Below are 844,909 nucleotides of genomic sequence, written 5' to 3' on the forward strand. Positions count from 1 at the left end.
CGCGGCTGGGCTGAGCCGCCGCGCCGGTCGGGCTCGACGAACGCACTCGTCCTACATCAAGGTCGGATTGCGCCGACAGCGCGGGCCCGCCCGCCTGCCTACATTGGCGCATCCACCCGGCTTGGAGCAAGCAACATGATGAAACGCGGACGAGTCGCAAGCGACGTGTCGATGATCCTTCGCGGCGCCGGCGCACCACGCGCCGTGCCCCCCGGCCCCTGCTGGGTGCTTGAGGGCCCGCACTGGATCGCCCTCATGTGGCACGAAGGCACCGAGCGCCACACCGCCGAGATCTCGCAGCGCGACTACGCGAGCTTCCTGGAACAGGGGTGCATCCAGTTCGCCGATGGCAACGCCGACAGCGCCGGTCCGGCGCTCCTGCGCGGCAATCGCATCCACCCGCGCGAGCCCCACACACCCGTAGCGGCGCTCAATAGCCGCTGGTGAGTCGACCGGGCGGTCGCGCTGGCCGCGGTCGTCACGGTAGCGCGACCTCATCGCTGCCGTTCAGGCGCTGGTGATCGACTCGCCACCCGCAGATCGACGGCACAGCCAATCGGAGATGCCATCCAGCAGCGCCACGGGGTCGGCTGGCTTCACGAAGTGGTGGTTGAAACCCGCCGCCTCGGCCTGGAGCCTGTCTTCGCGCTGGCCATAGCCGGTGAGCGCGATCAACAGCAATTCGCGGTGAGCCTCCGATTGACGCAGGCGCCGCGCGACCTCGTAGCCGTCGAGCACCGGCAGCCCGATGTCGAGCACGACCACCTCGGGCGCGAACGAGTTGACGACCGCCAGCGCTTGCGCGCCGTCAGCGGCCGTCACGACCTCATGACCACCCAACTCGAGAAACGCTGCCACGCTGCGCGCCGCATCGCGGTTGTCGTCCACCACCAGAACGCGGCAGGCCTGCGGCGTAGCCCGCGCACTGGGGGCGGGCGCCACATCGGTGCCGCTCACGAGGCCGACGCATGGCAGCCGCAGGGTGAACTCCGAGCCCCGCCCCGTCCCCTCACTGGCCGCCACGAGGCTGCCGCCATGCATCTCGGCCAGGCGGCGAGCCAGCGTGAGGCCCACCCCCAGGCCACCTTGCGTGCGATCGAGCCCACGCGCGCCCTGCGTGAACAGGTCGAAGATGTGGGGGAGCAGATCGGGGCCGATGCCCATGCCATGGTCACGCACCCGGATCACCGCGCCCTGCTCACCCTGCGTGGCATGGACTTCGATCAACGTACCGGTTTCGCTGTACTTGCTGGCGTTGTTGAGCAGGTTGGACACAACCTGCGAAAGCCGCGCGAAGTCGCCCTGCATCCACATGGATTCGGCGGGTAGAGACACCCGCAGACTCTGGCCGCGTGAGTCGATCAGGGGCTGAGCCGTCTCCACGCTCTGCGAGATCACCGCGTTCAGATCGAGCCGCTCACGCGCCAGCACGATCTTGCCCTGGCTGATGCGTGCCACATCGAGCAGCTCGTCGATCAGCCGCGTCATCTGGCGCACCTGCCGCACCATGATGTCGCTCGCCCGTTCGAGCTTCGGGTCGTGCGGCGCCACGCGGCGGATCACTTCGAGCGCGGTGCGGATCGGCGCGAGCGGGTTGCGCAGTTCGTGCGACAGCATCGCCAGGAATTCGTCCTTGCGCCGCACGCTTTCCTGCAGGCTCAGCTCGACGGCGCGCCGCTCCACGATCTCGCTTTGCAGGCTGCCGTAGAGATTGGCGTTCTCGATGGCCACCGCCGCCCGCGCAGCCAGGTCTTCGAGCATGACCCGATTCAGGCGGTGCGCCGCACGGTCGTTGGCCACGAACAGAACACCCAGCAAGCGGTCGCCGTTGATCAAGGGCAATGCGGCAGCCTCGCGCCACGGGCCGGCGTCTGCAGCGCTCGGCGCGCCCCAGCCCCGGCCGAGCTGTTCGAGCTGCAAGCGGTCGAGCATCACGCTGCGCCGTTCGCGCGCCGCGCGCGCCAACGCGACCTTGATCACGCCGCCGAGCTGCGCCTGCGGCACCGAACGCGCCTCGCCGCCCCAGCACACCAGCACCTCGGCAAGCGCACCCTGGTCATCGGGCGGCGCCACCAGCGCGGCGCGTGCCAGCTCGGGCGCTACCAGGCGCAGCAGTTCCTGGCGCGCCACCTGCACCTGCAGCGATCGGTTGAGCACATCGCTGGCGGCCGAGAGAAACGCAGAGCGCCGGTCGCTTTCTTCGGCTGCCAGCCTGGCGGCCTCGGCCGCCGCCACCGCGGCGCGTGCATCGGCCTGCCGCTTGAGCTGCCGCTGCAGGGCGAACAGACGCACGAACACGCGCACCTTGCTGCGCAGAATGTGCGGCACCACGGGCGACAGGATGTAGTCCACCGCCCCCAGCGCATAGCCGCGCTCGGTCTGGATCTCGTCGGCGTACGAGGTGATGAAGATGATGGGCGTGTCGACGGCGCGCTTGTACTGGCGGATCAGCGAGGCGGTCTCGAAGCCGTCGATGTCGGGCATGTTCACGTCGAGCAGGATCACCGCGAACTCGCGCTGCAACACCTCGCGCAATGCCTCGCGACCGGAGCGCACGAAGACGAGCTCCTGGTCCAGCTCCTCGAGCACGGTGCGAAACACCAGCAGCTTCTCGGGCAGGTCATCCACGATGAGGATGCTGGTCTTCTCCTCTCCATCGGGCTCGGCCTGGGCGGCCGACCGGCCTGCGGGTCGATCGCGATCGGCTGTCATGCGCAGAGCCACCCGCGCAGCGCAACCAGCAGGTGGGCGGTGTCCACCGGTTTGCTGAGGTAGTCCCAGGCACCGGCCTCGATGCATTTCTCGCGGTCGCCCTTCATGGCCTTGGCCGTCACGGCAATCATCGGCAGGTCACGACCACGCGGCAGGCGCCGCAGGCGCCGCATGGTCTCCATGCCGTCCATCTCCGGCATCATGATGTCCATCAGCACCACGTCGATGGCCGGGTCGGCCTCCACGAGGCGGATCGCATCACGCCCGTTCTCGGCCGAGACGATCACCATGCCCTGCTCGTCGAGAACCGTCGCCAGCGCGAAGATGTTGCGCATGTCGTCGTCGACGATCAGCACCTTCTTGCCTTCGAGGCTGCGATCCGATTGCTGCGTGGCGAGCACCGACAGCCGCTCCTGCTCGGACATGGCCGACTCGCCGCGGTGCAAAAAGAGCGCCGTCAGGTCGAGCATGCGGCGCAAGTTGTCGGTGTGCCGCAGCGCGAATGCGCTGTGGCCCCGCTCCCACGCATTGGCAACCGCCGGGTCGTCACCCACCAGCACGATGGGCAACTGGCGCGAGAGCGGGCGAGACTCCATCAGCTCGATCACGTCCTCGGGCCCGAAACCACCGTCCATGCCGTCGGTCACGATGCAGTCGACATCGCCCTGGGCCATGGCGCGGCGCATGGCGTCGGCCGACTCGCACAGCATCACGTCGGTGTCTGCCTCGAGGGCGGCCATGAAGCTCTCGCGCAGGTTCGACGGCTGCATCGACACCAGCAGGCGCCTGCGCGAGCGGCCCACATAGTCGTGCAGCTGCTGAAGAGCAGCCTGCACCTCGTCGCGAGACTGCAGCGGCTTGGTGAGAAAGCCCACTGCCCCGCTGCGCAGTGCGCGTTCGCGGGAGTCGTCGGTCGAGACGACGCATACAGGTATGTGGCGTGTGGTCAGGTCAGCTTTCAGCCGCTCCAGCAGCCGCCAGCCTTCCATGTCGGGCAGGTGGATGTCGAGCGTGACCACCGCCGGCTGGAAGTCCTTGATCAGAGCCAGCGCACCGGCGCCGCTGTTGCTCACCAGCCCCTTGAATCCGACATCCCGGGCGGCGTCGAGCAACACGCGCGCGAACGCTATGTCGTTCTCCACGATGAGAAGGACGCTGTCGCTGTGCAGGATGTCGGTGCGGTCGTCGTCAGCGACATCGGGCAACAACGCGTAGTCGGTCTCGTCGTCGGCCGCGGGCGGCGGGCTCGCGGGCTCATGCTCGCGTGGCACAGCCCGCTCCGGGCGCGGCGTCGGATCGGGCGTGCTGCTGCGCGCGTGGCGGCTGCTGCGCGGTGGGCTGTAACTTTGCGGCAGGTAGAGCGTGAAGTTGCTGCCCTGCCCCGGCGCGCTCACGAGGCGAATCTCGCCGCCCAACAGGCGTGCCAGCTCGCGGCTGATCGCCAGGCCAAGGCCGGTGCCGCCGTACTTGCGCGAGGTGGAGCCATCGGCCTGCTGGAAGGCCTCGAAGATGATCTGCTGCTTGTCGCTCGAGATGCCGATGCCGGTGTCCCTGACCGAGAAGGCCAGCACCTGGCCGGACCGGTTGAGCTCCTCGTTGTCGCGCGACCAGCCGTCGCGAGCCACTTCGATCGACAGATGGACCTCGCCCTGCGGCGTGAACTTGAAGGCGTTGGACAGCAGGTTCTTGATGATCTGCTGCAGGCGCTTGACGTCCGTGACCACCAGCTTGGGCAGCGGCGGCGTGGCAACGATCTCGAAGCCCACGTGCTTGGCCTCGGCCACGTGGCGGAAGCTGCGGTCCACGCTGCGTTGCAGGTCTTCGAGCCGCAGCTCCGAGACATCGAGCACCACCGTACCCGACTCGATCTTCGAGAGATCGAGGATGTCGTTGATGAGGGCGAGCAGGTCGTTGCCCGAGAGGTGGATGGTCTTGGCGAACTCCACCTGCTTGCCGCTCAGGTTGCCCTCGGCGTTCTTGCACAACTGGTCGGACAGGATCAGCAGCGAGTTGAGCGGCGTGCGCAGCTCGTGCGACATGTTGGCCAGGAACTCCGACTTGTACTTCGACGTCAGCGCCAGCTGCTCGGCCTTCTCCTCCAGCGCCTGGCGTGCCTGCTCCACCTCTGCGTTCTTGCGCTCCACCTCCTGGTTCTGGTGCACGAGCAGCCGGGCCTTCTCCTGCAGCTCCTCGTTGGTCGTTTGCAGTTCTTGCTGGCGGTTCTGCAGCTCTTCGGCGAGCAGCTGCGACTGCTTGAGCAGATCTTCGGTGCGCATGTTGGCGCTGATCGTGTTGATCACGATGCCGATGGATTCGGTCAGCTGGTCGAGGAAGGCCTGGTGCGCCGGGTTGAAGCGTTCCAGCGAAGCGAGCTCCAGCACGCCACGCACTTCGCCTTCGAAGACGATGGGCAGCACCAGGATGTCGAGCGCCGCGCCATCGCTCAGGCCGGTGGCCACGCGGAACGAGGCGGTCGGCACGTTGGTCAGCAGGATCTTGCGCTTCTCGATCGCGCACTGGCCGATCACGCCCTGCCCGAGCTCGATCTCCTTGCCGTGCGCCGCTTCCCCGCCCGAGGCGTAGCTCGCAAAGAGCTTGAGCTTGCGCTCCTGCGGCTGCGTGCCCAGCACATAGAACTCGGCCTGCTGTGCGCCCACCACCGGCGCGAGCTCCGAGAGGATCAGCTGGCCGACGGTGATCAGGTCCTTCTGACCCTGGAGCATGCGGCTGAACTTGGCGAGGTTGGTCTTCAGCCAGTCCTGCTCGGTGTTCTTGTGCGTGGTGTCCTTCAGGTTGCGGATCATCTCGTTGATGGTGTCCTTGAGCGCCGCCACCTCGCCCTTGGCCTCGACCGTGATGGATCGCGTCAAGTCGCCCTGCGTCACGGCAGTCGCCACCTCGGCAATGGCGCGCACCTGGGTCGTCAGGTTGGCGGCCAGCTGGTTCACGTTTTCCGTGAGGCCCTTCCATATGCCGGCCGCGCCTGGCACCTTGGCCTGGCCGCCGAGCTTGCCTTCCACGCCCACCTCGCGCGCCACCGAGGTCACCTGGTCGGCAAAAGTCAGCAGCGTGTCGGTCATCGAGTTGATGGTCTCAGCCAGCGCGGCCACCTCGCCCTTGGCCTCGACGGTCAGCTTGCGGTGGAGGTCGCCGTTGGCCACCGCCGTGACCACCTTGGCAATGCCTCGCACCTGGCCGGTCAGGTTGCTGGCCATGAAGTTCACGTTCTGCGTCAGGTCCTTCCAGGTGCCCGACACGTCGCGCACCTGTGCCTGGCCGCCCAGGCGGCCTTCGGTGCCCACCTCACGCGCCACGCGCGTCACTTCGGCGGCAAAGGAAGAGAGCTGGTCGACCATGGTGTTGATGGTGTTCTTCAGCTCCGAAATCTCGCCCTTCACGTCCACCGTGATCTTCTTGGACAGGTCGCCCGCCGCGACCGCCTTGGTCACGTCGGCGATGTTGCGCACCTGGCTCGTGAGGTTCGAGGCCATCAGGTTCACCGAGTCGGTGAGGTCCTTCCAGGTGCCGGCCACGCCCTTCACATCCGCCTGGCCGCCGAGGTTGCCTTCGGTGCCCACCTCGCGCGCCACGCGCGTCACTTCGGCGGCAAAGCTGCGGAGCTGGTCCACCATGGTGTTCACGGTGTTCTTCACCTCGGAGATCTCGCCCTTCACGTCGACCGTGATCTTCTTGGAGAGGTCGCCCGCGGCCACCGCCTTGGTCACGTCGGCGATGTTGCGCACCTGGCTGGTCAGGTTGCCGGCCATGAAGTTCACCGACTCGGTGAGGTCCTTCCAGGTGCCGGCCACGCCCTTCACGTCGGCCTGACCACCGAGGATGCCTTCGGTGCCCACCTCGCGCGCCACGCGCGTCACTTCGGCGGCGAAGGAGTTGAGCTGGTCCACCATGGTGTTGATGGTGTTCTTGAGCTCCGAGATCTCGCCCTTCACATCCACCGTGATCTTCTTGGACAGGTCGCCGGCCGCCACCGCTTTGGTCACGTCGGCGATGTTGCGCACCTGGCTGGTCAGGTTGCCTGCCATGGAGTTCACCGAGTCGGTGAGGTCCTTCCAGGTACCGGAGACACCCTCCACCCGCGCCTGGCCACCGAGCGAGCCTTCGGTGCCCACCTCGCGGGCCACGCGCGTCACCTCGGAGGCAAACGAGCGCAGCTGGTCCACCATCGTGTTGATGGTGTTCTTGAGCGTGAGGAACTCGCCCTTCACGTCCACGTCGATCTTCTTGGAGAGGTCGCCCTTGGCCACGGCGGTGGTCACGTCGGCGATGTTGCGCACCTGGGCGGTCAGGTTGCCGGCCATGGAGTTCACCGAGTCGGTGAGGTCCTTCCAGGTGCCGGCCACGCCCTTCACGGTGGCCTGGCCGCCGAGCTTGCCTTCGGTGCCCACTTCGCGCGCCACACGCGTCACCTCGGCCGAGAAGTTGCCGAGCTGCTCCACCATCTTGTTGATCGTGCGCGCCGTGCGCAAGAACTCACCCTCGAGCTCGCGCCCTTCGATCTCGAGCGCCATGCTCTTGCTCAGGTCGCCCTGCGCCACGGCGCCGATCACGCGGGCCACCTCGCTCGTCGGGTGCACCAGGTCATCGATCAGCGCATTCACCGAGTCGATCGATTCGCCCCAGAAGCCCCGCGTTTCGCGCAGCGAGGCGCGCTGCTTGATCTTGCCCTCTTTGCCGACCACCTGGCGCAGCCTCCGCAGCTCGCCGGCCATGGCCTCGTTCTGCTCGACCAGTTCATTGAAGACGTCGGCCACCTTGCCCGGCAGGCCTTCCCAGTCGAGCGGCAATCGCACGCTGGCGTCGCCACGGCGCAACTGAGTCAAGGCGGCCAGCAATGTGGCCATCTCGCGCCCGGCTTCGTGCCCGGCATCTTGTTGGGGCACCGCCATCGCTGCGGCATCGAGGACTTTCATGGCATCCGCCTTCCACTCTTCACGACTGCGCATCTTGTGTGCCCTGGTCGCTCCTCGCCCTGGGCTTGTAAAGGCGCAGCCGGGAGCAAGCGTAGAAGCGGCCTACGCAGTTACGCGAAGGACGATCGACAGGCAGCGTGTAGGACGACGCCGCATCTTGCGTAGGGGCACCGTCTGAGGCGGGTTCTGGAGGGGGTCGAGTGCATTTCTGCACGCTAGACTTTTTTGCGATTTTTGCCTTGGAGTACCACTTTGAAACCCGTCTCGATCCTCTATGTCGAGGACAGCGAAGACCTGCGCGACACCATCAGCATGCTGCTGGAGGGCCCCAACCGCGAAGTAAAGACTTGCGCCACCGGTGAAGAGGCGCTCGCGGAGTTCGCCAAGCAAGACTACGACGTGCTCGTCACCGACGTCAGCCTGCCCGGCATTTCAGGCACCGATCTGGCCCGCAAGCTCCTTGCGGACCGTGCAGATCGCTGGATCGTGTTGTGCTCAGGCTACGAGTTCGCCGACCACCTGCACCTGTTCGGGCCGAACGTGCGCGCGCTGCGCAAGCCCTTCGAGCCCGATGACCTCGACGACCTGATGAACGGCATCGTCGACTCTGTCGCCGCGGCGCATTGAAGGCCGCGCCCTCACGCGCCCAAAAAAGAGCCCGCGCGAGGCGGGCACAAGTCGAGAGGAAACGAGAGGAAAGCTGACCTCGGCCTGAGCGTCAGCCCTTCAGGAATCGAATCATCTGGAACATCGCCACGATGCTCAGCCCCACGATGAGCCCGCTGGCGAACAGCAGTTTGAGCACGCCGACGCGGTTGTCACGGCGCTGGCGGTTGCGCGCCGACGAGGGCGTGTCGACCAGGTAACCGCTCAGGGTGGAGTAACCGGTGCTGCGGCCGAAATCGGTCGGGCGCTCGTCGGCGGGTTCGTGGGCCCAGTCGAACACCTGGGTCGGCTTGAAGTCGGGGGCGTGGCGGCGGCTCATGCCCGCAAGTCTCCCGGAGACACACACCTTGATACAACCCTCGCTCACGGGGCTCGGGGCCACCCAGGCGTGGGGCCGAACGCCCCGACCGGACGCCTCGCACCGCATCAGGATTGAGTCGTCGCGTGCCCTTCTATGGCACCAAAGGGCAATAGACCCAGTGGGCGCAGCGTGAAAAACTGCCTGTTACCTCCCCCCGAACAGGCTGATTCCCCACCGACATGTCGCGAGCCAGACGCGAACGCGCCAAACGCAGAGAGAACCAGGCGGCGCTCGGCGATACGCCAGCCCCTGCCGCAGCCCCAGCGGCCCCGGCACCGGCCGGTCGTCGTCGCCCTCACCCCCTCTGGATGTATCTCGTCGCCATCACTGGGGTGGCCGCCATCGGCTACGCCGGCACCCTGTGGTGGCTGTCGAACCGCAACCCGGCGCCCACCAAGATCGAAGTCATCGCCGGCGATGGCGTCAAAGGCCCCGCCGAGATGGTGTGGGTCCCGGGGGGTGAGTTCCTGATGGGCAGCGATCACAAGCTCGCGCAGGCCAACGAGAAGCCGGCCCACAACGCCCGCGTCAAGGGCTTCTGGATGGACCGCCACCACGTCACGAACACGCAGTTCGCCACCTTCGTGAAGGCCACCGGCTACGTCACCACCGCCGAGCGCAAGCCCGACTGGGAAACCATCAAGCCCCAGGTGCCGCCCGGCACGCCCCGCCCGCCAGAGTCGGCGCTGATCGCCGGCGCGATGGTGTTCACCGGCACCAATGCGCCGGTGCCCGACTACCGCGACTTCTCGCGCTGGTGGAGCTATGTGCCCGGGGCCGACTGGCGCCACCCGCGCGGCCCCGGCAGCTCGATCGAAGGCCTGGGCGAACACCCGGTCGTGCAGGTCAGCTACGAAGACGCCCTTGCCTACGCCACCTGGGCCGGCAAGCGCCTGCCCACCGAAGCCGAGTGGGAGTTCGCCGCCCGCGGCGGCCTCAGCCAGGCCACCTACGCCTGGGGCGACGACTTCGCGCCCGACGGCAAGCCCATGGCCAACGTCTGGCAGGGCCAGCAGGCCACGCCCTTCCCCGTCGTCAGCCCCAAGGCCGGCGGCGCGCTGGGCACCTCGCCGATCGGCAGCTTCCCGGCCAATGCGTACGGCCTGTTCGACATGACGGGCAATGCCTGGCAATGGGTAGCCGACTGGTACCGGGCCGACCAGTTCGCACGCGTCGTCAAGAGCGGCGCCCCGCAGGTCGACCCCACCGGCCCCACCGACAGCTGGGACCCGGCGGAACGCGGCGTGCCCGCAGACGCCCCCCGGCGCGTCACGCGCGGTGGTTCCTTCCTCTGCAACGAGGCCTTCTGCATGAGCTACCGCCCGAGCGCCCGGCGCGGCACCGACCCCTACACCAGCATGTCGCACCTCGGTTTCAGGCTGGTGATGGACGAGACCACATGGCAGCAGCGCGCCAAGGCTGCCGCCGCACAGACGACACAACCCAACGGTGGCTGATGACGCCACGCCAAAAGAGGAGCCGCTGATGAACCTTCCACTCGCCACCCGCCGGGTCTTCCTGGCACTGGGCGCCGCCATCGCCACCGGCTTGGCCGGTTGCGCGAGCACGCCGTCGAGCACCGACCCGCTGCCGTCCTGGAACGACGGGCCCTCCAAGAAGGCCATCGTCGAGTTCGTCACCGAAGTCACCCGCAGCGGCGGCCCGTCGTATGTGGCGCCCGCCGAGCGCATCGCCGTCTTCGACAACGACGGCACGCTGTGGGCCGAGCAGCCGCTTTACTTCCAGTTCATCTACTGGCTCGACGTGGCCAAGGCCGCCGCGCCGCAACACCCCGAGTGGAAGAGCAACCCCGCCTACGACGCCGTGATGAAGGGCGACGTGGCCGGCGCACTGGCGAACCAGAAGGCGCTGTTCGAGATCCTCACCGCCGCAAGCGCCGGCATCAGCGTCGAGGAATACGACAAGAGCGCCCGCGACTGGCTCGCCAAGGCACGCCACCCCAAGACCGGCCGCCCGTATACCGAGATGGTCTACCAGCCGCAACTCGAACTGCTGGCCTACCTGCGCGCGCAGGGCTTCAAGACCTTCATCGTCTCGGGCGGCAGCCATGAGTTCATGAGGCCCTGGGCCGAGGCGGTGTACGGCATCCCGCCCGAGCAGGTGGTGGGTTCGTTCACGCCGCTCAAGTTCGAAAACTACAAAGGCAGCCCGGCCCTGGTGCGCCAGGCCGGCCTGGAGATGAACGACGGCCCCACCAAGCCCGTGGGCATCTACCGCCAGATCGGCCGCCGGCCCATCATGGCCGTGGGCAACTCCGACGGCGACCTGCAGATGATCCAGTACACGACCGCAGGCCCCGGCCGCCGGCTCGGCGTGATCGTCCACCACGACGACGAGGCCCGCGAATTCGCGTACGACCGCAAGAGCCACATCGGCACGCTCGACAAGGCTTGGGACGAAGCCACCGCCAAGGGCTGGACCGTCATCAGCATGAAGAGCGAATGGAAGCAGATCTACCCGCCGAAGAAATGAGGCAGCAAGACCAGGTGCCGCTTCGGCAGCACCCGACCGAGAGAACTTGCCGGCACCGGGCCGGCGAGACAGTTTGACCCAGCAAAGGAGCGACAACCATGCAGTTCTCGTTGAAACAGGTACTACGCACAGGAGGACTCGCGATCGCGGCAACCGCGACGATCCTCTCGCTCGCGCAGCCACTCGCCGCACAGGCGCAGACCAAGAAGCCGAACATCCTCGTGATCTTTGGCGATGACGTCGGGCAGACAAACGTCAGCGCCTACGGCCAGGGCGTGGTCGGCTACAAGACGCCCAACATCGACCGCATCGCCAAGGAAGGCATGATGTTCACGGACTACTACGCCGAGAACAGCTGCACGGCGGGGCGCTCCACCTTCATCACCGGCCAGACGGCCAAGCGCACCGGCCTGAGCAAGGTGGGCCTGCCCGGTGCTCCGGTCGGCCTGCAGGCGCGCGACATCACGATCGCCGAAGCGCTGAAGGCCCAGGGTTACGCCACCGGCCAGTTCGGCAAGAACCACCTGGGCGACCGCGACGAATACCTGCCGATCAAGCACGGCTTCGACGAGTTCTTCGGCAACCTGTATCACCTGAACGCCGAAGAAGAACCCGAACGCCCGTATTGGCCGAAGGACAAGAACGACCCCTTCGTCAAGAAGTTCTCGCCGCGCGGCGTGCTCAAGGCCTCGGCCGACGGCAAGATCGAAGACACCGGCCCGCTGACCAGCAAGCGGATGGAAACGATCGACGACGAAACCACCGCCGCCGCGATCGACTACATGAAGCGGCAATCGTCCGCCGGCAAGCCTTTCTTCACCTGGATGAACTTCACCCGCATGCACCTGTTCACGCACGTGCGCGAGTCCATGCGCGGCCAGTCAGGGATGCCCGGCAACGAGTACGCCGACGGCATGATTGAAATGGATGGCAACGTCGGCAAGCTGCTCAAGGCCGTTGACGACCTGAAGATCGCCGACAACACCATCGTCATCTTCACCACCGACAACGGGCCCAACCAGTTCAGCTGGCCCGACGCCGCCACCACGCCGTTCCGCAGCGAGAAAGACACCAACTGGGAAGGCGCCTTCCGCGTGCCGGCCATGGTGCGCTGGCCGGGCAAGATCAAGCCGGGTGAGGTCACCAGCGAGCTGTTCTCCGGCCTCGACTGGTTCCCGACCCTGCTGGCCGCCGCGGGCGACACCGGCGTGAAGGATCGGCTCGCCAAGGGCACGACCATCGCCGGCAAGAGCGGCAAGATCCACCTCGACGGCTACAACCAGCTCGACCTGCTGACCGGCAAGTCGCAAAAGGGCGCACGCGAGGAGTTCTTCTACTTCAACGACGACGCCGAACTGGTGGCCATGCGCGCCGGCAACTGGAAGGCCGTGTTCTGCGAACAGCGCGCGCCAGGCGGCATGCAAGTCTGGGCCAACCCCTTCACCTGCCTGCGCCTGCCCAAGCTCTACAACCTGCGCATGGACCCATATGAACGGGCCGACGTGGTCTCGGACCAGTACTACGACTTCCAGACCAAGAACGTCTACCTGACGATCGAGGCGCAGACCCGGGCCGTCGCCCACCTTCAGACCTACATCGACTACCCGCCGAGCCAGTTGCCGGCCGAGTTCGGCATCAACGATGTGCAACGCGAGATCAACGAGCAGATCAGAGAGAAGCTCCACAAGGCTCCGGCCAAGAAGTAAGCCCTTGAGGCTCACCCCGGCTCGATGAGCCGATCCGGCGCGGAGACGGGCATGACAGCCCGCCTCCGCGCCTTTGCTTTTACATTGCTCGCTTTCACCCCCTGGCAGCCATGACCGCGACCTCCAGCGTGCGCACGACCCCCCCCCGAGAACCCATGGCTGCTGCAGAGACCGAGCCCGCGGACCAGGCAGGCGGCTTCCACATCGCCCTTCCCGCGCTGCTGCTCTTCCTGTCGGGCGGCGCGGCCCTGGTCTATCAGGTCGTGTGGATCAAGCAGCTCTCGCTGGTGGTGGGTGTCGAGGTGCATGCGGTGAGCATCGCCGTGAGCGCGTTCTTTGCCGGGCTCGCCGCCGGCGGCTGGTGGCTGGGCCGCCTGACCGACCGCATGAGCCGGCCGCTGCGCCTGTGCGCGGGCCTGGAGCTTGGCATCGCCGCGCTGGCCGTCGCGACCACCGTGGCGCTCTCGCTTGCGGCACCCGCCTTCGTGGCATTGCAATCGAGCTTGGGCCCGCTCGCCTGGCTGCTGCCGCTCGTGCTCGTGGCGGTGCCGGCCTTCCTGATGGGCGGCACACTGCCGGTGCTGATGCGCAGTGCCACTGTCACGGCCCATGGCGCCCAGGTCGCCACCCACGGCGGGCGCCTGTACGCCGCCAACACGGCCGGCGCCATCGCGGGCGTGCTGCTCGCAGCCTTCGTGCTGATCCCGGCGCTCGGCGTGCGCGGCAGTGTCTATGCCGCGGCCTGCGTGAACATCGTCGTGGCCGTGCTGGCGCTGCTGATCGATCGCAGCGCGGCCGGCGCTACCGATGCCGCCCTGGCTGACGCGGCCACGCCCGCCAGCTCGCGCACCGCATTGATCGTCTACGCCATCGCCGGCGGGCTGGCACTGGGCTATGAAGTGGTGTGGTCGCAGGCGATCGTGCAATTCATGAGCACGCGCGCCTATGCCTTCGCCATCGTGCTGGCAACCTACCTGGCGGGCCTCGTGCTCGGCAGCGCGCTCGCCGCGAAGCACGCCGACCGCACGCGCAACGCGTGGGGCATGTTCGGCGTGTTGATCGCGCTGGCCGGGCTGGTCGCGCTGCTGGAGTTCGTGGTGCTCGGCGCGTGGCTGCCGTCGTGGCAAACGGCCGTGGCCCGTGCCGTGACGACCGAGAACCCGCTGGTGGCGATGAGCGCGCGCTTCGCCGTGGCCGCGGCGTGCATCGTCTTCGTGCCGACCGTGCTGCTGGGCGCGGCCTTCCCGTACGCACTGCGCCTGGCTGTGGGGCCGGGGCGCGTCGGCACGGGCGTCGGGCGGGTCGTGGCGGTCAACACCGTGGGCGGCATTGTCGGCTCGTTGGTCGTGGGCTTTGCACTCGTTCCCGCCCTGGGCCTGGTGCGCACGCTCGCCTTGCTGGCAGTGGCGGCCGCCGCGCTCGGGGCCTTCGCCGCGTGGCGGGCCGAAGGCCGCTGGCGGGTCGCCGCACCCGCGCTCCTGGTGGTGACACTCATCTCCGCGCTGCTCGCCGCCCCCGACCGCCTGGCCACCCTGCTGGCGCAATCGCGCGGCGGCACGTTGGTGGCCTACGAAGAGAGCCGCGGCGGCACGGTGGCGGTGATCGAGCAAGGCAGCGGCGGCCGCAAGTTCCGCCGCCTGTACATCCAGGGCGTGTCGAACTCGGGTGACACCATGACCTCGCTGCGCTACATGCGCCTGCAGGCACTGCTGCCACTCATCGTGCACAACGGCACGCCGCAGTCGGCGCTGGTGATCGGGCTGGGCACGGGCATCACGGGTGGTGCGTTGCTCGCCTGGCCGGGCCTGGAGCAGCGCGAGGTGGTCGAGCTGCTGCCCGCGGTGGTGCGCGCAGCGCCCAGCTTCTCTGGCAATTACAACCTGACGGCCGACACCCGCATGACGGTTCGCGTGCGCGACGGCCGGCACGAGCTGCTGGGCAACCCGCAGCGCCACGACCTGATCACGCTCGAACCCCCGCCGCCCTCGGCCGCCGGCGTGGTGAACCTTTACGCGACCGAGTTCTACCAACTGGCGGCCAAGCGCCTGCAGCCGCGCGGGCTCGTGGCGCAGTGGCTGCCGCTGCCCACGCAGAACGACGCCGACACGCGCGCGCTGGTGCAGAGCTTTCTTGCCGTGTTCCCCCATGCCACGCTGTGGACGACCGAACTGCACGAGATGCTGCTCGTGGGTTCGCTGCAACCCATCGAACTCAATCTGGCGAGCATCCGCCAGCGCTTCGCGCAGCCCACGGTGGCTCGCGCGCTGGGCGCCGTAGGCATCGCCTCACCCGAGGCGCTCCTCGCCACCTGGGTCACCGACCGCGCGGGCCTCGCGCGCTACGCTGGCGACACACCCGCCGTGACCGACGACCGCCCCGCCATCGAGTACGCGCCCTGGGTGCGCCGCGAAGAATTCCCGATGACGCTCTCGAACCTGATCGAGCTGCAGACCGAACCGCCCCTCGAAGGCGCCGACGAGGCCTTCACCGAGGCCGTGAAGGCCGAGCGCGCCACGCTGATGGCCTTCTACCGGGCGGGCCTGGCGGCCTACATCGGCGACCGCGATGCCTGGGCCCGGTCGATGAACCGCGTGATGCGCGCCGATGGCGACAATCCTTACTACCGCTGGTTTGGTGGGCAGACGCGCTGAAAGCGCAGTTCACCGCCTGGCCGACCCAGCCGCCGAATCGGCCTGCACCAACGTGCAATGGACGCCCCCCGCGGCGAGGCGCAGACTCGACCGGTCCGTTCTCAGCCACTGGGGATACGCGTGCAAGCCATCGCGCGGCACGCCCTGAACTCGCCACTCGGCCAAGCTGAGCAATGTGCCTGCCGAACGGTCGGACCGGGTTCGCCCTGGGCCGGACAGAGAGTGATTCCGCCACTGGATCGACCACAGGAGAAACGCAAATGAACCTCAGCTTACCGGCACTGCGCCGAAGCACCAGCCTCGCGCTGGCGGCCACGGCAGCCACCTGCGCGCTCTTCATGCCGCCGACCGCGCAGGCACAGACGCAAGGCAAGAAGCCCAACATCCTCGTCATCTTCGGTGACGACGTCGGTCAATCCAACATCAGCGCCTACGCGCACGGGGTGGTGGGCTACACCACGCCCAACATCGACCGCATCGCCAAGGAAGGCATGATGCTGATCGACTACTACGCCGAGAACAGCTGCACCGCAGGGCGCTCGTCGTTCATCACCGGGCAGTCGGTGTTCCGCACCGGCATGTCGAAGGTGGGGCTGCCAGGCGCGTCGGTGGGCTTGCAAGACCGCGACATCACCATCGCCCAGGCCCTCAAGCCGCTGGGCTACGCGACCGGCCAGTTCGGCAAGAACCACTTGGGCGACCAAGACCGCTTCTTGCCCACCAAGCATGGCTTCGATGTGTTCTTCGGCAACCTGTACCACCTCAACGCCGAAGAAGAACCCGAGCGCCCGTACTGGAACAAGAACGACCCCGAGTTCCTCAAGTTCTACAGCCCGCGCGGCGTGCTGCGAGCCACGGCCGACGGCAAGATCGAAGACACCGGCCCGCTCACGCGCAAGCGCATGGAGACGATCGACGACGAAACCACCAGCGCCGCCATCGACTACATCAAGAAGCAGGGGCAGGACGGCAAGCCCTTCTTCGTGTGGATGAACTTCACGCGCATGCATGTGTTCACCCACGTGCGCCCCGAGTACCGCGGCAAGGCCGGCCTGGGCAACGGCCACGAGTACGCCGATGGCATGTGGGAGATGGACCAGAACGTCGGCAAGCTGCTCAAGACACTTGAAGACGCCAAGCTGAGCGAGAACACCATCGTGGTGTTCACGACCGACAACGGCCCCAACTTCTTCTCGTGGCCTGATGCCGCCAACACGCCTTACCGCAGCGAAAAAGACTCTGGCTGGGAGGGTGCCTTCCGCGTGCCGGCGGTCGTGCGCTGGCCTGGGCAGATCAAGCCGGGCTCGGTGAGCACAGGCCTGTTCTCGGGGCTCGACTGGTTCCCCACCCTGATGGCAGCAGCCGGCGATCCTGGCATCAAAGACAAGTTGCTGAAGGGCACCAGCATCGGCGGCAAGACCGCCAAGATCCACCTCGACGGGTACAACCAGCTCGACGTGCTGACCGGCAAGACGACCAAGAGCCCGCGCACCGAGTTCTATTACTTCAACGACGACGCCGAACTCGTCGCGATGCGCTACGACGTGCTGCAACCGGGCGCGACGACGCCCACCTCCTGGAAGATCAACTTCTGCGAGCAGCGCGCCCCCGGCGGCATGGAGATCTGGAAGGAGCCCTTCACCTGCCTGCGGGCCCCCAACCTCTACAACCTGCGCATGGACCCCTATGAGCGAGCCAGCGTGGGCCCCACCAACTCGTGGCACCAGTTGGAAACAGAGAACCCGTACATCCTGATCGACGCGCAGCGCCGCGCGGGGGCCTTCCTGCAGACCTTCGTCGACTACCCGCCGAGCCAGATCCCGGCGAGCTTCACGATCGACCAGATCGAAAGCAACGTGAAGCGGCAGGTCATGGAGAAGATGCGCAGCAACCCACCGAAGTAGCCTGGCAACCCAGGGGCGAGCCCAGCCGCAAGAGGCTCGCCCCCTCAGACCCGAGGAACCGACCGATGAGTACGACCGCCCGCGAACCGATCCTAGACCTCCAGAAGCGCATGGGAGCGTCCATCATCGGCCAGGAGCGCATGATCGAGCGCATGCTGCTCGGCCTGCTGGCCGACGGCCACCTGCTGGTCGAGGGGCTGCCGGGCCTGGCCAAGACGCGCGCCATCAAGAGCCTGGCGCGCAACCTCGACGCCAAGCTCTCGCGCATCCAGTTCACCCCGGACCTGCTGCCGGCCGACATCACCGGCTCCGAGGTCTACTTCAGCGAAGGCGGCAAGGGCGAGTTCAAGTTTCAGCCTGGCCCGCTGTTCGCCAACCTCGTGCTGGCCGACGAAGTGAACCGCTCGCCGGCCAAGGTGCAGGCGGCCTTGCTCGAAGCCATGGAAGAGCGCCAGGTGACCGTAGGCGGCACCACGCACCGGCTGCCGCCGCTCTTTCTGGTGATGGCCACGCAGAACCCGATCGAACAAGAAGGCACCTACCCGCTGCCCGAGGCGCAGATGGATCGCTTCTTGATGCATGTGCAGGTCACCTACCCGGCTGCGCAGGCTGAGGCCGAGATCGTCACGCTGGCACGCGCCGAAGAAGGCGCCAAGGCCGGCAAGGCCCCCGCAGCCGAGCAGGCCCGGCTGGCGGCCGACGTGATCTTCGCGGCGCGCAGCGAGGTGCACGGCATTGCGGTGAGCGATGCCGTGCAGAAGTACATCGTGGCGCTGGTGCAGGCCACGCGCGATGCCACGCCGCTCGACGCCGAGCTGGCAAGCTGGATCCAGGTGGGCGTGAGCCCGCGCGGATCGATCGGCCTCGACAAGGTGTCTCGCGCCCACGCCTGGCTGCAGGGCCGCGCCTTCGTCACACCCGAGGACGTGCAGGCCGTGGTGCACGAGGTGTTCCGCCACCGCCTGATCCTGAGCTACGAGGCGCACGCCGCGAAGGTGAGCGCCGATGCGGTGATCGACCGATTGGTGCAGAAGGTGGCGGTGGCCTGAGGGCGCATCGGCAATGGTTTTCTCGTTGCGCCGCACCAAGCCGGCCGAGACCGAGGCCCAGCCCGGCGTGCATGTCGACGCCGCCGCACTCGCGCGGCTCGAACACGAGGTGCGCGACTTTCACTTCCGCCCGCGGCAACCGGTGCACAGCCTGCTGGCGGGCCGCCACGCCTCGAAGCTGCGCGGGCGCGGGCTCGAGTTCGAAGAGCTGCGCCCCTACCTGCCCGGCGACGACATCCGCACCATGGACTGGCGCGTCACCGCCCGCACCGGCAGCCCGCACGTGCGCGTCTACACCGAAGAGAAGGACCGGCCGGTGCTGCTGGTCGTGGACATGCGGCAGAACATGTTCTTCGGCTCGCGCCGGGCGATGAAATCGGTGGCCGCCGCCGAAGCCGCGGCGCTGGTCGCGTGGCGCGTGTTCGCCGATGGTGACCGCGTGGGTGGCATCGTCTTCGGCGACAAGGGCGCCGGCGAGATCCGCCCCCGCCGCAACCGTGACACCGTGCTGCGCCTGCTCGGCGAGATCGCCCAGCGCAACCTCGCCCTGCGCGCCGATGCTCCGGCCCACCGCGGCGCGCAGCAGCTCGACACCGTGCTCGAACGCGTGGCACGCATCGCGCACCACGACCACCTGATCGTGGTCGTGAGCGATTTCGACGGCCACACCCCGCGCACCCGCGACCTGCTGCTGCGCCTGTCGGCCCACAACGACGTGCTGACGATGTTGGTTCACGACCCCTTCCTCAGCAACCTGCCTGCCTCGGGCGAGATGGTGGTGAGCGATGGCGAACTGCAGGTCGAACTGGGCTTCGGCCGCGCGCCGCAACGGCGCGGCATCAGCGAGTTCGTCAAATCGCACGGCAGCGCGCTGCTGGCCTGGCAGCAAGGCATCGGCGTGCCGGTGCTGCCGATCTCCGCTGCCGAAGAAACCGCGCCCCAGTTGCGCCGCCTGTTGGGGCGGCTCGAAGCGCCGAGCCGAAGGGGCGCACGATGAGCGAGCCCATTGTTGCCGTGACGGCGCCGGCTGCATCGGCCGCGGCCTCCGCCCCGCCCGGCCCCACGCCGCAGGCGTTGGAGGCGCTGCACAAGCTGGCCGATGTGGCCATGCCACCGCCCGTGCCGTGGCTGCCGCAGACCGTCGGCTGGGCCGTGCTCGCCGCCGTGCTGGCCCTGCTGCTCGCCTGGGGCTTGTGGCGCGCCATCGTCACCTGGCGGCACAACCGCTACCGCCGCGAAGCGTTGCAGGAACTGGCGCAGCTCGATGCCCATCTCAGTGCCCACCCTGAAGACGCCGCGCAGCGTGAGGCCACCTTGCGCACCGTGCCCGCGCTGCTCAAGCGCTGCGCCCTGGTGGCCTGGCCACGCGTACGCACCGCCTCGTTGAGCGGCGCGGCCTGGGCCGCCTTCCTCGACGAGCACCTGCACGGCCGCCTCGACCCGGGCCTGCGCAAGCTCGTGTCCGAGAGCGAATACCTGCCGGCCGGCGCGCTCCAGTCGGTGAACGCCGCCGAGGCCCGCGCCCTGCTGGGCGCCGCGCGCAACTGGGTCCGCCAGCACCAGGCTCGCAAGGGAGAAGGCCATGTACCAGCTTGAGCACCCCTGGCTGCTGGCCCTGCTGCCGCTGCCGCTGTTGGTGTGGCTGCTGCTCAAGCCCTACCGCGAAGAGAGCGCCTCGGTGCGCCTGCCCTTCTTTGCCGAGGTCGCCGAGGCCGCGGGGCTCAAGCCCGCGCCGGGCGCCGTGGTCCCGCGCCGCAATTGGCTGCAGTGGCTGGTCGCGCCGCTGGCGTGGGCGCTTGTGGTGCTCGCGCTGGCGCGGCCGGTGTTCGTGGAGCCGCCGATCGAGAAGGTGCAGCCGGCCCGCGACCTGTTGCTGGCGCTCGACCTCTCGCAGTCGATGGACGAGCGCGACTTCAGCAACACCAAGGGCCAGCGCATCGCGCGCGTGCAGGCGGTGCGTGATGTGGTGGCCGAGTTCGTGACCCGCCGGCCCGGTGACCGCATCGGCCTCATCGCGTTCGGCGACGCACCGTACCCGCTCGCGCCCTTCACGATGGACCACCAACTCGTCACCGCGCTCATCGCCGACACCGTGCCCGGCATGGCCGGGCCGCGCACCGCATTCGGCGACGCCATCGGGCTGGGCATCAAGATGTTCGACGAGAGCCACGCGCCGCGGAAGGTGATGATCGTGCTTACCGACGGCAACGACACCGCCAGCCGCATGCCGCCCGAGCGCGCGGCCGAGATCGCGAAAGACCGCAAGGTGATCGTGCACACGGTGGGCATCGGCAACCCCGGTGGCTCGGGCGAAGACAAGCTCGACACGGCCACCTTGCAGCGCACGGCGCAGACCACCGGCGGCCGCTATTTCTTCGGTGCCGATCAGAAGCAGCTCCAGGCCGTCTACGACGAACTCGACCGCATCACGCCCCACAACGAAAAGACGCAATCGTGGCGGCCCAAGCGCGAACTCTTCATGTGGCCGCTGGGCGCCGCGCTGCTCCTCACGATTGCCTACCAGCTCGTGATGGCGCTCACCTCCACCTTGAGGCGTGGCTGGCAGGCCGCGCGGCAGGAGCACTGAGCACCATGTCTGAGCTCGCAACCTGGCTGGCCGACCACGTGGACCCGGCGCTCGCCGCCTTTCACTTCCTGCGCCCGATCTGGCTGCTGGGGCTGATCCCGGCGGGGCTGCTGGTGTGGGTGGTCGGCTGGCGCGACAACGTTCGCCGGCGCTGGCGCGGCAGCATCGCGCCGCACTTGCTCGACGCGCTGGTGGTCGAGCGCCGCCGCCGCTGGCGTGTGCGTCCGGTGCACCTCATGGGGCTGATCATTGCGCTGGGCTCCATCGCCGTCGCCGGCCCGACCTGGGAGCAGGAGAAGCCGCCTTTCGTCGAAGACCGCGCACCGCTGGCGATTGCCATCGACCTCTCGCGCACCATGGACGCCATCGACGTGAGCCCCACGCGGCTGGAACGCGCCAAGCTCAAGGTGAAGGCGCTGCTCGCGCACCGCCAGGGCGGCCGCACGGCGCTCTATGCCTACGCCGGCACGGCTCACATGGTGCTGCCGCTCACCGACGACGCCAAACTCATGGCCACCTTCGTCGACGCCTTGCAGACGGGCATCATGCCCCGCGATGGCCGAGACACGGTCCAGGCGCTCAAGATGATCGACGCCGATCTCGCCAAGGAGCCCGAGGCCGGCACCGTGCTCTTCATCACCGACGGCATCGAGCCTGCCGCCACCGAGGCCTTTGCGGCGCAGATGCAGAACCGCCGCACCCAGCCGCTGGTGCTGGCGATCGGCACGCCCGAAGGCGGGCCGCTGCGCAGCGGCGCGAGCGGCTTCGTGCAAGGCAGCGACGGGGCACGCGTCTTCTCACGGCTCGATGTCGATGCCTTGAAGGCCTTTCAATCGAAGACCGACGTGCCGCTGGCCACGTTCACGGCCGACGACGACGACGTGGCCTGGGTGCAGCGGCGCGTGCAGTCGCACCTTGCGCAGAAGAACGCCGAGCAGGGCATGCGCTGGAAGGAAGCCGGTTGGTGGCTCGCCATCCCGATGGCCTTTCTCTCGGCGCTGTGGTTCCGCCGCGGCTGGACGGTGCGCTGGGTCAGCGCCGTGCTGCTGGGTGCGGTGCTGCACGCCGCGCCCGACAGCGCCCTGGCGCAAGGGGGTGCGGGTGGCGGCTGGCATTTCATCGACCTCTGGCTCACGCATGACCAGCAAGGCCGGCGGGCCTTCGAGCGCGGCGACTTCCTCGAAGCCGCGCAGCACTTCGACGACCCCACCTGGCGCGGCATCGCCTACTACCGCGCCGGCCACTACGCCGAGGCCGAGCAGAGCTTCGCGCGTGTCGACTCTGCCGAGAGCGACTTCAACCAGGGCAATGCCCTCGCGATGCAAGGCCGCTATGCGGCCGCCGTGCAGCGCTACACGCAGGCCCTGAAGCGCCGGCCCGACTGGCCCGAGGCCAAGGCCAACATGGCGATTGCGCAATCGCTCATCCCGCCCAAAGCCAAGGACAAGCCCGACGAAGACCTGGGCGAAGACCCCGACCTCAAGCCCGACCAGATCCAGTTCGACGACAAGGGCGGCCAGAAGGGCAAGAAGCAAATCATGGTGGCCCGGCAGCAAACGGCCGACACCTGGATGCGCAACATCCAGACCACGCCCACCCAGTTGCTCGCGCGCAAGTTCGCGGCGCAGGCTCAGCGCAGCGCCCCCAAGAAGGACGCGCCATGACCAAGCGCTGGTTGCGATCCGCCGCGCTCGCGTTTGCCGCGTGCGCTGCTGCCATGGCGAGCGCTGCGGCTTTGGCGGCCGGGCCGTCGATCAAGGTGGCCCTGGCCGCTCGGCAGCCCATCTTTGTCGGCCAACAGGTGCACATGGCGGTCACCGTCACCGCGCCCAATTTCTTCAGGTCTGCACCGCCCTTCCCGCCCCTGAACGTGCCGGGCGCGATCGTCACCATGCCCGACGAGAGCGGCCAGAACTCCAGCGAGACCATCGGCGGCGTGACCTACGCCAGCATCACCAAGACCTACATCTTCTCGGCGCAGCAAGAAGGCAACTTCACGCTGCCCCCAGCCGAGGTCGCCTTCACGTATGCCGACGACGAAGGCAAGCCACGGCAGGCAAAACTCAAGATGCCGCCGTTCAAGATCACCGCCAAGCTCCCACCCGGCGCGGCGGCTGCGGCCGCCAGCGGCGCGAGTGGTGCGGCAGGCGGCATCGTGCCCGTGGCACGCGTGTCGATCAGCCAGAGCTTCGATCGGCCGGGTGCCGTCTTTCACGTGGGCGATGCGCTGGTGCGCACCATCCACACCACCGTCGACCGCACGCAGTCGATGATGATCCCGCCGCCCGACGCCGAGACCATCGACGGTGTGCGCGTCTTCGCCGCCGACCCGGTGCTGCGCGACGAAACGCGCGATCGGCAAGGACTGGTCGCCGGCCACCGCACCGACCGGCTCACCTACGTGTTCGAGAAGCTCGGCACCTACACGCTCCCCTCTGTGGAGATCACGTGGTTCGATGCCACGGCCGGCAAACCGCGCACGGCCGTGGCACCCGAACTGGTCGTGAAGATCGAGCCTGGCCCGGCGACGCAAGGCGCCATCGCCCCCGAAGCAGCCTCGGCGGCGGCCTCTTCCGCACCGGTGCGGCACACGCACCGCTGGCGCACGATCGACATCATCAAGGCGCTGGCCGCGGCTGCGCTCGCGCTTGCTGTGATGTGGTGGGCGATCCGCTGGATTCGTCGCCAGCTGCCCGCGTGGCGCGCTCATCGCGCCGCACGGCAGGCCGCCAAACTGACCAGCGAGCCGGCGCTCTTTGCAGCGGTACGAGCCGCACGCCAAGGCGGCGCGGGCAGCGTGCACGCCGCCGCCCTGGCCTGGTCGCGCCACACCGGCACCACCATGTCAGCCTGGGTCGCGTCGTGCCGCGACAAGACACTCTCTCAAACCTGGGCCGAACTGCAAACCGCCGCGTTCGCGTCACACCCCGCCACGGGCTGGGATGCCGGCCCGTTCCTGGAAGCGTTCGGCACATGCCGCGACGCCTGGCGCCACACGGCGCAAGTCGACGCTCGCCCGCCTGCCTTGCCGGCGCTCAATCCGTAGCGTACTGAGACGGGCTAGGCGACGAGCGCTCGCCCGCGAGCTTCGTCCCCCACGTGGCAGGGCTTGCGCAGGCACACATCGAAGTGATGTGGTGCGGACCGTGGTACTGCTGGCACGCCTGCCTACACTTCACTCGAATTTGCAAACAAGAACGAGCATGTCGACGACGAAACGAGTGCTGGTGCTGGGCGCCAGCGGGATGATCGGTCGAGCCATCCTGGACGAGGCCCGTGGGGCCAATGATTTGAGTATGTTGCCGGCCTCCCATCGAGATCGCCCCGGGCACATCCATATCGACTACGAGTCGATGACGACACCCGAAGCCTGGACGCGCGACTTGAGCGATCAGGCCATCGACTGCGTCGTCAACTGCGTCGGCATCTGGAAGGGATCGGTCGAGCAATTCGAGTTGATCCAGTACACCGTTCCGGTGGCACTGTTCGACGCCTGTGATCGCCTTGGCATACGGGTGGTGCACCTATCGGCGCTAGGGTTTTCGGCAAGCTCTCCGCTGCCTTATGCGTCGACGAAGGCACGCGCCGATCAATACCTGCTGGACCACTGTACGCAAGGTGTCGTGGTGTACCCCTCGCTCGTCTTCGGCAGCGGCGGCGATAGCTCCCGATTCTTCCTGAACCTGGCCGCTTTGCCCCTGCAGGTCGACTTCGGCTTCCCACGCAACCTGCAACCGGTTCATGTGCGTGAAGTCGCTCGCGCGGTCGTGGGCGCGCTGCGTGCCGGCGAGCCGCAGCGTGCAATCGAGTGCGCGGGGACACATCCGGTCAGCATCCCCGAGTACTTCGACGACCTTCGCACAGGCATGGGACTCAAGCCGGCGCGGATCACGCTGAGGCTGCCAGCGTGGTGCGGCAAGCTGCTCTTCCGAGCCGGCGAGTTGCTCGGCGCGCACTTCGTCAACCGGCAGACTTGGATCCTGCTCCAGACCGGTACGCAAAGCGGCCGGCAGAACCTCGCGGCCTTGCCCTACGACCACTTCGCGACGGTCGCAGACGGGCGCATGACTCAAGAAACCCAGCTCTACTGGTTCGCGCGGCTGGGCATGGCGTTCCTGTGGTTATGGACCGCAGCGGTCACGTATTTCGCGTGGCCTCAACGCGAGACCTTGTCCTGGCTGGACAGCCTATGGCATGGGCTTGGCACGCCGTTCTGGCTGGGCGCCTCGTGCGTGCTGGATGCCAGTCTGGGGGCGGCCTCGCTGCTGTGGCCGAGCACGCGGTTGTGGTTGGCCCAGACCGCCCTCACCGCGGTCTACTCGGTCGGCCTGGCTGTCGCGCTTCCGTGGTCATGGGGTCACCCCTTCGGGCCGCTGACCAAGAACCTGGCCGTCGTAGCGACGATGCTCTTCCTGGCAATGCAAGAGTCCCGGAGAGGGCGGTGATGTACCTGACGTTGAAAACCCTGCACATCGTGTCGTCCACCATTCTGTTCGGCACCGGCATCGGTACCGCGTTCTTCATGTGGATGGTCAACCGCAGCGGCAACCGGCAAGCGATGGTGGTCGTGACCCGGCACGTGATGAAGGCGGATCTCTACTTCACGACCCCATCGGTCATCGTCCAGCCGCTGTCGGGCCTGGCGCTGATGACCCTCGCCGGCTTTCCGATGCAGTTCGCACCCATGAATTGGCTCGGACTGTCGCTGGTGCTCTACGTCGTGGCTGGCACCTGTTGGCTGCCGGTGCTGTGGCTGCAGTGGAAGATGCATCGACTCGCAGCACTCGCTCCCGACGAACCAGAACTCCCGCCAGCCTACTGGCGCTGCGAGCGAGCCTGGACACTCTTGGGCGTGCCGGCGTTCGTCAGCCTGGTGCTTGTCTTCTGGTTGATGGTCGCCAAGCCGTTGTAGCGGCAGCGAGTGGCCCGGGAAAGGGTGAACGCCAGGTCTCTTTCGATCGTGGCGGCTATCGTGCGTATTTGCTACGCCCAAAGAAAGAGCCAGCCCTAAGGCTGGCTTTTGTTCTTGGCGGAGAGGGTGGGATTCGAACCCACGGTACCTTGCGATACGCCTGATTTCGAGTCAGGTACATTCGACCACTCTGCCACCTCTCCTGAATCGGTGTCCGGCGGGTCGTTTGCCGGAAAGCCTGTGATTCTAGCTCAAGCCTTCAGGACTGCTTGACCGCCGAGGTAAGGGCGCAGGGATTCCGGCACGGTAATCGAGCCATCGGCGTTCTGGCCGTTCTCCAACACGGCCACCAGCGTGCGGCCGACCGCAAGCCCGGAGCCGTTCAACGTGTGCACCAGCTCGTTCTTGCCCTGCGCGTTCTTGAAGCGCGCCTGCATGCGGCGTGCCTGGAAGGCCTCGCAGTTCGACACCGAGCTGATCTCGCGGTACGTGTTCTGAGCCGGCAGCCACACCTCGAGGTCGTAGGTCTTGGTCGAGCCGAAGCCCATGTCGCCGGTGCACAGCGTCACCACGCGATACGGCAAGCCCAGCGCCTGCAGCACCGCCTCGGCGTGGCCTCGCATCTCTTCGAGCGCCTCGTAGCTCTTCTCGGGGTGCGTGATCTGCACCATCTCGACCTTGTCGAACTGGTGCTGGCGGATCATGCCGCGGGTGTCGCGCCCGGCGCTGCCGGCCTCGCTTCGGAAGCACGGGCTGTGGGCCGTCATCTTGATCGGCAGCTGGTCGGCGGACAGCACGGTCTCGCGCACGGTGTTGGTCAGCGAGATCTCCGAGGTAGAGATCAGGTACTGCTCAGCCTGGTCTTCATCGCCACCGCGGCTGACCCAGAACATGTCTTCCTTGAACTTGGGCAGCTGGCCGGTGCCTTCGAGCACCTCGCGGTTGACGATGTAAGGCGTGTAGCACTCGGTGTAGCCGTGCTTGAGCGTCTGCATGTCGAGCATGAACTGCGCGAGCGCGCGGTGCAGGCGGGCGATGGGGCCGCGCAGGAAGCTGAAGCGCGAGCCCGACAGCTTGGCGCCGGTGTCGAAATCGAGGCCCAGCGGCGCGCCCAGGTCGACGTGGTCCTTGACGGGGAAGTCGAAGCTGCGCGGTGTGCCCCAGCGGTGCAACTCGACGTTGCCCGATTCATCGGCCCCCAGCGGCACGCTCTCGTGCGGCAGGTTGGGCACGCTCATCAGCATGCTCGACATCTCGGCCTGGATCACCTCCAGCCGGTCGGCACTGGCCTTGAGGTCGTCACCCAGCCCACCCACTTCCGCCATCACGGCCGCGGTGTCCTGGCCCTTGGCCTTGAGCATGCCGATCTGCTTGGACAGGCTGTTGCGCCTGGCCTGGAGTTCTTCGGTTCGCGTCTGGATGGCCTTGCGCTCGGACTCGAGCGACTGATAGCGGTCGACGTCGAGGTAGGGCTGGGGGTTCTTGCGCTTCTCGAGCGTGGCGATCACGTTCGCCAGGTCTTTGCGCAGCAGGGTGATATCAAGCATCTTGTGGTTCTGGGTAAGCCGTTAATCGCGAACTACTTCAAGCCCTTGGGCAGCGGGAAGTGCACGGTCTCTTCCACGCCCTCCATCTTGCGCACCGACACCGCGCCGAGTGCCTTGAGGCGGCCGATGACCTGCTGCACGAGGATGTCGGGCGCCGACGCGCCAGCGGTCAGGCCCACGCGGCTGCGGCCCTCGAACCACTCGGGCTTCAGGTCGTCGGGCTGATCGACCATGTAGGCCCGCGCACCCAGACGCTCGCCGAGTTCGCGCAGGCGGTTGCTGTTGGAACTGGTGGGGCTGCCCACCACGATGAGCACGTCGACCTGCGGCGCCAGCACCTTGACGGCGTCTTGCCGGTTCTGCGTGGCATAGCAGATGTCTTGCTGCTTGGGCTGGCGGATGTTGGGGAAGCGCTGCTTCACCGCATCGAGAATGCCGGCCGCATCGTCCACCGAGAGCGTGGTCTGCGTGACCACCGCGAGCTTCTCGCTCTGCGCCACTTGCACGCGGCCCACGTCGTCGATGTCTTCGACGAGGTAGATGCCTTCGTTGAGTTGGCCCATGGTGCCTTCGACCTCGGGGTGGCCCTTGTGGCCGATCATGATGAAGTCGTAGCCTTCCTTGTGCAGCTTGGCAACTTCCACATGCACTTTGGTCACCAGCGGGCAGGTGGCATCGAACACGCTGAAGCCACGCTCATCGGCCTCCTTGCGCACCGCCTGCGAGACGCCGTGCGCGCTGAACACGAGCGTGGCGCCGGGCGGCACCTCGGCCAAATCTTCGATGAAGATCGCGCCCTTGGCCTTGAGGTCGTTGACCACGTAGGTGTTGTGCACGATCTCGTGGCGCACGTAGATCGGCGCACCGAACTTGGCGATCGCGCGCTCGACGATCTCGATCGCGCGGTCCACGCCCGCGCAGAAACCGCGCGGCTCGGCCAGCAAGACTTCATCGAGCATCACAGCACCCCGATCAGTTGCACTTCAAAGGTCACCGGCTGGCCGGCCAGCGGGTGGTTGAAGTCGAACAGCAGCCAATCACCGCCCACCTCGCGCACCACGCCGGCGTAGGCGCCCTGGCCATCGGGCGTGGGGAACTGCACCACGTCGCCCAGGCTGTACTTCTCATCGGGGTCGCCCAGTTCGTGCAGCAGGCTCAGCTTCACGCGCTGGATCATGTCGGGGTTGCGCTCGCCAAAAGCCTCGCCGGGGGCGAGCTCGAAGCTCGTACGCGTGCCTTCGGCCAGGCCGATCAGCCGGGTCTCCACGGCGGGTGCCAACTCGCCCGAGCCGAGCGAGAGCGTGGCCGGCTTGTCGTTGAAGGTGTTGATGATGTCGGCGCCGTCGGGGCCGCAGAGTCGATAGTGCAGGGTCAGGAAGGAGCCCTGCTGCACGCGATTGGCGACGTGGTTCAATGAATTTCCTGGTAACAACTCAACCCCGAATTTTAGGTGCCCCGCCTCCATGGTGCTCAAAGACCTTCCGCCCGATGCCCGCCCCCGCGAGAAACTGCTGGCGCGCGGCCCCTCCGCCCTGGCCGATGCCGAACTGATCGCCCTGCTGCTGCGCACCGGGCTGAAGGGCACCTCGGTGCTCCAGTTGTCGCAAAACCTGCTCGGCGAATTCGGCGGCCTGACGGGCTTGCTGCAAGCCCAGCCTGACGACCTCAAGCGCATCAAGGGCTTGGGCCCGGCCAAGCGCGCCGAGATGACCGCGGTGCTTGAACTCGCTCGCCGCTCGCTCGCGCAAGAACTCATGCAGCGGCCCGTGTTCGACTCGCCCACCCGCGTGAAGGAGTTCCTGCGGCTGAAGATCGGCGCGCTGCCGCACGAGGTGTTCACCGTACTGTTTCTCGACGCCCAGAACCGCCTGATCCGCGCCGAAGAGATGTTCCGCGGCACCCTCACCCAGACCAGCGTCTACCCCCGCGAGGTGCTCAAGCGGGCGCTCGAACTCGGCGCGGCCGCGGTGCTGCTGGCGCACAACCACCCGTCGGGTGCGGCCGAGCCGTCCAAGGCCGACGGATACCTGACGCAAACGCTGAGCAAGGCACTGGCGCTGATCGACGTTCGCGTGCTCGACCATCTGGTGGTGAGCCAATCCGACGTGGTTTCCTTCGCTGAACGCGGGCTGATGTAGCACCGCGAATTGCTGCAAATCTCGCACTTGCAGCACAGACTTGTATCAAGACGTACAAGGCGTGAGAAGTTCCCTTCCCGACAAAGGCACCTCGCTTCTACATTGCGCCGCAGGGAACTCTCGGAGGGGGAAACATGAGCACCGACATCGTCGTCTGGCTGGCACCGTTCGCGCTCGTCGTGGTGACAGTGGGGCAATGGATCGCCTTGCGCTCCAAGTACCTGGACGGGCTCGACAAGCAGCGCACGCGCCACACCCAGCAGATGCAAACCGCCGGCCAGCACATCGACCAGGCCAAGCGCCAGATCGCGCAACTGCAGCGCGACCTGAGCACGACCAAGGCCCAGCTGGCCCGCCAGCTCACCCGCGCCGCGCTCGCCAACGCGGCCGCGCCGGCACCGCCACCCGCCGCGCCAGTCGTGCGGCCGGCCGCACCTGCCGATCGCCCCGCGCTGCCGGTCGATGGGTTCGCCGACACCCTGCCCTCGCTGCAGTTCCCGCACGACGCGAGCATCCTGACCTCTTACCCCGCCAAACGGTAGCCAGCGCGGCGGCAGTTTCTATACTGCCGCCATGACTTCCATCGCCGACCTGCGCAAGAGTTACGAACGCGACGAACTGGACGAAACCGCTTCGCGCGGCGATCCGATGGAGCAGTTCGGCGTCTGGTTCCAGCAGGCCCTGGATGCCCAGGTGCCCGAACCCAACGCCATGACGCTCGCGACGGTGGGCGCTGATGGCCGGCCGTCCACGCGCATCGTGCTGATCAAGGGCTTCGACGCACGCGGCATCGTCTGGTACACCAACTACGACAGCCGCAAGGGCCAGGAGCTGGCGGCGCATCCGCAAGCAGCGCTGCAGTTTCATTGGGTCGAACTGGAGCGAGTGGTGCGCATCGAGGGCCGCGTCGAGAAGACCAGCGGCGACGAGTCGGATGCGTATTTCGCCTCACGCCCACTCGACAACCGCCTGGGCGCCTGGGCCTCGCCGCAAAGCCAGGTGATCGCCTCGCGCGCGGTGCTCGTGGCCAACGCCGCCAAGGCGGCGGCACGGTATGCGCTGTCGCCGCCACGCCCGCCGCATTGGGGTGGGTTCAGGCTCGTGCCCGACACCTGGGAGTTCTGGCAAGGGCGCAAATCGCGCCTGCACGATCGACTGCGGTACCGGCTGGAGGCCGGCGCGTGGCTTCGCGAGCGCCTCGCGCCCTGACCCGCATCCCCGCGTGCGCGGGGCAGCGCCTTCAGCGCAGCAGCCCGTAAGAGATGAAGTTCGCCCGACGCCAGTGCTTGTACTTGGCGAAGAGACGGCGCATGCCCTCGTCGGCCTCGGCGCGGAAGTTGGGCGGGCGCACCACCGAGACGGTCTCGCAATCCACGAGGCCCATCTTGAAGTTGCAACCGTACTGCGCAAGCTGCACGTAGCCCCAGCCCCAGTGGTTCCAGTCGGCTTCGATCATGTCCCAGAAGCGCGGCCACGAGCGGGCGTCGAAGGCGGTCAAGAACACCTCGATCACATCGACCAGCCGCCCCACCGGCACCGGCCGCTTGTACATGATCTTGTGCGGCGTGATCGAGCGCGCCGACAAGGCAGGCGCTGCCATATCGAGCTGGTTGCGCTGCATGACGTCGATGAAACGCCGCCAGTCGAATTCGTCGACCTCCACGTCTTCCATCGCGACGAAGATCACGTCGTAGCGCGCGGCTACCGCCGGCGTGATGTAGCGCTTGAAGTACCGGTAGATCACGCCCGGTTCGTGGATGAAGGTGCAGCGCTCGAATTGCGGGCCCTCGAAGCGGTGCCCGTCGTAAACGAAGATCAGGAAGTCGAAGTGCTCCGGCGGCAGGCGCTCCAGCATCTTCTCGAGCTGCGCCTGCCCCGACGCGCCGACGGGCGATGCATACAGATAGCGGCCGGTGCGCCGCGGCGGCAACTCCGCGGCGCGCTGCGCGTCTCGCTCGCGCACCCAGCGCCGCAGCCTCCCGCGGGCCTGCAGGCCCAAGAGCGCGTCACGACCTTTGCGAGCCAGCACCTTGAGTCTCTGCATGAACGCCCTCATTCGGGTTTTGTGCGATGCAGCATGATGCACCTGCTATCACGCTCCCTGAGCGGATGGAACGCTGCCTGTAGGGGCATTGAGGTCCCAACACGGCCACGTCGCAGCAGGCGCCCGTCGAGTCGCAGGGGCTACTTAGCTCAGGTGAATCTGCGCCAGGCCGCTCAGGCCGCGCAGGAAGGCGTGGAAGTCGATCGGCTTGGTCCAGTAGTCGTCGAAGCCGGCCTCTCTCGCGCGCCGAATGTCTTCGGGCATGGCGTTGGCCGATAGAGCCACCAGCGTGGCCACGGCAAGCGCCGGGTCGGCCCGCAAGCGGCGCAAGACTTCGAAGCCGTCGATATCGGGCAGTTGCATGTCGATCAGCACCACATGCGGCCGCTCGGTGGCGGCCATCTGCACGCCGGACAACCCATCGATCGCGATGCTGAGCACGACATCCGTGCGCAACGCGACCAGCTCCTGCACCAGCACCACGTTGACCGGGTTGTCCTCGATGTAGAGCACCTTGAGCCTCAGGCTGGTGTGTGCGTCCGCCACGTCGGCCCCCGGGCCGTACTCCTCTGCTTGCGCCCGTGCGGCAGGCGCCTGCTCGGCCGGCAGCGTGACCCGGAACTCGCTGCCCACGCCGACCTGGCTGGTCACGAGCACCTCCCCGCCCATCAGGCGGACCAGGTGGTGCACGATCGCCAGGCCGATGCCCGTGCCCTGAATGCTGCCGCGCTCCGCCCCGAGGCGGTTGAAGGGCTGGAAGAGCTGGCCGACCTGATCCTCGCTCAGCCCGCAGCCGGTGTCGCGCACGCAAAGCGACCAGCCGGGCGCGCCCAGGTGTTCCACACTCTGCGCCGACACCCACACCTCGCCTCGCGGCCGGTTGTACTTGATGGCGTTGCTGAGCAGGTTCGACAGGATCTGCCTCACGCGCCGCGGGTCGGCCCGCACCCAGCCCGGGAGATGCTCGGCGTGCACGCGGACATCGGCGTGCAGGGCCTGGAGCTGCGTCCACTGAAGCACATCGTCGAGCGCGCTCTGGAGCGACACCGCCTCGTCGGCCAGCGGCAGGGCCTCGGATTCGATGGTGGCCAGGTCGAGCACGTCGTCGATCAGCGCCAGCAGGTGCAGGCCGGCCGACTGGATGCGCTGCGCGCGCTCGAGTTGCTGCGGGCTGGGCGCGTCGTCGCGGTCGTTGGCCATCAGTTGCGAGAAGCCCAGCACGGCGTTGAGCGGCGTGCGCAACTCGTGGCTCATGCGCGCGAGGAACTGGCTCTTGGCCTGGCTGGCCTTCTCGGCCGCCACCTTTTCGCGCAGGGCCTGCTCGATCTGACGGCGCTCGGTGATGTCCCAGGTGACACCCAGCATGCGGTCGGCCACGCCGTTGGCGTCGCGCTTGACGAAGCCGCGCGTGGCCAGCCAGTGCACCGAGCCATCGGGGTAGATCACGCGGAACTCGTTCTCGTACTTGTCCCCGTCGATGCCCGCGCGTGCCTTGTTGCGGTTGATCATCGAGCGGTCATCGGGGTGGTAGGCCTCGTAGCGCTTGTTGTCCTGCGGGGTTTCCGGGCCGACGGGCAGGCCGCGCAGGCGGTACATCTGCGCGTCCCACCGCGCGGTGCCAGTGATGAGGTTGCGCTCCCAGGTGCCGACACCGGATGCCTCGATCGCCAGGCGGGCACGCTCCTGGGCTCGCTCGAGCTCGGTCTTCGCGCGGTGGAGGTCGGTGGTGTCGAGGTTCACGCCGAACGCCAGATCGCGCCCACCCAGCACCTCACGGCGTGCCCACGAGGTGACCCAGCGCACCTCGCCGCTGGGCCGCACGATGCGGAACTCGGCGTGCTGGCCGCCGGCCGCCGCGCGATCGAGCGGGCGGTGGCGCCGCGCGATCTCGCGGTCTTCGGGATGAACCGCGTTCTCGACCCACCGCCGGTGCACCGGCACGGGATCCCCGCGCTTCAGGCCGTACAGCTCGTACATCTGGTCGTTCCACTCGACCACGTTGGTTTCGATGTCCAGACTCCAGATGCCGACGCCCGCCGCATTGGTCACGCGCTCGATGCGCTCCACGTAGGCCCGTGCGCGCTCGCGTTCGGCGATGCGATCCGTCATGTCGATCGACACGCCTGAGAAACCGATCACCGCGCCGTGTTCGTCGCGTTCGACCATGCGGCGGGTGAAGAGATGCCGGTAGCTGCCGTCCGCGTGCCGATAGCGCGCCTCGACGTCGCAGACCTGGTTGGTGGCCGCCGCCTCCTCGGCCGCCTTGACGACGCCCGGCAGGTCATCGGGGTGGACCAGCGCACGCAGGCCATCGATCGTGAGCGGCTCATCCGGGGCGCGGCCGAGCATCCGGTAGCCCCAGTCGCTCAGGTAGGCAACGTTGTCGACGAGGTCGAGGCGCCACAGCGCCACCGCCGCCAGGTCGATGGCGCGCAGCGATGCCGCGGCCGACGACTCCGCCGCCCGCAGACGCTCTGCGCTCGGGGTGTCGTCGAACACCATGCCGGCCATGCGCTCCGGCTTGCCGTCGGGGCCATTGAACACTTCGGACAGCCAGTGCACCTCTCGCACCTGGCCGCTGGGCAGCAGCAACCTGAAGCGGTTCTCGTACCGGCCGGCCTGCTTCACGAACCGCGAAATGCTGCGCGAGAACGCATCGCGATCCGCCGGGTGCACGCGCGCTTCCATCTGCTGGCGCGAGGGCGGGCCGCCGGCCGGGTCGAAGCCGGTCAGCTCGTACATGCGAGCGTCCCAATGGCCGTCGCCAGTCACGATGTGGCGCTCCCACAGGCCGAACTTCAACCAGCCTTGTGCGCGCCGAAGCCGGGTCTCGGTGATTGACGCCGGGGTGATTGACGCAGCGGGGTCGGACGCCTCGCGCGCTTCGAGCCAGATCAACCAACCGGGGGGCAGTTCGACGGCCGTCCAGCCGAGTTCGACGCCCAAGACGGGGATGGAGCAGCGGCCCTCCTTGGAGCCGCCGGGCACCGCGAGATCGGCTCGCAACTGCGCGACCAATGCGTCCCAATGCTGCGGCGACACCTGACGCTGCTGCGCCCAGGCCGTGGCCGCGGGGTTGAGTTGCCAAGCGGCAGATGGATCGCGCTTGCGAGCCGATTCGTCTCGCAACCGAAGGGCAAGACCTGGCGCAGACAGCCAGAGTTGATCCATGCCGTGCATGACGTTGAAGAACCTGCGCGCAGTCTATCGGCCCGCGCCAGGCGGCCAGGGGGGCGAATACCCGTCTTTCACGACGCGAGAACCCAGCGCGCTGCCAACTCGGGCACGGTCGGGCCGCGCTTGCGCCGGGGGGCTCAATCCTTCACGCGGTGAGCAAAGGTCTTGCGAAACTTCTCGACCTTGGGCGCGACGACGAAGGCGCAATAGCCCTGGCCGGGGTGCTGCGCGAAGTAGTGCTGGTGGTAGTCCTCGGCGCGCCAGTAGTTGTCGAGCGGTTTGAGTTCGGTCACCACCGGCGAGCGGTAGGTGCCGCTGGCAGCGATCTCGGCCAGCACGTCGCGTGCGACACGTTCCTGCTCGGGCGAACTGAAGTAGATACCCGAGCGGTATTGCGTGCCCACGTCATTGCCTTGGCGGTTGAGCGTGGTCGGGTCGTGCACCACGAAGAAGATCTCGAGGATCTCGCGCAGGCTGATGACTGCCGGGTCGAAGCTCACACGCACCACTTCGTTGTGGCCCGTATCGCCGCTGCAGACCTGTTCGTAGCTCGGGTCACGCACATGGCCGTTCGAATAGCCGGATTCGACGGCGGTGACGCCCTGCACCCGCTCGTAGACCGCCTCGGTGCACCAGAAGCAGCCGCCGCCCAGGGTGATGTTTTCAACTGCTGCGTTCATCGATTCGGTCTCCGCGTCATTCCTCTGGAACGCCATTCTGCGGCCGCCACCAAAACCACTCAGAAGGCATAGCTCGCCGTGGCGGCCAGGAGCCAGTTGCGCGGCAGCGCGGGTTCGAAGAAGCGGCTGTTGCCTTCGTTGACGATCACCGAGCCGGCATAGTTCTGGTTGCCTGCGTTGTCCACACGCAGCAACTGCGTGAAGCGCCAGCCGGCAAGCTGCTGGACGAATCCGGCGCGCAGGTTGAAGGTCGTCACCGAGGGGGCTGCGTCGGTGTTGGCGTCGTTCACGTACAGCGCGCCGGTGTGCACCACCTCGACCGCCGCGTTGAAGCCACCCCAGCTCGCTACAGGCAGCCAGGCCAGTTCGGCATAGCCGCTGCGCTCGGGGGTGGCCGGCAAGCGGTTGCCATTGTCGAAGCGGGCTCGCAGGGCCGTGAGGCTGAGCGTGGCCTGCAACTCGTCGGTCCACTGGCCCTGGTAGGCCAGCTCCAGCCCCCGCCGCTCGGTGCTGTCGGCATTCTTGTAGGTGGAGCGGCCACCGGCGTTGGTGTCGACCAGGATCTCGTCGCGCGTGCGGATCTCGAACACCGCCCCATCCAGCCGGTGCCCCTCGGCGATCTTCCACTTGCCGCCCAGTTCGAGGTGCCGGCTGCGCGATGCGCGCAGCTCGGTGTTGAGGCCGCTCAGGCCGTCGCTGCGGTAGGCCAGCTCGGTGAAAGTGGGCGTCTCCATGCCTCGGCCGCCGTTCAGGTACACGTTGAGACCGGGGGCCGCGCGCCAGGTCAGGCCGAGCACCGGGTTGATGCCGTCGTAGTCGACGCCGCCGCTGTCGTCCGGGTTGCCGGTGGTGATGTAGTGGTCTTCGGTGCGAAATCGCACGTTGACCGAGCGCATGCCGCCGGTCAGCGTCCAGTGCGGGTGGAGGTCGACGGCAGCCTGCAGGTAGGCATCGCGGTTGTCGACGGTGTTGCGCTCGTCGCGCTTGAGCGCGCCTTGCTCGCCGAGGTTGTTGATGTAGCCCTGGCGGTCTTCGCGCATGGTGTCGTACTCGATGCCGCCGGTGAGGCGCAGGGCCCGGCCTTCGTCCAGCACGACCCGGTGCGCGAGTTTCGCGCCCAGGCCGGCGTAGCCGCGCTCGAACTGCACCATGCCGCCGCTGGAGGTGGGCGATGCCTGCGCGCTCAATGGCACCGACAGGGCGTTGTCCAGCCCGCGCTCGCCCACGTACACGCGGCCGGTGAAGACGGTCTCCTCGCCCAGCCGATGCTCTAGCACCGAGCCCACTTGCTGCTGGCGCACGGTCTTGCGCGTGTCCTGGAGCGTGGCCACGGGCACGGCCTGGCGCGGGTTGGCCTCCCACTGGGCGCGCGTCAGGCCAAGCGGGTCCTGGGAGTGGGGTTGATCGAGGGCGTTCAGCACCACGCTGAGGTGGGTGTCGGGGCTCAACTGGCTTTGCCAGCGGCCATTGAGCTGCCCCCGCTCGGCGGCGCTGTGGTCGCGGTAACCATCGGTCTCGAAGCGCGTGGCCGAGAGCGTGAAGCCTTGGGTGTCGGTGCTGGTACTGAACTTGGCGCCCAGCTTGCGCTGTCCGTAGGGACCGAAGGCCGCGCCGAGCGTGGCCGTGGGCTGTCGCGCGTCGTCTTCGGTGAACACCTGCACCACGCCGCCGGCGGCATTGCCATACAACTGCGCCACGGGCCCGCGGAGCACCTCGATCCGGCCTGCCGAGCTGAGGTCGATGCTGGAAGCCTGGCCCTGCCCGTCAGGCATCGTGGCGGGGATGCCGTCGACGATCAGGCGAACGCCCCGAATGCCAAACGTGGAGCGCGAACCGAAGCCGCGTATCGAGAGCTGCAGATCCTGCGCGTAGTTCTGGCGGTTGAGCACGGTGATGCCCGGTACGCGGTTGAGCACCTCTGACAAATTGACCTGCGGCCCGCCGCGTTCGATGGCGTCGCGCCCCACTGCGCTGATCGCCGCCGGCACATCGAAGGAACGCTGGCCTGCCCGCTCGGCTGTGACCACCACCGGGTCCAGCACCGCCACCGGCGCTTCGGCCTGCGCCACCGCCTGGCCGGCCGCGGCCAAGGCCAGCGCGGCCACCCCCCACTGATCCATCTGCATCGAAACGGGCTCCTGCTACAAGCTGACTGGCCGGCACTGTTTCACGGCCAGCCCCTGCCGGGAAGCCCGAAGAACCGCGCAATATGTCACTGATCGTGCGCCAAGCATGTGCCAGTTCGGAGCACCGGGCAGGACAATCGCGCGCTGTTCGCACATGTTCAGCCGAGGGAGCCCGGCGCTGCGGCGGCGGACAAGATCATTCAAGAAAAGAAAGACACGGATGAATTCACTGCTGAGCCTGCTGGGCATCGAAGCCTGGGCCCCGATCGCGTCCGCCCTCGTGTTCCCACCCGTTCCCTTCATCGTGCTGATCCTCATTGGCGCCCGCCTGATCCTGCCCCTGCGCGGGTTGGGCTGGCTGGTGATCCTGTTCAGTCTGACAGGCCTGTACCTGAGCACCTGCCTGGGCACGGCCCAGGTGCTGACACAGTTCGCGCTCAAGCCACCGGCGCCCATCAGCAGCGAGGGCCTGGCCGAGATCAAGGCGGCGGTGAAAGCCAAGCAGCAGGTCGCGATCGTCGTTCTGGGGGCCGGCACCGAGCGGCTCGCGCCGGAGTACAGCGTGGCCAACTTGACACCTGCCGCGATGGAGCGCCTGCGCTACGGGCTGTGGGTCAGCCGCGAGACGGGCGCGCCGGTCGCCTTCAGCGGCGGCCTGGGTTGGGGCGTGTCCGAGGGCGAGCCCGAGGCGCAGACCGCGTCTCGCATCGCCTCGCAGGAGTTCGGCCAACCGCTCAAGTGGCTGGAGGACCAGTCGCGCGATACCCACGAAAACGCCCAACGCAGCCTGCAGATGCTCAAGCAGGCGGGCGTGACCAAGATCATCCTGGTGACCCATGGCTGGCACATGCCGCGCGCGCTGCGCATGTTCGAGCAGGCCGCGGGCGGCAGCGTGCAGATCCAGCCGGCCCCCATGGGCTTGTCCTTGAGCAGCGACAGGCCTGCGTTCAACTGGTTGCCGACGCCGCGCGGATTCCAGGCCGTTCACCGCGCCTTGAACGAGTTGCTCGCACTGCTCGTGCGCGCCTGACGCAGGCAGAACGCCGGGCCCCCAAAAGCGAAACCCCCTTCCAGCCTCACGGTGGAAGGGGGCGGATGGCTGACGCCATCATTTCGGGGCTCCAGAGGAAGTAGGTCCGGGGCTCCTATAGCGCAGGGACTGCGCCGGTGAGTTCGCCTGCATGCAGGCTCTTCAACACTAGGTGAGCCACCAAGGCTTTGCCAAGTGAGTGAACCTATGACGCCTTCGGGCCCTGTTTGTCAGGATTCATCACCACGTCGAACAGATGCGCTACGCGTTTCTCGACCTCGGCATCCATGCGGATGCCGCGCCCCCACTCCCGTTGGGTCTCACCGGGCCATTTGTTGGTGGCATCGAGCCCCATCTTGCCGCCCAGGCCGCTGACGGGCGAAGCGAAATCGAGGTAGTCGATCGGCGTGTTCTCGACCAAGGTGGTGTCGCGCACGGGGTCCATTCGGGTGGTGATGGCCCAGATCACGTCTTGCCAGTTGCGGATGTCGACGTCGTCGTCCGTCACGACGATGAACTTGGTGTACATGAACTGCCGCAAGAAACTCCACAACCCGAACATCAGCCGTTTGGCGTGGCCCGGGTAGCTCTTCTTGATGCTGATGATGGCCATCCGGTAGCTGCAGCCCTCGGGCGGCAGATAGAAATCGACGATCTCCGGAAACTGCTTTTGCAGGATGGGCACGAAGACCTCGTTCAGCGCCACGCCCAGCATGGCCGGCTCGTCGGGGGGTTTGCCGGTGTAGGTGGAGTGGTAGATCGGGTCCTTGCGGCGGGTCAGCCGCTGGATCTCGAAGACCGGGAACCAGTCCTGCTCGTTGTAATAGCCGGTGTGGTCGCCGTACGGCCCTTCGAGTGCATATAGATAGCCCCCGACCTCCTTGAGCGGCACGCCGCTCGGGCTGTGGCCGGTGTAGCCGGTGGCGGCGGGCGGGATGTGGCCCTCCAGCACGATCTCGGCACCGGCGGGGGCCTGTAGCATTACGCCGGCGTCACCCACGGCGGTGTCGACCACTTCGGTTCGGCTGCCGCGCAGCAGGCCGGCGAACTGGTACTCCGACAAGGTGTCTGGCACCGGCGTCACAGCACCGAGGATGGTGGCCGGGTCGGCGCCCAGGGCCACCGCGATCGGGAACGGCTGACCGGGGTGGGCGAGCGCGAAGTCGCGGAAGTCGAGCGCCCCGCCCCGGTGCGCCAGCCAGCGCATGATGACTTGGCGCGGGCCGATCACCTGCTGGCGGTAGATGCCCAGGTTCTGGCGCCGGCGCGGGTTGGGCCCGCTCTGCGGCCCGCGGGTGATCACCAGGCCCCACGTGATCAAGGGGGCCACGTCGCCAGGCCAGCACAGCTGAATCGGCAACTGCCCGAGATCGACCTCGGCCCCCTCCAATATCTCTTCCTGACATGCCGCGCGGCGCACCGAGGCCGGCCTCATGTCCCACAGCGCCTTGCCCATCTGTAACAAACGGCCTGCATCCTTGAGGCCCTTGGGAGGCTCCGGCTCCTTCAGGCTGGCGAGCACACGGCCCACGTCGCGCAGCTCATTTACCTCTGTCGCACCCATGCCCAGGGCGACCCGACGTGTCGTTCCGAAGAGGTTCGTCAAGGCCGAAATTTTGTAACCGATCGGGTTCTGGAACCAGAGCGCCGGGCCGCCGGAGCGCAGGACCAAGTCACTGATCGCTGTCATTTCAAGCCGCGCAGACACTGGCTCGGCCACCCGACGAAGCTCGCCCAGCCGCTCCAGACCCGTCAAAAAGTCACGCAAGTCGCGATATTTCATTACTTTTAGGAATTAAAAGTCGAGTCGTTATGCTTGACTGGTTATGGATGCGTCTTCCAGAATGCGCCCGGACCTGACTGAGATCAGGGATAACCCGTGCCAGACCTCATCCTGAGCGACTGGCACCACGCTGCCGAATCCGCAGCCAAGTTGTTTGCTGCGGATTATCACTGTCGCATTTCCGGCCGAACGCCTGCGTGCGCGCTGTGGAGGGACAGAGAAGAAAGGAGTGACATGACAGCGCTGCAGAGTTTGGTTTCGCAGTTGAATTCCGGCCGCCAAGCGGTGGCCCACGCCAGCCTCGTGTTCGCCCGTGACGTCGGTCACGGCCTGCTCGAAGTCAGCCACAACACCCTGGCCCTGGTCGGGCTGCTGATCGTTTCGGCGATTCTCTTCGTCGTCGGCCAGCGCGACCTGCGCCATACGCTCGAAGAGCACACGCTCACTTGGCTCCAGGCCCGCCAGGATGCCCGCACGGTCGGTACCGCCGATGCGTTGCTGACCTTGGCGGAACCGGATGCCATCAGCCGCGCGACCGCGGCCGACATCAAGGACCTGACGAGCCAGCAGGCCCTGGTGGCCGTGTGGATCTCGCGCCGCTACCGCGTCGCCCCGGAACCCGTGAGCCGGCTGGTCAAGGAAGCCTGGGCGGTTGGGGCCAAAGCCCACCTCGATCCCACGCTCATCCTGGCCATCATGGCCATCGAGTCGAGCTTCAACCCGTTCGCCCAGAGTTCGGTGGGCGCGCAGGGGCTGATGCAGGTGATGACCCGCGTCCACGACGACAAGTACGAAGCCTTCGGCGGCAACCACGCGGCGTTCGATCCGGTGACGAACCTGCGCGTCGGCGTGCAAGTGCTCAAGGAGTGCATCGCACGCGCCGGTGGCATCGAGGCAGGCCTTCGGTATTACGTCGGCGCGGCCAACTTGGCCGACGACGGCGGCTATGCCGGCAAGGTGCTGGCCGAGCAGGAGCACCTGCGCCAGGTGGTGAGCGGCAAGACGGTGTCCGTCACGGCCCCGCTGCTGGTTCGCCCGTCACCCGCCGCAGTGCCGGTGACCCTGGCCGAGCCCGAAGCGGTGCCGGCGGCAGCCAGCGACAAGAAGCCGTCGCCCGAGCAGGTCGCCCTGCTCCACTGACCCTTGTTTTGACGTACCGCGCCGGACCTGGCGCGGTACACTCCAACCCGCTGCGCAACTGGCGATGGGGCACCTGGACTCACCACGGTGCCTGAGGTGGTGAACCACTGGGAAGCGCAGCCCGACCCGCAAAAGCAACCTGAGCGGGGTCGGTTCAGCCGTTCGCCTGGGCAGCCCCGCAACCGTGTTCCATGCACACGGTCCGCCGAGGGATTCCGACCACGAGGACTGCCACCATGTTTGACCGCGCCGCTTCCACCCTTGCCGCCATCGACCCCGAGATCTGGAGCGCCATCCAGAACGAGAACCGCCGGCAAGAAGACCACATCGAGCTGATTGCCTCGGAGAACTACACCTCGCCCGCCGTCATGGCCGCGCAGGGCTCCCAGCTCACCAACAAATACGCCGAGGGCTACCCCGGCCGCCGCTATTACGGTGGCTGCGAGTACGTCGACGTCGTCGAGCAACTCGCCATCGACCGCCTGAAGCAGCTCTTTGGGGCGAACTTCGCCAACGTGCAGGCCAACTCCGGCTCGCAGGCCAACCAGTCTGTCTTCTTCGCCCTGCTCAACCCGGGCGACACCATCATGGGCATGAGCCTGGCCGAAGGCGGCCACCTCACGCACGGCATGCAGCTCAACATGAGCGGCAAGTGGTTCAAGGTGGTCAGTTACGGCCTGAACGCCCAGGAAGAGATCGACTACGACGCCATGGAGCGCCTGGCCCACGAGCACAAGCCCAAGCTCATCATCGCCGGGGCCTCCGCCTACGCCCTGCGCATCGATTTCGAGCGCTTTGCCAAGGTGGCCAAGGCCATCGGCGCCTACTTCATGGTCGACATGGCCCACTACGCCGGCCTGATCGCCGCCGGTGAGTACCCCAACCCGGTGCCGTTCGCCGACGTGGTGACGTCCACCACCCACAAGAGCCTGCGCGGCCCGCGCGGTGGCATCGTGGTCACCAACCACGAAGAGATCGCCAAGAAGATCAACAGCGCCATCTTCCCAGGCCTGCAGGGCGGCCCGCTGATGCATGTGATCGCCGGCAAGGCGGTGGCCTTCAAGGAAGCGCTGACGCCGGAGTTCAAGGCCTATCAGCAGCAGGTGGTCAAGAACGCGGCCGTGCTGGCCGACACCCTCACGCAGCGTGGCCTGCGCATCGTGTCGGGTCGCACCGAGAGCCATGTGATGCTGGTCGACCTTCGCCCGAAGAACCTCACCGGCAAGGAAGCCGAGGCGATCCTGGGCGCGGCCCACATGACCTGCAACAAGAACGGCATCCCCAACGACCCGCAAAAGCCGATGGTCACCAGCGGTATCCGCCTGGGCTCGCCGGCCTTCACCACCCGCGGCTTCAAGGAAGAGCAGGCACGCATCACCGCCAACCTGATCGCCGACGTGCTGGACAAGCCCCACGACGAGGCCAACATCGCCGCCGTACGCGCCAAGGTGGCGGCGCTGACCAAGGATTTCCCGGTCTACCGCTAACGTCAACATGAGGGTGGGGTTGCCGAGGCAACCCCTTCTCTTTTATGCGTTGTCCCTTCTGTTCGCACGAAGACACCCAGGTCGTCGAGACGCGCGAGTCCGACGAAGGCGATGTCGTGCGCCGTCGTCGCCGCTGCCAGAGCTGCGACAAGAGATTCACCACCTACGAGCGCACCGAGATCGCCCTGCCCTCGGTCGTCAAGAAGGACGGCACACGCGCCGACTTCGATATCAACAAGATCCGCGCGTCCATGTCGCTTGCCCTGCGCAAGCGGCCTGTGAGCGTGGAGCAGATCGACGCCGCGATCGAGCGCATCCAGGACAAGCTACTCAACAGTGGCGCGAAGGAAGTCGCATCGACCAAGCTCGGTGAACTGGTGATGCGCGAACTCAAGCGCATCGACAAGGTGGCCTACGTGCGCTTCGCCTCGGTCTATCGAAGCTTCGAAGACGTGGACGAGTTCCGCCAATTGATTCGCGACATCTGATTCACGACGCCTGATCCCCCGGCCGGATGCCCCCGCGAGAGGCATTCGGTTTCCCCCTCCCGGTGGACGCCGGAATGCGCCGCGCTTTCTACAGTGCTGCCATACCAGACAGAGGGGGAGAGGGAGCATGACAACAAGAGCCGCGGGGTTCACCCTGCCAGAGCTTGCGATCGTGGTGGCGGTCACGGCCACCGTGGCCACCCTGGCCATGCCGTCGTTCGCGAGCTTTGTCGAGACGCAACGTCTGAACGGCGTGGCCACACAACTCGCGAGCGACCTGCAGTTCGCCCGTGCCGAGGCAGTGCAACGCCAGCAGGGCGTTCGGGTGGAGTTCTCGACCGACGCGGCCTGCTACGTGATCCACACCGGTGCCGCTCGTGAATGCCGCTGCAACATCACAGGCGCAGCTCTATGCGATGGCGAGGCCACGGCCGTCAAGACCACGCGCCTGGAGCAGCCGGAGCGCGTGAGTATCGCGAGCAACGTGGCGTCGCTGCGCTTCGATCCGTTGCACGGCACCGCCTCACCGACCGCCACGGTACGCGTGCTCGGCGAGCGAGGCCGAGCCATCCACCAGGTGGTCAACCTGATGGGGCGGGTGAGGTCGTGTTCGCCGCAAGGTCTCGTCTCCGGCTACCGTGCCTGCTGAGGAGGACGCCATGCCCACCAGGCCTCACGGGTTCAGCCTCATCGAACTGATGGTGGCCACCGCCATCGTCGGCATCCTCGCCGCCACGGCCTACCCAAGCTTTCAGGGGCCGGTCCATCGCGCACGCCGAATGGACGGCATCACGGCATTGATGCAGCTCCAGTTGGCGCAAGACCGATGGCGCGCCGCCCACAACAGCTACGCCACGCACGCCGAGCTGAATGCAGCGACCGCTTCGCCCACCCGCTACTACACGCTGCAGATCACGCAGGCGAGCGCGCACGGGTTCAGCGCCACCGCGACAGCCGCCGGCGCGCAAGCCGGCGATGCCGCCTGCAGGGTGCTGCGCCTCACCATCGACGGCGGCGACACACGCTACGCCTCCGGCCCCGACACATCCACCGTGAACAGCAACGCCGACAACAAGCGCTGCTGGGGTGTATGAGGCGGGCGCGCTTCGCCGCTCAGCGCGGCCTGTCACTGGTCGAACTGATGGTGGGGCTGGCACTCGGGCTTGCGCTCACGTCGGCCGGCCTCGTCGCCCTCGCCCACCACCTGCGCGAAAGCAGAGCGCTTCTCGAAGAGGCGCGCCTGCAGCAAGACCTGCGAACGGCCACCGACCTGATCGCGCGCGACCTTCGCAGGGCCGGCCCGCTGAACGTGGACAGCGCCGGGGCCCGCTTCACCCCGGCCAGCGGCGGCAACAGCCTCGCCTATCGCCTGCGCGCCGGCGCCATCGAGATGCAAATGGGAGAGGGATCGTGGCAAGCGCTGACGGATGCGAACACCTTGCGCGTCACGGACTTGCGCATCACGCCGCAAACGCACGAATCGTCGCTCGACGGGTTCTGCAGCCATGAATGCACCGCCGGCAGCACCGACTGCCCACCGCGCCAGACGCTACGCACCGTGGACATCCTCATCGAAGCCCACCCCGTGCAGGCATTGACACCAGCCCGCCGGTCGACATCCACCGTGCGTCTGCGTCACGACGCTCTGGCCGGCGCATGCCCCGCCGCATGAAGAAGACGCTCCAACGCGGCGCAGCCACGCTCGGGATCGCCGTGCTGATTGGCTTCCTGATCCTTGTGGGTGTGGCCTTCGCCCACCGCGGCGTGCTTCTCGACGCCCGCAGCTCGGTCAATCAGTACCGCGCGACGCAAGCGAATGAGATGGCGGAGGCGGGCATCGAGTGGTCGCTCGCGCAACTCAACATCAATGCGCGGGTTGGAGCCGACTGCCTGGCCAGCCACGATGCCGGTGCGGCCACCTTCCGCGAGCGCGCGGCAGCCGGTTTGCATGCGCAGTGCGCGGCCACGGCTCAGGGGTGGGACTGCCAGTGCGACCAGTCAGGCGTCGCATGGCCCCCGACACAAGGCAGCGTATTCAGGGTCGCGTTCTCGCCCGGGGATCGCACGACCACGCTTCGCGTGAACTCGCGCGGCACCAGCGGCGTGCACGGCGTCGAACTCACAGCCCTGCTGGGCCGCCTGCCGGGGCTGGACACCATCCCCGCAGGTGCGCTCACGGTACGCGGCCACGCCCGATTCGGCGCAGGCGGCTTCGGACTGCATCACACGCTGGCGGCCAGCGGCGGAGTGACGCTGCACAGCGGTGGCAATGCCGACACCCAGACGCTGGCCCTTCGCGCACCGCCGGGTACACCAGCCCAGGCATCGGTGCTGAGCGATGACCCGTCGCTCAGCCAACTCACGCCCGCGGGCCTGTTCGCGAGCCTGTTTCGCCTCAGCCCGGCCGCGTGGCAGGACCAGCCCGCGGCGCGCGCCATCGATTGCAGCCAAGCCTGCGACGCCGCCTTGGAATCGGCGGTCGAGACGCATCAACTCGTGTGGCTGCGCGGCGGGCTGCGCCTTGCGCGAGCGCACTCACTGGGCAGCCCCACGCGCCCGGTCTTGATGGTGGTCGACGGCCCCGCCGAACTCACCGCGCCACTGACGCTGCACGGAATGATCCACGGCCGCAACGCCACCTGGCGCGACACAGCCGGCGCGCGAATCCAAGGCGCCGTTGTGATGGAAGGCGACTTCGATGCCGAGGGCGGCACGCAGATCCAGTACGACGCCGCCGTGCTCGACGCGCTTCACCAGCAAACGGGCAGCTTTGCGCAACTGCCAGGGAGCTGGCGTGATGATTGACCAGCCGATACCGAGGCGGCCGCGGCATGCCCATCGCGGCCTCAGCCTGATCGAGGCACTGATCAGCCTGTCCCTGCTCACCCTCAGCGTGGTGGGCGCGCTCCGCTTGCAGAACAACCTGGTCCTTCACGCCGACATCGCCCACCAGCGCACGGCGGCATTGCAGCTGGCGCAGGCGGATCTGGAGTCGCAGCGCGGTTTCAGCGACCACGCGGCCTTCGATTCGATTGCTGACAATCAGCGGACCACGCCTGCCACCAACACCGCCTACACCGTCACGCGCGCGGTGCACACGACGGACGGGGCCATGACGCTTGCGACCGAAGTGCAGTGGCACGACCGCAGCGGCGCGTTGCAGGCCGTTCGGCTGCAGTCCTTGCTTTCCCGTGTGGCGCCCATCTACTCGGCCGCCTTGACGCTGCCGCCCCAGGACCGGGTGCTCGCGCCCCGTAAGCATCTGCCTGCCGGCGCGACTCCCTGGTCATCGGGCAGCAGCCTCTTCAAGCCGACACCGCAAAGCACGGTCGCCTGGCTGATCGACAACGCCACCGGCGTCGTCAGCGCCCAGTGCAGCGCACCCGCGGGGCTCACAGGCAGAGAACTCGCGCCAAGCCAGGTCACCGCCTGCACGCCGCTGACTGCGTTGCTCGTGCGGGGCTACATCCGCTTCTCGCTCGGAGCCATACCGGATGCAACCCGGCCCACGGACGCACCACTCGCGCTGACCCTGGAGCCCGGCACCTGCGAGGTCGAGGCGCACCCGCGGGCGCGCGAACCCCATGTCAGCTACTACTGCGTCGTGCCCAGTGGGGCCCTCGGCGCCGAACCGCTGCGAATCGTGCCCGCCGGCTGGGCCCTCGGCGCCACGGCCGACGCCCGCAAGGCCTGCCGATACCGCGCCGCGCCGGCCAACTACGTCGTGATCCGGGGTGACCTGGCCTGCCCCGGTGCCGACACGCAGCACAATGACGACTCGTACGCCACGACCCAGCACCAACCTTGAACCTCTCGCCCACCGATCACGCCGCGATGCGCGACGCCCTGGCTCTGGCCGAACAGGCCATCGGCCTGAGCGACCCGAACCCACGCGTGGGCTGCGTCATCACCAACGGCCAGGGCGCTGTGCTCGGGCGCGGGCACACCCAGCAGGCCGGCGGCCCGCATGCCGAGGTGATGGCTTTGCGCGACGCTGCCGAGCACGGCCACGACGTACGCGGCGCCACCGCCTACGTCACGCTGGAGCCCTGTTCGCACCACGGGCGCACACCGCCGTGCTGCGACGCGCTCATTGCAGCGGGGCTGAAGCGGGTGGTGTCCGCGAGCCAAGACCCGAACCCGCTGGTTGCGGGCCAGGGTTCGGCACGCCTCCATGCCGCCGGCATCGAGGTACATACCGGGTTGCTGGCCGAGCAGGCCCGCGAACTCAACATCGGGTTCTTCTCGCGCATGCTGCGCAAGCGCCCGTGGGTGCGGCTCAAGAGCGCGGTGTCGATCGATGGCCGCACGGCACTCGAGAACGGAGTCAGCCAATGGATCACCAACGAGGCAGCGCGCACCGACGGGCACCGCTTCCGCAAGCGGGCTGGCGCCGTGCTGACGGGCGTCGGGACGGTGCTCGACGACAACCCGCGGCTCGACGTGCGCCTGGTCGACACCGCACGCCAGCCCTTGCGTGTGGTCGTCGACTCGAGGCTCGACACGCCACCCAACGCCCGCCTGCTCGATGCGCCCGGCGCAGCACTCATCTACGCCGCAGTGCCCGACAAGGCACGCCGTGAGACCCTCACCGAACGCGGCGCGGAAGTCACCCTGGCACCCGGCGAAGGCGGCAAGGTCGACCTGGCCAGCATGCTCACCGACCTGGCGCAGCGCGGCATCAACGAGCTGCATGTCGAGGCCGGGCACAAGCTCAGTGGATCCTTCGTGCGCGAGGGGCTGGTGGACGAGTTCCTGATCTATCTCGCCCCCAAGCTGCTCGGAAGCGGCCATGGGCTCGCCAGCTTCGGCCCCATCGCCGGCCTGGATGAGGCGATTGCGCTACGCTTCGTGAGCGTCGATCGCGTCGGCGACGACCTTCGCCTCATCGCTCGCCCGCCCGGCAGGGAACACTTCTAGAGCGCTCGCGCACTCGCACCCAAGCATCCGCTTCCAAGCACCATGTTCACAGGCATCATCACCGGCCTCGGCCGCATCGTCGACGTCCACGCCCTCGGCTCCGACGCATCGCACGGCAAGAAGCTCACCATCCAGGCACCCGCCGGCTACCTCGACGACGTCCAGCTCGGCGACAGCATTGCCTTGAACGGCGCCTGCATGACCGTCACCACCTTCGACACCACCAGCCAGCGCTTCACCATCGACATCTCGGCCGAAAGCCTGGACAAGACCGCCGGCCTCGGTGAACCCGGCCCGGTGAACCTGGAGAAGGCATTGCGCAGCCACGACCGCCTCGGCGGGCACATCGTGAGTGGCCATGTGGACGGCATCGGCCGAGTCGATTTTTTCGAGCCGGTGGGTGAGTCGTGGGAGCTGCGCGTGCGCGCTCCTCGCGCACTCGCCAAGTTCCTCGCCTACAAGGGATCGATCACCGTCAACGGCGTGAGCCTCACCGTCAACCGCGTGACGGACGTCGCGGACAGCTGCGAGTTCAGCATCAACCTGATCCCGCACACGCTCGAAAACACCACGCTCGGCAGCCTGAAGGCCGGCAGCCCGGTCAACCTCGAGATCGATCTCATCGCGCGCTACGTGGAGCGCATGCTCACGCCCGGTATTTCAGGGGCTGGCGTCTAAATCGCCCCAAGGGCCTGCGCCAGCCGGGAAGAGACCGGCCGCCTACAATTCGCGGATGCCTATCTCCCCCGTTCCAGAACTGGTTGCCGAGCTGGCTGCCGGGCGCATGGTCATCCTCGTGGATGAAGAAGATCGCGAAAACGAAGGCGATCTCGTCATTGCCGCCGATCTCGTCACACCCGAGGCCATCAACTTCATGGCCCGCTTCGCACGCGGCCTGATCTGCCTCACGCTCACCCGCGACCGATGCGAGCGGCTGAACCTGCCGCCGATGACGTCGCGCAACGGCACCCAGCATGGCACCGCGTTCACCGTCTCCATCGAGGCGCGCACGGGCGTCACCACCGGCATCTCGGCCGCCGATCGCGCTCGCACCGTGCAGGCCGCCGTGGCGCGCGATGCGCACGCGAGCGATCTGGTGCAGCCCGGCCACATCTTCCCGCTGCAAGCAAAGGACGGCGGCGTGCTCATGCGCGCGGGCCACACCGAAGCCGGCTGCGACCTCGCCGCCATGGCGGGCCTGTCTCCCGCCTCGGTCATCTGCGAGGTGATGAACGACGACGGCACGATGGCGCGCCTGCCCGACCTCGAGATCTTCGCCAAGGAACACGGCCTCAAGATCGGCACCATCGCCGATCTGATCGGCTACCGCAGTCGCAACGAATCACTGATCGAGCGCATCAGCGTGCGCAAGCTGAACACCGCACAAGGCGTGTTCGACTGCACCGCGTTTCGCGACCGCACCGGCAGCATCCACCTCGCGTTGAGCCACGGTGACATCCATACCGGCCACGAGGTTCTGGTGCGCGTGCACGAGCCGCTCTCGGTGATGGACCTGCTCGACGTCGGCGCCTGTGGTCACTCGTGGCCGCTGCCCAAGGCACTGCAGGCCGTGCAGGCTGCCGGGCGCGGCGTGGCGGTGCTGATGAATTGCGGTGACGACAACGGAACCTTGCTGGCGCGTCTCGGCGTTGCCGACGACAACCCGCCGGTGCGCGCACAGATGGACCTTCGCACCTACGGTGTGGGCGCCCAGATCCTGCGGGAGTTGGGCGTGACCAAGATGAAGCTCCTCGGCAGCCCCCGCCGTATGCCCAGCATGACCGGCTACGGGCTCGAAGTCACTGGCTTCGTGTCCCCCGACCTTTGAAGGAACCCCGTCATGCAAAACGCTGACAAAGGCCAGGTGGCCGAACTCGACGGCACCGACTTGCGCATCGGTATCGTGCAGGCTCGCTTCAACGACAAGCTCACCTCGCAGCTGGCGAGTTCGTGCATCGCCGAGCTCGAGAGCCTCGGCGTCTCGAGCAAGCACATCACGCATGTCACCGTGCCCGGCGCGCTCGAAGTGCCGCTCGCGCTGAACGCCATGGCGCAAACTGATCGCTTCGATGCGCTGATCGCGCTCGGCTGCATCATCCGCGGCGAGACCTACCACTTCGAGTTGGTAGCGAACGAAAGCGGCGCGGGCGTGACGCGCGTGGCCTTGGATCATGAACTCCCGGTGGCCAACGCCATCCTGACGGTCGAGAACGAAGAACAGGCGTGGGCACGCGCCGACGAGAAGGGGCGCGACGCCGCCCGTGTGGCCGTCGAGATGGCCAACCTGCTGGAAGACCTGTCGTGACCGAACCACCCAAGAAGGCCGCCGGCACCAAGGCGGCGGGCAAGCCGCTTGCCAAGATGACCAAGCCGAAATCGTCGCGCCGTCGCTCGCGCGAGTTTGCGGTGCAAGGCCTGTACGAGTGGCTGCTCTCGGGCAGCGAACCCGGCGTGATCGATGCTCATGTGCGCGAGCAGGAAGGCTTCGACAAGTGCGACAGCGCGCACTTCGACGCACTGCTGCACGGCTGCATCGCCGAGGCGGCCGACATCGATGCCGTGCTGACACGCCACGTAGACCGACGGACCGCAGAGCTGTCGCCCATTGAACACGGTGTGCTGATGATCGGCACCTACGAGCTGAAGCACTGCATCGACATCCCCTACAAGGTGGCGATCAACGAGGCCGTGGAACTCGCCAAGAGTTTCGGCGGCACAGACGGCCACAAGTACGTGAACGGCGTGCTCGACAAGGCGGCAGTCGATCTGCGGCCTGTCGAGGTCGAAGCCTTCAGAGCGTCGCGCCGCTGAAGCCATCGGCACGGGCCTCATGAAGCTCGCATCGCGGCTCGATCACATCGAGCCCTTCTATGTGATGGAGTGCGCGAAGGCGGCGGCCGAGATTGCCGCCAGCCCCGCCTGCGACCCGGCGCGTGGCGGCACGCCGATGATCTTCTTGAACATCGGCGAGCCCGACTTCACCGCACCACCCCGCGTGCAAGAGGCGGCCCTGCGCTGCCTGCAGCAAGGCCGCACGCAGTACACACCGGCCACCGGCCTGCCCGCACTGCGTGAACATCTGAGCCAGTGGTACGCACAGCGCTTTGGCGTCGACGTGCCGGCGAAGCGCATCGTCATCACCGCCGGTGCCTCGGCCGCATTGCAGCTTGCCTGTCTGGCGCTCGTCGACCGAGGCGACGAAGTCCTGATGCCCGACCCGAGCTACGCCTGCAACCGCCATTTCGTGGCTGCGGCCGATGGCGTTCCGGTTTTGCTGCCGTCGCCACCCGAGCACCGGTTCCAGCTCGACGCCGCCGGCGTCGAGGCCGCCTGGTCACCCCGCACCCGCGGTGTGCTGCTGGCGTCGCCTTCCAACCCCACCGGCACATCAATCGCGCACGACGAAATGGGCCGCATCGCGCAGGCCGTTCGTTCGCGGGGCGGCTTCACGCTTGTCGACGAGATCTATCTCGGCCTGAGCTTCGACGAATCGTTCGGCCACACCGCCCTCGCCCATGGCGACGACCTCATCTCGATCAACAGCTTCTCCAAGTACTTCAGCATGACCGGCTGGCGCCTTGGTTGGCTGGTGGTTCCTGAATCGCTCGTGCCTGCCGTCGAGAAGCTCGCGCAGAACCTGTACATCTGCGCTTCGGCGGTCGCGCAACACGCCGCGCTGGCCTGCTTCGAGTCCGAATCGATCGCCGAGTACGAACGCCGCCGCCACGAGTTCAAGGCGCGTCGCGATTTCCTCGTGCCTGCGCTCAACCGGGTCGGCCTGACCGTGCCCGTCATGCCCGACGGCGCGTTTTACGCCTGGGCCGATTGCTCCAAGTTCTCGGCCAGCAGCTGGGACTTCAGCTTCGACCTGATGCGCCGCGCGCATGTCGCCATCACGCCAGGCCGCGACTTCGGTCCTCATGCGGGTGAGCGTTATGTGCGGTTTTCATATGCGAGCGCAATGCCATTGCTGCGCGACGCTGTTCAGAGGCTCGAACAAGCCCTTGTCGCCTGAGTGCAATACCGCACACCCTCTTTCGTGACGGGGTGTTACTAATGCGCGAACGCGGTAGTTTTTTGGTGCCTGCATGCACCACCATTGAACTAAGCTCGCATGATGGTGGTTGCTGCACGCCCCGTTGAATGACGCATTCCAGTTTGTCCATGACAGGCATCGCCTCAGAACCGAGCTCCCCTGGCCCTCAAGGCGCCCCCGAAGCGGCAGGTTCGGCCGAACCCGCAGCGTGGATCGACACCGACCAGGGTGCGCTGCCGCCTGCGGGCGTTTCGTTCAGCACCAATCTGCCGAGCAAGTCGGCCGACCAGTTGCCGACCATCGGTCACATCGGTCGCTACGCTCTCAAGTACCAGATCGGTGAAGGCGGCCTCGGCCGCGTGTATGCCGCGCACGATCCGCTGCTGTCGCGGCTGATCGCCATCAAGACGCTGAACCTCGAGATCGCGGCCGACGAGCGCGAGTCGTTCAACTCGCTGTTCCTGAACGAAGCCCGCGCCGCCGGCGGCCTGAGCCACCCGCACATCGTCACGGTGTTCGATGCCGGCGTGAGCGAGCAAGGCGCGTACATCGCGATGGAGCTGCTCAAGGGCCGCGACCTGCGCCAGCTCCGCCTCGAGGGCTGGAAGCCCACGCCGACGCAAGCCGCGCTCATCGTGCGCCGCGTGTCCGACGCGCTGGCGTACGCGCACTCCAAAGGCGTGGTCCACCGCGACATCAAGCCCGCCAACATCTTCATGGTCGGCCGCACGCAGCCGCGCGTGCTCGACTTCGGCATCGCCCGAGTGGCCCATCAGCACGAGGCCCATGGTGAAGGCGAGATCACCGGCGGCTCGCCGTACTACATGTCGCCCGAGCAAGTGCGCCACCAGCCGGTGGACCGCCGCTGCGATGTGTTCTCGCTCGGTGTGGTGCTTTATGAGCTGCTGACCGGTTCGCGCCCGTTCCGCGGCGCATCGCTCAAAGAGATCACCGATCAGGTGGTCGAGTTCGACCCGCCCAAGGCGCACGAAGTCGACGCGACCGTGCCCAAGGCCTTGTCAGACATCGCCGCCCGGGCGATGGAGAAGAACCCGGAAGACCGCTTCCGCTCGGCCCGTGCGCTCGCCCGCGAGTTGCGCCACTGGCTGGAGGAGCACGCGCAGGACACCGCCGAGGGCGAAGACGCGCTCAAGCCCAGCAAGCGCCCCATCGTCTGGGTACTCGGTGCGGTGGCCGCTGCATTCACGATCGCTGCGGCCTGGCTCGCGTTCGCACCGCACGGCTCCGATCAAGCGGCGCCGCAGGTTGCTGCTGTGGAACCCGCAGCCCAGGGGGCACCACCCTCGGTCGTTGCGGCGGCGTCGGTCGTTGCGGTCGCGCCGCCGATCGAAGCACCGGTCGCGTCCGCGCCTGTGGTGGAGCCGCCCGCCGCTACAGCGCCACCGGCACCTGCCCCCAAGGCCACCGAGTTTGCCGAAACACCCAAGCAACGCCGCGCCCGCGAAGCCCGCGAACGCGAAAGCCGCCTCGCCGCTTCGACGGCCGTGGTCGGCAATGGCGTGCTGCGCATCGCCGTCAGCCCGTGGGGCCAAGTTGAAGTCGATGGCAAGGCCGTCGGCATTGCACCGCCGCTCAACGAGATCACGCTGCCCGAAGGGCGCCACACGATCACCATCCGCAATGGCGAGTTCCAACCGTACAGCTCCACGGTGAACATCGTCGCGGGCCAACCTGTTTCACTCAAGCACCGATTCGGATCATGAGAGCACTCCATGCATTTGCGCTCGCATCGTTGGTGATCGCCGGCTTGGCCGGCTGCGCCACGCCGCCGCCGCCAGCGGTTGGTTTGCTCGATGTGACCTCACGCCCCGCCGAGCGCGCACTGTTGACCGGCCTGCGCGCATACGACGACGCGCAGTACCCCGAGTCCGAGAAACAACTCAATCTGGCGCTCAAGACGGGCCTGGTGTCGCCGCGCGACCAAGGCGTGGCACACAAGACACTCGCCTTCATCTACTGCACCAGCAACCGACCGGTCGACTGCGAGGCAGAGTTCCGCGCCGCCAAGAAGGCGGACCCGAACTTCGCGCTGAGCAAGTCTGAACAGGGCCACCCCCTGTGGGGGCCGGTCTACAAGCGCGCCAGCGTGGCGCCTTGAACGGGCGCCTGAAAGTCACGCGGCGATAATGCGCGATTGGCGGCACAGACAGATGCCGCCCCTTACGCGCCAATGACCGCCAGCATCCTGCACACATTCGCGCACGACCTGCGCATCTACTGGGAAGACACCGACGCCGGCGGCGTGGTGTTCTACGCCAACTACCTCAAGTTCTTCGAACGCGCCCGCACCGAATGGCTGCGCTCGTTCGGCTACGCGCAAGAAGAACTGCGCGTGCAAACCGGCGCGATCTTCATCGTCTCGCAGACCGCCGTGCGCTACCTGCGGCCGGCGCGGCTCGACGACCTGCTCACCGTGACGGTGGATGTACAGCACGCCGGCCAGGCCAGCATGCAGATCGCCCAGGTGGCCTGGCGGGGTGAAGAGCGCCTCGCCGAGGGCGAGATCCGCATCGGCTGCGTCGATGCGCAGACGTTCAGGCCGCGCCGCATTCCCCCACACCTGCTGGAGGCGATGGCGAAGGCGCGCCCACCCGCCGAGACGCCATGATCGCCAACTGGATGCGCCGGCTTCTAGGGCATCCGCCACGGCCATTGCTGCCTGAAGGCGCGGTACTCGAGATCGATGCGACGGGCATCACGATCGGAATGCCGCTGACGCTCGAACCTGGCCCCACGCTGTGGCGGTGGTCGCAGGTTCACGAGTTCGGGCTGATGTTCGACGAAGCGCCCTTCCCTGACCCCTGGTTCGGCAACTACATGGAAGCGCAGTGGTTCTTCACGGCCGAGCCCGAGCCCGGCTCGCCTCTGCGCACCTCATTTGACGCCGAATGGCTCCCCTTCGAGACACTTGCCCAGCGTGTGCTCCCGTACCTGGCGGTCGACCTCGACGCCCTGCGCCCAGGGTGGGCGGCCTACCAGAAGGGACTGAAGAATTTCGAAGGTGGTGGCATCTGGGTGGGGTGGCGCCGCGCGGGGTGGTCGTGGCCGCAACCCGCTGATACGCCACCGACGGCATCGCGGGCAGAATCAGGCGATTGACGGAACGCGCACGCCGTTTGCCCCTCTCACCCCTGCACACACGTACCCAAGGGACTCGCTGAATGAATCAAGACTTCTCCATCGTCAGCCTGGTGCTGCACGCCAGCTTCGTCGTGCAGGTGGTCATGGCCGGCCTGCTGGTCGTGTCGCTTGCAAGCTGGACGGTGATCTTCGGCAAGCTTTTCGGCTTGAAGAAGGTGCGCGCCGTCAACGAAGAGTTCGAGCGCGAGTTCTGGGCCGGCAAGAACCTCAATGACCTTTACAACGACGCCGGCCGTCGCGTCGAAGGCGCGCCGATGGAGCGCATCTTTGCGTCCGGCATGCGCGAGTTCCTGAAGATGCGCGAGCGCCGTGTGGCCGACAACGGCCAGCTGCTTGACGGCTCGCGCCGCGCCATGCGCGCCAGCTTCCAGCGCGAACTCGACGCGGTGGAGGCGCATCTGTCCTTTCTGGCAACCGTCGGCTCGGTGTCGCCTTACGTGGGCCTGTTCGGCACGGTGTGGGGGATCATGCATGCCTTCGTCGGCCTCGCCAACCTGCAGCAGGTGTCGCTTGCCACCGTGGCGCCTGGCATTGCCGAGGCCCTGGTCGCGACCGCCATCGGCCTGTTTGCCGCCATCCCCGCGGTGATCGCCTACAACCGTTTCGCCCGCGAGATCGACCGCATCGCGATCCAGATGGAGACCTTCATCGAGGAGTTCTCCAACATCCTGCAGCGCAACGCCAGCCAGCCCCTCCCGGCTGCACCCGCGCCCGGAGTGCGCTGAGATGCCGGCAGTCAGCCCGCTGCGCGGCTCGCACCGCCGCCGCACCATCAACGAGATCAACATGGTGCCCTTCATCGACGTGATGCTGGTGCTGTTGATCATCTTCATGGTGAGCGCGCCCCTCATCACCACGGGCGTGGTCGACCTGCCCAGCGTAGGCCGCAGCAAGCAGCAGCCCAAGAAGGTGATCGAGGTCGTGGTGGGCAAGGACGAGGCGCTGCGCCTGCGCGTGGACAACAAGGAGGTCGGCACCATGACGCTCAAGACCCTGAGCGAGCGCGTGAGTGCTGCCCAAGGTGGCGACGCCAGCGCGCCGGTGGTCATCTCCGCCGACAAATCGGTCAAATACGAGGCGGTCGTGCGCGTCATGGACCTGCTCCAGAAGGCAGGCGTGCAACGTGTCGGCCTGTCGGTGAAGAACAACGGCTGATCAGGGGGCTGTCATGACCGGTTCCACCTTCGGCAACGACGAGTTCAAGCCCAGGCCGCCCGACGGCACGCGCCGCGGCTTCGCGCTCTCCGCCGTGGTTCACCTGGGCTTGCTGATCGCCATCGCCTTCGGCGTGAGCTGGCGCGCAAGCGAACCGGAAGGTGTGGAGGCCGAGTTGTGGGCCGCTGTGCCGCAGATCGCCGCGCAGCGCGACATTGCACCAGACCCACAGCCCACACCCAAACCGCTGCCCAAGGTAGCCCCCAAGCCGGAACCCAAGCCCGAACCCAAACCCGAGCCCAAGGTCGAGCAACCCGACCCGCAGATCGCGATCGAGAAGGCGAAGCAGGAGAAGCTCCGCAAGCAAAAGGAAGAAGACAAGCGCGAGCAGGAGGAGAAGGCCCGCGCCGAGAAGGCCGAGAAAGAGAAAGCCGACAAAGAGAAGGCTGAAAGAGAGAAGGCCGACAAGAAGAAGGCCGCCGACGAGAAGGCGCGCGTCGCCAAGGCAGAGGCAGATCGACAGAAGCAGCTCGACGAGCAGCGCGACAAGAATCTCGCGCGCATCCGCGACATGATGGGTGTCGACGGTGGCACGGCGGGCGGCACCGCGGCGCGCACCGCAGGCCCTTCGGCAGCCTACGCAGGCCGAATCAAGGCGCGCATCTACCCGAACATCGTTCTCACCAGCAACATCGACGGCAACCCAAGCGCCGAGGTTGAGGTGCGCTGCAGCGCAGACGGCACCATCATCGCCCGCAAGATCACCAAGAGCAGCGGCGTGAAGGAGTGGGACGACGCGGTGCTGCGCGCAATCGACAAGACCGAGATCCTGCCTCGCGACACCGACGGCAGCATGCCCTCGCCGATGCTGATCACCTTTCGACCGCGCGACCGTTGAAGCTTTGCGCTGCCGCGCCTCACAGGGCGCGAGCGCCCTTGAGTGCCAATCGCGGCTCCAGCAAACGGTCGAGCGACCACTTGCCAGGGCCCCACAGCAGCAGCGCCAGCAACAGGCTGCCCCAGAACACATGCTGCTGCAACGCGGCCGGCGCGATCTCCTGCAGGCTCAGCACGGCCGCCACGTTCACGATCGACAGGCCCAATGCCGCCACACGCCCGCCCAGGCCGAGCAGGAGCAGCACCGGCAGCACCAGTTCGCCTCCTGTACCCATCACCGCGGCCACGGCGGGTGGAAGCAGCGGCACCTTGTATTCATCACTGAAAAGCAGGAGCGTGGTGTCCCAGTCGTGGATCTTGGTCAGCCCCGACAGGAAGAACACCTGCGCCAGGTAAAAGCGCGCCGCGAGTTGCGCGGCAGGTTGCAGCGATTCGAGGGCGATGACGAATCGGCGCCAGAGAGAGACGGCAGTTGCGAGCGTGGTCACGGTGATGTTCCTCCAGGGTGCGAGCAGCTTGGTCGTGCCAGGCCGCTGCTTCTTGCAAGCGATCAGCCCGCGTGCGGGGGTGATTCAGCGGTGAATGCACGCCAGACCCACCCGTGCTGCAGGGCCTGCACGAGCCACGGCTGAAACGCGAAGTCGTCGCCTGCGCGTCCGAGGGCCGTGGCGAGTGCGTCGCCCGCCAGCAGGCTGCGCATCCAGCGCGCGCTCGGGGGGTCGATGACCGCGGCGCACGCGCGCCAGCCGGAACGCCACACGACGGCAGCCTGCCCTTGGGCCCCCGCAAGCATCGCGCGCACTGAGTTGCGATGTTGAAGCGCATCGTCGTCGGCCTGATGCGCCTTCCAGATGCTCACGACCGGGTAAGCACTCTCAAGCACAGCCACGCCGGGCATCAAGGCCAGATGCAGCCGTTCGGGCTCGGCCTCGCTCAACAGTTGCAAGGTTTGCGGATCGGCATCGGCTTCGCCAGCGCGTTCGGAATCGGCCAGCAGCCATTCGAGGCGCGCCACGTCGGCCAGATAAGGCACATCGGCGAGTTGCTCGCTGGCACCGATGAACGCCGGCAAGCCCTCACCGAAACAAGCCAGATCACCGCGCCGCGGCGGCTCGGCCTGCCAGAAGGCACGCGCGAGCGCGGCGAACGAGTCCTCGCCCACCAAGGCCTGCACGGTCGGGTAAGCCGCCAACAGCGCGCGCTCGGCCGATGCCCCCGCGTTGGCCTGATAGGCCTGCAGGCCGCGTGTCACACCGGCCGGCCGTTCGGCCAGCAACCCATGCAGTGCGGCGCCGTCGTCGCGCTGCACGATGGCAGCGAGCAGCGCCTGCTGCCGCAACGCTTCGGTCGGTTTCGTCATGCGAGGTACTCGTCGGCGCGCCGCGCTTCGCCCAGCAGTACGTCGAGCGCCGGCAGGTCGGTGTCCCACTCGACCAGCGTGGGCCGCGGGCCAAGGCGCGCCATGGTGTGGCGGTACACCGCCCACACCGGTTCGTGCACGCAGCTGCCGTGATCGTCGATCACGATGCCATCGGTCTCGCAGTAGCCCGCAAGGTGGATCTCACCGACGGCGTTCGCGTCGATGGCATCCACCCAGGCGCAGGCGCTCGCGACGGCATCGGGGGCGCCCTCGTTGAGCGCGTTCACCACCAGGTTGTTGACGTCGAGCAGCAGGCCACAACCACTGCGGCGCGCGAGCGCGTTGAGAAACTCGTGCTCGGCCATCTCGGCGCCGGCCCATGCCAGATAGGCCGACAGGTTCTCGATCAGGATGGGCCTGCGCAGGCGCTCCTGCACCTGCGTCACGTTGCGCACCATGATGTCGAGCGCCTCGTGCGTGAAGGCCAGCGGAAGCAAGTCGTTGCCATGCATCACCGGGCCGCCGCTGCGCTGCGCGGCACGCGCAAAGCTCGCATGGTCGGAAACGCGCACGGGCTCGATGCGATCGACCAACCGAGAGAGCCGGTCGAGGTGCCACGGGTCGAGGCCTGCCGCCGAGCCGAGCGACAGGCCCACGCCGTGCAGGCTCACGGGGTAGCAAGAACGCGCCTCATGCAGCACGGCCAGGGCCGCGCCGCCGTCGGCGAAGAAATTCTCGGAGTGGACCTCGACAAAACCGAGATCGGGGCGCCGCTCCATCAACTCGGCATAGTGGGGTTGGCGCATGCCAATCCCGGTCTGTACCGGCTGAGACTGCAAAGCGGTGCGCACCGTGCTCAAGCCTTCAAGGGCCTCACTTCTTCATCGTGTGCATCTTCTTGGCCGCCTCGGCGTCGATGCCGCCCATGTCCTTGCAGGTGCCCTTGGCCACGTACTTCCATTCGTCGGTGCCCTTGTCCACCTTGGACTGGCCAGCGCAGGAGTGGCTGCCCGACAGGCTTGCGCAGTCGTTCTCGCCCATCTTGGCGACGCCGTAGCACTTTTCCTTCTCCTTCGCCTTGTCTTGGGCGGCGGCGTGGCCAGCCAGACCGAGCGCGAGCACGGAAGCCAGGGCGGTTGAAGCGATCAGACGTTGGTTCATGAACGATCTCCTTAGACAGGTGGATAGGTTGTCGGATTGACCGTGCTCTGTCGACCCACGGCCCGGCTTCTTACAGCCGCCGCGCATGATCTGACAGATTGCTGTGGCGGTGGAAAGTATCTGGTGCGAGATCAGGGTTTCAGTCGGCGGGCGGCGCGGGAACCACCCACCCTGCCCGCCGGCGCTGCATCGCCCATGCCAGCGCGAGCACCACGCCCCAGGCGAGCGCATACGCGATGGCTGGGTGCAGCCGGGGCAATGCCAAGGCCAGCACGATGAAGAAGGCGCAAAAGCCGGCCATCCCCTGCACAAAGCCGCTCAGGAGTTCGATGGTCGCGTCAACGCCATGGCGCGTGAGCGTGAAGCCCGGCAACACATTGCCGGTGATCGGCAGGGCCAGCAGCAGCCCGCTCAGTGCTGCAGGGAAGACCTCCGCACCGAGCATCACGGCAGCAGCCAGCGCCATCGCAGCGGCCACGCGCAGCACCAGTTCAATGGGCGGGATGTGCAGCACGGTGCGTTCGCGCCGATGCGCTGGCATGGCACGCAGCACTGCCCACGGTGCGATGCCCGCCAGCACAAATGCCGCCACCGCCGGCAGATGCAGCCACAGCAGCACACCGCCCGTCACCAGAAAGGCCGCATTCGCCGCCAGCATGGCCGCCCACCACGGCCAAGCGCGCCGCACCGCATGCGCGTAGCTGAGCATGTGAACCACCATCGCCGGGAAGGCCACCAGCGTGGCCAGCGCGATCGCATGCGCCTGCGCCACGCTGGCCTGCAGCAGCACGAAGCCCATGATCGGCCCCGCGATCATGGGCATGCCCGAAAGCGTTCCCGCCACCCCATGGCCGAAGCGGCGCGCGGCAAAGCTCGCCGCCAGCACCACGGCGCCCACCAACGCGAGCTTGAGTGCGAAGAGTGCGGTCAAGGTGCCGGGCCGCTCAGGCCACGCCGTAGCCGCCGCCGCCGGGTGTCTCGATCACGAACACGTCGCCCGCATCCATCTGCACCGAGCCGATATGGCCCAGCGTCTCGGCGCGGCCATCGGCACGCTCCACACGGTTCACACCCACGGCGCCGGGCGCCCCACCGGCCATGCCGAAGGCCCCCTGGTGGCGGCCGTTGGAGAGGATGGACGCTGTCATGGGCTCCAGGAAGCGCACGCGCCGCGTACCGCCGTTGCCGCCGCGGTGCAGGCCGGCGCCACCCGAGCCGGCGCGGATCTCGTAGCTCTCGAGCCGCACCGGGAAGCGGAACTCCAGCACCTCGGGGTCGGTGAGGCGCGAGTTGGTCATGTGGGTCTGCACCACGCTCGTGCCGTCGAACCCGCCGGCCGGTCGGCCGGCGGCGTCGATGAACACGCCCGCGCCCGAGCCACCGGAGATGGTTTCGTAGTACTGGTACTTCGCATTCCCGAAGGTGAAGTTGTTCATCGTGCACTGGCCGGCCGCCATCACACCCAGGGCCCCGTAGAGCGCGTTGGTGATGCAGGTGGAGGTCTCCACGTTGCCTGCCACCACCGAAGCCGGCGGGCGCGGGTTGAGCATCGAGCCTTCGGGGATCAGCACGTGCAGCGGCTTGAGGCAGCCCGCGTTGAGAGGGATGTCGTCGTTGACCAGTGTGCGAAACACATAGAGCACCGCCGCCATGCATACCGCGCGCGGCGCGTTGAAGTTGTTGGTGAGTTGGTCGGAGGTGCCGGTGAAGTCGATCACCGCGCTGCGCGCTCCGTTGTCCACGCGGATCGCCACACGGATCTGCGCGCCGTTGTCCAGCGGCAGCGTGAACTCGCCGTCGGTCAGTCGCGAGATCACGCGGCGCACGGATTCTTCGGCGTTGTCCTGCACATGGCCCATGTAGGCCTGCACCACGTCGAGGCCGAACTGCGCCACCATCTTGCGCAGCTCCTGCACGCCCTTCTCGTTGGCGGCGATCTGCGCCTTCAGGTCGGCCAGGTTCTGCTGCGGGTTGCGCGAAGGGTACTCGCCGCTCTTCAGCAGGGCCAGCATCTCGGCCTCGCGCAGGCGGCCGGCCTCGACAAGCTTCACGTTGTCGATCTGCACGCCCTCTTCTTCGATGCGCGTGGAGAACGGCGGCATCGAACCCGGCGTGGTGCCGCCGATGTCGGCATGGTGGCCGCGCGAGCCGACATAGAACAGGATGCGGTCACCGGAATCGGCGAAGACTGGCGTCACCACCGTCACGTCGGGAAGGTGCGTGCCGCCGTGGTACGGGTCGTTGAGCGCATACACGTCGCCGGGCTGCATGCGCCCGGCGTTGCCGGCGATCACGGTCTTGATCGACTCGCTCATCGAGCCCAGGTGCACCGGCATGTGCGGCGCGTTGGCAATCAGGTTGCCTTCTGCGTCGAACAGCGCGCACGAGAAATCCAGCCGCTCCTTGATGTTGACCGAGTAGGCGGTGTTCTGCAGTTGCAGCCCCATCTGCTCGGCGATGTTCATGAAGAGGTTGTTGAACACCTCCAGCATCACCGGGTCCACCGTGGTGCCGATGGCGCGGCGCGCTTCGCGCGGCTGCACGCGCTCCAGCACGAGGTGGTCGAGCGCGGTGATGCGCGCGCGCCAGCCGGGCTCGACCACCGTGGTGGCGTTCTTCTCGGCAATGATGGCCGGGCCGTCGACGGTGTGGCCCGGCAACGCCTGCGCTCGCACCACGAGCGCGGCATCCCACCAGCGCCCGCCGCTGTAGAGCGGCACGGTCTCGGCTGCCGGGGCAGGCCCCGCGGCTGCGAGGGGTTGCGCGAGCTCGGCCGGCGCATCACCCGCGCCCACCGCTTCGACCGACACCGCCTCGACCACCAGCGCGCGTTCGCTCATCAGGAAGGCAAAGCGCCGCCGGTACGCGGCCTCGAACGCCGCCTGGATCTCGTCGATGCTGCCGAAGGGCACGACCAGCGCCGAATCCGTGCCTTCGTAGCGCACATGAACGCGCCGGTGCACCTGCACATCGGCGCTGCTCACGCCCTGTCGGCGCAGTTCGGCTTCCGACTCGGCAGCGAGCGCGTCCAAGCGTTCGCCGAGCGGCTGCATCGATCGCGCAAGCGGCAACTCGATCGCGCTCTCGCGCATCACGCTCTGGTCGGCCAGGCCCATGCCATAGGCCGAGAGCACGCCGGCCAGCGGGTGGGCAAACACGCGCGTCATGCCCAAGGCATCGGCCACGCGGCACGCGTGCTGGCCGCCGGCGCCGCCGAAGCACTGCAAGGCGTAGCGCGTCACGTCGTAGCCACGCGCCACCGAGATCTTCTTGATGGCGTTGGCCATCGCGCCCACGGCGATGTCGATGAAGCCCTCAGCCACCTCTTCGGGGCTGCGCTGTACGCCCGTGCTGCGTTCGATGTCGGTGGCCATGTCGGTGAAGCGCTGCACCACCACATCGCGATCGAGCAGTTCGTTGGCGTGCGGGCCGAACACCTTGGGGAAGTAATTTGCCTGGATCTTGCCGAGCATCACGTTCGCATCCGTCACCGCCAGCGGGCCGCCCCGGCGATAGCAAGCCGGACCGGGGTTGGCGCCGGCGCTCTCGGGGCCGGCACGGAAGCGTGCGCCGTCGAAGCTCAGGATGGAGCCGCCACCGGCCGCCACGGTGTGGATGCTCATCATGGGCGCACGCATGCGCACACCGGCCACCTGCGTCTCGAAGGCGCGCTCGAACTCGCCCGCAAAGTGGCTCACGTCGGTGGAAGTGCCACCCATGTCGAAGCCGATGACGCGCACGTCGGCCCGCGACCCACCCGTCGGGTGGTCTCGCGTAGCCGCGAGTTCGGGTGCCGCAATCAGCGCCGTTCGCACCATGCCCACGATGCCACCGGCTGGGCCCGAGAGGATCGCGTCCTTGCCCTGGAAGGCATGCGCGTCGGTGAGGCCGCCCGACGACTGCATGAAGTAGATCTTCACGCCCGGCATGTCACCCGCCACCTGCTCCACATAGCGGCGCAGGATGGGCGAGAGATAGGCATCGACCACCGTGGTGTCGCCGCGGCCCACCAGCTTCATCAGCGGGCTCACCTCGTGCGAGACGCTGATCTGCGGGTAGCCGATGGCCTGTGCGATCGCTTTGGCCGCCTGCTCGTGCGCCTGGAAACGGTAGCCGTGCATGAAGACGATGGCCACGCTGCGCAGGCCGGCGTCGAACGCCGCCTGCAAGTCGGTGCGCAGCTGTGCTTCATCGAGGGGCGTGACCACTTCCCCCTTCGCGCCCACACGCTCGCGCGCCTCGATCACGCGGCTGTAGAGCAGCTCGGGCAGCACGATCTGGCGGTCGAACAGCCGCGGGCGCTCCTGATAGCCGATGCGCAACGCATCGCGAAAGCCCTGCGTGATGACGAGCAGCGTAGGCTCGCCCTTGCGCTCCAGCAGCGCGTTGGTCGCGACCGTCGTGCCCATCTTCACGCACTCCACCTGGCTGGGCAGGATCGGCTCGCCGGGCTTCAGGCCCAGCAGGTGCCGAATGCCGGCCACCGCGGCATCACGGTACTGCTCAGGGTTCTCGCTCAGCAGCTTGTGGGTGACGAGCGTGCCGTCAGGGCGCTTGCCGACCACATCGGTGAACGTGCCGCCACGGTCGATCCAGAACTGCCACCTAGTCTGCCCCTCGCTCGCGGCATACCGCGATCGATCCCCCGAGGGGATCTCGCCCGCCTTCGGGCGGCCGGGCGGCGGGCTCGTTGCCTCTTCGTTCACCATCGATTGCTCCCGTGACGATTCAAAGCGATGTGGCAGCACGCGCCGCCTGGTCGTACATGCCGGACATGGTGCGCAGCAGCCGCGCCATCTCGCCGATGTCGTGGTTGCGTTCCACGTCGAGGTTGTCGACCAGGCAGGCCTCGCGCACCTCGCGGTACTTCTGCACCAGCGCCTCGCCCTCGGGCGTGGGGCTGTAGAAGACTTCCTTGCCCACCTTGTCGGCCTGCGCCATGCCCGCGGCCACGAGCTTCTTGAGCGAGTAGGCGACCACGTGCGTGTCTTCGTAGTTGAGAACGAAACAGATGTCGGCCAGCTTCTTGTTGCGGGCGCGGTGGCTGATGTGGTGCATGAGCAGCACGTCGGTGATGGTGAGGTCGGGGCAGCCGGCCGCGGCCATGCAGCGCACCGCCCAGCGCGAGAAGGCGTTCCACGCCACGATGAGCCCGAACTCGAACTCCGACAGCTCCACGCTGCGCGGCGACACGAGGTGCGACGACGAGACGATGCCGCGCTTGGCGTCGGCGCCGGCCTTGCCGCCGGCCCGGGCGCTGACGGTCGTGGGGCTCGTAGGCGCCTTGGGTGCTTTGGGCGTTCTGGGAGTCTTGGCGCTGGGCATTCGGTGCTTTCCCGCGAAACATTGAAAATTTATTGACAATTTATCGGAATGATTTCTAGACTTCAAGCGCCATCGCTAATTGCCGTGGCATGTGCCATCGAACACCCCCGGTTGGCACAGCACGTGCTCCTTCCCTTCATCCACCTCGTTGACTGGAACGCCATGAATCTCACCCGTCGCTCCCTGTCCGCCGCCGCCGCGCTCGCGCTGGCTGGCGTCCTGTCGGGCCCCGCCCACGCGCAGACCAAGTGGGATCTGCCGGCCGCCTATCCGGCCAGCAACTTCCACACAGAGAACCTCACGCAGTTCGCCGCCGATGTCGACAAGGCCACCGGCGGCAAGCTCAAGATCACGGTGCACGCCAACGCCTCGCTGTTCAAGGCTCCCGAGATCAAGCGCGCGGTGCAGGGCGGGCAAGCGCAGATCGGCGAGATCCTGCTGGTGAACTACCAGAACGAATGGCAGATCTTTGGCGCCGATGGCCTGCCCTTCCTGGCCGACAGCTACGACGAATCGGCCAAGCTCTACAAGGCGCAAAAGCCCGTGCTCGACAAGAAGCTCGGCGAGCAGGGCCTGATGTTGCTGTACGCCGTGCCCTGGCCGCCGCAAGGCATCTTCAGCAAGAAGCCGATCAACTCGGCGGCCGACCTCAAGGGCATCAAGTGGCGCGCCTACAGCCCGGCCACGTCGCGCATCGCCGAGTTGCTGGGTGCACAGCCCGTCACGGTGCAGGCGGCCGAGTTGTCGCAGGCCATGGCCACGGGCGTGATCGAGTCGTACATGTCGTCTGGCGCAACCGGCTACGACACCAAGACGTTCGAACACCTCAAGTACTTCATCGACACGCAAGCGTGGCTGCCCAAGAACGCGGTGCTGGTCAACAAGGCCGCCTTCGACGCACTCGACAAGCCCACGCAGGCTGCCGTGCTCAAGGCGGGTGCCGATGCCGAAACACGCGGCTGGGCCGTCTCGCGCGCCAAGAACAACGAGTACCTCGACCTGCTCAAGAAGAACGGCATGACCATCTCCGCGCCCTCGGCACAACTGAAGGGCGAGTTGAAGAAGGTCGGCGAGACCATGCTCAACGAATGGCTGCAAAAGACCGGGCCTGAAGGCCAGGCCGTGGTCGACGCCTACAAGAAGATGTGATGGCCGTGGCCGGCCACAAGCCTCCGCTGCTGCGCCGCGCCCTCGACCAGCTCTACGACGGCGCGGCGGCACTGGCCGCCGCGTGCATGGTGGGGCTGCTGGGCATGGTGATGGTGTCGATCGTCGGCCGGCAGATCCATGCCAACCTGCCCGGCGCCGATGCCTACGCCGGCTACCTGATGGCGGCGGCGGGCTTCATGGCGCTGGCCCACACGCTCAAGCGCGGGGAGCACATCCGCGTGACGCTCGTCATCAACTCGCTCTCGCCTCGCTGGAAGCGCGCATTCGAGATCTGGGCGCTGGGCGCAGCCTCGGCGCTCGCCGCCTTGTTCGCCTTCTACGCCTGCAAGCTCGCGTGGCAATCTCATAGCTTTCACGACATCTCGACCGGCATGGACGCCACGCCGCTGTGGATCCCGCAGCTCTCGATGGCCGCCGGCACCGTGATCCTGGCGATCGCCCTGATCGACGAGCTGCTGCTCGAACTGAGCGGCCGCCGTGCCGTGGCCAGCCCTTCGGAGTCGCTGCGCAATGAGTGACCTCTGGATCACCGCACTGCTGATCGTCTCCTTGTTCCTCATCCTCGGTAGTGGGGTGTGGATCGGGCTCACGCTCTCGGGCGTGGCGTGGATCGGCATGCAGCTCTTCTCGTCGCGCCCGGCGGGCGACGCGATGGCCGTCACCATCTGGGGCTCTGCATCGAGCTGGACGCTCACTGCCCTGCCCCTCTTCATCTGGATGGGCGAGATCCTCTTTCGCACGCGGCTCAGCCAGGACATGTTCCGGGGCCTCGCGCCGTGGATGCAGCACCTGCCCGGCCGCCTGCTGCACACCAACGTGGTCGGCTGCGCGATCTTCGCGGCGGTGTCGGGGTCGAGCGCAGCCACCTGCGCCACCATCGGCAAGATGAGCCTGCCCGAGCTGGCACGCCGCGGCTACCCCGACAGCATGGCCATCGGCTCGCTCGCGGGCGCCGGCACGCTGGGGCTTTTGATCCCGCCGTCGATCATCATGATCGTCTACGGCGTCTCGGCCGATGTGTCCATCTCGCAGCTCTTCATCGCCGGCGTGCTGCCGGGCATCCTGCTCGCGGTGGCGTTCTCCGGCTACATCGCGCTGTGGTCGTGGCGCAACCCGCAACTCATTCCACCGGCCGACGCGCCGTTGTCGCTGCGCGCCAAGCTGCAGGCCTCGCGCAGCCTGATCCCGGTGGTGCTGCTGATCACCGCGGTGCTCGGCTCCATCTACACCGGCATCGCCACCGCCACCGAAGCCGCCGCGCTGGGCGTGGTCGGCTCGCTGATCCTCTCGGCGGTGCAGGGCTCGCTCAGCTGGCAGACCTTCAAGGATTCGCTGCTAGGCGGCACGCGGCTCTACTGCATGATCGCGCTCATCCTGGCGGGCGCGGCTTTTCTCACGCTCTCGATGGGCTACATCGGCCTGCCGCGCCACCTGGCCGAGTGGATCGCCGGGCTGGGGCTGAGCCAGTTCCAGCTGCTTGCCGTGCTCACGGTGTTCTACGTGGTTCTGGGCTGCTTTCTCGACGGCATCTCGATGGTGGTGCTCACCATGGGGGTGATCCTGCCCACGGTGGCCAAGGCGGGCATCGACCCGCTGTGGTTCGGCATCTTCATCGTGGTGGTGGTCGAGATGGCGCAGATCACGCCGCCCGTGGGCTTCAACCTCTTCGTGCTGCAAGGCATGACTGGCCGCGAGATCGGCTACCTCTCGCGCGTGGCCCTGCCCTTCTTTCTGCTGATGGTGATGGTGGCCCTGCTGCTCTACACCTTCCCGCAGATCGTGACTTTTCTCCCGACTCACATGAAGGCGTAAGCCGCGCCTTTCCCGCGTATTTCGTGCCTTCTCCCCGGCACGCGCTCCCTACCATGGTTGAGCGGAAAACCGTTCCGCGCATTTGCCTTGCACGCGCGCCGCCGCAGCGCCTGGGGAACCAACATGTCCGATCTGTCCGATTTCGTGAACATGGATTTCACGAACGATGCCTCTTCACGGAGCACTACGCCGAGCGCCGCACCGAGTGCCGCGCCGGGTCTTCCGCGCATCGATGCCATCGAGAAGTCTCGCCACGCACCGTTCCGCTGGCCGACGCCGCCGTTTGCCTCGTACCCCGATGCCGACGAGCAGCACCAGGCGCAGGGCTGCGAGTTCATCGGCACCAACGGCAAGGCCGTGGCCGGGCGGCTGATCTTCTTCGTGCCCGATGACCAGGTGGCGCACGTTCAAGTGCCGCCCGCACGCACCACCATGCCGCTGCGCTTCAGCCAGTTCCGCTCACTGCGGGTGATGGAGCCGCTCAAGCCGATCAGCACCACCCTCGTGACCCACGAGAAACACGCACTGATGCTGGAGCAGCGCCCGCGCAGCACCTTCATCGTGGAGCTGGTCGAGGGCGGGCGCATGGAGGGAACCACCATCGGCCATGTGGAGAACGCACACGGCTTGTTCCTCTTCCCGCCGGTCGACGACAAGGGCAGCGTGCAGCGTCTGTTCGTGCCGCGCGCCAACTACAAGCACTGCGACATCGGCCCGCGCATCGGCGACGTGCTGGTGGAGCAGAAGGTCGCCACACCGCAGCAGGTGGAGCAGGCCGCCGACGTGCAAAAGCAGATGCGCGAGCAAAAGCTCGGCGACATCCTGGTGCTGCGCCAGGTGGTCTCGGCCGATCAGCTCGTGGCGGCGATCGAGAAGCAGGCGCGCATGCCTATGGTGCGCATCGGCGAGGCGCTCACCTCGCTGGGCATGGTGACCGATCAGCAACTGCAAGACGCGCTCTCGCAGCAGCAGCAAGACCGCAACGTGCCGCTGGGCGAGCTGCTGGTGAAGATGGGCATCGTCTCGCGTGAAGACCTGCAGACGGCGCTGGCCCGCAAGATGGGCTACCCGCTCGTCAAGCTCGATGCCTTCCCCGTGGAAGACGAGGCCGTGCGCAAGCTGCCGTACTCGGTGGCGCTGCGCGTGCAGGTGATGCCACTGATGATCCGAGACGGCCGGCTGGTGATCGCGCTCGACGACCCGGTGCGCCGCCGCTCGGTGGTCGACGAGGTCGAGTTCATCACGCAGATGAAGTGCGTGCCGGTGCTTGCGCAGTGCCTGAACCTCGACGACGTGCTGTTCAAGTGCTACGAGAAGATCGGCGCCGCCAGCCTGCAGCGCTTCACGGCGGCCAACGTGGCCGACCCGATTCCCTTCGAGATGCCCGACACCGGCAAGCTCGTCGAGACACTGGAGAAGGAAGACAGCCACTCGGGCGCGCTCGAAGACGAGCGCCAGATCGAGCAATCGGACAACTCGCTCGTCAAGCTGATCAACAACCTGATCATCGACGCGCACAAGGAGGGTGTCTCCGACATCCACATCGAGAGCTACCCGGGGCGCGACAAGATCAAGGTGCGATTCCGAAAGGATGGCCTCTTGCGCACGCACCTGGAGCTGCCGCCCAACTACCGCAACGCGGTGATCGCGCGCATCAAGATCATGTGCGACCTCGACATCTCCGAGCGCCGCAAGCCGCAAGACGGGAAGATCAACTTCGCCAAGTTCAGCGCGCAGCACAAGATCGAGCTGCGCGTGGCCACCATCCCCACCAACAACGGTCTCGAAGACGTGGTGATGCGCATCCTGGCCTCGGCCAAGCCCATCCCGGTCGACAACCTCGGTCTCTCGCCCTACAACCTGCAGCACCTCAAAGAGGCCATGGAGCGCCCCTACGGCCTGGTGCTGTGCGTCGGCCCAACCGGCTCGGGCAAGACCACCACGCTGCACTCGGCGCTCAGCCACATCAACGTGCCCGAGCGCAAGATCTGGACGGCCGAAGACCCGGTCGAAATCACCCAGCCCGGCCTGCGCCAGGTGCAGGTGAATCCGAAGATCGAGTGGACCTTTGCGAAGGCGCTGCGCGCCTTCCTGCGCGCCGACCCCGACGTGATCATGGTCGGCGAAATGCGCGACGAAGAGACCGCGCAGATGGGCGTGGAAGCCTCGCTCACCGGCCACCTGGTGTTGAGCACGTTGCACACCAACAGCGCGCCCGAGACCGTGACCCGCCTGCTCGACATGGGCATGGACCCGTTCAACTTCGCCGACTCGCTCTTGTGCGTGCTCGCGCAGCGCCTGGTGCGACGCCTGTGCAGCCACTGCCGTCAATCGCGCCTGGCGACCGATGACGAAGTGAACGAACTGCTCGACGACTACCTGCACGTGTGCCCCGCCGACCACCCCGCGTTCGACCGCGGCACCTTGCGTGCCGAATGGCTCGGCCGCTTCGGCAGCGACGGCCGCCTGCGCATGTTCCACAGCCCCGGCTGCGACCACTGCGGCCACACCGGCCACCGTGGTCGCGCGGGTCTGCACGAGCTGATGGTCGTCTCACGCGAGATCCGCCACCTCATCCAGACCGGCACCCGCGCCGAACTGCTGCTGCAAACCGCCATGCTCGAAGGCATGCGCACGCTGCGGCAGGACGGCATCGAGAAGGTGCTGCAAGGGGTGACGAGCCTGGCTGAGGTGAGGGCGACGAGCAACGTGTAGGGTGGCTGGGCCGCCTGGCCTGAGTCTCCTTGGCACAGACCGGGAGGTTGGAGTCACTGTGGTGCGGCGCTTCAGCGTGGTGGTAGCTCAATGTTGGAAGGGGCCGCTTTCGGCCAACACCGGACGCCTGCGAGAGACCGGTGCTGGGCGACCCGGTTGGCTCTCGGGTGCTACCGATCCAAAGGACTTCGCACTCCGAACCCTGGTTGCTTCATCACGTGCGTGTAGATCATAGTCGTGGTGACGTCCCTGTGCCCGAGCAGACGTCGTAGCCGTCGCTGCCATCAGAGCTGCCTTTGGCGTCCTGGCGATCACGCCGCTCCTCTACCGCAAGGCCCATGGTGCACGAGGCCCGATGCGGCGCGAACTCGTCGTGACCTTCGGCAGCCGCGGCTACGTGATCGAGTATGAAGTCGCCGGGCCTGGACTGGTCGTCGTGTTGACTGCGCGGCACCAACTCGAGGACGACTACAACTGACCTGCTGACTCCCGGCCGCCTCGCTGGCGTTCCGCCTAGTCGGCCATTCGACTATGGCCCGTTGGCGCCATCGCGATCGAACCCAGGCTTACCACCACCCGTTGTCACCCAGACCTGGATGGCCACGCAAACGGTCCTGAGGGCGTGCATGGGATGCAAGGTCTTCACGAAGTGTTGGTTGAGGCCTGGCCAAGCCAGCCAGGAGGAGCGACGTCCCGCGCGCTTTCTCGAATCGCCGTCGTTCTGAGTCGACTTCTCGAAGTGACGGGTCAGCGAAGCGCTCGCGTTGCCCAGTTCATGCGCGCATTGCTCGGCTTGACGAGCGGCGCAATGGTGTCGAACTGCGCAAGGGTGAATGGACAGGTGCTGACTTGTGAGTACACATAGGGTGTCCGCGTGCCATCGGCCAGCACGGTGGATGTCGCGAGTCTGTACGTGCCAAGAAGTATGTAGTTCCCGTTGTCATCAAAGCTGTAGTTGACGCTGCAGAGGGCAGAGGTGCCGGTGTACTGCGGGTTGCCGGCACTGTCGTAGCCGGCGAGGGCAACGGTGTGGATGTTGTTATCGACCACCACGTCGCCCAAGGCGCCGAGCCGCTCGATAGACGCGCTTCCAAGGCTGGCTGAGCTCAGGATGTAGCCATTCCCGTCGCGGTGGCGCACGTAGGTGGAGCGCATGCGGCTAGTCCCGGTGTCAGCCACGAAGGCCTCACTGGACAGGTCAAAGGTCCCGCTCGAATGCAAGCGCAGGAAGGTGTCGGTGGTAGGGTCGTATGCGGCGGTTGTCGCCAACAAGTACAAGGCACTTCCAGACGGCGCGTACAGCGCACGCTCGGGGGACAGGTACATGTTCTCTTGGTAGGTGCGATAGCTGGCCGTGCCCCAGATGAAGAGGCCGTGCCCCGCCCACGGCGCAACCTGACTCAACTGGGTCGAGTCTCGGTTCACCAACGAGAACTGCGGCAGCGTTGCACCACACTCAAGCGACAGGACGCCCCTGCTGTCTTCCAGCGTGCAGCTGCGCACTTCGATGCGGGCCTTCGTCGGCAGGCTCGTTCCGCGAGCGTTCGTCACGGTGAAGGTGAACTCGTCGTCGGCAAAGCTGAACTCGTCGTCCCCCGAATACCCCCCGTTGGGGCGGTAGGTGAACTCACCCGTGGTTTCGTTCACCAGCGTCACCGTGCCGTGTGTCGGGCGGTCAACGATGGCGTAGCGCGAACGAGGGGACTGCGGCAGCATGCTTCTCAACTCGCCATCGCGGTAGACCAGGACCGACAGCTCAGGAGGCATGGGGAGTGCCGGTGGTGAGAGACGCGCAGCTTGCCCACCGTCGGCATTCGGGTAGTCCGTGTGGTGCAGGACGAACTCGAAGCCCGTGGGGGTCTTTGGGATGGGCGTCTCGCTGAACTTGAAGGTCAGTGCAAGCTGGCCACTGGCAGTGGTCAGCGAGCTGGTGATGGTCGGGGCGGCTACCGAGACGGAGAACTTGCTCGCGTCGAGGTCGCGTTTGCGCTCCTCCCGCTTGAGGGCTGCCGCGGCGTCCAGCGCGGGAATGCTCGCCGGCAAGCTGATGAACGGCGACAGTCGGGCATAGACGGCGGCGTATCCGGATTGGAGCGAGCGTGCCGTCGACAGCGAGCCATCGGTGATGGTTTCGGACAGGCGCATGTCGGCGTAGGGGGTGAAGGACAGGGACTCCTCGTGAATGAACTCCAGTCGACTGCCGACCGCAAGCGGCTTCTTGGCTGCTTGTGCGGTCCTGCGATCTGCGCCCAGAGCCACCGATTGCGAGCCTCCCGAGGATTCGACCCCCAGCTCTTCGGCGTCGAAGCACTCCCTCCCGATGCCGGCCATGCCGGCGCGCGCGGTCTCCGTCCCGGTGACGAACGCAGCTACGGCAACAGCGCCGAACAAGGCGACGCCAGGACCGGATGCGGGTGCCAGGGCTGCCAGCCCAATGCCGCTGGCCAGGAACACCATGCCCTCGGCCAAGAGCTTGCCGCTTCGGACGCACTCGGCGGCGCCCATTGGGGTGGCGCCGCGGTGCGCGGCGCTCAGGGTCTGGAACCGTGACGCGACGGCGTCCGTGGGCAGAGCCGCTTCATTGGCGGCGAGCAGCTGCGCAATCCGCAACGCCTCGGCCGCCGGCAGCGAGTCGATGATGGCAGCCTGGCTCTGCAGGGTAGCGCGCACTTGCTGAAGGACCGCGCGATCGGCAGCCGCGAGCGTGGTGCTGCTCAGCTGAGTCTGGAGGGTGTCGAGGAGGGCGTCCGCCCGCTGATGGAGGTACTGGGTCGCGGGAACAGCGAGCGGGTTGGGGGTGACGGTCAGCTGTCTGGAGAACTTGCGCCCGTCGACGGTCACTTCCAGCAGGTGGCTGCCGGAGGCGAGTGCCGGCACCATGAAACTGAGCGTGCTGCTGCTGAGCCTGGTCGTCACGGTGTTGCCGTCGATGGTTGCGGACACGCTGGTGGCGCCGATTGGCACGACGGCGATTGCGACCTGGTTGACCTTGTAGGTGTCGCCGAGCGGTAGCGTGAGGGCTGCCTCACAGCGCAGCTCAAGCACGGCATCTGAGTTCAGCGTGCCTGAAGACTCGACGAGGTGGCAGCCCTGGTCGGTGGGCTGGGAGGTGACGGAGACCGAGAAGGCTGTGCCGTCATTCAAGGTGGCGAGCTGGTGGGCGCCGTTGGCCGAGATGGTTCTGCTGTGGCCGAGGTTGTCCGACACCACCAAGCTTCCAGACGCGGCCAGGCCGACCACCGTCAGATTGAGGTTGTGCTGGGAGGCGGGTGCAGGGCTGTCGTTGGTGCCGCTGCTGTTGTCATCGCCGCCGCCGCCGCCGCAGGCGCAAAGGGTGGCTGCCAGGGTGGCCGAGAGGATGGACTTGTTCATTCTGGTTGAAGCTTCTGGGGTGGTACTCGTACCTCACCCAATAGGGTGTCGGGCGCTCCCTCCGAGGAGGCCGTCTGACTCTACTGAGCCCCCCAGTGCGGCGTGCGTTGGCTTGCGTGATCGGGTTCACGAGGACGCACTTTTTCCTTTGGGATGCAGGCTTCCCCCGCGGCTCTCTTGGCAGTGAGTGATGCCGGGTGTTCGAACGAACTACGCGCCGATCAACTTCGAAAACCTGTAGCCCACCCGACTCCATTGGGCTGCGGCCTTGCAGCTAGATGGGCATGCCCTCACATTCGGCGAGAGGCCAGCTGAGTCTGGCCGATGGGCGTGGATTGCCGCGCTGAGTGATCGGCGGCGTGAATCGCGTGCGCTCGGCGGCGCTGACGACTGGATTCGTGCTTTCGACTTTGTGCCGTGCCCTGGGGCCATGATGCGAGAGGGTTGAGGTCCGCCGGCGGCGGAGCGACCAGTCGTGCTGCCAAGTTCGGCCAGCGACATTCGAACGGGTGCATCCAACAGCGTGCCGTCTTGAGGGCGATGGCCACGTCCTGGCGAGCGACCAAGAATCCGCCGTTTCAAAACGACGGGAGGCGTGATGGACGAGCTGGCATGGGTGGGGGATGCCGCCAAGCAGGTGCGGCTGCGCCTGCGGCGCCTGCAGGACGAGCACGTCCGAGATCTCGCGAAAGCGCTGCGCGAGCCGTAGCCGTGGCGCACACCGGCGCAGGCCGCTGCGCAAAGCGCCAAGACGAAGGTCTGCAACGGGTCGCAAGCCGAAGTCACCTCGCAACCGTTGCAGGACGCAAGTTGCCCCTAAGCCAACTCCGCCGCCCACCCATACACACACGACTCCCGCTCCTGCCCCTCCAGCACGCGCCGATCCTCTAGGCGCATGCCGGCGGCCTCGAGCACGCGCCGTGAGGCAAGGTTGTCGGGTGAGGTGATCGCCAGGATGCGTGTGAGGCCAAGCACCTCGCGGCCGTAGGCCAGGCAGCCACGTGTGGCTTCACTCGCATAGCCCTGGCCGCGATAAGCCGGGAGCAAGGCGTATCCCACATCGACCTCGGGCAGGCTGTCGCGCTTGAAGAGACCGCACAGGCCGATTGGCTGCGCGTCGCCCTGGCGCAGCACGGCCCAGAAGCCGAAGCCCAGGCGGGCGTAGACCTGGGTCATGCGGGTGTCGATCCACTGGCGGGCGTCATCGAGCGTGCGCACACCGGGGTCGTTGATGGCGGCGATCCAGCCAGGGTCGTTGACGAGCGCCAGCACGAAGGCGGCATCGTGTTCGTCGAAGCGGCGCAACTCCAGGCGGTCGGTGCGCAGCACGGTCACGGCTGGTTCAGTCATGCGCCCGCCTGCACTACCACTGCCCGCCATCGAAGGCGGACTTGCGCGTGGCGCGCACAAGTCGGCTCAGTTCGGTCCAGGCGGCGAGGTACTGCTGGTACAGATCGCTCTCGGCTTCGAAGACGGGGCGAAAGCGCCAGCCCTTGAGCCCGTGCCGCTCGACAGCGGCCTTGACCCGCGCACTCACCACCCAAGCGGGCCAGCCGTGCCAGCCCTGCCAGGGTTCGGCGCTGCGGTTGAAGTCGGGGCGCTGGCTCAGCGCTCCGGCCGGGTAGGCCGCGCAGCCCAGCCGCCGCAGCCTGCCGTGCTCTCGCTCGTGGCGACTATGAATCGCGTCGATCGAGCAGTCACGCACCGAGGGCGGCAGCACGTGCTCGCAAAACAGTTGCGAACCAGCTTCATGTGGCGTGCCTTTCTTGGTGTGGTGGATGGGCACCGTGCTCCAGCCCGAGAGCGCCTCGGTCTGCAAGGCCGCCTGCGCGGCAGCACCCAAAAGGAACTCACCCGTCCATTCGCCTATGCCGGCGATGTGGTTGGGCTGGATGCCGATGCGCGTAAGCGAAAAACCCTGCACCAGGCGAATCGGCTCTTCGGCGCCGGCATCGCGCAGCGGGCTGGCCTGGCAGGCGGCGAAGTTCTTGTCGTAGTCGGCGTCGGTCTCAGGGGCGACCTTGCGGCAAACCGGCTCGTACCACGCGAGCGAGTTCATCTCTTGCTTGCTCAGCACGATCTCGACCGACACGCCGAAGCCATCGGCGCCCTCGCCTGCCGCCAGCACGCGTTGCAGGTCATCGGCCCCGACGCGCACCGCGTAGCGTGCGTTCGCCGGGTCGCCCGAATCGGGCGCGATGGCTTCGGACAATGCCTCTCGGCTGAGTTCACTGGGGGGGTGGAGCCGCGCGTTCAGGTGCATGAGGTGGCCGGCGGGTGCTGCTACTCAATCGCTCAAGCGCGGGTTGTGCGTCTGCATGTAGAGCGCCGCGTTGCGGTAGGCCAGCGGGAAGTGACCCCAGTCCTTTTGCAGTTGTGCGATCTCGGGTGCTACAGGTGTCTGGGCGAGCAGGTTGGTACCCGGTTGCTCGGCGCGGATGTCGTAGATGACCGGTGGTTTGCGGTCGATCAGCATGTGGTTGCCGACCAGCACGCCGAACTCGTCAGGGCCGGTGAACTGGAACTCGAAGGCGACACGCGTGCTGTCGAAACGAGAGTCGAGCAGATCGCGCCCGAGCGTGGTGTTGCGGTAGCCGATGCCGACCAGCGAGGCGATGGTGGGCATCACATCCACCTGCTGCGCCCAGGTGTCCACGCGGCGCGGCGCCACGCGGCTCGGCGAGTAGATGACGAAGGGCGTGTGGCCCTGCGTAATGGCGAGGTCTTTCCACGACTTCGGCAGGTGCGGGCCGGTGGTGCCGATGATGCCGTGGTCGCCGACGAAGGCGAACACAGTGTTCTTGAAGTAGGCCTCTTGGCTGGCGCGCTGCATGAACTGGCCGATGCACCAGTCGAGGTAGGCGAAGGCGCGATATTCATCGCGCGAGATGAAGCCCTGGGCCTTCAGCTCGTCGTCACTCGGCTGGGGCGGCTTGAACGCGGCGAGATCTTCATCGGGGATGGTGTAGGGCCGGTGGTTGCCGCTGGTCTGGATGAAGGCGAAGAAGGGCTGCTTCTGCGCCTTGAATATCTCGTTGGCCTCGATGAAGACGTTCTTGTCGGAGACGCCCCACACATCGACCGAGGGCGACTTGTAGCGCCCCTCCTCATAGATCTCGATGCCGTCGATGTTGGCGGTGAGCACACCCCGCACATTGGCCCACGAGGTGCTGCCGCCGATGAAGTAGAACTTGTTGTAGCCCTTGAACTCGTTGATGACCGTCTGCTGGTTGGTCGCCGCCGGGTTGCGCGAGGCGGTGGATTCGCGCGAGACGTCAGGGATGCCGGTGACGGTGGCGAACACGCCGCGCGCCGTGTGGCTGTGCGCGGCCATCATGTGGCTGAACAGCAGGCCGCCGCGAGCCAGCGCGTCGAAGCTCGGCGTGGCACCGAGCGTGTTGCCGAGCACGCCTGTCTTGTGGGCCGCAAACGATTCGAGCAGCACGAAGACGACGTTCAGTCGCTCGTGGCCGGCCCGCTCGGGCACGGCGCGCAGAAAGGAGATCGGCTCGCCGGGCTTCAGCGGCGGCAGACCGACGAAGCTGCGGATCTGGTCGGCGTCCGGCCGCATCTCTTCGTCGCCGAGGCGCTGGCTGCGAAAGCTCCAGCTGTCGTACAGGCTGTGCAGCGGGTTGAGCGCGAGCGACTGCGCAAAGCTGTTGGGCTGCTCGACCGCATCGCTCCAGCGCAGCGGGTACTGCGAGAGCTTGCCGTGCACCACGAACATCGCGAGCAGCACCGTAGCAAACCCGGCCATGCGTGCCGGCCAGGGGCGCGGCTGCGGTGCGCGCGTGGACCAAGCCCAGAGCGCGCCGAACACCGCATGGCACAGCAGCATCCACAGCCCGAACCCGAGGGTGATCCACACCACCGGGTAGGTCTGCCAGACCATGCCGGTGGCCTCGCCCGCATCGCGCGCCAGCGAGAAGATGACGGAGGTGAGGCGCTGCGTGAGGTAGGCGTAGTGCCCGGCATCGAAGATCACGCCCAGGCCCCACACGGCGGCGGCGATCATCCAGCAGGCCCACCACAGGCCGCGCGCCTTGGGCGGGCGCAGGCGCGGGCCGATCCACGGCAGCGCGCCAAGCAGCCACATCACGAGCACGCTGACGAGCGCCACACGCGCATCGAACCGCGCGCCCAGCCACATCGCGCCCAGCCAGTCGCTTGCATTCATGCCGGGCGGCGCGAACCACCAGCCGAACACGACGCGGGCCACGAGGCCGGCCGCAAAGAGCACCGCGGCCATGCCCAGGGCAAGGCGCAAGTGAGAACGCAGGTATGAACTCAATGGGCGCATGGGTGATGCAATCGGTCAGGCGGTGATCGGCAAGGCGGCCGCAGCACGGCGGGCTCGCCGCCAATCGAGCGCACGGCCCGCCAGGCTGAACAGGCTCCACAGCCACAGCAGCGGGTCGATGAGGGCATCCCACACGTTGCCGCTGGGCAATCGGGTGAGCGAAAAGAACAGGAGCGACAGCGCGACCGTGACGCACGCCTGATGGTGGCGCCCGCTCGTGATGACCCACAGCGCAATGGCACCGACCATCACGCCGCCGAAGGCCGCTTCGGGCCCGTAGCCGCGCACGTACAGGCCGAGCGAGAGCCAGCCGGTGGTGTCGGCATACAGCACGAGGCCGACGATGGCGATGGCGGCCGACATGAAGGCAGGCATCACGCGGTGCCCGACCACCCCGCTCGCGTGGGCCCACACCGCCAGAGTGCAGCACATCAGGAACATGGGGCTCGGCAGATGGAACACGAGGTTCAGCCAGTACGAAGGAGATGCCGAGCCAGGCAACGCGCAGGCGGCGAACACCAGCACCACCCACCCTGATGCCAGTTTCAGGTTGAGCGGCCGGCGCCAGGCGAGAGCCCCCACGCCGCAGGCGGCCAGCACCATGGCCCACGCGAAGTGCGCGTAGGCGTTTTGCAAGGTCAGCCACGGCAGGATCATTTGAGGTCTCCTGCGTACACGATGTCGTAGACGTGGTGGGCAATGGCACTGCGCTGCTGGGTGTAGGTGATGTGCAGTTGCTGGCCGATCTGCACCAGGCTCGGGTACGAGAACTCGTCGCCGAGGCGGCCACGCCGCATGTCGACGCCGCCGCCCCAATCCTTGCCGTCGGTCGACGTCGACAGGCGCAGCCACTGGCGCGGCGAGCCGCCTCCGGGGATGGCGTCGTTGTGCAAGAGCACGTAGCCGCCGTCGGCCAGCTGCAGCGCTGCCACCGAGCTGTCCTGGTTGACGACATCGCTGGCGGGCAGCTCCTGCCAGCTCAGCCCGCCGTCGCGGCTTTCGGCCTGCTGCACGCGGCGCTGTTCGGAGTGGTCGCGCATCACCGCACGCAACTCGGTGCCCGAAAGGGGCAGCAAGGCCGGCTGCAGGGAGGTAACCGAGCCGCCGATGCGGCGCACCCAGCGCGGCTCGCCCTGGGCATTGAACGAGATCACCATCGGGTACTTGTTGCCGAGCTCGAAGTAGGCCGGCAGCAGCCAGCCGCCATCGGCCAGCCCCACAGGGCGGGTTCGCACGAGCACGCTGATGTTCCACAGCGGGGTGAGGGGCAACAGGCGCCGAGCCTTGAAGCTGTTGCCGCCGTCGTCCGACACGAGTTGCGCGACGCGCCCCGCGGCCCAGCCCCCGAGGCCCGTGGCCACCACATACAGATGCACGCGGCCGTCTGGCGCGACCCACAGCACCGGGTTGCCGATGCGCCGCACGCCCATGTGCAGCGCCTGGCCGAGCTCCTTGCGATCGACCACCATGCGCGCCGGGCTCCAGCTGCCCTCGCGCCAGCGTGCGGCGTACACACGCACGTCGGGCCCGCTCTCGCGGCTGCCCGCCCACCAGACCGCCAGCAGTTCGCCATTGGGCAGCCCGGCCAGCGCACTGGCATGAGCCGCGGGCACGCCTTCTGGCATGGGGATGGTGGTGTGGCGCGCCTCGACGAGCCGGAAGCTGCGCGGCCCGTGATGGGCGATCTTGAGCGGCACGGCGCCACCCGCGGGTGCCTGCCGCCAATGCCACCACTCGAGGCCCGTGTACGCCAGCAGGCACACCACCACGAGCAGCCATGCCCACGAAAAGCCGAACCTGCGCTTCACTTGCATCTGGGGTGCCGAGTCTGAATGTGCCGTGTGTACAACCGGGCGAGATTGTGACAGCGCGTACCGGCCTCAGGCTGCATCAACCCTGCGCGCGGGCGCCAACGCCGCCACGGGCGAGCCGCCACGCTGCACGTTGGCGCAGCGCGGTGCAGAATGGCGCGGCCCGAGCCGGCGCACTCGAACGCCCCAGCCGACGGGACGAGGAGACCCCATGCACAGCAGCCGCCATGCCCCGCACCCGTTGGCCGCCCCCTCGCAGCACCTGCCCCTGCTGCAGACACCCGACCACCACCGGGCGATCGAGCAATCGCACGAGCGCTGCCGCGCCATGGGCCTAGCCGAAAGCCGCGTCCCGGAGCAGAACCCGCTGTCGGCCCTGGGAGCGCGGCAGCTGCGCGAGCAACATCAACGCCTGTTCGAGCACGCTACGCCGGTGATGGAGATGCTCTGCCAGCAGCTGCAGGCCACTCACAGCATCGTCGCGCTGGCAGACGCGCAGGGCAACACCTTGCATGTCACGGGTGACCAGGGCTTTCTCGAACGGGTGCAACAGGTGTCGCTGCTGCCCGGCGTGAGCTGGGCCGAAGCGGCCAAGGGCACCAACGCGGTGGGCACGGCGCTCTTCACCGAATCGCCCACGCTCGTGCATGCGCAGGAGCACTACCTGCACGCCAATCATTTCCTGACCTGCTCGGCCGCGCCGATCTTCGATCACACCGGGCAACTGATGGGCGTGCTCGACGTGAGCGGCCCGCAGCAGGCGTACCACGCGCACACGCTGGGCATGGTGGCGATGTCCGCGCGCATGATCGAGAACCACTGGTTCAGCGACCGCTTCCGCCAGGGCCTGCGGCTGCACTTTCATTCCCGGCGCGAGCTGCTCGGCACCGTGGGCGAAGGCCGCGTGGCCATCTCGCCCGACGGCAGCATCCTCGGCGCGAACCGAAGCGCGCTCGAGCTACTGGGGCTCAACATGCCCGCGCTGCGCAAGCTCGGCCTGGAGGCCGTGTTCGGCCTCAGCCTTGCCCGCATTGCCGACCACTGCCGCCAACACGCCGACGCGCCGATGCTGCTGCACCCGCAACACGGCGCCCGGCTCGGCGAGACCCTGCATGCCCGCGCCCACTTCAACTGGCCGACGTTCTGGCCCTCGGTCTCCCTGGCCACGGGCGTCGCGATCGAACCGGCCGCATCGCCGCCCGCCGCTGCACCTGCCGCGCCGGCCAGCACGCTGCAGGAGCAGGAGTTGTCTGCCATTCGCAAGGCGGTGGCGGATGCCAACGGCAACATCTCGCGCGCCGCACGCCAACTGGGCGTGGCGCGCAACACCATCTACCGCAAGCTGCGCGCGGCTGGGTCTGCGCAAGACGGCGCAGCGTAGCGCCAAGCCCGGGCACAAGCGGGCAAGCTCGCGCCGCCGGATCACGGGGCCTTGGCCTAAGGCGACGCTGAATAAGTCCCCGCAGATTGCCGCACCTTGAGTTCGGATGGGCTGCAAGGCGCAAAGAACAGCGATACCCGTAGGTATCGCGAGCATTTGCAACGCCGCAGACCTCCGAAATCAAGGATGCGGGCGGCTGCGGGGGCTTGTTCAGCGTTGCCCTAAGATGCCCCATCGCCCTTCGGAAAGGATGCCTGGATGACCGAGCCGGTGCTGGCAGCGCGACCCGATCTCGTGGTCTGCGATGAATGCGATGCCGTGCATGAGCGCATCGATCTGGCCAATGGCATCGTCGCCCGCTGCCGCCGCTGCAACGCCATGCTGGGGCGCGGCCGCATCCTGCGCACGCAAACACTGCTTGCCTTCTCGCTGGCGGCCTTGATGTTGCTGATCGTGGGCAACAGCGCGCCCATCGTCACGCTCGATTCGCGCGGCGTCACAGCGCAGGCCACCCTGCCCGATTCCATCACCCTCACCTGGCAGGCCGGCTCGCCACTCGTGGCGCTGCTCACGGCCGCCACGGCCCAGGTGCTGCCGTTGGTGTTCACGCTGCTGCGCATCTACCTGCTGGCGTCGCTCATCCGCGGGGTGGTGCCGCGCGGCTTCGTGCCTGCCATGCGTGCGCTCGATTTCGTCACGCGCTGGAGCATGGTCGAGGTGTTCATGATGGGCACGCTGGTGGCCGTGGTTCGCAGCGCCTCGCTCACGAGTGCAACACCGGGCATCGGCCTCTTCGCGTATGCCGCCCTCACGCTGCTGCTCACGGCCATCACCGCGGCGGGCACGCAGGCCATGTGGAAGCGCAGCAGCATGCTCGGCCCCGTGCAGCCGGGGCCGCTCGTGCGCGGGGTGTCTACCTGATGCTGCAGACCGGCGCCTCGCACAAGCTCTTCAGCTGCCGCGTGTGCGGCCGCGTCTCGCAGCTCGTGCAGGCCGGCAGCGAGCCGAGCCCGCTGCGCTGCCCGCGCTGCGCAGCGCCGCTGCACCACCTCGTACCGGGCAGCCTGCAGCGCACGTGGGCGTTCACGCTGGCTTCGCTGCTGCTGTACATCCCGGCCAACCTGCTGCCGATCATGTCGACCAACAGCGTGCTCGGCGGCGAGAACAAGCACACCATCCTGGGCGGCATCGTCGAGCTGTTCAACGGCGGCGATTGGCTGCTCGCCCTGATCGTGTTCGTGGCGAGCATCGCCGTGCCATTGCTCAAGATCGGCGCCTTGTTGCTGCTGATCGTGACGGCACAGCGCAAGTCGTGCTGGCGCAGCCTGGAGCGCGCGCAGCTCTACCGCATGATCGAGGCCGTGGGGCACTGGTCCATGCTCGACGTCTACGTGGTCGTGCTGCTGGTGGGCATGATCCGCTTCGGCCCCTTCGGCAACGTGCAACCTGAAGCCGGGCTGCTGGCCTTCGGCGCGGTGGTGGTTCTCACCATGCTCGCAGCCGGCAGCTTCGATCCCCGACTCATCTGGCCCGAGGAACCCTCGGCACCCGACAACCCGCGAGCCCATGGCTGACGACACCGAACCCGCTGCGCTGCAACCCGACACCTCGCCGCCCGCCCCCATCACCAAGCGTTGGCGCGGCCCCTCGCTGGTGTGGCTGGTGCCCATCGTGGCGCTTGCCGTCGGGCTGGCGCTCCTGATCCGCGCCGTGATGGCGACCGGGCCGCAGGTGACCATCGAGTTCCGCTCCGCCGACGGCCTGCGCCCAGGCCGCACCGAGGTGCGCTACAAGGCGGTGGTGGTCGGCCGCGTCGAGGCCGTGTCGCTCAGCGAAGACCGCGCCAACGTGCAGGTCACGGTGCGGCTCGACCGCTCGGTCTCGAACATCGCGGTCGACGACACCCGCTTCTGGGTCGTTCGCCCGCGCGTCGACAACGCCGGCGTGAGCGGTATCGAGACGCTCTTCTCCGGCGCGTACATCGGCGTTGATGCCGGCGTCTCCGAGAAGCCGCGGCGCGAGTTCAAGGGCCTGGAGGCGCCCCCCTTCGTGCTGCGCGGGGAGCCGGGCCGCGCCTTCGTGCTGCTGACCGAAGACCTCGGCTCGCTCGACGTGGGCTCGCCGATCTTCTACCGCCGCAACCGCGTGGGCCGCGTGGTGGGCTACATCCTCGACCCGATCGCCGACGAGCTGTCGGTGCAGATCTTCATCGAGGAGCCCTACGACAGGCTGGTCAACGCGCAGACGCGTTTCTGGAACGCGAGCGGCATCGACGTCACGCTCGACCCGAGCGGCCTGAGCGTTCACACGCAGACCCTGGCATCGGTGCTCTCGGGCGGTGTGTCCTTCGAGCGCCCTCCTGGCACGCGCGATCTGCCGGCCGCGGCCGATGGCAGCCGGTTCACCCTGTTCGACGACCGCAAGGCCGCGCTCGCCCCGCCCGACGGCCCGCCTCAGGCCGTGCGCATGGTGTTCGACCAATCGGTGCGCGGCCTGACCATCGGCGCGCCGCTCGACTTCCTCGGCATCGAGATCGGCTCGGTGAAGTCGGTCCGGCTCGACTACGACCCGCATCGAAAGCGCTTCCCGGTGGTGGTCGACGCAGAGATCTACCCCACGCGCCTGGGCGCCGTGCGCGATGCGCTGCAGGACCCGGCCGACAGCGATGCTCAACGCGACATCAAGCTGCTGCAGCGCCTGGTCACGAGCGGCCTGCGCGCCGAGGCGCGCAGCGGCAACCTCCTCACCGGCAGCATGTACATCGCGCTCGATTTCCCCAAGCGGGCCGCGCGCGTGAACTTCGATGCGCAGAACGGCGTGCCGCTGATCCCCACGGTGCCGGGCACGCTGTCGGACATCCAGCCGCAGATCGCAGAGATCGTCGCCAAGGTGAACAAGGTGCCGTTCGATGCGATCGGCCGCAACCTGAACGACACGCTCTTGCAGGCACGCCAGACCATCGACCAGTTGCGCCCCGAGGCGCAAGCCTCGCTCGCCGAAGTGCGGCGCACGCTGCAATCGGTGCAGGAAACCCTCGCACGCGCCGACCGCCACCTGCTCGACCCGAGCGCACCCATCCAGCGCAACGCCGAGCAGACGCTGCTCGACCTGCAACGCGCCGCTCAGTCGCTGCGCGTGCTCACCGACTACCTGCAGCGCCACCCGGAGTCGCTGCTGCGCGGCAAGCCCGACGACGAGAAAATCACCGCCAGTCCCGCGCCTGCAACTACCACCGCGCCCGCGCCCACCCCCAACCCCGAGCGCCGCTGAACCATGAAGGCTCAAGTCTCCACCCCGTTCTTCTCGCATGCGTTCGCCGCACTTGCCGTCGGCACGCTCGCCCTTCTCTCGGCGTGTTCATCAACGCCCCCTACCCGCTACCACAGCCTGCTCTCCACCAGCGATGCCGCAAGCCCAGAGCGCGGCTTGCCACCGCTGTCGGTAGACCTGGCACCCGTGCGCGTGCCAGCAGCCGTGGATCAGCAGCAGTGGGTGGTGCGCCTGCCCGACGACACCCTGCGCGTGCTCGAAGGCGAGCAATGGGTGTCACCGCTGCGCGATGAACTGCGCGCCGCGCTGTTCGAGCGCCTCGCTCACCGCTACGCCGCGGTCGACGCCCGCACGGCGCCCGGCCAGGCGGGTGTGCGCGTGCAGGTCGACGTGCAACGCTTCGAATCGATCGCCGGCAAAGAGGTCTGGCTGGACGCCCTCTGGTCAGCCCAGTCCGCCACCACCGGCAAGGGCACGCCAGTGATGTGCCGCAGCAGCATCCACGAACCTGCAGCGGGCGACCTGAACGCCCTGGCCGCCGCACACCGCCGCGCCGTGGCGCGGCTGGGCGACGAGATCGGTGCGCGCCTGCTGGCCATGGCCAACGGCGCGAACGTGCGCTGCCCTTGAGCACCAGAGCGCCTCCCGGCGCGTCATACCGTCAGGCGCGCGCCGCCCTGGCGATGGCTCGGCAGCAGTTTCACTCCCACATCGTGTCTCGGACCGACAAGATCCATTCGCCACCTGCAACCTGAGCATCCATTGCTCACCCTTCATCCACATGATCACCAGCTCGATTCTTACCGTCGTGGAACGCTCGCAAGACGTGGCCATGCTGCTCATCTCCAGCGAGCCGCACAACCTGGGCGACGCCGTGGGCGATGTCTACGCGCTCGGAAAGAGCCTCGAAGGCCCCTTGAAGTTGAAGCACCTGCTCTCCACGAACGACACCTTGCGCGTGATGTGGGGGAGCGGAGACCATCTCTGGGTCGCCAGCGCTGATGGCTACGTCGCCACCACCGTGCCCGTCGATTGGCCCGAAGCGACAGATGTCATCTACGAGTCGCGCGACGATTCCACCCGCTGGTCGGTGACGGCACTCCCCCGGCTGCCCGATGGTCTGCGCCCGAACGTCAACGCGCTGTGGGGTGTCGACCATGACAACGTCTTCGCCGCCGTCTACGGCGGTCACATCTACCGCTGGGACGGCACCCAGTGGCATCTGGTGCACGAGGTTGCCGCAGACGCCCGCGTCGGCATCTTGGAGTTCGGCGGAACCGGCCCCAACGACGTGTACGCGGTGGGCGACACCCGCACGCTGCTTCACTGGGACGGCCGCAGGTTCTCACCCATCGCGGTGCCCGCCGGCCCTGAGGTCAACGAGACCCTGACCGCGGTGGTGGCCCTCGACAACGGTTCGGTGCTGGTGAGCGCCTCTGGCAATGCCGGCCGCGTGCTCGTGGGTTCGGCGGGCGCGGGGTTCTCGGAGATCGCCACCTCACCTCTGCAACTGTCTGGCATGGCCCGCGTCGGTGACCGGATCTTCATCGCGACCCGCGAAGGTGCCGCCGAACTCGTGGGCCGCGAGGTCGTGATCCGCCGGTCGACCTTCCAGGCGTCGACCGTGACCGGCGGCGAAGCCTACGCGTACTTCACCGAGCCGAGCCAGCCTGCACCTGCCTACGTCGTGCACGACCCCGCAGTCGATGCGCCGCGGCCGTGGGTACGGCGCAAGATCTGAGCCCTTCGCGACAGACGCATCCCCGCCCGTGCGCCAGAGAACAACCATTCGCCTTTGCAGCCGACACGCTCTTGAGGCTGCCCGGCGATGCACGCTCGGGCTGCTCGCCTGCGTGTTCATTGTTGGCTGCGAGCCGACCCCATCCAACAACGCCGCAAGCCAGACCATGCTCTTCGGACTGTTCAAGAAGAAATTCACGTCGACTGTGAACCCGCAGCTCGGAAGCGTGCTCAAGCCCGAGTCAGCGGCCCCAGCCACATTGCCGGAGCCGCCAGCGCCGGGCTACGCGCCGGTGCGCCGCTTCGCGGTAAACAGCAAGCCGCCCGAGGGCGCGATCGACCTGCAGCCCGCCACCGCTCGCGCACGGATCGAAGCCCACGTGGCGTCGACCCAACCGCCGATTGCCGTGGTCAACACCTTCGGCGACGACCGCCACGTCTCGCTCTGGCAACTCGACACGCGCGATGCGAGCCGGTTCAGGCGCGCCAGCATCGCAGCCTTCGAACCCGACCAGTCGAGGTGGGCCATGTCGTCGGCCTCGGAGGTGATCGCCTTGCCGGCAGGCCGGGTGCTGATCCAGGTGTCTTACCACCGGCCCGAAGCCAGGCAGGGCCTCTATGTCTATGACCCGGCTGCGGACCGCCTGACATCCCTCGGCCGCATTGAACCAGACTGGTCAACGGCCGCGCCGTTCACCTACCTGAGCACGCTGCAGCTGCGACCCGACGCGCTGCTCGTGATGCACCACACCGACTACGAGCGCCTGGGCCCGCAGCGCTTCGTCAATCACTTCGATCACCTCGTGCTGTACTCGCCAAGGTTCCCGGAGGGCCTCGCGGTAGCCACCGTGGGTCTCGACGACGGCAACGTGCGGCAGTGGGGCTTTGCAGACACGACGCTGTGGTTGCACACGGTCGACGAGCGCGCCAAACCCGCGCGCGAGTTCACCTGGTCGCTCGATCTGGGGCGTGTGCTGTAGGCCCTTGTCCAGCACGCTGCTGACCAGCGCCGAAGCGCCTGTGCGCGCCCTGCTCAACGCCTGCGCCGTGGCGCAACGCTCTGCAGCGTCTCGAAGGCTTCGCCGAGGGTCATCACCGAGCCTGAGCCGTCCGAGCGGTAGCCGGGCAGCAGGTTCACGGCGGCCTTGAACTCGTCACTGCGCAGGATGCCCAGCACCTGCTGCATCACCGGTGTGTCGATGGTGCGCTCGTCGCACAGCAGGAAGTACCGCTCGGTCTGGCTCGGGATGAAGTCGAGCTTGAAGCGGCGCGCGGGCGTTTCCACGCCGAAACCGGCATCGGCCATGCCGCTGGCCACGTGTGCGGCCACGGCCGCGTGGGTGAACTCGCACTGCTCGTAGCCCTGGATGGCCGATTGGGCGATGCCCTGCTTGGCGAGCATGAGGTCGAGCAGCAGGCGCGTGCCCGACCCGGGCTGGCGGTTGATGAAGCGCACGCCGGGCCGCGCGAGGTCGGCCACGTCGTAGATCTTGAGCGGGTTGCCAGGCGACACCATCACGCCCTGCTCGCGTGTGGTCACGTGGATGATGCGTTGCGAGCGCGCCGAGAGCCAGCGGCTGTAATGCGCGACCACCGCGGGCTCGAACTCGTGCAGGGGCACGGCAAACCCCGCCACGTCGCAGGTTTGCGCGTGCAAGGCGGCCACCGCCTCGACGCTGCCGCAGTACTTGAGTTCATGCGGCACCTCGGCGTCGGCCATGAAGGTGCGCAGCGTCTCCACTGCAAAGCCGTGGTTGGCGTGGATGTGCAGCAGCGAGTGCAGCGGCGCGCAGACCTTCTCGATCTCGGCCTCGAGTTCGGAGGCGAGCGACACGAACAGCGGCGCGAGCCGCGCGTTGATGCGCCGATCGGCCCACACCAGGCGCTCGCCGAGCTCGGTGAGGCTGGAGCCCTTGCCGCGCGCCATGTTGAGCAAGGGCGTACCGAACAAGGCCTCGCCGCGGCGCAGAAGCTGCCAGGCATGGCGGTACGACATGCCCGAGTGCTTGCAGGCGCCGAGCAGGCTGCCGTGCTCGTGCACATCGACCAGGACGTCGATCAAGCGTTGCGTTAGGCCTTCGCCATCGGGCCGGGCAATGCTCCATCGGGTCTCGATCTTCACCTTGTGCATGGGTTGCTCCTTATGCTCTGCAACGCCTATTTGTTCGTATGCAGAAACCCTATTGCGCCTACGAGTACCGCTACATACATTGCTTGGCAGGCCTACACGACAGGCTCAGATTATGCCCTCCAACGCATATTTGATCGGAGGGCGACCACACATTGGAGACCAACTATGTCGTCAGTCGGATTGGGAACGGTAGGGGCTGCCGCAGGCAGTGCCCCCGGCTTGCTGGACAAGGAACGCACCATCGCGGGCCCAGGCTTCAACCGCTGGGTGGTGCCGCCAGCGGCACTTGCCATCCACCTGTGCATCGGCATGGCGTATGGCTTCTCGGTGTTCTGGCTGCCGCTGTCGAAGGCGCTGGGCATCAAGGAGGCGATCAAGTGCGGCCCCGAGGTCGGCTTCTTCGCCGAACTCTTCACCAGCACCTGCGACTGGAAGATCTCCACGTTGGGCTGGATGTACACCCTGTTCTTCGTGTTCCTCGGCTGCGCCGCCGCGATCTGGGGCGGCTGGCTGGAGCGCGCGGGCCCGCGCAAGGCCGGTGTGGTGTCGGCCGTGTGCTGGTGCGGCGGCATGCTGATCTCGGCGCTGGGCATTCACCTGCACCAGTTCTGGCTGATGATCCTCGGCTCGGGCGTGATCGGCGGCATCGGCCTGGGGCTGGGCTACATCTCGCCCGTGAGCACGCTGATCAAGTGGTTCCCTGACCGGCGCGGCATGGCCACCGGCATGGCGATCATGGGCTTCGGCGGCGGCGCCATGATCGGCTCGCCGCTCGCGGCCGAGCTGATGAAGAGCTTCTCCAGCCCCACGGACGTGGGCGTGATGCAGACCTTCATCGTGATGGCGCTGATCTACTTCGTCTTCATGCTGGGCGGCGCCTTCGGCTACCGCGTGCCACCCACCGGCTGGAAACCCGCCGGCTGGACACCGCCTGCCGCGCAAGGCGGCAACGCCATGATCACGCAGCGCCACGTGCACGTGAAGAAGGTCTGGGGCATCCCGCAGTTCTGGCTGGTCTGGCTGGCGCTGTGCATGAACGTCTCGGCCGGCATCGGCGTGATCGGCATGGCCAGCCCCATGCTGCAAGAGGTGTTCGGCGGCAGCCTGATCGGCGTGGCCAAGAAGTTCGGCGAACTCGACAAGGCCCAACTCACCGCCATCGCGGGCGTGGCGGCAGGCTTCACCGCGCTGCTGAGCCTCTTCAACATCGGCGGGCGGTTCTTCTGGGCCAGCCTGTCCGACAAGCTGGGTCGCAAGATGACCTACGTGGTGTTCTTCGTGCTGGGCGGCATCTGTTATGCCTCTATGCCGGGCAGCGCCGCTGCGGGCAGCATGCTGCTCTTCGTGGCCGCAGCCTGCGTCATCCTGAGCATGTACGGCGGCGGCTTCTCGACCGTGCCCGCGTACCTGGCCGACCTGTTCGGCACGCAGATGGTGGGCGCCATCCACGGCCGCCTGCTCACCGCCTGGGCCACGGCCGGCATCCTGGGCCCGGTGGTCGTGAACTACATGCGCGACTACCAGCTCGGCATGGGCCTGCCGCGTGAGCAGGTCTACAACCAGACCATGTACATCCTGGTGGGCATGCTGGTGATCGGCCTCATCTGCAACCTGATGATCCGCCCGGTGGCCGACAAGTGGTTCATGTCCGACGCCGAGCTCGCCGAAGAAAAGCGCCTCGCACATGAACGCGCCAGCGCCGCCGAGGTGGGTTCGGCACCGGTCTCCAGCAGCAAGACGCCGATGTTCGTGGTGGTGCTGGCCTGGGCGGTGGTGGGCATCCCGCTGGCCTGGGGCGTGTACCGCACGCTGCTGAGCACCGCGAAGTTCTTCCACTGAAGGCTGCCCCGATGACGACCGTGACCTCATCGCCCGAGACACTGGCCCAGGTGCGCGAGGTGCTCGCGCGCCGCGCCGATGAACCCGGCGCCCTGCTGCCCATCCTGCATGAGCTGCAGGACACGCTCGGCCACATCCCGGCCGACGTGGTGCCCGAGATCGCCAGCGTGCTGAACCTGTCGCGGGCCGAGGTGCACGGCGTCATCACCTACTACCACCACTTCCGCGCCGAGCCGGCAGCCGGGCGCGTGGTGCAGGTCTGCCGCGCCGAATCGTGCAAGGCCATGGGGGCCGATGCGCTGCTCGACCACGCGCAACAGCGCCTGGGCTGCGCGGTGCACGGTCACTCGGCCGACGGCGCGTTCACGCTGGAGCCGGTGTACTGCCTGGGCCTGTGCGCCTCGTCGCCGGCCATCGTGATCGGCGACGAAGTGCATGCGCGCGTCACGCCGAAGCGGTTCGACGCCCTGATTGCCGAAGCACGGAGCAACGGATGAGCATCACGGTCTACGTACCACGCGACTCGGCCGCGCTCGCCGTGGGGGCCGACGGCGTGGCCCGCCGCATCGCCGACGAAGCCCGCGAGCGCAACATCTCGATCAACCTGGTGCGCAACGGTTCGCGCGGCCTGTTCTGGCTGGAGCCGATGGTCGAGGTGCAGACCCCGCAAGGCCGCATCGCCTATGGCCCGGTCGACGCGGGCGACGTGGCTGCACTGTTCGACGCCGGCTTCCTGGCCGGCGGCGCGCACGGCCTGCGCCTGGGAATCACCGAAGACATCCCCTTCCTGAGAAAGCAGGAGCGCCTCACCTTTGCCCGCATGGGCGTCACCGACCCGCTCTCGCTGCACGACTACACCACGCACGAAGGCTTTGCCGGCCTGCGGCGTGCGCTCACCCTCACGCGCGAGCAGATCGTGCAGGAGGTGATGGACAGCGGCCTGCGCGGCCGCGGCGGCGCCGCCTTTCCGGCCGCCATCAAATGGAAGACGGTGGCCGCCACGCCAGCCGCGCAGAAGTACATCGTCTGCAACGCCGACGAAGGCGATTCGGGCACCTACTCTGACCGCATGACGATGGAGGGCGACCCCTTCGTGCTGATCGAAGGCATGGTGATCGCCGGCCTCGCCACCGGAGCCACGCACGGCTACGTGTATGTGCGCTCGGAGTACCCGCACACGATCGTCACCCTCGGCGAGGCGATCCGACGCGCCGAATCGGCCGGCTACCTGGGTCGCAACATCCTGGGGTCCACCCACCACTTCGCGCTCGAAGTGCGCAAGGGTGCCGGCTCGTACGTGTGCGGTGAAGAGACCGCGCTGCTTGAAAGCCTGGAGGGCAAGCGCGGCATCGTGCGCGCCAAGCCGCCGGTGCCGGCCGTGGCGGGCCTGTTCGGCCAGCCCACCGTCATCAACAACGTGATCACGCTGGCCACCGTGCCCATCATCCTGGCGCGCGGCGCGGCCTACTACAAGAACTACGGCGTGGGCCGCTCGCACGGCACGCTGCCGATCCAGCTTGCGGGCAACATCAAGCACGGTGGCCTGGTCGAGAAGGCCTTCGGCGTGACCTTGCGCGAACTGCTCTACGACTACGGCGGCGGCTCGGCTTCTGGGCGCCCGATCAAGGCAGTTCAGGTGGGCGGCCCGCTCGGCGCCTACCTGCCCGAATCGCAGTGGGACGTGCCGCTCGACTACGAGGCCTACGCCGCCCTGGGCGCCGTGGTGGGCCACGGCGGCATCGTGGTGCACGACGACACCGCCGATCTGTCGCAGCTGGCGCGCTACGCGATGGAGTTCTGCGCCATCGAGAGCTGCGGCAAGTGCACGCCCTGCCGCATCGGCTCCACGCGTGGCGTGGAGGTCATCGACAAGATCACCCGCAACCAGAACCGGCCGCAGCAGGTGCAGTTGCTGCGCGACCTGTGCGACACCATGGTTCACGGATCGATGTGCGCGATGGGCGGCATGACGCCGTACCCGGTTCTGTCGGCGCTGAACCACTATCCGCAGGATTTCGGCATCGAAGCCCCCACCGCCAAGGCCGCCTGAGATGTTTGGTCGCATGTCACCGTCCGCTCAGCCTGAGGTATCGAAGGCCCGGCACGGTCTGAGCACGCCTTCGATACCTCAGGCTGAGCGGGTGGTGGCATGCAAAACGATTGCTATTGAGGAGCCCCCATGCTCGATCATCTGAAAGAAACCGACTTCGGCACGCCCAAGCGCGAATCAGAGCGAGAGGTCACCCTCACGATCGACGGCGCTGAAGTCACCGTACCCGCCGGCACCTCGCTGATGCGCGCCGCGATGGACGCCGGCGTGAAGGTGCCCAAGCTCTGCGCCACGGACAGCCTGGAGCCCTTCGGCTCGTGCCGCCTGTGCCTCGTCGAGATCGACGGCCGCAAGGGCTACCCCGCCTCGTGCACCACGCCGGCCGAAGCCGGCATGAACGTGCGCACTCAGAGCCCCAAGCTGCAGGAGTTGCGCAAGGGCGTGATGGAGCTGTACATCAGCGACCACCCGCTCGACTGCCTCACCTGCAGCGCCAACGGCAACTGCGAGCTGCAGGACATGGCCGGCGTGACCGGCCTGCGCAACGTGCGCTACGGCTTCGACGGTGCCAACCACCTGAAAGACCAGAAGGACGAATCCAACCCCTACTTCAGCTACGACCCGAGCAAGTGCATCGTCTGCAACCGCTGCGTGCGGGCCTGTGAAGAAACGCAGGGCACCTTTGCGCTGACCATCAGCGGGCGCGGCTTCGAATCGCGCGTGTCGGCCGGGCAGGACCAGTCCTTCATGGAGAGCGAGTGCGTGAGCTGCGGCGCCTGCGTCGAGGCCTGCCCCACCGCCACGCTGCAGGAGAAGAGCGTGATCTGGCTCGGCCAGCCCGAGCACAGCGTCATCACCACCTGCGCCTACTGCGGCGTGGGCTGCTCGTTCAAGGCCGAGATGAAGGGCAACGAGGTGGTCCGCATGGTGCCGTGGAAGGACGGCAAGGCCAACGAAGGCCACTCGTGCGTGAAGGGTCGCTTCGCGTGGGGCTACGTCTCGCACAAGGACCGCATCACCAAGCCGATGATCCGCGCCAAGATCACCGACCCGTGGCAAGAGGTGAGCTGGGACGAAGCCATCAGCCACGCCGCCAGCGAGTTCAAGCGCATCCAGGCGCAGCACGGGCGCGACAGCATCGGCGGCATCACCTCGTCGCGATGCACGAACGAAGAGACCTACCTCGTCCAGAAGCTGGTGCGCGCGGCCTTCGGCAACAACAACGTCGACACCTGCGCGCGTGTCTGCCACTCGCCCACCGGCTACGGCCTCGGGCAGACCTACGGCACATCGGCCGGCACGCAAACCTTCAAGTCGGTCGAGAAGGCCGACGTGATCATGGTCATCGGCGCGAATCCGACCGACGGCCACCCGGTGTTCGCATCGCGCATGAAGAAGCGCCTTCGCGAAGGTGCCAAGCTGATCGTGATCGACCCGCGCCGCATCGACATCGTGAAGTCGCCGCACATCCGCGCCGAGCACCACCTGCAACTGCGCCCCGGCACCAACGTGGCGATCATCTCGGCGCTTGCGCACGTGATCGTCACCGAAGGCCTTGTCGACGAGGCCTATGTGGCCGAGCGCTGCGACCCGAAGTCCTTCAACGACTGGCGCAACTTCGTCTCCCTGCCCGATAACTCGCCCGAGGCGCTCGAAGCCGAGACCGGCGTGCCGGCAGCCGAGGTGCGCGCTGCGGCGCGCCTGTACGCCACCGGTTCGAGCGATGGCGCGGCCCCCATCGGGCGCCGCCCGAACGCCGCCATCTACTACGGCCTGGGCGTGACCGAGCACAGCCAGGGCTCCACGATGGTCATGGGCATCGCCAACCTGGCCATGGTCACCGGCAACGTCGGCCGCGAAGGCGTGGGCGTGAACCCGCTGCGCGGGCAGAACAACGTACAGGGCTCGTGCGACATGGGTTCGTTCCCGCACGAGCTGCCGGGCTACCGGCATGTGTCCGACAGCACGGTGCGCAGCTCGTTCGAAGAGGCCTGGGGCGTGACGCTGCAGGCCGAGCCGGGCCTGCGCATCCCCAATATGTTCGACGCGGCACTCAGCGGCAGCTTCAAGGGCCTGTACTGCGAGGGCGAGGACATCGTGCAGTCCGACCCCAACACGCAGCACGTGGCCGAGGCGCTGATGTCCATGGAATGCATCGTGGTGCAAGACCTATTCCTGAACGAGACGGCCAAGTACGCGCACGTGTTCCTGCCGGGATCGTCGTTCCTCGAGAAGGACGGCACCTTCACCAACGCCGAGCGCCGCATCTCGCGCGTGCGCAAGGTGATGCCGCCGCAGGCGGGCAAGGCCGATTGGGAGGTGACCGTGGCGCTGAGCAACGCGCTCGGCTACCCGATGAACTACACGCACCCGTCGCAGATCATGGACGAGATCGCGGCGCTCACGCCCACCTTCCACGGCGTGAGCTTCAAGAAGATCGAAGAGATGGGCAGCGTGCAATGGCCCTGCAATGAGGCGGCGCCCGAGGGCACGCCGATCATGCACATGGGCAAGTTCGTGCGCGGCAAGGGCCGCTTCATGATCACCAAGTACGTGGCCACCGACGAGAAGGTCACGCGCAAGTTCCCGCTGCTGCTCACCACCGGGCGCATCCTGTCGCAGTACAACGTGGGTGCGCAGACACGGCGCACGCCCAACAACCAGTGGCACAGCGAAGACCGACTGGAAATCCACCCGCACGACGCCGAAGAACGCGGCATCAAGCAGGACGACTGGGTCGGCATCCACAGCCGCGCGGGCGAGACCGTGCTGCGCGCCGTCATCAGCGAACGCATGCAGCCGGGCGTGGTCTACACCACCTTCCACTTCCCTGAGTCGGGTGCCAACGTAATCACCACCGACAGCTCCGACTGGGCCACCAACTGCCCCGAGTACAAGGTGACCGCGGTGCAGGTGATGCCGGTGATGCAGCCTTCGGCCTGGCAGCAGGAGTACAGCCGCTTCGACAAGGTGCAGCAAGAGCTTTTGCAGGCGGCGACGCACGAGGTGGGCGCCAAATGAAAGCCGCCAACCTCGTGAAGATGGCCAACCAGATCGGCAACTACTTCGAGTCGATCCCCGACCCGGTGGAGGCCGAGGAAGGCATCGCCATCCACATCAAGAAGTTCTGGGAGCCGCGCATGCGGCGCGCCCTGCTGGAGCACATCGACACCGAGGGCGGCAGCGACCTGCACCCCGCCGTGCTGCACGCCATCACCAGCCACCGCGGTGTGCTGGCCTGAGGCGGCGTGAGTGAACATGTAGGCATGGAGCCCACACGCGAGGTGTCGGTACAGCGCCGCGAAGGTGGCGCGCAGCAAGACCGCATCGCCGCCGAGGTGCCCGTGGCGCTGGTCTTCAACGGCATCTCGCATGCCGTGATGATGGCGACGCCCGCCGACCTGGAGGCCTTCGCGCTCGGCTTCGCGCTCTCCGAAGGCTTGCTCAGTTCGCGCGACGAATGCCGCGGCATCGACGTGATCGAAGTCAGCGCAGGCATCGAGATTCAGCTCGAAGTGGCCACCGGCGCCGCCGCGAGGCTGCAGGAGCAGCGCCGCAGCCTCGTCGGCCGCACAGGCTGCGGGCTGTGCGGCATCGACAGCCTGACGCGCCTCGACCTCGTGCCCGAGCCTGTGCAGCCGCCCGCCTGGGCGGCGCAGTTGTCGATCGACACCTTGCTGCGCGCGTTTGCGCACTTGCCCTCACGCCAGCCGCTCAACGCCCTCACCGGCGCTCACCATGCTGCGGCCTGGGTGACACCCGAAGGCGAGATCACCACCGTGATGGAAGACGTGGGCCGCCACAACGCGCTCGACAAGCTGCTGGGCCAGCGCGCCCAGGCACGGCTGCGCTTCGACGATGGCTTCGTGGTGATGTCCAGCCGTGCGAGCTACGAACTGGTGCGCAAATGCGCGCGCATGGGCGTGCCCGTGCTGGCGACCATCTCCGCGCCCACCACGCTCGCGGTCGACATCGCCCGGCAGGCGGGGATGCAGCTGTACGGCTTCTGCCGCGGCGAGCAGGCGGTGCGCTACACCGGGCGACCCGCCGGGCGCTGTCCACCTGATGGAGAAGACGCAGAGGGGTGAGAAGAAGCCGACGCTTGCCCTCGCCACAACGACAGCTTGCGCGCGATGTGCTGTGGTTGCCAACGGTCGAAGAGCGCGCCAGACCCGCGCGCGACTTCACCTGGTCGCTAGATCTGGGGCGCGTGCTGTAGCCCCTTGTCCAGCACGATGCTGACCAAGGCCGAAGCGTCCTGCAGCGCTTGCACGCTGTGCTCCACGCCACCCTTGAGGTAAAGCATCTCGCCCGCATGCAGCACGTGGCTGTGCCCTTCGGCCGTGACGTCGAGCTCGCCTTCGATGCAGTGGATGGTGATCTCGCCGGGCACGCTGTGCGGCGGGAACGACTTGCCAGCTCGCAGCACCAGCCGGATCACTTCCAGTTGCTCGGACTTGAACAGCGCAATCGTCTTTTCGCTCGCCAGGCGCGTGCCCAGGGGTTGGACGTCGATGACCTGGGCGGAGCTTGCGTGTGGGATGGCCATGTGATCGATTGGTTCGTTGGGAAAGAGCTTGACCAGGCTGGCTGCGCCGTTCAGAACCCGATCGACAGCCCGACGAGACCGTCGAACTGATTGACCGTGTCGCCGCGAATCGACACCACGCAGCCCCCGGAGCAGAAGAAGCCGCCGTTGCTGTTGACCAGCGTGAGGTAGCCGCGCACCTCGGCGCGCAGCGCCACCTGCGGCGAGAACATCCACTGGAAGCCGAGGCCGAGGTTGCCCGAGGGGCGCACCTCGGACGACAGGCCGTTGCCACGCGGCGCGAAGTGCGTGATGCCCAGCCCACCCACCACATACCCGGCGTGCGTGTTGTAGCTGCCCTCGAAGAACACACGCCCACCGGCATGCAGGTAGCTGATGTTGACCGGGATCGCATCGGCCTGGTTCGCCACCGAGCCCGGCAAGGCACTGCGCTGGAAGGAGTAGAAGACCTGCCCCTGCTGGCCATCGGAGAACAGCCACTCGAAGCTCACGGCGCCGGTGGCGCTGTCGTCGAGCTTCACGTGGGAGCCGGAGGCGTTGTCGTCGACGAACTCGCCACCCGCCCGCGCGCCGCCATAGAACGTGACGGCCGAGCCCTGAGCCATGGACGCGGGCGTGACGGCGCAGAGCACCGCGGCGACACCTGCAGCCCAGGTGGCGCGCGCAAGGCGGTGGCTCGAAGGTTTGTTGTGCATGCGGTGCCTTAGCTCGGTTGCGGTGTGGCGCGGTCGACGATGGCTCGGCAATCCACGCCCTTGGGCAAGGTGCCGTAGTTGCGTGCCCCGGTCGGTGCGAGGCGCGAGGCGCAGAAGGCCGATGCGATCACATCGGGCGCATGCTGCAACAGCAACGCGGCCTGCATGCCCAGCGCCAGCCGGTCGACCAGCTCGCGCGAGCGGTACTCGATCTGGTCGGCATCGCGCAGGTCGCGGTGCAGATCGTTCAGCCAGCGTTCGAGCAGCGGGTTGCTACCGCCCGCGCGGCGCGCTTCATCAAAGTACGCATCGAGCACCTTGGGCGACTTCTGGATCGCGCGCAGGGTGTCGAGGCACTGGATGTTGCCGCTGCCCTCCCAGATCGCGTTCACCGGCGACTCGCGGAACAGGCGCGGAAAAATGCTGTCCTCCATCACGCCGCTGCCACCAATGCACTCCATGGCCTCGTAGGCGTGCTGCGGTGTGCGCTTGCAGATCCAGTACTTGCCGACCGCGGTGCACAGGCGCGCAAGCAGGTCTTCGTGCGGGTCGCTGGCGGTATCGAGCGCCTGCGCCATGCGCATCGTGAGCGCGAGGCTGCCTTCGTTCTCGAGCACCATGTCGGCCAGCACGTTGGTCATGAGCGGTTGCTCGTTGAGGCGTGCACCGAAGGCCGAACGCTGCGCGCAGTGGTGCAGCGCATGCGACACGGCCGCGCGCTGGCCGGCCGACGAGCCGATCATGCAATCGAAGCGCGTCATGGCGACCATGTCGATGATGGTGCGCACGCCGCGGCCTTCTTCGCCCAGCATCCAGCCCAGGGCACCGCGCAGCTCGGTCTCGCTCGACGCGTTGGAGGCATTGCCCATCTTGCGCTTGAGCCGCACGATCTGCAGCGGGTTCTTCGTGCCATCGGGCCGCCAGCGCGGCACGATGAAGCACGACAGGCCGGCGGGCGTCTGCGCAAGCACGAGAAAGGCGTCGCACATCGGCGCGGACACGAAGAACTTGTGGCCCACCAGTTCGTACGCCTGCCCCTCTCCGGGCGTACCGACCGGAAAGGCACGCGTGCTGTTGGCGCGCACGTCGGAGCCGCCCTGCTTCTCGGTCATCGCCATGCCGATGGTCACGCCCTGCTTCTGGGCATCGGGCACGTTGCGCGGGTCATAGACGCGCGCCGTGATGCGCGGCTCCCACAGTTTGGCGAGCGCAGGCGTGGTACGCAGCGCCGGCACGGCGGCGAAGGTCATGGTGATCGGGCAGCCGTGGCCCGCTTCCACCTGCGTCTGCATGTAGTAGCGCGCAGCGCGGGCCACATGGGCGCCGGCGCGCGGGTTGCTCCAGGGCTCGGCGTGCAGGCCATGCTCGATGGCCGTCTTCATGAGCGTGTGGTACGCCGGGTGGAAGCGGATCAGGTCTATGCGGTTGCCAAAGCGGTCGTGCGTGTCGAGTTCGGGCGTGTACTTGTTGGCCAGCGCACCGAGCTCCAGGTACTCGGCGCGGCCGGCCAGGTGGCCGAACTCACGCAGGCTGTCGTCGGCCCAACCCGCACCGTGGCGTTGCACCGCGTTGCGCAGTGCGTGGTCCTGGTCGTACATGTTGTAGTCGCACAGCTCGTTCGACACGTTTGTGACGGCGTGGGTGCTGGCGAAGTAGCGATCGGGCTCGAAGGTGGTGGGCCTGGCGCTGTCAGGCGCGGCGGTGTCGGGGCGAGAGGTGTGCGGGAGAGATTTGTCGGCAAGAGAGATGGGCGGCTGGGTCATGGTGTTTCGTCTCCTCTGGCCGAGCCGCGCTCAGATCGCGCAGCTTCTGAAGCCTGTGAATGCGTCGTCGCGCTGCGGCAGCAGGAAGCGCCTGAACTTCGGGTGGCGCATGCGCTCGCGCGTGGCAAAGGATGCGCCGCGCAGCACCTTGTGCGAGCCGAAGGCCGGCAGCGAGTAGTTGCGATCGGGGCCGGCCACGAAGCCCGGGTAGGGGCGAAAGCTCCCTGCCGTCCACTCCCAGACCTGCCCGTAGCGGAAGCCGCGGCTCAGTCCGTTGTGCGCAGCCAGCTCCCACTCCAGCTCGGTCGGCAGGCGCCGGCCGGCCCAGCGGCACCAGGCATCGGCCTCGTACCAGCTCACATGCATGGCGGGCTGCGCCATCGGCGCACGGGTGAGCTTGCCAAAGCGCTGCAGCAGCACGCTGTGGCGCATCTGATCCACATGCCGCGGGGTGCGCCGGCCCCCCTGCTGCACCCACGACCAGCCTTCGGGCGACCAGACGTCGGCGTCGTCATACCCGCCGTCTTCGACGAACTCGCAGTACTGCGCCCAGGTGACGGGCTGCGCATCGATCTCGAACTCGGGCACCTCGTGCTCGTTGGCCGCGCGCTCGTTGTCGAAGGCGAAACCGTCCGGCGCGCTGCCGAGCAGCCATCGCGCTGCGGGGAATGTGAGCGGATCGCGCGGAGGCAGCGTGGCCAGCGGCGAGAGCAACCCGGCGTCGAACTCCAGCGTTTGCGAAAGCTCGGCAAAGGCCTCGCACTGCATGTCTTCACGAAAGAGCGCCAGGCGAAAGAAATACAGCGAATCGTCTTCGTCGCTCGCGTGTTCGAGCAGTTCGAGCGTGGTGTCGAGCGTGTCGGCCAGATACTGCCGCGTGGCCTGGGCATGCGGCAGCGGGAGCTGCCAGCGCGCGCCGTGCGGGGCGAGCAAGGGGTCGTACCACTCATCGGAGAAGGGGTCGATCGAAGCCAGCCGCGAGGTGTCGACCTCGGCATGCTCGCCACGCTGGCGCTGCACGTTGCGCGCGATCCAGTGCTCCTGGTACCAGCCCAGGTGGCCGAACGACCACAGCGGCGGGTTGATCTCCGGGTGCATGGGCACCGACCACGGCGGATCGACGAGCTGCGACTCCAGCGCGCTCATCCAGCGAAGCGTGTGATTGCGCGCGTCCATCAGCGCGAGGGACAGCAATCCCTTGCCGGCACGCCGCATCTGCGACGACTCGATGGGTGGGGCTTCGAAGTCGAGCATGCCGGGCTTCTCCTGCGACGTTGTTCAGGCCGTGGGCGGCACGTAGACGCCCGCGTGCTGTGGCAGGTCGTCGTTGATCGGCCACCAGTTGGCCTTGCTGTCCACGCAGAAGTGCGCTTCCACCCCCGCCGGCAGCGGCTCGTTGATGAGCCCGGCGCGGATGCGCAAGGTGCCTGGGATCTCGTCGCGCCGGCTGTAGATGGGCGAGCCGCATCGGCGGCAGAACGCCCGCTTCTTGCCCGGCGAGGATTCGTACTCGGTGAGCAGCTCGCTGCCGCTGTCGAGCTGGAAGTCGGCCCGCGACACCGGCAGGTTGCTCGCGAACGGCGTGCCTTGCGCGCGCCGGCACTGCGAACAATGGCAGATCTGAACCGGCGCGAGCGTGTCCGTCATGAGGCGGAACTTCACGCCCTCGCAGAGGCAGTTGGCAGTAAAGGTCATGGCGCTCCGGTTGAGTCGCCCCACGCCCGTTGCGCGCCGCATGCGCACAACCTGAGCGACAGGCCTCTTGCACTTTAGCGGAGAGTCTCCAGCCCGGGGCGCGAGAACCCCGACGACCTCAGTACCTCACGAGCACGCGGTACTTCAGCGTGGTACTGCCGCCTGCGGGCACTGCCAGCTTCCACTCGGCCGTGCCGGCGGCGACCTTGCTGTGCTTGTGCGACTCGTCGACCATGCTCCAGTCGCCGGGCACCGGCTCGCGCACGGTCACCGTCACGGGTTCGGCCTTCGCGTTGCGCACCACGATCTCGTAGGCACTCTCGCTCACGTGGCTCGCGCGGTTGTTGGGTTCGCGGCGCCGGTAGTCGGTCTGCTTCTTGTCGGCGGTCACGTCGAACGCGTCGCCGAGCTTGAGGCGCACCTTCTCGTTCTTGGGCGTGTGATCGATGTTGTCCTCGCCTACGAACTGTGCATTGCCCGCGCTGTCGCGCTTGTAGACGCGCACCACGCCCTTGGGCATCGGCATGCCCAGGTGCGAGTTCTCGCGGTTGCTGAACTCCACGTACACGCCGGCCTTGAGCTTCTGGCCGATGTCGCCCACGCTGGAGCCGTAGTAGTAGTCGCTTCCCTGCAGCAGCAACTCCTTCACCACAGGCACTCGATTCGCGCTGAGCAGCGCCACCTGCTTGGTCTGGTTGTCGGCCAGCGTGGTCGCCCGCCCGAGCGTGTACAGGTGGTACTCGAACAAGGCCTCTTGTGCCATGGGCGCGGCCGCCGGCATGGCCTTGGCGGACATCATCATGTCCGCGCGCGCATGGCGGATCTCCTGCTTCACGCGGTTGACGTCGCCGGCCACGAGCTGCAGCTTGGCGTTCGAGTAGCTGGTGCCGCTCCGGTTGGTGAGCGTCACCCAGCCGTTGAGGTCGAGCGTGCTGTCGTCGCTGCCCAGTTCGGCCACGTAATCAGCCTTCCACGACAAGCCACCCGTCAAGTATGAGAGCTCCATCAACTGCGCCCCGCCACGCCGGCTGTTCAACTCGGTCACGAGCGTCGGCCGGTCGCGCAGGTTGGCCGGCACGTTGTCGTAGACGATGCGGCCCGGCACGCCGGTCTCGATGCGGTCGCCGATCTTCAGCACCACGCCCTGCGCGGCCGACAGCACCTGCGCGGTCTCGACGGTCTCGGCGCCGGTCTGCGGGTGCGTCTTGACGATGCGCACGCTGCGGCCCACGTACTTCTCTAGCAGCTTGGCGGGCGTGAGCAGGTCGAAGTCGAAGTTCTGCTCCAGCATGTCGAACGAGCCGGGGTTCGACAAACTGCGCAGTTGCGCCGTCTCGGGCCGCATGCGCCCGCTCACGTCGCGCAGGGCCAGGCGGTTGCTGCCGATGCCGAGCGTGACGTTGCGCGCGTCTTTCACAAGCGCCAGGTCGTCGTTGTAGATCGTCACCGCCACCGATTGCTGCTGGTCGAGCGTGCTGCGCCGTTCGGTTTCGGCGGGCTGCGCGCACACATGCGCGGCGGCGATCGCCAGCGTGGTCAGGAGTGCGGTGCGGGCGGCGGGGAAAGCGGTAGCCATGAAGGTTTCTCCAGAGGGTTGCAGGGGTTGCGGGCCAGGGGCCACACCCACTTGCACGGCGCACCTGAACGAACGGGGTGAAACGCGCCACGAAAAGTTCTCGGCGCCCGAGCAAAGGCTGTATGAAAATACAGCCCTCATGGCCGCGCCGCGCCTCATAGCCCACCTCGACATGGACGCCTTCTATGCGTCCGTGGAGCTGCTTCGCTACCCCGACCTCAAAGGCCTGCCGGTGGTGATCGGTGGCGGGCGCGACAGCCGGCCGGTGCTCCTGCCCGACGGCACGCGCCGCTACGCCCGGCTGCGCGACTACACCGGGCGTGGCGTGCTCACCACCAGCACCTACGAAGCGCGCGCACTCGGCGTGTTCTCGGCCATGGGCACGATGAAGGCGGCCAAGCTGGCGCCCGATGCGGTGCTTCTGCCGGTCGATTTCGAGCAGTACCGCAAGTACTCGCGGCTCTTCAAGGCCGCCGTGCGGCGCATTGCACCCCTGGTCGAAGACCGCGGCATCGACGAGATCTACATCGACCTCACCGACCTCCCCGGCGCGCTTGACGACGGCGGCCGGGCCATTGGCCAGCAACTCAAGGACGCCGTGCGCGAGGCCACCGGCGGCCTCACCTGCTCGGTGGGCATCACACCCAACAAGCTGCTCTCCAAGCTGTGCTCCGAGTTCGACAAGCCCGATGGGCTGACGCTGCTTCGGGCCGACGAGATCCCGGCGCGCATCTGGCCGCTGGCGGCCCGCAAGGTCAACGGCATCGGCCCCAAGGCAAGCGAGAAGCTGGCGAGCGTGGGCTTGCACACCGTGGGCGACATCGCTGCCGCCGACCCCGCCTTCCTGCTTGCGCACTTCGGCAAGAACTACGGCGCCTGGTTGCATGCCGCAGCGCATGGGCGAGATGAGCGCTCGGTGGTCACCCACAGCGAACCGGTGTCGATGAGCCGCGAGACCACCTTCGAGCGCGACCTGCACGCCGTGCGCGACCGCCGCACCCTCACGCCGATCTTCACCGAGCTGTGCATGGAGCTGGCAGACGACCTCAGCCGCAAGGGCTACGCGGCCAAGACCATCGGCATCAAGCTGCGCTTCGACGATTTCAAGATCGTCACGCGCGACCTCACGCTGCCCGCGCACACCCTGGACGCGAGAACGATCCGCCGCGCCGCGGGCGAATGCCTCAAGCGGGTGGATCTGTCACGCCGCCTGCGCCTGCTGGGCGTGCGAGCGGGCAACCTCGCCAAGCTGGCCGAACTGCTCGATCCGCATGCGGCCCAAGCCGCCCCGGCGGTGCACGAGCCGCCCGCGGCCTACCTCGCTCCTTTGCCACTTTTCGACGAAAACAGCGGCTCGTCGAACACGGCCTGAATCCAAATCGCCCCGCATTGCGTATCTGCTGCAAGAAACGCATTCGGAGAGGAGGATTCCATGCCCGTATCAACCCGGCCCCTGGCCCGCGCCGCCCTGGTGCTCGCGCTCGCCACCCCGACCGCCTGGGCACAAAGCAGCCAGTACGGCGGCAAGCTGCTCCTCACCGGCGGGGTGAGCAGCATCGACGGCGCAGCGGGCGGTGGCCTCACCCCATGGGCCGTGACCGGCGGCTACGGCACCGCCGGCGAGCTCGGCGGCTCGGCCTTCGCCACCCGCGTGAAGACACGCGACTACGGCCTCAATGTCTACGGCGCTGCCGTGAGCTACGGCGAGCGCATCGAGCTCTCGGTCGCACGGCAGGATTTCGACACCGGGCCGGTGGGCGGTGCGCTGGGCCTCACCGGCCTGCGCCTGAAGCAGAACATCGTCGGCGCCAAGCTGCGCCTGGCCGGCGATGCCGTGCTCGACAGCGACACCTGGGTGCCGCAGATCGCCGTCGGCGTCGAGTACAAGACCTCGGACGCCGACCGCCTGCAAAGCACGCTCGAAGCCTTCGGCGCCAAGGACAGCGGCACCGACGTCTACCTCAGCGCAACCAAGCTCTTCCTCGCGCAAGGCATCCTGGTCAACGGCACGTTGCGCGCCACCAAGGCCAACCAGAACGGCCTGCTCGGCTTCGGCGCCACCGGCCACACCCGCTACACGCTGCAGCCCGAGTTCTCGCTGGCCTGGCTCCTGGGCAAGAACATCGCCATCGGCGCGGAATACCGCTTCAAGCCCGACAACTTCAAGGACAACACCGCGCTCGGCGCCGGGGCGCTCGATGAAGACGACTGGGCCGACCTCTTCATCGCCTGGGCACCGAGCAAGCACTTCTCGCTCACCGCCGCCTACGTCGACCTCGGCAAGATCGTGCCGGGGGTGGTGCAGCGCCGCCAAACCGGCGGCTACATCTCGGCGCAAATCGCCTTCTGACACCGGAGCCCACATGAACCGCAAACTCCTCGCTTCCCTGCTGCTGGGCGCGGCCCTGTTCAGCGGCACCTCGCACGCCCAGACGGCCGACGACACGCTGTACCAGCAACTCGGCGCGCAAGCCGGCCTGACGCGGCTGATGGACGACTTCATGACCCGCCTGCTGGCCGATCCCCGCATGAACCCCTTCTTCAAGGAGGTGAACCAGCAACACGTGAAGCAGGAACTGGTGACACAGTTCTGCGAAGTCTCGGGCGGCCCCTGCAAGCGCAACGGGCCCGACATGAAGACAGCCCATGCGGGCATGGAGATCAACAAGAACAACTTCAACGCGCTGGTCGAGGTGCTTCAGCAAAGCATGGACGCGCAAGGCATCGCCTTCGCCACGCAGAACAAGCTGCTGGCCAAGCTCGCACCCATGCACCGCGAGATCATCAACACCCCGTGAAACCCATAGCAGGCCGCCCCATGACGCACCCCAGTCGCCCGCCGATGTTCAAGCACACCCTGGCCCTGCTCTCGCTGATCTTCGGCGGCGGCCTCGCCCATGCCGGCAGCATCCAGCTCACCGTGACCGACAAGGACGGCAAGCCCGCGCCCGACGTCGTCGTGCTGGTGCAAGCCAGCACCAAGCCCGCGGCCAGCCCCGCGCCGAAGCCAGTGGTGATCGTGCAGGAAGGCTCGCGCTTCGTGCCCTTCCTGACCATCGTGCCGGTGGGCAGCACGCTGCGCTTCATCAACCAGGACAGCTACGACCACCATGTGCGCTCGACCCCCAGCGGGCCGCTGGGCAGCATCGCACCGGCCAAGAACTTCGAGCTACGGCTCGACGGCAACGCCACCGCCGCACCGGCCGGCAACGACGTCTACGCCAACACGCCGCCCAAGAAAGGCTCGGGCGTCTCGAGCGCCGATGTGAAGGTCGATACCGCCGGCCCGATCGGCCTGGGCTGCCACATCCACGGCTCGATGCGCGGCCAGGTCTACGTGGCCGACACCCCGTGGTTCGCCAAGACCGATGCCAAGGGCGTGGCCGTGATCGACGGCGTGCCCGACGGCGCGGCCCAGCTCACGCTCTGGCACCCCGACCAACTGCAAGACCAGGCGAGCGTGCCGGTGCAGGTGAGCGCGACGCCGGTGAGCACCGGCACGCAGCTCAACTTCGTGCCCAGGCGCCGCCGCGGCTGAGCTCGCGCAACCAGGCTTCCTGCGATGCGGCCGCCCTGGCGCACGACGCCTTCACGCGCCTGCTGCACAAACCACGCGAGTTCGACAGCTTCGACGGAGCCCGCGCCTACCTGACCACGATGGCGCGCGGCCTGTGCACCGACCTGTGGCGCCGTCGTGCACCTACGGCTGCTTCTACGGCGACCCGCGCAAGTTCATCGCGTCGCTGGGCTATCGCTGGTAAGCACCTTTGCATGATCGCGACGGGGCTGAGTGGAACCCACATCCACTCGCCGCGGGCGGCGTCCTATCATCCGCCGACCCAGCACAGCCAAGCGCCACGAGCGCCAACGCGGATGAGCTCCACAGACCGTATCACCTGCATCGAAGACCTGCGCGCGCTGGCCGAGCGGCGTGTGCCGCGCATGTTCTACGACTATGCCGATTCGGGCTCGTGGACCGAAGGCACCTACCGCGCCAACGAGAGCGACTTCCAGAAGATCCTGCTGCGCCAGCGCGTGGCAGTGAACATGGAGAACCGCAGTCTCGCCACCACCATGGCCGGTCAAGCCGTGCACATGCCGGTGGCGATCGCGCCCACCGGACTCACCGGCATGCAGCACGCCGATGGCGAAATCCTCGCCGCCCGCGCGGCCGAGAAATTCGGCATCCCGTTCACGCTCTCGACGATGAGCATCTGCTCGATCGAAGACATCCGCGCCCACACTCAGGCGCCGTTCTGGTTCCAGCTCTACTGGATGCGCGACCGCGATTTCATGGACCGCCTGATGGACCGCGCCCGCGCGGCTGGCGTATCGGCGCTGATGCTCACGCTCGACCTGCAGGTCCTGGGGCAGCGCCACAAGGACATCAAGAACGGGATGACGGCACCACCCAAGCCGACGCTCGCCAACATCCTCAACCTGATGACCAAGCCGCGCTGGTGCCTGGGCATGGCCGGCACGCGTCGCCATGGCTTCGGCAACCTGATCGGCCACGCCAAGGGCGTGAGCGACATGAGCTCGCTGGGCGCCTGGACGCGCGAGCAGTTCGACCCGAAGCTTGACTGGAACGACGTGGAGTGGATCAAGAAGCGCTGGGGCGGCAAGCTGATCCTCAAGGGCATCATGGACGTCGAAGACGCTCGCCTGGCCGCCGACAGTGGCGCCGACGCGATGGTCGTCTCGAACCACGGGGGGCGCCAGCTCGACGGTGCGCCTTCTTCGATCGCCGCGCTGCCCGAGATTGCCCGCGAAGTCGGCAACCGCATCGAGGTGTGGATGGACGGCGGCATCCGATCCGGGCAAGACGTGCTCAAGGCAGTGGCGCTCGGCGCCCGCGGCACGCTGATCGGCCGGTCATTCCTGTACGGCCTGGGCGCTCTGGGAGAGGCGGGCGTCACCCGATGCCTCGAGCTCATCTACAAGGAACTCGATGTGAGCATGGCGTTTTGCGGCCACACCAGCATCGGGACTGTCGACCGCCGCATCCTCGTCCCCGGCACGCTGCCCGGCTGAGCGCGACGTGCAAGGTCGGCGCCCCCGCGGGGCGCTCTCGTGCAGCGCCAACCTGCCGACATCCCTCTGGCGCGACGGCACCGCTCTGGCTGATACTGCGGCCACACCAACAGCCTGGGAGACAAGATGTCCATCCGCCGTTTGCTGACTTCGATGGCCTTGCTGTGCGCCCTGCCTGTGGCCGCGCAGGACCTGATCGACCCGCCTCGGTTCTGGATCGAAGTCGGTGCCTTCGCCCCCAACGTCGACTCCAGCATCGTCGCCGACTCCAAGCTCACGGCCCGGCCCGGCACCCAACTCGACTTCGAAGAAGACCTGGCGCTGAGCAACCGCAAAACACTCCCGACGATCCTGCTGGGCACGCGCATCGGTGACAACTGGCGTATCGAGTTCGAGTACTTCAGCCTCAAGCGCAAAGGAAGCAAATCACTCGATCGCGACATCAACTTCGGTGACAGCACCTTCGTCATCGGTGCGGCGCTCGACTCCGAGTTCGACTCCACGGTCTATCGCCTGAGCGGCGGTTACTCCTTCTTCAAGACGCCCGAGGCGGACTTCGGTGCGGTCTTGGGTTTGCACGTCACAGACTTCGAGGTCGCTCTCTCCGGGTCCGCCAGCTTGAACGGCAGCCCTGTCAGCGTGCGCACCGAGCGCCGCACCCAGTTGGCCCCGCTGCCCACCCTGGGGCTGTACGGCAGCTACGCCTTCTCCCCTTCATGGTCGATCGCCGGCCGGGTGGACTACTTCCAGGTCAAGATCGACGAATACAAGGGCCGGCTGCTGAACCTGCAGGCCAACCTGCGCTACAGCTTCTCGCGCAACTGGGCACTCGCGCTGGGCTACCGCTCCGACGACTATCGCCTCGAAGCCGACAGCGACGACTGGAGCGGCAGCGTCGACTACCGCTTCCACGGCCCGCAGCTCACCCTCACCGCAAGCTTCTAAGGCACGGACCTGTCGGCGGCACCGCCGCCGAGACCTGATCCCCGTGGAGAGTCTCCAGCCCGTCACCAACGCCGAAGTCTTCGCGCACGTCCGCGTGCTGTTCGGCGTGGTGGTCAGCCTCTCGATCGCCAAGCTGCTGTCCGGGCTGGCCGAGTTCATCCAGCACCCGGGGCAGAAGAAGCCCGACGCCGTCCATCTGGTGTGGGCCGCGGCGATGCTGGTCGAGCTGTTCCATTTCTGGTGGTGGCAGTTCGCGCTGACCCATCGCACGCACTGGGACTTCGGAATCTACACGTTCGTGCTGTTCTACGCGACGCTCAACTACCTGCTGTGCACCTTGCTGTTCCCCAACAACCTCGACGAGTACACGGGCTACCGTGACTACTTCGAGTCGCGGCGCGGCTGGTTCTTCGGGCTGATGGCGCTGGCCTGCGTCGCCGACGTGGCCGACTCCTGGTTCAAGGGTCCTGCGCACCTGCGACTGCTGGGCATCGAGTACCCGATCCGGGTCACGGCCTACCTGGCGCTGTTCGGCATCGCCATCGCCACCAAACGGCGCAGCTTTCACCTGGCCTTTGCGGTCGGCAGCCTGGCGTATCAGATCAGCTGGATCCTGCGTCTGTACGACACCGTCGGCTGAACGCCACGCCCGGCGTCGCCACCTGGCTGCGACCCGATACAAGCGCTCCGAGGGCTCAGCGCGCTGTCGCATACTCGCCGGATGGCCCCCGACCATCTGATTTTTCTCTACGACCCTTTGTGTGGCTGGTGCTACGGCGCCATGCCAGCCATCCACTCGCTGGCCGACCTGGGCAGCTGCATCGTCGAGCCCCTTCCGAGCGGGCTGTTCGCAGGCGACCCCGGCAAACGCATCGACCGCGCGATGGGCCAGCACATCGAAGCGGCCGACGCGCGCATCGCCTCGATGAGCGCCCAGCGATTCACCGATGTCTACCGGCGCAAGGTGCTGCGCAACCCGGAGCTGCCGTTCGACAGCGGCCCGGCCACCGAGGCGCTGACGGCCGTGTCGATCTGGGACGTGCGCCGCGAACTCGACGCCCTGCACGCCTTGCAACGCGAGCGCTTCGTCGCGGGGCGCGACATCAGCGATCGCGAGGTGATCGCCCAGGCCCTGGCGGCCTCACTGGGCGACGACGCCCCCACCTGGCACGAGCGCATGGCCGACCCTCACCTGCAAGTAGCCGTGCGTATGCGCCTGGCCCGCGCCAGGAAAGTGATGAAATCCATCGGTGTGACGGGCGTGCCGGCCCTGGTCTGGCCGAGCGACAAGGGCTTGCGCCTGCTGCCCGGCCAGTGGCTTTTCAACGACAAGTCACTGGCACGCCAGCTGGAACTGCTGGCGTGAGTCGGCCCAGCGCGCCGACCGGCGAACTCAATACGGCGGGTTGACGACCACGTACTGCCCGGCCTGCGGCATGTACCAGGTCGGGCCGCACTGCTGATAGACCATGCCGCCGTAGCTCACCGGCGCACATCCGGCAGGAACGGTGCGAACCATCGAGCCCACCACCGCCGATGTCACGGCCACGGTGGCCGTCACAGCGGCAGCGGTCGCGACGGGGTGATAGTCGTTGTCCCAGCCGCAGCAACCGTCGTGATGGTTCGAGTCAACGTTCACATTGACGTTCTTGTTGTTGTTGACGTTGACGTTCTTGTTGCTGACGTTGCGGTTCGACGAGACGTTGTTGACGCTGTTGTTTCGCACCTCGCGCGAACGCGAATCCGCCTTGGCGTTGTTGACCTGGGGATGCGAGGCGCGAGCGCCACCACCACCGCCGCCGGCGTGCGCACCACCGCCGCCGCCCCGGTTGGGTTTGGCTTCGACCGGGCCCCACGAAGCCAGCAGCAACACTGCCGTCGAGGCGGCCACGAACGTACGGGCAATCGATTGAGTCGTGCTCATGGATGTGACCTCTCGGGCTATTTCTTGATCGGGGAGAACGGAACCGACTTGGCGCCGGACGGCGGCACGTAGGTGAAACTGCTGTCCTTGAAGGCAGGTTTCAGGTTCCAGGTGAAGTCTGTGACCGATTGCGGCCGAGCTTCGTCTTCGAGGTTGGTCACCACCAAGCGCATCGGCAGAGGTTCGCTCCCCGGTTTCAGCCAGATCTGCCAGTCGAGCCCGGGTTGGCGGAACGCGTAGTGGTCACACAGCGTGCCGTTCACGACGGCCTGGCCGGCGTTCATGGCCGACTGCAGGTTGTCGAACGGCGCATCGGGTGTGCCCCATGCGAACAGGTCAGCCGCCGGGAGATCCACACCATAGTTCGTGCGCAGCGTGCCCACGAGTTGCCCCACCGTGCCGCTGTAGTCGACCTGCGAGTAGTACTTCGAGGTGGGGAAGTTCAGCGTGGCCTTCTTGCCATCGAAGAACAGCTCCCGGGTCGTGAGCGCCGTGGCAGTCTTCACGCGGATGCGATTGGGCTGCGCCACCTGCAGGTCGGCCGAGGCCGTGTGCATGAGCTTTTGACCGTCGGTCAGCACGCGCTCGCCGCTGGCATCGATCGACACCTCGTAGCGCTTGAGCGTTTGCAGATAGGCCCCCATCGACTTCAGCGCCTGCACGGCTGCGGGGTCGACCAGGTTCTGGGTCGACGCGGCCGAGCTTGTCGTGGCAGTGGGCTTGCCCTGCGCCATGGGTGCCGGCGCAGGCGCTGGCGAGACCGATGTCTCGGTGCTGGGGGCAGGCGACTGCGACGACGACGGCGGCGGCGAGGTGCCGCATGCGGCCACCGCGAGGGCCAGGGGAAGGACGGCCGCGAACTTCAAATCGATCATTCGAATTCTCCTTGTGGTTTGACCTGAAGACGTACGAACCCGACCCGCCATCTCTGGGTTCGCGTCAGGCGTTCCGGGCCGGCTGCCTTGATGTGCGCAGCCCGGCTCGGAGAGGGGGATCGTGCTGCGGCGTCGTGACTTCTTCAAGCTCACCAAGGTTCACGTACAGGCACCATGGTCTTTAGGGAATCGCGTCGGCGACTCGCCTTGGACCGCGCGAGTCAGAGTTGTCGCGCCTCGAAGGTGTTGCACTGGGCGACGCTGCCGGTCTTCAACCCCTTGGTGAACCAGGCCACGCGCTGTGCGCTGCTGCCGTGGGTGAAGCTCTCGGGCTGCACAGTGCCGCGCGACTTGCGCTGCAAGGTGTCGTCGCCGATCTGCGAGGCCGCGTTGAGCGCCTCCTCGACATCGCCCTGCTCCAGGATCTGGCGCGCCTGGTTGGCGTGATAGGCCCACACCCCGGCAAAGCAATCGGCCTGGAGTTCGAGCCGCACGCTCAGGGCGTTCTGGTCGGCCTCGCTCACACGCCCGCGCATGCTGTCGACTTTGCCCGTGATGCCCATCAGGTTCTGCACGTGGTGCCCCACCTCGTGCGCGATCACGTAGGCCTGGGCGAAGTCGCCCGGTGCGCCGAGCCGCGTGCGCATGGTTTCGTAGAAGTCGAGGTCGATGTAGACCTTTTGATCACCGGGGCAGTAGAAGGGCCCCATCGCCGCTTCGCCGCGGCCGCATGCGGTGACCTCGCTGCCGCGGAAGAGGCGCAGCTTGGGTTCGCGGTAGGTCGCGCCCAACTGCTTGAACTGCTCGCGCCACACGTCTTCGGTGTCGGCGAGCACGACGGAGACAAAGCGCGCCAGTTGATCATCGGCCGGCGGCCGTTGCGCGGGCGCCTGCTGCGCCTGGGGTGCGCCACCACCACCGCTGAGCAGGCCCAGCACCGTCAGGGGGTTGATGCCGAACGCCCAGCCGGCCACCAGGGCGATGGCGATGGTGCCCACACCGATGCCGCGGCCTCCGCCGAAGGAGACACCACGCCGGCCCCCGCTGCTGTTGCGCGCGTCTTCGACGTTGTCGCTCTCGCGGTTGCCTTCCCATTTCATGGCCCGACTCCCCGTGTTGGTGGAGCGTGCATGGTAGCCAACCCACCAACAAAAAGGGCTGCCATGTGGCAGCCCTGCGCTGGCGCGGTGCGCGCGGGGGGATCAGGTCTTGGGCAGGGTCACGCCGCGCTGGCCCTGGTACTTGCCGCCGCGGTCCTTGTAGCTGGTCTCGCAGACTTCGTCGCTCTCGAAGAAGAGCACCTGCGCGCACCCTTCTCCTGCGTAGATCTTGGCGGGCAGCGGGGTGGTGTTGCTGAACTCGAGCGTCACGAAACCTTCCCATTCGGGCTCGAAGGGCGTCACGTTGACGATGATCCCGCAGCGCGCATACGTGCTCTTTCCCAGGCAGATGGTGAGCACGCTGCGGGGGATGCGGAAATACTCGACCGTGCGCGCCAGGGCGAAGCTGTTGGGCGGGATGATGCAGACGTCGCCCTCGAAGTCCACGAAGCTCTTTTCGTCGAAGTTCTTCGGGTCGACGATGGTGGAGTTGATGTTCGTGAAGATCTTGAACTCGGGCGCGCAGCGGATGTCGTAGCCGTAGCTGCTGGTGCCGTAGCTCACGATCTTGTGGCCGTCGGCCGCATGGCGCACCTGGCCCGGCTCGAAGGGCTCGATCATGCCGTGCTGCTCGGCCATGCGGCGGATCCACTTGTCGCTCTTGATGCTCATGCGCGTGTCACCGGGTGGCGGTGTCGTGAGGGGTTGGTGCGGGGAGAGGGGCTCGATTGTAGGGAGGCGCCCACCGGGCCACGGCGCTCAAGGCGCCGCGGCGTCCAGCCGGTCGGTCAAGGCTTGCAGGCGGGGCCGGATCGCGTCACCCACGGAGATCTGAGGGTTCGAGTAGCCATCGTCCTTGCCTGCCTCCTTTTCGCGCCGATCGATCACCGGGCGCGCCGCGGCGTGCGCCGCCTCGAACGAACGGGTGTGGCGCAGTTGCTCGTCGTACATGGCGCGTCCGAAGAAGGTCAGCTCCGACTTGCGGCCGCAACCGTAGGACGTGTGCTGCGCATCGGCCGCCGTCATCACGAGCGTTCCGGGCTCGCCGAGCGGTGCCATCCACGAGCCGGAGTAGCAGGCCGAGATCGAGATCACACGCCAGCGCACGCCAGCTTCGTCGAGCCAGGCACGCAGCTGGGTCGGCGTGACCGCCTCGGTCTCGAGCGGGTAGAAGGCCGTCGCCAGCTTGCCGTCGCGCGCGCCATGCGAAGTGAGGTGGATGAAGAGAACGTCTTCTTCGAGATCCATCTGGCTGGCCGCACGCAGGATCGCCCGCTGCAAGTTCAGGCCCGTCGCCCAGGGCAGGACGCCGGCGGTCTGGGCATGGTTGACGAGCTGCAGCGTGCGCCCCTGCGCGTCGAAGCGTTCGCTCATCACGTCGGCGACGAGCTGGCTCTCGCGGCGGAACACGTCTTCCGTGGCAAAGGGCGCAAAGGTGAGCACGTACAGATCGGTCACCCCCGGACGCTGCGGCTGCAAGGCGCTCAGGCTCTCGGCGAGCACGCTGGCCTGCTGCTCGATCACCTCTTGCGTGAGGCGCAGGTCGTTCGGATCTTTGTCGTCGGCATCGGCGATCGGCGCATCCGGGTACCAGTATTGAGGCGGCGGCAGCTTGGCACTCGTGACCACGACCAGGCCATAGACGATGACAACCGCCAGCCGGGCAGCACCCGGCAACGCGTGCCGGCACAGCGCCACCACGCCCGCCAGCGCCATCCAACCGACCACCACGTAAGGAAGCGCCCACAGCATGCGCGCCGACATGCGCCCGGCAAGCCCGGGCCCATGCGAGATCCCCAGGTACAGCAGCCACCACACCGCGGAGATGAGCAACTGCTGCACGACCAATACCGCGAAGAGCGTGGATGCGGCCACACCTCCCCCTGACGCCGGCGGCACCGGTGAACGCACCACGACCCAGCAGGCCCACAGCAGGAGCACGGTGGTGAACCAGCCGCTGTAGGCGATCGCCTCCCAGTAGAAGAACGCCGGGCCGTCGATCACGATGCGCTGGAGCAAGGCACCGAGCGCAAAGCCCAGCAGCACCAGCAACGCCAGCACGGCGGGGCTGACCCGCAAGCCAGTCAGCGCGGGCTTCAGGAACACCGCGCTGCGCGCGCCCTGCCACACGAGCGGCATCAACTTGCTGCGATCGGTGCGGTTTTCCTCGTTCTCGGCGGTCATTGGCCCCTCCAGGGCGCGCATTGTCTGTGGAAATACCATGGTCAGAATGCCGGCAACGGCTCAGAATATTGCCCATCGAATTCGATCGTGGAGACAAACATGAGCCAGCAACGGACCACGCTGCAACTGCTCGCGCAGTACGCCACCTACCACCGAGACCGGCGCAACATCCTGACCCACTTCGTCGGCGTGCCGATGATCGCCTTTGGCATCGGCGTGCTGCTGGCACGCCTGCACATCAACCTGCCCGCACTCGACCTCACCGGTGCCTGGCTGGCGTTCTGCCTGGCTGGCGCCTGGTACATGAGCCGCCGCGGCCCGCTGGCGCTCAACATTGCCGTCACGCTCGCCGTGGGCGTGCTGATCGCGCTGGCGCACAGCGTCTCGGGCGGCAGCGTGGCGAGCTGGCTCACCTGGGGCGTGGGCAGCTTCTTCGTGGGCTGGGTGATCCAGTTCATCGGCCACTATTACGAGGGCCGCAAGCCGGCGTTTGTCGACGACATCATCGGCCTGCTGGTCGGCCCGATGTTCGTGACGGCCGAGGCCATGTTCCTCATGGGCTGGAACAAGCCCCTGCTGGCCGAGATCGAGCGCCAGGCCGGCCCCACGCACATCCGCGATCTGGCCCACCCGGCCTGATCTGCCGCCAGCGCCCCGACAGCACCCGATGCGCCGGCTCGTGCTGCGCATCGGCGCCATCCTGCTGGCCGCAGCGGTGGCCTACGTGGCCGTCCAGGCCCAGCGCCACCCGCCGCTCGAACCCTACCGGTCGCTGACCCTGCCGACCGACGCCCGCGCCGACGGCGTGCGGGTTCGCTTCGCGGGCGTGACGACTCTCGTGTTCGACGACGGCGAAACCGCCTGGATGACCGACGGCTTTTTCACACGCCCCGGAGTTTGGGAGTCGCTGACCGGCCGGCTCACCCCCGACGAGCACCGCATCGACGCCGCCTTGTCACGGCTGTCCGTCGCACGGCTCGCCGCCGTGGTGCCGGTTCACTCCCACTACGACCATGCCATGGACGCCCCCCGCGTCGCCCAGCGCACCGGCGCGCTGCTGGTGGGCTCCGAGTCGACGCTGCAGATCGGCCGAGGCTACGGCCTGGCGCCGGCTGAGATGCGTGCTGTGCAATCCGGCGAGGTATTGACGCTCGGGAAGTTCAGCCTGCGCTTCATCGCCAGCCGGCACAGCCCCACGCCGTACAGCGATGGCGTCACGCCCGAGCTCATCGAGTCGCCCGTCACGCCGCCAGCCCACGTCTTCGCGTACCGCGAGGGCACGGTGTGGTCGATTGCGGTGACACACACGTCCGGTGCGAGCTTCCTGGTGCAAGGCAGCGCCGGCTACGTGCCCGGCGCACTCGCCGGCGTGAAGGCCGACACCGTCTTCCTCGGCACCGGAACGCTGGGCAAGAAGGGCGAGGCGTACCGCGCGGCCTACTGGAACGAAGTGGTGAAGACCGTCGGCGCCAAACGCGTGATCCCGGTGCACTGGGACAACTTCTGGCGCCCGCTCGACGAGCCGCTGCAGGCCATGCCGCTGCTGCTCGACGACTTCGGCGCCGTGATGGCAGACCTGACGCAGCGCGGCGCGGCCGAAGGGGTCGAGATCCGGATGCCCCCGCTCTACCTGCCCTTCAGGCCATGAGCCGCGTCAGGTGTCCTTCGACACCGTGATGGTCGGAAACTTCGACGAGAAGTCCTTGCTGCGCTGGGCGATCTTCACCGCCACCTGCCGCGCGATCGCCTTGTAGGTCATGGCCACTTCGCTGCCCGGGTCGCTCACCACCGTGGGCGAGCCCGAATCGGCCTGCACGCGGATGCCCATGCTCAGCGGCAGCGCGCCCAGGTAGTCCATGTTCAGGTCGTTGGCCATGCGCTTGCCACCATCGGCACCGAAGATGTGTTCGGCGTGCCCGCAGTTCGAGCACACATGCACGGCCATGTTCTCGATCACGCCCAGAATGGGCACGCCCACTTTCTCGAACATCTTGATGCCGCGGCGCGCGTCGAGCAGGGCAATGTCTTGAGGCGTGGTGACGACCACCGCGCCCGTCAATGGCACGCGCTGGCTCAAGGTGAGTTGGATGTCCCCGGTGCCCGGAGGCATGTCGATGATCAGGTAGTCGAGCTCTTTCCAGTTGGTCTGGCGCAGCAACTGATCGAGCGCCTGCGTGGCCATCGGCCCGCGCCAGATCATCGCGTTGTCCTGCTCCACCAGGAAGCCGATCGACATGACCTGCACGCCGTGGTTCTCCATCGGCTCCATGGTCTTGCCGTCCTCGCTTTGCGGGCGGCCGCTCAAGCCGAACATCATGGGCTGGCTGGGGCCGTAGATGTCGGCGTCGAGCACGCCCACGCGCGCGCCCTCGGCGGCCAGAGCGAGCGCGAGGTTCGCAGCCGTCGTGCTCTTGCCCACGCCCCCCTTGCCGGACGCCACGGCGACGATGTTCTTCACGTTGGCCAGCAACTGCACGCCCCGCTGCACGGCATGCGCGACGATCTTGCTCTCCAGCCGTGCATCGACCGCCGCCACGCCCGTCACCGATTTGGCCGCTGCCGCCAGCGCCGCCTGCAGCGCGCCGACCTGGCTCTTGGCCGGGTAACCCAGTTCCACGTCGAACGACACCGAGTCGCGTTCGATGCGCAGGTTCTTCAGCTGCTTGGTGCTGACGAAGTCCTTGCCGGTGTTGGGGTCGATGACGGTCTTGAGCGCGTCGAGCAACGCGGTTTCGGTGAGAGGCATGGGGTGTTCGGATGAGGCAGAAGATGCCGTGCCAGTCTAGCGCGCGGGCCTTCTCCCTCGGGGCTGCGCGCCTAGAATCGACCGTTTCCGCTAGGCCCCGCGCCACGCCGCCAGATGACCCGCAAGCTCTTCGTCACCACCGCCCTGCCCTACGCCAACGCTGCCTTCCACATCGGGCACATGATGGAGTACATCCAGGCCGACATCTGGGTGCGATTCCAGCGCATGGTGGGCAACGAGGTTCACTTCGTCTGCGCAGACGACGCGCACGGTGCGCCGATCATGATCGCGGCCGAGAAGGCCGGCAAGACACCTCAGCAGTTCGTGGCCGAGATCGCCGCCGGTCGCAAGCAGTACCTCGAGGGCTTCCACATCGCGTTCGACAACTGGCACTCGACCGACGGGCCTGAGAACCACGTGCTCGCGCAGGACATCTACCGCGCCTTGCGCAAGGAGGGCCTGATCGCCGAGCGCGTGATCGAGCAGTTCTTCGACCCGGTGAAGAACATGTTCCTGCCCGACCGCTACATCAAGGGCGAATGCCCCAAGTGCGGCGCGAAAGACCAGTATGGCGACAACTGCGAGGTTTGCGGCACGGTGTACGCACCCACCGACCTCAAGAACCCGTTCTCGTCGCTCTCGGGCGCCACGCCGGTGCTCAAGAGCAGTTCACACTACTTCTTCCAGCTCTCCTCCGATCGGTGCATCGAATTCCTGCAGCAGTGGACGACCACGCCGGGCCGCCTTCAGCCCGAGGTGCTGAACAAGATCAAGGAGTGGTTTGCACCGGACGAGCAAGGACACGTGGCCCTGGCCGACTGGGACATCAGCCGCGACGCACCCTACTTCGGCATCGAGATCCCCGATGCGCCGGGCAAGTATTTCTACGTGTGGCTCGACGCGCCGGTGGGCTACCTGGCGTCGCTGAAGAACCTGTTCGACAAGACCGGGCGCGACTTCGATGCCTTCATGGCCGACCCTGAGGTGGAGCAGATCCACTTCATCGGCAAGGACATCATCACCTTCCACACGCTCTTCTGGCCGGCGATGCTGCACTTCAGCGGCCGCAAGACACCGAAGCACATCAACGTGCACGGCTTCCTCTCGCTCGGCGGCGAGAAGATGAGCAAGAGCCGCGGCACCGGGCTCTCGCCACTCAAATACCTGCAACTCGGCATGAACGCCGAGTGGCTGCGCTACTATCTGGCCGCCAAGCTGAACGGCCGGGTGGAAGACGTGGAGTTCAACCCCGACGATTTCGTCGCCCGCGTCAACTCCGATCTGGTCGGCAAGTACATCAACATCGCCAGCCGCGCAGCAGGCTTCCTCACCAAGCGCTTCAACGGAGACCTGGGCAAGATCGCCACCGACGGCGAAACCCTCCTCACGCTGCTGCGTGCCGAGCGAGACGCCATCCGCGAGCTGTACGAAGCGCGCGACACCGGCAAGGCGCTGCGCCAGGTGATGGCGCTGGCCGACAAGGTCAACGAGTACGTCGATTCCAACAAGCCCTGGGAACTCGCCAAGCAGCAAGGCATGGACGACCGCCTGCACGACGTGTGCACGGTCTGCATCGAAGCATTCCGCCTGCTCACGATCTACCTGAAGCCGGTGCTGCCGGCGCTGGCGGCGCAGGTCGAGGCCTTCCTGCGCGTGCCGCCCCTGAGCTTTGCCGACGCAGCCCGCGGCCTCGGCGCCCACACCATCGGCGAGTACAAGCATGTGATGCAACGCGTCGACCCGAAGATGCTCGAAGCCCTGTTCGAGCCGCCCGCGCCCGCCGCCGTGGTGCCGGGCGGTGAGCCGCTGGCCGACGAGATCAAGATCGACGACTTCACCAAGGTCGATCTGCGCATCGCCAGGATCGTCAACTGCGAGCATGTCGAAGGCTCGGACAAGCTGCTGCGCCTGACACTCGACGCGGGTGAGGGCAGGACACGCAATGTCTTCAGCGGCATCAAGAGCGCCTACAAGCCCGAAGACCTGATCGGCAAGTTCACGGTCATGGTGGCCAACCTTGCGCCGCGCAAGATGAAGTTCGGCATCAGCGAAGGCATGGTTCTTGCTGCCTCACACGCCGATGAGAAAGCCAACCCGGGCCTGTACGTCCTCGAACCCTGGCCGGGCGCCACACCGGGCCTGCGAGTGCGCTGACACCCTGACACAACACGCCTCCAGCCGGGAGGCGTGTTGAGGCTGCCCTTCCAGGCGCAAGCGTTCCGGCCGCGGCTGGTCGACGCCCTCAAGGGCTACGACCGCAACCATTTCGCCAATGACGTGGCGGCCGGCCTCACGGTGGGCATCGTCGCCTTGCCGCTGGCCATGGCCTTCGCCATCGCCTCGGGCGTGAAGCCCGAGCAGGGCCTGTTCACCGCCATCATCGCGGGCTTCATCATCTCGGCGCTGGGCGGCTCGAACGTCCAGATCGGCGGGCCGGCGGGGGCGTTCATCGTCATCGTCTACGGCATCGTCGAGCGCTACGGGCTGACCAACCTGCTGATCGCCACCGCGCTGGCCGGCGTGCTGCTGTTCCTGCTCGGGCTGCTCAAGCTCGGCGCGCTGGTGCGCTACATGCCGGTGACCATCGTGATCGGCTTCACCAACGGCATTGCGGTGTTGATCGCGCTCTCGCAGGTGCGCGACCTGCTCGGGTTGCAGCTCCCCAAGCTGCCGTCGGACTTCTTCACCCAGGTCCAGATGCTCGCCAACCACATCGGCACCGTGAACCTGCACGCGGTGGCCATCGGCGTGGGCACAGTGGTTCTGCTCTTCGTCTGGCCCAGGCTCTTTGCCGCTGGCTCGCGCCTGCCCGCCGCCTTGCTCGAAGGGCGCACGCTGCGCACCGCCGCCCGCGTTCCGGGGCCTATCGTCGCGTTGGGCCTCTTCACCACCGCCACCTGGGCGCTGCAATTGCCGGTGGAGACCATCGGCACGCGCTTCGGCGGCATCCCGCAGAGCCTGCCTCGGCTGGAGCTGCCGCCCTTCAGCTGGGACAGCGCCAAGCAGCTGGTGATCCCCACGGTGACCATCGCCATGCTGGGTGCGATCGAATCGCTGCTGTGCGCGCGCATCGCCGACAACCTCGCCGGGCCGCTGAAACGCCACGACCCGAACCAGGAGCTGATGGCCCAGGGCGTGGCCAACATGGTGGTGCCCTTCTTCGGAGGCATCCCGGCCACCGGCACCATCGCGCGCACGGTGACCAGCATTCGCGCCGGTGCCGTCAGCCCGGTGGCCGGCATGGTTCACGCCGGGACGCTGCTGGCGATCGTTCTGGTGGCAGCCCCGCTGGCGGTGAACGTGCCGCTGGCCGTGCTGGCCGGCATTGCGCTCTACGCGGCCTGGAACATGGGCGAATGGCACGAGTTCGCCCGGCTGCGCCAGTTCGGCTTGCCCTACCGAACCGTGCTCCTGGGCACCTTCCTGCTGACCGTGATCTTCGATCTGACGGTGGCCGTGCAGGTGGGCCTCGTGCTGGCGTGCGTGTTCTTCATCTACCGCATGAGCACATTGTTTCGTGTCGAGCCCGTACTCGGCATGCCCGATGGGGTGCTGGCGTATCGCCTGTACGGCGTGCTGTTCTTCGGCGCGGTCGGCAAGATCGAGGGCGTCGGCGAGGCCGTTCCACCGGGCACCCGCGCCGTGGTACTGGAGATGCACCGCCTGGTCTCGCTCGACAACTCCGGCCTGGAGGCGCTGGCGCAACTGCGTCGCACGCTGCAGCGGCAGGGCGTCGAGTTGCTGCTTTGCGATCTGAACCCCCAGCCGCGCGAGTTGATCTGCCGCGCCGGATTCGACAGCGTTCTGGGCGAACGGCACCTCGCCGCCGACCTGCCGGCCGCGCTGGATTGCTGCTGCGCGTCATCTACCGCCCCAGGCCGTTAAAATCCCGCGATTGACTCACGGCCGCCCCATTGCGGGGCCGACTGCCATGCCCCTGTTCTGGAAGCCCTACAAGTCCGACGTCACCTCGTTCATCGAGGAGCTCAAGGCCAAGAAGCCCACGCTCGAGGCCGAGCAACGCGAAGGTCGTGCCCTGTTGTGGGACAAGCCGATCGACCTGCCCACTCAAGCCGAGTACCGCGACGCCCGGGTGGCGCAGCAGCCCTACGTCTACCAGACCAAGGGCTGATTCATGACGCCGGCTCCCACGCCGCTCCGCGCGCAGGCCGACTGACGCGCGACGCGCTCCATTCGCGTGAACACCGAAGCGATGGCGCCCGAGGCGCCTGACACCCGGGCCGTCCCTGACGTGGTCGATCACGTGGCCGTCGCGCGCCTGTATGGCGAGCCGCTGTTCACGCTGCCGACCGATCTGTACATCCCGCCGGATGCCCTGGAGGTCTTTCTCGAAGCCTTCGAAGGCCCGCTCGATCTGCTGCTCTACCTGATCCGCAAGCAGAACTTCAACATCCTCGACATCCCGATGGCCGGGGTGACCAAGCAATACCTGGCCTACGTCGAACAGATCCGCAAGACCAACCTCGAGCTGGCCAGTGAATACCTGCTGATGGCGGCGATGCTGATCGAGATCAAGTCGCGCATGTTGCTGCCGCCCAAGAAGGTGGCCGAGGGCGAAGAGCCCGAAGACCCGCGTGCCGAACTCGTCCGCCGCCTGCTCGAGTACGAGCAGATCAAGCTCGCCGCAGCACGGCTCGATGCGCTGCCGGTGATCGGCCGCGACTTCCTGCGTGCGCAGGTGACCATCGAGCAGTCGCTCAAGCCGCGCTTCCCCGATGTCGACGCGGATGAACTGCGAGCTGCCTGGCAGGACATCCTGAAGCGCGCCAAGCTCAACCAGCACCACACCATCACGCGCGAGGAACTCAGCGTGCGTGAACACATGAGCATCGTGCTGCGCCGCCTGCAGGGCAAGCGCTTCGCGTTGTTCGAAGACCTGTTCGACCTCACCCGCGGCCCCCAGGTGCTGGTGGTGACCTTCATCGCCATGCTCGAACTCTCGCGCGAGCACCTGCTCGAAGTGACACAGGCAGAAGCCTTCGCCCCGATCTACGTTCGCTTGGCCTACCAGCCGGCCTGAACCCCATCAGCCGCCCACTGGCGCGTCGCCGGTGGGACCGAGGAGACCCCTACATGCAAGAGACAGCCGTTCGAATCCATGCCCGCCCGCCGGCCGCCCCCGTCCACGCGCCAGAACGTTGGTCCGTCGCCGAGGTCGAAGCCTTGTTCGCCCTGCCCTTCAATGAGCTTCTGTACCGCGCCCAGACGGTCCACCGCGAGCACTTCGACCCCAACGAAGTCCAGCTCTCCACGCTGCTGTCGATCAAGACGGGCGGCTGCCCCGAAGACTGCGGCTACTGCCCGCAGGCCGCGCGCTACGACACCGGCGTCGAAGCCACCAAGCTGATGGAACCCGACGCCGTGCTCGACGCCGCCCGCCGCGCGAAAGCCGCCGGCGCCACGCGCTTTTGCATGGGCGCCGCCTGGCGCGGCCCGAAGGACCGCGACGTCGAGAAGGTGGCCGAGCTCGTCAGCGCCGTGAAGTCACTGGGCATGGAAACCTGCGCCACGCTGGGCCTGCTCGAAGACGGCCACGCCGAGCAATTGCAGGAGGCCGGGCTCGACTACTACAACCACAACATCGACACCGCCCCCGACAAGTACGGCGACATCATCAGCACCCGCCAGTACGAAGATCGCCTGAATACGCTGCAGCGGGTGCGCGGTGCGGGGGTGAAGGTGTGCTGCGGCGGCATCGTCGGCATGGGTGAAACGCAAACCCAGCGTGCCGCGCTGGTGGCCGCACTGGCGAACCTCAACCCTTACCCGGAGTCGGTGCCGATCAACAACCTCGTGCAGGTCGAAGGCACGCCGCTGAATGGCCAGGCCAAGCTCGACCCGCTGGAATTCGTGCGCACGATTGCCGTGGCCCGCATCACCATGCCGACCGCGCGCGTGCGCCTGTCGGCCGGCCGGCAGCAACTGGGCGAAGCCGTCCAGGCGCTGTGCTTCGCCGCCGGGGCCAACTCGATCTTCTACGGCGAGAAGCTGTTGACCACCGGCAACCCCGACGTGGACGCCGACCGCCAGTTGCTCGACAAACTCGGGATGAAAACCTCATGAGCAGCCACCCCACCGAAGCGCCCACGGGCAGCCGCAAGGCCGTCACCCTGCATCGCCTGCGCGAGATGCAGGCGGCGGGCGAACCCATCACGATGCTCACCTGCTACGACGCGAGCTTTGCGCGGGTGCTCGACACCGCCGGCGTCGACTGCCTGCTCGTGGGTGACTCCCTGGGCATGGTGATCCAGGGTCAGCAGAGCACCATGCCGGTGACCGTGGAGGAAACCGCCTACCACCTACGCGCCGTGGCACGCGGCAACCGCAGCGCCTGGCTCATCGGAGACCTGCCCTTCGGCAGTTATCAGGAGTCCGCTAGCCAAGCCATGCGCTCGGCCACTGCGCTGATGCAGGCCGGCGCGCAAATGGTCAAGCTCGAAGGCGGTGGCTGGACAGCTGACACCGTGCGCTTTCTCGTCGAGCGGGGCGTGCCGGTGTGCGCGCACCTGGGGCTCACCCCGCAATCGGTGCACGCGCTGGGCGGCTACCGCATCCAGGGGCGCAGCGAAGACGCCGTCGCCACGCTCGTGCGCCACGCCAAGGAGCTCTCGGACGCCGGGGCAGCGATGTGCGTACTCGAGCTCGTGACGTCCAACGCGGCGCGCGCTGTCAAGAAGGTCGCCGCCACCATGGCCACCATCGGCATCGGAGCCGGCGTCGAGTGCGACGGACAGGTGCTGGTGCTGCACGACATGCTGGGCGTGACGCAAGGCAAGCTGCCGCGCTTCGTGCGCAACTTCATGGAAGGCGCACCCTCGGTCGAGGCCGCCGTGTCGCACTACGTGGCCGAGGTGAAAGCGCGCCGCTTCCCCGACGACAAGATTCACGCTTACTGAGCCTCACCCCGCCTGATTCGCGATGCAGATCCTGCACACCATCGAAGCGCTGCGCTCGGCCTTGCCCGGCCCGCAATCCTGCGCCCTCGTGCCCACGATGGGCAACCTGCATGAAGGCCACCTGGCCCTGGTGCGCCAGGCCAGACAGCATGGCGTTCCTGTGGTGGCCAGCGTGTTCGTCAACCGCCTCCAGTTCGCGCCGCACGAAGACTTCGACCGCTACCCTCGCACCTTGCAGCGCGACGCCGAGCTGCTGGCGGGAGCCGGCTGCGACTTCGTCTTCGCACCCGACGAACGCGAGATGTACCCGCAGGCTCAAACATACAAGGTGCACCCGGATCCCGCGCTGGCCGACATTCTCGAAGGGCACTTCCGACCAGGTTTTTTCACTGGCGTAAGCACGGTGGTCATGAAGCTCTTCACCATCGTTCAGCCCCGCATTGCCGTGTTCGGCAAGAAGGACTACCAGCAACTGATGGTGATCCGCCGCATGGTGGATCAGTTCGCGCTGCCGGTGCTCATCGAAGGCGGCGAGACCCGGCGCAGCGCTGAAGGCCTGGCGCTGTCGTCGCGCAATGGCTACCTGAGCGCGGCCGAGTTGAATGAAGCCCTCGCGCTTTCGCAGGCGTTGAAGCAGCTCGCCAGCGCATACAGGGCGCAGCCAGAGCAGATGGCAGATCTGGAGCACCAGGCCGCCCAAGGCCTCACGTCACGCGGTTGGCAGCCCGACTACCTGACCGTGCGACGCCGTGGCGATCTGCAGCCCCCGACCGCAAGTGATGCCACCGGCCCGCTGGTCGTGCTGGGCGCTGCACGGCTGGGCAGCACCCGCCTGATCGACAACCTGGAGTTCTGAAGCGCGCCAGCCGGTCAGGCTGGCCCGAGGCACCCGATGAAGCTCAGCTCGGTGCGCGCACGCCGAGCTTGAACCCGATCATCGCCCGCAGCTTGTTGGGCACCACGGGTTTGACGAGCAGATGGAAGTCGTTGGCCTGCGCCTCCGCCTCATGGCCCGACATCGTGCTGCCCGTGACCATGATCGCCGGCACGCTTTCGCCGAAGCGTTCACGCAGTGCCCCGATCACTTCGACCCCGGTGTGCCCACGCTCCAGGCGGTAGTCGACCACCAGCAGATCGGGCCGCAGGGCGACAGGGTCGGCAGCCTGCGCCCAGGCGCGTGTGGCGTCCAGCGTCTCGAACGATACGACCTGGGCGCCCCAGCCCTTGAGCAAGACTTCCAGGCCACCACGCACCGAGGGCTCGTCTTCCACGACCACGATCAACTTGCGCTCCAGCGTCAGCCCGAGCGGCGCCTTGCCCAAGAGATCCGAAGGCCCACGCGAACGCGGCGACTTGCCCGACGGCAGGCGCAGAGAGAACACCGTGCCACGCCCTGTCTCGGAACGCAGCGTCAAAGGTGCCTCCATCAAACCCGCCAGGCGCTTCACGATGGCCAGACCGAGCCCGAGCCCCTTTCGCTGCTGCGGCGAGAGTGTCTCGCTGTAGGGCACTTGGTAGAACTCTTCGAAGATGCGAGCCTGCTCGCGTTCGCGGATGCCCACACCCGTGTCCCACACCTGCAGCAGCATGCGGCCGTCGCGCCGGCGACAGCTCACGAGCACACTGCCGTCGTTGGTGTACCGGATGGCGTTGGAGACGAGGTTGCGCAGGATGCGTTCCAGCAGCACCGGGTCGGCGTAGACGTTGTGGGCCTCGCCGCTGAACCGCAGGCTCAAGCCCTTCTCGAAGGCCACGGGCTCGAAGTGCAGCCTGAGCTTGCGGAAGATGTCGCCCACGCAGAAGTGCACCGGCGCGACATCGACCCCGCCGGTGTCGATCTTGGTGATGTCGAGCAACTCCGAGAACAGGCCCTCGAGTGCGTCGACGGAGCCGTTGATGCTGGCCACCAGTTGCGTGACCTCTTCGTCGTGGCTTCGCTGGCGCAACGCCTCGGCGAACAGCCCCATGGCATGAAGCGGCTGGCGAAGATCGTGGCTGGCCGCAGCAAAGAACTGCGTCTTGGCGCGATTGGCGACCTCGGCCTCTTGCCGTGCCGCTTCGGCCGCAGCCTTTTCCGCTCGCAACTGCACCAGCAACTGATCGGCACGCACCTTGATCTGCAGCAGACCCTCGTTGTTCTTGCGGTACAGGCGCGCGAGCATCACGGTGATGCCGAAGATCACCAACAGATAGGCGGCGAGCATCAGGCTCTTCGAATCGCCCGGCAACGCCACGCGCACGACCAGCGGCGTCAGACACAAGGCGCAGAACTCGTAGAACGTGTTGTTCTGCGGTGAAAGTATCTGCATGCCCGCCATGCAGAAGCTGTAGATCGTCAGGATGAGTATCAAGCGCTCGGTGGCACCACCGTAGCCATAGAAGAACCACGCGGCGATGCCCCATAGCAGGCCGGCGCACAGCGTCGTCGCGCGCCAGGCCTGGTACCACCCCAGCAGCGCCTGCTGGTCGTTGCGCGTGCGGCGCTTGAAGTTGTAGGACATCCAAGCGCGAATCACGCCCAGCACCACCAGCACGAACAGCCATGCCGCCATGCCGGTCCGCGGCACGAGGCGCCAGTACTGCGTGACGACGACCGTCACACCGACGACCATCGCCACCGTCGTGGTCGGAAGGTAGGCGTAGATGTCGACAACGCGCTCGGCCGAGGCCTGGTCGTTGAGCATGGCCTTGTTGGCGGCCTCGCCAGAGCCCGTTCCGGCCCCACCCGTCGCCCCTTCGGGCAGCGGCGCCAGCAAGTCGTAGCTCGTGCTCGGCAACGGCGACATCTCAGCGCGTCTTGCCGTTGTTGCTCGGGCCGCGCCAGGTCGTGAACCCGCCGTGCTGCTGGCTCATCTGGCCCACCGCCAGCACGGCCTGCGTGCGCGAGCTCACGCCGAGCGCGCGCAGCACGGCGGCCACGTGGTCCTTCACGGTCTCGACAGACAGACCCAGCTCGCGCGCGATCAGCTTGTTGGGGTTGCCCTTGAGCAGCAGCGCCAGCACATCGGTCTGGCGCGGCGTGAGGCCGAGCGAGGCGAGATTGGGCTGCGTCTGGAAGCCGCTGTCGGTGGCCTCCTTGCTGACCACATTGAGCTGCCCTCCGGGGAAGTCCGTGCTGCGGCGGCCCATGCGCGGCGGCGGCGGCTCGGTTCCGATGGTCATCGGCGGCACGTAGATGCCACCAGACATCACCATGTGCAGCGCCTCGAACAGGGTCTCGTTGGTGGCTCGCTTGGGCACGAAGCCCATGGCGCCGAGGTCGATGGAGCGGATGACGTCACTCGCCCGGTCGGAGGCCGATACCACCACCACCGGCAACGCCGGGTAGGCAGCCCGGAACTCGACCAGCAGCTCGAAGCCATCGGCATCGCCGAGTTGAAGATCGAGCAGCACGAGATCGAAATCGCTCTCGCTCTTGAGTGCCTCGCGCGCGGCACGGGCACTGCCCGCACCGACCACCTTGACGTGGTCCCCCAATCCCTTGATAACCGTCTGCAGCGCCGAAAGAATCAGCGGGTGGTCATCGACCAGCAGCACCTTCATTGTTCTCCCCCCAAGCGGTGTATGCAGCCTGGGATCGTATGCGAGGCGCTGGGGGGCCAGCCCCCTCCTATTGGGGGAAGGGTGGGCAAGCCCTAAGGGGCAATTGCGACAAGGCGATTCGGCAGGGCCTCAGGCGTAACGGCGTGCAAGCGATTCGGCGACGCAGACTGGCTTGTCGGAGCCTTCGCGCTCCATCGTGCACTCGACGGTCATCTGCGCGCCGCCTTCGAGTGGAACGTATTCGAGCAGCTTGAAGCGGCCACGCAGCCGGCTGCCCACCGGCACCGGTGCCGGGAACCGCACCTTGTTGAGGCCGTAGTTCACACCCATGCGGGTCTGGGTCACCCGGAACGCCGACGCCGTCATTTCGGGCAGCAGGCTGAGCGTCAGGAAGCCGTGCGCGATAGGTGCGCCGAACGGGCCGGCCTTGGCGCGCTCCGGGTCCACGTGGATCCACTGGTGGTCGCCGGTCGCATCGGCAAACTTGTTGACCTGCTCCTGCGTGATGGTCATCCATTCGCTCACACCCAGTTCCTGGCCGACCAGCGGCTGCAGGTCGGTGATCTTCTCGAAAGTCTTCATGAATTGATCCAGCTGATGAGGGGTTGCCACTGCTCCAGGTCGCGCTCGACCCGGCTGGGCGCCACGTCCCACAGAGTGAGACCCCGTGCAGCGAGGTGCACGTAGTTTTGAGTGTCCCGCAAGAAGGTGAGCACCGGCGTCTCCAAGGTGCCAAGGAAGCTGCGCAACTGGTCGGCAGAGATGGTGCCCTCGCGGATGCGCATGCCCACGATGCCGACCGACACCTTGTCGCTGCGGCGGTGCGCAAGCAGGTCGCGCACGAAGGCATGCGTGGCGTGGATGTCGAAAATGCTCGGCTGCAGCGGCACGATCACCTTGTCGGCAATCTTCATGACCTGTTCGAGCCGCTTGCCGTGCAGACCGGCCGGCGTGTCGAGCACGACGTGCGTCGTCCCCTTGGGCGGGCGCACGATGTCGTCGTGGGCCACGTCCCACCCGGTGATCAGGGGCAGGTTGCCTGGGCGCAGACCGAGCCAGGTGCGGGCCGACTGCTGTCGGTCGACATCGCCCAGCATCACCGCGTGACCGGCCTGCGCCAGGTACCCCGCCACGTTGGTCGACAAGGTGCTCTTGCCCACCCCCCCCTTCGGATTCGCCACCACGATCACCGGCATGCGCTGCTCCCGAGTTTGCGTTTGCGGTTATGTTAACGGGGCCCTCCAGGGCCCGCCCATCAAGACTTACCAGTGAATTCCATGGCCGAACCCACAGACATCCTGGTGCTCACCGCGCACCCGCACATGGAACTGTCGCGCATCAATCGGCGCCTGATGCGCGCCGCCGCCGAGGTGCCGCGAGTCGAGGTTCGCGACCTCTACGCGCTGTATCCCGATTACCTGATCGACGTGGAGGCCGAACAGGCGGCGCTGCGCAAGGCCCAACTGGTTGTCTGGCAGCACCCCCTGCACTGGTTTCACATGCCCCCGCTGATGCAACTCTGGCTCGAGGAAGTCCTGAGCTTCGGCTGGGCCTATGGCCCGGAGGGTCAAGCGCTGCGTGGCAAGGACGTGTGGCTGGTCACGAGCACCGGGGGCTCGGAAGACTCCTTCAGGCCCACGGGCTACAACCGCTACCACTTTGATGCTTTCATGCCGGCGTACGAGCAGACGGCGACGATGTGCGGCCTGCGCTTCCTGCCACCGATGGTGCTGCACGATGCGCATGCGCTGGGCACCGAGGCGCTCGAAACTCACGCGCGAACCCTGAGCAATCGCCTCACCAGCTATCCCGAATGGCCAGAGCTCGACGGCCTGGAGGAATGCCCCACCTGCGAGGTGCCGTGGTCGGCTCAGCCCCGCGAAGCCTCGACCACCGAGGCCGCTTGATGGAACACGGCAACTGGCTCACGAGCGGCCTGATCTACCTGGCCGCGGCGGTACTCGCCGTTCCCCTGGCCAAGAAGCTCGGCTTGGGTTCCATCATCGGCTACCTGGTGGCCGGCATCGCGATCGGGCCGGCAGGCTTGCGCCTGGTCACCGATCCGCAGGACATCCTGCACTTCGCGGAGTTCGGTGTCGTGCTGATGCTCTTCATGGTCGGCATGGAGCTCGACCCGCGCCGGCTGTGGGCGATGCGCAAGCCCATCTTCGGCTGGGGCAGCGTGCAGCTTCTGGGCTCAGCGGCACTGTTGCTGGCGCTCGCCGTCGCGGTGGGTGTGCCTTGGCGCGTCGCGCTCGTGGCGGCGTTGGGGCTCGCGATGTCGTCGACGGCCATCGGCCTGGGCGTGCTGGCCGAACGCAACCAGATGGCCACCACCAGCGGGCAGAGCCTGCTCAGCGTGGCACTGCTGCAAGACATCGCGGCCATTCCGATCCTGGCGCTCGTGCCCTTGCTGGCCCTGGGCGGCGATCAGGTCGAGGGCAACGTGTGGCTGATCGCCGCGAAGGATGTCGCGGTGATCGCCGGCATCGTGCTCGGCGGGCGCCTGCTCCTGCGCCCGGCCTTGCGCTGGATCGCACGCAGCGACACGCCAGAGATCTTCACGGCGGCGGCGCTGCTGCTTGTCGTCGCCACCGCCGCACTCATGCAGGCGGTCGGGTTGTCGATGGCGCTCGGCGCCTTCCTCGCCGGCGTGCTGCTGGCCGAGAGCGAATACCGCCGGGAGCTGGAGACCGACATCGAGCCCTTCAAGGGCCTGCTGCTCGGCCTCTTCTTCATTGCAGTCGGCATGAGCATCGACTTCGATGTGGTGCGCCAGGAGCCGCTGCTCATCGCAGCGATCGTGGTGGCCTTCCTGGCACTCAAGGCCGCCGTGTTGTGGGGCATGGGCCGCGCCATGCCGCTGCCCAAGCCGGAGCGGCCGGTGTTCATCATCTTGCTCGCGCAGGGCGGCGAGTTCGGCTTTGTCGTGTTCCAGACTGCCGCGCTGGCCGGTGCGATCGATGCACCCACCTCGTCGGTGCTGCTGGCGGCCGTGGCCGTCTCGATGCTGCTGACGCCCTTGCTGCTGGTGGCCGCAGACAAATGGTGGATACCTCGGCTCGCGCAGCGAAAGCCAGCCGCCGTGGAAGAACTGAACGAACAGCAGGAGGCGCCGGTGATCATTGCCGGCTTCGGCCGCTATGGCCAGATCGTCGGGCGCCTGCTGTTTGCCAATGGCATCGACGCCACCGTGCTCGAACATGACGCCGAGCAGGTCGAAAGCCTGCGACGCTTCGGCTGGCCCGCGTTCTATGGCGACGCGACAAGGCTCGACCTGCTGCGCAAGGCCGGTGCAGGCAATGCACGACTCATCGTCGTCGCCATCGATGACATCGAGCAAAGCCTCAAGCTCGTCGACGTGGTGAACGAGCACTTCCCGCAGCTCACCGTCGTCGCGCGTGCGCGCAACGTGACGCACTACTACGGTCTGCGCGATCGCGGTGTGACCATGATCGAACGCGAGACGCTCGACTCCGCATTGATGAGCGGCCGCAGCGTGCTGGAGTCACTGGGCTGGGAGCGACACCAGTCGCGCAACCTGGCGCTGCGCTTTCGCCTTCACAACATCCATCTGCTCGAAGAGATGAGGCTGCACCGAAAGGACGAAGCCAAGTTCATTGCGGTGGCAAAGCAAGGCCGAATCCAGCTGGAGCAACTGTGGGCCAAGGAGAGGGCCGATGCGAGGGCGCAACTGCGCCGCGCCGGGTGGCTGGGCGAGTCCGCCGAGACAGAGGCGGCGACAGACGCGGCCCCCGGCACAGACAAGTCGACAAGATGACCACTGCACTCCTTCGCACTCACTCCTTCCGGGCCCTGCAACCGGGCCGGCGCCTGATCGTGCTGGGCGCGGTGCATGGCAACGAGACCTGCGGCACCCGCGCGATCGAGCGCGTGCTCGGAGAACTCGACAGCGGCGAATTGCAGATCGCACGCGGCACCATCACCTTCGTGCCGATAACCAACCCGCTCGCCTATCAGCGTGCACAGCGGGCGGGTGACCGCAACCTCAACCGCAACCTGCGCCCGAACGTTGCGCCGCAGGACTACGAAGACTGCATCGCCAACGTGCTGTGCCCGCTACTCACCGAGCATGACGTACTGCTCGATCTGCACTCGTTCCACACCGCCGGCCAGCCCTTCGCGATGATCGGCCCTGCGGACAACCAGGGCACGCTGGAGCCCTTCGCCCACGCGGCCGAGGAGGAAGCCCTGGCGCTGCGCCTGGGCCCGCGGCGCATCGTCGAGGGCTGGCTCGACACCTACGCTGCCGGCGTCGCGAGCCGCCTCAAACGCAGCACACCGGCCGACCGCGCGCAGATGCTGAGCACCGACCCGAGCTACGGCGTGGGCACCACCGAGTACATGCGAAGCCGCGGCGGCTACGCGATCACGCTGGAATGCGGCCAGCACCAGGACCCGCAGGCACCCGAGGTGGGCTACCGCGCCATCCGCCACACGCTGGCGCAGCTGGGGCTGGTCGAAGAGGCGGCGCCGCCCGCGCGAACCGACATCGAATTCCTGCGCCTGGCCGAGGTGACCGACCTGCACGACCCGCGCGATCGATTCGCGAGGCCATGGGCCAGCTACGACCCGCTGCGCGCCGGGGACCTGATCGGCACGCGGGCCGATGGCACGGAGCTGCGTGCTCCGGCCGATGGGTTCATCGTGTTCCCGAACCCCGCGGCCCTCCCGGGCAACGAGTGGTTCTATTTCGCCATCAGAAGCCCGCGCGTGTTGCGGGCCTGAGGCGCCTTGTACCGACGCGCACCGGCGCGCGCCGGTGTGCGCCTCTTTATCCAATGCTCAATACGCAGCTTCGAAGATCGCTTCGACGTCTTGCTGAGTCAGCTTGCGCGGGTTGGTTGCACCCGAGCCGTCCTTCATGGCGTTCGCTGCCATCAGCGGGATGTCTTCGCGCTTCACGCCCAGCTCTGACAACTTGGCGGGGATGCCTACGGCGCGTGCCAGGTCGTGCATCGCCTTGACGGCGGCTTGTGCTGCAGCTTCGTCGCTCATGCCGGCGGTGTCGACACCAATCGCGCGCGCCACATCCGCCAGGCGCGGTGCGCAGGCGCTCACGTTGGCGGCTTCGACGTGCGGCAGCAGCAGCGCATTGCACACGCCGTGCGGCAGGTTGTACTGGCCACCAAGCTGGTGCGCCATGGCGTGCACATAGCCCAGGAAGGCGTTGTTGAACGCCATGCCGGCCAGGAACTGCGCGGCCGTCATGTTCTCGCGTGCCTCGATGTCGTCCTTGCCGTTGGTCACGGCGCGCACCAGGTACTTGCCGATCAGCTTGATGGCATGCAGGCCGCATGCGTCGGTGACCGGCGTAGCCATCCTGGATACGTAAGCCTCGACCGCGTGCGTCAGCGCGTCCATGCCCGTTGCGGCCGTCAGAGAAGCGGGCATGCCGAGCATGAGCTCGGGGTCGTTGACCGAGATCAGCGGGGCGAGCTGACGGTCAACGATGTTCATCTTGAGGTGCTTGGTCTCTTCGGTGATCACCGCAAAGCGCGTGATCTCGCTGGCGGTGCCCGCCGTGGTGTTGATCGCGATCAGCGCGAGCGGCGCCTTCTTGACCTTGTCGGCACCGCGATAGTCCATCACGGCGCCACCGTTGGTGGCCAGCACGGCGATGACCTTGGCGCAGTCGTGCGGCGAACCACCGCCGAGCGAGATGATGCAGTCAGCACCCGCTTCCTTGAGAACGGCGAGCCCTGCTTCGACATTCGACACGGTCGGGTTCGGCTTCACGCCATCGAACACCGAGACCGACATGTTCCGCTCGCGCAGCAGCGCGGCAACCTTCTCGGTGACGCCCAGCGCAGTGAGCGGTGCGTCGGTCACGATCAGCGCGTGCTTGAAGCCGCGCGACTGCACGACAGACATGGCGTCGGCCAGGCAACCGGCCCCCATGTAGTTTTCGGCGGTCATCAGAAAGCTGCGAGTCGGCATGGTGGTACCTCGGATCAGTGAAATGCAATGCGAAGCTTTGATTTTCGCACGCTCGTTTAAATCAGCGCGTCCCAGAGGAGCTTGACACCTGTGAGAAACATCCCGGCATAGACCAGTTTGTAGAACAGCTGCTGCGGGATGTGCGGCACGAGCTTCACGCCGATCCACACACCCACCGGCGCAAGCGGCATCAACACCAGCGCCGTGCTCATGTTGCGCAGGTCGATCAGGCCAAGCCATGCATAGGGCGCCACCTTTGACAGGTTCACCGCCGCAAAGAAGATCGCCGACGTCGCGGTGAACGTGATCGGCGGCAGGCGCAGCGGCAGCACGTAGGCACTCAAGGGGGGCCCACCGGCATGCGACACGAAGCTCGTGAACCCCGACGCCACGCTCAGCACGCGACCGAGCCAGCGCGGGGGCGGCGGGCTGTCGGCGCGCGGTGGGAACAGCATGCGCTGCGCCAGAAAGAGCAGCGTCAAGCCGCCCACGATGCCCGACACCATCTTGGTCGAGAGCACGCCGAAGGTCAGAAAGCCGACGAGCACGCCCAGCAGCCCAGTCGGCAGCAGGAAGCGCAGCAGGGCGCGATCACGCAGCTTGTAGAGCGACTTGACCCCCACCGCATCCATCACCAGCAGCAGCGGCAGCATGATCGCCGCGGCCTCGGGCACCGGGATCGCCAGCGCCATCAAAGGTGTGGCCAGGGGGCCGAAGCCGGCACCGAAGCCGCTCTTGGCCAGGCCCATCATCAGCACCGCCGGGATGGCAGCGGCATAGAACCACGGATCGGTGATCATCAAATGGGCCGGGCTGGGCACCGGCCTGCGCAAGGGACGACAATTCTCCGATGTTCGCGCCCTCTCAACACGACGTCCGCCGCTTCTTCTGCGAAACCCGCCGCAAGCGCCGCGAGAACCTGCCGCTCACGCCGATGGAAACGGTGGCCGCCGACTGGATCGACGAGCACCCCGAGTACCACGCGGAGCTCGACGACCTCGACTCGGCGCTCGCAGCCGTGTACGACGTCGAAGCCGGTCGCACGAACCCCTTCCTGCACTTGTCGATGCACCTGTCGATCAGCGAGCAGGTGAGCATCGATCAGCCGCGTGGCATCAAGCAGGCCTACGCGTTGCTGGCCGCCAAACGCGGGTCGGCCCACGACGCTCACCACGAGGTGATGGAGTGCCTGGGCGAGATGATGTGGGAGTCTCAGCGCAGCGGGCTGCCGCCCGACGGACACAAGTACATCGATTGCGTGCGCCGAAGGGCCACACGCTGACAATCCAGCGAAGCAAGGTTTCCATCAAGCATCGCCCGCGGAGCCGGCTCGGCCGGGCCGCTGGGTGGCGCCCCTCGGGGTCAGGAGCGAAGCGACTGGGGGCCTACTTCACGCTGATCCAGCGCCACTCGAGCCAGTTGTCCGGCCGATGCACCGCCGACACATTCGCCCGTGCGGCCCAGGGAGTCATCTGGCGGTGCAGCGGGATGTTGAGCACCAGCTCGTTGTGCCGTTTCAGCGCCGCCTTGATGATCTCTTCACGCTTCTTCGGGTCGGCTTCCTTGCTCGACGCGGCCGCCAGTTCCTCGAACTTCTCGTCCCTGGCCCCACCGAAGTTCCACGACCCCACGCCGCCTTCACCACGCCCACGCAGCACCGGCGTGAAGATGGTCTCGGCATCGGTGATGGCACCGCCCCAGCCCAGCATGTACATCGAGGTGTCGTACTTCTGCACCTTGGGGAAGTAGGTCGCACGCGGCATCGCGTTGACGCGCACCTTGACAGCTAGTCGCGCCCACATGGCGGCCAGCGTCTGGCAGATCTCTTCGTCGTTGATGTAGCGGTTGTTCGGGCAATCGAGCGTCACCTCGAAGCCCTGCGCGTAACCGGCGTCGGCCATGAGCTTCTTGGCCGCAGCCAGGTCATAGGGCAGGCGCTTTTCGAGGGCGAGGTCGTTGAAGGCGCCCAGCGGCGAGGGCGTGATGCCGCCCGTGGGCACCGACTGCCCGCGCATCAGCTTGGTCTTCATCGTCTCGATGTCGACCGCCTGGTACAGCGCCTGGCGCACGCGCTGGTCCTTGAAGGGGTTCTTGCCTTTGACGCTGCTGTAGAGCAGTTCATCACGCGACTGGTCCATGCCGATGAAGACAATGCGGTTCTCGGGCCCGTCGATGACCTTCAGGCCGGCGGTGTTGCGCAGGCGCGGCAGGTCTTGCGGTGCCGGGTCGAGGATGAGATCGATCTCACCGGAGATCAGCGCCGCCACGCGCGTGGCGTCGTTCTTGATCGGCGTGTAGACCACCTCTTGCACGTTGCCCTCGAACTTGCCCCACCAAGCGGCATTGCGCTTGTAGACGGTCTTCACGTCAGGCTGGCGCGAGACCAGCACGTAGGGCCCCGTGCCGTTGGCGTGGAACGATGCGTAGCCCTCTTCCTTGTTCTTGAAGTCGAGCGGCTTGGTGGCCTTGTTCTTCTCGGCCCAGGCGCGGCTCATGATGGGCAAGAGGCTGATGTGCTGCATGAAGATCGGGTTGACGCTCGCGAGCGTGAACTCGACCGTCAGGTTGTCGATCTTCCTGGGCGTGCCCACGGCATTGGCGTACACGCTGATGTCGGATCCCGAATCGCGCGCCCGCTGCAACGAGAAGAGCACGTCGTCGGCGCTGAACGCGCTGCCGTCATGGAACTTCACGTTCGGCCGTAGCTTGAAGCGCCACTGCGTGGGGCTGAGCTGCTGCCACTCGGTGGCCAACGTCGGTTCGAGAACCATGGTCTTGCCGCGGCTGACGAGCGTTTCGTAGACCTGCCCGTTCATGGCGTTGGTCAGGATCTCGTTCTGCGAATACGGGTCCATGGTCTGCGCGTCGCCCTGGGTTGCCCAGCGCAGGGTCTGGGCCGAGGCCGGGCCGCCCGAAATGGCGGCAAGGGCGGCGGCAATGCAAAGAATCGACGACAGGCTGCGTGTCATGCGCGCTCCAGCAGGTAAAGGGGAAACGCGAGGAGTTTATGGGGCCGCGTCGTAACCCTCTTCGGCCAGGGCCCGGCGCAATTCGTCGGCGCTGCAAGTCGATTCGATTCGCACCTGGTGCTTGGGCAGGTCGAAACTCAGCTGCGCCTGGCTGTCGAGCCGGCGCACGGCCTCGGTGACGGCACGCGCGCAGTTGTTGCAGTTCATGGTGGGGAGCGTCAGTTCGATCATGGTGAGGTCCGGGTGCGTGCAACGAGGCTGCCAGCTTGCACCTTGCCATGATGTCAAGGTCGTGGCGCGGGTCTTTCAAGGCGATTGACCCTCCCATGATGGCAAGGTCTAAGCTGCACCGCATGGCATCCCCCACCCTCACCTTGCAGTTGCCCATCGAAGGCATGACCTGCGCGTCGTGCGCGAGCCACGTCGAGAAGGCCTTGTCGCGCGTGCCCGGCGTGCAGTCGGTCAGCGTCAACCTCGCCACCGAAGAGGCCACGGTCGTGCGCGAGCGAAACGGCGGCCCCACCTCCGACCTGCTGGCGGCCGTTTCGCGCGCCGGCTACACCGCCCGCGAGGCGAGCGCCCCGCCCCCACCGCCCGCCCGCGAGGGTTGGCCCGTGATCGCCGGCGCACTGCTGTCGGCCCCGTTGGTGTTGCCGATGATCGGAGATGCCTTCGGCCAGCACTGGATGCTGCCTGGCTGGTTGCAACTGCTGCTCGCCACACCAGTGCAGTTCTGGCTGGGTGCGCGCTTTTATGTGGCCTCCGTGAAATCGCTGCGCTCGGGCAGCGCCAGCATGGACGTTCTCGTCGCCCTGGGCACGAGCGCTGCCTACGCGCTGAGCGCGTGGCACCTGTGGCAGATGTGGCATGGCGCATCGTCTGAACTGCCGCTCTACTTCGAATCGTCCGCGGTGGTCATCACGCTGGTGCGCCTGGGCAAATGGCTCGAAGCGCGCGCCAAGCGCCAGACCACCGAAGCGCTGCGCGCCTTGCAGGCGCTGCGCCCCGAGAACGCCCGCGTTCGCCGCAACGGGGTCGAGGAGACCGTGCCTCTGGCCCAGGTGCGTGTGGACGACGAAGTCGTGCTGCGCCCGGGCGAGCGAGCGCCGGTGGATGGCAGCGTTCTCGAAGGCGAGAGCCACATGGATGAATCGCTTCTCACCGGCGAAAACCTGCCTGTGGCCAAGGGCCCGGGCAGCCGTGTCACCGGAGGCGCGATCAACGCCGAGGGCCTGCTGGTGCTGCGCACCACCGCCGTCGGCGCGGAATCGGCGCTGGCGCGCATCGTGCGCCTGGTCGAGTCGGCGCAGGCGCGCAAGGCACCCATCCAGCAACTGGTGGACAAGGTGAGCGCGGTCTTCGTGCCCGCGGTCATGCTGGTGGCCGTGGCCACCTTTGCGGGCTGGTGGTGGCTGCAAGGCGATGCCCCGACGGCCGTGTTGCACGCCGTGGCCGTGCTGGTGATCGCCTGCCCTTGCGCGCTCGGGCTGGCCACGCCGGCCGCCATCATGGTGGGCACGGGAGCGGCGGCGCGCCACGGCATCCTCATCCAGGACGCCATGACCCTCGAGGCGTTGCGAGAGGTCAAGGTCATGGCTTTCGACAAGACCGGGACGCTCACGCGCGGTCAGCCGGTGCTCATCGACGCCATCCCTTACGGCATCGCCAAGAGTGACCTGCTCACGCGCGCCGCCGCGCTGCAATCGGGCAGCGAACACCCGTTGGCGCGCGCGGTGCTGCTCGTGGCCGGTGCCGCCCCACCCGCGCAGCAGCTCCAGGCCGTTGCCGGGCGCGGCGTGCAAGGCATGGTGGGCGACGAACGGCTGGCACTGGGCAGTAGTCGGTGGATGAGCGAGCTCGGCATCGACACCGCGCCGCTCGCCCCGGCCGCGCGCGACATGCAGGCGCAGGGCAGGACCGTGTCGTGGGTGGCACGCACCGACGCCCCGCCCACGCTGCTCGGCTTGCTCGCCTTCGGTGACGAAGTCAAACCCGAGGCAGCCGACGCCGTGCGCCTGCTCGCCCAGCAAGGCGTGCGCAGTGTGCTCGTCAGCGGTGACAACGCGGGCAGCGCGCACGCCGTGGCGGCCCGGTTGGGTATCGCAGAAGTCCACGCCGAGGTGCTGCCCGGTGACAAGGCCGGTGTGATCGCCGCACTGCGCCAAGGCCTGCCGGCAACGGCGAAAGTGGCCATGGTGGGCGACGGTGTCAACGATGCGCCGGCCCTGGCCGCCGCCGACGTGGGCATCGCCATGAGCACGGGCACCGATGTGGCCATGGCCACCGCCGGCATCACGTTGATGCGCGGCGACCTGTCACTCGTGTCGGCCGCGATCGATATCTCGCGACGCACCAGCGCCAAGATCCGCCAGAACCTGTTCTGGGCCTTCATCTACAACGTGATCGGCATCCCGCTTGCGGCACTCGGCTGGCTGAGCCCGGTCGTGGCGGGTGCGGCGATGGCCTTGTCGAGCGTGAGCGTCGTCGCCAACGCCTTGCTGCTCAAACGCTGGCAACCCACGGAGACCCGCGATGAACATCGGTGAAGCCTCGAAGCTGTCGGCGGTCTCGGCCAAGATGATCCGGCACTATGAGGGGCTCGGCCTGCTGCCCAAGGTGCCGCGCACCGAGGCCGGCTACCGGCTCTACGACGAGGCCAGCGTGCACACGCTGCGTTTCATCCGCCGCGCACGCGACCTGGGCTTCAACATGAAAGAGATCGAAGCCCTGCTCGGCCTGTGGCGCAACCGGCGCCGCGCAAGCGCCGACGTGAAGCGCATCGCCAGCGCGCACGTGGCCGAACTGCAAAGACGCATCGACGAGATGCAGGCCATGCAGCGCACGCTCGCGCAACTGGCCGATTGCTGCCAGGGCGACTCGCGGCCCGACTGCCCGATCCTCGATGACCTGGCCGGGCTGGAGGGCGCCTAAGGCGACGCTGAATGAGTCCCCGCAGATTGCCGCGCCTTGAGTTCGGATGGGCTGCAAGGCGCAAAGCACAGCGATACCCGTAGGTATCGCGAGCATTTGCAGCGCCGCAGACCGCCGAAATCAAGGATGCGGCGGCTGCGAGGGACTTGTTCAGCGTTGCCCTAAGGCGGCCAATCAGGCGGTGACGCCCGTGCGCTTGGGCGCGTCTGCGCCAGCCCACAGCTCTTCGAGGTGGGTGAACTTCCATTGCGCGTTCGACTCGCGCGCGGCAATGCGGTCGACGCACAGGCTGCTCGACAGGTCGAGCAACTCGGGCGTGATGTGCAATTGCGATCGGGTGGAGAAGAACACCTTCACCTTCGGCGCCACCAGCGAAGCCGCGTTCTGCTCGCACACCACCGCCAGGCGGCCGGACTGCATGCGCACCAGCGAGCCGATCGGGTAGATGCCGACACTCTTCACGAAGGCCTGAAACACGACGTCGTCGAAGTGCGAGCCACGCCATTCGGCCATCTTGCGAATCGATTCGGCCGGGTCCCACCCGTTCTTGTAGGGGCGGTCCGAGGTGATGGCGTCGTACACGTCGCACACCGCGCCCATCTTGGCCAGCAGCGAGATCTCGTCCCCGCGCAGGCCGTGGGGGTAGCCGCTGCCGTCCATCTTTTCGTGGTGGTGCAGGCAGACGTCGAGCGCGCCGGCCGTCGCCGTGCCGCCTTCGAGCAGCATCTCGTAGCCGCAGGTCGGGTGCGACTTCATGATCTTGAACTCGTCGTCGGTGAGCTTCGCCGGCTTGTTCAGCACCTCGGTGGGCATCATGGCCTTGCCCAGGTCATGCAGCAGGCCCGCCAGGCCGGCCTCACGCGTGCGGGCCTCGTCCAGGCCGAGTTGGCGCGCCAGCGACACCATCAGCGCGCACACAGCCACCGAGTGCATGTAGGTGTAGTCGTCGTGTGTCTTCAGTCGCGCCAGGCTGACCAGCGCACCCGGGTTGCGGTAGACCGAGCCGGCGATCTCGTCGACCAGCGGCAGGCAGGCCTGCGCATCAATGGCGTTGCCCATGCGGGCTTCGGAAAACAAGGCCATCACGGCCTGCTTCGACTTGGACATCACCGCAGCGGCGCGTTTGACCTCCCCCGACATGCTTGTGGCTTCGGTGCTGATGATCGCGGGGACGGCAGGCGGCGCCACGGGGGCGGGCGGCGGCGCTGGCGGCTCTGGCTTGGGGCTTACGGCGGTCGGTTCTGCCTGCACGTCGAGCCCCTTGCTGACATCGATCACGCAGGCCGTGACGGCGCTGGTGCGCAGCTTTTCCAGGTCGGCCGGGTCGTCGAGCACGAACTTGGTCTTCCAGAAGGGGTGGTCGAGCCACGAGCCTTCCAGCGCATGCAAATGCATGCCCAGGCGCAGCTGTTGGATAGGGATCTTCTTCAGCATGGTTCGGTGGGGCGTACCCGGCACGCAGAGGAGCGCGCCGCTCAGAGAGGTATCGACACCCGGCCGCCAAACTTGACCGCCACGCGCAAACAAAAACGCCGCTCGGTGGGAGCGGCGTTTGCTGTGAAGTGGGCCCTGACTGGTGGCCCTGACCTGGCGGTCAGCGGAAGCGCGATTGCGGCACCGTGTGCAGGTCGCTCGGCAGCGTCGACAGGTACTGTGCGAGCTGCTTGAGCTGCGCATGCGTGAACGGCTGCGCGCTTGCCGCCATGATGGCGTTGGAGCGGCCGACCTGCGGGTTGTGTGCGGTCTGGTAGGACTTGAGCGCCACGAACAGGTAATCACCGTGCTGACCGGCCAGCTTGGGGTACGTGCCATCGATGGGGGTGTTGAAGTCCGCACCGTGGCAGGAGCTGCACTTGCCTTGCTCCAGCAGCTTGGCGACCGCGGCGTTCGGCTGGACAGCCGCGGGTTTGGCCGAGTCGGCCTTGCCGCCTTGCTGTTCGTAGAACGCGGCGACGTCGGCGATGTCCTGGTCGGTCAGCGAGCCGGCAATGGCCTTCATGGTCGGGTGCTTGCGGTCGCCCTTCTGGTAGGCGTGCAACGCCGAGGCGATGTACTTCGCGCCCTGGCCCGCGATCATCGGGACCTTGTGGATCTCCGGAAAGCTGGCCTGGTAGCCCGGAATGCCGTGGCAGCCGATGCACATGGCCGCCTTCTTTTCACCTGCCTGCGGGCTGGCTTTGACATCCTGCGCCTGGGCGCTGACGGTGGCGCTGCCGAGTGCAGCCAGGGCGAGGATCGTGGAGAGCAGTTGTTTCATGTTCCTGCGGGGCGGGTCTTCGAAGTAACCGCGGATTATATGGAAGGCATGGCGGGGCTCTATGGCATCCCGGGCGGTGTCATGCAGCAGACAGCGCCAGGGGAAAGGGCGCTTATATACTGGCCCGTCACCCTTTCACCTAGCACCGCCGTATGAAATTCACAGGCTCCGAGAACTATGTCGCCACCGATGACCTGATGCTGGCGGTGAATGCGGCGGCCACGCTGAAGCGCCCGCTGCTCATCAAGGGTGAGCCTGGCACCGGCAAGACGATGCTGGCCGAAGAGGTCGCCCAGGCCCTGGGCATGCCCCTTCTGCAGTGGCACATCAAGTCGACCACCAAGGCGCAGCAAGGCCTGTACGAATACGACGCGGTGAGCCGGTTGCGCGACAGCCAGCTCGGCGACGAGCGCGTCAAGGACATCCACAACTACATCGTCAAGGGCGTGCTGTGGCAGGCCTTCACCGCCGACAAGCCGGTGGTGCTGCTGATCGACGAGATCGACAAGGCCGACATCGAGTTCCCGAACGACCTGCTGCGCGAGATCGACCGCATGGAGTTCTACGTGTACGAGACACGCGAACTCATCAAGGCCGTGCACCGCCCGCTGGTGTTCATCACCTCGAACAACGAGAAGGAGCTGCCGGATGCCTTCCTGCGCCGCTGCTTCTTCCACTACATCAAGTTCCCCGACGCCGACACCATGAGCAAGATCGTGGAGGTGCACTTCCCGAACCTGCGCAAGGAACTTCTGTCGGCCGCGCTGAAGAACTTCTACGACGTGCGCAACCTGCCCGGCCTGAAGAAGAAGCCGTCGACCTCCGAACTGCTCGACTGGCTGAAGCTGCTCGTGGCCGAAGAGATCCCGCTCGAAGTGCTGCAGAGCAAGGACGACAAGGTCTCGGTGCCGCCCCTCGTCGGCGCGTTGCTCAAGAACGAGCAAGACGTGTCGCTGTTCGAGAAGCTCGTCTTCATGCAACGGCACAACCGCTGATATGGAGCCGGTGGCGCCCGTCACCCTGGAAAGCGAGCGCCTTCGCCTCGAACCCCTGGCACGCAGCCATCTGCAGGGCCTGCTGGCCGCTGCCGCCGACGGCGAACTCTGGACACTGCGCATCACCTCGGTGCCAGCGCCGCACGAAACCGTGGCCTACATCGAGACCGCGCTCAAGGGTTTCTCGCAAGGCCACCGGCTGGCGTTTGCCGTCATCGACAAACCCAGCAGCCGCGTCATCGGCTGCAGCAGCTACCACGACATCGTGCCCGCGGTCGAGCGGCTGGAGATCGGCTACACTTGGTACTCGAAGAGCGTTCAGCGGAGCCACGTCAACACCACCGCCAAGCTGATGCTGATGACGCATGCGTTCGAGACGCTCGGCGCCAGGCTCGTGGGCTGGCGCACCGACAACTACAACTTCGCGAGCCAGCGCGCGATCGAACGCCTGGGCGCCCGGCTAGATGGCGTGCTGCGCCACCACGCCCTGCGCCGCGACGGCACCGTGCGCGACACGGTGATGTACAGCCTGACCGCGGGCGAATGGCCCGAGGTCAAGGCCCACCTGCAGTACCAACTCCAAAAGCCGCGCTGAGCGGCTTTTTTCATGGGCGCCCCGCCCTGCCCCGTCGAAGGAATCGAGACGACCATGGCCAAACGCAAACACCTCGGCATCGACGATCTCTGGCAGTTCGATCGCATCGGCGGCCTCGCGCTCTCGCCCGATGGCGCCCAGGCCGTGTGCTCGGTGACGAGCTACTCGATGGAAGACAACAAGGGCCACAGCAGCTTGTGGCTGCTCTCCACCTTCGGCGGCGAGCCACGACGGCTGACGAGCTGTGGCCCGAAGGACGGGCAGCCTGCGTGGTCGCCGCGCGGTGACCGGCTCGCCTTCATCGCCAGGCGCGAGCAAGAGGGCAAGAAGGACGAGACCCCGCAGCTGTACGTCATCGCTCCCGACGGCGGCGAGGCGCAGCGTGTGAGCCATTTCGCGCCCGGCATCGAGGCGTTCAAGTGGTTCCCCGATGGCAAGCGCATTGCCTTCGTGGCGTGGGTCTGGCCCGACGTGAAGGGAGCGGCCGCTCAGAACAAGCGCCACCGGGCCTTCAAGGAGCGCAAGGAGACGGCCTACGTCACCAGCGAAGCGCAGTACCGCTACTGGGACAGCAACCTGCCCATGGGCCGCGTGCCGCATCTGCATGTGCTCGACGTGGCGAGCGGCCGCATCCAAGATCTCTTCGAGGGAACGAGCCACGAGCTGACGCGCTGCGATCCCGACGCCGATGCGTTCGACATCGCGCCCGACGGCAAGCACATCGCCTTCGCCACCGATCCCAACGCCGTGCGACGCATCGACCACTGCAAGGCCATCGCGGAACTCAACCTGCGCCACGGCACGGTTCAGCTGCTCGTGCGCGACAAGGACTGGAACTGCGAAGCCCCGCGCTACAGCCCCGACGGCAAGCGCATCGCCTTCGTGACGGCGCACCAGGGCAGGCGGCACACCATGCACCACCAACTGGCCGTGCTGGAGCGCGGCGGCCGCCACCGGGTGCTCAGCGCCGAGTGGGACCATGAAGTCAACACGCCTTTGCGCTGGGACGAGAGCGGCCGGGCGATCTACTTCTGCGCCGAGGACCAGGGCCGCCGCCACCTCTATCGATTCGATACCGAGGGCGGCACACCCGAAATTGCCGCACGGGGCGGCTGGGTGCACCAGTTCGATCTGCAGGGCGACACGCTCGTGACGGCTGCCGATGCCATGGCGCACCCCGTACGGGTCCATGCACAACGCGGCGCAAACGCGGCGGTGCGCCTGGAGAGCTTCAACGACGAGCGCCTCAGGCAGTTCCGGCTCAGCCGACATGAGGCCGTCGAGGTCACCGGCGCACAGGGCGACCTGGTGCAGGTGTGGCTCATCTACCCGCCCGACTTCGATCCCAAGAAGAAGTACCCGCTGATGCAGGTCATCCATGGCGGCCCGCATGCGGCCGCGGGAGACACTTTCCACTACCGCTGGAACAACCAGGTCTTCGCGGCCCAGGGCTACGTGGTCGCCTGCGTCAACTACCACGGCTCCAGCGGCTTCGGCTACGCCTTCCTCGACAGCATCACCCACCGTTGGGGCGAGCTCGAACTGCAGGACGTGGAAGCCGCCACCGACTGGCTGATCAAGAAGCCCTGGATCGACCGCCGGCGAGTCTTCGCCACCGGCGGCAGCTACGGCGGCTACATGGTGGCCTGGATGAACGGCCATGTGAAACCCGGTCGCTACCAGGCCTACGTATGCCATGCCGGCTGCTTCGACTGGACCGCCATGTTCAGCGACGACGCCTATTCCTGGCACGCCAAGGACCTGGGGTGCTGGTACTGGGACGATCTCTCGCGAATCCACGCGCAAAGCCCGCACGCGTTCGCCAAGCACATGGGCACGCCGACGCTGGTGGTTCATGGGGCACTGGACTACCGCGTGCCCGACCAGCAGGGTCTGGCCTACTACAACACGCTCAAGGCGCGCGAGGTGGATGCGCGGCTGGTGTGGTTCCCGGATGAAAACCACTGGATCCTGAAGCCACGCAATTCGAAGCTTTGGTACGAGGAGTTCTTCTCATGGTTGGCGCGGCACGACCCGGCTTCGGGCCGCGGCTCGCCCAAGAAGAAGAAAGCGGCGCCCTGAAGAGCGCCCGCATCGAGACCGCAATAACGCTTACTTGAACGGCCAGTTGAAGGCCACCCCGAAGCGCTCGTCGCCCCAGCCCGCGCCATCGGGCAGGTGACGAGCGGCGATATCCACGGCGAAGCGCTGCGGCACCAGCCAGAGCCGCCCGCCAACGCGGCTCGATTCGGTGCCGGCATCCGACCCCGCCCACTCGGCAAACAGCACCCCCGAGCGGAAGGGCTGCCAGACGCTGGTCACGGTGGCGCGGGTGCGCTCGATGGACGTGTACTCCATCCCGAGGCTCGTCTGAAGCGACAGGCTGTCGAGCAACTGCATGGAGCCGCCGAAGGCCAGCGCCGTGCGCGCCGTGCGCAAGCCACCATCGGCATCCGGGGGGCGCACGCCAGCCCAGTCCAGGCGCATGGAGCCGACGAACCCCGAAACCAGTTCTGTGGAGGACAGACTGCTGTATTCGGCCACCACCAGGCTCGGGCCGGGGTCGGTGGGCTTGACGCGCGGCGTTTCGACCTTCCAGCGCGAACTGTCGAGGGTGCAGGCGCCGTCCATCTTTTGATAGAACAAGGCGGGCGCCACGTCGCCGAAGGCCGTGGCTGGGCAATCGGGCAAGGCGTTGTCAGCCCACGCAGGTGCGCTCGACAGCGCCAAAAGCGCCGCCGCCCACCCTGCCCATGCCAATTTCTTTGCTTCCATACCGGGCGACATGATGCGAGGAGCGTGCCCGGATGTCACCCATTCCCGGGCATGGCGGGGCGGAATTCGGGTGATTCCTCACGGGACACACGCCTGCCACACGGCGCGAGGCCGGCTGCCGATGAAATGCCTCGCCGGCGCCACGGCGGCATGGAGACCCGCCTCGCCAGCCGCCACGTAGCATTGGCCCTTTCAGCTTTGTCGCCTTGGCGCTCCCCGCGGGCGGACGCCATGCCTCAAAATCCGGCCCATGCTGATCGACTTCTTCTACACCCTACGCGCCGCCAAGCTCAAAGTCTCGGTCAAGGAATACCTGACCCTGCTCGAAGCGATCAAGGAAGGCGTGATCGACGACGATGCGGGCCCGACGGTGGACAAGTTCTACTTTCTCGCGCGCACCGCCTTGGTGAAGGACGAAGCCAACTTCGACAAGTTCGATCGCGCCTTCGCGGCCTACTTCAAGGGCGTCGAGATGCTGGCCGATTTCTCGCAGGACATCCCGCTCGACTGGCTGCGCAAGAAGATGGAGCTCGAACTCAGCCCCGAAGAAAAGGCCGCCATCGACAAGATGGGCTGGGACGAGTTGATGGAAACGCTCAAGAAGCGCTTCGAGGAGCAGAAGGAACGCCACGAAGGCGGCAACCGCATGATCGGCACCGGCGGCACCTCGCCCTTCGGCGCCTACGGCTACAACCCGCAGGGCATTCGCATCGGGCAGGACAAGAGCCGCAACAAGAGCGCGGTGAAGGTCTGGGACCAGCGCCAATTCAAAGACTACGACGACCAACTCGAACTCGGCACGCGCAACATCAAGGTGGCACTGCGCCGCCTGCGCCGCTTCGCGCGCGAGGGCAACGAACTCGAACTCGACCTCGACGACACCATCCACAGCACCGCCGCCAACGCCGGCATGCTCGACATCAAGATGATCCCCGAGCGGCACAACAAGGTGAAAGTGCTGCTGCTGATGGACGTGGGCGGCACGATGGACGAACACATCCACCGCGTGGAAGAACTCTTCTCGGCCACCAAGAGCGAGTTCAAGCACCTGGAGTTCTATTACTTCCACAACTGCGTGTACGACTTCATGTGGAAGAACAATCGCCGCCGCTACAGCGAGAAGTTCTCCACCTGGGACGTCATCCGCAAGTACAACAAGGACTACAAGCTGATCTTCGTGGGCGACGCCACCATGAGCCCCTACGAGATCCTGCAGCCAGGCGGCAGCGTCGAATACAACAACGAGGAAGCCGGCGCCGAATGGCTGCAGCGGCTCACCAACGCCTTCCCCAAGTTCGCCTGGATCAACCCTGAGCCTCAAGGCGTGTGGGGCTACCGCCAGAGCATCTCCGTGATCCAGCAGTTGATGAACCAGCGAATGTTCCCCCTCACCCTCCAAGGCCTCGAAGGGGCCATGCGCCTGCTGAGCAAATGAGGCATCGGGCATCGGCCTGGCGCCTGCCGGGCCTGCTGGCGGTGGTGACCCTGGCCGCTTGCCTGGGCGGCTGCGCGATCTTCAAGAAGGACGACGAGTCCGGCGAAGCCGCCACGGCCGCCGCCGCTGCCGCCTCGGGCCCGACCGACGGCATCTCCTACCGCCTGAACGTGAACGCGCCGGACGACCTGCGCAAACTGCTGGTCGAGAATCTCGATCTCTCGCGCTTCCAGAACGCGCCGCACGCAGGCGGCATCACCGACGCCGAGCTCGTGCGGCTCACCAACGCCTCGCCCGCACAGGCCAAGCAGTTGCTGGAGACCGAGGGGTATTTCAACGCCACCGTCACCGTCGACCGCAGCGACCCCGCGGACAGCACGCCGCTCATCGAGATGCATGTGCAGACCGGGCCGCACGTGACCGTCGATCACTGGGAGCTCACGGTGGAGGGAGAGCTGGCCAAGCGTGCCGACGCCGGCGACCCGGGTGCCAAGGCGCTGATGGCCAGGCTGCACGAGAGCTGGGCCCTGCCCGAGCAAAAGCCGTTCAGCCAGTCGGCCTGGCGCAGCGCCAAGAACAGCGCGCTCGCGCTGCTGCGTGCCGAAGGCTACGCCGTGGCCAGCCTGGCCGACTCGGCCGCCCGCATCGACGTGCGCGACAACAGCGCCACCCTGAACGTGCATCTCGACAGCGGTCCGCTCTTTCACCTGGGCGAGCTGCGCATCGAAGGCGTCAACCACTACGGCGAAACCTCCGTGCGCAACCTGGCGCAGTTCAGCTACGGCACGCCCTACAGCGAGAAGCGCCTGCTCGACTACCAGGAGCGCCTGACCAAGATCGGCCTGTACGACAGCGTGTCGGTCGAGATCGACCCCGACCCGGCCAAGGCCGCCGCCACGCCCGTGACCGTGCGAGTGAAAGAGAAGAAGCAGCAGGAAGCCATCGCGGGCGTCGGCTACAGCGATTCGACGCGTGAACGCTTCACCCTCGAGTACGTGCACCACCGGCCGTTCGGCTTCCCCTTCCAGGCCCGCAACGAACTGAAGCTGGGCCGCACCGAGCGCTCGTGGGAGGGCGACCTGATGGGCGACCCGAACGACGAGATGTACCGCAAGCTCCTGGCCGGCGGCGTCAGCCGGCTCGACACCGACGTCGACTCCACCTTCTCGTGGCATGCGCGGGCCGGCCGCTCGCTCGTCACCGAGCGCATCGACCGCATGATCTACGGCGAGTACCTCTACGTGACGGTCACCAACGCCACGGGCGAACACAACAACCGCGCCTTCTCGGGCAACTACAACTGGACCTGGCGCGAACTCGACAGCGTGCTGCTGCCCACCAAGGGCCTGACGACGATCATCCAGGCCGCCGCAGGCTACTCGCTGTCGAACGACCAGGACAACGGCCCGTTCACGCGGCTGTACACGCGCAACACCTTGTACTGGCCGCTGCCCGGGCAGTTCTACTCGCAGGTTCGGCTCGAACTCGCCGAGGTCTTCGCCAAGCCCAGCGTCGGCATCCCCGACACGCTGCTGTTCCGCGCCGGTGGCGACGACTCCGTGCGCGGCTACGGCTACCGCGACCTGGGCCCCACGCGCGATGGCGTGCTCGTCAGCGGCCGCAAGCTCGTGACCACCAGCCTGGAGATCGCCCGGCCAGTGAGCGACAAGTACCCGTCGATCTGGTGGGCGACCTTCATCGACGCCGGCAATGCGGCCGACGAATGGAGCGAGTTCGACTTCGCGCTCGGCTACGGCGTGGGCGTGCGCTGGCGCAGCCCGGTCGGGCCGCTGCGCATCGACGTGGCGTATGGTGAGAAGGTTCACAAGACCCGGCTGCATTTCAGCGTGGGCATCGCCTTCTGATGAGCGACCCGTCCCTCCCCCCCTCGGACGAGGCTGCGGCAACGCCTGCCGAGCCCGAGCCAACACCGGCGCCCACGCTCGCGCAGCTGCGCGCCCGGCGGCGCATGCGCCGCGCGCTGATCGGCCTGGCGACCGCGGTCGTGGCTATTGCGCTGGTCGCGGCCGCCGTCTCGCTGCTGTTGTGGGCCGCCGGCACGGTGGGCGGCACGGCCTGGGTGCTCGCGCGCCTGTCGAGCGCGGGCATCGGCGTGCAGGTGATCGAGCCGAAGGGCGTGCTGCTGGGTGACCTGAGCGCGCGGCAGGTCATCGTTACCGCGGCGGGCGTGCGCATCGAGATCGATCAGCCGCGCTGGCAGAACATGCGAGCGAGCTACACGCCCTATCCCGCGACCTGGGTGGCGCTGCGCGCCGACGCCCTGAGCGCCGAGCGCGTGACGATCACCGTCACGCCGGCCGTCGATGCCACACCGACCGACGGCAAGCCAAGCACGCTGCCGGCGAGCTTGCGCATGCCGCTCGAGTTGCACATCGATGACTTGCGTGCCGGCGAAGTCCACCTGCCCGGGCTGGAAGGTCGGCCCTTGCGCGACGTGCAAGCCAAGCTCTCGCTCGGCGCTGAACAGGGCACGGTCCACCGCGTCGAAGACCTGAGCGCCCGGCTCGAGCCGCTGTTCATCACGGGCCGTGCCACGCTGGGCGCCGACGCGCCCATGACCCTGGAGGCCGACCTGCACGCCATCCAGGACAGCCCCGCGCTCCCCGACGCCGACCGGTTGCTGCCGACCTGGGCGAAGACGGGGCAGGCCGATTGGCAGGCCCACCTCAGCGCGCACGGCCCGCTAGCGCGCTTTGAAACCAAGGCAGAACTGCGCGGCCAGGGCCAGGCGCTCGACGCGCACGCCATCGTCGCCCCGGCCGATGCCTGGCCCCTGCCCGAACTGCAGGCGGCCACTCAGAACTTCGACCTGTCGGCGCTGATCGAGAAGGCCCCCCGCACCGCCTTGAGCGGCGACGTGCGCATCACGCCCGCAAGCGGTGCGGCCAGCCAACCGGGCGGCGCACCCCGGGCCGTGACGGCCGTCGCCCACCTGACCAACGCCAAGCCGGGCCGGTGGGACGCGCAGCACCTGCCCGTGCGCAGCCTGCAGATCGATCTGCAAGCCCACACCGGCACGGCGCGCAGGTTCGAACTGAGCAATGCCGAAATGGTGCTGTCCGACGGCAACAAGGACGCCGGCACGCTGAAGGCGCAAGGCCACTTCGAAGGCGGCGAGTTGAAACTCGACGCGCAGGTGAGCAGCCTGCACCCGAGCCTGCTCGACCCACACCTCGCGGCCATGACGCTGAGCGGCCCGATCAGCGTGACGGCGCGGCGACTCATGCAGGCGCCCGACGCCAAGGTGCTGCCGATCTTCGATGCACGCGTCGACCTCAAGGGCGTGCTCGACCAATCGGCGCGCGCCGCGCATGTGCACGTCGAGGCCCAGGGGACCGAAGAACTCATCGACGTGAAAGAGATCCGGCTCGCCGCCGGCAGCACCTATGCCACGCTGAAGGGCGAGGCCACGCGCCGGGGCGAGGCGTGGCAGATCACCGGCAAGGCGAAGACGGCCGACTTCGACCCCCGGCCCTGGTTCCCCGCCGGGCCCGGAGCGGGCTGGCAGGCAGGGCTGTACAGCCTCAACCTCACGGGCGATGCAGCCCTGACGCTGCCCGACACGGTCTTCACAACCCCCAGCCACACCATCAACAGCTGGCCGCAGCATCTTGCGGGCCTGCGCGGCCACACCACGCTCGACATCGCCAACACGCAACTCGCCGGCGTGCCCCTCAACGGCAGCGTCAAGCTCGCCCACAACGCGCCGCGCGACCCGTTCAACGCGCGCGCCGAACTCGACCTGGGCGGCAACCAGATGCTGCTCGAGGGTCTGGTCGGCACAGACGCCACCGGCAGCGCCGACCGCTGGACGGCCACCGCCAACGCCTCGGTACTCGGGCGCGTGGCGCCCCTGCTGCAGCTCTTCCTGACGCCCGAACAGGCCCGCACCCTGCTCGACGGCCTGGCCGGCGAGATCAACGCCAGCGCCGAGCTGCGCGGGCGCTGGCCGGCCGTCAGCACGAACGGCAAGGCCACGCTCGCCAACGTACGCGCCGGCGTGTGGAGCGTCGGACAGGCGGACCTGCGCTGGCAAGCAGGCACCGCTCCCGATGCGCCGCTCGACGTGCTGCTCAACATCGGCCAGGCCGCCTGGAGCAAACGCCAGCTCGGCGCAAGCAGCCTCGCACTGACGGGCACACCAGCCGCACATGAACTGCTCGTGCGCGGAGAGCTCAAGGCCGCGCCGCCCATCTGGATGGAGAACCTGCAGGCGCGGCAACGCCCGGCCGTCAAGCCACCCAACTCGCCCGCCGCCAAACCGCCGGCCTCTCAGCCGGCCGGCGCGCGCACCCGCGAGACCGTGGCAACCAGTGCCCCCGCACCGGCCGCGTCGGCCCCGACCACGCGAACGCTCGGCACGCTGAACCTGCGCGGCGGCGTGAGCGGTGGGGTGTTCGCGCCGCCCGCGCGTGGCAACCAGGCGACGCCGCCGCTGGCCTGGAAGGGCCGCGTGCAACTGCTCGATCTGCGCACCACGGACGAAAGCGCCGCACCGCTGCTGGCCATCAAGGACGTGGGCGTGGCGTACGTCGGCGGCGATGCGCCGCGCGTCGACGTGGACGAGGGCAGCGCCAACATCCTCGGCGCCGGCCTGCGCTGGAACCAGCTCGACTGGCAATCGGGCCAGGGCGTGCGCACCCAGCAGCTCGACATGCAGGCCGAACTCGAACCGCTCGACGTGGCCCCGCTGCTGCGCCGACTGCAACCCAGCTTCGGTTGGGGCGGCGACCTGCGCGTGTCCGGCCGCGTCAACATCCGGCAGACCGACACCTTCAGTGCCGACATCGTGCTCGAACGCACCCGTGGCGACCTCACCGTCACCGAAGAGAGCGGCACCCAGGCACTCGGCCTGACCGACCTGCGCATCGGCCTGAACGCGCAGAACGGCGTGTGGAGTTTCAGCGCCGGCCTGGCCGGGCAGCAACTCGGCGTGCTCGGCGGTGCGGTCGTGGTGCGCACCTCGCCGCAACTGGCATGGCCTGCACCCGATGCACCGATCGACGGCGTGATCGAAGCCCAGGTCGCCAGCCTCGGCACCTGGGGCGCGTGGGTGCCCGCCGGCTGGCGGCTCGACGGCAAGCTCAACCTCAGTGCGAGCTTCGGCGGCCGCGTCAACGCGCCCGAGTACACCGGCGCGCTGCGCGGCACCGGGCTCGGCGCACGCAACATCGTCGAAGGCGTGAGCATCACCGACGGCGAGGTCGACATCTCCCTGCGCGGCGACACCGCCCGAATCAACAAGTTCACCGCGCGCGGCGGCGACGGCTCCATCAGCCTCGAAGGCGATGCGCAGCTCGACGATGCCTGGCGTGCACGCCTCAAGCTGGTGGCCGACAAGTTCCAGGCCCTGGGCCGTGTCGACCTGCGCATCGTCACCAGCGGCGAGGCCGAGCTCGTGATCGAGCAAGGCACCGCGCGCGCGAAGGGGCGCTTCGTGGTCGACGAGGGCCTGGTCGACTTCATGCGGCTCAGCTCGCCCAGCCTCGGTGACGACGTCACGGTCGTCGGCCGCACCAACCAGCCCGAAGAGCCGACGTCGCCGGGCTCCACCGGGCTCGACAAGGTCGATCTCAACCTGGTCGTCAACGCGGGCGACAACCTGCGAATGCGCGGCCTGGGCATCGACACCAAACTGCGCGGCGAACTCGCGGTCAGCCTGCCCAACGGCAAGTGGGCGCTCAACGGCAAGGTCAATGCGGTCGACGGCACCTTCGCCAACTACGGCCAGAAGCTCGTCATCGACCGCGGCGTCGTCACCTTCAATGGCGCGCCCACCGACATGTACCTCGACATCGAAGCCACGCGCCCCAACCTTGACGTGCGCGTCGGCGTCACCGTCATCGGCACGCTGGCCAACCTGCGTGTGCGCCTGTTCTCGCAGCCGGTGATGTCGACCAACGAAATGCTCTCGTGGCTCATGCTCGGCCACGCCAGCGACGGACTCGGCCGCTCCGACGCCGCCCTGGTGCAACGCGCCGCGTTCGCACTCCTGGCCGGCGACGACGACGGCGGCCCCGGAGCGATCACCCGCGCGCTCGGCATCGACGACGTCTCCGTGCGGTCGAGCGACGGCACCAACAACGACGAGACCGTCGTCTCGGTCGGCAAGCAGCTCTCCAAGCGCGTGTACCTGGCCTACGAGCAGAACCTCAACACCAGCACCGGCAGCCTGCAGGTCACCTACCGCATCGCCCAGCGCTTCGTGATGCGCCTGCAATCGGGTCTCGACCGCTCCGTCGACCTGATCGGCACTTGGCGGTGGGAATAGAGGCCCCCCAGTCGCTTCGCTCCTGCCCCCAGGGGGCGCCGCCTGGCGGCCCGGCAAAGCCGGTTCCGCGGGCGTGGCTTGATGGATCTCGCGCTGCGCGCTCGCGCACGGGCGAAGCGCCGTGCACTTCGGACCACGCCCAAGGGACGGGTTCCCCGGCCCGATGGGTGGCGCCCCTTGGGGGCAGGAGCGAAGCGACTTGGGGGGCTGTAATAATCCGGCCCCACTCGCCGTAGTTCAATGGATAGAACGGCCGCCTCCTAAGCGGCAAATACAGGTTCGATTCCTGTCGGCGGGACCACGGGCAGTCCAGCGGCACCCCGCTGAGACGGCCCACCGGCTGAGTTAACTCGCCGCCGCCCCGCCGCAGCAGGATTGCGCCGCACCCGTGACAGCGGCAGCGCGGCCAAGGTCCTTCAGGATCGAGCACTTCGGGGCGGGCCCGCCGACACATGCCGCTGTGCACGACGTGACGAAGCGGGCAAGGCTGCGTTCAAGCGCGCGTAGTTCGGTCAGCTTGTTGCGCACGCCATCGAGGTGGCGCTGGGCGATGTCGCGCGCCTCGGCGCAATCGCGCTCTTCGTCTTGCGTCAGCGACAACAGCGCGCGAACCTGCTCGATCGAAAAGCCGTGGTCACGGCAACTGCGGATGAACGTCAGCACCTCCAGCGCGGCAGCGCCATAGACGCGATGCCCGCTCGACTTGCGTTGCGCAGGCGGGATCAACCCGATTTCCTCGTAGTAGCGGATCGTGGGGACCGTGAGCCCCGTGCGCTCGGCCAGCGCGCCGATGGAACTTGTCACCATCGCTGCAGTTTCATTGGATGTCATCGTCAGCCCTTGCATCTCAAGTCACTTGAGGTCCTAGAGTGACTCTATTCCGGAACCCCTTCGGGTAAACATCAAAGGACTGACCATGAAGAAGACCTTGACCGCTGCCGGACTGATAGGCGCGTGCGCGGCGTGTTGCGCGCCGCTCCTCGTTCCCATGCTGGGCAGCGCAGGTTTGGCCGGCCTCGGCACGGCGGGCGTGCTTGCTGGGGTTCCGCTGGAGGCCATCGCCTGCATCGGGCTCCCCGTGGCCGCGCTGACGGGCTTCGCGGCGTGGGCGTATTGGCGTCGCCGCGCCGATATGACGAACGCATGCGCATGCGAGTCGTCATGCAGCACCACCACCTGCGCCTCCACCGGCACGTCATGAATCAACTGGTGGCAACGTCGAGGCACGCGCACCCTGGCGGGCGGCCACCTTGGCGCCCTGCAAGTTCTACCGCCGCACCGCTCGCACGCCGGTCCGCCCGGGCCTGAGCTCCTCACACGCGCTTGCAACTTTTTCAATACCTTCTGTGTGGCTCCGGTACTCAGGGCATTCGCTGTACGTCTCCCCTCTCAAGCCCTAGATTGGTCGGTCGCGCGCTCGCGCGATTGCTTTCAGTCCAGCTGTTTCGGAAGGAACGCGAATGTCTCGCCACAAGGGCTCTCCCAAGCCCAAGCGTCTCGTGTGGCGCATCTCGGATCACGCGCCCTTGGGTGAATGGGTCGATCCGGCCAAACCGGTTGAACAACCCAAGAAGGAAAGGGACCTGCCCGAGGTCTCGTCGGGCGGGTGGCTGCGTTCGTCCTTCGACTTGCTCAACGGAGTCGACGTGAACGACGGCCCGAACACCGTGCCTGACGATCTCTTCGACGAGCTCTTTCCGCCGTCGCGCGGCGACGGCAAGTCATCCGGGCACTGAGCGGTTCAGCCCCGCTCGCCCAGAGGCGGCACGGGCGGAAAGTCGAGCGGCACCTGCAGGGCCACCGTCACGCAGTTGGCATACAGATTGAGGCCGACGAGCGCCACGATCTCCACCAGCTCACCATCGCTGAAGCCGGCGTCGCGCAGCGCCAGCACGTCGGCATGCGACACATGGCCCCGCCGTTCGACGAGCGCGCCCGCAAAGGCCAGCGCCGCGGCGGCTCGCCCATCACGCGCCCGCCCATGCCGGGCGTCTGCCAGGGCCTCGGCGTCGAGCCCCGCCTTGCGGCCGAATGCCGTGTGCGCCGACAAGCAGTAGGCGCAGGCATTGCGCTGCGCGACGGCGATCGCGATCTGCTCACGCAGCGCGGGCGGCAACAAGCCGCGGTTCAGGGCGCGAAACGAAGCCCACAGGCTCTGCAAGGCAGCCGGCGAATGCGCGACGGCCTTGAACATCGACGAGGTGGCACCGACGGCACCGTGGATCTCGGCCAGCAGCGCGCGGCTGGCGGGCTCGGCACCGGCGGCGTCGAGCAGGGGAACGAGGGGCATGTGGATCTCCGGGTGGTTGGGTCAGCGCCTTGATCGGCGCAGACCCAGTGTGATCACCCGGGGCGCTGCAATGTGCCCAGCGCGTCCAGCGTTGTTGCCTCAGCGTCCAGGCCGATTCAGTTTGCGCTCAACGCCCGGCGGCGCCGGCGGATCGCCAAGACCGGCTCGATGAGCATGAAGGCCGCCGTCATGGCGTACGAACCCCACACATAGAGGCCGTAGCCCCCCATGGCGAAGAACTCCGAAGCACTGTTCCAGTTCATGCGCGGCCTTCCTGTGTTGTGAGTTCGGCGGGCTTGAGATCCTTCACCCACTCGGCGTGCCGCTCGCGCTCGAGGATGACCGCGCGCGTACGCGTGAACACCACCGCAAACGCGTAAGCCCAGAAGGCCAGCGTCATCAGCAGCATGGCGGTGAGCATGGTGCTCGCCATCTTGGGAGCGGCGGTGGCGCTGATGGTGGCGCCCTGGTGCAGCGTGTTCCACCACTTCACCGAGAAGTAGATGATGGGTACGTTGATGGCGCCGACGATCGCGATCAGCGCGCCGGCGTTGTCGGCGCGGCGTGTGTCGTCGATGGCTTCCACGAGCGCGATGTAGCCCAGGTAGAGAAACAGCAGGATCAGCTCGGACGTGAGCCGCGCATCCCACACCCACCAGGTGCCCCAGGTCGGCTTGCCCCAGAAGGCGCCCGTCCACAGCGCCAGAAACGTGAACATCGCCCCGGTTGGTGCGATGGCGCGCGCCACCATGGAGGCCAGGCGCACATTGAAGGCCCAGCCGATGGCGGCCCAGAAGGCCATCACCAGGTAGAGCACCATCGACATCCAGGCAGCAGGCACGTGGATGAAGATGATTCGGTAGGCCTCGCCCTGTGTCGCGTCGGTCGGTGCCACGAAGAAGCCGATGTACAGGCCCCACAGGCTGAGCGCTATCGCGGCCACCCAGAACCAGGGCGTCAACGCGCCGGCCAGCTTGTAGAAGCGTGACGGCGCAGCAAAGGTGTACAGGCGCAGGGGCGAGTTCATGGCGATTGGGTCTCGGGAGTCGTCATTCCGTGGAGATGCGCAGGGCCGCCGCGGTGGCCCAGGGTGCGAGCAATGTAGTCACGATGAGCAGTGCACCCAGCAACGAATAGTGTCCCGCGGCCGAGATGCCCGACATCACCGCCCCGACCGCGCCGGTTCCGAAGATCAGCGTCGGGATGCACAAGGGCAGGATGAGCAGGATCAGCAACACCCCGCCGCTGCGCAGACCGAGCGTGAGCGCTGCGCCCACACCGCCCAGCAGACTCAGGATGGGCGTGCCCAGCAGCAGGCCGGCCACGAGCGCGGCGATGGCGTCGCCAGGCATGTCGAACAACAGGCCGAAGAGCGGCGCCACCACGATGAGCGGCAGGCCGGTCAACAACCAGTGCGCCAAGGCCTTGGCCGCGGCCAGGCCGACGGCCGATTCACCGCTCAGCAGCATCTGTTCGAGGGAACCGTCTGCGTGGTCGGTGGCATACAGCTGCGTCACCGACAGCATCGCCGCGAGCAGCGCGCACACCCACACGACACCCGGCGCAATCTGGCGCAGCAAGGCCGGCTCCGGGCTCACGCCCAGCGGGAACAGACTCGCAGCCACGACGAAGAAGGCGATCGGCAGCAGCGCCTCGACACGTCGGCGCGCAGCCAGGCGCAGGTCGCGTGCGAGCACGGCCACGAAGGCGCTCATGGCGCGGCCCCTTCGGCTGCGGCTGTTTCGTCGAGTTGCACGACCACGGGCACAGGCTGCGCCAGCGTGATCGCCTGGTGGCTCGTCAGCACCACACTGCCGCCGCGCCGGGCGTGCCGGGCGAGCAACTCATTGAGGGTGGCGATGCCTTCGGTGTCGAGCGCGTCGAAAGGCTCGTCGAGGATCCACAGCGCCGGTTGCGCATCGAGCGCCAGCCGGGCGAGCGCAACTCGGCGGCGCTGACCCTGCGAGAGCGTTCGCACGAAGGCATGGCGCTTGTGGGCGATGCCGAACTGCTGCATGGCGGCCAGGAGTGCCGCGTCACCATCGTCGCGGCCATGCAGCTTGGCGAGAAAGCGCAACGACTCGAGGGCCGTGAGGTCGTCCTTCAGCGCGTTGGCATGCGCCACGTACACCCGCTGGTGCGGCGTGCCACCCCAGTGCAGCTCACCCGCCTCGGGCGTGGACAAGCCGGCGAGCAGCCGCAACAGGCTGGTCTTGCCGCGCCCGTTGGCACCACGCAGCCACACCACCTGCCCCGGCGCCACATCGACGTGCAGGCCCTTGAACAGAATGCGATCGCCGCGGCGGCAGGCCAGGTCGATCACTTGGAGTGTGGGCAGGGCGGGCGTCGGCATGATTCAGGGCCGCATTGTCTGTCAGGCGATGCGCCGCCCGATCAGCGGGCCGCGTACGATGCCGCTCGGCACCCCGCCATTGCATTACCCCGTGAGCACCCCCCCGCCTTACGTCGTCGCCGTGCGCGCGCTGTGCGAGTTCACCGCCAAGGCGGGCGACCTCGACCTGCGTTTCACGCCTGCCCCCACGGCCCAGGAAGGACAGGCCGGGCACGCCGTCGTCACCTCGCGGCGGCGCGGGGAGCACTATGAACCCGAGCTGACCCTGGCCGGCACGTACAAGAGCCTGAGCGTGCGCGGCCGCGCCGATGGCTACGACGCCGCCTGCAACCGCCTCGAAGAGGTCAAGACGCACCGCGGCGATCTCGCCCGGATGCCCGCCAACCACCGCGCGCTGCACTGGGCGCAGGCCAAGGTCTACGCGTGGCTGCTGTGCGAACAACGCGGCCAGGCCGAGATGGACGTCGCACTCGTCTACTTCGACGTCGCCACCCAGAAGGAGACCACGCTGCGCGAGCTGCACAGTGCCGAGGCGCTGCGCCGGCACTTCGAGCAACAGTGCGAGCGCTTCTTGCAATGGGCAGAACAGGAACGCACGCACCGGGCACAGCGCGACGCGGCGCTCGCGGCGCTGCGCTTTCCGCATGCGAGCTTTCGCGCCGGGCAGCGCGAGTTGGCCGAGGCGGTCTACCGCGCCACCACCCGCGGCCGCTGCCTGATGGCGCAGGCGCCCACCGGCATCGGCAAGACGGTGGGCACCCTTTTCCCGATGCTCAAGGCGATGCCCGGGCAGGGGCTGGACAAGGTCTTCTTCCTGACGGCCAAGACCTCCGGCCGGCAACTCGCACTCGATGCCGCGGAGCGCATCGACCCCTCGGGCAAGACCCTGCGCGTGCTGGAGCTGGTGGCGCGCGACAAGGCCTGCGAACACCCCGACAAGGCCTGCCACGGCGAGTCGTGCCCGCTGGCGCGCGGCTTCTACGACCGCCTGCCCGCGGCGCGCGCGGCCGCCATCGCGTACGGCCGCCTCGGCAAGGCGGCGCTGCGCGAGCTGGCCTTGCAGCATGAGGTCTGCCCCTACTACCTGAGCCAGGAGCTCGCGCGCTGGTGCGATGTGGTCGTCGGCGACTACAACTACTACTTCGACCTGAGCGCGTTGCTGCATGGCCTGGTGCAGACCAACCAGTGGCGCGTGGGCGTACTGGTCGACGAAGCGCACAACCTGGTCGAGCGTGCCCGGGCGATGTACTCGGCCGAGCTCGACCCCGCCGGCTTCTCGGCCGCTCGCCGCAGCGCGCCGCCGGCCCTCAAGTCGCCGCTGGGCCGCCTGAACCGGGCCTGGAACGCCCTGGCCAAGTCACAGGCCGAGCCGTACACCGTGCACCCCGAGGTGCCCGAGGCCTTCAGCGGTGCACTGCAACGCACCACCTCGGCCATCGCCGAGTACTTTGCGGAGCACCCGACCGCCGTCCTCCCCGAGTTGCTGGCGTTCCACTTCGACGCGCTGCACTTCCAGCGCGTGCTGGAGCTGTTCGATGCGAACTCGCTGTTCGACATTCATCTCGGCCCGCGCAGCAAGGCACTGCTGTGCCTGCGCAACGTGGTGCCCGCGCAGCACCTGCGCCCGCGCCTCCAGGCAGCGCATTCGGTGACGCTGTTCTCGGCCACGCTCACCCCGCAGCGCTACTACACCGACACGCTGGGCCTGCCCGACGACAGCGCCTGGGTCGACGTGCCCACGCCCTACTCGCCCGAGCAGCTCAGCGTGCGCGTGATCGACCACATCTCCACCCGCTACCAGCACCGCGAGGCCTCGCTGGCGCCCTTGGCCGAACTGATCGCCCGCCAGTACGCCGCACAGCCCGGCAACTACCTCGCCTTCTTCAGCAGCTACGACTACCTGCAACGAGCCCTGGCCCTGGTGCGCGACCACGCCCCGGGCGTGCCGGTCTGGGAGCAATCGCGCCGCATGGGCGAGGCCGAGCGCGAGGCGTTCCTGGCGCGCTTCACGCCCGAGAGCCGCGGCATCGGGTTCGCCGTGCTGGGCGGCTCGTTCGCCGAGGGCATCGACCTGCCGGGGCGGCGGCTGATCGGCGCCTTCATTGCCACGCTCGGCCTGCCGCAGCTCAACCCGGTCAACGAGCAGATCAAGCAGCGCCTGGGCGAGCATTTCGGCACAGGCAGCGCCTACGACTACGCCTACCTCTACCCTGGGCTGCAAAAGGTGGTGCAGGCCGCAGGCCGCGTCATCCGGGGCCCGGACGACCGGGGCGTTGTCTGCCTGATCGACGACCGCTACGCCCAGCCCCGTGTGCGACGGCTTCTGCCCGGGTGGTGGCAAATCGCACGAACTGAACCCGAAGTACCGGCCACATCCGGCGTGTAACCGAATGCGCTTCCGTTAATGTGCGCGCATGTTTGCGTTCACTTTGCATCGCAGGAGGTAGGCCGTGATTTCGCTGATTGCCTTCGTCGTGACGGCCTACGGGATGAACCCGTACGTCGTGGCGACCTTCAACTCGACCCTGGCCTGCGAATCGGCCCGCTCGGCCATCATCTCTGCCGCGCTGGAGCAAAACGTGAACGGCACCAGCACCTACGCCTTGGCGCCCAAGACGCTCAAGTGCATCGCCACCCCGGGCATCGTGGCCGGCGGCACCCGGCCGCCTGAAGCGAGCCCCCGCCAGGGACGAAAGTAAATGGTCGAGGCGGTGCCAGCCCACCGGGGGCGCTTGCGCCATCGGGTGCAGGCGCTTGGCCCGCTTCTGGTGGCGCTCACCGTGCTCGCCCTGCTGTGGACGGTGGTGCTGGTGTCCTCGCGCATCCAGCAGGAGCGCATGGAAGAGTCCAATCGGGCCAGCCTGCGCCTGATCAACAACGCCGCGGTTCAACAGACGCGCGCGCTGATCCACGGCATCGACGGCAAGCTGCAGGTGGTCGACCACTGGCTGCAGACTCACCCCCATACCAACCTGGCAGATGACAGCGGGTTCACGGACCTGATCGCCCTGCTCGACGATCCGGGGCACCGGCTGATCCGCATGGCCCTGGCGTCGGGCGACGGCAAGGCGATCGGTGCGCCACCGCAACACGCCTGGCTGACTGCCATGCCTGCCGTCACCTGGGCCGGCCCCGGGCGGCTGCACATCGGCACACCGGTTCGCAGCGCACCCGACCAGCCATGGCGCTGGCCGATCACGCGGCAGTTCGCGCGGCCTGTCGGCCAAGTGGCGGGCGCCGTGGCCTGGGTCGACGTGGCGAGCTTGAGCGCCTTGCAAGACGGCCTGCGCGACACCGCCGCCGGTGCCATCACGCTCACCCGCAGCGATGGCGTGGCCATCATGCGCACGCCGCACATCGAGCGGCTGATGGGGCTCGACCTGCGCAAGCGCGGCCCGGGTGTTCTTCGACCGGCGAGCGCGCCCCAGGGCATGTTCGCCTACGACGGCGCGCAGACCGACGGCACCGACCGGATCGTCAGCTACGAACGCCTGGGCGACTACCCGGTGACGGTGCTGGTGTCGCAAGGCGTCAACGAGGCACTCGCCACCTTCCATGCGCGCCGCCAGGTGCTCTACATGGGCCTGCTGGCGATGACGATTTTCGCCATCATCTACTCGGTTCTGCTCGCTCGCAGCCAGCGCGCCGCACGCCAGGGGCGCGCCGAGTTCGCCGCGCTGAGCGATGCGTTCCCGCTGGGCATCTTCCGTACCGATCTGAACGGCGAAACCACCTACGCCAACGACGCCTACTTCCAGAAGACCGGCCTCACCCGAGAGCGCATGGCCTGGGGCTGGAACGAGATCGTCCGGCCCGATGGCCAGGGCGACCTGCTGGAGGCATGGCGCAAGTCCGTGCGCGCCGGCCGGCCGCTCAAGAACGCCCTGCGCATCCGCCACGCCGGCACCGGCGAAGAAGCCGTGATGTCGGTGCGCACCGCGCCGCTTCATGTGGACGGTCGCCTGGTCGGCGTGGTCGGCTCGCTCGAAGACGTGACCGACCGCATCCAGGAGCAACGCGCCCAGCGCATGCTCACGGCCATCTCGGAACAAAGCACCGACGTGGTGGCCCAGATCGCCCCCGACGGCCGCCTGCTGTACCTCAACCCGGCCGGCCGGGCGCGGCTGATGCTCAAGCATGGCGACGCGATCGACACCCTGCACTTCGAGCACCTGACGCCGGAAAGCCGCATGGCCCAGGTGCGCGACGTGATCATCCCGGCCGCGCTGGAGAGCGGCGTGTGGGTCGGCGAGACCGCGGTGCTCGGGGGCGATGGCCATGAGATCCCGGTGAGCGAGATGCTCATCGTCCACCGCGACGCTCAGAACCGAGTCGAGGCGTTCTCGGCGGTGATGCGCGACATCACTTTCGACCTGCAAGCCCGCATGGAGCTGCAACGCAGCGACTCGATCCTCAACGTGGTCGCTTCGACACTGCCCGCCATGGTGGCGGTGGTCGATCGCGATCAGCGCTATCTTTTCACCAACGATGCGTTCGACCGCTGGGTGAAGCGGCCCAAGGAAAGCCTCGTGGGCCAGAGCGTGGCCAGCGTGATCGGAGAGCGCGAATACGCCCGCCGCCAACTGCACATCGAAGCCGCGCTCGCCGGCCACCGCACCATGTTCGAAGCCGAGCTGGGCGGTCGCGCAGGCTCCAGGTTCTACGAGACGACGTACGTGCCGTTCCTCAACGCCGCGGGCGAGGTCGCCGGTTTCGTGGCCTTGTCGCAAGACATCACCACGCACCGCCTGGAGCAACTCAAGCTGCTCGATGCGTCACAGACCGACGCGCTGACCGGCATGCTGAACCGCGCCGGGTTCGACCAGCGCATCCACCTGGCCGTCGAGCACGCACGGCAGAACCAGCACACCCTTGCGCTGCTGTGCATCGACCTGGACGGCTTCAAGCCGGTGAACGATCAGCACGGCCATGCCGCGGGCGACGCCCTGCTCACGGCCGTTGCGGGCCGCCTCAAGCGGGTGCTGCGCCCCTCCGACATCCTGGGCCGGCTCGGCGGGGATGAATTTGCGGTCGTCCTGCCGGCGATCAAGAAGGCCGAGGACGCCTCGGTGGTCGCGCGCAAGATCGTCGAGACCCTGTGCGCGCCTTTCAAGATCGACCACAAGACGGTCCATATCGGTGCAAGCGTGGGTGTTGCTCTTGCGGCCAACGGGCAAGACAGCGTGGCCACGCTCATGCAGCGCGCCGATGCGGCGCTCTATCAGGCCAAGCGGTCCGGTCGCGGGCGCTTCGAGCTGGCGCACGACAACAACGCAATCCCGAGTGCCACGACAGGGTAAGCCGGGCTTTCAGGCTTTGAACTTGTGCTGAAAAAGGCTTGAAACTAAAGCCCCACGCGGCCCTCCAAGCGGGGTCGCAGTTTTATACTGGAATAGCGTGAAATCTCCGTATCAGGCAGGAAGCAGGACGTATATGGGCGCCAAACTCAAAGTTGCCGGCTGGGTCTCCTTGGGAGCCGTCGCTGGTGCCCTCGCGACCATGCAGTTGCAGGCCACGGCCAGCAACCCGGTCACGCCCTTGCCACTCGAAGAGCTGCAGCAACTCGCCAAGGTCTTCGACGTAATCAAGAGCACCTACGTCGATCCGGTCGACGAGAAGAAGCTCATCACCGACGCCATCGGCGGCATGGTGAGCGGCCTCGACCCGCATTCGCAGTACTTCGACAAGAAGGGCGTGCGCGAGTTCAGCGAAGGCATCACCGGCAAGTTTGTCGGCGTGGGCATCGAGATCGGCATGGAAGACGGCCTGGTCAAGGTGCAGACCCCGATCGAAGGCTCGCCCGCCTTCCGCGCCGGCATCAAGAGCGGCGACCTCATCACCAAGATCGACGACACCGCCGTCAAGGGCCTGTCGCTCGACCAGGCGGTCAAGCGCATGCGTGGCGAGCGCAACACCAAGGTCGAGCTGACCATCTTCCGCAAGAGCGAGAGCCGCAGCTTCCCGGTGACGATCGTGCGCGAGGAGATCCGCACGCAGAGCGTGCGCTCCAAGATGATCGAGCCCGGCTACGCCTGGCTGCGCGTGAGCCAGTTCCAGGAGCGCACCGTTCAAGACTTCGCGACCAAGCTCGAAGAGTTCTACAAGCAGGACCCCAACCTGAAGGGCCTGGTGCTCGACCTGCGCAACGACCCGGGCGGCGCGCTCGAGGCCTCCATTGCCATCTCGGCCGCCTTCCTGCCCAAGGACTCGCTGGTCGTCTCGATCAAGGGCCAGACGCAAAAGGCCGAATCCAAGGCCCGCCCCTTCGACTACATGCGCGACAACGGCCCCGATCCGCTGCGCAAGCTGCCCGAAGCGGTTAAGAAGGTGCCGATGATCGTGCTGGTGAACGAAGGCTCGGCCTCGGCCAGCGAGATCGTCGCCGGTGCCCTGCAAGACCATCAACGCGCCATCATCATGGGCGCACAGACCTTCGGCAAGGGTTCGGTGCAAAGCGCCATCTGCCTGAACGAGCGTGTGCGCCTCGATGCCTGCCCGAGCGCGGCCATCAAGATCACCACGGCGCGCTACTACACGCCGAGCGGACGCTCGATCCAGGCCAAGGGCATCGTGCCCGACGTGATGCTCGACGAAACCGCCGAAGGCAATGTCTTCGCCGCGCTGCGCATGCGCGAAGCCGATCTCGACAAGCATCTGGCCAGCGGCCAGGGCGGTGAAGAGAAGGACCCGGCCCGTGAGAAGGCACGCGAAGAAGCGCGCAAGAAGCTCGAAGCCGAACTGGCCAAGAACACCGCCGCGCCCAAGCCACTGCCCGAGTTCGGCAGCGCCGAGGACTTCCAGCTCGCCCAGGCGCTCAATCGCCTGAAAGGCAAGCCGGTGATGGTTTCCAAGAGCGCGGTCGAGCGCAAGCCCGACACGCCTTCGGCGAACTGATCGCCGCACCCGCAGCCTGCGCAACGCCCGTGTGTCCCACGGGCGTTTGCATTTGAACGACTCGGATGAACGACAACCAGCTGCTGCGCTACTCGCGCCACATCCTCCTCGACGAACTCGGCATCGAAGGCCAGCAGCGCCTGCTCGCGTCGCACGCTCTGGTGATCGGTGCCGGTGGCTTGGGTTCGCCCGTGGCGCTGTACCTGGGCACGGCCGGCGTCGGCCGCATCACGATCGTCGACAACGACGTGGTGGACCTCACCAACCTGCAGCGGCAGATTGCGCACGACATGTCGCGCGTCGGGCAACCCAAGGCGGCGTCGGCTGCGCAGTCGATCCGCGAGATCAACCCCGAGGTTGAGGTCGTGGCGCTCCAGGAGCGTGTCGATGCCGCGCGGCTGCGTGCGCTCGTGGCCGAGGCCGATGTGGTGATCGACTGCTGCGACAACTTCACCACGCGCCATGCCGTGAACGCCGCCTGCGTGCACCACCGCAAGCCGCTGGTGTCGGGCGCCGCCATCGGCTTCGATGCGCAGATCTCGGTCTATGACACACGCGCAGACGATTCGCCCTGCTACGCCTGCCTGTTCCCGCCTGATGCTGCATTCGAGGAAGCACGCTGCGCCACGATGGGCGTGTTTGCACCGTTGGTGGGCATCGTCGGCAGCGTGCAGGCCGCCGAAGCGCTCAAGCTGCTGGCGGGCATCGGCAGCTCGCTCGCGGGGCGGCTGCAGATGCTCGACGCACGCTCGATGGAGTGGACGCAGATCCGCATCGTGCGCAGCCCGGATTGCCCTGTGTGCGCAGCCACCAAGGGCTGAACAATCGACAGGAACAAGCGGTAAGCTGCGCCTCATGGACAAGCGCACCGACCTCACCGCACGAAATTTCCCGCCGGCCAAGAAAGAGGCCGAAGCCCAGGGCCCCACCCCGTCGCTCTACGACGGCCCCGAGAGCGCCTATCACCTCGCGTTCACCGACAACAAGTTCCTGTTGCGCGATGAACTGCGCCCGGTGCGCATGCAGCTCGAACTGCTCAAACCCGAGTTGATTCAGGCCGAACTCGGCATTGAATCGACCATCGTGATCTTCGGCAGCGCGCGCATCGTGTCGACTGACGTGGCGCAACGCATGCTGGACGACGCCAAGTCGGCCAACAACGAGACAGCCATCCGCATCGCGGAGAACCACATGCGCATGTCGCGCTTCTACGAAGAAGCGCGCCGCTTCGCGGCCCTGGTGACGCAGCGTTCGGCCCAGCTCTCCACGCCGCTTTACGTCGTCACCGGGGGCGGGCCCGGCATCATGGAAGCGGGCAACCGCGGCGCGCACGAGGTGGGCGGCCGCAGCATCGGCCTGAACATCGTGCTGCCGCACGAGCAAGCGCCCAACCCGTACATCACGCCGGAGCTGTGCTTCCAGTTCCACTACTTCGGCTTGCGCAAGATGCACTTCCTGATGCGGTCGATCGCATTGCTGTGCTTCCCCGGCGGCTTCGGCACGCTCGACGAGATGTTCGAGGTGCTCACCCTCATGCAGACGGGCAAGTGCCGCCGCCGCCCGATCCTGCTGTTCGGGCGCGAGTTCTGGACCAAGCTGATCAACTTCGACGTGCTGGTCGACACCGGCATGATCAGCGCCGTCGATCTGCAACTCTTTCGCTTTGTCGAGACCGCCGATGAAGCCTGGCAGGCCCTCGAAGCCGAGTACGGCCTCGGCTTTCCGCGCGCCGACCTGGGCGACATGGGCGCCATCGACTGAGGTCTGTCCCCACCGAAAGGGCCCGCGCCATGAGCACTGCCGCCACCCACGCCGTCAGCATCATCGGGGCGCCGACCGACATCGGCGCAGGCACACGCGGCTCCAGCATGGGGCCCGAGGCCTTGCGTGTGGCCAATATCGTCCCGGTTCTGGCCAGCCACGGGCTGGAGGTGATCGACCGCGGCAACCTGAGCGGCCCGGCCAACCCGTGGCAGCCGCCGCTCGACGGTTATCGCCACCTGCCCGAAGTCGTCGCCTGGAACCGACTCGTGCACGACGCGGTATACGCTGAGCTGTCGCAAGACCGCCTGCCCATCCTTCTGGGTGGTGATCATTGCCTGGGGCTCGGGTCGATCAGCGCCGTGGCGCGCCATTGCCGCGATCGCAAGAAGAAGCTGCGCATCCTGTGGCTCGACGCGCATGCCGACTTCAACACCAACGTGCTCACGCCCAGCGGCAACATCCACGGCATGCCGGTGGCCTGCCTGTGCGGCAGCGGCCCGCAGGAGCTGATCGAGATCGGCGGCCACGTGCCCGCGATCAGCCCGAAGTGGGTTCGCCAGATCGGCATTCGCAGCGTCGACGAAGGCGAGAAGCGCTTCGTGCACGAGATGGACCTCGAGGTCTTCGACATGCGCTACATCGACGAGATGGGCATGCGCCACACCATGGAGCTCGCGCTCGCCACGCTGGACGCCAACACCCACCTGCACGTGAGCTTCGATGTCGACTTCCTCGACCCACCCATCGCCCCGGGCGTGGGCACCACGGTCATGGGCGGCCCCACCTACCGCGAAGCTCAGTTGTGCATGGAGATGATTGCCGACACCGGCCGCCTCGCGTCGCTCGACGTGATGGAGCTCAACCCCGCGCTCGACGTGCGCAACGCCACGGCCGAGCTGGCGGTGGACCTGATCGAAAGCCTGTTCGGCAAGAGCACCCTGATGCGCAAGTAGCGCCTCACGGGTTGCAAGGCCCGTGCGCCTTGCGGAACACACGCGGCTCGACCGCCGGCTCGGCAAACAAGCCGCGCCGTGCAGCCATCGCCTCTTTCTCTTCGGCGGCATACGGGCCGAGGCTCTTGCGGTAGTGGTAGCTCCAGGCGTGGCCCTCGCGCACCATCCACGCGGCGATGTCTTCGCCCTCCAGGTGCAGGCTGCCGATGGCGCGCTTGTAGTCGTCGTAGGCCCGCGTCTGCACCTCGACCCGCTGGTGGAGCACGCGCGACGTCAACGCAGCCGTCGCCTGCGCGCCCCACGCCTGGCAACGCTCGGGGGCGTCGATGCCCTGCAGGCGCAGCTTGATGGGCTTGCCACCCGCCTCGGGCTTCACCCACACGGTGTCGCCATCGGTCACGCGGGTGACCGTGCCCCCGGCGGCCAAGGCACTGCCGGCCGACAGCAGCCACACCGCTGCGAGCAGCACTTTCATGACGAAACCAGCCACACCAGCCAGGCGATGAACAGCGCCAGCAGCAAGAGCCACATCAGCACGAAGATCGCCACGCCCCACCACACCTTCGGCAGCTTCTCCTTGGAGACCTCGGCTTCACGCAACTGCGATTCCCACAGCGGCTTGGGCGTGAGGCGGCTCACCAGCGCCACGCCCAGGGGGATGATCAACAGGTCGTCGAGCTGGCCGAGGATGGGGATGAAGTCCGGGATCAGGTCGATCGGGCTCAGCACGTATCCAAGCACCAGCAAGGCGACCAGCTTCGCGCTGCGTGGCGTCTGCGGGTGCCTGAGCAGCTTCCACATGGCGATGACGTAGGTGGCCAGCCGCGCCGCATTGGCCGCACGCAGGAGCCGCCCCTTCTTGAAGATCATGCCGCCGGCCCCTCCTGTGCAGGCGGGGGGAGCAGCGCCACGCGCACCCGGGTGATGCGATCGTCGCGCAGTTCGCCGATCTCGAAATGCGCACCGTGCCAGGTAAACCCATCGCCCACCTCGTGGCCGCGCGCGAGCGTCTCGGTCATCCAGTCACACAAGGAGGGCGGCGCGTTGTTCGGCACCGGCAGCTTGAAGAACGCCAGCACCTCGGCAAGCGGCAGCGAGGCATCGAGCATCAGTCGCCCCGCCACAGGCCCCTGCCCTGGCGCAGGCTCCTGCGGTGGCTGCGCCACTCCGAGCATGCGTGCCGCCCAGGTCAATGACGTACCCTGCAACAGCAGCGAGGCCAGCACCACCGCAAAGGCCACGTTGAAGAAGTGATAGCTGTCGGGCAGCCGCGCCATCAGCGGGAACAGCGCGAGCACGATCGGCACCGCCCCGCGCAAGCCCACCCAGCCGACGAACATGGATTCACGCACCGAGAAACGCATCGGCAGCAGGCACAGCGCCACCGCCAGCGGCCGCGCCACCAGCATCAGCGTGCAGGCCAAGACGAGCGTCGGCCAGAGGGCATCGAGCAGGTGGCTGGGCGAGACCAGCACCCCCAGCAGCAAGAACATGACCGCCTGCCCCGCCCATGCAAACCCATCGAGCGCCGATGAGGCCGCATGCGCCGCCTCGCCGGCGCGATCGCGCAGGATCAAGCCGAACAGATACACCGCCAGGAACCCCGACCCGCCGATCAGGCTCGCCGCGGCGAACACCGCCACACCGCCCGACACGATCACCATCGACAACATGCCGCTGTGCGCCGCCGTCACCGCCAGCTTGCGTGTGATCCGCCGCAGCAACCACGAGACCACCACCCCACTCAAGAGCCCGCAGACCAGGCCCACGCCGACCTGCTGCGCTCCCATGAGCAGAACCTCGGCCGGGCCGGCGTTCGACTGGATCACCGCGATCATGGCCAGCACCAGAAACACGGCCATCGGGTCGTTGAGCCCCGACTCCATCTCCAGCGTGGCCGAGAGCCGCTGCTTCAGGCTCACGCCGCTCTGGCGCAGCAACGAGAACACCGCGGCGGCATCGGTCGACCCCACGATGGCACCGAGCAGCAGGCCATAGCGCCAATCGACATTCATCACCCACATCGCCACCGCACCGACCACCGCGGCAGTGAGGAACACCCCCACGGTCGCCAGCGCCAGCGCGGGCCTCAGGCCGGCACGGAAGGTCTTCATCGGCGTGCTGATGCCACCTTCGAGCAGGATCACCGCGAGCGCCGCGTTGCCCACCCAGGCCGACAGCACCGAGTTGTCGAAGCGCACGCCTCCAGGGCCGTCGACACCGACCAGCATGCCCGCCACGAGGAACACCAGCAGGAACGGCAAGCCCACGCGCGCCGACAGCACACCCGCCACCAGGGTGAAGAACACCAGCAGGCCACCGGCCAGCATCAGGATGTGGAAACCGTACATACAGCTACGGTATCAGAGGCAGTTCAGAGCTGAATCAAGGCGGCGACGGGCGCTCGGCGGTCACGATCCAGCCCTCGAGCGGGTCGGCGTCGCTCGGCAGGCCGTGCGCCGGCTGGCCGCACGCCCAGGCCGCCTGCATGAGACACAGCACGGCATCGAGCGCGTCGCCGGAGGCATCGGCCGCCAGCGCGTCGCGCTGCGCGTGACTCAGCCGCAGGCGCAGGCCGAGCCGGGTGCGGCCTTGCTCCAAGGCGTCGAGCATGTCCTTGCGGGCGATCAGGCGTTCGGGCGTGTGCAGGGACTTGTCGTCACTCTTGTACGAACGCCGGCCGATCAGTTCGCGTGCGAGCAGGCCCGGATAGCCCTCGACCGCCACGCGCTGCGGGTCACTCGGATGCAAGCCCGGCAGAGACACGCCGGCATCGAGCAGCAAGGGCACCCCCGCATGCATCATGAAGGCCACCGGCGGGTTGACCCATTTCATCGACGGCGACGACCCCGCCGGCCCATCGCACGCCCGGTGCGCGAATTTGCCGCCCACCGGGCGGGCGGCACAGAACGCGGCGAAGGTGTCGCGGATCTCCTCGCGCGAGAGCGCTGTGTAATGGCGCATCAGCGGCAGCCACTCAGTGGGCCACCCCAGCGCCCGCACGAGCTCGCGCGGCAGGCCAAACGGGAAATCGCAGGCCGCCAGCCAGGGGCCCGGCGTTTGCAACCAGTCAGCCAGACCATCGAAGCTCTCGTGCAGATCGATGCGCGTGAGCTTCACCACCCCTTGCTGCCGTTCACCGATCGCCACCGTGACGGGCTTGCGCCGCGTCGGCCGGCTGGTGAAGTCGATGCCTGCGAGCAGCACCACGTCACCCCAGCGCCAGGCCGGCCACGCCGAGCCCGATGCACACGGCGCCGGCGATGCGCAGGCCGCGGTCGCCCTCGCCCAGCAGCTTGCCACCGAGCAGGGCGGCGAAGAGCATCGACACCTCGCGCGCGGGGGCGACGTGCGAGAGTGGCGCCAGGCGCACGGCATACAGGACCATCACGTAGGCCAGCGGGCTGACGGCCGCGATCAGCAGAGCGTGCTTCCACTGCGCGCGCGCGGCATGCATGAAGGCGGCGCGATCGCGCAGGGCCGCAGGCAGCATGAAGGGGATGCGCGCGAAGTTGCCGAAGTAGTCGATCAGCACGGGCGAGATCAGCCACACCTTGACGGCGTAGCCGTCGATCAGCGTGTAGGCCGAGATCAGCAGGCCGGTGGCCGCGCCGTAAGCGAGGCCGGCGCGCACGCGCTGGCGTTGTGCGGGGTCATGCGCCTTGGCCCACAGGCCCGGCCCACCGGCGATGAGAAACACGCCGGCGGTGACAGCGAGCACGCCAGCCACGCCGACGGCGCTCATCGTTTCGCCCAGCAGCGCCAGCGCGCCGAAGGCCGCCACCAGCGGGCCGGTCCCGCGCGCCACGGGGTAGACCACGGTCAAGTCGCTCACCGCGTAGCCGCGCAGCAGCACGTTGAAGTACACAAGGTGGGTGACGCCGCTGGCCACGATCAACGCCCACTCGGCCCAGCCCCAGCGGGGCACGGCATCCCAGCCGGCCCATACGCCCACGGGTGCCCAGATGACGACGATGAACAGGGCCACGAGCAGCACGAAACGGCTGTCTCCGCCCGCCTTCTTGGCCACCACGTTCCAGCCCGCATGCAGCAGCGCGGCCACGAGCACGAGGCTCAGCGCAACGAGCGACATCAGTGCGTCACCGTGGCCAGCACCATGACGCGCCCGGACGGCGCGGCATGGCGGTCATGCCGTCTGCCGGCTCTTGGGGCTGTCGTCTTGCAGGTAGACGGCACCGGTGGGCTTGTCGGCCGCGGCGCTTTGCACGTTGCGGCGGCGCCAGGCCCACGACTTGATCGCCTGGGGCAGGATGCTCAGGCAGTTGGCGTAGTAGATGGCCTTGAAGCCCATCAGGCGCGGCCAGACCGGCGTGTTGCGGAACAGGTCGCCCGCCAGGATGGACAGCAGCGCCTCCTGCATGCGCCACAGGTTGCGCGGGTTCATGAAGATGTTGCGGATGGCCGGCGAGGTGATGCGGTAGATGAACCACGAGAACATCTTCGGGCCGTGCACCATGACCTTCTCGAAGCGGCGGAACTGCTTCTCTGCGGCCTTGGCCTCGCCCTTGAGCCACAGGTCGATGGCTGCGGCGCTTTCGAACGAGCTGTTCATCGCGAGGTACACGCCGGACGAGAACATCGGGTCGACGAACGCGAACGCGTCGCCCACCATCACGAAGCGATCTCCGCGGCAGAACTTGGAGTCGTAGGCGTAGTTGCCGGTGGTGGTGGCCGGCTCGAGCAGGGTCGCGTCCTTCAGGCGCTCGGCGAGCTTGGGGGCGAGCGCAATGGTCTGCATCAAGAAGTCGTCGAGGCTCGCGCCCTTGCGGTGCTCCTTGAAGTAACCCGGGTGCGCGACCGCGCCGACGCTGGTGGTGCCGTCGAGCAGCGGGATGAACCAGAACCAGCCATGGTCGAACCAGAAGAGCGTGATGCTGCCTTCCCACTTGCCCGGCGTGCGCTTGGCGTTGGCGAAGTGGCCGAAGAGCGCGGCACTCGCGTGCCGGGGGTTCTTGCGCTTCACGTCGAACTGGTTGGACAGCAGGGTGTCGCGCCCGCTGGCGTCGACCACGAAGCGCGGCCGCCAGGTGGTTTCGCTGCCGTCGTCGCCGGTCACCTTGATGATGGAGCGGCCGTCGCCGGTCTTGCCCGCGTCGAGATCGACGCTGCGCACGCGATGGCCCTCGAAGGTACGCGCCCCTTGCTTGGCGGCATTGCGAAACAGCAGTTCGTCGAACTCGGAGCGCCGCACGTGAACGGCATACGGGAACGACTTGTCCATCGCCTCCGCGAACTGAAAGCGGCTGGTGTGGTCGTGCCAGGGCGAGACGAACTCCGCACCGAGCTTGTTGATGCCGATGCGCTCCACCTCTGCGCGCACGCCGAGCCGGTCGAACAAGGGCATGTTCATCGGCAAGAGCGATTCACCAATGTGAAAACGCGGGTGCTGTGCCTTTTCGAACATCACGACGTCGTGGCCCTTCTCGGCCAGCAGGGCCGCCATCGTGGAGCCACCGGGGCCTCCACCGATGACGACGACGTCGGGGGTGTTGCCTGTGAATTGCTTCGGGGCGTTCGGGGTCATTGCTCGCAGCCTGGGGTTGTTGGTATGGGGCCGCGCCGGCCTCCACCGCCGGCGCAATTGGCGAGTCTACCGATCCCCCGGGTGCCGCGAGCGGCACCTCCCGCGGCCGCAGGCTTCGCGGCCGAGTGTCAGCCCTGCCAGGCGCGCACCCACCAGACTGAGTGCGTGCGGGTCACGTGATCGGGGCGGCTTGCGCGTCTCGACAGGCGCCGCAGGGCCTGCCAGGCGTTGTCGATGGCCTCGTTGCGCAGTTGCTCCGCGCGCAGCGTCGCGACACACCTCGCCTCGGCCAGGGCGTGCAAAGACTCCAGGCGCGAACGCGGGTCGGTGGCAGGGGTGGGCGATTGCGTGTCCATCAAGGCTCCTCGTGCGTGCGTGTCACACGCTTCGGGAGCACTTTAGGCAGCCGCAGCGCTGTGCGAAACACCGGCTGCCGCAAATGCGCCTTGCAGTCACTGCAAAGGCGAGGCCCTAGCATCGCTGCATGCACGACCTCTCATTTGATGAACTGTTGCTCTTCGCCCGCGTTGCCGCGCTGGGCACCTTGTCGGCCGTCGCCCGCGAGCGCGACGTACCGGTGAGCCAGGTCTCGCGCACGCTCGCACGCATCGAGAAGAGCGCCGGCGCGCGGCTCATCCATCGCTCTACCCACGGCCTCTCGCTCACGGCCGAAGGCAGCACCTTTCTCGAGTACTGCCTGCGCATCACCGCCACGCTGGATGAACTCGAAGGCGAGTTCGCTACCAGCACGCGCGAGCCGAGCGGCGTGGTGCGCGTGGCCGCCAGCACGGTGATGGCGCAGTACCAGTTGCTGCCCAGCCTTGTCGGGCTGGGCGAGCGGCACCCCAAGGTGCAGGTCGAACTCGACGTCAGCGACCGGTTTGCCGACGTCGTGCGCGACCGCATCGACATCGCGATCCGCTCCGCGCCCACCCTGCCCGACACCGTGGTCGCGCGGCAGATCGGCGTGCACGACCGCGCGTTGTACGCCGCGCCGGCCTATCTGGAACGTGCCGGCACACCCGCGCATCCGGACGATCTGCGCCACCATCGTCTCGTGGCCAACAGCAGCGCGGCGCACCTCAACCACTGGCCCTTCATCGTCGATGGCCAGAAAGTCCGCTTCGACGCCCAGGGCCACTGGCGAGCCAACGACTCCGGCCTCGCGGCCAACATGGTGGTGCAAGGGCTGGGGATCGGGCGCTTGGCGACCGTCGCGGCTGGCCCGCTGGTGCGCCAGGGGCTGCTGGCCCCGGTGCTGGCGGGCTTCGTGGAATCGCAGCCCACGCCCATCCATGCCGTCACCGCGAGCGGCCGGCTGCGGCTGCCGAAAATCCGCGCCTGCCTCGACTACTGGACCGAATGGTTCGCCCGCTGAATCCCAGAGTGCGCGTCGAAAGCGCGCTCAAGCACCGGCCACGCGCAGCACTTCGCGCAGGGTGACGAATTCTTCGGCCCCCGTCGGGTGGATGCCCAGCGTGCGGCCGAACACCGCCTTGGTGAGGCCGCCCTGCAGCGCCACCGCAAATCCCTGCACCACCTCGCCCGCTTCATCGCCCACCATGTGGAGGCCGACCACGCGGTCGCTCGCATCGTCGACCAGCAGTTTCATCAGCGTGCGCTCGTCGCTGCCAGACAGCGTGTGGCGCAGCGCCTTGAACTCGGTTCGGTAAACGCGCACCCGGCCGTGGCGTTCGACCGCCGCCTGTTCGCTGAGGCCGACCGTGCCCACATTCGGGTGCGTGAAGATGGCCGTGGGCACGAGGCCGTAGTCGATGGCTTGCCGGGGGGCCTTGCCCGCCGCCGGGCCGAACAGTTGATCGACCAAGTGCATCGCCTCGGCCAGCGCCACCGGCGTGAGGGCCTTGCGGCCAATCAGGTCACCCAGCGCGTACACCGATGCCTGGCTGGTCTGCAGGTGCTCGTCGGCCGCAACCGTGCCGTCCTTGTTCAGCCGGATGCCCAGCGCATCGAGGCCCAAGCCGGCGGTGCGTGCGTGGCGGCCGGTGGCGTGAAGCACCGCATCGGCCTCGACCACGCTGCCGTCGCTCAAGCGCACCCGCTGAACTGCGCCCACGCGCTCGACGGCGGCGATGGTGGTCTGCAGTTGCACCGCCACGCCCTTCTTGCGCATCTCGGCCGCCAGAAAGCCGGCCATTTCGGTGTCGAAACCGCGTAGCAGTTGCTCGCCACGGTGCACCTGCGTCACCTGAGCGCCCAGGCCCTGGAAGATCGAAGCGAACTCGCAGGCGATGTAGCCGCCACCCACCACCACCAGCCGCTTGGGGAACGGCTCCAGGTCGAACATGTCGTCTGACGTCAATGCCCATTCGGCACCCGGCCCTGTCGGCGCCACCGGCGCGCCACCGGTGGCAAGCAGGATGTGTCTCGCACTCAGGCGCTGCGCCCCGCCTTCGCAGTCGACCTCGACAACGTGGTCATCGATCAAACGCGCGCGGCCCCGCAGGATCTGAACCCCCGCTCCTTCGAGCAGGCCGAGGTAGATGCCGTTGAGCCGGGCGATCTCGGCGGCGCGGCGCTGCTTCAGCGTGGCCCAGTCGAACACCCGTGCCTCGCCTTGCCAGCCATAGCCGTGCGACTGCTCGAACAACTCGCCGTACTGCGCCGCGTAGCTGTAGAGCTTCTTGGGGATGCAGCCCAGGTTGACGCAGGTGCCGCCCAGCGGGCCGCACTCCGCGACCACCACGCGCGCGCCGCGCTGCGCCGCCATGCGGCTGGCACGTACGCCGCCACTGCCGGCGCCGATGACGAAAAGGTCGCAGTCGTAGGGTGACGTCATGAGAGATGTCTATGGCTGTGTCGTGAGGGTTCGTGCAGTGTCGTCAATGCGTCGATCACGCGCATCGACATCCGGAAACCCACGCACTGCGCGCGTGGGTTTCAAGCGGTGACACTGAAAGACGCGGCAGAAGCGGGCCGCCGGCCTCAGCCGCGAGCCGTGGCACCTAGTAGCGGCCAGTGATCCCCGCCACGCGCAGGTAGACATGGGCACACCAGGCCACCAAACCGCGCCGCAGCACACCCTGCAGCGAGCGGTGTCGCGCTTGCGCCGGGTCGATCTCGAGCGAAGCTTCGACCGCCTTGTCGAACTGCTCGGTCACCGAACGCGTGAACTGAGGGTCGCGGATCACGACGTTGGCTTCGAGATTGAGCAACAACGAAAGCGGGTCGATGTTGGAGCTACCCACCGTCGCCCAGTCGTCATCGACCACGCCGATCTTGGCGTGCAGAAAGGCGGGCGTGTACTCGAACACGCGTACGCCGTGGCTGAGCAGGTCGTCGTAGAGCGCGCGCGCGGCCATCGCGGCGATGCGGTAGTCGATCTTCCCTTGCAGCAGCAGGCGCACCTGCACCCCGCGCTTGGCCGCGGCGCGCAGCACGCGCATGAAGGCACGATCGGGGTAGAAGTACGGGGAGATCAGATCGACGCGGTGCTGTGCGTTGCGAATGGCATCGATGTAGCTGCGCTCGATGGCTCGGCGTTGGCGCAGGTTGTCGCGCATCACGAAGGCCACTCGCAGCGGCTGCAGTCCGCTCAGCTCGCCCGCAATCCGGGCGCCCTTGGGCATGCGAAGGCGCTTCAGCATGCGGCGCGCGCGCGCCACGGGTTCGGCACTCCGCGCGAGCGCAGCCATCTCCTTGCCGAACTGGCGGCCGGCGCGGGCCCGGGCCCACAGCGCGCTCGTGGCCTGCTCGATCGGCTTGACCACCGGGCCCAGCAATTCGACGGCGTAGTCGAGCCGCGGCTGCTCGCTCCAGCCATGGATCTGGTCGTAGCGGTCGTCGATGAGATTGACGCCACCGATGAACGCCACCTCGCCGTCGACCACGCACAGCTTCTGGTGCAGCCGGCGCAGCTGGCTCGGCTGGAGCCAGCTCCACCAGCGATGCAGCGGCCTGAACACCGCCAGCAACACACCCGCCTCTTCGAGCTGGCCGCGCACGGCATCGAGGCAGCCGCGCGAGCCGAAGCCGTCGACCACCACCTTGACCTGCACGCCGCGCCGCGCGGCATCGACCAGCGCCTGCGTCACCGCCTCGACCCGGCCGTGGTTGTCGTAGATGTAGGTGGCCAGCCAGATCTCGTGGCGCGCGCGCTCGATGGCGCGCACCATGGCCGGGAACAAGGCATCGCCGCCGGACAAGAGCGCCGCCACGTTGCCACCGGTGTAGACGGCACGCGGCACGACGCGCATCAGTTGAGGCTCGCCAGTGTCGCGGCGTGGGGGCTTCATCAGGCCAGCTCGAGTTCGGCCACCAGCGGCAGGTGATCCGACATGCGCGCCCAGGCCGCGCCGCGCGGCACCTCGGTGCCGGTGCAGCGAAGGCCACGCGTGTAGATGCGGTCGAGCGAAAACACCGGCACGCGCGAGGGGAACGTGCGCTGCGGCGGGCTGCCCGCATGTTCGGCGCGCGCGAGGCCCATCGCGCGCATGGGTGCATCGAGCTTTGCGCCCCAGTCGTTGAAGTCGCCGGCCAGCACCACGAGTTCGTCGCGCGGGATTTTCGACGCGATGAACGCGGCAATGCGGTCGACCTGCCGCACGCGGCTCGAATGCATCAAGCCGAGGTGCGCCACGATGGCATGCACGCGTGTGTCGTTCCAGTGCACCACCACGTGCAGCAGGCCGCGCTGCTCGAAACGGTGGTCCGAAACGTCGTGATGGCCGATGTCTTCATGGAGCGGCCAGCGCGAGAGCAGCGCATTGCCGTGCTCGCCGCCGTTCGTGATGGCATTGGTGCGGTACGCCACGTCGTAGCCCTCTGGCGCGAGGTGCGTGGCCTGCGGCACGCGCGGCCAGCCGAAGTGCGTATCCGGAAAACGCCGTGCCTCGCCATGGTTGAAATTGCGTACTTCTTGCAAGAACACCAGATCCGCGTCGAGTGCCTCGATGCCAAGACCGATGTTGTGGATCTCCAATCGCTTGCGCGGCCCAAGACCGCGCACACCCTTGTGAATGTTGTAGGTGGCCACGCGCAAGACATGGCTCGGATGCATCGTGACCTGACTCGCGCCTCGTGTCATGTGAAGCGGGGCAGTTGAAGAATGGCCTCGGCGTTCGAGGGCGAGAAGCACTGGTCGGCCGCCTCGCGCCAATCCAGCCATTGGTAGCGCAGATGCTCGCGCGGCGCCAGCGTGACCGGCGTTCCCGCGGGCACCTGCAAGCCGAACACGTGCTCCGTGTTGTGCGTCACGCCCGGGGCATAGCGGTGCCGCCACACGGGGTAGATCTCGTAGATGTTGCTGAGCTGCCAGTCGCGCAGGCCCGCCAGCGGCACGGCGGCCGAACCGATGACGATGCCGGTTTCTTCGCCCACTTCGCGCACCGCGGTCTCCTGCAGAGGTTCGTCGATGCGGTCCTTGGAGCCGGTCACGCTTTGCCAGAAGCCCGGCCTGTCAGCGCGCTCCAGCAGCAGCACCCGGCGGTCGTCGGTGTGGATCACGACGAGCACGGATTCCGGGATCTTGTGGGCAGAACCGTAGGCCATGCGCCGACTTTATCTGCGGACGCACCGCGGGGGGTGCGGTGCGCCATTCTTGTTCTCGCTGGCTCGAACACGCAGGGTGAGCCTCATACCTCCATTCAGTAAGTGATTGTGTGAATTCCGTACGTGTCTCACCTGTTAGTAGGTTGTCACTAACCTGTTTTGCGCTTGAGAATTTGCAGATCACCCTCGGAACCGCCCAAAGCCATGATCCGCAGACCCTTCATCAGCCGTCGCCAAGCCCTTCAATTCGCCGCAGCCTCCGGGTCAGCCGCGCTGGGACTGCCCACCATGGCGCAGAGCGAACGTGAAATCCGCATTGGCCAGAGCATCCACCTGAGCGGGCCGCTCGCGCCCACGATCCTCATGACGCTCAAGGGCCAGGACCTGGCCTTCGACGAGGCCAATGCGGCCGGTGGCGTGCAGGGCCGCCCCATCAAGCTCATCAAGCTCGACGACGGCTACGATCCGAAACGCGCGCCCGCGAACGTGCAGCAGCTGATCGAGAAGGAAGGCGTGGTCTCCCTCTTCGGCCTGGCCAACAGCAGTGGCATCGGCGCCTCGCTGCCGCTCCTTGCGCAAAAGCGTGTGCCGCTGATCGGCATCTACAGCGGCCTGCCGGCGCTGCGCGCCAAGCAGCACCCGTATTTCTTCACGACCATGGCCAGCTTCGAAGACGAGGTCTCGCAGATGCTGCGCAACCTGGTCACCGTGCAGCAAGGGCAGGTCGGCCTGGTCACGATGAACAACCCCTTCGGCCAGATGATGCAGCCGGTGGTCGAGAAGGTCGCGGCCCAGCATGGCGCGACCATCGTCGACAAGCAGTCGCTGGAGGGCGATGGATCCAACGCCGAGGCGGTGGTCAAGTCACTGGCGGCCAAGCAGCCCAAGGCCATCCTGATGATGATCTTCGGCCCTTCGTCGGTGCCGCTCGTGAAGAACGCGCGCAAGCTGCTGGGGGGCGTGCCGATCTACGCCTTGTCGATCGCCAACAGCGCACCGCTGATCAAGGCCATGGGCGTCGACGCCCGAGGCCTGGCCATCACGCAGAGCGTGCCCTACCCCTGGCGCGAAACCACCCGCCTCACCCGCGAGTTCAACGCAGCCGCCCGCAACGCCAAGCTGGAAGCGAGCTACGAGCTGATGTTCGGCTACCTCAACGCCCGCATCCTGATCGAAGGCCTGAAGCGCGCCGGCAAGAACGTGACGCCGGAATCACTCAAGACCGCGGTCGAAGGCATGACCCGCGTGGACTTCGGCGGTTACGAGGTGAACTACTCGCCAACCCAGCACCACGGCTCGCGCTTCGTCGAGATCACGATCGTGGGCCCCGACGGCAAGTTCCTGCGCTGAGGCCAGCGCCGCACGCGGCGCACCCCATCCAGCCCCCCAATGCAAACGGGCCATCGAAAGATGGCCCGTTGTGCTTTCAGCGCATCAGATCACGCGACCGGCTGCGGGTTGCGCAAGCGGATGTGCAACTCGCGCAGCTGCTTCTCGTCGACCGGGCTCGGAGCATGCGTGAGCAGGTCTTGCGCACGCTGCGTCTTCGGGAAGGCGATCACGTCGCGGATCGACTCGGCCTTGGTCATCAGCGTGACCAGACGGTCGAGGCCGAAGGCCAGGCCGCCGTGCGGTGGCGCGCCGTACTGCAGCGCATCGAGTAGGAAGCCGAACTTGAGTTGCGCTTCGTCCGGGCCGATCTTCAAGGCGCTGAACACCTTGCTCTGCACCTCGGCGCGGTGGATACGGATCGAGCCGCCACCCAGCTCCCAGCCGTTGAGCACCATGTCGTAGGCCTTGGCGATGCACTTGCCCGGGTCGGTGTCCATGTAGTCCTCATGGCCGTCCTTGGGCGAGGTGAACGGGTGGTGCACCGCGTTCCAGCGCTCGCCGTCGTCGTCGTACTCGAACATCGGGAAGTCGACCACCCACAGCGGGGCCCAGCGGTCCTCGAACAGCCCGTTCTTGCGACCGAAGTCGCTGTGGCCAACCTTGATGCGCAGGCCACCGATGGCGTCGTTGACGACCTTGGCCTTGTCGGCACCGAAGAAGATCAGGTCGCCGTTGCAGGCGCCCGTACGGGCGATGATCTCTGCGATGGCCGCGTCATGGATGTTCTTGACGATCGGCGACTGCAGGCCTTCGCGGCCCTTGCCAGCGTCGTTGACCTTGATCCAGGCCAGGCCCTTGGCACCGTAGATCTTGACGAACTCGGTGTAGGCGTCGATCTCGCCGCGGCTCATCTCGCCGCCACCCGGCACCCTGAGCGCCACGACGCGGCCGCCCGGCGTGGTGGCGGGGCCGGAGAACACCTTGAAGTCCACGTCCTTCATCACGTCGGTCAGCTCGGTGAACTCGAGCTTCACGCGCAGGTCGGGCTTGTCGCTGCCGTAGCGAAACATCGCGTCGGCGTAGGTCATCACCGGGTAGCCGGGAAGGTCCACACCGATGGTGTTGCGGAACACCGTGCGGATCATTCCTTCGAACATGCCGCGGATCTCTTCCTCGTTCAGGAACGAGGTCTCGATATCGATCTGCGTGAACTCAGGCTGGCGGTCGGCGCGCAGGTCTTCGTCGCGGAAGCACTTGGTGATCTGGTAATAGCGATCGAAGCCGGCCACCATCAGCAGCTGCTTGAAGAGCTGGGGCGATTGCGGCAGCGCGAAGAACATGCCTTCGTTGACGCGGCTGGGCACCAGGTAGTCCCGCGCGCCCTCGGGCGTGCTCTTGGTGAGCATCGGCGTCTCGATGTCGATGAAGCCGTTGGCATCCAAGAACTTGCGCACCTCCATCGCCACGCGGTAGCGCAGGATCATGTTCTTCTGCATCGCGGGGCGGCGCAGGTCGAGCACGCGGTGCGTGAGGCGGGTGGTCTCCGACAGGTTCTCGTCGTCGAGCTGGAACGGGGGCGTGACACTCGGGTTCAGCACCTCGAGCTCGTGGCACAGGATCTCGATCTTGCCGCTGGTGAGGTTGGCGTTCTCGGTGCCGGCCGGGCGCGGGCGCACCTTGCCGACCATCTTTAGGCAGAACTCGTTGCGCACGCCCTCGGCCACCTTGAAGGTCTCGGCACGGTCGGGGTCGCAGACGATCTGCACCAGGCCTTCGCGGTCGCGCAGATCGATGAAGATGACGCCGCCATGGTCGCGGCGGCGGTGGGCCCAGCCCATCAAGGTCACGGTCTGGCCGAGCAGCTGTTCGCTGACGAGGCCGCAATATGTTGTTCTCATGGGTTCACTCCGGAATCGGGGGAAGATTGTGCGGCGGCAGCGCGAGGCGCGCCAGCACGGCAAGTCAAGGCGATGGGTTTGGCGCGAGCGTCAATTTCGGGCGAGCGCCGCCTGCGGCAAAGGTGGCGCCACCACGCCCATCGAGATCACGTACTTGAGCGCCTCGTCGACGCTCATCTGCAGCACGATGACGTCGGCACGGGGCACCATCAGGAAGAAGCCCGAGGTCGGGTTCGGTGTCGTGGGCACATACACGCTCACGTAGTCGCCCGACAAATGGATGGCCGCTTCGCCACCGGGCTTGCCGGTCACGAAGGCGATGGTCCAGGAACCTTGGCGCGGGTACTGCACAAGCACGGCTTCGCGAAAGGCATTGCCGCTGCTCGAAAACAGCGTGTCCGAGACCTGCTTGACCGAGCTGTAGATCGACTTGACGATCGGGATGTGCGAGAGCACGCGATTGGTCTGGCGCAGCGCCCACTGACCAAAGATGTTCGCCGCGAACATGCCGGTGAGCAGCAGCCCGCAGACCATCACCACCACGCCGAGGCCTGGCACCTTGCGCAGCATTTCGAGCGATTCGCGCGCCGCCTCGGGCAGAACTGCCTGCGAGGCCGAGATCACTGTGCCGAACACGTCGTCCATCAGGCCCAGGACCGAGTGCAACACCCAGATGGTGATGGCCAGCGGCAACCAGACCAGCAGGCCGGCGATCAAATATTTCTTCACGAGCTTCCTTGGTGAATCGGTATCGGGCCGGCGGTGTTACTGGCCACCCGAGCTGCCACCAGTGCTGGGCGCAGCCGGGGTCGGAGCCGGCGCGGGGACGGGGGCCGGGGTCGAGGCAGAAGCAGGCGACCCGGCAGCCGCATCGGACTTCGGCGCATCGGTACTCGCCGTGCCGCCGTTGGCCGGCGCCGCGCCGTTCTTGGCTTCAGAGCCACCACGGAAGTCGGTCACGTACCAGCCCGAACCCTTGAGCTGGAAGCCCGCCGCGGTGACCTGCTTCTTGAATTCGCAAGCGCCACAGGCCGGGCAGACGGTCAGCACCGGGTCGGAAATCTTTTGCAGCACGTCTTTGGCGTGACCGCAGGCCTCACACCGATAGGCATAGATAGGCATGGCTAAGCCTTTGATTCAGAACGAAAAACATCAAATTATACGTGGCGTCGGCGTTTCCCCTGACGGCATTCGGCCCTCTGGAATAATTGATGCATACACCGTTCGAAATCCACAAGGAGCCCTCAGTGACCCGCTTCACCGCCCGACGCCTCGCCATCCTTGCCAGCAGCCTGATGCTGGGCCTGACCGCCATCGGCGCGGCCCAGGCCGCAGATGCCCCCGAAGAAAAGGTTCTGAACGTCTACAACTGGTCGGACTACATCGCCGAAGACACGCTCAAAAACTTCGAGAAAGAGACCGGGATCAAGGTCAACTACGACAACTACGACACCAACGAGATCCTTCATGCCAAGCTCGTGGCGGGCAAGACGGGCTACGACATCGTGGTGCCCGGCGCGCACTTCGCCAAGCAGCAGATCGAGGCCGGCCTCTTCCGCAAGCTGGACCGCTCGCTGCTGACCAACTGGGGCAACCTCGATCCGGCCATCCTTGAACAGATGGCCAAGGTCGACCCCGGCAACCAGTACCTGGTCGACTGGATGTGGGGTTACGTGACGGTCGGCATCAACGTCGAAAAGGTCAAGAAGGCGCTGGGGAGCACCCCGATTCCGGCCAATCCCTGGGCCTTGCTGTTCGACCCGGCGTACGCGGCCAAGCTCAAGGGCTGCGGCGTGAACTTCCTGGACTCGGCGTCCGAAGTGCTGCCGGTCGCCATGTTGTACGTGGGCAAGCCGGCCTATAGCCGCACGGCCGCCGACTACACGGCCGCCGGCGACATGCTCAAGAAGGTGCGCCCCTACGTCACGAGGTTCTCGTCGTCGGGCTACATCGATGAACTGGCCGGCGGCTCACTGTGCGCCGTCATGGGCTACTCGGGCGACATCAACATCGCTCGCGCCCGCGCGCTGAAGGCCAAGAACCGCAACACCATCGAAGCCTTGATCCCAGCCAGCGGATCGACCCTGTTCTTCGATTCGATGGCCATCCCCGCAGACGCCAAGCACCCGAAGAACGCGCACTTATTCATCAACTACATCCTGCGCCCCGAAGTGCACGCGTCGCTGTCGAACAAGGTGTTCTATGCCAACCCGAACAAGGCGTCGCTCAAGTTCGTGGCCAAGGACGTGGCGGAAAACCAGTCGATCTTCCTGAGCGCGAAGGACCTCGCCGGAATGACCGCGCCGGACAGCCTGCCGCAGGACATCCGCCGCGTGCAGACACGCACCTTCACCAACTTCAAGGCGGGCCGCTGATCGACAGCGGCGGGCGCTGCCGGTTCAGCGAAGAACCAGCGCGCCCAGCGCAACGGCCGCAGAGAGCGCGACTGCCAGCACGCCCCACACGGCGCGCTTGAGCAGCCGGTTCGTGCGCTGCTGCTCGAGCAGCAAGGCCTGCATCAACACCCCTTCCTGTGGTCGCTGAGCCTGCACCTGCAGCGCCTGGTGCACCAGGCGCGGCAGTTCCGGCAGGATCTGCGCGTAATGCGGTGCCTCCTTCTTGGCGCGCTCCAGCAAGCCACGCCAGCCCACCTGCTCGTTCATCCATCGCTCCAGGAACGGCTTGGCCGTGCTCCACAGATCCAGTTCGGGGTCGAGATGGCGGCCCAGGCCTTCGACGTTGAGCAGCGTCTTTTGCAGCAGCACGAGCTGCGGCTGGATCTCCACATTGAATCGGCGTGAGGTCTGGAACAGGCGCAACAGCACCTGGCCCAGAGAGATGTCCTTGAGCGGTCGGTCGAAATGCGGCTCGCACACCGCGCGGATCGCGCCTTCGAGCTCTTCGACCCGCGTGCCCGGCGGCACCCAGCCCGACTCGAGGTGCAGCTCGGCCACGCGCTTGTAATCGCGCCGGAAGAATGCAATGAAATTCTGCGCGAGGTAGTCCTTGTCGAACTCGGTGAGCGTGCCCACGATGCCGAAATCGAGTGCGATGTAGCGGCCGAACGTCTCGGGCGCGATGCTCACCTGGATATTGCCGGGGTGCATGTCGGCGTGAAAGAAGCCGTCGCGGAACACCTGGGTGAAGAAGATGGTCACGCCATCACGCGCGAGCTTCTTGATGTCGACGCCCGCCGTGCGCAGCCGCTGCGTCTGGCTGATCGGCACGCCCTTCATACGCTCCATCACGATGACGGTCTGCGTGCACAGATCCCAGATCATCTCGGGCACCATGACGAGCTGCAAGTCGTTCATGTTGCGCCGAAGCTGTGCGGCGTTGGCCGCTTCGCGCACCAGATCGAGTTCGTCGTGAAGGTACTTGTCGAACTCGGCCACCACTTCGCGCGGCTTGAGTCGCTTGCCATCGGCAGAAAGGCGCTCGACCCATCGTGCGAGTTGCTTCAGCAGCGAAAGGTCGTCGTCGATGACGGCCAGCATGCCCGGGCGCAGCACCTTCACGGCGACCTCACGGCCATCCTTCAGAACGGCGAAGTGCACTTGCGCGATCGACGCGCTGGCCACCGGCTCCGCATCGAAGCTTGAAAACAAGTTCTCGATCGGCTGCTTGAAGGCGAGCTCGACCAAGCGGCGGGCATCTGCCGCCGGGAACGGTGGCACACGGTCTTGCAGCTTGGCCAGTTCATCGGCCACCTCGGGCGGAAGTAGATCTCGCCGAGTGGACAACACCTGACCGAACTTGACGAAGATCGGGCCCAGCCGCTCCAGCGCCTCACGCAGGCGGTAGCCAGGCGGCGCATCGAGATTGCGTCCAAGCGTTGAGACACGAACCAGCCCCCTCACCCAGCGCTGGCGAAAGCCCGACAACGCCATCTCGTCCAGGCCGAAGCGCAGGACGGTGTAGACGATGAAGACCAGTCGGGTAACGCGCCTCATCGGGGGCCGCGCGCCACAAGGCCCTGCAGTGCGCGCACCGCTTCGCGCAGCCCGGCCCCGATGGCGTTGGCCCCGCGAGTCAGCTCGTGCGCGGGCCCCTGGCCGATGATGCGAGCCACGTCGTCCTCGACGTCCCATCGCAGATTGGCGATCAGCCAGCTCACGTCCGCGGCCAAGGCCGAATCACCCTCGATGCCGACCTGCGGTCGCTCGCTCGCAAGCCATTGCCCCACGAGGCGCAAGGGGTTGGAGGCATCGACACTGATCTTGAGATCCGGCTGGGCAGGCGCCTGGTCACCGCACCATTCGAGCAAGCCCGCCGGCGTGATGACAAACGCGACGACAGGTGGCGCGGGCAGCAGGCTCGGCCAACCTGTCCATACCAACTGGATGGACCTGCCGCTGTGCGGCCGCAGCTTCTCGGTAGCCACCGGTTCGGCTGCGATCACGTGATTGAGCAGGAGCGTGATGCGCTCCATGGCGGCAGAGCCGAGCGAGGCGAAGATGTTCATGGGGGAATTGTAGGTAGCCGGCACGTCCCTTGATACAGGGGTGCATGCGCGGGGTCATGCACCTCTATGATCAACCGCGAATCTGCGCCGAAAGACCCCTCACCCATGCCCCGAATCCTTCTCACCGGCGCGACCGGCTACATCGCATCTCACACCTGGATCGCCCTGCGGCAGGCAGGCTTCGACGTGGTCGGTGTCGACAACTTCGCCAACAGTTCGCCCAAGGTCCTGGAGCGGCTGGCACGCCTCATCGGCGACACACCGGTGTTCGTGGAGGCCGACGTCTGCGACCGGCACGCCATGGAGCGAGTCTTCGATGCCCACCCGATCGATGCCGTGGTGCACTTTGCCGCGCACAAGGCCGTGGGCGAATCGATGCAAAAGCCGCTCGAGTACTACCGCAACAATATCGGTGGCCTCGTCAATGTGGCGCAGGTGATGGAATCGCGTGGCGTGCGCCGCCTGGTGTTCAGCTCGTCAGCCACTGTGTATGGCCAACCCGATCAGTTGCCGATCACCGAGGACTCGCCCCTGTCCGCCACGAATCCTTATGGAACGACCAAGCTCCTGGGCGAACAACTCCTGCAAGAGCTGGAACGCTGTACGCCGGGCTGGTCCATCGCCTACCTGCGCTACTTCAATCCTGTGGGCGCCCACGAGAGCGGCGACATCGGCGAAGACCCTCGCGGCACGCCGAACAACCTGATGCCCTATGTGGCACAGGTGGCCGTCGGCAAACGGCCATTTTTGCAAGTGTTCGGTGGCGATTACGGCACGGCTGACGGCACGGGCGTGCGCGACTACATCCATGTGATGGACCTCGCCGAAGGCCACGTCGCCGCATTGAGACATCTTCTCGATGGCTCCGGATCGCTCACCGTGAACCTGGGCACCGGCCGCGGCTACAGCGTGCTGGAGGTCATCCATGCTTTCGAGCAGGCCAGCGGCAACATGGTCGCGCACCAGATCGTGGCCCGCCGCCCCGGCGACGTGGCCGCCTGCTATGCAGACCCGAGCCGAGCGCGCGAGCTGCTCGCCTGGACGGCCACGCGCGACCTCGGCCAGATGTGCACCGACACCTGGCGCTGGCAGAGCCGCAATCCGCAAGGCTACGAGTAGCGCTCCCTCACCGTGAAGCATGCACGCCTGGGGACCCCCGCATGTGTGCGCACCCCCACACTTGCGGGCCCTTTCTGACCGGGCAATTGGGACAGAATCCATCGCGTCCAAGGCACTTGCAGTACGCCGACGTTTTCAATCGATACCGGTCTGCGCAGGCACGTGCGGACAGGGCTGGCACACCGCATGCCTGAGCAGTGCCATCAAGCCCCCAACGGAAGGCACTGCCAGTGGATCAACCCCTCGCGATGTTCGAAGACCGTCCCTCCAAGCGAACGTTCTTCAGCGCACCCCAATCGGTGACGTCGCTGATGGCGGCCTTTCTCGAGCCGGCCATCACTGTCGTCACGTTTCTGGGCGTGAACATTTATCTCGACGTGTTCATCGGGCGACCCGAGTTGGTGCTTTGCCTGCTCGTGTTCGCGCTCACCTTTCCCGGCCGCAACCACTTCCGGCAGAACCAGCTCGCTGCCAGCGTGGACATCGTGTCGTCGTGGTTCGTGCTCGTCGGCGTTCTCATGCTGTGCGGGTACGTGACACGCAGCCTGAGCTACTTCGAACCCAGCGCACTGATCGCCTGGGTCATCGTCACACCTGTTGTCCAGTGGCTCGCGGTCTGGGTTGGGCGTCAGGTCGTCGTGAGGCAAGCTGCGCTTCCTGAAGCGCGCCGCCGCGCCATCGTCGTGGGTGCAGGCCCGCTCGGCGTCAAAGTCGCGCGGGCGATCTCCGCTGCCGACGACAAGGGCGTGGACTTCGCTGGCTATTTCGATGACCGAGCCGACGCACGCGTCGACGGTCTCGCGATGGAGCAAGTGCTCGGCGGCCTGAAGGATGTGGCGGCGTTCATCCGCAAGAACGCCATCCGGGAGGTCTTCATCACCCTGCCGCTGGGCTCACAGCCGCGGATCGTCGAACTTCTCGAACAAATCCAGGACACCACGGCATCGCTGTTCTTCGTGCCCGACGTGTTCGGCATCAGCATCATCCAGGGCCGCCTTCAGGACATGAATGGCCTGCCCGTCGTCGGCATCTGCGAGACGCCGTTCACCGGCACCAACGAATTGGTGAAGCGCGTGAGCGACATCGTCCTGTCATCGCTCATTCTGGTTCTGATCTCGCCCATCCTGGCCGCGATCGCGATCGGTGTGAAGCTGAGCTCACCCGGGCCGATCCTCTTCCGCCAGCGTCGCACCGGCTTGGATGGCGACGACATCAACGTCTACAAGTTCCGGTCGATGCGCGTGCAGGACAACGGGCCGGTCGTGCGCCAGGCCACCCGAAACGATTCGCGGGTCACGCGGTTCGGCGCGTTCATCCGTCGCACCTCGCTCGACGAACTGCCGCAGTTCTTCAACGTATTGCAAGGGCGCATGAGCATCGTCGGGCCGCGGCCGCACGCCGTGGCACACAACGAAGAGTTCCGTCGCATCGTCAAGGCCTACATGGTTCGCCACAAGGTCAAGCCGGGCATCACCGGCTGGGCTCAGGTGAACGGCCAGCGTGGCGAAACCGACACCGTGGCGAAGATGCAGGCCCGCGTCGAGTACGACCTCGAATACCTGCGCAACTGGTCGCTCGGTCTCGATCTGCAAATCATTGTGCGTACCATCCGGCTCGTGTTCTTTGACCGCAACGCTTACTGAGCTCCGCTCAAACGCGCCATCCCGTCATCGCCAACGAGGTCCCCGAATGTCACAGCACAAGAAGAAGCCCCAAGTACGCCAGATCGCCGCCTTGACGGCCGGCGCGTTGTCAGCCGCAGCAAGCACGCTGGCACTCGGCCAGGAAGCTGCTCCGGTCGAAAGCACGCCGTACTACTTCGGCGTCAGTCAGTCGTTCTCGCATGAGTCCAATCTGTATCGCAGCTCCGCCAACCAGGTCTCCGAGACCATCTCGATCACCGGCCTGCTGGCCGGCTTTGACCAACCCTTTGGTCGACAGCGCGCATTCGCCGATGTGTCGGCCCAGTTGAATCGCTTCCAGACCAACGACGATCTGGACAACAAGAGCTTTTCAATCAACGCAGGGCTCAATTGGGAAACAGTCGAGTTCCTGTCCGGCAGCCTTCGCTATTCAGCGCGAAACAGTCTGGCCGACTTCGGCTCCCTTGACGGCTCGACAGTACCCAGCGACCAGATCACTCAGCAGTTCATTGCGACAGGTCGCTTGGGCCTGACCTCCAAACTGTCATTTGACCTGTCGTACGACCATCGCGACCTTCGCTATCGCTCTGATTACTACGCAGACCGCAACTACAAGCAGGATGCCGTCAGTGCGGGCTTCCAATGGGGCACGCGCGATCTGCTGGTCTTTGGTTTGGCCTACCGCGCCACCAAGGGCTCCTATCCGGAGTACCTGCCGACAGCACCGTACGAGAAGGAAATCGATCGCAGCGACATCGACTTCACCACGGTCTGGGTTCCTACAGGTGCCAGCACATTGAATGTGCGCCTGAGTTCGACGAAGGAAACGGAGTCGGTGGCCTCGTCGACCGAGCGCTCGACACTCACGGGCGCGTTGTCGTGGGACTATCGTCCAACGGCCAAGCTGGGCTTCCTCGCATCGATCACGCGCGACACAGGCACCGAGGCCACCTTCCTGGGAATCCCGCCCGGGGGGTCGGCACCGCTGTATGTCGACGACTCGACGCTCAGCACAACATCGCAGTTGCGCCTGAACTATGCCGCCACCAGCAAGATCGCTCTAGGCGTCGATGCCCGCTATCGGAGAGGCAAGCTCTCTAACGGCGATGACGAACGCCTCTCAGGCTACGGCCTGAATATCAGCTATGTGCCCACACGCAGCATCACGCTCGGTTGCGACTTCGTCTACGAGGACCGCGACTCTTCCGGCGTGTCCGCCTACACGTACACCGCCACAGTGAGCACGTGCAGCGCGCAGTTGACACTGCGTTGACGCCGCCATATTCAGCCTTCCCATACTTGTTCATGACTCAGAAGCCCACGTCCCCCATCGCCGTCCAACCCGTCATCATGGCCGGCGGAAGCGGCACGCGTCTTTGGCCGCTCTCGCGCGCCCAGTACCCCAAGCAGTTCCTGATTCTTCACGGCAACCGCAGCCTCTTTCAACAGGCAGCAAGCCGCCTCGCTTCGCTCTCGGTCGATGGGCTCACGGTTGCGGCACCCACTGTCGTCGGCAACGAAGAACACCGCTTCCTGATCCTCGACCAATTGCGTGAGGTGAATCTCCACAACGGCAGCGTGTTGTTGGAGCCGGCCGGTCGGAACACCGCCCCGGCCATGACACTTGCGGCCCTGCAGGCCACGGCCGCGGGTGAGGACCCAGTGCTCGTGGTCACGCCGGCCGACCATGCATTTACCGATGAAGCGGCCTTCACAACCGCGCTGCGCGACGCCGTTCGCGTTGCAAGCACCGGCGCACTCGTCATCCTGGGCATTGCACCCAATCGGCCCGAGACGGGCTTCGGCTACGTCCGTGCCGAAGCCTCAGGCGCGGGCGAGGCGCTGCAGGTTGCCCAGTTCGTCGAGAAGCCTGATGCCGCCACGGCCAAGCAATATCTGGAGGCTGGCAACTACTTCTGGAACGGCGGCATGTTCGTCGTGCGCGCCTCCGTCTGGCTGAAGGCGCTGGAGCGCTTCCGCCCCGACATCGCGGCCGCTTCTCGTGCCGCGTGGGCGGTGCATACGCTCGACGCGAGTTTCCTGCGCCCCGGCTCCGCCGAGTTCAAGGCCATTCCGAGCGAGTCCATCGACTATGCGGTCATGGAGAAGTGCCCCGGCTCCACCGAGTTCGATATCCGCATGCTGCCACTGGCTGCAGGGTGGTCCGATCTCGGCGCCTGGGATGCCGTGTGGGACGTGAGCGCGAAGGACGCCGCTGGTAACGCCACCGTGGGCGACACCGTCGTGCGTGACAGCCGGAACACCCTGGTCCACGCGACCAGCCGGCTCGTGGGCGTCGTTGGCCTGGACAACATCGTCGTTGTCGAGACGCCGGACGCCGTCCTCGTGGCCGACCGCAATCGCAGCCAGGAGGTCAAGCACATCGTCAACGAGTTGCAGGCGTCCGGCCGCACCGAGCACACGCTGCATCGCCAGGTCCATCGCCCGTGGGGCTGGTACGACAGCATCGACGCCGGACCTCGCTTTCAGGTCAAGCGCATCCTGGTCAAGCCGGGCGCGAGCTTGAGCTTGCAGATGCACCACCACCGCGCCGAGCACTGGATCGTGGTCAGTGGCACGGCCGAGGTAACCAACGGCGACCAGGTCATTCTGTTGACCGAAAACCAGAGCACCTACATTCCGCTAGGGCAGACACACCGCCTCGCCAACCCAGGCAAGGTGCCGCTCGAGATCATCGAGGTGCAATCGGGCAGCTACCTGGGCGAGGACGACATCGTTCGCTACCAAGACACCTACGGTCGTGCAAAATGACGCGCCGCGCAGATCGGCGCGCTTATGGGATCTCGATCCCCACCCTTGAATGAAGATCACTGCCATCGGGACGGGCTATGTCGGCCTCGTCACCGGCGCGTGTTTGGCCGAAATGGGCAATCACGTGGTCTGCCTGGATGTTGATTCCGCCAAGATCGACATCTTGAACGAGGGCGGCATGCCGATCCATGAGCCCGGGTTGCAGGACCTGATCCGACGCAATCGCGAGGCCGGCCGCCTGTCATTTACCACTGACGTGCAGGCCGCGGTCAGCCACGGTGCTTTGCTGTTCATCGGCGTGGGAACGCCCCCTGGCGAAGACGGCGCGGCCGACGTCAGCCACGTGCTTGCGGCGGCACGTGACATCGGCCGCTACATGACCGACTTCAAGGTCATTGTCGACAAGAGCACAGTGCCCGTGGGCACTGGCGATCAGGTGCGCAGCACGATTGCAAATGAGCTCGCCCAACGCGGGTTGACGCTCGATTTCGCCGTGGTGTCCAACCCAGAGTTCCTGAAAGAAGGCGCCGCCATCGACGACTTCATGCGCCCGGCGCGCGTGATCATCGGCAGCGACGACGAGCGGGCCATCCTGCTGATGCGCGCCTTGTATTCGCCCTTCATCCGCAATCACGACCGCCTCCTGGTCATGGACCTGAAGAGTGCCGAGTTCACCAAATACGCGGCAAACTCGATGCTGGCCACCCGCATCAGCTTCATGAATGAGCTGGCCCTTCTGGCGGACAAGGTCGGTGTGGACATTGAAATGGTTCGCACCGGCATCGGCAGCGATCCGCGCATCGGCTACCAGTTCCTTTACGCGGGAGCCGGCTACGGGGGCTCATGCTTCCCGAAGGACGTGAAGGCGCTGCTCAAGACCGGTGAATCCGAGGGTCTGGACCTGCACGTTCTTCGCGCCGTGGAGACGGCCAACGAGCGGCAAAAACAGGTGCTCGCGGAAAAGGTCGTGGCGCGCTACGGCACCGATCTGACGGGGCGACAGTTCGCCCTGTGGGGCCTTGCCTTCAAACCCAACACCGATGACATGCGCGAAGCACCCAGCCTCGTGCTTGTGCAGGAACTCATCCGCCGCGGGGCCCGCGTGAGCGCCTACGACCCTGTGGCCATACGCGAGGCGGGACGTGTGTTGGGCGAGCTGCCTGGGCTCAGCTTCGCGGACAGCCAGATCGACGCGCTGCGCGGGGCGGACGCGCTGGTCATCGTGACCGAGTGGAAAGAGTTCAAAAGCCCCGACTTCGACGCCATCAAGGCACTGCTCAAGGAGCCGGTGATCTTCGACGGTCGAAATCTCTACGATCCGACGCTGATGCAGGCCATCGGCATCCAGTACCACGGCATCGGGCGAGGCGTTCCCCCGTCTGCCCGCTGAGCACGGGCAGACCGCCGCAGGTCATTTGTATTCGATCAGATTGACCCTGCGGCCACGCCAGTGGTTGGCCACGAACTTCATCTGGCCCAACACTTGAGGGAACTTGCTCAGCACCATGAATCCAGAGCGCTTGAGCCCGGCCACAAGACCAGCCTCTTCACGCAATGACAAGCGCAGCACCTGCAGCGGATAGATCAAAAAGCCCAGCAACGCCCAGGGGCTGACGATCGTGGCAGCGAGCAGGATGGCCACAGGAAGCGCCAAGCCCCACGTCCAGCCGCTGCGCGCCTCGCGCACCCAGTGACGCTCGGGCGTCCGACCGTGGATGTGCGCGCCTTCGGCGTAGGCGAATCCCGTACGCGTCGTTCGCTTCCACCACTGGCTGAAGTGCAGCATGTTCGCGTCGTGCGATGTCATGTGATTGCCCAGACGCCAGACCTTCCAGCCCGAAGCGCGCAGGCGCACACACAGCTCAGGCTCTTCGCCAGCGATGAGATCGTCACGATAGCCGCCGGACTGCGCGAGCGCATCGGCGCGAATCAGGACATCGCCACCGAATGACCTGACTTCGCCGGGCGGCGAGTACCAGTCGAGGTCACACAGCCAGTTGTAGACCGAGCGCTCCGGGAAGCGCTCGCGCCGCAAGCCCGTGACGGCCACCACATCGGGCCGCTCTTCGAGGAACGCCACAGCTCTGGGCAGCCATTGAGGCATGACTTCGCAATCGCCGTCCACGAAATGCACGAAACGTATCTGTGGTTCAAGCTGACGCACATGACGGAAACCCACGTTGCGGGCCCGCGCCGCGGTGAAGGGCTGGCTCATGTCCAGGCTCACCACCACCGCGCCGCGCTGTCGTGCGGCCTGCACTGAGTCGTCGGTGGAGCCGGAGTCGACATAGACCACAAGCTTGGCATTCGGAACCACCGACTCCATGCAGCGATGCAGCCGCTCTCCCTCGTTGCGGCCAATGGCGATTACCGCAAGCAGGTTGGGATCGAAGGGCGTGGGTTCCATGGATGGTTGGGTATGCGGGTAGCTCATCGCGTCGGGCGCCGGCCCATGGAGGTTCGGCTCAAGAGGACCAGCATCGCCAGTGAGTGCCGGAAGCGGTAGGCGATGCCACCGAAGTCGAGGCGCTTGAGCAAGCCCTTCAACGTCAGGACGACGTCTGCCAGAACCCCCAGTGATACCACCGACATCAAACCGCCAAGGCCGTGGTTCTTACGGAAGTAGATGAGTTCGCTCTCGATCTGCAACGAGGCGATCTGCCTCCCAGCCGAGGTGAGCGCACCTTCGGACTTCGCGCTCTCCCCACCCACGTGGATCACCTCGGTGTCGGGGCAATACAAGACCTTCCAGCCAGCCCGTTTGGCGGACAGGCAGTGATCCACTTCTTCGAAGTAAAGGAAGTAGCGCGGATCGAACAGACCGACCTGGTCGATGACCTCGCGGCGCATCAGGTAGTAGCAGCCGGGCACCCAATCGCATTCACGCAGGCTACGGTGGTCCCACTCCATGTCGTCGATCATGCGAACCGAGGGGAAGAATCGGGCCAGCCCCGTACTGGCCAGGAACACATTGAACGGCGTGGGGAAGTAGCGGCACGAGGGCTGAAGCGAGCCGTCGCGCCCCACGAGCCGCACACCCAAGATGCCGCAATCCGGGCGCGCTTCCATGCAATCCAACGTGCGCCGCAAGGTGTCTGGCGATACGAAGGCATCGGTATTGAGCAGCAGTACGTAGCGCCCCTTCAGCAAGGGAATGGCCTGGTTATTGGCGCGCCCGAACCCGACATTGGTCGTGTTGGCGATGAGTTCGACCTCCGGGTAGCGCGTACGCAGCACCTCGACCGATCCGTCCTTGGAGGCGTTGTCGATCACGACAGTCTGGATCGAGATGCCCCGCGCCGCGACCTGCAGGGCCGAGAACATCTCATCCAGCAGATGGGCCGTGTTGTAGTTGACGACCACAACCGACAGGGTCACGGTCGGCTGCTGCATGGCAAGGGAAGTTTGGCTCACGGCGTCAGTCGAGACAGGGGCAATGAAGGGCTTGTCGCACCGCAGCAATTGTCATGCGCAATCCAGGGGTCAAGGGCAAAAACTTGTGCAAAGTTGAAAGTGCCCGAGCGGCGTCGGCCGTTCAATGGTGTTCTCGCCGCCCCAAAAAGCGCGCGGCATGAGCCACCTTGGCAGCCGAGTTCCATGCCCCGGCCTTGAGCTTGTCGCGCACCGGATACGTGCCCACCGGGGACACGTGCATGCCGAAGCGCCCCATCGGCGTACGCAGCCGCTGGTTGAACATCAGGGCCTTCATTTGGGCCATGGTCTCGGCCGTGTTGAAGATGATGGACATGGAGATCGATACGTCGCTGGGCCCATTGCGCACCAGGTGCCCGGCCATGAACGGGATGTGCAACGCGTCGCCCGGTTGGAAGTGGCAGCGCGTCGCCAGAGATTCGCTGGCCGGACGCCACTGCGGCCGCGCGCCCGTGTGGCACATGAAGTCCTCGCATTCAGACGCCGTCACCACGCGTTCGTCCCACTGCGGGAAGACACATACCTCTTTTGTGCCGCTGAACTGCATCAGGAACGTGGAGTACCGGTCAATGTGAAACGGCGTGAGACTGTTGGGCGAAGCAATGAAGAGGTACAGCATCGAATCGACCGCCTGAGTGCCCACGCCGCCGCGAGCGCGCATGAGCTCTTCCACGTCGGCCTTGAGGTCGCGAAAGAGCGGGTCGAACGAGGCATCCGTTTCCGGCGCGCGGACCATGATGTAGGAGTTGGTGGTCCGAATGGTCTCAATCGTCTCGCGCAGCGACAGGCCGTTGCTGTGCTCGACATGGGCACGGTCGAAGTTGTCGCTCTCCTTCAAGAGGCCCTTGGAATAGAAGACTTGCTGCGGCGGCAGCTTGGGCAAGACCCTCTCGAGGTTTTCCAGCGACAACGCCGGATGACCGAGGAGCTGGTGCTGGAAGGTGAATGGCTCGCGATCGAGTCGTTCGTGGGGCAGGTTGGCGCCGAAGCATTTCATAGGGAGTCTCCTTTTTTTCTCAGTTCGATCTGCCGAGGGCGTTGCTTGACAGCACGAAGCGAAGCACCTCTTCGTCGGTGATGGGCGACAAGCGCAACTGGTATTGGCTGATGAGCAGATCGACCAGCGCCTGCGCCCATTTCGCATTCCAGACCAGACCCGCATGGCCATCCGCCAAGGTCGCGTGGGTGGGTGCATCCCCACTGTCGTTCACAACCTTGAAAGTTGCAGAGAGCTCGACGACTCGGTAGGCCGGCCGGCCATCGGGTCCACGCGAGCCCCACAGGCCTTTGAACCACGCCCGGTCACTGAAGAAGCTGATGCGCGGGTCTGCTTGGGCCATCGCCTTCAGGGCGTTGTCGTAGTAGTCCAACCCTTTGGAGATGTTGACCAGTTGCGCAGGCGCGTGCCACTGGCCGTGAAAACGCTCCCAGTGGGCGTTGTTGAACGCGCCAACGAGCACGATCCGGGTCTTCGGGTGATGCTGCGAGATGAGGCTCACCGTCTTGCGGATATCACGCAGACACATGTCCATGCGCTCGCGCACGGCGGTCGATTGCGGTTGCTGGGCCAGTTGATCGAGGTGCGGAATGTCGTTGGCAAAGTCATTGCCTCCGATGCGTATGACGACCACGCCGCGCGTCCACTTCTCCGGTTCGGCATCCATGGTGCGCACCAGGCGTGGCACCTGACGCGACCAACCGGAGAACAACTCGCGGCAGCCATCTCCCGAGTACGCGAAGTTGTAGCGGTGGTCGCGCTTGCGCGGTGCGCGCACTTCGTAGCCCCACGATTCGACCGGGCCCACCAGACCGAGCCTTTCGATGGTGGAGGCCAGGCGCCCACTCATGCCGCGCATGCCCCAATCGCCCAGGTCGATCTGATCGCCCCGCATGCGGGCCAGCGCCTCGGTCCACTGGAAAGTACTTGCGTGGTACTGCCCCCCACGCGGCACCGCGGGTGCCTTGGGGTCATGGATGTCGTGGAAGCCTTGGCTGTCGGAATCGCCGATCACCGCCAGAGGAATCGCCGCTTGCGCAGCCATCGCAGTAGCAGTTGCCATGATGAGCGTGATCGATGCGAGAAGGGCGCCTGTCGCGCTCAACAACACACCTGCAGCCGAACCATGTGAACGCATGCGGGCAGCATCGCCCACAAGTCGAAAGGCGTCACTCACGCACCTGGGGGGAGTCATCCACCATGTGATCAATGTGAGTCACGCAACTAGGGGGGACGTCATCGATCTGAACGAAACCATAATGAATTCAAGGTGAGGGACACCTTGTGAAGACGCCCGCTTTGCGATGGTTTTTCAGCACGAGACGCATCGCTTTACTCGCAGTGAGACGGGCCCTACAACATCCATCGAGCAAGACGCCAAACGCGCACGCTCCATGAATCGATATTTCGAGAAATATGTCACGCGACTCGGCTTCGTCATCGTCCGCTCCATCACCACTTTCGCAGTGGTTGCGTGACGCCGCGCGTCGCAACCCCGAGGCATGCGCACTCGAAACCCCTGACGCGACGCTGAACTACCGCGAGCTGCTGACTGCCACGCAAACGTTCTCGGGCGAATTTCGCGCTGCCGGCCTCGGGCCGGGCGACCGCCTGGGCATTGCGGCGACGCGGTCTTCGCATGCAATCGTCGCCATGCTGGCCGCCGTCGATGCAGGCATCGGCTACGTCCCCTTCGATCTGGGCTACCCCGCTGATCGCCTGCAAGCCATGCTGCAGGACGCACAACCCCGCGCCATCGTCGGTGACCCCTCTGCACTCGGGCAGCTGCGCAGCATGGTCGGCGACTTCCCGCTGCTCGCGAACGCCGCAGCACCGGCCACGCCGCTCCACGCCGCGAGCAACGACCTGGCTTATGTACTGTTCACCTCGGGCTCGACCGGCCGGCCCAAGGGTGTGGCCATGCCGAGCACACCGCTGGCGCACCTGATCCAGTACCACGCCGATCACCCACGCCTGGGCCGCCCCGCGCGCACGCTGCAGTTCGCTCCCCTGTCGTTCGACGTGCACTTCCAGGAGATCTTCTCGACGCTGGCGTGCGGTGGCACGCTGGTCATGGTCGACGAGGCCGTGCGGCGGGACCCCTCGCGCTTGCATGCTGCGCTGCGTGATCTGCGCATCGAGCGCCTGTTCATGCCGTACGTCGCGCTGCAGATGATCGCCGAGGCCTCGCGCACCGAAGTACCGCCGGTGCTGCTCGACGTCATCAGCGCCGGTGAGCAGTTGCAGGTCACGCCGGCCATCCGCTCGCTGTTTGCACGCTTGCCCCAAGCCGTGCTGCACAACCACTACGGCCCGACCGAATCACATGTGGTCACGGCCTACGAGATCCCGGGGCCCGCCGAGAGCTGGCCCGAGATCCCGCCCATTGGGCACGCCCTGCCCCACGTGCGGCTTGCACTACGCGATCCTGAAACCCTGGCCATCACCACCCAAGGGCAAGGCGAGTTGCTGCTTGGTGGCGACACCCTCGCCAATGGCTACCTCGGCCGCCCGGAGCTCACCGCCGAGCGCTTCCCCGAGGTGGTCGAGGGACTGCCGGGCCGCTGGTACGTCACCGGTGATCTGGTGCGGCTCGAAGCCGATGGCGAGTACACCTATCTGGGTCGCGCCGACCAGCAGCTCAAGGTCGACGGCTTCCGCATCGAGCCGGGCGAGATCGAGCTCGCGTTGATGTCGCACCCAGCAGTCAAGGATGCGGTCGTCACCGCCCCCGACCTGCCCGGCATCGGCAAGCAGTTGGTCGCTCACCTCGTACCGCGCGACGGCCAACCGACTACGGAGCTGCGAGCCTTTCTGCGCGAACGCCTTCCCGAGTACATGGTGCCGGTGCGCTTCATCGAACTGCCAGCGCTGCCGGTCACTCCCAGCGGCAAGATCGATCGCCGCAACCTGCCGCTGCCCCAGATCGAAACCACGCCAGGCGGGGCCACGCCCGCCGAGCTGATCCGCGCGCTCTGGCAAGAACTGCTGGGCGCGCCGGAGATCGATGAAGAGCAGAACCTCTTCGACCTGGGCGCGCGCTCGCTGTTGGTGCTGCGCTTCATCACGCGCCTTAAGGAAGCCGGCATCACGAGTGTCTCGGTGGCAGACGTCTACGACCGCCCGACGCTGGCCGGCATCACCGCAGCCGCGCAAGGCCAGGCGCGCGTCGCGGGCAAGCGCCACACGGCGCAGCAACAGTCCACGGCCGGTATCGCCATCGTCGGCATGGCCTCGCGCACGCCGGGTGCGGCCGACACCGAAACCTTCTGGCGCAACCTGCTCGATGGGCGTGAGGGCATCCGTCACTTCTCACCTGACGAGCTCGACCCGTCGATCCCCGAGTCGGTGAAATCACGTCCGAACTTCGTCGCCGCCCGCGGCGTGCTCGAAGACGCGGATCGCTTCGATGCGCCCTTCTTCGGCATATCGGCGCGCGAGGCCACGATGCTCGACCCGCAGCAACGCCTGCTGCTCGAACTGTGCTGGAACGCACTCGAGGACGCCGCCATCGACCCCGCGCGAAGCGAGGCACGGATCGGCGTCTTCGCGGGCAGTGCCAACAACAGCTACGCGCCGGCGCTGCGGCAAGCCCAACCCGAGCTGGTTCAGCAGTACGGCGAGTTCGCCACCATGTTGGCCAGCGAGAAGGATTACGTCGCCACGCGCGTGGCGCACCGCCTCAACCTCAACGGCCCCGCGGTCAGCGTCCACACAGCCTGTTCTACCGGACTGGTGACCGTGGCCCAAGCCTGGCACGCGCTCGCCAGCGGCCAATGCGACGTGGCCGTGGCCGGCGGCGCCACCGTCGTCGTGCCGCAAGCCGGGGGCTACCTGCACGTCGAAGGCGCGATGGAATCGGCCGACGGCCATTGCCGGCCCTTTGATGCGGACGCCAGCGGCACCGTGTTCGCCAGCGGCGCGGCCGTGGTGGTGCTGAAGCGGCTCGAAGACGCGCTGGCCGAGGGCGACACCATCCACGCAGTGATCCGCGGCGTGGGCCTGAACAACGACGGCGCCGACAAGGCCAGCTTCACCGCGCCTAGTGTGAGTGGTCAGGCGGGCGCCATCCGCATGGCGCTCGACCACGCCCAGGTCCCGGCACGCAGCATCGGCTACGTCGAGGCCCACGGCACCGGCACCGCGCTCGGCGACCCGATCGAGATGGCCGCGCTCACGCGGGCCTGGCGAGCAGAGACGCCGGACGCGCAGTTCTGCGGCATCGGCTCGGTCAAGAGCAACCTGGGGCACATGGTGGCCGCGGCCGGCGTGGTCGGGCTCATCAAAGCGGCCCTGTCGCTTCAACGCGAGATCATTCCGCGCACGCTGCACTACCAGCGCCCCAATCCGCAGATCGACTTCGCCAGCACGCCTTTCCAGGTGGTGGCAGAAAACACACCCTGGCCCCGCAGCACGACACCACGCCGGGCGGCGGTCAGCTCGTTCGGCGTGGGCGGCACCAACGCCCACGTGATCCTCGAAGAAGCGCCCCAGCCGGCCAACGCGCCCGGCGCGCAGGGTCAGCGCCTGTGGGTGTTGCCCGTGTCGGCCCGTACGCCGAGCGCTGCGCTGCGGCGTGCGCAAGATCTTGCCGCCCACCTCGAATCACGCCCTGCGTTGGCTTTGGCCGACGTCGCTGCCACGCTGATGCGCGGTCGGCGGCCGATGGCGCAGCGGCTCGGGGTAGTCGCACGCAACGTGTCCGAAGCCGTGGCCGCCCTGCGCGCTGTCAAGAGCAGCACGGCGGCGCTGGCCAAGCCACGGGTGGTGTTTCTGTTCCCGGGCCAAGGGTCGCAGCACCCGGGCATGGCCCGCCAGCTGTACGACGAAGCGCCCGCCTTCAGGGAAGCACTCGACCGTTGCTTGGCCCTGGCGGCGCCCTTGCTGAAAGGTGATCTGCGCAGCTGGCTGATCGATGCCGACCCGGCCGATGCGCAGGCCGCCCAGCAGCTGGCCTTGACCTGTCATGCGCAACCGGCGCTGTTCGCCATGTCGTACTCGCTCGCGGCCTGGCTGGACAGTCTGGGCGTGAAGCCCGACGCGATGATCGGCCACAGCATCGGCGAGTATGCCGCCGCTTGCCACGCCGGTGTGTTTTCGCTCGAAGACGGCATGCGCGCAGTGGTGGCGCGCGGCCAAGCCATGTTCGACCAGGTGCCCGGCGCGATGCTCGCCGTGCGCACCGGTGTCGAAGCGCTCACGCCTCTATTGCCGGCCGGGGTGGAGATCGCCGGCCACAACGCGCCGGCCCTCACCGTGGTCTCCGGCAGCCACGACGACATCGGTCGCTTTGCCGCGCAGCTCGAAGCGCGCGACATCGGCACCACTGCGCTGCGCGTCTCGCATGCCTTCCACAGCGCGTCGATGGAAGGCGCGCTGCCGCGCGTCGAGGCCGCGTTGCGCCAGGCCCGTTTGCAGGCACCGCGCATTCCCGTCTACTCGTGCATCAGCGGCGCACCGCTGCAGGCGCACGAAGCCACCGACCCGGCCTACTGGGCCCGGCAGGTTCGCGCAACGGTGCAGTTCAGCCCGGCACTCGCGGCCGAGGTGGCACAGCCCGACACCGTTTTCGTGGAGGTCGGCCCCGGCCAGGCACTCACCGCCTTGCTGCGCCAACACCGCACCACCCAAGGCCAGGTGCCGCGGCACGTGCCCCTGCTCGGAGCGGCCAACAACCCGGGCGACCCGGCCGTCCAGGCGCTGCAGGCGCTGGGTGCGCTTTGGGGTCACGGCGTCGGCTTGTCCTGGCCGGTGGCCGCGAGCGCCCGTCGCATCCCTCTGCCAGCCTATCCGTTCGAAGGTGAGCGTCATTGGTTCGCCCAGCGCCCCGCTCAAGAAGCCTCGCCGCAGGCACTTCATCAATCCACCCCGACAGCCGCAGCCGCGGCGATCACTCCGCCCACCGAGGTCCGCGTCATGTTGAGCCGCATTCCCCATATCGAGAACGAGCTGTTGCGCATCCTGAGCGATGTCTCCGGCGTCTCCGTCGACGAACTGGCGCGCGACAGCAGCTTCGTCGACCAGGGCCTCGACTCGCTCTCGCTCACGCAAGCCACGCTGGAGCTCGAGCGTGTGTTCGGAATCAAGCTGCGCTTCCGCCGCCTGCTGGAAGACCTCGATAACGTGGGCAAGCTCTCGCACTTCCTCGACACCGAGATGCCGGCCGAGCGCTTCGCCCCGCCGGCACCGCCTCCCGCGGCAGCGCCGGTGGCCGCACCCGCCGCCTTGGCCACCGCACCGCTGCAAGCTGCTCCGCAGGCCTTCACCGCACCCGCTTGGCCAGCTGCAGCAATCGACCCGCAGAACGCCCATCCCCTGCACCAACTGATTCAGCAGCAGATGCAGCTGATGTCACAGCAGCTCGCTCTGCTGGGCGGCGCAGTGCCCGCGCAGCAAGCCGCCGCGCCCGCCCTGCCCGCGCCACCGGTGCAACAGCCGCTGGCCGCTGCCGCGCGCATTGCGCCGGCACCCACGGTCGCCGTGCCCGCCGAAGGCTCCGGCATCGTGTCGCTGGTGGACAAGCCCTTCGGCGCTTCGCCTCGGCTGACGCTCTCGGCGAAACAGGAGTTCACGCCCGCCCAACGCGCTTGGCTTGACGACTTCATCGCCCGCTGCAACCAGCGCTTCGGTCAGTCGAAAGCCTTCAGCCAGAAGTACCGCAAGGTAATGGCCGACCCGCGCGTGGCCACCGGCTTCAACCCGCTGTGGAAAGACCTCGTCTACCCGATCGTCGCCAACCGCTCCAAGGGCGCGCGCATGTGGGACGTGGACGGCAACGAGTTCATCGACCTGCTGTCGTGCTTTGGCGCCAACTTGCTGGGGTACCAGCCCGACGCACTGCGCGACGCGATGATCGAGCAGATCAACGCCGGCATCGAGGTCGGCCCGCAGCACCCCATGGCGGCCGAGGTGGCCGAGCTGATCGCCGAGTTCACCGGCATGGAGCGCGTTGCCTTCTGCAACACCGGCTCCGAGGCGGTGATGGGCGCCATGCGCATCGCGCGCACCGTCACCGGCCGCAAGACGATCGCGATCTTCACCAACTCGTACCACGGCATCTTCGACGAGGTGATCGTGCGCGGCACCAAGCAGCTGCGTTCGCTCTCGGCTGCGCCAGGCATCCTGGCCAACGCTGTGGAGAACATTCTCGTGCTCGACTATTGCAGCGAAGACTCGTTGCGTGTCCTGCGCGAGCGCGGCCATGAACTGGCGGCGGTGATGATCGAGCCGATCCAGAACAAGTACCCGACGATGCAGCCGCAGGACTTCGTGAAGTCGCTGCGCGGCATCTGCGACCAGGCGGGTTGCGCACTGATCTTCGATGAGGTGGTGACCGGCTTCCGCGTGGCTCCGGGCGGTGCGCAAGAGATGCTCGGTGTGCGCGCCGACATCGCCACCTTCGGCAAGGTGATCGGTGGCGGGCTGCCTTTCGCGGCGATCGCCGGTGGTTCGCACTGGCTGGACGCGCTGGACGGCGGCCACTGGCAGTACGGCGACGACTCCTACCCCGAGGCCGGCGTCACCTACTTCGCCGGCACCTTCGTGCGCCATCCCCTGGCGTTGGCGGCGGCACGCGCTTCGCTGCTGCACCTCAAGCGCGGCGGCCGCGAGCTGTATCGCCAGCTCAACGAGCGCACGCAGACCATGATCTCGCGCCTGAACACCGCCTTCGCCGCACGCGGCGCGCCGGTCAAGGCCGTGCACTGCGCCTCGCTGTGGCGCCTGAGCTGGGACGACGGCCAGAAGTACGTGAGCCTCTTCTACTGGCTGGTGCGCTACCACGGCCTGCACTTGTACGAGCAGTTCGGCCACTTCGTTACCGAAGCGATGGGCGATGCGGAAACCGACCGCATCTTCCAGGTGTTCACCAACGCCATCGACGAGTTGATGGCGCTCGGCCTCATCACGCCGCGCGAGGGCGGCCCAGCACCACGCAACGCAGGCGACCCCTCTGGCAGCCGCACCGAAGGGCCGCTGACGCCGGGGCAAACGGAGCGCTGGCTCGCCGGCAGCTTCGATACCGGCGCACGACGTGCGCTGAACGAGTCGTTGTGTGTGGTGCTGCAAGGCCCTGTCGATCGCACAGCCCTGAAAGCTGCGCTGCAGGATGTGCTCACGCGCCACGAGGCCTTCCGCATCCACTTCGACCTGGAGCAGCCGCTGCAGAAGCTGGCGCCGCCCGCCCCGGTGCCGGTGGCCGAGGTCGACCTGAGCCAACAGCCAGACGTCGATGCCGCACTCGATGCGTTCTGCACCGAGGCGAGCCGCCGCGACTTCCCGGTGGACCAGGCGCCGTTGGCCGCGGTGAGCATGCTGCAGTTGGCCGACAGGCGCACGGTGGTTCACGTGGTCGCCAGTCATTTGATCTTCGACGGCTGGGCCTCCAGCGTATTCAACGCCGAGTTGGCGGCGGCGTACAAGGCGCGCAGCCTCGGCCAGGCTCCGAGCTTTGCAGCGGCGGAATCACCCATCGAGTTCGGCGCCCAGGAGCAGGCCCGCTTCGAGGGGCCGGCTGGCCAAGAGGCGCTCGCCTACTGGTCGCGGGCGCTGCGCAACGCGCCTGAACCGGTGACATTGGGTGATCTCACGCCGCCTACGCCGCGCCGCTATGGCGCGGACACCGCCCGCGTGCAAATCGCAGGGCCCGTGATGGCAAGCCTGCGGCAAGAAGCCCGCAAGTCGGGCGCCACGCTGTTCCAGGTGCTGCTCGCGGCCGTCACCCGCATGATCCAGCAGCGCAGCGGGAAGACCGATTTCGTGGTCAGCATTCCCTACGCCGCGCAAAGCCTGCAACGCCACGGCCCGCTGGTGGGCGATGGCGTGCTCGACCTTCCGCTGCGGCTGAATTGCGATGCCGGCACCACCAGCGCCGGCCTGCTCAAGCATGTGCGCGACCGCCTGATGGATGCGCTTGAACAACCGCTGATGACGCAGGGTACGGTCGCGCGTGCGCTGGGCATCCGCAGCGCCGGCGATCGGCCGCCCCTCACCGGCATCTACTTCAACCTCAATCCGCGGGTGGACCTGTCGGCCTATGCACCGCTGTCGGCCAGCATGCACGAAGGCCGCAAGGGCGGCACGCTGAGCGAGCTGTTCTTCAACTTCTACGAAACCGAAGACGCGCTCACGCTCGACCTGCACTACAGCACGGACCACCTGAGCACGGGCCGTGCGCAAGACCTCGTGCACGACCTCGCTGCGCAGATCGAATCGCTGGCTGGTTCGCCTGCCACTTCCGCAACCACGGGCACGCCGGCCCAGACCGCGGTCGCCACGGTCGACCCGCGCCCGGCCGGCTGGAATGCGACCGAGGTGCCGGTGGAAACCGGTGCCCGGCTCGAGCAATGGATCAGCCGCCAGGCGGCTCTCACTCCCGACGCCACCGCGATCGTCGCCAAGGGCCGCTCGCTCACCTACCGCGAGCTGGAGGCACGTGCCAACCGATTCGGCAACCTGCTGCGTTCGCGGGGCGTGGGCGCCGGGATGCTGATCGGTGTGGGCCTGTCGCGGGGGCCCGATCTCGTACCTGCGCTGCTTGGCGTGCTCAAGACCGGCGCAGCCTACGTACCGCTCGACCCGGGCTTCCCGCGCGACCGGCTGCACTACATGGCCGAAGATGCCGACGTGCGCTTCGTCATCACCGAAGCCAGCCATGCCGACCTGTCGGGCGTGCCGCGCGAGCGGCAGATCCGCATCGACGACGATGCCGCCCTGCTGGCCGAAGCCTCTGAGGCGCCCGTGCCTGCCGCGGCCGGTTTGCGTGACGATGACCCTGTCTATGTCATCTACACCTCGGGCTCCACTGGCAAGCCGAAGGGCGTGGTGCTGCCGCAGCGCGCGGTGTGCAACTTCCTGGCCAGCGTGCGCAAGCAGCCCGGCATGCAGATCGGCGACCGGCTGCTCGCTGTGACGACTCTGTCGTTCGACATCGCCGTGCTCGAGCTCTACCTCCCGCTGACCGTCGGCGCCTGCGTCGTGCTTGCCCAGCGCGACGATGCGATGGACGGCGAGGTGCTCGGCCGCATGTTGCATGACAACGGCATCAACGTGATGCAGGCCACCCCGACCACCTGGCACATGCTGCTCGATGCAGGCTGGCGCGCGCCCACCGGACTCAAGGCCTTGTGTGGCGGCGAGGCTTTGCCCCCTTCGCTGGCCCAGCGCCTGCTCGATGCGGGCGTCGAGCTCTGGAACATGTACGGCCCCACCGAAACCACCGTGTGGTCCACGCTGTCGCAGGTCGTCGATGCCAAGGCACCCATCGTCATCGGCAAACCGATGGACAACACCAGCGTGTGGATCCTGGGCGACGACATGAAACCGGTCGCCGTGGGGGCCGAAGGCGAGATCTGCATCGGGGGCCTGGGCGTCGCCAACGGCTACTTCAAGCGCCCCGAATTGACCGCCGAGCGTTTCGTTGCTGATACGTTCTCGAAGACGCCCGGCGCCCGCCTCTACCGCACCGGCGATCTGGGGCGTTGGCGCCAAGACGGCACGCTCGAACACCTGGGCCGGCTCGACTTTCAAGTCAAGATCCGCGGCTACCGCATCGAGTTGGGTGAGATCGAGGCCGCCCTCGCGGCCCAGCACGGCGTGGCGCGCTCGGTGGTTATCCCGCGCGAAGACACTCCGGGCGATGTTCGTCTGGTCGGCTACGTGGTCCCGCATGCCGGCGCCGCACCCGACGCCGCCGCCCTGCGCGAGGCGCTGCGCGGGGGGCTGCCCGACTACATGGTGCCGCACAACGTGGTGGTGATGGAGAGCCTGCCGCTGCTGCCCAACGGCAAGATTGACCGCAAGTCGCTCCCCGCCCCCACCGGCCCGGCTCCGAGCAGCCGCTCCAAGTCGGAGCCGCCGCGCAATGAGCTGGAACGCGTCGTCGCGCAAGCCATGCAGAGCGTGCTCAAGGTCGGCGACGTGGGTGTTTCGGACGACTTCTTCTCGCTGGGCGGCCACTCACTGCTGGCTGCAAGACTGATCGGCCATATCAACCGCGAACTGGATCTGCGCCTGAACCTGCGCATGCTGTTCGAGTCGCCCACCGTCGAGAAGCTCGCCCTGGCCATCGAGAAGGCCCGGGGCGGGGAATCCGGCCCGGCACGTGCGCCCATCGTGCGCCGCGCTCGCCAGGATCGCGCACCCTTGACGATCATGCAAGAGCGCATCCAGTTCATCGAGCGCATGCACCCCGGTCGCGTTTCCTACCACGCCCCCGGCGGGCACCGCCTGCGCGGACCAATGAACCTGGAAGCCTTCGATCGCGCGTTCGGCGAGATGATTCGCCGACAACCCGCCTATCGCACCGCCATCGTGCCGGAGGGAGATGGCTTCGTGCAGAAGATCGACGAGGCGATGAGCATCTCGCTGCTGCCTCTGACCGACCTCACGCACCTGCCCGAGTCCGAGCGTGAAGACGCGATGCTGCGCGACATGAAGCTGCTGGTTGCAACACCTTTCCAGCTCGATCGCGCGCCGCTTTTCAGCGCCCGACTCTACAAGTTGGGTGACGAGCATCATGGCCTCTTCACCATGGCGCACCACATCGTGTGGGACGGCTGGTCCTTCGACGTCATGTACAACGAGATGGCGGCTCACTACGCTGCCTTCTCGGACGGCAAGCCCACGCCTCTGCCCGAACCCTCGGTCACCTACGGCGACTTCGCCGAATGGCACAAGGCCTGGATGCAGAGCGACGAGATCCGGCAGCAGACCGAGTTCTGGAAACAGCGCCACACCTCGGTGCCGCCGTCGAAGAGCCCGCCTTCCGATCGCGCGCGCAGCGCCCTGGCGGCGGGTGTGGGCGCCACCGAATACATCGAGTTGAGCACCCACCAGACCGAGCAAGTGCGCCAGCTTGCGCGGCAGACCGGCAGCACCGTGAGCATCGTGATGCTGGCCGCGTACGCCGCGCTGATGTCTCAGTGGATGAACGATCCCGCACCGGCCATCGGGCTGCCTGTGCGTGGCCGGCCCGCACCAGAGCTCGAAGGCATCACCGGCTTCTTCAACAACCTGCTGCCCATGCGCATGCTCGTCGATCAGAAGCTCAGTGGCATCGGCTGGGTGAAGTCCGTGCGCCAGCAGGTGACCGACGCCTTCTCCAACCAGGACGTGCCGTTCGAGCTCGTGGCCCAGGCGCTGGCCCTGCCTTCGAGCAGCCTGTACCAAGTGCTGTTCAACTTCCAGGATCTGCGCGACCGCCCCACCCACTGGGGCGCGCTGAAGCACGAGCGCGTGAACGTCATGCAGGAGGGCGCCACCGAGAATCTGAACCTGTTCCTGCTGGAATCGGATCAGACCATCACGGGCGGCCTGCAGTACGACAGCGAGATATTCCTGCCGGTCACTGTGCAAAGCCTTCGAGACCGTTTCGTGTCCATCGTCGACCGACTGCTTGCGCACCCACAGGACCCGATCACCAACTTGATCGAGTCCACGCAGCACGAGACTGCCGTCGTTGACGCTCTCGAACAGCCCCTCTTGCCAGTGCCCGAAGGCGACGCGCTGGACGCGTTGCTCGACCGCATCCGGGCCGAGCCCTCGGCCTGCGCCGTCCGTGATGGCGCCTATGTCGTCAACTTCGCCTCGCTCGGCGAGCGCATGCTCCAGACGGTCGAACGCCTCAAGACCAATGGCCTGGTCGCCGGCCGCGCCGTGGTCATCAGCGTCGCCGACCCGATTGCGCAGGTGGTCGCTGCTCTGGCCGTGATGCACAGCGGCGCGACCGCTGTCGTCCTCGAGCCTGGGGCCTCGGTGGCGCGGATCGACGCCGCGCTCGGGGCGCACGACGTGCATCTGCTGGTGGCAGATGGCTGGCTTGATGTACAGGTGCCTCGTGGCGTCTCGCGCGTTGATTCGGCGCTGATCGTGGAGGCACGCCACGTGGCACGGCCGCGCGTGGTCGCCGCCGTGCCGGATGTGGCAGCTCCCCAGGGGCTCGACCGCGGCGCACTCTCCGCGTTGAGCAACGCGCTCGCAGCATCCTTGCCGTTGCGCTCGCAGGACCGGCTGCTGTGCATCAGCAGCCCTGCCCGCACCTGGCAGTTGCTGCAGATGGTGGCGGCCTGGACTCATGGCGCCGAAGTCACGCTGGCAGACCCTGACCTCGCGCGCCAGGGCGCGTCATTGCTGGCGCTGCTGCGCGGCGAGAAGATCAGCCTGCTGCACGGTTCGGCCAATCTGTGGCAGCGCGTGCTCAACGAGCTGAAAGGCGCGGCCCTGCCCGGCCTCCACGCGATGTACGACGTGACGGAAGGCTCGCCGCAGTTGGTGCAGGGTCTATTGGGAAGCGAGATCCGTGCGACTGCCGTTTTTCGCGAGGCCGGAAGCGGCCTGCCCTGTGCGGCCGGCGAGGTACGCGAGCCCCGCGACGCGCAGGTCTTCGGCCGCCCCCTGCTGCCCCATGCCGTGCATGTGCTTGGCGCGCAAGGCCGGCGCCAACCGATAGGTGTCGCAGGCGATCTGGTTTGCGAAGGTATCGGCGCGACAAGCACACCCTCCGCCGCCACGGGTGCACTAGCACGCTGGCGCAACGACGGTGCGCTGCAGTATCTCGGTGAGACCGCGCCGACCGCCTACATCGATGGTCACCGTGTTGATCTGCTCGCCACACGGGAACGCCTGGAAAGACACCCGCAGGTGGTGCGCTCGCTCGTGTTGCCTCGGCCGGATCGGCAGGGCATCCAACACCTGGCGATCTACCTCATTCCGCGCGAAGGCGGCCCCACCAGCACGGCAATGGCCGCGCAGTTGCGCGGCATGGTTCCCGACGAACTGCTCCCGGCCCGCTACCCCGAGCTGTCAGCGATCCCGCTTCTGGCCAACGGCGACGTCAACCTCAACGCCCTGCCCGCCCCCGATGCCGAGCCCGATGCCGCTGTGCAAATCGATACCGGCAGCGGCGTTGCGAGCAAGGCCGAATCGGTCCTCACCGACATCTGGAAGACCTTGTTGAAAGTCGAGACGGTGGGGCTCGACGACAACTTTTTTGACTTGGGTGGGCATTCCCTGCTCGCCATGGGCGTGGCGTCCGAGGTCAAATCACGTCTGGGCGTGGAGCTCAACCTGCGTCAATTGATCTTCGAGAGCCTTGGCCAGATCTCGGCGGCCCTTGATCAACAGATGCTCATCCCGCAAGCAGCGATCGCTGTCGAACCGCCCAAGAAGAAGGGATGGTTGCAACGCGTGGTGTCACGCAGGTAACTCGCTGCGGGCCCTGTCTCCAGGGCGCGCCCGCAGTCCAGACCCCCATCCCTTCAACTCGAGCGTCCAGCTGACTCACACATCCACCGCAAACTTGATGCAACCGTTTTATTTCGGCGCGCCCGAGCGGCGCCTGTTCGGGGTCTTCCATCACGCTGCCCCCGGGCGAATGCAAAGCCTCGGCGTGGTGATCTGCAACCCCTTCGGACAAGAAGCGATCCGCACGCACCGCCTGTTTCGCGTGCTCTCGCTGCGCCTGGCCAAGGCCGGCATCCACGTGCTGCGCTTCGACTACTACGGTACGGGCGATTCCGCTGGCGATGACAACGAGGTATCGCTGGAAGGCTGGGCACATGACATCCGCCTCGCCCATTCACAGCTGCTGGCGCTCACCGGCACCAACTCGACCGAGGTTTGCTGGGTGGGCTCCCGGCTCGGTGCCTCGGCCGCACTCCACGCTGCAGCTCATGGCAACGAGAGGCTGAGTCGATTGGTGCTTTGGGATCCGGTGCTCGACGGCCCGGCATACGCGCAGGTTCTGCGCGAGAAGCATGTGGACGCATTGGAGGCCAGCTATAGCGTGCCTGATCCATCTTGGCGCCGGCAACTCAGCCACGACGCGCAAACCTACACCGACGAAGCGATCGGCTTCGCCATCCCTGCGGCCCTGCGCAGTGCCATGGGCAAGCTGTCTGCAGGCAGCCTGTCTCTGCCCGTGGACTTGGACGGTGTCGTCATTGCGGACCCGCAGGACACCACCGCCCAGTCCTGGGCCAAGGCGCAACGCGGCAATGGCCCTGAGGTCGAGTTCGCGCCTCTCAAGCATTCGCTGGAATGGACTTCCGACGACTCCCTCAACGCGGCGCTGGTTCCCGCCGAAGCAGTGCAGCAACTGATGCTCGCCATCGACCGATGACTTCAACCGAGACCCCGTTTCTGGCTGGTTCGGAGCAGAACCTCCTGGGCATCCTTACCGCGCCCGCCCATCCCAAGCCCGACAGGCCCGTTTGCATTCTTCTCAACGTCGGCGTCACGCATCGCGTCGGCCCGCGCCGACTGAACGTGAAACTCGCTCGACAACTCGCCGAGGGCGGCATTTTCAGCCTGCGCCTGGATCTTTCCGGCATCGGTGACAGCACACCGTCACAAAGCCGAAGCAGCTTTCGCGAGCAGGCCATGCGGGACCTGAAAGCGGCCATGGATTGGGCCGAGCAGCACACTGGCCGCAAGCGCTTTGTGGTGCTGGGCATTTGTTCAGGCGCAAGCAATGGCTACTGGCTGGCCCAGTCCGATGAGCGGGTCACCGGGTTGATGATGTTCGATGGCTTCACCTTCCCGACCCGCAAGACGCAATGGCTGCATGACTGGACGCGACTAAGATCCCTCGACGCCAAGACCGTGCTTGTCAAGGTCACCAACCGCCTGCGTCGATCGCTTGGCATTGCAGGAACCACGGCCACCCCGAGCAGCATCTTCAACGCGAACTCCGATCAGGCGATCCCCACCCGTGATCAGTTCGCGGCCGCAATGACGCAATTGGCGGCACGCGATGTGGCTGTCTACCTGATCTATTCGGGCAGCCTGCTTTTGTTCCACAACTACGCGGACCAGTTGGCCGACGCGTTCCCAAGCGCCGAGTTTCTCAAGCAGATTCGAAGCGATTACTGGCCGGAAGTCGATCACATCGCCACCCCGCTCGCCTCCCAGACCAAGCTGATCTCTGCTTGTTGCGACTGGGTCTCTGAACTGCCCTGACGACGGGGTTGCAGTCCAAGATGTCGCGCCGCGGCCCCGAAATGCTGCATCGCACCAATTAAGGACTGTCGTGCAAGACGTTTTCTGCCTACCAACCCGCAAACCGCCACCATTCTGAGCCTTTTGTCACACTTTTGAGTTGGCGCGCTTCATGCTCTGCTTCACAGGAATCTGGGGTCACTACCTAGCTTGGGAGTCGAGAAATGAAACGTACACGCAATGTTGTTTTGGCAGCTTCGATCCTGATGGGAAGCACCGTCGCACCATCCGCCCCAATGGGTCAGGACACGCACTCCACGAAAGGAGCGGCGCCCACACTCCCTGACAGAGGTGGCGCGACCGGAGCGTGGTTTCAACGGTCCCACCCGGACGTTACGGCGGAGCGGGCCTTGGAGCGGACTCTCTTCGATACGGAGTCATCTCCCTGGGCCCTGGTGGTCGCGGGCTTGGCCAGCGCGCTGTACATCTCGCGCCGGCGCAGCTCTCAACCGTGATGGGTCAAATCTGAGTCATCTCACATGACTCAAATGAAAAGTGCCGCCGAGGCGATCCCGGCGGCACTTTTTTTGTGAGTTTCAGCGCCCGCTCACCGCGATCACGCTGTCGCCGTCACGGGACGACCATCATGCGGCCATCGCCCAGCAAATGGCTGTGGCAGTCCTTCTGCTCGCGGTCGCACTTCTGCGTCCACACCTTCACGATCTCGGGCTTCCACGCCATCATGTAGTCGCCATGGCCCGAGTAGCCGCCCGGCTTGCTGGTGTCGTAGTTGTCCGATGACAAGCGCCAGTATTGGAGGTCGTTGACGTTCTTGATCTGATACAGGACCTGGTACGCGATCTGAGGCAGCGCCACCGGGTGGCTCGCGGGGCAGTTGCCGGTGTTGTTGGCCCTCACGTTGACCGGGTTGGTCATGTGGCTCTTATGGTCCGGGCTGTCCAGGTTCACGCCATCCCAGCACTGCGGGAAGTCGATCGCCATGATCAGCCACGAGAAGCCACTCACTCTGCACGCTGAAGCCGGAGGAATGCCCGCGTACCAGTCGCTGTTGCCACCTTCCCAAGCGCAGGAGTACATCGCCGCACTGCTGGGAGCGCTCGGGCTGCCTTTGGCATCGCCCGAGATCATTCGAAGGCCCACGGGCACTTCGGTGATCGAGTGCGGCGGGAGCGCGTAGCCCGTCTTGTAGTAGAAGTTGCTCTCGAGCAGCGGAGCCAAAGGTGCTCCGGTGCGAGTGTCGATCATCGACGGCACCCAATAGGAGCTGCGATTGATCGTGCCACCGCGGCATGTGCTATTGCCGGTGTTGTACAGCGACTCCGCAGTCGTATAGGCGTCGATCGCTGTATTGCCGAAGAAGGTGTGGAGGTGGCTCTTGCCTGGCTGACCCGGATAAATGATCGGGTCATCAAAGGCGTACTTTGCCACTTGGCAGCCGGTGCGGAATGCACCGATGTCAGACGACGATGGAGCCTCATTTGTGGCGACAAGCATGTCGCGCGCCCACCCTCCTACGGGGTTCTGGGTCGGCTTGGGGATTAGCGCCGTATTCACGTACACCGGCATAGGCGGCGCCGGAGCGGGACTTGGTGCCGGTGCCGGTGCCGGTGCCGGTGCCGGTGCCGGTGCCGGTCTGGGTGCAGGTGCAGGTGCAGGTGCAGGTGCAGGTGCAGGTGCAGGTGCAGGTGCAGGTGCAGGTGCAGGTGCAGGTGCAGGTGCGGGGCTAGGCGCAGGTGCGGGGCTAGGCGCAGGTGCGGGGCTAGGTGCAGGTGCGGGGCTAGGTGCAGGTGCGGGGCTAGGCGCAGGTGCGGGGGTAGGCGCAGGCGCAGGGCTGATCGATGGTGATGGAGCCGGGCCCGGTGTCACCACGGGTGGAACCACATTGCTCGTGGAACGATCACCCTCGCCACTATCGAGCTCGGCCCCTCCGCAGGCAGACAGTGACACTGAAGTCATCAGGGCCACGCAGAGAAGGTACTTGTGATAGACGGCGGCAGTTGAGCTCATGGGGGAGACCTTCTGGTAGCGAATCGAACCTTGGAAGGGATCTTCTTGGAAGCCAAGCTAGCAAAACGGAACTGGTCTCAAACACCAGAAAGACATCTCAAGAATGTAGTCGACAGCAACCCACAGTCTTGAGCCCACCCCGGTGCCTGAAGCGATGAAATGTGTATGAGTGTTTCAGCAGCATCCCGGACTGCCTAGCACCTTGTTACATTCATTCGCGCCAACCTCTCCTGAATGAGAGGTCGCAAGGGTCGTGCCGATAGGTCAGGACGTGAAAAAGTGTCACGCGTCGTCCAGCATGTAACCAAAGCTCGATCCTTGGATACAAGATCGACATGCCATGCGCCCGCGGGCCCAATTGCCGACTACACCCTATCGGACTCAGCTCCTGGCTGGCATGGGATGACTCGGGCTCATCTCATCCGCCTTCCCAGGCGCCGCCCCGAGCGGTGGAATTCCGGCAAGCCGCGCGCGGTCGGCGGGCGACACGCTCTGCAGCAGCGCATCTACGAACGCTTGATGGTCCATCCAAGCCTTCTCGGGGTCGGGATCAATCGATGAAACGCGCATGAGCAGCCCATCGGGCACCTGCCCGGTCAGCGTCGCCTGCACCTCAGCCAGGCGCTTCTCCCATCGGCTTTCGACGACTTGGTCTCCTAGCGTCGACCAATAGGTCACGGGCTCCTTGCGCGACCCGAGGAAGGTATTGAGCCGGCGCACCGCGATCGGCCCGGGCACAGTCCTCAGCACGGCAGACGACTGCTGTGTGATGGTGAATCCCTGAGCCGGATAGCAAACATCTGGTTTGTGTACTTCGAGATTGCCGCGTTGGTCGTTGCCGTACGCGATGGTCAGCATGATGACCGCCCCTCCCGCACTGGTGTACGTGCGGGTGAGCACCTGGCTGTACAACTTGTCGATGAGATCCTTGGACTGAGGGTTGACCACCTGCGTTGTGGCCCGCACCTCACGCCATCCGCCGAACTCACGCGGAATCACACGTTCGAGGTCAAGCGGCGCGACTCGCTCACTGGCGATCGCGCCGTGCTTGAGAAGTACCGGCGTCGCAGCGGCGACGAGCATCGTGACCGCCAGCACCAACGCACGTGTCAGCGTCATCGGATGGGCACTTCGCGAGCGGGCGCATCGACCGACCCGGCGGCCTCGCGTGCACGCCATCGCGACGACAGCGCCTCGCCCCCCAGACCGGCCAGTAGGGCAAGTTGGGTCGCAAACTCCAGGTGATAGCGATCCTGGGACACAACGACGCTGTGGATGAAGGTGTAGAGCCCGATGCTCAACATGACAGGGCTCAAGAGTACCCGCCGCCAACCGTCACGGCGCAGCCAAACCGCGCAGCCTGTCACGCTCAGGAGCAGAATCAGCGCCCAGCTCACGTGCGTGAACCACTTCAACGGGCGCACGACCTGCGCGCCAAACTGCTGGGCAATGCCAACTTCGTTCCAGACCACGCCGATGGATTCGTGGTTGTAGAGGTGCACCAGCTTGCGCATCGAGCGAATCACGAACCCGGCCGGGTCGTCGACGATGTATTGCCGCGCGAGCTGACCGAGCACCTTGTCCTGTTGGTTGTCAGGGAGCTTGGCAGCCCAGTCAGGCAGGTCCTTGTGTTCGCCCGTCGTGCCCGGTGCATTGCCCATCCACAGGGTGATGCCGCCGTTCGTGGAGATCAGCACGAGCTGGTCGTACAGCCGGTAGTTCCGCAGAGTCCAAGGTGCCACCACACAACCCATGGCCACGCATGCCAACACCACCATCTGCAGCTGCCGCACGAGCGCCGCTCGGCTAACTCGCCGCTCCAGCAGAACACCGACCCCAATCACCACCGGGAGTGCCAGCGCCACGGGCCTCACCAGGGCCGCCGCACCCAACAAGACGCCTGCCAGCAACGCCTGACGGAAGACTCGCCCGTCGGGCTTCAGCCAGACATCCAGCGCGGCGGTCACGAGAACAAGGAAGGGCAGTTCGCTGGCCAAGACAGTGGTGAACATGATCAGGGTCGGCCACAAGGCCAGCACCCAGCCGGAGAACCAACCCGCGCGAGCGCCGATCACGCGATGAGCGACCCGCATGCCGAGCACGATGAGCAGCAGGGACAAGACGAGGTTCAAGAGCACGATCGGCAGATAGTGCTTGCCGAAGACCGAGAACAGGCCCGCGTAGATCAGCGACGTCCCGGGGGGCCAGAACGCAAACGGCTCGCTTGCCGTCCACCCAAACACGGCACTGTCGACGAGCGTGCGCGCAAAGGTCTCGTAGGCGTGGCTGTCAGAGACCGGCACGACGGGAACGAGCAGCAACCAGGCCAGGCGAAGCAGCAAGGCCACCGCCAGCACACACACCAACTCACGCGCCGAAGCGCCTGTGGACATCGCGCCCTTCACAGCGTCGCCGCCAGCAAACCCGCCGCGATGAGCACGGCCAGGATCCAGCTCTGCTTGTCGGTGGCGGCGAAGACGACTGGGTCATCATGCATCTCACCCCGGTGGGTCTTCATCCACACCCGGCTGATCCAGTACAGCAGGGGCGGCAGCACGAGCCAGAGTGCCCAGCGGCGCGGGTAGAGGTCGGTGACGTCGGGGCTGTTCACGTAGAGCGCAAGGATCAGCACCGCCATGTACCCTGCCGCCGAACCCAGACTGACCAGTACCGGCAGATCAGACACGTAGTAGCCGCGACCCGCGGCCTTCACCTTGTTCTGCTGCAGCACCACCAGCATCTCCGAGTAACGTTTGACAATGGCCAGGCTCAGGAACATGAACATCGAGAACGCAAGCAGCCAGAACGACGGCACGATCATCGTCGCCGCAGCGCCCGCGATGATGCGCGACGTATACAGGGACGCGAGCATCAGCACATCCACGATCACCTGATTCTTGAGCCAGAACGAATACAGGCAGGTCACGACGAAATACGCGAACAGGGTGGCCGCAAAGAGTGGCGGCAATTGCGCTGCGATCAGCACTGAGCCCGCGAGAAGCAGCGGCACCATGGCGACGCCATGCGAGATCGGCAGCGCGCCCGATGCGAACGGGCGATTCTTCTTTCTCTCGTGCACGCGGTCCGAGGCGAGGTCGAGCAGATCATTGATCACGTAGACCGCTGAGGCGCACAGGCTGAAGGCCATGAAAGCCATCAGCGCAGCCTGGAACGTCGAGGGCACCAGTTGATGCGCGGCGAACATGGGCACGAAGATCAACAGGTTCTTCAACCACTGATGCACTCGGATGGCCTTGGCGTACACCTTGAAGGTACGCGGCAACGGCGCTACCACCTTGAGCACCGGCGCGTTCGCAGCCGCGGCCCTGTGCAGCGAAGGCGACGAGCTGACGACGATCGCACCGGCACTGGCCTCCCACACGGGGATGTCGGCTCGTGAATTGCCGGCGTAGTCGAAGCCACCACGACCGAACAGGCCAGCCAAATGGGCACTCTTGTTCGCACCCGCAAGGTTCGTATGTGCGTCGGTCGCCTCCACGCGATCGAAGAGTTCGAGGTGGGCTGCAATGGCTTCGGCCTGGTCGCGCGGCGACGCGGTGGCCAGCACGACACTTCGCCCTTCGGCGCGTGCCATCCGGATGAGGTCCAACACCTCGGGGTCATAGGGCAACGACTGGGCGTTGACCGACACGCGCTGCGCGATCTGCTGCTTGAGGTAAGCCTTGCCCTTGAGCAACCAGAACGGCAGCTTCAGCAGCGACAGCGGCGATGTCTTGGCCAACAGCAGCACCGATTCATGCAGCAGGTCAGTTCGGATCAAGGTGCCATCGCAATCGATGCACAGGGGAAGATCTCGTTTCATTGTCATCACCCGCCACGTGCGATTAGCACCACTCCAACCGCGATCATCAATGTTCCGAGCAGGCGTTGCAGCCCCACCTGGTCATCGAGCAGCCACCACCCGAGGATCATCGTCAAGATGAACCCCAGGCCGACGAAGGGGTAGGCGAAGCTCAATTGCACGCGAGACAACACCATCAGCCACACCACCGCGCCCAGGAAGTAGAGCGTCAACCCGCCCACAACCCACGGGCTGGTGGCGATCAGCAAGGCCGACCCACCCCAATCGCGCTGATTCAGCGCGGCACCGATGAGTTGGTTGCTCATGCCGGTCTTCAGCAGCAGCTGGGCCACCGCCGACATGGCGACACTCAAGAGAATGAAGAAAAACGTGCTCGGGGCGACGGTCATCGGGATGGGAGATTAGGAAGTGGGAGAACCAGTCGCCGAAAGGAGCAGACCGATGCGGATGAGTCTAAGGTGACAAGGCCACGCCGTTCAGCGCCACGTTGCCGGCAGGACCTGCCTGCACCCAGGTCAACACCAGCTGGCGATTGGCCGATGCCGCTGAATAGGTGATTGTGTACGTGCGGTTGTACTGGCCCGACGCAGCGATCGTGGTGTCGACGAAGTCTGCTGCCGAGCTATCCGACAGATGCGCACGGAAGATGCCTGACGAAGCCCAACCGCCAACGAACACAGTGACCGTGCGCGCCGCCGTCCCCGCCGGCACCGTCAGCGAGAAGCCATTGCCTTGGCCCGACACATACAGCCCGCTGGCATTGCCTGCGCTGCTCGGCGTGGGCGCGCCATCGCTCCAGCTCAGGCTTCGCAGGTCGTTGTTGTAGTTGCCTGGGTTGCCCCACGCGACCATCGTGTAGGCGCTGATCTGGTTGCCGCCAGTGGCCTTGCGGACCAGGCCCGGCGTGCCATCGCCCCAGTGCACCCAGTCGGACCCGCCCAGCGTGGTCAGGTTGGCCGCCGTCGATGCCGTCGCGATGCTCCCGCTCAGACCGCCCACCGGCGCGATCTGAACCGTCCAGTTGAAGCTTGCCGTGGCGCTGCCGCCGCGGCCGTCCTGCACTGTCACCACCACGGCGTAGATGCCGGTGGCCGTGGGCGTGCCGCTGATCAGGCCGGTCGTCGCATTGATCGCCAGGCCGGTGGGCAACCCGGTGGCCGCGTAGCTGAGTGCATCGGCATCCGCGTCGGCGGCCGCAATCTGCAGCGATGTCGCCTGGCCCGCGCTGGACACCGTGGCCGCCGGGGTTGTCACGGTGGGCGCCCGGTTCGCGCGCGGTTCGATCATCCAGGTGAAGTTCACCGAGGCCACGCCGCCTCGGCCGTCGCTCACGCTCACGGTGGAGCTGCTTGCGCCGGCCGTGGTGGGTGTCCCGCTGATCGCTCCGGTGGCGGGGGCGATGGTCACGCCGGCCGGCAAGCCGGTGGCGCTGTAGGTGAGCGTGTCGCCATCGCTGTCGCTCCCGTTCATCGCCAGCACCAGCGCCTGGCCGACCATGCCGGTCTGTGCGGCCGGCACTGCCAGGATCGGCGCGTGGTTCGGGCCGACCGGCGCGGCACTCAGCGCCACACCGTTCAACGTCACGTTGCCGGCAGCGCCCGCCTGCACCCAGGTCACGACCAGTTGCTGGTTCGCAGACCCCGCCGCATAGGTGAGCGTGTAGGTGCGGTTGTATTGGCCGGTTGCAGTGACGGTGGTGTCGACGAAGTCTGCCGCCGAGTTGTCCGACAGGTGCGCGCGGAAGGTGCCGGACGACGCCCAGCCACCCACAAAGAACGTCGCCGTGCGCGTCGCCGTGCTGGCGGGCACCGTCAGTGAGAAGCCATTGCCCTGCCCCGCCACATACACGCCGTTGGCATTGCCTGCGCTGCTGGCGGTGGGCACGCCATCGCTCCAGCTCAGACTGCGAAGGTCGTTGTTGTAGTTGCCCACGCTCGCGGGCGCGACCATCGTGTAGGCGCTGATCTGGTTGCCGCCAGTGGCCTTGCGGACCAGGCCCGGCGTGCCATCGCCCCAGTGCACCCAGTCGGACCCGCCCAGCGTGGTCAGGTTGGCCGCCGTCGATGCCGTCGCGATGCTCCCGCTCAGACCGCCCACCGGCGCGATCTGAACCGTCCAGTTGAAGCTTGCCGTGGCGCTGCCGCCGCGGCCGTCCTGCACTGTCACCACCACGGCGTAGATGCCGGTGGCCGTGGGCGTGCCGCTGATCAGGCCGGTCGTCGCATTGATCGCCAGGCCGGTGGGCAACCCGGTGGCCGCGTAGCTGAGTGCATCGGCATCCGCGTCGGCGGCCGCAATCTGCAGCGATGTCGCCTGGCCCGCGCTGGACACCGTGGCCGCCGGGGTCGTCACGGTGGGCGCCCGGTTCGCGCGCGGTTCGATCGTCCAGGTGAAGTTCACCGAGGCCACGCCGCCTCGGCCGTCGCTCACGCTCACGGTGGAGCTGCTCGCGCCGGCCGTGGTGGGCGTCCCGCTGATCGCTCCGGTGGCGGGGGCGATGGTCACGCCGGCCGGCAAGCCGGTGGCGCTGTAGGTGAGCGTGTCGCCATCGCTGTCGCTCCCGTTCATCGTCAGCACCAGCGCCTGGCCGACCATGCCGGTCTGTGCGGCCGGCACTGCCAGTGTCGGCGCGTGATTCGGGCCGACCGGCGCGGCACTCAGCGCCACACCGTTCAACGTCACGTTGCCGGCAGCGCCCGCCTGCACCCAGGTCACGACCAGTTGCTGGTTCGCAGACCCCGCCGCATAGGTGAGCGTGTAGGTGCGGTTGTATTGGCCGGTTGCAGTGACGGTGGTGTCGACGAAGTCTGCCGCCGAGTTGTCCGACAGGTGCGCGCGGAAGGTGCCGGACGACGCCCAGCCGCCCACAAAGAACGTCGCCGTGCGCGTCGCCGTGCTGGCGGGCAAGGAAAGCGAGAAGCCGCGACCTTGGCCCGAGATATACAACCCGTTTGCATTGGCACTGCTGCCGGCCGTAGGCGCCCCATCGGTCCAGGACAAAGGCCGTAAGTCGTTGTCGTAGCGAGCCGCCGCCCCGCCACCCACCACGCTGTACGCCCCGATCTGAGAGGCGCCGGTGGCCTTGCGCACCACGCCTGGCACCCCGCCATTGCCCCAGTGCGCCCAGTCGGCCGTGCCGACTGCTGTGAGGTTGGCCGCGCCGCTGCTTGCGACCACCGCACCGCCGAGGCTGCTCCCGACCGATCCTGGCGCGGTGCTCTCATCGGAACCGATCTCACGCAAGTACGCCACCAACGAGGTGAGGTCACCGCTGGTCAACGTCACGTTGTTGTGGGCGAGCACGGCCTCGGACAGGCTTGCCGCGGAACCATCGTGAAGGTAAGGCCCGGTGCGCCAGACATCGCGCAGCGTCGGAATGTCGATGCCAGCGAGCGTGGCACCCAGGCGTTGGCCGCTCGATGGCTTGAGGGTGCCGATATTCTGCAAGCCCAGCGCCGAAGATGCCGTGAATGCGCTCCCCCCGTGGCACGCGGCGCAGTTCTGCGACTCGAATACCGCCTTGCCGGCAGTTGCCGCGCTGGAGAGCGAGCCGTCAGCGTTTCGGAAGGGGCTGACCTCAAAGGTGGCCAGCGAGGCGACATAGGCCACCAGCGCATCCAGGTCAGCGCTAACGCCAATCTTGGGCAGACCCAGAGGCTGGCTGCGTGTGCCGGTGGTGAAGTCAGCATCACTCATCAGGCCTGAACCGCCCGCGAGGGCACGGATCTGACCCTCGAAGTCCTGCACTTCATCGAAGTTGCCGCTCCAGTGCAAGGAACCTTGCGCACCGGCGCGGCCGCGCAATGCAACGGTGTTGCGCAGGCCTTCACCTTGCCCTGTGAAATCCCACACACGCCCGTCAGCGCCGCCGTCGTTGTGGCAGCTCGCGCAACTCATGTAGCGGTCGCGTGCCAAGCGACTGTCGCGGGCGTCGTAGAAGAACTGCTTGCCCAGCAGCACGCTCGGCGTGAGGGCCTCGGCGCCGACGGCGTTCAGCGTGGCGAGCGCAGGCACGCTCAGCTGGCCATTGACCAGCAGCGGGCGCAGGTCGAAGACGCCGACCGTGCGGTCCATGAAGTTGTTGACGTACAGCGTGCTGCCGTCTGGCGAGATCACCAGGCCTTGAGGGGCGCGCCCTACTTCGAGACGCAAGAGTTGCGCGCCGTTGTGGGCGTCGAGGATGGCCACCTCGCGGCTGGTCTCGAGCGCAACGAACAGGAACACCCCTCGCGGGTCGTACACGGCTGCACTGGCCACGCTGGAGTTGTCGTGGTCGATGCGTCGATTGAGGTCTTCCTGCTGGGTGCCGAGCGCGATGCGTGAGGTCACTGCACGCACCGTGTTCTGGAAGTTCAAGCCGGTGTTGTCACGCAATGCACCCCGCTTGATGTTGTCTTGCTTCGACGGCACGTAAGCGTGCGTTCCATCGGGTGAGATGGTCGCCGCACCGAGGTAATTGGGAATGCCCCGGCCCTGGTTCTCGAGGTCGATGCGCTCGCTGTGGTGCAGCACGATGGTGCGCAAGAAGCCCAGACCACCCGCGCTGATGACCACCACCTCGCCGCCGGAACTCGGCGTAGTGGTGACGGTGGCGGTGGACTCGCCCGGCAGGCTCGGCGTGATGAACCGCGACACATAGACGCTCGCACCATCGCCGCTGACCGACAGGTGGCGCGGGTTGGCGCCGACCGACACGCTGCCCAGTTGCGCAAAGGTCACGGTGTCGAACTTGAGCAGCTGGCCCGTGCCTTCGAGCACGACGAATGCCTGCGCCGCCGTAGGCGACATCGCGATGCCAAAGGGCTGCGAGCCACGCGGCAAGGGCACCGTGTTGGACACGGTCAGCGTTGCCGGGTTGATCACGCTGATCGAACTGCCCCGCTTGTTGGAAACCCACACCAGTCCGTTCGGCGCCACCGCGATCGACCGCGGCGAGGCCCCCACATTCACCTCGGCCAACTTGGCGCGGGTCACGGTGTTGAAGACACTCACCGTGTCGTTGTCCTGGTTCACCACCCACAGGCGCGGATTGCCGCTGGCGGGCGTCTCGATGGCTATGTTGGACGAAGCCGTCGGTCGGCTCGTCGTCGCCGGCAGGTAAACCGTCTGCAAGAAGCTGCGGGTCAGCAGCACCTGGCTGTCGTCGATCACCATCAGTGTGATGGTGTATGTGCCCGCGCTGTTGAAGGTGTGGCTCACCGAGGGCGAGCTCGACCAGGCGGTGTCGGCACCACCGTCACCGAAGTTCCACTTGTAGACCACCCCGCTGCCGCCAGTGCTGCTCGCGGTGAACGAGATCGCCGATCCGCTTTCGGCGGGCGGGCTCACAGGCAAGGGGGCAACGATGACCGGGTTGCTGTAGGTGATGCTCCACACGAACGCAGCACTCGCCACGTTCACGCCATCGCTCACGCTCACGGTCACGTCGTAGCTGCCGGGGGCGTTGGGTGCGCCGGTGATCACGCCCGACGTGGCGCTGATTGCCAGGCCAGGTGGCAGCCCTGTGGCGGAGTAACTGAGCGCGTCGCCGTTCGGGTCGTTGGCGGCGATCGAGAGCGTGGTCGCCGTGCCGCGCTCGTTGGACTGAGCCCCCGGGTTGGTGATCGTCGGCACGATGGCGGGGTTGGGTGCCGCGGCGATGCCCATGCGCACGATCTTGGCTACCGAAGGCACACCGGCCTGATCGAAGACAAAGATCTGGTAGTACCCGGGAGGCGCGTCCGCAGCTTTGGACGGCATCTGCACGGAGAGGTTGGGGCCGCTGGCGCTGAAGGTCAGGTCGACGAAGCGCTGCTCCATGTTGAAGCTGTGCGTTGACGCACCCGTCTTGACCAAGGTCACGCGACTCACGCTGGTGGCATTGGTCACGGTGATCGGGATGACCTTGCCGATGTCGACCCAGCCGGGCGCAGACGCGATCACAGGTCGCGGCGCACGTTGGCCCGAGGCGGTGAACAGGTAGGGCGGGTAGTAGATCTCGGCGTTGAGGTTGTCGGACGGACCCGTGCCCACGGGAACGGTGGCGCCGCCGCCGCTCACCAGCACGCTGCCATCCGGCAGAAGCAAGGCATTGGAGTGATAGAGGCGGGGGCGAGCGGCTGCAGGCCCTTGCATCCAGGTGCCGGTGGTCGGGTCCCAGATCTCGGCCTTGGTATTGACACCCGTCAATGTGTTGGCCACCTGGCTGCCGCTGGTCGCCAGGACCTTGCCGTCAGGAAGGATCGTCGCATTGACCCAGGCTCGCTGCGACGAGAGCGATTGCGTCGCCGTCACGACCGGCGCCGCGCCGGTGATGTCGATCACGGCGGCATTGTTGGAAGAGCCGCTCACATGAAGAATACGGCCCGGGCGAAACATCGCCGAACTACCTGTCCACGACGCATAGACCGATGGCAGCTGACCCACCAGCCCGAAGGTCCCCGCGCCGGTGGGGTTGACGTAGTACATCCATCCGTTGGAGTCGTACCCGAACACGCGGCCATCCGGCGCCACATAGTTGCGCGGGTAGTTCGAGTCCAAGCCCGACGTGTTGGCGTTCGACAGAAGGCGGAACGCGCCATCGACGCCACGCACTTCAGGCGCCTGATTGCCGCCCGTACCACCCTGGATGTAGATCTCGCCATTGGTGAGCGTGGTGGAGGTGCTGTACCAACGCGCACTGCGCAAGTTGCTCTGCCGGGAGAGCGCACCCGTACTCACATCGAGCAGGTTGCTGTTGTTGTTCGGGCTGTTCGTGGTCCTGGTGCCAGTCCAGGTGTCACCACCGGCGATGAAAACTCTAGGTGTCGCCTGGGCAGAGAGCGGTGGCAGCATCACCGTGGAGCTGCAGAAAATGTCGGTACCCGAACCATTGGGCAAGGTCAGGTGGCCGGCGTCGGGCGCACCGCTGCTGTCCCAGATGTCGTAGATCGCATTGGCACCTTGCTGGCCCGTAGCGCTGCTGCCGAAGGTGAGAACGCGGCCATCCGGGAGCAGCGTCGCATGCACTGCGACGAGCGGCCAGTTGTAGACCGGGGACCACATGCCCCGTGTGGATGCGTCGGCGGGGATCGCCACCGGCGGAACGTAGTCGAGCGGCTTGCTGCGCGTTCTGTCTTGCGCATCTTCTTCGGGGGGATCATCTCCACCGCCGCAAGAGGCCAGCAGGCCCGACGCAATCATCGCGATGACCAGTACGCGCCCTCGCGCAGCGCCGCTCATGATGCCGAGAAAAGCGTTCATCCCGTTGACCCCACTCTGCCGTCACGGGAGGGGTGGCACCTGTCGCGATACCACCCGTCAACCAGCCCGGAGCGACCCTGTTTTCAAACTGTTTCTGTTCTTGAATTGTTCGGTGCCTCGTCGACACGCACATCCCTGTGAACACGGGGTAATGCGAGCGGGCACGCGCAGCGATGCATGCGCGCCCTCGAAATGAGGGGTCGTTTCGGTGCAGCGACGCGGCGGCTGCGCACCGCACCCGTGCAGCGCGCGCTCAAGTCGAACAGGGTGCGCTCAGGGATGCGCTCGGAGGCCCCTCAGAGTGGGGCGGGCACGAGAAACGCGTAGAGGGATGCGTTGATTTCCTGCGTGGCCAGCACGAGGAGCAGCACTGCGAGCGGGTAGGTTCTTGGAAGGTGCGCAGCGACAAGGTGCACTTGAAGCAAGAGCATCGCCGGCAGGTAGTGCAACACGTACAGGAAAGGCATGTCGCCATAGACCAGGTGCAGCAGCAATTGGCCCAGTACGTACAACGCCAGGCCGCGGGCAACGACGATGGTGTCCCAGGCGGTCGGGTCACTTGGGCGTGCAGCACGCCACAAGGAGACAAGTGACCGTGACGCGACGACAAGCGCGCCGATCAGGAACACCACCACGATCAGCACACACGCCTGAATGCGACGGCTCTGGTCTCCGATGTGAGCCACCATGGACTTCAACATGGCGATCGAACTGAACTCGATCTGCGACACCTGCGCTTGCCAGAACAGGATCAGCGGCGAGATGAAGAAATCCGCGAGGCGCCACGCGATCCCGCTCGGATCGCGATTGATGTACTTCGATTCCTCGCTCGCCAAGGACAGATCGAAGAACGGAACAGAACTCGGAAAGATGCTGCGCTGTAGAAGCGCGAGCGCGGCCAGCACCACGAGTGTTTGCAGCGCGCGCGAGAGGAACCTGCGGCGATCCCCGTCGGCCGACAGGAACTGAAGCACCAGGCCTAGGCTGCCGTTCGTCACCGTGCCCGAATACGACAACACACCCGCAGCGATCTCACCCTGGCGTGTGCGGCGGGTCAGGAACACGTACAAGGCCAGGTTGAGCGTGAAGAACGAAAAGAGCGAGGTCTCGGGCAGATAGCTCCATACCTTCCAACCGGCCGATGAACAAAACAGCAGCAACGTCGGCAACACCACCGCCCAAGGGCGCGGGTTGAGACGATGCATCACGAGCACGAAGAAGAAGAGACCCAGCGTGCCGAACATCAACTGGTAGATGCGCAGACCGCAGCTCACGGACTCGCAACCCAGCGCACGCTTCACGGCAAGGGTCGGTACGACGCCCGCGAGCGAGAACAAGGGATGCACGCGATCGCGGTAGTGGCGTATGGCCGGGCTGTCGTTGATGTTCTCCGCCACGCGCCAGACGTCAGCGCCGAAGAACTCGTGACGCGTTCCTTCAGCGTAGTAGGCCGCGGCGGGGGGCCTGAGCGCCACCAACGCATAGACAAACAGGGCCAACAAGAGAGCGAGTGCGGTCGCGTAGCGGCGGGCGCGGGGCTGCCATCGAACCATGGAGACCTCCGTTGCGGTCGGCGGGAGCCGCCTTCGCCACCTTGCATTGCAAGAGCCGTACCGCCCGCCAGCGGCAAGCATGCGCGCAGCGCATGCTACCGGTATCGGGGCGACTACTAGGCCTTGCGTGCGACGGCGCCTTCGGCAGGCACGAAAAGTAGCGCACGTGGCACGACAAAGCGCGCGCCGTAGGGTGTCGTCCATTCGAGCTGAATGCGATCCGCCCCAGAGGCAGGCAATTGGTTGAGCTCGATGGTGATTGGCGCGTAGCGACCGGCATGCAACTGCACGGTGGTCGCGTCGCTGGCGTTGCTCTCAAAGATCTGGCGGGCGACCGTGACGCGTGCTCCCGTGATCGGCACGTGGAACTGATAGGCGCCCGAGACGGGGGGCTTGACCCAGCCCGTCCAGCGCACCGAACCGGGTCGTTGCGGTTGCGTCCACTCGAGGCCGGTGTCGAAATCGACAACAGCATCTGTGCGGACAAGCAACGGGTCGCCCTTTAGATTCTCACGCGGGAAGTACTCACCGCGCAGACCCGCGCCGACGGGATTGGCGCCACTGCACAACTCGCCCTGGCGCGCAGCGGCGCGCAACACCGGGTCCTCTGATGTCGAGCCGACAGACGCAGGGTTCGAATTGCTGTCGGGCATCTCGCGTCGCACGGCCCACGCCACTGCTGCCAGAACGACCAATGCAATGGCAATTCGGGTCGCCCAGCGATAGGGCGTCGGCAAACGGGGGAAGGTCCACATGGAGCGAGCGAGGGGGTTCGGCCACCAGACTTCAGGGGCACACCGGCGCAGGATACGCCCGCCCGCTGGCGTCAGCCACCCGCCTTCAGCAACGAGTAGTAACCAAGCCGCCGAGCAATGCGCTTGACGCGCTGGTCGGCCTCATATTCGCCCAAGGAAAGTTCTTCGAACGGCTTGGGCGTGGAACGTTCAAGAATCGCGCCTTCTGGCGGGAAAAGCCCGCGTTCGCATGCCTCTTTGACCCACCACTTCGCAACGCCACTGGCATGGAAGCACTTGACGCTGGACAGGTTCTCGGCCTTCAGCAAGGTAAGCCCTGACACACCGAGTTTCAATGCGACCCGTTTCCACTGACGGTATTGCCAGCAGTACCAGTGCTTGGGGTCGAAATAACCGCCCCCGTCGCGCATCGCGATAGCAGCCCAGACGATGGCCTCGACATGCATCGCACGGGGGATGTCCTTGCCCCCCAAGCTCGCCACCAGCCAGTCGAACCAATCAAGATCGAGTTGATTGCGTAACTGCGCGACACCGATGTCGACGTGGTGCGCCAGTTGGATCGGCGTACGGTAGGCCGTCATCACCACCTCGTCGGGTAGCAGGCAACTCGGCGGCTGCCACATCAGCAACACGCCCTTCTCGGGCGTGCTCTCGAAGGTGAATCGATTCGGGAAGTACAGGTCGGGGTCGAGGATGATCATTTCCTCGCCCGGGGCGCTGAACAGCATCGGGTCGGTCAGCTTGCGCCAGCATGGGTGGCCAAAGCGGAACTGACGCAGATGATGCTGCCGAGCAAACAAGGCTTCGGCGCGCTCGTCGGCTTCTGCCTGTGAGTGCACCGACCAGGTGTGCTGTGCCGGCACCTGCAATCGCCCGACGGACGCGATGATCTCTTGCTTGTCGGCTTCGCCATCGGTGATCAAGGTCAGCGAGATCGGCTCGGCAGCGCGTGCGAACAGGCTATCGATGGCTTTCTCGGCGTAAGGCAGCGATCTCGCACTGAGCACACAGAAAACGCGGCGCGGTGTAGTCGATTCAAACGAGGATACGGACATGGCTTGCGCCTCTCAAGGTGAGGAACGATGGGCCGGAATGACGCGGGCAGGTATGCCCACCGCCGTCGCGCCGGCTGGCACATCGCACAGAACAACGGCATTGGCGCCAATTCGGGCATGCCGGCCGATGGTGACGCGGCCGAGGATCTTCGCACCGGCACCGACGTCGACATGCCCCTCCAGGCGTGGCGCACCTCCCTCGCCCATGCCCAGCGTGACCTGCTGAAACAAGAGGCAGTTCGGTCCGATCTCGGCATCGGGATGCACGACCACACCATTGGGATGAGGCAGCATCAAACCTCCTTCTATGCGGCAATTGAGCGGAATGTCGGCACCCGTCACGGCACTCCACCACCGGTGGCGCATCACGGCCCAGCGCTTGAGCATCTGCCCCCACGGGCTGTTTGCGGCGGCATGCCGCTGATAGCTGCGAATGCTGGCCAGCAGGGCTCGCGCAGGATCCCAACGCCAGTTGGCTTTGTGCTCGCGGGACCAATCGGGCACATCGGCCGAGACCTCTGCCGCTAACGCAGCGTCGGCTACCTGAGCTTGCGATGACGGCGACACCAGCACGACGCTCATGACGCCCCCGCCCTTTCGACGATCTTGATGGGCACCTTGGCACGAGGGCTGACGCTGCGATAGACCTCGATCATGCGGTCGACCTTGGCCTCCCAGTCAAACTCGCGCAACACCTTCTCACGCCCGGCGCGCCCCATTGCCGAGCGCAGCGCCGGCGACTCAGCGAGCCGCACCATGGCCTGTGCGAGTCCGTCGATCAGCGCTTCGCGCGACCGAGGTTCGACCAGCACTCCACAACTCGAGTCGAGGTAGTCGGTGGGCCCACCCCAGGCCGTTGCGATCACCGGCTTGCTCAGCGCCATGGCCTCCAGAACCACGGCACCACCACACTCCATGAGGCTGGGCAGGACCAGACAGTGCTGGGCGCGCAGCTTGGCGGCGCACTGCGCCTGCGGCATCCAGCCGGCGAACCAGACCTTGCCAGCCTCGCCATCGGCGGCTGCCAACACGCCGAGCTGCTCGGCCTGGGCCCTGAGTGAAGAGCCCATGACACCGTCACCGATGATCGTGAGCGCCATGCGGCCGCGCTGCCTGGCGTTGGCAAACGCATCTAGCAGCAGATCGACGGCTTTCCAGTCAACCAGACGACCCAGGAAAACGAAGCGAGTCAGGGTCTCATCAGCGCCCTCCGGCACGCCGGGTTCATCCTTCCACAGCGACAGGTCGACGCCGTTCTCAACCAGCGGTATGACGTTGCGGCACACCCCGGCAGGCAGCGCGCGCGCCGTGCGCTCATTGGCGACGAGCAGCGCCGCCGCACGACGCTTGCCGGGCATCAGCCAGTTCATCGAAGCTGCCGCGGCGCGGCCGACGCGCACCACCGTGTCGAGCAAGGGCGACTGCTGGCGCTTGAATCCGGCGGGGTAGTCCATACCGCCATTCATCGGGCCGATGACCACTGGCACGCCCAGGCCATGCAACAGAGAGGGCTCCTTGGGCGACACCGGCATCGGCTGGTGCACCACCGACACACCCAGCTCTGCGATGGCTCTGCGCGCGATGCGACGCTGCGCACGCTGCGTGATGATGCGCATGACATAGCCGGTCGTCACGTAGTCGAGCCGGGCCGGGATCCAATGCGAGATGCGCCACAACGCGAGGTGCATCCACGTGTCTTCGATATAGAAGATACGCTCGGCATCGCTAGGAAAGGTCTGCTGCAGCTCGGCACGCACGCGAGCATGCGTGATCAGCCAAACCGGAATGCCCCGCGCGCGCAGCACCCGGTAGTAATGCAGCGGTAACGATGCTTCACCGCCAAAGCGCGCGCTGGCGTGTTCGGCGACGATCAAAACGCGCAAAGGAGACTCGTTCATCATCGAAACATTGTGGGCTGAGCCCGTTCAGGCCGCGCCGAATTCGGGAGCAGTGCAGCTCAGGTCACAAAGCGCAAACAGGCGTCGCAGCAGCGGGTCATGCACCTCGACGCTGCACGCGATATCTCGCTCGGAGCAGAAGCCCCTGAGCAGCAACAGCAGGGCCACGATACCGAGATCGGCGCCCGCCCCGCGCGCGAAGACCACATTGACAGGCTTGTCGCTGTCGGCTGCGCGGCGCAACGCGAATCGCAGCGGCACCGCCGCGTCGTAGCACCAGTTGCCCCGGATCGTCAGCTGGAAGCTCTCACCCGCGTCGTTCACTGAAAGATCGGGCGCCTCGGCCGTGGTACGGCGAAATGGAAGCGCCACGCGCGTCAACCACAGTGTGGGCAGCAGTCGCGCGAACACAAGGCGCAGCAATGCCCGGCCGTCGCTCCAGTAGCGGCGCCAGAGGCTGCGCTCGCCAAGGATGCGCCAGCACCACTCCATTCCCGCCCGGCGCGCCCACGCTGGCGCGCGCGTGAGCCCACCACCTTCGAAGTTGACCACCGCGCCCAGGTGGCTCACCACCGGTACCTGCAAACCCGCGCGGTTGAGGTCGATCCAGGCCTGCCCCTTCTTAGCCCCCAGGGCCACCACAAGGAACTGCGCGCCCGACGCATTGATGCGTTCCATGCAACCCGCTTCTGCGCGCTGCGCGACCGACACCTGTCCCGGCGACTCACCACCCACGCCGAACAGGCCACGCGGCTGCGCGTTGAGCGCTTCGCTCGCCTTCTGCGCCACACCATCGGGCCCACCGAAGAAGTAGACCCCGAGACCTGGCGCGGCACCCTCCTTCAACTGGTCGAAAAGATCGGAACCGGCGATCCGCTCTCGCATCGGCAGGCCAAGCGCACGCGCCATCCAGACAATTGGCATGCCATCGGCCAGGCTCAGGTCACTGTGGATGACGGATTCTCGGAACTCGGAATCGCTGGTTGATGCGACGAGAAAGTTGACGTTGGGTGTTGACACGAAACACGACGTGCGACTGTTGGCCGCGTGGCGGACGCGTGCCACTGCGTCATCGAGCGTCATCGCGTCAAAGGTCAGGCCCAGTATGCAATGCACGTCACGGCCGAAGTCGACCGCATGCGGCGTATCCGGCTTGGTGAGCCGCAGGTGCGTTGTGAGCGGTTGCTGCTCCCGCGTTGGCAGGTGCAAGGGGTCCGCAGTTTCAATCAATTCATTCGCCATCGCGCTGAGTCCTGATCCACGCAGTCTGTCGCTTGAACAGGAACCGCAGGTACAAGGGAATCTTCCAGAACACGTAGCTGGGCACGCTCAGCAGATCGGCAAAGCTGAGCACCGCGCGGCCATGGCGCCTCCAGGCAAGCAGAGTGGCCACAAGCACCAGCAGCAAGCTGGCCGCGCTGACAGCAAACGGCACCACCCAGCCCTCCAGCACCCATGCCAGCCCGGCTGCGGCGCACGCTGCACTCAACAACAGCACGAGCAAGGCCAGTGGAGGCACAAGCAGATCACCCGCGAGGCCGAACCCACTCAGGTTGCCGCGACGCAGCGAGGACGAGAGCAGGCGCGGCAATTCCCGCCCGAGCATCGCCAAGTGGCCGTGCTCCCAGCGCTGGCGCTGGCTGTCCACCCCTTGCGCAGTGGTGGGAAAGTAGCTTGTGACGAGCACCTCGGCGGCGAACAAGGGTGGCCGACCTTCCACGGCGAGATCGACGCCGAGCTTCATGTCTTCGACCAGGTGGCCATTGGCCAGCGACGCCGAGGCGATCAAGGGCCAGGGAAATGCCATGCCGGTACCCATCAACTGGCAAGGCGCCCCGATCTGGCTGGAGCCGAGCGGACGGAGGTGGTTCTTGACCAGCCACGCGAACTCGGCCACACGCATGCGCAGGCTCGGTGTGCCGAGGCTGCGCATCAGGTACAGCGCCTGCACCGGCCGGCCACTTGACAGGGCCCTGGCAGACAGGCGTTCGATTCCGTCGGCGTGAATGGTGCAATCGGCATCGAGCACGATCAGCACGTCAGGCGGATTGCGCTCTAGGTGGCGCATGCCGAAGTCAAGGGCGTAGCCTTTGCCGCGCAGCACTGCATCTTGTCGTTCGACCACTTCGGCGCCGGCGGCGCGTGCCACTTCAGCTGTCGAGTCGTCGCAGTTGTCGGCCACCACGAGCACCCGCCCACTCTGGGGCAGTCGTGCCCGCACACTGTCGATGGTCGCAGCGATGCCCACCGCTTCGTTGTGAGCGGGGATCAATACCGCAACGTGCGCACCGTCCGGCGAGGCTGGCACGGCACGCCGAGCCGGCAGCAGGCACAGCAGCAACTGCACGCCCAGCACCAACGCGGGCACGGCCAGCACCAACACCGCAGCCACGAGCGCGAGATAGAGCAGCGTGGTCATGCCGGCACCAAGGCGGGTTGCCGCACCGCATCTCGGAAGAGCCCTGCCAGCTTGGCTGCTTCCGTGGCAATGCTGTGGCGCTCTATCACACGCAAGCGCCCAGCCGCCCCCATGCCATCGAGCTCAGCAGGCGCAGCGGCGAGGCAGCGGTGCATCGCCTGAGCCAGCGCATCCACGTCGCCGGCTGGCACAAGCCAGCCCGCTTCGCCGGGCAGCACCAGCTCGGGTATGCCCGCAACGTAGGTACTCAAGACGGGCCGTGCCAGGGCCAAGGCCTCCATCAGCACCACCGGCAGCCCCTCTGCGAAGCTCGGCAGCACGAGGGCGCGCGCCGCGAGGATCTCCTCGCGCACGGAGGCCGCATCGATCCAACCAGTGATGCGCACGTGTTGAGTCAGGCCGAGTCGCTGCACCAGCGATTCGATGTCGCCGCGCATCTCGCCGTCACCGGCCAGTACCAACTCGAGCGGCACGCCCGACTGCACCAGGCGGTGCGCGGCATTGACCAGCAGCAGCTGCCCCTTTTGCTCGCACAAGCGGCCGACGCACACCAGGCGCGCCGCGGCCGGCACCGGAGGCAACTCGCCAGCGTGGAACGCGGAATCCAGCCCGCAATGAACAATCTTCAGCCGCCCCCAGTCGCGCGCACGCGACCAACGGTAGAGCTGGCTGCGGCCGAAGGAACTGATCGCCACAACGAACGCCGCGCGCCGGATCTTTTCGCCCAGCGCCAATGCCTCGGGCTTGTCGAATTCTTCCGGGCCGTGCACGGTGAAGCTGAAGGCCGGGCCGCCCAAGGCCTGCAGCAGCGCAGCGATCTCGGCCGGGTTGGTGCCGAAATGGGCATGCACATGGTCGACCTTGCGCTCGTCCAACCAGTGCATCAACACACAGGCCTCAGCCAGGTAGATCAGGTGAAAGGGCAATGCGCGATCTGAGCGCTTCGACATGCGCAAGGCCAGGCGAAGGGCTTGCCAGAATTTCAGCGGCGATCGCACCAGGCGGCTCAGCATCGCCGCCATCAGCGCCATGACCCCGCGCTGCAGCACGTAGCGGGTACGCTTGCGTTCCGCGATGTCGGCCGGATCCACCAGCGCATCCGCCCAGCCGCGCAACGCCCACCGGTCGACCTCGACGCCATGATCTTCAAGCGCCAGGATCTCGCGGCGGATGAAACTGTGGCTCACCTTGGGGTACTGGTTGATGAGATAGGCAACGCGCAAGGTCATGGAAGTGCGGGCAACGGTGTCAGCAATGCGGTGGCATCTGGCCCCGCGCGTCGAAGGGAAGCGAGTTGGCCGACTGGAGCAATCGTCGCCGAGGAGTCTCTCGGGCGCAGCCCCGCATTCGGGGTATCCCGAAGGTCACTTGAGCAACTTGTCGCGCCTGGCGGCGGATCAGGCGTTGCGACGGCGCCTCAAGCCCGCCACGACGTCGCGCACCCCCCACCAGCGGTCGAACCATCGCAGAGGGTGGATGTCAGTACGGGAGGCGCGCTGATGGCCCAGCTCGGGGATGGCCGCCAAAGTGGCGCGATGGGGGTGCGCTGCGCGATACCAGCCGTAGGCACCGTCCACGTGCATGGGGCCGCCGGCCGGGTCTCCAGCTGGGCGGGCCAGCATCGCTTCGAGGTAGCTGGCGGCCTCTTCGATCGCTGGCGTGCGCAAGGCCACGAAATGCGTGGTGCGCAGGCTGTCGGTGGGAGCGAGGCGCGCCAACCCCTGAGTCGTCGTCGGCGACACCGACAAGGCCTCGTAGCCGCCGTAGAACATCGCCCAGTCCTGTTGCTTCAGGGCGTCGATCACTGGTGTGGCATGGGCGACGAAACCGGGCACGAAGTTGAGATCGTCTTCGAGGATCAGGATGCGTTCGCAGCCACGCTTGCGCGCGTCTTGAAGGATGCGCAGGTGGCTCAGAAAGCAGCCACGTGCGCCAATGGACGGAAAGGCGCCGGGGCCATCCGGCCGGCTGGCCTCGAAGAGGTGAATGTTCTGCGCGCCGAAGCTGCGGTCCACCAAGCGGAGCTGTTCACCCATCTCTTCGCGGCGGTCCGCGCGCGACGCAAGGTTGATGACATAGACACGATCAAAATAGTCCAGCGGATGCATCAGACGTCCTTGCGAGGCTTGATGACGGCGGGCACGCCCACCGCGATGGAGTTGTCGGGCACATCCCGGATCACGACTGCGTTGGCACCGATCATCACGTTGTTGCCGATACGGATCGGGCCGAGCACCTTGGCTCCTGTACCGATGTCCACGTTGTCGCCAATCACCGGCGCGCAGGGCTCGGACACGCGACTCAGCCCCACGACGACGCCGCTGCGGATGCGGCAGTTGTCGCCAAACCGCGCCTGACCATTGATGACGATGCCCCCGAAGTGATCGATGACGAAGTTCTTTCCCACCTCGACTTCGGCCGGCAACTCGATTCCGGTGGTGATGTGCACGAGCTTGAAGAGGATGCGAAACACCAATGACATCAGCTTGCGCAGCGGCGCAAACCGGATGGTGTAGCGCCAGCGGCCAAAGCGATAGACGACCATGGCCCAGAAGCCCTGTGCTCCCCAGTTGCCGTCGTAGGCCCTCAAGTCGGCCCGTATGTTCTCCAAGAACGCCATAGATGAATCAGTGATCTCTTCCGTTTGTTTACTTGTTGGACCGATCTCGCACTGGGCGCCGCCGCGCTCGCTCGCGAGACTGGCTTGACACACTCACCTTGGGGACGGAACGGTGCTCGCTGCTCTTGGAGCCGGCGCTCGCGCGATCGCAGCGCGGATGAGTAGCGCGCTTTGCCGCGCCCATATCTTCCAGTTGAGAACCTGTTCGTACTGCTGCCGCGAGGATTCGCGCAGCGCCAGAAATCGTGGTTGGTCTCCCCACACGCGTGCGATCAGTGCCGCGTAGTCGTCAGGTCCTGCAGCCAGCGGCAGCAGGTGCCCGTTGACGCCTTCCGTGATCACACTGGATACGCCACCGGTGTCGGTACTGATGCCGGGCATGCCGTAGGAATTCCCCTCCGAGAACACCATCGGGGTGCAATCCTGTCGAGTCGGCAGAAAGAGAAAGGCGCACTGGTGCATCACGTCGCGCAACTGCTGGCGCTGGGCTTGGTCGGCCTTGCTGAGCACACCATGGAAGCGCACGCTCTCAGTGGAGACCGAGCCGGCCGGCGACACGCCGACTACGTGCAGTAACGCGCGTACTCCAAGCGCGCGCAACCGCTCGACCGTGGCCACGGCAAGTGCACCGCCCTTGCGTTCCCAGTCCATGCCGATGAAGAGCAGGTGGCACACCTCGTTGTCGAAGCGGTCGATATGGCCGCCGGGGTTGGGGTCGGATTCGAAGTTGCAACCCCAGGGAATGAAGTGCACCCGCTCGGGCGTGCCACCGTAGTAGGAAACCGCCGAATTGGCCGCCCATTGCGACGACAGCAGCGTGACGCGTGATTCGGTGATGGCCCGACGCTCCAGCACTTGCGCGATGCGTTTGCAAACCTCGGGCAGGCGCGTGAAGCTCTCGTAGTAGCCGTGCATCAGCTCGAAGGTTGCGTCCGAGATATGCACCGTAGGCACGTGGCGCGAGATCACGCCGCTGAGCGGGCAGTAGGCAATCACCACCACCATGTCAGGCCGTGCTGCGCGGATCTGCCGCAGCGTCTCGCGTGCACCCCACCACGCCATACCCGGCAAGTACTCGAACCAGACGTTGCGTATGCGCAGCTTCGAGGCGATACGCGAGAACCAGCTGCGCACCTTCACGAACAGCGCCGAGTAAGGCTTTCGAATGACGACTAGGTCGTCGAACTCCGCCCGCAGCGCCTGCAGGATGTGATACGGCGTGCCCGACCACAAGCGGATATTGGTCGGGTCGTCGAGGGCAACAACACAGATGCGGGTCATGGTGGAGGCGATTTCAAGGCGAACGTCGGTCGGTCAGCGGTGCATCCATGAGACCACCTGCAGCACTGCCCAACCCACGGCATACCCAGCCGGCCAGGCGACCAGGGACTTCAGCTCCAGCCACCAGTGGTTGATGCCGAGCTTGGCGTTGAAGTAAAGGAACATCGGCACCGTCAGCACTTCGCGCAACGCAATCGCGTACAGCGCTCCGGTCAGGCCGAAGGCATGGAAGCCGATCGGAACCAGCACATAGATGCTCACGAATCTCACGATGTTGAGCCAGACCTGGAACTGCGGCCGGTTCACCGCTAGGTAGAGCGACTGCGCCAGCGTATAGCGCGATATCACCAGGCCCAGTGCCAGCACTTCGAGCATGTAGCCGGCGTCGCGGTATCGCGAGTCGTACAGCACGTCGATCACCAGGTGGCCGGCGCAGAACAGCACGCCCGACAGACCGAGCATCAGCGGATCGAAGCGAGCGCGGATCTTGGCGTAGGCGGCCGCGAGCCGCTCGGGCTTGTTTCGTGCAACTTCGCTGAACCCAGGCATCACCACGCGGCTGAAGACCTGGCCGACAAGCAGGTCCACCGCGCTCGCCAGGTTGGCGGCGATGCTGTAGAAACCCAGCGTCTGCGCCGAGACGTATCCCCCCAGCAGAATGCGGTCTCCGTTGCTGGCGAGCACCGTGAACGCCGACGACCAGACAAGCCACTTGCCGAAGCCCATGATGTCGGCGACGTGCTCCTTCTCCCAGGCCAGGCGATTGTTCTTGCCCGGCAACCAGTAGTGGCTCATGAGCGAGTACACAGCCGACGAAATCAGCCCGCTGATCAGAATCGCCCAGATGGAACGGAAGGCCCAGGCCAGCAGGATCATCACCACCAACCCGACCACCTGGGTCAGCAGCTCGATCTTCAGCAGCCGCTTCATCTGGAAGTGGCGGTTTTCGGTGAACACCTTGGTCGAGTGCAAGGCCGAGATCGCGATGCTCATCGAGCTGATCGCCACCACCCACGGCAGGCGCGGATCGCCATAGGTCGAACCCGCGGGGAACCAACCCGCCCAGCCCGCCGCATACAACGCCCCCGAGATCACGAGGCAGCCTGCCCACAGCACCAAGCCGCGGATGATCTGCACCGACCACACGGTGTCGAGGAAATCCTGATCGTCGCCCTTCGGGTTGCGGCAGACGTTCTCCCGGAAACCGACGTCCGAGATCATCGACAGGATCATCGGGACAAGGCCCGCCACTGCGACGAGGCCGAACATCTCGGGCGCGAGCAGTCGCGTGACGATGAGATTGCCACCGAGCCGGATGAGGTGGGCCGCGCCCGCACCGGCCACGACCCATGCGGCTGCTCCGGACAGTTTGCGGCTCAGAGAGGGCGGTTTGGGGCTGGCGACGGTGACGGTGCTGCTTTCGCTCATTGCGCTCTGGCGTGCCCAGCGGTTCGAGGGTTAGGGGTACCGAGCGGACGCACGGAGACGGGCCTTGCCAAGGGCCTCTTGGCCAATTCCTTCGTCAACTGGCCATAGCGCAGTGACAGCCCCATCATCATCCAGATGATGACGGGCATGGAGAGGAAGCAGCTCGCCGTCGCAAGAATGATCATGATCCCAACCGTGGTTCCGAGCAGCGCTCTCCCGATGGCCTCGAGTTCAGGCGAAACATCCCTTGAGCGCCGGATGCCGCTCCAGGCGTTAAGCATCGCAAGCACATAGATCAAAACATAGACTCCGAGGCCGATGTATCCCGTACCCAAGGTCACCCCCAGGTAGGAATTCACGATATCGATGATCCCCTGGCCTTGCCGCATCTGCTCCATCAGGGGGTCGCTCATGAAGTTGGGCGAACCGAACAGCGGATGCATCGCAATGACCTGCATCGACACCTCGAACAGTCGGGTCCGATACGTGACGTTGTCGCTGTCGACGTTCCCGACGAAGGGCAGGTAGGCGATAACCTGATCTGCAAAGGGCGAAAGCGCAACCACAACCACCGCGACCAGCGCCAGCAACAGAACTTTGGACAAGCGTGTACCGCCACCCTTGCCCAACACGGAGCCGACCAATACTGCCGCCGCCGCCCCGACGTACGAACCCCGCGCCATCGATGCGCACAGTCCTGCGATCAGCACGGCGTAGGCCAACGTCCATGCGCGCGAGGTGAACGCGGCCCGGACCGCAGGGAACAGCCCCACACCTACTGCGAGCACGAAGCCGAGCACCAGGCTGTTGCCTGCGCTGGCATACGGACGCACGTTCCCGTTGCGAATGATGTAAGGCATGATGTCCCAGCCCAGGCCCAACCCATCGTTCACGCTTGTGTAGAGCAGCCAACTCTTGGCCAACTCGAACACCGTGATTGGCGCCAGCAACACGATCGAGAGCAGGAATGACACCAGCATCTCGCGCAGGTCCGGCAGGTTTCGCGCTGCCCGACTGAGCACGAAGTACGGCAGGAATCCGTCGATGAAGAACTCGACCGCGGTACGCAAAATGGTCGTCACAGTCGGATCGACCCGCAAGAAAAGAACGATCTGCAGTAACAGGTAGCCCACCGCGGCCCAGTCGAGTACATGGGCGCCGAAGGGTTCAACCTTCTTGTCCTGCCGCAGCTTGCCGTAGGCATGCCCCAGGATGATGATGGCGGCCAGCCGAAGGTGATTGATCTCGATGATGTAGCTGATCGGACCGATCCCGGGGATGTAGCTGGCCACTGGAGGCGCCACAAAGAAAATGCCCAGGTACAGCGCAACCGGGTTGCGCTCTTTGCGCAGGCCCCAGATCATCAGACTGCCCGAGATGATGATGTACAGCCAGAAGTTGCGCGCCAGAAAACAGGCCAGCAGGATGCCCACCCACACTGTGAGGCGTCGATCCAGATCGGCCTGAGCGATCACCCGCCCGCCCAGCACCCGGCGCGCAATCGCCAGGCACGGCAGCATCATCGCGAGAATGAAGATGAGCGCCTTGACCTGTTCGGGCACGCTGCATTACCTCGATCGATGCGATCGGCCGCTCAGGCCGATCGGTTGCGCTCGAATCGCCGAGCCATAAGCAGATCGAATGCGTAGAGGCACAGCAGCGAGAACAGCATCAGCACCATGCCGGACGCACCGTGCACCACGCCTTGGCCGACATCGTCGCCCATGTAGTAGGTGATGAGCACCAGCATGAGTACGCGCACCAGATTCGCGAAGAACGCTATCGGCAGGATGGCTGCCAGCAAGAGAAGGTTGCGCAACATGGAACCCCCTCGTCGCAGGTACACATAGAGCGTGCCGACGGCCGCCATGCTGACCATTGAATTCATGCCCGAGCAGGCATCCGCCACGAGGAGTTGGTAGTTGCCAATCGTCAACAGCACACCCGTGCGCGAGATCGGGTAGCCGAGGCCATGAAGCGCGTTAGCCACCAGGGTGGAGATCCACTGCTTGAGCGGGCCGGTCAGGGTGTCCAGCACGACGGCAGGGATGGGGACGCTGAAGACGAGGTAAAACAGCGGGAACCACAACAGCCGAAGGGCGTCGGGGCCTTTCACAAGCAGCGCCAGGCCGGTCAGCACCAGTACCGGCGACATGAACTCGAAGCTGCGGCTCTCCATACCCCGCCCGTACACGTAGAAGAGCAACCCCAGCGCTAGGACTGCCCCTCCAAGCCACGAGTTGGTGAGCGGTGCCGGCAACTGCATCACCGCATCGCGTTGACGCCACAAGAGCCAGACGACCACCATCAACACCAGCGCGCCGTGCGCGTTGTCATCACTCTGCCAGGTCGATTGCGCGGCATCCCAATAGGTAGGGACGAACAACATCAGCAGCGCGCCAAACAGAATCCACCAAGCAGCTGGGGACGCGGGCCCAGGGCGTGCGGAGTCGAAACTCACGGAATCGGCTTGCATGTGGAAGGCAGATGCGGTTCGGTGCCACGGAGGGCAGCAGGAGATATGCCAGGGCACGCCGCGCGCAGCGCGCACCTGCCGACAGGGTCACTGTCAGTGTAGCCGTCTGGCCTCTGAACACAGCCACTTGGATGAGTGGCTCCGCCGCCGGAAACCGCGTCCAAAACGAGAAAAACGGCCGCCGGGTAGCCCCGGCGGCCGTCATCTCGCTATCGCAATGCCTGTTCGGATCAGGCGCCCACTTCGTCAGGGGACGACCATCATGCGGCCATCGCCCAGCAGGTGGCTGTGGCAGTCCTTCTGCTCACGGTCGCACTTCTGCGTCCACACCTTCACGATCTCGGGCTTCCACGCCATCATGTAGTCGCCATGGCCCGAGTAGCCACCCGGCTTGCTGGTGTCGTAGTTGTCCGACGACAAGCGCCAGTATTGAAGGTCGTTGACGTTCTTGATCTGATACAGAACCTGGTAAGCGATCTGCGGCAGCGCCACCGGGTGGCTCGCGGGGCAGTTGCCGGTGTTGTTGGCCTTCACGTTGACCGGGTTGGTCATGTGGCTCTTGTGATCCGGGCTGTCCAGGTTCACGCCATCCCAGCACTGCGGGAAGTCGATCGCCATGATCAACCAGGAGAATCCACTCACCTTACACGCTGAAGCCGGAGGAATGCCCGCGTACCAGTTGCTGTTGCCGCCTTCCCAAGCGCAGGAGTACATGGCTGCACTGCTGGGAGCGCCCGGGCTGCCCTTGGCATCACCCGCGATCATGCGAAGGCCCACAGGTACTTCGGTGATCGACTTCGGCGGCAGCGCGTAGCCCGTCTTGTAGTAGAAGTTGCTCTCGAGCAGCGGCGCAAGCGGCGCCCCGTTGCGCGTGTCGATCATCGCCGGCACCCAGTAGGAGCTGCGATTGATCGTGCCGCCGCGGCACGTGCTGTTACCGCTGTTGAAGAGCGTCTCGGCGGTCGTGCTCGCGTTGATGCCGGTATTGCCGAAGAAGATGTGCAGGTGGCTCTTGCCCGGTTGGCCCGGGTACACGATCGGGTCATCGAAGGCGAACTTCACCGCCTGGCAGCCGGTGCGGAAGGCGCCGATGTCAGAAGACGCTGGCACTTCGCTCGTGGCCACGAGCATGTCTTTCGACCAACCACCCACGGGGTTCTGGCTCAGCTTGGGGATCAGGCTCGTGTTCACGTACACGGGCATGGGAGGTGCCGGTGTGGGCGCAGGCGCAGGCGCAGGCGCAGGCGCAGGCGCAGGCGCAGGCGCAGGTGCGGGTGCGGGTGCGGGTGCGGGTGCGGGTGCGGGTGCGGGTGCGGGTGCGGGTGCGGGTGCGGGTGCGGGTGCTGGTGCTGGTGCTGGTGCTGGTGCTGGTGCCGGTGCCGGTGCCGGTGCAGGTGCCGGTGCAGGTGCAGCGCTCGAGTCAAGGGTCGAGCCCGCCCAGCACTGCTTGGCATTGCCAGGTCGGGGATCCGAACCAAAGAATGCATTGGTGCACGTGCCCTTACCGGTCACATTCTTGGTCACCCAAGAGGTGTCCCAGCCGTAGCGGACGGTGCGAGCGCTGCTCAGCGTGAAGCTCTGGTTCTCGTTGGCGATCAGAGTCCAGGTCTGCGTTGTAGGTGCAGACGTGACAGTGCTGCTTCGCTCGCAGTACTTGCGATTACCTGGTGCGGGGTCGGCACCGAAGAATGTGTTGGAGCAAACACCCTTGCCGCTGACAATTTTCTGAACCCACTTGTCGCCCCAGCCGTAGCGCACCGCCTGGGTACCCGTCACGGTAAACGCTTCGCCTTCCGCCGAGATACGTACCCACGAGGAACTCTTCGCGGCCAGCGCGGCTTCCATACCCTCAAGAACGCCGGTCGATGCCACGACTTCGGTCGCTTCTTGAGCGGCCGCTTCCACTTCGGTCGTGGCCGCGGCTTCTTCGCCGTCCGACCCACTTCCGCAACCCGTCATAGCGACGCATACAGCGGCAAATAGCGCGTTCAGCGCAAACAACTTTTCCGATCTCACGTCTCAAACTCCCAATTCGGTCCGACTTCACTGCAGCGGCCGAGTGCCGCTGCGCCTTGTGGACGGCGTGTCGGCCCGCGCCAAAGCACATGAACCGTCATCGCTGCCATACGGCGTTGCCAGACAGGATCTGGGCGTTAGGTCACCGCGACATTTACTGATGCCGCGCAGCTTGCCTGGGACCCACTCGGTCGCTGTAACTGGAGGGGCAAGGATGTAACAGGGGCGCCCGGGGCGGAGGGGAGTGATAAGACCCTGTGGAAGCGGCGTCGCACGAATGAATAATCGCGTTCCGCCACCCCCCATTCAAGGGGGATGAGGTGAGTGCTTACCCGAAGGTCTTTCACTCTTTAGCAATTGGATACACGTGGACCACGGGGCGGGGCCGGCGCCTGCGGGCGAGCACCCCATTCCCCTACGCGATCCCCTGCCAGGGCGACAGGGCTTGCGCAGACAGCGCCTACTTTTCGGGCGTCGCTTTGGGCGGCTTGGCCCGAGGCGTGTCGTTCAGCACCGTTCCGATCATCGCCACACCGGCGTTCGAGAGCCCACGCACCAGGTCGGAGAACCCGGTCACCGGTGTCTCATGGCTGCGCGCCACGGCCACGGCCGCGCCAGCCCGCAACGCGACCAGCGCAGCATCTTCACCCTGGTCAAAGCTCGGCGTGTCGATGATGACGATGTCATAGCTGGCGCGGGCGTGATCCAGCAAGTCGTCGAACGCGCGGCGGCTGAGCAGTTCAAGGGGATTCGGTGGGATGGGCCCGGCAGGCAGCACGAACAGGCCAGGCATCTCGGTAATGCGAATGATGCTTTCGTCCCGTGAGCGACCCGCCAGATAAGTCGACAGACCCACCTGGTTGCGCAGCTTGAACAAGTCGTGCTGGCACGGGTGGCGAAGGTCGGCATCGATCAGCAAGGTTCGCTCACCCAGTTGGGTGAACACCACGGCCAAATTGGCAGCGAGGTAGCTGCGACCATCACCGCGTTTCGCTCCAACGACGGTGAGAACGTGCCGACGCTCCGTCTTGTCGATCCAACGCAGCATGATCTGGCTGCGGATGGCTCGCATCTGTTCCACAGCCGGGCTGAACGGCTGGTAAGCCGCCACCACCGAGTCGCTGATCGAAGGGGGCGCTTCTGCGTTCTGGCGCAGGTAGGGGAAGGAGAACTGCCGTGAAAGCGCGTACTGGATATCGGCCTCCGTCAACAATCCCAGACGCAATGCCGCTTCCCCAAAGCGAAGATTCTCTTGCCGCTGTAGCAGAAGGATGCGTTCGGCATCTTCGGGCCTCAGGAGGCCTGCATCCATCAATATCGCACCGAGCGACCGGACGGCCGGTGGCAAGGAGATCGCGGAAGGCGCAGTCATCTTCACGACGCGACACCTTCAACGCCACCGCCCGGCGGCAGCGCGGCCGGCGATCGGTTCAGTGTCAGATCGGGGCCGGCAAGGCGGCGGAATACCGGTTGCCTCGACCCGCCCGGCCGCAGAACGCCGATCACGGGCATGCCGTCCAGCACCATCAAGTCTTCTGGGCCTCGTACCCGTCGATCCAGCAATTCCCAGAGCAGCGCGATCCCAGCACCCAAGAGAAAACCCCCGAAAATCGAGCCGAGCACGCCCATCAATACCTTCTTCTGCGAAGGCTCGGTGGGCTCCACCGCTTTACTGAGCATGCGAAGCATGGACTGGTTGGTCTGGCTTTCCATGCTGAGTTGCCCCATGCGCTGGCTCACGGCGTCGTATGCCTTTTGCGCGGTCTCCACGTCGCGCACGTACACCGAGATCTGGTCACGTTCCTCCCGCATGGACAGAAGAAGTTTCTTCTGGTTCTCGATCATCGAGCGCACCTCGCCGACTTTCTGCGAACTGGTGCGACTCACCGTGCTGGTGGCGCCGGAGACACGACGCACCTCGGCAGCAAGCTGCTGCTTGAGCTCCGCGATCTGAGCATCGAGTTGAACCCGCTGCGGGTGGTTCGCGCCGACGATGCTGCTGATCTCGCTCAACTTGGTCTCGGCTGCATTGAGTTGCGTCTTCAAGCTCTGCACTGCACCGCTTTGTTGCACATCGGGCGAGCTTTCCGTACCGGTATTGCGCTGGCGGCCTGCGGCGTCGACGCTCTCAGCCTGGGCGGTCGCCAACTGAGAAGTCAACGCCAGCAAACGCGCGTTCTCGACGTCCAGGCGTTCATCAGAGACGACGATGCCCTTCTCCTGTTGGAATTTCGACAGTCGAGCCTGTGCCTGCTCAAGGTTGGCGCGCAGGGTTTTGGTCTGATCCTGGAACCAAACAGCCGACTGGCGTGCCGGCTCCACACGCATCTCGACCGAGGTTTCGATCGCGGCCTGGGCAAAGGCGTTGGCCGCCGCCGCAGCAAATGCCGGTTCGCGCGACACGTAAGCGATGTTGATCACGTTGCTCAGGCGCACCGGCTCGGCGGTCAAGCCGCGCTGCAGCCCGTCGGCATAGAACTGCTCGAGAGGTATCCGACCGGAGGTCGCCTCATGCCATTGACGCACGAACGTCGGGTTGGACTCGAGATTGAGTATTCGCACGACCCGGGTCGCCACCTTGTCGCTCTTGAGGATCTCGATCTCGGTCGCCATGCTGGCCGGTGAGGCGAGCGATCCCAGGATCGGGTCGGGTCGCGCATCGATAACGAGCGATGCATTGGCCACGTACTGCTTGGGCTGGCGCAGGAAGATGGTCAGCCCAACGCAAGCCACCAGGACGGTGCAAGCCAGCACGAGCCACTTGCGCACCCACAACACTCTCAACAACTGCACAGGAGACATGGTTGCGCTCGCGAAATCAGAACACGGACTCTCGGACGTAGATGACGTCGTCCGGTTGGACCACCTCCGACATCTTCATCTCGATGACAGCCACTTCACCGCTCGCAGCGCGACGGTGGACACGGATACCTCGTTCAGTGCCGCGGGCGGTCAGGCCACCGCCCTGGGCCAGCGCCTGCATCAAGGTCATGCCACGCTCAAGTCGATAGACACCGGGCTTCTGCACCTCGCCATAGATGTAGAGGTTGGGAGCGCGGTCCACATAGATGATGTCGCCGTTGGCCACAGGAACATCGAGTTCGCGCTTGCCCGCCTGCAAGATAGCCGGGAGATCAATCGAGTACTTCACGGACTGCCCGCCACGCACACCCACCAGGGTGATCACATCAGCCCCCCCTGGCACAACACCGCCTGCCCCAGCAATGATCTCAGACACGCGGACGTTGGGCGAAGTAATGGGGTATCGCCCCGGTTTGTTGATCTGCCCCAGTATGGACACCTGACTGCTGCGCACCTGCACCAGCATGACATTGACCTGCGGCTTGAGCACGAAATTGCCGTCGCGAAGGGCCTTCGCGATACGGTCCTGCGCGGCGCTGGCCGACAAGCCGCCCAGCGCCACATTGCCAAGCAGCGGATAGGTGATCTGCCCCGTCTCGGAAATCTGGGTTTCGAGCGTGAGATCGGGGTTCTGGTAAACGGTGATGCGAACCACGTCGCCGGCGCCAAGCACATGTTCAGCTGTCTGGGCACGCGCGCCCATGCCTGCAATCAGCAGCAACGCAACCAGCAGAAATCGAGAAAAGTTCAGCATGGGCATTGTCTTGGTAAGCATCGATACGAAGTTTCGGTCAGGGCGATGACGCAGCGGCTGCCGCGGACTTCGCGTCCACACGTGCAGCAGGCTGGGCATATTCGCCCGCGTACTGGATTTTGGCGGCAACGCGGAGGCTCTTCAAATCGTCCTCGATCAGTTTGCGCTTGCGATCGTTAAGCAAGAACTGTTCAATCTGAGGGCGAGCGGTCACCTCGTCCACCGGCTGACTGCGTGAGCCGATAAGCGTCATCACCTGGACATACCCCTGCGCCTCGGTCAGCACCGACTGACCTTCTTTCGCCGTGGCCATTCGTTGCAGGCTGGCAAACGGCAACTGCTCGGGCGAAACCATTGCCTGGGTCACATGGTGGCGGTAGCCCTTCTCCTTGAGAACAGCCACGAAGCCGTCGATCGTCGGCTCTGCCGCCAAACTGGCCTTCAGCTCCGCAGCCCGCTCGGGAGTGGCCTCGATGCGAATTTCCTGCATCGTGTAGACGCGACGGTCTTTGAAGAGCAGCGGGTTGTCGTTGTAGTACTTCTGGATCTCGTCGGCAGTCGGGCGGATGGCGGCCAAGCCGACGCGGTCGGCATAGGCGCGCGCGATGATCTCGCGCCGCGCGGCTTCGATCTGCTGCATGACTTGGGCCTCTCGGTCGATCTCCTTGGTTTTGGCCATCTGAATGGCCAATTCCTGGTCGATCAATCGCTCGAGCGCCACGCGCGCTGCTGAAGCGGCCTGATCGGGCGGCATGGCAGGCCGCCCCTGGAGCACATGGTTGATCTGGTGAACGGTGATCTCTTCCTTGTTCACCTTTGCCGCCGCCTGGGTCGAACGGTTCTCGCCGCCACATCCGGCCACCAATAGCGTCACGCAGGTCAGCGCGAGAACAGCCGCCACAGACCGGGAGAGCCCCCCCTGGGGCAAGGTACCGAAGAGGGCACGCGCAAATGGATTCGTCTTGATCATCGCCTTGCAGCCGCTCGGGTCGGCCGTACATGGAGGTCAAGTGCCGTCACGCGCTACCTGCCACTCGACAGGTCATTGCAGATACGGCACCGCGGCGAGAGTCGCCTACTTGATCAATCAAGTGTAGCGATCCACCCTCTGCGCTCCACGCCCTGTCTGGGGGGATGCCTGTGCGCCCGCCCCTGCGAAAACGTGACGAAATTCCCTCGTCAGCGCATCCCGCCTAGCACTTGATGCCGATGTGCAGCGCCACGATGCCCGCGCTGAGATTGTGTACATCCACATGACCGAAACCCGCGGTCTTCATCATCGCCTTGAGGGTTCGCTGATCCGGATGCATGCGGATCGATTCGGCAAGGTAGCGATAACTGTCCGCGTCGCCGGCCACGAGCTTGCCTACGCGGGGCAATACCTGGAACGAATACCAGTCATAGGCCTTCTGCAAAGCCGGCGCGACTTTCGAAAACTCGAGCACCAGGAGCCGCCCACCAGGCCGCAGCACGCGGCACATCTCGGCCAAGGCGGCTTCCTTGTGCGTCATGTTGCGCAAGCCGAAGGCCACACTCACCAAGTCATACGTGTTCGAGGCGAACGGCAAGACCTCGGCATCGCAGATCACGGTCGGCAGACAGGCACCTTCGTTGAGCAGGCGATCGCGCCCCTTGTGAAGCATGGCTTCGTTGATATCGGTGTGCATCACCAAACCACGCGGGCCTACCTTGCGGGCAAAGGCCCGCGCGAGATCGCCCGTGCCTCCGGCGATGTCGAGCACCTTGTCGCCTTCCTTTGCCGCCGCCGCGGCCACCGTGTAGGCCTTCCAGGCCCGATGCATGCCGGCGGACATCAGGTCATTCATGACGTCGTAACGCGACGCCACGGAATCGAACACGCCACGCACCTTGCGTGCCTTGTCGGCCTCGGCCACAGACTCAAAGCCGAAATGGGTATTGCTCATCTGTCGATCTCCAGTCAGTGCGCATGCCCGCAGCCAGACGCCGAGAGCGGCTCGGGCGTGACATCGCGGCTGGCACCTGCTTCACGCAGGCGTTGTTCATAGCTTCGGAAGAGCTCGTCCTGCTTCGATCCCAGGTGGTAAAGGTACTCCCAGGTGAAGATACCGCTGTCGTGTCCATCCGAGAACCGTGGCTGCACCGCATAGTGTCCGACCGGTTCGATCGACACGATCCCGACATCACGCTTGCCGACCTGCAGCACCTCTTGGCCCTGCCCGTGGCCGCGCACCTCGGCCGAAGGGGAACAGACCCGCATCAACTCGAAGGGGATACGAAAGCAGGCGCCGTCGGAAAAGCGGACCTCCAGCAACCGCGAAGCCTGATGCAGCGTCAGCGCCGTCGGATTGGGGCTAGAAGAGTTCGTGTCGGACATGGGCGAAGGCCGATGGATGGGCATCCATCCGAGTGTAGCCATCACGCCCGCATCAAGTTGCCAAGAGGCACCCTTCGCTGTCGCAGCCCCAGGAGGGCCGCAATCGCGAGTTGGGCCAACAGGGTCATCACCGCAAGAGAGGTTGGGCTTGCCACCATTCCGCCCAGTGCCAACGCGGTCACGACCAGATACAGAGAACCCGAGGCCCAGGCGACGCGGTTTGAGGCTTGCGCCGAGATCAATGCAAGCCCGCGCGCAAACGCGCTCGAGAGCAACACTGCCAAGACAAAGACTCCGGCCGCCACGGCCATGAATGTTGCCGGCGACAAGGGCAAAGGCAGCAATCGATCGCACAGGTCGAGCAAGCCGTAGTGAATGGGGATGACGGCAAACGACGCCACCCCACGGAGAGCAACCCAGCTTGCGACTACCGGCAGCGCGTACAAGAGCCACCCAGAGAGCAGGACCACAGCCATCAGCACACCCAGAGACAACACCAGAAACCCCGCGCTCACCATGCCCCAGCGGAAAAACGAACTCTGGAAGACGACCGCAAGCACGCACGCCACGCCCACCGCCCCCAGGGCCACGCCGATGCCGGCCCATTGCAGGCGCCGGAGCGCAGCCGCCGATTGCTCAGACCGAGGCGTGTAGACCCGACCAGCGATAAATCCCAGTAGCGGATAGATCATCCATGGCGACAACGGGTAGGAGACGCCGTCAATGGCCTGAACGCCGGTTACCCAGTGCCACATTCCAAGTTCTGGCAGCCGGTTGCGCAACAGGGGGCCGACAACGTAGCGCAGGGCCAGCAACAGCACGATAAGCCCGGCACCAAGGGGCAGTGGACGCCGCGCGTGCGCGAGCATCGACACAAACAGCGATGAGAGGGCGATGAATCCAAAGAAGTCGAGACCCCACGCCTGCCCATGGCGCCAGAAGAACCATTGGTCGGCCAACACCAGCAACGCCGCCTTCCAGGCCACGGCGCGCAAATCAGGCGCTTCTGCGCGACTGGCGAGTGCCACACCGAAACCTGTGGCGAAAAAGAACACCACTGGTGCAAAGCCACCGAGGAAAACCGCTGCCCCACTCCATGAATGCGACGTGTCGGCCGGCGTGAGCAAGCGGAAGCCCGCATGGTTGAGGATCATCAGCAGTGCCGCCATACCCCGCAGCACGTCGAGTTCGGGAACTGCCAGACGCACCCGCACGCCCTGGTGCGACTCTCCCTTCGCCGCTGATGCCCCAAGGCGAGCGCTCACGCGCTCGATCCGCCGAGTCGCTTGACCCGCCTCAGCACCGCTCTCGAATACCGCAGTACCGCAGGCGGCACCCATTGCTCCAGATGCTGCTCGCGCCGCAGAAGCGCAGCCTCGCGCTGAATCGCGGCGCCGTCTTGCGGCCGAGCGGCGTACATCGTGGACACGTTAGGCACCTCTTCGTACACCGCCTTGGAGGCGGTGTAGTAGTAGAGCGCCGCCGAGCGACGCAGCACCCCTTCTGGCGTGGTCAATGGATCCGGGTGCCCATGGTAGGAGTCGGCATCGGTGTTGAAGATCACGCAACGGTTCCACACCGGGCTTACCTGCTTGACCCGCTCCTTCATGTCACGGCTCCAGAGTTCCAACGACCCGTTGTATTCGGGCTGCCAGTTCTCGTTGAGGTAGATGATGACGTTCATCCGCCGATTGACGTGCAGCTTGTTGTTGATGCGGAAGTCGGCATGAATGCCGAGCTTGCCACCGGTTCCGATCTCGTGGAAGCCGCCGCCAACAAAGTACGGGTCCGGCAGCAGGCCCTCGATCGCGGAAAGGCCTTCGAGGAACTCGAGGAACGGCTGCGAGTTGAAGAAGTCAAACGCGCGCCGGCAGAAGTCATCGCAGTCAGCTGGCAGGATCTGGCGCTTGTGGTGACCCGCATACCCGGACTCGAACACCACGTCGGAGTCCATTCGCTCTGCGGGGAAATGCGTGGACAGGCCGCTGACGAGGTCGTCGGGCAGAAAGTTGTCGAGCACGATATGCGGGAAGGGCTCAGCAAAACAGTAGTCACCCGACAAGGCCGCACCGATCTCGCGCGCACGCTTGGGATCGAGCTTGAAGCCATTCGACACATCAATGGGCAAAACGGGAGCCACAGGCAATCCTCTCGCTGAACGGAGCAATGAATTTATATCGAAGGCGGTGACGCAGACAGCACTCACTTGAGGGAATCGATTACTGCATCGCCGCTCGAACGCCCGCCTATGCGCAATCATCACCCCTCAGGGAGGAAAGTTTTATGTCGAACCCGACGCCGGGTCATGACCGCGCCCATCCATTCAGCACCATTCATGCCGCCATGCAGCGTTATGTGGACAACAACGTGCTGGCCGGCGTGTCCTGCGCGGTAATAAGGGGAGGTGAGTTGCTCGATGTGCACCACGCAGGCCACGCCGACAAGGAAGCCGGCGTGCCGATGTCGCACGACACGCTCTTTCGCGCCTTTTCAAACACCAAGCTGCTGACCACCATGGCCACGCTGCAGCTTTACGAGCAGCGCCATTTCCAGCTCGACGACGCGATCGAGCACTTCATTCCAGAATTGAGCAAGCGCCAGGTTTTGCGTGTTGACTCCACCTCGCTGAATGACACCGAGCCGGCGGCAAGCCCCATCACGATTCGCCAGTTGATGACGCACAGCTCCGGGCTGAGCTATGGCTTGCTCGACCCCGGCACCCTGATGTTCGAGGCCTACACCGAACGCCAGATCCTGTCACCCGAGCACAGCCTGGCCGAGATGATGAGCAGGCTGAACAGACTGCCCCTCGCCCACCACCCAGGCACAGGCTGGGAGTACTCGGTGGCCAGCGACGTGTTGGCCCGTCTGGTCGAAGTGGTGAGCGGCCTGCGTTTCGACCACTACCTGCGCACCCACCTCCTCGACCCGCTCGGCATGGTCGACACCCGCTTCGTCGTGCCGCAGCAAGACCTGCCTCGGCTGGCCGCGATGTACGCCGGCGTCTCGCCCGCCCAGCCGATGGCGCAAGGCCTGATACGTGACAACGAGTGGCCCTATCCGGGCGCCTTCACCGTGCCAGTGCCTGCCCTCTCGGGCGGCGCCGGGCTGGTCACCAGCCTGCGCGACATGGTGGCGCTCATGCGCAGCTTCTTGCCCGGTGGCACGCCGGTACTCAAGCCCGACACCGTGGCGCTGATGATGCGCAACCACCTGGCCCCGGGCATGTCGATCCGCTTCGCCTCCGTGGGGCCGGTGCCGGGCAAGGGCTTCGGGCTGGGCGGCGCTGTCACGCTGTCGCCCAGCACTTACGACCCGCCCAATTCGCGCGACGAGTTCGAATGGGGCGGCATCGGCGGCACGCATTGGTGGATCAACCCGCGGCTGAACATTGCCGGTTTGGCGATGACCCAGCGCCGGCTCGGCTTCTGGCATCCCTTCTCGTTCGAGTTCAAGCGACTGGCCTATGCGGCGCTCGGGCACTGAGCGCCTAGACAGCGTCCAATGACGCGGCCACGGCTGCATCAAGCTCTGAAAGGCTGATGGTGAGCCGGGTGTCGGCCACAGGATGCACGTCGCGCTGACGCACTCCCCACACCGGCTGCGGAAAGTGGCTGTCCCAGTCGAAGCGCGCGATCACGTGCCAATGCAGGTGCGGCACCATGTTGCCGAAGGCAGCCAGGTTCATCTTGGTCGGGCGCAGACGTTCTATGAGCACGCGCTCCACGGCCACCACGACCTGCATGCAACGCTCTCTCTGCGGCGCCGAAAGATCGGAGAACTCGGCCACGTGCTCGCGGTGCACGATGCGGTAGAACGCAGGGAAGTCAGCGTCGATCGCGCGGATCACGCGCCACTCGTCTCGCGCCCACACGAGCTCACCCCCCACTTGCCGGCAAAGTTCGCAGCCCGACGAGGGCTGGGTGGCGAACAAGGCAGGGGTTGTCATGCTGCGGATTATCGGGGTGGCTCGATAAGATGGCCTCTTCCCGGCACACATCTCACTCACTGCCATGACCACGCTCACCCGCTCGCGCCGACTGCTCGGCCTCGTCGCCATTGGAGCCGCCCTCGCTGCACCTGCACTCCTATCCACGTCAGCCCACGCGCAAGCCTGGCCCAGCAAACCAGTGAGATGGGTTGTCGCATATCCGGCCGGCGGAGGCTCCGACTTCCTCGCCCGGCAGCTCGCACCACAACTGGGCAAGCAACTGGGCCAGACCCTCGTGATCGACAACCGGCCGGGTGCGGCCGGCATCATTGGCACGGACAACGCAGCCAAGTCGCCGCCCGACGGCTACACCATCATGACCGGCGACAACGGCGCGATGGTCTTTCATGGCGCGATGTACAAGAAGCTGCCCTACGACCCGAAGGACTTCGTGCCCGTGGGCTTCATGGCGCGCTTCCCGCTGATCCTGGCCGTCAACCCGAATTCCGGCTTCAGCAGCGCCAAGCAGCTGCTGGACGAGGTGAAGAAGAACCCCGGCAAGTACAGCTATGCGTCTCCCGGCATCGGCAGCCCGCATCACCTGGCGATGGAACTGCTGAAGGACCGCACCAAGAGCTTCATCGTGCATGTGCCCTACCGTGGCACGGCCTTCGCGGTACAAGATGTGATTGCCGGCCAGGTGCCGATGATGGTGCTGGATACCGCTGCCGGCCTTCCGCAGATCCGCGGGGGGCGGATCAAGGCGCTGGCGGTGATGTCGAAGAAGCGTATTCCTTCGCTGCCCGATGTGCCCACGCTCGATGAGCTGGGCATCAAGGACTTCGAAGTCACAGCCTGGCAGGGCCTCTTCGTACCCAGGGGCACGCCGGCCGATATCACCGCGCGTCTGACGGCCGAGATGAACAAGGCGATCACCACGCCTGAGGTCAAGACGAAGCTGGAAGACTTCGGGCTCGACGTCACGCCTTCGGACGGCCCCGCACTCGCAAGCTTCCTGCAGAAGGAGACGGCCTTCTGGCACGCGCTGATCAAAGAGAGAAATCTCTCCGCCGAATAGCAGAGAGAACAGCAAGCGCGGCGACTGGGGGGCTAAACCAGCACCCGCTCGATGCCCCCGGCGTTGGCGCGCTCCACATACTCGGGCATCCAATCGGGCCCGAGGATCTTGTTGGCCATCTCGACGACGATGTAGTCGGCTTCGAGCAGGCCGTTCTGCAAGTCATTGCCGTAGCGGCTCAGGCCCTGCAGGCAGCTCGGGCACGAGGTGAGGATCTTCACGTCGGCCCGGGCATCCACGGCGCCAGTGGCTCGCAACTTGGCCTCGTCGCGGCGCAGTTCTTCTTCCTTGCGGAAGCGCACCTGGGTGGCGATGTCGGGTCGGGTCACGCCCAGCGTGCCGCTCTCGCCGCAGCAGCGCTCGCTCTTGAGCACGTTGTCGCCCAGAAGGGCTTTCACCGTCTTCATCGGCTCCTGCAGCTTCATCGGCGTGTGGCACGGGTCGTGGTACAGGTACCCGCCCCCATTGCCGAGCGTGATGCCCTTCTCGAGCAGGTACTCGTGAATGTCGATGATGCGGCAGCCCGGGAAGATCTTGTCGAACTGGTAGCTCTGCAGCTGGTCGTAGCACGTGCCGCAGCTCACCACCACCGTCTTGATGTCGAGGTAGTTCAGCGTGTTGGCCACGCGGTGGAAGAGCACCCGGTTGTCGGTGATGATCTTCTCGGCCTTGTCGAACTGGCCGCTGCCCTTTTGCGGGTAGCCGCAGCACAGATATCCCGGCGGGAGTACCGTCTGCACACCGGCGTGCCAGAGCATTGCCTGCGTGGCGAGACCCACCTGCGAGAAGAGACGCTCCGAGCCGCAACCCGGGAAGTAGAAGACGGCCTCGGTCTCGGCGGTGGTCTGCTTCGGGTCGCGAATGATCGGGACGTAGTTCTTGTCCTCGATGTCGAGCAGCGCACGCGCCGTCTTCTTGGGCAGGCCACCTGGGAGCTTCTTGTTGATGAAGTGGATCACCTGCTCCTTGATCGGCGCCGTGCCCACGCTCGACTTCGGCGCGGCGGTCTGCTTCTTCGCCAGGCCGCGCAGCAGGTTGTTCGCCGCGCGCTGCGCCCTGAAGCCCACGTCGACCATGCCCACACGCAGCATCTTGATCGTTTCGGGGTTGGTGGCGTTGAGCATCAGCATCGCCATCTTGTTGCCGGGGCGGAAGCTCTTCTTGCCCATCTTGCGCAACAGGTTGCGCATGTTCATCGACACGTCGCCGAAGTCGATGTCGACCGGGCAAGGCGTGAGGCACTTGTGGCACACGGTGCAGTGATCGGCCACGTCTTCGAACTCGGCCCAGTGCTTGATGCTCACACCGCGGCGCGTCTGCTCTTCGTACAGGAAAGCCTCGACCAGCAGCGAGGTGGCGAGGATCTTGTTGCGCGGGCTGTAGAGCAGGTTGGCACGCGGCACGTGCGTCGCGCACACCGGCTTGCACTTGCCGCAGCGCAGGCAGTCTTTCATGGACGCGGCAATGTCGCCGATGTCGCTCTGCTGCATGATCAGCGACTCGTGCCCCATCAGGCCGAAGCTCGGTGTGTAGGCGTTGGTCAGGTCGGCCTTCAGGGCCGAATCGCGAAGCAGCTTGCCCTTGTTGAAGCGGCCTTCGGGGTCGACACGCTTCTTGTACTCGGTAAAGGCCGAGATCTCATCGTCGGTGAGGAACTCGAGCTTGGTGATACCGATGCCGTGCTCGCCCGAGATCACGCCATCGAGGCTGCGCGCCAGCTTCATGATGCGGGCCACGGCCTCGTGCGCCGTCTGCAGCATCTCGTAGTTGTCGCTGTTGACGGGGATGTTGGTGTGCACGTTGCCGTCGCCGGCATGCATGTGCAGCGCCACCCACACGCGGCCGCGCAACACCTCCTTGTGGATGCGCTGGCACTCGTCGACGATGGGAGACAGCGCCGAACCGTTGAAGATGTCTTGCAGCCGCGCGCGGATCTGCGTCTTCCACGAAGCGCGCAGGCTGTGGTCTTGCAGATCGGCAAAGTAGCTGCGGCCGGTCTGCGGGTTGATGGCGTCGAGCGAGTTGAGCCAGCCCTGCCACAGCGCGCGCACTTCTCGCAGCAGCGTGAGTGCCTGCTGGACGCGGTCTTCGAGCAGCTCGGCACTGGGCACGTCGCCGGCATCGTCGGTCTTGCCGAGCGGCAGGTTGCCGCGCTCGAAGAAGGCTTCCAGTGCCTCGACCAAGGCCAGCTTGTTGCGCAGGCTCAGTTCGATGTTGATGCGCTCGATGCCGTTGGTGTACTCGCCCATGCGCGGCAGCGGGATCACCACGTCTTCGTTCACCTTGAAGGCGTTGGTGTGCTTGCTGATGGCCGCGGTGCGCTTGCGGTCGAGCCAGAACTTCTTGCGCGCGTCGGCGCTGACCGCGACAAAGCCTTCACCGGCGCGGCCGTTGGCCAGGCGCACCACCTCACTCGTGGCGCGCGCGACGGCATCGGGGTCGTCGCCCGCGATGTCGCCGATCAGCACCATCTTGGGCAGGCCGCCGCGCTTGCTCTTGGTGGCGTAGCCAACGGCCTTCAGATAGCGGTCATCCAGATGCTCCAGCCCGGCGAGAATCGCGCCCCCGGGGTTCTTGGCCTCGGCAAACATGAAGTCCTTGATCTCGACGATCGAGGGCACCGCATCGTGCGCGTTGCCAAAGAACTCCAGGCACACGGTGCGGGTGTGCGCCGGCATCTTGTGCACCACCCAGCGCGCGCTGGTGATGAGGCCGTCGCAGCCTTCCTTCTGGATGCCCGGCAGGCCGGCGAGGAACTTGTCGGTGACGTCCTTGCCGAGGCCCTCTTTGCGGAACACGCGGCCTGGGATTTCGAGCTTTTCGGTGCGCTCCAGCGTCTTGCCCGAGGCATCGAAGTACTTCAGCTCGAAGGTGGCGACTTCGACGTCATGGATCTTGCCCATGTTGTGGTCGAGTCGGGTCACCTCGAGCCACTTGGCTTCGGGCGTGACCATGCGCCACGAGGCCAGGTTGTCGAGCGCCGTGCCCCACAACACGGCCTTCTTGCCGCCGGCGTTCATCGCGATGTTGCCGCCGATGCACGAGGCCTCGGCCGAGGTGGGGTCGACCGCGAAGACGAAGCCCGCCCGCTCGGCGGCATCGGCGACGCGCTGGGTGACAACGCCAGCGCCGGTCCAGATGGTGCCCACTTCGCGATCGAGGCCGGGCAGCGTGAGCATCTCGACCTCGGTCATCGCCTCGAGCTTCTCGGTGTTGATGACGGCGCTGTTCCAGGTCAGCGGCACGGCGCCGCCGGTGTAGCCGGTACCGCCCCCACGCGGGATGATGGTCAGTCCGAGTTCGATGCAGTCCTTCACCAGCGCGGCCATTTCGACCTCGGTATCAGGCGTGAGCACGACGAAGGGGTACTCGACGCGCCAGTCGGTCGCATCGGTCACATGCGAAACACGCGAGAGGCCGTCGAACTTGATGTTGTCCTTGGCCGTGTGGCGGCCCAGCACCTTGGTGGCGCGGCGGCGCAAGCTCGCCACCTGCTCGAACATGTCAGCGAACGACTTGACCGCAGCGTGCGCGAGCTTGAGCAGTTCACCTACCGAAGCATCGCGGCTGGCATCGCCGTCGGGCGTGCGGCGGGCCTGCACTTCGGTCAGGCGGTGGTTCAGGGCCTCGATCAGCAGCTTGCGGCGGCGCGGGTTGTCGAGCAGATCGTCTTGCAGGTACGGGTTTCGCTGCACCACCCAGATATCGCCCAGCACCTCGTAGAGCATGCGGGCCGAACGACCGGTCTGGCGTTCTTCGCGCAGGCGATCGAGGAGCTCCCACGCACGGGAACCCAGCAAGCGGATCACGATCTCGCGGTCGGAGAACGAGGTGTAGTTGTACGGAATCTCGCGCAGGCGGGGCGCGGTGTGGGCGGTCTCGACCGCGGCAGTCACGTGATTGAGCGAAACGGGTGCGTTCATGGGGTCCAGGCGGCACGCGCGCCTGCTTAGCACTTGGTCTCGAATGTTACCGCAGCACCCTGGGCGAGCCCCTCGTACGGCCTTGCCGCAAAGCACGTGCAAACCCAACGGGGTTAACACCGATGTTGCAGTGCGTCTTCGGGGACATAAACACGCCTGTCACAAGCCGCGCCCATGCTGTCCTGTTGGCCAAAAGCTGCAGGTCACTCAACCCGGAGACTCCATGAACAAAGGTACTTTCGCGCTCGCTGCCCCCTTGCTCGCCTTGTCGCTGGCTACACCGGCCCAGGCGCAGACGCAGATCCAGTGGTGGCATGCCATGAGCGGGCCGCTCGGCGAGTGGGTCAATGACCTGGCCAAGGACTTCAACGCGAGCCAGAAGGACTACGTGGTCGTTCCCACCTACAAGGGCAGCTACGGCGAGACGCTGACCGCCGGCATGGCCGCCTACCGCGCGGGCAACGCACCCGAGATCATCCAGGTGTACGAAGTGGGTACCGCCACAATGATGTCGGCCAAGGGCGCCGTGAAACCCGTGGGTGAAGTGATGACCACCGGCGGCGCGAAGTTCGACGCCAAGGCCTACATCCCGGCCGTGGCGGGCTACTACACAGCGCCGAACGGGCAGATGCTGAGCTTCCCGTTCAACAGCTCGACGACGGTCTTCTACTACAACAAGGACGCCTTCAAGACCGCCGGCCTCGACCCGAACAAGTCCCCCACCACCTGGCCCGAAGTGGTCAGCGCTGCGGCGAAACTGAAGGCCGCCGGCCACAAGTGCCCCTTCACCACGAGCTGGATCAGCTGGACCCAGCTCGAGAGCTTCTCGACCTGGCACAACGTGCTGTTCGCGACGCTGAACAACGGCTTCGGGGGAACGGCCACGCGCCTGTCCTTCAACTCGCCGCTGCATGTCCGCCACTTCGAGAACCTGGCCAACATGTCCAAGCAGGGCCTGTTCGTCTACAAGGGCCGCGACAACAAGGCCGATGTCGCCTTCCCTTCCGGCGAGTGCGCCATGATGACCGGCTCATCGGGCCTGTATTCGCGTGTGTCGAAAGAGGCGAAGTTCGCCTACGGCATCTCTACCCTGCCCTACTACCCCGACGTCGCGGGCGCCCCCCAGAACACCGTCATCGGTGGCGCGAGCCTGTGGGTGATGGGCGGCAAGAAGCCTGAGTCGTACAAGGGCGTGGCCGCGTTCTTCAACTACCTCTCCAGGCCCGAGGTTCAATCGGCCAGCCATACGCGCACCGGATACCTGCCGATCACCACCGCAGCCTATGAACTCACCGACAAATCGGGCTTCTACAAGGACAAGCCCGGCACCGACGTGGCCGTGACGCAGATGATCCGCAAGACCACCGACAAGTCACGCGGCATCCGGCTTGGCAACTTCAACCAGATCCGCACCATCATCGACGAAGAGACCGAGCAGATCTGGACGGGCAAGAAGGGTGCGAAGGAAGCGCTCGACGAAGCCATCAAGCGCGGCAACGATCAACTCGAGCGGTTCCAGAAGGCCAACAAATCCTGACGCGGCGGCCACCCCGGGGCACCCTTCATGGCCACTGACAAGCGCGTCCTCTTCAGGTCTGGCTGGCTGCCCTGGGTGCTGCTCGCGCCGCAGGTGGTGGTGATCGCGGTGTTCTTCTTCTGGCCAGCGGGCCAGGCGCTGCTGCAGTCGTTTCAACTGCAGGACGCCTTCGGTACCTCCACCGAGTGGGTCGGGTTCGACAATTTCGAAACGCTGTTTTCGGACTCGGCCTACCTCGCGTCGTTCAAGATCACTGCCCTGTTCTCGGTGCTGGTGGCCGGACTCGGCATCGGCATCTCGCTGATGCTGGCGTTTTTTGCCGACCGCATCGTCAAGGGGGCGATGTTCTACAAGACTTTCCTGATCGTTCCCTACGCGGTGGCGCCCGCGGTGGCGGGGGTGCTCTACCTCTTCATGTTCTCGCCCACCCTGGGCGTGGTGGCCCATTGGCTCGGCAAGATCGGCGTGGACTGGAACTACATGCTGAACTCCGACCATGCCATTGCGCTGATCGTGATGACGGCGGTGTGGAAGCAGATCTCGTACAACTTCCTGTTCTTCCTGGCCGGGTTGCAGTCGATCCCGAAGTCGCTGATCGAGGCCGCAGCGATCGACGGCGCGAGCGTGTGGCGCCGCTTCTGGACGATCCAGTTCCCGCTGCTGTCGCCCACCACGTTCTTCCTGCTCGTGATCAACGTGGTGTACGCATTCTTCGACACCTTCTCGATCATCGACGCCACCACACAGGGTGGCCCCGGCCAGGACACCATGATCCTCGTCTACAAGGTCTACAACGACGGCTTCAAGAATGCCGACCTGGGCGGCTCGGCCGCGCAATCGGTGGTGCTGATGGTGATCGTCATCGCGCTCACCGTCGTGCAGTTCCGCTATGTCGAGAAGAAGGTGCAGTACTGAGATGAAGCCCCCACGCTCGCTCTTGCTCGCTCCCCCCGAGGGGGCACTCAGCGGCTTCGGACGGCCGAGCACCGCTGAGATGAAAGCCCGCTGACATGGTCGACCGCAATCCCGGCCTGCGCGTACTCAGCCACCTGGTGATGGTTCTGGGCGTGCTCACGGTGGCCTTCCCGCTGTACCTCGCGTTCGTCGCGTCCTCGCACGAGGCGCACGAGATCGTCCAGGCGCCGATGCCGCTTTTGCCGGGCAGCCATCTCGTCGAGACCTACCGAACCGCGCTCTTTGGCGGCGGCGACGGTGCGGGCTCCACCGCGCCGGTGGGCCGAATGATGTGGGTGAGCCTGGTCACGGCGCTGGTCATCAGCATCGGCAAGATCGCGATCTCGCTGCTGTCGGCGTTCGCGATCGTCTACTTCCGCTTCCCCCTGAAGAACTTCTTCTTCTGGGCCATCTTCGTCACGCTGATGCTGCCGGTCGAGGTGCGCATCATGCCGACGTACAAGGTGGTCTCGGACCTCGGCATGCTCAACTCCTATGCCGGGCTCACCGTGCCGCTGATCGCATCGGCCACCGCGACGTTTCTGTTCAGGCAGTTCTTCCTGACCGTACCCGACGAGTTGGTCGAGGCCGCGCGCATGGATGGCGCCGGCCCGATGCGCTTCTTCAAGGACGTGCTGGTGCCGCTCTCCAAGACCTCGATGGCCGCCCTCTTCGTCATCCAGTTCATCTACGGCTGGAACCAGTACCTGTGGCCGCTGCTGGCCACCACCAGCGAAGAGATGTACCCCGTGGTGATCGGCATCAAGCGCATGATCGCCGGCGGTGACGCAGCCAACGAATGGAACGTCGTGATGGCCACCGCCCTGCTGGCCATGCTGCCGCCCGCCTTGGTGGTGGTGCTGATGCAGAAGTGGTTCGTCAAGGGCCTGGTCGACACCGAAAAATAGAGCGAGCACGCATGGCAGCCATCTCACTGCGCAAGGTCATCAAGCGCTACGGCCACGGCCCGAAAGCCAACCAGGTGATCCACGGCGTCGATGCCGAGATCACTGATGGCGAGTTCGTCGTGATCGTCGGGCCCTCGGGTTGCGGCAAGAGCACGCTGCTGCGCATGGTGGCGGGTCTTGAAGAAATCTCTGGGGGCGAGATCGCCATTGGCGGACGCGTGGTCAACGACATCGAACCCGCCGAGCGCGACATCGCGATGGTGTTCCAGAACTACGCGCTCTACCCCCACATGACCGTGTTCGACAACATGGCGTACGGCCTGAAGATCGCCAAGGTGCCCACAGCGGAGATCAAGGCCCGGGTGGACAAGGCAGCAAGCATCTTGCAGCTTGCGCCCTACCTCGCCCGCAAGCCGCGCGAGCTCTCGGGCGGGCAGCGCCAGCGCGTGGCCATGGGCCGCGCCATCGTGCGGCAGCCTCAGGTGTTTTTGTTCGACGAGCCGCTATCCAACCTCGACGCCAAACTGCGGGCGCAAACGCGGATCGAGATCCGCAAGCTGCACGCCGACCTGGGCGTGACCTCGCTCTTCGTCACGCACGACCAGGTCGAAGCGATGACGCTCGCCCAACGCATGCTGGTGATGAACGCTGGCCGCATGGAGCAGCTCGGCACCCCCGACGAGGTGTACGCACGCCCCGCCACCACCTTCGTCGCCGGCTTCATCGGCTCGCCTCCCATGAACCTGCTGGTAGGCCGCGCCGAGGGGCAGCAATTCACGCTCGATGGCCTGGCCCTGCCCCTGCCCGCACCGGCTCCGCGTGCCGGTGAGCTGACCTTCGGCCTGCGGCCCGAGCACGTGGCCATCGGGGGGAGCGGAGGCTGGCCGCTGCGCGTGGAGCTGGTCGAGATGCTCGGCGCCGAGCGGCTGGTGCACGGGCGCCTTGGCGAACACGACTTCACGCTGCGCGTGGATGGCCGGCTGCCCCCGCCCGACACCGGCAGCACCCTGCACCTGCAGCTGTCGCCGCAACACATGCACTGGTTCGACACCGAAACCGGCGCACGCGTGGAATGAGCCCCTGGCCCTACCCCTTGTGGATTGCCCACCGCGGCGCCGGCAAGCTGGCCCCCGAGAACACGCTCGCGGCCTTTCGCCTCGGGGCGAGCCACGGCTACCGCGCCTTCGAGTGCGATGTGAAGCTGAGCGTCGACGGTGTCCCCTTTCTGCTGCACGACGAGACCCTGCAGCGCACCACGCCCGAAGAAGGCGTGGCCGGCGAGCGCCCGTGGAGCGCGCTCTCGCGCCTGGACGCCGGCGGCTGGCACAGTAGCGCCTTCGCGGGCGAGCCCCTGCCCACCCTGGAGGCCATCGCCCGCTACTGCATCGGAAACGGCTTCGCGCTCAACATCGAGATCAAGCCCACGCCCGGGCACAACGAAGCCACCGGCCGCGTGATCGCCCAGCATGCCGCAGCGCTGTGGGCCGATGAAGCTTTCAAGCCGCTGCTGAGCTCCTTCCAGCCCGACGCGCTGGCTGCTGCACGCGCCGCCAAACCGTCCCTGCCCAGAGCACTGCTGCTCGACAGCCTGCGCGAAGGCTGGCTGCCCGAGGCGCAAGCGCTGGGCTGCATTGCCATCGTCGCCAACCACCGCGTGCTCGATGCCGCCGTGATCGCGCACGCCCAGGGCGCTGGCCTGCGCGTGGCCGCTTACACCGTCAATGACGCGGCCGATGCCTTGCGACTGCAAGAGGCCGGCATCGACAGCCTGATCACCGATGCAGTGGACCGCTTCGCCCCCGGATCGAGGGCCCACGGCTGACCCGATCGATACGGTGAAACGCTAGACTGCCGCGGGCCTCCCGGCCCTCATAAAACCAACAGTCTGAGCGAGGGAACCATGAAAGATCCGATCCGCCGCACGGCAGCGCGGCTGGCAGGCGCCTGCCTCTCGTCCATCATCATCTTGGCCGGCTGTGGCGGGGGTGGGGGCAGCAGCCCGGAGGCCGGCGGCACGCCGCCTCCTTCGCCGCCCGAGCAGTACCTCATCATCGGCACCAGCTCCGCCGATCAGGCCACTGGCTACAACCTGTTGATCGTGGACCCAGCCGCCCCGGCCACGCCCAGGCTCTCGGTGGCTCTGCCCTCGCCCGAAACACACCGGGATCTGTCGCTCTTCACCACCGATCCGGCCACCCGAATCACCACGTATCGCGGCACGTCGATGGTGTTCTACGTGAAGAACAGGCAAGTGTTCCAGGTCAGCCTGCGCAAGAGCGACAGCACGGTGGAGCAGCGCATCTCTTCACTCGGCACCGCATGCAACATCGCGCGGGTGCACCCCTTGGCGGCCTCCAATGGCGGTGATGCGTGGCTCGAGGTCGAGGTGGCTGGCCCATCTGGCAGCTGCGGCGCGGCCGGAAGCAACCCCACGGCGTTCGTCAGGACGGGGACGTCCACCACCACCGCTGCCACGTCCTTGCCCACCGGCGTTCAGATCGTCAATGCCTTGCCCAGCGACAACTTCGCCGGCACCGGCCTCTTCGTGGCGAGCGACGCGCGCGGCACCACGCCGCGGCTCACGCTGTACAGCGCAGCCCTGGCTCCGCTGGGCGACATCGCCGGAGGTGCGGGCTTGGCGAGCCTGGAGTTTCTCAACTACGTACCGGGCACCCGCCTCACGACGAGTGCCCATGTGAACGTCGGCATGACCGTGCGCCGGCTCGACTGGTCGACGACGGGTGCCACGCTCTCGCCCAGCCTGTACAGCATCCGAGACACCACGAGCTCCCCCTGGGCGCTGGGCGATGCCACGGCGAACTACTTCATGGATGGCGTGGATGTGATGCGCATCAACGCCGCGGGCACCGTCTCGGTGATGGCCTCGCTCGACCCCTTCGCCGGAAGCAGGCCCATCCTGGATGCCATCTCGCCGATCCACCTGGTGGTGCGACAGGATGGTGACTACCCCGATACCCGGACCACGCTGTTCTCGCTACCCAAAAGCGGCGGAGCCCTCATTCCGCTGGTCCGAGCGGTGAACACCTCCTACACCTTGGGCACGCATGGCGACGACGTTGTGTACATCACCTTCTCCTCCACCGCCCTGACTTCTCTGAGCAAGGTGCGTCTGGATGGAACCAACGCCCGGCTCATCAGCGCCCGCATCAGTTCGAGCCCGATGCCGGTGTACAGCCGTGTCAACGACCATTCCTTCTTCACCCTGGACGCCGTCGTCTGGTGCGAGAGCCTCTCGAACGACGCCGACTGCCGCAACGGCCACCTGATGTCGCAGAACCTGGCAACGGGCGTGACCACCACGCTGGGCCGGTTCTCGAATACCACCAGCCCTTGGTACTGGGCAGTGTGGGGCTACGGTTTCGCCGGCGACCCGCTGTGGATAACAGGCAGCAGCTATCCACCCGGTACGAGCTTGACGGACATGTACCTCGCGCAGCCGGATCAAGCCAACTCGCTGGTACGCGTCAGCCGCAGCATCCCCTGAGGTCGCTCACCCGACCTCCATGATGGTCGTGGGGCTGACCGAGGCCTCGGCTCCCACCCAATCGTCGGCGCCTTCAGGCTCGGGCAGAACCTTCACGTTGCGGATGGCGGGGTGGAACCACGCCACCGCCGCCAGCAGCAAGGCGGTTCCGGCCGAAAAGCCAAGCGCAGCACGCAAGCCGATGTGCTCGCCCAGCCAGCCGCCGAGCAAGGCCCCCGGGCCGGCGGCGAGCAAGGTGAGCCAGCGCATCGCGCTGGTCATGCGTCCCAGCAGGGGCCCGGGCGTCACCGCCTGGCGCAAAGCCAGGAAGTTGATGAAGACCAGCACTGCCCCGGCGCTGAACAGCAGCAGCATCACGGCAAAGGCAGCCACGCCCCAGCGGTTGGCAGGCGCCACCGCCAGCAGCAACCAGCCGACACTGCACACCGCAATGCCGATGACCAGGCACGGCCCCGGCCCCACACGCCGGCTGATGCGGTTGCCCAGCACGCTCGCGACGATGGTGCCCAGACCCATGCCCATGTAGCTCAGGCCGACCTGCTGTTCACTCAAGCCCAGGGTGCGCGTGGCAAACAGAATCTGCACGACCAGCGCGGCGTGGTGGCACATCTGCCACGTCCCCACGACAACCGCCAGGGCCACCAGCAAGGGCGCGCCGAACACGAAGCGCAGGCCAGTGCGCAGGTCACGCCAGAAGTGCCCGCCGCGGTGCCGGCGCTGGTCCTCGTGCACGCGGATCCCGCGCAGGATCCCCGCCGAAATCAGCAACAGCACGGCATCGACCAGCAAGGCCAGCGGTGCGCCCACGACCTTGATCAAGGCGCCGGCGAAACCCGGACCGGCGACCTCGGCGCCCGAGGTGGCCAGCGCATTCTTGGCATGGGCTTCGACCAGTCGGTCGCGTGCGACGACCTGTGTCAACACGATCTGCGCGGCCGACCCGGCAACCGTGTAGATGACGCCGATCACGAAACCCACAACATAGAGCCAGGCCATCGACAGCCAGCCCATCCACCACGCGAAGGGCACGCTGGCGACGATGACCGACAACAGGCTCTCGCCTGCCACATACACCGGCAGCTTGCGCACCCGGTCGAGCCACACCCCGGCCGGCAGAGAGAAGAGCACGAAGGGCAGGATCTCCATCGCCGTGAGCAGGCCCATCTGGGTGGGCGAAGCATGGAGCAGCACGGCGGCGGTGAGCGGCAAGGCGAGCATCGTCACCTGGCCACCGAAGGAGCTGATGAGGATGGACGACCAGAGGCGGCGGTAGGTGCGGTCGCGCAGCAGATCGTCGGGCCGCAGGCTGAGCCCCTGCGCCCAGGCCTGCCAGAGCGCCTTCAGCCGATTCAACAACATGACCGCCTCCTCTCTCGTCTGTCTCGTTCGGGTGCGGGTAGCACCCTGGTGGATCGGTGGATCCGGATCAGCGAAAGAAGGGTTGGGGACCTGCTCTTCCGCCGAGGGCCTCAGCGGAACTTCGGTGGAAGCGAAGCTGAGGAGTCAGTGGCCGCGTACGGACTGAATGACCATGGAGATATGGTCGACACATCGCGACGCGTGTTGGCACGACGACGCCCGCCGGGCGGCATCGTGTGGCATGCGTGGATGGAAGTGGCGTGTCATGTCAGGGAGTCCGAAGCGAGCCGCCATGCTACCGCCCGTTGTTCGGGCGAAGCAAGCGGCGAACTTGCCGCCCCCCTAGAACCGCAAGAGCTGGTTCAGCTGCGGTAGTCGGCGTTGATCTTGACGTAGTCAACGCTGAAGTCGCAGGTCCACACGGTGGCCTCGGCCGCGCCGCGGCGCAGGTCGATGCGCACGGTGATCTCGGCCTGCTTCATCACGCGGGCGCCATCGGCCTCTTGGTAGGTGGCCTTGCGGCCACCGTCGGTGACCACGTGCACGTCGTCGAGGAACATCTCGATGCGCGTCTGATCCAGATCGGCAATGCCGGCGTAGCCCACGGCCGCCAGAATGCGACCAAGGTTGGGGTCACTCGCAAAGAACGCCGTCTTCACCAGTGGTGAGTGGGCGATGGCGTAGGCCACCTGCTTGCATTCGGCTTCGGTCTTGCCGCCGTCGACCTGCACGGTGATGAACTTGGTCGCACCTTCGCCATCGCGCACGATGGCCTGCGCGAGTTCGGTGGCGACGTCGATCACGGCCTGGCGCAGCAGCGCACCGTCGCCGGCTTCCAGGGTGGTGATAGGCGCATGGCCCGCCACGCCGGTGGCGACGACCACGAACGAGTCGTTGGTCGAGGTGTCGCCATCGATGGTGATGCGATTGAAGGACTTGTCGGCGGCCTCTTGCGTGAGCGGTTGCATCAACTGCGGGGCAATCACGGCGTCGGTGGCGAGAAAGCTCAGCATGGTCGCCATGTTCGGCCGGATCATGCCGGCGCCTTTGCTGATGCCGGTGATGGTGACCGTCTTGCCACCAATCTGGATCTGCTTCGACGCCGCCTTGGGCACCGTATCGGTCGTCATGATTGCCTCGGCCGCAACCGCCCAGTTGGCTTCCTTCAGGTCGGCGATGGCGGCAGGCAGGCCGGCTGCGATTCGGTCCGTGGGCAGCGGCTCCATGATCACGCCGGTGGAGAAGGGCAGGATCTGCTCGGGCGACAGGTCGAGGTGCTGAGCCAGCGACACACAGGTAGAGAACGCCCGCGCCAGCCCATCGTCACCCGTGCCGGCATTGGCATTGCCTGTGTTGATGACCAACGCGCGCGGCCCGATGTTGGCGGCCAAGTGCTTGCGGCACAGCTGAACCGGGGCGGCACAAAAACGATTGGCGGTGAACACCCCCGCGACCTGCGTTCCTTCCGCCAGAGTGACCACGGTCAAGTCGCGGCGCTTGGCCTTGCGCACACCAGCCATCGCGACGCCAAGTTGGACACCAGGGACGGGATGGAGCGATTCCGCACACGGCGGCTGGAGATTGACTGGCATGGTGCACCTCGTGACAAGGAGGTCGATTGTAGGTATCGACACGGCAACTTGCTCGCTCAGGTGCCTCGTCTCGCGCACATGCGCGGCGAGCACCGGGCACCCACGGCGCACTCTCAAGCAAGGCCCACGTCGCTACGACGCCGCCGCGATCGCAGCGCTGGGTGGCCTCAGTGCCCTGAGACTCTTGAACTGGCCGCTCTCAGGCCAGCCGGCCGTGGCACTGCTTGTACTTCTTGCCGCTGCCGCATGGGCAGGGGTCGTTGCGGCCCACCTTGGGAACCTCGCTCGATGGATCGGTCTCCTGCGACACGCTGCCATCCTCGTTCGGGTGGGTGTAGGTGACGTTGCTGATCGACTCGGCACGCGACTCGATAGCCTCTGCCGCTTCGGTGGCCTGCTCCTGAGTCTGGATGCGCACGGTCATCAGCACGCGCGTCACGTCCATCTTCACCACGTCGAGCAACTGGCTGAAGAGCTCGAAGGCTTCGCGCTTGTACTCCTGCTTCGGGTTCTTCTGCGCGTAACCACGCAGGTGGATGCCCTGGCGCAGGTAATCGAGCGCAGCAAGATGTTCGCGCCAATGCTGGTCGATGGACTGCAGCAGGATCATGCGCTCGAACGGCGTGAACTGCTCGGCGCCAACGCGCTCCAGCTTCTCGGCGAACGAATCGTTGCCAGCCTTCACCACCATCTCGACGATCTCTTCGTCGGTGATGGCGTTGCTCTTCTCGACCTTCGCCTTCACCTGAACGTCGAGCTGCCATTCGTCAGCCAGCGTCTTCTCCAGGCCGTCGAGGTCCCACTGCTCTTCGACGCTTTCTGCTGGCACGTAGGTGCGCACCACGTCGGTCAGCGTGCTCTCGCGCAGGTTCGCCACCTGCGCGGTCAGGCTCTCGGCCTCGAGGATCTCGTTGCGCTGCTGGTAGATCACCTTGCGCTGATCGTTCGACACGTCGTCGTACTCGAGCAGCTGCTTGCGCATGTCGAAGTTGCGCGCTTCCACCTTGCGCTGGGCGCCTTCGATGCTGCGGGTGACGATGCCAGCCTCGATGGCCTCGCCCTCGGGCATCTTCAGCCGATCCATGATGGCGCGCACGCGGTCGCCCGCAAAAATGCGCATCAGGGAATCTTCGAGCGAGAGGTAGAAGCGCGACGAACCCGGGTCGCCTTGGCGCCCCGACCGGCCGCGAAGCTGGTTGTCGATACGGCGGGATTCATGCCGTTCGGTGGCGATGATGCGCAGGCCACCCGCGGCCTTCACCTGCTCATGCAGGCCCTGCCATTCGTCTTGCAGTTTCTTGACGCGCGCATGCTGCTCGGCTTCAGGGATCGAGTCGTCGGCCTCGATCAGTTGCACCTGCTTCTCGACATTGCCACCCAGGACGATGTCGGTACCGCGGCCGGCCATGTTGGTCGCGATGGTGATGACACCAGGGCGACCTGCCTGCGCAACGATCTCGGCTTCCTTCGCATGCTGCTTGGCGTTGAGCACGGCGTGCGGCAGGTTGGCCTTGCGCAGCGTTTCGGAAATCAGCTCGGAGTTCTCGATCGATGTCGTGCCCACCAGCACCGGCTGGCCGCGCGAATGGCAGCTGCGGATGTCTTCGATCACCGCGTCGAACTTTTCCTTATCAGTCTTGTAGACCAGGTCGAGCTCGTCCTTGCGCGCCGTCGGCTTGTTGGGCGGTATCACCACGGTTTCGAGACCGTAGATTTCCTGAAACTCATAGGCCTCGGTGTCGGCGGTGCCAGTCATGCCACCGAGCTTGCCGTACATGCGGAAGTAGTTCTGAAAGGTGATCGAAGCGAGCGTCTGGTTCTCGCTCTGAATCTGGACGCCTTCCTTGGCTTCGACTGCCTGGTGCAAGCCATCGGACCAGCGGCGGCCCGTCATGAGCCGACCGGTGAACTCGTCGACGATCACGACCTCGCCGTCCTGAACCACGTAATGCTGATCGCGGTGGTACAGGTGGCGTGCACGAAGCGCCGCGTACACGTGATGCATCAGCGTGATGTTCTGCGGGTCGTACAGGCTGGCACCGTCGACCAGCAGGCCGGCTTCGCGCAGGATGCGTTCGGCGTTCTCGTGCCCGTCTTCGGTGAGAAACACCTGGTGCGACTTCTCGTCAACCGTGAAGTCGCCCGGGTCGATCACACCCTCGCCGGTGCGCAGGTCCAATTCGCCGATCTGCTTCTTGAGCTGCGGCACCACGCTGTTGATGCGCACGTAAAGGTCGGTATGGTCTTCCGCCTGGCCGCTGATGATCAACGGGGTGCGCGCCTCATCGATCAGGATGGAGTCCACCTCGTCGACGATGGCGAAGGTCAGGCCGCGCTGCACTCGATCTGCGGTCTCGTAGACCATGTTGTCGCGCAGGTAGTCGAAGCCGTATTCGTTGTTGGTGCCGTAGGTCACATCGGCGGCGTAGGCAGCCTGTTTCTCTTCGCGCGGCATCTGCGGCAGGTTCACGCCCACCGAGAGGCCGAGGAAGTTGTACAGCTTGCCCATCCACTCAGCATCACGCCGGGCCAGGTAGTCGTTCACCGTCACCAGATGCACGCCTTTGCCGGTGAGCGCATTCAAGTAGACGGGCAAGGTGGCCATCAGCGTCTTGCCTTCGCCGGTGCGCATTTCAGCGATCTTGCCGTTGTGCAGAGCCATGCCGCCGATGAGCTGCACGTCGAAGTGCCGCATCTTCAATACGCGCTTGCTGCCCTCTCGTGCCACGGCAAACGCCTCGGGCAAGAGCGCGTCCAGCGATTCGCCCTTGGCGACGCGGCCCTTGAACTCCGCCGTCTTGGCCTGCAGGGCAGCGTCGTCGAGCTTCTCGAACTGCGGCTCCAGCGCATTGATCTGCTGAACGACCTGGCGGTACTGCTTGAGCAAGCGGTCGTTGCGGCTACCGAAAATCGAAGTGAGAAGCTTGGGCAACATGCAGCGTCAAGGAATTTGGGGCTGGAGGGCAGCGGGAGGGATCGAGCGGCAGATACGCACCCGCCGTCGACGCAATCGGTTCCCGGGAAATGGGGTTCGGCACCGCCCTTTGCAAGGCCTGCCAGAGGAGGCCCTCTGCCGCGGGAAAAGCCTTGAATGTTAGCACCCGGGTGGGGCGCACCCCGGCGTCAGCGGGGGCTTGGGGATGACCCGGATACCGACGTCGCGGCGGTGTGGTTCACAGGGGCGCCGGCCTTCCCGGCGAGGAACTTGGCAGGGTCCTGCAGCACGCCTTCGACCATCACCTCGAAGTGCAAATGCGGGCCCGTGGAGCGGCCCGTGGTGCCGACAAGCGCCACCAGTTGTCCACGCTTCACGAAGTCTCCCGCGTGAACCAGAATCTTCGAAGTGTGCGCGTACCGCGTCGTCAGGCCGTTCCCGTGATCGATCTCGAGCAGGTTGCCGTAGGCGGGATGAAAGTCGGTTGAACGCACCACGCCGCCCGCAGCCGCCATGATGGGGGTACCGACATCGGTCGGGAAGTCGAGGCCGGTGTGAAGGGCAGCCCGGCCGGTGAAAGGATCCGACCTGAACCCGAACCCGGAGCCGACTCGGCCACTGACAGGCGCCGAACTCGGCACCATCAACGAGGCAAGGCGTTTTTCGAACAGGCGCGATTCGATCATCGTGAAGACATCGCTGCTCTGGTCGGCCGACTCGTCCAGCGATTCGAGCATGCTGTTCAACTGCTCGATGGACGGCTTGCGCGCAGGCACGAACGGGCCGCCTTGGCCACCGCGGGGCGCTACCTGCTTGAGTTCCTCGGGCTTGACCCCTGCGAGGCCAGACACCCGCTCACCAATTGCCTCGAGCTTGATGAGCTTGGCCTGCATCTCGCCAAGCTTTTGCGCCATGGCATCGAGGTTCTCGCGCATGAAACGGTCACGCTGCGCGAACTCGTCTCGCACGACCAGGCGCATGAGCTGGCTCACGACGGGCCAGCCTTCGCGTGCAGCCTTCAGGAAGATTGCGTGATAGATGACACCCGACAGCAAGACCAGCATGACACTCAATGCGGCGAGCGCGCCGACGAGCTGCCAGCGGTTGAGCCGCAGCACGCGGGTCTTGGCCATCGTGCCGTGCGTGATGAGTATCTGCATCGCTAAACTCCTTGCGGTGAACCAGAAGCCACCCCCGGTCACCCCCAACGCCCTGCGCATGGACGAGGCACTCGATCGCAGTGCTCCGCTTGCGCGACTGCAGCAACTCATGCGTGAATCGAATGCACGCTTCGAGGCTGTTCTCGCTGTCTTGCCGGCGGCTTTGGCCGCTCACATCAAGCCCGGCCCCCTGGATGGCGAGGGGTGGTCACTGCTGGTGGCCAACGCGGCCGTGGCAGCCAAGCTGCGCCAGCTTCAACCTCGGCTTGAAGACGCTCTCAAGCAGCGGGGATGGCAGGTTACTGCAATCAGAATCAAGGTTCAATCGAGCTGAACCTCAGCTGATACCAGTCGTATCGGCGAGAGCCGCGTGGTGCAGATGGTGCCCCCGGCAGGAATCGAACCCGCGACCTTCGGTTTACAAAACCGCTGCTCTACCAACTGAGCTACAAGGGCAAGGACCGCGATTTTAGCCGGGGCCTGTTGAGTGTTGTCAGGCGTCGCCAGTGCGCGCCTATTTGACACGTTTGAGCGCGGGCCGCCCTCCGCTCGGCGGGTCTTGGGGGCCTTCGCCGCCATCCTCGTCGACTGCCGTCGGTTTGGCGGCGTCAGGCGGTGAAGCTTCTGCTCCGTCTTCCGCACTGGCCAGCCTCAGGCCGGACGACGCAGAAGCGGCTCGAGGACCCGGTGCGCCCGCGGGTGCAGAAGGCGCGTCGGTACCGGCCGATGTATCGGTCGGAACCGGAAACGCCATGCCCTGCCCGTTCTCCCGTGCGTAGATCGCAATGACATGGTCGACCGGCACCACGATCTCCCGGGAAACCCCGCCGAACCGGGCTTTGAACTCGATCAATTCGTTACCAAGTTTCATGCCGGTAGTGGCCTCGAACCCGACGTTCAGAACGATCTCGTTGTTCTTCACGTACTCCAACGGCACGTGAACGCTCGCGTCGACGTACACCGCGATGTACGGCGTGAAGCCGTTGTCGGTGCACCAGTCGTGCAGCGCCCGGATCAGGTAGGGCCGCGTGGAGGCGCCCGCATTGCCGGGCGTCGTCGGGATGAGGCTCATGCCACTGCGCTTTCAGCCGGCATTACTTGCGCATCACCTTTTCAGAAGGCGTCAGCGCCTCGATGTAGGCCGGGCGCGAGAAGATGCGCTCGGCGTACTTGAGCAGGGGCACGGCGTTCTTCGACATGTCGATGCCGTAGTAGTCAAGGCGCCACAGCAAAGGCGCGATGGCCACGTCGAGCATCGAGAAGTCGTCGCCGAGCATGAACTTGTTCTTGAGGAAGATCGGCGCGAGCTGCGTCAGGCGATCACGGATCTGCGAACGCGCCTTTTCCAGCTGCTTGTCGGTGGGCTTGGCGCCTGTGCTGCGACCTTCGAGCACATTCACGTGGGCAAACAGCTCCTTCTCGAAGTTGAGGAGGAACAGGCGCACGCGCGCACGCGCAACCGGGTCACCCGGCATCAACTGCGGATGCGGGAAACGCTCGTCGATGTACTCGTTGATGATGTGCGACTCGTACAGGATGAGGTCGCGCTCGACCAAAATCGGCACCTCGTTGTACGGATTCATCAGCGCGATGTCTTCGGGCTTGGCGAAGAGGTCGACGTCGCGAATCTCGAAATCCATGCCCTTTTCAAACAGGACGAAGCGGCAACGATGCGAGTAAGGGCAGGTCGTTCCGGAGTAAAGCACCATCATGATGGCGGCTCCTTGAGGCTAGAGGTCTTGCAAAACACAAACGGAGTGGACGGGCCCTGGTGGCACTCCACTCCGCAAACGCCCAGAGGCCTTCCGGCCTCCGCGCGAAGGCTTATTTCACGTCTTTCCAGAATGCAGCGTTCAGGCGCCACGCAATGACAGTGAAGACAGCGAGGAAGATGAGCACAAAGCTGCCCAGCCGGACACGGCTGTTCTGCGCGGGCTCACCCATCCACTGCATGAAGGCGACCAGGTCGGCCACGTTGTTGTCGTAGTCGAGCTGGCTCAGCTTGCCTGGGGTGACTTGCTCGAAACCAGCGAAGCGATGCATCGTCTTGCCTTCGTGATGCGGGTCCTTCTCTTCGACGTACTTGGCGGTGCGCTGGCCCTGGAGCTCCCACAGCACGTGCGGCATGCCGACGCTCGGGAACGCCAAGTTGTCCCAGCCCGTGGCCTTGGTCTCGTCTCGGAAGTAGCTGCGCAGGTAGGTGTAGAGGTAGTCGGCGCCGGTACCCTTGCCACTGGCAGCGCGCGAGCGGGCAATCACGGTGAGGTCGGGCGGGGTGCCACCGAACCACTCCTTGGCTTGCTTGGGATCGAGCGAGATATTCATCGTGTCGCCGACCTTGTCGGTGGCAAACATGAGGTTCGTCTTGATCTGTTCTTCGGTTAGCCCGATGTCGCGCAGGCGGTTGTAGCGCATGAACGAGGCCGAATGGCAGTTCAAGCAGTAGTTGACGAACAACTTGGCGCCATTTTGCAGCGCGGCCATGTCGGTCACCTTGGACTCGGGGAACTTGTCCCACGCAATCCCGCCCTCCGATGCAACAGCGCCCGTACCCAGGGTGAGCGACGCCAGCAAACTCAAAATCAGTTTCTTCATGGTGTGGTTTCCGGCTTCGTCTTCAGTGGGCCTCGAAGGTCACGCGATCAGGCACCGGCTTGGACTGGCCGATGCGGCTCCACCAAGGCATCAGCAGGAAGAAGCCGAAGTAGAACAAGGTGCCAACTTGCGAGACGCGCTCACCCACCGGCGAAGGCGGCTGCACGCCGAGATATCCCAGCACGCCAAAGACGAGCACGAACACGCCGTACATGTACTTGTGCCAGTCGGGGCGGTAGCGAATCGACTTGGCCTCGGCCCGATCGAGCCAGGGCAGGAAGAAGAGGATCACGACGGCACCGCCCATCACGACCACGCCCCAGAATTTGGCCTCGAAGGTCAAGAGCAGGAAGGCGCCTACGATCGCGGCGGCAGCGATGACCACCTTGCCGAGTGCCGAGAAGCCGCCCTTGATGATGGCGAGGATCGCACCAAGACCCACCAGCGCAACGATCACGTAGACCATCTCGGAGGTGGTGGCACGCAACATCGAATAGAAGGGCGTGAAATACCAGACAGGTGCGATGTGGGCAGGCGTCTTCAGCGGGTCGGCCGGGATGAAGTTGTTGTACTCCAGGAAGTAACCCCCGAACTCTGGCGCGAAGAACACGATCGCTGCGAACGCCATCAGGAACACGCTGACGCCGAAGATGTCATGCACCGTGTAGTACGGGTGGAACGGGATGCCGTCGAGCGGGATGCCCTTGGCGTCTTTCTTGGCCTTGATCTCCACGCCGTCGGGGTTGTTCGAACCCACCTCATGCAGGGCAATCAGGTGAGCGACCACCAGGCCCAGCAGGACCAAGGGCACAGCGATCACGTGGAAGCTGAAGAAGCGGTTCAGCGTGGCGTCCGACACCACATAGTCGCCGCGGATCAGCAACGCCAGGTCAGGGCCGATGAAAGGCACGGCCTGGAACAGGTTCACGATCACCTGGGCGCCCCAGTACGACATCTGACCCCAGGGAAGCAGGTAGCCCATGAAGGCCTCTGCCATCAGGCACAGGAAGATGGCGCAACCGAAGATCCATACGAGTTCGCGCGGCTTGCGGTAGCTGCCGTAGAGCAGCCCGCGGAACATGTGCAGGTAGACCACGACGAAAAACGCCGAGGCGCCGGTGGAGTGCATGTAGCGCACCAACCAGCCCCAGGGCACGTCGCGCATGATGTACTCGACCGACTCGAACGCCTTGGCGGCATCGGGCTTGTAGTGCATCACGAGGAAGATGCCGGTGACGATCTGGATCACCAGGACCAGCAGGGCGAGCGAACCGAAGATGTACCAGAAGTTGAAGTTCTTCGGAGCGTAGTACTCGCTCATGTGCTCTTTGTAGAGCTTGCTCGCGGGGAAGCGGTTGTCGACCCAGGTCAACAGCTTCTCGCCGATCGGCGCATTGGGACTGACTTGCTTGAACTCGGCCATGAATTTCTCTCCGGGGGCGCCTGGGTCAGGCCTTCTTGTCTTCACCGATCAGCAGACGCGTGTCGGAGATGTATTGGTGCGGAGGCACTTCGAGGTTGTCGGGGGCGGGCTTGTTCTTGTAGACACGGCCGGCCATGTCGAAGGTGGAGCCGTGACACGGGCAGAGGAAGCCGCCGTTCCAGTCGTCAGGCAGCGAGGGCTGCGGGCCGGGCTGGAACTTGTCGGAGGGCGAGCAGCCCAGGTGCGAACAGATGCCGACGACCACGAGCACGTCCGGCTTGATGGAGCGGCCTTCGTTGCGAGCGTAGGCAGGCGTCAGTTCGTCAGGCTTGCGTTCGGACTTGGGGTCTGCCAGTTGGGCGTCGTTCTTGACCAGCTCCTTGGTCTGCGAATCGGTGCGGCGAACAATCCAAACCGGCTTGCCGCGCCACTCGACGGTCTTCTTCTCACCCGGCTTCAGGTCGCCGATATCGACCTCGACCGCCGCGCCCGCAGCGCGAGCACGCTCGGAGGGCTGGAAGGTCGAAACGAAGGGGACAGCTGCGGCAACGCCGCCGACAGCGCCTGCTCCGCAGGTGATGGCAACCCAAGTGCGGCGGCCTTGATCGACTTGCTGATCACTCATGAAGGTCCTTGATGCTGGCTTCTGATCTACCCAGGGAGTCATGGGGTCCCTGACGCTGGCTTCTTAATCTACCCAGGGGGCAACCCGCGATTCTAGCGGACGTGTCAAGCGGCACTCTTGACTTCCGGGCGTCCTGCGCAATACTGCGCCGCAACATCCAAAGGAGATCACACATGGGATTCGCAGCGGAGTTCAAACAATTCGCCATGAAGGGCAACGTCGTCGACCTGGCGGTCGGCGTCATCATCGGGGCGGCCTTCGGCAAGATCGTCGACTCCGTGGTCAAGGACCTCATCATGCCGATCATCGGCCGAGTGATCGGTGGGCTCGATTTCTCCAGCTACTTCATCATGCTGGCCAACCCACCGGCCGACTTCAAGGGGCCGATGACGTACGAGGCGCTGACGAAGGCCGGCGTCCCGCTCTTCGCCTATGGCAACTTCATCACGGTCGCCCTCAACTTCGTGATCCTTGCGTTCATCATCTTCGTGATGGTCAAGCAGATCAACCGCTTGAAGAACGACGCGCCGGCGCCCCCCGCCGAGACACCCGAAGACGTTGTGTTGCTGCGCGAGATCCGCGATTCACTGAAAAAGTAAGCACTTCACCCGGCGTCGCCCGGGTGCAACGCCATGGCGACGGGCCTCGGTTTGGCCCCATACTTGCAGGACGTGCGCTCTCGCAGCGAGCCTTCTCCTGAGCGCGTCCCGGCCCGCCCACGGCGGCCCCGTTCGAGATGAATCAGACCGATCCACGCGCTCAGGCCGCATTCGATGCGGCCACGACTCACATCAAGACGACCACTGCGGGCGTGGCGGACCGCGTGAGTGATCACCTCGGCGTGCTGGCGTCGGCAGCAACACGCATTCTCGAGCGCGATGCACTGATCAACGCGCAACTCGATCTGCGCCGCAACATGAGCACCTTCACGCTCGTGTTTTCAGACACGCTCAGCAAGCGCGTGGCCCGCGAACTGAACCCGGGCATGGAGCGCGGCCGCTCGCTGGCCGAAACCGACTGGCAGTCCTTGAGTCTCGTCGACGACGCCGAGGTCGAAGAGAAGATGTTCGCCGACCGCATCGGCCAGTCCATCGCGAGCGGATCCGAGTGGGAGTTGCGCGAAATGGCCTCGTACACGGGCCAACTGCTGGGCCTCGGGCGCGCCGACCATGATCGCAACCCGTTGCGCGCCGAGGTGTTGGGGACCGCGGTGTTCCGCGCCATCTCCTCGGTGTCGAACGATCGGGAGAGCCGCAAGCTTCTTGCCCGTGAGCTCGGTCTCGCATTGGCCCGAGTGATGCCCAGCTGCTACGCAGACATCCTGAAGGACTTCCGCGTGCGTGGCATCCAACCTGTCGGGTTGACGGTGCGCGGTGTAGATGGTCCGGGCAACGACCTGTCCAAGGGTCGGGTGTCGGGCTACGACACCTTGCGTGATTCGGTCATGGGATCCGGCCAGGGGCATTTCGATCCGACCACCCACTCCGGCTACGCGGGGAGTACCTCGTCCGCCCCACTTGGTGGGCCCGGTGGCCGCCCTGCCATGCCAACCGGGCGGGCTGGCCTCGCGAGCGGCGCGATGCCTGGGACCGGCTCGCCCAGCGGTGCGGGCGGGCTGGGCGGTGCGGGGCCGGGGGGCCCGGGAATGGGCGCCGGCAGTGGAATCGGTGCCGGACCGGGCGGCCGCGCCTCCTCTGGCGCCTGGGCCAACCGCGACACGGCGCCGGCGGGCCTGGGCAGCGCGGCCGGGCGCCCTGCGTCGCTCGGTGCATCGGCCCCACAGGCACGCGGCCATTCGGGCCACGCCTTGAATCAGTCGGGACAGGCAGACGCCGAGATGATGGCGTTGTTGCGGCGCCTGACCTTCCTCGCCACGCGCCCCGCCGATCTGGGTGGCTCGACCACGCCTGGGGCGTTCGGCGGAGCTGGCGGCGCGTCAGGCGGCGGCTTGAGCAGCGCACCGGGTCATCTGGGGCCGATCACCGGCGGCGGCTCGTTCAGCGACATGGCCTCCGGCATGATGGCCGCGAACCTGATTCGCACCCACCGCGAAGAGTTGCGGCAGGCGTCCACCGGTGCCCTCGATCACATGGTGATCGACGTGGTCGGCAGCCTCTTCGACCAGATCCTCTCCGACCCGCGCGTGCCGCCGCAGATGGCACGGCAGATCGCCCGCCTGCAGTTGCCGGTGCTGCGCGTGGCGCTGGTCGACAACACCTTCTTCTCGTCGCGCAAGCACCCGGTACGCCGCTTCGTGAACCGCATCGCCTCGCTCGCAGTGGCTTTCGACGAGTTCGACGACGGCCCCGGCAAGGAATTCCTGGCCCGCGTGCGCGAGCTGGTGCAGGAGATCGTCGAAGGCGATTTCGATCAGATGGACGTCTACACGTCCAAGCTCACCGCACTCGAAGGCTTCATCGCGCAACAGGCCAAGTCGACGGTCGAAGCAAACGCCGCCGCGGTCTCTGTGGTCGACAGCAAGGAATCCGACCTGCGCGTGCAGCAGCGCTACATGCTGCAGCTTCGCGCTGCGCTGGCGCCACTGTCTTTGCAGGAGTATCTGCGCGACTTCCTGGCGCAGGTGTGGAGCCAGGCGATCGCCACGGCCACACGACAAGGCGGTACGCAATCAGACCTGGTGCAGCGACTCAAGCGCGCAGGCCGCGACCTCGTGATGAGCGTGCAGCCCAAGGGTTCGCCTGCCTTGCGCAAGAAGTTCCTCATGCAGCTTCCGCCGCTGATGAAGGACTTGAACGAAGGCATGAAGCTCGTGGGCTGGCCCGAAGCCGCCCAGAAGGAATTCTTCGGCAAGCTGTTGCCTGCGCATGCCGACTCCCTGAAGGGCACGCCTCTCACGGAGCTCGAGTACAACCTGCTGGCCAAGCAGCTCGAGGGCGTGTTCAACACGCCGGTGCCCGAGCCCGACGCGCTGTTGCGCGACGTGCCCATGTCGAGCTCCGCCGGCACGGCCGTCGAGCCGCAGTTCTCGGACACCGAGGCCCAGCAGATCGGCCTGCTCGAAGAGAGCGACGTGGATTGGTCCGGCACGGTCGACATCGACCTCACGAGCCAGGCCGAGCCTGAGCCGATGAACAGCGCACCTGACACCTCGCCGGTCGACCTCAACCTGGACCTCGCCGCTACGCTCGACCTGGATCTGTCGTCCAAGGACCCGGTCGAGCCCACGCACGGTCTGCCGCTGATGGACCACGTGCGCCTGGGCTTTGCCTACCAAATGCACTTGAACGACCAATGGCAGAAGGTGCGGCTCAGCTACGTGAGCCCCGGCCGTGCGTTCTTTGTCTTCACGCGCGGCAAGCGACATCAGGAGACGGTCTCACTCACCTCGCGCATGCTCGCCCGCATGTGCGAGACCGGGCGCTTCAAGGCCTTCGAGAGCGCCTACCTGATCGAACGCGCCTCGGCGCGGGCGCGCAAGCAGCTGGCCGCGCTCACGGCCAACAGCAAGTAGCCTTCAGGCACTCAACTGCGTCGCCATGCGCCAGGCGGCGATCAGGCTTGCAGGGTCGGCGCGCCCCGTGCCGGCAATGTCAAACGCGGTGCCGTGGTCCGGGCTCGTGCGCACGAACGGCAGGCCCAGGGTCACGTTGACTCCTTGCTCCACGCCGAGGTACTTGACGGGAATGAGCCCATGGTCATGGGTCATCGCCACGACCAGATCGAACTCGCCCCGATGCAAGGCCGTGTGACGCGCACGCATGAACACCGTGTCAGGCGCGAAGGGGCCACTCGCCGCAATGCCTTCGCGTTGCGCAGCGGCGATGGCCGGGCCAATGATGCGCAGCTCTTCGTCGCCGAACAATCCGCCCTCGCCTGCATGCGGGTTGAGCCCGGCGACCGCGATGCGCGGCGATGCGATTCCGAAGGACCTTGCCGCTCGGTCAGCAATCCGCAGGGTCTCCAGCACCGCATCGAAGGTCACCGCATCAATGGCAGCACGCAGTGACATGTGGATCGTGACGAGCACCGTTCGCAACTCATCATTGGCCAACATCATGCGCACCGGCGGCGGCGGCTCGCCGAGACGCGCAGCCAACGCCTGCAGCATCTCGGTATGACCCGGGTACGGGACGCCCGCCGCAGCCAGCGCCTCCTTGTGGATCGGCGCCGTGACGATGGCCCGCGCGCGGCCTGCTTGAACCAGCTCCACCGCCTGTGCAATGCATGCCGAAGCGGCAGCACCTGCGCGTGCGTCGACCTCACCGACGCGGGCCTGTGAGAGGTCTGCAGGCAGGTCTGCGGCCTGAAGCAGCGGCACACAGTTGGGCGGGCACCGGGCCACGTCGTCGGCGTGCTCGACGACTGCCAGCGCTACGTGACCGCCGATGGCCGGCAAGGCACGACGCATCACGGCCGCATCACCCAGCACCACAGCGCCCGCGATTGCACCCGTTGCGAAAGCCTTCGCGATGATCTCCGGCCCGATGCCACAGGCATCGCCCATGGTGATGACGATCGGTGCCGCGCCCGTGAGCTTGCTCATGCCGGGTTGTCGATCTCGATGGACTGGTGCTCGATTCCGAACGTCTCGGCCACGTGCGCGGCCAAGGCCGGGGCGCCGAAACGCTCGGTCGCATGGTGGCCGCAGGCAAAGAAGGCCACGCCCGTCTCGCGCGCCAGGTGGGCCTGAGGCTCCGAAATCTCGCCCGTGATGAACGCATCGGCACCCGCCGCGATCGCGTCCTCGAAGTAGCCTTGTGCACCGCCTGTGCACCACGCGACGCGCGCGATGGACTGCCCCGAGCGCCCCTCCACCATCACGGGCGGGCGGCCGAGGCGGAAGGTCAGCAAGGCATTGAGTGCCGCCGCTGTGAGGGGCTGCGCGGGGCTCCCGATGAATCCAAGACTCTGGTTGCCGAAGCGCCCGTCGGCGGTGAACTTGAGCTTTGCGCCCAGTTGGGCGTTGTTGCCGTAGACCGGGTGAGCGTCCAGGGGCAGGTGATAGGCGAAGAGGTTGATGCCATGCGCCATCAGCAATTCAACGCGCGCTTTCAGCCAGCCAGTGAGGCGCCCGTCATGGCCCTTCCAGAAGAGACCGTGATGCACGAGCACCGCATCTGCGTTCTGCTCGATCGCCGCCTCGATGAACGCGCGGCTCGCGGTGACGCCCGAGACGAGCCGTTGCACCTCGGGTTTGCCCTCAACCTGCAAACCGTTCGGCCCATAATCCTGGAACTTCCCCACCTCCAGTAGCGTGCTCAGGTACGAGTCGAGTTCGGAACGTGGGGCCATGACACAGGATCTCGTTGATGCGCAAGACGTGGCTCATTTTCTCCCAAGCCGTGACCGTGGCCGTGGCCGTGCTGTTCGTGGTCGTCACGCTCAAGCCGGAGTGGGTGCGCCGCGGCGGTGACGGCGCCGTGCTCCCGCAGATCGTCTCGATCAATCAGGCGCCCAGCACGGCGCCGCTGCCTGCGATCTCAGGTGTCACCAGCTATGCCGCGGCGGCGCGGCGTGCAACGCCCGCCGTGGTGAGCGTGGTGGCGAGCAAGGCGCCGCAACGCAACCCGCACACCGACGATCCCTGGTTCAAATTCTTCTTCGGTGATCAGGTGCAAGGTCGCCAGATGGAGCCCCAGGTCGGTTTGGGCTCGGGCGTGATCGTCTCCCCCGAGGGCTACCTGCTCACCAACAACCATGTGATCGCCGGCGCCGACGACATCGAAGTGCAACTGCCCGATGGCCGACAGGCCAAGGCCAAGATCATCGGTGCCGACCCTGAAACTGACGTCGCGGTGCTGAAGATCGAACTCGACAAGTTGCCGGTCATCACGCTCGGGAGCCTCGACAACGTTCAGGTGGGGGACGTGGTGCTCGCCATCGGCAACCCCTTCGGCGTGGGCCAGACTGTGACCTCTGGCATCGTCAGCGCACTGGGCCGCAACCAGCTGGGCATCAACACCTTCGAGAACTTCATCCAGACCGACGCAGCCATCAACCCCGGCAACTCGGGTGGCGCCCTGGTCGATGCCACCGGCAACCTGCTGGGCATCAACACCGCCATCTACTCGCGCAGCGGCGGCAGCATGGGCATCGGCTTCGCGGTGCCCGTGACCACGGCCAAGCTGGTAATGGAAGGCTTGGTGCGCGACGGCCAGGTCACGCGCGGCTGGATCGGCGTGGAGCCGCGCGATCTCACGCCCGAGATCGCCGAAACCTTCAACCTGCCGATCAAGGAGGGCGTGCTCATCACCGGCGTGCTGCAAAACGGCCCCGCCAGCGCCGCCGGTATGCGCCCCGGCGACGTGGTGGTGAAGGTGGCCGAGTCGCCCGTCGGAAACACCGTGCAACTGCTGGCAGCAGTCGCGGCACTCAAACCGCAGGAACGGGCGGTGATCGGGATTCAGCGCGGCGACAAGACGCTCGACCTGAACGTGACAGTCGCGCAGCGCCCCAAGACTCAACCGCGCCGCGAGCAGTAAGAAGCTCGGCCAGGCGCCAGCAGCGCCCGACACAGGGCCATCAGCCCTGACTCGCGTCCGAGCTCGATTCGGCTTCGGGCGCCTTCGTGTGCTTGTTGAATGCGATGGCCGCCCAGATGCCCACCTCGTAGAGCAGGCACATTGGGATCGCCAGGGCGAGTTGCGAGACAACGTCCGGCGGCGTCAGCACCGCGGCGAGGATAAACGCGATCACGATGAAGTACGAGCGGAAGGCACGCAGCTTCTCGATTGTCACGAGCCCCATGCGGGCGAGCACCACCACCACCACGGGCACCTCGAATGAAGCCCCGAAGGCCACGAACATCGTGAGCACGAAGCTCAGGTACGCCTCGATGTCCGGTTGCGCCGTGATGCTCTTGGGCGCAAAGCCCTGGATGAAGGCGAACACCTTGCCAAAGACGAAGAAGTAGCAGAACGCCACGCCCAGGAAGAACAGCACGGTGCTCGAGACCACCAGTGGCAGCACCAGCTTCTTCTCGTGCGTGTACAGGCCGGGGGCGACAAACGCCCACACTTGGTAGAGAACCACTGGCAGCGCTAGCAGAAAGCCAGTCATCAACAGGATCTTCATCGGCACCAGGAAGGGCGAGATCACATTGGTGGCGATGAGCTTGCCGCCTGCCGGCATGCTGGCAACCAGCGGCTGAGCGAGAAAGTCGTAAAGCGCGGCCGGGCCGGGCCACAGCGCCAAGACAGCACAGCACACGGCAACGGCGATCGTTGCGCGGACCAGGCGGTCGCGCAGCTCGATCAAGTGAGAGACGAAAGGCTGTTCAGTGCCCTGGAGTTCGTCCGGCTTGGAATCTGAGGAGCTCATGCGCGATGTGGGTTCATGGCTTCACGCCGATGAGCGCGGCGGCCGAAAGCGGGCCACACGTGCCGCACCCGATTGCGCCTTGCTCCGCACGCCATTGCGTTGCTTGTACCAAAGCGGCATGGCGCTGCGGCGCACGCGCCACTTCTTTCTAGGGTGCTTGTAAGTCGGGGGGGATGCATCGAGCGGCTCTTCCAGCGCGCCGAAAGGCGGTGGGTCGGCGTTGGCCCACGCGCTTTCGAGGGCGGTGGTCGTCTCGTTGACCTGGTCCGAGACAGATTTCTCCACATCGCGCGCCGCGTCCTCGAACTGCCCCTTCATCTTCTTGAGCTCTTCGAGCTCGATGGAGCGGTTGACCTCGGCCTTGACGTCGGCCATGTAACGCTGCGCCTTGCCGAGCAAGGTGCCGACGGTACGGGCCACGCGGGGCAACTTCTCGGGGCCGATGACGATGAGCGCCACCGCGCCGATCAGCGCCATCTTGTCGAAACCGAAATCAATCATGCGGGGAGCAGGGACGCCTTCGGCTCACGCCGCGGCGCAGGCTGTCAGGACTTTGTCTTGGCGTCGACGTCGACGGTGTTGGCGTCATTGGCCTTGTTGGCCGTGACCTGCTGATTGGGGGCGGCCGGATCGTTGCTCGCAGAGCCGTCCTTCATGCCGTCCTTGAAGCCCTTGACGGCGCCGCCGAGGTCAGAGCCGATGTTCTTGAGCTTCTTCGTGCCGAACACGAGGATGACGATGGCCAGAACGATCAGCCAATGCCAGATGCTGAAGGAACCCATGATGTGATCTCCTGAAGGGAATGCGCGAGTTTAGGTGACGCCAGTTCAGCCTTTGGCCCAAGGGCGTGGACCGCCCATGGCATGAACGTGCAAATGTGGTACTTCCTGGCGTCCGTCAGGGCCGTTGTTGACCATGACACGGAAGCCGCCGGTGACGCCAAGCTCGCGCATGAGCTTCGGTGCCAGCGCAAGCATGCGCCCGAGCAGCGCCTCGTGCTGCTCGGGCGTGGTGTCGTACAGGGATTCGATGTGTGTCTTCGGGATGATCAGCACATGCACCGGCGCCCAGGGCGCGATGTCATGGAAGGCCAGCACATCGTCGTCTTCGTAGGCCTTGCGGCTCGGTATCTGGCCTGCAACGATCTTGCAGAAGATGCAGTTGGCGTCGTGACGCTTGTCTTGACTCATGTCGGCAGGGGCATCGCCTTGTTGTCGTTGAGATTGACCCAGCCCCGCACCACCCGGTACAGAAACCAGAGCGAGATCAGCGCCCAGGCGATCCAGCCTGGGATGAGGAAGAGCAGCCACAGCGGGATCGTGATCACGTAGAGCGCCCCGGCCCAGAGCACCGAGCGGATGCGCCAGCGAAAGTGCGATTCCTGCCAAGTGCCGACAGCGTCGTCTTTCTTGACGAGATCGAGCACGAAGGCCACCAGCAACAAGGCGATGCTGGCCTGCACCCCGGGGATCACCGCGCTCACCGCCACCACCGTGTGCAGCAGGTAGCTGATGTGCCCGACGGTCTTGAGGGACCGCTCTTTCTCGCCCAGATCGATCACTTCGCTCATGTCTTGTCCACCTCACGTTGGATGGCCTTGCGGGCCGCGAACTCTTCAAGCCCTGAGAGCCCCTCGCGGCGCTCGAGCTCAGCCAGCACATCAGCAGGTTTCAGGCCAAACGCGCTCAGCGCGAGCATCGAATGGAACCAGAGGTCGGCCACCTCGTAGACGATCTTCTGGCGATCGCCGTCCTTGGCCGCCATCACGGTCTCGGTGGCTTCTTCTCCGATCTTCTTGAGGATGGCATCGTTCCCTTTGTGAAAGAGTCGCGCCACATAGCTCTTGTCGGGGTCGCCGGCCTTGCGGGTCTCGATCACTTCGGCCAGGCGTGCCAGCGTGTCGTTGCTGCTGCTAGTCATTATTTATAGATGGATTGCGGGTCTTTCAAGACCGGGTCGACGGCCTTCCAGGCGCCATCTTCGTAGCGTTGGAAGAAACAGCTGTGACGGCCGGTGTGACACGCGATGCCGGGCTCGTGGCCAAGCTGGGTGACCTTGAGCAGAAGCACGTCGTTGTCGCAGTCCATGCGGATGTCATGCACCTTCTGGGTGTGGCCCGACTCCTCACCCTTGTGCCACAGGCGCTTGCGCGAGCGGCTCCAGTAGACGGCTTCACCGCGGCGCACCGTCTCCATCACGGCTTCGCGGTTCATGAAGGCGAACATCAGCACGTCGTTGCTGCCGATTTCCTGTGCGATCACGGGCACGAGACCCTGCGCATCCCACTTGATTTCGTCGAGAAAACTCATCGGGGCAGTGTAGCAATCAGCCCCTGTGCGTATCGCCCGCAAAACCGCGCTCGGAGGCGAACCATTGAAGCACCGGGATCGTGCCGGGCAGCACCGGCGCCACCTCCACCGGCAGCGTTTGCCAGGCCATGGATTGACGCTCGCGCATCTCGAACTCGCCCGACCACTCGTACACCTTGCAGAAGTGCAAACGCACACGCGCATGCTCGTAGTCCACGAGTTCGATCTTCCAGGGGTGAACCGCGCCGATGGTGATGCCCAACTCCTCGTGCAGTTCGCGCCGCAGCGCCTGCTCGACCGTCTCGCCCGCTTCGAGCTTGCCGCCGGGGTACTCCCAGTAGCCCGCGTAGACCTTGCCCTCGGGGCGCGACGTGAGCAGAAACCGCTCCTGGGCATCGATCAGCACGCCCACGGCCACATCGACCGGCGTGCGTTCATTGGCGGGCGCGCTCACGCGGCGTGCCTTCCGGCGTAGTCCTTGGCGAACTGGAACGCGACGCGCCCGGAACGCGAGCCGCGCTCCAGCGCCCACACGAGGCTCTCCTGGCGTGCAGCGGCGATCGCCTCTTCGCTCACCCCGTAGCCACGCAGCCACTGGGCAACGATGGCGAGGTATTCGTCCTGGCTGAACGGGTAGAAGCTCACCCAAAGGCCGAAGCGCTCGCTGAGCGAGATTTTTTCTTCGATCACCTCGCCGGGGTGCACTTCACCGTCTTCCGTGTGGGTGTAGCTGAGGTTCTCCTTCATGTACTCCGGCAGCAGGTGGCGCCGATTGCTGGTGGCATAAATCAGCACGTTGTCCGAGGCCTGGGCAACCGAACCGTCGAGGATGGATTTCAGCGCCTTGTAACCCGCCTCGCCTTCGTCGAAGCTGAGGTCGTCGCAGAACACGATGAAGCGCTCCGGGCGGTTGGCGACGAGGTCGATGATGTCCGGCAGGTCCGTCAAGTCGGCCTTGTCGACCTCGATCAGCCGTAAGCCTCGGGCCGAGAACTCGTTCAGGCAGGCCTTGATGAGCGAACTCTTGCCGGTGCCCCGGGCGCCCGTCAGCAAGACATTGTTCGCTGCACGGGCATTCACAAATTGTTCCGTATTGCGCAATAACCGCTCCTTCTGGGGCTCGACCTCGACCAGCGAATCGAGCCGGATCGCAGCCACATGGCGAACCGCCTCCAGCGCCGCACCCCCGGCCCGGCGACGGTAACGAAAGGCGGTCGACGCCGACCAGTCAGGTTCGCGCAAAGCGTGTGGCAGCGCGGCTTCCAGCCGCGTCATCAGGGATTCGGCGCGCGTGATCAGATGCTGCAAGGAGTCGGTGAGCGTGGTCATTCGGAGCTACAAAATCGGGTTGAAAAACGTCGGAAGAGAGACCATCCGGGGCTGTTGCTGACACGGGGGTTAACCACCAAAGGGAAATCGGCAATCCCAAACGCTGCACGAGCGTCCACAATTGCCACGCCTCTTGGTAGTTTGCTGGAGCCAATCATCTGTTCGGGCCCACGGCGTGAGTGTCTCAGGCAACGAGTGGCATGCCGAGTGGGGGCGGACGCGCCGCCCACTCGGCTTTGACTTCATTCAACCATTGAAGGAGACACACACCATGAAACGCCTCGCCACGCTCGCCGGCATCGCACTGGCAGCCCTTTTCACCAGCGGCCAAGCTGCCGCCCAGACCGAACCGATCGTTTTCGTCCACGGCTACAGCGGCAGTTCGTCGAACTGGTCGACCATGATGAGCCGCTTCCGTTCGAGCGGCTACCCGTCCAACAAGCTGTACGGCTTCGACTACAACTCGCTGCTCATCTCCGACACCGCCAGCGGCTCGCAGCTGGCCAGCTACGTGGCCAGCGTGCGCGCTCGCCACGGCGGAGAGAAGGTCAGCATCGTCGCTCACTCCAACGGCGGCTTGGTCTCGCGCGCCTTCCGCGTGTTCAACGGCGGCTCGTCGCAGATGCGCCGCTTCGTCACGCTCGGCACGCCGCACCTGGGCACGACCTCGGCCTACGCCTGCTTCAGCCCGGCCTGCTACGACATGTACCCCGGCTCGCTGTTCATCCTGCGACTCGCCGGCCGCGGCTGCGACCGCTCGCTGTGGTCTTCGCTTGATGGCGTGATCATCCCCGCCACCAATGCGCGATGCGGCAGCAGCACGCAAGTGGCACCGATCAACCACCTGGCCTTGCTGACGGACGCCAGCGTCTACAACGCCGTGCGGGCTGCGCTGCGATAAGCGGCACAGGGTTGCGGGCCGGGGGCGATGCCTTCGGCCTGCTTCCACCCCGTTGTGATCGAGACGATGTACCTGACGCTTTTCGCCGCCCTCCTCCGTGCCTGCCCGATCGTGGCCGCAGGGCTTCTCGCGGCCTGCCAACCGAGCAAGGGCCCCACGGATGGGCAACCCAAGGCGTCTAGCGTGCAAGCCTCGGCGGCGGCACGCCCTGAGCCAGCGCAGGTCCTGGCCACACTGAACGGCGCGCCGATCGATCGCGCCATGTTCGATCAATTGGTCAAGATCCAGACCGGCACGAACAACCCGTACGACTCGCCGGCCGCTGCGGCACCTGCGACTGCAGGCACCGAAGGTGTCGACCGCCGGCAGGTGTTCGACGAGTTGCTGGACATCGAACTGCTGGCGCAAAAGGCGCATGAGCTCGGCATCGACAAGCAGCCCGCCGTGGCCGCCGAGACCGAACTGCTGACCAAAAGCGTGCTCGCAAAGGAGTACATGCGCCAGCTGATTGCAGGCATCGCAGTCAGCCAGGACGAACTCCAGTCGCTCTACGAAGAGCAGGTGCCGCCGAACGAATTCCAGATCCGCCAGCAGTCACTGCCCAGCCGCGCGGCAGCCGACGCCCGAATCGAACAGCTCCGCCGCGGCAGGCCGCTGAACGGTGAACCCACCTGGCTCATGGCCAGTGAGATGCCCCCCGAGGTACTGGCTGCCGTGCGCCACCTCAAGCCCGGCGAGCCCAGCGCGCAGCCCGTTGCCGCCGGCAGCGCGTGGCAGGTCACCGAACTGGTTGCACTGCGCCCCGCGCCCGCGCGCCCCACGCTTGAGACTGCTACCGCCTGGCTGCATCCGCAGATCGTCCGCCGCAAGGTCCAGGCGCAGCAGCAGGCTTGGCTGCGAGAGGCCCAAATCCAGAAGTCGCCCACACCATGAACCACGAAACCGCTTACCGCAGCTACGTCACATGGGGCATGTCGATCGCGATCGCCATCGTCGCGGCCATCGCCTTCTGGCCAGATGATGCCGACACCATCAGCGCGCAGTTGGCCCGGCCGCAACACGCGGGTGATCCGCTGATGCGCACGCCCACGCCGCCCGCCAGTTCATCGGGTGAATCGGCGCAGGCCGACTCGGCGATCGAAGACCTGGCGCGCCTGATCGACCTTGGGGTTTCGGGTGACCTCCGCGTGGATGCCAACATGCGCGGCACGCTCGATGTGCTGATGGCCGAACTCGGCCCCACGCCCAGCGCCGACGATCTGCAGCGATTGGAGGCCTCCATGCGCCGCGCCCTGCCCGACGAGGCGGCCACGCAGGCGATCGCACTGGTTCGCAGCTACGCCGCCTACACACATGCCGCTGCCGCCGAGGCGCAAGCGCTGGCGACCAAGACGCCACCCGCGAACGCAGCCGACTTGAAGGCCCTGCTCGACCAGAGCATCGCCCTGCGTCGCAAGCACTTCGACCCCGCCACGGCCGACGCCTTGTTCGGCCATGAGGAGGCCCAGGCACGCTACGCACTGGCCGAGCAAAGCATCCAGGCCAACGGCAATCTGTCAGCACAAGAGAAGGCCGCGCAACTGCAGACCCTGCGCAACCAGATGCCCGCCGCGGCGGCAGTGTTTGCGCCACCGTCGTCCCTTGCCATCACGGAGATGGAAGACAAGGTGGCCGCCTTGCGCGCCCAGGGTGCATCGGCCGATCAGATCTATCAAGTTCGGCAGCGCTACGTCGGCTCCGACGCCGCCGCGTCCATGGCCTCGATGGAGAGTCAGCGCGCCGAGTGGGACGCGAGGTACCAGGCCTACCTGACGCAGAAGAAGTCGCTGGCTGCATCGAGCGGCACAGCGGGTGCGAGCGAGCAGATCGACAGCCTTCAGCGCAAGCACTTCAGCGATGAAGAAATTGCCGTCGTTCGCGCATACGACCGCGCCAACCAGCAGTGACATGAAGCGCGTCGCTGCCGTTTCTCTAGGCCTCTTGTGCTACTCGGTTTCGGCCCATGCCGCGGACCCCGGCCCCGGGCTGCCCCCCGGCGTGGTCGCCACAGTCAACCAGCAACCGGTGCAACGCAGCGTGCTCGATGTGCTCGCGGCCACACGGCAGGACGCCACCGACCGGCGAGCTCTGCTCGATGACCTCGTGATGACCGAGTTGCTCAGCCAGCGTGCGCGAGACGCTGGCGTGGGCTCACAGTCGCAGGTGCAGGCCGAACTGGCCTTGTCGCAAAAGCGCCTGCTGGGACAGCGCCTGCTTCAGCGGCTCGCCGCCGACATGAAGGTCGACGAAGCCGAACTCAAGCAACGATATGGCGCCCTGGAGGCCGACGCCTCGCTCACCACCGACCACATCCTCGTGGCCGACGAAGCCACGGCACGAGACGTCATCGCGCAACTCAGCGCCGGAGCGGCCTTCGCCGATCTGGCACGCAGGTTCTCGACAGACCCGGAAACGCGCGCGAGTGGCGGGCAGCTGGGCGTACTCAACGCGAGCCAGCTCACACCTGCGTATGCGAACGCAGCCAAGGCGCTCAAGCCCGGCACATACACGCAACAGGCGGTGCAGACGGAGTTCGGCTGGCACGTGATCCGATTGCGCGCCATGCGGGCGCTGCCCAAGCCCGCGTACGCGAGCCTGCGCGATTCACTGCGGTCTCAGGTGGTGAACGAACGGCTCGAGGCTCAACTTGCGCAGTGGCGCAAGGACGCCAAAGTCAAGGTCGTGCAGGCCCCGTGATCGGTGTGGCCAGGCGGCTTCGCCGGGCCGCCGCTCAGGCGCCGACGAGCAGCTTGAGTGCCGCGTCGAGGTGTTCGGTCGGAACGCGCTTGAAGCCCGAGCGGGCATAGCGCTGCAGGCGGCCGACCGCAAAGCACGTCAGCACGGACGACTGCGCATTGGCATCGACGGTCGGCGTGCTGGAGCCCTGCGTTTCGGCCACGAGGCGCAGGCATTGGCGCAACTGCGATTCGATGCGGTCGAAGAACTGGTTCATGCGCGAGACCAGGCGCTCGTTCTCGAACACCAGCGCATCGCCGACCATCACGCGCGTCATGCCAGGGTTCTTCTCGCCGAATTGAAGCAGCACGGTGAGGATGCGCTGCGCTTGCACGCGGCCATCGGTCTCGCGCTCGCTGATCTGGTTGACGAGAGTGAAGACGCTTTGCTCGATGAACTCGATGAGGCCTTCGAACATCTGCGCCTTGCTCGCGAAGTGGCGGTACAGCGCAGCTTCGGAGACTTCGAGCTTCGCCGCGAGAGCCGCCGTCGTGATGCGTTCTGCACCCGGTTGCTCGAGCATGGTCGCGAGTGTGTGCAGGATCTGCACACGGCGTTCACCTGGCTTGGGACGCTTGCGACCCGTCGCTTCAGGCGCTCCGCTATCGGGGGCGCTGACTTCGTCGGATTGATGTGCTGCGTCGTTCATCTCGTAAGCCAGGGTTGTTATCACAACTGAAGCAAGGTCTTTAGCGAACGAATTCTTGCATACACATAGGGGGGCTTTTTACAGGCGTGAACACCAACTTCTGGGGTGTTCTTCACACTCTTGCGCACTGATTGCAGGTAGCGCCGCATCCAGACCGCGCGCATGCCGATGCCATGCGCGGAACGCTGGTGCTGCAGCGTGTCTTCGATGAGCACGCAGCGGCTCGGCGCCACCTTCAGGCGCGCCGCGACGCAGCGCAACATGCGCGCATCGGGCTTGGGCCGGTGGTGGCCGAACATACAGAGGTCTTCGATGCTGATGACGCCATCGAAGCAATCACGCAACTTGAGTGTGTCCAGTACCCGCAGCGCGTATGCACGCGGCGCGTTGGTGAGGATGTACTTGCGCCCACGCAGTCGGCGCAGCACGGCCCGGTCAAGCGCGTTGCCGATCACGCGTGATTCGAGATCGGGAAGCCGGTGCGTCTCTTCGAGAAAGTGCGCCGCCTTGACGTTGTGGTGCTTGACGAGGCCGAGCAAGGTGGCACCGTAGCGCAGCCAGTAGCTTTGCCGCAGGGTGGAGGCTTCGTCGAGCGACACACCGAGGTGCCGCGCCACGTAGTCCGTCATCGCCACGTGCAATTCTGCGAACGATGCCTTGCTGGCATCGTGCAGCGTGTCGTCCAAGTCAAACAGCCAGACTCGGCCTGACGTCTTCACTGCCTGCTCAGATCAATTCGGATGCGAATCGGCGTGCCGTTCGCGGCACGACCGCAGCACGCGACACCGACATCAGTGCGAACGAATCATCGTGCCGTAGGCCTGCTCTGTCAGGATCTCCAGCAGCATCGCGTGCGGCACGCGCCCGTCGATGATGTGCACCGTGTTCACGCCGTTCTTCGCCGCATCGAGCGCGGAGGCGATCTTGGGCAACATGCCGCCGCTGATGGTGCCATCTGCAAAGAGTTCATCGATCTCGCGTGCCGACAGGTTGGTGAGCAGCTTGCCCTGCTTGTCGAGCACGCCGGGGATGTTGGTCAGCATGATCAGCTTCTCAGCCTTCAGCACCTCGGCCAACTTGCCGGCCACGACATCGGCGTTGATGTTGTAGTTCTCGTTCTCCGCGCCGAAACCGAGTGGCGAGATCACGGGGATGAACTGATCGTCTTGCAACGCCTTCACCACCGACGGGTCGATGGATTCGATCTCGCCGACCTGGCCCACGTCGTGCACGAGGTTCGGGTCCTTCTGATCAATGAGCTTGAGCTTGTGCGCACGGATCAGCCCGCCATCGCGGCCGGTCAGGCCCACGGCCTTGCCACCCGCCACGTTGATCAGGCCCACGATGTCTTGCTGCACCTGGCCGGCGAGCACCCACTCGACGACTTCCATCGTCTCTTCGTCGGTCACCCGCATGCCCTGCACGAACGTGCCCTTCTTGCCGATCTTGGCGAGCGCGTCTTCGATCTGCGGGCCACCGCCGTGCACCACCACCGGGTTCATGCCGACGAGCTTGAGAAGCACCACGTCTTCGGCAAAGTCTTGCTGGAGTGCGGGGTCGGTCATGGCGTTGCCGCCGTACTTGATGACGATGGTCTTGCCATGGAACTTGCGGATGTATGGCAGGGCCTGCGCCAGTATCTCGGCCTTGTCGCGCGGGGCGATGTTGGCCAACTCGGACGTGTGGACGTGCGGGGCGGAGGAAGGCGCGGTGGTCATGGGCGGCAGTCCGAAGGTTTCGACTGCGGCAAATTGTAGAGGTCGAGACGGGACGCCGGCACAGGGAACGGTATCGGGTTCGGTCAGCGGGATGCGCTGTCCTCCTACACAAGCAACTCCGCGGCGCTGAGACACTCACGTCATATGCGCGTCCCGCTCCCCCTCCGCCTGGTGTTAGCCGCATGGCTGTGCACGGTAGCGGGGGTGCTGGCCGCCGAAGCGCAGGAGACGCGGGCATCGCCACCGGATGCAGCAGCGTCGGCCCCCGCCCCCCCACCTGAAGCCAAGCCCAAGCCGCCGGAAGCCGCCGCCAGCGCCGTGGAGCCGATCGACAACGACCTGACCAGCCTGCCCGAGCGCATCGAAGCCACGCTCGATTCCTGGCAGGAATTCCTCGACCTCATGCTCATCCAGGCGCTCGGGCCGAACTTCGAGCAGCGCTATCGCGTATTCGGCCAACGCAAGACGGTGGACCTGGGCAAGCGCTGGACGCTGGCCCTCGACGAACGACCGACCGGCCGGCTCGACACCGCCGGCAACGGCATCCCAAAAGCTGGCCAGCCCTCGCGCACTTACGAAATCATGCACGACGGCAACACGAACGACCTGCGCTTCTACAACCAGCTGGATGGCGCGGGCCGCGAGAACGGCGCGTCGCTGATGACCACCATCGCGCCCGGCTGGCTGATGAATACGCATGGCTTCAAGCTGAACGATGACTCGATCGGCGCCTCGCGCACCGATGCTCAGACCGGTTTGCGCGTGGGTTCGTACGACCTGTGGGTCGAAGGCTACGGGCGCTACGTGGAGCTGGAGGACAAGGACCGCCGCCAGCCCTGGAACGACCCGAACCCGAGCGCCTACTTCGGCGGCGTGAAGGCGCAGTGGGAGGCCTGGCCCGGCGTGAGCCTCTCGGCGCGCCACGAGCGCGCGATCCGCCCCGAGATGGCGCCGGGCGACGAAAGGCTGGCCGGGCCGCGCACCGACTTCGGCGTCGATTACCTGCCCGAAGGCCCGGGCGGCACACGACTCTACTGGCGCGAGGCCCCTCAACTCAGCCTGCTGTCATCCGGCGGCCTGGAAGAACGCACCACTTACCGCCGCGTGATCGGCGCCGAGGTGCCCGAGGGTTCTCCGGACGGCATGGTCTACGCACAGGTGCGGCACCAGAGCCTGGTGGACGACAACGACGCGCTGTTCGTCATTGGCTGGCGACACACCGAAGAGCCTTCGGCCACGTGGCGCATCCAGACGCTGGTCGAATCGGGCATCCCCATCGCGGGCGACAGCGCGGTGCGCTCCAACATGTTCGACGTGCGGGTGGTCAACAACGCGTATCCGGATCACCTGTTCCTTGCCGAGACGCAGGTCGTGCGCACGCCCCTGCTCGACAGCGCCTATGGCAGCGTCGACTACACCAAGCGCATCACCAGCAACAGCCTGATCACCTCGCGCCTGGCGCTCACTGCCACGCGGCCGCACGACAGGCCAACCGATGTGCCGCTCGACACCGGCACGGTGATGCTGGGCTGGGGTTGGCAGGAGCCCGACGAGCGCCGCCTGAGCAACATGTGGCGCTACACCGGGCTCGGGCGAGACGCCAAGCAGGACGGCAACGTCCAACCCGGCGTAGCCGACCGCATTGCGAACATATTGCAGACCGAAGTGAACTGGCACCCCAGCGACCGCGTGCGCTGGATCCTGCACGCCTCGCACCGCTGGGACCGCGACGACGCGATTGCCGCCGGCGCCATGCGCACCACCGATGTGACCGTGCTGCGCCCGATCTACCAGATCGCCAGGCGCTGGCACTTCAGCATGCACGCCGCCCGGCGCAACGACAGCATGGAGGGTTCACAGAACGGCTTCGGCGCGCAGTTCAGCGTGCAGCTCAATCACAAGATCGTGCTCTCGCTGGGCTACAACGCCCAGGGCTTCGACGACGACGAACTCGCCTACGACGATCGCCTGAAGAAAGGCGTGACGGCGCGGCTGTTCATACCCGCCGAGGCCACCCTCACGCACTGGCTGAGACCCCCCCCGCGGTCCGAGGGCAGCGAGCCGCAGTGACGGCCCGCGCCCGCTTGTTCATCAGGCCTTGTGCGGCTTGATGAGGTACTTCTCGCCCGTGGCCTGCTTGCCGTAGACGTTGATCGCGTCCAGCGACAACGCCTCGGCCAGCGACACCTCGCGGGTGTACTTGCTGGCGAAGGTGGTCTTCAGTTCGGCGGCCACGCGCTCGCGCAGCTTCTGCGCATCGGCGAAACCGATCTTCTGCAGGAAGGGCGTCAGCAGCCAGCCGCCCACCCCCCAGGCCATGCCGTAGGCGCGGTTCAGCTCAGTGGGGGCGCGGTCCAGACCACCGTAGATGTAGACCTGCTTGTGCACCGCCGAGCCGTAGCGGCTGTATTCCTTGGCGGTGAGGTTGATCGCCGCTTCCATGCAGGTGAGGATCTGCCCGGCCAGCTTGCCGCCGCCGATGGCGTCGAAGGCCAGCGTGGCACCGGTCTCGGCCAGGGCCTTGGTCAGGTCGTCCATGAAGCTCGGCGCGCTGGAGTTCACGATGTACTTGGCGCCGATCTCGCGCAGGATCTGCTCCTGCTCGGGCTTGCGCACGATGTTCACGAGCGCGATGCCGTCCTTCATGCAGATCTTGTTGAGCATCTGCCCGAGGTTGGACGCGGCCGCGGTGTGCACCAGCGCCTTGTGGCCTTCGCGGCGCATCACCTCGGTCATGGACAGCGAGGTGAGCGGGTTGACGAAGCACGACGCACCTTCGGCTGCCGTGGTGCCTTCAGGCAGCACCAGACATTGCACGGCCTTCATGGTGCGGTACTGCGCGTACATGGCGCCACCCACCAGCCCGACCGTCTTGCCCAGCAGCGCCTGAGCCGCGGGCGAGGAGCCGGCCTTGACGACCACGCCGGCGCCTTCGTTGCCCACGGGCATCGATTCGTCGAGGCGTGCAGCCAGGCCGCGCATCAGCTTCTCGGGCACCGTGGCCGTCACGACGGGCTTGGCGGCTGAGCCCGACGCCTTCGCGGTCGACATGTCGGCCAGGCCGAACAGCAAGGCCAGGTCGGACGGGTTGATCGGCGTGGCCTCGATGCGCACCAGCACCTCGTCGTCCTTCGGCTCGGGCACGGGCGCGTCTTGCAGTGAAAGCTCCAGCTCGCCGCTCTTCTTGACGAGCGAGCGCAGTTGCAGGGCGGTGGCAGGGATGTTGGTGCTCATGGCGTTGTCTCCTCGGGGGCCGGATGGCGCGCGCACGGTGGTGCGCACGAAAGCGGCGAGTGTAGGGAGCCGCCCGAGCGCGGCGCTGTCACCTAGGTGTTGGACGCGCTGGCGTCAGGGGCACTGCACGCCGTACCAGCACCACCGGCTGCTCGGTAGCACTCACGCGGGCACGCAGCTGCCCGCAGCCGCCGTCCACATCTTGCCCGGCCGAATGGCGCAGCTTGGTCAGCACGCCGCGCTGGTGCAGGCGGCGCGCGATGTCCGCGGCCTTCTCCCACGAGGGCCGCCGGTACGGCAGGCCGTCGATGTGGTTGAAGGGGATCATGTTCATCACCGCGTACTTTCCCTTGAGCAGGCGCACGATGCCGTCGAGCTCGTCGTCACCGTCGTTGATGCCTTCGAGCAGCGTCCACTGGTACTGGATCGGGTAGTGGGTGGCGCGGGCGTATCGCTCGCCTTCGTCCACCAGATCGGCCGGGTCGAAGCGTGGGGCGCGCGGCAACAGTTCGGCGCGCAGGCCGGGCTTGGTGGAGTGCAGCGACAGCGCCAGCGCCGGCTTCACCATCTGCTGCGGCAAGCGCTCGAACACGCGCGGGTCGCCCACCGTCGAGAACACCAGCTCCTTGTGACCGATGTTGCCCCCGGTCCCGAGCAAGTCGATCGCCTCGAGCACGTTGTCGAGGTTATGCGCCGGCTCGCCCATGCCCATGAAGACCACCTTCTTCACCGTGCGGCGGGTGCGCGCGAGCGCCACCTGAGCCACGATCTCGGCGCTGCCGAGCTGGCGCAACAGGCCGCTCTGGCCGGTCATGCAAAAGACGCAGCCGACGGCGCAGCCCACCTGGGTCGAGACACACAGGCCATCGCGCGGCAGCAGCACGCTCTCGACCGTCTGTCCGTCGGCCAGTTCGACCAGCAGGCGCGAGGAGCCGTCTTCGCCGACGTGTTCGGCGCGCAGCGTGGCGAGGCTCTTGAGTTCGGCTTCAAGCTCCGGCAGGGCCTCGCGCACACGCTGGGGCATGAAGTCTTCCAGCCGGCGCTTGCCGCTGTCTTGCGGCTGTGCCTGCGACCACAGGCGCAGGACGCGGGCAGTGTGTTTCGGGCCGGCGCCCAGGGAGACGAGCTGCTGGCGGATGTCCTGGATGCGCATGCCGGTATTGGAACACCGGGCAATCGGAACAATGGCAAACCGGGTCTGCAAACGGCCTTCGGCTCACTCAGAAGTGAATGCCCTGCATCATCTGCTGGAGCGCCATGGCCTCCGGCGACAGGGCGGGCTTCGCGCCCTTGTCGCCCTTGGCCGCAGCGCTGTCGGGGAACATGCGGAAGCTCGTGTTCATCACGATCTGCGCCACGCGCGGCAGCAAGGCGTGCAAGACCTCGCCCGACACACCCATGCGTGTGGCAATGCGCACCGGCTTGTCCACACAGGCTTCGGCAATCATGTCTGCGGCCTGTTCGGCCGACAGCGTGGGCACGTTCTTGTAGATCTGCGTCGGCGCGATCATCGGCGTGCGCACGAGCGGCATGTTGATGGTGGTGAAGGTGACGCCCGTGTCGGCGTACTCGCTGGAGGCGCAGCGCGTCCACGCGTCAAGCGCCGCCTTGCTGGCCACATACGCCGAGAAGCGCGGTGCATTCGTCAGCACGCCGATCGAGCTGATGTTGACGACGTGGCCTCGCTTCTTGGCCACCATGCCGGGCAACAGGCCCATGGTCACGCGCAGGCAACCGAAGTAGTTGAGCTGCATCGTGCGCTCGAAGTCGTGAAAGCGGTCGTAGCTGCTCTCGATGGCGCGGCGGATCGAGCGGCCGGCGTTGTTGATGAGGTAGTCCACACCGCCGTACGTCTCGTTCAGCCAGTCGATGAGACCCTTGCAACTGGCCTCGTCGGCGATGTCGGCAGAGAAGGTGGCCACCGTCGCATCCTTGCCAGCGGCGGCGAGGATCTCCTTCTTCGCCTCGGCCAGCTTGGCTTCGTCGCGCGCGCAGATGATGGTGATGGCGCCCGCCTCGGCAAACCGGCACGCCGCTGCGAGGCCGATGCCGGATGAGCCGCCCGTCACCAGAACCACCTTGCCGGCCACCGCGCCACGCAATGTGTGGTCGATCAGCAGCGCCGGGTCGAGATGGCGCTCCCAGTAGTCCCACAACCGCCAGGCGTAGCTCGGCAGCTTGGGGCACTCGATGCCGCTGCCCTTGAGCGCGGCCAGTGTGTCGCGGCAATCGAACCGCGTGGGGTAGTTGATGAAGGTCAGGATGTCTTCGGGCAAGCCCAGGTCCTTCATCACCGCGTTGCGCACACGGCGCACCGGGGCCAGCGCCATCAACCCCTTCTTCACGCTCCTGGGGATGAAGCCGAGCAGCGCCGCGTTCACGAAGAGGCTCATCTTCGGTGCGTGCGCCGCCTTGCTGAAGACATCGAGCACATCGCCCACGCGGTAGCCCTCGGGGTCGACGAGGTGGAAGCACTTCTTGTCGAGCCCCGTCTTGCCGTGGCTGATGTGATCGAGCGCCGCCACGACAAAGTCCACCGGCACGATGTTGATGCGCCCGCCCTCCAGGCCCACGCTGGGCATCCACGGCGGCAGGATCTGGCGCATGCGCTGGATCAGCTTGAAGAAGTAATACGGGCCGTCGATCTTGTCCATCTCGCCGCTCTGCGAGTCGCCCACCACCAGCGCCGGGCGGTAGATCGTCCACGGCACCTTGCTTTCCTTGCGCACGATCTTCTCGCTCTCGTGCTTGGTCATGAAGTACGGGTGGTCGAGGTTCTCGGCCTCGTCGAACATGTCTTCGCGAAACACGCCTTCGTACAACCCGGCCGCGGCGATGCTGCTCACGTGGTGCAGGTGGCCGGCGTCGATCGCCTTCGCGAACTCGACCACGTTGCGCGTGCCTTCGATGTTGACTTGCACCTGGGCGTCTTCGTCGGCCTTCAGGTCGTACACCGCGGCGAGGTGGTAGACGTGGTCGACATGCCCCTTGAGCTTCTTGAGCGTCTCGGCCGGAACGCCGAGCTTCTTGCTGGTGAGGTCGCCGTAGACCGGCACGGCCCGGTCGGCACCTACGCCCCAGTATGTGAGCAGTTCGGGGAGCTTGGGTTCGCTTTCCGGGCGCAGCAAGAAGTGAACTGTCGAGCCGCGACGCTGCAACAGTGTCTTGACGAGCCGTTTGCCGATGAAGCCGGTCGCTCCAGTCACGAAGTAGTGCATGCCTTGCTCCGGTGAGGGTGTGGGCGGATTGTGGTTTCGTGCGCGAGCTTGATCAAGCTGGTGCGGGATGCACAGGAACCGGGATCAACCCGCAACGCCCATAGACGCGCGTTTCTAGAGAAACCCGATGCGCGCCGCCGCAGCCGCTTCTATAGTGCAAGCCATGCTGCGCTTCTTCTCCAGAGGCAGGCTCCACCCACGCACAGGACGAACACGACCATGGTCAAGAAGCTCAAGCAGATGGCGGACAAGAAGGCAGCCTCCCGCGCCGGCCTGCTCGACAGCCAGTTCGCATCCACCGTCAAGGACTCGGCCCAGCAGATCTGGCTGGCCGGCCTGGGAGCCTTCTCCAAGGCGCAGGAAGAAGGCGGCAAGGTCTTCGAGGCGCTCGTCAAGGAAGGCGTGACGCTGCAGAAGAAGACGCAGAGTGTGGCCGAGGAGAAGCTCACCGAAGTGGCCAGCCGCATGGGCGGCATGGCCGGCGACGTGACCGCCAAGGCCGGCCAGCACTGGGACAAGCTCGAATCCATCTTCGAAGAGCGCACCGCGCGCGCGCTGAGCAAGCTCGGTGTGCCCAACGGGGGCGACATCGAGGCACTCACCCGGCGCATCGACGAACTCAGCGCGCAGTTGGCCACGCTGGGTGTCACGCCGGCACCGAAGACAACGACAAAGGCGCCCGCCAAGGCGGCAGCCAAGAAGGCCGCGCCGAGGAAAGCGGCGCCCAAGGCAGGGACCAAGACCGCGGCAAAGCGCGCGCCCCGCAAGGCGAGCAGCGCGGCCTGATCGGCGTACTCACGGCATCAACGACAAGGGGCGCCTCGGCGCCCCTTCGTCATGCGCGCGGGGTCGGCAAGCTCAGAGCCGTTGACCGGTGAGTGAGCGCTGCCAACGCGCCTGGGCGTCCGAAAAGGTGCTCACGCTGACGTCTTCCACCTCGAGGCGGTCGCTGTCGTCGAAACGGCTCGCCGCAGACCCCGCGCGCCGCCGTGCGGGTGTGCGCCCATGCTGGATCAGCCGTTGAGTCAAGCGCGCTCGCAGCGCCGCGAGCGGGCCGTGCGACCAATCGGAGACCACGCGTTCGAGTTGCGACAGGGCACGCTTGAGCACGTCGGGCGGCAACTCGTCGAAGGCACCGAGGCCATGGCGGCCAAGCGCCTTCTCGAGCACGCGAAGGTGCGGCAGCACCGAGCGGGAGTCGGCATGCTGGTCAAGCACGTTCTTGAGCGCCGCCTTCAGGCGCGCCGCCTCGGACGTGTCCGCCGCCGCCTGGCGCTTTATCCTGGCGATGTGCGCGGCCGGGTCGTCGAGCAGCGACACCTCGGGGTCTTGTTGACGCGACAAGCGCCTGGAAAGCTGTGCCCACAGGCCTCGGATCCGGTCACCCCATCCGGGCGCATCGCGTCGTGTGGTGCTGGCCGGTCGGGCCTTGTTCTTGTCGCGGCTCATGGGAGGACAACCTCGTACGGAATCGACTCGATGATCCTGCCATGGCGCCCGCGCACGGTCACTCGGGCGAAAGGCCCGGAACTGTCGACTATCTGGCAGATCGGCGCGAAACCTTCTCAGAGCTTGCCGGGCCAAAACCACAGCACGGCGGCCGTCATCACCACGTAGCGACCGAACTTGCCGATCGCCATGTACATCACGCAAGGCCAGAACGAGAGCCGCAGCCAACCCGCTACCGCGCACAGCGGGTCGCCGACGAAGGGCAGGAAGGAAAGCAGGCACGCACGCGGCCCGAAGCGTCGCAGCCAGGTGAGCGCGCGCGCCTCGTGCGGCTGGTGCTCGGCGATCTTTTCGTAGGCGCGCTCTGCGCCGTAGCCCATCCACCACGTGATGGCGCCACCGAGGGTGTTGCCGACAGTGGCCACGAACATCGCGGGCCAGAACATCTCCGGGTTGAGCTTCAGAAAGCCCAGCACCGCCACCTCGGAGCCGATGGGCAGCAAGGTGGCCGAGAGCAGAGCCACGACGAAGATCGTGCTCAGGCCATATTCGGGCAATGCCAGCAGCGCGAGAAGCGCGTCGATCCATGCGTCCATCGAACTGATTATGCGGGGGAGGTTTTGCACACCGCGCGCGTGGTGTCCGCGGCTATACTCTGCCTCCTTTTTGAGCAGCATCCCCCTACTCCCGCGCCATGCACATCGGCCACATTTCCCTGGCGAACAACCTGTTCGCCGCCCCGATGGCGGGCGTGACCGACAGACCGTTTCGACAGCTGTGCAAGCGGCTGGGCGCGGGCTACGCGGTGAGTGAAATGGTCACTTCGCGCAAGGACCTGTGGACGAGCCTCAAGACCTCGCGCCGCGCCAACCATGACGGCGAAGTGGCACCCATCTCGGTGCAGATCGCCGGCACCGAGCCCGCGATGATGGCCGAGGCCGCTGCCTACAACATCGACCGCGGCGCGCAGATCATCGACATCAACATGGGTTGCCCTGCCAAGAAGGTGTGCACCAAGTGGGCCGGCTCGGCGCTGATGCAGGACGAGCCGCTGGCGCTCGCGATCGTCGAAGCCGTGGTCGCCGCCTGCGCGCCGAACAACGTGCCCGTCACCTTGAAGATGCGCACCGGCTGGTGCGACGCCGAGCGCAATGCGGTGCGCATTGCACGCGCTGCCGAAGACGCCGGCGTGGCCATGGTGACGGTGCATGGCCGCACCCGCGAGCAGGGCTACAAGGGCGAAGCCGAATACGACACCATCGCTGCGGTGAAGGCGGCGCTCGGCATACCTGTCGTGGCCAATGGCGATATCGACAGCCCGGAGAAGGCGCGCGAGGTGCTTGCCGCCACCGGCGCCGATGCGCTGATGATCGGCCGCGCCGCGCAGGGGCGGCCGTGGATCTTCCGCGAGATCGCGCACTACCTCGAAACCGGCGAGCACCTGCCCGCACCTGAAGTGCAGCAGGCCAAGCGGTGGCTGCTCGAGCATCTCGCGGAGCACTACGGCCTGTACGGTGAATATGCCGGCGTGCGCACCGCCCGCAAGCACATCGGCTGGGCCGTGCGCGCCCTGCCCGGCGGCGAAGACTTTCGCGCCTTCATGAACACACTCGATACCTGCGATACGCAGGTTCGGGCCGTGAGCGACTGGTTTGATCAACTGGCCGACACACATCACCGACTGCCCGCCACCCGCCAGGCAGCCAATGACTCCCTCATAGAACAAGAAGCATGAACAAACACCCGCTGACTGAAGCCCGGGCCGCCGCGCCGGGCCGCCCCAAGCAAGGCCCAACCCTCTCGGAGGGTCGATCGCCGTACCCGGCGAGCGGGGAGCAGTCATGAGCAAGAAGCACATAGAAGAATGCGTGCGTGACAGCCTGGAGGCCTATTTCAAGGACCTGCGCGGCGTCGAACCCGCCGCGATGTACGACATGATCCTCAAGGTGGTTGAGAAGCCGCTGCTCGACGTGGTGATGAAGCACGCCGAGGGCAACCAGAGCCGCGCTGCCGAATGGCTGGGCATCAACCGCAACACGCTGCGGCGCAAGCTGCTCGACCACAAGCTCGTCAAGTAATTAGAAAGCTCCCATGCAAGCCCTGATTTCCGTTTCCGACAAGACCGGCGTGCTCGACTTCGCCCGCGAGCTGAACCAGCTCGGCGTGAAGTTGCTCTCCACCGGCGGCACCGCCAAGCTGCTCGCCGACGCCGGCCTGCCCGTGACCGAGGTCGCCGACCACACCGGCTTTCCCGAGATGCTCGACGGCCGCGTGAAGACGCTGCACCCCACCATCCACGGTGGCCTGCTCGCTCGCCGCGACCTGCCCGAGCACGTGGCAGCCATCAACAAGCACAACATCGCACCGATCGACATCCTGTGCGTCAACCTCTACCCCTTCGAAGCCACCGTGGCCAAGCCCGGCTGCACGCTCGAAGACGCGATCGAGAACATCGACATCGGTGGCCCGGCCATGGTGCGCTCGGCCGCCAAGAACTGGAAGGATGTGGCCGTGCTGACCGATGCCTCGCAGTACGCGCAGGTGATCGCCGAGCTGAAGGCCAGCAAGGCTGTCAGCAAGGAGACGAAGTTCGCACTGTCGGTCGCCGCCTTCAACCGCATCTCGAACTACGACGCCGCGATCAGCGACTACCTCTCAGCGCTGCAGGCCGATGGCAAGCGCGCCGAGTACCCGGCGCAGAGCAACGGCCGCTTCGTCAAGCTGCAAGACCTGCGCTATGGCGAGAACCCGCACCAGACCGCCGCCTACTATCGCGACCTGCACCCCGCCCCCGGCTCGCTGGTCACCGGCAAGCAGCTGCAAGGCAAGGAGCTCTCGTACAACAACATCGCCGACGCCGATGCCGCCTGGGAGTGCGTGAAGAGCTTCGACACTCCCGCCTGTGTGATCGTCAAGCACGCCAACCCCTGCGGCGTGGCGCTGGGCGCCAACGCGGCCGAGGCCTATGCCAAGGCCTTCAAGACCGACCCGACCTCGGCCTTCGGCGGCATCATCGCCTTCAACACCGAGGTCGATGGTGCCACCGCCGAGCACGTGGCCAAGCAGTTCATGGAAGTGCTGATCGCCCCGGCCTTCACCCCCGAAGCGCTGGCCATCTTCGGCGCCAAGAAGAACGTTCGCGTGCTGCAGATTGCGCTGCCCACCGGTGGCGCCACCGCCTGGGAGCAAGGACGCAACGCGCAAGACGTGAAGCGTATCGGCTCGGGCCTCCTGATCCAGAGCGCCGACAACCACGAACTCAAGCTCTCCGACCTGAAGGTCGTCACCAAGGCGCAGCCCACGCAGCAGCAACTGCAGGACATGCTCTTCGCCTGGACGGTCGCCAAGTACGTGAAGAGCAACGCCATCGTCTTCTGCGCCAGCGGCATGACGCTCGGCGTGGGCGCGGGCCAGATGAGCCGCCTCGACTCCGCGCGTATCGCGGGCATCAAGGCCGACGCGGCCGGCTTGTCGCTCAAGGGCTCTGCCGTGGCGAGCGACGCCTTCTTCCCGTTCCGCGACACGCTCGACGAGCTGGTCAAGGCCGGCGCGACCAGCGTGATCCACCCCGGTGGCAGCGTGCGCGACGAAGAAGTGATCGGCGCGGCGAACGAGCATGGCATCGCGATGGTGCTCACGGGCGTGCGGCACTTCCGGCACTGAGCGTGGCATCGACGGACGGAGCGGTGAGCCGGCCGCTCCAGTTCGCGCTCTACCGCATCCTCGGCAACAGCCTGCCGCCGCGGCACGGGCCGCGCGAGATGCTGGAGCACCTGGCCTTCACCCTCGCGAACGAACCCGAGCTCGAGGGCTGCCAGAAGCACTGGGTGCTCAACCGCATCGCTGACGCCGAGGTCGAGCACGAGTGCATCGAGCTGATACGCCGTGCAGGGCAAGCCTGCCTGCACATGCCTTTCGATCTGGCGGCGTACGCGCAGCGCTTCAACGATGTCTCAGGCATGCCCACCGGCCTGCTCGACATCGACTGCCAACAAGGCGACGCGGCGTTCGCGGCTTCGACCTTCGCGCTGGAGTGGAAGTACCGCCACAAGTGCCTGTACGCCGTCGGGCTGAACGAGGCGCGCAACCTGGCACTGGCCGAGGGCCGCACCAAGGCGCGCTGGACGCTCCCCTGGGATGGCGCCTGCTTCATCACGAGCGCCGCCTGGCAGCAGATCCGGGAGCTGGCGCAATGCGACGCATCGGCGCTGCACCTAGTCGTGCCGCTGGCGCGCGTGCAGAGCAACCAGGCGCTGCTGCGCAGTGATTTCCAACCCTGCGCCTTGACCGAACCGCAGCTGGGGTTCCGCAACGACAGCACCGAGCTCTTCGATGAGCGGCTGCGCTATGGCCACCGCAACAAGGGCGAGTTGTTGTCGCGCCTGAGCGTACCCGGCGCGTGGCAGGGGTGGCGCGCCGCGGCCTGGGATCTGGCGCTGCCATTGACCGGCGCCCAGCCCGGTCGATTCGTGCAGGGAGCCTGGGTGGCGCGATTGCAGGCCGGCTGCGACGACTCGGTCGAGACAAACGAACGCCTGCGCTGGCGCACGCGCTTCCTGGGCGTGGAGCAGTTGTGCCGCCGGCTGGATGAACGGATCGTTTCCGCGAACAACCCCGCGGGCCGCCTCTTGTGCTACTCCGAAGCCGCACTCGCGTCTGCATCCAGTGCGGTGCTCGCCCATGTTCTTGCCCAGGCGCGGGATGCCGTCTCGCGCCCCATCCCCACGATCCTAGCCAAGACAGGCTGTGCGGCCAGCGGCCAGAGCGCCGACTACCTGAGCTTCGCCCCCTACCTTCACCGCACGGCCGATGGTTCGACTCAATACCTGGACGGCGTGCGAAGCGCAGAATCGACGCCCGGGCACGCGGCAAGCCACAGCAACGACCGGGCCGCGCTCGATCACATGGTGCGCGACACCTGCGCGAGTGCGCTGGCCGGCCGTCTGAGCGGTGAGAAGATCTACTTCGCTCATGCCGCCCGCATCCTGCGCACGTGGTTCGTCGACCCCGCAACGCGCATGAACCCACACATGCGATACGCGCAGGTCACCCCAGGGAAAGACGGAGTGGGCACCCCGTGGGGCGTGGTCGATTTCCGCGGGTTCTGCGCGCTCGTCGATGCGGTCACGCTGACCTGGAGGGCCGGTGCTCTGAGTGATCAGGAGCTGAGCGGTATCAAGGCATGGTTCGCAGCCTTCGTGGTCGACATCGAGCAGCGCCAGGTCGGCCGCCAGCCCAACAACATTGCGGTGTGGCACGACCTGCTGGTGGCCACGCTGGCGGCCTTTGTCGGGCGCAACGGTCTTGCCGCGAAAGTGATCTCCGATCTGCCGCTTCGGCTGGTGTCGCAGCTCAGCGCCTTCGCCGTGCCCCAACTCGAACTGCAGCGAACCCGGCCCCTGCACTACAGCCTCTTTCTCGCACAGGGCCTGATCCACCTCGCTTGGCTGGGGCGCTCGCTCGGTATCGACCTGTGGCGCTACCAGGCATCGCTCCGCCGGGACGTGGCCTCGCTGCTGCGATTCATCGCGCTCAATGGCCCCCTGTTGCCAGACCACGCGGCCGACGCCGAGGGGTTCAAGCAGCGCATCAGCCACGCGCTCTGGCAGGCACCGGTCGACGCGATCGGCTTCGATGCCATCGCTTCGCTGCGCCCTGCAACGTCGCCATGTGGGGCAGACGACGACTGCGCCGGGGGCCTGCCCTTCATGGGGTGTCTTTCACACGCCGCCGCTGCGTAAGATCGCCGCATGTCACTCCCTACGGTCACCGGCCTGTGTCTCGCCTTTCTCGCGCGGCTGATCACAGGCGCGCAAGGCCACTGGTACGGCAGCCCGCCCAAGGCCGAGCAGCGCATCTACTTTGCCAACCACCAGAGCCACTTCGACTGGGTACTGATCTGGGCAGCGCTGCCGCGCGACCTGCGGGCACACACCCGCCCCATCGCGGCGCGCGACTACTGGACAGCCTCGCCGCTCAAGCACTGGATCACGCGCGAAGTCTTCAACGCGGTCTACGTGAGCCGCGTGCGCACCGACGATGAAGATCCGCTTGAGCCACTGGTCGAAGCACTGCGCAATGGCGACTCGCTGGTGATCTTCCCCGAGGGCACGCGTGGCAACAAGGGTGAGCCGCAGGCGTTCAAGGCCGGCCTCTTCCACCTGGCGGAGCAGTTCCCCGATGTGCAACTCATTCCGGCCTGGATCGACAACGTGCAGCGCGTGATGCCCAAGGGCGAGGTCGTTCCGGTGCCGCTGCTGTGCACCGTGACCTTCGGCGCGCCCGTGCCGCTGCAGCCCGGCGAAGACAAGCGCGCCTTTCTCGCGCGTGCGCGCGATGCCGTCATGGCACTCGCCAAGGTGGCAGCCTGATGGGAAGCTGGTTGCGCAGCCTCACGATCTCGCAGCAGATTGCCCTGCTGTTCGTGATCATCTTCGGCGTGCTGACGATGGCCACCGTGGCCGCGTTCGCGCGTTCGCTCACCGACCTGCCGCCCCAGCGCCAACGCCGCCATGAGGCGCTGCAATTCGACCTGCGCGCGCTCTGGCTGGGCACGCTCCTGTTCTGGGTGGCGTGGGCTTCGGGGCCGGTCGGCTCCACGCTCCTGTTCGCGGTGGTGTCGTTCCTGGCGCTGCGCGAGTTCATCACGCTCACGCACACGCGCCGCGGCGACCACCGCGCCTTGCTGGCGGTGTTCTTCGTGGTGCTGCCGATCCAGTACGTGCTCGCCGGGGCGCGCTACTTCGACCTGTTCTCGGTGTTCATCCCGGTCTACGCCTTCACCGCGCTGCCGATCCTGGCGGCGCTCGGCAACGATCACACGCGCTTTCTCGAACGCACCGCCAAGATCCAGTGGGGCACCATGGTGTGCGTGTACGGCATGAGCCACGCACCGGCGCTGCTGCTCCTCGAGTTCAAAGGCTACGAAGACCGTGGCGCCTTTCTGGTGCTCTATATCGTGATGGTGGTAGTGACGGCGCAGATCGTGCAGCAGACCGCCAGCCACCGCCTGCGCCGCCGCCCGGTTGCGCGCCAGATCAGCCGCAACTTCTCTTGGCGCGCGTGGGGCCTGGGCATGCTGGCCTCCGGTGTCATCGGCGGGTTGCTGTTCTGGATCACGCCGTTCAAGGCACCGCAGGCAGTCCTGATCGGCCTCATCGCGGGCGGATGCGGCACGATGGGTGCGCTGGTGATGCAGGCCCTCAAGCGCGACGCCGGCGTGCGCCACTGGGGCAGCCGCGCCTCCGTGACGGGCGCTGTGGGCCTGCTCGACCGTGTCGCGCCGCTCTGCTTTGCCGCGCCGGTGTTCTTCCATTCGGTCCGCTGGTACTTCGGCGCCTGATCGCCGGCCTCATGCGAATCCTCGGCATCGACCCCGCCCTGCGCACCACCGGTTTCGGCGTCATCGACGTCGAGGGCAGCACGCTGCACTACGTGGCGAGCGGCACCATCAAGACCGATGCGGCCGATGTGGGGCAACTGCCGCAGCGCCTGAAGATCATCTACGAGGGCGTGCGCGAGATCACCGCGCGCTACAAGCCCGACTGCGCCTCGGTGGAGATCGTGTTCGTCAACGTCAACCCGCAGAGCACGCTGCTCCTGGGGCAGGCGCGCGGCGCGGCCATCACCGGGCTGGTGGCCAGTGGTCTCGATGTATCCGAGTACACCGCGCTGCAGATGAAGAAGGCCATCGTGGGCGCCGGCCATGCGCGCAAGGAGCAGGTGCAGGAGATGGTGAAACGCCTGCTCAAGCTGCCCGGCTTGCCGGGCAAGGACGCCGCCGACGCACTCGGCCTGGCGGTGTGCCACGCGCACGCGGGCGCCTCGTTCGCGGCGATCGACCGGGCCGCGGTGCGCACCCGCACAACCAAGGCGCAGTTCAAGGGCGGGCGCAGCTACTGAGACCGTTCGGGTTGCCGGACTGCCACTCCGCTCAGCCTGAGGTATCGAAGGCCTGCCCAGGCCGTGCCCAGCTTCGACGCCTCAGCCCGAGCGGTGGGTGGCTGCTCACCGATGCTTGAACTCGGCCTTGCGCTTGGCCAGGAAGGCGTCCATGCCTTCCTTCTGGTCGTCGGTCGCGAACAGCGAATGGAACACGCGCCGCTCGAACACGATGCCTTCGGCCAACGGCCCTTCATAGGCGCGGTTCACCGCCTCCTTGGCCATCATCACGCTCGGGCCGCCGAACTCGCAGATGGTCTGGGCAGCGGCGAGCGTCACGTCCAGCAGCTCGGCAGCCGGAACCACGCGCGAGACGAGCCCGGCGCGCTCGGCCTCGGCGGCGTCCATCATGCGGCCGGTGAGCACCATGTCCATCGCCTTGGCCTTGCTCACGGCGCGCGGCAGGCGCTGCGTGCCGCCGGCACCCGGGATGACACCCAGCTTGATCTCGGGCTGGCCGAACTTGGCCGTGTCGGCAGCGATGATGAAGTCGCACATCATCGCGAGCTCGCAGCCGCCCCCGAGCGCGAAACCGGCCACCGCCGCGATCACCGGCTTGCGGATGCCGCGGATCGTCTCCCAGTTGCGGGTGATGTAGTCGGTCTTGTAGACATCCATGTAGCTCCACTTGGCCATCGCCGCAATGTCCGCACCAGCGGCGAACGCCTTCTCGCTGCCGGTGATCACGATGCAGCGCACGTTCTCATCCGCGTCGTAAGTCTTGAGGGCCGCGCCCAACTCGTTCATCAGCGTGTCGTTCAGCGCGTTGAGCTGCTTGGGGCGGTTGAGCGTGATCAGGCCGGTCGCGCCGCGCAGTTCGGTGAGGATGCATTCGTAGCTCATGGTCGTCTCTCCAGGGTGAGTGTTCGTCAGTTGGGCAGCCGCTCGGCCAGTTCGGGCCGGCGGTCGAGCGTCAGATCCAGATGCGTCTCGGGGTCGGGCCGAATGCGAAAGCGTACCGGCAGATAGCGAAGTTGGGGGGCGATCCAGATATCGACCGTCATGTCGCCCCCCTCGCGCGGCTCGCGCAACGGCTTCAGGTGGAAGGCCTGCACCTCGCCGAAAGGCGTGCGCAACAGCTCTTCACCCTGCACCTCGTAGGCCCAGAGCGACACGCTGCGCGGCATCGCGAGCGGCAACTCGATTCGTTCGCCCACGCGCAGCCGCCCGGGCTGCGTGCCGAACAGCCAGCTCAGCTGCACGAACTGGCTCACGGTGTCCTGCACGCCCGGCCAACGATCGACCACACGCCCGTTGGTCAGCACGACGGATTCGCCCTCGAATCGCACCACGCTGTGTGACGGCCCGCGAAAAGGCACGCGCGTCTCCTGGTCGTAGCGCACAGGCGCCAGCCCCTGCGGGGTGATGCGGCCGTCGCTGCTCATGCGGCGCGAGGCGATCATGTCGACCGACACATCCAGGTGCACCTGGTAGCGGTCGCCAGCAAGAATCCATTCGACCTGCGCCTCTCCGCGCACCTCTCCGCGGTAGTTGCCGATCAGCTCGTAGCGCAGGCGGGTCGATACGGGCCACTCGAACGGCTCAGCTGCGGGGTCGGGCGACGACGCTGCGGCACTGGCCTGCGCGACCGGCGCACCAGCATCGTCGGCGGGCGCAGAAGCCGCCTGCGCCACCGATTCTGCGAGCACATCGGGTTCGGCAGGCTGGGGCTCGGGCCGCTCCGGCTTTGGCGGCCCGGGGTCGGGCTCCGGCTCGGGCTGTTGCGGCACAGCGGCGGATGCGGCCGGCGCAAGCGCCCGCGCCGCCTGCGCACGGCGCTTTGGAGGTGCGGGCGGCGCCACACGCTCAGGCGGCGACTGGAGCTCCATCTCGCGCACATAGCTGACCTGGATGCGCGCCGGCATCTCCGACTCGGACGCCACGCGCGGCAAGTGGCGGGTGATCCAATCCGCCGCCACGAGGTGCAGCACCAGCACCACCCCCACCACCGCCGCCTGCAACACGCGGCGGCGCAGAGGGTTCAGGTCGGCAGCCATGCGCGCCTGAGCGCCAGAGCGGCCGGCGGCGCCTTGTCGGCCGCGGCCAGGGTGAGCGACACCGCGCCGCTGTCAGGCGCAGAAGGCAAGGCGAGCGGCAGCGTGAGCATGCGCTGGTCGCGCGACACCAGCAGCTCTACCGACCCATCGGCAGGCACCAGGCGCGTGAGGTCGTCGACGCGGCGCAAGCGCCAGCCGTTGGCGGCGATCAGTTCATCGCCCGGCGCGAGACCAGCCGCCTCGGCCGCGCTGCCGCGCAGCACGTGCGTCAGCTTGATGCCGGTGAGTGCGCTCTCGGAGGCGCGCAGCCCGATGCGTTGCGCCGCCGCAGGTGTCTGCTGCGCCCAGTTCACGCCAACCTTGGCCAACAGCGAACGCCAGGGCGCATCGTCGGTTCCGTGCACCCACGCCTGCAACTCCTTCGAATACGAGCGCCCACCCACATCGGCCAGGGCCTGCGCGATGTCTGCTTCGGAAATCGGACCGCCCGTGCTGCGCTCCCACAGCAGGCGCATGACATCGTCGAGCGAACCATGCCCTTCGGCGCGCAGCGTGAGGTCGAGCGCCAAGGCCACCAGCGAGCCCTTGGTGTAGTAGCTGATGGTGGCGTTGGGGGTGTTCTCGTCGGTGCGGTAGTACTTCACCCAGGCGTCGAAACTCGCCTGCGCCACGCTTTGCACCTTGCGCCCCGGCATGCCGAGCACGCCCGAGATCGTCTTGCCGATGAGCTTGAGGTAACGGGCATCGTCGATCAGCCCGGCGCGCTGCAACAGCAGGTCGTCGTAGTACGAGGTGAAGCCTTCGAAGAACCACAAGAGCTCGGTGTAGTTCTCGCGTGTGTAGTCGAGCGAGGTGAACTCGAACGGCCTCAGCCGCTTGACGTTCCAGGTGTGAAAGTACTCGTGGCTGATGAGGCCGAGCAGCGTCACATAGCCGTCGGTGAGCTCGCTCTTGCCACGCTGCGGCAGATCGCGCCGCGAGGCGATCAGCGCGGTGCTGGCGCGGTGCTCCAGGCCGCCGTAGCCGTCGTCCACCGCGTTGAGCATGAACACGTAGCGCTTGAAGAAGCTCTTCTTCTTGCCGTGCCAGAACGAAATCTCTGCCTCGCAGATGCGGCGCGTATCGGCCAGCAAGCGCTCGCCGTCGAAATCGGGCAAGGCTCCCGCCACGATGAACTCGTGCGAGATGCCGGCCGCCTTGAACTCGCCTCGCCAGAAGCGGCCCATCTCGACCGGGTGGTCGACCAGTTCATCGTAGTCGGCGGCTTCGTAGCTGCCCTTCTTTCCGGGCAGCGCCGGCAAGGCGGTGGCCACGTCCCAGCCCTTGGGCAACGCGCGCATCTCCACGCGGTGTGGCTCGGCTTCGCGGCCGTGCACGCGCAGGAAGACGCTGGTGCCGTTGAAGAAGGCGCGGCGCGCATCGAGAAAGGCGGTGCGCACCGAGCTGTCGAACGCGTAGACCAGGTAGCTCACGCTCAACGCCGCGTTGCCACTGCAGGCGGCGTCCCAGGTGGCCTTGTCGATCTGGGTGAGCGGCACTTCTCGCGTACCTTGCCGGGCCTGCAGGCCCGAGAGGTGGCGCGCGAACTCGCGCACCAGGTAGCTGCCGGGTATCCAGGCCGGCAGGCTCAGCCGCTGGGTGGCGGCCGGCCTCGCAACAGTGAGGGTGACGCGAAAGAGGTGGGCGTGTGCGTCGGCGATCTCGAGCCGGTAGGAGACCATCAAGCGGGGATCAGTTGTTGGCGGGCTTGCCGGCGGCGCTGGCGACGAGCTGCTTCTCGATCTGCTCGGCGTTCATTGCACCCGGCACGCGCGTGCCGTCGGCAAAGATGATGGCCGGCGTTCCGTTGATGCGGTACTTCTGCGCGAATGCGAGGTTGCGCTCGAGCGGTGTCTTGCACGCCCCCATGTTCTTGACCGGCATCTTGCCGTCGAGCATCCACGACAGCCAGGTCTTGGACGGGTCCTTGGCACACCAGATGTCTTCTGCCTTCTGGTGCGAGTCACCACCCAGCACCGGCAGCAGGAAGGTGTAGACCGTGACGTTCTGGATCTTCTGCAGGTCGCGCTCGAACTTCTTGCAGTAACCGCAGTTCGGGTCGGCAAAGACGGCGATCTTGCGCGCGCCGGTGCCGTTCTTCCACATGAAGGCGTCTTTCAGCGGCAGCTGGCTGAACTCGACGGCGGTGAGCTTGTTGACGCGCGCCTCGGTGAGGTTGGTGCGGGTTTTCGATTCGACGAGGTGACCGTCGATCAGGTAGTTGCCAGCCTCGTCGGTGTAGAAGAGTTGCGTGCCAAGGCGCACTTCGTACAGGCCGGCAATCGGCGTCTTGCTGACTTCATCGATCTTGGGCCACTCGGGGAAGCGCTCGGCGAGCGTCTTGCGGATCTGCGCCTCGTCGGCGAAGGCCGTGTGGGCCAACAAGAGGGCGGCAGCGAAGGCAAGCAGGGTACGGGCGTGGAATCTGGACGACATGGTGAGCTTTCAGGAACCCAATGCGCGCGAGGTGAGCCAGCGCTTCAAGGGAGATAGGTGATTGACGAGAGTCATGCCGCGATTGCGAAGTTCCCGCAATGCAGGCTGCTCCTGAGAAAAGAGGCGCAGCAGCCCATCGGTGAGCTGCCCCATGGCCAAGGTGGGCACCATGCGTTGCCGTTCGTAGCGGCGCAGCAGGCGCGCGTCACCCAGCGGTCGCCAGGCTTCGCGTTCGGAAAGGATCTTGGTGAACGCGGCCACATCGGCCAGCCCCAGGTTCAGGCCCTGGCCGGCGAGCGGGTGCACCACGTGCGCCGCGTCGCCGAGCAGCACCCAGCCGGGGCCGCTCCAAGCCTGTGCGCGAGCCAGAGTCAGCGGCCAGCTGGCGCGCTCGCTGGCCAGCCGCAATGCGCCACAGGCGCCACCGGTGGCTTCGTTCAAGGTCTGCTCAAAGGCTACCGCATCGAGCGCGAGCAGTTCCTGCGCGCGAGCTTCGGGCATGGACCACACCAGCGCATGCGAGTGCCCGGGCTCCGGCGTATCAAAAGGCAACAAAGCCAGCACATCGGGCTGCCGGAACCACTGTCGCGCCGTGTTGGCGTGGGCGCGCTCGCTCGTCAGCCGCGCGGCAATCGCACGGTGGCCGTAGGGTTGGTGCTCCCATACGACGCCCAGTGCATCGCGCACCTTCGAGGCCTTGCCTTCGCACACCGCGGTCAGCGCGGCCTCCACTGGGCCGGAGCACAAGGTGACATGCGGCGCAAACCGGACGGCCGATGCGAGCGATTGCTCGAGTACCGCCGCATCGGTGATGCAGGCAAGTTCGGGAAGCTGCTGCTGCCAGGCCGAGAACTCCAGCACCCCTGCGGGGTCATCACCTTCGATGTGCATGTCGTAGACCGGCGTGGCGGCGTGCGGCGGCAGGGCGTCCCAGACCTTGAGGCTGCGCAGCAACTCGACCGAGGCCGCGTTCAGCGCGTAAGCGCGCACGTCCTCGCGCGCGGGCGCCGCGGCTTCGGCATCGGCCACCAGCGCCACTTGCAGGCCCTGGCGTGCCAATGCGAGCGCGAGGCTCTGCCCCACGACCCCCGCTCCACGCACACACACATCGAAACGATTCATAGCCGTTGGATTGTAGAGACGGGCGTGCGGTGAAGCGCGCAGGGCAGAATCGGTGGTTCCCCTCTCAGATGAAGCCCCCACAAGGGGCCCCGCGATCGAATGAAGTCCCCCTGGATGCGCAAGGTGCTGATCGGCATCGGGGCGCTCGTGCTGCTGTTCGGTGGTCTGCTCGCCTACCTGGTGGCGAGCTTCGACGCGAACGCCTACAAGGGCCTGGCGATCGCGTGGATGAAAGCGAACCGCGACCGGACCCTGGTGGTCAACGGGCCGATCCGGCTCACGGTGTTCCCCCGGCTGGCGATTCAGGTCACCGGTGTCACATTGAGCGAGAAGGGCCGCACCGAAGAATTCCTCGGGCTCGACGAAGCGGCCTTGTCCGTGGCCATCTGGCCACTTTTGCGCAAGCAGGTGGTGGTCGATCGCGTGCATGCGCGCGGCGTGCGGATCAACTACTGGCGCACCGCGCAAGGGGTCAGCAACCTGGATGACCTGCTCGCGCACGATGGCAACACCAACGCGCCGGCACCGCCCCAGGCGAGCCAGGGCACCGAGTCCAACGCGCCCACGATGCGATTCGACGTCAGCGGCGTGCAGCTCGATGAGTTTCGGCTCGCGGTGCACGATGAACCCACGCAGATCAACGGCGTGGTGTCGCTCAAATCGCTGCGCACGGGGCGCCTGGCAGATCAAGTGGAGTCCAAGATCGAACTGGAGGCGCAGCTCGCGCTTCGTTCCCCCGCCGTGCAAGGTGCCTTGAACGGTAGCGCCCGGCTCACGCCCGACGTGGCCGCCAAGGGCATGCGCCTGCGCGACATGCAGCTCGGCTGGAAGGGCGACCTGCCCGGCGTGCAGGCGGCCGATGCCACGCTGCGCGGCGACCTCGCCTATGACGCCACGCACGGCACGCTGCAAGCCAACACAGTCGAGCTCGCCGGCGCGGCCAACCTGGGCACGCTTCGCCTGGCCAATTCGACGCTCACCGTGGAGCAATTCGCGTACGACCCGGGGCAACGCGCCCTGCTGTTCTCCAATCTCGACGTGAAGCTCGCGGGCACGCGCGGCGAGCACCCTCTGAGCCTGCAGCTCGACTGGCCGGCGCTCTCGGTCAAGGGCGAGAGCCTCACCGGCAGCCCGCTGAGCGGGCGGCTGCAGATGCAAGGCCCGAACAGCTTCGAGGCCAGCTTCAAGACAGCGGCGCCGAGCGGTAGCTACGCGCGCATCGTGGTGCCCAATGCCGAGGCCACGCTGAAGGGCCGCAGCGGCCCACGTGCTCTGAGTGGCGTGGCGAGTGCGACCCTGCTGCTCTCGCCTGCGGACGGTTCGCTGGCGCTTAGCGACATCGAATCGCAATTCAAGCTGCAGGAGCCTTCGTTGCAGCCTCTGGTCCTCACGATCAGCGGCAAGGCCGATGCCTCGTCGCAGGCGGCGCATTGGGCCTTCAAGGGGCACGTGAACAACAACCCCTACACGAGCGACGGCAGCGCGATCCTCGCCACCACGCCGCTCACGGTCAACGCCCGCGCGCAGTTCAGTTCTCTCGATCTCAACCGGCTCCTGCCCGCCGAGGCAGCGGCGTCGGCCCCTGCCCCCAGCGGTGCGGCCGGCCAGCGTGCGGACGACACGCCCGTCGATCTTTCCGCCCTGCGCGCATTGCAGGGCCGGTTCGACCTGCAAGCCGGGAGTTTCGCGTACCGCCAGTACCGCGTCGCCGAGGCCAGCGTCGGCGCCACACTCGAAGGCGGCATGCTGCGCATCAATCAGTTCACTGGCAAGACCTGGGGCGGCAGCTTCAACGCCACCGGGCTGGCCGACGCGCGGGCGAGCCGCGTGGCGGTGACGGCCGTAGCGACCGGCGTGAACGTGAACGCGCTGCTGAAGGACGTGGCGCAGAAGGACGTGCTCGAAGGCACCGGCAACGTCAGGCTCGATGTGGACACGGCGGGCGCCAGCGTCAACGAACTGAAGTCTCGCCTGAAGGGTGTGGCCGGCTTGCAGCTGCGCGACGGCGCGATCAAGGGCGTGAACCTCGCCCAGCGCCTGCGCGAGGCCAAGGCCGTGATTGGCATGAAGCGCGCCGACGAGCGCCAGAAGGCGAGCCTGACCGAGAAGACCGACTTCTCCGAGCTGTCGGCGAGCTTCCAGATCGCCACCGGCGTGGCCCGCAGCAAGGACCTCGACGTGAAGAGCCCCTTCCTGCGCATCGGCGGTGACGGTGCCATCGACATCGGCAAGGCCCAGATCGACTACACCGCGCGCGCCACCGTGGTGTCCACCTCCAAGGGCCAGGAAGGCGCCGACCTCGCTTCGCTGCGCGGCCTGACGGTGCCAGTGCACCTGAGCGGGCCGCTGGAGGCGATGGAGTGGCGCATCGAGTGGTCTTCGGTGGCCACGCAGCTGCTCAAGACCGAAGCCGGCGCCCAAGTGCGCGACAAGCTGCTCGAAAAGCTCGGGCTGCCCGGCGCGGCCAGTGCGGCAAGCGGCAGCGAGGCCGACGCGGCGCGCGACGCGGCCAAAGAGAAACTGAAAGAACGTATCAAGGGGTTGTTCAAGTGAGCATCGAAAACAGCGGCGACCACGGGAACGAGAGCGGTGACGTGACCGTGCAGGTGGCCGGGTTGAACGTCTACCCGGTCAAGAGCTGCGCGGGCGTGAGCCTGCACGAATCCCTGCTGATCGAGACCGGCCTCGAACTCGACCGCGCATGGATGCTGGTCGACGCGCAGGGCAATTTCGTCACCCAGCGCGAGCTGCCTCGCATGGCGCTGATCCAGCCGACGCTCAAGCACACCGAGGTGGTGCTGCGCGCGCCAGGCATGCTGGCGCTGCACCTGGCGATCGACGCGGTCGAGGCGCCCGTTCGCGTGACCGTCTGGGACGACGAGGTCGCGGCCTACGACATGGGCAGCCTGCCCGCGCAGTGGTTCAGCGACTTCCTCGGCCAGCGCGTGCGGCTGGTGCGCTTCGACCCTGAGCAAAAGCGCCTGTCCAGCAAGAAGTGGGCAGGCGACATCGACGCAGAGAACGCCTTCAGCGACGGCTTCCCGATTCTTGTGGCGTCCGAGGCCTCGCTCGAAGAGTTGAACCGCCGCCTCGCACAACGCCAGGGCGCATCGGTGACGATGGCGCGATTCAGGCCCAACCTCGTGCTCTCGGGCCTGGAGGCCCACGGCGAAGACCACCTCGACGAGATCCGCTTCGACACACCCGAGGGCACCGTGCGACTGAAGCTCGTGAAGCCTTGCGCGCGCTGCCCCATCCCCAACGTGAACCCGCTCACCGGCGAGCCCGGTCACGAGCCCGGCGACACCTTGAGCACCTATCGTGCGGATGCCGGGCTGGACGGCGCCATCACGTTCGGCATGAACGCCGTCATGGTCGAAGGCATCGACTGCGGCCTGCGCGTGGGCATGGGCGGAAGCGCGAGCTACAGGTTCGACTGAGCGCTCCGAATGCAGCGCCTGCCCGCTTGGGGCCTCTTCACGATCTGCGTGCTCGTGTGGAGTACGACCTGGTACGCCATCACGTACCAGATCGGCGTCACCTCACCGGAGTTCGGCGTGGCCATGCGCTTCGGCCTGGCGGGTGCCGCGGTGCTGGGCTGGCGGGCATTGCGGGGCGACAGGCTGCGCTACGGCTGGCGAGCGCACGGATGGTTCGCGCTGCAGGGCCTCTTTCTCTATGGCGTGTCGTACATCTGCGTCTACCACGCCGAGAAGCATCTGCCCTCGGGCGTGGTGGCCGTGGGCTATTCGGCCTCGCCGCTGGCAGCCGGCATCGGGGCGGCCTGGCTCTTCGGCAGCGCACTCACGCGCCGCTTTCTCGCGGGCGGCCTGCTTTGCCTGCTGGGTGTCACGCTCATCTTCTGGCCTGAATTCGCCAAGACGCGGGCCGATGGCTCGACCCTCCTGGGCGCGGCCTTCACCGTGGGCTCGGTGCTGCTGTCCACTGTCGGCAGCCTCGCCGCCAGCCGCAACGGCGAGCGCGGTCTGCCGATGTGGATGAGCCTCGGCTACGGAATGCTCTACGGCAGCCTGGCCGTGTTCACCGCGCTGCTGGTGGCCGGACAGCCAATCACGCTGCCCACGATCGCATCGTGGTGGGTGTCACTTCTGTACATGGCATTCGCCGGCTCGGTGGTCTCGTTCGCCTGCTACCTCACGCTGCTCGAGCGCGTGGGTGCGGGGCCGGCCGGCACCATCGGCGTGATGACGCCCATCCTGGCGCTGGTGGTCTCGGCCGTGTTCGAGAGCTACCGGCCCGATGCCCTGGCCGGACTGGGTGTGCTGCTCGCGGTGGCGGGCAATGTCCTGATCCTCAGGCGGGTCAGGCCGGCCGCTTCTCGGGTAGCGGGATGAACTCCGTCTCGCCAGGCACGCGCTCGAAGCGCTGAGCCGCCCAGTCGTCGGCGGCCTGCAGGACGCGCTCCTTGCGGCTGGAGACGAAGTTCCACCACATGTGACGGTGGCCGAGCGGCTCGCCGCCAATCATCACGACCCGCGCCCCCTGCGGCGCCTGCAGCCGGGGCGTGGTCCCTTCGGGCAGCACCACCATCACGCCCGCGGGCTGCTCGTCGCCCTCGATCGAGAACGGCTGATCGATGCTGTAAAGCGCCCGCTGCGCGGCGGCAGCCGGAACGGTGATCGCGCAGCCCGCAGGCATGGCGAAATCCACGTACAGCGTGGGCGACAGGGTCGGCACCGGCGACTCGACCCCGAACGCGCTGCCGATCAGCACGCGCACCGACACGCCCTCGACAAGGGTCGACGGGATTGCGTCGGCCGGGGTGTGCGAGAAGCCAGGCGCATCTTCCTCGTGCTCGGCCGGCACGGCCGCCCAAAGCTGCAGGCCGTGGCTACGCCGCTCCACGCCGCGCAGGTCGTCAGGCGTGCGCTCGGAATGCACGATGCCGCGCCCGGCGGTCATCCAGTTGATGGCGCCCGGCTCGATGCGCTGGACCACGCCGGTGCTGTCGCGGTGCATCATTGCGCCTTCGAACAGGTAGGTGACGGTTGCCAGCCCGATGTGTGGGTGAGGTCTCACATCGTGGTTGTCGGCCGGCTGCGCAGTGATCGGCCCGAAATGGTCGAAGAACAGGAAGGGCCCGACCGACTGGGCTTGCGCAGAAGGCAGCAATCGTCGTACGGTGAAGCCCCCGCCCAGGTCTTTCGTGTGCGATACGAGGGTAAGCAGCTTCATGGTATGCAGTCCGGGAGCGATGCGTGCCCAACATAATAGGTCGCGATTCAAAAGCAGCGATGGGCCCCCACCATGTCGATCGTCGATGAGTCACCCCTCCTCGCGCCGCCACCGGCGCGCGAAGCCCGGCGCGGCCGCAAAGGCATCACGCTGGTGGCGCGCGGCACCACCTTGTGGCTCTTCTTTCTGGGCATCGTGGCCATCCTCGTGGTCTGGATCGCGGAATCGGCGCTGGGCTACATCACCCCATCCGACCGCTGGGCCTACCCGGCGCTCATCGCCTGGTTCGCTGGCCTGCTGATCCTGGCCAAGCGTCACAAGCGACAGCTCGTGCTCGCCCAGGGTCTGGCTGCGGTGGGGCTCGGCGTGTATTTCATCTATAGCATGTTCTACATGCTGCTGATCGCGACCGATACATCGCTGTACAGCTCCGCCTCGATGGTGCACTGGCTGATTGGCGCGCACCTGCTGATCTTTGCCACCTGGACGGCATGGCGGGCGCTCGCTCTGAGTATGGCGATCGCGGTGCTCACCACGCTGCCGGTGGTCATCGTGCAGTTGAGTGACACGCAACCCATCGGCTGGCACGAGACACTGTGGCCGCTGTATGCCAACGGCGCGTTCGCGCAGGCGTTGATGGTGGCCGCACTCTTCGGCATTGCACTTCAGTTGCGGCGGCTCTCGGTGCTGGCCCCCGGCATCGACAGCCTGCTCGAAGACCAGAGCAGCCAGCCGATGACGGTCGACGACCTCGTCACGCGCCGCATGCGCGATCTTGAGCAGGCGCGCGATGCGGCCGAAGAGGCTTCGGCGGCCAAATCGCGCTTTCTCGCGGTGATGAGCCACGAGCTGCGCACGCCCCTGCATGGCGTGCTCGGCGCGGCCGACCTGCTGCGTGACACGCAACTCACCGAACCCAACCGCCGCGAACTGGTCGAGACGGTGCGCCGCGGCGGCAGCCATCTGCTGCACCTCATCAACGACGTGCTCGACCTCTCGCGCATCGAAGCCGGTCGCCTCGAACTCCTCAATCAGCCTTTCGAGCTGCGCAACTGCCTGACCGGCATGCTCGAAACCGTGCACGCCCTTGCCGAGGCGAAAGATCTGGCCTGTCGTGTCGCGGTCGACGACTCGGTGCCCGCATGGCTGCGCGGCGACGAGTTCCGTCTCAAGCAGATCCTCATCAACCTGATGGGCAACGCCATCAAGTTCACCGACCGCGGGCACGTGAGCCTCGCGCTTCGATACGAACCGGTCGCGCAGGAGCTGCAGGTCTACATCGAGGACACCGGCATCGGCATCGAACGCGAGCACCAGGAGCTGATCTTCGATGCCTTCCATCAGGCCGATGGCGGCGTCACGCGGCGCCACTCGGGCAGCGGGCTCGGGCTCGCCATCACGCGCCAGCTGGTGCACCTGATGCACGGCCAGCTCGCCCTGCAGAGCGAGCCGGGCGTGGGCACCCGTGTCACGCTGCGCTTGCCGCTGCCCAGCGCAGCGCCCAGCACGGCGCCTGCGAGCAATTCGTCGATGGGGCCGCTCAGCAACGGGCTGAACGGAGCTCGCGTGCTGCTGGTCGACGACGACGCCGTCAACACCATGATCGCCTCGCAGATGCTGGAGAGTGCTGGCGTGAAAGTCCTCACGGCCAGCACGGGTGTCGAGGCCCTCAATCAGCTCACCCGCGGCGGCTTCGACTTGGTGCTGATGGATTGGCGCATGCCCGACATGGACGGCCTGGAAGCCACCCGCCGCCTGCGCGCGGGTGAAGCAGGCGAGCACGCACGCCATCTGCCGGTGATCGGGTTCACCGCCAACGCCTACGCCGAAGACCGCGCGGCCTGCCTGGCTGCCGGTATGAACGACGTGCTGGTCAAGCCCGTGGGGCGCGTGCGGCTGATCGAGACCGTGCAACAGGCGCTCGACTCGCACCCGGCCACCGCCGCCGGGCTGATGTGACCGATGCCCCCGCGAGGCACACCCAACTAGAATTGCCACCCCGTTCGCGAGCCTCGCGAACCCCCCTCTACACGCCCCACGCACCATGAGCCTCAAATGCGGCATCGTGGGCCTGCCCAACGTTGGCAAGTCCACCCTCTTCAACGCGCTGACCAAAGCCGGCATTGCGGCGGAGAACTACCCTTTCTGCACCATCGAGCCCAACGTGGGCGTGGTCGAACTCCCTGACCCGCGCCTGGGCTTGCTGGCCGAGATCGTGAAGCCCGAGCGCATCGTGCCGGCGATCGTCGAGTTTGTCGACATCGCGGGTCTCGTGGCCGGTGCCTCCAAGGGTGAGGGCCTGGGCAACCAGTTTCTTGCCCACATCCGCGAGACGGACGCCATCGTCAACGTGGTGCGCTGCTTCGAAGACGAGAACGTGATCCACGTGGCCGGCAAGGTCGACCCGATCGCCGACATCGAGGTCATCCAGACCGAGTTGTGCCTGGCCGACCTGAGCACGGTCGAGAAGACCCTGCAACGCTCGATCAAGGCCGCCAGGTCGGGCAACGACAAGGAAGCCGCCAAGCTGGTCGACGTGTTGCAGAAGTGCCAGGCCGCGCTGAACGAAGCCAAGCCGGTGCGCAGCATCGCCTTCAGCAAGGAAGAACTGGCCGTGGTGAAGCCGCTGTGCCTGATCACCGCCAAGCCGGCCATGTTCGTCGGCAACGTCGACGAAGGCGGCTTCGAGAACAACCCGCTGCTCGACAAGTTGCGCGCCTACGCCGAAGCACAGAAGGCCCCCGTCGTGGCCATCTGCGCCAAGACCGAAGCCGAACTCGCCGACATGGGCGACGAAGACCGCCTGATGTTCCTGCAGGAGATGGGGCAGGACGAACCCGGCCTGAACCGCCTGATCCGCGCCGCCTTCAGCCTGCTGGGCCTGCAGACCTACTTCACCGCCGGTGTGAAAGAGGTGCGCGCCTGGACGATCCACATCGGCGACACCGCGCCGCAGGCCGCCGGGGTGATCCACACCGACTTCGAGCGCGGCTTCATACGCGCGCAGACCGTCAGCTTCGACGACTACGTCGCCTACAAGGGCGAGCAAGGCTCGAAAGACGCCGGCAAGATGCGCGCCGAAGGCAAGGAATACATCGTCAAGGACGGTGATGTGCTGAACTTCCTGTTCAACGTCTGAGCAAGCGGCCAGGGCGCATGACGCGCCGTGGCCCCGGTGGTAGGCTCAGGCACGCCCGGACTCTCAGGTGCCACTGGCACCGCACGATGCCGCATACCGCCTGATGCCGACCGCCGCGATTTCACGCCCGCCACCGCACTGGATGCTCGCCCTCGGCGGCACGGCTCTGGCCTACGCCCTTGTCGGATGGGCTTCGATGTGGCTGGCCATCCCGCCCGGCTACGCGGCTCCGCTCTACCTGCCCGCCGGAATCGCACTCGCGAGCGTTCTTACCTACGGGTGGCGCATGCTGGGCGGCGTGGCGCTCGGCGCCTTCGTCGTCAATGCCCTGCTCGCCTACGACCGAGGCGTGCCGAACGTCGGCGGTCTGTTGCTGCTCCCATGCGTCACCGCGATCGGCGCGGCCACGCAGGCCGCCGTTGGTGCCGCCCTGGTGCGCCGCTACAGCACCCAGCCCCTCACCCTGAGCGAGCCGCGTGACATTGCGGTCTTTCTGGGCCTGGGCGCCATCGTCGCCTGCACCATCAGCGGCAGCTTCGGCACCGCGGGCCTGTACTTCATCGCGCAGCAACCACTGGGCTCGCTGTGGTTCACATGGTGGACATGGATGTCGGGCGACACCCTGGGTGTGCTGATCGCCGCCCCACTGCTGCTCACGCTCATCGGGCAGCCACGAAGCGAATGGGTGTCACGGCGACTCACTGTCGGGCTGCCGCTGGCACTGGCCACCGTGCTCATCACCCTGGGCATTTATCAAGTGGGCCGGTGGGAGCAAGACCGGCTGCAGGCGGCATTCGAGCGCGACGCCGTCAACGCCTCGGCCAAGATGGCCGCGCAGCTCGAATACCCCTTGCACGCTCTGGAAGCCTTGCGTGGCGCCTTCCTGGCCTCCGAAGAAGTGACACGCGACGAGATGCGCCGCGCCAGCCAGGCATGGCTCGCTGCGGGCGACCAACTGCAGGCCATGGGCTGGGCAGAGTTCGTGCCGCGCGGCGAGCTGGCAGCATACGAAGCGCGGGTACGAGCCACAGACATGCCGGGATTTCGGGTCTACGACCGCAGCGACGCGGGCTTCACCCCCCTGCCGGGCGACTCCGTCTCGGTCCTGCGCTACATCGAGCCCATGTCGCTCAACGCCCGCGCGCTGGGCGTGAACAGCCGCTCCGTCCCCGAGGCGCAGGCAGCGATCGACACCGCCGTGCGGCTCGATGCCCCTGTGACCACGGCAGGCTTCCGCGTGGCACAGGAGATGGGCGACAGGACTTCGGTGGTGATCTACCACGCCCTGTACAACGGCCGCCCCTCGACCGCCGCGGAACGCACGAGCGCTGCGCGCGGGGTGGTCTTCGTCACCGTGCGCATGGACGCGGCGATGAAGACCTTCCAGTCGAACCTGCCTCGCTACCTGAACCTGTGCGTGCTCGACACCGATCCGCTGGCCAAGCGCCGCCGCCTGGCCGGCGAGCCGGGGTGCGAATCGCTCGACCTCGGCATGCTGCACGTGCAGCCCTTCTTCTATGCGGGCCGGCAATGGGATCTGCGCGTGACGGCCTCGCCCAGCGATGTGCCGGGCGCCCGTGAACTCAACGCGCTTCTGTTCTCGCTGGTCGGCCTGCTCGCCACGGCGATGCTGGGTGCGCTGCTGCTGACGGTGACGGGCCGCACCCGCCGCATCGAAGCCGCCGTGCGCGACCGCACCGCCGCCCTGCAACACGAGATCGGTGAGCGCGAGCGCACCGAGGCCGATCTGCGAGAGAGTGAACAGCGCTTTCGCAACATCCTCAACAACGTGCCCATCGGCGTGGTCTACACCGACCTGCAAGGCAATGTGAAAGAGGTCAACCCGCGCTTTTGCGCGCTCACCGGCTACCGCGCCGAAGAGCTGCTGCAGATGAACCTGGCCGCGCTCACCCATCCGGACGACCGTGCCCAGGACCGCGAGCTCGTCAATCAGCTGGTACGCGGCGAGATCCCCGTGTTCCGCCGTCAAGGTCGATACCTGACACACGATCAGCGCATGGTGTGGGTGCAGTCCATCGTGACCCTCCTGCCCGACGTGCAAGGGCTGCCGCACCGCATCGTCGGCGTGGTCGAAGACATCACCGAGCACCTGCGTCTGGCCGACGCCGAACACGCACGCGAGGTGGCCGAGGCGGCCAACAAGGCCAAGAGCGAATTTCTCTCGCGCATGAGCCACGAACTGCGCACGCCGCTCAACGCGATGCTGGGTTTCGCCCAACTGCTCGAACTGGATCAGAACCACCCCTTGCCACCGGTGCAACGCCCCTGGGTCGCCCAGATCCAGAGCGCCGGCTGGCATCTGCTGGACATGATCAACGACGTGCTCGACCTCTCGCGCATCGAGTCCGGCACGCTCAACCTTCAGACCGACAAGATCGACCTGCGCGAGGTCCTCGCGACCGCCCTGCCGCTGCTCGAACAAAACGCCAAGCGGCGCGGGATCGTCGTCTCGCAGAACGTACCGGAAGACGCGGCACGCGTACTCGGTGACAGCACGCGTGTGAAGCAGATCCTCATCAACCTGTTGAGCAACGCCGTCAAGTACAACAACGACGGTGGCCACATACACATCAGCGCGCGCACCAGCCATCGCGAATGCGTCGAGCTCACCGTCACCGACACGGGCTTGGGCATGACTCCGCCCCAGCTCGCGCAGCTGTTCCAGCCGTTCAACCGGCTGGGGCGCGAACGCACGGCGCAAGAGGGCACCGGCATCGGGCTCGTCATCAGCCAGCGCCTGGCCGAGCTCATGGGCGGCGCGCTGCGTGCCCGAAGTGCCGCAGGCGAAGGCTCATCCTTCATCCTCACCTTGCCCCGCGCCGACGCGGGCGAGGTGGCGGACCACGACCAACCCACACCCCACCCGATCGCGAACGACTACCACCAGCGCAGCGTTCACTATGTCGAGGACAACCCGACCAACGTCGAGGTGATGCGCGGCATCCTCTCGCGTCGCCCTCAGGTGCGCTTCGACGTCTCCATCACGGGCCTGGACGGCTTGGCGGCCATCCGGGCACGCCGGCCCGACCTGGTGCTTCTGGACATGCACCTGCCCGACATCGACGGCATGGAGCTGCTCAAGCACCTCAAGGCCGACCCCGGCACGGCCGAGGTGCCCGTCGTGGTGGTGTCGGCAGACGCCCTGCAGGCTCAGATCGACGCCGCCATGCAAGCCGGCGCACACAGCTACCTGACCAAGCCGGTGAGCGTGGCGCAACTCCTTGCCGTCATCGATGCTTTGCTCGAGAGCGCAGAGACTCGATTCGGCTAATTTATTTGCAACTCCAGATAGTGGTTACTCACTTGGTTTCACCGAAGTCGCGGATCAGCACTCTCAAACCTCGAGTGCTAATATGGTGGGAACAAAAGGAGTTCAAAGATGTCTGATGTTGCTATGAACATGTCATCTGCTTCTGGTCTGGCTTTGCGCGATCCGTTTGCCATGGTGCCCTCGCTCGGCAACCTGGACGCATACATCTCCGCCGTCAACCGCGTCCCCCTGCTCACGCAGGAGGAAGAAGTGTCATGCGCCAAGAACTTGCGCGAGCAAGGCGACGTCGACGCCGCGCGCAAGATGGTGCTGTCGCACTTGCGTCTGGTGGTGTCGATCTCTCGCCAGTACCTCGGTTACGGCCTGCCCCATGGCGACCTGATCCAGGAAGGCAACGTCGGCCTGATGAAGGCCGTCAAGCGCTTCGACCCAGCGCAAGGCGTGCGCTTGGTCAGCTATGCCATGCATTGGATCAAGGCCGAGATTCACGAATACATCCTGCGCAACTGGCGCATGGTCAAGGTGGCCACGACCAAGGCACAGCGCAAGCTGTTCTTCAATCTGCGCTCGATGAAGCAAAGCTTGAAGGAAGAATCGCCCGACGAGAACACTCACCGCACCACGCTCACGCAAGGCGAGGTGGACACCATGGCCCGCACGCTCAACGTCAAGCGCGAAGAAGTGCTGGAGATGGAAACCCGCATGTCGGGCGGTGACGTGGCGCTGGAGCCGCAAACGGACGATGGCGAAGAGAGCTACGCGCCAATCGCCTACCTCGCCGACGAAAGCACTGAACCCACTTGCGTGATGGAAGCGCAGCGCCGCGACTGGCTGGCAGGCGACGGCATCGCCCAGGCCCTGGACGTTCTCGACCCGCGCAGCCGCCGCATCGTCGAAGAGCGCTGGCTCAAAGTGAACGACGACAGCTCGGGCGGCATGACGCTGCACGAACTGGCGGCCGAGTACGGCGTGAGCGCCGAGCGCATTCGCCAGATCGAGGCGGCTGCGATGAAGAAGATGCGCAAGGCGCTGGCAGAAACGGTCGCTTGACGCACGCCACACGCCAGCCAGCTGCCACCCCACCAACGAAAACGGCCCCGCGTAGGGGCCGCCTTTCTTTCGCGGTTGCGTGCCGTGCCGTCGTGCCCTATGCGGTGCCCAGCAAAGCCTTGAGATCTGCCGCGAGAGGGGCCGCACCAGTCCCATAGCGGGTGAAGAGCCGGAGCTTCCCTGTGGTATCGAAGATGTACGAACCCGCGGTGTGGTCCATGGTGTAGCTGCCGGGGGACTTGCCCTGGACCTTGGCGTAGTACACCCGGAACTCCTTGGCCGTGGCCGCCGTCTGCTCGGGCGTGCCTCGCAGCGCGACAAAACTCGGGTCGAAGCCACTCATGTAGGCCTTCAACACCGCCGGCGTATCGCGCTCCGGGTCGATCGTGATGAACACACCCTGGATGCGCTCGCCGTCCTTTCCGAGCGACTTCTTCACCTCGGCCAGTTCCGCCATCGTCGTGGGGCACACGTCCGGGCACTGCGTGTAGCCGAAGAACACGACCGTCACCTTGCCCTTGAAGTCGCCCAGCGTTCGCGCCTGCCCGTTCTGGTCGGGCAGCGACAGCTTGGCGCCATAGTCCGCGCCGGTGATATCGACCGCGTTGAATTTCGGCTTGGCGCCACCCATGCCCAGCTTGTCGCAACCGGCGAACAGCGCGGCGGCGCCGAGGACGAAGAGGCGACGCGAAGTCATCAGAGTAGTGGCCATAGGTAGTGATCCAGCAGCAAGGCCGCGAACAGCAGCGAGAGGTGGACGATGGAGAAGCGGAAGGTCGAGCGCGCGAGCGCATCGGAATAGCTCCGCCACAGTTTCCAGGCGTAGCCGATGAATCCGGCCCCCAGCAGCACCGCACACACGAGGTAGATCGGCCCGCTCATGCGGAAGACGAACGGGAGCAGGGTCGCGGCGAACAGCACGAAGGTATACAGCAGAACTTGCAGGCGCGTGAACTCGTTGCCGTGCGTGACGGGCAGCATCGGCAGGCCCGCCTTGCGATAGTCCTCGACCCGGTAGAGCGCGAGCGCCCAGAAGTGCGGCGGTGTCCAGAGAAAGATGATGAGGCACAGCATGAGCGCCTCGGGGCCGACCGCATCACGCATGGCCGCCCAACCCAGCACCGGTGGCATCGCGCCCGAGGCGCCGCCGATCACGATGTTCTGGGGGGTCATCGGCTTGAGGACCACGGTGTAGATGACGGCATAGCCCACGAAGGTGGCGAAGGTGAGCCACATCGTCAGCGGGTTCACGAGCCAGTAGAGGATGGCGCTGCCCAGGGCGCACAGCACGGCCGAGAACAACAGGGTCTGCGTGTTCGTCAGTTCGCCCTTGGCCGTGGGCCGCCATGCGGTGCGCGCCATCTTGGCGTCGATGTGCTGCTCGACCAGGCAGTTGAAGGCGGCCGCAGCGGCGGCCACCAGCCAGATGCCGGCCGTGGCGGGCAACACGAGCCGCCAATCGGGCATGCCGGGCACGGCCAGCAGCATCCCGATGACGGCGCAGAAGACGATGAGCTGCACCACCCGAGGTTTGGTGAGCGCGTAGAACTGCCGCGTGATCGAAGTTCGCGCGACAGGGGGGGCGGAGGTACTGAGCAGTTCTGACATGGCGACAAGCGAATTCGCGATTTTACGAGCCCACCTGCGCCTGCCGGGCACGCGCCAGCATCACGGCCGTCAAGGTGATCAGCGCCGCCGCCCCGGCGGTGTGGCCCAGGGCCGCGACCAACGGCCATCCCAGCACCACGTTGCTCAAGCCCGTGGCGAGTTGCCAGGCGCCGGCGCCCACCAACACCCAAGCCCAGCGCCTCAGTGGCACGGAGCCCGCAGCAAACAGGGCCCAGGCCAGGCACGCCATGGCCGTCAGAACGACGAATGCGCCAACGCGATGCGTGAAGTGGATGGCAGTGAGAGCCGCAAACGGAAGGTAGCCCCCGTCCTTGCCCGCGCCGAGTTCACGCAGCACGGCGAAGCCATGCTCGAAATCCATCTCGGGCCACCACTGGCCCTGGCAGGTCGGGAAGTCCCGGCAGGCGAGCACCGCGTAGTTGGTACTGACCCAGCCGCCGAGTGCAATCTGAACCACGGCCAGCCCGAAGACGACCCACACCGCGCGATGCAGTCTGCGGGGCAAATGCAACGGCGCGCGCACATGGGCCTGGCTTTGCACGGCCAGCAGGACGAGCAAGGCCAGACCGCCGAGCAGATGCGCGGTAACGATGGCCGGGTACAGCTTCATCGTCACCGTGAGCGCACCGAACGCGCCTTGCACGCATACCCACAGAAGCGTGGCAGTGGCCCACCACGGCGACAGCACCGCGTTCCCACGGCGCGCGGCGCGCCAACTCCCGATCGTGAGCGCAATGATGAGCACGCCGACCACCGTGGCCAGGTAGCGATGCACCATCTCGACCCAGGCCTTGCCGTGAGTGACGGGGCCGGTCGGCATGGCTGTCTGGGCGGCCTGGATATCCGCGTGCGCGCCCAGCGGGCTGGCACTGCCGTAGCAACCCGGCCAGTCGGGGCAGCCGAGTCCCGAATCAGTGAGGCGCGTGAAGGCACCGAACACGACGAGGTCGAAAGTCAGGAACAGCGTGAGAACCGTCAGCGCGCGCAGGCGCACGCCGGGCGGAGCGTGGCGGTGTCGCACCATGATCCAGCCAATCGGAATGGCACCGAGCACGAGGCTCAACAGCACCAATACGCCCAGCGGGCTGAGGTCGTAGGAAGCAGGCATGGGTCAGCGGCCCGCCTGATCCCAGGAGGACGATGCGCGCAGGAGCTTTTCGATATCTCGCTTCAGCTTGGCGGCTTCGGGCTTCGGGGGCACGCGCATCATCCAGTTGCCCATGGGGTCGACGATGTACATGTGGTCGTCGATCGAGCGGCCTGCTGCAGGTTGCAGCCATGTGGCCAACGCAGCCGACGGTGCGCGCAGCACGGTCACCGGCGTTCCGGTCGTGAGGGCCTGGACCGTTTCGGCGCGAGGCGGCGCAGCGTCGTCGATCAGCCAGACCTTGTCGAGACGATCCTTCTCGCGGCCCAGCGATTCGTGAATCTGGCGTTGGAGCCACAGACTGCGCTCGCAAGCCGAATCGCATGCGGCGCCGGCCACCACCACCAGCAGCCACTGGCCCTTGAGTTTGGCGGCCGCGAAGGCCTGTCCCTGCAGATCGCTCAGGGGCAGGTCGGGAGGGATCGGGCGCAACGGCTGAATCAACTCGCTGTAATTCGTGCGGCCTTCGGGGCGGATCACGAAGTAGGTGAAGTACGACGCGATCACAGGGGCGGCGCAGACGAGCAGCACCAGAAGCATCTTGAAGCGCCCGTGTCGGGTGCGTCGACCTTCGACCGCCGCGGCGGGCATCGAGTGAACCGTAAAGCTCAGGCCCGCGCCCCCGGCGTCGGCAGCGCTGGCGTTCGGATTAGCTCCGCCGTTCACGTCGGGGGCGGATGAGTTGGAACCAGACATACAAACCTGCGATGAGTGCGCACAAGCCAAACCATTGGAAGGCGTAGCCGTAGTGCTTTTGAACATCGGCCGCGGGGCGCGGCCATTGGCGCAAGAGGCCGTCGCCGGCGGTGCCGGAACTGTCGGCCTGAATCACCGACCACGGGCGCAAGCCAACACCGGCTTCGCGCGCGAACTCGGAAAGGTCGAGATTTTGCCGGATCACCCCGGAGGCCGCCGCTCCGGCGAAGTCGAACAGCCGGCCCGGCGCAGGGGCGACCTGTCCCACCACGTCGACCAGCCCCAGTGGCGTAGGCGGGGTCGTCACGCGCGTCCGGTCTTGCATGTCGCGGGGAATCCAGCCGCGCTGAACAATCACCGCATCCCCGGCAGCAAGAACCAAGGGCGTGATCACGAAGAAGCCCGGCCGACCGTTCATCTGCCGGTTCTCGAGGAACACCGTGGCACCCTGTTTCCACTCGCCGCGCAGACGTACCGGACGAAAGTGCTCCGCCCGCGCTGCTGCCTCGTCGCGCGGCAAGGTGGGCTGGGTCAACTCCGGCAGCCCGCGGCGTGAATCAAGCGCCGACTGCAGAGCCTCTTTCTCCGACGCCCGGCTGAGTTGCCAGACGCCCAGGCGCGCCGTCAGTGCCATGCCGATCACGGTGGCGATCAACACGATCCAGGCGCGGCGGCGTGCGTCAGATCGGTTCGGTGCCATGGGGCGCGCTGCCATCCAGGTCGGTGCGGGTGGAATAATCGACCGCCATGAAGTACCTCATCGCGATCGCGCTCGTCCTCGTTCTCATGGCGCTGGCTTCCGCCGGCGTCTTCATGATGCGCGACGGACGCAACGGCAAACCCAAGACCGGCAACATGATGCGGGCGCTGGCCGTCCGAGTGGGTCTGTCGGTGCTGTTGTTTCTCTGCATTCTGCTGAGCTACTGGATGGGCTGGATCCGTCCGACGGGGATTCCACTGGGCCAATGAAGTTCACCGTGACCCAAGCAAAAGAGCGCCCCCTGGGCGCTCTTTGCATTTGATGGAGGTCGGTTGACGCTCAAAGCCAATACACGACGATGTACAAGCCCAGCCAGACCACGTCGACGAAGTGCCAGTACCAGGCCGCGCCCTCGAAGCCGAAGTGACGCTGCGGCGTGAAGTGCCCCTTCATCAGGCGAAGCGTGATGAACAACAGCATCAGCATGCCGACAAACACGTGGAAGCCGTGGAAGCCGGTGAGCATGTAGAACGTCGAGCCGTAAATGCCGGAGTTGAGCTTCAGGTTCAGGTCGGCGTACGCGTGCATGTACTCGTAGGCCTGGAAACCGAGGAAGGTCACGCCAAGGAGCACCGTCGCCCACATCCAGAAGATGGTCTTCGCGCGGCGGCCGGCGATCAGCGCATGGTGGGCGATCGTCAGCGTGATGCCGGACGTCAGCAGCAGCGCGGTGTTGATCGTCGGGATGGGCCAGGGGCCCATGGTCGAGAACGGCTCGACGATGCCAGCCGGCGAAGTCGTCGCACCAGGCACGGAACTCGGCCAAGCAGCCTTGAAATCAGGCCAGAGGAGTGCGTTCTCGAGACTGCCAAGGCTCGGCACCGATTGCATGCGGGCCCAGTACAGCGCGCCGAAGAAGGCACCGAAGAACATCACTTCGGAGAAGATGAACCAGGCCATGCTCCAGCGGAAGGACACGTCGATGCGGTCGCTGTACATGCCGCCTTCGCTTTCGCGGATGGCGTCACCGAACCATTGCTTGAGCACGAACGCCCACCAAAGCAGGCCGAACAGCAGGACGTAAGCCGCCCAACCGTGACCGTTGATCCACTGGCCAGCACCGAAGATCACCAGGAGGAGGCCGAAAGCGGCCATCACCGGATGCCGCGAAGGGCCGGGCACGAAGTAGTAAGGGGTCTGTCCCGAATGCGTCGCTGCCGACATGATTTCTCCTACGAATCGGATCTCTTTGAATCTTGAACAGGTGCCGCCTCAGGCAGCCACACCACTCGCAAGCACCCAGCGCACGATCAGCACCAGAGCCACGATAAAAACCACTGCGCCGATGAGCCCCGCCACAATCACATGCACCGGGTTCAACTGCGCCACATCCTTTTCATGCTCGGTCGATCGGCGCACGCCGAAGAACGACCACGCCACGGCGCGCAAGGTCTGGCCGAACGAGCCTTTGCGCTGCACAGCATCCTTGAGCCCGCCGTTCGTCACAGAGCCGGCTCCTTGGTGCCGACGACCGCCACCTTGCCGCCCACTTCGAAGAAGGTGTACGACAGGGTGATGGTCTTCACATCCTTCGGCAGCTTCGGGTCGATCACGAACGCGACCGGCCACTGCTTGGACTCGTCGGGCTGCAGGGTGTACTGGTTGAAGCAGAAACACTCCAACTTGTTGAAGTACGCCGTGGCCTGCTTGGGTGCGTAACTCGGAATGGCCTGCGCCGACATGACGCGGTTCTGCACGTTGCGGAACTCGTACATCACGGTTGCCAGTTCACCGGGGTGGACCTCAAGCGACCGCTGGGCCGGTTTGAACTCCCACGGGCCGCTGGCGTTCGCGTCGAACTCGACGGTGATGGTGCGGGAACGATCGACCTGCGTGTTGGCCGGCGTCGCTTTCGAGTTGCCCGGAACCGCGCGCTCGCTGAGCGACAGCACGTTGATGCCGAGCGCTTCGCAGATCTGCTTGTACATCACGGTCAGGCCATAACTGAAGGCGAACATCAGCGCCGCAATCACGGCCAGTTTGGCCACCATGCGGCGGTTGTCGCCTTGAAGTGAACGGCCGGCTTTCATCACAGCCCGAAGAAGATGGCACGAACCATGAAGCCAACGAAGAAGACAAGCGCCACCGAGGCCAGGATCCAACCCAGCCGGCTGTTGCTCTTCTTCTGTTCAGGCGTCATGGTCGTTGGCTTCTACCGAACTCAGCCGATGACCTTGGTGGCCGACGCATTCAGCTTGGGCGGCGTCTCGAAGGTGTGGAAAGGTGCGGGCGACGGCACTTCCCATTCCAGGCCTTCAGCGGCTTCCCACGGCTTCTGCGGGGCCGGCGCACCCTTGCCGCGCATGCATGGGATGACGATGAACAGCAGGAAATAAACCTGCATCAACCCGAACCAGAAGGCGCCGACAGTCGCGAGTGCGTTGAAGTCGGCGAACTGCATCGGATAGTCGGCGTAGCGGCGCGGCATGCCGGCCAGGCCGAGGAAGTGCATCGGGAAGAAGGTCACGTTGAAAGCGATCAGCGAGCCCCAGAAGTGGATCTTGCCGCGCGTCTCGGAGTACATGACCCCGGTCCACTTCGGTGCCCAGTAATAGAAGCCGGCGAACATGGCATAGAGCGAACCAGCCACCAGAACGTAGTGGAAGTGGGCCACGACGTAGTAGGTGTCCTGCAACTGAATGTCGATCGGTGCCACCGAGAGGATCAGGCCCGTAAAGCCGCCCATCGTGAACACGAAGATGAAGCCGACGGCAAACAGCATCGGCGTCTCGAAGGACATCGAACCGCGCCACATGGTGGCGATCCAGTTGAACACCTTCACGCCGGTCGGGATCGCGATCAGCATGGTGGCGTACATGAAGAACAACTGCCCGGTCACGGGCATACCGGTCGAGAACATGTGGTGCGCCCACACGATGAACGACAGGATGGCGATCGACGAGGTGGCGTACACCATCGAGGTGTAGCCGAACAGGCGCTTGCGGGCAAAGGCGGGCACGATGTGGCTCACGATGCCGAATGCCGGCAGGATCATGATGTACACCTCGGGGTGACCGAAGAACCAGAAGATGTGCTGGTACATGATCGGGTCGCCGCCGCCGGCCGGGTTGAAGAACGACGTGCCGAAGTGGCGGTCAGTCAGCGTCATGGTGATGGCACCCGCCAGCACAGGCATCACCGCGATCAGCAGGTAGGCCGTGATCAGCCACGTCCAGCAGAACATAGGCATCTTCATCAGCGTCATGCCAGGTGCGCGCATGTTGAGGATGGTCACGATGATGTTGATCGAACCCATGATCGACGAGGCACCCATGATGTGCATCGCGAAGATGCCGGCGTCCATCGAGGGGCCCATCTGCAGCGTCAGCGGTGCATAGAGCGTCCAGCCGGCCGCCGGTGCGCCACCGGGCATGAAGAACGAGCCCACCAGCATGAGGGCAGCCGGGATCAGCAGCCAGAAGCTCAGGTTGTTCATGCGCGCGAAGGCCATGTCGGATGCGCCGATCTGCAGCGGGATCATCCAGTTCGCGAAGCCCACGAAGGCCGGCATGATGGCGCCGAACACCATGATCAGGCCGTGCATCGTGGTCAGCTGGTTGAACAGCTGCGGGTTCACGATCTGCAAGCCCGGCTGGAACAGCTCAGCACGGATCAGCAGCGCGAGCACGCCGCCGAAGAGGAACATCGCGAACGAGAACAGCATATACAGCGTCCCGATGTCCTTGTGATTGGTCGCGAACACCCAGCGGCGCCAGCCGTGCGGCGCATGGTGGTCGTCATGGGCATGGTCGTCGTGGCCATGGCCGGCCGCGTGGCCGTGGGGGTCGAGTACTGCACTCATGGGTCTTCTTCCTTTGGGGCGCTGTTCGGTACGCGGATCGGTGTTTACTTGCGGGCGGCCGCAACTTCAGACGGCTGCACGAGCTGGCCGGTCTTGTTCGACCAGGCGTTCTTCGTGTAGGTCACGACTGCGGCGATCTCGGTGTCGCTCAGTTGTTTCCAGGCCGGCATGGCGCCGTTGTTCTGGCCGTTCAGCACGACGTGGATCTGCTTGCCCTTGTCGGCGTCGAGCACCACCGGCGAAGCATCCAGCGGCTTGATCGGGCCCGCGCCCTTGCCATTGGCCTGGTGGCATGCGGCGCAGTTGGCGGCGTACACCTTCTCACCGCGAGCGGCCAGATCCGCGAGCACCCAGACCTTGTTCGGGTCGTCAGCCTTGGCAGCGGCCTCCTTCTTCTTCACGTCGACCCACTTGGTGTAGTCCTCGGCAGACACCACCTTCACATGGATCGGCATGTAGGCGTGCTCCTTGCCGCAGAGCTCAGCGCACTGGCCGTAGTAGTCGCCGACCTTTTCAGCGCGGAACCAGGTGTCGCGCACGAAACCGGGGATGGCGTCCTGCTTGATACCGAAGGCCGGCACCATGAAGGCGTGGATCACGTCGGTCGCCGTCGTGATGATGCGAACCTTCTTGTCGACCGGGACGACCAGCGGGTTGTCGACCTTGAGCAGGTAGTCGTCGCCTGCAGGCTTGCCGGCATCGGACATCTCGCGATGCGTCACGTCGAGCGTGGAGAGGAAACCGATGCCCTCGCCCTCGCCCTTGATGTAGTCATAGCCCCACTTCCACTGGATACCCGTGGCCTTGATGGTCAGGTCGGCGGCACTCGTGTCCTTCATGGCCACCACGGCCTTGGTGGCGGGCAGCGCCATCGCGATCACGATGAAGAACGGCACCACCGTCCAGGCGATCTCGACCTTCACGCTCTCGTGGAAGTTGGCGGCCTTGTGGCCCTTCGACTTGCGGTGCTTGAAAATCGAATAGAACATGACGCCGAAGACGGCGAAGAAGATCACCAGGCAGATGATCATCATCATGTAGTGAAGATGCTGCTGCTCGCTGGCGATCTTGGTGACGGCCGGGTGCAGGTCGAGCTGATTGACTGCCGGACCGCCCGGCAGGTTGTTCACGGCCATGGCGGCAGATGAGGCAAGCAGTGCGCTCATGGCCAAGCCCATCTGCCCGACTCTCATGCACATAGACTGGCAAAGTGATTTCGTCATCTTCATCATGGTCGCTTCAGTTTTCAAGATTCGCATCGATGCCAGCACACCGGCAGTGACTGAGAACGTGTAGCTTTCCCTCGGCACCGACCTTCAGCCTTGAGTCCATAAGCCCGCGCAAAGGCCGGCGGGCTCGGCTGAGCCTGCATTTTTTCAAGCCTGCGAGTTTAACGCAGGCTCTTTTGCTTCTCGGGGTGGTGCGTTACGGGCGGGGCGTCTTTGTGCGCACCATGGCGCGCATGTCGTCCAGCGACACCGTGGTTTCGGCACTCAAAGCCGCTCGGGGCGCGGCTTTGAAAGCATGCCCGTACGCCACCTCGAATTCCATTCTCAGCCGCCCATCCGGCCCGGACATCGTCTTCAATTCACTCAGCAACTGCGCGCGCCACCTCGGTGTGCGCAGGCCCGAAAAGCGGTCAGGCGACGCATTGGCACCCAAGCTGCGCAGTTCTTTCAAGAAGGCTTCGGGGCTGTCCCAGCTCAGAGTCAACACCTCCTGGTCCATGACAGGGTCGGCGAATCCGGCCTGCACCAGCATGTCCCCCAGGTCATGCATGTCGACGAGATCGGCCATCGCCGGGCCCCAGCCGAGCCGCTGGTAGATCTCTCGCAGTTGGCGCAAGGTGCCCGGGCCCAGACAGGAAAACATTACGAAGCCGTCGACCGCCAACGCGCGTTGCCAGCGCGAGAACAGCGCTGGCGGATCGACCGACGCGTGCAGCATCATGTTTGCCCACACCAGCTGCAAGCTGCCGGCCGGTACCGCGTCGGCGTCGACGACCTGGGGCCTCGCGCCTACCCAGCGGCGCGGTGTCCACCATGGCGCCACGGAGGCTTGCCGGCTGCGCTCGCGCAGCGGCTCAGTGGGTTCGACGATGAGGCTGCCCGCATCGGGATACGCCTGCCTGAGCAGCCCCTGCCCTGCTCCAGAAAACGACCACCAGTCGAGCACGGCCTGCGGCTTCAGGCGAATGATCTCGAGGCGCTCCGCCATGCGGCGCGCCACCTCTGCGTGCAGCCAAGGCGCCTCCTGGGCCCGGGCCGCCCGACGAAGGCACGCACGCACACACATCGCATCGATGTGCCGCAGGGTGGGGGGCGAGGGGGCGCTCATGGAGTGCGGCAGTATATTGAGCCGATGCTTTTCACTCGCCTGCTTCAGCACGTGCCGAGCCTGTGCGCCGTCTGCCGCAGTTGGGGAGAGCAGGCTCTTTGTGAGGCCTGCCTGCGGCGATTCGCGCCACGGGTGCCGCGATGCACGCAATGCGCCATCCAGGTCCCCGACGGGGTGGCCGTCTGTGGCAGCTGCCTGACCGCGCCGCCCCGCTTTGACCGCGCCATTGCGGCGGTCGACTATGCCCACCCGTGGTCGAGCCTCATCACGCAGTTCAAGTTTCACGGCGCTCTGGATCTGGCGCAGGTGTTTTCGTCCTTGCTCGCTTCGACGCAAGCCGACCGCGAGACCACGGCTTCGCCCCCGAGCCTCCTGCTGCCCGTGCCTCTGAGCGCACAGCGGCTGCGTGAACGCGGCTACAACCAGGCGTGGGAGATCACTCGCCGCGTGGCCCCGGCGCTCGGCATCGAAAGCGATGCGCGGCTTCTCGTACGGACCAAGGACTCACCCCATCAACTGTCTCTCCCCTTGGATCGGCGCGCTGCCAATGTGCGCGGCGCGTTCGCGGTGGCATCTGGACGTGCGGACGGACTGCGCGGCCGTTCGGTCGCCGTCATAGACGACGTGATGACCACGGGGGCCACGTTCGCCGAGATAGCGGCCGCGCTGAAAGCAGCCGGCGCAGCCCATGTCGAAGCCTGGGCGCTCGCACGCACGCCGCGCCCGGCCGGCTGAGCGCCGCGACAATCGGCCCATGTTCAATATCGTTCTGGTCCACCCCGAGATCCCGCCCAACACCGGGAACGTGATCCGCCTGGCTGCCAACACGGGCTGCGCCCTGCACCTGATCGAGCCGCTCGGGTTCTCGATGGATGACCGGAACCTGCGCCGCGCAGGGCTGGACTACCACGAGTACGCGCCGGTACGACGGCACGCATCGTGGGCGAGCTTCCTCGAAGGGGCACAGCCCACTCCCGAGCGCCTGTTCGCATTCACCACGCATGGCAGCCAGCCGTTTGCATCGGCGTCATGGCAGGCGGGGGATTGGCTGGTCTTCGGCTCGGAGACCGCGGGGCTTCCGGCTGAACTGCGTGAGAGCTTCCCGAGCAGCCGCCGCGTGCGCCTGCCCATGCGAGAAGGCCAGCGCAGCCTCAACCTGAGCAATACCGTGGCCGTGGCCGTGTTCGAAGCCTGGCGCCAGAACGGCTACGAAAGCGGCGGCTGAGGGATTTGCTCAGACCTCGCGCCGCGCATCGCGCGACATCAGCTCCTGGATCGCCTGTGCAGGGCTGATGCGGCCGTCAAGCACCCGCACCACCGCGTCGGTGATCGGCATGTCGACACCGCAGGCCCGTGCTCGCTGTAGCACAGTCGAGGCGCAAGCCACGCCCTCCGCCACATGCCCGAGCTCCTGCAGGATCTGCGCAAGCCCCTGCCCTTGTGCCAGCCGAAGCCCGACCTTGCGATTGCGCGAGAGGTCTCCGGTTGCCGTGAGCACCAGGTCGCCCAGGCCGCTCAATCCCATGAAGGTCTCGGCCCGCGCGCCCAGCGCGGTACCGAGGCGAGTCATCTCGGCCAGGCCCCGGGTGATCAACGCGGCACGCGCGTTGAGGCCGAGCTGCATGCCGTCCGCAATACCGGTGGCGATCGCCATCACGTTCTTCACCGCCCCACCGACCTCGACACCCACGGGATCGCTGGAGGCATAGATCCGCAGACTGTCGCTGTGGAAAGCTTCCACGGCCCGCTCGCACAGCGCCTCGTCTGCGCTGGCGGCGACAAGCGCTGCGGGCTGCCCGCGCGCCACCTCTTGCGCGAAGCTGGGCCCGGAGAGCACACCGACGCGGGCGTTGGGCCGCAGGGTGCGCGCCACCTCATGACCCAGCAGGCCGGTGTGCTCCTGGAACCCCTTGCACAGCCACAACACGCCGAGATCGGATTCGGGCAGCCTCTGCAGCATCTCGCCCAAGCCCGCCATCGGGGTGGCGATGATCACCAAGCCATCGCGTGCATGGGCCACTGCCGCGTCGAAATCGTGCGAAACCTGCAAGGACGGCGGCAGCGCCGAGCCGGGCAGGTAACGCGCGTTCTCGCGTGCGCTCTGCATGTGCGCAGCCTGCTGCGCATCACGCACCCACAGCATGGTGCTGTGGCGTGCGGCCGTGTTCACCGCCAGCGCCGTGCCCCAGGCACCGGCACCGAGCAGCGTGAGGTTCATCGCCTTGGCGTGGCCGTTCGCGCGGCGATCAGTTCGGCTGGGCAGCCGAGCCGTTGATGGCTTGCTGCTGCTGAGCTTCGAACATGGCCTGGAAGTTCACTTCGGCCAGCATGACCGGCGGGAAGCCGGCGCGCGTGCAGATGTCGGACACCACGGCGCGAAGGTACGGGTACACGATCTGCGGGCAGGCGATGCCGATGATGGGCTGGAGCTGCTCGTCGGGGATGTTGCGGATCTCGAAGATGCCGGCCTGCTTGGCCTCCACCAGGAACAGCGTCTTGTCGTTGACCTTGGTGGTGACGGTGGCGGTCACGCTCACTTCGTAGATGCCATCGCTCACGGGTGCGGCAGCCAGGCCGAGATTGATGTCGACCTGCGGCTGGGCCTGTTCCAGGAAGATCTGCGGCGAATTCGGTTGCTCGAGCGACAGATCCTTCAGGTAGATGCGCTGAATCTGGAACACGGGGGTGGCATTGGTCTCGTCGGCCATGTGGGTCTCGCAATCTTGTAAATGGAAGGCCGCGCACCGGGCGCGGCCAGAACGGCGGATTATGTCTGAGCGCCTGTGACGCTCAGGAGGCTTGCAGCAGGGGCATCAGGCCGCCACGTTGGTCGAGCGCGATGAGGTCGTCGCAGCCGCCGACATGGGTGTCGCCGATGAAGATCTGGGGCACCGTGCGGCGGCCGGTGATCTCCATCATGGTGGCGCGCTGGGCCGGGTCGAGATCGACCCGCACTTCGTCGATGTGGTCCACGCCTCGCTGCTGAAGGATCTGCTTGGCGCGCTGGCAGTACGGGCACACCAGCGTCGTGTACATCTTCACGGCTTGCATGGGCGGGCTCCGTTCAGGCCGACTTCTCGACCGGCAGGCTGGCTTCGCGCCAGGCCTTCAGGCCGCCCGCCAGCGCGCGCGCGTTCTCGAAGCCCAGTTTGCGCAGGATGGCAACAGCGCGCGTCGCGCGGCCGCCGGTCGCGCAAACGACCACCAGCGGAAGCGTCTTGTTCTTCGGCAGGTCGCTGCCCGCTTCGAGTTTGGCCAGCGGCACGTTCTTGGACCCGCCGGCGTGACCAGCGGCGTACTCGGCCGGCTCGCTCACGTCGATGAGGACGGCACGCTCGCGGTTGATGAGCTGCACCGCTTCGGACGCTGTCACCTCGCCACCGCCGCTGGCTGCACGCAGCCGCGGCCAAGCCAGCAGGCCGCCCGAAATCAGGGCCACCACGATCAGATACCAGTTGTCGAGAAAGAATTTCACAGAGGGAGCCCGGGCAGTTGGAGGCAAAGGCGAATTATAGAATTCGGCCCTTTCCCGACTGCCGTGCTCCGCGCGCTTGACCCTGCCATGTACAAACTCGTGCTCATCCGCCATGGTGAATCGACCTGGAACCTCGAAAACCGCTTCACCGGCTGGGTCGACGTGGAACTCACGCCCACCGGCGTCGAGCAGGCCAAGCAGGCCGGTCGCCTGCTGAAGGAAGCCGGCTACGACTTCGACGTGGCCTACACCTCGGTGCTCAAGCGCGCCATCTGGACCCTGTGGCACACGCTCGATCAGATGGAACGCACCTGGCTGCCGGTGGTGCACCACTGGCGCCTCAACGAGCGCCACTACGGCGGCCTGCAGGGCCTCAACAAGGCCGAGACCGCCAAACAGTACGGCGACGAACAGGTGCTGGTCTGGCGCCGCAGCTACGACACGCCGCCGCCGCCGCTGGCCGCTGACGCACCGCTCAGCCAGCGAAGCGACATCCGCTACGCAAAGCTCAAGACCGAAGACATCCCGCTCACCGAATGCCTGAAGGACACCGTGGCGCGCGTGTTGCCGGTCTGGAACGACAGCATCGCCCCGGCCATCAAGGCGGGCAAGCGCATCGTGATCGCGGCCCACGGCAACAGCATCCGCGCGCTGGTGAAGTACCTCGACAACATCGCCGACGACGCCATCGTGGGTGTGAACATCCCGAACGGCATCCCGCTGGTATATGAGCTTGACGCCGACCTCAAGCCGATCAAGAGCTACTACCTGGGCGACGTCGAAGCGGCTGCCAAGGCCGCGGCCGCCGTGGCCAGCCAGGGCAAGAAGGGCTGAGCGTCAGCGCAGGAGCCGGTGCCGCGTCCACGCGGTACCGCGCATGCGCTTGCGAAAGAGGATGTTGCGCACGATCCAGTCGGCGAACATCCCCAGCCAGACCCCCACGACGCCCAGGCCGCACACGATGCCGAGCACGTAGCCGGCACCGATGCGCAGCCCCCACATGGTGGAGCTCCCCACCAGCAGGCCATAGCGGGTGTCACCCGCGCCACGCAGCCCCGCCGGCAGCACCCAGGAGCCGGCCCATGCCGGCATGAACACGCAACTCAGCGCGATCAGCCAGGCCGCTTGGCGCGTGACCTCTTCGTTGTTGCCGAACAGCCCGGCCAGCCACCACGAAAAGGGCAGCACGAGCAACGCCAGCGTCGACAAGCACCAGTTCGCGCTGCGGATCACGCGGCGCAAGGCGCGCTGCGCTGCCTCGACCCGCCCCGCCCCCAGCCGCATCCCGACGAGCGTGGTGGCCGCCACGCCCAGTGCGGTGCCCGGCGTGTTCAGAAAGGCGCTCACGTAGAACGCGATGAAATTGGCTGCCATGGCCGTCGTGCCCAGGCCCACCACGATGGTCTGCGTGACAAGCTTGCCCAGGTGGAAGAACGACGACTCCAGCGCCGCCGGCCAGCCCACGCGCAGGATGGACGCCATGAACTCCTTGCGCACGGGCCAGCCCGGCGCGTGGCCCTCGCCGCGGCGCAAGGTGGGCCAGAGCGCGGTGAGCACGAGCATCACGCCCCCCATGCGCGCCAGCAGCAAGGCAGCACCGGCGCCATTGACGCTGCCGTTCTCGCCGCGCATGAAGATCGCCGCCATCACGATCTGCGACAGCGCCATCACCACCTGCACCCGCATGGCCGCATCGGTGCGTGCCATGCCGCGCAACACGCCGCAACTCACGAGCACGATGGATGTGGCCATGCCGGCCACGATCACCCAGCGGAAGTATCGGTCGGCCTGCACCTTGACGGCCTCTTCGGCGCCCGGCAGGAGCATGCCGATCCACAGGCCGCGCGTGTTCCAGAGCACGAGCGCCACCAGCAGCCCCGCACCCAGCGCGAGCATCAGCGAACTGAAGGCCACGGCCCGCAAGTCGCCTCGGCGCCCCGCCCCCACGCAGTGGGCGACCGTCACCGTGGCGCCCACCGCCAGCCCCCCGTAGACGGCGATGAGCAGGAAGTTGAGCGCATCCATCATCCCGATGGCCGCCACGCTGGCCGCGCCGAGGTGGCTGGCCATCGCCATGACGACCGTGCCCGTCAGCACCAGCGCCAGCTCTTGCAGAAGCACGGGCCCGGCCAGATGCCACACGCCCCGCGGTCGCGCAAAGCGCCGCCGCCACTGGTGGCGAAACCAGCGCAGATGTGCGGCGAGGGGGAGCGAGCTCAAGCCGGCCAAGTTAGCGCAGTACGCGCCCTCTTGCTGTCACCTGGAGCAACCGCTTTCAGCCTGCGTGCGATTCGTACACCAGCACTGCGGCGGCCAGGTCTTCGAGCGCGGTGCCCACCGACTTGAAGACCGTGCGTTCCTCCACGCTTTGCCGGCCCGGCGCCTCGCCTCGGCACAGGCGTGCCAGCGTGCTGCGCACGTCGTCGGGCGTGAACACGCCGCGAGAGATCGGCCCGAGCAAGTCGCCGCTCTTGTGCCAGGCCTCTTCGGTGTCGACGTGCAGGCTGGCGTGTCGAAAGCAGTCGTCGTCGGCCTCGCGCATCGACGGGGTGAAACTGCCGATGAGATCGAGGTGCGTGCCGGGCGCCAGCCATGCGCCGTGCACGACCGGGTTGGTGGCCAGAGTGGCAGAGCTGACGACATCGGCGCGCGACACGGCGGCCGGCAGGTCATCGACTGCGCGGGCGTCCACGCCCTGGCGTACGAGCGCCTCGGCAAGCGCCTGCGCGGATGCCTGGCGGCGGCTCCAGATCTCCACCTGCTCGATGGGCAGCACGCTTCGATACGCGTCGGAAAGCAGGCGGGCCACGCGCCCTGCCCCCACGACGAGCAGGCGGCACGAGTCGGGCCGAGCGAGCCGGGACGCTGCGAGCGCCGACGCCGCCGCGGTGCGGCGCGAAGTGATCTCATCGCCGTCCATCTCGGCCAGCGGCACGCCGGTTGTCGCGTCGTACAGCAGGTAGGTGGAATGCAGGCCGGGCAGGCCGAGTTGCGCGTTGCCCGGGGCAATCATCACGGTCTTGAGACCGAAGTAGCGGCCGGGCTGCCATGCCGGCATGATCAAGACCGTCGGCCCGCCTTCCGCCAGAGTGTGCACATGACGAGGGGGCACCTCGCAGCCATTCGCGAACATGTCCTGGAGCGCAGGCACCAGCCGATCGAACGGCAGTGCAGCACGTGTGGCGTCGGTATCGAAGCGTTTCATGAGGCTCCTTCGCGCATCGACTGTGACACACTGGCCGCGATGCAACGCACCACCCGCGCCCTGCCTGCCGAACGCGGCTTCACACTCATCGAGCTGATGGTCGTCGTCGCGATCATCGCCATCCTGGCGTTGATGGCCGTTCCCAGTTTTCAGGTGAAGTACGTGCGCGAGAACATCGCCGAAGGCTTGCCGCTGGCAAAGCTCGCGAAGGACCCGATCGCACTCGCCTGGGCGCTCACCAAGACACTGCCCGCGGACAACACCGAGGCCGGCCTGCCGGCGGCCGACAAGATCGTCAACAACGTGGTGAAGTCGGTGACGGTGGAAGCAGGCGCCATCCACATCGTGTTCGGCAACCGTGCCAACGGAGCACTGCGCGACAAGACGCTCACCTTGCGACCGGCGGTGGTGGAAGACGCTCCGATCGTGCCGGTAGCCTGGGTATGCGGCCATGCGCGCGCACCCGAGAACATGCGCGCATTGGGTACCGACCGCACGAACATCCCGGCCAAGCTGCTGCCAATCAACTGCGTCTGACGGGGCTCGGTGAGCCCTCAGCGATTTGTCAGTGGGCCACCGCAGCCGTGTGGGCCGCGACTTCATCAACCGACTCCCCCAGCGCGCCGGCAATCTGCGCGTACACGCGATCCGACAGCTCTCGCCGCTCCGCGCCAGCCGTGTCGATCACCGGCAGCAGCATGACGCGGACCTGGAGCCCCCGCCCCCGCGCGACTTGCCACAACGAGCTGACCAGCGTCGTGTCGCCGACCCACACCACGGCACGGCTCGGCACTGCGTCATCGTCGACATAGCGAAGCGCCACCGGTTGCACCGGCGCGCCGGCGGAGATGGCCGCCTGCAGAAGGTTGGCGTGGAAAGGCAGCAGCGCGGTGCCGTCACCGGTTGTGCCCTCCGGGAACACCGCCAAGGTGTCACCGTTCTTCAGCGACTCGGCCATCTGATGAACCACGCGCAGTGCATCGCGTTTGCGCTCGCGCTCAATGAACAAGGTGCCGCCGCACGCGACCAACCAGCCGAGCAAGGGCCAGGCGCGCACATCGGCCTTGGAGACAAAGCGCGTCGGCTGAACCGCATTGATGGCCATGATGTCGAGCCACGAGATGTGGTTGGACACCATCAGCAGCGGCCCGTGGTGCGGCGTGCCGCTGCCCTGAACGCGCAAGCCCAGAAGATGGGCCAAGCGCGCGCACCAGCGCCCTGTCTGCGCGAGGCGCGACTGACGGCTGGCAAAGGGGAACACCACCGCGCACCGAAGCAGGCCGGCACCGATGTGCAGCACGCACCACGCCAGCCGCCAGATCGCTCGCAGGTTGCGCAGCACCGCGCTCAGCCCGCCTCGAAGGCGACGTGGCCACCCACCAGGGTGTAGCGCACGCGGGCGGGCAGTTCGTAGCCCGTGAACGGCGTGTGCTTGCCCTGGCTCTTGAGCGACGCAGACTGCACCGTCCAGTGGGCCTTCGGGTCGAACACGCAGACATCGGCCACGCCCCCCTCGACCAGCCGCCCCGCACTGGACGAGAGCGAGCCCAGCGCATCGCCGAGCACACGCACCGGCTCGCTGGTGACCTTGCCGAGCGCCTTGCGCAACTCCAAGCCCTGCTCCTCGCCCCACTTGAGGGCCAGGCTCAGCAGCAATTCGAGCCCGGTCGCGCCTGGCTCGGCCTCGGCGAAGGGCAGGTTCTTGGCGTCCTCATCGACGGGCGTGTGGTCACTGACGAGCGCATCCACCGTGCCATCGGCCAGGGCCGCACGAATCGCGTCGCGGTCGCGCTGCTGGCGAAGCGGCGGCGTGAGGCGCATGGCGGCGTTGAAGTAGCCGATGTCGACATCGGTGAGGTGCAACTGGTTCACGCTCACGTCGCAACTCACCGGCAGGCCCTCGGCCTTGGCGCGGCGCACGAGCTCGATGCCCGCCGCGCTGCTGAGCCGGCACAGGTGAACGCGCGCGCCCGTCACGCGCATCAGCTCGAACAGCGTGTGCAGCGCGATCGTCTCGGCGATCACCGGGACGCCCGACAGGCCCAGGCGCGTGGCCAGTGCGCCGCTGGCTGCCACGCCCTTGCCGAGGTAAGCATCCTGCGGGCGCAACCACACGGTGTAGCCGAAGGTCGAGGCGTACTGCAACGCGCGCTGCAGCACCATGGTGTCGGTGAGCGGCACCTCGGCCTGCGAGAAACCGACGCAGCCGGCTTCCGTCAGCTCGGCCATCTCGGTCAGCACCTCGCCCGTCAGGCCGCGCGTGAGCGCCCCAAGCGGGTAGACATGCGAGTGGTTGAGGTTGCGCGCGCGGAACTTGAGCATCTCGACCAGGCCCGGCTCATCGAGCGGCGGGTCAGTGTCGGGTGGGCACACCAGGCTCGTCACGCCGCCGGCCACGGCCGCGGCCATCTCGGATTCGAGCATGCCTTCGTGCTCATGCCCCGGCTCGCGCAGGCGCGCGGCCAGGTCGACCAGCCCTGGCCCGACGACCAGGCCCGTGGCATCGATGGTGCGTGTGGCGCGGAAGCCGGGGTTGACGGTGCCACCCAGAGACACGATGCGACCGGCTGCGATCGCCACGTCGCCCACTTCGTCGCGGCCGCTCGCCGGATCGACCACCCGCCCGTTCTTGATCAGGACTTTCATCTTCTTTTGTTCTCCGCTCCGGGATCAGGCGTTGTTGCCCGCGATGGTCGACATGACCGCCATGCGCACCGCGATGCCGAAGGTGACCTGCGGCAGGATCACGCTCTGCTTGCCATCGGCGACCGCCGAGTCGATCTCCACGCCGCGGTTGATGGGGCCCGGGTGCATCACGATGGCGTCGGGCTTGGCGTAGGCCAGCTTCTCTGGCGTGAGGCCGTAGTTCTTGAAGAACTCACCGGCGCTTGGCAGCATCGCGCCGCTCATGCGTTCGTTCTGCAGGCGCAGCATGATGATCACGTCGGCACCCTTGATGCCTTCGACCATGTCGTGGCACACGCGCACGCCCATTTCCTTCAGGTCGCCAGGCACCAGGGTCTTGGGGCCAACGGCGCGGATCTCGGGCACGCCGAGCGTGGAGAGTGCGTTGATGTCGGAGCGCGCCACGCGCGAGTGCACGATGTCGCCCACCACCGCCACCGTGAGGTTGGTGAAGTCCTTCTTGTAGTGGCGGATCGTGTACATGTCGAGCAGGCCCTGCGTCGGGTGCGCGTGGCGGCCGTCACCGGCGTTCACCACGTGCACGTGCGGCGCGCAGTGCTGTGCGATCAGGTAGGGCGCACCGCTCTCGCTGTGGCGAACCACGAACATGTCGGCATGCATGGCCGAGAGGTTGGCGATCGTGTCGAGCAGGCTCTCGCCCTTGGCCGCACTCGACTTGGCAATGTCGAGGTTGATCACGTCGGCGCTCAGGCGCTTGGCGGCGATCTCGAAGGTGGTGCGCGTGCGCGTGCTGTTTTCGAAGAAGAGGTTGAACACGCTCTTGCCGCGCAAGAGCGGCACCTTCTTCACCTCGCGGTCGTTCACGCTCAGGAACGTGCCGGCGGTGTCGAGGATGCCGTGCAGCACCGCGCGTGGCAGGCCTTCGATGGAGAGCAGGTGAATCAGCTCGCCGTGCTTGTTGAGTTGGGGGTTGCGTTGCATCGCTCAGGTCTGTCCTTGGATGTCGAAACTGAAGCGGCCGTCGTCGCTGCGGGCGAGCCGCAGCTTGTGCTCCTTTGGCAGCGTGATGCGCGCCGCCGAGTAGGCGGGGTGGATGGGCAGTTCGCGGCCGCCGCGATCGACCAGCACGGCAAGCGTCACGCTCTCCGGGCGGCCGAAGTCGAACAGCTCGTTGATCACGGCGCGCGTGGTACGGCCGGTGTAGAGCACGTCGTCGATCAGCACGATCGGGCGCCCATCGATCTCGAATGGCAGCTTGGTGGGGTCGGCATTGCTCAGGCCGCGCGACGAGAAGTCATCGCGGTGCAGCGCGCTGGAAATCACGCCATGCTCGCCCGCGAGTTTCAGATCGCGCTGCAGGCGTTCGGCCAGCCAGGCGCCGCCGGACCAGATGCCCACCAAGGCCGTGTTGGGTTGAAGCAAGCCGCGCACGCCCGACAGCAGGTCGGCGTACAAGGCCTCGGCGTCGAGGTGCAAGGTGCTCATTGGCAAACCTCCGTGCGTGGCACTGCGGTAAGAGCCCCTTCGGGCGGCCGGGCGTGGCTCATGGCAAGTCTCTCAAGAACTGCTCCAGGATGATGGCGGCAGATGCCGCGTCCACGTCGCGCGCGCCGTGGGCATGGGCTTCTGTGGTGCTGTATCGCTCGTCGACTTCGTGCACCGGCAGCTTGAAACGGCCGTGCAGCTGTCGCGCGAAGCGCCTCGCGCGGGCGGTATTGTCGTGCGCCGCGCCGTCGGGGTGAAAGGGCACGCCCACGACAAGGGCGTCGGGCTTCCACTCGGCGATCAAGGTGCCCAAGGCGGCAAAGCGCGCATCGCCCTCGGCGGCCACGCTGCGCAAGGGAGTGGCCGTGCGTGTGACGGTGTTGCCACTGGCCACACCCACACGCTTCGTACCGAAGTCGAAAGCGAGAAATGAGCGGGGTGAGCTTGTGGACACAGCCAACAAGCTCATGCGTGCCCTGCCTCTTGGCTGAGCATGCGGGGGTCGATGCCCAGCAGCGAGAGTGCCTTGTCGTAGCGCTGCTCCACCGGCGTGTCGAAGATGATGCCGGGTTCGGCACTCACATTGATCCAGCCGTTTCGGGAGATCTCTTCTTCCAGCTGGCCGGCGCTCCAGCCGCTGTAGCCCAAAGTGACCAGGATCTTCTTCGGGCCCGCGCCGTTGGAGAGCGCCTCCAGCACGTCCTTGCTGGTGGTCATCTCCAGGCCGCCAGGGATCTGCAGCGACGAGTTGTAGTGGCCACCGCTCTCTTCGTCTTCGCCGCCCAGGCGCTCATGCAGCACGAAGCCGCGTTCGGTTTGCACAGGCCCGCCGAAGTAGACCGGCACATCGGCGAGGTCTTCGCGGTCCAGCGTGAGCTCGACCTTCTCGAACAGGTTCTTGAGCTTGATGTCGATCGGCTTGTTGATCACCAGGCCGAGCGCACCTTTGTCGGTGTGCTCGCACATGTAGATGACCGCGCCGGCGAAGGTGTCATCGGCCATGCCGGGCATGGCGATGAGGAACTGGTTGGTGAGGTCGATCGCGGCACCGGGCATGGGGCGCATTTTATTCCTGCGGCACACTGCCCCGGATGGAAAAGGTTTTGGACTCGGCCCTGGTCTGGTTCCGGCGTGACCTGCGCGCCCACGACCACGCCGCTCTCTTCCATGCGCTGAAGGTGGCACGCAAGGTGTGGTGTGCCTTCGTCTTCGACCGGAACATCCTCGACGCCCTGCCGCGCAGCGACCGGCGGGTCGAGTTCATCCTCGACAGCGTGGCCGCGCTCGACGCCGATCTGCGCACGCTGAACCCCGAGTCGGGCTTGATCGTGCGGCACGGGGTCGCGGTCGACGAGATCGCGCAACTGGCCGCGCAGCTGCATGTGCAGGCTGTCTACGCCAACCACGACGACGACCCCGTCGCCCTGGCGCGCGACACCTGCGTGCGCGGCGCGCTCGCAAACATCGGGGTCGCGCTGCACACCAGCAAGGATCACGTGGTCTTCGAGCGACAGGAAGTGCTCACGGCCAGCGGCACGCCGTTTCGGGTGTTCACCCCGTACAAGAGGGCGTGGCTCGACAAGCTCGACGCCTTCTATCTGAAGCCCTACCCCACTCACACCTACGCAGAGAGCCTCGCCCCCTGGCCCGAAGACTTCAGCCGCGGACTGCTCAGCCTGGACGAGATCGGCTTCTCGCCCACCAACCTGCATGACTTGAAACTCGGCACCGGCAGCGCGGGCGCTCGCGAGGGGCTGACGGAGTTCTTGACCCGCATCGAGCGCTACGACACCGCGCGTGACTACCCTGCGGTGAAGGGGCCGAGTTACCTGTCGGTTCACTTGCGCTTCGGGACGCTGTCGATTCGTGAACTCGCCCACGAGGCCGCGACGCGATCGAACCTGGGGTCGAGTGGATCGGCGACGTGGCTGTCCGAACTCATCTGGCGCGATTTCTACCATCAGGTGCTGCACCACCACCCGCGCGTGGTGGATGCCAGCTTTCGGCCGGAGTACGACGCGATCAAGTGGGAACACGGCAAGCATGCCGACGCCTTGTTCGCCGCCTGGTGCGAGGGCCGCACCGGCTACCCGCTGGTCGACGCGGCCATGGCGCAGATCAACCAGACGGGCTACATGCACAACCGCCTTCGCATGGTCGCGGCCAGCTTTCTGGTGAAGGATCTGGGCATCGACTGGCGCCGGGGCGAACGCTACTTTGCGCAAACGCTCAACGATTTCGATCTCGCCGCGAACAACGGCGGCTGGCAATGGGCGGCGTCGACAGGCTGCGATGCTCAACCCTACTTTCGAATCTTCAACCCAGTGAGCCAGAGCGAGAAGTTCGACGCCGAAGGCAAGTTCATCCGGCGCTACCTGCCGCAACTCGCGAAGCTGTCAGACAAGGCGATTCACGCACCATGGCTGGCGCGGCCGAACGATCTGGTGGAAGCCGGCGTGCGGCTGGGCGACAACTACCCGGAGCCCATCGTGATGCACGAAGAAGCCAGAGCAAAAACGCTTGCGCGCTACGCAGTCGTGAAGCGAACAGAGTGAAGCGCCAGATCAAGCAACGCCCGCGGAGCCGGCTCTGCCGGTCCGCCAGGTGGCGCCCCTTGGGGCAGGAACTTGAGCGACTGGGGGGCCCTAGAAAAGCTCGACGTCACCGATCTTGGACTCATCGGCCAGGTCGCCACGAGCGACGAGCACGGCATGGCTTTGCACCTGATTGCGCCCATGGCCCTTCGCGAAATACACCGCCTTGTCGGCGCGCTCGAATGCGGCGCTGGGGGTGTCACCCGGCATGACCTCGGTGAAGCCGATGCTGATGGTGATCTGACCCACCTGCGGGAAGGCGTACTGCACCGTGTTGTTGCGCATGCGTTCGAGCGCGGCGCCGGCATCCTGCTCCGACGCGCAGCGCATGAGCACCACGAATTCCTCGCCACCAAAGCGGTACAGCCGGTCGTGGAATCGAAAGCTGCTGCGCATCAGGCGTGACAGCAGCAGCAAAACCTCGTCCCCGATCAGGTGACCATAGGTATCGTTGACCGCCTTGAAGTGATCGATGTCGATCACGCCGAGCCAGTGGCGATGGCCTCCCGCCATGAGGCGGCGCTCGTCGGCGCCAGCGGCCGGAAACCCCGTCGGCTCGCTGGTGGCCTTGAGGAAGCTTTCGTCGAAGGTCTTGCGGTTCAGCAAACCCGTGAGCGTGTCGCGCTCGCTGTAGTCGAGCAGCGCCTGGAAGTTGCGGTAGATCCGCAGGATGCTGCCCACCATGCGGCGCGATTCATCCTTGAGCGGCTCATCGGTCTCGATCTCCATCACGCCGACCACGTCGCGGTCCGTGCTGACGGGGAAGAGGCTCAGGCTGGGCTGCCCTGGCACGCTCAGCACGGCAGCCTGGCCTTTCAGAGCCAGGGCGCGCTCTGGGTGGCGGTCGAGCGGGGGCAGTGCATCCAGGTCGACCCAGGCGGGGTCCGCCGTCGCCACGGCGTCGTGTTCCCCCAAGCGAGCGCGCGTGATCCAGCGCTCATTGCCGGCCTCTCCCACGCAGCGGTAGATGGCCACCGTGCGCGGGCGCAACATGTCTCGCAGCGCACCGACCAAGGTCACGTCGAGAAGGTCTCGATCGCGAAAGCCAGTCAGCTCGGCGAGGTGGTCGACGAGTTCTGACATGGCTGGGTCACGCCCCGGGCGATCACGCGCCCGGTCAGACCGGCGTGGGTGTCGCCGTGTAGCGGCCGATCAGTGCGAGCAGGTCTTCTTCGGCGTACGGCTTGCCGAGATAGTGGTCGACACCCAGTTCGGCCGCGTAGTCGCGGTGCTTCTGCGCGATGCGCGAGGTGATCATGATCACCGGCAGGCTGCGCAGACGTGAATCACCGCGGATATTGCGCACGAGATCGAAGCCGTCCATGCGGGGCATTTCGATGTCGCTGAGCACCACCTGCGGCAGTTCTTCGGCGAGGCGTTCCAGGGCTTCGATGCCGTCCTTGGCCAGGACCACGCGGTAGCCTTCGCGCACCAGCAGGCGCTGCGTGACGCGGCGCACCGTGAGTGAATCGTCGACCACCAGCACGGTCGGCGCCTGAAGCACTGCAGGCTCCTGCGCGACCATCGGCACGAGCGGCTCGTGCGCCGGGGCGGCCAGCGATGCCAGCGTCGCCAGGCGGGCGCTCTCGCCATACAACGTAGCCAGGGCCACTGGGTTGTAGATCAGAGCAACCGAGCCCGAGGCCAGCAGCGTCATGCCGGCAAGACCCGGCAGGCGCGACAGCTGCGGCCCGAGGTTCTTCACCACCACTTCCTGCGTGCCCAACACTTCGTCGACGTGCAGCGCGATGCGTTGCTGCGCGCTGCGCACGATGATCACGGGGCGCGTGCGGCCGACCAGCTCCTGGCTGCGCGGGCCTTCTTGCAGCAGCGAACCGAACCAGAAGAACAGCAAGGAGCGCTCACCCAAGGCGTAACTGCCGCTGGCATAGGCGTCTTCGAGCTCCTTGGTGCTGGCGCGGCGCACGATCTCGATCAGCGTGGCCGGCAGGGCCACCACGGTCACACCGCAGCGGACCATGACCACCTGCGTCACAGCGGTCGTCAGCGGCAGCACGAGCTTGAAGCTGGTGCCCTGGCCGGACGAAGTGGCGGTCTCGATGCGGCCACCCATCGCGTTGACTTCGGAGCGCACCACGTCCATGCCCACGCCGCGGCCGGCGAGTTCGGTCACGGTGTCGGCAGTCGAGAAGCCCGGCGTGAAGATCAGGTTGGCCAGGTCGCCCGGGCTGTGCTCTTCATTGGCCTGGATCAGGCCCATGGCCAGACCCTTGTCGCGAATGCGCTGCAGGTTCAGGCCGGCACCGTCGTCGCGGAACTCGACACCGACTTCGTTGCCTTCCTGGTGAACGGCGATGACGATGCTGCCGGCAGCCTCTTTCGATGCGGACGAACGTGCTTCGGGTGATTCGATGCCGTGCGTGACGCAATTACGCAGCAGGTGTTCGAACGCGGGCGTCATCCGGTCGAGCACGCCACGATCGATTTCGATCGAGCCGCCAACGATGTCCAGACGCACCTGCTTGCCGGTTTCCTTGGCCGCAAGGCGCACCACGCGGTAGAGACGATCCGACAGGCTTTCGAACTCGACCATGCGGGTACGCAGCAGGTCGTCTTGCAAATCGCGGGTCAAGCGCGCCTGGGCAGCGAGTTCGTCTTCGGTGGTTTCAAGCGTACGGGTCAACGTGCGCTGCACCGTGGCCACGTCGTTCACCGACTCGGCCATCATGCGGGTCAGCTCCTGGAAGCGCGTGAAACGGTCGGATTCGAGCGGATCGAATTCTTCCTGCGCTGCCTTGGCAGCTTCCTGCCGCGAGATCATCTGCGTCTCGGCCTGGAACTCGATGTCGCGCAGTTGCAGTCGCAGGCGCTCCAAGTTGTCGGTCAAGTCGCCCAGCGAGCCACGAATGTTGCCGACTTCGGCTTCGATCCGCGAACGCGTGATGCTCACCTCACCGGCCTGATTGACCAGACGCTCGAGCAGCGGGCCGCGAACGCGCACGGCAGCGTTGGAGGCCGCGACACCGCGGTCCGACGCCGCTTCGGCGGGGCCCTCAGCGTGCGTGGCGGCAAAGCGTGCCCAGTCGATGTCTGTGACCGGGGCGCTGGATGCGGCGGTACGCGAGACGGCGGGGGCGGCGACCGGGGTCGCGTCGACAACCACAGGCACCTCCGCCATCGGCGTCTCGGTGGCTGGGGCCAACACTGGTGCCGTCGGCGGCACGGGTTCGAGCACGGTCGCTGCGGGCGGCACCCAGGCAGCGGGGGCCGCAGCGGGTGGCGGCACCTCGTCCAGTGCCGCATGAACGGAGTCCTCTGCCTCGGCATAGGCCTGGGCATCACGCGAGCGCAAGGCGTCGAAGGTTGCCGACAGGGCGTCGGAGCGAGCCTGCAGCGCTTCGACGTCGGCCGCGCTCGCAACCGGTTGAGCCAGCAAGTGTTCGATTAACGTTTCGAGGCGGTGGGCCATTTCGCCCAATCGCATGGCACCTGCCAAGCGCGCGCCACCCTTCAGCGTGTGCAGCGTGCGCATGCATGCGGCGGCCGGGCCGTTGTCGGTGGGCCGGCGTGCCCATTCGCGCAACTTGCCGTCGAGTTGCGGCAGAAGTTCTTCGGCCTCTTCCTCGAAGATCGGGAACAGCTCGGCGTCGACCGCATCGACCGCGTCGATGTCGTCTTCGCCATCGAGCGCATCGGCACGCACCGGCGTGGCACGGCCAGCGTCGAGCGGCAAGGGGGCCAGTTCCTTGAACTCGGCCTGACCCAATGCGCCGGCGTGGGTGTCCAGGCCTCCGAATGCACTGTCGACATGAGCGACCAGCGCCTCCGAATTGGCAACGGTCAAGGGCGCGGGCCGCGAGCGGCGGTCCAACGGCTCGGGCGTCGTATCAGGGGCGGCTTCAGGCGTAGGAATAGGTTCGTCGAAAACCTCCGGCACCTCGAGCATCTGCGGCTCGGGGATCGGGTCCGGCTCGGCCGGGGCGGGTTCCGGCTCGACGGCCGCGGCGTACGGATCCGGCAAGGCGTCAGCGGCATTCGCCGCTTCGAGGCGGCGTGCCGACTCGATCTCGTGCTCGGCCAGGCGTTGCAGCAAATCAGGCGACACAGGCTTCAGGAAGCCAGCGGCGAACTGATGCAACAGGCGACGGATTTCTTCGGCCGAGTCGACGAACAAGCGCGCTTCGTCAGGCGTGCCATGGCCGATGGCGTGAGAACGCATCAGAGCGTGCTCGACCAGGCGGGACAGGTGGGACAGGTCCGAGAACCCCACGGTGGCCGAACTACCGGCCAGCGAGTGCGCCATGGCGACCGTCATCTCACCAACCGGGCGGTGCAGTTCCATGCCCCATTCGGCGACATCGGTCGTCAGGCGGCGCGAGAGTTCGTCAGCCTCGTTGAGGTAGATGTTGAACAGCGGAATGCTGATGCGCAGGTCGCCAACCACCTTGACCTGGTCGTCATCGGGCGGCGTCACCGGCAGCGTCTCGGCGGCCGGCTCTTCCACGAGCTCGGGCGCGGCAATGGCTTCCACCACTTCGACCACGTCGGGCGCGGGTACTTGCCCGTCTGCCCCGAACAGCTTGTCGTCCAGGTCGAGTTCGATCATCTCGACCGACTCGGCTGCAGGTACGCTCTCTTCGACGATCGGGGCCTTGGCTTCTACGACGGTCGGCGCTTCAATGAAGACCGACTCCGATTCGACTACCGCAGCATCAACGAGCGGGGCCGCGGCCGCGGGGGCCGCCCAGGGTTTTGGGTCGTCGAAAGACCCCAGGTTGAGGTCGAACGAAAGCTCCGGCATGGCGGCCGCGGCGGGCGCAGCAGCTTCCGGGGCCACCGGTGCAGCAGCAGGAGTGAGATCGAGGTCTTGCGCGCTGGGCAGGTCAGGCGGGAACGACAGCGACACCAGCGGCAGATCGGCTGCCGGCGAAGGTGTGATGGCCGGCACCTGCTCACCCCGCGCGAGCGCGTCGGCGGCATCCTTAACGGGCGCGGCGCTGAAGGCGCTCGGCTGCGCGGCCGCAATGGCTTCGACCCAGTCGCCGAAGTAGCTCAGCGCGTTGTTCGAGAAGCTGAGCAGAGCGGGGTCTGCCGCCTTCTGCTCGGCGAGCCAGCTGTTGTAGACCTGTTCGCAGACCCAGCCCGCATCGCCGAACTCCTTGAGCCCGACCATGCGCGAACTGCCCTTGAGGGTGTGGAAGGCGCGGCGAACGGTGGTGAGCTGTTCGATGTTGGCGGGCGAGTTGGCGAGTTGCGCCATGGCGCCCTGCGCGGTTTCGATGACCTCGCGCGCTTCCTCCAGGAAGATTTCGCGCATTTCCGGGTCGTCGCCCAGGTCGGTGGCCATGCTCGTGGGCGCGGTGGAAAGCGGCGCGGGTGGCGGTGGCGCCACCACGAGCTCAGGCTCCAGCGCCACGGGCTCGCTTGCCGTGTGGACGAAATCGGCCAGCGCTTCGGACAGCTGCTCCCGCGCAGCTACCACTTGCTCGGGCGCCGTGGCGCTCTCGAGGGCGGTCTGGGCCTGCTCGACGGCGGCCTGCAGTTCGGGCTGCGCGGCGGCCTTGGCTTCCACCGAGAGGTGCTCTAGATTGCGAGTGACTTCGTCGAGCGGCACACGGTCACTCACGGCGGCGAACGCAAGCGATTGAGCCTGCTCGATCAGGCGCGGCTCGACCGGTGGCGCTGCTGCGGTCGGCACGGCAAGGTTCGAGGCGCTGCGCGCTGCCGCGCTGCGACCCATCAGCGGGCTGAGCGTTCCGGCCTGCGCATCGAACACGAACAGCGACTTGGCCATCTGCGGCTGCACGCTGAGCATGTCGATCAGGAAACCCAGTGCACCCAGGTTGCTCGCAAGGCGGTCGAAAGTGCCCGCCTGGATGATCAATTGAGGATCGACTTCGGTGGCAAGCAAGCCATCGACGTCGTCGCGCATGCGCAAGACGGCATGCGCGGCCTGGTCCATGCCCAGGACCGAGAGCACACCGCGCATCGAACCCATCAGGCCCGGGACCGGGGCGAGTACGTCGCGCTGGGTCGGGTTGCGGAAGAACTGGTCGATGTGCGTTTCAGCCTCGGACAAGGAGGCACGCAGCTCCTGCACGACGCTGCCCATCGTCTGGCGATCGGACACGCGGCGGTACAACTCCTCCATCCACGCTTCGAGCGGGTCGGGGGTGTGGCCGGCGCGTACCGATGCGATCCGGTTGGCCAGGCGCTGCACGCGCGGGCCTTCATCGGGGTTGTCGAAATCGCCATCTTCGAGCGACGCTTCGAGGTACAGGACGCTGGTCGCGACTTCCATCGCGAGTGCCGGCTGCGGCGAGGTGCCGGACTGCACCGTCTGGGCGATCGCCTGGTTCAACTCATCGGCCAGTACGTCGCCATTCGGATAGAGACGCTTGAGCGACTCGCCCACCAGAGAGAACTGCTCGGCCAGGCCGCTCATGCGGTGCATCTCACCGCCGGCGATGGCAGACCATGCGTCCTTGGCGCTCGCCACGCGCTTGCGCGCCTGGGCGATCATGGTCGGGTCGAATCGGCCGAGGCGATTGACTTCGTAGTCGGCAGGCACGTACTGCGCCAAGCCATATGCCTGGCGCACCGACGCCAGGCGCGGCGCCTTGCGACCATCACCCGGCGAAGCGCTTTGCGCGCAGAAGAAGAGCAGGTCCTGCGCCAGGCGTTCGGACACATCCGAATCGCCGCGCTCGAACACGCGGAACTGCGCCAGAAGCCGCGACGCAACGCGCTTGCTGAACAAGTCAGCCTTGAGCAGGCCCTGGCCTTGGCTCTCGAAGAAGGCAGAAGCCAGCTTCCACAAGGTGGCAGCCGGCATGCTGGAGGAGCCTGCGCCGAGACCCGCGCAGATGTCGCCCATCGCGAGGGCGGCCTTGGCGTTCTCGCCGCGCATGAGCAGAAGCAACTGCTTCTCGACGTCACCGCGAGTCTTCTCGTCAGTGGCGATGGGTGCGACGCCGGATTCGTTCGCCAGATCCATCCAGCGCCAGTCGACCGACCACAGGTCGGCAGGATGCACGCGGTCGGCGCCGGCCAGCGTTTGCACGGCCTGGTAGCGCGGGAACAAGGCGAGCGGCGACACGGACTTGCCCGACAGCAGGCGCTGCAGGTAGTCCAGGAGCGCGAAGGACGCGTGTTCGATCGTGTCGACATCGGCCGACGTGAGCTTCTCGGGCTTGGCCACGAAGCGCTGGATAGCGGCTTCACTGGCGCGCAACACCGTGGCCACGGCGGGCAGACCGACGAGTTCCAGGGCACCGACGCCCTGGTGAATTTGCTGGCGAGCGGTGCGCAGGACGGCCGGGTCGACGGCATCGACATCGGAGCCGCTGACCGATTCGCTTTCCTTGACGAAGCGGCGCAGGGCCTTGTGGGCGTTGTCGAGCGAGCGGCGCAACTCCTCCTGCACCCACGCCAGCGAACTGAGGTCGTCGCTCATATGGCTCATGTTGTCACCCGTCGTCGCGTGGCTGTCCATTCGATACCTTGTTGTCGAGTCAGAAGCTGCGGACCACTCCGCAGGCGCTGTGGATCAACCGATCTTGAATCGAGCGACCGACTGCTTCAGTTCTTCAGCAGTACGGGACAGTTCGCGCACCATCTGTGCCGTGGAACGCGTACCTTCACCGGTCTGCTCCGTCACCGCGAAGATGTGCTGAATGTTGGCAGCCACCACGTTGGCGGATTCGGCTTCGCGGGAGGCTTGCGACGAAATCTGCGAAATCAGGTCGGCGAGCTGGCGCGACACGCGGTCGATGTCGCCGAGCGCGTTACCTGCCGCGTCAGACAGTCGGGTACCTTCCACCACACCCTGCGTCGAACGTTCCATGGCGCCCACCGCATCCTGCGTGTCGGTCTGAATGGTCTTCACCAGGGCCGCAATCTGGCGGGTTGCATCGCCGGAGCGTTCTGCAAGCCGCTGCACTTCTTCCGCAACCACCGAGAAGCCCCGGCCGGCTTCACCGGCCGATGCCGCTTGAATGGCGGCGTTCAGTGCCAGCACGTTCGTCTGTTCCGTAATGTCGGAAATCAGTTCGGTGATTTCACCAATCTCCTGGGACGACTCGCCGAGTCGCTTGATCCGCTTGGAGGTCTCCTGAATCTGATCGCGGATGGAGTTCATACCGCCGATCGTGTTTTGCACCGCGGTCAGACCAGACTCAGCAGCCTGCAGCGACTGACGCGCCACCTGAGCCGTTTGCTGGGCCTGTGCCGACACTTCGTTGATTCGGCTTGCCATCTGGAGCACCGACTCGCCAGTTTCGCGAATTTCGCGCAGCTGTTCGTCGGACGCTGCCAGCAGTTCGGTCGACGTAGCTTCCACCTGCTGCGTCGTCTCGGTCACCCGGCCTACCGTACCTTGCACCTGAGACACCAGGGTGCGAAGTTCTTCCACCGTGTAGTTCACCGAGTCGGCGATGGCACCCGTGATGTCTTCCGTCACGGTGGCTTGTTGCGTCAAGTCACCTTCAGCAACCGTCTGCAGTTCGTTCATCAATCGCAAAATGGCGGCCTGGTTGGCGTCATTGACGCGCTTGGCCTCTTGCTCCTGGCGTTCGGCTTCGAGCTGCTGCGATTTCGCTTGGCTTGCGCGCTGTGCCTGGTCGTTCACGTACAGCTTCAGCAGACCGGCACCACCGGCGGCCAGCAGCACCGCGAAAATCAGCAGGGCCGTCAGTGCGGAGCGGCTGAAGCCGGTTTCCGAACCCAGGCGTTCCTGAACGGTTTCGAGACCTTTGCGCAGCGGTTCGCTGTCCGCAATGATCGCGGCCTGCGCTTCACGCGCTGACACCAGGCCTTGCAGGTTGCCCAGAATGGAACCGGCTTCGTTGCGGGTCTCTTCGTACTGCTTGAGCAGGGCTTCCAGGCGTTCCTTGGTCTGCGGCTCCTTGGTGCCGGGCAGGCGCAGCTCCTGGTTGCCGTTGAGCAGGCCGTCAGCGATTTCGCGGAAGGAGTTCAAGTCCTTGCCGAGCAAGAACACGGCTTCCGGCGACACGCCTTCCATGGTCAGGAATTCGTTGGCCGACTTGCCGATACGCTGCGTCAACATCACCAACTGGCCCACGGCCGACAACTCGGCCGGCGAGGCATCTTGCTGCAGCTTGAGCGACGAGACCGTCTCGGCGATCTCCAGCAGGTCGGACGACTGGCGGTTGATGGTGCGCAAGGCCTTGCCCACCTGCGTCAGGATCTTTTCCTGGCCCAGCACGGTTTTCGCGTTCTTTTCCGCGGCGTCGACCAGCGGAACCATCGGCTTGAGCGCCTCTTGCACGGAGCTCGGGGCGACCTCGATGCCGCCGTCGCCGTTGGCCAGGCCGCGCACGCTGCGCGCCAGCACTTCGGTACTTTCCTTCACCTCAGGGAAGGCCTGCGGGGAGCCGATCAGCGCCTGCGACACCGACTTCGCCAGCCGCTGCGACTGCATCAGCGCCTGACCGGAGGCCGCCACCTGCGCCGAGCCCTTGGCTGCGGAGTTCAAGGAGTAGATCGTCATGCCGATCAGGCCGACGAGGCCGAGGCCGACCATGCCGAGCAAGATGCGCTGCTGCGTCGCGACCGGCTGCTTGCCGATCAGCGGCAGGCCGGTTGCGCCGGTTGCTTCAGCGCCGTCTGCAGGCAGGCGGGTCTCGGAGAACTCGGCGATCTCCGAGGGCGCAGCCTCGGTGATGATCGACGAATCCATGTGCACCGTGCGGGCAGTCGCCGGGTCTGCGGCAGCTCCGCCGACGGGCGCGCCGTCGAAGACGGGGCGATCCAGGGCCATGGCGTCGTCGTAGATCACCGAGTTGTCGGGGTCCAGCGCATTCGAATCGCGGCCCTTGCCCATGCCTTTGATCTTGTCCAGGAAGCTCATATGTTCCTCGTTCCGTCTTATCTCAATTCACTATCAGGTAAGCCTAGGCGCCCAACGCGCGTCAGCCCGCGATCTTCAGAAATGCCGCCTCGTTGGCCAGCGCCGCGAGGTTGAGTTCGCGCCACAGCCGGTTGTTCTCGTCCCGGTAATGCACGCCCACGAACCCGGGTCGCGCCTGGCCGTCATCAGGCTCGGCAGTGAGTTGCTCCGCGCTGCGCAAACCGGCCAGCTTGTCGACCATCACCGCACAGTTGATGTTCAGATCGTTGTTGAAGGCCACGAACCATGACTGGTCGCGACCGAGTTCTTGCTGCTGCGCACGAACTCCCAGGAAACCAGCCAGGTCGACAACGCCGTGCAGGCGCCCGCGCAGGTTGGCCACACCCAGGAACCAGCGCGCGGTGTAGGGCACCGGCAAGGCAGGCGCAAAGGGAAAGATTTCGCCGGCTTCCTGCAAGGGGAACAGCAGCCCGTGGCCGCCGCATTCCACGGCAAGCCAGGACTTGCCACGTTCCTGCGTACGCGCGACCTTCAGCTTCTCAGCCAGGCGGCTTTGCAGTTCGCGCAGAGCTTCCTTATTGGCCATTCACACCTGCCTGGAGAACGTGGAGGGATTGCATACGCCGTAGAGGTGTCGAGGCGATAGCGCGCTCAGTCGAAGGCCTTGATCTTGGCGATCAGCTCGTCGGGATCGACCGGCTTGACGATGTAGTCGCGAGCGCCCTGGCGCATGCCCCAGACTTTGTCGGTCTCTTGGTTCTTGCTGGTGCACATGATCACCGGCACGTCGACAAAGCGCGGGTCGCGGGTGATGGCACGCGTAAGCTGGAAACCGTTCTGACCAGGCATCACCACGTCCATCAGGATGAGGTCGGGCTTGTCTTCCCCCAAGCGGCGCATGGCGTCTTCACCGTCTTCGGCAGTGCGCACCGAATAGCCACGCTTGGTGAGCAGCTCGGACATGAAGTGGAGTTCGGTCTTCGAATCGTCCACCAACAGAATTTTCTTGATCGCCATCGCTTGTTACTCCATCTCGACCACCACGCGTGCGCGTGCGGTCACGTACTCTCAATCGGTCGACGGTGCTGCTCTACGACTTGCAGCAACTGGTCTTTGGTGAAGGGTTTGGTCAGGTAGGCCTCGGAGCCCACCATGCGGCCGCGCGCCTTGTCGAACAGGCCGTCCTTGGACGACAACATGATCACCGGCACGCTGGAGAACTTCGGGTTGCGCTTGATGATGGCGCAGGTCTGATAGCCATCGAGGCGAGGCATCAGGATGTCGCAGAAGATCAGATCCGGGGCGTGGTCATTGACCTTGGACAAGGCATCAAAACCGTCCTCGGCCAGCAGGACCTGGTAGCCGCCCTGTTTCAGAAAAATCTCGGCACTGCGACGAATGGTGTTGCTGTCGTCGATGACCAGCACCTTCATGCCTGCAGGGGCTTCGTTGCTCACCGCTTAGTCTCCTCAACGACTGGTATAGGGTCGGCTTGTTTCGATGCAGATCAGACCTGCACCATCTCGAAGTCTTCCTTGCGAGCGCCGCACTCTGGACACGTCCAGTTCATGGGCACGGCTTCCCAAGGAGTTCCGGGGGCGATGTCGTGGTCTGGGTCGCCTGCGGCTTCGTCGTAGATCCAACCGCAGATCAGGCACATCCAAGTACGTACCGCACTGGCGTCTTTGCTCACGTTTATTCTTTATCGCGTCACTACAATAAAAAAGATTGTAGCCACGCAAAATCCCGAAAAGGCGTTAGTTTGTGGGCACATACGCCACTTTCCTCACATATTTCTAGAAGTGCAGGCGAACCTCGCAACTTCTGATTGACGCCCTCATGACAACAGACGTAACTACCCCCGAAACCAGCGCCGAAACCGTGCAGGAAAGCCCGGCTCCGGCCTGCGTCATGACCTTCAACGCCAGCGACCCGAGCGGTGCCGGCGGCCTGGCGGGCGACGTGGTCACCATCGCGGCCATGGGGGCTCACGCCCTGCCGGTCGTCACAGCCGTGGTGCTGCGCGACACCGCCGAGGTCTTCGACCATGCCGGCATCGACACCGATGTCGTCGTCGAGCAGGCGCGCAGCATCCTCGAGGACGCCAGCATCTCCGCCTGGAAGGTCGGCTTCCTGGGTTCGGCCGAGGGCGTGAGCGCGGTCGCCGAGGTGCTTTCCGACTACCCCGACGTGCCCCTGGTGGCCTACATGCCCAACCTGTCGTGGGTCGATGAGGACGCCCAGGTGGCGTATCTCGACGCCTTCCGCGAACTGGTGCTGCCACAGACCGAAGTGCTGGTGGGCAGCCACCAGACGCTCACGAACTTCCTGCTGCCCGACTGGAGCAGCGACCGCCCGGCCTCGCCGCGCGAGCTTGCCGTGGCCGCCTCGCAGCACGGCGCGCGCTTCGTGCTGGTGACCAGCGTGCCGCTGCCTGATCAGTTTCTCGACAATGTGCTCGCATCACCTCAAGGGGCCATCACCGGCGAGAAGTTCGAGCGCTTCGAAGTGAGTTTCGTCGGTGCCGGCGACACACTGTCAGCCGCCCTTGCCGCCTTGCTGGCCGCCGGCACCGAGCTGCACAACGCGGTCGGCGAGGCGCTTGCCTTCCTCGACCAGGCTTTGGACGCCGGCTTCCGCCCAGGCATGGGCAACGTGATCCCAGACCGTTTCTTCTGGGCCTTGCCGCCCGGCGAAGAGGGCGATGAAGGCGCGGACCCGGACGGTGACGTCCAGGCCCCCAAGGATCCGCGCCATGTCCACTGAGGGCACGACCAACGCGCAGCTGTTCGAGCGTGCGCAGCGCGTCATCCCCGGCGGCGTGAACTCGCCGGTACGCGCGTTCAAGGCCGTGGGCGGCGTACCGAGGTTCATCGCGCGTGCGCAAGGCCCTTACATGTTCGATGCCGAGGGCAGGCGCTACATCGACTACATCGGCTCGTGGGGGCCGATGATCCTCGGCCACGGCCACCCCGAGGTGCTCGAGGCCGTTCAGCGCGCAGCGCGCGAGGGTTTCTCATTCGGGGCGCCCACCGAGCGCGAGATCGAACTGGCCGAAGAGATCCTCAAGCTCGTGCCCAGCATCGAGCAGATCCGGTTGGTGAGTTCGGGCACCGAAGCGGCGATGAGCGCCATTCGCCTGGCGCGCGGCGCGACGGGCCGCAACAAGCTCATCAAGTTCGAGGGCTGCTACCACGGCCATGCCGATGCGCTGCTGGTCAAGGCCGGCTCGGGCCTGGCCACCTTCGGCCACCCCACCAGCGCCGGCGTGCCGGCCGAGGTGGTGCAGCACACGCTGGTGCTCGAATACAACCACATCGGCCAGCTCGAAGAAGCGTTCGCACGGCACGGCGATGACCTCGCCTGCGTGGTGATCGAACCGATCGCCGGCAACATGAACTTCGTGCGCGCGAACCTGCCCTTCATGAAGCGGCTGCGCGACCTGTGCACGCAGCATGGCGCACTGCTGGTGTTCGATGAGGTCATGACGGGGTTCCGCGTGGCCCTCGGCAGCGCGCAGAGCGTGTACGCACGCGCGCTGCCCGGCTTCGAGCCCGACATGAGCGTGTTCGGCAAGGTCATTGGCGGCGGCATGCCGCTGGCGGCCTTTGGCGGCAAGCGTGCCGTGATGGAGAAGCTCGCGCCGCTGGGCCCGGTCTACCAGGCCGGCACGCTATCGGGCAACCCGGTCGCCACGGCCTGCGGCCTGGCCACACTCCAGCAGATTCAGAAGCCGGGCTTCTTCGAGGCGCTGGGCGCGAACACGCGGCAGCTGATCGAGGGGCTTTCGGGCGCCGCCAAGCAGGCGGGCGTGCCGTTCGTGAGCGATTGCGAAGGCGGCATGTTCGGCTTCTTCTTCACGAACGCTGTCGACGAAGGCCTGCCGCAGAACTACGCCACCGTGATGGCCACGCACAAGGAGCGATTCAATCGCTTCTTCCACGGCATGCTGGACGAAGGCGTGTACCTCGCACCGGCGCTCTACGAAGCCGGCTTCGTGAGCGCAGCGCACAGCAGCGACGACATCGCAGCGACCATCTCCGCCGCACAGCGCGTGCTCAAGACGCTCTGACCGGCTCTCAATCCACGTTGCCGCCGCGCCCTCAGGCGGGCGAAGAGCGCAGGCCGTAAGCCTTGCCGGCGACGAAGAGGTACTCGACACGCATCACCGCGTCGCCCTTCTCGTCGGCAAAGGTATAGCCGACCGCGGAAACGGGCGTTCCGGGCTGGATCTCGGCGACGTTCCACGCCTCCATGCGGCTGATGGGCGCAAGCTCCAGCTCCCACTGCCTGTCATTGCGGCGTGGCAACTGCGCCTTCGCCAGGATCGACGGTCCGTCGAGCTGCGCGCTCTGCGCGGGCACGGCGCGCTTCGACAGGTCGGCTGGGAGTGCAAGCGGCGAAGACAGCTCCAGCATCAGCTCCGCGTGCGGGTTCTGCCACTTCACTTTCGCAGCGCGGCCCTCCAGATAGATCGGCCGGCTGGTGTCGAAGCTGCTCCAGCCGTGGTGCGCCCACGCGAAGCGTTGCGAGACAAGCACCGAAGCGCCGGTGGCGAGCAAGAGTCTTCTGTGCATGGGGCCTCCTTCACACGTAGGCGATGAACCGCCCGCAGACTACGACAAGCACCCAAATCCCCAGCGAGAGCGCGGTCTGGCAACGGGCGATGCCGTCCAGCTTGTCGAGGCCGCCACGCGCATGGAACGCCATCGCGTTCAGGCCAGCGGCGAGCAAGAGCGCGAGCTTCACGCGCAGCGCGGGATTGCCCCACAACTCATCCCACTGAGCGGCGAGCATCACCGCGCCGCTGAGCGCTGCCAGCGCAAAACCGCCCAGGCTGACACGCAATGCCAGCCTCGCGAGCGGCCGTGCCGGCAAGTCCTGCGTCACGCCCCAGACCCGCAACTCGAACAGCACCAGGCTGCCAAGCAACAAACCGATGCCCAGGATGTGCAGCACTTCGAGCAAGGGGTAAACCCATGGGTCCGTGGTGATCCAGCTCATCGGGCGATTGTGATGGCCTCCTAAAATGCCGCATGCACATTCACATACTCGGCATCTGCGGGACCTTCATGGGTGGGCTCGCCGCGCTCGCGCGCGAGGCGGGCCACAAGGTCACCGGGTGCGATGCTGGCGTCTACCCGCCGATGAGCGACCAGTTGCGCGCGCTCGACATCGAACTCATCGAAGGTTGGAGCGCCGATCAGTTGGCGCTCAAGCCCGATCTCTTCGTGGTGGGCAACGTGGTCACGCGCGGCAACCCGTTGATGGAAGCCATCCTTGATGCAGGCCTGCCCTACACCAGCGGCCCGCTGTGGTTGTCAGAGAACGTCCTCCAGGGGCGCCACGTGCTGGCCGTGGCGGGCACACACGGCAAGACGACCACCACCTCGATGCTCGCCTGGGTGCTCGAACACGCCGGCCTCGACCCTGGTTTTCTCGTGGGCGGCGTGCCGCAGAACTTCGGCGTATCCGCACGGCTGGGTTCCGCGAACGCACGAACAAAGCTCGGCACGGGCCAGCCTTTCGTCATCGAGGCCGACGAGTACGACACGGCCTTCTTCGACAAGCGCAGCAAGTTCGTGCACTACCGGCCGCGCACGGCCATCCTCAATAACCTCGAGTTCGACCACGCCGACATCTTTGCCGACCTGGCCGCGATCGAAACGCAGTTCCACCATCTCGTGCGCACGGTTCCCGCCGCCGGCCGCCTGGTGGTAAACGCTCGCGAAGAGTCCCTGCAGCGTGTGCTGGAGCGAGGCTGCTGGAGCGAGGTCGTGCGCTTCGGCACCCGCAAGGAGACGCCTGGCGCCCTGCGCGCCCGCGGCGAGCCGCATGCCTTCGACGTGCTGCGCGGGAGCCTCAAGATCGCACGCGTCGACTGGCCGCTGCTCGGTGAACACAACCAACTCAACGCGCTGGCCGCAATCGCTGCGGCCGAGCACGTGGGCGTGTCGCCCGAAGTGGCGGGCCAGGCGCTTGCCAGCTTCCAGAACGTGCGCCGTCGCCTGGAGCTGCGGGGCGAGGCTTCTGGCGTGAAGGTCTATGACGACTTCGCCCACCACCCCACGGCGATCCGCACCACGGTGAACGGCTTGCGCCGCAAGGTCGGCGTCGACCGCATCCTGGCCGTCTTCGAGCCCCGATCGAACACCATGAAGCTCGGCGCCATGAAGGCGCAACTGCCTTGGGCGCTCGAAGAGGCCGACATTTCCTTTTGCCACCAGGGCAACCTGGGCTGGGACGCGCGCGAGGCACTCTCGCCGATGGGCGACAAGGCCATCGTCGCTGACACCATCGACAACCTTGTCGAGGCTGTGCGCCGCGCCGCGCGCCCGGGCGACCATGTGCTGTGCATGAGCAACGGCGGCTTCGGCGGCGTGCACGACAAGCTGCTCGCCGCGCTGCAGAAGTAATGGCCGGTCAGGTGCGCTGCCACCTCGGCGGCGCGCCTTCAAGCCCTCAGATCAGCTGCGCACCATCGACGCGCGCAAGGCCTCGGTCAGCAAGGCCAGGCTGTCCTGCAGGTGGGCGCGGCTCTCCACCGACAAGCCCGCGGAGCCGCCCGCTGCCTGCCGCAGCTGGCCCTGTAGCTCGCTGGCATTCATGCGCACCAGGCTCAGCGCGTCAGGCGGCAACGCGCTGGACCCGCGCGTCAGCAGGTTCTGCACGCGCCTCAGGTGCTCGCGCTGCAGGTTGCGGCGAAGGCGGTCGATCTCCTTGCCCGTCTTCAACTCGCTCCACACCGCGCCTTGCAGGGTGCTGTAGACCTCGTTGAGCGAGATGATGTTGCGCCGCTTGCTTTCGGGCACATACGACGGCAGATCGAGCAGTCGCGACGCTGTGCCCGGGCTCAGGAGCCGGTCCATGGCCACGGTCTGCAGGCCGAGCACGGTGGCGGGGATGTTCACCGGCCCGCCGCGATCCCATTCGTTGTAGTCGGGTGTCAGGCTCGCCAGAAACTCCGGCCGGAAGCGGAAGCTGTCGGCGTTGAAGATGCCTGTGGTCAGGAAGCGCAGCGCATCGCGCTGCTTGGCCGGCGGCACCGGCACGTAGGACGCACGCTGCGTGGTGCCGGGCAGGTCGCGCACGGTGTACATGCCGCCCACGTACTTGCCCACGAGCTCCGAGGCGCGGCTCAACTGGCGAAAGCCGCTGGCCAGCACGCGGCGCTGGCGCATCGGGTCGTCGCCAGGCCGCGCGCCGCGATCCTGCACTCGCTGCCAGAGCTCGCGCGAAAGCTGCAGCCGCTTCACGTAGTAGGCGAGCGGGTCGTCGCCCAGGTCGAATCGGTTGACGAGGGGGTCGATGCCATCGTTGCCCACGCCGCCGGCTTCTGCGTCGTCGGAATAGGCCAGCAAGGGTTCGGTGCTGCGCGCCGCGATGCGGGCCAGTTCTGCCGGTTCGTCGTTCGCCGCCAGCACCTTGTAGGCGTACTCGACGGCCCAGTAGTCGTACGGACCGAGGGTGGTGTTGTTGATGGCCCCCTGCTTCTCGCCGCGCAGCGCAAGGTTGTAGGCGTTGTAGTCCATCACCGAGCCGGAGATACCGTTCTTGTCGGTGAAATCCTTGTCTTCGAGCTGCGTGCGGCTCACGACGGTAGACCCCTTGAAGTTGTGCTTCAAGCCCAGCGTGTGGCCGACCTCGTGGGTGATGGTGTCCTTGATGACGGACTGCACGAAGGCCTCGGTCTCCGGGCTGTCGGGGTCCATGTCACCGCGCGCTTCGAGCACGTCGAGCACGAAGTTCATCTCAGCCGCCGACTCCACGGCGTAGTTGCAATAGTCCGTAGGCCCATGGCGATGCTGAGCAGGCGACTGCACCGGTGCGCCACGGCCCACGTCTTCCGAGTAGAGGCGCCGCGAGCCGCGCCCGAACACATCGCTCATGCCGATGTCGGCGTCGATGATCTCGCCCGTGCGGGGGTCGGAATGGCTCGGCCCGATCGCAAAGCCGACATCCGCGCCGACGAACCAGCGGATCGAGGCGTGGCGCGCGTCCATGTTGTCCCAATCGGAATCCTCGGCCTGCTGGCGCGCGACGATGGCGTTCTTGAAACCGATTTTCTCGAAGGCCTTGTTCCATTCCAGCACGCCGGCCTCGACCGACTTGCGGTACTGCGGCGGTATGTTCTTGTCGAGCCAGAACACGATCGGCACCTTGGGTTCGGACAGCACCGCGGCCGGGTCGGCCTTCTCCAGCCGCCAGCGCTTCACGTAGTGCTGGCGCGGGTTGGCCTTGAGATCGGTGCCCAGGTCGGTCACCACGTCGAAGAAGTGGCCCAGGCGCGGGTCGGTCAGGCGCGGGCGCATGGGCTGCTCGGGCAGGCGCGTGAAGCTGTACACGAAGCCGACGAACATGCTGCGCGGGTCGGGTGTGGCGGTGGGCGGTGGCGGCATGGGCACCGGGGGAGGTGTCAGCGGTGGGGCCGGGATGCGCGAGGTCGCAAAGTGAACCCGGGTGTTGATCGTGGTGATCTCGTCGCTCACGCGCGTCTTCTCGAAGAACGAATTGCCACGATCCAGCGCGAAGGGCATGCGGAACGCGCGTTCGATCTGCGTCGAGTAGCTCGGGATGTCAGTGAGCAGGAAACCGGCGTCGATCAGCACCGACTGGCGCTGCGGGTGCGGCTGGCTGGCAATGGCGGCAGAGCCGAGCAGGCTGTGCGAGAAGCCCTGCTCCACAGAGGACTTCATGGCGTCCGTGCTGCTGACGAAGTCGGTGTTCAGCGCGATGAGCTGCACCTGGTTGCTACCGATTTTGCGAAAGGTCGCCAGCCACGACGGGCCCATCTGGCTCGCGTACAACATGCGCTCGCCCACCGACCCGGAAACGTTCACCGACAACAGAAAGGGCTGGTTGAAGCGCTCGGCAGGCACCTCAAGCCAGATCTTGTCGTCCTTGCGCCAGACCGGTACGAACCCGGCCTGCTGGGTTGCACCCTTGATGACCTCGTCGAACGGCTTGGGCTGCCCGGGTTCCGGCGGGCGCGCGGCCGCGGCTGGGGGCGCGCCAGCAGCCGGCGCGACGCCTGACGCCGCAGCGGCAGCAGCAGGGGCCGCCGGTGGCGCCGGAGCGCCCGCCACCGGAGCAGGCACCGCGGCGGTATTGGCTGCCTCTGTGGATGTTGGCTTGGGGGGCGACGACGAGCCGGGGCCGGGGAAAGCGCATCCCTGCAAGGCCAGCAGTCCGGCAATGCCCCAGCCGAGCGGGCGAAACAACGGAGATTCGTTCACGGGGCGTCCTCGGGCGAGACAAGTGCGATGAATTCAGTTTAGGGTCAACGGACGCCGCCCCGCGTGGGGAACAATCGGGTCTCGGCAGAGTCGAGCAAACTTCACGCCCGATTCGAGCGGCCCGCGACAGACTGGTTCCCAACTCATGAACCCGCCCATCACCCACCTGCTTTACCTGCACGGTTTCCGCTCGTCGCCCCAGTCGGTGAAGGCGCGGCAGATGGCGGCCTGGCGAGAAGCGCACGCACCGCGCCTGACCTGGCTGTGCCCGCAACTACCGCCCTCGCCGCGCGAGGCGATCGAGCTGCTCGAACGCAGCATCGCCGGCTGGCCGCGCGATCGCATGGCCATCGTCGGCAGCTCGCTGGGGGGGTTCTACGCCACGGTGCTGGCAGAGCGCGCGGGTTGCCGCGCCGGCTTGATCAACCCGGCCGTGGACCCTGCGCGCGACCTCGCCAAATACATCGGCGAGATCCAGGCGTGGCACAGCGAGGAGCGCTACTACTTTTTGCCTGCGTACGTCGATCAACTGCGCGCGATGTCACCCGCCGAACTGGCCGAGCCGTCGAGGTACTTCGCCATCATCGCCACCGGCGACGAGGTGCTCGACTGGCGCGAGATGAGTGCGCGATACCGCGGCTGCCACCTGCGCATCGTCGAAGGCAGCGACCACGCGCTGACGGATTTCGACACGCATCTGCCGCATCTGTTGCACTTTCTGGGTTTGGCCTCGACGCCCTGAGCCACCGGTCTTTGGCGCTGCAATCCCAGGCGACAATCCGCCCCATGTACGCATTGTTTGATGACGCCGGAAAGTTCCTGGCCGGCCGTGTGATGACCGAGAGCGACAGCTCGCTGCAGATCGAACTCGATTCCGGCAAGCGCGTGAAGGTCAAGGCAGCCAACGTGCTGCTCCGCTTCGAGAAGCCCAGCCCCGCCGAACTGATCTCCGAAGGCCAGCGACTGGCGCAAGAGATCGACCTCGACCTGGCCTGGGAGTTCGCCCCCGAGGGCGAGTTCGGCTACGCCGCGCTGGCCCGCGACTACTTCGACGCCAGCGCCGGCCCCGCGCAGCAGGCCGCCGCACTGTTCCGACTGTTCGAGGCACCGCATTACTTCCGCCGCATGGGCAAGGGCCAGTTCAAGAAGGCGCCTGAAGAAATCGTGAAGGCGGCGCTGCTGGGCATCGAGCGCAAGAAGCAGATCGCCGCGCAGATCGAGGCCTGGGCGCAGGAGCTGGTGGCCGGCACCTGCCCGCCGCCGGTGCGCGAGCAGCTCTACAAGATCCTCTTCAAGCCGGACAAGAACGCGGCCGAGTACAAGTCGGTCGTCGAAGCGGCCAAGATGTCGCAGACGGCGCCGCTCGACTTGCTGAAGGCGGCCGGCGCGATCGATTCGCCATACCAGTTCCACTGGCGGCGCTTCCTGTTCGAGAACTTTGCCAAGGGCACGGCCTTCCCGGCGCTCAGCGCACCCGAGATCAAGGAGAAGCTGCCTCTGGCCGAGGTGCAGGCCTTCTCGATCGACGACTCCGCCACGACCGAAATCGACGACGCGCTGTCGGTACACGGTCTCGGCACGGGCACGGTGGTCTTCGGCGTGCACATCGCGGCCCCGGGGCTGGCGATCACGCCCGATGGCGCCATCGACAAGGTCGCACGCGACCGGCTGTCGACCGTCTACATGCCCGGCTACAAGCTGACGATGCTGCCCGACGAGGTGGTGCAGGCCTACACGTTGCAAGAAGGGCGCGACTGCCCTGCCGTATCGCTCTACGTGAGCTTCGACGAGGCCACGCTCGAAGTGAAAGGCAGCGAGACCCGCCTGGAGCGCGTGCCCATCGCGGCCAACCTGCGCCACGACCAACTCGACGCCGTGATCACCGAGGCCTCGCTCACCGGCGAATCACCAGCGGCGTACGCACATGCCGCCGAGCTGGCCTTCGCCTTCCGCCTCGCTAAGCACCTGAAGGCCGGGCGCGAGGTGGTGCGCGGCAAGCCGGAGCTTTTCAACCGGCCCGATTACAACTTCCGCCTCGAAGGCAACGACGGGCGCGAGCCCAAGGGCGACGAACGCGTACTGATCGGCACCCGCACCCGCGGTGCGCCGCTCGACCTGATCGTGGCCGAGGCCATGATCCTCGCCAACAGCACCTGGGGCGGCTGGATCAACGAGCTGGGCGTACCCGGCATCTACCGCAGCCAGGCCAGCATGGCACCGGGCGTGAAGGTGCGCATGGGCACCAAGGCCGCGCCGCATGCCGGCATGGGTGTGGCGCAGTACACCTGGGCCACCTCGCCGCTGCGTCGCTATGTCGATCTGGTGAACCAGTGGCAGATCATTGCCTGCGCACGCCACGGCCGCACCGCCGCATTGGCCGCACCGTTCAAGCCGAAGGATGCGGCGCTGTTCTCGGTGATCTCCAGCTTCGATGCGGCCTACACCGCCTACAACGGCTTCCAGTCGGGCATCGAGCGCTACTGGACGCTGCAGTACCTTGCGCAGAACAGCATCCAGGAGCTCGACGCCGCCGTCATGAAAGAAGGCCTGGTGCGCGCCGACGAGCTGCCGCTGGTCTTCCGCGCCGTGGGTGCCGAGCGCCTGCCGCGCGGCGCGCGCGTGCGGGTTCGCGTCACCGGCACCGACCTGCTCACGCTCGATGTGCACGCGAGCGTGCTGCAGCGCCTCGACGACCCCTCGACCACGGCCGATGACGCCGTTGTCGAAGAGGCCGACGCCGACGAATCGGCGGTGGCCGGACCCCTCACCCTGGCCATCGACATGGCCGACGACGCCGAGGCCCCGCCCGCAGACGCCGCGGTAGCATCTGCCCCCGCCGCCTGAGCTGCTTCATGCTGAAAAAGTTCTCCGCCCTGCAGATTGCGCTGACCGCTTCCGTCGCCGTGCACGGCGTGCTGCTGTTCGCATGGCAGGCGGTCGATCCGGAGAGTTTCAACCGCACGTTCGAAGACACGCCGCTCGAAGTCATCCTCGTCAATTCGCGCAGCAACGAAGCGCCGGCCAAGGCCACCGCGATCGCCCAGCGCAACCTGGCAGGCGGTGGCGATGTGGACCGCGGTCGCGCCACCTCGCCGCTGCCGAGCTCGGCCTTCACCGAGATCGGCGATTCGGCCGACGACGCGCGCCGGCAGATCGAGCAACTGCAAGAGACCCAGAAGCAGCTTCTCGCGCAGGTGCGCCGCGAACTCGCGACCATGCCGCAGCCGGACCCCAAGCGCGACACTGGCACACCGGAAGACCGCGCACAGGAAGACCGCCGCAAGCAGCTGCTGCAACTGCTCGCCGAGATCGAGAAGCGCATCAACGAAGAGAACGCTCGCCCGCGGCGGCGCTACATCGGGCCGTCGACGCGCGAAGAGGTCTACGCCATCTATTACGACCAGCTGCGCCGCAAGATCGAGGAGCGCGGCACGCGCAATTTCCCCGAGTACCAGGGCAAGAAGCTCTACGGCGAGTTGGTGATGATCATCACCGTGGACTCGGCCGGTCGCGTGATCGAAAGCGAGATCGTGCAGGCCTCCAAATCGAAGCTTCTCGACAAGCGCGCCATCTCCATCGTGCAAGCGGCTGCGCCGTTCGGGCCGTTCAACACCGCGATGAAAAAGCAGGCCGACCAACTGGTGATCCCGACGCGCTTTCGCTTCTCGCGCGAAGAGGGCTTCGCGACCTCGGTCACCAGCCCCCAAGGAAACTGACCCCATGGACAGGTATGTCGTGGCCGGCAACCCGGTCGAGCACAGCCAATCGCCCTTCATTCACGCACAGTTCGCGAACGCCACCGGGCAATCGCTCGAGTACGGGCGCCTGTTGTGCCCGCTCGACGGCTTCGTCGAGCACATCAAATCCTTCGTCGCGGCCGGAGGCCGTGGCTGCAACGTGACCGTGCCCTTCAAGACCGACGCGTATTCACTCGCCGAGCGCCGCAGCGCGCGCGCCACGCTCGCCGAGGCCGCCAACGTGCTGAGCTTCGAGACAGGCGGCTGGTTCGCGCACAACACCGACGGCATTGGCCTCGTGCGCGACATCGAAGTCAATGCCGGAGTCACCTTGCGCGGCCTGCGCGTGCTGCTCGTTGGTGCCGGCGGCGCGGCAGCTGGCGCGCTCGGGCCGCTGCTTGAGGCTGCGCCTGCGCAGGTTGTGGTCGCCAACCGCAGTGTCGACAAGGCCGTCGCGCTCGTGCGGCGGCATCAGGCGCTCGCAGCCGTGCAGCGCGTCGAGCTTTCGGCGCGCTCGCTTTCGGATTGCGGCGACGCGTTCGACGTGGTCGTCAACGCCACCGCCACCAGCATGCAAGGCGCCGCCATTCCCGTGGGCGCCGCGGTGCTGCGGCCCGGCACCTTGGCACTGGACATGATGTACGGCCCAGCTGCCGCCGGCTTCATGGCGTGGGCGTCGGCCCATGGCGCACGCCCCCGGGACGGCCTCGGCATGCTGGTCGAACAAGCGGGCGAGGCCTTCCATATCTGGCGCGGCGTGCGCCCCGCGACCGCGCCAGTGCTGGCGGCCCTGCGCGAGCGGGTGGCCACCAAGGCATGAACGCCGTCTTGCGCCACATCGGCCGGGTGCTGGCGCTGGTCGTCTTGTCGGGCCTGTCTTTGCAGGTCTACTTCGTGGTGCGCGTGGGCCTGATGACGGTGGTCGATCCGCAATCCACCACCTTCCAGCGCTCCGAGATCCGCCGCATCACGGCCGAGCAGCACGAGTTGCCCTGGAGCCAGCAGTGGGTGGATCAAGGCCACATCTCCGACCACCTGAAACGCGCGGTCATCGCCTCTGAAGACGCAAGCTTCGTGGACCACAGCGGCGTCGAGTGGGACGCGCTCGAGAAGGCCTGGGAGCGAAACCTCCGTGCCCAGGCGGCCGCCGAAAAAGCCAACGAGCGGCAGGCCCGCCAGGCTGCGCGCAGCCAGAAGCCGCTGCCCCAGAAACCCGCCGTCATGCCCAAGATCGTGGGGGGCTCGACCATCACGCAGCAACTGGCCAAGAACCTTTTCCTCAGCAGCGAGCGCAACTTCGCGCGCAAGGGCCAGGAGTTCATGATCACCTTCATGCTCGAAGCCCTTCTGAGCAAGCGCCGCATCCTGGAGATCTACCTCAACAACGTGGAGTGGGGCGAAGGCGTCTTCGGGGCAGAAGCAGCGTCCAGGCACTACTTTCGTGTGAGCGCCAGCCAACTCGGGAGCTTTGCTGCGGCGCGGCTGGCGGTGATGCTGCCCGCCCCCAAGCGCTTCGAGAAGCGCCCCGCCTCGGCATATGTGATGGGCCGTGCGCAGACCGTGTCTGCCCGCATGGGCGCCGTGGAATTGCCGTAAGCCCGCGGCAACCACGACAGAATCGTCCCCATGAACTCCCACCTCAGCGCCGAACTGGCGAGCACCGCGGCGCGCCTGATCGTCGAAGAAGGCATGGAGTACGGCCCGGCCAAGCGCCGTGCGGCCAAGATGCTGGGCAAGCAGGGGCTGCGGTCGGTCGACCTGCCCGGCAATGACGAGATCGAAGACGAAGTGCGCAGTTACCTGCAGCTCTTCCATGCCGACACGCAACCGGCCGAATTGCTGGCGATGCGCCACGTGGCCGCGCTCTGGATGGAGCGCCTGCAGGACTTTCGCCCCCACCTTACCGGCGCCGTGTGGCGCGGGACCGCCACCCGGCTGAACAGCGTGCACCTGCAGCTCTTCTGCGACGACTCCAAGGAGGCCGAGATCGCCTTGATCGACAAACGCGTGGACTATGACGTGGGCACCTTGAACGGCCCGCGCGGCGAGCCCATCGACGTGCTCACCCTGAGCAGCATGAGTACCGAACTGGGCGAACCCGTGACGGTGCACTTGAGCATCCTTGATCACGACGACTTGCGTGGCGCACTCAAGCCCGATGCACGGGGGCGCCCCGAACGCGGTGACCTGGCCGCGCTGCGCAAACTGATGGAGGCGCCGGTATGAACCGCCGCGTTGTTCTCGGCACGGGCGTCGCGGCCGCAGCCGCCATCGCGGGCGGCGGCCTGGCATGGTGGCGCACTACCGGCGGACTTGGCCTGTCACCGGCCGAGCAGGCGCTATGGGAGCAAAGCTTCGAGCAGGTGGACGGCAAACAGCTCGCGATGGGGCCGCTTCGCGGCAGGCCGGTGCTGCTCAATTTTTGGGCATCGTGGTGCGTTCCTTGCGTGAAGGAGATGCCGTTACTTGAGACGTTCCACCGCGATCACCGAGCCCAAGGCTGGCAGGTAGTCGGCCTGGCCATTGACGGCCCGACGCCGGTGCGCGACTTTCTGAGCAAGGTGCCGGTGAGCTTTCCGATTGGGCTCGCCGGCTTCACCGGGGTGGAGTTGGCCAAGTCGCTCGGCAATGACCGCGGAGGCCTGCCGTTCACCGTGGTCCTGGATAGGAGCGGCGCAGTGGCGCACCGCAAACTCGGTGCCGTCGAACCCGAAGAACTCGCCCAATGGGTTGCAAAACTGGGCTAACGCTTTAATTTGTGCTTTTGCGTTGAACATCGCCTAAAACGCGTAAAGTTCAGCCTTCGCTTTTTCAAAGCCACTCGGCTCCATGCAAGTTCTCGTCCTTCACGGCCCCAACCTCAACCTGCTCGGCACGCGCGAGCCGGCAGTCTATGGGTCGGTCACTTTGGACCAGATCAATGCCGAACTGACAAAGATCGGCGCAGATGCCGGGGCGAGCGTGGCAACGTTTCAAAGCAACCACGAGGGCGCGCTGATCGATCGGGTTCACGCCGCACGGCTTGATGGGACAGCCTTCATCGTGATCAACCCAGGCGCCTTCACGCACACCAGCGTGGCGCTGCGAGATGCGCTTGCCGGCGTGGCCATCCCCTTCATCGAAGTGCATCTGTCGAACGTCCACCGACGTGAGCCGTTTCGTCACCATTCCTATTTCTCGGATCTCGCCGAAGGCGTGATCGTCGGCCTGGGCGCCGACGGTTATCGCCTCGCCCTGGGTCATGCGCTCAAGCGCGGCCCGACTCCCCGGCCGCAGTAGCTCTCGGCCGGCCAGGACTGAAGCCGGCTGTCACTGGCAGCGCGGATTCGCATTACAACGACCAAGTTGGAGAACACATGGACCTGCGCAAACTCAAGACTTTGATCGATCTCGTGTCCGAGTCGAACATCTCGGAACTTGAAATCACCGAGGCCGATGGCAAGGTGCGCATCGTCAAGTCCGACCCTCAGGCCGCAACCTTGGCGCCTGTTGCCTATCAGATGGCCCCTGCCACACTGGCCGCCGCGCCGGTTGGTGCTGCTGCCCCGGCACCGGCCGCCGCAGCCCCCGAGCCCGCGGCCGCTGAGACCGGCCACATCGTGAAGTCGCCGATGGTGGGCACCTTCTACGCCGCGGCGAGCCCGGGCGCGAAGGCATTCGCCACAGTCGGCCAGGCCGTCAAGGAAGGTGAACCGATCTGCATCATCGAAGCGATGAAGATCATGAACGAGATCGAAGCCGACAAGAGCGGCACGGTGACCAAGATCTTGTGCGAGAACGGCCAACCGGTCGAGTTCGGCCAGCCCTTGTTCGTCATCGAATAAGGCGGGTCTTCATGTTCAAGAAGATTCTCATTGCGAACCGCGGCGAGATCGCCCTGCGGATTCAGCGCGCGTGCCGCGAGCTGGGCATCAAGTCGGTAGTCGTTTACTCAGAAGCCGATCGCGACGCCAAGTACGTGAAGCTCGCCGATGAAGCAGTCTGCATCGGCCCCGCGGCTTCGGCACAGAGCTACCTCAACATGCCGGCCATCATCTCGACCGCCGAGGTGACCGATGCCGAAGCCATCCACCCGGGCTACGGCTTCCTGTCCGAGAACGCCGACTTCGCCGAGCGCGTGGAGCAGAGCGGCTTCACCTTCATCGGCCCGACGCCTGAGTCGATCCGCATCATGGGCGACAAGGTCTCCGCCAAGCAGGCCATGATCAAGTCGGGCGTGCCCTGCGTGCCCGGATCCGAAGGCGCTTTGCCCGAAGACCCGAAGGAGATCATCAAGGCAGGCCGCGCGGTCGGCTACCCGGTGATCATCAAGGCGGCAGGCGGCGGTGGTGGTCGAGGCATGCGCGTGGTGCACACCGAGGCCGCGCTGATCCATGCGGTGCAGACCACTCGTGCCGAAGCCGGCGCCGCCTTTGGCAACCCGGCCGTGTACATGGAGAAGTTCCTCGAGAACCCGCGCCACATCGAGATCCAGGTGCTGGCAGACGAGCACAAGAATGCCGTCTGGCTGGGCGAACGCGATTGCTCCATGCAGCGCCGCCACCAGAAGATCATCGAAGAGGCGCCGGCGCCGGGCATTCCGCGCCGCGTGATCGAGCGCATCGGCGACCGCTGCGCCGCAGCCTGCAAGAAGATCGGCTACCGCGGTGCGGGTACCTTCGAGTTCCTGTATGAGAACGGCGAGTTCTACTTCATCGAGATGAACACCCGCGTGCAGGTGGAGCACCCGGTGACCGAATTGGTGACCGGCATCGACATCGTGCAGATGCAGATCCGCGTGGCCGCTGGCGAAAAGCTGCCCTTCACGCAACGCCAGATCGAGATGCGCGGCCACGCCATCGAGTGCCGCGTGAACGCCGAAGACCCGTACAAGTTCACGCCATCGCCAGGCCGCATCACGACATGGCACGCACCGGGTGGCCCGGGCGTTCGGGTCGACTCGCACGCGTACACCAACTACTTCGTGCCGCCGAACTACGACTCGATGATCGGCAAGATCATCACGCATGGCGACACGCGTGCACAGGCGCTCGCCCGCATGCGCATTGCGCTCTCGGAGACGGTGGTCGAAGGCATCCTCACCAACATCCCACTGCACCGAGAGCTGATGGTCGACGCCAAGTTCGTCGAGGGCGGCACCAGCATCCACTACCTCGAAGGCTGGATGTCCCAGCACAAGCGCTGAACATGTCTGCTCCCACATCGTCGCTATGCTCCTTCCCCCCACGGGGGTGCTCAGCCGCCTTGAGGCGGCTCGGCGCCGGCTGAGATGGTCGAGCTGCTGCTGCTGGTTCCGGAAGACCTGGTCGAACCGGTCTCCGACGCCTTGATGGACGAGCTGGACGCGCTGTCGGTCTCGGTGGAGGATGCCGATGCCGACACGGCCTCGGAGCGCGCGCTTTTCGGCGAGCCCGGCATGCCGGCACCGCGCGGCGCGTGGCAGCGCTCCATCCTGAAGGCGCTCTTCAGCAGCGACGAATTCGCAACCGAGGCAGCCACGCTGCTGCTCGCACAGGACTGGGCACGAGGCGTGCACCTTCAGTCCCTGCAGAGCGTGCCCGACGAAGACTGGGTGCGCGTGACGCAGTCGCAGTTCGCCCCCGTCTCGATCACGCCCAGCTTCTGGATCGTGCCGAGCTGGCACGAAACTCCGGCCGGTGCGCAGCAGGTCATCCGCCTCGACCCCGGCTTGGCCTTCGGCACCGGCACGCACCCGACCACCCGCATGTGCCTGCGCTGGACGGCACGCCATGCACAGCCGTGGCCGCGGGTGCTCGATTACGGCTGCGGGTCGGGCATCCTCGCCATCGGTGCCGCGCTGCACGGCGCGCAACGAATCGATGCGGTGGACATCGATCCGGCCGCGGTGAGTTCCACGGTGGCCAACGCCCAGGCCAACAAGGTCGAACTGCATGCCGGGCTACCCGAGCTCGCGCAGGGCCGGTACGAGCTGGTACTCGCCAACATTCTCGCTACGCCGCTGAAGCTGCTCGCCCCCCTGCTGTGCGGCCATGTGCAGGCCGGCGGGCATCTCGTGCTGGCCGGCATTCTCGAGCGCCAGGCTGACGAGTTGAAGGAAGCCTACTCACCTTGGTGCTCGCTCGCGGTCAGCGACACCGAGGATGGGTGGATCCTGATGACTGCGCAGCTCTCGGCCTGAGGCCTCTGGCATGATTTCGCCATGAGCCTGGCCACGCGCTGCACGTCCTGCGGAACTGTCTTTCGAGTCGTTCAAGACCAGCTCAAGGTCTCCGAGGGATGGGTCCGTTGTGGTCGATGCAACGAGGTCTTCAACGCCATCGAAGGCCTGTTCGATCTGGAGCGCGACGCCCCCCCCAATTGGAAGCCGCCCCCGACCCCGAGCCCGGCGCCGCTCGCTTCGTCAGTGACGGCATCGTTCGACGTGCAGTCGGAGCCGCCGGACGACGATGACGTGTTCCAGCTCAGCGACGGTGACCGCATCCACTCGCGCTTCTTTCAGCCCGAGCAAGCGGACGTCGACCAGACGCCAGCGCAATCGGTGAAGGCGCGCGACCGCGTCGAGTTCGCCGATGCACAGTTCAACACCGCGCTGTTGAAAGACGGCTCTCCCGCGCCGAGCAAGAACAGCAAGAAGAGTGGCAGCACGGGCATCCCTCGCTCGTCGGTCAAGGAGGCACGCGCCAAACAAGAAGCTGCGCGCCGCGGGCCGGGCTTCGTGCGCGAAGCCAAGCAGCGCGAGCGCTGGCGCAGCCCTGGCATGCGCATCGCGTTGACGAGCCTGTGCTTGCTGCTCAGCCTGCTGCTCGTCGCGCAGTGGGCACATCACTTCCGCGACGCTTGGTCCGCCAAGTGGCCAGCCACTCAGCCTTGGCTCGCCAAGAGCTGCGAGTGGCTGAAATGCGAGATCTCGGCACCGCGGCGGATTGACGACGTCGTCGTCGAGAGCAGCACCCTGTCACCAGCGCCCAACGGGACCGGCTACCGACTGGCGGTGGTGCTTCGCAATCGAAGCACGCTTGCGCTTTCCATGCCGTGGGTCGACGTGACGCTCACCGACCCGAATGGCCAACTCATCGCCCGCCGAGCGCTTGCTCCCGCCGACTTCCGCGTCGGTGACCCAGCCGTGCTCGCGCCCGGCACCGAATCGAATCTGCTCGCCGTGCTGTCGTCCACCGACAACCGCCGCATCAGCGGCTACACGGTCGAGATCTTCTATCCCTGAGTCTGGAGTTCCCCCATGCCCGCCTTGATCTGCGGTTCGCTCGCCTTCGACACCATCACCAACTTTCCTGGCCGGTTTGCTGACCAGATCCTCGCGGAGCAGGTGCACATTCTGAATGTCTCGTTCCTGGTGCCCACGCTGCGACGCGAGTTCGGCGGCTGCGCTGGCAACATTGCGTACACGCTGCGGCAACTGGGTGGCGATCCGCTGGTGATGGCCGCCGTCGGCCCGGACGGGCAAGACTACGTGCAGCGCCTCAGCTCGTGGGGCGCCAGTACCGAGTTCGTGCGCGTGCAGTCAGACAGCTACACCGCGCAAGCAATCATCATCACTGACGCCGACAACAACCAGATCACGGCCTTCCACCCGGGCGCGATGCAATCGGCTCACCTCACCGCTGTGCCGGCTGGTCGCGATGACATCAAGATTGGCATCGTCGCGCCGGATGGCCGCGACGCCATGATTCAGCACGCCGAACAGTTCGCCGCAGCCAAGGTCCCCTTCATCTTCGATCCGGGCCAGGGCCTGCCCATGTTCAACGGCGACGAGTTGAACAAGTTCGTGAGCCAGGCCACCTGGGTCGCGGTCAACGACTACGAGGGCCGCATGCTGTGCGATCGCACGGGCAAGACACTTGAGAGCCTCTCGAAGTCGCATCTGCGCGGCGTCATCATCACGCTGGGGGCAGAGGGCTGCGAGATCTGGCAACAAGGCGAGCGCACGCACATTGCCGGTGTCGCGGCGGAGCAGGTGCTCGATCCGACCGGTTGCGGCGACGCCTTCCGTGGCGCGCTGCTCTTTGGTCTGGAGCGCGGCTGGGCGCTCGAGCGGTGTGTGGAGTTGGGCAACCGCGTCGGCGCCTTGAAGATCGCCTGCCGAGGTGGCCAGAATCACACCATCGATCGCGTCGCGCTCGGAGTCTGAGCTCGCCTGGCCGCGCGCACCGCACGGCGCCATAAAAAAACCCGGCCGAAGCCGGGTTTGGTCTTTCAGGGCCCTTGCAGACCCTGGATCACTCAGGGCTTCGCGCCCGTCGGGAACGGCCATGCAGCTGCAGGGCTCAGCGCCGTCTTGGCAGCCGGGGCTGCCGCAGGCTTCGCAGCAGGGGCAGCAGGGGCGGCCTTTGCCTTCTTCGCAGCGGGCTTCTTCGCAGCTTTCTTGGCAGCAGGCTTCTTGGCAGCGGCCTTCTTGGGTGCAGCCTTCTTGGCAGCGGCCTTCTTGGGTGCAGCCTTCTTGGCAGCGGCCTTCTTGGGTGCAGCCTTCTTGGCAGCAACCTTCTTGGCTACAGCCTTCTTGACGACCTTCTTTGCCACAGCCTTCTTGACTGCCTTCTTGGCGATAGCCTTCTTCACGACCTTCTTCGCCACGGCCTTCTTGACTGCCTTCTTGGCGACAGCCTTCTTGACTGCCTTCTTGGCGACAGCCTTCTTCACGACCTTCTTTGCCACGGCCTTCTTGACTGCAGCTTTCTTTGCCGCAGGTTTCTTTGCAGTTGCCATTACATTTCTCCTTGATCAAGTTGAAAAAACACTGCGCTGCACCGACGACATGTCGCTACTTCGCAGCAATTCATTGCCCGAGAATCTGCCCAGGAGGGGCGCCCCGGTGCAATGAATAGGGTTGCGACACGCTCGTCACCGCTTCTTTGTCGGTGAATTCAAACCTGTCGCGAATCTTGATCTGCCGCATTCGACCTGCTTGCTTTAGCTGCAATAGCGTCAATCCCAGGAGAGCGCGCCACCGGATTGGTACTCGATGACACGCGTCTCGAAGAAATTGCGCTCCTTTTTCAGGTCAATCATTTCGCTCATCCAGGGGAACGGGTTTTCCTCGTTCGGGAAGAGCTCTTCCAAACCAATCTGCGTTGCACGCCGGTTGGCGATGTAGCGCAGATAGCCTTTGAACATCGATGCGTTGAGACCCAGCACGCCACGCGGCATGGTGTCTTCGGCGTAGCGATACTCGAGTTCGACGGCCTTCATGAACAGCGCCTTGATCTCGGCCTTGAATTCGGCCGTCCACAAGTGCGGGTTCTCAAGCTTGATCTGGTTAATGAGGTCGATGCCGAAGTTGCAATGCATCGATTCGTCGCGAAGGATGTACTGGTACTGCTCGGCTGCGCCGGTCATCTTGTTCTGGCGGCCCAGGGCCAGGATCTGCGTGAAGCCGACATAGAAGAACAGACCTTCCATTAGGCACGCGAAAACAATCAGCGACTTGAGCAGAGTCTGGTCGTTGGCTTGCGTGCCGGTATGGAAGTTGGCGTCCATGATCGCGTTGATGAACGGGATCAGGAACTCGTCCTTGTCGCGGATCGACTTGACTTCGTTGTAGGCGTTGAAGATCTCGCTTTCGTCCAGGCCCAGCGACTCGACGATGTACTGATACGCGTGCGTATGGATCGCTTCTTCAAAGGCCTGGCGCAGCAGAAACTGCCGGCATTCAGGCGCCGTGATGTGCCGATAGGTACCGAGCACGATGTTGTTCGCGGCCAGCGAGTCGGCGGTCACGAAGAAGCCGAGGTTGCGCTTGATGATGCGACGCTCGTCTTCGGACAGACCGTTGGGATCTTTCCAGAGGGCAATGTCGCGCGACATGTTGACCTCTTGCGGCATCCAGTGATTGGCACAAGTGGCGAGGTACTTCTCCCACGCCCACTTGTACTTGAACGGCACTAACTGGTTCACGTCGGTCTTGCCGTTTATCACGCGCTTGTCGGATGCGCGCACGCGATGGCTATCACTTGAAGGTGCAGCGGTCGCAGACGAGGACGCGGCAGCAACAGGAACAGAGTCTTCGAAGACTGGAGACGCAGCGACTGCGCGCGCTTGAGAGATGGGGCTCTGCGCGGGGCTCGCTTTGTGAGAGGACGAGGGCTTAAGGTCTTCTTCCCAAACCAACATGGTGGAATTTCCTGTGCGTTCGGATTATGAGAGTGTTGTGTCTAAACACCAAGAACTTATTGACATTGCAGTCACTTCGCTGTTGCTGTGTTGCATCGAAATTCGATGCCGCACAGCAACTGCATCACGTCGATGTGATGCAGCGAATCACTGACACGCTTCGCATGTCGGATCATCGATCGCGCAGAACTTGATGTCGGTCGCAGGTTGCGCATCGACTGCGAGAACAGCAGGTGTTTCCACCGGTGCCGCAGCCATCGTTGACGTTGCGCCACCGCTCGACACTGAGTTCAAGTTGCCGGCCTTCACCGTCGACTTTTCGGTCTGCGATGCGCTGATCGTGCGCAGGTAGTACGTGGTCTTGAGACCTCGCAGCCACGCGAGCTTGTAGGTCTCGTCGAGCTTCTTGCCCGACGCCCCGGCCATGTAGATGTTGAGCGACTGCGCTTGGTCGATCCACTTCTGGCGGCGTGCCGCGGCTTCGACCAGCCACTGCGTTTCGATCTCGAAAGCCGTGGAGTACAGGTCCTTCAGATCTTCGGGCACGCGATCGATTCGGCGCAGCGAGCCGTCGAAGTGCTTGAGGTCCATGACCATGACGTCGTCCCACAGGCCGAGCTTCTTCAGGTCGCGCACCAGGTATTCGTTCACGATGGTGAACTCGCCCGACAGGTTGGACTTGACCGACAGATTGCCGAAGCTCGGCTCGATCGACGCGCTCACGCCAATGATGTTGGAGATGGTTGCGGTCGGTGCGATGGCGACGCAGTTGGAGTTGCGCATGCCGTGCTCGCTGATCCGCCCGCGCAGCAGGCTCCAGTCGAGCGTGGTGCTGCGGTCGACTTCGACGTAGCCACCACGCGCATCGGCCAGCAGCTCAAGCGAATCGATCGGAAGGATGCCGCGGTCCCACAGCGAGCCGCGGTAGCTCGAATAGCGGCCACGTTCCTGTGCCAGTTCGGTCGAGGCCCAATAAGCGTAGTAGCAGACGGCCTCCATCGACTGGTCGGCGAAATCCACCGCCGATTGCGAGGCGTACGGCGTGCGCAGCTCATACAGCGCGTCCTGGAAGCCCATGATGCCCAGGCCGACCGGGCGGTGGCGCAGGTTCGAGTCGCGGGCCTTCTTGACGGCGTAGTAGTTGATGTCGATCACGTTGTCGAGCATGCGCATTGCAGTCGCCACGGTCTTCTTCAGCTTGGCGTGGTCGATGACCTTCGCGCCGTCCGGGCCGTCCTTCAGGTGGTGCACCAGGTTCACGGAACCCAGGTTGCACACCGCGATCTCGCTCTCGTTGGTGTTGAGCGTGATCTCGGTGCACAGGTTGCTGCTGTGCACCACGCCAACGTGCTGCTGCGGTGAACGCACGTTGCAGGCGTCCTTGAACGTGATCCAGGGGTGGCCGGTCTCGAACAGCATCGAGAGCATGCGACGCCACAGATCCTTGGCCGGCATGCGCTTAAAGAGTTTGATCTCGCCGCGGTCCACCTTGGCCTCGTAGGCGGTGTAGGCCGTCTCGAAGTCCTTGCCGAACTTGTCATGCAGGTCGGGACAGGTGGAAGGCGAGAACAGCGTCCAGTCGGCGCCTTCCATCACGCGGCGCATGAACAGGTCGGGGATCCAGTTCGCCGTGTTCATGTCGTGCGTGCGGCGACGGTCGTCACCGGTGTTCTTGCGCAGCTCCAGGAACTCTTCGATGTCCAGATGCCAGGTTTCCAGATAGGCACACACCGCGCCCTTGCGCTTGCCGCCCTGGTTCACGGCCACGGCCGTGTCGTTGACGACCTTCAGGAACGGCACGACACCCTGGCTCTTGCCATTGGTGCCCTTGATGTGCGAGCCGAGCGCGCGCACGTTGGTCCAGTCGTTGCCCAGACCACCGGCGAACTTGGACAGCAGCGCGTTCTCCTTCAAGGCCTCGTAGATGCCGTCGAGATCGTCCGCCACGGTCGTGAGGTAGCAGCTGGATAGTTGCGAGCGTTGCGTGCCGGCGTTGAAGAGCGTCGGCGTGCTGGACATGAAGTCGAAGGTCGACAGCACTTCATAGAACTCGATGGCGCGGGCTTCGCGGTCAATCTCGTTCAGCGCCAGGCCCATGGCCACGCGCATGTAGAACGCCTGGGGCATCTCGATGCGAACGTCTTCCACGTGCAGGAAGTAGCGGTCGTACAGCGTCTGCAGGCCGAGATAGTCGAACTGCAGGTCGCGATCGGCCTTCAGCGCGGCGCCGAGCTTGGCCAGGTCGTACTGAAGAAGCTTGTCGTCCAGCAGTTCGGCCTGCACACCCTTCTTGATGAAGGTCGGGAAGTACTCAGCGTAGCGGGTGTGCATCTCGGAATGCAGCAACTCTTCGCCGAGGATCTCCTTGCGGATGGTGTGCAGCAGCAGGCGCGCGGTGGCGCGCGTGTAGCCGGGGTCCTTCTCGATCAGCGTGCGTGCGGCCAGGATGGCGGCCTTGTGCACTTCGTCGATGGGCACGCCGTCGTACAAGTTGCGCTTGGTCTCGGCCAGGATGGGCTCGGGCTTCACGTCGGCGCCCAGGTCGGCACAGGCCGATTCCACCAGCGTCTGCAAGCGCGGCATGTCGAGCGGCACGCGCTGGCCGCGATCGGTCACCATCAGCGCGGGCTCAGCGGCGACCGCCGGCACACCTTGCTTGGCTCGCTCCTGCGAGCGGCGTTCGCGATAGAGCACATAGGCACGCGCCACTTCATGGTGACCACCGCGCATCAGACCCAGCTCGACGTGGTCCTGCACGTCTTCAATATGGAAGGTGCCACCGCCCGGACGCGAACGCAGCAGCGCACGCACCACCGACTCTGTCAGTCCATCGACCGTTTCGCGCACGCTGGCCGATGCCGCGCCCTGGGTCCCATGCACGGCCAGGAAAGCCTTCATCAACGCCACAGCGATCTTGTTCGGCTCGAACGACACCACCGCACCATTGCGGCGAATGATCTGGTAGCCCTGGTAGGCCGATGCAGCAGGGCTGGCCGCGGTCGGGCCACCTCGGGTGGCGGCACCTTGCGGGAGGGAGGCGGGAGTAGAGACGGTTTGCATGGTGTTCCCTGTTGTCATGTCGGTGGGTGTCGAACTCACGGTTGGGTAGAAGGCTTGTGGCCTCAGCAGCAAATGCTGCAGCCGATCCCAGTAAACCGGGAACGGAAGAACGTCACGCGAGAAGGGTGTTGCGGCTGCGCCTTTACGGGCGCCTTGAATCCCCTGCCCTTGCGCTGAACCGACCGGGTAGCACCGCCGCTGTGTGCAGCAGGCCCATGTGACGGAGCACTGAGATTGGGCATGGGAGTGTGTTTTCTCGAGCTGAAGGATAACACGAAGGGACACTATATCTGGGGTCTGCGGGTGCTTCAAGCACTACCGATAGCGTATTACCCTAGTGTGGAGATCACACCCAAAGATGCGCGAGGCAACTCTTCCGCGAGCGTGGCGCCATGCGGTGATCTGCAGGGGCGAAGGTGCGCCGAATGCGCCGTGCAGGCTCGATTGGGCCGGCAGCGCGCGTGAATCCTCGCTTCGCGCGCCTGCGCAACACAGCGGATCAGACGCCGCCCGAATGCGTCGCGGGAAAGTACCGATCGGGCCAGGCCAGCGAGAGCTGGAGTCGTGGCCAGTCGAAGCCGGCACCGGGATCGCATTTGCGCCCGGGAGCCACATGCTCGTGGCCCACCACGGCTTCGATCGGATAACGCTGCACGAGTGCTCGTAGCAGCTCAGCAAGGCAGTCGTACTGAGCAGGGTCGAACTTCTCGCCCTCCACTCCTTCGAGCTCGATCCCGATGGAGTAGTCGTTGCAGTTTTCGCGACCACACCACGCTGACCTGCCGGCATGCCAGGCCCGGTCGTCGCACGAAACAAACTGCAGAAGCTCGCCCGTGCGGCGCACGACGAAGTGAGCCGAGACCTCCAGGCCGCGTATTTCACCGTAGTAAGGGTGCGCGCCCCAATCGAGCCGGTTGGTGAACAGCGCTTCGATCTCATCGCCACCGTACTGGCCGGGCGGCAAGCTGATCGAATGAATGATGGCCAAAGTGATGGCCGTGCCTTGCGGGCGGGGACCGAAGTTCGGCGAAGGAACTCGACGCGCCTGCGACAGCCAGCCGAGCTGGTCGGCCCCGGCGCCGGTCATGTCAGTTCGCCACGCTCGCTGTCGGTGATGTCGGGATCGCCGCCGACATGAACGCCCAGGCGCGCCATTCGATAGCGCATTTGCCGCAGGGACAGGCCCAGACTGGCGCCCGCCGCCGTGCGGTTGTAGCGGTAGCGCTCGAGGGCGCGTTCGAGCACATCGCGCTCCACTTCGTCGAGGTAGGCAGCAAGGTCGGCCGGCAAGGGCGCGGGTGCCGGTGCCTGGGCCACGGCCTGTTGCGGCGCGGGGCTCGACGCGAGCGACATCACCGGCGCGGCCAATTCGGTCTCGACCCCGAGATCAAGTTCGCCAAGGTCAGCGACGTCGATCAGCTCGCCACCTGAGAACGCGACCGCGCGGTGCAGCAGGTTCTCGAGTTCACGCACGTTGCCCGGGAACCCATAGCGCGCCAGTTGGGCGAGCGCTTCGCGCGTCAGCTGCGGCGGCGGCAACACGCCGGCGTCGCGCGAGATGCGTTCGAGCACGCGCTGGCTGATCGCGGGCAGGTCTTCGAGCCGCTCGCGCAGCGGCGGGACGCGGATCTGGATCACATTGAGTCGGTAGTACAAGTCTTGGCGGAACCGGCTTGCCTGGACTTCCGCCCCCAGGTCCTTGTGCGTCGCGCTGAGCAGGCGCACGTTGACAGCCTGCTCGGTCACGGCGCCGACCGGGCGCACCGACCGCTCCTGGATGGCACGCAGCAGCTTGCTCTGCATCGCAAGCGGAAGGTCGCCGATCTCATCGAGAAACAGCGTGCCGCCATTGGCTGCCTGAAAGAATCCTTCGCGGTCGTCCGCAGCACCCGTGAACGAGCCCTTGCGGTAGCCGAAGAACTCGGCCTCTAACAAGTGCTCGGGGATGGCACTGCAGTTCACTGCGATGAACGGCTGACCCGTGCGTGGGCTGACCTCGTGGATGGCGCGCGCCACCAACTCCTTGCCGGTGCCCGACTCGCCGTTGACAAGCACCGGCGCCATGCTGCGCGCCACCTTGTCGATCAGCGCGCGCACCTGCTGCATAGCGGCCGACTGACCCGCCATGCGCTGCATGGCCGCACTGACCGCGGCCGCGGGCGAGGCCTCGGCCGCCTGCTGCACAACGCGCTGCGGCGCCGTCCCATTCTCTGAAGGCAGATTCGACGGGACCATCGTTGGCACCGTGGACGCCGTGCGACCCAGCGCGGACGCCACCACGGCGCGAAACTGCTTCAGATCGACCGGCTTGGTCAGGTAGTCGTACGCGCCGGCCTTGAGAGCTTCGACAGCATTTTCGGCCGAGCCATACGCCGTGATGACAATGGCTTTCTCGCGGCGGCCGGTCTCTTCGAGACGACGCAGCAGGTCGAGCCCCGTGCCATCGGGCAAGCGCATGTCCGTGATCAATGCGCTGTAGGTGCGGTCCTTCAGATGCAGCAGGGCGTCCTCGACGGTCCCTGCCGTCTCCACGTCATAGCCTTCGCGCAGCAGCGTCAGTTCATAGAGCGTGCGCAAGTCCGGCTCGTCGTCGACGACCAGCAAACTGAAATGCGATGGTGAGCTCATGGGGTCAGGTGGAGTCTGGCTTCGGTTCCCGCGTCGGCAGAAAGGGCCTGGCGGCGCATGGCGACGGAAAACTCGTTGCGATTCGGATCGGAGGCGCTGCGCAGCCGGTACTCGATGCGCGCGCCGTAACGCTCGCACAGTTCGCGGCAAATATACAAGCCCAACCCCGTGCCGCGGCTGCGGGTGGAAAAGAAGGGTTCGAACAGATAGCGCTCGACGTCCGGCGAAATCGGAGTGCCATCGCTCGCCACGCTCAGTACGGCGTGGAACTCGTCGCGCACCGCCAGGGCCAGGCGCACGGCCGCCGGGACCTTGCTCGCGTGGCGGTAGCCGTTGTCGAGCAGATTCACAAGGACGCGCCGCAGATGCTCGCCGTCGAACACCACCCCCACCGGCTCGTCGGGAAGGTGCACGCGCAGAACACTCTGCTCGCCCAACTGGATCCCGTTGGTGCGTGCCCATTCAGCGCAGACCGACGCCACGGTCCCCGTGGCATCTATGGCGCCCATGGCCTGCCCATCGCCCGGGGCGACCTCCATCACGTCGTCGACGATGCGCTTGAGCCGCTCCACGTTGTCGGTGACCATGCGGGTGAGCTGGCGCTGCGCCGGCGTGACGGCGTCTTCGGCCATCAAGGCATTGGCCTGTGCAATGGCCGCCAACGGATTGCGGATCTCGTGGGCGATGCCGGCCGAGACACGCCCCATGGCCGCGAGCTTCTCCTGCCGCGTGCGCGCACGCATGCTACGTACGTCTTCCAGGAACAGAACGCACAAGTCTTCACTCGCCTCGCGATCTCGACGGCGCGTAAAGCGCATGCGCACGCGCAGAGTGCGCGCGGGTGCGCCGTCGAAGTCGAGCAGAACGTCGCGGCCAGCCTCGGGCCACGCGGCTTCGGCAAAGGCGCGCTCCACGGACGACACCAGGCTTTGCCAGGCCTCCACGCCACGCAGCTGGAACGGCGCCTCGCGGCACATGCCTTCGGGCGCCAGCAAGGTGCGCGCCGCGGGGTTGGCCGCGCGCACGCGGCCGCGGCGATCGACCACCAGCACGCCCTCTTGCATCTCTTCGATGACCAGCCGATTGAGCTGCGCCTGCTGGCGCGCAAGCTCCAGGCTCCCCTTGGCGGTGAGCTCTTCTCGCGCCAGGCGCCCGGCGAGTTCACCGGCCAGCAAGGTGATGACGAAGAACCCGCTGCCCGCGAGCGCGGCCTGCGTCATGAGCTGGGTGATGTCGCCACCCGACAGCACGCCGACACCGGCGATCCCCAGCAAGACCAGAGTGACGATGGCCGCCGTGGCCAGGGCGATCAGGCGCGGCGTGAGCACACCCGCCATCAAGACCGGCAGCACCAACAGCGCAACGTAATTGAGGTTGGCGGTCGGCGACAGCAGATGCAAGGCCGAGAAGCAGACGATGTCCACGCCGATCGTGGCCAGCCATTGCGGGCTGTACAGGCGCGCGAGCGACCTGGGCGCGGCCGAACGTCGAAATCGCGGCAGCAACCACATCAGCACGGCGAGCACGGCGTAGGTCACGCTGACCAGGGCGACCACCATTGGCGGGCGGACGCCGAACAATCCGGTGACGACGACGGCAGCCACGAGCGCCAGACCAAGGGCCGCACGCGCGGCAATGAAGGCCCCATAGATGCGCTGGAACGCCGTCTGCCCGGAGCCGATGAGCCGGCGCGCTTGGCGCGTCAGGAAGCGCGAGTCGGCCTCGGCCTCACCCATCGCCGCCCAATTGCCTTCGTAGCGCGACTCTTCATCGGCGCCTCGCGGGTCCTCGCGAAGCTGGGTATCACCATCGACCCCAAGCGCGCCGAACCAGGATTCATCGGCCGGCCGAGGGCGGGGAATCGACGCAGTCGTGCGACGGTCCGACCGCCGCCTGTCTGGGCCGCGCGGCGCACCCGCCATCAATCGCTCCGGCCGCTCTCGAATGCCGCGCGATGGGCCTCGCCACAAAACACGCCACCTCGCCCCGGGAGGGACTCGCTGCGCGGCAGATGCACACCGCATTGCGCGCAGGCCACCATGTCTTCACCAGCGGCAGACGCCGCAGTGCCCTGCGCCTTCGGAGGCGGCGGCACAGCGGGCCGCCTCAGGCTGCGCATCAGCCACAGCACCGCCACCACCACAACAATCACAAGCAGGAACTTCATGACTTGACGACGTCCTTCGTGTCTTCGCGGTCAGCCGACCGTCGGGCGGCGCAGCAGCACCTCGAGCACAAATCGCGAACCGGCATACGCCAGCAGCAGCAGCACAGCGCCTGCATACAACCCCCGAATGGCTCGACGCCCCCGCCAACCGAGTGTCTGTCGCCCGGCGAGCAGGCCCGCGAAAACGACCCAGGCCAGCACGGAAAACACAGTCTTGTGATCCCAGCGCCAGGGGTTCGAGAACCACCAACCCAACAGGAGCGTGGCCGAAAGAAGTGCAAACCCGGCCGTGACGAACTGGAATGTCAGTCGCTCCAGGCGCAGCAAGGGCATGCCTCCCGCACCTTGCATCTTGAGGCGCATTCGGCGCTCGGCGTTGTCGAGCATGACGGCATGCAACACCGCGGCTCCGAAGAGGCCGTACGAAGCAATGCCGAGCGCCCAGTGCAGCGGCGCCCAGTTCGACGCCGCCTGCGGGCGGAACTCGCCCGGGAATGCCACTGCCAAAGCCACAGCCACCATGCCGAGACAGGCCAGTGCGCGCCGCGCGCCAGGCAGGGGCAACCACCGGCTCTCGACGGCATAGACCGCCAGCACCAGCCACAAGGTCGCGGAGAGCGCGGGCGCAAAGCCGAAGCGCGCGCCGGGCATCTGGCTGCCGATGCCGGCCATGTCGACCACGATGGCGACGGCATGCGCCACCCAGGCCACGAACAGCGCGCGGCGCGCCCACGGGCCCGAGGGTTCGTCGCGCACGATGGCGGCGGCAGCATAGGCAAGCAATGCCATCGCGCTCGGTATCCACAGCGCAAGCATGGCAGGCACTTGAGATGCCGCTTCAGGGCCCGACGATAAAATCATCGACACAGTGTACTTTCGCGTGCCCGGCTTCTCGCGCATCGCCCTCCCCCATGGCTTCAGCTCTCACCGACCGCCTGAGTCGACTCGTCAAGACGATGCGCGGCCAGGCCCGCATCACCGAAAGCAACGTGCAAGACATGCTGCGCGAAGTGCGCATGGCCTTGCTCGAAGCCGACGTCGCCTTGCCCGTCGTGCGCGACTTCATCGCCCGCGTCAAGGAAAAGGCGCTCGGCGCCGAGGTGGCGGGCTCGCTCTCGCCCGGCCAGGCGCTGGTGGGCATCGTCAACCGCGAACTCGCCGCCACCATGGGCGAAGGCGTGGCCGACATCAATCTCGTCGCGCAACCGCCGGTGGTAATCCTGATGGCGGGCCTGCAAGGGGCGGGCAAGACCACCACCACCGCCAAACTCGCCAAGCACCTGATCGAGAAGCGCAAGAAGAAGGTGCTCACGGTCTCGGCCGACGTGTACCGCCCGGCCGCCATCGAACAGCTCAAGACCGTGACCAAACAGGCGGGCGCCGAGTGGTTCCCGTCGACCGCGACCGACAAGCCCGTCGCCATCGCGCACGCGGCGCTGGATTACGCACGCAAGCATTATTTCGATGTGCTGCTCGTCGACACCGCGGGCCGGCTGGCCATCGACGAAGCCTTGATGAAGGAGATCGCCGAACTGCATGCGGCGGTCAACCCCGTCGAGACGCTCTTCGTCGTCGATGCCATGCAGGGCCAGGACGCCATCAACACCGCCAAGGCGTTCAAGGAAGCGCTTCCGCTCACCGGCATCGTGCTCACCAAGACAGACGGTGATTCGCGCGGCGGGGCAGCGCTGTCGGTTCGGCAGATCACCGGCGCACCGATCAAGTTTGCGGGTGTCAGCGAGAAGATCGATGGCCTTGAAGTCTTCGACGCACAGCGTCATGCCGGCCGCGTGCTCGGCATGGGCGACATCGTCGCGCTGGTTGAAGAGGTGCAAAAGGGCGTCGACGTCGCGGCGGCCCAAAAGCTCGCCGAAAAGCTCAAGTCAGGCGACGGCTTCGATCTGAACGACTTTCTGGCGCAGATCAGCCAGATGAAGAAGATGGGCGGCTTGTCTGGCCTGATGGACAAGCTCCCGACCCAGATGACCGGCCAGGCTGCCAAGCTGGGCCAGGCCGACATGGACCGCGCCGAGCGCGACGTGCGTCGCATGGAAGGCATCATCAACTCCATGACTCCGCTGGAGCGCCGCAAGCCCGAGCTCCTCAAGGCCACCCGCAAGCGCCGCATCGCAGCCGGAGCCGGTGTCCAAGTGCAAGAAGTGAATCGATTGCTGAATCAGTTCGAGCAGATGCAGGGCATGATGAAGAAGATGAAAGGCGGCGGCCTCATGAAGATGATGAAGCGCATGGGCGGCATGAAGGGCATGGGCGGGATGGGCGGTTTGCGCTGAAACCGACAGGTGGGCCTTACGGATTGACCACCCTACCTGTGGCGGCTATGGTCTTTGTCTGTAATTACTGGTCTTGACCCTGAGATGGAAACGGTACTGATCGTCGGTGCGCTGATCTTGATTGCAGTGCTGTACTGGGCGCGCAAGCGGCAGCAGCAAGCACCGCAGGCTCGCCCCGAGAAGCGCAGCAAATCGCGTTCGGCCGATGGCACGGACACCCTGATGCACTGGCACCCCACCGCCACCCGCATCATGACCACCCCCGAGCGCAAGGCCTATGCCGCACTGCGCGCGGGTCTGCCGGACCACATCATCCTGGCGCAGGTGCCCTTGGCCCGTTTCCTCAAGGTGCCCACACGCCACTCTTACGCCGAGTGGCTGCGCCGGGTCGGCGTGCTGTGCGCCGACCTCGTGGTGTGCGACAGCAACTCTCAGGTGATCGCCGTGGTCGACATCCGCGTGCCCGAGGTACAGGATAACGATCGATCCAGGCAGCGGCATGCGCGCATGGACCGCGTCATCAAGGCAGCCGAGATCGATCTGCACGTCTGGCGTGAAGACGCGCTCCCCAATTCGATCGGGGCGCGCAATGCGATCCTGAAGACGTCGGCCGACGCCACCACCGCGACGGCCGTGCCCGCTCCGGCCGGCCACCCGTCGACTCGCCCCGTGGGCACCGCACCGTCTCGCCAGCAGCCGGCAGCCGTGACTGCAGACGACGATGGTTTCGAGCAACGCGATCCGCCGTCATCGACGTGGTTCGACGAACTCGACTCGTCTTCCGTCCCGCTGTCGCCGGCAACGCCCCCGCGCGGCTCGGGGCCGTCGATTCGCTGAACGCCGACGGGCTTCGATCAGCTCAGAAGGGCCTGCGCGAACTCTCGCGCACTGAAGGTCTGCAGGTCTTCGAGCTTTTCGCCCACCCCGATGAAGTAGACCGGGACCGGCCGTTCGCGAGCGATGGCGGCGAGCACCCCGCCCTTGGCCGTACCGTCGAGCTTGGTCACTACCAAGCCGGTGAGTTGGAGCGCCTCGTCGAAGGCCTTGACCTGCGACAGCGCGTTCTGGCCGGTATTCCCATCCACCACCAGCAGCACCTCGTGAGGCGCACCACCCTGCGCCTTGCCGATCACGCGCTTGATCTTCTTGAGTTCGTCCATCAGGTGGACCTGCGTCGCCAGTCGGCCGGCGGTATCGGCGATGACGACATCACAGCCGCGGGACTGCCCGGCCACCACGGCGTCAAAACTCACCGCCGAAGGATCGCCGCTCTCCTGGCTGACGATCTCCACGGCTTGGCGTGAAGCGTTTGGCAGGTCGGCACGCTCAGCCCACACGGCCAGTTGCTCACGCGCCGCCGCGCGAAAGGTGTCCGCCGCCGCCAGCAACACCTTCTGGCCGCCGTCTGCCAGGTGCCGGGTGAGCTTGCCGATGCTGGTGGTCTTGCCCGCACCGTTCACGCCCACGACCATGATGACCGTGGGGCGCTGCTGCCCCACCTGCAACGGCTTCTCGAGCGGCTGCAGAAGCTCGACCACGGCGTCGGCCAACAAGCCTTTGACTGCCGCCGGATCTGTGACCTTCGCGTCTTTCACGCGGCGCTTCAAATCTGCGAGCAGGAATTCGGTCGCCTTCACCCCGGCGTCGGCCATCAACAAGGCCGACTCGAGATCTTCATAAAGTGCGTCGTCGATCTGCGTACCGGTGAACACGCGAGCGATTCCCGTGCTCGTCTTGCGCAGCCCGCCACGCAGCTTGTCCAACCACGTCGCGCGCTCCGCCTGCGCAGGCACCTGGGCGGGTTCGGCTACAGGGGCCTCACTCGGCGCCATGGCGTCTGGCACCACGGGTTTTTTCTTGAAGAAGCTGAACATGCGCAGTGGAGTCGAAGATGTGGGCCAGGTGGGCTCGAAAGTGTTGGCTATAATGCGCGGCTCAGGCGCTTTAGCTCAGTCGGTTAGAGCGACGGAATCATAATCCGCAGGTCCGGGGTTCGAATCCCTGAAGCGCCACCAGATTTGCTGTTCCACCTGCGGCTCCCGGTCACTCCGACCCGGAGCCGTTGTTGTTTGTGGATCAGCCCCTCACCTCCAACAGCCACTGGATCAACACCATGTACCGCTGTGTCATCGCTGCCGTGGCCATCACGGCCTTCGCCCTGCCCGCTGCTGCCCAGGTGCAGCGCAACTTTCCGCAGAACGCACTGCGCGGAACCATTGCCTTCGGAACGCCGCCGCAGATCCAGCTCAATGGCAAGCCGACCCAACTCGCCCCGGGCTCACGCATTCGCGGGCCGAACAACCTGATTGAAATGTCGGGGGCGCTGGTGGGTGCCAAAGGCGCGGTCAATTACACCGTGGATGCCGCCGGCCTGGTGAAGGACGTCTGGATCCTGCGCAAGGAAGAAGTCGCCATGCGTCCGTGGCCCGAGACGTTAGAGCAAGCGCAGAACTGGCAGTTCGATCCGGTCGCGCAGACCTGGACCAAGCCCTGACGAGGCCGCGCCATGACGAACGTTGCCACCAAGAAGGTCTTCATCAAGACCTTCGGCTGCCAGATGAACGAGTACGACTCGGACAAGATGGCCGACGTGCTCGCCGCCGCCGAAGGCTACGAGCCCACCACTGATGTCGAGCAGGCTGACCTGATCCTGTTCAACACCTGTTCGGTCCGCGAAAAGGCGCAGGAGAAGGTCTTCAGCGACCTCGGCCGCGTCAAGCACCTCAAGGCCCGCGGCGCCATGATCGGCGTGGGCGGCTGCGTAGCGAGCCAGGAAGGCGCCGCCATCATCGAACGTGCGCCGTATGTCGATGTGGTGTTCGGCCCGCAGACGTTGCACCGCTTGCCGCAGATGCTGGCGCAGCGCCGCCACGAGCGGCGCCCGCAGGTCGACATCAGCTTCCCCGAGATCGAGAAGTTCGATCACCTGCCGCCCGCACGCGTCGAGGGCGCGACGGCATTCGTGTCGATCATGGAAGGCTGCTCCAAGTACTGCAGCTACTGCGTCGTGCCCTACACGCGTGGTGAAGAGGTCTCGCGCCCCTTCGATGACGTGCTCGACGAAGTCTCGAACCTCGCCAGCCAAGGCGTGAAGGAAATCACACTCCTCGGGCAGAACGTGAATGCGTACCGCGGCGCCATGGGCGACACCGACGAAATCGCCGACTTCGCTCTGCTGATCGAACACGTGGCCCAGATCCGCGGCATCGAACGCATCCGCTATACGACCAGCCACCCGAACGAGTTCACCCAGCGGCTCATTGACACCTATGCGCGTGTCCCGCAGCTGGTGAACCACCTGCACCTGCCGGTGCAGCATGGCAGCGATCGCATCCTGATGGCGATGAAGCGCGGCTACACCGCCATGGAATACAAGAGCACGGTGCGAAAGTTGCGCGCGGTTCGGCCCGACATCAGCCTGTCGAGCGACTTCATCGTGGGCTTCCCCGGCGAAACCGAGGACGACTTCAACAAGATGATGAAGCTGATCGACGACGTCGGTTTCGACAGCAGCTTCAGCTTCGTGTTCAGCCCGCGGCCGGGGACGCCAGCCGCCGCCCTGCACGACGACACGCCGCAAGAGCTCAAACTCAAGCGCCTGCAGCAACTACAGGCGGCCATAGAGGCCAACCAACGGCGCATCGGCGAGTCGCGCGTGGGTACGGTGCAGAAGATCCTGGTGGAAGGCAGCGCGCGCAAGGATGCCACCGAACTCATGGGCCGCACCGAGTGCAATCGCATCGTCAACTTCAAGGGGCCGCAGCGGCTTGTCGGCGAGATGATCGACGTGCGCATCACGCAGGCCTACCCGCATTCGCTGCGCGCCGAGGTGGTGACGAGCGAGACCGAAGTGGCGTTGGCCGGCTGATCTCAGGAGCGACGGCCGCCCCAGCCAGCCCACCACAGTGCCAGCGAAGACGTGATCACCATCGCGCCGTAGCTTGCCATCTTGCCGTCTTGCCCCGTCCAGAGCAGGCCGACGATGGCGGCCAACGCGGAGGCGACAACCGCCCACACTGACATGCGCCAGATCGACACACCCTTCAGGTCGCGCCACCACAAGAATTTGGCCAGCAGCGCGGCCAGTACACCCATACCGAGCGACGGCGCGAAGAAGTTAAGCAGATGCCACAAACCGTCCAACGCACCCATGCCGCCATGCTCCATTTGAGATTGCCCCCGGCCTACACCGCGGAACGACTCGAAATTTTATAATCTGGCAATGAGCGTTTTTGCCCTGGGCCTGAATCACACCACGGCCCCGCTGGATCTGCGGGGTCGGTTTGCGTTCACGCTCGAGCAACTTGCACCGACGTTGCATGAGTTCCGCGGCCGCGTCGGGCCGCACGCCGACGCCACTGAAGTGGCGCTGATCTCGACCTGCAATCGCACCGAACTTTATTGCGCCGCCGGCCCCGAGATGGTCAAGCCTGCCGTCGACTGGCTTGCGCATCGCGGTGGCCTCGAAAGCCACCAGTTGATGCACCACGCGTATGTGCTCGAGGGCGGCGCCGCTGCGCGACATGCCTTCCGCGTGGCGAGCGGCCTGGATTCCATGGTGCTGGGCGAGCCGCAGATCCTCGGCCAGATGAAGCAGGCGGTGCGCGAAGCCAGCACCGCCGGCACACTGGGCACGACGCTGCACCAGATGTTCCAGCGCTCCTTCGCGGTGGCCAAAGATGTGCGCACATCCACCGAGATTGGCGCGCATTCGATCAGCATGGCAGCGGCGGCGGTCCGACTCGCATCACAGCTGTTCGAAGACCTGCACGACACCAAGGTCCTCTTCGTTGGCGCGGGCGAGATGATCGAGCTGGTGGCAACCCACTTCGCGGCGCGCCAGCCCCGGTCGATCGCGGTGGCCAATCGCACGCTGGAGCGTGGCGAGAAGCTCGCCGGCCGCCTCGGCGCCGAAGCGTTGCGACTGTCCGATCTGCCGGCGCGACTGGGCGAGTTCGATGCCGTGATCTCGTGCACCGCGAGTTCGGTCCCGATCATCGGCCTCGGCGCTGTCGAGCGCGCACTCCGGGCGCGCAAGCACCGCCCGATGTTCATGGTCGACTTGGCCGTGCCTCGCGACGTCGAACCCGAGGTCGCCCGCCTGTCAGACGTCTACCTGTACACCGTCGACGATCTCTCCGCCTTGGTGCAAGGTGCCGGGGAGAAGCGCCAGGCCGCCGTCCAGCAGGCCGAGGCCATCATCGAGAGCGGCGTGCAGAGCTTCGTGCACTGGCTTGGCCAGCGTGGCTCGGTCCCCCTCATCCAGGCCTTGAACGCCCAGGCCGACGACTGGCGAAACGCCGAGATCGCGCGTGCGCGCCGGCTGCTGGCCAAGGGGGAAGACATCGACGTCGTGCTCGAGGCGTTGTCGCGTGGCCTTACGCAGAAGATGCTGCACGGCACGCTGGCCGAGCTGCACGCGGCGGATGCCGAGCACCGGGCACAGCTGGCCAACACGGTATCGCGCATCTTCCTGCGCGGGAACAGCCGCCAGCCGCCGAACGAATTGGGCGGCGACACGAACAACGACAAGATTTAGCGACGCGCACCCGCCGCAGCGGCGGAGCGCGCGCGTGCCTGCACACAGCAGACTCACGCTACGGCTCCGCCCCCTCAACCGGAGCCCGAATGAAAGACTCACTTCGCCAGCAGTTCGAACGCCTCGCCATGCGGCTGGCCGAACTCGACGCGATCCTGGCCGACCCGCAGGTCGCCAGCGACATGAACCGATACCGCAGCCTGGCCCGCGAGCATGCGGAGGCAGGTGGCTTGGTCGATCGCTTCAGGCGCTACGAGCAGCGCGAGCGAGACCTGTCCGCTGCCCGCGACATGCTGGCCGAGCCCGAAATGGCCGACATGGCACAGGAAGAGATCGCCAGCGCTGAAGCAGATATCGAGCGCCTGCACAGCGAACTGCAAACGGCCTTGCTTCCCCGCGACCCAGACGACAGCCGCAACGGGTTTCTCGAGATACGTGCCGGCACCGGCGGCGATGAATCTGCGTTGTTCGCCGCCGATCTGCTGCGCATGTACCTGCGGTATGCCGAGCGCCAGGCGTGGCGCACGGAGGTGATGTCCGAGAGCATGTCGGACTTGGGGGGCTACAAGGAGGTCGTGCTGCGCATCGAAGGTGATGACGTGTACGGACGCCTGAGGTTCGAGTCTGGCGGTCACCGGGTACAGCGCGTGCCGGCCACCGAAACCCAGGGCCGCATCCATACCAGCGCCTGCACGGTGGCCGTGATGCCCGAACCGGACGAGGCTGAAGACATTCAGCTCAACCCCGCCGAGCTGCGTATCGACACGTTCCGCGCGAGCGGCGCGGGCGGCCAGCACGTCAACAAGACAGACAGTGCGATCCGCGTCACCCACCTGCCGACCGGCATCGTCGCCGAGTGCCAGGACGACCGCTCGCAGCACCGGAACAAGGCCAAGGCCCTGGCGGTGCTGGCGGCGCGCCTGCGCGAAAAGGACCGCTCCGAACGCGCGGCCAAGGAGGCCGCCACGCGTAAGGGACTGATCGGGAGCGGCGACCGCAGCGATCGCATCCGCACCTACAACTTTCCGCAAGGCCGTCTGACGGACCACCGAATCAACCTCACCTTGTACAAGCTGGCGGCCGTCATGGAGGGCGACCTCGATGACGTGCTGGCAGCACTCCAGGCAACGCGGGCGGCCGAACTGCTCGCTGAACTCGAAGGGCGCGGATCGTGAGCACCGTCCGCGATCTCCTCGCGCAGGCGCAATCGCACGGGCTCGACCGTCTCGACGCGCAACTCCTGCTGGGGCACGTGCTCGGAAAGGAGCGCACCTGGCTCCTGGCCAACGACGATGCCATGGCTTCGGAGAGCAACGCGTCGGCAGCATGCGCCCTTTTCAAGCGCCGGGCAGCCGGCGAGCCGCTGGCCTACATCGTCGAGTCACAGGAGTTCCACGGGCTCACGCTCCGGGTGACGCCCGCCGTGCTGGTGCCGCGGCCCGACACGGAGACGCTTGTGGATTGGGCGCTCGCGTTGTTGCCACCATCCGCGGCCGTGCTCGACATGGGCACCGGCAGCGGGGCCATCGCGCTGGCGCTCAAGTACCGCCGGCCTCAGGTGCAGGCGACTGCAATAGACGCCAGCCAGGCTGCCTTGACTGTGGCCCGCGAGAACGGGCGCCGCCTGCAACTCGATATCGAATGGCTTCTCAGCGATTGGTGGCAGGCCCTCGAAGGCCGCCAGTTCGACCTCATCGTCAGCAACCCACCGTACATCGCCGGGGGCGACTCCCACCTCCCTGCACTGAGACACGAGCCTTTGCTGGCGCTCACACCCGGCGGAGACGGCCTGGATTCTGTGCGGCAAATCATTGCCGGCGCGCCGGCGCACCTCAACGCCGGCGCGTGGCTGGTCCTTGAGCATGGGTACGATCAGTCGGGGGCCGTCGCGGCGCTGCTGCGCGAGTCCGGGTTCCATCCAGTGGATTCCCGGCGCGACCTTGCCGGCCATACGCGGTGCACAGGGGGCCGCCGCGGCTGATACGCAACAGTATTGCGGCATTGCCACACACCCAGGGCGCTCACCCTCAGTCGAATGGCTGAGGGCGCTACCCAGTCGCCCCCAAGCGGCGTAGCATGCCTACAAAGTTCCTCGCGAATGCTCCGCTTGCGGTGCAGGCGCCCTCAGGAGAAAACCATGCGCGGGTTCGTCGGATTGTGGGTGGGTGTCGTGGCCTTGGCCGCGTCGGCCGCAGCACATGCGTCTTCCGGCGACGGGCTGCAGTACCCCACGGACAACGAAGCCTGGGAAGGCCTCAAGGGCCGCCTTCTCCTCGGCACGGTTGCCCCCCAGCGCACAGAGTTTGGTGACAACAACTACGAGCAACCCACGGTCAATAGCCTGAGCGTGATGGGCGACTACTACCTCACCCGCCCGTGGCTCGGTAGCCGAGGCGGCTTGCGTGCCACGAGTGGATTGGTGTTGGGGCCACGCGGTTCGCTCTGGAGCAGCCCGTCGGCCGTCGATCTGCGGGGTGGCCCGGATTTCATCAACGAGCCTACGTCGACCGTACCGTACGTTGGCCTGGGGTACACCGGGCTTTCCAGCAAGGGCCGATGGGGTTTGTCAGCGGACCTGGGCCTCATGGGCGTCCCCCGGTCGAACCTGCGCCTCGGCACGCAGAACCTCGACGACACCCTGCGCGACCTTCGTTTGTCGCCGACCTTCCAATTGGGCCTGTCCTACTCGTTCTGAGCCCGAGTGCGGCACCGTGGAACACGGTTTGCCGTATAACCTCACCCATTCCCCAAACTTGACTCGCCCGGCTTCAACGGGCAGCGAACCCCCATGAGCGACGTTCAACAGCGCATCGACGACCTCGTCAAGAACAACCGCGTGGTGCTCTTCATGAAGGGCACGGCACAGTTTCCCATGTGCGGCTTCTCCGGCCGTGCAGTCCAGATCCTAAAGGCCTGTGGTGTGAACGATCTCAAGACGTTCAATGTCCTCGAAGACGAAGGCGTGCGCCAAGGCATCAAGGACTACGCCAGCTGGCCCACCATTCCGCAGCTCTACGTGAACGGCGAGTTCGTTGGCGGCTCCGACATCATGATGGAGATGTACCAGGCGGGCGAACTCCAGCAGGTTCTCGGCACCCAGGCCTGACCCTTGACCCCGGCGGACGCCTCCATGCGCATCGTCGTCGGCATCACCGGTGCGACCGGTGCGCTGTACGGCGTAAGGCTGCTGCAGCGGCTCGCTGCCGTCGGTTGCGAAACGCATCTCGTGGCAACTTCGGCCGGCGTGCTCAGCGTGCATCACGAACTCGGGTTTGACCGAGCTGCGCTGGAGGCGCTGGCCCACACCGTCTACAACCCGGCGGACGTGGGTGCGGCCATCGCGAGCGGCTCGTTCGCGGCTGACGCGATGGTGGTCGCCCCGTGCTCGATGAGGACGCTTGCCGCCGTCGCACATGGTCTGTCAGACAACTTGCTCAGCCGCGCAGCCGACGTCACGCTCAAAGAGCGCCGGCGCCTCGTTCTGATGGTTCGCGAAACGCCGTTCAACCTGGCGCACCTTCGCAACATGACAGCGGTGACGGAGATGGGCGGCATCATCTTCCCGCCACTGCCGGCGTTCTATCACCGACCGACGAGCATCGAAGAACTGGTCACGGACACCGTCGAGCGAGTTCTCGCGCTGCTGGGTGTGGCCGCAGCCGCCCCCAAGAGTTGGGCCGGCCTCTAACCGCACCAACAAGCGGTGTCAGGCGGGGCTGAAGATCCAGTTCTTGCGGGCGCCGAACACGAGGTTCGGATATTCTGCGCGCCCCCGACTGCCGTTGTAGCGGCCGAGCGTCAGAAACAGGTCGCCCCGCTCGATGTTGAGATAGTGCCGAAGGATCACGCAGCCGAAGCGCAAATTGGTCTGCATGTGGAAGAGCCGCCCGGGATCGCCATCGCCAATCAGGCGCGCCCAGAATGGCATCACCTGCATGTAGCCCCGTGCACCTGCAATGCTTATCGCGTACTTGCGAAACCCGCTCTCGACCTGCACGACGCCAAGCACCAGTGACGGCTCCAGCCCGGCCCGGGTGCTCTCGTACCAGAGCGTTTCCAGAAACTCCACGCGCGCCACGTGCTCGGCCTTGCGCTTCTTGAGACGTGTGCTCATCTCGCCCAGCCACCTCAGGTAGGCGAGACGTGCTTCGGTGTCGGCAAACACCGGCTTGGGTGGAGCGCTGTTGGCGATCGCCGCTGACAGGGCGGATCGCACGGAGTTCGCCAAGGGCTCTTCGACCTGGGCCCCTGCGTACGCCGGCACGCCGGGCCACACGAGGGGTGACATGGCGGCGGCAGCCAGAAGCCTGCGCCGCCCGCACCCTCGATCGACGCTCATGAGCCGAGCTTGGCCTTCAGCAACTCAGCGACCTCGGCCACGGAGACCCCAGTCGCCTGCGAGTCGCGCCGGCCCTGGTACTCGACCTTGCCTTCCTTCAAACCGCGGTCCGACAAGACCACGCGGTGGGGGACACCGATCAACTCCCAATCGGCAAACATGGCACCGGGCCGCTCGCCGCGGTCGTCGAGGATCGCATCGACGCCCAAGGCCAGCAGTTGCTCGTACAGGCGATCGGCGGCGGCTTTGACATCGGCGGAGCGGTCGTACCCGATGGGGCAGAGTGCGACTGCAAACGGCGCCATGGCAGTCGGCCAGATGATCCCGCGATCGTCGTGGTTCTGCTCGATCGCAGCACCCAGCAGGCGCGTCACTCCGATGCCGTAGCAACCCATCTCAAGCAGTTGCGGCTTCCCGTTCTCGTCGAGATAGGTCGCGTTCATGGCCTTGGAGTACTTGGTGCCGAGGTAGAACACGTGGCCCACCTCGATACCGCGCTGCATCGCAAGCGTGCCTTTGCCGTCGGGCGAGGGATCGCCTTCGACCACATTGCGAATGTCGGCCACGAGATCGGGTTCGGGCAGATCACGCACCCAATTCGCCCCGGTGTAATGAAAGTCGACCTCGTTGGCGCCGCAAACGAAGTCACTCATCGCAGCCACGGTGCGGTCGACGATCACCTTCACCGGCTTCTTGAGACCAATCGGGCCAAGGTAGCCCGGCTTGCAACCGAAGTGCTCCTCGATTTCGGCGACCGTCGCAAAGCGGTAACCCTCGTTCAGGCCCGGCACCTTGCTCGCCTTCACTTCGTTGAGCGAGTGGTCGCCACGCACCAGCAACAGCCAGACGGTGCTCTTGACCACGTCACCCCCGTCATTCTTCTCGTCGGTGGCGAGCACCAGTGACTTGACCGTCCGCGAAAGCGGCAAGCCCAGCAATGCAGCGACGTCCTCGCACGTGCTCTTTGCGGGTGTCGGTGTCTTGGCGAGGGGTTGCACCGGGGACGCGCGATGCGCAATCAGCGCAACCGCTTCGGCGAGTTCGACGTTTGCGGCGTAGTCCGAGTCTGGGCAGAAAGCGATGGCATCTTCACCCGTATCGGCAATCACCTGGAACTCGTGAGACCGATCACCGCCGATGGCGCCGGTGTCGGCCGCCACAGCGCGAAAGGTCAGCCCCATCCGCTCGAAGATTCGGACGTAGGCGGCATACATGACGTCGTAACTCTTGCCCGCCGCGGCCACATCGCGATCGAACGAGTAGGCGTCTTTCATCGTGAACTCGCGCCCCCGCATCACACCGAAACGTGGCCGGCGCTCGTCACGGAACTTGGTCTGGATGTGATAGAAGTTTCTCGGCAGTGCACGGTAGCTGCGCAGCTCCTGCCGGGCGATGTCAGTGATGACTTCTTCAGACGTGGGCTGGATGATGAAGTCGCGGTCGTGGCGATCCTTCACGCGCAAGAGCTCCGGCCCCATGGTCTGAAAGCGCCCCGTCTCCTGCCAAAGCTCGGCAGGTTGAACCACCGGCATCAACAACTCGACCGCGCCTGCGCGATTCATTTCATCGCGAATGATCGACTCGACCTTTCGAATCACTCGAAGGCCCATGGGCATGTAGTTGTAGATGCCCGCGCCGAGACGTTTGATCATGCCCGCGCGCATCATCAGTTTGTGGCTCGCCACTTCGGCGTCCGCGGGCGCTTCCTTGAGCGTCGAAATGAAGAACTGACTGGCTTTCATCGGGGGCAAACGGGGGTGTGAGAAACACGGGCCGGGCTTGGGGAAACCCGCGGGGTTGATTCCCGCAACGCCGGTGCAATAATGAATTCAACTAGAGAATTTGAGGTTGATTATGCTCGACCGCGAAGGGTTCAGACCCAACGTCGGCATCATCCTGCTCAATACCAAGAACCAGGTTTTCTGGGGCAAACGAATCCGCACCCACTCCTGGCAGTTCCCGCAAGGGGGCATCAAATACGGCGAAACGCCTGAGCAGGCGATGTTCCGCGAGCTCCACGAAGAAGTGGGCTTGACGCCCGAGCTCGTGCGCATTGTTGCGCGCACGCGCGACTGGCTGCGCTACGAGGTGCCCGATCATTTCATTCGCCGTGATGCGCGGGGCCATTACCGTGGTCAAAAGCAGATCTGGTTCTTGTTGCAACTCGTGGGTCGCGACAGCGACATGAACCTGCGCGCCACCGATCACCCTGAGTTCGACGCCTGGCGCTGGAACGAGTATTGGGTGCCGCTAGATCTCGTGATTGAGTTCAAACGCGACGTGTACCAAATGGCGCTGACTGAACTCGCCCGCTTCTTGCCGCGCAACAACCACCACAATCGCTATCTGCGATCAGGCATGCGCCCGCATCACCGAGACGATTCGGTCGATACGGGCCCCGCCAACCTGGATGCACCACCCGCGGACGACCCGCCGGCCTGAGAGCCAATTCAGGCGAGCACGAGGTTGTCGCGGTGGATCATCTCGGGTTCGCCGGTGAATCCGAGCAAGCGCTCGAACTCACTCGAGGGCTTGCGCGCAATCAACCGAGCCTCTGAACTTGCGTAGTTGGCCAAGCCACGAGCGATCTCAGCGCCCGACTGGCTGCGCACTGCAATCACGTCGCCGCGCACGAACTCGCCTTGAACTTCGACCATGCCGATCGGCAGCAGGCTCTTGCCTTCGTCGCGGACTTTGGCTACGGCCCCGTCATCGATGACAACAGCACCACGAAACTGCAGATGGTCCGCCATCCACTGCTTTCGCGCCGCAAGCTTGGGCGTCGACGCCGTCAGCGCTGTACCGATCGCCTCCCCATCGGCCAGACGGACCAGCACATCAGGCTCTCGCCCCCAGGCGATGACGGTGGAGGCCCCGCTGCTGGCAGCGCGCTTGGCCGCAAGAATCTTGGTGATCATCCCCCCCCGACCGATGGACGAGCCCGCACCTCCCGCCATGAGCTCCAACTCAGGCATGCCGGCTTCGGCCTCGTGAATGAAACGAGCACTCGGGTCCTTGCGCGGGTCAGCGGAGTACAGGCCCTTCTGGTCCGTCAGGATCACCAGCGCATCGGCCTCCACAAGATTGGCCACCAGCGCACCGAGGGTGTCGTTATCACCGAACTTGATCTCGTCGTTGACCACCGTGTCGTTCTCGTTGATGACCGGGATCACCTTCAAGCGCAGCAGTGTGAGCAGCGTGGATCGCGCGTTGAGGTAGCGCTCGCGATCCGCGAGATCGGCATGGGTGAGTAGCACTTGAGCGCTGCCTAAGCCGTGGCTGCGCAGGAGGGATTCGTACATCTGCGCCAAGCCCATCTGGCCCACCGCTGCAGCGGCCTGAAGTTCGTGGATCTCCTTTGGCCGGGCGGACCATCCCAGGCGCCTCATGCCTTCGGCCACCGCGCCGCTGGACACCATCACCACCTCGCGCCCCTGCGCCGCCAACGCGGCCAACTGCTGGCACCAGATTCCGATGGCTTGTGCGTCCAGTCCCCTGCCCTCGTTGGTTACGAGGCTGGAGCCGACCTTGACGACGATGCGTTTGGCGTTTTTCAGGGCGGTTGTCATTTGGATTGAGAACTGCTTTCCGATGCACCCTCTTCGTCAAAGCGTGGATCTGGGGGCTCAGGAATCACGTTCTTGAGGGATGAAACATGCTTGTAGATGGCGTGCACGAGATGCTCACAGCCCTCTCGGGTGAGAGCAGAGATCTGGAACACCGGGCCCTTCCACTTGAAGCGTTTCACGAAGTCCTTGACGCGGGCTTCGCGCTCCTCGAGCGGGACCATGTCCAGCTTGTTCAGCACCAGCCAACGTGGCTTGTCGTGCAGCGCCTTGTCGTACTTCTTGAGTTCGCCGACGATGGCCTTGGCTTGCCCGACAGGGTCAATGGCATCGTCGAAAGGCGCCATGTCGACAAGGTGCAGGAGCAGGTGAGTGCGCTGCAGGTGGCGGAGGAACAAGTGCCCCAGACCGGCGCCTTCCGAGGCGCCTTCGATCAGGCCGGGGATGTCGGCCACGACGAAGCTCTGCTCCGCCGCGACCCGAACCACCCCCAGGTTCGGATGCAAGGTCGTGAATGGGTAGTCGGCAATCTTGGGTCGTGCGTTCGAGATGGCCGCAATCAGTGTCGACTTGCCGGCGTTGGGCATCCCCAGCAAGCCGACATCTGCCAGCACGCGCAGTTCGAGCTTCAGCTTGCGCTGCTCGCCGGGCCAACCGGGCGTCTTCTGCCGAGGGGCGCGATTGGTGCTGGTCTTGAAATGCAAGTTGCCGAAGCCACCGTCGCCCCCTTTGGCCAGCATGACCTTCTCATCCGGCACCAAGAGCTCGGCAATCACCTGGCCGCTATCGAGGTCCGTGATGATCGTCCCCATGGGCATGCGCAGAACGATGTCATCCGCGGCCGCGCCATATTGGTCCGATCCGCGACCGTTCTCGCCGTTGCGGGCCTCGTGGCGTCGCGCGTAGCGGAAATCGATCAGCGTATTGAGATTGCGGTCGCCAACGGCGAAGACGCTTCCCCCGCGCCCACCATCACCCCCGTTCGGGCCGCCGAAGGGGATGAACTTCTCTCGGCGAAAGCTCATGCAGCCGTTGCCGCCATTGCCGGCCGCCACGTCGATGGTGGCTTCGTCAACGAATTTCATGGTTAGCTTTCACTTTGCGGCCCAGGCCGCTAAGGTAGCCGAGGCGAACCCTCAGCGCAAAAAAAGCAAAGCCCCGGCGAGCCGGGGCTTGACAGCCAGGTCGATCGAAATCGATCAGGCTTCGGCCTTCACACTCACCGTCTGGCGATTGCTAGGCCCCTTGACCGCGAAGCTCACCTCGCCGTCGATCAGGGCGAACAAGGTGTGATCCTTGCCCACACCCACATTGGTACCGGCGTGGAACTTGGTACCGCGTTGGCGAACGATGATCGAGCCCGCAGGAACGGTCTGACCGCCAAACACCTTCACGCCGAGCATCTTGGGTTGCGAATCGCGGCCGTTCCGAGTGGAACCGCCGCCCTTTTTCTGTGCCATGGTTTAGCTCCTTGTATCTCAGCCGTTGACAGCGCTGATCTCAAGCTCGGTGAAAGCTTGACGATGGCCTTGGCGCTTTTGATAGTGCTTGCGACGACGCATCTTGAAGATGCGCACCTTGTCGTGCCTGCCCTGTGCCACCACTGTGGCCTTGACGCTTGCGCCGGATACCAAGGGAGTCCCAACCTTCAAATCGGTGCCGTTTCCGACAGCCAGAACTTGGTCGATCGTGATCTCTTGGCCAACGTCCGCAGCAATCTGTTCTACCTTGATCTTCTCGCCGGTAGCAACTCTGTATTGCTTGCCACCGGTTTTTATGACCGCGTACATATCAGCCCTTTCTGTGAATCTGCCGGCCGTGAAACGCTCAGCCTGACAGCCCTGCAAAACGCGCAGAGCCCTCTAGTCTAGCATGCTTCAAGATCAAGCACTCACTGAACTGCCGTGGCTACCCATCGCGCCGGCAGCCAAGTCCTCGACTTCTATAATTTGTCGCAACTAACGAGCATTCCGTGCAGCCCACAACCATTCAGAACCAAGCCGCCAGGACCAATCCGCTGGAGTTGATGGCCGCTGAAATGAGGGAAGTAGACGGGGTCATCCAGCAGCGCCTCACCTCCGACGTCGCGCTGATCAACCAGATCTCCGGCTACATCATCGGTGCGGGCGGGAAGCGAATCCGCCCGATGCTCGTCCTGCTGTTCGCGAACGCGCTGGGGTTTCGTGGCAGGGAGCGATTCGAGCTCGCCGCGACGGTCGAGTTCATCCACACGGCCACCCTGCTCCACGACGATGTCGTCGACGAATCGGACCTGCGCCGCGGTCGCCAGACGGCTAACGCCCTCTTCGGAAACGCCGCCAGCGTCCTCGTCGGAGACTTCTTGTATTCCCGGGCATTCCAGATGATGGTCTCCGTGAACAAGATGAAGATCCTGAACGTGCTCGCGGATGCAACCAACGTCATCGCCGAAGGCGAGGTCCTTCAACTGATGAACATGCACGACCCTGACCTCGCGGTCGACGACTACCTGAAGGTCATTCGCTTCAAGACAGCCAAGCTGTTCGAGGCGAGCGCCAGGCTTGGCGCTGTTCTAGCCGATGCGAATCCCGCCGTCGAAGAAGCTTGCGCGAGCTACGGGCGCTCGCTGGGTACCGCATTTCAGCTGGTCGACGACTTGCTGGACTATGAGGGCTCGACCACGGAGCTTGGCAAGAACGTTGGCGACGACCTGCGCGAAGGCAAGCCGACCTTGCCGCTGCTGATTGCCATGGAGCGAGCGAGCGAAGCCGAACGCGCGACCGTGCGAAGCGCAATCGAGCAAGGCGAGGTTTCTCGCCTTGGCGAAATCGTGGAGATCGTTCGCCGGACCGGCGCCCTCGAAGCCACGCGTGATGCCGCCCGGGCCGAAGCAGACAAGGCCCGGTCCAGCCTGGCCGAACTACCGCTGACGCCCTACCGTGAAGCTCTGCTAGAATTTTGTGTTCGGTCGGTTGAGCGTTCGTTCTGACCACCGAGAGACGAGAGGAGCGGCCTTCCCAGGCCCTTTGATCGGGGTGTAGCTTAGCCTGGTAGAGCGCTACGTTCGGGACGTAGAGGCCGGAGGTTCGAATCCTCTCACCCCGACCATCCCGCTATCTGAACAACATTGACGCAATTTGTTGCAGCGTGCATGACGTCCAGTCGTGACATGTTGCCGCTCGTGAGGGCTCGTCAGGTTTACATGGCCTGGTGAATCAGCGATCATCATTCGATACCTTCATCGTGATGTAACGCACACAGCCCTGTGGACACTCTTGCCGACGTCCCCCAATCCGCACTGTCCGGCGTGGCGCGTGTTCTGGTTCACGCCGGAAAGCTGAATGCGAAGACCGCTGAAGACTTGGTCAAGTCTTCGAAAGAGAAGAAGACCAGTTTCCTGAGCGCGGTCCTGGCCGCCAACGCCGTCACGTCAGCGGACCTGGCCCATACCCTGTCGAACTCGCTGGCGCTGCCGCTTCTGGATCTGAACGCTGTCGATCCGCAGAAACTGCCGCGCAACGTGATCGACGGCAAATTGGCTGCGCAATACCAGGTTGTGGTGCTCGGAAAGCGCGGCGGCCGGCTGTTCATTGGTGGAGCAGACCCGACCGATCAAGAGGCTGTCGAGCGCATCAAGTTCGCCACACAGTTGTCGCCCGAGTGGGTGATCGTCGAGCATGACAAGCTCGCGAAGATGCTCGAAGGCGCTGGCGCAAGCGCAAGCGAATCGCTCGAAAACATCGTTGGCGGTGACTTCGAGTTCGACGTCACGGACGAAGACCCATCTGCCGCGCCCGAATCGCAAGAGATTGCGACCGATGTCGAAGACGCACCGGTCGTGCGCTTTCTACAAAAGATGCTCATCGACGCGATCAACGCACGCGCATCCGACCTTCATTTCGAACCCTACGAGTACCACTATCGCGTACGTTTTCGAGTTGACGGTGAGTTGAGGGAGATCACCCAGCCGCCCATCGCGATCAAGGAGAAGCTCGCTTCGCGCATCAAGGTGATTTCGCGCCTCGACATCGCCGAAAAGCGCGTACCGCAAGACGGGCGCATGAAGCTAAAGTTCGGCAACAAGGCGATCGACTTCCGGGTCAGCACCTTGCCCACACTGTTCGGCGAGAAGATCGTGATCCGGATTCTCGACCCCTCGAGTGCGAAGTTGGGCATTGAGGCGCTGGGCTACGAGAAGATCGAGAAGGATCGCTTGCTCAAGTGCATCGTCCGGCCTTACGGAATGATCCTGGTCACCGGCCCGACGGGTAGCGGCAAGACGGTGTCGCTGTACACATGCCTGAACATCCTGAATCAACCCGGCGTCAATATCTCAACGGTGGAAGACCCGGCAGAAATCAACTTGCCGGGCATCAATCAGGTCAACGTCAATGACAAGGCGGGCCTGACGTTTTCCGCCGCGCTCAAGTCCTTCCTGCGCCAGGATCCGGACGTGATCATGGTGGGTGAGATCCGCGACCTCGAGACCGCCGACATCGCCATCAAGGCAGCGCAGACGGGTCACATGGTGATGTCCACGCTCCACACGAACGACGGGCCGACCACGCTGACGCGACTTCTGAACATGGGGGTCGCGCCGTTCAACATTGCATCGAGCGTTCTTCTGATCACGGCGCAGCGCTTGGCTCGCCGTCTGTGCGAAACGTGCAAGACCCCTGCGGAGTACCCGCGCGAAGCGTTGATTCGCGCTGGTTACACGGAGAGCGAACTTGATGGCACATGGAAACCTTATCGTGCCGTAGGATGCTCCGCATGTAGCAATGGCTACAAAGGGCGCGTCGGCATCTATCAGGTGATGCCGATCAGCGAGGAGATCCAGAGGCTCATCTTGTCTGACGGCACCGCCATGGACATCGCGGACCAGGCGGCGCGCGACGGCGTGCGTGACCTGCGGCAATCCGGGCTCGTGAAGATTCGCGCAGGCCTCACGACGCTCGAAGAAGTCATCGCGGTGACCAACGAATAGCGTCGGTCGCACAGTCAGACATCACATAACCATCAACGGGCGAGGATAGAAGTTTCCTCGGAGGCACCATGGCAACTGCGACAGCGGGCAAAGCAGCGACGAAGAACATCAAGGAATCTGTCTTTGAGTGGGAAGGCAAGGACAAGAACGGAAAGATCGTCCGCGGTGAGATGCGCGCAGGCGGCGAATCGTTCGTGCAGGCCAGCCTGCGCCGCCAAGGCATTCTCGTCACGAAGGTGAAGAAGCGCCGCACGAGTGGTGGCAAGGCGATCAAGCAGAAAGACATCGCAATCTTCACGCGACAACTGTCCACGATGATGCGCGCTGGCGTGCCGCTGCTGCAGGCGTTCGACATCGTCGCACGCGGCAGCAGCAACGCGAAGATGACGAAGCTCATCACCGATATCCGCAACGACGTGGAGACAGGAACGAGTTTGTCCTCTGCCTTCCGCAAGCACCCGCTGTATTTCGATTCGTTGTACTGCAATCTCGTCGAGGCCGGCGAAGCAGGCGGTATCTTGGACACGCTGCTCGACCGTTTGGCCATCTATCAAGAAAAGACGATGGCCATCAAGAACAAGATCAAGTCTGCATTGATCTACCCCATCGCGGTCTTGGTGGTGGCCTTCGTGGTGCTGGCCGTGATCATGTTGTTCGTGATCCCGGTCTTCGAGGACGTCTTCAAGTCCTTTGGCGCGGATCTGCCAGCGCCCACCTTGTTCGTCATCGGCATGTCGAAGATCTTCGTTCAGTACTGGTGGGCCATCTTCGGCTTTCTGGGCGGTGGCATCTACTTCTTCTTTGAATCGTGGAAGCGGTCGGAGAACATGCAGCGCACGATGGACCGGTTGCTGCTCAAGGTCCCCGTGTTCGGCGACTTGGTGAACAAGTCTGCAGTGGCACGCTGGACCCGTACGCTCGCCACCATGTTCGCGGCGGGTGTGCCGCTGGTCGAAGCGCTCGACTCCGTGGGCGGGGCATCAGGCAACGCCGTCTTCAAGGACGCCACCGAGCAGATCCAGAAGGATGTCTCCACCGGCGCGAGCCTCACGGCGTCCATGCAGACCACCGGCGTGTTCCCGACGATGGTGCTGCAGATGTGTGCCATCGGCGAAGAGTCAGGCTCGCTGGACGCGATGCTCAGCAAGGCGGCAGAGTTCTATGAGGACGAAGTGGATGAGGCCGTCAAGGGACTTTCGTCTCTGATGGAGCCCTTCATCATCGTGATCCTAGGCACATTGATCGGCGGCATCGTCGTGTCGATGTACCTGCCTATCTTCAAGCTTGGCGCAGTGGTCTGATCTTTACCGATGACGCTTCCTGGCGCCGAGTTGTACCTATCGCCCTGGGGGTTGGCGATCCTGGGGCTGTGCGTGGGCAGCTTCCTCAATGTTGTGATCCACCGACTGCCTCTGATCATGGGGCGCGGTTGGTGGTCAGAGGTCGCCGGTCAGCTGGGTGATTCCGACGCGCACAGGCAGATTTTCGGCACGCCGCCTTCTCGCACGACCGAAGAGGCCGGGCGATCGCTGGCAGCGGCGCTCACTACGCTTGGGCCGCTGAAGCTCAGCGTTCCAAGGTCGCGATGCCCCTCGTGCGGCCACACGATCGCCTGGTACGAAAACATCCCGGTCCTGAGCTATCTGTGGCTGCGCGGGCGATGCGCCGAGTGCAAAAAGCGCATCTCGCCGCGCTATCCGTTGATCGAGATCTTCACCGGCGTGCTCTTCGCCGCCATTGGCTGGCGCTTTGGGGCCGTCCCGACGACCTTGCTCTGGTGCTTCTTCGCAGCCGTGCTCGTGGCACTGGCCGGAATCGACTGGGACACCACCCTCCTGCCCGACGATCTCACGCTACCACTGCTGTGGGCCGGCCTTCTGGCCAGCGTATTGGGGTGGACGATCCCCCTGTCACAAGCCGTGTGGGGAGCCGCGGTCGGCTATCTGTCACTGTGGTCGGTCTATTGGCTCTTCAAGCTCACGACCGGCAAGGAGGGCATGGGCTATGGGGATTTCAAACTCCTCGCAGCACTGGGTGCATGGCTCGGATGGCAGATGATCCTGCCGATCGTGCTGGGCGCATCGATCATTGGTGCCGTCGTCGGGATCGTGATGAAGATGTCCAGCGGACTGCGTGAAGGCCGCTATGTACCCTTCGGGCCTTTCCTTGCAGGTGGTGGCCTGGTCGTCATGTTCGCGGGCCATGAGCGCGTGCTCGGCTGGCTGGGCTGGGCCTGACTCTCACTCGCGCGGCGCCCATGGCGGCCCCTACTGACTTGCGCATCGGGCTCACCGGCGGCATCGGCAGCGGCAAGAGCACCGTCGCGCAAGCCCTCGTAGCTCAGGGCGCGGCACTGGTCGACACCGATTTCATCGCACGATCGTTGACCCACCCCGGCGGTGCGGCCATCGATGCCATTCGCGCCACGTTCGGGCCCGAATCGATCGATGCATCAGGCGCGCTCGACCGCGCGCGCATGCGAGAGATGGTGTTTTCGGACCCGTCTGCGAAGGCTCGGCTAGAAGCCATTCTTCACCCCATGATCGGCACCGAGTGCGATCGGCAAGCCATCGCCGCCGCCGGTCGCCCTGTGGTGTTCGATGTGCCGCTGCTCGTGGAGTCGACACATTGGCGCACACGCGTCGACCGCGTTGTGGTCGTCGATTGCAGCGTCGACGTGCAGATTGAGCGCGTTGTGGCGCGGTCAGGCTGGACGCGTGAAGCGGTCGCGTCGGTGATCGCTCAGCAGGCCAGCAGGCAGCTACGGCGAAAGTCCGCCGATGCGGTCATCTTCAATGAACGATTGACCCTGGAACATTTGCGCCTCGAAGTGGTCAAGCTGTGGATGTCCTGGACGCGTGTGGAACAATCGCGCCGGTCGAGCGGAGCCGCCTCATCTTGATCCTGTACGAGTACCCCTTCAATGAAAGCATCCGCACCATGCTGCGGCTCGAGCATCTGTTCGACCGCCTCGGTCGCCTGATGCCTCGAGACGAAACGGTCGACCACCATTACGCGCTGGCGACCATGTTCGAGATCATGGACGTCGCCTCGCGCGCCGACCTGAAGTCCGACCTGCTCAAAGACCTCGAGCGCCAGCGCGCCCAGCTCAATGGCTATCGCGGCAACCCTTCCATCTCTGATCAGGCGCTCGATCAGGTGCTCGGCACGATCGACCACGCTTTCAAGGGCCTGAACGATCTCCCAGGCAAAGCCGGCCACACCCTCACCAGCAACGAGTGGCTGATGAGCATTCGCAGCCGCATCAGCATTCCTGGTGGCACCTGCGAGTTCGACCTCCCCGCGTACTACGCGTGGCAGCAGCAGGCTGCGGCACGCCGCCGCAGTGACCTGAACCAATGGGTCTCGACGCTCATGCCCCTGGCAGAGGCGCTCAAGGTTCTGCTGAGCCTGGTGCGCGACTCGGGCGCGCCGCACAAGGTCGTTACGCAAGGAGGTCAGTTCCAGCAAAGCCTGCCGGCGGGACGTGTGTTTCATCTCTTGCGCCTGCGCATCGATCCAGAACGCCAACTCATCCCCGAGATCAGCGGTCACCGCCTGATGGTGCTGGTGCGCCTGATGCGCCAGGACGCCGAGGGCCGGCTCAAGCCAGCCGGTGTAGACACCAGCTTCGAGCTGACCCTCTGTTCATGAACCGAGCGCCCACACCAGCCCGCCCACGCATCGTCGCCTGCCCTACATGCCGCGGCGACAGCGTCTATTCGCCCGAGAACCCATTCCGCCCGTTTTGCAGCGAGCGCTGCAAGAACGTGGATTTCGGAGCCTGGGCGGCCGAAGGCTACCGCCTGGGGGCAACCCCGCCGCGAGCCAACAGCGACGAAGACGGCAGCACGGACTGATATTCCCCGGTCGCCGGCAGCCACCCCGCTGGCATCAAGACCCACCTGGCCGCGAGGGCCTCTTGAAAGCGGTCGGCCGAACCCTATAATCAGACTGCTAGCACTCGTGCAGATCGAGTGCTAATTGCAGTCAGGCCGCGTGAGCGACCTCGCCGCACAGAAAAGTGAATGAGCGCAAACTTTCGCTCATCCTTCCCAGAAGATTGGTTTTTGAGTCATCAAGGAGATGCTATGAAACTTCGTCCGTTGCACGATCGCGTGATCGTCAAGCGCCTGGAACAAGAAACCAAAACCGCCTCGGGCATCGTCATCCCCGACGCCGCTGCCGAGAAGCCGGACCAAGGTGAAGTGCTCGCCGTCGGTACCGGCAAGCGCAACGAAAAGGGCGACTTCGTGGCCCTGAACGTCAAGGTGGGCGATCGCGTCCTGTTCGGCAAGTACAGCGGCCAGACCGTCAAGGTCGACGGCGACGAACTGCTGGTGATGCGCGAGGAAGACCTCTTCGCCGTGGTCGAGAAGTAAACCCTCTTCTCCCTGCACCTCATACCCAACTCATTTCGGAGAGATAGAACATGGCAGCAAAAGACGTGGTCTTCGGCGGTGAAGCCCGTGCCCGCATGGTCGAAGGCGTGAACATCCTCGCCAACGCCGTCAAGGTGACCCTGGGCCCCAAGGGCCGCAACGTGGTGCTCGAGCGCTCCTTCGGCGCCCCCACCGTGACCAAGGACGGTGTGTCCGTGGCCAAGGAGATCGAGCTCAAGGACAAGCTCCAGAACATGGGCGCGCAAATGGTCAAGGAAGTTGCTTCCAAGACCAGCGACAACGCCGGTGACGGCACCACCACCGCCACCGTGCTGGCCCAGGCCATCGTGCGCGAAGGCATGAAGTACGTGGCCGCCGGCATGAACCCGATGGACCTGAAGCGCGGCATCGACAAGGCGGTCACCGCCCTGGTCGAGCAGCTGAAGAAGGCCTCGAAGGCCACCACCACCTCCAAGGAAATCGCACAAGTCGGCTCGATCTCGGCCAACAGCGATGAGTCGATCGGCAAGATCATTGCCGACGCGATGGACAAGGTTGGCAAGGAAGGCGTGATCACCGTCGAAGACGGCAAGTCGCTCGACAGCGAACTCGAAGTCGTCGAAGGCATGCAGTTCGACCGCGGCTACCTGTCGCCCTACTTCATCAACAACCCCGAGAAGCAAGCCGCACTGCTGGACAACCCCTTCGTGCTGCTCTACGACAAGAAGGTCAGCAACATCCGTGACCTGCTGCCCACGCTGGAGCAAGTCGCCAAGGCGGGCCGTCCGCTGCTGATCATTGCCGAAGAAGTCGAAGGCGAAGCGCTGGCGACCCTGGTGGTCAACACCATCCGCGGCATCCTGAAGGTCGTGGCCGTCAAGGCGCCTGGCTTCGGCGACCGCCGCAAGGCCATGCTGGAAGACATCGCCATCTTGACGGGCGGCAAGGTCATCGCTGAAGAAGTCGGCCTGACGCTCGAGAAGGTCACGCTGGCCGACCTCGGCCAAGCCAAGCGCGTCGAAGTGGGCAAGGAAAACACCACCATCATCGACGGCGCCGGTGCTGCGGGCGACATCGAAGCCCGCGTGAAGCAAATCCGCGTGCAGATCGAAGAAGCGACCAGCGACTACGACCGCGAGAAGCTGCAAGAGCGCGTGGCCAAGCTGGCTGGCGGTGTTGCCGTGATCAAGGTTGGCGCTGCCACCGAAGTCGAAATGAAGGAAAAGAAGGCTCGCGTGGAAGACGCGCTGCACGCCACCCGCGCTGCCGTTGAAGAAGGCATCGTGGCTGGCGGTGGCGTGGCGCTGCTGCGTGCCCGCCAGACCGCTGGCACCATCAAGGGCGACAACGCTGATCAGGAAGCCGGCATCAAGCTGATCCTGCGCGCCATCGAAGCCCCGCTGCGCGAGATCGTCGGCAACGCCGGCGGCGAGCCGAGCGTGGTCATCAACAAGGTGCTGGACGGCAAGGGCAACTTCGGTTTCAACGCCGCCAACGACACCTATGGCGACATGATCGAAATGGGCATCCTCGACCCGACCAAGGTGACCCGCACGGCGCTGCAAAACGCCGCTTCGGTCGCTTCGCTGATGCTGACCACCGAGTGCATGGTCGCCGAGTCCCCGAAGGACGACGCACCGGCTGCCGGCGGTGGCATGGGCGGTATGGGTGGCATGGGCGGTATGGGCATGGACATGTAAGTCCAGGCCGATCTCGCAAGAGAAACGCCACATGCGAAAGGGCTGCTTCGGCAGCCCTTTTTCTTTGGCGCTGCCGAGCCCCCCGGCGAAAGCTACGCGACCTGCCGCATCCGCACACCCGGCAGGCGCTGCATCGACCGGCGATCCCGCACATCCAAAGGGTCGTCTGGTGCGACCACGATGTGGCTTGCGCGCCGGATCACGCGATCGTCCGCGCACGGCTCACTGGGCCGCAACTGGGCGTACGGCACGCACACGTCGATGCGCCGCAGGTTGGCCACTTCTGCGTAGGGTGCACTCTCGAACACGAGTTGCTGGAGACCGGCCGCGCCGCTTCGCACCTGTGCGATGACGTCGGGGCGAGGATCGCTTGCGCGCGTACGTGCAAACCGGAACAGGTAGCCGCCCGCTTCATCCGTACGGGCCGCACCCAGATCTTCGCGGAGCCCGCTTCCTGTGTACGCGCCACCGGACTGCTCGGCGGCTGTGCGTGTGTACTTCTGAAAGTACAGCAGCACGTCGGCAGCCCGCTCCACACCGCAGCGCTGACGCAGCGCAGTTGCGCGCATGTCGGCGATCACCTGCAGATCGGCGGCCGACATCGCGCTTAGACCCGCCTGCGGTGGCGGCGCGTTGAAGCGCATGCGCCGCACGCGCGCCTGAAGTGCGCGTGCCATGGCGCGTTCGTCGGCGGGGTCATGCACGACATCCGTCAGAAGGCGAGACTCGACCACAAGCCCGACAGCCGCCTGCGGCAGCCCGGTCGGAACGACGAGCGGCGTGGCGTCGTCACTCGCGCTGCGCAGAGCCATCGGCCGCTGAGGGTAGAGCTTTGCGACGACCTCACCGAAACACGGATAGCGGGCGCACAAGGCGGCCAAGTCCACCGGCGCATCGATCACGAAGTAGTCGTCGCGCTGCGGGTTGAACGGGCAACCGCTCGCATACGTGGCAACGTTGCCGTAGACGAAATGGTCGCGCTGGCTGACAGGTGTCGAACACGACAGCACCAGGTCGTCATAGTCGTTGTCCAGACCACCATCGTTCGACGCCACGTCGACACGCAAGATGCCGGCGTCGATCACCGGCAGGCCGAATCGTTGCGCCGAGTCACCCCAAGGGCGCTTCCCGGGGCGATGCTGCACCTGCAGCGTCCAATGCGCGCCGCGCACGAACACGGCCCTATCGACGATGCCGTCATAGACGCCATCGCCTTCGTCGGCGCCGCTCACCACAAAGCGCTGCGCATAGGCGGCGTTTCGGCTCTTCACGCGTATCGTCCACCCGCCTTGCATGCCGATGGCCATGTCGAATGCTCCTGAATGTGTCGGGAGTGTTCAACGTGCATGCGCGCGACGTCCTTGAACGGGGCTGAAACGTCCTGAAAACCTCGGTTTGACAAGACCACGCCGCGAATCAAAATAGCGCGCATGCCCATCGCTCCGGTGTTCAAGCGCTTCGTCGATGACGAACTGGGTCGCTCCGGTGACTTGATCTCCAAGACCTTCGCGGCCACGCTGGACCAGTTGAGACAGCCTCGCGACAAGCTGCTCAGCGCCAGCGAACGCCAGCATTACTTCAGCTTGGTGCAAGCCTTGCAGCAGAACCAGGCGCCCTACCAACGCCGTTTTGTCGACGCGCTTCGCGCGCTGGTGCTGGCCGATCTCGAACCCGATTCACCCGCCTCTGCCGCAGCCAACGCGTTCAGCTTGAGCGGGCTTGCCTTGATGGACGAAACGCGGGTGGAGTCGGACATCGAGATCTCGCGTGCCATCCAGCAGATCGATACCGGGGCCGAGTGGGAGCTGCGTGAGCTGCAGACCTTCACTTCCACACTGCGCGGCCAGACACACGTCACGGCCGAATCCAACCCGCTGCGGCCGCGCTCGTACGCCAGCGCGTTGTGGCAGGCTGCGTCATCGCTCCCGATTCCACCGGCTCAGCAGGTGATCCTGTTGCGTGCCTCCGCCACGGTGATGGCCGGCTTCTTGCGCATGAGCTTTGCCGCGGCGTGCACGCGCCTCGAAGCACAGGGCGTGACACCCGGCATCTACCGCACGGTCGTTTTCGCCCCCGGCGTGGGCCGCGAAGAGCCCCCCGAAGTCGACGTGACCCAGCCGGGGACGCTCGACGGGCTCATGCGCAGCATGCCCGGGGCGCTGGGCGACCGTGGCGCAGTCGCGCGCGAGCCCAAGCGCCGCGCCCAGCCCATGGCAGCGCCTGCGCTCGAGCAGGCTTTGCTGCGCGCCGAAGAAGCGCTGCGCCGCGCGCCGGCCACCACGCCCTCGGGCGCGGTCGATACCGATGCCCTGCAACTTTCGCAGCATCGCGACGCGCTCGTCGCCACCACCGGCGAGACGGTCGATCGGCAGATCATCGAGCTTCTGTCGCGCTTGTTCGACGCGATCCTCTCCGACCCCGCGCTGCCAGCCGGCCTGCACGCGGTGATCGCGCGCCTGCAGGTTTCGGCGCTGCGCATCGCCCTGCTCGACCCGAGCATGCTCGACGCCTACGACCACCCGGTGTGGGTGTTGATGGACCGCATCGTCAGTGCAGCGACCGGCTATCCGCACGCCCAGGACCCGCGATTGCAAGTCATCCTGCGCTTCTGCGGTAGCCTGGTGAACGAGATGGCGAGCCAGCCGCTGCAAGACAGCGGCCTTTACCGGCGCAGCCTGGCCCGGCTCGATGCCTTTCTGGCTGACCAACTCAAGCAGCAGCAGGCCGCAGCCCAAGGGGCGATCGACTCGCTGACGCGCGCCGAGGACGCCGAGCAACTCCAGCGCACGCTGGCCACACGCCTTGCCGAGCAGATGCGCGCCATCTCGGCAGGGCCGGTGATCCACCGCTTCGTCACCGCCACCTGGGCGCGGGTGCTGACCGAATCTTTCCTGCGTTCAGGCGATCAAAGCGAGCAGACCGCGGGCTTCCTGAAGGCGGTGGACGAACTGCTGTGGAGCCTCAAGCTCCCAGACCATCCGCAGAGCCGCCAGCGCCTGCTGGCCAAGTTGCCCGGGCTGCTGGACCAACTGCGCGAGGGCATGGCCCTGATCGACCTGCCCGCCGCCGAACAGCAGGCCGTGCTCGACGAGTTGATGTCGCTGCATTCCGAGGCCCTCAAGCCCGGCGGCCGCGCCGCGCCGGCAGCGGCGGCAGACGAGAACCTCAGCCCGCAAGAGATCGTACGCCGCATGCGCGAAGAAGAGCCTGCCGCGCCGCCGCCACTCGAACCGGTAGCCTTCAGCGACACCTTGATCGACCTGGGCTCGATGCAGACGGTCCCCGCCGATCTGATGATGGAACCCGAAACTCCGCGGCCTGGAGACGACCCGGCTTCCTGGGTCCAGGGGATGGCGGTCGGCGCGCGCTATCGAGCCTTCGTGCACGGCGCATGGGCGCAGCTCCAACTGCTGTGGCGCAGTGAACAGGGACGCTTCCTGCTCTTTGCCGGGGAGTCACCGCAAAACACGCATTCGATCAGCGCGCGGGCGCTGGAGCGCCTGCGCGAGGCCGAGCTGCTCGGCCCCGCCCATGCCCACTCATTGATCCAGCGGGCCGTGGACAGCATGCTGCGCAACCTCGCAACGCCGCCGTGACCCTCAGTCGTGACCCAGGTCACGCGCAGGCTGGCCCGTCTGGCCAGCACATCGCCACTCCCAACACCCCCTGTCGGTCCATCGCGTGAACTCATTCACGCGAGCTTTGAATACGCGTGCTAATCGCGGGCTCAGGGGGAAGACACGCACCAGATACATCCGGATACTGCCCTCACTGCACACCCGTGCACTCGCCGTTGCCGCCCGCCAGGAGACCGCCATGCGTCACGACACCGATACCCAGCCGCTCAGCAGCCGCCTCTTCACTTTGCTCGTGCGCACACTCGACCCGGGCGAAGAGGTCTGCGTCGAGTCGGAGTTGCTCAAGTACATGCCGTTGTCGCGTACCGCCAACGTGCCCTTGCAACGCGCGCCGCTGCACTTCACCGCCACCGCACCGGGTGCGCTGTAGGCGCCCGGCAACGGCTCAGCGCGCCAATGCGCTTTCGATCTCGCTTGCGACCAGCTGCGGGCGCTCGTGCACGATCCAATGGGTGGCGCCCGGCACCCGCGTCAGGCTGAGTTGCGGCACAAAGGCTTCCAGGCCGTCCAGCAGGCTCGGGCGCAGCGCGCGGTCGTCCTCGGCCCACACCACATGGGTCGGTACACGCACGGTCACGAACTCCGGAGGGAACTGCAGTCCGTGTATCGCAGAGTCCGGCCCGGTGGCAGGCCGCAGGGGCGAGGCGCGGTAGTAGTTCAACGGGCCGGTCAGCCCGGCGCGCCAGACGGCCCGGTACTGGTTCTTGACCGCCTCGGTCAGCCACCCGCCTCCCACCACGCCGGACGATGCACCACCCGAGCCTTCCAGGCGCTCCCAAAGGTAGGCAAAGTCATCCGCGCTCAGCACTGCCTCGGCATCGGGCTGGCACAGCGTGTTCATGTAGGCGCTGGCGTCTTGCTGCTCGGGGTTCGAGCGCAACTCGCGCAAGAAGGTCGCCGGGTGCGGTGAGTTGATCACGACCAGCCGCTTGATCAACTGGGGTTGCAGGGCCGCCAGCGTCCAGGCCACGGCACCACCCCAGTCGTGCGCGATCAACGCTTCGAGTGGGCCACTGCCCGCCTCCCGCGCGATCAGCGCCGACAGGTCGGCCAAGAGGTGCTTGACGCGGTAGGCCTCTACACCCGCTGGCGCCGAAGAAGCCTCGTAGCCTCGCAGATTGGGCGCCATGCAGCGATAGCGCTGGCCGAAGTGGGCGAGCATCTCGTCCCACACGAAGGCCGCTTCGGGGAAGCCATGCAAGAAGACGAGGACCGGCGCCCCCTTGGGGCCAGAAGCACGGCAATGAAGCTGGATGCCATGCGGCAGTTCGGCGTGAAAGGTTTCGATCATGTCGGGTGTACCCAGGAGCGCAACACACAGGCGGCGTCGCCGACGCCGGTCTTCTTGAGTGCCGAGAAGAGCGCCAGGCTCACGTCGGCGTGTTCTGTCGAGATGGCGCCGAGCACCTCCTGCGCGGCCTCCAGGCTTACGGTCGCTTCAGTGCGGTTGAGCTTGTCGGCCTTGGTCAGCAAGACCAGCAGCTTGACGGCGCCCGTCCCCACGCGCGTGGCCACGAATTCAAGGAGCTGGCGATCGAGGTCGGTGAAGCCCAGGCGCGAGTCCACCATCAGGACCACGCCACTCAGGCTGCGGCGCAGTTCGAGGTAGTCGGCCATGACCTTCTGCCAGCGCCGCTTCGCGTCCTTGGCGACCGCCGCGTAGCCGTAGCCCGGCAGGTCGGCGAAGAGCGCGTCGGCCGCCAGCTTGGGGCCGAGCTCGAACAGGTTGATGTGCTGGGTGCGCCCGGGCATCTTCGATGCGAAGGCGAGGCGCTTTTGCTGAGTCAGCGTGTTGATTGCCGTGGATTTGCCCGCGTTGGATCGGCCCACGAATGCGATCTCGGGGAGCTCGGTCTGGGGCAGTTGGTCCAGCTGGCTCGCCGTGGTGAGAAAGCGCGCAGTGTGCGCCCAGGAAAGCGCCAACTTTTCGACGTCTGCCGTTGCCGGGACCGCGGAGGACGAATTGTTTTGCTCGGTCATTCAGGCGTCCAAAGTTGCCATTGTAAAATCCGCGGGTTTTGCATCAAAAAAGACCGAGCCCATGAAGCCCTTCGCCCCCCTGCTGTCGAGCCTGATGCTGATTGCCGCCGCCGTGGCGCCGGTTGCCGCGGCTGAATCCGCAGCCGCTGCCAAGCCTGATCTGGCCAAGGGCCAGACGATCTCCACCAACGTGTGCGGAGCCTGCCACACCTCCGATGGTTCGCGCGGCGCCCCCGCCAACCCGATCCTCCAAGGGCAGCACCCTGAATACCTGTCCAAGCAACTGCTCGACTTCAAGGCGGGCAAGCGCGCCAACCCGGTCATGCAAGGTTTCGCCTCCCAACTGAGCGAAGCCGACATCAAGAACGTATCGGCTTTCTACGCCTCCAAACAGGCCAAGCCGGGTTTCGCCAAGAGCAAGGATACCGTCGGCCTGGGCGAGAAGATCTACCGCGGCGGCCTGGCCGATCGCCATGTGCCCGCCTGTTCGGGCTGCCACGGCCCGACCGGTGCCGGCATCCCCTCGCAGTACCCGCGCCTGGGCGGCCAACATGCCGACTACACCGAAGCGCAACTCAAGGGCTTCCGCGACAACACCCGCAAGAACAGCTCCATCATGGCCGGCGTGATGGCCAAGATGAACGACAAGGAAATCAAGGCCGTTGCCGACTACATCGCCGGCATGCGCTGAACGACCTGAGCTTCCCCCCGAAAATGGCCGGTCTCTGACTGGCCATTTTTCATGGCGCTCGATGGCGCGGTTTTGGACGCCGGCCTATAGTGAGGGTGTCGAAACCCCTTCTTGCCTGAGCCATGCCATACGTCCGCCGCGGCCCCGATGGTTCGATCGAAAGCATGCACCGCTCGGACAGCGGCGGCATGGAGTTCCTGCCCGAGGGCCACAGCGATCTGATGGCCTTTATCGGGCACACCTCCACGGCGCCGGGCGAGTTCGGCCGGCTCGATGCCGATTTCGTGCGGGTGATCGAAGACGTGATCGACACGCTCATCGTCAAGAACATCATCAACATCACCGACCTGCCCGGTGAGGCGCAGGCCAAGCTCTTCGCACGCAAGAGCTTCCGCGAGCGCATCGCGCGCAACTCGCTGCGGCTGTTCGCCGACACCACCCAGTTCGGCGCTGTGATCGACGACACGAACTTCGGCGAGTTCCGCTGAGCCAGATTCCCTGAACCCTTGTAAGGTCAGAGCGTCCAACAGCGACTGACGCTCGCGGGTTTGGCCCGACACAGGAGTTCGCATGCACTACCGCAAAGACCGTGGCTTCGACCACGCAGCCACGTCCGAGATCACACCCCGCGCCGTCTATGAGCGGCGGCGCGAGTTGCTCAAGCTGCTGGCCGCTGGCGGCAGTGGCCTGGCACTGGCCGGCTGGGCCGGGCGCGATGCGCGGGCACAGGTGGTTGCGCGACCCGGCAAGCTGCCGGCCTTGCCGGGAGCACGCAGCCCTGTGGTCGGCGCGGTAACGATGGAGAAAACCACCTCCTACACCGACGCGACGACCTACAACAACTTCTACGAGTTCGGCACCGACAAGGGCGACCCTGCGGACCATGCGCACACCCTCAAGACGCGCCCCTGGACGGTGGCGGTCGAAGGCGAGATCAAGAAACCCAAGGTCTACGACCTCGACGAGCTGCTCAAGCTCAGCCCGATGGAGGAGCGCGTCTATCGGCTGCGCTGCGTCGAGGGCTGGTCGATGGTCATCCCGTGGGTGGGCTACTCCTTGTCGGAGCTCATCAAGCGGGTGGAACCCACGGGCAACGCCAAGTTCGTCGAGTTCACGACGCTGGCCGACAACAAGCAGATGCCGGGCTTGAATTCGCATGTGCTCGACTGGCCGTATGTCGAAGGCCTACGGCTCGACGAGGCCATGCACCCGCTCACCCTGCTCGCCTTCGGCATGTATGGCGAGGTACTGCCCAACCAGAACGGCGCCCCGCTGCGGCTGACGGTGCCCTGGAAATACGGCTTCAAGAGCGGCAAGTCGATCGTCAAGATCCGCTTCACCGAGAAGCAACCCAACACCTCGTGGAACCTCGCCGCCGCGCGCGAATACGGCTTCTACTCGAACGTGAACCCGAAGGTCGACCACCCGCGCTGGAGCCAGGCCACCGAGCGGCGCATTGGTGAAGACGGCGTGTTCGCCAAGAAGCGGCCCACGCTGATGTTCAACGGCTACGAGCCCCAGGTCGGCCAGCTCTACGCTGGCATGAACCTGCAGAAGAACTACTGAGCTTGGGCCACGTTCTGCTGCACCCGGCGGCCAAGCCGGTGTTGTTCGTGCTGTGCCTGCTGCCCTTCGGCTGGTTGATGCAAGGTGCGATCGCCAACACCCTGGGGGCGAACCCGGCCGAGGCGCTGATCCGATCCACCGGCGACTGGACGCTGCGCTTCCTGTGCATCACGCTCGCGGTCACGCCCCTGCGCGTGATGAGCGGGCAGGCCGCGTTGGCGCGGTTTCGTCGCATGCTGGGGCTGTTCGCGTTCTTCTACGGCGTGATGCACTTTCTGTCTTACGCGTGGCTCGACATGGGCTTCGACCTCGCCACCATCGCCCGGGACATCCCCAAGCGCCCGTTCGCACTGGTCGGCTTTCTGGCGTTGCTGCTGATGGCGCCGCTCGCGGCAACGTCGTTCAACCGGGCCATCAAGGCACTCGGCGCGGCGCGCTGGAAGGCGCTGCACCGGCTCGTGTATGTCGTCGTGCTGCTCGGCCTGCTGCACTTCTTCTGGATGCGTTCAGCGAAGAACAACTTCGGCGAAGTGGCGGTCTATGCAGTGGTGATCGCCGCTTTGCTGGGCTGGCGTGTCGTGCGCCGGTTGCGCACCGCCTGAAAAAGCGTCATTGCCGACGGCGCGTGCGCGCAGCGGGCCGCGACGCCGCCTCGACCCCAGGGCGCGGCACGCCGGGCGGCGGGGTGATCGTCTCTGCGGCGATCTGCCACTCGGGCAGCAGGTGCACCAGAGTGCGCGCCACGCTCGCCTTGGCCTCGACGAGCAGCATGTCGGGCGCGCCATCGATCACCCGCGCACCTGCGCGCAGCACCACCTCGGTGGTGTCCACGCCCGCGTCACCGCCCTGCGGATGCGAGTTCCCGGTGTAGCGCAAGACGTAGCGGCCCATGGTGCTCGGATGATAGGGCGCCGCCCTGTGCGCCGCTCAGGTGGCCAGGCCCGCGCCCTGCGCGAGCGGGGGCAAGCCCATGTCGCGCGCGGTCTGCAGGGCGAGCCTCACGATCGCGTCGGCGCGGCTGCCGTCGCGCGGCATGGCGAGAACCTTGGCATCCCCCGCGAGCCGCCGTGCGAGCGCGCCGGTGACGCCGGGGCAGGCCATCGAGGTGCCATCCATCACGCCGAAGCGGTCGCGCGGGATGCACGAGATCACGCCCACACCGGGGCCGGCCAGGTCGAGTTCCGTGCCGGTGTTCGAGAAGTCGGCGATGAAGCTCTGCTCCTTGCCCAGCGGCGGCTTGACCGTCTCGGCCTGCATGGCGCCAGTTGGCCAAAGCCCCTTGAAGCCCAGCGCCGACACGGCCAGCGCGAGCGGGTGCCGCGCTGGCCACGCCACCGGACCGCCCTCGTTGCCCGCCGCGATCACGCACACCACGCCCTTGGCGCGCGCAGCCTTGATGGCTTCGCTGGTGGTCGGGTCGTCGGGCCCGCCACCGAGGCTCAGGTTGAGCAGGTCGCAGCCGTCGGCCACGGCCCGGTCGATGGCCTTGGCGATGGCAAAGCTCGACGCACCCTCGGCGTTCTTGCCGAACACGCGATAGGCGCGCAGCTTCACGCCCGGCGCGATGCCGAGGTAGTCGCAGCCGTTGCCCGCGATGATGCCGGCCACGTGCGTGCCGTGGATGTCGCTGTCGGACCAATCCGCCGGGTCTTCGCCGGTGACGGCATTCATGCCGCCTTCAACCTTCAGCGCCTGGTGCGGGCCGATGCCGGTGTCGATGACGCCGACCGTCACGCCTTCGCCGTCTGCAGGCACGCGCTTGGGGTAGGCCTTGGCGCGCGAGTCGACAAACGCCAGGTCGATCGCCGGCAGTTCGACCACGCCGCGAGACAGCGGCCAGTCGCGCAACATCACCGGCCAGGCGCTGTGCGCAGGGTAGAGATAGAGCCGCTCGATCACGCGCACCGAGCGCGGCAGTTTCAGGCTCACCTCGCCGCGCACGTTGGTCTTGCCCTGCGCGCCTTTGCCGGCGGCGAAGTCGCTGAAGGCAATCACGTCGACACCGCGCACTGCCTTGCCACTTCCTTGCAGCACCACCTTGATGACCGGCTGCGCCAGCGCGGCCCGCGTCGAGAAGGCCTCGGCGCCCGTGAACACCGGCGGGCGCGGTGCGCGCGCGGGCGGGTAGAAGACCTCGGGCACGACCCGCACGCCGGGCTGCGCGCGCTTGAGGTTCATCAGCGCGACATCGGTCATCGACACCAGCTTGGCGCCGTTGGACTGGATGGAATCGAGCACCGTGAAACGCACGCCCCCAATGGAGCTCGAGGACGAACTCGTCGCCCGGCGCAGCCCGGGCGCTCGCATGGTGGTGAAGAACTGGTCGACAGCGCTCGAATTGTTGGGTTCGTCAGCGGTAAGGCCACGCGTGGGGAGCAGAACGAAGCGTGTGGTGGTTGAAGACATGTTCGCCCTTACGCGCCGGGAGCGTCGAAAGACAAGCCCTCGGCCGCCAGCCACTCCGCCGCCGCACGGAAAGCCGCCACCGCGGCCGGTGCGCCGGCGTAGGGCGCCACGTGCAGCAACACCTCGCGCAGCTCCACCAGCGTCGCGCCGTTGTTGAGGGCGCCGCGCAGGTGACCCTTGAGCTCCTGCGTGTGCCCGAGCGCCGCCAGCATGGCCACGGTGCACAGGCTGCGCTGCTTGAGCTCCAGGCCGTCGCGCAGCCAGGTCGAGCCCCAGGCGTGGTTGCTGATGTGCTCTTGCAGCGGCTGCGTGAACGCGGTGGCGCTGGCCAGCGCGCGGTCGACGAAAACATCGCCCATCACCTGGCGCCGGCGTGATTCACCGGGCGTGCGCGGGGCGTTCGAAGGAGGCGTCGTGCTCATGTGTTCTTCCCTGATGTGGCGGTGTGTGATGACGTCTGGATCACGTTTGTACAAGAGAGCGCAGGTAGTGCTGAACGATCAGCAGCGTGTGGCGGCTGGCCACCTCGGTCACGAATCGGTTGAAGTCGACATGCGCGGTGTCGTCGGCCCGGTCGGAGACGGTGCGCACCACGGCAAAGGGCACGCCGAAATCGTGGCAGACCTGGGCCAGCGCCGCACCTTCCATCTCGACCGCCAGCGCATCGGGCAACTCCTCACGCAGCGCGTCGTTCTCGTCCCGTGCAGAGATGAAGCGATCGCCGCTGACCATCAGCCCGCGGTGCACGCGCGAGCCTTCGGCGCGCAGGGCGGCATCGGCGGCGCGGGCCAGGGCATCGGACATGGCCGCATCGGCCGCGAAGCGCGAGCGGCCATAGAGCGGCACCTCATGGCGCGGGAACAATGGCGACGCATCCATGTCGTGTTGCAGCAACTCGTCGGCCACCACCACGTCGCCCACGCGCACGCCGCCGCCCAGGCCGCCCGCCGTGCCGGTGAAGACGATGCCGCCCACATCGAAACGCGTGAGCAGCACCGTGGCCGTGGTGGCCGCAGCCACCTTGCCGATGCGCGACAGGACGGCCACGATCTCGCGGCCCTCGAAGTGCCCAACCCAGAACTCGCGCCCGGCCACGCGCACGGGCGCCTCATCGGGCATGTGATCCAGGAGCGCCTGCAGCTCCTGCTGCATGGCGCTGACGATGGCGAGGCGTCGTGTCATGGCCGCATTGTCATCTTCACGGGTGACATGCGGCGCGCGACCCCGCTCCTACGATGGCCCTCAGGGCCTCGCCTCGCGCGTCGGCCTGCACAACGAGATTTCAAGGATCGAACGGAGACAAGCCCATGCAAGCCAAGCACCTTTCCCTGCTGCTGATCGGCGCCGCGCTCACCGCCTGCGGTGGCGACGACGACGAGCCCATCACCGCCGCGACGGCCCAGCAGCAATGCGAAACCCTGGCCACCAGCGCCGGCCTCGCAGCCACCACCATGACCGTGGTCTACAACCCGGCCGGCGCGGCCAGTGCGGGCACGCCCTCGCGCGCCCTGCCCGCGCACTGCGTGGTCACGGCGAGCACCAACCCGCGAGTGGGCGTGGACGGCAAGAACTACGCCATCGGCTACCGCCTCACCCTGCCTGACGACTGGAACGGCCGCTTCCTCTTCATGGGTGGCGGCGGCAACGACGGCACCATTGGCGCGGCCACCGGCACCAACGTCGGCCCGCTCGACGACCTTCGCCCCGCACTCGCCCGCGGCTACGCGGTGGTCAACACCGACGGCGGCCACACCGGCACCTCGGCAGCCGACTTCGGCACCGACCCGCAGGCGCGCGTCGACCACGCCTACAACGCCTTCGACAAGACCGCCGTCAACGCCAAGGCCTTGATCGCCAAGCGCTACGGCCGCGGGCCCGACAAGTCGTACTTCGTCGGCTGCTCGGGCGGTGGACGCCAGGGGATGATGTTCACCCAGCGCTTCCCGAGCTACTTCGACGGCGTGGTGGTGCACGCGCCGGCGATGCGCGTCTCGAGCGGCGCCACCATCGCCGCCATGTGGAACAACCAGCAGTTCACCGCCATCGCACCGGTCGAAGGGGGTGCGCCCATCCTGAGCAAGGCCTACAGCGCCGCCGACATGGCCCTGGTGTCGCGCGAGATCCTGCAACAGTGCGACGCGCTCGATGGCGCATCCGATGGCATGGTCAGCAACTGGAAGGCGTGCAACTTCAACGTCGCCGCACTCCAGTGCGCCGGTACCAAGGACGCCACCTGCCTGAGCGCCGCGCAGGTCACGGGGCTGCAGCGCATCTTCGACGGCCCACGCAACACCGCCGGCACGAAGCTCTACGCCGGCCAGGTGGCCGACCCTGCCGTCGACCAGCCCGGCTGGCGCGCCTGGACGCTGGGCAGTTCGACCACGGCCACGCCCAATTCGGCCTACAACGCGCTGATGGCCGACGCCCTGCGCTGGGAGTTCTTCACGCCCTACGACCCGACCTTCGTGGCGCTCAACTTCAACATCGACAGCGACCCGCAACGCATGGCGGCCTACTCGTCGGTCTACGACAGCTACGCCGACGACAGCCTCGCCCCGTACAAGGCACGCGGTGGCAAGCTGATGTTCCTGCACGGCCTGGCCGATCCGATCTTCACCGCGAACGACACCGCCGACTACTACGAGCGCCTGGCCGCCAACAACGGCGGCGTGGCTGCCACGCAGGCGTTCGCGCGCTTCTTCCCCGTGCCGGGCGAGAACCACTGCTCGGGCGGCCGTGCGACCGACCAGTTCGATGTGCTGACCCCGATGGTCGAGTGGGTAGAGCGCGACCAGGCCCCCGACTCGATCCTGGCGGGCGCGAGCGCCACCAACCCGTACTTCCCGAACCGCACGCGGCCGCTGTGCCCCTATCCCAAGTTCGCGAAGTACAGCGGCAGCGGCAGCATCGAGAGCGCGTCCAGCTTCGTGTGCTCGGCGTCCTGACGCCAGCGTCCGGAAGGGCGATCAGGTCATCGCCCCGCTCTTGCCATCAGGCGTTCCCCCATGCGGGGCGGCGCCGATCGGCATAGCATGGTGCGCCGTGGCGGCCACCCGATCGGCCGCTGCGCCGCCCCATGTTGTGGAAGCCCTGCCTCGCCCTCCTGACCAGCCTGCTGCTCGCCGCCTGCGCTGACACGCCCCGCGGGCCCGAGGTACCGGCCGCACTGCTCGCCGAGCAAGGCTTCAAGGCCCCGGCCGACCCGGTGCGCGTCGAAGACGTCTTCGCGCTGTCGCCCGAAATGAAGCGCTATGTGGATGGCGAGCTGGCCGCCCAGGTGCGCGCCAAAGGGTTGCAGCAAGGCATGCTCGACGCCCTGTACCGCAAGAACCAGCTCAAGCTCGAATACGACTCCGAGCGCACCCGCAACGCCACCGAAGCCTTCGAGGCGCGGGCGGGCAACTGCCTCTCGCTGGTCATCATGACCGGCGCCATCGCCAAGCGGCTGGGGCTCAAGGTCACGTACCAAAGCGTCTACACCGACGAGATCTGGACTCGCAACGACGACATCTACTTCGCAAGCGGCCACGTCAACATCTCGCTAGGCCACCGCTCGACCGACCTCGGGTCACGCAGCGGCGCCACCGGATCCTTGCCGCCCACCACCTGGACGATCGACTTCCTGCCGCCCGAAGACCTGCGCGGCCAGAGGGCGCGCGTGGTGAGCGAGTCGACGGTGATCGCGATGTACCTGAACAACCGGGCGGCCGAGTCACTCGCCGCGGGCGACCTCGATGCCGCCTACGCCTGGGCGCGCGCCGCGGTGCTGCAGGAGCCGGGCTTTGTGACGGCGCTCAACACCCTCGGTGTGGTCTACCTTCGACACGGGCGTGCGGCAGCGGCCGAGCAGGTGTTCAACCACGTGCTGCAGCGCGACCCCGGCAGCACCACCACGCTGAACAACCTGCTGCGCACGATGGAGCTGCAGGGCCGCACCGACGAAGCCGCCGCCCTGCAGCGCACCCTGGCGCGCCTGGACCCGGAGCCGCCGTACCACTACTTCGACCTCGGCCGCGCCGCCATGCGGCAAGGCGACGCCGTGGCCGCGCGCCGCTGGTTCCAGCGGGAAGTCGACCGCGCCCCCTACAACCATGAGTTCCACTTCTGGCTCGCCCAGGCGCAAGCCCAGCTCGGTGATATGACAGCGGCCCGACAGCAGCTCGACCTGGCCCTGCGCACCAGCACCACGCGCCACAAGCAGCAGCTCTACGCCGCCAAGCTCGACCACTTGCGGCACATCGGCATGCCAATTGCCCCGAGGCTGCAGTAGCCCATCCGCCACGTCGGCGCACCGCCATCTCGGCGGCAATGATGTGGAGATGTGTGTTTGGCTACGATGTGTTTCATGCCGCGTTTCATGCAATTGCCACATTCCGCCCTGACCCGCGCCACCCGGCTGCTGTTGCTGGCCGTCGTGGCTGCGTCGGTCTCCTGTGCCGCCAAGCAGCCGCCGGCGCGCCAAACGGTGCCTGCGCCGTCGGCCACGACCAAGTCCATCCCTGCGCCTGCCGCGCGCTCGACCGCCAAGTCGGCGACCAAGACCGCCAGCAAGGGGCCCAAACCTGTGTCCGCCGGCGCGGCCAAGACGGTGGCTGCCACCGACATCGCCAGCGCTGCAACACCGGTCACCAGGGCCACCCCCGCCAAGCCCACCGTCGCCAAGACCACTCCCGTCAGGCTCACCGCCAGCAAGAGCCCGGCGGTCAAGACGGTGTGCACCATCACCGTCAATTCGCCGGACGAGAAAGAGGTCTTCCGGCGCTACCTGCCGGAGTCGAAGTACCGCTTCGTCGAGCTGGTCGAGAAAGGCCGCTCCGACTGGCTGGAGTCCTCGTGCCAGGCGGCCACCCAGTGCGACGTGCTCATCATCTCGGGCCACTTCGACGGCGACAACCAGTTCTTCTCCGACCGCATCGAGGCGCGCGAGTACCTCACCGTGGGCGAGATGGAACGCGCCTCGTGCAGCAACTCGTGCCCGACACTGTTCTCGCGTCTGAAAGAGGTGTACCTGTTCGGCTGCAACTCGCTCAACCCGCAGCCGCAGAGCAGCGCTTCGGCCGACACGGTGCACGAGTTCGTGAGCGACGGCCGCTCCCAGATCGAGACCGACCTGCAACTGCAGATGCTCAACGCTGCGCACGGCCAGAGCAGCCTGGAGCGCATGCGACTGCTGTTCGCCAACGTGCCGGTCTTGTACGGATTCGCCTCGACCGCACCGCTCGGGCCGGTGGCCGGCAGCACGCTGTCGCAGTACTTCCGCACCCAGGGTGCCTCGCGCGTGGCCACCGGCCGACCCGACCCCGGCCTGGTGCGCGCGTTCTCGGGCTTCTCGATGAACCGCGCTTCAGGCATCACGGCGAACGACCCGCGAGCGTCCGACCGCGTCGACATGTGCAAGTTCGTCGACGACCGCATCCCGCTGGCCGGCAAGGTCGATTTCGTGCACGAACTCCTGCAGCGCCCGGGTGACGACGCCAAGCGCTATCTCGATCGCATCCAGAGGCTGGCACATTCGGTGGACGACACGGCCCTCAAGAACCGCGACGTGGCCCAGGCCGCCAAACGCATCAAGGACGACCAGGCCACCCGCGATCGTTTCCTGGCCGATGAGCGCGATGCCTCGCAGGCACCGACGCGCGTGCGCATGGTGCGCGTGGCGCATGACCTCGGCTGGCTGACCGAAGACCAGAGCTGGCAGGAGCTCGCGCTGATGCTCGGCCAGGTGCAAGACCGCAAGACGGTCGGCATCGCCGAGATCGACCTCGCCTGCCAACTCAACCACGGCGGTGAGCTCGACGGCGCCTTCGCGCACCGCGTCCCGACCGGCAGCGGCGACGTCCCCCACGCCGCCTTGCGGGCCTGCCTCGGCAGCAGCGAAGCGCGCGACCAGACCCTCGCCGGCGTGGCCAGCAGCAAGCCCGAAGACGTGGCCGCCGCCCAGGCCTACCTGCGCCGCCGCCCGATCACCGACGAAGACGAACTGCGCACCCTGAGCCGCCACATCGCCCAGATGCCAGCGGGTGACTTGCAGGTGCGCGCACTCGAAGTGCTGGGCCGCCACTACGTGGCCGACCGCGAAGTGCTGGACACGCTGACCCAGCTCTACGCGCAGACACCGTCGCCGGCGGTGCAGAACGCCGTCGCGGGCGTGCTGCTGCGAGCCGACCGCCGATCGATCGACAACGACGAGTTGCTGCGCACGTTGATGGAAAACCGCAAACGCATCAAGGGCTCTCGCGGAGAGATGGTGGATGCGCTGATGGCACGCCTGGACTCGCCCTGAGCCCGGTGCGTGCGCGATTCCTGCAATAGCGCACGAAGACTTGGTTACACACCCTTTCCTGGGTTGGCCAAGGTGTGGAACACTGCCGGCCATGCTGTACCGCTCTACCCTGCCTCGTGGACTCTCACGCACGGCAGCCGTGCTGGTGGCCACCTTTGCCGCCACCGCCCCGCTCAAGGCGATCAGTGCCCCAAAAACGGTGTGCACCATCACGATCAACTCGTCGGATGAGCGCGACACCTACAAGCGCAACCTGCCGCCCGGTGATTACCAGTTCGTCGAACTGGTCAAGCCCAAGCAGAGCGACTGGTTCCAGCAGGCGTGCCAGAGCAAGGTGCGCTGCGACGCGCTCGTGATCTCGGGCCACTTCGACGACGGCACCGAGTTCTACACCGACCGCCTCGGCGACCGCGACCGACTGCCCGTCACCGAACTCGAGCAGGCCTCGTGCAGCGGCACCTGCGACGGCGTGCTGTCGCAAGTGAAAGAGGTCTATCTGTTCGGGTGCAACACGTTGCAGTCCGACCCGCGCCACGTGGCCGAGGGCGAAGTGCAGCGCCAGCTCATCCGCTCGGGCCTGCCACCCGAAGAGATCGCGCGCCTCACCACTTCACTGAACGTGCGCTACGGCCAGAGCAATCGCGATCGGTTGCGCACTGTCTTCAAGGACGTTCCGCTGCTCTACGGCTTCTCGTCCAAGGCACCGCTCGGCCGCTACGCCGGGCCGCTGCTTGAGCGCTACTTCCTGACGGCTCCCACCGGCGAGATGGCCAGCGGCCGCCCCAGCAGCACGCTGCTCACGCTGTTCGGCCCCACGTCGATGACCACAACCACGGGCATGAAGGACACCGACCCCGACGCCAGCTTCCGCCAGGACATGTGCCGCCTGGCCGACATCCGCCCGGCCGATGCCACCAAGCTCGCCTTCGTGCACGAGATGCTGCAGCGCGACCTGAGCGAGACGCGCATGTTCCTCAACCACCTGGAGCGGTACACCGAGGCGCTCAGCCCCGAACAGCGCCGCCAACCCGACGTGGCCGCCGAGCTCGCCAAGATCCAGAACGACCGGCCGGCGCGCGAGCGCTACCTCGGCTTCGCGCGCGACGTCGACCGCGCCGAAGTGCAGCTCCGCATGATGGCGCTCGCACGCAATCTCGGCTGGCTCACGCCCGAGCAGGAGCAGGGCGAGTTCCTGCAGATGATCGCCAGCCGCATGACGCGCAACACCCTCGGCCCGCACGAAGTCGACCTCATCTGCGCCACGCCGCAGACGCCCGGCCCCGATCTGGCCCAGCAACTGCGCGCCACCGGCGCACCGCGCCGCGGCAACGTGGCCGACTCCGCGGCCCTCGCCTGCCTGGGCGACCCGCAAGGCCACGTGAACACACTCGCCGCCCTCACGAGCAGCAACGACGCCGACGTCGCATTCGCCCAGGTCTACCTGCGGCACCGCCCCTTGACCGATGTGTCGCAGGTGCGCGCCATCACCGCTGGCATTGGCCGCATGACCACGGCCACGGCGCAGGTCCGTGCACTCGAAACGCTGGCCAAGCAACGCATCGCCGATGCCGACAGCCTGCGCGAGATCGCCCGCCTGTTCTCCAAGGCCCGCTCGCTCGAGGTGCAGCGCGCCATCGCGGGCATCCTGATCCGCTCCGATTACAAGCAGATCGGCGGCACGGCGGAACTGGCTCGCTCGCTCACGCAACACCGGATGCGTTCGCCCGACGGGCGCGATGTGATCGACATGTTGATCCGTCTGCTGCAGACGGCGTGAGCGGCTCGGCCGCATCGGCGTGCGGTCAGTTGCCGTAGATCCGCATCAGCATCCAGGCCGGCATGCCCAGATAAAGCACTGCCAGCCCAAGCCGCTCCAGCGCAGTGCGAACGTCGGCCGCCCGCCCAGGGCGCAGCCACACGCTCGCCAAGGTACCGGCCTCGACGGCCGCCCGCACGGCGGCTGCCGTGAGCACCACGCCGTACAGCCAGCCGGCGAACCACAGCCCGAAGGCCGAGAGATACGCCGCGAGGCCATACACCTCGTACTCGCCGAAGCTGCTGCCGTAGGTAATGACCTGGTGCAGCCTGAACGCCGGGATGGCGAGCGCCAGCGGGAGCAACACGAACTTGGCGAGCGGGTTGTCGAGCAGCCCCCGGCGCATGGCCGTTCGCACTTGCGCGTAGAGGCTCGCTCGCGAGGGCGCGTGGGTCGCCGCTGCTATGGGGGCGCCCGCCGCAGCCAGCACGCGCGCGAGCGCCACCGGATGGGCATGTGCCATGTCGTAGCGCTTGCCGCCGGCCAGTTCAACGCGGGCGCCCACCGCCGGTACGGGCAGGCGCCAGGTGCTGATGGCGGTGATATGGCCCAGCGGGATCTCGATGCGTTGCCCGCCGCGCGTCAGCACGAGCGCCCCACCGTCCAGCGACGCACCTGCCGCGTAGGCGCGCATCACCAGCCAGGCCGCAATTTCGGGCGCGAGGAAGAGCGCCGCGAACAAGCGGATCTGCGCAATCGTGTTGGTGGGCAGAGAACCATCGGCCATTAGAAACGCCACCACCATCCAGAGCAGGCTGCCGCGCGCAAAGGCACGCAGCGCGCCCGCCACCCAGCGCGCGGGCGGGGGCAGCACGGTGACCTGCGCGGGCAGTGCCAGCGCGTCATCGGCAGCTGTAGTCGAGCCGGCAGGCCACCAGCGGCGCAGGATGGCGATCAATGCCAGCAGGCCCAGGAGCGCAGCCGCCGCACGGCCCACCCAGTCGCCCCACATCACCATCAGCGTGCGGGGCGGTTCGGCCACCGGCAGTTCGCCGATCACGAGCGTGCGCTCGCCCATCTTCGAGCCCGCGAGGACATTGCCAGCCGCGTCGATCACGGCGCTGTAGCCGTTCGACGTGACGCGAAACTGCGGCAGGCGGGTTTCGATGCTGCGGAAAGCGGCCGCGGTCTGATGCATCTCGGCGCCGAGCGGAGCGGCGGTGAACCACGAGTCGTTGGACAGGGTCAGGATCGCCCGTGCGCCTTGCCGCGCGCCTTCTATGGCCAAGCCGGTGTCCACGTCGTCGAGGCAGATCATGGGCAGGACTGGCACCTCGCGGCCATCCTTCAAGTTGAGCGGGAACACCCGCGCGCCGGTGCCCGCCTGCCACGCGCCCGTCCAGGGCAGCCAGGCGCGCACGCGCGGGCCATCGAGCCATGCGGGCACGTACTCGGTGAAGGGGAAGAGGCGCGTCTTGCGGTAGTACCCGAGCACGCCCTTGCCCGGCTCGACGAAGGCGGCGGCGTTGTATTCGCCGGCGTCGTCCACGTCGTACGTGCCGAACACGAACGGCACCTGCGCCGCATTGACGATGCTCTGGATCTCGCGGTCGAGCTCGGCACCGTCTTCGTTCTTGGGGTGCCCGAAGGTCAGCGGGTACACCGTCTCGGACCACAGCACCGCATCGGCCTTCTGGCGCTCGACGGCGTCGTAGCTCATCGCGAAGTGAGTGTCGAGCACCTCGCGCACCACCGCCTCGGCGCCCTTCTCGCGGCGCAAGCGGTCGTAGTCGACGATGTTCGATTGCACGAGGCCCAATCGCAGCGGCTTCTCGCCCGCCTGCGCCGCGGGCGCAGGTGACAAGCGGTTCGTCACCGCGTGCGCGCCGTAGCCCGCCAGCAGCAGCGGCACCAGCGCCGCCAGCGCCAACGGCCACGCCAGCGCGCGCACACCCTCGGCGCGGCGAGCGAGCGCCGTGCGCGCGGCTTCGTTGGCCAGCAGCAAGAGCAGCGTGAGCCCGGCCGTGCCGCCCAGCTCGGCGGCCTGTCTCAGCAGCGGAGCCGGGTAGAGGCCGTAGCCCAGCGTGTCACCCAGGAATTTCGGCCAGGCCCATTCGGTGGCCACCCATGCCAACGCACCCGCGAACGACACCGCCATCGCACCACCCTGGCGGGCCGCGACGTGGCGCACCAGCGCAAAGACGAGGAACTGCGGCTGAAGAAGAGGCGCGGCGATCAACACGACCGCGAGGCCTGCAGCCGTACCCAGTTGCGAGTACGCGCCGATCGCGGTGCCGAACCAGGCGAAAGCCGCGGCGACGAAGGCCACCGACATGGCCCACGCGCTCACCAAGGCACCACCGAATGTGCGTGTGCCGTCGAGCGTGCGCAGCCACGGCACCAGGGCCACAAAGCCCAGCACCCAGGCCGCGCCGCCACGCGCGTACACGCCGAGCAGGATCGCGCTGGCAAGCACGCCGGCAAGACCGCCGGCACAAGAGCGAGCTCCCGGCCGGTTGAAGAACGACAAGGCCGTCACGATCCGGGGCGGTCCGGCGGGACTGGCGCGGGGATCGCTATGCGGCGGTTGGCGAGGCCGGGCGGCGCGAGTTCCGGCGGCACGACGCGATCCTTCGGCGTGGCGATCGGCTGGCCGGCGGCATCAAGCACCTGGTGACCGGGCTCGTACATCAGGATCGGCTCGATCGGCTGGCCGTCGTCGGTCGTCTGGTAGTGGCGCACATAGCCCGCAGGCAGCGGGAAGTCCTCTGGCACGGCGATGCCCACCAACGGCGGGCTCGTGCCAGGGGGCGAGAAGGCCGCGATGCCGTCGCGCACGCCGGCCTTGTGCAGGCGGTCGAGTACCTCGGCCATGCTCGGGTTCTCGCCGGGGTTGATGTAGGCCCGCAGGTCTGTGGTCGGGTCGGCGTCGGCTTCGATCATGGCCGGGGCCGCGCGAGGCACGGGCGCTGCGGCGCTTGCCGAGGCGTCGGGGCCCGATGCGGCGGGTTCAGATTCAGGGGGCGGCTCGCCCCAGGTCGGGGGCGCAGCCGGGGCGGCGCTCGCCACGAGCGCAGGCGCATCGGGCGTGCTCACCCAGTAGGCGATCGCGCCCGCCACCACGAGCAGCGCCACCACGAGGTAGCCGAACGACGGGCCAAAGGCCCGCCCTTCGCTGCCCCGCCCGCCCGATGAAGGGCTGTGGTGACGTTGTTCGCTCATGGCAAGCGCGGTCTCAGGCCTCAGGGGGCCGTGGGGTTGCCGACCGACATCGCCCAGCCCGAACGCTCATGCGCGTAGCGGTTCCAGATCGGGCTCTTGCCATCGGTGAACGAGGTGTAACGCGGCGCAGCCGAGCCGGACGCCGTGCCGGTGAAACCGGTCGATACATTGCCACCGGTGTAGGTCGGGTGGGTGTCGTCGGACTGGATGTAGTCGTAGGTGGTGCCGGCGCTGATGCCCTTGTAGTTGGCGTCCTTGATGGTCGAGCGCAGGGTCTGGGTGATGCGGGTCACGTAGCTGGCTTCGCTTTCACCGGGCACGTACTTGATGGCTTCGGAGTCGACGATGCCGTCACCGTTGGTGTCGTAGTCGGCAGCGTGGTACATGGCGAAGTTGTCCACGTACACGAAGCCCTTCTGGCGGGCGTAGTCGCCCATCATCCAGTTCACGCGGGCGGCGTACTTCAGCATCATTTCGGAGATGTTGACGCCCTTGCCGGTGGATGCGTCCTTGCACGAGCTGGTCTTGTTGTAGGCGTCCAGGCCGGGGTAGTGCAGGTTGCCGATGATCTTGAGCTTCACGCCCGAGTAGGCATTGGCGTTGATGTAGTCCATCGCCTTGGCCACGTGCGTGCGGCAGCTTTCCGTACCCGATTCGAGCTTGGTGTAGCTGCAGGTGCCTGATTGCGAGTTGAAGTCGGAGCGGTTCTGCAGGCCGTCGTTGCCGCACATCTCGAACGCAACCACGCGGGTGGAGCTGTTCTGCATGTACGAGCGCTCGGCCACGATCTTGTTGTCGTAGATGTCCTTGGCCAAGGCGCCCGACTTCGTGCGGCGGATGCTTTCGATGTCGGCCTTCCACAACGCCGACAGGTACTCGGCCTGCACCGTGGGGCCAGGGTACTTGGCCACGCTGGTGACGCCAGTGTTGAAGCCCGCGAAGATCGAGTCGCCGTAGGCCACGACACGGTACTTGGTGGAGGTGAGGGACCGGTTCACGGTCCACGATGCGTTCTGGGTGATGGTCGAGGCGGCCACCTCGGCGCCAAAGCCGGCCAAGGCCAGCGCCGGCACCAGCGCGCGCAGAACGGCACCACGCCGATGGGTGATTCGATAGGTCATGTTGTCTCCTGGGGATCTTGCGAATTGGATTTGTCGTGAGTCGATGCACCCGCTCCCGGCTGAGGCCCGACACGGCCCGAAGTGCCGCGAAGCGGAATCTACTGAATAAATGCACGACCGTCCATTAATCGAAACCCCTAACCGCCTGCGGCACAGAAGCGCGCTGAGGCGGTGCCCCTCTTGCCCTAAAGGTCAATGGCACGGGGCGCGATGCATGGCTATGGTGCGGGCCTAAGGTCAGCGCTTCATGGGGGCTCAGAGTGATTGATCTTCACGTTACAAAGGTCAACCGGACACCTGACTTGACATGACACAACGCTCAGCCGTACCCGCGTTCCTCCGCCCACGTTCAGGTGCACTGGCGCTCGAGCCCAGAATCCTTTTCGACGGCGCGGCCGCCACGGCGGTCGACCACCAACAGGAAGCGAGCGCGCCGACGGCCGCCGCCGACTCGGCCGACGGGCACGCAGCCGCCCCGGCCGCGCAAGCCGCCCCCAAAGAGGCGACCCCGGCGCCGGCATCCATCCCCACGGCTGAACCGGCGGCGGCGCCCGCCGAGGCAACTGCCCCACCCGCCCGCTCGCTGGTCGTGCTCGACTCGCGCATCGATCAGTTGGCGCAGTTGTCCGCCAACCTCGCCCCCGGCGCGCAGGTGCTGGTGATCGACCCCACCGTGAACGGCATCCAGGCCATCAGCGCGGCCTTGGCCGCGATGGGGCAGGTCGACTCCATCCAGATCTTTTCGCACGGGGCGCCGGGTTCATTCAGCCTCGGTTCTCAATTGGTCAGCGCCGACCGCCTGGGTGAGCTGCGCACCGCGTTCCAGGGTTGGCAGGCGGCCCTCACCGCCGACGCCGACATCCAGCTCTACGGTTGCCGCATCGGCGAAGGCGCGGCCGGCCAGGCGCTGGTGGTCGAGCTGGCGCAGTTCACGGGGGCCGACGTCGCGGCGTCGAACGACGACACCGGTGCTCCCGCCGCCGGCGGCGACTGGGACCTCGAGGTGAGCGCCGGGACGATCGACAAGGCCCTGGCCATCACGGCCGCCGGCCTGGCCGATTTCAGCGGATTGCTGCCCGATGCCGCACCGACCACCAGCGTGGCGAGCGGCACCCTCAACGTGCTGCTCGGGGATCAGTTCACCTTCGACGTGAACTTCACCAACACCTCGTCGCAGGTCGGCTTCGCGCCCTTCATCACCCTGTACATGCCCGCCACCGGCAAGGACGGAGACGACGGCGCCACCTTCGTGTCGGCCAGCTACCTGGGCAGCGCTCTGACGGCGCACACCGTGTACTTCGATGCCTCGGGCAATGCGGTGAACCCCGTGGCCAAGGACTCCAGCGGCAACAACGTGGTGATCAACGCCGCGAGCGTCGGCATGCGCGCGGGCGATCAGATGATCGTGATCGAGCTGCCGTTCGCCAGCGTCACGCAAGCCCAGCCGACCATCTCGGTGCAAGTGACCGCAGCGCTCAGCGAGCTGGCCGACACGGCGTTCTCCAACGGCACGCCCGATCTGTCGATCGGTGTCACGAGCGGCTTCGAGATCGGCAACGACGCGATCGACAACCCGACGACCGACCCCGCCCTGCTCGAAGGCGCCGTGCACACCCTGGTGGTCCACCCCACGGTGATGACCTTCACGACAGCGATCGTGGCCCCCGAAGGCGAGACCGCCACCGGCCCCAACTACCCGCGCAGCTACGACGTCACCGTCTCGCCCGCCAACGGCCAGGTCCTGAGCGACGTCGTGGTCAGCCAGGACCTGCCCGGCGCCATCCAGGTCACCAGTATCGTGCCCGGCGCCGGCGGCACGCTCACTTCGCTCACGCTGGGCGATAACAGCGTGGTCAACAACCCGGTGAACTTCGACTACACCGGCCAGATCATCCGCAACTTCACCGTCACCTACGCCTCGCTATCGGCGCCGTCGACGAGCGTAGTGAACTTCTACGTGGCGCAGGCCGACGACACCGGCGCGCCCGTGATCGACCCGGTCACAGGCGACGACCGAACACTGAACTTCGCGGCCCCCACCGGCACGGGCCGCTGGACGCCCACCGACACACGCGACGTCACGGCGCCGCAGACGGATGTCCCGCTCTCGGGTTCGGGCACGCCGAGCAGCCTGGTGGTCAAGTCGATCACCTTGGAGAAACACGTCACGACGGTCAACGACCTCGGGCACCCCGGCCTCACGCCCGGCGACGTGCTGCAGTACACCCTGAACCTCGCGATTTCCGATTACTTCGCCTTCGGCCAGACCACTCTCGGCGCGGGCCAGTTCCTGGTGACCGACGCCATGGCCGACGGCCAGTCGTTCACCGGCCCGGCCACCTTGAGCCTGACCATCGCCGGTGTCACGCGAAACATCTCGATCACGCCCACCACGACGGTCAACGCCGATGGCAGCTCCAGCCTGGTGTTCGATGTGGCGCAGGCGCTGCGCGACGCACCCGGCCTGGAACCCTGGCTCGCCGGCGACCTGTTCCTGGAGTCGCAACTGCAGGGCGCCACGCGCGCCGTGATCAGCTACACCGCCACCGTCGCGCAGAGCTACACCTCGCCGACGGGTGATCCGCACCCCGAGATCAACGAAGGCGACTCCATCAGCAACAACGCCACCGTGAGCGCCGCGGTGCTGCTGAATCGCTTCAACGCAACCGGCGAGCTTCAGGCCGACTCCTCGGACACCAGCAGCACCGTACCCACGAGCCAGGTGCAGATCGAGCTGGCCACGGTCAACGGCAACCCATTCCCGCCCAACGGCGAATTGAACCCTGGCGATCTCGCCACCTTCCAGTTGACGTACGACCTCGTCACCGGCGACTACGAGCAGCTCCAGCTTCGCGCCTACCTGCCGCTGCCGCTGCTCAACGTCTCAGGCATCACCTGGGCAAATGGCGTGGGCGAAGGCACGTGGCGCCTGGGCGCCGGCAACACCAATGCCGGCGCCGTGCCCATCGTGACCACAGAAGCCGGCAACGCCGTCGTGTTCGACTTCGGCAGCTACGCCACCTCGATCACCACCGGCAGCCGCATCGTCGTGAGCTTCACCGCCCGGGTGGGTGGGCAGCCCTTCGCCGACCAGCGCTCGCTCGACGTGCTCGCGCAATCCGACCAGCTCACCACGATCACCAAATCGCACCTGATCTCGTCCGATGTGGCTCCCATCAACTCGGTCGCCGAGCCGGTCCTGGCAATCGCGCACGGCGTGGTCTCGACCACCCACGGCACAATCGCCGGCCTCACCGGTACCTGGGCCGCACCCGGTACCGCCGGCGTGCCCTTCAGCGGCAGCGTCACCGAGCTCGACTCCGTGCGCGGCAGCATCACCGGCACCGATGCCGGCGACCAATTGCGCCTGGTCACGGCCATCGAGAACACCGGCGGCGGCGTGGCCTTCGATGTCGCCACGTCCATCACCCTGCCCACGGGGCTGAGCTTCGTCGGCGGGAGCCTCGCAAGCGCCAACCTGCTGATCTACCGCGGCGACGGCACGCAGCTCGTCAACGGTGTCGACTACAGCGTCACCAGCACGCAGATCACCTTCCTCGACAACGCCTCGATCGGCACCTTGCTGCCCGGCCGGGCGGGCACCGCCAACGACACCAACGGCACCAACGTGGTGGTCATCACCTACGACGTGGTGGTCGACGCCACCATCGGCGCAGGCAGCACGCTGCAAAGCACCGCCACCCTCAGCAACTACTCCAGCCTGAACGGTGGGCCCGACTTCACGCCCGCCGACCTCACCAGCCTGACCAGCGAACAAATTTCGGCCCCTGTGATCACCAAGGTGTACGCCGGCGGCAGCCTGGACGACGGCGACTCGAGCGCCGCCCACACCACCGGCAGCAGCCTGGTGATCGGCGAGAGCATGCTCTACGACATCGTGGTGAACCTCCCCGAGGGCACCACCGGCAACCTGCGCGTGAGCGACCTGATCCCCGCGGGCATGCGCCTGGACACCTCCTTCAACGGTGGCCTCGGCTACCAGGTCATCACCACCACCGCGGCCAGCGCGGCGCTGAGCGGCAACTTCGTCGGCGCGGTGACGGTCAGCTCCTTCGCCGCCACCCCTTCCGGCACGCTGGGCAACGACGGTGTCGATGCGCTCTGGACGTTCAGCGCGTCGGGCGCGACCAACGACAACAACATTGCGAACAACAGCTTCGTGCTGCGCGTGCTGCTGGTGGCGAGCAACGTCTCGGCGAACCAGACCAACCAGTCGAGGCAGAACAACACCAACCTCGTCTACAGCGACCCCGACGGCGACACGCCCAACGGCAGCGCCCCGCTCGACCGCACGATCGCCATCACCGGCGGCCAGCCCACGGTGACCATCGTCGAGCCCACGCTGCAAGTCACGCAGACCCTGCTCACCGACACCGGCAACTTCGGCGTCGATGCGCTCGACCCGGTCGAGTTCGAGATCACCATCACCAACGGCAACGGCTCGACCGACTACGCCGCGTTCGACATCAGCCTGCTCGACAACCTGCCCACCCAGCTGAGCGCCTACCAATTGGTAAGCGTCACCTACGCGGGGGGCGCCACCAACAATGGCGGGGCCGACTTCGAGATCGCGGGCGGCCAGCTGCGCACGGTCGCGGGCGCCAACGTCGACATCGCCAAAGGCGGCAGCATCGTGCTGCGCGTCGCGGCCGTGGTGAACAACTCGGCCGCGTCGGTGGCGCGTATCGTCAACACCGCCAATGTGAGTTGGACCAGCCTCGATGGCGCCGTCTCGGGCACCACGCCTTTCGGCGAACGCACCGGCGCCGACGGCCTGTTGAACAGCGGCGTGCTCAATGACTACCAGCGCAGCGCGACGGGAGAGATCCCGGTCGCGCAAGCCGTCCGCCTGTCACGCGTCGGCGGCCTCACCGACACGGCCGCACCCAACCCCACCGGCGCGCCCGAAGAGACCGTGGCAGTCGGCGAGGTCATTCGCTACCGCGCCGCCGTGCTGGTGGCTGAAGGCGACAACCCGAACTACGAGTTGCGCATCACCCTCGGGCCGGGGCTGGACTTCATCCTGCCCGATGGCTCCGGCAACCCGGTGCGCATCGCCTTCATCTCGAACGGCGCCGGCCTCGTGAGCGACCTCACCCTCACCACCGGCGGCACGCTCGCGGTCAACGGCAACGAGACCAGCCCCATGGCCGGCAACATCACCGCCGACCTGTCGGGCGCCGCGCCCACCGGCGTTCTCGACCCCACGCTGATCAGCGTGGCGACGGTCGGCGGCAACCAGGTGGTCACCATCCGCCTGGGCAACCTCACCAACCACGAGGGCGCCGATGCCGACCTCGAAGGTATCTCGCTCGAATTCAACGTGCGGGTGGTCAACGCCGCGAGCAACCAGGCCGGCTCGGCGGCACCCACCGTGGTGGTGAACGAATACGTCGGCACGCCACAGGTGGCGCGCGGTGCGAGCGAGGCCCTGATCGAGCGCATCGTCGAGCCCGGCTTCAGCGCGCTGAACAAGCAGGTCATCGCCTTCGACCCCAACCCGGCAGGCACGACCGGCAGCGCCACGGTGCAGGTGAGCTTCACGCAGAACGGGTCGGCCAAGGCGTATGACATCCACCTTGGCGACACCTTCCCCGGCGCCAGCGCCTACACGCTGCTGAGCGTCAACATCAACGGCACGAGCTACGCGCCGGGCGGCCTGCCTGCAGGCGTGACTGCCAGCACCGCCGGCGGTGTCAGCGTCGATTTCACGCAGCTCAACGTGGGCGACCGGGTCAGCGTGACCTACCGCGCCGACGGCCTGACCAACACCACGACGATCGCCAACACCAACGCGACGCTCACCTGGTCGAGCCTGCCCGAAACCTTCACCGGCTGGGGCGTGCAGGCGAATGGCACCTTCAGCACCGTCGGTGCCGACGGCACCGCCTCGGGCGAGCGCGATTCGCGCGATGGCGCCGGCGGCCTCAACGACTATGTGCTCACCGAAGGCGCGGGCCTGGGCATCATCACCGGCACGCTGTGGAACGACACGGCGAGCGCCACCGGCAGCACCACGCCGGATGGGGCCGGCCTGGACGGCCAGACCGTCACGCTCGTCTGGGCGGGGCTGGATGGCGACATCAACACCACGGCCGACAACGCCACCTACACGACCACCACCAACGCGAGCGGGCAGTACCGGTTCGGCGTGCTGCCGGCCGGCATCTTCCGCATCGACACACCGAGCGGCACCGTCTCGTACCCGCAGCCCGTGGGCGACCTGCGCGTGCGCATCGACACCGACGGGGCTTCACCGCTTGGGCAGATCGTCGTCACGCTGGGTGAATCGGCCACCGGCATTGCAAATGCAGGCTACGTCGAGCAGAACGATGCACCGGTCAACACGCTGCCCGGCACGCAGAACGGCTCGGAAGACATCGCGCTCGCGATCACCGGCATCTCGGTGGCCGACATCGACGCCGCACGCGGCCCCGGCGGCGCCTCGGCCGTGCTGCAGGTGCAGCTCTCGGTGCTGCACGGCACCTTGTCCGTGTCCGCCACGCCGGGCGTCACCGTCGCCGGCTCGGGCAGCGCCGCGCTCACGCTGAGCGGCACGCTCACCGACCTCAACCTCGCCCTGCCCACGCTGGTCTACCTGGGCAACCTCAACTACAACGGCGCCGACACGCTGACCGTGCTCACCAACGACCTGGGCAACTACGGCGACGTGAACGGCGACGGCACCCCGGCCCAGAACCCGGCCGACGCGCTCACCGACCAGGACACCCTGCAGATCGTGCTGGCCCCGGTGAACGACGCCCCCGTCGCCAACGACGAAGCAGCCGATGCGGTCGAGGCCGGCGGCGACCGGAACAACGTGCCCGGCACCGACCCGCGCGGCTCGCTGCTCGACAACGACAGCGACGTCGACATCGCCACCAACGCCGATGCCATCCGGGTCGCAAGCGTCGGGCGTGCAGGCGGCTCGCAGACCACCATTGCCAGTGGCGGCTCGGTCACCATCACCGGGCTGTACGGCACGCTCGAAGTCGCCAGCACCGGCGGCTACACCTACACCGTCGACAACAACAACGCCGAGGTGCAGGCACTGCGCCTCTCCGGCCAGACGCTCGTCGAAGCCTTCGACTACACCGTCTCCGATCTAGGCGGCCTGACCGACACCGCCACGTTCACCGTCACGATCCACGGCGCGAACGACACTCCAGTCGCTGGCAACGACATCGCCACCGCCGTCGAGGCCGGCGGCGTGCTCAACGGCACAACCACTGCGCCCCCGACGGGCAACGTGCTGTCCAACGACATTGACCCGGATGGCGGCGAGAACCCCGCCGACCTCATCAACTACGGCGAGATCCGCACCGTCGACGCCGCACGCGTGGGCCTCGAAGGCAACACCACCACGCCGTTCACGACAGTGTCGGGCGGTGCGCCGGTGCCCATCGCCGGCCTGTACGGCACGCTGAGCCTCTCGACCGACGGCACCTACACCTACGTCGTGGACGACAACAACGCCACCGTGCAGGGCCTGGCCGCAGGCGACACGCTCGACGAGGTCTTCACCTACCGCATGCACGACGCCGCCGGCCTGGTCGACCTGGCCACGCTGCGAATCACCATCCAGGGCCGAAACGACAACCCGATAGCGAGCAACGACTCCGATCAGGCGCAAGCGCAGTCGAGCAACTCCGGTTCGAGCGAATCCAACCCCAGCGGCAACGTGATTCGCTTCCCGAGCCGGCCCGACCCGATCTCTCCGCCCCCCGGCAACGGCATCGACTATGACGTCGACACCATCGACCAGCCCAACACCGTGCTGGTGGTGGACGGCGCACGCACCGGCACCGAAGGCGCCGGCGGCGCGCTGACGAGCGTGGCCGTGGGCAGCACAGCGGCGAGCAACGGCACCGTGCTGGTCGGCGCCTACGGCACGCTCGTCATCGGCGCCGACGGCTCGTACACCTACGACGTCGACAGCAACAACCCGGATGTCCAGGCCCTCGTCGTCGCGGGTGTCACGCTGAGCGACTTCTTCACCTACCAGATCCACGATACCGCGGGGCTCACGGACACCGCGCAGATTGAGATCATCGTGCACGGCGTCAACGACCCGCCGATCGCCCAGACTGTGCGCGTGATCTCGCTCGAAGCCGGCGGCGCGGGCAACACCGCGCCCGGCACCAACCCGAGCGGCGACGTGCTGAGCACCGCCTTCGATGCCGACGGCGACCCGCTCACGGTGACAGGCATCCGCCCAGGTGACGAGTTCACACCGGGCCCGATCACCGGCGTCAGCGGCCCGACCACGCTCGGCGGCAGCTACGGCACCCTCACCATCGCACCCGACGGCAGCTTCACCTACACGCTCGACAACCTCAATGCCGCCGTGCAGGCCCTGCGCCGCCCGGCCGACACGCTGATCGAGCGCTTCACCTACGTGATCGCCGACGACCAGGGCGAGAGCGACCAGGCCGAGATCGTGGTGCTCATCGTCGGCCGCAACGACGACCCCGTCGCCACCGACGACACCGCGCTCGCCACCGAGGCCGGTGGCGTCAACAACAACCAGCCCGGCGTCGACCCGAGCGGCAACGTGCTCACCAACGACAGCGATGTCGACGGCGGCGAGGTGCCCACCGACCCGATCAACTACGGCGAGACCAAGACAGTGGGCTCGGTGCGCACCGGCGCCGAAGCCGGCACCGGCACGGCCGGCACGCTGGGCACCGAGCTGCGCGGCCTCTATGGCTGGCTCACGCTCAACGCCGATGGCAGCTACACCTACCGCGTCGACAACGACATGGCCGACGTGCAGGCACTGCGCACCGCCGCCGACACGCTGAGCGACAGCTTCACCTACACCGTGCTCGACACCCAGGGCGCCTCCGACGCTGCCGCCCTCACCATCACCATCCAGGGCGCGAACGACCACCGGCGCAACGAATCCGATTCCGCCACCGCCGTCGAAGCCGGCGGCATCGCCAACGGCACGCCCGGCGTCAACCCGACCGGCAACGTGATGACCAACGACAGCGATGTCGACGGCTATGGCGAAACCGGCACCGTGACCGGCATCCGCATGGGCGGCACCATCGGTACGGTGGGGCAGCCCTTCGTCGCCACCTACGGCACGCTCACGATCCAGGCCGACGGCAGCTACACCTACGTGCTCGACAACGCCAACCCGCTGGTGCAGGCCTTGCGCACTTCGTCGCAGGTACTGACCGAGACCTTCGTCTACGCCACGCGCGACGCTGCCGGCGGGCTCTCCGGCGCGCAGCTCATGATCGTCATCACCGGCAGCAACGACGCCCCGGTCGCAGCCAACGACGCCACCATCGCCGTGGAAGCCGGCGGCACGCTGAACGGCACGCCTGGCGTTTCGCCCACCGGCAACCTCGTCAACAACGACAGCGACGTCGATGCCACCGACATCCGCACCGTGACCGGCATCCGCACCGGCACCGAAGCCGCGGGCGGCAGCTTCAGCGATGTCACCGGCCCCGTCACCTTCGCGGGCCTGTACGGCTCGCTGCAGCTCGGCCTCAACGGCGCCTACACCTACACGCTCAACAACGACCTGCCCGCGGTGCAGGGCCTGCGCCCGGGCGAGCTGCTGCTGGAGCAGTTCACCTACCGCATGGCCGACCGCGCAGGCGCCACCGACGTGGCGCAGCTCAACATCGTGATCCGCGGTGCGTGGGACGCACCCGTGGCCACCAACGACCTCGACCACGCCCTCGCCGCCAGCCCGCTCAACCCGGGCTTCGACCCGACCGGCGAGGTGCTCGGCAACGACAGCGATGTCGACCAACCCGACTCGCTGCTCGTCAGCGGCATCCGCACAGGCACCGAGGCCGCAGGCGGCGCGATCACCGCCGTGAACACCGGCACCGACGGAAGCAACGGCACGCTGATCAACGGCAGCTACGGCCAGCTCATCATCGGCTCAGACGGCACGTACAGCTACTACGTCGACTCGGCCAATCCGACCATCCGCGCGCTCGGCCCGCTGCAGTTCGTGCGCGAAGAGTTCACCTACGAAGCGATGGACAACGGCGGCCTGGTCGACCTGGCGCAGCTGACCATCCTCATCCGCGGTGTCGACGAAGGCCCGCGCGCCACCGCCGACACCGGCGACGCGGTCGAAGCCTCCGGCCTGAACAACGCCATCCCCGGCGTCGACCCGAGCGGCAACGTGCTCGCCAACGACACCGATGCCGAAGGCGACCCTATGCGCGTGAACGGCATCCGCACCGGCGAACTCGCCGGCAGCGGCACGGCAGGCACCATCGGCGCGGTGCTGCGCGGCAGCTACGGCGACCTGACGCTCAACGCCGACGGCAGCTGGAGTTATGTGGTCGACAACACGCTGGCCGCCGTCGAAGCGCTGCGCACCAGCGGGCAGACGGTGGTGGAGGTCTTCACCTACCAGGTGCGCGACCTCTGGGGCGCGACCGACAGCGCCGAGCTGCGCATCAGCATCGATGGCCGCAACGACACCCCCATCACCGCCCCCGATGCCGCAGACGCCCTGGAGGCCGGTGGCGTGGCCAACGCCACGCCGGGCCAGGACGCCGTGGGCAACCTGCTGAGCAACGACACCGATGTCGACAGCGTGGCCAACGGCGAGACCCAGCAGGTCACGACCGTGAGCAATGCCGCCGGCACCAGTGCCGCGGCCGGGGCCGCACTCGCCGGCCAGTACGGCCAGCTCACCGTGCAGGCCGATGGCAGCTTCCGATACGTGGTCGACAACAACAACGCGCAAGTGCAGGCGCTGCGCACCGCAGGCGAAACCCTCGTCGAGACCTTCAGCTACACCATGGTCGATGCCACCGGTGCGGCTTCGCAGTCCACGCTGACGATCACCGTGCACGGCGCGAACGACAACCCCGTCGCCACCAACGACAGCGCGCTCGCCACCGACCAGGTCGTGTCACCGCAGACCTCGGGCAACGTGCTGCCCAACGACAGCGATGTCGATGGCGGCGACACGCGCCAGGTGGTCGGCATCCGCACCGGCGCCGAGACCGACACCACCGGCACCGTGGGACTCGTCGGCCAAGCGCTGGCAGGCCGCTACGGCACGCTCGTGATCCATGCAGACGGCAGCTACACCTACAGCATCGACCTCACCAACCCCGAGGTGCTGCGCGCCGCCGGCTTCGGGCCGCTCCTGCAAGACGTGTTCACCTATACCGTGGGCGACCTCGCCGGTGCCACCGACCTCGCCGAACTGGTGATCACGCTCAACATCTCGGCGCCCTACATCCCGCCGTCGAGCGGCGACGGCATGCTGAACCGCGGCGGCGACGTCTCGTTCCAGTACGGCCAGCCGACGGTGCCCGACCTGAGCCCGGTCGTGTACATCGGCCCCTTGGTCGAGGTACTCGACATCGGCAATGCATCGCTGGGGCGTGAGGTCGGAGCCGACGAACTGCGTGTCGCCAACCTGCCAATCGGCATCGCGCCGTCGATCGGTGCCGGGCTCGGCCGGGTCGACGGCCAGTACATCCACGAGACAGTGGCGCGCAGCAGCGCCGCCAGCGCGGTCGACATGGCCTGGATCGTCTCGCGCAGCGGCCGCACGGAGCTCACTGCCGACGGCCTGTTGAGCGACCCGTCGCTCAACGCCGTCGACCCGGCCGACATGACACGCCACCCGCTCGGCATCAGCCCGAGCACCGATCGCAGCGCAGCGCAATCTGCCCAGGGCTTCAGCGATCAGTTGCGCTCAGCCGCACAACTCACGCGCCCGGCCCTGCCGGCGCAGAACCGGCTGCCTCGCTGAACCGGCTGCCGCGCTGAACGACAACATCCATTCCTCGAACAACAAGCACAGGAGAGAACCCGACATGGCCATCAAGCTCACCCCGAAGCCGCTGAGCGTGGCGCTGGCCGCCGCGTTGATGGTGAGTGGCTGCGGGACGGTCGACCAGCCGGCCTACTCACCCGAACAAGTCCGCCAGCGGGTGGTGGACGACACGGCGACGATGTACGCCGAGCAAGAGCCCGTGACCGGCCCGATCGACTTCTACCAGGCCGCCGCCCGCGCCCTCAAGTACAACCTCGACTACCGCATCAAGCTGATGGAGAGCGCGCTCGCCGCCAACCTGCGCGACGTGACGAGCCACGAGATGCTGCCGCGCCTGGTGGCGTCGGCCGGCCGCACCGGCCGCAACAACGACTCGGGCGGCACCTCCATCGGCATCGAAGACGGCCAGGTCAGCCTGCGGCCCTCGACCTCCGAGGAGCGCTATCACAACATCGCCGGGCTGGGCCTGAGCTGGAGCGTGCTCGACTTCGGCGTGGCGTATTTCCGCACGCAGCAAAAGAGCGACCAGATCCTGATGGCCGAAGAGCGCCGCCGCAAGGTCGCGCAGAACGTACTGCAAGACGTGCGCAACGCCTACTGGCGCGCACGCGCCGCGCAGCTGCTGATGCCCGAGGTGGATGCGCTGCTCGCGCGCACCCATCGCGCGCTGGGCTCGGCACGCGATGCCGAGAACCGCGGGCTGATCCCGCGCCAGGAGGTGCTGGCCTACCAGCGCGCCCTGCTCGACGCGGTCTACCTGCTCACCGTACGCCGGCAAGACCTGGAGTTCTCCATCGCCGAGTTGCGTGCGCTGATCTCGCTGCCCCCCTCGCAGCCCATGGTGCTGGGCGACCACGGCGCCGCGGCCCTGCCCCAAGTAGGCGTGACGCCCGCGCAGCTCGAACAAGTCGCGCTCGAGAACCGCCCCGAGATCATGGAGGAGTGGTACCGCAAGCGCGTGAACGAGAACGACATCAAGATCGCCAAGGCGCAGGTGTGGCCCAACATCACGCTGTCGGCCGGCGCGCAGTACGACTCGAACGACTACCTGTACAACAACGGCTGGAACGCCGTGGGCATCCAGGTCTCGATGAACCTGATGCGCCTGTTGCAACTGCCTGCCCTCGAAGCCTCGCAGCAATCGCAGACGCGCACCGACGACGCGCGCCGCACCGCCTTGTCGATGGCGATCCTCACGCAGGTGCGCATCGGCTCGCTGCGCTACGCGCTGGCGCGCCAGGAGGTGGAGTTCTCCGAAGCCAGCCTGCGCGTCGACCGGGCCCTGCTCGACTACGCCCGCGCCGCGGTCAGCAGCAAGCTGAGCTCGGAGCTCGAGGTGATCCGCGCCGAGGGCCGCTACCTGCTCTCGCGCTACCAGCGCGAGGCGGCGTACTCCACCGCCCAGGCGGCCTGGGGGCGCCTGTACAACTCGCTGGGCCTGGATACCCTGCCCGACACCATCACCGAGGTCGACGTGAACTCGCTGGCCGACGCGATCAAGCGCACCATGGTCGACCGCGAGAACCGCGGCCTGATCGTTGCCTCGGCGCAGCCGCCATTGCTGCCGCCGTCGCCCGCGCCGGGCCCTGGAACCGGGACAACCTCGCCCCCCAACATCACGAGCAACAGCAGCACCAACCTGACCCCCACCAACACCGGAGCACCTGCCAATGCCCCTGCGGCGCAGTAAGGCCCAGCGCGGCTTGACCGCGGTCATCATCGCCATGCTCCTGAGCGGTGTCGCGATAGCGCAGACCAAAGCCGTCACGCCCGCAACGCCATCACCTCGCGCCGTGGCCGACGACGCGAGCGACATCCGCGTGCTGCTGGCGGCCGATCTTGAAACCACCTTGTCCAGCCAGATGAACGGCACGCTGAGCGACCTGCGCGCGGCGCTCGGCCAGCGCGTCGCGCGTTCGGCACTGCTCGTGCGCATGGCCTGCGAAGAACCCGCAGCCCGCGCCAAGGTGGCCGAGGCCGAGCTGGCGATGGCCAAGCAGAACCTCGAAGCCAAGCGCGCCATGGGCAAGCTCAATGCGGCCGGCGATCTGGAGATCGCGGTCGCCGCCACCGAAGTCGCCAAAGCGACCGGCGCGAACACGCTCGCGCAGACGCAGGTCAGCTACTGCCAGGTGAACGCGCCGTTCAAGGGGCGCGTGGCCAAGGTGCACGTCAAGCCCTTCCAGACGGTGAGCGTGGGCACGCCGCTGCTCGATCTGGTGAGCGACGGCGCGCTGAAGGTGCGGCTCAACGTGCCCTCGTCGATGCTCGCCCGCCTGCAAGTGGGCGTACCGCTCGAGGTGCGCATTCACGAAACCGGCAAGACCTACCCCGCCAAAGTGAGCGCCATCAGCTCGCGCGTCGATGCGGTGGCGCAGACGGTGGAGCTGGAGGCGCGGCTCAACGCCGAGCATGCCGAGCTGATGGCCGGCATGAGCGGCACGGCCCGCTTCCCCGACTCGCGATGAACGATCGCGTGCCCGACAGCGCGCCCTTGCTGCAAGGCTTGGCGCAGCTGCGTGACCGCGCGCTCGAGGCCGACACGCTGAATGCGCTGGCCTTCTCGATCGCCAACGACCTGTACCCCTTGCTCAACTACCGCCAGGCGGTGGTGATGGCGCAGCACGGCGAGGCGAACTTCGAGCTGCTGTGCATCTCGGGCCTGGCGCGGCCGGAAGAAGACTCGCCCTACCTCGTGTGGCAGCAGCGCGCGGTGCGCTGGCTCGCGCAGCAGTTGCCCGGCGCGCAACCGGCCTGGCTTGCGCTGACATCGCTGCAGCCTCCGCCCGACATCGCCGAAGGCTGGGCCGAGTGGTGGCCGGCCGGGGTGTGGTGCGTGCCCTTTCATGCGCGCGGCGGCGAGCGCCTCGGCCTCGGCCTCTACCTGCTCGACACCCCGCCCGCGCCGCACTGGCCCGCGCTGCTCGACGGCGTCTTCAAGACCTGGGCCTATTGCTGGGAGAGCCTCACCCAGCGCACGCGCAGCCGCTGGCGCATCGGCAAGCGGGCGCTGTGGGGCACGCTCGCGGCAGCCATCGCCGTGCTGCTGATCCCGGTGCGCCAGACCGCGCTCGCACCGGCCGAGATCGTCTCGCGGCAGGCGCAGGTCATCAGCTCGCCGATCAACGGCGTGATCCGGCAGATCCACGTGCGGCCCAACCAGCCGGTGCAGGCCGGCGAGCTGCTGTTCTCGCTCGACGACACCACGCTGCGCAGCCGCGCCGAGGTGCTGAACAAGCAGGTGGTGGTGGCCGATGCCGAGCTGATGGCCGCATCGCAACGCGCCTTCGACAGCTCGCAGAGCAAGAGCGAGATCGCTCTGCTCAGCGCGCGCGTGCAGCAGCGCCGCGCCGAGCTGCAAGAGGTGCAGGCGCAGCTCGAGCGCACGCAGGTCCACGCGCCCGGCCCGGGCGTGGCGGTGTACGGCGATCCGAACGACTGGATCGGCAAGCCCGTCTCCACCGGCGAGCGCATTCTTCATGTGGCCGACCCGGCCCAGCCCGCCATGCGCGTGCAGTTGCCGGTGGCCGATGCGATCGCGCTGGAGCCCGGCGCCAAGGTCACGCTCTTCCTCAGCGCCTACCCCCTGCAGCCGCTCGAAGGCCAGGTGCTCGAAACCAGCTACCAGGCCCGCACCGGCGACGACGGCGTGGCCTCGTACCGCCTGCTCGCGAGCATCGACGGCAAGCCCGACACCGCCCGCCTCGGCCTGCACGGCACCGCCAAGCTGTATGGCGAACGCGTGCTGCTCGGCTACTACCTGCTGCGCCGTCCGCTGGCCACGCTGCGCGCCTGGAGCGGCTGGTGATCGCACTCGACGGCAGCGCCGAGCGGCCGACCGCGGCCCTGCGCGAAGACCTGCGACTCACGCCCACCGCCGCAGGCGCCAACGGCGAGCCGGCCTGGGTGATCCAGGACGCGGTCGTCAACCGCTTCTACCGCATCGGCTGGTTCGAGTTCGAGTGCCTGCTGCGCTGGGGCCAGTCGCCACGAAAGATCTGCGCGCAGATCGCCGACGAGACCGCGCTCAAGCCCGATGTCGATCAGGTGCTCGGCTTCAGCCAGTTCCTGCGGCAGCACCACCTCGTCCACCCCGACGCCGAAAGCCTCGCGCAACTGCGCCAGCGCAGCGAAGGCGGCCGCTGGACGAAGTGGCGCTGGTGGCTGCACCACTACCTGTTCTTCCGCATCCCGCTGCTGCGGCCGCAGAACTTCCTGCGCAGCCTCGCGGCCATGCTCTCGTGGTTGTTCACCCCCTGGACCGCCGCCGCCGTGATCGGGCTCAGTGCGCTCGGCGTGATGCTGGTGCTGCGTCAATGGGACCACTTCAGCACCGCGGTGGTCGAGTCGTTCAGCGCAGAAGGGCTGGTGAGCTTTGCGCTGGCGCTGATCGTCGCCAAGACGCTGCACGAACTGGGGCACGCCATCGTCGCCACCCGACTCGGCCTGCGCGTGGGCCACATGGGCGTGGCGTTCGTCGTGCTGTGGCCCATGCTCTACACCGACACCGGCGAGAGCTGGAAGCTGCGCAGCTCGAAACAGCGGCTGGCCATCGCATCGGCCGGCATCCTCACCGAACTCGCCATCGCCGGCCTCGCCACGCTCGGCTGGGCGCTGATGGACGACGGCCCGGTGCGCAGCGCCCTGCTCTACCTCGCGACCACGAGCTGGGTGCTGTCGGTCGCTTTGAACGCCAGCCCCTTCATGCGCTTCGACGGCTACTTCATCCTGTCGGACCTGCTCGACTTCCCCAACCTGCACGAGCGAGCCTCGGCACTGGCGCGCGTGGCCATGCGCCGCACCCTGCTCGGCCTGCCCGAACCCTGGCCCGAGGCGCAACCGGTGCCGCGGCGACGCGCCCTGGTCACCTTCGCATTCATCACCTGGATCTACCGCGCACTGCTGTTCGCAGGCATCGCAGTGGCGGTGTACCTGATGTTCTTCAAGGTGCTGGGCATCTTTCTGTTCGCGGTCGAGATCGCGTGGTTCCTCGTGATGCCTGTGTGGCGTGAAGCCAAGCACTGGTGGTCGGCGCGCCAGCAGGTGCCGGCACGCCACCGCCGCATGCTCTGGCTGATGCTCGGCGGCGTGGTGCTGTTGCTGGCCGTGCCGTGGCGCACGCAAGTCAGCGCGGTCGGCCTCGCACGTGCGGAGCAGCAGGCCAAGGTCTTCGCACCTTTCCCCTCGCTGTTGACCGAACTGCGCGAAGGCGGCCGCGTGCAGGCCGGCGACACGCTCGCCGTGCTTGCCGAGCCCGACATCACCGCGCGCATGCATGGCAGCCAGGCCGGGCTACGCGGCTACGAAGCGCGCCTCGCCGGCCTGATGGCCGACCCGACCGGCCTTGCCGAACAGGCCGCGCTTCGCGAGCGCCTGATCGTGCAGGTGCAGGAAGTGCGCGCCGCACGCGCCGAGATGGCGCGCCTCACGCTGAAGGCGCCGTTCGCCGGCGTGTGGCGCGATGTCGACCCCGAATGGCGTGCCGGCCAATGGGTGGGCACGCAAGAGCACCTGGGCGTGCTGGTCGACCCGAGCCGCTGGCAGGTCGACGCGTACGTGAAGCCCGACGACGTGCACCGCCTCGCGGTGGGCAACAAGGTGCGCTTCTATCCCGAGGGGCTGCCGCAGGCGCTCACCGGCAGCGTGCGCGTGATCGCCAGTGCGCGCGTCAACCAGCTGGAGCATCCGGCGCTCGCGCAACGTTTTGGCGGCCCGCTGGCCACGGCCGCCCACGCGCAGGCGCTCACGCCCACGCCGGCGGTCTTCCACGTGCTGGTGCAACTCGATGCACCGCCCCCCGGTCTGCACGAAACCCGCGGCCGCCTGCAGATCGATGGCAGCCGGCGCAGCCTGCTCGGCGAGGGCATCACCTGGCTGGCCGCCGTGCTGTTGCGCGAGAGCGGGTTCTGACCAGCCCTGGGCGCGCCGTGCTCGCGCCGCCCCGATCAGGGCAAAACCCGCCGAGAGTCAGGAAGAAGTACCGCTTTTCATTGCATCGGGCGCGTGCATCCCGCGCAAGATGGGGCCCAGTCTGCAAGGTAAGCAGATTCAGAGGTGCACCGTGTTCCGTGACCGCTCCCGACTTCAGAACCAGATCGTCTTCCTCGAAGCCGTCGACGACCACCACCTGCCGATGAACCCGCGCAAGTACCTGCACGCGGCGCGCTCGGTGCGCGACATCATCGAGCGCGAGCTCGGCGACTACGACATCAGCGAGTTCTCCTTCAATGGCGTGGTCGCCCTGCAGACCACGGCCGAGAACGTCTACTTCGACCACTACCGCCGTTTCGCCAACATCGACGGCAGCGGGCATGCGAACCGCGCGCAACGCGAGGCCGACAAGCTCATCGCAAGGCTGCAGTCACGCGCGCGCCGCGTCTGAGCGCCACTCGCCCGCGCAGCGCGCGGGTACGCCGCTTGCTGCTGAGCAGTCATCCAACAGGAGAACGCCATGCTCAAGTGGGCCATCATCTTCTTCATCGTTTCGGTCATCGCAGGCATCTTCGGGTTCACCGGCGTGGCCTCGGGCTCGCGAAAGATCGCCAAGGTGCTCTTCGTGATCGCGCTGGCCATCTTCCTGATCGTGCTCGTGTTCGGCGTGATGCTGGGCACGCTGGTGTTCTGATCGCAGCCCCCCAGGCGAAGGGGGGCGCCATCCGAGCAGCCCGCATGCCGATGGGTCCGCATGTACTATGGGCCGGCACTCAGAGTGAATCACGAGCAAGGCAGAGTAAAGAACGATCAGACCGACGGCACGGTTCTGCAACGACACAACCGCGGCAAGTCCGCGGTTTCATCCTTCTGGAGGCTCGATGAAGAACATGCAAGAGGCCACCGAGAAGATCTGCGAACTCAAGGGCAACCTGGTCGCACTCGAGGCGCTCGTGACGGCCATGATGAAGGTCATGTCACCCGACGCGCAGGAAGAACTGAAAGGCGTGTTCGAGCAGCACGCCGAAGTGGCGCGCACCGTGCTGCTGCACGTGCCGATCTCCGAGCACTCGATCACCGCGTTCGAGACCGATGTGGGGCGCACCGGCCGGCTGATCGACCGCACTGAAGCGGCCACGCACGCCGCCGCCTCGAGCAATGGGTGCGACCCGGTCTTGCTGACCGTGGCACGCGTGCTCACGTACAACGGCACGGCGCCGCTCACTGCTGCCACGGGCTTCTTCTTCGAGGCTGAGGGGCGGCTCTTTCTGGTGACCAGCCGGCATGTGTTCGTCGACCCGCCGAGTGGGCACCACCCCGATCGCATCGAGGTCGAGCTGCATACCGACGCCGGCAACCTCACGCAGATGGCGCAGCTCTCGCTGCCGCTGTACCGCGACGGAGTGGCCGCCTGGCGCGAGACCTACGACACCGCGGGGCTGGTCGATGTGGCCGCGATCGAGATCGACCCGGGCCTCATCCCGCCGCACTGCGCGCTGCAGGCATGGACACCCGCGCACATCGAAGCCACGCCGTCGAACGTGCCGGTGGGGTCGTCTTTGGTAGTGGTGGGGTTTCCGCTCGGCTTCCACGACACGCTGCACCATCTGCCGGTGATCCGGCAGGGGCAGGTTGCGTCATCCTTCGGCTTGCGCTTTCAGGGCCAGGGCTATTTCCTGACGGACGCGCGAACGCACAGGGGCACCAGTGGCGCGCCTGTGTTGAGGCACCAGCACGGGGGCTGGAAGCTCTTGGGGATTCACGCTGCGCGGCTCGACATGTCGGCCCGCAGCCCCGGCGACGATGAGTCGCTCGGTTTGAACTCGGCCTGGTACGCGGACGTACTGGCCAGGCTCACGACGCACTGACGGCGCCGTTGGTCAGGTCAAGCGGGCAGTGACCTGCTTGCACACGTTCTCGCCCACCTCCGTCAGGCGCAGGCTGCCGCCGTTCCACTCCAGCCAATTCAGGACGACATAGTGGTCGATGTCGCCCTCCGGCACCTCTGACGCTCGGCATCTGCGAAGCAGATCCACGGCAGCGAGCAGGGTGTCTCTCAGCGCCTCGCGGCGCGAATCGGTCAGCAGGGATTGCGGGTCAGCCATGGCGTGCGTTCTGGTAGCGAGCGCATGCGCCGAATCAGATCCCGCGGATGCGCGAGGCTTGCGGGCCCTTCTGGCCTTGGGTCACTTCGAATTGCACGCGCTGGTTTTCGATCAGCGTCTTGAAGCCGTCGCCCTGGATTTCCTTGAAGTGGGCAAAGAGGTCCTTGCCGCCGCTGTCGGGAGCGATGAAGCCGAAGCCCTTGCTCTCGTTGAACCATTTCACGGTTCCGGTTTCGATCGTCATGATGAGTTTCCTTGTGTTCGGGAGAGTAATGCACCAGCTGTTGCTGGTGCGTGCAAGCAGCGTCCGGACGTGGCCGCTGAATTCTTGTGTGGTCAATAGAGCCTTCGGTCAGCGCCGGCCGAAGCGCGGCGCGCCGGCACCGCCACCGGTGGGCGCAGGGCCCCGCCGTTCGAGATGCCGGAAAGTGATGCGACCCTTGCTCAGGTCATAGGGCGAGAGCTCGAGCGACACGCTGTCACCTGCCAGGATGCGGATGTGATGCTTGCGCATCTTGCCGCCGGTGTAGGCGATGAGCTGGTGCCCATTTTCGAGCGTCACGCGGAACCGCGAGTCCGGGAGGATCTCGTTGACGGTGCCGTTCATTTCAATCAGTTCTTCCTTTGCCATAGTGCCTTTGCAAGGGTTCGAAAAGTTGCACACGGAGCATGGCGCCGCAGTGCGTCGGGGTTGGATGTGGAGGGGGGCGTGGTGCCAGGCACGCCAGCGCGGATGAACTCGATCCCGCGGGTGGTGGGCAGGGGTAGATGCTGCCGACCAGAGCTGCCAGAGAGCCCGACATGCCGGATGAACCGTGCACTGGGGTCTGGCCAAGGAGAGAGATCAACTCAGATCTCAGCGCGGATCACGTGCTCTTGGGGGGAGCGTCGTGTCGCCGCGGCGAGCCCGAAGTGTAGTCGGTCCGGCCAAAGACCTTCCTGCCGGTGCAGGTTCTACATCGAACGCGGTCCGGCGCACTGCTGAGATGACGGCGCCGGGATCGGCTTGTAGAGTCAGGGCTGATGAAGATGGTCCTCACCTCGGCCACCACGCCCGACGCGTACCTTGCCTGCCTCGCCGGCTGGCAGCAGGCCTATGCCGCGGCGCTGCGCACCGCCGTGCGCGAAGCCATCCCCGCCGCGGAAGAGCGCCTCAAGTGGGGCCACATCGTCTACTTCTCGAACGGGCCGGTGCTGCTGATCCGTGCCGAGCCGACACGTGTGCTGTTCGGTTTCTGGCGCGGCCAGCGGCTGCGCGACATCGAGCCACGCCTCAAGCCGGGCGGCAAGTACGAGATGGCGACGCTGGAGCTGCGCGAAGGCACGCCGCTGGCGCGCGAGACGGTGACGCAGCTCGCCGCCCAGGCCGTTGCGCTCAACACGTCGGCAGGCGATCCCACGCGGCTTGTCTGAGCCACGTCAGCGCACGAAGGTGCCGTTGTCGCGCACGCGCACGAGTTCCACGTAGCCGGAGCCCGTGGCCCGGCCCCCGGTGAAGTCGAGCTCCATGCCCGCGACGCGCGTCTTCATCGCGCGCAGGGTGGCGTGCAGCCGGCTGCGCGTGAGATCCCGGCCGGTGCGGCTGAGCGCCTCGACCAGCGTGCGCCCGGTGAGGTAGCCCTCGAAGCTGTGGTAGCCCACCGGCACGCCAGCTCGCTCGGCGAGCTTGCGGTACTGGTTGGCGTCGGCACTCGCGGCATCCCACGGGTAGGGCGTGACCTGCGAGATCGCCAGGCCCATCGAGTGCCCGTTCAGCAGCTTGGCCGTGACCTCGCCCGACACGATGGACATGCCGTAGAACGAAGGCTTCACGCCCTTCTCGCTCATGCCCTTCATGACCGACGCTGCCGGCACGCCGCTCAGGTAGAGGATCACCGCCTGCGGCTCCAGCGCCGCCAGCGTGGCCGCGGCCTCGGCGGCCTGGCTGCCATCGGCGCCGACCCTGGCCGTACCCAAGAGCTTGATCCCGCGCTTCTCCAAGCCGTCGCTCATCTGCTGCGCCACCTCTTCGCCACCGGGCGTGGCGAGCACAGCCAGCGCGATGCGCGTGATGCCCAGCGTGGTGAGGTGGTTCACATGGCTCTCGGTCTCGCGGCGCTGCGTGGCGCGCGTGTAGTACACGAGGCCCGCACTTTCGTCGCGCACCGAGTCGGTCACCGCGCTGGCACCCACCAGCGGCATGCCGGATTCGCGCAGCACGGGCAGTGCGGCACGCGTGGGCGCCACGCCGATGCCAAGCACGCAGGCGAATACCTGGTGTTCGTTGGCCAGCGCCCGGTAGTTGGCGGTGGCGCGTTGCGGGTCCAGCCCGTCGTCGAGCGACTTCAGGCGGATCTGCCGCCCAGCCACGCCACCACGGGCATTGAGTTCGGAGAACACGAGCTGCGCTCCGGCGCGCACATTCGTCACCGCCGGGCCGAGCGGGCCCGACAGCACGGCCGACTGGCCCAGCAGGATTTCGCTGTCGCTCACACCGGCCTGCTCGGCCACGCGGGCCACGGCACTGCCGGCCCAGGCGGCACTGGCTGCGCCCAGGAAGGTTCGTCTTTGCATCACTGTCTCCGTTGATATCACCGGCTGACTGGCCTGCCGGTTCCTCAATATCGACAGCACCCGCGAACACGTCCAATGCATTGATGACAACGCCCCAATGCACACCTAGCATTGCGCGATGCTGGACCTCAAGCGCCTTACCCACCTCGTGACCCTCTGCGACGAGCGCCACTTCGCGCGGGCTGCGCAGCGCGTTCACCTGAGCCAACCGGCCTTCAGCCGCAGCATCCAGAGCATCGAGCGCGACGTGGGCATGCAGCTCTTCGACCGCGAGACCGGCGATGTCAAACCGACGCCTGCCGGCGCGTTCTTGATCGAACGCGCACGCAGGCTGCTGTCTGAAGCACGCAACATCAGCCGCGACACGGCGCTCTATCGCGAGAGCCAGCTCGGCGACACCGCCTTCGGTGCCGGCCCCTTCCCGGCGGCGACCCTCGTGCCGAGCGCCCTCGCACAACTGCGTGCGCGCCACCCCAACGCCGGCGTGCGGGTGGAGCTCAGCAATTGGCAGCAACTGCTCGAGCGCCTGCTCACGGAAGACATCGAGTTCTTCGTCGCCGACATTCGCTCCGTGCCACGCGACCCCCAGCTCGCGATCACCCCGCTGGGCCGGCAGTTCGGGCGCGTGTACGCGCGCAGCGGCCACCCGCTCGCCGGCCGGCGCTGCCAGCTGGCCGACGCGTGGCGCTTCGGTGTGGCCAGCATCAAGCTCCCGCTCGAGGTGCGCACGCAGCTCGCGCTGGCGCTCGGCCTGCCGTTGGGCGGCGACCCCGTGCTCGCGCTGGAGTGCGACGATGTCGCCTTGCTGCGCACCTTGGCCCTGGCCACCGACACCGTCTTCCTCGCCACCGATGCCGCCGTGCGCGACGCCGTGACAGCCGGCCAGCTCGCGCAGATCGAGATCGACGACCTGCCCGAGCTGTATGCCGACATGGGCCTGGTGCTGCTCGTCCATCGCACGCCTTCGCCGATGGCGCGCCACGCGATGGCCTGCATGCAGGCCGCGGCACGAGAGATCAACACCCCCACCAGCCCATGAACAGACATGCCCTGCACACCCTCGCGGCCCTCGCCCTTCTGGCATCGGCCACCCACGCGAACGAGATCGAGGCCGGGCCCATCCACACCGAGATCGATGCACGCACACGCTGCCCCGTCATCTGCGAAGCCGCCAGCGGCCTCAAGTGGGACGGCAAGTGGCGCGCGGTGTCAAACACCAGTGCGCTGTGCAGCTGCCTGCCACCGGTGAACACCGCGGCGCCACCGGTGACCCGCTACGAGCAGACCGACTTCCGTGGCGGCGACCTGCCCAATGGGCGTGCGCCGGCGTCCTCGTTCGCGCTGTGCGGCGACCAGTGCCTGGCCGACACGCGCTGCGTGGCCTACACCTGGTCTCCGGCCGACGGTGTGTGCAGCCGCAAGGACGGCAGCGCGGCGCGCATGCCAGGCCTGGGTACCTCGGGGTACCTCCCGGAGCGCGGCATCGCGCCGCCCGGCACGCCTGCGTCCGCACCGGCGCCCGCACCGGCGAAGAAGCGCGCGCGCTGACGCAGCGCGGTGCTGCTCGCCAGTGGTCTGGCTGAATGCGACGCCGGTGCACGACGTCGGCGCACCTTGGGTGTGTCCACGGGGCGATATCGAGTGCCTATCGGCCCCCTGAACTTTTTTGTCTGGACGCGCGCGGTGCAAGTTTCTACCCTCTGAGACCCAAACCACACCTCGAGGAGCCATCGCATGAGCACCGAAGCCAAGTGTCCGTTCCACCATGCCGCCGGCAGTGGCACGTCCAACAAGGATTGGTGGCCGAACCAGTTGCGCGTCGACCTGCTGAACCAGCACTCCGACCGCTCCGATCCGCTGGGAGGCGAGTTCAACTACGCCGAAGAGTTCAAGAAGCTCGACTACAAGGCGCTGAAGGGCGATCTGGTCCGGCTCATGACCGACAGCCAGGACTGGTGGCCGGCCGATTTCGGTCACTACGGCCCGCAGATGATCCGCATGGCCTGGCACAGCGCCGGCACCTACCGCACCACCGACGGCCGCGGCGGTGCGGGGCGCGGACAGCAGCGCTTCGCGCCGCTCAACTCGTGGCCCGACAACGTCAACATCGACAAGAGCCGCCGCCTGCTGTGGCCGATCAAGCAGAAGTACGGGCAGCAGATCTCGTGGGCTGACCTGTTCGTCCTGGCGGGCAACGTAGCGCTCGAGTCGATGGGCTTTCGCACCTTCGGCTTCGGTGCCGGCCGCGAGGACGTGTGGGAGCCCGACACGGACGTCAGCTGGGGCGCCGAAACCAAATGGCTGGACGACGACAAGCGCTTCGAAGGCGACCGCGTGCTCGTCAACAGCGTGGGCGCCACCCACATGGGCCTGATCTACGTCAACCCCGAAGGCCCGAACGCCAGCGGAGACTTCATGGCCGCGGCAAAGGACATCCGCGCCACCTTCAGCCGCATGGCCATGAACGACGAAGAAACCGTGGCGCTGATCGCCGGCGGCCACACCTTCGGCAAGGCGCACGGCGCCGCGCCCGAATCGCACAAGGGCGCCGAGCCCGAGGGCGGCACGATCGAGGAACAAGGCCTCGGCTGGACCAGCAACTTCGGCAGCGGCTCGGGCAAGGACACCGTCTCCAGCGGCCTCGAAGTCACGTGGACCAAGACGCCGGCGCTGTGGAGCAACAACTTCTTCGAGAACCTCTTCAAGTTCGAGTGGGAGATGGAGCTGAGCCCCGCCGGCCACAAGCAGTGGGTGGCCAAGGATGCGCCGGAGAACATCCCTGACGCGCACGTCCCCGGCAAGTTCCACAAGCCGAAGATGCTGACCACCGACCTCACGCTGCGCTTCGACCCCGAGTTCGGCAAGATCTCCAAGCGCTTTCTCGAAGACCCGCAGGCCTTTGCCGAAGCCTTCGCGCGCGCCTGGTTCAAGCTGACGCACCGCGACATGGGCCCGAAGGCGCGCTACCTCGGCCCCGAGGTGCCGAAGGAAGACCTCATCTGGCAAGACCCGCTGCCCGCGGCCACGCTGCAGCCGACACCCGCCGACATCGCCGATCTGAAGACGCGCATCGCGGCCTCGGGGCTGTCGGTCGGCGAGCTGGTTTCGGTGGCCTGGGCATCGGCCTCCACCTTCCGCGGCGGCGACAAGCGCGGCGGCGCCAACGGCGCGCGGCTGGCACTGACACCGCAGAAGAACTGGGGTGTCAACGAAGTGGCCGTGAAGGCGCTGCCCAAGCTGATCGAGATCCAGAAGGCCTCGGGCAAGGCCTCGCTGGCCGATGTGATCGTGCTGGCAGGCACGGTCGGCGTCGAGCAGGCAGCCAAGGCCGCTGGCGTGGCGGTCGAAGCGCCCTTCATGCCGGGGCGCGTAGACGTCACGCAGGAGCAGACCGACGTCGAATCCTTCGCGGCGATGGAACCCCTGGCCGACGGCTTTCGCAACTACAACCGCGGCAAGGTGCCCGCGAGCACCGAATCACTGCTGGTCGACAAGGCTCAGTTGCTCACACTCACGGGGCCGGAGATGACCGCGCTGGTGGGTGGCTTGCGCGTACTGGGCACCAACGCCGACGGCAGCAAGCACGGCGTGTTCACCGACAAGGTGGGCGTGCTGTCGAACGACTTCTTCGTGAACCTGCTCGACATGGCCACCGTGTGGAAGCCCACCGACGCCAGCAACGAGTTCTTCGAGGGCCGCGACCGCAAGAGCGGCACCGTGAAATACGCCGCCACGCGCGCCGACCTGATCTTCGGCTCCAACTCGATCCTGCGCGCCTATGCCGAGGTGTATGCGAGCACCGACGGCAAGGCCAAGTTCGTGAGGGACTTCGTCGCCGCCTGGACCAAGGTGATGAACCTCGATCGCTTCGACATCGCTTGAGGCAGTGCCGGCGCGCGGCCGGTACGACAAGGGGCGCGTTCATCGACCGCGCCCCTTTTTTCTATCGCGGCTATCTCACCGGCAACGAGTCGAGCGCTTCTTCGAGCAGGGTGAGCGCCGCGGCCGCAAAGGCAAGCATGTTCAGGGGCCGATCGCCATGCCCTGTGCGCAGCGTGCGCTCCAGGCTCACCGGCCCATCGACCGCCACGCAGGTGTGTCCGGCGGGGTCACCGTAGCGGTTGCCCTCGGGCCCGGCGGCTCCGGTCTCGGCCAATCCCCAGCTCGACTTGAACCGCGCGCGCTGGTGTCGCGCCAGCAGTTGCGCGAACGGCGGGCTCGACGAGCGCAGGCCGGCGGTGTCGTCGGCGGTGAGCACGGTCAGCAAGCGGAACGATCGGCGCGAATACACCACCGCACCGCCCAGGTAGTAGGCCGACGCGCCCGCACGCGAGAGCAGTGCCGCGGCGATCAGGCCACCGGCCGACGATTCGGCCAGCGCGATCGTCTCCTGGCGCGCGACGAGCTTGTCGCCCACGCGGGTGCCGAGTTCGAACAAGGGGGTGATGTCCATCGGGTGTCCAGTGGCTGTGCAGACAGCATCTACGCTTGGCGCGGCGTGATGCGGGCGCGAGAACTATATTCGCCGGATGAACCACAGCAGCCTGCCGCGTGACGAGTCGCTTCGCGCCTTGATCGAACGGCACCTGCATGCCTTCGCGTTGCAGAGCAGTGCGCCCGATCATGGTTTGCTGCACGCCGCAGTCGCCATCGCTGTCATCGATGAAGGCCCTGGCGCCGATCTGCCAGGCTTCGCGCGACACGCCAACTGGAGCACGCAGGCCGCCCTGCTGCTCACGCGGCGATCGGCCCGCCTGCGCAAGCACGCCGGCCAGTGGGCACTGCCCGGAGGCCGCATCGATCATGGCGAGACACCCGAGCAAGCCGCGCTGCGCGAGATGCACGAGGAGGTGCGGCTGCGCCTCGATGCCAGCGCCGTGCTCGGCCGGCTCGACGACTACGTGACTCGCTCCGGCTTTGTCATCACGCCGGTGGTGGTGTGGGCGGGCGCCGCACGCGAGATCGACCCCAACCCCGATGAAGTGGAAAGCATTCACCGCATCCCGGTGGCGGAGTTCCTGCGTGCCGACGCGCCATTGCTCGACCAGGCCGAACACAGCCCGCACGCCGTGCTGCGCATGCCGGTGGGCGACGACTGGATCGCCGCGCCCACTGCGGCGCTGCTGTATCAGTTCCGCGAGGTATGCATCGAGGGCCGCGCCACGCGCGTCGCGCATTTCGATCAGCCGCAGTTCGCATGGCGGTGATGTGCGTGTGTGATGTGCATGCGTGATGCGCATGTGAAGAGCCTCACGAATGGGCGGCTTCACATGCGGCCGAGTCGCGCGCAGGGAACTTGAATGCGCCCTCACACACCAACCACCGCTGCCCGACGGCTGCGCTGACGCGCAACTGAGCGCACCCTGAACCACCACTGAACCGGTCGCGTTTCTAGAGTGCGCTCTCCATCGCGCCGCGGGGTTTCCCGCTGCGCAGGGCTGGAAACGCCGACGTACAGTCCACCGCGCAAAAGCGAACGGTCGTTCGCTTTTGCGACTTATCACTCAAGGACCCTGCATGACTCTCATTCGTTCCTGGGCGCCTGCTGCCCTGGCTGCCGCTGTGTTCATGTCCGCCTGTGGCGGCGGCGATCCCGACGTGGCCGGTAGCGGCTCGCCCTCCGGCGCACCCACCACGCAAGGCAACTTCACGGCCGTGGTGTCGTTCGGCGACAGCCTGAGCGACGTCGGCACCTACGCCCCCGCCACGTCGCTCACCGGCAATGGCGCCGCGCCCTACATGGGCGGCAAGTTCACGACCAACAGCGCCACCGCCAAGGTGTGGGTCGAGAACGTGGCCTCTGCGCTCCACATCGGCCTCACGCCCGCGCAAGTGGGCTTCGGCACCACCTCGGTCGCCTGCCCGGCCGCTGCCGCATCGGCCGCCAACACCTGCACGGCCTATGGCCAAGGTGGCTCGCGCGTGACCGACCCCAACGGCATCGGCCACGCGACCGGCGCGCTCACCGTGCCGGTGAAGACGCAGATCGCCAACCACCTGGCGCGCTTCAACGCGTTCACCGCCAACGACCTGGTCTTCGTCTACGCCGGCAACAACGACGTCTTCACGCAGTTCGGCGCCTTCGCCGCCAAGGCCACGGAGATCAAGACGCAGGCAGCCAGCGGCGCGATCACGCAGGACCAGGCCTCGCTGCAACTCTTCAACGCGCAAAGCGAAGCGCAGGCCGCACTCAAGCAGGCCGCGCAAGAACTCACGAGCTACATCCGCAGCGAGATCCTCGCCAAGGGCGGCCGCTACGTCGCCGTGATGAACCTGCCCGACTCGGCGCAGACCCCCATGGGTGGCGCCCTGCCGGCAGACGCACGGGGCGTGCTGAGCGGTCTGGTCGACACCTTCAATCTGTGGCTGCGCGACGGCCTCACCGACCAGCCCGTGCTGTGGATCGACGCCAAGGCATCGACCCAGGCCGTGATCGCCAACCCCGCCGCCTTCGGCATGGTGAACACCACGATCCCGGCCTGCGACGCCACGCGCATCGCTGCGATCACGTCGAACCAGGTCACCGACGGCAGTTCGCTGTTCTGCAACGCCACCGCGGGCGCGCCCTACAACGGCCTGCGCACCACGCCGGCCGCCGACGTCAACACCTGGCTGTTCGCCGACAGCGTGCACCCCACCACCGGTGGCCACAAGCTGTTGAGCGACGCCGTGCTGGCCTCGCTGCGCAACGCCCACTGGATCCAGTGATCACGCCTTCAGGAGACTCTTCCATCATGTTTCGTCAGTTCATCGGGGCGGCCCTCGCCACCTGCGCCACGCTGTCCGCCCTGCCCGCCCAGGCCCAGCAGTCGGTCGTGAGCATCGGCGCGTCGCGCCTCGACATCCATTCGCAGACCACCGGCCTCACCGGCATCGGCATCCCCCCGGGCGCCGATCTCGAGGTGCAGGATGCGACCACGCTCTTCCTGTCGTACGAGTACCTGTTCACGCCCAACTGGGGCGTGCAGCTCGCCGGCGGCATCCCGCCAGAGCACGACACGAATGCCGCCGGCAGCATCGCCTTCATGGGCAAGCTGTCATCGGTCAAGCAGTTCGCGCCCACGCTGTTCGCCAATTACCACTTCGGTGACGCCACCTCCACGTGGCGCCCGTTCGTGGGCCTGGGCATCAACTACACGCGCTTCTACGACGCCAAGTCGGAGTACCACCAGGAGATCGAACTGAGCGACTCCTGGGGCATCGCCGGCCAAGTGGGCCTGGAGTACGCCGTGACGCCGCAGATCAGCCTCGTCGGCAGCGTCGCCGCGGCCAAGGTGAAGAGCGATATGGTGGCCACCGGCACCACGGTGCAGCAGACCACCATCGACTTCCGCCCGGTGGTGTACACGCTGGCAGTCAGCTACAAGTTCTGATCGACATACAGGCGCTTTGAGCACACGGGCCGGGATGATCTCCCGGCCCGTTGTCGTTGCGATCCACATCCGATCGCCCGACGCCTGCACGCGCCACCGAGCGTGTAGGCTGCGCGCATGAACAACACCGCTCCCTTCCACACCGTGTTTCGCGTGCCGTCTCGCATCGCGGCCGCGCTCGCGCTGGCCTGCGGCATCTGCACCGTCACCACCGCCGCACGCGCTGCGCCTGCTTCATCACCCGGCTTCGCCGGCCTGTGGGAAGACTGCAGCAGCGTGCCCGGCAGTTGCTTCGGCTACCGGCTGGAGCAGCAGGGCCGCCTCGTGTGCGGCTCGCTGACCGAAGCACCGGCTACCGGCAGCGCGCCCCTCAAGCACGGGCACATCCGCGGCGCGGTGCAGGGCAGCAGCCTCACGAACGTGTGGGTGTGCGGCGCCGAGTCCCGCAGCGCCTGCCCGACCATCGTCCATGCCAACCGGCGCGGCCTGCTGCGATGTGGCGACGGCATGTTCGAGACCGGCGGGCGCACCTACAGCTGCGAAGAATGGGCTGCGCTCAAGCTGCCCGCGCAATACAGCCGCGTGAGTGCCGAGGCGTTCGACAAGCGCTTCGGCCCGGCGCAGCCGTCGCTCTGCGCGGCACCCGTGGAGCGCGGGCCCGGGACACCCGAGCCGCCCAAGCCCTGACCCAACCGACGCCTGCCTGACCCGCGCCCTCAGCGCAGGCCCACCCACCAGCGCGTGTTGACGCGCGGCTGGCCCAGCGTCATCACCTCGCCGATCTCGGGCGTGGCGAGCTCGATGCCCTTCGCCGCGGCCAGCCCAGCCAGCCGGTCGAGCGGCTCGTGCCAGGTGTGGAAGGCCAGGTCGAAGGTGCTGTTGTGCACCGAGTACAGCACCTTGGCGCGCAGGTCGATGAAGGCCTGCACGCTTTCTTCGGGCGTCATGTGCACGGCGGGCCAGTAGGCGTCGTAGGCGCCGTTCTCGATCAGCGCGAGGTCGAAGCCACCGAACCGATCACCAGTCTGCTTGAAGCCGCCGAAGTAGCCTGAATCGCCGCTGTAGTAGATGCGCTGCGCGCCGCTTTCGATCACCCACGCGGCCCACAGTGTGCTGTTGCGGTCGGTGAGCGTGCGGCCCGAGAAGTGCTGCGATGGTGTGGCCGTGAGTTGCACGCCTGAGTGCGTGGCGGTCTGCCACCAATCGAACTCCTGCACGCGCTCGGGCGGCACACCCATGTCTACCAGGCGGGCCTTCACGCCCAGCGGCACGAAGTAGCGCTGCACCCGCTGCGCGAGGTACTCGATGGTGGGCACGTCGAGGTGGTCGTAGTGGTCGTGCGAGAGGATCAGGCCCTCGATCGGCGGCAGCTGCTGCAAGGCGAGCGGCGGTGCATGAAAGCGCTTCGGACCGGCAAAGCTGAACGGCGAGACACGCTCGCCGAACACCGGATCGATCAGCCAGAACTTGCCTCGCAACTTGAGCAGGTGCGACGAATGCCCGAGCCGCACGATGTGATTCGCCTGCGGGTCGAGCGCTTCGAGCTGCGCGGTGGTGAGTGGCCGCACGGGGATGGCATCGACCGGCACCGTGCCGACCTTGTTGCGGAACAGGAAGCGCGACCAGATCGCCCAGGTGCTCGCGCCGGGCGGCGTCTGCGCATTGGGCGGGTTGGCGAAGAGGCAAGCCTTGAACTGCGGTGAACTGGCATATGGCGCGGTGCAATCGCCACCGCCGGCACAACTGCCGAGCAGCAGGCACATGGCGGCAACGATGCCGTATCGAAGACCCGGTTTCATGGGGGCGAGTGTGCACGAGTGCCACGACAATCCGCACCATGCCTCGCCTCACGACCCTCACCCCGGCCACCAGTGCGCCGAGCGCCGCGCCTGAGCGCCCGCGAGGCACGCCCGCCGACCCGCAGAAGTACGCGCTGCGCGTCGGCCCGAGCGCCATCGACGGCCAGGGCGTTTTCGCTGCCGAGCCGATCCCGGCCCAACGCAAGATCGGCGAGGTGCGCGGCGAAGCGGTGAGCACGCAAGAGGCGCAGCGCCGCAGCCGTGGCCAGACGCGGATCATGATGGTCGCGGTGTCGGAGCGCCGGGCGGTCGATGCCTCGCAGTCGACCGACGCGCTGCGCTACATCAACCACGCCTGCCGCCCCAATGCCGTGCTGCGCCTGAACCAGGGCCGCGTGGAGTTCTATGCAATGCGCGACATCGCCCTGGGCGAAGAGATCACCGTGCGCTACGGTGAGACGCACCACCAGGGGCGGTTGCGATGCCGTTGCGGGGCCCCGGGCTGCGCAGGCCTGTTGTGACCGTCACGGTGCAGGCGCCATGGCAGCTCAGTCGCCAGTGCCTGCCGTGAACCCGTCCCACCCCGGGATTGCCGCAGCCTGCTGGAGCCACGCGACCAGCTGGGCGTCGTCACCCCAACCGGCCTCGGGGATGTCGAGATAGCGCACCTCGGGGCTCTTGGACGCACCCGGCGGCTGGGGCCGCAACTCGGTGCCGCGGAAGAAGGTCAGCTTGATGTATCGCGTGAAGCAGTGAAAGCTCACGAACCAACCCTGGCCTTCGATGCCGTAGAAGGGCGAGTTCCAGCGCACGGCCTTTCGAACGCCGGGCACGCTGCGCACGATGAGCAAGTCGAGCCGCTGCGCGAGATCGTGCTTCCAGCCAGCGGGGATGGCGGCGATGTAGGCCTGCACGGGTGCATCGCCATCGCCTTTGGCGACCTGCGGGTTGCCGCCCGCGAGCAGCTTGGGCGAGGCCGCCTTGGTGGGGGGCTTTGTGGGGGTCTTGGTGGGCGCTCGGCTGGGCCTCTTGGGGGTGGCCTTGGCAGCAGGCATCGCGTCTCCTGGTGCAAGCTATGGAGCGGATATCGTAGCGGCGGCCAGGGTGATGCGCTGCCATGCGACAGCGTCGCCCCGCTACTCCGCCGGCGTGCGCGCTGACGACCCGCGCACCACCAGCTCACCGGGCAGCAGCAGTTGCCGAGGCGCCCCTTGCAGGCCCTCCAGGCGCTCCAGCAGGCAGCGCGCCGCGGCACGGCCGATGGCTTCGGTGGGCTGCGCGACGGCGCTCAGGCCGGGGCCGATCAACGGGGCCCATTCGGCATCGTCGAAGCCGACGAAGCCGATGTCGGCGCCAAATCGCAAGCCCAATCGGGCCATGGCCGAGGCCACGCGCAGTGTGACGACCGCATTGCCGGCCAGCACGGCAGCGCGCCTGCCGCGCCCGGCTCGCTTGTGCAAGGCACGCAGGGCGGCCTCGAGGCCTTCGCTGTCGTCGGCGGCGCACTCGTACACCTCGCCCGCCAGGCGAGGCGCATGAGCCGCCACGCACTCCGCGAAAGCATCCTTGCGTTCGCGCCGTGAACTCACGCCCGCCACCGGCTCGGTGATGAAGAGGAGCTCGCGGTGATCGCCGTCGATGAGGTGACTGCAGGCGAGCTGCACGGCCGCGGCGTTGTCGAGCGACACAAAGTCGGCGTGCAGGCCGGCATGGCGGCGGTCGACCAGCACGGCGGGCTTGCCGTGCAGGGTGTCGGCGTCGGCCACGTTGCCGGTGTCTGGATCCGCCAGCAACCCGCCGCGGTCCAGCGTGTTGAGGATGAAGCCATCGACCTGGTAGCCGGCCAGCGCATCGAGCGCTTCACGCTCGCGCATGAGGTCGGCATCGCTGCCGAGGTTGAACAGCATCACCAGATAGCCGGCCTCCTGGCAGGCCTTCTCGGCACCCCGAAGCACCGCCACCGAATAGGGGTTGGTGATGTCGGCCACGATCAGGCCGATCAGGCGCGAGCGGCCATGGCTCAGCGCCTGGGCCATCGGGCTTGGCGTGTAGCCGAGTTCTGCCACGGCCGCCTCGACACGCGCGGCAATGTCGGGGCTGAGCAGGCGCTCGCGGTGGTTGAGGAAGCGCGACACCGTGGCCTTGGACACCCCCGCCGCCTTGGCCACGTCGGCAATGGTTGCGCGCGCCGGGCGCTGGGTGCGGGTGGGCGTACTCACGCGCTGGCGGTGTCGTAGACCGCGCCGGGGCGCTCGCCCGCAAGCGCCTGCAGCAGGTTGGTCGTGGCCAGTTCGGCCATGGCATGCCGGGTCTCGTGCGTGGCCGATCCGATGTGAGGCAAGGGCGTCACGCGCGGGTGGGTGCGCAGCGGCGAGTCGGCGGGCAGCGGCTCGGTCGCGAAGACGTCGAGGCCGGCCGCGCGCAGCGTGCCGTGGTCGAGCGCGTACAGCAGCGCGTCTTCTCGTACCGTGGCACCGCGGCCGCCGTTGATGAAGATGGCGCCGGGTTTCATGCCCGCGAACAGCCGCGCATCGACCAGGCCGCGGGTGCTGTCGGTGAGCGGCAGCATGGCCACCACGAAGTCGGAATGCGCGAGCACGCTCGCCAGCGGCATGTGCATGGCACACCCCTGCAGCTCGGGCGCCTGCGACGAGAGCTCGACCGGGCGGCGCGTGTGGTACAGCACCGGCATGCCGAAGCCGAGCGCGGCACGGCGCGCAATCGCCTGGCCGATGCGGCCGAAGCCGAGCAGGCCGAGCGTCTTGCCGTGGACGTCGACGCCGAACAGGTCGTCGCCGATGTTCTTCACCCAGCGCCCTTCGCGCACCAGGTTCGAGAGCTCGACCACGCGGCGGCTGGTGGCCATCAACAGCGCGAACACGGTGTCGGCCACGGTTTCGTCGAGCACGCCGGGGGTGTGGCACAGCGTGATGCCGCGCTCATCCAATGCGCCCAACGCGTAGTTGTCGACACCGACCGACACGCTGGAGATCACCTCGAGCCGCGGCGCGCGCTCCAGCAGGGCCGAGTCGACCGGGTAGCTCGATCCGATGAGGCCCTGCGCCTCGCGCAGGGCGGCCTCGAATGCGGCACGCTGCGCCGGCTGGCGCGGGTCGGCTACGGTCACCTCGTGCGCAGCCTCGAGCCGTGCCAGCTGATCGGCGGGCAGCTCGCGAAACACCAGCACTTTCTTGCGTATGGCGCTCACAGGGCAGCCTCCAGGAGTTGGGCACGGGTGGGCAGGCCTTCAGTGTCGCCGAGCACCTGCACGGCGCGTGCACCGATCCACGCGGCGCGGCGAACCGCCTGCGGCACCGACTGGCCTTCGAGCAGGGCACTGATGAGCCCGGCCGCAAAGCCATCGCCCGCGCCCACGGTGTCGACCACCTGCTCGACCGGGAAGCCCGCCACACGCCCGCAGCCGGCCGTGTCGCTGTCGTAGTAGGCGCCCTCGGCACCGAGCTTCACCGCCACGAGGCGCGCACCGCGCTGCCGGTAGAAACGCGCCACGCCTTCGGGCGTTTCTTCGCCAGTGAGAAAGCGCCCTTCCTCGATGCCGGGCAGCACCCAGTCGGCGCGAGCAGCGAGTTCATTGATCCAGTGACGCATCGTCTCGGGCGACTCCCACAGCGTGGGCCGCAGGTTGGGGTCGAACGAGATCGTGCGGCCGGCCTGGCGCATGAGCTCCATGCTCTTGCCGGCGGCCTGCAGGCTGGTGGCAGAGATGGCCGCGAACACGCCGGTGGCGTGCAGGTGGCGTGCGCTGCGCAGCCAGGCCGCGTCGACATCGCCTGGCCCCATCTGGCTCGCGGCCGAGCCTTTTCGGTGGTACTCGACCGGCGGGTCGCTGCCGTCGGTCACGCGGCCCTTGAACAGGAAGCCCGTCCGCTGCGCGGGATCGCAGACCACGTGAGAGCAATCGATGCCCTCAGACAGCATGGCCGCCAGCAGAGCGCGGCCCATCGAGTCGGTGCCCAGGCGGCTGGCCCAGCCCACGCGCAGGCCCAGTCGCGCGAGGCCGATGGCCACATTGGTCTCGGCGCCCGCGGTGCGCTTGTGAAAGGCCGTGGCCCCCTCGATCGGGCCGGGGCGGTCGGCCACCAGCATCAGCATGGCTTCGCCGAACAGGGCAACATCGAAGGCGGGTTCGGTCATGGCGGTCTGGGCAGGTTCGAGCGCACGGCCGGCCGCACGCCCTGCCTGCGGATCAATGCGCGTGGTGGGAGCTGAGGATCTGGCCCAGGAACTGGCGCGTCTTCTCGTGCGCGGGGCGTGCGAAGAACTCTTGCGGCGGCGCCTGCTCGACGATCTTGCCGTCGGCCATGAAGATCACGCGATCGGCCACGCTGCGCGCAAAGCCCATCTCGTGCGTCACGCACAGCATGGTCATGCCGTCTTCGGCGAGGCCAATCATGGTGTCGAGCACCTCCTTGACCATCTCCGGGTCGAGTGCCGAGGTAGGCTCGTCGAACAGCATGATCTTGGGCGCCATGCACAGCGCGCGCGCGATGGCCACGCGCTGCTGCTGGCCACCGGAGAGCTGGCTCGGGTACTTGTGAGCCTGCTCCGGGATGCGAACCCGCGTGAGGTACTTCATCGCCACCTCGGTGGCCTGCGCCTGGCTCATGCCGCGCGAACGCATCGGCGCCAAGGTGCAGTTCTGCAGGATCGTGAGGTGCGGGAACAGGTTGAACTGCTGGAACACCATGCCGACTTCGGCGCGCACCGCGTCGACGTTCTTGCCGCCCGCGGTGAGCTCGATGCCGTCGACCACGATGCGGCCCTGCTGCACCGTCTCCAGCCGGTTGATGCAACGGATCAGCGTCGACTTGCCCGAGCCCGATGGGCCGCAGATCACGATACGCTCGCCGGCGCGCACCGACAGGTCGATGTCGGTGAGCACCTGGAAGCTGCCGTACCACTTGTTCACCGCCTCCATGCGGATGATGGGTTCGGCACCTGCGGTGCTCGTGGCTACGTTGCTCATGGCTTGGTCCCTTGCGTTCGCCCGGCCCCGGTCACTGCAGCTTGGGCAGGTCGGTCTGGAGCCACTTCTGATAGAGCTTGTTCAGCTCGCCATTGGCGGTGTTGCGCGCAACGAAATCGTTCACCGCCTTGGCCAGTTCGTCCTGGCCCGGGCGCATGGCGATGCCCATGGCTTGCTGCAGCAGCGTGAACTTGTTTTCGAAGGTGTTGGCAGGCACGCGCTTGGCGATCTGTGCCGCCACCGTGACCGAGCAGCCGATGGCGTCGACCTGGCCCGACATCAGCGCCTGCATGGCCGAGGCGTCGTCGTCGAAGCGGCGGATCTCGGTGCCTTCAGGGGCTGCCTTGGTCACAGCCACGTCTTGCGTGCTTGCACGTGCCACGCCCACGCGCAGGCCCTTGAGGTCGGCGGCGGCCTTCACCGGCACGCCGGTCTTTCCATAGAGAACGATGGTGGCGGCTGCGTAGGGTGTCGAGAACTGCACCTGCTTGGCACGCTCGGGCGTGATCGCTAGCGAAGCCACCAGCACGTCGACCTTGTTGGTCAGCAGGAAGGGGATGCGGTTCGGGCCGGTGACCGGCACGATGTTGGCCTTGACGCCCAACTCCTTGGCGAGCAGCTTGGCCACGTCGGCGTCGTAGCCGTCGGGCTGGTTCTTCGCATCGGTGGTGCCGTAGGGCGGGAAGTCGACCAGCATGCCGACGGTGATCTCGCCCTTCTTCTTGATGTCGGCCACGCTCTGGGCGGCGGCGAACGGAGCGAAGGCGCTGAGCGCTGCGCCCAGGCCCAGGGCAGCCAGAGCGGCGCGGCGGGTGGTAAATCGGATCATGGCGTGAGTCTCCTGTGTGTGGGATGAGCGTGAACGGGGGAGGTTGAGCGAGAGGGAACGCAATGGATGCTCAGCGCGCCAGCGCCTGCGCGCGCTTGCGCTCCATGCGCGCGGCCAGCAGCGAGAGCGGCCAGCAGATGACGAAGTACAACGCCGCCACCGTGGCAAACACGTGCAGCGGCTGGAAGGTCGCGTTGTTGATGATCTGGCCTGCGCGCGTGATCTCGGTGAAGCCGATGATCGCGGCGAGCGAGGTGCCCTTCACGATCTGCACCAAGTAGCCCACCGTCGGCGGGAGCGCGATCTTGAAGGCCTGCGGGAGCACCACATCACGCATGCGCGAGGCGTAACCGAGGCTCAGTGCCTGCGCAGCTTCCCACTGGCCGCGCGGAATGGCCTCGATGCAGCCGCGCCAGATCTCGCCCAGGAAGGCAGCGCTATTGAGCGTGAGCGCCACGCCGGCGGCAATCCAGGGGTTGATATCCAGGCCGAGCACCGGCGCGCCGAAGAAGATCAAGAACAACTGCAGCAGCAGCGGCGTGCCCTGGAAGATGTGGATGAAGCCGCCGGCGAGCGATCGCGCCGGCCGGTTCTCCGAAGTGCGCGCGAGCGCCAGCACCAGGCCGAGCAGTGCCCCGCCGACGAATGCGATCGCCGACAGCGCGAGCGTCCAGCGCGCCGCCTCGACGATGAACATGAACTCCGAGAAGCCGAAGGTACGCATGCGGTTCAGCGCCTGTCCGGATAGTTGAGCGCGCGGCTGTAGATCAGCCGGAACAGGGCCGAGAACGCGAACGACAGCGCGAGGTAGATGCCTGCCACTACGATGTAGATCTCGAAGCTGCGAAAGGTCTGCGATTGCAGGTTGGCGGCCACCGAGGTGAGGTCGTCGGCCGAAATCACCGAGACCACGGCCGAGCTGAGCATGAGCAAGATGAACTGGCTCGTGAGCGCCGGGTAGATTGCCTTCAGCGCCGGCTTGAGGACCACGAAGCGGAAGATCTCCCAGGGCTTGAGGTTGAGCGCACGGCCCGCCTCGATCTGCCCCTTGGGGATGGACTCGATGCCCGCGCGCACGATCTCGGCCGCGTACGCGCCCAGGTTCACCACCAGCGCCGTCAGCGCGGCGGTGTAGGGCGACCAGCGCAGCCCCACGGCCGGCAGCGCAAAGAAGAAGAAGAACAACTGCACCAGGAACGGCGTGTTGCGGATCACCTCGATGTACGCATTGATGACGAAGCGCAACCACGCCGGCCCGGAGGTCTTGCCCCAGGCGCAGAAGATGGCCACCACCAGGCCGAGCAGCGTGGCCACGAGAGACAGCTGGATCGTGATCCAAGTGCCCTTGAGCAGCAGCGGCCAGGCGGCAAAAACGGCATCGAACTGGAACTGGTAGTTCACGGGCGCGGGGCTCGAAGGGGGTCCGGTAGGGGCGGTGGCCGCTGCGAAAGGGGTGGCTCGCGTCGGCTGGGGGGCAGTTTACTGAAACCGGTTTCACACACCACCCCGGGAGTTCCCTGATGACGGGGCCGCTCCCACGCGCACGAGCCCAATGTCAGGTGCTTGCAGCATCCAGATCGCCACCGACACCGCACTGCGGTACGCTGCCCGGCCGTGCCCGCCCCGCTCGCGCAACGAGCCCGGCCCGCGATGCCAACAAACCCCCTGCGACAGGAGAGTGACCATGGCCCCCAAGAACACCATCTGCCTCTGGTATGAACGCGACGCGCTCGAGGCCGCGCGCTTCTACGCCGCCACCTTTGCCGACAGCAAGGTGGGCGCCGTGTTCCACGCACCCGCCGACTACCCCAGCGGCAAGAAGGGCGACGTGCTCACGGTCGAGTTCACCGTGCTGGGCATCCCGTGCATCGGCCTGAACGGTGGTGCGGCCTACAAGCAGAGCCCGGCGTTCTCGTTCCAGGTGGCAACCGACGACCAGGCCGAGACCGACCGGTTGTGGAACGCCATCGTGAACAACGGCGGCGCAGAGAACGCGTGCGGCTGGTGCCAGGACAAGTGGGGCCTGTCGTGGCAGATCACGCCACGCGTACTCACCGACGCCATCGCTGACCCCGACCCTGCGGTGGCCAAGCGCGCCTTCGAGGCCATGATGACCATGCGCAAGATCGACGTGGCAGCGATCGAGGCGGCGCGCCGCGGCTGACGACGGCGCTCAGGCCTGCCCTGAGCCGGCGACCTCGTCGAGGCCCTTCACGTCGTTGACCACCAGCTTGCCTCGGTTGTAGTCCACCAGGCCTGCGGCCCGCAGCTCCGAAGCGGCGAGCGAGATGCTGGTACGACGCACACCGAGCATCTGCGACAGGTGGAGCTGCGTGAGCTCCAGCTCCTTGTGCTTGCTGTGGCGGTAGCTCGTCAGAATCCACCGCGCCAGCCGCGGCTTGACGTCGTTGGACTGCGCGAAGGCGGCGTACCACGCGACCTCTTGCGCCAGGGACCACACATACCTGGACAGCGCCAACAAGAGCTGGGGCCGACGAAGCGCCAGCTCGTGCAAGGCGCGGCCCTCCATGAACCACGCCTCCCCGGGCGCCTGGACCACAAACGTGAAGATGCCTGGGCCCAGACCAAGTGCGAGGTGGACCCCCACCGCTCCTTCGTTGCCGATCAGGCCGACTGCCAAGCCCGGCTTGAGCGAGCTTTGCACGAGCAATGCCACGCTGGCGGTCGCCAGAAAGTAGACATTGGCATCCGGCGAATCGCCCCCCCCCAGCACTTGCTTCGTCGAAAGTTCTGTTCGTTGAAGTAGCGGCTGCAGCGAGGCCTGATCTGTCGCAGTCAGCTGGGCAAAGAGCCCGTTGAGATTGGGAGTCAAAGACGCTTTCAGTTGTGTCGCGTCGTCGTGGCGCCCTGGCAGATTTGTCACCCAAGAGCACCGCGTTGCTGACCCGAACGGTCAGTGTATGGCTGCAGAAACACCCTACCGCTCTCGGGATGGGTGGCCTTTGCGTTTATTCGCCTCCTATGTCGGACACCGTACAGACGAGGGGGTGCCTGCGGCCTACGCTCGTCGCCTCATTTCGAGGAGAGTGCGCATGGAATCCCGTCTCCTGCCCAGGAATCTCGCGGTGCCGTTCAACGTCGACACCTCCGCCCGATCGAAGCTCGACTACTGGGTTGCCGTCGAGCGATCCGTGCCAGGCCACATGCACCTCCAGCCCATCGTCGACGGCCACGGCACCATCGTCGACTTCAGGTGTGTGGTGGCGACGGCTGCGGTAGCCCGCCTTCTCGACGAACCATCGGGCGACGCCGTCGGCCGACGCCTCAGCGAGCTGCTGTCGAGCCAGGAAGACCCCCACCACGTGCTACTCGCCTATGTCGCGGCAGCGCAATCCGGCGAGCCCGCCTGCTTTGCGTCCGTCTCGCACCAACGCGACCACATTCAACACCGGCTCGTGGTGTCTCAGCGATCCGGCCTCGACGCCGTGTTGCGCGACATGTCCGCCGCCGCGGCGGCCAGAGCGGCGTTCGACAAGCTGAAGTCCAGTGCATCTGGCGGTTGATCGCATACGGCCATCGCAGCCCCGAAGAGAACATGCTTGCTACCATGTGTTCGCTACCGAACATAGCCATCGACCTTGATGGGTGCCACCGGCGGCCGAGCAGAGTCGATCTGCAAGGAGCAGCACGTGCCGACCGAATCCCTCCCGAACCATTTGCTTCGCGCCCTGCCCGCCGATGTGCTGGAGCGCTGGAAATCGAGCCTCGAGCTGGTCGATCTCCCGCTGGGCCATGTGATCTATGAGCCCGGCATCGAAATCAGCCAGGTCGTCTTCCCCTCGACCGCCATCGTCTCGCTGCTCTATGTGATGAAAGATGGCGCGTCTGCCGAGATCGCGGTGGTCGGCAACGATGGCCTGGTGGGCATTGCGCTCTTTATGGGAGGCGACACCACACCCAGCAGAGCCGTGGTGCAGAGCGCGGGACGCGCCTACCGGCTCCCCGCCGCCATGTTGAAAGACGAGGTCGCGGACAACGTGGAGGTTCTCCAGCTCTTTCTTCGCTACACCCAGGCTCTGATCACTCAGATGGCGCAAACCGCCGTCTGCAACCGGCACCACTCCTTGCGCCAGCAACTCTGCCGTTGGCTGCTGCTGAGCCTCGATCGGCTGCCTGGGCCCAACATCGTCATGACGCAAGAGTTGATCGGCAACATGCTCGGCGTCAGGCGCTCGGGGGTGACGGTGGAGGCGAGTCACCTCCAGTCAGAGGGCGTGATCAGCTACCAGCGCGGTCGCATCACCGTGCTGGATCGCCCCAAGCTGGAAGCCATGTGCTGCGAGTGCTACGACGTCGTGCGCCGATAGACCGATCGCCTGCTGCCCAAGGACTGAGGACCCCTCGCCCGCCCGCAGGCGTGCGGCCATGGGCCCGGCGCGGCCCGGGTGACGCGTCGCCCTTACCGAACCCCGTACGACTTGCCGCCGCCCCGGGAATCACGCCAGCGGCGCCAGCCGAGGGCCAGCACGCCCGCACCGGCCAGCAGCATCGGTGCCGGCTCGGGCACCGCGGGCACATTGCCGAAGTAAAGCTTGTCCAGGTTCACATATGTGGGCCCGTGCTCATAGTTGCTCGACAACGTGATCTTCACGAGCGCAATGCCGGCCTGTGAGGCGAAGGACACGTTCGACTGCGAGGGCTGGCCCAGTTCGATGTTCTCGCCATGGCCGGTGGCGCCGCGCCAGCGCACCGAGGTTGGCTGTGCCGCACCAAACTCGAAGCTGACGTGCGTGGGCAACGCGCCGCTGAAGCTCAGCACGATGTCGTCGTACCCGAGCTGGCCGAGCAGGTAGGCATCGGGAGTCCAGTGGACGAGGTAGGAGCCGCTGAACGTGACGCCAAGGTGGGCGTACTGATTGGTGATCGGGTAGCCATCGAGGTACTCGTTGCCGGGGAGCGGAGGCAGGTCCTCGAAATCGATGTAGGCCGCGTGCGCCAGGCCCGCGCCGGTCGCCAGCAACAGGGTCGATGCGACACGCGCGATGATTCGCGCGCATCTCCGCTGCGATAGGCTGGAACGAAATGCCATCTTCGCCTCCGACAAGGGCCACGGTGGCTTGTTGCGGCAATCGCCGTTCCAGACCGACGGGCCCGGGTGCCGGGGAGAACCCGCGGCAGCGCCTCGGTCTGTGGGATGTCGGCGGGGGCATGGAGGCCTTTGGTTGTGGGCGCGTCACCAGCCTGGCAGGCGTCTCTCGGCTCGAAGCGGCGGTCCGCCTCGGCACCACGACTGGTTTCGGGATATCGCTCGAAAGTTTGGCGTGGAGCGGGTCTAACGCTTGCCCGACAGCGCGGGAGCCAGGCCATGGATTTTTCTGAAGATCTCGCGCTCCTCATGCGACAGCCAAATGTGGTTCTCTGGCCGACCGACGCCAGGCATGAGTAGCTTGTCGTAGTAGCGGTCGTCGCCGAAATAGCCGATGTTCCAGGGGGTCAGGCCGAAATAGGCTTCGGCGAGGTCCTTGAGATGCCACCCTGAAAGCGAAATTGACCCCACTCCATGCGGGCCACCCAGGGAGGAATCCTCGGGGCGTGCGACTGGATTCGAGCTTCCTATCACCTCCCACGTCCCTCGGTCGAGCAGCTGGGAATTCACGTGCAGGATCGAGACGATTGGCAAGGTGACGACCACGTCTTTGGGCAGGGGGGTTCGTGACGTGCTCCCAAAGAGCACGCACGAGGAGCCAAACTCCTTTCGCAGGGCCTGCCCATAGGCGTAATCGCCGTCGCTCAGCTTGAACTGAAAGACATCGCCTGCGTTCCACTTCTTGGGCTTTGGCCTCTTCCAGCCTGTCAGCTCGGAAAGGATGGCGGAGTAGTCCGCGTCGGAGAAGTTCTTCCGGTATTGCGGGATCGAATTTTCATTGATCGTTCGCGCCACGAGCCAAATGACGTCGGGCTTGCTTGCGCTCAACGAAACGTTGTCCGCTTCATGGTCAGAGGTCAGCTTTCCTTTGGGATTTTCGGGGTGTAGCGAAAGCAACTTTCGCAGGCGCCTGAGCGCGTCGCTGTTGAATTCCTCTCCGAACAGTTCGGCCAGATCGTGGAATATGTAGAAGCGAGAAGAGGATTCGTCGGGCAGGAGAATCTTGAACTCGAAATCTTTGAGGGTGAAGTCTTCGATCACGGTGTGGTCGCTGGGTTGTTCGGCTGCACTGGCAGTTTGCCAAATGCCGGGGGAACGCCAAGGTCGAAGATTTGCTGGTGTCGAGTCATCTCCGCGCACCGCGCCAGATCCAACATCCAGCCGCCCACGACGATGACGACGCGGGACTGAGGGATTCTGACTCTCCGAGGCGATGAGCACTGAATACCGTCGCGTGCTGGAGTCGCAACATGGCCTTGGCCACAGCTCCGCCTGTGGCGCGGCCCCGCGGTATGGCCGCCATTCGGCCGGCCGTGCTACCGCCGGGCACTGTGCCCATCGATACCGCCAATGGGCACGGCGCAATGTCCACTTCGAGAGCGTTAATCAGGACAGGACGCGCGAGCGCCCGCAATGGGTCGCGAGCAGCCCCCCGTCACCGAGCCAACACCCCCCGCAACGCCGCCCCCGTGTGGCTCGCCTTGAGCTTCGCCAAAGCCACCGGATCGGTCGCAGCCACGACCGTGCCGCCAGCCGCCCCACCCTCCGGCCCCATGTCGATCACCCAGTCGGCCTCGGCGATCACATCGAGGTCGTGCTCGATCACCACCACGCTGTGGCCGCCGTCGACCAGGCGGTGCAGCACGCGGATGAGCTTCTCCACGTCGGCCATGTGCAGGCCAACCGTCGGCTCGTCGAGCACGTAGAGCGTGTGCGGCGTCTTCTGGCCGCGGCGCGTGACGTCGTCGCGCACCTTGGTTAGCTCGGTCACGAGCTTGATGCGCTGCGCCTCGCCACCGCTCAGCGTGGGTGACGGCTGGCCGAGCGTGAGGTAGCCCAGGCCCACGTCTTTCATCAGCTGCAGCGGGTGCGCGATGTGGGGCATGCTGGCGAAGAACTCCACTGCCTCGTCGATCTCCATCTGCAGCACGTCGCCGATGCTCTTACCCCGCCAGGTGACGGCCAGTGTCTCGGGGCTGAAGCGCGCGCCGTGGCACACGTCGCAGGGCACCTTCACATCGGGCAGGAAGCTCATCTCGATGGTGCGCATGCCCTGCCCTTCGCAGGCCGGGCAGCGGCCTTCGCCGGTGTTGAAGCTGAAGCGGTTGGGGGCGTAGCCGCGCGCCCTGCTCTCCAGCGTGTCGGCGAAGAGCTTGCGGATCACGTCCCAGAAGCCGATGTAGGTGGCGGGGCAGGAGCGAGGCGTCTTGCCGATGGGGGTCTGGTCCACCTCGAGCACGCGGTCGATGAAGCCCCAGCCCTCGATGTTGTCGCAGCCCTGCCAGTTGGGCTTGCCGCCGCGGGTGTTGATGAACTGCAGGTTGGCGAGCAGTACGTCGCGCGCCAGCGTGCTCTTGCCGGAGCCGCTGACGCCGGTGACGGCCACCAGGCGGCGCAGCGGGATGTCGACCGTCACCTGTTGCAGGTTGTGCAGCGAGGCCTTGTGGATGGTGAGCGGGCCTTTCTGTTCACGATCCTTCGTGAGCACCTCGGTGGAGATGGCGCGGCGCTCCTTCAGCGGGTGGATGAGCGGTGACGCGAGAAAGCGGCCCGTCACCGAGTCGGCCACCGAAGACACCTCGCTCACCGTGCCTTGCGCCACCAGCCGCCCGCCACGCTTGCCGGCGCTGGGGCCGATGTCGATGATGTGGTCGGCACGGCGGATGGTGTCTTCGTCGTGCTCCACCACCACCAGCGTGTTGCCTTTGTCGCCCAGCTTGTGCAGCGCGTTGAGCAAGACCTGATTGTCGCGCGGGTGCAGCCCGATGGTGGGCTCGTCGAGCACGTAGCACACGCCTTGCAGGTTGCTGCCGAGCTGCGCGGCGAGGCGGATGCGTTGCGCCTCGCCGCCGCTCAAGGTGGGCGCAGCGCGGTCGAGCGTGAGATAGCCGAGGCCCACTTCTTCCAGGAACTCCAGGCGGTTCTTGATCTCGATCACCACATCACGGGCGATCTCCGCGTCGCGCCCGGTGAGCGTCAGCGCCTGCACCCACTCGCGGCACTCGCTCACCGACCACTGCGCAATCGCGGCGATGGAGTGCGCATCGAAGGTCACGGCGCGCGACACCGCATTGAGCCGCGTGCCGGCGCAGATCTCGCACGGCGCATCGACCACGCCTTCGACTTCGGCCTCTTCGGCCGGGAAGCTCTGTTCGCGGCCCTGCACGTCGCGCTCGATCACCGAGTCGTCGTAGGCCTTGCGCTGCTCCTTGGTCAACGCGAGCCCGGTGCCCACGCAGCCGGGGCACCAGCCGTGCTTGCTGTTGTAGCTGAACATGCGCGGGTCCAGCTCAGGGTAGCTGGTGCCGCATGTCGGGCAGGCGCGCTTGGTGGAGAAGACCTTCACGTGGCCGATGCGCTTGGTGCTGCTTCCCGCCATCAGCGCGCCCTTCAGGCCGTCGAGCGGCGTGAGCAGGTGCATCACGCCCTTGCCGAGGTCGAGCGCCTGGGTGAGCAGCGTGCGCAGCGCGGCCTCGTTGTCCGCGCCGACGACGAGATCGCCGACCGGCAGCTCCAGCGTGTGCTCCTTGAAGCGGTCGAGGCGCGGGAAGGGGTCGACCGGCAGGAACTCGCCGTCCACCCGCAGATGCGTGTGGCCGCGCTGCTTGGCCCACTTGGCGAGGTCGGTGTAGACGCCCTTGCGGTTGACAACCAGCGGCGCGAGCAGGCCGATGTGCTGGCCCTTGTGGTCGCGCACGATCTGCGCGGCGATGCTCTCTGCGCTCTGCGGCCTGACGGGCGAGCCGTCTTTCACGCAGTGCTGGATGCCCAGCTTCACGTACAAGAGGCGCAGAAAGTGCCACACCTCGGTGGTGGTGGCCACCGTGCTCTTGCGGCCGCCGCGCGACAGGCGTTGCTCGATCGCCACCGTGGGCGGGATGCCGTACACCGCATCCACCTCGGGCCGGCCCGCCGGCTGCACGATGCTGCGCGCGTAGGCGTTGAGCGATTCGAGGTAACGGCGCTGGCCTTCGTTGAAGAGGATGTCGAAGGCGAGCGTGCTCTTGCCGCTGCCGCTCACGCCGGTGATGACGCTGAACTTGCCGCGCGGGATGCTCACGTCCATCGACTTCAGGTTGTGCTCGCGGGCGTTGACGATGCGGATCGATTCATCTATCGGCGGGCGCAGCACGGCCTGCAGCGGGCGGCCTTCCTCCACGCGCAGCTGGCCGTTGAGGCCCAGCGCACGGTCGTAGTCGGCCAGCGCCTTGCCGGTGTGCGACGTGGGGTGCCGCTTCACGTCGTCGGGCGTGCCTTCGCACACCAGCTCACCACCGCCTTCGCCGCCCTCGGGGCCGAGGTCGATCAGCCAATCGGCCGCGCGGACCACGTCGAGGTTGTGCTCGATCACGATCAGCGAGTGGCCGGCGTCGAGCAGCTTGCGGAAGGCGCGCATCAGCTTGGCGATGTCGTCGAAGTGCAGGCCGGTGGTGGGCTCGTCGAACATGAAGAGCGTGCCCTTCTTCGCCACCGCCTGGCGGCTGGCCGTGGCGCTCTGCGCGGCCTCGGCGAGGAAGCCGGCGAGCTTGAGGCGCTGCGCCTCACCGCCCGAGAGCGTGGGCACCGGCTGGCCGAGCTTCACGTACTCGAGGCCCACGTCGACGATGGGCTGCAGCACTCGCAACACCTCGCGGTCTTGAGCGAAGAGTTGCACGGCTTCGCTCACCGTCAGTTCGAGAACATCCGCCACACTCAGCTCACGGATCGCCTCGCCAGGGAGCCGGCGGTCGATCTTCACCTCCAGCGTCTCGGCGCGGTATCGGCTGCCGTCGCAATCGGGGCAGCGCAGGTAGATGTCGGAGAGGAACTGCATCTCCACATGCTCGAAGCCCGAGCCTCCGCAGGTGGGGCAGCGGCCATCACCGGCGTTGAAGCTGAACATCGCGGCGGTGTAGCCGCGCTGTTGCGCGAGCGGCGATTGCGCGAAGAGCTTGCGGATCTCGTCGAAGGCGCCGACGTAGCTCGCGGGGTTGGAGCGCGCGGTCTTGCCGATGGGTGATTGATCCACGAACACCGCATCGCTCAGCCAATCACCGCCCAGCAGACGGTCGTGCTCGCCGGGCGTTTCGGTCGCCTTGCCGAAGTGGCGGGCCAGCGCGGGGTAGAGCACGTCCTGCATCAGCGTGCTCTTGCCCGAGCCCGAGACGCCGGTCACGCAGACCAGGCGCTGCAGCGGGAACTCGACGGTGACGCTCTTCAGGTTGTGGTCGCGCGCCCCTTCGAGGATGAGGCGCGGCGTGCTGTCGGTGACGACCCGCTTGATCCCCATGCCGACTTGCTTGCGCGCGCCCAGGTAGGCGCCGGTCAGCGTGTCGGCGTGGCGGATGGCCTCGGGCGTGCCGTCGAACACGATCTGCCCGCCGCGCTCGCCGGGGCCCGGGCCCATGTCGATCAGGCGGTCGGCGGCGAGCATCACGGCCGGGTCGTGCTCCACCACCACCAGCGTGTTGCCGGCGTTGCGAAGCCGGTGCATGGCTTCGACGATGCGGTCCATGTCGCGCGGGTGCAGGCCGATGCTGGGCTCGTCGAGCACGAACATGGTGTTGACCAGCGACGTGCCGAGCGCCGTCGTCAGGTTGATGCGCTGCACCTCACCCCCGCTGAGCGTGCGGCTCTGGCGGTCGAGCGTGAGGTAGCCCAGGCCCACGTCGCACAGGTACTTCAGCCGCGTGCGAATCTCGTCGAGCAGCAGCTTCAGCGCTTCGTCGAGCAGGCTGGTGGGCAAAGTGATGCCATCGAAGAAGCGGCGGATGCGGTCGATGGGCATCAGCATCAGGTCGTGCACCGTGAGGCCGGACAACGACTCCAGCTGTTCACGCGACCAGACGACACCTTGTGGGAGGAAGCGCTTCTCAGGCGGCAGCACGCCATCGGCATCGGCCTTCGTGCCCATGCGCCACAGCAGCGCCTCGGTCTTCAGCCGCGCGCCGCTGCAGGCCGGGCAGGTGGTGTAGCTGCGGTACTTGGACAAGAGCACGCGGATGTGCATCTTGTACGCCTTGGATTCGAGGTACTCGAAGAAGCGCTTGATGCCGTACCACTGCTTGTTCCACTGGCCTTTCCAGTTGGGCGAGCCGTTGATGACCCAGTCGCGCTGCGCCTCGCTGAGTTGCGACCAGGCGGTGTCGCGCGGGATGCCGGCGTCGCCGGCGTAGCGCAACAGATCGTCCTGGGACTCCTTCCAGGCCGGCGTCTGGATCGTCTTGATCGCGCCGGAGCGCAGGGTCTTGCGCTGGTCGGGGATCACCAGGCCCCAGTCGACGCCGATCACGCGGCCGAAGCCGCGGCACGACTCGCAGGCGCCCATCGCGCTGTTGAAGGAGAAGAGGGCGGGCTGCGGATCGGCATAGCGGATGTCGCTGTCGGGGCAGTGCAGTCCGGTGGAGTAGCGCCAGAGCACCGGCTGAATTTGTTCACCGTCTCCGCCTGCCTCCACCCGCTCAGCCTGAGGTATCGAAGGCCCGCTCTCACCGTCCCCCAGCACATACACATTGACGCGACCACTCCCACGCTTCAGTGCCGTCTCGATCGCCTCAATCGCCCTCACCTTCTCCGTCCCCTGCAAGCGAAACCGATCCGCCACCACATCCAGCACCTTCCGCGGCCCCGTCGGCGAAGCCACCTCGCGCTCGGCCTGCACGCGGGTGAAGCCACTCGCGGCCAGCCACTGCTCGATCTCTTCGCTGCTGGTGTTGGCAGGCAGCTCCACCGGGAAGGTGACGACGAGACGCGGATCGGCGTCCTTCGTGCGCGCCATCAGCTCCGCATAGATCGTCTCCGGCGAGTCGTGCCGCACCTGCTGCGCCGTCTTCTTGTCGAACAGCTCCGAGGCCCGCGCGAACAAGAGCTTCAGGTGGTCGTTCAGCTCGGTCATCGTGCCCACCGTCGAGCGCGAGGTGCGCACCGGGTTGGTCTGGTCGATGGCGATGGCGGGCGGCACGCCGTCCACGCGCTCCACCGCGGGTCGGTCCATGCGGTCGAGGAACTGCCGCGCGTAGGCGCTGAAGGTCTCGACGTACCTGCGCTGCCCTTCCGCATACAGCGTGTCGAATACCAGGCTCGACTTGCCCGAGCCGCTGGGCCCGGTCACCACCGTCATCTCGCCGGTGCGAATGTCGAGATCGAGGTTCTTGAGGTTGTGCTGGCGAGCGCCGCGGATGCGGATGAGTCCGGAGGTCATGGGGAGGCACGCAGACGGGAGGGGGCGGAAATTCTAGGAGCCGGCCCCCGCCCGCGCCCCGCACGGGTCATTTGGCAGGGGGCGTCAGCAAGCCGCGCCGGCCGTCTGCGAACCCATGGCTCAACTGCTGGGATCTCGGGCCGCCGCGCAAGGCCCTCGCCCACATAATGGCTTTCATCGCCAGAACACGCCGGCGCTCGCAGCCCGCGCCCGACCCAAGGAACGCCATGCACCCCACCACGCTCCAGCACCTGCTGGCGAACGGCGCAGACGCCGCCACCGCCATCTCGGCCCCCGGCCGCCCGCCCCTCAGCTACGGTGCGCTGCGCGCCCTGGTCGACAGCACGCTGGCCAGCCTGAACGCGCTGGGTGTCGGCCGCAACGACCGGGTGGGAATCGTGCTCAACAACGGCCCCGAGATGGCCACCTGCTTCGTGGCCTGCGCTGCGGGCACGACGAGCGCACCGCTCAACCCGGCCTACCGCGCCGACGAGTTCGAGTTCTATCTGTCCGATCTGAAGGCCAAGCTGCTGATCGTCGAGCAGGGCAGCACGTCGCCAGCCGTCGAGGTTGCGCGCAAGCTCGGCGTGCGCATCGCCGATCTCGTGGTGGCACCCGGCGTGCCCGCAGGCAGCTTCACGCTCAAGGCGCGCGATGGCACCGCGGCGCAGCCCGCCACGCAGGGTGGCTACTCGCAGCCTGATGACATCGGCATGGTGCTGCACACCTCGGGCACCACCTCGCGGCCGAAGATCGTGCCGCTGTCGGTGGGCAATCTGTGCGCCTCGGCGCGGAACATCCGCACCACGCTGCAACTCGGCGCGCAGGACACCGGCCTGAACATCATGCCGCTCTTCCACATCCACGGGCTGATCGCCGGCGTGCTCGCTCCGCTGTCGGCCGGCTCGCAGGTCTTCTGCACGCCGGGCTTCAATGCGCTCAAGTTCTTCGGCTGGATGGATGAGGCCAAGCCCACCTGGTACACCGCCGTGCCGACCATGCACCAGGCCATCGTCGGGCGCGCCAAGGGCAATGCCGAGGTGATCGCGCGCAACCCGCTGCGCTTCATGCGATCCAGCTCGTCGTCGATGCCTCCGCAGGTGATCAAGGAGCTCGAAGAGATCTTCAAGGCACCGCTGATCGAGGCCTATGGCATGACCGAAGCCACGCACCAAATGGCCTCGAACCCGCTGCCGCCGCTGGCGCGCAAGCCCGGCACCGTGGGCCTGCCCGCGGGGCCCGAAGTGCAGATCATGGGTGAAGGCGGCCGCCTGCTCGGTGCGGGCGAGATCGGCGAGATCGTCATCAAGGGCCCCAACGTGACCGCGGGCTACGAGAACAACCCGAAGGCCAACGCCGAGGGCTTTTTCGACGGCTGGTTCCGCACCGGCGACCAAGGCACGAAAGACGCCGACGGCTACATCAGCATCACCGGCCGCCTGAAGGAGATCATCAACCGCGGCGGCGAGAAGGTGAGCCCGCGCGAGGTGGACGAAATCCTGATGGACCACCCCGCCGTCAACCAGGTGGTGTGCTTTGCCATGCCCCACCCCAAGCTCGGCGAAGAGGTGGCCGCGGTGGTGGTGCTGAAGGAAGGCGTTGCCGCCACCGAGCGCGAGTTGCAGGAGTTCGTGACGCAGCGCGTGGCCGACTACAAGGTGCCGAAGAAGATCCTGTTCATGGACGAGATCCCCAAGGGCGCGACGGGCAAGCTGCAGCGCATCGGCCTGGCGCAGAAGCTGGGGCTGTGAGCATGAAGATCGCGGTCGTGGGGGCGGGGGCGATCGGGGGATTGCTGGGTGCGAAGCTAGCGCTGGCCGGTGAAGAAGTCACCTTCATCGCACGCAACCAAAACCTTGCTGCCATCAACGCCCATGGCTTCAAGCTCGTGCTCGAAGACGGCAGCGAGCAGCAGGCGAAGACCGTGCGCGCCGTGCAGCGCATGGCCGACGCCGGCCCGCAGGATGTGGTGCTGCTCACTCTCAAGGCCCACCAGGTGGCGAGCGTGCTGCCAGAGCTGCGCGATCTCTTCGGCCCGGACACCAGCGTGGTCACCATGATCAATGGCCTGCCCTGGTGGTACTTCCACAAGCTGGCCGGCCCGTACGAGGGGCGCACGCTGGAGAGCGTCGACCCCGGCGGCGTGATCGCCCAGCACATCGAACCCGAGCGCGTGATCGGCAGCGTGGTCTACCCGGCCGCCGAGCTGGTGGCACCGGGCGTCGTGAAACTGATCGAGGGCAACCGCTTCACGCTGGGCGAACCCGATGGCAGCCGCAGCGAGCGCATCGAAGCGCTGTCGCAGGCACTCATGAAGGCCGGCTTCAAGGCGCCGGTGAGCCGCGACATCCGCGGCGAGATCTGGGTCAAGCTCTGGGGCAACCTGAGCTTCAACCCGATCAGCGCGCTGACGCACGCCACGCTCGAAGACATCTGCCGCTTCCCGGGCACGCGCGAGCTCGCCGCGAACATGATGCGCGAGGGGCAGGCCGTGGGCGAGCGCCTGGGCGTGGAGTTCAAGATCTCGCTCGACAAGCGCATCGCCGGGGCCGAGGCCGTGGGCGCGCACAAGACGTCGATGCTGCAAGACGTGGAAGCCGGCCGCGCGCTGGAGCTGGAGGCGGTGGTCGGGAGCGTGCGCGAGCTGGGGCGCATTACCGGCGTGCCCACGCCGACGGTGGACGCGGTGTATTCGCTGGTGGGCCTGCTCGGCAAGACACTGCAAGACAGCGGCGCCCGCCTGCCGGTTCAGCCGCTGGCCGGCAACGCGAGGTGACCAACGGTGGCACTTTGCGCCACGGAACGTCCGTTTCTGACAGCCACCGTGCCGGCGCGATCGCTTGATTTGACGGTTCTGAACGGGCGTGCGCAACCTTAGGTAAAACCCGAGCGCCGTTCGCGGGCCCTCCCTACGATCGCCACCTGTCTCACAAGGATGGCGATGAAAAAGTTTCTACTGTGTGCGGTGTCCGTCACCGCATGGGCGGCACTCAGCGCCGCCCCGGCCTGGGCCCAGATCAAGGTGGGCCAGACGGCTGGCTTCTCGGGCGCGGTGGCCGCGTCGGTGAAAGAAGCCACCGACGGCGCCAAGCTGTACTTCGATGCGGTGAACGCCCGCGGCGGTGTGAACGGCTCGAAGATCGAACTGGTGTCGCTCGACGACAAGTTCGACCCGAAGCTCGCCGTGGCCAACGCCAAGCAGCTCATCGATGGCGGCGTGGTCGCACTTTTCCTGAACCGCGGCACGCCACACACGCAGGCCATCCTGCCACTGCTCAACGACAACAAGGTGCCGCTGATCGGCCCGTCGACCGGCGCGATGGTGCTGCACAAGCCGGTGCAACCGTGGCTTTTCAATGTGCGCGCCACCTATCAACGCGAGGCCGAGCGCGCCATCTCGCACCTGAGCCTGATCGGCATTGACCGCATTGCCGTCGTGCAGGTCGACGACAGCTTCGGTGCCGACGCCGTGCAGGGCGCCATCAAGGGCCTCAAGTCGGTCAACAAGGAGCCGGTGGCGTACGAGAAGTACGACCGCGCCAAGCCCGATTTCGAGCCGATCATTCCGCGCATCGTCGAGAAAGAGCCGCAGGCGGTGTTGTTCATCGGCTCGGGCACCGCGGTCATCGACGGCATGAAGGCGCTGCGCGCCGCCGGCTCGAAGGCGCAGATGGTCACCTTGTCGAACAACGCTTCGGCCGGTTTCGTGAAGGAACTCGGGCCGATCGCCCGCGGGGTGGTCGTGAGCCAGGTGTTCCCCTACGAGCGCTCGATCGCATCGCCCGTGGTCAAGGAGGCGAGCGAGCTGGCCAAGAGCAAGGAGATGGAGCTCACCCCCATCATGCTCGAGGGCTTCGTCGCCGCGAAGGTGGTGGTCGAAGGCCTTCGCCGAGCCGGCCCCGCCCCCACGCGCGACAAGTTGCGCCACGCGCTGGAGACCTTTGCGCGTGTCGACTTCGGCGGGCTGGAGGTGAGCTACTCGACCACCGATCACAGCGGCCTCGACTATGCCGATCTGTCGATCATCGGGCCGGACGGCCGGTTTAAACGTTAGCCCCCCAGTCGCTTCGCTCCTGCCCCCGAGGGGCGCCCCCCAGCGGCCCGGCAAAGCCGGTTCCGCGGGGGTAGCTTGATCGGTCGCTACGCTGCGCTTGCTCCGGCTCAGCTTGCGAGGAATCGTTCGACCAAAGCGAACTGTTCGGGCGTATTGAGCGCAGGCGCATGGCCGCAGCCGGCGATGGTTGCCACCACCGCGCGCGGCCCGCGCTGGCGCATCGCCTCGGCGGTCTCGGCCAGCAGCAGGTCGGATGACTCGCCGCGCAGGCAGAGCACAGGGATGGCGAGCCGGTCCCAGGCCTCCCACTGGTCGTAGTCGTTCGGGTGGTGGATGAACTGCATCACCATCGCCGGGTCGTAGTGCGGCGTCACGCGGCCGTCGGGCAGGCGGCGGGTGGAGGTCTCGGTGAGGCGGCGCCATTGCGCATCGCTCAGCCACCCGTAGGGCGCGTACACGGTGCGGAAGTACTGCTCCAGCTCGCTCACGGTGTTGAACGCCGATGGGTTGCCGGCGTAGCTGCGAATGCGATCGGTCGCCGCCTTGGCGATCTCGGGGCCGATGTCGTTGAGCACGAGCCGGGTGATGCGGCCCTGCAAGCGCCCTGCCGCGCAGTGCAAGCCGATCGCACCGCCCATCGAGGTGCCGAGCCACAGCATCTTGTCCACGCCGAGCTGGTTGACAAGCGAGGCTGCCAGGCGGGCGTAGAAGTCAAGGCAGTACTCCAGCTCGGGTTGCGGGCTCCACTGGCTCAGGCCGCGGCCGAGCGTGTCGGGGCAGATCACGCGGTAGCGCTGCGCCAGGTGTTCGGCGATGTCGTCCATGTCGCGCCCGGTGCGCGCGAGGCCGTGCCAGGCGACCAGCACCGGCGCGCTCACGCTGCCCCAGGCGGTGTAGTGGAGCTCGCGCCCTTCACAGGTGATGTAGTGAGAGGTGGGTGTCATAGTGCTCCCCTGGCTGCGCGCGATCAGGACTTGTCGGCACGACGGGCGCGCAGCCGGCCCACCACCCCGCTCGGGAAGTAGTACACCGACAGCACGAACAGAATGCCAAGCCACAGCAGCCATCGGTCGGGCGACACGAGCTGCGACAAGAGCGGCACGCCCTCGAAGGCCCCGGCACCGAGCTTGAGCAGGTCTTGCAGGTAGTTCTGCGCGATCACGAAGAGCACGCTGCCGATCACCGCGCCGTACACCGTGCCCATGCCGCCGATCACGACGATGAGCAGGATGTCGAGCATGATCTCGAAGCTGAGCGAGGTGTCGGGGCCGTTGTAGCGCAGCCAGAGCGCGAGCATGCAACCCGCGAGCGTGGCGAACAGCGCCGACAGCACATTGCTCAACGTGCGGTACACCACGGTCCGATAGCCGATCGCCTCGGCGCGGAAATCGTTCTCGCGGATGGCCTGCAGCACGCGGCCGAAGGGCGAGTTCACGATGCGCAGCATCATCAGCACCAGCACCACCGCCGCCACGAACAGCAGGTAGTAGCTGAGGAACCGGCCGTCGATGCTGGCGCCGAGCAAGGGATCCTCCAGGTATTGCGTGCCGGGCTGCAAGGCCTCGGGCACCTTGAAGTTGAGGCCGTCTTCGCCACCGGTGAAGTCCGACAGCTGCGAAGCCAGCGTGAGAAAGGCCGAGGCCACGGCGAGCGTGATCATCGCGAAGAAGATGGCCTTCACGCGCAGGCTGAAGAGGCCGATCAACAGAGACAGCAGCAGCGAGACGGCGAGCGCGCCCACCACCCCCAGCGCCACCGCGCCCCAACCCGGGCCATAGCGCGTGCTGGCGATGGCGACCCCGTAGGCCCCGATGCCGAAGAACATGGTGTGCGCGAAGCTCACGATGCCGGTGTAGCCCAGCAGCAGGTCGAAGCTCGCCACCAGCACGATGAAGACGAGGATCTTGGCGCTCACGTTGAGCGCCTTGGTGCTCGGGAAGATGAACGGCGTGAGCGCGAGGCCCAGCACCATCGCGATGAGCAGCAGCGACAGCCAGCGATTGCGTGGCAGGTCGTGGGAGAGGAGGCGGTTCAGCATGGTGTCGCGGGCGTGAGGTTGGCGCGGGCCTTCGATACCTCAGGCTGAGCGGGTGGTGACATGCGCAGGCCGCGAACACCCCCCTGCCGCTCAGGCTGAGGTATCGAAGCCCCGCTCGATCTGCGCAGGGGGGCGTTCATCGATTCGCCACCGGATACAGCCCCTGCGGCCGCCACAACAGAATCGCCACCATCAACCCGATGTTCGAGAACATCGCGAGCTTGGGCATCAGGAACCCGCTGTAGTTGGCGAGCAGGCCGACAAGCAGCGCACCGACGAAGCAGCCAAAGGTCGACCCCAGCCCGCCGATGATGATCACGATGAAGATCAGCACGTTGACCTGCGCGCCCATCTGCGGGATCACGCTCTGCTGGTAAAGGCCCCAGAGCACGCCGCCGAGTCCTGCGAGTGCGGAGCCCGCCACGAACACGCCGACGAACAGCCGACGGATGCGGTAGCCCAGGCTCTCGACCATCTCCCGGTCTTGCACCCCGGCGCGAATCAAGAGGCCAAGCTTGGTGCGGTTGAGCGTGTAGAGCAGCGCGGCGAGCACCACCGTGCCGATCACCACCGCGAGCAGGCGGTACTTCTCGACGGCGGCATCGCCGAACAGCAGCGAGCCGCGCAGCGCCTCGGGCAACGGCATCGGGATCTGCGCCGGGCCCCACACGACCTTGATCAGCTCCTCGCCGATGATCATGCCGCCCATGGTGATGAGGATCTGCTTCAGGTGCTGCCCATACACGGGCCGCACCAGCACGCGCTCGAAGGCCCAGCCCACGCCGCCAGCGACTGCCATCGCCACGCACATCGCCGCGAACACCGCGACGAGATTGCGCGCGAGGCTGGCGCTGCCCGTCCAGTCGCCCATCACGCCGAACACGCTGGTCGCGATGAACGCACCGAGCGCGATGAACACGCCGTGGCCGAAGTTCAATACGTCCATCAGGCCGAACACGAGCGTCAGGCCCGAGGCGATGATGAAGACGATCATGCCCATGGCGAGGCCGGCGACGGTGAGCGTGAGCCACGAGGAGGTGGAGCCGATGGCGGGCAGCGCGAGCAGGGCGAGTGCCGGCACCAGGGCGAGCGGCAGCCAGTCGAAAGAGGCCTTGTTCATCATTGATGCGCCCCCAGTGACAGCCCAAGCAGGCGCTGCTGAAGGTCTTCGTTCTCCGCCAGCTCGGCCATCGCCCCGCGGTGCACCACCTGGCCGTTGTCCATCACGGCCACCTGGTCGCCGAGCGACCGGGCCATGCTGAAGTTCTGCTCCACCAGCAGCACCGTGGTCTGCGTGCGCTTGAGTTCTCGCAACGCGGCGATGAGGTTCTGGATGATGGCGGGCGCCAGGCCCTTGCTCGGCTCGTCGATCAAGAGCAGGCGGCGCGGCTCGACCATCGCGCGGGCAATGGCCAGCATCTGCTTCTGTCCGCCCGAGAGCTTGCCCGCCGGGTGCAGCCAGAACTTCTTCACCGCCGGGAACAGCTCGAACAGCCATTCGAGCCGCTGCGTGTCCATCTGCTCCACGGTGCGAGCGCCACGCGCGGCGAGCAGCATGTTCTCGCGCACCGAGAGGTCGGCAAAGATGCCCATGTTCTCGGGCACATAGGCGATGCCGAGTTGCGCGATCCCGGGCGTGGGCAAACCGGCGATGTGCTTGCCATCGAAGGTGACCGTGCCCTTGGATGCCGCCCACAGGCCCATGATGGTCCGCAGCGTGGTGGTCTTGCCCGCACCGTTGCGGCCGAGCAGCATGGTCACCTGACCAGTGGGCACGTCGAAGTCGACGCCGTGAAGGATGTGGTACTGGGCGATGTGGGTGTGCACGCCCGAGAGGCTGAGCAGCGGTGTGGATGTCATTGCGCTTGGCATGTCAAAGCCCGCTCAGGCTGAAGTATCGAAGCCCGGCTCCGCGACCGCATGCGCGAGGCTTCGATACTTCAGCCTGAGCGGTTTGTGCTGCGCGGAGAGCAGTTGGCGGCGTGCGGTGAACGAGAGGAAGTGCGCTCATGCCGCATCCTCCGCCGTCACGCCCAGGTAGGCCTGCTGCACCACCGGCGAGGCAATCACCGTCGCCGGGTCCCCATCGCCCACCAGCTGGCCGTTGTGCAGCACGATGATGCGGTCGGCCAGCTCGCGCACCACGTCCATCTTGTGCTCGACCAGCAGGATGGTCACGTCGCTCCTGTCCTTGAGTGCGCGGATGAGGTCCAGGATCACCGGCACCTCGTCCACGCTCATGCCGGCGGTGGGTTCGTCGAACATGAAAACCTTCGGGTCGAGCGCCATCAGCATCGCCACTTCGAGCTTGCGCTGGTCGCCGTGCGGCAGGCTGCTCGCGGCCACCTCGGCCTTGTCGCCCAGGCGCACCTGCTCCAGCAGCGCATGCGCGCGCTCCAGCGTGTTGCGCCGGTCCAGCCACACCGACCACAGGTTGAGCCCTTCGCGGCGGCGCGATTGAACGGCCAGTCGCACGTTCTCGACCACCGACAGGTTGGGAAACAGCTGCGTGAGCTGAAAGGCCCGCCCCAGGCCGCGGTGCGTGCGCGCCGAGGTGGCCTCGTGCGTGATGTCGACACCGTTCAACTTCACCACCCCTTCACTCGCGCGCAACTGGCCCGAGATCAGGTTGAAGTACGTGGTCTTGCCCGCACCGTTGGGCCCGACGATGGCCGTGAGCGTGCCCGGGGTGAAGGCGCAGCTCACATGGTCCACCGCCACGTGCCCGCCGAAGCGGATGGTGAGGTCTCGGGTTTCGAGCATCTGGTTTTCGTGGGGCACGCCGGTATGACGGCGTGCATCCTCGGAGCCCTTGGGGGGGCGTCGATCAGCGCTTGTTCCGGATCGGCACGTTCATCTCTTCCGGCTTGATCTCGCGCACCAGCTCGGGCACACCCCAGGTGAAGGCCGGGTCGGCCTTGATCTTGAAGTGGTACATCGACTGCATGGCCTGGTGGTCTTCCTTGCGGAAGGTCATCTTGCCTTTGGGCGTCTCGAAGCTCATGCCTTCCATGGTGGCGATGAGCTTGTCGGTGTTGGTCGCACCCTGCGTCTTCTTGAGCGCCTCGACCACCGCAATGCCGGCGCTCATGCCGCCGGCGGTGAAGAAGTCGGGCGGTGCCTGGAGCTTCTTGTAGTGGTTGGCCACCAGCCACTCGTTGACCGGGTTCTTCGGGATGCCGAAGTAGTAGTAGGCCGCGCCCTCCATGCCGGGGAACTGCTTGTACGCGGTCATGGCCGGCAGGATGTTGCCGCCGGTGGCGATCTCGATGTTGTAGCGCTTCAAGTCGAGGTCGGCGATCTTGAACGGGTTGCCCGCGCCGGCCCAGATGATGAAGATGATCTTGCGCCCCGGCGCGTCCTTCAGCTTGTCGATGATGCGCTGCGCACCGGCGGTGAAGTCGGTGGTGTTGGTGGGCAGGTATTCCTCATGGACGATCTTGGCGGTCTTGATCGCATCCTTGAAGGCCTTCACGCCGTCGCGGCCGAAGGCGTAGTCTTGCGCCAGCGTGGCGATGCTCACGCCCGGCTTGTCGAGCGCCACCGCATTGCTGATGGCATCCTGCGAGCTGTTGCGCCCGGTGCGGAAGATGTACTTGTTCCACTTGTCGCCGGTGATCGAATCGGCAACGGCCGGCTCGACCAGCAGGATCTTCTTGTACTCCTCGGCCACCGGCAGCAGGGCCAGCGCCACGCCCGACGAGGTGGGGCCGATGGCGAGGTCGACCTTGTCGTCGCCGAAGGCCGTGGCCAGCAGGCTCTTGCCCACATCGGGCTTGCCTTGGTCGTCCTTCTCGATCAGCACGATCTTCTTGCCCGCCACCGTCATGGTGCCGCCAGTCGCGTACTCCAGGCCCATCAGCAGGCCGGTCTGCGTCTGCTTGCCGTAGGCCTCGAGCGGGCCGGTCTTGCTGTAGACGTGGGCGATGCGGATCTCGCCCTTGGTCTGGGCCATGGGGGCAGACGCGGCTGCCAGGGCAGTCAGGGCGATGGCAGCGAGCGTGGTGCGGCGGCGAGCAAAGGGCATGGTGTCTCCTGTGGGTTTGCTTTGGGCAGACGCATGTTGCGCGTCGTCCTGTAGCCAAGCCAGCGCAAGCGCTGTGCCAGAACGCACCACATCAGGGCAACTACCGAGATCACCTAGGAGAACCAGATCAGAACGCAGCCCACGATTGCCCACTTTCAAGACACAACAGTGGGACAACTGTCTGCAATCCAGTCATTGCCCGGAACCCAGGCACTCGCGGGCCGCGAGCGTCAGAGGCGCATCTCCAGGCGCAGCGCCCAGTTGATGTAGGTGGAGTCGGTGCTCCGCGAGACATCGCGCAGGGTGGCGTTCTCGAAGCGGCTGCCGGTCTCGTAGTCGCGCGGCGCGAAGTTGCTGGCCGACAGACGCAACTGCGCCCAGCTGTTGACTGTCCAGAGCGCGAAGGCATCGCCCACCAGCTTGTCGCTGACGTCCGCCCACTGCGTCTCGCTGATGCGGGTGCTGTAGCCCGGCGTCCAGTTGAGGTTGCCGCCGATGGCGAGCGGCAGGCCGGCGAACTTGTAGTCGAGGCCGAGGTTGGCCGTGCCGTCGGGCTGCTGGTCGATGCGGTTGTCGGGGCCGGGAACGGCGCTGATGTGCGAGCGGAAGAAGCTGACGTTCGTGCGCACGTCGATCTTCGGTGCGCCTTCGATCGCGTCACTCAGGCGGAAGCGCGCCTCCAACTCGATGCCTTGCGTGCGCGCGTCGCCGACGTTCTCGGTGCGCGTGACATAGCGCGGCGCGTTGGGCGAGTAGGCCACGTCGATTGGCGTGGTGGTGGTGACCGAACGCATGTAGTCGCTGATCTGCCGGTAGAACACATTGGCACTGAGCATGCCGCCGCCGCTGAGATAGCGCTCGAAGGCGAGGTCGAGGCCGGTGGCCAACTCGGGCTTGAGGTCGGGGTTGCCCACACGGTCGGGCCGGCTGGGATCGTTGGTGCCTTCAGACAGCGGGGCGCGACTGTTCACGCTCGGTCGCGCGATCATGCTCTGCAGCGATGGCTGGCGGTACGTGCGCGTGAGGCTCATGCGAACCTGGTCGTTGCCCTTCGGGTCGGGCTTCCACACCGCATGCAGCAGCGGAGACCACACGCTGCTGTCGTTCTTCACGTCTTCCTGCACGCCGGTGCCGACGTCGTAGCCGTTGCTGCGCGTGCGGATGCCTTCCCAGCGCAGGCCGGCGTGCGCCGACCAGTTGGGGTTGAGCGTCCATTCGTCCTGAACGTAGGCGGCCACGCGGGTGATGCGCGCAGACAGGTTGTCGCCGGTGTCGGCCAGCAGCGGCTGCCCGTTGTACAGCGTGTAGCCGTTGTCGTCGCGCTGATTGGATTCGACCTCCATCCCGGAGACCAGGCTTTGCTCGCCATCGAGCAACGCGGTGTACTTGCCACCGAGCGTGAGGCTGACGTCGCGCGTGTCGGTGTGGTCTTCGCGCGTGTAGGGCGCGGTGAGGGCGCCATTCTCATCACGGCCACCCGTGTCGAGGCGGAGCGAATCCGACTTCGAGCGGTTCGTTCCGAGATTGCTGCGCAGTTCGAGCCGGCCGCTCTCGGCCACCTGCTGCTTCCACTCGGCATTCAGCCGACCCATGCTGAAGCTGCTTTCGCCGCGGGTCTCGCTCTGGGCATAGGGGAAAGACGGGTCGGTGCCCCCCAGCCACTGAAGCTGGCTGCTGCGCTGCGTCTCGCCGGACGAGTACACGATCATCGGCTGCAGCATCAGCGAACTGCCTTGCTCGCCACGCCAGTTCAGGCGTCCCGTCGCGTTGATGGAGTTGCGCTTGTTCTGCGACTGCGAGGTCTCGCGCTGCAGAGAGGTGAGCTCGCCCGTGCTCAGGTCGGTGATCTCCTCGGTGCTGACACTCTCGTCCTTGCGGTCGTTGTGCCGCGCGGAGAGCGAGAAGTTGTAGATCAGGTCATCGAGCGTGTCGTTGCGCGTCCAGGAGAAGTCGGGCTGGAAGCGGCCGTTCTCGAAGCCGGTGCCCACGCGCAGGTTGTTCAGCCGCTTTCGGTAGCCCTCGCGCGTGACGATGTTGATGACGCCGGCGATGGCACGCGCCCCGGTCTCGGCCGTGGGGGCGCGCTGCACCTCGATGCGTTCGACCTGCTCGGGCTCCAGCGAATCGATGCTGAAGCCGGGCGGCATGCGTTGGCCATCGAGCAGGATCAATGTGTAGCCGCTGCCCATGCCACGCATGCGCGGGGCGCCGCCGCGGCCCGGCGTGCCCGAGATCGTGACGCCCGGCAGGCGCTTGAGCGTCTCGCCGATGGTGCTGTCGCCGTAGCGCTCGATGTCTTCACGGCCAACGACGATCTTGGCGGCGGTGGAGTTACGGCGTTGTTGAACGTCGCTCTCGCGTGCGCCGGTGATGACCACCGGCGCGAGCTCCTGCGCCGGCCGCGACGCCGAAGCGGCAGGGCTCGGTGCCGCGGCGGAAGCGGCGGCGGCTGGCTCGTTCGCCGAGGCGGCAGGTGCCGGTGCCGGTGCCGGTGCCGGTGCCGGTGCCGGCGTCGATGCGGCGGAGGCCGCCGGCGCGGGCGCCGTCTGGGCCTGGGCGGCGCTCGCCAGGATCGCCAGGGTCAACACAGACAGGGCATGGGGAATCAAAGGCGAAACAACGCGGGCACGGCGAGACATGAGAACGACACGAAGAAGCAAAGCCGAGAGCATGCCTGCGAAACCAGACGCCCACGTGGCGCGAGACGGCGTATTTGGTTGCTGCGAGGTAAAGCGCCACACCCCGGCACCCGCCGCGCGGCTCAACCCGGCGCGATGTGCGGCAGCTTCTCGTACAGGGTGGCGCGCGAGATCCCCAACAGGCGCGACGCCGCCAGCTTGTTGCCGCCGGTGGCGGCGAGCGCGTCGCGGATGGCACGTGCCTCCAGCTCAGCGATCGCCTGCGGCAGCGGGGTGATGCTGGCCGGCGACACCGTGGCAGCCGAACGCGTGAGGCCTGGCGCGCTCGGCGCTGCCGCAGCCCGTGCCTCGGCAGGTGGGACGGTGGATGGAACGGCGAAGGCCACGCGCGGCGCTCCCGCGGCGAGCAGCGCGCCGAAGTGCGCGGCGGTGAGCACCAGGTCGTCCGTCATCAGCGTGGCCTGCTCCAGCACGTTGCGCAGCTCGCGGATGTTGCCGGGCCAGGGCTGCTGGGCGAGGAGGTCGAGCGCGTCGGCGCTGAGGGCCTTGTGCGGCAGGCCGCTGCGTCGGGCGATGTCGTCGGCCAGCGCATCGACGAGCGAATCGAGATCGGCGATGCGCTCGCGCAGCGTGGGCAGGCGGATCGGCAGCACGTTGAGCCGGTAGTACAGGTCGGCGCGGAAGTCGCCCGCCGCCACCATGGCCGGCAGGTCGCGGCTGGTGGCGGCGATCACGCGCACGTCCACCCGCTGCACGGCGTTGCTGCCCAGGGGTTCGAGCTCCTGCTCCTGCAGCACGCGCAGCAGCTTGCTCTGAAGCGCGAGTGGCATGTCGCCGATCTCGTCGAGAAAGAGCGTGCCGCCGTCCGCCAGCTTGAACTTGCCTTCGCGCCCGCGGCGGTCGGCACCGGTGTAGGCGCCGGGCGCCACGCCGAAGAACTCGGCTTCGAGCAGCGTGTCGGGCACCGCGGCGATGTTCACGCCCACGAAGGACCGCGCGGCCCGCGCACTCGCAGCGTGGATGGCATGGGCCAGCAGCTCCTTGCCGGTGCCGGTCTCGCCGAGCAGCAGCACGGTGCTGTCGGTTTGCGCCACACGGCGCGCCTGGCGCTTGAGCTCCATCGCCTGCGGGCTCGAACCGATGAAGCTTGCCACCGTGTACTTGGGCCGGCGCTGCGCGGCGAGTTGCTGGCGCGCGTCGTCTAGCTCGCGCTGCAGGCGGCTGAACTTGGTCATCAGCGGCTGCATCGTGGTCTCGGGGTGGTCGAGCAGCACCATGCCCAACGCGCCGATCACCTCGCCGCGGGCGTCGCGCAATGGCAAGCGGCTGACGAGAAAGGTGCCGGCCTGGTTGGTGAGCAGATCGACCAGCATGGGCTGCCCGGAGTCGACCACGTGCGCCATCAGCGTGTTGGGCACCACCTCTTCGACCCGGCGGCCGACGAAGTCGGACTCCTCGTGCCCGAGGTCGGGCAGGAATCGCTTGTAGCCCTCGCTGATCCAGACGATGCGGTGGTTGCGGTCGATCACCAGCATGCCCATCGCGGCCTGCGCGAGGTTGTCGAACATGCTTTGCGCAGCCAGCTTGAGCAGGCCGTCGGTGTCGGCTGGGAGGTTGGAAATCATGTCGTCGAGCCCACGCGATTGCGGGGGTCGAGCATCCCACAAGGTAGGGACGCGCCGCGATTGGGAGTTTCGTCCAATGGCCCTTCGACTCGCACTCGTCTCATCCACACACCCACGTAAGGGACCCAGTCATGAACAGAACCGCCCATACCAGTCTTGCGCTCCTGTGCGCCGCCGTGCTCGCCGCCTGCGGCGGAGGCGGTGACGACGCACCGGCCGAGGCACAGCCCGACCCTGCCGCCGCGCCGGCCCCCGCGCCGACCAGCCAGTCGGTCAGCGGCATGCTGGTCGTGCCGATGTCGATCACTGCGTCGTCGACATCCGCGATGCGCCGCGCCGCGTGGATCGAATCGCCGAAACAGGCTCTCGCCTACCCCGGCTGCCCCGACGTGCCCGACGGCTATGCCCCGCTCGCCTCGGTCCCGATCGAGTTCGCCAACGCGGGCGGCGCGGTGCTCTCCACGCTCACCACCGACCCCTGCGGCGCGTTCTCCGGCAGCATCGACCTGGGCGCCACCGTGGCCACGGCCAACCCGAGTGCGGGCTCGCCGATCACCCAGCCGGTGAGCAGCCTGATCACCGTCGCCGGTGCGCCGCCGGCCATCGTGTCCACCCTGCCCGCGGGCGCGTCCTACGTGATCGGCGTGGTGCAAGATTTGGGCGCCGGCCGGATCGCCATGACGGTGAGCGACAGCATGACCGGCAAGGCGGTGCTGGGCCTGACCGGCACCGATTTCAGCTTCAGCGCCGCCGGGGCGGCACTCACGCTGGCCTCGCTGAACTACGGCGCCAGCCAGGGCCAGGGCAGCGCAAGCGTGTCGGTCGTGCTCGACTCCAGCAGCTCGATGGGCTCCAACGTGGGCACCACCGGCCGCAGCCGCTATCAGGTGGCCGCACTCGCGGCGCATGAACTGCTCAACGGTCTCGCGCCAGGCGCCGACGAGGCCAACGTGACGATCTTCAGCTCCAGCATCTTCACGATGAACGACGCCAGGCTCGCCACGCTGAACTGGGTCGACACCGCGGGTGTCGCCATCCCCGACTACACCTTCAGCGTCACCGGCCGCACGCAAGACATCCCCAAGCTGCGCCCCGTGATCGACGCCTACAACCCGCGTTCGCAGATCTACCGCTCGAACGCCACCGCCAGCAACACCGACCCGGTGCACGCCGCCACCGGCAACCTGCGCATCGCCAGCTCCTATCCCTACTCGGGCAGCACTGCGTTCTACGACGGCACCATCAGCGGCGTGAACGCGCTGACCGGTGCACTCAACTCGCGCAAGATCGTGGTGTCGATGACCGACGGGCAGGAGAACGCGTCACGCGCCCGCCTGGATGATGTCGTGGCCGCCGCCACCACCCAGGGCATCCCGGTGTTCACCGTGGCCTTCGGCGCCGCGCGCGACGTCGATGAGCCCAGCATGCAGCAGATCGCCGACCGCACCGGTGGCCAATACCGGCGCGTCGAAGGCACCGATCTGGCGGGGCTGTTCCAGGGCATCCAGACCGGCATCCGCTTCCAGTACGTCGCGGGCCTCGGCGCCGCACCCGCCTCGGGCACGGTCGTGACGATCACGCTCAGCCGCGGTGGCGTGCCAGTCACGCGCACGCTGACGATCCAGTAGGCCATTGCGCAGGGCCCGCTCTCCCGAGCGGGCCCGCAGAGGATCAACCCTCGGGCACTTCTTTCGCCGCAGCGCCGGTACCGGCCAGCGGCTCGACCACGGCAAACACGCCGCTGCAGCGCAGCACCACGCGCTCACCGATGCGCAACTCGCACTCGGCGAACGACAGCCGCGCGCCGTGCTTGCGGATCTCCACATGCGCCTCCAGCCACTCACCCACGCGGGCGGCCGAGAGGAAGTCGGTGGAGAGGTTCACCGACACCAGCGCGGCGGTCGGCTTGCGGGTGAGGTGAATGTTGCGGCCGAGCGCGCTGTCGGCCAGCGTGACCAGCATGCCGCCATGCACGATGCCGCGCATGTTGGTGTGCCGGTCCGCGAGGCGCAGGCCCATGATGACCCCACCGTGGTGGGCCGGCCGCTGGTAGATCGGGCCGGCCTGCGCCAGCCACTTGCCACCGGGCATCAGCGGCACGAAACCGCCGGGAACGTCGTCGCGGGTGCTGTCGCCGGCCCTCACGTCGCGTTTGCTGTCGTCGCCACTCATCCGGTTGCTCCCGTCAGAACCAGGCGTCCTGCATCGCCAGCGTCGAGTCGTTCAGGCTGCGCAGCAGGTCATGCTGCGGCTTGCAGCGCGGCAGCTCCCAGTCGAAGAACCAGGCGCTGGTGTGGAGCTTGCCGCGGTAGAAGTTGATCTCGTCGTCGCCCTTGGCCTGGCCGAGAGCGCGGGTCGCGACCACGGCTTGCCGCAACCACTGCCAGGCGACGACCGTGTGGCCGAAGGCCTCCAAAAACACCGCCGAGTTCGCCAAGGCGAGCTCACCCTGCTCCTTCAACAGCGGCGCCAGCGCCTTCACGGTCTGGGTGACGTTCGACCACGCGATGTTCAGCGCATCGGCGTTTGCGCTCAGCGTTTCGTAGGCCGAGGCCTCCTTGACGGTGGCTTGCATCTCGCGGCCCAGCAGCTCGAGCGCCGCGCCTTGCTGCATCACCACCTTGCGGCCCAGCAGGTCGATCGACTGGATGGCATGCGTGCCCTCGTGGATCGGGTTCAGGCGGTTGTCGCGATAGAACTGCTCGACCGGGTACTCACGCGTGTAGCCGTAGCCGCCGTGGATCTGGATGGCCAGGCTGTTGGCCTCCAGGCACCACTGAGAAGGCCAGCTCTTCACGATCGGCGTGAGCAGTTCCAGCAGCAGGCCGGCCTCGATTCGTTTGGTCTCGTCGGTGCCCGTCTTCTGCTCGTCGACCAGGCGCGCCGCGTAGAGCCCCAGGCCGAGCGAGCCTTCGACATATGCCTTCTGCGCGATCAGCATGCGGCGGATGTCGGCGTGCTCGATCAGCTTGACCTGCGGTTCGTTCGGGTCCTTGCTGCCGGCGCGACGACCCTGCGGGCGCTCGCGGGCGTATTGCAGCGAGGCCAGGTAGCCGCGGTAGCCGAGCATCACTGCGCCCATGCCGACGCCGATGCGGGCCTCGTTCATCATGTGGAACATCGCGGCCAGGCCTTGGTTGGGTTGGCCGATCAGTTCGCCGTAGCAAGCACCCTTCTCGCCGAAGGAGAGCATGGTCGAGGTGGTTCCGCGCCAGCCCATCTTGTGGATCAGGCCGGCCAGGGCAACGTCGTTGCGCTCACCGAGCGAACCGTCGCCGTTCACCCTGTACTTCGGCACGATGAAGAGCGAGATGCCCTTCACGCCGGCCGGAGCACCCGGCAGGCGGGCGAGCACGAGGTGGATGATGTTCTCGGAGAGCTCGTGGTCGCCGCCCGAGATGAAGATCTTGTTGCCGGTGAGGCGGTAGCTGCCATCCGGCTGCGGCACGGCGGCGGTGGTGATGTCCGACAGGCTGGAGCCGGCCTGCGGCTCGGTCAGGCACATGGTGCCGAAGAAGCGGCCGTTGAGCATGTGTGGCAGGTAGCGCTTCTTCTGCGCGTCGGTGCCGAACTTGTTGATCACGTTGGCATTCGACATCGTGAGGCCGACGTACGAAAAGGTCGCCGCATTCGCGCTCTTGAAGATCGCCGAGAAGGCCTGGCCCATCAGCACCGGCAACTGCATGCCGCCGAGTTCGTAGTCTTGCGTGGGCGCGATGAAGCCAGCCTCGCAGAACGCGCGCAGCGCTTGCTTCACCTGCGGAATGATCTCGACGCGCTGGCCGTCGAAGGTGGGCTCGTTCTCGTCGCTCTCGCGGTTGTGGGTGAAGAACTTGTCGGCCGCGATCGCCATGGCCGCATCGAGCGCGGCGACGAAAGTCTCGCGGCTGTGATCGGCGTGGCGCGGGCGTTGCGTGAGCGATTCGGCGTCGAGTACCTCGAAGACCTGGAAGTCGAGGTCGCGGCGATTGAGGATGAGTTCTGCAGTCATGGCGGTGGCATCGAAAGAGTGAAGAAGGGCCCGCAGCGGTTGGCTGGCGGGCCCTTGGGTCTTGCGCGTTGGCTGAGTGTCGTCAGCGTGGTCGCATCAAGCGGCGAGCAGGAGATCGCTGACCTTGCCGAGGTGGTGATCCACGTCGCCGAAGGTCTGGTTGATGACGGTCAGGCGCTTGAAGAGGTGCGCTGCCATCAACTCGTCGGTCACGCCCATGCCGCCGTGCATCTGCACCGCGCCCTGGCCCACCGTGCGAGCCGATTGGCCGACGTAGGCCTTGGCCGCCGACACGTTGCGACGCCGCTCGGCCGGATCCTTGGAGTCCACCTTCACCGCAGCCAGCAGCGCCATCGCGCGGCCGTACTCGGCGGCCATCGCCATGTCAGCCATGCGGTGCTGCAGCACCTGGAACTTCCCGATGGGCACGCCGAACTGCTTGCGGTTCTTGAGGTACTCGAGCGTCTGCGCATTGAGCGTGTCCATCACGCCCACGGCCTCGGCGCACAGTGCGGCAGTGCCACGGTCGATGGCGTGCTCGATGGCCGGCAGGGCCTGGTTGACCTGACCCACGAGCGCATCGGCACCGATCTTCACTTCCTTCAGGATCACGTCGCCGGCGCGCTGGCCGTCTTGCGTGCCGTAGGGGCGGATCGTCACGCCGGCCGCCTTGGCGTCGACGACGAAGAGCGAGACGCCATTGGCGTCGAAGGCCGAGCCCGAGGTGCGGGCCGACACCAGCAGCTTGTTCGCCGACGGCGCGGCCAGCACCACGGCCTTGTGGCCCGACAGCGACCAGCCGTCGCCGTCTTTCTTGGCAGTGGTGGCGACGTGGTTCACGTTATAGCGAGCGCCCGGCTCCTGGTGCGCCAGCGTGACGAGCGTCGTGCCTTGCGTGATGCCGCCGAGCAGCGTGTCCTTCTGAGCAGGGCTGCCGATCTCGTTGAGCAGGCTGCCCGATACCACGACCGACGGGATGAAGGGTTCGAGCGCGAGCGCGGTGCCGAGGGTTTCGGCCAGGATCATCACGTCGATGCCGTTGCCGCCCAGGCCGCCCACTTCTTCGGGGAACGGCAGGGCCAGCAGGCCGAGCTCGGCGTAGGTGGACCAGGCCTCGGCGCTGTGGCCGAGGTCGCTCTTGGTCAGGCTGCGGCGGTGCTCGAAGCCGTAGTCCTTGGCGAGGTAGCGCTTGAGGCTGTCCTGGATCGCGGTTTGTTCTTCGCTGAGATTGAAGTCCATGGTGCTTCCTTGGTGTTCTGTGTGTCGTGGCTCGGCGATCAGAGGCCCAGGATCATCTGGCTGATGATGTTCTTCTGGACTTCGGTGGAGCCGCCATAGATGGTGGTCTTGCGGGTGTTGTAGTACGCGCCGGAGGCATGGCTCTCGCGTGCAGCGAAGAAGTCGGTGAGCGGCTGCGGATTGCCCGACAGGTCGCTCGATTCACGCAACCAAGCGATGGCGTAGGGGCCAAGGGCCATCATGGCGAGCTCGGTCAGCATCTGCTGGATCTCGGAGCCCTTGATCTTCAACATCGACGCCTCGGGGCCGGGCGCGTGCGCCTTGCCTTCTTGCGAGATCAGCTTGAGGTTGGTGATCTCGAGTGCCATCAACTCCATCTCGAGTTGGGCCAGGCGATCACGGAAGCGTTGGTCTTCGATCAGCGGCTTGCCGTTGTCGCCGGGCTGCTTGCGCGCCAGCGACTTGAGGCGCTTGATCGCGGCCTTGGAACGGCCCACGCCGGCGATGCCGGTGCGCTCGTGGCCGAGCAGGAACTTGGCGTACGTCCAGCCCTTGTTCTCTTCGCCGATGCGGTTCTCGACCGGCACGCGCACGTTGTCGAACCAGACCTCGTTCACCTCATGGCCACCGTCGAGCATGATGATTGGCTTGACGGTGATGCCCGGCGTCTTCATGTCGATCAGCAGGAAGCTGATGCCTTCTTGCTGACGGCCTTCGGTGCTGGTGCGCACCAGGACAAAGATCCAGTCGGCGTACTGTCCGAGGGTGTTCCAGGTCTTCTGGCCGTTGACGATGTAGTGCTCGCCGTCCTTGTCGGTGCCGCGCACGGCGCGGGTCTTGAGCGAGGCGAGGTCGGAGCCCGAACCCGGCTCCGAGTAGCCCTGGCACCACCAGTCGTCGGCGGCCAGGATGCGCGGCAGGTAATGAGCCTTCTGCGCCGCATTGCCGAAACGCATGATCACCGGCGCCACCATCTTCACGCCGAAGGCGAGCTGCATCGGGGTGCCGGCCTCGGCGCATTCCTCGTCGAAGATGTGCTTCTGCACCGCATTCCAGCCGGGGCCGCCGTACTCCTCAGGCCAGCCCGAACCACCCCAGCCCTTGGAGTGCAGGATCTTTTGCCACTTGGTGATGTCTTCGGCGTGGTGACGTTCACCGCCCTGGCCGCGGGCGCGGATGTCGTCGGGCAGGTTGGCGGCGATGAAGGTGCGTACCTCCTCGCGGAATTTCTGTTCTTCTGCGGAGTATTCGAGATCCATGGTGTCTCCTGCGGCAATCGCGGGGTGTGTGGTGGGAGAGAGGGGTTCCAGAAATGGATGCATATTCTGCATCGCAAAACGCCAAAGTATAAATTGGAACTTCTACCAAGGACAGTGCCTGGATTGCCCCTGAATGCCTGTCACAGCCGCGACAAGCCTGGGGCGCGAGCATGATACTCGTCGGGAATCACCTTGTTTACAAGGCGGACTGCGACGGATACGATGGGCGCTTCTGCAAAATGAAGTTCTGCATTGCAGAATCAAGATTCAAGTCGCGCTGACGCGGCCCTCGCGGCCAACCCCGTTCGGCGCATCGCTGTCCCCTCCCGTGCCTTTCAGGAGCTTTCCCACATGAGCAATCAACCGACCTCCACCCAGTACGACGTTCGCGGCTCGGTGGCCGTCGTCACGCTGAACAACCCGCCGGTCAACGGCCTGGGCTACGGGCTGCGCAGCGGCACCGTCGAAGGCGTCGACAAGGCACTGGCCGACCCCAAGGTCACCGCCATCGTGCTGATCGGCAGCGACCGTGCCTTCTCGGGCGGCGCCGACGTGAAGGAATTCGGCACCGCCAAGGCCGGCATGTCGCCCAACCTGCTCGACGTGATCAAGGCGGTCGAGAACTCGACCAAGCCGGTGGTGGCCGCGATCGGCGGCATGGCCCTCGGCGGTGGCCTGGAGCTGGCGATGGGCGCGCATTTCCGCGTCGCCAAGCCCGATGCGAACCTGGGCCTGCCCGAAGTGAAGCTGGGCCTGCTGCCCGGCGCCGGCGGCACGCAGCGCCTGCCGCGCCTGATCGGCTTGGAAGCCGCCCTTAACATGATCGTCTCGGGTGCTCCCGTGCCGGCCAAGAAGTTCGAAGGCTCGCCGCTGGTCGATGCCATCGTCGAAGGCGACCTGCTCGAAGGCGCCATCAAGTTCGCCGAGAAGGCTGTGGCCGACAAGTTGCCCCTCAAGCGCGTGCGTGACCTGAAGGTCAAGCAAGTCGCGCCCGGCAACGAGGCCTTCCTGCAATTCGCCCGCAACATGGTCGGCGGTACCGCCAAGAACTTCCCTGCGCCGCTGAAGTGCGTCGAGGCCGTGGCGGCCGCGGCCACCAAGTCCTTCGACGAAGGCATGAAGTTCGAGCGCGATCTGTTCCAGTCGCTGATGCTGACCCCCGAGTCGCGTGCCCTGCGCCACGTGTTCAACGCCGAGCGCGCCGCCGGCAAGATCCCTGATGTGCCCGAAGACACCAAGCAGCGCGAGATCAAGAAGGTTGGCGTGATCGGCGCCGGCACCATGGGTGGCGGCATCACCATGAACTTCCTGAACGCCGGCATCCCCGTCGTGCTGCTCGAGATGAAGCAAGAGGCGCTCGACCGCGGCATCGGCATCATCCGCAAGAACTACGAGAACTCGGCCGCCAAGGGCAAGCTGACGACCGAGCAGGTCGAGCAACGCATGGCCCTGATCACCCCGACGCTGACCTACGACCCGATGAAGGAAGTCGACCTGGTCATCGAAGCCGTGTTCGAGAGCATGGACGTCAAGGAACAGGTCTTCAAGACGCTCGACGAAGTGTGCAAGCCCGGCGCGATCCTGGCTTCCAACACCTCGTACCTCAACGTCGACAAGATCGCCACCTTCACCAAGCGCCCGCAAGACGTCATCGGCCTGCACTTCTTCAGCCCGGCCAACGTGATGCGCCTGCTGGAGATCGTGCGCGGCGCCAAGACCGCCAACGACGTGCTGGTCACGAGCCTGGCGCTCGGCAAGAAGATCAAGAAGGTCGCCGTCGTTTCCGGTGTGTGCGACGGCTTCATCGGCAACCGCATGCTGGCCCGCTACGGCGCGGCCGCGCAAGGCCTGATCAACGCCGGCGCCCTGCCGCAGCAGATCGACGGCGCCCTGCAGAAGTACGGCATGGCCATGGGCCCGTTCCGCATGGGCGACCTGGCCGGTCTCGACATCGGCTGGGCCACGCGCAAGCGCAAGGCTGCCGAAGCCGGCGTGGCGCTCACGCCCAACGTGGCCGACAAGCTCTGCGAAGCCGGCCGCTTCGGCCAGAAGACGGGCTCCGGCTGGTATCGCTACGAAGCGGGCAAGCGCGACCCCATCCCTGACGCGACGACCGAACAACTCATCAACGAGTACCGCGCCGCCAACGGCATCACCGCCCGCAAGATCAGCGATGAAGAAGTGGTCGAGCGCTGCATCTTCGCGCTGGTCAACGAAGGCGCACGCATCCTCGAAGAAGGCATCGCCGCCCGCGCATCCGACATCGACCTGGTGTACCTGAACGGCTACGGCTTCCCCGCGCACCGCGGCGGCCCGATGCTCTACGCCGACATCGTGGGCCTGCCCAACGTCGTGCGCGCCCTGCGCCGCTTCGCGGCCGAGCCGGGTGCCGACGCGTCGTGGCAGCCCGCCGCGCTGCTGGTGAAGCTCGCCGAAGAAGGCAAGAGCTTCAACTGAGCCGTCACGTCGAACGCAGAACACACAGACAAGGAATCATCATGACCGAAGCCGTCATCGTCTCCACCGCCCGCACCGGCCTGGCCAAGAGCTGGAAGGGTGCCTTCAACATGACCTACGGCGCCACGCTCGCCGCCCATTCGATCGAGCACGCCGTCAAGCGCGCCGGCATCGACGCCGCTGAAGTCGAGGACGTGTTCCTCGGCGGCTCGCTGTCCGAAGGCACCACCGGCGGCAACATCGCCCGCGTGGCCGCGCTGCGTGCCGGCCTGCCCGTCACCACCGCCGGCGTCACCATCAACCGCTTCTGCTCGTCGGGCCTGCAAGCGATTGCCATGGCAGCGCACAGCATCATCGTCGACGGCGTGCAAGTCGCCATCGGCGGCGGCGTGGAGTCGATCTCCTGCGTGCAGAACGAGACCAACCGCCACATGCGCGCCGACCCCGCCATGCTGGAGCAAAAGCCCGAGATCTACTGGAGCATGCTGCAGACCGCTGAGATGGTGGCCAAGCGCTACAACATCTCGAAGGAATCGCAAGACGAATACGGCGTGCGCAGCCAGCTGCGCGCCGCGGCCGCCCAGGCAGCCGGCAAGTTCAACGACGAGATCGCCGCCATGACCACCACCATGGGTGTGGTCGACAAGGCGACCGGCCGCCTGACCACCAAGCAGGTGACGATCGCCGCCGACGAAGGCATCCGCCCCGACACCACGCTCGAAGCCGTGGCCAAGATCCGCGCCGCCCTGCCAGGCGGCGTGGTGACGGCCGGCAACGCCAGCCAGTTCTCCGACGGTTCTTCGGCGTGCGTGCTGATGAACGGCAAGCTGGCCGAGCAGCGCGGCATCAAGCCCATGGGCATCTTCCGCGGCTTCGCGGTCGCCGGCTGCGAGCCCGATGAAATGGGCATCGGCCCGGTGTTCGCCATCCCCAAGCTGCTCAAGCAAACGGGCCTGAAGGTCAGCGACATCGGCCTGTGGGAGCTGAACGAAGCCTTCGCCTGCCAGGTGATCTACAGCCGCGACAAGCTGGGCATCCCCGATGACCGCCTCAACGTCAACGGCGGCGCCATCGCGGTCGGCCACCCCTACGGCGTGACCGGCTCGCGGCTGACCGGCCATGCGCTGATCGAAGGCAAGCGCCGCGGCGCCAAGTACGTGGTCGTCACCATGTGCATCGGCGGCGGACAAGGCGCGGCTGGCCTGTTCGAAGTGGTCTGATGGGCGTCAAGCAGCTGTTCAGCCTCGAGGGCAAGGTTGCCCTCGTCACCGGCGGCTCGCGTGGCCTCGGCTTGCAAGCCGCCGAGGCGCTGGGTGAGATGGGCGCCAAGCTCATCCTCACCGCGCGCAAGGCCGATGAGCTCGCCGAAGCACAGGCCCATCTGCAAGGCCTGGGCATCGAAGCCCAGGTCATCTCCAACGACCTGTCGAAGTTCGACCAGATCCCCGGCATGGTCGACCAGGCCCTCAAGGCCTACGGCCAGATCGACATCCTGGTGAACAACGCCGGCGCCAACTGGGCCGCGCCCGCCGAGGACTACCCCGACGAGGCCTGGTACAAGGTGATGGGCCTCAACGTCAACGCGCCCTTCTTCCTCAGCCGCGAAGTCGGCAAGCGCGCGATGATCCCGCGCCAGAGCGGCAAGATCATCAACGTCGCCTCGATCGCCGGCCTCAAGGGCAACAGCCCGGGCGTGACGATGGTGGCCTACAACACCTCCAAGGCCGCGGCCGTCAACATGACGCGCGCCCTGGCCTCCGAATGGGGTGCATACAACATCAACGTGAACGCGCTGTGCCCCGGGTTCTTCCCGACCAAGATGACGCACGGCCTGCTCGATAAGATCGGAGACAGCGTGGTCGCCCGCGCACCGCTGCACCGACTGGGCGGAGAAGAAGACCTCAAGGGAGCGATAGTTTTCCTGGCCAGCGAAGCCTCGCGCCACATCACCGGGCATGCCCTGCCGGTGGATGGGGGCAGCAGCATCACCTGAGATCTCTCCCATGAGCAACGACAAGTCCGCCGCCCAGTTCACGGGCACGAAGCCCGTCGCCCCGCAGCACGCGTTCGACGTTCAGAAGCTCGACGCCTACATGCGCCAGCACGTCGCCGGTTTCAGCGGCGAGCTGCAGGTCGAGCAATTCAAGGGCGGGCAGTCCAACCCCACCTTCAAGTTGAGCGCCGACGGCAAGCAGTACGTGATGCGCCGCAAGCCGCCCGGCGTGCTGCTGCCCTCGGCCCACGCGGTGGACCGCGAGTACAAGGTCATCAGCGCACTCGCCAAGACCGACGTGCCCGTGGCCAAGGCCTACGCACTGTGCGAAGACCCGTCGGTGATCGGCACCGCCTTCTACATCATGGATTGCGTCGAAGGCCGCATCCTCTGGGACCCGCTGCTGCCCGACTACAACAACGCCCAGCGTGGTGAGCTCTACAGCGAGCTCAACCGCGTGATGGCTGCGCTGCACCGCGTCGACCCCAACGCCACCGGCCTCGGGGACTACGGCAAGCCCGGCAACTACATCGAGCGCCAGGTCGCGCGCTGGACCAAGCAGTACCAGGCCGCCGAGACGGAGACCATCGACGCCGCCAACCGGCTCATCGAGTGGCTGCCCAAGTACATCCCGCAGGGTGACGAGGTCGCCATCGTCCACGGCGACTACCGCTTCGACAACGTGATCTTCCACCCCACCGAGCCGCGCATCCTCGCGGTGCTCGACTGGGAGCTGTCGACCCTGGGCCACCCGCTGGTCGACTTCGCCTACCACTGCATGACCTGGCGCATGCACGGCGGCGAAGGCGGTCGCGGCATGGCGGGCGCCGACCTCGTGTCGCGTGGCATCCCGAGCGAAGCCGAGTACGTGAAGATGTACATGGAGCGCACCGGCCGCAAGAACGCGGTGAGCCCCGCTGAGTGGAACTACTACATGGTGTTCAACATGTTCCGCCTGGTCGGCATCCTGCAAGGCATTGCCCACCGCGCGCAGCAAGGCAACGCGTCGAGCGAGCATGCGGTGGCGTCCGGCAAGCGTGCCCGGCCGCTCGCCGAGCAGGCCTGGGCACTGGCACAAGAAATCGACGCGTCACGGTAAGAGCTCCGAGCGGGCCTCGATACCTCAGGTTGATCGGGCGGCGGGTGTTCGAAGGGTTCCGTCCGCTCGGCTGAGGTATCGAAGCCCCGCTCCGCTTCCCGCAAGAACAGGTATAGATTGCTCCCATGTCAGATCGCCACCTTGCGCACTGGCCGCCCGGGCTGCCCAAGCACCTGACGCTGCCCGAGACCCACGTCTTCCATAACGCCGAGGTCTCGGCGCAGCGCTACCCGCACAAGCCCTTCATCGTCTTCTACGACACGGCGATCAGCTTCGCGGAGTTTCTGGACGAGGCCGAGCGCATCGCGGGCTACCTGCAGCAGGTGTGCGGCGTGAAAGCCGGCGACCGCGTGCTGCTCTACATGCAGAACAGCCCGCAGTGGGTGCTCGCGTTCTACGCCATCCTGCGCGCAAACGCGGTCGTGGTGCCGGTCAATCCGATGAACATGACGGAGGAGCTGCGGCACTACGTCAAGGACACCGGCGCGACCACGGCCTTCGTGCCGCAGGACCTGCACGCGCAGATGCAAGCGCTCGTCGGAGTTGCCGGGTTGCAGCACCTCATCGTCGCCACCTACAGCGACTACCTCAAGCGCCCGACCGACCTCACCGTGCCGACCTTCGTGGCGGAGCCGCGCAAGACCTTTCCTGACGCAGGCAGCGTCGCGTGGGCCGATGTCCTGGCCAGAAACCTGCGCCCGGGCCCCATCACCACCGGCCCGGACGACCTGTGCGTGATGCCCTACACCTCGGGCACCACCGGCCACCCGAAGGGCTGCATGCACACCCACCGCAGCACGATGAGCACGCTGGTGGGCGGCATCCAGTGGTTCGGCCGCACGCAGGACGCCGTCTTCCTCTCGGTGCTGCCCTTCTTCCATGTGACCGGCATGTCCGGCAGCATGAACGGGCCGATGTACGCCGGCGCCACCATCGTGATCCTGCCGCGCTGGGATCGCGACGCGGCCATCACGCTGATGCAGCGTTACCGCATCACGGTGTGGCAGGTCATTTCGACCATGATGATCGACTTCCTGTCCAACCCGAAGCTCGGCGACTACGACCTGTCGAGCCTGCAGGTGATCCGGGGCGGCGGTGCGGCCATGCCCGAGGCGATCGGCGCCAAGCTGAAGCAGCTCACCGGCCTCGACTACACCGAGGGCTACGGCATGAGCGAGACCCTGGCCGCCACGCACATCAACCCGATGCACCGGCCGAAGAAGCAGTGCCTGGGCATCCCGGTGTTCGACGTCGACGCCCGCGTGGTCGACCCGGCGACGATGAAAGAGGTGCCGCAAGGCGAGACCGGCGAGATCGTCGTGCATGCGCCGCAGGTGATGCGTGGGTACTGGAACAACGAGAAGGCCACGCGCGAGAGCTTCGTCGAGATCGACGGCAAGCCGTTCCTGCGAACCGGCGATCTGGCGCAGATCGATGCCGACGGCTACTTCTTCATGGTCGATCGGCTCAAGCGCATGATCAACGCGTCGGGCTACAAGGTGTGGCCGGCCGAGGTGGAGGCGCTGATGTACCACCACCCGGCGATCCATGAGGCCTGCGTGATCGGCGCACACGACCAGCGCCGTGGCGAGACCGTCAAGGCGCTCGTCGTGCTCAAGCCAGAATACAAGGGGAAGGTAAGCGAGCAGGACATCATCACCTGGTCGCATGACCACATGGCGGCCTACAAGAGCCCGCGCATCGTGGCGTTCGTCGAGTCGCTGCCCAAGTCCGGATCGGGCAAGGTGCAGTGGCGCGAGCTGCAAGAACAAGAGGCGGCGAAACACGCCGTCCGTGTCTGACGTCCCCCATCCACCCTACCGGAGACTCCCAGGATGACCACTTCCCCGCAACGCCTGCGCCGCGCCCTTGTGCTCGCCACTGCCGGCGCCGCCTTGGCCGCCCCGTTTGGAGCCGCCCATGCGCAGGCCTATCCGAACAAGCCCATCACCTTGATCGTCCCGTGGCCGGCCGGTGGCTCCACCGATCGCCACCATCGCGCTCTGGCCGAGATCGCCAGCAAGTACCTGGGCCAGAACATCATCGTCGAGAACAAGCCGGGCGCCGGCGGAACGCTCGGCCCGGGCACGATGGCGCTCACCGCCAAGCCGGATGGCTACACGATCTCGCAGTTCCCGATGGGCATGCTGCGCCTGCCGCACATGCAGAAGGTGCCCTGGAGCCCGATCAACGACTTCACCTTCATCATCGGCGTGTCGGGCTACACCTTCGGGTTCGTCGTGAAGAGCGACTCGCCGTACAAGAGCTTCAAGGAATACATCGAGGCGGCGCGCAAATCTCCCGACAAGATTGACTACGGCTCGACCGGCATCGGCACCAGCCCGCACTTGCTGCTTGAGGAGCTGTCGGCCAAGGCGGGCGTCAAGCTGAATCACATCCCGTTCAAGGGCAATGCAGACCTGATGCAAGCCCTGCTCGGTGGGCACGTGATGGCGGCGAGCGACGCCTCCGGTTGGGACAAGTTCGTCGACAACAACCAGATGCGCCTGCTCGTCACCTTCGGTGAGAACCGCACCAAGCGCTGGCCGCAAGTGCCCACCGCCAAGGAACTCGGCTACGGCATCGTGTCGCAATCGCCGTATGGCCTGGTCGGACCCAAGGGCATGGACCCGGCGGTCGTGAAGACGCTGCACGATGCCTTCAAGAAGGCCATGGACGACCCCAAGCACCTCGAAGTGCTGGCGCAGCTCAACCAGGACATGTGGTACCGCAGCGGCGAGGACTACAAGGCCTGGGCCATCGCCACCTATGCCAAGGACAAGTTGCTGATCGACCGCCTGGGTCTCTCGGCCAAATAGTTTTGCAGTGCCTGCCCGTTCGCCACCTCCTCTCTCTGGCGAACGGTGTAGGGAGGTTTTCTTTTCAACATTAGAAAGTGATCGTTCTCATGAAAGTGCTGGTAGCCGTCAAACGCGTGGTGGACTACAACGTGAAGGTACGTGTGAAGAGTGACGGCAGCGGTGTGGACATCGCCAACGTCAAGATGAGCATGAACCCCTTCGACGAGATTGCGGTCGAAGAAGCCGTTCGCCTGAAGGAGAAGGGTGTCGTCACCGAAGTGATCGCCGTGTCCGCCGGCCCCACCCAGTGCCAGGAGACCCTGCGCACCGCCATGGCCATCGGCGCCGACCGCGCCATCCTGGTCGAGACCGACGCCGAACTGCAGCCCCTGGCCGTCGCCAAGCTCCTGAAGGCCCTGGTCGACAAGGAACAACCCGGCCTCGTCATCCTCGGCAAGCAAGCCATCGACGACGACTGCAACCAGACCGGCCAGATGCTCGCTGCCCTGGGCGACCTGCCCCAAGCCACGTTTGCCAGCAAGGTCGAACTCAGCGCCGACGGCGTCTCCGTCACCCGCGAAGTCGACGGCGGCCTCGAGACCTTGAAGCTCAGCCTGCCGGCCGTGGTCACCACCGACCTGCGCCTCAACGAGCCGCGCTACGTGACCCTGCCCAACATCATGAAGGCCAAGAAGAAGCCGCTGGAGACCGTCAAGCCCGAGGCCCTGGGCGTCGACGTCGCCCCGCGCATCAAGACCTTGAAGGTCGCCGAGCCCCCCAAGCGCAGCGCCGGCATCAAGGTGCCCGATGTCGCCACCCTGGTCGACAAGCTCAAGAACGTCTCCAAGGTCATCTAAGGGAAGGAACAAGAACATGACCACCCTCGTCATTGCCGAACACGACAACAAGTCCATCAAGGGCGCCACCCTCAACACCGTGACCGCCGCCGCTGCCATTGGCGGCGACGTGCACGTCCTCGTCGCCGGAGCCAACGCAGGCGAAGCCGCCCAGGCCGCTGCCGCCATCGCCGGGGTGAGCAAGGTCATCCACGCCGACGGCGCCCAGCTCGACCACGGCCTGGCCGAGAACGTCGCTGCGCAAGTGCTGGCGATCGCCCAGAACTACAGCCACATCCTCTTCCCCGCCACCGCCAGCGGCAAGAACGTTGCCCCGCGCGTCGCCGCCAAGCTCGACGTCGGCCAGATCAGCGACATCACCAAGGTCGTCAGCCCCGACACCTTCGAGCGCCCCATCTACGCCGGCAACGCCATTGCCACCGTGCAAAGCGGTGACAAGGTCAAGGTCATCACCGTGCGCACCACCGGCTTCGACGCTGCGGCCGCCACCGGTGGCAGCACCGCCGTGGAAACCGCCGCTGCAGCAGCCGACAGCGGCAAGAGCAGCTTCGTGGGCAGCGAGATCGCCAAGAACGACCGCCCCGAGCTGACCGCCGCCAAGATCATCGTCTCCGGTGGCCGAGCGCTGGGCAGCAGCGACAAGTTCAACGAAGTGCTGACCCCGCTGGCCGACAAGCTCGGCGCTGCGCTCGGCGCCAGCCGCGCCGCAGTGGACGCGGGCTACGCCCCCAACGACTGGCAGGTCGGGCAGACCGGCAAGATCGTGGCACCCCAGCTGTACATCGCCGCCGGCATCTCGGGGGCCATCCAGCACCTGGCCGGCATGAAGGACAGCAAGGTGATCGTGGCCATCAACAAGGACCCCGAGGCACCGATCTTCAGCGTGGCCGACTACAGCCTCGAGGCCGATCTGTTCACGGCTGTGCCGGAATTGGTGAAGGCGCTGTAACTCAGGCGACAAGCGGGGCAAAGCGATGCGCATGCACCAGCGTGCACTTCGACAAGCCCCGCACCGGCCGGTATAAAACCGGGTTCATCCACACAGCAGGAGACACATCATGAATGCACCGCTCGAATTCGCGTCGCTCAAGAACCAGGTCTCCGCAGAAGAGTGGCAAACCCGCGTGGATCTCGCGGCCGCCTACCGGCTGGTCGCGCTCTTCGGGTGGGACGATCTCGTCTTCACCCACATCTCGGCCCGCGTTCCCGGCGAGCCGGACAACTTCCTCATCAACCCCTACGGTCTCTTCTTCGATGAGATCACCGCCTCCAGCCTGGTGAAAGTCGATCACCACGGCGAGAAGGTGATGCCCTCGAAGTTCGACATCAACCCAGCCGGCTTCGTGATCCACAGCGCGATCCACGAGGCGCGCCCTGAGGTGAACTGCGTGCTGCACACGCACACGCTGCATGGCGTGGCGGTCTCGGCGCAGAAGAACGGCCTGCTGCCGCTCTCGCAGCAATCGACGCTGCCGCTCAACCAGATCGCGTATCACGACTACGAAGGCATCGCGCTGCGCGATGAAGAGAAGCCGCGCCTGTGTGCCGATCTCGGCAAGAACAACTGCCTGATCCTGCGCAACCACGGCCTGCTGACCTGCGGGCGCAGCGTGGCCGAAGCCTTCCAGGCGATGTACACGCTCGAAACTTCGTGCCGCATCCAGATCCTGGCGCAGTCGGGTGGCAGCGAACTCAGCCACATCCCGCAGGACGTGGTCGAACTGAACATGCGACAGGCCCGAGACGCATCGCGCGGCCAGGGTTCCAGCCTGGTATGGCCTGGGCTGCTGCGCCGGCTCGACCGCCGCAACCCGGGTTATGACGCCTAAGGAAAGTGACATTTAAGGAACCGCGCGATCCATGGCCATCCTGGTGCTGTCGAACCCCCTTCCGTCGGCACCATTTGCCGCCGCCCTGCGCCAGGCCTCTGGCGGCATCCCCGTCTGGACCGAGCAAGACGAGCCGCCGCCCGAGGCGGTCGAAGCAATCCTCGCCTGGCGCATGAAGCCGGGCGTCCTGCCCCGCTACCCCAACCTGCGCGTGCTGTGCTCCACGGGCGCGGGGGCAGAGAAGTTGCTAGTCGAGGACTTGCCCCAGCACGTTCCGCTCACACGCGTGGTCGACCCGATGCAGGGCATCGAGATCGCGCAGTACGTGGTCGCGACGACGCTGCAGTTCACGCGCGATCTGCCGCTCTACGCCGAGCAGCAAGCCCGTGCCGAATGGAAGCGCCACCCCGTGCGCACCGCGGTGCGCTGCCGTGTCGGCGTGATGGGCATGGGTGCCGTGGGCCAAGCCATCGCACGCGCATTCCTGCCGCTCGGCTACCCGGTGGGAGGATGGAGCCGCACGCCCCGCGAGGTGCCGGGCGTGGCCACCTTCGCGGGCGCGGATGAACTGCCCGAGTTCCTTTCGCAAGCCGATATCTTGGTGTGCGCCCTGCCGCTCACCGACGAGACGCGCGGCCTGCTGAACCACCACACGCTTGCGCAGTTGCCACGCGGAGCCTTCGTCATCAACGTCGGCCGCGGCGAACAACTCGTAGAGCACGACCTGCAGGTGCTGCTCGACGGCGGCTACCTCGCCGGCGCGGCGCTCGATGTGTTCGAGCGCGAACCGCCTCCGCCCGACAACTGGGTCTGGTCGCACCCGCTGGTGGTGGCCACGCCGCACATCGCGGCGCAGGCCTCCTTCGACACCGTGGCGCAGCAATGCCTGGACGCGCTGCGCCGCGCGCGCGAAGGCCAACCGCAGCCGCTGGCGGTGGACAGGCAACGCGGCTATTGATCACCGCAACAACAACCACAGCAGGAGACAACGCATGAGACTGAAGACTTGCGCCGCGGCGCTCACCTCCGCCATCGCCGCCCTCGCCTGCGCGGCCAGCGCCCAGGCCCAGGGCATCTCCGACGACAAGGTGAAGATCGGGCTGATCCTCGACATGTCGGGCCTGTACTCCGACATCACCGGGCCCAACCTCGTGACGGCGGTGAAGATGGCCGTCGACGACTTCGGCGGCACGGTGCTCGGCAAGCCGATCGAAGTGCTGTCGGCCGACCACCAGAACAAGGCCGACATCGCCGCGAACAAGGCGCGCGAGTGGTACGACGTGGAGAAACTCGACGCCGTGCTCGACGTGGCCGCCAGCGCCCCGGCACTCGCCGTGGCCGGCGTGGCGAAAGAGAAGAACCGCATCGCCGTCTTCACCTCGCCCGGGGCCTCGCGCCTGACCAACGAAGCCTGCACGCCCGTCACCATCCACTACACCTACGACACCTACGCGCTCGCCAACGTCACCGGCAAGGCGGTGGTGAAGAACGGCGGCGACAGCTGGTTCTTCCTGGTAGCCGACTACGCCTTCGGCTCGGTGCTCGAGAAGGACACCTCCGACGTCGTCAAGGCCGGCGGCGGCAAGGTGCTGGGCTCGGTGCGCCACCCGCTGAGCGCTTCTGATTTCTCGTCGTACATGCTCAAGGCGCAAGGCTCGGGTGCCAAGATCATCGGCCTTGCCAATGCAGGCGGCGACACCATCAACTCGATCAAGGCCGCCAAGGAGTTCGGCCTCACGGCCTCGGGCAAGCAGCAGCTTGCGGGCTTGCTGATGTTCATCAACGACGTGCACAGCCTGGGCCTGGCCACCACGCAGGGCATGATGCTCAGCGCCGGCTGGTACTGGGATCTCAACCCCGAGAGCCGCGCCTGGGCCAAGCGCTTTTTCGAGAAGACCAAGCGCATGCCCAACATGGCGCAGGCCGGCGCGTACTCGGCCACGCTGCACTACCTGAACGCGATCAAGGCGGCCGGCACCGATGCCACCGAGCCGGTGATGGCCAAGATGCGCGCCACGCCCATCAACGACATGTTCGCCAAGAACGGCCGCATCCGCGAAGACGGCCGCATGGTGCATGACATGTACCTCTTCCAGGTGAAGAAGCCCGCCGAATCGAAGACGCCCTGGGACTACTACACGCTCAAGGGCACCGTGACGGGCGACCAGGCTTTCACGCCGCTCGCCACGAGCGCCTGCCCGCTGGTGAAGAAGTGACATGAGCACATCGCCCCGCTGGAAGCACCGCCCGCAAGGATCGACCTGGGGCGATTTCGGCCCCGACGATCAACTGGGCCGCCTCAACCTGCTCACGCCCGAGAAGGTGAAGCAAGGTGTGGCCGAGGTGAAGGAGGGCCTGTCGTTCGGCCTGAGCCTGCCGCTCGACTACCCTGGTGGCGCGAAGCTCAACCCACGCCGCAAGCCGCCCGATCTGCGCCCCACCGATCTGAGCGGCGACCCGTTCATGAACATGCCGCTGCGGCGCTTCGACCGGCGCAACACCGATGTGGTCTGCGACGACCAGGTCAACATCACACTGCAGTACTCCACGCAGTGGGACACCTTCGCGCACGTCGGCTCGTGGTTCGACGCCGACGGCGATGGCGAGCCGGAGAAGGTTTACTACAACGGCTTTCGCGCACACGAAGACGTGCTCGGCCCTGGCGACCTGAAGCTCGCCTCGTGTGGCTGCGGCGAGGGCGGCTCGTATGCCCTGAAGCTCGGTGTCGAGAACTTCGCCGTCAAGGCCATCCAAGGCCGGGGCGTGCTGGTGAACCTGCATGCCCACATCGGCAACACCCGCGAGCGTGTGGGCTACGAGCAGCTGATGCGCATCATGGAAGTTGACAAGGTGCAGGTCGAGCGCGGCGACATGCTGCTCTTTCACACCGGCTTCGCCGACGTGATCCTGTCGATGAACCGCGAGCCCGACATGGCCGTGCTCAACAACTCCTGCGCCACGCTCGACGGCCGCGACGAGCGCCTCTTGCAGTGGGTGACCGACAGCGGCGTGGCTGCGCTCATCGCCGACAACTACGCGGTGGAGGCCTACCCCGCTCGCGACACCGAAGGCGATGCCGAACGCGCCGCACTGCCGCTGCACGAGCACTGCCTCTTCAAGCTGGGCGTGCCTTTGGGCGAACTGTGGTTCTTGAGTGAACTTGCCGCTTGGCTGCGATCGAACCATCGGTCACGATTCCTGCTCACCGCACCGCCCTTGCGCTTGCCCGGCGCGGTGGGGTCGCCCGTCACCGCCGTGGCCACCGTCTAGCCCGTGGCCACCGTGTAACTCATCCTCCTCCCCGCCCTGCCGGCCCAAGCCCGCAGCGCACGTTCAATTGCCGAGACACCCATGGACCCGATCGCCGCCCCCTTCGAGAACGACTTCGGCCTCATCGCCGACCTGATCCGCAGCCACGCCAAGCGCGACCCGAAACGCCTTGCGCTGGTCGACAAGACCGCCAGCGTCACGTATGCCCAGCTCGACGCCATGATGGACCGCGTGGCCGCCGCGTTGAAACGCGACGGCGTGAAGCCGCAGCAGGCCATCGCCATCTGTGCCTACTCGTCGGTGCACTACGCGGCGATCTTTCTCGGCGCCTTGCGTGCCGGCGTGGTGGTAGCGCCGCTCGCCCCCGGATCCACGCCGGAGCAGCTGCAAGGCATGCTGACCGACGCCGACGCGAAGATCCTCTTCACCGAAGCCGCCACGGCCGAAGCGGTCAAGGCCGCAGAGGCGCTGAAGATCCCCCGCGTCTCGCTCGACGGATCGACGCTCGGTGGCTCGACGTGCACGCAGCTCGTCGACTGGGTCGCACCTGCTGGCACCCCGTTCAAGGCGGTCAAGTCGCAACCCGGCTGGGCCTTCAACATCATCTATTCGTCGGGCACCACCGGTACGCCCAAGGGCATCGTGCAGCCGCACAGCATGCGCTGGGCGCACGTGCGCCGTGGTGGCGGCGCCTACAACTACGGCCCGCACGCCACGACCATCCTCGCCACGCCGCTGTACAGCAACACCACGCTGGTGGTGTTCTTCCCCACGCTGGCCTGGGGCGGCACCGTGGTGCTCATGCCCAAGTTCGACGCGCGGGGCTACCTCGAACTCGCACAGAAGTACCACGTGACGCACACCATGCTCGTGCCGGTGCAGTACCAGCGCATCATGGCCGTTGCCGACTTCGATGCCTTCGACCTGTCGAGCTTCACCGCCAAGTTCTGCACCAGCGCACCCTTCGGCGCCGCACTCAAGGCCGACATCGTGAAGCGCTGGCCCGGCACGCTCAACGAGTTCTACGGGATGACCGAAGGCGGCGGCACCTGCATCCTCGAAGCGCATGCGCACCCGACCAAGCTGCACACCGTGGGCAAGCCGGCCGAAGGCCACGACATCCGCCTGATCGACGAGCACGGCAAGGAGGTGCCGATCGGCGAGATGGGCGAGGTGGTGGGCAAGAGCGTGTCGATGATGACCGGCTATCACCAGCAACCCGGCAAGACACGCGACGCCGAGTGGTACAGCCCCGAAGGCGAGCGCTTCATCCGCACCGGCGACGTGGGTCGTTTCGACGAAGACGGCTTCCTCACGCTGATGGACCGCAAGAAGGACATGATCATCACCGGCGGCTTCAACGTCTACCCGAGCGACCTCGAAGCCATCCTGCGCCAGCATGCCGCCGTGGCCGACGTGGCCGTGGTCGGCGTGCCCTCCGACGCGTGGGGCGAGACGCCGGTGGCCTACGTGGTCAAGAAGCCGGGCGAGCCGATCACCGAGCAGGCGCTGCAGGACTGGTTCGCCCACCAGGTCGGCAAGACGCAGCGCGTCTCGGCCGTGCACTACATCGACGAGCTGCCGCGCAGCGCCATCGGCAAGGTGCTCAAGCGCGAGTTGCGCGACAAGCACGTGCATGCCGCCAAGGCCCACGCGTGAGCGAACACCGAGTTGCCACGCTCGCCGAGCTGCGCCGCCTCTACGCGCAGCCCAAGGGCCGCACCCTCGCCAAGCAGCTCGGCGCTCTCGAAGCGCACAGCCGCCGCTTCATCGAGCTTGCGCCCTTCCTCGTGCTGGCGACCGCCGGCGCACAGGGCATGCCGGACGCATCGCCTCGCGGCGGCGCGCCGGGCTTCGTGAAGGTGCTGGACGACCGCACGCTGCTGATCCCCGATGCCAAAGGCAACAACCGTCTCGACTCGCTTCAGAACATCATCGAGACCGGCAAGGCGGGGCTGATCTTCATGATCCCCGGTGTGGATGAAACGCTGCGCATCAACGGCCGCGCCTGGCTGTCACGCGATCCGGCACACCTGGGCCACTTCGCGGCAGAGCAGAACCCGCCGCAAACCGCCATCGTCGTGAGCGCCGACGAGGTCTACCTGCACTGTGCCAAGGCCTTCATGCGCTCGCGCCTGTGGGCGGCCGATGCACAACTGCCGCGCTCGGCGCTGCCGACGATGGGCGAGATGATCGGCGACCAGACCGGCATGGCCGGGCCGGTCGAGACGCAAGCGCAGATGCTCGACCGCTACCGCGCTGACCTGTAGCTGTAGCTGTAGCTGTAGCAGCAGCCCCAGCTCGCGCGAGGTTCGTTCGGCGCCGCACATTGCCGCGCTCTCCAGGATTGACGTGGCTGTCGAATATTCATATCTTCGACAGATATATCAATTACAGCAGGGAGCGTCACCTTGTCCGATCAGATCCACCCCCCGTCCGGCCCGATCGTCAACACCACACACGGCCGCGTGCGCGGCGCCCATGAGCGCGGCGTTGCCGTGTTCAAGGGCATCCCCTACGGCGCGTCGACCTCCGGCGCGCGGCGTTTTCTGGCGCCGCTGCCACACGAGCCCTGGACAGGTGTGCGCGACACCCTCGCCTTCGGCCCCTGTTCTCCGCAGCCGCCGACCCCTCGCACGCGCATCTTTCAGTGGCTGACGAGCGAGACGCCGCAGGGCGAAGACTGCCTGGTGCTCAACGTCTTCACTGCCGCCACCGACAACGCCAAACGCCCGGTGATGGTCTACCTGCATGGCGGCGCGTTCTCCTTCGGCGCCGGCGACACGCCCGTGCTCGATGGCAGCGCGCTGGCCCTTCATGAAGACGTGGTGGTCGTCACGGTGAACCACCGCCTGAACCTCTTCGGCTACCTGTGCCCGCCCGCAGGCGCCGACGAGCGATTTGCCGATGCCGGCAACGCCGGCATGCTCGATCTCGTGCTCGCGCTGCAATGGGTGCGCGACAACATCGCGGGCTTCGGGGGCGACCCGGCGTGCGTGACGATCTTCGGCCAATCGGGCGGCGGCGCCAAGGTCGCGATCCTGATGGCCATGCCGCAGGCGCAGGGGCTGTTCCACCGCGCGGTGGTGCAAAGCTCCTCGTCGGGCTTCCACGTTCAGGAGCACGAAGACTCCTACCGCGCCACCCACCAGCTGCTGCAGGAGATCGGCCTGTCGCCCGGCAACTTCGCGTCGCTGCAGAGGTTGCCGACGGCCGACCTGGTCCGCGCGATGCTCAATGTGGTGTCTGCCAATGGCGGGCAGGACAACTTCCGCCCGGTGATCGACGGCCGCTCGCTCACGCGGCACCCGTTCTTCCCGCAGGCACCCGAAATCTCGGCGCACATCCCGATGCTGGTGGGCGCCACGGCCACCGAGGCGACCTTCTATCTCGCGATTGATCCATCGAACTTCATGCTCAGCGCGGAAGACGCCTTCCAGCGCATCAAGCGCTTCATGCGCATCGACGTCGCACAAGCCGATGCGTTGATCTCGGTGTACCAGTCGCAACACCCCGGCGCTTCGCCGAGCGACGTGCTGGCCTACATCGCCAGCGACCACATGTACCGCGTCACCAACATCCGCGGCGCCGAGCAGAAGGCGCAACAGCAGGGCGCACCGGTCTACATGTACGAGTTCGCGTGGGAGAGCCCCGTGTTCGGTGGCAGGCTGCGCTCGCCGCACACGGCGGAGTTGCCGTTCATCTTCGGCAATCTCGATGCTGCCGCCGCCTTCACAGGACAGGCGCCCGAACTGGTGGATCTCTCTCGCAAGATGATGGCCGCGTGGGCCCACTTCGCGCGCCACGGGCGACCCGCTGCGCAAGGGCTGCCCGACTGGCCCGCGTTTACACCGCAATCGAGGAACACCATGGTGTTCAACCTCGACTGCAGTTTGCAGAACGATCCGCGCGGCGTAGAGCGGGAAGCCATGAGCCAGTTGCCCGCCTTCCGCCCGGGCGGGCCGCTGAACTATCGCTAAGCGACCACCCCAAGAGATCGACCGCCAAGAATCCCACCGCCGAGCACTCAGACCCATGCCCCTCTCGAAGTACACGGTCCTCGACCTCACCGTGGCTCGCGCCGGCCCCGCCGCCGTGCGCCTGCTGGCCGACTGGGGTGCGCGCGTCATCCGCATCGAGCCGCCACCGCACCAGGCCGGCAACTCGATGACGGGCGCGCGGCGCGGCGCCGACGAGCAGAACCTGCACCGCAACAAGCGCAGCCTGTGCATCGACCTCAAGCACCCGCGCGGGCTGGAGGTGCTGCACGCGATGGTGCGGCGTGCCGACGTGGTCGTGGAGAACTTCCGCGCCGACGTGAAGACGCGGCTTGGCCTCGACTACGAGCAGCTGCGCGCGGTCAGCTCGCGCATCATCCTCGCGAGCATCTCCGGCTTCGGGCAAGACGGCCCCTACAGCGACCGGCCCGGCGTCGACCAGGTGGTGCAGGGCCTGTCCGGCCTGATGTCGATCACGGGCGAGCCCGGGCAGGGGCCGATGCGGGCGGGTATCGCCGTGTCCGACACCTCGGCCGGCATGTTCCTGGGCCAGGGCATCCTGCTCGCGTTGCTGCACCGCGAGCACACCGGCGAAGGCCAATGGGTCCACACTTCGCTGCTCGAATCGATGCTCAACAAGCTCGATTTCCAGGGCGCGCGCTACACCATGTCGCGCGATGTGCCACAGCAGCAGGGCAACTTCCACCCCACGGCGGTGCCCATGGGCGTGTTCGAGGCCAGCGACGGCCTCGTCAACCTCGCGGCCAGCACACCCAAGATGTGGGCCGCGCTGTGCTCCACGCTCGATGCCGGGCACCTGCTGAACCACCCCGACTACGCCGACGTGCGCTCGCGCATCCAGCACCGCGAGCAGCTCAATGCCGATCTCAACACGCAGACCCGACGGTTCACCTCCACCGATCTGGTCGCGCGCCTCAATGCGGTGGGTGTGCCCTGCGGGCCGATCCTCGACGTCGGGCAGGCCTTCGACGACGAGCAGGCCCAGCACCTGCGCATGACGCGCCCGGCCCCGCACCCCGCCCTGGGCGACCTGAACCTGGTGCGCTCGCCGATCAACCTGTCGCGCTTTCCGCACCCCGAGCGCTTCCACCATGCCGCGCCGGACGCCGGCGAGCACACGCGCGAGCTGCTGCGCGAGTTCGGCTACGACGACGATCGCATCGACGCCCTGCGCGAACAAGGAGCCATCGCATGATCGATCTCGGCACCGACAAAGTGCTCGCCCACACCGATGCGAGCGGCATCGGTTGGGTCACCTTCAACAACCCCGAGCGCCGCAACGCCATCTCGCTCGAGATGTGGCAAGGCCTGGGCCACGCGATGGAGGCCCTGGCGGCTGATGACGCCGTGCGAGCGGTGGTGCTCAAGGGCGCCGGCGGCAAGGCATTTGCCTCGGGCGCCGACATCTCCGAGTTCGACCAGCAACGCGCGAACGCCGAGCAGCGCAAGCGTTACGCCGAAACCGCCGAGCGGGGCCGCCTGGGCTTGGCACGGCTGCACAAGCCGCTGATCGCGATGATCCAGGGCTACTGCATCGGCGGCGGGCTCGCAGTCTCGCTGAGCGCCGACCTGCGGTTTGCCTCGGCCAATTCGACCTTCGGCATCCCCGCGGCCAAGCTCGGCCTGGGCTACGAGTACGCTGGCGTGGCGGCACTGGCGCGGCTTGTGGGCCCATCGAACGCTCGCGACCTGCTGTTCAGCGCGCGCTTCGTGCAGGCGGACGAAGCCCTGCGCATCGGCCTGGTGAACTTCGTCATCGAGGAATCGGCACTCGAAGCCCGCGTGCGCAGCTACGCCGAGGGCATCGCACGCAATGCGCCGCTCACCGTGCGTGCCGCCAAGGCGGCAGTCAACGCGTACGAGCGCTATTCACGCACCGACTCGGACGATGTGGCCGCCCTGGTGGACGCCTGCTTCGACAGCGCCGACTACGCCGAGGGCCGCCGCGCCTTCGCCGAGAAGCGGCTGCCCCGCTTCGAGGGCCGGTAGAGAATCCGCGCATGGAACCCGAACTGCAGATCGAAGGCCACGTCGCCACCATCACGCTGCGCCGCGCGCGCCAGGCCAATCGGCTGGAGCCCGATGACGTGCAGGCGCTGGTCGATCACATCGCCACCGTCAACGAACACGACGAGGTGCTGGTGCTGCGCCTGCAAGCCACCGGCAAGTACTTCTGCAGCGGCTACGACATCACCGCCATCGGCGGGCCGCGCACGCTACGCTTCGACCAGATGGTCGATGCCTTCGAGGAGGCGCGGCCGGTCACCATCGCCGTGCTGCAAGGGGGTGTGTATGGCGGCGCGACCGATATGGCGCTGGCGTGCGACTTCCGCATCGGCTCGCACGATGTCGAGATGTTCATGCCCGCGGCGCGCCTGGGCCTGCACTTCTATCAGCGCGGGCTGGAGCGCTACGTGAGCCGCATCGGCGTGAACATGGCCAAGCGGCTCTTTCTCACGGCCGACAAGATCGGCGCCGAGGAGATGCGCGACTGCGGCTTCCTCACCCACCTCGTCGCGGCGGGCGAGCTGCATGCCACCGCCGACCGCCTCACCGACACGCTGTCCGGCATGGCACCACTGGCACTGCTCGGCATGAAAAAGCACCTGAGCCGCATCGCGCGCGGTGTGCTCGACGAAGCCGACCTGCAGCGCGACATCGCCCGCGCCGCGAAGTCCGACGACCTGAAGGAAGGCGCTGCGGCCTGGGCCGCCAAGCGGCCGCCGCGCTTCACCGGTCGCTGAGCCTCTTGCAACATCCACCCGGCCCGCCAGCGCATGACCACCACGCACAAGCCCACGCCGATGATGAGCATCCAGGAACGCATTCGCACCAGCATCGAAGCCGAGATCCTGTCGGGCGTGCGGCCGCCTGGCAGCGCGATCGACGAGAAGGCCCTGGCCGCGAGCTTCGATGCCTCTCGAACGCCGGTGCGCGAGGCGCTCATGCTGCTCTCGGCGCAGGGCCTGGTCCACATCGCGCCACGCTCGGGCATCTACGTGCGCCACCCCAGTGCCGATGAACTGGCTGCCTTGCTCGAAGCGCTCTGCGAGATCGAGGCCGCCATCGCCCGGCTGGCGGCGCGGCGCGTCACGCCCGCACTCACGAAAGCCATCCGCGCGGCCTGCGACGCCTGCTCACGCTGCGTCGCCAAAGGCGACGCGCGCGGCTACTTCGCGGCCAACGGGGCCTTGCACGAAACCATCTTCGAGGCAAGCGGCAACACCGTGCTGGTGGAGCAGGCGCGCAATGTGCGCAAGCGCCTGGCGGCCTTCCGCAGGCACACCTTCCACCAGCCGGGGCGCATGCAGAAGTCGGCCGCCGAGCACCAGGCCCTCGTCGACGCCATTTGCAGCGGCGACAGCGAAGCGGCCACAGCGTTGATGCGCGAGCACATCTCGGTGGGCGGCGAAGCCCTGGTGGCACTGCTGCTGGCCAGCAAGGCGCTCGCACCAACTGTCACGCCCCATGCAAGCCCGCAGGCGCGCGCTGGCAAGGTCCGCGCGTAGATCGGCGGGCGCTCCCTGGCTCAGTACTGCTTGAGCTGGGCGAGCTGGTGGGCGTGGTAGTTTGCGTCGCCGAAGAGTTCTTGAAGCACGCGCGCACGCTTCATGAAGAAGCCGATTTCGAACTCATCGGTCATGCCGATGCCGCCGTGCATCTGCACGCCCTCTTGCACCGCGAGCGTGACCGTCGTTCCGGCCTTGGCCTTGGCCACCGAGGCCAGCCCGACCGCCGCAGGGCCGCCTTCGCCCACGGACTGCAATGCCTTGAGAACGGCCGAGCGGGTGAACTCGATCTCGCAATAGAGGTGCGCAGCTCGGTGCTGCAGCGCCTGGAACTCTCCGATGATCTTGGTGAACTGTTGCCGCTCTTTCAGGTAGACCACCGTGCGGGTGAACACTTCGTCGGAAATGCCCAGCATCTCGGCCGCGGCACCCACGCGACCCGCATTCAGCGCAACATTGAGAGGCGTAAACCCCTCTCCCACCGTGCCGAGCACAGCGTTGCCGGGGACCGCGACGCGGCTGAAGCTCACGCGCGCGGCATTGTGTGCATCGACGATCGCAGCACGCTCGACGCTTACTCCCGGAGTCGCTGCATCGACCAGGAACAGCGTGAGGCCCGCGAGATCGCCCTTGGCACCGCCGGTTCGCGCTGCCACGATCAACAGATCAGCCACGTGGCCATCGAGCACGAAGGTCTTGTGGCCATCGAGCGTGTAGCCGTCACCGGACTTCTCGGCCTTGAGCGACGTGTTGTGCGGGTTGTGCTTGCTGTGCTCGTCGACAGCGAGCGTTGCGATCAACTCGCCTGTGGCAATCCCGGGCAGCGTGGCTTGCTTCTGGACCTCGGTGCCCGCAGCCAGGATCGCACTCGCCGCGACGATGCTGGAGGCCAGGAAGGGCGAAGCCGTCAGGTTGTGGCCGATCTCTTCCATCACCACACCCGCCTCGACCAGGCCAAGGCCCATGCCGCCGTAGGCCTCGGGGATCAGCACGCCGGTGAAGCCCATCTCGGCGAACTGCTTCCACAGTGCACGGCCGAAGCCATCGGCGCTGCGGCCGTCGCGCAGCTTGCGAAGCTCGGAAACGGGTCCGTTGTCGGCCAGAAAGGCCTTGGCGCTGTCGCGCAGCATGCCTTGTTCTTCGGTGAGGACGAGTGCCATGTGTGTGTCTTTTCGGAGATTGCTGAACCCGCTCAGCCTGAGGTATCGAAGGCCGGCGCAGGCCGTGGAAGGCTTCGACACCTCAGCCTGAGCGGTTGGTACTTATCAAGCGCCAGGGAGGTTCAAGATGCGCTTGGCAATCACATTGAGCTGCACCTCGCTCGTGCCGCCCTCGATGGAGTTGCCCTTGGTGCGCAGCCAGGTACGTGCTGCGGCGCCGTCGCGGGAGCGCTCGCCTTCCCACTCGAGCGCATCGCTGCCGCCTGCCTGCATGAGCAGTTCGTGGCGGCGCTTGTTGAGCTCGGCGCCGTAGTACTTGAGCACCGAGCTGAAGGCCGGGTTGCCGTGGCCGGCACGGGCTTCGTCCATGGCGCGCTCCATGGTCAGGCGGAAGGCCGCTTCGTCGACCTCGAACTGCGCGATCTGCGCGCGCAGCAGTGGGTCGGCCAGGCGCCCGCTCGCATCAGTGCCCACCAGGCCTGCCGCCACCACACCCAGCGGCTTGGCCGCGCCGCGGTCGCCGATGCCACCGATCATCTCGCGCTCGTGCGTCAGCAGGTACTTGGCGACATCCCAGCCGGCGTTGAGCGTGCCCACGAGGTTCCTCTTCTCGACGCGCACGTTGTCGAAGAAGGTTTCGCAGAACGGCGACTTGCCCGAGATCAGCAGGATGGGCTTGGTGCTCACGCCAGGCGAGGCCATGTCGAAGAGCACGAAGCTGATGCCAGTGTGCTTCTTGGCCTGCGGGTCGGTGCGCACCAGGCAGAAGATCCAGTCCGCCTTGTCGGCGTATGAGGTCCAGATCTTCTGGCCGTTGACGATGAAGTGATCGCCCTTGTCATCAGCGCGTGTCTGCAACGAAGCGAGATCAGAACCCGCGTTGGGCTCGGAGTAGCCCTGGCACCAGCGTATCTCGCCGCGCGCGATGGGCGGCAGGAACTCGAGCTTCTGCGCGTGCGTGCCGAACTTGAGCAGCGCGGGCCCCAGCATCCAGATGCCGAAGCTCTGTACCGGCGCGCGGGCGCCGATAGCGCGCATCTCCTGCGCGAGCACCTTGGCCTCTTCGCCGCTGAGCCCGCCGCCACCGTACTCCTTGGGCCAGGTGGGCACCGTCCAGCCCTTGGCGGCCATGCGTTCGAGCCACACGCGTTGCGCGTCGGACGTGAACTTCCACTGGCGGCCGCCCCAGCAGACATCGTCTTCGCTGGTGATGGGCTTGCGCATCTCGGGCGGGCAGTTCTGCGCCAGCCAAGTGCGCGTTTCCTCGCGGAAACTTTGCAAGGTGTCGGTGCTCATGGGTTCACCCGGATGGTCAGATGGTCACGCCGCCGTCGATCACGAGCGCCTGGCCTGTCATGAACGAGCCCGCCTTGGAGGCGAGGAAGACCGCCGCGCCGGCGATCTCGTCGGGCTCGCCGATGCGGCGCAGCGGCGCGTTGGCGGTCGAGCGCTTGAGGGTCTCGGGGTTGTCCCACAGCGCCTTGGCGAAGTCGGTCTTGATGAGGCCCGGCGCAATGCAGTTCACGCGGATGTTGTGCTGGCCGTACTCGACCGCCAGGTTGCGCGCGAGTTGGAAGTCGGCCGCCTTGGAGACGTTGTAGGCGCCAATCACCGGCGAGCCGCGCAGGCCACCGATCGACGACACGATGATGATGGCGCCATCCTTGCGCTCGATCATCTGCGGCACCGCGAAATTGATCAGCCAGTGGTTGGCAATCACGTTGTTCTCGAGGATCTTGCGGAACTGGTCGTCCTCGATGCCGGCCATGGGGCCGTAGTAGGGGTTGCTGGCGGCGTTGCACACCACGATGTCGACCTTGCCGAGCTGGCGCGTGGTCTCGTCGATCAGATGCTTGAGCTCGTCCTTCGACGAGATGTTGGCGGGGATCGAGATCGCGCTGCCTGCGCCATAGGCCGCGTTGATCGACGCCGCCACTTCGGCACACGGCTCGGGCTTGCGCGACGAGATCACCACCTTGGCGCCCTGCTCGGCCATGCGCTCGGCAATCGCCTTGCCGATGCCGCGCGACGAGCCTGTGATCACGGCAACCTTGCCGGCGAGTGAGAACAACGACATGACAGTTCCTTGCTGGTTAAATTGGGGGCCAAACGAAGGCCGTTTCAGACCGGGCTGGCTGGACGAAACGCTGAACGAAACGACCAACCGACTTTTCTAACCCGATGTCTCCGCGTGATGAGTCTCCCTGTGAAAACAGGGCTTCTTCAGAGCGCAGGAAAACATACCAGATTGTTTGAAAGAGAACCATGAGCATTAGTTTTACCGACCGTGTCGCGATCGTGACAGGCGCAGGTGGCGGCCTGGGCCGTGAGCACGCCCTTGCACTCGCCAGGCGTGGCGCGAAGGTGGTTGTCAACGACCTGGGCGAAGGCGCACAGAAGGTCGCCGGCGAAATCAAGGCAGCAGGCGGCCAAGCGATCGCGGTGTCGTGCTCGGTCACCGACTTCGATGCCGTGCAAGCCATGGTCAAGACCACGGTGGACACCTGGGGCCGTGTCGACATCCTCGTCAACAACGCAGGCATCCTGCGCGACAAGAGCTTCAGCAAGATGGAGATGGCCGACTTCAAGCTCGTGGTCGACGTGCACCTGATGGGCGCCGTGTACTGCACCAAGGCCGTGTGGGAGATCATGCGCGCGCAGAAGTACGGCCGCATCGTCCACACCACCTCGTCGTCGGGCCTCTTCGGCAACTTCGGCCAGTCGAACTACGGCGCCGCGAAGATGGCGCTGGTCGGCCTGATGCAGACGCTCTCGCTCGAAGGCGCGAAGGACAACGTGAAGGTCAACTGCCTCGCACCGACTGCCGCCACCGCGATGACCGAAGGGCTGATGCCGCAGGTGGTGCTGGACAAGCTGGCGCCCGCAGCCGTGACGCCTGGCTTGCTGTACCTGGTGAGCGAAGACGCACCCACCCGCACCATCCTCAACGCCGGCGCCGGCACGTTTGCGCGCAGCTACGTCACGATGACGATGGGCACGCACATCGGCACAGGTGACGATGCGGATGACCAGGTCGCAGCGCAGTTCGAGGTGATCTCGGATCGCGATCAAGAGGTCGTGCCGGAGAGCGGCGCCGAGCAAGGGCGTAACGAAGTGGGCAAGGCGATGCAGGCCGCAGGCTGAAGCGGATCACGCACCGCACCACCATCTGAGCGGGACTTCGATACCTCAGCCTGAGCGGGCTGGGGCTCACGAAGCCACCCAATGACAAGGGCCTTCGATCGCCTCCGGCCGCTCAGCCTGAGGTATCGAAGGCCCTCTTGGCCCCTCATCCATCAAGGGGCTCGGAAGAAGCTCTTACGCCTTCGGCGCGCGATATTTCCCCATCTCCAATCGCGCGATCGTGCGGTTATGCACCTCATCCGGCCCATCGGCCAGGCGCAGCGTGCGGATGCCGGCGTACTGCTTGGCCAGGCCTGCGTCTTCGCTGACGCCGGCGCCACCAAAGGCCTGGATCGCGTCGTCGATGATCTTCAGCGCCATGCGCGGGGCCTGCACCTTGATCATCGCGATCTCCAGCTTGGCAACCTTGTTGCCGACCTTGTCCATCATGTCGGCCGCCTTGAGGCACAGCAGGCGCGTCATCTCGATGTCGATGCGGGCGGTGGCGATGCGCTCTTCCCACAGCGAGTGGTCGATGATGCGCTTGCCGAAGGCCACGCGCGATTGCAGGCGCTTCATCATCTTCTCGAGCGCCAGTTCGGCGCTGCCGATGGTGCGCATGCAGTGGTGGATGCGGCCCGGGCCGAGGCGGCCCTGTGCGATCTCGAAGCCGCGGCCTTCACCGAGCAGCAGGTTCTCGGCCGGCACGCGCACATTGGTGAACACCACTTCGGCGTGGCCGTGCGGCGCGTCGTCGAAACCGAACACCGGCAGCATGCGGACGATCTCGATGCCCGGGGTATCGAGCGGCACCAGGATCTGCGACTGCTGTGCGTGCGCGGGCGCATCGGGGTTGCTCTTGCCCATCACGATGGCGATCTTGCAGCGCGGGTCGCCCACGCCGGACGACCACCACTTGCGGCCGTTGAGCACATAGTGATCGCCGTCGCGCTTGATCTCCATCGCGATGTTGGTCGCGTCCGACGAAGCCACGGCGGGCTCGGTCATCAGGAAGGCGGAGCGGATCTTGCCGTCGAGCAGCGGCTCCATCCACATCTTCTTCTGCTCGTCGTTCGCGTAGCGGGCCAGCACTTCCATGTTGCCGGTATCTGGCGCCGAGCAGTTGAAGACTTCGGAACCGAAGACCACCTTGCCCATCTCTTCGGCACACATGGCGTACTCGAGATTGGTGAGGCCGGCACCGCGGTAGGGGCTGTCTTCAGGCAGCGAATCCTTGGGCAGGAAGAGGTTCCACAGGCCTTCCTTCTTGGCGACGGCCTTGAGCTCTTCGACCACCGGCACGACCTGCCAGCGGTTCTCGCCGAAGTCCTTCATCTGCTTGTAGTAGGTCGGCACGGCTGGGTAGACGTGTTGGTTCATGAAGGCGATGACGCGATCGCGCCAATACGCCTGCCGTTCTGACATCGTGAAGTTCATGGCTCATCTCCGTTGTTGAAGTTGCCGTCTGCGCGCCCCGGCGCTTGCCCGGTGGCACAAGCCCTGAATCTCTGGCAGACTGATTTTTCTAATCTGCCTTAGTGGGGGCGCGCGCAACGCCAGTTCACTTTATAGAACATCACTGGCCGAGGGCCAGTCTCGCGTGCGACAAACGGGTTTTGCCCACCTGCATACCTGAGTTTCCATTCCGGACACCCATCCCGTGACCGAACTCTCTGCCAAAGAAGCCAACATTCAAGCCCCCTTGGCCGCCTTCAATGGCGAGAAACCCGAGTCCCCGCGCTGGTTCGACGAGGCCCTGCAGCGCACGCCGCAGCGCAGTGTCACCGAGGTCGGCGGAACGCCCATCGAAACCCTCACATGGGGCGAGGTCGGCAAGCCCGGCCTGCTGCTGCTGCACGGCAACCGCGCCCACGCCGACTGGTGGAGTTTCATCGCACCCTTCTTTGCAGATGACTACCGCGTGGCCGCACTGTCGTGGTCGGGCATGGGCGGCTCGGGCTGGCGCGACGCCTATTCCATCGACACCTTCGCCGGCGAGATCGGCGCGGTGATCGAATCCACCGGCCTGATGCAGGGCCCGAGAAAGCCCGTGCTGGTGGCGCATTCGTTCGGAGGCTTCCCGGCATTGCGCTTTGCCGCGCGCAATGCAGCCCAGGCGGGCGGGCTGGTGATGGTCGATTCGCCGGTGATGACGCCCGAGATGCGCAAGGCACGCCGCCGCCCCGGCGCGCCCAGCAACAACGACCCGCGCCCCACGCGCGTCTACGACGATCTGCCGAGCGCATTGGCGCGCTTCCGCTTCGTGCCGCCCCAGGTGTGCAAGAACCTCTACATCGCCGACCACATCGCGCGTGGCGCACTCAAGCAGGTGCCGCGAGACGGCAGCACAGGCGACCAGCAGGGCTGGACCTGGCGCTTCGACCCCTACCAGTGGCGCGACATGCGCATGGAGAACCCGGTGCCCGACTTCGCGGCGCTGCCCTGCCCGGTCGCCATCATGTGGGGCGCGCAGTCGGCGCTGTTCGACGACGAGGTGCTGGCGTACATCGCGAGCCTTGCGCCTGCCGGCTCGCCGCGCATCGAGATCCCTGCGGCGCGCCATCACCTGATGGTGGATCAGCCGCTGGCATTCATCACCGCATTGCGCGGCTTGCTCGCTGCCTGGCCTCGCTGACGCAAAGCCGAAACGCGATCTGCCGAGCATGCACGAGTTCCGTGCATCAAACCCGCGTTTTCCCTCATTTCGAAAGAATGGTATGGCCGTGCGGGGCTGCCATTCAGCCTCGGCTAAGTGTTTGCCCTGCAAGACGCAGCCGCGTGTTCGATGGATGATGGCCGCGTTGGCGCAGCCCGTGTTGCGCACGAGATCGAGGCGAGCGAATGCAGACAGGATTCCTTCAGGCCGAAGATTGGGTATGGCGGCAACAAGCCACCGACACTGCGGCCAGCAGCGATGCAAAACGTGAGGTGAACGGCTGATGCGCGGCTACGTCGTCCGGCGACTGCTGTCGCTGTTGCCCACGCTGTTCTTCGCCAGCCTGATCGTGTTCGTGACGGTGCGCCTGATCCCCGGCGACATCATCGACTTGATGCTCAGCCAGAACGACATGGGCGCCGACACGCTGAGCCGCGATCAGGTCGTCGCTGCGCTCGGCCTCGACCGGCCCATGTGGGAGCAGTACTTCCGCTGGGCGGGCAACATCCTCTTTCGCGGCGACTTCGGCAACTCGCTGTGGCAGAACGCACCCGTCACCGACTTCCTGCGTGCTCGCCTGCCCGTCACCTTCGAGCTGGGGCTGCTCGCGCTCATCATCGGGCTGATGATTGCGATTCCGATCGGGGTCTACTCCGCGATCCGCCAAGACACCGCCGGCGACTACATCGGCCGCTCGTTCTCCATCCTGCTGCTGGCGGTGCCCAGCTTCTGGATCGGCACCATGGTGATGGTCTTTCCGTCGATCTGGTGGGACTGGTCGCCCGAGGTCGAGTACGTACCCTTCTTCACCGACCCGTGGCAGAACCTCAAACAGATGATCATCCCGGCGATGATCCTCGGCGCCTCGCTATCGGCCATCACGATGCGGCTCACGCGCACGATGATGCTCGAGGTGCTGCGCCAGGACTACATCCGCACCGCCTGGGCCAAGGGCCTGTCGGAGCCGCTGGTGGTGGTGCGCCATGCACTGCGCAATGCCTTGATCCCGGTGGTCACGCTGATCGGGCTGCAGGCGCCGCTCTTGATCGGCGGCGCGGTGATCATTGAGCAGATCTTCGTGATCCCGGGCATGGGCCTGCTGCTGCTCGACGCCGTGAACCAACGAGACTACCCCATCATCACCGGCGTCTTTCTCGTGGTCGGCCTGGCCGTGATGGTGATCAACCTGATCGTCGACCTGAGCTACGGCCTGCTCGACCCCAAGGTGAGGTACCGCTGATGAGCACGCAGGTCCACGCCACGTACGAACCCTCCCGCCTGGCGGGACCGAGCGCAGCGCGAAGGGTGCACTGACATGTCCGCCGTCCTCAACGACCTCGCCACGCGCGCCGTCTCGCGCCCGCCTTCGCGCGGCATCCTCGGCCGCCTGATCCGCACCAAGCCGCTCGGTGCCGCCGGTGGCGCGGTGCTGCTGTTCATGCTTTTGTGCGGCATCTTTGCCGACGTGATCGCACCCTTCGGCTTCAACGAGCTGAACATGCTCGAGCGGCTGCAGGCGCCCTCGTGGGCCCACTGGTTCGGCACCGACAACCTGGGGCGCGACATGCTCTCGCGCTGCATCTATGGTGCACGGCTGTCGGTGATCATCGGCTGCTCGGCGGCGGCGCTTTCCACCATCATCTCCATCGTCATCGGCGTGGTCAGCGGCTACGCGGGCGGCCGCACCGACATGATCATCCAGCGTTTCGTCGATGCATGGATGAGCTTCCCGAGCCTGATCATCCTGATCGTGGTGGTGTCGATCTTCGGCCCCGGCATGATGCAGACCATCCTCACGCTGGGCATCCTGCTCGGCATCGACGGCTCGCGCATCATCCGCAGCGCCGTGGTCGCGGTACGCGAGAACATGTACGTGCACGCCGCGCAGTCGCTCGGCGCGTCGGTCGTGCGCATCCTGTGGAAGCACATCCTGCCCAACGTGATGCCGGTGGTGATCGTGATCTTCACCACCCGGGTGGGCACCGTGATCCTGGCCGAATCAGGCCTCGCCTTCCTGGGCCTGGGCGTGCCGCCGCCCGCGCCCACCTGGGGCGGCATGCTCTCCGGCAGCGGGCGCACGTACATGTTCCAGGGCCCGTGGCTGGCCCTCGCCCCGGGCCTGTGCCTGACCGTGATGGTGTACGCCACCAACGTGTTCGGCGACGCCCTGCGCGACCTGCTCGACCCTCGCATGCGCGGCTCGCGCTGATCCCCCTCCCCGACACCGGCATCCGCCCGCGCCGTGGTCGACATCGAAGTCCAAGCAAGCACGTAGAAGTGAGATGGGCACGAACCCCGGCCATGCCGGACTGCAATTCCGCTAGGAGACGCGAATGAAGAAGATGAACCTCAGTCTGACCGCCTGCGTGATGGCCGTGGCCGCCGCACTGGCGCCCGCGGTGGCCAGCGCGCAAGGCAAACCGCAGTACGGCGGCGAGCTGCGCCTGGGCACGGTGTATGTCGGCATCTCGGCCCTGTCGTGGGACCCGGCCGACTACAACTGGAAGATCAACCACGACGCCGGCGGCCAGTACGAGGTGCTGTGGTCGGGTGACCTGTCGAAGTCGGTCAAGAACGGCGGCAAGCATCAGTTCGTGGCCGATGCCTGGCTGCCCACCGACGCGATCCGCGGCGAGCTCGCCGAGAGTTGGAAGTGGATCGACCCGCTCAAGCTGGAGGTCAAGCTTCGCAAGGGCGTGATGTACCCCGAGAAGCCGGGCGTGATGAAGTCGCGCGAATTTGTGGCCGACGACGTGGTGTATGCCGTCGAGCGCCAGCAGAAGAGCCCGAAGAAGATCCCCGAATACCTTGACCACATCGGCAAGGTCGAGGCCGTTGACAAGCACACGGTGGTCTTCAACTTCAAGCACTACAACGCCGAGTGGGACTATCGCTGGGGCTGGGGCTACTACTCGGCCATCGTGCCCAAGGAGGTGGTCGAGGCCGGCGCCTCCAACTGGAAGAACGTGAACGGTACGGGGCCCTTCCTGCTGCAGGACTTCCAGTCCGGCAACTCGAACACCTATGTCAAGAACCCCAACTACTGGGACAAGGAAAAGATCGGCGGCGCCGAGTACAAGCTGCCCTTCGTCGACAAGGTCACCTACCGCACCATCAAGGACGAGGCCACGCGCTACTCGCTGCTGCGCACCGGCAAGCTCGACATCCTCGAAGTGATTCGCGCCAGCGAGGTCGAAGACCTGAAGAAGCAGGCACCGCAACTCAAGTGGTCGCGCACGCTCGGCATGGTCGGCACCTACATGGCCATGCGCACCGACGTGAAGCCGTTCGACGACATCCGCGTGCGCCGCGCGATGAACATGGCGGTCGATCGCCAGGCCATCATCAAGTCGATCTACAGCGGGCACGCCGAAATGTTCGGCTTCCCGATGCACCCGGACTACAAGGGCTACTACGAGCCGCTCTCGGCCATGCCACAGGCGGTGCAGGAGCTGTACACCTACAACCCGACCAAGGCCAAGCAGTTGCTGACCGAAGCCGGCTTCCCGAACGGGTTCAGCTTCAAGGTCCAGTACAACGCCGTGAACACGCAACACGGCGACCTGGTACAGATGCTCGCCGCGTACTACGACAAGATCGGCGTCAAGCTCGAGATCCAGCCGATGGAGTACCCAGCGTTCCTGTCGGCCATGACCACGCGCACCAACGCGCCGCTCTACCTGATGGACAACGGGCACACCAACCCGACCACTTCCATCCGCAAGAACTTCGTCAAGGGCCAGGTCTGGAACCCCTCGCAGTGGGACGACCCTGCGTTCGCGAAGAAGGTCGACGACGTGCTCGCCGAGCGTGACGAAGGCAAGCGCCAGATCATGCTCAAGGTGATGACGCGCGAGATCCTCGAGAAGGCACCGTACGTGTGGTTGCCCACCGCCTACAACCACGTCGCGTGGTGGCCGTGGGTCAAGAACTACGACGGCGAACTGCGCGCCGGTGCCGTGCGCCCCTGGCCGATCTACAGCCGCATCTGGATCGACCAGGAGCTGAAGAAGAAGATGGGCAAGTGAACGATGACGGCCCCTCGCCCGGCGCGTACGCCGGGCGATCCCCCGAGGGGATGCGGGCCGGCCCTTCGACCAAGCTCAGGACATGCTTGGGAGCGGCCCGGCGCTCGGCCCGCCGCCGCCTCCACCGCTGAACGACCGATCGGAAGCAATCGCCTTGACTGAACCCCTGCTCCAAGTCCGCGGCCTGACAACGCGCTTTCGCACCGAGCGCGGCGAAGTCACCGCAGTCGACAACGTCTCCTTCGACGTCGCACCAGGCGAGACGCTGGCCATCGTTGGCGAATCGGGCTCGGGCAAGAGCGTGACCGCGCTCTCGATCCTGCGCCTGATCCCCAACCCGCCCGGGCGCATCGAGAGCGGCGAGATCCTGTTCGAAGGCAAGGACCTGGTGAAGCTGAGCGACGCCGAGATCCGTGCCGTGCGCGGTGACCGCATCGCGATGATCTTCCAGGAGCCGATGACCTCGCTGAACCCCACCATCACGGTGGGCAAGCAGATCGGCGAGCCGATGAACCTGCACCGCGGCACACCGTGGGAGCAGGCCATCAAGGCCGCGGGCGACCTGCTGGCCAAGGTGCGCATCCCTGATGCGCACACCAAGTCGGGTGCCTACCCGCACCAGTTCTCGGGTGGCCAGCGCCAGCGCGCCATGATCGCCATGGCCTTGGCCTGCAAGCCGCGGCTCATCATTGCCGACGAGCCGACCACCGCGCTCGACGTCACCGTGCAGGCGCAGGTGCTCGATCTGTTGAAGGAGCTGTGCCGCGAGACGCAGGCGTCGCTGATCCTCATCACGCACGACCTCGGCGTGGTGGCGCGCTACGCCGACCGCGTGGCGGTGATGTATGGCGGGCGCATCGTCGAGCAATCCACGGCGCGCAACATCTACAAGAACCCGCAGCACCCGTACACCCGCGGCTTGCTGGCGTCCGTGCCCCGCCTCGATGGCGACTCGTCGCAGCGCCTCGTGCCCATCGAAGGATCCCCGCCCGACCTCTCGCGCCTGCCACCGGGCTGCGCCTTCGCGCCCCGCTGCCGCTACGCGAGCGCACAGTGCAACGAGCAGCGCCCGGTGCTGCGCGAGGTGGGCGAGCAACACACCATGGCGTGCATCCGCGACATCAACGCCGTCGCTCCTGCCGCTGCCTGACCCTTGCACGCCAATCTCGCTATCCATACGAACTGCCTGCCCATGAGCGCTACCCCTCTCTCCAGCCCAGGCGACGCGCTGTTGCGCGTCGAGAACCTGAAGGTCCACTTCCCGGTGTTCTCGGGCGCCGTGATGCGCAAGCAGGTCGGCGCCGTGAAGGCGGTGGATGGCGTGTCGTTCACGCTGCGCCGCGGAGAGACGCTCGGGCTCGTCGGTGAATCCGGCTGCGGCAAGTCGACCACCGGCCTGGCCGTATTGCGCATGCTCGACATCACCTCGGGCCGGGTGGTGTTTGAAGGTGACGACATCACCGCGCAAGACAAGCGCACCGGGCGCTTCCGCCGGCGCATGCAGATGGTCTACCAGGACCCGTACGGTTCGCTCAACCCGCGCATGACGGTGGCCGACATCGTGAGCGAGCCGCTTGAGGTCTACAAGATCGGCGACGCCGCCCAGCGCCGCGCCCGCGTGGCCGAATTGCTCAGCACCGTGGGCCTGCTGCCCGACATGGCCGACCGCTATCCGCACGAGTTCTCGGGCGGCCAGCGCCAGCGCATCGCCATCGCACGCGCGCTCGCCCTGGAGCCCAGCCTCATCATCTGCGACGAGCCGGTGTCGGCGCTCGACGTGTCCATCCAGGCGCAGGTGGTGAACGTGCTGGTCGAACTGCAGCAGCGGCTCGGCCTGTCCTACCTCTTCATCGCGCATGACCTGGCCGTGGTGCGCCACATCAGCCACCGCATCGCGGTGATGTACCTCGGCCGTATCGTCGAGATCGCTTCCAAGGAAGACCTGTACCAACGCCCTTTGCACCCCTACACCCGTGCGCTGATGTCCGCCGTGCCGGTGGCCGACCCTGAGATCGAGGCCCAGCGCCCGCGCGTGGTCGTCACGGGCGAAGTGCCCAGCGCGCTGCGCCCGCCTTCGGGCTGCCGCTTCCACCCGCGCTGCCCCGAAGCCATGGACGTGTGCAAGACACAAGACCCGGCGCTGCTCGACATGGGAGCCGACCGCGCCGTGGCCTGCCACCTGCATACGCAAGGGCAGGCGCAGTCGGCGCCGGTGCGCATGCCGGTTTCAACGCGCGCCGCATAGCGGCCCGGGCTGTCGGCATAATTCGCCGCCCACCGATGCCCGCCCGCAAACCCTCCCCGTTGCAGATGCCCGCAGCGCAGCCCGCCCAGACCCAGCGCTTCCAGGAGAAGCGCGACGCCATCCTCAACGCGGCGGCCAACCTGTTCAACCAGCACGGCGTGAAGGGCGCGACGCTCGCCGACATTGCCAGCAGCGTGGGCCTGGTCACCAACAGCGTCACGTATTACTACCGCAAGAAGGAAGACCTGGCGACTGCCTGCTTCCTGAGATCGATCGACGCCTTCCGCCAGCTCATCGAGCGTGCCGCGCGCGAGAACAGCGTGGAGGCTCGGGTGCGCGAGTTCTTCCGCCTTCACTCGGCGATGCTGGCCGAGATTGACCGCGGCACGCAGCCGCCCATGCTGCAGTTCAACGACATGCGCGCCCTGCCGGGCTCGCACTTCGAGCAGGTGTCCGCCGCCTACAACGAGATGTTCAGGCGCCTGCGCGAGATGCTGCGCGGCCCGCAGACGGCACAGCTCGGCCGCGCCGACCTGGCCGCCCGCACTTACGCCGTGCTGTCGGTGGCGCACTGGGTCCGCGGCTGGATCGATCGCTACGAAACCGACGAGTACGAGCGCGTGGGCGAGCGCGTGAGCGACATCCTGATCCACGGCAGTGCCGGCCCGCGCTCGAAGTGGAGCGTGCCCACCGCCGCCGAGTTGAACTGGCAGCTCACGAGCGACGCCGATGCGCCCTCGGAGGCCTTTCTGCGCGCGGCCTCGACGCTCGTCAACGAGCAGGGCTACCGCGGCGCCTCGGTCGACATGATCTCTGCCCAGCTCAACGTGACCAAGGGTTCGTTCTATCACCACAACGACAACAAAGAAGACCTGATCTCGGCCTGCTTCGAGCGCACCTTCGCGGTGATCCGCCGTGTGCTGAGCCTGTCGGCCACGATCGAGGGCAGTGCCTGGGATCGCGCCTGCGCCGCCTCGCGCGCCTTGGCGCGCTTTCAGCTTTCGCCCGAAGGCCCGCTGCTGCGCCAGGGCGCGACCAGCGCTCTTTCCGACCCGGCCCGGCGCTCCGAGATCCGCCGCACCATGAGCCGTCTCAACGAGCGCTTTGCCGGTGTGGTGGTCGACGGCATCGCCGACGGCTCGATCCGGCCATTGCATCCGGTGATCACGGCCCAGGTGGCCAGCGGGCTGGTCAACTCGGCGTCGAGCCTCGGGCACTGGATGCCCGGCGCCTCGCAGGACAACGTGTCCGAGGTGTTCGTGCGGCCGATCTTCATGGGCATCCTCTGCCCGCCGAGCAAGCTCGGCTGAAGTCAATTGCGCTCGGGCGCATTCTGAGAGCGCCCTGGCGCGGACAGGTAACCGCCGGCTGTTGCACCGAACTCAGATGCCCCGCTCGCCAGGGGTGGCCGGAGCCGTCACGGTGACGCCGAAGTACTTCCTGGCCATCGCCGGCCCGATGGGCAGCGCGCCGGCCGACACATTCGCGGAGAAACACAGCGCATGCGGCGGCTCGCTGCGCTTGATCAAGGTGGCGAAGACCCAGTCGCCCTGCTTGCGGCGCCACAAGGCGATGGCTGTCGGGTAATACCCGTCGCGCTCGATCATCGGGAAGCGCCGCACGATCTCGCTGGCCACGAGGAAGCGGTCGACTTCATCGAGCAGCGTGCCGTCTTCGCCAGCGTGGAAGCTGAGCGTGGCATCGCGGCTGGCGCAGTTCTCGATCACGGTGGGCACGGCGGCGCGGCGCGGCTTCTTCCCCGCCGCAGGCTCGGCCGCAAGCGGTGGCGCGATGACCAGACAGGACGCCAGGCACCACAGACGAATGTGCTTGTTCATGGCTGTCTCCTCGGCCGGCCAGCATGCGCCCGCAGGGCGCGTGCGTCAATTCAGCCGCACCGCGGCGATGCAGGTCTTGCGCCGAGAGATCAGACGTCGAAGTTCCAGACCCATTTGATGGTGGCAGAGGTGCTGCGGCTCGCGCGCGGCAAGCCAGTGTCGGCGTCGATGTAGCTGTGGTCGAGCGCAAGCAGCCATTCGCGGCCGTGGGCCCACGCCCAGCGCACCCGCAACATCGCGCCGAGCTCGCGCGAGACGTTGTCCCATTGCACGAGCGCGGTGCTGGAGAGCCGGTTTGTCGGCACGTACTCCACGCGTGCCAGTCGCGTGTTGACGACGAAGCGGCCGCTGGCAAGCTCGATGTCGTTTCGGCCCGCGCCGCCCTTGACCAGCCAGTGCCTGTTGGGCCGCCAAGTCAGCGCTCCGTTGAGATCGCGCCGTGTCCCGTCGTAGAAGCCGCCGTGGCGCCAGTCACCGCTGATTGACAGCACGCGGGCAGGCGAGGTCTCGCCCACCAGGTAGAACGAGTGCCAACGATAGTGGCCGGCCGGGAGCTGGACGCCCGGCAGCAACTCGTATCCGCTCGCGAGCCGGTCCTCGTCGAAGAAGATCTCGGGCAGCAGGAAGTCACCGGCGGCATTCATCAACTCGACCTCGGGATTGATCTGCACCGAGCGCTCGCTGCCGTCGAGGCGGCGGCGCAGCGCAAAGTCCATTCCCGGCAGCACATGCCCGCCGGACTCGGTGAGGTGCCACCACCCGACGCTTCCTTCCGCACGCGCCACGCCTGCCTCGGCCAGGAAGCCCAGCGCCGGCAGGAAACTCTCGTCCACCCGCTGCAGCGCGAGCATGCCGGTCAGGCCTTCGTTGGGATAGTCCAGGCTGGCGCCGATCGCGCGGCCGCTGCCCAAGCCATCGTTGGACGATTGCTGCATCCACGCGTTGAGCTCCAAGGTGCGCGAACCGAAGACGCGGGTGTCGCGCCACTGCCCGTCCACGCCCCAGAGGTGGCTGCCGCCGGTGCCCTGCGGGTTCCCGGCGGTGGCGATCACGCCCAGCCGCCCGTGATCGCCCAGGCCGCGCGCCGCGCGCACCACGCCGACCTGCGCGCGCTGCTGCCCCGGCAGCTCGCCGGGCGCGACCTGCGCGCCGAGCGCACCGAACTCGATCCCGGCGGCGGTGCCGGCGAGCTTGAGCCCGGCCTCCAGATCCAACACTTCGCCGTCTTCACCGATGCCCACGCGGCGCGAGAAGAACGGCAGGGTCGAGTCCTCCAGCCCGCCAAAGCTGAAGCGCCCGGCATCGCGCAGGAAGAACTCACGCTTCTCCGGCACGAACAAGGGGAAGCGGGTGATGTTGACCACGCGCTCGTCAGCCTCGGCCTCGCCGAAGTCGACGTTGAAGGCGGCCGTCGTACGCAAGCCGCCTTCGGATTGATGGAACAGTTCGAGCCCGGGTTCCAGGCGCGTGCGACGCACACCATCGATATCGCGATGCGTGATGCGCACCGATGGCTTGACGCGCAAGCCCAGGCCAGCCGAGTCGGGCACGGCGCCGACGAGCGGCAGTGCCTCGGTGAGCGTGCTCACTTCCTTGTCGGCACCGGCATAGGCCAAGCGCACTCGCTGCTGCTCGGCCGACATCCAGCGCTCGGCATTGAAGCGCCAGGTGGCCGCGGCGCCGGGTCGCACGCCCAGAGAGGCCAGAGGAATGGCGATCTCTGCCGTCCAGCCGGCATCGTCGACACGCGCTTCGCTGTGCCACAGGCCGTCCCAGTCGTCACGCAGGCGGCTGCCGTCGAAGACCAGGCTGTCGCGCTGCGTGCCGTTGGGGTTGACCAGGAGGGCGAAGCCATTGCGCCCCTGTCCTTCCACATCCAGAACGATCAGCACGTGATCGTCGAACTCGATCGCCGCGATGTCGCGTCGCATCTGCTGCGCAACGAGGCGCGAGGGGTCGCGCTCGGTGGCTCGTACTGAGATGTACAGCGTCTGCCCGTCGTGGCCGAGGCGAAGCTCCGTGCGTTGGCTCGCAGGGCGGCCCGCGTGAGGCGTGGCTTGGAGGAAACCGTCGAAGAGCGTCGCCTCCTGCCAGATCGGATCGTCTGGTTGGCCGTCGACGAGCGGCGCGGCCGACAGGCGGGGGACCGCCGGAATGGCGGGCACGGAGGCCATCGGGCTGCCAGCGCAGGCCAGCAGGCTCGAACCGACGAGCAGCGCCCACACCCGCCTCACACCGCACAGCGGCCCGACACCGCTCGCCCCACCCCAGATCAACGCCATACCCGTTCGCCGTGTGCGCCTGCACATGAGCCACGCGCAGCAACGGTGGGCGAATGAGAGGCTAAATAGGAATCATTCTTATTGTAATATCACGCGGAAGCTTGTATCAGTGCGCTGGAACGCAGCCGTTGGTGTGGATAACCATCCGGGCATTTCACTCTTTCCAACACCAAACGCCCGCTTCGTGTCACTATCTACCTTTTGCGGCACCGGAATCCGCGCTGACGAGCGCGATTTCCAAAGATTGAGGAAAGCACTTTGGCAAAAGACATCGTCAAAACGAAGATCCAGGCAGACGGCCTGCGCTACAAGACCAAGGAGGGCGGCTCTCCGTTCGCCAGCGCTGGCGACTTCCAAGCCGGGACCATGTCATGTTTTCTGTGCGGCAAGCATCGCCCCCGCAACACCCTGAAGACCCGGCGCCTGCTGGGCAAGGCGCAGCATGTGTGCGCCCCATCCTGCAAGGAAGCCGAAGAAGCCACCGCGGCCCGCAAGTCGGGTTCGACGACCACACCGGTCACTGCCTGATCCGGCGAGACCCATGATGAGCGGGCCCCAGCGGCCCGCTTTTTTTCGCCTGTGCTTTTCAGGCCGCTGCAGTGGAAGCCTGCGCCCGCACATCACGGCGCATCGGGCAGAAAGGCAATCAAGCGGCACTCGTACACACTGAGCCCGCGCCGGCGCTTGGAGGCGCAACGGCCCCATTCGCCCATGCCCCCTTGGCTGGCCGCATCCAGCAAACCCGGATGGACGTACGACTTGCGGCACACGGCCAGCGTATTGCCGAGCCGGCTTGCCACTTGGCGCAGGACCTCGTTGACAGCACGGCGGCTCACCGGACCGGGATGCTGCAGGCCGCATAGCAGTTGCAAGGCATGCACGCTCGCATGCCAGGTGCGGAAGTCCTTGGCGGTGAACTCGTCGCCACTCAACTCGCGCAGATAGGCGTTGACCTCGGTCGAACCCACGCAGTGCATGTCGCCGGATTCATCCTGGTACTGGAAGAGGTCCTGCCCCGGCATCGCCTGACAGGCGCGCACGACGCGGGCGACGCGCGGGTCGTCGAGCGCGACCTCATGCCACACACCACTCTTGCCGCGAAAGCGCAGACGCAGCCGGCTGCCCTGCACGGCCGCATGACGGTTGCGCAGCGTGGTGAGTCCGAAGGAGCCATTGCTTCGCGCGTACTCGTCGTTGCCGATGCGAACGAGCGTGGTGTCGAGCAAGCGCACCAGTGCGGCGAGCACCGACGTGCGGCTCCCCAGCGGGGCCGCGATGTCGCGCTGAACCTTGGCGCGGATGCGCGGCAGCGCCAGGCCGAACTCGCGCATGCGCTCGAACTTGGTGGCATCGCGCGCCTCGCGCCAATCGGGGTGATAGCGGTACTGCTTGCGCCCGCGCGCATCGCGCCCGGTGGCCTGCAGGTGGCCTTGCGGTTCGGGGCAGATCCAAACCTCTTCGTAGGCCGGCGGGATGGCCAGCTGGCGGATTCGCAGCAACTCGCGCGCATCGCGCAGCGCGCGGCCATCCGGGCGGCGGTACTGGAAGCTCTCGCCGCGGCGCACGCGCCGAATGCCCGGCATGGCGTCACTCACATACACGAGGCCGTCGGGTGCCATGTGGTCGCCGAGGTCGTTGGTCACGTCATTCGAGGCACGCATGAGCTTGGGTGCTGCCTTGGCGCGGCCCGGCGCTCGTCCCGAGGCGGGTGCCGCGCTCATGCCGCCGCCTTCTTCTTCCAGTCGAAACCCAGCGCCTTCATGGGCTTGACGAGGCTTTGGCGCGCTGCGGCATAGCCTTCCCACGGCGCGTTGCCGATGGACAGGCGCTCGCCCACCGTGAGCACGGTCCACTGCGCAGCGCTGCGCAAGTCGTCGAGCTCATCCCACGCCAGCGGCACCGAGATGCCCATACCCGGCCGCGCGCGGGCCGACCAGGCCGCCACGGTGGTGGCACCCCACCCGTTGCGCAGGTAATCGACGTAGATGCGGCCCACACGGTTCTTCGGCCCGCTCTTGGCCACGAAACGCTGCGGGATCACTTCGGCCATGTGCGCCACGATGGTCTGCGAGCAGGCCTTTACCGTGTCCCAGTCGAAGCGCGGCGTGAGCGGTACCACCACATGCAAGCCCTTGCCACCGCTGGTCTTGAGAAAGCTCGCCAAGCCCAGCTCGTCTAAAAAGGCCTTCAGCAGCTGCGTTCCTTCACGCACATGCGCCCAGCTCACGCCTTCGCCAGGGTCGAGATCGAACACCATGCGGTCGGGCTTGCCGATGGCGCGCGTGCTTGCGTTCCACGTATGGAACTCGATCACGTTCATCTGCGCGGCCGAGAGCAACCCCAGCGTGTTCGTGATGGCAAGCAGCGGCGCGTGCTCGGGGTCGAGCTTGCGGTCGAGCACCTGCACGTTGGCAAGCGCCCTGCCCTCGGCATGCTTCTGGAAGAACTGCTCGCCGGCCACGCCCTCGGGCGCGCGCAGCAGCGACGCGGGCCGCTGGCGCAGGTGCGGGAGCATCAGCGCGGCCACCTGCGCGTAGTAGGCGACCAGCGCGCCCTTGCTGAGCTTGCTTTGCGCATCGATCACCCGCTCGGGGTGAGTCACGCGGAACTTCGGCGGCAACGTGGCCGCGGCAGGAGAGTCGTTCACGTCCAGGGCCTCCTCTTTGGTGATGCGGGCCGGCGGCTTGTCGCTGCGCAGCCCATGGAACACGGCGTGCCGCACATGACCGCCCTTCGTCCACTGCGCGAACGACACCTCGGCAACCAGCTTGGGTTTCACCCAATGCGGGGTGACACGCCTGGTGGTGCCGACGCGGCTCGGCGCGTCGACGAACGGCGGCTTGCCGGTCTCGATCGCGTCGAGCTGCGTGCGCAGCGCCATCAAGGTGCGCTGGTCGAAGCCGCTGCCCACGTTGCCCGCGTAACGCAATTGGCCGTGTTCGTCGTGCACGCCCAGCAGCAGCGAACCCAGGCCGCCACGCATGCCTTGCGGGTCGGTATAGCCCCCGATCACGAACTCCTGGCGCGCGGCGATCTTCAGCTTGACCCAGTCGGTGCTGCGCCGACCGCGGTACGGCGAATCGGCGCGCTTGCCGATCAAGCCTTCGAGCCCGGCTTCGCGTGCCGATGCCAAGAGCCGCTTCGGGTCTTCGTCGAATGCCGCACTGAACTGCACGGCGTCGCCCTTGCGCTGGCCCACCCATGCGGCCAGCCGGTCCCGGCGCTCGTGAAGCGGCAGCTCGCGCAGGTCCTGCCCGTCATGGAAGGGCATGTCGAACACGAAGTACTGGATCGCCTGTGTGCGCTGCGCGTCAAAGGCGTTCTGCAGGGCCTGGAAATCGGGCACCCCGTTCTCGCCCGCCACCACGATCTCGCCATCGAGCCAGCCCGAGGCAATCTTCAGCGCGCGGATCTTCTCGACAAGCTGCGGCAGGCGGTGTGTCCAGTCGTGGCCGTTGCGAGTGAAGCAGCGCACGTCGTCGCCCTCGATGCGCGTGAGCAAGCGGTAGCCATCGAACTTGATCTCGTAGAGCCAGCCCGCGTCACGCGGCACCTCGCTGACCAGCGTGGCGAGCTCGGGGGAAAGCGACAGCGGCAGCGCGACACGATCACCCCCGCTGCGCACGCCACGGCGTACTGGTGTGAGCTTTGTTGCCACGCCGCCCGCCTCGCGCGGCTTCGATGCTGGCGGGGCCTTCATCACGCTGTCTGGCAACGCCTCGACCACGTCGTACTCGGCGGCCTCGCGGGCCGCGTCATCGTGCTCCTTGATGAGAAGCCACGCGGTCTGGCGCTCGTCGTCTCGCTTGCGCATGCGCACCAGCGTGAAGGCACCGTGCAGCTTGTGGCCGTGCAACTCGAACTTCAGCTTGCCGGCCCGGTAGCCCGCACGCGCATCGCCGATCGGCGCCCACGTGCCGCGGTCCCACACGATCACCGAGCCGGCACCGTAGTGCCCTTCGGGGATCACACCTTCGAAGTTGCCGTAAGACAGCGGGTGGTCTTCGACCTCGACCGCCATGCGCTTGTCGTGCGGATCGAGGCTCGGCCCCTTGGGTACGGCCCAGCTCTTGAGCGTGCCATCGAGTTCGAGGCGAAAGTCGTAGTGCAGGCGCCGCGCGGTGTGCTTCTGCACGACGAAGCTCAATTCGCCGGCCGAGCTCCGCACCTCGCCGCGTGGCTCCGGCGTGTGGCGGAAATCGCGCTTGCGCTGGTAGGCGGCGAGGTTGCTCGTGCCCATAGCGTATTCGACTCAGGCGGCGCGCTTCTTCTTCGCCACCGTGCGGGCGGTCGCCTTGGCCTGTGCTTTGGCGGCCGCCCGCTGTGGGGATTTCGCGGCCGGCTTGTCCGCAGCCTTGCCGCGCAGGCTCTGGCGCAGCAACTGGGTGAGGTCGATGACGTCGGCCGTGGCCTGGCCCGGTGATTCCTCTTCGGGCTGCAGCACGGTCTCGGTGTCGCCGGCGCGGGCCTTCTTCTCCACCAGCGCCATCACCTGGTCCTTGAACCGGTCGCTGAACTTCTCGGGGTGCCAGTGCGTCGTCAGCTCGTCGATCAACTGGCCCGCCATGCCGAGCTCGCGCTCATTCAGCCCGGCTGCCTTGATGCCTTCCTTGGGCAGGCGCAGGTCTTCCCAGGTGCGGATGTCGGCGCCCCAGCGCAGCAGGTTGAGCACCAGCGCCGGCCCGGCCGGCACCAGCGCGGCCAGGTGCTCCTTGGTCTGGATCACCACGCGCGCCAAGCCCACGCAGCCCTTCTTCAGCATCGCTTCGCGAAGCAGGGCGTAGACCTTCTCGCCCTTCCCGATGGGGGCGAGGTAATACGGGCGATCCAAGTACACGAACGGGATCTCGCTGGCGGGCACGAACGCCTCGATGTCGATCGACTGCGTGGAGCGCGGGTACACCGCCTCGATCTCTTCGGGGCTCAGCACCACGTACTTGCCATCGCCATAGGCCACGCCCTTGACGATGTTGCTCTTGTCGATCTCCTTGCCGGTGCGCTTGTTGATGCGCTTGTACCCCACCGGGTCCATGCTGCGCTTGTCGAGCCAGTCGAAGTCGACCCCGCTCTCGCTGGCGGCCGAATGCAGGCTGACCGGGATGTGGACCAGCCCGAAACTGATGGCGCCCTTCCAGAGGGCGCGAGAGGCAGTAGTGGCCATGGGAGCCTCGCTTCAACAATGCGGCGCGATGAATGCGCGACGTGAAACGATCCTAGGAGCCCCACCCCGGTTGCGGCCAGTGCGCCGCACCGTGTTTCGATGTGGGACTGCGCCTACCCTGCGCGTCAGGCGGACACGAGGCGCTGCGCAGCTGCCGGCTGCGTAGCCCCGTCGCCCACGAGCGCATCACCCAGCGGGCGCGGCTTCTCGACGCCCCAGCCCTGCACGTAGTCGACGCCCAGGCCACGAAGCATCTCGATGGTGGTGTCGTTCTGCACGAACTCGGCCACCGTGCGCAGGCCCATGCGGTGCGCGATCTTGTGGATCGCCTCGACCATCGCGAAGTCGACCGCGTCGCTCGACATGTCCTTCACGAAGGCGCCGTCGATCTTCACGTAATCCACCGGCAGGCGCTTCAGGTAAGTGAAAGACGACATGCCGGCGCCGAAGTCATCCAGCGCGAAGCGGCAGCCCAGCTCGCGCAGGCCGTGCATCAGCTTCACGGCCACGTCGAAGTTGCCGACCGCCGCGGTTTCGGTGATCTCGAAGCAAACGAGCTGCGGGGCGACACGATGACGGCGCAGCTCCTGCCGCACGAAATCGACCAGCGTCGCATCGGCCATCGAGGCACCCGAGAGGTTGATGCTGAAGCGCGCCGGCAGCCGGCACTGCCGCGCAAAGCCCGCGTGCATCGCCAGCGCCTTGCTGATCACCCAGCGGTCGATCGAAGGCATCAGGCCATAGCGTTCGGCGGCCGGGATGAAGGCCATCGGCGCGACGATCTGGCCGTTGTCGTCCTGCAGGCGGATCAGCACCTCGACGCTCTCGTAGCCGCCGCCGCTCTCCTGGATGGATGCGATGCGTTGCGCGTACAGCACGAAGCGGTCTTCGGCGAGCGCACGCTGAAGCCGCGAGAACCAGTCCAGCTCGCCGTTGCGGTGGGCGACGGCGGTGTCGGCCTCGTCGTACACGTGAACGCGGTTGCGCCCGCCTTCCTTGGCCACGTAGCACGACGAGTCGGCCACGCGCATGAGGTCGGAGCGAGAGTACTGGTGCGCCTTGAAGGGCACGAGGCCGATGCTCACGCTGAGCTGGAAGCTGCGCCCCTCCCACACGAAGTGCAGTTCACTGACCGCGCGGCGCATGGCCTCGGCCACGCGCAGGGCAGGCTCGATCGGACAGGACTCGAGCAGCACGCCGAACTCGTCACCGCCCAGGCGCGCCAGCGTGTCCTGTTTGCGGATCTCTTGCGCGAGCAGCTCGGTCACCTGCTTGAGCAGTTGGTCACCAGCCGCATGGCCGCAGGTGTCGTTGACGACCTTGAACTGATCGAGGTCGAGCAGCATCACCACGCCGCTTGCAGCCGCTTCATCGGACGCGAGCGCGGCGTCGACGCGCAGCTCGAACGCGGCCCGATTGACGAGGCCGGTCAGCAGATCGTGCGTGGCCTGGTACGACATCTCGGCGGCGAGCTTCTTGGCCGGGCTCACGTCGTGGAAGACGAGCACGGCACCGGCCGCAGCGCCCTGGCGATCGAGTATGGGCGTGGCCGAATCTTCGATGGATCGCGGCGAGCCGTTGCGGTGCAAGAGCACCGAATCGCGCGGGGCGCGCGCCTGCGCACCGCCGCGCGCCAGATCTTCGAGCCCGAAGCCCAGCCGCTCGCGCGTATGCGGGTGGACCAGGCTGGCCACGTCGCCGAGCGGGCGGCCCAGCGCGTCGGTCATCGACCAGCCTGTCATCTCTTCAGCGGCCGGGTTCAGGTAAGTGACGTGGCCCTGGAGGTTGGTGGTCGCCACGCCGTCGACGATGGAGCGCAGCGTCACTTCCAGCAGCTCTTTCTCGTGGAAGAGACGCAACTCGGCCTGCTCCTTCTCGCCCATGGAGCGGCGCAGCCTGCGCGTCTGGCGCGTGAGCAGCACCGCCACGATCAGGATCACCAGCGCAGCCGCAGCGGCTGCCGTTAGCGTGTTGCGGCGCAAGGCCTCGTAGCCCGCCATCGAGGTGGATGCCGGTACGGCCACCATGGCGTAGAGGTCGTGGCCAGGCACAGCGCGCACGGCGGTGAAGCGCACCACGCCATCCGACGGCGTGGGTGCGGGCGCCATGCTGCGGTCCATCTGGTTCGACAGGCGCACCATGCGGTCGCCATCGATCAGGTCACCCGAGGTCTGCGTATCCCCCGCCAGCCGCGAGCGGTAGATGCCGTCGCCGCCCAGCACGCCGACCAAGTTGCCGGGCCGTCCATTGACGACGAAGTTCTCGGTGAGGCGGGCGGCATCGAAGGCCAGCAGGACGGCGCCTGCGAAGCTGCCGTCGGGGCGCTGCAGGGCGCGCGCCGCCGGCACGTGCCAGTGCTGCGCAGCCTCGTCGAATACGGGTTGCCCCACGGCCAGCCCCGCGCGAGCGCGTGCTGCCAGAAGGTGCTGCTGCTCCTCCACAAACAGGGCGCTCTCTGGCACGGCGCCGCAGGCGTCGGTCTTGGAGATCACACGGCCGGAGGCGTCGACCACCGCCACCGAGATGCGGCCTACGGGCGCCAGCAGGCCGTGCGCTTCGAGCGTCACGAGGTCGGCCGTGCCGTCGAGTTCACGGTGCTGCTCGACCAGGATGGCCGTGCGGTTCACCTCGTCGAGAAGCCTTTGGACGCGATCGCTCAGCCGCTGGGCCGCGCTGTCGACCTCGCTGTGGGCGAACTGCACGCTGCTCGCGTGAGCCTTCTCCAGCGTCCACCAGGTGGCGCAGCCCAAGCCGGCCAGCAGGCTGCCCGCGACGCCACAGGCAAGGGCGTACAGGCGCGTGCTGGCCGAGAGAGACCGCCAAGAGTTGAAAACGAGTTTGAGCATGGCCCACAAGGCGAAGGTTCACCTCATGTATCGGGCGCACTCGCCTGGCCTTGAGTGCCCGGCGTTCCGCTGCGCGGCACAGCCGTCCAATAAACCGGGGCAAACGTGACAGGTTGTGCAAACTGCACGGCGGCCGGCGCGTGCCCTGCGAGTGCTTGCACCAAAAAAGATGGGGCCGAAGCCCCATCAAACATGCAGCCGGTCTCTCCACCCGGCCTCGCTCGCATACCCCAAACACACCTCTGACTCGCCTGAATCTCTTGATTTGCCTGCGGCATGGCAGCTTGTAGACAAACAGTCTACAAACCAGGCGGGCGTCTCCACACGAGGGGATTCCCTTCGCTGCATTGCATCAACGGGTTTGTTTGGGGATCAGCCTCGGAGCTGGCGTTTGCGGGGTGTGGTCCGGGCCAGTTTGGGCAGTTCGCGCTCCACCGTTGCCGGCTCGCCGTAGCGATGCGCGAGCGCCTGCCACCCGCCGAGGATGAACTCCGACCAGACCTCGGCACTGCGGCGCGGGTCGAGGCCGAACTTGCGCAGGCCGCGCGCCGCCGCGGCCGGCGAGTTGATGGTGATCACCGCGACGATCTCGGCCACGTCGGCCGGCACATGAAACGTGCGCATCGACTTCTCGACGAAGAAGCGCGTGCTGTGCATGCGCTCCTCGCGATCGCGCACCTGCAGCAGTTGCGCCGTGCCGCGGTCGCCGAACAACTCGCGCAAGATGCTGCCGCGCTCGTGCAGGTAGTCGAAGGCCTTCTCGGTCGTCTCGCGCACGATGCTCTCGAACGACGCATCCGGCGCGAAAGCGCCGAGACCGCGCCCGCGCAAGATGGCGAACTCGCGCTCGAGAAGTGCCTGCAGGAGTTCGTCGCGGCTGGAGAAGTGGCGATAGATCAGCGCCTTGCTGATGCCCGCCGCCTGTGCCACTTCTTCGAGCGTGCAGTGCAGGATGCCGCGCTGAAGAATCAGCGCCGTGGCGCTATCCATGATCTGAGTGTGGCGATCTGCCGAAGACAGGCGCGGCGCGGCAGCAACAGTTTTTCGGCTCGGCATGGTCGTGCAATCTATCACCGGGGTCGATTTGCTCCAGGGCGGAGCAATGCAGGTGACCCTGTTTCAATTCGCACACCCTTCCATCCCTAGGCTAAGGGGGGACCCCCTCAAGACGCGGCGTTTTCTGACAACCTTTTGACACAGGTTCCTTCTATCCTGCAACACATGGAAGGGATCCTCAGCACGTTGAAACACCTCGGCTTCGCCCAGATGATGCTGGCGTGGCTGTTCGTCGGTTGCTACGCGCTGGCCATCGGCGGCCTGCTCGGCGGCACTGGCAGCGCGCGCTCCGGCGTGGTCGCCGCGGCAGCCGCGATTGCCTTCGCCCTGCTCAGCGACCAATGGGTGCACGGCGCCTTGCTGATCATCTTCACCGTAGCCGGCGTGGGCGTATTCGTGGTGCTGGCTTGGCTGCTGGCGTCGACATCGTCATGGTTGCTGGGGGTCAACCTCAACGCGCAGCAGGCACGACCACAGCGCGCAGCGACGCCAGCGCAGCAGGCGCAGCTTCCCGTCAGCGCCGTGGCCGCAGCCCCTCAGCGGCAGTCGCTGGCAGACGGGCTGCGCGCACTCGCGCGGTCGCTCCATCTTTCGCAGTGACCTGCCGCCGGTGCCGAGCGCACCGGGTGCAGTCACACGTCAGCCTTCGGCCAGAGCCAGTTCAGCCTCGTCCTCTGCCTGCCGGCCCGCCAGCAGGCCGTGGCGCTTGAGCAGAGTGCGCAAGGTATTGCGCGTGACACCGAGCAGACGGGCGGTCTGCACCTGATTGTCCCGGCAGCGTGCGTAGGCGCAACGCACGAGCAGCGATTCGATGCGCTCGAACAGCTGCGGGCACCGCGTGTCGAGCAGGCTGTCGATCGCACGCTCGAGCGCGGCCAAAGGTTCCGCCACCGCATCGCGCGTGTTTGCTTTCGATGCGCCAGCAGCATCGCGTGCATCGCCAACACCCGCGGGCACCGTGATCTGCCCGACCGGCGCGAACCGAAAGTCGCTCGCGCGCACGAGGCCGTCGCGGCTCACGATCAACGCATAGTGAATGACGTTCTCCAGCTCGCGAATGTTGCCCGGCCAGGTGTAGCTGAGCAGAGCCTGCTGGGCTTCATCGGACAGCGACGGCGCGTCGATTCCTAGCTTGCCCGCGTAGACGCCAAGAAAGTGGCGCGCGAGCGGCAGGACGTCGCCCGGGCGTTCACGCAGCGGCGGCAAGACCACCGAAGCCACGCTCAGCCGGTAGTAGAGGTCGGCGCGAAAGCGCTGGGCCTGTACCGCGTGATGCAGCTCCACATTGGTGGCCGCCACAAGTCGCACGTCGATCGCGACCGGCCTGCGCGAGCCCAGGCGTACCACCTGACGCTCTTGCAGAACTCGCAGCAGCTTCACTTGCAATGCCAGCGGCAGATCGCCAATCTCGTCAAGAAACAGAGTGCCGCCCTCGGCCGCCTCGAACCACCCCGCACGTGCCTGCGCCGCCCCCGTAAAGGCGCCGGCTTCGTGGCCGAAGAGCTCCGCGTCGACGAGGTTCTCGCTGAAGGCGCCGCAATTGACGGCGACGAAAGGCCCCTTGCGGCCACTGCGCTTGTGGATATGACGGGCAATCAACTCCTTGCCGGTCCCGGTTTCGCCGATCACGAGCACGGTGGCCTCACTGCGAGCCACGCGCTCGACCTGCTCCAGCAGCGCCACCGAGCGCGGGTCGTGAAACAACAAGGCCTTGGCCCGGATGGACAAGGCCATCGACGCGGATTCCGGAAAGGTCAGGAGCTGATCGGCTGGCATGCGTGGGTGTGCGGGTTTCGCGCTTCAGAAGTGAAGACTGACGATAGAGACGAAGTTCCCGCAACCCAAACGATGTTTTCGCCTTTGCATATGCGCGCCGCGCGACGCAACAGGTCGCACCAAGCGACGAGCGCACGAAGACACGAAGGACGAGATTCCCTTCTCCGCAGGAACGGAGGGAGATTCCTGCGCGGCTCAGGCCTGGGACGCCAGCACGTTGATGACCGCAGGCAGCGCCTGCATCCGACGCGTGTGATCCGCCACCTTGGGAAACCGTGATGGGTCCACGCCATCACCTTCGAGCCAGGACGCAAGCGTGAAGAGGTAAGCGTCGCTCACGCTGATCTGCTCGCCGAGCACCCACGGGCCCTGCAGCATGTCGTGTTCAATCAACTCGAAGCACGCGGCCATTGTCTGTGGGACCTTGCGCGTCATGTCGGCGATCGCCACCGGGTCATCGGCCCAGCGTGACCCGCGCCGCTTGTGCGCATGGGCCACGTGCACCGTACTGCACAGATAGCTGTTGAACGCATTCATGCGGGCGAGCTCGAACGCGTCGTCGAGAGGTGCGAGGCGCGACAGCGGGTGCGTCTGCGCGATGTACTGAAGGATCGCGGGCGTTTCCGTGAGCGTGCCGCGCTCCGTGACAAGCGCCGGGACGCGCCCCTTGGGGTTCACTCGCAGGTACTCCGGCGAAGTCTGCTCACCACGCGCGAAGTCGACGCGCACGGCCTGGTAGCTCGCACCCGATTGTTCGAGTGCAATGTGAGATGCCAACGCGCAAGTCGCGGTGGCGTAGTACAGGGTCAGCATGTCTTTGGTCTCCAGCGTTGCGTATCGGTTCGCGGTACCTCGCAGCTTACGCGCCACGCATGAGACGCGTGTGCAGTTCCAGGCCGCACGCTGCTGCATTCACGGCAAGCCGGGCACTCTCTGCTGCGAGCGCAGCAACTTCAGCGCACTCGCATATCCATCTGCAAAAGTCTTTGTTCACGCAGAGAGTGCACGTGCCCAGACTGGACTGAACCGCAACAACCAGATCGCATTCCAATGAGGACACAACGCTTTCTCCTTCGCACCGCCGCCGCCGCGACCCTTGCCTGGGCCGCCAGCGCCTGGGCCCAACCCGGCGCACCCGCGGACAGCCCCTACGGCCTGGGCGCGCTGTGGGCACAAAGCGACTTCGTCGCCAAGGGTGTGCTTGCACTGCTCGCGGTGATGAGCGTGGCGAGCTGGTACGTGATCATCACGAAGCTCGTGGAGCAGTCGCGCATCAACCGCGCAGGGAAAGACGCGAACAGAAACTTCTGGAATGCCGAATCGGTACGCGAGGGCGCCGACGCGTTGAACAAGCACAGTGCATTCCGCTTCATTGCCGAAGCGGGGCTGGTTGCCACCGGCAAGCACCCCGGCCTGCTCAAGCACGTGCCGCTCAACGACTGGGTGACGCTTGGAATCCTGCGCGCCACCGAGCGCATCCAGGCATCCCTGCAGAACGGACTTGCCGTTCTCGCCACCGTCGGCTCGACCGCCCCCTTCGTCGGGCTCTTCGGCACGGTCTGGGGCATCTATCACGCACTCACGGCGATCGGCGCGGCAGGGCAGGCCTCGATCGACAAGGTCGCCGGGCCGGTGGGCGAAGCACTCATCATGACGGCCATCGGCCTCGCGGTCGCCGTGCCGGCGGTGCTCGGCTACAACTGGCTGGTCCGCCGCAACAAGGCCGCGCTCGACTCGGTGCGCGCCTTCGGACAGGACCTGCACTCGGCCCTGCTCACTCAGAGCCCGGCCTGAGAGGCAGCGTCGCATGGCCTTGTCCCTCGCCCAGCTCGATCCCGACGACGACGTCGTCTCCGCCATCAACACGACGCCGCTCGTCGACGTCATGCTGGTACTGCTCATCATCTTTCTCATCACCATCCCGGTGGTCAACTTCTCGGTGCCGGTCGACCTGCCCAAGCGCCGCAACGAGGCGCGCGAGACCAAGCCCGAGAACATCGTGATCAGCGTCGACGCGCAAGGCGGCGTGTACTGGCTCAACTCGCCGGTGCAGGGCCAGACGGCCCTGCTCGAACGGCTCAAGCAAGTGGCCCAGCAAGACCCGCAGCCCGAGGTACAGATCCGCGGCGACCTGCGTGCGAGCTATGAGCCGGTGGGCCGCATCGTGCTCGCCTGCCAGCGCGCGGGAATCGCCAAGCTCGGCTTCATCACCGAGCCGCCGGCTCGCGGCTGACGACGACGTCACCACTCAACCCACACGGAGCATCCCATGGGCATGCAAGTGAGCGCCGCCGGCGAAGGCGGCAGCAATGACGAACCCATTCTCGACGTCAACACCACGCCGCTGATCGACGTGATGCTGGTGCTGCTGGTGATGCTGATCATCACCATCCCCATCCAGCTGCACGCGGTCAACCTCACCCTGCCGGTCGGCACGCCGCCGCCGAGCGAGACCAAGCCCGACGTGGTGCGCATCGACATCGCCAACGACAGCGTTGTGTACTGGAACGGCGAAGCCCTGCAGCGTTCCGACGAGCTGCAGGCACGGCTGCAAGCCGCCGCCGCACAGGCGACTCAACCCGAGGTGCACGTGAGCCCGGCCAAGTTCTCGCGCTACGACAGCTTCGTCGAGGTGATGGTCGCGCTCAAGCAGCACGGCCTGACCAAGATGGGCGTGGTCGGCAGCGAGCAGTTCATCGACCAATGAGCATCGATCAGTGAGGACCCCACATCATGAGCGCCGTCTTTCCGCCGCCCGCCCCCTTCTCCCCAAGCTTCTCGTACAGCGCGCCGCCGCCGGGCGTGGGCGGTTCGCGCCGCAGCACCGGCCTGGCCGTGGTGCTCGGCCTGCACGTGCTCGTGGCCTGGGCACTGGCCTCGGGCCTGGCGCGCGAAGCGGTCGAGGTGATCAAGAAGCCGATCGAGATGGCCATCGTGCCGGAGGCCCCTCCACCACCCCCGCCCCCGCCGCCGCCCAAGGTGGTCGAGAAGGTGGTCGAGGCACCGAAGGTGAAGCCGCCGCCCCCGGCCTATGTGCCACCGCCCGACATCACGCCCCTCGTCGTGCAGGCGGAACCCGTGATTCAGGCGACGCAAGCCGAACCGCCCCCTGCCCCGGAGCCTATCGCGCCGCCAGCGCCTCCCGCGCCACCGGCTGTCGTGAAGCAGGAGATCAGCCTCGCCTGCCCCGGCTACCAGCAGGTGCTGGCGCAGACGCTCGAGGACGCCTTCGACCGCGTCGGCATCGTCGGTACGGTGCGCACGCTGATCAAGGTGCGCGGCACGCAGGTGGTCGATGCGGTCGCGGTGTCCGGGCCGAAGGAGTACCACAAGTACGTGGGTGCCGCGATCAAGCGCATGCGCTGCTCGGCCGGCGGTGCCGAGGAAGTACAAGTCGCACTCGATGTGAAGTTCCAGCGCTGAGCCGGCTCTCCGGGCCGCGGCCCGGGCATCCGGATTGCCCCTGTCCGACAAGAGTGCGTCGCTATCATGGCGACGCAGTAGAACCACGGAGATCCGGATGTTGTCCCAGTTGTCGCGCGGCCTTGCGGCCGTGATGTCCTTCGCAGCGATGAGCTTGGCCGCCCAGGCCGCCGAGCCCTCGGTGGTCGACTCCGCCGCAAGCGGCGTCGAGCGTGGTGCCGTCGCGGCCGGCAGTGGTGTGGAGCGGGGTGCCAAGGCCGCGGCGAGCGGTGTCGAACGCGGCGCCAAGGCTGCAGCCAGTGGCGTGGAGCGCGGAGCGAAAGCCACGGCCCGCGGCGCCGAGCGCGGTTACGACGCCACCAAGCGCGGGCTCACGAAGGCCGCGAGCGCCGTCGAGCATGGCGCCGAAGTCGCCGGCAACGCCGTAGAGCGCACCGCGCGCCGGATCGGTCTCCCGGTCGGGGACAGCGCGTCCACCCCGGCGCGCTGATCGAGAAAAAGGGCGCTCCACCGGAGCGCCCAAACCCCGCAATGCGGCGCAGCAGCACGTGAGCGCCACTCCCCACCGCACCTACCCATCGCAGGTTCAGTTCACGAGCTTCGGCGCGTGGGCTGCGACCCTCACGATTCAATCGACCGCGAAGCAGTAGAAGAGGCCCGCCCCGCCAGTCGCCACCAGGTTGGCCTGGCTGCAGCCGCGCGTGGCATGCGCCGAGTTCCATGAGGTGTTGCCGCCGCCGGTGCGATCGAAGTGGCCGATCTGCGCGGCGCCCTCGCCCGAGCTCGTGAAGTTCTTGCAGGTGCGGTCGGCACTGTTGTCGATGAACGCGCGGCCATCGGGCTGCGAGCCGGTGAGGATGTCGTGCTCGTTGGGCTTGTCGCCGGCGCGCTTGACCTGCTCGTTCTTCTCGTTGAAGGCGGTGGCCCAGCTGAGGTTGTTGCCGATGCGCGCCGCGTCGATCGTGTCGCCGTGCAGGTGCGCGAGATCGCGTGCGACCACACCACCGCGCGTGTTGTGCCAGGGGCCGCTACCGATGCGGTCACGCGCGTTCACCGCCGGCTTGTCGGCCGTGGCCTGCGTGCTCAGGTAGGCGCGCCAGGTCTTGCCCGCGCCGGTGGTCGCGGCCGCGAGCTTCTGACAATGCGCATCGGCACCGGCCAGGCCGCCGAGGTCGGCACCCTTGCCCAGGCCTTCGCTGGTGATGAAGAAGCTGGCGGGTGCCACCGGCGCAGCCGGCGCGGAAGCCGCGGCGGCGGGCGGATTGGTCTGCGCCTGCGCGGCCTGCGACAGGGCAAGCACGGCAAGGCACAACGCGGAGCGGGTGAGAAGCTTCATGAAGGAATGTCAGTTGGTGTTGCGGTAGTCGTCGTGGCAGGCCTTGCAGGTCTGCTGCAGCTTGCCGAACTGGCCTTTCACGGCGGCGGGGTCGCCGGCCTGGGCCAGGCGCGCGAGCTCGTTCGCCTCTTTGACGAAGTTGGCCGAGAGTTCGCCCACGCGCGCGCCGTCGCTGAAGAGAGAGGCCTTCACCGTGGTGTCGCGCCAGCCCTTGCCGGTCTCGGTGCCGGCCGGGAACAAGCCACCGATCCCCGAGTTGGCGAGGGCCGCGATGGCGTTGGCGGCCTTGATGACGTCCTCCTTGTTGTAGGTGCCGTCGACCGAGGCCTTGATGCGGCCGGAGTTCCAGCCAATGGTCTGGTAGACCGACTGGCGCCACTTGATGAGTTGCTCGGGCTTGGGGGCCTGCTGCGACCACGCGGTGAAGGTGGCGGCGATCAATGTGCTGGCGATGAGAAGCTTGCTGTAGTTCGTCATGGGAGGTGCAGGTTGGGAAAGAAGAGGTTCACTTGGCGCGGTCGGTCGGGCCCGAGGTGAGCGCGGCGATGCGGTAGGCCGAGCCGCGCCCCACCACGTAAAGCGTGCGCTTGTCGGTGCCGGCGAAGGCGAGGTTCTGCGGCGCCTTGGGCAGCGGGATCACTCCGAGTGCTTCGCCTTCGGGGCTGAACACCTGGATGCCGGCGGTGCTCGCCACGTACAGGCGCCCGATGGCGTCGACGGCCAGGCCATCGGCGCCGCTGCTCGGGCCGGCGTCGGTCTGGCGGAAGCCCGCGAGCTTGGCGAAGTTGCGGCGTGCGCCGAGCTTGCCGTCGGCCGCGATGTCGTAGGCCAGCACGTGCTCGCCCGCGGTGTTGGCCACGTACAGCACCTTCTCGTCGGGGCTCAGCTGGATGCCGTTGGGCCGCGTGATGTCGTTGGCCAGGCGCTGCAGCGCGCCCTGCGGCGTGATGCGGTAGACCGCGGGCTTGCCCGGCGTTCCCTGCGGTGCGGGCTGCCCCGCCTGCGCGCGATAGCCGGAGTCGGTGAAGTACACGTTGCCGCTCTTGGCCACCACCAGGTCGTTGGGGCGGCCGAAGGACTCGCCCTGGTAGTTGTCGGCCAGCAGCTTGGCGCGCGCGGTGGGGTACACCACACCGACGCGCGTCTTGAGCACCTGCACCGACACCAAGTCGCCCTGCGGGTTGATGCCCAGGCCGTTGGAGCCGTTGCTGTTGTCGAGGTAGGTCGAGGTGCTGCCGTCGGCGGCGATGCGCGTGATGCGGTTGGCCTGCGTCTCGGTGAAGATCAGGCTGCCATCGGGCAGGCCCAGCGGGCCTTCGGTGCCGGCGAAGCCTTCCTTGATGAACTCGATCGGCGTGCCGGCCGACACCACGCCCGGGATCGCTGGCGTGACGCCCGCGGTCGGCAGGGCGGGCGGGGTCTGCGCGCAGGCGGCGAGCAGGCAGGCGGCGGCAAGGGCGGTGAGCGCGTGAAGCCGCTTCATGACTTCCTCCCGGCGGCGATCTTCTGCACGGCTTCGAGGGCCTGCTGCACGTTGAGGTCGGGCGCGACGCCGCCAACGGTGAGCGCCACGCGGCCGTCGGGCATCACGATGAAGGTGGTGCGCTCGGCGCGGCCGTGGCCGATCTCCTGGCCGCGCTTGTCCTTGCGGCCGGCCTCGGTCTCCGCCACCGCGATGTCGAAGGACTTGGCGATGCGGCCGTCGGCGTCGGAGGCGAGCGGGATCTTGCCGGCGCAGCTCTGCGGGTCGGCCGAGAAGTCGTTGAGCTGCGCGATGCTGTCGAGCGAGACACCAATGATGGAGGCGCCCGCCGCCGCGAACTTGTCGGCGTTGACGGCGAAGGTGTGCGCCTGGATGCTGCAGCCGTTGGTGAAGGCCGCGGGGTAGAAGTACACCACCACCGGGCCTTTCTTCAGGGCGTCTTTCAGCGAGTAGGTGAAAGCCTTGCCGGCCAGCGAGGCAGGCGCCTTGAAGTCGGGGGCGGCGTCGCCCTCCTTCAGGGCCGCGCCCACGGGCAGGGCGAATGCGGCGGCCAGCAGGCCGGCCAGCAAGGTGTGTTGTCTGATGGTCGTCATGTGAATGTTCCCGGATGAAGAATCCGTTCACCATTCAGCAACTCCCGCGCCACGCCTGCGCAGGCCGAAACGGCGCAGTTGCAGCAGCATGCTGTTGGCATCGCAACAGCCTGGGTGCCTGCCCTGCTACCGATGCCACATCGCACGCTCGTGGCGCGCGGCACGAATGCTGCAACGCAACGGGCTTCATCACTCACAGAGCAAGCACATGACCAGGCTGCCCCTTCTTGCCGGCACCGCCGCGTTGGCATTCGTCACCTCCCTCGTCTTCGCGCAGCAGACCCCCACCGCGCCGGCGGCACAGCCCGCCCCGTGGAAGTACAAGACCAAGCGCCTCGCACGCGCCGAGATCGACGCGCTGCTCGCCCACCCCGAGAAGCTCCTGGTGCTCGACGTGCGCCGGCCCGACGAGCACATCAAGTACGGCAGCTTCCCGGTCTTCCTGAGCGTGCAGAACAGCGAACTCGAGAAGCAGCTCGCCTACCTGCCGCGCGACCGCGCGATCCTCACCGTCTCCAACCACTCGGGGCGCGCCGGTGCCGCAGGCGACCTGCTCACGAGCAAGGGCTTCACCGTCGCCGGTGCCGCGGGCTCCGAGGACTACGAACGCGAAGGCGGCAAGGCGGTGGCCCACATCCAGCCGCCGGCACCACGCGCCAACTGAAGCACCGCTAAGGCGAGGACGACAGGTACGCGGCGAGCGCGCGGATCTGCGCGTCGCTCAAGGGCTTGGCCACCGGGTTCATCAACGGGCTGGTGCGCCAGGCCGAGCGCCAGTCCTGGAGCTGTTGCTCCAGGTAGTGCGAGTCCTGCCCGGCCAGACGCGGTGTGAGCGCGTCGCCCCCTTGGCCCGCCGCGCCATGGCAGGCGGCGCAGGTTTGCTGGAACAGCGCACGCCCGGTCACCACATCGCCCTTGCCGTCGCCCCGCATGGGCGGGCGCGACGCAAAGTAGGCCGCGATGTCGAGCAGGTCGCCGTCGTCGAGGTGCTGCGTGTTGAGCCGCATCACGTCGTGCCTGCGCGTGCCGCTTCGGTAGTTCTTGAGCTGCTGCACCAGGTAGTCGGCGCGCTGTCCGGCCAGCCGGGCGTAGCGCGCGTTCGTCTGGCCATCGCCCTGCCCTTCGGTGCCGTGGCACTCGAAGCAGCGCTCGGCCTCGGCCTTGGCGCGACCGGCCACGCTGTCGCCGGCCGCGAGCAGCTCGCAGCAGGTGGACAACAGCAGCACGGCCAGCGCGAATCGGGCGCGGCTCATTCCTTCTTGTAGAAGGTGTGGCAGGTGCGGCAGGTGCGCGACAGGCCGGTGGCCGCGTCGGTGGCGTCGTCGAAGTTGCTGGCGTTCACCGACTTGATGATGCGCTGCGTGAGCGTGCGGCTCTGCTTGGAGAGGTCGACCGCGTTCGCCGCGTCGCCACGCGCGACGAAATGCGCCTCGACCTGCGCCAGCAGACCGTCGAGCTCGGTGGCGTCGGCGAGCGAGGCCTTGGCATCGCGCAAGGCGACGTTGGAGGCCAGGCTCTTGTTGACGTCTTCGATGGTCTGCATGAGGTCCATGCCGAGCTCGGCATGGGCACTGGAAAGGGCGGCCCAGGCCGCCAGAAGAATCACTGCCTTGCGCATACGTCCGGACTGTTCAGTTCAACTCTGTCATCCCGGCAAACGCCGGGATCCACTGCGCGCAATGCACGTGGCACGGGTGGGCCCCGGCGTTCGCTGGGGCGACGGCTCGTCAGGTCAGCACCTCGTTGACAACCTTCCCGTACACCACCGTCGGCCGCTCCGAACGGCCCAGGTGCAGGTAGGTGGTCTTGAGGTGGTTCAGGCCCAGCTGGTTGAGCACCGTGGCGTGGATGTCGTAGGTGTCCACGCTGTTGTCGCCCACCGACTTGAGGCCGATCTCGTCGGTCTGGCCGTGCGAGTAGCCGGCCTTCACACCCCCGCCCGCGAGCCACTGCGTGTAGCCCCAGGGGTTGTGGTCGCGCCCGGTGCCCGACTGGCCGTATGAGGTGCGGCCGAACTCCGAGGTCCACACCACCAGCGTCGAGTCGAGCAGGCCGCGTTGCTTGAGGTCGGCCAGCAAGGCGGCGATCGGCTTGTCGACCATGCGCGCCTGTGCGGCGTGGTTGCCTTCGAGGTCTTCGTGCGCATCCCAGTCGCGGTACTTGCCGGCCTGGCCCGAAACCACCTGCACGAAGCGCACGCCGTTCTCCACCAGGCGGCGCGCGCGCAGCAGGTTGGTGCCGTATTCATTGGTGGCTTCTTCGCCGATGCCGTACTGCGTGCGCGTGGCCGCGGTCTCCTTGCTGATGTCGACCACCTGCGGCACGGTGGCCTGCATGCGGTAGGCGAGCTCGTAGGACTCGGTGCGTGCACGCAGCTCGCTGTCGCCGGGGTAGCGCTTGCCGTGCTGCTGGTTGAAGGCACGCAGGAAGTCGAGCGCCTCGCGCTGCTGCTTGGCGGCCAGCAGGTCGGGCCGGTCGAGGTAGAGGATGGGCGTGTTGCCGAGCTGCAGCGGGATGCCCTGGTACACCGCCGGCAAGAAGCCCGCGGTGTAGTTGACCGAGCCGCTCTCCAGCCCGCGCCCGCCGTTGGACAGCACGATGTACGCCGGCAGGTCGGGGTTGGCCGTGCCGAGCGCGTACTGGATCCACGCGCCCAGCGCGGGGCGGCCCGGCGTCAGCGCGCCGGTGTTGAGCTTGATGGTGGAGATGTCGTGCGTGGCACCGACCGTGGTGCTGTTGTGGATGAAGGCGATGTCGTCCACGTGGCGCGCCAGGTTGGGCAGCAGGTCGGAGATGTACTTGCCGCTCTGGCCGTGTTGCTTCCAGGTGCGCTTGCTCGCCAGCAGCTTGCCGGCCCCGCCCTGGGTGTTGACCTGCACGCCCTTCAGGAAGGACGCGGGAACCTCCTGCGCATGCAGCTTCACCAGCTCGGGCTTGTAGTCGAACAGGTCCTGCGTGGCCGGTGCGCCGGCCATGTGCAGCCAGATCACGGCCTTGGCTTTGGCCGCGTGGTGCGGCGACTTGGGCGCGAGCGGGTCCACGACGGCGGCGGCCTCGCTGGCATGCGAGGCGGTGAAGAGCCCCGTGTTGCCGATCACGCCGCCGACGGCGAGCGCGCTGCCGGTGGCGAGGAAGTGGCGGCGATTGTGGTTGTGGTGGTGGCTCATGGTTTTTCCTCCTCAGAAGCGGTAGACAAACTCGTTCGAATTGGCCAGCGTGTGGGCCAGGTCGACGAAGGCGGCCAGGCGCGTGGCCTGTGTGTTGGGCAGTTCCTTCAGGCCCACCGGCAGCGCCACGGTGAGGCGGCCTTCGGTGGCCGCGCTGCGCAGGCTCTTGTCGTGCTGCTCGAGGAAGGCAAGCGCGGCGCGGCGCTCGTCCTTCTGCGGCAGGCGGCTGTAGAGGATCTGGAACAGCTTGTCGATCTGCGCGTTCTCGTCGCGCCCGGCCTCGCGGATGGCGCGGCCGGCCAACGCCTTCGACCACTCGTAGACCACGTCGTTGTTGAACAGCGTGAGCGACTGCTGCGGCGTCGTGGTCACCTCGCGGCGGCTGTGCGGGTTCTGCGGCGAGGCGCCGTCGAAGGTCTCGAACAGCGGGTAGGGCACGCTGCGCCGCACGTAGACGTAGACGCTGCGCGTGTGGTGGTCGGCGGTGTTCTTGGCCACCGGCCAGAAGGCGGCCACACGGCGGGTCGACTGCTTCATCACCGCATCGGGGATGGGCGGGTAGACGCCCGGGCCGCCGGTGCGCTCGACCAGCAGGCCGGCCGCGGCGAGCAGCGAATCGCGCACCTGCTCGGAGTCGAGCCGCTTGCGGGGGTACTGCGCGAGCAGGCGGTTGTCGGGGTCGACGCGGGCTACGTCTTCGCGGTAGCTCGAGGCCTGGCGGTAGGTGCTGGAGAGCAGGATCTCGCGCGTCAGCTTCTTCACGCTCCAGCCGTTCTTCACGAAGTCGGTGGCCAGGTGGTCGAGCAACTCGGGGTGCGAGGGGCGCTGGCCGGCGCGGCCGAAGTCGCTCACGGTCGGCACGATGCCGCTGTCGAAGTAGCTGGCCCACAGGCGGTTGACGAAGACGCGCGTGGTCAGCGGGTTCTCGGGGTTCAGCAGCCAGTCGGCCAGCGCCGTGCGGCGGCCCGAAGAGGTGGCCGTGGGCGTGATCTTCGGCGTGACGAGCTTGGGCGTGATGAGCGCCGGGAAGCCGGGCTGCACCTCGTCGAGCGGGCGCTCGTGGTTGCCGCCCTCGTAGACGAACTGCCTGGCGGCGTCAGGGTGACCCAGCTCGGTCAGGCCCGAGATGATGGTGGCGCCGCCCTCGGGCCGCTTGCTGTTGAACTCGCGGTACTCGCGCAGCAGCTTGGCGTACTGCTCCTGGCGCGCCTTCAGCTCGGCGAGCTTCGCCTTGTCGAAGTCCTTGTCGGCCGAGGCCTGCTCGTAGGCATTGCGGAAGTAGGCATTCGTCATGCCGTAGAAGCTGTAGTCCCAGCCGTAGTCGGGGTTGTCCTTCACCACATACTGGTCGAAGCGGTAGTTCAGCCAGCGGTCGAGCGAGTTCCACTCCGCCTTGGGCTTGTGCAGCGACACGCGGCCGTCTTCGTAGAAGCGCTCGCGGCCGTAGTTGATGACCTCGTCCTTGTACGGGGTGATGAAGGCATCGAGCTTCTTGCGCACCGGCGCCGTCTGGTCCTGCCAGGCAGCGAAGTCGGCCTCGAACTTGCGCTCGCGCTCGCCCTTGTCCACCACCGGCAGCGTGTCGCTCGGAATGGTGTTGGCGAAGAAGGCCTGCAGCTGGAAGTATTCCTTCTGCGAGATGCGGTCGGCCTTGTGGTTGTGGCAGCGCGCGCACTCGATGGTCTGGCCGAGTAGCACGGTGCCCACCGTGTCGGTCATGTCGCTGATGCTCTGGTAGCGCTTCTGCAGCAGGTCGCGGTGGTCGGGCGCGTCGGGGTAGCCGCGCAGGAAGCCTGTGGCGACCAGCGCCTCCTGCTTGCCGGGCCACAGCTCGTCGCCGGCGATCTGTTCGCGGATGAACTGGTCGAAGGGCTTGTCCTCGTTGAACGCCTTGATGACGTAATCGCGGTAACGCCACATGCCGGGGCGCTGCTCGTCGTCGGAGTAGCCGGTGGTGTCGGCAAAGCGCGCCAGGTCGAGCCAGCGGCGCGCCGCACGCTCGCCGTAATGAGGCGAGGCGAGCACGCGGTCGACCAGCTTTTCGTAGGCGTTCGGCGAGCGGTCGTTGACAAAGGCCTTCACCTCGTCGGGCGACGGGATCAGGCCGTTGGCGTCGAGGTACACGCGGCGGATCAGCGTGTGGCGATCGGCTTCTGGCGAGGGCGCGAGCTTGTTCGCTTCGAGCTTGGCCAGCACGAAGGCGTCGATCGACGTGCGCGCCCAGCGCTTGTCCTTCGGCACCGGCACGGCCGGGGCCTTGATGGGCTGGTAGGCCCAGGTGGGCGAGATCGCGCGGGCGGCGGCCGCAGGGGCCGACACCGGCTTCTCCTGCGACGACACCGACACCGAGGCCACGCCCAGCGCGGCCACCAGGCCCGCCACAAGGGCGAGATGGGTTCTCTTCTTCATCGGGGTTCTCCTCAAAGCTTGGTGGTGAAGGTGAAACCGAACATGCGCGGGAAGCCCGGCGCGTAGGCGTTCCAGGTCACGTTGCGCGGCGTGTCGTCATCGAACAGGTTCTTGACGTAGGCGTTGACGTCCCACTGGCCGCGGCCGCCCGACACGCCGAGCGACAGGTCGGTGACGCTGGAGTCCTTGATCCACGCGTACTCGGACAGGTTGTTGTCGGAGTTGAAGCGGCTCGCGTAGGTGGTGTTGATGCTGGTGTGGAACAGCTTGTCGCCCAGCACCGGCGTGCTGTACGAGGCGCCGATGTTGAAGCTCCACTTCGATGCGCCGGGCAGCGTCTTGCCCGAGGCGTCGTAGTACACGCCTTCGTTGGCGCGCTCGACCGGCAGCGCGGCCTTGTCGAAGCTCACGTAGCGCGCATCGTTGTAGGCGCCCGAGAAGCGCAGTTCCAGGTCGCGCACGCCGGTGTAGGCGAGGTCGAGCTCCACGCCCTTGGCGCGCACCTTGGGCACGTTGCCGGCGCCCGAGACGTACACCGGCGTGGCGTTGGGGTCGGTGGAACGGGCCAGCGCGGTGGCCACCGTGTCTTCGAAGTACACCGTTTGCTGGTAGTCGGTGATGTCGTTGACGAACACCGCGGTGGCCACGTTGAGCTTGCCACCCAGCCAGGTGCCCTTCAGGCCCAGCTCGAAGGCGTTGTTCTTCTCCGACTTCACCTCGTACGAGGTGGGCGTGCCGGTGGTGGCCAGCACACCGGGCACACCCGACTTCTCGCCGTGCGCGAAGGTCAGGTAGGCGGTGGTGTCGAGGTCGATCTTGTAGCTGGGGCTGATGCTCCAGGTGAACTGGTTCTCGCGCACGCCCTGGGCCTGGTACGGCTGGTAGAGCGTGCCGATGCGCCCGAGGCGGATCGACTTGGCATCGGCCACCTGCTGCTGCTGCGCCGCCGAGAGCGCAGCGTAGCTGGCCACGCCGAAGTAGCGCTGCGCCACGCGGTCGGCCACCGCCTGCTGGGCCGCGGTGTTGGTGGCCAGGGACCCGTTGGCGTTGGTGTTGAAGCCACCGTTGGCCGCCGGGTTCAGGTCGGTGCCGTAGCCGTTCTGGATGATCTTCGACTCCTGCATCAGCTGGCGGCTTTCTGCCGTGAAGCGCGCGCCGCCGTTCAGGGTGAACGCATCGGTGACGGCCCAGTCGGTGCTGCCATAGAGCGCCAGCGACTTGTTCTTGGAGACGATGGGCGTCTTGCGCCACAGGTCGGCCAGCGAATCCACCATCAGCATGCGGCCGGCCGAGCTGGTGTCGAGGCGGTTGTACTGGTTGGTGGAGGCAAACCAGGCGCCACCGTCGCTGCCGAAGGCCGCGTTGCTGCCGCTGTCGTTGCTGGTCTTGATCGCGAACAGGCCGGTGTGCAGATTCACCGTCTCGCTCAGCTTCGAGTCGAGGCGGAACTCCTGGCTGAACTGGCTGTACTTGATGTTGTTGCCCGCCGCCGACTGCACATCGAACACCGTGCCTTCATCGTCGCGGAAGGCGTTGAAGTAGTAGTCCTTGAAGGCGGTGGTCGAGGTCAGCTTGTTGCTGTCGTTCACCGCCCAGTTGAGCTCGAACCAGGCCGCATTGCTGCCCGTCACCAGGCCCTGCTGCGAATCGCTCGCGATGAACTCCTGGTTGTAGTAGTTGCCTGCGACGGTGTAGTCGGCGTTGCGCACGAACCAGGGCCGGCCCAGCCGCTGCTCGGTGGTCAGCGAGTTGTTGACCGCACCGTTGGCGTAGTAGGCCGGGGTCGGGCCGAAGAAGAAGTTGGTGGAGCCGACGTTCGCGTTTTCGCTCATGCGCGGGCTGATCTCGATGCCCAGACGGGCATCGAGATCGGGCGTCGGCGTGAGCAGCACCTGTAGGCGGCCCGAGACGCGATCGGAGTTGATGTACTGGTTGTCGGTGTTGTAGCTGTTGAGGATCCAGCCGCCGCCCTTGTTCACGCGCAGCGAGGTGCGGTAGGCCAGCAGGCCGTCTTCGATCGGGCCGGTCGCCACGGCCGTGGCGCTGACGTTGCCGTTGGCCTCGCCATAGCTTTGCGGCTCGTACTTGTTGAAGCCCAGGGACACCTCGGACGAGGCCACGAAGGCCGGCCGCTTGTACTTGACCTGGATGGCGCCGACGGTCGAGTTCTTGCCGAAGGCGAAGCCCTGCGGCCCACGCGACACGGCCACGGTGTCGATGTCGTAGAAGTCGAAGCTGGCCAGCGGGTTGTACGCGTAGGCGATGCCGTCGACGTACAGGCCCACGCTCGGGTCGGCCGCCTGGCTGTTGGCGATCTTGCCCAGGCCGCGGATCGAGTAGTTGCTGGTCTGGCTGTTGCCGTAGTTCCACTTCACGTTGGCCATCCGCTTGGTGATGGACTCGAGCGTGACGGCCTCTTCGGCCTTCAGGTCTTCACCCGCGATCACCGACACCGACTGCGGGATGTCCTTCACCGCCTGCAGCGCTTGGCGGCTGCGCACCACCACGCTGTCGAGTTCGATGGCCTCGGCCGGCGCGGCTGCTGGAGCTGCTGCCACTGCAGCAGCGGGCGCCGTGGGCACTGAGGGAGCCGAGGCCGCTGCTGCCGGCTTGGGTGCAGCACCCGCCTTCAGAGCCTCCAGTTCCTTGCGCAGGGCGGCGTTCTCCTTCTGGAGCGCCTCGAGTTGCGCGTCATCAGCGGCATGCACCGCGGGCGGAACGCAGAAAGACGAGGCAGCGAGGAGCGTGATCGCTGCGGTGCTGGAAGCCGTGCGTGTGAAGAGTTCTCGGGATGGCCTCTGGTCTGAGTGCGTGGGCCGTTGTCGATGCTTGAGCAAAGCGTTTCCTTCCGATGTCGAGAATGAATCGAACAGGAACAACGCAACCGATGTGCCATTGGAATCACGCCCGATGCAGATGCATAGACGCTTTGCGATTCGTCCGGCGCCACCCTCGTGGAATCTGATCAGGACGAGGTTCATCCAGGGTTGTGACGCGCGCTGAGCCATGCGCTAATCACCTTCTCGCGGCTCGCTTTCAACCAAGCGCGCTGTTGCTTCCGCAGCAACGCTGGCCACGACGCTTCAGCGCCAAGGGCTTCCAGGTGGCGGGCGCCACCGGCTCGGAAGACTATGAGCAGGAAGGCGGCAAGGCGGTGGCGCACATCCAGGCCCCGCCGCCGCGCGTGGCGGCCAACGGCGCCGCGTCTGCGCCACGGCCATAACCCCGGCCAGGCCGACGGGGGTGGCTGGTACGCTCAGGCGCACCAAGGATGCCCCCCGATGACTCTGCGCAAGCACCTCAACCTGCTGCTCCAGGCCCTGACCGTGTGGGTCGGGTTCTGGCTGCTGGGCCTGCCGGCCTACTACCAGCAGTACGCCATAACCACGATGGCGGTGGCCAGCGTGTTGCTCTCGGTGGCGATCTCGCTGGCAGCCATCGCGGTGCTGCGGCGCGGGCGCGAAGAGACCCGCATGGCGCGGGCCTTCTGGCTGTCGGTCTACTACACGCTGCCGTTCGCGGCGCTCGATGCGCTCTATTGCGGCTGGCACCTGGGCCACGGCCCAGGCTTCCTCGCGCGCTACTGGTACCTCTCGGTGTTCTACCTCACCCCGTGGCTCACCTTCATGCCCACGGCGGCGCTGCTGCGCAGCCGCGGGCGTGATGCCTAGAACGCTGGCTCAGCGCGAGGCCGCGGCCCGCCGCGCCTGCTTGGCCACCAGCAGCTTCGCGTCGGCGCGTTTGGCGCGGGTGACCGCGCGCTGGTAGACCTCTTCGGCCTCGGTGCGCATCTCGACGGCGCGAGCCAGCGCTTCCTTGTAGCGCTTCACCGTGTAGGTGTTCTCATTGCCGATGTAGATCGTGCGGCGCTGCGGCGTCTCGCCGTAGCGCGGCAGCGATACGAGCAGGTTGCACTCGCTGACCTTGGCGCCGGGGCGGGTGCGAACGATAGGACCGGAGATGCCCACCGGCAGGTCGGTGGTCTTGTTCTCGTTGGGCACGCGCTGCAGGCGCGAGGGAGCAGGCAGCTTGGCGATGCGCTTGAGCAACTCGTCGGTGGCGGCCCTGAGCGAAGCCGCGGCGCCGGTACCGTCTTGCGAGCCATCGGAGAAGAGCTTGGTGCCACCGTAGCGGAGCTGCCAGCCGTGGGTGGCGCGGTGGTCGATGCGCTGGATGCCTTGCGGCACCTTGAAGCGCTTGCCGTTGAAGATGGTGACGTCTCTGGTTTTCATGAGGTTCCCGTACAGCTGAGTGAACCTCCCTCGAAGGTCATGTTGTTCTAGCTTGTCGGCGCATTCTGGCCTCAACGAAATAACTTTGCTCGCGTGTGGATGCACGGCCGTGCTAATGCGCATGGTGATGAGCATGCGCGACCACCGAATTCCGCGGCCGCCCGAGCGGCTACAGCACCAGCAGCGCCCGGAAGTCGTTGACGTTCGTGTACGTGGGGCCGGTGACCACCAGGTCGCCCAGCGGCTCGAAGAAGTGCCAGGCGTCGTTCGCGTCGAGCAAGTCTTGCGCCTTCAGGCCGAGAGCCGATGCACGTGCGAGCGAGGTTGGCGTGACAACCGCACCGGCATTGCTCTCGACACCATCGATGCCGTCGGTGTCGCCAGCGAGCGCCCAGACGTTCGGCTCGCCCTGCAGGGCGATGGCGCAGCCGAGCAGGAACTCCGTGGCGCGGCCTCCGCGGCCCTTGCCCTTCTCGCCCCCTGATTCATCGCTGCGCACGGTGACGGTGGTCTCGCCGCCACTCAAGATCACGCAGGGCCGGGTGAAGGGCTGGCCGCGCCGTGCGACGGCACGCGCGAGCGCCGCGTGCACCTTGCCGACCTCGCGCGATTCGCCTTCGATCTCGTCGCTCAAGATGTGAACCTGCACCCCCGCCGCGCGTGCGGTGGCGGCAGCTGCTTCGAGGCTCGCCTGCGGTGTGGCGATCAGGCGCACGTCGTGGCCCGAAAACCGTGCATCGCCGGGCTTGGGGGTTTCGAGCGCACCGCTGTCCAGCGCGTCGAGCACGGTTTGCGGCACGTCGATGCGGTAACGTTTGAGAATCGCACGCGCGTCGGCGCAGGTGCTCGCATCGGGCACGGTGGGGCCGCTGGCGATCACGCTCGAGTCATCGCCCGGCACGTCGGAGATGAGCAGCGAGACCACGCGCGCCGGCGCGCACATCGCGGCGAGCCGCCCGCCCTTGATGGCCGAGAGGTGTTTGCGCACGCAGTTCATCTCGGTGATGTTGGCGCCGCTGTGCAATAGCGCCTTGTTGATGCGCTGCTTGTCGGCGAGCGTGAGGCCGTCGGCCGGCATGCTGAGCAGAGCCGAGCCGCCGCCGGAGATGAGGCACAGCACGAGGTCGTCGGCGGTGAGGCCACGCGTGAGATCCACGATGCGGCGCGCAGCCTGCGCACCGGCTTCGTCCGGCACGGGGTGCGAGGCCTCGACCACTTCGATGCGCCCGCCGCTGCGCTTGTAGGCGGGCGGCACATGGTGGTAGCGCGTGACGACGAGCCCCGAGAGCGGAGCACTCGCCGGCCACAGCGCATCGACCGCGGCCGCCATCGCACCACCCGCCTTGCCGGCGCCGATGACGATGGTGCGGCCCTTCGGCGGCGGGGGCAGGTGTGCCGCCGTCACGAGAGACGGCTGCGCCGCGCCGATGGCGGCGTCGAACAGCGATTGAAGAAAGGCTCGGGAGTCGAGGCTCATCCGCGCAGTATCGTCAGGCCGCGGCGTCAGGCGCCACCGGATGATTGGCCATCAGCTCCAGAGCCTTGACGAGTGCCGAGTGGTCGAGCTGGTCCATGCCGTTGGCGGCGCAGGCCTGCATGAGCTGCGCGGCACCGGCCGTCTGCGGCAGCGCGACACCCAGCGTGCGGGCACCGGCCAGCGCGAGGCTCAGGTCCTTCTGGTGCAGGTTGATGCGGAAACCCGGGTTGAAGGTGCGCTTGATCATGCGTTCGCCGTGCACTTCGAGGATGCGGCTGGCGGCAAAGCCACCCATCAGCGCCTGGCGCACCTTGGCCGGGTCGGCACCTGCCTTGCTCGCGAACACGAGCGCCTCGCCCACGGCCGCGATGTTGAGTGCCACGATGATCTGGTTGGCCACCTTGGTGGTCTGGCCGTCGCCCACGCCGCCGACGAGCGTGATGTTCTTGCCCATCTTCTCGAACAAGGGCTTCACGCGTTCGAAGGCGGCGTCCTTTCCGCCGCACATGATGGTGAGCGAGGCCGCCTTGGCTCCCACTTCGCCGCCGGACACCGGCGCGTCGACGTAGTCGCAGCCGAGGGCCTCGATCTTCTTGGCGAACTCCTTGGTCTCCATCGGCGAGATGGAGCTCATGTCGACCACGACCTTGCCTTTGCTGAGGCCGGATGCGACACCGTTCTCACCGAACAGCACCGCGGCCACGTCGGGCGTGTCAGGAAGCATCAGGATGACGACCTCGGCCTGCTTGGCCACGCTGGCGGCATCGGGGCAGCTCGTGGCCTTGCCGGCGATCTCGGCCGGGGGCGCCTTGCGGGTATGGACGAAGAGCTCGTGGCCCGCTGCGATCAAGTGGCCGCACATGGGCGCACCCATGATGCCCAGGCCGATGAAACCGATCTTCATGTTGTGTCGTCCTTCAATCATTGGAGTCAATAAGAGCCCGAGCCCGCGTCGCCGGGCTTGCGGCCTGCCTTCATCTTGCCGACCACGGCCTGCGCACCCGCGGCCATCAGCCGTGCGTCGGAGCCGACGGTGACGAACTGGAAGCCCTTGGCGATGCGCGCGAGCGCCGCATCGGGGGCACCGTTGTGAATGCCCGCCACCACGCCGTGCGCCTTGGCGCGCTCGAGGATGTGATCGATGGCCTGCGCGGCCTTCGGGTCCACGTCGTCGAAGGTCGGGGTGCAGCCGAGCGCGAGAGAGAGGTCGGAGGGGCCTACGTAGATGGCGTCGAGGCCCTCCACGCTCAGGATGTCGTCGAGGTTGTCGAGTGCCTGCGCCGTCTCGATCATCGCGAAGCGCACGATGGTGTCGTTGGCGTGGACCGGGTAGTCGGCGCCGCCATACAGGAACGCGCGGATCGGGCCGAAGCTGCGCGTGCCCTTCGGCGCGTAGCTGGTGTAGGCCACGAGCTTTTGCGCGTCTTCACGCGTGCTGACCATCGGGCAGATCACGCCGTAGGCGCCGGCGTCAAGCGTCTTCATCAGGATGCCCGGCTCCAGCCAGGGCACGCGCACGAGCGGCACGGTCGGCGTGGTGGAGATGGCCTGCAGCATGGTCACCATGGCCTGGTAGTCGACCACGCCGTGCTGCAGGTCGATGGTGAGCGTGTCCCAGCCCTGGTGGGCCATGGTCTCGGCCGAGAAGCTGTTGGGGATGGCCAGCCAGCCGTTGACGGCGGCCTCGCCGTTCTTCCACATCGTGCGCAGGCGGTTCTCTCTCATGGGTCGTCCTCGTTGTCTCTTTGTAGATGTTTGGAATGATGAATGGGCGTGAATGAATCTGGCGCGACGAACGGTCCTGTGGGATGCGTTCGCGAATCCTCAATCAAGTTTCACGTTGCCGTCGGCCACCACCTTGGCCCACTTGCTTCGTTCGCGCTCGAAGAAGGGGGCGAACTCGGCGGGCGACATGGTCGCCACCTCGGCGCCCTGCGATGCGAGGCGCGTCTTGATCTCGGGCGACTGGATGATGCGGGTGAGCTCGGCTGCGAGGCGGTCGACCACCGCCTGCGGCGTGCCTGCCGGCACCAGCACGCCTTGCCAGGTCCCCGATTCGAACCCGGCGATGCCCTGCTCGGCGATCGTCGGCACGTCGGGCAGCAGCGGCACGCGCGTCTTCTTCGACACGCCAAGCACCTTCAGCTTGTTCGATTGCACGAAGGGCAGCGTGGCCAGCATGCCGTTCATGACCACCTGCGTCTGGCCGGCCACGGTGTCGGCCACCGCCTGCGAGCCGCCCTTGTAGGGGATGTACTCCCACTTGGCGCCCGTCGCCTTCTCGACGGCCACGCCGGCGAGGTGCGGCGCGCTGCCCATGGCGGTGATGGCGAAGTCGATCTTCTCCTTTTGGGAGAGCGCGACCAACTCCTTCAGGTTGCCCGCCTTCACCGAAGGATGCACGACCAGCAGGTGCGGCGAGTAGGCCAGCATGGCCACGCCCTTCAGGTCCTTCGACGGGTTGAAGGGCAGCTTCAGGTAGACCGAGGGCGAGATGGCAAGAGCACCCACGTCGCACATCAGCAGCGTCAAGCCATCGGCGGGTGATTTGGCAACGGCATCGCTGCCCATGTTGCCGTTGGCGCCGGGCTTGTTGTCGACGATCACCGTCTGCTTGAGCGCCTCGGACAGCGGCTGGCTGATGGCGCGCGCAATGATGTCGGACGAACCGCCCGGCGGGTACGGCACCACGATCTTGATCGGCTTGTCGGGCCAGGCCTGGGCAGTCGCCGCGCCGGCAGCGGCCAAGCACAAGGCCAGCGCCAGAGTCTTTGCGAGGGTCATGGGCGTCTCCTGTTTTGCTGGCGCCGAGGGGCGACCTAGTTGTATGTCATCGTACAACCATGATTGCGCAACTGCAATGCGAAGAACCCGTAGGGGGTGGGGGTTGCAGCGGCTTGCAGAGCGGGAGCGGGCTTCGATACCTCAGCCTGAGCGGGTGGTGGCTTGCGGGGGTGTCTTCGGGCCAATGCTTTGCCGGCTCAGGGCAAGCGTCCTGGCGCTGCAATTTCATCCGCCCCACGGAATCTTTGTGCGCCACCAATCTGGCCCGCTCAGACTGGGGCATTCGCGCGTCTCGCTCAGCCGCTCAGGCTTTCAGCCCACTCAGCCGCAGCCGTTCAGCCCGCTCGATTCGCTCAGACCGCTCAGGCTGAGGTATCGAAGCCCCGCGCCGACACCCGCACGCAACACCCGCCCTAGCGATCGCCCATCAACTCCGTGGCGCGGCGCCGCCGCTCGCGGCTGTTGACGAGGTGGGTGCGCATGGCTGCGCGAGCCGCTTCGGCATCTTGCGCGGCGATCGCGTGGTAGATGCTCTCGTGCTCGCTGTTCACGCCCTTCAGGTAGCTCACGCGCTCGGCATCCGCCGGGTTGGCCGGGTCGAGGCGTGCACGCGGGATGGCCTGCATGCCCAGGGCGCCCATGAGGTCGGCGAAGCGCGGGTTCTGCGTCGCACGCGCAATCTCGGAGTGGAAGGTGAAGTCAGCGTTCACCGCGTCACGGCCCTCGCTCACCGCAGCGGCGATCTCGTCGAGCGCCTGGCGCATCACGGCCAGGTTGGCCTCGGTGCGGCGCAGCGCGGCCAGGCCAGCCGATTCAGTCTCGACGCCGATGCGCAGCTCGAGCACGGCGATCACGTCGCGCAGTGTCTCCATCTGCTCGGGGGCGATGCGAAAGGCACTCGCCTCCCCCGCCCCGACCACGAAGGTCCCGACTCCGTGGCGCGTCTGCACGACGCCCGAGGCCTGCAGCTTGGAGAGCGCCTCGCGCACCACGGTGCGGCTGACGCCGAACTCGTCCATGATCGCCGCCTCGGTGGGCAGCTTGGCGCCCACGGCCAGGGCACCGCTGCGAACCCGGCCGGTCAGTGCATCCACGACGTCGAGTGCGAGGTTGCGGGGCTTGGTGCGTTTGGGGGCCAGCATGGGCGCGTTCATGTCTCTTTTCTCCAGCGTGGCGCCCTTGTTGTATGACAACGCCATCAGGTGGAAATGTATCAAGCCCGGCCGCGCGGGACGGCCGGGCTTTCCTCCATGCGCCCGTCAGGCGGCCGTCACGGGGGCCACGAACGAGATCAGCTTGCCCATGTTCGACACCCAGTTGGCGGTGGAGATGCCCAGGGGCTGCTCCTTCACCACATAGGGGTCGATGCGCGGCGGGTCAGCCGCGTCGTAGGGCGAGGTGTCGTACACGTCCCCCACGTGCTTGCTCATGTACTCGGTGCCAGTGAACGGCGTGGACGGCCCGTTGCCGCGATAGGGGTTGGTCACCTGCGGCAGCTTGGTCAGCCAATGGTTCTTGGTGCCCAGGTCGTCGACCACGGCCTGCGCCTGCGCTTCGGTCACGACCGGGGTGGTCATCACTGCGCCCGCGTACAGGTCGGCAAAGTCGACCTCGCGGATCGAGTAGTACTTGGGCAACGCGCGCGGCCTCTTGTTGTGGATCGGTGAGCGCGCGACCAAGTCGGCGACTTCGGCATCGGTCATCGCGTTGAGTTGCGCGTAGGTGGCGCGCATGCCGGCGATGTTGATGTTGCGCCCGGCCGAGTAGTGGCTGAGCGTCGCCTTGTGGTCGTGGTCGTGGTAGTACGCGCCGTTCCAGATGTTGGAGCCGTAGCGGTGCACGAAGCGGCCGACGTTGGTGCCCAGCTCGATGTAGGTCGGGTGCGTGCGGCCACCGCCCAACAGCGGGTTCTCGGCGATCTGCTGCGGGGTGAGCTTGCAGGTCTCCAACCAGTCGAGCGCCTCGGGCACGCGCGCCAGGTATTTGCGATCGCCGGTGAGGCGGAAGTAATTGAACAACTGCTGCACGTTGGTCTGCGTGGTATGCGTGGCCAAGCCGCGCGGCTCGTAGCTGCGCGCGGCCGCCGGGGCGCCGGCGGGTCGGCCGTTGCGGTCGGTGGCCAGGTGCTGCAGGCCCCAGCCGGCCTGGGGCCCGGGCTGCTGCATGCGGCGCAGGCATTCCATCGCGCGGTGGATGTGGGGCACCAGGTGCGTCGCCCCGAGCCCCACCACGCACATCAGCAAGAACTTGATGTTCTCGCCCGCCACGTCGTCGTTAAAGGTGACCATGGTGGTGTAGTCACCGTCTTCCATGCCTTGCGTGGCACCGGCGGGCAACTGGCCCGGATTGGGCCGCGGCATCGACGAGATCGCGTTCGGGTTCACCGGCCAGCGCTGCGGCCAGCCGCCGTCGGCCACCCCCCCCTTGAATTGCGCCGCCAGCACGAAGCCGATCGCCTTGAGCACCGGCACCAGGAAGCGCGGGTCGCGCTTTTCGAGGAAGACGCGCAGCAGGAACTGCGACGACACCGCCGTGCCCGCATCGTCGAAGGTCGCGTTGCCGTAGTAGTGCTGGAACTCCTCGAGCCGCCAGCCGTTCTCGCCGATGGTCGTGTACCACTGGCGCAGCGAGCGCTCGCCGGCGAAGTCGTAGATGTAGTTCCAGCCGCCGGCATGGTGCTGCGCTTCGACCAGTGCCTTGGCCGTGCGCACCGCCGCCTGGTAGTAGGTCTCGTCGCCGGTCGCGTGGTAGGCATCGAGGAAGGCATGGCCGGCGGTCGGCGTGCCCGGGGGCTGGATCCAGCACATGGTGCGCTTGGCCTCCATCTCGCCCCAGACGGTCGAGAAATCAGGCAGGTACTGCCACACATAGCCGCCGCGGTACGACACGGTCTCGTTCATGAACTTGGCGGCACGTTTCATGGCATCGAGCGCTGCCCCCTGCGTGCCGGCGGGTGCGGGCGGCTTTGCCCGCAAGGCCTGGGCACGCTCGGCCGCTTCGGCGGCCTCTGCGGTCTCGGTTGTCGTCTGAAGGTCATCCCCGCCACCACAGGCGGACAGCGCCAGGGGCGCAACACTGGATGCCACGAACATTCTTCGCTTCATCGGAGTCTCCTATCAAATGTTGGTTGACTTGTCAGTCATCGGTCATCGTATGACTGCGGGCGGGAGTGTCGTTCTGCGGAACGCGTCACGCCAACTGCAACCCTTTTCAGGTATCGGACATCAGGGAAAGCCCGGCGGTGGGCTGTCTTGACGCAAGCGGACCCTTGACGGACGATTCGGATGTTGTACGACAACCTACAACATGCCTCCACTTTCCGAGCCCGCCATGCCTGTCGCCATCACGCCCCTTCGCTTTCCCCGCCTGCTCCTCACCGGTGCCGCAGGCGGCTTGGGCAAGGTGCTGCGCCCCCGCCTGAAGGCGTATTGCGACACCCTGCGCCTGAGCGACATCGCCGAGCTGGGAAGCGCAGCCGCCGGCGAAGAGTTGCGCCCTGTGCGCCTGGAAGACCGCGAGGGCGTGCTCTCGCTGCTCGAAGGCGTGGACGCCGTCGTGCACCTGGGCGGCGTCTCGACCGAACAGCACTTCGACCTGATCCTGCAGGCCAACATCGTCGGCGCATACAACCTGTATGAAGCCGCGCGCAAGAACGGCGTGAAGCGCATCGTGTTCGCGAGCTCCAACCACGTCATCGGCTTCTACCGGCAGGACGAGGTGCTCGACAACAAGGTGCCGCTGCGGCCAGACGGCCACTACGGCCTGTCGAAGGCGTACGGCGAGAACCTGGCGCAGTTCTACTTCGACCGCTACGGCATCGAGACGGTGAGCCTGCGCATCGGCTCCTCATTCCCCGAGCCGAAGGACCGCCGAATGCTCGCCACCTGGATGAGCTACGACGACCTGGAGCGCCTGGTGATGGCCAGCCTCACCGCTCCGGTGGTCGGCCACAGCATCATCTACGGCGTGTCGGACAACACCACCACCTGGTGGGACAACACCGGCGCCCGCCACATCGGCTACCGCCCGCAAGACAGCTCCGAACAGTTCCGCGTGGCTGTCGAGGCACGCCAACCCACCATCGACTTCACAGACCCCGCCACGCTCTACCAGGGCGGCGCCTTCGTGCGCACCGGCCCGATCGAGTGACACCTTCACTCGCCTGATTTCCCACGCTAGATCACAACACCTGGAGACACACAATGACTCTGCGCAGAACCTTCCTCGCCGCGGCCATCGCCACCGGCACCCTGGCCGCCAGCTTCACGGCCACCGCCCAGACCATGGTCATGAAGGCCGCCGACGTGCACCCCGCGGGCTACCCCAACGTGGTGGCCATCGAGAACATGGGCAAGAAGATCGAGGCCGCCACCAACGGGCGCATCAAGTTCCAGATGTTCCCGGGCTCCGTGCTCGGTGGCGAGAAGGAAATGATCGAGCAGACCCAGGTCGGCGCGATCCAGATCCTGCGCACCTCGCTCGGCCCGATCGGCCCCGTGGTGCCGGAAGTGAACGTGTTCAACATGCCCTTCGTCTTCCGCGACGAAGCGCACATGCGCGCCGTGATCGACGGCCCGATCGGCCAGGAGATGCTCGACAAGATCACCGCCTCGTCAGCCAAGATGGTCGGCCTGGGCTGGATGGACGGCGGCTCGCGCAGCCTCTACACCAAGAAGCCGGTGCGCAAGCCCGAAGACCTGAAGGGCATGAAGATCCGCATGATGGGCAACCCGCTCTTCGTCGACACCATGAACGCGATGGGCGGCAACGGCATCTCCATGGGCTACGGCGAGGTGTTCACCGCACTGCAGACCGGCGTGGTCGACGGCGCCGAGAACAACCCGCCCACCCTCTTCACCGCCAACCACTACCAGGCCGGCGCGAAGTACTACACCCAGACCAACCACCTGATCATTCCCGAGATCTTCGTGATGTCGAAGGTGAGCTGGGAGAAGCTCTCGAAGGAAGACCAGGCCCTGTTCCGCAAGTTCGCCCGCGAGGCGCAGATGGAGCAACGCGTGCTGTGGGACAAGAGCGTGGCCGACTACACCGCCAAGCTCAAGGCGGCCGGAGTCGAGTTCATCACCATCGACAACAAGCCCTTCTATGACTCGACCGCCGCGGTGCGCGCCAAGTACGGCGCCCAGTTCCCCGAGCTGATCAAGCGCATCGAAGCCACGAAGTGATGACCGTGCCGGTTGCGCCTCTCGGCACAACCGGCACCTGAGATTTCAAGAGTCCCCATGGAACACCCCATCGTCCGCGCGCTCGACCGCCTGTACCTCGCCGCCATCTGGGCGGCCGGCATCTCCATCTTTCTCATGTCGATCATCATCCCCTGGGGGGTCTTCACGCGTTACGTGCTGGGCACGGGATCGCAGTGGCCCGAGCCCATCGCCATCCTGCTGATGATGGTGTTCACCTTCATCGGCGCCGCTGCCGCCTACCGCGCCGGTGCGCACATCGCCGTGACCATGCTGACCGAGCGCCTGCCGGGGCCGCTGCAGAAAGCGCTGTCGGTGCTGGTCGACCTCTTGATGCTGCTGGTGTGCGGCTTCGTCACCTGGTACGGCATCAACCTGTGCATCGAGACCTGGCGCCAGCCGATCGCCGAGCTCAACTGGCTGCCGGTGGGCGTGACGTATGCGGCGCTGCCGATCGGTGCGGCCATCACGCTGCTCTTCGTGCTGGAGCGCATGGTGTTCGGCCCGCAAGGCCATCGCCCGCTGATGCGCTTTGAAGAGCAGCTGGATGAAGTGACCGGGGGAGCACGCTGATGGACGCCCTCGTTCTGCTCGGAAGCTTCTTCGTGCTCATGATGCTGGGCATGCCGATCGCCTACTCGCTCGGCCTGTCGGCTTTGATCGGCGCGCTGTGGATCGACATCCCGCTCGACGCGGTGATGATCCAGCTCGCCTCGGGCGTCAACAAGTTCTCGCTGCTCGCCATCCCCTTCTTCGTGCTGGCCGGCGCCATCATGGCCGAGGGCGGCATGGCGCGGCGCCTGGTCGCGTTTGCCGGCGTGCTGGTCGGCTTCGTGCGCGGCGGGCTGTCGCTGGTCAACATCCTCGCCTCCACCTTCTTCGGTGCGATCTCGGGCTCGTCGGTCGCCGACACCGCCTCGATCGGCTCGGTGCTCATCCCCGAGATGGAGAAGCGCGGCTACCCGCGCGACTTCGCCACCGCCGTGACGGTGAGCGGCTCGGTGCAGGCCATCCTGATCCCGCCCAGCCACAACGCGGTGCTGTACTCGCTCGCGGCCGGCGGCACGGTGTCGATCGCCGCGCTCTTCGTGGCCGGCGTGTTGCCGGGGCTGCTGATGGGCATCACCCTCGCCGTCCTGTGCCTCTTCATCGCCAAGAAGAAGAACTACCCCAAGGGCGAGGTGATCCCGCTGCGCCAGGCGCTCAAGATCTGCCTCGACGCGATGTGGGGCCTGATGACGATGGTGATCATCCTCGGCGGCATCCTCTCGGGCGTGTTCACCGCCAACGAGTCGGCCTCGATCGCGGTGGTGTGGGCCTTCTTCGTCACCATGTTCGTCTACCGCGACTACCGCTGGCGCGACCTGCCCAAGCTCGTGCACCGCACCGTCAAGACGGTGACGATCGTGATGATCCTGATCGGCTTCGCGGCCTGCTTCGGTTACCTGATGACGCTGATGCAGATCCCGTACATGGTGACGCAGTACTTCACCAGCATCTCCGACAACAAGTACGTGATCCTGGCGCTGATCAACGTGATGCTGCTGGTGCTGGGCTGCCTGATGGACATGTCGCCGTTGATCCTGATCTTGACGCCCATCCTGCTGCCGGTGGTCACCAAGCTCGGCATCGACCCGGTGCACTTCGGCATGATCATGATGGTCAACCTCGGCGTGGGCCTCATCACGCCGCCGGTGGGTACGGTGCTCTTCACCGGCAGCGCTGTCGCCAAGCTCTCGATCGGCACGGTTTCGAAGGCGTTGATGCCCTTCTTCGCGGCGCTGTTCGTGGTGCTGATGATGGTCACCTACCTGCCCTGGCTGTCGACCTGGCTGCCGCGGGCGCTGGGCCTGTGAGCACGACGCGCCCATGAGCACTTCCCGATGAGCACCATCGCCTACGTGAGCAACGCCGGCAGCGGCGAGATCTCGGTGCTGCAACTCGACGAGCACACCGGCACGCTCACGACGCTGCAGACCGTGGCGCCTGGCGGCATGCTGATGCCCATGGCGCTGAGCCCCGACAAGCGCTTCTTGTACGTGGCGCGACGCAGCGAGCCCCTGGCCGCGATCGCGTACGCGATCGACGCACGCAGCGGTCAACTCACGCTGCTGGGCGAGGCCGCGCTGCCCGCCAGCATGGCCTGCATCTCGGTCGACGCCACCGGGCGCTGGCTCTTCAGCGCTTCGTATGGCGGCAACGTGGTGGCCGTCAGCCCGCTCGGCGCAGACGGCCTGCCGCAAGCAGCGCAACTGGTCATCCCGACCAAGCCCAAGGCGCATGCCATTCACGCCGCCGCCGGCAATCGGTTCGTGTTCGCCACCTCGTTGGGTGGCGGCGAGGTGATGCAGTTCCGGTTCGACGCATCCACCGGCCAGCTCACGCCGAACGAGCCGCCCACGCTCGCGCTGCGCGCAGAGTCCGGCCCGCGGCACTTCGTGTTTCACCCGCACGCGCCCTTCGTCTATCTGCTCAACGAGCTCGACGCCAGCATCGACGTGCTCGCCTGCGACGCGCAGGCCGGCACGCTGCAGCACCGCGCTACCGTGAACGCTCGCCCCGCGGAGTTGAGCGGCGAAGCGTGGGCCGCCGACCTGCACCTCACGCCCGATGGGCGCTTTCTCTACAGCAGCGAGCGGCACACCAGCACGCTCGCCGCGTTTGCCGTCGACGCCACCACAGGCGGGCTGACTTCGCTCGGATACAGCGCGACGCAAACGCAGCCGCGCGGCTTCGCCATCACGCCATCGGGACGCCATTTGCTCGCCGTCGGACAGCGTTCGAATTGCATGGGTGTGCACTCCATCGACGGCAGCACGGGTGCGCTGCGGCCGGTGTCTGAACACGCCCTCGGCGTCGATCCGAACTGGGTCGAAGTGATCGAGTTGCGCGCTTAGCGCGCGCGACGTGATGCCTCAACCCAACACTACGCAACAACCACAAGTTACTTCCGTTCACACCCAGCGCATGCTCGCCGTCGCGCGCTGGGACAAGGCGACGCGCCTCCGACCACAAGTCAACGGCTCTCAATCAACCCGAGGAGATAGAAACATGCATACCCGCATTCAAAAGACCTTCCTGGCCGCGGCAGCCCTGCTCGCCGTCGGCGCAGCGCAGGCGCAGTCGAGCGTCGTGGCTTACGGCCTGATCGACCTCGCCGTCGACAACTTCAAGGCGGGTGACGCGCTTGGTGGCACCGACGTTTGGAAGCTCGTCGAAGGCACCCAGAACGGCTTCAACGGCTCGCGCGTGGGCTTTCGCACCACCGAAGATCTCGGCGGCGGCCTGAAGGCCAACGCCCTGATGGAAATGGGCCTGAACGCCGATAACGGCATGCTGGCGCAAGGCGGGCGCGCCTTCGGCCGCCAGGTGTACGTCGGCCTGTCGCACGCCAATTTCGGTGAAGTGCGCCTGGGCCGCCAGTACATCCTGGAAGACTCGGTGATGTCCTACGCCACGCCTTGGGGCAACGCCGCCGTCAACAACACCGGCACCGCCGTCACCAACATGGGCGGCAACCTGCCGTTCTGGCTGAACGCACCCCGCGCCGACAACGTCGTCCAGTACCAGACTCCGAGCTTCGGCGGCTTCTATGCAGCTGCTCAGATCGCCCCGGGCGAAGCCACGGCCGACCGCTTCCACGGTGTGAAGGTGGCCTATCAGGCGGGCCCGATCAACGTCGGGCTGTCGTATGAGTGGAACAAGTCGCGCTCGACGGGTGACGACATCAACAAGTCGCTGACCATTGGCGGCAACTACAACTTCGGCTTCATGCGCCTGGTGGGCGGCTATCAGTCGAACGAAGACCTGCTTCTCGGTTCGGGCAACGGTGCGTTCATCGGCAACAACCTGACCGTGAACGTGGGCGGCGCCGTGCCGACCTTCCTGGCCAACAAGATCAGCGGCTATACGCTGGGCGGTGTGTTCCCCGTGGGCGCCTTCGAGTTCGGCGTCAACTACACCGACATGGACTACGAAGGTCAAGGCCGCAGCGCCTCGCTGGGCAAGGCTGCCGGCACTGCACGCTACAACCTGTCGAAGAACACCTTCCTGTACACCGGCTACTCTTTCTCGACCGGTGACCTGAAGGAACGCATCAGCGAGTCGCAAGTGTTCCAGGCCGGCATGCGCATGGCCTGGTAAGAACCGCCTCCGAGAGCGCCCGAGGCGCTCTCGAACGGTTCCCCGTTCGCCCCGAGACTGCGCTGTTGTTGACACAACGCAGGCCCGGGGCGAATCTCTTTGCAGCGCACCCACCGTCAGAGCCCGCACCGCCATGAGCCCCCTCTACATCACCATGCATGAGCGCGACAACGTCGCGATCGTCGCCAACAACGGGGGCCTGCCCGCGGGCACCGTGTTCCCGAGCGGTCTCACGCTCGTCGACAAGGTGCCGCAGGGGCACAAGGTGGCGCTGGTCGACATTGCCGCCGGCGACACCGTGCGCCGCTACAACGTGACCATCGGCCGCGCGGCACGCGCGATTCCCGCCGGGAGCTGGGTGCACGAGCGCCTGCTCGAGATGCCCGAGGCCCGCTCGCTCGACGGCCTGCCCATCGCCACCGTCAAGCCACCCGCCCAGCCGCCGCTCGAGGGCTACACCTTCGAGGGCTACCGCAACGCCGACGGCTCGGTGGGCACGCGCAACATCCTCGCCATCACCACCACCGTGCAGTGCGTGGCGGGCGTGGTCGACTTCGCGGTTCAGCGCATCAAGCAAGAGTTGCTGCCCCGCTTTCCCAATGTCGACGACGTGGTCGGCCTGGAGCACACCTATGGCTGCGGCGTGGCGATCGATGCACCCGACGCGCCGATCCCCATCCGCACGCTGCGCAACATCAGCCTCAACCCCAACTTCGGCGGCGAGGTGATGGTGGTGAGCCTGGGCTGCGAGAAGCTGCAGCCCGAGCGCCTGCTGCCCCCGGGCAGCTTTGCCATCGTCGACGAGCGCAATGTCGCCGATGTGGGTGCCACCAGCGAGGCCAAGCTCGATGTGGTGTGCCTGCAAGACGAAGCGCACGTCGGCTTCATGTCGATGATCGACCACGTGATGTCTACCGCCGAGGAGCACCTCGAACGCCTCAACGCCCGCAAGCGCGAGACCGTGCCCGCCAGCGAACTGGTGGTGGGCGTGCAGTGCGGCGGCAGCGATGCCTTCAGCGGCGTGACCGCCAACCCCGCGGTCGGCTTCTGCACCGACCTGCTCGTGCGCGCCGGCGCCACCGTGATGTTCAGCGAGAACACCGAGGTGCGCGATGGCGTGGACCAGCTCACCTCACGCGCCAGCACGCCCGAAGTGGCCGAGGCCATCATCCGCGAGCTGGGCTGGTACGACGCCTACCTCAAGCGCGGCAGTGTGGACCGCAGCGCCAACACCACGCCGGGCAACAAGGCGGGCGGCTTGAGCAACATCGTCGAGAAGGCGATGGGCTCCATCGTCAAGAGCGGCAGTGCGCCCATCAGCGGCGTGGTCCCGCCCGGCGAGAAGGCGCGCCAGAAGGGCCTGCTCTATGCCGCGACGCCCGCCAGCGATTTCATCTGCGGCACGCTGCAGCTTGCCGCCGGGATGAACCTGCATGTGTTCACCACCGGCCGCGGCACGCCCTATGGCCTGGCGCAAGTGCCGGTGATCAAGGTCGCCACGCGCAGCGACCTGGCGCGCCGCTGGCACGACCTGATGGACGTGAACGCTGGCCGCATTGCCGATGGCGAGGCCACGATCGAAGAGGTGGGCTGGGAACTCTTCCGCCTGATGCTCGACGTGGCCAGCGGCCGCAAGCAGACCTGGGCCGAGCAGTGGAGGCTGCACAACGCGCTGGTGCTGTTCAACCCCGCGCCCGTCACCTGATCAGGATTTCGCCACCAGCTTGACGAGCGCCGCGAGTTCGTCGGCGCACACGCGTTCGGCCCGCGCCTCGATGCCGCGGTAAAGCGAGATCAGCGCCTCGCCCTCGGGCGTGAGCAGGCTGCCACCGCCATGCGTGCCACCTTGGGCCGATGCCGTGGCCGGCTTGCGCAGGCACGCATTGAGCTCCTCGAGCAGCAACCACGCGCGGCGATACGACATGCCGATCGCACGCGCCGCCTGCGTGATGGAGCCGTGATCGCGGACCGCCTCCAGCAGCTCGATCTTGCCGGGCCCGATGGCGATGGTCTCGCCGCGCCGTACGCGCAGGCGAAAGCGCGCTTCGGTCTTGCCGCCGCTCATGGCTGCGCTGTGGCCTCGCTGACGATGCGCCCTGCCGCCAGGTTCACCACCTCGTCGGCAAAGGCGTCCACATCGGCCGGGTCGTGCGTGATCAGCAGCATCGGCGTGGCGATGTCGCGCTGCAACTGCGCGAGCTCGATGCGCAGCTTCTGGCGCAGTTGCGCATCGAGGGCGGCGAAGGGTTCGTCGAGCAGGATGGCGCGCGGCTTGGACACGAGCGCGCGCGCCAGGGCCACGCGCTGGCGCTGCCCACCCGAGAGCTCATGCGGGTAGCGGCGAACAAGCGACGTGAGCTCGAAGGCCTGCACCCACCGCTGCACTTCCGGGTGCGCGGTGCGCTGGCCGGGATTGCGCCAGCCGCGGTGCAAACCGAAGGCGATGTTCTGCAGCACGCTGAGGTGCGGGAACAGCGCGTACTCCTGGAACAGGTACGCCAGATGGCGCGCCTGCGGCGGCAGGTCGATGTGCTGCCCGCTGTCGTACAGCGTGTCGCCGTCGATGCGGATCGAACCGGCATCGGGCCGCATCAGCCCGGCCATCGCCTTGAGCGTGATGGTCTTGCCAGCCCCCGAAGGGCCGAAGAGCACCAGACGGCGCGCCTCGCTGTGCAACCGCACGTCGAGATCGAACGGCTGGCCGTTGCCCTGCAGGTGCTTGCGGAGGGCGATGTCCCAGGTCATCGCACGATCACCCGCACCGGTGCCAGGCGGCCGGCCAGCAGCAGCACAGCCACGCAGGTGAGCGAGGTGATGCCCACCAGCACGTTGGCCACGTCGTCCTGGCCGGCCTGCACCGCCTCGAAGACGGCGATCGACAGCGTCTGCGTGCGCCCAGGAATGCTGCCCGCCACCATCAGCGTGGCGCCGAACTCACCGAGAGCACGCGCAAAGGCCAGCAGCACGCCCGCCAGAATGCCGCGCCACGCGAGCGGCAGGCTCACGCGGAAGAACACGCCGGCCTCCGACACCCCCAGCACCCGCGCCGCCTGCTCGTACTGCGCGTCGACGTTCTCGAAGGCCGCGCGCGCCGACTTGCACACGAAGGGAAAGGCCACCACCGCGGCCGCGATCACCGCGCCCTGCCAGGTGAAGATCAAACGAATGCCCAAGCTTTGCTCCAGCCACTGGCCGATCCAGCCCTTGCGGCCGATCAGCACCAGCAGGTAGTAGCCCAACACAGTGGGCGGCATCACCATCGGCAGCAACAGGACCGCGTCGAGCAATTCGCGGCCCGGGAAGCGCCAGCGCGACAGCGCGTAGCCCATCGCCACACCCATCACCGTGGCAATGAGCGTGGCGAACAGTGCCACCTTGAGCGAGAGGCCGAGCGCGACCCAGGCGGCATCCATGACGCGAGGTCAGGGCGCGGCGAAGCCGTACTTCAGCAGAACAGCCTGCCCCGCCGGCGAGAGCACATAGGCGATGAAGCGGTTCGCCTCGGCCGCCTGCGCCGCGCTGCTGCCCGCCACCGGCGCGATGGGGTACAGCACCGGCGTCTCGGTCGGCACGCTGAAGGCGAGTTTGACGCGCTCGGGCATGAGCGCCGCGTCGGTGGCGTAGACGAATCCCGCATCGACTTCGCTGCGCGCGACATAGTCGAGCGCCTGGCGGACCGACGACGCGCCAATCATCTTGGGCTCGATCTGGCTCCAGGCGCCCGCCTTCTCCAGCACGGCCTTGGTGTAGCGGCCGACCGGCACGCTCTGCGGCAGGCCGATGGCCACGCGCGCCACCTGCGCGGGCAGCAGGTCCTGGACGGCCTTGGGCGCGAGCGCGCTGTCCTTCGGCACGATCACCACCAGCGTGTTGCGCGTGAAGTTGCGGCGCGCACCGGCCACGATCAGTGCCTGCTGCTGCGCCTGGTCCATGGTCTCCTGATCGGCACTCGCGAACACATCGACCGGCGCGCCCTTCGCGATTTGCTGCAACAGCGCGCCCGATGCGGCGAAGTTGAGCAAGACCTTGCTGCCTGGGTTCTGCGCTTCGTAGGACGTGCCGATCTCCTTGAAGGCATTGGTGAGGCTGGCAGCGGCACTCACGGTGAGCTCGACCGCGCCCGCGAGCCCGGTGCAGCAAAGGGCAACGAGCGCCGCCGCGGCGCGCTTGGCAAGCATCGAGTACATGGCGTGTTCGGGGAGTCGTCGGGGCTCACGCAATATACGGCAAAACATAGCGCTATCTGGCAGGCCGGTCACACCTCACCAGCGCCCGGGGCCGCGGAGTGATCCCCAAACCCTAGTTTTCCGCTTGCAAGCCGCGTGCTACACCCAGGGGCCGCATGCCACCCGGCCTCCCGCCACAGCAGACGAGCGCATCGCGGCGCCACCCACCCCACTCACTATCGAGGAGCTTCACATGGCAGGTTGGTATGAGCTGAGCAAAAGCAGCGACGGTCAGTTCCGCTTCGTTCTCAAGGCCGGAAACTCCGAGGTCATCCTCAACAGCGAGCTGTACACGAGCAAGGCCTCGGCCGAGAACGGTATCGCCTCGGTCCAGACCAACTCTCCCGACGAGGGGCGCTACGAGAAGAAGGACGCCAGCAATGGCAAGTTCTTCTTCAATTTGAAGGCGGCCAACGGGCAGGTGATCGGCACGAGCCAGATGTATGCGTCGGAGTCGACGCGGGCGACGGGGATGGCTTCGGTGCAGCAGAACGGAGCGGGGAAGACGGTCAAGGATCTGACCTGATCTTGCATAGCCTCGCCTGGCTCGGCCCAGCGAGGTATGCGTGGTCGAAGGCTCGTGCCGCTCTTCGCATGGCTTGCTCACTGCGTGAGGCCGCGCCGGGGTTTCGGCCCGGCGGCCGACCCCCTTTCTTTGTGTCGACAAAGAAAGGGGGCAAAGAAAGCGACCCTGCCTCCTCGGCCCTCGCTGCGCGAGGGCTGCCTTGCGCTGCTCGGTCTTGGTGGGCGGGGCAGAAACTCGCTTCGCGGCCTGCGGCCGCTGCGCTCAGACATCTGCCCCAAGTCAGTTGTGGATGCGCGCTGCGCGCGCGCCCACCAAGCCCTGCGCTGCTCAGCTCGTCCGAAGGGCCAACCGGCACGGCGCGTCGCTGCGCTCGCGCCTGATGAAGCCGAGTACGGTCGAGCCGATGCGCAGCGAGGCGAGTGGGGAAGAAGTCGCAGCAGGTGTTCGGCGGCTCGCTGGAGCATGGCAAAGACAAGTCGCGTCTAGCCGCCACGCAGTTCGGCCAAATGAGAGCGCCTTTGCTTTGGTTACTTTCATTTGGCGCGACAAATGAAAGTGACCCGCCCGTCGGGGCGGATTCCCGGCGCACCCGCGCGAAGTAGGAAGAACAAGCCACGCGAAGCGCCACAAAAGGCGCGGGCCCTCGATACCTCAGGCTGAGCGGCCTGTGATGCGCACACACCCACTGACGCTCACCCTCACCTCACCTCACCAAACAAGGCCTCTTCGGATCAAACCTCCACCCCGGGATCAAGAACTGCATCGCCACCGCATCATCCCGCGCACCCAACCCATGCTGCTTGTAGAGCGCATGCGCCTTCTCCACCTCGGCCATGTCGAGCTCGACCCCCAGCCCCGGCTTCTTCGGCACCTGAACGTGCCCACCGACGATCTGAAGCGGCTCCTTCGTGAGCCTCTGCCCGTCCTGCCAGATCCAGTGCGTGTCGATCGCCGTCACGCGCCCCGGCGCGGCCGCGCCAACGTGCGTGAACATGGCCAGCGACACATCGAAGTGATTGTTCGAGTGCGAGCCCCAGGTCAGCCCCCAGTCGTGGCAGGTCTGGGCCACGCGCACCGAGCCGGCCATGGTCCAGAAGTGCGGGTCAGCCAGCGGGATGTCGACCGATTGCAACGACAGCGCATGCGCGAACTGCCGCCAGTCGGTCGCCACCATGTTGGTGGCCGTGGGCAGGCCAGTCGCGCGGCGGAACTCGGCCATCACCTCGCGGCCAGAGAAGCCCTCCTCCGCGCCGCACGGGTCTTCGGCGTACGCCAGCACGCCGCGCATGTCGCGCATCAGGCGGATCGCGTCTCTCAACAACCAGCCACCGTTGGGGTCGAGCGTGACGCGCGCCTGCGGAAAGCGCTCGTGCAGTGCCGTCACCGCCTCGACCTCGGCCTCGCCTGCGAGCACACCACCCTTCAGCTTGAAGTCGTTGAACCCATAACGTGCATGCGCCGCTTCGGCCAGTCGCACGATGGACTCCGGCGTCATCGCGGCCTCGTGGCGAACACGCTGCCACGCGTCGGCACTGGCCGGTTCGTCGTTGGGTGCGGTGTAGGGCAGGTCGGTCTGGGTGCGATCGCCCACGAAGAAGAGGTAGCCCAGCATCTCGACCGAATCGCGCTGCTGGCCCTCACCGAGCAGGGCCGCCACCGGCAAACCCAGGTGCTGGCCGAGCAGGTCGAGCAAGGCCGATTCGATGGCGGTCACCACATGGATGGTGGTGCGCAGGTCGAAGGTCTGCAGCCCGCGGCCGCCGGCGTCGCGATCGGCGAACTGTTCGCGCACGCTGCGCAGCACACGCTGCACATCGCCCACCGTCTGGCCGATGACAAGGGCCGCCGCGTCTTCCAGCGTCTGGCGGATCTTCTCGCCGCCGGGCACTTCACCCACGCCGGTGCGCCCGGCGTTGTCGGTGAGCACGACGATGTTGCGGGTGAAGAAAGGCGCGTGCGCGCCGCTCAGGTTGAGCAGCATGCCGTCGCGGCCGGCAACGGGGATGACGCGCATCTGCGCGACGCGGGGGGTGTCATGTGTCATGGTGCTGGGGCTGAGAAGGTGTGAATGGACCCGACGTGCCCGAGCAGGCCGCCCGAACGTCGCGGATCAAGGCGCAATGCGCAGCCGTAGCTCGGGCTACGGCAAGCATTTGCAACGCCGAGCTGCGGCGAGCATTTGCAACGCCGAGCCGCGGCGAGCATTTGCAACGCCGAGCCGCGGCGTTGGGGCGGAATGAGCGGGCATGGTGGGTTCGTTCATACCTTCTTAGTCTGCGGTGATCTTGCGGGTGTCGATGAGGCGCTTCCAGCGGGCGCTTTCGGCGGCCTGGAACGAGGCGAACTGCTCGGGCGTGTTGGCCACGACCTCGATGCCGATCTTGGCGAATTCGGCCTTCACCTGGGGGTCGTTGAGTGCAGACACGATGGCGGCGTGCAGCCTGGTCTTCACATCGGATGGCAGCCCGCGTGGCGCGGCGATGCCTTGCCATGAGTAGACGTCGACGCCCTTCACGCCGCTCTCATCGAGCGTGGGCACCTGGGGCAGCACGGCGGAGCGCTTGCTGCCGGTGATGGCGAGCGCACGCAGCTTGCCGGCCTGGATGTGCTGCAGCACGGCGTTGATGTTCTGGAACGAGGCATCGACCTGCCCGCCCAGCAGGTCCTGGATGGCCGGTGCGCCGCCCTTGTAGGGCACGTGCGAGCCGCTGGTGTCGGTCTGCAGCCAGAAGAGTTCGGCGGTGAGGTGGTCCGACGAGCCGTTGCCCGAGGACGCGAAGCTCATCTTGCCCGGCTCCTTCTTGAGCGCGGCGACCACGTCGGCCACGCTCTTGAGTGGCGAGGCGGCGGGTACCACGAGCACGTTGGGCGCCTGCACGGCCACGGTGAGCAGGTCGAAATCCTTGCCGGCGTCATACGGCACGGTTTTCAAGAGGTGCGGCGCGATCACGAACGGGCCGAGCGACGAGACGAGCACCGTGTAACCGTCGGCCGGCGCGCGCTTCACCTGGCCGGCGCCGATGGTGCCGGTGGCGCCGGGTTTGTTGTCGACGATGACGTTGGCGCCCAGCTTGTCTTGCAGCTTCGGCGCGAGCACGCGCGCCAGTGAATCGGTCGAGCCGCCCGGCGGGAAGGGAACCAGCAGGGTGATGGGCTTGTCGGGCCATGCGGCCTGGGCCGGGGCGGCCGCAGCGAGGGCGGCGAACGAAACGCACAGGGCACTCAGCAGGGTTTTCATCGACAGGTCTCCGTTTGCGCGCCACCACCATCGGCGACGCTGTCATCGCGCAATGGTAGCGCTACCGTCTTCAAGTGCCAATGTGCTCATTCGAGGGTTAACCCCGAATGATCTGGCGAACCTAACTGGAAGCGCGTTCGATGACCCGGAACCCGAGGTCCAGCACTTTCTCGCCCACCGCGCGGCCCGCCGCCCGCTCGACGATGAAGCGCGCCGCCTCGCGGCCGATGGCGGTGCCGTCGATGCGCACGGTGCTGAGCGCGGGGTGCGTGTCGCCCGCAAACGCGAGGTCACCGAAGCCGACCACCGAGAGCCGCTGCGGCACGGCGATGCCGCGCGCGGCGGCTTCGGTCAACACGCCTAGCGCCAGCAGGTCGGAGCTGCAGAACAAGCCATCGACCCGCGGTGACTGCGCGAGCAAGCGGGCCAGGCCTTCGCGCCCACTGCCCAGCGTGGTGGGGGCGGGAACACGCAGCACCGGGATCGCATCGGCGTCCAGGCCCAGCGCGCGCGCCTGGGCGATGAAGCCGCGGTTTCGGCGATCGGCGCGCTCGTCGTCGCCGCTCAGCAGCGCGAGATTGCGCCGCCCTTTGCCATGCAGGTGCCGCACCACGGCGGCCGCGGCCTCGGTGTGCGAGAAGCCCACCAGCATGTCGATCGGCGTGGGGGTGAGGTCCCAGGTTTCCACCACCGGGATGCCGCTGGCCAGCAAGCGCTTGCGGCCCTCGGCCGAATGCATGATGCCGGTGAGCACGATGCCATCGGGACGGCGGCCGATGATGGCGTCGAGCAGCGCGTCTTCGCGCGAGCCCACGTAGCCGCTCTGGCCGAGCATGAGCTGGTAGCCGGCCGCGTCGAGCGCATGCGTGAGTGACTGCACCATCTCCATGAAGACCGGGCCGGCGATGGTGGGGACCACGGCCGCCACCAGCCGGCTGCGCGCCGACGCCAGGCCGCCCGCCAGGCGATTGGGCACGTAGCCGGTGCGGGCCACGGCGTCGGTCACTTTCGCGAGCGTTTCGCGGGCGACTTGCTCCGGCGTGTTGAGCGCGCGTGAGGCGGTGATGGGCGAGACGCCCGCAAGCCGGGCCACGTCGCCCAGGGTGATGCCACCGCCGCCGCGGCGCGCACGGCGCGGGGGCGAATCAAGAGGTGTTTCAGGCAGGGGTGCGGCGGGGGAATCGGCCATGCGGCGAGTGTAACGAGCGCGATGACATCGCTACCATCCGCGCGGCTGAGCCCTGCCCTTCAAACGCCGTCGCGCGCCAGCCGGATGCCGCTGAACTGCCAGCAGGCACCGGCCGGGAAGAAGTTGCGGTAAGTCCGCCGCACATGCGAGCGCGGCGTGGCCAGCGAACCGCCGCGCAGCACCATCTGGTTGACCATGAACTTGCCGTTGTATTCACCCACGGCGCCCTCGCTCACACGAAAGCCGGGGTACGGCAGGTAGGCGCTGGCAGTCCATTGCCAGCAGGCGTCGTCGAGTTGCTGCAGGCCGGCACCCCACTGTTCGGCAGCATGTTCCCACTCGGCCTCGGTCGGCAGGCGGGCGCGGGCCCAGCGGGCATAGGCATCGGCCTCGTAGTACGACACATGCTGGACCGGGGCGTGCACATCCAGGTCGACCAGGCCGGCCAGCGTGAAACCCTGCCAGCCCCGCCCACCGCGTTGCCAGTACAGCGGCTGCTCGCGGCCCTGAGCACGCACCCACTCCCAGCCTTCGGACAACCAGAGCGCCGGGTTGCGGTAGCCGCCGGCATCGATGAAGCCGGCGTACTCGCCATTGCTCACCAGGCGCGAAGCCAGCGCAAAGGCCGGCACGGCCACACGGTGACGCGGGCCTTCGTTGTCGAACGCGAAGCCGTTGTCACCATGGCCGACCTCGACCACACCAGCATCGAAAGACAGCCAGGTGGATTCAGCCGACGCGGCGGCGGCGCGCGGTGCAGCGGCGCTGTAGACGGGGTACGTGGCGTTGCACGAGAAGAGGTGCAGCACATCGGTGAGCAGCAACTCCTGGTGTTGTTGTTCGTGGTGCAGGCCGAGTTCGATCAGGCTGCGCGCCTCGGGCGTGGCATGCGGCAGCAACTGCAGCACGCGCTCGTCGACGTTGTCGCGGTAGGCCTGCACCTGCGCCAGGCTCGGCCGGGTGAGCAGGCCGCGCTGCGCGCGCGGGTGCTTGTCGCCCACCGCGTTGTAGTACGAGTTGAACAGCACGCGAAAGGCCGCATCGAATGGCGCGAATTCAGGCTCCCAGCGTTCGAGCACGAAGGTCTCGAAGAACCAGGTGGTATGCGCCAGGTGCCACTTGGCCGGGCTGGCATCGGGCATGGACTGCGCACCGGCATCTTCGGCCGAGAGCGGTGCGGCCAGGGCCTGCGTGTGCCGGCGAACTGCGCGGTAGTGGGCGGCGAGATGATCCGGCGCGCCGCCACCTTCGAGGCGCTTCATGGGCAGGCCAGCATCACGGCAAAGCGGCGCTGCGGATCGGTCCAGGCCACGCTGCGATGAAAGCCCGCCGAGTCGAGCAGGCTCGCGAAGCCTTCGATGTCGTACTTGTAGCTGCTCTCGGTGTGGATGCGCTCGCCGCGGTTGAAGTCGCGCCCGCCACCCGGCCAGTGCACTCCGGCATCTCGGCGGGCCTCCAGGTGCATCTCGATGCGCGAGGCCTCGGCGTTGTAGAAGGCCACGTGCTTCCAGCCGGTGGGGTCGAAGTCGCTGCCGATCAGGCGGTTGATGTGGGCCAGCGCGTTGAGGTTGAAGGCGGCCGTCACGCCGGCGGCATCGTCGTAGGCGGCTTCGAGCACGGACACGTCCTTGCGCAGGTCCACGCCGATCAACAAGGCGCCGTCGTCTTGCAGCATGTGCCGCATGCGCTGGAGCAGTGCCTGCGCATGCGGCGGGTCGAAGTTGCCGATCGACGAGCCCGGGTAGTAGATGAGGCGGTGTGCGAGCGGCACATCGGCGGGCAGGTCGATCTCTTGCGTGATGTCGGCACCGAAGGCGCTGACCTCAAGCGCCGGCAACTCACCGCGCAGGCGCGCCACCGACTCCTGGAGAAAGTCGGCCGAGATGTCGACCGCCACGAAACGCCGGGCGCCGATGGTTTCGCACAGGGTGAGCGCCTTCTCGCAGTTGCCCGCGCCGAGTTCGATCACCGTGCGCCCGGGGCCGACGCGGCGTGCAATCTCGGCGCCGTGCAGCCGCATGATCTCGCGCTCGGTGCGCGTGGGGTAGTACTCCGGCAGGCGCGTGATCTCCTCGAAGATCTGCGACCCCCGCGCGTCGTAGAAGTACTTGGGCGAGATCGTGGCTGGCGTGCGCGCCAGGCCCTCTGTGATTTCCGCTGCCGCGTTGGTCATGGCGTCTCCTGAATTCGGGCCGACAACGCAGCGGGCAAGCTGCATGCCTGACAGGACACGACATGATCAGTGCAGGCCTTGCGCGAATGCAAGTACCTGCCAACGACTGACAGTCAGGGCGCGGGTGCGGGGGCCGCGGGCGGGATCAGCGTCTTGAGCGCCACCGCCGGGTCGCAGGCCACGGCGGGCGCCGGGCTGGTGCCGGTTTCGAGCAGCTTGCGCGCCGCGATGTGATCGAGCGGCGCGTTCACGCTCTCGACGCAGACGAGCTGCTCGCCGACGTAGTGCAGCACCGAGAAGCTGGCCGCGTTGGCGCCGGGGCGGCGGTGGCGCGTGCCGTCGGCCGGTGCGAGGCCGGCCATCTGCAGGCGCATGCTGCCCTGCTCCGACCAGAACCACGGCAGCGCCGCGTAGGGCTCGTCGCGCCCCTGCAAGGTGGCCAGGGCCGTGCGCGCCTGGTCGTTCGCGTTCTGCACCGACTCCAGCCGCACACGCCTTGCGCTGCGTGGCTCGGGGAAGCTCGCGCAGTCGCCCAGCGCAAGGATGTGCGGGTCGGATGTGCGCAGGCAGGCATCGACCACGATGCCGTTGTCGCACGCGAGCCCCGCCTCGCGCGCCAGGCTGTCCTCAGGTGCCGCGCCGATGCCGGACACCATCAGGTCCACCGGGGTGCGCTCGCCTTCGACCTGCAGGGCCACCAGGCGCTTGCCGTCGATCTCGAAGCCACCCACCGACACGCCCAGGCGAACGTCGATGCCATTGGCGCGATGGGTCTGCAGCACGTGCTCGGCCAATTCGGGCGACACGGAACGCATCAACAGGCGAGGCGCCGATTCGAGCACCGTCACCGGCTTGCCCAGCACCCGCGCGGTGGCGGCGATCTCCAGGCCGATGAAACCACCCCCGAGCACGGTGAGGTGTTCGGCATTCGTGATCAGTTCGCGCACACGCTGGGCATCGGCCGCATTGCGCAACACCGCCACGTTGGCCAGGTCCTGGTGCAGCGCCGGCAGCCTGCGGGCGCGGGCGCCGGTGGCGAGCACCAACCATTCGTAAGGCAGCTGACGGCCCGAGGCGAGGTGCACGACGCGCTTGTCGCGGTCGATCGACAAGGCAGCATCGGCAAGGTGCACATGAATGCCGGCCTCGGCATACCAGGCCTCGGCGCGGTGCGACTGCAGCGCCTCTTCGGGGTTCTTCAGGTAAGCCTTCGACAAGGGCGGGCGGTGATACGGCAAATGGGCCTCTTCGCACACCAGATGCACGCGCGCACCCAGGCCGGCGCCGGCGAGGCCCGCGCACAACTGCGCCGCGGCGTGACCACCGCCAATGATCACGATGGAGTCGGTCTTGTCGTTCATGAAGGAAACCAGGAGGCCGCGTGTCGGGGTCGAAGATTCTAGGCGTGGGGTACACGGCGGCTGCGCATACACGCGTCGCCGTCAGGCTGCCGAACTCGGCCAACGTTCAGAAACTCACCGCCAGGCCGAGCGACCACCCCTCGACATGCTCGCCGCGCAGGTAGCGCAGCACCGCACGGCCCCGCGTGACGAACGTCTCGTACGCGGTGAAGTCCACCTCCATCCCCATGCCCAGCGAGGTGAGCGAGGTGGCACCCAGCTCCTTGGTCTGGCTGCCCAGGTAGTTGGAGTGGGTGAGTTCGAGCACGCTGCGCAGGGGCCTGTCGAGCATCACGAAACCGGTGGGCGTTCGTACGCGGCCCCAGATGTTGAGCGCCTGTGCGGTGACCGAGGCCTGCATGGCGCTGTCGTCGCTGCGGGTCTTCAGGCGCAGCTGGCTGTAGCGAATTTCGAGATCGGTGTCGCGCTCGGGCCGTGCGCGCTCCCAATCGAGCATGAGCGAGGCGCCACCACCTTGGGCCTTCATCTCCCCACCGTTGAGGAAATCCAGTTCGCCGTCGTGTTCGCGGGTCAGCCACCAGGCACCGAGCTTCAAGTCGCTGGCCACCTGCCCGTAACTGAGCATCAACACCGGGCGCAGCACGAGGTCGGGGATGACGGGGAAGTCCCATCCCACGCCGACCGTGAGGGTGACGCTGTTCCAGCGTGTGGGGATGCTTCGCTCCTCGGCACCGTCGCTCACCACGAAGGTCGGGTCGAAGCGTGAGTACGCGGCGTTGCCTTCGAGATACAACGGCACCTCGCGGCTCACGGTGAAGCCGCCTCCGAGCTGCGTCATCATCAGGTTCGGGTTGCCGGTCGACGCATTGCTCATCGACAGCGAACTCGTCGTCACGTCGGGCACGATCGTGTAGCTCATGAGGGAGAGCACGGCACTCGCCTGGTCGCGCACACTCGCCCCCGTGGTCCGAGTCGACAAAAGCTGCGCGAACGAGGGAGCGCTCGCGAGCGCGACACCCAAGGCCAGCAGAAGATTTCTCAAACAGCGCGGTGCAGCGTTCATGTGTTGGCGTGGCCAGCTCGATGGGGCACGCGGGCTCCCGAATGGCACGCGACCTCGCTCGCGCGCCTGGGCCGAATCGTACCGACAACCATGCCGCCGGCACGAGAACCTGCGAACTGCGAGGGTCGATCTGCCCCAGAGTACGTCTTGACGTGCGTCCTGCTGCCCGCGTACAACCTGCGGGTTGGCGGGATCACAATCAACCACTCTCACAGATGCCGGCCATCGAACCAAGGAGCGAGTCATGACACAACACTTTGGCTTTGCATTCGGCCGGGCGCGCGCTTGGTTGATGCTGAGTCTGCTGGCGCTGCTGACCGTGGCAGCCATGGGCAGCGCGCGCGCGCAAGATGCCAAACCCTTCTCCGACGCCGAGCTCGACCAGATGCTCGCGCCGATCGCGCTCTACCCCGACTCGCTGCTGTCGCAGGTATTGATGGCCTCGACCTACCCGGCCGATGTGAAGTCGGCCGCCGAGTGGACCAAGGCCCACCCCGACGCAAAGGGCGACGACGCCGTCAAGCAGGTTGAGAGCCAGCCGTGGGACCCTTCGGTGCAGTCGCTGGTGGCTTTCCCGCAGGTGCTGACCATGATGGGCTCCAAGCCCGACGACGTGCAACGCCTGGGTGACGCCTTCCTCGAAGACTCGGGGCGCGTCATGGACCGCGTGCAGTTCCTGCGCAAGAAGGCCAAGGACGCCGGCAACCTCAAGTCGACCGAGCAGCAGAAGGTCTCGACCACCACCGAAAACAGCAAGGAAGTGATCATCGTCGAGCCGGCCCAGCCGAACCAGGTCTATGTGCCGGTGTACCAGCCGTCGGTCGTCTACGGGCCGTGGATGTATCCGAGCTACCCCCCGTATTACTGGGCGCCACCCCCCTACTACTACCCGGGTGCGGCGTTCGCGGCCGGCTTCATCTGGGGCGCGGCCGTCGTAGGCATCACAAACAGCCTGTGGGGCGGCTTCGGTTGGGGCCACAACGACGTGAACATCAACGTCAACAAGTTCAACAACATCAACGTCAACAATCGCATCTCGAACAACGACAACCACTTCAAGCACAACTCCGCGCGGCGCGGTGACGTGCCCTACCGCGACAACAAGAGCCGCGAGCAGTTCGGCAAGAAGAACCTGCCCGGTGCGCAAGACCGCCAAGGCTTCCGCGGCCACGACAGCCTCGATGCCGAACGTGCGCGCGCGTCCAACACACTGAAGGACCGCGGTGCCGACCCGGTGGCGGGCCGCGAACGGCTGCAAGGCGCCGACCGCGACCGCGCTGCAGCGGCCGCGCGCGACACCGGCCGCCTCAGTGGTGGCGGGGCAGGCGCAGGTGGCGGCCTCGGCGGTGGCGCCAACCGTGGTGGTGGTTCGCACGACTTCAATCGCCCGTCGTCGGCCGGTGGCGGCTCGCACAGCGCCTTGTCGGGTGCCCGCGACAGCGGTGCCGCGCGGGCCAATGCGAGCCGCGGGGCCGCGAGCCGGGGCTCCATGCACTCCGGCGGCATGTCCCGGGGCGGGATGGGCGGCCACGGTGGTGGCGGGCGTCGTCGTTGATCGGAGCGAGCACACATGAACAAGAACCTCTTTGCAACGACCTCCGCGCTGGCCTTGTCTGCTGCCCTGCTGACCCCGCTGGGCGCTTTCGCGCAGGCCAAGTACGCGAGCCCTGAAGCTGCCGCCGATGCGGTGATCGCCGCCATCTCGGCCAACGACACCAAGGCGCTCGCCACCGTGCTCGGCAAGAACTGGCGCGGCTTGCTGCCGCCCGATGGCGTCGAAGCGACCGACCGCCAGGCCTTCCTCGACAAGGTGAAGGAACGGCGTGCCGTGACGCTCGCCGACACGCGCGGCGAGCTCGTGGTGGGCAACGACCCGTGGGCGTTCCCGATCCCGCTGCAACGCAACGCCGCGGGCCAATGGAGCTTCGACATCGCTGCCGGCAAGGAAGCCATGCTCGACCGGCGCGTCGGTGCCAACGAACGCGCCGCGATGCAGGCCGTGCTGGCGTATGTCGATGCCCAGCGCGAGTACGCCAGCGCCGACCGCAATGGCGACGGTGTTTTCGAGTACGCGCGCAAGCTGATCAGCGCCAAGGGCAAGCGCGACGGGCTCATCTGGAGCGCCTCGCTCGGCGACCAGAGCCCCCTCGGTCAGGACTATGTCGACTCGAAGCCCGGCTACCACGGCTACCGTTTCAAGCTGCTCGAAGGCCAGGGCGCTGGCGCCCCCGGCGGCGCGCGCAGCTACCTGATCGGCAAGCGCCTGATGAGCGGCTACGCCCTCATTGCCTGGCCCATCAAGTACGGCGAGTCCGGCGTGACGAGCTTCATCGTCAATCAGGACGGCATCGTCTACGAGCGCGACCTCGGCCCCAAGACCGAGTCCATTGCCAAGGGCACCAAGGTCTACGACCCGGCCGAACCCTGGCGCAAGGCCACGCCTTGAGCTGAGGCCACGCCTCTTGCAAACGCGGCGCCCTGGCGCCGCGTTTTGCTTTGCGCGGCCCGATTTGCCGAACCCTATTTGCGCGGCCCAACACCCGGCCCAGCCCCCTAGTCGGGTGGTGCGCTCCTCCCATGATGTAGGGACGCGCCGCCCAGCGGCGCTGTCTAAGCTCGGCCCAACCCGTAGCGATGTTGCACAACGGGCCATGGAGACTCAGCACCATGCCAGGCCGAACCGATCCGATTCACAGCAACGCGACGCAGGCAGACCGGCGCGCCGCCGAGACCGGGCTGCACCACGCGTGACCACAGAAGACCTTGCCCGCGCCACGCTGGCCGTTCAGCGCGAAGCCGAACGCGCCTTCGAGGGCAGCGCGCTCAACCTCCCACCCGACGCCGAACTCGGCGAGGCGATCGCCGTGTTCACGCTCGAACGCCGGCTCGAAAGCTGGCTCGTGCCCGTGCTGCTCGACGACTGGCTCGTGGGCTACCTGCGCTTCTCCCCGCATTGCATGCTGCGCAACAGCGTGGATCTCCTGAAGCTGGCCGGGGACCTGAGCGCCTGCCCGCTCGTCGCCGATTGGCTCGACCTTTCGGTGATCCAGGAGCGCGCCATGATGCTGGCCTACGAAGGCGAAACGGCCCGCACGCCGATGCTGTCCTTCGACGGAGCGCCCGATCAACTGGCGTGGGCCGTGCCGCTGCGCAGCGAGGGGCCTGATGATGAAAGCCGCGAGCGCTGGGTGTTCGTGTCCGGCGCGGATGTGTGGGAGGCTGCGGGCTGAGCCGCCGCCTTGCCACTTTCCTACAACCGGTCCTGCCACGCCACGCTGTTCAGCCAGTAGCTGCGGCGTGCGAGCAGCCAGCCGGTTTCCTCGCGGTGGCGCACCCAGGCGTTGAGGTAGGCCAGAAAATCGGCGTCGCCCCGGGCGATCGCGAACACCTCGCCGCGCCGGGCCAGCGAGGCCGACAGCGGCTGCACGAAGCGCTGCGGGTCGCGCTGCACCAGCAGGTCGGGTGCGGGTGATCGGCCGACGACCGCGGTCACGTCGCCAGCCGTGAGTGCGGCGAGCTGATCGAGATCGCTGTCGTAGGGCACGAGCGTGGCACGCTGGAACACGGCACGTGCCACGTCTTCCGTCAGGCCACCGCCGCGCACGCCAATACGCGTACCGGCCCGGTCGAAGTCCGCTACTGTCGACAGGCCGGAGGCCTTGGCACGGTTGGCGATGAGCGACACGTGCGTGGCGGCATAAGGCTCGCTGAAGTTCACGTCCAGGCCGCGCCGCGGGCCCATCCACATGCCTGCCGCGATGTCGATGCGGCCTTCGGCGATGTCGTCGGCCGCGCCAGACCACGAGATGCGCACGATCTCGGCCCGCACACCCAGATCGGCGGCGAGCGCCTGCGCGATCTCGACGTCCAGGCCGGTCCAGGCCTGCTTCGAATCCGTCCATGCCCACGGAACCATGGCGATCACACCGATGCGCAACACCCCCGCGCGGCGAACGCGCTGCATGGCACGCCCTGGGGCAGCCGACGCGGCGGACCCGGGTGGCGGGGCTGCGGCCGCCGGGGTCGCGGTAGAAGACGGGGCCCCTGCACACCCTGCCAGGAGCGCAGCGCACCCGGCGAGCAGGGCCACACGGCGAAACACGGAGTGGTTTGTCATGAGTCGCCTCAGTCGCGGTAGTAGTCGGTATAGACGGTGGGCTGGTTCGGCACGGTCAAGCGGAACCCCTGGTCGGTGCGAGAGACGAGGTAACGCGATCCGTCGTCGAACTGCGCGGTGTCGTTGCCTGCCCAGGTTCCCCAGCGCGACTGCCCGTTGTGCACCGACTGCATGCGCCCGCTCGACCCCACGCGCATGTCCACCGTGATTCGCTGGGCGGGGCTGTAGCCGTGGAAGTTGCCGATCAGCCACGACGGCACCTGGTTGCTTGCTCCTTGCGCTGGTGAAGGCGCCGCGGCTTCGTCCGTCTTCTGGTGGCTCGATGCAGCCAACACCGCCAGCAGGCCTACGCCGAGCGCGGCGGCGATCGCGGCATCGCGATGGGAGTGCGAGCTCGACGAAGATTGTTCATCGACCCAGAAGCGGCCCTTGCATTCGCGGTCGACCCAGATGCCCTCGGTCTCGATGCCCCAGGTTTCGTTCTGCTTGCAGGGCCAGAAGCCGGAGCTGTCCAGGAGCTTGATGTCGCCGTGCTGTCCGACGGAGCACTACTGGCGCCGCATGCCGTGGCTCTCGCAACGGACCTCGCGGCCGGCCGCCTGCGCGGGCAGGGGCAGACTGGTGAACAAGAGCACTTCGCAGAGCACGAGTGTGCTGGCACGCAACGTGAATCGCATGGGACGGCCTCCTGATTGTTCGCAACGACGCGCATGCCTGGCACACGCATCGTTCGTTCAAGTATCCGTGCGCCACACGCCGAATGCCAGGGGCCGCGACTGCCCCGAGGGGCAGAGGTGTCAGCCGTGCGAGCGTGCGCGAAGGATCTCTTCTTCCACCTCGCGCAAGCGATCCTTGCCGAAGTACAAGTCGCCATCGACGAGAAAGCTGGGCGAACCAAACGCGCCACGCTCATGCGCCGACTGCGTGTTGGCGAGCAGCGCGGCCTTGACCTCGGGCAGTTGCGAGGCGGCGAGCAGTGCACCAGCGTCGAGGCCCGCAGCCTGCAAGGCGGCATCGATCACCGCGTCGTTCGACATGTCGAGCCCCTGCTCCCACATCGCCGCAAAGACCGCATCAACGTACGGCGCAAAGCAGCCGAGCCGTTGCGCGGCCACCGCGCCACGCATGATCTTCAACGTGTTGACCGGAAAGTGCGGGTTCATGCGGAAGGCATGCAAGCCGTGCTTGTCGATGAAGCGCTGCATCTCGCGCTGCTCGTAGGCGCGCTTGTTGGGGATCTCGGCATTGCTCTCGGCCGGAGAGCGGTTGTTGGCGAGCTTGAACAAGCCGCCCAGCAGCACCGGCACGTACTCGAAAGCCGCGCCCGTGCGCGCTTCGATCGCCGGGATCACCTTGTGCGACAGGTAGGCATTGGGGCTGCCGAAATCGAACAGAAATTGAACGCTCATGGGGTTCATCGGTCGGGTCTCCTCATTCCGTGGTGGCAGTGTCTGTGTCGAGCGCGAGCAGATGCTGGCGCACGGCGCGCAAGAGCGCATCGGAGCGCTTGCCGTCGCCAAGCACCCGTGAAAGCGTGATCGCGCCCACCATGGCGCTCACGGCGAGCATGGCGTCGTCTTCGTGCGGTTGACACTCATCACCGAGCGCCTGTGCCGTGGTGGCGATGAAGTCTTCGACATGGCGCTCCATCACCTCGCGCACATCAGCCTCTGCGCGGCTGGCTTCCGCCGCCAAGGTCGCAATCGCGCAGCCGGCAGACGGCGCATCACGGTGGCTGCGGCTCAGGTAGGCGCGCACCATCGCGGCGTAGCCGCGCGCCGTGAGTTCACTGCTGGACAACGCAGACTCCAGCGCCTGCGCGAGCAACTCGGAGCGCGAGGCAAAGTGGCCATAGAAGCCGCCATGGGTGAGGTCCACGCTGCGCATCAACTTGTTCACGCTCAGCGACTCGAGGCCGTCCACGCGGATCTGCCGCGCAGCCTCGTTGAGGATGCGCTCGCGGCTCGCCGCCTTGTCTGCCTGTGAGTGACCCATTGGATTCCCCTGCGCTTGACGCGCCCAATGGGGGCGCGGAAGATCATTCTGCATGATAGTCGTCATGCAGAATGCATCAACCCCTTTGAACGAAAGCCGCCCAAGCCATGAGCCCGAAGAAAGCCATCCTCGTCATCGGAGCCGGCGACGCCACCGGCGGCGCCATTGCCAAGCGCTTCGCGCGTGAGGGCTACATCGCCTGCGTCACACGGCGCAGCGCCGACAAGCTGCAGCCGTTGCTCGACGAGATCCGCGCAGCCGGCGGCGAGGCGCACGGCTTCGGCAGCGACGCGCGCAAGGAAGACGAGATGGTGGCGCTCGTCGAGCAGATCGAGCGTGACATCGCCCCCATCGAGGTGGCGGTGTTCAACATCGGTGCCAACGTGCAATTCGGCATCACCGAGACCACGGCGCGTGTGTACTACAAGGTGTGGGAAATGGCCTGCTTCGCCGGCTTCCTGATGGGCCGCGAGGCGGCCAAGGTGATGTTGCCGCGCGGCCGCGGCACGATCATCTTCACCGGCGCCACCGCCAGCCTGCGCGGGCGCGAGGGTTTCTCCGCCTTCGCCGGCGCCAAGCACGCGCTGCGCGCGCTGGCGCAGAGCATGGCGCGCGAACTGGGGCCGAAGGGCATCCATGTGGCTCACCCGGTGATCGACGGCGCGATCGATACCGAGTTCATCCGCAGCAACTTCCCCGAGCGCTACGCCACCAAGGCACAGGGCGGCATCGTCAACCCCGACCACATCGCCGACACCTACTGGATGCTCCACCAGCAGCCGCGCGATGCGTGGACGCACGAGCTGGAGCTGCGGCCCTGGATGGAGGTGTGGTGACGCCTTACTGCAGGATCTCGATCATCGCCAACGTGCCAGGGTGGGCGGCGAGGTCGCCCACCGTGTAGACCACGGCGGCACTGTTGTCGGGCGAGCAGTACACGCCGGCGCCCATGAGGCTGCCCTGCACCTGCGCCACCTGGATGGTCTGGCTGGCCGACAGGCTGCCGCGCGAGAGGTAGTTGCGGCGGGCGCCATCGGAGACGCGGGTGGCGTAGCCATCGGAGCCGATGATCTCGCCGCCCTTGATGCAGAAGGAGCCGAGCGCGCCGAACGCCAGAGACACCTGGGCCACGCGCACGTAGCTTCCTGGGGCATCACGGCGGTAGACACCGTCGCCGATGCGCAGCCAGAGCTTGCCGCCGGACCACTGCAGGTTGGACACGCTCACGCTGGTGCCGCCGGGCAGCGACTCGCGCGTCATGGTCGAGCCCGAATACACCCGCAACTCGCTCACACCGCCCCCGCTGCGCGCGCCGGTGGCAACGAACAGTTCCGGGCTGTCGGGCCGCGCCAGCACACCCTGGATCGCGAAGTAGGCCTGGTTCGAGTTGACCGTGGGCGTCGGGCCGATCGGGGTGGTGAACTTGTTCGACACCGCTCCCGAGCCGGTGTACATGTTGTCGTCGTGGTAGACGTAGTTGTAGTCGGCGTTCAGCGATCCGCCCAGGCCCCACGGGCCGGTGAAGGTGCCCGTCAACGAACCGGGCTCGATGGTGCGGATGAAGCGGTCGTTGGTCCACTGGCGCGAGACGCCGCCGTTGTTGGCGTTGTACTGGCCGACGACCGAAGCCGCTGCGTAGTAGAAGCTGATGGCTCCGTCGGCCTCGCTGTAGCGGTTGGAGGGCACGACGGTGTAGGGGCTCACGGCACCGAGGTCGGCGCTCGACCAGGCGCCGGTCGCCGTGGGAATGCCCTGCATCCTGTGAACGCGCGTGCCGCCCTGGCTGTTGTCGTCGGTCAGGTACACGCCACGGTTCGTAGCGGCCACGATCTGCACGTTGGAGGTGCTGGCGTTGTAGTTCGGCACGCTGCCGTAAGTGATCCGTGCGACCTCGCCGGTGCCGCTTGCGCCGCTGCCGCCCCAGCCCGGTTCGTCATCCTCTTCACCCGCGCCGCCACACGCAGCCACCGCCAAACACACCGCGGTCATCGTCAAGACGCGCGGCGCCCGCTCCAGAATCGATCGCATGTTTACCCCTTCAAGAATCGTCGGTACGGCGATTCTCAAAAGGGTCGAACGATCAACCCATCGGCCGTTCGTACGAAGCGCTGGCGCGCAAGCGTGAACTTCTGCGCAAGCCGTCAGAGAAAGCGTTCGAGCAGCCGCTTGGAGCGCCGATCGAGCACGCGGGCGTCGGCGATGCGGTAGCCGATGCCGTGGCTGTCGGTCACGAGCAGCGCCCCGTCGCTCAGGCGGCGGATGTCTTCTTCGCCCTTGAGCACGAGCTGCGTGTCGCCGCGGTCGGTGCGCACGGTCCAGGTGCTGGGGGTGGTGAAGGTCGAGACATCGAGCAGACGCTCGATCACCGGCGCGAACTCGCGGCGCGCGAGTTCTTCGTCGAGCATGGCGCGCTGATCGGCAGACAGCTTGGCCGGCTCGGCGAGCCACAGGCACTCACGGCCATCGGCGCCCACCAGCGAGACCGCGCCGGTCGGGTCGGAGAGCGGGAACGCGCGCACCGCGTGCACGCCGACGTGCTCGGCACCATCGCCCAGGCGCAGCACCAGTCGGCCGTGGGCGTCGCGCTGCAAGGTGAAGTGGGGGCTGTTCGTCATCGTCGATCCGTTCATGCCACGCCCGCCGGGTGCGCCGCCGGTGCGGCGGGCGGCGTGACGCGCGCGTCACGCTCGTCGTCGCTTTCGTCCACCTGCCGCAACTGCGCTTCGTAGAGGCGCCAGTAGTGGCCCTGGCGCGCGAGCAATTCGTCGTGCGTGCCGACCTCGACCACGCGGCCACGGTCCATCACCACCAGCCGGTCGGCGCGGCGCAGCGTGGACAGGCGGTGCGCGATGGCGATGGTGGTGCGGCCGGCCACCAGGTTGTCGAGCGCGTTCTGGATCTCCTTCTCGGTCTCGGTGTCGACCGAGGAGGTGGCTTCGTCGAGGATCAGCAAACGCGGGTCGATCAGCAGCGCACGCGCGATCGAGATGCGCTGGCGCTCGCCGCCCGAGAGCCCCTGGCCGCGCTCGCCCACCAGCGAGTCGTAGCCGTGCGGCAGGCGCAGGATGAACTCGTGCGCATGCGCGGCGCGCGCGGCGGCCACGATCTCCTCGCGCGTGGCGCCGGGCTTGCCGTAGGCGATGTTCTCGGCCACCGAGCCGAAAAAGAGAAACGGCTCCTGCAGCACCAGGCCGATGTGGCGGCGATAGTCGGAAACACCGAAGCGGCGCAGGTCGATGCCATCGACCTTGATGGCGCCATCGGTCACGTCGTAGAAGCGGCAGATCAGGTTCACGAGCGTGCTCTTGCCCGAGCCGCTGTGGCCGACCAAGCCAATCATCTCGCCGGGCTTCACATCGAGGTCGAGCCCACGGATCACCGCGCGGCTGCCGTACCGGAACCCCACGCCCTGCAAGGAAAGGCGTCCTTCGAGGCGTTCGATCGGCACCGGCTGTGCCGGCTCGGGCACGTTGCTCACGTGGTCGAGGATGTCGAAGATGCGCTTGGCACCGGCCGCCGCCTTCTGCGTGACCGAGACGATGCGGCTCATCGAATCGAGCCGGCCGTAGAAGCGGCCGATGTAGGCAATGAAGGCGGTGAGCACACCCACCGTGATCTGATTGCGGCTGATCAGCCAGATGCCGAAGGCCCACACCACCAGCAGGCCGATCTCGGTGAGCAGCGAAACGGTGGGCGAGAACAGGCTCCAGGTCTTGTTGAGCCGGTCGTTCACGTCCAGGTTATGTCGATTGGCACGGCGGAATCGCTCGGCCTCGCGGCGCTCCTGTGCGAAAGCCTTGACCACACGGATGCCAGGGATGGTGTCGGCCAGCACGCTCGTCACTTCGCCCCACACGCGGTCGATCTTCTCGAAGCCGGTGCGCAGGCGATCGCGCACCAGGTGGATCATCCAGGCGATGAAGGGCAGCGGCAGCAGCGTGACGATGGCCAGCGCCGGGTTGATGCTGAAGAGGATCAAGGCCGTGAGGCCGATCATCAGCACGTCGGTCGCGAAATCGAGTGCGTGCAGGGAGAGAAACACGCAGATGCGATCGGATTCGCTGCCGATCCGCGACATCAGGTCGCCCGTGCGCTTGCTGCCGAAGTAGTCGAGGCTCAGGTGCAGCAGGTGCTCGAAGGTGGCGGTGCGCAGATCGGCGCCGATGCGCTCGCTCACCAGTGCCAGCAACCAGGTGCGCCACCAGCCCAGACCCCAGGCGACCAGACCCGCGCCCAGCAAACCAGACAGCAACCAGACCACGTGCATGGTGTCGATGTGAGCGCCGTTCTGGTAGGGGATCAGCACCTCATCCATCAACGGGATGGTGAGGTAGGGCGGCACGAGCGACGCGGCCGTGGCGGTCAGAGTGAGCGCGAAGCCGAGCAGCAGCTGCCACTTGTACGGCCGCGCAAAACGCGACAAGCGCAGCAGCACCCAGGTCGACGGCGGCGTGGGCGATTCGGCAGAGAAGTCGGTCTCTTCGGGCTCGAAGCCGTCGTCGAACTCGGTCTCGCCATCGACGATGCGGCGCATCTGGCGCTCGAACAAGGTCAACAGGCGTAACGCGGCGGGGTCGGTGCCCAAGGTGTAGCGCCAGACCGACAGCCGGGAGTTGTCGCTGTGCAGCGACAACTGACCGACACCGCCGCTGTCTGCATGCTGCAGGCTCATGCCTTTTTCAAGCGGCCATGACTGCCAACCCCGGGCGTCGTGGGCCATCAAACGGCGATCCGTGAGCAACAACACACTGGACGCAAAGCGATCTTCGCCGTCGAGGTCAACGACAACGCGGGTCAGTTCGTTCTCCCCTGGTTGCAACGGCGGGGAGGCCGCGGCAGCAAGCGCAGGAAGCGGGTCGGTGATGGGCATGGTGGGTCCGAAGCAGGCGCGCGATTGTCGCGCAACAGGAACCCTCACCACACTGGCTGCAAGGCGCGAATAATCCACACCGCGAGCCGCCACGGGCGGCCCGAAGAACACCGCTCATGACCACTTTCGACGACATCCGCCTGCTGCGCGTGACCTACCTGCGCGGGCCCAACCTCTGGACCTACCGCTCCGCCCTGGAGGTCTGGCTCGACCTCGGCGCGCTGGAGCAGCACCCGTCGAACGAACTGCCGGGTTTCGTGCAGCGCCTCACCACCGCCCTGCCCGCACTCGAAGAGCACCACTGCGGCGTCGGCGAGCGCGGCGGCTTCCTGCAGCGCCTGACCGAAGGCACCTGGATGGGCCACGTGCTGGAGCACGTGGTGATCGAGCTGCTCAACCTCGCCAGCATGCCCACCGGCTTCGGCCAGACGCGCAGCACCTCGCAGACCGGCGTTTACCGCATGGTGTTCCGCGCCCGCGACGAAACCGTGGCGCGCAGCGCGCTGGAGCAAGGCCACCGGCTGCTGATGAACGTGATCAACAGCCAGGCGGTCGATGTGCCCGCCGCCGTCGAGGCCGTGCGCGACGCGATCGACCGCACCTACCTCGGCCCGAGCACGGCGCACATCGTGGCGGCAGCCACCGAGCGGCGCATCCCGCACCTGCGCCTGAACGACGGCAACCTGGTGCAACTCGGCCATGGCAATCGCCAGCACCGCATCTGGACGGCCGAGACCGATCGCACCAGCGCCATCGCCGAGGGCATCGCCCGCGACAAGGACCTCACCAAGCGCCTGCTCGCCGCGGTGGGCGTGCCGGTGCCCGAAGGCCGCATCGTGGCCAACGCCGCCGAGGCCTGGGAAGCCGCCGAAGACATCGGCCTGCCGGTGGCGCTCAAGCCCACCGACGGCAACCACGGCCGCGGCGTCACGCTCGACCTCGGCTCGCGCGAGCAGGTCGAGGTGGCCTTCGAGCGCGCGGCCTATCACGGCAGCGAAGTGATCGTGGAGCGCTACATCCCCGGTGACGAGCACCGCCTGCTGGTGGTGGCCGGCAAGGTGGTGGCCGCCGCGCGTGGCGAGGCCGCCTGGGTGGTGGGCGATGGCCGCAGCACGGTGGCCGCGCTGGTCGACAGCCAGATCAACAGCGACCCGCGTCGCGGCAAGACCGAGGACCACCCGCTCGCCTGGCTCGACATCCGTGACGACGGCAGCATCCTGGCCGACCTGGCACGCCAGGGCGTCACGCCCGACGACGTGCCCGCCGCCGGCCGGCGTGTGCTGATCCAGCGCAACGGCAACGTCGCGATCGACTGCACCGACGACCTCCACCCCGATTTCGCCCGCGCCGCGTCGCTGGCCGCCCGCACTGTCGGCCTCGACATCGCGGGCGTCGATCTCGTCGCGCAAGACGTGAGCCGCCCGCTGGCCGGCCAGAAGGCGGCGGTGGTCGAGGTGAACGCCGGCCCCGGCCTCCTGGCCCATCTCAAGCCTGCGGTGGGTTCGCCGCGGCCGGTGGGCAAGGCGATCATCGACCACCTGTTCCCGGCGAGCGACGACGGGCGCATCCCCATCGTGGGCATCGCCGGCGGCGCGTCCACCAGCACACGTGTGGCGCGGCTGGTGGGCTGGCTGCTGCACCTGGGGGGGCGTCAGGTGGGCCTGGCCTGCGGCGAGGGCCTGTACCTCGGCGTGCGCCGCGTGGAAGCTTGCAACGCCACCAGCGGCGAGGTCTCCGAGCGCGTGCTGCTCAACCGCGACGTGGATGCCGCCGTGTTCGAGAACGGCGCTGCGACCATCCTCGACCAGGGCCTGGTGTACGACCGATGCCGCATCGGCGTGGTCACCGACCTCGACGGCGCCGAGGCGCTGTCACGCCACGACATCCACACGGCCGACGACCTGCCTCGCGTGCTGCGCACGCAAATGGACGTGGTGCTCTCCGAAGGCCACGGCGTGCTCAACGCCGACGACCCGCGCATTGCCGACCTCGCACAGTACTGCGACGGCAGCGTGCTGCTGTACGCCACCAACGCCGAAGCGCTGGCCGCGCACCGCGCCGAGGGCGGCCGCGCCGTGCTCGCGCGCGATGGCCGCGTGTGGCTGTGCGAGGGCTCGGCCGAAACGCCGCTCGCCTTGCGCCAGGCCAACGCCTCGCTGCAACCCGCCCTGCTCCTGCCGGCCGTGGCCGCGGCGTGGGCCTTCGGCCTCGCCCCTGCCCTGCTGGCTGCCGGCATCGACACCTTCGATGCCCAGATGACCGCCGAAACGCGCTGAAGCACTCTGCTGAAGATAAACACCATGGAAGTCACCCGCATCCGCGCCCTGCGCGGCCCCAACCTCTGGAGCCGCCACACGGCGATCGAAGCCATCGTGCGCTGCGCGCCCGACGAGATGGCCATTCGCGCCGGTGGCCCGCTCGAACTCAAGCTGCGCGAGTTGCTCCCCGAGGTCGCGCCGCTGCGCCCGGTCGGCGATGCCGAGGCCGTGCCGCTCGCACGCTGGCTCGAGCGCCTGTCGCTCGCCTTGCAGGCACGCGCAGGCTGCCGTGTGAGCTTTGCGCGCACCACGCCTGCGCCTGAAGAGCGCGTGTTCCAGATCGTCGTCGAGTACACCGAAGAGAAGGTCGGCCTGCGCGCGCTCGCGCTAGCGCAGGATCTGCTGGCCGCGGCCGTTGCCGGCCAGGGTTTCGACACGGCAGCGGCCGTGACCGAGCTGCGCAACATCGACGAAGACGTGCGCCTGGGCCCGAGCACCGGCTGCATCGTCAACGCCGCGGTGGCACGCGGCATCCCCTTCCGCCGCCTCACCGAAGGCAGCCTGGTGCAGTTCGGCTGGGGCGCAAAGCAGCGCCGCATCTGGGCCGCCGAGGTCGATTCCACCGGCGCCGTGGCCGAATCGATCGCGCAAGACAAGGACCTCACCAAGCGCCTGCTCGCAGCCGCTGGCGTGCCGGTGCCGCGCGGCCGCCCCGTGGCGAGCGTGGACGACGCCTGGGCCGTGGCCCAGGAACTCGGCCTGCCCGTGGTCGTGAAGCCGCGCGACGGCAACCAGGGCAAGGGCGTCACCGTCAACATCGTCAACCGCGAGCACTTCGAGAGCGCGTACCGTGCCGCCGAAGAGATCGGCGAAGTGATGGTCGAGCAGTTTCTGCCGGGGCACGACTTCCGCCTGCTCGTGATCGGCCACAAGCTCGTCGCCGCCGCCCGGCGCGACCCGCCCTTCGTGATCGGCGACGGCCAGCTCAGCGTGCGCGCGCTCGTCGACAAGGTCAACTCCGACCCGCGCCGCGGCGATGGCCACGCCACCTCGCTCACCCGCATCCGGCTCGACGACATCGCACACGCGCGGCTCACCCAGCAGGGCCTCACCGCCGACTCGGTACCCGAGATGGGCCAGCGCGTGGTGCTGCGCAACAACGCCAACCTCAGCACAGGCGGCACCGCCACCGACGTGACCGACGACGTGCACCCCGAGGTGGCGGCACGCGCGGTCGACGCCGCGCGCATGGTCGGCCTGGAGATCTGCGGCGTCGACGTCGTCTGCGAAAGCGTCGGCCTGCCGCTCGAACAGCAGCGCGGCGGCGTGGTCGAAGTCAACGCCGCGCCCGGCCTGCGCATGCACCTGGCACCGAGCTTCGGCAAGCCGCGGCCGGTGGGCGAGGCCATCATCGACCGCCTCTACCCGCCCGGAAGCGACGGCCGCATCCCGGTGGTGGCCGTCACCGGCACCAACGGCAAGACCACCGTCACGCGCCTCATCGCGCACCTGTTCTCGGCGGCTGGACTGAAGGTCGGCATGACCAACACCGATGGCGTGTGGGTCGACGGCCACCAGATCGACAGCGGCGATTGCAGCGGCCCCAAGAGCGCGCGCAACGTGCTCGCCCACCCCGACACAGAAGCCGCCGTGCTCGAAACCGCACGCGGCGGCATGCTGCGCGAAGGCCTGGGCTTCGACCGCTGCCAGGTGGCGGTCGTCACCAACGTGGGCGCGGGCGACCACCTGGGCCTGAACTACATCACCACCGTCGAAGACCTGGCCGTGCTCAAGCGCGTGATCGTGCAGAACGTGGCCACAACCGGCTACGCTGCCCTCAACGCGGCCGATCCGATCACGCTGGCGATGGCGCCCTTCACGCCGGGCGGCGTGATCCTCTTCGCCGCCGACGGGCAGCACCCGGCGATCGTGGCGCACCGCACCCAGGGCAAGCGCTCGGTGTTCGTCGAGGGCGACGACATCGTCGCCGTCGAGGGCCCGGCACGCGCACGCCTGCCGTTGCGCGAGGTGCCGCTCACACGCGGCGGCACCATCGGCTTCCAGGTCGAGAACGCGCTGGCCGCCGTGGCCGCCGCCTGGGGCTGCGGGCTGTCTTTCGACGCGGTGCGCAGCGGTCTGGCGAGCTTTGTGAACGACGCCGACAACGCCCCCGGCCGCTTCAACGTGATGGACTACCGCGGCGCCACCGTGGTGGCCGACTATGGCCACAACCCAGACGCCATGCGCGCCCTCGTGGCCGCCGTGGATGCCATGCCGGCCAAGCGCCGCTCGGTCGTCATCAGCGCGGCCGGAGACCGGCGCGACGAAGACATCCGCGAACAAACGCGCATCCTCGGCGATGCCTTCGACACCGTGCTGCTCTACCAGGACGCCGCACAGCGCGGTCGGGCCGATGGCGAAGTGATGACGCTGCTGCGCGACGGCCTGAAAGGCGCGCAACGCACCCGGCAGGTCGACGAGATCCGCGGCGAGTTCGCGGCCATCGACACCGCGCTTGCGCAACTGCAACCCGGCGACCTGTGCCTGGTGCTGGTCGATCAGGTGGAGGAAGCACTCGCGCACCTTGCGCAGCGCATCGAAGAAAGCAGCGCGCAGCCGGCGTGAAGCCTTCGCCGCATCCACCCACCGAATGCTGGACGGCCCGCGTGCACGGCCGCGTGCAGGGGGTCGGCTACCGTGACAGCTGCGCGCAGCGCGCCCGCGAGCTCGGCCTCACCGGCTGGGTTCGCAACCGCGTCGACGGAAGCGTCGAGGTGCTGATGCGCGGCCCCCGTGACCGGCTCAATGCGTTGCACCAATGGCTGCACCGCGGCCCGGTGCTGGCCCGGGTCGACGCGGTGCAGTTGAGTGCGGTGCCTGAGCCGCACGCCGAATGCGAAGGGTTCGAGCGCCGGCCCACTGCGTGATCTGAACGCGTCAATCTCGCCCGAACCAGGCCCGGCCCACTCCGGTCATCGCGGCGTGATCGGCCAGTCGGTCTCCAGGAACGCGGCCTTGTCCGATCCCATCGACGTCACCAGCACCGCGTTGCCGGGCGCCGTGCCGGGTTTCAGCACCGTCGCCGAAGTCGGGAAGCTGAAGGGGTACTGGTACGCGCGCAGCACGCCACCCGCCTCGTTGATGAACTTCATCGAGCCGGTGATCCACTCGATGATGACCATGCCCCCCTGCACGAGCGCGAAGTCGTCGAGGTACGTGGTGCCGCTGTAGATCGTCCATGGCGTACCCAGAGCCCCCGCACTCGACACCGGGATGCGTACCAGCATCGAGGTGCCCGAGTAAGAAGGTGGGTTCGCCGTCACGTACAGGTAGCCGCCATGGAACTTCATGCCGTTCGGCGTGAGCCCGGCGACCGCATGGCTGCCCGCAGGCGTGGCCACAGTCGGGGCCAAGGCAGAGGTTCGCCCCGTCAGCTGAATGCGCTGGATGTTGCCCTTCTTCGCGATCAGGCTCGGGATAGGGGTGTTGGCGAAGAAGAGGTTGCCTCGGCCATCGCTTGCCAGACCATTGGGCAGCTCGATGGGGTTGTCGGCGGTACTGACGATGCTCAGGATCGAACTCAGCGAGGCGGCGGCCACGGTGAGGTCAAGCGCCATCAGGTACTTGGGTGCATCCACCACGTTGTCGCGCGCGCACACCGAGTACAGCGTGTTGGCGTACTCCGCTAGGCCGAGGTAGTAGCACTTGTCCTTGCGCTCGGCATTTGCGCTGAACGAATCAGCAGGGTAGTGAGCCTTGACCGCCGTCTTCGCCCAGGCACCCGCCGCATCCTTGCGCAGCTCGTAGAGGTAGCCGTCGGAGCTCACGAAGATGCGACCGCCCGTCGTCTGGATGCTGTTCTCGGCGGCCTCGATGCCCGCAATCGTCTGGCCGATCGTCACGGCGGCCGTGGCCTCCCGCGCTGGCAGCGCGGCAAGTACAAGGCCGGCGACAAGGCCGAGTGCCGCCCAGGTGCGACGGGTAGAGCGGGGGTGCGCATAGCACGATGGGGCAGTGCACCCGGAGGCGGAAGAAATGAGGTTCATAGGGTCTCCAGTTGTTGTTCGACATGCAAGTGCATGCACGTGCAGTGTTGAAGCGAGAGCCCCGTGCCGGCCATACCAAGATCGGGTGAAGCGGCAGCCTTTTTGCGACCACGCAGCACAGCGCGGAACGCCGTTTGCCCGGCTGACTGACCCGGCCGGGGCGCGACTGCTCGGCGCCCAGACATCCCACCATGGAGCCATCAAGATGAACCTACGCAACCTGCTCCCCTCCGCCCTGATCGGTGCCGTGGCCAGCGCTCGGTCGATGACCCCCATGGCCACGATTGCCGCCGCGCGGCTGGCGGGCCGGCGCACGCCGGGGGAGTTGTTCCTGCTGGATCGCCCGGTGTTCAAGTTCGGGGCGCTGGCCATGGGGGCAGGTGAATTGGCGGGCGACAAGATGAAGACCGCGCCCGACCGCACCGTCTTCCTCGGCTTGCTGGCACGCGTGGCCAGCGCCGGTATCGCGGGTGCCGCGCTGGCGCCCCAGGGCCGCGAGCGCGCCGGTGCGGCCGTGGCCGTGGCAGCGGCCGTACCGCTTGCCTACCTCACGCTTGCCGGCCGCAAGCGCGCCATGGAGAGCATTGGCCAGACCCGCAGCGGCTTGATCGAAGACGCACTGATCGTCGCCGCGGGCGCGGCGATCGTGGCACTGGCCACGCGGTCGAGGTAAGGCGCGAGGCCCACACGCCCGACGCGGCCCGGCTAGCGCGCGCCTGGCTCACCAAGATCGAAGGCCACCCGCGCCAGTTCTCCTGCGCTACGCAAACCCAGCTTGCGCTTGATGCTGGCGCGGTGGGTCTCGACAGTGTGGACGCTGCGGTTCAGGCCGCGTGCGATCTCGCCCGTCTTGAGGCCGCGGCCGATGAGGCGCAGCACCTCCATCTCGCGGTCACTCAGGCCGGCCAGGGCCTCCTGCGAATCGCCTTCGCACTCGGTCGGCGCACCACCCGCCAACCGGCTCAGGATCTCGCTCGACACGCTCTCGCTCAGGTAGATGTGCCCGGCACGCACGTGACGCAGCGCGGCCACGATCTTGCGTGTGGCCTCCTGCTTCATCAGGTAGCCGCGGGCACCGGCGCGCAGGGCCCGTTCGGCGTGCAGGCGCTCGTCATGCATCGACAGCACCAGGCACTGCAGCCCGGGGAACCGTGCCCGCACCCTGCGAAGCAGCTCCAGGCCCGACTGCTCTTCGAGCGACAAGTCGACGATAGCCACGTCGATCGCCTGCGCCTCCAGCACGGCCAGGGTCTCTTCGATGGTGCCGGCTTCGGCGCAGGGGTCGAAGTCGGGCTCGCGGCCCACGAGCTGCGCGATGCCGTGGCGCAGGATGGGGTGGTCGTCGACGATCAGCACGCGTGTCTTGGTCTCGCTCATGCGGTGTTCCTCCAGGTGACGTCGACGCGCCATTCGCCGTGATCGACACGGGCATCGAACCCGGCACCGATCAGCTGGGCGCGGTGCCGCATGATGCGCAGCCCGATGCCACGGGCTTCCTCGTCGTGGTGCGTTGTGGCGGGCATGGCGTTGCGCACGCTCAGCTTCAGCGCGCCGGCCTGCTGCCGCAGCACCATGTGGATCGCCACGCCGGGCGCGTGTTTCACCGCGTTGTTCACCGCCTCCTGCGCCATGCGGTACAGGTGCACGGCAGCGATGTGGTCGGCGGTGTCCACCGGCTGCGGGCAGTCGAGCGTGCAGGTGCGGCGCAGCTGGCGCTCGGTGTTCTCGGCGAGCTGCTTCAGCGCGACCATCAATCCACCCTCTTCCATCTCGACCGGGTAGAGGCCACGCGCCAGCAGCCGTGTCTGCGCGACCGCCGCCGACAGCATGGCCTCGACACGCTCGGCGCTCGCTTGCTCGTTGTGTGCACCTGCCGCTTCGAGGTCACGCGCCAGCAGCTCGGCCTGGATCGCGGTGGCCGTGAGGTGCTGGCCCAGGCCGTCGTGCAGCGCCTGGCCGAAGCGCTGCTGCTCGCGTTCGCTGACAGCGATGAGCTCGTGTTCCAGGCGTTGCCGCTCGGCCATCTGCACCTGCAGCGCAGCGTTGGCTTCGGCGAGCGCTTGCGTGCGTTCCGCGACACGTTGTTCGAGCTGGCGGCGCGCGTGGCGCAGCGCCTCGGCCGCTTCCACGCGTGCGCTGACATCGATGCCGGAGACGATGGCGTGCGTCATGTGGCCGTGTTCGTCGCGCAGGGCGGTCGCCGTCCAGCTCACGGTGATCGGTGGGCCGCGGTGGCGGCGCAACGGGCTTTCGAGCTTCTCGCTGTCAGCGAGCTTCAGGCGCAGCAGCTCGGCATGGCCACGCACCTTGGCGTGGTGCTCGGACGGAATCAGCGCCTCCTCGAAACGCTGCCCGACCAAAGCGCCCGACGTGAACCCGGTGGCGCGCTCGAAGCTGCGGTTCACGCGCTCAATTCGGCCCTGACCGTCGAGCACCACCACCAGTGCGCCCTCGGCATCGAGGATGGCCGAGCCGAAGTCACGGTCGCGGATCGCCTGTGCACGCGCCCGGTCGCGCTCGCTCTGCGTGGCGGCCAACAACAGACTGGTCACGGTGATGACATTTGCGAACACCCACCAGCGCACCAGACTGCTGGTGAGGCCGCCGTCGACGAACGGGCCGGCCCCACGCACCGTGCCCCACACGGCGGCCACCGTGACGAGCAGCGTGAGCAAGGTGGCGCCACGTTGACCGAAGCGCAGCGCCGCCCACACCGCGAGCGGAAACAGCGCGAGCGACGCAGGGTAGTAGCCTGGCGTGGCCTTCAGCAGCGCACCACCGAAAACCAGTTCGCACAGCAGGCCGAGCGACCCGAGCAGCGCCGCGGCTTCCACCGCCTGCACGTGCGTCCAGGTGGCTGCCGCACTGCGCCACCAGATCAGCAGGAACGGTGTCAGCACCACGACGCCGGCCGCATCGCCCATCCACCACTGCAGCGCGACGGCGGCCCACGCGTCGGTCGGCACACGCCCGTCGAGCCACAGCGCGGTGGGGCCGATGAGCGCGCTCAGGCCGGCGCACCCGGTGCCCAGCAGCATGAGGGCGACGACGTCACGGACCCGCTCCAGCGCCGGCGCGAAGCTGGTGCGGCGCAGGGCCCACCAGCAGGTGAAGGTCTGCGCCAGGTTGCCGAGCGAGATGCCGGCGACCGCAGCGATCGACGCCCCAGTGCCGGCATTGGCGATCAGGTCGCCGAGCACGATGCCCGGCCACAAGCCCGGGCCCCAGCGCAGGAAGACGAAGAGGCTCAGTCCGGTAGGTGCCCAGACCAAGGTGACGTTGGGTGCGATGCTGGACGTCGCCAACCCCAGCCGCGCCGTGGCGCCGTAGAGCAGGCCGAACAACAGGCACCAGCCCAGCCAACGCCAAGGTGCGTGCCCGCCGGTGGGCCCGGCGTGGGTGGGTGCAGGCAAGCGCAACAGGGCCATGCGCAGGATGTGCACGAAGCGTGCCGAGGCGTTCAAGCCAGCTCGAAGATGGCGTCCACTTCCACTGCCGCCCGCCGAGGCAGCGAGGCCACGCCGATGGCGGTGCGGGCGTGGCGGCCGGCCTCATCGCCCCACAGCGCAGCAAAGAGGTCGGACGCGCCGTTGACCACCATCGGCACGAACTCGAACTCAGGCTCGCAGTTGACGAAGCCGCCCACCCGCAGGCAGCGCTGCACACGCCCCAGGTCGCCGTCGCACGCGAGCTTCAGGCAGGCCAGCAGGTTGAGCGCACACAGGCGCGCGCCCTCGCGCCCCTGCTCCACCGTGAACTCGCGCCCGAGCTTGCCGACGTAGGGCACGCTGCCGTTCCACTCGCACACCTGGCCGGCCAGATAGACGATGTTGCCGCTGCGCCGCCAGGGCACGAAGTTGGCGATGGGCGTGGGCGGTGTGGGCAGCTCCAGGCCCATCGCCGCGAGCTTCTCTTCGATCGCGCTCATTGGGGCACCCTACGCACGACGTGCGGCCCCGCCAAGCGGGAATGAGCCCCTTCGGGCGGCCGGGCGGGGCTCATGCCTCCAACCCCGACAACAGCGCACGCGAGTCCGTCATGAAGCCATACAACAGCTTCACGTTGTATTCGGTCGCCTGCATGCAGAACGGTGGCGAGGTGGTGCCCACACAGTCGCGCAGCATCAGCACGTCGTAGCCGAGGAAGCTCGCGTCCTCCAGCGTGGTCATCACGCACTGGTCGGCGTTCACACCGGCGAAGAAGAGCGTGGTGAGGCCCATGTTGCGCAGGATGGAGTCGAGCTCGGTGTCCCAGAAGCCGCTGAAGCGATGCTTGGTGACGTGGATGTCCTGCTCGCCGGGGTCGAGTTCGTCCACGATCTGCGCGCCCCACGAGCCCTTGAGCAGGATCTCGGCACCGCCGGGAATGCGCTCGCCCAGGCCCGCGCCTTCGCCGTCCTGCGTGTGCGCATGCAGCAGCGAAGGGTGGATGTTGAGCAGGTCGCGCCGCACGCCCCAGTTGAGCCAGACGATGGGCACGCCTTGCTTGCGAAGCTCGGGCACCAGCTTTCGCAAGGGCTCGATCGGCGCGCGGTCGGGCGTGATGTCGATGCCGCGGTAGTCGAGGTAGCCGCCCTTGGCGCAGAAGTCGTTCTGCATGTCGACCACGACCAGCGCGCTGCGGTTCGCGTCGACCGTCACCGCCTGCGGCTCGGCCGCAATCTCGACCGCCCTCACCGGCCGGCGTTCGGAGGCCCGTGTGAGGTCGCAGTGCGTGCCGCTCACACGCCAGCGGTTCGCAAGGTGGGAGCCCATCGGTTTCATGCCTCAGCTCCTTACTGCACGGTGCCCACGACACCCTTGACGAAGAAGTTCATGCTTTCCAGCTGCTCCATCGGCATGCGCGTGCCGGCCGGCAGGATGGCCTTGCCGTCCTGCGTGGTCATCGGGCCCGACCACACGACGAACTTGTCTTTCAGGATGTCGTCCTTCTTCGCCAGCACGGTCTTGCGCACCCCCTCGGGCACGGCGGGGCCGAAGGGGTCGAGCACCACGGTGCCGTCCTTCAGGTCGCCGCGCACGTGGCTCGGCTTCCAGGTGCCGGCCTGGATCTCCTTCGTCAGCTTGAGCATGGTCGGGCCCCAGTTCCACGACGCACCGGTCAGCACGGCCTTGGGCGCGAGCTTGGACACGTCGACGTCCTTGCCCACCATGTAGATGCCGCGCTTCTCGGCGGTCTGCGCGATGGTCATCGGGCTGTCGACCTGCTCGCCGATCACGTCGATGCCGGCATCGGCCAGCGAGTTGGTGGCCTCGGCTTCCTTCGGCGGCTGCAGCCAGCCACCGGTCCACACGACGGTGGTGGTGGCGTTCGGGTTCATGGCCTGCGCGCCCAGCGCGAAGGCATTGATCGAGCGCACGACCTGCGGGATGGGGAAGGCAGCGATGAAGCCGAGCTTGCCGCTCTTGCTGACGGCACCGGCGGCCATGCCGGCGAGGTACATCGCGTCGTCGCTGTTGGCCCAGTAGGTGCCGACGTTGTCGCCCGTCTTCAGGCCACCGGCGTGCAGGAAGGCGACCTTGGGGTACTTTTTGCCCAGCGAGATTGCGTAGTCGAGGTAGCCGTAGCTGGTGGCGAAGATGATGCTCGCGCCACCCTGCTTGATCATGCGTTCCATCACCTTCTCGACCTCGGCGGTCTCGGGGATGTTTTCCACATGCAAGGTCTTGGTGCCGGCGATGTTCTTCTCGACGAACTGGCGGCCCGTGTCCATCGAGGTGTTGTAGCCGTAGTCCTTCTCGGGGCCGACGTAGATGTAGCCGATGGTGGCGGCGTGGGTGGCGAAAGTGCTCGCGGCGAGCGCGAGCGTGGCGACGTAGTGATGCAGTTTCATGGCGATCCCTCCTGGGGTTGAAGAAAGAAGAAAGTTCATCGGGCGAACACGGCACGCAGGGCCTCGGGTCCCCCGCCGCCCTTGAGGCGCGCGCAGGTGACGACAAACACGGCGAGGCTCGCGAGGTAGGGCAGCGTGTGCAGCAGGTGCGCCGGCACCACGCTGCCGCCGGCCTGCAGGCGCAACGAGAGCGCTTCGGCCAGGCCGAACAGCAGCGCGGCGGGCAAGGTGAGCCACGGGTTCCAGCGCGCGACGATCACCAGGCCGACGGCAATGAGCCCACGCCCCGCCGTCATGCCCTCGGCCCAGGTGCGCGTGTGGTCGATCGAGAGTGCGGCGCCACCAAGACCGGAGAACAGGCCGCCGACCCCAATGCCGGCCACGATCACCTTCCACGGCGTGATGCCCGCGGCACGTGCCGCCGAGGGCGACTCGCCCACCGCGCGCCACACGAGTCCCGTGCGAGTGCCGTACAACCAGAGCGCCACCACCGGCACCAGCCCGACCGCGAGCCACAGCGTGGGTGTGATGCCGCCGGCCCCGATTGCAAAACCTTCGATGCGCAAGCCGACCAGGCCCGTGCCGGCATAGGCGCTGAGGCCGAAGCCGAGCATCAGCACCGCGAGACCACTCGCGAACTGGTCGGCACGTGCGGTGACGGTGAGCAGCGCATACACCGCCGACAGCAGCGCGCCAGCCGCCGCACCGGCCGCCATGCCGAGCCACGGCTCGCCGCTGACGGCGGTGACGCCATATCCCGCCACGGCGCCGACCAGCATCTGGCCTTCCACACCGAGGTTGATGCGGCCCACGCGCTGCGTGAGGCATTCGCCCAGCAGAACCAGCAGCAAGGGCGCCGCGCTGCGCATAGCCGACACCGGCAAGCCCTGGAGCAAGGTGTCAGCCACGGGCGCCTCCTTTTTTCCAGGCACCCGCGCCGAGCATGGCCACGAACATCAAGCCCTGCACCACCAGCACCGCCGACGAGGGCACGTTGGTCATCATCTGCAAGCCATCGCCCGCGGCGAGCAGGCCACCGACCAGCAGCGCGAGCGCCATGGTGGGCAGCACGCGGTTCCCAGCGAGCCAGGCGACGAGGAAGCCCGACAGGCCCGCACCGTTGGCGAACGAGGCCTGCAGGCGCCCTTGCACGGAAGACGTTTCGGCGATGCCCGCCAGCCCGGCGAGCGCCCCACCGATCACCATCGTGAGCAGCACCTGGCGCGTGACGCTCAAGCCCGCGAGCGGCGCGAGTCGCGGGTTGCTGCGCAGCACGTCGAGCACCAGGCCCCAGCGGCTGCGCGTGAAGAGCAGGTGCAGCGCAAGGCCGACGATCAAGGCCACCAACAGCCCGGCGTGCACACGGCTGTCGAAGAGCAGCGGCAGGCGCGACGCCTCGGGGAAGTCGACGCTCGCCGGCCAGCCCTGGCTCTGCGGGCTCTTCCAGGGCCCGTAGACCAGCCAAGTGACGAGCAGCGCCGCCACGTAGTTCAGCATCAGCGTGGAGATGGTCTCGTTCACATCGGCCACCACGCGCAGCAGCGCGGGCAGCAGGGCCCACACCACGCCACCGATCAAACCGCCGAGCAGAACCAGCGGCAGGCTCGACGGCGCCAGCAGCATTGCGCCTGTGCCGACCAGCGCGCCGAAGTACAGCTGGCCTTCGGCACCCACCGACACCAGGCCCAGCCGCGCCGGCACCAGCGTGGCCAACGCGCACAACAGGATCGGCGTGGCGCGCAACAGCGATTCACCCACCGAGTAGCTGCTGCCAGCCGCCGCGGTGAAGATAGCCCGCAGCATGTCGAACGGGCCGCGGCCGATCAGCAGGAAGAAGGCACCGGCAAGAAGCGCAAAGCCAGTGGCGGCAATGGCGCTGCGATGAAGCTGCAGGGTGTTCACGCCACCACCTCGACGCCCTGCCCGGCCATGCATGCACCCACCTCTGCCGGCGTGGCCTGGGCCGCGTCGAAGAGCGCAATGACCCGGCCCTCGAACATCACCGCGATGCGGTGCGCGTGCTGCAGCAGGTCGTCGAGGTCTTCGCTGATCCACAGTACGGCGCTGCCGCTGCGCGCCAGGCCGAAGAGCGCGCCGTAGACCTGCGCCGTGGCCGCCACATCGAGCCCCATCGTCGGGTAGCACGCGACCACGGCCGCAGGTGCATCGGCGAGTTCACGCGCCGCCACCAGCTTCTGCAAGTTGCCGCCCGACAGGTTGCCGGCACGCGCCTGCGGGTCGTCCGGCCGCACGCCGAAGCGCGCAATCAATGGTGCTGCACGCTGCGCCAGTTCGGTACGTGACGGCACGAACGGCAAGGCACCGATGCACTTCAACGCGAGGTTGAGCGCCAGCGTGAGGTCAGGCGCCACCGCGTTGCGCAGCGGCTCGGGCGCGATGTAGCCGAGTTGCGGCGTCGGCTCCGGCGCGAGGTGCGGCGCACGCAGCCGGCGGCCATCAAGGATCACTTCACCTGCCGTCAGCGGCAGCGCGCCAGCGATGGCTTCGGCCAGTTCGGTCTGACCGCTGCCCGAGATACCGGCGATGCCCAGCACTTCACCCGCACGCACGGCGAGGCTTACACCACGTGCCCCGCCAACCGACACGCCGCGCAGTTCGAGCCGAACCGCCGCATTGGCTGGCGGCACATGCGGCGCCCGCACGGCCGGGGGGGCCTGACCCACCATCCATTCCACGATCTGCGCATCGCTCGCGTCGTGCGCATCCAACTGCGCCACCACACGCCCGGCACGCATCACCGCCACCCGGTGCGCGCAGGCGCGCACGTCGGCCAGCTTGTGGCTGATCAGCACGACTGCGAGGCCGCGCGCCGTCAGGCTCCGGATCAGCGCCCACAATCGATCGGCCTCGGAGGGCGTGAGCACCGCACTCGGCTCGTCGAACACCACGCAGCGCGCGTCGCGCAGCAGCACCTTGGCCAGCTCGACCAGCTGCATCTGCCCGACCGGCAAGCGGTCCACGCGAATGTCGGGGTCGACGCCGGGCGCAATGACCTGCAGGTGTGCATCGATGGCCGAGAGCCGCGACGCTCTCCGGCCGACCCACCACGGAGCAGCGGGCGTCACCAGCGCCAGGTTCTCACGCACCGACAAGGCCGGCACCAGGCTGAACTGCTGGAACACCATGCCGATCCCCAGGGCCATGGCCTCGCGCGGCGACGCGATGGTGCACGCCTGCCCGTCGATCTCGATGCGCCCAACATCAGGCGCATGCACGCCATAGAGCAGCTTCATCAGCGTGCTCTTGCCCGCACCGTTTTCGCCGAGCAGGGCCAGCACCTCGCCGGGCCGAACCTCCAGCGTCGCGCCGTCGACGGCCAGTACGTTGCCGAAGCGCTTGGTGAGTCCGACGAGATTCAGGTGCATGCCTGCACTCTAGGAAGGGACGGCCGGCCCTTGAATCAGGTTGCGCGTGGTTCTGGGGTGGTGGAATCCGTGATGCCGAGGCGCCCTTCGCTCAAAAAATGACCTCGGCATCGCCGGGCTGCCAGGCAGCGAACTTCGTCATCACCGCCGCGAACAAACTGGACTCGACGATTCGTTTCGTCCAAGCCTGCAGCGATGCGAACGGCGCGCTGTCGAACCAGTCGGGGTCGACCGCCGCGAACTGCCGGATGAACGGTGCGATGGCCATATCCGCCAGCGAAGGCGTGTCGCGCAATAGAAAGGGGCGATCCACCAAGCGCCTGTTCAATGGCGCGAGCATCAGGTCGACGGCGTCGTCGCGCCAGGCTTGCGCCGGGCGCTCGGGGTGGCGCGACGCGTACTTGTAGTGATCGAGCGCCTGCTTGAAGGGCCCGTCGTTGAGAGCGATCAACGCGAGCGCTTCTTCCTGCTCTGGAAGGCAAAGCCACCCTTGCGGGTCATGCTGTTCGAGCGCCCAACGCATGATGTCGAGGCTTTGCTCCAGCACGTGGCCATTGGGCAGTTGCAGAACGGGCACCGTGGCCTTGGGCGAGGCCTGCAAGAGCGCGGCAGGCTTGTCGCGCAGCACCACCTCGCGCAAAGCCACCTGTACACCCGATACCTTGATGGCAAGCCGGGCGCGGATGGCGTAGGGGCAGCGGCGAAACGAGTACAGGATCGGCGCGCCGGTCAGTGGGGAACTGCGGGGGGCACTGGAGAGCATCGCGCACGATTCTGAACCAGGCATGCGGGCAGGGGGAGAATCTGCGGCTGCCGCCCTCAGACCGCTCATGACCGACGCTCAATACACGACCCTGCCGCAGTGGCCCCACGCTTACCCGGCCACCGGCGCCAGCGCCACGCTGAAACTTCTGAACGACGATTTCATCGTGACCGAACTGCCGCTGCAGTTGCCCTGCGGGGAGGGCGAACACATCTGGCTGGACATCGAGAAGAACGGTGCCAACACCGCCTTCGTCGCCCAGCAGCTGGCCGAGGCCGCCGGCGTGCAGGACCGGGACGTGGGCTATGCCGGCCTCAAGGACCGCTACGCCATCACCCGCCAGTGGTTCAGCATTTACCTGCCGAATGGGAAAGGGAAGGGCGAGACGCCCGACCTGACCGGGCTTCAGCACCCGGAGTTCAAGGTGCTGAGCCAGAGCCGCCATGTGAAGAAGCTGCGCCCCGGTGATCTGCAGGGCAACCGCTTCCGCATCGTGCTGCGCGACGTGAGCGGCGACCGCAATGCGATCGAGGCCAATCTCCGGGCCATTGCGTCACAGGGCGTTCCCAACTACTTCGGCGCTCAGCGTTTCGGCTTCGAGGGCGGCAACGTCGAGCAAGGCCGCGCCATGCTGGCGCGAGAGATCCGCGTGCGCAACCCTAAGAAGAAGGGCATCTACCTGTCGGCGGTGCGGTCCTTCGTCTTCAATGAAGTGCTGGCGCTGCGAATTCAGCAGGGGCTCTGGGGCAAGACCCTGCCCGGTGACGTGACGGACGAGGCGGGCTGGCCCACCGGGCCGCTCTGGGGACGGGGCCGCGTTACCACCACCGATCAGGCGCAGGCCCTGGAGAACGGCGTGGCCGAACGGCACGCCACCTTGTGCGATGGCATGGAACACGCCGGCCTGGATCAGGAGCGCCGCGCCCTGGTGGCGAGCCCGGCCGACATGTCATGGGAGTGGCCGCAACACGATCAACTGGTGCTCACGTTCTCCTTGCGCGCCGGGAACTACGCCACGTCCGTGCTGAACGAATTCGTCCGCACCACGGAGCCTGACCGGCATTCGGAGAACGAGCCTGTGTCCAGTAGCACGCATGAAAGTGCGGATTCACTCGGTTCGCTTGAATGAAGTTGAAGGCCCGTCTGACGCTGACAGATTTCCATATGGTTTGGAGAGACTGTTGCCCCTGAACGGTGGCTCGAATGGGCGATCTCGGCACAGCGAATGACCTCTGCCGACGCGTTTTCCATGACCGATCGCACACACTGCCCGAGCCAAAGCACGGCGAACCCTGGGCGGGCATTCCGATTGCCAGCGGTGGAGATGCCGAACACCAGCCTTCACTCAATGCCCGTGCGCGCACTGGTCATTGACGACCATGTCGATGTGGCCAACATCGTTTGCGAGCTGCTTCAGATGATGGGCTGCAAGACCGCCGCGGCCTTTGGAGGCATCACCGGCGCGCGCCTGGCGGAGCTGTTTCGTCCGGACATCGTGTTCCTGGACTTCGGCATGCCGGATCTGGATGGCGAAGGCACCCTCTCCCGCATTCGACAAGCGGGCCGCGTGGAAGCCGTGTTCGTGTGCATCACCGGAAGAGATGACCCGGAGCTGCGCGAGCGCAGCCTCGCCGCTGGCTTCGACCACTTCGTGACCAAGCCCGTCGAACCTCAGGAGTTCGAGCGATTGATCGAGCAGGCGCGGCACGCCCGTCGTGGCGCGGCTCCAAGGTCGTTCGATGCTTGATGCACTGATCCCTTCAACGGAACTTGTGGTGGCGCACGCCGAGGTGATTGATAGGCGCGTCCGCGACGAGTCGTAATCACCTTCGCGTCACTTCGGAGGTGCAGCGCAATCGGCCACTGCATCGCAAGGCCCTCCAGCAGATCCCGGGCATGTCGCCACGGCACTCCGGCTTTGCTGCGCCCTCAATCCAGTGGCACCTCTTCGAATGCTCCGCTCGCAGCGGCGCGCTCGAAGGCCGAGCCAGCCGGGTGGTCGATCAGCGGCGCCAACTCGGGATGCGCCAAGACGAAATCCGCCAACACGCAGGTGATGTAGTGCGTGGGCTGGTTCATGTACTTCTCGCTCTCGTTGCCGCTGAGAAAGCGCCAACCGCTGTCGGTGGGTTTGGCCGGGGCGGTGCGATAGGCATAGCCCACAGGCTTCTGGCGCGTGGTGATCACTTCGGTGGCAACGCAGGTGAGAGAGGTCATGGACAAGGGCGTTGGAAGGGGCGAATGAACCAGGTGGGAGGGGCGCGCCTCCGCGCGCGCGCTCCATTCTGAACGCATGCAGCATCGCGGCATCCACTGCCTCTCGGTCGTCATGGTCGAACTCACGCTTTCGACTGGGCGTGTTCTGACCAAATGGAGTCGCAAGAACGCCTCGCTGTTCGGTGACGCGTTCGGTGGCTGTGGCGACGACGTGGACTCGGCGATGGCCATCGTTCGCGTGGTGCTGATGACAGGTATGCCGGCGCAGGCGGTGCCTCCGGCTCCTCCAGCGCCGATGGCCGAGAAGCCCCAGCGGCGAAAGGGTGCCTGAGGGGCCTTGGTCGACTGAGCGATGTGAGAAGTACGGCCCTACACCCGCCTCATTGCTTGACCAGCCTGGGCGGGAAGTAGTTGCGCTCGGCCACTGCACCCTTCGGCCGATAGAACCGGAAGGTCAGGCTGTAGCCCGTTCCCTTCGGCGTCGGCAGCCAGTTCCCATCCGGCACACCCGCAGGCTTCTTGTCGCTGAAGTAAAGCGTCAGCGAACCGTCGGGCCCGTACTGAGGCTTCGTTTCCTTGTTGAGGAGATAGCGCTTCTGCGGATTGGGCAACACCTTGTGCTCCACCGCGTCAACCGCAATGACCGACCAGAAATAGGTCGCGTACTGCGCCGGCAGCTGCTCCTTTTCAAAGCGCAGGGAATAGGACTGGTTGCCTGACAGCGGCGCACCATCCACGTCGAAGAATGCCTTGAAGTAGATGACTTCCTCCGGCACGTTGGCCCAGATGCCGCCGTAGTTGACGAGCGTGCGCACCAGCCAGTTGTCGCCGTAGACACCCGACGTCAACGGCAGGACCCAGCCGTTCTCGGCCTTGCTGCCGCCCACCGTGGGCATCGCCTTCTTGAGGTCGGCAAAGGCCTTGCTGCGCACGACCTGGTCGATGCGCTTGCGCTCGGCGGGGTCCTTGACTGCCTTCGCGATGGCACGCGTGCTCGCCTGGAGTTTCTCCATGCCGGGATTGATGTCCGGCTCGCTGTCCAGCGCTGCATCGGCGGAATCGAAAGCCTCGACGCCAGGCAGCTTGTCCATCTCGAACATCACCGTCTTGGGGATGCGGGGCAGAGCAGGTTTGCCTGTCGAGCGGATGACGAACTTCTTCTGCAGCGCCACCGCCTGGTTCCAGTCGGCACCGAGCTCGACGCGCGCGAGAACGCGCATGTACTTCACCGGCACGTCGATGCGCTGGGCCGTTGCTGGCAGTTTGACCTCAGCGCCCTTCAGGCAGACCGCGAACTGTCCGTCGGGCTTCGCCGGGAAGACACGCTCGTTGATATTGGCCACGGTTTCGCCCCAGCCATTGAGAAACTGCACGGTGGAGTACCGGCCCGTGATCTTTGGCACTGTCACCAGCGCGCAGCTCTTTTCATCGACGGCCACCCACGCTTCCGAATAGGCCACGTCCAGGTTGGGATTCGGCCAGGCTACCTGGCCGGGTTTGCGATGGACGAGCTGGTTCCATTTGAAGCCCTCCTTGAAGTCCAGCTGCTCCTGACGCAACACCAGCAACCTGCTGAGCAGATAGATGTAGCTGTCGCTGATCTCCTGCTCGCCGGGCGATGCAGCTGCGGGCGCCGGTTGCGCCCAGGCGCTGGCACTCGACAAGAGGGCCGTGAAAGCCAGGGCACGCAGGATGCGCGGACGTACGGGAAGCATGCAGTTCATGAAGATCCTTTCGAGGCCAAGCAGCTGCGACGCACGTTCATCGGCTTTGGGAATCGTGCGTGCCATCCCGCTTGTTAGGGATGGTCAATTAGGCGATAGGAGAAAACGTCGACCGGAGTCGGCACCCAGTTGCTCTCCTTGTCCTTGCCCGGCGACTGGTTCTGAACGTAGAGCGTCAGTGAGCCATCGGCGTTCTTCTTCAAGTCCTTGCTCGTGGCCCCCAGCGAGAACCGGTTGAGCGCATTGGGCTCGAACAGATGCTCCTTGTTGTAGAACGTGAGCGACCAGAAGCCGTTACCGGCGATGCCCGAGGCGGGAGAAGGTTTGCTCTGCGGAGTCTGCGCGTGGGCTGCGCACCCGATAGCCAAGGTCAGCAGAGCCAGATGGAAGCTTGAGCGCCTCTTGATGGAAGTCATGCGACGCGCCTCCGCAATGAGCGTTGAAGTCTGGAGACCACTTTCTCCCAGACTTGAAACCCGGTCAAGCAACAGGCGATCAAGGTGCCAACGAACTCGAACCTGCGATGGTTGCGGCTTCGGCTGTGCACGCTGCCGAAGGTGGCACGACGGCCGCTGTGCTAATCCGCCAACCACTTGTGGCGGGAACGACCTATGCCGGTTCGATCAGGTGCACGGCCCCAACTACTCCACAGTCACGCTCTTTGCCAGATTCCGAGGCTTGTCCACATCCGTCCCCCGCGCGCACGCGGTGTGATACGCCAGCAACTGCAGCGGGATCACATGCAGGATGGGTGAGAGCGGCCCGTAGTGCTCCGGCATGCGGATGACCTGCAGGCCTTCGCCCGATTCGATGTGCGAATCGGCGTCGGCAAACACGAACAACTCGCCGCCCCGGGCCCGCACTTCTTGCAAGTTGCTCTTGAGCTTTTCGAGCAGTGCGTCGTTGGGCGCCACAGTCACCACCGGCATCTCGGCGGTGACGAGGGCGAGTGGGCCGTGCTTCAGCTCACCGGCCGGGTAGGCCTCGGCGTGGATGTAGCTGATTTCCTTCAGCTTGAGCGCGCCCTCGCAGGCAATCGGGTAGTGCAGGCCGCGGCCGAGAAAGAGCGCGTTCTCCTTGCGTGCAAAGAGCTCGGACCACGCGATGACCTGCGGCTCGAGCGCCAACACGGCCTGCACAGCCACGGGCAGGTGGCGCAGTGCCTTGAGGTGCGCAAGCTCTTGCTCTTCTGTGAGGTGGCCGCGCACCTGCGCGAGCGCGAGCGTGAGCAGGAACAGCCCCACGAGCTGGGTGCTGAAGGCCTTGGTGGATGCCACGCCGATCTCGGCGCCGGCGCGCGTGATGTAGGCCAGCTCGCATTCGCGCACCATGGCGCTGGTGGACACGTTGCAGATGGTGAGCGTGTGTTTCATGCCCAGGCTGCGCGCGTGCTTGAGTGCAGCGAGCGTGTCGGCCGTTTCGCCGCTCTGCGTGATGGTGACGACGAGCGTGCGCGGGTTGGGCACGCTGTCGCGGTAGCGGTATTCGCTGGCCACCTCCACGCTCACCGGGATCTTGGCGATGCTCTCGAGCCAGTACTTGGCGACCGAGCCGCTGTAGTAGCTCGTGCCGCAGGCGAGGATGAGCACGTTCTCCACATCCTTGAAGATTCGGTACGCGCCGTCGCCGAACAGCTCGGGCGTGACGCTCTCGACGGCATCGAGCGTGTCGGCGATCGCGCGCGGCTGCTCGAAGATCTCTTTCTGCATGTAGTGGCGGTACGGCCCGAGCTCTGCGGCACCGGTGTGCACGAGCACCGTGCGCACTTCGCGCTCGACCGGCTTGAACGTGAAGCTGCCGGGCGCGCGCGTGGTGATCCACACCTTGCCGAGCTGCAGGTCGACCACGTCGCCCTCTTCGAGGTAGGCGATCTGGTCGGTGACGCCGGCCAGCGCCATCGCGTCAGACGCCACAAAGAACTCGCCCTGGCGCTCGTGCGCCCCCACGCCCAGCACCAGGGGCGAGCCTTCGCGCGCGCCAATCACGCGGTGCGGCTCGTCGCGGCAGAACACAGCGATGGCGTAGGCCCCGCGCAAGCGCAGCGTGGCCTGTTGCACGGCGGCGAGCAAGTCGCCTTCGTAGAGGTGGTCGACGAGGTGGGCGATGACCTCGGTGTCGGTCTGGCTGTCGAAGGTGTAGCCGCGTGTCTTGAGTTCGTTGCGCAGCTCATCGTGGTTCTCGATGATGCCGTTGTGCACCAGGGCCACGCGGCCCACCGCGGCGTAGGCGCCTGCTGGCAGATCCTTGGCCGCTTTGGCCGCCGGGCCCGTGGAGAAATGCGGGTGGGCGTTGTGAACCGCCGGCGCGCCGTGCGTGGCCCAGCGGGTGTGAGCGATGCCGGTGCCGCTGTGGATGCCTTCGGCGGCGACGTTCGCTTCGAGCTCGGCCACGCGGGCGGTGCTGCGGGCGCGGCGCAACTCGCCGCCTTGATGCACCGCGACACCACAGGAGTCATAGCCGCGGTACTCCAGGCGCTTGAGCCCTTCGACCAGGATCGGAACGATGTTGCGCGCGCTGACAGCGCCGACGATGCCACACATATGAAGCACTCCCTGGGATGGAACGGATGCGAGATGGTAGACAGCGCGTTGTGGAGTAGGCTTGCAATATTTGCTTTGCTGAGAAATATTCAAGCACCCATACAGTGATCTGATTGAATATTTCTCCATTAGCCAGATTATGGAATCAAAGTACGCACCAGTCGCCCTCGATGACATCGACTTGAGGGTTCTGGATCTGCTCCAGCGCGACGCCTCGCTGTCCAACCAAGACCTGGCCACCGCCGCACATACATCGCCGGCCACCTGCCTGCGGCGCGTGAAGCGGCTGGTGGAGGCCGGCGTGATCGAGCGCCGCGTGGCCATCCTCTCGCCGCAGCAGTTGGGGCACGGGTTGACCGCGCTCGCCGAGGTCACGCTCGACCGGCAAGGCGCCGAACACTTGGCCGCCTTCGAGGCACGCGCCGTGGCAGACGCGGCCGTGCAGCAGTGCTACCGCGTCTCGCCAGGGCCTGATTTCATGCTCGTTCTGCAAGTGCCCGACATGGCGGGTTACCACACGCTGGTGCAGCGCCTCTTCACGCAAGACGCCAACGTGCGCAACGTGAAGGCCTTCTTCAGCGTGCACCGCGCGAAGTTCGAGCCGGCGATCGCGCTGCCCGAGGCGACCCGCGGCTGAGACCGCCGTTCAGCGCTTGATAACAACCAGCCCCTTGAGGTACTCGCCCTCGGGGAAGGTCACCGTCATCGGGTGATCGGGTGCGGCGCCCGTGCGCGCGTAGATGAGGCCATCGGCATTCGCATCGAGCCCGGCGCCCGCCACGATCTTGTGGAAGAGATCAGCGCTGATGCCGCCCGAGCACGAGTAGGTGAAGAGCGCGCCACCCGGCTCCAGCAGCATGAAGGCGAGGCGGTTGATGTCTTTGTAGGCCCGCGCGGCGCGCTCGGCATGGGCCGCGGTGGGCGCGAACTTGGGCGGGTCGAGCACGATGGCGTCGAAGCGCTGGCCGCGCTGCAGGGCATCGCGCAGGGTCTGGTTCACGTCGGCGTCGAGAGCGGTGTGGCGAGCGGCGTCGAAGCCGTTGAGTGCGACGTGCGCGGTGGCGCGTGCGAGTGCAGGCGCCGAGGAGTCGACGCTCGTCACGTGCCCTGCCCCGCCCGCCAGCGCCGCCACGCTGAAGCCACCGGTGTAGCTGTAGCAGTTGAGCACGCGCTGGAAGCCGAAATGGCGCACGGTGTCGGCGAACAGCTTGCGGCTGTCGCGCTGGTCGAGATAGAAGCCGGTCTTGTGGCCTTCGTCGACGTCGAGCGTGAGCTGCCAGTCGTGCTCGCGGATGGTGAGTTCGGTGGCGCCCTCTGTCGTGTCGCCCCCGCGCAGCCAGCCTTTCGTTTCGGGCAGACCTTCGAGGCCGCGGGTGCTGGCATCGCTGCGCTCGTACAAGCGCGTGAGCCCGGTGGACTTGAGCAGCAGATCGGCGATCACGCTCTTCCAGCGCTCGGCGCCGGCGCTCAGGAACTGCGCGCTCAGGGTGTCGCCGTAGCGGTCGACGATCAGGCCCGGCAGGCCATCGGCCTCGCCGTGGATCAAGCGCATCGCATCGCTTGAGATCGGCAACCGCGTGCGGATGGCGATCGCCTGCGCAATGCGCCGCTCGAAGAAGGCGGCGTCGATGCGCTCGGCTTCGTCGAAGCTCCAGGCACGCACGCGGATCTGCGACTGCGGGCTGAATGCGGCCCATGCCAAGAAGCGGCCGTCGCGTGCATTCACGCGCACGGTCTCGCCGGGGTCGGCCTTGCCAGAGTGGATGCTGCTCTCGAAGACCCAGGGGTGCCGCTTGAGCAGCGAGCGCTCCTTGCCTTCGCGCAGGGTGATGGCTTTCATCGCGGCATTGTCGGTCAGTGCCCAAGCGTGCCGAAGGCCCAGCCGATGTTCAGGCTCACGAGGGGCGTGCCGTAGCTCTCGCGCCCGACGGCTTGCCAGCGGCCCACGCCGAGCTTGACGCGCAGCCGGTCGCGGGCGTCGGCCCCTTCCCACTGGCCCCAGAGCATGCCCTGGGCGATGCCCCCGCCGCCCACCACCACGTTGCCACCACCGGCGGCGCCTACCAGCGCCTCGCCGCCGGCACGCCACCCCTGCACGCGCCGCGTCTGCGCGCCCAGGCCGAACAGGCCGTACGAGAACGCCCCTGCCTTGCCCCATGCCGCGCTGCCGGCCTGCCCTGCGCCGTACCAGGGGCCGCCGAGATCGCGCGTGAACGACATGCCCAGGCCAGTGACCGACTCGCGGCTTCCATCCTTGAAGCGGAACTCGCGGTAATACGGCGTGCTGGCGTACCAGACCTGCTGGCGCACGATGCCTTCGGTATTCACCCACCAGCTGCGTTGGCGCGCGCTGTCTTCGAGCGGCACCGAGAGCGAGACCCGCACCTGCTGCGCTTCGTAGTGACCGCTGGGTGCATACATGTAGCCCGCATCCACGCGCACCGATGGGCCCCACGGCGTGATCCAGCGCAGGGTGGGCCCCGCACGCAGCAACCAGCCACTGCCGGTGTCGACATCTCCACCACCGCCCAGGCCCGCCGAAAGCTGCGCACCGGCACGCAGGCGATCGCTGAACAGCGGCCAATCGGCGCCGGCATTGCCGAGGATCTCCATGTAGCCGTCGACACCACCGCCGGCGGCGCCCGAGGCCTCGATGCCCCACCAGGAGCCCGGCGACCAGTAATGGCGCAGGTCAGCGCCGAGCTTGCCCACGCGGCCCTGTTGTGGCGTGCCGGACCGGCCGCGCGAGTCGCCACGCATCTGCTCGATGCCGCCGCTCAGCGCGATCTCATCGAAGCCCATGCCCGAGCGATCACTGGCCTGGCCCCACCGGCCCACGTCCGAGGGCTGGAAGCTCAGGAAGCGATCGGTGTGGCCGATGAGCACCGTCCATTGGGTGTCCTGGATGTTCCCGCTGGGAAAGCGCACATGCGCGACACCCAGGCCGGCGTACATCGCGCCGAACTCCTTGCGCAGCGAAAGTTCGGGGCGAAGCATCAGGCCGCCACCCGCATGCGCCTCGGGCGAGCTCACGCCGCCGCCCGCACCGGCGTACAGGCTTGCGGCGAGATGCCAGCTGCGCGCGAGTTGCCAGCGCCGCTGCACGTTGAAGCCCGCGGTGAACAGGCCGCCGTAGTCGCCCTGGGCCGAGGCGTACACCGCCGGGCCGACGCCCCAGCCGCCCTTGGCCGCGATCATGTAGCTGGCGCCCAGCAGCGACAGGGAGTCGCCATTGGGCATGACCAGCGGCGTCCAGTTGGCTTCGAGCACCGCCGGGCGGCTCTCGGGCGCCGCGAGCACGAGGCCCGTGGGTGGCTTGGTCTGCGCGGGTGCAAGCGTGCCCTGCACCTGAGCCTGCGCGGCCGTGGCGGCAAGGGCTATCGCGATCAGAAGCGGAGCCGTGGCGGGGAGATGAAAGGCGGGGGGAAGGAGGGCAGAGAGTAGAAGGGGGGTTCGGGATCGCAACGACGTCAATCTATTTGGAGAGGGGCCCTGATTTCTTCTTCGCGCGGGGGTGCGCTGAGTCGTACACCTTGGCCAGATGCTGAAAGTCGAGTTTCGTATAGACCTGCGTCGTCGTGATGTTCGCGTGGCCCAGAAGTTCCTGGACAGCGCGCAAATCTCCGCTGGATTGCAATAAATGTGAGGCGAACGAATGCCGCAGCATGTGCGGGTGCACGTGCGTGGGCAGTCCGGCCTGCAGCGCGCGGGCCTTGAGCCGCGAACGAACCTGGCTGGCCGTGAGCCGCGTACCGCGCTGGCTCACGAAGAGCGCCGCTTCGCCCGCGTCGGCCACGGTAGCGCGGTGCACGAGCCAATCGCGCAGCGACCGCAGCGCCGGCCCGCCGACCGGCACACTGCGCCGCTTGCCTCCCTTGCCAAGCACATGTGCGTTCGCGTCGGCGGCGTCGATCCAGCCGGCGGCCGCAGCACCGGCAATCACGTCGAGCCCGACCAGTTCGCTCACGCGAAGCCCGCAGCCGTAGAGAAGTTCGACGATGCAGTGATCACGCGACTGCAGGGCAGCATCGCCACCCTGCTCGCTCAGCTCGGCCAGGGCCACGGCGTGGTCGACCGACAAGGCCTTGGGCAGCGGCTTGGCCGCCTTCGGTGCGCGCACGCCGTCGACGGGGTTGAGTTCGACCAGGCCGTCGCGCCCCGCCCATCGGTAGAACCCGCGCCAGGCCGAGAGCGTCAGGGCAATGCTGCGCGAGCCCAGCCCCTGCGAGTGCAGCTGCGCAGCCCATCGACGCACGTGGTGAACCTGTGCCGCGCGCAGCGTCACGCCGGAATCTGCGGCAAAGGCCTGCAGGCGTGAGAGCGCGTCGCCGTAGAGGGCCAGCGTGCGCGCGGCGAGGCGCCTCTCCACTTGCAAATGAACCAGGTGGCGCGGGATGTCTCCATCCAACTGCGCCGGGGCCTCCTGGTTCATGCAGGGCCTTACTTGACCGGCAGCAGGCGCGCCAAGCCGGCGCTTGCGATCTCGCCGATGCGCGACAGGAACTCGGTGCCCATGTCGGCGCTGAAGCGAGTCGGGTCGGGCGACGCCAGCACCAGCAGGCCGAAGGCATCGGTCGATTCACCGCCGCTGCGCAGCGGGATGAGCGCCATCGAGGCCACCAGGCGGGGGTCCTGGAGCCAGGAAGCCGCCTCGAAGCCGGCATTGACCCCACAGTAAGGCAGGCTGAGGCTCGATGCGAAGGTGCGAGCATCTTCGCCCACTGGTTTGGCAAAGCCCAGCATGCTGAAGGCTTCGGCCGCGCCCCACACACGAATGGCCGCCTGCGGGATCATGAACTGATGCATCAGCTCGTTCACCAGCACCTGCGGCAGGTCACCCGGGTTGGTGGTGAGCATGATGGCGCGCGTCCACTTGTGCAGCTTGTCGGCGATGGCCACGTTCTCCTGACCGTGGCGGATCATCTCGACGATGCGCTGCTCCAGGCCCTTGTGCTTGTCGCGCAGCATTTCCATCTGCCGCTCTTGCAGCGACACGGCGCGCTGCCCATGCGGGCTCACGATCTGGATGGAGGCCAGCAACTCGGCATGGCGCTCGAAGAATCCCGGCGTGTTGGCCAGGTAGTTGGCGATGTCTTGCTCGGTGATGCCTTGGATAGTCACAGCTCGCCTCTCATATGTCGATTTCTCCTTCGTAGACGGTTTCGGCGGGGCCGGTCATCAGCACGTGGCTGTCTTTGCCTTGCCATTCGATGCTGAGACGGCCACCACGTGCATCCACATCGACCTTGCTGTCGAGCAGGCCCAGGCGGATGCCGGCCACCACCGCGGCGCACGCACCGGTGCCGCAGGCGAGCGTCTCGCCGGCTCCGCGCTCGAAGACGCGCAGGCGGATGTGGCCGCGGCTCACGATCTGCATGAAGCCGGCGTTGACCTGGCGCGGGAAGTGCGGGTCGTGCTCGATCAGCGGGCCATGCGTTTCGACCGGCGCGTGGTCGACATCGACCACCACCTGCACCGCATGCGGGTTGCCCATGGACAGCACGGCCACTTCGTTGACGACCCCATCGCCCACGTCGAGCGGCCACAACTCGAAATCGCCCTGGTTGCGCGATTGCATGCCACCGGCGTCGAAGGGCACGCGCGCCAACTCGAAGACAGGCGCGCCCATGTCGACCGTCACGCGGCCATCGGCCTGCTGGCGCAGCTCGAGCTGGGTGTTCATGGTGTCGACACGGACCACCTGCTTGTCGGTGAGCTTCTTGTCGTGCACGAAGCGCACAAAGCAGCGTGCGCCGTTGCCGCACTGCTCCACCTCGTCGCCATTGCCGCCGTTGAAGATGCGGTAGCGGAAATCGACGCCCGGCGTGCGGCTCTTCTCCACCACCAGGATCTGGTCGGCCCCGACACCGAAGCGGCGGTCTCCCAGCAGGCGGTACTGCTCGGGCGTCAAATCAATCGGGGCCTGCGTGGCGTCGAGCACGACGAAGTCGTTGCCGGCGCCCTGCATCTTGGTGAAGCGCAATCTCATACGGCGGATTATCGCCCCCCAGTCGCTCCGCTCCTGCCCCCAAGGGGCGCCGTCCTGCTTGGGGCGGCCCAGCGCCGGACCTATCGCCGCAGCACCTCCTGGATCTGCCGCTCCACGGTTTCTTGATCTGCATCACCGACGTGCCTGAACACACACGCCCCTCGCGGTCGACCAGGTACACCGCCGGCCAGTACTCGTTTCGGTAAGCCGACCAGGTGCGGTACGCGTTGTCCTGCGCCACCGGGTAGCGGATGCCGTGGCGGCGGGTGGCGGCCTGCACATTGGCCGTTTCGCGCTCGAAAGAAAACTCCGGCGTGTGCACGCCCACGATCACCAAGCCCTGTGCCGCATAGCGCTCGTGCCAGCGCGCGAGGTGCGGCAGGGTTCGAATGCAGTTGACGCAGTCGTAGGTCCAGAAGTCGACCAGCACCACCTTGCCGCGCAGGCTGGCCATCGTGAGCGGCGGAGAGTTGAGCCAGGTGGTGATGCCGATGAACTCGGGCGCCGCTTCAGGGACGCGCTTGTCTTCGTGCCGCGGCGTGGCAGGCGAGGCCACGGCATCGGCCAGCCACGCCGAGGCTGTGGTGTCCCAGCCCCAGTGCATGGCCGAGGCCACCGCGATCACCATCACGCCGAAGGCCTGCCGGATGCGCCCGGCGTGCCGCGCCAGCGAGCGTGTGCGCAGCAGCACGGCCTGGCCGCCGTAGGCAATGGCGAGCATCGGCAGCGCGCTGCCCAGGCTGTAGGCGAGCAGGAGCGCGGCGGCCTGCGCGGTGTCGGATTCGGCCGCGATCAGCGCGAGGATGCTCGCGAGCACCGGGCCGGCGCAGGGCGTCCACAGCAGGCCGAGCGTGAGGCCGAGGCCGAAGCCGCCCCAGGCCATGCCGCGCTGCGCGGCCCAGCCGGTGAGCCCGGCAAAGGGCGCCATCACACGCTCGAACAGCGCCGGCCACAGCAGCAGTGCGCCGAACATCCACAGCACCCCGATCGCCCCGGTGCGCTGCACGTATTGCGAGATGCCGAGCACACGCACCGACGAGCCGAACAGCAAGGCCGTGGCCGAGAAGGCCAGCACGAAGCCGAGCACGATGAAGAGGGGGCGGCTGCGCGAGGCCTTGCCGCCTACCGATGCGCCCAACAGCAGCGGCAGCATCGGCAGCACGCAGGGGCTGGCCACGGTGGCCACGCCGGCGGCGCCGGCCAGGGCGAGTTGCAGCATGGCCATCAACCCGGCGCGCGCAGCCAGCGCTGCGTCTGCCCGAAGAGCGGCAGGCCGACGTAGCCGCGCACGTGCAACTCGCTCTGCGCGTTCGGCGGAGCCGACACCTCCACTTTGGCGCTGTAGGTCTTGGCGTTCTCGCGGTTGTAGATCTGGCCACGCCAGGTGGTGGGTGGCGTGTTGCCCGCATCGGGCAGCAGGTCGATGAGGATCTTCATGCCGAGCGCAGGGCGCGAGTCGGCGGGGGTCATCGGCTGGCCGTCGCGGCTCATGGAGTTGTTGGCCAGCACCTTGGTGACGGTGCCGCACAGGGCATCGCCACAGGGCGCGATCTCGATCTCGAGGTTGCCGCTGGCGGTGATCCAGCGGCCGCGCGGGTCGCTCGGGCCGTAGGGTGCGGCAGGTTGCGCTGCGGCCGCGGTGCTCAGCAGTGCGGCGCAAACGGCGGCGCAAACGGCGATGGAAAGTCGTCTCGGCATGGTGGGTCTCCGGTCGGTTGAGGAGCCCGCATTGCAAGCCGCGCTGGTGTGTGGCGCATGTCGGCGTGTGGGCCATGTGTTTCGGGTCACGCGCCAGACAAGGAGCGATACAAACCCGCGCCTTGGGTGGCGCCGAATGCCAGTAAGGTCACGCCCCATGGACTCGCCCGACCACCTGCTGCTCGTCGACGATGACCGCCAGCTGCTGGCGCTGCTGCGCGAGTACCTGCAGCAGGCCGGCTTTCGCATCAGCAGCGCCGAGAACGGCACGCAGATGCGCGCGGTGCTGGCCGCGAACCGCATCGACCTGATCGTGCTCGACCTGATGCTCCCGGGCGAAGACGGCCTCGCGCTGTGCCGCGACCTGCGCAGCCGTGGCGCGGCGCACATCCCGGTCCTGATGCTCACCGCGCGCAGCGACGAGGCCGACCGCGTGCTGGGCCTGGAGATGGGCGCCGACGACTACCTCGGCAAGCCCTTCGCGGCGCGCGAGTTGCTGGCGCGCGTGAAGGCCGTGTTGCGCCGCACCCGCATGCTGCCGCCGGCCTTGCAGACCGTGGCGCAGGCGCGTGCGCTGGCCTTCGGTGATTGGCAGCTCGACACCACCGCGCGCCATCTGGTCGATGCGCAGGGCACGATGGTGTCGCTCACCGGCGGCGAGTACCGCCTGCTGCGCGTGCTGCTCGATCACCCGCAGCGCGTGCTCAACCGCGACCAGTTGCTCAACCTCACGCAAGGGCGTGACGCCGATCCGTTCGACCGCTCGATCGATCTCCTGATCAGCCGGTTGCGCCAAAGGCTGCGCGACGACTCGCGCGAATCGCGCTACATCAAGACGGTGCGCAACGAGGGCTATGTGTTCTGCGCGGATGTCGAGTCGCGCGAGGCTGCGCCGTGATTCGAGCCGAGCGCCGGGCCGAGGGCCTGACATGAAGCTGCTGCCGGGCTCGCTGTTCGGGCGCGTGGCGCTGATCCTGATCAGCGCGCTGCTGATCGCGCATGCCCTCACCTACCTCGCCATCCTGCGCGAGCGCGGCGACCTGGCGCAGAGCATGATGGCGGCGTATTTCGGCCGCGACGTGGCAGCCTCCGTCGCCATCCTCGATCGCGTCCCCGCAGCCGAGCGCGCGCAATGGCTGCCGCGCCTCGAACGGCAAAGCTACCGCTACGCGCTGGCCGAGGCCGCAAGCGCGGCGCCGCTCGAAGCCGAGCTGCCACGCAGGCTCTCCGGCGCCATCGCGGCCGAGCTGGGGGCGGCACGCGTGGGCGCGATGACTCTCGCCGCGAGCCAGTGGCAACTGCCGCTGCGCCTGTCCGATGGCTCGCCGCTCACGCTGAGCCTCAATCCGCCGCAGGGCGGCGTGTCGCGCGGCACGCTGTGGTTGCTGTGCGCGCAGCTCGCCACACTCGCGCTTGCCGCCTGGGCGGCGGTGCGCCTGGCCACGCGGCCGCTGACTCGCCTGGCCGAGGCCGCCGATGCGCTCGGCCATGGCGCCACCCGCGCCCTGCCCGAGCGCGGCCCGCATGAGGTGCTGCGCGCCGCCCAGGCCTTCAACGCGATGCAGCAGCGCATCGCCGAGCACATCGGTGAACGCGTGCACACGCTGGCAGCGATCTCGCACGACCTGCAGACACCGCTCACCCGCATGCGCCTGCGCGCCGAGCTGCTGCCCGACGGTGACACGCGCGACAAGCTGCTGGCCGATCTGGCGGCGATGCAGTCGCTGGTGGGCGAGGGGCTGGCGTACGCGCGCAGCGCGCACGCAGCGGAAGAAGCACCCCGCGCGGTGGACCTCCATGCACTGCTCGACAGCCTGGTGTGCGAGGCCACCGACGCCGGCCAGCGTACGCGGCTGAGCGGGCAGCTGGCATCGCCCTTTGTCACGCGGCCACAGGCCTTGCGCCGCATCGTCGGCAACCTGCTCGACAACGCGATCAAGTTCGCCGGCGAGGCCGAGGTGCTGCTGGAGAGTGATGCGCAGGCCGTGCAGATCACCGTGCGAGATGCCGGCCCGGGCATCCCGGCGGATCGGCTGGAGGCGGTGCTGCAGCCCTTCGTGCGCGGAGAGCCTTCACGCAACCGCGAAACGGGCGGTACCGGGTTGGGCTTGAGCATTGCGCTGCGGCTGACGCAGGCGCTGGGTGGGGAACTGCGCTTGTGCAATCTGCCACAGGGGGGGCTGGAGGCTCGGGTCAGCTTGCCGAGATGAGCGCGGGGCTTCGATACCTCAGCCTGAGCGGTTGGTGATGGACGAACACTCTCCGCCCGTTCAGGCTGACTCTTCGATGCCTCAGGGCAGGGTGCGCGCCAAGGACGAATCGAAGCCCCACACCGCAGACCCAACGCTCAGTAAAACCCCGCCTCGCCCGCCGGGCGTGTCTTGAAGCGCTTGTGCACCCACAGGTACTGCGCCGGGTTGCGGCGGATCTCGGCCTCGATCCAGCGGTTCATGGCGGCGGTGTCGGCCACGGCATCGTCCGTCGGGTAGCCCTCGAAGGGGTCGCCAAAGCGCACGCGGTAGCCCTGCCCGCCCGGCAGCATCTCTGCCACGACCGGCTGGATCACCATGCCGAGCGCTTTGGCCATGCGTGATGGGGCCAGCAGTGTGGCGGCCGGCACGTTGAAGAAGGGCACGAAGGCGGAATCGCGCTCGCCGAAATCCATGTCGGGCAGGTTGAAGAAGGCGTGGCCTTTGCGGATGGCGCGGATCAGCGGCAGGGCCTTGTCGCTGCGCGGGAAGATCTCGGCCTTGTCGCCGAAACGCAGGCGCCCTTTGCGGATGATGTCGTCCATCACCGGGTTGCTCTGGGCCTGGTACATCGAGCAGGCGTACTGGTTCTGGAACAGCAGCACGGCCACGCCGGCCACATCGAGCGCCATGAAGTGCGGCACCAGCCACATCACCGGCTTCGTGCTGTACTCGGCGAGCTTCACATCGCCTTCGACCTGGATGTAGCGCTTGAGCCGCTCGGCCGAGGCAAACCAGAGCAGGCTGCGCTCCAGGAAGCTGCGGCCGAGCCACTTGAAGCATTCGCGCGCGATGCGCTGGCGTTCTTCTTCCGACTTCTCAGGAAAGCACAGCTCCAGATTGCGCAGCGCCACCTTGCGACGCCCCGACGCCAATGGGTACAGCACGACCCCCAGGCCGCGGCCTAGTGCAGCCAGCACGGGCAGAGGCAGCAGATGCAGCAGCCACATCACACCCAGAAGAAGACGAGCCCCCCACGTTTCGGCCAAACCATTCACTCCTGTTGCGCAGCGTCGGCAGCCGCCTCTTGCTGGCGCGGCGCCTTGTAGCGGTGATAACCCCAGAGATATTGCTGCGGGCACTGCAGGATCAGCCGCTCCATGGCCTGGTTGATCCGCCGGGCGGATTCTGCCGCGTCGTCCATGGGCAGCGCTTCTTCGAAGGGGAAGAAGCGCAGCACGTAGCCATCGCCTCGCGGCAGCCGCTCGGCCCAGGCCACCAGCAGGGTCGCGTCGGTCTGCTGCACCAGGCGCGCGGCGAGCGTCATCGTGTAGGCGGGACGGCCGAAAAACGGCGCCCACACGCCCATGCCTTCGGGCGGCACCTGGTCGGGCAGCAGGCCCACCATCTGGCCGCGGCGCAGCGCACGGATCATCTGCCGCACACCCGCGAGCGTGGCCGGCGCGGCAAAGAGATGGGGCCGCTCGCGCGAGGTGCGCACAAGATCGCGCAACCACGGCTTGCGAGCCGGGCGATACAGCACAGTGATCGGGCAACGCTCCGCGAAGTATTCGGCCACCGCCTGCGCCGACACCTCAAAGCTGCCCATATGAGGCGTGAGCAGCAGCACGCCCTTGCCGCGCTCGATGGCCGCTTCGAGCAGATCGAGCCGCTCGAAGCGCATGCGCGGCAGGATGGATTCGGTGGGCGGGCGCATCCACAGGTAAGGCAACTCGGCCACCATGCGCCCGGCCGAGGCGATGGCGGGCTTCCATTGCGCCGCACCGAGGCCGGCTTGCTGCGCGTTGGCGGCCATGCGGCGGCGATACGTGGGCGAGAACCAGTAGGTCAGCCAGCCCAGGCCAGCGCCCAGGGTGTGCAAAAGGCCCAAAGGCAGCCCCGCAAACCAGTTGAATAGGGTCAACATCTGTTTCCTATAATCGCGCCATCGCCGAGTTACTGAACTACTTGCGGGGCGATGCAGAACCCACACCGTGGGGCCTGCCGGGCAAATGCTCTACGTGGCAAATGCCCCATAAATCCTGCTAAAGCGTTCGCCGCTCTCACTCCCTTAGCCGGCAACGCACTGTGCAACCTACTGGAGTTTAAGAGTGTCGAACGATTTCCTTTTCACATCCGAATCCGTCTCTGAAGGCCACCCCGACAAGGTCGCCGACCAGATTTCGGATGCCATCCTCGATGCGATCTTCAAGCAGGACCCGCGCTCCCGCGTGGCCGCCGAGACGCTGACCAACACCGGCCTCGTGGTGCTGGCCGGCGAGATCACCACCAACGCGCACGTCGACTACATCCAGGTCGCACGAGACACCATCAAGCGCATCGGCTACGACAACACCGAGTACGGCATCGACTACAAGGGCTGCGCGGTGATGGTCTGCTACGACAAGCAGTCCAACGACATCGCCCAGGGCGTCGACCACGCCTCCGACGACCACCTCAACATCGGCGCCGGCGACCAGGGCCTGATGTTCGGCTACGCCTGCGACGAGACGCCCGAGCTGATGCCCGCGCCCATCTACTACGCCCACCGTCTGGTCGAACGCCAGGCTCAGCTGCGCAAAGACGGACGCCTGCCCTTCCTGCGCCCTGATGCCAAGAGCCAGGTCACGATGCGCTACGTGGACGGCAAGCCCCACAGCATCGACACCGTCGTGCTCTCCACGCAACACAGCCCCGACCAGAGCGAGACCTCGCACAAGATGAAGGCCTCGTTCACCGAAGCCATCATCGAAGAGATCATCAAGCCGGTGCTGCCCAAGGAATGGCTGAAGGAGACCAAGTACCTGATCAACCCGACCGGGCGCTTCGTCATCGGCGGCCCGCAAGGTGATTGCGGCCTCACAGGCCGCAAGATCATCGTCGACACCTACGGCGGCGCCTGCCCGCACGGCGGTGGCGCGTTCAGCGGCAAAGACCCGAGCAAGGTCGACCGCTCGGCCGCCTACGCCGCACGCTACGTGGCCAAGAACATCGTCAAGGCCGGCCTGGCCAAGCAATGCCAGATCCAGGTCGCCTACGCCATTGGCGTGGCCAAGCCGATGAACGTGACGGTCTACACCGAAGGCACGGGCGTCATCAGCGACGACAAGATCGCCGCGCTGGTGCAAGAGCACTTCGACCTGCGCCCCAAGGGCATCATCCAGATGCTTGACCTGCTGCGCCCGATCTATGAGAAGACTGCGGCTTATGGCCACTTCGGTCGCGAGGAGCCGGAGTTCTCGTGGGAGCGGACCGACAAGGCTGCCACGCTGCGTGCGGCGGCCGGCCTTAAGTAAGGCCAGCAACCGCGCAGCGGTTCAGACTCTCGCGGACCAGCGACTGGACGCAAGAAACAAGGGCGGCACCTGCCGCCCTTTTTCTCGCCCACCGTTCACGCCTGCGGGAAACGCGCCGCGCCCGTCTCCAACGGCAGGCGCAACGCATTGGTCAGGTAGCTCACGGTTCGATAGAAGCCGGCGACCATCAGCAACTCCAGCAGCGCTTCGTCGGTAAAGCGCTCGCGCAGTGCCGACCATAGCGCGTCGTCTACATCGCAATCGCTGTGCAAGGCATCGCACAGGCGGATGAGCAGACGATCGTCATCGCCCCAGCACGCATCCCCCACCACGCCGTGCACGGTCGACACAAGCTGCGCGGCATCGAGTCCCGCTGCGCCGGCAAAGATCTGCGCGTGCACACCCCATTCATATTCGGAGCGGCAAGCCGCGGTGACCCGATGAATGACCACCTCACGCTGCCGCAGCGTCAGGTGACCTCGATCAAGCAGGCTGCCGCTGAAGAACTTGCCAAACAGCCGCGGGTCACGCGCGAGCGTTGTGAACAGCACCAGCGGCGGCATGCCCGGCGGCATGATCCGGCCCAGCACCGCCTGGATCTCGCCAGCGAACGGCGGCTGGGCAGGGTCGACGCGAGCTGCAGAGACGCTGGACGAATGGGGCACTGAGATCTCCTTGCTACATTTTCGATAGCAACTGAGTCTAGATATAGTGCTATGAAAAGTAAAGCATCAAGAACCCCGACACCGTCAGCAGCCGATCCGCGATCGGCAACGCCGCGCACCGGACAGCCCGTGCGCGGCTCCAGCACAGGCCGCCCGATCATGGTCGCACTCGACTTGCTGGGCCGTCGCGGCGCGCTGCGCATCATTTGGGAACTGCGAGTCGGAGCGTTGACCTTCCGCGCGCTGCAGGATGCCGCGGCGACCAATCCGGCGCTGCTGAACACGCGACTGAAGGAGTTGCGCGAGACGCATCTTGTGGACCACGACGGCAGCGGCTACCGGCTCACGTCGCATGGCACAAAACTGCTGAAAGCCATCGGGCCGCTTCAGGCTTGGGCCGATGCCTGGGTGCGCGACACCGGCGATTCAACAGCGCTCTGACCTGCATCCGTGGCGGGAGTTGCCAGCCTCCTGACACGTCGTCTCCACACCTGTACATCCGCGCGTGCCGCGCAACAGAATCGCCGCATGCCCGCCGCGATCACTCTCGACGACCTGCGCCGCTACGCCGTGGCGCGCACGCTCTTTGCACCCACCACGCTCGCACGTGCGATCGACAAACTCGGCTTCGTGCAGGCCGACCCGATCCGTGCCCCGGCGCGGGCGCAAGACCTCACGCTGCGCCACCGCGTGAAGGGCCATGTGGCGGGCGACCTGGAACGGCGCTACCCGAAGCTCGCGATCGAGGAAGACTGCCTCGTCAACTACGGCTTCCTACCGCGCGAGCACCTGGCGCTGATGCACCCGCGCACCGTCAAGCACAAATGGAAGCCCACCACCAAGCGGCAGGCCGCCGAAGTACTGGCCTTCGTGCGCGAGCGCGGCCAGGTGCACCCGCGCGAGGTCGACGCGCATTTCGCCCACGGCCGCGTCAAGAACTACTGGGGCGGCTCGGGCAGCGCCAGCACCAGGCTGCTCGACGGCATGCACTACCGCGGCTTGCTGCGCGTGGCGCGGCGCGAGGGCGGCACGCGCATCTATGAAGTCGCCACCCACCCGCAGGGCGACGACAGCCCTGCGGGGCGCACATTGCGCGCGGCAGCGCTGATCGAACTCATCGTGCGCAAGTACGCGCCACTTCCCGCGCGCAGCCTCACCTACCTCACCTATCTGCTCGGCTACGGCGCGCCGCACCTCAAGCTGCAAACGCAGGCCGCGATGCGCCTGGCGCGCGAGCATCTGGCAAGCATCCAGGTCGAAGGCACCACCTGGTACTGGCCCGCCGACGAGAACCCCGCATCACGCCGCCACGCACCCGACAACCAAGTGCGCCTGCTGGCTCCCTTCGACCCCATCGTGTGGGACCGCCGCCGCTTCGAGTTGCTGTGGGGCTGGGCGTACAAGTTCGAGGCCTACCTTCCCGCAGCGCAACGCAAGCTCGGCTACTACGCGTTGCCACTGTTGTGGGGCGAACAGGTGATCGGCTGGGGTGACCTGAGCGTGGCCGGCGGGCGCCTTGTGCATCGCATCGGCCATGTGGATCAGGCGCCGCGCAGCGCGGCCTACCGCAGCGGGTTGGCCGATGAACTCGCACGCATGCACGAGTTTCTGGGTCTGGCCCCCGGATGACTGGCCGACCGGGGGCTGTTACTTGTCGCGGGCCTTGCGTGCCGCCTCGGCGAGGCGCTTGCTGCGAAAGCGGATGTTGAGCATTTCCACCCCCAGCGAGAACGCCATCGCGAAGTAGATGTAGCCCTTGGGCACATGCTGGCCGAAGCCCTCGGCGATCAGCAGCAAACCCACCGCCACGAGAAACGACAGCGCCAGCATCTTGATCGTCGGGTGCGCCGAGACGAAGCGGCCAATCGCACCGGCGAACAACATCATCATGCCCACCGAGAGAATGACCGCGGCCACCATGACCGCCACCTCGTCGACCATGCCCACCGCCGTGATGATGGAGTCGAGCGAGAACACGATGTCGATCACCATGATCTGCGCAATGATGGCGCCGAAGCTCGCCTTGGCCACCGTTGTCAGGCCCTCTTCGCCACCGCCTTCGATCGTGTGGTGGATCTCGGTGGTGCTCTTGTAGAGCAGGAACAGCCCGCCGCCGATCAGGATCAGATCGCGCCCCGAAATGTCCATGCTGCCCACGGTGAAGAGCGGCGCGACCAGCCCGACGATCCACGACAACACCAACAGCAGGCCGATTCGCATGAACATCGCCATGAACAGCCCGATGCGACGCGCCCGGTCGCGCTGCTCGGGCGGCAGCTTGTCGACCAGGATCGAGATGAACACGATGTTGTCGATGCCCAGCACCAGTTCGAGCAGCGTGAGCGTGACCAGGGCGATCCAGGCCTGCGGGTCCATCAGCAGTTCAAGCATGTCGTCGGTCCTTCCGGTGCGGTGTCATGTCGAGGCGGCATAGCCTACATCGGTGCGCAGCAGAGCACCGGCCGCAACCAGCTCGTCGGCAATCGACAGGCCCCATTCGGCAGGAGCAGGCGACTCGCTCTGCCCTGCCTGCCGCCACACGGCGGCGAACAGCGGGGTACGGTCGACCCACTCGCGCAGCTGGGCCGTGCTGAGGCTTCTCATCTCCAGCAAGTGGTAGCTCACGAGCACCTTGGCCGCGTAGCGTGCATGCCTCATCGGGTCAGCCACGAAACCATCCAGCCGCCTGCGGGCACGCGCCAGCGCCCCCGCCACATCGGTGAATGGCGCGCCGTGGCCCGGCACCACCACCTGCACCGGCAGCGCTTCGATCAGGTCGAGCACGAAGGCCACGTCGTGGAAGGCGCGCTCGCCTTCGAGCTCCGGGAAGACGACGCCGAAGCCGTTCTCCCACAGCGCATCGGCCGAGATCAGCAGGCCGCTGGCGGCGTCGAAGAACACCAGCGAGTCGGGATCGTGCCCGGGCGCGCCGAGCACCTCGAAGCGCCGGCCGCCCGCGTGCCACGCATCACCCGGCGCCACGATGCCGGCGATGCTGAAGCGCTCGCAGAGCTGGCCGGTGGGCTCGTAGCTCAGAGCCACCTCGTCCCAGCGCCGCACGGCCTCGGCCTGCCCGGGCGGGATGAAGACGGGTGCCCCGAAGGCGCGCTGCAGGCTCGCATTGCCGCCGCAGTGGTCCGAGTGCAGGTGCGTGTTGACGATGCAATCGAGCCGCGCACCCGCGAGCGCGTGCCGCACGAGCGCCACGGTCTGCTCAGCGTGGGTCACGTGGCCGCTGTCGACGAGCACCGCGCCGCGCTCGTCACCACGCGCATGGATCAGCACATTGTTCGATGACAGCCAGCCGCGCTCCAGCACGGTGATGCCATCGAGGGCGGGGTGGGAAGTCGCGGCCATGGCCCCGGACCTTACCCGTTTGGCGTGGCTTGCGGCAGCGGCTTTTGCCACCAGGCCACCAACGCACCCGCCGCCAGCACCGCGGCCGACACGGCCAGGCCGCTGCGCAGGCCGCCCGCGCCATCGGCCAAGCCGCCCACCAGGCTCGGGCCGACGATCTGGCCGGCCGCAAAGACGGTGGTGAACGCCGCGATGCCGCTCGACCACGCCGCAGCAGGTAGGTTGTGCCGCACCAGCGCAGTGGTCGAGGCCACCACCGACAGGAACACCGAGCCGAACAGGATGCCCGAGGCGAACACCGCCACCGGGTGCGCGCTCAGCACCGGCAGCAGCGTGGCCACCGCGAGCAGCGCGTTGAGCGTTGCCATCGGCTGCCCGCCACGAAAACGCTGCAACAGGCCGGCCCACAGCCACGACGAGGCAACCACTCCCAGGCCGAGCAGGGCGTAGAAGATCGTGATGAGGCCACTGCCCAGGTGCTGCTCTCGCAGGAGCGTCACCACGAAGGTCATGTAGCCGATATAGCCCAGGCCAAACAGAAAGTAGGACAGCAGCCCGCAGGCAAAGCGCGGCCAGCCGAAGGGGCTGCGTGCTCTCGGGCCGCCGCCGCCCGCATGCAGCGCGCGTGTCGCGGCTGCGGTGATGCCCGTGGCGAGCAAGGCCGCGGCCCCCAGCGCCACCCACGCCACGCGCCAGGCATGCGCGATGTCGGCCGCAATGACCGGCGGCACCAGCAGGGCCGACGCCACGATGCCCACGCCCGTGCCGCCGTAGTAGATCCCGAGCACCAGCCCGGCCGGTGCCCCGCTCAGGTGTGCGGCCAGGAGGCCGCCGGAGACGAAGGTGGCCGCACTGGCCACACCGGTCAGGAATCGCAGCGCGTACAAAGCTGCGTCCCCCTGAACGAGCCCGTGCGCCGCGAGCAGGGCCGCCGCCGCCACGCTGCCGCCCAACATCAGGCGCCGCGCATCGAATCGCGCCAAGGCGGCAGGCATCAGCAGCGCACCGGCGAGGTAGCCCGCGGCGTTGACGGTGTTCATGGCGCCGGCGGTGAGGTAGCTCCAGCCCAGGTCCGCGCGCATCGGCGGCAGGAGCAGTGCGTACGAGAAGCGGGCCAGGCCGAGCGACACCGCCGCTGCCAAGGCAATGGCCGACGCGATCAGCAGAGGGCGAGGGTGCGGCGTGGCTTGCATGGGGTGCGAGCGATTGTGCCCAGATGAACTCAAGCGCGCTTTGCGTAGCCGGCATGCACGTTCCTTGTGCATGGTCGCGGGCCGTGGTGTTCTCCTACGCTCGCATCGGCCTTGCGCCGATGGGCGCGTGTGGCGGTGGCGGATTCAATCACGCCATGACCACCGCCACACTCCCCACCCCCACCCGCCCGACCGCGGCCCGACCGATCACCACCAGCGCACCTGGCACGCAGACCGCCGAAGCTCAGGCGGCGACGATGCCGGTGTTCGAGATCGATTGCGAACTGCACTACGAGCTGAGCGGCACCTGCGACTTCCTGTTCCAGGTGCATGCCCTGCATGGCGCGGGGCAGCAGGTGCTCAGCGAATCGCTCACCGTGCAGCCACAGCGGCCGGTGCATGTGTACCGAGACCCCACGGTGCACCACCGCTTCGCCCGCGTGCATGCCGAAGCCGGCCCCTTCAGCCTGCACTACACCGCCCGCGTGCAGCGGCTGCCGCAGCGCGATCACAGCAAGGCGACCGAGGCCGAGATCGCCGAATTGCCCGACGATCTTCTGCACAACCTGATGCCCACGCGCTACTGCGAATCCGACCTGCTCTCGCACGCCGCCATCAAGCTCTTCGGCGCACTGCCGCGCGGGTACTCGCGGGTGCAGGCCATCGCCGACTGGATTCACGAGAACGTCGATTACCAACTCGGCGCCAGCACCGCCACCACCACCGCGTGCGATGTGTTCCGCCAGCGCGCCGGGGTGTGCCGAGATTTTTCGCACCTCGCGGTCACCTTCTGCCGCGCGCTCAACATCCCGGCCCGCCTGGTGGTGGGCTACGCGCCCTTCGAAGACCCGCCCCCCGACTTCCACGCCGTGTTCGAGGCGTGGCTCGGTGGCGAGTGGGTGATGTTCGACGCGACGCGGATGTCGCCGCTCGATCAGCTCGTGCGCATCGCCGTCGGCCGTGACGCCAAGGACGTGGCCTTCGCGACCATCTTCGGCCCCGCCGTCATGACAAGCATGGCGCCGCTGATCAGGCCTTTGAAGTAACGATCGATCGCGCCACTTCGGCAAAACCGGCGCCGCGCTCGCCGTCTGTCATGAACGATGGCCAGGTGCCGAGTTGCGCCGCGAACTCGCGCAGGTTGGCCACGCCCACACTGAGCGGGAAGTGGCCGAACATCAGCTGGTCGTTGGTCGAGTCGCCCACATAGACCCAGTGTTCGGTCTCGTCGTCGAGGCGACGGCCCAGCAGGCGCGGCACGATCCAGCGCGCACCCGAGAGCTTGGTGTGGGCACCGAACCAGCCGTTGATGTGGATGGAACTCACGGTGGCCGTCATGCCTTCCTCGTGCATCAGCGCCACCACGCGCTCGATGCCGGCGTCGTCGAGGTGGGCGAACTCGCTGTGGTCGACCGCGATGTCGGTCACGCGGCCCGCGCTATCTTGCGCCAGCGTCGCACCCGGCACCTCGCGCAGCACGCGTTGCGCCACCTCGCGCAGGCGGCGGCCGTTGTCGGCCCGCGTGGCCTCGTCCTGCGCGTACTCTATACGCAGCTCACCGCCGTCGCGAAACAAGGCCACCGCACCGTTCTCTGCCACGATGGCGGTGATGGGCCAATCGCGCGCAAAGGGTTGGCTCCATCCCATCGGACGGCCCGTGATGGCAATCACCGGCAGGCCGGCGGATTGCAAATCGGCCAGCGCGTGCAGCGCATCGGGCGTGATGGCACCGGCGGTGGTGAGGGTGTCGTCGATGTCGGTGAGCACACCCACGACCGCACGCGCTTTCGAAAGCGGCAGGGCCGACCAGGGGAGGACATGAGCAGGGCGCATGCGTGTGATTGTGCGAGCGCGACCGAGTGTCAGGCCGGCACGGCCTCGACCGGCGTACGCGGCCCAGGCGGCCGCGCGACGGCAAACGCGCATTGCACGATACCGGCCGCCAGCCCCACGCCCACGCCGACCTGCCAGGCCAGGTTGTACGAACCCAGCGCGTCGTAGATCAGGCCACCGCCGTAGGCCCCGACGAAGCTGCCGACCTGGTGGCTCATGAAGGCGACGCCACCCAGCATGGCCTGCCAGCGCACGCCGAAGGTCTCGCTGATCGAGCCCGCCACCAGCGGCCCGACACCGAGCCACAGAAAGCCCATGATCGCGGCGAAGACGAGCGTGCTCGCAGGCGTGGGCAAGGTCATGAAGTACCACGCGATGCCGATCGAGCGCAGCACGTAGATGCTGCCCAGCAGCAGCAGCTTGTTCCAGCGCCCCCCGGCCCAGCCGAAGAACAGGCTGCCTAGCACGTTGAAGCCACCGATCACGCCGAGCGCCTGGGCGCTGAGCATCGGGTCCATGCCGCACAGCGCGAGGTACGACGGCAGGTGTGTCGTCAGAAAGATGAGCTGCATGCCGCACACGAAGTACGCCGCCGTCATCACCACGAACGGCGGGTGGCGCAGCGCGTCGCGCGTCATCGCGCCGGCGCTCTTGTTGTCGTCGCCGCTGGGCGAAGGCGGCATGGGCAAGGTGTCGGCGCGGCCGGCGTACCAGGCGGCGGGCAGGATCACGAGCGAGAGCACGATGAAGCCGAGCAAGCCAACCCGCCAGCCCTGCGCCTGAGCGAGCGCCTGGCCGAGCGGTGCGGCCATCAGCGCACCCAGGGAGCCGGCGGCCGACACGATGCCCAGCACCGAGCTGCGCATCGCCGCCGACACCGCGCGCGAGGCCACCGCCATCGCGAACGCCGGGCCGGTGACGGCCATCGAGGCGCCGATCGCCACGCCCGCGCCGAGCAGCACGGCGACGAAACCGTGCGCGGTAACGAGCAGCGTGAGGCCGATCACATAGAGCACGGCTCCACTCAGCATCAGCCGCTTGAAGCCCACGCGCAGCGCCCAGGCGCCCGCCACCGGTTGCAGGAAACCCCAGGCGAGGTTTTGCACTGCGATGGCGAGGGTGAAGTCCGACACCGAGATGCCCACATCCTGCGTGAGCGGCGGCATGAAGATGCCCAGACTCTGGCGCAGGCCCATGGCCAGGCTGAGCATCAGCGAGGCGCCGACGAGGATGGGCAAGGCAGGGCCGAGTGCGCGCAGCTTGCTCATGGTGTCTCCGGTGTTGTAGTGACGCGCAAGCTACGCCGATCGCTGAAGGGCCGTTGTCGCCTCGGCGATACCCCCTTGGCCGGGCGGGATGCGCAATCCGACCTGGAACCGACACAGACGGTGAACTACAATCCGCCCCACTTTCCGAGGAGCGTTGCAAGGCACCCCCAGCATGGCGTGGTGCCCCAGGCTCGGAAATCTTCTTGCAACCGCGCTCACCCGCACGACAGTCCTCGTGGGTGAGTGGTGTATGTCTCCCATCCCCATCTGTGCTGCGTGCGGGTTCCTTCATTGACCGGAGCCCGACATGAACGCCGTTCTCAAACCTTCTCAAGACAACGCCATCCGCGACCTCTCGCTCGCCGACTGGGGCCGCAAAGAGATCAAGATCGCCGAAAGCGAGATGCCCGCGCTGATGGCCATCCGCACCGAGTACGCCAAGACCCAGCCGCTCAAGGGCGCGCGCGTCACCGGCTCGCTGCACATGACCATCCAGACCGCGGTGCTGGTCGAGACCCTGCAAGCCCTGGGCGCCGAAGTGCGCTGGGCCTCGTGCAACATCTTCTCGACGCAAGACCACGCCGCCGCCGCGCTCGTGGCCGCCGGCACCCCCGTGTTCGCGCACAAGGGCGAGACGCTCACCGAGTACTGGGACTTCACCCACCGCATCTTCGACTTCGGCCCCAAGGGCTCGGCCGGCGAAGGCCCGAACATGATCCTGGACGACGGCGGCGACGCCACGCTGCTGATGATCCTGGGCAAGAAGGCCGAGAAGGACGCCTCCGTCATCGCCAACCCGACCAGCGAAGAAGAGACCTGCCTCTTTGCCGCCATCAAGGCCAAGCTGGCCGAAGACCCGACCTGGTACAGCCGCAAGTCGGCCCAGATCATCGGCGTGACCGAAGAGACCACCACCGGCGTGCACCGCCTGAAGGAAATGAGTGCCAAGGGCACCCTGCCCTTCCGCGCCATCAACGTGAACGACAGCGTCACCAAGAGCAAGTTCGACAACCTCTACGGCTGCCGTGAATCGCTGGTCGACGGCATCAAGCGCGCCACCGACGTGATGGTCGCCGGCAAGATCGCTGTCGTGGCCGGCTACGGCGACGTGGGCAAGGGTTCGGCCCAGGCCCTGCGCGCCCTGAGCGCCCAGGTGTGGGTCACCGAGATCGACCCGATCAACGCGCTGCAGGCCTGCATGGAAGGCTACCGCGTGGTCACGATGGAATGGGCGGCCGACAAGGCCGACATCTTCGTCACCACCACCGGCAACAAGGACGTCATCACCCACGACCACATGAAGGCGATGAAGAACAACGCCATCGTGTGCAACATCGGCCACTTCGACAACGAGATCCAGGTCGCGTCGCTCGAGAAGTACGAGTGGGAAGAGATCAAGCCGCAGGTCGATCACGTGATCTTCCCGGACGGCAAGCGCATCATCATGCTGGCCAAGGGCCGCCTGGTGAACCTGGGCTGCGGCACGGGCCACCCGAGCTACGTGATGAGCTCCAGCTTCGCCAACCAGACCATCGCGCAGATCGAGCTCTACACGCACCCCGATTCGTACGACATCGGCAAGGTCTACGTGCTGCCCAAGCACCTCGACGAGAAGGTCGCCCGCCTGCAGCTGACCACGCTGAACGCGCAGCTGACCGAGTTGACCGAGGAGCAGGCCGCCTACATCGGCGTGCCGAAGCAAGGTCCGTACAAGCCCGACACGTATCGGTACTGAGCCCCCCAGTCGCTGGCGCTCCTGCCCCCGAGGGGCGCCACCCTGCGGACCGGCGAAGCCGGCTCCGCGGGTGTTGCTTGATGTCGGGCTTGTCGCTGCGCGACTTGCCCGAACCTTTGATCGGATCTTCCATGCGGGCTGACCAGCTTCTTCTTCAGATGGGCCTCGCGCCCACCCGCTCGGCCGCCACGCGGCTGATCGAGCGCGGCGCCGTGCGCTGGCTCGGCCCCAAGGGCTGGGCCGTCGTCAACAAGGCGGGGCTCGATGTGCCCGAGGGCTGCGAGATCGAGATCACCGACGACGCGGAGCTGCGCTTCGTGTCGCGCGGCGGGCTCAAGCTCGAAGGAGCGCTGAAGCACTGCGGCATTGATGTCACCGGCTTCACCTGCCTCGACCTGGGCCAGAGCACGGGCGGCTTCACCGATGCATTGCTGCAAGGCGGTGCCGCGCGGGTGGTCGGCATCGACGTGGGGCACGGGCAGTTGCACCCGAAGCTCGCGGGCGACGAGCGCGTGGCGAGCTACGAGGGCATCAACGCGCGCGACGTGGCTGGCAGCGCCTTTGCGGCCGAGCACGCCGAGCACAGCTTCGACTTCGTCACCGCCGACCTGTCGTTCATCACCTCCACGCACGTGTTGCCCACGATGGTGACCTACCTCAAGCCCGGCGGTCACCTGCTGCTGCTGGTCAAGCCGCAGTTCGAGTTGCAGCCCGCGCAGATCGGCAAGGGCGGCATCGTGAAAGACAAGGCGCATTTCGTCGAAGTCGAGAACCGCATGTGGCAGGCCAGCAAGGCGCTGGGCTTGAAGGTGCAGAAGTATTTCCAGAGCCCCATCCAGGGTGGCAACGGCAACACCGAGTTCTTCGTGTGGGCGAAGCAGCCCGCGCAGGCCGAGTAAGACAACGCGTACGCACGCCACCCACCGATCAGGCTGACCTTCGATACCTCAGCCCGAACGGGTTGTGGTCTGACATGAGTTAAGTAAAGGTTCCGCATGAGCACAACCCCACTCCCGCTCAGCCTGGAGTTCTTCCCCCCCAAGACGCCCGAGGGCGTGGCCAAGCTCGCGGCGGTGCGCCAGAAGCTCTACGCACTCAAGCCGCAGTTCTGCTCCGTCACCTACGGCGCAGGCGGCTCCACGCAAGACGGCACCTTCGCCGCGGTGCGCGACATCCTGGCCGAAGGCGTGGACGCGGCCTCGCACTTCACCTGCATCGGCGCAAGCCGCGAATCGGTGACCGAGAAGCTCGCGCAGTTCAAGGCCGCCGGCATCAAGCGCCTGGTGGCGCTGCGCGGTGATTTGCCGAGCGGCTACGGTGCAGCATCGGGTGGCTGGGGCGAGTTCCGCTACGCGTCCGACCTGATCGAGTTCATCCGCGCGCAGACGGGCAATCACTTTCACATCGAGGTGGCGTCCTACCCCGAGATGCACCCGCAGGCGCGTTCGCCGCAAGACGACCTGAACGCCTACCTCGCCAAGGTGCGCGCCGGGGCCAACTCGTCGATCACGCAGTTCTTCTTCAACGCCGATGCGTACTTCCGCTTCGTCGACGAGTCGCGCAAGCTCGGCGCCGACATCCCGGTGATCCCCGGCATCATGCCAATCACCAATTCGTCGGGGATCATCCGCTTCGCCGACAACTCGGGCGCCGAGATCCCGCGCTGGATGCGCCTGCGTTTGCAAAGCTACGGCGACGATGTCGAGTCGATCAAGGCCTTCGGCCTCGACGTGGTGACCGCACTGTGCGAGAAGCTCATCGCCGGTGGCGTGCCGGCACTGCACCTGTACACGATGAACCAGTCGGTGGCGCCGCTCGAGGTCTGCAAGCGGCTCGGCCTGCACCGCTGATCCGCACGACCACAACTGAGCGCGATCCCTCGGGCGGGAGGACACTACACGCTTCTGCCCCCTCCGCGCCCGACCTCACCTTGAGCACTACAACCCGCCTGCACACGCTCCACACCCTGACGAACGGCCTGCGCATCGTCGCCATCCCCATGCCCTGGCGGCAGACGGTGAGCCTGAGCGTCTTCGTGCGCACCGGCAGCCTGCACGAGACGCGAGCGCAGAGCGGCATCAGCCATGTGGTGGAGCACATGGCGTTCAAGGGCACGGCCACGCGCGACTGCCAGCACATCAACCTCGACGCCGAGCGCCTGGGTGCCGAGGTCAACGCGCACACCGACAAGGACCACACCGCCTTTCACATCGAAGGCCTGCCGCACGACCTTCCGACCTTCGTCGCGCAGATCGCCGACATCGTTCGCCACAGCACCTTCCCGGCCGACGAATTGGAGCGCGAGCGCCAGGTGATCCAGCACGAGTACACCGAGTTCGAGGAAGACCCGGTCAATATCGCCTTCGATCTGTTCGACAAGGCGAGCTACGGCGACCAGCACGCCGCAGGGCGGCCGGTGATCGGCAACCGCGCGAACCTCAAGCGCTTCACCCGCGACGACCTGCTCACCTACGTGCAGCGGCAGTACACCGCGTGCAACGTGGTGGTGGCCGCTGCCGGCCCGGTGGACGAGGCCGCGCTGGTGGCCGCCGCCGAGCGCGCGTTCGGCGACATGCCGCACGGCGAACCCAACACCGTGCCGCCGCCCGCATGGCACGGCGGCGTGAAGCTGCGGCGCCTGTCAGGCAGCGCGCAGTGCCAGATCGTGATGGGCTACGAAGCCCCGCCGCTCACCGACGACACGCACATCGCCTGGGTGCTTGCCGCCGCGCTGCTCGGCGAGGGCATGAGTTCACCGCTGCTCGACGAGATCCGCGAACGCCGCGGCCTGGCCTACCAGGTCGGCTGCTCGGCCGATGTGTACCCGCTCGCGAGCCAGTTCGTGATCGACGGCGCCACGGAGCCGCAACACGGCGCGGCCTTCATCAGCGAAGTGGCCCGGCTGCTGCGCCAGCATGCCGACGAGACCGATGCGGTAGGCCTGGAGCGCGCCCGCAACCAGATCAGCGTGCGGGCGCTGCGAGCGCTGGAGCAACCGGCCAAACGCATCGAAGTGGCGGCGCAGGAGTTGTTCACTTTCGGTCGCATGCGCGACCCCGGCGAATGGCTGGCCCGGCTGCGCGCCGTGAGCGCGGGCGAAGTCCGGGCGGTGTTCCAGCTCATGCTCGCCAGCCGCGCGGCCGTGGGCCTGGCGGGCAGCGTGCCAGCCCGGCTGAAGGAGCACGCCACGGAGCTCGTGGCGCGCTGACGCCGGCCTGGGCCTCGGACAGGCCCGGCCCGAAGAATGGCTCAGCCGCCCTTGGCCGACTGGCCTTCCAGCTGCTTGCGCAGCCGGTCTTCCTGCGCCTGCAGCTCGGGCGTGTAGGCCTCGCCGAAATCGGCTGCCTCGAAGAAGGGACGGATCTCGATCTCGGAATCGCTCTCCATGGGGTTCGGGCAACGCTTCACCCACTCGACGGCTTCGGCCATGTCCTTCACCTCCCAAACCCAATAGCCGGCGATCAGCTCCTTGGTCTCGGCGAAGGGGCCGTCGATCACCTGACGGCTCTTGCCCGAGAAGGCAACGCGCTTGCCGCGCGAACTCGGGTGCAGGCCGTCACCGCCCTTCATGATGCCGGCGTTGACGAGCTCTTCGTTGTACTTCCCCATCGCGGCCAGCATCTCGGTGCTGGGCATCTTGCCGGCTTCGGATTCGGGGCTGGCCTTCACGATCACCATCACGCGCATGTTCGTTCTCCTGGGTTGAGTTGACGGGCCCGGGACACTCGCGAGCTCTGATCACACGACGCGCGAGACGGCCCGGATTCGACGCGCGCCTGCAGACTTTTCCTGAGAGCCGGTCAGGCCATCGGCCGCTGCCACATCACGCCCTCTTCGGTGATCATCACATCCACCGTCAGGTCGTCGGGCTGCGCTCGCAGCAGCGGCAAGAAGCCGTGCGCGTACCCCACGCCAATGGTGAGCGGGCGCGGGTTCAGGCTTTCAATCGTGCGGTCGTAGAAGCCGCCGCCATAGCCCAGGCGCACACCACCGGCGCCGTAGCCCAGGCACGGCAGCACGAGGATCGCGGGCTTGAACTCGTCCGTGCCCTTGGGCTTGGGGATGTCGTGCGCGTCGAGCTCCATCGGGCAGCCGGGGAACCACACGTGGAAGCGCAGCTCGCCGGTGCTGCGGTCGGACACCGGCAGGCCGATGCGGCGCGGCGAACCCTCGGGCCCGCCCTCGCTCCAGCGAAACAGCGCGGGCAGCGGGTCAAACTCGCCCTTGATCGGCCAATAGGCTCCGATGCTCGATTCGCGCCGCGTGACGAGCCAGGTGCGCAGCACGCTTTGCAGCTGCACGGCGAGTTCGAGCCGGTCGGGCAAGGCCTGGCGTTGGGCGATGAGCTTGTCACGCAGGGCTTTGCGCTCGTCTGGGGTCATTCGGGGCTCCCGTCGGTTTTGTTGGCGGCGCCCGGATTGTGCAATCAGGCCACGGCCGGCACACTCGGTCGCACCCATGAGCACAGACAACCACACCTACCCCCGCCTGCTCGGAGACATCGGCGGCACCAATGCGCGCCTGGCCTGGCAAGCCGATGCCCATGCCGCGCTAAGCCACATCACCACCTACCCCGCCGCCGAGCACGCCACGCTGCTGCACGCGATGCAGCAGCACCTGCGCGACCACGGGCTGCCGCAACCGCGCTGTTGCGCCGTCGGCATCGCCAACCCGGTGGTGGGTGACCGCGTGCAGATGACGAACCACGACTGGTCGTTTTCCATCTCCGAGATGCAGGCCGCGCTGGGCGTGGCGCGCTTTCTGGTCGTCAACGACTTCACGGCGCTCGCCCTCGCGCTGCCGCTGCTCAAGCCCGACGAGCGCGAGCCGGTGGGTGGCGGTGCCGCCGTGGCCGATGCGCCCATCGCGGTGATCGGGCCCGGCACCGGGCTGGGGGTGTCGGGCCTGGTACCCGACCCGCGCGGCCATGCCCTGCTGCCGATCGCCGGCGAAGGGGGGCACGTGACGCTCTCGGCGGCCGATGACCACGAAGACGCCGTAATCCGCGAACTGCGCCACCGCTTTGGCCATGCCTCGGCCGAGCGCGCGCTCTCCGGGCCGGGGCTGGTCAACCTGTACGACGCGGTGTGCATGCTTGCCGGCGCCACGCCGCAGTCGCTCGGCCCCGACGAGATCACTGCCGCCGCTCTGGCCGGCAGCGACACGCACTGCGTGCAAGCGGTGCAGGTGTTCTTCAGCCTGCTCGGCGGCGCGGCCGGCAACCTCGCGCTCACGCTGGGCGCGCGCGGCGGCGTCTACCTGGGTGGCGGGATCGTGCCGAGGCTCGGCGGGCTCATCCACAGCTCGCAGTTCCGCAGCCGCTTCGAGGCCAAGGGGCGCTTCGTGGGCTACCTGAGCGCGATCCCGGTCTACGTGGTCAAGGCAGCCGTGTCGCCCGCGCTGCGCGGGGCGTCACGCGCCCTGGACTGCCTTTGAGGCGCACGCCATGCCGGCCGGCTCCGAGTTCGCCACGCACTGCACCGAGCTGCTGAGCCCGCTGGGGCCGGTGCGCTCACGGCGCATGTTCGGCGGCCACGGTTTCTACGTGGACGAGCTCTTCATCGCGCTGGCCGCCGGGGATCGCCTGTACCTCAAGACCGACGCGCAGACGCGGCCGAGTTTCGAGGCTGCGGGCTGCGAGCCCTTCACCTACGAGGCGCGCGGTGAGCGGGTCAGCCTTGCTTACTGGACGGCGCCCGACGACGCAATGGAGTCGCCCATGCTGATGCGCCCCTGGGGCCGCCTCGCCATGGAGGCCGCACTGCGTGCGCGCAACACCAAGCCGGCCACGAAGTAGCGCAGCCCCACGCGATCGCAAGGCGGCACCAGGAGCTGAAAGCGCGCCTGGCTCCAGCCTTCGGCCACCCACTGGCTGCCCGAATCGAGCACCAGGCTGTCACCGGCCGACAGCCAGATGTCTTCGGCCGGCGACTCCAGCGTGCCCACGCGGGTGAGCCACACACGGCCTTCGGTGATGTGCAGTTCGCGGTCGCCCGGGCCGATGCCCAGGCGCAGGGCCTCGCCGGGCGCGACCGTCCAGAGGGCGCGAGACTGTTGCTTGGTGGTCATCAATGGCTGGCTCATGGTGCGGCTCCCGTATGTGTGTTGCGATGGGCTAGCAGGCAGAATAGATTCGCGCATCCTGGTCGTCCAATGAATTGCCAACAAGTGATTGACGCGTTTTGATCATGAATCAGTTCCGCCGCCGCCCCCTGTCCGTCGGGCCGATCCGGGCCTTCGAGTCGGTATCGCGCCACCTGAGCTTCCGCGCCGCCGCCGAGGAATTGAGCCTCACCCAGTCGGCCGTGAGCCGGCAGATCCAGTCGCTCGAAGACGACCTCGGCGTCACCTTGCTGCTGCGCGGCACGCGCAAGGTGGAGCTCACCCCGGAGGGCACGCTGTTCCTGCGCGCCCTCGCCCCGAGCCTGGCGCGCATCGACGCCAGCGTGCAGCAGATCCGGCAGTCGCGCGGGCGCCGCGTGGTGAGCGTGAACACCTTCGCCTCGTTCGGCTCGATGTGGGTGCTGCCACAGATGGAGGCCTTCCAGCGCGAGCACCCCGAGATCGACATCCGCGTGACCGCCACGGAAGCGCTCGTGAGCACCGCCGACCCCGAGTTCGACCTGATCCTGCGCTACACCGGGCGCAACAAGGTTCCGCCCGACGCGCTGCGCCTGTTCGGCGAGATCGTCACGCCGGTGATCAGCCCCTGGTTGGCCGACCAGATCCGCACCGGTGCCGCACCGCCGCTCTCGACGCCGGCCGATCTCGCCCGCCACACGGTGACGGAAGAAGACGACCCGCGCCCGGGGGCCGAGTACCTGAGCTGGCGCCACTGGCTGGCCCAGCAAGGCGCGCCCGAAGTCGAACCGCGGCGCTGGATCTACCTGAACTTCACCTTCCAGCAGGTGCAAAGCGCACTTGCGGGCCAGGCCGTGGCGCTGGCGCGCCTGCCGCTCGTGGCCGAGCAGCTGCAGCGTGGCGACCTGATCGAGCCCTTCGGCACGGCCGGGCGGGTGAGCAGCCCGATGGCCTACTGGATGATCACCATCGGCCAGAGCCGGCAGCGGCCGGAGGTCGATTCGTTCTGCCGTTGGGTGGAGACCCAGGCCGAGCAGACGCGCCAGGCAATCGGCGAACAATGATCCCGGCGCCGAGCCTCGTGTCCTTCAGCCGACCACGCCCCGCTCGGTGACCACGAACGCCAGGGGGTGGTCGTGCGGCTCGCCGGCGAACTCGGCTTCGCTCACTTCACCCACGGCCCACGCCACACCCACTGCGGTGACATGCGGGTGAGCGGCCAGCCAGCGATCGAAGTAGCCGCCGCCGTAGCCGAGGCGATAGCCTCCGGTGGTGAAACCCACGCAGGGAACCAGCACCACGTCGGGCACGACCGGCTTGCCGCTGGATGTGACGATGCCGCACTCGTCGCGCAGGCCGGCGTCCACACCGTCCCACTGGCGGTAGTGCATCTCGCGCGGTTCGCGGCGTGCGTAGGGCAACGCCAATGCAAAGGAAGTGGTCACCTTGTCGTCGGACCACAGCAGGCCTGCGTTAAATTCCGATCGAACCGGCCAGTAGGCGCCCAGGCAGTCGGGCTCCAAGGTGGCCAGCACGCCCGACACGTGGGCCGCGAGTGCGTCCTGCGCCTCGCGGCCTTCCACCGACACCACGAACCGCTCGCGCGATTCCAGCAAACGTTGACGCAGGGATTGGCGCGCAGGCAGGGTCATAGCCACACTGGAACATCGTTGATCAAGAAGATTTCGAATTCATTCTATGGGTCGCCCTGGGCGACGCATGCGCGCGCGGCGCTGTCGGTGCTCGCCGCCAGCATGGTGCTCAACAGCACGCCCGCGAGTGCGCAGACCGGCGATGCGGTGATCGTCGAGGCCCGCGAAGCGCTGCGCAAGAACGACCGGCCGCGCCTGGCCGCGCTGCGCAGCGCCGCGGCGTCCGAGCGCCACCCTCTCGCGCAATGGGTCGACTACTGGGAGCTGACCAACCGCCTGCCCACCGCCACGATCGACGAGGTCGAGGCGTTCTACAAGCGCTGGAACGGCACCTATGTCGAAGACCGCCTGCGCAACGACTGGCTGCTCGAACTCGGCCGCCGCGGCGACTACAAGGCCCTCGCCGCCGACTACCCGCGCTTTCGCATGAACGACGACCGCGAGGTGATCTGCTATGTGGCCTTGGCAGAAGCGCTCGACGGCAAGGACAACCGCAGCAGCGCGCGCGCCGCATGGTTGAACCAGCGCGATGCGGTCGATGGCTGCGCCAAGCTCGGCACCACCTTGTACGGCGCGCAGATCCTGAGCGAATCCGATGTCTGGCGACGTGCGCGGCTGGCGCTCGAGACGGGCCGCCCCCGCGTGGCACGCCAGGCCGCCCTGCTCGTCATGCCCGACGCCGCGGCCGATGTGGCCAACGCACTCGACACACCACCCAAGTACCTGGCCCGCGCCACGCCGCGTACACGCCAAGACAAGGAGCTCGTCACCCTCGCCCTGATGCGCCAGGCCGCGAGCGACCCCGACGCGGTGGCGGCCTCGCTCACCAGCCAATGGGAAGCCGACCTGCCGCGCGAACTCTCGGCCTGGGCCTGGGCCGCCGTGGCGAGGCAATCGGCGATCAAGCTGGCGCCCGAGGCGTCCAACTACTTCCAGCGTGCCGACCTGCTCGCCGCGCGCATGAACCCGCCCATCGAATGGCCCGACGAAACCCTCGCCTGGAAAGCACGGGCCGCCCTGCGCGCCAACGCCGGCAAGCCGCGCTGGCAGCAGGTGGTGCAGGCCATCAACGACATGAACCCGACCGACCAGCGCGACCCGACCTGGGTCTATTGGAAGGCGCGCGCCCTGCAGGCCCTGGCCACGGATTCGTCCGACGCCCCCGCCATGACCGCGCAGGCCAAGGAGATGTACGCGAGCATCGCCGGGCAGCTGCACTTCTACGGCCTGCTGGCCGCCGAAGAGCTCGGCCAGCCCCTGGCGCTGCCCCAGCCGCCGCAGCCCCCCAGCGACGACGAACGAAAGGCCGTCAACCGCGAGCCCGGCTTCGCGCGTGCCTCGCAACTCATCGGCCTGGGCCTGCGCAGCGAAGGCGTGCGTGAATGGAACTTCACGCTGCGCGGCATGGACGAGCGCGCGCTGATGGCGGCGTCGCAGTACGCCTGCGAGCGCGAGATCTGGCAGCAGTGCATCAACACCAGCGAACGCACGCGCACCGAGTTCAACGTGGCGCAGCGCTACCCCATGCCCTACAAGCGCGAGATCATCGGCAACGCGCGCGAGGCGGGCCTCGACCCGGCCTTCGTGTATGGGCTGGTGCGGCAGGAGTCGCGCTTCACGGCCGACATCCGCTCCAGCGCAGGCGCCGGCGGCCTGATGCAGCTCATGCCCGCCACTGCCCGCGAAACGGCCCGCAAGATCGGCATGCCCTTCAGCGCCGACCAGGTGACGCAGCCGAACGCGAACGTACGCCTGGGCACGGCCTACCTCGCCCGCGTGATGCAGGACTTCGAAGGCTCGCAGCTCCTGTCCGCCGCAGGCTACAACGCCGGCCCGAACCGCCCTCGCCGCTGGCGCGAAGGCCCGCCGGTCGAAGCCGCCATCTGGGCCGAGAACGTGCCCTTCAGCGAAACGCGCGACTACGTGAAGAAGGTGCTGGGCAATGCCGTCATCTACTCGGCACTGCTCGGCGGCTCGGAACCCGCCTCGGCAACACCGCTCAAGACCCGCCTCGGCCCGCCCGTGGCGCCGCGCGCGCCCACGGCACCGCCGGTGGACCGCTCGATTCCGTGATGCCGATGCTTTGACGCCGATGCGCGCGCGGCATCAATGCCGCGCGCAAGTCTCATCGCCGTGAGCGTCGCGCCGGCCTAGCATCGAACCACCTGCAACCCCGTCAGAGAGAAAGTGAAGCCATGCAGCTCTACATCGGCAACAAGAACTATTCGTCGTGGTCCATGCGCCCGTGGGTGCTGCTCACCCAGGCCGGCATTGCGTTCGAGGAGCGCATGGTGCGCTTCGACTCCTTCGACGCCGGCTCCGCGTTCAAGACCGAGCTCGCGCGCCTGAGCCCGGTCGGCAAGGTGCCGGTGCTGGTCGACGAAGGCTTCGCGATCTGGGACACGCTGGCCATTGCCGAGTACGTGGCCGAGAAGTACCCGAACAAGACGCTGTGGCCCACCGACGTGCAAGCCCGCGCCCGCGCACGCAGCGTGTGCGCCGAGATGCACTCCGGGTTCGGTGCGCTGCGCTCGCACTTCGGCATGAACGTCGAGGCCTCGTTGCCCGAGGTCGGCAAGAAGGTGCTAGCCGCGCAACCCCAGGCCCAGGCCGATCTCGCGCGCATCGTGCAGATGTGGAGCGAGCTGCTCGCCACGTACAAGGGGCCGATGCTCTTTGGCGAGTTCTCCATCGCGGATGCCTACTTCGCACCAGTGGTGAAGCGGATCGTGACGTACGGGTTGCCTGTGCCTGCGGTCGTTCAGGGCTATGTGGATCGCGTGCAGGCTTTGCCGGCGGTGGTGGCGTGGACGAAGGATGCGTTGGCGGAGGAGGATTTTTTGGCGTTCGAGGAGGACTACCGGACGTCGCGTTGAGCAGGTTTTGCTTTCGCATCGTGCGTTCGTTCGTCAGTCCGTCTGTTTGCTCGCATGCCACCGCCCGCTCAGCCTGAGGTATCGAAGGCGCGCGCCGCTTGTCGCGTGTCTTGTTCACTGGCGTGAGGCCGCGCCGGGGTTTCGGCCCGGCGGCCGAGTTACTTCTTTTGCTTCGCCAAAAGAAGTAACCAAGAAAAGGCGACCCTGCCTCCTCGGCCCTCGCTGGGCGAGGGCTGCCTTGCGCTGCTCGGTCTTGGTGGGCGGGGCAGAAACTCGCTCCGTCGCCTGCGGCGACTGCGCTCAGACATCTGCCCCAAGTCAGTTGTGGATGCGCGCTGCGCGCGCGCCCACCAAGCCCTGCGCTGCTCAGCTCGTCCGAAGGGCCATCCGGCTCGGCGCATCGCTTCGCTCGCGTCTCACCAAGCCGATGCGTAGCGAGGCGAGTGGCGAAGAAATCGCAGCAGGTGTTCGGCGGCTCGCTCGGGCATGGCAAAGACAAGTCGCGTCTTGCCGCCACGAAGTTCGGCCAAATGAAGGGCCCTTTGCTTTGGTTACTTTCATTTGGGCCAGCAAATGAAAGTGACCCGCCCGCCGGGGCGGACTCCCGGCGCACCCGCGCGAAGTAGGAAGAACATGCCACGCGAAGCGCCACAAATGGAGCGGGCCTTCGATACCTCAGGCTGAGCGGCCTGTGATGCGCGACCGCCCCTTGCAGTTGGGCATGCGCGTTGGCGTTGGCGTTGGCGTTGGCGTTGGCGTTGGCGTTTGCGCCACCATAGGCGAGCGCAGACATCCCCCAGACAAGAACAGCCCCCTAAACTCCCTCCCATGAAACTCTGGATGGTCGGCGGCGCAGTCCGCGACGCCCTGCTCGGCCTGCCCGTCAATGACCACGACTGGGTCGCCGTCGGTGCCACGCCGCAGCAGATGGTCGATGCCGGCTACACCCCCGTCGGCAAGGACTTCCCCGTCTTCCTGCACCCGCAGACGAAGGAAGAAGTCGCCCTGGCCCGCACCGAGCGGAAGACCGGGCCCGGCTACAAGGGCTTCACCATCCATGCCGACCCGGCCGTCACGCTCGAAGAAGACCTGCTGCGGCGCGACCTCACCATCAACGCCATCGCGCAAGCCGATGACGGCACGCTTGTCGACCCTTACGGCGGCCAGCGGGATCTGCAGGCGCGCTTGCTGCGGCATGTGTCGCCGGCGTTCGCCGAAGACCCGGTGCGCATCCTGCGCGTGGCGCGCTTCGCGGCGCGCTTCGCCGACTTCCATGTCGCGCCCGAAACCAATGCGTTGATGCAGCAGATGGTGGACGACGGCGAGGTCGACGCCCTGGTCCCCGAGCGCGTGTGGCAGGAACTCTCGCGGGGCCTGATGGAGGAAACGCCCTCGCGCATGTTCGAGGTGCTGCGCGCCTGCGGCGCACTCGCTCGGCTGCTGCCCGAGGTCGATCGCCTGTGGGGCGTGCCGCAGCCGCCTGCGCACCACCCCGAGGTTGACACGGGCGTGCACCTGATGCTGGTGCTCGACATGGCCGCACACCTGCAAACCCCGCTCACCGTTCGCTACGCCTGCCTCGGCCACGACCTGGGCAAGGGCACCACGCGCGCGGACGAACTGCCGCGCCACATCGCGCACGAGGCACGCAGCGTGAAGCTGGTCCGGGCGGTGAGCGAGCGCTTGAAGGTGCCCACCGACTGCCGTGAACTGGCCGAGGTCGTGGCGCGCGAGCACGGCAATGTCCACCGCAGCGAGACGCTCGATGCGGCTGCGGTGATGCGCCTGTTCGAGCGCTGCGATGCCTGGCGCCGACCGCAGCGCTTTGCCGAGATGCTGCTCGCCTGCGAATGCGATGCGCGCGGGCGCACCGGCTTCAAGCAACGCGCGTACCCACAACGCCCGCGCCTGCAGGCGGCGCTTGACGCGGCCCTTGCCGTGGACAGCGCCGCAGTGTCGGCCGCGGCCCTGGCCCAGGGTTGGAAGGGCACAGCCATCGGCGACGCAATCCGGCAGGCGCGACAGGCCGCCATTGCGCAGAGCCTCGCGACGGGCTGAGCGGCAATACGCGGTGCGAGCCGTGATCCATTCGGGGCCGGTTTGCGTAGAAGGAGCATCCAGGCTCCCGGATCGCGCGCCATGCCAGACCTCGCCCCCTCCCCCACCCTCGCGCTGGCTGAGCGCGGCCTGTTGCCCGACGCCGCACTGCGCCTGGGCATCCGCCACTTGCTGCGCCAGCGCTTGAGAGAGACGCAGCATGGCGACAGTGAATCGGCCGCGCTGCTCACACAGGCCTTCATGGCGCGGCTGCGTGAGGCGCCGCTGGCGCTGCTGGCGCACAAGGCCAACGAGCAGCACTACGAACTGCCGCCCGAGCTGTTCGAAGACATGCTCGGGCCGCACCGCAAGTACAGCTGCTGCTGGTGGCCTGAGGGCGTGAACACGCTGGAGGCCGCCGAAGAGGCCGCGCTCGCCGAGACCTGCAGGCGCGCAGGCCTGGCCGACGGACAGGAGATCCTCGAACTCGGCTGCGGCTGGGGCTCGCTCAGCCTGTGGATGGCAGCGCGCTACCCGCGCTCGCGCATCCTGGCTGTCTCCAACTCGGCTTCGCAGCGATCGCACATCGAACACCAGGCAGCCGCGCGCGGCTTGCGCAATCTCGAAGTCCTGACGTGCGACTTCAACGCCTTCGACACCGAACGCCGCTTCGACCGCGTCGTGTCGGTCGAGATGTTCGAGCACCTGCGCAACTGGCCGCACGCCTTCGACCAGGTGGCGCGCTGGCTGCGCGACGACGGCCGCTTCTTCATGCATGTGTTCGCGCACCGCGGGGCGCCGTATACCTTCGAGGTGCGCGACGCGAGCGACTGGATGAGCCAGCATTTCTTCTCCGGCGGGATGATGCCCAGCGACGACCTCGCCCTGCTGTGCCAGGACGCCCTCGCGCTGCAGCAGCGCTGGCGCTGGGACGGCCGCCACTACGCGCGCACCGCCGCGGCCTGGCTGCAGCGCTTCGATGCGCGGCGCACGCAGCTGATGCCGCTCTTCGAGTCGGTCTACGGTGCCGCGCACGCGCCGATGTGGTGGCAGCGCTGGCGGCTCTTCCTGCTCTCGGTCGAAGAACTCTTCGGCTACGAGCGCGGCCAGCAGTGGTGGGTCAGCCACTACCTTTTCGCGCCCCGTCGCTGATGGCCCCGATCACGCCGCTCGCCGCCGCCGGCCTCGGCCTGTCGCTTGTCGTGCTGATCGCGCTGCCGAGCTGGGTGGTGAGCGTGGCGCGCAGCGATGCGAGCCTGGCCGACCGCGTGTGGCCGGTCTTCATCGCCGCGCCAGCCGCACTGTATGTCGCGGTGCTGGGCGGTGGCCCGCGTGCCATGGTGATGCTCACCATCACGCTCGCGTGGGCAGTGCGCCTGGGGGTCTACATCACCTGGCGCAATTGGGGCCACGGCGAAGACCGCCGCTACCGCGCGATGCGCGAGCGCAACCAGCCGAACTTCGCGCTCAAGAGCCTGTGGCTCGTGTTTCTGCTGCAAGCCACGCTGGGATGGATCGTCGGCTGGCCGGTGCTCGCCGCCACCGGTTCGGCCGCCCCGTGGTCGCACTGGGACAGCCTGGGCGCCGGCCTCGCCGTCGCCGGGTTATTGACCGAGGCGGTGGCCGACGCCCAGCTCGCGGGCTTTCGCCGCGACCCGGCCCAGCGGGGCCAGGTGATGGACGGCGGACTGTGGGCTTGGTCGCGCCACCCCAACTACTTCGGCGAAACCTGCGTATGGTGGGGCCTCGGCGTGATGGCCTGCAGTGGTGGCGGCTGGGGCAGCGCATGGAGCCTCGTATCACCGCTGATGATGACGGTGCTGCTGTTGCGGGTTTCGGGTGTCAGCCTGCTCGAACAAGACATCTCCGAACGCCGCCCTGCCTACCGCGACTACATCGCACGCACCAGTGCGTTCATCCCCTGGCCGCCACGGCGCGGGGCGCCGTCATGAAGCCGGTGGCGCTGCTGGCGGCGTGCGCGCTTTCGGGTGCCGCTCACGCGCAGAGCTGGGACTTCATCGTGCGCCTCGACGGCAAGCCGATCGGCACCCACCGCTTCGTGGTCAGTGGCCCGGCCACGGCGCGCGTGGTGGAAAGCATGGCGCGCTTCGATGTAAAGCTGCTGGGCATCCCCGTTTACCACTACCGCCACGAAGCCCGCGAGCGCTGGCGCGGTGACTGCCTGATCGAACTGCGCGCCAATACCGACGACAACGGTGAGCCCATCCAGGTGCAACAGCGCCGCGACGACTGCGTGATGGGTTACGCCTACTGGCACCCCGCGCTGCGCCAGCAGACGCAGCTGCTCAACCCACAGACGGGCGTGCTCGATACCGTGCGCATCGATCCGCTGCCCGATGCGCCGCAACCCGGAGCCCACAGCACCGTGGAGCGCGCCACGCGCTGGCGCCTGATCACACCGAAACAGGAGATCACGCTCTGGCTCGACCGCAACGATGGCCGCTGGATTGGCCTCGACGCACTCGTCAGCGGGAGCCGCACCCTCACCTACCGCCTGCCCTGACCGCCAACCGAACCACCACACCATGCAAACGTTTTCGCGCATCCCCACCGCCGCGCCCGCCTGGCGCCTGCCAGCCGCCTGCGGGCTCACCGCCGTCGTCTTCCTGGCCATGGACGCCGTGTGGCTGTCGCTCACCCACGCCCGGGTCTACCAGCCTGCGATCGGCCACCTGATGTCGGGCGAGATCGACTGGATCGCCGCCGCCCTCTTCTACGCGCTTTACATCGGCGGGCTGGTGTACTTCGCGGTCCAGCCGGCGCTGCAGGCACGGTGGCCGCTACTCGCGCTGGGGCGCGGCACCGCGCTCGGCTTGCTGTGCTACGCCACCTACGATCTCACCAACCAGGCCACGTTGCGCGGCTGGCCCTGGCACGTGACGCTGATCGACCTGGCCTGGGGCAGCACGGTGAGCGGCACGGCCTCGTGGGCCGCCGCGGCGCTCACGCTGGCAGCTACATCCCGACGAGCGAGCCCATCCAACGCGCGATGAGCCCGTCGAAGCGCAGATTGCCTTCGACCGCCGCCAGGCAGATGCACTCGCTGCCGTCCTGCACCACCGGCTGGTGATGCACCTCGGTGTCGGCCATGTCGAAATCGCCGGGCCCGAACAACGCACGCCCATCGTGGAAGCGCCCGTAGATCACCTGCGTGAGCTCGGTGCCGCTGTGCGTGTGCTGGGGCAGGTACTTGCCGGCACCGATGCGCAGCAGAAAGATGTTGGCCTCGGGCGCGCCGGGCACGCTGACGCGGCTCCAGCGCATGCCGGGGGCAATCCAGCGCCAGCGCGTGGCGCTGCAATCGGCGAGCGCACGCGGCCACACGGCACCCGCCGGCAGCGGCGGCGGTGCCGCCACCTTGCGGCGGGCCGCAGCCACGGGCGCGGCCTCGATCCGATCGATGCGGCCGAGCGCACGCGCGAGGGCGTCGTCACGCAGCGGCGCAGCAGCCTGCTCGTCGAGCAGCACGCCACCGAGCGCGTCGAGAACGCCCACGCGGGCGCGGCAGGCCGGGCACAGCTCCAGGTGAGTCTGCACCACCAGCCGCATGCCGACGGGCAGGTTGCCGGCGGCGAGCGACAGCAGCAGCTCGTCGGCCGGGTGGTGGCGGATCGCCAGGTTGTCCAGGGTGGTATCGGTATTCACGTCAGCAGACCATCGTCAAAGCTCGAGCAGCGCGCGCAACTGCGCCACCGCGCGGCGCATGCGCGATTTGACCGTGCCCAGCGGGATGCCGAGCTCGGCCGCGATGCGTGCATGCGGTTCATCGTCGTAGTAGGAAAGGCGCAGCACCTGCGCCTGCTCGTCGGGCAGCCGCAGCATGGCCTCGCGCACGCGCTGCGCGAGGCGCGCCGCATCGAGCTGCTCGCCTTGCCCGGGTTGATCGGCTTCGAGTGCATCGAATTCGAACCACTCGTCGCCCGCTCCGTCGATCAGGTGGCGGCGGGCCGCGTCCACGCGCAGGTTGCGCGCGATGGTGAAGATCCAGGTCGACGCGTTGGCCACCGCCGGGTTGTAGAGCGCCGCCTTGCGCCACACGGTCACCAGCGCCTCCTGGGCGAGCTCTTCGGCGCGTTCGTCGAGGCTGCCTGTGCGGATGAGATAGCTCTTCACGCGCGGCGCAAAGTGCGCGAACAGCCGGCCGAAGGCTTCGCGGTCCTGCCGCTCGGCCACGCAGCACAGCGCGGCCGCCCAGTCGTCGGCAGGCGGCGTGGCAATGCGGTCGGGGTCGAAGGGGACGATGCTCAAGCGGCGGGCTCCGTGCGCGGCGGGCGGGAAAGCCGGCCTGACAGGCATGGCCGGCACCCCATCGCCCCGGCCGCGCGCCGGGGCGCCTGGCGAATCGTCGCGTTTCGGGGTGCCCATGCCCCTTGTACGCACCCAAAGGCGATTTGGATCTCCGCATGATCGCTCAGGTGTGATCCAAGCGGCCGTGGAGTGCGTACAAGTTCGCAAGACCGGCACAGCCGCAACCCTGGAGCGCCCGATGACCGTACCCACTGCCCGCGAGACCTTGCCGCCCCCGCCCATCGGCGCCGACTCGCCGCCGCTGCGCATTGCCGTCGTCGGCAGCGGCATCTCCGGCCTCGCCTGCGCGTGGCTGCTGTCGCGCGCCCATGCGGTCGACCTGTACGAGGCCGACGCCCGCCTCGGCGGGCACAGTCACACCGTCGATGCGCCCGATGGCAAGGCTACGCACCCGGTGGACACCGGTTTCATCGTCTACAACGCGCCGGCCTACCCCAACCTGAGCGCCCTCTTCGATCATCTGCAGGTGCCCACGCGCGCCTCCGACATGTCCTTCGCGGTGAGCCTGGACGGCGGCGCGCTCGAGTACGCCGGCACCGACCTCAACGGCCTCTTCGCCCAACGCAGCAACCTGCTGCGCCCGCGCTTCTGGGCCATGCTGCGCGAGCTGCTGCGCTTTTACCGCGAGGCGCCGCGCGAGGCCGCGGCCTGGGCCGACCAGCCGCTCGATGCCTACCTCGATTCCCGCGGATACGGCCGCGCCTTCCGCGACGACCACCTGTACCCGATGGGCGCGGCCATCTGGTCGGCCAGCGCAGCGCAGATCGGCGCCTACCCGACCGGCGCGTTCGTGCGCTTCTGCGAGAACCATGGCCTGCTGCAGGTGAGCGACCGCCCGGTGTGGCGCACGGTCGAAGGTGGCAGCCGCGAGTACGTACAGCGCCTGGTGCAAGGCTTCAGCGGAAACATCTATCGCGACGAACCCGTGATTGCGCTCGACCGCGGCCCGAACGGCGTTCGGCTGCGCACCCGGCGCGGCGCCTGGACGCCCGCGTACGACCACGTCGTGCTCGCCACGCACGCCGACCAGGCCCTGCAACTGCTGGCGGTACCCACGCCGACCGAGCAGCGCGTGCTCGGTGCCTTCGGCTACACCCGCAACCTGGCCGTGCTGCACCGCGACCCCGCCCTGATGCCCCGGCTCCGCGCGGTGTGGTCGAGCTGGAACTACCTCGCCGACCGGCGCGCCACCGATCAACCGCCCACGGTGACCTACTGGATGAACCGCCTGCAGCCGCACCTGCCGCAAGGCCGTGGCGGGGCGCCGCTCTTCGTCACGCTGAACCCGGCCACGCCACCGCGCCCGGAGCACCTCATCCGCACCGAGGTCTACGAGCACCCGCGCTTCGACACCCGCGCGATGGCCGCGCAGCGCGAGCTGTGGTCGCTGCAGGGCCAACAGCGCACCTGGTTCTGCGGCGCCTACTTCGGCTCCGGCTTCCATGAAGACGGCCTGCAAGCCGGCCTGGCCGTGGCTGAGGCCCTGGGCGGCACGCGGCGCCCCTGGACAGTGGCCGGCGAGTCTGCCCGCATTCACCTGGCGCAGGCGGTGGCCGCATGAGCTCGGCGCTCTACGTGGGCGAGGTGATGCACCAGCGGCTGAAGCCACTGCGCCACCGCCTCGCGTACCGTGTGTATTCGATGCTGATCGACATCGACGAGCTGCCAGCACTCGCGACGCGGCTGCGGTGGTTCTCGGTCGGCCGCTTCAACCTCTTCAGCTTCCACCCGGGGGACCACGCCGACAGCGGCGCACGCGACGCGGCCGGCCTGCGCGTATGCATCGATGCCCGCCTGCGTGCGGCTGGCCTGCCCACCGGCGGCGCGATCCGGCTACTGGCAATGCCGCGCCTGCTCGGCTATGCATTCAACCCGCTCAGCGTGTGGTTCTGCCACGCGCCTGACGAAGGCGCGCTGCAGGCCATCGTCTACGAAGTCAACAACACCTTCGGCGATCGCCACAGCTACCTGCTCGAAGTCGATGAGCGCGATCGCGCCGCCGGCTTGCTCACGCAACGTTGCGACAAGCAGATGCACGTCTCGCCCTTTCTCGGCATGGATCTGCACTACCGCTTCCGCATCGATCCGCCGGGCGATCGGATGTCGATTGGCGTGAGCGTGCACGAAGGCGCGAGCCAGTCGGATGGTGCCGCGCTGCTCAACGCGCGGCTCGACGCGCAGCGCGTTCCGCTCAGCGATGCCGCGCTGTTGCGCGTGTTCTTCACCCACCCACTGCTCACGCTCAAGGTCATCGGCGGCATCCACTGGGAAGCGCTGCGCCTGTGGCTGAAGGGCGCGCGGCTGCACGATCGACCGGCGGCCCCAACCGAATATCTCACCGTCGTCCGCCCGGGCGATTCCACGCGCGCGCCCGCAACCGAGCGCAAACACCTGAGCACAACGACATGAACAGCTCCGCGCCCACCACGACCAAGCTGCCCGCCGCGGGCCCGCGCACGCTCGGCCGCCAGGCACTCTTGCGCCGCCTGCTGGCAGGCATCGAGCACGGCTCGCTCACGCTGACGCTGCCCGGGGGCGCGCGCCTGAGCGCGAGCGGCGCGCAGCCCGGCCCGCGCGCCGAACTGCATCTGCACCGCTGGCGGCCCCTGTGGCGCCTGCTCACGCAAGGCGACCTGGGCTTCGCGTACTCGTTCCGCGATGGCGACTGGAGCACGCCCGACCTGGGCGCGCTGTTCGCTTTCGCCCTGACCAACGAAGCCGTGCTGGGCAGCGCGATCGAAGCACGCGGCCCTGCTCGCTGGCTGGCCAGGCTGCTGCATCGCCTGAATGCCAACTCGCGCCGAGGCAGCCGCGACAACATCGCCTACCACTACGACCTGGGCAATGCCTTCTACGCGCGGTGGCTCGACGGCAGCATGCTGTATTCGAGCGCGCTGTACCAACCCGATGGCGGCACGCTCGCGGCCGCGCAAGCCCACCGCCTCGCGCGCATCGCCGAGCTGCTTGACGTGCAGCCCGGCCAGCGCGTGCTCGAGATCGGCTGCGGCTGGGGCACGCTCGCCGCCACGCTCGCGAAAGCCAACGGCGCCGAGGTCGTGGGCGTGACGCTCTCCCGCGAGCAGCTCGCCTACGCCCGCGAACAGGCCGTGCAATGGGGCGTGCAGCAGCAGCTCGACCTGCGCCTGCAGGATTACCGCGACGTCGACGGCCAGTACGACCGCATCGTCTCGATCGAGATGATCGAGGCCGTGGGCGAGGCCTACTGGCCGGTCTACTTCAAGACCCTGCGCGATCGGCTGCGCCCCGGCGGCGTGGCCGTGCTGCAGGCCATCACGATCGACGAGCAGCACTTCGACCACTACCGCACCAACCCCGACTTCATCCAGCGCTGCATCTTCCCCGGCGGCATGCTGCCCACGCCCGAGCGCATGGCCGACGAGGCGCAGCGCGCCGGGCTCAGGCTGACGACCGAAGTGCGCTTCGGACGCGACTACGCTCGCACCCTGGCCGAATGGCGCCACCGCTTCCTCGCCGAGTGGCCGGCCATCGAGGCCATGGGTTTCGATGCGCCCTTCAAGCGCCTGTGGGAGTACTACCTGAGCTACTGCGAAGCCGGCTTCCTGGCCGGGCGGATCGACGTGGGGCTGTACCGCGTGACGCACGCCTAGGCGGGAACCGCGCGCGCCGCCCGCCGGATCAGCGCCTCGCCATCCGGCCCGTAGCGGAAGGCGGCGAGGAAATCGTCGACACCGTAGCCCGGCTGCGCGCGTTGCACGGCTGCGACGAACTGGCGGGCCTCGTCGTGCCGGCCCGCCAGCACAAGGCACCAGAGTGCGATCGCGAGGATGTGCACGTGGGCGTTGGGCCGTGCCGCCGCCTTGAGCGCCCAGTCGGCCGCCTCATCGTGGCGGCCCAGGCGCATCAGGCCCATGGCTCGCGCGCCCATCATCGCGAACAGCATGGGGTCGAAGGGGCTGAGCGCGCGCGAGTGGTCCGATTCGCTGATGGCCGCCATCGGGTCACCCGACTGCGCCTGCACGAAGGCGAGCGTGTAGTGGCCGTGCGCAAAGTTCGGGCTCAGGTCGACGCTGGTGCCGAGCTCGGCCAGTGAGTCGTCGAGCCGGCCGCGCAGCCAGTGCGCACGCCCCAGCGCCCAGCGTGCTGCCGGGTCGAGATCGTCGGCCATCAGACCCTGCGACGCGGTTCTGTAAGCCGCCTCGACGGCCTCGCCGCGTTCGGCCCAACCGAGGAAGGCGTCCTGGAAGTGCGTGAACGACAGGCCGGCGTGCGGGCGCGCGAAACCTGGGTCGAGCTGCACCGCGGTGGCAAAAAAGTGGCGCGCCTGTTCGTTGTCTTCGCGGTTGAACCGCATCATGTGCCACAGGCCGCGGTGGTGAGCCTCCCAGGCGGTGAGCGAGTTGGGCGCCTTGAGGATGGCGCGGTTGCGCTCGGCCACCTCGATCTGGCTGGCCACGGCGGCCACGATGCGGTTGCCGATCTCGTCGAGCCAGCCGAAGGTGTCGTCGGCCTTGCCTGTGAACACCTCGGCCCACAGCACGCGGGCACTGCGCGTCTCGGTGAGCTGCACCGTGACGCTGACCTGCCCGCCGGCCCCGTGGCGCAGCGAGCCGCCAGCCACGTAGTCGACGTTGAGGCGCCGGGCGGCGTCTTCGGGGCCGACGTGGCGCTCGTCGAGCGCGAACACGCTGCCCTGCGCGATCACGAAGAGGCTGCGCAGCTTGGCCAGGCGCGTGATGATGTCGTGCGCCAGGCCATCGCCCAGGCCACCACGCGCCGCCACACCGCGCGACAGGTCGGTGAAGGGCATGACGGCCAGCGAGGCGCGTTGGCGGGGAGCGTCGGGCGCCTGCGGTTCGGTCAACACCGGGGCAGGCACGGCCGGCGCACCGGACACGGCCATCGACGGCGCCGCATGCCGCTGCTTGGCCGCGCGCCAGGCCAGGCCCACGGGCGCCCAATCCTGTCCCTCGGCCTCGTACTGGCGCGCGGTTGCGCTCAAGTGCTCGTCGCCCTCGCGCAGGCGGCCCGCCTGCGCCAGCACGTCGAACAGCGCCTGGTGGGCGCTGAGGTCGAAAGGCGCGAGGCGCATCCAGGCATCGAGCGCGTCCATCGCTTCTTCGCTGCCGCGTGGGAGCCCGAGGGCGAGATGTTCCAGCACCGCCACCTGCGCCGCACGATAACGCCGCCGTTGAGCGGTCAGCCAGGCGCTGTACGACGCACTGCGCGGGATCTCCAGGCCTTGCAGGAAGTCACCGCGAAACCGCGCGGCGAGGGCACGGCAGGCGTCGATGCCCAGCGTGGCGAGACCTTGTTGCAGGCTGCGCTCGAGCACGAGCGCGTCGACCTCGGCGCCTGCCAGCTCGAGGCGCACGCCCTCGCCGCTGGCCAGCACGCGTGGCGGACCGGCGTCGTCGAGCACGCCGCGCAGCTTGCTCAGGCACCAGCGCAGCTCGCCACGCGGGTCGTTGGGCAGGTCCCACAGCAGCTCGCACAAGTGGCTGCGCGACAGCTCGCGCGTGGCAAGCGCCAGGTAGGCCAATAGCGCACGCACCTTGCGCGAAGGCGGCAATGGGAGCGCCAGGCCAGCGCGCTCGACCTCCAGCGGGCCGAGCAGCCGCAGCTGCAAAGGGGCGATTTCCACGCGAGATTCCACGCCGACTACCACGCTGGCTTCAACGCCGGGCTTCGACAGTTTCGGTCGGCGCTCACGCCAACAGCAATGCGGTTCGCGACCCGCGCCGTCGACAACCATTGAAACAAAGAAAGCCCCATCACCATGAACGCATTCTCTACCGCCCTGGTCAATCCGGCAGCCACCGCAGCCGCGGCTGCCCCTGATTTCAACGCCATCAAGACACGCCAGAAGGCCGCCTGGTCGTCGGGCGACTACGCCGTCGTCGGCACTACGCTGCAACTGGTCGGCGAATCGCTGTGCGAGGCGCTCGACCTGCGCGGCGGACAGCACGTGCTCGATGTGGCCGCCGGCAATGGCAACGTCACGCTGGCTGCCGCACGACGCTGGTGCGAAGTGACCTCCACCGACTACGTGCCCGCCTTGCTGGAGCGCGGTCGCGCCCGTGCGGCCGCCGATGGCCTGCTTGAACTGATCGACTTCCAGGAGGCCGACGTCGAGGCGCTGCCCTTCGACGACGGCAGCTTCGACGCCGTGGTCTCCACGTTCGGCAACATGTTCGCTCCCAACCCTGCGCGCACCGCCAGCGAGATGCTGCGCGTGTGCAAGCCCGGCGGCAAGATCGGCATGGCCAACTGGACGCCCGATGGCTTCATCGGCCAGCTCTTCAAGACCATCGGCAAGCATGTGCCGCCGCCGGCCGGCGTGCAGTCGCCCGCTCTGTGGGGCGCTCGCACCCGCATCGCCGAGCTGTTCGAGACGCAGGCCTCGGGCATCCATGCCGAGCCGCGCCACTTCGTGATGCGCTACCGCTCGCCGGCGCACTGGCTGGAGGTCTTCCGTACCTATTACGGCCCGGTGCTGAAGGCGTTCGCCGCGCTCGACACCGCCGACAAGCAAGCCGCCCTGACCGACGACCTGATGGAGCTGCTCGCACGCTTCAACCGCGCCGACGACGGCACGCTCGTCGCGCCCAGCGAGTACCTGCAGATCGTGATCACCCGCAAGTGACGCCCACCCTCACAACGACAAACCCATGAAACCCATGCACACCTACAACAAGGCCGCGTTGGCGGCCACCCTCCTGCTCGCGACGGCGGCGAGCGCCCACGCCGACGTGGTGACCGAGTGGAACATCAAGGCCGGTGAACTGATCGTCGAGGCCAAGCTCGGCACGCCGCCTGCCAACCGGGCGATCGCCATCGTGCAGACCGCGGTCTACGACGCCGTCACGGCCGCCAGCATGCGTCAGCCGGGCGACGCCACGAGCGTCGATGCCGCGGTGGCGGCGGCCAACCGCGCGACCCTGCTCAAGCTGATGCCCACACAGGAGCCGGCCATCACCGCGGCCTACCAGGCGGCACTCGCCAAGCTGCCCGACGGTCCGTCCCGATCGGCCGGCATCGCGGCCGGAGAACAGGCCGCCACCGCTGTGCTCGCGAACCGTGCCGACGACGGCGCGGCTTCGCCCGAGCGCTACCGCCCGCTGACCACCGCAGGTACCTACGTGCCCACCGCGGGTGTGGCCGCCCCGCAGTGGCCGCAGCGCAAGCCGTGGACGATGGCCAGCGCGTCGCAGTTCCGCCCGGGCCCGCCGCCCTCGATGAAGAGCGCGCAGTGGGTGAGCGACTACGAGGAGGTCAAGACACTGGGGGCCAAGGCCAGCACCCAGCGCAGCCCCGAGCAGACCGGGATCGCCCGCTTCTGGGATTTCTCACTGCCGCCGATCTATCACGCGGTGTTGCGCTCCGTGGCCAGCCAGCCCCACCGCAGCGTCGCGCAGAACGCGCGCCTCTTTGCCACCGCCTCGCAGGCCATGGACGACGGCCTGATCGCCGGCATAGACGCCAAGTACCACTACAACTTCTGGCGCCCCGTCACCGCGATCCGCAACGGCGACATCGACGGCAACGACGCCACCGCGATGGAAGCGGGCTGGGCCTCGCTGATCGATGCCCCGATGCACCCGGAGTACCCGAGCACGCACTCGATCCTGGCCGGTGTGCTGGCGTCGGTGCTGCAGGCCGAAGGCAAGCTGCCCGTCTTCAGCACCAGCAGCCCCACGGCGCAGGGTGCCACCCGCAAGTGGACGAGCGCCGACGAGTTCGCCCGCGAGGTGAGCCAGTCACGCATCTGGGCGGGTATCCACTACCGCTTCTCGACCGACACCGGCCTGGCGATGGGCCGCCAGATCGGCGCCCAGGCAATCGCACAGTTCGCCCTGGCGCCCAGCGGCGATGCGGTGCTGATCGAGCGTGTGGCCGCACGCGGCGTGCAGATCTACGAATGCCGCGCCGATGCCTCGGCCTCAACGGGTGCGAAGTGGGTGTTCGTCGCGCCCCAGGCTGATCTATTCGATGGTCAGGGCAAGCCGCTCGGCACGCACTACGCCGGCCCGCACTGGGAAGCCAGTGACGGCAGCAAGATCATCGGAAAGGTCGAATCGCGTGCCGAGGCACCGCAGGCGGGCCACATCCCATGGCTGCTGCTCTCAACCCGATCGGTAGGTGGGGCAGGCCGCTATGCCGGCGTGACCCGCGTGCAACGCATCAACACCGTGGGTGGCGTGACGCCGGCGAAGCACTGCGATACCCGCTCGGTAGGCGCCGTGGACAAAGTTCCGTACACGGCGGACTACCTGCTGTATGCCTCTTGAGCCCCGTCAGTTCGTGAGTTTGGACAAGTCCACCGCGGCGGCCATCGCCGCGTAGCCCGCGTCGTTCGGGTGCAGGTGGTCGCCGCTGTCGTAAGCAGCATTCAACGCGAGTGCGTCCGCAGGGGCGCGCATCGCCGCATCAAAATCGACCACCGCGTGCACGTTCGAAGCCTGCGCACGGATCCAGGTATTGAGGGCCTGGCGCTTGGCTTCATTCGCTTCGCTGTAGTAGCTCGCACCTTTGAACGGCAGCACGGTGCCAAGCAGCACCTTCACGCCCTTGGCACGTGCCGCGTCGAGCATTTGCTGGTAGCCGGCAATGATTTGCTCTGCGCTCACCACCTCGTTGGCCGGGATCAGATTGAACGGCGGACCGCTGAAGGCAGCGAAGCCGATGTCGTTGATGCCCACGAGGATGATGGCGTGCGTGATGCCGCTTTGCTGCAGCACGTCACGCTCGAATCGGCCTACTGCGCGCGGCCCGAGCTTGTCGCTCAGCACGCGGTTTCCCGAGATGCCGAGATTGAGCACGCTGACCTTGCCGGCCGTCGTGGCGCTGGCCTGGACCAAGCCTGCGAGCTGGTCCGGGTAGCGTTTGAGGCCGTTGAGCGTCGACGCCGTTCCATCGGTGATCGAGTCGCCGAACGCAGCCACCACCTTCGGAGCTGTCGCGTTGATCACGTCAAGCCCGCTGAGCAGCTGGTAACGCGTCGTCGTGGTGGCGCCGCTCAGGCTGGGGAGCGCGGTGGCGTTGCCAGTGACGGCAAAGGCGTTGCGAAAAGCCGAGCGGTGTACCGTCGTGTAGGGCGTGCTCTGTTGCACGTAGAGGCTGACTGCCAGATCGGCCTGGGCCGTCACGCTCATCGCCACGGGGTCGCTCCAGACCTCGGTGCCCGGGGCCAGCGTGACACCCGCCGAGCCGCCGAAGCGCAATGCCGTGATCGATGCGGCATCGACATCGCTGCCTCCGGTGCTGCGACCGATGCTCGCCGCAGCAATCGCGACAGGCACCGCACCGGTGACGTTCGAGAAACGCACGCGCACCTGGGTGCCATCGACGGCGGGGCGCACGAGTTGGCGCAAAGTCGTATCGACAAGAGACGCCGCTACCGGCTGAGGATAGCCCGGCAGGGGGATCGCTTCGTTGTAGTCCTGCGGCGCGGCAGCCCACGCCGCGCGCCACTGAGGTGCCGCCGGCGCAGGCGGGGCATCGTCGTCACCACCACCGCAGCCGGTCAGGCCGGCCAGCAGCAGCGTCGCAGCGATCAGGCCCGCCAGGCTGCGCCGGCGGATCGTCGAAAGAGGGAATGGTCGGTGGTCTTGAGGGGTCACGGGGCTGTCTCCGGTTTCAGTGTTCGATCGAACCCCATTGGGCCGGGCGAGGGTCGGCCCGTCTTCCGCAAACCGAAGGCGCTTTGTAGATTCCGCTCGTGACTGTGTCGCGCAGTTTGGGCACGAGAGGGGTTGTTGATGCTGGTTTGCTCCGAAACAGTGAGTGCAGATGATTGGCAAGGCCTGCCCTTGCTTCGGCTGCGCGTTCCACCCACCCAGGCGGCTCCGCTGAGCCGGGTCGATCGGCCTCTGCTGATGGTGTTGACCCGCGGCAGCGTGGCGCTCCAGGCCAGGCACGGTTCGCGAGACCGTGCGTGTCGGCAGCGGCTGGGGGCGGCCTCATTGCTGCCGCCGCAGGCCGATGACGAAGGCATCCGTTGGACCAGCGATCGGCCCAGCGAGTTCTTGTGCGTCGAGCTTCCGCAGGCAGCAGACAGCTACGGGGGCAGCAGCATCCCGGCATGGGCGGTGCCGGGCGAACGGGTGACACGGTTCAACGACCCACGTGCCTTGCAGTGGCTGCGCGAACTGGAGTCGCATTGCCTGGCGGGGCAGCCGTTCGGGTCGCTCTACACCGAATCGGTCAGCACGGCACTCGTGGCCTACCTGGGCGCCAGCTTCGGTGCCGACCCGGCATTCCGGGCGACGCGTGTCGATCCGATGACGTCACGAAGCATCGAGCGCGTGCGTCGGCACATCGAAGAGCGCCTGGCCGAGCCCTTGCGCTCGGCCGATCTCGCAGCGCTGGCCGGCTACAGCCAGCAGCATTTCGCGCGCGCCTTCAAGGCGGCGTTCGGCATCTCGCTGCATCAGTACGTGTTGTCGCGGCGGGTCGCCCTCGCGCGCGTGATGCTCGCCAGCGACCAGTTGTCGCTGGCCGAAATCGCCCTGGCCTGCGGGTTCTCCAGCCAGGGGCATTTCGGCTTGGCGTTCAAGGCGAGAGAGGGTGTGGCGCCGGGCGTGTACAGACGCTCATTGAGCGGCTAGCCGCATCGGCGCGCACACCACCACTCTTTTACTTGCCTTCGGACGCAGCCGAAGCAGGCGCTTCAGCGGCAGGCGCCGATGCAGCCGGGGCAGCCGCGATCTCGACCTTGGCCGCTTCCTTGAGCGACTCCAGGTGCTTGCGCATGGTCTGCTGCTGCACTTGCTGCGAGAGCTGGGCCTTGACGGTCTCGAGCGGGGGCGGCTCGACCTTGCGGGTGTCCTCGAGCAGGATGACGTGGTAGCCGAACTGCGACTTCACCGGCTCCTGCGTGTACTTGCCCTTCTCGAGCTTGGACAGCGCGCCGCTGAACTCCGGCACCATGCGCTGCGGCTCGAACCAGCCCAGATCACCGCCCTGGCCCTTCGAGCCCGGGTCCTTGCTCTTCTCCTTGGCCAGCTTGTCGAACGAAGCCGGGTTCTTGTTCAGCTGGGCAATGATGGCCTTGGCATCGGCTTCGTTGGTCACCAGGATGTGGCGGGCCTTGTACTCGACCTCGCCGTTCTGCGCGTTCAGGCGGTCGTACTCGGCCTTCAGGGCCTCGTCGGTGACCGGGTTCTTCTTCATGTAGTCCTCGACGTAGGCGTTTGCCAGCGCCGAGCTGCGCACGATCTCCATCTGCGACAGGAACTCGGGCGACTTGTCCAGGCCTTGCTTGGCGGCTTCTTGCGCGACCACGGTCTGCAGCACGAGGCCGTCGATGATGGCCTTGCGCGCTTCCGGCGGCACGGGCATGCCCGAGGCACCCATGCGCTGCTTGAGCACGCGATCGACCGTGGCTTCGGTGATCACCGTGCCGTTGACCGTGACTGCCGCGGGGCCGGCGTCGGCCTTGGCAGCCGCCTTGTCTTCCTTGTTGGAGTTGCACGCGCTCAGAGTCAGCGCGCAGAGGGAGGCGGCCACGATCAGGCCGGTTTTGACGTTACGCATGAAATGGACCTTGGGTCGTGTTGAGAAAGCGCGCAGTATGTCAGCCCCGAGCGACCCTCTTTTGCTGCACAGCAGCAAGCGACAGGGCTTTACTGCACGCGCGTGCATCAATGCCGCTTCAACCCCACCCGGCGCAACAACGGCCCGACACTCAGTGACACACCGCGCCCGGCGCCAGCACCACCTGCTTGCCGCAGTGCACGACCACGGCCGCACTGCGTGCGCTGTCGGTGATGTGGTCGATCAGCGACTGCAACTCGGCGATCGCCGCGCCGTCGTAGCTGGCCAGGCGGCCCTGGTTGACCTGGCTGCGCGACAGCGTGCCGTACTGCGTGGCGAGCAGGTCGCGGTCGGCCGCCTTCACGCCCTCGGCCACGCTGATGCGCTGGCGCTGCACGGCCGCACGTCGAATGCGCAGCACCTCGCTGTCGCGCGCCACCATCAGCGGCAGCATCTGGCTGGCGTAGGCGTCCCACTGCGCGCGGCAGCCCGCGTCGCACCCGATGTTGTCCCAGGCCATCGCGGGCTTGGGCAGGCCAGCCTTGAGGGGCGTCTTCAAGACCTTGTCGACCTGTGCCTGCGTCTCTTGCCACAGCGCCTGCTGCGCGTTCATGCGCGCGAGCTGGGCCTGGGCATAGCTCTCGCCGGCCTCGGCCGCCGTGCGCACGGCGGGCGGGTCCTGAACCATGGCCTGCGCTTGGTTCTGGTAGCGCTTGTCGTTGTTGAGCGGCTGGTTCATCTTCTGCGACATGGCCATCAGCTCCTGCGGCGACATCTTGCGCATGCGCTCCTGCACCTGCGCCGCGTAGGCCGGGTCGCTCTGCATGCGAGCCATGTCGATGCCCACATCGGCCATGCCCTTGCTCATGTTGTCGACCACGATGGCCGATTGCGCGTAGTGCCGCTCTCCGAGCGCGCGCTGGATCTCGCCGATGTACGCCTGGTGCGCCTGGATGTCGGCTTTCAGCGCAATCAGGCCCGGATGGACCAGCTTGCCGGTCTTGTCGACCCAGCTCGCCGCTTCTTCGGCGCTAGGGGGAAGGTCGGGAATGCGTGCGAACAGGCTGCCAACGGACGCGGGCTCACGCACAGGCAGCGGCGACGCGGCGCGGGTGTCGTTCGCGACACCGAGCAAGGCGGCCAACACGGCCACGAACAAAGGCTTCTTCACGGGGTTCTCCAAGGTTGTCAGCAACGATGGAGGGAGTCTCTTCGGCCAGGCCGGCCCGGGCATCGCCCGAAGGAGCCATGGCCCGCGCCGCGGCGGGCCAGTGCTGGGATCAGATCACAGCAGTTTGGCGATCAGCATCGCCACGAAGCTCAGCAACACGCTGCTGGCCAGCGGGATGAAGATCTCGCGCCCGAACAGCCGAAAGCGGAAGTCGCCCGGCAGCCGGCCGAGGCCGATCTTCTCCAGCCATTTGTGCAAGGCGCTGAAAAGCACCAGCGCGATCAGGATGACGAGCAGCCATCTCAGGCCCATGGGTGCGCTTTCATCGTTGCAGCCTTCACAGCCGGTGCGTCCGGTCGCCCTCGGCAAAGCCGAGCGGGTGGGCCATGAAGGCCGCGTCGCAGCCGCGCGCCAGGCCGATCACCTTGAACAGCTCGCCCATCTCGTGCTCGTTGACGAGCTTTTGCGCATGCGCCACCGTGGGCAGGTCGGCGCCCTGCAGCAGTTCGGTCAGCCCGCAGTTCAAGAGAAACCGCGCCTGCGAGCTGTAACCCAGCACGTCGAGCCCCGCGTTCTGCGCGGCGAGCGCAATGCCGGTGAAATTGACGTGCGCGGTGATGTCCTTCTCGCCCACGTCGACCAGCGGGTCGGTGTCGGCCACGTGGGCGCGGTGGCACATCAGCGTGCCGCCGTGGCGCTGCGGGTGGTAGTACTCGGCCTCGGGGAAGCCGTAGTCGATGAAGAAGGCCGCGCCGCGCTCCAGCCGATCGGCCAGCGTGGCGACAAAGGCCTCGGCCTGCGGGTGCACCTCGGTCACGGTGCCGGGCAGGTACGGCCCGTCGTGCGGCGGCCGCAGCGTGGTCGAGCGATCGGTCCAGACGAAGCGTTCGCCGTCGACCACGACACCACGCTCCTGCCATTGCGCGCCATCGAAATGCAGCAGTTGCACCGGCATGGCGTCGAGCACCTCGTTGCCGACCACCACACCGCTGAAGGCTTCGGGCAAGCTGTCGATCCACTGCACCGTGGCACCGAAACGCGCCAGCCGCTCGCGCTGCCGCTCGCGCAGGCTGCCGGAGAGATCGACGATGGTGTAACGCGTGACCCGTGCGCCGAGCGCATCGAGCAGCTGTTCGGCCAGTGCGCCGGAGCCAGCACCGAACTCCCACACCTCGCCGCTGCCGCTGGCCTGCAGCGCCTGCGCCACCTGGCGCGAGAGCGTGTTGCCGAACAGCGGCGACAGCTCGGGCGCGGTGACGAAGTCGCTGCCCGATGCGGGCATCAGGCCGAACTTGCGGCTGCCGTGGGCGTAGTAGCCCAGGCCCGGCGCGTAGAGGGCCATCGCCATGAAGCGATCGAAAGGGATCCACCCACCCTGAGCGGCAATGGCCCGTCGGATCAGGCTGGACAGGGCGCCCGATACACTGGCGGACTCGTTGGAAAGCATCCGCGCATTGTAGGAAGAGCATGTCTGCGCGCCCCGTCGCCCTCGTCACCGGCGCAGCCCGTCGCCTGGGCCGCGAGATTGCACTCGACCTGGCAGCGCATGGCTTCGACGTGGCCATCCATTACCGGCGCTCGCACGACGAGGCCGAGGCCACGGTGGCCGCGGCCCGAAGCGCCGGCGCGCAGTCGGCCGCGTTCGCTGCCGAGCTGTCCGACGAAGCGGCCTGCCGCGCGCTGGTGCCGGCGGTGGTGGCGCACTTCGGGCGGCTCGATGCGGTGGTCAACAGCGCCTCGACCTTCGAGTACGACGACGCCAAGCGCTTCAGCATGGCCACGATGGACCTGCACTGGCGCGCCAACACCGCACCGGCGGTGTTGCTGTCCACCGCACTGCACGATCACCTCGCGGCGGCGGGCCGCCAGGGCTGCGTGGTCAACCTGCTCGACCAGAAGCTCTTCAACCCCAACCCCGATCACTTCTCGTACACGCTATCGAAAGCCGCACTGCAGGCCGCGACCGTGATGCTGGCCCAGGCGCTCGCACCCACCCTGCGCGTGTGCGGCGTGGCCCCGGGCGTCACACTCCCGTCCGGCCCCATGAGCGCGGCCGAATTCGCGCAGGCGCACCGGCTCACGCCGCTGCAGCGCTCGTCCACGCCGGCCGACGTGGCGCACGCGGTGCGCTTCCTGATCGAATCGCCCGCGATCACCGGCACCACGCTGCTGGTCGATGGCGGCCAGCACCTGCAGGCGCAACCCCGCGATGTGATGTTCATCGCCAACCCCGACAAGAAAGCCTGACATGCAGAGCCTGCTTGGCCACACCGATCTCAGAGACTGCCGCCGCCTCTTCTTGCGCAACTACGAGGTGTGGATCAACATCGGCGTGCACGACTACGAAAAGCGCGGCGAGCAGCGCGTGCTGATCAATGTGGACCTGTACATCCCGCTGGCGGTGTCCACGCCGCAGAACGACGAGCTGGAAGAAGTGGTCGACTACGACTTCATGCGCCGCAGCATCGGCGTGCGCGTCAAGCAGGGGCATGTCCACCTGCAAGAGACGCTGTGCGACGACGTGCTGGCGCTGATGCTGGCCCACCCACGAGTTAAGGCCGCGCGGGTCTCGACCGAAAAGCCCGATGTGTACCCCGACTGCGACGCGGTCGGTTGTGAAGTCTTTGGAATCAAGGAAGTGGTGTGATGGGTGCGGTACTGCAAGACAACGTGCAAGGCGACAACGTGCAAGGCGACATGCAAGGCGACGAGCTGGCCAAGAAGGCCGCGTTCGAGATCAACAAGCTGAGCAAGCGTCTGCATCGCCAGGTGGGCCAGGCGATCGTGGACTTCAACATGATCGAGAACGGCGACAAGGTGATGGTCTGCGTGAGCGGCGGCAAGGACAGCTACGCGCTGCTCGACATCCTGCTCAACCTGCAGCAGCGCGCGCCGATCACCTTCGAGCTGATTGCCGTCAACCTCGACCAGAAGCAGCCCGGCTTCCCCGAGCACGTGCTGCCCGAGTACCTGAAGTCGCGCGGCGTGCCCTTCCACATCGAGAACCAGGACACGTACAGCATCGTCAAGCGCCTGGTGCCCGAGGGCAAGACCATGTGCAGCCTGTGCTCGCGCCTGCGCCGCGGCATCCTCTACCGCGTGGCGGGCGAGCTGGGCGCGACCAAGATCGCGCTCGGCCACCACCGCGACGACATGATCCAGACGCTGTTCATGAACATGTTCTTCGGCAGCAAGATGAAGGGCATGCCGCCCAAGCTGGTCAGCGACGACGGCAAGAACATCGTGATCCGCCCGCTGGCCTATGTGGCCGAGACGGACCTCGAGCGCTGGGCCGCGCACCGCGCGTTCCCCATCATCCCGTGCACCCTGTGCGGCAGCCAGGACAACCTGCAGCGCGTGCAGATCAAGCAGATGCTGCGCGACTGGGACAAGCGATTCCCCGGCCGCATCGACAACCTCTACACCGCGATGGGCAACATCGTGCCTTCGCACATGATGGACCGGAACCTCTACGACTTCGTGGGGATCAAAACCACCGGCCAGCCCGAACCGGGCGGCGACATCGCTTTCGACGACGACGAGGGCTGTGCACCGCCCGCCGCGCCGGCCGACGCTGCGGTGATCAAGCTGCAGCGCTGACCACCACGCCCCGCGGGAGACCCGATCGATGCGCCTGCTGACCGCCCTGCTGCTGAGCCTGGCCACGCTGCTCACCGGCTGCGCCGCGCTGAACGCCATCGACAGCGAGGTGGTGACCTACAGCAAGTGGCCGCAAGGCCGCGCACCCGGCAGCTACGCCTTCGAGCGCCTACCTTCTCAACAGGCACGCGCTCCGGAGCAGCAGCAGCTCGAATCCATTGCCCGCACGGCGCTGATCGCCGCGGGCTTTCGCGAGGCGAGCGACGGGCAAAGCGCCGACGTCACCGTGCAACTGGGCCTGCGCATTTCGCGCTCCGACCCATACCCCTACTACAACGACCCCTTCATGTGGCGCGGCGGCTTCTACGGCCCGTATTGGCGCGGCGGCGCGCGGCCCTATTACTGGGGCGCGTATGGCGGCGGGCCTTTCTGGGGCCCCTACTGGGGCGGCGGCGTCTGGGGCGCCGGCTACCCCTTCATGTACGACACACCGCGCTACGACCGCGAGGTGGCCTTGCTATTCCGGGACCGCAAGAGCAACGAGCCCCTCTACGAGGTGCATGCCTCAAATGATGGGTTGAACGCCGGCAGCGACCGGCTGACAGCCGCGATGTTCTTGGCCGCGCTCAAGGACTTCCCGTACGCCGGGCCCAGCCCGCGCTCCGTGACGATCCAGCTGCCGTCGCAGTGAACGAGGCGCAGGCTCTGGCCGCGAGCCTCGCTCAGCGCGTCGCCTCAGCCGCCAGCGCCCGTGCGTCGTCTTCCCACGACTTGAGCTTCTTCACCGCGTAGGCACGCTGCTCGCGGCTCGTGCTGTTGTGCAGCTGCGCGCTGACCTGGCAGTTGTACTGCGTCAACCTGGCCTGGTAGGTGGCATAGACCTCGCGCGGTGAGCGCTGCACGTTGCGCACCAGCATGCGCAGGGCCGCCAAGGTCTGATCGGCCGATGCCTTCTCGTTGACGATGCGGCGCAACGTGCGCAAGGCATCCTGCTGGCGCTGCATGCGCTCTTCGAGCCAGAGCTGCGGGTCGAAGGGTGAGGCCGCGATGGCGCGCTTGAGCATCCCTACCTGCGCCTCGCTCAGGCTGCCATAGATCATCTCGGCGCGCTCCACCGCGCGGTCGAGCGACTTCTCGGCCCGCTCGGCGGCGTCGGCCTGGAGGTAGTCGCTGCGGAACTCGGCATTGACCTTCGCGTACTTGCGCTCGATGTGCGCCACCTGCTGCAGCGTCAGGCTCTGCACCGTTTCCACCGCAGCGGGCAACGCGCGGTCGAGCATGGGGTCGATGCGGCTTTGCAGCTCGTCGTTCAGGCGGCACACCTGCGCGGCCGTGATCGGTTCAGCGGCGAGCGACTCCATTCGCACAAGGAGTTGCGCGTAGTCGGGCAGCTGGGTCGCGCGATGCCACCGGAACCAGCCCTCCAGTGCATCGCGCAGGCGGGGCGTCTGCTGCTCGTTGAAGTCGGCGTAGCCATCGAGCCACCAATACGCGAGTTCGGGCCCCTGGCCGTAGGCGAAGCGGGTCGCCCCACACCCGGACAGCACGCTGGCGGCAGCGAGCAGCGCACCGATAATCCATAGCTTCCAGAGAGGACGTTTCATGGCGCTCGACATCGTGATCATGGCCGCGGGCAAAGGCACCCGCATGAAATCCAGGCTGCCCAAGGTCCTGCATACGCTGGCCGGGCGCAGCCTATTGCAGCACGTGCTGCAGACCGCGTCCACGTTGGGGGCGGATCGCATCATCACCATCACCGGCCACGGGGCCGATCAGGTCGAAGCCGCCGTGCAGGCGCCGCACCTGCAGTTCGTGCGCCAGATGCCGCAACTCGGCACCGGCCACGCGGTGCAGCAGGCCATGCCGGCGCTGCACGACGAAGGCACCACGCTGATCCTGAACGGCGACGTGCCGCTGATCGGCGCCGACACCGCACGCGCGCTCGTGCAGGCCAGCGGCGGCACGAGGCTCGCGCTGCTCACCATCGACCTGGCCGACCCGAGCGGCTACGGCCGCATCGTTCGCCAGGGTGATGCCGTGCAGGCGATCGTGGAGCACAAGGACGCGACACCCGCGCAGCGCGAGATCCGCGAGGTCTACACCGGCATGATGGCGGTGCCCACGGCGGCGCTGAAGCGCTGGCTTTCCTCGTTGAAGAACGACAACGCCCAGGGCGAGTACTACCTGACCGACATCGTGGCCATGGCCGTGGCCGATGGGACCCCGGTGGTCGCCGCGCAGCCCCGCAGCGAAACCGAAGTGCTGGGCGTCAACAGCCCCGTGCAGCTCGCTGACCTGGAGCGCCGCCACCAGAAGACGCTCGCCGATGCCCAGATGGAGGCTGGTGTGCGCCTGGCCGACCCGGCGCGCTTCGATCTGCGCGGCACGCTGCAATGCGGCAGCGATGTGGAGATCGATGTCGGCTGCGTCTTCGAGGGAGAGGTGACGCTGGGCGACGACGTGCGCATCGGTGCGCACTGCGTCATCCGCAACGCACGCATCGGCAGCGGCGTGGTGATCCACCCGATGACGCACATCGACGGCGGCAAGGAAGGCGTGACGGTCGGCGCCGGGTCGCTGATCGGCCCCTTCGCACGGCTGCGGCCGGGGGCCGCACTCGGCGCCGAGGTGCACATCGGCAACTTCGTCGAGGTCAAGAACTCCACGCTGGCCGACGGCGCCAAGGCCAACCACCTCGCCTACCTGGGCGATGCCACCGTGGGCGAGCGCGTGAACTACGGCGCCGGCAGCATCACCGCCAACTACGACGGCGCGAACAAGCACCGCACCGTGATCGGCAACGACGTGCATGTCGGCAGCAACTGCGTGCTGGTGGCACCCGTCACGCTGGGCGATGGCGCGACCATCGGCGGCGGGTCGACCATCAGCAAGAACGTGCCAGCGGGCGACCTCGCCGTGGCGCGCGGCAAGCAGATATCGATCTCGGGCTGGCAGCGCCCCGCCAAGAAGAAGTAAGCACGTCGGGGCAGCTTCAGCGCGTCGTCATCAGCGCCGCGCCTGCGCCCAGCGCAGAAACTCCTCCAGCGGCAGCGCCGGGCTGATGTACAGGCCCTGCAGCTCGTCGCAATCGAGCAGCGTCAGGAAGGCGCGCTGCGCCTCGGTCTCGACGCCTTCGGCGATCACCGACAGCCCCAGGCCACGCGCCATTTGCACGATGGCCCGCGCAATCGCCGCCGAGTCGTGCTCGCCGGGCAGGCCGAGCACGAAGGATCGGTCGATCTTCATCTTGTCGATCGGCAGCTCCTTGAGGTGCGCGAGCGACGAGTAGCCGGTGCCGAAATCGTCGACCGAGATGCGGATGCCCAGTGCCTTGAGTTCGCGCAGCTTGCGTCGCACCTCGGGCAGGTCATCCATCAGCATGCGCTCGGTGAGCTCCAGCTCGATCAGATCGCCGGCCACCCCCTCTTCTTCCAGCATCTGCTCGATCAGCGCGGTAAACCCGCTGGTCTGGAACTGCACGGTCGAGAGGTTGACAGCCACCGGCACGCCGGTGATGCCCGCGCTGCGCAACGTGGCGGCGGCGCGCGCCGCTTCGCGCAGCACCCACTGGCCGATCGGGAGCATGAGGCGCTGCTGCTCGGCCAAGGGGATGAAGGAATCGGGTTGCAGCAATCCGCGCTCTGGGTGGTTCCAGCGGATCAACGCTTCAGCGCCCACCAGCACGCCATCGCGCGAGCGCAGCTGCGGCTGGAAGTGCAGGACGAACTCGCCCCGATCCAGCGCCTGCACCATCTGGCTTTCCAGCACCAGCGCCTCGTAGGCGGAGCTCGCCATTTCGGAGGTGAAGAACTGGTAGTTGGCGCGGCCCCGCTTCTTGGCGAGGTACATCGCCGTATCGGCGTTCTTGATGAGTTCGTCCGCCGTCGTGCCGTCGTGCGGAAACATCGAGATGCCGATCGACGGCGTGACCGAGATCAACCGGCCGTCGGCGTTGACGGGCTGCTCGATGGCCGTCAGGAGCTTTTGCGCCACCTCTTCGACGTCCATGCGTTGCAGCGTGCGCGGCAACAGCACGATGAACTCGTCGCCACCGAAGCGCGCCACCACGTCGGTGGTGCGCAGCGTCTCGGTGATTCTCCGGCCGAGCGTTTGCAGCAAGGTGTCGCCCACCAGGTGCCCGAGCGAATCGTTGACGCGCTTGAAGTGATCGAAGTCGATGAACAGCAAGGCCACCTGAGAATCATTGCGGCGCGCCGCAGCGATCATGTGGTCGAGCTGCTCCATCAGGCTGAGCCGGTTGGGCAGGCCGGTGAGCGCATCGTTGTGCGCCATGTGGCGGATGTGCTCCTGCGCCGCCAGGCGATCGCGGATGTCGCGGATGATGCTCATGCGCATGCGCTCGCCATGGTGCTCGATGGTGCGCACGATGTACTCAATAGGCACGCGCGTGCCGTCCCGGTGGAGGATGGCGCTTTCGTAGGTGCTCTCCAGGCCGGCCTCCATCACGGCGGCCACCTTGGCCATCTGCTCGGGCGGCACGAAGTCGAAGACATGGCGGCCGATCAATTCGTCGAGCGTGTAGCCGACGAGCTTGCACAGCGGCTCGTTCGCATCGGTGAGGTAGCCCCCCTTGTGGAACAGCATGCCTTCCACGCTGGCGTGCATGAACTTGGCGAGCCTGTCCTCGGATTCGCGCACCGATTGCTCGGCCAGACGGTGCTTGGTGATGTCGGTGATCAGCACGAAGGCGGCCACCAGGGAGCCGTCGGGGCCCACATGCGGGATGAGGTTCACCTCCAGCCAGTGCGGGTTGCCCTCCGCATCGCGCAGGTCGCGCTCGTACGAGATGGCCTTGCGTTCGGCCATCAGGTAGTCGACGTAGGGCTGGATCACCGCCGCCGCCTCCTTGCCGATGATCTCGGCGAAGGTCAGGCCGATGACGGTGTGTTCGTCGAACCCGAAGGTGCGCGCATACAGCTTGTTGGCGAACAGGCAGCGAAAGCTGCCCGCCTCGAAGTACGAGATCAGCACCGGCACGTTGTCGGCCAGCAGCTGGAACTGATCGGCACGGGCGCGCGCCGACAACTCCGACAGGCGCGATGCCGTGACATCGCTCAGCACGCACACATACGCATCTTGCTCGGGCAGCCAGCGTGCGCTGCAATCGAGCCAGGCATCGGCCCAGCTCGTGCTGCGCGAGCGGGGCAAGCGCAGGTTGAGGGCGAAATCGGCCCGCCCGACCAGCGCCGCTTCCAGCGCGGCGGCCGAGTCACCACTCAAGACATCGGGCAGCTTCAGCCCGGCATCGGTGTTGTGCGAGAGCTGTGTGAAATCGGTGAAGGCCTGATTGCTGCGGAGCAGCACGCCTTCGGTCGACAGCCAGGCCAGCATGCATGGCAAGGCGTCCGCGTCGGGCAGAGCTGTGGCTTGCGGCTTGGGGGACTGAGGCATGACAGGGCGCGAAGGAGCGCGGAGCGAGCGGGCATGATAGCCGCGCTCGTCTGGGGCTTTAGCCTGCCCGGCGCGCCATCACCTCGCGTGCGAGACACAGGTCATCCCATGCGCGCGCCTTGTCTTCCGGGTTGCGCAGCAGGTAGGCCGGGTGGTAGGTCACGATCAACGGCACGCCCTGGTAGCTGTGTTCGCGGCCCCGCAAGCGGCCGATGGGCTCGTCGCTGCGCAGCAGGCTTTGCACCGCGAACCGCCCCATCGCAAGGATGATGCGCGGCTGCACCAGTTCGACCTGCCGGATCAGGTAGGGCTCGCATTGCGCCAGCTCCGCAGGCTCGGGATTGCGGTTGCCCGGCGGACGGCACTTGAGTGTGTTGGCGATGTAGACCTGTGATTCGGGCGCGGCATCACCGCGCGTGAGCCCCACGGCACGCAGCATGTTGTCGAGCAACTGACCCGACTTGCCAACGAAGGGCTCACCCTGCCGGTCTTCCTGCTCGCCGGGCGCTTCGCCCACGATCATCCAGTGCGCCCGCTCGTTGCCCACGCCGAACACGGTCTGTCGCCGGCTGCTGCACAGGGCGCAGGCCGTGCAGCCCGCCACTGCCTCGCGCAGCTGCGGCCAACCCATGTGTTCGATGCCAACCGGGCGCGTGCCAGGCTCGGACTTGGCTGGGGTGTCAGCGGGGCGCGCAGATGCCGGTTCGGCCACAGCGGGCGCCGGCGCGGCGTGATCGATCACCATGGCATCCGCGGCGTGGGGTGCAGGCTCGTTCGCGCCTTCGGCGCGGTTCCAGACCCGGATGCCCATCTCACCCAGCATCGCGATCTGGCGTTCAGTCCAGCCCATCAGACGCTCCGTGTTCGTTCGATCGGGTATCAGCGAGTGAAAGACTCATCACCACCGCGTCTTCACGGCCGTTCACATGGGTGCCGCGCGAGGCCGGGTAGTACCCGCGGCGAAGGCCGACATGTGCATACCCATAGCGCTCATAGATCGCGCGTGCGCGCAGGTTGGTTTCGCGCACCTCAAGCCAGATCTGCAGCGCCCGTTTGCCCCGCCCCAGCGCGCACAACTCGTCGAGCATGAATCGCGCATGGCCCTGCCCTTGTGCGGCTGGCTCCACCGTGATGTTGAGCAGATGAATCTCGTCCACGCCCTCCATCGCGACGAAATAGCCCAGCATTTCGCCTTGCTCGCCATACAGCACTTGAGCCGGGTAGCCGGCGGCCATCGAATCGATGAAGTTGCCGCGTGTCCACGGGAATGCGTATGCCCGCACCTCGATGGCGAGAACCGCATCGAGCTGCTTCATGGTCATGGGCAGCAGCAGGCGCTCGTCGCGCAGCACGGCACTCATCGCTGACCTCTCATGCCGCCGCCTCTTTCGCCAGACGGATCGCCTCGCGCTCGGCGGTCGTCTGCGCGACCTTGTCGCGCAGGTAGATCGGCAACGCGTGCGCAGCATCGACCTGCACCCCATCGGCCCAAAGCTGCAGAGCCACGTCGGCGAGCGCCGTGGCGCGCGACTGCGTTTGCGAGATTCGCCGCGCGCTCCCCAGATGCAATCGATCGCCGAATGCCTCGAGCGCCGAGCCGGTCACGAGCGAAGGCGGCGTGACCTGCCAGCAGGCGTTGAGCGCCTCGACGGCGTAGAGAGCGGGCGCGCTCACCACCCGCCAGCGTGCGCCTTGCCACGCGTACGCGCCGGCGTAGATCTCGTCCATGCGCGCGTCCATCGCCACCCAGACCAGGTCGTTCGCCGCAGCCTGGTTGCGTGCGTCTTGCGCCATCAGCATCAGGCTGTCGACCGGCACCACCGGTTTGCCGGCGCCAAAGGCCAGGCCTTGTGCCACCGAACAGGCGGTGCGCAAGCCGGTGAAGGCCCCGGGGCCGGCGCCAAAGGCGATGGCATCGAGTTCGCCCAACCGGCAACCGGCCTCGGCCAGCAGGGCCAGCACATCCGGGATCAGCCGCGACGACGCCTGCGCACCACCCACCGCTTCACGCACCAGCACCCCCTGCGGCAGCCGCAGCGCGATGCTCATCGCGTCGGTCGAGGTGTCGAATGCCAGCAGCTTGCCCATGGGGCCGAGTCTACCGGCCGAGGTGCGTGCGATCATCTCGGCATGCCTCTCTACCCCGTCTTGCGCACGCATATCTGCGCTGCCAGTCTGTGCCTGTTGCTGCCAGGTGCGGTGGCTCTGGCGAACACCCTGCCCGCCGACGTCGAGGCTGCGCTGCAACGCGCCAAGGTGCCGCGCGAGTCCATGGTGGTGCTGGCCCAGGAGGTGGGCGCACGGGTGCCCATGATCTCGTGGCAGCCGCAGGTGCCGGTGAACCCGGCCTCGCTGATGAAGCTCGTCACGACCACTGCCGCGCTGGACCTGCTCGGCCCCGCATGGAGCTGGCAGACGCCTGTGTGGCTGCAGGGCAGCACGCAGAACGGCGTGCTCGACGGCAACCTCGTGATCAAGGGCAGTGGAGACCCCAAGCTCGTGCAGGAGCGGCTGTGGCTGGCGCTGCGGCGCGTGCAGCAACTGGGCGTGCGCGAGATCCGCGGCGACATCGTGATCGACCGCAGTGCGTTCGCCCTGCCCGCGCACGACGCCGCCGCGTTCGACAACGAGCCCTATCGGCCGTCCAACGCCGGGGCGGATGCCCTGCTGATCAACTACAAGTCGGTGCTCCTGACCTTCACGCCCGACCTCGCACGCAACGTCGCCATCGTGTCGAGCGAGCCACCGCTGGCGGGCGTGAAGGTCGATGCGACCGTGCCGCTGGCGCGCGGCGTGTGCGACGACTGGCGCGGCGCGCTCGCGCCCGAGTTCACCGACCCGCAACGCATCCGCTTCACCGGGAGCTACCGCATGAGCTGCGGCGAGCGGCAATGGCCGCTGGCCTACGCCGACCCCGCGAGCTACACCGCCCGCGTGCTCGCCGGCCTGTGGCGCGAGATGGGCGGGCGCCTGACCGGTCGCGTGCGCGAAGGCGTGGCACCGGCCGAGCCACCGAGCTTCGAGCTGAGTTCGCCACCGCTGGCCGAGGTGATCCGCGACATCAACAAGTTCAGCAACAACGTGATGGCGCAGCAGCTGTTCCTCACGCTCGGTCTCACGCAGCGCAACAGCGGCACGCCCGATCAAGCGCGCGACGTACTGCGGATGTGGCTGGCCGAACGCCTGGGTGAAAACCCGGCGGGGATCGTCATCGACAACGGTTCCGGTCTGTCGCGCGAGACCCGCCTGACGGCGCAACTGCTGGCTCGGCTCCTGCAGGCCGCCTACGCGGGGCCGTCGATGTCCGAGTTGATGAGTTCGCTGCCGGTCACAGGCATCGACGGCACCATGCGCCGAGCGCGCACGGTGGCAGTCGGGCGCGCGCACCTCAAGACGGGATCGCTGCGCGACGTGGTCGGCGTTGCCGGCTACGTGCTGAGCTTCGGCGGGCGGCGCTACGTGCTGGTGGCCCTCATCAACCACCCGAACGCCAACGCGGCGCGGCCGGCCCTCGAAGCGCTGGTGCAGACCGTGGCCAACGATTCGGCGCCGCCTGCGGAGCCGATGCCGGTTTTGTTCCCGCCACCCGTCGCCACCACGACCTTGCCTGCCGCGCCACCCAGCCCCACCCGGCCATGACCACGTACTTCGACTGGCTCGGTTACCTGGCCGCGTCTCTCACCACCGGCTCGTTCGCGTTTCAGGCCTGGCACACCGTGCGCACCCGCGACGTGAGCGGCATCTCGCTGGGCATGTACAGCGCCTTCACGCTGGGCGTGGCGCTGTGGCTGGCTTATGGTGTGGCCTTGCGTTCGTGGCCGATCACGCTGGCCAATGCCATCACGCTGGTACTGGCGGCGAGCATCCTCGCGATGAAGATTGCGATCGAGGCGCGCGCCGCGCCTCGCCGACCGCTGCGCTGATCGTCGTGCGCGTCAGAACGGGTTGGTACGCGCGCGGTTGACGGCGAGGCTGCCGATGCGGCCGTGGGCCGAGGCACCGAGGTGCTTGTCGTCGGACCAGAGCCAGTAGGTTCCATAGCCATTGGCCGCACCAGCCGCACCCGCGACCAGCGTGGTCTGGTCGCAATCCGGCGTCGCCACGGTGCAGGCCGCATTCCAGGGGTCGGTGATGGCGTAGGCGGAGGGCGTCTGAGCCATGGCCAGAACGAGTTCGTCTGCCTGGATCAAGCCGACGGCGTGCCCCCCGTCGCGCACATTTTCGAGTTGCAGGCGAAGGGAGCTGTTGAACTCCTTGGTGAGGTCATTTAGGAGCGCCGACCGGCCCCCGCCCGGGTGCGCCGCTTCCTCGGTCCAGCCGAAGGGCGAAATGCCCAGGCTGGGCACAGTGGAGACGATCACCTTCGCCTTCAGGTCCGTCAAGCGCACAACTTGGTTGCCGACCAAGGTTCCGGCCTGTCGGACAACCGCAATGAGTTGGTCGCGAGTCACCCCGGGCTCGGTCGCCAGGCGGTTGTACTGGGCGAGGATGTCGTGCATCCCGGTCATCAGCAAGACCAGATCCTTGTCGTTGAAGGAGTTGCTGGCGACAAACTGATCCACCTGCGTGACCAGGCCGGCCGCGCCGGTCAGCGCCTGCGAGCGCATGATGCCGCTGACAGAAAAGCCCGAGCCGACCGACGGGCACTTGTCGAACACCATGCGGTAGTTGTAGGCCAGCGACTGGACCCAGACGGGGTTGGAGCCGCAGTCGATGGTCGACGCAATCGGGGTCGGCGGCGTCACCGTGGTGTCGTACTGCATGGCGTTGACGGTGTACTTCCTGCCGCCATCCATCACCAGACTGCTCTCGTCGCCGAAAGCGATGATCCGGTTCGGCACGAACTCCTCGATCTCCGTGCCGCCCCCGCACGAGGCCAGCAGGCCCGCGGCCAGGCCCGCCATCACGACGCTGCGCGCCACATTCACCTTGAACTTCATGAAATCTCCAAAAGACGTTGGGCAGGGCGCCAGGGTCAGGCGGCTGCGGCGCGCTGCAAGCGGTCGCGCACGCCTTCCCACTCGGGGGTGGCGGGCGGTTCTTCCACCCAGATGAGATGCGCACCCTGGTCATCCAGTTCACGCAAAACTGCAAACAATTCGTGGGCCGCGGCCGCTGGCTCGCTGGGCATGGGCCGGTACACAGCCCCAGGCGCCGAACGGCGAGGCACGGTGCGGCAATATACCGCCAGCTTCAGCGGCGATCCCTTGGCCGAGCCCTCCACCAGGACTTGCAAGGCGGCCCGCAAGGTTTCGGCGGGCATGAGCCGCAGCTTGGCGCGCGGCGCGTAGTGCGCCTCGAGCGTGCCGGAGGCCCGCGGTGCGGCTTCGTCGCGCTCGAGCAAGGCCTCTCCGGCCAAAGCCTCCAAGCGCAGGCGCGTGAGCACCCCGGGCCTGAGCAGCACCGGGTGTCCCCGCGTGCAATCCACGATGCTCGACTCGATGCCGCCCTCGCAGGGGCCGCCGTCGAGCACCAGAAGATCGTCACCAAGCTCTTCGACCACGTGCCGGGCCTGCGTCGGGCTGATGCGACCAAAGCGGTTGGCGCTCGGCGCCGCTACACCTCTAACGCCCAAGGCGCTGGCGGCACGCAGCAGCGCCTGAGCGACCGGGTGCCCCGGCCAGCGCAGGCCGATGCTCCCCTGGCCGCCCGCGGCTGCGCCGGCCACGCCCGCTCGCCGCGGCACGATCACCGTCAGCGGCCCGGGCCACAGCGCCTCGGTGAGGCGCTTGGCGATCGGCGGCCATTCGCCGGCGAAGTGTTCGGCGTCTTCAAGAGAAGCCACATGCACGATCAAGGGGTGGTCGGCAGGCCGCCCCTTGGCGGCGAAGATCTTGGCCACCGCCGCGTCGTCATCGGCGCGCGCTCCGAGGCCGTAGACGGTTTCGGTCGGGAAGCCGACCAGCTCGCCACCCGCCAGCGCCTGCGCGGCCTGCGCGATCGCCTGCGCGTCGTGTCCGTCGATCAGCACGTCAATTCACCAGGCCGGCAAGCCCAGCAATTCGGCCGCTTGCAAGGCGGCGCCTCGCGCAGCTTGCGGCGTTGCCGCGGTGAAGGTCAGGTGGCCCATCTTGCGGCCCTTGCGCGCGCTGGCTTTGCCATACAGGTGCAGATGAGCACCCGGCAGCGCGAGCACGCGGTCCCATGGCGGCGACGTTTCTTCATCCCCCTCGGAGAACCACAGATCACCCAGCAGATTGAGCATGACCGCGCTCGAATGCAGGCGCGGAGCCGTCAGAGGCGCGTGGGTGAGCGTGCGAACCTGCAGATCGAACTGCGACAGATCGCAGGCATCGATCGTGTAGTGGCCCGAGTTGTGCGGTCGCGGTGCCATCTCGTTGGCGACGAGACTGCCGTCTGCCAGCACGAAGAACTCGACACACAGCACCCCCACATAACCGAGCGCCGAGGCGATCTTCTCCGCCGCGGCTATGGCCTGCTGTTGCACGGCCGGCGTCACGTCGGGCGCAGGCACCTGCGTGACGGCGAGCACGCCATCGCGGTGCAGGTTCTGCTGCAGTGGGAAGTGCACGGTTTCGCTGGAAGCGCCACGCGCCACGATCACGCTCACCTCATACGCCAGCGGCAGCATCTTCTCGAGCACACACGTCACCTGCTTCAGCGATGCCCAAGCAGCTTCGAGTTCGGCACGGTTGCTCACGCGAATCTGGCCCTTGCCGTCGTAGCCCAGACGCGCCGTCTTGAGCACGCCCGGCAGCAGCGATTCGTCGATCGCATGCAGCTGCTTGTCAGTTTCGATCACCGCGTGGGGCGCGCAGGGGACGCCACATGACACGAAATGCGCCTTCTCCAACGCGCGGTCCTGGCAGGTTGCCACCGCATCGCCCGACGGCGCCACCGGCTTGCCGCCCGCGCTCAGGCGGCGCAGCGCCGCGGCCGGCACATTCTCGAACTCGGTCGTGATGGCAGCCGCAAGCTTTGACAGCTCGGCCAGGCCGGCGTCACTGAGGTAATCGGCGCCCACATGGTGATGCGAGACCAGGCCCGCCGGGCTCGCCGCGTCGGGGTCGAGCACGGCGGTCGCGTAGCCCATCTGCTGCGCGGCGTGCACGAACATGCGGCCCAGCTGGCCGCCGCCCATCACGCCCAGGGTGGCGCCGGGGCCAATGAATTGCTGGCTCATTTCAGATCGGCAGACATGGCCCGCGCCACTTCGGTCTGCTTGGCGCGGTAGGCCTCCAGCTTCGCGCGCAGTTCAGCTTGCTCCGTGGCCAGCATCGCCACGGCGAACAGCGCCGCGTTGGCTGCACCAGCGGTGCCGATCGCGAAGGTGGCAACCGGAATGCCCTTGGGCATCTGCACGATCGAGTGCAGGGAATCGACGCCTTGCAGATGGCGGCTCGCCACCGGCACGCCCAGCACGGGCACCGTGGTCTTGGCGGCCAGCATGCCCGGAAGGTGCGCGGCACCACCAGCGCCGGCAATGATCGCGCGCAGGCCGCGCCCGGCGGCGCTCTCGGCGTAGGCAAACATGTCGTCGGGCATGCGGTGCGCCGAGACGACCCGGGCCTCGAAGGGGACACCGAACTCGGCGAGAATCTCGGTCGCGAGGCGCAGGGTCTCCCAGTCACTGCTGGAGCCCATCACCACGCCAACCACGGGGGCGCTGCTCAAGGCTCGCTCCAGGTGCTGATGAACCTTGAATTGTAGGCGGGGCGACATCACCTCGACTCTTGCCCGCCCAAGCCCGACCGCCCTACTTCACCACCGGATGCCGATGGATATCACGATTCAAAACTTCGAGGCCGACCTGATCAATGCGTCGATGCAGCAGCCCGTGCTGCTGGACATCTGGGCGCCTTGGTGCGGCCCGTGCAAGTCGCTGACGCCGGTCCTCGAGAAGCTCGAAGTCGCCTATGCCGGCCGCTTCAAGCTGGCCAAGCTCAATGCCGACGAACAACCCGAGATCTCGGGCCAGCTCTCGCAGATGTTCGGCGTGCGCAGCATCCCGTTCTGCGTGATGTTCAAGGGCGGCCAACCGGTCGACGGTTTCGTGGGCGCATTGCCCGAAGACAAGTTGCGCGAGTTCCTCGACCGCCACGTGCCCAGTGCCGACGAAGCGGCAGCCGAGGAAGAGGCTGCGCTCGGCAGCGAACTGCTTGCCGAGGGCGACACCGAAAGCGCACTCGAGAAGCTGCAGGAGGCCGTGGCGATCGACCCGGCCAACGACTCCGCCCGCTACGACTACCTGCGCGCCCTGCTGTCGGCCGGGCGCGTGGCCGAGGCGCGCCGCGCCTTCGAACCAGTGGCGAGCAAGGTCATGCTGGACAGTCGCCTGTCGGCCGCCGGCCACTGGATCGATGCCAGCGAGAAGGCAGAGTCAGCCCGCAGCACCGATGCGTTGACCGCCGCCATCACCGCGAACCGCCGTGATTTCGATGCGCGCTTCGAACTCGCCCAGAGTCATTTCGCGGCTCAGCGCTACACCCAAGCCATGGATGAGCTTCTCGAGATCGTGATGCGCGACAAGGCGTGGAACAACGAACTGGCGCGCAAGACCTATGTGGCGATCCTGGAATTGATGACCAAGCCCGCACCGGCCAAGACCGAAGCGGCTGCGCCCCAGGGTGCGCTCGAGGTGGCAGGCAAGGTCAGCACCGCACCGTCCGACCCGGTGGTCGACCAGTACCGCCGCAAGCTGAGCATGGCCTTGTTCTGAGAGGCCGCCCGGCCTCTCAGGTGCTCGGCAGCTTGGGGGTGATCTTGTCCATCACCGCCAGCGCCAGCGCCTGATCGCGGTCGTGGGTGCGCCAATCGAGCAGCGCCTGCGCGCGGTGCCGCGCGGCTGCATCCTCGCGGCCGAGCTGTGCAAACACCTGCGCCAGGCGCGTGTGCGCGGCCGCGCGGTCGTCGACATCGCGGTCGTGCTCGGATGCCACCTCGGCCGCAAGTGCATCCTTCAGCGCCCTCTCGGTCTGGCCCAGTTGCAGCCGGCACCACGCGAGATCGGCACCCAGGTAGGCGCGCATGCGGTCCAGGCCCTGCAGCAGGCCGTCGCTGAAGTGGGTCTCGTAGAGGCTCACGGCGTCAGCCCACAGCCCATGCTGTGAACTGATCTGTGCGCGCAGCAACGGAACCAGCGCCTGAAGTGATGCCGTGCCGATCAGCGCGTCGAAGTTGCCGGTCGACTCGACACCGAGCATGGCGCGTCGCTTCATGTCGTCGTCCTGCGTGCCTCGCAGCAAGCCATGAAGCGATTCGCTCGTGAGAAGGCTCGCCATGTTGTACATGATCGCGCTCATCATGGCCTCGTCGCCTTCGGCGTTGGCGTGGTGGCGAGATTTGGCGTACCAGGGCTGTGCCTTGTCGAACCGCCCGCCGAAGTGATAGCACTGGGCCACGACCAGACAGGCACGCGCACGCGCACCGTGCTGGCTGTCATCCGAGAGATGAAAGGCCTCGGCGACATGGCGTGCCGTCGCTTCGAGGTCGTGGTCGACGTAGTCGAGGTGCGCCAGCCACGCTGCGGCCAAGGCATGCAGGCGAGGGTCGCGCGCGGCAGCGCTGAGCGCGTAAGCGCGCGACATCTTGTCGCGGGCCATCCGGCTGAGATCGACGAAGAAGCTGCACAGTCCGTCGAGCAGGCTGAGCCAGGCACTCATCACCGGCTGGGGTCGGATCGCGTACTGCGTCTGCAGCATGGCGAGTTCGGCACGCGCCGTGGCGATCTGACCCTGCCTTGCCAACAAGCAAGCGCGCTCGGCACGCAGGCAGTCGGCCTGCAGAGGGTGCGACGCACCGGCAATGGCAAAGTCCAGCCGACTCAGCAGGCGCGACTTCATCGTGTGGTCGTCAGGCCGTGAGGCGCTGCAGGGCTTCGCGGTACTTCGCTGCGGTGTTGGCGACCACCTCGTCAGGCAGGGTCGGGGCGGGTGCGCGCTTGTTCCAGGGCTGACCCTCGACGCGGGCCTGTTCAAGCCAGTCGCGCACGAACTGCTTGTCGTAGCTCGGCGGGTTGCGGCCCTCGCGGAAGGCCGCCTCGTACCCCTCGACCGGCCAGAAGCGCGAGGAGTCGGGCGTGAGCACCTCGTCCATCAGCGTCAGCGTGCCGTCGGCGTCGAGGCCGAACTCGAACTTGGTGTCGGCGATGATGATGCCCTTCTTGAGTGCGATCTCGGCGGCGGTGCTGTAGAGCTTGATCGCCGTCGCGCGAACCCGCTCGGCCAGATCGGCACCCACCACCTGCACCATGCGCTCGAACGAGATGTTCTCGTCGTGGTCGCCCATCTCGGCCTTGGTGGCCGGGGTGAAGATCGGCTCGGGCAGCTTGCTCGCGTTCTGCAAGCCCGCAGGGAGTTTGACGCCGCACACCGACTGGCTGGCCTGGTACTCGGCCCAGCCGCTTCCAGCGAGGTAACCGCGCACCACGGCCTCGATGGGCAGCGGCTTCAGGCGCTTGACGAGCATCGAACGGCCGCGCACTTGGTCGCGCTCGGCGGCGCTCACCACGGAGGTGGGGTCGTCGCCCGTCAGGTGGTTGGGCACGATGCCCTGCAGATGGGCGAACCAGAACAGCGCCATCTCGGTCAGCAAGGCACCTTTGCCGGGGATGGGTTCACCCATGATGACGTCGAACGCGCTCAGGCGATCGGACGCGACCATGAGGATGCGGTCGTCGCCGACCGCGTAGTTGTCGCGCACCTTGCCGCGCGCGAGCAGCGGCAGCGAGGTGATCGTCGATTGAAGAAGCGACTGAACCATCAGACCACGGTCTGCGCGAGTTCACCTTGGGCGTAGCGCTGAGCGATCTGCGTCAGGCTCTGCGGCTTGATCTTGGGGGCCTGGCCTTCGCAGCCGAACTCGATGTAGCGCGCCTTGCAAACGGCCTTGGCGGCTTCACGCGCCGGCTTGAGCCATTCGCGTGCGTCGAACTTGTCCGGGTTCTCGGCCAGGAACTTGCGCACCGCGCCGGTCATCGCCAGGCGGATGTCGGTGTCGATGTTGATCTTGCGCACGCCGAATTTGATGGCCTCTTGAATCTCTTCGATCGGCACGCCGTAGGTCTCTTTGATCTTGCCGCCGTACTGGTTGATGATGGCCAGCAGTTCGGCCGGCACCGACGACGAGCCGTGCATCACCAGATGGGTGTTGGGAATGCGCTTGTGGATTTCTTTCACGCGCGAGATCGCGAGGATGTCGCCCGTGGGCTTGCGCGAGAACTTGTAGGCGCCGTGGCTGGTGCCGATGGCGATCGCCAGCGCGTCGAGTTGCGTCTCGCGCACGAAGACGGCGGCCTCTTCGGGGTCGGTCAGCATCTGGCTGTGGTCAAGCTTGCCCTCGGCGCCGATGCCGTCTTCTTCGCCGGCGTCACCGGTTTCGAGATTGCCCAGGCAACCCAGTTCGCCTTCGACGGTCACACCGACCTTGTGCGACATCTGCACGACCTTGCGCGTCACGTCGACGTTGTAGGCAAAGTCAGCCGGCGTCTTGCCGTCTTCGCGCAGAGAGCCGTCCATCATCACCGAGCCGAAGCCGAGGTTGATGGCGCCTTCGCACACCAGCGGCGAGGTGCCGTGGTCCTGGTGCATCACGAGCGGGATATGGGGGAATGCTTCGACGGCGGCCTGGATCAGGTGCTTGATGAAGGGCTCGCCCGCGTACTTGCGCGCACCGGCGCTGGCTTGCAGGATCACCGGGGCGCCCACTTCATCGGCTGCGGCCATCACGGCCTGCACTTGCTCGAGGTTGTTGACGTTGAAGGCCGGGATGCCGTAGCCGTTTTCAGCGGCATGGTCCAGGAGCTGGCGCATTGAGACGAGTGGCATGGTCGTGTCCGAAGAGTGATGAAACCGGTTCGGCGTTGCGCCACGCGCAGGCGCCGGAAGTGCAGTGAAACCGCACCGAAACTGCCCGGATTGTAGCGACCGGCCCCCATGGAAACCCTTTCAGAGCGCGCGGTCCCGCGTCTGGGGGTGGGGTGCCGTCGTCCGGGGGTGATGGCCGAACTGCACTGCAAAACCCCGGCTTTTCCGGCTACAGACCCGCAGGCTGCGGCCGACACTGACTGCCCACACGATGACCGGGCGCACGCCATGGCACGACTCGACCTGAACGCTCTCACGCTCACCATCACCGCCGACGCGCTGGCGCATCCGCATGACCTGGCCCAGCATGTGGCGAACACGGCGGGCGTCACGCGCGGCACCGCCCAGCGCGCCTTGCAGCGCTTGGTGCAACTGGGTTGGCTGCAACGCGAGGGCAGTGCCCGCAAGCCGCACTATCGGCCCGGCCTGCTGCGCCAGATCGTCAAGCGCTACCCGCTCGCGGGCCTTCAGGAAGACCTGCCCTGGTCACGCGACTTCGCGCCCTTCTTCACGCTGCCAGCCGAGCTTCGCCGCATGACGCAGCACGCGTTCGGCGAGCTGCTCAACAACGCCATCGACCACAGCGGGGGTGACTGGGTGACCGTCTCGCTGCGCCAGACCCCGAGCCACCTGCAGCTTCTGGTCTCTGACGACGGCTGCGGTGTGTTCGATCAGCTGTCGCGCAGCTTTGACCTGGACGACCCATCACTCGCCATGCTGGAGCTGAGCAAGGGCAAACTTACCAGCCAGCCTGCGCGCCATGCCGGGCGTGGCCTGTACTTCACCTCCCGGCTGGCCGATGTGTTCGATCTGCACGCCAATCACACGGCCTTTCAGCGCCGCGAATGGGAAGGCAACACCTGGCGCCCGGGCCGTGCGGTCAAACACCGTGGCACCTCGGTCTACGCGGCGTTCGCGCTCGATACCACGCGCACGCTCGATTCGGTGCTGAAGGCGCACAGCCTCGACGGCGCGAGCTACGGCTTCGAGCGAACGGTGGTCCCGCTGCGCCTGATGGCCACCCCGTTGTCAGGCCTGGATTCGCGCGCCCAGGCGCGGCGCGTGGCGGCACGGCTCGGGGTCTTCCGCCGTGCCGAGATGGATTTCGACGGCGTCGAGACCATCGGCCACAGCTTCGCAGACGAACTCTTCCGCGTGATGGCGCCTGAGCTGGCCGGCCTGGATCTCGTGCCGCTGAACATGTCGCCCGCGGTGGCGGCGATGCTCCAGAGCGTGCGCCACGCCGCCTGAGATGACCATCGGGGCGAGGCGACCGCGAGGCCGCCGCTAGCCGATTCGCTCGGCGCGGTAGCCCGCGGCGCGCATCGCCGTCAGGATCTCCTCGATGTGCTCCACGCCCTGCGTGTGCACCACCACTTCGATCTGAACCCGCTCGACCGATACCGAACTGAAGGCGCGCTGGTGCTGCACTTCGTCGATGTTGGCTCCCAGGCGGCCGAGTAACGTTGCCACGTCAGCCAGTGCGCCGGGCACATCGCGCACATCGAGCTTGAGGCGGGCCAGCCGGCCTGACTTGACCATGCCGCGCTCGATGATCTCGGCCAGCACCAGCGGATCGATGTTGCCGCCCGAGAGAATCAGGCCGACCTTGCGGCCCGTGAATCGCTCGCGGTTCTTGATCAGCGCAGCGAGGCCGACCGCGGCCGCACCTTCGACCACGGTCTTCTCGATCTCCAGCAGCATCACGATCGCCTGCTCGATCTCGCTTTCGTCCACCAGCAGCACATCGCTCACGTGCTCGCGGATCAGCGGCATCGTCACCACGCCCGGCGACTTGACGCCGATGCCGTCGGCGATGGTGGCCTCGGCCGTGCCGCGGTTCTCAGCGTGCAGGGCGTTCCAGACGGCCGGGAAGCGCTCCGTCTGCACACCGATCACCTCGATGCCCGGCCGCAACGCGCGCGCTGCGGTGGCCACACCGCCGATCAGGCCGCCACCACCGATGGCCACGAGCAAGGTGTCGAGATCGGGCTGCTGCTCGAGCATCTCCAGCCCCAGCGTGCCCTGCCCGGCCGCAATGGCGAGATCGTCAAAAGGGTGGATCAGCGTGTAGCCACGGTCGCGCGCGAGCTGCAGGCCATGCGCGCGGGCATCATCGAAGGTGTCGCCGTGCAGCACCACCTGCGCGCCGAAACCGCGCGTGCGCATCACCTTCACCGGCGCGGCAAAGCGCGGCATCACGATGGTGGCGGGGATGCCCTGTCGTTGTGCGTGGTACGCCACGCCCTGCGCATGGTTGCCGGCCGACACCGCGAGCACACCGCAGGCACGTTCGGCATCGCTGAGCTGCGCGATCTTGTTCAGCGCTCCGCGCTCCTTGAAGGAGGCGGTGAACTGCAGGTTCTCGAATTTGAGGTAGACCTCGCAGCCGACGATCTCGCCCAGCGTGCGTGACGGCATGCAGGGCGTGCGCATCACCTGGCCGTGGATGCGCTGCGCGGCGGCGCGAATGTCGTCAAGCGTGAGCGTCGTGTCCATCCACGCATTGTGGCGGCGCGGCACACGCCTTGCCCAGCCGCCGACGGGACGACAAGGTAATGCACATGACTTCTTCTCACACCTCCACCCTTCGCGCCCTCATGGCCCTGCTGGCATGCGCGGGCGCCGGCACCGCGTTCAACGCACAGGCGCAACTGGTCAGCAAACCCGACGGCAATACACGCTCTCTGTGGGGCCTGAACGCCAGCGCCACCGACGGCAACTCGCGTACCGCCAGCGTCACCCTGACGGGCGAGGCGGTACGCCAGACGGACGACAACAAGTGGGCATTCACTGGCCGAGCCAACTACGCGCGCGACGAAGAGGAAACTACCGCGGCCAACCTGAACCTGTTCACGCAGTACGACCAGGACTTCAAGGACAGCGACAACTTCGGGTTCGGCAAGCTGGAGTACCTGCGCGACAAGCCATCGAACATCGCAGGCCGGTACTCGGCCTATGCCGGTCTCGGCCACCACCTCGTGCGCAACGAGCGCAACACATGGGACATCTCGGTCGGTCTCGGCTACACCGAAGACCGCTACGTCGAGCCCACCGACGTGGGCGGCGAGGTCCGCACGCACTACGGCCGCACCGAGGCCGTGCTGAGTGAAACATCGACACACCAGCTGACGCCGTCGACCTCAGCCAGGCAGCGGCTTGACTACATTCCGAACCTGGTCGACACGGGCGAGTTCCGCACCGTGCTCGATCTGGGCCTGGCCGTGGCCATCACCGATCGACTGCAACTCACGACCGGTCTGATCCACCGCTACGACAGCGCGCCCGGCGCGGGCCTCAAGAACTACGACCTGCTGTTCGTGACTGGCATCGCGCTGCGGTTCGAGTGAACCATCGCACCGCGTGGGGCGCGTGCCTCACGCCACCATGCACACCTTGAGCATGTTGGTGCCGCCCGGGTAGCCCATGGGCTCGCCGCAGGTGATGGCGTAGGTGTCGCCCGGGCGCAGCACGCCGTTGCTCACCAGCAGGGCCTCGGCGTGCTTGAGCGCTTCGTCGCGGTCGGTGAAGTTGGGCATCAGCAAGGGCGAGACATTGCGAAACAGCGACATGCGGCGCTGGCTGCTCACCTGCGAGGTCAAACCGAAGATCGGCACATGGATCCTGTGACGGCTCATCCAAAGCGCCGTCGAACCCGATTCAGTGAGCGCCAGGATGGCCTTGCAACCCAGGTGGTAGGCGGTGAACAGCGCGCCCATCGCAATCGACTGGTCGATGCGGCCGAAGGTCTTGTTGGTGAAGCTCGCATCAAGCGAGATCTCTTCGGCGGACTCGGCCTCGACGCAGATGCTCGCCATCATCTCCACCGTCTCGATCGGGTACCTGCCGGCGGCCGTCTCGGCACTGAGCATCACGGCGTCGGTGCCGTCGAGCACCGCGTTGGCCACGTCGCTCACCTCGGCACGCGTGGGCACCGGGTTCACGATCATCGACTCCATCATCTGCGTGGCGGTGATGACCACGCGGTCCATGTCGCGCGCGAGCTTGATCATGCGCTTTTGCAGCGCGGGCACGGCGGCGTTGCCGACCTCGACGGCCAGGTCACCGCGCGCGACCATGATGCCGTCGCTCGCGCGAATGATCGATTCCAGCACCGGGATCGCCTCGCTGCGCTCGATCTTGGCGATCAGCGCAGGCTTGTGCCGATACGGCTCGCCCGCCACGTTGGCGAGCTGGCGGGCCATTTCCATGTCGGTGGCGTTCTTGGGGAAGCTCACCGCAAGGTACTGGCACTGGAAGCTCATCGCGGTCTTGATGTCTTCCATGTCCTTGGCGGTGAGCGCCGGCGCGGTCAGGCCGCCGCCGGCCTTGTTGATGCCCTTGTTGTTGGACAACTCGCCACCGATCACCACCGTGGTGTGCACCTCTTCACCCTTGACCGCATCGACGGTCAGCTTGAGCAGGCCATCGTTGAGCAGCAACGTGTCGCCAGGGCGCACGTCGCGCGGCAACTCCTTGTAATCGAGGCCCACGCGCTCGTTGGTGCCGAGCGCGGTGGTCGCACCGTCGAGGATGAACTTCTGCCCCGGCTCGATGATGGTCTTGCCGTTCTCGAACTTGCCGACACGGATCTTCGGGCCCTGCAGGTCGGCCATGATGGCAACCTCTTTGCCCACTGCCTTGGCCGCTTCGCGCACGAGCATGGCGCGATCGATGTGGTCCTGCGCCTTGCCATGCGAGAAGTTGAGCCGCACCACGTCGACCCCGGCCCGGATCATTTTCTCCAGAACCTCGGGCGTGCTGGAAGCGGGGCCGAGCGTGGCGACGATCTTGGTAGCGCGAGGCATGGGTGAGGTCTCCGTACTTCTGTGTGGGTGAGAACGATCGGGCTCGGCGAATGCGCCCGGGCTCAGGCCTGAGCGCGCTTTTGCAGGATCTCGAACGCCGGCAAGGTCTTGCCCTCCAGCACTTCGAGGAACGCGCCGCCACCGGTGGAGATGTAGCCCACGTCCTTCTCGATGCCGTACTTGGCGATCGCTGCCAGCGTGTCGCCGCCGCCTGCGATGCTGAATGCGCTCGACTCGGCGATCGCACGCGCCAGGGTCTCGGTGCCGTGTGCAAAGGCGTCGAACTCGAACACACCGACAGGGCCGTTCCACACGATCGTCCCAGCCTTCTTCAGCATCTCGGCCAGATGCGCCGCGGTCTTGGGGCCGATGTCGAGGATCAGGTCGTCGGCCGATACGTCGGCGGCGTCCTTGACCGTGGCGGGCGCATCGGCGGCAAAGGTCTTGGCCGTCACCACGTCGACCGGGATCGGCACCGCGGCACCGCGCGCCTTCATGGCCTCGATCACCGCCTTGGCTTCACCCAGCAGATCGGGCTCGGCGAGCGACTTGCCGATCGGCAGGCCAGCAGCCAGCAGGAAGGTGTTGGCAATGCCGCCGCCCACGATGAGCTGGTCGACGTTCTTGGCCAGCGCCTGGAGGATCGTCAGCTTGGTGCTCACCTTGCTGCCGGCCACGATGGCGACCAGCGGGCGCTTCGGCGAGGCCAGCGCCTTCGAGATGGCGTCGATTTCGGCAGCGAGCAGCGGGCCGGCGCACGCCACCTTGGCGAACTGCGCGATGCCGTAGGTGGAGGCCTCGGCACGGTGGGCGGTGCCGAAGGCGTCGTGCACGAAGATGTCGCACAGGGCGGCCATCTTCTTGGCGAGCTCTTCGTTGTTCTTCTTCTCGCCCTTGTTGAGGCGGCAGTTCTCGAGCATCACCACCTGGCCGGGCGCGACCTGCACGCCATCGACCCAGTTGGCCACGACCGGGATCTCGCGGCCCATCAGCTCGCCCATGCGCCTGGCCACGGGGGCAAGCGAATCTGCGGGCTTGAATTCGCCTTCGGTCGGGCGGCCCAGGTGCGAGGTGACCATCACCGCGGCTCCGGCCTTGAGCGCCATCTCGATGCACGGGATGGACGCTCGAATGCGCGTGTCTTCGGTGATGTTGCCGGCGTCGTCTTGCGGGACGTTCAGATCGGCGCGGATGAACACACGTTGACCGGCCGCCTTGCCTTGATCGGCGAGGTCTTGGAAGCGAAGAACTTTCATGGTGTGAGCGGTGATGACTGGATGTGCAGCCCGCTATTGGACACTATGAACCCGCTTGTAACTCACCAGCCCAGGCCAAGTTTCAAGGGAATCAACACCGCCATGCCGGTGAGGATGGTGCCCAGGATGCCGCGCCGCCAGAAGTAGTAGGCGGTGGCCGCCACGGCGGCGTACAGGCGGGCGTCCTGCCAGGTGGTGATCAACTGCCCCTGCGACATCACCACCTCCGGCACGACGACCGCCGCCAGCGCGGCCAGCGGGGCGTAGCGCAAGCCCCGCCGCACCCAGTCGGGCAGGGGCAGCTCGCGCTCCGGGATCATGAAGAAGGCGCGCGTGACGATGGTGATCAAGGTCAAGCCGATGATGGTGACGAGCGCGTAGGTGCTGTTCATGCGGCACGCGGACGGCGCCCGTCCATCAAGAGCCCGACCGTCACGGCGGCCGCGATCGCCACCACGATGTGCAGCCGAAGCGGCAGCGCGAACGCCGCCACCGCGGCCGCACCCGCCACGGCAGCCGAGATGGCCGTCGCGCGATCGGACATCAGCGAATAGGTAAGCCCCAGCAGCGCGAGCACGCCGGCAAAACCGAGACCCCAGTGGGTGGGGATCACGTCGGCGAGCAGGATGCCGATGGTGGCCGGCACCACCCAGAACAGCCAGTTGGCAAACGAAGCGCCGATGAAATATTCGGTCTGGCCTTCACCCTCTGCGGGCTTTGGAAAGCGCCGCATGAAGATCACATAGGTGAGGTCGCCGCTGACATAGCCGAGGAACAGCCGCTCGCGCAGCGGGTAGCGCATGAAGTAGTTGCGCCACTGCGCGCTGAAGATCACGAAGCGCAGGTTGATGCACACGGCAGTGGCCCAGATCACCCACATCGGAGCGCCCACCGTCATGAGCGGGATGACGGCCAACTGCACGCTGCCCGCGTACACCATGAAGTTCATCAGCAAGGCCAGCGGGATCGACAGGCCACCCTTCACCATGGCTACACCCGTCACCAGGCCCCAAGCCGCGATACCCAGCGAGACCGAGCTCATGTCGCGCAGGCCGGCGCGGAACTGCGCGTGGCGCAGCGTTCCCTTCAACGAAAGCATGGCGCGCATTCTCGCGCCGAGCGGGAAGCCGTGTCAGTCGTGGGTCTTGATGTCGCGGACCTTGCCGCTTGGGCCGGTTCGTGCGGCGTGGCGATCCGCCACATCGGGAATGGGTTCAACCACAGGCTTGATGGCTTCTGCACGTTCGATCCGTGGCGGGTTGGGCTTGCTGGCGTCAGCCGACTTTTGATCGGGCGTGCGGGCCTCGGGGGCGGCGTCGGCAGCCTTGCCGTCGCTGCCGGAATCCGCCTTGGCCGCCATGCTCGCCGAGGGCACGGTCTCGATCTGGTTCTCGCGCATGTAGTCGTTCATGTCGCGCCAACCCGCGAACACCGCGGCCTTGTCAGCCTTGCGGTTCATCGCGTAGCAGTCTTCGATCGCCCGGCCGGCGTGGCGGCACGCGGCTCCAATGGCCTTGCCTTCGGCCTCCTTGGCCGCGGCCAGCTGCTCGGGCGAGGCGCCCAACAGGTCGCACGCCGACAGCACAAAGGCAAGCAGCACGATCGAAAGGTGGATGGGGCGGCGCATGACGACAAAGGCGGGTGTGTCTGGTCTGCATTCTCGGCAGGCCCGGCTTCACGCACGAATGAAAAAGCGGGGCAATTGCCCCGCTTTTCACCGATCGAGATTGAGACGCGCCGGTGTCAAGCCGCCATCGCCAGCAGGCGCGCCACCCGCTCTTCGGTAGACGGGTGCGTCGAGAACAGCCCGCGCAGGCCGCCGCCAGACAGCGGGTTCATGATCATCATCTGTGCCGTCTCGGGGTGTCGCTCGGCCGTCTCGATCGGCATGCCCTGCGCGAAGCGCTGGATTTTCTGCAGCGCGCTGGCCAAGGCCTGCGGGTCGCCCGAGATCTCGGCCCCCCCCCGGTCGGCCTCGAACTCGCGCGCGCGGCTGATGGCCATCTGGATCAGGCTTGCAGCTAGCGGCGCCAGGATCATCACCAGCAGGCCAACGATCGGGTTGTGCGAACGGCCTTCGCTGTCGCGCCCACCGAAGAACATCGCGAAGTTGGCCAACATCGAGATCGCACCAGCCATGGTGGCGCTCACCGTGCTGATCAGGATGTCACGGTGCTTTACATGCGCCAACTCGTGCGCCATCACGCCGCGCAATTCGCGCTCGCTCAGCACGCGCAGGATGCCGGTGGTCGCGGCGACGGCCGCGTTGTCCGGGTTGCGGCCGGTGGCAAACGCATTGGGCGCGTCTTCGTTGATGAGGTACACGCGCGGCATCGGCAGTTGCGCGCGCTGCGCCAGGTCTTGCACCATCCGGTAGAACTGGGGCGCGCTGGTCTCGTCGACCTCTTGCGCGTTGTACATCTTCAGCACCAGCTTGTCGGAGAACCAGTAGCTGAAGAAATTCATGCCCAGGGCAACGATCAACGCGATCATCATCCCCGAGCGGCCACCGATGAAGGCGCCAATGGCCATGAACAGCGCCGTGATGGCAGCCATCAGCACGGCGGTCTTCAACAGGTTGAACATTCGCAACGCTCCTTGTGAGTTCGAGCCGCGTAGATGCGGCCGGCGGCCAAGAGTTCAATCTCCCGCGCCACCGAAAGCCTGCCCGGGCTGCACCGGGCGGCCCTGGAGGAACTGCCGGGCCGGCAACCGCTTGCCGCCAGGGCGCTGCAACTCTGTCAGAAGCAAGGCGGCTTGACCACAGGCCACGCGGATGCCGTCGTCACTGACCGCCAACACCGAACCCGGCGCACCCGTGCCTTCAGCGACTTGTGCGCGCCAAATCTTGATGGGCTCGCCGTCGAACTGGGCCGCCGCACCCGGGAAGGGATCGAACGCTCGAACGCGCCGGGCCAGCGTGCCGGCCGGCTGCGACCAGTCGAGCGCGGCCTCTGACTTCTCGATCTTGTGCGCGTAGGTCACGCCCTCGAGCGGCTGCGGCGTGGCCGTGATCCCGCCGCAGGCTGCAAGCTCCAGCGCCTTGACGATCAGCCGCCCGCCAAGCTCAGCCAAGCGGTCGTGCAAGGCCGCGGTGGTGTCGCCTGGCGCGATGTCGATCGCTTCGACAAGCAACATGTCGCCAGTATCGAGGCCCGCATCCATCTGCATGATGGTGATGCCGGTGCGCGCATCGCCGGCCTCGATCGCGCGGTGAATGGGCGCAGCACCCCGCCAACGCGGCAGCAACGAGGCGTGGATGTTCAGGCAACCCCGAGGGGGAAGTTCAAGCACCCAGGTCGGGAGGATCAGGCCATACGCGGCCACCACCATCACATCGACGCTTGCAGCAAGGAGCTGCTCGCGCGCCTGCGCGGCGTCTTCCGGGTACTTGCCGTCCAACCGCAGGCTGCGCGGCTGAGCCACGGGGATGCCATGCGCCATCGCGTAGGCCTTGACGGCCGAGGGCTGGAGCTTGAGCCCTCGCCCGGCGGGGCGGTCGGGCTGCGTCAAGACCAGCGCAATGTCGAAACCGGCGTCCTTCAGGCGCGCCAGGGCAACGGCGGCGAACTCGGGCGTGCCGGCGAACGCAATCCTCATGCGCGCTGCTCTTCGCGCGCCTTCTTCAGCATCTTGCCCTTGATGCGGTCGCGCTTGAGCGAACTGAGGTACTCGACGAACACCTTGCCCATCAAATGATCCATTTCGTGCTGAACGCACACGGAAAGCAAGCCTTCTGCCTCGAACTCGTGGCTATTTCCATCGCGATCGAGCGCCCTGACCGTGACCTTCGTGTGGCGCGGAACCTTGTCGTAGACCGTCGGAACCGACAGGCAGCCCTCATCGGCGATGCTCATTTCGGTGCTTTTGGCGGTCAATTCGGGGTTGATCAGCACGCGAGGGTCGTCCCGCGTCTCGGATGTGTCCATCACGATGACGCGCTCATGGACGTCGACCTGCGTGGCCGCCAGGCCCACGCCATCGACCGCGTACATGGTCTCCAGCATGTCATCCACCAACTGGCGGATCCGGTCGTCAACCACATCAACCGGTTTGGCGACGGTATGGAGACGGGGGTCGGGGTAGCGAAGGATGGCGAGCTTGGACATAAGAATCAGGTTCCGGGGCCTTGTGGACAACACGCAACGGCAGCTGGTGTGACAGGCAGCACAACAAAGGTATCGTCGGGTGACTTTCGTTGCGATATCAAGGGTTTAGAGTCAGAATCTGCGAAACTGAATGAAGATTTTCGCCGGTCTGTGGGCCCTTGCAGCAGCCGGTTCAGTAAACCGTACAGCCAGTATTGTGCTGTCTGTGCGTCCGGAGACTCACCTTCATGACCCGAAGCACCCGTTCCGCCCAGTCCTTTTTCCGGGCTTCCGCGATCACTCTGGCATTGGGCATCTTCTGCCTCGGTGCCTCCGCCGCTGAACCGAACTTCCCGATCACCCAGCAGCAGCGCAGCACAGCCAATCAGGTCGCTTCGGCCGGTGTCCCCTTGTCCGAACTGTCGCCCAACGCACCCGACAGTTACACCGTCAAGAGCGGCGACACCCTCTGGGGCATCTCCGGGCTGTTCCTCAAGAGCCCGTGGCGTTGGCCGGAGCTTTGGGGCATGAACCTCCAGCAGATCCGCAACCCCCACCTGATCTACCCGGGCCAGACGCTTTATCTGGTCAAGAGCGACGGCCGCGCCACCCTGCGCGTAGGCGAAGGCCCGAACGGCTCGGACCGGCTCTCGCCGCGCGTGCGCTCGGGTGACCTGAACAACGCGATTTCGTCGGTCACCCTGGCGATGATCGAACCCTTCCTCAACGAAGCGGTGATCTTCAACTCGGATGAGCTCGAAAAGGCGCCCCGCATCGTGGCGTCGCCGGAAGGCCGTGCCTTCATGACCCGCGGCGACCTCACCTACGTGCGTGGCGATCTGGGCGGCAATCGCAACTTCCGGATCTTCCGCAAGCCGCGCCCGCTGACGGACCCGACCACCAACGAAGTGCTGGGCTACGAAGCCTTCTACCTCGGCACCGCCGAGCTCACGCGCACCGGCGGCACCGTCAACGGCGACATCGTGCCCGACACGTTCACGGTGACGAGCAACCGCCAAGAGGCTTACATCGGCGACCGACTGGCCCCTGTCCCGCCGCGCGACTTCACCAACTACGTGCCGCACGCGCCCAAAGGCGAGATTTCGGGTCAGATCGTCTCCGTCTACGGCGAAGCCGTGAACGCCGGGCAGAACCAGATCGTCGCGTTGAACCGTGGCACCAAGGACGGCATGGAAAGCGGCCACGTGCTCGCGCTCTGGCGCGCCGGCCCGTACGTCAAGGACCCGACCGACGGCAATACGACCATCAAGGTCCCCGACGAGCGCCATGGCAACCTGTTCGTCTTCCGCGTGTTCGATCGCATGTCCTACGCGCTGATCCTGACGGTGAAGGAACCGGTGTCGCGCGGCGACCGCTTCACGCAGCCCTGACTCACCACGGCCCGGCGCCCACCGCGACGACGGCATGGACCGGGTCGAGCTTGCCGCATGGCTGCGGCTGATCGAAACCCCGCAGGTGGGCCGCGAGTCGGCCCGCAAGCTGCTGGCAGCGTTCGGCTCGCCCGACGCCGTTCTGACGGCATCGACCGCCGCCCGACAGCAGGTCGTGAGCGGGGCTACGGCCAAGGCGCTCGCCGAGCTTCCTGACGAGATCCAGGCGCGCATCGACGCCGCCTTCGAGTGGCTCGCCGGCAGTTCCGACGACGTGCCTCGCAGCGTCCTCACCCTCGGGGACAGCGCCTACCCCCAGAACCTGTTGGCTACGGCCGACCCACCCCTCCTGCTGTTTTTGCAAGGCGATGCGTCGTACCTGAGCCGGCCCAGCCTGGCTGTGGTCGGCAGCCGAAACCCCACGCCGCAGGGTCTCGAGAACGCGCGCTCATTCGCGTCACATCTCAGCCAAGCAGGCCTGACGATCGTTTCCGGCCTCGCGGCGGGAGTCGACGGGGCAGCCCACGAGGGCGCGCTGAGCGGAGACGGCGGCACGATTGCGGTGGTAGGGACCGGGCTGGATCGCGTCTACCCGCGCCGCCACCTGGATCTGGCCCACCGAATCGCTCGCAAGGGCCTCATCGTCAGCGAGTACTCACCCGGAACACCGCCTCTGGCGCCGCACTTTCCGCAACGCAATCGCATCATTGCGGCCCTGGCACGCGGCACCTTGGTGGTCGAAGCCGCCCTGCAGTCCGGCTCGCTGATCACCGCCCGCCTGGCCACGGAGTGCGGCCGAGAGGTGTTCGCGATTCCGGGCTCGATTCATTCGCCTCAGGCGCGCGGCTGTCACGCCTTGATCAAGCAAGGGGCGAAACTTGTCGAGGCCGGTGCCGACATCCTCGAAGACCTCGCCTGGGGAGTCCGCGATCTGACTCGTTCGATTGATGCCGGAACAGATGACGAAAGCCAAGGCGATCCACTCCTGGCCGCACTCGGCTACGACCCGGTCAATCTGGACGCCTTGGTGGCACGAACCGGCTGGCCGGCACCCGAACTCAGCGCGCGCCTGCTCGAGCTCGAACTCGCTGGCGAGGTTGCCCGGCTGCCTGGCCAGCTATTCCAGCGGGTCAGCGCAAGCTGACTTTTGCGCTGAATTTATTCCCGGCTCACAAGGATAGGGCTGGGTTATAGTGAATTCATGTTCGACGTGCTCGTCTACCTGTACGAAAACTACTGGCGGCCGGATGCCTGTCCAGACCACGCCCAGCTGACCCGCAAGCTGGCCGCGATAGGCTTCGAGTCGGACGAGATCGAAGAGGCGCTTTCCTGGCTCGACGGCTTGGCAACTGCCGCCGAGTCATACTCCGGCGAGCAGCAACCCGACAGCCTTCGTGTCTACTCACCCGCCGAGCACGAGCACCTGGGCGAGGATTCCATCGGGTTTGTCAGCTTCCTCGAGTCCGCTGGCGTTCTGCCGCCCCCGATGCGCGAGATGGTCGTTGACCGGGCGACCGCCATTCCGGGAGGCCCCGTGAATCTCGAAGACCTGAAGATCATCGTCCTGATGGTTTTCTGGAGCCTCGGCGAGGAGCCGGATGCGCTGATACTGGATGAACTCTTCGTCGCCGAAGAAGATCGCCTGATCCACTGACGGCCGAGAACCATCGGCGACAAACAGAAAGCCGCCCTGGGGCGGCTTTTCTTCGGGAGCATGCCTTCTGATCAGTTGAGCAGGCGGGTCGGGTCGACATCCAGCTTGGCCAACGCACTGCGCGTGGCGCGCACGGTCAGCGATTCATCCTGCGCCGGCACGAGCAGCCCCGCCTGGAGGAAGGCTGCCAAGCGGTGTTGCTGGAACAGCACGCCGCGGCCATGGGGCGACACAAACAGCGTCAGCTGCCGACGCAAGCCCTGCCAAACCAGCTGCACGGCCTCGTTCCGGCCGCGGTAGTCGAGCATGTACCAGCCGCCGACCTGGAGTTCGCGGGCCCAGGCGAGCATGGCAGGCGTCGGCATCGACCCGCCTTCGCCAACCACTTCGAGCTCCGAGCTCTCGTGTCCGGACAGATCGAGCACCATCGACTCGTCGATCTCGATTTCGTCGGTGTTCTCCGGAAGAAGTTCTTCCAGCGTTTCGAGGCGGCCCATCAGCTCCTCGAGACGCTCTGGCGCAATGGCTGCCGTCTTGGCCGTGAAGGCCGCGGCCAGAGAGTTGTTGAGCTTCTGGATGTGCTCGTCCTGCTTTTCGGCCGGGATGTTGGCGTGGTCCATCCCCTCGCGCAGCGTTTTGAGCAAGGGCGGAAGCCGACGGATGACCTCGGCCCGTTCCTCGCGCGACACCTTGGCGCTCGCCGACCAGATCAGGTCAGCCGCGACACGCTTCATCGTCTTGGCCTCGGCGCCTTGCGCACCACTCTTCACGGCCGTCATGGCCATCACGTCGGCCCAGACATGGAACAGAAAATCGCGCACGCCCTCCTGAACTGGCACTTCATTGAGCATCTTGCGCAGCTCGATCGTGTACTGGATGGCCAAGGTCTCGCGCTGCTCGACCTGCTGAGCCAGGGACACCCCTTTGCGCGTCGTTTCGTTCTCGTTCTTGAAGTAGTGCTCGAGAAACTTTTCGAACTCGGTCAAGACGGTCTGGAACACACGACGCCCAGTGTCCGGGTAGGCTTCGACAACTTGCACGACGCGCTTGATCTCTTTCTCAAGCGTGTCCGCCACCGCCCGGCTGGTGGCATCGAACCCCATGACGCAGGCACCCATGCGGTCAATGAGGCGGCGCGCCGGGTGATCGACTGTGGCAAAGAAATCCGGCTCGCCGACGGCAACCCGCAATACCGGCATCTGAAGCCGCGCGAACCAGACGCGCACGACCGCCGGGATGCGCTCCTCCATCAAGATGCTTTGGAACAGCAAAGCGACGATCTCGATCGTTGCGCGCTCCACCGGTGTGCTCGCCGCCTTCTTGAGCTCCTGCTTGCGCTGGTGAAGTTCTTCGAGCAACGCGGGCGTGCTGACGACCACTTCAGCGGGCTTGACCCCTGCCGCATCGGGCCCACCGCTTGTGGTCGCGCTCAGGCGGCGCTGAATGCCCTGCTGCGCATCGGTGATGGCAGCTTTCAACCCCGCGGACGCTGGCGGAGGCATCTGTGCCGTGCCGGCGAAATCGGGAACCTGGCGACCGATTAAGCGGTTGAGCCGCCCGAGCACCGCTTCGGCATGATCGGAGCCGCGCGCGAACCCGCCTGCGCGCGTCATCATGCGGGTTTCTTCGCCCACAGAACCCATGCGCCCGAAGTTGCTGCTGGGTGTGCCCGCAGGCGCGGGCGCGCTGACGGGACCACCGACGCCACTCGACATGGCAGTTGGCGCGAAGGCGTAGGACGTACGCGTGCGGCGGATGAAGGGGCGCAGGTCGACCTCAGGCAACACACGCTGCTGGATCAACCAACGATTGGTCTCGTGGTAGGCCTCTTCGGCGAAGTGCGCGAACTCTTCGTGCAACACCGGTTGGATCGTTTTCCATGCGTCTTGCGACATGGACGCCGCACGCCAGGTGCTGGTGAGAATGCGCGCGAGCACGTGCGGGCGAAGCACGTCGTTGGTGTCGAGTTCGTCGCGCTTTTCGAGCGAGGACATGCGCGAGCGCATGTCGGTGAACTCCCAGGACGCGCGATCCATCATGGCGAGCGCAAGGCGCGAGCTGAGGATCTCGACTTCGATGGTGTCGTCGTCGACCAGGGACATGCCCGGCGTCGTGCGGCCTGTGCCGCGCGGCAACTCGCCGGGCTTGGACGCCGACACCATGCCGCTGACGAGCGCGCCGCGCAATGCAGACACGATGCCGGTGATCCACGCGGGTGCAGCCTTGCGCAGATCGGTGGCGACATCGCGCCGCTTGTACTGGATGCCGTGTTCGGCGGGCTGCGTGGCAAGCAGCCGCGCACCGTCTTCAACCGCGTTGACAACGCTGGGGATGCCACTCAACAGCCGCTCCACGTAGGAGCGGCGAGCCTGGGCGGCCAGGGCCAACGAATCGGCGGCGGTCGCCATGGGACGGTTGGTCGGTGCTTCTCTGAAAGGGGTGCCCTACTCTACACCACCGCCCCAGCGTTCGGGTCGTTCGGATCGACGTCTTTGGACGGGCCCGACTTCACCAGATCCTCGCGCTTGACACCAAGCCACATCGCAATGGCGGCAGCGACGAAAACGGACGAATAAATGCCGAAGCAGATACCGATCGTGAGCGCGATGGCGAAGTAGTGGAGCGTCGGGCCGCCGAAGATCAGCATCGACAGCACCATCAACTGCGTGCTGCCGTGGGTGATGACCGTGCGGCTCATCGTGCTCGTGATGGCATGGTCGATGACCTCAGGCGTGGTCATCTTGCGGTACTTGCGGAAAGCCTCACGGATCCGATCGAAGATCACCACCGATTCGTTCACCGAGTAGCCCAGCACCGCGAGCACCGCCGCCAGGACGGACAGCGAGAACTCCCACTGGAAGAACGCGAAGAAGCCCAGGATGATCACCACGTCGTGCAAGTTGGCCAAGATGGCGGCCACCGAGAACTTCCACTCGAAGCGAAACGCCAGGTAAATCATGATGCCGATGACCACAAAGGCCAGCGCCATCGCACCATCCTGAGCGAGCTCCTTGCCGACCTGGGGGCCGACGAACTCGCTGCGCTGCAAAGTGACCGGCTCGGCACCGCCGGCTTCGCAGACCGATCGCTCGGCTTGCTCGCCCTTGTCGGTGGTGACGAGCTTCTTGCTGACGGCACCTGATTCGGCCTTGCACAACTCGCCGAACACCCGGTCGACCACGTCACCGAGTTTGCCGTCGGCTCCCACCGGCAGGCGGATGAGCACGTTGCGCGTGGTGCCGAAGGACTGCACCTGAACCTCGCCAATCTTCATGGCTTCGATCGTGCTGCGCACCTTGCCGATGTCGGCCGCCTGCGCGTAGTTGGCTTCGATCAGCGTGCCGCCCTTGAACTCGATCGACAGGTGCAGGCCGCGCGTGACGAGGAAGAACACGGCCAGCAAGAACGTGACAGCCGAGATGGTGTTGAACACCAGCGCATGCCGCATGAACGGGATGTCGCGTTTGATGCGAAAGAACTCCATGTGAATGATCCTGTTCGAGTTCTTGTTGTTCAGCCCTTGGCGACGGCATCGGCCGCGGCATCGGGCTTCCAGACCTGGCCGATCGCCACGCTCTTGAGCTTCTTCTTGCGGCCATACCAGAGGTTGACCAGACCGCGTGAGAACACCACGGCGGAGAACATCGAGGTCATGATGCCCAGGCAGTGCACCACCGCGAAACCCTTCACCGGGCCGGAGCCAAAGGTGAAGAGGGCGATGCCGGCGATCAGCGTGGTGACGTTCGAGTCGATGATGGTGGCAAACGCCCGCTCATAGCCGGTGTTGATCGCAGCCTGCGGCGATGCGCCGGCACGCAACTCCTCGCGGATGCGTTCGTTGATCAGCACGTTGGAGTCGATCGCCATGCCCAGCGTGAGCGCGATGGCGGCGATGCCGGGCAGCGAGAGCGTGGCCTGGAGCATCGACAGCACTGCCACCAGCAGCAGCAGGTTGAACGCGAGCGCGGCTGTCGAGAACACGCCGAACAGCAGGTAGTACGCACACATGAACACCGCGATCGCCGCAAAGCCGTAGATCACGCTGTTGAAGCCCTTGGCGATGTTGTCGGCACCGAGCGTCGGGCCGACCGTGCTCTCTTGAATGAACTCCATCGGAGCGGCCAGCGAGCCGGAGCGCAGCAGGAGCGACAGGTCGTTGGCGTTCTCGGTCGTGCCCATGCCGGTGATCTGGAACTCGTTGCCGAACTCGCCCTGGATGCGCGCGACGGTCAGCACCTCGCCCTTGCCCTTTTCGAACAGGATGGCGGCCATGAAGTTGCCGACATTGGTGCGTGTCATCTCGCGCATCAGGCGGCCGCCCTTGGCGTCGAGACTGACCGAGACCGCGGGCTGACCGTTCTGGTCCGGCCGCGGCTGGGCATTGGTGAGCATTTCGCCGGTGGCGACGGCTTCGCGGTGAGTCACGACCGGTGCGCCGCGGCCCACGGTGAAGCGTTCGCGGCCGAACGGCACGGGGCCGGTGCCTTCGACGGCAGCACGGGCTTCGGTGGACATGTCGGCCAGGCGGAACTCGAGGTTGGCCGTGCGGCCGATGATGTCCTTGGCCTTGGCGGTGTCTTGCACGCCGGGCAGCTCGATCACGACGCGATCGAACCCCTGCTGCTGGATCACGGGCTCGGCCACGCCGAGTTCATTGACGCGGTTGTGCAGCGTCGTGATGTTCTGCTTGATCGCGGCGTCTTGCACCGCGCGGGCCGCCTCGGGCTTGAGTGCGCCGGTGAGCTTGAACTCGGTGCCGTCGGGCGTTTGCGTCCACACCAGGTCGGTCAGTTGGTCGCCCAACATGGCCGCGGCGGTCTTGAGGGTTTCGCCATCGCGGAAACGGATGTCGATGTTGTTGCCATCGCGCGTGATGCCCGCGTGGCGCAGGTTCTTGTCGCGCAGCATGGTGCGGATGTCACCGACCAGCGCTTCGGACTTCTTCGACAGCGCGGCCTTCATGTCGACCTGCATCAGGAAGTGCACGCCACCGCGCAGGTCCAGCCCCAGGTACATGGGCAGCGCGCGGATGGCCGTCAGCCATCGCGGCGAGCGTGACAGCAGGTTGAGCGCCACGATGTAGCTCGGGTCGTTGGGGTCGGGGTTCAGCGCCTTGGACAACGCATCCTTCGCCTTGAGCTGTGAATCGCCATCGGCAAAGCGTGCCTTCACCGAGTTGCCGTCGAACTGCACGAAGTCGGGCGTGAGGCTCGCATCCTTGAGGATCTGCTCCACACGGGAGCGCGTCGAGGTGTCGACTTTCAGCGTGACCTTGCCGCTGCTCACCTGCACCGCAGGCGCTTCACCATAGAAGTTGGGCAGGGTGAAGATCAAACCGATCAGCAGGGCGATGCCGAGGATCGTGTACTTCCACCACGGATAGCGATTCATGGAGCTTCTTTCGCATGGCCGGCGGGCGCCGGCCTGTTCTTGTTATGCCTTGAAGGTGCCCTTGGGCAGCACCTGGACCACAGCAACACGTTGCACCTGGACCTCGACCTTGTCGGCGATCTCGACATGCAGGAAGGTCTCGCCGATCTTCGAGATGCGGCCGATGACGCCACCAGCCACGACCACCTCATCGCCCTTGGCGAGCGCGTCGATCATGGCCTTCTGCTCCTTTTGGCGCTTCATCTGCGGGCGGATCATCACGAAGTACAGCACCACGAACATCAGCAGGATCGGCAGCATGCCGGCGATGCCGCCCAGGGGCGATTCGGAGGCAGCGGCTGCAGGGGCGGCCTGCGCAAAGGCTTCGGAAATGAACACGTGAAAGTCCTCGTTGGGGGCCTGTGGCGGCCCGGTTGGCCGGTCGGCGACTGGCCGGAATGAAAGCCCGGAATTGTATGCCTCGGCCCAAGAGCGAAGCTGCGGCACCGGCGGGTGACTCAGGGAGACCCCCAGAGGTTCCGCGCCACACTCTCTTAGTCGCTTTTCGCATAACAAACTAAGCATTCAGTCGTTTGACGAGTAGGGGGTGCTCTCCATACTTCTTCGCTTGCCTTCATAAGTCAGAAGGTTTCCAAATGACCGAGGTCCGATGAACTTCCAACAGTTGCGCTCCGTGCGCGAAGCCGTGCGTTGCGGCTTCAACCTCACCGAGGTGTCGAAAGTGCTGCACACCTCGCAGCCGGGTGTGAGCCGCCAGATCCGTGAGCTGGAGGAAGAGCTCGGCGTGGACCTCTTCGTTCGCGCCGGCAAGCGCCTGACCTCGCTCACCGAGGTCGGCACCCTCATCGTGCCCATCGTCGAGCGCATGCTGCACGACGCCGAGAACCTGCGTCGCGCGGGCGACGAGTACACCCAACAGGACATCGGCCGGCTGTCGATAGCCGCCACTCACTCTCAGGCACGCTATGCCCTGCCGAGCGCAGTGCGTGACTTTCGCCAGCGCTACCCCAACGTCACGCTCAACCTGCATCAGGGCTCGCCCAAGCAGGTGGCCGAGATGCTGATCTCGGGCGAAGCGGACATCGGCATCGCCACGGAGGCGCTGGCGCAGTACGACGCGCTGGTCACCCTGCCCTGCTACCGCTGGACGCACAGCGTGATCGTGCCGCCAGGCCACCCGCTGCTCGAAGGCGGGCCGGTCACGCTGGAGCGGCTGGCGCAGTTCCCGATCATCACGTACGGCTCGGGCTACACCGGCCGGGTGCACATCGACGAGGCGTTCGAGGCGGCGGGCGTGAGCTTCAACCTCGTGCTCACCGCCATGGACGCCGACGTGATCAAGACCTACGTCGAACTCGGCCTGGGCGTGGGTATCGTGGCCGCCATCGCTTTCGACGAAGACCGGGATCGCAACCTGCGCGCCATCGACGCGCGTGAACTGTTCGCCGTCAATCTCACCAAGCTCGCGGTGCGGCGCGGCAGCTTCCTGCGCAGCTACATCTACGACTTCATCGAGACCTTCGCCTCGCCGCTCAAACGCGAGGTGGTCGATCGGGCCATGGCCGCTGCAACGAGCAGCGCGCGCGAAGAGGCAGCAGCCGAGACCTGATCAGCCGCCGGCCGCGGCGGCCGAGGTGTCGGCCACCGGTCGCAGGTTCTCTTCGAGGAACACCTCCAGCGCCTTGAAGAACTCCAGCCGGTGCTCGTAGCGGCTGAGGTGGTGGTCACCGTCTTCCTGCTCGATGTAGCGGTAGCGCTTGCCAGCGCGCTTGAGCGCGCTGACCATGGTCTCGCTCTGCTCTACGGGAACGATGCGATCCGCCGTGCCGTGCACCAGCAAGACAGGCACGCGGATGCGCGCGGCCTGGCGCGCAGGCGATGTGGCCTGCAGCCGCTCGCGGTCGCCCCAGACGCGGCCAATCATGCGCTCGCCCGTCTCGGTGCCGCCGATGTAGTCGCCCAAGTGAGCGACCAGGTCCGGAAGGTCGGACACGCCCGCGAAACTCACGGCGCAGCGATAGAGCTCGGGGGTCTTCACCGCACCCATCAGCGCCGCATAGCCCCCGTAGCTCGCGCCGACGATGCATACGCGGGAGGGGTCGGCCACGCGTTTGGAGACGGCCCAGGCGACACCATCCGTCAGGTCGTCCTGCATCTCCAGGCCCCAGCGCTTGAGGCCGGCCGCACGGAAGTTGCTCCCGAAGCCGTCGGAACCACGGAAGTTGACCTGCAGCACCGCATAGCCGCGGCTGGCCAGGAGTTCGGTCCAGCTGTCGAAGCCGTCGTCGTCACGGCCATGCGGGCCGCCATGGGGCAGCAGCACCATGGGCAAGGGCGCGCCGCCATCACCCACAGTGCGCCCCCGAGGCAGGGTGAGGTAGCTGTCGAGCGACAAGCCATCGCGCGCCTTGATGGTCTGGCGCTGCTTGCCGGCCAGCGCCGCGGGGTCGAGGGCCGGGTAGGTGCCGCCCAGCAGCGCCACCTCGCCGGTCTTGCGGTTCCCCACGTAGTACTCACCGGGCTGGCGGCTGCTGTCCGAGTACATCAGGTAGACCTGCTCGTCGCGGCTCATCTCGAGCAGCAGGTTGCTGCGTTGCGGCAGGCCGGCGTCGATGGCCTTCATCTGCGCGCGCCAGGCGGCGTCCCAGACCTCGGTGCGGGCGGGGCCGCCTTCGGCGTCGTCATCTGCACTGCGCCGCAGGCCGATCACCTCGCCGGTGGCTGGCGAGCGCAACAGGCCGCCGTAGGCGTCTTCGGTCGGGTGCGAGTAGCGCAGCTTGCGCGTGAGCTTCGGGTCGTCAAGGCGCACCAAGAACACCGCGCGCCGGCCTTCATGGTCGGCACGCACGTACAGCTCGTTGGGGTCGAGGCCGAAGCCGATGGGCAAGATCGATTCGTCATCGTCACCATAGGTCCACAGCGTGCGCCATTCCTTGCCGTCGGTGTTCGCCACGCGCACCTCGTTGCTGCCGTCATTGCTGCGCACCGCCGCGCGCACGCGGCCCTGCGCATCGGTCACCCACCTCTTTACATGGCGCTCGGGTGCCTTGACCATCGTGCGGCTCGCGGTGTTGACGTTCACCTTGTAGACACCCGGCGCATCCGAGCCGGGCTCGCTCAGCTCGATCAGCACATGCTGGCCATCGGCTGGCAGCCAGTCGATCACGCGATCCTGGATCTGCCGCACCTTGAGCGCCCCATTCGCGCTGCCGGACACGCGGTCGGCATGGACGAGATTGAGGGGCTCGCCGCCCTCGGCCTTGATGGACAGCACCCGGGTTTCGACGGTGCCGACGAAGTTGCGACGCGAAGCGAATCTCAGGCTGACGACGATGCGCTCGTCGTTGGCCCAATGGATCCAGTTGAAGTGGTACTGCTTGTTGTCCGTGGTCAGCAACGAGGTCAACTTCGCATCGCCTGCCGTCGCACGCGTGACGAGATAGGTCTTGCCCTCGCGGCTCAGCAATGCGGCCAGCTTCTGGCCATTCGGTGAGAGCGTGACGTCCGCCAGCATCGGCAGCGCCGCGAACTTCTCGACCGGCGGTGGCTTGGGCGCGGCCTCATTGGCGGCAAGTGCCAGCGCAGCGCAAGCGAAATGGATCGCAGCGGCGCAGAGCCACCGCATCGTGTGTGTCGGTTTCATACTCCCTCCCAGAAGGATCGGGAGTATGCCCGCGCAGGTGAGCGGACTCGAACCCGCTCTCGGGCCCGATCGCCCGATCAGGGGGGCGCGGTGAAGCGCGCGATGCTGGCCTGGCTGAGCACGTACAGCCGGCCGTCGATGCCCGCGAGCATGCCCACGGGGCTGCCGCTCACGCGGCCGAAGGCATAGGCGGCGTTTGCGTTGGCGGTATCGAGGCGGCCGATCACCGGCGTGCAGAAGTCGGTGAAGAAGTAGCTGCCGCGGAAGAACGCCCCGCCGGTGATCGCGCAACCGCTGAAGAAACCTGCCGGGCCGGTTGCCGAGTTCGCGGTGTGGTCGTAGGCGAAGAGCGGCGCGGTCACGCCCGCGGCGCTGGTCGGCCCTTCGGTCGCCGGCCAGCCGTAGTCGGCACCGGCCACGCCGAGGTTGATCTCTTCCCAGGTGCCCTGCCCCACGTCATTGATGTGGATGCGCCCGTCGCTTGTGCGCACGGCGAAGGTGAAGGGGTTGCGCAGGCCGCGCGCCCAGATGGCACAACGCAGCGTGGCCGCCGTGGTGCAGAAGGGGTTGTCGCTCGGGATGCTGCCGTCGTCGTTGAAGCGCAGCATCTTGCCGAAGGGGTCGTTCAGGTCCGGGGCCTTGGCACTGTTGGCGTTGTCGCCCACCGCCACGTAGAGCTTGCCATCGTTGCCGAAATGCATCGCGCCGCCGTTGTGGTTGGTGGCGGACGAGAGCGCCGGCAGGTCGGCGATGCGCAGTTCGCTGCCCACCGAGACGATGTTGGGGTTGCTCGGGTTGGCCGTGAAGCGACTGATGCGGTTGTGCGTGCCGCTCTCCGGCGTCGTGTAGTAGAGATAGATGTGGCCGTTTGACGCGAACTGCGGATGGAGTGCGACACCCAACAGGCCACGCTCGCCGTTGGGATCGACAGTCAGCGTGATGAAGGGCGTGGCGAGCAGTGTGCCGGTGTCCGTCACCACCCTCAGCTGCCCGCCCTGTTGCGCCACGAACATGCGCCCATCGAGCGCCTGCGCGAACGCGGTGGCGCTGCTCAAGCCGGTGATCCAGCTGTCGTTGAGCGTGAAGCCCGCAGGTGCGGAGCGGCTGCCACCGAAAGACACGGTGGTCGTGGCCCAGGGCGAGACATTCCCTGCGGCGTCGCGCGCGCGGGTGCGCACGATGTGCTGGCCGGAGGCGTAGAGGTTCGAGTCCACCGTAACGCTGTGCGGCGACGCACCGCCGGTCGGCCCGACCTGCACGCCATCGAGTTGGATCTCGATGCCGGTCACGCCGACGTTGTCGGTGGCGCTGGCGCTCAGGGTGAGCGTGCCGGTGAGGTTGCTGGCGAGCGCCGCAGGCGCCGTCACCGTGGCCACGGGCGCCTGTGTGTCGCTGACAGGCCCGCTGACCATCACCGTGACGGCCGTGCTGGTCGCAGTGGCCCCTTCGTTGTCAGTGACGCGTGCCGTCAGTGCGCGGGCACCCAGCGTCGAGGGCGTCCAGTTCACGCCATAGGGAGCGGAGCTGTCGGTCGCGCCGATCTTCACCCCGTTCTCGAAAAACTCGACGCCTGCGACCGTGCCATCGCTGTCGGCGGCCGTGGCCGCGAGGGCGATCACGACGCCCGCCGTGCCGGCGCTGTTGTTGGCCGGTGCCGTCAGCGACACGCTGGGCGGCGTGTTGACCGCCGCGCCCACGTCGGTGTACGTCGCGGTGTAGGTGGTGTTGGCCGCCGGCGTCGAGATGGTGTGTGTGGCCGCCATGCCGTCGCTCCAGCTCGCGAACTGGTAGCGCCGGCCACCGAAGTTCTGCTGCGCCGGGGCGGACAGCGCGCGCTCGATGCCCACCACGCCGGTGAAGCTGGTGGGGGCGGTGATCGGCTGCCCATCGAGCGTGAGCGCCAGGCCCACCGGTGCCGTGGTCACGGTGACCTGCGACTTCTGCGGGATGACGTCACGCGTCACCTCGTGCGTTGACCCGCCGCTGTCGGTGGCGCGCAGGTGGAAGCGGTAGAAGATGTTGTCCGAGGTCTCGCCCTGCGTCGGGATGGTGACCTGGCCGCTACCCCCTGTTGTCTGTGGTTGCAGCGGGTGGGTGTGGCTGTCGTGGTGCAGATCGACCCACCAGGTCAGGCGCGAGGCGGACAGGTTGCCGTCTTCGGCGTCGGTAGCGCTGCCGCTGAAGGTGAGGGTATCGCCGGCGCGGAAGCTTGCACCGGCCGCCGGTGCGGTGATGGTGGCCACGGGTGCTTGGTTGGTACCCGATGCGGGCGGCGGTGGCGGTTGAATCGGCGTTGACGGGGCGCTGTCGCCGTCGCTTCCACCGCACGCAATCAACAACGCCGCCAGGGCGCACGGAGCCAGAAACCGGATCAAACCCATGTCAACGCTCTCCTTGGCCGCGGCGGCGGCACATGAGAGGGATTCTGAGCTTCCGGCTCAACCCCGTGTAAGCCGAGGTTTCACCGCCGGCACGCGTCAGATCATGGCGGCGGGGTCGACCAGTTCGGTCTGCGCGCCACTGGCGCCTGCGGTGAACCGCGTCACGCGGCGTGGCTTGAGGAAGACCTTGCTGCCGTTCACGAGGCCCAGCTTGTCGCGCAGGAGCGTGTATTCACTGCGCGGCATCTCCACGTCGACATAGCTGCCGTCGTCGAGGCGCTTGAATTCGATGCGCGTCTGCGGGCCGACGGTCAGCGCCTGTGAGAGGCTCACGGCCAAAGTGCCATCGGAGGGCTCGGCCACCACATCGAGTTCGTGCGGGCGCACATAGCTCACGTCGGCCGGGTCGACATTGCCGCCCGGTGCGTGGCCGAAGCGGCCGTGGAACAGGTTCACATCGCCGAGAAACTGCAGCACGAAAGGCGTGGCCGGGCGGTCGTAGACCTCGTCGGGCGAACCGTCCTGCTCGATCTTGCCGAGGTTCATCACCACCACGCGGTCGGCGACTTCCATGGCTTCGTCCTGATCGTGCGTGACGAACACGCTGGTGATGTGCATCTCGTCGTGCAGGCGGCGCAGCCAGCGGCGCAGTTCCTTGCGCACCTTGGCGTCGAGCGCGCCGAAGGGCTCGTCGAGCAGCAGCACCTTGGGCTCCACCGCCAGCGCGCGGGCCAGTGCAATACGCTGGCGCTGCCCGCCCGAGAGCTGGTGCGGGTAGCGGTCGGCGAGCCAGTCGAGCTGCACGAGCTTGAGCAGCTCCATCACCTTCTCTTTGATTCGGGCTTCGGTCGGCCGCGTGGCCTTGGGCCGCACACGCAGGCCGAAGGCCACGTTCTCGAAGATGCTCATGTGGCCGAAGAGCGCGTAATGCTGGAACACGAAGCCGACCTGGCGGTCGCGCACGTCGTCGTGCGTGGCGTCTTCGCCGTGGAAGAGCACCGAGCCGGAGTCCGGCCGCTCCAGCCCGGCGATGATGCGCAGCAGCGAGGTCTTGCCCGAACCAGAGGGGCCGAGCAAGGCCACCAGTTCACCCGAGCGGATGTCGAGATTAAGGTTGTCGCAGACGACGGTCTTGCCGAAGGCCTTGTTGAGGTTTCTGACTTCGATACTCATTCGCTTCTTCCTTCAGCTTCTCGCTTCTGCGCCTTCACGCGCTGCTCCACCAGGTACTTGAGCACGAGGGTGACAAGCGCCAGGCCCGCAAGCAGGGACGCCACGGCAAACGCCGCCGCGAACTGGTACTCGTTGTAGAGGATCTCGATGTGCAACGGCATGGTGTTCGTCTGGCCGCGGATGTGTCCCGACACCACGCTCACCGCGCCGAACTCGCCCATGGCCCGCGCGTTGCACAGGATCACGCCGTAGAGCAGCGCCCACTTCACATTGGGCAGCGTCACGCGCCAGAAGATCTGCCAGCCCGAAGCGCCCAGCACACGCGCGGCTTCTTCCTGCTCGACGCCTTGCGCCTGCATCAGCGGGATCAACTCGCGCGCCACGAAGGGGAAGGTGATGAACACGGTGGCCAGCACGATGCCGGGCAGCGCGAAGATGATCTTCAGGTCGTGGTCGCGCAGCCACTCGCCCCACCAGCCCTGCAGGCCGAAGATCAGCACGAAGATCAGGCCCGAGATCACCGGTGACACCGAGAACGGCAGGTCGATCAGCGTGAGCAGCAGGTTCTTGCCACGGAAATCGAACTTGGCAATGCACCACGAGGCCGCGAGGCCAAACACAAGGTTCAGCGGCACCGAGATGCCGGCTGCCAGCAGCGTGAGCCAGATCGCCGAGCGCGCATCGGGTTCGGTCACGGCGGCGAGGTAGGTGTCCCAGCCCTTCTTGAAGGCCTCGAAGAACACCGCCACCAGCGGCACGAAGAGAAACAGCGTCAGGAAGACCAGCGCTACGGCAATCAGCGTGCGGCGCAGCCAGGGCGGCTCGGCGGTGGCGGCCTGCAGGCGGGGCGGCGGCTCGCGGCGCGCGGTACTCGGGTTCAGAACGGCGCTCATGGTTCAACGCCCCTGGCGCTTGCGCGCCCAGGCCTGCAAGAGGTTGATGGCCAGCAGCATCACGAACGCCGCCAGCAGCATGACGACGGCGATGGCGGTGGCGCCTGTGTAGTCGTACTGCTCGAGTTTCGTGATGATGAGCAGCGGCGTGATCTCGCTCACCATCGGCATGTTGCCGGCGATGAAGATCACCGAGCCGTACTCGCCGAGCGCCCGCGCAAAGGCCAGCGCAAAGCCTGTGAGCAGCGCGGGCGAGACGATCGGGAAGATCACGCGCGAGAAGGTCCGCCAGCGGCTCGCGCCCAGGGTGGCGGCGGCTTCTTCCAGCTCCTTGTGCATGTCTTCGAGCACCGGCTGCAAGGTGCGCACGACGAAGGGCAGGCCGATGAAGGTGAGCGCCACGAACACGCCCACCGGCGTGAAGCTCACCTTGAAGGGCAGGTACTGGCCGATCCAGCCGTTGCCAGAGTACAGCGCGGTGAGCGCGATGCCGGCCACCGCGGTGGGCAGGGCAAACGGCAGATCGACCAAGGCGTCGATCACGCGCTTGAACGGAAACTCATAGCGCACCAGCACCCACGCGATGATCAGGCCGAACAAGGCATTCAGCAACGCCGCCGCGAACGACGCACCGAACGTCAGCCGGTACGAGGCCACGACACGCGGCGTGGCCACCGCATCCCAGAAGGCCGGCCAGGTCATCGTGAAGGTCTTGAGGAAGGCCGCCGACAGGGGGATCAGCACGATGAAGCTCAGGTAGAGCACCGTGAACCCGAGGGCCAGGTCGAAGCCGGGCAGCACGCTGTGCCGCCGCAGCAATGTTCGCGAAAGGAGCATGAAAGTTGCGGTCTGGGTGCCGCCGTGTGCTTAGTTCTTCTTGCCTGCCGCGAGGATCTGGTCGTAGATCGCGCCGTCGTCGAAGTGCTCTTTCTGCGCCTTGCTCCAACCGCCGAATCCTTCGTCGATGGTGAAGGTGTTGACCTTGGGGAAGTCCTTCGCGTACTTGGCGAGGATCTTGTCCGAGCGCGGGCGGATCTGGTGCTTGGCGGCGATCTCCTGGGCTTCGTCCGACCACAGGAACTTGACGTAGGCCTCGGCCTGCTTGCGCGTGCCCTTCTTGTCGACCACCTTGTCGATCACCGCCACCGGGTTCTCGGCCAGGATGGTCCACTTCGGGTAGACCACGTCGAAGTTGTCGCCGAACTCGGCCTTGATGAGGTTGATCTCGCTCTCGAACGTGCACAGCGCATCGCCGATGTTGCGTTGCGCGAAGGTGGTGGTTGCCGCACGGCCGCCGCCGTCGAACACCGGCACGTTGGCGAAGATCTTCTGCACGGTCTCGCGCGCCTGCGCCGGCGTCGCGCCGCCCTTCACCAAGCCGCCCCATGCCGCCACGTAGGTGTAGCGGCCGTTGCCCGTGATCTTCGGGTTGGGGATGACGACGCTCATGCCGGGCTTGGCGAGGTCGCTCCAGTCCTTGATGGCCTTGGGGTTGCCCTTGCGAACCAGGATGACCGTGACTGAGGTCGTGGGCGCGCTGTTGTTGGGCAGGCGCTTGGCCCAGTCTTCGGGGATCAGCTTGCCGCGCGTGGCGATGGCGTCGATGTCGCTCGACTGGTTCATCGTCACGACGTCGGCCTCGAGGCCGTCGATCACGGCGCGGGCCTGCTTGCTGGAGCCGCCGTGCGATTGGTTCACCGACACGTCTTCACCGGCACTGGCCTTCCAGCTCTTGATGAACGCGGGGTTGATTTCCTTGTACAGCTCACGCGCCACGTCGTAGCTGACGTTGAGCAGCGTCGGCCCCGCCGCTTGCGCCCAGGGGGCGGCCAGCGTGACAGCCGCCGCAGCGGCAATGCTCAGAACGGAACGGCGGGAAATCTCGTTGGGCAGGCGCATGGCAGGCTCTGGAATGGAAAAGAGGCCGAATGCTACGGCCTCTCACAAACTCGGGAAAGTAAGAGGTTTGAGTTTGCTTATGCGGAAATCGTCTATTCCAGAATCAATCTGAAGCCTGCGCTCACTTGCTCTTGCTGTAGATCTGGTCGAACACGCCGCCATCGGCGAAATGGGTCTTCTGCGCCTTGGTCCAGCCGCCGAACACCTCGTCGATGGTGAAGAGCTTCACCGCCGGGAATTGCTTGGCGTACTTGGATGCCACCTTCTCGTCGATCGGGCGATAGAAGTTGCGGGCCGCGATCTCCTGGCCTTCTGGGCTGTAGAGGTATTCCAGATAGGCGGTGGCCACTTCGCGGGTGCCGCGCTTGTCGACCACCTTGTCGACCACCGTCACCGGCGGCTCGGCCAGGATGCTGATGGGCGGGTAGACGATGTCGAACTTGTCGACGCCGAACTCCTTCAGCGACAAATGGGCCTCGTTCTCCCAGGCCAGCAACACGTCGCCCTGGCCGCGCTCGGCAAAGGTCACGGTCGACCCGCGGGCGCCCGAGTCGAGGATGGGTACGTTCTGGAACAGCTTGGTGATGTACTCGCGGGCCTTCGCCTCGTTGCCGCCCGGCTGCTTGAGCGCCCAGCCGTAACCGGCCAGATAGCCCCAGCGCGCGCCACCCGAGGTCTTGGGATTGGCGGTGATGACCGACACGCCCGGCTTGATCAAGTCACCCCAGTCCTTGATGCCCTTGGGGTTGCCCTTGCGCACGAGAAAGATGTACGTCGACGTGTAGGGCGAGCTGTTGTGCTTGAGGCGCTTTTGCCAGTCGGGGGCGATGAGCTTGGCCTTCTCGCCGATCTCGTCTATGTCGTAGGCCAGGGCCAGCGTGGTCACGTCGGCGTCGATGCCGTCGATCACCGAACGGGCCTGCTTGCCCGAGCCGCCGTGCGATTGCTTCACGGTGACGTTGTCGCCGGTCTTGGCCTTCCAGTACTTGCTGAAGGCGGCGTTGTACTCCTGGTACAGCTCGCGGGTCGGGTCGTACGAGACATTCAGCAGGCTGATGTCCTTGGCCCAGCCTGTGGTGGCGGCTGCGCCGAGAGCGAGCGCGGCAACAAGGTGGCGCAGAGTGCGAGTGCGGATCATGGGGAGCTCGTTCGTTGAGGGATGAGGCACATGCTAGGCAGCCACCCCGCAGCCGAAAACGAATGAATCGGCGCATGCTTACTCGCCTCTCGCCTAATACGCTGCGCAATGAAGCTCATGCGATTTGCGTCGGCGGGGAACGATCCTGCCCGGCCGCGAGTCCATATCAGGCTGTGTAAAGCCCCTGCACCGACGTCAACGCCTCCTGGCGGGGCGCCGTTGTGCAGCCATCCCCCTGCCGAGGTCATGCATGCCTGCACCCTTTTCACGCCCCCCGCTCCTTGGCGCAGCCACTGCGCTCGCCCTCGTGGGCCTGGCCGGGTGCGCGTCGATGCCGAGCGGCCCCACCGTGGCCGTGATGCCTGGGCCGAACAAGCCGTTCGAGGTGTTCGTCACCGATGACCAGACCTGCCGCAACTGGGCCAACAGCTCGATCGGCGGGCCGAACGCCGACGCCTCGACCCAGGCCTTTGCCGGCGCCACGGCCACGGGCGTGGTGCTGGGCGCGGCGGCGGGTGCGCTGATGGGGGGCCACTCCGGTGCCGGCGTTGGCGCCGCCATCGGTGGCATGACCGGCGCGGCCGCAGGCAGCGGCCAGAGCAACTACACCGCGTACAACGCGCAGCGCCGCTACGACGTGGCCTACCAGCAGTGCATGTATGCCAAGGGCAACCAGATCCCCGGAAACTACGCCACCTACCGCACCGCGCCTGCGCCGGTTCCCCGCGCAGCCGCGCCGCAGCAGCCGCCCGCCGGCATCCAGCCGCCGCCCGTGGTTCGTTGAGTGCGCCTGACGACGAGGAGCTCCCCATGAACAGCCGCTTCAAACAAGGGCTTCATGCCGCTGGCGTGGCCGCCGTGCTACTGCTGGGCCTGGCCGCCACCGCGGTGGCCGACGCTCACCCGCGCGGTGGGGTGCGTGTCGGTGTCTGGCTCGGTGGCCCGTGGTGGGGCATGGGCTACCCCGGGTATGGCTGGGGAGGCTATGGCTATCCCTACGGCTACGGCTACGGCGGCTACCCCTATGGCTACGGGCAGACCGTGATCGTGCAGCAACCCGCCCAGCCCACCGTGGTTGCCCCCAGCGCCGCGCAGCAGGCACCCACCTGGTACTACTGCCGCGAGGCGCAGATGTACTACCCGCACGTGACGACCTGCCCGTCACCCTGGCAAGAGGTGGCGCCGCAGCCGCCCACCCCCGCAATGCCGGCGGCCCCTGCCGCGGCGGCGTCGCCCGAGACGACACCGCCTCCGCGGTCCGCACCGGCCCCCGTTCCGCCCGCGCGCTGACGCGCCCTGCCCTACACCGCCCAGCGCAGCACGTGCGCCGGGTAGGGGTCGGGCTGCGGCTCTGCGGGCTGCGTCGCGCCCTCGGGTTGTTGCAGCACGCGATCGAGCACACGCTCTTCGAGCGCTGCGAAGCCCGCCCCGCGCACGCGCGGCCGTGACAACGCCACGCGCTCGTCGAGCGCGATGCGGTGCTCTTCGATCAGCACCACGCGGTCGGCCAGCGCCACCGCTTCCGACACATCGTGCGTGACCAGCAGCGCGGTGAAGCCGTGGCGTTGCCACAGGCGCTCGATGAGCCGGTGCATCTCGATGCGGGTGAGCGCATCCAGCGCGCCCAGCGGCTCATCGAGCAGCAAGAGCCGCGGTGTGTGCACCAGTGCGCGCGCCAAGGCCACGCGCTGGCGCTGCCCGCCTGAGAGCACCGCCGGCCAGTCGTTGGCGCGATCGGCCAGACCCACCTGCGACAAGGCCTCGCGCGCCCGCTCCTTCGCATCGGGACCGTTCAGGCCGAGCGCGACGTTGTCGAGCACGCGCTTCCAGGGCAGCAGCCGCGCGTCCTGGAACATGATGCGGATGTCGTCGATGTGCGCGGCCTGTGCCTCGCCGTCGATGGCGATGCTGCCGGCATCGGCCCGCTCGAGGCCCGCGAGCAGGCGCAACAGCGTGCTCTTGCCGCAGCCGCTGCGGCCCACGATGGCGATGAACTCGCCCGGCGCGATGTGCAGGCTGGCATCGCGCAGCACGTCGCGCCCACCGTAGGCCTTGTGGATGCCGCGCGCGTCGATCGCTGCGCCGCGGATGTCGAGATCGCGCTTCATGCTTTCGCCTCTACTTGGTATCCCGGGTGCCAGCGCAGCCACCAGCGCTCCAGGCCCTTGGCCAGGAGGTCGGCCAGCTTGCCCAGCAGCGCATACAAAAGAATGCCGACCAGCACCACATCGGTCTGCAGGAACTCGCGTGCGTTCATCGTCATGTAGCCGATGCCAGCCTGCGCCGAGATGGTCTCGGCCACGATGAGCAACACCCAGGTGAGGCCGAGCGAAAAACGCACGCCGACCAGGATGGACGCCACCGCGCCCGGCAGGATCACCTGCGTGTAGAGCTGCCAGCGGTTCAGGCCGTAGCTGCGCGCCATCTCGATCAGCCCCTTGTCCACCGAGCGGATGCCGTGGAAGGTGTTCAGGTAAATCGGGAAGAACACGCCGAGTGCCACGAGAAAGAGCTTGGCCGTCTCGTCGATGCCGAACCACAGGATCACGAGCGGGATCAGCGCCAACGCCGGGATGTTGCGCACCATCTGCAAGGTGGTGTCGAGCAAGGTCTCGGCCGACTTGAAGGTGCCCGTCAACAAGCCCAGCACGAGGCCCAGCCCGCCGCCGATCGCGAAGCCCGCCGCCGCACGCCAGGTGCTGGTCGCGATGTGCTGCCAGATCTCGCCCGAGGCTGCGAGCGACCAGAAGGCCTTGAGCACCGCCCAGGGCTCGGGCAGCACGCGGGTGGAGAGCCAGCCGAACTGCGAGGAGATCTGCCACAGCGCGATCACCGCCACCGGGAAGACCCAAGGCAGCACGCGCTGTGCCGCAGGGGAACGAAGAGCAAGTGAAGCGCTCATGCCACGCCCTCAGCTTTGCGACACGCGCGGCACGTAGGTGTTGGCCACGATCTCGCCAAAGGGCCCGGTGAGCGCCTGCCCTGAGAGCTTCTCGCGCAACGCGAGCGGCAGCAGCGGGAACACCAGTTCGGCAAAGCGGTGCGCTTCTTCCAGGTGCGGGTAGCCCGAGAGGATGAAGTACTCGAGCCCGAGCGCCGCGTACTCCTTGATGCGGTCAGCCACCTGCTGCGGGTTGCCCACCAGCGCCGTGCCGGCACCGCCGCGCACCAGGCCCACGCCAGCCCACAGATTGGGCGAGACCTCCAGGCCTTCGCGAATGTTGTTCTTGTTGAACTTGCCCTTGTTCAACTCGGCCATGCGGCGCTGGCCCACCGAATCCATCTGCGCGAACTTGGCCTGTGCGGCGGCGATCACCTTGTCGTCGAGGTGCGAGACGAGTTCACCGGCCGCAGCCCAGGCCTGCTCTTCGGTCTCGCGCACGATCACGTGCAGGCGGATACCGAACTCCAGCGTGCGGCCGTACCTGGCAGCGCGGCCTCGGATGTCAGCCACCTTCGCAGCCACCGCCGCGGGTGGCTCGCCCCAGGTGAGGTAGGTATCGAGCTGTTGTGCAGCGAGTTCGTGCGCCTCTTCCGACGAACCGCCGAAGAAGATCGGCGGATACGGCCGGTTGATCGGCGGGTAGAGCACCTTGCCGTCCTTGACGCTCAGGTGCTTGCCCTCGAAGTTGTAGCTCTCGGCCTCGTGGCTCCTGGCGAGCAGCTCGCGCCAGATGGTGAGGAACTCGGTCGATTGCTCGTAGCGCTGCGCGTGCGGCAGGAAGAGGCCGTCGCCTTCGAGCTCGGCCGAATCGCCGCCCGTCACCAGGTTGACGAGCAGGCGGCCGCCCGAGAGGCGATCGAAGGTGGCGGCCATGCGCGCTGACGCCGCCGGCTGCACGAGGCCGGGCCGCAAGGCGATCAGGAACTTGAGGCGCTTGGTCGCGTCGATCAGGCTGGCGGCCACGACCCACGAGTCTTCGCACGAGCGGCCCGTGGGCAGCAGCACGCCTTCATAGCCCAGGCTGTCGGCGGCGATGGCCACCTGCTTGAAGTAATCGAAGCTCGCGGTGCGCGCGCCGCGCGAGGTGCCGAGGTAGCGCGAATCGCCGTGGGTGGGGATGAACCAGAGGATCTTCATGTCGTCTTTGCTTTGATTACTTGAGCGCGAGCTGCGCCGTCTTGGGTTGCCACACGATCTCGGACACCTTCACGGCGCGCGGGATCAGTTCGAGTTGGTGGAAGGCATCGGCCACGCGTTGCTGGTCGGCCGTGATCTGCGCGCTGATCGGCCCGACCGGCGACTTCGGCCGGCGCGAGATGAAGAGGTGCACCGTCGCGAGGCTCAGGCCGCTGAAGTCGGCCACGAGTTGGGCCGCTTCCTTGCGGTTGCTCTGCACATAGGCATCGGCACGCGTGAGTTCTTCGAACAGCGCGAGCAGCGTCTGCGGGTGCTTCTCGGTGAACGGCCGCGAGGCCAGGTAGAAGGAGTTGTTGCCCGACAAGCCCACGCCATTGGTCAGCACACGCGGCTTGATGGCCAGCTCGGTGGCGGCATAGAACGGATCCCAGATCGCCCAGGCGTCGACCGCGCCTTTCTCGAAGGCGGCGCGCGCATCGGCTGGTGCCACGTAGATCGGCGTGATGTCACGGAACGTGAGGCCGCCCTTCTCCAGCGCACGCACCACGAGGTAGTGCGAGCTCGACCCCTTTTGCAGCGCGACGCGCTTGCCCTTCAGATCGGCGAGCGTGCGCAACGGCGAATCGGGCAGCACGAGGATCGCGGAGCTGAGCGGCTTGGAGGGCTCGGCCCCCACGTAGAGCAGGTCCTTGCCGGCCGCCTGCGCGAACACCGGCGGCGAGTCTCCCGTGAGGCCGAACTCCAGCGCGCCCACCGACAACGCTTCGAGCAGCTGCGGCCCGGCGGGGAACTCGATCCACTGCACCTTCGTGTTGGGGAAGCGCTTCTCCAGCACGCCCTGCTGCTTGACGATCACGAGGTTGACGGCGGACTTCTGGAAGCCCAGCCGCAACTGCGCCGGCGCATTGCCCGCCTGGGGCGATGCCGTCTGTGCAGAGGCGCTGAACGGCAGGGCCACCGCCAACCCTGCACCGAGGATGTCGCGACGTGTGGTGCTCATGATGTTCAGCGCCCCGCTGCGAGCGTGGCCGGCAGCGCGTCGCTCACCTTGATGGCCTTGGGGATCAGCTTCAGGTCGAAGAACGCGTCGGCGATCTTCTGCTGTTCGGCTGCGACGGCCGGCGTGATCGGCTTGACGCCATAGGCGAAGCGCGAGGCCGCCACTTCGGTGATGCCGATATCGAGCCCGATCTGCGGCCCGAGGAACTTGGCCACCTCGCCCGGGTTCTTGGCGGCCCAGGCATCGAGCTTGGCCAGCTCGTCGATGATGGCCTGCACCACCTGCGGGCTCTTCTCGGCATACGGCCGCGAGGCAAGGTAGAACTGGTGATTGGAGACGATGCCCGTGCCGTCAGCCACGATGCGTGCGCCGAGCTGCTTCTCGGCGGCGGCGAAGAACGGGTCCCAGATCACCCAGGCGTCGACCGCCTTCTTCTCGAAGGCCGCGCGGGCATCGGCCGGTGCGAGGAAGACGACCTGGATGTCGCTGTACTTGAGCTTCGCGGCCTCCAGTGCTTTCACCAGCAGGTAGTGCACGTTCGAGCCCTTGTTGAGTGCGACCTTCTTGCCCTTGAGATCGGACACGCTCTTGATGGGCGAATCGCCATGCACGAGGATGGCCTCGCCCTTGGGCGCGGGCGGCTGGTTGGCCACGTAGACGAGATCGGCCCCCGCGGCCTGCGCAAAGATGGGCGGCGCTTCACCGACCGTGCCGAAGTCACTCGAGCCCACGTTCAGCCCTTCGAGCAGCACCGGGCCGGCAGGGAACTCGGTCCACTTCACTTCGATGCCCTGCGGCGCGAGGCGCTTCTCCAGGTCGCCACGCGCCTTCAGCAGCGTGAGCGTGCCGTACTTCTGGTAGCCGATGCGCAACTGGCTCTTGGCCTGGCTGAACGCCGACGTGCTCAAGGTGGCCAGCGCGAGGCCGACGGCCGCCGCGGTGGTGATCGCCTTGCGGCGCGCGGAAAGGTTGCGTTGCGTTGTCATGTCGGGTTTCGTCCCTGTGCTGTCGAAGACTCAACAGTACGCAGCGCACTTCGCGACGAGAACGAAGCAAATCGGCTTTGCTTGGGCAGAAATCAGATACCGGTGCAAATCGAGAACGCCACGCATGGCCCGTGCAGATGACGCACCGCACATAACCAAGGCGACAACCTCACCTTCCGTCTCGCTTCAGAATGCTTGTATCGGCCTGCCGTGGCGGGCCGCTGTCTCTCTTCTAGGTCTAGCCAAGGAACACGCGCATGTACACAGACGTCTCCCTCTTCATCGACGGCGAATGGACGGCCGGCAGCGGCGGCAAGAGCGAACCCATCATCAACCCCGCGACCGGCAAGCCGCTGGCGCGCCTGGCCCACGCCAGCACCGCCGACCTCGACCGCGCAGTCGCGGCCGCCGACAAGGGCTTCAAGCAGTGGAAGCAGGTCTCGGCCTTCGAGCGCTACAAGGTCTTGCGCAAGGCGGCCAACCTGATGCGCGAACGCGCCGACGAGATCGGGCAGATCCTCACGCTGGAGCAGGGCAAGCCGCTGGCCGAAGCCAAGATGGAGGCGATGTCGGCCGGTGACCTGATCGACTGGTTCGCCGAGGAGGCCCGCCGCACCTACGGCCAGATCGTGCCGCCGCGGGCGGATGGCGTGAGCCAGCTCGTCATCAAGGAGCCGGTCGGCCCGGTGGCGGCCTTCACGCCCTGGAACTTCCCGATCAACCAGGCGGTGCGCAAGGTCTCGGCCGCACTTGCCGCGGGCTGCTCGGTCATCCTCAAGGGCCCGGAGGAAACCCCCGCTGCCTGCGCCGCACTCGTGCGCGCCTATGCCGATGCTGGCGTGCCGGCGGGCGTGATCAACCTCGTGTTCGGCGTGCCGAGCGAGATCAGCGGCTACCTGATCCCGCACCCGACCATCCGCAAGATCACCTTCACCGGCTCCACGCCGGTCGGCAAGAAACTCGCTGCACTCGCCGGCGAACACATGAAGCGCATCACCATGGAACTCGGCGGCCATGCACCGGCCATCGTGTTCGAAGACGCCGATGTGGCGGTGGCCGCCAAGCAGCTCGCCGCGGCCAAGTTCCGCAACGCCGGGCAGGTGTGCGTGTCGCCCACGCGCTTTCTGGTGCACGCGTCCGTCTACGACCAGTTCGTCGACGGCTTCGTGGCCGCCACCTCGAAGCTCAAGGTCGGCGACGGCATGGACCCCGAGACGCGCATGGGCCCGCTGGCGAACAGCCGTCGAATCGAGGCGATGCAGATGTTCGTGGACGACGCCGTGGGCAAGGGCGCCAAGCTCCTGACCGGCGGCAAGCGCATCGGCACCGAGGGCTACTTCTTCGAGCCGACCGTGCTGGTCGACGTGCCGGCCAACGCGCGCATCCTGAGCGAAGAGCCCTTCGGCCCGATCGCACCGATCATGAAGTTCAACGACTTCGACGAGGTGGTCGCCGAAGCCAACCGCCTGCCCTACGGCCTGGCGGCGTACGCCTTCACCAAGTCGCTCAAGACGGCGTCACGCATCGGCGCGGCGATCGAGAGCGGCATGGTGTCGATCAACCACTTCGGCCTCGCCCTGCCGGAAGTGCCTTTCGGCGGCATCAAGGATTCGGGCTACGGCACCGAAGGCGGCAGCGAGGCGATCGAGGCCTACCTGAACAGCAAGTTCGTGACGCAGACGGGGCTCTGACCGAGCGCCCCGGCCGGTGGCGGCTATCGCCACCATCGGCTCATTTGATGAGAATCATTCTCATTTGAAGCGACACTGGGAGCCATCGATTCCGCCGATTCCAGGAGGCCCCCATGACCCGCCACATCCAGAAGACCACCAGCTTCGCCGTGCTGCACTTCAGCGTGGCCTTTGCCGTGACCTACGCGCTCACCGGCAGTTGGCAAGTCTCGGGCGCGGTCGCGCTGATCGAGCCGATGGTCAACACCGTGGCCTTCTTCTTCCACGAGATGTACTGGTCGCGCCGCGGCGAGGCGGCCGCCACAGCCAGGGCGTGACCCCCTCGGCGTCAGAGCCGCGGCCCGCGCGGCAAGCCGGCTCCGTCGAACTCGCGCCGGTGCGCCACCCAAGCCCACAGCGCACCCACCAGCGGCAACAGCACCAATGCGCTCAGCCACGACCAGTTGTGCAGCAAGAAGTCGCTCGCTGACCGGCGCGGGGCCGATGCGCTCGCCGGGGCGAGAGGCATGGACGCCTGTGACTCAGGAGGTGCGATGTCAGGCGCCGAAACGTCACCCACCGGAGCCGGAGTGCTCGCCGGGGTGGCCGTGATGGCCGGCGCGAGAACCGCAGGTGGCGGAGGCGGCGCGAGCGTGAGGGCCTCCTGCTTGACAGCCGCTACGGGCTTTGAGACGTCTGCTGCCGGCGCCGAAGGCTTCGGCGTGGGGGCTGGAGCGGTCTCCACTCTGGCGGCAGGTGCGGGTGCAGTCGGCGCGGAAGCGGGAGCGGCCGCTGCCGAGGCCGGTGCGGGCCGCCCTTCTCCACCGCGCTTGAACAGCAGCTTGTAGGCACCGCCATCGCAGGTGCCGAACACCTTCGCACCCGGCGGCACGGGAGCGGCGCGCGGCACCCACTCGAGCGTGAACGCCTTGATGCTGGGGTCGACCTTCGCGGCCATCTTGTTGCGGAAGTCGTCGCAGCCGGCAGATTGCGCCTGCACGGGCTGAGCCCACGCAAGGACCATCGCCGGGAGGCACGCCGCGCGGCACACGGCGCGCATGTTCGGCCACAAGGGCCGGGGGAACAGTTCAAAAAGGGCTCGCACGTGTCTCTCTCCGCGGCGCGGCAGGCGACTGCGGTCCTCCGTCATGGGGTGTGGAGCAATGAAGGGGGCCGGTCAACCGGCTCTGTGATTCTGGGTCGACATCACGCCAGAGCGCCCTGACAGGCCGCTGACGTACCGTTCATTCGGTGGGGGTGAGGATCGCCATCGTGATGCGTGACACACATACGAGCTGGCCCTGCTCGTTGTGGATGTCAATCTGCCACACATGCGTGGTGCGACCGATGTGCACCGGCTTCGCAGTGCCTGTCACCGAGCCCTCGCGTACGGCGCGAAGGTGGTTGGCATTGATGTCGAGCCCGACCACGCGCGTGCCGGCGGGCGAGGCAAAGGCTGCGGCGGTCGAGCCCAAGGTCTCGGCCAGTACGACCGAGACACCGCCGTGCAGCAACCCCATTGGCTGGCGGGTGCGCGCGTCGACAGGCAAGCGGGCGCGAAGGAGATCGTCGCCGACTTCAATGAACTCGATGCCGAGGTGGGTGACGGCGGTGTTGGTGCTGAGTGCGTTGACCGCCTCGAGCGAAATGGCTTGCTTCCAGATGGCGGGCATGGTGGGCGCTGAATCAATACGGGTGTTGGAGTTTGGCAGAGCCTTGTCGGACTTGCTGGCGAGCGAAAACAGGGCGGCCTGACGCCGCTGACATCGCGCAGCGTTGCGCCGCCGCGCATCGCCGAGGCGCCGGTCGCCTTCGAGTAAAGGCTGCGGGGGACGCTGGAAACAGAGAGCCGCCAGATCTCCAACGGCCGTGTACCGCAGCGGCATTCGCGAAGGCTTGATGGAGACACCCAGCACTGGTAGTGCGGCGATGATTCGCACGGCGCCGGGCCGATCGGCGCACTGTGATCCGCGAGTTCAGATCGATGGCGCGCCCGCCCCGGCGGCGCCGAGGAAGCGCGACTCCCACCAGCTGAAGATCACGTCGCGCAGCACGTCGCCGTCTTTGCCGTCTCCGTACACCGCGTGCAGCCCGGTCGCCTGCAGCCGATCGCAGTCGTCGGCATCCAGCGGGATGGCCCAGCCCTGCGAGCGGAGCGGCACGTTGGTGAACATCGGCCGATAGCCTGGGTCGCGCCTGAGTTCGCGATCGGCCTTGATGCTTGGCTGGCGAAAGTCCGCCGGCGTGCGCTGGCTCTTCAGCTGCGGGATATTCGGCACACGCGCCAGGTCGGCCGGCGTGGCTTGAAAGATCGACACCTTCAGGGGCTTGAGCGCGAAGTTGCTGGTGCGCATGATGTCGGCGCCGCACACATTGGGCACGGCCAGCACGTCCATCAGCGCAAGAAAGTCCACATGGTCGCCGGGCTTCGAATCCTGTCGGTGGATGTGGCCGCGCCCGCTGTGGACTTCGGTGCGCATGAAGAGGTTGAACGAGTCGTGCACGTCGTCGGGCGTGAGGCCGTATTCGCGTTGCGCCTCGGCCTGGATGTCGTGGCAGTTGGTGTGGGCCGCAAAGCCGTAGGCCGACTCGTACAGGTAGGCACTGCAGCGCGGGAACATCACGTCGTTGCAACGCACCGTGTCTTCGAGGATCAGCATCATCGCGCGCTCGCGCGGCGGCGCCGACCACAGCAGGTCACCCGGCCCCGGGTTCAGGCCGTGGACGGTGCGCGTGCGGCCGGTGTGCATGAACTCGCGGTAGTCGTGCAGGTTGAAGCAGTTGAAGTCTGCGCACTGGTTGCCCTCGACCTGCGCGATGCGGATCACCTGGCCCTTCAGCACCTCCAGCGCCTTGCCCGTGCCGGGCTCCAGCACCAGCTCGTGGAGCAACTCGCGCGCATCGCTCAGTGGCGGCCATGTGGCCGGGGCGGTGGCCTTCGGCGCAACGGGTTGACCGTGCTCGCGCAACGCGCGCCTGGCCAAGGCGGGCAGGTCGGGCGCGGCGCCCTCGTCGATCGTGCGCAGCAGCAGTTCGAGCTGCTGCTGGTTCAAGGTCATCGTGACCGTGCGGGCTGTCATGAGGTTCTCCAGTGGGCCGGGGTGGGCCCGCCGATCGAGCCACCATGTATACGATAAAGACGTTGTTACGTATACGCAAGCTCTTCGTCAGTTGGCCTGAAACTGGTGCGCCGATGTGCCACGCTGGGGTGCCATGCTCCTCTTTGGTGAGGCGGCCAGGGTGCGGCGAGAGTCGAAATGTGTCACGGCCTGCGTATACTTTGATTCAGCCACTCGTATACAAACAAGATCAAACATGACCACCCCCAACAAGGCAGACGCCGCCTACACCGCGCTCAAGCAGGCCATCATCGAGCAGGCGCTCCAGCCCGGCACCAAGCTGCCCGAAGACGCGCTGGGCACTCACTTCCAGGTGAGCCGCACGCTGATCCGCGAGGCGCTGGCGCGGCTGGCGGCCGAGGGGCTGGTCGATGCGCAGCACAACCGCACCGCCACCGTGGCGCGGCCCAGCCTGGAAGAGGCGCGCAGCGTGTTCGAGGTGCGGCGCTGCCTGGAGCAAGAGGTGGTGCGGCTGGTCATCGAGCGCTGGTCGCCCTTCGCGGCGCAGGCGCTGGAAGAGCATGTGCGGCTGGAGGAGCAGGCCGCGCGCGAACAGCAGGCGCCGGCATGCGCGCGGCTGGCGGGTGAGTTCCATGTGCGCCTGGCCCAGGTGGTGGGCAACCCGGTGCTCGAGCGCTACGTGGACGAAGTGGTGTCGCGCTGCTCGTTGATCCTCGCGGTGCACGGCCGGCCGCATTCGCCCGAGTGCGGCATCACCGAACACCGCGCGCTGATCGACGCCTTCCGCAAGGGCGACTTGCGCGCTGCGCGCCGGCTGATGGCGTCGCACCTGGGCGAGCTCGAAGGGCGTGTGCTCAACAGCGCGCCCGTCACGGACGACGCCGACCTCGGGCAGATCCTCGGCCGCTATGCGCCTGGGGCCAAGCCGGCCGTGCGCGCGCCTCGCCGCAAGGCCTGACGACGCGCGTGACAGGCCCGCACCGGATGCGGCATGGCCTTTGCATTCATGCGGCTCGCGCAGCCTGCGCAGACCGCATTTGGCGAAGGAGCCTTCCATGTCCGAGTTCTCGTCTTCCTGGAGCCGCCGCCGGTTCCTGTCCACCACCACGGCCGCTGGGTCGCTCGCCGCGCTGGCACCGCATGCTCTCGCGCAAAAGCCCGTCACCGTCGGCCTGATCTACGTCGGCCCGCGCGACGACTACGGCTGGAACCAGGCGCACGCCGTGGCGGCCAAGGCCTTGCGCGCCGTGCCTGGCGTGAAGGTGGTCGAGGAAGAGAACGTGCCCGAGACCGTGGCCGTGCGCAAGACGCTCGAGGCCATGGTCAAGTCCGATGGGGCTTCGCTCGTCTTCGGCACCTCGTTCGGCTATTTCGACCCCTTCATGATCGACATGGCCAAGCGCAACCCGAACGTCGAGTTTCGCCACCCCACCTCGCTGTGGTCCGCCGACAAGCACCCGATGAACCTGGGCGGGTACTTCTGCTTCCTCGACCAGGCGCACTACGTCAACGGCATCGCCGCCGGCCTGTCCACCAAGTCGAACAAGATCGGCTTCGTGGCCGCCAAGCCCATTCCCATCGTGCTGCGCAACATCAACGCCTTCACGATGGGCGTGCGCAAGGTCAACCCCAACGCCACGGTGCAACTGGTGATGACGGGCGAGTGGTCCATGCCCGTGCGCGAGGCCGAGGCCACCAACTCGCTGGTGGCGAGCGGCTGCGACGTGATCGCCTGCCATGTCGACAGCCCGAAGATCATCGTCGAGGCCGCCGAGAAGCTGGGCGCGAAGACGCTCGGCCACAACGCGTCGCAGGCCAACCTGGCGCCCAAGGGCTTCATCACCGGCGCCGAGAACAAGTGGGAAACGGTCTACAAGTCGTTCGCCGCATCCATCGCCAAGGGCGAGAAGCTGCCCAACACCTTCTTCGGCGGCTATGACAAGGACATGGTCACCAGCACGCCCTTCGGTGCGGGCGCGAGCGACAAGGCGCGCAATGCGGCCACAGCCGCCATGGCCGAGATGAAGGCGGGCAAGCCGATCTTTGCCGGGCCGATCAAGAGCAACACCGGCAAGCTCGTCATCGACAAGGCCTACGGCAACTACGACCCCTTCCTCGACCGCATGGACTTCCTGGTCGAAGGCGTGGCCGGCTCCCTCACCTGACGGCGGGAGCGAGGTCCACATGCCAAGCATCGTCATCCGCGGCGGGCGCCTGCTCGATGCCGCATCGCGCAGCGCGCCGCCGGCCGACCTGCTGGTCACCGACGGCGTCATCACCGCCATCGGTGCGCCGGGCCTGGAGGCGCCGGCCGAGGCGCAGGTGTTCGACGCCACCGGCACGCTGATGCACGCCGGCCTCGTCAACGGCCACACCCATGGCAGCACCAACCTCAGCAAGGCCACGCACGACCGCTGGACGCTGGAGCTGCTGCTCAGCGGCTCGGGCGAGTGGGCGACCAACCAGACGCGCAGCCACAAGTACCTCAACACCTACATCGGTGCGGTCGAGATGCTGCAGAAGGGCTGCACCACCGCGTACGACCTGAGCTTCGGCTTCCCGCTGGCCACGGTGGACGATCTCTACGCCATCGGCCAGGCCTACGCGGACGCCGGCATGCGCGCCGTGGTGGCGCCCATGCTGCAGGACGTGTCGTTCTACAAGGCCATCCCCGGCCTGTATGACGCGCTGCCGGCTTCGCACAAGGCGCAGGTCGATGCGAATGGCGGCGACACGGGCTTCATCCTGCGCAGCATGGAAGAAGCGCTGAAGAACTGGCCGCACGACCCATCGCAGGTGAAGCTCGGCATCGCACCGACGATCCCGCTGCATTGCTCCGACGAACTGACGCTGGGTTGCGTGAAGCTGGCGGCCGAGTACGGGGCACAGACGCAGTCGCACGTCGCCGAGTCGAAGGTGCAGGCGGTGGCCGCGATGAAGCGCTGGGGCAAATCGCTCACCGCGCACTTCGACGAGCTCGGCATGCTGGGCCCGAACTTCACCGTGGCGCACGGCGTGTGGCTCGACGACGACGACATGCGGCGCCTGGCCGCCAAGGGCGCGTCGGTGTCGCACAACGCCGGCAGCAACATGCGGCTGGGCGCGGGCATCGCCGACTCGCGCCGCATGCTGGAGCTGGGCGTGAACCTCGCGCTCGGCACCGACGGTGCCATGTGCGCCGACAACCAGAACATGTACGAGGCGATGCGCTATGCCTCGATGGTGTCGAACGTGCGCACGCCCGACTACGAACAGTGGCTGAGCGCGCCCGAGCTCTTCACCGCGGCCACGCAGGGCGGCGCACGTGCGACGGGCTTCGACAAGGCGGGGCGTGTGGCCGTGGGCTGCCTCGCCGACCTCGTGTTCCTCGACCTGCAGTCGATCAACTGGATCCCCATGAACGACCCGGTGAACCAGGTCGTGCTGACCGAAGACGCCACCGGTGTGCGCGACGTGATGGTCGGCGGCAAGCTCGTGGTGCGTGGTGGCAAGCATGTCGGCTGCGACATGGCCAAGCTGGCGCGCGACGCCCAGGTGGCGCGCGACGAGGTGGCCGAAGCCAACGCCGAAGGCAAGAACCTCGCGCAGGCGATCGAGCGTGCCGTGGGCAGCTTCTGCATCGGCTTGTGCCGCGAGCCCTTTCACCTGCACCGCTATGGCGGGCCCCTGGGGCTGTGATTCACGACCTGCCCCTGGCACGGTTGATGCATTTTCAAACCCGCATGCCTCCTGCATGCACCACCTGTGAGGACCGCTCATGTCGAAGCCCGCCGCCCCCAAGCCCATCGTGATGCCACCCGCCACCGACTTCAGCCGGCGCTCCGTCCTGAAGGCCGGGCTGGCTGCCAGCACGCTCGGCAGCGCCGCCCTCTGGAACAGCGCCGATGCGGCCGACCCGAAGGTGCTGAACTACCTGTCGTGGCCTGGCAATGCCGACCCGTCCATCGTCGGCGAGTTCGAGAAGCTGCACGGCGTGAAGATCCGCATCAAGGAATACGTGGGCGGCGACCAGATGATGGCCGTGGTGAACCAATCGCCCCCCGGCACCTTCGACGTGGTGCTGGCCGACGCCGAGTACATGCACCTCTTGAAGGCCGCCGATTTCATCGAGCCGCTGGACCCGGCCGACTACCCGCTCAAGGACCTGTGGCCCGAGTTCCAGAAGTTCCCGCTGCACTGGTTCGACGGCAAGCTGTACGGCGTGATGCTCGACTTCGGCTACCTCGGCATCTCGTACAACACCAAGGCCTTCACGGCGAAGGAAGTCTCGTCGTACTCGGTGTTGTGGAGCGAGAAGGCCAAGGGCAAGGTCGGCTTCTTCGACTGGTACCTGCCGTCGATGGGCTGCATCAGCCTCTCGAACGGCAACCGCCCACCGTACGACCTGGACAAGGCCAAGTTCGAGGCGCTGAAGAAGAAGATGTTCTCGCTCAAGCCGCAGGCGTCGGGCTTCTACACCATCGCCGACATCTTCTCGTCGATGACCAACGGCCGCGCGCAGCTCATCCCGGGCATCGGCGAGTGGATCACGCTCGGCCTGCGCACCAGCGGCGTGCCGGTCGACACCATCATTCCAGATGAAGGCGGCCTGCAGTACACCGAGTCGCTCTCCATCGTGAAGGGCACGAGCAAGCGCGACCTCGCACGCAAGTTCATCCAGTACTCGCTGACGCCGCGGGCGCAGGTGGCCATGGCCACGAAGGTCGACAACCGCAAGAGCATCCCGTCGATGCCCGCGTGGAAGCTGCTCAACGACACCAAGCCGCAAGAGGCCGAGCTGCTGCGCATGAAGCTGAAGGGGCCGAACGTGATGGACGAGTACAAGGCCAAGAAGATCCAGCTGCGCCAGCTGCCCAAGCAGCAGTCCATCGAAGACTGGAACGACCTGTGGAGCCAGTTCAAGAGCCTGTGACTTGAACTGAGCGCGCCGTGAACGACATCGCCTTGCAGCCAACCCCCACCGTGGACGAGCCGCCGTCGCGCCGCGGCCGCACCGCCGGCTCGCTGCGCGTGCTGCCCGCCGTGCTGGGGCTGCCCGTGTTCCTGTGGCAGGCGGTGTTCTTCGCGGCGCCGCTGGTCTTCCTGGTCGTCATCACCTTCTGGCAGGTGAAGTCGTTCCGGCTGGAGCCGGCCTTCGTGCTCGACAACTGGGAGCGCATCCTGTTGTCGAGCCCGTTCCAGCGCGCGCTCGTGCACACGTTGACGCTGTCGGCCGTGACCACCCTGCTTGCGCTGCTGATCGCCTTCCCGGCGGCGTACACCATCGCCTTTCGCCTGCCGGCCCGGCTGCGCGACCTGGCGGTGGCGGCGCTGATCGTGCCGATCTTCTCCAGCTACATGCTGCGCATCTACGCGTGGCAGATCGTGCTCAGCCCCGAGGGGCTCATCAACAACCTGCTCGGCCGCATCGGAGTCGACCCGCTGCCCATGCTGGGCGGCGCGTTCTCGCTGCAGGTCGGCTTGCTGACGCTCACGCTGCCCATCGCGGTGCTGATTCTCGTCTTCGCCTTGTCGGGCATCGACCGCACGCTGATCGAGGCGGCCGAGAACCTGGGCTGCCGCCGCAGCCGCGTGATCGCGCACGTGCTGCTGCCGGCCATTCGCCCTGCGTTGCTGCTGGCGGCCACCACGACCTTCCTGCTGGCCTTCGGCGACTACATCAGCCCGCTGTTCATGACGGGCAGCAAGCCACCCACGCTGTCGATCCTGGTGGTGGACACGGTGAAGTCGGGCTCGCAGTGGCCGCGCGCGTCGGTGGTGGGTGTGGCGATGTTGCTGGTGCTCGGTGTTGTCGTCGGCTTCGGGCGCTGGCTCGGTACGCGCGGCGCGGGGCGGGGAGGGCACTGACATGCCGCTTTTCACCCGCAGCGCCACCACCACGCGCATCTCCCGCACGCTGCAGTACGCCTTCGTGGCCGCGCTCTTCCTCTTCATCGCGGCGCCGATGCTCGTCATCGTGGTCTTCTCGTTCGACGCCAATCGCTTCCCGGCCATCCCTTGGGGCGGCTTCAGCCTCGATTGGCACCGCGCCATCCTGCAGGACGAGATGGTCATCGACGCCTTCCTCAACAGCCTGTGGGTGGGCCTGGGCACGGCTGTGCTGTCCACCGTGCTGGGCTTCGCCGCGGCCTACATCGACCACCGTTACCGCTTCCGCGGCAAGACGGGCTTCGCGCTGCTGGTGGCCCTGCCACCGGCCGTGCCGGCCACCATCCTCGGCATGGCCATGCTCGCATTCCTCTCGCGCATCGGCCTGTTCGGCCGCATCGAGTCGATCACCGCCTGTCACGTGGTGCTGGCGACGTCGTTCTCGATGGCCATCATCGGCCTGCGTCTCGGCGAGATGGGCAAGGATCTGGAGCAAGCGGCGTGGAACCTGGGCGCGTCGCCATTCACGGCCTTGCTGCGCATCGTGATCCCGTTCTGCCGGCCGGCGCTGATCGCGTCGTTCTTCCTGTCGGCCGCGGTGTCGTTCGACGAGTTCCTGATCGCCTGGTTCGTCGGTGGCGTGCACGAGACGCTGCCGGTGCGCATCCTGAACCTGCTGCAGGGCCAGGTGAACCCCAAGATCAACGCCATCGGCACGGTGGTGCTGGTCATCAGCGTCACGCTGGTGCTGGTGGCACAGCGCTTCGTCGGCGTGAAGGTGGCGAAGAAATCGGAGCCGGAATGACCTCAGCCTTTGTCTCCCTTCAATCCGTCGAGAAGAAGTTCCCCGGCCACCACGCCGTGCGCGGCATCGACCTCGACATCGCCGCCGGCGAGTTCATCGCCATCATGGGCCCGTCCGGCTGCGGCAAGTCGACCACGCTGCGCATGATCGCGGGGCTCGACGAGCCCAGCTCCGGCGAGATCTTCATCGGCGGCAAGAGCATGCGCGGCATCCCCGCCTTCCAGCGCGACACGCCCATGGTGTGGCAAAGCCTCGCGCTGTTCCCCTTCCTCACCGTCGCCGAGAACGTGGCCTTCCCGCTGCGCATGAAGAAGATGGGGCCGGAGGTGCGCAGGAAGCGCGCGCTCGAATGGCTGGACCGCCTGGGCCTGGCCGGCATGGCGGACCGGCAGGTGTCGCAGTTGTCCGGCGGCCAGCGCCAGCGCGTGGCGATTGCCCGCTCGCTGGTCACCGAGCCCTCCATCCTGCTGCTGGACGAACCCCTCAGCGCGCTCGACGCCCACCTGCGCGTGCGCATGCAGACCGAGCTGGCACGCTTGCACCGCGAGCTGCGCATCACCTTCGTCTACGTGACGCACGCGCAGTCCGAAGCCTTCGCGCTGGCCGACCGCATCGTGGTGATGGCCGACGGGCTGATCCAGCAGGCCGGCAAGCCGCAAGACGTCTACCGCGCGCCCACCAACGCCTTTGTTGCCAACTTCATCGGCACCAACAATCTGGTGACGGGGGAGGCCAGCGCGCGCGACGGCGAGTTCATCACCGTGGAGGGCCCGCTCGGCCGCTTCCCGGTGAAAGCGCCGCAGGGCTGGCCGCTGGGTACGCGGGCCAGCTTCGTGATCGCGGCTGACCGCGTGGCCTTGCAGCCCGGCGACGAACCGGGGGCACCCGGGATCACGGGCACGGTGCTGGGCCTGGAGTTCGTGGGCTCCACGCAGACCGTCTTCATCGAGATGGGCGACGGCAAGGAGTTTCGGGTGCAGAAGCAGCAGCACGAGATCGAGTCGCTGAACCTGGCACCCGGCCAGCGCGTGAACCTCAGTTGGGACCCGCGCCAGACCTGGTTGCTGCCCCAGACCGCCTGACACGAAGGAGCGCGCGATGTACGACGAAGCGTTCATGAAGCGCGCCCTGGCGCTGTCGGCACAAGCCATCGACCAGCCGGGCACCGAGCCCTTCGGTGCCGTCATCGTGCGGGGTGGCGAGATCGTCGGAGAAGGCTTCAACCACGCCCGCGCCAAATGGGACCCGACGGCCCACGGCGAAGTCGAGGCCATCCGCGACGCCTGCCAGCGGCTGAACAGCCTGAGCCTGGCCGGCTGCGAGCTCTACACCTCGTGCGAGCCGTGCGCGCTGTGCGTCTGCGCGATGGGCATCGTGGGCATTTCGGCGCTGTACTACGGCGCGTCGCTCGAACAATCGCACGACGCGATCGATGCCTTGCCCGCCAGTGCACGGCCCCCCATCGACACGGATGAACTGCGCCGCGAAGCCGGCGCCCCGCTCGCCGAGCGGCGCATGCCATCGAAGCAGGCGCTCGATGGCGAAGCCGTGGGCATCTTGAAGCGGTGGGCAGCGTCGCGCGCAGCCACCCCTTGATGGATGGTGCCGTACGAGATGAGCAGGTGCGCCCCACCTCATTACCACGCAGTCCCCGATAGCGCCATGGTCGGCGTGGCTGGTGGCGGCGCCGATCGTGCTGCTGGTGCCAACCCTCTGTTTGACGAGCTGCTCAAGATCGCGACGCCAACGACTCCCCTTGCACACTGCCCCTACTCAGCCGCCACGCGCCGCCGCTTCGCGCAGCTTGTCCTTCTTGCTCTTGCGCCGGCCCTTGATGCCGCCCTCGGGCGGTGACGTGGGCGCTGCGTCTTCTCGTGGCTCGAAACCCGCGACGCGCTCGCGCGGCACGCGCTGACCCTGGCGCTTCTCGATGAGGCGGAAATGCGCCTCGCTGGTGGCGCTGACGAAGCTCACCGCCAGCCCGGTGGCGCCGGCGCGGCCGGTGCGGCCGATGCGGTGGGTGTAGTCGTCGGCGGAGCGCGGCAGGTCGTAATTCACCACCACGGGCAGGCCGGGGATGTGCAGGCCGCGTGCGGCCATGTCGGTGGCCAGCAGCACCTGCAGCGCGCCGCTGTTCAGATCGGCCAGCACGCGTTGGCGTGCGCCCTGGCTGAGGTCGCCGTGGAAGGCGGCGGCGGCCAGCCCGTTGCGGCGCAGCTTGTCGGCCACGTGTTCGCTGGCATAGCGCGTGGCCACGAAGACCAGCACGCGCGACCACTGGCCCTGCTCGATGAGGTGGCGCAGCAGCGGTGTGCGCTGGGCGGTGTCGACCTCGACCGCGTGCTGCTCGATGGCGGGCGCCTCGCCGCTCATGGTGGCAGGCTCGGCCACACGCGCGGGGTCGTGCAACAAGGCATCGGCGAGCGCCTGCACGGCGGGCGGGAAGGTGGCCGAGAAGAAGAGGCTCTGCCGACGCCTGGGCAGCAGAGCCGTGATGCGCGCGAGTTCGTCGGCAAAGCCTTCGTCGAGCAGGCGGTCGGCTTCGTCGAGCACCAGCAGCTTGACGTCGCCGAGCCGGATCGCGTTGCGCTCGACGAGATCGAGCAGGCGGCCCGGCGTGGCCACGACCACCTCGGCGCCGCCGCGCAGACCCATCATCTGCGGGTTGATCGAGACACCGCCGAAGACCACGGCCACCTTGACCGGCTCGACCAGATGGCGCGACAGGGCACGGAGCGTCTCTCCCACCTGCGCCGCCAGCTCGCGCGTGGGCACCAGCACCAGGGCGCGCGTGCGCAGCGCGCCAGGCTGCCACGTGGGCCGCACGGTGCCGAGGCCGTCGAGCAGCGGCAAGGCGAAGGCGGCGGTCTTGCCCGAGCCGGTGTGCGCGCATCCGATGACATCGCGCCCCTGCAGGGAGAGCGGGATGGCCGCGGCCTGGATGGGCGTGGGTGCCGCGTAGCCGCGCTCGGCGGCGGCGTGCGCCAGCACATCCGACAGGCCGAGTTCGGCAAACGGTGACGCGGCGGAAGCGGGCCCCGCGGGCGGCAGCTTGATCACAGCCGCCTCACCTTCACCGAGCGGCCCTTCACCTTGCCGGCGTTGAGCCCGCGCAAGGCCTTGTCGGCCACGTCGCGCTGCACGGCCACGTAGGTGGAGAAGTCGTTGATGTCGATCTTGCCGATGCTCGCGGCCTCGAAGCCGAGGTCCTTGGTGAGTGCGCCCAGCACGTCGCCCTTGCGGATCTTCTCCTTGCGCCCGCCGAGGATCTGGAGCGTGACCATGGGTGGGCGCAGCGGGCCGCGCGCGGCGTCGTTGTCCGTCTGGGCGGCGGCTGTCAGCTCGGCGAGCGGGTGCCACGCGCTCTCGCGGCCCTGCATCTCCTCGATGCGGCCCACGCGGCCCATCTCGTCCATGCTGGCGAGGTTGAACACTAGGCCCGAGGCGCCGGCGCGGCCGGTGCGGCCGACGCGGTGGGTGTGCACCTCCACGTCGGGTGTGATGTCGACGTTGACCACCGCGTCGAGCCCGGCGATGTCGAGGCCGCGCGCCGCCACGTCTGTGGCCACCAGCACGCTGGCGCTGCGGTTGGCGAACTGCACCAGCACCTGGTCGCGGTCACGCTGCTCCAGGTCGCCGTGCAGTTCGAGCGCGACGAGGCCCTCGGCCTGCAGCACCGCGACGAGATCGCGGCACTGCTGCTTGGTGTTGCAGAAGGCGAGCGTGCTCTCGGGGCGGTAGTGGTTGAGCAGCAGACCCACGGCGTGCAGGCGCTCGTCTTCGCTCACCTCGTAGAAACGCTGCTCGATCTGGCGCGCGTCGTGCCGCTCGGCGAGCTTCACCTCCTGCGGGTTGCGCAGGTAGCGCGCGGCGAGCTGGGCCACGTCGTCGGGGTAGGTGGCCGAGAACAGCAGGGTCTGGCGCTTGGCAGGCGGCGGGCAGGCTTGCGCGATGGCGGCGATGTCGTCGGCGAAGCCCATGTCGAGCATGCGGTCGGCTTCGTCGAGCACCAGGGTGTTGAGGGCGCTCAGCGCGAGCGACTCGCGGCCCAGGTGATCGAGCACGCGGCCCGGCGTGCCCACGATCACGTGCGCGCCGTGCGCCAGGCTGGCCATCTGCGGGCGCATCGCGGCGCCACCGCACAGCGTGAGCACCTTGATGTTGTCTTCGGCGCGCGCCAGGCGGCGGATCTCCTGCGACACCTGCTCGGCCAGCTCGCGCGTGGGGCACAGCACCAGCGACTGCACGTCGAAGCGCTTCGCATCGAGCCGGGCCAGCAGCGGCAGCGTGAAGGCCACCGTCTTGCCGCTGCCGGTCTTGGCCTGCGCGATCAGATCCTTGCCGGCCAGGGCCAGCGGCAGGCTGGCGGCCTGGATCGGGGTCATGTGCTCGTAGCCCAGCTGCTGGAGGTTCGCCAACATGGGGTCGGCGAGTGGCAGGGTCGAGAAGGCGGGGCCGGGGGTGGGTGCAGTCATGCCGCGATTGTCGGCCCCAGGGCTGTGGCGCGAGCTTCTAGCCCTTCACGGCCACATAGCCGCGCGTCTTCATGCACGCGCCGATGAGGTCGGCCTGGCGCATGCCGGCGACCACGCCATCGCCCACCGCCTGGCCGAGGATCTCGCTGCCGTGCTTGTTGTGGACGTTGTAGCTGCTGCCGTAGCTGGCCGTGGCCACCTTGGCCTGGTACTCGCACTCGTGCCTGGCCTGCGTCACCGGCGAGACCGTCTCGCCCGAGGGCACGTAGGTGGTGGAGGCGCAGCCCGCGAGAGCCAGGCTGGCAGCGGCCAGGACACCAAGAACCAGTTGCGACTTCTTCATGACGTACTCCTGTGTGTTGGGAGGGTTGCCGCCGTTGTGAAGCGGTGAAGGCAGTGTCTGGCGGGGCTTGTCGACCGCAAAGCCGATTTCATTTAATTAAGCGACCCCAACATTTGCTTAAGATTGCCGGCATGCGCTTCGACCCCCGACAGACCGCCGCCCTGCACGCCGTGCTCGAAACCGGCAGCTTCGAGGCCGCCGCGCGGCAGCTGCACATCACCTCGTCGGCGGTATCGCAACGCGTGCGGGCGCTGGAGCTGGCGATGGGCGGCACGCTGGTCTCGCGCACGCGGCCCTGCCACGGCACGCCGCTCGGCCAGCGCCTGATGCAGCACCTGCGGCGCAGCGCCCTGCTCGACGACGACTTCGCCGCCGAGATCGACGGCCAGGCCGACGCCCCGCTGCGGCTGGTGCTCGCGGTCAACGGCGACACGCTCGCCACCTGGTTCCTGCCCGCCCTCGCCCCGGTGCTCGCGGCCGAGCACGCGCTGCTCGACACCCACGTGGACGACCAGGACCACACGCATGCGCTGATGGTGTCGGGCGAAGCGGTCGGCTGCGTCACCACGCGCCCCGAGGCCATGCGCGGCAGCGTGGCCGTGCACCTGGGTGCGATGCGCTACCGGCTGATGGCCTCGAAGGCGTTTGCGCAAGCGCACTTTCCGCGTGGCCTCTCGCGCGACGGGGCGCGGCGCGCGCCGGTGGTGGGGGCCAGCCGCAAAGACCAGCTGCATGCGCGCGCGCTGGAGCAGCGCCTGGGCCTCGCGGCCGATGCCTACCCGTGTCACTACATCGGCCCGCCGATTCCGCGCTTCGAGGCCATCCGCCAGTCGCTCGGGCACGGCATGCTGCCCGAGCTGTGGTTCACCACGCAGCCCGCGGCCACGCAGGCCGAGCTGGTCGACCTGATGCCGCAGCACCCCACCGACGTGGAGCTCTACTGGCACGGCTGGAAGGTGCAGTCGCCGCGGCTGGAGCGCCTCACGCAGCGCATCGTGGAGGCCGCGCAGGCGGTGCTGCAAGCGCAGCCCCCGGGCCGCAAGCGCAGCCGCAGCGCGAAGCCCTGAGGCTCAGGCGGGCGTGGCCTTCACGGCGGCTTCGGCCTCGGCGGCCCAGCGGTAGGCGGGATCGAGCGCGAGCGCGCGAGTGGCCATCTGCCGCTCGGCGGGCGTCATCTCCACCAGCAACTCGACTTCGCCGGCCACGCTGGTGGCCACAGCCAACCCGCCGCGGTAGAGCACGCGCGAGCCGGCGACACGCGCGAGCTTGGGGCCGGGCAGCACGGTGCCGAGCAGGTTGGCGGGGTCGGTGGCGGCGAGGCAGATGAGGCTTTCATCGGCCGGCTGGCGGCGCGTCTGGCGCATCAGCGCGATCGCATCGGGCAGCGCGAACTGCTCGCCGCTCTGGCCCGCGATGAAGCGGCCGCCGCGGATCTCGCCGCGCGCTTCGAGCCGGCGGTACACGCGCACCAGCTCGCGCCAGGGCGGCAGCCATGCGGCCTCGCGCTCGAGCATGCGCCACGAGACCACGCCGTAGCGGCGCAGCAGGGTGCGGGCCACATGCTCCAGCGCCTCGGTGGCGAGCGCATCGCTGCGCTGCGGCTGGCGGATCAGCGTCCAGCGGCCGGCGTCTTCCACACCGAACAACGCCACGCGGCGGCGGTGGCGCGAGTACGCGGTGGCGCGCTTGCCCGCCGGCACCAGCAGCGCGCGCAGGCCGGCGTAGCTGTCGCAATTGGCGCGGCCACGCACCACGAGTTCGCTCAAGGCGTCTTCGAGTTCGGCGCGCAGCAGGTGCGCGCCTTGGGCGATCTCGTCGAAGAACGAGGCACCGTGCTCGGCCAGGTAGGCGGCCACGCGCTGGGTGCGCGGGCTGAGCGCGGCATCGTCCCCCGGCGGCGGCGCGAGCTGCGACCAGGGCGCAGCGCTGCGGCGCGGCAGCAGCAGGATCGGCGTCGTGCGCAGCGAGGCCCCGCCCGCGCGGCCTTCGCTCGCCAGCGGGCGCAGGCGCGTCCAGAGCGTGCGGCCGGCGGTGCAGAGGTCGTCGAGCCAGGCGCTGCTGTAGTCGCTCACGCGGGCGGGCAGCAGCTCGGCCTCCCACATCGCGGCCGGGGCCTCGTAGCCTTCGAGCTGCGAGAGCACGCCGGCCAGCGCCTCGGGGCCGCTCACGCGGCTGCTCGCGCCAACGTGCTGCCACTCGAAGAGAAAGCGCACGAAGTCGCGCGGCTCCACGGGTTCGATCTCGCGGCGCAGGCGCTTGAGTGTGTAGCGGTGGATGCGTGCGAGCAGGTGGCGCTCGCACCATTCGGTCTGGTCGGTGCCGGGGGTGAAGCGGCCTTGCATCACGCTGCCTTCGCGTTGCAGGGCCAGGAGCGCGAGTTCGATGTCGGTGGCAGGCAGGTGGAGTTGCCGGGCTAGGTCTTCGACGGTGACGGGGCCAAGGCCACTGAGGCGCGAGCGCAGAAGTTCGCGCAGGGCATCGTCGCGTTCGGGGGCTGCGGCGTACTCGGTGGGAGGCGCGATCACGGGCTGAAGCTGCGCGCCGGGGTACAGGACGGAGACCGCCGCAAGGCGCTCGGCCGCGACCCACAGCCCCTCACGCGCATCACCACCACCGCTCAGGCTGAGGTATCGAAGCCCGGCACGGTCTGAGCGGGCCTTCGATACCTCAGGCTGAGCGGGTGGTGGTGGGGGCAGCAACAGGGTTGCGCGTCCGGCCTGCGCCAGCTCGTCCAGCCACACCGACCAGCCCTCGTTGCGCGCCACCTCCTCGCTCGTCACCACCCCCAGCAGGTTCAACGCCTCGTGCATCTCGTCGGCATGGCGCGCATCCGGCCACGCCTCTTCGCGCACGCTGGCAATCGCCTCGGCGTCGAGCGCGCCGAGATCGTCGGCACTCTCCGGATCGGTGTAGCGCCGGTTCTGCACGGCCTGCGTGCGGCGCTCTTCCAGCGGCGCATCGTCGAGAAAGGCATAGGGCCGCGCGTTCAGCACCTCGGCCGCCAGCGGCGAAGGCGCCGGCAGGTCGCGCGCGATCACCTGCACGTCGCCCGACTCCATGCGCCGCAGCAGCTGCAGCCAGCCTTCGGCGTCCATCGCTTCGTACAGGCAATCGTGCAGGGTCTGCGCGACCAGCGGGTGGTCGGGCACCTCGCGTTCGCCGACGATGTTCTCGGCGCACGCCACCTGGTCGGGGAAGACGGCCGCGAGCAGGTCTTCGGACTTCATGCGCTGGAGTTGCGGCGCGACCTTGCGCCCGCCGCTGTAGCGCGGCAGGGCCAGCGAGATGGTGGCGTTCCAGCGCCAGCGCACGCCGAAGAGCGGCGCATCGAGCAGCGCCTGCGTCAGCACGTGCAGCGCGGTGTTGCTGTGCAGGTAGCGAGCCACCTCGTCGAGCGGGAAGCTGTGCGCGGTCGACAGCGCAAGCTGGATCGCGTCTTCGGTGGCCGCGGCCTGCAGCTCGAAGTTGAACTGCCGGCAGAAGCGCTTGCGCAGCGCCAGGCCCCAGGCGCGGTTGAGCCGGCTGCCGAAGGGCGAATGGATCACGAGCTGCATGCCGCCCGATTCGTCGAAGAAGCGCTCCATCACGATGCACGCTTGCGTGGGCAGCGCGCCCAGCACCTGCAGGCTGCGTGCGAGGTGGTCGACGAGCTGGCGTGCGGCGTCGCCGTCGAGCGCGAGTTCGTGCACCAGCCAGTCGATGGCGGCGGGCGCGCCCTGCTGTGCGATCACGTCACCGAGTTCACCGCGCAGCCGCGCCACGCCGGCCGAGAGCTCGTCGCTGCGGCCCGGCGCCTCACCCAGCCAGAAGGGAATGCTCGGCGGTGCGCCGTGCGCGTCTTCGACCCGCACGCGGCCGGGCTCGATGCGCAGGATGCGGTAGCTCGCGTTGCCGAGCTGAAACACATCGCCCGCCAGGCTCTCGACGGCGAAGTCTTCGTGCACCGTGCCGATCTTGTCGGCCTGCGGTTCGAGCAGCACGGTGTAGTCGGCGGTGTCGGGGATCGCGCCGCCGGAGGTGAGCGCGGTGAGCCGCGCGCCGCGCCGCTCGCGCAGGCGGTGGTGCACGGCGTCGCGGTGCACGTAGGCGCCGCGCTGGCCGTTGCGGGTGCTGAAGCCGTCGGCGAGCATGCGCACGATCTCGTTGAAGCTCTCTCGTTGCAACTGCGCATACGGCCACGCGCGACGCACGAGTTCATAGAGCGAGTCTTCGTCCCACTCGCGGCTGGCAACCTCCGCCACGATCTGCTGCGAGAGCACGTCGAGTGGTGCGGGCAGCACGCTCAGCGCATCGAGCTCGCCACGGCGGATGCAGTCGAGCAGCGCGGCGCACTCCACGAGTTCATCGCGCGATTGCGGAAAGAGCCGCGCCTTGGGCACGCCGCCCACCGCGTGGCCTGAGCGCCCGGCGCGCTGCAGGAAGGTGGCAATGCCGCGCGGCGAGCCGAGCTGGCACACCAGATCGACGTCGCCGATGTCCAGCCCCAACTCCAGCGAGGCGGTGGCCACCAGCACCTTGAGTTCGCCGCGCTTGAGGCGCTGCTCGGCAGACAGCCGCGCTTCTTTCGCCAGGCTGCCATGGTGGGCCGCAACAACTTCCTTGCCGAGCAACTCACCCAGGTGCCGCGCGGCGCGCTCGGCCATGCGTCGCGTGTTGACGAAGACCAGCGTGGTGCGGTGCGCGCTCACCAGGGCAGCCACCTGCTGGTAGACCTGCTCCCACTGGTCGTTCGACATCACCGCGCCGAGCGGCGTGGGCGGCACCGTGAGCGCGAGGTCGCGCCGCTTGGCGTAGCCGATGTCGACGATCTCGCAATCGGCCCGGCCGTCGTGCACATGCGCCGCGCCGACCAGGAAGCGCGCCACCTCGTCGATCGGCTTCTGCGTGGCTGACAGGCCGATGCGCATCAGCGGGTGCACGCTCAAGCCTTGCAGGCGCTCCAGCGAGAGCGCGAGGTGGCTGCCGCGCTTGCTGGCGGCGATGGCGTGGATCTCGTCGACGATCACCGCGCGCACGGTGCCGAGCATCTTGCGGCCCGAGGCCGAGCCGAGCAGCACGTAGAGCGACTCGGGGGTCGTGACCAGGATGTGCGGCGGCTTGCGCAGGGCGAGCTGGCGGTCTTTCTGCGAGGTGTCGCCGGTGCGCACGGCGCTGCGGATCTCGACCGCGGGCAGGCCGAGCGCGGCCAGCTCTTCGCGGATGCCCAACAAAGGTGCTTCGAGGTTGAGGCGGATGTCGTTGGAGAGCGCCTTCAGCGGCGAGACGTAGACGATCACCGTCTCGTCGGGCAGGCCTTCAGGCCGCAAGCCTTGCCGCACCAGGCCGTCGAGCGCGGCAAGAAAGGCCGTGAGCGTCTTGCCCGAGCCGGTGGGGGCTGCGACCAACGTGTGCCGCCCCGCGCGGATCGCCGGCCATGCGGCGGCCTGCGCTTCAGTAGGGGCGGCGAAGTGGCGGCTGAACCAGTTGGCGACCGCGGGGTGGAAGTCCTGCAAAGCCATCGAACCAGCATATCGCTGCGCTCCTGACAAATACAAGACAACACCCGACACCCGGGCGGCGCGCGAGGAACACCGATTGCTGCACTGCGATTCACACACGAAGGGAGCAAACGATGGCCAAGTCGCCAGGGCACCAGAAGTTTCCAGAGCATCAGGTGCGCGAACAGCAGATGGGTCAGCCGATGAAGGTCGTGGTCGACGGCGAACTGATCGCGGCCTCGATCGACGTCATCCGCGTGGTCGAAGACCGCTGCCCGGTGCGCTTCTACTTCCCGCGGGCCGATGTGTCGCTGCGCCATCTCGAACCCACGCACACGACGAGCTCGTGCCCCTTCAAGGGCGAGGCCACCTACTTCACGCTGAAGGTGGGCGATCAACGCTGGCCCGACGCCGTGTGGAGCTACGAGAACCCGTACGACGAGCACCGCGACCTGCGTGGGCGGCTGGCGTTCTACGAAGAAAAGATCGAGGGCATCCGCATCGGCGATGTGCCGGCCTCGCAGACCTGACCGCACCGCCCGTCAGATCGCGAAGGACAGCTCCAGAGGATGCGCGCGCTCGATGCGCCGCGTGCGTTCCACGCGCTGGATGAGCAGCTCCGACAGTGTCTTGGCCGGCGGCAAAGGTCCGAAGCCCGAGTCCACATTGATGTGGCCGACGTCGCCGAGGTTCACGAACTGCGAGCCCCAGCGCCGGGCCCACAGGCGCGAGCTCGCGGCCGACATCCACGGGTCCGTCTCGCTCCCCACGAGTACGCTCGGCACAGGCAGGCCATGGGTCGGGAGCAGCGATTCGACGGCAAACTTCTCCGGGTCGGCCGGCGCCACCAGCAACGCCGCCTGGATGCCTGCCTCGCCTTGCTTGATCGCCTGACGCGACAGATGTCGGGCAATGGCCAGGCAACCGAAGCTGTGCCCCACGGCCACCCACCGCGCACCGGGGTAGCACGCCAGTGTGTCGCCAAGCCGCGCAGCCCAGCGGTCAAGGTCAGCGCGCGCCCAGTCGTCCTGTTGCACGCGCACGGCGCTGCGGAAATGAGCTTCGAGCCAGGTCTGCCAATGGGCGGGGCCGCTGCCGTGCAGGCCGGGCACGATGAGCACACGCACGGGGTTGCCTTGGTAGGCCATGGGTAAAGGGCTCAGAGCGTGGCCAACGACACTTCGGTCGACTTCACCAGCGCCACGACGTCGCGCCCAGGCTCCAGGCCCAGCTCTTTCACCGAGCGGGTGGTGATGACCGAGGTGACGATCAGGCCCGAGGGCGTTTCGACATCGACCTCGGAGACGACCGGGCCGATGATGACTTCCTTGACCTTGCCGCGGAACTGGTTGCGCACGTTGATGGCGGTGATGCTCATGGGGATTCCTTCTTGTGTGTTGACGAGGTGAGGGAGTGAATCTGACGCTGGGGGCGCCGGGGTTCAGACAGACCAGCGCACATTGCGCGAAGGCCAGGCCGTGTGCGTGGGGTGCGTGTCGCCGCGAGCACGCGCCAGCAGCGCGTCGCGCTCATGTTCGGCGTCGAGGCGACGTTGAAACTCTTCAGCGCGGTCGACCAGAGATTGCAGGCTGCGGGTCACACGCTGCTGCACCTCGGGCAGCGGCAGATAGCCTTGCGTGTCGTGGCGAGGGATGTGCGCGTCGGTCGCAAATACCGGGTCGAGGATGTCGCGTGCGCCCAGCGCCGATATCACCGGCTTGAGCGCGTAGTCGAGCGCAAGAAGATGCGCCATGCTGCCGCCCGTGGCGAGCGGAAGAACGGTCTTGTCGCGCAGGCCATCTTGCGGCAGCAGATCGAGGAACGCCTTCAACAGCCCGCTGTACGCCGCCTTGTAGATCGGCGTGGCGATCAACACCACCTGAGCCTGCGCGACTTCGTCGAGCGCCTGGCGGATCAGAGGGTGGTCGAACTGCGCCTGCAGCACCGCCTCGGCGGGCAAGTCGCGCACCGAGATACTGCGCAGGCTGCTCGCGACCGGTTGCAGCTGCGTCTGTGCAAGTTGCAGCAAGCTGCCGGAACGTGATGCCAGCGAGGGGCTGCCGAGAATGCCGATGATCTTCATGGGTGTTCAGAATACGAAGCACCCTTCATTCGGCAAACGAACAAGAACGGCTTTCGATAGCGGAAAACCGAGTAGATCCCTGAGTGACACACAGGAACGCGCCTGCCGATGCGCGTGGATCGACAGGCGCGTTCAGATCAAACGTGGCGCCGCTTACTTGGCAGCGTCAGCGTCCTTGATCTGCTTCTTCTCTGTTTCGTACGTGGTCTTGGCGTGCGCCTTGTCCTGCTTGGAGGTGGCCTTCGCCTCCTTCTTGCAGGCACGCTCCACCGAGCCGTCGGCGCTGACTTCGCAATCGGCCTTGTTCAGGTCTTCGTTGGCGTCAGCTACCTTCTTGCGGGCCTTGTACTCGGCCTTGGATTGGGTCTTGGCGTCCTTGGCCGCTTGCGACGGCGCGGTGGACGGCGTGGGCGAGTCGATCACGTTCGGCGTGGTCTGTGCGTACGCGACACCACAGGTGAAGCCCGCAGCGATGAGGGTTGCGATGAGTTTCTTGGTCATACGATCTCCTGAGTCGACTGGATGTCCCAGCCTGAGCCCATCCGGCAATCGCCATGCCGCGGCCGAAGTACGCACGCCGGCAAAACTTGCCGAGGTTTGAGATGATGCGCAGCCATGTCTGCAAGCTCTCCCGCATCCCCGCGCGCGTCATTGCTCGTCGCTTGCCTGTGCGCGCAATGGTGCGGGAGCTGTCGCGAGTACCGCAGCCTGTTCGACGAAGTGGCCGATGCATTCCCTGACATGCGCTTCATGTGGGTCGATATCGAAGACGAGGCCGATCTCGTGGACCCGGTCGAGGTGGAGAACTTCCCCACGCTGCTGATCGCGTCCGGTGATCGCACCACCTTCTTCGGCCCCCTGATGCCGCACAAGGAAACCCTCGTGCGACTGCTGCGCGCGCAGGCCGATGCCACCCATGACAGCCTGCCTGCAGCCGATCCCGAGGTGCAGGCCCTCGTGAAACGGCTGCAGGCCTGAAGGCACAGGCCGACCGCCTTTGCTGGCCGCGCGTGCGACGACCACTTGGCGCCCTAGAATGCGAACCGTTCGCATTTGATCGTGCAGGCCGACCTGCACAGCCTGGAGTACCCATCGCATGACATCACCTCGCGCCCAACTGTGGGCCTGGCCCATCGCCATGGGGCTCCTCAGCGCCACCGGCCTTGTCACTGCCCTGGTTTCAGAGAGTTGGGGCGATGTGTGGTCCTGGGTCGGGCTCGGTGTCCCCGTGCTCGTGATGGGCTGGTTCAGCCTTCGGCGCTGATACCGCACACGCGCCTCTCTTGCCCATCAGTACGCAGAAAGACGTCTCGCCATGCTCACCGCCCGCTCGCTCAAGATCTGGTCCTGGCTGCACAAGTGGTCCAGCCTCGTCTGCACGGCCTTCATGCTGCTGCTGTGCCTCACGGGCCTGCCGCTGATCTTCCACCACGAGATCGGCCATTTGCTCGGCACCGAGGTCGAGGCGCCCGAGATGGCGGCCGACGCACCTCGCGCCAGCCTCGATGACGTGCTCGCCTCGGCGCGCAAGTTGTACCCCGAGCGCGTGGTGCAGTTCGTCTCGCAGGCCGAAGACGACGACAAGGTCTGGTTCGTCACGCTCACGCCGACGCCTGATCCCACCGACGATTTCAAGTCGGTCGCGGTGGATGCCCGCACAGGCCAGGTGCTGGCCCAACCCAAGTTCGACGAAGGCTTCATGTACGTAATGTTCAAGCTTCACGTCGATCTCTTCGCGGGCCTGCCAGGCAAGCTGTTTCTCGGCCTCATGGGCCTGCTGCTGCTCATCGCCATCGTGTCGGGCGTGGTGCTTTACGCGCCCTTCATGCGCAAGCTGCAGTTCGGCGACGTGCGGCGCGACCGGTCGCCGCGCGTGAAATGGCTCGACCTGCACAATCTGCTGGGCGTAGTGACGCTGGTGTGGGCCTTCGTGGTCGGCGCCACCGGCATGATCAACACCTGGGCCGACCTGATGATCAAGTATTGGCAGTACGACAAGATCAGTGTGCTGCTCGCACCGTACAAGGGCCAGCCGATCGTGGCCGACACGGATCGCGCCTCGGTGCAACGATCGCTCGACGTTGCCGTCGCGCACAAGCCTGACATGAAGACGAGCTTCATCGCATTCCCGGGCACGGCGTTTTCGAGCCCTCATCACAACACCGTCTTCCTGCGCGGCGACACGCCGCTCACATCGCGCTTGCTGCAACCGGTCCTGGTCGATGCCAAGACGGTGGAGGTCACGGCTGCCCCCGCACTGCCCTGGTACCTGACCGCGCTGCTGGTGTCGCAGCCACTGCACTTCGGCGACTACGGCGGCATGCCGATGAAGATCATCTGGGCGCTGCTCGACATCGCCACCATCATCGTGCTCGGCAGCGGGCTGTACCTGTGGTTGAAACGCAAGGCACCCAGGACGCTGGCAGAGGACGCGGGCGCGATGTTGCCGAGCGACTCGATCGCGTCAGCCAAGTAGGCCCGCGAACTGAGTTGTCGGTGTCCATGGCAGCCATCTCGCGCGGCTATTTTTTGACTCGTCCCGGCCCGTAGAGAGCCCCGGGATCGCGATCAAGGGCCGTGCTTGCGGGTGCCTGAGCTTGCTCAGTAGTGCGGGGGCAGTTCGTCGCGCAAGCTGCGGACGGCGGGCCCGCCGTCGGCCGTGGGCATCTGGTTGCGCAGGGTGGACAGCTCAGTGGTCAGGCGGTCGATCTGGGCCTGTTGGCGCGCGACGATCTCGTTGAGCGTGTCCAGCAGGTCTTCAGTGAAGCTCGCCTTGATCTCGAGATCGGTGAGGCGGGCGTCGGCGTCGGTGGGTTCCATCGACCGCATTGTCTCGCGTCACGGTTGGCCGACGCGTTATGAGGCCTGGACGAAGCGCCAGTGAATGGGCAACCTCCTGGGCCTTTTCCCAGCAGGCCCCTCCTGCTGGCTTTGCATCCCACATCGACCGCGTCCGACCCGATGCAGACGCAGCAGCAGCCTTCAGGCTCATGGCGAAACGAGGCCAGCCTCGCGCATCACCTTTTGCTCGTCCTCATGCGAAATCCAGAACGCAGCCTTGGGTCCGGACCCTGAGTCGAACAGAAAATACGTGATGAAGAAGCGGAAGGTCATCGGCTTCCTCATTTCCTTCTCGAATGTCATCTGCCAGTGCACCTTGGCCATGGTGTACTTCTCGTCGAGAGGCGTTTCCTCCAGGCTCAACACCTCAGCGCGTTTGAACCCGATTTGCGCAAAGAACGTCTTTCGCTGCACGAACGATTCGCGAAGCTTCTCGTCATTGCGCCCGCACGACACGCCATTCGGATCTCCGGCCATAAACTCTGACATGTAGAGGGAGCCCATCAAGTCCGGATCGAAGGTGTTGGCGCCTTCCTCGTAGCGTGAAAAGAAGTCCTGAATCGTTCCCATGTTGCTTCGCGTGTGAATGTCCGCTTCTGGCCGACTCCAGCGACACGTGCGCCGAACGGCGAACCCGGATCAGTCTTGAACTCCCTTTCAGATGGCAGCAGGCGGCCGTGCAGCGGCTACCGTCCCCTCGTTCACATGCGTCCAGCTCAGCTGACTACTACCAAGCGGTCGCTCGCCAGATAGTGCCGATAGATGAATTCACCACCGTGCGGGGATTGAAGCCATGGGCCGAGAATACGCGACTGGCCTAAAAGACTCGTTAGCTGACCTGCTTATCCCGATGCCTCACATCTCAGATACCTCCGAGACCACTTCGGGCTCAACGCCCAACGCGACGTTGGGCGCACCGACCGAGGTGCCGCCAACTGACCCCACAGGGACCCGTACATCGGTGCCGCGGCCCGAACCCAGCGTGGGCGACACCGCGCGCCTGCTGGCGAAGCACTTTCCGGCGCTTTTCGGTGCGGGCGTAGTCAAGCCGGTCAAGCTTCGCATCCAGGCCGACATCAATCAGCGTGCGCCCGGCGTCTTCACCAAGAAGGCACTCTCAGTCTTCCTGCAGCGCCACACCACCAGCACCACGTACTTGAGAGCCCTGGTGGCCGAGGGCGCCACGCGCATCGACCTCGACGGCCTGCCGGTCTGCGAAGTTGCCGCCGATCACCGCGATGCTGCAGGCGCGGAACTCGAGCGACGCCGTAGCATCGTTGAAGCAAGGAAGCATGCGGAGCGCGAGACTCGGACATCGCGACCACCACTTCCTCAACAGTCGGAGCTGTCGCAGGCGGCTCCGGAGGCAATCGGCGAACGACCTGCCACGCTTGGAGCGCGCCCAGTGCTCCGTGACACTTCGGATCGCCCAGGCCGCTCTGCGACGTCATCCCACCCCGGTCAAGCGCAACGACCGCGTCAACCTCGCGTGAAACCAAACCGCGGCCGCGCCGAGCTGAAGCGTGTCCGTGCACCTGAGGACGACCACGTGAACACGCCTGGCCTCCCGCTTGCTTCCGAGGAGTCGCCCGAGGCCAAGGCTCGCCACCAACGCGCAATGCTGTTGCGCAGCTTTGAGCAGAGCCCACTCTCGAAGGCGAACTTTGGGGCCTTGAAGGGGTTGAGTGAGGGTGCCTTGGACGAGCTTCTGACCCTTGCGCGGGAAGAGCGCGGCTCACGGTGATGGCCGCCGTGCGAGAGGTGTCGGGCCGTTTCGTCGCCGATCATGGACGGCGAAGTAGCCACTTGGCAAACCTTGATGGCGCTCAAGCGCTCTGCAGCAGATGTGAGAACTAACGTGCTCAGCAGCGCGGCGATGAGCTTCAGGATGCCAGTGTGGAAGTGAGGCGAAAGCGTTGACTCATCGCTTGGGAAGCTGCAACGGGAGCTAGGCGAGGCAGATCGCCGCGACCATGTCACGCTTCAACGAAAGGATCAGGTAGCTTCTGCGGCAGATCGGTTGTTGGCTGCCGCGTGTTCCGATTCCTGAATCTCTGCGCTGGGCATCGCCATGCGAAGACTTTCACGGTACTGCTCTGCTGGTGCCTCATGCACCACCTCAGCAACGGCATCGTAGCTTTGCCGGATGATTGCCTCGATCTCTTTCAGGTCCGCTCGGAAGAACTCCTTGCGCCCATTGACCCTATTCAGTCGGCCGGCGGCGAAGCGCTCATGAAGCTTGGCCTCCAGCGCAGGCGCGTTGTCTGAGAACACCATGGCATGCACGTCGAACCAGAACGGCACTGAAGCATCGCCGAGCTCGTCCACTCGATCCATCGGATCCAGGCGACGCGTCATGCCAATCTTGTAAATGCCCTCCCCAAACGCTCCGACGTTCGAGATGACGTACGCGTGACCGGCCTTCACGTTCTGCTCTCGGTAGTCGATCACCTTCTCTTCGCTGTCGAGGACGACCTTGCTGACCTCGACCGCCGTGGGCATGGCCTGATCGGCGGCGGACAGCACACCGTCCGCGCCGCGCGTTCGCGCGTAGTGCCGGACTTGATGCCGCCGATGCCTGCACCGTTGAAGGTGACGACTCGCTGGACGCGGGGCTGACCGTTGGGCAACAGGTCTTGGTAGCCATGCAGCATGTTGAAGGCCGTGGCCAGGTGCCCACCCAGGCTGTAGCCCGTCACGGCGAACTGGCTGCCCGCCGGCAGTTTGCCGCTGGCTTGCAGCTTCGCGTACCAGGCTTCCATGTCGCGGATCTGACCGAAGGCAAAGCCAAACTCCTTGATCTCAAGTTCGTTGGTCGCCTTGCTGTCGCGCGCAGCGTCGTCGATGAACTCGGTGGAGCGGAAGGAGATGACCAGCTCGCCCGTGACTCTGTGCTTGAACAGGGTGCCGCTGAAGCCGGACTCGAAGCGCTTGCCGGCGAACCCGGTTGCAGGGTTCGGGTCTTGCTCGAAGAGGGATTGGTCGAGGATTTCCCAGTTGGTGTTGAAGTCTTTGGCCTGCAACTCCGTAAACCGGGATGCGTGTGTATTGCCTAGCACCAAAGCGTCAATGAGCGGCTGCCCCGAATAGCGAGTCGCGCCAGCCTCAGTATTGAGTAGCGCCTCTGCCGCCATCTGCAAGTCGGCGTACTTGAGATAGTCGGCAATGGTGGGTGGTGTTGTTGGCACGTTGATCTCCCTGATCAGGTACTAGAGTTTTGGCTTGAGAACTTTTTCGACGAAATCGAGTGTCTGGTATGGCTGTTCGCTGGCCGCGTGCCCGCTACCGACTTTCGGGCCTTTGAACTCTCTACCGAATGCAGGACAGGCATTGTTTGCTGCAAACAGCCACGGCGACCGATTGCCCGCGCTGCTGCCTTGGGCCCAATCCATCATGTAACCGATGCGCTCGGCGATCACTTCGTTCGTCTGCAGATCGATGACCTTGAGCGAGCTGCCGGCGATCCAGTACTCGCGCTCTTCCCGCGTCGAGATGTCGTCGTAGGTCACTCCATAGCGAGGCGCGACATCGGGAGCCGGAGTCTTGTCCAGGGCGAACATGCGTGTTGTGAATTGCCTGCCGTCTCCTCCCCCGGCAAGGACACCCGACGTAAGCGTTACCTGTCTGACACCTCCCGTGTATCGATACCGCTTGCCATCCATGGGATCGACTGCTTCCACATAACGAAAGCCAAAACGAGGAGGCGCCCCGAGCGGAATGTCTTTGCTACTTGCTTGAAAGCTCCCTCGAAGAAACGTCTCGATGTAGCCATCACCACGGAAGTCGCGTCCATACGGATCATCCAACTTGAACTGATCCCCAAAGTTCACCTCTTGAGGCCTCAACTTGAGGAGCAGCACTCCCTCGACGTTCTCCACCGTCCGATGGATCTTCTCCCCTGCGGTCTTGCACCGCTCCTGGAACATCGCCTGCGCCCTGGACTGTCGCCCTTGTGCTTCTGACTTGCTGGGCCCCGCCCCGCATGCTGCGAGCGCAAAGCCCAGCAGGGCAAGCAGCAACGCGCGTGCACCTTGGCACCGTGTTCTTGCGATGGTCTTCATGCGGTGATCCTCCACGACGTATCGTTGGCGTTGCGAGTCCTGACCGTGAGCACGGCCATCTGGTAGTCGATGTTGGCCTGGGCGATGCTGGAGGCCGGCACGTTCTTGGGCGAGGGTCTGCCGTCTCCGCTGGGCACGCTGGGCACGCTGGGCACGTTGGGCACGCGGGCTGCCTCGTCGCGGATGGCTTTGACGCGAGCGGAGGCGTCCAGAACCATCTGAGCCTGCTCGGCGGTGATGCTGTCAAAAGGCTGGCCTTCCACGGGAGACGTCAGCGCCGTGAGCGTGGCCTGGTCGGCGGCGGAGAGCACGCCGCCCGCGCCGCGCGTTCGCGCGTAGATCGCGTTCAGATCGGCGTTGGTGAAGGTGAACCGCTGCCCGTCGGTATTGGCCGCCAAGGTGGTGAACGCGGTGACGATCTGCGCCAGGTTGCCGGACTTGATGCCGCCGATGCCTGCACCGTTGAAGGTGACGACTCGCTGGACGCGCGGCTGACCGTCGGGCAGCAGGTCTTGGTAGCCATGCAGCATGTTGAAGGCCGTGGCCAGGTGCCCGCCCAGGCTGTAGCCGGTGACGGAGAGCTGGCTGCCGGCAGGCAAATCGCCGTCGGACTTGAGCCTGGCATACCAGGCTTCCATGTCGCGGATCTGGCCGAAGGCGAAGCCGAACTTGGCGATCTCCAGTTCGTTGGTTGCCTTGTTGTCGCGCGCAGCATCGTCAATGAACTCGGTGGAGCGGAAGGACATCACCAGCTCGCCCGCCTTGGCTCCAGTGGCCGGGTCATCCAGGATGCATCGGAAGAGGGTGCCGCTGAAGCCGGTTTGGGTGGTGGCTTCTTGGTCGAGGACTTCCCAGTGATCAGCGAAGTTCTTGGCTTGGATCTGGGTGAATCGGGAGGCGTGCTTGTTGCCGACCTTTAGGGCATCAATCAACGCTTGCCCCGAATAACTCAAACTCCCATCTTCAGCATTGAGAAGCGCCTCTGCCGCCATCTGCAGATTGGCGTACTTGAGGTAATCGGAAACTGTTGGCGGCGTTGTCGTTGCAGGCATGCTGATCTCCCTGATCAGGTCTTAAAGCTTTGGTTTGAGAACTTCTTCGACGAATCTGTCAGCCTGCCAAGCCTGACCCGATGTCCCGCCTCTTCCTGTCGAGGTGAACGCAGGACAGGCGTTGTCCGCGGCGAATAGCCACGGCGAACGAGCACCGGCCGTGCTGCCCTGTGCCCAGTCCATCATGTAGCCGATTCGCTCGGCGATCACTTCGTTGGTCTGAAGATCGATGACCTTGAGCGAACTGCCAGCTATCCAGTACTCGCGCTCTTCACGTGTGGAGATGTCGTCGTATGTCACCCCATAGCGGGGGGGGCACCAGGAGCTGGAACCTTGTCCAGAACAAAGGCTTCAGTAGTGAACTGTGTCTTGCCATCACCGCCCCCCCAGAATGCTCGCAGTGCGCGTTACCTGTTTTACTCCTCCGGTATAGCGATAGCGCTTGCCATCTTGCTGGCCGATGGCTTCGACATAGCGGTAGCCCTGTATCGATTGAGATACATCTGCGGATCTCTTCGAGCGGCTCGCCTGATAGCTCCCACGAAGAAATGACTCGATGTAGCCATCCCCAAGCAGATCACTTCCGTACGGATCGTCCAAGGCGAACTGGTTCCCGTGATTCATGCCTTGCGGGCGAAGCTTCAGCAGGAACACGCCTTCGACGTTCTCCACCGTCCGATGGATCTTCTCCCCTGCGGTCTTACACCGCTCCAGGAACATCGCCTGAGCCTTGGCCTGCCGCTCTTGTGCCTCTGACTTTCCTGGCCCCGCCCCGCAGGCCGTGAGGGCGAGGCCGGTGAGCAGCACAGTCAACATGCGCGCGGCTAGAAGCAGTGGGGTGGCGAAAGTCTTCATGCGGAGCTCCCTGAGATGAATGGCACGGCGGCTCCGTCCTCTTCACGGGACAGAGCCCGGAGGCTGGGGCGTTGGTTGCCTGCGATCGATGCACACGTTGCGGCGCCTTCTTCGCAGCGCGATGGGCCTGCCATGCCAAAGTGCGGTCGAGTTGCGTCACGATATTGGGAGGGCCGGTCAGACTGTCGCGCTGCCTGACCGGCCTCACCCATCTCACATCAATGCACTGACACCCATCTGGTCGATGAGATACGTGCCTCGGTAGGCCTTGCCCTGCATTGCAGTTTCGCCCGCTGGAGCCGCCGAGAAGGTTGCCATCGCCCCCACGAGCCCCTGCACCTGGCTGTCGGTGAGGACGCTGCCATCACTGAAACGGAACTCCTCGACGCGATACTGGCTGCCCAGGTACCAGTCCTGCACCACGATCTTGTCGGTGCTGCCGATGATCAGCGCTTCGAGGTTGTTGCCCACCCGGCTGTAGCTCAGGTCCGACTGCACGATGCCAGCACCGAACTGGATGCGGTCTCTGACGTTGGCCGCGCTGTCGTTGTCTCGCACGGTGTCGGTTCCCCAACCTCTGCCGAAGAGGTAGGTGTCGGCTGCCGTTCCGCCGTCGAGGATGTCGTTGCCGGCGCCGCCATCCAGGGTGTCGGTGCCACCGAGGCCCGTGAGGGTGTTGGCTTGCGCGTTGCCGCTGAGCACGTTCTTGGGTGGGGAGCTGCTGCCCCCGCTGATCAGGCTGGGCACGCGGGCTGCCTCGTCGCGGATGGCTTTGACGCGAGCGGAGGCGTCCAGAACCATCTGAGCCTGCTCGGCGGTGATGCTGTCAACAGGCTGGCCTTCCACGGGAGACGTCAGCGCCGTGAGCGTGGCTTGGTCGGCGGCGGAGAGCACACCGCCCGCGCCGCGCGTTCGCGCGTAGATCGCGTTCAGATCGGCGTTGGTGAAGGTGAACCGCTGCCCGTCGGCATTGGCGGCCAAGGTGGCGAACTCGCCGAGGATCTGCACCAGGCTGCTGGAGACGATGCCGCCGATGCCTGCGCCTTTGAAGGTGACGACTTGGTTGATGCTCGGCTGGCCGCTGGGCAGCAGCTCCTGGCCGTGCAGCATGTTGAAGGCCGTGGCTAGGTGCCCGCCCAGGCTGTAGCCGGTGACGGAGAGCTGGCTGCCGGCGGGCAGATCGCCTTCGGACTTGAGCCTAGCATACCGGGCTTCCATGTCTCGCAGCTGGCCGAAGGCGAAACCAAACTCCTTGATCTCAAGCTCGTTCGTGGCCTTGCTGTCTCGTGCAGCGTCGTCGATGAATTCGGTGGAGCGGAAGGACATCACCAGCTCGCCCGTGGTTCGGTTCTTGAACAGGGTGCCGCTGAAGCCGGACTCGAAGCGCTTGCCGGCGAACCCAGTTGCAGGGTTCGGATCCTGGTCGAAGAGGGATTGGTCGAGGACTTCCCATTCAGCAGCGAAGGCTACGGCCTGCGTCTGCGTGAACTTGGATGCGTGCGTGTTGCCTGTGACAAGGGCGGTAGTCAGATCCGATCGAATGGCGCCTGTGGCCTCGACGACCAAAAATGCTTCAGCCGCCATTTGTAGGTCGGCGTATTTGAGGTAGTCGGAAACCGTTGGCGGTGTTGTCATTGGCACGTTGATCTCCCTGATCAGGTCTTAGAGTTTTGGTTTGAGAACTTTTTCGATGAAGAAGAGCGTCTGCCCGGGTTGTGCGGCACTACCACCACCCCCACTTCTTGTGAGTGGCTGGAAGGGATTCATTTGAAAACCGGGGCAGGCGCTGTCTGCCGCGAACAGCCATGGCGACCGGGCGCCCGCACGACTGCCCTGCGCCCAGTCCATCATGTAGCCGATGCGCTCGGCGATCACTTCGTTCGTCTGCAGATCGATGACCTTTAGTGAACTTCCGGCGATCCAGTACTCGCGCTCTTCCCGTGTCGAGATGTCGTCGTAGGTCACTCCATAGCGAGGTGCAGCACTGGGAGCTGGAGCCTTGTCCAAAGCGAAATCCGTCATCGTGAACTGACGAGCAACACCGTCGCGTGCAGCCAATCCGCTCAGCGTGCGGGCCACCTGTCTAACACCTCCCGTGTATCGATATCGCTTGCCATCCGCGAGATCGACAGCTTCCACATAGAGGTAGCCCACTAAAGGCGGCGCGCCGGGAATGAAGGGGCGTCCGGATTGGTGGTGGAAGCCACGCAAGAAGTTCTTGATGTACGCGTCCCCGCCAAAGTCGCTCCCATACGGATCGTCCAGCTTGAACTGATCACCGAAGTTCACCCCTTCGGGTCGAATCTTGAGAAGGAACACACCCTCAACGTTTTCAACCGTCCGATGAATCTTCTCCCCAGCCGTCTTGCACCGCTCTTGGAACATCGCTTGCCCCTTGGCCTGTCGCTCCTTTGAGGCAGAGTTGCTGGCCCCTGTACTGCAGGCCACAAGAGCAATGCCCAGCAGGGCAACAGAGATGGCGCGCGCAGTGGCGCGCTGTAGAGCAAGGAGCTTCATGTTGCGAGCCTCCCAGAAGTGTCGTTGGCGATGTTGCGCGGGAACGGATCAAAGAAGCGGCTGATGACCGCGCCTATGAGGGTGACGACCTGATCGATGCACGGCGACGGTCGTGACCAAGCAGCGACAACACAGTCGGGCAGCACATGTGGATGATCAAGCTGCGTTGAGCGGCCCAATCATGAAAGACTGAGCAGCTACTTGCGTCTGAACGCCAGCAACGGCAAGCATGAGACATACAGAAACTGATCAGCGCACCGTGATCAACCCGCTCTGAAAGGCCTGATCGTCCACACACGAGCTAGCTCGCCATGGCGCGCATGCGGGCCAGTCGTTGTTTGGGGCCGCCGACCTCTCAGTCGCCGCAACGCCGACGCGGGCACAACGCCCAACGGTCATTTCGCCATCGTGCGAGAAAGATGTGGGCACGGGATGGGCACAAAGCAAAAACGCCAACCGAATGGTTGGCGTTCGCTGCGGTTCTTCGCGTGTCTTCTAGCTAATCTGTGGTTGCGGGGGCTGGATTTGAACCAACGACCTTTGGGTTATGAGCCCAACGAGCTACCAGACTGCTCCACCCCGCGACTGAGCCTGTGACTATAGCATAGATTGGAGCGCGAGTCATCTCACTAGGCAATTGTGTCATGTGACCGAGCGACCTGCGAATATGGCCCGTGCGTAGCGGACCAGATCTTGGCACTGTGGGGCGCATCAAATGCAAAGGGCCAGCATCGCTGGCCCTTTTGTGCTCCAACCGTGAGCGCCTTACTCAGCCTTCTCGGCCGCATTCTCTTCCGCAGGATCAGGGCGATCCACTAGTTCGACGAACGCCATCGGTGCGTTGTCACCCACGCGATACCCCATCTTCAGGATGCGGGTATAGCCACCCGGACGCGCCTTGTAGCGCGGGCCGAGTTCATTAAAAAGCTTGGTGACGATGTCGCGATCGCGGGTGCGATCGAAGGCCAGGCGGCGATTGGCCAGCGTAGCTTCCTTGGCGAGCGTGATCAAGGGCTCGACAACACGACGCAGTTCCTTGGCCTTGGGGACCGTGGTCTTGATCGCTTCGTGCTGCAGCAGCGAGTTGCACATGTTGCGCAGCATCGCGGCGCGGTGCTCCGACGTGCGGTTGAGTTTGCGAAGTCCGTTACGGTGACGCATGGTGCTGTTTCCTTTCTGACTAATTGACCGGCAGCCGTATCAGGTACTGCCGGGTGCACCGGGCCAATTGGCCCTTCTGATTAACGCTTGTCCAGCCCTTGGGGCGGCCAGTTCTCAAGGCGCGCGCCGAGCGTGAGACCACGCGAGGCCAGCACTTCCTTGATCTCGTTGAGCGACTTGCGACCCAAATTCGGCGTCTTCAGCAGTTCAGTCTCCGTGCGCTGGATGAGATCGCCGATGTAGTAGATGTTCTCGGCCTTCAGGCAGTTCGCCGAACGAACGGTAAGTTCGAGTTCGTCGACCGGGCGAAGGAGAATCGGATCGAACTGCGTGCTGCGTTGCGCCGGCGCGTCGAAGGCCGCAATCTCGCTGCCTTCGAGCTGGGCGAAGACAGCCAGCTGTTCGACCAGGATCTTGGCCGACGCACGGATCGCTTCTTCAGGCGTGATGGCGCCGTTTGTCGCAATTTCCATCACGAGCTTGTCGAGGTCGGTGCGCTGCTCGACACGGGCGGATTCGACGGTGTAGCTGACGCGCGAAACCGGCGAGAAGGAGGCATCCAGAACAATGCGTCCGATGGACTTCGTCGGCTCATCGCCAAAGCGGCGCAGCGTGCCGGGCACATAGCCGCGACCCTTCTCCACCTTGATCTGCATGTCAAGCTTGCCGCCTTGCGACAGGTGCGCGATCACGTGATCAGGGTTGATGATCTCGACGTCGTGCGGAGTTTGAATGTCGCCAGCCGTGACCGGGCCTTCGCCTTCCTTGCGAAGCACCAGCGTGACTTCATCACGGTTGTGCAGGCGGAACACCACGCCCTTGAGGTTCAACATGATGTGAACCACGTCCTCTTGCACACCATCAATGGCCGAGTACTCGTGGAGCACGCCGGCGATGGTTACTTCAGTCGGCGCATACCCCACCATCGACGAGAGCAGCACGCGACGCAGCGCGTTGCCCAGCGTGTGGCCGTAGCCGCGCTCGAAAGGTTCGAGCGTAACCTTGGCGCGGTTGCCGCCAAGCGGCTCCACATTGATGGCTTTAGGTTTGAGCAGGTTTGTTTGCATGAGGTCTTTGCTTTCAATACCCTCGGTTCGTTACACCGATAAGGCTGATGGACCAACCGGGGCAGCCAGGGCTGCCACCGGACGAAGGAACACGGAACAGATCGCGGAGCCGGGCACGAGAACCCGCCGCTCCAGCGACCGCGCGCACATCAGCGCGAATACAGTTCGACGATCAGCGCTTCCTTGATGTCGGCACCGAATTCATCGCGGTCGGGGGTCTTCTTGAAGACACCTTCGAGCTTGGAAGCGTCGACCTGCACCCAGCTCGGCATGCCTTGGCTTTCGGCCAACTTGACGGCTTCGGTAATGCGCAACTGCTTCTTCGCCTTCTCGCGAATGCCAACGACGTCACCGACCTTGACGGAATAAGACGCGATGTTGACGACCTGTCCGTTCACGGTGATCGCCTTGTGCGACACCAGCTGACGGCTTTCGGCGCGAGTCGAACCGAAGCCCATGCGATACACGACGTTGTCGAGGCGCGACTCGAGCAGAGTCAGCAGGTTCGCACCGGTGTTGCCCTTGCGACGCTCGGCTTCCGCGAAGTAGCGGCGGAACTGGCGCTCCAGCACGCCGTACATGCGTTTGACCTTCTGCTTTTCACGCAGTTGCAGGCCGAAGTCGGAGGTACGCGAGCCAGATGTGCGGCCATGCTGACCAGGCTTGCTGTCGAACTTGACCTTGTCCCCGATCGGGCGGCGGGCGCTCTTCAGGAAAAGATCTGTGCCTTCACGGCGGGCGAGTTTGCCCTTGGGTCCTAGGTAACGTGCCACGTTGCTTCCTTTGTCAATCTGACGCGGGCCTCGGGAGGCTCGCGCGAGTCTGGCCAGTGTTGTTATGCGGGCTCAGACGGTGGGCTTATGAAACCTCTCGGTTTCGGCTTCACTGAAACCTGGCGGTTTCAACAGAACCGCCGGCGAGCACCGTGAGGCGCTGGCCGGCGACGAAGATCCTTCAGATCTATCAGATACGGCGACGCTTCTGCGGGCGGCAACCATTGTGCGGAACCGGCGTCACGTCGGAGATCGAGGTGATGCGGATGCCGAGTGACGCAAGAGCGCGCACCGAAGACTCGCGGCCGGGGCCGGGGCCCTTGATCCGAACGTCGAGGTTCTTGATGCCTTGCTCTTGAGCTGCACGACCGGCCACTTCAGCAGCCACCTGGGCGGCGAAAGGCGTCGATTTGCGCGATCCCTTGAAGCCCTGGCCGCCACTCGAGGCCCAAGACAGGGCGCCGCCTTGGCGATCGGTGATCGTGATGATCGTGTTGTTGAACGACGCGTGGACGTGCGCGATGCCATCCGCAACGTTCTTGCGGATCTTCTTGCGCACGCGTTGGGCGGCGGTATTGGGTGCTTTAGCCATATCGAGTCTCTCTTGCTGTGCTCGTCTGTGTGCTCGTCAAGGGTGTGCTGCTGCGAACGCAGCAATCACTTCTTGACCAGGGCGCCGGACTTGCGCGGGCCCTTGCGGGTACGAGCATTCGTCTTGGTGCGTTGACCACGAACCGGCAGACCACGGCGGTGACGGAAGCCACGGTAGCAACCCAGGTCCATCAGTCGCTTGATGTTGATCGACATCTCGCGGCGCAGGTCGCCTTCGATGGTCATCCGGCCGATCTCCTCGCGGATCTTCTCCAGATCACCGTCCGTCAGATCCTTGATCTTGCGATCGAACGGAACGCCGCTGGCGGCGCAGATCTTCTGCGCGGTCGTGCGGCCGATGCCATAGATCGCAGTCAGGCCGATTTCGGCGTGCTTGTGCGGCGGAATGTTGATACCAGCAATACGTGCCATGTTCTTCCTCTATTCGCTCTGAACGTCGAAGGCCGGTCAGCCTTGGCGCTGCTTGTGACGCGGATCGGTACAGATCACGCGCACCACGCCTTTGCGACGGATGACCTTGCAATTCCGGCACATCTTCTTTACCGATGCTGCAACTTTCATACTCTTCTCCTAGGGCCGTTGAGGCCGCTTCAAATCCAAACTTCGCGTCCGACCGTCACTTGGCGCGGAACACGATGCGCGCGCGCGTCAGGTCGTAAGGCGTCAATTCGACTGTCACCTTGTCTCCCGGCAGGATGCGGATGTAGTGCATCCGCATCTTTCCGGAGATATGGCCGAGCACAATGTGCCCGTTCTCCAACTTCACTCGAAACGTCGCGTTGGGAAGATTCTCCAGAATCTCGCCCTGCATCTGAATGACGTCGTCCTTCGCCATGCCTTGCTGCTTCGTTGTCTTTCGTTCGACTCAAGCCCGCCTTCAGCTGGCTTTGAAACTTGCCTTCTTCAGCAGTGACTCGTACTGCTGACTCATCACATACGACTGCACCTGTGCCCAGAAGTCCATCGTCACAACCACGATGATCAACAGCGACGTCCCACCGAAGTAGAACGGAACGTTGTACTTCAACACCAGAAACTCCGGCAGCAAACACACCAGCGTGATGTACACGGCACCGGCCAGTGTCAGACGCGACAAGATGCGATCGATGTGCCTAGCGGTCTGGTCGCCCGGCCGAATGCCGGGAATGAACGCACCGCTCTTCTTCAGGTTGTCTGCGGTCTCGCGGCTGTTGAACACCAGCGCCGTGTAGAAGAAGCAGAAGAACACAATTGCGGCGGCGAACAACATCACGTAGATCGGCTGGCCTGGCGACAAAGCCGCTGCCATGTCCTTCAACCACCGCATGCTCTCGCCGGTTGCAAACCAACCCACCGCAGTCGCCGGCAACAGGATGATCGACGACGCAAAGATCGGCGGAATCACACCCGACATGTTGAGCTTGAGCGGCAGGTGCGACGACTGGCCACCATATACCTTGTTGCCGACCTGGCGCTTGGCGTAGTTGACGAGAATCTTGCGCTGGCCACGCTCGACAAACACCACGACGAAGGTCACTGCCGCGATCAAGATCACAATGAACAAGGCGACCAGCACGCTCATCGCACCCGTACGAACCAACTCCAGCAGGCCGCCAATGGCAGACGGCAAGCCTGCCGCAATACCCGCGAAGATCAGAATCGAGATCCCGTTACCCAGCCCACGCTCGGTGATCTGCTCGCCCAGCCACATCAGGAACATCGTGCCCGCAACCAGGCTGACGACGGCCGTCATGCGAAAGCCAAACCCCGGCGAGATCACCAGGCCCGGAGATGCCTCCAGTGCCAGTGCGATGCCCAGAGCCTGGAACAATGCCAGCCCCAGCGTGCCGTAGCGCGTGTACTGCGTGATCTTTCGGCGACCCGATTCGCCTTCCTTCTTCAGTGCCTCGAGCGAAGGCACGACGTAGGTCATCAACTGCATGATGATCGACGCCGAGATGTACGGCATGATCCCCAGTGCGAACACCGTGAAGCGCGACAGCGCACCGCCGGAGAACACGTTGAGCAGGCTCAGAATGCCGCCCTGCTGACCCTTGAACATCTCCTGCAGCTGCGCGGGGTCGATGCCGGGCACCGGAATGTGCGCGCCGAGGCGATACACCACCAGGGCGAGCACCAAGAAGACAAGACGGCGACGAAGGTCACCGAACTTGCCCGTCTTGGCCAGCTGATTCGCGTTGGTTGCCACTGAAGCGTGTTCCGTTTACCGAGAAGTCAAATCAGGCCAGCGAACCGCCAGCAGCCTCAATGGCCGCCTTGGCACCTGCGGTGGCACCAATGCCCTTGAGCGCCACTTTCTTGGTCAACTCGCCGGTCTTGATGACCTTCACGACTTTGGCGATCTGATCGACCAGGCCTGCTTGCTTGAGCGTGAGCACGTCCACTTCGTCCACGCTCAGAGCTTCCAACTGGCTCAGCGTGATCTCGGCGTTGTACTTGAGCGAAGCCGACTTGAAGCCGCGCTTCGGCAGACGGCGCTGCAAAGGCATCTGACCGCCTTCAAAGCCGACCTTGTGGTAACCGCCCGACCGCGACTTCTGACCCTTGTGACCACGACCTGCGGTCTTGCCCAGGCCCGAACCAATGCCACGCCCGACGCGACGCTTGGCGTGCTTGGCACCGCTGGCGGGTTTGATGCTGTTGAGTTCCATCTTCGTTCCTTAGAGGCTCAGAGCACTTTCACCAGGTACTGGACCTTGGTGATCATGCCGCGCACGGCGGGCGTGTCTTCGAGCGTGCTCTCGCTGTTGAGCTTGCGCAGACCGAGGCCGCGCACCGTGGCACGGTGCGACTCGCGCGTGCCGGCGATGCTGCGAACCAGCTTGACGGTGAGAGTTTTCTTGTCAGCCATGATGTCTATTCCTGAGATCAGATCAGCCGGTGATCTCTTCGACCGTCAGACCGCGCTTCGCAGCGATCTCGGCCGGCGTGCTGATGTTCTTCAGCGCGTCGAGCGTCGCGCGAACCATGTTGTACGGATTCGACGAACCGAGGCTCTTGCACACGATGTCGGTCACGCCCATCACTTCGAACACGGCGCGCATCGGGCCGCCGGCGATGATGCCGTCGCCGGGCTTGGCCGGAGCCATCAGGACGCGCGATGCGCCGTGTTCGCCGACCACCTTGTGGTGGATCGTGCCGTTCTTGAGCGAAACCTTGAACAGGTTGCGGCGCGCCGATTCCATGGCCTTCTGAACAGCCACCGGAACTTCCTTCGCCTTGCCCTTGCCCATGCCGATGCGGCCGTCGCCGTCGCCCACGACGGTGAGTGCCGCGAAGCTGAGCGTGCGGCCACCCTTCACCACCTTGGTGACGCGGTTCACCGCGATCATCTTTTCCTTCAGGCCGTCGTCGTTGCCTTCGGCTTGGGCGCGGGGTTGAAACTTTGCCATTTTCTGAATCCTTGCTCGTTGCGCGTGCCGCGCTTAGAACTGCAGGCCGGCTTCACGCGCGGCTTCGGCGAGGGCCTTCACGCGGCCGTGATACGCAAAACCAGCGCGATCGAAAGCAACCTTCTCGATACCGGCAGCCTTTGCCTTCTCGGCGATTCGCTTGCCGATCAAGGTGGCAGCATTGACGTTGCCGCCCTTGCCTGCGGCGCCAAGTTCCTTGCGGATGTCGGCTTCTGCAGTCGATGCGCTGGCGAGCACCTTGGCGCCGTCGTCGGAAATGACGCTGGCGTAGATGTGCAAGTTCGTGCGGAAGACGGTCAGACGGGCGACGCGCTGCTTGGCAATGCGCGCACGGGTCTGGCGGGAGCGACGAATGCGCTGATCTTTTCTGTTCAGTGACATGTTCGGCGCTCCTTACTTCTTCTTGGTCTCTTTGATCGTGACCTTCTCATCCGCGTAGCGGATGCCCTTGCCCTTGTAGGGCTCGGGCGGGCGAATCGCACGGACTTCCGCAGCGATCTGACCCACCACCTGGCGGTCAGAACCCTTGATCACGATCTCGGTTTGCGTCGGGCACTCGACCTTGACACCAGCAGGCATTTCCTTGGCGACGGGGTGCGAGAAACCGATCTGCAGATTGAGCTTGGAACCAGCAGCCTGGGCGCGGAAGCCCACGCCGACCAATGTCAGCTTCTTCTCGAAGCCTTTGCTCACGCCGTTGACCATGTTGTTCACAAGCGCGCGCATCGTGCCCGACATGGCGTCAGCTTCAACCGACTCATTCGTCGGCTCGAAGTTGAGCTTGCCGTCAGCGCTTTTGACGTTGACGAGGCCGTTGACGGGACGCACCAGCGTGCCGAGCGCGCCCTTGATGCTGATCTGCTCAGCGTTGATCGACACATCCACACCCTTGGGGATGGCGATCGGCATTTTTCCTACGCGGGACATTTGCTTCTTCCCTTCCTTAGGCGACGTAGCAAAGCACTTCGCCACCGATGCCAGCCTGGCGAGCCTTGCGATCGGTCATCACACCCTTCGGCGTCGTCACGATCGCAACACCGAGACCGTTCATGACGCTCGGAATGTCGTGGCGGCCTTTGTAGATACGCAGGCCAGGGCGGCTCACGCGCTCAATGTGCTCAATCACGGGGCGGCCAGCGTAGTACTTGAGGGTGACCTCAAGTTGCGGCTTTGCCTTTTCGCCAACAACGGCGAAGTTTTCGATGTAGCCCTCGTCCTTCAGGACTTTGGCGATCGCCACTTTCAGCTTGGACGCCGGCATCACGACAGCAGTCTTTTCGACCATCTGCGCGTTGCGAATGCGGGTCAGCATATCGGCGATAGGATCACTCATGCTCATTCGGATATCTCCTGATCGTCGAGCCGATTACCAGCTGGCCTTGATGACGCCCGGGATGTCGCCCTTGAACGCCAACTCGCGAATCTTGTTTCGGCCCAAGCCGAACTTGCGGAAGGTTCCGCGGGGGCGACCGGTCAGCTCGCAGCGGTTGCGCTGGCGCGTCGGGTATGCATTGCGCGGCAGCTGCTGAAGCTCGAGACGAGCCGCATAGCGCTCCTCGTCGGACTTCTTGGCGTCATTCGCCGTTGACTTGAGTTCGTCGTACTTCTTCTTGTACTTGGCGACGAGCTGGGTGCGCTTCAGTTCGCGCTGGATGAGGGAAGTCTTAGCCACTGATCACCTCAGTTCTTGAACGGGAACTTGAACGCAGCGAGCAGCGCTTTGCACTCGTCGTCGTTCTTCGCAGACGTCGTGATGCTGATGTTCAGCCCACGCAGCGCATCAACCTTGTCGTACTCGATTTCCGGGAAGATGATCTGCTCTTTGACGCCGATGTTGTAGTTGCCACGACCATCGAACGAGCGACCAGAAATGCCGCGGAAGTCACGCACACGCGGCAACGCGATGGTCACGAAGCGGTCCAGAAATTCGTACATGCGCACGCCACGCAGCGTGACCATGCAGCCGATGGGCACCCCATCGCGAATCTTGAAGCCGGCGATTGCCTTCTTCGACTTGGTGACCACAGGCTTCTGACCGGCGATCTTCGTCAAATCGCTGACAGCGTGCTCCATCACCTTCTTGTCGGACACGGCCTCGCTCACACCCATGTTGAGCGTGATCTTTGTGATGCGAGGGACTTGCATCGACGAGGTGTAGCCGAACTTCTTGACGAGTTCGGGCGCGATCGTCTCGCGGTACACCGCCTGAAGGCGTGCCGCAGCCGGGGCCGCCGATTGTTGGGCTTGTTGCTTGGCCATGTTTACGCCTTGATCTCTTCGCCGCTCGACCGATAGACGCGCACTTTGCTCGTCGTGCCGGCCTTGGCGTCAGCCACCAACTTCACACCCACGCGATCGGCCTTGCCGGTTGCGGGATTGAAGATGGCCACATTGGACTGGTGAATCGACAGAGTCTTGTCGACAACACCGCCGGTCGTACCCTTCATCGGGTTCGGCTTGACGTGCTTCTTCACCACGTTCACACCTTCGACGACGATGCGATCAGCATCTTGGCGCGACAGCACGGTGCCGCGCTTGCCTTTGTCGCGACCGGTCAAAACGATGACCTGGTCACCTTTGCGAATCTTGTTCATGAGCTTTTCTCCAACCGCCGCTTAGAGCACTTCAGGCGCCAGCGACACGATCTTCATGAAGCGCTCGGTACGCAGTTCACGCGTCACCGGGCCAAAGATGCGGGTACCGATGGGCTCAAGCTTGGCGTTCAGCAGAACGGCAGCATTGCCGTCGAACTTGACCAGCGAGCCATCTTGGCGGCGAACGCCCTTGGCGGTGCGAACGACGACGGCACTGTAGACCTCGCCCTTCTTCACGCGACCGCGCGGAGCGGCCTCCTTGATGGAGACCTTGATCACATCGCCAATACCGGCATAGCGACGCTTGGAGCCGCCAAGCACCTTGATGCACTGAACGGACTTCGCGCCAGTGTTGTCCGCGACGTCGAGTCGCGATTGCATTTGAATCATGTTCTGTCCCCAACTTGTCCCGCCGAAGCGAGCAGTCTTGGGCCCGTCAGATCTCGACACTGAATGTGTCGATCACCGTTTGGGCGGAGCCGAACCCTCTCGCACCTTGTTAACCCGCCAAGCGACAGGTCGATGCGTTTGGAATTTCGGCGAAGCTTTAGATTATGCGGCAAGAGGCAGTCGATTGTCAACAGCCCCTTGCATTACTCTGGAATTCAGGCGGCAATGTCTTGCGCCTGCTTGAGCAACGTCGCCGAGCCACTGACGTTGAACTTGCCGGGCGCCTCGACGTTGAGCGACTTCACGACACCATCAACCACCAACATGGAATAGCGCTGCGAACGCACACCCATGCCGCGCGCGACAAGGTCGAACTCGAGTCCCGCTGCCTTGGTGAAGGCGGCGCTGCCGTCGGCCATCATCCGAACCTTGCCCGCCGTGTGCTGTTCGCGCCCCCAGGCGCCCATGACGAAGGCGTCATTGACGGACACACACCAGATTTCGTCCACGCCGGCCGACTTGAACTCCTCGGCCTGCTTCACGTAACCCGGCAGGTGCTGCGCGGAGCAAGTGGGAGTGAAAGCGCCAGGCAGGGCAAAGACGGCAATCGTCTTGCCGGCCGTGGCCTGGGCGAGATCAAAGGTGTTGGGGCCGAGAGAGCAGCCATTGCCTTCGACCTCGATGAATTCCTGCAGCGCACCTGCAGGGAGCTTGTCACCAACCTTCAGCATGTTCATCTCCAGACATGGGTTCACGAAAAGCAAAACGGCCGGCGCGCCAAGCTACAGCACACCGACCGCTCTGGCTGGGCGCGAGGCCCGGCACATCGAATCAATTCAGACCGTGCGCGCCTTCTCGACCAGGCGGGTAACAACCCATGCCTTGGTCTTCGAAATCGGACGGCTTTCCGCGATCTCGACCAGGTCGCCCAGCTTGTACTCGCCCTTTTCATCATGGGCGTGGTACTTGCTCGACTTGGCCACGATCTTGCCGTACAGCTCGTGCTTGGTACGGCGCTCGATCAGGACCGTGATGGTCTTGGAACGCTTGTCGCTGACAACGCGACCCACGAGGGTTCGCGTGTTCTTCTCTTTCGTAGCCGGTTTGGCTTGGGCTTCAGTGTTCACTTGACGGCCCCTTTCTTCTTCTCGGCCAGGATGGTCTTGGCGCGAGCAATGTCACGGCGGGTGTTGCCCAGCGTGGTGTGATTGGTCAGCTGCTGGGTCGCCTTCTGCATGCGCAGGCCGAAATGGGCCTTGAGCAGATCGGCGACTTCCTTTTCAAGGCCAGCAACGTCCTTGGCGCGAAGTTCAGATGCTTTCATCGTCTTCTCCTTAAGCGCCGATGGCGCGAGCCACGAACGTGGTGCTCAGCGGCAGCTTGGCCGAAGCCAGCTTGAACGCTTCGCGGGCCAGCTCTTCCGGCACACCGTTGATTTCGTAGAGCACCTTGCCCGGCTGAATCTCAGCCACGTAGTACTCCGGGTTGCCCTTGCCGTTACCCATGCGGACTTCGGCAGGCTTCTGCGAAATCGGCTTGTCCGGGAAGATGCGAATGAAGATCCGACCGCCGCGCTTGATGTGACGCGAGATCGCACGGCGAGCCGCCTCGATCTGACGCGCCGTCAAGCGGCCGCGCTCGGTGGCCTTGAGGCCGAAGTCGCCGAACGAAACGGCTGCGCCACGCGTAGCCACGCCGGTGTTGCGACCTTTTTGTTCCTTGCGGTACTTTCTGCGTGAAGGTTGCAGCATTGTTTATTCTCCTTTGGGCTCAGTCGCCCCAGGCGTCGGAGCCTTGCGCACGCGCTTGACCGCGGGAGCCTTGGCACCATCACCAGCCGGCGCGGCAGCATCGGCCGGGCGCGCGGCACCACGATCAGCACCACCAGCCGAGCGACCACCACGGCCCGCCGGAGCGCCAGGAGCACCCGGACGGGGACCGCGACGCGGACGGCGATCGTCTTCTTGCACTTCGGGCTTGACAGCAGCCACTTCGCCATTGGCGAGGCGGTCACCGCGGTAAACCCAGCACTTCACGCCGATGATGCCGTAGGTCGTCTTGGCTTCAGAGAAGCCATAGTCGATGTCGGCCTTCAAGGTGTGAAGGGGCACGCGACCTTCGCGGTACCACTCGCAGCGGGCGATTTCGATGCCGTTCAGGCGGCCCGACGACATCAGCTTGATGCCTTGGGCGCCCAGGCGCATGGCGTTCTGCATCGCGCGCTTCATGGCGCGACGGAACATGATGCGCTTTTCGAGCTGCTGCGTGATGCTGTCGGCGATCAGCTGGGCATCGATTTCGGGCTTGCGCACTTCTTCGATGTTCACAGCCACCGGCACGCCGAGGCGCCGAGTCAGTTCGGCCTTCAGGTTTTCAATGTCTTCGCCCTTCTTGCCGATCACGACGCCCGGACGCGCCGAGAAGATCGTGATGCGCGCGTTCTTGGCGGGGCGTTCGATCAGGATGCGTGACACCGCGGCGCTCTTCAGGCGCGCCTTCAGGTAGTCACGAACCTGCAGGTCTTCGGCCAGCATGGTCGCGAAGTTCTGGTTGTTCGCGTACCAACGCGAAGCCCAGTTGCGCGTGACCGGCAGGCGGAACCCGGTTGGGTGGATTTTTTGTCCCATGGTCTTTGCCTTTAGTTGCCGACGGTGATGTAGATGTGCGCGGTCGGCTTGCTGATGCGGTTGCCGCGGCCCTTGGCCCGTGCGGAGAAACGCTTCAGCGTGGCACCTTGCTCTACGAAGATCGTCTTCACGGTCAGTTCGTCGATGTCGGCACCGTCGTTGTGCTCGGCGTTCGCAATGGCGGACTCCAGAGCCTTCTTGATGATGCCGGCAGCCTTCTTGGGCGTGAATGCCAGGATGTTGAGCGCCTGGTCCACCTTCTTGCCGCGGACCATGTCAGCCACTAGCCGACCCTTGTCAGCAGACAGGCGGACGCCGCGAACGATCGATTTGGTTTCCATCGTCGTCATCCTTACTTCTTGTTGGCCTTCTTGTCAGCCGGGTGGCCCTTGAACGTGCGGGTGAGCGCAAATTCGCCGAGCTTGTGGCCAACCATCTGGTCGGTGATGTAGACGGGCACGTGCTGCTTGCCGTTGTGCACAGCGATCGTCACACCGATGAAATCGGGAAGGATCGTGGAGCGGCGCGACCAGGTCTTGATGGGCTTCTTGTCCTTCGTGGCAACCGCCTTCTCGACCTTGGCCTGAAGGTGATGGTCGACGAACGGACCTTTCTTGAGCGAACGGGTCATGTGTCAGCCCCTTCTTACTTCTTGCGACGCGAGACGATAAACGTCTGCGTGCGCTTGTTGTTGCGAGTGCGATAGCCCTTGGTCATGGTATTCCAAGGAGACACCGGCACCTGACCTTCGCCCGTGCGGCCTTCGCCACCACCGTGCGGGTGATCCACCGGGTTCATGGCGACGCCACGAACGGTCGGGCGAATGCCCTTCCAGCGGATTGCGCCGGCCTTGCCGTATTGACGCAGGCTGTGCTCTTCATTCGACACTTCGCCGATCGTGGCGCGGCAGTCGATGTGAATGCGGCGAACCTCGCCCGAGCGCAGGCGGACTTGAGCGTATGTACCCTCACGCGCCAGCAGCGTCGTGGAGGTACCGGCCGAGCGAGCGATCTGGGCACCCTTGCCAGGCAGCAATTCGATGCAGTGAATGATCGAACCCACCGGAATATTGCGGATCGGCAGCGTGTTGCCGGCCTTGATCGGCGCTTCAGCGCCACTCAGCACAGTGGAGCCAACCTCCAGACCACGCGGCGCAATGATGTAACGACGCTCGCCGTCGGCATAGCACACCAGGGCGATGTGGGCCGTACGGTTCGGGTCGTACTCGATGCGCTCGACCTTCGCCGGAATGCCATCCTTGTTGCGAACGAAGTCGACCACGCGGTAGTGGTGCTTGTGACCACCGCCCTTGTGGCGAATCGTGATATGACCGTTGTTGTTGCGGCCAGAGTGCTGAAACTGCGGCTCGACCAGCGAAGCCTCAGGGCGACCCTTGTGGAGGTGCGCATGCACCACCTTCACCACGGCACGGCGGCCAGGCGAAGTCGGTTTGACTTTGATGACGGCCATTACGCGGCCTCCCCAGAGAAGTTGAGCTCTTGGCCCGGCTTCAGCGACACATACGCCTTCTTGACGTGATCGCGACGGCCAATCGAACGACCGAAACGCTTGACCTTGCCCTTCTGGACCACGGTCTGCACCGATTCGACTTCGACCTTGAACAGCAGTTCGACGGCAGCCTTGATCTCAGGCTTGGTCGCATCGCGCAGCACCTTGAACAACACCTGGTTGTTCTTCTCGGCTGCTGCGGTCGCCTTCTCGCTCACGATCGGCGCGACCAGCACCTGGGCCAGACGGCCTTCGTCATGCTTCGGCTTGGAAACTTGAGTGGCGCTCATGCGAACATCTCCTTGAGTTGCTCGATCGCAGCCTTGGTCACCAGCACCTTCTTGTAGTGCACGAGCGACAGCGGATCGGCGTGGCGCGGCTCGACAACCAGCACGTTCGGCAGGTTGCGCGAAGCAAGGAACAGGTTGTCGTCAACCTGATCGGCAATCACCAGCACCGAGCTCAGACCCATGGCCTTGAACTTTGCAGCCAGCAGCTTGGTCTTCGGCGCATCGACCGAGATCGAATCCACCACGGCCAAGCGACCTTCACGGGCCAACTGCGAGAGGATCGCAGCCATGCCGGCGCGGTACATCTTCTTGTTGACCTTGTGGGTGAAGTTTTCTTCCGGGCTGTTCGGGAAAATGCGACCGCCCCCACGCCACAGCGGGGACGACGACATACCAGCGCGAGCACGACCGGTGCCCTTCTGGCGCCACGGCTTCTTCGTGGTGTGCTTGACTTCGGCACGATCAAGCTGAGCACGGGTGCCCTGGCGCGCATTGGCCTGGTAGGCCACGACGACTTGGTGCACCAGCGCCTCGTTGTAGTCGCGCGCAAAAACGGTATCGGGAGCGTCGACCTTGGAGGTCGACTGCCCTTGTTCATTCAGGAGCTCGAGCTGCATTACTGGGCCCCTTTCTTGACTTTCACCTTGACGGCAGGGCTCACGACCACGTGACCGTTCTTGGCGCCCGGCACGGCACCGCGGACCAGCAGCAGCTGACGCGCTTCGTCGATGCGAACGATGTCGAGGTTCTGAATGGTCTTGGCCACGTCGCCCAGCTGGCCGGACATCTTCTTGCCCGGGAACACGCGGCCCGGATCCTGCGCCATCGAGATCGAGCCTGGGACATTGTGCGAACGGCTGTTACCGTGCGATGCCCGCTGCGAACCGAAATTGTGGCGCTTGATGGTGCCCGTGAAGCCCTTGCCGATCGACGTGCCTTGCACATCCACCAGCTGACCCACGGCAAAGGTGGTCACAGGGATCTGCGCACCAGGCTTGAAGCCGGCGGCAACATCAGCTGCGACACGGAATTCCTTGAGGACTTCGCCGGCTTCGACGCCCGCTTTCGCGAGGTGGCCAGCCTCAGGCTTGGATACGCGCGATGCTTTGCGCGAACCAAACGCCACCTGGATGGCGCTGTAGCCGTCGGTTTCTGCGGACTTGACTTGGGTCACGCGGTTGTTGGACACATCCAGCACCGTCACGGGAATGGCGTCGCCATCGTCCGTGAAGATGCGCATCATGCCCACCTTGCGGCCCAGCAAACCGAGACGGTTGCTCAGACTCATAGTGTTCTCCAGCCCCCGCACCCTGCGGATTGGAAGCCTTTGTTTCGATACCCGACATCGATTGGCCGGGCTGACTTGGGGTGGAATGCCCGCCGAAGCGAGCTTCCGTCCGCCAAAAGGCGGAAAAGCCTTGGATTATAGCAGTTGCGAGAGAAGCCGCAACTGCCGAACCCTTCGGCTGATTACTGCAGCTTGATTTCGACGTCGACGCCTGCCGGCAGATCGAGCTTCATCAGTGCGTCGACCGTCTTGTCCGTCGGATCGACGATGTCCATCAGGCGCTGATGCGTGCGGATCTCGAACTGGTCGCGTGAGGTCTTGTTGACGTGCGGCGAACGCAGGATGTCGAAACGCTGCATACGAGTCGGCAGGGGCACCGGGCCCTTGACGATCGCACCGGTGCGCTTGGCGGTGTCGACGATCTCCAGCGCGGACTGGTCGATCAACTTGTAGTCAAACGCCTTCAGGCGAATGCGGATCTTTTGCTTTTGCATGACGAATTCCTAGAAAAGAGCGGATGCGGCCGTGGACGGCCGCGGGTGTAAAGGCCGGGCGGCTGAACCAGCCACCCGGTCGTCAGGCAAAGGATTACTCCAGGATCTTGGCGACGACGCCCGAGCCGACGGTACGGCCGCCTTCGCGGATGGCGAAGCGCAGGCCTTCTTCCATGGCGATCGGGGCGATCAGCTTGACGGTGATGCTGACGTTGTCGCCAGGCATGACCATTTCCTTGTCCTTGGGCAACTCGACCGCGCCGGTCACGTCCGTCGTGCGGAAGTAGAACTGGGGACGGTAGTTGTTGAAGAACGGGGTGTGGCGACCGCCCTCTTCCTTGCTGAGAACGTAGATCTCGGCGGTGAAGTGGGTGTGCGGCTTGATGGAGCCGGGCTTGCACAGCACTTGGCCGCGCTCGACGTCTTCGCGCTTGGTGCCGCGCAGCAGGATGCCGACGTTGTCGCCTGCCTGACCTTGGTCGAGCAGCTTGCGGAACATTTCGACGCCGGTGCAGGTGGTCTTTTGCGTGGCCTTGATGCCGACGATTTCGATTTCTTCACCGACCTTGACGATGCCGCGCTCGACACGACCGGTCACGACGGTGCCGCGCCCGGAGATGGAGAACACGTCTTCGACGGGCATCAGGAAGGCGCCGTCGATGGCGCGGTCCGGCGTGGGGATGTAGCTGTCGAGTGCGTCGGCCAGGCTCAGGATGGCCTTCTCGCCGAGGTCGCCCTTGTCGCCTTCGAGGGCGAGCTTGGCCGAACCCTTGACGATAGGGGTGTCGTCACCGGGGAAGTCGTACTTGCTGAGGAGTTCGCGCACTTCCATCTCGACGAGCTCGAGGAGCTCGGCGTCGTCGACCATGTCGCACTTGTTGAGGAAGACGATGATGTACTTCACGCCGACCTGACGGGCCAGCAGGATGTGCTCGCGGGTCTGGGGCATGGGGCCGTCAGCGGCGGAGCACACGAGGATGGCGCCGTCCATCTGGGCCGCACCGGTGATCATGTTCTTGACGTAGTCGGCGTGGCCGGGGCAGTCAACGTGCGCGTAGTGGCGGTTCTGGGTCTCGTACTCGACGTGCGCGGTGTTGATGGTGATGCCGCGCGCCTTTTCTTCGGGCGCCGCGTCGATCTGGTCGTACGCCTTGGCTTCGCCGCCGAACTTGGTCGACAGCACCGTCGTGATCGCCGCCGTCAGCGTCGTCTTGCCATGGTCCACGTGACCAATCGTCCCCACGTTCACGTGCGGCTTGGTACGTTCAAATTTGCCTTTTGCCATTTCAGTTTCTCCAAATCAAAGAGCAGTCCAGTGCGGTGTTTAAGGTCTCCGCCGAAGGCTTGTTTCGCCTGCCACTGGCAGCAGGCGGGGCTTCGACGAAGACCGGCTCGTCTATCTAATTAACTTGTCGCCCGACTTATTTGGTACGGGCGGTGATGATGGCGTCGGCCACGTTCTTCGGAGCTTCGCTGTAGTGCTTGAACTCCATGGTGTACGTGGCACGGCCTTGCGACATCGAACGCAGCGTGGTCGAGTAGCCGAACATTTCCGACAGCGGGACTTCGGCCTTGATGATCTTGCCGCCGCCCACCATGTCGTCCATGCCCTGCACCATGCCGCGACGGGAGGACAAGTCACCCATCACGTTGCCGGCGTAGTCTTCCGGAGTCTCGACTTCCACGGCCATCATCGGCTCGAGGATCACGGGGCTGGCCTTGCGGCAGCCATCCTTGAAGCCCATCGATGCAGCCATCTTGAACGCGTTTTCGTTCGAGTCCACTTCGTGGTACGAGCCGAAGGTCAACGTGACCTTCACGTCGACCACCGGGAAACCAGCCAACACGCCGTTCGGCAGGGTGTCCTCGACCCCTTTCTTCACGGCAGGGATGAATTCGCGCGGGACCACGCCGCCCTTGATGGCGTCGACGAACTCGAAGCCCTTGCCCGGCTCCTGCGGCTCAACGGTCAGCACGACGTGGCCGTACTGGCCCTTGCCGCCGGACTGGCGAACAAACTTGCCTTCGACATCGGTGGCGGTCTTGCGGATGGTCTCGCGGTAGGCCACCTGCGGCTTGCCCACGTTGGCTTCAACGCCGAACTCGCGCTTCATGCGGTCGACGATGATTTCCAGGTGCAACTCACCCATGCCCGAGATGATGGTCTGGCCCGACTCTTCATCGGTGCGCAGGCGGAACGATGGATCTTCTGCAGCCAGACGACCCAGCGCAATGCCCATCTTCTCCTGGTCAGCCTTGGTCTTCGGCTCAACGGCCTGCGAGATCACCGGCTCCGGGAAGATCATCTTCTCGAGCGTGATGATGTGCTCGGGGTCGCACAGCGTCTCACCGGTGGTCACGTCCTTAAGACCCACGCAGGCAGCGATGTCACCGGCCAGAATTTCCTTGATTTCTTCACGCTGGTTGGCGTGCATCTGCAGGATCCGGCCGATGCGCTCCTTCTTGCCGCGAATCGGGTTGTAGACCGAGTCACCGGACTTCAGAACGCCGGAGTACACGCGCACGAACGTCAGCTGGCCGACGTACGGGTCGGTCATCAGCTTGAACGCCAGGGCGGCGAACTTCTCGCTGTCGTCGGCCTTGCGGGTGACAACCTTCTCGTCTTCGTCGGTACCCGGCACCGGCGGGATGTCGATCGGCGACGGCATGAAGTCGATCACCGCATCGAGCATGCGCTGCACGCCCTTGTTCTTGAAGGCAGTGCCGCACAGCATCGGCTGGATCTCGGTCGCGATCGTGCGAACGCGAATGCCCTGCTTGATTTCAGCTTCGGAGAGATCACCCGACTCGAGGTACTTGTTCATCAGCTCTTCGCTGGATTCAGCGGCGGCCTCGATCATGTTCTCGCGCCACTTCTGGGCTTCGGCCTGCAGATCGGCGGGGATGTCCTTGTATTCGAACTTCATGCCCTGCGAGGCCTCGTCCCAGATGATCGCCTTCATCTTGAGCAGGTCGATCACGCCGGTGAAGTTGTCTTCAGCGCCGATGGGGATCACGATGGGCACAGGGTTGGCCTTCAGGCGCGTCTTCATCTGGTCCACGACCTTGTAGAAGTTCGCGCCCGTGCGGTCCATCTTGTTGACGAACGCAAGGCGAGGCACCTTGTATTTGTTGGCCTGGCGCCAGACGGTTTCAGACTGCGGCTGAACGCCACCCACGGCGCAGTACACCATACAGGCGCCGTCGAGCACGCGCATGGAACGCTCCACCTCGATGGTGAAGTCCACGTGGCCCGGGGTGTCGATGATGTTGATGCGGTGCTCGGGACGATCGAGCTCCATGCCCTTCCAGAAGCAGGTGGTCGCGGCCGACGTGATCGTGATGCCGCGCTCTTGCTCCTGCTCCATCCAGTCCATCGTGGCGGCGCCGTCGTGCACTTCGCCGATCTTGTGGTTCACACCGGTGTAGTAGAGGATGCGCTCGGTCGTCGTCGTCTTGCCGGCGTCGATGTGAGCCGAGATGCCGATGTTGCGATAGCGCTCGATGGGGGTCTTGCGGGCCATGGTGGCACTCCAGAAACTGAAACGCGCCCGACGGTCTTTTCGACCGAGGGGCCGCGTCGGGGACTAGGAATTTAGAAGCGGAAGTGGGAGAAAGCCTTGTTGGCTTCTGCCATGCGGTGCACTTCGTCGCGCTTCTTCATCGCGCCACCGCGGCCTTCCACGGCCTCCAGCAGTTCGTTGGCGAGGCGCTGGGCCATCGACTTCTCACCGCGCTTGCGGGCCGACTCCTTCAACCAGCGCATGGCCAGCGCCACACGGCGCACGGGGCGAACTTCCACGGGAACTTGGTAGTTCGCACCTCCCACACGGCGTGACTTCACTTCGACCATCGGCTTGATGTTGTTCAGCGCGACCGTGAAGATCTCGAGCGGATCCTTGCCCGACTTCTTCTCGACCTGCTCGAGCGCGCCGTAGATGATGCGCTCTGCAACGGCCTTCTTGCCGGATTCCATGATCACGTTCATGAACTTGGAGAGGTCGACCGAATTGAACTTCGGATCGGGGAGGATGTCCCGTTTGGGGACTTCGCGACGACGAGGCATTTCTCTTCCTTTTGCTTCAGTTGGCTCGGGCTCTCACCCTCACCTTGGGCACCACCAACTTCTGGGGCCACCCACTTACTCGGCAGACCCAAGGTCCTTGCCGAAACACGCCTGATCCAGCCAACGCCGGACGACAGGCAACTTGTGGCCTTAAGCCTTCTTCGGGCGCTTGGCGCCGTACTTGGAGCGCGACTGCTTGCGGTCTTTCACGCCCTGCAAGTCGAGCGAACCACGCACGATGTGGTAACGAACACCCGGCAAGTCCTTCACCCGGCCACCACGAACCAGCACAACGCTGTGTTCCTGAAGGTTGTGGCCTTCGCCACCGATGTAGGAAATGACTTCGAAGCCGTTCGTGAGGCGAACCTTCGCCACTTTACGCAGCGCGGAGTTCGGCTTCTTCGGAGTGGTGGTGTACACGCGAGTACACACGCCGCGCCGCTGGGGTCCACCCTGCAGCGCCGGCGATTTGGACTTCGTGATCTCGGTCTCGCGACCGTGACGCACGAGTTGGTTGATGGTAGGCATTGGTAACTTGTTCCCGTTTGAAGTCACACGGGCACCGACACCTCCATCCGAAGACAGAAGCGGGCGGTGCCTTGGTTTCATTTCAGTAGAGTCGAGGCGCTCCGCTGGGAGACGAGCCCGAAGCCGCGAGAATCACGGTGGGCCGCCCGACAAAGAGCGCAGCAAAACCTGCTGAAAAGCCCTCGATTATATTCGTGGTAACCCACACCCGCAAGTCGAGGACTTCAGAGATCTTGGAACCCAGGCCCGTTGTCGTGTTGGACACCAATGTGGTGCTCGATTGGCTGGTGTTCCGCAACCCGCAGTGCCGCGCGCTGACGCATGCGGTTGAAACCCGCCAGGTACGCTGGCTGGTCACCGAGGCAATGCGCGATGAACTGGAGCATGTCCTGGGTCGCGGCTTGGTAGACGCCTGGTCTCCGAACCGAGACCGTCTCTGGACGAGTTGGCGCACACTATCTGAAATTACCCCAGCACCGCAGATCGGTGACGCGCAGCGACTGCGCTGCACCGATCAAGACGATCAGAAGTTCGTTGATTTGGCGCTGGCGCACGCCCAATGGCTTTTCAGCCGCGACCGCGCCGTACTCAAGCTCGCGCGGCGCGCGCAACGTTTCGGATTGAAGGTCGCCCCGCCGCATCACTGGCCCGGGGAATAAAAAAGGCGGCCGAAGCCGCCCTTTCCAAGCCTGCGGAAACAGAGCCCTGGCTTATTCGGCCGAGTCGCCCGTGGCCGGTGCCTCTGCCGCAGCAGCTTCGTCCACCGCGGTCATCTCTCGGGCCGCTTCTTCCAGCGCAATCGCGCGGCGTTCGGCGTCGTCGAGTTCTTCCTTGACCTTGCGCGCATCGTGGAAAGCCATGCCGGTACCAGCCGGGATCAGGCGACCGACGATGACGTTCTCCTTCAGGCCACGCAGCTCGTCGCGCTTGCCCATGATGGCAGCCTCGGTGAGCACGCGGGTCGTTTCCTGGAAAGACGCCGCCGAGATGAAGCTGTCGGTAGACAGCGACGCCTTGGTGATGCCCAACAGAACGTCAGCATGCGTGGCAATGGTCTTGCCTTCGGCACGCAGGCGGTCGTTGGTGTCCAGCAACTCTGAACGCTCGACTTGCTCGTTCGAGATGTAGCTGCTGTCGCCCGGGTTGACGATCTGCACGCGGCGCAGCATCTGGCGAACGATCACCTCGATGTGCTTGTCGTTGATCTTCACACCTTGCAAGCGATACACGTCCTGCACTTCGTCGACGATGTAGCGTGCCAGCTCCTCGATGCCCAACAGGCGCAGGATGTCCTGCGGATCGGCTGGGCCGTCGACGATGGACTCGCCCTTGTTCACCACCTGGCCTTCGTGAACGAGGATGTTCTTTTCCTTCGGCACGAGTTCTTCGTAGACCTTGCCTTCCGGGTCGGTGATCTGCAGGCGAACCTTGCCCTTGGTCTCCTTGCCGAACGATACGGTGCCGGTCATCTCGGCCAGCGTGCCCTTGTCCTTCGGGGTGCGGGCCTCGAAGAGTTCAGCCACACGCGGCAGACCGCCGGTGATGTCACGGGTCTTCTGACCTTCGACCGGGATACGCGCAAGCACTTCGCCGGGGGCGAGGTCCTGGCCATCACGGATCTGGATCAGTGCGCCCACCTGGAAGCCGATCGTCACCGAGTGATCGGTGCCGGGGATCTTCACTTCGTGGCCACCCACATCGAGCAGCTTGACCTGCGGGCGGACGACCTTGGTCGAACCACGACGCTTCGGGTCGATCACGACCAGGGTCGACAGCCCGGTCACTTCGTCGACCTGCTTGGCCACCGTCACGCCTTCTTCGACGTTCTCGAACTTCGCCTTGCCGGCGAACTCGGTGATGATCGGACGGGTCAGAGGGTCCCAGTTGGCCAGCACCGTGCCAGCCTTGATGGCCTGGTCGGGCTTGATGTTCAGCACCGCGCCATACGGCACCTTGTGGCGTTCACGTTCGCGGCCGTGCTGGTCAGCGATGATGATTTCGCCAGAGCGCGAAATCACCACCAGGTCGCCCTTGCCATTGGTCACGTAGCGCATGGTGGCGTTGAAGCCGATGCTGCCGTCCGACTTGGCATCAACGCTCGATGCCACGGCTGCGCGCGAAGCGGCACCACCGATGTGGAAGGTACGCATCGTCAGCTGAGTGCCGGGTTCACCGATCGACTGGGCAGCGATCACGCCGACTGCCTCGCCACGGTTCACCACGCCGCCGCGGCCGAGGTCGCGGCCATAGCACTTGGAGCACAGGCCGAAGCGCGTGTCGCAGGTGAGCGCGGTGCGAACCTTGATCTCGTCGACGCCAGCCGCCTCGAGCTCATCCAACGTGTCTTCGTCGAGCATCCTGCCGCCGTCGACCAGCTGAGCGCCGGTCTCGGGGTGCTGCACTTCGATCGCAGTCACGCGGCCGAGCACGCGGTCACGCAGCGATTCGATGACTTCACCGCCTTCGACCAGCGCGCGCATGGCCATGCCGTTTTGCGTACCGCAGTCGTCTTCGGTGACCACCAGGTCTTGCGTCACGTCGACCAGACGACGGGTCAGGTAGCCCGAGTTCGCGGTCTTCAGCGCCGTGTCCGCCAGGCCCTTACGAGCGCCGTGGGTGGAGATGAAGTACTGCAACACGTTCAGACCTTCACGGAAGTTCGCCGTGATAGGCGTCTCGATGATCGAGCCGTCCGGCTTGGCCATCAGGCCGCGCATGCCAGCCAGCTGGCGGATCTGCGCCGCGGAGCCCCGCGCACCCGAGTCGGCCATCATGTAGATGGAGTTGAACGACTCCTGGTCCACCTGCTTGCCGTGACGGTCAGCAACCTTCTGCTTGGACAGCTGCGACATCATGACCTTGCCGACTTCGTCGCCGGTCTTGCCCCAGATGTCGACCACCTTGTTGTAACGCTCACCGGCCGTCACGAGACCCGAGACGTACTGCTGCTCGATCTCCTTGACTTCCTTTTCGGCTCGCTCGATCAGTTGATGCTTTTCCTTCGGCACGAGCATGTCGTCGATGGCGATCGAGATGCCGGCGCGCGTGGCCAGGCGGAAGCCCGACTGAAGCAGCTTGTCAGCGAACACGACCGTCTCCTTCAGACCGCACTTGCGGAACGAGACGTTGATCAGGCGCGAAATTTCTTTCTTCTTCAGCGCCTTGTTGATGTTCGAGAACGGCAGGCCCTTGGGCAGGATCTCGGACAGCAGCGCACGGCCCACCGTGGTGTCGACCAGCTTGGTCTCGGCGACGAACTCGCCGGTGGTCTTGCTCTTCGTCCACTCGGTCAGGCGCACGCTGATCTTGGCGGTGATCTCGACCTGGCCGTTGTCCAGCGCGCGCTGAACTTCGGGCACGTCGGAGAAGATGATGCCTTCGCCCTTGCCGTTGATGCGTTCGCGGGTGGCGTAGTACAGGCCCAGCACCACGTCTTGCGACGGCACGATGGACGGTTCACCGTTGGCCGGGAACAGCACGTTGTTGGAGGCCAGCATCAGCGTGCGGGCTTCCATCTGCGCTTCGATCGACAGCGGCACGTGGACGGCCATCTGGTCACCGTCGAAGTCGGCGTTGAACGCCGCGCAGACCAGCGGGTGCAGCTGGATCGCCTTGCCTTCGATCAGCACCGGCTCAAAGGCTTGAATGCCCAGGCGGTGCAGCGTCGGCGCGCGGTTCAGCATGACCGGGTGTTCCTTGATGACTTCTTCAAGGATGTCCCACACCACCGGCGTGCCCGATTCCACTTCCTTCTTCGCCGCCTTGATGGTGGTGGCGATGCCCATGGCTTCGAGGCGCGAGAAGATGAACGGCTTGAACAGCTCGAGGGCCATCAGCTTCGGCAGGCCGCACTGGTGCAGCTTGAGCGTCGGGCCGACCACGATGACCGAACGGCCCGAGTAGTCGACGCGCTTGCCCAGCAGGTTCTGACGGAACCGGCCGCTCTTGCCCTTGATCATGTCCGCGAGCGACTTGAGCGCGCGCTTGTTCGCACCGGTCATCGCCTTGCCGCGGCGGCCGTTGTCGAGCAGCGAGTCGACGGCTTCCTGCAGCATGCGCTTTTCGTTGCGCACGATGATCTCAGGTGCCTTCAGCTCCAGCAGACGCGCGAGTCGGTTGTTGCGGTTGATGACGCGGCGATACAGGTCGTTCAGGTCGGACGTGGCGAAACGGCCACCGTCCAGCGGGACGAGCGGGCGCAGATCCGGCGGCAGAACCGGCAGCACGTTCATGACCATCCAGTTCGGCTTGATACCGGACTTCTTGAAGGCCTCCATGACCTTGAGGCGCTTGGAGTTCTTCTTGACCTTCAGCTCGGAGCCGGTCATGTCGTTGCGCAGGCGGTCGATCTCGACGTCGAGGTCGATCTCGGCCAGCAGCTTCTGCACGCCTTCGGCGCCCATGAGTGCGACGAACTCGTCACCGAACTCGGTGCGCTTCGCCTCGTAGTCGTCTTCCGACATGATGCTGAACTTCTTCAGCGGGGTCATGCCCGGGTCGACCACCACGTACGCTTCGAAGTACAGCACGCGCTCGATGTCACGCAGCGTCATGTCGAGCACCAGGCCCAGACGGCTCGGCAGACTCTTCAGGAACCAGATGTGCGCGCACGGCGCAGCCAGGTCGATGTGGCCCATGCGGTCACGGCGAACCTTGGTCTGGGTGACTTCGACGCCACACTTCTCGCAGATCACGCCACGGTGCTTCAGGCGCTTGTACTTGCCGCACAAGCACTCGTAGTCCTTGATCGGGCCGAAGATCTTGGCGCAGAAGAGACCGTCACGCTCCGGCTTGAAGGTGCGGTAGTTGATGGTCTCCGGCTTCTTGACTTCGCCGAAGGACCAGGACCGAATTTTCTCGGGGGAAGCCAGGCCAATCTTGATGGCATCGAAATGCTCATCAGGGGTGAACTGGCGGAACAGATCAAGCAAACCCTTCATGTTCTGTTTCCTTCTCTTTAGTTGCGCTCGAGCTCGATATCGATACCGAGCGAACGAATTTCCTTGACCAGCACGTTGAACGACTCCGGCATGCCGGCTTCGATCGCGTGCTCACCCTTGACGATGGACTCGTACACCTTGGTGCGGCCGTTCACGTCGTCGGACTTGACCGTCAGCATTTCCTGCAGCACGTAAGACGCGCCGTAGGCTTCCAGTGCCCACACTTCCATTTCGCCGAAGCGCTGACCACCGAATTGGGCCTTGCCGCCCAGCGGTTGCTGCGTGACCAGCGAGTACGGGCCGGTGGAGCGGGCGTGCATCTTGTCGTCGACCAAGTGGTGCAGCTTCAGCACATGCATGTAGCCGACCGTGACCGAGCGCTCGAAGGCGTCGCCGGTGCGGCCGTCGTACAGCTGAGCCTGGGTGCGCGTATCGGTCAGGCCCTTGGCCTTGGCGATGTCGTCCGGGTAGGCGAGCTTGAGCATGCCGCGGATCTCTTCTTCCTTGGCACCATCGAACACTGGCGTCGCGAACGGCACGCCCTTGCTCAGGTTGGCGGCCATCTCGAGGATCTCCGTGTCCGACAGATGATCCAGGCGCTCTGTCTTGCCGCCCGACTGGTTGTACAGCTCGTCGAGGAACTTGCGCAGCTCGGCCACCTTGGCCTGCGCTTGCAGCATGTCGCCGATGCGCTGACCGATGCCCTTGCCGGCCCAGCCCAGGTGCACTTCGAGCACCTGACCCACGTTCATCCGCGAAGGCACGCCCAGCGGGTTCAGAACGATGTCGACCGGCGTGCCGTCGGCCATGTAAGGCATGTCTTCGACCGGATTGATCTTGGAGACCACACCCTTGTTGCCGTGACGGCCGGCCATCTTGTCGCCAGGCTGCAGGCGGCGCTTGACGGCCAGGTAGACCTTGACCATCTTCAGCACGCCCGCCGGCAGCTCATCACCTTGCGTGAGCTTCTTGCGCTTCTCTTCGAAAGCGAGGTCGAAGCTGTGGCGCGTCTGCTCGAGCGAGTTCTTGATCGATTCGAGCTGGTTGGCGACTTCGTCGTCGGCCGGGCGGATGTCGAACCAGTGGTACTTCTCGACGCTGGCGAGGTACGCCTTGTCGATGGCCGTGCCCTTGGCGATCTTTTGCGGGCCGCCGTTGGCGACCTTGCCGACCAGAATCTTCTCGATCCGGTCGAAAGCGTCGGCCTCGACGATGCGAAGCTGGTCGTTCAGGTCGAGGCGATAGCGCTTCAGTTCGTCGTCGATGATCTGCTGGGCGCGCTTGTCGCGCTGGATGCCTTCGCGGGTGAAGACCTGCACGTCGATGACGGTGCCTTGCGTGCCTTGGTCAACGCGCAGCGAGGTGTCCTTCACGTCCGAAGCCTTCTCGCCGAAGATGGCGCGCAGCAGCTTCTCTTCCGGCGTCAGCGTGGTCTCGCCCTTCGGCGTGACCTTGCCCACGAGCACGTCACCGGGGTTCACTTCGGCACCGATGTAGACGATGCCCGACTCGTCGAGGCGAGCCAGTTGCTGCTCGCTCAGGTTCGGGATGTCGCGCGTGATTTCTTCGGAGCCCAGCTTGGTGTCGCGCGCCATGACCACCAGTTCCTCGATGTGGATCGAGGTGTAGCGGTCTTCGGCGATGACGCGTTCGCTGATCAGGATCGAGTCTTCGAAGTTGTAGCCGTTCCAGGGCATGAACGCGACCAGCATGTTCTGGCCCAGGGCCAGTTCGCCGATGTCGGTGGAGGCACCGTCAGCGATGATGTCCTCGGCCGCCACCACGTCACCGCGCTTGACGATGGGGCGCTGGTGGATGTTGGTGTTCTGGTTCGAACGCTGGTACTTGATCAGGTTGTAGATGTCGACGCCGACTTCGCCTGCCACCGTTTCCTTGTCGTTGACGCGGATCACGATGCGGTTGGTATCGACGTAGTCGACGATGCCGCCGCGCTTGGCGGCAACCACGGTGCCCGAGTCTTTCGCGGCCACGCGCTCGACGCCGGTACCGACGAAAGCCTTCTCAGGGCGCAGCACAGGCACGGCCTGGCGCTGCATGTTGGCGCCCATCAGTGCGCGGTTCGCATCGTCGTGCTCCAGGAAGGGCACGAGCGAGGCGGCCACCGAGACGATCTGCGTCGGTGCCACGTCCATGTACTGGATGCGCTCGGCCGAGGTCAGGATCGATTCGCCGTTGTCACGCGCGGACACCAGTTCGTCGATCAGCTTTCCTTCGGAATCGAGCGTGGCCGAGGCCTGCGCGATCACGTACTTGCCTTCTTCGATGGCCGACAGGTAGTCGATCTGCATCGTCACCTTGCCATCAGCCACACGGCGGTAAGGCGTCTCGAGGAAGCCGTACTCGTTCAACTGGGCGTACAGAGCGAGCGAGTTGATCAGGCCGATGTTCGGGCCTTCCGGCGTTTCGATCGGGCACACACGACCGTAGTGCGTGACGTGCACGTCACGCACCTCGAAGCCAGCGCGCTCGCGGGTCAGACCGCCCGGGCCCAGGGCCGAGACGCGACGCTTGTGCGTGATCTCGGAGAGCGGGTTGGTCTGGTCCATGAACTGCGACAGCTGCGACGCACCGAAGAACTCCTTCAGCGCCGCGGAGATCGGCTTGGAGTTGATCAGGTCGTGCGGCATCAGGGCTTCGGTCTCGGCCTGGCCCAGACGCTCCTTCACAGCCTTTTCGATACGCGCGAGGCCCGAGCGGTACTGGTTTTCGGCCAGTTCGCCGACGCAACGCACACGACGGTTGCCCAAGTGGTCGATGTCGTCCACCTGACCGCGGCCGTTGCGCAGCTCGACCAGGATCTTCACCACGTCGAGGATGTCGTCGTTGCTCAGCGTCATCGGGCCTTCGGCCGAATCACGCATCACGCGAGCGTTGAACTTCATCCGGCCCACGCGCGACAGATCGTAGGTGTCCGGGTTGTAGAAGAGACGGTTGAAGAGGGCTTCGACAGCGTCTTCCGTCGGCGGCTCGCCGGGGCGCATCATGCGGTAGATGGCCACGCGGGCGGCCAACTGATCCGCGGTCTCGTCAGACGCGAGGGTCTGCGAGATGTAGGCGCCTTCGTCGAGTTCGTTCGTGTACAGACACTGCAGTTCCTTGACGCCGGCGGCACGCAGCTTCTTCAGCAGCGATTCGGTCAGTTCGTCGTTGGCCTTGGCAATGATCTCGCCGGTGTCGGCGTCGACCATGTTGCGCGCCACGATGCGGCCAAGGAGATAGTCCTCGGGAACGCTCACGAACTGCGTGTCGCTCTGCTCGATCTGGCGGGTGTGGCGTGCGGTGATGCGCTTGTCCTTCTCGACCACCACGACGCCGTTCTTGTCGGTGATATCGAAACGGGCGATCTCGCCGCGCAGTCGGTCGGCCACGAACTCCATCTGGGCACCGGAGTCCATCAGACGGAAGTTGTCGAACACGAAGAAGTTCGCGAGGATCGATTCCGGGTTCAGGCCGATGGCCTTCAGCAGGATCGTCACTGGCATCTTGCGGCGGCGGTCGACACGGAAGTACAGGATGTCCTTCGGGTCGAACTCGAAGTCGAGCCACGAGCCCCGGTACGGAATGATCCGGGCCGAGAACAGCAGCTTGCCGCTCGAATGCGTCTTGCCCTTGTCATGCTCGAAGAACACACCGGGCGAACGGTGCAGCTGAGACACGATCACGCGCTCGGTGCCGTTCACGATGAAGGAGCCGTAGTCGGTCATGAGCGGCACTTCGCCCATGTAGACCTCTTGTTCCTTGATTTCCTTGACCGTCTTGGCCTGCGGGCTCTCACGGTCATAGATGATCATCTGCAGCTTGGCGCGCACGGCGGCGGCATAGGTGAGGCCGCGCTGCTGGCATTCCCGCGTGTCGAACGCAGGCTTGGCCATGTTGTATTCGATGAACTTCATCTCCACAAACCCGTTGTGCGACACGATCGGGAACGCGGAGAGGAATGCGGCCTGAAGGCCCTCGGGGTTGCGCTTTTGCGGCGGTACGTCCTTCTGAAGGAAGGCAACGTACGATTCCTTCTGCATCGTCAGCAGGTAAGGAACGTTGAGGACACTCTCGCGTTTACCGAAGCTCTTGCGGATACGCTTGCGCTCGGTGTAGCTGTACGGGGTTTGTTGCTGCGCCATAGGTGATTTCTCACTCCATCTCAGGGCACCCGGCCTGGCCTAGGCTGAGCACCCGTCGGCGACTGTCTTTCCGGACGCCCCCAAGAAACCGCGTTGCGGTCTCCGCCCCCCGAGGGGGTTGAGTCGACTCGGGACGGCCCGGCGTCGACTCAGGCCTTGCGCCCGAAGCTTGGTGGTTGGCCACTACCAACCGCTGGCGGACAACCTCGGCATTGCACCGAGGCCCGACCAAACCTGGTTCCTTGCAGTCGGATCAAAGAACACTTGGAAAACCCTCGATTCTCTGTCAAGGGGTTTCCAGGTGCTCTCTCATGGTCATAAGACCCTGATGAGCCCTGAAGCGCAAAAGGCTGGGGGCCGAAATCGGCTCCCAGCCCCTCGCGTCGAGCGCAATTACTTGAGCTCGGCCTTGGCGCCGGCTTCCACCAGCTTCTTGACGGCAGCTTCGGCGTCGGCCTTGGCCACGCCTTCCTTGACGTTCTTCGGAGCGCCGTCGACCAGGTCCTTGGCTTCCTTCAGACCCAGGCCCGTGAGTTCGCGCACGGCCTTGATGACCGAGACCTTGTTGGCGCCGGCTTCGGTCAGCACCACGTTGAATTCGGTCTTCTCTTCAGCAGCGGCAGCAGCACCACCACCTGCACCACCGGCGGCCGGAGCGGCCACGGCAGCAGCGGACACGCCGAACTTCTCTTCGATGGCCTTGACCAGGTCGTTGAGTTCGAGAACGGACATGGAGTCCAGGGAAGACAGGAATGCGTCTTTATCGAATGCCATTTTGATTTCCTAGATAGATAAGGTTGAAAGTTTCGTCCGAGGCGAATCAGGCTGCGGCGGGCGCTTCTTCAGCACCGCCACCCTTCTTCGCAGCCACGGCGCCGAGCGCGCGCGCGAAGCGGGCGATAGGCGATTGCAGCAGGCCGGCCACTTGGGTCAGCAGGACTTCCTTGCTCGGCACGGACGCCAGGGCCTTGACCCCGTCGGCGTTCAGCGCCTTGCCACCGAAAGCACCACCCTTGATGACCAGCTTGTCGTTGCCCTTGGCAAAGTCGGCGATGACTTTGGCCGAAGCAACGGCGTCTTCGGAGAAACCATAGATCAGCGGGCCGACCATGCTCTCCGCGACCACTTCGAACGGGGTGCCAGCCACAGCACGGCGAGCCAGGGTGTTCTTCAGAACATGAAGGTACACGCCCTTTTCGCGCGCTTGCTTGCGCAGCACGTCGAGGTGAGCCACGGTGAGGCCACGGTATTCAGCCAGCGTCAACGTCTGCGACTTGGCCGCCTGGGCCGCCACATCCGTCACCACGGTTGCTTTCTCGTTGCGATTGAGACTCAAGGTCTACTCCTCACATCACGTGCCCTTCGGCGTTACCGCCTCCGGACACACCACAATGCAGCGACCTCTGTCCAGGAATCAGGATTCCATTCCAGCGGGACCGCCATCTGCGCGGGTTTCGGATCGGGCTTGGCACCCTCTCGTCGATTAAGCAGCCAGGGCTGCACCTGCGGTCTTGGATGACCTGACTTGGCTTTCGCCTCACCAGCCCACCAAACTCTTCAGATCGGCGCCAGACTCGCGCCGACCCTCAATTGCTTCAGGCCTGCGCCGTTGCGTTGATGGACGCCACGTCCACGCGGGCACCCACACCCATCGTCGACGACACCGCCACCTTGCGCAGATAGACGCCCTTGCTCGTGGCTGGCTTGGCCTTGTTCAGGGCTTCGATCAGGGCGCGCAGGTTGCCGATCAGCTTGTCGGTGTCGAACGAGCGACGGCCAATCGTGCCGTGCACGATGCCCGCCTTGTCGACACGGAATTGCACTTGGCCGGCCTTGGCGTTGCGCACGGCTTGTGCGACGTCCGGGGTCACGGTACCGACCTTCGGGTTCGGCATCAGGCCACGCGGGCCGAGCACTTGGCCGAGCGTACCGACGATACGCATCGTGTCGGGCGATGCGATCACGATGTCGAAGTCCATGTTGCCCGCCTTGATCTGCTCGGCGAGGTCGTCCATGCCGACGATGTCGGCGCCGGCGGCCTTGGCTTCCTCAGCCTTGGCACCTTGGGCGAACACGGCGACACGCTTGGTCTTGCCGGTGCCGTTGGGCAGCACGACGGCGCCGCGAACCACCTGGTCCGACTTCTTGGCATCAATGCCGAGTTGCACCGCCACATCGATCGATTCATCGAACTTGGCGGTGGCACATTCCTTGACGATGGCAAGTGCGCTGTCGATCGCGTACAGCTTGGTGGTCTCCACCTTGCCGGCGAGCGCCTTCTGGCGTTTGGTCAGCTTGGCCATGTTCAGAACCCTTCCACAGTCACGCCCATCGAGCGGGCGGTACCAGCTACCGTGCGAACGGCAGCGTCAAGATCGGCACCGGTGAGGTCCTTGATCTTGATCTTGGCAATTTCTTCGGCTTGGGCGCGCGACAGCTTGCCCACCTTGTCGGTGTGCGGCTTCGCCGAACCCTTGTCGAGCTTGAGCGATTTTTTGATGAGCACCGATGCGGGCGGGCTCTTCAGAACGAAGGTGAACGATTTGTCCGCGAACGCGGTGATCACCACCGGCAGCACGAGACCGGGTTCCATGCCTTGGGTCTGCGCGTTGAACGCCTTGCAGAACTCCATGATGTTCAGCCCGCGCTGACCCAGCGCCGGACCGATCGGGGGGGACGGGTTGGCTTTACCCGCCGGGACTTGCAGCTTGATGAAGCCGACAATCTTCTTTGCCATGTTTCTCTCCTACGAGACCCAACAACTGCTTGGGCCTTGAGTTCAAACGCCAAGGGCTGGTTACCTTGGCTCCTCGTACCGGTGTCTCGTCACCGGCAGCAACGGAGTGGCTTCGGCGCGTAAACGCCAAGCCGCCACCCGGGCTTCAGATCTTCTCGACCTGCGCGAAGTCCAACTCGACTGGCGTGGCGCGACCGAAGATGGTCACGGACACACGCACCTTCGACTTGTCGTAGTTGACGTCTTCGACGGCGCCATTGAAGTCGGTGAACGGGCCTTCCTTGACGCGCACCAACTCACCGACCGACCACTCGACCTTAGGCCGCGGCTTCTCGACGCCCTCTTGCATCTGGGTGACGATCTTCATCACCTCGGCCTCGGAGATCGGCGCCGGGCGGTTCTTCGCACCACCGACAAAGCCGGTCACCTTGCTGGTGTGCTTGACCAAATGCCAAGTGTCGTCGGCCATTTCCATCTCGACCAGCACATAGCCAGGGAAGAAGCGGCGCTCGGTGACGGCCTTCTTGCCATTCTTGAGCTCGACAACCTCTTCCATCGGCACCAGGATCCGGCCGAACTTGTCTTGCATGCCCGAGCGGTCGATGCGCTCGCGCAGGTTGCGCTCCACCGCCTTCTCCATGCCCGAATAGGCGTGCACGACATACCAACGCTTGTTGGATGCCGGCGCCACGGTGGCGGGGGTCACGTCATCGCTTGCGGTTTGCTGTTCGCTCATCAGGTTTACCTCAACGCCTCCAGCCCAGGACCAGGTCGTACAGCACCCACTCCAGAGTCTTGTCGGTCAACCACAGAAACAACGCCATCACGACCACGAAGGCGAACACATAGAGCGTCATCTGGGTGGCTTCCTTGCGGGAGGGCCAGACGACCTTGCGCACCTCCCGGACCGAATCACGGCCGAAGGCGATCAATTCCTTGCCGGGCTCGGAGGTAAAGAAGGCGCCCACCGCGGCCAGCAGCAAGACCAGCAGCGCGACAACGCGCAGCCACATGTCCTGCTTGGCGAGCACATAGAACGCCGCCACCGCAGCAATCACCAGGATGCCGGCCAGGGCGAGCTTCGCCTTGTCAGCGCCCGTTGAAACAGTTTCGATTTGCGGATTGGCCATATTGATTGCGTGTTGCTCGCTTGATCGGCGCCGGTTTCAGAGCTCAGAAACCGATGCCGCCTTTCAGCAGCAAAGCCCGCCGGCTTTGGTTCACCGTGCGGGCTTGGCAGGGGCAGTAGGAATCGAACCTACAACCTCTGGTTTTGGAGACCAGCGCTCTGCCAATTGAGCTATACCCCTGTGGCTTTCAGCGAAAACTCAGACTTACTCCAGGATCTTGGCGACGACGCCCGAGCCGACGGTGCGACCACCTTCGCGGATGGCGAAGCGCAGGCCTTCTTCCATGGCGATCGGGGCGATCAGCTTGACGGTGATGCTGACGTTGTCGCCAGGCATGACCATTTCCTTGTCCTTGGGCAACTCGACGGCACCGGTCACGTCCGTCGTGCGGAAGTAGAACTGGGGACGGTAGTTGTTGAAGAACGGGGTGTGGCGACCGCCCTCTTCCTTGCTGAGAACGTAGATCTCGGCGGTGAAGTGGGTGTGCGGCTTGATGGAGCCGGGCTTGCACAGCACTTGGCCGCGCTCGACGTCTTCGCGCTTGGTGCCGCGCAGCAGGATGCCGACGTTGTCGCCTGCCTGACCTTGGTCGAGCAGCTTGCGGAACATTTCGACGCCGGTGCAGGTGGTCTTTTGCGTGGCCTTGATGCCGACGATTTCGATTTCTTCACCGACCTTGACGATGCCGCGCTCGACACGACCGGTCACGACGGTGCCGCGCCCGGAGATGGAGAACACGTCTTCGACGGGCATCAGGAAGGCGCCGTCGATGGCGCGGTCCGGCGTGGGGATGTAGCTGTCGAGTGCGTCGGCCAGGCTCAGGATGGCCTTCTCGCCGAGGTCGCCCTTGTCGCCTTCGAGGGCGAGCTTGGCCGAACCCTTGACGATAGGGGTGTCGTCACCGGGGAAGTCGTACTTGCTGAGGAGTTCGCGCACTTCCATCTCGACGAGCTCGAGGAGCTCGGCGTCGTCGACCATGTCGCACTTGTTGAGGAAGACGATGATGTACTTCACGCCGACCTGACGGGCCAGCAGGATGTGCTCGCGGGTCTGGGGCATGGGGCCGTCAGCGGCGGAGCACACGAGGATGGCGCCGTCCATCTGGGCCGCACCGGTGATCATGTTCTTGACGTAGTCGGCGTGGCCGGGGCAGTCAACGTGCGCGTAGTGGCGGTTCTGGGTCTCGTACTCGACGTGCGCGGTGTTGATGGTGATGCCGCGCGCCTTTTCTTCGGGCGCCGCGTCGATCTGGTCGTACGCCTTGGCTTCGCCGCCGAACTTGGTCGACAGCACCGTCGTGATCGCCGCCGTCAGCGTCGTCTTGCCATGGTCCACGTGACCAATCGTCCCCACGTTCACGTGCGGCTTGGTACGTTCAAATTTGCCTTTTGCCATTTTTCGCGCTCCTAGCGGTCGAGATTGACAGTGCTGAAGAAAACCTTGGTGCCCATGACGCGGATCGAACGCGTGACCTCTCCCTTACCAAGGGAGTGCTCTACCACTGAGCCACATGGGCCGATCTGTAATGCCTGATCGACACTGGTTTGCGACTTGATTCGCAAACCACTGGCGACCTGCCACTGGAGCGGGAGACGGGAATCGAACCCGCGTCATTAGCTTGGAAGGCTAGGGTTCTACCATTGAACTACTCCCGCTCGGGAGCCCCTTCCGACCACAACCCAGCCGAGGTCTTCAGGGGATTCAACTTGCTTTCGAATTTGTTTCGCTTTGGTGGAGGAGGCTGGATTCGAACCAGCGTAGGCGTAAGCCAACAGATTTACAGTCTGCCCCCTTTAGCCACTCGGGCACCCCTCCAAAGCGAACCCGGGACTATAGCATCAAATTTCGGGAATCCGACTTCACAGGCTCCACCAGTCAACCAATTCCTGCGTGGCGATGAAGTGACTGCCCTCGGCCATGAACTGCTTTCGGATGTCGTACGAGGGGTGGCGAGTGGTCAGCACCCGCGGCGAAACGCCTTGCGGGAGCGCTGTCTTGGCGAGGAACTGCTGAGCCTTCCCACCCCACAAGAGGAACGTCAGCAGATTCGGCCTGCCACACAGCACCGAAACAATTTCGGATGTGAGCGCAAGCCAACTTGTCTTCAGGTGGCTGCCTGCCTGGCCTACCTCGACCGTGAGCGTCGGGTTCAACAGGAGCACACCTTGCTGCGCCCAGGCGTCGAGCTTCCACACGTCCGGAGGGCGCCAGCCGGGGCGGTCCGCCGCCAGGATCTCGAAAATGCGCGCCAGCGAGCGGGGCCGCCCATGCCCGGCCGAGAAGGCCAGGCCGTCGGCATGGCCGGCGGTCGGATAGGGGTCCTGCCCGAAGATCACGACCTTGGCCTGATCGGGCGAGACAAGGCGCAGGGCACGAAAGGGGTCTGAAGGCGCGATCTCGCGATCGCCCGACACCGCCTTCACTTGCTCGATGACACGGGCCTGCGCGGCGGGCGTCCACCCTGGGAGCACCGCGCGCCAGGCCTCGGGCAGCGACGCGAACGCTGCCGGCAGGTCGTCCGCCGTCATGCGAAGAGTTGTGCGAGCGCCGCGCCAGGGTCGGGCGCCCGCATGAAAGCTTCGCCGACGAGAAAGCCGTTCACCTGCGCATCGCGCATGCGGCGCACATCCGAGCGATCGAGGATGCCGCTTTCGGTCACCAGCAGGCGGTCGGCTGGCACACGAGGCAGCAGATCGAGCGTCGTGTCCAGCGTGACCTCGAAGCTGCGCAGGTTGCGGTTGTTGATGCCCAGCAGGGGCGTCTTCAGCCGCAAGGCGCGATCGAGCTCGGCACCGTCATGCACCTCGACCAGCACGGCCATGCCCAGGGCATGGGCTTGCGCCTCGAGGTCAGCCATCTGCTCGTCGTCGAGACACGCGGCGATCAGCAGGATGCAATCGGCGCCCATCGCACGGGCCTCGAACACCTGGTAAGCATCGACCATGAAATCCTTGCGCAGGACGGGCAGCGCGCAGGCCGCACGCGCCTGCTCCAGGTAGGCGGTGGCGCCCTGGAAGAACTGCACATCGGTCAGCACGCTCAGGCAGGCCGCGCCGTGGCGCTCGTAGCTGGCGGCGATCTCCGAGGGCACGAAGTGCTCGCGCAGCACACCTTTGCTCGGGCTGGCCTTCTTCACCTCGGCGATCACCGCCGCGCGCCCGGATGCCACCTTGCCGCGCAGGGCATCGATGAAGCCTCGCACGTCGGTGCGCGCCTCGGCATCGCGACGCACCGAGGCCAGATCTCGTCGAGCGCTGGCCGCGGCGATCTCTTCGCGCTTGACGGCCACGATCTTGTTCAGGATGTCGCTCATGCTCACGCCGCCTTGCTGAACTGCTGTGTCGCGGCAACGTACTGGCTGAGCTTCGTGAGCGCCCCGCCGGAGGCGACAGCCTCTCTCGCGCGCTTCACGCCGTCGGACACCGAACTCGCCACGTTGGCGCAATACAGGGCTGCGCCGGCGTTGAGCAGCACGATGTCACGGACCGGCCCGTCTTCGTTGGCAAATGCGCGCTGGATGCACTGCACCGACTCTGCCTTGTTGGCCACCTTGAGCACGCGCGTGTCGTAGACCGGCATGCCGAAGTCGCTGGGGTGCACGACGTATTCGCGCACCTCACCGTTCCTCAACTCGCCGATCAGCGTCTCGCCGGACAGCGAGATCTCGTCCATGCCGTTCATGCCGAACACCACCATCACATGCTCGGACCCCAGGCGCTGCAGCACGCGCACCTGGATGCCGACGAGGTCGGCGTGGAATACGCCCATGAGCTGATTGGGCGCATTCGCCGGGTTGGTCAGCGGGCCGAGGATGTTGAACAGGGTGCGCACGCCCAACTCCTTGCGAACCGGCGCGGCGTGCTTCATCGACGCATGGTGATTGGGCGCGAACATGAACCCGATGCCGGTCTGCTCGAGGCATTGCGCCACTTGGTCGGCGTTGAGGTCGACGTTGGCGCCCAGCGCCTCCATCACATCGGCGCTGCCGGTACTCGACGACACGCTGCGCCCGCCATGCTTGGCCACGCGCGCGCCGGCCGCGGCGGCGACGAACATCGCGGCAGTGGAGATGTTGAAGGTGTGCGCTCCGTCGCCGCCCGTGCCACACAGGTCGACGAGGTGGGTCTTGTCGGCCACCTGCACCGGCGTGGCGAACTCGCGCATGACCTGCGCGGCAGCCGCGATCTCGCCGATGGATTCCTTCTTGACGCGCAGGCCCAGCATGAGCGCGGCGATCATCACCGGCGACATCTCGCCGCTCATGATGCGGCGCATCAGCGCGAGCATCTCGTCGTGGAAGATCTCGCGGTGCTCGATGACGCGGGCCAGGGCTTCGGTGTTGGTGATCGTCATGTCACGTCTTCTTCAGGCAGTCAGGTAGTCGCGAACGGCGGCGATGGCATGGTCCACGCCCTGCGCATCGACATCGAGATGGGTCACGAATCGCAGGCGGTACAGGCCGGTGGCCAGCACGCCGTGCGACTTCAGATAGGGCAGCAGGCCGGCGGCGCGATCGCCCGTCAGATCGGCAAACACCATGTTGGTCTGCGGCGTCTCGACCGTGAGCCCCGGCAAGCCGGCAAGCCCTTGCGCCAAGCGCCGTGCGAGCGCGTGATCATTTGCCAGGCGATCGACATGGTGGTCGAGCGCATGCAGCGCCGCAGCCGCGAGCACCCCCGCCTGCCGCATGCCGCCCCCGAGCATCTTGCGCCAGCGGTGCGCGCTCTTGATCAGCGCCTGCGGGCCGCACAGGGCCGAGCCCACGGGGGCTCCCAGCCCCTTGGAGAAACACACGGACACGGTGTCGAAATGCCGTGCGATCTCGCGCACGGGGGCGCCCAGTGCCGCGGCCGCGTTGAAGACGCGAGCCCCGTCGAGATGGGTCGCCAGGCCGCGGCTCCGCGCGAGAGCGGTGGCGTCGGCCATGTAGCTCATTGGCAGAGCCTTGCCGCCGAGCGTGTTCTCCAGACACAGCAGGCGCGAGCGGGCGAAGTGCGCGTCGTCGGGCTTGATGGCGGCCTCGATGTCGCGCAGCGCGAGCGTGCCGTCAGACTGGTGTTCCAGCGGTTGCGGCTGCACGCTGCCCAGCACCGCCGCGCCACCGGCCTCCCAGCGGTAGGTGTGCGCCATCTGGCCGACGATGTATTCGTCGCCACGCGCGCAGTGGCTCATGATGGCAATCAGGTTGCTCTGCGTGCCGCTGGGCACGAAGAGCGCCGCTTCCTTGCCGAGCATCGACGCGATGCGCTCCTGGAGTGCGTTGACGGCAGGGTCGTCGCCGAACACATCGTCACCGACCTCGGCGCGCGCCATCGCCTCACGCATGGCAGCGGTCGGCCGTGTGACCGTGTCGCTGCGCAGATCAATGATCTTCACGGCCGCAGATCCAGGAAGTTCTTCAGCATCGCGTGCCCATGCTCGGTGAGGATGGACTCGGGATGGAACTGCACGCCTTCGAGCGGCGTCTTGGTGCCTGCGAGTTCGGTGTGGCGCACACCCATGATCTCGTCGTCTTGCGAGGTGGAGGTGATCTCCAGCTCGCGCGGCAACGTGGCGCGCTCGATCACCAGCGAGTGGTAGCGGATGACGGTGAACTGCTCCGGCAGGTCGGCGTAAACACCGCGCCGGTCGGTCGTGATGACGTCGGTCTTGCCGTGCATCTGCGTCTTGGCGCGGATGATCTTGCCGCCCAGCGCCGCACCGATCGCCTGGTGGCCCAGGCACACGCCGAGCAGGGGCAGCTTGCCGGTGAAGTGCTGAATCGCACTGACGCAGATGCCGGCTTCGGCGGGCGAACACGGGCCGGGCGACAGCACCAGCTTGGCGGGCTTCAACTCGCTGATGCCTTCGAGCGTGATCTCGTCGTTGCGGAACACGCGCACGTCTTCGCCCAGCTCGGCGAAGTACTGCACCAGGTTGAACGTGAAGCTGTCGTAGTTGTCGATCATGAGCAGCATGTCAGAAGCCCTCCTCGACGAGTTCGGCAGCGCGAAGCAGCGCGCGCGCCTTGGCTTCGGTTTCCTTCCATTCCAGCTCGGGCACCGAATCGGCCACCACGCCGGCCGCGGCCTGCACGTACAGCGTGTTGTCCTTGACGATGCCGGTGCGGATCGCGATCGCCACGTCCATGTCGCCGGCGAAGCTCAGGTAGCCGCAGGCCCCGCCATAGATGCCGCGCTTGACGGGCTCCAGCTCGTCGATGATCTCCATCGCCCGCACCTTGGGCGCGCCGGTCAGCGTGCCGGCCGGGAAGGTGGCCTTGAGCACGTCGAGGCTGGTCATGCCGTCTTTCAACAGGCCCTCGACGTTGCTCACGATGTGCATCACGTGCGAGTAGCGCTCGATCACGAAGGCATCGGTCACCTTCACGCTGCCGGTCTTGGCGATGCGGCCGATGTCGTTGCGCGCCAGGTCGATCAGCATCACGTGCTCGGCGCGCTCTTTCGGGTCGGCGCTGAGCTCTTCTTCGAGCGCCTTGTCCTGTTCGGGCGTGGCGCCGCGCGGGCGCGTGCCGGCGAGCGGTCGAATGGTGATCTTCTGGCCCTCGGGCGTGTGCTCCTGGCGCACCAGGATCTCGGGCGAGGCGCCGACGATCTGGAAGTCGCCCATGTCGTAGAAGTACATGTACGGCGACGGGTTCAGCGAGCGCAGCGCGCGGTACAGGCTGAGCGGCGATTCGGTGTAGCGCTTCTGCAGCCGCTGGCCCACCTGCACCTGCATCATGTCGCCGGCGGCGATGTATTCCTTGGCCTTGAGCACGGCGGCGATGTAGTCGTCTTTCGCGAACTCTCGCTCCACCGTGTGCGAGCTGCCGCGCTTCACCGGCGGCGCGGTCACGCTGTACTTGAGCTTGTCGGTGAGTTCGGCCAGGCGGCGCTTGCCGCGGAAGTAGGCCTCGGGCTGACCCGGATCGGCGTAGACGATCAGGTAGAGCCGGCCCGACAGGTTGTCGATCACCGCCAGCTCTTCGCACTGCAGCAGCAGCAAGTCGGGCGTGTCGATGCCGCCCGGCTTGTGCACGCCCGCGAGCTTGTGCTCCATGTAGCGCACCGCGTCGTAGCCGAAGTAGCCGGCCAGGCCGCCGCAAAAGCGCGGCATGCCGGGGCGCAGGGCCACCTTGAAGCGCTTCTGGTACTCGGCGATGAAGTCGAGCGGGTTGCCCTCGTGGCTTTCGACGATCTGGCCGTCGGTCACCACCTCGGTGTGGAAGCCGGTGGCGCGCAGCAGCGTGCGCGCCGGCAAACCAATGAAGGAGTAGCGCCCGAAACGCTCGCCGCCGACCACGGATTCGAGCAGGAAGCTGTGTTTGCCGCTGCCCGCGGCATAGGCCAGCTTGAGGTAGAGCGAGAGGGGGGTTTCGAGGTCCGCGAAGGCCTCGGCCATCAGCGGGATGCGGTTGTAGCCTTCGGCGGCGAGGCTCTTGAACTCAAGTTCGGTGATCACGTTGCAGGGCCCTCCACGGCCCGGCGAGCCTGGGTGCGCGGCTCGCTTGGTGATTGATTCAGACGGTCGGCCACCCGCGGGGGCGACCGGTGGAGCCGGGGCGCGCAACGCTCGTCAGGAAGGAACGTGCATCACCGGCGGCAAACTAAACCTGCGCAGGCCGGCTACGCCAGGGCCATGCTCCCCGGTCGTTCGACCCTTTGGTTTGTTTGCGCGCGATGAACATCCAAAAAGTGTAGCAGCAGGCCTCTTGCTGCAACGCAGCGAGCGCCCGCCGGGAAACGTTCACAGACAAGCGCGACAGCAACTTGCGACAATCGCAGTTTGCGCACACTCGTGCGACATCGACGCCATTCGCGCAGCGAGAGATCGCGCGCCAGCCTCTGGAGACGACCTTGATCCGCCAATTGCTCACCGTCACTCTGGCCGCCCTGCTTGCAGGCGCCGCATCGCTCGCCCAGGCCCAGCCCGTCGAGGTGGGCGGCGTGAAGTACGAACCCACCGCGCAGGTGGCCAACACGCCGCTGGTGCTCAATGGCGCGGGCGTTCGCTACAAGGCGATCTTCAAGGTCTACACCGCCGGCCTGTACCTGACCAAGAAGGCCAGCACGACCGAAGCCGTGCTCGCCACGCCCGGGCCGAAGCGCATCCACATCGTGATGCTGCGCGAGATCAATGCCAATGAACTCGGCAAGCTCTTCACGCGAGGCATGGAAGACAACGCGCCGCGCGACGAGTTCTCGAAGTCGGTGTCGGGCACGCTCAAGCTGAGCGAGCTGTTCTTCCAGAAGAAGAAGCTGAACGCTGGCGATTCGTTCTCGGTCGACTTCACCCCGGGCGTGGGCACCGTGATCATGATCAACGGCAAGTCGTCGACCGACCCGATCAAGGAGCCCGAGTTCTTCTCGGCCCTGGTCAAGATCTGGCTGGGTCAGTCGCCCGCCGACGCGAACCTCAAGGACGCCCTGCTCGGCAAGAGCGCCCAGCAAGGCAACAGCTCGATCCCGAACTGAGCGTCGCCGTCAGGCGAGCGCGTCGAGCCGGTCGATCACGCCATCGGAATCGACGCCGGTGACCGGCTCGCCGTGGTTGAAGCCGTAGCTCACCAGCACGACCGGGCACCCCGCGGCGCGGGCCGCCTGGGCGTCGTTGCTGGAGTCGCCCACCATCAAGGTGCGCGCCGGGGCCGTGCCTAGCGCCTCGCAGGTCTTGATGAGCGGCAACGGGTCGGGCTTCTTGCGCTCGAACGCATCGCCGCCGAAGACCTGATCGAAGTAAGCCGCCAGCCCCTTCTTCTCGAGCAGCGGGCGTGCGAAGGCCGCGGGCTTGTTGGTCAGGCAGGCCAGCTTCAGGCCGCGCCCGCGCAGGGCCTCCAACCCTTCGACCACACCCGGGTAGACCTCCGAGCAGTCGCCGTTGATCTGCAGGTAGTGGTGCTGATAGCGCGCCCAGGCCGCTTCATAGCGATCCGCCGGCGCAGCCACGTGCGCCAGTGTGCGGCGGATCAGGTGCTCCGATCCCTTGCCCACGGTCAGCTCGATGAATGCGCGATCGACCGATGCCAGGCCCAGGTCGCGCAGCATGGCGTTGAGGGCGAAGTCGAAATCACCCAGGGTGTCCACCATCGTTCCGTCGAGGTCGATGATGGCCGCTTGCAGGCGGTCGAGTCGAGGCAGGGTCGTGGTGGCCAAGGCAGGGTGCGGCAGGCGCGAGGGGAGCAGGGCGCGAAGTAGAACCCAACTCTGCGGTCGACACCAGCCACGGGGTGGGCTGCCCATGTTGTACGACAACACAGGGGCCCAGGCCCTCGCTGCGCATGCCTAGTCCCGGCAACGGTTTTTGCATTCCGTGGTTCTACGCACCCAAAGCACCGGGGAAACCAGACCTTGACGGACGCTGAACGGAGATCGATGCTCCCGGCCTTGTCGTCAGACGTCTGACAACTTGCCTGATTCATGCCGGAGAACCACCCGATGCACCCCTTCCCTATCCGCCGCAGCCTGGGCGCGGCCGCGATTGCCGCCTCTCTGTGGGCGCTGCTCGGCGCCGCGCAGGCGGCCACCTTTGTGTATGTGGCCAATGCCGACAGCCGAGACATCTCGGTGCTCGAGCTCGACCGCAGCGCCGGCCAGCTCAAGCCGGTCGAGACGGTGCCGGTGGATGGCATGGTGATGCCCCTGGCGCTCAGCCCCGACCGCCGCGTGCTCTACGCAGCGCTGCGCTCGCAGCCCTTTCGCGTGGTCAGCCTGGCGATCGACCCGGCCAGCGGCAAGCTGAAGAAGCTGGGCGAAGCACCGCTGGCCGACAGCATGGCCAACATCGATGTCGACGCCACAGGCCGCTGGCTCTTCGCGGCCTCGTACCCGGGCCACAAGATCACGGTCAACAAGATCGACGACAAGGGTGTGGTGGGAGCCATCGAGCAGCTGATTCCCACCACCCCGAACGCGCATGCGATCCACGCCGATGCCGCCAACCGCTACGTACTGGCCACGAGCCTCGGTGGCGACAACGTCTCGGTGTGGCAGTTCGACGCCGCCAAGGGGCGGCTGACACCCAACGACCCGCCGCTTGCGACGGTCGCGGCCAAGTCCGGGGCACGCCATTTCGTGTGGGACAAGGCACAGCGCCACGTCTACCTGCTGAATGAACTCGACGCATCGCTCGACGTCTTCCGCTGGGACGCCGCGCGCGGCACCCTGCAGCACCTGCAGCGCACCACCGCCTTGCCGGCCGGTTTCAGCGACGGCAAGCCCTGGGCGGCCGACATCCACCTCACGCCGGATGGGCGCTTTCTCTATGCATCGGAGCGCCGTTCGAGCACGATCACCACCTACAAGGTCGACGCCGAGAAGGGCACGCTGGAGTCTCTGGGCCAGACGCCCACCGAGAAGACGCCACGTGGCTTTGCCATCGATTCGAGCGGGCGCTTCCTGATTTCGTCCGGCCAGGAGTCGCACAGCGTGACCGTGCACCCGATCGACCCGGCCACCGGCAAGCTCGGCGCCGGCAGCCGCTTCGCCGTGGGCAAGAACCCGAATTGGGTCGAGATCGTCGACCTGCCCTGAACACCATCTCACCCCGAGGAGACCGACCATGACCTCTCGCCGCAACCTGCTGCTGTCTCTTGCCGCCGCTGGCCTGCCACTGGGCAGCGCCCATGCCCAGGCCGACACCTGGCCCGCCAAGCAGCCGATCAAGATCATCGTGCCCTTCGCCGCCGGCGGAACCTCGGACTCGCTGGCCCGACTGCTCGGCCAGCGCCTGGGCGAGATCGTCAAGCAGACCGTGATCGTCGAGAACCGCGGTGGTGCGGGCGGCATGATCGGCAGCGATGCGGCCGCCAAGTCGCCGGCCGACGGCTACACCCTCGTGCTGGGCACGATCTCGTCGCACTCGATCATCCCGGCGCTGCAAAAGAAGGTGCCCTACGACGCAGCGAAAGACTTTGCGCCGGTGTTCTTCATCGGCAGCGTCTCCAACGTCGTGCTGGTGGGCGCCGGGCAGCCGATGAAGAACATGAAGGATCTGATCGCTGCCGCCAAGGCCGCGCCGGGGACCATCTCGTTCGGCACCGCCGGCACCGGCAGCTCGCAGCACCTCTCGGGCGAGCAACTCAAGCTCGCCGCCGGCATCGACCTCACCCACGTGCCCTACAAAGGCAGCGGCCCCTCGATGCAGGACCTGATCGCGGGGCAGATCCCGATGAGCATCGACACCGCGCTGGTGGCGCTGCCGCACATCCGCTCGGGGCGCATCCGCGCGCTGGCGGTCACGTCGGGCAAGCGCGCCCTGGCCATGCCAGAAGTACCGACCCTGGCCGAAGCCGCGGGCCTCAAGGGCTTCGACGTGAGCTCGTGGCAGGCGTTCTTTGCGCCGGCCGCCACGCCGCCTGCGATCATCAACGCCCTGCACAAGGCCTTCACGCAGATGGCGGGCGAGACGCAGATCGCCGCGCGCCTGCAGGCGATGGGCGTGGAATACACGCCGATGACCCCGGCCCAGCTCGGCACCTTCCAGCGCAACGAGATCGCGCGCTGGGTCAAGGTGGGTCAGCAGTCGAAGATCGAACTCTGACCGAAAGGGCCGGCGCGCCTCAGCGGGCCAGCTCGGCCCGCATCGCGTCGATCACCGCCTTGTAGTCGGGCTTGCCGAAGATCGCGCTGCCGGCCACGAAGGTGTCGGCCCCGGCATCGGCCACGTGGCGGATGTTGTCCACCTTGATGCCGCCGTCGACCTCCAGCCGGATGTCACGGCCGCTCTTCTCGATGATCCGGCGCGCCTGCTCGATCTTGCGCAGCGTGCCCGGGATGAAGCTCTGGCCGCCAAAGCCGGGGTTCACGCTCATGAGCAGGATCAGGTCGACCTTGTCGATCACCCACTCGAGCACATCAAGCGAACTGGCGGGGTTGAACACCAGACCGGCCTGCTTGCCTTCGCCCTTGATGAGCTGAAGCGTGCGGTCCACGTGCGTGCTGGCGTCGGGGTGGAAGCTCACCAGGTCGGCCCCGGCCTGGCAGAACGCCTGGGCCAGGGAATCCACCGGCTGCACCATCAGGTGCACGTCGATCGGCACCTTGGTTCCGTCGGCCTTCACCGAGTGCTTGCGCAGCGCCTCGCAGATCATCGGCCCGAAGGTCAGGTTGGGGACGTAATGGTTGTCCATCACGTCGAAGTGGATCCAGTCGGCGCCGGCGGCGATGACGTTCTTCACTTCGTCGCCAAGGCGGGCGAAGTCGGCCGAGAGGATGCTCGGGGCGATGCGGAAGGTGGTCGGGCTCATGCGCGAATTCTAGGAGTCTCTTCATCAGGGCATCCCTAGAATCCTCGGATGGCCGAACCCCAATTTACCTGCAGCGTGGTCGCGCGCTACCTGCCTGAAGAGTCGCAGATCGAATCCGGCGTCTTCGCCTTCTCGTACACCATCACCGTGCGCAACACGGGGCCGGTGACGGCGCAGTTGATCGCCCGCCACTGGTGGGTCACCGACGCACGCGGCCATGTCGAAGAGGTGCACGGCCTGGCGGTGGTGGGCAAGCAACCGCTGCTCAAGCCCGGCGAGCAGTTCGAATACACGAGCTGGATGCGCCTGGGCACGCCGCAGGGCAGCATGCGCGGCCACTACGACTGCATGACCGAAGACGCCTCACCGTTCACCGCCGAGGTGCCCGAGTTCGGCCTGTCCATTCCGTCGGCGCTGCACTGATGGGTTGGTTCCACAGAGCACGCGAGGCGGCACGGGCCAAGGTCAAGTCCACGACCAAGGGCAAGGGTGACTGGGACCTGAGCGCGCTGCTCAACGCGGCCGACCCGAACGCGAGCCTGCCCGAGCGCAACCTGTGGCTGGTGCGCCTGCTCGACTGGTTGCGCCGCGCGGCCGAGCCACTGCCCAACCAGCAAACCCCCACGCCGCTGCTGCGCCTGCGGCACATGCTCAACGTGCTGGAGCGCCACCCGGAGCACCGCGCGCGGGTGAGCGCCGTGCTGCAACGCTTCTGGGGCGAGGTGAACACCACCGCCTTGCTGGCCGACTTCGGCTTCCCGCCGAACATGGGGCTCGGGGCCGAGTTGGGGCAGCGCCTGCGCATGCGCCTGCTGCCCGGCACGCCGGCCACCACCAACCTGGCCGAGCTGTTCGGGCTGCTGTTCCCGGTGGCGAGCGACGCCGACTGGCTCGACGCGCTGGACGCCGACACGCTCGTTCGCATCAGCGAGCTGCTGCGGCCTGCCGACAGTGCCGCCACGCCGGCATGGCAGACCGCGTTCCTCGACGCCATCACTTACCTGTGCGCCGCCATCCGTGCCTCCGGCTTTTCGCCGCTGTTGCGCGAGCGCATGAGCCCCGAGCTGCTGTTGCAGTCGCCGTTTCGCCAGCTCGCCAGCGCGGCCGAGAACGTGCGCGAACTGGTGATCGCCGGCGACCAGCCCGCCCTGCTGCGCGAGGTGCAGTACCTGCGCGCCCTGCTCACCGTGTGCCGCCAGTGCGCCGAGAGCGTGCACGAGCACCTTGAAGAACACGGCGTCTCGGTCGACGTGGTGTTCGAGGTCGACCAACTGCGCCAGCGCACGCACCGCATCGAAGACCTGCTGACCTGCGTGATGAGCCCCGACCCCATGCCCGACGCCGTGCGGCTGGTCGCACAACTGGTGCGCAAGGCCGAATCGCGGCGCGGCATCCGCGCGCTGTTCGCGCACCAGTACTCCATGCTCGCGCGCAAGGTGGCCGAGCGCAGCGCCGAAACCGGCGAGCACTACATCACCCGCGACAGCGCCACGTACCGCGAGATGTTCCGCAAGGCTGCCGGTGGCGGCGCGGTGCTGGCGGGCACCACCTTCGTCAAGTTCGCGGTGCTCGCGGTGGGCCTGTCGGCCTTCTGGACCGGTTTCATGGCGGGCGTGAACTACGCGCTCAGCTTCGTGCTGATCCAGTTGCTGCACTTCACGGTCGCGACCAAGCAGCCGGCGATGACGGCCCCCGCCATGGCCGACAAGCTCAGCGACGTCGCCAGCGATGAGGCCGTGGAAAGCTTCGTCGACGAGGTGGCGCACCTGATCCGCTCGCAGGCGGCCGGCATCTTCGGCAACCTGATCGCGGTGGCGCCGGTGGTGCTGGCGGTGCAACTGGCATTCCAGTACGCCTTCGGCCTGCCGCTGGCGGGAGAGGTGGCGGCGATGCACTCGCTGGAGTCGCTCACGCTGCTGGGGCCGTCGGTGTTCTATGCGGCCTTCACCGGTGTGCTGCTGTTCGCCAGCTCGATCATCGCGGGCTGGGTCGAGAACTGGTTCGTCTGGCACCGCATCGACAGCGCCATCGCCTGGAACCCGCGCATCGTGGCGCGTCTCGGCTCGGCGCGGGCACAGCGCTGGGCGCTCTACTGGCGCGCCAACATCTCGGGCTTCGCCGCCAACATCTCGCTGGGCATGATGCTGGGCGTGGTGCCCGTGCTGGCGGCGTTCTTCGCGCTGCCGCTCGATGTGCGCCACGTGACGCTCTCCACTGGCCAACTGGCAGCGGCCGTGGGCGCGCTCGGCTTCGGGCTGGTGAGCCAGCCGATCTTCTGGTGGTGCGTGGCCGGTGTGGCGCTGACGGGGGTGTTCAACCTCGGCGTGAGCTTCTTCCTGGCCTTCAAGGTGGCGCTGCGCTCGCGCGGCATCCGCCTGACCGACCGCAGCCGCATCTACCGTGCGATCCGCCGGCGGCTGTGGCGCGCACCGCTGTCCTTCTTGTGGCCGCCCAAGACACCCAAGGCAGCCGAAACGCCCGTGACGCCTTAGGCGCCGCCCTTGTCCTCGCCGTCGCGGTGATCCTCGTCGTGATCGCTGCGGCGCTCGCCGCCCTTGCGTCCGGAGAACATGGTCCACCACACGATCAACACCAGCACGGCCAACGCGGCCAGGGCTTCGAGCAACAACAGACCCATGATGAGAACCTACCGAGGTGCATGCCGGCTGCTTGCGGCGGCCGCGATTCTAGGCGGGCTGGCCTCCTGCGCAGACTACCCGCAGGCGCCCGAGCCGTCGCAGCCGACCGCCACCTCGGCTCCGGCCAGCGGCGCCGCCAGCACGCCCGCCGTCATGCAACGGGGCAGAAGCCGCTGGGTCAGCACCGAGTGGTCCGAGCTGCCCGGCTGGGAATCCGACGCGCTCAGCGAGTGGTGGCCCGCCCTGCTGCGCGGCTGCGCCGGCACGCCGCCCTTCGAGTGGGCGCGCATCTGCACCGACGCGCGTGGCATGACCCCACCCACTGACGCTGCCGCCCGGACCTGGCTGCGCCAGCGCCTGCGCCCATGGCGTGTGGAGTCGCCCGACGGCAGCCCCATCGACGGCCTGCTGACAGGCTACTTCGAGCCACTCGTGGAAGCACGCCGCACGCCGGGCGGCGCGTTCCGTACCGCGCTGTACGGCCCGCCCGCCGACCTGAACACGCGCAAGCCGTACTGGACTCGCCAGCAGCTCGACGCCAGCAGCCCGGCGCAAGCCTCGCTGCGCGGCCGCGCCCTCGCCTACGTGGCCGACCCGCTGGAGGCGCTCATCCTGCAGATCCAGGGCTCGGGCCGCTTGAACCTCACCGAGGCCAACGGCCAGCGCAAGCTGGTACGCGTGGCCTTCGCCGGGCACAACGACCACCCCTACAAGTCAGTTGGCAAATGGCTGATCGAACAGGGCGAGCTGCGCCCCGACCAGGCCTCGTGGCCGGGCATCAAGGCCTGGGCACGTGCCAACCCCAAGCGCCTGAACCAGATGCTGTGGAGCAACCCGCGCTTCGTGTTCTTCCGCGAAGAGCCCCTGCCCGACCCGGCGGTCGGCCCCAAGGGCGCGCAGGGCGTGCCGCTCACGCCCGGCCGCTCCATCGCGGTCGATGCGCAGAGCGTCCCCTACGGCACCCCGGTGTGGCTGGACAGCACCGAGCCGCTGTCGAGCACGCCACTGCGCCGGCTGGTGATGGCGCAGGACACCGGCAGCGCGATCACCGGCGCGGTGCGCGCCGACTACTTCTGGGGCTGGGGCGACGCAGCCGAGCAGCAGGCCGGCCGAATGAAGCAGCCGCTGCGCATGTGGGTACTGTGGCCACGCTGACCACCACCCGCGCAGCCTGACCCTTCGATACCTCAGGGCGGGCTACGCACTGCGTGCGGATCGAAGGCCCGCACAGGCCGTGCCCGGCTTCGAGACCTCAGCCCGTGCGGGCTGCGGTCTGCGACCCGTTCAAGCCGGCACCCGCGCCGCGGCCTTCATCGTGCTGGCGATCACGCCGTAGACGTCGATCCAGGCGTCGCGCACTTCGGGTGTGAACGCCACCCCGATGCCCTGCTGCAGCGTGCTGAGCAAGGCGGTGCCCACGGTGTCGTAATGCTCGTCGCGCACGCCGTAGTCGGCATGGCGGCGGCCGAGCTGCTCGAGCACGGGGATGAGCTTCTGGGGTTGGTCGAGCAGGCCGACGGCAGCGCCGATCATCTGCATGAGGCGCTCGCCCTGCACCGCCATGTCGCTCTTGAAGAGAGACTGGAGATGGGGATCGAGCGCGAAGAGGTTGGCGTAGAACAGTTCTGCCGCCTGCGGCGCGATCGGCTCGACGAGGTCGAAGCTCTCTTTCACCAACTCGTTGGTGTACTGATCCATGGCGATTCCTCCGTGCGGTGCATGGCGATGCGTGCCGAACGGAGCAATGCAAGCAGCGCGCCGCCCCGGGCCGGTGCGGCGGAGGCAGGCGCCTCGGGGAAAGTCAGGTCAGGGATTGCGCGAGGCCGGCGATCAGGATCGCGGCGCCGGCAAATGCCACCAGCACCCAATTCGGCAGAAAGCCGTGGGGGACGGGGTGGGGGCGATGACGTTGCTTGTCAGTCATGTGAGTTCCAGCATCCAAACCGACTCAATTGGGCGGCTTCCAGCGGCTCAGAGTGGGGTTTCGAGCCGTCAAGGCCGATCAAGCGAACTTTGTGCCAGCCTTTGCGGAGCTCAGTGGCTCGCCCGGGCGGAGGGGCGCCCGTAGAGCTCCACGTAGTGCGCCACGGCGTCGCCGTTGGTGCCCACCATGCGCACGGCGTGATGGACTTGCGCGTCGGGCACGTCGAGCAGCCACGACCAGCGAGCCACTTCCAGCGGGTCGGCCACGTTCACCACCGCGTGGCAGGGGCGTTCATAGGTGGAGGTGGGGTCGGTTTGCATGGCACAACGGGCGGTTGCGTTTGGATGCTTGTTGTATCGGCCGCTGCCCGGGCGACTTGAGATTCGGGCAAGCCCCCAGGGCGGGTTCTAGTGCAACTTCTCAGGCCACGACCGTGCGGTTGCGCCCGCCGGTCTTGGCCTGGTACATGGCGCGATCGGCGCGGTCGATGATGGTGTCGACCTTGTCTTCGAGGCAGCACACGCCGATGCCGGCCGAGAAGGTGATGCTCAGCCCCGGCGCGATGTGGTCGAAGGTGCGCTCGGCCAGCAGCATGCGCATGCGCTCCACGCACATCAGCGCCTCGTCGGCCCCGGTGTTGGGCAGCATCAGCAAGAACTCCTCGCCGCCCCAGCGGGCCATGGCGTCGCCGCCGCGCAAGGCGTTGCTGATGACATCGGCAAAGATCTGCAGCACCTGGTCACCGGCCTGGTGGCCGTGCTGGTCGTTCACGCGCTTGAAGTGGTCGATGTCCATCAGCACCATGCTGATCGGCGCGCGACTGCGCGTCTGGCGGCCACGCTCGGCCATGATCAGCGTACCCATGTGGCGGCGGTTCGACAGGCCGGTGAGTTCGTCTTGCGTGGCCAGCAGCCGGTTCTGGGCCAGGGCGCCTTCCAATTGCGCCCGTTGGTGATGCAACTTCGCGCGGATGCCGCTCAGCAGCACCGACAGGCGGCACACCGTTGCGAGCATCAGCGAGACCAGCAGGAAGTGAAGCAACTCGACCTGCCAGGGGTGCGACAGCGGCTGCAGAACCGCGCAGGCGGCCATCGTTGCGCCGATGGCGGCGGCAGACAACAGCGCAAGCCGCCGGGCCTGCACGGCGGTGAGTGCGAACACGCCGAACACCTGACCGAGCAACAGCGCCATCAACATGGCGCCGCGCACCGGCCCGGCGATGGCATAGGCGGCGCACGCGGCCACCACGCACCCCAGGCACTGCAGCTGGGTCAGTGCAGGGTCGGACACAAAGCGCCGGCTGAAGCCACTGCGAATGGCTGCGTAGAAGACCAGGGACAGCGCGACCACACCACCGATCACGCCCAAGGCAGCCACCAGCGGAATCACGCCCGCCAGCACACCGGCGGCGACGATCACGCTCAGCCCGAAGTACACGCCGGCAGCCATCAGCGACTGCTTGATGCGCACGCGCTGCTGCCGGTCAACGCCCAGCAGGGCGTCAACCCACGGGGTGACTTCGGCTCGATTCATGACTGACGTGCTTATCGGCGTGGCGCGGCGAAACTGAAAGGTACCCCTTCGTCGCCGTGCGCGAAAGCACACACATGAACAGGGTCACCCCCTGAACCGGGGCCCGTGCCACACCGAGCAGCTGTGGCGCGTGAACTGGGGCACGCTCAGCCGGCCCGGGCTCCGTCCTTGGCCGAGCCTTTCAGCCGCGGCGCCGCCGTCGGCAGAGACCACAACCAGATGGCCACCGCCAGACAGCAGCCGGCCGGCGCCCAGCGCCAGGGCGACGAGATGATGAACCAGCACCCGATGGAGCTCGCGGCCATCATCACCGTGGCCAGCTGCTTGGCGCGCAGCGGCACGGCGCGGTGGGCGCGCCAGTCGCGCACCATGGGGCCGAAGCGCGGGTGGGTGAGCAGCCAGCGCTCGCATCGCTCGCTGCCGCGCGAAAAACAGAACGCCGCCAGCAGCACGAAGGGCACCGTGGGCAACAAGGGCACGAAGATGCCGACGAGGCCGGTGAGCATGCACAGCACGCCCGCCATGACCCACAAGGCGCGCAGCCAGCGCGCACGGGACTTGCTCGTCAACTCGGGGTTCGCCATGCCACGGATCGTAGTGGCAGTTGGCATGCCTGCGTGCACTCGCGCTGCCACGGCAGGCCACCGTGGTGGCGGCGCCTTCTCAGGCCTGCGGAGAACCAGCGCGCCTGGTCACCCAGCGCGCCCGCGACAACGCCACCATCTCCACCACGCCCCACAGCAAGGCGCAGCCGATCACCGCCATCGAGTGCGCGGAGCACAGCGGGTTCTGTTTGCGGGGCAGTCCGGTCATGGCCACACCGTAGCGGCGCCATGTGACGGGTTTGTGTCACGCCCCGGTCAAACGCAGGCGCTAAGGTCGGTCACTTGCACGCCGCCCCCGAACTGCATGAACTGCAGCGCCTGATCGAGGAAGGCCGGCCCCACCTTGCCTCCCACCGGCTGCGCGAGGTGAACGCCGGCGGTGACCCGCTGCCCGTGTGGGGGCTCACGCTGGGCAGCGATGCGCCCGACGCGCCGGCCGTCGGCTTCTTCGGCGGCGTGCACGGGCTCGAACGCATCGGCGCCGAGGTGGTGCTGGCCTACTTGCGCAACCTGGTCGCGCGATTGGCGTGGGACGAGCACCTGCACCGCCTCCTCGAAGGCCTGCGCCTGGTCTTCATGCCCGTCATCAACCCCGGCGGGCTGGTGCTGGGCACGCGCGCCAACCCGCAGGGCGTGGACCTGATGCGCAACTCGCCGGTCGAATCGCTGGAGCGTGTGCCCATGCTGCTCGGCGGCCAGCGCCGCAGCGCCGCCCTGCCCTGGTACCGAGGTCGTGAGGGTGATGCCATGGAGCCCGAGAGCACGGCCCTGTGCGCGTTCGTCGAGCAGGAGTTGTGGGGCCGCCCATTGGCCATCGCGCTCGACTGCCACTCCGGCTTCGGCCTGCGCGATCGCCTGTGGTTTCCGCACGCACACAGCCCGCAGCCGATGCAGCACCTGGCCGAAGTCCACGCCCTGGGCGCGATCTTTGACCGCAGCCACCCGCAGCACCGCTACGTGTTCGAACCGCAGAGCCGCCAGTACCTCACGCACGGCGACTTGTGGGATCACCTCTACCTAGGCGCCTGCGAGCGGCACCCGCAACAGGTGTTCCTGCCGCTCACGCTGGAGCTGGGCTCCTGGCTGTGGGTGAAGAAGAACCCGCGCCAGCTCTTCACGCGGCACGGCATCTTCAACCCCTTGATCGAACACCGCCAGCAACGCGTGCTGCGCGAGCACATGCCCTTGCTCGACTTCATCACGCGCGCCGCGGCGAGCCACGCGCGTTGGTTGCCTCGCGATGCGCGCCGCGAGCAGCACCACGCGCAGGGCCTGTCGCGCTGGTGGTCGGCTACAGGCCCAGCTCGCTGAGGCCGGGGTGATCGTCGGGCCGCCGGCCGAGCGGCCAATGGAAGAGCCGCTTTGATTCTGCAATTGCGAGGTCGTTGATGCTGGCGTAGCGACGCATCATCAGACCCGAGCTGTTGAACTCCCAGTTCTCGTTGCCGTAGCTGCGAAACCACTGGCCGGATTCGTCATGCCATTCGTAGGCGAAGCGAACCGCGATGCGGGCGCCGTCGAACGCCCACAGCTCCTTGATGAGCCTGTAGTCGAGCTCGCGCACCCACTTGCGCTGCAAGAAGGCATGCACCTCGGCGCGGCCCACAGGGAACTCGGCGCGGTTTCGCCACTGCGTGTCTTCGGTATAGACGCCGACCACACGGTCCGGGTCGCGCGAGTTCCAGGCGTCTTCGGCCAGACGCACCTTCAGGCGGGCGGTGGCGTCGCTGAAGGGCGGAATGGGTGGGCGGGTTTCCATGCGTTCGTCCTATGGTGCGGGCCTTCGATCCGCGTAGCGGACCCTGCCCTGAGGTAGCGAAGGGTCAGGCTGAGCGGCTGGGGTGTGCTCGTGCGACCTTGCTCTTCGAAGTCCACTTCCCGCTCAGCCTGAGGTCTCGAAGGCCCACTCCGAACGACGCAAGCTCAGTACGTCTTGTACGGCAGGAACTTGCCGCTCATCGTGATGCTCACCCGATCGCCCTTCGGGTCGGCCTCGCGTTGCAGGTCCATCTTGAAATCGATCGCGCTCATGATGCCGTCGCCGAACTCTTCGTGGATCAGTTCCTTGAAGGTCGTGCCGTACACGTTCACGAGTTCATAGAAGCGGTAGATCAGCGGGTCGGTCGGCACGCTGGTAGGCAGCGAGCCCTTGTAGGGCACGACCTGCAGCCACTTCTGCTCGGCATCGCTCAGGCCGAAGATCTCGCCGACGATGCCGGCCTGCTTGGCGTCCAGCGTCATCTGGCCCAGGCAGGCGGCGGTAACCCACTCCTTGCTCAGCCCGACCTTGGTGGCTACATCGGACCACTTGATGCCCTTGGCGACCTTGGTGGTGACGATCTTTTCGGTGACGTCGATTCGGCTCATGTGTTGCTCCTCTGGTTGTGAAAGGGTGAAAGGCAGTTCATACAACGCGCTGCAGCGGCACGCTGCGCGCAGGGGAATCGGTGGCCGGCTCGCTCGGCGGCAGGCCGGGCGTGACCACCGGCGGGTGCGCGGGGGCCTTGCCGTGGGCGAGCTCCTTCGAGCGAGCCACGAGAAAGTCGACCAGGTGGTTGCGGATCAGGTAGTACTGCGGATCGTGGTGCAGCGTGGCCCGCTCGCGCCGGCACGACATGGTGTTAGCCGCCACCTCGGCCACACGCGCCTGAGGGCCATTGCTCATGAGCAGGATCTTGTCGGCCAGCAGGATGGCCTCGTCCACGTCGTGCGTGATCATGAACACCGTCTGGTGTGTCTCGGCGCAGATCCGCAGAAGCTCATCCTGGATCGTGCCGCGGGTGAGCGCATCCAGCGCGCCGAAGGGCTCGTCGAGCAGCAGCATCTTGGGCTGGATGGCAAAGGCCCGCGCAATGCCCACGCGCTGCTTCATGCCGCCCGAGAGCGCCGACGGCTTCTTGTCGATGGCGGCAGAGAGGCCCACCATCTCCACGTACTTCTCGACCTGCGCGTTGACCTGCTCGCCGCTCCAGTCGGGCCACTTGCTGCGCACCGCGAAGGCGATGTTCTTGCGCACCGTGAGCCAGGGCATCAGCGCGTGGCCCTGGAACACCACGCCGCGCTCCAGGCTCGGGCCATCGATCTCGCGGCCGTCCATCAGCACGTGGCCCTCGCTGGCCTGCTCCAGGCCCGCCAGCACGTTCAGGATGGTGGTCTTGCCACAACCGCTGTGGCCGATGATGCAGACGAACTCGCCGCGTTCGATGCCGAAGTTGACGCTGTCGAAGACGGGCTCGGCCGACCCCGGATACGTCTTCCCGAGACCTTCGACCTGCAGGAACGGTTTAGTCATGACGGCCCCATGGCCCTTGTGGGCCGTTCCCCAACGGGATGCGCGCGCGCTGGGGCGGCACGGCGACAAGCTCAATCGACATACGTCACCGCCTTCTGCAGCCGCGCGAACATCGCATCGAGCAGCATGCCCACCACGCCGATCACCACGATGGCGAAGATCACGTTGGTGAGCGAGAGGTTGTTCCACTCGTTCCACACGAAGTAGCCGATGCCCGTGCCGCCCACCAGCATCTCGGCCGCCACGATCACCAGCCAGGCGATGCTCATGCTGATGCGCATGCCGGTCAGGATGGTCGGCGCCGCCGCCGGCAGGATCACCTCGAACGCGCGGCGCAGCGGGCCGACCTCCAGGGTCTTGGCCACGTTCAGCCAATCGCGCCGAACCGTGCTCACGCCGAAGGCGGTGTTGATGAGCATCGGCCACACCGAGCAGATGAAGATCACGAAGATGCCCGAGAGCGACGAGTCCTTGATCGTGTAAAGCGCGATCGGCATCCACGCCAGCGGCGAGATGGGTTTGAGCACCTGGATGAACGGGTCGAGCGCGCGGTACACCAGCGGGCTCATGCCGATCAGAAAGCCGAGCGGGATGGCCACCAGCGCCGCCAGCAGATAGCCCAGCGCCACGCGGCCAAGCGAGTAGCCGAGCTGCAGGCCGATGCCCTTGTCGTTGGGGCCGTTGTCATAGAAGGGCTTGGAGAGCTGATCGACGAAGGTGCCGCCCACCTGCGCCGGTGTCGGGAAGCCCGACTTCGTGCTGCTGCTCGCCGCCCCGTCTTCACCGGTCGGCTTGCCCATCAGCCGCGCGTACTCGATCTGCTCAGGCGTCAGCTTAGGCGCCGCGCTCGCGGTGGGCCGCGTGGCTGCATGCCACGCGCCCATCACGAGCACGAAGATCGCCAGCGACAGAAGCGCCGCCTTGAAACTCATGGAACGCGTTCGGCTCATGGGCTCAGGCGCTTTGCTTGGAGATCGCGAAACTCTTGAGGTACTCGTCGGGTTTGGCCGAGTCGAACACCTTGCCCATGATCGTGAACTTGGGGTACGCGCCCAGCTTCTCGTCGGGCAGCGGCTGGCCGAGTTGCTTCATCGTCTTCTTCGCATCGGTGAGCATGAACACCTTCTCGGCGATCTGCTTGTAGTCCACGTCGCCCTTGATGTAGCCCCAGCGCTTCATCTGCGTGAGCATCCACACTGCCATGCTCTGCCAGGGCATGGGGTCGAAATCGGCGCGGTCGGGCACGTTCTTCACGTTGCCCAGGCCATCGGCAAACTTGCCTGTCAGCACCTGCGCGATCACGGTCTCGGGCTGGTTCAGGTAGGCCTGCGGCGCGATCACCTTGGCAATCAGCTCTCGGTTCTTGGCCTCGCGCGCCATGGCCGCCGAGGTGAGCACCGCACGGTACAGCGCCGCAAAGGTGTTGGGGTTCTTCTGGATGAACTCGGTGCTGGTGCCAAAGGCACAGCAGGGGTGGCCGTTCCACAGGTCCTTGGTGAGCAGGTGGATGAAGCCCACCTCTTCGTACACCGCGCGCTGGTTGAAGGGGTCGGGGCCGAGGTAGCCGTCGATGTTGCCGGCGCGCAGGTTGGCCACCATCTCGGGCGGAGGCACCACGCGGATCTGCACGTCGGTGTCGGGGTTCACGCCATGCTCCGCCAGGTAGTAGCGCAGCAGGAAGTTGTGCATCGAGTAATCGAACGGCACCGCGAACTTGAAGCCCTTCCAGTTCTTCGGGTCGCGGTTGTTCTTGTGCTTCATCGCCAGCGTGATCGCCTGGCCGTTGATGTTCTGGATGGTCGCCACGTTCATCGGCGTGGCGTTGGCACCCAGCCCCATCGAGATGGCCAAGGGCATGGGCGACAGGAAGTGCGTGGCGTCGTACTCCTTGTTGAGCATCTTGTCGCGGATGAGCGCCCAGCCCGCCGTCTTGACCACCTGCACGTCGAGCCCTTGCTTGGCATAGAAGCCCAGCGGGTGCGCCATGATCAGCGGCGTGGCGCAGGTGATGGGGATGAAGCCGATCTTCAGGTCCTTCTTTTCCAGCGCGCCCTTCGTGTCTTGCGCCATCGCCTGCAACGACGCCACGGGCAGCACGCTGCCGATGGCAGCCATCGCCGACCCCTTGCCCACGGCGCGGAGGAGGCGGCGGCGCATGGCGTCTTGCGGGAACAGCGCCTTGACCAGCGTGGCCTCGATGAAGTCGTTCGAGTACGACTCGAACTCAGCGGTCTCGCTGCGGCGCCGGAGTTCGGTCACGGCATCGGCCGCGCCGAGCGCCGCGTGGTGCTCCTCGGCCGAGCTGTGCTGCCCGCAGGCGCAGCTCAGGCGCAGCGGCCGGTCGGCGTTGTACGGATCGAAACGGTTGTCGGTGTCGGCGCGCATGCGTGTTCCTTCGAGGTGATGGAAGGCATGCTAGGGACGTGAGCGCCATCGCGAAATCGTGGGGGGCGGGGTTGTTTTGTAGGGGTGGCACTACAAGGCCGCCCAAGGGCGGATGCGATGCAAGGGTTGCGCTGAGCGGGTGGGTTGGCGACTGTGGTGCTGCTCAAGATGGCCGCCACGAATGGGGGCGGGGCCGCCCGCTTGATTGGAAGGCGCCGTCGGTCGGGGAGGCGACCCTTCCCACCTTCGGCTGTGAGTCACGAAGCTGGGACCTGTTTGCTGGCGTCGGTTTGCATCGGGTTTCCGACGCATTCCGGAAAATTTAGGCGGCCTAAACTGCCGACATTCGATCGCCTGTGGGCGACATCCGCACGGTGTTTATAGGGCCAGCAGGGAGGAATGATGACGCAACACATCGACATTAGGCCGCAGTGGGCCGGACAGCGCATGCGGCCTATTTGACGTTAGGCGTACGAATGCAGCCTGTGGAAAGCCGTGCAGTGAATCAAGCAGCTAGCCACGCGGAGTCGTGCCGTGCTGAGTTCTTCGCGGGTTGCCACTCGGTGTTGTTCGCACAGTGCT

Annotated in this window: 781 protein-coding genes, 10 tRNA genes, 2 pseudogenes and 2 riboswitches (1 of these 795 cut by a window edge); of the genes and pseudogenes, 345 read left to right on the top strand and 448 right to left on the bottom strand. The window is 66.5% G+C overall.

The window, feature by feature from the left end:
• Together AC1KAR_RS12035 and AC1KAR_RS12040 are read left to right on the top strand one after the other, a co-directional pair.
• On the top strand, positions 1-14 hold the 3' portion of the coding sequence (locus AC1KAR_RS12035; RefSeq protein WP_480317944.1) for a GGDEF domain-containing protein. The gene continues 1,117 nt to the left of window position 1, outside the view; the window shows 14 of its 1,131 coding nt (coding positions 1,118-1,131); its start codon lies off the left edge, out of view; it ends in the stop codon at positions 12-14.
• A gap of 124 nt (positions 15-138) precedes the next feature.
• Positions 139-447 (top strand): hypothetical protein, encoded by a 309-nt coding sequence (locus tag AC1KAR_RS12040; protein ID WP_480317946.1) that lies wholly within the window; start codon positions 139-141, stop codon positions 445-447.
• A 60-nt stretch (positions 448-507) separates the two neighbouring features.
• On the opposite strand, the gene AC1KAR_RS12045 is transcribed toward AC1KAR_RS12040, so the two are convergent.
• Together AC1KAR_RS12045 and AC1KAR_RS12050 are read right to left on the bottom strand one after the other, a co-directional pair.
• The gene (locus tag AC1KAR_RS12045; RefSeq protein ID WP_480317948.1) at positions 508-2,712 is read right to left on the bottom strand and encodes a response regulator; all 2,205 of its coding nucleotides are present in this window, start codon (positions 2,710-2,712) and stop codon (positions 508-510) included.
• On the bottom strand, positions 2,709-7,574 hold the full coding sequence (locus AC1KAR_RS12050) for a HAMP domain-containing protein (protein WP_480319409.1): 4,866 nt from the start codon (positions 7,572-7,574) through the stop codon (positions 2,709-2,711). Before AC1KAR_RS12050 ends, AC1KAR_RS12045 begins: the two co-directional genes overlap by 4 nt.
• Positions 7,575-7,895: 321 nt before the next feature.
• On the opposite strand from AC1KAR_RS12050, the gene AC1KAR_RS12055 reads away from it, so the two are divergent.
• Positions 7,896-8,270, top strand: a complete 375-nt coding sequence (locus AC1KAR_RS12055; protein WP_480317950.1) for a response regulator — start codon at positions 7,896-7,898, stop codon at positions 8,268-8,270.
• Between the two features lie 91 nt (positions 8,271-8,361).
• Here the strand turns inward: AC1KAR_RS12055 and AC1KAR_RS12060 are convergent, their stop codons facing one another.
• Positions 8,362-8,628, bottom strand: coding sequence for a hypothetical protein (locus AC1KAR_RS12060; protein ID WP_480317952.1), 267 nt, complete (start codon positions 8,626-8,628; stop codon positions 8,362-8,364).
• Between the two features lie 350 nt (positions 8,629-8,978).
• On the opposite strand from AC1KAR_RS12060, the gene AC1KAR_RS12065 reads away from it, so the two are divergent.
• The 13 genes from AC1KAR_RS12065 (at position 8,979) to AC1KAR_RS12125 (ending at position 25,972) form a co-directional block, all read left to right on the top strand.
• The gene (locus AC1KAR_RS12065; RefSeq protein WP_480317953.1) at positions 8,979-10,127 is read left to right on the top strand and encodes a formylglycine-generating enzyme family protein; all 1,149 of its coding nucleotides are present in this window, start codon (positions 8,979-8,981) and stop codon (positions 10,125-10,127) included.
• 28 nt (positions 10,128-10,155) lie between these two features.
• Positions 10,156-11,163 (top strand): HAD family hydrolase, encoded by a 1,008-nt coding sequence (locus tag AC1KAR_RS12070; RefSeq protein WP_480317955.1) that lies wholly within the window; start codon positions 10,156-10,158, stop codon positions 11,161-11,163.
• 98 nt (positions 11,164-11,261) lie between these two features.
• Positions 11,262-12,869, top strand: a complete 1,608-nt coding sequence (locus AC1KAR_RS12075; protein WP_480317957.1) for an arylsulfatase — start codon at positions 11,262-11,264, stop codon at positions 12,867-12,869.
• A 155-nt stretch (positions 12,870-13,024) separates the two neighbouring features.
• On the top strand, positions 13,025-15,520 hold the full coding sequence (locus AC1KAR_RS12080; RefSeq protein WP_480317958.1) for a fused MFS/spermidine synthase: 2,496 nt from the start codon (positions 13,025-13,027) through the stop codon (positions 15,518-15,520).
• 260 nt (positions 15,521-15,780) lie between these two features.
• The gene (locus AC1KAR_RS12085; protein WP_480317960.1) at positions 15,781-17,424 is read left to right on the top strand and encodes an arylsulfatase; all 1,644 of its coding nucleotides are present in this window, start codon (positions 15,781-15,783) and stop codon (positions 17,422-17,424) included.
• Between the two features lie 65 nt (positions 17,425-17,489).
• Positions 17,490-18,473 (top strand): AAA family ATPase, encoded by a 984-nt coding sequence (locus AC1KAR_RS12090; protein WP_480317962.1) that lies wholly within the window; start codon positions 17,490-17,492, stop codon positions 18,471-18,473.
• A gap of 13 nt (positions 18,474-18,486) precedes the next feature.
• Positions 18,487-19,470 (top strand): DUF58 domain-containing protein, encoded by a 984-nt coding sequence (locus AC1KAR_RS12095; RefSeq protein WP_480317964.1) that lies wholly within the window; start codon positions 18,487-18,489, stop codon positions 19,468-19,470.
• Positions 19,467-20,069 (top strand): DUF4381 domain-containing protein, encoded by a 603-nt coding sequence (locus tag AC1KAR_RS12100; protein WP_480317966.1) that lies wholly within the window; start codon positions 19,467-19,469, stop codon positions 20,067-20,069. Before AC1KAR_RS12095 ends, AC1KAR_RS12100 begins: the two co-directional genes overlap by 4 nt.
• Positions 20,056-21,060, top strand: a complete 1,005-nt coding sequence (locus AC1KAR_RS12105) for a VWA domain-containing protein (RefSeq protein WP_480317968.1) — start codon at positions 20,056-20,058, stop codon at positions 21,058-21,060. The genes AC1KAR_RS12100 and AC1KAR_RS12105 overlap by 14 nt, the downstream gene beginning before the upstream one ends.
• A 5-nt stretch (positions 21,061-21,065) precedes the next feature.
• Complete coding sequence (locus AC1KAR_RS12110; RefSeq protein WP_480317970.1) at positions 21,066-22,724, top strand: vWA domain-containing protein; 1,659 nt, start codon at positions 21,066-21,068, stop codon at positions 22,722-22,724.
• Positions 22,721-24,106 carry a BatD family protein gene (locus AC1KAR_RS12115; protein ID WP_480317971.1) on the top strand — a complete coding sequence of 462 codons (1,386 nt, stop codon included), beginning with the start codon at positions 22,721-22,723 and terminating at the stop codon, positions 24,104-24,106. The genes AC1KAR_RS12110 and AC1KAR_RS12115 overlap by 4 nt, the downstream gene beginning before the upstream one ends.
• Before the next feature lie 175 nt (positions 24,107-24,281).
• A complete protein-coding gene (locus tag AC1KAR_RS12120; RefSeq protein WP_480317973.1) occupies positions 24,282-25,505 on the top strand; it encodes an SDR family oxidoreductase in 1,224 nt (407 codons plus the stop codon).
• Complete coding sequence (locus AC1KAR_RS12125) at positions 25,505-25,972, top strand: DUF2269 family protein (protein ID WP_480317975.1); 468 nt, start codon at positions 25,505-25,507, stop codon at positions 25,970-25,972. Before AC1KAR_RS12120 ends, AC1KAR_RS12125 begins: the two co-directional genes overlap by 1 nt.
• A 115-nt stretch (positions 25,973-26,087) precedes the next feature.
• Here AC1KAR_RS12125 and AC1KAR_RS12130 read toward each other — a convergent pair.
• The 4 genes from AC1KAR_RS12130 to AC1KAR_RS12145 form a co-directional block, all read right to left on the bottom strand.
• Positions 26,088-26,175, bottom strand: a tRNA-Ser gene (locus AC1KAR_RS12130).
• 48 nt (positions 26,176-26,223) lie between these two features.
• Positions 26,224-27,519, bottom strand: a complete 1,296-nt coding sequence (gene serS / locus AC1KAR_RS12135) for a serine--tRNA ligase (RefSeq protein WP_480317977.1) — start codon at positions 27,517-27,519, stop codon at positions 26,224-26,226.
• Positions 27,520-27,551: 32 nt separating this feature from the next.
• Complete coding sequence (ispH, locus tag AC1KAR_RS12140; protein ID WP_480317979.1) at positions 27,552-28,478, bottom strand: 4-hydroxy-3-methylbut-2-enyl diphosphate reductase; 927 nt, start codon at positions 28,476-28,478, stop codon at positions 27,552-27,554.
• Positions 28,478-28,933 carry an FKBP-type peptidyl-prolyl cis-trans isomerase gene (locus tag AC1KAR_RS12145; protein ID WP_480317981.1) on the bottom strand — a complete coding sequence of 152 codons (456 nt, stop codon included), beginning with the start codon at positions 28,931-28,933 and terminating at the stop codon, positions 28,478-28,480. The genes ispH and AC1KAR_RS12145 overlap by 1 nt, the downstream gene beginning before the upstream one ends.
• Positions 28,934-28,982: 49 nt before the next feature.
• Here AC1KAR_RS12145 and radC point away from each other — a divergent pair, with 49 nt between their 5' ends.
• The 3 genes from radC to pdxH all read left to right on the top strand — a co-directional run bounded on the left by radC (position 28,983) and on the right by pdxH (position 30,866).
• On the top strand, positions 28,983-29,657 hold the full coding sequence (gene radC / locus AC1KAR_RS12150; protein ID WP_480317983.1) for a RadC family protein: 675 nt from the start codon (positions 28,983-28,985) through the stop codon (positions 29,655-29,657).
• 134 nt (positions 29,658-29,791) lie between these two features.
• Positions 29,792-30,199, top strand: a complete 408-nt coding sequence (locus tag AC1KAR_RS12155; RefSeq protein WP_480317985.1) for a hypothetical protein — start codon at positions 29,792-29,794, stop codon at positions 30,197-30,199.
• Positions 30,200-30,230: 31 nt separating this feature from the next.
• The gene (pdxH, locus tag AC1KAR_RS12160) at positions 30,231-30,866 is read left to right on the top strand and encodes a pyridoxamine 5'-phosphate oxidase (protein ID WP_480317987.1); all 636 of its coding nucleotides are present in this window, start codon (positions 30,231-30,233) and stop codon (positions 30,864-30,866) included.
• A gap of 31 nt (positions 30,867-30,897) precedes the next feature.
• Here pdxH and AC1KAR_RS12165 read toward each other — a convergent pair whose 3' ends face one another.
• From AC1KAR_RS12165 to AC1KAR_RS12180, 4 genes are all read right to left on the bottom strand, one after another.
• The gene (locus AC1KAR_RS12165; RefSeq protein ID WP_480317989.1) at positions 30,898-31,701 is read right to left on the bottom strand and encodes a DUF707 domain-containing protein; all 804 of its coding nucleotides are present in this window, start codon (positions 31,699-31,701) and stop codon (positions 30,898-30,900) included.
• 144 nt (positions 31,702-31,845) lie between these two features.
• Entirely contained in the window at positions 31,846-34,872 is a 3,027-nt protein-coding gene (locus tag AC1KAR_RS12170; protein WP_480317991.1) for a PAS domain-containing protein, read from the bottom strand.
• 143 nt (positions 34,873-35,015) lie between these two features.
• On the bottom strand, positions 35,016-35,558 hold the full coding sequence (msrA, locus tag AC1KAR_RS12175; protein WP_480317993.1) for a peptide-methionine (S)-S-oxide reductase MsrA: 543 nt from the start codon (positions 35,556-35,558) through the stop codon (positions 35,016-35,018).
• Between the two features lie 59 nt (positions 35,559-35,617).
• Positions 35,618-37,684: a TonB-dependent receptor family protein gene (locus AC1KAR_RS12180; protein WP_480317995.1), complete on the bottom strand. Its 2,067-nt coding sequence runs from the start codon at positions 37,682-37,684 to the stop codon at positions 35,618-35,620.
• Between the two features lie 220 nt (positions 37,685-37,904).
• Here AC1KAR_RS12180 and AC1KAR_RS12185 point away from each other — a divergent pair, with 220 nt between their 5' ends.
• Entirely contained in the window at positions 37,905-38,714 is an 810-nt protein-coding gene (locus AC1KAR_RS12185) for a YdcF family protein (protein ID WP_480317997.1), read from the top strand.
• A 205-nt stretch (positions 38,715-38,919) separates the two neighbouring features.
• On the opposite strand, the gene AC1KAR_RS12190 is transcribed toward AC1KAR_RS12185, so the two are convergent.
• Positions 38,920-40,497 carry a UbiD family decarboxylase gene (locus AC1KAR_RS12190; RefSeq protein ID WP_480317999.1) on the bottom strand — a complete coding sequence of 526 codons (1,578 nt, stop codon included), beginning with the start codon at positions 40,495-40,497 and terminating at the stop codon, positions 38,920-38,922.
• A 234-nt stretch (positions 40,498-40,731) separates the two neighbouring features.
• On the opposite strand from AC1KAR_RS12190, the gene AC1KAR_RS12195 reads away from it, so the two are divergent.
• The 21 genes from AC1KAR_RS12195 to tolA all read left to right on the top strand — a co-directional run bounded on the left by AC1KAR_RS12195 (position 40,732) and on the right by tolA (position 57,783).
• Positions 40,732-41,637: a lytic transglycosylase domain-containing protein gene (locus tag AC1KAR_RS12195; RefSeq protein WP_480318001.1), complete on the top strand. Its 906-nt coding sequence runs from the start codon at positions 40,732-40,734 to the stop codon at positions 41,635-41,637.
• A 44-nt stretch (positions 41,638-41,681) separates the two neighbouring features.
• A riboswitch (ZMP/ZTP riboswitch) is annotated at positions 41,682-41,816 on the top strand.
• Between the two features lie 57 nt (positions 41,817-41,873).
• The gene (gene glyA / locus AC1KAR_RS12200) at positions 41,874-43,124 is read left to right on the top strand and encodes a serine hydroxymethyltransferase (RefSeq protein ID WP_480318003.1); all 1,251 of its coding nucleotides are present in this window, start codon (positions 41,874-41,876) and stop codon (positions 43,122-43,124) included.
• Positions 43,125-43,168: 44 nt separating this feature from the next.
• Complete coding sequence (nrdR, locus tag AC1KAR_RS12205) at positions 43,169-43,612, top strand: transcriptional regulator NrdR (RefSeq protein ID WP_480318005.1); 444 nt, start codon at positions 43,169-43,171, stop codon at positions 43,610-43,612.
• 127 nt (positions 43,613-43,739) lie between these two features.
• Positions 43,740-44,261 (top strand): GspH/FimT family pseudopilin, encoded by a 522-nt coding sequence (locus AC1KAR_RS12210; RefSeq protein ID WP_480318007.1) that lies wholly within the window; start codon positions 43,740-43,742, stop codon positions 44,259-44,261.
• 10 nt (positions 44,262-44,271) lie between these two features.
• On the top strand, positions 44,272-44,706 hold the full coding sequence (locus tag AC1KAR_RS12215; RefSeq protein WP_480318009.1) for a type IV pilin protein: 435 nt from the start codon (positions 44,272-44,274) through the stop codon (positions 44,704-44,706).
• A complete protein-coding gene (locus AC1KAR_RS12220) occupies positions 44,703-45,284 on the top strand; it encodes a PilW family protein (RefSeq protein WP_480318011.1) in 582 nt (193 codons plus the stop codon). Before AC1KAR_RS12215 ends, AC1KAR_RS12220 begins: the two co-directional genes overlap by 4 nt.
• On the top strand, positions 45,281-46,417 hold the full coding sequence (locus AC1KAR_RS12225) for a pilus assembly PilX N-terminal domain-containing protein (RefSeq protein WP_480318013.1): 1,137 nt from the start codon (positions 45,281-45,283) through the stop codon (positions 46,415-46,417). The genes AC1KAR_RS12220 and AC1KAR_RS12225 overlap by 4 nt, the downstream gene beginning before the upstream one ends.
• Positions 46,410-47,420, top strand: a complete 1,011-nt coding sequence (locus tag AC1KAR_RS12230; RefSeq protein ID WP_480318015.1) for a type IV pilus modification PilV family protein — start codon at positions 46,410-46,412, stop codon at positions 47,418-47,420. The genes AC1KAR_RS12225 and AC1KAR_RS12230 overlap by 8 nt, the downstream gene beginning before the upstream one ends.
• Positions 47,417-48,532 (top strand): bifunctional diaminohydroxyphosphoribosylaminopyrimidine deaminase/5-amino-6-(5-phosphoribosylamino)uracil reductase RibD, encoded by a 1,116-nt coding sequence (ribD, locus tag AC1KAR_RS12235; RefSeq protein ID WP_480318017.1) that lies wholly within the window; start codon positions 47,417-47,419, stop codon positions 48,530-48,532. Before AC1KAR_RS12230 ends, ribD begins: the two co-directional genes overlap by 4 nt.
• 42 nt (positions 48,533-48,574) lie before the next feature.
• Positions 48,575-49,210: a riboflavin synthase gene (locus tag AC1KAR_RS12240; RefSeq protein WP_480318019.1), complete on the top strand. Its 636-nt coding sequence runs from the start codon at positions 48,575-48,577 to the stop codon at positions 49,208-49,210.
• 55 nt (positions 49,211-49,265) lie between these two features.
• Complete coding sequence (gene ribBA, locus AC1KAR_RS12245; RefSeq protein WP_480318021.1) at positions 49,266-50,360, top strand: bifunctional 3,4-dihydroxy-2-butanone-4-phosphate synthase/GTP cyclohydrolase II; 1,095 nt, start codon at positions 49,266-49,268, stop codon at positions 50,358-50,360.
• Between the two features lie 12 nt (positions 50,361-50,372).
• Entirely contained in the window at positions 50,373-50,837 is a 465-nt protein-coding gene (gene ribH / locus AC1KAR_RS12250) for a 6,7-dimethyl-8-ribityllumazine synthase (RefSeq protein WP_480318023.1), read from the top strand.
• Positions 50,838-50,893: 56 nt separating this feature from the next.
• Entirely contained in the window at positions 50,894-51,343 is a 450-nt protein-coding gene (gene nusB, locus AC1KAR_RS12255) for a transcription antitermination factor NusB (RefSeq protein ID WP_480319411.1), read from the top strand.
• Between the two features lie 19 nt (positions 51,344-51,362).
• Positions 51,363-52,547 (top strand): pyridoxal phosphate-dependent aminotransferase, encoded by a 1,185-nt coding sequence (locus AC1KAR_RS12260; RefSeq protein ID WP_480318025.1) that lies wholly within the window; start codon positions 51,363-51,365, stop codon positions 52,545-52,547.
• Between the two features lie 149 nt (positions 52,548-52,696).
• The gene (locus tag AC1KAR_RS12265) at positions 52,697-54,292 is read left to right on the top strand and encodes a serine/threonine-protein kinase (protein WP_480318027.1); all 1,596 of its coding nucleotides are present in this window, start codon (positions 52,697-52,699) and stop codon (positions 54,290-54,292) included.
• Positions 54,289-54,687, top strand: coding sequence for a TssQ family T6SS-associated lipoprotein (locus AC1KAR_RS12270; RefSeq protein WP_480318028.1), 399 nt, complete (start codon positions 54,289-54,291; stop codon positions 54,685-54,687). Before AC1KAR_RS12265 ends, AC1KAR_RS12270 begins: the two co-directional genes overlap by 4 nt.
• 72 nt (positions 54,688-54,759) lie before the next feature.
• Positions 54,760-55,197 (top strand): tol-pal system-associated acyl-CoA thioesterase, encoded by a 438-nt coding sequence (ybgC, locus tag AC1KAR_RS12275; RefSeq protein WP_480318030.1) that lies wholly within the window; start codon positions 54,760-54,762, stop codon positions 55,195-55,197.
• Positions 55,194-55,688 carry a hypothetical protein gene (locus AC1KAR_RS12280; RefSeq protein ID WP_480318032.1) on the top strand — a complete coding sequence of 165 codons (495 nt, stop codon included), beginning with the start codon at positions 55,194-55,196 and terminating at the stop codon, positions 55,686-55,688. The genes ybgC and AC1KAR_RS12280 overlap by 4 nt, the downstream gene beginning before the upstream one ends.
• A gap of 62 nt (positions 55,689-55,750) precedes the next feature.
• A complete protein-coding gene (tolQ, locus tag AC1KAR_RS12285) occupies positions 55,751-56,455 on the top strand; it encodes a protein TolQ (protein ID WP_480318034.1) in 705 nt (234 codons plus the stop codon).
• 1 nt (position 56,456) lies between these two features.
• Complete coding sequence (tolR, locus tag AC1KAR_RS12290; protein WP_480318036.1) at positions 56,457-56,885, top strand: protein TolR; 429 nt, start codon at positions 56,457-56,459, stop codon at positions 56,883-56,885.
• A 13-nt stretch (positions 56,886-56,898) separates the two neighbouring features.
• Entirely contained in the window at positions 56,899-57,783 is an 885-nt protein-coding gene (gene tolA, locus AC1KAR_RS12295) for a cell envelope integrity protein TolA (RefSeq protein ID WP_480318038.1), read from the top strand.
• Between the two features lie 19 nt (positions 57,784-57,802).
• On the opposite strand, the gene AC1KAR_RS12300 is transcribed toward tolA, so the two are convergent.
• The 7 genes from AC1KAR_RS12300 to AC1KAR_RS12330 all read right to left on the bottom strand — a co-directional run bounded on the left by AC1KAR_RS12300 (position 57,803) and on the right by AC1KAR_RS12330 (position 65,628).
• The gene (locus AC1KAR_RS12300; RefSeq protein ID WP_480318040.1) at positions 57,803-58,270 is read right to left on the bottom strand and encodes a DoxX family protein; all 468 of its coding nucleotides are present in this window, start codon (positions 58,268-58,270) and stop codon (positions 57,803-57,805) included.
• 62 nt (positions 58,271-58,332) lie between these two features.
• Positions 58,333-59,142 carry an HvfC/BufC family peptide modification chaperone gene (locus AC1KAR_RS12305; protein WP_480318042.1) on the bottom strand — a complete coding sequence of 270 codons (810 nt, stop codon included), beginning with the start codon at positions 59,140-59,142 and terminating at the stop codon, positions 58,333-58,335.
• Positions 59,139-59,948, bottom strand: coding sequence for an MNIO family bufferin maturase (gene bufB / locus AC1KAR_RS12310; protein WP_480318044.1), 810 nt, complete (start codon positions 59,946-59,948; stop codon positions 59,139-59,141). The genes AC1KAR_RS12305 and bufB overlap by 4 nt, the downstream gene beginning before the upstream one ends.
• A 67-nt stretch (positions 59,949-60,015) precedes the next feature.
• Positions 60,016-60,303 (bottom strand): BufA1 family periplasmic bufferin-type metallophore, encoded by a 288-nt coding sequence (locus AC1KAR_RS12315; RefSeq protein ID WP_480318046.1) that lies wholly within the window; start codon positions 60,301-60,303, stop codon positions 60,016-60,018.
• Positions 60,304-60,442: 139 nt separating this feature from the next.
• A complete protein-coding gene (locus tag AC1KAR_RS12320) occupies positions 60,443-61,234 on the bottom strand; it encodes a hypothetical protein (protein WP_480318048.1) in 792 nt (263 codons plus the stop codon).
• A 13-nt stretch (positions 61,235-61,247) separates the two neighbouring features.
• A complete protein-coding gene (locus AC1KAR_RS12325; protein ID WP_480318050.1) occupies positions 61,248-65,012 on the bottom strand; it encodes a hydantoinase B/oxoprolinase family protein in 3,765 nt (1,254 codons plus the stop codon).
• Between the two features lie 19 nt (positions 65,013-65,031).
• On the bottom strand, positions 65,032-65,628 hold the full coding sequence (locus tag AC1KAR_RS12330; protein ID WP_480318052.1) for a winged helix DNA-binding protein: 597 nt from the start codon (positions 65,626-65,628) through the stop codon (positions 65,032-65,034).
• Between the two features lie 162 nt (positions 65,629-65,790).
• Here AC1KAR_RS12330 and AC1KAR_RS12335 point away from each other — a divergent pair, with 162 nt between their 5' ends.
• The 5 genes from AC1KAR_RS12335 (at position 65,791) to AC1KAR_RS12355 (ending at position 71,803) form a co-directional block, all read left to right on the top strand.
• On the top strand, positions 65,791-66,777 hold the full coding sequence (locus AC1KAR_RS12335) for a TRAP transporter substrate-binding protein (RefSeq protein ID WP_480318053.1): 987 nt from the start codon (positions 65,791-65,793) through the stop codon (positions 66,775-66,777).
• Positions 66,778-66,806: 29 nt separating this feature from the next.
• A complete protein-coding gene (locus tag AC1KAR_RS12340) occupies positions 66,807-67,316 on the top strand; it encodes a TRAP transporter small permease (protein ID WP_480319412.1) in 510 nt (169 codons plus the stop codon).
• Positions 67,309-68,610, top strand: a complete 1,302-nt coding sequence (locus tag AC1KAR_RS12345) for a TRAP transporter large permease (RefSeq protein WP_480318055.1) — start codon at positions 67,309-67,311, stop codon at positions 68,608-68,610. Before AC1KAR_RS12340 ends, AC1KAR_RS12345 begins: the two co-directional genes overlap by 8 nt.
• Positions 68,611-68,733: 123 nt before the next feature.
• Positions 68,734-71,325 carry a GspE/PulE family protein gene (locus AC1KAR_RS12350; RefSeq protein ID WP_480318057.1) on the top strand — a complete coding sequence of 864 codons (2,592 nt, stop codon included), beginning with the start codon at positions 68,734-68,736 and terminating at the stop codon, positions 71,323-71,325.
• A 310-nt stretch (positions 71,326-71,635) separates the two neighbouring features.
• Positions 71,636-71,803 carry a hypothetical protein gene (locus AC1KAR_RS12355; protein WP_480319414.1) on the top strand — a complete coding sequence of 56 codons (168 nt, stop codon included), beginning with the start codon at positions 71,636-71,638 and terminating at the stop codon, positions 71,801-71,803.
• 269 nt (positions 71,804-72,072) lie between these two features.
• Here the strand turns inward: AC1KAR_RS12355 and AC1KAR_RS12360 are convergent, their stop codons facing one another.
• The 6 genes from AC1KAR_RS12360 to AC1KAR_RS12385 form a co-directional block, all read right to left on the bottom strand.
• Positions 72,073-74,697, bottom strand: coding sequence for an Ig-like domain-containing protein (locus AC1KAR_RS12360; protein ID WP_480318058.1), 2,625 nt, complete (start codon positions 74,695-74,697; stop codon positions 72,073-72,075).
• Positions 74,698-75,513: 816 nt separating this feature from the next.
• The gene (locus AC1KAR_RS12365; RefSeq protein ID WP_480318061.1) at positions 75,514-76,047 is read right to left on the bottom strand and encodes a GNAT family N-acetyltransferase; all 534 of its coding nucleotides are present in this window, start codon (positions 76,045-76,047) and stop codon (positions 75,514-75,516) included.
• Between the two features lie 13 nt (positions 76,048-76,060).
• On the bottom strand, positions 76,061-76,909 hold the full coding sequence (locus AC1KAR_RS12370) for a hypothetical protein (RefSeq protein WP_480318063.1): 849 nt from the start codon (positions 76,907-76,909) through the stop codon (positions 76,061-76,063).
• A gap of 75 nt (positions 76,910-76,984) precedes the next feature.
• A complete protein-coding gene (locus AC1KAR_RS12375) occupies positions 76,985-78,964 on the bottom strand; it encodes an LTA synthase family protein (protein WP_480318065.1) in 1,980 nt (659 codons plus the stop codon).
• Positions 78,965-79,012: 48 nt separating this feature from the next.
• On the bottom strand, positions 79,013-79,654 hold the full coding sequence (locus AC1KAR_RS12380) for a hypothetical protein (protein WP_480318066.1): 642 nt from the start codon (positions 79,652-79,654) through the stop codon (positions 79,013-79,015).
• Positions 79,651-80,805 (bottom strand): sialidase family protein, encoded by a 1,155-nt coding sequence (locus tag AC1KAR_RS12385; protein ID WP_480318068.1) that lies wholly within the window; start codon positions 80,803-80,805, stop codon positions 79,651-79,653. The genes AC1KAR_RS12380 and AC1KAR_RS12385 overlap by 4 nt, the downstream gene beginning before the upstream one ends.
• A gap of 214 nt (positions 80,806-81,019) precedes the next feature.
• On the opposite strand from AC1KAR_RS12385, the gene AC1KAR_RS12390 reads away from it, so the two are divergent.
• From AC1KAR_RS12390 to AC1KAR_RS12420, 7 genes are all read left to right on the top strand, one after another.
• A complete protein-coding gene (locus tag AC1KAR_RS12390) occupies positions 81,020-82,189 on the top strand; it encodes a sigma-54-dependent Fis family transcriptional regulator (RefSeq protein WP_480318070.1) in 1,170 nt (389 codons plus the stop codon).
• Between the two features lie 258 nt (positions 82,190-82,447).
• Positions 82,448-83,110 (top strand): paraquat-inducible protein A, encoded by a 663-nt coding sequence (locus tag AC1KAR_RS12395; protein WP_480318072.1) that lies wholly within the window; start codon positions 82,448-82,450, stop codon positions 83,108-83,110.
• A complete protein-coding gene (locus AC1KAR_RS12400; protein WP_480318074.1) occupies positions 83,110-83,763 on the top strand; it encodes a paraquat-inducible protein A in 654 nt (217 codons plus the stop codon). Before AC1KAR_RS12395 ends, AC1KAR_RS12400 begins: the two co-directional genes overlap by 1 nt.
• Entirely contained in the window at positions 83,756-85,459 is a 1,704-nt protein-coding gene (locus AC1KAR_RS12405) for a PqiB family protein (RefSeq protein ID WP_480318076.1), read from the top strand. The genes AC1KAR_RS12400 and AC1KAR_RS12405 overlap by 8 nt, the downstream gene beginning before the upstream one ends.
• Positions 85,460-85,462: 3 nt before the next feature.
• Complete coding sequence (locus AC1KAR_RS12410) at positions 85,463-86,089, top strand: PqiC family protein (RefSeq protein ID WP_480318078.1); 627 nt, start codon at positions 85,463-85,465, stop codon at positions 86,087-86,089.
• 151 nt (positions 86,090-86,240) lie between these two features.
• The gene (locus AC1KAR_RS12415; RefSeq protein WP_480318080.1) at positions 86,241-87,200 is read left to right on the top strand and encodes a beta propeller repeat protein; all 960 of its coding nucleotides are present in this window, start codon (positions 86,241-86,243) and stop codon (positions 87,198-87,200) included.
• Between the two features lie 166 nt (positions 87,201-87,366).
• Positions 87,367-88,179: a hypothetical protein gene (locus AC1KAR_RS12420; protein ID WP_480318082.1), complete on the top strand. Its 813-nt coding sequence runs from the start codon at positions 87,367-87,369 to the stop codon at positions 88,177-88,179.
• 53 nt (positions 88,180-88,232) lie between these two features.
• Here AC1KAR_RS12420 and AC1KAR_RS12425 read toward each other — a convergent pair whose 3' ends face one another.
• A complete protein-coding gene (locus AC1KAR_RS12425; RefSeq protein ID WP_480318084.1) occupies positions 88,233-89,330 on the bottom strand; it encodes a substrate-binding domain-containing protein in 1,098 nt (365 codons plus the stop codon).
• Positions 89,331-89,495: 165 nt separating this feature from the next.
• On the opposite strand from AC1KAR_RS12425, the gene AC1KAR_RS12430 reads away from it, so the two are divergent.
• The 6 genes from AC1KAR_RS12430 (at position 89,496) to fdhD (ending at position 97,307) form a co-directional block, all read left to right on the top strand.
• Complete coding sequence (locus AC1KAR_RS12430; protein ID WP_480318086.1) at positions 89,496-91,169, top strand: OFA family MFS transporter; 1,674 nt, start codon at positions 89,496-89,498, stop codon at positions 91,167-91,169.
• Positions 91,170-91,180: 11 nt separating this feature from the next.
• Positions 91,181-91,666, top strand: coding sequence for a formate dehydrogenase subunit gamma (locus AC1KAR_RS12435; RefSeq protein ID WP_480318087.1), 486 nt, complete (start codon positions 91,181-91,183; stop codon positions 91,664-91,666).
• Complete coding sequence (locus AC1KAR_RS12440) at positions 91,663-93,219, top strand: formate dehydrogenase beta subunit (protein ID WP_480318089.1); 1,557 nt, start codon at positions 91,663-91,665, stop codon at positions 93,217-93,219. Before AC1KAR_RS12435 ends, AC1KAR_RS12440 begins: the two co-directional genes overlap by 4 nt.
• 129 nt (positions 93,220-93,348) lie before the next feature.
• On the top strand, positions 93,349-96,240 hold the full coding sequence (gene fdhF / locus AC1KAR_RS12445) for a formate dehydrogenase subunit alpha (protein ID WP_480318091.1): 2,892 nt from the start codon (positions 93,349-93,351) through the stop codon (positions 96,238-96,240).
• On the top strand, positions 96,237-96,461 hold the full coding sequence (locus AC1KAR_RS12450) for a formate dehydrogenase subunit delta (protein WP_480318093.1): 225 nt from the start codon (positions 96,237-96,239) through the stop codon (positions 96,459-96,461). The genes fdhF and AC1KAR_RS12450 overlap by 4 nt, the downstream gene beginning before the upstream one ends.
• A 6-nt stretch (positions 96,462-96,467) precedes the next feature.
• On the top strand, positions 96,468-97,307 hold the full coding sequence (gene fdhD, locus AC1KAR_RS12455) for a formate dehydrogenase accessory sulfurtransferase FdhD (protein WP_480318095.1): 840 nt from the start codon (positions 96,468-96,470) through the stop codon (positions 97,305-97,307).
• A gap of 107 nt (positions 97,308-97,414) precedes the next feature.
• On the opposite strand, the gene AC1KAR_RS12460 is transcribed toward fdhD, so the two are convergent.
• The 6 genes from AC1KAR_RS12460 to AC1KAR_RS12485 all read right to left on the bottom strand — a co-directional run bounded on the left by AC1KAR_RS12460 (position 97,415) and on the right by AC1KAR_RS12485 (position 103,497).
• The gene (locus AC1KAR_RS12460) at positions 97,415-97,768 is read right to left on the bottom strand and encodes a cupin domain-containing protein (protein ID WP_480318097.1); all 354 of its coding nucleotides are present in this window, start codon (positions 97,766-97,768) and stop codon (positions 97,415-97,417) included.
• A 50-nt stretch (positions 97,769-97,818) separates the two neighbouring features.
• The gene (locus AC1KAR_RS12465; protein ID WP_480318099.1) at positions 97,819-98,463 is read right to left on the bottom strand and encodes a porin family protein; all 645 of its coding nucleotides are present in this window, start codon (positions 98,461-98,463) and stop codon (positions 97,819-97,821) included.
• An 8-nt stretch (positions 98,464-98,471) separates the two neighbouring features.
• Positions 98,472-100,061, bottom strand: a complete 1,590-nt coding sequence (locus AC1KAR_RS12470; RefSeq protein WP_480319416.1) for an acyl-CoA dehydrogenase family protein — start codon at positions 100,059-100,061, stop codon at positions 98,472-98,474.
• 195 nt (positions 100,062-100,256) lie between these two features.
• Positions 100,257-101,480: a selenoneine synthase SenA gene (senA, locus tag AC1KAR_RS12475; RefSeq protein WP_480318101.1), complete on the bottom strand. Its 1,224-nt coding sequence runs from the start codon at positions 101,478-101,480 to the stop codon at positions 100,257-100,259.
• Between the two features lie 24 nt (positions 101,481-101,504).
• The gene (locus tag AC1KAR_RS12480; RefSeq protein WP_480318103.1) at positions 101,505-101,921 is read right to left on the bottom strand and encodes a GFA family protein; all 417 of its coding nucleotides are present in this window, start codon (positions 101,919-101,921) and stop codon (positions 101,505-101,507) included.
• 118 nt (positions 101,922-102,039) lie between these two features.
• Complete coding sequence (locus tag AC1KAR_RS12485; protein ID WP_480318105.1) at positions 102,040-103,497, bottom strand: DUF4139 domain-containing protein; 1,458 nt, start codon at positions 103,495-103,497, stop codon at positions 102,040-102,042.
• A gap of 139 nt (positions 103,498-103,636) precedes the next feature.
• Between AC1KAR_RS12485 and AC1KAR_RS12490 the strand changes: the two genes are divergently transcribed.
• The 9 genes and pseudogenes from AC1KAR_RS12490 to AC1KAR_RS12530 all read left to right on the top strand — a co-directional run bounded on the left by AC1KAR_RS12490 (position 103,637) and on the right by AC1KAR_RS12530 (position 110,842).
• Positions 103,637-104,869 (top strand): Y-family DNA polymerase, encoded by a 1,233-nt coding sequence (locus AC1KAR_RS12490; protein WP_480318107.1) that lies wholly within the window; start codon positions 103,637-103,639, stop codon positions 104,867-104,869.
• Between the two features lie 60 nt (positions 104,870-104,929).
• Positions 104,930-105,847 (top strand): DUF3034 family protein, encoded by a 918-nt coding sequence (locus AC1KAR_RS12495; protein ID WP_480318109.1) that lies wholly within the window; start codon positions 104,930-104,932, stop codon positions 105,845-105,847.
• A 13-nt stretch (positions 105,848-105,860) separates the two neighbouring features.
• Complete coding sequence (locus tag AC1KAR_RS12500; RefSeq protein WP_480318111.1) at positions 105,861-106,295, top strand: group I truncated hemoglobin; 435 nt, start codon at positions 105,861-105,863, stop codon at positions 106,293-106,295.
• 20 nt (positions 106,296-106,315) lie between these two features.
• The gene (locus AC1KAR_RS12505; protein ID WP_480318113.1) at positions 106,316-107,035 is read left to right on the top strand and encodes a cupredoxin domain-containing protein; all 720 of its coding nucleotides are present in this window, start codon (positions 106,316-106,318) and stop codon (positions 107,033-107,035) included.
• 35 nt (positions 107,036-107,070) lie between these two features.
• Positions 107,071-107,184: pseudogene (locus AC1KAR_RS12510) on the top strand (sigma-70 family RNA polymerase sigma factor); the annotation flags it as partial.
• Positions 107,185-107,370: 186 nt separating this feature from the next.
• Complete coding sequence (locus AC1KAR_RS12515; RefSeq protein WP_480319418.1) at positions 107,371-108,531, top strand: alpha-hydroxy acid oxidase; 1,161 nt, start codon at positions 107,371-107,373, stop codon at positions 108,529-108,531.
• A 126-nt stretch (positions 108,532-108,657) separates the two neighbouring features.
• Positions 108,658-109,476 carry an outer membrane beta-barrel protein gene (locus tag AC1KAR_RS12520; RefSeq protein ID WP_480318115.1) on the top strand — a complete coding sequence of 273 codons (819 nt, stop codon included), beginning with the start codon at positions 108,658-108,660 and terminating at the stop codon, positions 109,474-109,476.
• A gap of 43 nt (positions 109,477-109,519) precedes the next feature.
• Positions 109,520-110,116, top strand: coding sequence for a hypothetical protein (locus AC1KAR_RS12525; protein WP_480318117.1), 597 nt, complete (start codon positions 109,520-109,522; stop codon positions 110,114-110,116).
• Positions 110,117-110,257: 141 nt separating this feature from the next.
• Positions 110,258-110,842 carry a DsbA family protein gene (locus tag AC1KAR_RS12530; protein WP_480318120.1) on the top strand — a complete coding sequence of 195 codons (585 nt, stop codon included), beginning with the start codon at positions 110,258-110,260 and terminating at the stop codon, positions 110,840-110,842.
• A gap of 27 nt (positions 110,843-110,869) precedes the next feature.
• On the opposite strand, the gene AC1KAR_RS12535 is transcribed toward AC1KAR_RS12530, so the two are convergent.
• The 5 genes from AC1KAR_RS12535 to AC1KAR_RS12555 all read right to left on the bottom strand — a co-directional run bounded on the left by AC1KAR_RS12535 (position 110,870) and on the right by AC1KAR_RS12555 (position 115,559).
• Entirely contained in the window at positions 110,870-111,400 is a 531-nt protein-coding gene (locus tag AC1KAR_RS12535; RefSeq protein ID WP_480318122.1) for a hypothetical protein, read from the bottom strand.
• Between the two features lie 17 nt (positions 111,401-111,417).
• Positions 111,418-112,275: a DUF2092 domain-containing protein gene (locus AC1KAR_RS12540; protein WP_480318124.1), complete on the bottom strand. Its 858-nt coding sequence runs from the start codon at positions 112,273-112,275 to the stop codon at positions 111,418-111,420.
• Between the two features lie 221 nt (positions 112,276-112,496).
• Complete coding sequence (gene ypfJ, locus AC1KAR_RS12545) at positions 112,497-113,375, bottom strand: KPN_02809 family neutral zinc metallopeptidase (RefSeq protein WP_480318126.1); 879 nt, start codon at positions 113,373-113,375, stop codon at positions 112,497-112,499.
• Positions 113,376-113,477: 102 nt separating this feature from the next.
• Positions 113,478-114,047: a dCTP deaminase gene (gene dcd, locus AC1KAR_RS12550; protein WP_480318128.1), complete on the bottom strand. Its 570-nt coding sequence runs from the start codon at positions 114,045-114,047 to the stop codon at positions 113,478-113,480.
• Between the two features lie 87 nt (positions 114,048-114,134).
• The gene (locus AC1KAR_RS12555) at positions 114,135-115,559 is read right to left on the bottom strand and encodes a C13 family peptidase (RefSeq protein WP_480318130.1); all 1,425 of its coding nucleotides are present in this window, start codon (positions 115,557-115,559) and stop codon (positions 114,135-114,137) included.
• A gap of 99 nt (positions 115,560-115,658) precedes the next feature.
• On the opposite strand from AC1KAR_RS12555, the gene AC1KAR_RS12560 reads away from it, so the two are divergent.
• Positions 115,659-116,198, top strand: coding sequence for an Mpo1 family 2-hydroxy fatty acid dioxygenase (locus AC1KAR_RS12560; protein ID WP_480318132.1), 540 nt, complete (start codon positions 115,659-115,661; stop codon positions 116,196-116,198).
• A gap of 28 nt (positions 116,199-116,226) precedes the next feature.
• The gene (locus AC1KAR_RS12565) at positions 116,227-117,207 is read left to right on the top strand and encodes an MBL fold metallo-hydrolase (RefSeq protein WP_480318134.1); all 981 of its coding nucleotides are present in this window, start codon (positions 116,227-116,229) and stop codon (positions 117,205-117,207) included.
• A 6-nt stretch (positions 117,208-117,213) separates the two neighbouring features.
• On the opposite strand, the gene apbC is transcribed toward AC1KAR_RS12565, so the two are convergent.
• Complete coding sequence (gene apbC / locus AC1KAR_RS12570) at positions 117,214-118,305, bottom strand: iron-sulfur cluster carrier protein ApbC (RefSeq protein ID WP_480318136.1); 1,092 nt, start codon at positions 118,303-118,305, stop codon at positions 117,214-117,216.
• 114 nt (positions 118,306-118,419) lie between these two features.
• Here apbC and metG point away from each other — a divergent pair, with 114 nt between their 5' ends.
• The 7 genes from metG (at position 118,420) to panC (ending at position 126,078) form a co-directional block, all read left to right on the top strand.
• Entirely contained in the window at positions 118,420-120,459 is a 2,040-nt protein-coding gene (gene metG, locus AC1KAR_RS12575; protein ID WP_480318138.1) for a methionine--tRNA ligase, read from the top strand.
• Between the two features lie 36 nt (positions 120,460-120,495).
• Positions 120,496-122,190, top strand: coding sequence for a SulP family inorganic anion transporter (locus AC1KAR_RS12580; protein ID WP_480318140.1), 1,695 nt, complete (start codon positions 120,496-120,498; stop codon positions 122,188-122,190).
• A gap of 46 nt (positions 122,191-122,236) precedes the next feature.
• Positions 122,237-122,437, top strand: a complete 201-nt coding sequence (locus AC1KAR_RS12585; RefSeq protein ID WP_480318142.1) for a DUF3460 family protein — start codon at positions 122,237-122,239, stop codon at positions 122,435-122,437.
• A gap of 81 nt (positions 122,438-122,518) precedes the next feature.
• Complete coding sequence (locus tag AC1KAR_RS12590) at positions 122,519-123,346, top strand: segregation and condensation protein A (protein WP_480319420.1); 828 nt, start codon at positions 122,519-122,521, stop codon at positions 123,344-123,346.
• 53 nt (positions 123,347-123,399) lie between these two features.
• Positions 123,400-124,389: a biotin synthase BioB gene (bioB, locus tag AC1KAR_RS12595; protein ID WP_480318144.1), complete on the top strand. Its 990-nt coding sequence runs from the start codon at positions 123,400-123,402 to the stop codon at positions 124,387-124,389.
• Entirely contained in the window at positions 124,386-125,222 is an 837-nt protein-coding gene (gene panB / locus AC1KAR_RS12600; RefSeq protein WP_480318145.1) for a 3-methyl-2-oxobutanoate hydroxymethyltransferase, read from the top strand. Before bioB ends, panB begins: the two co-directional genes overlap by 4 nt.
• Positions 125,223-125,244: 22 nt before the next feature.
• Positions 125,245-126,078 carry a pantoate--beta-alanine ligase gene (gene panC, locus AC1KAR_RS12605; protein WP_480318146.1) on the top strand — a complete coding sequence of 278 codons (834 nt, stop codon included), beginning with the start codon at positions 125,245-125,247 and terminating at the stop codon, positions 126,076-126,078.
• Positions 126,079-126,121: 43 nt separating this feature from the next.
• Here the strand turns inward: panC and AC1KAR_RS12610 are convergent, their stop codons facing one another.
• From AC1KAR_RS12610 to AC1KAR_RS12625, 4 genes are all read right to left on the bottom strand, one after another.
• Entirely contained in the window at positions 126,122-128,008 is a 1,887-nt protein-coding gene (locus AC1KAR_RS12610) for a sensor histidine kinase (protein WP_480318147.1), read from the bottom strand.
• Position 128,009: 1 nt separating this feature from the next.
• Positions 128,010-128,765, bottom strand: coding sequence for a response regulator (locus tag AC1KAR_RS12615; RefSeq protein ID WP_480318148.1), 756 nt, complete (start codon positions 128,763-128,765; stop codon positions 128,010-128,012).
• 129 nt (positions 128,766-128,894) lie between these two features.
• Positions 128,895-129,347: a MaoC family dehydratase gene (locus AC1KAR_RS12620; protein WP_480318149.1), complete on the bottom strand. Its 453-nt coding sequence runs from the start codon at positions 129,345-129,347 to the stop codon at positions 128,895-128,897.
• Positions 129,344-129,961 (bottom strand): nucleotide-binding protein, encoded by a 618-nt coding sequence (locus AC1KAR_RS12625; RefSeq protein ID WP_480318150.1) that lies wholly within the window; start codon positions 129,959-129,961, stop codon positions 129,344-129,346. The genes AC1KAR_RS12620 and AC1KAR_RS12625 overlap by 4 nt, the downstream gene beginning before the upstream one ends.
• A gap of 81 nt (positions 129,962-130,042) precedes the next feature.
• Here AC1KAR_RS12625 and kefF point away from each other — a divergent pair, with 81 nt between their 5' ends.
• The 3 genes from kefF to AC1KAR_RS12640 are packed head-to-tail and all read left to right on the top strand — an operon-like array spanning position 130,043 to position 133,514.
• Positions 130,043-130,672 (top strand): glutathione-regulated potassium-efflux system oxidoreductase KefF, encoded by a 630-nt coding sequence (gene kefF, locus AC1KAR_RS12630; protein ID WP_480318152.1) that lies wholly within the window; start codon positions 130,043-130,045, stop codon positions 130,670-130,672.
• Positions 130,672-132,546 (top strand): glutathione-regulated potassium-efflux system protein KefC, encoded by a 1,875-nt coding sequence (kefC, locus tag AC1KAR_RS12635; protein WP_480318154.1) that lies wholly within the window; start codon positions 130,672-130,674, stop codon positions 132,544-132,546. The genes kefF and kefC overlap by 1 nt, the downstream gene beginning before the upstream one ends.
• Positions 132,543-133,514, top strand: a complete 972-nt coding sequence (locus AC1KAR_RS12640; protein WP_480318156.1) for a M14 family metallopeptidase — start codon at positions 132,543-132,545, stop codon at positions 133,512-133,514. The genes kefC and AC1KAR_RS12640 overlap by 4 nt, the downstream gene beginning before the upstream one ends.
• A gap of 57 nt (positions 133,515-133,571) precedes the next feature.
• On the opposite strand, the gene AC1KAR_RS12645 is transcribed toward AC1KAR_RS12640, so the two are convergent.
• Together AC1KAR_RS12645 and AC1KAR_RS12650 are read right to left on the bottom strand one after the other, a co-directional pair.
• Complete coding sequence (locus AC1KAR_RS12645) at positions 133,572-134,726, bottom strand: iron-containing alcohol dehydrogenase (RefSeq protein WP_480318158.1); 1,155 nt, start codon at positions 134,724-134,726, stop codon at positions 133,572-133,574.
• A gap of 56 nt (positions 134,727-134,782) precedes the next feature.
• A complete protein-coding gene (locus tag AC1KAR_RS12650; protein ID WP_480318160.1) occupies positions 134,783-135,526 on the bottom strand; it encodes a sulfite exporter TauE/SafE family protein in 744 nt (247 codons plus the stop codon).
• A gap of 50 nt (positions 135,527-135,576) precedes the next feature.
• Here AC1KAR_RS12650 and AC1KAR_RS12655 point away from each other — a divergent pair, with 50 nt between their 5' ends.
• Entirely contained in the window at positions 135,577-136,008 is a 432-nt protein-coding gene (locus AC1KAR_RS12655; protein WP_480318162.1) for a DUF1841 family protein, read from the top strand.
• Positions 136,009-136,111: 103 nt separating this feature from the next.
• Here the strand turns inward: AC1KAR_RS12655 and AC1KAR_RS12660 are convergent, their stop codons facing one another.
• Entirely contained in the window at positions 136,112-137,695 is a 1,584-nt protein-coding gene (locus tag AC1KAR_RS12660) for an ABC transporter substrate-binding protein (protein WP_480318164.1), read from the bottom strand.
• A 36-nt stretch (positions 137,696-137,731) separates the two neighbouring features.
• Positions 137,732-137,926, bottom strand: coding sequence for a heavy-metal-associated domain-containing protein (locus AC1KAR_RS12665; protein WP_480318166.1), 195 nt, complete (start codon positions 137,924-137,926; stop codon positions 137,732-137,734).
• A 95-nt stretch (positions 137,927-138,021) separates the two neighbouring features.
• On the opposite strand from AC1KAR_RS12665, the gene AC1KAR_RS12670 reads away from it, so the two are divergent.
• Together AC1KAR_RS12670 and cueR are read left to right on the top strand one after the other, a co-directional pair.
• Positions 138,022-140,241: a heavy metal translocating P-type ATPase gene (locus tag AC1KAR_RS12670; protein WP_480318167.1), complete on the top strand. Its 2,220-nt coding sequence runs from the start codon at positions 138,022-138,024 to the stop codon at positions 140,239-140,241.
• Positions 140,228-140,626: a Cu(I)-responsive transcriptional regulator gene (cueR, locus tag AC1KAR_RS12675; protein WP_480318169.1), complete on the top strand. Its 399-nt coding sequence runs from the start codon at positions 140,228-140,230 to the stop codon at positions 140,624-140,626. The genes AC1KAR_RS12670 and cueR overlap by 14 nt, the downstream gene beginning before the upstream one ends.
• A gap of 174 nt (positions 140,627-140,800) precedes the next feature.
• Here cueR and AC1KAR_RS12680 read toward each other — a convergent pair whose 3' ends face one another.
• Together AC1KAR_RS12680 and AC1KAR_RS12685 are read right to left on the bottom strand one after the other, a co-directional pair.
• Positions 140,801-142,060 (bottom strand): cyclic di-GMP phosphodiesterase, encoded by a 1,260-nt coding sequence (locus AC1KAR_RS12680; protein WP_480318171.1) that lies wholly within the window; start codon positions 142,058-142,060, stop codon positions 140,801-140,803.
• A 160-nt stretch (positions 142,061-142,220) separates the two neighbouring features.
• Complete coding sequence (locus tag AC1KAR_RS12685) at positions 142,221-142,883, bottom strand: c-type cytochrome (RefSeq protein ID WP_480318173.1); 663 nt, start codon at positions 142,881-142,883, stop codon at positions 142,221-142,223.
• 152 nt (positions 142,884-143,035) lie between these two features.
• On the opposite strand from AC1KAR_RS12685, the gene AC1KAR_RS12690 reads away from it, so the two are divergent.
• The 3 genes from AC1KAR_RS12690 to AC1KAR_RS12700 are packed head-to-tail and all read left to right on the top strand — an operon-like array spanning position 143,036 to position 146,555.
• Positions 143,036-143,878, top strand: a complete 843-nt coding sequence (locus AC1KAR_RS12690) for an AAA family ATPase (protein ID WP_480318175.1) — start codon at positions 143,036-143,038, stop codon at positions 143,876-143,878.
• A 1-nt stretch (position 143,879) separates the two neighbouring features.
• The gene (locus AC1KAR_RS12695) at positions 143,880-144,473 is read left to right on the top strand and encodes a GNAT family N-acetyltransferase (RefSeq protein ID WP_480318176.1); all 594 of its coding nucleotides are present in this window, start codon (positions 143,880-143,882) and stop codon (positions 144,471-144,473) included.
• A gap of 54 nt (positions 144,474-144,527) precedes the next feature.
• The gene (locus AC1KAR_RS12700) at positions 144,528-146,555 is read left to right on the top strand and encodes a S9 family peptidase (RefSeq protein ID WP_480318178.1); all 2,028 of its coding nucleotides are present in this window, start codon (positions 144,528-144,530) and stop codon (positions 146,553-146,555) included.
• A 30-nt stretch (positions 146,556-146,585) separates the two neighbouring features.
• Here AC1KAR_RS12700 and AC1KAR_RS12705 read toward each other — a convergent pair whose 3' ends face one another.
• On the bottom strand, positions 146,586-147,248 hold the full coding sequence (locus AC1KAR_RS12705) for a hypothetical protein (RefSeq protein ID WP_480318180.1): 663 nt from the start codon (positions 147,246-147,248) through the stop codon (positions 146,586-146,588).
• 250 nt (positions 147,249-147,498) lie between these two features.
• Between AC1KAR_RS12705 and AC1KAR_RS12710 the strand changes: the two genes are divergently transcribed.
• The 4 genes from AC1KAR_RS12710 to AC1KAR_RS12725 all read left to right on the top strand — a co-directional run bounded on the left by AC1KAR_RS12710 (position 147,499) and on the right by AC1KAR_RS12725 (position 155,276).
• Positions 147,499-148,683: a vWA domain-containing protein gene (locus AC1KAR_RS12710; RefSeq protein ID WP_480318182.1), complete on the top strand. Its 1,185-nt coding sequence runs from the start codon at positions 147,499-147,501 to the stop codon at positions 148,681-148,683.
• A complete protein-coding gene (locus AC1KAR_RS12715) occupies positions 148,680-150,548 on the top strand; it encodes an autotransporter assembly complex protein TamA (protein WP_480318184.1) in 1,869 nt (622 codons plus the stop codon). Before AC1KAR_RS12710 ends, AC1KAR_RS12715 begins: the two co-directional genes overlap by 4 nt.
• Complete coding sequence (locus tag AC1KAR_RS12720) at positions 150,548-154,975, top strand: translocation/assembly module TamB domain-containing protein (protein WP_480318186.1); 4,428 nt, start codon at positions 150,548-150,550, stop codon at positions 154,973-154,975. Before AC1KAR_RS12715 ends, AC1KAR_RS12720 begins: the two co-directional genes overlap by 1 nt.
• Positions 154,976-155,201: 226 nt before the next feature.
• Positions 155,202-155,276, top strand: a tRNA-Arg gene (locus AC1KAR_RS12725).
• Between the two features lie 44 nt (positions 155,277-155,320).
• Here AC1KAR_RS12725 and AC1KAR_RS12730 read toward each other — a convergent pair.
• Positions 155,321-155,806, bottom strand: coding sequence for a MerR family transcriptional regulator (locus AC1KAR_RS12730; RefSeq protein ID WP_480318188.1), 486 nt, complete (start codon positions 155,804-155,806; stop codon positions 155,321-155,323).
• Positions 155,807-155,891: 85 nt separating this feature from the next.
• Between AC1KAR_RS12730 and AC1KAR_RS12735 the strand changes: the two genes are divergently transcribed.
• Positions 155,892-156,176, top strand: coding sequence for a hypothetical protein (locus tag AC1KAR_RS12735; RefSeq protein ID WP_480318190.1), 285 nt, complete (start codon positions 155,892-155,894; stop codon positions 156,174-156,176).
• 259 nt (positions 156,177-156,435) lie between these two features.
• Positions 156,436-156,711 (top strand): hypothetical protein, encoded by a 276-nt coding sequence (locus tag AC1KAR_RS12740; RefSeq protein ID WP_480318192.1) that lies wholly within the window; start codon positions 156,436-156,438, stop codon positions 156,709-156,711.
• 5 nt (positions 156,712-156,716) lie between these two features.
• On the opposite strand, the gene AC1KAR_RS12745 is transcribed toward AC1KAR_RS12740, so the two are convergent.
• The 5 genes from AC1KAR_RS12745 to ccmA form a co-directional block, all read right to left on the bottom strand.
• Positions 156,717-157,265 (bottom strand): carboxymuconolactone decarboxylase family protein, encoded by a 549-nt coding sequence (locus AC1KAR_RS12745; protein WP_480318194.1) that lies wholly within the window; start codon positions 157,263-157,265, stop codon positions 156,717-156,719.
• Positions 157,266-157,381: 116 nt separating this feature from the next.
• Positions 157,382-157,528, bottom strand: coding sequence for a heme exporter protein CcmD (gene ccmD / locus AC1KAR_RS12750; RefSeq protein ID WP_480318196.1), 147 nt, complete (start codon positions 157,526-157,528; stop codon positions 157,382-157,384).
• Positions 157,525-158,292 (bottom strand): heme ABC transporter permease CcmC, encoded by a 768-nt coding sequence (ccmC, locus tag AC1KAR_RS12755; RefSeq protein ID WP_480318198.1) that lies wholly within the window; start codon positions 158,290-158,292, stop codon positions 157,525-157,527. The genes ccmD and ccmC overlap by 4 nt, the downstream gene beginning before the upstream one ends.
• Positions 158,293-158,314: 22 nt before the next feature.
• The gene (gene ccmB, locus AC1KAR_RS12760; protein ID WP_480318200.1) at positions 158,315-158,980 is read right to left on the bottom strand and encodes a heme exporter protein CcmB; all 666 of its coding nucleotides are present in this window, start codon (positions 158,978-158,980) and stop codon (positions 158,315-158,317) included.
• Positions 158,977-159,618, bottom strand: a complete 642-nt coding sequence (gene ccmA / locus AC1KAR_RS12765) for a cytochrome c biogenesis heme-transporting ATPase CcmA (protein WP_480318202.1) — start codon at positions 159,616-159,618, stop codon at positions 158,977-158,979. The genes ccmB and ccmA overlap by 4 nt, the downstream gene beginning before the upstream one ends.
• Positions 159,619-159,709: 91 nt before the next feature.
• Here ccmA and AC1KAR_RS12770 point away from each other — a divergent pair, with 91 nt between their 5' ends.
• From AC1KAR_RS12770 to rocF, 7 genes are all read left to right on the top strand, one after another.
• Positions 159,710-162,004 carry an ATP-dependent DNA helicase gene (locus AC1KAR_RS12770; RefSeq protein ID WP_480318204.1) on the top strand — a complete coding sequence of 765 codons (2,295 nt, stop codon included), beginning with the start codon at positions 159,710-159,712 and terminating at the stop codon, positions 162,002-162,004.
• Positions 162,005-162,068: 64 nt separating this feature from the next.
• A complete protein-coding gene (locus tag AC1KAR_RS12775; RefSeq protein ID WP_480318206.1) occupies positions 162,069-162,317 on the top strand; it encodes a hypothetical protein in 249 nt (82 codons plus the stop codon).
• Positions 162,318-164,918: a diguanylate cyclase domain-containing protein gene (locus AC1KAR_RS12780; RefSeq protein ID WP_480318208.1), complete on the top strand. Its 2,601-nt coding sequence runs from the start codon at positions 162,318-162,320 to the stop codon at positions 164,916-164,918.
• Positions 164,919-165,051: 133 nt separating this feature from the next.
• Positions 165,052-166,512 (top strand): S41 family peptidase, encoded by a 1,461-nt coding sequence (locus AC1KAR_RS12785; protein WP_480318210.1) that lies wholly within the window; start codon positions 165,052-165,054, stop codon positions 166,510-166,512.
• A 65-nt stretch (positions 166,513-166,577) separates the two neighbouring features.
• A complete protein-coding gene (locus AC1KAR_RS12790; protein ID WP_480318212.1) occupies positions 166,578-167,333 on the top strand; it encodes a HesA/MoeB/ThiF family protein in 756 nt (251 codons plus the stop codon).
• Between the two features lie 34 nt (positions 167,334-167,367).
• Positions 167,368-168,273, top strand: coding sequence for an LOG family protein (locus AC1KAR_RS12795; RefSeq protein ID WP_480318214.1), 906 nt, complete (start codon positions 167,368-167,370; stop codon positions 168,271-168,273).
• A gap of 29 nt (positions 168,274-168,302) precedes the next feature.
• Complete coding sequence (gene rocF / locus AC1KAR_RS12800) at positions 168,303-169,229, top strand: arginase (protein ID WP_480318215.1); 927 nt, start codon at positions 168,303-168,305, stop codon at positions 169,227-169,229.
• 4 nt (positions 169,230-169,233) lie between these two features.
• Here rocF and AC1KAR_RS12805 read toward each other — a convergent pair whose 3' ends face one another.
• From AC1KAR_RS12805 to AC1KAR_RS12835, 7 genes are all read right to left on the bottom strand, one after another.
• On the bottom strand, positions 169,234-169,704 hold the full coding sequence (locus AC1KAR_RS12805; protein WP_480318217.1) for a thermonuclease family protein: 471 nt from the start codon (positions 169,702-169,704) through the stop codon (positions 169,234-169,236).
• Positions 169,701-170,099, bottom strand: coding sequence for a YkvA family protein (locus AC1KAR_RS12810; protein WP_480318218.1), 399 nt, complete (start codon positions 170,097-170,099; stop codon positions 169,701-169,703). Before AC1KAR_RS12810 ends, AC1KAR_RS12805 begins: the two co-directional genes overlap by 4 nt.
• A complete protein-coding gene (locus AC1KAR_RS12815; protein ID WP_480318220.1) occupies positions 170,096-171,580 on the bottom strand; it encodes a potassium/proton antiporter in 1,485 nt (494 codons plus the stop codon). Before AC1KAR_RS12815 ends, AC1KAR_RS12810 begins: the two co-directional genes overlap by 4 nt.
• A 34-nt stretch (positions 171,581-171,614) precedes the next feature.
• Positions 171,615-172,436, bottom strand: a complete 822-nt coding sequence (locus tag AC1KAR_RS12820; RefSeq protein WP_480319421.1) for a DUF429 domain-containing protein — start codon at positions 172,434-172,436, stop codon at positions 171,615-171,617.
• A gap of 4 nt (positions 172,437-172,440) precedes the next feature.
• Positions 172,441-173,322 (bottom strand): EamA family transporter, encoded by an 882-nt coding sequence (locus tag AC1KAR_RS12825; protein WP_480318222.1) that lies wholly within the window; start codon positions 173,320-173,322, stop codon positions 172,441-172,443.
• Positions 173,323-173,376: 54 nt separating this feature from the next.
• A complete protein-coding gene (locus tag AC1KAR_RS12830) occupies positions 173,377-174,774 on the bottom strand; it encodes an NAD(P)/FAD-dependent oxidoreductase (protein WP_480318224.1) in 1,398 nt (465 codons plus the stop codon).
• A 128-nt stretch (positions 174,775-174,902) separates the two neighbouring features.
• The gene (locus tag AC1KAR_RS12835; RefSeq protein WP_480318226.1) at positions 174,903-175,130 is read right to left on the bottom strand and encodes a hypothetical protein; all 228 of its coding nucleotides are present in this window, start codon (positions 175,128-175,130) and stop codon (positions 174,903-174,905) included.
• A gap of 128 nt (positions 175,131-175,258) precedes the next feature.
• Between AC1KAR_RS12835 and AC1KAR_RS12840 the strand changes: the two genes are divergently transcribed.
• On the top strand, positions 175,259-176,152 hold the full coding sequence (locus AC1KAR_RS12840) for a LysR family transcriptional regulator (RefSeq protein ID WP_480318228.1): 894 nt from the start codon (positions 175,259-175,261) through the stop codon (positions 176,150-176,152).
• Between the two features lie 27 nt (positions 176,153-176,179).
• Here the strand turns inward: AC1KAR_RS12840 and gorA are convergent, their stop codons facing one another.
• The 4 genes from gorA to nudB form a co-directional block, all read right to left on the bottom strand.
• Positions 176,180-177,574 (bottom strand): glutathione-disulfide reductase, encoded by a 1,395-nt coding sequence (gene gorA, locus AC1KAR_RS12845; protein WP_480318230.1) that lies wholly within the window; start codon positions 177,572-177,574, stop codon positions 176,180-176,182.
• Positions 177,575-177,740: 166 nt separating this feature from the next.
• The gene (gene clsB / locus AC1KAR_RS12850) at positions 177,741-179,030 is read right to left on the bottom strand and encodes a cardiolipin synthase ClsB (RefSeq protein ID WP_480318231.1); all 1,290 of its coding nucleotides are present in this window, start codon (positions 179,028-179,030) and stop codon (positions 177,741-177,743) included.
• Entirely contained in the window at positions 179,030-179,821 is a 792-nt protein-coding gene (locus AC1KAR_RS12855; protein WP_480318233.1) for an endonuclease/exonuclease/phosphatase family protein, read from the bottom strand. Before AC1KAR_RS12855 ends, clsB begins: the two co-directional genes overlap by 1 nt.
• Positions 179,818-180,285 carry a dihydroneopterin triphosphate diphosphatase gene (gene nudB / locus AC1KAR_RS12860; protein WP_480318235.1) on the bottom strand — a complete coding sequence of 156 codons (468 nt, stop codon included), beginning with the start codon at positions 180,283-180,285 and terminating at the stop codon, positions 179,818-179,820. The genes AC1KAR_RS12855 and nudB overlap by 4 nt, the downstream gene beginning before the upstream one ends.
• Positions 180,286-180,489: 204 nt before the next feature.
• Here nudB and AC1KAR_RS12865 point away from each other — a divergent pair, with 204 nt between their 5' ends.
• Positions 180,490-181,635 (top strand): ABC transporter substrate-binding protein, encoded by a 1,146-nt coding sequence (locus AC1KAR_RS12865; RefSeq protein WP_480318237.1) that lies wholly within the window; start codon positions 180,490-180,492, stop codon positions 181,633-181,635.
• 89 nt (positions 181,636-181,724) lie between these two features.
• Here AC1KAR_RS12865 and aspS read toward each other — a convergent pair whose 3' ends face one another.
• The 3 genes from aspS to AC1KAR_RS12880 form a co-directional block, all read right to left on the bottom strand.
• Positions 181,725-183,515: an aspartate--tRNA ligase gene (gene aspS / locus AC1KAR_RS12870; protein ID WP_480318239.1), complete on the bottom strand. Its 1,791-nt coding sequence runs from the start codon at positions 183,513-183,515 to the stop codon at positions 181,725-181,727.
• A gap of 90 nt (positions 183,516-183,605) precedes the next feature.
• On the bottom strand, positions 183,606-184,244 hold the full coding sequence (locus AC1KAR_RS12875) for a DUF502 domain-containing protein (RefSeq protein ID WP_480318241.1): 639 nt from the start codon (positions 184,242-184,244) through the stop codon (positions 183,606-183,608).
• A 36-nt stretch (positions 184,245-184,280) separates the two neighbouring features.
• On the bottom strand, positions 184,281-184,637 hold the full coding sequence (locus AC1KAR_RS12880) for an FmdB family zinc ribbon protein (RefSeq protein WP_480318243.1): 357 nt from the start codon (positions 184,635-184,637) through the stop codon (positions 184,281-184,283).
• 173 nt (positions 184,638-184,810) lie between these two features.
• On the opposite strand from AC1KAR_RS12880, the gene AC1KAR_RS12885 reads away from it, so the two are divergent.
• Positions 184,811-185,890 carry a polyamine ABC transporter substrate-binding protein gene (locus AC1KAR_RS12885; RefSeq protein WP_480319423.1) on the top strand — a complete coding sequence of 360 codons (1,080 nt, stop codon included), beginning with the start codon at positions 184,811-184,813 and terminating at the stop codon, positions 185,888-185,890.
• Positions 185,891-185,914: 24 nt separating this feature from the next.
• Here AC1KAR_RS12885 and ubiB read toward each other — a convergent pair whose 3' ends face one another.
• Together ubiB and AC1KAR_RS12895 are read right to left on the bottom strand one after the other, a co-directional pair.
• Complete coding sequence (ubiB, locus tag AC1KAR_RS12890; protein WP_480318245.1) at positions 185,915-187,468, bottom strand: ubiquinone biosynthesis regulatory protein kinase UbiB; 1,554 nt, start codon at positions 187,466-187,468, stop codon at positions 185,915-185,917.
• Complete coding sequence (locus AC1KAR_RS12895) at positions 187,465-187,980, bottom strand: hypothetical protein (RefSeq protein WP_480318247.1); 516 nt, start codon at positions 187,978-187,980, stop codon at positions 187,465-187,467. The genes ubiB and AC1KAR_RS12895 overlap by 4 nt, the downstream gene beginning before the upstream one ends.
• 105 nt (positions 187,981-188,085) lie before the next feature.
• Between AC1KAR_RS12895 and galE the strand changes: the two genes are divergently transcribed.
• From galE to AC1KAR_RS12920, 5 genes are all read left to right on the top strand, one after another.
• On the top strand, positions 188,086-189,099 hold the full coding sequence (gene galE, locus AC1KAR_RS12900) for a UDP-glucose 4-epimerase GalE (RefSeq protein WP_480318249.1): 1,014 nt from the start codon (positions 188,086-188,088) through the stop codon (positions 189,097-189,099).
• 230 nt (positions 189,100-189,329) lie between these two features.
• Positions 189,330-190,742: an undecaprenyl-phosphate glucose phosphotransferase gene (locus AC1KAR_RS12905; RefSeq protein ID WP_480318251.1), complete on the top strand. Its 1,413-nt coding sequence runs from the start codon at positions 189,330-189,332 to the stop codon at positions 190,740-190,742.
• A 46-nt stretch (positions 190,743-190,788) separates the two neighbouring features.
• Entirely contained in the window at positions 190,789-192,015 is a 1,227-nt protein-coding gene (locus AC1KAR_RS12910; RefSeq protein WP_480318253.1) for a porin family protein, read from the top strand.
• Between the two features lie 32 nt (positions 192,016-192,047).
• Entirely contained in the window at positions 192,048-193,514 is a 1,467-nt protein-coding gene (locus tag AC1KAR_RS12915) for a mannose-1-phosphate guanylyltransferase/mannose-6-phosphate isomerase (protein WP_480318255.1), read from the top strand.
• A 49-nt stretch (positions 193,515-193,563) separates the two neighbouring features.
• Positions 193,564-194,904, top strand: coding sequence for a UDP-glucose dehydrogenase family protein (locus AC1KAR_RS12920; protein ID WP_480318257.1), 1,341 nt, complete (start codon positions 193,564-193,566; stop codon positions 194,902-194,904).
• 21 nt (positions 194,905-194,925) lie between these two features.
• Here the strand turns inward: AC1KAR_RS12920 and AC1KAR_RS12925 are convergent, their stop codons facing one another.
• The 4 genes from AC1KAR_RS12925 to AC1KAR_RS12940 all read right to left on the bottom strand — a co-directional run bounded on the left by AC1KAR_RS12925 (position 194,926) and on the right by AC1KAR_RS12940 (position 199,006).
• On the bottom strand, positions 194,926-195,921 hold the full coding sequence (locus AC1KAR_RS12925; RefSeq protein WP_480318259.1) for a glycosyltransferase family 2 protein: 996 nt from the start codon (positions 195,919-195,921) through the stop codon (positions 194,926-194,928).
• Positions 195,922-195,944: 23 nt separating this feature from the next.
• Positions 195,945-196,928, bottom strand: a complete 984-nt coding sequence (locus AC1KAR_RS12930; protein WP_480318261.1) for a glycosyltransferase family 2 protein — start codon at positions 196,926-196,928, stop codon at positions 195,945-195,947.
• A gap of 121 nt (positions 196,929-197,049) precedes the next feature.
• Complete coding sequence (locus AC1KAR_RS12935) at positions 197,050-197,784, bottom strand: cupin-like domain-containing protein (RefSeq protein WP_480318263.1); 735 nt, start codon at positions 197,782-197,784, stop codon at positions 197,050-197,052.
• A gap of 178 nt (positions 197,785-197,962) precedes the next feature.
• Positions 197,963-199,006 (bottom strand): SGNH/GDSL hydrolase family protein, encoded by a 1,044-nt coding sequence (locus AC1KAR_RS12940; protein ID WP_480318265.1) that lies wholly within the window; start codon positions 199,004-199,006, stop codon positions 197,963-197,965.
• A 353-nt stretch (positions 199,007-199,359) separates the two neighbouring features.
• Between AC1KAR_RS12940 and AC1KAR_RS12945 the strand changes: the two genes are divergently transcribed.
• From AC1KAR_RS12945 to AC1KAR_RS12955, 3 genes are all read left to right on the top strand, one after another.
• Entirely contained in the window at positions 199,360-212,145 is a 12,786-nt protein-coding gene (locus AC1KAR_RS12945) for an amino acid adenylation domain-containing protein (protein ID WP_480318267.1), read from the top strand.
• 97 nt (positions 212,146-212,242) lie between these two features.
• Complete coding sequence (locus tag AC1KAR_RS12950; protein WP_480318269.1) at positions 212,243-213,061, top strand: alpha/beta fold hydrolase; 819 nt, start codon at positions 212,243-212,245, stop codon at positions 213,059-213,061.
• Positions 212,980-213,900, top strand: a complete 921-nt coding sequence (locus AC1KAR_RS12955) for an alpha/beta fold hydrolase (protein ID WP_480318271.1) — start codon at positions 212,980-212,982, stop codon at positions 213,898-213,900. The genes AC1KAR_RS12950 and AC1KAR_RS12955 overlap by 82 nt, the downstream gene beginning before the upstream one ends.
• Before the next feature lie 609 nt (positions 213,901-214,509).
• Here AC1KAR_RS12955 and AC1KAR_RS12960 read toward each other — a convergent pair.
• Positions 214,510-215,328, bottom strand: coding sequence for a DUF1996 domain-containing protein (locus AC1KAR_RS12960; protein ID WP_480318273.1), 819 nt, complete (start codon positions 215,326-215,328; stop codon positions 214,510-214,512).
• Positions 215,329-215,486: 158 nt separating this feature from the next.
• Between AC1KAR_RS12960 and AC1KAR_RS12965 the strand changes: the two genes are divergently transcribed.
• Positions 215,487-215,627 (top strand): hypothetical protein, encoded by a 141-nt coding sequence (locus AC1KAR_RS12965; protein WP_480318275.1) that lies wholly within the window; start codon positions 215,487-215,489, stop codon positions 215,625-215,627.
• Positions 215,628-216,288: 661 nt separating this feature from the next.
• Here the strand turns inward: AC1KAR_RS12965 and epsI are convergent.
• The 29 genes from epsI to AC1KAR_RS13110 all read right to left on the bottom strand — a co-directional run bounded on the left by epsI (position 216,289) and on the right by AC1KAR_RS13110 (position 252,564).
• Positions 216,289-217,026, bottom strand: a complete 738-nt coding sequence (gene epsI / locus AC1KAR_RS12970) for an exosortase-associated protein EpsI, B-type (protein ID WP_480318277.1) — start codon at positions 217,024-217,026, stop codon at positions 216,289-216,291.
• Entirely contained in the window at positions 217,023-218,300 is a 1,278-nt protein-coding gene (locus AC1KAR_RS12975; protein ID WP_480318279.1) for an ArnT family glycosyltransferase, read from the bottom strand. Before AC1KAR_RS12975 ends, epsI begins: the two co-directional genes overlap by 4 nt.
• Before the next feature lie 8 nt (positions 218,301-218,308).
• On the bottom strand, positions 218,309-219,736 hold the full coding sequence (locus AC1KAR_RS12980) for a UbiA family prenyltransferase (RefSeq protein ID WP_480318281.1): 1,428 nt from the start codon (positions 219,734-219,736) through the stop codon (positions 218,309-218,311).
• The gene (locus tag AC1KAR_RS12985) at positions 219,736-220,119 is read right to left on the bottom strand and encodes a DMT family transporter (RefSeq protein ID WP_480318283.1); all 384 of its coding nucleotides are present in this window, start codon (positions 220,117-220,119) and stop codon (positions 219,736-219,738) included. The genes AC1KAR_RS12980 and AC1KAR_RS12985 overlap by 1 nt, the downstream gene beginning before the upstream one ends.
• Before the next feature lie 64 nt (positions 220,120-220,183).
• Positions 220,184-226,951, bottom strand: coding sequence for a putative Ig domain-containing protein (locus AC1KAR_RS12990; RefSeq protein ID WP_480318285.1), 6,768 nt, complete (start codon positions 226,949-226,951; stop codon positions 220,184-220,186).
• 296 nt (positions 226,952-227,247) lie between these two features.
• On the bottom strand, positions 227,248-228,504 hold the full coding sequence (locus AC1KAR_RS12995) for a hypothetical protein (protein ID WP_480318287.1): 1,257 nt from the start codon (positions 228,502-228,504) through the stop codon (positions 227,248-227,250).
• Positions 228,505-228,620: 116 nt separating this feature from the next.
• Positions 228,621-229,259 carry a PA14 domain-containing protein gene (locus AC1KAR_RS13000; RefSeq protein WP_480318289.1) on the bottom strand — a complete coding sequence of 213 codons (639 nt, stop codon included), beginning with the start codon at positions 229,257-229,259 and terminating at the stop codon, positions 228,621-228,623.
• 71 nt (positions 229,260-229,330) lie between these two features.
• Positions 229,331-230,314: a hypothetical protein gene (locus AC1KAR_RS13005; RefSeq protein ID WP_480318291.1), complete on the bottom strand. Its 984-nt coding sequence runs from the start codon at positions 230,312-230,314 to the stop codon at positions 229,331-229,333.
• 12 nt (positions 230,315-230,326) lie between these two features.
• Positions 230,327-230,896 carry a serine O-acetyltransferase gene (locus tag AC1KAR_RS13010; protein ID WP_480318293.1) on the bottom strand — a complete coding sequence of 190 codons (570 nt, stop codon included), beginning with the start codon at positions 230,894-230,896 and terminating at the stop codon, positions 230,327-230,329.
• Entirely contained in the window at positions 230,893-232,212 is a 1,320-nt protein-coding gene (locus AC1KAR_RS13015) for a glycosyltransferase family 4 protein (RefSeq protein WP_480318295.1), read from the bottom strand. The genes AC1KAR_RS13010 and AC1KAR_RS13015 overlap by 4 nt, the downstream gene beginning before the upstream one ends.
• A gap of 27 nt (positions 232,213-232,239) precedes the next feature.
• Positions 232,240-233,454: a WecB/TagA/CpsF family glycosyltransferase gene (locus AC1KAR_RS13020; RefSeq protein WP_480318297.1), complete on the bottom strand. Its 1,215-nt coding sequence runs from the start codon at positions 233,452-233,454 to the stop codon at positions 232,240-232,242.
• A complete protein-coding gene (locus AC1KAR_RS13025) occupies positions 233,444-234,631 on the bottom strand; it encodes a glycosyltransferase family 2 protein (RefSeq protein WP_480318299.1) in 1,188 nt (395 codons plus the stop codon). The genes AC1KAR_RS13020 and AC1KAR_RS13025 overlap by 11 nt, the downstream gene beginning before the upstream one ends.
• Positions 234,628-235,860, bottom strand: coding sequence for a glycosyltransferase (locus AC1KAR_RS13030; RefSeq protein WP_480318301.1), 1,233 nt, complete (start codon positions 235,858-235,860; stop codon positions 234,628-234,630). Before AC1KAR_RS13030 ends, AC1KAR_RS13025 begins: the two co-directional genes overlap by 4 nt.
• Before the next feature lie 168 nt (positions 235,861-236,028).
• Entirely contained in the window at positions 236,029-236,739 is a 711-nt protein-coding gene (locus tag AC1KAR_RS13035) for a glycosyltransferase family 25 protein (protein WP_480318303.1), read from the bottom strand.
• Positions 236,739-237,251, bottom strand: coding sequence for a serine O-acetyltransferase (locus tag AC1KAR_RS13040; RefSeq protein WP_480318305.1), 513 nt, complete (start codon positions 237,249-237,251; stop codon positions 236,739-236,741). Before AC1KAR_RS13040 ends, AC1KAR_RS13035 begins: the two co-directional genes overlap by 1 nt.
• A gap of 93 nt (positions 237,252-237,344) precedes the next feature.
• Positions 237,345-238,532, bottom strand: coding sequence for a glycosyltransferase family 4 protein (locus tag AC1KAR_RS13045; RefSeq protein WP_480318307.1), 1,188 nt, complete (start codon positions 238,530-238,532; stop codon positions 237,345-237,347).
• A gap of 33 nt (positions 238,533-238,565) precedes the next feature.
• Positions 238,566-239,960 (bottom strand): oligosaccharide flippase family protein, encoded by a 1,395-nt coding sequence (locus tag AC1KAR_RS13050; protein ID WP_480318309.1) that lies wholly within the window; start codon positions 239,958-239,960, stop codon positions 238,566-238,568.
• Entirely contained in the window at positions 239,957-241,522 is a 1,566-nt protein-coding gene (locus tag AC1KAR_RS13055) for an O-antigen ligase family protein (RefSeq protein WP_480318311.1), read from the bottom strand. Before AC1KAR_RS13055 ends, AC1KAR_RS13050 begins: the two co-directional genes overlap by 4 nt.
• Positions 241,523-241,554: 32 nt before the next feature.
• Complete coding sequence (gene xrtB, locus AC1KAR_RS13060) at positions 241,555-242,436, bottom strand: exosortase B (protein WP_480318313.1); 882 nt, start codon at positions 242,434-242,436, stop codon at positions 241,555-241,557.
• 246 nt (positions 242,437-242,682) lie between these two features.
• On the bottom strand, positions 242,683-243,639 hold the full coding sequence (locus AC1KAR_RS13065) for a DUF1996 domain-containing protein (protein WP_480318315.1): 957 nt from the start codon (positions 243,637-243,639) through the stop codon (positions 242,683-242,685).
• Entirely contained in the window at positions 243,624-243,860 is a 237-nt protein-coding gene (locus tag AC1KAR_RS13070; RefSeq protein WP_480318317.1) for a hypothetical protein, read from the bottom strand. Before AC1KAR_RS13070 ends, AC1KAR_RS13065 begins: the two co-directional genes overlap by 16 nt.
• A gap of 1,052 nt (positions 243,861-244,912) precedes the next feature.
• Complete coding sequence (gene epsG, locus AC1KAR_RS13075; RefSeq protein ID WP_480319425.1) at positions 244,913-245,824, bottom strand: chain length determinant protein tyrosine kinase EpsG; 912 nt, start codon at positions 245,822-245,824, stop codon at positions 244,913-244,915.
• A 2-nt stretch (positions 245,825-245,826) separates the two neighbouring features.
• Complete coding sequence (gene epsF / locus AC1KAR_RS13080; protein ID WP_480318319.1) at positions 245,827-247,254, bottom strand: chain length determinant protein EpsF; 1,428 nt, start codon at positions 247,252-247,254, stop codon at positions 245,827-245,829.
• 16 nt (positions 247,255-247,270) lie between these two features.
• Positions 247,271-248,068, bottom strand: coding sequence for a polysaccharide export protein EpsE (gene epsE, locus AC1KAR_RS13085; protein WP_480318321.1), 798 nt, complete (start codon positions 248,066-248,068; stop codon positions 247,271-247,273).
• 37 nt (positions 248,069-248,105) lie between these two features.
• Entirely contained in the window at positions 248,106-249,038 is a 933-nt protein-coding gene (locus tag AC1KAR_RS13090; protein WP_480318323.1) for an EpsD family peptidyl-prolyl cis-trans isomerase, read from the bottom strand.
• A 223-nt stretch (positions 249,039-249,261) separates the two neighbouring features.
• Positions 249,262-249,993 carry a bifunctional demethylmenaquinone methyltransferase/2-methoxy-6-polyprenyl-1,4-benzoquinol methylase UbiE gene (gene ubiE, locus AC1KAR_RS13095; RefSeq protein ID WP_480318325.1) on the bottom strand — a complete coding sequence of 244 codons (732 nt, stop codon included), beginning with the start codon at positions 249,991-249,993 and terminating at the stop codon, positions 249,262-249,264.
• A 14-nt stretch (positions 249,994-250,007) separates the two neighbouring features.
• A complete protein-coding gene (locus AC1KAR_RS13100) occupies positions 250,008-250,424 on the bottom strand; it encodes a gamma-butyrobetaine hydroxylase family protein (protein WP_480318327.1) in 417 nt (138 codons plus the stop codon).
• Positions 250,425-250,465: 41 nt separating this feature from the next.
• A complete protein-coding gene (locus AC1KAR_RS13105; RefSeq protein ID WP_480318329.1) occupies positions 250,466-251,689 on the bottom strand; it encodes a heparan-alpha-glucosaminide N-acetyltransferase domain-containing protein in 1,224 nt (407 codons plus the stop codon).
• Positions 251,686-252,564, bottom strand: a complete 879-nt coding sequence (locus tag AC1KAR_RS13110; RefSeq protein ID WP_480318331.1) for a 2OG-Fe(II) oxygenase — start codon at positions 252,562-252,564, stop codon at positions 251,686-251,688. The genes AC1KAR_RS13105 and AC1KAR_RS13110 overlap by 4 nt, the downstream gene beginning before the upstream one ends.
• Before the next feature lie 143 nt (positions 252,565-252,707).
• On the opposite strand from AC1KAR_RS13110, the gene AC1KAR_RS13115 reads away from it, so the two are divergent.
• On the top strand, positions 252,708-253,910 hold the full coding sequence (locus AC1KAR_RS13115) for a serine hydrolase domain-containing protein (RefSeq protein ID WP_480318333.1): 1,203 nt from the start codon (positions 252,708-252,710) through the stop codon (positions 253,908-253,910).
• Between the two features lie 4 nt (positions 253,911-253,914).
• On the opposite strand, the gene AC1KAR_RS13120 is transcribed toward AC1KAR_RS13115, so the two are convergent.
• Complete coding sequence (locus AC1KAR_RS13120) at positions 253,915-254,373, bottom strand: HIT family protein (protein WP_480318335.1); 459 nt, start codon at positions 254,371-254,373, stop codon at positions 253,915-253,917.
• Positions 254,374-254,437: 64 nt separating this feature from the next.
• Here AC1KAR_RS13120 and AC1KAR_RS13125 point away from each other — a divergent pair, with 64 nt between their 5' ends.
• The gene (locus AC1KAR_RS13125; RefSeq protein ID WP_480318337.1) at positions 254,438-255,433 is read left to right on the top strand and encodes a Bug family tripartite tricarboxylate transporter substrate binding protein; all 996 of its coding nucleotides are present in this window, start codon (positions 254,438-254,440) and stop codon (positions 255,431-255,433) included.
• Between the two features lie 32 nt (positions 255,434-255,465).
• On the opposite strand, the gene AC1KAR_RS13130 is transcribed toward AC1KAR_RS13125, so the two are convergent.
• Entirely contained in the window at positions 255,466-259,356 is a 3,891-nt protein-coding gene (locus AC1KAR_RS13130) for a DUF3683 domain-containing protein (protein ID WP_480318339.1), read from the bottom strand.
• 223 nt (positions 259,357-259,579) lie between these two features.
• Between AC1KAR_RS13130 and ugpB the strand changes: the two genes are divergently transcribed.
• The 6 genes from ugpB to AC1KAR_RS13160 all read left to right on the top strand — a co-directional run bounded on the left by ugpB (position 259,580) and on the right by AC1KAR_RS13160 (position 266,260).
• On the top strand, positions 259,580-260,893 hold the full coding sequence (ugpB, locus tag AC1KAR_RS13135; protein ID WP_480318341.1) for a sn-glycerol-3-phosphate ABC transporter substrate-binding protein UgpB: 1,314 nt from the start codon (positions 259,580-259,582) through the stop codon (positions 260,891-260,893).
• A gap of 27 nt (positions 260,894-260,920) precedes the next feature.
• A complete protein-coding gene (gene ugpA / locus AC1KAR_RS13140) occupies positions 260,921-261,808 on the top strand; it encodes a sn-glycerol-3-phosphate ABC transporter permease UgpA (protein WP_480318343.1) in 888 nt (295 codons plus the stop codon).
• Between the two features lie 95 nt (positions 261,809-261,903).
• The gene (gene ugpE, locus AC1KAR_RS13145; protein WP_480318345.1) at positions 261,904-262,755 is read left to right on the top strand and encodes a sn-glycerol-3-phosphate ABC transporter permease UgpE; all 852 of its coding nucleotides are present in this window, start codon (positions 261,904-261,906) and stop codon (positions 262,753-262,755) included.
• Between the two features lie 11 nt (positions 262,756-262,766).
• Positions 262,767-263,831 (top strand): sn-glycerol-3-phosphate import ATP-binding protein UgpC, encoded by a 1,065-nt coding sequence (locus AC1KAR_RS13150; RefSeq protein ID WP_480318347.1) that lies wholly within the window; start codon positions 262,767-262,769, stop codon positions 263,829-263,831.
• On the top strand, positions 263,828-264,577 hold the full coding sequence (gene ugpQ, locus AC1KAR_RS13155) for a glycerophosphodiester phosphodiesterase (RefSeq protein ID WP_480318349.1): 750 nt from the start codon (positions 263,828-263,830) through the stop codon (positions 264,575-264,577). The genes AC1KAR_RS13150 and ugpQ overlap by 4 nt, the downstream gene beginning before the upstream one ends.
• Before the next feature lie 78 nt (positions 264,578-264,655).
• Complete coding sequence (locus AC1KAR_RS13160; RefSeq protein ID WP_480318351.1) at positions 264,656-266,260, top strand: hypothetical protein; 1,605 nt, start codon at positions 264,656-264,658, stop codon at positions 266,258-266,260.
• A gap of 6 nt (positions 266,261-266,266) precedes the next feature.
• Here AC1KAR_RS13160 and AC1KAR_RS13165 read toward each other — a convergent pair whose 3' ends face one another.
• From AC1KAR_RS13165 to AC1KAR_RS13180, 4 genes are all read right to left on the bottom strand, one after another.
• Positions 266,267-267,619, bottom strand: coding sequence for an MFS transporter (locus AC1KAR_RS13165; RefSeq protein ID WP_480318353.1), 1,353 nt, complete (start codon positions 267,617-267,619; stop codon positions 266,267-266,269).
• Between the two features lie 362 nt (positions 267,620-267,981).
• On the bottom strand, positions 267,982-269,211 hold the full coding sequence (gene argJ / locus AC1KAR_RS13170) for a bifunctional glutamate N-acetyltransferase/amino-acid acetyltransferase ArgJ (RefSeq protein WP_480318355.1): 1,230 nt from the start codon (positions 269,209-269,211) through the stop codon (positions 267,982-267,984).
• Positions 269,212-269,410: 199 nt separating this feature from the next.
• Positions 269,411-272,146 (bottom strand): preprotein translocase subunit SecA, encoded by a 2,736-nt coding sequence (gene secA, locus AC1KAR_RS13175; protein WP_480318357.1) that lies wholly within the window; start codon positions 272,144-272,146, stop codon positions 269,411-269,413.
• A gap of 188 nt (positions 272,147-272,334) precedes the next feature.
• A complete protein-coding gene (locus AC1KAR_RS13180) occupies positions 272,335-273,306 on the bottom strand; it encodes a M23 family metallopeptidase (protein ID WP_480318359.1) in 972 nt (323 codons plus the stop codon).
• A gap of 16 nt (positions 273,307-273,322) precedes the next feature.
• Here AC1KAR_RS13180 and AC1KAR_RS13185 point away from each other — a divergent pair, with 16 nt between their 5' ends.
• Complete coding sequence (locus AC1KAR_RS13185; RefSeq protein WP_480318361.1) at positions 273,323-273,640, top strand: DciA family protein; 318 nt, start codon at positions 273,323-273,325, stop codon at positions 273,638-273,640.
• Positions 273,641-273,686: 46 nt separating this feature from the next.
• Here AC1KAR_RS13185 and AC1KAR_RS13190 read toward each other — a convergent pair.
• The 6 genes from AC1KAR_RS13190 to petA form a co-directional block, all read right to left on the bottom strand.
• Positions 273,687-273,762 (bottom strand) — tRNA-Thr (locus AC1KAR_RS13190).
• A 58-nt stretch (positions 273,763-273,820) separates the two neighbouring features.
• On the bottom strand, positions 273,821-274,378 hold the full coding sequence (locus AC1KAR_RS13195; protein ID WP_480318363.1) for a ClpXP protease specificity-enhancing factor: 558 nt from the start codon (positions 274,376-274,378) through the stop codon (positions 273,821-273,823).
• Between the two features lie 22 nt (positions 274,379-274,400).
• Entirely contained in the window at positions 274,401-275,018 is a 618-nt protein-coding gene (locus AC1KAR_RS13200) for a glutathione S-transferase N-terminal domain-containing protein (RefSeq protein ID WP_480318365.1), read from the bottom strand.
• 112 nt (positions 275,019-275,130) lie between these two features.
• Entirely contained in the window at positions 275,131-275,901 is a 771-nt protein-coding gene (locus AC1KAR_RS13205) for a cytochrome c1 (RefSeq protein ID WP_480318367.1), read from the bottom strand.
• Between the two features lie 22 nt (positions 275,902-275,923).
• Positions 275,924-277,324 (bottom strand): cytochrome b, encoded by a 1,401-nt coding sequence (locus tag AC1KAR_RS13210; RefSeq protein WP_480318369.1) that lies wholly within the window; start codon positions 277,322-277,324, stop codon positions 275,924-275,926.
• Positions 277,325-277,349: 25 nt separating this feature from the next.
• Positions 277,350-277,949 (bottom strand): ubiquinol-cytochrome c reductase iron-sulfur subunit, encoded by a 600-nt coding sequence (petA, locus tag AC1KAR_RS13215; protein WP_480318371.1) that lies wholly within the window; start codon positions 277,947-277,949, stop codon positions 277,350-277,352.
• A 173-nt stretch (positions 277,950-278,122) separates the two neighbouring features.
• Here petA and mscL point away from each other — a divergent pair, with 173 nt between their 5' ends.
• Complete coding sequence (gene mscL / locus AC1KAR_RS13220) at positions 278,123-278,548, top strand: large conductance mechanosensitive channel protein MscL (protein WP_480318373.1); 426 nt, start codon at positions 278,123-278,125, stop codon at positions 278,546-278,548.
• A gap of 137 nt (positions 278,549-278,685) precedes the next feature.
• On the top strand, positions 278,686-281,421 hold the full coding sequence (locus tag AC1KAR_RS13225) for a DUF1631 family protein (protein WP_480318375.1): 2,736 nt from the start codon (positions 278,686-278,688) through the stop codon (positions 281,419-281,421).
• A gap of 3 nt (positions 281,422-281,424) precedes the next feature.
• On the opposite strand, the gene pdxA is transcribed toward AC1KAR_RS13225, so the two are convergent.
• Together pdxA and AC1KAR_RS13235 are read right to left on the bottom strand one after the other, a co-directional pair.
• Complete coding sequence (pdxA, locus tag AC1KAR_RS13230) at positions 281,425-282,453, bottom strand: 4-hydroxythreonine-4-phosphate dehydrogenase PdxA (protein ID WP_480318377.1); 1,029 nt, start codon at positions 282,451-282,453, stop codon at positions 281,425-281,427.
• Positions 282,450-283,202 carry a Nif3-like dinuclear metal center hexameric protein gene (locus AC1KAR_RS13235; RefSeq protein ID WP_480318379.1) on the bottom strand — a complete coding sequence of 251 codons (753 nt, stop codon included), beginning with the start codon at positions 283,200-283,202 and terminating at the stop codon, positions 282,450-282,452. The genes pdxA and AC1KAR_RS13235 overlap by 4 nt, the downstream gene beginning before the upstream one ends.
• A gap of 17 nt (positions 283,203-283,219) precedes the next feature.
• On the opposite strand from AC1KAR_RS13235, the gene AC1KAR_RS13240 reads away from it, so the two are divergent.
• Positions 283,220-284,392 carry a trypsin-like peptidase domain-containing protein gene (locus tag AC1KAR_RS13240; RefSeq protein WP_480318381.1) on the top strand — a complete coding sequence of 391 codons (1,173 nt, stop codon included), beginning with the start codon at positions 283,220-283,222 and terminating at the stop codon, positions 284,390-284,392.
• A 40-nt stretch (positions 284,393-284,432) separates the two neighbouring features.
• On the opposite strand, the gene tatC is transcribed toward AC1KAR_RS13240, so the two are convergent.
• Genes tatC through AC1KAR_RS13285 form a run of 9 tightly spaced genes read right to left on the bottom strand, consistent with a single transcriptional unit; the run spans position 284,433 to position 288,868 of the window.
• The gene (tatC, locus tag AC1KAR_RS13245) at positions 284,433-285,230 is read right to left on the bottom strand and encodes a twin-arginine translocase subunit TatC (RefSeq protein ID WP_480318383.1); all 798 of its coding nucleotides are present in this window, start codon (positions 285,228-285,230) and stop codon (positions 284,433-284,435) included.
• A 21-nt stretch (positions 285,231-285,251) separates the two neighbouring features.
• Positions 285,252-285,731: a Sec-independent protein translocase protein TatB gene (gene tatB, locus AC1KAR_RS13250; RefSeq protein ID WP_480318385.1), complete on the bottom strand. Its 480-nt coding sequence runs from the start codon at positions 285,729-285,731 to the stop codon at positions 285,252-285,254.
• 44 nt (positions 285,732-285,775) lie between these two features.
• Positions 285,776-286,012, bottom strand: coding sequence for a Sec-independent protein translocase subunit TatA (tatA, locus tag AC1KAR_RS13255; RefSeq protein ID WP_480318387.1), 237 nt, complete (start codon positions 286,010-286,012; stop codon positions 285,776-285,778).
• Between the two features lie 45 nt (positions 286,013-286,057).
• Positions 286,058-286,420 (bottom strand): histidine triad nucleotide-binding protein, encoded by a 363-nt coding sequence (locus AC1KAR_RS13260; protein ID WP_480318389.1) that lies wholly within the window; start codon positions 286,418-286,420, stop codon positions 286,058-286,060.
• Positions 286,417-286,800, bottom strand: coding sequence for a DUF4870 family protein (locus AC1KAR_RS13265; protein ID WP_480318391.1), 384 nt, complete (start codon positions 286,798-286,800; stop codon positions 286,417-286,419). The genes AC1KAR_RS13260 and AC1KAR_RS13265 overlap by 4 nt, the downstream gene beginning before the upstream one ends.
• Positions 286,797-287,150, bottom strand: a complete 354-nt coding sequence (locus AC1KAR_RS13270) for a phosphoribosyl-ATP diphosphatase (RefSeq protein ID WP_480318393.1) — start codon at positions 287,148-287,150, stop codon at positions 286,797-286,799. The genes AC1KAR_RS13265 and AC1KAR_RS13270 overlap by 4 nt, the downstream gene beginning before the upstream one ends.
• Positions 287,150-287,539: a phosphoribosyl-AMP cyclohydrolase gene (gene hisI, locus AC1KAR_RS13275; protein WP_480318395.1), complete on the bottom strand. Its 390-nt coding sequence runs from the start codon at positions 287,537-287,539 to the stop codon at positions 287,150-287,152. Before hisI ends, AC1KAR_RS13270 begins: the two co-directional genes overlap by 1 nt.
• A 16-nt stretch (positions 287,540-287,555) precedes the next feature.
• Entirely contained in the window at positions 287,556-287,993 is a 438-nt protein-coding gene (locus tag AC1KAR_RS13280) for an NUDIX domain-containing protein (RefSeq protein ID WP_480318397.1), read from the bottom strand.
• Positions 287,990-288,868 (bottom strand): ATP-binding protein, encoded by an 879-nt coding sequence (locus AC1KAR_RS13285; protein ID WP_480318398.1) that lies wholly within the window; start codon positions 288,866-288,868, stop codon positions 287,990-287,992. Before AC1KAR_RS13285 ends, AC1KAR_RS13280 begins: the two co-directional genes overlap by 4 nt.
• Before the next feature lie 271 nt (positions 288,869-289,139).
• Here AC1KAR_RS13285 and AC1KAR_RS13290 point away from each other — a divergent pair, with 271 nt between their 5' ends.
• The 4 genes from AC1KAR_RS13290 (at position 289,140) to AC1KAR_RS13305 (ending at position 292,505) form a co-directional block, all read left to right on the top strand.
• Positions 289,140-289,769, top strand: coding sequence for an esterase/lipase family protein (locus AC1KAR_RS13290; protein ID WP_480318400.1), 630 nt, complete (start codon positions 289,140-289,142; stop codon positions 289,767-289,769).
• A gap of 261 nt (positions 289,770-290,030) precedes the next feature.
• Complete coding sequence (locus tag AC1KAR_RS13295; RefSeq protein WP_480318402.1) at positions 290,031-290,702, top strand: foldase protein PrsA; 672 nt, start codon at positions 290,031-290,033, stop codon at positions 290,700-290,702.
• A complete protein-coding gene (locus tag AC1KAR_RS13300; protein WP_480318404.1) occupies positions 290,699-291,715 on the top strand; it encodes a lipase secretion chaperone in 1,017 nt (338 codons plus the stop codon). The genes AC1KAR_RS13295 and AC1KAR_RS13300 overlap by 4 nt, the downstream gene beginning before the upstream one ends.
• Position 291,716: 1 nt before the next feature.
• Positions 291,717-292,505: a peptidylprolyl isomerase gene (locus AC1KAR_RS13305; protein WP_480318406.1), complete on the top strand. Its 789-nt coding sequence runs from the start codon at positions 291,717-291,719 to the stop codon at positions 292,503-292,505.
• A 34-nt stretch (positions 292,506-292,539) separates the two neighbouring features.
• On the opposite strand, the gene slmA is transcribed toward AC1KAR_RS13305, so the two are convergent.
• From slmA to argB, 3 genes are all read right to left on the bottom strand, one after another.
• Positions 292,540-293,193, bottom strand: coding sequence for a nucleoid occlusion factor SlmA (gene slmA / locus AC1KAR_RS13310; protein ID WP_480318408.1), 654 nt, complete (start codon positions 293,191-293,193; stop codon positions 292,540-292,542).
• 20 nt (positions 293,194-293,213) lie between these two features.
• Positions 293,214-293,912 carry a pyrimidine 5'-nucleotidase gene (locus tag AC1KAR_RS13315; RefSeq protein ID WP_480318410.1) on the bottom strand — a complete coding sequence of 233 codons (699 nt, stop codon included), beginning with the start codon at positions 293,910-293,912 and terminating at the stop codon, positions 293,214-293,216.
• 72 nt (positions 293,913-293,984) lie between these two features.
• On the bottom strand, positions 293,985-294,911 hold the full coding sequence (gene argB / locus AC1KAR_RS13320; RefSeq protein ID WP_480318411.1) for an acetylglutamate kinase: 927 nt from the start codon (positions 294,909-294,911) through the stop codon (positions 293,985-293,987).
• 171 nt (positions 294,912-295,082) lie between these two features.
• Between argB and AC1KAR_RS13325 the strand changes: the two genes are divergently transcribed.
• Entirely contained in the window at positions 295,083-296,981 is a 1,899-nt protein-coding gene (locus AC1KAR_RS13325) for a hypothetical protein (protein WP_480318413.1), read from the top strand.
• Positions 296,982-297,002: 21 nt separating this feature from the next.
• On the opposite strand, the gene AC1KAR_RS13330 is transcribed toward AC1KAR_RS13325, so the two are convergent.
• From AC1KAR_RS13330 to AC1KAR_RS13340, 3 genes are all read right to left on the bottom strand, one after another.
• On the bottom strand, positions 297,003-298,145 hold the full coding sequence (locus AC1KAR_RS13330) for a zinc-binding dehydrogenase (RefSeq protein WP_480318415.1): 1,143 nt from the start codon (positions 298,143-298,145) through the stop codon (positions 297,003-297,005).
• A gap of 88 nt (positions 298,146-298,233) precedes the next feature.
• The gene (locus AC1KAR_RS13335; protein WP_480318417.1) at positions 298,234-299,298 is read right to left on the bottom strand and encodes an RNA methyltransferase; all 1,065 of its coding nucleotides are present in this window, start codon (positions 299,296-299,298) and stop codon (positions 298,234-298,236) included.
• Positions 299,299-299,365: 67 nt separating this feature from the next.
• On the bottom strand, positions 299,366-301,363 hold the full coding sequence (locus AC1KAR_RS13340; RefSeq protein WP_480318419.1) for an SDR family oxidoreductase: 1,998 nt from the start codon (positions 301,361-301,363) through the stop codon (positions 299,366-299,368).
• Positions 301,364-301,582: 219 nt separating this feature from the next.
• Here AC1KAR_RS13340 and AC1KAR_RS13345 point away from each other — a divergent pair, with 219 nt between their 5' ends.
• Positions 301,583-302,149: a phasin family protein gene (locus tag AC1KAR_RS13345; RefSeq protein WP_480318421.1), complete on the top strand. Its 567-nt coding sequence runs from the start codon at positions 301,583-301,585 to the stop codon at positions 302,147-302,149.
• Positions 302,150-302,221: 72 nt separating this feature from the next.
• Here the strand turns inward: AC1KAR_RS13345 and AC1KAR_RS13350 are convergent, their stop codons facing one another.
• Both AC1KAR_RS13350 and AC1KAR_RS13355 read right to left on the bottom strand, forming a co-directional pair.
• Positions 302,222-302,812 carry a hypothetical protein gene (locus tag AC1KAR_RS13350; protein ID WP_480318423.1) on the bottom strand — a complete coding sequence of 197 codons (591 nt, stop codon included), beginning with the start codon at positions 302,810-302,812 and terminating at the stop codon, positions 302,222-302,224.
• A gap of 116 nt (positions 302,813-302,928) precedes the next feature.
• The gene (locus tag AC1KAR_RS13355; RefSeq protein ID WP_480318425.1) at positions 302,929-303,408 is read right to left on the bottom strand and encodes a YqaA family protein; all 480 of its coding nucleotides are present in this window, start codon (positions 303,406-303,408) and stop codon (positions 302,929-302,931) included.
• Positions 303,409-303,506: 98 nt separating this feature from the next.
• Here AC1KAR_RS13355 and dusB point away from each other — a divergent pair, with 98 nt between their 5' ends.
• The 7 genes from dusB to ruvC all read left to right on the top strand — a co-directional run bounded on the left by dusB (position 303,507) and on the right by ruvC (position 310,714).
• Positions 303,507-304,547: a tRNA dihydrouridine synthase DusB gene (dusB, locus tag AC1KAR_RS13360; RefSeq protein WP_480318427.1), complete on the top strand. Its 1,041-nt coding sequence runs from the start codon at positions 303,507-303,509 to the stop codon at positions 304,545-304,547.
• 106 nt (positions 304,548-304,653) lie between these two features.
• On the top strand, positions 304,654-304,890 hold the full coding sequence (locus AC1KAR_RS13365) for a Fis family transcriptional regulator (protein WP_480318429.1): 237 nt from the start codon (positions 304,654-304,656) through the stop codon (positions 304,888-304,890).
• Positions 304,891-304,903: 13 nt separating this feature from the next.
• Positions 304,904-306,475, top strand: a complete 1,572-nt coding sequence (gene purH, locus AC1KAR_RS13370) for a bifunctional phosphoribosylaminoimidazolecarboxamide formyltransferase/IMP cyclohydrolase (RefSeq protein WP_480318431.1) — start codon at positions 304,904-304,906, stop codon at positions 306,473-306,475.
• A 23-nt stretch (positions 306,476-306,498) separates the two neighbouring features.
• A complete protein-coding gene (locus AC1KAR_RS13375; RefSeq protein WP_480318433.1) occupies positions 306,499-308,553 on the top strand; it encodes an alginate lyase family protein in 2,055 nt (684 codons plus the stop codon).
• Between the two features lie 9 nt (positions 308,554-308,562).
• The gene (locus tag AC1KAR_RS13380) at positions 308,563-309,183 is read left to right on the top strand and encodes a lysophospholipid acyltransferase family protein (protein WP_480318435.1); all 621 of its coding nucleotides are present in this window, start codon (positions 308,563-308,565) and stop codon (positions 309,181-309,183) included.
• On the top strand, positions 309,183-310,154 hold the full coding sequence (locus AC1KAR_RS13385; RefSeq protein ID WP_480318437.1) for a phosphatidate cytidylyltransferase: 972 nt from the start codon (positions 309,183-309,185) through the stop codon (positions 310,152-310,154). The genes AC1KAR_RS13380 and AC1KAR_RS13385 overlap by 1 nt, the downstream gene beginning before the upstream one ends.
• 11 nt (positions 310,155-310,165) lie before the next feature.
• Entirely contained in the window at positions 310,166-310,714 is a 549-nt protein-coding gene (gene ruvC, locus AC1KAR_RS13390) for a crossover junction endodeoxyribonuclease RuvC (RefSeq protein ID WP_480318439.1), read from the top strand.
• Between the two features lie 105 nt (positions 310,715-310,819).
• Here the strand turns inward: ruvC and AC1KAR_RS13395 are convergent, their stop codons facing one another.
• The 5 genes from AC1KAR_RS13395 to AC1KAR_RS13415 are packed head-to-tail and all read right to left on the bottom strand — an operon-like array spanning position 310,820 to position 316,347.
• Positions 310,820-311,596 (bottom strand): enoyl-CoA hydratase, encoded by a 777-nt coding sequence (locus AC1KAR_RS13395; RefSeq protein ID WP_480318441.1) that lies wholly within the window; start codon positions 311,594-311,596, stop codon positions 310,820-310,822.
• Between the two features lie 26 nt (positions 311,597-311,622).
• Positions 311,623-312,750 (bottom strand): DUF3108 domain-containing protein, encoded by a 1,128-nt coding sequence (locus AC1KAR_RS13400; RefSeq protein WP_480318443.1) that lies wholly within the window; start codon positions 312,748-312,750, stop codon positions 311,623-311,625.
• Positions 312,735-314,471: a M61 family metallopeptidase gene (locus AC1KAR_RS13405; RefSeq protein ID WP_480318445.1), complete on the bottom strand. Its 1,737-nt coding sequence runs from the start codon at positions 314,469-314,471 to the stop codon at positions 312,735-312,737. The genes AC1KAR_RS13400 and AC1KAR_RS13405 overlap by 16 nt, the downstream gene beginning before the upstream one ends.
• 10 nt (positions 314,472-314,481) lie before the next feature.
• Positions 314,482-315,225 carry a DsbC family protein gene (locus AC1KAR_RS13410; protein WP_480318447.1) on the bottom strand — a complete coding sequence of 248 codons (744 nt, stop codon included), beginning with the start codon at positions 315,223-315,225 and terminating at the stop codon, positions 314,482-314,484.
• A gap of 9 nt (positions 315,226-315,234) precedes the next feature.
• Entirely contained in the window at positions 315,235-316,347 is a 1,113-nt protein-coding gene (locus AC1KAR_RS13415; protein ID WP_480318449.1) for an FAD-dependent monooxygenase, read from the bottom strand.
• Between the two features lie 99 nt (positions 316,348-316,446).
• On the opposite strand from AC1KAR_RS13415, the gene AC1KAR_RS13420 reads away from it, so the two are divergent.
• Genes AC1KAR_RS13420 through AC1KAR_RS13430 form a run of 3 tightly spaced genes read left to right on the top strand, consistent with a single transcriptional unit; the run spans position 316,447 to position 320,702 of the window.
• Positions 316,447-318,900 carry an AsmA family protein gene (locus AC1KAR_RS13420; RefSeq protein ID WP_480318451.1) on the top strand — a complete coding sequence of 818 codons (2,454 nt, stop codon included), beginning with the start codon at positions 316,447-316,449 and terminating at the stop codon, positions 318,898-318,900.
• On the top strand, positions 318,897-319,787 hold the full coding sequence (locus AC1KAR_RS13425) for an MOSC domain-containing protein (protein ID WP_480318453.1): 891 nt from the start codon (positions 318,897-318,899) through the stop codon (positions 319,785-319,787). The genes AC1KAR_RS13420 and AC1KAR_RS13425 overlap by 4 nt, the downstream gene beginning before the upstream one ends.
• Before the next feature lie 9 nt (positions 319,788-319,796).
• Positions 319,797-320,702 (top strand): DMT family transporter, encoded by a 906-nt coding sequence (locus AC1KAR_RS13430; RefSeq protein ID WP_480318455.1) that lies wholly within the window; start codon positions 319,797-319,799, stop codon positions 320,700-320,702.
• On the opposite strand, the gene AC1KAR_RS13435 is transcribed toward AC1KAR_RS13430, so the two are convergent.
• On the bottom strand, positions 320,671-321,543 hold the full coding sequence (locus AC1KAR_RS13435; protein ID WP_480318457.1) for a pirin family protein: 873 nt from the start codon (positions 321,541-321,543) through the stop codon (positions 320,671-320,673). The genes AC1KAR_RS13430 and AC1KAR_RS13435 overlap by 32 nt on opposite strands.
• Before the next feature lie 72 nt (positions 321,544-321,615).
• Between AC1KAR_RS13435 and AC1KAR_RS13440 the strand changes: the two genes are divergently transcribed.
• The 4 genes from AC1KAR_RS13440 to rpoH all read left to right on the top strand — a co-directional run bounded on the left by AC1KAR_RS13440 (position 321,616) and on the right by rpoH (position 329,024).
• Positions 321,616-323,502, top strand: coding sequence for a hybrid sensor histidine kinase/response regulator (locus tag AC1KAR_RS13440; RefSeq protein WP_480318459.1), 1,887 nt, complete (start codon positions 321,616-321,618; stop codon positions 323,500-323,502).
• Between the two features lie 85 nt (positions 323,503-323,587).
• Entirely contained in the window at positions 323,588-324,682 is a 1,095-nt protein-coding gene (gene ychF / locus AC1KAR_RS13445; protein ID WP_480318461.1) for a redox-regulated ATPase YchF, read from the top strand.
• A gap of 103 nt (positions 324,683-324,785) precedes the next feature.
• Positions 324,786-327,974, top strand: a complete 3,189-nt coding sequence (locus AC1KAR_RS13450) for a CHASE domain-containing protein (protein ID WP_480318463.1) — start codon at positions 324,786-324,788, stop codon at positions 327,972-327,974.
• A 108-nt stretch (positions 327,975-328,082) separates the two neighbouring features.
• Positions 328,083-329,024: an RNA polymerase sigma factor RpoH gene (rpoH, locus tag AC1KAR_RS13455; RefSeq protein ID WP_480318465.1), complete on the top strand. Its 942-nt coding sequence runs from the start codon at positions 328,083-328,085 to the stop codon at positions 329,022-329,024.
• A gap of 97 nt (positions 329,025-329,121) precedes the next feature.
• On the opposite strand, the gene AC1KAR_RS13460 is transcribed toward rpoH, so the two are convergent.
• Genes AC1KAR_RS13460 through AC1KAR_RS13480 form a run of 5 tightly spaced genes read right to left on the bottom strand, consistent with a single transcriptional unit; the run spans position 329,122 to position 333,196 of the window.
• Complete coding sequence (locus AC1KAR_RS13460) at positions 329,122-329,736, bottom strand: SCO family protein (RefSeq protein ID WP_480318467.1); 615 nt, start codon at positions 329,734-329,736, stop codon at positions 329,122-329,124.
• Positions 329,721-330,632, bottom strand: coding sequence for a heme o synthase (gene cyoE, locus AC1KAR_RS13465; RefSeq protein WP_480318469.1), 912 nt, complete (start codon positions 330,630-330,632; stop codon positions 329,721-329,723). Before cyoE ends, AC1KAR_RS13460 begins: the two co-directional genes overlap by 16 nt.
• Positions 330,633-330,654: 22 nt before the next feature.
• Positions 330,655-331,761 carry a COX15/CtaA family protein gene (locus AC1KAR_RS13470; protein WP_480318471.1) on the bottom strand — a complete coding sequence of 369 codons (1,107 nt, stop codon included), beginning with the start codon at positions 331,759-331,761 and terminating at the stop codon, positions 330,655-330,657.
• Between the two features lie 3 nt (positions 331,762-331,764).
• Entirely contained in the window at positions 331,765-332,496 is a 732-nt protein-coding gene (locus tag AC1KAR_RS13475) for an SCO family protein (RefSeq protein WP_480318473.1), read from the bottom strand.
• The gene (locus tag AC1KAR_RS13480; RefSeq protein ID WP_480318475.1) at positions 332,450-333,196 is read right to left on the bottom strand and encodes an SURF1 family protein; all 747 of its coding nucleotides are present in this window, start codon (positions 333,194-333,196) and stop codon (positions 332,450-332,452) included. The genes AC1KAR_RS13475 and AC1KAR_RS13480 overlap by 47 nt, the downstream gene beginning before the upstream one ends.
• Positions 333,197-333,243: 47 nt before the next feature.
• Here AC1KAR_RS13480 and AC1KAR_RS13485 point away from each other — a divergent pair, with 47 nt between their 5' ends.
• Positions 333,244-333,465, top strand: a complete 222-nt coding sequence (locus AC1KAR_RS13485; protein WP_480318477.1) for a twin transmembrane helix small protein — start codon at positions 333,244-333,246, stop codon at positions 333,463-333,465.
• Between the two features lie 70 nt (positions 333,466-333,535).
• Here AC1KAR_RS13485 and AC1KAR_RS13490 read toward each other — a convergent pair whose 3' ends face one another.
• The 6 genes from AC1KAR_RS13490 to coxB are packed head-to-tail and all read right to left on the bottom strand — an operon-like array spanning position 333,536 to position 338,257.
• Positions 333,536-334,420 carry a cytochrome c oxidase subunit 3 gene (locus tag AC1KAR_RS13490; RefSeq protein ID WP_480318479.1) on the bottom strand — a complete coding sequence of 295 codons (885 nt, stop codon included), beginning with the start codon at positions 334,418-334,420 and terminating at the stop codon, positions 333,536-333,538.
• A 48-nt stretch (positions 334,421-334,468) separates the two neighbouring features.
• Positions 334,469-334,702: a DUF2970 domain-containing protein gene (locus AC1KAR_RS13495; RefSeq protein ID WP_480318481.1), complete on the bottom strand. Its 234-nt coding sequence runs from the start codon at positions 334,700-334,702 to the stop codon at positions 334,469-334,471.
• The gene (locus AC1KAR_RS13500) at positions 334,699-335,286 is read right to left on the bottom strand and encodes a cytochrome c oxidase assembly protein (protein WP_480318483.1); all 588 of its coding nucleotides are present in this window, start codon (positions 335,284-335,286) and stop codon (positions 334,699-334,701) included. The genes AC1KAR_RS13495 and AC1KAR_RS13500 overlap by 4 nt, the downstream gene beginning before the upstream one ends.
• On the bottom strand, positions 335,286-335,396 hold the full coding sequence (locus AC1KAR_RS13505; protein WP_480318485.1) for a cytochrome oxidase small assembly protein: 111 nt from the start codon (positions 335,394-335,396) through the stop codon (positions 335,286-335,288). The genes AC1KAR_RS13500 and AC1KAR_RS13505 overlap by 1 nt, the downstream gene beginning before the upstream one ends.
• A 21-nt stretch (positions 335,397-335,417) precedes the next feature.
• Positions 335,418-337,058 carry a cytochrome c oxidase subunit I gene (ctaD, locus tag AC1KAR_RS13510; protein ID WP_480318487.1) on the bottom strand — a complete coding sequence of 547 codons (1,641 nt, stop codon included), beginning with the start codon at positions 337,056-337,058 and terminating at the stop codon, positions 335,418-335,420.
• A 44-nt stretch (positions 337,059-337,102) separates the two neighbouring features.
• A complete protein-coding gene (coxB, locus tag AC1KAR_RS13515; RefSeq protein ID WP_480319427.1) occupies positions 337,103-338,257 on the bottom strand; it encodes a cytochrome c oxidase subunit II in 1,155 nt (384 codons plus the stop codon).
• Here coxB and AC1KAR_RS13520 point away from each other — a divergent pair.
• Positions 338,223-338,354 (top strand): hypothetical protein, encoded by a 132-nt coding sequence (locus AC1KAR_RS13520; RefSeq protein ID WP_480319452.1) that lies wholly within the window; start codon positions 338,223-338,225, stop codon positions 338,352-338,354. The two genes, coxB and AC1KAR_RS13520, sit on opposite strands and share 35 nt — an antisense overlap.
• Before the next feature lie 129 nt (positions 338,355-338,483).
• Here the strand turns inward: AC1KAR_RS13520 and AC1KAR_RS13525 are convergent, their stop codons facing one another.
• Positions 338,484-339,446 carry a class I SAM-dependent methyltransferase gene (locus tag AC1KAR_RS13525; RefSeq protein WP_480318489.1) on the bottom strand — a complete coding sequence of 321 codons (963 nt, stop codon included), beginning with the start codon at positions 339,444-339,446 and terminating at the stop codon, positions 338,484-338,486.
• On the opposite strand from AC1KAR_RS13525, the gene AC1KAR_RS13530 reads away from it, so the two are divergent.
• Together AC1KAR_RS13530 and trmL are read left to right on the top strand one after the other, a co-directional pair.
• Positions 339,447-340,130, top strand: coding sequence for a ComF family protein (locus AC1KAR_RS13530; protein ID WP_480318491.1), 684 nt, complete (start codon positions 339,447-339,449; stop codon positions 340,128-340,130).
• A gap of 19 nt (positions 340,131-340,149) precedes the next feature.
• Positions 340,150-340,620 carry a tRNA (uridine(34)/cytosine(34)/5-carboxymethylaminomethyluridine(34)-2'-O)-methyltransferase TrmL gene (gene trmL / locus AC1KAR_RS13535; RefSeq protein WP_480318493.1) on the top strand — a complete coding sequence of 157 codons (471 nt, stop codon included), beginning with the start codon at positions 340,150-340,152 and terminating at the stop codon, positions 340,618-340,620.
• A 9-nt stretch (positions 340,621-340,629) separates the two neighbouring features.
• On the opposite strand, the gene AC1KAR_RS13540 is transcribed toward trmL, so the two are convergent.
• From AC1KAR_RS13540 to AC1KAR_RS13555, 4 genes are all read right to left on the bottom strand, one after another.
• Positions 340,630-341,613, bottom strand: coding sequence for an NAD(P)H-dependent glycerol-3-phosphate dehydrogenase (locus AC1KAR_RS13540; protein ID WP_480318495.1), 984 nt, complete (start codon positions 341,611-341,613; stop codon positions 340,630-340,632).
• A gap of 28 nt (positions 341,614-341,641) precedes the next feature.
• Positions 341,642-342,103 carry a protein-export chaperone SecB gene (gene secB / locus AC1KAR_RS13545; protein ID WP_480318497.1) on the bottom strand — a complete coding sequence of 154 codons (462 nt, stop codon included), beginning with the start codon at positions 342,101-342,103 and terminating at the stop codon, positions 341,642-341,644.
• An 82-nt stretch (positions 342,104-342,185) separates the two neighbouring features.
• Positions 342,186-342,446 carry a glutaredoxin 3 gene (gene grxC, locus AC1KAR_RS13550; RefSeq protein ID WP_480318499.1) on the bottom strand — a complete coding sequence of 87 codons (261 nt, stop codon included), beginning with the start codon at positions 342,444-342,446 and terminating at the stop codon, positions 342,186-342,188.
• Positions 342,447-342,459: 13 nt separating this feature from the next.
• Complete coding sequence (locus tag AC1KAR_RS13555; protein WP_480318501.1) at positions 342,460-342,870, bottom strand: rhodanese-like domain-containing protein; 411 nt, start codon at positions 342,868-342,870, stop codon at positions 342,460-342,462.
• A gap of 87 nt (positions 342,871-342,957) precedes the next feature.
• Here AC1KAR_RS13555 and gpmA point away from each other — a divergent pair, with 87 nt between their 5' ends.
• On the top strand, positions 342,958-343,704 hold the full coding sequence (gene gpmA / locus AC1KAR_RS13560) for a 2,3-diphosphoglycerate-dependent phosphoglycerate mutase (protein WP_480318503.1): 747 nt from the start codon (positions 342,958-342,960) through the stop codon (positions 343,702-343,704).
• 3 nt (positions 343,705-343,707) lie between these two features.
• Here gpmA and AC1KAR_RS13565 read toward each other — a convergent pair whose 3' ends face one another.
• Entirely contained in the window at positions 343,708-344,991 is a 1,284-nt protein-coding gene (locus tag AC1KAR_RS13565) for an MATE family efflux transporter (RefSeq protein WP_480318505.1), read from the bottom strand.
• 154 nt (positions 344,992-345,145) lie between these two features.
• Complete coding sequence (gene lhpI, locus AC1KAR_RS13570) at positions 345,146-346,075, bottom strand: bifunctional Delta(1)-pyrroline-2-carboxylate/Delta(1)-piperideine-2-carboxylate reductase (protein WP_480318507.1); 930 nt, start codon at positions 346,073-346,075, stop codon at positions 345,146-345,148.
• 39 nt (positions 346,076-346,114) lie between these two features.
• On the opposite strand from lhpI, the gene AC1KAR_RS13575 reads away from it, so the two are divergent.
• A complete protein-coding gene (locus AC1KAR_RS13575; RefSeq protein WP_480318509.1) occupies positions 346,115-346,612 on the top strand; it encodes a pilin in 498 nt (165 codons plus the stop codon).
• A gap of 28 nt (positions 346,613-346,640) precedes the next feature.
• Here AC1KAR_RS13575 and AC1KAR_RS13580 read toward each other — a convergent pair whose 3' ends face one another.
• The 6 genes from AC1KAR_RS13580 to AC1KAR_RS13605 are packed head-to-tail and all read right to left on the bottom strand — an operon-like array spanning position 346,641 to position 351,262.
• The gene (locus AC1KAR_RS13580; protein ID WP_480318511.1) at positions 346,641-347,417 is read right to left on the bottom strand and encodes a lysophospholipid acyltransferase family protein; all 777 of its coding nucleotides are present in this window, start codon (positions 347,415-347,417) and stop codon (positions 346,641-346,643) included.
• Positions 347,418-347,422: 5 nt separating this feature from the next.
• Positions 347,423-348,721 (bottom strand): dihydroorotase, encoded by a 1,299-nt coding sequence (locus tag AC1KAR_RS13585; RefSeq protein ID WP_480318513.1) that lies wholly within the window; start codon positions 348,719-348,721, stop codon positions 347,423-347,425.
• 24 nt (positions 348,722-348,745) lie between these two features.
• Complete coding sequence (locus tag AC1KAR_RS13590; protein WP_480318515.1) at positions 348,746-349,702, bottom strand: aspartate carbamoyltransferase catalytic subunit; 957 nt, start codon at positions 349,700-349,702, stop codon at positions 348,746-348,748.
• A gap of 3 nt (positions 349,703-349,705) precedes the next feature.
• A complete protein-coding gene (gene pyrR / locus AC1KAR_RS13595; protein ID WP_480318517.1) occupies positions 349,706-350,206 on the bottom strand; it encodes a bifunctional pyr operon transcriptional regulator/uracil phosphoribosyltransferase PyrR in 501 nt (166 codons plus the stop codon).
• Between the two features lie 58 nt (positions 350,207-350,264).
• Positions 350,265-350,675: a Holliday junction resolvase RuvX gene (gene ruvX, locus AC1KAR_RS13600; RefSeq protein ID WP_480318518.1), complete on the bottom strand. Its 411-nt coding sequence runs from the start codon at positions 350,673-350,675 to the stop codon at positions 350,265-350,267.
• Positions 350,672-351,262, bottom strand: coding sequence for a YqgE/AlgH family protein (locus AC1KAR_RS13605; RefSeq protein ID WP_480318520.1), 591 nt, complete (start codon positions 351,260-351,262; stop codon positions 350,672-350,674). Before AC1KAR_RS13605 ends, ruvX begins: the two co-directional genes overlap by 4 nt.
• Positions 351,263-351,297: 35 nt before the next feature.
• On the opposite strand from AC1KAR_RS13605, the gene AC1KAR_RS13610 reads away from it, so the two are divergent.
• Positions 351,298-352,761 (top strand): cryptochrome/photolyase family protein, encoded by a 1,464-nt coding sequence (locus AC1KAR_RS13610; protein WP_480318522.1) that lies wholly within the window; start codon positions 351,298-351,300, stop codon positions 352,759-352,761.
• Between the two features lie 90 nt (positions 352,762-352,851).
• On the opposite strand, the gene AC1KAR_RS13615 is transcribed toward AC1KAR_RS13610, so the two are convergent.
• The 7 genes from AC1KAR_RS13615 to AC1KAR_RS13645 form a co-directional block, all read right to left on the bottom strand.
• Positions 352,852-353,883, bottom strand: a complete 1,032-nt coding sequence (locus AC1KAR_RS13615; RefSeq protein ID WP_480318525.1) for a GGDEF domain-containing protein — start codon at positions 353,881-353,883, stop codon at positions 352,852-352,854.
• Positions 353,884-353,917: 34 nt separating this feature from the next.
• The gene (locus AC1KAR_RS13620) at positions 353,918-360,226 is read right to left on the bottom strand and encodes a hybrid sensor histidine kinase/response regulator (RefSeq protein ID WP_480318527.1); all 6,309 of its coding nucleotides are present in this window, start codon (positions 360,224-360,226) and stop codon (positions 353,918-353,920) included.
• Positions 360,227-360,310: 84 nt separating this feature from the next.
• Positions 360,311-362,632, bottom strand: a complete 2,322-nt coding sequence (locus AC1KAR_RS13625) for a methyl-accepting chemotaxis protein (protein ID WP_480318529.1) — start codon at positions 362,630-362,632, stop codon at positions 360,311-360,313.
• 61 nt (positions 362,633-362,693) lie between these two features.
• Positions 362,694-363,218, bottom strand: a complete 525-nt coding sequence (locus tag AC1KAR_RS13630) for a chemotaxis protein CheW (protein ID WP_480318532.1) — start codon at positions 363,216-363,218, stop codon at positions 362,694-362,696.
• Positions 363,219-363,283: 65 nt separating this feature from the next.
• Positions 363,284-363,649 carry a response regulator transcription factor gene (locus AC1KAR_RS13635; protein WP_480318534.1) on the bottom strand — a complete coding sequence of 122 codons (366 nt, stop codon included), beginning with the start codon at positions 363,647-363,649 and terminating at the stop codon, positions 363,284-363,286.
• Positions 363,650-363,690: 41 nt separating this feature from the next.
• A complete protein-coding gene (locus AC1KAR_RS13640; protein ID WP_480319429.1) occupies positions 363,691-364,065 on the bottom strand; it encodes a response regulator in 375 nt (124 codons plus the stop codon).
• A 74-nt stretch (positions 364,066-364,139) separates the two neighbouring features.
• Positions 364,140-364,292 (bottom strand): rubredoxin, encoded by a 153-nt coding sequence (locus tag AC1KAR_RS13645; protein ID WP_480319431.1) that lies wholly within the window; start codon positions 364,290-364,292, stop codon positions 364,140-364,142.
• Positions 364,293-364,471: 179 nt separating this feature from the next.
• Here AC1KAR_RS13645 and thiD point away from each other — a divergent pair, with 179 nt between their 5' ends.
• Together thiD and hemL are read left to right on the top strand one after the other, a co-directional pair.
• Entirely contained in the window at positions 364,472-365,398 is a 927-nt protein-coding gene (gene thiD / locus AC1KAR_RS13650) for a bifunctional hydroxymethylpyrimidine kinase/phosphomethylpyrimidine kinase (RefSeq protein WP_480318536.1), read from the top strand.
• Positions 365,388-366,704 carry a glutamate-1-semialdehyde 2,1-aminomutase gene (hemL, locus tag AC1KAR_RS13655; protein WP_480318538.1) on the top strand — a complete coding sequence of 439 codons (1,317 nt, stop codon included), beginning with the start codon at positions 365,388-365,390 and terminating at the stop codon, positions 366,702-366,704. The genes thiD and hemL overlap by 11 nt, the downstream gene beginning before the upstream one ends.
• A gap of 31 nt (positions 366,705-366,735) precedes the next feature.
• Here the strand turns inward: hemL and AC1KAR_RS13660 are convergent, their stop codons facing one another.
• Both AC1KAR_RS13660 and AC1KAR_RS13665 read right to left on the bottom strand, forming a co-directional pair.
• On the bottom strand, positions 366,736-367,209 hold the full coding sequence (locus AC1KAR_RS13660; protein WP_480318540.1) for a DUF6152 family protein: 474 nt from the start codon (positions 367,207-367,209) through the stop codon (positions 366,736-366,738).
• Positions 367,210-367,219: 10 nt separating this feature from the next.
• Positions 367,220-367,636 carry a hypothetical protein gene (locus AC1KAR_RS13665; protein ID WP_480318542.1) on the bottom strand — a complete coding sequence of 139 codons (417 nt, stop codon included), beginning with the start codon at positions 367,634-367,636 and terminating at the stop codon, positions 367,220-367,222.
• Positions 367,637-367,668: 32 nt separating this feature from the next.
• Here AC1KAR_RS13665 and mpl point away from each other — a divergent pair, with 32 nt between their 5' ends.
• A complete protein-coding gene (mpl, locus tag AC1KAR_RS13670; protein WP_480318544.1) occupies positions 367,669-369,048 on the top strand; it encodes a UDP-N-acetylmuramate:L-alanyl-gamma-D-glutamyl-meso-diaminopimelate ligase in 1,380 nt (459 codons plus the stop codon).
• A 51-nt stretch (positions 369,049-369,099) separates the two neighbouring features.
• On the opposite strand, the gene AC1KAR_RS13675 is transcribed toward mpl, so the two are convergent.
• Positions 369,100-371,868, bottom strand: a complete 2,769-nt coding sequence (locus AC1KAR_RS13675) for a zinc-dependent metalloprotease (RefSeq protein WP_480318546.1) — start codon at positions 371,866-371,868, stop codon at positions 369,100-369,102.
• Positions 371,869-372,013: 145 nt separating this feature from the next.
• On the opposite strand from AC1KAR_RS13675, the gene AC1KAR_RS13680 reads away from it, so the two are divergent.
• The 13 genes from AC1KAR_RS13680 (at position 372,014) to AC1KAR_RS13740 (ending at position 383,733) form a co-directional block, all read left to right on the top strand.
• Positions 372,014-372,610: a YqiA/YcfP family alpha/beta fold hydrolase gene (locus AC1KAR_RS13680; protein WP_480318548.1), complete on the top strand. Its 597-nt coding sequence runs from the start codon at positions 372,014-372,016 to the stop codon at positions 372,608-372,610.
• 44 nt (positions 372,611-372,654) lie between these two features.
• Positions 372,655-374,712 carry an RNB domain-containing ribonuclease gene (locus AC1KAR_RS13685; RefSeq protein ID WP_480318550.1) on the top strand — a complete coding sequence of 686 codons (2,058 nt, stop codon included), beginning with the start codon at positions 372,655-372,657 and terminating at the stop codon, positions 374,710-374,712.
• 8 nt (positions 374,713-374,720) lie between these two features.
• A complete protein-coding gene (locus AC1KAR_RS13690) occupies positions 374,721-375,584 on the top strand; it encodes an energy transducer TonB family protein (protein ID WP_480318552.1) in 864 nt (287 codons plus the stop codon).
• Positions 375,585-375,588: 4 nt separating this feature from the next.
• Positions 375,589-376,425: a shikimate dehydrogenase gene (gene aroE / locus AC1KAR_RS13695; protein WP_480318554.1), complete on the top strand. Its 837-nt coding sequence runs from the start codon at positions 375,589-375,591 to the stop codon at positions 376,423-376,425.
• Entirely contained in the window at positions 376,422-377,201 is a 780-nt protein-coding gene (locus tag AC1KAR_RS13700; RefSeq protein ID WP_480318556.1) for a transglycosylase domain-containing protein, read from the top strand. Before aroE ends, AC1KAR_RS13700 begins: the two co-directional genes overlap by 4 nt.
• A gap of 30 nt (positions 377,202-377,231) precedes the next feature.
• Complete coding sequence (locus AC1KAR_RS13705; protein WP_480318558.1) at positions 377,232-377,831, top strand: hypothetical protein; 600 nt, start codon at positions 377,232-377,234, stop codon at positions 377,829-377,831.
• A complete protein-coding gene (locus AC1KAR_RS13710) occupies positions 377,828-378,352 on the top strand; it encodes a TlpA family protein disulfide reductase (RefSeq protein WP_480318560.1) in 525 nt (174 codons plus the stop codon). The genes AC1KAR_RS13705 and AC1KAR_RS13710 overlap by 4 nt, the downstream gene beginning before the upstream one ends.
• A gap of 82 nt (positions 378,353-378,434) precedes the next feature.
• On the top strand, positions 378,435-378,884 hold the full coding sequence (gene aroQ, locus AC1KAR_RS13715) for a type II 3-dehydroquinate dehydratase (RefSeq protein WP_480318562.1): 450 nt from the start codon (positions 378,435-378,437) through the stop codon (positions 378,882-378,884).
• A 77-nt stretch (positions 378,885-378,961) separates the two neighbouring features.
• The gene (accB, locus tag AC1KAR_RS13720) at positions 378,962-379,429 is read left to right on the top strand and encodes an acetyl-CoA carboxylase biotin carboxyl carrier protein (protein ID WP_480318564.1); all 468 of its coding nucleotides are present in this window, start codon (positions 378,962-378,964) and stop codon (positions 379,427-379,429) included.
• Positions 379,430-379,440: 11 nt separating this feature from the next.
• Entirely contained in the window at positions 379,441-380,790 is a 1,350-nt protein-coding gene (gene accC, locus AC1KAR_RS13725) for an acetyl-CoA carboxylase biotin carboxylase subunit (RefSeq protein ID WP_480318566.1), read from the top strand.
• An 84-nt stretch (positions 380,791-380,874) separates the two neighbouring features.
• On the top strand, positions 380,875-381,765 hold the full coding sequence (gene prmA, locus AC1KAR_RS13730) for a 50S ribosomal protein L11 methyltransferase (RefSeq protein WP_480318568.1): 891 nt from the start codon (positions 380,875-380,877) through the stop codon (positions 381,763-381,765).
• A 21-nt stretch (positions 381,766-381,786) separates the two neighbouring features.
• On the top strand, positions 381,787-382,809 hold the full coding sequence (locus AC1KAR_RS13735) for a zinc-ribbon and DUF3426 domain-containing protein (RefSeq protein WP_480318570.1): 1,023 nt from the start codon (positions 381,787-381,789) through the stop codon (positions 382,807-382,809).
• 15 nt (positions 382,810-382,824) lie between these two features.
• Positions 382,825-383,733 (top strand): carbohydrate kinase family protein, encoded by a 909-nt coding sequence (locus AC1KAR_RS13740; RefSeq protein WP_480318572.1) that lies wholly within the window; start codon positions 382,825-382,827, stop codon positions 383,731-383,733.
• Positions 383,734-383,825: 92 nt separating this feature from the next.
• On the opposite strand, the gene AC1KAR_RS13745 is transcribed toward AC1KAR_RS13740, so the two are convergent.
• From AC1KAR_RS13745 to AC1KAR_RS13780, 8 genes are all read right to left on the bottom strand, one after another.
• Positions 383,826-384,308, bottom strand: coding sequence for a histone H1-like DNA-binding protein (locus AC1KAR_RS13745; protein ID WP_480318574.1), 483 nt, complete (start codon positions 384,306-384,308; stop codon positions 383,826-383,828).
• A 219-nt stretch (positions 384,309-384,527) separates the two neighbouring features.
• Positions 384,528-385,712, bottom strand: a complete 1,185-nt coding sequence (locus tag AC1KAR_RS13750; protein ID WP_480318576.1) for a ribonucleotide-diphosphate reductase subunit beta — start codon at positions 385,710-385,712, stop codon at positions 384,528-384,530.
• A gap of 147 nt (positions 385,713-385,859) precedes the next feature.
• Positions 385,860-388,772, bottom strand: a complete 2,913-nt coding sequence (locus AC1KAR_RS13755) for a ribonucleoside-diphosphate reductase subunit alpha (protein WP_480318578.1) — start codon at positions 388,770-388,772, stop codon at positions 385,860-385,862.
• Between the two features lie 499 nt (positions 388,773-389,271).
• Positions 389,272-389,859: a 1,6-anhydro-N-acetylmuramyl-L-alanine amidase AmpD gene (gene ampD, locus AC1KAR_RS13760; RefSeq protein ID WP_480318580.1), complete on the bottom strand. Its 588-nt coding sequence runs from the start codon at positions 389,857-389,859 to the stop codon at positions 389,272-389,274.
• Positions 389,856-391,400, bottom strand: coding sequence for a sigma-54-dependent transcriptional regulator (locus AC1KAR_RS13765; RefSeq protein ID WP_480318582.1), 1,545 nt, complete (start codon positions 391,398-391,400; stop codon positions 389,856-389,858). The genes ampD and AC1KAR_RS13765 overlap by 4 nt, the downstream gene beginning before the upstream one ends.
• Positions 391,397-393,136: a sensor histidine kinase gene (locus AC1KAR_RS13770; RefSeq protein WP_480318584.1), complete on the bottom strand. Its 1,740-nt coding sequence runs from the start codon at positions 393,134-393,136 to the stop codon at positions 391,397-391,399. The genes AC1KAR_RS13765 and AC1KAR_RS13770 overlap by 4 nt, the downstream gene beginning before the upstream one ends.
• A gap of 185 nt (positions 393,137-393,321) precedes the next feature.
• On the bottom strand, positions 393,322-393,567 hold the full coding sequence (locus AC1KAR_RS13775; RefSeq protein ID WP_480318586.1) for a PP0621 family protein: 246 nt from the start codon (positions 393,565-393,567) through the stop codon (positions 393,322-393,324).
• A 30-nt stretch (positions 393,568-393,597) separates the two neighbouring features.
• A complete protein-coding gene (locus AC1KAR_RS13780; RefSeq protein ID WP_480318588.1) occupies positions 393,598-394,383 on the bottom strand; it encodes a cytochrome C assembly family protein in 786 nt (261 codons plus the stop codon).
• Between the two features lie 95 nt (positions 394,384-394,478).
• Here AC1KAR_RS13780 and ffh point away from each other — a divergent pair, with 95 nt between their 5' ends.
• Entirely contained in the window at positions 394,479-395,858 is a 1,380-nt protein-coding gene (ffh, locus tag AC1KAR_RS13785; protein WP_480318590.1) for a signal recognition particle protein, read from the top strand.
• 84 nt (positions 395,859-395,942) lie between these two features.
• Positions 395,943-396,695 (top strand): DUF2726 domain-containing protein, encoded by a 753-nt coding sequence (locus AC1KAR_RS13790; protein ID WP_480318592.1) that lies wholly within the window; start codon positions 395,943-395,945, stop codon positions 396,693-396,695.
• 17 nt (positions 396,696-396,712) lie between these two features.
• Here the strand turns inward: AC1KAR_RS13790 and ftsY are convergent, their stop codons facing one another.
• Positions 396,713-397,732: a signal recognition particle-docking protein FtsY gene (gene ftsY / locus AC1KAR_RS13795; RefSeq protein WP_480318594.1), complete on the bottom strand. Its 1,020-nt coding sequence runs from the start codon at positions 397,730-397,732 to the stop codon at positions 396,713-396,715.
• 64 nt (positions 397,733-397,796) lie between these two features.
• Between ftsY and AC1KAR_RS13800 the strand changes: the two genes are divergently transcribed.
• The 3 genes from AC1KAR_RS13800 (at position 397,797) to miaB (ending at position 399,726) form a co-directional block, all read left to right on the top strand.
• Positions 397,797-397,873: transfer RNA gene (locus tag AC1KAR_RS13800), tRNA-Met, on the top strand.
• A gap of 56 nt (positions 397,874-397,929) precedes the next feature.
• Entirely contained in the window at positions 397,930-398,352 is a 423-nt protein-coding gene (locus AC1KAR_RS13805) for a hypothetical protein (RefSeq protein WP_480318596.1), read from the top strand.
• Between the two features lie 12 nt (positions 398,353-398,364).
• Complete coding sequence (miaB, locus tag AC1KAR_RS13810; RefSeq protein ID WP_480318598.1) at positions 398,365-399,726, top strand: tRNA (N6-isopentenyl adenosine(37)-C2)-methylthiotransferase MiaB; 1,362 nt, start codon at positions 398,365-398,367, stop codon at positions 399,724-399,726.
• 2 nt (positions 399,727-399,728) lie between these two features.
• Here miaB and AC1KAR_RS13815 read toward each other — a convergent pair whose 3' ends face one another.
• Positions 399,729-400,010: a hypothetical protein gene (locus AC1KAR_RS13815; protein ID WP_480318601.1), complete on the bottom strand. Its 282-nt coding sequence runs from the start codon at positions 400,008-400,010 to the stop codon at positions 399,729-399,731.
• Between the two features lie 70 nt (positions 400,011-400,080).
• Here AC1KAR_RS13815 and hemA point away from each other — a divergent pair, with 70 nt between their 5' ends.
• The 6 genes from hemA to AC1KAR_RS13845 all read left to right on the top strand — a co-directional run bounded on the left by hemA (position 400,081) and on the right by AC1KAR_RS13845 (position 405,085).
• Positions 400,081-401,397: a glutamyl-tRNA reductase gene (gene hemA / locus AC1KAR_RS13820; protein ID WP_480318603.1), complete on the top strand. Its 1,317-nt coding sequence runs from the start codon at positions 400,081-400,083 to the stop codon at positions 401,395-401,397.
• Positions 401,398-401,486: 89 nt separating this feature from the next.
• On the top strand, positions 401,487-402,572 hold the full coding sequence (prfA, locus tag AC1KAR_RS13825) for a peptide chain release factor 1 (RefSeq protein ID WP_480318605.1): 1,086 nt from the start codon (positions 401,487-401,489) through the stop codon (positions 402,570-402,572).
• Positions 402,569-403,378, top strand: coding sequence for a peptide chain release factor N(5)-glutamine methyltransferase (prmC, locus tag AC1KAR_RS13830; RefSeq protein WP_480318607.1), 810 nt, complete (start codon positions 402,569-402,571; stop codon positions 403,376-403,378). The genes prfA and prmC overlap by 4 nt, the downstream gene beginning before the upstream one ends.
• A gap of 156 nt (positions 403,379-403,534) precedes the next feature.
• On the top strand, positions 403,535-404,092 hold the full coding sequence (locus tag AC1KAR_RS13835) for a hypothetical protein (RefSeq protein WP_480318609.1): 558 nt from the start codon (positions 403,535-403,537) through the stop codon (positions 404,090-404,092).
• A gap of 93 nt (positions 404,093-404,185) precedes the next feature.
• Entirely contained in the window at positions 404,186-404,503 is a 318-nt protein-coding gene (gene grxD, locus AC1KAR_RS13840) for a Grx4 family monothiol glutaredoxin (protein ID WP_480318611.1), read from the top strand.
• A 24-nt stretch (positions 404,504-404,527) separates the two neighbouring features.
• The gene (locus tag AC1KAR_RS13845; protein WP_480318613.1) at positions 404,528-405,085 is read left to right on the top strand and encodes a UbiX family flavin prenyltransferase; all 558 of its coding nucleotides are present in this window, start codon (positions 404,528-404,530) and stop codon (positions 405,083-405,085) included.
• Between the two features lie 18 nt (positions 405,086-405,103).
• Here AC1KAR_RS13845 and AC1KAR_RS13850 read toward each other — a convergent pair whose 3' ends face one another.
• Together AC1KAR_RS13850 and AC1KAR_RS13855 are read right to left on the bottom strand one after the other, a co-directional pair.
• Complete coding sequence (locus tag AC1KAR_RS13850; protein WP_480318615.1) at positions 405,104-405,736, bottom strand: lytic transglycosylase domain-containing protein; 633 nt, start codon at positions 405,734-405,736, stop codon at positions 405,104-405,106.
• Entirely contained in the window at positions 405,733-407,478 is a 1,746-nt protein-coding gene (locus AC1KAR_RS13855) for a proline--tRNA ligase (protein WP_480318617.1), read from the bottom strand. Before AC1KAR_RS13855 ends, AC1KAR_RS13850 begins: the two co-directional genes overlap by 4 nt.
• 112 nt (positions 407,479-407,590) lie before the next feature.
• Here AC1KAR_RS13855 and AC1KAR_RS13860 point away from each other — a divergent pair, with 112 nt between their 5' ends.
• Positions 407,591-408,178 carry an RNA pyrophosphohydrolase gene (locus AC1KAR_RS13860; RefSeq protein WP_480318619.1) on the top strand — a complete coding sequence of 196 codons (588 nt, stop codon included), beginning with the start codon at positions 407,591-407,593 and terminating at the stop codon, positions 408,176-408,178.
• A gap of 8 nt (positions 408,179-408,186) precedes the next feature.
• Here AC1KAR_RS13860 and proB read toward each other — a convergent pair whose 3' ends face one another.
• From proB to rplU, 4 genes are all read right to left on the bottom strand, one after another.
• Complete coding sequence (proB, locus tag AC1KAR_RS13865; protein WP_480318621.1) at positions 408,187-409,305, bottom strand: glutamate 5-kinase; 1,119 nt, start codon at positions 409,303-409,305, stop codon at positions 408,187-408,189.
• On the bottom strand, positions 409,302-410,387 hold the full coding sequence (gene cgtA / locus AC1KAR_RS13870) for an Obg family GTPase CgtA (protein ID WP_480318623.1): 1,086 nt from the start codon (positions 410,385-410,387) through the stop codon (positions 409,302-409,304). The genes proB and cgtA overlap by 4 nt, the downstream gene beginning before the upstream one ends.
• A 114-nt stretch (positions 410,388-410,501) precedes the next feature.
• Positions 410,502-410,762, bottom strand: a complete 261-nt coding sequence (gene rpmA / locus AC1KAR_RS13875; RefSeq protein ID WP_480318625.1) for a 50S ribosomal protein L27 — start codon at positions 410,760-410,762, stop codon at positions 410,502-410,504.
• Between the two features lie 18 nt (positions 410,763-410,780).
• Complete coding sequence (gene rplU / locus AC1KAR_RS13880) at positions 410,781-411,092, bottom strand: 50S ribosomal protein L21 (RefSeq protein WP_480318627.1); 312 nt, start codon at positions 411,090-411,092, stop codon at positions 410,781-410,783.
• A gap of 236 nt (positions 411,093-411,328) precedes the next feature.
• Between rplU and ispB the strand changes: the two genes are divergently transcribed.
• From ispB to groL, 10 genes are all read left to right on the top strand, one after another.
• Positions 411,329-412,270 carry an octaprenyl diphosphate synthase gene (gene ispB / locus AC1KAR_RS13885; protein ID WP_480319433.1) on the top strand — a complete coding sequence of 314 codons (942 nt, stop codon included), beginning with the start codon at positions 411,329-411,331 and terminating at the stop codon, positions 412,268-412,270.
• 42 nt (positions 412,271-412,312) lie between these two features.
• Positions 412,313-412,389, top strand: a tRNA-Pro gene (locus AC1KAR_RS13890).
• A 157-nt stretch (positions 412,390-412,546) separates the two neighbouring features.
• On the top strand, positions 412,547-414,268 hold the full coding sequence (pilB, locus tag AC1KAR_RS13895) for a type IV-A pilus assembly ATPase PilB (protein WP_480318629.1): 1,722 nt from the start codon (positions 412,547-412,549) through the stop codon (positions 414,266-414,268).
• A gap of 68 nt (positions 414,269-414,336) precedes the next feature.
• Positions 414,337-415,569, top strand: a complete 1,233-nt coding sequence (locus AC1KAR_RS13900; protein ID WP_480318631.1) for a type II secretion system F family protein — start codon at positions 414,337-414,339, stop codon at positions 415,567-415,569.
• Between the two features lie 9 nt (positions 415,570-415,578).
• Positions 415,579-416,505 carry a prepilin peptidase gene (locus AC1KAR_RS13905; RefSeq protein ID WP_480318633.1) on the top strand — a complete coding sequence of 309 codons (927 nt, stop codon included), beginning with the start codon at positions 415,579-415,581 and terminating at the stop codon, positions 416,503-416,505.
• 20 nt (positions 416,506-416,525) lie between these two features.
• Positions 416,526-417,170: a dephospho-CoA kinase gene (gene coaE, locus AC1KAR_RS13910; protein ID WP_480318636.1), complete on the top strand. Its 645-nt coding sequence runs from the start codon at positions 416,526-416,528 to the stop codon at positions 417,168-417,170.
• The gene (gene zapD / locus AC1KAR_RS13915) at positions 417,167-417,922 is read left to right on the top strand and encodes a cell division protein ZapD (RefSeq protein WP_480318637.1); all 756 of its coding nucleotides are present in this window, start codon (positions 417,167-417,169) and stop codon (positions 417,920-417,922) included. Before coaE ends, zapD begins: the two co-directional genes overlap by 4 nt.
• Entirely contained in the window at positions 417,919-418,128 is a 210-nt protein-coding gene (locus tag AC1KAR_RS13920; protein WP_480318640.1) for a DNA gyrase inhibitor YacG, read from the top strand. Before zapD ends, AC1KAR_RS13920 begins: the two co-directional genes overlap by 4 nt.
• Before the next feature lie 231 nt (positions 418,129-418,359).
• On the top strand, positions 418,360-418,650 hold the full coding sequence (gene groES, locus AC1KAR_RS13925) for a co-chaperone GroES (RefSeq protein ID WP_480318642.1): 291 nt from the start codon (positions 418,360-418,362) through the stop codon (positions 418,648-418,650).
• Between the two features lie 50 nt (positions 418,651-418,700).
• Entirely contained in the window at positions 418,701-420,350 is a 1,650-nt protein-coding gene (groL, locus tag AC1KAR_RS13930; protein WP_480318644.1) for a chaperonin GroEL, read from the top strand.
• 92 nt (positions 420,351-420,442) lie between these two features.
• On the opposite strand, the gene AC1KAR_RS13935 is transcribed toward groL, so the two are convergent.
• Entirely contained in the window at positions 420,443-421,657 is a 1,215-nt protein-coding gene (locus tag AC1KAR_RS13935) for a hypothetical protein (protein WP_480318646.1), read from the bottom strand.
• Between the two features lie 123 nt (positions 421,658-421,780).
• Between AC1KAR_RS13935 and AC1KAR_RS13940 the strand changes: the two genes are divergently transcribed.
• Positions 421,781-423,946, top strand: coding sequence for a DUF1631 family protein (locus AC1KAR_RS13940; protein WP_480318649.1), 2,166 nt, complete (start codon positions 421,781-421,783; stop codon positions 423,944-423,946).
• A gap of 220 nt (positions 423,947-424,166) precedes the next feature.
• The gene (locus tag AC1KAR_RS13945; protein WP_480318651.1) at positions 424,167-424,358 is read left to right on the top strand and encodes a hypothetical protein; all 192 of its coding nucleotides are present in this window, start codon (positions 424,167-424,169) and stop codon (positions 424,356-424,358) included.
• A gap of 15 nt (positions 424,359-424,373) precedes the next feature.
• Here the strand turns inward: AC1KAR_RS13945 and AC1KAR_RS13950 are convergent, their stop codons facing one another.
• Together AC1KAR_RS13950 and yihA are read right to left on the bottom strand one after the other, a co-directional pair.
• On the bottom strand, positions 424,374-425,279 hold the full coding sequence (locus tag AC1KAR_RS13950) for an alpha/beta fold hydrolase (RefSeq protein WP_480318653.1): 906 nt from the start codon (positions 425,277-425,279) through the stop codon (positions 424,374-424,376).
• Complete coding sequence (yihA, locus tag AC1KAR_RS13955; RefSeq protein WP_480318655.1) at positions 425,276-425,968, bottom strand: ribosome biogenesis GTP-binding protein YihA/YsxC; 693 nt, start codon at positions 425,966-425,968, stop codon at positions 425,276-425,278. Before yihA ends, AC1KAR_RS13950 begins: the two co-directional genes overlap by 4 nt.
• Before the next feature lie 61 nt (positions 425,969-426,029).
• On the opposite strand from yihA, the gene AC1KAR_RS13960 reads away from it, so the two are divergent.
• From AC1KAR_RS13960 to AC1KAR_RS13975, 4 genes are all read left to right on the top strand, one after another.
• Positions 426,030-426,659, top strand: a complete 630-nt coding sequence (locus AC1KAR_RS13960; RefSeq protein ID WP_480318657.1) for a c-type cytochrome — start codon at positions 426,030-426,032, stop codon at positions 426,657-426,659.
• A 122-nt stretch (positions 426,660-426,781) separates the two neighbouring features.
• The gene (locus tag AC1KAR_RS13965; protein WP_480318659.1) at positions 426,782-427,147 is read left to right on the top strand and encodes a hypothetical protein; all 366 of its coding nucleotides are present in this window, start codon (positions 426,782-426,784) and stop codon (positions 427,145-427,147) included.
• Between the two features lie 82 nt (positions 427,148-427,229).
• A complete protein-coding gene (gene msrP, locus AC1KAR_RS13970; protein ID WP_480318661.1) occupies positions 427,230-428,225 on the top strand; it encodes a protein-methionine-sulfoxide reductase catalytic subunit MsrP in 996 nt (331 codons plus the stop codon).
• Between the two features lie 2 nt (positions 428,226-428,227).
• A complete protein-coding gene (locus AC1KAR_RS13975) occupies positions 428,228-428,827 on the top strand; it encodes a protein-methionine-sulfoxide reductase heme-binding subunit MsrQ (protein ID WP_480318663.1) in 600 nt (199 codons plus the stop codon).
• Between the two features lie 7 nt (positions 428,828-428,834).
• Here the strand turns inward: AC1KAR_RS13975 and AC1KAR_RS13980 are convergent, their stop codons facing one another.
• From AC1KAR_RS13980 to AC1KAR_RS13995, 4 genes are read right to left on the bottom strand one after another with little or no spacing between them, the layout of a single operon-like run.
• Positions 428,835-429,116, bottom strand: coding sequence for a hypothetical protein (locus AC1KAR_RS13980; protein ID WP_480318666.1), 282 nt, complete (start codon positions 429,114-429,116; stop codon positions 428,835-428,837).
• Between the two features lie 36 nt (positions 429,117-429,152).
• Complete coding sequence (locus tag AC1KAR_RS13985) at positions 429,153-430,631, bottom strand: S8 family serine peptidase (protein WP_480318668.1); 1,479 nt, start codon at positions 430,629-430,631, stop codon at positions 429,153-429,155.
• Between the two features lie 8 nt (positions 430,632-430,639).
• On the bottom strand, positions 430,640-431,053 hold the full coding sequence (locus tag AC1KAR_RS13990; protein WP_480318670.1) for a carboxymuconolactone decarboxylase family protein: 414 nt from the start codon (positions 431,051-431,053) through the stop codon (positions 430,640-430,642).
• Between the two features lie 40 nt (positions 431,054-431,093).
• Entirely contained in the window at positions 431,094-431,813 is a 720-nt protein-coding gene (locus AC1KAR_RS13995) for a 5'-methylthioadenosine/adenosylhomocysteine nucleosidase (RefSeq protein ID WP_480318672.1), read from the bottom strand.
• Positions 431,814-431,938: 125 nt separating this feature from the next.
• Here AC1KAR_RS13995 and AC1KAR_RS14000 point away from each other — a divergent pair, with 125 nt between their 5' ends.
• From AC1KAR_RS14000 to AC1KAR_RS14015, 4 genes are all read left to right on the top strand, one after another.
• Positions 431,939-433,576, top strand: coding sequence for a tannase/feruloyl esterase family alpha/beta hydrolase (locus AC1KAR_RS14000; protein ID WP_480318673.1), 1,638 nt, complete (start codon positions 431,939-431,941; stop codon positions 433,574-433,576).
• Positions 433,577-433,707: 131 nt separating this feature from the next.
• Positions 433,708-434,901: a tetratricopeptide repeat protein gene (locus AC1KAR_RS14005; protein ID WP_480318675.1), complete on the top strand. Its 1,194-nt coding sequence runs from the start codon at positions 433,708-433,710 to the stop codon at positions 434,899-434,901.
• Positions 434,902-434,988: 87 nt separating this feature from the next.
• Positions 434,989-436,914 carry a hypothetical protein gene (locus tag AC1KAR_RS14010; protein WP_480318677.1) on the top strand — a complete coding sequence of 642 codons (1,926 nt, stop codon included), beginning with the start codon at positions 434,989-434,991 and terminating at the stop codon, positions 436,912-436,914.
• Between the two features lie 91 nt (positions 436,915-437,005).
• A complete protein-coding gene (locus tag AC1KAR_RS14015) occupies positions 437,006-438,691 on the top strand; it encodes a hypothetical protein (RefSeq protein WP_480318679.1) in 1,686 nt (561 codons plus the stop codon).
• Positions 438,692-438,716: 25 nt separating this feature from the next.
• On the opposite strand, the gene lnt is transcribed toward AC1KAR_RS14015, so the two are convergent.
• The 3 genes from lnt to AC1KAR_RS14030 are packed head-to-tail and all read right to left on the bottom strand — an operon-like array spanning position 438,717 to position 443,013.
• Positions 438,717-441,209: an apolipoprotein N-acyltransferase gene (gene lnt / locus AC1KAR_RS14020; RefSeq protein ID WP_480318681.1), complete on the bottom strand. Its 2,493-nt coding sequence runs from the start codon at positions 441,207-441,209 to the stop codon at positions 438,717-438,719.
• Positions 441,206-441,892 (bottom strand): hypothetical protein, encoded by a 687-nt coding sequence (locus AC1KAR_RS14025; protein ID WP_480318683.1) that lies wholly within the window; start codon positions 441,890-441,892, stop codon positions 441,206-441,208. Before AC1KAR_RS14025 ends, lnt begins: the two co-directional genes overlap by 4 nt.
• Before the next feature lie 20 nt (positions 441,893-441,912).
• Positions 441,913-443,013 (bottom strand): SGNH/GDSL hydrolase family protein, encoded by a 1,101-nt coding sequence (locus tag AC1KAR_RS14030; protein ID WP_480318685.1) that lies wholly within the window; start codon positions 443,011-443,013, stop codon positions 441,913-441,915.
• Between the two features lie 307 nt (positions 443,014-443,320).
• On the opposite strand from AC1KAR_RS14030, the gene AC1KAR_RS14035 reads away from it, so the two are divergent.
• The 8 genes from AC1KAR_RS14035 to AC1KAR_RS14070 all read left to right on the top strand — a co-directional run bounded on the left by AC1KAR_RS14035 (position 443,321) and on the right by AC1KAR_RS14070 (position 462,612).
• On the top strand, positions 443,321-454,789 hold the full coding sequence (locus AC1KAR_RS14035; protein ID WP_480318687.1) for a VCBS domain-containing protein: 11,469 nt from the start codon (positions 443,321-443,323) through the stop codon (positions 454,787-454,789).
• Between the two features lie 64 nt (positions 454,790-454,853).
• Positions 454,854-456,503: a TolC family protein gene (locus AC1KAR_RS14040; RefSeq protein ID WP_480318689.1), complete on the top strand. Its 1,650-nt coding sequence runs from the start codon at positions 454,854-454,856 to the stop codon at positions 456,501-456,503.
• 13 nt (positions 456,504-456,516) lie between these two features.
• On the top strand, positions 456,517-457,281 hold the full coding sequence (locus AC1KAR_RS14045) for an efflux RND transporter periplasmic adaptor subunit (RefSeq protein WP_480318691.1): 765 nt from the start codon (positions 456,517-456,519) through the stop codon (positions 457,279-457,281).
• Positions 457,278-458,621 carry an efflux RND transporter periplasmic adaptor subunit gene (locus tag AC1KAR_RS14050; protein ID WP_480318694.1) on the top strand — a complete coding sequence of 448 codons (1,344 nt, stop codon included), beginning with the start codon at positions 457,278-457,280 and terminating at the stop codon, positions 458,619-458,621. The genes AC1KAR_RS14045 and AC1KAR_RS14050 overlap by 4 nt, the downstream gene beginning before the upstream one ends.
• Positions 458,618-460,723: a site-2 protease family protein gene (locus tag AC1KAR_RS14055; RefSeq protein ID WP_480318696.1), complete on the top strand. Its 2,106-nt coding sequence runs from the start codon at positions 458,618-458,620 to the stop codon at positions 460,721-460,723. The genes AC1KAR_RS14050 and AC1KAR_RS14055 overlap by 4 nt, the downstream gene beginning before the upstream one ends.
• Before the next feature lie 151 nt (positions 460,724-460,874).
• On the top strand, positions 460,875-461,195 hold the full coding sequence (locus tag AC1KAR_RS14060; RefSeq protein WP_480318698.1) for a hypothetical protein: 321 nt from the start codon (positions 460,875-460,877) through the stop codon (positions 461,193-461,195).
• A gap of 69 nt (positions 461,196-461,264) precedes the next feature.
• Positions 461,265-461,438, top strand: coding sequence for a DUF1328 domain-containing protein (locus tag AC1KAR_RS14065; RefSeq protein WP_480318700.1), 174 nt, complete (start codon positions 461,265-461,267; stop codon positions 461,436-461,438).
• A gap of 187 nt (positions 461,439-461,625) precedes the next feature.
• A complete protein-coding gene (locus tag AC1KAR_RS14070) occupies positions 461,626-462,612 on the top strand; it encodes a trypsin-like serine peptidase (RefSeq protein WP_480318702.1) in 987 nt (328 codons plus the stop codon).
• A gap of 12 nt (positions 462,613-462,624) precedes the next feature.
• On the opposite strand, the gene AC1KAR_RS14075 is transcribed toward AC1KAR_RS14070, so the two are convergent.
• The 3 genes from AC1KAR_RS14075 to infA (AC1KAR_RS14085) form a co-directional block, all read right to left on the bottom strand.
• Entirely contained in the window at positions 462,625-462,849 is a 225-nt protein-coding gene (locus AC1KAR_RS14075) for a hypothetical protein (RefSeq protein ID WP_480318704.1), read from the bottom strand.
• 34 nt (positions 462,850-462,883) lie between these two features.
• Positions 462,884-463,093 carry a transcription antiterminator/RNA stability regulator CspE gene (gene cspE / locus AC1KAR_RS14080; RefSeq protein ID WP_480318706.1) on the bottom strand — a complete coding sequence of 70 codons (210 nt, stop codon included), beginning with the start codon at positions 463,091-463,093 and terminating at the stop codon, positions 462,884-462,886.
• Positions 463,094-463,201: 108 nt separating this feature from the next.
• Positions 463,202-463,480: a translation initiation factor IF-1 gene (gene infA, locus AC1KAR_RS14085; RefSeq protein ID WP_480318708.1), complete on the bottom strand. Its 279-nt coding sequence runs from the start codon at positions 463,478-463,480 to the stop codon at positions 463,202-463,204.
• Between the two features lie 392 nt (positions 463,481-463,872).
• On the opposite strand from infA (AC1KAR_RS14085), the gene AC1KAR_RS14090 reads away from it, so the two are divergent.
• The gene (locus AC1KAR_RS14090; RefSeq protein ID WP_480318710.1) at positions 463,873-464,262 is read left to right on the top strand and encodes a DUF1801 domain-containing protein; all 390 of its coding nucleotides are present in this window, start codon (positions 463,873-463,875) and stop codon (positions 464,260-464,262) included.
• A 6-nt stretch (positions 464,263-464,268) separates the two neighbouring features.
• On the opposite strand, the gene AC1KAR_RS14095 is transcribed toward AC1KAR_RS14090, so the two are convergent.
• Entirely contained in the window at positions 464,269-465,402 is a 1,134-nt protein-coding gene (locus AC1KAR_RS14095) for an ABC transporter substrate-binding protein (RefSeq protein WP_480318712.1), read from the bottom strand.
• 118 nt (positions 465,403-465,520) lie between these two features.
• On the opposite strand from AC1KAR_RS14095, the gene AC1KAR_RS14100 reads away from it, so the two are divergent.
• The 3 genes from AC1KAR_RS14100 to katG all read left to right on the top strand — a co-directional run bounded on the left by AC1KAR_RS14100 (position 465,521) and on the right by katG (position 469,284).
• Entirely contained in the window at positions 465,521-466,441 is a 921-nt protein-coding gene (locus tag AC1KAR_RS14100; RefSeq protein WP_480318714.1) for a LysR family transcriptional regulator, read from the top strand.
• Positions 466,438-466,950, top strand: coding sequence for a PAN domain-containing protein (locus tag AC1KAR_RS14105; protein ID WP_480318716.1), 513 nt, complete (start codon positions 466,438-466,440; stop codon positions 466,948-466,950). The genes AC1KAR_RS14100 and AC1KAR_RS14105 overlap by 4 nt, the downstream gene beginning before the upstream one ends.
• A gap of 186 nt (positions 466,951-467,136) precedes the next feature.
• On the top strand, positions 467,137-469,284 hold the full coding sequence (gene katG / locus AC1KAR_RS14110) for a catalase/peroxidase HPI (RefSeq protein ID WP_480318718.1): 2,148 nt from the start codon (positions 467,137-467,139) through the stop codon (positions 469,282-469,284).
• A gap of 70 nt (positions 469,285-469,354) precedes the next feature.
• Here katG and AC1KAR_RS14115 read toward each other — a convergent pair whose 3' ends face one another.
• Positions 469,355-469,855: a CinA family protein gene (locus AC1KAR_RS14115; RefSeq protein WP_480318720.1), complete on the bottom strand. Its 501-nt coding sequence runs from the start codon at positions 469,853-469,855 to the stop codon at positions 469,355-469,357.
• 76 nt (positions 469,856-469,931) lie between these two features.
• On the opposite strand from AC1KAR_RS14115, the gene AC1KAR_RS14120 reads away from it, so the two are divergent.
• From AC1KAR_RS14120 to AC1KAR_RS14135, 4 genes are all read left to right on the top strand, one after another.
• Positions 469,932-470,609: an NUDIX hydrolase gene (locus tag AC1KAR_RS14120; RefSeq protein ID WP_480318721.1), complete on the top strand. Its 678-nt coding sequence runs from the start codon at positions 469,932-469,934 to the stop codon at positions 470,607-470,609.
• 310 nt (positions 470,610-470,919) lie between these two features.
• Positions 470,920-472,110 (top strand): SGNH/GDSL hydrolase family protein, encoded by a 1,191-nt coding sequence (locus tag AC1KAR_RS14125; protein ID WP_480318723.1) that lies wholly within the window; start codon positions 470,920-470,922, stop codon positions 472,108-472,110.
• 26 nt (positions 472,111-472,136) lie between these two features.
• The gene (locus AC1KAR_RS14130; protein WP_480318725.1) at positions 472,137-472,775 is read left to right on the top strand and encodes an OmpW/AlkL family protein; all 639 of its coding nucleotides are present in this window, start codon (positions 472,137-472,139) and stop codon (positions 472,773-472,775) included.
• Between the two features lie 117 nt (positions 472,776-472,892).
• Positions 472,893-473,462 (top strand): hypothetical protein, encoded by a 570-nt coding sequence (locus AC1KAR_RS14135; protein ID WP_480318727.1) that lies wholly within the window; start codon positions 472,893-472,895, stop codon positions 473,460-473,462.
• A gap of 29 nt (positions 473,463-473,491) precedes the next feature.
• Here the strand turns inward: AC1KAR_RS14135 and AC1KAR_RS14140 are convergent, their stop codons facing one another.
• A complete protein-coding gene (locus AC1KAR_RS14140) occupies positions 473,492-474,574 on the bottom strand; it encodes an MBL fold metallo-hydrolase (protein WP_480318729.1) in 1,083 nt (360 codons plus the stop codon).
• A 38-nt stretch (positions 474,575-474,612) separates the two neighbouring features.
• On the opposite strand from AC1KAR_RS14140, the gene AC1KAR_RS14145 reads away from it, so the two are divergent.
• Entirely contained in the window at positions 474,613-475,095 is a 483-nt protein-coding gene (locus AC1KAR_RS14145; protein WP_480318731.1) for an SET domain-containing protein, read from the top strand.
• 27 nt (positions 475,096-475,122) lie between these two features.
• Here the strand turns inward: AC1KAR_RS14145 and AC1KAR_RS14150 are convergent, their stop codons facing one another.
• From AC1KAR_RS14150 to AC1KAR_RS14185, 8 genes are all read right to left on the bottom strand, one after another.
• Positions 475,123-475,629 (bottom strand): DUF1801 domain-containing protein, encoded by a 507-nt coding sequence (locus AC1KAR_RS14150; protein ID WP_480318733.1) that lies wholly within the window; start codon positions 475,627-475,629, stop codon positions 475,123-475,125.
• Positions 475,630-475,710: 81 nt separating this feature from the next.
• On the bottom strand, positions 475,711-476,793 hold the full coding sequence (locus tag AC1KAR_RS14155; protein ID WP_480318735.1) for a LacI family DNA-binding transcriptional regulator: 1,083 nt from the start codon (positions 476,791-476,793) through the stop codon (positions 475,711-475,713).
• Positions 476,790-477,782 carry a 2-hydroxyacid dehydrogenase gene (locus AC1KAR_RS14160; RefSeq protein ID WP_480318737.1) on the bottom strand — a complete coding sequence of 331 codons (993 nt, stop codon included), beginning with the start codon at positions 477,780-477,782 and terminating at the stop codon, positions 476,790-476,792. Before AC1KAR_RS14160 ends, AC1KAR_RS14155 begins: the two co-directional genes overlap by 4 nt.
• Positions 477,779-478,729 carry a sugar kinase gene (locus AC1KAR_RS14165; RefSeq protein WP_480318739.1) on the bottom strand — a complete coding sequence of 317 codons (951 nt, stop codon included), beginning with the start codon at positions 478,727-478,729 and terminating at the stop codon, positions 477,779-477,781. The genes AC1KAR_RS14160 and AC1KAR_RS14165 overlap by 4 nt, the downstream gene beginning before the upstream one ends.
• 52 nt (positions 478,730-478,781) lie before the next feature.
• A complete protein-coding gene (locus AC1KAR_RS14170; protein ID WP_480318741.1) occupies positions 478,782-479,561 on the bottom strand; it encodes an amino acid ABC transporter ATP-binding protein in 780 nt (259 codons plus the stop codon).
• A 31-nt stretch (positions 479,562-479,592) separates the two neighbouring features.
• Positions 479,593-480,390 carry a transporter substrate-binding domain-containing protein gene (locus AC1KAR_RS14175; RefSeq protein WP_480318743.1) on the bottom strand — a complete coding sequence of 266 codons (798 nt, stop codon included), beginning with the start codon at positions 480,388-480,390 and terminating at the stop codon, positions 479,593-479,595.
• A 70-nt stretch (positions 480,391-480,460) separates the two neighbouring features.
• A complete protein-coding gene (locus AC1KAR_RS14180) occupies positions 480,461-481,114 on the bottom strand; it encodes an amino acid ABC transporter permease (protein WP_480318745.1) in 654 nt (217 codons plus the stop codon).
• Positions 481,115-481,119: 5 nt separating this feature from the next.
• On the bottom strand, positions 481,120-481,791 hold the full coding sequence (locus tag AC1KAR_RS14185) for an amino acid ABC transporter permease (protein ID WP_480318747.1): 672 nt from the start codon (positions 481,789-481,791) through the stop codon (positions 481,120-481,122).
• 283 nt (positions 481,792-482,074) lie between these two features.
• Here AC1KAR_RS14185 and AC1KAR_RS14190 point away from each other — a divergent pair, with 283 nt between their 5' ends.
• Entirely contained in the window at positions 482,075-482,554 is a 480-nt protein-coding gene (locus AC1KAR_RS14190; RefSeq protein ID WP_480318749.1) for a VOC family protein, read from the top strand.
• 9 nt (positions 482,555-482,563) lie between these two features.
• On the opposite strand, the gene AC1KAR_RS14195 is transcribed toward AC1KAR_RS14190, so the two are convergent.
• A complete protein-coding gene (locus AC1KAR_RS14195; RefSeq protein WP_480318751.1) occupies positions 482,564-483,067 on the bottom strand; it encodes a Crp/Fnr family transcriptional regulator in 504 nt (167 codons plus the stop codon).
• A gap of 376 nt (positions 483,068-483,443) precedes the next feature.
• Here AC1KAR_RS14195 and AC1KAR_RS14200 point away from each other — a divergent pair, with 376 nt between their 5' ends.
• Both AC1KAR_RS14200 and AC1KAR_RS14205 read left to right on the top strand, forming a co-directional pair.
• A complete protein-coding gene (locus tag AC1KAR_RS14200) occupies positions 483,444-483,914 on the top strand; it encodes a hypothetical protein (protein ID WP_480318753.1) in 471 nt (156 codons plus the stop codon).
• Between the two features lie 78 nt (positions 483,915-483,992).
• A complete protein-coding gene (locus AC1KAR_RS14205) occupies positions 483,993-484,718 on the top strand; it encodes a Crp/Fnr family transcriptional regulator (protein WP_480318755.1) in 726 nt (241 codons plus the stop codon).
• A 92-nt stretch (positions 484,719-484,810) separates the two neighbouring features.
• Here the strand turns inward: AC1KAR_RS14205 and AC1KAR_RS14210 are convergent, their stop codons facing one another.
• From AC1KAR_RS14210 to uvrA, 3 genes are all read right to left on the bottom strand, one after another.
• The gene (locus AC1KAR_RS14210; protein ID WP_480318757.1) at positions 484,811-485,440 is read right to left on the bottom strand and encodes a PEP-CTERM sorting domain-containing protein; all 630 of its coding nucleotides are present in this window, start codon (positions 485,438-485,440) and stop codon (positions 484,811-484,813) included.
• Between the two features lie 243 nt (positions 485,441-485,683).
• Entirely contained in the window at positions 485,684-486,538 is an 855-nt protein-coding gene (locus AC1KAR_RS14215; RefSeq protein ID WP_480318759.1) for an Imm26 family immunity protein, read from the bottom strand.
• Between the two features lie 394 nt (positions 486,539-486,932).
• Entirely contained in the window at positions 486,933-492,677 is a 5,745-nt protein-coding gene (uvrA, locus tag AC1KAR_RS14220; protein ID WP_480318761.1) for an excinuclease ABC subunit UvrA, read from the bottom strand.
• Between the two features lie 227 nt (positions 492,678-492,904).
• Here uvrA and AC1KAR_RS14225 point away from each other — a divergent pair, with 227 nt between their 5' ends.
• From AC1KAR_RS14225 to AC1KAR_RS14235, 3 genes are all read left to right on the top strand, one after another.
• The gene (locus AC1KAR_RS14225) at positions 492,905-494,428 is read left to right on the top strand and encodes an acyl--CoA ligase (RefSeq protein WP_480318763.1); all 1,524 of its coding nucleotides are present in this window, start codon (positions 492,905-492,907) and stop codon (positions 494,426-494,428) included.
• A 2-nt stretch (positions 494,429-494,430) separates the two neighbouring features.
• The gene (locus AC1KAR_RS14230) at positions 494,431-495,453 is read left to right on the top strand and encodes a 2-dehydropantoate 2-reductase (RefSeq protein WP_480319435.1); all 1,023 of its coding nucleotides are present in this window, start codon (positions 494,431-494,433) and stop codon (positions 495,451-495,453) included.
• 165 nt (positions 495,454-495,618) lie between these two features.
• On the top strand, positions 495,619-496,731 hold the full coding sequence (locus AC1KAR_RS14235) for an ABC transporter substrate-binding protein (RefSeq protein ID WP_480318765.1): 1,113 nt from the start codon (positions 495,619-495,621) through the stop codon (positions 496,729-496,731).
• 107 nt (positions 496,732-496,838) lie between these two features.
• Here the strand turns inward: AC1KAR_RS14235 and AC1KAR_RS14240 are convergent, their stop codons facing one another.
• The 8 genes from AC1KAR_RS14240 to AC1KAR_RS14275 form a co-directional block, all read right to left on the bottom strand.
• Positions 496,839-497,675: an alpha/beta fold hydrolase gene (locus AC1KAR_RS14240; protein WP_480318767.1), complete on the bottom strand. Its 837-nt coding sequence runs from the start codon at positions 497,673-497,675 to the stop codon at positions 496,839-496,841.
• A gap of 23 nt (positions 497,676-497,698) precedes the next feature.
• A complete protein-coding gene (locus AC1KAR_RS14245; protein WP_480318769.1) occupies positions 497,699-498,769 on the bottom strand; it encodes a branched-chain amino acid ABC transporter permease in 1,071 nt (356 codons plus the stop codon).
• Positions 498,770-498,905: 136 nt separating this feature from the next.
• On the bottom strand, positions 498,906-499,889 hold the full coding sequence (locus AC1KAR_RS14250) for a branched-chain amino acid ABC transporter permease (RefSeq protein WP_480318771.1): 984 nt from the start codon (positions 499,887-499,889) through the stop codon (positions 498,906-498,908).
• On the bottom strand, positions 499,889-500,629 hold the full coding sequence (locus AC1KAR_RS14255; RefSeq protein ID WP_480318773.1) for an ABC transporter ATP-binding protein: 741 nt from the start codon (positions 500,627-500,629) through the stop codon (positions 499,889-499,891). Before AC1KAR_RS14255 ends, AC1KAR_RS14250 begins: the two co-directional genes overlap by 1 nt.
• A 147-nt stretch (positions 500,630-500,776) precedes the next feature.
• A complete protein-coding gene (locus AC1KAR_RS14260) occupies positions 500,777-501,532 on the bottom strand; it encodes an ABC transporter ATP-binding protein (protein WP_480318775.1) in 756 nt (251 codons plus the stop codon).
• 64 nt (positions 501,533-501,596) lie between these two features.
• Positions 501,597-502,796: a substrate-binding domain-containing protein gene (locus AC1KAR_RS14265; protein WP_480318777.1), complete on the bottom strand. Its 1,200-nt coding sequence runs from the start codon at positions 502,794-502,796 to the stop codon at positions 501,597-501,599.
• A gap of 230 nt (positions 502,797-503,026) precedes the next feature.
• Complete coding sequence (locus tag AC1KAR_RS14270) at positions 503,027-505,381, bottom strand: TonB-dependent receptor plug domain-containing protein (RefSeq protein WP_480318779.1); 2,355 nt, start codon at positions 505,379-505,381, stop codon at positions 503,027-503,029.
• A gap of 176 nt (positions 505,382-505,557) precedes the next feature.
• Entirely contained in the window at positions 505,558-507,060 is a 1,503-nt protein-coding gene (locus AC1KAR_RS14275) for a sigma-54 interaction domain-containing protein (RefSeq protein WP_480318781.1), read from the bottom strand.
• A gap of 131 nt (positions 507,061-507,191) precedes the next feature.
• Between AC1KAR_RS14275 and AC1KAR_RS14280 the strand changes: the two genes are divergently transcribed.
• Positions 507,192-508,688, top strand: a complete 1,497-nt coding sequence (locus AC1KAR_RS14280) for a vWA domain-containing protein (RefSeq protein ID WP_480318783.1) — start codon at positions 507,192-507,194, stop codon at positions 508,686-508,688.
• Between the two features lie 43 nt (positions 508,689-508,731).
• Here the strand turns inward: AC1KAR_RS14280 and AC1KAR_RS14285 are convergent, their stop codons facing one another.
• The 4 genes from AC1KAR_RS14285 to AC1KAR_RS14300 form a co-directional block, all read right to left on the bottom strand.
• Positions 508,732-509,232 carry a PaaI family thioesterase gene (locus AC1KAR_RS14285; protein ID WP_480318785.1) on the bottom strand — a complete coding sequence of 167 codons (501 nt, stop codon included), beginning with the start codon at positions 509,230-509,232 and terminating at the stop codon, positions 508,732-508,734.
• A 13-nt stretch (positions 509,233-509,245) separates the two neighbouring features.
• Positions 509,246-511,051: an acyl-CoA dehydrogenase gene (locus tag AC1KAR_RS14290; protein ID WP_480318787.1), complete on the bottom strand. Its 1,806-nt coding sequence runs from the start codon at positions 511,049-511,051 to the stop codon at positions 509,246-509,248.
• A gap of 96 nt (positions 511,052-511,147) precedes the next feature.
• Positions 511,148-512,290, bottom strand: a complete 1,143-nt coding sequence (locus AC1KAR_RS14295; protein ID WP_480318789.1) for an acyl-CoA dehydrogenase family protein — start codon at positions 512,288-512,290, stop codon at positions 511,148-511,150.
• 38 nt (positions 512,291-512,328) lie between these two features.
• Positions 512,329-513,549: an acyl-CoA dehydrogenase family protein gene (locus AC1KAR_RS14300; RefSeq protein WP_480318791.1), complete on the bottom strand. Its 1,221-nt coding sequence runs from the start codon at positions 513,547-513,549 to the stop codon at positions 512,329-512,331.
• Between the two features lie 351 nt (positions 513,550-513,900).
• On the opposite strand from AC1KAR_RS14300, the gene AC1KAR_RS14305 reads away from it, so the two are divergent.
• From AC1KAR_RS14305 to AC1KAR_RS14395, 19 genes are all read left to right on the top strand, one after another.
• The gene (locus AC1KAR_RS14305; protein WP_480318793.1) at positions 513,901-516,006 is read left to right on the top strand and encodes a 3-hydroxyacyl-CoA dehydrogenase NAD-binding domain-containing protein; all 2,106 of its coding nucleotides are present in this window, start codon (positions 513,901-513,903) and stop codon (positions 516,004-516,006) included.
• Positions 516,007-516,047: 41 nt separating this feature from the next.
• On the top strand, positions 516,048-517,226 hold the full coding sequence (locus tag AC1KAR_RS14310; protein ID WP_480318795.1) for an acetyl-CoA C-acyltransferase: 1,179 nt from the start codon (positions 516,048-516,050) through the stop codon (positions 517,224-517,226).
• The gene (locus AC1KAR_RS14315; RefSeq protein WP_480318797.1) at positions 517,226-517,999 is read left to right on the top strand and encodes an SDR family oxidoreductase; all 774 of its coding nucleotides are present in this window, start codon (positions 517,226-517,228) and stop codon (positions 517,997-517,999) included. The genes AC1KAR_RS14310 and AC1KAR_RS14315 overlap by 1 nt, the downstream gene beginning before the upstream one ends.
• Before the next feature lie 10 nt (positions 518,000-518,009).
• Positions 518,010-519,098 (top strand): phosphotransferase, encoded by a 1,089-nt coding sequence (locus tag AC1KAR_RS14320; RefSeq protein ID WP_480318799.1) that lies wholly within the window; start codon positions 518,010-518,012, stop codon positions 519,096-519,098.
• Between the two features lie 125 nt (positions 519,099-519,223).
• Positions 519,224-520,900: a long-chain fatty acid--CoA ligase gene (locus AC1KAR_RS14325; protein WP_480318801.1), complete on the top strand. Its 1,677-nt coding sequence runs from the start codon at positions 519,224-519,226 to the stop codon at positions 520,898-520,900.
• Positions 520,901-520,933: 33 nt separating this feature from the next.
• A complete protein-coding gene (locus AC1KAR_RS14330) occupies positions 520,934-521,917 on the top strand; it encodes a tripartite tricarboxylate transporter substrate binding protein (protein ID WP_480318803.1) in 984 nt (327 codons plus the stop codon).
• An 89-nt stretch (positions 521,918-522,006) separates the two neighbouring features.
• The gene (locus AC1KAR_RS14335) at positions 522,007-522,756 is read left to right on the top strand and encodes an electron transfer flavoprotein subunit beta/FixA family protein (RefSeq protein ID WP_480313892.1); all 750 of its coding nucleotides are present in this window, start codon (positions 522,007-522,009) and stop codon (positions 522,754-522,756) included.
• Between the two features lie 16 nt (positions 522,757-522,772).
• The gene (locus tag AC1KAR_RS14340) at positions 522,773-523,705 is read left to right on the top strand and encodes an electron transfer flavoprotein subunit alpha/FixB family protein (RefSeq protein ID WP_480318805.1); all 933 of its coding nucleotides are present in this window, start codon (positions 522,773-522,775) and stop codon (positions 523,703-523,705) included.
• Positions 523,706-523,814: 109 nt separating this feature from the next.
• The gene (locus tag AC1KAR_RS14345; protein WP_480318807.1) at positions 523,815-524,585 is read left to right on the top strand and encodes a class II aldolase/adducin family protein; all 771 of its coding nucleotides are present in this window, start codon (positions 523,815-523,817) and stop codon (positions 524,583-524,585) included.
• Between the two features lie 31 nt (positions 524,586-524,616).
• Positions 524,617-525,543: a 2-hydroxyacid dehydrogenase gene (locus AC1KAR_RS14350; protein WP_480318809.1), complete on the top strand. Its 927-nt coding sequence runs from the start codon at positions 524,617-524,619 to the stop codon at positions 525,541-525,543.
• Positions 525,544-525,577: 34 nt separating this feature from the next.
• On the top strand, positions 525,578-526,801 hold the full coding sequence (locus AC1KAR_RS14355; protein WP_480318811.1) for an ABC transporter substrate-binding protein: 1,224 nt from the start codon (positions 525,578-525,580) through the stop codon (positions 526,799-526,801).
• Between the two features lies 1 nt (position 526,802).
• Positions 526,803-527,855: a cyclase family protein gene (locus AC1KAR_RS14360; RefSeq protein WP_480318813.1), complete on the top strand. Its 1,053-nt coding sequence runs from the start codon at positions 526,803-526,805 to the stop codon at positions 527,853-527,855.
• A gap of 81 nt (positions 527,856-527,936) precedes the next feature.
• A complete protein-coding gene (locus tag AC1KAR_RS14365; protein ID WP_480318815.1) occupies positions 527,937-529,514 on the top strand; it encodes a class I adenylate-forming enzyme family protein in 1,578 nt (525 codons plus the stop codon).
• The gene (locus tag AC1KAR_RS14370) at positions 529,511-530,125 is read left to right on the top strand and encodes a pyridoxamine 5'-phosphate oxidase family protein (protein WP_480318817.1); all 615 of its coding nucleotides are present in this window, start codon (positions 529,511-529,513) and stop codon (positions 530,123-530,125) included. Before AC1KAR_RS14365 ends, AC1KAR_RS14370 begins: the two co-directional genes overlap by 4 nt.
• A 141-nt stretch (positions 530,126-530,266) precedes the next feature.
• The gene (locus AC1KAR_RS14375; protein WP_480318819.1) at positions 530,267-531,835 is read left to right on the top strand and encodes a carboxylesterase/lipase family protein; all 1,569 of its coding nucleotides are present in this window, start codon (positions 530,267-530,269) and stop codon (positions 531,833-531,835) included.
• Between the two features lie 55 nt (positions 531,836-531,890).
• Positions 531,891-533,069: a CaiB/BaiF CoA transferase family protein gene (locus AC1KAR_RS14380; protein WP_480318821.1), complete on the top strand. Its 1,179-nt coding sequence runs from the start codon at positions 531,891-531,893 to the stop codon at positions 533,067-533,069.
• Positions 533,066-533,863 carry an enoyl-CoA hydratase gene (locus tag AC1KAR_RS14385; RefSeq protein ID WP_480318823.1) on the top strand — a complete coding sequence of 266 codons (798 nt, stop codon included), beginning with the start codon at positions 533,066-533,068 and terminating at the stop codon, positions 533,861-533,863. The genes AC1KAR_RS14380 and AC1KAR_RS14385 overlap by 4 nt, the downstream gene beginning before the upstream one ends.
• A gap of 11 nt (positions 533,864-533,874) precedes the next feature.
• The gene (locus tag AC1KAR_RS14390) at positions 533,875-534,618 is read left to right on the top strand and encodes an enoyl-CoA hydratase/isomerase family protein (RefSeq protein ID WP_480318825.1); all 744 of its coding nucleotides are present in this window, start codon (positions 533,875-533,877) and stop codon (positions 534,616-534,618) included.
• A gap of 33 nt (positions 534,619-534,651) precedes the next feature.
• On the top strand, positions 534,652-535,383 hold the full coding sequence (locus tag AC1KAR_RS14395; protein ID WP_480318827.1) for a GntR family transcriptional regulator: 732 nt from the start codon (positions 534,652-534,654) through the stop codon (positions 535,381-535,383).
• Positions 535,384-535,403: 20 nt separating this feature from the next.
• Here the strand turns inward: AC1KAR_RS14395 and AC1KAR_RS14400 are convergent, their stop codons facing one another.
• The 3 genes from AC1KAR_RS14400 to AC1KAR_RS14410 form a co-directional block, all read right to left on the bottom strand.
• Positions 535,404-536,543 carry an acyl-CoA dehydrogenase family protein gene (locus AC1KAR_RS14400; protein ID WP_480318829.1) on the bottom strand — a complete coding sequence of 380 codons (1,140 nt, stop codon included), beginning with the start codon at positions 536,541-536,543 and terminating at the stop codon, positions 535,404-535,406.
• 105 nt (positions 536,544-536,648) lie between these two features.
• Complete coding sequence (locus tag AC1KAR_RS14405) at positions 536,649-537,839, bottom strand: acyl-CoA dehydrogenase family protein (RefSeq protein WP_480318830.1); 1,191 nt, start codon at positions 537,837-537,839, stop codon at positions 536,649-536,651.
• A gap of 16 nt (positions 537,840-537,855) precedes the next feature.
• Positions 537,856-538,620, bottom strand: coding sequence for an SDR family NAD(P)-dependent oxidoreductase (locus AC1KAR_RS14410; RefSeq protein WP_480318831.1), 765 nt, complete (start codon positions 538,618-538,620; stop codon positions 537,856-537,858).
• Between the two features lie 188 nt (positions 538,621-538,808).
• Here AC1KAR_RS14410 and AC1KAR_RS14415 point away from each other — a divergent pair, with 188 nt between their 5' ends.
• Positions 538,809-539,687: an SDR family NAD(P)-dependent oxidoreductase gene (locus AC1KAR_RS14415; protein WP_480318832.1), complete on the top strand. Its 879-nt coding sequence runs from the start codon at positions 538,809-538,811 to the stop codon at positions 539,685-539,687.
• A gap of 174 nt (positions 539,688-539,861) precedes the next feature.
• Here AC1KAR_RS14415 and AC1KAR_RS14420 read toward each other — a convergent pair whose 3' ends face one another.
• Positions 539,862-541,103 carry an acyl-CoA dehydrogenase family protein gene (locus AC1KAR_RS14420; RefSeq protein ID WP_480318834.1) on the bottom strand — a complete coding sequence of 414 codons (1,242 nt, stop codon included), beginning with the start codon at positions 541,101-541,103 and terminating at the stop codon, positions 539,862-539,864.
• Between the two features lie 223 nt (positions 541,104-541,326).
• Between AC1KAR_RS14420 and AC1KAR_RS14425 the strand changes: the two genes are divergently transcribed.
• The 7 genes from AC1KAR_RS14425 (at position 541,327) to AC1KAR_RS14455 (ending at position 549,905) form a co-directional block, all read left to right on the top strand.
• Positions 541,327-542,301 (top strand): alpha/beta fold hydrolase, encoded by a 975-nt coding sequence (locus AC1KAR_RS14425; RefSeq protein WP_480318836.1) that lies wholly within the window; start codon positions 541,327-541,329, stop codon positions 542,299-542,301.
• A gap of 304 nt (positions 542,302-542,605) precedes the next feature.
• Positions 542,606-543,562, top strand: a complete 957-nt coding sequence (locus AC1KAR_RS14430; protein ID WP_480318838.1) for an ABC transporter permease — start codon at positions 542,606-542,608, stop codon at positions 543,560-543,562.
• A 75-nt stretch (positions 543,563-543,637) separates the two neighbouring features.
• Positions 543,638-544,531, top strand: a complete 894-nt coding sequence (locus AC1KAR_RS14435; protein WP_480318840.1) for an ABC transporter permease — start codon at positions 543,638-543,640, stop codon at positions 544,529-544,531.
• 124 nt (positions 544,532-544,655) lie between these two features.
• On the top strand, positions 544,656-546,350 hold the full coding sequence (locus AC1KAR_RS14440; protein WP_480318842.1) for an ABC transporter substrate-binding protein: 1,695 nt from the start codon (positions 544,656-544,658) through the stop codon (positions 546,348-546,350).
• Positions 546,351-546,504: 154 nt separating this feature from the next.
• Entirely contained in the window at positions 546,505-547,500 is a 996-nt protein-coding gene (locus tag AC1KAR_RS14445; protein ID WP_480318844.1) for an ABC transporter ATP-binding protein, read from the top strand.
• 42 nt (positions 547,501-547,542) lie between these two features.
• Positions 547,543-548,595, top strand: a complete 1,053-nt coding sequence (locus AC1KAR_RS14450; RefSeq protein WP_480318846.1) for an ABC transporter ATP-binding protein — start codon at positions 547,543-547,545, stop codon at positions 548,593-548,595.
• Between the two features lie 35 nt (positions 548,596-548,630).
• A complete protein-coding gene (locus tag AC1KAR_RS14455; RefSeq protein WP_480318848.1) occupies positions 548,631-549,905 on the top strand; it encodes a TetR/AcrR family transcriptional regulator in 1,275 nt (424 codons plus the stop codon).
• A gap of 72 nt (positions 549,906-549,977) precedes the next feature.
• Here the strand turns inward: AC1KAR_RS14455 and AC1KAR_RS14460 are convergent, their stop codons facing one another.
• Both AC1KAR_RS14460 and AC1KAR_RS14465 read right to left on the bottom strand, forming a co-directional pair.
• Positions 549,978-550,433, bottom strand: coding sequence for a hypothetical protein (locus tag AC1KAR_RS14460; protein ID WP_480318850.1), 456 nt, complete (start codon positions 550,431-550,433; stop codon positions 549,978-549,980).
• An 89-nt stretch (positions 550,434-550,522) separates the two neighbouring features.
• On the bottom strand, positions 550,523-552,715 hold the full coding sequence (locus tag AC1KAR_RS14465; RefSeq protein ID WP_480318852.1) for a carbohydrate binding family 9 domain-containing protein: 2,193 nt from the start codon (positions 552,713-552,715) through the stop codon (positions 550,523-550,525).
• A gap of 258 nt (positions 552,716-552,973) precedes the next feature.
• On the opposite strand from AC1KAR_RS14465, the gene AC1KAR_RS14470 reads away from it, so the two are divergent.
• Entirely contained in the window at positions 552,974-553,243 is a 270-nt protein-coding gene (locus AC1KAR_RS14470; protein WP_480318854.1) for a hypothetical protein, read from the top strand.
• A 92-nt stretch (positions 553,244-553,335) separates the two neighbouring features.
• Here AC1KAR_RS14470 and AC1KAR_RS14475 read toward each other — a convergent pair whose 3' ends face one another.
• The 5 genes from AC1KAR_RS14475 to AC1KAR_RS14495 form a co-directional block, all read right to left on the bottom strand.
• The gene (locus AC1KAR_RS14475) at positions 553,336-554,376 is read right to left on the bottom strand and encodes a DNA topoisomerase IB (RefSeq protein WP_480319436.1); all 1,041 of its coding nucleotides are present in this window, start codon (positions 554,374-554,376) and stop codon (positions 553,336-553,338) included.
• A 56-nt stretch (positions 554,377-554,432) separates the two neighbouring features.
• On the bottom strand, positions 554,433-556,955 hold the full coding sequence (gene ligD, locus AC1KAR_RS14480; protein ID WP_480318856.1) for a DNA ligase D: 2,523 nt from the start codon (positions 556,953-556,955) through the stop codon (positions 554,433-554,435).
• Positions 556,956-556,967: 12 nt separating this feature from the next.
• Positions 556,968-557,876 carry a non-homologous end joining protein Ku gene (gene ku, locus AC1KAR_RS14485; protein ID WP_480318858.1) on the bottom strand — a complete coding sequence of 303 codons (909 nt, stop codon included), beginning with the start codon at positions 557,874-557,876 and terminating at the stop codon, positions 556,968-556,970.
• Positions 557,877-558,001: 125 nt separating this feature from the next.
• On the bottom strand, positions 558,002-560,722 hold the full coding sequence (locus tag AC1KAR_RS14490; protein WP_480318860.1) for an EAL domain-containing protein: 2,721 nt from the start codon (positions 560,720-560,722) through the stop codon (positions 558,002-558,004).
• A 372-nt stretch (positions 560,723-561,094) separates the two neighbouring features.
• Positions 561,095-561,712 carry a TetR/AcrR family transcriptional regulator gene (locus AC1KAR_RS14495; protein ID WP_480318862.1) on the bottom strand — a complete coding sequence of 206 codons (618 nt, stop codon included), beginning with the start codon at positions 561,710-561,712 and terminating at the stop codon, positions 561,095-561,097.
• A 231-nt stretch (positions 561,713-561,943) separates the two neighbouring features.
• Here AC1KAR_RS14495 and AC1KAR_RS14500 point away from each other — a divergent pair, with 231 nt between their 5' ends.
• Complete coding sequence (locus tag AC1KAR_RS14500; RefSeq protein ID WP_480318864.1) at positions 561,944-562,378, top strand: hypothetical protein; 435 nt, start codon at positions 561,944-561,946, stop codon at positions 562,376-562,378.
• Between the two features lie 39 nt (positions 562,379-562,417).
• Here the strand turns inward: AC1KAR_RS14500 and AC1KAR_RS14505 are convergent, their stop codons facing one another.
• Both AC1KAR_RS14505 and AC1KAR_RS14510 read right to left on the bottom strand, forming a co-directional pair.
• Complete coding sequence (locus tag AC1KAR_RS14505; RefSeq protein WP_480318866.1) at positions 562,418-563,554, bottom strand: sigma-54 interaction domain-containing protein; 1,137 nt, start codon at positions 563,552-563,554, stop codon at positions 562,418-562,420.
• 195 nt (positions 563,555-563,749) lie between these two features.
• Complete coding sequence (locus AC1KAR_RS14510) at positions 563,750-564,367, bottom strand: glutathione S-transferase family protein (protein WP_480318868.1); 618 nt, start codon at positions 564,365-564,367, stop codon at positions 563,750-563,752.
• Positions 564,368-564,604: 237 nt separating this feature from the next.
• Here AC1KAR_RS14510 and AC1KAR_RS14515 point away from each other — a divergent pair, with 237 nt between their 5' ends.
• From AC1KAR_RS14515 to AC1KAR_RS14535, 5 genes are all read left to right on the top strand, one after another.
• Positions 564,605-565,348 carry a MotA/TolQ/ExbB proton channel family protein gene (locus tag AC1KAR_RS14515; protein ID WP_480318870.1) on the top strand — a complete coding sequence of 248 codons (744 nt, stop codon included), beginning with the start codon at positions 564,605-564,607 and terminating at the stop codon, positions 565,346-565,348.
• A gap of 13 nt (positions 565,349-565,361) precedes the next feature.
• Complete coding sequence (locus tag AC1KAR_RS14520; RefSeq protein WP_480318872.1) at positions 565,362-565,787, top strand: ExbD/TolR family protein; 426 nt, start codon at positions 565,362-565,364, stop codon at positions 565,785-565,787.
• Positions 565,788-565,823: 36 nt separating this feature from the next.
• Positions 565,824-566,261, top strand: coding sequence for an ExbD/TolR family protein (locus AC1KAR_RS14525; protein WP_480318874.1), 438 nt, complete (start codon positions 565,824-565,826; stop codon positions 566,259-566,261).
• Between the two features lie 26 nt (positions 566,262-566,287).
• Positions 566,288-566,977 carry an energy transducer TonB gene (locus AC1KAR_RS14530; RefSeq protein ID WP_480318875.1) on the top strand — a complete coding sequence of 230 codons (690 nt, stop codon included), beginning with the start codon at positions 566,288-566,290 and terminating at the stop codon, positions 566,975-566,977.
• A gap of 97 nt (positions 566,978-567,074) precedes the next feature.
• Positions 567,075-567,467, top strand: a complete 393-nt coding sequence (locus AC1KAR_RS14535; protein WP_480318877.1) for a hypothetical protein — start codon at positions 567,075-567,077, stop codon at positions 567,465-567,467.
• Positions 567,468-567,605: 138 nt separating this feature from the next.
• On the opposite strand, the gene AC1KAR_RS14540 is transcribed toward AC1KAR_RS14535, so the two are convergent.
• From AC1KAR_RS14540 to AC1KAR_RS14555, 4 genes are read right to left on the bottom strand one after another with little or no spacing between them, the layout of a single operon-like run.
• Positions 567,606-568,313: a lectin gene (locus tag AC1KAR_RS14540; protein WP_480318879.1), complete on the bottom strand. Its 708-nt coding sequence runs from the start codon at positions 568,311-568,313 to the stop codon at positions 567,606-567,608.
• Between the two features lie 9 nt (positions 568,314-568,322).
• Positions 568,323-568,790 (bottom strand): c-type cytochrome, encoded by a 468-nt coding sequence (locus AC1KAR_RS14545; RefSeq protein WP_480318881.1) that lies wholly within the window; start codon positions 568,788-568,790, stop codon positions 568,323-568,325.
• 28 nt (positions 568,791-568,818) lie between these two features.
• Entirely contained in the window at positions 568,819-569,796 is a 978-nt protein-coding gene (locus AC1KAR_RS14550) for an SMP-30/gluconolactonase/LRE family protein (RefSeq protein ID WP_480318883.1), read from the bottom strand.
• On the bottom strand, positions 569,793-570,389 hold the full coding sequence (locus tag AC1KAR_RS14555) for a peroxiredoxin (protein WP_480318885.1): 597 nt from the start codon (positions 570,387-570,389) through the stop codon (positions 569,793-569,795). Before AC1KAR_RS14555 ends, AC1KAR_RS14550 begins: the two co-directional genes overlap by 4 nt.
• A gap of 208 nt (positions 570,390-570,597) precedes the next feature.
• On the opposite strand from AC1KAR_RS14555, the gene AC1KAR_RS14560 reads away from it, so the two are divergent.
• Positions 570,598-571,053, top strand: a complete 456-nt coding sequence (locus AC1KAR_RS14560; RefSeq protein WP_480318887.1) for a rhodanese-like domain-containing protein — start codon at positions 570,598-570,600, stop codon at positions 571,051-571,053.
• 7 nt (positions 571,054-571,060) lie between these two features.
• On the opposite strand, the gene AC1KAR_RS14565 is transcribed toward AC1KAR_RS14560, so the two are convergent.
• From AC1KAR_RS14565 to AC1KAR_RS14585, 5 genes are all read right to left on the bottom strand, one after another.
• A complete protein-coding gene (locus AC1KAR_RS14565) occupies positions 571,061-571,642 on the bottom strand; it encodes a c-type cytochrome (RefSeq protein WP_480318889.1) in 582 nt (193 codons plus the stop codon).
• Positions 571,639-572,007: a hypothetical protein gene (locus AC1KAR_RS14570; RefSeq protein ID WP_480318891.1), complete on the bottom strand. Its 369-nt coding sequence runs from the start codon at positions 572,005-572,007 to the stop codon at positions 571,639-571,641. The genes AC1KAR_RS14565 and AC1KAR_RS14570 overlap by 4 nt, the downstream gene beginning before the upstream one ends.
• A gap of 109 nt (positions 572,008-572,116) precedes the next feature.
• Positions 572,117-573,556 carry a DUF1501 domain-containing protein gene (locus tag AC1KAR_RS14575; protein WP_480318893.1) on the bottom strand — a complete coding sequence of 480 codons (1,440 nt, stop codon included), beginning with the start codon at positions 573,554-573,556 and terminating at the stop codon, positions 572,117-572,119.
• A 12-nt stretch (positions 573,557-573,568) separates the two neighbouring features.
• Positions 573,569-575,965, bottom strand: a complete 2,397-nt coding sequence (locus AC1KAR_RS14580; protein WP_480318895.1) for a DUF1549 and DUF1553 domain-containing protein — start codon at positions 575,963-575,965, stop codon at positions 573,569-573,571.
• 11 nt (positions 575,966-575,976) lie between these two features.
• On the bottom strand, positions 575,977-578,673 hold the full coding sequence (locus tag AC1KAR_RS14585) for a TonB-dependent receptor (RefSeq protein ID WP_480318897.1): 2,697 nt from the start codon (positions 578,671-578,673) through the stop codon (positions 575,977-575,979).
• A gap of 344 nt (positions 578,674-579,017) precedes the next feature.
• On the opposite strand from AC1KAR_RS14585, the gene AC1KAR_RS14590 reads away from it, so the two are divergent.
• Both AC1KAR_RS14590 and AC1KAR_RS14595 read left to right on the top strand, forming a co-directional pair.
• A complete protein-coding gene (locus AC1KAR_RS14590; protein ID WP_480318899.1) occupies positions 579,018-579,188 on the top strand; it encodes a hypothetical protein in 171 nt (56 codons plus the stop codon).
• A 58-nt stretch (positions 579,189-579,246) separates the two neighbouring features.
• On the top strand, positions 579,247-579,636 hold the full coding sequence (locus AC1KAR_RS14595; RefSeq protein WP_480318900.1) for a hypothetical protein: 390 nt from the start codon (positions 579,247-579,249) through the stop codon (positions 579,634-579,636).
• 9 nt (positions 579,637-579,645) lie between these two features.
• Here AC1KAR_RS14595 and AC1KAR_RS14600 read toward each other — a convergent pair whose 3' ends face one another.
• The 7 genes from AC1KAR_RS14600 to AC1KAR_RS14630 form a co-directional block, all read right to left on the bottom strand.
• On the bottom strand, positions 579,646-580,197 hold the full coding sequence (locus tag AC1KAR_RS14600; protein WP_480318902.1) for a hypothetical protein: 552 nt from the start codon (positions 580,195-580,197) through the stop codon (positions 579,646-579,648).
• A 169-nt stretch (positions 580,198-580,366) separates the two neighbouring features.
• Positions 580,367-581,674 (bottom strand): glycerate kinase type-2 family protein, encoded by a 1,308-nt coding sequence (locus AC1KAR_RS14605; RefSeq protein ID WP_480318904.1) that lies wholly within the window; start codon positions 581,672-581,674, stop codon positions 580,367-580,369.
• A gap of 13 nt (positions 581,675-581,687) precedes the next feature.
• Complete coding sequence (locus tag AC1KAR_RS14610) at positions 581,688-582,578, bottom strand: 2-hydroxy-3-oxopropionate reductase (RefSeq protein ID WP_480318906.1); 891 nt, start codon at positions 582,576-582,578, stop codon at positions 581,688-581,690.
• 26 nt (positions 582,579-582,604) lie between these two features.
• Positions 582,605-583,399 (bottom strand): HpcH/HpaI aldolase family protein, encoded by a 795-nt coding sequence (locus AC1KAR_RS14615; protein ID WP_480318908.1) that lies wholly within the window; start codon positions 583,397-583,399, stop codon positions 582,605-582,607.
• 99 nt (positions 583,400-583,498) lie between these two features.
• Positions 583,499-584,458 carry a Bug family tripartite tricarboxylate transporter substrate binding protein gene (locus AC1KAR_RS14620; RefSeq protein ID WP_480318910.1) on the bottom strand — a complete coding sequence of 320 codons (960 nt, stop codon included), beginning with the start codon at positions 584,456-584,458 and terminating at the stop codon, positions 583,499-583,501.
• Between the two features lie 413 nt (positions 584,459-584,871).
• Positions 584,872-585,612, bottom strand: coding sequence for a FadR/GntR family transcriptional regulator (locus tag AC1KAR_RS14625; protein ID WP_480318912.1), 741 nt, complete (start codon positions 585,610-585,612; stop codon positions 584,872-584,874).
• Positions 585,613-585,717: 105 nt separating this feature from the next.
• Complete coding sequence (locus tag AC1KAR_RS14630) at positions 585,718-587,562, bottom strand: pectate lyase (protein ID WP_480318914.1); 1,845 nt, start codon at positions 587,560-587,562, stop codon at positions 585,718-585,720.
• 226 nt (positions 587,563-587,788) lie between these two features.
• On the opposite strand from AC1KAR_RS14630, the gene AC1KAR_RS14635 reads away from it, so the two are divergent.
• The 7 genes from AC1KAR_RS14635 to garD all read left to right on the top strand — a co-directional run bounded on the left by AC1KAR_RS14635 (position 587,789) and on the right by garD (position 595,510).
• Entirely contained in the window at positions 587,789-588,607 is an 819-nt protein-coding gene (locus tag AC1KAR_RS14635) for an NAD-dependent epimerase/dehydratase family protein (protein ID WP_480318916.1), read from the top strand.
• A gap of 53 nt (positions 588,608-588,660) precedes the next feature.
• A complete protein-coding gene (locus tag AC1KAR_RS14640) occupies positions 588,661-589,644 on the top strand; it encodes a TRAP transporter substrate-binding protein (protein ID WP_480318918.1) in 984 nt (327 codons plus the stop codon).
• A gap of 57 nt (positions 589,645-589,701) precedes the next feature.
• Positions 589,702-590,235 (top strand): TRAP transporter small permease, encoded by a 534-nt coding sequence (locus tag AC1KAR_RS14645; protein WP_480318920.1) that lies wholly within the window; start codon positions 589,702-589,704, stop codon positions 590,233-590,235.
• Positions 590,235-591,518, top strand: coding sequence for a TRAP transporter large permease (locus AC1KAR_RS14650; RefSeq protein ID WP_480318922.1), 1,284 nt, complete (start codon positions 590,235-590,237; stop codon positions 591,516-591,518). Before AC1KAR_RS14645 ends, AC1KAR_RS14650 begins: the two co-directional genes overlap by 1 nt.
• A gap of 27 nt (positions 591,519-591,545) precedes the next feature.
• On the top strand, positions 591,546-592,559 hold the full coding sequence (locus AC1KAR_RS14655; protein WP_480318924.1) for a lactonase family protein: 1,014 nt from the start codon (positions 591,546-591,548) through the stop codon (positions 592,557-592,559).
• 154 nt (positions 592,560-592,713) lie between these two features.
• Complete coding sequence (locus tag AC1KAR_RS14660) at positions 592,714-593,805, top strand: porin (protein ID WP_480318926.1); 1,092 nt, start codon at positions 592,714-592,716, stop codon at positions 593,803-593,805.
• A 133-nt stretch (positions 593,806-593,938) separates the two neighbouring features.
• On the top strand, positions 593,939-595,510 hold the full coding sequence (gene garD / locus AC1KAR_RS14665; RefSeq protein WP_480318928.1) for a galactarate dehydratase: 1,572 nt from the start codon (positions 593,939-593,941) through the stop codon (positions 595,508-595,510).
• On the opposite strand, the gene AC1KAR_RS14670 is transcribed toward garD, so the two are convergent.
• Genes AC1KAR_RS14670 through modA form a run of 4 tightly spaced genes read right to left on the bottom strand, consistent with a single transcriptional unit; the run spans position 595,511 to position 597,992 of the window.
• Positions 595,511-595,870 carry a winged helix-turn-helix domain-containing protein gene (locus AC1KAR_RS14670; RefSeq protein WP_480318929.1) on the bottom strand — a complete coding sequence of 120 codons (360 nt, stop codon included), beginning with the start codon at positions 595,868-595,870 and terminating at the stop codon, positions 595,511-595,513.
• Positions 595,867-596,550: an ABC transporter ATP-binding protein gene (locus tag AC1KAR_RS14675; protein WP_480318931.1), complete on the bottom strand. Its 684-nt coding sequence runs from the start codon at positions 596,548-596,550 to the stop codon at positions 595,867-595,869. The genes AC1KAR_RS14670 and AC1KAR_RS14675 overlap by 4 nt, the downstream gene beginning before the upstream one ends.
• The gene (gene modB, locus AC1KAR_RS14680; protein ID WP_480318933.1) at positions 596,547-597,218 is read right to left on the bottom strand and encodes a molybdate ABC transporter permease subunit; all 672 of its coding nucleotides are present in this window, start codon (positions 597,216-597,218) and stop codon (positions 596,547-596,549) included. Before modB ends, AC1KAR_RS14675 begins: the two co-directional genes overlap by 4 nt.
• Before the next feature lie 9 nt (positions 597,219-597,227).
• A complete protein-coding gene (gene modA / locus AC1KAR_RS14685; RefSeq protein ID WP_480318935.1) occupies positions 597,228-597,992 on the bottom strand; it encodes a molybdate ABC transporter substrate-binding protein in 765 nt (254 codons plus the stop codon).
• A 232-nt stretch (positions 597,993-598,224) separates the two neighbouring features.
• On the opposite strand from modA, the gene AC1KAR_RS14690 reads away from it, so the two are divergent.
• Positions 598,225-598,557 carry a YegP family protein gene (locus tag AC1KAR_RS14690; RefSeq protein ID WP_480318937.1) on the top strand — a complete coding sequence of 111 codons (333 nt, stop codon included), beginning with the start codon at positions 598,225-598,227 and terminating at the stop codon, positions 598,555-598,557.
• Between the two features lie 703 nt (positions 598,558-599,260).
• On the opposite strand, the gene gudD is transcribed toward AC1KAR_RS14690, so the two are convergent.
• The 7 genes from gudD to AC1KAR_RS14725 form a co-directional block, all read right to left on the bottom strand.
• Positions 599,261-600,601 (bottom strand): glucarate dehydratase, encoded by a 1,341-nt coding sequence (gene gudD, locus AC1KAR_RS14695; RefSeq protein ID WP_480318939.1) that lies wholly within the window; start codon positions 600,599-600,601, stop codon positions 599,261-599,263.
• 225 nt (positions 600,602-600,826) lie between these two features.
• Complete coding sequence (locus AC1KAR_RS14700; RefSeq protein WP_480318940.1) at positions 600,827-601,795, bottom strand: Bug family tripartite tricarboxylate transporter substrate binding protein; 969 nt, start codon at positions 601,793-601,795, stop codon at positions 600,827-600,829.
• Between the two features lie 121 nt (positions 601,796-601,916).
• Positions 601,917-602,984, bottom strand: a complete 1,068-nt coding sequence (locus AC1KAR_RS14705; RefSeq protein ID WP_480318942.1) for a LacI family DNA-binding transcriptional regulator — start codon at positions 602,982-602,984, stop codon at positions 601,917-601,919.
• 59 nt (positions 602,985-603,043) lie between these two features.
• Complete coding sequence (gene egtB / locus AC1KAR_RS14710) at positions 603,044-604,246, bottom strand: ergothioneine biosynthesis protein EgtB (protein WP_480318944.1); 1,203 nt, start codon at positions 604,244-604,246, stop codon at positions 603,044-603,046.
• Complete coding sequence (gene egtD / locus AC1KAR_RS14715) at positions 604,243-605,202, bottom strand: L-histidine N(alpha)-methyltransferase (RefSeq protein ID WP_480318946.1); 960 nt, start codon at positions 605,200-605,202, stop codon at positions 604,243-604,245. The genes egtB and egtD overlap by 4 nt, the downstream gene beginning before the upstream one ends.
• Positions 605,203-605,270: 68 nt before the next feature.
• Positions 605,271-606,518: an NAD(P)/FAD-dependent oxidoreductase gene (locus AC1KAR_RS14720; protein ID WP_480318951.1), complete on the bottom strand. Its 1,248-nt coding sequence runs from the start codon at positions 606,516-606,518 to the stop codon at positions 605,271-605,273.
• A 106-nt stretch (positions 606,519-606,624) separates the two neighbouring features.
• Positions 606,625-607,437, bottom strand: coding sequence for a hypothetical protein (locus AC1KAR_RS14725; protein ID WP_480318953.1), 813 nt, complete (start codon positions 607,435-607,437; stop codon positions 606,625-606,627).
• A gap of 388 nt (positions 607,438-607,825) precedes the next feature.
• On the opposite strand from AC1KAR_RS14725, the gene AC1KAR_RS14730 reads away from it, so the two are divergent.
• From AC1KAR_RS14730 to AC1KAR_RS14740, 3 genes are all read left to right on the top strand, one after another.
• Positions 607,826-609,136, top strand: coding sequence for a DUF3300 domain-containing protein (locus AC1KAR_RS14730; RefSeq protein ID WP_480318955.1), 1,311 nt, complete (start codon positions 607,826-607,828; stop codon positions 609,134-609,136).
• Positions 609,137-609,151: 15 nt separating this feature from the next.
• Positions 609,152-610,027: a DUF2950 family protein gene (locus tag AC1KAR_RS14735; protein WP_480318957.1), complete on the top strand. Its 876-nt coding sequence runs from the start codon at positions 609,152-609,154 to the stop codon at positions 610,025-610,027.
• A 301-nt stretch (positions 610,028-610,328) separates the two neighbouring features.
• Positions 610,329-610,811, top strand: a complete 483-nt coding sequence (locus tag AC1KAR_RS14740) for a hypothetical protein (RefSeq protein ID WP_480318959.1) — start codon at positions 610,329-610,331, stop codon at positions 610,809-610,811.
• Positions 610,812-610,831: 20 nt separating this feature from the next.
• On the opposite strand, the gene AC1KAR_RS14745 is transcribed toward AC1KAR_RS14740, so the two are convergent.
• The 6 genes and pseudogenes from AC1KAR_RS14745 to AC1KAR_RS14770 form a co-directional block, all read right to left on the bottom strand.
• Positions 610,832-611,545: a transporter substrate-binding domain-containing protein gene (locus tag AC1KAR_RS14745; RefSeq protein ID WP_480318960.1), complete on the bottom strand. Its 714-nt coding sequence runs from the start codon at positions 611,543-611,545 to the stop codon at positions 610,832-610,834.
• Positions 611,546-611,706: 161 nt separating this feature from the next.
• Positions 611,707-612,030 carry a hypothetical protein gene (locus AC1KAR_RS14750; protein WP_480318962.1) on the bottom strand — a complete coding sequence of 108 codons (324 nt, stop codon included), beginning with the start codon at positions 612,028-612,030 and terminating at the stop codon, positions 611,707-611,709.
• Positions 612,031-612,102: 72 nt separating this feature from the next.
• Positions 612,103-612,234: pseudogene (locus AC1KAR_RS14755) on the bottom strand (DUF3011 domain-containing protein); the annotation flags it as partial.
• A gap of 12 nt (positions 612,235-612,246) precedes the next feature.
• Positions 612,247-612,375, bottom strand: coding sequence for a hypothetical protein (locus tag AC1KAR_RS14760; protein WP_480318964.1), 129 nt, complete (start codon positions 612,373-612,375; stop codon positions 612,247-612,249).
• A gap of 120 nt (positions 612,376-612,495) precedes the next feature.
• The gene (locus tag AC1KAR_RS14765; protein WP_480318966.1) at positions 612,496-613,116 is read right to left on the bottom strand and encodes a DsbA family protein; all 621 of its coding nucleotides are present in this window, start codon (positions 613,114-613,116) and stop codon (positions 612,496-612,498) included.
• A gap of 13 nt (positions 613,117-613,129) precedes the next feature.
• A complete protein-coding gene (locus AC1KAR_RS14770; RefSeq protein WP_480318968.1) occupies positions 613,130-613,693 on the bottom strand; it encodes a TetR/AcrR family transcriptional regulator in 564 nt (187 codons plus the stop codon).
• Between the two features lie 107 nt (positions 613,694-613,800).
• Between AC1KAR_RS14770 and AC1KAR_RS14775 the strand changes: the two genes are divergently transcribed.
• Positions 613,801-614,529, top strand: a complete 729-nt coding sequence (locus tag AC1KAR_RS14775) for an SDR family oxidoreductase (protein ID WP_480318970.1) — start codon at positions 613,801-613,803, stop codon at positions 614,527-614,529.
• 4 nt (positions 614,530-614,533) lie between these two features.
• Here AC1KAR_RS14775 and AC1KAR_RS14780 read toward each other — a convergent pair whose 3' ends face one another.
• From AC1KAR_RS14780 to AC1KAR_RS14790, 3 genes are all read right to left on the bottom strand, one after another.
• Complete coding sequence (locus AC1KAR_RS14780; protein WP_480318972.1) at positions 614,534-615,721, bottom strand: hypothetical protein; 1,188 nt, start codon at positions 615,719-615,721, stop codon at positions 614,534-614,536.
• A 113-nt stretch (positions 615,722-615,834) separates the two neighbouring features.
• Positions 615,835-616,308, bottom strand: coding sequence for a cyanophycin metabolism-associated DUF1854 family protein (locus AC1KAR_RS14785; protein ID WP_480318974.1), 474 nt, complete (start codon positions 616,306-616,308; stop codon positions 615,835-615,837).
• Between the two features lie 11 nt (positions 616,309-616,319).
• Positions 616,320-618,563, bottom strand: a complete 2,244-nt coding sequence (locus AC1KAR_RS14790; RefSeq protein ID WP_480318976.1) for a cyanophycin metabolism-associated ABC transporter — start codon at positions 618,561-618,563, stop codon at positions 616,320-616,322.
• Between the two features lie 116 nt (positions 618,564-618,679).
• Here AC1KAR_RS14790 and AC1KAR_RS14795 point away from each other — a divergent pair, with 116 nt between their 5' ends.
• Genes AC1KAR_RS14795 through AC1KAR_RS14805 form a run of 3 tightly spaced genes read left to right on the top strand, consistent with a single transcriptional unit; the run spans position 618,680 to position 623,748 of the window.
• Positions 618,680-620,839, top strand: a complete 2,160-nt coding sequence (locus AC1KAR_RS14795) for a cyanophycin synthetase (protein WP_480318978.1) — start codon at positions 618,680-618,682, stop codon at positions 620,837-620,839.
• Positions 620,840-620,863: 24 nt separating this feature from the next.
• Positions 620,864-623,446, top strand: a complete 2,583-nt coding sequence (gene cphA, locus AC1KAR_RS14800) for a cyanophycin synthetase (protein ID WP_480318980.1) — start codon at positions 620,864-620,866, stop codon at positions 623,444-623,446.
• A complete protein-coding gene (locus AC1KAR_RS14805) occupies positions 623,443-623,748 on the top strand; it encodes an acylphosphatase (protein ID WP_480318982.1) in 306 nt (101 codons plus the stop codon). The genes cphA and AC1KAR_RS14805 overlap by 4 nt, the downstream gene beginning before the upstream one ends.
• 45 nt (positions 623,749-623,793) lie before the next feature.
• Here AC1KAR_RS14805 and AC1KAR_RS14810 read toward each other — a convergent pair whose 3' ends face one another.
• Positions 623,794-624,867: an SMP-30/gluconolactonase/LRE family protein gene (locus tag AC1KAR_RS14810; protein WP_480318984.1), complete on the bottom strand. Its 1,074-nt coding sequence runs from the start codon at positions 624,865-624,867 to the stop codon at positions 623,794-623,796.
• A gap of 205 nt (positions 624,868-625,072) precedes the next feature.
• Between AC1KAR_RS14810 and AC1KAR_RS14815 the strand changes: the two genes are divergently transcribed.
• Positions 625,073-625,540, top strand: coding sequence for a hypothetical protein (locus AC1KAR_RS14815; RefSeq protein ID WP_480318986.1), 468 nt, complete (start codon positions 625,073-625,075; stop codon positions 625,538-625,540).
• 32 nt (positions 625,541-625,572) lie between these two features.
• Here the strand turns inward: AC1KAR_RS14815 and AC1KAR_RS14820 are convergent, their stop codons facing one another.
• From AC1KAR_RS14820 to AC1KAR_RS14860, 9 genes are all read right to left on the bottom strand, one after another.
• Positions 625,573-626,244 (bottom strand): response regulator, encoded by a 672-nt coding sequence (locus AC1KAR_RS14820; RefSeq protein ID WP_480318988.1) that lies wholly within the window; start codon positions 626,242-626,244, stop codon positions 625,573-625,575.
• On the bottom strand, positions 626,241-628,331 hold the full coding sequence (locus AC1KAR_RS14825; protein WP_480318990.1) for an MASE1 domain-containing protein: 2,091 nt from the start codon (positions 628,329-628,331) through the stop codon (positions 626,241-626,243). The genes AC1KAR_RS14820 and AC1KAR_RS14825 overlap by 4 nt, the downstream gene beginning before the upstream one ends.
• Entirely contained in the window at positions 628,328-628,795 is a 468-nt protein-coding gene (locus AC1KAR_RS14830; protein ID WP_480318992.1) for a RidA family protein, read from the bottom strand. Before AC1KAR_RS14830 ends, AC1KAR_RS14825 begins: the two co-directional genes overlap by 4 nt.
• A 70-nt stretch (positions 628,796-628,865) precedes the next feature.
• Positions 628,866-629,630, bottom strand: a complete 765-nt coding sequence (locus AC1KAR_RS14835; protein WP_480318994.1) for a cysteine hydrolase family protein — start codon at positions 629,628-629,630, stop codon at positions 628,866-628,868.
• Positions 629,631-629,641: 11 nt separating this feature from the next.
• Positions 629,642-630,700 (bottom strand): BMP family ABC transporter substrate-binding protein, encoded by a 1,059-nt coding sequence (locus tag AC1KAR_RS14840; protein WP_480318995.1) that lies wholly within the window; start codon positions 630,698-630,700, stop codon positions 629,642-629,644.
• A gap of 35 nt (positions 630,701-630,735) precedes the next feature.
• Positions 630,736-631,608, bottom strand: coding sequence for an ABC transporter permease (locus AC1KAR_RS14845; protein WP_480318997.1), 873 nt, complete (start codon positions 631,606-631,608; stop codon positions 630,736-630,738).
• Positions 631,601-632,602, bottom strand: a complete 1,002-nt coding sequence (locus tag AC1KAR_RS14850) for an ABC transporter permease (protein ID WP_480318998.1) — start codon at positions 632,600-632,602, stop codon at positions 631,601-631,603. Before AC1KAR_RS14850 ends, AC1KAR_RS14845 begins: the two co-directional genes overlap by 8 nt.
• Positions 632,599-634,086, bottom strand: a complete 1,488-nt coding sequence (locus AC1KAR_RS14855; RefSeq protein WP_480319000.1) for an ABC transporter ATP-binding protein — start codon at positions 634,084-634,086, stop codon at positions 632,599-632,601. Before AC1KAR_RS14855 ends, AC1KAR_RS14850 begins: the two co-directional genes overlap by 4 nt.
• Before the next feature lie 91 nt (positions 634,087-634,177).
• Positions 634,178-634,849 carry a glutathione S-transferase gene (locus AC1KAR_RS14860; protein WP_480319002.1) on the bottom strand — a complete coding sequence of 224 codons (672 nt, stop codon included), beginning with the start codon at positions 634,847-634,849 and terminating at the stop codon, positions 634,178-634,180.
• A 67-nt stretch (positions 634,850-634,916) separates the two neighbouring features.
• Here AC1KAR_RS14860 and truD point away from each other — a divergent pair, with 67 nt between their 5' ends.
• Both truD and AC1KAR_RS14870 read left to right on the top strand, forming a co-directional pair.
• Entirely contained in the window at positions 634,917-635,978 is a 1,062-nt protein-coding gene (gene truD / locus AC1KAR_RS14865) for a tRNA pseudouridine(13) synthase TruD (RefSeq protein WP_480319004.1), read from the top strand.
• Positions 635,979-636,203: 225 nt separating this feature from the next.
• Positions 636,204-636,596 carry a response regulator gene (locus AC1KAR_RS14870; protein WP_480319006.1) on the top strand — a complete coding sequence of 131 codons (393 nt, stop codon included), beginning with the start codon at positions 636,204-636,206 and terminating at the stop codon, positions 636,594-636,596.
• 182 nt (positions 636,597-636,778) lie between these two features.
• Here the strand turns inward: AC1KAR_RS14870 and AC1KAR_RS14875 are convergent, their stop codons facing one another.
• Complete coding sequence (locus tag AC1KAR_RS14875; protein WP_480319008.1) at positions 636,779-637,066, bottom strand: immunity protein Imm33 domain-containing protein; 288 nt, start codon at positions 637,064-637,066, stop codon at positions 636,779-636,781.
• A 76-nt stretch (positions 637,067-637,142) separates the two neighbouring features.
• On the opposite strand from AC1KAR_RS14875, the gene AC1KAR_RS14880 reads away from it, so the two are divergent.
• Positions 637,143-637,397, top strand: a complete 255-nt coding sequence (locus tag AC1KAR_RS14880; RefSeq protein WP_480319011.1) for a hypothetical protein — start codon at positions 637,143-637,145, stop codon at positions 637,395-637,397.
• A 49-nt stretch (positions 637,398-637,446) separates the two neighbouring features.
• Here the strand turns inward: AC1KAR_RS14880 and AC1KAR_RS14885 are convergent, their stop codons facing one another.
• The 3 genes from AC1KAR_RS14885 to glmS form a co-directional block, all read right to left on the bottom strand.
• Positions 637,447-638,856 carry a DUF1214 domain-containing protein gene (locus AC1KAR_RS14885; RefSeq protein ID WP_480319013.1) on the bottom strand — a complete coding sequence of 470 codons (1,410 nt, stop codon included), beginning with the start codon at positions 638,854-638,856 and terminating at the stop codon, positions 637,447-637,449.
• Between the two features lie 8 nt (positions 638,857-638,864).
• The gene (locus AC1KAR_RS14890) at positions 638,865-639,206 is read right to left on the bottom strand and encodes a DUF1214 domain-containing protein (RefSeq protein ID WP_480319015.1); all 342 of its coding nucleotides are present in this window, start codon (positions 639,204-639,206) and stop codon (positions 638,865-638,867) included.
• Between the two features lie 225 nt (positions 639,207-639,431).
• Positions 639,432-641,330, bottom strand: a complete 1,899-nt coding sequence (gene glmS / locus AC1KAR_RS14895; RefSeq protein WP_480319017.1) for a glutamine--fructose-6-phosphate transaminase (isomerizing) — start codon at positions 641,328-641,330, stop codon at positions 639,432-639,434.
• 139 nt (positions 641,331-641,469) lie between these two features.
• Here glmS and AC1KAR_RS14900 point away from each other — a divergent pair, with 139 nt between their 5' ends.
• Positions 641,470-641,967 (top strand): Lrp/AsnC family transcriptional regulator, encoded by a 498-nt coding sequence (locus AC1KAR_RS14900; RefSeq protein ID WP_480319019.1) that lies wholly within the window; start codon positions 641,470-641,472, stop codon positions 641,965-641,967.
• 9 nt (positions 641,968-641,976) lie between these two features.
• Here AC1KAR_RS14900 and AC1KAR_RS14905 read toward each other — a convergent pair whose 3' ends face one another.
• The 7 genes from AC1KAR_RS14905 to AC1KAR_RS14935 all read right to left on the bottom strand — a co-directional run bounded on the left by AC1KAR_RS14905 (position 641,977) and on the right by AC1KAR_RS14935 (position 649,017).
• Positions 641,977-643,170, bottom strand: coding sequence for a class I SAM-dependent rRNA methyltransferase (locus AC1KAR_RS14905; protein ID WP_480319021.1), 1,194 nt, complete (start codon positions 643,168-643,170; stop codon positions 641,977-641,979).
• 14 nt (positions 643,171-643,184) lie between these two features.
• The gene (locus AC1KAR_RS14910) at positions 643,185-644,678 is read right to left on the bottom strand and encodes a hypothetical protein (protein WP_480319023.1); all 1,494 of its coding nucleotides are present in this window, start codon (positions 644,676-644,678) and stop codon (positions 643,185-643,187) included.
• 127 nt (positions 644,679-644,805) lie between these two features.
• Positions 644,806-645,762, bottom strand: coding sequence for a tyrosine recombinase XerC (locus AC1KAR_RS14915; protein WP_480319025.1), 957 nt, complete (start codon positions 645,760-645,762; stop codon positions 644,806-644,808).
• A gap of 8 nt (positions 645,763-645,770) precedes the next feature.
• Positions 645,771-646,451 (bottom strand): DUF484 family protein, encoded by a 681-nt coding sequence (locus AC1KAR_RS14920; RefSeq protein ID WP_480319027.1) that lies wholly within the window; start codon positions 646,449-646,451, stop codon positions 645,771-645,773.
• A gap of 10 nt (positions 646,452-646,461) precedes the next feature.
• Positions 646,462-647,319, bottom strand: a complete 858-nt coding sequence (gene dapF / locus AC1KAR_RS14925; RefSeq protein ID WP_480319029.1) for a diaminopimelate epimerase — start codon at positions 647,317-647,319, stop codon at positions 646,462-646,464.
• Positions 647,243-648,538, bottom strand: coding sequence for a cytochrome c biogenesis protein DipZ (locus AC1KAR_RS14930; protein ID WP_480319031.1), 1,296 nt, complete (start codon positions 648,536-648,538; stop codon positions 647,243-647,245). The genes dapF and AC1KAR_RS14930 overlap by 77 nt, the downstream gene beginning before the upstream one ends.
• 5 nt (positions 648,539-648,543) lie before the next feature.
• The gene (locus tag AC1KAR_RS14935) at positions 648,544-649,017 is read right to left on the bottom strand and encodes a DUF2147 domain-containing protein (RefSeq protein WP_480319033.1); all 474 of its coding nucleotides are present in this window, start codon (positions 649,015-649,017) and stop codon (positions 648,544-648,546) included.
• Between the two features lie 157 nt (positions 649,018-649,174).
• Between AC1KAR_RS14935 and AC1KAR_RS14940 the strand changes: the two genes are divergently transcribed.
• Positions 649,175-649,915 carry a response regulator gene (locus AC1KAR_RS14940; RefSeq protein WP_480319035.1) on the top strand — a complete coding sequence of 247 codons (741 nt, stop codon included), beginning with the start codon at positions 649,175-649,177 and terminating at the stop codon, positions 649,913-649,915.
• Positions 649,916-649,946: 31 nt separating this feature from the next.
• Positions 649,947-651,227, top strand: coding sequence for an ATP-binding protein (locus AC1KAR_RS14945; RefSeq protein WP_480319037.1), 1,281 nt, complete (start codon positions 649,947-649,949; stop codon positions 651,225-651,227).
• A 137-nt stretch (positions 651,228-651,364) separates the two neighbouring features.
• Here AC1KAR_RS14945 and AC1KAR_RS14950 read toward each other — a convergent pair whose 3' ends face one another.
• Both AC1KAR_RS14950 and AC1KAR_RS14955 read right to left on the bottom strand, forming a co-directional pair.
• Positions 651,365-652,264: an LpxL/LpxP family acyltransferase gene (locus AC1KAR_RS14950; protein ID WP_480319039.1), complete on the bottom strand. Its 900-nt coding sequence runs from the start codon at positions 652,262-652,264 to the stop codon at positions 651,365-651,367.
• Positions 652,261-653,133, bottom strand: coding sequence for a lysophospholipid acyltransferase family protein (locus AC1KAR_RS14955; RefSeq protein ID WP_480319041.1), 873 nt, complete (start codon positions 653,131-653,133; stop codon positions 652,261-652,263). Before AC1KAR_RS14955 ends, AC1KAR_RS14950 begins: the two co-directional genes overlap by 4 nt.
• A 184-nt stretch (positions 653,134-653,317) precedes the next feature.
• Here AC1KAR_RS14955 and metK point away from each other — a divergent pair, with 184 nt between their 5' ends.
• A complete protein-coding gene (gene metK / locus AC1KAR_RS14960) occupies positions 653,318-654,502 on the top strand; it encodes a methionine adenosyltransferase (RefSeq protein ID WP_480319043.1) in 1,185 nt (394 codons plus the stop codon).
• Between the two features lie 95 nt (positions 654,503-654,597).
• On the opposite strand, the gene AC1KAR_RS14965 is transcribed toward metK, so the two are convergent.
• Positions 654,598-655,167: a carboxymuconolactone decarboxylase family protein gene (locus tag AC1KAR_RS14965; RefSeq protein ID WP_480319045.1), complete on the bottom strand. Its 570-nt coding sequence runs from the start codon at positions 655,165-655,167 to the stop codon at positions 654,598-654,600.
• A gap of 159 nt (positions 655,168-655,326) precedes the next feature.
• On the opposite strand from AC1KAR_RS14965, the gene AC1KAR_RS14970 reads away from it, so the two are divergent.
• Positions 655,327-655,608, top strand: a complete 282-nt coding sequence (locus AC1KAR_RS14970; RefSeq protein ID WP_480319047.1) for a winged helix-turn-helix transcriptional regulator — start codon at positions 655,327-655,329, stop codon at positions 655,606-655,608.
• An 87-nt stretch (positions 655,609-655,695) separates the two neighbouring features.
• Complete coding sequence (locus AC1KAR_RS14975) at positions 655,696-656,796, top strand: DNA glycosylase AlkZ-like family protein (protein ID WP_480319049.1); 1,101 nt, start codon at positions 655,696-655,698, stop codon at positions 656,794-656,796.
• An 18-nt stretch (positions 656,797-656,814) separates the two neighbouring features.
• Here the strand turns inward: AC1KAR_RS14975 and AC1KAR_RS14980 are convergent, their stop codons facing one another.
• From AC1KAR_RS14980 to AC1KAR_RS14990, 3 genes are read right to left on the bottom strand one after another with little or no spacing between them, the layout of a single operon-like run.
• A complete protein-coding gene (locus tag AC1KAR_RS14980; protein WP_480319051.1) occupies positions 656,815-657,558 on the bottom strand; it encodes a TerC family protein in 744 nt (247 codons plus the stop codon).
• Between the two features lie 24 nt (positions 657,559-657,582).
• Positions 657,583-658,524 carry an MBL fold metallo-hydrolase gene (locus tag AC1KAR_RS14985; protein ID WP_480319053.1) on the bottom strand — a complete coding sequence of 314 codons (942 nt, stop codon included), beginning with the start codon at positions 658,522-658,524 and terminating at the stop codon, positions 657,583-657,585.
• Positions 658,525-658,535: 11 nt separating this feature from the next.
• Entirely contained in the window at positions 658,536-659,717 is a 1,182-nt protein-coding gene (locus AC1KAR_RS14990; RefSeq protein ID WP_480319055.1) for a YbfB/YjiJ family MFS transporter, read from the bottom strand.
• A 155-nt stretch (positions 659,718-659,872) separates the two neighbouring features.
• Here AC1KAR_RS14990 and AC1KAR_RS14995 point away from each other — a divergent pair, with 155 nt between their 5' ends.
• Entirely contained in the window at positions 659,873-660,763 is an 891-nt protein-coding gene (locus AC1KAR_RS14995) for a transglutaminase-like domain-containing protein (RefSeq protein ID WP_480319057.1), read from the top strand.
• On the opposite strand, the gene AC1KAR_RS15000 is transcribed toward AC1KAR_RS14995, so the two are convergent.
• Together AC1KAR_RS15000 and AC1KAR_RS15005 are read right to left on the bottom strand one after the other, a co-directional pair.
• Positions 660,747-661,550 carry an HAD-IIB family hydrolase gene (locus AC1KAR_RS15000; protein ID WP_480319059.1) on the bottom strand — a complete coding sequence of 268 codons (804 nt, stop codon included), beginning with the start codon at positions 661,548-661,550 and terminating at the stop codon, positions 660,747-660,749. The genes AC1KAR_RS14995 and AC1KAR_RS15000 overlap by 17 nt on opposite strands.
• Before the next feature lie 29 nt (positions 661,551-661,579).
• On the bottom strand, positions 661,580-662,818 hold the full coding sequence (locus tag AC1KAR_RS15005; RefSeq protein ID WP_480319061.1) for an MFS transporter: 1,239 nt from the start codon (positions 662,816-662,818) through the stop codon (positions 661,580-661,582).
• A gap of 140 nt (positions 662,819-662,958) precedes the next feature.
• Positions 662,959-663,042, top strand: a riboswitch (S-adenosyl-L-homocysteine riboswitch).
• A gap of 83 nt (positions 663,043-663,125) precedes the next feature.
• On the opposite strand from AC1KAR_RS15005, the gene ahcY reads away from it, so the two are divergent.
• The 4 genes from ahcY (at position 663,126) to AC1KAR_RS15025 (ending at position 667,761) form a co-directional block, all read left to right on the top strand.
• Positions 663,126-664,553 carry an adenosylhomocysteinase gene (gene ahcY, locus AC1KAR_RS15010; protein WP_480319062.1) on the top strand — a complete coding sequence of 476 codons (1,428 nt, stop codon included), beginning with the start codon at positions 663,126-663,128 and terminating at the stop codon, positions 664,551-664,553.
• 131 nt (positions 664,554-664,684) lie between these two features.
• Positions 664,685-665,452: a TlyA family RNA methyltransferase gene (locus AC1KAR_RS15015; protein ID WP_480319064.1), complete on the top strand. Its 768-nt coding sequence runs from the start codon at positions 664,685-664,687 to the stop codon at positions 665,450-665,452.
• Between the two features lie 96 nt (positions 665,453-665,548).
• The gene (metF, locus tag AC1KAR_RS15020; RefSeq protein ID WP_480319066.1) at positions 665,549-666,403 is read left to right on the top strand and encodes a methylenetetrahydrofolate reductase [NAD(P)H]; all 855 of its coding nucleotides are present in this window, start codon (positions 665,549-665,551) and stop codon (positions 666,401-666,403) included.
• A gap of 80 nt (positions 666,404-666,483) precedes the next feature.
• Complete coding sequence (locus tag AC1KAR_RS15025; protein WP_480319068.1) at positions 666,484-667,761, top strand: M16 family metallopeptidase; 1,278 nt, start codon at positions 666,484-666,486, stop codon at positions 667,759-667,761.
• 41 nt (positions 667,762-667,802) lie between these two features.
• Here the strand turns inward: AC1KAR_RS15025 and AC1KAR_RS15030 are convergent, their stop codons facing one another.
• Together AC1KAR_RS15030 and AC1KAR_RS15035 are read right to left on the bottom strand one after the other, a co-directional pair.
• Positions 667,803-668,240, bottom strand: coding sequence for a YciI family protein (locus AC1KAR_RS15030; RefSeq protein ID WP_480319070.1), 438 nt, complete (start codon positions 668,238-668,240; stop codon positions 667,803-667,805).
• Positions 668,241-668,353: 113 nt separating this feature from the next.
• Positions 668,354-668,935, bottom strand: coding sequence for a 5-formyltetrahydrofolate cyclo-ligase (locus AC1KAR_RS15035; protein WP_480319072.1), 582 nt, complete (start codon positions 668,933-668,935; stop codon positions 668,354-668,356).
• Positions 668,936-669,011: 76 nt separating this feature from the next.
• On the opposite strand from AC1KAR_RS15035, the gene glk reads away from it, so the two are divergent.
• Positions 669,012-669,989, top strand: coding sequence for a glucokinase (glk, locus tag AC1KAR_RS15040; RefSeq protein WP_480319074.1), 978 nt, complete (start codon positions 669,012-669,014; stop codon positions 669,987-669,989).
• Between the two features lie 10 nt (positions 669,990-669,999).
• On the top strand, positions 670,000-670,350 hold the full coding sequence (locus tag AC1KAR_RS15045) for a TfoX/Sxy family protein (RefSeq protein WP_480319076.1): 351 nt from the start codon (positions 670,000-670,002) through the stop codon (positions 670,348-670,350).
• Here AC1KAR_RS15045 and AC1KAR_RS15050 read toward each other — a convergent pair.
• Positions 670,236-670,637 carry a DUF2917 domain-containing protein gene (locus AC1KAR_RS15050; RefSeq protein WP_480319078.1) on the bottom strand — a complete coding sequence of 134 codons (402 nt, stop codon included), beginning with the start codon at positions 670,635-670,637 and terminating at the stop codon, positions 670,236-670,238. The two genes, AC1KAR_RS15045 and AC1KAR_RS15050, sit on opposite strands and share 115 nt — an antisense overlap.
• 104 nt (positions 670,638-670,741) lie before the next feature.
• Between AC1KAR_RS15050 and AC1KAR_RS15055 the strand changes: the two genes are divergently transcribed.
• Positions 670,742-671,698, top strand: coding sequence for a LysR family transcriptional regulator (locus AC1KAR_RS15055; protein ID WP_480319080.1), 957 nt, complete (start codon positions 670,742-670,744; stop codon positions 671,696-671,698).
• A 24-nt stretch (positions 671,699-671,722) separates the two neighbouring features.
• On the opposite strand, the gene AC1KAR_RS15060 is transcribed toward AC1KAR_RS15055, so the two are convergent.
• Positions 671,723-672,286, bottom strand: coding sequence for a 5-formyltetrahydrofolate cyclo-ligase (locus tag AC1KAR_RS15060; RefSeq protein WP_480319438.1), 564 nt, complete (start codon positions 672,284-672,286; stop codon positions 671,723-671,725).
• Between the two features lie 18 nt (positions 672,287-672,304).
• Between AC1KAR_RS15060 and AC1KAR_RS15065 the strand changes: the two genes are divergently transcribed.
• The 7 genes from AC1KAR_RS15065 to AC1KAR_RS15095 all read left to right on the top strand — a co-directional run bounded on the left by AC1KAR_RS15065 (position 672,305) and on the right by AC1KAR_RS15095 (position 680,213).
• Entirely contained in the window at positions 672,305-674,359 is a 2,055-nt protein-coding gene (locus AC1KAR_RS15065; protein WP_480319082.1) for a lytic transglycosylase domain-containing protein, read from the top strand.
• Positions 674,360-674,481: 122 nt separating this feature from the next.
• A complete protein-coding gene (locus AC1KAR_RS15070; protein ID WP_480319084.1) occupies positions 674,482-675,162 on the top strand; it encodes a glutathione S-transferase family protein in 681 nt (226 codons plus the stop codon).
• Positions 675,163-675,990: 828 nt separating this feature from the next.
• A complete protein-coding gene (locus AC1KAR_RS15075; RefSeq protein WP_480319086.1) occupies positions 675,991-677,220 on the top strand; it encodes a multifunctional CCA addition/repair protein in 1,230 nt (409 codons plus the stop codon).
• Positions 677,221-677,301: 81 nt separating this feature from the next.
• Complete coding sequence (locus AC1KAR_RS15080) at positions 677,302-678,351, top strand: SAM-dependent methyltransferase (RefSeq protein WP_480319088.1); 1,050 nt, start codon at positions 677,302-677,304, stop codon at positions 678,349-678,351.
• Entirely contained in the window at positions 678,351-679,151 is an 801-nt protein-coding gene (locus AC1KAR_RS15085) for a DUF1295 domain-containing protein (RefSeq protein WP_480319090.1), read from the top strand. Before AC1KAR_RS15080 ends, AC1KAR_RS15085 begins: the two co-directional genes overlap by 1 nt.
• Positions 679,148-679,723, top strand: a complete 576-nt coding sequence (locus tag AC1KAR_RS15090) for a DUF6134 family protein (RefSeq protein ID WP_480319092.1) — start codon at positions 679,148-679,150, stop codon at positions 679,721-679,723. The genes AC1KAR_RS15085 and AC1KAR_RS15090 overlap by 4 nt, the downstream gene beginning before the upstream one ends.
• Positions 679,724-679,745: 22 nt before the next feature.
• On the top strand, positions 679,746-680,213 hold the full coding sequence (locus AC1KAR_RS15095) for a DUF2177 family protein (protein ID WP_480319094.1): 468 nt from the start codon (positions 679,746-679,748) through the stop codon (positions 680,211-680,213).
• Here AC1KAR_RS15095 and AC1KAR_RS15100 read toward each other — a convergent pair.
• Positions 680,176-680,865, bottom strand: coding sequence for a ChrR family anti-sigma-E factor (locus AC1KAR_RS15100; RefSeq protein ID WP_480319096.1), 690 nt, complete (start codon positions 680,863-680,865; stop codon positions 680,176-680,178). The two genes, AC1KAR_RS15095 and AC1KAR_RS15100, sit on opposite strands and share 38 nt — an antisense overlap.
• A gap of 15 nt (positions 680,866-680,880) precedes the next feature.
• Positions 680,881-681,468, bottom strand: coding sequence for a sigma-70 family RNA polymerase sigma factor (locus tag AC1KAR_RS15105; RefSeq protein ID WP_480319098.1), 588 nt, complete (start codon positions 681,466-681,468; stop codon positions 680,881-680,883).
• Positions 681,469-681,706: 238 nt separating this feature from the next.
• Between AC1KAR_RS15105 and AC1KAR_RS15110 the strand changes: the two genes are divergently transcribed.
• The 3 genes from AC1KAR_RS15110 to AC1KAR_RS15120 are packed head-to-tail and all read left to right on the top strand — an operon-like array spanning position 681,707 to position 685,157.
• Positions 681,707-683,089 (top strand): NAD(P)/FAD-dependent oxidoreductase, encoded by a 1,383-nt coding sequence (locus AC1KAR_RS15110; RefSeq protein ID WP_480319099.1) that lies wholly within the window; start codon positions 681,707-681,709, stop codon positions 683,087-683,089.
• Positions 683,086-683,937: a DUF1365 domain-containing protein gene (locus AC1KAR_RS15115; RefSeq protein WP_480319100.1), complete on the top strand. Its 852-nt coding sequence runs from the start codon at positions 683,086-683,088 to the stop codon at positions 683,935-683,937. Before AC1KAR_RS15110 ends, AC1KAR_RS15115 begins: the two co-directional genes overlap by 4 nt.
• Positions 683,934-685,157: a class I SAM-dependent methyltransferase gene (locus AC1KAR_RS15120; RefSeq protein ID WP_480319102.1), complete on the top strand. Its 1,224-nt coding sequence runs from the start codon at positions 683,934-683,936 to the stop codon at positions 685,155-685,157. The genes AC1KAR_RS15115 and AC1KAR_RS15120 overlap by 4 nt, the downstream gene beginning before the upstream one ends.
• Here AC1KAR_RS15120 and AC1KAR_RS15125 read toward each other — a convergent pair.
• Entirely contained in the window at positions 685,154-687,151 is a 1,998-nt protein-coding gene (locus AC1KAR_RS15125) for a transcriptional regulator (RefSeq protein WP_480319104.1), read from the bottom strand. The genes AC1KAR_RS15120 and AC1KAR_RS15125 overlap by 4 nt on opposite strands.
• Before the next feature lie 135 nt (positions 687,152-687,286).
• Here AC1KAR_RS15125 and AC1KAR_RS15130 point away from each other — a divergent pair, with 135 nt between their 5' ends.
• Positions 687,287-688,153 carry a class I SAM-dependent methyltransferase gene (locus AC1KAR_RS15130; RefSeq protein ID WP_480319105.1) on the top strand — a complete coding sequence of 289 codons (867 nt, stop codon included), beginning with the start codon at positions 687,287-687,289 and terminating at the stop codon, positions 688,151-688,153.
• 25 nt (positions 688,154-688,178) lie between these two features.
• Positions 688,179-689,798, top strand: a complete 1,620-nt coding sequence (locus AC1KAR_RS15135) for a DUF3455 domain-containing protein (RefSeq protein ID WP_480319107.1) — start codon at positions 688,179-688,181, stop codon at positions 689,796-689,798.
• 6 nt (positions 689,799-689,804) lie between these two features.
• Here AC1KAR_RS15135 and AC1KAR_RS15140 read toward each other — a convergent pair whose 3' ends face one another.
• The gene (locus AC1KAR_RS15140) at positions 689,805-691,130 is read right to left on the bottom strand and encodes an SGNH/GDSL hydrolase family protein (protein WP_480319109.1); all 1,326 of its coding nucleotides are present in this window, start codon (positions 691,128-691,130) and stop codon (positions 689,805-689,807) included.
• Between the two features lie 255 nt (positions 691,131-691,385).
• Here AC1KAR_RS15140 and AC1KAR_RS15145 point away from each other — a divergent pair, with 255 nt between their 5' ends.
• Positions 691,386-692,117 (top strand): helix-turn-helix domain-containing protein, encoded by a 732-nt coding sequence (locus AC1KAR_RS15145; protein ID WP_480319111.1) that lies wholly within the window; start codon positions 691,386-691,388, stop codon positions 692,115-692,117.
• A gap of 28 nt (positions 692,118-692,145) precedes the next feature.
• On the opposite strand, the gene AC1KAR_RS15150 is transcribed toward AC1KAR_RS15145, so the two are convergent.
• The 4 genes from AC1KAR_RS15150 to AC1KAR_RS15165 form a co-directional block, all read right to left on the bottom strand.
• Positions 692,146-693,045: a peptidylprolyl isomerase gene (locus AC1KAR_RS15150; protein ID WP_480319113.1), complete on the bottom strand. Its 900-nt coding sequence runs from the start codon at positions 693,043-693,045 to the stop codon at positions 692,146-692,148.
• 151 nt (positions 693,046-693,196) lie between these two features.
• Complete coding sequence (locus AC1KAR_RS15155; RefSeq protein ID WP_480319115.1) at positions 693,197-694,216, bottom strand: hypothetical protein; 1,020 nt, start codon at positions 694,214-694,216, stop codon at positions 693,197-693,199.
• Positions 694,217-694,330: 114 nt separating this feature from the next.
• Positions 694,331-694,528 (bottom strand): DUF2905 domain-containing protein, encoded by a 198-nt coding sequence (locus AC1KAR_RS15160; RefSeq protein ID WP_480319117.1) that lies wholly within the window; start codon positions 694,526-694,528, stop codon positions 694,331-694,333.
• Between the two features lie 25 nt (positions 694,529-694,553).
• Positions 694,554-695,663 (bottom strand): class I SAM-dependent methyltransferase, encoded by a 1,110-nt coding sequence (locus AC1KAR_RS15165; RefSeq protein WP_480319119.1) that lies wholly within the window; start codon positions 695,661-695,663, stop codon positions 694,554-694,556.
• Between the two features lie 20 nt (positions 695,664-695,683).
• Here AC1KAR_RS15165 and AC1KAR_RS15170 point away from each other — a divergent pair, with 20 nt between their 5' ends.
• The 4 genes from AC1KAR_RS15170 to AC1KAR_RS15185 are packed head-to-tail and all read left to right on the top strand — an operon-like array spanning position 695,684 to position 698,507.
• Positions 695,684-696,463, top strand: coding sequence for an SDR family oxidoreductase (locus AC1KAR_RS15170; protein WP_480319121.1), 780 nt, complete (start codon positions 695,684-695,686; stop codon positions 696,461-696,463).
• A gap of 1 nt (position 696,464) precedes the next feature.
• The gene (locus tag AC1KAR_RS15175; protein ID WP_480319123.1) at positions 696,465-696,863 is read left to right on the top strand and encodes a dihydroneopterin aldolase; all 399 of its coding nucleotides are present in this window, start codon (positions 696,465-696,467) and stop codon (positions 696,861-696,863) included.
• Positions 696,864-696,913: 50 nt separating this feature from the next.
• Positions 696,914-697,816 carry a tRNA 2-thiocytidine(32) synthetase TtcA gene (ttcA, locus tag AC1KAR_RS15180; protein WP_480319440.1) on the top strand — a complete coding sequence of 301 codons (903 nt, stop codon included), beginning with the start codon at positions 696,914-696,916 and terminating at the stop codon, positions 697,814-697,816.
• A 28-nt stretch (positions 697,817-697,844) separates the two neighbouring features.
• On the top strand, positions 697,845-698,507 hold the full coding sequence (locus AC1KAR_RS15185; RefSeq protein WP_480319125.1) for a DUF4136 domain-containing protein: 663 nt from the start codon (positions 697,845-697,847) through the stop codon (positions 698,505-698,507).
• A 31-nt stretch (positions 698,508-698,538) separates the two neighbouring features.
• On the opposite strand, the gene AC1KAR_RS15190 is transcribed toward AC1KAR_RS15185, so the two are convergent.
• The gene (locus AC1KAR_RS15190; protein WP_480319127.1) at positions 698,539-699,420 is read right to left on the bottom strand and encodes a DUF6279 family lipoprotein; all 882 of its coding nucleotides are present in this window, start codon (positions 699,418-699,420) and stop codon (positions 698,539-698,541) included.
• On the opposite strand from AC1KAR_RS15190, the gene glmU reads away from it, so the two are divergent.
• Positions 699,419-700,792 (top strand): bifunctional UDP-N-acetylglucosamine diphosphorylase/glucosamine-1-phosphate N-acetyltransferase GlmU, encoded by a 1,374-nt coding sequence (gene glmU / locus AC1KAR_RS15195; RefSeq protein ID WP_480319129.1) that lies wholly within the window; start codon positions 699,419-699,421, stop codon positions 700,790-700,792. The genes AC1KAR_RS15190 and glmU overlap by 2 nt on opposite strands.
• A 30-nt stretch (positions 700,793-700,822) precedes the next feature.
• Here glmU and AC1KAR_RS15200 read toward each other — a convergent pair whose 3' ends face one another.
• From AC1KAR_RS15200 to tsaB, 4 genes are read right to left on the bottom strand one after another with little or no spacing between them, the layout of a single operon-like run.
• Positions 700,823-703,228 (bottom strand): sensor domain-containing protein, encoded by a 2,406-nt coding sequence (locus AC1KAR_RS15200; protein WP_480319131.1) that lies wholly within the window; start codon positions 703,226-703,228, stop codon positions 700,823-700,825.
• Positions 703,229-703,286: 58 nt separating this feature from the next.
• Positions 703,287-704,078 carry a uracil-DNA glycosylase gene (locus tag AC1KAR_RS15205; protein WP_480319133.1) on the bottom strand — a complete coding sequence of 264 codons (792 nt, stop codon included), beginning with the start codon at positions 704,076-704,078 and terminating at the stop codon, positions 703,287-703,289.
• Positions 704,065-704,589, bottom strand: coding sequence for a ribosomal protein S18-alanine N-acetyltransferase (gene rimI / locus AC1KAR_RS15210; protein WP_480319135.1), 525 nt, complete (start codon positions 704,587-704,589; stop codon positions 704,065-704,067). Before rimI ends, AC1KAR_RS15205 begins: the two co-directional genes overlap by 14 nt.
• 10 nt (positions 704,590-704,599) lie before the next feature.
• Positions 704,600-705,316, bottom strand: coding sequence for a tRNA (adenosine(37)-N6)-threonylcarbamoyltransferase complex dimerization subunit type 1 TsaB (gene tsaB, locus AC1KAR_RS15215; protein ID WP_480319137.1), 717 nt, complete (start codon positions 705,314-705,316; stop codon positions 704,600-704,602).
• A 42-nt stretch (positions 705,317-705,358) separates the two neighbouring features.
• On the opposite strand from tsaB, the gene dacB reads away from it, so the two are divergent.
• Positions 705,359-706,867: a D-alanyl-D-alanine carboxypeptidase/D-alanyl-D-alanine endopeptidase gene (gene dacB / locus AC1KAR_RS15220; RefSeq protein ID WP_480319139.1), complete on the top strand. Its 1,509-nt coding sequence runs from the start codon at positions 705,359-705,361 to the stop codon at positions 706,865-706,867.
• A complete protein-coding gene (locus tag AC1KAR_RS15225) occupies positions 706,864-707,151 on the top strand; it encodes a SemiSWEET transporter (protein ID WP_480319141.1) in 288 nt (95 codons plus the stop codon). Before dacB ends, AC1KAR_RS15225 begins: the two co-directional genes overlap by 4 nt.
• Before the next feature lie 12 nt (positions 707,152-707,163).
• Here AC1KAR_RS15225 and AC1KAR_RS15230 read toward each other — a convergent pair whose 3' ends face one another.
• From AC1KAR_RS15230 to purE, 4 genes are read right to left on the bottom strand one after another with little or no spacing between them, the layout of a single operon-like run.
• Positions 707,164-708,168, bottom strand: a complete 1,005-nt coding sequence (locus tag AC1KAR_RS15230) for an SGNH/GDSL hydrolase family protein (protein WP_480319143.1) — start codon at positions 708,166-708,168, stop codon at positions 707,164-707,166.
• A 35-nt stretch (positions 708,169-708,203) separates the two neighbouring features.
• Positions 708,204-709,199: an L-threonylcarbamoyladenylate synthase gene (locus tag AC1KAR_RS15235; protein ID WP_480319145.1), complete on the bottom strand. Its 996-nt coding sequence runs from the start codon at positions 709,197-709,199 to the stop codon at positions 708,204-708,206.
• A 6-nt stretch (positions 709,200-709,205) separates the two neighbouring features.
• Positions 709,206-710,372 carry a 5-(carboxyamino)imidazole ribonucleotide synthase gene (locus AC1KAR_RS15240; protein ID WP_480319147.1) on the bottom strand — a complete coding sequence of 389 codons (1,167 nt, stop codon included), beginning with the start codon at positions 710,370-710,372 and terminating at the stop codon, positions 709,206-709,208.
• On the bottom strand, positions 710,369-710,833 hold the full coding sequence (purE, locus tag AC1KAR_RS15245) for a 5-(carboxyamino)imidazole ribonucleotide mutase (RefSeq protein WP_480319442.1): 465 nt from the start codon (positions 710,831-710,833) through the stop codon (positions 710,369-710,371). The genes AC1KAR_RS15240 and purE overlap by 4 nt, the downstream gene beginning before the upstream one ends.
• Before the next feature lie 133 nt (positions 710,834-710,966).
• Here purE and AC1KAR_RS15250 point away from each other — a divergent pair, with 133 nt between their 5' ends.
• A complete protein-coding gene (locus tag AC1KAR_RS15250) occupies positions 710,967-711,908 on the top strand; it encodes a tetratricopeptide repeat protein (protein ID WP_480319149.1) in 942 nt (313 codons plus the stop codon).
• Positions 711,909-711,924: 16 nt separating this feature from the next.
• Here the strand turns inward: AC1KAR_RS15250 and AC1KAR_RS15255 are convergent, their stop codons facing one another.
• Genes AC1KAR_RS15255 through fba form a run of 3 tightly spaced genes read right to left on the bottom strand, consistent with a single transcriptional unit; the run spans position 711,925 to position 715,014 of the window.
• The gene (locus tag AC1KAR_RS15255) at positions 711,925-713,031 is read right to left on the bottom strand and encodes a hypothetical protein (RefSeq protein ID WP_480319151.1); all 1,107 of its coding nucleotides are present in this window, start codon (positions 713,029-713,031) and stop codon (positions 711,925-711,927) included.
• 10 nt (positions 713,032-713,041) lie between these two features.
• Positions 713,042-713,950: a phosphoribosylaminoimidazolesuccinocarboxamide synthase gene (locus AC1KAR_RS15260; RefSeq protein WP_480319153.1), complete on the bottom strand. Its 909-nt coding sequence runs from the start codon at positions 713,948-713,950 to the stop codon at positions 713,042-713,044.
• Positions 713,950-715,014 (bottom strand): class II fructose-bisphosphate aldolase, encoded by a 1,065-nt coding sequence (fba, locus tag AC1KAR_RS15265; RefSeq protein WP_480319155.1) that lies wholly within the window; start codon positions 715,012-715,014, stop codon positions 713,950-713,952. Before fba ends, AC1KAR_RS15260 begins: the two co-directional genes overlap by 1 nt.
• Positions 715,015-715,281: 267 nt before the next feature.
• On the opposite strand from fba, the gene AC1KAR_RS15270 reads away from it, so the two are divergent.
• Positions 715,282-716,304 (top strand): ATP-binding protein, encoded by a 1,023-nt coding sequence (locus AC1KAR_RS15270; protein WP_480319157.1) that lies wholly within the window; start codon positions 715,282-715,284, stop codon positions 716,302-716,304.
• A gap of 36 nt (positions 716,305-716,340) precedes the next feature.
• On the opposite strand, the gene AC1KAR_RS15275 is transcribed toward AC1KAR_RS15270, so the two are convergent.
• Entirely contained in the window at positions 716,341-717,552 is a 1,212-nt protein-coding gene (locus AC1KAR_RS15275) for a threonine ammonia-lyase (protein ID WP_480319159.1), read from the bottom strand.
• Between the two features lie 65 nt (positions 717,553-717,617).
• Between AC1KAR_RS15275 and AC1KAR_RS15280 the strand changes: the two genes are divergently transcribed.
• Positions 717,618-718,403 carry a DUF481 domain-containing protein gene (locus AC1KAR_RS15280; RefSeq protein ID WP_480319161.1) on the top strand — a complete coding sequence of 262 codons (786 nt, stop codon included), beginning with the start codon at positions 717,618-717,620 and terminating at the stop codon, positions 718,401-718,403.
• 27 nt (positions 718,404-718,430) lie between these two features.
• Here the strand turns inward: AC1KAR_RS15280 and pyk are convergent, their stop codons facing one another.
• From pyk to def, 8 genes are all read right to left on the bottom strand, one after another.
• On the bottom strand, positions 718,431-719,861 hold the full coding sequence (gene pyk / locus AC1KAR_RS15285; RefSeq protein WP_480319163.1) for a pyruvate kinase: 1,431 nt from the start codon (positions 719,859-719,861) through the stop codon (positions 718,431-718,433).
• Between the two features lie 62 nt (positions 719,862-719,923).
• Complete coding sequence (locus tag AC1KAR_RS15290) at positions 719,924-721,117, bottom strand: phosphoglycerate kinase (RefSeq protein WP_480319165.1); 1,194 nt, start codon at positions 721,115-721,117, stop codon at positions 719,924-719,926.
• A 62-nt stretch (positions 721,118-721,179) separates the two neighbouring features.
• Positions 721,180-721,509: an AzlD domain-containing protein gene (locus AC1KAR_RS15295; protein ID WP_480319167.1), complete on the bottom strand. Its 330-nt coding sequence runs from the start codon at positions 721,507-721,509 to the stop codon at positions 721,180-721,182.
• Positions 721,506-722,225 carry an AzlC family ABC transporter permease gene (locus AC1KAR_RS15300; RefSeq protein ID WP_480319169.1) on the bottom strand — a complete coding sequence of 240 codons (720 nt, stop codon included), beginning with the start codon at positions 722,223-722,225 and terminating at the stop codon, positions 721,506-721,508. The genes AC1KAR_RS15295 and AC1KAR_RS15300 overlap by 4 nt, the downstream gene beginning before the upstream one ends.
• Before the next feature lie 24 nt (positions 722,226-722,249).
• On the bottom strand, positions 722,250-722,744 hold the full coding sequence (locus AC1KAR_RS15305) for a hypothetical protein (protein ID WP_480319171.1): 495 nt from the start codon (positions 722,742-722,744) through the stop codon (positions 722,250-722,252).
• 116 nt (positions 722,745-722,860) lie between these two features.
• Positions 722,861-723,703, bottom strand: a complete 843-nt coding sequence (gene htpX / locus AC1KAR_RS15310) for a zinc metalloprotease HtpX (protein WP_480319172.1) — start codon at positions 723,701-723,703, stop codon at positions 722,861-722,863.
• 54 nt (positions 723,704-723,757) lie between these two features.
• Complete coding sequence (gene fmt, locus AC1KAR_RS15315; RefSeq protein ID WP_480319174.1) at positions 723,758-724,717, bottom strand: methionyl-tRNA formyltransferase; 960 nt, start codon at positions 724,715-724,717, stop codon at positions 723,758-723,760.
• A complete protein-coding gene (gene def / locus AC1KAR_RS15320) occupies positions 724,714-725,226 on the bottom strand; it encodes a peptide deformylase (protein ID WP_480319176.1) in 513 nt (170 codons plus the stop codon). Before def ends, fmt begins: the two co-directional genes overlap by 4 nt.
• A gap of 227 nt (positions 725,227-725,453) precedes the next feature.
• Here def and AC1KAR_RS15325 point away from each other — a divergent pair, with 227 nt between their 5' ends.
• The 3 genes from AC1KAR_RS15325 to AC1KAR_RS15335 are packed head-to-tail and all read left to right on the top strand — an operon-like array spanning position 725,454 to position 728,250.
• A complete protein-coding gene (locus AC1KAR_RS15325; RefSeq protein ID WP_480319177.1) occupies positions 725,454-726,596 on the top strand; it encodes a LysM peptidoglycan-binding domain-containing protein in 1,143 nt (380 codons plus the stop codon).
• Between the two features lie 34 nt (positions 726,597-726,630).
• Positions 726,631-727,740, top strand: a complete 1,110-nt coding sequence (gene dprA / locus AC1KAR_RS15330; protein WP_480319179.1) for a DNA-processing protein DprA — start codon at positions 726,631-726,633, stop codon at positions 727,738-727,740.
• Positions 727,741-727,797: 57 nt separating this feature from the next.
• Positions 727,798-728,250, top strand: a complete 453-nt coding sequence (locus tag AC1KAR_RS15335) for a Smg family protein (protein ID WP_480319180.1) — start codon at positions 727,798-727,800, stop codon at positions 728,248-728,250.
• Positions 728,251-728,321: 71 nt separating this feature from the next.
• Here the strand turns inward: AC1KAR_RS15335 and AC1KAR_RS15340 are convergent, their stop codons facing one another.
• From AC1KAR_RS15340 to yajC, 4 genes are read right to left on the bottom strand one after another with little or no spacing between them, the layout of a single operon-like run.
• Positions 728,322-730,658: a DUF1631 family protein gene (locus AC1KAR_RS15340; RefSeq protein ID WP_480319182.1), complete on the bottom strand. Its 2,337-nt coding sequence runs from the start codon at positions 730,656-730,658 to the stop codon at positions 728,322-728,324.
• A gap of 41 nt (positions 730,659-730,699) precedes the next feature.
• Positions 730,700-731,734, bottom strand: coding sequence for a protein translocase subunit SecF (gene secF, locus AC1KAR_RS15345; RefSeq protein ID WP_480319183.1), 1,035 nt, complete (start codon positions 731,732-731,734; stop codon positions 730,700-730,702).
• Positions 731,735-731,763: 29 nt separating this feature from the next.
• Complete coding sequence (secD, locus tag AC1KAR_RS15350) at positions 731,764-733,641, bottom strand: protein translocase subunit SecD (protein ID WP_480319185.1); 1,878 nt, start codon at positions 733,639-733,641, stop codon at positions 731,764-731,766.
• A 42-nt stretch (positions 733,642-733,683) separates the two neighbouring features.
• On the bottom strand, positions 733,684-734,019 hold the full coding sequence (yajC, locus tag AC1KAR_RS15355) for a preprotein translocase subunit YajC (protein ID WP_480319187.1): 336 nt from the start codon (positions 734,017-734,019) through the stop codon (positions 733,684-733,686).
• Positions 734,020-734,290: 271 nt separating this feature from the next.
• Between yajC and AC1KAR_RS15360 the strand changes: the two genes are divergently transcribed.
• Positions 734,291-735,250 (top strand): CysB family HTH-type transcriptional regulator, encoded by a 960-nt coding sequence (locus tag AC1KAR_RS15360; protein WP_480319189.1) that lies wholly within the window; start codon positions 734,291-734,293, stop codon positions 735,248-735,250.
• On the opposite strand, the gene AC1KAR_RS15365 is transcribed toward AC1KAR_RS15360, so the two are convergent.
• The 7 genes from AC1KAR_RS15365 to AC1KAR_RS15395 form a co-directional block, all read right to left on the bottom strand.
• Complete coding sequence (locus AC1KAR_RS15365) at positions 735,251-737,284, bottom strand: alpha/beta hydrolase family protein (RefSeq protein ID WP_480319190.1); 2,034 nt, start codon at positions 737,282-737,284, stop codon at positions 735,251-735,253.
• A 77-nt stretch (positions 737,285-737,361) separates the two neighbouring features.
• Positions 737,362-739,527, bottom strand: coding sequence for a PQQ-dependent sugar dehydrogenase (locus AC1KAR_RS15370; protein ID WP_480319192.1), 2,166 nt, complete (start codon positions 739,525-739,527; stop codon positions 737,362-737,364).
• Between the two features lie 234 nt (positions 739,528-739,761).
• On the bottom strand, positions 739,762-740,838 hold the full coding sequence (locus tag AC1KAR_RS15375; protein ID WP_480319194.1) for a sulfate/molybdate ABC transporter ATP-binding protein: 1,077 nt from the start codon (positions 740,836-740,838) through the stop codon (positions 739,762-739,764).
• Entirely contained in the window at positions 740,835-741,731 is an 897-nt protein-coding gene (gene cysW, locus AC1KAR_RS15380) for a sulfate ABC transporter permease subunit CysW (protein WP_480319196.1), read from the bottom strand. Before cysW ends, AC1KAR_RS15375 begins: the two co-directional genes overlap by 4 nt.
• A gap of 3 nt (positions 741,732-741,734) precedes the next feature.
• A complete protein-coding gene (cysT, locus tag AC1KAR_RS15385; protein ID WP_480319198.1) occupies positions 741,735-742,568 on the bottom strand; it encodes a sulfate ABC transporter permease subunit CysT in 834 nt (277 codons plus the stop codon).
• A gap of 30 nt (positions 742,569-742,598) precedes the next feature.
• Entirely contained in the window at positions 742,599-743,630 is a 1,032-nt protein-coding gene (locus tag AC1KAR_RS15390) for a sulfate ABC transporter substrate-binding protein (protein WP_480319200.1), read from the bottom strand.
• Between the two features lie 121 nt (positions 743,631-743,751).
• The gene (locus tag AC1KAR_RS15395) at positions 743,752-744,768 is read right to left on the bottom strand and encodes a sulfate ABC transporter substrate-binding protein (protein WP_480319202.1); all 1,017 of its coding nucleotides are present in this window, start codon (positions 744,766-744,768) and stop codon (positions 743,752-743,754) included.
• Between the two features lie 250 nt (positions 744,769-745,018).
• Between AC1KAR_RS15395 and AC1KAR_RS15400 the strand changes: the two genes are divergently transcribed.
• Positions 745,019-745,552: a hypothetical protein gene (locus AC1KAR_RS15400; protein WP_480319204.1), complete on the top strand. Its 534-nt coding sequence runs from the start codon at positions 745,019-745,021 to the stop codon at positions 745,550-745,552.
• 26 nt (positions 745,553-745,578) lie between these two features.
• Positions 745,579-746,058: a hypothetical protein gene (locus AC1KAR_RS15405; protein WP_480319206.1), complete on the top strand. Its 480-nt coding sequence runs from the start codon at positions 745,579-745,581 to the stop codon at positions 746,056-746,058.
• An 11-nt stretch (positions 746,059-746,069) separates the two neighbouring features.
• Here AC1KAR_RS15405 and AC1KAR_RS15410 read toward each other — a convergent pair whose 3' ends face one another.
• From AC1KAR_RS15410 to AC1KAR_RS15430, 5 genes are read right to left on the bottom strand one after another with little or no spacing between them, the layout of a single operon-like run.
• Positions 746,070-746,876, bottom strand: coding sequence for an ATP-binding cassette domain-containing protein (locus AC1KAR_RS15410; RefSeq protein ID WP_480319208.1), 807 nt, complete (start codon positions 746,874-746,876; stop codon positions 746,070-746,072).
• Positions 746,873-747,670 (bottom strand): aliphatic sulfonate ABC transporter permease SsuC, encoded by a 798-nt coding sequence (gene ssuC / locus AC1KAR_RS15415; RefSeq protein ID WP_480319210.1) that lies wholly within the window; start codon positions 747,668-747,670, stop codon positions 746,873-746,875. Before ssuC ends, AC1KAR_RS15410 begins: the two co-directional genes overlap by 4 nt.
• Positions 747,671-747,679: 9 nt before the next feature.
• The gene (ssuD, locus tag AC1KAR_RS15420) at positions 747,680-748,849 is read right to left on the bottom strand and encodes an FMNH2-dependent alkanesulfonate monooxygenase (protein ID WP_480319212.1); all 1,170 of its coding nucleotides are present in this window, start codon (positions 748,847-748,849) and stop codon (positions 747,680-747,682) included.
• 16 nt (positions 748,850-748,865) lie between these two features.
• Positions 748,866-749,849, bottom strand: a complete 984-nt coding sequence (locus AC1KAR_RS15425) for an aliphatic sulfonate ABC transporter substrate-binding protein (RefSeq protein WP_480319214.1) — start codon at positions 749,847-749,849, stop codon at positions 748,866-748,868.
• A 5-nt stretch (positions 749,850-749,854) separates the two neighbouring features.
• Positions 749,855-750,835 carry a sulfonate ABC transporter substrate-binding protein gene (locus AC1KAR_RS15430; protein WP_480319216.1) on the bottom strand — a complete coding sequence of 327 codons (981 nt, stop codon included), beginning with the start codon at positions 750,833-750,835 and terminating at the stop codon, positions 749,855-749,857.
• Positions 750,836-751,092: 257 nt separating this feature from the next.
• Here AC1KAR_RS15430 and AC1KAR_RS15435 point away from each other — a divergent pair, with 257 nt between their 5' ends.
• A complete protein-coding gene (locus AC1KAR_RS15435) occupies positions 751,093-752,526 on the top strand; it encodes an NAD-dependent succinate-semialdehyde dehydrogenase (protein ID WP_480319218.1) in 1,434 nt (477 codons plus the stop codon).
• Between the two features lie 113 nt (positions 752,527-752,639).
• Positions 752,640-752,843, top strand: a complete 204-nt coding sequence (locus tag AC1KAR_RS15440; protein ID WP_480319220.1) for a DUF2061 domain-containing protein — start codon at positions 752,640-752,642, stop codon at positions 752,841-752,843.
• A gap of 11 nt (positions 752,844-752,854) precedes the next feature.
• On the opposite strand, the gene AC1KAR_RS15445 is transcribed toward AC1KAR_RS15440, so the two are convergent.
• The 3 genes from AC1KAR_RS15445 to AC1KAR_RS15455 all read right to left on the bottom strand — a co-directional run bounded on the left by AC1KAR_RS15445 (position 752,855) and on the right by AC1KAR_RS15455 (position 755,585).
• The gene (locus tag AC1KAR_RS15445) at positions 752,855-753,610 is read right to left on the bottom strand and encodes a DUF1161 domain-containing protein (RefSeq protein WP_480319222.1); all 756 of its coding nucleotides are present in this window, start codon (positions 753,608-753,610) and stop codon (positions 752,855-752,857) included.
• Positions 753,611-753,749: 139 nt separating this feature from the next.
• Entirely contained in the window at positions 753,750-754,178 is a 429-nt protein-coding gene (locus tag AC1KAR_RS15450; RefSeq protein WP_480319444.1) for a hotdog fold thioesterase, read from the bottom strand.
• Positions 754,179-754,481: 303 nt separating this feature from the next.
• Complete coding sequence (locus AC1KAR_RS15455) at positions 754,482-755,585, bottom strand: DUF1989 domain-containing protein (RefSeq protein WP_480319224.1); 1,104 nt, start codon at positions 755,583-755,585, stop codon at positions 754,482-754,484.
• Positions 755,586-755,820: 235 nt separating this feature from the next.
• On the opposite strand from AC1KAR_RS15455, the gene AC1KAR_RS15460 reads away from it, so the two are divergent.
• From AC1KAR_RS15460 to AC1KAR_RS15495, 8 genes are all read left to right on the top strand, one after another.
• Complete coding sequence (locus tag AC1KAR_RS15460; protein ID WP_480319226.1) at positions 755,821-756,543, top strand: GntR family transcriptional regulator; 723 nt, start codon at positions 755,821-755,823, stop codon at positions 756,541-756,543.
• Between the two features lie 97 nt (positions 756,544-756,640).
• Entirely contained in the window at positions 756,641-757,750 is a 1,110-nt protein-coding gene (locus AC1KAR_RS15465) for a BMP family ABC transporter substrate-binding protein (RefSeq protein ID WP_480319228.1), read from the top strand.
• 19 nt (positions 757,751-757,769) lie between these two features.
• Positions 757,770-759,263, top strand: coding sequence for an amidohydrolase family protein (locus tag AC1KAR_RS15470; protein ID WP_480319230.1), 1,494 nt, complete (start codon positions 757,770-757,772; stop codon positions 759,261-759,263).
• A 79-nt stretch (positions 759,264-759,342) separates the two neighbouring features.
• Positions 759,343-760,497, top strand: a complete 1,155-nt coding sequence (locus AC1KAR_RS15475; protein ID WP_480319232.1) for an ABC transporter substrate-binding protein — start codon at positions 759,343-759,345, stop codon at positions 760,495-760,497.
• A 17-nt stretch (positions 760,498-760,514) separates the two neighbouring features.
• A complete protein-coding gene (locus tag AC1KAR_RS15480; protein ID WP_480319234.1) occupies positions 760,515-761,432 on the top strand; it encodes an ABC transporter permease in 918 nt (305 codons plus the stop codon).
• A 1-nt stretch (position 761,433) separates the two neighbouring features.
• On the top strand, positions 761,434-762,258 hold the full coding sequence (locus tag AC1KAR_RS15485; protein ID WP_480319236.1) for an ABC transporter permease: 825 nt from the start codon (positions 761,434-761,436) through the stop codon (positions 762,256-762,258).
• Positions 762,255-763,340: an ABC transporter ATP-binding protein gene (locus AC1KAR_RS15490; RefSeq protein ID WP_480319238.1), complete on the top strand. Its 1,086-nt coding sequence runs from the start codon at positions 762,255-762,257 to the stop codon at positions 763,338-763,340. Before AC1KAR_RS15485 ends, AC1KAR_RS15490 begins: the two co-directional genes overlap by 4 nt.
• Before the next feature lie 16 nt (positions 763,341-763,356).
• Positions 763,357-763,854: a nucleoside deaminase gene (locus tag AC1KAR_RS15495; protein ID WP_480319241.1), complete on the top strand. Its 498-nt coding sequence runs from the start codon at positions 763,357-763,359 to the stop codon at positions 763,852-763,854.
• Between the two features lie 177 nt (positions 763,855-764,031).
• Here the strand turns inward: AC1KAR_RS15495 and AC1KAR_RS15500 are convergent, their stop codons facing one another.
• Genes AC1KAR_RS15500 through AC1KAR_RS15510 form a run of 3 tightly spaced genes read right to left on the bottom strand, consistent with a single transcriptional unit; the run spans position 764,032 to position 767,076 of the window.
• Entirely contained in the window at positions 764,032-765,318 is a 1,287-nt protein-coding gene (locus tag AC1KAR_RS15500; RefSeq protein WP_480319243.1) for a DEAD/DEAH box helicase, read from the bottom strand.
• Positions 765,315-766,733 carry an ATP-dependent RNA helicase DbpA gene (gene dbpA / locus AC1KAR_RS15505; RefSeq protein ID WP_480319245.1) on the bottom strand — a complete coding sequence of 473 codons (1,419 nt, stop codon included), beginning with the start codon at positions 766,731-766,733 and terminating at the stop codon, positions 765,315-765,317. Before dbpA ends, AC1KAR_RS15500 begins: the two co-directional genes overlap by 4 nt.
• A 37-nt stretch (positions 766,734-766,770) precedes the next feature.
• Positions 766,771-767,076, bottom strand: a complete 306-nt coding sequence (locus tag AC1KAR_RS15510; RefSeq protein WP_480319247.1) for a hypothetical protein — start codon at positions 767,074-767,076, stop codon at positions 766,771-766,773.
• Positions 767,077-767,207: 131 nt separating this feature from the next.
• Here AC1KAR_RS15510 and argP point away from each other — a divergent pair, with 131 nt between their 5' ends.
• On the top strand, positions 767,208-768,143 hold the full coding sequence (gene argP, locus AC1KAR_RS15515) for an HTH-type transcriptional regulator ArgP (RefSeq protein ID WP_480319248.1): 936 nt from the start codon (positions 767,208-767,210) through the stop codon (positions 768,141-768,143).
• Between the two features lie 3 nt (positions 768,144-768,146).
• Here the strand turns inward: argP and AC1KAR_RS15520 are convergent, their stop codons facing one another.
• Positions 768,147-772,574, bottom strand: a complete 4,428-nt coding sequence (locus AC1KAR_RS15520) for a DEAD/DEAH box helicase (protein WP_480319250.1) — start codon at positions 772,572-772,574, stop codon at positions 768,147-768,149.
• 113 nt (positions 772,575-772,687) lie between these two features.
• Here AC1KAR_RS15520 and AC1KAR_RS15525 point away from each other — a divergent pair, with 113 nt between their 5' ends.
• The gene (locus tag AC1KAR_RS15525) at positions 772,688-773,083 is read left to right on the top strand and encodes a DUF427 domain-containing protein (protein WP_480319251.1); all 396 of its coding nucleotides are present in this window, start codon (positions 772,688-772,690) and stop codon (positions 773,081-773,083) included.
• Positions 773,084-773,095: 12 nt separating this feature from the next.
• Here AC1KAR_RS15525 and AC1KAR_RS15530 read toward each other — a convergent pair whose 3' ends face one another.
• From AC1KAR_RS15530 to AC1KAR_RS15545, 4 genes are all read right to left on the bottom strand, one after another.
• On the bottom strand, positions 773,096-773,701 hold the full coding sequence (locus tag AC1KAR_RS15530; protein WP_480319253.1) for an RBBP9/YdeN family alpha/beta hydrolase: 606 nt from the start codon (positions 773,699-773,701) through the stop codon (positions 773,096-773,098).
• 11 nt (positions 773,702-773,712) lie between these two features.
• Positions 773,713-773,931: a TOBE domain-containing protein gene (locus AC1KAR_RS15535; protein WP_480319255.1), complete on the bottom strand. Its 219-nt coding sequence runs from the start codon at positions 773,929-773,931 to the stop codon at positions 773,713-773,715.
• A 63-nt stretch (positions 773,932-773,994) separates the two neighbouring features.
• Positions 773,995-774,636, bottom strand: coding sequence for an NADPH-dependent FMN reductase (ssuE, locus tag AC1KAR_RS15540; RefSeq protein ID WP_480319257.1), 642 nt, complete (start codon positions 774,634-774,636; stop codon positions 773,995-773,997).
• A gap of 153 nt (positions 774,637-774,789) precedes the next feature.
• A complete protein-coding gene (locus AC1KAR_RS15545; RefSeq protein WP_480319259.1) occupies positions 774,790-775,137 on the bottom strand; it encodes a hypothetical protein in 348 nt (115 codons plus the stop codon).
• A gap of 114 nt (positions 775,138-775,251) precedes the next feature.
• On the opposite strand from AC1KAR_RS15545, the gene AC1KAR_RS15550 reads away from it, so the two are divergent.
• From AC1KAR_RS15550 to AC1KAR_RS15560, 3 genes are all read left to right on the top strand, one after another.
• On the top strand, positions 775,252-775,614 hold the full coding sequence (locus tag AC1KAR_RS15550) for a thioredoxin family protein (RefSeq protein WP_480319261.1): 363 nt from the start codon (positions 775,252-775,254) through the stop codon (positions 775,612-775,614).
• A 118-nt stretch (positions 775,615-775,732) separates the two neighbouring features.
• Positions 775,733-775,900 (top strand): hypothetical protein, encoded by a 168-nt coding sequence (locus AC1KAR_RS15555; protein ID WP_480319263.1) that lies wholly within the window; start codon positions 775,733-775,735, stop codon positions 775,898-775,900.
• A gap of 51 nt (positions 775,901-775,951) precedes the next feature.
• The gene (locus AC1KAR_RS15560) at positions 775,952-777,112 is read left to right on the top strand and encodes a PepSY-associated TM helix domain-containing protein (RefSeq protein WP_480319265.1); all 1,161 of its coding nucleotides are present in this window, start codon (positions 775,952-775,954) and stop codon (positions 777,110-777,112) included.
• A gap of 125 nt (positions 777,113-777,237) precedes the next feature.
• Here the strand turns inward: AC1KAR_RS15560 and AC1KAR_RS15565 are convergent, their stop codons facing one another.
• Positions 777,238-777,456, bottom strand: coding sequence for a SlyX family protein (locus AC1KAR_RS15565; protein WP_480319267.1), 219 nt, complete (start codon positions 777,454-777,456; stop codon positions 777,238-777,240).
• A 168-nt stretch (positions 777,457-777,624) separates the two neighbouring features.
• On the bottom strand, positions 777,625-778,047 hold the full coding sequence (locus AC1KAR_RS15570) for a hypothetical protein (RefSeq protein WP_480319269.1): 423 nt from the start codon (positions 778,045-778,047) through the stop codon (positions 777,625-777,627).
• A 412-nt stretch (positions 778,048-778,459) separates the two neighbouring features.
• On the opposite strand from AC1KAR_RS15570, the gene AC1KAR_RS15575 reads away from it, so the two are divergent.
• The gene (locus AC1KAR_RS15575; RefSeq protein ID WP_480319271.1) at positions 778,460-779,221 is read left to right on the top strand and encodes a ProQ/FINO family protein; all 762 of its coding nucleotides are present in this window, start codon (positions 778,460-778,462) and stop codon (positions 779,219-779,221) included.
• Positions 779,222-779,472: 251 nt separating this feature from the next.
• On the opposite strand, the gene AC1KAR_RS15580 is transcribed toward AC1KAR_RS15575, so the two are convergent.
• The 43 genes from AC1KAR_RS15580 to rpsL all read right to left on the bottom strand — a co-directional run bounded on the left by AC1KAR_RS15580 (position 779,473) and on the right by rpsL (position 806,774).
• Positions 779,473-779,979 carry a GIY-YIG nuclease family protein gene (locus AC1KAR_RS15580; RefSeq protein WP_480319273.1) on the bottom strand — a complete coding sequence of 169 codons (507 nt, stop codon included), beginning with the start codon at positions 779,977-779,979 and terminating at the stop codon, positions 779,473-779,475.
• On the bottom strand, positions 779,925-780,665 hold the full coding sequence (locus tag AC1KAR_RS15585) for a hypothetical protein (RefSeq protein WP_480319275.1): 741 nt from the start codon (positions 780,663-780,665) through the stop codon (positions 779,925-779,927). Before AC1KAR_RS15585 ends, AC1KAR_RS15580 begins: the two co-directional genes overlap by 55 nt.
• Before the next feature lie 21 nt (positions 780,666-780,686).
• Complete coding sequence (locus AC1KAR_RS15590) at positions 780,687-781,538, bottom strand: hypothetical protein (protein ID WP_480319277.1); 852 nt, start codon at positions 781,536-781,538, stop codon at positions 780,687-780,689.
• On the bottom strand, positions 781,535-782,590 hold the full coding sequence (locus AC1KAR_RS15595; protein WP_480319279.1) for a hypothetical protein: 1,056 nt from the start codon (positions 782,588-782,590) through the stop codon (positions 781,535-781,537). The genes AC1KAR_RS15590 and AC1KAR_RS15595 overlap by 4 nt, the downstream gene beginning before the upstream one ends.
• A 21-nt stretch (positions 782,591-782,611) precedes the next feature.
• Positions 782,612-782,890, bottom strand: a complete 279-nt coding sequence (locus AC1KAR_RS15600) for a hypothetical protein (protein ID WP_480319281.1) — start codon at positions 782,888-782,890, stop codon at positions 782,612-782,614.
• A gap of 75 nt (positions 782,891-782,965) precedes the next feature.
• Positions 782,966-783,445, bottom strand: coding sequence for a hypothetical protein (locus AC1KAR_RS15605; RefSeq protein ID WP_480319283.1), 480 nt, complete (start codon positions 783,443-783,445; stop codon positions 782,966-782,968).
• Between the two features lie 213 nt (positions 783,446-783,658).
• Complete coding sequence (locus AC1KAR_RS15610; RefSeq protein ID WP_480319446.1) at positions 783,659-785,080, bottom strand: calcium-binding protein; 1,422 nt, start codon at positions 785,078-785,080, stop codon at positions 783,659-783,661.
• A gap of 27 nt (positions 785,081-785,107) precedes the next feature.
• The gene (locus AC1KAR_RS15615) at positions 785,108-785,962 is read right to left on the bottom strand and encodes a hypothetical protein (protein ID WP_480319285.1); all 855 of its coding nucleotides are present in this window, start codon (positions 785,960-785,962) and stop codon (positions 785,108-785,110) included.
• A gap of 507 nt (positions 785,963-786,469) precedes the next feature.
• Positions 786,470-786,546, bottom strand: a tRNA-Met gene (locus tag AC1KAR_RS15620).
• 181 nt (positions 786,547-786,727) lie between these two features.
• The gene (gene rplQ / locus AC1KAR_RS15625) at positions 786,728-787,123 is read right to left on the bottom strand and encodes a 50S ribosomal protein L17 (protein WP_480319287.1); all 396 of its coding nucleotides are present in this window, start codon (positions 787,121-787,123) and stop codon (positions 786,728-786,730) included.
• A gap of 80 nt (positions 787,124-787,203) precedes the next feature.
• Positions 787,204-788,190 carry a DNA-directed RNA polymerase subunit alpha gene (locus AC1KAR_RS15630; protein WP_480319288.1) on the bottom strand — a complete coding sequence of 329 codons (987 nt, stop codon included), beginning with the start codon at positions 788,188-788,190 and terminating at the stop codon, positions 787,204-787,206.
• 149 nt (positions 788,191-788,339) lie between these two features.
• Positions 788,340-788,963, bottom strand: a complete 624-nt coding sequence (gene rpsD, locus AC1KAR_RS15635; RefSeq protein WP_480319290.1) for a 30S ribosomal protein S4 — start codon at positions 788,961-788,963, stop codon at positions 788,340-788,342.
• A 190-nt stretch (positions 788,964-789,153) separates the two neighbouring features.
• Entirely contained in the window at positions 789,154-789,555 is a 402-nt protein-coding gene (gene rpsK, locus AC1KAR_RS15640; protein ID WP_480319293.1) for a 30S ribosomal protein S11, read from the bottom strand.
• Between the two features lie 65 nt (positions 789,556-789,620).
• Complete coding sequence (gene rpsM / locus AC1KAR_RS15645; RefSeq protein WP_480319295.1) at positions 789,621-789,986, bottom strand: 30S ribosomal protein S13; 366 nt, start codon at positions 789,984-789,986, stop codon at positions 789,621-789,623.
• 36 nt (positions 789,987-790,022) lie between these two features.
• Positions 790,023-790,136, bottom strand: a complete 114-nt coding sequence (gene rpmJ / locus AC1KAR_RS15650) for a 50S ribosomal protein L36 (protein WP_011830995.1) — start codon at positions 790,134-790,136, stop codon at positions 790,023-790,025.
• A 55-nt stretch (positions 790,137-790,191) separates the two neighbouring features.
• Positions 790,192-790,410 (bottom strand): translation initiation factor IF-1, encoded by a 219-nt coding sequence (gene infA, locus AC1KAR_RS15655; protein WP_047489367.1) that lies wholly within the window; start codon positions 790,408-790,410, stop codon positions 790,192-790,194.
• Between the two features lie 42 nt (positions 790,411-790,452).
• Positions 790,453-791,763, bottom strand: coding sequence for a preprotein translocase subunit SecY (gene secY / locus AC1KAR_RS15660; RefSeq protein ID WP_480319299.1), 1,311 nt, complete (start codon positions 791,761-791,763; stop codon positions 790,453-790,455).
• Positions 791,764-791,794: 31 nt separating this feature from the next.
• Positions 791,795-792,226 carry a 50S ribosomal protein L15 gene (gene rplO / locus AC1KAR_RS15665; protein ID WP_480319301.1) on the bottom strand — a complete coding sequence of 144 codons (432 nt, stop codon included), beginning with the start codon at positions 792,224-792,226 and terminating at the stop codon, positions 791,795-791,797.
• 17 nt (positions 792,227-792,243) lie between these two features.
• The gene (gene rpmD / locus AC1KAR_RS15670) at positions 792,244-792,426 is read right to left on the bottom strand and encodes a 50S ribosomal protein L30 (protein ID WP_480319303.1); all 183 of its coding nucleotides are present in this window, start codon (positions 792,424-792,426) and stop codon (positions 792,244-792,246) included.
• A 22-nt stretch (positions 792,427-792,448) separates the two neighbouring features.
• A complete protein-coding gene (rpsE, locus tag AC1KAR_RS15675; RefSeq protein ID WP_480319305.1) occupies positions 792,449-792,967 on the bottom strand; it encodes a 30S ribosomal protein S5 in 519 nt (172 codons plus the stop codon).
• Positions 792,968-793,000: 33 nt separating this feature from the next.
• Positions 793,001-793,369, bottom strand: coding sequence for a 50S ribosomal protein L18 (gene rplR, locus AC1KAR_RS15680; RefSeq protein WP_480319307.1), 369 nt, complete (start codon positions 793,367-793,369; stop codon positions 793,001-793,003).
• A 12-nt stretch (positions 793,370-793,381) separates the two neighbouring features.
• Positions 793,382-793,915, bottom strand: coding sequence for a 50S ribosomal protein L6 (rplF, locus tag AC1KAR_RS15685; RefSeq protein ID WP_480319448.1), 534 nt, complete (start codon positions 793,913-793,915; stop codon positions 793,382-793,384).
• Positions 793,916-793,931: 16 nt separating this feature from the next.
• Entirely contained in the window at positions 793,932-794,327 is a 396-nt protein-coding gene (gene rpsH, locus AC1KAR_RS15690; RefSeq protein WP_480319309.1) for a 30S ribosomal protein S8, read from the bottom strand.
• Between the two features lie 27 nt (positions 794,328-794,354).
• Positions 794,355-794,660 carry a 30S ribosomal protein S14 gene (gene rpsN / locus AC1KAR_RS15695; protein ID WP_480319311.1) on the bottom strand — a complete coding sequence of 102 codons (306 nt, stop codon included), beginning with the start codon at positions 794,658-794,660 and terminating at the stop codon, positions 794,355-794,357.
• An 8-nt stretch (positions 794,661-794,668) separates the two neighbouring features.
• Complete coding sequence (gene rplE / locus AC1KAR_RS15700) at positions 794,669-795,247, bottom strand: 50S ribosomal protein L5 (protein WP_480319313.1); 579 nt, start codon at positions 795,245-795,247, stop codon at positions 794,669-794,671.
• A 2-nt stretch (positions 795,248-795,249) separates the two neighbouring features.
• Entirely contained in the window at positions 795,250-795,582 is a 333-nt protein-coding gene (rplX, locus tag AC1KAR_RS15705) for a 50S ribosomal protein L24 (protein WP_480319315.1), read from the bottom strand.
• Between the two features lie 21 nt (positions 795,583-795,603).
• Positions 795,604-795,972, bottom strand: a complete 369-nt coding sequence (gene rplN / locus AC1KAR_RS15710) for a 50S ribosomal protein L14 (protein ID WP_201810338.1) — start codon at positions 795,970-795,972, stop codon at positions 795,604-795,606.
• Between the two features lie 215 nt (positions 795,973-796,187).
• Positions 796,188-796,703: a redoxin family protein gene (locus AC1KAR_RS15715; RefSeq protein WP_480319317.1), complete on the bottom strand. Its 516-nt coding sequence runs from the start codon at positions 796,701-796,703 to the stop codon at positions 796,188-796,190.
• 105 nt (positions 796,704-796,808) lie between these two features.
• Positions 796,809-797,099 carry a 30S ribosomal protein S17 gene (rpsQ, locus tag AC1KAR_RS15720; protein WP_480319318.1) on the bottom strand — a complete coding sequence of 97 codons (291 nt, stop codon included), beginning with the start codon at positions 797,097-797,099 and terminating at the stop codon, positions 796,809-796,811.
• A complete protein-coding gene (gene rpmC / locus AC1KAR_RS15725; protein WP_480319319.1) occupies positions 797,096-797,296 on the bottom strand; it encodes a 50S ribosomal protein L29 in 201 nt (66 codons plus the stop codon). The genes rpsQ and rpmC overlap by 4 nt, the downstream gene beginning before the upstream one ends.
• A gap of 10 nt (positions 797,297-797,306) precedes the next feature.
• Positions 797,307-797,723 carry a 50S ribosomal protein L16 gene (gene rplP / locus AC1KAR_RS15730; RefSeq protein WP_480319320.1) on the bottom strand — a complete coding sequence of 139 codons (417 nt, stop codon included), beginning with the start codon at positions 797,721-797,723 and terminating at the stop codon, positions 797,307-797,309.
• A 3-nt stretch (positions 797,724-797,726) separates the two neighbouring features.
• On the bottom strand, positions 797,727-798,599 hold the full coding sequence (gene rpsC, locus AC1KAR_RS15735) for a 30S ribosomal protein S3 (protein WP_480319322.1): 873 nt from the start codon (positions 798,597-798,599) through the stop codon (positions 797,727-797,729).
• Between the two features lie 11 nt (positions 798,600-798,610).
• Positions 798,611-798,940 (bottom strand): 50S ribosomal protein L22, encoded by a 330-nt coding sequence (rplV, locus tag AC1KAR_RS15740; RefSeq protein ID WP_480319323.1) that lies wholly within the window; start codon positions 798,938-798,940, stop codon positions 798,611-798,613.
• A gap of 11 nt (positions 798,941-798,951) precedes the next feature.
• The gene (gene rpsS / locus AC1KAR_RS15745) at positions 798,952-799,230 is read right to left on the bottom strand and encodes a 30S ribosomal protein S19 (protein WP_480319324.1); all 279 of its coding nucleotides are present in this window, start codon (positions 799,228-799,230) and stop codon (positions 798,952-798,954) included.
• 14 nt (positions 799,231-799,244) lie between these two features.
• Positions 799,245-800,069 carry a 50S ribosomal protein L2 gene (rplB, locus tag AC1KAR_RS15750; RefSeq protein WP_480319325.1) on the bottom strand — a complete coding sequence of 275 codons (825 nt, stop codon included), beginning with the start codon at positions 800,067-800,069 and terminating at the stop codon, positions 799,245-799,247.
• A complete protein-coding gene (gene rplW / locus AC1KAR_RS15755) occupies positions 800,069-800,398 on the bottom strand; it encodes a 50S ribosomal protein L23 (protein WP_480319327.1) in 330 nt (109 codons plus the stop codon). Before rplW ends, rplB begins: the two co-directional genes overlap by 1 nt.
• Entirely contained in the window at positions 800,395-801,015 is a 621-nt protein-coding gene (rplD, locus tag AC1KAR_RS15760) for a 50S ribosomal protein L4 (protein ID WP_480319328.1), read from the bottom strand. Before rplD ends, rplW begins: the two co-directional genes overlap by 4 nt.
• Positions 801,015-801,686: a 50S ribosomal protein L3 gene (rplC, locus tag AC1KAR_RS15765; RefSeq protein ID WP_480319450.1), complete on the bottom strand. Its 672-nt coding sequence runs from the start codon at positions 801,684-801,686 to the stop codon at positions 801,015-801,017. The genes rplD and rplC overlap by 1 nt, the downstream gene beginning before the upstream one ends.
• A 182-nt stretch (positions 801,687-801,868) precedes the next feature.
• On the bottom strand, positions 801,869-802,180 hold the full coding sequence (gene rpsJ / locus AC1KAR_RS15770; RefSeq protein WP_019561663.1) for a 30S ribosomal protein S10: 312 nt from the start codon (positions 802,178-802,180) through the stop codon (positions 801,869-801,871).
• Between the two features lie 94 nt (positions 802,181-802,274).
• Positions 802,275-803,465, bottom strand: coding sequence for an elongation factor Tu (tuf, locus tag AC1KAR_RS15775; RefSeq protein WP_480319329.1), 1,191 nt, complete (start codon positions 803,463-803,465; stop codon positions 802,275-802,277).
• Between the two features lie 136 nt (positions 803,466-803,601).
• On the bottom strand, positions 803,602-805,704 hold the full coding sequence (gene fusA / locus AC1KAR_RS15780) for an elongation factor G (RefSeq protein WP_480319330.1): 2,103 nt from the start codon (positions 805,702-805,704) through the stop codon (positions 803,602-803,604).
• A 71-nt stretch (positions 805,705-805,775) separates the two neighbouring features.
• A complete protein-coding gene (rpsG, locus tag AC1KAR_RS15785) occupies positions 805,776-806,246 on the bottom strand; it encodes a 30S ribosomal protein S7 (RefSeq protein WP_480319332.1) in 471 nt (156 codons plus the stop codon).
• A gap of 150 nt (positions 806,247-806,396) precedes the next feature.
• The gene (rpsL, locus tag AC1KAR_RS15790; protein ID WP_480319333.1) at positions 806,397-806,774 is read right to left on the bottom strand and encodes a 30S ribosomal protein S12; all 378 of its coding nucleotides are present in this window, start codon (positions 806,772-806,774) and stop codon (positions 806,397-806,399) included.
• A gap of 254 nt (positions 806,775-807,028) precedes the next feature.
• Here rpsL and AC1KAR_RS15795 point away from each other — a divergent pair, with 254 nt between their 5' ends.
• Positions 807,029-807,433, top strand: a complete 405-nt coding sequence (locus AC1KAR_RS15795; protein ID WP_480319335.1) for a PIN domain-containing protein — start codon at positions 807,029-807,031, stop codon at positions 807,431-807,433.
• Between the two features lie 51 nt (positions 807,434-807,484).
• Here AC1KAR_RS15795 and rpoC read toward each other — a convergent pair whose 3' ends face one another.
• The 19 genes from rpoC to trpE all read right to left on the bottom strand — a co-directional run bounded on the left by rpoC (position 807,485) and on the right by trpE (position 827,166).
• Positions 807,485-811,714: a DNA-directed RNA polymerase subunit beta' gene (gene rpoC / locus AC1KAR_RS15800; RefSeq protein WP_480319337.1), complete on the bottom strand. Its 4,230-nt coding sequence runs from the start codon at positions 811,712-811,714 to the stop codon at positions 807,485-807,487.
• Between the two features lie 17 nt (positions 811,715-811,731).
• Positions 811,732-815,856, bottom strand: a complete 4,125-nt coding sequence (gene rpoB / locus AC1KAR_RS15805) for a DNA-directed RNA polymerase subunit beta (RefSeq protein ID WP_480319339.1) — start codon at positions 815,854-815,856, stop codon at positions 811,732-811,734.
• Positions 815,857-816,249: 393 nt separating this feature from the next.
• A complete protein-coding gene (gene rplL / locus AC1KAR_RS15810; protein WP_480319341.1) occupies positions 816,250-816,630 on the bottom strand; it encodes a 50S ribosomal protein L7/L12 in 381 nt (126 codons plus the stop codon).
• A 46-nt stretch (positions 816,631-816,676) separates the two neighbouring features.
• The gene (rplJ, locus tag AC1KAR_RS15815; RefSeq protein ID WP_480319343.1) at positions 816,677-817,192 is read right to left on the bottom strand and encodes a 50S ribosomal protein L10; all 516 of its coding nucleotides are present in this window, start codon (positions 817,190-817,192) and stop codon (positions 816,677-816,679) included.
• 259 nt (positions 817,193-817,451) lie between these two features.
• Positions 817,452-818,159, bottom strand: a complete 708-nt coding sequence (gene rplA, locus AC1KAR_RS15820) for a 50S ribosomal protein L1 (protein WP_480319345.1) — start codon at positions 818,157-818,159, stop codon at positions 817,452-817,454.
• 2 nt (positions 818,160-818,161) lie between these two features.
• Positions 818,162-818,593: a 50S ribosomal protein L11 gene (gene rplK / locus AC1KAR_RS15825; protein WP_480319347.1), complete on the bottom strand. Its 432-nt coding sequence runs from the start codon at positions 818,591-818,593 to the stop codon at positions 818,162-818,164.
• A 145-nt stretch (positions 818,594-818,738) separates the two neighbouring features.
• Positions 818,739-819,329, bottom strand: coding sequence for a transcription termination/antitermination protein NusG (nusG, locus tag AC1KAR_RS15830; protein ID WP_480319349.1), 591 nt, complete (start codon positions 819,327-819,329; stop codon positions 818,739-818,741).
• 10 nt (positions 819,330-819,339) lie between these two features.
• Positions 819,340-819,723 carry a preprotein translocase subunit SecE gene (gene secE, locus AC1KAR_RS15835; RefSeq protein WP_480319351.1) on the bottom strand — a complete coding sequence of 128 codons (384 nt, stop codon included), beginning with the start codon at positions 819,721-819,723 and terminating at the stop codon, positions 819,340-819,342.
• 104 nt (positions 819,724-819,827) lie between these two features.
• Positions 819,828-819,903, bottom strand: a tRNA-Trp gene (locus AC1KAR_RS15840).
• Between the two features lie 24 nt (positions 819,904-819,927).
• Positions 819,928-821,118 carry an elongation factor Tu gene (gene tuf, locus AC1KAR_RS15845; protein ID WP_480319329.1) on the bottom strand — a complete coding sequence of 397 codons (1,191 nt, stop codon included), beginning with the start codon at positions 821,116-821,118 and terminating at the stop codon, positions 819,928-819,930.
• A 46-nt stretch (positions 821,119-821,164) separates the two neighbouring features.
• Positions 821,165-821,239 (bottom strand) — tRNA-Thr (locus AC1KAR_RS15850).
• A gap of 65 nt (positions 821,240-821,304) precedes the next feature.
• A tRNA-Gly gene (locus tag AC1KAR_RS15855) sits at positions 821,305-821,378 on the bottom strand.
• Positions 821,379-821,452: 74 nt separating this feature from the next.
• Positions 821,453-821,538, bottom strand: a tRNA-Tyr gene (locus tag AC1KAR_RS15860).
• A 44-nt stretch (positions 821,539-821,582) separates the two neighbouring features.
• The gene (locus tag AC1KAR_RS15865) at positions 821,583-822,251 is read right to left on the bottom strand and encodes a uracil-DNA glycosylase (protein WP_480319353.1); all 669 of its coding nucleotides are present in this window, start codon (positions 822,249-822,251) and stop codon (positions 821,583-821,585) included.
• Entirely contained in the window at positions 822,248-823,036 is a 789-nt protein-coding gene (trpC, locus tag AC1KAR_RS15870) for an indole-3-glycerol phosphate synthase TrpC (protein WP_480319355.1), read from the bottom strand. The genes AC1KAR_RS15865 and trpC overlap by 4 nt, the downstream gene beginning before the upstream one ends.
• Before the next feature lie 2 nt (positions 823,037-823,038).
• Positions 823,039-824,076: an anthranilate phosphoribosyltransferase gene (trpD, locus tag AC1KAR_RS15875; RefSeq protein ID WP_480319357.1), complete on the bottom strand. Its 1,038-nt coding sequence runs from the start codon at positions 824,074-824,076 to the stop codon at positions 823,039-823,041.
• Between the two features lie 12 nt (positions 824,077-824,088).
• Positions 824,089-825,099 carry a low-specificity L-threonine aldolase gene (ltaE, locus tag AC1KAR_RS15880; protein ID WP_480319359.1) on the bottom strand — a complete coding sequence of 337 codons (1,011 nt, stop codon included), beginning with the start codon at positions 825,097-825,099 and terminating at the stop codon, positions 824,089-824,091.
• Positions 825,096-825,680, bottom strand: coding sequence for an aminodeoxychorismate/anthranilate synthase component II (locus AC1KAR_RS15885; RefSeq protein WP_480319361.1), 585 nt, complete (start codon positions 825,678-825,680; stop codon positions 825,096-825,098). The genes ltaE and AC1KAR_RS15885 overlap by 4 nt, the downstream gene beginning before the upstream one ends.
• A gap of 1 nt (position 825,681) precedes the next feature.
• Positions 825,682-827,166 (bottom strand): anthranilate synthase component I, encoded by a 1,485-nt coding sequence (gene trpE / locus AC1KAR_RS15890; protein ID WP_480319363.1) that lies wholly within the window; start codon positions 827,164-827,166, stop codon positions 825,682-825,684.
• 395 nt (positions 827,167-827,561) lie between these two features.
• On the opposite strand from trpE, the gene AC1KAR_RS15895 reads away from it, so the two are divergent.
• A complete protein-coding gene (locus AC1KAR_RS15895; RefSeq protein ID WP_480319365.1) occupies positions 827,562-828,179 on the top strand; it encodes a chalcone isomerase family protein in 618 nt (205 codons plus the stop codon).
• A gap of 9 nt (positions 828,180-828,188) precedes the next feature.
• Here AC1KAR_RS15895 and gph read toward each other — a convergent pair whose 3' ends face one another.
• Positions 828,189-828,857 carry a phosphoglycolate phosphatase gene (gene gph / locus AC1KAR_RS15900; protein WP_480319367.1) on the bottom strand — a complete coding sequence of 223 codons (669 nt, stop codon included), beginning with the start codon at positions 828,855-828,857 and terminating at the stop codon, positions 828,189-828,191.
• Positions 828,858-829,139: 282 nt separating this feature from the next.
• Between gph and AC1KAR_RS15905 the strand changes: the two genes are divergently transcribed.
• Positions 829,140-830,234 carry a lactonase family protein gene (locus AC1KAR_RS15905; protein ID WP_480319369.1) on the top strand — a complete coding sequence of 365 codons (1,095 nt, stop codon included), beginning with the start codon at positions 829,140-829,142 and terminating at the stop codon, positions 830,232-830,234.
• A gap of 28 nt (positions 830,235-830,262) precedes the next feature.
• Positions 830,263-831,243, top strand: a complete 981-nt coding sequence (locus AC1KAR_RS15910; protein ID WP_480319371.1) for a tripartite tricarboxylate transporter substrate binding protein — start codon at positions 830,263-830,265, stop codon at positions 831,241-831,243.
• Positions 831,244-831,262: 19 nt separating this feature from the next.
• Here AC1KAR_RS15910 and rpe read toward each other — a convergent pair whose 3' ends face one another.
• Complete coding sequence (gene rpe / locus AC1KAR_RS15915; protein WP_480319373.1) at positions 831,263-831,949, bottom strand: ribulose-phosphate 3-epimerase; 687 nt, start codon at positions 831,947-831,949, stop codon at positions 831,263-831,265.
• Between the two features lie 48 nt (positions 831,950-831,997).
• Here rpe and apaG point away from each other — a divergent pair, with 48 nt between their 5' ends.
• Both apaG and AC1KAR_RS15925 read left to right on the top strand, forming a co-directional pair.
• Positions 831,998-832,372, top strand: a complete 375-nt coding sequence (gene apaG, locus AC1KAR_RS15920; protein ID WP_480319375.1) for a Co2+/Mg2+ efflux protein ApaG — start codon at positions 831,998-832,000, stop codon at positions 832,370-832,372.
• Positions 832,372-834,441, top strand: coding sequence for a site-specific recombinase (locus tag AC1KAR_RS15925; RefSeq protein WP_480319377.1), 2,070 nt, complete (start codon positions 832,372-832,374; stop codon positions 834,439-834,441). The genes apaG and AC1KAR_RS15925 overlap by 1 nt, the downstream gene beginning before the upstream one ends.
• Here AC1KAR_RS15925 and AC1KAR_RS15930 read toward each other — a convergent pair.
• Positions 834,438-834,587, bottom strand: a complete 150-nt coding sequence (locus AC1KAR_RS15930) for a hypothetical protein (protein WP_480319379.1) — start codon at positions 834,585-834,587, stop codon at positions 834,438-834,440. The genes AC1KAR_RS15925 and AC1KAR_RS15930 overlap by 4 nt on opposite strands.
• Here AC1KAR_RS15930 and mltA point away from each other — a divergent pair.
• On the top strand, positions 834,520-835,743 hold the full coding sequence (mltA, locus tag AC1KAR_RS15935) for a murein transglycosylase A (RefSeq protein WP_480319381.1): 1,224 nt from the start codon (positions 834,520-834,522) through the stop codon (positions 835,741-835,743). The two genes, AC1KAR_RS15930 and mltA, sit on opposite strands and share 68 nt — an antisense overlap.
• Before the next feature lie 129 nt (positions 835,744-835,872).
• On the opposite strand, the gene AC1KAR_RS15940 is transcribed toward mltA, so the two are convergent.
• The 6 genes from AC1KAR_RS15940 to AC1KAR_RS15965 form a co-directional block, all read right to left on the bottom strand.
• Positions 835,873-836,286, bottom strand: coding sequence for a globin family protein (locus AC1KAR_RS15940; RefSeq protein WP_480319383.1), 414 nt, complete (start codon positions 836,284-836,286; stop codon positions 835,873-835,875).
• Positions 836,287-836,389: 103 nt separating this feature from the next.
• Entirely contained in the window at positions 836,390-836,512 is a 123-nt protein-coding gene (locus tag AC1KAR_RS15945; protein WP_480319385.1) for a hypothetical protein, read from the bottom strand.
• Between the two features lie 110 nt (positions 836,513-836,622).
• The gene (locus AC1KAR_RS15950) at positions 836,623-836,832 is read right to left on the bottom strand and encodes a DUF3606 domain-containing protein (RefSeq protein ID WP_480319387.1); all 210 of its coding nucleotides are present in this window, start codon (positions 836,830-836,832) and stop codon (positions 836,623-836,625) included.
• Positions 836,833-836,932: 100 nt separating this feature from the next.
• A complete protein-coding gene (locus AC1KAR_RS15955) occupies positions 836,933-838,045 on the bottom strand; it encodes a GGDEF domain-containing protein (protein WP_480319389.1) in 1,113 nt (370 codons plus the stop codon).
• Between the two features lie 146 nt (positions 838,046-838,191).
• The gene (locus AC1KAR_RS15960) at positions 838,192-838,656 is read right to left on the bottom strand and encodes a YbaN family protein (protein WP_480319391.1); all 465 of its coding nucleotides are present in this window, start codon (positions 838,654-838,656) and stop codon (positions 838,192-838,194) included.
• 52 nt (positions 838,657-838,708) lie between these two features.
• On the bottom strand, positions 838,709-838,858 hold the full coding sequence (locus tag AC1KAR_RS15965) for a hypothetical protein (protein WP_480319393.1): 150 nt from the start codon (positions 838,856-838,858) through the stop codon (positions 838,709-838,711).
• A 74-nt stretch (positions 838,859-838,932) separates the two neighbouring features.
• Here AC1KAR_RS15965 and AC1KAR_RS15970 point away from each other — a divergent pair, with 74 nt between their 5' ends.
• Positions 838,933-839,961 (top strand): M14 family zinc carboxypeptidase, encoded by a 1,029-nt coding sequence (locus tag AC1KAR_RS15970; protein ID WP_480319395.1) that lies wholly within the window; start codon positions 838,933-838,935, stop codon positions 839,959-839,961.
• Here AC1KAR_RS15970 and AC1KAR_RS15975 read toward each other — a convergent pair.
• The 5 genes from AC1KAR_RS15975 to AC1KAR_RS15995 form a co-directional block, all read right to left on the bottom strand.
• Positions 839,942-840,409 (bottom strand): nuclear transport factor 2 family protein, encoded by a 468-nt coding sequence (locus AC1KAR_RS15975; RefSeq protein ID WP_480319397.1) that lies wholly within the window; start codon positions 840,407-840,409, stop codon positions 839,942-839,944. The two genes, AC1KAR_RS15970 and AC1KAR_RS15975, sit on opposite strands and share 20 nt — an antisense overlap.
• Positions 840,410-840,573: 164 nt before the next feature.
• A complete protein-coding gene (gene cynS / locus AC1KAR_RS15980; RefSeq protein ID WP_480319399.1) occupies positions 840,574-841,017 on the bottom strand; it encodes a cyanase in 444 nt (147 codons plus the stop codon).
• Between the two features lie 37 nt (positions 841,018-841,054).
• Positions 841,055-841,942: an ABC transporter ATP-binding protein gene (locus AC1KAR_RS15985; RefSeq protein ID WP_480319401.1), complete on the bottom strand. Its 888-nt coding sequence runs from the start codon at positions 841,940-841,942 to the stop codon at positions 841,055-841,057.
• A gap of 71 nt (positions 841,943-842,013) precedes the next feature.
• Positions 842,014-842,892, bottom strand: coding sequence for a nitrate ABC transporter permease (gene ntrB, locus AC1KAR_RS15990; protein ID WP_480319403.1), 879 nt, complete (start codon positions 842,890-842,892; stop codon positions 842,014-842,016).
• 4 nt (positions 842,893-842,896) lie between these two features.
• On the bottom strand, positions 842,897-844,327 hold the full coding sequence (locus AC1KAR_RS15995) for a CmpA/NrtA family ABC transporter substrate-binding protein (protein ID WP_480319405.1): 1,431 nt from the start codon (positions 844,325-844,327) through the stop codon (positions 842,897-842,899).
• Between the last annotated feature and the right edge of the window lie 582 nt (positions 844,328-844,909).

The organism is Piscinibacter sp. PDB1-1 (genome assembly GCF_056675995.1).

What these genes read in the sequence shown, in the direction of transcription:
- AC1KAR_RS12040 (WP_480317946.1), top strand. Translation starts at nt 139, where the DNA reads ATGAAACGCGGACGAGTCGCAAGCGACGTGTCGATGATCCTTCGCGGC.
- AC1KAR_RS12045 (WP_480317948.1), bottom strand. Translation starts at nt 2,712, where the DNA reads ATGACAGCCGATCGCGATCGACCCGCAGGCCGGTCGGCCGCCCAGGCC.
- AC1KAR_RS12050 (WP_480319409.1), bottom strand. Translation starts at nt 7,574, where the DNA reads ATGGCCACATTGCTGGCCGCCTTGACTCAGTTGCGCCGTGGCGACGCC.
- AC1KAR_RS12060 (WP_480317952.1), bottom strand. Translation starts at nt 8,628, where the DNA reads ATGAGCCGCCGCCACGCCCCCGACTTCAAGCCGACCCAGGTGTTCGAC.
- AC1KAR_RS12065 (WP_480317953.1), top strand. Translation starts at nt 8,979, where the DNA reads ATGTATCTCGTCGCCATCACTGGGGTGGCCGCCATCGGCTACGCCGGC.
- AC1KAR_RS12070 (WP_480317955.1), top strand. Translation starts at nt 10,156, where the DNA reads ATGAACCTTCCACTCGCCACCCGCCGGGTCTTCCTGGCACTGGGCGCC.
- AC1KAR_RS12075 (WP_480317957.1), top strand. Translation starts at nt 11,262, where the DNA reads ATGCAGTTCTCGTTGAAACAGGTACTACGCACAGGAGGACTCGCGATC.
- AC1KAR_RS12080 (WP_480317958.1), top strand. Translation starts at nt 13,025, where the DNA reads ATGGCTGCTGCAGAGACCGAGCCCGCGGACCAGGCAGGCGGCTTCCAC.
- AC1KAR_RS12085 (WP_480317960.1), top strand. Translation starts at nt 15,781, where the DNA reads ATGAACCTCAGCTTACCGGCACTGCGCCGAAGCACCAGCCTCGCGCTG.
- AC1KAR_RS12090 (WP_480317962.1), top strand. Translation starts at nt 17,490, where the DNA reads ATGAGTACGACCGCCCGCGAACCGATCCTAGACCTCCAGAAGCGCATG.
- AC1KAR_RS12095 (WP_480317964.1), top strand. Translation starts at nt 18,487, where the DNA reads ATGGTTTTCTCGTTGCGCCGCACCAAGCCGGCCGAGACCGAGGCCCAG.
- AC1KAR_RS12100 (WP_480317966.1), top strand. Translation starts at nt 19,467, where the DNA reads ATGAGCGAGCCCATTGTTGCCGTGACGGCGCCGGCTGCATCGGCCGCG.
- AC1KAR_RS12105 (WP_480317968.1), top strand. Translation starts at nt 20,056, where the DNA reads ATGTACCAGCTTGAGCACCCCTGGCTGCTGGCCCTGCTGCCGCTGCCG.
- AC1KAR_RS12110 (WP_480317970.1), top strand. Translation starts at nt 21,066, where the DNA reads ATGTCTGAGCTCGCAACCTGGCTGGCCGACCACGTGGACCCGGCGCTC.
- AC1KAR_RS12115 (WP_480317971.1), top strand. Translation starts at nt 22,721, where the DNA reads ATGACCAAGCGCTGGTTGCGATCCGCCGCGCTCGCGTTTGCCGCGTGC.
- AC1KAR_RS12125 (WP_480317975.1), top strand. Translation starts at nt 25,505, where the DNA reads ATGTACCTGACGTTGAAAACCCTGCACATCGTGTCGTCCACCATTCTG.
- serS (WP_480317977.1), bottom strand. Translation starts at nt 27,519, where the DNA reads ATGCTTGATATCACCCTGCTGCGCAAAGACCTGGCGAACGTGATCGCC.
- ispH (WP_480317979.1), bottom strand. Translation starts at nt 28,478, where the DNA reads ATGCTCGATGAAGTCTTGCTGGCCGAGCCGCGCGGTTTCTGCGCGGGC.
- radC (WP_480317983.1), top strand. Translation starts at nt 28,983, where the DNA reads ATGGTGCTCAAAGACCTTCCGCCCGATGCCCGCCCCCGCGAGAAACTG.
- AC1KAR_RS12155 (WP_480317985.1), top strand. Translation starts at nt 29,792, where the DNA reads ATGAGCACCGACATCGTCGTCTGGCTGGCACCGTTCGCGCTCGTCGTG.
- pdxH (WP_480317987.1), top strand. Translation starts at nt 30,231, where the DNA reads ATGACTTCCATCGCCGACCTGCGCAAGAGTTACGAACGCGACGAACTG.
- AC1KAR_RS12165 (WP_480317989.1), bottom strand. Translation starts at nt 31,701, where the DNA reads ATGCAGAGACTCAAGGTGCTGGCTCGCAAAGGTCGTGACGCGCTCTTG.
- AC1KAR_RS12170 (WP_480317991.1), bottom strand. Translation starts at nt 34,872, where the DNA reads ATGGATCAACTCTGGCTGTCTGCGCCAGGTCTTGCCCTTCGGTTGCGA.
- msrA (WP_480317993.1), bottom strand. Translation starts at nt 35,558, where the DNA reads ATGAACGCAGCAGTTGAAAACATCACCCTGGGCGGCGGCTGCTTCTGG.
- AC1KAR_RS12180 (WP_480317995.1), bottom strand. Translation starts at nt 37,684, where the DNA reads ATGCAGATGGATCAGTGGGGGGTGGCCGCGCTGGCCTTGGCCGCGGCC.
- AC1KAR_RS12185 (WP_480317997.1), top strand. Translation starts at nt 37,905, where the DNA reads ATGAATTCACTGCTGAGCCTGCTGGGCATCGAAGCCTGGGCCCCGATC.
- AC1KAR_RS12190 (WP_480317999.1), bottom strand. Translation starts at nt 40,497, where the DNA reads ATGAAATATCGCGACTTGCGTGACTTTTTGACGGGTCTGGAGCGGCTG.
- AC1KAR_RS12195 (WP_480318001.1), top strand. Translation starts at nt 40,732, where the DNA reads ATGACAGCGCTGCAGAGTTTGGTTTCGCAGTTGAATTCCGGCCGCCAA.
- glyA (WP_480318003.1), top strand. Translation starts at nt 41,874, where the DNA reads ATGTTTGACCGCGCCGCTTCCACCCTTGCCGCCATCGACCCCGAGATC.
- nrdR (WP_480318005.1), top strand. Translation starts at nt 43,169, where the DNA reads ATGCGTTGTCCCTTCTGTTCGCACGAAGACACCCAGGTCGTCGAGACG.
- AC1KAR_RS12210 (WP_480318007.1), top strand. Translation starts at nt 43,740, where the DNA reads ATGACAACAAGAGCCGCGGGGTTCACCCTGCCAGAGCTTGCGATCGTG.
- AC1KAR_RS12215 (WP_480318009.1), top strand. Translation starts at nt 44,272, where the DNA reads ATGCCCACCAGGCCTCACGGGTTCAGCCTCATCGAACTGATGGTGGCC.
- AC1KAR_RS12220 (WP_480318011.1), top strand. Translation starts at nt 44,703, where the DNA reads ATGAGGCGGGCGCGCTTCGCCGCTCAGCGCGGCCTGTCACTGGTCGAA.
- AC1KAR_RS12225 (WP_480318013.1), top strand. Translation starts at nt 45,281, where the DNA reads ATGAAGAAGACGCTCCAACGCGGCGCAGCCACGCTCGGGATCGCCGTG.
- AC1KAR_RS12230 (WP_480318015.1), top strand. Translation starts at nt 46,410, where the DNA reads ATGATTGACCAGCCGATACCGAGGCGGCCGCGGCATGCCCATCGCGGC.
- AC1KAR_RS12240 (WP_480318019.1), top strand. Translation starts at nt 48,575, where the DNA reads ATGTTCACAGGCATCATCACCGGCCTCGGCCGCATCGTCGACGTCCAC.
- ribBA (WP_480318021.1), top strand. Translation starts at nt 49,266, where the DNA reads ATGCCTATCTCCCCCGTTCCAGAACTGGTTGCCGAGCTGGCTGCCGGG.
- ribH (WP_480318023.1), top strand. Translation starts at nt 50,373, where the DNA reads ATGCAAAACGCTGACAAAGGCCAGGTGGCCGAACTCGACGGCACCGAC.
- nusB (WP_480319411.1), top strand. Translation starts at nt 50,894, where the DNA reads ATGACCAAGCCGAAATCGTCGCGCCGTCGCTCGCGCGAGTTTGCGGTG.
- AC1KAR_RS12260 (WP_480318025.1), top strand. Translation starts at nt 51,363, where the DNA reads ATGAAGCTCGCATCGCGGCTCGATCACATCGAGCCCTTCTATGTGATG.
- AC1KAR_RS12265 (WP_480318027.1), top strand. Translation starts at nt 52,697, where the DNA reads ATGACAGGCATCGCCTCAGAACCGAGCTCCCCTGGCCCTCAAGGCGCC.
- AC1KAR_RS12270 (WP_480318028.1), top strand. Translation starts at nt 54,289, where the DNA reads ATGAGAGCACTCCATGCATTTGCGCTCGCATCGTTGGTGATCGCCGGC.
- ybgC (WP_480318030.1), top strand. Translation starts at nt 54,760, where the DNA reads ATGACCGCCAGCATCCTGCACACATTCGCGCACGACCTGCGCATCTAC.
- AC1KAR_RS12280 (WP_480318032.1), top strand. Translation starts at nt 55,194, where the DNA reads ATGATCGCCAACTGGATGCGCCGGCTTCTAGGGCATCCGCCACGGCCA.
- tolQ (WP_480318034.1), top strand. Translation starts at nt 55,751, where the DNA reads ATGAATCAAGACTTCTCCATCGTCAGCCTGGTGCTGCACGCCAGCTTC.
- tolR (WP_480318036.1), top strand. Translation starts at nt 56,457, where the DNA reads ATGCCGGCAGTCAGCCCGCTGCGCGGCTCGCACCGCCGCCGCACCATC.
- tolA (WP_480318038.1), top strand. Translation starts at nt 56,899, where the DNA reads ATGACCGGTTCCACCTTCGGCAACGACGAGTTCAAGCCCAGGCCGCCC.
- AC1KAR_RS12305 (WP_480318042.1), bottom strand. Translation starts at nt 59,142, where the DNA reads ATGACGAAACCGACCGAAGCGTTGCGGCAGCAGGCGCTGCTCGCTGCC.
- bufB (WP_480318044.1), bottom strand. Translation starts at nt 59,948, where the DNA reads ATGCGCCAACCCCACTATGCCGAGTTGATGGAGCGGCGCCCCGATCTC.
- AC1KAR_RS12315 (WP_480318046.1), bottom strand. Translation starts at nt 60,303, where the DNA reads ATGAACCAACGTCTGATCGCTTCAACCGCCCTGGCTTCCGTGCTCGCG.
- AC1KAR_RS12325 (WP_480318050.1), bottom strand. Translation starts at nt 65,012, where the DNA reads ATGGTGAACGAAGAGGCAACGAGCCCGCCGCCCGGCCGCCCGAAGGCG.
- AC1KAR_RS12330 (WP_480318052.1), bottom strand. Translation starts at nt 65,628, where the DNA reads ATGCCCAGCGCCAAGACTCCCAGAACGCCCAAAGCACCCAAGGCGCCT.
- AC1KAR_RS12335 (WP_480318053.1), top strand. Translation starts at nt 65,791, where the DNA reads ATGAATCTCACCCGTCGCTCCCTGTCCGCCGCCGCCGCGCTCGCGCTG.
- AC1KAR_RS12345 (WP_480318055.1), top strand. Translation starts at nt 67,309, where the DNA reads ATGAGTGACCTCTGGATCACCGCACTGCTGATCGTCTCCTTGTTCCTC.
- AC1KAR_RS12350 (WP_480318057.1), top strand. Translation starts at nt 68,734, where the DNA reads ATGTCCGATCTGTCCGATTTCGTGAACATGGATTTCACGAACGATGCC.
- AC1KAR_RS12360 (WP_480318058.1), bottom strand. Translation starts at nt 74,697, where the DNA reads ATGAACAAGTCCATCCTCTCGGCCACCCTGGCAGCCACCCTTTGCGCC.
- AC1KAR_RS12365 (WP_480318061.1), bottom strand. Translation starts at nt 76,047, where the DNA reads ATGACTGAACCAGCCGTGACCGTGCTGCGCACCGACCGCCTGGAGTTG.
- AC1KAR_RS12380 (WP_480318066.1), bottom strand. Translation starts at nt 79,654, where the DNA reads ATGATCCTGCCGTGGCTGACCTTGCAAAACGCCTACGCGCACTTCGCG.
- AC1KAR_RS12390 (WP_480318070.1), top strand. Translation starts at nt 81,020, where the DNA reads ATGCACAGCAGCCGCCATGCCCCGCACCCGTTGGCCGCCCCCTCGCAG.
- AC1KAR_RS12395 (WP_480318072.1), top strand. Translation starts at nt 82,448, where the DNA reads ATGACCGAGCCGGTGCTGGCAGCGCGACCCGATCTCGTGGTCTGCGAT.
- AC1KAR_RS12400 (WP_480318074.1), top strand. Translation starts at nt 83,110, where the DNA reads ATGCTGCAGACCGGCGCCTCGCACAAGCTCTTCAGCTGCCGCGTGTGC.
- AC1KAR_RS12405 (WP_480318076.1), top strand. Translation starts at nt 83,756, where the DNA reads ATGGCTGACGACACCGAACCCGCTGCGCTGCAACCCGACACCTCGCCG.
- AC1KAR_RS12410 (WP_480318078.1), top strand. Translation starts at nt 85,463, where the DNA reads ATGAAGGCTCAAGTCTCCACCCCGTTCTTCTCGCATGCGTTCGCCGCA.
- AC1KAR_RS12415 (WP_480318080.1), top strand. Translation starts at nt 86,241, where the DNA reads ATGATCACCAGCTCGATTCTTACCGTCGTGGAACGCTCGCAAGACGTG.
- AC1KAR_RS12420 (WP_480318082.1), top strand. Translation starts at nt 87,367, where the DNA reads ATGCTCTTCGGACTGTTCAAGAAGAAATTCACGTCGACTGTGAACCCG.
- AC1KAR_RS12425 (WP_480318084.1), bottom strand. Translation starts at nt 89,330, where the DNA reads ATGCACAAGGTGAAGATCGAGACCCGATGGAGCATTGCCCGGCCCGAT.
- AC1KAR_RS12430 (WP_480318086.1), top strand. Translation starts at nt 89,496, where the DNA reads ATGTCGTCAGTCGGATTGGGAACGGTAGGGGCTGCCGCAGGCAGTGCC.
- AC1KAR_RS12435 (WP_480318087.1), top strand. Translation starts at nt 91,181, where the DNA reads ATGACGACCGTGACCTCATCGCCCGAGACACTGGCCCAGGTGCGCGAG.
- AC1KAR_RS12440 (WP_480318089.1), top strand. Translation starts at nt 91,663, where the DNA reads ATGAGCATCACGGTCTACGTACCACGCGACTCGGCCGCGCTCGCCGTG.
- fdhF (WP_480318091.1), top strand. Translation starts at nt 93,349, where the DNA reads ATGCTCGATCATCTGAAAGAAACCGACTTCGGCACGCCCAAGCGCGAA.
- AC1KAR_RS12450 (WP_480318093.1), top strand. Translation starts at nt 96,237, where the DNA reads ATGAAAGCCGCCAACCTCGTGAAGATGGCCAACCAGATCGGCAACTAC.
- AC1KAR_RS12460 (WP_480318097.1), bottom strand. Translation starts at nt 97,768, where the DNA reads ATGGCCATCCCACACGCAAGCTCCGCCCAGGTCATCGACGTCCAACCC.
- AC1KAR_RS12465 (WP_480318099.1), bottom strand. Translation starts at nt 98,463, where the DNA reads ATGCACAACAAACCTTCGAGCCACCGCCTTGCGCGCGCCACCTGGGCT.
- AC1KAR_RS12470 (WP_480319416.1), bottom strand. Translation starts at nt 100,061, where the DNA reads ATGTACGACCAGGACCACGCACTGCGCAACGCGGTGCAACGCCACGGT.
- senA (WP_480318101.1), bottom strand. Translation starts at nt 101,480, where the DNA reads ATGCTCGACTTCGAAGCCCCACCCATCGAGTCGTCGCAGATGCGGCGT.
- AC1KAR_RS12480 (WP_480318103.1), bottom strand. Translation starts at nt 101,921, where the DNA reads ATGACCTTTACTGCCAACTGCCTCTGCGAGGGCGTGAAGTTCCGCCTC.
- AC1KAR_RS12485 (WP_480318105.1), bottom strand. Translation starts at nt 103,497, where the DNA reads ATGGCTACCGCTTTCCCCGCCGCCCGCACCGCACTCCTGACCACGCTG.
- AC1KAR_RS12490 (WP_480318107.1), top strand. Translation starts at nt 103,637, where the DNA reads ATGGCCGCGCCGCGCCTCATAGCCCACCTCGACATGGACGCCTTCTAT.
- AC1KAR_RS12495 (WP_480318109.1), top strand. Translation starts at nt 104,930, where the DNA reads ATGCCCGTATCAACCCGGCCCCTGGCCCGCGCCGCCCTGGTGCTCGCG.
- AC1KAR_RS12500 (WP_480318111.1), top strand. Translation starts at nt 105,861, where the DNA reads ATGAACCGCAAACTCCTCGCTTCCCTGCTGCTGGGCGCGGCCCTGTTC.
- AC1KAR_RS12505 (WP_480318113.1), top strand. Translation starts at nt 106,316, where the DNA reads ATGACGCACCCCAGTCGCCCGCCGATGTTCAAGCACACCCTGGCCCTG.
- AC1KAR_RS12515 (WP_480319418.1), top strand. Translation starts at nt 107,371, where the DNA reads ATGAGCTCCACAGACCGTATCACCTGCATCGAAGACCTGCGCGCGCTG.
- AC1KAR_RS12520 (WP_480318115.1), top strand. Translation starts at nt 108,658, where the DNA reads ATGTCCATCCGCCGTTTGCTGACTTCGATGGCCTTGCTGTGCGCCCTG.
- AC1KAR_RS12530 (WP_480318120.1), top strand. Translation starts at nt 110,258, where the DNA reads ATGCCAGCCATCCACTCGCTGGCCGACCTGGGCAGCTGCATCGTCGAG.
- AC1KAR_RS12535 (WP_480318122.1), bottom strand. Translation starts at nt 111,400, where the DNA reads ATGAGCACGACTCAATCGATTGCCCGTACGTTCGTGGCCGCCTCGACG.
- AC1KAR_RS12540 (WP_480318124.1), bottom strand. Translation starts at nt 112,275, where the DNA reads ATGATCGATTTGAAGTTCGCGGCCGTCCTTCCCCTGGCCCTCGCGGTG.
- ypfJ (WP_480318126.1), bottom strand. Translation starts at nt 113,375, where the DNA reads ATGAAATGGGAAGGCAACCGCGAGAGCGACAACGTCGAAGACGCGCGC.
- dcd (WP_480318128.1), bottom strand. Translation starts at nt 114,047, where the DNA reads ATGAGCATCAAGAGCGACAAGTGGATCCGCCGCATGGCCGAGCAGCAC.
- AC1KAR_RS12555 (WP_480318130.1), bottom strand. Translation starts at nt 115,559, where the DNA reads ATGACCGCCGAGAACGAGGAAAACCGCACCGATCGCAGCAAGTTGATG.
- AC1KAR_RS12560 (WP_480318132.1), top strand. Translation starts at nt 115,659, where the DNA reads ATGAGCCAGCAACGGACCACGCTGCAACTGCTCGCGCAGTACGCCACC.
- AC1KAR_RS12565 (WP_480318134.1), top strand. Translation starts at nt 116,227, where the DNA reads ATGCGCCGGCTCGTGCTGCGCATCGGCGCCATCCTGCTGGCCGCAGCG.
- apbC (WP_480318136.1), bottom strand. Translation starts at nt 118,305, where the DNA reads ATGCCTCTCACCGAAACCGCGTTGCTCGACGCGCTCAAGACCGTCATC.
- metG (WP_480318138.1), top strand. Translation starts at nt 118,420, where the DNA reads ATGACCCGCAAGCTCTTCGTCACCACCGCCCTGCCCTACGCCAACGCT.
- AC1KAR_RS12585 (WP_480318142.1), top strand. Translation starts at nt 122,237, where the DNA reads ATGCCCCTGTTCTGGAAGCCCTACAAGTCCGACGTCACCTCGTTCATC.
- AC1KAR_RS12590 (WP_480319420.1), top strand. Translation starts at nt 122,519, where the DNA reads ATGGCGCCCGAGGCGCCTGACACCCGGGCCGTCCCTGACGTGGTCGAT.
- bioB (WP_480318144.1), top strand. Translation starts at nt 123,400, where the DNA reads ATGCAAGAGACAGCCGTTCGAATCCATGCCCGCCCGCCGGCCGCCCCC.
- panB (WP_480318145.1), top strand. Translation starts at nt 124,386, where the DNA reads ATGAGCAGCCACCCCACCGAAGCGCCCACGGGCAGCCGCAAGGCCGTC.
- panC (WP_480318146.1), top strand. Translation starts at nt 125,245, where the DNA reads ATGCAGATCCTGCACACCATCGAAGCGCTGCGCTCGGCCTTGCCCGGC.
- AC1KAR_RS12610 (WP_480318147.1), bottom strand. Translation starts at nt 128,008, where the DNA reads ATGTCGCCGTTGCCGAGCACGAGCTACGACTTGCTGGCGCCGCTGCCC.
- AC1KAR_RS12615 (WP_480318148.1), bottom strand. Translation starts at nt 128,765, where the DNA reads ATGAAGGTGCTGCTGGTCGATGACCACCCGCTGATTCTTTCGGCGCTG.
- AC1KAR_RS12620 (WP_480318149.1), bottom strand. Translation starts at nt 129,347, where the DNA reads ATGAAGACTTTCGAGAAGATCACCGACCTGCAGCCGCTGGTCGGCCAG.
- AC1KAR_RS12625 (WP_480318150.1), bottom strand. Translation starts at nt 129,961, where the DNA reads ATGCCGGTGATCGTGGTGGCGAATCCGAAGGGGGGGGTGGGCAAGAGC.
- kefF (WP_480318152.1), top strand. Translation starts at nt 130,043, where the DNA reads ATGGCCGAACCCACAGACATCCTGGTGCTCACCGCGCACCCGCACATG.
- kefC (WP_480318154.1), top strand. Translation starts at nt 130,672, where the DNA reads ATGGAACACGGCAACTGGCTCACGAGCGGCCTGATCTACCTGGCCGCG.
- AC1KAR_RS12640 (WP_480318156.1), top strand. Translation starts at nt 132,543, where the DNA reads ATGACCACTGCACTCCTTCGCACTCACTCCTTCCGGGCCCTGCAACCG.
- AC1KAR_RS12645 (WP_480318158.1), bottom strand. Translation starts at nt 134,726, where the DNA reads ATGCCGACTCGCAGCTTTCTGATGACCGCCGAAAACTACATGGGGGCC.
- AC1KAR_RS12650 (WP_480318160.1), bottom strand. Translation starts at nt 135,526, where the DNA reads ATGATCACCGATCCGTGGTTCTATGCCGCTGCCATCCCGGCGGTGCTG.
- AC1KAR_RS12655 (WP_480318162.1), top strand. Translation starts at nt 135,577, where the DNA reads ATGTTCGCGCCCTCTCAACACGACGTCCGCCGCTTCTTCTGCGAAACC.
- AC1KAR_RS12660 (WP_480318164.1), bottom strand. Translation starts at nt 137,695, where the DNA reads ATGACACGCAGCCTGTCGTCGATTCTTTGCATTGCCGCCGCCCTTGCC.
- AC1KAR_RS12665 (WP_480318166.1), bottom strand. Translation starts at nt 137,926, where the DNA reads ATGATCGAACTGACGCTCCCCACCATGAACTGCAACAACTGCGCGCGT.
- AC1KAR_RS12670 (WP_480318167.1), top strand. Translation starts at nt 138,022, where the DNA reads ATGATGGCAAGGTCTAAGCTGCACCGCATGGCATCCCCCACCCTCACC.
- cueR (WP_480318169.1), top strand. Translation starts at nt 140,228, where the DNA reads ATGAACATCGGTGAAGCCTCGAAGCTGTCGGCGGTCTCGGCCAAGATG.
- AC1KAR_RS12680 (WP_480318171.1), bottom strand. Translation starts at nt 142,060, where the DNA reads ATGCTGAAGAAGATCCCTATCCAACAGCTGCGCCTGGGCATGCATTTG.
- AC1KAR_RS12685 (WP_480318173.1), bottom strand. Translation starts at nt 142,883, where the DNA reads ATGAAACAACTGCTCTCCACGATCCTCGCCCTGGCTGCACTCGGCAGC.
- AC1KAR_RS12690 (WP_480318175.1), top strand. Translation starts at nt 143,036, where the DNA reads ATGAAATTCACAGGCTCCGAGAACTATGTCGCCACCGATGACCTGATG.
- AC1KAR_RS12695 (WP_480318176.1), top strand. Translation starts at nt 143,880, where the DNA reads ATGGAGCCGGTGGCGCCCGTCACCCTGGAAAGCGAGCGCCTTCGCCTC.
- AC1KAR_RS12700 (WP_480318178.1), top strand. Translation starts at nt 144,528, where the DNA reads ATGGCCAAACGCAAACACCTCGGCATCGACGATCTCTGGCAGTTCGAT.
- AC1KAR_RS12705 (WP_480318180.1), bottom strand. Translation starts at nt 147,248, where the DNA reads ATGGAAGCAAAGAAATTGGCATGGGCAGGGTGGGCGGCGGCGCTTTTG.
- AC1KAR_RS12710 (WP_480318182.1), top strand. Translation starts at nt 147,499, where the DNA reads ATGCTGATCGACTTCTTCTACACCCTACGCGCCGCCAAGCTCAAAGTC.
- AC1KAR_RS12715 (WP_480318184.1), top strand. Translation starts at nt 148,680, where the DNA reads ATGAGGCATCGGGCATCGGCCTGGCGCCTGCCGGGCCTGCTGGCGGTG.
- AC1KAR_RS12720 (WP_480318186.1), top strand. Translation starts at nt 150,548, where the DNA reads ATGAGCGACCCGTCCCTCCCCCCCTCGGACGAGGCTGCGGCAACGCCT.
- AC1KAR_RS12730 (WP_480318188.1), bottom strand. Translation starts at nt 155,806, where the DNA reads ATGACATCCAATGAAACTGCAGCGATGGTGACAAGTTCCATCGGCGCG.
- AC1KAR_RS12735 (WP_480318190.1), top strand. Translation starts at nt 155,892, where the DNA reads ATGAAGAAGACCTTGACCGCTGCCGGACTGATAGGCGCGTGCGCGGCG.
- AC1KAR_RS12740 (WP_480318192.1), top strand. Translation starts at nt 156,436, where the DNA reads ATGTCTCGCCACAAGGGCTCTCCCAAGCCCAAGCGTCTCGTGTGGCGC.
- AC1KAR_RS12745 (WP_480318194.1), bottom strand. Translation starts at nt 157,265, where the DNA reads ATGCCCCTCGTTCCCCTGCTCGACGCCGCCGGTGCCGAGCCCGCCAGC.
- ccmD (WP_480318196.1), bottom strand. Translation starts at nt 157,528, where the DNA reads ATGAACTGGAACAGTGCTTCGGAGTTCTTCGCCATGGGGGGCTACGGC.
- ccmC (WP_480318198.1), bottom strand. Translation starts at nt 158,292, where the DNA reads ATGAACTCGCCCCTGCGCCTGTACACCTTTGCTGCGCCGTCACGCTTC.
- ccmB (WP_480318200.1), bottom strand. Translation starts at nt 158,980, where the DNA reads ATGAGCGCCTTCGTGGCCGTGCTCGCACGCGACCTGCGCCTGGCTGCG.
- ccmA (WP_480318202.1), bottom strand. Translation starts at nt 159,618, where the DNA reads ATGCCGACGCCCGCCCTGCCCACACTCCAAGTGATCGACCTGGCCTGC.
- AC1KAR_RS12780 (WP_480318208.1), top strand. Translation starts at nt 162,318, where the DNA reads ATGGTCGAGGCGGTGCCAGCCCACCGGGGGCGCTTGCGCCATCGGGTG.
- AC1KAR_RS12785 (WP_480318210.1), top strand. Translation starts at nt 165,052, where the DNA reads ATGGGCGCCAAACTCAAAGTTGCCGGCTGGGTCTCCTTGGGAGCCGTC.
- AC1KAR_RS12790 (WP_480318212.1), top strand. Translation starts at nt 166,578, where the DNA reads ATGAACGACAACCAGCTGCTGCGCTACTCGCGCCACATCCTCCTCGAC.
- AC1KAR_RS12795 (WP_480318214.1), top strand. Translation starts at nt 167,368, where the DNA reads ATGGACAAGCGCACCGACCTCACCGCACGAAATTTCCCGCCGGCCAAG.
- rocF (WP_480318215.1), top strand. Translation starts at nt 168,303, where the DNA reads ATGAGCACTGCCGCCACCCACGCCGTCAGCATCATCGGGGCGCCGACC.
- AC1KAR_RS12805 (WP_480318217.1), bottom strand. Translation starts at nt 169,704, where the DNA reads ATGAAAGTGCTGCTCGCAGCGGTGTGGCTGCTGTCGGCCGGCAGTGCC.
- AC1KAR_RS12810 (WP_480318218.1), bottom strand. Translation starts at nt 170,099, where the DNA reads ATGATCTTCAAGAAGGGGCGGCTCCTGCGTGCGGCCAATGCGGCGCGG.
- AC1KAR_RS12815 (WP_480318220.1), bottom strand. Translation starts at nt 171,580, where the DNA reads ATGTACGGTTTCCACATCCTGATGCTGGCCGGTGGCCTGCTGGTGTTC.
- AC1KAR_RS12825 (WP_480318222.1), bottom strand. Translation starts at nt 173,322, where the DNA reads ATGTCGCTCGTTGCGCTGAGCCTCGTGCTCGTGGCCGCGCTGCTGCAT.
- AC1KAR_RS12830 (WP_480318224.1), bottom strand. Translation starts at nt 174,774, where the DNA reads ATGACCCCGAACGCCCCGAAGCAATTCACAGGCAACACCCCCGACGTC.
- AC1KAR_RS12835 (WP_480318226.1), bottom strand. Translation starts at nt 175,130, where the DNA reads ATGGACACGCAATCGCCCACCCCTGCCACCGACCCGCGTTCGCGCCTG.
- AC1KAR_RS12840 (WP_480318228.1), top strand. Translation starts at nt 175,259, where the DNA reads ATGCACGACCTCTCATTTGATGAACTGTTGCTCTTCGCCCGCGTTGCC.
- gorA (WP_480318230.1), bottom strand. Translation starts at nt 177,574, where the DNA reads ATGACGTCACCCTACGACTGCGACCTTTTCGTCATCGGCGCCGGCAGT.
- clsB (WP_480318231.1), bottom strand. Translation starts at nt 179,030, where the DNA reads ATGAAGCCCCCACGCCGCGACACTGGCGAGCCTCAACTGATGCGCGTC.
- AC1KAR_RS12855 (WP_480318233.1), bottom strand. Translation starts at nt 179,821, where the DNA reads ATGACACGAGGCGCGAGTCAGGTCACGATGCATCCGAGCCATGTCTTG.
- nudB (WP_480318235.1), bottom strand. Translation starts at nt 180,285, where the DNA reads ATGGCCTACGGTTCTGCCCACAAGATCCCGGAATCCGTGCTCGTCGTG.
- AC1KAR_RS12865 (WP_480318237.1), top strand. Translation starts at nt 180,490, where the DNA reads ATGATCCGCAGACCCTTCATCAGCCGTCGCCAAGCCCTTCAATTCGCC.
- aspS (WP_480318239.1), bottom strand. Translation starts at nt 183,515, where the DNA reads ATGAGAACAACATATTGCGGCCTCGTCAGCGAACAGCTGCTCGGCCAG.
- AC1KAR_RS12880 (WP_480318243.1), bottom strand. Translation starts at nt 184,637, where the DNA reads ATGCCTATCTATGCCTATCGGTGTGAGGCCTGCGGTCACGCCAAAGAC.
- AC1KAR_RS12885 (WP_480319423.1), top strand. Translation starts at nt 184,811, where the DNA reads ATGCTGGGCCTGACCGCCATCGGCGCGGCCCAGGCCGCAGATGCCCCC.
- ubiB (WP_480318245.1), bottom strand. Translation starts at nt 187,468, where the DNA reads ATGAGGCGCGTTACCCGACTGGTCTTCATCGTCTACACCGTCCTGCGC.
- AC1KAR_RS12895 (WP_480318247.1), bottom strand. Translation starts at nt 187,980, where the DNA reads ATGAACATCTTCGCCTCGCTCGGCTCTGCCGCCATGGAGCGCATCACG.
- galE (WP_480318249.1), top strand. Translation starts at nt 188,086, where the DNA reads ATGCCCCGAATCCTTCTCACCGGCGCGACCGGCTACATCGCATCTCAC.
- AC1KAR_RS12910 (WP_480318253.1), top strand. Translation starts at nt 190,789, where the DNA reads ATGTCACAGCACAAGAAGAAGCCCCAAGTACGCCAGATCGCCGCCTTG.
- AC1KAR_RS12915 (WP_480318255.1), top strand. Translation starts at nt 192,048, where the DNA reads ATGACTCAGAAGCCCACGTCCCCCATCGCCGTCCAACCCGTCATCATG.
- AC1KAR_RS12920 (WP_480318257.1), top strand. Translation starts at nt 193,564, where the DNA reads ATGAAGATCACTGCCATCGGGACGGGCTATGTCGGCCTCGTCACCGGC.
- AC1KAR_RS12925 (WP_480318259.1), bottom strand. Translation starts at nt 195,921, where the DNA reads ATGGAACCCACGCCCTTCGATCCCAACCTGCTTGCGGTAATCGCCATT.
- AC1KAR_RS12940 (WP_480318265.1), bottom strand. Translation starts at nt 199,006, where the DNA reads ATGGCAACTGCTACTGCGATGGCTGCGCAAGCGGCGATTCCTCTGGCG.
- AC1KAR_RS12945 (WP_480318267.1), top strand. Translation starts at nt 199,360, where the DNA reads ATGTCACGCGACTCGGCTTCGTCATCGTCCGCTCCATCACCACTTTCG.
- AC1KAR_RS12950 (WP_480318269.1), top strand. Translation starts at nt 212,243, where the DNA reads ATGCAACCGTTTTATTTCGGCGCGCCCGAGCGGCGCCTGTTCGGGGTC.
- AC1KAR_RS12955 (WP_480318271.1), top strand. Translation starts at nt 212,980, where the DNA reads ATGGACTTCCGACGACTCCCTCAACGCGGCGCTGGTTCCCGCCGAAGC.
- epsI (WP_480318277.1), bottom strand. Translation starts at nt 217,026, where the DNA reads ATGACGCTGACACGTGCGTTGGTGCTGGCGGTCACGATGCTCGTCGCC.
- AC1KAR_RS12975 (WP_480318279.1), bottom strand. Translation starts at nt 218,300, where the DNA reads ATGTCCACAGGCGCTTCGGCGCGTGAGTTGGTGTGTGTGCTGGCGGTG.
- AC1KAR_RS12980 (WP_480318281.1), bottom strand. Translation starts at nt 219,736, where the DNA reads ATGACAATGAAACGAGATCTTCCCCTGTGCATCGATTGCGATGGCACC.
- AC1KAR_RS12985 (WP_480318283.1), bottom strand. Translation starts at nt 220,119, where the DNA reads ATGACCGTCGCCCCGAGCACGTTTTTCTTCATTCTCTTGAGTGTCGCC.
- AC1KAR_RS12990 (WP_480318285.1), bottom strand. Translation starts at nt 226,951, where the DNA reads ATGAACGCTTTTCTCGGCATCATGAGCGGCGCTGCGCGAGGGCGCGTA.
- AC1KAR_RS12995 (WP_480318287.1), bottom strand. Translation starts at nt 228,504, where the DNA reads ATGGTTCGATGGCAGCCCCGCGCCCGCCGCTACGCGACCGCACTCGCT.
- AC1KAR_RS13000 (WP_480318289.1), bottom strand. Translation starts at nt 229,259, where the DNA reads ATGTGGACCTTCCCCCGTTTGCCGACGCCCTATCGCTGGGCGACCCGA.
- AC1KAR_RS13005 (WP_480318291.1), bottom strand. Translation starts at nt 230,314, where the DNA reads ATGTCCGTATCCTCGTTTGAATCGACTACACCGCGCCGCGTTTTCTGT.
- AC1KAR_RS13010 (WP_480318293.1), bottom strand. Translation starts at nt 230,896, where the DNA reads ATGAGCGTCGTGCTGGTGTCGCCGTCATCGCAAGCTCAGGTAGCCGAC.
- AC1KAR_RS13015 (WP_480318295.1), bottom strand. Translation starts at nt 232,212, where the DNA reads ATGAACGAGTCTCCTTTGCGCGTTTTGATCGTCGCCGAACACGCCAGC.
- AC1KAR_RS13020 (WP_480318297.1), bottom strand. Translation starts at nt 233,454, where the DNA reads ATGGCGAATGAATTGATTGAAACTGCGGACCCCTTGCACCTGCCAACG.
- AC1KAR_RS13025 (WP_480318299.1), bottom strand. Translation starts at nt 234,631, where the DNA reads ATGACCACGCTGCTCTATCTCGCGCTCGTGGCTGCGGTGTTGGTGCTG.
- AC1KAR_RS13030 (WP_480318301.1), bottom strand. Translation starts at nt 235,860, where the DNA reads ATGACCTTGCGCGTTGCCTATCTCATCAACCAGTACCCCAAGGTGAGC.
- AC1KAR_RS13035 (WP_480318303.1), bottom strand. Translation starts at nt 236,739, where the DNA reads ATGCATCCGCTGGACTATTTTGATCGTGTCTATGTCATCAACCTTGCG.
- AC1KAR_RS13040 (WP_480318305.1), bottom strand. Translation starts at nt 237,251, where the DNA reads ATGGCGTTCTTGGAGAACATACGGGCCGACTTGAGGGCCTACGACGGC.
- AC1KAR_RS13045 (WP_480318307.1), bottom strand. Translation starts at nt 238,532, where the DNA reads ATGACCCGCATCTGTGTTGTTGCCCTCGACGACCCGACCAATATCCGC.
- AC1KAR_RS13050 (WP_480318309.1), bottom strand. Translation starts at nt 239,960, where the DNA reads ATGAGCGAAAGCAGCACCGTCACCGTCGCCAGCCCCAAACCGCCCTCT.
- xrtB (WP_480318313.1), bottom strand. Translation starts at nt 242,436, where the DNA reads ATGCAAGCCGATTCCGTGAGTTTCGACTCCGCACGCCCTGGGCCCGCG.
- AC1KAR_RS13065 (WP_480318315.1), bottom strand. Translation starts at nt 243,639, where the DNA reads ATGCCCGTGTACGTGAACACGAGCCTGATCCCCAAGCTGAGCCAGAAC.
- epsG (WP_480319425.1), bottom strand. Translation starts at nt 245,824, where the DNA reads ATGACTGCGCCTTCCGCGATCTCCTTGCCACCGGCCGTCCGGTCGCTC.
- epsF (WP_480318319.1), bottom strand. Translation starts at nt 247,254, where the DNA reads ATGTCTCCTGTGCAGTTGTTGAGAGTGTTGTGGGTGCGCAAGTGGCTC.
- epsE (WP_480318321.1), bottom strand. Translation starts at nt 248,068, where the DNA reads ATGCTGAACTTTTCTCGATTTCTGCTGGTTGCGTTGCTGCTGATTGCA.
- AC1KAR_RS13090 (WP_480318323.1), bottom strand. Translation starts at nt 249,038, where the DNA reads ATGATCAAGACGAATCCATTTGCGCGTGCCCTCTTCGGTACCTTGCCC.
- ubiE (WP_480318325.1), bottom strand. Translation starts at nt 249,993, where the DNA reads ATGAGCAATACCCATTTCGGCTTTGAGTCTGTGGCCGAGGCCGACAAG.
- AC1KAR_RS13100 (WP_480318327.1), bottom strand. Translation starts at nt 250,424, where the DNA reads ATGTCCGACACGAACTCTTCTAGCCCCAATCCGACGGCGCTGACGCTG.
- AC1KAR_RS13115 (WP_480318333.1), top strand. Translation starts at nt 252,708, where the DNA reads ATGTCGAACCCGACGCCGGGTCATGACCGCGCCCATCCATTCAGCACC.
- AC1KAR_RS13120 (WP_480318335.1), bottom strand. Translation starts at nt 254,373, where the DNA reads ATGACAACCCCTGCCTTGTTCGCCACCCAGCCCTCGTCGGGCTGCGAA.
- AC1KAR_RS13125 (WP_480318337.1), top strand. Translation starts at nt 254,438, where the DNA reads ATGACCACGCTCACCCGCTCGCGCCGACTGCTCGGCCTCGTCGCCATT.
- AC1KAR_RS13130 (WP_480318339.1), bottom strand. Translation starts at nt 259,356, where the DNA reads ATGAACGCACCCGTTTCGCTCAATCACGTGACTGCCGCGGTCGAGACC.
- ugpB (WP_480318341.1), top strand. Translation starts at nt 259,580, where the DNA reads ATGAACAAAGGTACTTTCGCGCTCGCTGCCCCCTTGCTCGCCTTGTCG.
- ugpA (WP_480318343.1), top strand. Translation starts at nt 260,921, where the DNA reads ATGGCCACTGACAAGCGCGTCCTCTTCAGGTCTGGCTGGCTGCCCTGG.
- ugpE (WP_480318345.1), top strand. Translation starts at nt 261,904, where the DNA reads ATGGTCGACCGCAATCCCGGCCTGCGCGTACTCAGCCACCTGGTGATG.
- AC1KAR_RS13150 (WP_480318347.1), top strand. Translation starts at nt 262,767, where the DNA reads ATGGCAGCCATCTCACTGCGCAAGGTCATCAAGCGCTACGGCCACGGC.
- ugpQ (WP_480318349.1), top strand. Translation starts at nt 263,828, where the DNA reads ATGAGCCCCTGGCCCTACCCCTTGTGGATTGCCCACCGCGGCGCCGGC.
- AC1KAR_RS13160 (WP_480318351.1), top strand. Translation starts at nt 264,656, where the DNA reads ATGAAAGATCCGATCCGCCGCACGGCAGCGCGGCTGGCAGGCGCCTGC.
- AC1KAR_RS13165 (WP_480318353.1), bottom strand. Translation starts at nt 267,619, where the DNA reads ATGTTGTTGAATCGGCTGAAGGCGCTCTGGCAGGCCTGGGCGCAGGGG.
- argJ (WP_480318355.1), bottom strand. Translation starts at nt 269,211, where the DNA reads ATGCCAGTCAATCTCCAGCCGCCGTGTGCGGAATCGCTCCATCCCGTC.
- secA (WP_480318357.1), bottom strand. Translation starts at nt 272,146, where the DNA reads ATGTTGCCCAAGCTTCTCACTTCGATTTTCGGTAGCCGCAACGACCGC.
- AC1KAR_RS13180 (WP_480318359.1), bottom strand. Translation starts at nt 273,306, where the DNA reads ATGCAGATACTCATCACGCACGGCACGATGGCCAAGACCCGCGTGCTG.
- AC1KAR_RS13195 (WP_480318363.1), bottom strand. Translation starts at nt 274,378, where the DNA reads ATGAGCCTCATCCCGACGACGCCCGGCAATGCGGGCGCCTCCACGCGG.
- AC1KAR_RS13200 (WP_480318365.1), bottom strand. Translation starts at nt 275,018, where the DNA reads ATGATGGTGCTTTACTCCGGAACGACCTGCCCTTACTCGCATCGTTGC.
- AC1KAR_RS13205 (WP_480318367.1), bottom strand. Translation starts at nt 275,901, where the DNA reads ATGAAGAAACTGATTTTGAGTTTGCTGGCGTCGCTCACCCTGGGTACG.
- AC1KAR_RS13210 (WP_480318369.1), bottom strand. Translation starts at nt 277,324, where the DNA reads ATGGCCGAGTTCAAGCAAGTCAGTCCCAATGCGCCGATCGGCGAGAAG.
- petA (WP_480318371.1), bottom strand. Translation starts at nt 277,949, where the DNA reads ATGAGTGATCAGCAAGTCGATCAAGGCCGCCGCACTTGGGTTGCCATC.
- mscL (WP_480318373.1), top strand. Translation starts at nt 278,123, where the DNA reads ATGGGATTCGCAGCGGAGTTCAAACAATTCGCCATGAAGGGCAACGTC.
- AC1KAR_RS13225 (WP_480318375.1), top strand. Translation starts at nt 278,686, where the DNA reads ATGAATCAGACCGATCCACGCGCTCAGGCCGCATTCGATGCGGCCACG.
- pdxA (WP_480318377.1), bottom strand. Translation starts at nt 282,453, where the DNA reads ATGAGCAAGCTCACGGGCGCGGCACCGATCGTCATCACCATGGGCGAT.
- AC1KAR_RS13235 (WP_480318379.1), bottom strand. Translation starts at nt 283,202, where the DNA reads ATGGCCCCACGTTCCGAACTCGACTCGTACCTGAGCACGCTACTGGAG.
- AC1KAR_RS13240 (WP_480318381.1), top strand. Translation starts at nt 283,220, where the DNA reads ATGCGCAAGACGTGGCTCATTTTCTCCCAAGCCGTGACCGTGGCCGTG.
- tatC (WP_480318383.1), bottom strand. Translation starts at nt 285,230, where the DNA reads ATGAGCTCCTCAGATTCCAAGCCGGACGAACTCCAGGGCACTGAACAG.
- tatB (WP_480318385.1), bottom strand. Translation starts at nt 285,731, where the DNA reads ATGATTGATTTCGGTTTCGACAAGATGGCGCTGATCGGCGCGGTGGCG.
- tatA (WP_480318387.1), bottom strand. Translation starts at nt 286,012, where the DNA reads ATGGGTTCCTTCAGCATCTGGCATTGGCTGATCGTTCTGGCCATCGTC.
- AC1KAR_RS13260 (WP_480318389.1), bottom strand. Translation starts at nt 286,420, where the DNA reads ATGAGTCAAGACAAGCGTCACGACGCCAACTGCATCTTCTGCAAGATC.
- AC1KAR_RS13265 (WP_480318391.1), bottom strand. Translation starts at nt 286,800, where the DNA reads ATGAGCGAAGTGATCGATCTGGGCGAGAAAGAGCGGTCCCTCAAGACC.
- AC1KAR_RS13270 (WP_480318393.1), bottom strand. Translation starts at nt 287,150, where the DNA reads ATGACTAGCAGCAGCAACGACACGCTGGCACGCCTGGCCGAAGTGATC.
- hisI (WP_480318395.1), bottom strand. Translation starts at nt 287,539, where the DNA reads ATGAGTTTTCTCGACGAAATCAAGTGGGATGCGCAGGGTCTCGTGCCC.
- AC1KAR_RS13285 (WP_480318398.1), bottom strand. Translation starts at nt 288,868, where the DNA reads ATGACCACGCTCACCGACTCCTTGCAGCATCTGATCACGCGCGCCGAA.
- AC1KAR_RS13290 (WP_480318400.1), top strand. Translation starts at nt 289,140, where the DNA reads ATGAAACGCCTCGCCACGCTCGCCGGCATCGCACTGGCAGCCCTTTTC.
- AC1KAR_RS13295 (WP_480318402.1), top strand. Translation starts at nt 290,031, where the DNA reads ATGTTCGATCAATTGGTCAAGATCCAGACCGGCACGAACAACCCGTAC.
- AC1KAR_RS13300 (WP_480318404.1), top strand. Translation starts at nt 290,699, where the DNA reads ATGAACCACGAAACCGCTTACCGCAGCTACGTCACATGGGGCATGTCG.
- AC1KAR_RS13305 (WP_480318406.1), top strand. Translation starts at nt 291,717, where the DNA reads ATGAAGCGCGTCGCTGCCGTTTCTCTAGGCCTCTTGTGCTACTCGGTT.
- slmA (WP_480318408.1), bottom strand. Translation starts at nt 293,193, where the DNA reads ATGAACGACGCAGCACATCAATCCGACGAAGTCAGCGCCCCCGATAGC.
- argB (WP_480318411.1), bottom strand. Translation starts at nt 294,911, where the DNA reads ATGACCACCGCGCCTTCCTCCGCCCCGCACGTCCACACGTCCGAGTTG.
- AC1KAR_RS13330 (WP_480318415.1), bottom strand. Translation starts at nt 298,145, where the DNA reads ATGAGCACCAACATCCCTGCCACCGCCCTGCAACTGCGCTCGCTCGTC.
- AC1KAR_RS13335 (WP_480318417.1), bottom strand. Translation starts at nt 299,298, where the DNA reads ATGCGCATCCAGGACATCCGCCAGCAGCTCGTCTCCCTGGGCGCCGGC.
- AC1KAR_RS13340 (WP_480318419.1), bottom strand. Translation starts at nt 301,363, where the DNA reads ATGCACTACTTCGTGACTGGAGCGACCGGCTTCATCGGCAAACGGCTC.
- AC1KAR_RS13345 (WP_480318421.1), top strand. Translation starts at nt 301,583, where the DNA reads ATGGTCAAGAAGCTCAAGCAGATGGCGGACAAGAAGGCAGCCTCCCGC.
- AC1KAR_RS13350 (WP_480318423.1), bottom strand. Translation starts at nt 302,812, where the DNA reads ATGAGCCGCGACAAGAACAAGGCCCGACCGGCCAGCACCACACGACGC.
- AC1KAR_RS13355 (WP_480318425.1), bottom strand. Translation starts at nt 303,408, where the DNA reads ATGGACGCATGGATCGACGCGCTTCTCGCGCTGCTGGCATTGCCCGAA.
- dusB (WP_480318427.1), top strand. Translation starts at nt 303,507, where the DNA reads ATGCACATCGGCCACATTTCCCTGGCGAACAACCTGTTCGCCGCCCCG.
- AC1KAR_RS13365 (WP_480318429.1), top strand. Translation starts at nt 304,654, where the DNA reads ATGAGCAAGAAGCACATAGAAGAATGCGTGCGTGACAGCCTGGAGGCC.
- purH (WP_480318431.1), top strand. Translation starts at nt 304,904, where the DNA reads ATGCAAGCCCTGATTTCCGTTTCCGACAAGACCGGCGTGCTCGACTTC.
- AC1KAR_RS13380 (WP_480318435.1), top strand. Translation starts at nt 308,563, where the DNA reads ATGTCACTCCCTACGGTCACCGGCCTGTGTCTCGCCTTTCTCGCGCGG.
- AC1KAR_RS13385 (WP_480318437.1), top strand. Translation starts at nt 309,183, where the DNA reads ATGGGAAGCTGGTTGCGCAGCCTCACGATCTCGCAGCAGATTGCCCTG.
- ruvC (WP_480318439.1), top strand. Translation starts at nt 310,166, where the DNA reads ATGCGAATCCTCGGCATCGACCCCGCCCTGCGCACCACCGGTTTCGGC.
- AC1KAR_RS13395 (WP_480318441.1), bottom strand. Translation starts at nt 311,596, where the DNA reads ATGAGCTACGAATGCATCCTCACCGAACTGCGCGGCGCGACCGGCCTG.
- AC1KAR_RS13400 (WP_480318443.1), bottom strand. Translation starts at nt 312,750, where the DNA reads ATGGCTGCCGACCTGAACCCTCTGCGCCGCCGCGTGTTGCAGGCGGCG.
- AC1KAR_RS13405 (WP_480318445.1), bottom strand. Translation starts at nt 314,471, where the DNA reads ATGGTCTCCTACCGGCTCGAGATCGCCGACGCACACGCCCACCTCTTT.
- AC1KAR_RS13410 (WP_480318447.1), bottom strand. Translation starts at nt 315,225, where the DNA reads ATGTCGTCCAGATTCCACGCCCGTACCCTGCTTGCCTTCGCTGCCGCC.
- AC1KAR_RS13415 (WP_480318449.1), bottom strand. Translation starts at nt 316,347, where the DNA reads ATGAATCGTTTCGATGTGTGTGTGCGTGGAGCGGGGGTCGTGGGGCAG.
- AC1KAR_RS13420 (WP_480318451.1), top strand. Translation starts at nt 316,447, where the DNA reads ATGAAGTCCCCCTGGATGCGCAAGGTGCTGATCGGCATCGGGGCGCTC.
- AC1KAR_RS13430 (WP_480318455.1), top strand. Translation starts at nt 319,797, where the DNA reads ATGCAGCGCCTGCCCGCTTGGGGCCTCTTCACGATCTGCGTGCTCGTG.
- AC1KAR_RS13435 (WP_480318457.1), bottom strand. Translation starts at nt 321,543, where the DNA reads ATGAAGCTGCTTACCCTCGTATCGCACACGAAAGACCTGGGCGGGGGC.
- AC1KAR_RS13440 (WP_480318459.1), top strand. Translation starts at nt 321,616, where the DNA reads ATGTCGATCGTCGATGAGTCACCCCTCCTCGCGCCGCCACCGGCGCGC.
- ychF (WP_480318461.1), top strand. Translation starts at nt 323,588, where the DNA reads ATGAGCCTCAAATGCGGCATCGTGGGCCTGCCCAACGTTGGCAAGTCC.
- AC1KAR_RS13450 (WP_480318463.1), top strand. Translation starts at nt 324,786, where the DNA reads ATGCCGACCGCCGCGATTTCACGCCCGCCACCGCACTGGATGCTCGCC.
- rpoH (WP_480318465.1), top strand. Translation starts at nt 328,083, where the DNA reads ATGTCTGATGTTGCTATGAACATGTCATCTGCTTCTGGTCTGGCTTTG.
- AC1KAR_RS13460 (WP_480318467.1), bottom strand. Translation starts at nt 329,736, where the DNA reads ATGGCCACTACTCTGATGACTTCGCGTCGCCTCTTCGTCCTCGGCGCC.
- cyoE (WP_480318469.1), bottom strand. Translation starts at nt 330,632, where the DNA reads ATGTCAGAACTGCTCAGTACCTCCGCCCCCCCTGTCGCGCGAACTTCG.
- AC1KAR_RS13470 (WP_480318471.1), bottom strand. Translation starts at nt 331,761, where the DNA reads ATGCCTGCTTCCTACGACCTCAGCCCGCTGGGCGTATTGGTGCTGTTG.
- AC1KAR_RS13475 (WP_480318473.1), bottom strand. Translation starts at nt 332,496, where the DNA reads ATGTCTGGTTCCAACTCATCCGCCCCCGACGTGAACGGCGGAGCTAAT.
- AC1KAR_RS13480 (WP_480318475.1), bottom strand. Translation starts at nt 333,196, where the DNA reads ATGGCACCGAACCGATCTGACGCACGCCGCCGCGCCTGGATCGTGTTG.
- AC1KAR_RS13485 (WP_480318477.1), top strand. Translation starts at nt 333,244, where the DNA reads ATGAAGTACCTCATCGCGATCGCGCTCGTCCTCGTTCTCATGGCGCTG.
- AC1KAR_RS13490 (WP_480318479.1), bottom strand. Translation starts at nt 334,420, where the DNA reads ATGTCGGCAGCGACGCATTCGGGACAGACCCCTTACTACTTCGTGCCC.
- AC1KAR_RS13500 (WP_480318483.1), bottom strand. Translation starts at nt 335,286, where the DNA reads ATGAAAGCCGGCCGTTCACTTCAAGGCGACAACCGCCGCATGGTGGCC.
- AC1KAR_RS13505 (WP_480318485.1), bottom strand. Translation starts at nt 335,396, where the DNA reads ATGACGCCTGAACAGAAGAAGAGCAACAGCCGGCTGGGTTGGATCCTG.
- ctaD (WP_480318487.1), bottom strand. Translation starts at nt 337,058, where the DNA reads ATGAGTGCAGTACTCGACCCCCACGGCCACGCGGCCGGCCATGGCCAC.
- AC1KAR_RS13520 (WP_480319452.1), top strand. Translation starts at nt 338,223, where the DNA reads ATGGCCAAGCCCATCTGCCCGACTCTCATGCACATAGACTGGCAAAGT.
- coxB (WP_480319427.1), bottom strand. Translation starts at nt 338,257, where the DNA reads ATGTGCATGAGAGTCGGGCAGATGGGCTTGGCCATGAGCGCACTGCTT.
- trmL (WP_480318493.1), top strand. Translation starts at nt 340,150, where the DNA reads ATGTTCAATATCGTTCTGGTCCACCCCGAGATCCCGCCCAACACCGGG.
- AC1KAR_RS13540 (WP_480318495.1), bottom strand. Translation starts at nt 341,613, where the DNA reads ATGAACCTCACGCTGCTCGGTGCCGGTGCCTGGGGCACGGCGCTGGCG.
- secB (WP_480318497.1), bottom strand. Translation starts at nt 342,103, where the DNA reads ATGGCCGACGAGACCAATGCCACCCCCGTGTTCCAGATTCAGCGCATC.
- grxC (WP_480318499.1), bottom strand. Translation starts at nt 342,446, where the DNA reads ATGCAAGCCGTGAAGATGTACACGACGCTGGTGTGCCCGTACTGCCAG.
- gpmA (WP_480318503.1), top strand. Translation starts at nt 342,958, where the DNA reads ATGTACAAACTCGTGCTCATCCGCCATGGTGAATCGACCTGGAACCTC.
- lhpI (WP_480318507.1), bottom strand. Translation starts at nt 346,075, where the DNA reads ATGAAACGCTTCGATACCGACGCCACACGTGCTGCACTGCCGTTCGAT.
- AC1KAR_RS13575 (WP_480318509.1), top strand. Translation starts at nt 346,115, where the DNA reads ATGCAACGCACCACCCGCGCCCTGCCTGCCGAACGCGGCTTCACACTC.
- AC1KAR_RS13585 (WP_480318513.1), bottom strand. Translation starts at nt 348,721, where the DNA reads ATGAAAGTCCTGATCAAGAACGGGCGGGTGGTCGATCCGGCGAGCGGC.
- AC1KAR_RS13590 (WP_480318515.1), bottom strand. Translation starts at nt 349,702, where the DNA reads ATGCAACGCAACCCCCAACTCAACAAGCACGGCGAGCTGATTCACCTG.
- pyrR (WP_480318517.1), bottom strand. Translation starts at nt 350,206, where the DNA reads ATGAGCACCTTGCACCTCGACGCCGAGGCCTTGTACGCCGACCTGCTG.
- ruvX (WP_480318518.1), bottom strand. Translation starts at nt 350,675, where the DNA reads ATGAGCTTGTTGGCTGTGTCCACAAGCTCACCCCGCTCATTTCTCGCT.
- AC1KAR_RS13605 (WP_480318520.1), bottom strand. Translation starts at nt 351,262, where the DNA reads ATGCCCGGTGCCGCGATCGACCTCACCAACCAGTTCCTCATCGCCATG.
- AC1KAR_RS13610 (WP_480318522.1), top strand. Translation starts at nt 351,298, where the DNA reads ATGGAAAAGGTTTTGGACTCGGCCCTGGTCTGGTTCCGGCGTGACCTG.
- AC1KAR_RS13615 (WP_480318525.1), bottom strand. Translation starts at nt 353,883, where the DNA reads ATGTCAGAACTCGTCGACCACCTCGCCGAGCTGACTGGCTTTCGCGAT.
- AC1KAR_RS13620 (WP_480318527.1), bottom strand. Translation starts at nt 360,226, where the DNA reads ATGAGCCATATGAGCGACGACCTCAGTTCGCTGGCGTGGGTGCAGGAG.
- AC1KAR_RS13625 (WP_480318529.1), bottom strand. Translation starts at nt 362,632, where the DNA reads ATGAGCTTCCTGGACAAGATCAAAGGCATGGGCAAGGGCCGCGATTCG.
- AC1KAR_RS13630 (WP_480318532.1), bottom strand. Translation starts at nt 363,218, where the DNA reads ATGGCCAATAAGGAAGCTCTGCGCGAACTGCAAAGCCGCCTGGCTGAG.
- AC1KAR_RS13635 (WP_480318534.1), bottom strand. Translation starts at nt 363,649, where the DNA reads ATGGCGATCAAGAAAATTCTGTTGGTGGACGATTCGAAGACCGAACTC.
- AC1KAR_RS13640 (WP_480319429.1), bottom strand. Translation starts at nt 364,065, where the DNA reads ATGAAGGTGCTGGTCATCGACGACAGCAACACCATTCGTCGCAGTGCC.
- AC1KAR_RS13645 (WP_480319431.1), bottom strand. Translation starts at nt 364,292, where the DNA reads ATGTGCCTGATCTGCGGTTGGATCTACGACGAAGCCGCAGGCGACCCA.
- thiD (WP_480318536.1), top strand. Translation starts at nt 364,472, where the DNA reads ATGACAACAGACGTAACTACCCCCGAAACCAGCGCCGAAACCGTGCAG.
- hemL (WP_480318538.1), top strand. Translation starts at nt 365,388, where the DNA reads ATGTCCACTGAGGGCACGACCAACGCGCAGCTGTTCGAGCGTGCGCAG.
- AC1KAR_RS13660 (WP_480318540.1), bottom strand. Translation starts at nt 367,209, where the DNA reads ATGCACAGAAGACTCTTGCTCGCCACCGGCGCTTCGGTGCTTGTCTCG.
- AC1KAR_RS13665 (WP_480318542.1), bottom strand. Translation starts at nt 367,636, where the DNA reads ATGAGCTGGATCACCACGGACCCATGGGTTTACCCCTTGCTCGAAGTG.
- mpl (WP_480318544.1), top strand. Translation starts at nt 367,669, where the DNA reads ATGCACATTCACATACTCGGCATCTGCGGGACCTTCATGGGTGGGCTC.
- AC1KAR_RS13680 (WP_480318548.1), top strand. Translation starts at nt 372,014, where the DNA reads ATGAACCCGCCCATCACCCACCTGCTTTACCTGCACGGTTTCCGCTCG.
- AC1KAR_RS13685 (WP_480318550.1), top strand. Translation starts at nt 372,655, where the DNA reads ATGTACGCATTGTTTGATGACGCCGGAAAGTTCCTGGCCGGCCGTGTG.
- AC1KAR_RS13690 (WP_480318552.1), top strand. Translation starts at nt 374,721, where the DNA reads ATGCTGAAAAAGTTCTCCGCCCTGCAGATTGCGCTGACCGCTTCCGTC.
- aroE (WP_480318554.1), top strand. Translation starts at nt 375,589, where the DNA reads ATGGACAGGTATGTCGTGGCCGGCAACCCGGTCGAGCACAGCCAATCG.
- AC1KAR_RS13700 (WP_480318556.1), top strand. Translation starts at nt 376,422, where the DNA reads ATGAACGCCGTCTTGCGCCACATCGGCCGGGTGCTGGCGCTGGTCGTC.
- AC1KAR_RS13705 (WP_480318558.1), top strand. Translation starts at nt 377,232, where the DNA reads ATGAACTCCCACCTCAGCGCCGAACTGGCGAGCACCGCGGCGCGCCTG.
- AC1KAR_RS13710 (WP_480318560.1), top strand. Translation starts at nt 377,828, where the DNA reads ATGAACCGCCGCGTTGTTCTCGGCACGGGCGTCGCGGCCGCAGCCGCC.
- aroQ (WP_480318562.1), top strand. Translation starts at nt 378,435, where the DNA reads ATGCAAGTTCTCGTCCTTCACGGCCCCAACCTCAACCTGCTCGGCACG.
- accB (WP_480318564.1), top strand. Translation starts at nt 378,962, where the DNA reads ATGGACCTGCGCAAACTCAAGACTTTGATCGATCTCGTGTCCGAGTCG.
- accC (WP_480318566.1), top strand. Translation starts at nt 379,441, where the DNA reads ATGTTCAAGAAGATTCTCATTGCGAACCGCGGCGAGATCGCCCTGCGG.
- prmA (WP_480318568.1), top strand. Translation starts at nt 380,875, where the DNA reads ATGGTCGAGCTGCTGCTGCTGGTTCCGGAAGACCTGGTCGAACCGGTC.
- AC1KAR_RS13735 (WP_480318570.1), top strand. Translation starts at nt 381,787, where the DNA reads ATGAGCCTGGCCACGCGCTGCACGTCCTGCGGAACTGTCTTTCGAGTC.
- AC1KAR_RS13740 (WP_480318572.1), top strand. Translation starts at nt 382,825, where the DNA reads ATGCCCGCCTTGATCTGCGGTTCGCTCGCCTTCGACACCATCACCAAC.
- AC1KAR_RS13745 (WP_480318574.1), bottom strand. Translation starts at nt 384,308, where the DNA reads ATGGCAACTGCAAAGAAACCTGCGGCAAAGAAAGCTGCAGTCAAGAAG.
- AC1KAR_RS13750 (WP_480318576.1), bottom strand. Translation starts at nt 385,712, where the DNA reads ATGTTGGTTTGGGAAGAAGACCTTAAGCCCTCGTCCTCTCACAAAGCG.
- AC1KAR_RS13755 (WP_480318578.1), bottom strand. Translation starts at nt 388,772, where the DNA reads ATGCAAACCGTCTCTACTCCCGCCTCCCTCCCGCAAGGTGCCGCCACC.
- ampD (WP_480318580.1), bottom strand. Translation starts at nt 389,859, where the DNA reads ATGACCGGCGCCGGGGCCGACCAGCTCGGCTGGCTGTCGCAGGCGCGT.
- AC1KAR_RS13765 (WP_480318582.1), bottom strand. Translation starts at nt 391,400, where the DNA reads ATGAGCTCACCATCGCATTTCAGTTTGCTGGTCGTCGACGACGAGCCG.
- AC1KAR_RS13770 (WP_480318584.1), bottom strand. Translation starts at nt 393,136, where the DNA reads ATGGGTGAGGCCGAGGCCGACTCGCGCTTCCTGACGCGCCAAGCGCGC.
- AC1KAR_RS13775 (WP_480318586.1), bottom strand. Translation starts at nt 393,567, where the DNA reads ATGAAGTTCCTGCTTGTGATTGTTGTGGTGGTGGCGGTGCTGTGGCTG.
- AC1KAR_RS13780 (WP_480318588.1), bottom strand. Translation starts at nt 394,383, where the DNA reads ATGCTTGCGCTGTGGATACCGAGCGCGATGGCATTGCTTGCCTATGCT.
- ffh (WP_480318590.1), top strand. Translation starts at nt 394,479, where the DNA reads ATGGCTTCAGCTCTCACCGACCGCCTGAGTCGACTCGTCAAGACGATG.
- AC1KAR_RS13790 (WP_480318592.1), top strand. Translation starts at nt 395,943, where the DNA reads ATGGAAACGGTACTGATCGTCGGTGCGCTGATCTTGATTGCAGTGCTG.
- ftsY (WP_480318594.1), bottom strand. Translation starts at nt 397,732, where the DNA reads ATGTTCAGCTTCTTCAAGAAAAAACCCGTGGTGCCAGACGCCATGGCG.
- miaB (WP_480318598.1), top strand. Translation starts at nt 398,365, where the DNA reads ATGACGAACGTTGCCACCAAGAAGGTCTTCATCAAGACCTTCGGCTGC.
- AC1KAR_RS13815 (WP_480318601.1), bottom strand. Translation starts at nt 400,010, where the DNA reads ATGGGTGCGTTGGACGGTTTGTGGCATCTGCTTAACTTCTTCGCGCCG.
- hemA (WP_480318603.1), top strand. Translation starts at nt 400,081, where the DNA reads ATGAGCGTTTTTGCCCTGGGCCTGAATCACACCACGGCCCCGCTGGAT.
- prfA (WP_480318605.1), top strand. Translation starts at nt 401,487, where the DNA reads ATGAAAGACTCACTTCGCCAGCAGTTCGAACGCCTCGCCATGCGGCTG.
- AC1KAR_RS13835 (WP_480318609.1), top strand. Translation starts at nt 403,535, where the DNA reads ATGCGCGGGTTCGTCGGATTGTGGGTGGGTGTCGTGGCCTTGGCCGCG.
- grxD (WP_480318611.1), top strand. Translation starts at nt 404,186, where the DNA reads ATGAGCGACGTTCAACAGCGCATCGACGACCTCGTCAAGAACAACCGC.
- AC1KAR_RS13845 (WP_480318613.1), top strand. Translation starts at nt 404,528, where the DNA reads ATGCGCATCGTCGTCGGCATCACCGGTGCGACCGGTGCGCTGTACGGC.
- AC1KAR_RS13850 (WP_480318615.1), bottom strand. Translation starts at nt 405,736, where the DNA reads ATGAGCGTCGATCGAGGGTGCGGGCGGCGCAGGCTTCTGGCTGCCGCC.
- AC1KAR_RS13855 (WP_480318617.1), bottom strand. Translation starts at nt 407,478, where the DNA reads ATGAAAGCCAGTCAGTTCTTCATTTCGACGCTCAAGGAAGCGCCCGCG.
- AC1KAR_RS13860 (WP_480318619.1), top strand. Translation starts at nt 407,591, where the DNA reads ATGCTCGACCGCGAAGGGTTCAGACCCAACGTCGGCATCATCCTGCTC.
- proB (WP_480318621.1), bottom strand. Translation starts at nt 409,305, where the DNA reads ATGACAACCGCCCTGAAAAACGCCAAACGCATCGTCGTCAAGGTCGGC.
- cgtA (WP_480318623.1), bottom strand. Translation starts at nt 410,387, where the DNA reads ATGAAATTCGTTGACGAAGCCACCATCGACGTGGCGGCCGGCAATGGC.
- rpmA (WP_480318625.1), bottom strand. Translation starts at nt 410,762, where the DNA reads ATGGCACAGAAAAAGGGCGGCGGTTCCACTCGGAACGGCCGCGATTCG.
- rplU (WP_480318627.1), bottom strand. Translation starts at nt 411,092, where the DNA reads ATGTACGCGGTCATAAAAACCGGTGGCAAGCAATACAGAGTTGCTACC.
- ispB (WP_480319433.1), top strand. Translation starts at nt 411,329, where the DNA reads ATGGCCGCTGAAATGAGGGAAGTAGACGGGGTCATCCAGCAGCGCCTC.
- AC1KAR_RS13900 (WP_480318631.1), top strand. Translation starts at nt 414,337, where the DNA reads ATGGCAACTGCGACAGCGGGCAAAGCAGCGACGAAGAACATCAAGGAA.
- AC1KAR_RS13905 (WP_480318633.1), top strand. Translation starts at nt 415,579, where the DNA reads ATGACGCTTCCTGGCGCCGAGTTGTACCTATCGCCCTGGGGGTTGGCG.
- coaE (WP_480318636.1), top strand. Translation starts at nt 416,526, where the DNA reads ATGGCGGCCCCTACTGACTTGCGCATCGGGCTCACCGGCGGCATCGGC.
- AC1KAR_RS13920 (WP_480318640.1), top strand. Translation starts at nt 417,919, where the DNA reads ATGAACCGAGCGCCCACACCAGCCCGCCCACGCATCGTCGCCTGCCCT.
- groES (WP_480318642.1), top strand. Translation starts at nt 418,360, where the DNA reads ATGAAACTTCGTCCGTTGCACGATCGCGTGATCGTCAAGCGCCTGGAA.
- groL (WP_480318644.1), top strand. Translation starts at nt 418,701, where the DNA reads ATGGCAGCAAAAGACGTGGTCTTCGGCGGTGAAGCCCGTGCCCGCATG.
- AC1KAR_RS13935 (WP_480318646.1), bottom strand. Translation starts at nt 421,657, where the DNA reads ATGGCCATCGGCATGCAAGGCGGGTGGACGATACGCGTGAAGAGCCGA.
- AC1KAR_RS13940 (WP_480318649.1), top strand. Translation starts at nt 421,781, where the DNA reads ATGCCCATCGCTCCGGTGTTCAAGCGCTTCGTCGATGACGAACTGGGT.
- AC1KAR_RS13945 (WP_480318651.1), top strand. Translation starts at nt 424,167, where the DNA reads ATGCGTCACGACACCGATACCCAGCCGCTCAGCAGCCGCCTCTTCACT.
- AC1KAR_RS13950 (WP_480318653.1), bottom strand. Translation starts at nt 425,279, where the DNA reads ATGATCGAAACCTTTCACGCCGAACTGCCGCATGGCATCCAGCTTCAT.
- yihA (WP_480318655.1), bottom strand. Translation starts at nt 425,968, where the DNA reads ATGACCGAGCAAAACAATTCGTCCTCCGCGGTCCCGGCAACGGCAGAC.
- AC1KAR_RS13960 (WP_480318657.1), top strand. Translation starts at nt 426,030, where the DNA reads ATGAAGCCCTTCGCCCCCCTGCTGTCGAGCCTGATGCTGATTGCCGCC.
- AC1KAR_RS13965 (WP_480318659.1), top strand. Translation starts at nt 426,782, where the DNA reads ATGCCATACGTCCGCCGCGGCCCCGATGGTTCGATCGAAAGCATGCAC.
- msrP (WP_480318661.1), top strand. Translation starts at nt 427,230, where the DNA reads ATGCACTACCGCAAAGACCGTGGCTTCGACCACGCAGCCACGTCCGAG.
- AC1KAR_RS13980 (WP_480318666.1), bottom strand. Translation starts at nt 429,116, where the DNA reads ATGGGCCGCTACGTCTTGCGCTACACCGGGAACTCGCATCCGCAGGGC.
- AC1KAR_RS13985 (WP_480318668.1), bottom strand. Translation starts at nt 430,631, where the DNA reads ATGTCTTCAACCACCACACGCTTCGTTCTGCTCCCCACGCGTGGCCTT.
- AC1KAR_RS13990 (WP_480318670.1), bottom strand. Translation starts at nt 431,053, where the DNA reads ATGAGCACGACGCCTCCTTCGAACGCCCCGCGCACGCCCGGTGAATCA.
- AC1KAR_RS13995 (WP_480318672.1), bottom strand. Translation starts at nt 431,813, where the DNA reads ATGACACGACGCCTCGCCATCGTCAGCGCCATGCAGCAGGAGCTGCAG.
- AC1KAR_RS14000 (WP_480318673.1), top strand. Translation starts at nt 431,939, where the DNA reads ATGCAAGCCAAGCACCTTTCCCTGCTGCTGATCGGCGCCGCGCTCACC.
- AC1KAR_RS14005 (WP_480318675.1), top strand. Translation starts at nt 433,708, where the DNA reads ATGTTGTGGAAGCCCTGCCTCGCCCTCCTGACCAGCCTGCTGCTCGCC.
- AC1KAR_RS14010 (WP_480318677.1), top strand. Translation starts at nt 434,989, where the DNA reads ATGCAATTGCCACATTCCGCCCTGACCCGCGCCACCCGGCTGCTGTTG.
- AC1KAR_RS14015 (WP_480318679.1), top strand. Translation starts at nt 437,006, where the DNA reads ATGCTGTACCGCTCTACCCTGCCTCGTGGACTCTCACGCACGGCAGCC.
- AC1KAR_RS14025 (WP_480318683.1), bottom strand. Translation starts at nt 441,892, where the DNA reads ATGAGCGAACAACGTCACCACAGCCCTTCATCGGGCGGGCGGGGCAGC.
- AC1KAR_RS14030 (WP_480318685.1), bottom strand. Translation starts at nt 443,013, where the DNA reads ATGACCTATCGAATCACCCATCGGCGTGGTGCCGTTCTGCGCGCGCTG.
- AC1KAR_RS14035 (WP_480318687.1), top strand. Translation starts at nt 443,321, where the DNA reads ATGACACAACGCTCAGCCGTACCCGCGTTCCTCCGCCCACGTTCAGGT.
- AC1KAR_RS14040 (WP_480318689.1), top strand. Translation starts at nt 454,854, where the DNA reads ATGGCCATCAAGCTCACCCCGAAGCCGCTGAGCGTGGCGCTGGCCGCC.
- AC1KAR_RS14050 (WP_480318694.1), top strand. Translation starts at nt 457,278, where the DNA reads ATGAACGATCGCGTGCCCGACAGCGCGCCCTTGCTGCAAGGCTTGGCG.
- AC1KAR_RS14065 (WP_480318700.1), top strand. Translation starts at nt 461,265, where the DNA reads ATGCTCAAGTGGGCCATCATCTTCTTCATCGTTTCGGTCATCGCAGGC.
- AC1KAR_RS14070 (WP_480318702.1), top strand. Translation starts at nt 461,626, where the DNA reads ATGAAGAACATGCAAGAGGCCACCGAGAAGATCTGCGAACTCAAGGGC.
- AC1KAR_RS14075 (WP_480318704.1), bottom strand. Translation starts at nt 462,849, where the DNA reads ATGGCTGACCCGCAATCCCTGCTGACCGATTCGCGCCGCGAGGCGCTG.
- cspE (WP_480318706.1), bottom strand. Translation starts at nt 463,093, where the DNA reads ATGACGATCGAAACCGGAACCGTGAAATGGTTCAACGAGAGCAAGGGC.
- infA (WP_480318708.1), bottom strand. Translation starts at nt 463,480, where the DNA reads ATGGCAAAGGAAGAACTGATTGAAATGAACGGCACCGTCAACGAGATC.
- AC1KAR_RS14090 (WP_480318710.1), top strand. Translation starts at nt 463,873, where the DNA reads ATGAAGATGGTCCTCACCTCGGCCACCACGCCCGACGCGTACCTTGCC.
- AC1KAR_RS14095 (WP_480318712.1), bottom strand. Translation starts at nt 465,402, where the DNA reads ATGCAAAGACGAACCTTCCTGGGCGCAGCCAGTGCCGCCTGGGCCGGC.
- AC1KAR_RS14100 (WP_480318714.1), top strand. Translation starts at nt 465,521, where the DNA reads ATGCTGGACCTCAAGCGCCTTACCCACCTCGTGACCCTCTGCGACGAG.
- AC1KAR_RS14105 (WP_480318716.1), top strand. Translation starts at nt 466,438, where the DNA reads ATGAACAGACATGCCCTGCACACCCTCGCGGCCCTCGCCCTTCTGGCA.
- katG (WP_480318718.1), top strand. Translation starts at nt 467,137, where the DNA reads ATGAGCACCGAAGCCAAGTGTCCGTTCCACCATGCCGCCGGCAGTGGC.
- AC1KAR_RS14115 (WP_480318720.1), bottom strand. Translation starts at nt 469,855, where the DNA reads ATGGACATCACCCCCTTGTTCGAACTCGGCACCCGCGTGGGCGACAAG.
- AC1KAR_RS14120 (WP_480318721.1), top strand. Translation starts at nt 469,932, where the DNA reads ATGAACCACAGCAGCCTGCCGCGTGACGAGTCGCTTCGCGCCTTGATC.
- AC1KAR_RS14125 (WP_480318723.1), top strand. Translation starts at nt 470,920, where the DNA reads ATGACTCTCATTCGTTCCTGGGCGCCTGCTGCCCTGGCTGCCGCTGTG.
- AC1KAR_RS14130 (WP_480318725.1), top strand. Translation starts at nt 472,137, where the DNA reads ATGTTTCGTCAGTTCATCGGGGCGGCCCTCGCCACCTGCGCCACGCTG.
- AC1KAR_RS14135 (WP_480318727.1), top strand. Translation starts at nt 472,893, where the DNA reads ATGAACAACACCGCTCCCTTCCACACCGTGTTTCGCGTGCCGTCTCGC.
- AC1KAR_RS14140 (WP_480318729.1), bottom strand. Translation starts at nt 474,574, where the DNA reads ATGAAACCGGGTCTTCGATACGGCATCGTTGCCGCCATGTGCCTGCTG.
- AC1KAR_RS14145 (WP_480318731.1), top strand. Translation starts at nt 474,613, where the DNA reads ATGCCTCGCCTCACGACCCTCACCCCGGCCACCAGTGCGCCGAGCGCC.
- AC1KAR_RS14150 (WP_480318733.1), bottom strand. Translation starts at nt 475,629, where the DNA reads ATGCCTGCTGCCAAGGCCACCCCCAAGAGGCCCAGCCGAGCGCCCACC.
- AC1KAR_RS14165 (WP_480318739.1), bottom strand. Translation starts at nt 478,729, where the DNA reads ATGACCGAACCCGCCTTCGATGTTGCCCTGTTCGGCGAAGCCATGCTG.
- AC1KAR_RS14170 (WP_480318741.1), bottom strand. Translation starts at nt 479,561, where the DNA reads ATGAGCAACGTAGCCACGAGCACCGCAGGTGCCGAACCCATCATCCGC.
- AC1KAR_RS14175 (WP_480318743.1), bottom strand. Translation starts at nt 480,390, where the DNA reads ATGATCCGATTTACCACCCGCCGCGCCGCTCTGGCTGCCCTGGGCCTG.
- AC1KAR_RS14180 (WP_480318745.1), bottom strand. Translation starts at nt 481,114, where the DNA reads ATGCGTACCTTCGGCTTCTCGGAGTTCATGTTCATCGTCGAGGCGGCG.
- AC1KAR_RS14190 (WP_480318749.1), top strand. Translation starts at nt 482,075, where the DNA reads ATGGCCCCCAAGAACACCATCTGCCTCTGGTATGAACGCGACGCGCTC.
- AC1KAR_RS14200 (WP_480318753.1), top strand. Translation starts at nt 483,444, where the DNA reads ATGGAATCCCGTCTCCTGCCCAGGAATCTCGCGGTGCCGTTCAACGTC.
- AC1KAR_RS14205 (WP_480318755.1), top strand. Translation starts at nt 483,993, where the DNA reads ATGGGTGCCACCGGCGGCCGAGCAGAGTCGATCTGCAAGGAGCAGCAC.
- AC1KAR_RS14210 (WP_480318757.1), bottom strand. Translation starts at nt 485,440, where the DNA reads ATGGCATTTCGTTCCAGCCTATCGCAGCGGAGATGCGCGCGAATCATC.
- uvrA (WP_480318761.1), bottom strand. Translation starts at nt 492,677, where the DNA reads ATGACCTCCGGACTCATCCGCATCCGCGGCGCTCGCCAGCACAACCTC.
- AC1KAR_RS14225 (WP_480318763.1), top strand. Translation starts at nt 492,905, where the DNA reads ATGCACCCCACCACGCTCCAGCACCTGCTGGCGAACGGCGCAGACGCC.
- AC1KAR_RS14230 (WP_480319435.1), top strand. Translation starts at nt 494,431, where the DNA reads ATGAAGATCGCGGTCGTGGGGGCGGGGGCGATCGGGGGATTGCTGGGT.
- AC1KAR_RS14235 (WP_480318765.1), top strand. Translation starts at nt 495,619, where the DNA reads ATGAAAAAGTTTCTACTGTGTGCGGTGTCCGTCACCGCATGGGCGGCA.
- AC1KAR_RS14240 (WP_480318767.1), bottom strand. Translation starts at nt 497,675, where the DNA reads ATGACACCCACCTCTCACTACATCACCTGTGAAGGGCGCGAGCTCCAC.
- AC1KAR_RS14245 (WP_480318769.1), bottom strand. Translation starts at nt 498,769, where the DNA reads ATGCTGAACCGCCTCCTCTCCCACGACCTGCCACGCAATCGCTGGCTG.
- AC1KAR_RS14250 (WP_480318771.1), bottom strand. Translation starts at nt 499,889, where the DNA reads ATGAACAAGGCCTCTTTCGACTGGCTGCCGCTCGCCCTGGTGCCGGCA.
- AC1KAR_RS14255 (WP_480318773.1), bottom strand. Translation starts at nt 500,629, where the DNA reads ATGACATCCACACCGCTGCTCAGCCTCTCGGGCGTGCACACCCACATC.
- AC1KAR_RS14260 (WP_480318775.1), bottom strand. Translation starts at nt 501,532, where the DNA reads ATGCTCGAAACCCGAGACCTCACCATCCGCTTCGGCGGGCACGTGGCG.
- AC1KAR_RS14265 (WP_480318777.1), bottom strand. Translation starts at nt 502,796, where the DNA reads ATGCCCTTTGCTCGCCGCCGCACCACGCTCGCTGCCATCGCCCTGACT.
- AC1KAR_RS14275 (WP_480318781.1), bottom strand. Translation starts at nt 507,060, where the DNA reads ATGATTTCCAACCTCCCAGCCGACACCGACGGCCTGCTCAAGCTGGCT.
- AC1KAR_RS14280 (WP_480318783.1), top strand. Translation starts at nt 507,192, where the DNA reads ATGAACAGAACCGCCCATACCAGTCTTGCGCTCCTGTGCGCCGCCGTG.
- AC1KAR_RS14285 (WP_480318785.1), bottom strand. Translation starts at nt 509,232, where the DNA reads ATGAGTGGCGACGACAGCAAACGCGACGTGAGGGCCGGCGACAGCACC.
- AC1KAR_RS14290 (WP_480318787.1), bottom strand. Translation starts at nt 511,051, where the DNA reads ATGACTGCAGAACTCATCCTCAATCGCCGCGACCTCGACTTCCAGGTC.
- AC1KAR_RS14295 (WP_480318789.1), bottom strand. Translation starts at nt 512,290, where the DNA reads ATGGACTTCAATCTCAGCGAAGAACAAACCGCGATCCAGGACAGCCTC.
- AC1KAR_RS14300 (WP_480318791.1), bottom strand. Translation starts at nt 513,549, where the DNA reads ATGGATCTCGAATACTCCGCAGAAGAACAGAAATTCCGCGAGGAGGTA.
- AC1KAR_RS14305 (WP_480318793.1), top strand. Translation starts at nt 513,901, where the DNA reads ATGAGCAATCAACCGACCTCCACCCAGTACGACGTTCGCGGCTCGGTG.
- AC1KAR_RS14310 (WP_480318795.1), top strand. Translation starts at nt 516,048, where the DNA reads ATGACCGAAGCCGTCATCGTCTCCACCGCCCGCACCGGCCTGGCCAAG.
- AC1KAR_RS14315 (WP_480318797.1), top strand. Translation starts at nt 517,226, where the DNA reads ATGGGCGTCAAGCAGCTGTTCAGCCTCGAGGGCAAGGTTGCCCTCGTC.
- AC1KAR_RS14320 (WP_480318799.1), top strand. Translation starts at nt 518,010, where the DNA reads ATGAGCAACGACAAGTCCGCCGCCCAGTTCACGGGCACGAAGCCCGTC.
- AC1KAR_RS14325 (WP_480318801.1), top strand. Translation starts at nt 519,224, where the DNA reads ATGTCAGATCGCCACCTTGCGCACTGGCCGCCCGGGCTGCCCAAGCAC.
- AC1KAR_RS14330 (WP_480318803.1), top strand. Translation starts at nt 520,934, where the DNA reads ATGACCACTTCCCCGCAACGCCTGCGCCGCGCCCTTGTGCTCGCCACT.
- AC1KAR_RS14335 (WP_480313892.1), top strand. Translation starts at nt 522,007, where the DNA reads ATGAAAGTGCTGGTAGCCGTCAAACGCGTGGTGGACTACAACGTGAAG.
- AC1KAR_RS14340 (WP_480318805.1), top strand. Translation starts at nt 522,773, where the DNA reads ATGACCACCCTCGTCATTGCCGAACACGACAACAAGTCCATCAAGGGC.
- AC1KAR_RS14345 (WP_480318807.1), top strand. Translation starts at nt 523,815, where the DNA reads ATGAATGCACCGCTCGAATTCGCGTCGCTCAAGAACCAGGTCTCCGCA.
- AC1KAR_RS14350 (WP_480318809.1), top strand. Translation starts at nt 524,617, where the DNA reads ATGGCCATCCTGGTGCTGTCGAACCCCCTTCCGTCGGCACCATTTGCC.
- AC1KAR_RS14355 (WP_480318811.1), top strand. Translation starts at nt 525,578, where the DNA reads ATGAGACTGAAGACTTGCGCCGCGGCGCTCACCTCCGCCATCGCCGCC.
- AC1KAR_RS14360 (WP_480318813.1), top strand. Translation starts at nt 526,803, where the DNA reads ATGAGCACATCGCCCCGCTGGAAGCACCGCCCGCAAGGATCGACCTGG.
- AC1KAR_RS14365 (WP_480318815.1), top strand. Translation starts at nt 527,937, where the DNA reads ATGGACCCGATCGCCGCCCCCTTCGAGAACGACTTCGGCCTCATCGCC.
- AC1KAR_RS14380 (WP_480318821.1), top strand. Translation starts at nt 531,891, where the DNA reads ATGCCCCTCTCGAAGTACACGGTCCTCGACCTCACCGTGGCTCGCGCC.
- AC1KAR_RS14385 (WP_480318823.1), top strand. Translation starts at nt 533,066, where the DNA reads ATGATCGATCTCGGCACCGACAAAGTGCTCGCCCACACCGATGCGAGC.
- AC1KAR_RS14390 (WP_480318825.1), top strand. Translation starts at nt 533,875, where the DNA reads ATGGAACCCGAACTGCAGATCGAAGGCCACGTCGCCACCATCACGCTG.
- AC1KAR_RS14395 (WP_480318827.1), top strand. Translation starts at nt 534,652, where the DNA reads ATGACCACCACGCACAAGCCCACGCCGATGATGAGCATCCAGGAACGC.
- AC1KAR_RS14400 (WP_480318829.1), bottom strand. Translation starts at nt 536,543, where the DNA reads ATGGCACTCGTCCTCACCGAAGAACAAGGCATGCTGCGCGACAGCGCC.
- AC1KAR_RS14405 (WP_480318830.1), bottom strand. Translation starts at nt 537,839, where the DNA reads ATGAGCACCGACACCTTGCAAAGTTTCCGCGAGGAAACGCGCACTTGG.
- AC1KAR_RS14410 (WP_480318831.1), bottom strand. Translation starts at nt 538,620, where the DNA reads ATGTCGTTGTTCTCACTCGCCGGCAAGGTTGCCGTGATCACAGGCTCG.
- AC1KAR_RS14415 (WP_480318832.1), top strand. Translation starts at nt 538,809, where the DNA reads ATGAGCATTAGTTTTACCGACCGTGTCGCGATCGTGACAGGCGCAGGT.
- AC1KAR_RS14420 (WP_480318834.1), bottom strand. Translation starts at nt 541,103, where the DNA reads ATGAACTTCACGATGTCAGAACGGCAGGCGTATTGGCGCGATCGCGTC.
- AC1KAR_RS14430 (WP_480318838.1), top strand. Translation starts at nt 542,606, where the DNA reads ATGCGCGGCTACGTCGTCCGGCGACTGCTGTCGCTGTTGCCCACGCTG.
- AC1KAR_RS14435 (WP_480318840.1), top strand. Translation starts at nt 543,638, where the DNA reads ATGTCCGCCGTCCTCAACGACCTCGCCACGCGCGCCGTCTCGCGCCCG.
- AC1KAR_RS14440 (WP_480318842.1), top strand. Translation starts at nt 544,656, where the DNA reads ATGAAGAAGATGAACCTCAGTCTGACCGCCTGCGTGATGGCCGTGGCC.
- AC1KAR_RS14450 (WP_480318846.1), top strand. Translation starts at nt 547,543, where the DNA reads ATGAGCGCTACCCCTCTCTCCAGCCCAGGCGACGCGCTGTTGCGCGTC.
- AC1KAR_RS14455 (WP_480318848.1), top strand. Translation starts at nt 548,631, where the DNA reads ATGCCCGCCCGCAAACCCTCCCCGTTGCAGATGCCCGCAGCGCAGCCC.
- AC1KAR_RS14460 (WP_480318850.1), bottom strand. Translation starts at nt 550,433, where the DNA reads ATGAACAAGCACATTCGTCTGTGGTGCCTGGCGTCCTGTCTGGTCATC.
- AC1KAR_RS14465 (WP_480318852.1), bottom strand. Translation starts at nt 552,715, where the DNA reads ATGGCGTTGATCTGGGGTGGGGCGAGCGGTGTCGGGCCGCTGTGCGGT.
- AC1KAR_RS14475 (WP_480319436.1), bottom strand. Translation starts at nt 554,376, where the DNA reads ATGCGTGCCTCGAATGACGTGACCAACGACCTCGGCGACCACATGGCA.
- ligD (WP_480318856.1), bottom strand. Translation starts at nt 556,955, where the DNA reads ATGGGCACGAGCAACCTCGCCGCCTACCAGCGCAAGCGCGATTTCCGC.
- ku (WP_480318858.1), bottom strand. Translation starts at nt 557,876, where the DNA reads ATGGCCACTACTGCCTCTCGCGCCCTCTGGAAGGGCGCCATCAGTTTC.
- AC1KAR_RS14490 (WP_480318860.1), bottom strand. Translation starts at nt 560,722, where the DNA reads ATGCTCAAACTCGTTTTCAACTCTTGGCGGTCTCTCTCGGCCAGCACG.
- AC1KAR_RS14495 (WP_480318862.1), bottom strand. Translation starts at nt 561,712, where the DNA reads ATGGATAGCGCCACGGCGCTGATTCTTCAGCGCGGCATCCTGCACTGC.
- AC1KAR_RS14500 (WP_480318864.1), top strand. Translation starts at nt 561,944, where the DNA reads ATGGAAGGGATCCTCAGCACGTTGAAACACCTCGGCTTCGCCCAGATG.
- AC1KAR_RS14505 (WP_480318866.1), bottom strand. Translation starts at nt 563,554, where the DNA reads ATGCCAGCCGATCAGCTCCTGACCTTTCCGGAATCCGCGTCGATGGCC.
- AC1KAR_RS14510 (WP_480318868.1), bottom strand. Translation starts at nt 564,367, where the DNA reads ATGCTGACCCTGTACTACGCCACCGCGACTTGCGCGTTGGCATCTCAC.
- AC1KAR_RS14515 (WP_480318870.1), top strand. Translation starts at nt 564,605, where the DNA reads ATGAGGACACAACGCTTTCTCCTTCGCACCGCCGCCGCCGCGACCCTT.
- AC1KAR_RS14520 (WP_480318872.1), top strand. Translation starts at nt 565,362, where the DNA reads ATGGCCTTGTCCCTCGCCCAGCTCGATCCCGACGACGACGTCGTCTCC.
- AC1KAR_RS14525 (WP_480318874.1), top strand. Translation starts at nt 565,824, where the DNA reads ATGGGCATGCAAGTGAGCGCCGCCGGCGAAGGCGGCAGCAATGACGAA.
- AC1KAR_RS14530 (WP_480318875.1), top strand. Translation starts at nt 566,288, where the DNA reads ATGAGCGCCGTCTTTCCGCCGCCCGCCCCCTTCTCCCCAAGCTTCTCG.
- AC1KAR_RS14535 (WP_480318877.1), top strand. Translation starts at nt 567,075, where the DNA reads ATGTTGTCCCAGTTGTCGCGCGGCCTTGCGGCCGTGATGTCCTTCGCA.
- AC1KAR_RS14540 (WP_480318879.1), bottom strand. Translation starts at nt 568,313, where the DNA reads ATGAAGCTTCTCACCCGCTCCGCGTTGTGCCTTGCCGTGCTTGCCCTG.
- AC1KAR_RS14545 (WP_480318881.1), bottom strand. Translation starts at nt 568,790, where the DNA reads ATGACGAACTACAGCAAGCTTCTCATCGCCAGCACATTGATCGCCGCC.
- AC1KAR_RS14550 (WP_480318883.1), bottom strand. Translation starts at nt 569,796, where the DNA reads ATGAAGCGGCTTCACGCGCTCACCGCCCTTGCCGCCGCCTGCCTGCTC.
- AC1KAR_RS14555 (WP_480318885.1), bottom strand. Translation starts at nt 570,389, where the DNA reads ATGACGACCATCAGACAACACACCTTGCTGGCCGGCCTGCTGGCCGCC.
- AC1KAR_RS14560 (WP_480318887.1), top strand. Translation starts at nt 570,598, where the DNA reads ATGACCAGGCTGCCCCTTCTTGCCGGCACCGCCGCGTTGGCATTCGTC.
- AC1KAR_RS14565 (WP_480318889.1), bottom strand. Translation starts at nt 571,642, where the DNA reads ATGAGCCGCGCCCGATTCGCGCTGGCCGTGCTGCTGTTGTCCACCTGC.
- AC1KAR_RS14570 (WP_480318891.1), bottom strand. Translation starts at nt 572,007, where the DNA reads ATGCGCAAGGCAGTGATTCTTCTGGCGGCCTGGGCCGCCCTTTCCAGT.
- AC1KAR_RS14575 (WP_480318893.1), bottom strand. Translation starts at nt 573,556, where the DNA reads ATGAGCCACCACCACAACCACAATCGCCGCCACTTCCTCGCCACCGGC.
- AC1KAR_RS14580 (WP_480318895.1), bottom strand. Translation starts at nt 575,965, where the DNA reads ATGAAGAAGAGAACCCATCTCGCCCTTGTGGCGGGCCTGGTGGCCGCG.
- AC1KAR_RS14595 (WP_480318900.1), top strand. Translation starts at nt 579,247, where the DNA reads ATGACTCTGCGCAAGCACCTCAACCTGCTGCTCCAGGCCCTGACCGTG.
- AC1KAR_RS14600 (WP_480318902.1), bottom strand. Translation starts at nt 580,197, where the DNA reads ATGAAAACCAGAGACGTCACCATCTTCAACGGCAAGCGCTTCAAGGTG.
- AC1KAR_RS14605 (WP_480318904.1), bottom strand. Translation starts at nt 581,674, where the DNA reads ATGAGCCTCGACTCCCGAGCCTTTCTTCAATCGCTGTTCGACGCCGCC.
- AC1KAR_RS14610 (WP_480318906.1), bottom strand. Translation starts at nt 582,578, where the DNA reads ATGAAGATCGGTTTCATCGGCCTGGGCATCATGGGTGCGCCCATGTGC.
- AC1KAR_RS14615 (WP_480318908.1), bottom strand. Translation starts at nt 583,399, where the DNA reads ATGAGAGAGAACCGCCTGCGCACGATGTGGAAGAACGGCGAGGCCGCC.
- AC1KAR_RS14620 (WP_480318910.1), bottom strand. Translation starts at nt 584,458, where the DNA reads ATGACCCTCGCAAAGACTCTGGCGCTGGCCTTGTGCTTGGCCGCTGCC.
- AC1KAR_RS14625 (WP_480318912.1), bottom strand. Translation starts at nt 585,612, where the DNA reads ATGAACGCGCCCATGCTGGCCCCCAAACGCACCAAGCCCCGCAACCTC.
- AC1KAR_RS14630 (WP_480318914.1), bottom strand. Translation starts at nt 587,562, where the DNA reads ATGAAGCGAAGAATGTTCGTGGCATCCAGTGTTGCGCCCCTGGCGCTG.
- AC1KAR_RS14635 (WP_480318916.1), top strand. Translation starts at nt 587,789, where the DNA reads ATGCCTGTCGCCATCACGCCCCTTCGCTTTCCCCGCCTGCTCCTCACC.
- AC1KAR_RS14640 (WP_480318918.1), top strand. Translation starts at nt 588,661, where the DNA reads ATGACTCTGCGCAGAACCTTCCTCGCCGCGGCCATCGCCACCGGCACC.
- AC1KAR_RS14645 (WP_480318920.1), top strand. Translation starts at nt 589,702, where the DNA reads ATGGAACACCCCATCGTCCGCGCGCTCGACCGCCTGTACCTCGCCGCC.
- AC1KAR_RS14650 (WP_480318922.1), top strand. Translation starts at nt 590,235, where the DNA reads ATGGACGCCCTCGTTCTGCTCGGAAGCTTCTTCGTGCTCATGATGCTG.
- AC1KAR_RS14655 (WP_480318924.1), top strand. Translation starts at nt 591,546, where the DNA reads ATGAGCACCATCGCCTACGTGAGCAACGCCGGCAGCGGCGAGATCTCG.
- AC1KAR_RS14660 (WP_480318926.1), top strand. Translation starts at nt 592,714, where the DNA reads ATGCATACCCGCATTCAAAAGACCTTCCTGGCCGCGGCAGCCCTGCTC.
- garD (WP_480318928.1), top strand. Translation starts at nt 593,939, where the DNA reads ATGAGCCCCCTCTACATCACCATGCATGAGCGCGACAACGTCGCGATC.
- AC1KAR_RS14670 (WP_480318929.1), bottom strand. Translation starts at nt 595,870, where the DNA reads ATGAGCGGCGGCAAGACCGAAGCGCGCTTTCGCCTGCGCGTACGGCGC.
- AC1KAR_RS14675 (WP_480318931.1), bottom strand. Translation starts at nt 596,550, where the DNA reads ATGACCTGGGACATCGCCCTCCGCAAGCACCTGCAGGGCAACGGCCAG.
- modB (WP_480318933.1), bottom strand. Translation starts at nt 597,218, where the DNA reads ATGGATGCCGCCTGGGTCGCGCTCGGCCTCTCGCTCAAGGTGGCACTG.
- modA (WP_480318935.1), bottom strand. Translation starts at nt 597,992, where the DNA reads ATGTACTCGATGCTTGCCAAGCGCGCCGCGGCGGCGCTCGTTGCCCTT.
- AC1KAR_RS14690 (WP_480318937.1), top strand. Translation starts at nt 598,225, where the DNA reads ATGGCAGGTTGGTATGAGCTGAGCAAAAGCAGCGACGGTCAGTTCCGC.
- gudD (WP_480318939.1), bottom strand. Translation starts at nt 600,601, where the DNA reads ATGACACATGACACCCCCCGCGTCGCGCAGATGCGCGTCATCCCCGTT.
- AC1KAR_RS14700 (WP_480318940.1), bottom strand. Translation starts at nt 601,795, where the DNA reads ATGAAAACCCTGCTGAGTGCCCTGTGCGTTTCGTTCGCCGCCCTCGCT.
- AC1KAR_RS14705 (WP_480318942.1), bottom strand. Translation starts at nt 602,984, where the DNA reads ATGGCCGATTCCCCCGCCGCACCCCTGCCTGAAACACCTCTTGATTCG.
- egtB (WP_480318944.1), bottom strand. Translation starts at nt 604,246, where the DNA reads ATGAAGCGCCTCGAAGGTGGCGGCGCGCCGGATCATCTCGCCGCCCAC.
- egtD (WP_480318946.1), bottom strand. Translation starts at nt 605,202, where the DNA reads ATGCAGCTTGCCCGCTGCGTTGTCGGCCCGAATTCAGGAGACGCCATG.
- AC1KAR_RS14720 (WP_480318951.1), bottom strand. Translation starts at nt 606,518, where the DNA reads ATGAACGACAAGACCGACTCCATCGTGATCATTGGCGGTGGTCACGCC.
- AC1KAR_RS14725 (WP_480318953.1), bottom strand. Translation starts at nt 607,437, where the DNA reads ATGAGCTACACGATCGTGCCCGACGTGACGACGAGTTCGCTGTCGATG.
- AC1KAR_RS14730 (WP_480318955.1), top strand. Translation starts at nt 607,826, where the DNA reads ATGACACAACACTTTGGCTTTGCATTCGGCCGGGCGCGCGCTTGGTTG.
- AC1KAR_RS14735 (WP_480318957.1), top strand. Translation starts at nt 609,152, where the DNA reads ATGAACAAGAACCTCTTTGCAACGACCTCCGCGCTGGCCTTGTCTGCT.
- AC1KAR_RS14745 (WP_480318960.1), bottom strand. Translation starts at nt 611,545, where the DNA reads ATGCAGCGCGTTCGCCGCGCGGGGGTGTTGCGCATCGGTGTGATCGCC.
- AC1KAR_RS14760 (WP_480318964.1), bottom strand. Translation starts at nt 612,375, where the DNA reads ATGCGATTCACGTTGCGTGCCAGCACACTCGTGCTCTGCGAAGTGCTC.
- AC1KAR_RS14765 (WP_480318966.1), bottom strand. Translation starts at nt 613,116, where the DNA reads ATGAACCCCATGAGCGTTCAATTTCTGTTCGATTTCGGCAGCCCCAAT.
- AC1KAR_RS14770 (WP_480318968.1), bottom strand. Translation starts at nt 613,693, where the DNA reads ATGGGTCACTCACAGGCAGACAAGGCGGCGAGCCGCGAGCGCATCCTC.
- AC1KAR_RS14775 (WP_480318970.1), top strand. Translation starts at nt 613,801, where the DNA reads ATGAGCCCGAAGAAAGCCATCCTCGTCATCGGAGCCGGCGACGCCACC.
- AC1KAR_RS14780 (WP_480318972.1), bottom strand. Translation starts at nt 615,721, where the DNA reads ATGCGATCGATTCTGGAGCGGGCGCCGCGCGTCTTGACGATGACCGCG.
- AC1KAR_RS14785 (WP_480318974.1), bottom strand. Translation starts at nt 616,308, where the DNA reads ATGACGAACAGCCCCCACTTCACCTTGCAGCGCGACGCCCACGGCCGA.
- AC1KAR_RS14790 (WP_480318976.1), bottom strand. Translation starts at nt 618,563, where the DNA reads ATGCCCATCACCGACCCGCTTCCTGCGCTTGCTGCCGCGGCCTCCCCG.
- AC1KAR_RS14795 (WP_480318978.1), top strand. Translation starts at nt 618,680, where the DNA reads ATGACCACTTTCGACGACATCCGCCTGCTGCGCGTGACCTACCTGCGC.
- cphA (WP_480318980.1), top strand. Translation starts at nt 620,864, where the DNA reads ATGGAAGTCACCCGCATCCGCGCCCTGCGCGGCCCCAACCTCTGGAGC.
- AC1KAR_RS14810 (WP_480318984.1), bottom strand. Translation starts at nt 624,867, where the DNA reads ATGAACCTCATTTCTTCCGCCTCCGGGTGCACTGCCCCATCGTGCTAT.
- AC1KAR_RS14815 (WP_480318986.1), top strand. Translation starts at nt 625,073, where the DNA reads ATGAACCTACGCAACCTGCTCCCCTCCGCCCTGATCGGTGCCGTGGCC.
- AC1KAR_RS14820 (WP_480318988.1), bottom strand. Translation starts at nt 626,244, where the DNA reads ATGAGCGAGACCAAGACACGCGTGCTGATCGTCGACGACCACCCCATC.
- AC1KAR_RS14830 (WP_480318992.1), bottom strand. Translation starts at nt 628,795, where the DNA reads ATGAGCGCGATCGAAGAGAAGCTCGCGGCGATGGGCCTGGAGCTGCCC.
- AC1KAR_RS14835 (WP_480318994.1), bottom strand. Translation starts at nt 629,630, where the DNA reads ATGAAACCGATGGGCTCCCACCTTGCGAACCGCTGGCGTGTGAGCGGC.
- AC1KAR_RS14840 (WP_480318995.1), bottom strand. Translation starts at nt 630,700, where the DNA reads ATGAAACTGCATCACTACGTCGCCACGCTCGCGCTCGCCGCGAGCACT.
- AC1KAR_RS14855 (WP_480319000.1), bottom strand. Translation starts at nt 634,086, where the DNA reads ATGCACCTGAATCTCGTCGGACTCACCAAGCGCTTCGGCAACGTACTG.
- AC1KAR_RS14860 (WP_480319002.1), bottom strand. Translation starts at nt 634,849, where the DNA reads ATGCTCTCCAGTGCCCCCCGCAGTTCCCCACTGACCGGCGCGCCGATC.
- truD (WP_480319004.1), top strand. Translation starts at nt 634,917, where the DNA reads ATGACCGACGCTCAATACACGACCCTGCCGCAGTGGCCCCACGCTTAC.
- AC1KAR_RS14875 (WP_480319008.1), bottom strand. Translation starts at nt 637,066, where the DNA reads ATGACCTCTCTCACCTGCGTTGCCACCGAAGTGATCACCACGCGCCAG.
- AC1KAR_RS14880 (WP_480319011.1), top strand. Translation starts at nt 637,143, where the DNA reads ATGCAGCATCGCGGCATCCACTGCCTCTCGGTCGTCATGGTCGAACTC.
- AC1KAR_RS14885 (WP_480319013.1), bottom strand. Translation starts at nt 638,856, where the DNA reads ATGGCACGCACGATTCCCAAAGCCGATGAACGTGCGTCGCAGCTGCTT.
- AC1KAR_RS14890 (WP_480319015.1), bottom strand. Translation starts at nt 639,206, where the DNA reads ATGACTTCCATCAAGAGGCGCTCAAGCTTCCATCTGGCTCTGCTGACC.
- glmS (WP_480319017.1), bottom strand. Translation starts at nt 641,330, where the DNA reads ATGTGTGGCATCGTCGGCGCTGTCAGCGCGCGCAACATCGTTCCGATC.
- AC1KAR_RS14900 (WP_480319019.1), top strand. Translation starts at nt 641,470, where the DNA reads ATGGAATCAAAGTACGCACCAGTCGCCCTCGATGACATCGACTTGAGG.
- AC1KAR_RS14905 (WP_480319021.1), bottom strand. Translation starts at nt 643,170, where the DNA reads ATGAAAGCCATCACCCTGCGCGAAGGCAAGGAGCGCTCGCTGCTCAAG.
- AC1KAR_RS14915 (WP_480319025.1), bottom strand. Translation starts at nt 645,762, where the DNA reads ATGAACCAGGAGGCCCCGGCGCAGTTGGATGGAGACATCCCGCGCCAC.
- dapF (WP_480319029.1), bottom strand. Translation starts at nt 647,319, where the DNA reads ATGAGATTGCGCTTCACCAAGATGCAGGGCGCCGGCAACGACTTCGTC.
- AC1KAR_RS14930 (WP_480319031.1), bottom strand. Translation starts at nt 648,538, where the DNA reads ATGCTGCAACTCGCCCTGGCCGGCGCCGCCGGCGTGGCCACCGTGGCC.
- AC1KAR_RS14935 (WP_480319033.1), bottom strand. Translation starts at nt 649,017, where the DNA reads ATGCCGAGACGACTTTCCATCGCCGTTTGCGCCGCCGTTTGCGCCGCA.
- AC1KAR_RS14940 (WP_480319035.1), top strand. Translation starts at nt 649,175, where the DNA reads ATGGACTCGCCCGACCACCTGCTGCTCGTCGACGATGACCGCCAGCTG.
- AC1KAR_RS14945 (WP_480319037.1), top strand. Translation starts at nt 649,947, where the DNA reads ATGAAGCTGCTGCCGGGCTCGCTGTTCGGGCGCGTGGCGCTGATCCTG.
- AC1KAR_RS14955 (WP_480319041.1), bottom strand. Translation starts at nt 653,133, where the DNA reads ATGTTGACCCTATTCAACTGGTTTGCGGGGCTGCCTTTGGGCCTTTTG.
- AC1KAR_RS14970 (WP_480319047.1), top strand. Translation starts at nt 655,327, where the DNA reads ATGGTCGCACTCGACTTGCTGGGCCGTCGCGGCGCGCTGCGCATCATT.
- AC1KAR_RS14975 (WP_480319049.1), top strand. Translation starts at nt 655,696, where the DNA reads ATGCCCGCCGCGATCACTCTCGACGACCTGCGCCGCTACGCCGTGGCG.
- AC1KAR_RS14980 (WP_480319051.1), bottom strand. Translation starts at nt 657,558, where the DNA reads ATGCTTGAACTGCTGATGGACCCGCAGGCCTGGATCGCCCTGGTCACG.
- AC1KAR_RS14985 (WP_480319053.1), bottom strand. Translation starts at nt 658,524, where the DNA reads ATGGCCGCGACTTCCCACCCCGCCCTCGATGGCATCACCGTGCTGGAG.
- AC1KAR_RS14990 (WP_480319055.1), bottom strand. Translation starts at nt 659,717, where the DNA reads ATGCAAGCCACGCCGCACCCTCGCCCTCTGCTGATCGCGTCGGCCATT.
- AC1KAR_RS14995 (WP_480319057.1), top strand. Translation starts at nt 659,873, where the DNA reads ATGACCACCGCCACACTCCCCACCCCCACCCGCCCGACCGCGGCCCGA.
- AC1KAR_RS15000 (WP_480319059.1), bottom strand. Translation starts at nt 661,550, where the DNA reads ATGCGCCCTGCTCATGTCCTCCCCTGGTCGGCCCTGCCGCTTTCGAAA.
- AC1KAR_RS15005 (WP_480319061.1), bottom strand. Translation starts at nt 662,818, where the DNA reads ATGAGCAAGCTGCGCGCACTCGGCCCTGCCTTGCCCATCCTCGTCGGC.
- ahcY (WP_480319062.1), top strand. Translation starts at nt 663,126, where the DNA reads ATGAACGCCGTTCTCAAACCTTCTCAAGACAACGCCATCCGCGACCTC.
- AC1KAR_RS15015 (WP_480319064.1), top strand. Translation starts at nt 664,685, where the DNA reads ATGCGGGCTGACCAGCTTCTTCTTCAGATGGGCCTCGCGCCCACCCGC.
- metF (WP_480319066.1), top strand. Translation starts at nt 665,549, where the DNA reads ATGAGCACAACCCCACTCCCGCTCAGCCTGGAGTTCTTCCCCCCCAAG.
- AC1KAR_RS15030 (WP_480319070.1), bottom strand. Translation starts at nt 668,240, where the DNA reads ATGCGCGTGATGGTGATCGTGAAGGCCAGCCCCGAATCCGAAGCCGGC.
- AC1KAR_RS15035 (WP_480319072.1), bottom strand. Translation starts at nt 668,935, where the DNA reads ATGACCCCAGACGAGCGCAAAGCCCTGCGTGACAAGCTCATCGCCCAA.
- glk (WP_480319074.1), top strand. Translation starts at nt 669,012, where the DNA reads ATGAGCACAGACAACCACACCTACCCCCGCCTGCTCGGAGACATCGGC.
- AC1KAR_RS15045 (WP_480319076.1), top strand. Translation starts at nt 670,000, where the DNA reads ATGCCGGCCGGCTCCGAGTTCGCCACGCACTGCACCGAGCTGCTGAGC.
- AC1KAR_RS15050 (WP_480319078.1), bottom strand. Translation starts at nt 670,637, where the DNA reads ATGAGCCAGCCATTGATGACCACCAAGCAACAGTCTCGCGCCCTCTGG.
- AC1KAR_RS15055 (WP_480319080.1), top strand. Translation starts at nt 670,742, where the DNA reads ATGAATCAGTTCCGCCGCCGCCCCCTGTCCGTCGGGCCGATCCGGGCC.
- AC1KAR_RS15060 (WP_480319438.1), bottom strand. Translation starts at nt 672,286, where the DNA reads ATGACCCTGCCTGCGCGCCAATCCCTGCGTCAACGTTTGCTGGAATCG.
- AC1KAR_RS15070 (WP_480319084.1), top strand. Translation starts at nt 674,482, where the DNA reads ATGCAGCTCTACATCGGCAACAAGAACTATTCGTCGTGGTCCATGCGC.
- AC1KAR_RS15075 (WP_480319086.1), top strand. Translation starts at nt 675,991, where the DNA reads ATGAAACTCTGGATGGTCGGCGGCGCAGTCCGCGACGCCCTGCTCGGC.
- AC1KAR_RS15080 (WP_480319088.1), top strand. Translation starts at nt 677,302, where the DNA reads ATGCCAGACCTCGCCCCCTCCCCCACCCTCGCGCTGGCTGAGCGCGGC.
- AC1KAR_RS15085 (WP_480319090.1), top strand. Translation starts at nt 678,351, where the DNA reads ATGGCCCCGATCACGCCGCTCGCCGCCGCCGGCCTCGGCCTGTCGCTT.
- AC1KAR_RS15090 (WP_480319092.1), top strand. Translation starts at nt 679,148, where the DNA reads ATGAAGCCGGTGGCGCTGCTGGCGGCGTGCGCGCTTTCGGGTGCCGCT.
- AC1KAR_RS15095 (WP_480319094.1), top strand. Translation starts at nt 679,746, where the DNA reads ATGCAAACGTTTTCGCGCATCCCCACCGCCGCGCCCGCCTGGCGCCTG.
- AC1KAR_RS15110 (WP_480319099.1), top strand. Translation starts at nt 681,707, where the DNA reads ATGACCGTACCCACTGCCCGCGAGACCTTGCCGCCCCCGCCCATCGGC.
- AC1KAR_RS15115 (WP_480319100.1), top strand. Translation starts at nt 683,086, where the DNA reads ATGAGCTCGGCGCTCTACGTGGGCGAGGTGATGCACCAGCGGCTGAAG.
- AC1KAR_RS15120 (WP_480319102.1), top strand. Translation starts at nt 683,934, where the DNA reads ATGAACAGCTCCGCGCCCACCACGACCAAGCTGCCCGCCGCGGGCCCG.
- AC1KAR_RS15130 (WP_480319105.1), top strand. Translation starts at nt 687,287, where the DNA reads ATGAACGCATTCTCTACCGCCCTGGTCAATCCGGCAGCCACCGCAGCC.
- AC1KAR_RS15135 (WP_480319107.1), top strand. Translation starts at nt 688,179, where the DNA reads ATGAAACCCATGCACACCTACAACAAGGCCGCGTTGGCGGCCACCCTC.
- AC1KAR_RS15145 (WP_480319111.1), top strand. Translation starts at nt 691,386, where the DNA reads ATGGTGTTGACCCGCGGCAGCGTGGCGCTCCAGGCCAGGCACGGTTCG.
- AC1KAR_RS15150 (WP_480319113.1), bottom strand. Translation starts at nt 693,045, where the DNA reads ATGCGTAACGTCAAAACCGGCCTGATCGTGGCCGCCTCCCTCTGCGCG.
- AC1KAR_RS15160 (WP_480319117.1), bottom strand. Translation starts at nt 694,528, where the DNA reads ATGGGCCTGAGATGGCTGCTCGTCATCCTGATCGCGCTGGTGCTTTTC.
- AC1KAR_RS15165 (WP_480319119.1), bottom strand. Translation starts at nt 695,663, where the DNA reads ATGCTTTCCAACGAGTCCGCCAGTGTATCGGGCGCCCTGTCCAGCCTG.
- AC1KAR_RS15170 (WP_480319121.1), top strand. Translation starts at nt 695,684, where the DNA reads ATGTCTGCGCGCCCCGTCGCCCTCGTCACCGGCGCAGCCCGTCGCCTG.
- AC1KAR_RS15175 (WP_480319123.1), top strand. Translation starts at nt 696,465, where the DNA reads ATGCAGAGCCTGCTTGGCCACACCGATCTCAGAGACTGCCGCCGCCTC.
- ttcA (WP_480319440.1), top strand. Translation starts at nt 696,914, where the DNA reads ATGCAAGGCGACGAGCTGGCCAAGAAGGCCGCGTTCGAGATCAACAAG.
- AC1KAR_RS15185 (WP_480319125.1), top strand. Translation starts at nt 697,845, where the DNA reads ATGCGCCTGCTGACCGCCCTGCTGCTGAGCCTGGCCACGCTGCTCACC.
- glmU (WP_480319129.1), top strand. Translation starts at nt 699,419, where the DNA reads ATGGCGCTCGACATCGTGATCATGGCCGCGGGCAAAGGCACCCGCATG.
- AC1KAR_RS15190 (WP_480319127.1), bottom strand. Translation starts at nt 699,420, where the DNA reads ATGAAACGTCCTCTCTGGAAGCTATGGATTATCGGTGCGCTGCTCGCT.
- AC1KAR_RS15200 (WP_480319131.1), bottom strand. Translation starts at nt 703,228, where the DNA reads ATGCCTCAGTCCCCCAAGCCGCAAGCCACAGCTCTGCCCGACGCGGAC.
- AC1KAR_RS15205 (WP_480319133.1), bottom strand. Translation starts at nt 704,078, where the DNA reads ATGGGCTGGACTGAACGCCAGATCGCGATGCTGGGTGAGATGGGCATC.
- rimI (WP_480319135.1), bottom strand. Translation starts at nt 704,589, where the DNA reads ATGAGTGCCGTGCTGCGCGACGAGCGCCTGCTGCTGCCCATGACCATG.
- tsaB (WP_480319137.1), bottom strand. Translation starts at nt 705,316, where the DNA reads ATGGGCAAGCTGCTGGCATTCGACACCTCGACCGACGCGATGAGCATC.
- dacB (WP_480319139.1), top strand. Translation starts at nt 705,359, where the DNA reads ATGCCTCTCTACCCCGTCTTGCGCACGCATATCTGCGCTGCCAGTCTG.
- AC1KAR_RS15225 (WP_480319141.1), top strand. Translation starts at nt 706,864, where the DNA reads ATGACCACGTACTTCGACTGGCTCGGTTACCTGGCCGCGTCTCTCACC.
- AC1KAR_RS15230 (WP_480319143.1), bottom strand. Translation starts at nt 708,168, where the DNA reads ATGAAGTTCAAGGTGAATGTGGCGCGCAGCGTCGTGATGGCGGGCCTG.
- AC1KAR_RS15240 (WP_480319147.1), bottom strand. Translation starts at nt 710,372, where the DNA reads ATGAGCCAGCAATTCATTGGCCCCGGCGCCACCCTGGGCGTGATGGGC.
- purE (WP_480319442.1), bottom strand. Translation starts at nt 710,833, where the DNA reads ATGGGCTCCAGCAGTGACTGGGAGACCCTGCGCCTCGCGACCGAGATT.
- AC1KAR_RS15250 (WP_480319149.1), top strand. Translation starts at nt 710,967, where the DNA reads ATGGATATCACGATTCAAAACTTCGAGGCCGACCTGATCAATGCGTCG.
- AC1KAR_RS15255 (WP_480319151.1), bottom strand. Translation starts at nt 713,031, where the DNA reads ATGAAGTCGCGCCTGCTGAGTCGGCTGGACTTTGCCATTGCCGGTGCG.
- AC1KAR_RS15260 (WP_480319153.1), bottom strand. Translation starts at nt 713,950, where the DNA reads ATGGTTCAGTCGCTTCTTCAATCGACGATCACCTCGCTGCCGCTGCTC.
- fba (WP_480319155.1), bottom strand. Translation starts at nt 715,014, where the DNA reads ATGCCACTCGTCTCAATGCGCCAGCTCCTGGACCATGCCGCTGAAAAC.
- AC1KAR_RS15270 (WP_480319157.1), top strand. Translation starts at nt 715,282, where the DNA reads ATGGCACGACTCGACCTGAACGCTCTCACGCTCACCATCACCGCCGAC.
- AC1KAR_RS15275 (WP_480319159.1), bottom strand. Translation starts at nt 717,552, where the DNA reads ATGGACACGACGCTCACGCTTGACGACATTCGCGCCGCCGCGCAGCGC.
- AC1KAR_RS15280 (WP_480319161.1), top strand. Translation starts at nt 717,618, where the DNA reads ATGACTTCTTCTCACACCTCCACCCTTCGCGCCCTCATGGCCCTGCTG.
- pyk (WP_480319163.1), bottom strand. Translation starts at nt 719,861, where the DNA reads ATGCCTCGCGCTACCAAGATCGTCGCCACGCTCGGCCCCGCTTCCAGC.
- AC1KAR_RS15290 (WP_480319165.1), bottom strand. Translation starts at nt 721,117, where the DNA reads ATGAAAGTTCTTCGCTTCCAAGACCTCGCCGATCAAGGCAAGGCGGCC.
- AC1KAR_RS15295 (WP_480319167.1), bottom strand. Translation starts at nt 721,509, where the DNA reads ATGAACAGCACCTACGCGCTCGTCACCATCATCGGCTTGACCTTGATC.
- AC1KAR_RS15300 (WP_480319169.1), bottom strand. Translation starts at nt 722,225, where the DNA reads ATGCGCGCCATGCTTTCGTTGAAGGGAACGCTGCGCCACGCGCAGTTC.
- AC1KAR_RS15305 (WP_480319171.1), bottom strand. Translation starts at nt 722,744, where the DNA reads ATGCGCCGCCCCATCCACCTTTCGATCGTGCTGCTTGCCTTTGTGCTG.
- htpX (WP_480319172.1), bottom strand. Translation starts at nt 723,703, where the DNA reads ATGTTCAACCTGTTGAAGACCGCCGTGCTGATGGCTGCCATCACGGCG.
- fmt (WP_480319174.1), bottom strand. Translation starts at nt 724,717, where the DNA reads ATGAGGATTGCGTTCGCCGGCACGCCCGAGTTCGCCGCCGTTGCCCTG.
- def (WP_480319176.1), bottom strand. Translation starts at nt 725,226, where the DNA reads ATGTCCAAGCTCGCCATCCTTCGCTACCCCGACCCCCGTCTCCATACC.
- AC1KAR_RS15325 (WP_480319177.1), top strand. Translation starts at nt 725,454, where the DNA reads ATGACCCGAAGCACCCGTTCCGCCCAGTCCTTTTTCCGGGCTTCCGCG.
- dprA (WP_480319179.1), top strand. Translation starts at nt 726,631, where the DNA reads ATGGACCGGGTCGAGCTTGCCGCATGGCTGCGGCTGATCGAAACCCCG.
- AC1KAR_RS15335 (WP_480319180.1), top strand. Translation starts at nt 727,798, where the DNA reads ATGTTCGACGTGCTCGTCTACCTGTACGAAAACTACTGGCGGCCGGAT.
- AC1KAR_RS15340 (WP_480319182.1), bottom strand. Translation starts at nt 730,658, where the DNA reads ATGGCGACCGCCGCCGATTCGTTGGCCCTGGCCGCCCAGGCTCGCCGC.
- secF (WP_480319183.1), bottom strand. Translation starts at nt 731,734, where the DNA reads ATGGAGTTCTTTCGCATCAAACGCGACATCCCGTTCATGCGGCATGCG.
- secD (WP_480319185.1), bottom strand. Translation starts at nt 733,641, where the DNA reads ATGAATCGCTATCCGTGGTGGAAGTACACGATCCTCGGCATCGCCCTG.
- AC1KAR_RS15360 (WP_480319189.1), top strand. Translation starts at nt 734,291, where the DNA reads ATGAACTTCCAACAGTTGCGCTCCGTGCGCGAAGCCGTGCGTTGCGGC.
- AC1KAR_RS15365 (WP_480319190.1), bottom strand. Translation starts at nt 737,284, where the DNA reads ATGAAACCGACACACACGATGCGGTGGCTCTGCGCCGCTGCGATCCAT.
- AC1KAR_RS15375 (WP_480319194.1), bottom strand. Translation starts at nt 740,838, where the DNA reads ATGAGTATCGAAGTCAGAAACCTCAACAAGGCCTTCGGCAAGACCGTC.
- cysW (WP_480319196.1), bottom strand. Translation starts at nt 741,731, where the DNA reads ATGAGCGCCGTTCTGAACCCGAGTACCGCGCGCCGCGAGCCGCCGCCC.
- cysT (WP_480319198.1), bottom strand. Translation starts at nt 742,568, where the DNA reads ATGCTCCTTTCGCGAACATTGCTGCGGCGGCACAGCGTGCTGCCCGGC.
- AC1KAR_RS15390 (WP_480319200.1), bottom strand. Translation starts at nt 743,630, where the DNA reads ATGCGCCTGCCCAACGAGATTTCCCGCCGTTCCGTTCTGAGCATTGCC.
- AC1KAR_RS15395 (WP_480319202.1), bottom strand. Translation starts at nt 744,768, where the DNA reads ATGATCCGCACTCGCACTCTGCGCCACCTTGTTGCCGCGCTCGCTCTC.
- AC1KAR_RS15400 (WP_480319204.1), top strand. Translation starts at nt 745,019, where the DNA reads ATGCCTGCACCCTTTTCACGCCCCCCGCTCCTTGGCGCAGCCACTGCG.
- AC1KAR_RS15405 (WP_480319206.1), top strand. Translation starts at nt 745,579, where the DNA reads ATGAACAGCCGCTTCAAACAAGGGCTTCATGCCGCTGGCGTGGCCGCC.
- AC1KAR_RS15410 (WP_480319208.1), bottom strand. Translation starts at nt 746,876, where the DNA reads ATGAAGCGCGATCTCGACATCCGCGGCGCAGCGATCGACGCGCGCGGC.
- ssuC (WP_480319210.1), bottom strand. Translation starts at nt 747,670, where the DNA reads ATGAGCGCTTCACTTGCTCTTCGTTCCCCTGCGGCACAGCGCGTGCTG.
- ssuD (WP_480319212.1), bottom strand. Translation starts at nt 748,849, where the DNA reads ATGAAGATCCTCTGGTTCATCCCCACCCACGGCGATTCGCGCTACCTC.
- AC1KAR_RS15425 (WP_480319214.1), bottom strand. Translation starts at nt 749,849, where the DNA reads ATGAGCACCACACGTCGCGACATCCTCGGTGCAGGGTTGGCGGTGGCC.
- AC1KAR_RS15430 (WP_480319216.1), bottom strand. Translation starts at nt 750,835, where the DNA reads ATGACAACGCAACGCAACCTTTCCGCGCGCCGCAAGGCGATCACCACC.
- AC1KAR_RS15435 (WP_480319218.1), top strand. Translation starts at nt 751,093, where the DNA reads ATGTACACAGACGTCTCCCTCTTCATCGACGGCGAATGGACGGCCGGC.
- AC1KAR_RS15440 (WP_480319220.1), top strand. Translation starts at nt 752,640, where the DNA reads ATGACCCGCCACATCCAGAAGACCACCAGCTTCGCCGTGCTGCACTTC.
- AC1KAR_RS15450 (WP_480319444.1), bottom strand. Translation starts at nt 754,178, where the DNA reads ATGCCCGCCATCTGGAAGCAAGCCATTTCGCTCGAGGCGGTCAACGCA.
- AC1KAR_RS15455 (WP_480319224.1), bottom strand. Translation starts at nt 755,585, where the DNA reads ATGACAGCCCGCACGGTCACGATGACCTTGAACCAGCAGCAGCTCGAA.
- AC1KAR_RS15460 (WP_480319226.1), top strand. Translation starts at nt 755,821, where the DNA reads ATGACCACCCCCAACAAGGCAGACGCCGCCTACACCGCGCTCAAGCAG.
- AC1KAR_RS15465 (WP_480319228.1), top strand. Translation starts at nt 756,641, where the DNA reads ATGTCCGAGTTCTCGTCTTCCTGGAGCCGCCGCCGGTTCCTGTCCACC.
- AC1KAR_RS15470 (WP_480319230.1), top strand. Translation starts at nt 757,770, where the DNA reads ATGCCAAGCATCGTCATCCGCGGCGGGCGCCTGCTCGATGCCGCATCG.
- AC1KAR_RS15475 (WP_480319232.1), top strand. Translation starts at nt 759,343, where the DNA reads ATGTCGAAGCCCGCCGCCCCCAAGCCCATCGTGATGCCACCCGCCACC.
- AC1KAR_RS15485 (WP_480319236.1), top strand. Translation starts at nt 761,434, where the DNA reads ATGCCGCTTTTCACCCGCAGCGCCACCACCACGCGCATCTCCCGCACG.
- AC1KAR_RS15490 (WP_480319238.1), top strand. Translation starts at nt 762,255, where the DNA reads ATGACCTCAGCCTTTGTCTCCCTTCAATCCGTCGAGAAGAAGTTCCCC.
- AC1KAR_RS15495 (WP_480319241.1), top strand. Translation starts at nt 763,357, where the DNA reads ATGTACGACGAAGCGTTCATGAAGCGCGCCCTGGCGCTGTCGGCACAA.
- dbpA (WP_480319245.1), bottom strand. Translation starts at nt 766,733, where the DNA reads ATGACTGCACCCACCCCCGGCCCCGCCTTCTCGACCCTGCCACTCGCC.
- AC1KAR_RS15510 (WP_480319247.1), bottom strand. Translation starts at nt 767,076, where the DNA reads ATGAAGAAGTCGCAACTGGTTCTTGGTGTCCTGGCCGCTGCCAGCCTG.
- argP (WP_480319248.1), top strand. Translation starts at nt 767,208, where the DNA reads ATGCGCTTCGACCCCCGACAGACCGCCGCCCTGCACGCCGTGCTCGAA.
- AC1KAR_RS15520 (WP_480319250.1), bottom strand. Translation starts at nt 772,574, where the DNA reads ATGGCTTTGCAGGACTTCCACCCCGCGGTCGCCAACTGGTTCAGCCGC.
- AC1KAR_RS15525 (WP_480319251.1), top strand. Translation starts at nt 772,688, where the DNA reads ATGGCCAAGTCGCCAGGGCACCAGAAGTTTCCAGAGCATCAGGTGCGC.
- AC1KAR_RS15530 (WP_480319253.1), bottom strand. Translation starts at nt 773,701, where the DNA reads ATGGCCTACCAAGGCAACCCCGTGCGTGTGCTCATCGTGCCCGGCCTG.
- AC1KAR_RS15535 (WP_480319255.1), bottom strand. Translation starts at nt 773,931, where the DNA reads ATGAGCATCACCGCCATCAACGTGCGCAACCAGTTCCGCGGCAAGGTC.
- ssuE (WP_480319257.1), bottom strand. Translation starts at nt 774,636, where the DNA reads ATGAAGATCATCGGCATTCTCGGCAGCCCCTCGCTGGCATCACGTTCC.
- AC1KAR_RS15545 (WP_480319259.1), bottom strand. Translation starts at nt 775,137, where the DNA reads ATGACCAAGAAACTCATCGCAACCCTCATCGCTGCGGGCTTCACCTGT.
- AC1KAR_RS15550 (WP_480319261.1), top strand. Translation starts at nt 775,252, where the DNA reads ATGTCTGCAAGCTCTCCCGCATCCCCGCGCGCGTCATTGCTCGTCGCT.
- AC1KAR_RS15555 (WP_480319263.1), top strand. Translation starts at nt 775,733, where the DNA reads ATGACATCACCTCGCGCCCAACTGTGGGCCTGGCCCATCGCCATGGGG.
- AC1KAR_RS15560 (WP_480319265.1), top strand. Translation starts at nt 775,952, where the DNA reads ATGCTCACCGCCCGCTCGCTCAAGATCTGGTCCTGGCTGCACAAGTGG.
- AC1KAR_RS15565 (WP_480319267.1), bottom strand. Translation starts at nt 777,456, where the DNA reads ATGGAACCCACCGACGCCGACGCCCGCCTCACCGATCTCGAGATCAAG.
- AC1KAR_RS15570 (WP_480319269.1), bottom strand. Translation starts at nt 778,047, where the DNA reads ATGGGAACGATTCAGGACTTCTTTTCACGCTACGAGGAAGGCGCCAAC.
- AC1KAR_RS15580 (WP_480319273.1), bottom strand. Translation starts at nt 779,979, where the DNA reads ATGCCCACGGCGGTCGAGGTCAGCAAGGTCGTCCTCGACAGCGAAGAG.
- AC1KAR_RS15590 (WP_480319277.1), bottom strand. Translation starts at nt 781,538, where the DNA reads ATGAAGACCATCGCAAGAACACGGTGCCAAGGTGCACGCGCGTTGCTG.
- AC1KAR_RS15595 (WP_480319279.1), bottom strand. Translation starts at nt 782,590, where the DNA reads ATGCCTGCAACGACAACGCCGCCAACAGTTTCCGATTACCTCAAGTAC.
- AC1KAR_RS15605 (WP_480319283.1), bottom strand. Translation starts at nt 783,445, where the DNA reads ATGAAGACTTTCGCCACCCCACTGCTTCTAGCCGCGCGCATGTTGACT.
- AC1KAR_RS15610 (WP_480319446.1), bottom strand. Translation starts at nt 785,080, where the DNA reads ATGACAACACCGCCAACGGTTTCCGACTACCTCAAATACGCCGACCTA.
- AC1KAR_RS15615 (WP_480319285.1), bottom strand. Translation starts at nt 785,962, where the DNA reads ATGAAGCTCCTTGCTCTACAGCGCGCCACTGCGCGCGCCATCTCTGTT.
- rplQ (WP_480319287.1), bottom strand. Translation starts at nt 787,123, where the DNA reads ATGCGTCACCGTAACGGACTTCGCAAACTCAACCGCACGTCGGAGCAC.
- AC1KAR_RS15630 (WP_480319288.1), bottom strand. Translation starts at nt 788,190, where the DNA reads ATGCAAACAAACCTGCTCAAACCTAAAGCCATCAATGTGGAGCCGCTT.
- rpsK (WP_480319293.1), bottom strand. Translation starts at nt 789,555, where the DNA reads ATGGCTAAAGCACCCAATACCGCCGCCCAACGCGTGCGCAAGAAGATC.
- rpsM (WP_480319295.1), bottom strand. Translation starts at nt 789,986, where the DNA reads ATGGCACGTATTGCTGGTATCAACATTCCGCCGCACAAGCACGCCGAA.
- rpmJ (WP_011830995.1), bottom strand. Translation starts at nt 790,136, where the DNA reads ATGAAAGTTGCAGCATCGGTAAAGAAGATGTGCCGGAATTGCAAGGTC.
- infA (WP_047489367.1), bottom strand. Translation starts at nt 790,410, where the DNA reads ATGGCGAAGGACGACGTCATTCAGATGCAGGGCGAGATTCTGGAGAAT.
- rplO (WP_480319301.1), bottom strand. Translation starts at nt 792,226, where the DNA reads ATGGAACTCAACAGCATCAAACCCGCCAGCGGTGCCAAGCACGCCAAG.
- rpmD (WP_480319303.1), bottom strand. Translation starts at nt 792,426, where the DNA reads ATGGCTGACAAGAAAACTCTCACCGTCAAGCTGGTTCGCAGCATCGCC.
- rpsE (WP_480319305.1), bottom strand. Translation starts at nt 792,967, where the DNA reads ATGGCAAAGTTTCAACCCCGCGCCCAAGCCGAAGGCAACGACGACGGC.
- rplR (WP_480319307.1), bottom strand. Translation starts at nt 793,369, where the DNA reads ATGTCACTGAACAGAAAAGATCAGCGCATTCGTCGCTCCCGCCAGACC.
- rplF (WP_480319448.1), bottom strand. Translation starts at nt 793,915, where the DNA reads ATGTCCCGCGTAGGAAAAATGCCGATCGCCATCCCCAAGGGTGTGGAT.
- rpsH (WP_480319309.1), bottom strand. Translation starts at nt 794,327, where the DNA reads ATGAGCATGAGTGATCCTATCGCCGATATGCTGACCCGCATTCGCAAC.
- rplE (WP_480319313.1), bottom strand. Translation starts at nt 795,247, where the DNA reads ATGGCCAAGCAACAAGCCCAACAATCGGCGGCCCCGGCTGCGGCACGC.
- rplX (WP_480319315.1), bottom strand. Translation starts at nt 795,582, where the DNA reads ATGAACAAGATTCGCAAAGGTGACCAGGTCATCGTTTTGACCGGTCGC.
- rplN (WP_201810338.1), bottom strand. Translation starts at nt 795,972, where the DNA reads ATGATTCAAATGCAATCGCGACTCGACGTCGCGGACAACACTGGCGCG.
- AC1KAR_RS15715 (WP_480319317.1), bottom strand. Translation starts at nt 796,703, where the DNA reads ATGCTGAAGGTTGGTGACAAGCTCCCTGCAGGTGCGCTGCAGGAATTC.
- rpmC (WP_480319319.1), bottom strand. Translation starts at nt 797,296, where the DNA reads ATGAAAGCATCTGAACTTCGCGCCAAGGACGTTGCTGGCCTTGAAAAG.
- rplP (WP_480319320.1), bottom strand. Translation starts at nt 797,723, where the DNA reads ATGCTGCAACCTTCACGCAGAAAGTACCGCAAGGAACAAAAAGGTCGC.
- rpsC (WP_480319322.1), bottom strand. Translation starts at nt 798,599, where the DNA reads ATGGGACAAAAAATCCACCCAACCGGGTTCCGCCTGCCGGTCACGCGC.
- rplV (WP_480319323.1), bottom strand. Translation starts at nt 798,940, where the DNA reads ATGGAAACCAAATCGATCGTTCGCGGCGTCCGCCTGTCTGCTGACAAG.
- rpsS (WP_480319324.1), bottom strand. Translation starts at nt 799,230, where the DNA reads ATGACCCGTTCGCTCAAGAAAGGTCCGTTCGTCGACCATCACCTTCAG.
- rplB (WP_480319325.1), bottom strand. Translation starts at nt 800,069, where the DNA reads ATGGCCGTCATCAAAGTCAAACCGACTTCGCCTGGCCGCCGTGCCGTG.
- rplW (WP_480319327.1), bottom strand. Translation starts at nt 800,398, where the DNA reads ATGAGCGCCACTCAAGTTTCCAAGCCGAAGCATGACGAAGGCCGTCTG.
- rplD (WP_480319328.1), bottom strand. Translation starts at nt 801,015, where the DNA reads ATGCAGCTCGAGCTCCTGAATGAACAAGGGCAGTCGACCTCCAAGGTC.
- rplC (WP_480319450.1), bottom strand. Translation starts at nt 801,686, where the DNA reads ATGAGTCTGAGCAACCGTCTCGGTTTGCTGGGCCGCAAGGTGGGCATG.
- rpsJ (WP_019561663.1), bottom strand. Translation starts at nt 802,180, where the DNA reads ATGCAAAAGCAAAAGATCCGCATTCGCCTGAAGGCGTTTGACTACAAG.
- tuf (WP_480319329.1), bottom strand. Translation starts at nt 803,465, where the DNA reads ATGGCAAAAGGCAAATTTGAACGTACCAAGCCGCACGTGAACGTGGGG.
- fusA (WP_480319330.1), bottom strand. Translation starts at nt 805,704, where the DNA reads ATGGCCCGCAAGACCCCCATCGAGCGCTATCGCAACATCGGCATCTCG.
- rpsG (WP_480319332.1), bottom strand. Translation starts at nt 806,246, where the DNA reads ATGCCTCGTCGTCGCGAAGTCCCCAAACGGGACATCCTCCCCGATCCG.
- rpsL (WP_480319333.1), bottom strand. Translation starts at nt 806,774, where the DNA reads ATGCCTACCATCAACCAACTCGTGCGTCACGGTCGCGAGACCGAGATC.
- rpoC (WP_480319337.1), bottom strand. Translation starts at nt 811,714, where the DNA reads ATGAAGGGTTTGCTTGATCTGTTCCGCCAGTTCACCCCTGATGAGCAT.
- rpoB (WP_480319339.1), bottom strand. Translation starts at nt 815,856, where the DNA reads ATGGCGCAGCAACAAACCCCGTACAGCTACACCGAGCGCAAGCGTATC.
- rplL (WP_480319341.1), bottom strand. Translation starts at nt 816,630, where the DNA reads ATGGCATTCGATAAAGACGCATTCCTGTCTTCCCTGGACTCCATGTCC.
- rplA (WP_480319345.1), bottom strand. Translation starts at nt 818,159, where the DNA reads ATGGCCAAGCTGACCAAACGCCAGAAGGCGCTCGCCGGCAAGGTGGAG.
- rplK (WP_480319347.1), bottom strand. Translation starts at nt 818,593, where the DNA reads ATGGCAAAGAAGATTGTCGGCTTCATCAAGCTGCAAGTCCCGGCGGGT.
- nusG (WP_480319349.1), bottom strand. Translation starts at nt 819,329, where the DNA reads ATGAGCGAACAGCAAACCGCAAGCGATGACGTGACCCCCGCCACCGTG.
- secE (WP_480319351.1), bottom strand. Translation starts at nt 819,723, where the DNA reads ATGGCCAATCCGCAAATCGAAACTGTTTCAACGGGCGCTGACAAGGCG.
- tuf (WP_480319329.1), bottom strand. Translation starts at nt 821,118, where the DNA reads ATGGCAAAAGGCAAATTTGAACGTACCAAGCCGCACGTGAACGTGGGG.
- AC1KAR_RS15865 (WP_480319353.1), bottom strand. Translation starts at nt 822,251, where the DNA reads ATGACGGCGGACGACCTGCCGGCAGCGTTCGCGTCGCTGCCCGAGGCC.
- trpC (WP_480319355.1), bottom strand. Translation starts at nt 823,036, where the DNA reads ATGAGCGACATCCTGAACAAGATCGTGGCCGTCAAGCGCGAAGAGATC.
- trpD (WP_480319357.1), bottom strand. Translation starts at nt 824,076, where the DNA reads ATGACGATCACCAACACCGAAGCCCTGGCCCGCGTCATCGAGCACCGC.
- AC1KAR_RS15885 (WP_480319361.1), bottom strand. Translation starts at nt 825,680, where the DNA reads ATGCTGCTCATGATCGACAACTACGACAGCTTCACGTTCAACCTGGTG.
- AC1KAR_RS15905 (WP_480319369.1), top strand. Translation starts at nt 829,140, where the DNA reads ATGCACCCCTTCCCTATCCGCCGCAGCCTGGGCGCGGCCGCGATTGCC.
- AC1KAR_RS15910 (WP_480319371.1), top strand. Translation starts at nt 830,263, where the DNA reads ATGACCTCTCGCCGCAACCTGCTGCTGTCTCTTGCCGCCGCTGGCCTG.
- rpe (WP_480319373.1), bottom strand. Translation starts at nt 831,949, where the DNA reads ATGAGCCCGACCACCTTCCGCATCGCCCCGAGCATCCTCTCGGCCGAC.
- apaG (WP_480319375.1), top strand. Translation starts at nt 831,998, where the DNA reads ATGGCCGAACCCCAATTTACCTGCAGCGTGGTCGCGCGCTACCTGCCT.
- AC1KAR_RS15925 (WP_480319377.1), top strand. Translation starts at nt 832,372, where the DNA reads ATGGGTTGGTTCCACAGAGCACGCGAGGCGGCACGGGCCAAGGTCAAG.
- mltA (WP_480319381.1), top strand. Translation starts at nt 834,520, where the DNA reads ATGGTCCACCACACGATCAACACCAGCACGGCCAACGCGGCCAGGGCT.
- AC1KAR_RS15930 (WP_480319379.1), bottom strand. Translation starts at nt 834,587, where the DNA reads ATGGGTCTGTTGTTGCTCGAAGCCCTGGCCGCGTTGGCCGTGCTGGTG.
- AC1KAR_RS15940 (WP_480319383.1), bottom strand. Translation starts at nt 836,286, where the DNA reads ATGGATCAGTACACCAACGAGTTGGTGAAAGAGAGCTTCGACCTCGTC.
- AC1KAR_RS15945 (WP_480319385.1), bottom strand. Translation starts at nt 836,512, where the DNA reads ATGACTGACAAGCAACGTCATCGCCCCCACCCCGTCCCCCACGGCTTT.
- AC1KAR_RS15950 (WP_480319387.1), bottom strand. Translation starts at nt 836,832, where the DNA reads ATGCAAACCGACCCCACCTCCACCTATGAACGCCCCTGCCACGCGGTG.
- AC1KAR_RS15955 (WP_480319389.1), bottom strand. Translation starts at nt 838,045, where the DNA reads ATGAATCGAGCCGAAGTCACCCCGTGGGTTGACGCCCTGCTGGGCGTT.
- AC1KAR_RS15960 (WP_480319391.1), bottom strand. Translation starts at nt 838,656, where the DNA reads ATGCCAACTGCCACTACGATCCGTGGCATGGCGAACCCCGAGTTGACG.
- AC1KAR_RS15965 (WP_480319393.1), bottom strand. Translation starts at nt 838,858, where the DNA reads ATGACCGGACTGCCCCGCAAACAGAACCCGCTGTGCTCCGCGCACTCG.
- AC1KAR_RS15975 (WP_480319397.1), bottom strand. Translation starts at nt 840,409, where the DNA reads ATGGAAACCCGCCCACCCATTCCGCCCTTCAGCGACGCCACCGCCCGC.
- cynS (WP_480319399.1), bottom strand. Translation starts at nt 841,017, where the DNA reads ATGAGCCGAATCGACGTCACCGAAAAGATCGTCACCACCAAGGTCGCC.
- AC1KAR_RS15985 (WP_480319401.1), bottom strand. Translation starts at nt 841,942, where the DNA reads ATGACTAAACCGTTCCTGCAGGTCGAAGGTCTCGGGAAGACGTATCCG.
- ntrB (WP_480319403.1), bottom strand. Translation starts at nt 842,892, where the DNA reads ATGAGCCGAACGCGTTCCATGAGTTTCAAGGCGGCGCTTCTGTCGCTG.
- AC1KAR_RS15995 (WP_480319405.1), bottom strand. Translation starts at nt 844,327, where the DNA reads ATGCGCGCCGACACCGACAACCGTTTCGATCCGTACAACGCCGACCGG.